This window comes from Massilia sp. H6 (assembly GCF_024802625.1).
In the GTDB taxonomy this organism is placed as follows: domain Bacteria; phylum Pseudomonadota; class Gammaproteobacteria; order Burkholderiales; family Burkholderiaceae_D; genus Telluria.
The window spans coordinates 2512576-3426313 of the sequence record NZ_CP103371.1; the positions used below are offsets into that span (position 1 = coordinate 2512576).

Annotated in this window: 820 protein-coding genes, 18 tRNA genes, 3 pseudogenes and 3 riboswitches (2 of these 844 running past the window's edge); of the genes and pseudogenes, 309 read left to right on the forward strand and 532 right to left on the reverse strand. The window is 64.6% G+C overall.

The window, feature by feature from the left end:
* The 6 genes from NRS07_RS11200 to queE form a co-directional block, all read right to left on the reverse strand.
* Positions 1-1496, reverse strand: the 5' portion of a protein-coding gene (locus NRS07_RS11200; protein ID WP_259206809.1) for an ABC-F family ATPase. The gene continues 106 nt to the left of window position 1, outside the view; 1496 of the gene's 1602 nt are visible here — the first part of the coding sequence; it begins with the start codon at positions 1494-1496; its stop codon lies beyond the left edge, outside the window.
* 91 nt (positions 1497-1587) lie between these two features.
* Positions 1588-2523 (reverse strand): muramoyltetrapeptide carboxypeptidase, encoded by a 936-nt coding sequence (ldcA, locus tag NRS07_RS11205; protein WP_259206820.1) that lies wholly within the window; start codon positions 2521-2523, stop codon positions 1588-1590.
* 24 nt (positions 2524-2547) lie between these two features.
* Positions 2548-3474 (reverse strand): alpha/beta fold hydrolase, encoded by a 927-nt coding sequence (locus NRS07_RS11210; RefSeq protein ID WP_259213175.1) that lies wholly within the window; start codon positions 3472-3474, stop codon positions 2548-2550.
* 128 nt (positions 3475-3602) lie between these two features.
* Positions 3603-4136: a tRNA adenosine(34) deaminase TadA gene (tadA, locus tag NRS07_RS11215; protein WP_259206822.1), complete on the reverse strand. Its 534-nt coding sequence runs from the start codon at positions 4134-4136 to the stop codon at positions 3603-3605.
* Entirely contained in the window at positions 4096-4542 is a 447-nt protein-coding gene (gene queD / locus NRS07_RS11220; protein WP_259206825.1) for a 6-carboxytetrahydropterin synthase QueD, read from the reverse strand. The genes tadA and queD overlap by 41 nt, the downstream gene beginning before the upstream one ends.
* A gap of 28 nt (positions 4543-4570) precedes the next feature.
* Positions 4571-5206 (reverse strand): 7-carboxy-7-deazaguanine synthase, encoded by a 636-nt coding sequence (gene queE / locus NRS07_RS11225; RefSeq protein WP_259206828.1) that lies wholly within the window; start codon positions 5204-5206, stop codon positions 4571-4573.
* A 183-nt stretch (positions 5207-5389) separates the two neighbouring features.
* Here queE and NRS07_RS11230 point away from each other — a divergent pair, with 183 nt between their 5' ends.
* Together NRS07_RS11230 and NRS07_RS11235 are read left to right on the forward strand one after the other, a co-directional pair.
* Positions 5390-6385 (forward strand): sensor histidine kinase, encoded by a 996-nt coding sequence (locus tag NRS07_RS11230; RefSeq protein ID WP_259206833.1) that lies wholly within the window; start codon positions 5390-5392, stop codon positions 6383-6385.
* Between the two features lie 84 nt (positions 6386-6469).
* Positions 6470-7468, forward strand: coding sequence for a diguanylate cyclase (locus NRS07_RS11235; protein WP_259206842.1), 999 nt, complete (start codon positions 6470-6472; stop codon positions 7466-7468).
* An 87-nt stretch (positions 7469-7555) separates the two neighbouring features.
* On the opposite strand, the gene NRS07_RS11240 is transcribed toward NRS07_RS11235, so the two are convergent.
* From NRS07_RS11240 to NRS07_RS11260, 5 genes are all read right to left on the reverse strand, one after another.
* Positions 7556-9040 (reverse strand): hypothetical protein, encoded by a 1485-nt coding sequence (locus NRS07_RS11240; protein WP_259206868.1) that lies wholly within the window; start codon positions 9038-9040, stop codon positions 7556-7558.
* A 261-nt stretch (positions 9041-9301) separates the two neighbouring features.
* Positions 9302-10489 carry a YsnF/AvaK domain-containing protein gene (locus NRS07_RS11245; protein ID WP_259206871.1) on the reverse strand — a complete coding sequence of 396 codons (1188 nt, stop codon included), beginning with the start codon at positions 10487-10489 and terminating at the stop codon, positions 9302-9304.
* Between the two features lie 25 nt (positions 10490-10514).
* Complete coding sequence (locus tag NRS07_RS11250; protein ID WP_259206872.1) at positions 10515-10940, reverse strand: YsnF/AvaK domain-containing protein; 426 nt, start codon at positions 10938-10940, stop codon at positions 10515-10517.
* Between the two features lie 128 nt (positions 10941-11068).
* Entirely contained in the window at positions 11069-11326 is a 258-nt protein-coding gene (locus tag NRS07_RS11255) for a hypothetical protein (RefSeq protein ID WP_259206873.1), read from the reverse strand.
* A 14-nt stretch (positions 11327-11340) separates the two neighbouring features.
* Positions 11341-12117, reverse strand: a complete 777-nt coding sequence (locus tag NRS07_RS11260) for a DNA/RNA non-specific endonuclease (protein ID WP_259206876.1) — start codon at positions 12115-12117, stop codon at positions 11341-11343.
* A gap of 168 nt (positions 12118-12285) precedes the next feature.
* Here NRS07_RS11260 and NRS07_RS11265 point away from each other — a divergent pair, with 168 nt between their 5' ends.
* On the forward strand, positions 12286-12528 hold the full coding sequence (locus NRS07_RS11265) for a hypothetical protein (protein ID WP_259206879.1): 243 nt from the start codon (positions 12286-12288) through the stop codon (positions 12526-12528).
* Positions 12529-12569: 41 nt separating this feature from the next.
* On the opposite strand, the gene NRS07_RS11270 is transcribed toward NRS07_RS11265, so the two are convergent.
* Positions 12570-13403 (reverse strand): phytanoyl-CoA dioxygenase family protein, encoded by an 834-nt coding sequence (locus NRS07_RS11270; protein ID WP_259206889.1) that lies wholly within the window; start codon positions 13401-13403, stop codon positions 12570-12572.
* Between the two features lie 224 nt (positions 13404-13627).
* Between NRS07_RS11270 and NRS07_RS11275 the strand changes: the two genes are divergently transcribed.
* Positions 13628-14734: a mechanosensitive ion channel family protein gene (locus NRS07_RS11275; RefSeq protein ID WP_259206895.1), complete on the forward strand. Its 1107-nt coding sequence runs from the start codon at positions 13628-13630 to the stop codon at positions 14732-14734.
* A 125-nt stretch (positions 14735-14859) separates the two neighbouring features.
* On the opposite strand, the gene NRS07_RS11280 is transcribed toward NRS07_RS11275, so the two are convergent.
* Positions 14860-16053 (reverse strand): glycosyltransferase family 1 protein, encoded by a 1194-nt coding sequence (locus tag NRS07_RS11280; protein WP_259206896.1) that lies wholly within the window; start codon positions 16051-16053, stop codon positions 14860-14862.
* A gap of 457 nt (positions 16054-16510) precedes the next feature.
* The gene (locus NRS07_RS11285; protein WP_259206897.1) at positions 16511-17719 is read right to left on the reverse strand and encodes a hypothetical protein; all 1209 of its coding nucleotides are present in this window, start codon (positions 17717-17719) and stop codon (positions 16511-16513) included.
* Between the two features lie 145 nt (positions 17720-17864).
* Here NRS07_RS11285 and NRS07_RS11290 point away from each other — a divergent pair, with 145 nt between their 5' ends.
* Together NRS07_RS11290 and NRS07_RS11295 are read left to right on the forward strand one after the other, a co-directional pair.
* Positions 17865-19157, forward strand: coding sequence for an NCS2 family permease (locus tag NRS07_RS11290; RefSeq protein WP_259206898.1), 1293 nt, complete (start codon positions 17865-17867; stop codon positions 19155-19157).
* 117 nt (positions 19158-19274) lie between these two features.
* Positions 19275-20072, forward strand: coding sequence for a YdiY family protein (locus tag NRS07_RS11295; RefSeq protein WP_259206900.1), 798 nt, complete (start codon positions 19275-19277; stop codon positions 20070-20072).
* 10 nt (positions 20073-20082) lie between these two features.
* On the opposite strand, the gene NRS07_RS11300 is transcribed toward NRS07_RS11295, so the two are convergent.
* The 3 genes from NRS07_RS11300 to NRS07_RS11310 form a co-directional block, all read right to left on the reverse strand.
* Complete coding sequence (locus NRS07_RS11300; protein WP_259206901.1) at positions 20083-21387, reverse strand: aspartyl/asparaginyl beta-hydroxylase domain-containing protein; 1305 nt, start codon at positions 21385-21387, stop codon at positions 20083-20085.
* 73 nt (positions 21388-21460) lie between these two features.
* Complete coding sequence (locus NRS07_RS11305) at positions 21461-22777, reverse strand: MFS transporter (protein WP_259206902.1); 1317 nt, start codon at positions 22775-22777, stop codon at positions 21461-21463.
* The gene (locus NRS07_RS11310) at positions 22774-23097 is read right to left on the reverse strand and encodes a thioredoxin family protein (protein ID WP_259206904.1); all 324 of its coding nucleotides are present in this window, start codon (positions 23095-23097) and stop codon (positions 22774-22776) included. The genes NRS07_RS11305 and NRS07_RS11310 overlap by 4 nt, the downstream gene beginning before the upstream one ends.
* Before the next feature lie 265 nt (positions 23098-23362).
* Here NRS07_RS11310 and NRS07_RS11315 point away from each other — a divergent pair, with 265 nt between their 5' ends.
* Positions 23363-23890, forward strand: coding sequence for a M23 family metallopeptidase (locus NRS07_RS11315; protein ID WP_259206905.1), 528 nt, complete (start codon positions 23363-23365; stop codon positions 23888-23890).
* Positions 23891-23906: 16 nt separating this feature from the next.
* On the opposite strand, the gene NRS07_RS11320 is transcribed toward NRS07_RS11315, so the two are convergent.
* Positions 23907-26393 (reverse strand): penicillin-binding protein 1A, encoded by a 2487-nt coding sequence (locus NRS07_RS11320; RefSeq protein ID WP_259206907.1) that lies wholly within the window; start codon positions 26391-26393, stop codon positions 23907-23909.
* A 172-nt stretch (positions 26394-26565) separates the two neighbouring features.
* Between NRS07_RS11320 and NRS07_RS11325 the strand changes: the two genes are divergently transcribed.
* Positions 26566-27054: a MarR family winged helix-turn-helix transcriptional regulator gene (locus tag NRS07_RS11325; RefSeq protein ID WP_259206909.1), complete on the forward strand. Its 489-nt coding sequence runs from the start codon at positions 26566-26568 to the stop codon at positions 27052-27054.
* On the opposite strand, the gene NRS07_RS11330 is transcribed toward NRS07_RS11325, so the two are convergent.
* The 5 genes from NRS07_RS11330 to NRS07_RS11350 all read right to left on the reverse strand — a co-directional run bounded on the left by NRS07_RS11330 (position 27055) and on the right by NRS07_RS11350 (position 32219).
* Positions 27055-27495, reverse strand: coding sequence for a hypothetical protein (locus tag NRS07_RS11330; protein WP_259206912.1), 441 nt, complete (start codon positions 27493-27495; stop codon positions 27055-27057).
* A 140-nt stretch (positions 27496-27635) separates the two neighbouring features.
* Positions 27636-28856, reverse strand: coding sequence for a YbdK family carboxylate-amine ligase (locus tag NRS07_RS11335; RefSeq protein WP_259206914.1), 1221 nt, complete (start codon positions 28854-28856; stop codon positions 27636-27638).
* Positions 28857-28865: 9 nt separating this feature from the next.
* Positions 28866-30095, reverse strand: a complete 1230-nt coding sequence (locus NRS07_RS11340; RefSeq protein WP_259206916.1) for a cation:proton antiporter — start codon at positions 30093-30095, stop codon at positions 28866-28868.
* Positions 30088-31266 carry a hypothetical protein gene (locus NRS07_RS11345; protein ID WP_259206918.1) on the reverse strand — a complete coding sequence of 393 codons (1179 nt, stop codon included), beginning with the start codon at positions 31264-31266 and terminating at the stop codon, positions 30088-30090. Before NRS07_RS11345 ends, NRS07_RS11340 begins: the two co-directional genes overlap by 8 nt.
* A 470-nt stretch (positions 31267-31736) precedes the next feature.
* Positions 31737-32219 (reverse strand): helix-turn-helix domain-containing protein, encoded by a 483-nt coding sequence (locus NRS07_RS11350; RefSeq protein WP_259206920.1) that lies wholly within the window; start codon positions 32217-32219, stop codon positions 31737-31739.
* A gap of 199 nt (positions 32220-32418) precedes the next feature.
* On the opposite strand from NRS07_RS11350, the gene NRS07_RS11355 reads away from it, so the two are divergent.
* Complete coding sequence (locus tag NRS07_RS11355) at positions 32419-32685, forward strand: hypothetical protein (protein ID WP_259206922.1); 267 nt, start codon at positions 32419-32421, stop codon at positions 32683-32685.
* Positions 32686-32716: 31 nt separating this feature from the next.
* Here the strand turns inward: NRS07_RS11355 and NRS07_RS11360 are convergent, their stop codons facing one another.
* The 10 genes from NRS07_RS11360 to cyoA are packed head-to-tail and all read right to left on the reverse strand — an operon-like array spanning position 32717 to position 40977.
* The gene (locus NRS07_RS11360) at positions 32717-33379 is read right to left on the reverse strand and encodes an MOSC domain-containing protein (protein ID WP_259206924.1); all 663 of its coding nucleotides are present in this window, start codon (positions 33377-33379) and stop codon (positions 32717-32719) included.
* Positions 33360-33773: a DUF6404 family protein gene (locus tag NRS07_RS11365; RefSeq protein WP_259206926.1), complete on the reverse strand. Its 414-nt coding sequence runs from the start codon at positions 33771-33773 to the stop codon at positions 33360-33362. The genes NRS07_RS11360 and NRS07_RS11365 overlap by 20 nt, the downstream gene beginning before the upstream one ends.
* Positions 33774-33800: 27 nt before the next feature.
* The gene (locus NRS07_RS11370; RefSeq protein WP_259206928.1) at positions 33801-34175 is read right to left on the reverse strand and encodes a cytochrome c family protein; all 375 of its coding nucleotides are present in this window, start codon (positions 34173-34175) and stop codon (positions 33801-33803) included.
* Position 34176: 1 nt separating this feature from the next.
* Positions 34177-34731: a response regulator transcription factor gene (locus NRS07_RS11375; protein WP_259206931.1), complete on the reverse strand. Its 555-nt coding sequence runs from the start codon at positions 34729-34731 to the stop codon at positions 34177-34179.
* The gene (locus NRS07_RS11380; protein WP_259206934.1) at positions 34715-36064 is read right to left on the reverse strand and encodes an ATP-binding protein; all 1350 of its coding nucleotides are present in this window, start codon (positions 36062-36064) and stop codon (positions 34715-34717) included. The genes NRS07_RS11375 and NRS07_RS11380 overlap by 17 nt, the downstream gene beginning before the upstream one ends.
* Positions 36065-36083: 19 nt before the next feature.
* Positions 36084-36887 carry an SURF1 family protein gene (locus tag NRS07_RS11385; protein ID WP_259213179.1) on the reverse strand — a complete coding sequence of 268 codons (804 nt, stop codon included), beginning with the start codon at positions 36885-36887 and terminating at the stop codon, positions 36084-36086.
* Positions 36887-37294, reverse strand: coding sequence for a cytochrome o ubiquinol oxidase subunit IV (cyoD, locus tag NRS07_RS11390; RefSeq protein ID WP_259206936.1), 408 nt, complete (start codon positions 37292-37294; stop codon positions 36887-36889). Before cyoD ends, NRS07_RS11385 begins: the two co-directional genes overlap by 1 nt.
* Positions 37291-37929 carry a cytochrome o ubiquinol oxidase subunit III gene (gene cyoC / locus NRS07_RS11395; protein ID WP_259206938.1) on the reverse strand — a complete coding sequence of 213 codons (639 nt, stop codon included), beginning with the start codon at positions 37927-37929 and terminating at the stop codon, positions 37291-37293. The genes cyoD and cyoC overlap by 4 nt, the downstream gene beginning before the upstream one ends.
* Positions 37922-39925 (reverse strand): cytochrome o ubiquinol oxidase subunit I, encoded by a 2004-nt coding sequence (cyoB, locus tag NRS07_RS11400; RefSeq protein ID WP_259206939.1) that lies wholly within the window; start codon positions 39923-39925, stop codon positions 37922-37924. Before cyoB ends, cyoC begins: the two co-directional genes overlap by 8 nt.
* Before the next feature lie 2 nt (positions 39926-39927).
* The gene (cyoA, locus tag NRS07_RS11405) at positions 39928-40977 is read right to left on the reverse strand and encodes a ubiquinol oxidase subunit II (RefSeq protein ID WP_259206940.1); all 1050 of its coding nucleotides are present in this window, start codon (positions 40975-40977) and stop codon (positions 39928-39930) included.
* Between the two features lie 198 nt (positions 40978-41175).
* Here cyoA and NRS07_RS11410 point away from each other — a divergent pair, with 198 nt between their 5' ends.
* Positions 41176-42519, forward strand: a complete 1344-nt coding sequence (locus tag NRS07_RS11410; protein WP_259206941.1) for an MFS transporter — start codon at positions 41176-41178, stop codon at positions 42517-42519.
* A 227-nt stretch (positions 42520-42746) separates the two neighbouring features.
* On the opposite strand, the gene NRS07_RS11415 is transcribed toward NRS07_RS11410, so the two are convergent.
* Entirely contained in the window at positions 42747-43670 is a 924-nt protein-coding gene (locus NRS07_RS11415) for a ZIP family metal transporter (RefSeq protein WP_259206943.1), read from the reverse strand.
* A gap of 33 nt (positions 43671-43703) precedes the next feature.
* Complete coding sequence (locus NRS07_RS11420; protein WP_259206945.1) at positions 43704-44741, reverse strand: manganese catalase family protein; 1038 nt, start codon at positions 44739-44741, stop codon at positions 43704-43706.
* Positions 44742-45031: 290 nt separating this feature from the next.
* Here NRS07_RS11420 and NRS07_RS11425 point away from each other — a divergent pair, with 290 nt between their 5' ends.
* Positions 45032-45628, forward strand: coding sequence for a hemerythrin domain-containing protein (locus tag NRS07_RS11425; RefSeq protein WP_259206947.1), 597 nt, complete (start codon positions 45032-45034; stop codon positions 45626-45628).
* A gap of 40 nt (positions 45629-45668) precedes the next feature.
* Here NRS07_RS11425 and NRS07_RS11430 read toward each other — a convergent pair whose 3' ends face one another.
* From NRS07_RS11430 to NRS07_RS11445, 4 genes are all read right to left on the reverse strand, one after another.
* The gene (locus NRS07_RS11430; RefSeq protein ID WP_259206949.1) at positions 45669-46418 is read right to left on the reverse strand and encodes an LrgB family protein; all 750 of its coding nucleotides are present in this window, start codon (positions 46416-46418) and stop codon (positions 45669-45671) included.
* Positions 46411-46761 (reverse strand): CidA/LrgA family protein, encoded by a 351-nt coding sequence (locus tag NRS07_RS11435; protein WP_259206951.1) that lies wholly within the window; start codon positions 46759-46761, stop codon positions 46411-46413. Before NRS07_RS11435 ends, NRS07_RS11430 begins: the two co-directional genes overlap by 8 nt.
* Before the next feature lie 59 nt (positions 46762-46820).
* Entirely contained in the window at positions 46821-47909 is a 1089-nt protein-coding gene (gene hppD, locus NRS07_RS11440; RefSeq protein ID WP_259206953.1) for a 4-hydroxyphenylpyruvate dioxygenase, read from the reverse strand.
* Positions 47910-47989: 80 nt separating this feature from the next.
* The gene (locus tag NRS07_RS11445) at positions 47990-48895 is read right to left on the reverse strand and encodes a LysR family transcriptional regulator (RefSeq protein ID WP_259206956.1); all 906 of its coding nucleotides are present in this window, start codon (positions 48893-48895) and stop codon (positions 47990-47992) included.
* A gap of 162 nt (positions 48896-49057) precedes the next feature.
* Here NRS07_RS11445 and hmgA point away from each other — a divergent pair, with 162 nt between their 5' ends.
* From hmgA to lpdA (NRS07_RS11495), 10 genes are all read left to right on the forward strand, one after another.
* The gene (hmgA, locus tag NRS07_RS11450) at positions 49058-50365 is read left to right on the forward strand and encodes a homogentisate 1,2-dioxygenase (protein ID WP_259206957.1); all 1308 of its coding nucleotides are present in this window, start codon (positions 49058-49060) and stop codon (positions 50363-50365) included.
* A 144-nt stretch (positions 50366-50509) separates the two neighbouring features.
* Entirely contained in the window at positions 50510-51826 is a 1317-nt protein-coding gene (locus NRS07_RS11455; protein WP_307729889.1) for a hemolysin family protein, read from the forward strand.
* Between the two features lie 39 nt (positions 51827-51865).
* Positions 51866-52705 (forward strand): redoxin family protein, encoded by an 840-nt coding sequence (locus NRS07_RS11460; protein ID WP_259206960.1) that lies wholly within the window; start codon positions 51866-51868, stop codon positions 52703-52705.
* Positions 52706-52851: 146 nt separating this feature from the next.
* Positions 52852-55155, forward strand: a complete 2304-nt coding sequence (locus NRS07_RS11465; protein WP_259206962.1) for a bifunctional diguanylate cyclase/phosphodiesterase — start codon at positions 52852-52854, stop codon at positions 55153-55155.
* Positions 55156-55269: 114 nt separating this feature from the next.
* Positions 55270-55635 (forward strand): hypothetical protein, encoded by a 366-nt coding sequence (locus NRS07_RS11470; protein WP_259206964.1) that lies wholly within the window; start codon positions 55270-55272, stop codon positions 55633-55635.
* A 325-nt stretch (positions 55636-55960) separates the two neighbouring features.
* Entirely contained in the window at positions 55961-57343 is a 1383-nt protein-coding gene (locus NRS07_RS11475; protein ID WP_259206966.1) for an amino acid permease, read from the forward strand.
* A gap of 130 nt (positions 57344-57473) precedes the next feature.
* Positions 57474-58706 (forward strand): 3-methyl-2-oxobutanoate dehydrogenase (2-methylpropanoyl-transferring) subunit alpha, encoded by a 1233-nt coding sequence (locus tag NRS07_RS11480; RefSeq protein WP_259206968.1) that lies wholly within the window; start codon positions 57474-57476, stop codon positions 58704-58706.
* Positions 58703-59758: an alpha-ketoacid dehydrogenase subunit beta gene (locus tag NRS07_RS11485; RefSeq protein WP_373889824.1), complete on the forward strand. Its 1056-nt coding sequence runs from the start codon at positions 58703-58705 to the stop codon at positions 59756-59758. The genes NRS07_RS11480 and NRS07_RS11485 overlap by 4 nt, the downstream gene beginning before the upstream one ends.
* Positions 59759-61090 (forward strand): dihydrolipoamide acetyltransferase family protein, encoded by a 1332-nt coding sequence (locus tag NRS07_RS11490; RefSeq protein WP_259206969.1) that lies wholly within the window; start codon positions 59759-59761, stop codon positions 61088-61090. It abuts the gene before it with no gap.
* Between the two features lie 7 nt (positions 61091-61097).
* Positions 61098-62534, forward strand: a complete 1437-nt coding sequence (gene lpdA / locus NRS07_RS11495; RefSeq protein WP_259206971.1) for a dihydrolipoyl dehydrogenase — start codon at positions 61098-61100, stop codon at positions 62532-62534.
* Positions 62535-62694: 160 nt separating this feature from the next.
* Here the strand turns inward: lpdA (NRS07_RS11495) and NRS07_RS11500 are convergent, their stop codons facing one another.
* Positions 62695-63339, reverse strand: coding sequence for a TetR/AcrR family transcriptional regulator (locus NRS07_RS11500; RefSeq protein WP_259206972.1), 645 nt, complete (start codon positions 63337-63339; stop codon positions 62695-62697).
* Between the two features lie 159 nt (positions 63340-63498).
* Positions 63499-63894 (reverse strand): hypothetical protein, encoded by a 396-nt coding sequence (locus NRS07_RS11505; RefSeq protein WP_259206973.1) that lies wholly within the window; start codon positions 63892-63894, stop codon positions 63499-63501.
* A gap of 259 nt (positions 63895-64153) precedes the next feature.
* On the opposite strand from NRS07_RS11505, the gene NRS07_RS11510 reads away from it, so the two are divergent.
* Positions 64154-66931 (forward strand): EAL domain-containing protein, encoded by a 2778-nt coding sequence (locus NRS07_RS11510; protein WP_259206975.1) that lies wholly within the window; start codon positions 64154-64156, stop codon positions 66929-66931.
* A 23-nt stretch (positions 66932-66954) separates the two neighbouring features.
* Here NRS07_RS11510 and NRS07_RS11515 read toward each other — a convergent pair whose 3' ends face one another.
* The 6 genes from NRS07_RS11515 to NRS07_RS11540 form a co-directional block, all read right to left on the reverse strand.
* Positions 66955-67920 (reverse strand): glycoside hydrolase family 43 protein, encoded by a 966-nt coding sequence (locus tag NRS07_RS11515; RefSeq protein ID WP_259206978.1) that lies wholly within the window; start codon positions 67918-67920, stop codon positions 66955-66957.
* Between the two features lie 21 nt (positions 67921-67941).
* Positions 67942-70698, reverse strand: coding sequence for a TonB-dependent receptor (locus NRS07_RS11520; RefSeq protein ID WP_259206980.1), 2757 nt, complete (start codon positions 70696-70698; stop codon positions 67942-67944).
* 325 nt (positions 70699-71023) lie between these two features.
* On the reverse strand, positions 71024-72133 hold the full coding sequence (locus tag NRS07_RS11525; RefSeq protein ID WP_259206981.1) for an ABC transporter ATP-binding protein: 1110 nt from the start codon (positions 72131-72133) through the stop codon (positions 71024-71026).
* 12 nt (positions 72134-72145) lie between these two features.
* Entirely contained in the window at positions 72146-73015 is an 870-nt protein-coding gene (locus NRS07_RS11530; protein WP_259206983.1) for a carbohydrate ABC transporter permease, read from the reverse strand.
* Complete coding sequence (locus NRS07_RS11535) at positions 73012-73932, reverse strand: carbohydrate ABC transporter permease (protein ID WP_259206984.1); 921 nt, start codon at positions 73930-73932, stop codon at positions 73012-73014. The genes NRS07_RS11530 and NRS07_RS11535 overlap by 4 nt, the downstream gene beginning before the upstream one ends.
* Positions 73933-73950: 18 nt before the next feature.
* A complete protein-coding gene (locus tag NRS07_RS11540) occupies positions 73951-75249 on the reverse strand; it encodes an extracellular solute-binding protein (RefSeq protein WP_259206985.1) in 1299 nt (432 codons plus the stop codon).
* A gap of 190 nt (positions 75250-75439) precedes the next feature.
* Here NRS07_RS11540 and NRS07_RS11545 point away from each other — a divergent pair, with 190 nt between their 5' ends.
* From NRS07_RS11545 to NRS07_RS11555, 3 genes are all read left to right on the forward strand, one after another.
* The gene (locus NRS07_RS11545; RefSeq protein WP_259206986.1) at positions 75440-76810 is read left to right on the forward strand and encodes a serine hydrolase; all 1371 of its coding nucleotides are present in this window, start codon (positions 75440-75442) and stop codon (positions 76808-76810) included.
* An 82-nt stretch (positions 76811-76892) separates the two neighbouring features.
* Positions 76893-77438: a hypothetical protein gene (locus tag NRS07_RS11550; RefSeq protein ID WP_259206988.1), complete on the forward strand. Its 546-nt coding sequence runs from the start codon at positions 76893-76895 to the stop codon at positions 77436-77438.
* Positions 77439-77460: 22 nt separating this feature from the next.
* Positions 77461-77817: a translation initiation factor Sui1 gene (locus tag NRS07_RS11555; protein WP_259206990.1), complete on the forward strand. Its 357-nt coding sequence runs from the start codon at positions 77461-77463 to the stop codon at positions 77815-77817.
* Here the strand turns inward: NRS07_RS11555 and NRS07_RS11560 are convergent.
* Positions 77777-78364 (reverse strand): hypothetical protein, encoded by a 588-nt coding sequence (locus tag NRS07_RS11560; protein ID WP_259206992.1) that lies wholly within the window; start codon positions 78362-78364, stop codon positions 77777-77779. The two genes, NRS07_RS11555 and NRS07_RS11560, sit on opposite strands and share 41 nt — an antisense overlap.
* A gap of 156 nt (positions 78365-78520) precedes the next feature.
* Between NRS07_RS11560 and NRS07_RS11565 the strand changes: the two genes are divergently transcribed.
* On the forward strand, positions 78521-79582 hold the full coding sequence (locus tag NRS07_RS11565; RefSeq protein WP_259206994.1) for a DMT family transporter: 1062 nt from the start codon (positions 78521-78523) through the stop codon (positions 79580-79582).
* Here the strand turns inward: NRS07_RS11565 and NRS07_RS11570 are convergent.
* Positions 79505-81373, reverse strand: coding sequence for a family 43 glycosylhydrolase (locus NRS07_RS11570; RefSeq protein WP_259213190.1), 1869 nt, complete (start codon positions 81371-81373; stop codon positions 79505-79507). The genes NRS07_RS11565 and NRS07_RS11570 overlap by 78 nt on opposite strands.
* 273 nt (positions 81374-81646) lie before the next feature.
* On the opposite strand from NRS07_RS11570, the gene NRS07_RS11575 reads away from it, so the two are divergent.
* Complete coding sequence (locus NRS07_RS11575; RefSeq protein ID WP_259206996.1) at positions 81647-84763, forward strand: hybrid sensor histidine kinase/response regulator; 3117 nt, start codon at positions 81647-81649, stop codon at positions 84761-84763.
* Complete coding sequence (locus NRS07_RS11580) at positions 84760-85674, forward strand: diguanylate cyclase (RefSeq protein ID WP_259206997.1); 915 nt, start codon at positions 84760-84762, stop codon at positions 85672-85674. The genes NRS07_RS11575 and NRS07_RS11580 overlap by 4 nt, the downstream gene beginning before the upstream one ends.
* Before the next feature lie 4 nt (positions 85675-85678).
* Here the strand turns inward: NRS07_RS11580 and NRS07_RS11585 are convergent, their stop codons facing one another.
* The 9 genes from NRS07_RS11585 to NRS07_RS11625 all read right to left on the reverse strand — a co-directional run bounded on the left by NRS07_RS11585 (position 85679) and on the right by NRS07_RS11625 (position 97427).
* A complete protein-coding gene (locus tag NRS07_RS11585; RefSeq protein WP_259206999.1) occupies positions 85679-86554 on the reverse strand; it encodes a hypothetical protein in 876 nt (291 codons plus the stop codon).
* An 18-nt stretch (positions 86555-86572) separates the two neighbouring features.
* Complete coding sequence (locus tag NRS07_RS11590) at positions 86573-87175, reverse strand: DedA family protein (protein ID WP_259207001.1); 603 nt, start codon at positions 87173-87175, stop codon at positions 86573-86575.
* A 74-nt stretch (positions 87176-87249) separates the two neighbouring features.
* Positions 87250-87510 (reverse strand): PAAR domain-containing protein, encoded by a 261-nt coding sequence (locus NRS07_RS11595; RefSeq protein ID WP_259207002.1) that lies wholly within the window; start codon positions 87508-87510, stop codon positions 87250-87252.
* Between the two features lie 49 nt (positions 87511-87559).
* Positions 87560-89338, reverse strand: a complete 1779-nt coding sequence (locus tag NRS07_RS11600) for a DUF2875 family protein (RefSeq protein ID WP_259207005.1) — start codon at positions 89336-89338, stop codon at positions 87560-87562.
* A gap of 52 nt (positions 89339-89390) precedes the next feature.
* Positions 89391-89585 carry a PAAR domain-containing protein gene (locus tag NRS07_RS11605; protein WP_259207007.1) on the reverse strand — a complete coding sequence of 65 codons (195 nt, stop codon included), beginning with the start codon at positions 89583-89585 and terminating at the stop codon, positions 89391-89393.
* A 26-nt stretch (positions 89586-89611) separates the two neighbouring features.
* Positions 89612-91387, reverse strand: a complete 1776-nt coding sequence (locus NRS07_RS11610) for a DUF2875 family protein (protein ID WP_259207009.1) — start codon at positions 91385-91387, stop codon at positions 89612-89614.
* Complete coding sequence (locus NRS07_RS11615) at positions 91384-93696, reverse strand: DUF3274 domain-containing protein (protein WP_259207011.1); 2313 nt, start codon at positions 93694-93696, stop codon at positions 91384-91386. Before NRS07_RS11615 ends, NRS07_RS11610 begins: the two co-directional genes overlap by 4 nt.
* Before the next feature lie 10 nt (positions 93697-93706).
* Positions 93707-96448 (reverse strand): type VI secretion system Vgr family protein, encoded by a 2742-nt coding sequence (locus NRS07_RS11620; RefSeq protein ID WP_259207016.1) that lies wholly within the window; start codon positions 96446-96448, stop codon positions 93707-93709.
* Between the two features lie 277 nt (positions 96449-96725).
* Positions 96726-97427 carry a pirin family protein gene (locus NRS07_RS11625; protein ID WP_259207017.1) on the reverse strand — a complete coding sequence of 234 codons (702 nt, stop codon included), beginning with the start codon at positions 97425-97427 and terminating at the stop codon, positions 96726-96728.
* A 152-nt stretch (positions 97428-97579) separates the two neighbouring features.
* On the opposite strand from NRS07_RS11625, the gene NRS07_RS11630 reads away from it, so the two are divergent.
* The 7 genes from NRS07_RS11630 to NRS07_RS11660 all read left to right on the forward strand — a co-directional run bounded on the left by NRS07_RS11630 (position 97580) and on the right by NRS07_RS11660 (position 104504).
* Positions 97580-98053 carry a hypothetical protein gene (locus tag NRS07_RS11630; RefSeq protein WP_259207019.1) on the forward strand — a complete coding sequence of 158 codons (474 nt, stop codon included), beginning with the start codon at positions 97580-97582 and terminating at the stop codon, positions 98051-98053.
* A 129-nt stretch (positions 98054-98182) separates the two neighbouring features.
* The gene (locus NRS07_RS11635; RefSeq protein ID WP_307729890.1) at positions 98183-98701 is read left to right on the forward strand and encodes a GNAT family N-acetyltransferase; all 519 of its coding nucleotides are present in this window, start codon (positions 98183-98185) and stop codon (positions 98699-98701) included.
* Positions 98702-98834: 133 nt separating this feature from the next.
* The gene (gene purU / locus NRS07_RS11640; RefSeq protein ID WP_259207020.1) at positions 98835-99731 is read left to right on the forward strand and encodes a formyltetrahydrofolate deformylase; all 897 of its coding nucleotides are present in this window, start codon (positions 98835-98837) and stop codon (positions 99729-99731) included.
* Between the two features lie 224 nt (positions 99732-99955).
* Entirely contained in the window at positions 99956-101155 is a 1200-nt protein-coding gene (locus NRS07_RS11645; RefSeq protein WP_259207024.1) for a GGDEF domain-containing protein, read from the forward strand.
* 312 nt (positions 101156-101467) lie between these two features.
* Entirely contained in the window at positions 101468-102442 is a 975-nt protein-coding gene (locus NRS07_RS11650) for a tripartite tricarboxylate transporter substrate binding protein BugD (protein ID WP_259207027.1), read from the forward strand.
* Positions 102443-102529: 87 nt separating this feature from the next.
* Positions 102530-102994, forward strand: coding sequence for a tripartite tricarboxylate transporter TctB family protein (locus tag NRS07_RS11655; RefSeq protein WP_259207030.1), 465 nt, complete (start codon positions 102530-102532; stop codon positions 102992-102994).
* A gap of 4 nt (positions 102995-102998) precedes the next feature.
* Entirely contained in the window at positions 102999-104504 is a 1506-nt protein-coding gene (locus NRS07_RS11660; protein ID WP_259207032.1) for a tripartite tricarboxylate transporter permease, read from the forward strand.
* A 61-nt stretch (positions 104505-104565) separates the two neighbouring features.
* Here NRS07_RS11660 and NRS07_RS11665 read toward each other — a convergent pair whose 3' ends face one another.
* Positions 104566-107004, reverse strand: coding sequence for a DNA polymerase II (locus tag NRS07_RS11665; protein WP_259207034.1), 2439 nt, complete (start codon positions 107002-107004; stop codon positions 104566-104568).
* 22 nt (positions 107005-107026) lie between these two features.
* On the reverse strand, positions 107027-107827 hold the full coding sequence (locus NRS07_RS11670) for a ferritin-like domain-containing protein (RefSeq protein WP_259207036.1): 801 nt from the start codon (positions 107825-107827) through the stop codon (positions 107027-107029).
* Positions 107828-108030: 203 nt separating this feature from the next.
* On the opposite strand from NRS07_RS11670, the gene NRS07_RS11675 reads away from it, so the two are divergent.
* From NRS07_RS11675 to NRS07_RS11690, 4 genes are all read left to right on the forward strand, one after another.
* Positions 108031-108594, forward strand: coding sequence for a hypothetical protein (locus tag NRS07_RS11675; protein ID WP_259207038.1), 564 nt, complete (start codon positions 108031-108033; stop codon positions 108592-108594).
* A gap of 178 nt (positions 108595-108772) precedes the next feature.
* Complete coding sequence (locus NRS07_RS11680) at positions 108773-109948, forward strand: sialidase family protein (protein ID WP_259207040.1); 1176 nt, start codon at positions 108773-108775, stop codon at positions 109946-109948.
* Complete coding sequence (locus tag NRS07_RS11685) at positions 109948-110622, forward strand: hypothetical protein (RefSeq protein WP_259207042.1); 675 nt, start codon at positions 109948-109950, stop codon at positions 110620-110622. The genes NRS07_RS11680 and NRS07_RS11685 overlap by 1 nt, the downstream gene beginning before the upstream one ends.
* A 3-nt stretch (positions 110623-110625) precedes the next feature.
* Positions 110626-111450, forward strand: a complete 825-nt coding sequence (locus NRS07_RS11690) for a hypothetical protein (RefSeq protein ID WP_259207044.1) — start codon at positions 110626-110628, stop codon at positions 111448-111450.
* Positions 111451-111493: 43 nt separating this feature from the next.
* Here the strand turns inward: NRS07_RS11690 and NRS07_RS11695 are convergent, their stop codons facing one another.
* Positions 111494-113992: a TonB-dependent siderophore receptor gene (locus NRS07_RS11695; protein ID WP_259207047.1), complete on the reverse strand. Its 2499-nt coding sequence runs from the start codon at positions 113990-113992 to the stop codon at positions 111494-111496.
* 220 nt (positions 113993-114212) lie between these two features.
* On the opposite strand from NRS07_RS11695, the gene NRS07_RS11700 reads away from it, so the two are divergent.
* Both NRS07_RS11700 and zwf (NRS07_RS11705) read left to right on the forward strand, forming a co-directional pair.
* A complete protein-coding gene (locus NRS07_RS11700; RefSeq protein WP_259207049.1) occupies positions 114213-115127 on the forward strand; it encodes an alpha/beta fold hydrolase in 915 nt (304 codons plus the stop codon).
* A 320-nt stretch (positions 115128-115447) separates the two neighbouring features.
* On the forward strand, positions 115448-116914 hold the full coding sequence (gene zwf / locus NRS07_RS11705) for a glucose-6-phosphate dehydrogenase (RefSeq protein WP_259207051.1): 1467 nt from the start codon (positions 115448-115450) through the stop codon (positions 116912-116914).
* On the opposite strand, the gene NRS07_RS11710 is transcribed toward zwf (NRS07_RS11705), so the two are convergent.
* Positions 116839-117276, reverse strand: a complete 438-nt coding sequence (locus NRS07_RS11710; RefSeq protein ID WP_259207054.1) for a DUF2784 domain-containing protein — start codon at positions 117274-117276, stop codon at positions 116839-116841. The two genes, zwf (NRS07_RS11705) and NRS07_RS11710, sit on opposite strands and share 76 nt — an antisense overlap.
* A gap of 159 nt (positions 117277-117435) precedes the next feature.
* Here NRS07_RS11710 and NRS07_RS11715 point away from each other — a divergent pair, with 159 nt between their 5' ends.
* Positions 117436-118149 carry a hypothetical protein gene (locus NRS07_RS11715; protein ID WP_259207056.1) on the forward strand — a complete coding sequence of 238 codons (714 nt, stop codon included), beginning with the start codon at positions 117436-117438 and terminating at the stop codon, positions 118147-118149.
* A gap of 10 nt (positions 118150-118159) precedes the next feature.
* Here the strand turns inward: NRS07_RS11715 and NRS07_RS11720 are convergent, their stop codons facing one another.
* Positions 118160-119515 carry an MBL fold metallo-hydrolase gene (locus NRS07_RS11720; RefSeq protein ID WP_259207058.1) on the reverse strand — a complete coding sequence of 452 codons (1356 nt, stop codon included), beginning with the start codon at positions 119513-119515 and terminating at the stop codon, positions 118160-118162.
* A gap of 125 nt (positions 119516-119640) precedes the next feature.
* On the opposite strand from NRS07_RS11720, the gene NRS07_RS11725 reads away from it, so the two are divergent.
* On the forward strand, positions 119641-120327 hold the full coding sequence (locus NRS07_RS11725; RefSeq protein ID WP_259207060.1) for a trimeric intracellular cation channel family protein: 687 nt from the start codon (positions 119641-119643) through the stop codon (positions 120325-120327).
* A 27-nt stretch (positions 120328-120354) separates the two neighbouring features.
* Here NRS07_RS11725 and NRS07_RS11730 read toward each other — a convergent pair whose 3' ends face one another.
* The 3 genes from NRS07_RS11730 to NRS07_RS11740 form a co-directional block, all read right to left on the reverse strand.
* The gene (locus NRS07_RS11730; protein WP_259207062.1) at positions 120355-120957 is read right to left on the reverse strand and encodes a hypothetical protein; all 603 of its coding nucleotides are present in this window, start codon (positions 120955-120957) and stop codon (positions 120355-120357) included.
* 151 nt (positions 120958-121108) lie between these two features.
* Positions 121109-122725 (reverse strand): NAD(P)/FAD-dependent oxidoreductase, encoded by a 1617-nt coding sequence (locus tag NRS07_RS11735; protein WP_259207065.1) that lies wholly within the window; start codon positions 122723-122725, stop codon positions 121109-121111.
* A gap of 86 nt (positions 122726-122811) precedes the next feature.
* Positions 122812-124191, reverse strand: a complete 1380-nt coding sequence (locus NRS07_RS11740; RefSeq protein WP_373889825.1) for an MFS transporter — start codon at positions 124189-124191, stop codon at positions 122812-122814.
* Between the two features lie 61 nt (positions 124192-124252).
* Here NRS07_RS11740 and NRS07_RS11745 point away from each other — a divergent pair, with 61 nt between their 5' ends.
* On the forward strand, positions 124253-124717 hold the full coding sequence (locus NRS07_RS11745; protein ID WP_259207069.1) for an FKBP-type peptidyl-prolyl cis-trans isomerase: 465 nt from the start codon (positions 124253-124255) through the stop codon (positions 124715-124717).
* Positions 124718-124760: 43 nt separating this feature from the next.
* On the opposite strand, the gene NRS07_RS11750 is transcribed toward NRS07_RS11745, so the two are convergent.
* Positions 124761-125300, reverse strand: a complete 540-nt coding sequence (locus tag NRS07_RS11750; RefSeq protein ID WP_259207071.1) for a hypothetical protein — start codon at positions 125298-125300, stop codon at positions 124761-124763.
* Positions 125301-125435: 135 nt separating this feature from the next.
* Between NRS07_RS11750 and NRS07_RS11755 the strand changes: the two genes are divergently transcribed.
* Both NRS07_RS11755 and NRS07_RS11760 read left to right on the forward strand, forming a co-directional pair.
* Complete coding sequence (locus NRS07_RS11755) at positions 125436-127610, forward strand: serine/threonine-protein kinase (protein ID WP_259207072.1); 2175 nt, start codon at positions 125436-125438, stop codon at positions 127608-127610.
* A 34-nt stretch (positions 127611-127644) separates the two neighbouring features.
* Positions 127645-128037, forward strand: a complete 393-nt coding sequence (locus tag NRS07_RS11760; protein WP_259207074.1) for a hypothetical protein — start codon at positions 127645-127647, stop codon at positions 128035-128037.
* 13 nt (positions 128038-128050) lie between these two features.
* Here NRS07_RS11760 and NRS07_RS11765 read toward each other — a convergent pair whose 3' ends face one another.
* The 9 genes from NRS07_RS11765 to NRS07_RS11805 form a co-directional block, all read right to left on the reverse strand.
* Positions 128051-129544: a sigma-54 dependent transcriptional regulator gene (locus NRS07_RS11765; protein ID WP_259207077.1), complete on the reverse strand. Its 1494-nt coding sequence runs from the start codon at positions 129542-129544 to the stop codon at positions 128051-128053.
* A 199-nt stretch (positions 129545-129743) separates the two neighbouring features.
* The gene (locus NRS07_RS11770; RefSeq protein WP_259207079.1) at positions 129744-129938 is read right to left on the reverse strand and encodes a hypothetical protein; all 195 of its coding nucleotides are present in this window, start codon (positions 129936-129938) and stop codon (positions 129744-129746) included.
* Positions 129939-129977: 39 nt separating this feature from the next.
* Positions 129978-130820: a hypothetical protein gene (locus NRS07_RS11775; RefSeq protein ID WP_259207081.1), complete on the reverse strand. Its 843-nt coding sequence runs from the start codon at positions 130818-130820 to the stop codon at positions 129978-129980.
* A gap of 587 nt (positions 130821-131407) precedes the next feature.
* A complete protein-coding gene (locus tag NRS07_RS11780; protein ID WP_259207085.1) occupies positions 131408-133612 on the reverse strand; it encodes an OsmC domain/YcaO domain-containing protein in 2205 nt (734 codons plus the stop codon).
* Positions 133613-133885: 273 nt separating this feature from the next.
* Positions 133886-135466, reverse strand: coding sequence for an isocitrate lyase (locus NRS07_RS11785; RefSeq protein WP_259207086.1), 1581 nt, complete (start codon positions 135464-135466; stop codon positions 133886-133888).
* Positions 135467-135879: 413 nt separating this feature from the next.
* Complete coding sequence (locus NRS07_RS11790; protein ID WP_259207088.1) at positions 135880-136335, reverse strand: cupin domain-containing protein; 456 nt, start codon at positions 136333-136335, stop codon at positions 135880-135882.
* A gap of 216 nt (positions 136336-136551) precedes the next feature.
* Positions 136552-137277 (reverse strand): SDR family oxidoreductase, encoded by a 726-nt coding sequence (locus NRS07_RS11795; RefSeq protein ID WP_259213193.1) that lies wholly within the window; start codon positions 137275-137277, stop codon positions 136552-136554.
* A gap of 5 nt (positions 137278-137282) precedes the next feature.
* The gene (locus tag NRS07_RS11800; RefSeq protein ID WP_259207090.1) at positions 137283-137723 is read right to left on the reverse strand and encodes a hypothetical protein; all 441 of its coding nucleotides are present in this window, start codon (positions 137721-137723) and stop codon (positions 137283-137285) included.
* Positions 137724-137914: 191 nt separating this feature from the next.
* Complete coding sequence (locus tag NRS07_RS11805) at positions 137915-138331, reverse strand: patatin-like phospholipase family protein (RefSeq protein ID WP_259207091.1); 417 nt, start codon at positions 138329-138331, stop codon at positions 137915-137917.
* A 9-nt stretch (positions 138332-138340) separates the two neighbouring features.
* Between NRS07_RS11805 and NRS07_RS11810 the strand changes: the two genes are divergently transcribed.
* On the forward strand, positions 138341-139579 hold the full coding sequence (locus NRS07_RS11810; RefSeq protein WP_259207093.1) for a phosphatase PAP2/dual specificity phosphatase family protein: 1239 nt from the start codon (positions 138341-138343) through the stop codon (positions 139577-139579).
* Positions 139555-140172: a CDP-alcohol phosphatidyltransferase family protein gene (locus tag NRS07_RS11815; protein ID WP_259207094.1), complete on the forward strand. Its 618-nt coding sequence runs from the start codon at positions 139555-139557 to the stop codon at positions 140170-140172. The genes NRS07_RS11810 and NRS07_RS11815 overlap by 25 nt, the downstream gene beginning before the upstream one ends.
* Here the strand turns inward: NRS07_RS11815 and NRS07_RS11820 are convergent.
* The 3 genes from NRS07_RS11820 to NRS07_RS11830 form a co-directional block, all read right to left on the reverse strand.
* Positions 140123-141916 (reverse strand): bifunctional alpha/beta hydrolase/class I SAM-dependent methyltransferase, encoded by a 1794-nt coding sequence (locus NRS07_RS11820; RefSeq protein WP_259207096.1) that lies wholly within the window; start codon positions 141914-141916, stop codon positions 140123-140125. The two genes, NRS07_RS11815 and NRS07_RS11820, sit on opposite strands and share 50 nt — an antisense overlap.
* A gap of 9 nt (positions 141917-141925) precedes the next feature.
* On the reverse strand, positions 141926-142819 hold the full coding sequence (locus NRS07_RS11825; protein WP_259207099.1) for a phosphatidate cytidylyltransferase: 894 nt from the start codon (positions 142817-142819) through the stop codon (positions 141926-141928).
* 456 nt (positions 142820-143275) lie between these two features.
* Complete coding sequence (locus NRS07_RS11830) at positions 143276-144622, reverse strand: IS4 family transposase (protein WP_259207102.1); 1347 nt, start codon at positions 144620-144622, stop codon at positions 143276-143278.
* Positions 144623-145604: 982 nt separating this feature from the next.
* Here NRS07_RS11830 and NRS07_RS11835 point away from each other — a divergent pair.
* Positions 145605-145895, forward strand: a pseudogene (locus NRS07_RS11835) (IS3 family transposase); the annotation flags it as partial.
* A gap of 46 nt (positions 145896-145941) precedes the next feature.
* On the opposite strand, the gene NRS07_RS11840 reads toward NRS07_RS11835, so the two are convergent.
* Positions 145942-146220: a hypothetical protein gene (locus NRS07_RS11840; RefSeq protein ID WP_259207103.1), complete on the reverse strand. Its 279-nt coding sequence runs from the start codon at positions 146218-146220 to the stop codon at positions 145942-145944.
* 7 nt (positions 146221-146227) lie between these two features.
* Entirely contained in the window at positions 146228-146950 is a 723-nt protein-coding gene (locus tag NRS07_RS11845; protein ID WP_259207105.1) for a hypothetical protein, read from the reverse strand.
* Between the two features lie 47 nt (positions 146951-146997).
* On the opposite strand from NRS07_RS11845, the gene NRS07_RS11850 reads away from it, so the two are divergent.
* The gene (locus tag NRS07_RS11850; RefSeq protein WP_259207108.1) at positions 146998-148197 is read left to right on the forward strand and encodes an IS256 family transposase; all 1200 of its coding nucleotides are present in this window, start codon (positions 146998-147000) and stop codon (positions 148195-148197) included.
* 241 nt (positions 148198-148438) lie between these two features.
* Here NRS07_RS11850 and guaA read toward each other — a convergent pair whose 3' ends face one another.
* On the reverse strand, positions 148439-150049 hold the full coding sequence (gene guaA, locus NRS07_RS11855) for a glutamine-hydrolyzing GMP synthase (RefSeq protein ID WP_259207110.1): 1611 nt from the start codon (positions 150047-150049) through the stop codon (positions 148439-148441).
* A 68-nt stretch (positions 150050-150117) separates the two neighbouring features.
* Positions 150118-151578 carry an IMP dehydrogenase gene (gene guaB, locus NRS07_RS11860; protein ID WP_259207112.1) on the reverse strand — a complete coding sequence of 487 codons (1461 nt, stop codon included), beginning with the start codon at positions 151576-151578 and terminating at the stop codon, positions 150118-150120.
* 149 nt (positions 151579-151727) lie between these two features.
* On the opposite strand from guaB, the gene NRS07_RS11865 reads away from it, so the two are divergent.
* Positions 151728-152222 carry a DUF4124 domain-containing protein gene (locus tag NRS07_RS11865; protein ID WP_259207114.1) on the forward strand — a complete coding sequence of 165 codons (495 nt, stop codon included), beginning with the start codon at positions 151728-151730 and terminating at the stop codon, positions 152220-152222.
* Here the strand turns inward: NRS07_RS11865 and NRS07_RS11870 are convergent.
* Both NRS07_RS11870 and NRS07_RS11875 read right to left on the reverse strand, forming a co-directional pair.
* Positions 152219-152527: an RnfH family protein gene (locus NRS07_RS11870; RefSeq protein ID WP_259207116.1), complete on the reverse strand. Its 309-nt coding sequence runs from the start codon at positions 152525-152527 to the stop codon at positions 152219-152221. The genes NRS07_RS11865 and NRS07_RS11870 overlap by 4 nt on opposite strands.
* On the reverse strand, positions 152520-152951 hold the full coding sequence (locus NRS07_RS11875; protein ID WP_259207117.1) for a type II toxin-antitoxin system RatA family toxin: 432 nt from the start codon (positions 152949-152951) through the stop codon (positions 152520-152522). Before NRS07_RS11875 ends, NRS07_RS11870 begins: the two co-directional genes overlap by 8 nt.
* Positions 152952-153068: 117 nt before the next feature.
* Between NRS07_RS11875 and smpB the strand changes: the two genes are divergently transcribed.
* Positions 153069-153518 (forward strand): SsrA-binding protein SmpB, encoded by a 450-nt coding sequence (gene smpB, locus NRS07_RS11880; protein ID WP_259207119.1) that lies wholly within the window; start codon positions 153069-153071, stop codon positions 153516-153518.
* 21 nt (positions 153519-153539) lie between these two features.
* On the opposite strand, the gene NRS07_RS11885 is transcribed toward smpB, so the two are convergent.
* The 4 genes from NRS07_RS11885 to NRS07_RS11900 form a co-directional block, all read right to left on the reverse strand.
* Positions 153540-154721, reverse strand: coding sequence for a multidrug effflux MFS transporter (locus tag NRS07_RS11885; protein WP_259207121.1), 1182 nt, complete (start codon positions 154719-154721; stop codon positions 153540-153542).
* Between the two features lie 136 nt (positions 154722-154857).
* Entirely contained in the window at positions 154858-155523 is a 666-nt protein-coding gene (lepB, locus tag NRS07_RS11890) for a signal peptidase I (RefSeq protein WP_259207123.1), read from the reverse strand.
* An 83-nt stretch (positions 155524-155606) separates the two neighbouring features.
* Positions 155607-155789 carry a hypothetical protein gene (locus NRS07_RS11895; protein WP_259207125.1) on the reverse strand — a complete coding sequence of 61 codons (183 nt, stop codon included), beginning with the start codon at positions 155787-155789 and terminating at the stop codon, positions 155607-155609.
* Positions 155786-156964 (reverse strand): PepSY domain-containing protein, encoded by a 1179-nt coding sequence (locus tag NRS07_RS11900; protein ID WP_259207127.1) that lies wholly within the window; start codon positions 156962-156964, stop codon positions 155786-155788. The genes NRS07_RS11895 and NRS07_RS11900 overlap by 4 nt, the downstream gene beginning before the upstream one ends.
* A 120-nt stretch (positions 156965-157084) precedes the next feature.
* Between NRS07_RS11900 and NRS07_RS11905 the strand changes: the two genes are divergently transcribed.
* Positions 157085-159274 carry a TonB-dependent siderophore receptor gene (locus NRS07_RS11905; protein ID WP_259207129.1) on the forward strand — a complete coding sequence of 730 codons (2190 nt, stop codon included), beginning with the start codon at positions 157085-157087 and terminating at the stop codon, positions 159272-159274.
* A 33-nt stretch (positions 159275-159307) separates the two neighbouring features.
* On the opposite strand, the gene NRS07_RS11910 is transcribed toward NRS07_RS11905, so the two are convergent.
* The 3 genes from NRS07_RS11910 to ppsA form a co-directional block, all read right to left on the reverse strand.
* Positions 159308-160228: an SPFH domain-containing protein gene (locus NRS07_RS11910; RefSeq protein ID WP_259207131.1), complete on the reverse strand. Its 921-nt coding sequence runs from the start codon at positions 160226-160228 to the stop codon at positions 159308-159310.
* Between the two features lie 55 nt (positions 160229-160283).
* A complete protein-coding gene (locus tag NRS07_RS11915; protein ID WP_259207132.1) occupies positions 160284-160706 on the reverse strand; it encodes an NfeD family protein in 423 nt (140 codons plus the stop codon).
* A gap of 206 nt (positions 160707-160912) precedes the next feature.
* Positions 160913-163339, reverse strand: a complete 2427-nt coding sequence (ppsA, locus tag NRS07_RS11920) for a phosphoenolpyruvate synthase (protein ID WP_259213194.1) — start codon at positions 163337-163339, stop codon at positions 160913-160915.
* A gap of 217 nt (positions 163340-163556) precedes the next feature.
* Here ppsA and NRS07_RS11925 point away from each other — a divergent pair, with 217 nt between their 5' ends.
* The 3 genes from NRS07_RS11925 to NRS07_RS11935 all read left to right on the forward strand — a co-directional run bounded on the left by NRS07_RS11925 (position 163557) and on the right by NRS07_RS11935 (position 167126).
* The gene (locus NRS07_RS11925; protein WP_259207133.1) at positions 163557-164417 is read left to right on the forward strand and encodes a pyruvate, water dikinase regulatory protein; all 861 of its coding nucleotides are present in this window, start codon (positions 163557-163559) and stop codon (positions 164415-164417) included.
* A gap of 133 nt (positions 164418-164550) precedes the next feature.
* On the forward strand, positions 164551-165090 hold the full coding sequence (locus NRS07_RS11930) for a heme NO-binding domain-containing protein (protein ID WP_259207135.1): 540 nt from the start codon (positions 164551-164553) through the stop codon (positions 165088-165090).
* Complete coding sequence (locus NRS07_RS11935) at positions 165087-167126, forward strand: bifunctional diguanylate cyclase/phosphodiesterase (RefSeq protein ID WP_259207137.1); 2040 nt, start codon at positions 165087-165089, stop codon at positions 167124-167126. Before NRS07_RS11930 ends, NRS07_RS11935 begins: the two co-directional genes overlap by 4 nt.
* A gap of 445 nt (positions 167127-167571) precedes the next feature.
* Here the strand turns inward: NRS07_RS11935 and NRS07_RS11940 are convergent, their stop codons facing one another.
* The 17 genes from NRS07_RS11940 to rpsB form a co-directional block, all read right to left on the reverse strand.
* The gene (locus NRS07_RS11940) at positions 167572-168768 is read right to left on the reverse strand and encodes an EAL domain-containing protein (RefSeq protein WP_259207139.1); all 1197 of its coding nucleotides are present in this window, start codon (positions 168766-168768) and stop codon (positions 167572-167574) included.
* Positions 168769-168876: 108 nt separating this feature from the next.
* Positions 168877-169662, reverse strand: coding sequence for an RNA methyltransferase (locus NRS07_RS11945; protein ID WP_259207141.1), 786 nt, complete (start codon positions 169660-169662; stop codon positions 168877-168879).
* A 10-nt stretch (positions 169663-169672) separates the two neighbouring features.
* Positions 169673-170332 carry a ribonuclease HII gene (gene rnhB / locus NRS07_RS11950; RefSeq protein ID WP_259207146.1) on the reverse strand — a complete coding sequence of 220 codons (660 nt, stop codon included), beginning with the start codon at positions 170330-170332 and terminating at the stop codon, positions 169673-169675.
* Positions 170329-171486 (reverse strand): lipid-A-disaccharide synthase, encoded by a 1158-nt coding sequence (gene lpxB, locus NRS07_RS11955; protein WP_259213196.1) that lies wholly within the window; start codon positions 171484-171486, stop codon positions 170329-170331. Before lpxB ends, rnhB begins: the two co-directional genes overlap by 4 nt.
* A 16-nt stretch (positions 171487-171502) precedes the next feature.
* Positions 171503-172291, reverse strand: a complete 789-nt coding sequence (gene lpxA / locus NRS07_RS11960) for an acyl-ACP--UDP-N-acetylglucosamine O-acyltransferase (protein ID WP_259207148.1) — start codon at positions 172289-172291, stop codon at positions 171503-171505.
* A 1-nt stretch (position 172292) separates the two neighbouring features.
* The gene (gene fabZ / locus NRS07_RS11965) at positions 172293-172811 is read right to left on the reverse strand and encodes a 3-hydroxyacyl-ACP dehydratase FabZ (RefSeq protein ID WP_259207150.1); all 519 of its coding nucleotides are present in this window, start codon (positions 172809-172811) and stop codon (positions 172293-172295) included.
* Complete coding sequence (gene lpxD, locus NRS07_RS11970; protein WP_259207152.1) at positions 172808-173881, reverse strand: UDP-3-O-(3-hydroxymyristoyl)glucosamine N-acyltransferase; 1074 nt, start codon at positions 173879-173881, stop codon at positions 172808-172810. Before lpxD ends, fabZ begins: the two co-directional genes overlap by 4 nt.
* A 49-nt stretch (positions 173882-173930) precedes the next feature.
* The gene (locus tag NRS07_RS11975) at positions 173931-174455 is read right to left on the reverse strand and encodes an OmpH family outer membrane protein (RefSeq protein ID WP_373889826.1); all 525 of its coding nucleotides are present in this window, start codon (positions 174453-174455) and stop codon (positions 173931-173933) included.
* Between the two features lie 34 nt (positions 174456-174489).
* The gene (bamA, locus tag NRS07_RS11980; RefSeq protein WP_259207156.1) at positions 174490-176826 is read right to left on the reverse strand and encodes an outer membrane protein assembly factor BamA; all 2337 of its coding nucleotides are present in this window, start codon (positions 176824-176826) and stop codon (positions 174490-174492) included.
* Between the two features lie 88 nt (positions 176827-176914).
* Positions 176915-178255 carry an RIP metalloprotease RseP gene (rseP, locus tag NRS07_RS11985; protein WP_259207158.1) on the reverse strand — a complete coding sequence of 447 codons (1341 nt, stop codon included), beginning with the start codon at positions 178253-178255 and terminating at the stop codon, positions 176915-176917.
* A gap of 3 nt (positions 178256-178258) precedes the next feature.
* A complete protein-coding gene (gene ispC / locus NRS07_RS11990) occupies positions 178259-179434 on the reverse strand; it encodes a 1-deoxy-D-xylulose-5-phosphate reductoisomerase (protein WP_259207160.1) in 1176 nt (391 codons plus the stop codon).
* A 14-nt stretch (positions 179435-179448) separates the two neighbouring features.
* Positions 179449-180279 carry a phosphatidate cytidylyltransferase gene (locus NRS07_RS11995; RefSeq protein ID WP_259207162.1) on the reverse strand — a complete coding sequence of 277 codons (831 nt, stop codon included), beginning with the start codon at positions 180277-180279 and terminating at the stop codon, positions 179449-179451.
* A 55-nt stretch (positions 180280-180334) separates the two neighbouring features.
* Positions 180335-181084, reverse strand: a complete 750-nt coding sequence (uppS, locus tag NRS07_RS12000) for a polyprenyl diphosphate synthase (RefSeq protein WP_259207165.1) — start codon at positions 181082-181084, stop codon at positions 180335-180337.
* A gap of 127 nt (positions 181085-181211) precedes the next feature.
* Complete coding sequence (gene frr / locus NRS07_RS12005) at positions 181212-181772, reverse strand: ribosome recycling factor (protein WP_259207167.1); 561 nt, start codon at positions 181770-181772, stop codon at positions 181212-181214.
* A 48-nt stretch (positions 181773-181820) separates the two neighbouring features.
* Complete coding sequence (gene pyrH / locus NRS07_RS12010; RefSeq protein ID WP_259207168.1) at positions 181821-182537, reverse strand: UMP kinase; 717 nt, start codon at positions 182535-182537, stop codon at positions 181821-181823.
* A gap of 143 nt (positions 182538-182680) precedes the next feature.
* On the reverse strand, positions 182681-183589 hold the full coding sequence (gene tsf / locus NRS07_RS12015) for a translation elongation factor Ts (protein ID WP_259207170.1): 909 nt from the start codon (positions 183587-183589) through the stop codon (positions 182681-182683).
* 153 nt (positions 183590-183742) lie between these two features.
* Positions 183743-184495: a 30S ribosomal protein S2 gene (gene rpsB / locus NRS07_RS12020; RefSeq protein ID WP_259207172.1), complete on the reverse strand. Its 753-nt coding sequence runs from the start codon at positions 184493-184495 to the stop codon at positions 183743-183745.
* Positions 184496-184836: 341 nt separating this feature from the next.
* On the opposite strand from rpsB, the gene map reads away from it, so the two are divergent.
* From map to NRS07_RS12045, 5 genes are all read left to right on the forward strand, one after another.
* Positions 184837-185670, forward strand: a complete 834-nt coding sequence (gene map, locus NRS07_RS12025) for a type I methionyl aminopeptidase (protein WP_259207174.1) — start codon at positions 184837-184839, stop codon at positions 185668-185670.
* 11 nt (positions 185671-185681) lie between these two features.
* Complete coding sequence (locus NRS07_RS12030) at positions 185682-188264, forward strand: [protein-PII] uridylyltransferase (RefSeq protein ID WP_259207176.1); 2583 nt, start codon at positions 185682-185684, stop codon at positions 188262-188264.
* A 56-nt stretch (positions 188265-188320) separates the two neighbouring features.
* Positions 188321-189067 (forward strand): pseudouridine synthase, encoded by a 747-nt coding sequence (locus NRS07_RS12035; RefSeq protein ID WP_259207177.1) that lies wholly within the window; start codon positions 188321-188323, stop codon positions 189065-189067.
* A gap of 96 nt (positions 189068-189163) precedes the next feature.
* Complete coding sequence (gene xth, locus NRS07_RS12040; RefSeq protein WP_259213209.1) at positions 189164-189967, forward strand: exodeoxyribonuclease III; 804 nt, start codon at positions 189164-189166, stop codon at positions 189965-189967.
* Positions 189968-189983: 16 nt separating this feature from the next.
* A complete protein-coding gene (locus NRS07_RS12045) occupies positions 189984-190607 on the forward strand; it encodes a LysE family translocator (RefSeq protein ID WP_259207178.1) in 624 nt (207 codons plus the stop codon).
* Positions 190608-190670: 63 nt separating this feature from the next.
* Here NRS07_RS12045 and NRS07_RS12050 read toward each other — a convergent pair whose 3' ends face one another.
* On the reverse strand, positions 190671-193064 hold the full coding sequence (locus NRS07_RS12050; RefSeq protein ID WP_259207180.1) for a TIM-barrel domain-containing protein: 2394 nt from the start codon (positions 193062-193064) through the stop codon (positions 190671-190673).
* A gap of 240 nt (positions 193065-193304) precedes the next feature.
* Between NRS07_RS12050 and NRS07_RS12055 the strand changes: the two genes are divergently transcribed.
* Positions 193305-195056, forward strand: a complete 1752-nt coding sequence (locus NRS07_RS12055; RefSeq protein WP_259207182.1) for a DUF885 family protein — start codon at positions 193305-193307, stop codon at positions 195054-195056.
* 69 nt (positions 195057-195125) lie between these two features.
* Here the strand turns inward: NRS07_RS12055 and def are convergent, their stop codons facing one another.
* The 6 genes from def to NRS07_RS12085 all read right to left on the reverse strand — a co-directional run bounded on the left by def (position 195126) and on the right by NRS07_RS12085 (position 205943).
* Positions 195126-195662, reverse strand: coding sequence for a peptide deformylase (gene def, locus NRS07_RS12060; protein WP_259207183.1), 537 nt, complete (start codon positions 195660-195662; stop codon positions 195126-195128).
* Positions 195659-196552, reverse strand: coding sequence for a UTP--glucose-1-phosphate uridylyltransferase GalU (gene galU, locus NRS07_RS12065; protein ID WP_259207185.1), 894 nt, complete (start codon positions 196550-196552; stop codon positions 195659-195661). The genes def and galU overlap by 4 nt, the downstream gene beginning before the upstream one ends.
* Before the next feature lie 11 nt (positions 196553-196563).
* Positions 196564-198921: an NAD-dependent DNA ligase LigA gene (ligA, locus tag NRS07_RS12070; protein ID WP_259207187.1), complete on the reverse strand. Its 2358-nt coding sequence runs from the start codon at positions 198919-198921 to the stop codon at positions 196564-196566.
* Between the two features lie 13 nt (positions 198922-198934).
* The gene (locus NRS07_RS12075; RefSeq protein WP_259207189.1) at positions 198935-200116 is read right to left on the reverse strand and encodes a cell division protein ZipA C-terminal FtsZ-binding domain-containing protein; all 1182 of its coding nucleotides are present in this window, start codon (positions 200114-200116) and stop codon (positions 198935-198937) included.
* The gene (smc, locus tag NRS07_RS12080; RefSeq protein WP_259207193.1) at positions 200113-203646 is read right to left on the reverse strand and encodes a chromosome segregation protein SMC; all 3534 of its coding nucleotides are present in this window, start codon (positions 203644-203646) and stop codon (positions 200113-200115) included. The genes NRS07_RS12075 and smc overlap by 4 nt, the downstream gene beginning before the upstream one ends.
* A 107-nt stretch (positions 203647-203753) precedes the next feature.
* Positions 203754-205943: a DUF1631 domain-containing protein gene (locus tag NRS07_RS12085; RefSeq protein WP_259207195.1), complete on the reverse strand. Its 2190-nt coding sequence runs from the start codon at positions 205941-205943 to the stop codon at positions 203754-203756.
* A gap of 280 nt (positions 205944-206223) precedes the next feature.
* Between NRS07_RS12085 and NRS07_RS12090 the strand changes: the two genes are divergently transcribed.
* Entirely contained in the window at positions 206224-206430 is a 207-nt protein-coding gene (locus NRS07_RS12090) for a hypothetical protein (protein ID WP_259207196.1), read from the forward strand.
* Positions 206431-206523: 93 nt separating this feature from the next.
* Here the strand turns inward: NRS07_RS12090 and NRS07_RS12095 are convergent, their stop codons facing one another.
* Positions 206524-207084 (reverse strand): ATP-dependent Clp protease proteolytic subunit, encoded by a 561-nt coding sequence (locus NRS07_RS12095; protein ID WP_259207199.1) that lies wholly within the window; start codon positions 207082-207084, stop codon positions 206524-206526.
* A 172-nt stretch (positions 207085-207256) separates the two neighbouring features.
* Positions 207257-207342, forward strand: a riboswitch (glycine riboswitch).
* Between the two features lie 18 nt (positions 207343-207360).
* A riboswitch (glycine riboswitch) is annotated at positions 207361-207462 on the forward strand.
* Positions 207463-207512: 50 nt separating this feature from the next.
* Here NRS07_RS12095 and gcvT point away from each other — a divergent pair.
* From gcvT to gcvP, 3 genes are all read left to right on the forward strand, one after another.
* Positions 207513-208643, forward strand: coding sequence for a glycine cleavage system aminomethyltransferase GcvT (gene gcvT / locus NRS07_RS12100; protein ID WP_259207201.1), 1131 nt, complete (start codon positions 207513-207515; stop codon positions 208641-208643).
* A 71-nt stretch (positions 208644-208714) separates the two neighbouring features.
* Positions 208715-209095 carry a glycine cleavage system protein GcvH gene (gene gcvH / locus NRS07_RS12105; protein WP_259207203.1) on the forward strand — a complete coding sequence of 127 codons (381 nt, stop codon included), beginning with the start codon at positions 208715-208717 and terminating at the stop codon, positions 209093-209095.
* A gap of 144 nt (positions 209096-209239) precedes the next feature.
* Positions 209240-212122, forward strand: coding sequence for an aminomethyl-transferring glycine dehydrogenase (gene gcvP / locus NRS07_RS12110; RefSeq protein WP_259207205.1), 2883 nt, complete (start codon positions 209240-209242; stop codon positions 212120-212122).
* Between the two features lie 25 nt (positions 212123-212147).
* Here the strand turns inward: gcvP and NRS07_RS12115 are convergent, their stop codons facing one another.
* Positions 212148-213845, reverse strand: coding sequence for a methyl-accepting chemotaxis protein (locus NRS07_RS12115; protein WP_259207207.1), 1698 nt, complete (start codon positions 213843-213845; stop codon positions 212148-212150).
* Between the two features lie 301 nt (positions 213846-214146).
* Between NRS07_RS12115 and NRS07_RS12120 the strand changes: the two genes are divergently transcribed.
* Positions 214147-215124 carry a DUF3108 domain-containing protein gene (locus tag NRS07_RS12120; protein ID WP_259207210.1) on the forward strand — a complete coding sequence of 326 codons (978 nt, stop codon included), beginning with the start codon at positions 214147-214149 and terminating at the stop codon, positions 215122-215124.
* Between the two features lie 39 nt (positions 215125-215163).
* On the opposite strand, the gene NRS07_RS12125 is transcribed toward NRS07_RS12120, so the two are convergent.
* The 9 genes from NRS07_RS12125 to NRS07_RS12165 all read right to left on the reverse strand — a co-directional run bounded on the left by NRS07_RS12125 (position 215164) and on the right by NRS07_RS12165 (position 227117).
* Positions 215164-216837: a peptide chain release factor 3 gene (locus tag NRS07_RS12125; RefSeq protein WP_259207212.1), complete on the reverse strand. Its 1674-nt coding sequence runs from the start codon at positions 216835-216837 to the stop codon at positions 215164-215166.
* 159 nt (positions 216838-216996) lie between these two features.
* Positions 216997-221577 (reverse strand): pilus assembly protein, encoded by a 4581-nt coding sequence (locus tag NRS07_RS12130; protein WP_259207214.1) that lies wholly within the window; start codon positions 221575-221577, stop codon positions 216997-216999.
* A 41-nt stretch (positions 221578-221618) separates the two neighbouring features.
* Entirely contained in the window at positions 221619-222212 is a 594-nt protein-coding gene (locus NRS07_RS12135; RefSeq protein ID WP_259207216.1) for a hypothetical protein, read from the reverse strand.
* On the reverse strand, positions 222209-223432 hold the full coding sequence (locus NRS07_RS12140; RefSeq protein ID WP_259207217.1) for a PilW family protein: 1224 nt from the start codon (positions 223430-223432) through the stop codon (positions 222209-222211). Before NRS07_RS12140 ends, NRS07_RS12135 begins: the two co-directional genes overlap by 4 nt.
* Complete coding sequence (locus tag NRS07_RS12145) at positions 223429-223854, reverse strand: hypothetical protein (RefSeq protein ID WP_259207219.1); 426 nt, start codon at positions 223852-223854, stop codon at positions 223429-223431. The genes NRS07_RS12140 and NRS07_RS12145 overlap by 4 nt, the downstream gene beginning before the upstream one ends.
* Positions 223851-224510, reverse strand: a complete 660-nt coding sequence (locus tag NRS07_RS12150) for a Tfp pilus assembly protein FimT/FimU (RefSeq protein ID WP_259207220.1) — start codon at positions 224508-224510, stop codon at positions 223851-223853. Before NRS07_RS12150 ends, NRS07_RS12145 begins: the two co-directional genes overlap by 4 nt.
* Complete coding sequence (locus tag NRS07_RS12155; protein WP_259207223.1) at positions 224498-224929, reverse strand: type IV pilin protein; 432 nt, start codon at positions 224927-224929, stop codon at positions 224498-224500. Before NRS07_RS12155 ends, NRS07_RS12150 begins: the two co-directional genes overlap by 13 nt.
* Before the next feature lie 126 nt (positions 224930-225055).
* On the reverse strand, positions 225056-226402 hold the full coding sequence (locus NRS07_RS12160; protein ID WP_259207225.1) for a sensor histidine kinase: 1347 nt from the start codon (positions 226400-226402) through the stop codon (positions 225056-225058).
* Between the two features lie 37 nt (positions 226403-226439).
* Positions 226440-227117 (reverse strand): response regulator transcription factor, encoded by a 678-nt coding sequence (locus NRS07_RS12165; protein WP_259207226.1) that lies wholly within the window; start codon positions 227115-227117, stop codon positions 226440-226442.
* Positions 227118-227371: 254 nt separating this feature from the next.
* Here NRS07_RS12165 and NRS07_RS12170 point away from each other — a divergent pair, with 254 nt between their 5' ends.
* The gene (locus tag NRS07_RS12170) at positions 227372-228172 is read left to right on the forward strand and encodes a Crp/Fnr family transcriptional regulator (RefSeq protein WP_373889827.1); all 801 of its coding nucleotides are present in this window, start codon (positions 227372-227374) and stop codon (positions 228170-228172) included.
* A gap of 103 nt (positions 228173-228275) precedes the next feature.
* On the opposite strand, the gene NRS07_RS12175 is transcribed toward NRS07_RS12170, so the two are convergent.
* The 11 genes from NRS07_RS12175 to NRS07_RS12225 form a co-directional block, all read right to left on the reverse strand.
* Positions 228276-229760, reverse strand: coding sequence for a CHASE3 domain-containing protein (locus NRS07_RS12175; protein ID WP_259207230.1), 1485 nt, complete (start codon positions 229758-229760; stop codon positions 228276-228278).
* Positions 229761-229917: 157 nt separating this feature from the next.
* The gene (locus NRS07_RS12180) at positions 229918-230550 is read right to left on the reverse strand and encodes a response regulator transcription factor (protein WP_091873377.1); all 633 of its coding nucleotides are present in this window, start codon (positions 230548-230550) and stop codon (positions 229918-229920) included.
* 231 nt (positions 230551-230781) lie between these two features.
* A complete protein-coding gene (locus NRS07_RS12185; protein WP_259207238.1) occupies positions 230782-231186 on the reverse strand; it encodes a MerR family transcriptional regulator in 405 nt (134 codons plus the stop codon).
* 18 nt (positions 231187-231204) lie between these two features.
* A complete protein-coding gene (locus NRS07_RS12190) occupies positions 231205-231564 on the reverse strand; it encodes an integration host factor subunit alpha (RefSeq protein ID WP_259213212.1) in 360 nt (119 codons plus the stop codon).
* A gap of 106 nt (positions 231565-231670) precedes the next feature.
* On the reverse strand, positions 231671-234097 hold the full coding sequence (gene pheT / locus NRS07_RS12195) for a phenylalanine--tRNA ligase subunit beta (RefSeq protein ID WP_259207240.1): 2427 nt from the start codon (positions 234095-234097) through the stop codon (positions 231671-231673).
* Between the two features lie 77 nt (positions 234098-234174).
* Complete coding sequence (pheS, locus tag NRS07_RS12200) at positions 234175-235191, reverse strand: phenylalanine--tRNA ligase subunit alpha (protein ID WP_259207242.1); 1017 nt, start codon at positions 235189-235191, stop codon at positions 234175-234177.
* 166 nt (positions 235192-235357) lie between these two features.
* The gene (gene rplT / locus NRS07_RS12205; protein ID WP_259207244.1) at positions 235358-235717 is read right to left on the reverse strand and encodes a 50S ribosomal protein L20; all 360 of its coding nucleotides are present in this window, start codon (positions 235715-235717) and stop codon (positions 235358-235360) included.
* Positions 235718-235738: 21 nt separating this feature from the next.
* Positions 235739-235936 (reverse strand): 50S ribosomal protein L35, encoded by a 198-nt coding sequence (gene rpmI / locus NRS07_RS12210; RefSeq protein ID WP_057262756.1) that lies wholly within the window; start codon positions 235934-235936, stop codon positions 235739-235741.
* 288 nt (positions 235937-236224) lie between these two features.
* The gene (gene infC / locus NRS07_RS12215) at positions 236225-236746 is read right to left on the reverse strand and encodes a translation initiation factor IF-3 (RefSeq protein WP_259213221.1); all 522 of its coding nucleotides are present in this window, start codon (positions 236744-236746) and stop codon (positions 236225-236227) included.
* Positions 236747-236782: 36 nt separating this feature from the next.
* Positions 236783-238693: a threonine--tRNA ligase gene (gene thrS, locus NRS07_RS12220; RefSeq protein ID WP_259207262.1), complete on the reverse strand. Its 1911-nt coding sequence runs from the start codon at positions 238691-238693 to the stop codon at positions 236783-236785.
* Between the two features lie 217 nt (positions 238694-238910).
* Positions 238911-238987: transfer RNA gene (locus NRS07_RS12225), tRNA-Val, on the reverse strand.
* Positions 238988-239119: 132 nt separating this feature from the next.
* On the opposite strand from NRS07_RS12225, the gene NRS07_RS12230 reads away from it, so the two are divergent.
* Entirely contained in the window at positions 239120-240049 is a 930-nt protein-coding gene (locus NRS07_RS12230) for a cation diffusion facilitator family transporter (protein ID WP_259207263.1), read from the forward strand.
* Between the two features lie 78 nt (positions 240050-240127).
* A complete protein-coding gene (locus NRS07_RS12235) occupies positions 240128-241072 on the forward strand; it encodes an NAD(P)/FAD-dependent oxidoreductase (RefSeq protein ID WP_259207265.1) in 945 nt (314 codons plus the stop codon).
* 45 nt (positions 241073-241117) lie between these two features.
* Here NRS07_RS12235 and NRS07_RS12240 read toward each other — a convergent pair whose 3' ends face one another.
* From NRS07_RS12240 to NRS07_RS12265, 6 genes are all read right to left on the reverse strand, one after another.
* A complete protein-coding gene (locus tag NRS07_RS12240; RefSeq protein ID WP_259207267.1) occupies positions 241118-241747 on the reverse strand; it encodes a hypothetical protein in 630 nt (209 codons plus the stop codon).
* Positions 241744-242676, reverse strand: a complete 933-nt coding sequence (locus NRS07_RS12245; RefSeq protein ID WP_259207269.1) for an MlaD family protein — start codon at positions 242674-242676, stop codon at positions 241744-241746. Before NRS07_RS12245 ends, NRS07_RS12240 begins: the two co-directional genes overlap by 4 nt.
* A gap of 15 nt (positions 242677-242691) precedes the next feature.
* The gene (locus NRS07_RS12250) at positions 242692-243498 is read right to left on the reverse strand and encodes an ABC transporter permease (protein ID WP_259207270.1); all 807 of its coding nucleotides are present in this window, start codon (positions 243496-243498) and stop codon (positions 242692-242694) included.
* An 89-nt stretch (positions 243499-243587) separates the two neighbouring features.
* A complete protein-coding gene (locus tag NRS07_RS12255; RefSeq protein WP_259207271.1) occupies positions 243588-245852 on the reverse strand; it encodes a bifunctional (p)ppGpp synthetase/guanosine-3',5'-bis(diphosphate) 3'-pyrophosphohydrolase in 2265 nt (754 codons plus the stop codon).
* A gap of 4 nt (positions 245853-245856) precedes the next feature.
* Positions 245857-246207 carry a RidA family protein gene (locus NRS07_RS12260; protein WP_259207273.1) on the reverse strand — a complete coding sequence of 117 codons (351 nt, stop codon included), beginning with the start codon at positions 246205-246207 and terminating at the stop codon, positions 245857-245859.
* Positions 246208-246235: 28 nt separating this feature from the next.
* Entirely contained in the window at positions 246236-247120 is an 885-nt protein-coding gene (locus tag NRS07_RS12265) for an alpha/beta fold hydrolase (RefSeq protein WP_259207276.1), read from the reverse strand.
* 134 nt (positions 247121-247254) lie between these two features.
* Here NRS07_RS12265 and NRS07_RS12270 point away from each other — a divergent pair, with 134 nt between their 5' ends.
* The 3 genes from NRS07_RS12270 (at position 247255) to NRS07_RS12280 (ending at position 250131) form a co-directional block, all read left to right on the forward strand.
* Positions 247255-248049, forward strand: a complete 795-nt coding sequence (locus NRS07_RS12270) for a 3-hydroxybutyrate dehydrogenase (RefSeq protein ID WP_259207278.1) — start codon at positions 247255-247257, stop codon at positions 248047-248049.
* Between the two features lie 403 nt (positions 248050-248452).
* Positions 248453-248860: a BlaI/MecI/CopY family transcriptional regulator gene (locus NRS07_RS12275; RefSeq protein ID WP_259207280.1), complete on the forward strand. Its 408-nt coding sequence runs from the start codon at positions 248453-248455 to the stop codon at positions 248858-248860.
* Complete coding sequence (locus NRS07_RS12280) at positions 248857-250131, forward strand: M56 family metallopeptidase (protein ID WP_259207282.1); 1275 nt, start codon at positions 248857-248859, stop codon at positions 250129-250131. Before NRS07_RS12275 ends, NRS07_RS12280 begins: the two co-directional genes overlap by 4 nt.
* A gap of 61 nt (positions 250132-250192) precedes the next feature.
* Here the strand turns inward: NRS07_RS12280 and NRS07_RS12285 are convergent, their stop codons facing one another.
* From NRS07_RS12285 to NRS07_RS12295, 3 genes are all read right to left on the reverse strand, one after another.
* Positions 250193-252439, reverse strand: a complete 2247-nt coding sequence (locus NRS07_RS12285) for a hypothetical protein (protein ID WP_259207283.1) — start codon at positions 252437-252439, stop codon at positions 250193-250195.
* Positions 252440-252865: 426 nt separating this feature from the next.
* A complete protein-coding gene (locus tag NRS07_RS12290; RefSeq protein WP_259207287.1) occupies positions 252866-253516 on the reverse strand; it encodes a 3-oxoacid CoA-transferase subunit B in 651 nt (216 codons plus the stop codon).
* A gap of 31 nt (positions 253517-253547) precedes the next feature.
* The gene (locus NRS07_RS12295; protein WP_259207290.1) at positions 253548-254246 is read right to left on the reverse strand and encodes a CoA transferase subunit A; all 699 of its coding nucleotides are present in this window, start codon (positions 254244-254246) and stop codon (positions 253548-253550) included.
* 140 nt (positions 254247-254386) lie between these two features.
* On the opposite strand from NRS07_RS12295, the gene NRS07_RS12300 reads away from it, so the two are divergent.
* Positions 254387-254944 (forward strand): LuxR C-terminal-related transcriptional regulator, encoded by a 558-nt coding sequence (locus tag NRS07_RS12300; RefSeq protein ID WP_259207291.1) that lies wholly within the window; start codon positions 254387-254389, stop codon positions 254942-254944.
* 54 nt (positions 254945-254998) lie between these two features.
* Here the strand turns inward: NRS07_RS12300 and NRS07_RS12305 are convergent, their stop codons facing one another.
* Together NRS07_RS12305 and NRS07_RS12310 are read right to left on the reverse strand one after the other, a co-directional pair.
* Positions 254999-255418 (reverse strand): thioesterase family protein, encoded by a 420-nt coding sequence (locus tag NRS07_RS12305; protein ID WP_259207292.1) that lies wholly within the window; start codon positions 255416-255418, stop codon positions 254999-255001.
* Positions 255419-255439: 21 nt separating this feature from the next.
* Positions 255440-256216, reverse strand: a complete 777-nt coding sequence (locus tag NRS07_RS12310) for an SDR family oxidoreductase (protein WP_259207294.1) — start codon at positions 256214-256216, stop codon at positions 255440-255442.
* Positions 256217-256385: 169 nt separating this feature from the next.
* Between NRS07_RS12310 and NRS07_RS12315 the strand changes: the two genes are divergently transcribed.
* Positions 256386-258062: an electron transfer flavoprotein-ubiquinone oxidoreductase gene (locus tag NRS07_RS12315; RefSeq protein WP_259207297.1), complete on the forward strand. Its 1677-nt coding sequence runs from the start codon at positions 256386-256388 to the stop codon at positions 258060-258062.
* A gap of 150 nt (positions 258063-258212) precedes the next feature.
* Entirely contained in the window at positions 258213-258635 is a 423-nt protein-coding gene (locus tag NRS07_RS12320; RefSeq protein WP_259207300.1) for a hypothetical protein, read from the forward strand.
* A 133-nt stretch (positions 258636-258768) separates the two neighbouring features.
* Here the strand turns inward: NRS07_RS12320 and NRS07_RS12325 are convergent, their stop codons facing one another.
* Complete coding sequence (locus tag NRS07_RS12325; RefSeq protein WP_259207302.1) at positions 258769-259170, reverse strand: hypothetical protein; 402 nt, start codon at positions 259168-259170, stop codon at positions 258769-258771.
* A gap of 111 nt (positions 259171-259281) precedes the next feature.
* On the opposite strand from NRS07_RS12325, the gene NRS07_RS12330 reads away from it, so the two are divergent.
* A complete protein-coding gene (locus NRS07_RS12330; RefSeq protein ID WP_259207303.1) occupies positions 259282-260187 on the forward strand; it encodes an alpha/beta hydrolase in 906 nt (301 codons plus the stop codon).
* A 96-nt stretch (positions 260188-260283) separates the two neighbouring features.
* Positions 260284-261258: a glycoside hydrolase family 16 protein gene (locus NRS07_RS12335; RefSeq protein WP_259207306.1), complete on the forward strand. Its 975-nt coding sequence runs from the start codon at positions 260284-260286 to the stop codon at positions 261256-261258.
* A gap of 15 nt (positions 261259-261273) precedes the next feature.
* Here NRS07_RS12335 and NRS07_RS12340 read toward each other — a convergent pair whose 3' ends face one another.
* From NRS07_RS12340 to NRS07_RS12355, 4 genes are all read right to left on the reverse strand, one after another.
* On the reverse strand, positions 261274-261735 hold the full coding sequence (locus NRS07_RS12340) for a metallophosphoesterase family protein (protein ID WP_259207308.1): 462 nt from the start codon (positions 261733-261735) through the stop codon (positions 261274-261276).
* Between the two features lie 3 nt (positions 261736-261738).
* The gene (locus tag NRS07_RS12345; protein ID WP_307729891.1) at positions 261739-262020 is read right to left on the reverse strand and encodes a DUF378 domain-containing protein; all 282 of its coding nucleotides are present in this window, start codon (positions 262018-262020) and stop codon (positions 261739-261741) included.
* 114 nt (positions 262021-262134) lie between these two features.
* A complete protein-coding gene (locus NRS07_RS12350) occupies positions 262135-262770 on the reverse strand; it encodes a DUF882 domain-containing protein (protein WP_259207311.1) in 636 nt (211 codons plus the stop codon).
* 99 nt (positions 262771-262869) lie between these two features.
* Positions 262870-263415, reverse strand: coding sequence for a GNAT family N-acetyltransferase (locus tag NRS07_RS12355; RefSeq protein ID WP_259207313.1), 546 nt, complete (start codon positions 263413-263415; stop codon positions 262870-262872).
* A 223-nt stretch (positions 263416-263638) separates the two neighbouring features.
* On the opposite strand from NRS07_RS12355, the gene NRS07_RS12360 reads away from it, so the two are divergent.
* Together NRS07_RS12360 and NRS07_RS12365 are read left to right on the forward strand one after the other, a co-directional pair.
* Entirely contained in the window at positions 263639-264685 is a 1047-nt protein-coding gene (locus NRS07_RS12360) for a sulfate ABC transporter substrate-binding protein (RefSeq protein WP_259207314.1), read from the forward strand.
* Positions 264686-264991: 306 nt separating this feature from the next.
* A complete protein-coding gene (locus NRS07_RS12365) occupies positions 264992-265942 on the forward strand; it encodes a serine hydrolase (protein WP_259207317.1) in 951 nt (316 codons plus the stop codon).
* Positions 265943-266026: 84 nt separating this feature from the next.
* Here the strand turns inward: NRS07_RS12365 and NRS07_RS12370 are convergent, their stop codons facing one another.
* The 5 genes from NRS07_RS12370 to NRS07_RS12390 form a co-directional block, all read right to left on the reverse strand.
* Positions 266027-267124 (reverse strand): RDD family protein, encoded by a 1098-nt coding sequence (locus NRS07_RS12370; RefSeq protein ID WP_259207319.1) that lies wholly within the window; start codon positions 267122-267124, stop codon positions 266027-266029.
* Positions 267125-267339: 215 nt separating this feature from the next.
* Positions 267340-269310, reverse strand: coding sequence for an exodeoxyribonuclease V subunit alpha (recD, locus tag NRS07_RS12375; protein WP_259207321.1), 1971 nt, complete (start codon positions 269308-269310; stop codon positions 267340-267342).
* Entirely contained in the window at positions 269297-273004 is a 3708-nt protein-coding gene (recB, locus tag NRS07_RS12380) for an exodeoxyribonuclease V subunit beta (RefSeq protein ID WP_259207324.1), read from the reverse strand. Before recB ends, recD begins: the two co-directional genes overlap by 14 nt.
* Positions 273001-276411 carry an exodeoxyribonuclease V subunit gamma gene (gene recC, locus NRS07_RS12385; protein WP_259207326.1) on the reverse strand — a complete coding sequence of 1137 codons (3411 nt, stop codon included), beginning with the start codon at positions 276409-276411 and terminating at the stop codon, positions 273001-273003. The genes recB and recC overlap by 4 nt, the downstream gene beginning before the upstream one ends.
* 114 nt (positions 276412-276525) lie before the next feature.
* A complete protein-coding gene (locus NRS07_RS12390; RefSeq protein ID WP_259207328.1) occupies positions 276526-279594 on the reverse strand; it encodes a CHASE domain-containing protein in 3069 nt (1022 codons plus the stop codon).
* Between the two features lie 97 nt (positions 279595-279691).
* Here NRS07_RS12390 and NRS07_RS12395 point away from each other — a divergent pair, with 97 nt between their 5' ends.
* A complete protein-coding gene (locus NRS07_RS12395) occupies positions 279692-281791 on the forward strand; it encodes a prolyl oligopeptidase family protein (protein ID WP_259207330.1) in 2100 nt (699 codons plus the stop codon).
* Here the strand turns inward: NRS07_RS12395 and NRS07_RS12400 are convergent.
* Complete coding sequence (locus NRS07_RS12400; protein WP_307729892.1) at positions 281788-282372, reverse strand: acyl-homoserine-lactone synthase; 585 nt, start codon at positions 282370-282372, stop codon at positions 281788-281790. The two genes, NRS07_RS12395 and NRS07_RS12400, sit on opposite strands and share 4 nt — an antisense overlap.
* Before the next feature lie 158 nt (positions 282373-282530).
* On the opposite strand from NRS07_RS12400, the gene NRS07_RS12405 reads away from it, so the two are divergent.
* Positions 282531-282803 carry a helix-turn-helix transcriptional regulator gene (locus NRS07_RS12405; protein WP_259207331.1) on the forward strand — a complete coding sequence of 91 codons (273 nt, stop codon included), beginning with the start codon at positions 282531-282533 and terminating at the stop codon, positions 282801-282803.
* Here NRS07_RS12405 and NRS07_RS12410 read toward each other — a convergent pair.
* The 3 genes from NRS07_RS12410 to glpD form a co-directional block, all read right to left on the reverse strand.
* A complete protein-coding gene (locus NRS07_RS12410) occupies positions 282778-283512 on the reverse strand; it encodes a LuxR family transcriptional regulator (protein WP_259207333.1) in 735 nt (244 codons plus the stop codon). The genes NRS07_RS12405 and NRS07_RS12410 overlap by 26 nt on opposite strands.
* Positions 283513-283682: 170 nt before the next feature.
* Positions 283683-284303: a glutathione S-transferase family protein gene (locus tag NRS07_RS12415; RefSeq protein ID WP_259207335.1), complete on the reverse strand. Its 621-nt coding sequence runs from the start codon at positions 284301-284303 to the stop codon at positions 283683-283685.
* Positions 284304-284372: 69 nt separating this feature from the next.
* Entirely contained in the window at positions 284373-285950 is a 1578-nt protein-coding gene (glpD, locus tag NRS07_RS12420; protein WP_259207337.1) for a glycerol-3-phosphate dehydrogenase, read from the reverse strand.
* A 165-nt stretch (positions 285951-286115) separates the two neighbouring features.
* On the opposite strand from glpD, the gene NRS07_RS12425 reads away from it, so the two are divergent.
* Together NRS07_RS12425 and NRS07_RS12430 are read left to right on the forward strand one after the other, a co-directional pair.
* A complete protein-coding gene (locus NRS07_RS12425; RefSeq protein WP_259207338.1) occupies positions 286116-288404 on the forward strand; it encodes an FAD-dependent oxidoreductase in 2289 nt (762 codons plus the stop codon).
* Positions 288405-288468: 64 nt separating this feature from the next.
* On the forward strand, positions 288469-289098 hold the full coding sequence (locus tag NRS07_RS12430; protein WP_259207340.1) for a phosphohydrolase: 630 nt from the start codon (positions 288469-288471) through the stop codon (positions 289096-289098).
* Between the two features lie 666 nt (positions 289099-289764).
* Here NRS07_RS12430 and NRS07_RS12435 read toward each other — a convergent pair.
* The gene (locus NRS07_RS12435) at positions 289765-290067 is read right to left on the reverse strand and encodes a hypothetical protein (protein ID WP_259207342.1); all 303 of its coding nucleotides are present in this window, start codon (positions 290065-290067) and stop codon (positions 289765-289767) included.
* A 197-nt stretch (positions 290068-290264) separates the two neighbouring features.
* On the opposite strand from NRS07_RS12435, the gene NRS07_RS12440 reads away from it, so the two are divergent.
* The 8 genes from NRS07_RS12440 (at position 290265) to NRS07_RS12475 (ending at position 296073) form a co-directional block, all read left to right on the forward strand.
* The gene (locus tag NRS07_RS12440) at positions 290265-290441 is read left to right on the forward strand and encodes a hypothetical protein (RefSeq protein WP_259207344.1); all 177 of its coding nucleotides are present in this window, start codon (positions 290265-290267) and stop codon (positions 290439-290441) included.
* A gap of 70 nt (positions 290442-290511) precedes the next feature.
* Positions 290512-291132: a chromate transporter gene (locus NRS07_RS12445; RefSeq protein WP_259207346.1), complete on the forward strand. Its 621-nt coding sequence runs from the start codon at positions 290512-290514 to the stop codon at positions 291130-291132.
* Positions 291129-291707, forward strand: a complete 579-nt coding sequence (locus tag NRS07_RS12450) for a chromate transporter (protein ID WP_259207348.1) — start codon at positions 291129-291131, stop codon at positions 291705-291707. The genes NRS07_RS12445 and NRS07_RS12450 overlap by 4 nt, the downstream gene beginning before the upstream one ends.
* 59 nt (positions 291708-291766) lie before the next feature.
* Positions 291767-292609, forward strand: coding sequence for an S-formylglutathione hydrolase (gene fghA, locus NRS07_RS12455; RefSeq protein ID WP_259207350.1), 843 nt, complete (start codon positions 291767-291769; stop codon positions 292607-292609).
* A gap of 121 nt (positions 292610-292730) precedes the next feature.
* Positions 292731-293201 carry an Hsp20/alpha crystallin family protein gene (locus NRS07_RS12460; RefSeq protein WP_259207353.1) on the forward strand — a complete coding sequence of 157 codons (471 nt, stop codon included), beginning with the start codon at positions 292731-292733 and terminating at the stop codon, positions 293199-293201.
* 144 nt (positions 293202-293345) lie between these two features.
* Positions 293346-294026 (forward strand): phosphoribosyltransferase, encoded by a 681-nt coding sequence (locus NRS07_RS12465; protein ID WP_259207356.1) that lies wholly within the window; start codon positions 293346-293348, stop codon positions 294024-294026.
* Positions 294027-294044: 18 nt separating this feature from the next.
* Entirely contained in the window at positions 294045-294734 is a 690-nt protein-coding gene (locus tag NRS07_RS12470) for a hypothetical protein (RefSeq protein WP_259207358.1), read from the forward strand.
* A gap of 1 nt (position 294735) precedes the next feature.
* Positions 294736-296073 (forward strand): erythromycin esterase family protein, encoded by a 1338-nt coding sequence (locus NRS07_RS12475; protein ID WP_259207360.1) that lies wholly within the window; start codon positions 294736-294738, stop codon positions 296071-296073.
* Between the two features lie 90 nt (positions 296074-296163).
* On the opposite strand, the gene NRS07_RS12480 is transcribed toward NRS07_RS12475, so the two are convergent.
* Complete coding sequence (locus NRS07_RS12480; protein WP_259207362.1) at positions 296164-298146, reverse strand: diguanylate cyclase domain-containing protein; 1983 nt, start codon at positions 298144-298146, stop codon at positions 296164-296166.
* A gap of 175 nt (positions 298147-298321) precedes the next feature.
* Here NRS07_RS12480 and NRS07_RS12485 point away from each other — a divergent pair, with 175 nt between their 5' ends.
* Positions 298322-298813, forward strand: a complete 492-nt coding sequence (locus NRS07_RS12485) for a (2Fe-2S)-binding protein (RefSeq protein WP_259207365.1) — start codon at positions 298322-298324, stop codon at positions 298811-298813.
* The gene (locus NRS07_RS12490; protein WP_259207366.1) at positions 298810-301053 is read left to right on the forward strand and encodes a xanthine dehydrogenase family protein molybdopterin-binding subunit; all 2244 of its coding nucleotides are present in this window, start codon (positions 298810-298812) and stop codon (positions 301051-301053) included. Before NRS07_RS12485 ends, NRS07_RS12490 begins: the two co-directional genes overlap by 4 nt.
* Positions 301054-301116: 63 nt before the next feature.
* Here the strand turns inward: NRS07_RS12490 and NRS07_RS12495 are convergent, their stop codons facing one another.
* The 5 genes from NRS07_RS12495 to NRS07_RS12515 are packed head-to-tail and all read right to left on the reverse strand — an operon-like array spanning position 301117 to position 306343.
* Positions 301117-301440, reverse strand: coding sequence for a hypothetical protein (locus NRS07_RS12495; protein WP_259207368.1), 324 nt, complete (start codon positions 301438-301440; stop codon positions 301117-301119).
* Between the two features lie 58 nt (positions 301441-301498).
* Positions 301499-301891, reverse strand: a complete 393-nt coding sequence (locus NRS07_RS12500; protein WP_259213225.1) for a RidA family protein — start codon at positions 301889-301891, stop codon at positions 301499-301501.
* Positions 301891-303066, reverse strand: a complete 1176-nt coding sequence (locus NRS07_RS12505; protein ID WP_259207370.1) for an acyl-CoA dehydrogenase family protein — start codon at positions 303064-303066, stop codon at positions 301891-301893. The genes NRS07_RS12500 and NRS07_RS12505 overlap by 1 nt, the downstream gene beginning before the upstream one ends.
* Before the next feature lies 1 nt (position 303067).
* Positions 303068-303922: an enoyl-CoA hydratase family protein gene (locus NRS07_RS12510; RefSeq protein ID WP_259207372.1), complete on the reverse strand. Its 855-nt coding sequence runs from the start codon at positions 303920-303922 to the stop codon at positions 303068-303070.
* 21 nt (positions 303923-303943) lie between these two features.
* Positions 303944-306343 carry a bifunctional salicylyl-CoA 5-hydroxylase/oxidoreductase gene (locus NRS07_RS12515; RefSeq protein WP_259207374.1) on the reverse strand — a complete coding sequence of 800 codons (2400 nt, stop codon included), beginning with the start codon at positions 306341-306343 and terminating at the stop codon, positions 303944-303946.
* A gap of 203 nt (positions 306344-306546) precedes the next feature.
* Between NRS07_RS12515 and NRS07_RS12520 the strand changes: the two genes are divergently transcribed.
* From NRS07_RS12520 to NRS07_RS12530, 3 genes are all read left to right on the forward strand, one after another.
* Positions 306547-307722 carry a pyridoxal phosphate-dependent aminotransferase gene (locus NRS07_RS12520; protein WP_259207376.1) on the forward strand — a complete coding sequence of 392 codons (1176 nt, stop codon included), beginning with the start codon at positions 306547-306549 and terminating at the stop codon, positions 307720-307722.
* Positions 307719-309977, forward strand: coding sequence for an ATP-binding protein (locus tag NRS07_RS12525; protein ID WP_259207378.1), 2259 nt, complete (start codon positions 307719-307721; stop codon positions 309975-309977). Before NRS07_RS12520 ends, NRS07_RS12525 begins: the two co-directional genes overlap by 4 nt.
* Before the next feature lie 124 nt (positions 309978-310101).
* Complete coding sequence (locus NRS07_RS12530) at positions 310102-311319, forward strand: DNA topoisomerase IB (RefSeq protein WP_259207380.1); 1218 nt, start codon at positions 310102-310104, stop codon at positions 311317-311319.
* A gap of 59 nt (positions 311320-311378) precedes the next feature.
* On the opposite strand, the gene NRS07_RS12535 is transcribed toward NRS07_RS12530, so the two are convergent.
* The 18 genes from NRS07_RS12535 to NRS07_RS12620 form a co-directional block, all read right to left on the reverse strand.
* The gene (locus NRS07_RS12535; RefSeq protein ID WP_259207382.1) at positions 311379-312128 is read right to left on the reverse strand and encodes a GAF domain-containing protein; all 750 of its coding nucleotides are present in this window, start codon (positions 312126-312128) and stop codon (positions 311379-311381) included.
* A 105-nt stretch (positions 312129-312233) separates the two neighbouring features.
* A complete protein-coding gene (pncB, locus tag NRS07_RS12540) occupies positions 312234-313451 on the reverse strand; it encodes a nicotinate phosphoribosyltransferase (protein WP_259207384.1) in 1218 nt (405 codons plus the stop codon).
* Positions 313452-313461: 10 nt separating this feature from the next.
* Positions 313462-313971, reverse strand: a complete 510-nt coding sequence (locus tag NRS07_RS12545; protein WP_259207386.1) for an SET domain-containing protein — start codon at positions 313969-313971, stop codon at positions 313462-313464.
* A gap of 143 nt (positions 313972-314114) precedes the next feature.
* Positions 314115-315797, reverse strand: a complete 1683-nt coding sequence (locus tag NRS07_RS12550) for an AMP-binding protein (RefSeq protein ID WP_259207388.1) — start codon at positions 315795-315797, stop codon at positions 314115-314117.
* 48 nt (positions 315798-315845) lie between these two features.
* Positions 315846-317513, reverse strand: coding sequence for a 4Fe-4S binding protein (locus tag NRS07_RS12555; RefSeq protein ID WP_259207391.1), 1668 nt, complete (start codon positions 317511-317513; stop codon positions 315846-315848).
* On the reverse strand, positions 317510-318037 hold the full coding sequence (locus NRS07_RS12560) for a DUF3306 domain-containing protein (protein ID WP_259207393.1): 528 nt from the start codon (positions 318035-318037) through the stop codon (positions 317510-317512). Before NRS07_RS12560 ends, NRS07_RS12555 begins: the two co-directional genes overlap by 4 nt.
* Positions 318038-318049: 12 nt before the next feature.
* Complete coding sequence (locus tag NRS07_RS12565) at positions 318050-318484, reverse strand: DUF3305 domain-containing protein (RefSeq protein WP_259207396.1); 435 nt, start codon at positions 318482-318484, stop codon at positions 318050-318052.
* Between the two features lie 2 nt (positions 318485-318486).
* A complete protein-coding gene (locus tag NRS07_RS12570) occupies positions 318487-319122 on the reverse strand; it encodes a hypothetical protein (protein ID WP_259207398.1) in 636 nt (211 codons plus the stop codon).
* Positions 319119-319574 carry a hypothetical protein gene (locus NRS07_RS12575; RefSeq protein ID WP_259207400.1) on the reverse strand — a complete coding sequence of 152 codons (456 nt, stop codon included), beginning with the start codon at positions 319572-319574 and terminating at the stop codon, positions 319119-319121. Before NRS07_RS12575 ends, NRS07_RS12570 begins: the two co-directional genes overlap by 4 nt.
* A gap of 17 nt (positions 319575-319591) precedes the next feature.
* Complete coding sequence (locus NRS07_RS12580) at positions 319592-320767, reverse strand: formate dehydrogenase subunit gamma (RefSeq protein WP_259207401.1); 1176 nt, start codon at positions 320765-320767, stop codon at positions 319592-319594.
* A 10-nt stretch (positions 320768-320777) separates the two neighbouring features.
* The gene (locus tag NRS07_RS12585; RefSeq protein WP_259207403.1) at positions 320778-321008 is read right to left on the reverse strand and encodes a hypothetical protein; all 231 of its coding nucleotides are present in this window, start codon (positions 321006-321008) and stop codon (positions 320778-320780) included.
* Positions 321005-321688: a formate dehydrogenase FDH3 subunit beta gene (fdh3B, locus tag NRS07_RS12590; RefSeq protein WP_259207405.1), complete on the reverse strand. Its 684-nt coding sequence runs from the start codon at positions 321686-321688 to the stop codon at positions 321005-321007. Before fdh3B ends, NRS07_RS12585 begins: the two co-directional genes overlap by 4 nt.
* A gap of 67 nt (positions 321689-321755) precedes the next feature.
* A complete protein-coding gene (locus tag NRS07_RS12595) occupies positions 321756-324578 on the reverse strand; it encodes a molybdopterin-dependent oxidoreductase (protein WP_259207408.1) in 2823 nt (940 codons plus the stop codon).
* A gap of 31 nt (positions 324579-324609) precedes the next feature.
* On the reverse strand, positions 324610-324882 hold the full coding sequence (locus NRS07_RS12600) for a formate dehydrogenase (RefSeq protein ID WP_259207410.1): 273 nt from the start codon (positions 324880-324882) through the stop codon (positions 324610-324612).
* Positions 324883-324900: 18 nt separating this feature from the next.
* Entirely contained in the window at positions 324901-325638 is a 738-nt protein-coding gene (locus NRS07_RS12605; protein ID WP_259207412.1) for a molecular chaperone, read from the reverse strand.
* 97 nt (positions 325639-325735) lie between these two features.
* Positions 325736-325882: a DUF2474 domain-containing protein gene (locus NRS07_RS12610; protein ID WP_259207414.1), complete on the reverse strand. Its 147-nt coding sequence runs from the start codon at positions 325880-325882 to the stop codon at positions 325736-325738.
* On the reverse strand, positions 325882-326901 hold the full coding sequence (gene cydB, locus NRS07_RS12615) for a cytochrome d ubiquinol oxidase subunit II (RefSeq protein WP_259207415.1): 1020 nt from the start codon (positions 326899-326901) through the stop codon (positions 325882-325884). The genes NRS07_RS12610 and cydB overlap by 1 nt, the downstream gene beginning before the upstream one ends.
* A 2-nt stretch (positions 326902-326903) precedes the next feature.
* Positions 326904-328352 (reverse strand): cytochrome ubiquinol oxidase subunit I, encoded by a 1449-nt coding sequence (locus NRS07_RS12620; protein WP_259207418.1) that lies wholly within the window; start codon positions 328350-328352, stop codon positions 326904-326906.
* A 288-nt stretch (positions 328353-328640) separates the two neighbouring features.
* Here NRS07_RS12620 and NRS07_RS12625 point away from each other — a divergent pair, with 288 nt between their 5' ends.
* Positions 328641-330227, forward strand: a complete 1587-nt coding sequence (locus NRS07_RS12625) for a hypothetical protein (protein WP_259207420.1) — start codon at positions 328641-328643, stop codon at positions 330225-330227.
* A 27-nt stretch (positions 330228-330254) separates the two neighbouring features.
* Here NRS07_RS12625 and NRS07_RS12630 read toward each other — a convergent pair whose 3' ends face one another.
* From NRS07_RS12630 to NRS07_RS12640, 3 genes are all read right to left on the reverse strand, one after another.
* Entirely contained in the window at positions 330255-331091 is an 837-nt protein-coding gene (locus NRS07_RS12630) for a metallophosphoesterase (protein WP_259207421.1), read from the reverse strand.
* A gap of 61 nt (positions 331092-331152) precedes the next feature.
* Positions 331153-331581 carry a VOC family protein gene (locus tag NRS07_RS12635; protein WP_259207422.1) on the reverse strand — a complete coding sequence of 143 codons (429 nt, stop codon included), beginning with the start codon at positions 331579-331581 and terminating at the stop codon, positions 331153-331155.
* A 90-nt stretch (positions 331582-331671) separates the two neighbouring features.
* Complete coding sequence (locus NRS07_RS12640; protein ID WP_259207423.1) at positions 331672-333504, reverse strand: DUF885 family protein; 1833 nt, start codon at positions 333502-333504, stop codon at positions 331672-331674.
* 269 nt (positions 333505-333773) lie between these two features.
* Here NRS07_RS12640 and NRS07_RS12645 point away from each other — a divergent pair, with 269 nt between their 5' ends.
* The 10 genes from NRS07_RS12645 (at position 333774) to NRS07_RS12690 (ending at position 345810) form a co-directional block, all read left to right on the forward strand.
* Positions 333774-334172, forward strand: a complete 399-nt coding sequence (locus NRS07_RS12645; protein WP_259207425.1) for a TraR/DksA family transcriptional regulator — start codon at positions 333774-333776, stop codon at positions 334170-334172.
* A gap of 99 nt (positions 334173-334271) precedes the next feature.
* Entirely contained in the window at positions 334272-335495 is a 1224-nt protein-coding gene (locus NRS07_RS12650) for a metal-dependent hydrolase (protein WP_259207427.1), read from the forward strand.
* Positions 335496-335617: 122 nt separating this feature from the next.
* The gene (gene paoA, locus NRS07_RS12655) at positions 335618-336298 is read left to right on the forward strand and encodes an aldehyde dehydrogenase iron-sulfur subunit PaoA (RefSeq protein WP_259207429.1); all 681 of its coding nucleotides are present in this window, start codon (positions 335618-335620) and stop codon (positions 336296-336298) included.
* On the forward strand, positions 336295-337245 hold the full coding sequence (locus NRS07_RS12660) for a xanthine dehydrogenase family protein subunit M (protein ID WP_259207431.1): 951 nt from the start codon (positions 336295-336297) through the stop codon (positions 337243-337245). Before paoA ends, NRS07_RS12660 begins: the two co-directional genes overlap by 4 nt.
* 14 nt (positions 337246-337259) lie before the next feature.
* On the forward strand, positions 337260-339518 hold the full coding sequence (locus NRS07_RS12665) for a xanthine dehydrogenase family protein molybdopterin-binding subunit (protein ID WP_259207433.1): 2259 nt from the start codon (positions 337260-337262) through the stop codon (positions 339516-339518).
* 129 nt (positions 339519-339647) lie between these two features.
* On the forward strand, positions 339648-340046 hold the full coding sequence (locus NRS07_RS12670; protein WP_259207434.1) for a hypothetical protein: 399 nt from the start codon (positions 339648-339650) through the stop codon (positions 340044-340046).
* 290 nt (positions 340047-340336) lie between these two features.
* Positions 340337-343240: a caspase family protein gene (locus tag NRS07_RS12675; protein ID WP_259207436.1), complete on the forward strand. Its 2904-nt coding sequence runs from the start codon at positions 340337-340339 to the stop codon at positions 343238-343240.
* Between the two features lie 9 nt (positions 343241-343249).
* Positions 343250-345112 carry a hypothetical protein gene (locus NRS07_RS12680; RefSeq protein WP_259207438.1) on the forward strand — a complete coding sequence of 621 codons (1863 nt, stop codon included), beginning with the start codon at positions 343250-343252 and terminating at the stop codon, positions 345110-345112.
* A gap of 2 nt (positions 345113-345114) precedes the next feature.
* Positions 345115-345438 (forward strand): hypothetical protein, encoded by a 324-nt coding sequence (locus NRS07_RS12685; RefSeq protein WP_259207439.1) that lies wholly within the window; start codon positions 345115-345117, stop codon positions 345436-345438.
* A gap of 27 nt (positions 345439-345465) precedes the next feature.
* Positions 345466-345810, forward strand: a complete 345-nt coding sequence (locus tag NRS07_RS12690) for a four-helix bundle copper-binding protein (RefSeq protein WP_259207442.1) — start codon at positions 345466-345468, stop codon at positions 345808-345810.
* 75 nt (positions 345811-345885) lie between these two features.
* Here the strand turns inward: NRS07_RS12690 and NRS07_RS12695 are convergent.
* From NRS07_RS12695 to NRS07_RS12840, 30 genes are all read right to left on the reverse strand, one after another.
* Positions 345886-345959, reverse strand: a tRNA-Cys gene (locus NRS07_RS12695).
* Positions 345960-346102: 143 nt separating this feature from the next.
* Entirely contained in the window at positions 346103-346276 is a 174-nt protein-coding gene (locus NRS07_RS12700; RefSeq protein WP_259207445.1) for a HypC/HybG/HupF family hydrogenase formation chaperone, read from the reverse strand.
* Positions 346277-346448: 172 nt separating this feature from the next.
* Positions 346449-346522: transfer RNA gene (locus NRS07_RS12705), tRNA-Cys, on the reverse strand.
* A gap of 73 nt (positions 346523-346595) precedes the next feature.
* A tRNA-Gly gene (locus NRS07_RS12710) sits at positions 346596-346671 on the reverse strand.
* 31 nt (positions 346672-346702) lie between these two features.
* Positions 346703-346778, reverse strand: a tRNA-Gly gene (locus NRS07_RS12715).
* A 71-nt stretch (positions 346779-346849) separates the two neighbouring features.
* Positions 346850-346925, reverse strand: a tRNA-Gly gene (locus NRS07_RS12720).
* Between the two features lie 71 nt (positions 346926-346996).
* Positions 346997-347072 (reverse strand) — tRNA-Gly (locus tag NRS07_RS12725).
* A gap of 101 nt (positions 347073-347173) precedes the next feature.
* A complete protein-coding gene (gene pgsA, locus NRS07_RS12730; protein WP_259207447.1) occupies positions 347174-347752 on the reverse strand; it encodes a CDP-diacylglycerol--glycerol-3-phosphate 3-phosphatidyltransferase in 579 nt (192 codons plus the stop codon).
* Positions 347753-347892: 140 nt separating this feature from the next.
* Positions 347893-349905, reverse strand: a complete 2013-nt coding sequence (gene uvrC, locus NRS07_RS12735) for an excinuclease ABC subunit UvrC (protein WP_259213226.1) — start codon at positions 349903-349905, stop codon at positions 347893-347895.
* Between the two features lie 153 nt (positions 349906-350058).
* Positions 350059-350460, reverse strand: a complete 402-nt coding sequence (gene acpS / locus NRS07_RS12740; RefSeq protein WP_259213229.1) for a holo-ACP synthase — start codon at positions 350458-350460, stop codon at positions 350059-350061.
* 11 nt (positions 350461-350471) lie between these two features.
* Positions 350472-351239 carry a pyridoxine 5'-phosphate synthase gene (locus NRS07_RS12745; protein WP_259207449.1) on the reverse strand — a complete coding sequence of 256 codons (768 nt, stop codon included), beginning with the start codon at positions 351237-351239 and terminating at the stop codon, positions 350472-350474.
* A gap of 18 nt (positions 351240-351257) precedes the next feature.
* Complete coding sequence (gene recO, locus NRS07_RS12750; protein WP_373889828.1) at positions 351258-352067, reverse strand: DNA repair protein RecO; 810 nt, start codon at positions 352065-352067, stop codon at positions 351258-351260.
* Positions 352068-352100: 33 nt separating this feature from the next.
* Positions 352101-353036: a GTPase Era gene (era, locus tag NRS07_RS12755; protein ID WP_259213234.1), complete on the reverse strand. Its 936-nt coding sequence runs from the start codon at positions 353034-353036 to the stop codon at positions 352101-352103.
* A 41-nt stretch (positions 353037-353077) separates the two neighbouring features.
* The gene (gene rnc / locus NRS07_RS12760) at positions 353078-353872 is read right to left on the reverse strand and encodes a ribonuclease III (protein ID WP_259207451.1); all 795 of its coding nucleotides are present in this window, start codon (positions 353870-353872) and stop codon (positions 353078-353080) included.
* 53 nt (positions 353873-353925) lie between these two features.
* Positions 353926-354327 (reverse strand): DUF4845 domain-containing protein, encoded by a 402-nt coding sequence (locus NRS07_RS12765; protein ID WP_259207452.1) that lies wholly within the window; start codon positions 354325-354327, stop codon positions 353926-353928.
* Between the two features lie 13 nt (positions 354328-354340).
* Positions 354341-355258: a signal peptidase I gene (gene lepB, locus NRS07_RS12770; RefSeq protein ID WP_259207453.1), complete on the reverse strand. Its 918-nt coding sequence runs from the start codon at positions 355256-355258 to the stop codon at positions 354341-354343.
* On the reverse strand, positions 355259-357052 hold the full coding sequence (gene lepA, locus NRS07_RS12775; RefSeq protein WP_259207454.1) for a translation elongation factor 4: 1794 nt from the start codon (positions 357050-357052) through the stop codon (positions 355259-355261).
* 304 nt (positions 357053-357356) lie between these two features.
* A complete protein-coding gene (locus tag NRS07_RS12780) occupies positions 357357-357623 on the reverse strand; it encodes a glutaredoxin family protein (protein WP_259207455.1) in 267 nt (88 codons plus the stop codon).
* Entirely contained in the window at positions 357623-359089 is a 1467-nt protein-coding gene (locus tag NRS07_RS12785) for a DegQ family serine endoprotease (protein WP_259207456.1), read from the reverse strand. The genes NRS07_RS12780 and NRS07_RS12785 overlap by 1 nt, the downstream gene beginning before the upstream one ends.
* Positions 359090-359201: 112 nt before the next feature.
* Positions 359202-359633 (reverse strand): sigma-E factor negative regulatory protein, encoded by a 432-nt coding sequence (locus tag NRS07_RS12790; RefSeq protein ID WP_259207457.1) that lies wholly within the window; start codon positions 359631-359633, stop codon positions 359202-359204.
* Between the two features lie 26 nt (positions 359634-359659).
* Positions 359660-360262, reverse strand: coding sequence for an RNA polymerase sigma factor RpoE (rpoE, locus tag NRS07_RS12795; protein ID WP_259207458.1), 603 nt, complete (start codon positions 360260-360262; stop codon positions 359660-359662).
* Between the two features lie 61 nt (positions 360263-360323).
* A complete protein-coding gene (locus NRS07_RS12800) occupies positions 360324-360818 on the reverse strand; it encodes a protein YgfX (protein WP_259207459.1) in 495 nt (164 codons plus the stop codon).
* A gap of 173 nt (positions 360819-360991) precedes the next feature.
* Positions 360992-362239: a beta-ketoacyl-ACP synthase II gene (fabF, locus tag NRS07_RS12805; protein WP_259207460.1), complete on the reverse strand. Its 1248-nt coding sequence runs from the start codon at positions 362237-362239 to the stop codon at positions 360992-360994.
* 39 nt (positions 362240-362278) lie between these two features.
* Entirely contained in the window at positions 362279-362518 is a 240-nt protein-coding gene (acpP, locus tag NRS07_RS12810; RefSeq protein WP_020653257.1) for an acyl carrier protein, read from the reverse strand.
* A gap of 166 nt (positions 362519-362684) precedes the next feature.
* On the reverse strand, positions 362685-363422 hold the full coding sequence (gene fabG, locus NRS07_RS12815) for a 3-oxoacyl-ACP reductase FabG (protein ID WP_259207465.1): 738 nt from the start codon (positions 363420-363422) through the stop codon (positions 362685-362687).
* 26 nt (positions 363423-363448) lie between these two features.
* The gene (gene fabD / locus NRS07_RS12820; RefSeq protein WP_259207468.1) at positions 363449-364396 is read right to left on the reverse strand and encodes an ACP S-malonyltransferase; all 948 of its coding nucleotides are present in this window, start codon (positions 364394-364396) and stop codon (positions 363449-363451) included.
* A gap of 40 nt (positions 364397-364436) precedes the next feature.
* On the reverse strand, positions 364437-365423 hold the full coding sequence (locus tag NRS07_RS12825; RefSeq protein WP_307729893.1) for a beta-ketoacyl-ACP synthase III: 987 nt from the start codon (positions 365421-365423) through the stop codon (positions 364437-364439).
* A 25-nt stretch (positions 365424-365448) separates the two neighbouring features.
* Entirely contained in the window at positions 365449-366474 is a 1026-nt protein-coding gene (plsX, locus tag NRS07_RS12830; protein ID WP_259207470.1) for a phosphate acyltransferase PlsX, read from the reverse strand.
* Between the two features lie 200 nt (positions 366475-366674).
* Positions 366675-366857 (reverse strand): 50S ribosomal protein L32, encoded by a 183-nt coding sequence (rpmF, locus tag NRS07_RS12835; protein ID WP_005666806.1) that lies wholly within the window; start codon positions 366855-366857, stop codon positions 366675-366677.
* Positions 366858-367088: 231 nt separating this feature from the next.
* Positions 367089-367598 (reverse strand): DUF177 domain-containing protein, encoded by a 510-nt coding sequence (locus NRS07_RS12840; protein ID WP_259207478.1) that lies wholly within the window; start codon positions 367596-367598, stop codon positions 367089-367091.
* Between the two features lie 185 nt (positions 367599-367783).
* On the opposite strand from NRS07_RS12840, the gene NRS07_RS12845 reads away from it, so the two are divergent.
* Positions 367784-368398 (forward strand): Maf family nucleotide pyrophosphatase, encoded by a 615-nt coding sequence (locus NRS07_RS12845; RefSeq protein ID WP_259207479.1) that lies wholly within the window; start codon positions 367784-367786, stop codon positions 368396-368398.
* 32 nt (positions 368399-368430) lie between these two features.
* Positions 368431-369180, forward strand: coding sequence for an SAM-dependent methyltransferase (locus tag NRS07_RS12850; protein ID WP_259207481.1), 750 nt, complete (start codon positions 368431-368433; stop codon positions 369178-369180).
* Between the two features lie 36 nt (positions 369181-369216).
* On the opposite strand, the gene NRS07_RS12855 is transcribed toward NRS07_RS12850, so the two are convergent.
* Both NRS07_RS12855 and NRS07_RS12860 read right to left on the reverse strand, forming a co-directional pair.
* On the reverse strand, positions 369217-370482 hold the full coding sequence (locus NRS07_RS12855) for an EAL and HDOD domain-containing protein (protein ID WP_259207483.1): 1266 nt from the start codon (positions 370480-370482) through the stop codon (positions 369217-369219).
* Positions 370483-370600: 118 nt separating this feature from the next.
* Positions 370601-371737, reverse strand: a complete 1137-nt coding sequence (locus tag NRS07_RS12860; protein WP_259207484.1) for a 23S rRNA (adenine(2030)-N(6))-methyltransferase RlmJ — start codon at positions 371735-371737, stop codon at positions 370601-370603.
* 369 nt (positions 371738-372106) lie between these two features.
* On the opposite strand from NRS07_RS12860, the gene NRS07_RS20295 reads away from it, so the two are divergent.
* The gene (locus NRS07_RS20295; RefSeq protein ID WP_307729894.1) at positions 372107-372982 is read left to right on the forward strand and encodes a PEP-CTERM sorting domain-containing protein; all 876 of its coding nucleotides are present in this window, start codon (positions 372107-372109) and stop codon (positions 372980-372982) included.
* Between the two features lie 74 nt (positions 372983-373056).
* Here the strand turns inward: NRS07_RS20295 and clpB are convergent, their stop codons facing one another.
* From clpB to NRS07_RS12935, 14 genes are all read right to left on the reverse strand, one after another.
* Positions 373057-375669: an ATP-dependent chaperone ClpB gene (clpB, locus tag NRS07_RS12870; RefSeq protein ID WP_259207485.1), complete on the reverse strand. Its 2613-nt coding sequence runs from the start codon at positions 375667-375669 to the stop codon at positions 373057-373059.
* Between the two features lie 117 nt (positions 375670-375786).
* Positions 375787-377181 (reverse strand): hypothetical protein, encoded by a 1395-nt coding sequence (locus NRS07_RS12875; RefSeq protein ID WP_259207486.1) that lies wholly within the window; start codon positions 377179-377181, stop codon positions 375787-375789.
* Between the two features lie 62 nt (positions 377182-377243).
* Positions 377244-378143, reverse strand: a complete 900-nt coding sequence (locus tag NRS07_RS12880; protein ID WP_259207488.1) for a CopD family protein — start codon at positions 378141-378143, stop codon at positions 377244-377246.
* Positions 378144-378512 (reverse strand): copper resistance CopC family protein, encoded by a 369-nt coding sequence (locus NRS07_RS12885; RefSeq protein ID WP_259207489.1) that lies wholly within the window; start codon positions 378510-378512, stop codon positions 378144-378146.
* 26 nt (positions 378513-378538) lie between these two features.
* Entirely contained in the window at positions 378539-378979 is a 441-nt protein-coding gene (locus tag NRS07_RS12890; protein WP_259207490.1) for a nuclear transport factor 2 family protein, read from the reverse strand.
* Positions 378980-379020: 41 nt separating this feature from the next.
* Positions 379021-379398 (reverse strand): copper-binding protein, encoded by a 378-nt coding sequence (locus NRS07_RS12895; RefSeq protein ID WP_259207494.1) that lies wholly within the window; start codon positions 379396-379398, stop codon positions 379021-379023.
* An 89-nt stretch (positions 379399-379487) separates the two neighbouring features.
* Positions 379488-380879, reverse strand: a complete 1392-nt coding sequence (locus NRS07_RS12900) for a multicopper oxidase family protein (protein ID WP_259207495.1) — start codon at positions 380877-380879, stop codon at positions 379488-379490.
* Between the two features lie 14 nt (positions 380880-380893).
* Positions 380894-382342: a TolC family protein gene (locus NRS07_RS12905; RefSeq protein WP_259207497.1), complete on the reverse strand. Its 1449-nt coding sequence runs from the start codon at positions 382340-382342 to the stop codon at positions 380894-380896.
* Positions 382339-382785 carry a hypothetical protein gene (locus NRS07_RS12910; RefSeq protein ID WP_259207499.1) on the reverse strand — a complete coding sequence of 149 codons (447 nt, stop codon included), beginning with the start codon at positions 382783-382785 and terminating at the stop codon, positions 382339-382341. The genes NRS07_RS12905 and NRS07_RS12910 overlap by 4 nt, the downstream gene beginning before the upstream one ends.
* A gap of 612 nt (positions 382786-383397) precedes the next feature.
* Positions 383398-385812 carry a heavy metal translocating P-type ATPase gene (locus tag NRS07_RS12915; RefSeq protein ID WP_259207501.1) on the reverse strand — a complete coding sequence of 805 codons (2415 nt, stop codon included), beginning with the start codon at positions 385810-385812 and terminating at the stop codon, positions 383398-383400.
* A 120-nt stretch (positions 385813-385932) separates the two neighbouring features.
* Entirely contained in the window at positions 385933-386307 is a 375-nt protein-coding gene (gene crcB, locus NRS07_RS12920; protein WP_259207503.1) for a fluoride efflux transporter CrcB, read from the reverse strand.
* The gene (gene moaE, locus NRS07_RS12925) at positions 386304-386822 is read right to left on the reverse strand and encodes a molybdopterin synthase catalytic subunit MoaE (RefSeq protein ID WP_259207507.1); all 519 of its coding nucleotides are present in this window, start codon (positions 386820-386822) and stop codon (positions 386304-386306) included. Before moaE ends, crcB begins: the two co-directional genes overlap by 4 nt.
* Positions 386819-389491 carry a DUF349 domain-containing protein gene (locus tag NRS07_RS12930; RefSeq protein ID WP_259207509.1) on the reverse strand — a complete coding sequence of 891 codons (2673 nt, stop codon included), beginning with the start codon at positions 389489-389491 and terminating at the stop codon, positions 386819-386821. Before NRS07_RS12930 ends, moaE begins: the two co-directional genes overlap by 4 nt.
* 66 nt (positions 389492-389557) lie before the next feature.
* Positions 389558-390151, reverse strand: coding sequence for a hypothetical protein (locus tag NRS07_RS12935; RefSeq protein ID WP_259207511.1), 594 nt, complete (start codon positions 390149-390151; stop codon positions 389558-389560).
* A 361-nt stretch (positions 390152-390512) separates the two neighbouring features.
* Here NRS07_RS12935 and NRS07_RS12940 point away from each other — a divergent pair, with 361 nt between their 5' ends.
* The 9 genes from NRS07_RS12940 to NRS07_RS12980 all read left to right on the forward strand — a co-directional run bounded on the left by NRS07_RS12940 (position 390513) and on the right by NRS07_RS12980 (position 400853).
* Positions 390513-391766, forward strand: a complete 1254-nt coding sequence (locus NRS07_RS12940) for an exonuclease SbcCD subunit D (RefSeq protein ID WP_259207513.1) — start codon at positions 390513-390515, stop codon at positions 391764-391766.
* Positions 391763-395581, forward strand: coding sequence for an AAA family ATPase (locus tag NRS07_RS12945; protein ID WP_259207515.1), 3819 nt, complete (start codon positions 391763-391765; stop codon positions 395579-395581). The genes NRS07_RS12940 and NRS07_RS12945 overlap by 4 nt, the downstream gene beginning before the upstream one ends.
* Positions 395582-395641: 60 nt before the next feature.
* Positions 395642-395851, forward strand: coding sequence for a hypothetical protein (locus NRS07_RS12950; RefSeq protein WP_259207517.1), 210 nt, complete (start codon positions 395642-395644; stop codon positions 395849-395851).
* Positions 395852-395872: 21 nt separating this feature from the next.
* Positions 395873-397015 (forward strand): class I SAM-dependent methyltransferase, encoded by a 1143-nt coding sequence (locus NRS07_RS12955; protein WP_259207521.1) that lies wholly within the window; start codon positions 395873-395875, stop codon positions 397013-397015.
* 107 nt (positions 397016-397122) lie between these two features.
* Positions 397123-397199, forward strand: a tRNA-Met gene (locus tag NRS07_RS12960).
* Between the two features lie 90 nt (positions 397200-397289).
* On the forward strand, positions 397290-397532 hold the full coding sequence (locus tag NRS07_RS12965) for a hypothetical protein (protein WP_259207524.1): 243 nt from the start codon (positions 397290-397292) through the stop codon (positions 397530-397532).
* A 44-nt stretch (positions 397533-397576) separates the two neighbouring features.
* Positions 397577-398986 carry an ATP-dependent RNA helicase DbpA gene (dbpA, locus tag NRS07_RS12970; RefSeq protein ID WP_259207526.1) on the forward strand — a complete coding sequence of 470 codons (1410 nt, stop codon included), beginning with the start codon at positions 397577-397579 and terminating at the stop codon, positions 398984-398986.
* 179 nt (positions 398987-399165) lie between these two features.
* Positions 399166-400323, forward strand: coding sequence for a hypothetical protein (locus tag NRS07_RS12975; protein ID WP_259207528.1), 1158 nt, complete (start codon positions 399166-399168; stop codon positions 400321-400323).
* Between the two features lie 2 nt (positions 400324-400325).
* Positions 400326-400853 (forward strand): TssQ family T6SS-associated lipoprotein, encoded by a 528-nt coding sequence (locus NRS07_RS12980; protein WP_259207530.1) that lies wholly within the window; start codon positions 400326-400328, stop codon positions 400851-400853.
* A 25-nt stretch (positions 400854-400878) separates the two neighbouring features.
* On the opposite strand, the gene NRS07_RS12985 is transcribed toward NRS07_RS12980, so the two are convergent.
* The 3 genes from NRS07_RS12985 to earP all read right to left on the reverse strand — a co-directional run bounded on the left by NRS07_RS12985 (position 400879) and on the right by earP (position 404505).
* On the reverse strand, positions 400879-402477 hold the full coding sequence (locus NRS07_RS12985) for an amidase (protein ID WP_259207533.1): 1599 nt from the start codon (positions 402475-402477) through the stop codon (positions 400879-400881).
* Positions 402478-402602: 125 nt separating this feature from the next.
* On the reverse strand, positions 402603-403178 hold the full coding sequence (locus tag NRS07_RS12990; protein WP_259207535.1) for an elongation factor P: 576 nt from the start codon (positions 403176-403178) through the stop codon (positions 402603-402605).
* 112 nt (positions 403179-403290) lie between these two features.
* Positions 403291-404505 carry an elongation factor P maturation arginine rhamnosyltransferase EarP gene (gene earP / locus NRS07_RS12995; protein ID WP_259207537.1) on the reverse strand — a complete coding sequence of 405 codons (1215 nt, stop codon included), beginning with the start codon at positions 404503-404505 and terminating at the stop codon, positions 403291-403293.
* Positions 404506-404933: 428 nt separating this feature from the next.
* Between earP and NRS07_RS13000 the strand changes: the two genes are divergently transcribed.
* The 3 genes from NRS07_RS13000 to NRS07_RS13010 are packed head-to-tail and all read left to right on the forward strand — an operon-like array spanning position 404934 to position 408147.
* Complete coding sequence (locus NRS07_RS13000) at positions 404934-405821, forward strand: hypothetical protein (protein WP_259207538.1); 888 nt, start codon at positions 404934-404936, stop codon at positions 405819-405821.
* A gap of 59 nt (positions 405822-405880) precedes the next feature.
* Positions 405881-406162 carry a hypothetical protein gene (locus tag NRS07_RS13005; protein WP_259207540.1) on the forward strand — a complete coding sequence of 94 codons (282 nt, stop codon included), beginning with the start codon at positions 405881-405883 and terminating at the stop codon, positions 406160-406162.
* A gap of 29 nt (positions 406163-406191) precedes the next feature.
* Complete coding sequence (locus NRS07_RS13010; protein ID WP_259207542.1) at positions 406192-408147, forward strand: S8 family serine peptidase; 1956 nt, start codon at positions 406192-406194, stop codon at positions 408145-408147.
* Between the two features lie 369 nt (positions 408148-408516).
* On the opposite strand, the gene NRS07_RS13015 is transcribed toward NRS07_RS13010, so the two are convergent.
* From NRS07_RS13015 to NRS07_RS13050, 8 genes are all read right to left on the reverse strand, one after another.
* Positions 408517-408592, reverse strand: a tRNA-Glu gene (locus tag NRS07_RS13015).
* A gap of 80 nt (positions 408593-408672) precedes the next feature.
* A tRNA-Glu gene (locus NRS07_RS13020) sits at positions 408673-408748 on the reverse strand.
* 30 nt (positions 408749-408778) lie between these two features.
* Positions 408779-408854: transfer RNA gene (locus NRS07_RS13025), tRNA-Ala, on the reverse strand.
* A 73-nt stretch (positions 408855-408927) separates the two neighbouring features.
* Positions 408928-409003 (reverse strand) — tRNA-Glu (locus tag NRS07_RS13030).
* 49 nt (positions 409004-409052) lie between these two features.
* Positions 409053-409128, reverse strand: a tRNA-Ala gene (locus NRS07_RS13035).
* 61 nt (positions 409129-409189) lie between these two features.
* A complete protein-coding gene (gltX, locus tag NRS07_RS13040) occupies positions 409190-410581 on the reverse strand; it encodes a glutamate--tRNA ligase (protein ID WP_259207544.1) in 1392 nt (463 codons plus the stop codon).
* Positions 410582-410687: 106 nt separating this feature from the next.
* Positions 410688-412100 carry a pyridoxal phosphate-dependent aminotransferase family protein gene (locus tag NRS07_RS13045; protein ID WP_259207546.1) on the reverse strand — a complete coding sequence of 471 codons (1413 nt, stop codon included), beginning with the start codon at positions 412098-412100 and terminating at the stop codon, positions 410688-410690.
* Between the two features lie 31 nt (positions 412101-412131).
* On the reverse strand, positions 412132-414699 hold the full coding sequence (locus tag NRS07_RS13050) for a bifunctional diguanylate cyclase/phosphodiesterase (RefSeq protein ID WP_259207548.1): 2568 nt from the start codon (positions 414697-414699) through the stop codon (positions 412132-412134).
* 209 nt (positions 414700-414908) lie between these two features.
* On the opposite strand from NRS07_RS13050, the gene NRS07_RS13055 reads away from it, so the two are divergent.
* Positions 414909-416144, forward strand: a complete 1236-nt coding sequence (locus NRS07_RS13055; RefSeq protein ID WP_259207550.1) for an MFS transporter — start codon at positions 414909-414911, stop codon at positions 416142-416144.
* Here the strand turns inward: NRS07_RS13055 and apbC are convergent.
* Positions 416131-417219, reverse strand: coding sequence for an iron-sulfur cluster carrier protein ApbC (gene apbC, locus NRS07_RS13060; protein WP_259207552.1), 1089 nt, complete (start codon positions 417217-417219; stop codon positions 416131-416133). The genes NRS07_RS13055 and apbC overlap by 14 nt on opposite strands.
* A 157-nt stretch (positions 417220-417376) precedes the next feature.
* Between apbC and metG the strand changes: the two genes are divergently transcribed.
* From metG to NRS07_RS13090, 6 genes are all read left to right on the forward strand, one after another.
* Positions 417377-419533 (forward strand): methionine--tRNA ligase, encoded by a 2157-nt coding sequence (gene metG, locus NRS07_RS13065; protein ID WP_259207553.1) that lies wholly within the window; start codon positions 417377-417379, stop codon positions 419531-419533.
* A gap of 180 nt (positions 419534-419713) precedes the next feature.
* Positions 419714-421036, forward strand: coding sequence for a hypothetical protein (locus tag NRS07_RS13070; protein ID WP_259207555.1), 1323 nt, complete (start codon positions 419714-419716; stop codon positions 421034-421036).
* Between the two features lie 29 nt (positions 421037-421065).
* Entirely contained in the window at positions 421066-421275 is a 210-nt protein-coding gene (locus NRS07_RS13075) for a DUF3460 family protein (RefSeq protein ID WP_259207558.1), read from the forward strand.
* 15 nt (positions 421276-421290) lie between these two features.
* Complete coding sequence (locus NRS07_RS13080; RefSeq protein WP_259207559.1) at positions 421291-422142, forward strand: ScpA family protein; 852 nt, start codon at positions 421291-421293, stop codon at positions 422140-422142.
* A gap of 41 nt (positions 422143-422183) precedes the next feature.
* The gene (gene panC, locus NRS07_RS13085; protein ID WP_259207561.1) at positions 422184-423023 is read left to right on the forward strand and encodes a pantoate--beta-alanine ligase; all 840 of its coding nucleotides are present in this window, start codon (positions 422184-422186) and stop codon (positions 423021-423023) included.
* A gap of 118 nt (positions 423024-423141) precedes the next feature.
* The gene (locus NRS07_RS13090) at positions 423142-423915 is read left to right on the forward strand and encodes a flagellar brake protein (protein ID WP_259207563.1); all 774 of its coding nucleotides are present in this window, start codon (positions 423142-423144) and stop codon (positions 423913-423915) included.
* Positions 423916-423926: 11 nt separating this feature from the next.
* Here the strand turns inward: NRS07_RS13090 and NRS07_RS13095 are convergent, their stop codons facing one another.
* From NRS07_RS13095 to flhD, 15 genes are all read right to left on the reverse strand, one after another.
* Complete coding sequence (locus NRS07_RS13095) at positions 423927-425135, reverse strand: EAL and HDOD domain-containing protein (RefSeq protein WP_259207566.1); 1209 nt, start codon at positions 425133-425135, stop codon at positions 423927-423929.
* A 56-nt stretch (positions 425136-425191) separates the two neighbouring features.
* On the reverse strand, positions 425192-425830 hold the full coding sequence (gene cheZ / locus NRS07_RS13100) for a protein phosphatase CheZ (RefSeq protein ID WP_259207569.1): 639 nt from the start codon (positions 425828-425830) through the stop codon (positions 425192-425194).
* A gap of 1 nt (position 425831) precedes the next feature.
* Entirely contained in the window at positions 425832-426230 is a 399-nt protein-coding gene (gene cheY, locus NRS07_RS13105) for a chemotaxis response regulator CheY (RefSeq protein ID WP_259207571.1), read from the reverse strand.
* 154 nt (positions 426231-426384) lie between these two features.
* The gene (locus NRS07_RS13110; protein ID WP_259207573.1) at positions 426385-427449 is read right to left on the reverse strand and encodes a chemotaxis response regulator protein-glutamate methylesterase; all 1065 of its coding nucleotides are present in this window, start codon (positions 427447-427449) and stop codon (positions 426385-426387) included.
* Between the two features lie 26 nt (positions 427450-427475).
* On the reverse strand, positions 427476-428069 hold the full coding sequence (gene cheD / locus NRS07_RS13115; RefSeq protein ID WP_259207574.1) for a chemoreceptor glutamine deamidase CheD: 594 nt from the start codon (positions 428067-428069) through the stop codon (positions 427476-427478).
* Positions 428070-428084: 15 nt separating this feature from the next.
* Entirely contained in the window at positions 428085-428954 is an 870-nt protein-coding gene (locus NRS07_RS13120; protein ID WP_259207575.1) for a CheR family methyltransferase, read from the reverse strand.
* A 73-nt stretch (positions 428955-429027) separates the two neighbouring features.
* Positions 429028-429531: a chemotaxis protein CheW gene (locus tag NRS07_RS13125; RefSeq protein WP_259207577.1), complete on the reverse strand. Its 504-nt coding sequence runs from the start codon at positions 429529-429531 to the stop codon at positions 429028-429030.
* A 27-nt stretch (positions 429532-429558) separates the two neighbouring features.
* The gene (cheA, locus tag NRS07_RS13130; protein ID WP_259207578.1) at positions 429559-431748 is read right to left on the reverse strand and encodes a chemotaxis protein CheA; all 2190 of its coding nucleotides are present in this window, start codon (positions 431746-431748) and stop codon (positions 429559-429561) included.
* Between the two features lie 112 nt (positions 431749-431860).
* The gene (locus tag NRS07_RS13135; protein WP_259207580.1) at positions 431861-432226 is read right to left on the reverse strand and encodes a response regulator; all 366 of its coding nucleotides are present in this window, start codon (positions 432224-432226) and stop codon (positions 431861-431863) included.
* 58 nt (positions 432227-432284) lie between these two features.
* Positions 432285-432833, reverse strand: coding sequence for a chemotaxis protein (locus NRS07_RS13140; RefSeq protein ID WP_259207581.1), 549 nt, complete (start codon positions 432831-432833; stop codon positions 432285-432287).
* 17 nt (positions 432834-432850) lie between these two features.
* A complete protein-coding gene (gene motB, locus NRS07_RS13145) occupies positions 432851-433777 on the reverse strand; it encodes a flagellar motor protein MotB (RefSeq protein WP_259207583.1) in 927 nt (308 codons plus the stop codon).
* Positions 433778-433823: 46 nt separating this feature from the next.
* On the reverse strand, positions 433824-434678 hold the full coding sequence (gene motA, locus NRS07_RS13150; protein WP_259207585.1) for a flagellar motor stator protein MotA: 855 nt from the start codon (positions 434676-434678) through the stop codon (positions 433824-433826).
* Positions 434679-434826: 148 nt separating this feature from the next.
* Positions 434827-435570, reverse strand: a complete 744-nt coding sequence (locus NRS07_RS13155) for a class I SAM-dependent methyltransferase (RefSeq protein ID WP_259207587.1) — start codon at positions 435568-435570, stop codon at positions 434827-434829.
* A gap of 12 nt (positions 435571-435582) precedes the next feature.
* Positions 435583-436179 (reverse strand): flagellar transcriptional regulator FlhC, encoded by a 597-nt coding sequence (flhC, locus tag NRS07_RS13160; RefSeq protein WP_259207590.1) that lies wholly within the window; start codon positions 436177-436179, stop codon positions 435583-435585.
* A gap of 59 nt (positions 436180-436238) precedes the next feature.
* Positions 436239-436556, reverse strand: a complete 318-nt coding sequence (gene flhD, locus NRS07_RS13165; protein ID WP_171081135.1) for a flagellar transcriptional regulator FlhD — start codon at positions 436554-436556, stop codon at positions 436239-436241.
* A 582-nt stretch (positions 436557-437138) separates the two neighbouring features.
* On the opposite strand from flhD, the gene kynU reads away from it, so the two are divergent.
* The gene (kynU, locus tag NRS07_RS13170) at positions 437139-438407 is read left to right on the forward strand and encodes a kynureninase (RefSeq protein WP_259207598.1); all 1269 of its coding nucleotides are present in this window, start codon (positions 437139-437141) and stop codon (positions 438405-438407) included.
* Positions 438408-438417: 10 nt separating this feature from the next.
* Entirely contained in the window at positions 438418-439308 is an 891-nt protein-coding gene (gene kynA / locus NRS07_RS13175) for a tryptophan 2,3-dioxygenase (protein ID WP_259207599.1), read from the forward strand.
* A 73-nt stretch (positions 439309-439381) separates the two neighbouring features.
* Here kynA and NRS07_RS13180 read toward each other — a convergent pair whose 3' ends face one another.
* On the reverse strand, positions 439382-439582 hold the full coding sequence (locus NRS07_RS13180; protein ID WP_259207601.1) for a hypothetical protein: 201 nt from the start codon (positions 439580-439582) through the stop codon (positions 439382-439384).
* Positions 439583-439765: 183 nt separating this feature from the next.
* Between NRS07_RS13180 and NRS07_RS13185 the strand changes: the two genes are divergently transcribed.
* From NRS07_RS13185 to NRS07_RS13200, 4 genes are all read left to right on the forward strand, one after another.
* Positions 439766-440311 carry an alpha/beta hydrolase gene (locus tag NRS07_RS13185; RefSeq protein ID WP_259207602.1) on the forward strand — a complete coding sequence of 182 codons (546 nt, stop codon included), beginning with the start codon at positions 439766-439768 and terminating at the stop codon, positions 440309-440311.
* 13 nt (positions 440312-440324) lie between these two features.
* On the forward strand, positions 440325-440852 hold the full coding sequence (locus NRS07_RS13190) for a GNAT family N-acetyltransferase (protein WP_259207603.1): 528 nt from the start codon (positions 440325-440327) through the stop codon (positions 440850-440852).
* On the forward strand, positions 440849-441247 hold the full coding sequence (locus NRS07_RS13195; RefSeq protein WP_259207604.1) for a GFA family protein: 399 nt from the start codon (positions 440849-440851) through the stop codon (positions 441245-441247). The genes NRS07_RS13190 and NRS07_RS13195 overlap by 4 nt, the downstream gene beginning before the upstream one ends.
* A 160-nt stretch (positions 441248-441407) precedes the next feature.
* The gene (locus NRS07_RS13200; protein ID WP_259207605.1) at positions 441408-442382 is read left to right on the forward strand and encodes an IS1595 family transposase; all 975 of its coding nucleotides are present in this window, start codon (positions 441408-441410) and stop codon (positions 442380-442382) included.
* A gap of 58 nt (positions 442383-442440) precedes the next feature.
* Here the strand turns inward: NRS07_RS13200 and htpG are convergent, their stop codons facing one another.
* Positions 442441-444360 carry a molecular chaperone HtpG gene (gene htpG / locus NRS07_RS13205; protein WP_259207607.1) on the reverse strand — a complete coding sequence of 640 codons (1920 nt, stop codon included), beginning with the start codon at positions 444358-444360 and terminating at the stop codon, positions 442441-442443.
* Positions 444361-444588: 228 nt separating this feature from the next.
* Here htpG and NRS07_RS13210 point away from each other — a divergent pair, with 228 nt between their 5' ends.
* From NRS07_RS13210 to NRS07_RS13255, 10 genes are all read left to right on the forward strand, one after another.
* Positions 444589-445050 (forward strand): RidA family protein, encoded by a 462-nt coding sequence (locus NRS07_RS13210; protein ID WP_259207609.1) that lies wholly within the window; start codon positions 444589-444591, stop codon positions 445048-445050.
* Positions 445051-445171: 121 nt separating this feature from the next.
* Entirely contained in the window at positions 445172-446365 is a 1194-nt protein-coding gene (locus NRS07_RS13215) for a PLP-dependent aminotransferase family protein (protein WP_259207610.1), read from the forward strand.
* Between the two features lie 188 nt (positions 446366-446553).
* Positions 446554-447903 carry a diguanylate cyclase gene (locus NRS07_RS13220; protein WP_259207613.1) on the forward strand — a complete coding sequence of 450 codons (1350 nt, stop codon included), beginning with the start codon at positions 446554-446556 and terminating at the stop codon, positions 447901-447903.
* A gap of 138 nt (positions 447904-448041) precedes the next feature.
* Positions 448042-449268 carry a succinyldiaminopimelate transaminase gene (gene dapC, locus NRS07_RS13225; RefSeq protein WP_259207614.1) on the forward strand — a complete coding sequence of 409 codons (1227 nt, stop codon included), beginning with the start codon at positions 448042-448044 and terminating at the stop codon, positions 449266-449268.
* 48 nt (positions 449269-449316) lie between these two features.
* Positions 449317-450144: a 2,3,4,5-tetrahydropyridine-2,6-dicarboxylate N-succinyltransferase gene (dapD, locus tag NRS07_RS13230; protein ID WP_259207616.1), complete on the forward strand. Its 828-nt coding sequence runs from the start codon at positions 449317-449319 to the stop codon at positions 450142-450144.
* Between the two features lie 27 nt (positions 450145-450171).
* Entirely contained in the window at positions 450172-451317 is a 1146-nt protein-coding gene (locus NRS07_RS13235; RefSeq protein WP_259207620.1) for a PilT/PilU family type 4a pilus ATPase, read from the forward strand.
* Positions 451318-451476: 159 nt separating this feature from the next.
* On the forward strand, positions 451477-451830 hold the full coding sequence (locus tag NRS07_RS13240; protein WP_259207622.1) for an ArsC family reductase: 354 nt from the start codon (positions 451477-451479) through the stop codon (positions 451828-451830).
* The gene (gene dapE, locus NRS07_RS13245; protein WP_259207624.1) at positions 451827-452963 is read left to right on the forward strand and encodes a succinyl-diaminopimelate desuccinylase; all 1137 of its coding nucleotides are present in this window, start codon (positions 451827-451829) and stop codon (positions 452961-452963) included. Before NRS07_RS13240 ends, dapE begins: the two co-directional genes overlap by 4 nt.
* 60 nt (positions 452964-453023) lie before the next feature.
* Entirely contained in the window at positions 453024-453914 is an 891-nt protein-coding gene (gene prmB / locus NRS07_RS13250) for a 50S ribosomal protein L3 N(5)-glutamine methyltransferase (protein ID WP_259207625.1), read from the forward strand.
* Between the two features lie 89 nt (positions 453915-454003).
* Positions 454004-456001: an ATP-binding cassette domain-containing protein gene (locus NRS07_RS13255; protein WP_259207626.1), complete on the forward strand. Its 1998-nt coding sequence runs from the start codon at positions 454004-454006 to the stop codon at positions 455999-456001.
* Here the strand turns inward: NRS07_RS13255 and NRS07_RS13260 are convergent.
* A complete protein-coding gene (locus NRS07_RS13260; protein ID WP_259207628.1) occupies positions 455998-456459 on the reverse strand; it encodes a chemotaxis protein CheW in 462 nt (153 codons plus the stop codon). The genes NRS07_RS13255 and NRS07_RS13260 overlap by 4 nt on opposite strands.
* Before the next feature lie 109 nt (positions 456460-456568).
* On the opposite strand from NRS07_RS13260, the gene NRS07_RS13265 reads away from it, so the two are divergent.
* Positions 456569-456919 (forward strand): hypothetical protein, encoded by a 351-nt coding sequence (locus tag NRS07_RS13265; protein ID WP_259207631.1) that lies wholly within the window; start codon positions 456569-456571, stop codon positions 456917-456919.
* Between the two features lie 8 nt (positions 456920-456927).
* On the opposite strand, the gene NRS07_RS13270 is transcribed toward NRS07_RS13265, so the two are convergent.
* Both NRS07_RS13270 and NRS07_RS13275 read right to left on the reverse strand, forming a co-directional pair.
* A complete protein-coding gene (locus NRS07_RS13270; RefSeq protein ID WP_259207633.1) occupies positions 456928-458829 on the reverse strand; it encodes a FapA family protein in 1902 nt (633 codons plus the stop codon).
* A 180-nt stretch (positions 458830-459009) separates the two neighbouring features.
* Complete coding sequence (locus tag NRS07_RS13275; protein WP_259207636.1) at positions 459010-459423, reverse strand: hypothetical protein; 414 nt, start codon at positions 459421-459423, stop codon at positions 459010-459012.
* A gap of 301 nt (positions 459424-459724) precedes the next feature.
* Between NRS07_RS13275 and ompR the strand changes: the two genes are divergently transcribed.
* The 5 genes from ompR to NRS07_RS13300 all read left to right on the forward strand — a co-directional run bounded on the left by ompR (position 459725) and on the right by NRS07_RS13300 (position 463666).
* Positions 459725-460426: a two-component system response regulator OmpR gene (gene ompR / locus NRS07_RS13280; RefSeq protein ID WP_259207638.1), complete on the forward strand. Its 702-nt coding sequence runs from the start codon at positions 459725-459727 to the stop codon at positions 460424-460426.
* Between the two features lie 13 nt (positions 460427-460439).
* The gene (locus NRS07_RS13285) at positions 460440-461813 is read left to right on the forward strand and encodes an ATP-binding protein (protein WP_259207641.1); all 1374 of its coding nucleotides are present in this window, start codon (positions 460440-460442) and stop codon (positions 461811-461813) included.
* Positions 461814-461821: 8 nt separating this feature from the next.
* Entirely contained in the window at positions 461822-462100 is a 279-nt protein-coding gene (locus NRS07_RS13290) for a DUF1294 domain-containing protein (protein WP_259207643.1), read from the forward strand.
* Positions 462101-462181: 81 nt separating this feature from the next.
* A complete protein-coding gene (locus tag NRS07_RS13295; protein WP_259207645.1) occupies positions 462182-463162 on the forward strand; it encodes a threo-3-hydroxy-L-aspartate ammonia-lyase in 981 nt (326 codons plus the stop codon).
* A 96-nt stretch (positions 463163-463258) separates the two neighbouring features.
* The gene (locus NRS07_RS13300; protein WP_259207646.1) at positions 463259-463666 is read left to right on the forward strand and encodes a DUF4124 domain-containing protein; all 408 of its coding nucleotides are present in this window, start codon (positions 463259-463261) and stop codon (positions 463664-463666) included.
* Between the two features lie 37 nt (positions 463667-463703).
* Here NRS07_RS13300 and NRS07_RS13305 read toward each other — a convergent pair whose 3' ends face one another.
* The 3 genes from NRS07_RS13305 to NRS07_RS13315 form a co-directional block, all read right to left on the reverse strand.
* Positions 463704-466577: an EAL domain-containing protein gene (locus NRS07_RS13305; RefSeq protein ID WP_259213239.1), complete on the reverse strand. Its 2874-nt coding sequence runs from the start codon at positions 466575-466577 to the stop codon at positions 463704-463706.
* Positions 466578-466748: 171 nt separating this feature from the next.
* Entirely contained in the window at positions 466749-467573 is an 825-nt protein-coding gene (locus NRS07_RS13310; protein ID WP_259207649.1) for a hypothetical protein, read from the reverse strand.
* A 186-nt stretch (positions 467574-467759) separates the two neighbouring features.
* The gene (locus NRS07_RS13315) at positions 467760-468608 is read right to left on the reverse strand and encodes a PhzF family phenazine biosynthesis protein (protein ID WP_259207653.1); all 849 of its coding nucleotides are present in this window, start codon (positions 468606-468608) and stop codon (positions 467760-467762) included.
* Positions 468609-468768: 160 nt separating this feature from the next.
* Between NRS07_RS13315 and NRS07_RS13320 the strand changes: the two genes are divergently transcribed.
* Together NRS07_RS13320 and NRS07_RS13325 are read left to right on the forward strand one after the other, a co-directional pair.
* Positions 468769-469056 carry an autorepressor SdpR family transcription factor gene (locus tag NRS07_RS13320; RefSeq protein WP_259207656.1) on the forward strand — a complete coding sequence of 96 codons (288 nt, stop codon included), beginning with the start codon at positions 468769-468771 and terminating at the stop codon, positions 469054-469056.
* Positions 469053-469727, forward strand: coding sequence for an SdpI family protein (locus NRS07_RS13325; protein WP_259207657.1), 675 nt, complete (start codon positions 469053-469055; stop codon positions 469725-469727). Before NRS07_RS13320 ends, NRS07_RS13325 begins: the two co-directional genes overlap by 4 nt.
* Here NRS07_RS13325 and NRS07_RS13330 read toward each other — a convergent pair.
* The 3 genes from NRS07_RS13330 to NRS07_RS13340 form a co-directional block, all read right to left on the reverse strand.
* Entirely contained in the window at positions 469724-470257 is a 534-nt protein-coding gene (locus NRS07_RS13330) for a hypothetical protein (RefSeq protein ID WP_259207659.1), read from the reverse strand. The two genes, NRS07_RS13325 and NRS07_RS13330, sit on opposite strands and share 4 nt — an antisense overlap.
* Positions 470258-470782: 525 nt before the next feature.
* Entirely contained in the window at positions 470783-471202 is a 420-nt protein-coding gene (locus NRS07_RS13335) for a penicillin-insensitive murein endopeptidase (RefSeq protein ID WP_259207661.1), read from the reverse strand.
* Positions 471203-471254: 52 nt separating this feature from the next.
* On the reverse strand, positions 471255-471749 hold the full coding sequence (locus NRS07_RS13340) for a type VI secretion system tube protein Hcp (RefSeq protein ID WP_259207663.1): 495 nt from the start codon (positions 471747-471749) through the stop codon (positions 471255-471257).
* 112 nt (positions 471750-471861) lie between these two features.
* On the opposite strand from NRS07_RS13340, the gene NRS07_RS13345 reads away from it, so the two are divergent.
* The 3 genes from NRS07_RS13345 (at position 471862) to NRS07_RS13355 (ending at position 475776) form a co-directional block, all read left to right on the forward strand.
* A complete protein-coding gene (locus NRS07_RS13345) occupies positions 471862-472116 on the forward strand; it encodes a hypothetical protein (RefSeq protein ID WP_259207666.1) in 255 nt (84 codons plus the stop codon).
* A 202-nt stretch (positions 472117-472318) separates the two neighbouring features.
* Positions 472319-473287, forward strand: a complete 969-nt coding sequence (locus NRS07_RS13350) for a VirK/YbjX family protein (protein ID WP_259207668.1) — start codon at positions 472319-472321, stop codon at positions 473285-473287.
* 165 nt (positions 473288-473452) lie between these two features.
* Positions 473453-473558: riboswitch (TPP riboswitch) on the forward strand.
* A gap of 91 nt (positions 473559-473649) precedes the next feature.
* Entirely contained in the window at positions 473650-475776 is a 2127-nt protein-coding gene (locus NRS07_RS13355; protein ID WP_259207670.1) for a TonB-dependent siderophore receptor, read from the forward strand.
* Between the two features lie 48 nt (positions 475777-475824).
* On the opposite strand, the gene NRS07_RS13360 is transcribed toward NRS07_RS13355, so the two are convergent.
* The 9 genes from NRS07_RS13360 to NRS07_RS13400 form a co-directional block, all read right to left on the reverse strand.
* Positions 475825-476805, reverse strand: a complete 981-nt coding sequence (locus tag NRS07_RS13360) for an HDOD domain-containing protein (RefSeq protein WP_259207673.1) — start codon at positions 476803-476805, stop codon at positions 475825-475827.
* 90 nt (positions 476806-476895) lie between these two features.
* Complete coding sequence (locus NRS07_RS13365; protein WP_259207675.1) at positions 476896-477429, reverse strand: ATP-binding protein; 534 nt, start codon at positions 477427-477429, stop codon at positions 476896-476898.
* The gene (pnuC, locus tag NRS07_RS13370; RefSeq protein ID WP_259207678.1) at positions 477426-478019 is read right to left on the reverse strand and encodes a nicotinamide riboside transporter PnuC; all 594 of its coding nucleotides are present in this window, start codon (positions 478017-478019) and stop codon (positions 477426-477428) included. Before pnuC ends, NRS07_RS13365 begins: the two co-directional genes overlap by 4 nt.
* A gap of 101 nt (positions 478020-478120) precedes the next feature.
* A complete protein-coding gene (locus tag NRS07_RS13375) occupies positions 478121-480259 on the reverse strand; it encodes a S46 family peptidase (RefSeq protein ID WP_259207681.1) in 2139 nt (712 codons plus the stop codon).
* 155 nt (positions 480260-480414) lie between these two features.
* Complete coding sequence (sppA, locus tag NRS07_RS13380; RefSeq protein WP_259207683.1) at positions 480415-482274, reverse strand: signal peptide peptidase SppA; 1860 nt, start codon at positions 482272-482274, stop codon at positions 480415-480417.
* A 51-nt stretch (positions 482275-482325) separates the two neighbouring features.
* Positions 482326-483795, reverse strand: a complete 1470-nt coding sequence (locus NRS07_RS13385; RefSeq protein ID WP_259207684.1) for a sodium:solute symporter — start codon at positions 483793-483795, stop codon at positions 482326-482328.
* A gap of 148 nt (positions 483796-483943) precedes the next feature.
* Entirely contained in the window at positions 483944-484372 is a 429-nt protein-coding gene (locus NRS07_RS13390; protein WP_259207687.1) for a hypothetical protein, read from the reverse strand.
* 195 nt (positions 484373-484567) lie between these two features.
* A complete protein-coding gene (locus tag NRS07_RS13395; protein ID WP_259207690.1) occupies positions 484568-486127 on the reverse strand; it encodes an NYN domain-containing protein in 1560 nt (519 codons plus the stop codon).
* A 211-nt stretch (positions 486128-486338) separates the two neighbouring features.
* Positions 486339-486758: a DUF1810 domain-containing protein gene (locus tag NRS07_RS13400; RefSeq protein ID WP_259213241.1), complete on the reverse strand. Its 420-nt coding sequence runs from the start codon at positions 486756-486758 to the stop codon at positions 486339-486341.
* Between the two features lie 63 nt (positions 486759-486821).
* Between NRS07_RS13400 and NRS07_RS13405 the strand changes: the two genes are divergently transcribed.
* The 5 genes from NRS07_RS13405 to NRS07_RS13425 all read left to right on the forward strand — a co-directional run bounded on the left by NRS07_RS13405 (position 486822) and on the right by NRS07_RS13425 (position 490763).
* A complete protein-coding gene (locus NRS07_RS13405; RefSeq protein ID WP_259207692.1) occupies positions 486822-487037 on the forward strand; it encodes a DUF3820 family protein in 216 nt (71 codons plus the stop codon).
* A 113-nt stretch (positions 487038-487150) separates the two neighbouring features.
* Entirely contained in the window at positions 487151-487822 is a 672-nt protein-coding gene (ribA, locus tag NRS07_RS13410; RefSeq protein WP_259207693.1) for a GTP cyclohydrolase II, read from the forward strand.
* A 78-nt stretch (positions 487823-487900) separates the two neighbouring features.
* Positions 487901-489358, forward strand: a complete 1458-nt coding sequence (locus NRS07_RS13415) for a serine protease (protein WP_259207694.1) — start codon at positions 487901-487903, stop codon at positions 489356-489358.
* The gene (locus NRS07_RS13420; protein ID WP_259207695.1) at positions 489355-490386 is read left to right on the forward strand and encodes an FHA domain-containing protein; all 1032 of its coding nucleotides are present in this window, start codon (positions 489355-489357) and stop codon (positions 490384-490386) included. Before NRS07_RS13415 ends, NRS07_RS13420 begins: the two co-directional genes overlap by 4 nt.
* Positions 490387-490604: 218 nt before the next feature.
* Complete coding sequence (locus tag NRS07_RS13425; protein WP_259207698.1) at positions 490605-490763, forward strand: hypothetical protein; 159 nt, start codon at positions 490605-490607, stop codon at positions 490761-490763.
* Positions 490764-490879: 116 nt separating this feature from the next.
* Here the strand turns inward: NRS07_RS13425 and NRS07_RS13430 are convergent, their stop codons facing one another.
* From NRS07_RS13430 to NRS07_RS13585, 32 genes are all read right to left on the reverse strand, one after another.
* Positions 490880-491455: a phasin family protein gene (locus NRS07_RS13430; protein WP_259207701.1), complete on the reverse strand. Its 576-nt coding sequence runs from the start codon at positions 491453-491455 to the stop codon at positions 490880-490882.
* Between the two features lie 146 nt (positions 491456-491601).
* The gene (locus NRS07_RS13435) at positions 491602-492498 is read right to left on the reverse strand and encodes an ion transporter (protein ID WP_259207703.1); all 897 of its coding nucleotides are present in this window, start codon (positions 492496-492498) and stop codon (positions 491602-491604) included.
* Positions 492495-492932, reverse strand: coding sequence for a VOC family protein (locus NRS07_RS13440; RefSeq protein WP_259207706.1), 438 nt, complete (start codon positions 492930-492932; stop codon positions 492495-492497). Before NRS07_RS13440 ends, NRS07_RS13435 begins: the two co-directional genes overlap by 4 nt.
* Positions 492922-493476: an NADPH-dependent FMN reductase gene (locus NRS07_RS13445; protein ID WP_259207708.1), complete on the reverse strand. Its 555-nt coding sequence runs from the start codon at positions 493474-493476 to the stop codon at positions 492922-492924. Before NRS07_RS13445 ends, NRS07_RS13440 begins: the two co-directional genes overlap by 11 nt.
* Positions 493477-493554: 78 nt before the next feature.
* Positions 493555-493863, reverse strand: a complete 309-nt coding sequence (locus NRS07_RS13450) for a hypothetical protein (RefSeq protein ID WP_259207709.1) — start codon at positions 493861-493863, stop codon at positions 493555-493557.
* 117 nt (positions 493864-493980) lie between these two features.
* Complete coding sequence (ispF, locus tag NRS07_RS13455) at positions 493981-494493, reverse strand: 2-C-methyl-D-erythritol 2,4-cyclodiphosphate synthase (protein WP_259207711.1); 513 nt, start codon at positions 494491-494493, stop codon at positions 493981-493983.
* 14 nt (positions 494494-494507) lie between these two features.
* Positions 494508-495251 carry a 2-C-methyl-D-erythritol 4-phosphate cytidylyltransferase gene (ispD, locus tag NRS07_RS13460; RefSeq protein WP_259207713.1) on the reverse strand — a complete coding sequence of 248 codons (744 nt, stop codon included), beginning with the start codon at positions 495249-495251 and terminating at the stop codon, positions 494508-494510.
* A complete protein-coding gene (locus NRS07_RS13465) occupies positions 495248-495973 on the reverse strand; it encodes a hypothetical protein (RefSeq protein WP_259207714.1) in 726 nt (241 codons plus the stop codon). The genes ispD and NRS07_RS13465 overlap by 4 nt, the downstream gene beginning before the upstream one ends.
* Before the next feature lie 4 nt (positions 495974-495977).
* The gene (locus NRS07_RS13470; protein ID WP_259207716.1) at positions 495978-496535 is read right to left on the reverse strand and encodes an NUDIX domain-containing protein; all 558 of its coding nucleotides are present in this window, start codon (positions 496533-496535) and stop codon (positions 495978-495980) included.
* A gap of 72 nt (positions 496536-496607) precedes the next feature.
* Complete coding sequence (locus tag NRS07_RS13475; protein WP_259207718.1) at positions 496608-496937, reverse strand: DUF2818 family protein; 330 nt, start codon at positions 496935-496937, stop codon at positions 496608-496610.
* Between the two features lie 4 nt (positions 496938-496941).
* Complete coding sequence (gene nuoN, locus NRS07_RS13480) at positions 496942-498459, reverse strand: NADH-quinone oxidoreductase subunit NuoN (RefSeq protein WP_259207720.1); 1518 nt, start codon at positions 498457-498459, stop codon at positions 496942-496944.
* A gap of 7 nt (positions 498460-498466) precedes the next feature.
* On the reverse strand, positions 498467-499963 hold the full coding sequence (locus NRS07_RS13485) for an NADH-quinone oxidoreductase subunit M (protein WP_259207722.1): 1497 nt from the start codon (positions 499961-499963) through the stop codon (positions 498467-498469).
* 26 nt (positions 499964-499989) lie between these two features.
* A complete protein-coding gene (nuoL, locus tag NRS07_RS13490; protein WP_259207724.1) occupies positions 499990-502077 on the reverse strand; it encodes an NADH-quinone oxidoreductase subunit L in 2088 nt (695 codons plus the stop codon).
* A gap of 36 nt (positions 502078-502113) precedes the next feature.
* Entirely contained in the window at positions 502114-502422 is a 309-nt protein-coding gene (gene nuoK / locus NRS07_RS13495; protein ID WP_171081295.1) for an NADH-quinone oxidoreductase subunit NuoK, read from the reverse strand.
* Entirely contained in the window at positions 502419-503102 is a 684-nt protein-coding gene (locus tag NRS07_RS13500) for an NADH-quinone oxidoreductase subunit J (protein ID WP_259207731.1), read from the reverse strand. The genes nuoK and NRS07_RS13500 overlap by 4 nt, the downstream gene beginning before the upstream one ends.
* 20 nt (positions 503103-503122) lie before the next feature.
* Positions 503123-503611: an NADH-quinone oxidoreductase subunit NuoI gene (nuoI, locus tag NRS07_RS13505; protein WP_259207734.1), complete on the reverse strand. Its 489-nt coding sequence runs from the start codon at positions 503609-503611 to the stop codon at positions 503123-503125.
* Between the two features lie 9 nt (positions 503612-503620).
* Positions 503621-504667 carry an NADH-quinone oxidoreductase subunit NuoH gene (nuoH, locus tag NRS07_RS13510; protein WP_373889873.1) on the reverse strand — a complete coding sequence of 349 codons (1047 nt, stop codon included), beginning with the start codon at positions 504665-504667 and terminating at the stop codon, positions 503621-503623.
* A 35-nt stretch (positions 504668-504702) separates the two neighbouring features.
* Positions 504703-507045 carry an NADH-quinone oxidoreductase subunit NuoG gene (gene nuoG, locus NRS07_RS13515; protein ID WP_259207739.1) on the reverse strand — a complete coding sequence of 781 codons (2343 nt, stop codon included), beginning with the start codon at positions 507043-507045 and terminating at the stop codon, positions 504703-504705.
* A gap of 21 nt (positions 507046-507066) precedes the next feature.
* Positions 507067-508362, reverse strand: coding sequence for an NADH-quinone oxidoreductase subunit NuoF (gene nuoF / locus NRS07_RS13520; protein WP_259207741.1), 1296 nt, complete (start codon positions 508360-508362; stop codon positions 507067-507069).
* Entirely contained in the window at positions 508359-508838 is a 480-nt protein-coding gene (nuoE, locus tag NRS07_RS13525) for an NADH-quinone oxidoreductase subunit NuoE (RefSeq protein ID WP_259207743.1), read from the reverse strand. Before nuoE ends, nuoF begins: the two co-directional genes overlap by 4 nt.
* A 44-nt stretch (positions 508839-508882) precedes the next feature.
* The gene (locus NRS07_RS13530) at positions 508883-510136 is read right to left on the reverse strand and encodes an NADH-quinone oxidoreductase subunit D (protein WP_259207747.1); all 1254 of its coding nucleotides are present in this window, start codon (positions 510134-510136) and stop codon (positions 508883-508885) included.
* Positions 510136-510729 carry an NADH-quinone oxidoreductase subunit C gene (locus NRS07_RS13535; protein WP_259207750.1) on the reverse strand — a complete coding sequence of 198 codons (594 nt, stop codon included), beginning with the start codon at positions 510727-510729 and terminating at the stop codon, positions 510136-510138. The genes NRS07_RS13530 and NRS07_RS13535 overlap by 1 nt, the downstream gene beginning before the upstream one ends.
* An 18-nt stretch (positions 510730-510747) precedes the next feature.
* On the reverse strand, positions 510748-511224 hold the full coding sequence (locus NRS07_RS13540) for an NADH-quinone oxidoreductase subunit B family protein (RefSeq protein WP_020654624.1): 477 nt from the start codon (positions 511222-511224) through the stop codon (positions 510748-510750).
* Between the two features lie 3 nt (positions 511225-511227).
* Positions 511228-511587 (reverse strand): NADH-quinone oxidoreductase subunit A, encoded by a 360-nt coding sequence (locus NRS07_RS13545; protein WP_259207761.1) that lies wholly within the window; start codon positions 511585-511587, stop codon positions 511228-511230.
* A gap of 164 nt (positions 511588-511751) precedes the next feature.
* Positions 511752-511836: transfer RNA gene (locus NRS07_RS13550), tRNA-Leu, on the reverse strand.
* Positions 511837-512089: 253 nt separating this feature from the next.
* The gene (gene secG, locus NRS07_RS13555; protein WP_259207764.1) at positions 512090-512566 is read right to left on the reverse strand and encodes a preprotein translocase subunit SecG; all 477 of its coding nucleotides are present in this window, start codon (positions 512564-512566) and stop codon (positions 512090-512092) included.
* A gap of 74 nt (positions 512567-512640) precedes the next feature.
* On the reverse strand, positions 512641-513390 hold the full coding sequence (tpiA, locus tag NRS07_RS13560; protein ID WP_259207767.1) for a triose-phosphate isomerase: 750 nt from the start codon (positions 513388-513390) through the stop codon (positions 512641-512643).
* A gap of 130 nt (positions 513391-513520) precedes the next feature.
* Positions 513521-514501, reverse strand: coding sequence for an NAD(P)H-quinone oxidoreductase (locus NRS07_RS13565; RefSeq protein ID WP_259207769.1), 981 nt, complete (start codon positions 514499-514501; stop codon positions 513521-513523).
* A gap of 193 nt (positions 514502-514694) precedes the next feature.
* A complete protein-coding gene (locus NRS07_RS13570; protein ID WP_259207771.1) occupies positions 514695-517109 on the reverse strand; it encodes a catalase in 2415 nt (804 codons plus the stop codon).
* 177 nt (positions 517110-517286) lie between these two features.
* Positions 517287-518282, reverse strand: a complete 996-nt coding sequence (locus NRS07_RS13575) for an MYG1 family protein (RefSeq protein ID WP_259207773.1) — start codon at positions 518280-518282, stop codon at positions 517287-517289.
* A gap of 34 nt (positions 518283-518316) precedes the next feature.
* Positions 518317-519171, reverse strand: coding sequence for a formate dehydrogenase accessory sulfurtransferase FdhD (fdhD, locus tag NRS07_RS13580; RefSeq protein ID WP_259207776.1), 855 nt, complete (start codon positions 519169-519171; stop codon positions 518317-518319).
* On the reverse strand, positions 519168-521468 hold the full coding sequence (locus tag NRS07_RS13585) for an FdhF/YdeP family oxidoreductase (protein ID WP_259207778.1): 2301 nt from the start codon (positions 521466-521468) through the stop codon (positions 519168-519170). Before NRS07_RS13585 ends, fdhD begins: the two co-directional genes overlap by 4 nt.
* 272 nt (positions 521469-521740) lie before the next feature.
* Between NRS07_RS13585 and NRS07_RS13590 the strand changes: the two genes are divergently transcribed.
* Positions 521741-523045, forward strand: coding sequence for an SGNH/GDSL hydrolase family protein (locus NRS07_RS13590; RefSeq protein ID WP_259207780.1), 1305 nt, complete (start codon positions 521741-521743; stop codon positions 523043-523045).
* Positions 523046-523058: 13 nt separating this feature from the next.
* Here NRS07_RS13590 and NRS07_RS13595 read toward each other — a convergent pair whose 3' ends face one another.
* Together NRS07_RS13595 and NRS07_RS13600 are read right to left on the reverse strand one after the other, a co-directional pair.
* Positions 523059-523697, reverse strand: coding sequence for a tetratricopeptide repeat protein (locus NRS07_RS13595; protein WP_259207782.1), 639 nt, complete (start codon positions 523695-523697; stop codon positions 523059-523061).
* An 84-nt stretch (positions 523698-523781) separates the two neighbouring features.
* Positions 523782-524570, reverse strand: coding sequence for a DUF2807 domain-containing protein (locus NRS07_RS13600; protein ID WP_259207784.1), 789 nt, complete (start codon positions 524568-524570; stop codon positions 523782-523784).
* 389 nt (positions 524571-524959) lie between these two features.
* On the opposite strand from NRS07_RS13600, the gene NRS07_RS13605 reads away from it, so the two are divergent.
* A complete protein-coding gene (locus tag NRS07_RS13605) occupies positions 524960-526381 on the forward strand; it encodes a pitrilysin family protein (RefSeq protein ID WP_259207786.1) in 1422 nt (473 codons plus the stop codon).
* 11 nt (positions 526382-526392) lie between these two features.
* A complete protein-coding gene (locus NRS07_RS13610) occupies positions 526393-527820 on the forward strand; it encodes a pitrilysin family protein (RefSeq protein ID WP_259207788.1) in 1428 nt (475 codons plus the stop codon).
* A 49-nt stretch (positions 527821-527869) separates the two neighbouring features.
* Here the strand turns inward: NRS07_RS13610 and NRS07_RS13615 are convergent, their stop codons facing one another.
* From NRS07_RS13615 to rpsO, 11 genes and pseudogenes are all read right to left on the reverse strand, one after another.
* Positions 527870-529795 carry a response regulator gene (locus tag NRS07_RS13615; protein ID WP_259207790.1) on the reverse strand — a complete coding sequence of 642 codons (1926 nt, stop codon included), beginning with the start codon at positions 529793-529795 and terminating at the stop codon, positions 527870-527872.
* The gene (locus tag NRS07_RS13620; protein ID WP_259207792.1) at positions 529792-531168 is read right to left on the reverse strand and encodes a sensor histidine kinase; all 1377 of its coding nucleotides are present in this window, start codon (positions 531166-531168) and stop codon (positions 529792-529794) included. The genes NRS07_RS13615 and NRS07_RS13620 overlap by 4 nt, the downstream gene beginning before the upstream one ends.
* A complete protein-coding gene (locus tag NRS07_RS13625; protein WP_259207794.1) occupies positions 531165-532220 on the reverse strand; it encodes an ATP-binding SpoIIE family protein phosphatase in 1056 nt (351 codons plus the stop codon). The genes NRS07_RS13620 and NRS07_RS13625 overlap by 4 nt, the downstream gene beginning before the upstream one ends.
* Entirely contained in the window at positions 532208-532675 is a 468-nt protein-coding gene (locus NRS07_RS13630; RefSeq protein ID WP_259207796.1) for an ATP-binding protein, read from the reverse strand. Before NRS07_RS13630 ends, NRS07_RS13625 begins: the two co-directional genes overlap by 13 nt.
* Positions 532675-533031, reverse strand: coding sequence for an STAS domain-containing protein (locus tag NRS07_RS13635; protein WP_259207798.1), 357 nt, complete (start codon positions 533029-533031; stop codon positions 532675-532677). The genes NRS07_RS13630 and NRS07_RS13635 overlap by 1 nt, the downstream gene beginning before the upstream one ends.
* Before the next feature lie 7 nt (positions 533032-533038).
* Entirely contained in the window at positions 533039-533902 is an 864-nt protein-coding gene (locus NRS07_RS13640; RefSeq protein ID WP_259207801.1) for an STAS domain-containing protein, read from the reverse strand.
* A 301-nt stretch (positions 533903-534203) separates the two neighbouring features.
* A pseudogene (locus tag NRS07_RS13645) lies at positions 534204-534551 on the reverse strand (efflux RND transporter permease subunit); the annotation flags it as partial.
* A gap of 77 nt (positions 534552-534628) precedes the next feature.
* Entirely contained in the window at positions 534629-535009 is a 381-nt protein-coding gene (locus tag NRS07_RS13650; protein WP_259207802.1) for a hypothetical protein, read from the reverse strand.
* A gap of 3 nt (positions 535010-535012) precedes the next feature.
* Positions 535013-535414, reverse strand: coding sequence for a hypothetical protein (locus NRS07_RS13655; RefSeq protein WP_259207803.1), 402 nt, complete (start codon positions 535412-535414; stop codon positions 535013-535015).
* A 229-nt stretch (positions 535415-535643) separates the two neighbouring features.
* Positions 535644-537746 carry a polyribonucleotide nucleotidyltransferase gene (pnp, locus tag NRS07_RS13660; protein ID WP_259207805.1) on the reverse strand — a complete coding sequence of 701 codons (2103 nt, stop codon included), beginning with the start codon at positions 537744-537746 and terminating at the stop codon, positions 535644-535646.
* Between the two features lie 179 nt (positions 537747-537925).
* Positions 537926-538195, reverse strand: a complete 270-nt coding sequence (gene rpsO, locus NRS07_RS13665; protein WP_259207806.1) for a 30S ribosomal protein S15 — start codon at positions 538193-538195, stop codon at positions 537926-537928.
* Between the two features lie 174 nt (positions 538196-538369).
* Between rpsO and NRS07_RS13670 the strand changes: the two genes are divergently transcribed.
* Positions 538370-538870, forward strand: coding sequence for a hypothetical protein (locus NRS07_RS13670; protein WP_259207808.1), 501 nt, complete (start codon positions 538370-538372; stop codon positions 538868-538870).
* Between the two features lie 19 nt (positions 538871-538889).
* Here the strand turns inward: NRS07_RS13670 and NRS07_RS13675 are convergent, their stop codons facing one another.
* The 3 genes from NRS07_RS13675 to NRS07_RS13685 all read right to left on the reverse strand — a co-directional run bounded on the left by NRS07_RS13675 (position 538890) and on the right by NRS07_RS13685 (position 541630).
* Positions 538890-539795, reverse strand: coding sequence for an alpha/beta hydrolase (locus NRS07_RS13675; protein ID WP_259207810.1), 906 nt, complete (start codon positions 539793-539795; stop codon positions 538890-538892).
* A 76-nt stretch (positions 539796-539871) separates the two neighbouring features.
* Positions 539872-540738 (reverse strand): CDP-diacylglycerol--serine O-phosphatidyltransferase, encoded by an 867-nt coding sequence (gene pssA / locus NRS07_RS13680; protein WP_259207813.1) that lies wholly within the window; start codon positions 540736-540738, stop codon positions 539872-539874.
* 85 nt (positions 540739-540823) lie between these two features.
* Positions 540824-541630, reverse strand: coding sequence for an SIMPL domain-containing protein (locus tag NRS07_RS13685; protein WP_259207814.1), 807 nt, complete (start codon positions 541628-541630; stop codon positions 540824-540826).
* Positions 541631-541851: 221 nt separating this feature from the next.
* Between NRS07_RS13685 and NRS07_RS13690 the strand changes: the two genes are divergently transcribed.
* Positions 541852-542826 (forward strand): IS1595 family transposase, encoded by a 975-nt coding sequence (locus tag NRS07_RS13690; RefSeq protein WP_259207817.1) that lies wholly within the window; start codon positions 541852-541854, stop codon positions 542824-542826.
* Between the two features lie 93 nt (positions 542827-542919).
* Here the strand turns inward: NRS07_RS13690 and ilvC are convergent, their stop codons facing one another.
* From ilvC to NRS07_RS13705, 3 genes are all read right to left on the reverse strand, one after another.
* On the reverse strand, positions 542920-543936 hold the full coding sequence (ilvC, locus tag NRS07_RS13695) for a ketol-acid reductoisomerase (RefSeq protein ID WP_259207819.1): 1017 nt from the start codon (positions 543934-543936) through the stop codon (positions 542920-542922).
* 63 nt (positions 543937-543999) lie between these two features.
* Positions 544000-544491, reverse strand: coding sequence for an acetolactate synthase small subunit (gene ilvN, locus NRS07_RS13700; RefSeq protein ID WP_259207820.1), 492 nt, complete (start codon positions 544489-544491; stop codon positions 544000-544002).
* A complete protein-coding gene (locus NRS07_RS13705) occupies positions 544491-546215 on the reverse strand; it encodes an acetolactate synthase 3 catalytic subunit (protein WP_259207822.1) in 1725 nt (574 codons plus the stop codon). The genes ilvN and NRS07_RS13705 overlap by 1 nt, the downstream gene beginning before the upstream one ends.
* A 509-nt stretch (positions 546216-546724) precedes the next feature.
* Between NRS07_RS13705 and NRS07_RS13710 the strand changes: the two genes are divergently transcribed.
* From NRS07_RS13710 to NRS07_RS13725, 4 genes are read left to right on the forward strand one after another with little or no spacing between them, the layout of a single operon-like run.
* The gene (locus tag NRS07_RS13710; RefSeq protein ID WP_259207824.1) at positions 546725-547294 is read left to right on the forward strand and encodes an RNA polymerase sigma factor; all 570 of its coding nucleotides are present in this window, start codon (positions 546725-546727) and stop codon (positions 547292-547294) included.
* A complete protein-coding gene (locus NRS07_RS13715) occupies positions 547291-547707 on the forward strand; it encodes a DUF3619 family protein (protein WP_259207825.1) in 417 nt (138 codons plus the stop codon). The genes NRS07_RS13710 and NRS07_RS13715 overlap by 4 nt, the downstream gene beginning before the upstream one ends.
* Positions 547704-548519, forward strand: coding sequence for a DUF3106 domain-containing protein (locus NRS07_RS13720; protein WP_259207826.1), 816 nt, complete (start codon positions 547704-547706; stop codon positions 548517-548519). Before NRS07_RS13715 ends, NRS07_RS13720 begins: the two co-directional genes overlap by 4 nt.
* Positions 548506-549018 carry an RDD family protein gene (locus NRS07_RS13725; protein ID WP_259207827.1) on the forward strand — a complete coding sequence of 171 codons (513 nt, stop codon included), beginning with the start codon at positions 548506-548508 and terminating at the stop codon, positions 549016-549018. The genes NRS07_RS13720 and NRS07_RS13725 overlap by 14 nt, the downstream gene beginning before the upstream one ends.
* A 14-nt stretch (positions 549019-549032) precedes the next feature.
* Here the strand turns inward: NRS07_RS13725 and NRS07_RS13730 are convergent, their stop codons facing one another.
* The 13 genes from NRS07_RS13730 to NRS07_RS13790 all read right to left on the reverse strand — a co-directional run bounded on the left by NRS07_RS13730 (position 549033) and on the right by NRS07_RS13790 (position 559945).
* Positions 549033-549785, reverse strand: coding sequence for an rRNA pseudouridine synthase (locus NRS07_RS13730; RefSeq protein ID WP_259207830.1), 753 nt, complete (start codon positions 549783-549785; stop codon positions 549033-549035).
* Positions 549782-550813, reverse strand: a complete 1032-nt coding sequence (gene ltaE, locus NRS07_RS13735) for a low-specificity L-threonine aldolase (RefSeq protein WP_259207832.1) — start codon at positions 550811-550813, stop codon at positions 549782-549784. The genes NRS07_RS13730 and ltaE overlap by 4 nt, the downstream gene beginning before the upstream one ends.
* 7 nt (positions 550814-550820) lie before the next feature.
* Entirely contained in the window at positions 550821-551729 is a 909-nt protein-coding gene (locus NRS07_RS13740; protein ID WP_259207835.1) for an SAM-dependent methyltransferase, read from the reverse strand.
* 19 nt (positions 551730-551748) lie between these two features.
* Complete coding sequence (gene fdx / locus NRS07_RS13745; protein WP_259207837.1) at positions 551749-552090, reverse strand: ISC system 2Fe-2S type ferredoxin; 342 nt, start codon at positions 552088-552090, stop codon at positions 551749-551751.
* Positions 552091-552161: 71 nt separating this feature from the next.
* Positions 552162-554051 (reverse strand): Fe-S protein assembly chaperone HscA, encoded by a 1890-nt coding sequence (gene hscA, locus NRS07_RS13750; RefSeq protein ID WP_259207838.1) that lies wholly within the window; start codon positions 554049-554051, stop codon positions 552162-552164.
* 26 nt (positions 554052-554077) lie between these two features.
* Positions 554078-554593, reverse strand: coding sequence for a Fe-S protein assembly co-chaperone HscB (gene hscB / locus NRS07_RS13755; protein ID WP_259213243.1), 516 nt, complete (start codon positions 554591-554593; stop codon positions 554078-554080).
* A gap of 16 nt (positions 554594-554609) precedes the next feature.
* Entirely contained in the window at positions 554610-554933 is a 324-nt protein-coding gene (gene iscA / locus NRS07_RS13760; protein ID WP_259207841.1) for an iron-sulfur cluster assembly protein IscA, read from the reverse strand.
* Between the two features lie 29 nt (positions 554934-554962).
* Positions 554963-555352 (reverse strand): Fe-S cluster assembly scaffold IscU, encoded by a 390-nt coding sequence (gene iscU, locus NRS07_RS13765; protein ID WP_259207844.1) that lies wholly within the window; start codon positions 555350-555352, stop codon positions 554963-554965.
* Positions 555353-555450: 98 nt separating this feature from the next.
* Positions 555451-556707, reverse strand: coding sequence for an IscS subfamily cysteine desulfurase (locus NRS07_RS13770; RefSeq protein WP_259207847.1), 1257 nt, complete (start codon positions 556705-556707; stop codon positions 555451-555453).
* Positions 556707-557210: a Fe-S cluster assembly transcriptional regulator IscR gene (iscR, locus tag NRS07_RS13775; protein ID WP_259207848.1), complete on the reverse strand. Its 504-nt coding sequence runs from the start codon at positions 557208-557210 to the stop codon at positions 556707-556709. Before iscR ends, NRS07_RS13770 begins: the two co-directional genes overlap by 1 nt.
* 199 nt (positions 557211-557409) lie before the next feature.
* Positions 557410-558180, reverse strand: coding sequence for a uracil-DNA glycosylase (locus NRS07_RS13780; RefSeq protein WP_259207850.1), 771 nt, complete (start codon positions 558178-558180; stop codon positions 557410-557412).
* A gap of 89 nt (positions 558181-558269) precedes the next feature.
* Positions 558270-558914, reverse strand: coding sequence for a maleylacetoacetate isomerase (maiA, locus tag NRS07_RS13785; protein WP_259207851.1), 645 nt, complete (start codon positions 558912-558914; stop codon positions 558270-558272).
* Positions 558911-559945: a fumarylacetoacetate hydrolase family protein gene (locus tag NRS07_RS13790; protein WP_259207853.1), complete on the reverse strand. Its 1035-nt coding sequence runs from the start codon at positions 559943-559945 to the stop codon at positions 558911-558913. Before NRS07_RS13790 ends, maiA begins: the two co-directional genes overlap by 4 nt.
* 109 nt (positions 559946-560054) lie before the next feature.
* Here NRS07_RS13790 and NRS07_RS13795 point away from each other — a divergent pair, with 109 nt between their 5' ends.
* The 3 genes from NRS07_RS13795 to NRS07_RS13805 all read left to right on the forward strand — a co-directional run bounded on the left by NRS07_RS13795 (position 560055) and on the right by NRS07_RS13805 (position 562169).
* Positions 560055-560966 carry a LysR family transcriptional regulator gene (locus NRS07_RS13795; protein WP_259207855.1) on the forward strand — a complete coding sequence of 304 codons (912 nt, stop codon included), beginning with the start codon at positions 560055-560057 and terminating at the stop codon, positions 560964-560966.
* Positions 560967-561011: 45 nt separating this feature from the next.
* A complete protein-coding gene (locus NRS07_RS13800; RefSeq protein ID WP_259207856.1) occupies positions 561012-561590 on the forward strand; it encodes a gamma-glutamylcyclotransferase in 579 nt (192 codons plus the stop codon).
* A gap of 81 nt (positions 561591-561671) precedes the next feature.
* The gene (locus NRS07_RS13805) at positions 561672-562169 is read left to right on the forward strand and encodes a YciI family protein (RefSeq protein WP_259207858.1); all 498 of its coding nucleotides are present in this window, start codon (positions 561672-561674) and stop codon (positions 562167-562169) included.
* Positions 562170-562270: 101 nt separating this feature from the next.
* On the opposite strand, the gene NRS07_RS13810 is transcribed toward NRS07_RS13805, so the two are convergent.
* Positions 562271-563464 (reverse strand): PA0069 family radical SAM protein, encoded by a 1194-nt coding sequence (locus tag NRS07_RS13810; RefSeq protein WP_259207859.1) that lies wholly within the window; start codon positions 563462-563464, stop codon positions 562271-562273.
* A gap of 55 nt (positions 563465-563519) precedes the next feature.
* Positions 563520-564164, reverse strand: a complete 645-nt coding sequence (locus NRS07_RS13815; protein ID WP_259207860.1) for a tRNA-uridine aminocarboxypropyltransferase — start codon at positions 564162-564164, stop codon at positions 563520-563522.
* Between the two features lie 248 nt (positions 564165-564412).
* Here NRS07_RS13815 and NRS07_RS13820 point away from each other — a divergent pair, with 248 nt between their 5' ends.
* The 4 genes from NRS07_RS13820 (at position 564413) to NRS07_RS13835 (ending at position 569846) form a co-directional block, all read left to right on the forward strand.
* The gene (locus NRS07_RS13820; protein WP_259207862.1) at positions 564413-565642 is read left to right on the forward strand and encodes a dienelactone hydrolase family protein; all 1230 of its coding nucleotides are present in this window, start codon (positions 564413-564415) and stop codon (positions 565640-565642) included.
* Positions 565643-565745: 103 nt separating this feature from the next.
* Positions 565746-566939, forward strand: coding sequence for a triacylglycerol lipase (locus NRS07_RS13825; protein ID WP_259207865.1), 1194 nt, complete (start codon positions 565746-565748; stop codon positions 566937-566939).
* Positions 566940-567129: 190 nt separating this feature from the next.
* Positions 567130-569391 (forward strand): ATP-binding protein, encoded by a 2262-nt coding sequence (locus tag NRS07_RS13830; RefSeq protein ID WP_259207867.1) that lies wholly within the window; start codon positions 567130-567132, stop codon positions 569389-569391.
* Positions 569391-569846 carry a response regulator gene (locus tag NRS07_RS13835; protein ID WP_259213244.1) on the forward strand — a complete coding sequence of 152 codons (456 nt, stop codon included), beginning with the start codon at positions 569391-569393 and terminating at the stop codon, positions 569844-569846. The genes NRS07_RS13830 and NRS07_RS13835 overlap by 1 nt, the downstream gene beginning before the upstream one ends.
* Here NRS07_RS13835 and NRS07_RS13840 read toward each other — a convergent pair.
* Positions 569828-571483, reverse strand: coding sequence for a response regulator (locus tag NRS07_RS13840; RefSeq protein ID WP_259207869.1), 1656 nt, complete (start codon positions 571481-571483; stop codon positions 569828-569830). The two genes, NRS07_RS13835 and NRS07_RS13840, sit on opposite strands and share 19 nt — an antisense overlap.
* A gap of 157 nt (positions 571484-571640) precedes the next feature.
* On the opposite strand from NRS07_RS13840, the gene NRS07_RS13845 reads away from it, so the two are divergent.
* Positions 571641-571970: a hypothetical protein gene (locus NRS07_RS13845; protein ID WP_259207871.1), complete on the forward strand. Its 330-nt coding sequence runs from the start codon at positions 571641-571643 to the stop codon at positions 571968-571970.
* A 60-nt stretch (positions 571971-572030) separates the two neighbouring features.
* Here NRS07_RS13845 and NRS07_RS13850 read toward each other — a convergent pair whose 3' ends face one another.
* The 3 genes from NRS07_RS13850 to NRS07_RS13860 all read right to left on the reverse strand — a co-directional run bounded on the left by NRS07_RS13850 (position 572031) and on the right by NRS07_RS13860 (position 575390).
* Entirely contained in the window at positions 572031-573173 is a 1143-nt protein-coding gene (locus NRS07_RS13850) for a T6SS immunity protein Tli4 family protein (RefSeq protein WP_259207873.1), read from the reverse strand.
* Positions 573170-575020 carry a triacylglycerol lipase gene (locus NRS07_RS13855; protein ID WP_259207875.1) on the reverse strand — a complete coding sequence of 617 codons (1851 nt, stop codon included), beginning with the start codon at positions 575018-575020 and terminating at the stop codon, positions 573170-573172. The genes NRS07_RS13850 and NRS07_RS13855 overlap by 4 nt, the downstream gene beginning before the upstream one ends.
* A 294-nt stretch (positions 575021-575314) precedes the next feature.
* A tRNA-Asn gene (locus NRS07_RS13860) sits at positions 575315-575390 on the reverse strand.
* 143 nt (positions 575391-575533) lie between these two features.
* Here NRS07_RS13860 and purT point away from each other — a divergent pair.
* On the forward strand, positions 575534-576742 hold the full coding sequence (gene purT, locus NRS07_RS13865; protein ID WP_259207877.1) for a formate-dependent phosphoribosylglycinamide formyltransferase: 1209 nt from the start codon (positions 575534-575536) through the stop codon (positions 576740-576742).
* Positions 576743-576810: 68 nt separating this feature from the next.
* On the opposite strand, the gene NRS07_RS13870 is transcribed toward purT, so the two are convergent.
* The 4 genes from NRS07_RS13870 to NRS07_RS13885 all read right to left on the reverse strand — a co-directional run bounded on the left by NRS07_RS13870 (position 576811) and on the right by NRS07_RS13885 (position 579268).
* Positions 576811-576886: transfer RNA gene (locus tag NRS07_RS13870), tRNA-Asn, on the reverse strand.
* 88 nt (positions 576887-576974) lie between these two features.
* Positions 576975-577748 carry an alpha/beta fold hydrolase gene (locus NRS07_RS13875; protein WP_259207880.1) on the reverse strand — a complete coding sequence of 258 codons (774 nt, stop codon included), beginning with the start codon at positions 577746-577748 and terminating at the stop codon, positions 576975-576977.
* 119 nt (positions 577749-577867) lie between these two features.
* Positions 577868-577943: transfer RNA gene (locus NRS07_RS13880), tRNA-Asn, on the reverse strand.
* 113 nt (positions 577944-578056) lie between these two features.
* Positions 578057-579268, reverse strand: coding sequence for an amino acid aminotransferase (locus tag NRS07_RS13885; protein WP_259207882.1), 1212 nt, complete (start codon positions 579266-579268; stop codon positions 578057-578059).
* Positions 579269-579372: 104 nt separating this feature from the next.
* On the opposite strand from NRS07_RS13885, the gene uvrB reads away from it, so the two are divergent.
* Positions 579373-581469 carry an excinuclease ABC subunit UvrB gene (gene uvrB / locus NRS07_RS13890; RefSeq protein WP_259207885.1) on the forward strand — a complete coding sequence of 699 codons (2097 nt, stop codon included), beginning with the start codon at positions 579373-579375 and terminating at the stop codon, positions 581467-581469.
* A gap of 50 nt (positions 581470-581519) precedes the next feature.
* Here the strand turns inward: uvrB and NRS07_RS13895 are convergent, their stop codons facing one another.
* From NRS07_RS13895 to ndk, 18 genes are all read right to left on the reverse strand, one after another.
* A complete protein-coding gene (locus NRS07_RS13895; protein ID WP_259207888.1) occupies positions 581520-583538 on the reverse strand; it encodes an ATP-binding protein in 2019 nt (672 codons plus the stop codon).
* An 83-nt stretch (positions 583539-583621) separates the two neighbouring features.
* On the reverse strand, positions 583622-584221 hold the full coding sequence (locus tag NRS07_RS13900; RefSeq protein WP_259207890.1) for a MarC family protein: 600 nt from the start codon (positions 584219-584221) through the stop codon (positions 583622-583624).
* Positions 584222-584386: 165 nt separating this feature from the next.
* Positions 584387-584926, reverse strand: a complete 540-nt coding sequence (locus tag NRS07_RS13905; RefSeq protein ID WP_259207893.1) for a phosphoribosyltransferase — start codon at positions 584924-584926, stop codon at positions 584387-584389.
* A gap of 34 nt (positions 584927-584960) precedes the next feature.
* Positions 584961-586277, reverse strand: coding sequence for an adenylosuccinate synthase (locus NRS07_RS13910; protein ID WP_259207894.1), 1317 nt, complete (start codon positions 586275-586277; stop codon positions 584961-584963).
* Between the two features lie 3 nt (positions 586278-586280).
* Complete coding sequence (locus NRS07_RS13915) at positions 586281-587435, reverse strand: ATP phosphoribosyltransferase regulatory subunit (protein ID WP_259207896.1); 1155 nt, start codon at positions 587433-587435, stop codon at positions 586281-586283.
* Positions 587436-587696: 261 nt separating this feature from the next.
* Complete coding sequence (hflC, locus tag NRS07_RS13920; RefSeq protein WP_259207899.1) at positions 587697-588569, reverse strand: protease modulator HflC; 873 nt, start codon at positions 588567-588569, stop codon at positions 587697-587699.
* Positions 588569-589858, reverse strand: a complete 1290-nt coding sequence (gene hflK / locus NRS07_RS13925) for an FtsH protease activity modulator HflK (protein WP_259207901.1) — start codon at positions 589856-589858, stop codon at positions 588569-588571. The genes hflC and hflK overlap by 1 nt, the downstream gene beginning before the upstream one ends.
* A 3-nt stretch (positions 589859-589861) precedes the next feature.
* Entirely contained in the window at positions 589862-591073 is a 1212-nt protein-coding gene (gene hflX / locus NRS07_RS13930; RefSeq protein WP_259213247.1) for a GTPase HflX, read from the reverse strand.
* 32 nt (positions 591074-591105) lie between these two features.
* On the reverse strand, positions 591106-591342 hold the full coding sequence (gene hfq, locus NRS07_RS13935) for an RNA chaperone Hfq (RefSeq protein WP_106756584.1): 237 nt from the start codon (positions 591340-591342) through the stop codon (positions 591106-591108).
* A 163-nt stretch (positions 591343-591505) separates the two neighbouring features.
* On the reverse strand, positions 591506-592849 hold the full coding sequence (gene der, locus NRS07_RS13940) for a ribosome biogenesis GTPase Der (protein WP_259207908.1): 1344 nt from the start codon (positions 592847-592849) through the stop codon (positions 591506-591508).
* 9 nt (positions 592850-592858) lie between these two features.
* Positions 592859-594031: an outer membrane protein assembly factor BamB gene (gene bamB / locus NRS07_RS13945; protein WP_259207910.1), complete on the reverse strand. Its 1173-nt coding sequence runs from the start codon at positions 594029-594031 to the stop codon at positions 592859-592861.
* An 86-nt stretch (positions 594032-594117) separates the two neighbouring features.
* Positions 594118-594810, reverse strand: coding sequence for a tetratricopeptide repeat protein (locus tag NRS07_RS13950; RefSeq protein WP_259207912.1), 693 nt, complete (start codon positions 594808-594810; stop codon positions 594118-594120).
* 60 nt (positions 594811-594870) lie between these two features.
* Complete coding sequence (hisS, locus tag NRS07_RS13955; protein WP_259207914.1) at positions 594871-596232, reverse strand: histidine--tRNA ligase; 1362 nt, start codon at positions 596230-596232, stop codon at positions 594871-594873.
* Positions 596233-596247: 15 nt separating this feature from the next.
* The gene (gene ispG / locus NRS07_RS13960) at positions 596248-597528 is read right to left on the reverse strand and encodes a flavodoxin-dependent (E)-4-hydroxy-3-methylbut-2-enyl-diphosphate synthase (protein ID WP_259207915.1); all 1281 of its coding nucleotides are present in this window, start codon (positions 597526-597528) and stop codon (positions 596248-596250) included.
* 58 nt (positions 597529-597586) lie between these two features.
* A complete protein-coding gene (locus tag NRS07_RS13965) occupies positions 597587-598552 on the reverse strand; it encodes a helix-turn-helix domain-containing protein (protein WP_259207918.1) in 966 nt (321 codons plus the stop codon).
* A gap of 24 nt (positions 598553-598576) precedes the next feature.
* Positions 598577-599389, reverse strand: coding sequence for a type IV pilus biogenesis/stability protein PilW (gene pilW, locus NRS07_RS13970; RefSeq protein ID WP_259207920.1), 813 nt, complete (start codon positions 599387-599389; stop codon positions 598577-598579).
* On the reverse strand, positions 599389-600558 hold the full coding sequence (gene rlmN, locus NRS07_RS13975) for a 23S rRNA (adenine(2503)-C(2))-methyltransferase RlmN (RefSeq protein WP_259207921.1): 1170 nt from the start codon (positions 600556-600558) through the stop codon (positions 599389-599391). Before rlmN ends, pilW begins: the two co-directional genes overlap by 1 nt.
* Positions 600559-600656: 98 nt before the next feature.
* Entirely contained in the window at positions 600657-601070 is a 414-nt protein-coding gene (gene ndk, locus NRS07_RS13980) for a nucleoside-diphosphate kinase (RefSeq protein WP_259207923.1), read from the reverse strand.
* A gap of 243 nt (positions 601071-601313) precedes the next feature.
* Here ndk and NRS07_RS13985 point away from each other — a divergent pair, with 243 nt between their 5' ends.
* The gene (locus tag NRS07_RS13985) at positions 601314-602009 is read left to right on the forward strand and encodes a Bax inhibitor-1/YccA family protein (RefSeq protein WP_259207924.1); all 696 of its coding nucleotides are present in this window, start codon (positions 601314-601316) and stop codon (positions 602007-602009) included.
* A 94-nt stretch (positions 602010-602103) separates the two neighbouring features.
* On the opposite strand, the gene rlmD is transcribed toward NRS07_RS13985, so the two are convergent.
* From rlmD to NRS07_RS14020, 7 genes are all read right to left on the reverse strand, one after another.
* Positions 602104-603456 (reverse strand): 23S rRNA (uracil(1939)-C(5))-methyltransferase RlmD, encoded by a 1353-nt coding sequence (rlmD, locus tag NRS07_RS13990; RefSeq protein ID WP_259207927.1) that lies wholly within the window; start codon positions 603454-603456, stop codon positions 602104-602106.
* A gap of 168 nt (positions 603457-603624) precedes the next feature.
* Complete coding sequence (gene rpoS, locus NRS07_RS13995; RefSeq protein WP_259207929.1) at positions 603625-604647, reverse strand: RNA polymerase sigma factor RpoS; 1023 nt, start codon at positions 604645-604647, stop codon at positions 603625-603627.
* Between the two features lie 6 nt (positions 604648-604653).
* Positions 604654-605553 (reverse strand): peptidoglycan DD-metalloendopeptidase family protein, encoded by a 900-nt coding sequence (locus tag NRS07_RS14000; RefSeq protein ID WP_259207931.1) that lies wholly within the window; start codon positions 605551-605553, stop codon positions 604654-604656.
* A gap of 175 nt (positions 605554-605728) precedes the next feature.
* The gene (locus NRS07_RS14005) at positions 605729-606646 is read right to left on the reverse strand and encodes a protein-L-isoaspartate(D-aspartate) O-methyltransferase (RefSeq protein ID WP_259207933.1); all 918 of its coding nucleotides are present in this window, start codon (positions 606644-606646) and stop codon (positions 605729-605731) included.
* Positions 606643-607374: a 5'/3'-nucleotidase SurE gene (gene surE / locus NRS07_RS14010; protein WP_259207934.1), complete on the reverse strand. Its 732-nt coding sequence runs from the start codon at positions 607372-607374 to the stop codon at positions 606643-606645. Before surE ends, NRS07_RS14005 begins: the two co-directional genes overlap by 4 nt.
* A 111-nt stretch (positions 607375-607485) precedes the next feature.
* Positions 607486-609870 carry a tetratricopeptide repeat protein gene (locus NRS07_RS14015; protein WP_259207935.1) on the reverse strand — a complete coding sequence of 795 codons (2385 nt, stop codon included), beginning with the start codon at positions 609868-609870 and terminating at the stop codon, positions 607486-607488.
* 8 nt (positions 609871-609878) lie between these two features.
* Positions 609879-610487, reverse strand: a complete 609-nt coding sequence (locus NRS07_RS14020; protein ID WP_259207937.1) for a toll/interleukin-1 receptor domain-containing protein — start codon at positions 610485-610487, stop codon at positions 609879-609881.
* Between the two features lie 175 nt (positions 610488-610662).
* Here NRS07_RS14020 and NRS07_RS14025 point away from each other — a divergent pair, with 175 nt between their 5' ends.
* Entirely contained in the window at positions 610663-611637 is a 975-nt protein-coding gene (locus tag NRS07_RS14025; RefSeq protein WP_259207939.1) for an NADPH:quinone oxidoreductase family protein, read from the forward strand.
* 40 nt (positions 611638-611677) lie between these two features.
* Here NRS07_RS14025 and NRS07_RS14030 read toward each other — a convergent pair whose 3' ends face one another.
* Both NRS07_RS14030 and NRS07_RS14035 read right to left on the reverse strand, forming a co-directional pair.
* Positions 611678-613756, reverse strand: a complete 2079-nt coding sequence (locus tag NRS07_RS14030) for an ATP-dependent DNA helicase (protein WP_373889829.1) — start codon at positions 613754-613756, stop codon at positions 611678-611680.
* Positions 613757-613796: 40 nt separating this feature from the next.
* Positions 613797-613997: a YdcH family protein gene (locus tag NRS07_RS14035; RefSeq protein ID WP_259207942.1), complete on the reverse strand. Its 201-nt coding sequence runs from the start codon at positions 613995-613997 to the stop codon at positions 613797-613799.
* A gap of 219 nt (positions 613998-614216) precedes the next feature.
* Between NRS07_RS14035 and NRS07_RS14040 the strand changes: the two genes are divergently transcribed.
* The gene (locus NRS07_RS14040) at positions 614217-614993 is read left to right on the forward strand and encodes a PP2C family serine/threonine-protein phosphatase (RefSeq protein WP_259207943.1); all 777 of its coding nucleotides are present in this window, start codon (positions 614217-614219) and stop codon (positions 614991-614993) included.
* Positions 614994-615015: 22 nt separating this feature from the next.
* Here NRS07_RS14040 and NRS07_RS14045 read toward each other — a convergent pair whose 3' ends face one another.
* The 6 genes from NRS07_RS14045 to NRS07_RS14070 form a co-directional block, all read right to left on the reverse strand.
* Positions 615016-615678: a hypothetical protein gene (locus NRS07_RS14045; RefSeq protein WP_259207945.1), complete on the reverse strand. Its 663-nt coding sequence runs from the start codon at positions 615676-615678 to the stop codon at positions 615016-615018.
* Positions 615679-615697: 19 nt separating this feature from the next.
* Entirely contained in the window at positions 615698-616795 is a 1098-nt protein-coding gene (zapE, locus tag NRS07_RS14050) for a cell division protein ZapE (RefSeq protein ID WP_259207948.1), read from the reverse strand.
* A 135-nt stretch (positions 616796-616930) separates the two neighbouring features.
* Complete coding sequence (gene lpdA, locus NRS07_RS14055) at positions 616931-618361, reverse strand: dihydrolipoyl dehydrogenase (protein ID WP_259207949.1); 1431 nt, start codon at positions 618359-618361, stop codon at positions 616931-616933.
* A 115-nt stretch (positions 618362-618476) separates the two neighbouring features.
* A complete protein-coding gene (locus tag NRS07_RS14060) occupies positions 618477-618830 on the reverse strand; it encodes a PspC domain-containing protein (protein ID WP_259207952.1) in 354 nt (117 codons plus the stop codon).
* Positions 618831-618888: 58 nt separating this feature from the next.
* Positions 618889-620178, reverse strand: a complete 1290-nt coding sequence (gene odhB / locus NRS07_RS14065) for a 2-oxoglutarate dehydrogenase complex dihydrolipoyllysine-residue succinyltransferase (protein ID WP_259207954.1) — start codon at positions 620176-620178, stop codon at positions 618889-618891.
* A 114-nt stretch (positions 620179-620292) separates the two neighbouring features.
* Positions 620293-623148, reverse strand: coding sequence for a 2-oxoglutarate dehydrogenase E1 component (locus tag NRS07_RS14070; RefSeq protein ID WP_259207956.1), 2856 nt, complete (start codon positions 623146-623148; stop codon positions 620293-620295).
* 287 nt (positions 623149-623435) lie between these two features.
* Here NRS07_RS14070 and NRS07_RS14075 point away from each other — a divergent pair, with 287 nt between their 5' ends.
* From NRS07_RS14075 to NRS07_RS14120, 10 genes are all read left to right on the forward strand, one after another.
* Positions 623436-624107: a PepSY-associated TM helix domain-containing protein gene (locus tag NRS07_RS14075; RefSeq protein WP_259207958.1), complete on the forward strand. Its 672-nt coding sequence runs from the start codon at positions 623436-623438 to the stop codon at positions 624105-624107.
* A gap of 67 nt (positions 624108-624174) precedes the next feature.
* Positions 624175-624678 carry a DUF2271 domain-containing protein gene (locus NRS07_RS14080; RefSeq protein ID WP_259207960.1) on the forward strand — a complete coding sequence of 168 codons (504 nt, stop codon included), beginning with the start codon at positions 624175-624177 and terminating at the stop codon, positions 624676-624678.
* Between the two features lie 23 nt (positions 624679-624701).
* Positions 624702-625517 (forward strand): DUF4198 domain-containing protein, encoded by an 816-nt coding sequence (locus NRS07_RS14085; protein WP_259207962.1) that lies wholly within the window; start codon positions 624702-624704, stop codon positions 625515-625517.
* 7 nt (positions 625518-625524) lie between these two features.
* Complete coding sequence (locus NRS07_RS14090; protein WP_259207965.1) at positions 625525-626544, forward strand: FAD:protein FMN transferase; 1020 nt, start codon at positions 625525-625527, stop codon at positions 626542-626544.
* Complete coding sequence (locus NRS07_RS14095) at positions 626541-627899, forward strand: sulfite reductase subunit alpha (RefSeq protein WP_259207967.1); 1359 nt, start codon at positions 626541-626543, stop codon at positions 627897-627899. Before NRS07_RS14090 ends, NRS07_RS14095 begins: the two co-directional genes overlap by 4 nt.
* Positions 627900-628287: 388 nt before the next feature.
* Positions 628288-629889 carry an ATP-binding protein gene (locus NRS07_RS14100; RefSeq protein ID WP_259207970.1) on the forward strand — a complete coding sequence of 534 codons (1602 nt, stop codon included), beginning with the start codon at positions 628288-628290 and terminating at the stop codon, positions 629887-629889.
* Positions 629886-630551 (forward strand): response regulator, encoded by a 666-nt coding sequence (locus tag NRS07_RS14105; RefSeq protein WP_259207972.1) that lies wholly within the window; start codon positions 629886-629888, stop codon positions 630549-630551. Before NRS07_RS14100 ends, NRS07_RS14105 begins: the two co-directional genes overlap by 4 nt.
* A gap of 118 nt (positions 630552-630669) precedes the next feature.
* Positions 630670-630999, forward strand: a complete 330-nt coding sequence (locus tag NRS07_RS14110; protein WP_259207974.1) for a hypothetical protein — start codon at positions 630670-630672, stop codon at positions 630997-630999.
* Between the two features lie 99 nt (positions 631000-631098).
* The gene (locus tag NRS07_RS14115) at positions 631099-631284 is read left to right on the forward strand and encodes an oxidoreductase-like domain-containing protein (protein WP_259207976.1); all 186 of its coding nucleotides are present in this window, start codon (positions 631099-631101) and stop codon (positions 631282-631284) included.
* 167 nt (positions 631285-631451) lie between these two features.
* The gene (locus NRS07_RS14120) at positions 631452-632057 is read left to right on the forward strand and encodes a CHRD domain-containing protein (protein ID WP_259207977.1); all 606 of its coding nucleotides are present in this window, start codon (positions 631452-631454) and stop codon (positions 632055-632057) included.
* Here the strand turns inward: NRS07_RS14120 and gluQRS are convergent.
* Together gluQRS and NRS07_RS14130 are read right to left on the reverse strand one after the other, a co-directional pair.
* The gene (gluQRS, locus tag NRS07_RS14125) at positions 632044-632952 is read right to left on the reverse strand and encodes a tRNA glutamyl-Q(34) synthetase GluQRS (RefSeq protein ID WP_259207978.1); all 909 of its coding nucleotides are present in this window, start codon (positions 632950-632952) and stop codon (positions 632044-632046) included. The two genes, NRS07_RS14120 and gluQRS, sit on opposite strands and share 14 nt — an antisense overlap.
* Before the next feature lie 3 nt (positions 632953-632955).
* Positions 632956-633438, reverse strand: a complete 483-nt coding sequence (locus NRS07_RS14130) for a nuclear transport factor 2 family protein (protein WP_259207979.1) — start codon at positions 633436-633438, stop codon at positions 632956-632958.
* A gap of 250 nt (positions 633439-633688) precedes the next feature.
* Here NRS07_RS14130 and NRS07_RS14135 point away from each other — a divergent pair, with 250 nt between their 5' ends.
* A complete protein-coding gene (locus NRS07_RS14135) occupies positions 633689-636181 on the forward strand; it encodes an ATP-binding protein (protein WP_259207981.1) in 2493 nt (830 codons plus the stop codon).
* Between the two features lie 47 nt (positions 636182-636228).
* On the opposite strand, the gene gltA is transcribed toward NRS07_RS14135, so the two are convergent.
* The 7 genes from gltA to NRS07_RS14170 all read right to left on the reverse strand — a co-directional run bounded on the left by gltA (position 636229) and on the right by NRS07_RS14170 (position 642362).
* Positions 636229-637530, reverse strand: coding sequence for a citrate synthase (gene gltA / locus NRS07_RS14140; RefSeq protein WP_259207982.1), 1302 nt, complete (start codon positions 637528-637530; stop codon positions 636229-636231).
* A gap of 65 nt (positions 637531-637595) precedes the next feature.
* Positions 637596-637862 (reverse strand): succinate dehydrogenase assembly factor 2, encoded by a 267-nt coding sequence (locus NRS07_RS14145; protein WP_259207984.1) that lies wholly within the window; start codon positions 637860-637862, stop codon positions 637596-637598.
* 180 nt (positions 637863-638042) lie between these two features.
* Positions 638043-638753 (reverse strand): succinate dehydrogenase iron-sulfur subunit, encoded by a 711-nt coding sequence (locus tag NRS07_RS14150; RefSeq protein ID WP_259207986.1) that lies wholly within the window; start codon positions 638751-638753, stop codon positions 638043-638045.
* A gap of 48 nt (positions 638754-638801) precedes the next feature.
* Positions 638802-640580: a succinate dehydrogenase flavoprotein subunit gene (sdhA, locus tag NRS07_RS14155; RefSeq protein ID WP_259207988.1), complete on the reverse strand. Its 1779-nt coding sequence runs from the start codon at positions 640578-640580 to the stop codon at positions 638802-638804.
* Between the two features lie 2 nt (positions 640581-640582).
* Positions 640583-640951: a succinate dehydrogenase, hydrophobic membrane anchor protein gene (sdhD, locus tag NRS07_RS14160; RefSeq protein ID WP_259207990.1), complete on the reverse strand. Its 369-nt coding sequence runs from the start codon at positions 640949-640951 to the stop codon at positions 640583-640585.
* Between the two features lie 2 nt (positions 640952-640953).
* Positions 640954-641379: a succinate dehydrogenase, cytochrome b556 subunit gene (gene sdhC / locus NRS07_RS14165; RefSeq protein ID WP_259207991.1), complete on the reverse strand. Its 426-nt coding sequence runs from the start codon at positions 641377-641379 to the stop codon at positions 640954-640956.
* A gap of 215 nt (positions 641380-641594) precedes the next feature.
* The gene (locus tag NRS07_RS14170; RefSeq protein ID WP_259207994.1) at positions 641595-642362 is read right to left on the reverse strand and encodes a GntR family transcriptional regulator; all 768 of its coding nucleotides are present in this window, start codon (positions 642360-642362) and stop codon (positions 641595-641597) included.
* Positions 642363-642659: 297 nt separating this feature from the next.
* Between NRS07_RS14170 and NRS07_RS14175 the strand changes: the two genes are divergently transcribed.
* From NRS07_RS14175 to NRS07_RS14210, 8 genes are all read left to right on the forward strand, one after another.
* Positions 642660-643649: a malate dehydrogenase gene (locus tag NRS07_RS14175; RefSeq protein WP_259207996.1), complete on the forward strand. Its 990-nt coding sequence runs from the start codon at positions 642660-642662 to the stop codon at positions 643647-643649.
* A gap of 113 nt (positions 643650-643762) precedes the next feature.
* On the forward strand, positions 643763-644749 hold the full coding sequence (locus tag NRS07_RS14180) for a CoA ester lyase (RefSeq protein ID WP_259207998.1): 987 nt from the start codon (positions 643763-643765) through the stop codon (positions 644747-644749).
* Entirely contained in the window at positions 644749-645315 is a 567-nt protein-coding gene (locus NRS07_RS14185) for a hypothetical protein (protein WP_259207999.1), read from the forward strand. Before NRS07_RS14180 ends, NRS07_RS14185 begins: the two co-directional genes overlap by 1 nt.
* 73 nt (positions 645316-645388) lie before the next feature.
* Complete coding sequence (gene acnA, locus NRS07_RS14190) at positions 645389-648097, forward strand: aconitate hydratase AcnA (RefSeq protein ID WP_259208001.1); 2709 nt, start codon at positions 645389-645391, stop codon at positions 648095-648097.
* Positions 648098-648320: 223 nt separating this feature from the next.
* The gene (locus NRS07_RS14195; protein WP_259208003.1) at positions 648321-648734 is read left to right on the forward strand and encodes a BLUF domain-containing protein; all 414 of its coding nucleotides are present in this window, start codon (positions 648321-648323) and stop codon (positions 648732-648734) included.
* Positions 648735-648832: 98 nt separating this feature from the next.
* Positions 648833-649264, forward strand: coding sequence for a DUF2231 domain-containing protein (locus tag NRS07_RS14200; protein WP_259208008.1), 432 nt, complete (start codon positions 648833-648835; stop codon positions 649262-649264).
* Positions 649261-650553 (forward strand): sorbosone dehydrogenase family protein, encoded by a 1293-nt coding sequence (locus NRS07_RS14205; RefSeq protein ID WP_259208010.1) that lies wholly within the window; start codon positions 649261-649263, stop codon positions 650551-650553. The genes NRS07_RS14200 and NRS07_RS14205 overlap by 4 nt, the downstream gene beginning before the upstream one ends.
* Positions 650554-650719: 166 nt before the next feature.
* Positions 650720-650869 carry a lmo0937 family membrane protein gene (locus NRS07_RS14210; RefSeq protein ID WP_259208012.1) on the forward strand — a complete coding sequence of 50 codons (150 nt, stop codon included), beginning with the start codon at positions 650720-650722 and terminating at the stop codon, positions 650867-650869.
* An 84-nt stretch (positions 650870-650953) separates the two neighbouring features.
* Here the strand turns inward: NRS07_RS14210 and NRS07_RS14215 are convergent, their stop codons facing one another.
* Together NRS07_RS14215 and NRS07_RS14220 are read right to left on the reverse strand one after the other, a co-directional pair.
* Positions 650954-651472: a GNAT family N-acetyltransferase gene (locus NRS07_RS14215; protein ID WP_259208014.1), complete on the reverse strand. Its 519-nt coding sequence runs from the start codon at positions 651470-651472 to the stop codon at positions 650954-650956.
* Positions 651469-652155: a Fe2+-dependent dioxygenase gene (locus NRS07_RS14220; RefSeq protein WP_259208016.1), complete on the reverse strand. Its 687-nt coding sequence runs from the start codon at positions 652153-652155 to the stop codon at positions 651469-651471. Before NRS07_RS14220 ends, NRS07_RS14215 begins: the two co-directional genes overlap by 4 nt.
* A 223-nt stretch (positions 652156-652378) precedes the next feature.
* On the opposite strand from NRS07_RS14220, the gene NRS07_RS14225 reads away from it, so the two are divergent.
* Entirely contained in the window at positions 652379-653632 is a 1254-nt protein-coding gene (locus NRS07_RS14225; protein WP_259208018.1) for a DUF2863 family protein, read from the forward strand.
* Between the two features lie 45 nt (positions 653633-653677).
* On the opposite strand, the gene NRS07_RS20300 is transcribed toward NRS07_RS14225, so the two are convergent.
* The 7 genes from NRS07_RS20300 to NRS07_RS14255 all read right to left on the reverse strand — a co-directional run bounded on the left by NRS07_RS20300 (position 653678) and on the right by NRS07_RS14255 (position 659923).
* Positions 653678-655060, reverse strand: a complete 1383-nt coding sequence (locus tag NRS07_RS20300; protein ID WP_307729895.1) for a TonB-dependent receptor domain-containing protein — start codon at positions 655058-655060, stop codon at positions 653678-653680.
* Positions 654978-655949 (reverse strand): TonB-dependent receptor plug domain-containing protein, encoded by a 972-nt coding sequence (locus NRS07_RS20305; protein ID WP_307729896.1) that lies wholly within the window; start codon positions 655947-655949, stop codon positions 654978-654980. The genes NRS07_RS20300 and NRS07_RS20305 overlap by 83 nt, the downstream gene beginning before the upstream one ends.
* Before the next feature lie 279 nt (positions 655950-656228).
* Positions 656229-657392, reverse strand: a complete 1164-nt coding sequence (locus NRS07_RS14235) for a serine hydrolase (protein WP_259208020.1) — start codon at positions 657390-657392, stop codon at positions 656229-656231.
* Positions 657389-657862 carry a CYTH domain-containing protein gene (locus NRS07_RS14240; protein WP_259208022.1) on the reverse strand — a complete coding sequence of 158 codons (474 nt, stop codon included), beginning with the start codon at positions 657860-657862 and terminating at the stop codon, positions 657389-657391. The genes NRS07_RS14235 and NRS07_RS14240 overlap by 4 nt, the downstream gene beginning before the upstream one ends.
* Positions 657863-657866: 4 nt before the next feature.
* Positions 657867-658988, reverse strand: a complete 1122-nt coding sequence (locus NRS07_RS14245) for a M14-type cytosolic carboxypeptidase (protein ID WP_259208024.1) — start codon at positions 658986-658988, stop codon at positions 657867-657869.
* 42 nt (positions 658989-659030) lie between these two features.
* Positions 659031-659396 (reverse strand): hypothetical protein, encoded by a 366-nt coding sequence (locus tag NRS07_RS14250; RefSeq protein ID WP_259208026.1) that lies wholly within the window; start codon positions 659394-659396, stop codon positions 659031-659033.
* Between the two features lie 215 nt (positions 659397-659611).
* On the reverse strand, positions 659612-659923 hold the full coding sequence (locus tag NRS07_RS14255; RefSeq protein WP_259208027.1) for a KGG domain-containing protein: 312 nt from the start codon (positions 659921-659923) through the stop codon (positions 659612-659614).
* A gap of 342 nt (positions 659924-660265) precedes the next feature.
* Here NRS07_RS14255 and NRS07_RS14260 point away from each other — a divergent pair, with 342 nt between their 5' ends.
* Positions 660266-661066 (forward strand): hypothetical protein, encoded by an 801-nt coding sequence (locus NRS07_RS14260; RefSeq protein ID WP_259208028.1) that lies wholly within the window; start codon positions 660266-660268, stop codon positions 661064-661066.
* A gap of 14 nt (positions 661067-661080) precedes the next feature.
* On the opposite strand, the gene NRS07_RS14265 is transcribed toward NRS07_RS14260, so the two are convergent.
* On the reverse strand, positions 661081-662511 hold the full coding sequence (locus tag NRS07_RS14265) for an aldehyde dehydrogenase family protein (RefSeq protein WP_259208029.1): 1431 nt from the start codon (positions 662509-662511) through the stop codon (positions 661081-661083).
* Positions 662512-662756: 245 nt separating this feature from the next.
* Between NRS07_RS14265 and NRS07_RS14270 the strand changes: the two genes are divergently transcribed.
* The 4 genes from NRS07_RS14270 to NRS07_RS14285 all read left to right on the forward strand — a co-directional run bounded on the left by NRS07_RS14270 (position 662757) and on the right by NRS07_RS14285 (position 666688).
* Positions 662757-663752 carry a glycosyltransferase family 2 protein gene (locus tag NRS07_RS14270; RefSeq protein ID WP_259208034.1) on the forward strand — a complete coding sequence of 332 codons (996 nt, stop codon included), beginning with the start codon at positions 662757-662759 and terminating at the stop codon, positions 663750-663752.
* A gap of 25 nt (positions 663753-663777) precedes the next feature.
* Complete coding sequence (locus tag NRS07_RS14275) at positions 663778-665181, forward strand: glycosyltransferase (protein WP_259208036.1); 1404 nt, start codon at positions 663778-663780, stop codon at positions 665179-665181.
* Between the two features lie 109 nt (positions 665182-665290).
* Positions 665291-665860: an HAD family hydrolase gene (locus tag NRS07_RS14280; protein ID WP_259208040.1), complete on the forward strand. Its 570-nt coding sequence runs from the start codon at positions 665291-665293 to the stop codon at positions 665858-665860.
* 177 nt (positions 665861-666037) lie between these two features.
* On the forward strand, positions 666038-666688 hold the full coding sequence (locus NRS07_RS14285) for a PEP-CTERM sorting domain-containing protein (RefSeq protein WP_259208042.1): 651 nt from the start codon (positions 666038-666040) through the stop codon (positions 666686-666688).
* Positions 666689-666770: 82 nt separating this feature from the next.
* Here the strand turns inward: NRS07_RS14285 and NRS07_RS14290 are convergent.
* Both NRS07_RS14290 and NRS07_RS14295 read right to left on the reverse strand, forming a co-directional pair.
* Positions 666771-666847 (reverse strand) — tRNA-Pro (locus tag NRS07_RS14290).
* A 150-nt stretch (positions 666848-666997) separates the two neighbouring features.
* Positions 666998-668884, reverse strand: coding sequence for an MFS transporter (locus NRS07_RS14295; protein WP_259208043.1), 1887 nt, complete (start codon positions 668882-668884; stop codon positions 666998-667000).
* Positions 668885-669148: 264 nt separating this feature from the next.
* Here NRS07_RS14295 and NRS07_RS14300 point away from each other — a divergent pair, with 264 nt between their 5' ends.
* Positions 669149-669331: a hypothetical protein gene (locus NRS07_RS14300; protein WP_259208044.1), complete on the forward strand. Its 183-nt coding sequence runs from the start codon at positions 669149-669151 to the stop codon at positions 669329-669331.
* Between the two features lie 24 nt (positions 669332-669355).
* Here NRS07_RS14300 and NRS07_RS14305 read toward each other — a convergent pair whose 3' ends face one another.
* Complete coding sequence (locus NRS07_RS14305) at positions 669356-670690, reverse strand: homoserine dehydrogenase (protein WP_259208045.1); 1335 nt, start codon at positions 670688-670690, stop codon at positions 669356-669358.
* A gap of 35 nt (positions 670691-670725) precedes the next feature.
* A complete protein-coding gene (locus NRS07_RS14310; protein WP_259208046.1) occupies positions 670726-671952 on the reverse strand; it encodes a pyridoxal phosphate-dependent aminotransferase in 1227 nt (408 codons plus the stop codon).
* Positions 671953-672107: 155 nt separating this feature from the next.
* Here NRS07_RS14310 and NRS07_RS14315 point away from each other — a divergent pair, with 155 nt between their 5' ends.
* The 6 genes from NRS07_RS14315 to NRS07_RS14340 all read left to right on the forward strand — a co-directional run bounded on the left by NRS07_RS14315 (position 672108) and on the right by NRS07_RS14340 (position 678285).
* Entirely contained in the window at positions 672108-672494 is a 387-nt protein-coding gene (locus NRS07_RS14315) for an Mth938-like domain-containing protein (protein WP_259208047.1), read from the forward strand.
* 182 nt (positions 672495-672676) lie between these two features.
* Entirely contained in the window at positions 672677-673147 is a 471-nt protein-coding gene (locus NRS07_RS14320; protein ID WP_259208048.1) for a peroxiredoxin, read from the forward strand.
* Positions 673148-673394: 247 nt separating this feature from the next.
* A complete protein-coding gene (locus tag NRS07_RS14325) occupies positions 673395-675269 on the forward strand; it encodes a PhoH family protein (protein WP_259208050.1) in 1875 nt (624 codons plus the stop codon).
* Positions 675270-675366: 97 nt separating this feature from the next.
* A complete protein-coding gene (locus tag NRS07_RS14330) occupies positions 675367-676155 on the forward strand; it encodes a hypothetical protein (protein WP_259208051.1) in 789 nt (262 codons plus the stop codon).
* Positions 676156-676319: 164 nt separating this feature from the next.
* Complete coding sequence (locus NRS07_RS14335) at positions 676320-677294, forward strand: IS1595 family transposase (protein ID WP_259208053.1); 975 nt, start codon at positions 676320-676322, stop codon at positions 677292-677294.
* A gap of 97 nt (positions 677295-677391) precedes the next feature.
* Positions 677392-678285 carry an MBL fold metallo-hydrolase gene (locus tag NRS07_RS14340; protein WP_259208054.1) on the forward strand — a complete coding sequence of 298 codons (894 nt, stop codon included), beginning with the start codon at positions 677392-677394 and terminating at the stop codon, positions 678283-678285.
* Between the two features lie 56 nt (positions 678286-678341).
* On the opposite strand, the gene NRS07_RS14345 is transcribed toward NRS07_RS14340, so the two are convergent.
* The 15 genes from NRS07_RS14345 to rpsF all read right to left on the reverse strand — a co-directional run bounded on the left by NRS07_RS14345 (position 678342) and on the right by rpsF (position 692988).
* A complete protein-coding gene (locus NRS07_RS14345; protein WP_307729897.1) occupies positions 678342-679283 on the reverse strand; it encodes a diguanylate cyclase in 942 nt (313 codons plus the stop codon).
* Between the two features lie 115 nt (positions 679284-679398).
* Positions 679399-680412, reverse strand: coding sequence for a chemotaxis-specific protein-glutamate methyltransferase CheB (cheB, locus tag NRS07_RS14350; protein WP_259208061.1), 1014 nt, complete (start codon positions 680410-680412; stop codon positions 679399-679401).
* Positions 680409-682673, reverse strand: a complete 2265-nt coding sequence (locus tag NRS07_RS14355) for a hybrid sensor histidine kinase/response regulator (protein ID WP_259208062.1) — start codon at positions 682671-682673, stop codon at positions 680409-680411. Before NRS07_RS14355 ends, cheB begins: the two co-directional genes overlap by 4 nt.
* Complete coding sequence (locus NRS07_RS14360; protein ID WP_259208064.1) at positions 682670-683380, reverse strand: chemotaxis protein CheW; 711 nt, start codon at positions 683378-683380, stop codon at positions 682670-682672. The genes NRS07_RS14355 and NRS07_RS14360 overlap by 4 nt, the downstream gene beginning before the upstream one ends.
* Positions 683377-684576 (reverse strand): protein-glutamate O-methyltransferase CheR, encoded by a 1200-nt coding sequence (locus tag NRS07_RS14365; RefSeq protein WP_259208066.1) that lies wholly within the window; start codon positions 684574-684576, stop codon positions 683377-683379. Before NRS07_RS14365 ends, NRS07_RS14360 begins: the two co-directional genes overlap by 4 nt.
* The gene (locus NRS07_RS14370) at positions 684573-685073 is read right to left on the reverse strand and encodes a chemotaxis protein CheW (RefSeq protein WP_259208067.1); all 501 of its coding nucleotides are present in this window, start codon (positions 685071-685073) and stop codon (positions 684573-684575) included. Before NRS07_RS14370 ends, NRS07_RS14365 begins: the two co-directional genes overlap by 4 nt.
* Before the next feature lie 8 nt (positions 685074-685081).
* Positions 685082-686896: a methyl-accepting chemotaxis protein gene (locus NRS07_RS14375; RefSeq protein WP_259208068.1), complete on the reverse strand. Its 1815-nt coding sequence runs from the start codon at positions 686894-686896 to the stop codon at positions 685082-685084.
* A 134-nt stretch (positions 686897-687030) separates the two neighbouring features.
* Positions 687031-688041 (reverse strand): inorganic phosphate transporter, encoded by a 1011-nt coding sequence (locus NRS07_RS14380; protein WP_259208069.1) that lies wholly within the window; start codon positions 688039-688041, stop codon positions 687031-687033.
* 24 nt (positions 688042-688065) lie between these two features.
* Entirely contained in the window at positions 688066-688692 is a 627-nt protein-coding gene (locus NRS07_RS14385) for a DUF47 domain-containing protein (protein WP_259208070.1), read from the reverse strand.
* A 79-nt stretch (positions 688693-688771) separates the two neighbouring features.
* A complete protein-coding gene (locus NRS07_RS14390; RefSeq protein ID WP_259208072.1) occupies positions 688772-690157 on the reverse strand; it encodes a replicative DNA helicase in 1386 nt (461 codons plus the stop codon).
* A gap of 72 nt (positions 690158-690229) precedes the next feature.
* Complete coding sequence (locus tag NRS07_RS14395; protein WP_259208074.1) at positions 690230-691192, reverse strand: IS1595 family transposase; 963 nt, start codon at positions 691190-691192, stop codon at positions 690230-690232.
* Positions 691193-691398: 206 nt separating this feature from the next.
* Positions 691399-691851 carry a 50S ribosomal protein L9 gene (gene rplI / locus NRS07_RS14400; protein ID WP_259208076.1) on the reverse strand — a complete coding sequence of 151 codons (453 nt, stop codon included), beginning with the start codon at positions 691849-691851 and terminating at the stop codon, positions 691399-691401.
* Positions 691852-691887: 36 nt separating this feature from the next.
* Entirely contained in the window at positions 691888-692178 is a 291-nt protein-coding gene (gene rpsR / locus NRS07_RS14405; protein ID WP_259208079.1) for a 30S ribosomal protein S18, read from the reverse strand.
* Between the two features lie 46 nt (positions 692179-692224).
* Entirely contained in the window at positions 692225-692515 is a 291-nt protein-coding gene (priB, locus tag NRS07_RS14410) for a primosomal replication protein N (protein WP_259208081.1), read from the reverse strand.
* A 62-nt stretch (positions 692516-692577) separates the two neighbouring features.
* Entirely contained in the window at positions 692578-692988 is a 411-nt protein-coding gene (gene rpsF, locus NRS07_RS14415; protein ID WP_259208083.1) for a 30S ribosomal protein S6, read from the reverse strand.
* 267 nt (positions 692989-693255) lie between these two features.
* Between rpsF and lexA the strand changes: the two genes are divergently transcribed.
* Positions 693256-693888: a transcriptional repressor LexA gene (gene lexA, locus NRS07_RS14420; protein WP_259208086.1), complete on the forward strand. Its 633-nt coding sequence runs from the start codon at positions 693256-693258 to the stop codon at positions 693886-693888.
* 106 nt (positions 693889-693994) lie between these two features.
* On the opposite strand, the gene NRS07_RS14425 is transcribed toward lexA, so the two are convergent.
* Positions 693995-694606 (reverse strand): sel1 repeat family protein, encoded by a 612-nt coding sequence (locus NRS07_RS14425; RefSeq protein WP_259208088.1) that lies wholly within the window; start codon positions 694604-694606, stop codon positions 693995-693997.
* Between the two features lie 33 nt (positions 694607-694639).
* Between NRS07_RS14425 and NRS07_RS14430 the strand changes: the two genes are divergently transcribed.
* On the forward strand, positions 694640-694810 hold the full coding sequence (locus NRS07_RS14430) for a hypothetical protein (RefSeq protein ID WP_259208090.1): 171 nt from the start codon (positions 694640-694642) through the stop codon (positions 694808-694810).
* Here the strand turns inward: NRS07_RS14430 and NRS07_RS14435 are convergent.
* From NRS07_RS14435 to NRS07_RS14520, 18 genes are all read right to left on the reverse strand, one after another.
* Positions 694804-696039 carry a cystathionine gamma-synthase family protein gene (locus NRS07_RS14435; RefSeq protein WP_259208092.1) on the reverse strand — a complete coding sequence of 412 codons (1236 nt, stop codon included), beginning with the start codon at positions 696037-696039 and terminating at the stop codon, positions 694804-694806. The two genes, NRS07_RS14430 and NRS07_RS14435, sit on opposite strands and share 7 nt — an antisense overlap.
* Positions 696040-696049: 10 nt before the next feature.
* The gene (gene purF, locus NRS07_RS14440) at positions 696050-697570 is read right to left on the reverse strand and encodes an amidophosphoribosyltransferase (protein WP_259208094.1); all 1521 of its coding nucleotides are present in this window, start codon (positions 697568-697570) and stop codon (positions 696050-696052) included.
* 62 nt (positions 697571-697632) lie between these two features.
* On the reverse strand, positions 697633-698121 hold the full coding sequence (locus tag NRS07_RS14445; RefSeq protein ID WP_259208096.1) for a CvpA family protein: 489 nt from the start codon (positions 698119-698121) through the stop codon (positions 697633-697635).
* Between the two features lie 16 nt (positions 698122-698137).
* Complete coding sequence (locus tag NRS07_RS14450; protein ID WP_259208099.1) at positions 698138-699061, reverse strand: SPOR domain-containing protein; 924 nt, start codon at positions 699059-699061, stop codon at positions 698138-698140.
* A gap of 11 nt (positions 699062-699072) precedes the next feature.
* Positions 699073-700371 (reverse strand): bifunctional tetrahydrofolate synthase/dihydrofolate synthase, encoded by a 1299-nt coding sequence (folC, locus tag NRS07_RS14455; protein ID WP_259208101.1) that lies wholly within the window; start codon positions 700369-700371, stop codon positions 699073-699075.
* Between the two features lie 96 nt (positions 700372-700467).
* Entirely contained in the window at positions 700468-701340 is an 873-nt protein-coding gene (gene accD, locus NRS07_RS14460) for an acetyl-CoA carboxylase, carboxyltransferase subunit beta (protein WP_259208103.1), read from the reverse strand.
* Between the two features lie 575 nt (positions 701341-701915).
* Entirely contained in the window at positions 701916-702713 is a 798-nt protein-coding gene (gene trpA / locus NRS07_RS14465; protein WP_259208106.1) for a tryptophan synthase subunit alpha, read from the reverse strand.
* Between the two features lie 55 nt (positions 702714-702768).
* Complete coding sequence (trpB, locus tag NRS07_RS14470; RefSeq protein ID WP_259208109.1) at positions 702769-704013, reverse strand: tryptophan synthase subunit beta; 1245 nt, start codon at positions 704011-704013, stop codon at positions 702769-702771.
* Positions 703994-704695 (reverse strand): phosphoribosylanthranilate isomerase, encoded by a 702-nt coding sequence (locus tag NRS07_RS14475; RefSeq protein ID WP_259213257.1) that lies wholly within the window; start codon positions 704693-704695, stop codon positions 703994-703996. The genes trpB and NRS07_RS14475 overlap by 20 nt, the downstream gene beginning before the upstream one ends.
* Before the next feature lie 19 nt (positions 704696-704714).
* Entirely contained in the window at positions 704715-705515 is an 801-nt protein-coding gene (gene truA, locus NRS07_RS14480; protein WP_259208111.1) for a tRNA pseudouridine(38-40) synthase TruA, read from the reverse strand.
* On the reverse strand, positions 705512-708712 hold the full coding sequence (locus tag NRS07_RS14485; protein WP_259208113.1) for a FimV/HubP family polar landmark protein: 3201 nt from the start codon (positions 708710-708712) through the stop codon (positions 705512-705514). The genes truA and NRS07_RS14485 overlap by 4 nt, the downstream gene beginning before the upstream one ends.
* A 235-nt stretch (positions 708713-708947) precedes the next feature.
* The gene (asd, locus tag NRS07_RS14490; RefSeq protein WP_259208115.1) at positions 708948-710075 is read right to left on the reverse strand and encodes an aspartate-semialdehyde dehydrogenase; all 1128 of its coding nucleotides are present in this window, start codon (positions 710073-710075) and stop codon (positions 708948-708950) included.
* Positions 710076-710103: 28 nt separating this feature from the next.
* Positions 710104-711174 carry a 3-isopropylmalate dehydrogenase gene (leuB, locus tag NRS07_RS14495; protein WP_259208117.1) on the reverse strand — a complete coding sequence of 357 codons (1071 nt, stop codon included), beginning with the start codon at positions 711172-711174 and terminating at the stop codon, positions 710104-710106.
* A 10-nt stretch (positions 711175-711184) separates the two neighbouring features.
* Positions 711185-711832, reverse strand: a complete 648-nt coding sequence (leuD, locus tag NRS07_RS14500) for a 3-isopropylmalate dehydratase small subunit (protein WP_259208118.1) — start codon at positions 711830-711832, stop codon at positions 711185-711187.
* 71 nt (positions 711833-711903) lie between these two features.
* Positions 711904-712026: a lipoprotein gene (locus NRS07_RS14505; protein WP_259208121.1), complete on the reverse strand. Its 123-nt coding sequence runs from the start codon at positions 712024-712026 to the stop codon at positions 711904-711906.
* A gap of 45 nt (positions 712027-712071) precedes the next feature.
* A complete protein-coding gene (leuC, locus tag NRS07_RS14510) occupies positions 712072-713472 on the reverse strand; it encodes a 3-isopropylmalate dehydratase large subunit (protein WP_259208122.1) in 1401 nt (466 codons plus the stop codon).
* Positions 713473-713682: 210 nt separating this feature from the next.
* Positions 713683-715575, reverse strand: a complete 1893-nt coding sequence (locus NRS07_RS14515) for a chemotaxis protein CheA (RefSeq protein WP_259208124.1) — start codon at positions 715573-715575, stop codon at positions 713683-713685.
* On the reverse strand, positions 715575-716429 hold the full coding sequence (locus NRS07_RS14520) for a protein phosphatase CheZ (RefSeq protein WP_259208126.1): 855 nt from the start codon (positions 716427-716429) through the stop codon (positions 715575-715577). The genes NRS07_RS14515 and NRS07_RS14520 overlap by 1 nt, the downstream gene beginning before the upstream one ends.
* Positions 716430-716816: 387 nt before the next feature.
* Between NRS07_RS14520 and NRS07_RS14525 the strand changes: the two genes are divergently transcribed.
* From NRS07_RS14525 to NRS07_RS14535, 3 genes are all read left to right on the forward strand, one after another.
* Entirely contained in the window at positions 716817-717284 is a 468-nt protein-coding gene (locus NRS07_RS14525; RefSeq protein WP_259208128.1) for a universal stress protein, read from the forward strand.
* An 89-nt stretch (positions 717285-717373) separates the two neighbouring features.
* Positions 717374-718018 (forward strand): response regulator transcription factor, encoded by a 645-nt coding sequence (locus NRS07_RS14530; RefSeq protein ID WP_259208131.1) that lies wholly within the window; start codon positions 717374-717376, stop codon positions 718016-718018.
* Positions 718019-718464: 446 nt separating this feature from the next.
* Entirely contained in the window at positions 718465-719358 is an 894-nt protein-coding gene (locus tag NRS07_RS14535) for a Crp/Fnr family transcriptional regulator (RefSeq protein ID WP_259213258.1), read from the forward strand.
* Here NRS07_RS14535 and NRS07_RS14540 read toward each other — a convergent pair.
* The 17 genes from NRS07_RS14540 to NRS07_RS14620 all read right to left on the reverse strand — a co-directional run bounded on the left by NRS07_RS14540 (position 719342) and on the right by NRS07_RS14620 (position 744841).
* The gene (locus NRS07_RS14540) at positions 719342-720430 is read right to left on the reverse strand and encodes a glycine zipper 2TM domain-containing protein (RefSeq protein WP_259208132.1); all 1089 of its coding nucleotides are present in this window, start codon (positions 720428-720430) and stop codon (positions 719342-719344) included. The two genes, NRS07_RS14535 and NRS07_RS14540, sit on opposite strands and share 17 nt — an antisense overlap.
* Before the next feature lie 96 nt (positions 720431-720526).
* Positions 720527-721222, reverse strand: a complete 696-nt coding sequence (gene pdeM, locus NRS07_RS14545) for a ligase-associated DNA damage response endonuclease PdeM (RefSeq protein ID WP_259208136.1) — start codon at positions 721220-721222, stop codon at positions 720527-720529.
* Positions 721219-723678, reverse strand: coding sequence for a ligase-associated DNA damage response DEXH box helicase (locus tag NRS07_RS14550; RefSeq protein WP_259208139.1), 2460 nt, complete (start codon positions 723676-723678; stop codon positions 721219-721221). The genes pdeM and NRS07_RS14550 overlap by 4 nt, the downstream gene beginning before the upstream one ends.
* A 169-nt stretch (positions 723679-723847) precedes the next feature.
* Positions 723848-725482, reverse strand: coding sequence for an ATP-dependent DNA ligase (locus NRS07_RS14555; protein WP_259208140.1), 1635 nt, complete (start codon positions 725480-725482; stop codon positions 723848-723850).
* Positions 725475-726521, reverse strand: coding sequence for a ligase-associated DNA damage response exonuclease (locus tag NRS07_RS14560; RefSeq protein ID WP_259208142.1), 1047 nt, complete (start codon positions 726519-726521; stop codon positions 725475-725477). Before NRS07_RS14560 ends, NRS07_RS14555 begins: the two co-directional genes overlap by 8 nt.
* 59 nt (positions 726522-726580) lie before the next feature.
* A complete protein-coding gene (locus NRS07_RS14565) occupies positions 726581-728290 on the reverse strand; it encodes an ATP-dependent DNA helicase RecQ (RefSeq protein ID WP_259208144.1) in 1710 nt (569 codons plus the stop codon).
* Between the two features lie 449 nt (positions 728291-728739).
* Positions 728740-730326: an alkyl hydroperoxide reductase subunit F gene (gene ahpF, locus NRS07_RS14570; RefSeq protein ID WP_259208147.1), complete on the reverse strand. Its 1587-nt coding sequence runs from the start codon at positions 730324-730326 to the stop codon at positions 728740-728742.
* A gap of 124 nt (positions 730327-730450) precedes the next feature.
* Entirely contained in the window at positions 730451-731014 is a 564-nt protein-coding gene (gene ahpC, locus NRS07_RS14575; protein ID WP_259208149.1) for an alkyl hydroperoxide reductase subunit C, read from the reverse strand.
* 188 nt (positions 731015-731202) lie between these two features.
* Entirely contained in the window at positions 731203-732417 is a 1215-nt protein-coding gene (locus NRS07_RS14580) for a hybrid sensor histidine kinase/response regulator (RefSeq protein WP_259208151.1), read from the reverse strand.
* Positions 732414-733031, reverse strand: coding sequence for a chemotaxis protein CheB (locus tag NRS07_RS14585; protein WP_259208153.1), 618 nt, complete (start codon positions 733029-733031; stop codon positions 732414-732416). The genes NRS07_RS14580 and NRS07_RS14585 overlap by 4 nt, the downstream gene beginning before the upstream one ends.
* On the reverse strand, positions 733028-733891 hold the full coding sequence (locus NRS07_RS14590) for a protein-glutamate O-methyltransferase CheR (protein WP_259208155.1): 864 nt from the start codon (positions 733889-733891) through the stop codon (positions 733028-733030). The genes NRS07_RS14585 and NRS07_RS14590 overlap by 4 nt, the downstream gene beginning before the upstream one ends.
* Before the next feature lie 5 nt (positions 733892-733896).
* Positions 733897-737385, reverse strand: coding sequence for a response regulator (locus NRS07_RS14595; RefSeq protein WP_259208157.1), 3489 nt, complete (start codon positions 737383-737385; stop codon positions 733897-733899).
* A gap of 124 nt (positions 737386-737509) precedes the next feature.
* Positions 737510-740089 carry an excinuclease ABC subunit UvrA gene (locus NRS07_RS14600; RefSeq protein WP_259208158.1) on the reverse strand — a complete coding sequence of 860 codons (2580 nt, stop codon included), beginning with the start codon at positions 740087-740089 and terminating at the stop codon, positions 737510-737512.
* A gap of 75 nt (positions 740090-740164) precedes the next feature.
* Positions 740165-741430 (reverse strand): glycosyltransferase, encoded by a 1266-nt coding sequence (locus tag NRS07_RS14605; protein ID WP_259208159.1) that lies wholly within the window; start codon positions 741428-741430, stop codon positions 740165-740167.
* 1 nt (position 741431) lies between these two features.
* Entirely contained in the window at positions 741432-741968 is a 537-nt protein-coding gene (locus NRS07_RS14610; RefSeq protein WP_259208161.1) for a pyridoxamine 5'-phosphate oxidase family protein, read from the reverse strand.
* A 107-nt stretch (positions 741969-742075) separates the two neighbouring features.
* The gene (locus NRS07_RS14615) at positions 742076-742555 is read right to left on the reverse strand and encodes a DUF1854 domain-containing protein (protein ID WP_259208163.1); all 480 of its coding nucleotides are present in this window, start codon (positions 742553-742555) and stop codon (positions 742076-742078) included.
* A gap of 15 nt (positions 742556-742570) precedes the next feature.
* Complete coding sequence (locus NRS07_RS14620; protein ID WP_259213259.1) at positions 742571-744841, reverse strand: ABC transporter ATP-binding protein; 2271 nt, start codon at positions 744839-744841, stop codon at positions 742571-742573.
* 323 nt (positions 744842-745164) lie between these two features.
* On the opposite strand from NRS07_RS14620, the gene cphA (NRS07_RS14625) reads away from it, so the two are divergent.
* From cphA (NRS07_RS14625) to NRS07_RS14650, 6 genes are all read left to right on the forward strand, one after another.
* The gene (gene cphA, locus NRS07_RS14625) at positions 745165-747342 is read left to right on the forward strand and encodes a cyanophycin synthetase (protein WP_259208165.1); all 2178 of its coding nucleotides are present in this window, start codon (positions 745165-745167) and stop codon (positions 747340-747342) included.
* Positions 747343-747390: 48 nt separating this feature from the next.
* Positions 747391-749961: a cyanophycin synthetase gene (cphA, locus tag NRS07_RS14630; protein ID WP_259208167.1), complete on the forward strand. Its 2571-nt coding sequence runs from the start codon at positions 747391-747393 to the stop codon at positions 749959-749961.
* A 29-nt stretch (positions 749962-749990) separates the two neighbouring features.
* Positions 749991-750815: a MaoC/PaaZ C-terminal domain-containing protein gene (locus tag NRS07_RS14635; protein WP_259208169.1), complete on the forward strand. Its 825-nt coding sequence runs from the start codon at positions 749991-749993 to the stop codon at positions 750813-750815.
* A 142-nt stretch (positions 750816-750957) separates the two neighbouring features.
* Positions 750958-751449, forward strand: a complete 492-nt coding sequence (locus tag NRS07_RS14640; protein WP_259208171.1) for a type VI secretion system tube protein Hcp — start codon at positions 750958-750960, stop codon at positions 751447-751449.
* Positions 751449-751871, forward strand: a complete 423-nt coding sequence (locus NRS07_RS14645) for a Rap1a/Tai family immunity protein (RefSeq protein WP_259208172.1) — start codon at positions 751449-751451, stop codon at positions 751869-751871. The genes NRS07_RS14640 and NRS07_RS14645 overlap by 1 nt, the downstream gene beginning before the upstream one ends.
* Positions 751868-752362 carry a type VI secretion system amidase effector protein Tae4 gene (locus tag NRS07_RS14650; RefSeq protein ID WP_259208174.1) on the forward strand — a complete coding sequence of 165 codons (495 nt, stop codon included), beginning with the start codon at positions 751868-751870 and terminating at the stop codon, positions 752360-752362. Before NRS07_RS14645 ends, NRS07_RS14650 begins: the two co-directional genes overlap by 4 nt.
* Before the next feature lie 152 nt (positions 752363-752514).
* Here NRS07_RS14650 and NRS07_RS14655 read toward each other — a convergent pair whose 3' ends face one another.
* Positions 752515-752898 carry a hypothetical protein gene (locus NRS07_RS14655; RefSeq protein WP_259208175.1) on the reverse strand — a complete coding sequence of 128 codons (384 nt, stop codon included), beginning with the start codon at positions 752896-752898 and terminating at the stop codon, positions 752515-752517.
* Between the two features lie 177 nt (positions 752899-753075).
* Between NRS07_RS14655 and mutS the strand changes: the two genes are divergently transcribed.
* Together mutS and NRS07_RS14665 are read left to right on the forward strand one after the other, a co-directional pair.
* A complete protein-coding gene (gene mutS, locus NRS07_RS14660) occupies positions 753076-755781 on the forward strand; it encodes a DNA mismatch repair protein MutS (protein ID WP_259208176.1) in 2706 nt (901 codons plus the stop codon).
* Positions 755782-755786: 5 nt separating this feature from the next.
* Positions 755787-756764, forward strand: a complete 978-nt coding sequence (locus NRS07_RS14665; RefSeq protein WP_259208177.1) for a hypothetical protein — start codon at positions 755787-755789, stop codon at positions 756762-756764.
* Between the two features lie 79 nt (positions 756765-756843).
* Here NRS07_RS14665 and NRS07_RS14670 read toward each other — a convergent pair whose 3' ends face one another.
* Positions 756844-757380, reverse strand: a complete 537-nt coding sequence (locus tag NRS07_RS14670; protein WP_259208179.1) for a peptidylprolyl isomerase — start codon at positions 757378-757380, stop codon at positions 756844-756846.
* Positions 757381-757458: 78 nt separating this feature from the next.
* Here NRS07_RS14670 and NRS07_RS14675 point away from each other — a divergent pair, with 78 nt between their 5' ends.
* The 3 genes from NRS07_RS14675 (at position 757459) to NRS07_RS14685 (ending at position 759634) form a co-directional block, all read left to right on the forward strand.
* The gene (locus NRS07_RS14675) at positions 757459-758580 is read left to right on the forward strand and encodes a cupin domain-containing protein (RefSeq protein WP_259208181.1); all 1122 of its coding nucleotides are present in this window, start codon (positions 757459-757461) and stop codon (positions 758578-758580) included.
* A gap of 40 nt (positions 758581-758620) precedes the next feature.
* The gene (locus NRS07_RS14680) at positions 758621-759100 is read left to right on the forward strand and encodes a hypothetical protein (RefSeq protein WP_259208183.1); all 480 of its coding nucleotides are present in this window, start codon (positions 758621-758623) and stop codon (positions 759098-759100) included.
* Positions 759101-759367: 267 nt separating this feature from the next.
* Positions 759368-759634, forward strand: coding sequence for a hypothetical protein (locus tag NRS07_RS14685; protein ID WP_259208185.1), 267 nt, complete (start codon positions 759368-759370; stop codon positions 759632-759634).
* Positions 759635-759760: 126 nt separating this feature from the next.
* Here NRS07_RS14685 and bamC read toward each other — a convergent pair whose 3' ends face one another.
* From bamC to NRS07_RS14725, 8 genes are all read right to left on the reverse strand, one after another.
* On the reverse strand, positions 759761-760945 hold the full coding sequence (gene bamC, locus NRS07_RS14690; protein WP_259208189.1) for an outer membrane protein assembly factor BamC: 1185 nt from the start codon (positions 760943-760945) through the stop codon (positions 759761-759763).
* Between the two features lie 42 nt (positions 760946-760987).
* A complete protein-coding gene (gene dapA, locus NRS07_RS14695; RefSeq protein ID WP_259208193.1) occupies positions 760988-761869 on the reverse strand; it encodes a 4-hydroxy-tetrahydrodipicolinate synthase in 882 nt (293 codons plus the stop codon).
* A gap of 64 nt (positions 761870-761933) precedes the next feature.
* The gene (locus NRS07_RS14700) at positions 761934-762515 is read right to left on the reverse strand and encodes a bifunctional 2-polyprenyl-6-hydroxyphenol methylase/3-demethylubiquinol 3-O-methyltransferase UbiG (RefSeq protein ID WP_259208194.1); all 582 of its coding nucleotides are present in this window, start codon (positions 762513-762515) and stop codon (positions 761934-761936) included.
* On the reverse strand, positions 762512-763165 hold the full coding sequence (locus tag NRS07_RS14705) for a site-2 protease family protein (protein WP_259208196.1): 654 nt from the start codon (positions 763163-763165) through the stop codon (positions 762512-762514). Before NRS07_RS14705 ends, NRS07_RS14700 begins: the two co-directional genes overlap by 4 nt.
* 49 nt (positions 763166-763214) lie before the next feature.
* Positions 763215-763838 (reverse strand): L-threonylcarbamoyladenylate synthase, encoded by a 624-nt coding sequence (locus NRS07_RS14710; RefSeq protein ID WP_259208199.1) that lies wholly within the window; start codon positions 763836-763838, stop codon positions 763215-763217.
* A 13-nt stretch (positions 763839-763851) separates the two neighbouring features.
* Positions 763852-764739 carry a protease HtpX gene (gene htpX, locus NRS07_RS14715; RefSeq protein WP_259208202.1) on the reverse strand — a complete coding sequence of 296 codons (888 nt, stop codon included), beginning with the start codon at positions 764737-764739 and terminating at the stop codon, positions 763852-763854.
* Positions 764740-764828: 89 nt separating this feature from the next.
* Positions 764829-765659 carry a 3',5'-nucleoside bisphosphate phosphatase gene (locus NRS07_RS14720; protein ID WP_259208203.1) on the reverse strand — a complete coding sequence of 277 codons (831 nt, stop codon included), beginning with the start codon at positions 765657-765659 and terminating at the stop codon, positions 764829-764831.
* Between the two features lie 73 nt (positions 765660-765732).
* Positions 765733-766626: an alpha/beta fold hydrolase gene (locus NRS07_RS14725; RefSeq protein WP_259208205.1), complete on the reverse strand. Its 894-nt coding sequence runs from the start codon at positions 766624-766626 to the stop codon at positions 765733-765735.
* Between the two features lie 151 nt (positions 766627-766777).
* On the opposite strand from NRS07_RS14725, the gene NRS07_RS14730 reads away from it, so the two are divergent.
* Together NRS07_RS14730 and hslO are read left to right on the forward strand one after the other, a co-directional pair.
* Complete coding sequence (locus NRS07_RS14730; RefSeq protein ID WP_259208209.1) at positions 766778-767302, forward strand: gamma carbonic anhydrase family protein; 525 nt, start codon at positions 766778-766780, stop codon at positions 767300-767302.
* Between the two features lie 3 nt (positions 767303-767305).
* The gene (gene hslO / locus NRS07_RS14735) at positions 767306-768292 is read left to right on the forward strand and encodes an Hsp33 family molecular chaperone HslO (RefSeq protein WP_259208211.1); all 987 of its coding nucleotides are present in this window, start codon (positions 767306-767308) and stop codon (positions 768290-768292) included.
* Between the two features lie 97 nt (positions 768293-768389).
* On the opposite strand, the gene NRS07_RS14740 is transcribed toward hslO, so the two are convergent.
* Positions 768390-769127 carry a hypothetical protein gene (locus tag NRS07_RS14740; protein WP_259208214.1) on the reverse strand — a complete coding sequence of 246 codons (738 nt, stop codon included), beginning with the start codon at positions 769125-769127 and terminating at the stop codon, positions 768390-768392.
* Between the two features lie 194 nt (positions 769128-769321).
* Here NRS07_RS14740 and NRS07_RS14745 point away from each other — a divergent pair, with 194 nt between their 5' ends.
* Positions 769322-769828, forward strand: coding sequence for a Dps family protein (locus tag NRS07_RS14745; protein ID WP_259208216.1), 507 nt, complete (start codon positions 769322-769324; stop codon positions 769826-769828).
* 69 nt (positions 769829-769897) lie between these two features.
* On the opposite strand, the gene NRS07_RS14750 is transcribed toward NRS07_RS14745, so the two are convergent.
* The 5 genes from NRS07_RS14750 to NRS07_RS14770 form a co-directional block, all read right to left on the reverse strand.
* The gene (locus NRS07_RS14750) at positions 769898-770188 is read right to left on the reverse strand and encodes a hypothetical protein (RefSeq protein ID WP_259208218.1); all 291 of its coding nucleotides are present in this window, start codon (positions 770186-770188) and stop codon (positions 769898-769900) included.
* A 22-nt stretch (positions 770189-770210) separates the two neighbouring features.
* Positions 770211-770552 (reverse strand): cell division protein FtsB, encoded by a 342-nt coding sequence (gene ftsB, locus NRS07_RS14755; RefSeq protein ID WP_259208220.1) that lies wholly within the window; start codon positions 770550-770552, stop codon positions 770211-770213.
* 50 nt (positions 770553-770602) lie between these two features.
* Complete coding sequence (gene eno, locus NRS07_RS14760; RefSeq protein WP_259208222.1) at positions 770603-771886, reverse strand: phosphopyruvate hydratase; 1284 nt, start codon at positions 771884-771886, stop codon at positions 770603-770605.
* An 82-nt stretch (positions 771887-771968) separates the two neighbouring features.
* A complete protein-coding gene (gene kdsA, locus NRS07_RS14765) occupies positions 771969-772823 on the reverse strand; it encodes a 3-deoxy-8-phosphooctulonate synthase (RefSeq protein ID WP_259208224.1) in 855 nt (284 codons plus the stop codon).
* Positions 772820-774517 (reverse strand): CTP synthase, encoded by a 1698-nt coding sequence (locus tag NRS07_RS14770; RefSeq protein WP_259208225.1) that lies wholly within the window; start codon positions 774515-774517, stop codon positions 772820-772822. Before NRS07_RS14770 ends, kdsA begins: the two co-directional genes overlap by 4 nt.
* 273 nt (positions 774518-774790) lie before the next feature.
* On the opposite strand from NRS07_RS14770, the gene NRS07_RS14775 reads away from it, so the two are divergent.
* Positions 774791-777091, forward strand: a complete 2301-nt coding sequence (locus NRS07_RS14775) for a penicillin-binding protein 1A (RefSeq protein ID WP_259208227.1) — start codon at positions 774791-774793, stop codon at positions 777089-777091.
* 42 nt (positions 777092-777133) lie between these two features.
* Here NRS07_RS14775 and NRS07_RS14780 read toward each other — a convergent pair whose 3' ends face one another.
* A complete protein-coding gene (locus tag NRS07_RS14780) occupies positions 777134-780316 on the reverse strand; it encodes an error-prone DNA polymerase (protein ID WP_259208229.1) in 3183 nt (1060 codons plus the stop codon).
* A gap of 207 nt (positions 780317-780523) precedes the next feature.
* Between NRS07_RS14780 and NRS07_RS14785 the strand changes: the two genes are divergently transcribed.
* The 5 genes from NRS07_RS14785 to NRS07_RS14805 all read left to right on the forward strand — a co-directional run bounded on the left by NRS07_RS14785 (position 780524) and on the right by NRS07_RS14805 (position 788567).
* The gene (locus NRS07_RS14785; RefSeq protein WP_259208230.1) at positions 780524-782344 is read left to right on the forward strand and encodes a M61 family metallopeptidase; all 1821 of its coding nucleotides are present in this window, start codon (positions 780524-780526) and stop codon (positions 782342-782344) included.
* A gap of 112 nt (positions 782345-782456) precedes the next feature.
* The gene (locus tag NRS07_RS14790; RefSeq protein ID WP_259208232.1) at positions 782457-784853 is read left to right on the forward strand and encodes a TonB-dependent siderophore receptor; all 2397 of its coding nucleotides are present in this window, start codon (positions 782457-782459) and stop codon (positions 784851-784853) included.
* Between the two features lie 216 nt (positions 784854-785069).
* A complete protein-coding gene (locus NRS07_RS14795) occupies positions 785070-786560 on the forward strand; it encodes an ATPase domain-containing protein (protein ID WP_259208234.1) in 1491 nt (496 codons plus the stop codon).
* Positions 786547-788277, forward strand: coding sequence for a response regulator (locus NRS07_RS14800; protein ID WP_259208237.1), 1731 nt, complete (start codon positions 786547-786549; stop codon positions 788275-788277). The genes NRS07_RS14795 and NRS07_RS14800 overlap by 14 nt, the downstream gene beginning before the upstream one ends.
* 113 nt (positions 788278-788390) lie before the next feature.
* Complete coding sequence (locus tag NRS07_RS14805; RefSeq protein ID WP_259208239.1) at positions 788391-788567, forward strand: hypothetical protein; 177 nt, start codon at positions 788391-788393, stop codon at positions 788565-788567.
* Positions 788568-788680: 113 nt separating this feature from the next.
* Here NRS07_RS14805 and NRS07_RS14810 read toward each other — a convergent pair whose 3' ends face one another.
* The 6 genes from NRS07_RS14810 to NRS07_RS14835 form a co-directional block, all read right to left on the reverse strand.
* Positions 788681-788941 (reverse strand): MbcA/ParS/Xre antitoxin family protein, encoded by a 261-nt coding sequence (locus NRS07_RS14810; protein ID WP_259208241.1) that lies wholly within the window; start codon positions 788939-788941, stop codon positions 788681-788683.
* 8 nt (positions 788942-788949) lie between these two features.
* Complete coding sequence (locus tag NRS07_RS14815) at positions 788950-790083, reverse strand: branched-chain amino acid ABC transporter substrate-binding protein (protein WP_259208243.1); 1134 nt, start codon at positions 790081-790083, stop codon at positions 788950-788952.
* 127 nt (positions 790084-790210) lie between these two features.
* Complete coding sequence (locus tag NRS07_RS14820) at positions 790211-791560, reverse strand: ATP-binding protein (protein ID WP_259208244.1); 1350 nt, start codon at positions 791558-791560, stop codon at positions 790211-790213.
* A complete protein-coding gene (locus NRS07_RS14825; RefSeq protein WP_259208245.1) occupies positions 791557-792219 on the reverse strand; it encodes a response regulator transcription factor in 663 nt (220 codons plus the stop codon). Before NRS07_RS14825 ends, NRS07_RS14820 begins: the two co-directional genes overlap by 4 nt.
* Positions 792220-792265: 46 nt before the next feature.
* Positions 792266-793795, reverse strand: coding sequence for a Do family serine endopeptidase (locus tag NRS07_RS14830; RefSeq protein WP_259208246.1), 1530 nt, complete (start codon positions 793793-793795; stop codon positions 792266-792268).
* A 175-nt stretch (positions 793796-793970) separates the two neighbouring features.
* Positions 793971-794429 carry an Hsp20 family protein gene (locus NRS07_RS14835; protein WP_259208249.1) on the reverse strand — a complete coding sequence of 153 codons (459 nt, stop codon included), beginning with the start codon at positions 794427-794429 and terminating at the stop codon, positions 793971-793973.
* 267 nt (positions 794430-794696) lie between these two features.
* Between NRS07_RS14835 and NRS07_RS14840 the strand changes: the two genes are divergently transcribed.
* Positions 794697-795836: a metallophosphoesterase gene (locus tag NRS07_RS14840; protein WP_259208252.1), complete on the forward strand. Its 1140-nt coding sequence runs from the start codon at positions 794697-794699 to the stop codon at positions 795834-795836.
* 16 nt (positions 795837-795852) lie between these two features.
* Here the strand turns inward: NRS07_RS14840 and NRS07_RS14845 are convergent, their stop codons facing one another.
* Entirely contained in the window at positions 795853-798300 is a 2448-nt protein-coding gene (locus NRS07_RS14845; RefSeq protein WP_259208255.1) for an EAL domain-containing protein, read from the reverse strand.
* A gap of 118 nt (positions 798301-798418) precedes the next feature.
* On the opposite strand from NRS07_RS14845, the gene arfB reads away from it, so the two are divergent.
* Positions 798419-798817: an alternative ribosome rescue aminoacyl-tRNA hydrolase ArfB gene (gene arfB, locus NRS07_RS14850; RefSeq protein ID WP_259208257.1), complete on the forward strand. Its 399-nt coding sequence runs from the start codon at positions 798419-798421 to the stop codon at positions 798815-798817.
* A 60-nt stretch (positions 798818-798877) separates the two neighbouring features.
* On the opposite strand, the gene NRS07_RS14855 is transcribed toward arfB, so the two are convergent.
* Together NRS07_RS14855 and imuA are read right to left on the reverse strand one after the other, a co-directional pair.
* Positions 798878-800365 carry a DNA polymerase Y family protein gene (locus NRS07_RS14855; RefSeq protein ID WP_259208260.1) on the reverse strand — a complete coding sequence of 496 codons (1488 nt, stop codon included), beginning with the start codon at positions 800363-800365 and terminating at the stop codon, positions 798878-798880.
* Positions 800295-801017, reverse strand: coding sequence for a translesion DNA synthesis-associated protein ImuA (imuA, locus tag NRS07_RS14860; protein WP_259208262.1), 723 nt, complete (start codon positions 801015-801017; stop codon positions 800295-800297). Before imuA ends, NRS07_RS14855 begins: the two co-directional genes overlap by 71 nt.
* A gap of 219 nt (positions 801018-801236) precedes the next feature.
* Between imuA and NRS07_RS14865 the strand changes: the two genes are divergently transcribed.
* Complete coding sequence (locus tag NRS07_RS14865) at positions 801237-802475, forward strand: putative Na+/H+ antiporter (protein ID WP_259208265.1); 1239 nt, start codon at positions 801237-801239, stop codon at positions 802473-802475.
* Positions 802476-802491: 16 nt separating this feature from the next.
* A complete protein-coding gene (locus NRS07_RS14870; RefSeq protein WP_259208267.1) occupies positions 802492-802908 on the forward strand; it encodes a DUF86 domain-containing protein in 417 nt (138 codons plus the stop codon).
* A gap of 25 nt (positions 802909-802933) precedes the next feature.
* On the opposite strand, the gene NRS07_RS14875 is transcribed toward NRS07_RS14870, so the two are convergent.
* Both NRS07_RS14875 and NRS07_RS14880 read right to left on the reverse strand, forming a co-directional pair.
* The gene (locus NRS07_RS14875; protein ID WP_259208269.1) at positions 802934-804025 is read right to left on the reverse strand and encodes an endonuclease/exonuclease/phosphatase family protein; all 1092 of its coding nucleotides are present in this window, start codon (positions 804023-804025) and stop codon (positions 802934-802936) included.
* 125 nt (positions 804026-804150) lie between these two features.
* Positions 804151-805083: an IS1595 family transposase gene (locus NRS07_RS14880; RefSeq protein WP_259213264.1), complete on the reverse strand. Its 933-nt coding sequence runs from the start codon at positions 805081-805083 to the stop codon at positions 804151-804153.
* Between the two features lie 297 nt (positions 805084-805380).
* Between NRS07_RS14880 and NRS07_RS14885 the strand changes: the two genes are divergently transcribed.
* The 5 genes from NRS07_RS14885 to NRS07_RS14905 all read left to right on the forward strand — a co-directional run bounded on the left by NRS07_RS14885 (position 805381) and on the right by NRS07_RS14905 (position 812340).
* The gene (locus tag NRS07_RS14885; protein WP_259208271.1) at positions 805381-805875 is read left to right on the forward strand and encodes a hypothetical protein; all 495 of its coding nucleotides are present in this window, start codon (positions 805381-805383) and stop codon (positions 805873-805875) included.
* Positions 805875-806786, forward strand: a complete 912-nt coding sequence (locus NRS07_RS14890) for a DUF2145 domain-containing protein (protein WP_259208274.1) — start codon at positions 805875-805877, stop codon at positions 806784-806786. Before NRS07_RS14885 ends, NRS07_RS14890 begins: the two co-directional genes overlap by 1 nt.
* 237 nt (positions 806787-807023) lie before the next feature.
* Positions 807024-807596, forward strand: coding sequence for a DUF2760 domain-containing protein (locus tag NRS07_RS14895; protein ID WP_259208276.1), 573 nt, complete (start codon positions 807024-807026; stop codon positions 807594-807596).
* Positions 807593-809464 carry an Hsp70 family protein gene (locus tag NRS07_RS14900; RefSeq protein ID WP_259208278.1) on the forward strand — a complete coding sequence of 624 codons (1872 nt, stop codon included), beginning with the start codon at positions 807593-807595 and terminating at the stop codon, positions 809462-809464. The genes NRS07_RS14895 and NRS07_RS14900 overlap by 4 nt, the downstream gene beginning before the upstream one ends.
* A 32-nt stretch (positions 809465-809496) precedes the next feature.
* Complete coding sequence (locus NRS07_RS14905; protein WP_259208280.1) at positions 809497-812340, forward strand: Hsp70 family protein; 2844 nt, start codon at positions 809497-809499, stop codon at positions 812338-812340.
* A gap of 297 nt (positions 812341-812637) precedes the next feature.
* On the opposite strand, the gene NRS07_RS14910 is transcribed toward NRS07_RS14905, so the two are convergent.
* On the reverse strand, positions 812638-813582 hold the full coding sequence (locus NRS07_RS14910) for an IS1595 family transposase (RefSeq protein ID WP_259213267.1): 945 nt from the start codon (positions 813580-813582) through the stop codon (positions 812638-812640).
* Between the two features lie 281 nt (positions 813583-813863).
* Here NRS07_RS14910 and NRS07_RS14915 point away from each other — a divergent pair, with 281 nt between their 5' ends.
* Entirely contained in the window at positions 813864-814556 is a 693-nt protein-coding gene (locus tag NRS07_RS14915) for a PRC-barrel domain-containing protein (RefSeq protein WP_259208282.1), read from the forward strand.
* A 94-nt stretch (positions 814557-814650) separates the two neighbouring features.
* On the opposite strand, the gene hrpA is transcribed toward NRS07_RS14915, so the two are convergent.
* Positions 814651-818745 (reverse strand): ATP-dependent RNA helicase HrpA, encoded by a 4095-nt coding sequence (hrpA, locus tag NRS07_RS14920; RefSeq protein WP_259208284.1) that lies wholly within the window; start codon positions 818743-818745, stop codon positions 814651-814653.
* A gap of 55 nt (positions 818746-818800) precedes the next feature.
* Between hrpA and argA the strand changes: the two genes are divergently transcribed.
* The 3 genes from argA to NRS07_RS14935 all read left to right on the forward strand — a co-directional run bounded on the left by argA (position 818801) and on the right by NRS07_RS14935 (position 820889).
* Complete coding sequence (gene argA, locus NRS07_RS14925; RefSeq protein WP_259208286.1) at positions 818801-820114, forward strand: amino-acid N-acetyltransferase; 1314 nt, start codon at positions 818801-818803, stop codon at positions 820112-820114.
* 48 nt (positions 820115-820162) lie between these two features.
* Positions 820163-820435, forward strand: a complete 273-nt coding sequence (locus tag NRS07_RS14930) for an oxidative damage protection protein (RefSeq protein WP_091874761.1) — start codon at positions 820163-820165, stop codon at positions 820433-820435.
* Between the two features lie 115 nt (positions 820436-820550).
* Positions 820551-820889, forward strand: coding sequence for a hypothetical protein (locus NRS07_RS14935; RefSeq protein ID WP_259208291.1), 339 nt, complete (start codon positions 820551-820553; stop codon positions 820887-820889).
* Here the strand turns inward: NRS07_RS14935 and rpiA are convergent.
* Complete coding sequence (rpiA, locus tag NRS07_RS14940; RefSeq protein ID WP_259208292.1) at positions 820886-821563, reverse strand: ribose-5-phosphate isomerase RpiA; 678 nt, start codon at positions 821561-821563, stop codon at positions 820886-820888. The two genes, NRS07_RS14935 and rpiA, sit on opposite strands and share 4 nt — an antisense overlap.
* Before the next feature lie 457 nt (positions 821564-822020).
* On the opposite strand from rpiA, the gene NRS07_RS14945 reads away from it, so the two are divergent.
* From NRS07_RS14945 to NRS07_RS14955, 3 genes are read left to right on the forward strand one after another with little or no spacing between them, the layout of a single operon-like run.
* Positions 822021-822407, forward strand: a complete 387-nt coding sequence (locus tag NRS07_RS14945) for an SDR family NAD(P)-dependent oxidoreductase (RefSeq protein WP_373889874.1) — start codon at positions 822021-822023, stop codon at positions 822405-822407.
* A complete protein-coding gene (locus NRS07_RS14950; protein ID WP_259208297.1) occupies positions 822404-822619 on the forward strand; it encodes an SDR family oxidoreductase in 216 nt (71 codons plus the stop codon). The genes NRS07_RS14945 and NRS07_RS14950 overlap by 4 nt, the downstream gene beginning before the upstream one ends.
* A 15-nt stretch (positions 822620-822634) precedes the next feature.
* Positions 822635-823429: a hypothetical protein gene (locus NRS07_RS14955; protein ID WP_259208299.1), complete on the forward strand. Its 795-nt coding sequence runs from the start codon at positions 822635-822637 to the stop codon at positions 823427-823429.
* A gap of 45 nt (positions 823430-823474) precedes the next feature.
* Here the strand turns inward: NRS07_RS14955 and NRS07_RS14960 are convergent, their stop codons facing one another.
* The gene (locus NRS07_RS14960; protein WP_259208301.1) at positions 823475-825667 is read right to left on the reverse strand and encodes a PAS domain S-box protein; all 2193 of its coding nucleotides are present in this window, start codon (positions 825665-825667) and stop codon (positions 823475-823477) included.
* A 142-nt stretch (positions 825668-825809) separates the two neighbouring features.
* Here NRS07_RS14960 and NRS07_RS14965 point away from each other — a divergent pair, with 142 nt between their 5' ends.
* Entirely contained in the window at positions 825810-827126 is a 1317-nt protein-coding gene (locus NRS07_RS14965) for a diguanylate cyclase domain-containing protein (protein ID WP_259208303.1), read from the forward strand.
* 31 nt (positions 827127-827157) lie between these two features.
* Here the strand turns inward: NRS07_RS14965 and NRS07_RS14970 are convergent, their stop codons facing one another.
* The 3 genes from NRS07_RS14970 to edd are packed head-to-tail and all read right to left on the reverse strand — an operon-like array spanning position 827158 to position 830266.
* Positions 827158-827703 (reverse strand): Rhs element Vgr protein, encoded by a 546-nt coding sequence (locus NRS07_RS14970; protein ID WP_259208305.1) that lies wholly within the window; start codon positions 827701-827703, stop codon positions 827158-827160.
* A gap of 11 nt (positions 827704-827714) precedes the next feature.
* Complete coding sequence (gene eda, locus NRS07_RS14975) at positions 827715-828347, reverse strand: bifunctional 4-hydroxy-2-oxoglutarate aldolase/2-dehydro-3-deoxy-phosphogluconate aldolase (protein WP_259208306.1); 633 nt, start codon at positions 828345-828347, stop codon at positions 827715-827717.
* Positions 828347-830266 carry a phosphogluconate dehydratase gene (gene edd, locus NRS07_RS14980; RefSeq protein ID WP_259208308.1) on the reverse strand — a complete coding sequence of 640 codons (1920 nt, stop codon included), beginning with the start codon at positions 830264-830266 and terminating at the stop codon, positions 828347-828349. The genes eda and edd overlap by 1 nt, the downstream gene beginning before the upstream one ends.
* Before the next feature lie 227 nt (positions 830267-830493).
* On the opposite strand from edd, the gene pgi reads away from it, so the two are divergent.
* The 6 genes from pgi to tal all read left to right on the forward strand — a co-directional run bounded on the left by pgi (position 830494) and on the right by tal (position 837068).
* On the forward strand, positions 830494-832149 hold the full coding sequence (gene pgi / locus NRS07_RS14985; RefSeq protein ID WP_259208310.1) for a glucose-6-phosphate isomerase: 1656 nt from the start codon (positions 830494-830496) through the stop codon (positions 832147-832149).
* A 31-nt stretch (positions 832150-832180) separates the two neighbouring features.
* Positions 832181-833083, forward strand: a complete 903-nt coding sequence (locus NRS07_RS14990; protein ID WP_259208312.1) for an SMP-30/gluconolactonase/LRE family protein — start codon at positions 832181-832183, stop codon at positions 833081-833083.
* A gap of 100 nt (positions 833084-833183) precedes the next feature.
* Positions 833184-834653: a glucose-6-phosphate dehydrogenase gene (gene zwf, locus NRS07_RS14995; protein ID WP_259208314.1), complete on the forward strand. Its 1470-nt coding sequence runs from the start codon at positions 833184-833186 to the stop codon at positions 834651-834653.
* Between the two features lie 12 nt (positions 834654-834665).
* Complete coding sequence (locus NRS07_RS15000; protein ID WP_259208317.1) at positions 834666-835520, forward strand: SIS domain-containing protein; 855 nt, start codon at positions 834666-834668, stop codon at positions 835518-835520.
* 87 nt (positions 835521-835607) lie between these two features.
* Positions 835608-836108: a GAF domain-containing protein gene (locus tag NRS07_RS15005; protein ID WP_259208319.1), complete on the forward strand. Its 501-nt coding sequence runs from the start codon at positions 835608-835610 to the stop codon at positions 836106-836108.
* Between the two features lie 30 nt (positions 836109-836138).
* Entirely contained in the window at positions 836139-837068 is a 930-nt protein-coding gene (gene tal, locus NRS07_RS15010; RefSeq protein WP_259208321.1) for a transaldolase, read from the forward strand.
* A gap of 94 nt (positions 837069-837162) precedes the next feature.
* Here the strand turns inward: tal and NRS07_RS15015 are convergent, their stop codons facing one another.
* A complete protein-coding gene (locus tag NRS07_RS15015; protein WP_259208323.1) occupies positions 837163-837780 on the reverse strand; it encodes a TetR family transcriptional regulator in 618 nt (205 codons plus the stop codon).
* Positions 837781-837935: 155 nt separating this feature from the next.
* On the opposite strand from NRS07_RS15015, the gene NRS07_RS15020 reads away from it, so the two are divergent.
* The 4 genes from NRS07_RS15020 to NRS07_RS15035 all read left to right on the forward strand — a co-directional run bounded on the left by NRS07_RS15020 (position 837936) and on the right by NRS07_RS15035 (position 843986).
* Positions 837936-839126, forward strand: coding sequence for an efflux RND transporter periplasmic adaptor subunit (locus NRS07_RS15020; protein WP_259208326.1), 1191 nt, complete (start codon positions 837936-837938; stop codon positions 839124-839126).
* A gap of 32 nt (positions 839127-839158) precedes the next feature.
* Positions 839159-842317 carry an efflux RND transporter permease subunit gene (locus NRS07_RS15025; RefSeq protein WP_259208327.1) on the forward strand — a complete coding sequence of 1053 codons (3159 nt, stop codon included), beginning with the start codon at positions 839159-839161 and terminating at the stop codon, positions 842315-842317.
* A 5-nt stretch (positions 842318-842322) separates the two neighbouring features.
* Positions 842323-843738, forward strand: a complete 1416-nt coding sequence (locus NRS07_RS15030; protein ID WP_259208329.1) for an efflux transporter outer membrane subunit — start codon at positions 842323-842325, stop codon at positions 843736-843738.
* A 71-nt stretch (positions 843739-843809) separates the two neighbouring features.
* Positions 843810-843986, forward strand: coding sequence for a hypothetical protein (locus NRS07_RS15035; RefSeq protein WP_259208331.1), 177 nt, complete (start codon positions 843810-843812; stop codon positions 843984-843986).
* Between the two features lie 31 nt (positions 843987-844017).
* On the opposite strand, the gene hemW is transcribed toward NRS07_RS15035, so the two are convergent.
* The 5 genes from hemW to NRS07_RS15060 form a co-directional block, all read right to left on the reverse strand.
* Positions 844018-845253, reverse strand: coding sequence for a radical SAM family heme chaperone HemW (gene hemW, locus NRS07_RS15040; protein ID WP_259208334.1), 1236 nt, complete (start codon positions 845251-845253; stop codon positions 844018-844020).
* A complete protein-coding gene (gene rdgB, locus NRS07_RS15045) occupies positions 845250-845834 on the reverse strand; it encodes an RdgB/HAM1 family non-canonical purine NTP pyrophosphatase (RefSeq protein WP_259208336.1) in 585 nt (194 codons plus the stop codon). Before rdgB ends, hemW begins: the two co-directional genes overlap by 4 nt.
* A 71-nt stretch (positions 845835-845905) precedes the next feature.
* On the reverse strand, positions 845906-846640 hold the full coding sequence (gene rph / locus NRS07_RS15050; RefSeq protein ID WP_259208338.1) for a ribonuclease PH: 735 nt from the start codon (positions 846638-846640) through the stop codon (positions 845906-845908).
* A gap of 14 nt (positions 846641-846654) precedes the next feature.
* Positions 846655-847593 carry a PP2C family serine/threonine-protein phosphatase gene (locus NRS07_RS15055; RefSeq protein ID WP_259208339.1) on the reverse strand — a complete coding sequence of 313 codons (939 nt, stop codon included), beginning with the start codon at positions 847591-847593 and terminating at the stop codon, positions 846655-846657.
* An 18-nt stretch (positions 847594-847611) separates the two neighbouring features.
* On the reverse strand, positions 847612-848604 hold the full coding sequence (locus NRS07_RS15060) for a serine/threonine-protein kinase (RefSeq protein WP_259208343.1): 993 nt from the start codon (positions 848602-848604) through the stop codon (positions 847612-847614).
* A 92-nt stretch (positions 848605-848696) separates the two neighbouring features.
* On the opposite strand from NRS07_RS15060, the gene NRS07_RS15065 reads away from it, so the two are divergent.
* From NRS07_RS15065 to NRS07_RS15095, 7 genes are all read left to right on the forward strand, one after another.
* Positions 848697-849584: a YicC/YloC family endoribonuclease gene (locus NRS07_RS15065; RefSeq protein ID WP_259208344.1), complete on the forward strand. Its 888-nt coding sequence runs from the start codon at positions 848697-848699 to the stop codon at positions 849582-849584.
* A gap of 148 nt (positions 849585-849732) precedes the next feature.
* Positions 849733-850377 (forward strand): guanylate kinase, encoded by a 645-nt coding sequence (gmk, locus tag NRS07_RS15070; protein ID WP_259208346.1) that lies wholly within the window; start codon positions 849733-849735, stop codon positions 850375-850377.
* A 62-nt stretch (positions 850378-850439) separates the two neighbouring features.
* Positions 850440-850643, forward strand: coding sequence for a DNA-directed RNA polymerase subunit omega (rpoZ, locus tag NRS07_RS15075; protein ID WP_019922806.1), 204 nt, complete (start codon positions 850440-850442; stop codon positions 850641-850643).
* Positions 850644-850717: 74 nt separating this feature from the next.
* Entirely contained in the window at positions 850718-852961 is a 2244-nt protein-coding gene (locus NRS07_RS15080) for a bifunctional (p)ppGpp synthetase/guanosine-3',5'-bis(diphosphate) 3'-pyrophosphohydrolase (RefSeq protein WP_259208351.1), read from the forward strand.
* 313 nt (positions 852962-853274) lie between these two features.
* Positions 853275-855497, forward strand: coding sequence for a tetratricopeptide repeat protein (locus tag NRS07_RS15085; RefSeq protein WP_259208353.1), 2223 nt, complete (start codon positions 853275-853277; stop codon positions 855495-855497).
* 14 nt (positions 855498-855511) lie between these two features.
* A complete protein-coding gene (locus NRS07_RS15090) occupies positions 855512-855664 on the forward strand; it encodes a DegT/DnrJ/EryC1/StrS family aminotransferase (protein WP_259208354.1) in 153 nt (50 codons plus the stop codon).
* Positions 855665-855684: 20 nt separating this feature from the next.
* On the forward strand, positions 855685-856869 hold the full coding sequence (locus NRS07_RS15095; RefSeq protein ID WP_259208355.1) for an FkbM family methyltransferase: 1185 nt from the start codon (positions 855685-855687) through the stop codon (positions 856867-856869).
* 9 nt (positions 856870-856878) lie between these two features.
* Here the strand turns inward: NRS07_RS15095 and NRS07_RS20310 are convergent, their stop codons facing one another.
* The 9 genes from NRS07_RS20310 to greB all read right to left on the reverse strand — a co-directional run bounded on the left by NRS07_RS20310 (position 856879) and on the right by greB (position 863616).
* Positions 856879-857487: a hypothetical protein gene (locus NRS07_RS20310; RefSeq protein ID WP_307729898.1), complete on the reverse strand. Its 609-nt coding sequence runs from the start codon at positions 857485-857487 to the stop codon at positions 856879-856881.
* Between the two features lie 4 nt (positions 857488-857491).
* The gene (locus NRS07_RS15110) at positions 857492-858640 is read right to left on the reverse strand and encodes an SRPBCC family protein (RefSeq protein ID WP_307729899.1); all 1149 of its coding nucleotides are present in this window, start codon (positions 858638-858640) and stop codon (positions 857492-857494) included.
* Positions 858640-859299, reverse strand: coding sequence for an acetyltransferase (locus tag NRS07_RS15115; protein WP_259208356.1), 660 nt, complete (start codon positions 859297-859299; stop codon positions 858640-858642). The genes NRS07_RS15110 and NRS07_RS15115 overlap by 1 nt, the downstream gene beginning before the upstream one ends.
* Complete coding sequence (locus NRS07_RS15120; RefSeq protein WP_259208357.1) at positions 859290-860033, reverse strand: SDR family NAD(P)-dependent oxidoreductase; 744 nt, start codon at positions 860031-860033, stop codon at positions 859290-859292. The genes NRS07_RS15115 and NRS07_RS15120 overlap by 10 nt, the downstream gene beginning before the upstream one ends.
* A complete protein-coding gene (locus tag NRS07_RS15125) occupies positions 860030-860734 on the reverse strand; it encodes an SDR family NAD(P)-dependent oxidoreductase (protein WP_259208359.1) in 705 nt (234 codons plus the stop codon). The genes NRS07_RS15120 and NRS07_RS15125 overlap by 4 nt, the downstream gene beginning before the upstream one ends.
* A gap of 38 nt (positions 860735-860772) precedes the next feature.
* Entirely contained in the window at positions 860773-861810 is a 1038-nt protein-coding gene (locus NRS07_RS15130; RefSeq protein WP_259208361.1) for a ketoacyl-ACP synthase III, read from the reverse strand.
* Between the two features lie 3 nt (positions 861811-861813).
* Positions 861814-862050 carry an acyl carrier protein gene (locus NRS07_RS15135; RefSeq protein ID WP_259208363.1) on the reverse strand — a complete coding sequence of 79 codons (237 nt, stop codon included), beginning with the start codon at positions 862048-862050 and terminating at the stop codon, positions 861814-861816.
* A 345-nt stretch (positions 862051-862395) separates the two neighbouring features.
* Positions 862396-862998 carry a biliverdin-producing heme oxygenase gene (locus tag NRS07_RS15140; RefSeq protein ID WP_259208365.1) on the reverse strand — a complete coding sequence of 201 codons (603 nt, stop codon included), beginning with the start codon at positions 862996-862998 and terminating at the stop codon, positions 862396-862398.
* A 48-nt stretch (positions 862999-863046) separates the two neighbouring features.
* Entirely contained in the window at positions 863047-863616 is a 570-nt protein-coding gene (gene greB / locus NRS07_RS15145; protein WP_259208369.1) for a transcription elongation factor GreB, read from the reverse strand.
* Positions 863617-863949: 333 nt separating this feature from the next.
* Here greB and NRS07_RS15150 point away from each other — a divergent pair, with 333 nt between their 5' ends.
* From NRS07_RS15150 to NRS07_RS15160, 3 genes are all read left to right on the forward strand, one after another.
* Positions 863950-865446, forward strand: coding sequence for an ATP-binding protein (locus NRS07_RS15150; protein WP_259208370.1), 1497 nt, complete (start codon positions 863950-863952; stop codon positions 865444-865446).
* Positions 865439-866086: a response regulator transcription factor gene (locus NRS07_RS15155; RefSeq protein ID WP_259208372.1), complete on the forward strand. Its 648-nt coding sequence runs from the start codon at positions 865439-865441 to the stop codon at positions 866084-866086. The genes NRS07_RS15150 and NRS07_RS15155 overlap by 8 nt, the downstream gene beginning before the upstream one ends.
* Positions 866087-866220: 134 nt before the next feature.
* Positions 866221-867792: a GGDEF domain-containing protein gene (locus NRS07_RS15160; protein ID WP_259208374.1), complete on the forward strand. Its 1572-nt coding sequence runs from the start codon at positions 866221-866223 to the stop codon at positions 867790-867792.
* A gap of 59 nt (positions 867793-867851) precedes the next feature.
* Here the strand turns inward: NRS07_RS15160 and NRS07_RS15165 are convergent, their stop codons facing one another.
* Complete coding sequence (locus NRS07_RS15165; RefSeq protein WP_259208375.1) at positions 867852-868106, reverse strand: hypothetical protein; 255 nt, start codon at positions 868104-868106, stop codon at positions 867852-867854.
* A 321-nt stretch (positions 868107-868427) separates the two neighbouring features.
* Here NRS07_RS15165 and NRS07_RS15170 point away from each other — a divergent pair, with 321 nt between their 5' ends.
* The 9 genes from NRS07_RS15170 to NRS07_RS15210 all read left to right on the forward strand — a co-directional run bounded on the left by NRS07_RS15170 (position 868428) and on the right by NRS07_RS15210 (position 877282).
* A complete protein-coding gene (locus NRS07_RS15170) occupies positions 868428-869891 on the forward strand; it encodes a flagellin (RefSeq protein ID WP_259208377.1) in 1464 nt (487 codons plus the stop codon).
* An 89-nt stretch (positions 869892-869980) separates the two neighbouring features.
* Positions 869981-870352 carry a flagellar protein FlaG gene (locus tag NRS07_RS15175; RefSeq protein ID WP_259208379.1) on the forward strand — a complete coding sequence of 124 codons (372 nt, stop codon included), beginning with the start codon at positions 869981-869983 and terminating at the stop codon, positions 870350-870352.
* 212 nt (positions 870353-870564) lie between these two features.
* Positions 870565-873225 carry a flagellar filament capping protein FliD gene (fliD, locus tag NRS07_RS15180; protein ID WP_259208380.1) on the forward strand — a complete coding sequence of 887 codons (2661 nt, stop codon included), beginning with the start codon at positions 870565-870567 and terminating at the stop codon, positions 873223-873225.
* A 21-nt stretch (positions 873226-873246) separates the two neighbouring features.
* Positions 873247-873702 (forward strand): flagellar export chaperone FliS, encoded by a 456-nt coding sequence (gene fliS / locus NRS07_RS15185; RefSeq protein WP_259208382.1) that lies wholly within the window; start codon positions 873247-873249, stop codon positions 873700-873702.
* A gap of 3 nt (positions 873703-873705) precedes the next feature.
* A complete protein-coding gene (locus NRS07_RS15190) occupies positions 873706-874035 on the forward strand; it encodes a flagellar protein FliT (RefSeq protein ID WP_259208384.1) in 330 nt (109 codons plus the stop codon).
* A 23-nt stretch (positions 874036-874058) separates the two neighbouring features.
* Positions 874059-875231 carry a flagellar hook-length control protein FliK gene (locus NRS07_RS15195; protein ID WP_259208386.1) on the forward strand — a complete coding sequence of 391 codons (1173 nt, stop codon included), beginning with the start codon at positions 874059-874061 and terminating at the stop codon, positions 875229-875231.
* Entirely contained in the window at positions 875228-875587 is a 360-nt protein-coding gene (locus NRS07_RS15200) for an EscU/YscU/HrcU family type III secretion system export apparatus switch protein (protein ID WP_259208388.1), read from the forward strand. The genes NRS07_RS15195 and NRS07_RS15200 overlap by 4 nt, the downstream gene beginning before the upstream one ends.
* Before the next feature lie 18 nt (positions 875588-875605).
* Complete coding sequence (locus NRS07_RS15205) at positions 875606-876367, forward strand: flagellar brake protein (protein ID WP_259208389.1); 762 nt, start codon at positions 875606-875608, stop codon at positions 876365-876367.
* 444 nt (positions 876368-876811) lie between these two features.
* Entirely contained in the window at positions 876812-877282 is a 471-nt protein-coding gene (locus tag NRS07_RS15210; RefSeq protein WP_259208391.1) for an Rrf2 family transcriptional regulator, read from the forward strand.
* 33 nt (positions 877283-877315) lie between these two features.
* Here the strand turns inward: NRS07_RS15210 and NRS07_RS15215 are convergent, their stop codons facing one another.
* Positions 877316-877513 carry a hypothetical protein gene (locus NRS07_RS15215; protein ID WP_259208392.1) on the reverse strand — a complete coding sequence of 66 codons (198 nt, stop codon included), beginning with the start codon at positions 877511-877513 and terminating at the stop codon, positions 877316-877318.
* A gap of 235 nt (positions 877514-877748) precedes the next feature.
* Between NRS07_RS15215 and NRS07_RS15220 the strand changes: the two genes are divergently transcribed.
* Complete coding sequence (locus tag NRS07_RS15220) at positions 877749-878879, forward strand: sensor histidine kinase KdpD (protein ID WP_259208393.1); 1131 nt, start codon at positions 877749-877751, stop codon at positions 878877-878879.
* 171 nt (positions 878880-879050) lie between these two features.
* The gene (locus NRS07_RS15225; RefSeq protein ID WP_259208394.1) at positions 879051-879422 is read left to right on the forward strand and encodes a translational machinery protein; all 372 of its coding nucleotides are present in this window, start codon (positions 879051-879053) and stop codon (positions 879420-879422) included.
* A 116-nt stretch (positions 879423-879538) separates the two neighbouring features.
* Here NRS07_RS15225 and fliE read toward each other — a convergent pair whose 3' ends face one another.
* The gene (gene fliE / locus NRS07_RS15230; RefSeq protein WP_259208399.1) at positions 879539-879907 is read right to left on the reverse strand and encodes a flagellar hook-basal body complex protein FliE; all 369 of its coding nucleotides are present in this window, start codon (positions 879905-879907) and stop codon (positions 879539-879541) included.
* Positions 879908-880080: 173 nt separating this feature from the next.
* On the opposite strand from fliE, the gene fliF reads away from it, so the two are divergent.
* From fliF to NRS07_RS15300, 14 genes are all read left to right on the forward strand, one after another.
* A complete protein-coding gene (fliF, locus tag NRS07_RS15235; protein WP_259208401.1) occupies positions 880081-881766 on the forward strand; it encodes a flagellar basal-body MS-ring/collar protein FliF in 1686 nt (561 codons plus the stop codon).
* Positions 881759-882763, forward strand: a complete 1005-nt coding sequence (gene fliG, locus NRS07_RS15240) for a flagellar motor switch protein FliG (protein WP_259208403.1) — start codon at positions 881759-881761, stop codon at positions 882761-882763. The genes fliF and fliG overlap by 8 nt, the downstream gene beginning before the upstream one ends.
* Positions 882763-883488: a flagellar assembly protein FliH gene (locus tag NRS07_RS15245; RefSeq protein ID WP_259208404.1), complete on the forward strand. Its 726-nt coding sequence runs from the start codon at positions 882763-882765 to the stop codon at positions 883486-883488. The genes fliG and NRS07_RS15245 overlap by 1 nt, the downstream gene beginning before the upstream one ends.
* A 3-nt stretch (positions 883489-883491) precedes the next feature.
* A complete protein-coding gene (gene fliI / locus NRS07_RS15250) occupies positions 883492-884889 on the forward strand; it encodes a flagellar protein export ATPase FliI (RefSeq protein WP_259208406.1) in 1398 nt (465 codons plus the stop codon).
* A 46-nt stretch (positions 884890-884935) separates the two neighbouring features.
* Complete coding sequence (fliJ, locus tag NRS07_RS15255; protein ID WP_259208407.1) at positions 884936-885379, forward strand: flagellar export protein FliJ; 444 nt, start codon at positions 884936-884938, stop codon at positions 885377-885379.
* A 30-nt stretch (positions 885380-885409) separates the two neighbouring features.
* Positions 885410-886684 (forward strand): flagellar hook-length control protein FliK, encoded by a 1275-nt coding sequence (locus tag NRS07_RS15260; RefSeq protein WP_259208409.1) that lies wholly within the window; start codon positions 885410-885412, stop codon positions 886682-886684.
* A gap of 162 nt (positions 886685-886846) precedes the next feature.
* Complete coding sequence (fliL, locus tag NRS07_RS15265) at positions 886847-887365, forward strand: flagellar basal body-associated protein FliL (RefSeq protein ID WP_259213274.1); 519 nt, start codon at positions 886847-886849, stop codon at positions 887363-887365.
* Positions 887366-887377: 12 nt separating this feature from the next.
* On the forward strand, positions 887378-888361 hold the full coding sequence (fliM, locus tag NRS07_RS15270; protein ID WP_259208410.1) for a flagellar motor switch protein FliM: 984 nt from the start codon (positions 887378-887380) through the stop codon (positions 888359-888361).
* Positions 888362-888448: 87 nt separating this feature from the next.
* Complete coding sequence (gene fliN / locus NRS07_RS15275) at positions 888449-888883, forward strand: flagellar motor switch protein FliN (protein WP_259208414.1); 435 nt, start codon at positions 888449-888451, stop codon at positions 888881-888883.
* The gene (fliO, locus tag NRS07_RS15280; protein WP_259208416.1) at positions 888880-889668 is read left to right on the forward strand and encodes a flagellar biosynthetic protein FliO; all 789 of its coding nucleotides are present in this window, start codon (positions 888880-888882) and stop codon (positions 889666-889668) included. The genes fliN and fliO overlap by 4 nt, the downstream gene beginning before the upstream one ends.
* Complete coding sequence (gene fliP / locus NRS07_RS15285) at positions 889658-890407, forward strand: flagellar type III secretion system pore protein FliP (protein ID WP_259208417.1); 750 nt, start codon at positions 889658-889660, stop codon at positions 890405-890407. Before fliO ends, fliP begins: the two co-directional genes overlap by 11 nt.
* Positions 890408-890417: 10 nt before the next feature.
* On the forward strand, positions 890418-890687 hold the full coding sequence (gene fliQ, locus NRS07_RS15290) for a flagellar biosynthesis protein FliQ (RefSeq protein WP_259208418.1): 270 nt from the start codon (positions 890418-890420) through the stop codon (positions 890685-890687).
* Between the two features lie 15 nt (positions 890688-890702).
* On the forward strand, positions 890703-891539 hold the full coding sequence (gene fliR / locus NRS07_RS15295; protein ID WP_259208420.1) for a flagellar biosynthetic protein FliR: 837 nt from the start codon (positions 890703-890705) through the stop codon (positions 891537-891539).
* A gap of 63 nt (positions 891540-891602) precedes the next feature.
* Positions 891603-892238, forward strand: a complete 636-nt coding sequence (locus NRS07_RS15300) for an SAM-dependent methyltransferase (protein WP_259208421.1) — start codon at positions 891603-891605, stop codon at positions 892236-892238.
* A 39-nt stretch (positions 892239-892277) separates the two neighbouring features.
* Here the strand turns inward: NRS07_RS15300 and flgL are convergent, their stop codons facing one another.
* From flgL to flgB, 11 genes are all read right to left on the reverse strand, one after another.
* Positions 892278-893507 carry a flagellar hook-associated protein FlgL gene (flgL, locus tag NRS07_RS15305; RefSeq protein WP_259208423.1) on the reverse strand — a complete coding sequence of 410 codons (1230 nt, stop codon included), beginning with the start codon at positions 893505-893507 and terminating at the stop codon, positions 892278-892280.
* Between the two features lie 23 nt (positions 893508-893530).
* The gene (gene flgK, locus NRS07_RS15310) at positions 893531-895474 is read right to left on the reverse strand and encodes a flagellar hook-associated protein FlgK (RefSeq protein ID WP_259208425.1); all 1944 of its coding nucleotides are present in this window, start codon (positions 895472-895474) and stop codon (positions 893531-893533) included.
* Between the two features lie 109 nt (positions 895475-895583).
* Positions 895584-896552: a flagellar assembly peptidoglycan hydrolase FlgJ gene (flgJ, locus tag NRS07_RS15315; protein WP_259208427.1), complete on the reverse strand. Its 969-nt coding sequence runs from the start codon at positions 896550-896552 to the stop codon at positions 895584-895586.
* A gap of 11 nt (positions 896553-896563) precedes the next feature.
* Positions 896564-897667, reverse strand: a complete 1104-nt coding sequence (locus NRS07_RS15320; protein ID WP_259208428.1) for a flagellar basal body P-ring protein FlgI — start codon at positions 897665-897667, stop codon at positions 896564-896566.
* Between the two features lie 14 nt (positions 897668-897681).
* A complete protein-coding gene (locus tag NRS07_RS15325) occupies positions 897682-898332 on the reverse strand; it encodes a flagellar basal body L-ring protein FlgH (protein WP_259208429.1) in 651 nt (216 codons plus the stop codon).
* Positions 898329-899111: a flagellar basal-body rod protein FlgG gene (gene flgG, locus NRS07_RS15330; RefSeq protein WP_259208430.1), complete on the reverse strand. Its 783-nt coding sequence runs from the start codon at positions 899109-899111 to the stop codon at positions 898329-898331. Before flgG ends, NRS07_RS15325 begins: the two co-directional genes overlap by 4 nt.
* Before the next feature lie 64 nt (positions 899112-899175).
* Positions 899176-899916: a flagellar basal-body rod protein FlgF gene (flgF, locus tag NRS07_RS15335; RefSeq protein ID WP_259208431.1), complete on the reverse strand. Its 741-nt coding sequence runs from the start codon at positions 899914-899916 to the stop codon at positions 899176-899178.
* An 81-nt stretch (positions 899917-899997) separates the two neighbouring features.
* Entirely contained in the window at positions 899998-901533 is a 1536-nt protein-coding gene (locus tag NRS07_RS15340) for a flagellar hook protein FlgE (RefSeq protein WP_259208433.1), read from the reverse strand.
* 60 nt (positions 901534-901593) lie between these two features.
* On the reverse strand, positions 901594-902307 hold the full coding sequence (locus NRS07_RS15345) for a flagellar hook assembly protein FlgD (protein WP_259208434.1): 714 nt from the start codon (positions 902305-902307) through the stop codon (positions 901594-901596).
* Between the two features lie 20 nt (positions 902308-902327).
* Complete coding sequence (gene flgC, locus NRS07_RS15350; RefSeq protein WP_259208435.1) at positions 902328-902729, reverse strand: flagellar basal body rod protein FlgC; 402 nt, start codon at positions 902727-902729, stop codon at positions 902328-902330.
* Between the two features lie 22 nt (positions 902730-902751).
* Complete coding sequence (flgB, locus tag NRS07_RS15355; RefSeq protein WP_259208437.1) at positions 902752-903168, reverse strand: flagellar basal body rod protein FlgB; 417 nt, start codon at positions 903166-903168, stop codon at positions 902752-902754.
* Positions 903169-903327: 159 nt separating this feature from the next.
* On the opposite strand from flgB, the gene flgA reads away from it, so the two are divergent.
* The 3 genes from flgA to NRS07_RS15370 all read left to right on the forward strand — a co-directional run bounded on the left by flgA (position 903328) and on the right by NRS07_RS15370 (position 904968).
* The gene (gene flgA / locus NRS07_RS15360; RefSeq protein ID WP_259208438.1) at positions 903328-904026 is read left to right on the forward strand and encodes a flagellar basal body P-ring formation chaperone FlgA; all 699 of its coding nucleotides are present in this window, start codon (positions 903328-903330) and stop codon (positions 904024-904026) included.
* Between the two features lie 138 nt (positions 904027-904164).
* Positions 904165-904476, forward strand: a complete 312-nt coding sequence (gene flgM, locus NRS07_RS15365) for a flagellar biosynthesis anti-sigma factor FlgM (protein ID WP_259208439.1) — start codon at positions 904165-904167, stop codon at positions 904474-904476.
* A 6-nt stretch (positions 904477-904482) separates the two neighbouring features.
* Entirely contained in the window at positions 904483-904968 is a 486-nt protein-coding gene (locus NRS07_RS15370; RefSeq protein WP_259208440.1) for a flagella synthesis protein FlgN, read from the forward strand.
* 84 nt (positions 904969-905052) lie between these two features.
* Here NRS07_RS15370 and NRS07_RS15375 read toward each other — a convergent pair.
* A pseudogene (locus NRS07_RS15375) lies at positions 905053-905325 on the reverse strand (IS1595 family transposase); the annotation flags it as partial.
* Positions 905326-905523: 198 nt separating this feature from the next.
* Here NRS07_RS15375 and NRS07_RS15380 point away from each other — a divergent pair.
* The gene (locus tag NRS07_RS15380; RefSeq protein WP_259208442.1) at positions 905524-906213 is read left to right on the forward strand and encodes an NnrU family protein; all 690 of its coding nucleotides are present in this window, start codon (positions 905524-905526) and stop codon (positions 906211-906213) included.
* A 49-nt stretch (positions 906214-906262) separates the two neighbouring features.
* Here the strand turns inward: NRS07_RS15380 and NRS07_RS15385 are convergent, their stop codons facing one another.
* Together NRS07_RS15385 and NRS07_RS15390 are read right to left on the reverse strand one after the other, a co-directional pair.
* Entirely contained in the window at positions 906263-909508 is a 3246-nt protein-coding gene (locus NRS07_RS15385; protein WP_259208444.1) for a PAS domain S-box protein, read from the reverse strand.
* A gap of 28 nt (positions 909509-909536) precedes the next feature.
* On the reverse strand, positions 909537-911594 hold the full coding sequence (locus NRS07_RS15390; RefSeq protein ID WP_259208446.1) for a bifunctional diguanylate cyclase/phosphodiesterase: 2058 nt from the start codon (positions 911592-911594) through the stop codon (positions 909537-909539).
* A 318-nt stretch (positions 911595-911912) separates the two neighbouring features.
* On the opposite strand from NRS07_RS15390, the gene NRS07_RS15395 reads away from it, so the two are divergent.
* On the forward strand, positions 911913-912950 hold the full coding sequence (locus NRS07_RS15395) for a M35 family metallo-endopeptidase (RefSeq protein ID WP_259208448.1): 1038 nt from the start codon (positions 911913-911915) through the stop codon (positions 912948-912950).
* A 222-nt stretch (positions 912951-913172) separates the two neighbouring features.
* On the forward strand, positions 913173-913738 hold the 5' portion of the coding sequence (locus tag NRS07_RS15400; RefSeq protein WP_259208449.1) for a M35 family metallo-endopeptidase. 553 nt of this gene lie beyond the right edge of the window; the window shows 566 of its 1119 coding nt (coding positions 1-566); its start codon is at positions 913173-913175; its stop codon lies off the right edge, out of view.

Genomic DNA, 913738 nt, shown 5'->3' on the forward strand with positions numbered 1-913738 from the left:
TCGCGGTCGTGCGACACGAAGATCAGGGTGCCTTCGTACTTGTCCAGGGCGATGTTGAGCGACTCGATCGACTCCATGTCCATGTGGTTGGTCGGCTCATCGAGCAGCATGACGTTGTGACGGCCAAGCATCAGTTTGCCGTACATCATGCGGCCCTTCTCGCCACCAGAGAGCACCTTGACCGATTTCTTGACCTCGTCGCCGCCAAACAGCAGGCGCCCCAGGATCGAGCGCACGGCCAGATCGTCGTCGCCTTCCTTGGTCCAGCGGCCCATCCAGTCGGTCAGGATCGCATCGGTCGGGAATTCTTCGGTCGGATCTTGCGGCATGTAGCCGACGCTGGCGTTCTCGGCCCACTTGGTGCGGCCATGGTCGGCTCCCAGGCCGGTGATCTCCTGGCCGCCAATGCAGCGCAGCAATGTCGTCTTGCCGGCACCGTTGGCGCCGATGATCGCCACCCGCTCGCCAGCCTCGATCATGATCGAGAAATTCTTGAACAGCGTGCGGTCGTAGGATTTCGTCAGGCCCTCGGTCTCGACCGCCAGGCGGTGCAGCTTCTTCTCGCCTTCGAAACGCACGAACGGATAGGCGCGCGAGGACGGCTTGAAGTCTTCGATCTTGATCTTGTCGATCATCTTGGCGCGCGAGGTGGCCTGGCGGGCCTTGGATTTGTTGGCCGAGAAGCGGCGCACGAATTCCTGCAGTTCGGCGACTTTTTCCTTGGCCTTGGCATTGTTCGACAGCTGCTGGTTGCGGGCCTGGGTCGAGGCGAGCATGTAGTCGTCGTAGCTGCCCGGGTACACCTTCAGGGTGCCGTAGTCCATGTCGGCGATGTGGGTGCAGACCTGGTTCAGGAAGTGGCGATCGTGCGAGATGATGATCATCGTCGAGTTGCGCTGGTTGAGCACGTCCTCGAGCCAGCGGATCGTGTTGATATCCAGGTTGTTGGTCGGCTCATCGAGCAGCAGGATGTCCGGATTCGAGAACAGGGCCTGGGCCAGCAGCACGCGCAGCTTCCAGCCCGGCGCCACGGCGCTCATCGGTCCCTGGTGCAGGTCGCCGGCGATGTCCAGGCCCAGCAGCAGTTCGCCGGCGCGCGCTTCGGCCGAATAGCCGTCGTATTCGGCGACCTTGCCCTCGAGTTCGGCGGCGCGCATGTAGTCGTCGTCGGTTGCGTCGGGATTGGCATAAATGGCGTCGCGGTCCGAAATGGCGTTCCACAGCTCGGTGTGGCCCATCATGACCACGTCGAGCACGCGCACGTCTTCGTATGCGAACTGGTCCTGGCGCAGCTTGCCGAGGCGCTCGCCCGGGTCGAGGCTGACGTTGCCAGCCGATGGTTCCAGGTCGCCGCCGAGGATCTTCATGAAGGTCGATTTGCCGCAGCCGTTAGCGCCGATCAGGCCGTAACGGTTGCCTTCGCCGAACTTGACGGAAATATTCTCGAACAGCGGCTTGGCGCCGAATTGCATGGTGATATTGGCTGTGGATAGCACTGAGAAACCTTTAAAAGCGGTGTGATCGATTAACCGTGCATTTTACCATCGCCGCCGCGAGGGGGCGAACCATGCGCCGCCGCCGCGCGGATCAGCCGCACCTGGCGCTGGTCAGCGTCGGAAGCGTCGGGTAATCGGACAGGCCCAGCGTAAAGCCGTCGCTGCGCGAGACCAGCCGGCCCTGGGCGCCGAACGGTATCGTCACCCGCCGCCCGATGTGGCCAAAGCTCAGACCCTGCACGATAGGCAGCGGCAGCGTGCGGCGCAGGTAGCCGAGCATCGTATCGAAGTCGTAGCCATTGTCGTTCGCGCCCAGCTTGTAGCCTGAAAAGTCGCCCAGCACCAGCGCGCGCTGGCGCGCCAGCACGCCGGCCTGGTCCAGTTGCAGCAGCATGCGCTCGATCCGGTACGGGTGCTCGCAGATGTCTTCGAGGTAGAGAATACCGCCCTCGATCTGCGGAAAGTACGGCGTGCCCAGCAGCGAGCAGATCATGGCCAGGTTGCCGCCCCAGACGGTGCCCGATGCTTCGATACAGGGGTTGCCGGTAGCGCTTTGGTTGATGGTATGGGTCGGCCCGGCCAGGCAGCGCCAGAAGTCGTCAAGCGTGAAGCTAACCGGGTCAAGCGCCCCGAAATCGCCGGCCAGCATCGGGCCCGCATAGCTGGCAGCGCCGGTACGGGCCATCAAGCCCATCTGGATGGCAGTAATGTCGGAAAAGCCCACCAGCAGCTTGCCGCTGGCGGCGATCGCCTCGAAATCGATCTGCGGCAGCAGCCGGGTGCAGCCATAGCCGCCGCGCAGCGCCATGATCAGCTGGATATCCGGATCGGCTGCCGCGGCGTGCAGCTGGGCCAGGCGGCCCTGGTCGGTGCCGCCGAAGCGCTCGTGGATGCGGGCATGGTCGTAATAATTATGGACCAGGCAACCCTGGGCCTCGAGGCGGGCGATGGCGCGCTCGACCGCGCAGGGGTCGAGCGCCTGGCCGCCCGGGGCCACGATGGCAATGCCGATTTGTTGGGTGATCACTGTTTGACGATGTCTGTTTGACGGCTATTGCTTGACGAACAAGCGGGGTGCCGAATCCGGCAACATCTTACCCCTGGCGTGGGCGTCGATCAAGGCAAGCAGCCGCTCGACCAGTTGCGGCGGCAAGTCGTGGCCCATACCCTCGATGACTTCGAGGCGGGCGCCAGGAATGCGGGCGGCCGTATCCTCGCCACAAGCGAGCGGCACCAAAGGGTCGGCGGCGCCATGGATCACCAGGGCCGGCGCCACGATGCTGGCCAGCAGCGCGCAGCGGTCGCCTGACGCGGCAATCGCCACCATCTGGCGCGCATCGCCGCTGGGGCAATAGCTGCGACGCACAGAGCGGCCCACATCGCGGCGCAATAGCCGCTCCGGGGTTGGGTAGGCAGGACTGCCGATGGCGCGCATCAGGTCGATGCCGTGCTCGACGATGCTGTCGATGTCGGTCGGATCGCCGGGGCGGCGCGTTAGCAGCTTGCGTAGCTTTTTTGCCGGCCCCGGCAAGCCACGGCGGCCGCTGCTCGACATGATCGAGGTCAGACTAAGGACGCGTTGCGGAAAACGGGCGGCGAGAATCTGGGCGACCATGCCGCCCATCGCCACACCCACCACATGAGCGCGTGCCACGCCGAGCGCGGACAGCACCCCGATCGCGTCGTTGGCCATGTCGTCGAGGCAGTAAGGCGCATGCACCGGCCAGCCGAGCCTGGCCTTGAAGCGCGCCAGCGGCAAGCTCGGCATGCCGGCATGCTCGAACTTGGTGGACAGTCCGCTATCGCGATGATCGAACCGGATGACATAAAAGCCAAGTTCCACCAGTCCATCGACGAATTCGTCGGACCAGTTCGATAGCTGCATGCCCAGGCCGTGCACCAGCAGCAAGGGCACGGCCTTGGGATCGCCGGCGGTATCGAAGGCTAGGCAAATTCCGTTGGCGTTGAGCGTGGGCATGGGCATGGAGGCCAGCAACGGCATGGGCTTGCCGCGTGCTGCGGCTTGCATCGAGCATACCACTTTCGCCATGAGACGGGCGCCCGCCGCTGCAGCGCAACCGATCCGGCACAAGGCCCTGCGATTGGCTAGCGCGGCGGCATGCGCGCCGCCGCCCTGCGCTGCGCGAAGAAGGCCTTGAGCATGCTGCCCGCTTCGTTTGCCATGATGCCACCCGCCACCGTGGTGTGGTGGTTCAGCGTGGCGTGGCCAAACAGGTCGAGCACCGATCCGCAGGCCCCGGTCTTGGGATCGGGAGCCCCGTACACCACGCGCGCCAGGCGCGCATGCATCATCGCGCCCGAGCACATGATGCACGGCTCCAGGGTGACATACAGCTCGCAGCCGGGTAGCCGGTAATTGCCGAGCTTGTCGGCCGCGGCGCGCAGCGCCACGATTTCGGCGTGGGCGGTCGGGTCGTGACTGCCAATCGGCTGGTTGTAGCCGACCGCGATTACCTCGCCATCCTTGACCACCACCGCGCCAACCGGCACCTCACCTTGAGCCCAGGCCAGCCGGGCCTGCTCGAGTGCCAGTTGCATGAAACCTTGATCGGCTACGAGGCCGGGCGCAGGCAGCTGCTCAGGATTCAAGGATCTCGGCCCAGCAGTTCGGGGTTTCATGCAGCACCAGCTTGTGCAGCCGCAGGCCGGTGCCGTAGCGGTCGGTGAACACCGTCTTGAGGATACCAAAGGCGACCCGCGCCAGGTTTTCCACGGTCGGGATGCAGTCGATCACCACGGTCTTGTGGCCGGGCAGCGAGGCCAGGAACTCGCGCACCTTGTCGTCGCGCTCGTACACCAGGAAGGCATGGTCCCAGACATCGACCAGGTGTTGCTTGGCCAGGGTCTTCACATCCGAGAAGTCCATGATCATGCCATTGTCGGAATTGCCTTCGGCGTCGATGACTTCACCGGTCAGGGTGATTTCGAGCGTGTAGCGGTGGCCATGCAGGTTGCGGCACTGGCTCTTGTGGTCGGGAATGCGATGACCTGCATCGAATTCCAGCTTGCGGGTAATGGTCAACATTGCAGCTTTGCAGAATATGGTGGGATTCCTAGGGAATCTGGAGGAGTTTGTGGGTCTGGATGCTCAGCTTCCACTTGGGATTGGCGCGGCAGGTCTCGATCGCCAGGCGGGTATTCTGGGCTGCCAGCGGGCCGTCCATCGGTTGCAGGTAGAAGTTCTCGAAGTCGAGCTCTTCGTAGGCGGCCAGGTCCTGGCTATCCTGCGGGATGACGACCTTGATCTCGTTGCCCTTGGCGACCACCAGCGGGGCGCCCATTTTCGGGCTGACGCAAATCCAGTCGACCCCTTGCGGCACTGGCAGCGTGCCATTGGTCTCGATGGCGATCATGAATCCATGCGCATGCATGGCATCGATCAGGGCGCGATCGAGTTGCAGCAGCGGCTCGCCGCCAGTGAAAACCACGTATTTGCTGGCAGCATGCGTGACCGGCCACAGGCCGTTGATCTCGGCCGCCAACGCCGCCGGGTCGCGGAACTTGCCGCCACGCTCGCCGTCTGTGCCGACAAAATCGGTGTCGCAAAAGCGGCAAATACTGGTGGCGCGATCCTGCTCGCGACCGCTCCAGAGGTTGCAACCGGAGAAGCGGCAAAACACCGCCGGACGCCCTGCATGGGCGCCTTCTCCCTGCAGGGTGTAGAAGATCTCTTTGATGCTGTAAGTCACGTTAAGCCTCTCGTCAACCTTCCATTATAGCCTGCCGCGCCGCGACCTTGCCAGCGGCGCCACCCGGCATGCTCACGGCCACGGCCCCATGTAGCGTTCATGCATTGAGAACCGACAATGTTATTCGTCGGACTCCGATGTACCTTCATGAGGAATGTTCCGAACGTGAGTAAGAAGGAAGCCATGACGAACTCCCCATCAATCTTTATCTGCCGCCTGGCCGGCATCGCGGCGCGGACGGGTGCGCTCGCCGTCCTTGGCGCGGGCACGCCGGCATTGGCCAGGGATGCGACCACGCTCGCCCTGCGTAGCGCCGCGCCCGAACTGGTGGCGGCGGCAATGGTGGTCGTGGCGGCGCTGGCAATGACTGCGCTGCTGCAGCGGCGCGCGCAGGCCGCAGAAGAACGCAGCCGCGCGCTGGAACAGCAGCTCGAGGCCGAGCGCGGCGCCCATGCCGAGCTTGAAACCGCGCTGGCCGGCAATCACGAAGTGCTGTGCCGGCTGGTACATGGACAGGAAACCGTGCGCGAATCGGAACGCAGCCGCATCGCACGCGAACTCCACGAAGAACTCGGCCACCGGCTGCTGTCGCTGCGGGTTGAACTGGCGCTGCAGCAGGCCGCGGTGCGCGGCACCTCGCCCGGGGTGCACGACAAGCTGACCACAGCAATCGCCAATCTCGATGCGGTCGTCAAGGCCAGCCGCGCGATCGTGGCCGGCCTGCGTCCGATCGCTCCCGGCAGTAGCCTGCGCCAGGCGGCCGAGCGCCATCTGGCCGAATTCGCCCGCCTGCACGGATTGGACTACCGGTTCGACGCTGGCACCGACCCGCTGTACGGGGCGTGCCGCGATCGTGCCGTCGACGCCGTGCTATTGCGCGCGCTGCAAGAAGCGCTCGCAAACGTGGCGCAGCACGCGCATGCCACCACGGTCTGCGTCACCTTGACCGCTGCGGCTACCGAGATCACCCTGGTGGTCGAGGACGACGGTACCGGCTTGGCCACCCTGCCTGCGGTTGGCGGCGACAGCGCACTCGGATGCATGCGTGAACGCTTCGAGGCCCTGGGCGGCAGCCTGCGACTGGCTGCCGGACGCTGTGGCGGAACCGTGCTATCGGTGACGCTGCCGGTAGGGCGGGCTCCCGCGGCAAAGCGGCAGCAATGCGGATTTTTGCTCTAAATCAATAAGTACGACCACCTGCGGTAGCAAAATCGTTTCCTGTTGGCAGTCATTTCGGCTGCCAACCGGAACGCAGGGGATATCATGATCGGATCGACAAACACCAGCGCAGGCATCAAGGTGCCGGCCGCCGCCGCACTCGTGAAGGACGAGACCTTCGTCGGTCAACTGATGGAGACCATCTCGATTCCGGTCTTCGTGCTCGACCGCCACGCCCGTGTCATGATCTGGAACCGCGCCTGCGAACGGCTGACCGGCGTGGCAGCGCGGGAAATCCTGGGCACCAGCGACCATTGGCGCAGCTTCTACGAGCATCGCCGCCCTACCCTGGCCGACCTGGTCTTGCAGAACCGAACCGACGAGGTGCGCCAGATATTGCCGCGCTGCGCCCCCGAGGGGGCAGCGGCAAGCCTGTGCCTCGAGAGCTGGTTCGAGATGCCGCGCGCCGGACGCCGGCGCTACCTGGCCGCAGACGCCAGTGCCATCTACGATGCGGACGGCGAGCTCACCGCCGTAGTGGAAACCCTGCGCGACCTGACCGATGAAAAGATGGCGCAGGTGGCGCTGGAACAGCTGGCCACGCGCGACGGCCTCACTGGCCTGGCCAATCGCCGCTGCTTCGACGATACCCTGCATGCCGAGTGGGCACGCGCGCTGCGCCAGGGTCAGCCCTTGTCGCTGCTGATGGTGGACGTCGATAACTTCAAGGCCTACAACGATGCCAACGGCCACCTGGGCGGCGACGAATGCCTCAAGCGCATTGCCAGGGCGGTGTCTGGTGAGATGCGTGCCAACGACCTGGTCGCCCGCTACGGCGGCGAAGAATTCGCCGTGATCCTGCCGAATCAGTCGCTCAAGGGTGCCGCCATCGTCGCCGAACGCATCCGCTGCCGCGTCGAGCAACTGCAGTTGCCCTGCACCTCGCCGACCCGGCACGTGACCGTGTCGATCGGCGCCGCCACCGCCATCGCCGGGCCCGACAGCAATGCCAGCGAGCTGGTGGCGATCGCCGACGCTGCCCTGTACCGTGCCAAGCACCTCGGCCGCAACCGGATCAGCTTGCCGTTGAGCGAAGCCGCCTAGCGGGCTGCCGGGGTGTCGCGTCAGGCTCGCCAGTAAAATCGGCGCCCGAGGGGGCGCCGATGCGGTTACCGCCAGCTACCGTGGCGATCAGGAGGTCATGCGATCCCAGCCGTGACGCACCGCCAGCTTCATCTTATCCCAGGTCGATTGCTCGTTGCCGCCATGGCGCGCGTCCCAGTCGGAGCGCAGCTCGCCTTCGACTTCGTTCCATTGGCGTCCGCGGTATTTTTCACTGCGCGCCATGTCCGCACCGTAGGAATAAGCAGGCCGATACTGGTCATAGCTCGCGCCCTCGCTGGCGGCACTGTAGTTGGCGTTCCAGTGGCTGCGGTAGGCGCTGTCGTCGTCATCGCTGCCGGCACTGCGCACTGAGGTCGAGTACGGGGTTGAGGTCGAGACCGCGCTATGTTCGCCAGTCATGCTTTCCCAGCCATGGCGGATTGCCGCCTTCATCTTGTCCCAGGTGGCGCCGATACCCTCGCTGCCCGATGCGCTGCCCGAGCCGGTGCCGACCGCAATGCGCGAATCCCAGCCACGGCGCATGTCGCCCTCGATGTCGTCCCACGGCTGGTTACGGTACAACTCGCTCTTGCGCATCTCTTTACCGAACGAGTAGGCTGGCTTGTAGCTGTCGTAATCATCGCCCGAGCTGCTCAGGTTGGATTCGTAATGGCTGCGGTAGTGGCTATCGTCGTCACCGGCAGCGCTGCTCGAGTCCAGGCCTGGACTCAGGCCCGCGCCTGCCGACGGCGAATAAATGCGCGATCTGCCACGCTGAATTTCGGTGGAGCGCATACCGCCGCCCATATCACCACCCACGCTGTCGCCCATCCGGGTGTCGCGCTGCTGCGAACCAGACAGGCTGCCCTGCTTGGCCGAGCCTTCGAGCGCGGAACCCTGGACCGAATTATCCTGCAGGGTCGAACCCTGGAACGAGGTAGCGCCGGTGGCGCCCAGCCCGCTCGAGCCCTGAGGCTCCTGGTAAGTCTGGCCCATCGGCTCGGCCTGGTGCAGCGACTGCTGCGCGAACAACTGGGGATCACCCGGGTTGTCGAGCTGCTGGCTCTGGCCCACGCCTGGCTGGCCAGATTGCGCCACAGGGCGTGCGGACTGCATGCCGCCGGCGCCGCTCATGCGCATCGACTCCTGCGAACCGGCCAGGCCCATGGCGCCGGCGCTGTGCGATCCTGGTCCCGATGCCTGCTCGTCGATGTCGGTCGGCCCGTAGCGCTCGACGATGTCGGCGGCGCGTTCGACTTCGGGCAGCGAGTCGGCGGTGACGGTCAGGACATGGTGGCCGCGGGTCACCGCACCTTCGTAGCGGCTGGCGCGCTCGCTGTGATCGGCGCCGAACAGATCGGTGAAGAAGTGCTTGATGCTGGCGCCGATACCCTCGCCGGTGCCATCGTTGGTGTACGGTTCGCTACTGCCGGTGACGCTGTCGGTCATTCCGGTCGGGTCGGCGTTCGAGAGGCGTACCTCGTTGCGGGTGAAGCTCGACGCGAGCAGTTCGTTCATGGCATTCTGGGCGTCGTTGCGATTGTCGAACACGGCTACTAGCGTGTGTTGCATGGTCAGTCCTCCGTCATAGTGATTGTCATTGCGCCGGCAGCGTGCCGGACACCCGCCCTCCCAGCTGGGCGATTGGTTTTAGATTACTCCAAACCCGGCGCGGCGCGCGCGCGACTGCCGCGTACGGATCACGGGGTCGCGCGCGCGCCGGCTTGCGAACACATCAATTGGCGTAGGCGCAAGAAAAACGGCGCCCCGGTTTCATACCGGGGCGCCGTTCGCGCGAGCTAGGGCGGCCTTGCAGGCCGCCGATGTTCTTTATCAGTACGAGCGCTTGCTGCTGTCGTCGTCGTCGGTCATGCGATCCCAGCCATGACGCACGGCAGCTTTCATCCGGTCCCAGGTCGATCCGGCCTTGCCGCTGTTGCGCGACTCCCAGTCGGTGCGCAGGTCGTTCTCGGCTTCGGCCCAGCCGCGGTTCTTGTAGCGGGTATCGCTGCGCATCTGCGAACCGTAGCCATAGGCCGGCGCGTAGTCGTCATAGCGGTCGCCCGTGCTGCCGTAGTGGCTCTGGAAATGCGATCGGTATTCGCTGTCGCGGTCTTGCGTGCCGGTCGTACCGAGCTGTTCGACGTCGACCTCGGTGTGGCGCACCGAATCGCTGATCTGCTCCTGGCGTTCATTGACCTGCTTGCCGATCGTGACTTCTTCCACGATGCGCGCGGACTTCTCGACCACGGCTTCTTCAGAGGTCTCGCGCATTTCGATGGTCTGCTCCTTGAACGCCGTGCTATCGAGCGGATCGAGCGGCTGGTCTACCTGGCGCCGCTGGACGTCGACATGTTCCTCGCGCAGGCCGATGGTTTCGTTGACCGGGGTTTCGACGACACGCGAGAAAATGCGCACACCGCCACGCTGCACCTCGCGCTTGCCGACCTTTAGCTGTTCTTCCACGACCGGAATCGACTGGGTCGCATTCGAGCGCGCGGCATCCGATCCGGCGCCGCCCATGTGGCTGGAAGTATCACGCTGCAGCGAAGAACCCGTCAGCGAACCCTGCTGCCCGGATGAGCCCGACTGGGCCGACATCGACGACGAGGACATGCCGCTCTGGCTGCCCGAGAGCATCGCGCCCGGCACCCCGGCGCCAGTGCCGCTCGCATGCTCGTCGATGTCGACCGGGCCGAAGCCTTCGATGATATCGGCTGCACGCTCGACTTCGTCGAGCGAATCGGCGGTCAGGGTGATGACGTTCTTGCCGCTACTGAGCGCACCCTGATAGCGGTCGACATGCTCGTCGCTGTCACTGAAAAGGTCGCTGAAGAAATTCTTGATGCCGCTGCCGAAGCCGCTGTCGGTGTCGGTGTCGCTCGCGGTGGTGCTGGCCGAACCGGTATCGGATCCGGACAGGCGTACCTCTTCGCGCGAGAAACCCGAGGACAACAGCTCGTTCATGGCATTCTGGGCGTCGGTGCGGTTATCAAAAACGGCTACAAGGGTATGTTGCATGGTCGTTCCTCCGAAAGGGATGATGTCATGACACCGGTGGATTGCCAGCCTCGTCGAAGCGCTCCACGTCCACGCGTTCCACTTTCAGTGGCACGGTTTCCTGGTGGCGTTCGTGATGCCGGGTCCGGCTGATATGCAGCTCTTCTATGATGCGAAGCCGCCGTTCGACGACCAGCACTTCCTCGAGCACGGGGATGATGAGCGTGTCGCCGTCGTAACGGTTGGCCGGCGTCTCGCCGGCCGCCACGATCCGGTCGACCGCGACGTGCCGGACCTCTACGACGTCGTGCGCCAGCTGCTCGTCGATGGTGACCGGCTGTTCCGAAACGGTCTTGTGGATGCGCACGCCACGGCCAGCATCGACGACGCGGGTGCCGACGGCGAGCTGCTCCTCGATCACGGGAATGCGCAGATCATCCTGGTCATGCTGCTCGGGGGTACTACTGGACATCGATCGGCTCCTCGGAATCGCTGCATGAGAGCGAACCAGATTACCCGAATCGGCATGGGCCTTGCACACCGTTGACTGCTGGAATTTTACTAAGCAAAAAGGACGGCGAGCTAACGCCAGCGTCGCCCTCAGCTAAACGGATTGGCGACGAACCCGATCTCGGGCGGCGGTAGCTGCTCGGGCAAGTCGCGTGCCTCCAGCGCGGCAACGATGGCGGCCAGCGCCTGGTGCAGGCGGCGGGCGTCGCGCAAGCCCTGCTGGTCGGCGGTCAGGTCGACGTCGCCCGACACGGTGATGCGGTCGACGCGGTTTTCCAGCATCAGGTTGCCGATCTCGATGACGTCGGCTTCGTTGGCATAGGGCGTGAAGGTGTTCTTGCGCGTCATGTCAGCTCCATGGGTCAGGGTCGGGTCTTGCGCTGGCGGATGTTTGGCAGCGCCAGCATGCGTTCCTTCTGGCGCTGGGTCAAGGACGGCAGCAGCTCGATGCCGACGATGCGCTCGAGCTCGGCGACCGGAATGGTATGAATCGGCGCCGCGCCGCGATTTTCGACGAACCAGGCGGCGGCCGCTTTCTGACGCGGGCTGTAGACCACCTTGTACAGGTGACTCGGCACCAGGACATTGCCAACCTTGCGCAGCTTCGTGCCCAGGAAAGCCGGGCCGGTGATCACGTACAAAGCACCCTCGCGCTTGGCCATCTTGCGCACCGCACCTTCGATCGGTGCCCAGATATGGCGGTTGTGCTCACGGTCTTGCGGCACCATGTTCGCCAGCGAAAAACTCTCGCGCTGGGCGCGCCGGTGCGGCATGTTGCCGTTCGGCGCCAGGTGCCCACGGTCGAGCCCGCTGCGGGCGTAGTCGGACAGCTCGGCGCGGTGGGCGCGCGGCAGGCGCGGCTCGGCATGGAATGCGTTGTCGCGCTCGAGTCCCCGGGCCGCGTCGATCTGCTCTGCGTGCAAGAATTCGGCCGACCAGAGCGCGGTGCGGGTGACCCCGGAATGCATCACGCCGAACTCGTCGTAGCACAGTTCGCGCGTGGCTTCGGCCAGTTTCGCGTGACGGATCTCGGGTGCGCGGCCGTCCAGGTAATGGACGGGGCAGCCGGCGCCATGGGCGGCGCCGGAGAGCAGCAAGGCCGCCGCCAGCCATAGGCGCGCCAGGATAGGTCGAAGCATGTCGGGAACATCAAAAGCAAGCAAGGCCACATTGTAGCCGAGCACCTTTGATGAACGTCAAACGACAATAGAACTTTCCAGACTTCGTCACCAGTGAGGCTAGCGTGCGCCTGCTGGCCGGGTGCGGCGCGATAATGTGGCATGAACAATCGTCAACAGGAGTACACCATGGCAACAGCGGACCACACCACCCCAAAATCGGGCAATCCCGCCGCAGCAGGCGGACAGGACCAGCGCTCCGACAACCTGCTCCCGGGCGAGGGAGGTGCTGAAGACGGCCGCTTCGACGTCGCCGAAGAAGTCAGCCTCGACCAGCATTCCGACGAAGCCCGGCGCGTCGGCCAGGCGCCCGAGAACGGCATAGCCGATTCACTGCCAGACACCCCCAAGAAACCAGCCGCGTCGCAATAGTTGCGGCAATCCCGGCGCGGCGCCAGCCGCGCCCTATTTTTTCAAGACATCGTCACGCCCATCTTCAGGCCTTCGATGGTATGGGCCTGCTCGATCGGTTCCAGCCGTTCGACCACCCGGCAGCTCAGGTGCTCGCGCACCGCCGGCGGCAGACCGTCGTAGTAGGCCTGCGACATCTGCAGGTCGTGCCGGATCGCATTGCTTGCATCCGGCGCATCCGCGCCCAGCACCAGCACCGGGCGCGACCGGTTCGAGCGGTTGGCCGTGCCGCGGTGAATGGTCAAGGCCGACCGGGCCGAGATGTCGCCCATCTTCGGCAGCTTGCGCTCGGCACGCGCGTCATAGCGTGGCCACAGCGAAGCGTCGGGAAACATCGGATCGCCGCCGAACAAATCCCATTGGGTACCCGGTGCGATCTCGAACGGCCCCATGTCGTCGGTGACGTCGACCGTGGTGAGGTTGAACGCGAGCGAACTCAGGCGCCGGCCGCTGACGGTTTCCGGTGGCGAGGCGAAATCGCGGTGCCAGGGCTGGTGCATCGCGCCCGGGCCGGGAACATCGAACCCGACTTCGACCAGCCGGTAATCCGGCCCCAGCACCGCGCTGCACACGGCCACCACCCACGGGTGGCTGGCAAATGCGATGAAGCCGCGCAACCGTTCCGGATGCACTTCGACATAGAACCGGTTGGGGCCGCGGTTGAGGGCCCCGCCGGGACGCGCCTGCGCTTCGCGGAACAGCACGTCGATGTCGGCGCCCAGCTCTTCGATCAGGCTGCGCTCGAAGGCCCCGCGGCAGGCGATGATGCCATCGCCATAGATGCCGCGCATGATGTCGGCCACTTCGTAACCGGTGGCAGGCGGTAAGCTATTCATTGTTCTTCCTCCGATGCGGGTCTGCGGCGGGTCTGCGGCGGGCACGCCGCAGTCAACCATGTACAGCGCCTCATGTTAGCGGCATTCGGTCAAGGGTGGCGCAGCCTGCGCATGGGGAACGCCGGAGGCCAAAATGAGTACTTGCAACATTATTAACTGTGCGCGCCGTGTGCGCTCCCACCCGCACACTGGCAGTTGCCTTTGCCTGGATAACGGAGTCATGGATGGAATTTTTGGTAAGCAATAACGAATTGGAAAACTGGATGCTGGCCCTGGGCGCCTGCATCGGCGCGACCGCCACGATGGCCTTTGCGCGCAGCATCGCCTTGCGCCGCCTGGCCGAGCGGCCGGGGCACACGCCAACGCGGGTCGACGACCTGATCGTCCTGATGCTGCGCAAGACCTACCTGGCAGGCCTGCTGGCGATCGGAATCTACCTTGGCAGCATCTTCTTGCTCATACCCGAAAGCTGGACGCTGGTGGTGTCGCGCCTGGCCATCGCTGCGCTGATACTGCAACTGGCCCTGTGGGGCGACACCGGCCTGCGCGGCTGGCGCAGCCAGTTGCTCAATACCCCGGGCGACGGCAATCGCAAGGCGTCCAGCACCATCGTGTTCTTCATGCTGCGGCTGGTGGTATGGATGGTCGGCTTCCTGATGATGCTGGATAATTTCGGCTTCAATATCACTACCCTGGTGGCCAGTCTCGGGGTGGGCGGCATCGCGGTGGCCCTGGCCACCCAGAGCATCCTCGGCGACCTGTTCGCCTCGCTCTCGATCATGCTCGACAAGCCATTCGAGGTGGGTGACTTCATCATCGTCGGCGACGCGCTCGGCGCGGTCGAATACATCGGACTCAAGACTACGCGGCTGCGCGGCCTGGGTGGAGAACAGATCGTATTTTCTAACGGCGAACTGCTGCGCAGCCGGATCCATAACCACAAGCGCATGCTGGCGCGCCGGGTCGCCTTCGTGCTGCGGGTTGCCTATGGCACCGGCGAGGCCCGGCTGACGGCAATCCCCGGCATCGTGCGCGACATCATCGCGGCGCGCACCGACGTCGATTTCGAGCGGGCCCACTTCTTTCGCTATGGCGACTGGTCGCTCGACTTCGAGGTGGTCTACCACTTCAAGAACCCCGACTACCTGCTGCACATGGATGCCCAGCACGCGATCTTGCTGCAGGTGTACCGCGCTTTCCAGCAAGAAGAAATTCAGTTCGCGCATCCATTGTCGGTGGTGCGGGTGGCCGACACCGGCGACCCGGCCGGCGGCTGGCCGCCGCCGTCGGCGCCGCTCGCCGCCATGGGTGCAAAGCCTACCAGGCACTGAAGCAATCGGGTCCGAAGGCCGGCCCCCAGCGTAAAAACGGCGGTCTGCCCCCAGGGACAAACCGCCGCGCCGTCGCCAGTCAGCGGCCCTGCAGGGCCCGCTGGCCGCTTACCTGATGGTCCGCTTTACGCGGACTTGGCTACCGGTAGTGCGCTGACCTTGGCTGCTGCCAGATCAGGGGTCGCGACTTCAGTCTTGCCTGCACCCAGGCGCTGGGCGCCGTTGCCCGGCACTGCGCTGGTGATCAAGTCGTGCATGCTGGCCGCGGTACGGTCCCAGGAGGTCCCGGCCACCACGTCGCGCATGCGGCTGGCCATGATCTGGCGCTCGCCATCGGACATGGCGAGCTGGCGCTCACAGGCGGCAATGAACTGCTGCGCGGTGTCGGCGATGGCTACCACGTCGCCGTAAGGCACCACCACGTCGGTGATCGGGGTCGATACCGATGGCAGTTCGGCCGCCATGTACTCGAGCACCTTGGTCGGGCTGATGAACTTGGTCGAATCATTCATCGCGAACGGCAGCAGGCAGATGTCCCAGCCGGCCAGGAACTGCGGCAGCTCGTCATAGGTGCGCTGGCCCATGTAATGAACGTTCGGCTGCTTGGGCAGCGTCGCCGGGTCGATCTTCACGACCGGGCCAACCAGCACGATCTGCCATTCCGGATGGGCATCGGCCATGGCAGAGACCAGGTCGACGTCGAAGCGCTCGTCGATGACGCCATAGAAGCCGAGGCGTGGGCCAGGGATGTGGGCCTGGTCCGGATGCGAGATGTCGCGGTCCTGGGCCTGGCGGAAATGCCTGGCATCGACGCTGCTCGAGAAGCAGTGCGCGTTTGCATGGCGGTCGCGCTTGGATTGGTACAGGCTCGGGCCGCCGGTAAATACCACGTCGGCCATATTCAGCAAGGCGCTCTCGCGCTGCAGCAATTGTTTCGGGGAGTTCTTGAACATCGCCAGTTCATCCATGCAGTCATAGACGATCTTGGACGGGCTCAAGCCTTGCAGCAAAGGCAGTGCCATCGGTGTATAGAACCACACGACCGGCTGTTCGCCCTCGGGCACGAGGTCGGCCAGCAGGTTCTGGAGCGTTGGCAACTGATCGTCGTGGAAGCCTGGCGCGTGGATCGGGGTATGCGGCTGGCAGACGGTGATGTTCGGCGCTGCCACCGTTTGCTTGAGCCAGGCCTGGCCTTCGCTATACACCGGTTCCTCGACAAACACGATATTGTAGTGTTCAGCCAGACGGGTCATCAGGTGTTGGGGACGCTGGAAGACAAAGTCCCAACGGAGGTGGCAAAACACGATCAAGGTCGGCATGTGGTAGTCCTTTCGCCTGGCTGGCGCTATAGTTGTTTGGAAATGCCTGGCAGATTGTTCTCGATGCCAGTCTCCGGCCGTGCATGGAGCCGACCGTACACCGAGATCGTATCATGCAAATTTTCTAATATTTTTGCGCGCTCCTCATTTGCGCGCTGCAACATTAGCTCGACGAAATGTTTCGGCTGTCAAGAACTTACCTTCTCATAGGTAAGACTCGCCCGCTCCCCAATATAGTGTAAGCCTGGTCCTACGCAGTTACAGGAAGTTCAACTACGAAAAGTTGTCAATTTTTTACCCTTCCTGGCGCTGGCGTTCGGCCAAAATCATCGTTTTCGGGCGCTGGTTTCATTCTGCGCCGGCACGCAGGCATGGGCGGGCACATGCGACAGAGCACGGCCCCGCCCGAAGTAGGACAACAGGTGTCAAAACCCGTAGCGACCGGCTTGCGATGGCATCAGCCAGGTTGGTAGGGTTCGGCGCCTTCGGCGTGGCCATCGGGGCTAAAGCCGGTCGCGACCGACACGCCTTCGAGCCCGAACGACAGCAGCGCATCGCACCAATGATCGACTTCCGCGCCCAGGTCCGCCGCCAGATCCACCGGAACCTCCACGCTGGCCCACGGGGTGCCGCCATCGAGCGCATACAGGTTCACGCGCAGCACGATATGTTCGCCCGCGTCGAGTGGCGCCAGCGCCGCATGCACCTGGCCCGGGTCGAGTTCTTTGGCCGCCAGCTTGCGCGCCACTTCCGACAGCGTGCCAAGGGTGGTCAGTTCGGCCAGGCCCTGCTCCTTGGCGCCGTAGAACAGGTCCTGGTACAGGAAATCGACATGCAGGCGTTCCGGATCGGCGGCCAGGCAGCGCCGAACCGCGCTCGCGGCCTGCGCGGTCCAGGCACGATAGCGCTCGGCGCGCGCGGCGTACCAGGCGTCGGCCTCGGCTTCGTCGCGCGGGACCGTGTAGAAGGGGTCGCCCACGCGCTTGAGCGAGAAGCCGAGCAGGAAGCGCAGCTCCATGGCCGACTCGTCGGGGGCGAAGCGCTCGCCGGTCCAGCCGCGTATGCTGGCCTCGATGGTCGGTGCCGGCTGCAGCTTCTTTTCCAGCAGCGATGCGGCCGCCTCGCGCAGCATTTCGTGCAGGGTAGAAAATGCGATGTGGTCGATCTCGGCCAGATCGTAGGCGTGCTGGATCAGCACCAGCCTGGCGTCCTTGCCCTCCAGAGCGGCCGTATGAAAGCTGGCCGACAGTTCCTCGAAGGCGGCAGCGTCCTGGAACGTCTCTTGCGCTACCAGAGCGCCGGTGCTGCGCACGAACAGCGGAATCAGGAACGCGTCGATCTCATATTCGCGCCCATCGTCGCGGCGCAGGCGCAGGGTCGCGGCTTCTTCTTCGATGCGCCCGCGCAGCAGGCGGCAGGCTTCGGGATCGGTGAAGCGGGCCTGTTCGATCGCTTCGTACAGCACCTCGTCGCGTTTCTTGCGCAGTAACTTGCGCACCGTCGCCAGCAGCTCGCCGTCGCGATCCGGGCCGGATTCGAACCCGGCCGCGTCTTCTTGCTCGACGATGGCAAGCGCCAGTTCGGCCAGCCCGTTGGCCTCGGCACTGCTGTCGGGCTCGCGGGTATTGTTGGAAGTACGGGGCAGCGGACGCTTGTTCTTTGGCATGGCGACGAGTCGGTGGTAATAGAGCCGTCATGTTAGCGCATCGGCATCGCCAGGGGAGCGTAATCGGCCATCCGGCGGCGGGCTGCATGCGCGACGCGACAGTGGGGTGGTATGCTTCGGGCAAAACAAGCCTGGAGCCACCGCAATGCTCGACAAATTCTTCCATTTAACCCAAAGCGGCACCGACGTGCGCACCGAACTGCTGGCCGGGTTGACCACCTTCCTGACGATGGTCTACATCATCTTCGTCAACCCCTCGATCCTGGGCGACGCCGGCATGCCGAAAGAGTCGGTATTCGTGGCGACCTGCCTGGTGGCCGCGCTCGGCACCGCAGTAATGGGACTGTACGCGAACTATCCGATCGCGATGGCGCCGGGGATGGGCCTGAACGCCTACTTTGCCTATGCCGTGGTGCTGGGCATGGGGATTGCCTGGCCGGCCGCGCTGGGCGCGGTGTTCATTTCCGGCTGCCTGTTCATCCTGGTCTCGGTGCTGGGCCTGCGCGGCATGATCGTCAATGGTATCCCGCGCTCGATGCGCGTCGCCATCACGGTTGGCCTGGGCATGTTCCTGGCCCTGATCGCCCTCAAGAATGCCGGCATCGTGATCGCCAGCCCGGCTACGCTGGTCAAAGCCGGCGACCTGCACAAGCCCGAAGCGATCATGGCCGTCATCGGCTTCTTCGCGATCGTCGCCCTGGACCGCCTGCGGGTGAAGGGCGCGATCCTGATCGGCATCGTGCTGGTGACGGTACTGTCGTTCTACTTCGGCGGCAATACCTACAACGGCATCTTCTCGGCGCCGCCCTCGATCGAGCCGACCCTGTTCAAGCTCGACATCCCGGGAGCGCTTTCGGCCGGCATCCTGAATGTGGTGCTGGTGTTCTTTTTGGTGGAACTGTTCGACGCCACCGGCACCCTGATGGGTGTGGCGCGCCGTGCCGGCCTGCTGGTCGAAGGCAAGCTCGATCGCCTGAACAAGGCGCTGCTGGCCGACAGTGGCGCCATCGTGGCCGGCAGCATACTGGGCACCTCGAGCACCACTGCCTACCTGGAAAGCGCATCCGGGGTCCAGGCTGGTGGGCGCACCGGCCTGACCGCCGTCACCGTGGCGCTGCTGTTCCTGGCCTGCCTGTTCATCGCGCCGCTGGCGGCGGTAGTCCCGGCCTACGCCACCGCTCCGGCGCTGCTGTTCGTGGCTTGCCTGATGCTGGGAGACCTGGGCGACGTCGACTGGAGCGACTCCACCGAGAGCATTCCGGCTGCGGTCACGGCGCTGGCGATGCCCTTCACGTTCTCGATCGCCGAAGGCATTGCCTTTGGCTTCATCACCTATGCGGTGCTCAAGCTGCTGACCGGGCGGGCACGCCAGGTCGCGCCAGTGGTGTGGGTAATCGCCGCCCTGTTCACCTTCAAGATCGTCTACGTCGGCACGTAATAGTACGTGTCGATGCCGGCGCCAGGCCGGATAATGTGTCGCAAAGCATCTTTTACGCTGCCTTTGCGCTACAATAGCCGGCATTTTGCACGAGCCACCGCTGGCACACCGACGCTAATGAAATTCATCCAGATCCTGGCGCTGGCCGTGAGCGCCATCCACGGCGCGGCGCATGCCGCACCCGACCTTCCCCTGGTCGGCGACGTCCACGCCCCGCTGAGCGTGGCGCCGCCAGAGATTCCCGAAGGCGGCTGGTTTACCTCGGCCGAACTCGGTGCCATCACCACCTCGGGCAACACCAGCGGCACCTCGATCACGGGCAAGATCGACGCCCGCCACGAAACCGAGAACTGGAGCCATGAATTCGTCGTCAGCGGCTTCTTCAAAGAAGACGAGTACGAGGACGACGACGGCAATATCGAAAAGAGCAAGTCGGCCGAGCGCTTCGCCGCCTCGGCCAAGGCTTCGCTCAAGCTGCTCGGCGCAGGCCGGCGTGCATTTATCCTCGGCTCGCACGTCAACGACCGGTTCGGCGCCTATACCCGTTACTCGTCGGTCGCGATCGGGCATGGTTCGAACTGGTTCAATACCGGCGACAAGTCGCTCGACGTCGAGATCGGCCCGGGCTATTTCGCCGGCGAGCGCGCTTCCGGAGAAGAGGAAAGCGGCCTGACGGTGCGTGGCGCGGCGCAGTTCCGCTGGCGCGTCAGCCCGTCAGCCTATTTCGCGCAGACGATCAGCGTCGAGAAAGGCACGTCGAATACCCATTCGGTGGCCGAGACCTCGCTGAGCACCAAGATCAATTCGACCATGCAGATGAAGGCCGGCTTCAGCGCCCGCAACGATACCAGCGTCCCCACTGGCAAGAAGAACACCGATACCCAGACCTCGCTGACGATGGTCTATTCGTTCTAGAACATCAGGCTCAGAGCTGGAAGCCGCCCGCCGTTTGGGTAAAGGCGTTGATGCCGGCGCTCATGGCGGTGATCAATGCGCGCTCGGCCTGCGACAGCTGCGGATGCCAGATGTCGAAGATCAGCACCACGCGCAGCTGGTCGCTATCGTTCCAGGCCTCATGTTCGATGGTGTCGTCGAATACCCAAGCCTTGCCTTCTTCCCATTGCCGGGTGTCGTTGCCAACCCGGAATCCGCAATCTGGCGGCACGATCAGCGGCAGGTGGGTGACCAGCCGGACGTTGCTCACGCCGGTATGCGGCGGGATCCTGGTGCGTGGCTTGAGCACCGAGAACATCGCGCTCGGCGTGCGTCCCGGCTGCTTGGGCTGGGGCGCCGTCGCCAGCAATGCCATGGTGCGCGGGCAGCGCTGCGCATTGGCGGCGACGGCTTCGCCGTTATCGATCAGGCGCAAGGCACTCCAGCTTGGCGAACGGTTCAGTTCAGCCCATTGGGCCAGTGGCAGGTCGTCGCCGTAATCGATATAGGGCGAGAAGCCCTGCCTTGATGCCTGTACCGCGAGGAATTCGTCGCGAATCTCGCCGGTGGCAGCCTCGAAGGCGTCGAGCCAGGAAAAATCGCCGCGCGCGAAAAAACTCACCGGCGCCAGCCCCTGGTAATGGAACATCGCCGGCTGCGAATCATAGCGCCGCTTACGGCCCAGCATGACGTCGAGCGAATCGCGGAAACGCTGCAGGTTTTCACCCGCGACCTCGTTGAGATGCGGCTGCAGGAAGGCATCGAGGTAGCCGCCAAACTCGCGGTTGTAGGCATCGTGCCAGGCCAGCGCCTCGCGCACCGCCGGCTTCAGGTCGGGCGCCAGCATGTGCATGGGCGGGGCCACCGCCGCCACCGCGGCGCAGGCCGCGGCCGCGGCCTGGCGCTTGCCCTGGCGGATGTACAAGCGGCTGCGCAGCACCAGCGCCACCAGGTCGTAGGGATCGACCGTCAAGGCGCCGCGGATCGCGGCTTCTTCGCCCGCATCGTCCTCCAGCGCCAGGCAAACCACGGCCAGGTTCAGCCATTGCTGGACCTCGCGGCCGTCGGCCGCCACCAACCGTTCGAGCAGGGCCCGCGCGCCTACCCGGTCGCCGGCTTCAAAGGCGGCGTGCGACAGCGAGCGCAGCGCGCGTGGATGGCCGGGTGCCAGCGCCAGGATACTTTCCCACACACGATTGGCGCGCTGGAGCTCGCCACGCGCGCCGGCCTGCAGTGCGTCGCGTTCGAGCGCTGCGAGCTGGGCGGCCCCTGCCTGACTGTTGTTTGCCTGCTGCACGCGATCCCCCGAATGTCAGTAACAGCCGGCTATTCTGGTCCAGACATATGCACATTGGCAAGCAGTATTTACGTCAAGCCAGCTTCTGCGGCGCCTCGCCTTCATTGCCGGCCTTGCCCATCAGCAGCAGCGCGCCCAGGCTCAGGAGTGCGGCGGCGCTCAGGTAGTAACCCACCCATGGCAGGCCGTAGTTGGTCGCCAGCCAGGTCGCGGCATACGGCGCCAGCGACGCGCCCAGGATGCCGGCCAGGTTGAAGGTAAGCGAGGCGCCGGTGTACCGCACTTCTGGAGGGAACATCCCGGCCAGCAAGGTGCCCAAGGGTCCATAGGTAAATCCGACCAGGCACATGCCGGCGACCATGAAAAGCCCGACCGAGAACGCGGTGCCGGCGCCGAACAGCGGACCGAACAGCAATCCGAACAGGGCGATTGCCGCACTGACCACGATCATGGCGGCGCGCCGGCCATAGCGGTCGGCCAGCAGCGCCGACGGCGGGATGGTCAGTCCGAAGAACACCACCGACACCAGCTGCAGGGTCAGGAATTCCTGGCGCGAGAAGCCGAGCCGGGTGGTGCCCCAGCTCAGGGCGAATACCGTCATCAGGTAGAACACCACAAAGGTCGAGACCGCGACAATGGTTCCGAGCACCAGTGCCCGGCGGTGCTCGCGCAAGACCGCCAGTACCGGCACCTTGACCCGCTCGCCGCGCGCGATCACCTTCTGGAAATCGGGGGTCTCGGTGATCTTCAGGCGGACGTATAGTCCGACGATCACCAGCAGCGCACTGGCCAGGAAGGGAATGCGCCAGCCGTAACTGAAGAAATCAGCGTCGCTCATGGTCTGGCCCAGCACCAGGAAGGTGGCGCCCGACAGGAAGAAGCCGATCGGCGCACCCAACTGGGGAAACATGCCATACCAGGCGCGCTTGCCGGGTGGCGCATTTTCGGTGGCCAGCAGCACCGCCCCGCCCCACTCGCCACCCAGGCCCAGGCCCTGGCCGAAACGACACAAGGCAAGCAGCAGCGGCGCGGCGGTACCGATCGATGCATAGGTTGGCAGCAGGCCGATCAGGACGGTCGAGATGCCCATGGTGAGCAGCGCCGCGACCAGGGTAGCCTTGCGGCCGACGCGGTCGCCAAAATGGCCGAACAGCGCCGAGCCGACCGGGCGCGCGAAGAAGGCGATGGCAAACGTCGCCAGCGATTGCAAGGTGGCGGCAGCCGGATCGGCGGCCGGGAAAAACAGCCGCGGAAACACCAGCACCGCGGCAGTGGCGTAGATATAGAAATCGTAGAACTCGATGGTGGTGCCGATCAGGCTGGCGAACAAGACCGTGCGCGGCTTGTTGGCAGGAGCGGGGATGGCCGTAGCCTCTACCGCCGCGCTCATGCGGCACCGGCCTGGGCCAGTGCCATGCGTACTTCGTCGGCGGACACCGGGCGCACCACGCGCGCGACTTCCTGGCCATCCTTGAGCACCACCACGGTCGGCCACAGCTTGATGCGAAACGCGCGGCCCAGCGTACGGCCAGGGCCGTCCTCGACCTTGAGGTGGCGCGCGCCCCCGGCGCCGGCCATGGCCTCGTCGATCAGCGGCTCGGCGGCGCGGCAATAACCGCACCAGTTGGTGCCGAAGTCGAGGACGGTGGTCCCGGCGATGGCTTCGATGGCGCTGCGCTCGGGCTGGGTAGTGTCATAGGGTGCGGACATGGAATCTCCTTTTCGTTTTATGCGGCCCGGCTGGCTGCGGGTACGGCAAGCCTACCTCAAAACGCTGGCTGCGGCACGGCCAAAAGCGCCCGGCGCCGGATACTCTGGATACGCCAGACACGAATGCGCCGCCACGGTGAGCTCGCGAACGGAACAGTCCAGGCATCGATGGCACTCTCGAGACTTGCTCCGGCGCTCTGCATCGACGACGCCGGCATACCGGACCGGCAGCGCGCGCAGCGCGCGCCAAACCAAAGCCCATCACATGCGAATTTTTCTGCGCAGTCTGCTGCTTGCCGTGCTCCTGATCGCCGCCTGGGGCCTGGCCGGACCCTGGCTGCGACACGCACTCTATGCAATGCGTCTGAGCGCGATGCCGGCTCCGACAGTACTGGCCGTGCCGGTAGAGGGCGTCGCGCCCGGGCGCTTGCGCGATACCTGGCATGCCGCGCGCGGCAACGGCCGCCGCCACGAGGGCATCGATATCTTTGCGCGCCGCGGCACCGCCGTGCGCGCCGCCACCGAAGGCATCGTGCTGCGCACCGGAGAGAGCCGTCTTGGCGGCAAGGTGGTGTGGATGATGGGGCCGGGCGGCCAGCGTCATTACTATGCCCACCTCGACGGCTACGCGGACGTGGCGCCCGGGATGCGGGTCGAGCAGGGCCGGGTGCTGGGGTATGTGGGCAATACCGGCAATGCGGCAGGCACGCCGCCGCATCTGCATTACGGCGTGTATGGCGCTGGCGGGGCGCTCAATCCGTTTCCGCTGTTGCGCGCGGGCGCCCAGCGCTAGACGCCGCGGAGCGGGCTCAGAACACTTCGCCGTCGCCAGACGGCGGCGGCATCACTTCCAGCAAGGGCGGTGGCGCCATCGGTTCGCGCTCCGGGTCGCGCTCCGGATTGCGTTCTGGACTGCTGAACTCGATCTCGGCTTCCGGCTCTGGCATCGGCTCTTCGGCCGGATCTTCCACTTCTTCGAACTGCAGGTCGCCCGGCAATTCATCGACATCTTCTTCAGCCGGCCTGAAAGGGCGCACTACCGGCGCGGGCGTGCCCGGCAGCAGTGCATTCGGGTCGACCTTGCCGGAATCGATCGCCGCGCGCATGAAGTCGCCGACCAGCAGCAAGGCGTTGTGGCCGCCCTGCCCCCAGTAACTGCTGCGCATCGCGACGCGGTTATCGTTGAAGCCGACCCAGGCGCCCGCCACCAGGTTCGGGTGCATCAGGATGAACCAGCCGTCGGTATTGTTCTGGGTCGTGCCGGTCTTGCCGGCGACGTCGCCGTTCAGGCCGAAGCGGTAGCGCACACCGCCGCCGGTGCCGCGGTTGACCACCCCGCGCAGCATGTCGATCAGGTTCAGCGCCGACGCCTGCGACAGCGCGCGCTGGGGCGCTTCCGGCAAGAAGTCGGCAATCACCGTGCCTTCGCGGTCGGTGATGCGACGTACGAACACTGGTTTACGGTATTCGCCCTGCGCCGCGATGGTGCTGTAGGTACTGACCATTTCCAGCAGCGTGACCGGGCTGGTGCCCAGCGCCAGCGAGGGCACCTGCTCGAGTTTGCTCTGGCGGATGCCCATGCCCTGGGCCAGGCTGGCGATCGGGGCCAGGCCGACTTCCTGCATCACCTGGGCCGTGATGGTGTTCTTGGAGTACACCAGGCCGTCGCGCATGCTCATCATGGCGCCACTACTGCCGCCCATGTCGGTCGGGCGCCAGGGCTTGCCCGGTCCAACCCGGATATCCTGCACCGCGTCGCGATAGGTCTGGTCGGGCGCAATACCGCGCTCCAGCGCGGCTGCATACACGATCGGCTTGAAGGTGGACCCCGGTTGGCGCGCGGCCTGCACCACGTGGTCGAACTGGTCGCGCTCGAAATTGCGGCTACCGATCCAGGCGCGTACCGCGCCGGTATGCGGGTCCATCGCGACGAAGCCGGCTTCGAGGCGCGTCTTGGCGCTCTTGAGGCTGGCCATGAAGCCACGGTCGGCTTTCAGGCGTTTGAGGGCTGCGGCCGGTGCTTCGCCTTCGTCCACCGCGTTGCGGTAGTCGCCGGATTCGCGCACGAAGGCGTCGAGCTGGCGCTGGTGGGTCCGCCAGTAATACGAGAACGGGCTGACCTCGCTGCGCATCGAGGCGTACAGGCCGCTCGAGGTAGAGCGCGGCATGTCGGCCAACGCCCACTCGACGTCGGCCACTGCCTGCAGCGAATTAGACTGGCGCTCCACGGCGCGCTGCGCCGCTTCCTGCAGGCCCTGATCGAGCGTGGTGTGCACTACCAGCGCGTCGAGCTGGAGGTCGTAGTCGTTCTCGTCGGCCCAGTCTTGCAGCCACTTGCGCACGTGCGCGACAAAATGGCTGTCTTTGCCGCTACGGTCGCTCAGGCGCGCGAAACGCACCCGCAGCGGCCGCTTGGCCAGTGCCCGGTAGCGCTCGGCACCGAAGGCGCCGTGGCGCGCCATCTGCGACAGCACCACATTGCGGCGGGTTTTCGAGCGCTCGGGATTGGCGACCGGGTTGTAGTAATGCGTTCCCTTGAGCATGCCCACCAGGGTCGCCGACTCCAGCACGTCCAGGCGCAGCGCTGGCTTGCCAAAATAGGTGCGCGCGGCCATCTCGATGCCGTAGGCGTTGTACAGGAAAGGGACGGTATTGAGATAGGCTTCGAGGATTTCCGTCTTGCTGTAGGTATTTTCGAGCTTGATCGCCGTGATCAGCTCTTTCATCTTGCGGTTGATGCTACGCGCGCGGCCAATTTCTTCAGGGAACATATTGCGCGCAAGCTGCTGGGTAATGGTCGAGCCACCCTGCGAATCGCCCTTGAGGGTGGCCACCAGGGCGCCGGCGATGCGCCTGAAATCAACCCCGTGGTGATCATAGAAGCGGTGGTCTTCGGTCGAGATCAATGCCTTGACCACGTGCGGCGACACCTGCGACAGCTTGATCCGCTCCTGCAGGCCTTTCTCGAAGCTGCCCAGTTCCTTGCCGTCGGCGGACAGGATCACGCTCGGGCGCGCGGTCCGGGCCTGGTGCAGGTCGTCAATGCCCGGGGTGAGCGGAATCAGGATAATCAGGTAGAGCAGGAAGGCGCTCAGGATGCCAGCCATCGACCACAGTCCGACCAGCAGCACCTGCTGGCTGCGCGGGCGATCGCGCAAGCCCTCGCGCGCCATCGACACTGCGCCGCGCAGACGCTGGCCCATGCCCGCCAGCAGGCGCCGCCCCTGGCGCTCGAAAGATTGGCGCGGCGTCGCACGCGGTTCCTGCCTGATCTCGGTCTTCTCGTACTGGTCCACTATGTCAATCCTTGCTGCCCGTGCGGGTAATGAATATTGCTTAGGCAGCGAGTATAGCCGACCAGGGTCGAAACCATGGGGCGATTGCAAGGCGACCGCGGGCGCGCCAGCGTGGGCGCCGACGGCCACACCGGGCCCGATGCCGCAAGCGCGGATGGTTTATCATGTGCACATGACCGACATTACGCCCGACTCTCCTGACAGCACCGCTTCCATGCGGGTGCTGCGCCAATTCCGCGTCGTCTTCAATGCAGTGAAGACGCATTTCCGCCAGGTCGAACGCGAGGCCGGACTGGGCGGCGCCCAGTTGTGGGCGCTATCGGTCATTGATCGCCGGCCGGGCATCGGCGCCACCGGGCTGGCGCGCGAGCTCGACATCCATCAGTCGACCGCCAGCAACCTGGTACGTTCACTGGTCGAGCGGGGCTTCGTGTCCACGTCGCGTGAAGGGGCCGACCGCCGCAACGTGGCACTGCGGGCGCTGCCGGCCGGGCTGGAGATCCTGCGCAGTGCGCCACTGCCGTTCGCCGGCGTCTTGCCCGATGCACTGGCCAGCCTCGACCCGGCCACGCTGGCGCGCATGGAACAGGACCTGCAACACCTGGTCGACTTGCTTGGCGCCGATCCCGACGGCGCCAAGATGCCGCTGGCCCAGCTCTGATCAGCCGGCGCGCCGCGTCCGGGGGGCGAGGCGCCAGCCAAGCCAGGCCATCGGCAGGTAGGCCAGCAGCAGGTCGAGCGTTTCGAACCACAGCGGCCCCGGCAGCATCACCACACTGGCCAGGCCGCCTGCCATGAACAGCAGGCCGACCACCAGTGCGCAGTAAAGCGGCCGGCTGGCCGCGATGCGGGCCGCCACCAGGGCGCCCACCAGCGTGCCGAGGGCATGCGCCAGCAAGGGAAACACGAAGTGCTCGGGGCCGAACAGGTGCATCGAGGCCTGCAAGCCTTCCATGGTGGCCAGGTCGCTGCCGGCCGGCGGCGCGATCACTCTCGCGCCCAGGCCGATCAGCCCCATGTTGACCAGGCTGCCGATGCCAAAGCCGGCCACCACGGCTATCAGGTTTTTCAGGATCGTCGCCTGGCGGGCACTGGCGGGCATGGGTCTGGCCTTGAGCGAATAAGACGGCGGTAATGGTGGCGCATCTGCTAATGGTGGCGCAACTGCCATAGCGCCGAGTCTACCGGCGCCGCGCAGTCATGTCTACCGAACAATATTAACGGGCCCGGGACGGGGCGGACTCAGACCGGCTGGCCCGCATCCTCGAACAGCTCGCTTGCGATACGCGCCAGGTCGTTCATGCCACCGCCAGCCGTCAGGTGGCGCCGCAGCCAGCCGGCCTGCCCGCCCTCTTGCAGCAAGTCTTCGATCACCTTGCAGGCCTGGGCGAAACCGGGGTCGGTCGAGCGCTGCGCCAGGCGTGCCAGGTCGGTGCGGATGACCTGCGCGATCGGCATCGACAGCGCCGTTTCCGGATCGATCCAGTTGCCTTCGACACCGTCGTGCGCCGCATTGAAGCGGTTCCACGTATAGAGCTCGCGACTGCCGTTGGACGGCCACTTGCCTGGCTGCGCCGCAAACTCCAGGCACAGCTCGCGCGCGTAGCAGGCCAGCGCCGCCGCATACACCGGCTTGAGCGGGGTGTCGAGCACGCGCAGTTCGATGGTGCCGTATTCGGGCTTGGGCCGCACGTCCCAATAGAAGTCCTTGATGCTGTTGACGATGCCAAAGCCCGCCAGCCGGTTGAAATAGTCGCGGAAGTCTTGCCAGCTGCGCAGATCGTGCGGCTGGATTCCGCTCATCGGAAAAGCGCCGACCACGTTACTGCGTGAACTGCAAAAGCCCGATACCTCGCCCTGCCAGCAAGGCGAATTGGCCGACAAGGCCACGAACAGTGGCGCGCGCTGGGTCAGCCAGGCGCACAGGCGCACCGCTTCGTCGGCAGTGCCGGCGCCGATGTGCACATGCATGCCGAATACCGTAAACAGCTTGGCCAGGTAGCCATATTTGCGCTCGGACTCGAAATAACGCTCCTTGGGATAGATGCGCTGCTGGTTCCAGCGCTGGAACGGATGCGCGCCGCCGCCGGAAATCGCGGCCCCGACCTCGAACGCGGCGCGCTGCACGGTACTGCGAATGTGTTCGAGCTGCTCGGCGGCTTCGCCAAAGGACTGCAGGATCGAGGTCGCCACTTCCAGCATCGAGGTGGTGATCTCGGGCGTGTGCACCCAGGGCTTGTCGTGCTGGTCGAGCACGCGCAGGATATCGGGCGCGGCCGGGAACAGGTCGAAGGTCAGGCGGTCAAGCACCATCAGTTCGAGCTCGATGCCCATGGTGCCCAGGGTGGAAGGGGTAAAGTCAGGCAAGTGCGCCGGCCCCTGCCCCGCGACCGCGCGCGCCTGCGCATCGTCGAGCCCCGCGGCGGCGCCCTTCTTCTCCTGCTGCTTTGGCAATTCACTCATGTGTGCACCTCATAGCTTGTTCTTCGACAGGCCGTCGCGGCCCTGGCGATAGGTTTCGCCCGCCAGGCGCAGCCCGAGCCAGGTCAGGCCGGGCGCGAGCAGCACGTTCAGCGCCAGCAATGCCCCCATCAGCTCGGTGGAGGCCGGATCGAGCCCGGTATAGGCATTGAGCGTATTGTCGACCACCAGCCCGCCATAGCTCACCAGCGAGCACATCGATAGTGCCATTGCATGCTTCTTGCGGCCGTCCCAGGCGGTGGCCGGCCACAGCGCGATGCGCGTGGCCACGATACGCACCGCAAACACTGCCAGCGCCGCCAGCAGGGTCCAGCCGCTGGTTAGCTGGCCAAGGTCGACCAGCGCAGCCGACATCAGGAACAGCAGCACGTACCCAATATCCTGGGCTGTCTGCAGCTGGGCCTGGAAGACGTTGTCGCGCTTCTCGGCATTGCGCAAGAAGACCCCCATCAGCAGCAGCGACAGCAGCGCGCTCGAGGCCGAGATCGAGCACAGGCCCAGGTCGATCAAGAGTGCAGCGAGCAGCATGCCAGGGCGCATGGTGGCGGGCACCTTGCACAGCCGGCTCGCCAGTGCGTACAGTCCATACGAGAACACCGCGATCGCAGCTCCCAGCACCAATTTACCGCCCTGGCGCAACAGCTCGCCGCCAAAGTCTCCGGTCGGGTCCTGGCCATGGCTGCGCGTCCAGGCCATGGTCACGGCCAGCATCAGCAAGGCCACCAGGCTGCTCAGCCCGACCATGTTGGCAGTGGCAAAGGTACTGGTGCCGCTGGCGTTTTCGTCGGCCACCATCGAGTTGAGGATCACCGGGTTGACCGCGATCAGGATCGAGCCGATGAAGATGGCCGAGCCCCAAGGCAGGCCGATCAGCCCCAGGGTGAGCGTGACCGCGATATAGCGCGCGAAGGTCGCCAGCAGCAGGCTGCCGCCCTGGCGGCCGCTGCGCAGCAGCCAGGCCAGGTCCATCTTGCGCCCCACCTCGAACAACACCAGCGCCGCGGCGGCATTGAGCAATTCCTGGAACTGGGTCAGCAGCGCGCGGTCGATCAGGCCGCCTCCGGTAGATCCCATCAGTAAGCCGGCAACGACCGCGCCATACAGCTTCGGCACCTGGAAGCGCTGCAAGGTCAAGCCGATGACCAGTGCCAGCATCAGCCCGCCGCCGAGTACGGCCAGCGGCGACAATAGCCACAGGGACGTGGAAAATTCGTCATTCATGGCGCAGCTCCCAGGCATGGGCCAGCGCCTTGAGCTCGCGCTCGAGCAACAGCGCCCGCGCCCGCACCAGCTCGTCCGCACGCGGATCGGCCAGCGCGCCCTCTGGCGGCCTGTCGGCCGGGACCGCCGTCGACAGGCGCGCCCGCACGATGCCACCGCCATCGTCGTCGCGCAGCGTGATCCAGACCTGCCCGTTGAGGGTCGCGTCTTTTTTCCAGACCGCAAAGAACTTGGCGCCGGTGCGTGCGCCGGGCGTGCCGGGCTCGATCAGCGAAAACGGACGCAGCCATTGCGCCTCCGGGAAGCGGCGCGCCAGCTGCACCTGCATCGCGCTGCGCTGTTCCAGGCGCGCATCGTCGCGCGAATACGGAAGGTGCACCTGGGCCTGGCCGATGCCGGCGGTGCGGATATCCAGGCAGACTTGGGCATCGCTCCAGCGCCCGGCGTCGCCGGCCAGCACGCGCGGCTGGCCGCGGGTGGCGTCGAGCCAGGCCGCCAGCAAGGGCGAAGCTGCCGGCTGCGCCGGGCTGGCGCTGCCGATGGCTTGCACCGCCGCCCTCACCCTGCTCCATTGCCGGGCCTGCCATGCACGGGTGTCGGGCCGCGCCGATGGGCGCCAGCGCCACAGCACCGCCGACCATTGGCCGTCGGCGCGGCGCCAGAGCGCACCTGCGTGCTGCCAACCCTTGCCGGCACCCGCGCCCTGGCCGAGCAGCGCTTGCCCGGTCCAGCCGGCGTACCACGCCGGGATCGCGGCGCCGAGTCCGGTTCCGGCGCCGAGCTGGTGCCAGGCGGCGGCGGCCGGCGGCAGGCAAGCAAGGGGGAGGTTCGGCGCGCTGTCCGGCAGCCTGTCCCAGTAGAGCATTTCGACGTGCCCGCTCCAGGCGCAGCGCCGCAGCGACGCGGCGCCCAGTCCGGAGAAGGCGGTGGCGGGCGGCGCCGTGCAGTTGGCGGCGCGCGCGCCACGCGTGCCACTGAGGCGCTGGAAGTCGGCCACGGCCGGCGTGGCCAGGGTGGCCGGTTTGCGCGCGGCTGCCTGCAGCGGCGCCGCGTGCCAGGCGCCCAGCAAGACCAGGGCGGCGATGGCCGCTACCTTGCCCTTGCCGGGATCCCGGCGGGCTGGGGAACGGGTGGCGATCCCGGGGGCACGGCCGTCAAGAATGGTAATCATGGATCCTCCGGTGGGTCGCGCAGGCGGGCGCAGTGTTGCGCCGGCCACGGCAAGCAGGGCCGCGGCACCGAAAAAATCCCCCGGAGCGGCTCTGGGGGAAGAAAAGAAACGGACTGAACCGCCTCGCTGCTGGTCGGGCGCCCCACCGTCTGGCAGGCGCCACCCGCTTATAATGGACCAGAAATGTTTTGGAGGCAACCCCATTGGTCCGCATGGATCAAGCCGAGCCCGCTGGCGCGCGAGCGTCGCGCGCTCCTCGATACAATTGAGCATGGGGCAATGGAAGCAGGCATTGCCACTGTGGCGGCAGGCCGGACTGTGCAGCTTGCCGGCCGGCGGAGCGCTGCTGGCGGGCGCGCAGGCGGCCCCTTGTTTCTTGGTGCCGCAGGGCATGATTGCCGACGCCATGGTCTTCGGCAGCGGGGTAGCCAGGGGTGGCCGGCGCCGCGGCCCACCCCGGCCCTACTCGATTACAATGGCCGATTCAGGATTTTCTCGACATACGCCCGCTCCCATCGACCGCCGAAATAGCGGTCGAAGACGAACACCCTCAGGCTGTGCGCCAACAGGCCGATACCCCAGAACAAGGCAAGACCGACGAACCAGAGCCGCTCCGGGCTGCTCAGCAGGTTGATCGCGATACACAGCACATTTGCCACCAGGTAGATCACTACATGCAGGTAATAGTCGCGCACCCGGCGCGCTTGCCTGAAAGCGATGCGTTCCTCGATGCCGGGGGTGCTGGGGGTGCTGGGGGACTGGTTGGTCATGGCTGGCTCCGTGATAAGGGTTGAAAAATCAACTTCAAACACCGCGGCAATCGACTTCATCGATTCGATACTGCCGGCCTGCCCGGACTCGAGCCGCTGCACCGTACGGGCACTCAAGCCGCTGGCATCGGCCAATTGCTGTTGCGACCAGCCCCGTTGCAGGCGCATTTTCTGTATCGACATGGTGCAATCTCCTTTTGCGGAACAATCAGTATGGGCGGACGCGACCGCTCCGGCTACGACAGCGGGGCGACAGCGGGGCGACAGCGGGGCGACAGCGAGGCGACAGCAGGTTGGCAACGGCAGGACACGGGCTCGGACGACCACACGGGGATCCGGGTTTCGCGGGTAGAATCCGGTCTCCACACTTCAAGGACATGCAATGAAAAAGACTGACCTGGCAAAAAGCGATGCCAAAAAACTGATGGGCCAGATGGGTCCGAAGGGCGGCAACTTCGGCGCCGCCTCCGCGGCGGCGCCCGACCGCCGCGCCCAGCGCGAGCGCGAACGTGCGCTGGGACTGGTGCCCTTTGCCGTCAAGCTCGACAGCGAGCTGGCAGGCCGGCTGCAACAACTGGCCAGGGAAGGCGACGGCGACATGAACCAGCTGGTCGCCGACCTGCTGCGCCAGGGCCTGGCCGCGAAATGAAGCGCGAGCGCCGTTCCCCCAGGACGGCGCCTCAGTCGTACAAGCCCGCGCCATCCCAGCGCGGCAGCGATGGCGCCGCGCCGGCGGCGGCCGCCTTGCGCGCATGGTCCGGGCCCAGCCTGGCAAGCAGGCGCGGAAACGCGCGGCAATAGCTGGACTGGATGCCGGCCAGCCGGGCCAGGTCGCGGTAAGCCACGACGCTTCCATCGGGCACCGCCTCGAGCACCTGCGCGACCCGCTCGCGCCAGTCGTCCGGCCAGGCGGGCAGCAGGCCGAGCGTCCGCACGGGGTCGCCTACCCGGACCGTTCCGCCCGCAAGGACCCGGGCCAGCATGCCGCGCTGCGCTGCGGCGCGCGCCGCCAGGCCGGGCTGGCGCAGCTCGAGCCGGCCGCAGGCTTCGCATTGGAACATCAGGCGCAGCCTTACTTCGAGGCCCACTTGCAAGACCGTGCCCGAGCGCAGCAGCGAGGTGTCGAGATCGAGCAGCAGGTTTTCGCGCAGCGCGTGCGGCGCCAGCCCCAGCCTGGCATAGGCGGCGCTGCCTGCCAGCAGCAACTGGCGCGGCGACAGCGGGTCGGCATGCCGGTCGCCGGCCAGCCCGGTGGCGCTCACGGCGATGGCGCAATCGACACGCACCGGCTCGGCCGTGCCGGGCGGACGGATTGCCAGTGCCTCAAGGATTCCGGTCGGCATGCGGGCTTGCCGACGGTGTAGCCAGCGATTCCCAGCTCGGCAGGCCGTGCTTTCTTCTGGAGTAAGCCGTATGGCAGGCCATCGACACCCCGAAGAACAGACCGGTGAGCAGCGACACGATGACCGCTGCGGCCACGACCATGCCTTCGTCGCGCCAGCGCCAGAACCACATCATGAAGCCCCAGAACAGCGTGAACCAGGCGGCGTTCCAGGCCACGATGCGCCAGAACGGTTCGAATGGGAACGGCCGCAGCTTGACGCCGAGGGCCCGCAGCAGCACGTAATGGCGCGGGTCGGCGGCGCGGCGTGGATAGCCCTTGCGCTCGAGCAAGTCGATGGCGCGGCGGCGCTGTTGTTCGAAGTCCATGCTGGGCGTGGTTGGCAAAAAGCTCATCCTACCATCACCGCGACCCGCGAAAACTCAAGGATTCCCACCTTTTGCCGAACGCAGGTAGGCCAGCAGGTCGGCCACCTGGCGCTCGTTGCCCATGCCCCAGAAGCGCATCTTGTTGCCGGGCACTGCCGCGTCGGGATCGCGCAGGAAGGCGGCCAGCTTCTGTTCGGTCCAGACGAAGCCGGCGCGTTTCATGGCGGGCGAATAGGCGTAGTCCGGCAAGGCGCCGGCGCGGCGGCCAACGATGCCGTTGAGCTGGGGACCGAAACTGCTGCGCGCAGCGGGGCCGACCTGGTGGCAGTTGGCGCAGCGCTTGAAAGCAAGCTTCCCAGCCGCGAGCGGGTCGGCGGCCTGAACGGGTGCGGTGCAGGCCAACAACAAGACCACGACCAGGGCGCGCATACTATTTCACCCGCTGCTTTTCGAGCTTGCGCGCCAGCGTGCGCCGGTGCAGCCCGAGGCGGCGCGCCGCTTCCGAGATATTGAAGTCGGTCTCAGCCAGCACCGCATGGATGCGCTCCCATTCGAGCGTCTTGATCGAGGTCGAGCGCGCGGTCAGCTCGATCTCGGCGCATCCGGCGACATGCCCGAAGGCAGCCTCGATGTCGTCGGTATTGGACGGCTTGGCCAGGTATTGCACCGCGCCGAGCTTGATTGCCTCGACCGCGGTGGCGATGCTGGCAAAGCCGGTCAACACTACGATCAGCATGTCCGGATCGTGCTCGTGCAGCAGCTGGACACAAGCCAGCCCCGAGGTATTGCCCTTGAGCTTGAGGTCGACCACGGCGTAGCCAGGCGAATGCGATTCCAGCAGCGTGGCCGCTTCATCCAGGCTGTGCGCGGCCAGCACCCGATAGCCGCGCCGCTCGAACGAGCGGCTCAGGGTGCGCGCGAACGCCTCGTCGTCTTCAATGACCAGCAGCAGGCGCTCATGGTCAAGGTCAAGGCTGGTGGTCAATGCGTTCCTCTTCAAGTTCGATACTGGACAGTGGCAGCGTGAGCGTGACCTGGGCGCCGCCGTCCGGCCGGTTCACGGCAGTCACCGCGCCGCCCAGCTTGCGCACCACGTTCACGGCCAGGAACAGGCCCAACCCGTGGCCCGGCCCGGGCTTGGTCGACTGGTAGGGTTTGCCGATCTGGCCCAGCATGGCCGGCGCGAATCCTGGCCCGCGGTCGCTCACCACAATGGCCAGCACGCCGTCGGCGATACTGGCGTCCAGCCCGACCCAGTCGGGCGAGGCGTCCAGCGCATTGTCGAGCAGGTTGTCGATGGTCTGCTTCAGGGCCGAGTCCGAGGCTACCGGCAGGTCGGCCGCGATGTGGTTATTGTACTGGAAGCTGCGCACCGGGCGGCTCGCCTGCCAGGCCGCGGCCAGGCCGTCAACGAAGCTGCGGATGGTGGTGCGCACCGCCGATTCGCCGCGCGCTTCGCCGGCCGACAGCAAGATGCCGCTGACGATCGACTTGCAGCGCCGCAGCTGGGTTTGCATCTCGGTGATTTCTTCCAGCAGCACCGGGTCGTTGCGGAACTGCGGCATGCGCTTCCAGTCGCCAAGAATCACGGACACGGTCGCCAGCGGGGTACCCAGTTCGTGCGCGGCGCCCGACGCCAGCAAGCCCATGCGCACGATATGCTCTTCTTCCACCGCGTGCTGGCGCAGCAGTGCCAGTTGCGCCGCCTTCTGGCGCAGGGTGTCGGAGATGCGCGACATGAACATCACCAACAAGGCCGCCACCAGCGCGAAGCACACCAGCAGGCCCTGGATATAGAGGCTGAATATGCCGCGCGCATGATCGAAGGGCAGCGCCAGCGGCTGGGCAAACATGGCCAGGCCGGCCATGCAGCCGAGCGTGATCAAGACGATGGTCCAGGTCCACAGCACCTCGAGCAGCACCGCCGACAGGATCACCTGCAGCAGGTAGAGAAAGGCGAAGGGATTAGTGATGCCGCCCGACAGGTAGAGCAGCACGGTCAGGCTGGCCACGTCGACCAGCAGCGCCATGAACATCTCGCCGTTCGACACCGGCCGCCGCTCGTGCCAGCGCAGGTGGCTGGCCACATTGAAAGCGATCAGGCAGGCCAGTACCTGCAGCATGTGCACCAGCGGCAGCTCGATCTTGAAGATCAGGATGGCCGCGGCGATGGTGGTGATCTGGCCGATCACGGCGATCCAGCGCAGCTCGATCAGCTGCAGCATGTTCTTGTGGCCAGCCGCGAACTCGACGTTCGCCGCGGCCGCCTGGGGCGAACTGCGGGCCGCCTTGGCGAAGAAATCGAGGGGGGATTGCATCGGCTGGCGCTATCGAACGCTAATCGTCCGCAATGGCGGCGCCATGGCGCCTCACCCACCACCAGGCCGCCAGCACCATTGCGCTCAAGCCGTACCAGGTCAGCGCGTACACGATATGGTTGTTCTGAAAGGCGATCACGGTCAGGCCGCCGACGGCGCGCTCGGGGGCGGCGGCCGGATCCTGGCCCTTACCGGCATCGACGAAATACGGCGCCACCGGGCCCAGGCCGCGCGCCTGTGCGATCAGGGCCACGTCGCGCGAATACCAGCGGTTGCCCTTCGGGTCGTTCTCGCGCAGGAAGCCGCCGCCTGGCTCGCCTATGCGCAGCAGGCCGGTGACGCGCACCGGCTCGCCGCCCGGCGCTGCGCACGGATTGCTGCCTGCGCGCCTGGCGGCATAGGTGCCGGGTTTGTTGTCCGAAGAAGGTATGAAGCCGCGGTTGACAAAGACAATGCTGCCATCCGCGCGGCACAGCGGCGTCAGGAGCCAGAAGCCCGCGCCCAGCTCGCTCAGGGCCTGGACCGGGGTGGTGAACTGATACAGATAGTGCCCGGTGAGGCTGACCCGCCGGTATTCGTCGGACGCCCGGCTAACTTGCGCCCATTGCGCCACCGCGGGCGCGGCTACCGGCGGGGCATGCACGCGGTCGTCGACGCGGGCGATCAGGTCTTGTTTCCATTGCAGGCGCATGACTTGCCAGCTACCGAGACCTGCGAACAGCACGGCCAGCAGCAGGGCCGCGGCCCCCACCGCGCGGCGCGCGAAGGCGCTGCGTGGTGGATGGGCGACGGGTCCTGCCGGCTTGGCGCGCTGGTCCGGCATCACGGCATGTCGTGCGCGCCGTGGGTGGTATCGCTGGCGCCGCCCATGGCCGGCATCATGTTGGCGTTCATGTGATACATGACCCAGATCGAGCCGGACATCACGATCACCAGCAGCACCACGGTCAGGATCAGCGCCATCATGTTCCAGCCGTCCTCGGACTTCGAGTTCAGGTGCAGGAAGTAGATCATCTGCACCACGACCTGCACCGCGGCGAAGGCCAGGATCACGACCCGGGCGGTATTGGGCGGCAGCACATTGCCCATCACCAGCCAGAACGGAATTGCGGTCAGGATCAGCGAGAGCACGAAGCCGATCGCGTAGTCCTTGGCGCTGTAATGGGTCACATAGGTATCATGACCATGCGCGTGGCCATCGTGGCCGTGTTCGTGGTGTTGCCCACTCATGGCATCACTCCCAGCAGATAGACAAAGGTAAACACGCCGATCCAGACGACGTCCAGGAAGTGCCAGAACAGCGACAGGCACTGCAGGCGGCGGAAGTTCTCGGCGCCCAGGCCATGCTTTTTGAGCTGGACCATCAGCGTGACCAGCCACACCAGGCCGAACAGCACGTGCAGGCCGTGGGTGCCGACCAGCGCGAAGAACGCCGTCAGGAAACCGCTACGCTGCGGGCCCGCACCCTGGTGGATCAGGTGATAGAACTCGTAGATCTCGAGCGCCAGGAAAGCCAGGCCGAGCAGGCCGGTCACGCCCATCCACAAGATGGTCTTGCCGACCTTCTTGGCCTGCGCCGAGATCATCGCGAAGCCGAAGGTAATCGACGACATCAGCAGGAAAGCGGTATTGACCGCAATGAGCGTCAGGTCGAACAGTTCGGCGCCGCTTGGGCCGCCGGCATAGTTGCGGCCCAGCACAGCATAGGTAGCGAACAGGGACGCGAAGATGAGGCAATCGCTCATCAGGTAGATCCAGAAGCCCAGCAGGGTGCCGTTCTCTGGGTGGTGCTCGCGCACCAGGTAGCGCGCGGTCACCTCGTCGGCGCTGAGCGCGCCTGGCATCGATGGTTTAAGTTCAGACATGGCTTTCCAACAGACGGGTATGCGCTTGCTCGTTGCGGGTCACTTCTTCCGCCGAGATGTAGTAATCGCGCTTGTAGTTAAAGGTGTGGATGATGATCGCGGCCATCATGGCGACGAAGGACACCGCAGTGAGCAGCCACATGTGCCAGATGATGGCAAAGCCCACCACCGCAGCCAGCACCGAGATCACGAATCCGGCCCAGGTGTTGCTTGGCATGTGGATCGCGACATAGTCCTTCAGCGGACGCTGGTAACCGTTCTTCTTCATGTCGGCGAAGGTGTCGTTGTCGTGCACCACCGGCGTGAACGCGAAGTTGTAGTCGGCCGGTGGCGACGTGGTCGCCCATTCCAGCGTACGGCCATCCCATGGGTCGCCGGTGACGTCGCGCAGCTTGGCGCGGTCTTTCCAGGTAAAGAAGATCTGCAGCAGCAGTGCGCCGATGCCGCCGGCAATCATCAGGGTGCCGAAGAACGAGATCTGGAACAGCCACTGGATCGACGGGTCTTCGAAATGGCTCACGCGGCGGGTCACGCCCATGAAGCCCAGGATGTATGGCGGGGTGAAGGCAACCCAGAAGCCGATCGACCACAGCCAGAACGAGACATGGCCCCAGAACTGGTTGAGCTTGACGCCGAACATCTTTGGCGCCCAGTAGTTGAAGCCGGCGAACAGGCCGAACAGCACGCCGCCGATGATCACGTTGTGGAAGTGGGCGATCAGGAACAGCGAGTTGTGCAGCACGAAGTCGGCAGCCGGGATCGCCAGCATCACGCCGGTCATGCCGCCGATGGTAAAGGTCAGCATGAACGACACGGTCCACATCATCGGCAGCTCGAAGCGGATCCGGCCGCGGTACATCGTGAACAGCCAGTTGAAGATCTTGGCGCCGGTCGGGATCGAGATGATCATCGTGGTAATGCCGAAGAACGAATTGACGCTGGCGCCCGAGCCCATGGTGAAGAAGTGGTGCAGCCACACCAGGTAGGACAGGATCATGATCACCACGGTCGCATACACCATCGAGGTGTAGCCGAACAGGCGCTTGCCGCAGAAGGTCGAGACCACTTCCGAGAAGATACCAAAGGCCGGCAGCACCAGGATGTAGACCTCGGGGTGGCCCCAGATCCAGATCAGGTTCACGTACATCATGGCGTTGCCGCCCTTGTCGTTCGTGAAGAAGTTGGTGTCGAACAGGCGGTCCATGCCCAGCATGGCCAGCACGGCGGTCAGGATCGGGAAGGACATCACGATCAGGATGTTGGTGCACAGCGAAGTCCAGACGAAGACTGGCATCTTCATCAGGCCCATGCCCGGTGCGCGCATCTTGATGATGGTCACGACCAGGTTCACGCCGGAGAGCAGCGTGCCGACGCCGGCGATCTGCAGCGACCAGATGTAATAGTCGACGCCCACACCCGGACTGGCCAGGATGCCCGACAGCGGCGGATAGGCCAGCCAGCCGGTACGTGCGAATTCACCCACGAACAGCGACGCCATCACCAGGATCGCGCCCATGGTGGTCATCCAGAACGAGAAGTTGTTCAGGAACGGGAAGGCCACGTCGCGCGCGCCGATCTGGAGCGGCACTACATAGTTCATCAGGCCGGTCACGAACGGCATCGCCACGAAGAAGATCATGATCACGCCGTGCGCGGTGAAGATCTGGTCGTAGTGGTCCGGCGGCAGGAAGCCGTGGTTGTTTCCGAAGGCGAACGCCTGCTGGGCGCGCATCATCAGCGCATCGGCGAAGCCGCGCAAGAACATCACCAGGCCCAGGATCATGTACATGATGCCGATTTTCTTGTGGTCGATACTGGTGATCCAGTTGCTCCACAGGCTGCCCCACTGGCGGAAGTAGGTGATCAGGGCCACCAGGCCCAGGCCACCGACCACCACGCCGGCAAAGGTCGCTAACAGGATCGGGTCATGGAAGGGAATCGCGTCCCAGCTGAGCCGACCGAAGATGAGCTTCGTCAGGTCGAATGAGTCTTGCATGATTACTTTTTCACAGTCATGTTAGAGGAGCCCGCCGCAGGGGCGCCCGGCATAGCGGTGGCGTCGGTCGGCGTGGTGCACACTTCCAGCCCCGCCACCTGGGCAGCACCGGATTTCGGCAGCTGCTTGATCGCGGCGGCGACCTGGGCGCGCTTGTGGTCATCGAGCATCTGCTGGTTCATGCAGACGGTACCGTCGGCCACGCAGCGGTTCAGGATGCGGTTGAACAGGGCCGGCTCGACCGAACCGTAATAACGCACCGGTTCGCGCGAGGTCGGCTTTTCCAGCTCGATATAGCTGGCCCGGTCGAGCGCACCCGGGGTGGCCTTCATGCTCGCCACCCAGGCGTCGAACTCGGCAGCGGTGACGCCCTTGTAGCCGAATCTCATGTGCGAGAAACCTTCGCCGCTGAAATTGGTCGAGCGTCCTTCGTAGTCGCCGGTCTTGTTCAGCACGGCGTTGAGGGTGGTCTCCATGCTCGGCATCGCGTAGATCATGCCGGCCAGGGTCGGGATGTAGAACGCGTTCATCACGGTCGAGGCGGTGATCTTGAAGCGGATTGGGGTATCGATCGGGGTCACCAGCTGGTTGACCGAAGCGATGCCCTGCTCTGGATAGATGAACAGCCATTTCCAGTCCAGCGCCACCACCTGCACCTCGATCGGCTTGGTCGAGGCCGAAATCGGGCGGTTGGCGTCGATACGGTCGAGCGGACGGTAAGGATCGAGCTTGTGGGTCGAGACCCAGGTGATCAGGCCGAGCACGATGATGATCAGGAGCGGTGCGCCCCAGATCACCAGCTCGAGCTTGGTCGAGTGATCCCAGTCCGGCTCGTATTTGGCGTTGGCGTTCTTGCGATAGCGCCAGGCGAACAGGACGATCAGGATCATCACCGGGACGACGATGATCAACATCAGCAGGACCGACACGGTAATCAGGTCGGCCTGCTGCCTTGCAATATCGCCGTTGGGATTCATTACGACCGTATTGCAGCCGGATAGCAGTGCAATCAGGAGTAAAGGCAGTCCGCGGCGGACAATTTTAGGTTTCATGCTAGGTATCTAACGTTACATGGGAATAAGATCATGCTACTGTACTGCCAACGACAGTACGCAACCATTGGACACTTTGTCCTACCCTTACCGCATTGCAATTATTGCATCGCAGCAAACTGGTGGCAGACTCGCAGTCGATCGGCAACCGCAACAGCAACAAGAACGAAGAATCAGATTCAGGAATCAGGAGAGAATATGCAGAGCACGACCCAGTACGGCGGCGCAGGCGCCGCTCCCATCACCCACCCCACCAGCGGCGCCCGCAACATCAATGCCCGCGATGGTGAAATCCACCCGGCCGATATTGCCGTCGGCGTGGTCATCGGCCGGGCTTCGGAATATTTCGAGTTCTTCGTCTATGCGATCGCATCGGTGCTCGTTTTTCCAGCGGTCTTTTTCCCTTGGGCTGACCGACTCGAAGCCACACTATACTCATTTACCGTATTTGCGTTCGCATTCATCGCGCGCCCGATCGGCACCATCGTGTTCATGGAGATCCAGAAGCGCTACAGCCGCGAAATCAAGCTGACCATCGCCCTGTTCCTGATGGGCACCTGTACCGTCGTGATTGCCTTCATCCCGACCTATGGCCAGATTGGCGCGGCGTCGATCGTGGTGCTGTCCTTGATGCGCATCGGCCAGGGTGTGGCCCAGGGCGGCTCGTGGGACGGCCTGCCGTCGCTGCTGGCCCTGAGCGCTCCGGAACACAAGCGCGGCTGGTATGCGATGCTGGGCCAGCTCGCCGCCCCGATCGGCTTTTTGATCGCGGCCGGCCTGTTTGCCTACCTCCTCAGCAACCTGTCGTCCGACGACTTCCTGGTCTGGGGCTGGCGCTATCCGTTCTTCTGCGCCTTCATGATCAACGTGGTGGCCCTGTTCGCGCGCCTGCGCCTGGTGTCCACCAGCGAATATTCGCGCCTGCTCGACTCGCACGAACTCGACCCGGCGCCGGTTGGCGAGCTGGTCAAGTCGCAAGGCAGCAACATTGCCATCGGCGCCCTCGCCGCCCTGGCCAGCTATGCGCTGTTCCACCTGGTGACCGTGTTCCCGCTGTCCTGGATCCAGCTCTACGACACCCGCCCGATGAACGAATTCCTGCACGTGCAGATGTGGGGCGCGGTACTGGCGGCAGTGGCCATCCTGGCCTCGGGCTATATCGCCGACCGGGTCGGCCGCCGTACCACGCTGGGTACGCTGGCGGCGCTGATCGCGCTGTTCTCGGCCTTCGTGCCATCGCTGATGGATGGCGGCGTGACCGGCCAGAACATCTTCATCCTGGTCGGCTTCACCCTGCTCGGCCTGTCGTATGGCCAGGCTGCCGGCGCGGTAACCTCGAACTTCAAGCAGCAATACCGCTACACCGGCGCGGCGCTGACTTCAGACCTGGCCTGGCTGGTCGGCGCGGCCTTTGCTCCGCTGGTCGCGCTTGGGCTGTCGGCGCACTATGGCCTGGGCTACGTGAGCCTGTACCTGCTCTCGGGTGCGGTCGGTTCGCTGGCGGCGTTGAGCCTGAACCGCAAGCTCGAAATCAAGGACTGACCCGGTCCTGACCGGGGGGCGGCCCTGGCTGCTTCGACTCACGCCGGCAATGCGCAAGCATTGCCGGCGTTTCTTTTGGTGCTGGCCTGCTTGCGGGCGCGCGCCGACACGGCGCGGCACCGCGCAAGGCGGCCAGGCGCAGTTGGTCTAGTGAGGGTGAGTGTCCAGCAGGTGCAAGGGCGGAGGCGAACTCTCGCCGGCTGACCCGGCTTGCCCCCCCCGCTCGGTTACGACAGGGCAGTATCGAGCACCGTCATCAGGATGAAACCGATGACCAGCGCGATACTGGCCCAGGTGCCATTGCCGCTCTGGCGAGATTCCGGCACGACATCGTTGACAATCACGAACAGCATTGCGCCACCCGACGCTGCCAGTGCGAACGGCAGCATGCCGCCGGCGATCCCGATCAGGGCCACGCCGAAAGCGGCCGCAACCGGCTCGATCAGGCCCGAGGCTACGCCCATGCCGACCGCGGTCAGGCGCCCGTAGCCAACGGCGCGCAGCGCCAGTGCCACCACCAGGCCTTCGGGCACGTCCTGGATCGAAATACCTGTAGTCAAGGCATTGGCTTTTTCCAGGTCGATGCCGGCATGGGCCACGCCGATTGCCAGGCCTTCGGGCAGGTTATGCAGCGCCACCGCCCACACGAATAGCCAGGCGCGGCGCAGTGAGACGCCAGCATCGCCGCCGTCGAGGATGCCCTCGGTTTGCACGGCGCGCCCGAGCAGCAGGATTGCGCCGGCACCGGCCATGATGCCGGCCCCCGCCATCAGGCTCGCCTCCCAGTTGCCAGCGCCGGCCGCCTTGGCCGCGGCCAGCGCCGGAATAATAAGGGAAAATGCGGTCGCGCCCAGCATGACGCCGGCGCCAAAGCCCAGGAAGCAGTCGTAGCTACGCTTGGAGAAGTTTTGCGCCAGCAGCACCGGCAAGGTGCCCAATGCTGTGGCGGCGGCGGCAGTGGCGCCGCCCAGCAGTGCGCGGTGCATCTTCGGGTTATCGCTCATGAGCTGCTCGACCAAACTGCCGAGCAGAAGAATACAGCCGACACTGCAGATGACGATGCCGACAGCGCGCCTGAGCGTTAGCGCGCGCAAGAAGGCGCGCAAGGAAAACAGCTTGTTGTGTGGTACGCGTTCTGTATGAAAATTCATGCAAATCCCGGGAAAAGGCCGCGCGGCGCTGGCTTATTTCTTCATGGCCCTGGTCGGCTTGTCTTTGCCCCCGTCGGCAGGCTTGCTGCTGCTGCTGCTGCTGCCGCTTCCGGTGTCGTCGAGCGGGCCGCCGCGCGAAGCCGAGCTTGGTTGGTTAGCGGTCTGTCGGGAGCTTGCAGCCATCGTACCACCGGCCGACTGCATGCTCATGCCCAGTTCCGCTCCGGTGCGCGGCGACGACATCGGATCGGATGCGGTGCGCCTGGCCATTTGCTCGAGGATGTCGATGTCGCCGGCCGGCAGTGCGACTTCGGCGTCGCCGGAGCCGCCATCGACCGCCTGCTGCTGCTCGCGGTCGGAAACAAAATCCCAGTCGGCGCCCTGGTTCCAGGGCCCGCGCATCTCGCCCGGGCCTTGCGACATGTTGTAGTAGACGCTGGCAAATCGCGGATCGGCTGGCATCTTTCCGGGAGGGAAGTTCGGCTCGATCGCGTACAAGGCCTTCTCAAACGATTTCTGGTGCGCCACTTCGCGCGTCATGAGAAAACCCAGGGCTTCTTTCACACCCGCATCGTCGGTCAGGCCGATCAGGCGCTCGTAGACAATCTTGGCGCGCGCCTCGGCCGCGATGTTCGAGCGCAGATCGGCGGTCGGCTCGGTGATCGAATCGACATAGGCCGCCGTCCAGGGCACGCCGGCCGAGTTCACCAGCGGGGTGCCGCCACCGTACAGCACCTGGGTGAGGTGGCTATCGTTGCCCGCGCCGGTAATGGCCTTGTAGGTGTCGGCTTCGCTGTCGACCGACTCGGCCAGCCGGCCCTTGGCGCCCTTGTTGAGCATGGCCACGATATGCCCGATGATTTCAAGGTGGCTCAGCTCCTCGGTGGCAATGTCGAACAGCATATCCTTGCGGCCCGGGTCGTCTTCGGAGACAGCCTGGGTGAAATACCGCATCGCCGCCGCCAGTTCGCCCTGCGGACCGCCAAACTGCTCGAGCATCAGGTTGGCCAGTCCTGGGTTGGGCCCGGCGACACGGACCGTATATTGCAGACGCTTAGTATGTGCAAACATGAGCTGGTTCCTCCATGGGTTGAGCAAGCGGGCGGCGTGGGCGGATATCGGTAACCGGATTGGTCCATCTTGGCAGGCATCGGCAGGCGCGCAAAGCGGGCCTCGCCGCGCGTCGCTGTAGGACTAGGGTGACGGTTTGCTGTTGGAATTTAATCAAGTGTCGGCTTGCAGCCCAGCTCGCGCCAGCGCCGCTGGCGGTGATCGCCGACACGGGTACGGCACGCGCGCCTACAGTAAAGCCGACCTGCCGCGCACTACCATGTTGACCATCCGACCACAGGAGAACCACCATGTTTTCACTGAATAAACTCAGCCCGACGATTACCAACATGATCCGTTTCGACCACTCGCATGTGATGGTCACCTTTCACCAGTACGAGCGCGACAAGCGTCCGAGCGTCAAGAAAGCATTGGCCGACACCATTTGCGATGCGCTCGACATTCACGCGACACTCGAAGAAGAAATCTTTTATCCGGTGATGCGCCAGCGCGATAGCGGCGAGCCCTTCATGCACAAGGCCGAGCCGGAGCACGATGAGATGCGTCGCCTGATCGCCGAACTGCGCCGTACCAGCGGAGCCGATCCGCGTCATGACAAACTGGTGATGGAACTGATGCGCGACGTGCTGCACCACGTGGCCGACGAGGAAACCACGCTGCTGCCGCATGCCGAAGCCATGCTGAGCAAGGACGCCCTGTCCGAACTGGGCGCCCAGATGACGCGCCGCCGGCTGCAACTGGTCGGCCCCAAGGCCGGCAAGCTGGCCAAGAGCCATGCCGTCGGCTTTTCGGGTAGCGGCACCGCGCTGGTGCTGGGCCTGGCCAGCGCCGTGTTCGCGGCCAAAGCCTTTGCCCCGAAAAAAACCTGGAAGTCGAAGCCGGCCTGAACCAGGCGCCTGCCCCGCACTGGGGCAGGCAGCGGGTGGGTCAAGCGAGCCGGCCCTGCACCAGGCTTAGCACCAGCGGTACCAGCCAGGGCGCAAGCAGCGCCGTCATGGCGCCATTCAGGCCCATCGCCAGTCCGGCAAACGCGCCCATCTCGGCACTGACCTGAAATGCCCGCGCGGTACCGACGCCGTGGGCGGCCAGGCCGAGCGCAAAGCCGCGGGCAGCCGGCGAGTCGATGCGCAGCGCCGCGAACACATAGCGCGCCACGATGGCGCCGAATATCCCGGTACCGATCACCAGTGCCGCCGTCAGCGCCGGTATCCCGCCGAGCCGCTGCGAGACCGCCATCGCGATGGGTGACGTCGCCGATTTGGGCCCGAGCGTGGCCCCCAGTTCCGGGGTGGCGCCAAGCAGCGCCGCGATGGCCACCGCCGACACGATCGCCGTCACGCAACCGAGCAGCAGCGCCGCCGCCAGCGGCAGCCAGGCGCGCCGCAGCCGCGGCAACTGGCGCACCAGCGGCACGGCCAGGGCCACGGTGGCCGGTCCGAGCAGGAAATGCACGAACTGTGCGCCCGAGAAATACTGTCCATACGACATGCCCGAGAGCCACAGCACCAGGACGACAAGGCCGATCGAGATCGCCACCGGGTTGGCCAGCGGCGAGCCGCCGCACCACAAAAATACCCGCTGCGCCGCCAGATAGGCGCACAGCGTCATGGACAGGCCCAGCAGCGGCGAGGCCGACAAATACACCCAGAATGCACTGATACCGGCCAGTTCAGGCATCTCCGTCCTTTGCCGTACCCAAGCCGCGCAGCATCAGGCCGGTCACTGCCAGCGCCAGCACGGTACTGGCGACAAGCGCGGCGAGAATGGCGAACCAGTGGCCGCTGCCGCTGGCGGCAGTGGCGACAATGCCCACGCCGGCCGGAACGAACAGCAGCGACAGGTGAGACAGCAGGGTATTGGCGCCCTCTTCGATCGTCTTGAGCAAAGGTGGATGGGCGACCAGGGCCGCCATCAAGAGCAGCATGCCGGCCACCGGCCCGGGCAGCGCGAGTCCGAGCATGAAGACAATGCCTTCACCGAGACACTGGAACAGCAGCAAAATAGTAAAGGCGGGCAGCATGAGCGCTCCGTGATGGCAAGGAGCTCAGCATAGCAAACGCTGGCGGCCAGACTACAGGTTCAAGCCGAGGCCGTTGCCCCCGCGATCGCACCGCGCCGCACCTGGTCGCGCTCGATCGACTCGAACAAGGCCTTGAAATTGCCTTCGCCGAAGCCGTCGTCGCCCTTGCGCTGGATAAATTCAAAGAACACCGGGCCGAGCTGGGTGGTCGAGAAGATCTGCAGCAACAGGCGTGGCTTGCCATCGAGTACGCTGCCATCGAGCAGCAAGCCGCGCGACTTGAGCTGCCCGGTGTCTTCGCCGTGGCCGGGAATGCGCCCTTCGAGCATCTCGTAATACGTTTCCGGCGGCGCGGCCATCAGCGGCACGCCGGCGGCGCGCAGCGAGTCCACGGTCTTCATCAGGTCGTCGCTGAGCAGGGCGATATGCTGGATGCCTTCGCCGTTGAACTGCATCAGGAACTCCTCGATCTGGCCGCCGCCGGCCTTGCCTTCTTCGTTGAGCGGAATGCGGATCATGCCGTCCGGCGCGGTCATGGCTTTCGAGGTCAGGCCGGTATATTCGCCCTTGATGTCGAAGTAGCGGATCTCGCGGAAGTTGAACAGCTTCTCGTAGAAATTGGCCCAGAACGCCATGCGGCCACGGTAGACATTGTGGGTCAGGTGGTCGATGATCGACAGGCCATGGCCGCGCGGATGCCGCTCGACGCCCTCGATGAATTCGAAATCGATGTCATAGATCGACTTGCCCTCTTCGAAACGGTCGATCAGGTACAGCGGCGCGCCGCCAATACCCTTGATCGCCGGCAGGCGCAGCTCCATCGGGCCGGTCGGGATCTCGATCGCCTGGGCGCCCAATTCGAGCGCGCGCGCATAGGCCTTGTGCGCATCTTTTACGCGAAAAGCCATGCCGCAGGCCGACGGGCCGTGTTCGGCCGCGAAATAGGCGGCGTAACTCTTCGGTTCGTTGTTGATGATGAAATTGATGCCGCCCTGGCGGTACAGGCTCACCGCCTTCGAGCGGTGCACCGCCACCTTCGTGAAGCCGAGCTGGGCGAACACCGCTTCGAGCACGCCCGGCGTGGGCGAAGCAAATTCGACGAACTCGAAGCCCATCAGGCCCATGGGATTGTCAAACAGGTCTGCCATTTTCTCTTCCTTGTATGTCGTTGCTAGGTCGTTGGTCAGGTGGCCGCGCGATTGCCCACGGCCGGGTTGCTACGCATTCTTCATTCCGCGAACACCTCGCCCAGGAGGGCGCGCAGCCACTGGTTGCCCGGGTCCTGGTTATAGCGCCGGTGCCAGAACACACTGGTCTGCAGCGGCGGCAGCGCAAGCGGCGGCACCACCCACTCCAGAGCGAACGGCAATGCCGCCCGCTCGGCCAGTTTCTGCGGCACCGTCACCACCAGGTCGCTGCTGCCGACGATATACGGCACCGCGGTGAAATGCGGCACCCGAAAGCGCACCATCGGTCCCACGCCGGCACGTTCGAGCAGCGCATTGATGCGCTCGTACGGACCTTCGCTGGACGCCACCAGCACGTGCCCGGCCTGCACGAAGCGCTCCAGGCTCAATTCACCCCTGCCCAGCGGATGGCCCTTGCGGAACATCGTTACATAGGGCTGGCGAAACAACTGGCGCTGGTACAAGGCATCGGACACATCTTCGAAAGGGCCGATCGCCAGGTCCACCCGCCCGCCTTCCATCTCTTGCTTGAGCGCCGCCGCGCTGGCGCGAACGGAGCTGATCTCGACCAGCGGCGCCAGCTGACGGCAGCGCTCGATCAGGGGCGGCATGAAGTAGATCTCGCCCACGTCGGTCATGGCCAGCACGAAGCGGCGCTTGCTGGCGGCCGGATCGAAACGGCTGCGCTGGTTCAGCGCCAGCGCCACCTGCGCCATCGCCACCCCGATCGGCTCGGCCATCTGCATCGCCAGCGGCGTCGGTTGCATGCCGCTGGCGGTGCGCACGAACAATTCATCTCCGAACGCGCGGCGCAGGCGCGCCAGTGCATTGCTCACTGCTGACTGGCTCAGGCCAAGCCGCCTGGCGGCCGCGGATATCTGGCGCTCGCGGTAGACTTCCTGGAAAACCGAGAGCAGGTTCAGGTCGATGGTATGGGGTTCGATCATGGCTCGCCGGTCAGTTGCGCATTGTGGGCGCGGGGATCGCGCAGGAACAGCAGTATTTAGCTCGTGAATAGTCTACATTTCGTTATTCATCTCGTAAAGCATCCTGAATTCTTCTACAGTAGCTGGCGCACCCTCACACGACCCAGCCCAGGAGATTTCTGCATGAGCCAGCCTACCGGCTACCAGTCGGCCTACCTGAGCGGATTCGGCAACGAATTCGCCACCGAAGCCCTGCCCGGCGCCCTGCCGCAGCACCGCAACTCGCCGCAGCGCGTTGCCTACGGCCTGTATGCCGAACAGCTCTCCGGCACCGCCTTTACCGCGCCGCGCAGCCACAACCGGCGCTCGTGGCTGTACCGGATCCGGCCGGCGGCGGTCCATGGCGCCTTTGCCGCGATCGACGCTGGCCGCATCGCCAGCCGCTTCGATACCCCGGCCCCACCCGACCAGCTGCGCTGGAGTCCACTGCCGATGCCCGAGGCGCCGACCGATTTCATCGACGGCTGGGTGACCATGGCCGGCAACGGCTCGGCCCAGGCCATGACCGGCTGCGCGATCCACCTGTACGCCGCCAACCGGTCGATGCAGGGCCGCTATTTCTACAGCGCCGACGGCGAGCTGCTAGTGGTGCCGCAGCAGGGGCGGCTGGCGATCCATACCGAACTGGGGCTGCTCGACGTCGAGCCCCACGAAATCGCGGTGATCCCGCGCGGCCTGCGCTTTCGGGTCGCGCTGCCCGACGGCCAGGCGCGCGGCTATATCTGCGAGAATTTCGGCGCGCTATTGCAGTTGCCCGACCTGGGCCCGATCGGCGCGAACGGCCTGGCCAACCCGCGCGACTTTCTCACGCCGGTGGCGCGCTACGAAGACCTGGAAGGCGATTTCGAGCTGGTCGCCAAGTTCTGCGGCGGCCTGTGGCGCGCCGAGATCAAGCATTCGCCGCTCGACGTCGTCGCCTGGCACGGCAACTACGCGCCCTACAAGTACGACCTGCGCCATTTCAATACCATCGGCTCGGTCAGCTACGACCACCCGGACCCGTCGATCTTCCTGGTGCTGCACGCGCCGAGCGACACGCCGGGGGTGTCCACGCTCGACTTCGTGATCTTTCCGCCGCGCTGGCTGGCCGGCGAAGACACCTTCCGTCCGCCCTGGTTCCACCGCAACGTGTCCAGCGAATTCATGGGCCTGATCCATGGCGCCTACGACGCCAAGGCCGACGGTTTCAACCCGGGCGGGTCCAGCCTGCACAATTGCATGAGCGGGCATGGTCCGGACGCAGCTACCTTCGACAAGGCCAGTGCCGCCGATACCGCCCAGCCGCACAAGGTGCGCGATACCATGGCTTTCATGTTCGAGACCCGCAACGTGCTCGTGCCGACCCCGTCGGCGCTGGCGTCGCCGCAGCGCCAGGGCGACTATCAGCGCTGCTGGGCCGGCATCGGCAAGCACTTCCGGCCAACTCCCTGACGCCGGGCTCATCATGAGCGTGCGGCCCGGAAAGCCTGCGGCAGGCTATCATGCGCCATGCGCCACGGCGGCGCGCCCGGTCACGGCCCGGTAAGCCCGCGAAAGGCCGCTGCGCCAGTGTTGACCGACATATTGATCATCTCCGTGCTGATAGTCTTGAACGGGGTGTTCGCAATGAGCGAGTTGGCGCTGGTGTCGGCCAAGCGCATGCGCCTGGAGCGGCGCGCCGAAGACGGCAGCCGCGGGGCCCGCGCCGCGCTCTTGCTGGCCGACGATCCCAGCCACTTCCTGTCGACGGTGCAGGTCGGCATCACCCTGATCGGCATTTTCAACGGCGCGTTCGGCGAGGCCTCGCTGGTCAGCCATCTGGCGCCCCACCTCGACGGCCTGCCCGGCGTCGGCCCCTATGCCCGTGAATTCGCGCTCGGCGTGGTGGTGCTGGCCATTACGGTGGCGTCGATCATCTTCGGCGAGCTGGTGCCCAAGCGCATCGCAATGGCCTATCCGGAAGTGGTGGCCACCCTGATTTCGCAACCGCTGCGCATGCTTTCGAGCATGATGTCGCCCTTCGTGCGCTTCCTGTCGCTGAGCACCAACGCCATCGTGCGCCTGCTCGGCATTCACCAGTCCAAGGAAGAAGCGCCGACCGAAGAAGACATCGCCGGCATCATCAAAGAAGGCGCCAACACCGGCGTGTTCGAAAAAACCGAGTACGACATCGTGTCGCGCGCCCTGCGTCTCGACGACCAGCACCTCAAGTCGCTGATGACCCCGCGCGTCGACCTGGTCATCCTCGACCTCGCGCAAGAGCGCAGCATTAACCTGGACATTATCGTGTCGCATCCCTACAGCCGTTTTCCGGTCTGCCGCAGCGACCGTTCGCACATTCTCGGCTACGTGATGGCGCGCGACCTGCTGGCGCAAGCGGTGCGGGCCGGCTCGATCGATGCCATCGACATCGACGCCGCGGTGCATGAACTGCTGTACGTGCCGGAGACCGTCGGCGCGATGGTGCTGCTCGAGATGTTCAAGAAGAACCGCGCCGAGCTGGCGCTGATCGTCGACGAGTACGGCGACATCCAGGGCATGGTCACCCTCAGCGACATCATGAGCGCGCTGGTCGGCGACGTTGCCGTGTGCGGCGAGGAGCACGACCCCGACGCGGTGCAGCGCCAGGATGGCAGCTGGCTGCTCGATGGCGGCCTGGCCCTGGACCGCTTCCGCGACCTGTTCGAAACAGGTGTCGGCTTTCCCGGCGAAGACAGCGGCGCCTACCACACACTGGCCGGCTTCGTGCTCTACCAGCTCGGTTACATCCCGAAGGCGGCCGACACGGTCGACTGGGGCAGCTTTCGCTTCGAAATCATGGACATGGACGGCAACCGGATCGACCGCATCCTGGTCACGCGCCAGCAAGCTGCGCCTGAGCAGGAGCAAGCGCCGGGCATGCAGCCGGACTAAACCGCCGCTGCGCGGTGTGTGCGGCAAGCGTTCTGCGGTATGCTGCCGCCAACTCAACAGCAGGAGCGCGCGGTGGACGTCATTGCACTCGGACCCCTGGTCCTTCCAGTTACCACTTCCCTGGTGCTGGCGGCGATCCTGGCTGCCAACGGCGTTGCCGAATGGTATCGCCGGCGCCGTGGCACCGATGCCGGAGCGCTGCTGTGGACGATGATCCTGGCCGGCTTCGTGGCCGCGCGCGTGGTGTTCGTGCTGCGTCACCACGACATCTTTCTGGCCGATCCAATGGCCGCGCTCGACATCCGCGACGGCGGCTTCGACCGCATGGTCGGCGTGATCGTTGCCTGCGCCATCGGCGCCAGCCAGATCAGCCGCCATGCGCATCTGAAGCGCCCGCTGGTGGCCGCGATCCTGGCCGGCGGCGCGCTCTGGCTGGGAGGCACGCTGCTGGCCAGGTCCCTGGCGCCGCCCCAGGCCCCCTTGCCCGACGTGACCGTGCGCCGCCTCGACGGCAGCCCGGTCGACCTGCGCAGCTACCAGGGCCAGCCGCTGGTCGTCAACCTGTGGGCCAGCTGGTGTCCGCCCTGTCGCCGCGAAATGCCGGCCCTGCGCGCGGCCCAGCAAGCCAATCCCGGAATCACTTTCGTGTTCGTCAACCAGGGCGAGTCGGCGGCAGTGGTTTCGCAGTTCATGGCCGCGCAAGGCTTAACGATGGCCAACGTGGTGCTCGATCCGTCAGCACAGATGGCCGCGCGCACCCGATCGCCCGGCTATCCGACCACCTTGTTCTACGACGCGCGCGGCGTGCTGCGCTTGCGCCACCCGGGCGAGCTGTCCGAGGCCAGCCTGCGCGAAAAACTGGCACAGGCGATGCGCTGAAGCGGCGAGCAAGGCCGCGATACCAAGAAACAACACTTACCCAACGCGCATGACAGCAACTTATAGTCACGGTAAAATATTGCGATAAGCCAATTTTTGGTGCGCCTCAGTAATTCTGATCAAGCCATGCCTACCTGGGCCACCGGATGAAACCGTTCTACAACATTGCGCAGTGGCGCATCCGTATCTTCGCGTCGCTGATGTCAACCGTGGTGGTACTCGGCGCGGTCGCCGCGGTGCCCAGTGCGACGCTGGCGCTGGCCGAAGGCCTGTGGCCGGTCGCGGTCATGGACGCGCTGGCCCTGGTCTGGATCTTCGCCATCTGGTGGTACGACCGCCTGCCCTATACTTTCAGAGTACTCAATTTTCTGGCCGTGATGTTCGGCGTGGGCGTGGGCCTGATGGTCACGGTCGGCGCAGTCAGCCAGATATTCTTGATGGGCCCACCGGTGATGGCGGCCATCCTGCTGGGCACGCGCCAGGCGCTGCTGGCCCTGGTCCTGAGCGCCGCCATCATCCTCGGCCTGGGCCTGTCGGGCCATGCCCAACTGGTTGTCACGGGCATGGACGCCAATAGCGTGCTGCCTTCGCTGATCGTCACCCTCAATTACCTGTGCATCGGCTCGGTCATCACGATCACCTGCGGCGCCCTGCTCAAGGGTTTGTCGCGCTCGCTGGACGAGGTCCGCGGTTTCGCCGAGTCGCTCGAGTCCAAGCAGGAAAAGCTGCACGAGCTCAATGCCGAACTGCGGCTGACCTCGGCCGCGGTGGCGCGCCTGAACGACATGGTACTGATCGCCCAGGCAGTTGACGAACCCGGCGCTGAGCAGCCGATCATCTTCGCCAACGAAGCTTTCGAGCGCCGCACCGGTTTTACTCGCGACCAGATCGTCGGCCAGAGCATGCGCATGCTCTACGGTCCCGACACCGACCCGGCCGAACTCCAGCGCATCCTGGGGGCGGTCGCGCGCAACGAACCGGTCACCTCGGAACTGATGAGTTATACCAAGTCTGGCGAAGCCTATTGGGTGGAGATGGAAATGGTGCCCTTCGCCAGCGAAGGCGGACGCAATACGCACTGGGTGGTGGTAGGCCGCGACGTCACCGAGCGCCGCAACTCGGACAACAAGATTCACCACCTGGCTTTCTACGACGTGCTCACCGGCTTGCCCAACCGCCGCCTGCTGACCGAACGCCTGGACACGCTGGTGGCAAGCCGCAACGCCAGCGGCATGCTGGGCGCGGTCCTGTTCATCGACCTCGACAATTTCAAGTACGTCAACGATGCCCGCGGCCATGCCACCGGCGACGCTCTGCTGCGCCATGCCGCCGAACGGCTCGGTTCGGTGGTGCGCAAGCGTGACACCGTGGCGCGCCTGGGCGGCGACGAATTCGTGGTACTGCTGGGCGACCTGGGGACCGACCCGGAAGCGGCCACCGCAACGGCGCTGTCGGTTGCCGCCAAGGTGCTCGCGGCGCTGGGCGAAGCGGTCACCATTGGCGAGCATGTCTACCGCTCCACCGGCAGCATCGGGGTGGCCTTGCCCCTGGTGGCAGGCCAGACCGCCCACGACCTGCTGCGCGAAGCCGATACCGCGATGTACCAGGCCAAGGCAGACGGGCGCAATGGCGTCACGCTGTTCGAGTCCAACATGCTGGCCGAAGCCGAGCGCAAGCTGACCATCGAACGCGACCTGGCCAATGCCCTCGAGAATGGCGAGCTGGCGATGCACCTGCAGTTGCAGGTCGACAGCTGCCAGCGGCCGGTCGGCGCCGAACTCCTGATGCGCTGGCGCCGTGCCGACGGCGTGCTGGTGCCGCCAGATGTCTTTATCCCGATCGCCGAAACCAGCGGCCTGATCGTCCAGCTGGGTCACTGGGTATTGCGCCAGGCCTGCGCCGCGTGGCTGCGCCTGGACGCCGCCGGCCATCCGATCCCGCTGTCGATTAATGTCAGCCCGGCCCAGTTTCGCCAGCATGATTTTGTCGACGACGTGCGCGCCATCCTGCAGCAGACCGGGGCCCCGGCCAGCGAGCTGATTTTCGAGGTCACCGAAGGCCTGCTAGTGACGGACCTGGACCAGACCATCGCCCGCATGCACGAGCTGGCGGCGATGGGCATCCGCTTCTCGATCGACGACTTCGGCACCGGTTACTCGAACCTGGCCTATCTCAAGAAGATGCCGCTGTACGAACTGAAGATCGACAAGAGCTTTATCCGCGACACCCCGAACGACGTCAACGGCACCGCGATCGTGCAGTCGATCCTGGCGATGGCCGAGCACCTCGGCCTGCGGGTGGTGGCCGAGGGCATCGAAACCGAGCAGCAGGCCCGCTACCTGGCCGAGAACGGCAGCCCGTGCATGCAGGGCTATTTGTTCTCGCGCCCGGGACCGCTCGACGAGCTGCTGGCGCGGCTGGGCACGCAGGCCGCTACTCCTGCCGCATAAAGCGTCCAAACTGGCACGCTTTCTTGTCAATTGTGATTTTTGTTGAATTTGCTGGCCAGCTGCCGGTGCTATGCTCGCCACCTTGTGCAATCGACAGGCAGCGGCAGGCATCGGATGACACCCAAGAATACCCTGTGGGCCCTGCTGGCGCTCATGCTCGCTACCGGCATGGCCGAAGCGCTGTACGCTGCCGCGCATATGACGATGCCGGCCTGGTGGATCCTGCTGAGCGCCTTCCTGCTGAGCTTTCTGCCGTATTACTGGTACCGCCAGGACAGCGAGGCGCGGCATTTCCCGCGCTCGCGCCTGATGAATACCGTGGTGGTCGGCATCGGGCCGGTCGGCATTCCGGTGTATTTGTATTGCAGCCGCGACAAAGGCCTGCGCCTGCGCGCGCTGGCGCGCATGTCGGGCTTCGTGCTGGCCATGGTGGGCGCGGCCGCGATGGGGGCGATCGCGTTTTTCCTGATGCCGGGCTGAGTGCAAGCCATGCGCCGGTGTTCCGGCTTAGCCGGTAAGCTGCGTTCATCGCTGCGAACTGGCGCGGCAACCTCTTCATGGAGATACCTTATGCGCAAGATGATCATGATGGCCATTGCAGGCTATTTGTGGAAGAAGTTCAGCGGCAAATCGGTGAAGCACCCGGGCACAGCGCGCAAGTACCGTAGCTTCTAAGGCAGCTGCCAAGGCAGCTTCCAGGCACACCCCAGCGGCCTGGGCGAAGCAATTCGCCCAGGCCGTCTTCATTGCAGTAAAATCGCTGGCTTTGAGGCAACTGTTTGCCAAAGACACTACGAGGCCAGCGATGAACGCGCCGCAGCACCCACCGGGTAACGAACTCAAGCGCGGACTCAAGAACCGCCACATCCAGCTGATCGCCCTTGGCGGCGCCATCGGCACCGGGCTTTTCCTTGGCGTTGCCCAGACCATCCAGATGGCAGGCCCTTCGGCCCTGCTTGGCTATGCCTTCGCCGGCCTGATCGCTTTTCTGATCATGCGCCAGATGGGCGAGATGATCGTCGACGAGCCGGTCGCCGGCTCGTTCGGCTATTTCGCCGCCAAATACGGCAGTCCGATGGCCGGCTTCATGTCGGGCTGGAACTATTGGGTGATGTATATCCTGGTCAGCATGGCCGAGCTGTCCGCGCTCGGCATCTATATACAGTACTGGTTCCCGGACATCCCGACCTGGGTGTCGGCGCTCGGCTTCTTCGTGCTCGTCAACCTGCTCAGCCTGATGAAAGTGAAGGCCTTCGGCGAACTGGAATTCTGGTTCTCGATCATCAAGGTCGCGGCAGTGGTGGGCATGATCCTGTTCGGCAGTTACCTGTTGATCAGCGACACCGCCGGTCCCCAGGCCGGCGTGGCCAACCTGTGGCGCCATGGCGGCTTCTTCCCGAGCGGCTGGGCCGGACTGGCGCTGTCGATGGCAGTCATCATGTTCTCGTTCGGCGGCCTGGAAATGATCGGCATCACCGCCGCCGAGGCCGACAACCCGGGGTATACCATTCCGCGCGCCGTCAACCAGGCGATCTGGCGCATCGCCATTTTCTATGTCGGCGCGCTGGCCGTGCTGCTGATGTTGTATCCATGGACCAAGGTCGCCCAGGGCACCAGCCCCTTCGTCCTGATTTTCACCGCGCTCGACAGCCACATGGTGGCCAACATCCTGAACCTGGTGGTGCTGACTGCCGCGCTGTCGGTCTATAACGGCTGCGTGTATGCCAACAGCCGCATGCTGTTCGGCCTGGCCGAACAGGGCAATGCACCGCGCGCGCTGATGAAAGTGGACCGCCGCGGCGTACCGCTGGCCGCGCTGGCGGTGTCGGCGACGGCTACTGGCCTGTGCATCTGCATCAATTATTTCCTGCCGCGCGAAGCGTTCGGCATGCTGATGGGCCTGGCCGTTGCCGCGCTCGTCATCAACTGGGGCATGATCTGCTGGAGCCACCTGCGCTTCCGGCGCCAGAAAGACGCGGCCGGCCAAGACACCGCATTCCGCAGCCCGCTGTTTCCACTAACCAACTACCTGTGCCTGGCTTTCCTGGCCGGCGTGGTGGTGGTGATGTACCTGACGCCCGGCCTGCGGGTCTCGGTCTACCTGATCCCGGCCTGGTTGCTGCTGCTCTCAATCGGCTACCGCCTGCGCGCGCGCAATGCGCTGGCCGGGCGCATCGCTTCTGCTTGACGCCTTGGGCGGCAGGCCAGGCCCGCTTATGCTGCATAGCAATATGAAAAAAGTTGGCGCGTAAGCTTGCGCGCAGCGCCAATGGCCGTATCATGCTTGCCGCAAGTCACCTTACAAAGGGGTAGCGTTTATGAGTCAGAGTAAGCCTCTGTCACTGCATGTACCGGAGCCTACCGGCCGCCCGGGCTGCAAGACCGATTTTTCGTATCTTCAATTGAGTCCCGCCGGCGCAGTCCCGCGCCCGGCGGTCGATGTCGCACCGATCGACACCGGCGAGATCGCCGGTTCCCTGATCCGCGTGCTCGACGAGTCCGGCAATGCCGTCGGTCCGTGGGCGCCCGAGCCCGACCGCGAGCTGTTCCGCTTCGGCCTGCGCACCATGATGAAAACCCGCATTTTCGATGCGCGCATGGTGATCGCCCAGCGCCAGAAGAAAATGTCTTTCTATATGACCTCGCTCGGCGAGGAAGCCATCGGCACCGCGCAGGCGCTGGCGCTGCAGGACGGCGACATGCATTTCCCGACCTACCGCCAGCAAAGCCTGTTGTTCGCCAAGGAAGTACCACTGGTCGAAATGATCTGCCAGTTGCTGTCCAACGAGCGCGATCCGCTCAAGGGCCGCCAGCTGCCGGTCATGTACTCGGTGCGCCGCGCCGGCTTCTTTACCATTTCCGGCAATCTCGCCACCCAATACCCGCAAGCCGTGGGCTGGGCGATGGCATCGAGCATCAAGGGCGACACGAAAATCGCCGCGGCCTGGATCGGTGACGGCGCTACCGCCGAATCCGATTTCTCCACGGCCCTGACCTTTGCCCACGTCTACCGCGCGCCAGTGATCCTGAACGTGGTGAACAACCAGTGGGCGATCTCGACCTTCCAGGCGATTGCCGGCGGCGAGAGCGTGACTTTTGCCACCCGCGGCATTGGCAGCGGCATCGCGTCGCTGCGCGTGGACGGCAACGACTTCCTGGCGGTGCTCAGCGCCTCGCGCTGGGCCGCCGAACGTGCCCGCAGCAACCTTGGACCGGCCCTGATCGAATGGGTCACCTACCGCGCCGGCCCGCACTCGACATCGGACGATCCGGGCCGCTACCGGCCGGCCGACGACGTCGCGCGTTTCCCGCTGGGCGACCCGATCGCGCGCCTGCGCCAGCACCTGACCAACCTGGGCTGGTGGTCGGACGAGGAAAACGACGCCGTGCAGGCCGAGCTGGAAGCGGAAATCCTCGCGGCCCAGAAAGAAGCCGAGAGCTACGGCATCCTGGGCGACGAACGCGCGCCGAGTGCCGCGACGATGTTCGAGGACGTGTACAAGGACATGCCGGAGCACTTGCGCCGGCAGCGACAGGAACTGGGGGTATGAGGATGGCACGCGACGAACAGACACAAGACGTGAGCACCATGCCGATGACCATGATCCAGGCGCTGCGCTCGGCCATGGATGTCATGATGGAACGCGACAACAACGTGGTGGTATACGGCCAGGACGTCGGCTATTTCGGCGGCGTGTTCCGCGTCACCGACGGGCTGCAGGCAAAATACGGCAGCTCGCGCGTATTCGATGCGCCCATTTCCGAAGGCGGCATCGTCGGCACCGCGGTGGGCATGGCGGCCTATGGCCTGCGCCCGGTGGTCGAGATCCAGTTCGCCGATTATTTTTATCCGGCGACCGACCAGATCGTGTCGGAAGCGGCGCGCCTGCGCTACCGCTCGGCCGGCGAATTCACCGCCTCGATGGTGATCCGCATGCCTTGCGGCGGCGGCATCTGGGGCGGCCAGACCCACAGCCAGAGCCCGGAAGCCTTTTTCACCCACGTCTGCGGGCTGCGCACGGTGATGCCGTCCAACCCCTACGACGCCAAGGGCCTGTTGATCGCGTCGATCGAGAACGACGACCCTGTGATCTTCCTGGAGCCCAAGCGGCTGTACAACGGCCCCTTCGACGGCCACCACGACCGCCCGGTCGTGCCATGGTCGGGCCACCCGCTGGGCAGTGTGCCGACGGGTCACTACACGGTGGACCTGGACAAGGCCAACATCGTGCGCCCCGGTAACGACGTCACCGTGCTGGCCTACGGCACCATGGTCTGGGTCTCGGAAGCGGCGGCGCGTGAATCCGGCATCGACGCCGAAGTGATCGACCTGCGCAGCATCTGGCCACTGGACCTGGACACCATCGTCAAGTCGGTGCAGAAAACGGGCCGCTGCGTGATCGTGCACGAGGCAACCAAGACCAGTGGCTTTGGCGCCGAGCTCTCGGCACTGGTGCAAGAACACTGCTTCTACCACCTGGAGGCGCCGATCGAACGCGTCGCCGGCTGGGACACCCCTTACCCGCATGCGCAGGAATGGGCTTACTTCCCGGGCCCGGACCGCGTTGCGGCGGCCTTGACACGCGCGATGGAGGCAAAGTAAATGGGCATTCACGTTATCAAAATGCCGGACCTCGGCGAAGGCATCGCCGAAGTCGAAGTCGTGGCCTGGCACGTCCAGCCCGGCGACACCGTCAAGGAAGACCAGGTACTGGCCGACGTCATGACCGACAAGGCGACGGTCGAAATCCCGTCGCCGGTGGCAGGCACCGTTACCAGCCTGGGCGGCGCGATCGGCCAGGCGATGGCGGTCGGCGCCGAGCTGATCCGCCTCGAGGTCGCTGGCGCCGGCAACTACGCTGGCGACAAGGCCATCCAGGAGCCGGTGAAATCGGCAGCGGCCAAGGCGCCGGCCGAAGAAGTCGGCGAGTCGCATAGCGCGCCGCAACTTGAAGCAGTGGCGGCGCAAGCCGCCGCTCCGGTCCAGGCAGCGGCCGCGCCGCGCAGTTCGCCGCAAAAGGCGCACCAGCACGCGCCGGCCATGCGCGCCGAAGGCGACAAGCCGCACGCGGCGCCGGCGGTGCGCCAGCGCGCCTGGGACCTTGGTATCGAACTGCAGTTCGTGCACGGCAGCGGTCCGGCCGGACGCATCCTGCATTCCGACCTCGACGAGCACGTGGCGAGCCGCCGCCAGGGCGGCAAGGGCGCGAGCAGCGACAACCGCTACGCGCAGCTCGAAGGCGAGCATGCAACGCCGATCATCGGCCTGCGCCGCAAGATCGCCGAGAAGATGCAGGAAGCCAAGCGCCAGATCCCGCACTTCACCTATGTCGAAGAAATCGACGTCACCGAACTCGAACTGCTGCGCGCCCAGCTCAACGCCCGCTACGGCGCCGAGCGCGGCAAGCTGACCCTGCTGCCGCTGGTGATGCGCGCGGTGGTACTGGCGATCCGCGCCTACCCGATGATGAACGCGCGCTACGACGACGCCGCCAACCTGCTCACGCGCTACGACCCGGTCCACCTGGGCATCGCCACCCAGACCGAGGCCGGGCTGATGGTGCCGGTGGTGCGCCATGCCGAAGCGCGCGACCCGTGGGCCAGCTCCGCCGAGGTGGCACGCCTGGCCGAGGCCGCGCGCACAGGCCGCGCCACGCGCGACGAGCTCACCGGCTCGACCATCACGATCACCAGCCTGGGGCCCTTGGGCGGCATCGTGACCACCCCGGTCATCAACCGCCCCGAAGTGGCGATCATCGGCACCAACCGGATCGTCGAGCGTCCGGTGATCCGCGACGGCGCCATGGTCGCGCGCAAGATGATGAATTTGTCGTCGTCGTTCGACCACCGCGTGATCGACGGCCAGGTGGCGGCCAAGTTCGTGCAAGCCATTCGCGGCTATCTCGAAACGCCGGCCACCATTTTCGTGGAATAGACTAGGCATGGAAACTCTCAATACTACCCTTCTGATCATCGGCGGCGGCCCCGGCGGCTACGTGGCCGGCATCAAGGCCGGCCAGCTCGGCGTGCCAACCATCCTGGTAGAGGGCGCCCAGCCGGGCGGCACCTGCCTGAACATCGGTTGCATCCCGTCCAAGGCGCTGATCCACGCGGCCGACGAATTTTGCAAGGTGCGCAGCTATGCGGCTGAAACTTCGCCGCTCGGGATTACCCTCGGTGCTGCCAGCGCGGACCCGCGCATCGACCTCGATCGCACCGTGGCCTGGAAAGATGGCATCGTCAAGAAGCTGACCGGCGGCGTCGGCGCCCTGCTCAAGAAAAACGGCGTCAAGCTGGTCAATGGCTGGGCCACCATCCTCGATGGCAAGACCGTCGAAGTCACGCCCGAAGGCAGCAGCGCGCCGACAGTGCGCATCCGCTGCGAGCACATGCTGCTGGCCAGCGGCTCGGTCCCGGTCGAGCTGCCCTTCATGCCTTTCGGCGGCCCGGTCATCTCGTCCACCGAAGCACTCTCGCCCGAAGGCGTGCCGCAGCGCCTGGTGGTGGTCGGCGCCGGCTATATCGGCCTGGAACTGGGCACCGCCTACCGCAAGCTCGGCTCGCAGGTGACGGTGGTCGAAGCGGCCGAGCGCATCTTGCCGGCCTATGATGCAGACCTGGTCAAGCCGGTGGCGTCGGCGCTGGCGCGCCTCGAAGTCGATGTGCGCCTGGCCACCTCGGTGCTGGGCCTGGACCCGAGCGATGGCCAGCAAGGCGCGCCATGCCGGGTGCGCATTCGGGACGCTTCCGGCGTGGAATCCACGCTGGAAGCCGATCGCGTGCTGGTGGCGGTCGGCCGCAAGCCGCGTACCACCGGCTGGGGCCTGGAAAACCTGATGCTCGACATGGACGGGCGCGCCATCAAGGTCGATAGCGGATGCCGCACCTCGATGCGCAACGTGTGGGCGATCGGCGACCTGGCCGGCGAGCCGATGCTGGCGCACCGCGCCATGGCGCAGGGCGAGATGGTGGCCGAAATCGTGGCCGGCAAGCGGCGCGAATTCACTCCGGCGGCAATTCCGGCGGTGTGCTTCACCGATCCCGAGATCGTGGTGGTCGGCATGTCGCCGGCCGACGCCGACAAGGCCGGCATCGAGGTCATGGTCGCCAGCTTCCCGTTCAGCGCCAATGGCCGCGCCATGACCATCGAGAGCACCGATGGCTTCGTGCGCGTGGTGGCGCGCAAGAGCGACCACCGCATCGTTGGCTGGCAAGCCGTGGGCGGCGCAGTGTCCGAGCTGGCTGCTGGCTTCACCCAGTCGATCGAACTGGGCGCCCAGCTCGAAGACATCGCCGGCACCATCCACGCCCACCCGACCCTGGGCGAGGCGGTGCAGGAAGCAGCCATGCGCGCGCTCGGCCACGCTCTGCACATCTGACCCCGTCCGCTGCCGTCCGCCCGACGGCAGCGGGTGGTCTTGTCCCCGCCTGACACCTCCTACCCACTGATTTGGCATATTCGACCGCAAGTCGAATACTGTTTGACAGAACGGCAAATTCTTCAAATATTATTTTGCCACCGATCTTTTGCGCCAAATTTTATACTTTTGCGCATTGGTCCACTGCAGGGCGCCGTCCGGACGCCAGCACCATGCATAGCCTCAAGGCCGAATCGACCACCTCGTCGATCGCGGGATGGTAGTCGTCCTCGATCCAGCGCAGTGCAATATGGATCACGCCACCGACCACGCCGGCTTGTAGCAGTTCATCCTGCACCGCGCCAGGCGGGGCGACAATGCGCGCCACTTCGTGGCCGATGGCGCGCAGCGCGCTATCGAACGCGAGGTCGACCGCGCGGCTCACCCCACGGATCTCGACCAAAAAAACCCGCGCCGACTGCGGCTCGCGTTGCAGGGCGGCGAAATAGGCATGCAGCATGGCGCGCGAGCGCACGACGCGCGCGCGTCCAGCCTCGTGCGCCGCGCGGGTGATCGCTCCCACCACCGAACGGGTGACAACATTGAACGAGTCGATCAGCAGCGCCTCGCTGTTGACATAGGATTCATAGAAATACCGTTCGGTGAGACCGGCGGCCTCGCACACCGCCTTGACGCTAGCCTGGTGATAGCCGCGTTCTCCGTAGACGGCGATCGCCGCGGCGATCAAGCGCGCGCGGCGCGCGGCCCGCCTTTCGTCCTGCGACAATCCGCGGTAAGAACGCGGGGTGTTCGTCTCTGCTTTCATAGCAACATTCTACACAGAAACTTGTGATTACAACTGCAACATCGCAGCTGCCATTCTCGAGTCAATGTTCAACGTTCATAAAAAAGCCGGGCCTGCATGGCAGGCCCGGCGCGAGCGGCCTAGGCCGCCCGGGGGTAGAAGATTGCGGCTCAGGTAAGATCAGTCAGGTGGTCCCTGGCGCCCGGCGCCAGCCTGGTCCTGGCGGCCGGCTTCGGGCTGGCCAGGCGCCTGCTGCTGGCGCTCGCCCTGCGCGTTTTGCTGTCCCGGCTGGTTCGACTGGCGGTTGCCGGTCTTGCTGCCGATGCCTTCCATGCCGGTCTCGATCTTGCCGCTGGCGCTGCCGCCCGCAAAACCCTGGTCGGCTTCCTGGTCGGCGCTGGCGCCGGCCAGCAAGTCGTCGGTGCGGCTGTCGGCCTGCCGGTTACCCTGCGCACGGGTTTGATCAACCTCTCCGGTGCCGCCGGCGCCCATGCTGGCAGCGCTGCCGCCACCGTTCTTGGTAGCCTGGTCGTAGTTGCGCCCCTTGGCGTCCTTGCCTTCGCTTTGCATCGACATCGTGCTCTCCTGTCTGGTGGGTTCAAGCTTCCATCATAGGCAAGCAAGGGTGCGGCGCGAGTAGGCGGGCGCCCGCATTGGCTGTAGGACCAGGCCGTCCGGGTCAAGCGGTGACAACGCCATCGTGCCCGAACCTGTCGTAATTTCGCCAATGGCCGTCTGTTTCCATGCGGTAATCGTTATACTTAAGCGGCATGCATGTGACATTGCGTGCTTTTCTGCCACCTGCAGCGGCCTGTGCCGCGCCCACTGCCCTATCGTGAACACCATCGCCGCCACGCCTGCCCAACTTGCGCTACTCGCCGCAGACAATTGCGCGCAGATCGACAATGCGCTCGATCTGATGGTCGTACTCGGCCGCAGCGGCCGCATCGAGCGGGTCAATCCGGCGTCGCTCGCCCTGCTCGGCTACCGGCCAGAAGAATTACTCGGGCGCCACTACAAAACCCTTGTCCATCCCGACCAGCACGCCGAAGCGGACGGCCTCGAAGCGAGCCTGCGGCGGGTGCATCCCGAGCAAACGGACGTCCCGCTGCGGCTGCGCCGCCAGGATGGAGAACTGGTCGCAATGTCACTGTCGGCGCGCTGGTCCGCAGCGCACCGGCGTTTTTTTGTGACCGGCCGCGACATCACTGGCCAGCTGCAAACGCGCGAGGCGCTGCAAAAATCCGAAGCAGCACTGGGCGGCATGCTCGAAAGTATCGGCGACGCCCTGTTCGCCATCGACAGCCAGTGGCGCATCACCTACGCCAACCGCAAGGCCGGCGACTTCGTCGGCGCCGATCCCGATACGGCAATCGGCCTGCCCCTGCTCGAGGTGGCACCGGACCTGGCGTATTCGCAGGCGCTGCCGCGCTACCAGCGCGCCATGCAAACACGCCAACCGGATACCTTCGAAGTGTTCTGGGAGCCGCTGGCGCTGTGGATAGAAGTGCGGGTTTATCCGAACGCGGACGGCATTTCCGTTTATTTCCACGGCATCGGCGCCAAGCGCGAAGCCGAGCAGGCCCTGCGCAAGAGCGAACAGCGCTTTCGCAAACTGTTCAATCTTGCCGGTGACAGTGTCATGATCGTCGATGGCGCGCTGCGGATCGTCTCGGTGAACGACCGCGCCTGCGCGCGCTTTGGTTACCGGCGCGACGACTTCGTGGGCCGCCCGATTTGCGAGGTGAATCTGGACATCCCCGGCAGTGCCGTGCGCCTGGCCGGGCTGCGCGCCGGCCAGGCGCAGTTGCTGCGCATCGACATGCGCGGCAAAGATGGCAGCGCCTTTCCGGCCGAAGTCCAGATCTCGCGCTTTGACGACGACGGCGAAGAGTTTCTGCTGGCCGTGATCCGCGACCTGAGCGACCGCGAACAGGCCGAGCGCCAGGTGCGCGAGAGCGAGCAGCGCCTGCGCGAGGTAATCGAGATGACGCCGGGCGGCTACCTGGTGGCCACGCTCGACGGCGCGCTGCACGATGCCAATCCAGCCTTGTGCGCGCTCTCTGGCTACCCGCGCGAGATGCTGCTGTCGATGCGCATCGGCGACTTGTTCGTATCGTTTCCGCTGGCGAGCCTGGCCGGGGGCGGCGGGCCGACTGCGGTGCAGGGCATGGAAGCGGTGCTGCGCCACCGCGACGGTGACCACATCCACGTGCTGTTCAACGGTAGCATCAAGCGCGATGCCAACGGCACACCGGTATCGCTGACCGGCTTGATGACCGACATTACCGGGCGCAAGCAGGCCGAGAGCCGCCTGCAGCAGCTCGCAACCCACGACACCCTGACCGGACTGCCCAACCGCGCACTGCTGGGCGAGCGGGTGCAGGCCATGCTCGACACCTGCGCCCCTGGCGACTCGGTGGCCGTGATGTTCCTGGACCTGGACCGCTTCAAGGAAGTCAACGATTCGTTCGGCCACGACACAGGCGACATGCTGCTATGCGAAGTCGCGGACCGGCTGCGCCATGCAATACGCCCGACCGACATCATCGCACGGCTCGGCGGCGACGAATTCGTGGTGGCGGCCTGGTGCGCCAGCGGGCAGCCTGCCGCCGCCCGGATTGCCGCCAAGCTGCTCGATGCCTTGAGCGCGCCGGTGACGGTTGGCGGGCAAGAGGTCATCGTGGGCGCATCGATCGGCATCAGCGTGTTTCCGCGCGATGCGCAAACCCGTGAAATGCTGTTCCAGAGCGCCGATACTGCGATGTACCGGGCCAAGAATTCGGGCCGCAACCGCTACCGCTTCTTCGAGCCAGAAATGACCGTCGCCACCCAGGTGCGGATGGCACTCGAGATGTCGCTGCGCCCGGCGCTGGCGCGCGGTCAATTCGAACTGCACTACCAGCCGCGCATCGCGCTGGCCGGCATGGACTTGGTCGGCATGGAAGCCCTGATCCGCTGGAACCACCCCGAACGCGGCAGCGTACCACCGCAGCAGTTCATCGCGATTGCCGAGGAAACCGGCCTGATCGTCGAGATCGGCCGCTGGGTACTGCGCCAGGCCTGCACCCAGACCCGCCGCCTGATCGACGAGCTCGAGCGCCCGGTCGTGGTCTCGGTCAATGTCTCGGCGCGCCAGTTGGCGCAGCCGGCATTCGTCGACGAAGTACGCGCGGCGCTGGCCGACGCCGGCCTCGCGCCCGACTGCCTGGAACTGGAGCTGACCGAGAGCGCGCTGATCGAAGACATCGAGCACACCGCGTCGATGCTGCGCGAACTCAAGCGCCTCGGCATCAGCCTGGCGGTGGACGACTTCGGCACCGGCTTTTCCAGCCTGGCCTACTTGCGCCGCTTCCCGATCGACGTACTCAAGCTCGACCGCTCGTTCGTGCTGCAGCACGACCAGGACGTCTCGACCTTCGACTTCATCAAGGCCTTTGTCGACCTGGCGCATGCCCTGAACATGGCGGTGGTGGCAGAAGGCGTGGAAACAATCGAAGTGCTAGAACTGCTGCGCGCGGCCAGCTGCGACCAGGCCCAGGGCTATTACCTGGCGCGGCCGATGCCGTGGACTGAACTGCGCGGCATCCTCAAGGCAGGTCACGCCGGCTGAGCGATGGTCAGCGGGCTGGCGACCTATGCTACCCGCCCCGCCGGCGCCGGCTGCCGGCTACAGGTCGGCCCGGCGGTCGCCGGCTGGCCGTTTTTCCACTCCAGCTGGTCGATGCACATGCGGCGCCCGCTCATGGCGCTGTCCCAGGCATGGTAAACGATCCACTCCTGGCTGCCGTCGGGTGAGGTAGTAAAGCTATTGTGGCCCGGTCCGATGATCTGCGGTGGCCGCGAGCTCATGAGCAAGGCCGATTCGCTGCCCGGCGGCCGCGAGAACGGCCCGAGCGGATGGTCGGCGACCACCCAGCTCACGCCGTAGTTTTCCTGTTCCCAGGCGCCGCCGCTGTAGAAGCAGTAGTACTTGCCGCCATGGACCAGCAGCGCCGCGCCTTCTACCGTGTGCCAATCGTAGACGGCGTCATACATCGCCCGTCCTTTCTTGAACAGCTGCCAGTCGGCGTGCGGGCGCACCACCGTGCGTGGCTTGCCTTCGAGCCGGTTCATGGCCAGCATGCGGTCGACCACGATGCCGGTGCCGATGCGGTGATCGTCCTCGAACTCGAGGAAATCAACGCAGTAGTACAGGTACCACTGGCCGTCGTGGTCGCGAAACGGGTGGGCGTCGATCGAGAATGGCTGGCCGGGCACCAGCAGCACGCCGCAGTCGGCGAATGGGCCGAGCGGATCGTTGGAGACGGCTACGCGCAGCCGGTGGTGCTTGCCCTGGCTGTCGCCCGCCGAATAATAGAGCCAGAACCTGCCCTCGCTGAAGGCCACTTCGGGGGCCCAGAAATGCGCGTCGCCGGCGGCCGAGAGCGCGTAGCCGGCCAGGTGCCAGTCGACCAGGTCGGTCGAGACCAGGATCGGAAAGCGCCCGCCGCCCGGACCGTCGGGCGCGGTGCCGTAGGCAAAATACCGCCCTTCGTGCCTGAGCACGAAGGGGTCGGCCATGATCTCCGGGTAGACCGGATTGCTGTAGGTCTTGTGCATGATGCCTTTCGTGGCCGGCCCCTACATCCGGTAGCGCAGGCTCACGCCGTAGGTGGTCGGGTTGTAGCGGATATCGCGTGGGCGGATCGGGTCGCCCAGGTAGCTCTCGTAGCGCTCCCGGGTCAGGTTGATCGCATCGAGATGCAGCGACAAGTGCTTGCTCAGCTCGTAGCCGATGCTCAGGTCGACATAGGTCGCTTGCCTGACATAGCGGTCCTGGCCAAAGCGCGGTTCGGCGATCTGCTCGACATACTTGCCGCGCCGGGTCGCCGCCAGGCGTCCGGTCAGGCCGCTGCCCTCGTAGAGCAGCGCCAGGTTATAGCTCTGGCGCGCTACGCCGACCAGTTCGGTCGTGGTGAAGGCGCCGCTGCCGAACGCGGTGCGGGTCTGGTTTTCGCCGTCGATCCAGGTGTAGTTGAACTGCGCGCCCAGCCCGCTCCAGGCGCCCGGCAGAAAGTCGAAGAACTTCTGGATACCGAATTCGGCGCCCTTGAGCTTGCCCTTGCCCGAGTTCTGCGGGCGGTTGACCCGGTAGCTCACGCCGTTGATGGTTTCGTTCTGCTCGACATTTTGCAGGTAGCCGTCGATATCGCGGTGAAACAGCGCGACCTGCACGAAGCCGTTGTTCTGGAAGTAGTATTCCAAGGTGGCGTCGGTGTTGACCGATTCGGTCGGCGCCAGGTTCGGGTTACCCGACGAACCGGTGCCGGGCGCGTTGACGGTTGGCGGAATCAGGGACAGGGCCGGGTTCAGTTGTGCAAATTCCGGACGGGTGATGGTCTTGCCCAGGCTGAGGTGCGACTGCAGCCGATCGGTCCAGTTCACGACTGCCGACACGTTCGGTAAAAAATTGGTCTCGTCGCTGTCGACATTGATGGGCGTGACGACGTCGCCGAGCCGCTGGTTGCCCTGCAGCTGGCGGTCGACTTTCACCAGGCGAGCGCCGACGTTGCCAGTCATGCCCACCGAGCCTAGCGCGGCCCTCCAGCGCGCGCCCAGGTGCAGCGTGGCGGTGCGTTCGTCTTGCTCGAACAGGCGCATCGGGTCGTCCGGCACCCGGCCCAGTGGCTGGCCATAGAACGCACGTACGGCATCGGCCTGGTGGATCAGGAATTCTCGCGACGGGGTGTACCACGGGCCGCCCAGCCGGTCCAGGCCCGGCACCAGGGTCTGGAACGAAGGGCCAAAGGCGCCGATCGGGGTCGGCCGCACGGCGCCGCGCAAATCGTTGGCGCGCTCGCCGCTATGGAAGCCGACGTCGCGCCTGGACAGCCGCAGTCCGCCGGTGAGCGCACTAATGACGCCGTCGCCGCCGATGCGGTACACGGCGTCCGAGCGGAACTGCACCTGCTCGCCGCGCGATTCGCCCCAGTTCTGCACCATGCCGCGCAAGACGAACTGGCTCGGGTCGCGCAGCGCCGCGTTGGAGGTCGGCGTGGTGATGCTGTTGTAGCCGCCATGGCCGTCGCGGCCATAGGTATAGACCGACGCGCTGGCACCCGGGATCTGCTGGTCGACGATCACGGTATCGTTGATGAAATCCGAGCGCGTGAAAGCCAGGTTGCTGTCCACCGAGAGCGCGCCGCTACGGTGTTTCAGGGCGACATTCAGGAAATGGGTGTCGGTGCGCTCCTTTACGCCCCAGGTGCTGGTGGCGGTGTAGGGATCCCAGTCGTAGGGGCCGCCGAACTGCGCGGCCGCCGCGCTGGCCGCCTGGATCGGGCAGATCACGCCCTGCGATGTATTGCAGTAGTCGCCCTGCGGCGCCAGCACCACATTGGTCAGGCGCGGGGTCCAGGTGGCGATGTTCAGGATGTAGTCGACCTCACTCTCGCCGCGGTAGCCGGTGCCCAGGTACTGGGTGCTCAGTTCGGTGGACGGGCTGATCTTCCATTGGAAGGCCGCGTGGATGCTGCCGCGCTCACGGTCGCCCGCATTGTAGATGCCACCGATGTTGGGCAATTCGCCCAGCCGGTCGCCGGGACGCAGCGGCGCGATCGGCTGGTCGTCGTTGAGGCGGGTGGCGCTGCCATCCGGACTGACCGAAAAGATGCGGTCGGGACGGTCGACCCACTGGACCGGGAAGGTCCAGCGATCCTTGTTGTAGGCGATGTCCACCAGCACGCCCATCTCGCCCACGCCGGTCTGCCAGCGGTTGCTCAGCAACAGGCCAGCGCCCGGGTTGTTATGCTTCTTGCTGCCATCGCTGCCCTCGACCTGGCTGCGCCGGTTTTCCAGGAAACCGGTCACGGTATAGCCCTTGAAGTCGAAGGGCGCGCGCAGGCGGATGTTGACCGCGCCGGCGATACCGCCCTCGAACTGGTTGGCGGTGGCCGACTTGTACACGTCCAGGCCCGCGATCGACTGCACCGGCAAATCCTGGTACGACAGGCGGCGGCCGGTACCGGTAAAGATCTCGTTGCCGTCGATGGTGGTGGCGACGTCGGGCAGGCCGCGGATGATCACGGTATTGGTCTCGCCGCGGTCGCGGCCCACCTGTACCCCGGCGATGCGCTGCAGGGCGTCGCCGGCTGCGCGGTCGGGAAATTTACCGATATCGTCGGCATTGATCGAGTCGACCACCTGTTCGGCATCGCGCTTGATCTGTTCGGCCGAGCGGATGCTGCTGCGGATGCCGGTCACTTCTACCCTGGCCATGCCGTCCGCCGGCGCGGCGCCCTGGCCGGCAGGTGTGGTATTTTGGGCGGCAGCGAAGCCGATGTGGCTGCACAGCAGCATGGCGGCAGCGCACACTGGCCGGACTGTCAACGTGGTCATCGAGGTCTCCTGGGATTCTTGACGGCACCTGCGCCTGCCGGATCGCGGACGCGCCTGCCGAAAGCGGATTCATTATTCGTCATCGGGTACGACCTGCATGAGAAAATTAGCAAACATCGCACCCGGGTGGCGCACTCAAGGACAAAAATCAAGCGTCCGGCGTGGGCTGAAAAAGGCGGTAGCTGCGCGCCCCATGAGAGCGAAATGAGAACGAAAGCGGCTTGCTTGCCGGTGCGCAGGGGCCCGCTTCTGTTAACCTAAGCCATCAAAATTTCTGCTGCTTAAGGTCTGATTTCGTCGTGTGCCAACAACACCGAACGCAAGCTCACCCAGGCAGGGCGCGCGGCAAGGCCAGGCCTTCGGCGTCGAACAGGTGGCCGTGGGCCGGGTCGAAGGCCAGCGTGACACGGGCCCCGGCCGCCAGCGCGCCCTGGGCCGCGCCAGATTTGACCGCCACCATGTCGGGCACGCCCTCGGCCTGCAGGTACACGATGCTACTGTCGCCCAGGTATTCGACCAGGGTCACGGTGGCAGCAAAGCCCCCTTCTTGCGCGTCCTGGGCTTCGATGCGCAAGTGTTCGGGGCGCAGCCCGAGGGTCACGGCAGCGCCGGGGGCGGCCCGCGTGGCATCGGCCGCCACCCGCACCAGTGCGCCGCTGGCAAGGCGCACATGGGCGGCGCTGCCCTCTTCTCCGGCCAGCGCGCCCGGCAAGAAGTTCATGCGCGGCGACCCAAGAAAACCGGCCACGAAACGGTTGGCCGGGCGCTCGTAGAGCTGCAGCGGCGTGCCCGACTGCTCGATATGGCCGCCGTTGAGCACCACGATCTTCTGGCCCAGGGTCATGGCCTCGACCTGGTCGTGGGTAACGTAGATCATGGTGGCGTTCAGCTCGCGGTGCAGACGTGCCAGTTCGACCCGGGTCTGGCCGCGCAGCGCCGCATCCAGGTTCGACAGCGGCTCGTCGAACAGGAATACCGCGGGTTTGCGCACGATCGCCCGCCCGATCGCCACGCGCTGGCGCTGGCCGCCCGACAGCGCCTTGGGACGGCGCTCGAGCAGGTGTCCGATCTGCAGGATCTGCGCGGCGCGCGCCACCCGCTCGTCGATCTCGGCGCGCGCCACCCCGGCCAGCTTCAGCGCGAAACCCATGTTCTGCGCCACGGTCATGTGCGGATACAGCGCATAACTCTGGAACACCATGGCGATGCCGCGCTCGGCCGGGCGCACCTCGTTGCAGAGCCGGTCGCCAATGTTCACCGTGCCCGAGCCGACCTGTTCCAGGCCGGCGACGATGCGCAGCAAGGTCGACTTGCCGCAGCCCGAAGGCCCGACCAGCACCACGAATTCGCCGTCCGCGATGTCCAGGTCGATCCCCTTGAGCACGGGATGGTTGTCATACTGCTTGGTGATGCCTTGCAGGCGCACGGATGCCATTGACTCTCCTGATTAACCCTTGAGGCCGGTGGCGGCCAGGAAGCCCTGGGTGACACGGCGCTGGAACAGCACATAGGCCAGCGCCACCGGCAGCGCGCCCAGCAGCGCCCCCGCCATCAGCTGGGCGTAGCGTACTCCGAAGGCGTCATACGTCTGCGTCAGGCCGAGCGGAATGGTCATCATGTCGTTCGAGGTAATGATGATGAAAGGCCACAAAAAATTATTCCATGCCCCGATAAAGCTAACGATCGCCATCGCCCATACGATATTGCCCGACACCGGCAGGTAGACGCTCCACAAGATGCGCAGCGCTCCAGCCCCGTCCATCACGGCCGCTTCGCGAAAATCAGCGGGAATCGCGTCGAAAAATCCCTTGAACACATAGATGACGACCGGCGCCACCACCTGCGGCAGCACGATGCCCGGATAGCTGTTGATCAGGCCAAGCTGGTTCATCATGCGAAACAGCGGCACCAGCAGCGCCTCGAACGGCACCAGGAAGGCCAGCATGGTCAGCCCGAACACCAGCGAGCGGCCGCGAAAGCGCAGCTGCGAAAACGCATACGCGGCCATCAGCGAGAGCGCCATCGTCAGCACGGTCACCAACAGGGCGACCAGGGCGCTGTTGAACAGCCAGCGCCCGACATTGCCGGCGGCGAGCACCCTGGCAAAGGCTTCCAGGGTCCATTGCTGCGGCAACCAGCGAAAGACGGCGGACACGGTTTCGTGTTCGGGCCGCAGCGCGGTGCTCAGCGCCCACAAGAGCGGCGCCACCCACATGGCCGCCAGCAGCAGCGCGGCGCCGGCGCCGATCACGGTCCACGCCAGGTTGCTGCGCGCCTGCATCGGCGCCTGCATCAACGCGGTCTTCGCGTGCTTCATGCGTTCCTCCGTGCCAGCCAGCGCGCCAGGCCCGCATGGACCAGCGACAGCACCACCACGATCACCACGAATGCCACCGCGATGGCGGCGGCATAGCCCGCGTCGCTCTGCGTGAATGCGGTCTCGTACATGTAGTGCAGGGTCACGCGCGTGGTGTTGAACGGTCCGCCGCTGGTCATGATGTAGGTCTGCCCGAAGATCTTCATCGACGCGATCAGCTGCAGCACCAGGGCCATGCCGGCCACAGGACGCAGCGCCGGCCAGGTAATGGCGCGAAACAGCGCCAGGCCGCGGGCGCCATCGAGCGCTGCCGCCTCGTACAGGTCGAGCGGAATGTTGCGCAGGCCCGCCAGGAACATCAGCATGTTGAAGCCAACCGTCCACCAGATGGTGGCGATGGCGACCATCGGCATCGCCCAGGCAAGGTCGGCGAACCAGGCGCGCTGCATGCCCAGCACGTAGTTCACCACGCCGCTCGATGGCTGCAGCATCCAGTCGGCGATCAGCGTCATCACCGAGATCGGCAGCACGAAAGGCAGAAAGAACGCGCCCTGCAGCCAGTTGCTGGCGCGCGTGAAGTGGTTCACCAGCAGCGCCATGAGCAGGCCGAGCGCCGTCAGCGGCAGCACCGTGAGCAAGGCGAAATAAAAGGTGTTGCCGAGCGCGGCCCAGAACGAGGGATCGCGCACCAGCGTGGCGTAGTTGGCGAAGCCGACAAACGCATTGGTGCGGGTCAGGCTGCTTTCAGTCAGGCTCATGTAGAACGTCTCGAGCGCCGGCAGGAAGAAGAACAGTACAAAGGTGACCGCGAACGGCGCCAGCAGCAGCGCAGCCGGCAGCGCGTCGCCGCGCCGCCTGGTCGGGGTCGGGGTCTGGATTCTCGCCCCCATGCCGGCGTCGCCAGAAGTGATGTTCATGCCTGCCATCGGGGCCGCTCAGTAGCGCGGAGCGCGCTTGCGGATCAGGCGCGCCGCCTCGGTTTCAAACATGCGCAGGGCCTGCGCGGGCGTGAGCTGCGAGGATAGTGCCGCCGGCAGAAATTTCGACGCCATCGCCTGCAGCGGACCGGCAGCGCCCATGTACCAGGCGTCCGGGTCGTAGATCACGTGGCGCGGCACGCCGGCATACAGGCGGTTGGGCATCAAGGCCAGGGCGGCCGGCGACTCGGCCACCGGCCGGTAGGCCAGCACATGCCCGCCCTCGGCCCAGCCCAACGAATGCTTGCTGACAAAGGCCACGAAGCGCAGCGCCGCGCGCGCCTTTTCCGGCGTCATGGGCCTGCCTTCGTTGGCGGGAATCGCAAACGCGTGCGAATCGGCCCAGACGCTATCGTTGCCGTACATGCGCGGCAGCGGCACGATGCCGTACTCGAATCCGAGCGTGCCGCGCCGGGTGGCGCGCACCATTTCAGGCACTTCCCACACGCCGTTGATCATGAAGCCGGCATTGCCGCCCATGAACTGGCTGGTCGAGGCCGGGTAGTCCAGGCCAGGCTGGGCATAGCCCTGCTGGAACCAGCTGCTCACGCGCGCCAGCGAGTCCACCCCCGCAGCGCCGTAGGCGAAACGGCCGTCGCGGATCAGGGGCACGTCGCGCTGGGCCAGCATCGAGACCCACAGGCGCCAGATGGCATACGAACTCTGGCTGCTTTCCATCGTCATGCCCGGACGGCCGGTTGCCTGCTTCACGGCGCGAAAGGCTGCGCTCAGGGCGTCGATTCCCTGGATCGGCTTGAGCGTGCCGGCCGCGTCGAGCAGGCCGGCCTGGCCGGCCAGGGTCTTGTTGTAGTACAGGACCAGCGGGTGCAGGTCGAGCGGCACCGCGTAGGTCTGGCCGGCGTGCTGCGACTTGTTCCACTGGCGCGGGTAGAAATCGGCGCTCTTCAAGCCGGCGTCCTGCAGTTCGCCGGCACGGATCGGGCGCAGTACCCCGCCGCCTGCCAGGTTGGTCATGCGCGACAGGTGCACGGTGGCCAGGTCGGGGCCGGCGCCGACCACCGAGGCGGTGATCAGCTTGGTGTAGAACGGCTCGCCCCATTTCAGCGTGGTACTGGTCACGCGCACTTCGCGCTGACTGGCATTGAAGCGCTGGACCAGGTCGGCCATGCGCGCGCCGTCGCCGCCGCTGAGCAGGGTCCACATGCGCACCTCGACCTGCGCCCGGGCGGGCGCGCATGCCAGCGCCAGCGCAATTGCCAGCAGCCTGGCCGCCTGGCGCACCGGGAATGGGTTCAAGCCTGTCTCCTGGAGAGTTCCGGGTTGTCACAGCATTTTGTTAATTCATACTAACAAATAATGATCGGCTTGGGTGGCCCTGCAGCGCGCCCATGCGATGCCCATGCAGCGCGCATGAAATGCCTGCCCGGCATCCCCGCGCGCGTGCTCCAGCAGCTATCATGCGCGCTGACCACGACCTGGAGACGCCATGCGCCGCACCTGCCTTGCCCTGCTGTTGACCGCCGTCCTTGCCGGACCGGCCCAGGCCGACCGTCTCGACGACGCCCTGCTCGCGGAAATGAAACGCCGCCAGGTGCCCGGCCTGAGCGTGCTGGTGCTCAAGGACGGCAAGGTGATCAAGGAAAAAGGCTATGGCCTGGCCAATGTCGAGCACGCGGTGCCGGTTACGCCGCAGACCGTGTTCCAGTCTGGGTCGGTCGGCAAGACCTTTACCGCGGCCTTGATCTTGCTGCTCGAGCGCGACGGCAAGCTCAGCCTCGACGATCCGCTCTCGCGCCACCTGCCCGGTACCCCGCCGGCCTGGGACAAGATCACGCTGCGGCACCTGCTGTCGCATACCTCCGGCTTGGGCGACCCCTACGAGATCATCGACCTGCGCAAGGACTACAGCGACGAAGAGCTCATGGCGCTGGAAGCGCGCGTGCCGATGCGCTTCTCTCCCGGCGAGAAATGGTCTTACAGCAATATGGGCTACCACCTGCTCGGCTTCGTCGCCAACCGGGTGGGCGGCAAGTTCTATGGCGAGCAGTTGCGCGAGCGCCTGTTCGCTCCGCTCGGCATGGGCACGCGCGTCATCAGCGAATCCGACATCATCCCGCACCGCGCCGCCGGCTACGAACGCAAGGATGGCGTGCTCAAGAACCAGGCCTGGGTCGCGCCGCGCCTGAACACCACTGCCGACGGCAGCCTGTATCTGACCGCGCGCGACCTGGCGCGCTGGGACCAGGCGCTGTACGGCGACGCCATCCTCGATGCCAGGCTGCGCCAGGCCAGCTTCACGCCGGCCAAGCTCAACGACGGCAGCGACGCCCCCTATGGCTATGGCTGGTACGTCGACAAGGTCAAGGGCCGCCGTCATATCTCGCATGGCGGCGCCTGGCAAGGCTTCCGCGCGCACCTGTGCCGCTATGTCGACGACAAGCTCACCGTGATCATCCTGGCCAACGCCGACTCCGCGCCGCCCTCGCGGTTTGCCAACATGGTGGCGGCGCATTACGTGCCCGACTTGTTCGATGCGCCGGCCAAAGCCATCGCCGATCCGGAGCCCGCGTTGACCGCGCAGGTGCGCGCGGCCATGGCTGGCCTGGCCGCTGGCCAGGCGCCGGCTGGCGCAAATGACGAACTTGCCGCCAAGCTGACCCCGGCCGTGCTCGCGCGGGTGGCCGAGGCCCTGCGCGAAGCTGGCACGCTGCGCTCGGTCGGGCTGCTCTCGCGCAAGGACGATGCAGCCGGGCGCCGCTTGCGCTACCGCTTCGAGCACGATACCGAAACGCTGCTGGTATCGATCACGCTCGACCAGGGCGGCAGGTTCGCCGCCCTGAACTTCTCGCCCGAGTAAGTTCGCGTAGACTGGACGGTCGCCTCATCCACAGTGATTTGCCAGGCGCGCAGCGCGCCTGCATTGTTATCAAAGGAAATCCATGAAATTTGTCGCTCATGCCGTACTGGGACTGTCGTTCGCGCTGGTCAATCCCGTTGTCGGCGCCGCCCCTGCGGCGCCCCCTGCCAGGGCAGCGGCCGCCGCCAGCGCCGCGCATGTCCAGGCTGTACAAGACCTGCTGGGCGCCATGCAGGCTGAGAAAGTATTGCGCGGCGTCGCCGCGCGCAGCCGTTACCAGAGCCAGGCGCAGCGCCAGGCGGTATTCGACAAGCTTGCCAAGACGCCGCCTGCGCAAGTCTACCGGCGCCTGGCGCCGCCGCTGGCGCGGGTTATTTCAGCCGACACCGCGCTCGAAATGACGCGTTTCTATCAGACGCCATATGGCAAGCAGGTGGTCCACAACAAGTACAACAGTGCCTCGCAAATCATGATGCCGGGCATGAAGACCGTGGTGCCGCCCGAAGAAAAGAAAGAACGCAAACGGGCCGCCTATGTCAAGGCCAGCGCAGAATTGGCGCAAGCCCAGCCCGTGCTGGAACACGAAGCGTTCAAGCTCTTGCAACTGATTAACAAGGAAGGGAGCTGACCTCGGCCAGCCCCAAGTCACCATGAAACCTGGCGCAACCAGTGCACTGGTCTATTCCACCGACGCCGGGCGCATCTGTCCGGAATGCCGGCAGCCGGTCGCGCGCTGCGCCTGCAAGGCCAGTACCGTGGCGCCAGGCGACGGCGTGGTGCGCGTGTCGCGCCAGACCAAGGGGCGGGGCGGCAAGAGCGTCACGCTGGTCAAGGGACTGGCGCTCGATGCTGCCGCACTGGCCCTGCTTGGCAAGCAGTTGCGCACCGCCTGTGGATCGGGCGGTACCGTCAAGGATGGCGTGCTCGAGATCCAGGGCGAACACTGCGAGCTGGTGATCGAAACGCTCAGAAGGCTCGGCCACGATCCGAAGCGTGCCGGCGGCTGAGCTGCCGGCCCGCGCCGGCAAGCCCTGATTCTGCCCGCAAGTTCATTTGGCGACCGGCGCTGCCGTGGCGCTGACTGTCGCTACCCGGCCGCGTCGCCAGCGCCACCACCGCGATACCGGCAGCGAGCACCAGCGCATCTTCCAGCAGGCCGCTGCGAGTCTGGCCGATGCGCGCCATCGCTTGCTTGCGCAGCGCCAGCGTGCCGTAGGCCAGCGGCACGGCGGTCGCCACCGCAGCGGCGGCGCCGGCTCGCTCGCGTCCGGGCGGCGCCAGCGCAGCGCCGGCGATGCCGGCGCTCGCAACGCGCGCCAGCAAGCCCAAAAACACCGTGCGGTCGGGCGCGGACTTCATTTTGTCGCCATACAACTCCCCCGCCCCCATGGCCAGCGCGCCGTATTTGAATACGGGCCGGTCCAGCAGGAACACCTGCCCGCTGGTGCGGCGGCCCAGCAGACGCGCGGCGGCGATGGTGGCCATGGGCGTCATCGAACGCGCGCTGGCGATCGCGCCGATCAAGACAGAAGACAGCAGGCTGCGAATTTCCATTGTAACGAACTCCTATGCATATAAAAATGTTAACAAGCGAGGCTGATTGTATCCAGCGCAGGCATGGCCGTGTCGCCACCCACGAGCGCGACGGTGGGCAGCACCGGCTGCGCCGGGCCGGCGCGGTAGAATCGCCCCTTTTGGGCTGAGCGACAAATGTGGATAGGTGTGCTGTGCGGCCTGCTGGCCGGCGCGATGTGGGGGCTGGTGTTCATCGTGCCCGAGATACTCGACGATTTCTCGCCGCTGGAGCTGGCCGTGGGGCGCTACGTCGCTTATGGCGCGATGGCCTTCGCGCTGCTGCTGCCGCGCCTGAAACCCCTGTTCGCCACCCTGCTGCCGAGCCACTACGCGGTCATGCTGCGCCATGCGCTGGCCGGCAACATCGTCTATTACATGCTGCTGGCGACAGGCGTGAGCCATGCCGGCGTGGCCCCGACCTCGCTGATCATCGGCATGCTGCCGGTGTTGGTGACCCTGCTGGGCCGCAACGACGCCGGCGCGCCGCCCCTGCGCCGGCTGGTGCTGCCGCTGTTGCTGGTGGGGGCCGGCATTGCGTGCATCAATCTCGACACCTTCTTGCATGCGGGCGCAAACCGTTCGCCTGGTTCGATCGCCGTGGGCGTGCTGGGCGCGGCAGGCGCCCTGCTCTGCTGGAGCTGGTATGCGCTGGACAACGCGCGCTTCCTGAAACGCAACCCACAGTTCTCCAGCGCCCAGTGGGGCGCGCTGTATGGCCTGTCCAGCGGCGTGCTGGCTCTGCTGCTGGGCGCCTGCGCCTGGGCCTGGGCCATGGCAACGGCCGCCCCTTCTGCTGCTGCTGCTGCTGCTGCTGCTGCTGCTGCTGCTGCTGCGCCGGCGCGCGACTGGGCGCTGTTCTGGGCTTGCAATGCCGGGCTCGCGCTGGGCGCCTCGCTGATCGGCAACCACCTCTGGAACGTGGCCAGCCGCCGGGTGCCGGTCACGCTTTCGGGCCAGCTGATCCTGTTCGAGACCCTGTTCGCGCTGCTGTACGGCTTCGTGTACCGCGGCCATGGCCCCCGGGCGCTGGAAGTCGCGGCGATTGCGCTGCTGGTGGCGGGCGTGACCTGGTCGGTGCGCGCCCACGCCGCCGACCGCCAGGCCTGCGCCTTCGAAGCCTCAGCGCTTCAGGCGGGCCACGCTGACCTGGCCGACGGTGACGGCATGCCCGGCGCCGCCCATCGCCACCAGCCCTAGCCTGGCGTTGCTGCCCAGCTGGTGGGTCCAGGTGCCGCCCTGCACCCAGGCGCGGCCATCCTGGCTCGACCAGGCGGTATAGTGCTCGCCGTCCGGCACGCGGCGCAGGTCCAGCCGCAGCCAGGTCCATTCGCCGGGCGTGCCGACCACCGTGTTGCCATAGCGCGGATAGCCCGCCGGCACCGGGGCCAGCTCCTTGCCAAATTCGACCTGGCGCAAGCCCGCGTGCGCCAGTTCCACCAGCTTGACGTAATTGTCGTCGTCGCGCATGACCACCAGCCCGGCCTGAACCGGCGAGGTGCAGCACCCAAGCGGCGCGTCCAGGCGAATGCGCGCCTCGATGCGCAGGTCGCCGCCGGGCAGCGCGGTCGCCAGTACCGCGGCGCTATTGGTGTCGACGTGCAGGTCGGCGTCTTGCGTGAGCATGCGCAAGCCCGGCCGGCCGCTGGCGCGACTAGCGGGCGCGACCGGGCGCACCCAGCGCCAGCGCGGTCCCGCACGCCCATCGTCGAAGCGCTCCACCCATAGCGGTACCGTCTTCGGCTGGGCGGCGGCGCCCCTGGCCACGCGCGCCGCTGGTAGCGGCGTCGATGGTCCCGGCCGGATCGCGGGAACCGGCTGCGCGCTGGCGGACGGCCCCTGGCCGCCGTTGATGACGGGCCAGCCAGCGACCCAGTCGATGCGGTCGAGCAGCAGCGGGCGCCGGGTCAGCTGGTCTTTCACGCTGAAATAGCCGTGCTTGCGGTCCACCGCATGGTACAAGGTCCACCATTGCCCGGCGGCGTCCTGGAACACGGTGTTATGGCCGGCGCCGACCCAGCGGTTGCCGTTTTGCGCCAGCACTGGCGTGCCGCCGACGCGGGCCGCGGCCATGTCGTTGCCATGGCGGTCCAGGAACGGGCCCTCGGGACTGGTGGCGCGCCCGACGTACAGCGCGTAGCCGGTGAGCGGACCGCGGCAGCAATCGGTGCTCGATGCGAACATGTACCAGTAGCTGCCGTGGCGCACCACTTCGGCTGCCTCGTAGCGCTGGGCCGCCCCGACCCGCCTTGCCTCGCCCTGCGTGCTCAAGCCGTCGGCCGCCAGGCGTTGCACGTAGATGCCACCGCCATAGCTGCCATAGTAGATCCAGCGCTCGCCAGCGGCATCCTCGACCACGTCCGGGTCGTAGGTCCAGTGGAAATTGCAGCCGGCGCCGGCGCGGCGCGGCGGTACCACCAGGCGCTCGGACGTCTTCCACGGGCCGGCGGGCGAAGCGCTGGTCGCCACCGCGATCGCGCTGTCGTTGTCGCAGCCCGGCTCCGGGCTGAGCGCGTCGTCCACGTCGGTGACAGTGAAGTACAGCGTGTAGCTGCCATTCTGGTACACCGGCTCGGGTGCCCACAATCCTGACCTGGCGGCCGCGATGCCGGCCGGGCGGCGTTCGTAGGCGTCGCGCACGAAATACCAGTTAACCAGGTCTACCGAGCGATACACCGGCATCATGCGGAACTTCCAGCCGCTGGCGTCGCGCTCCTTGTAGCTGACCGGGTCCATCGTGCAATACAGGTACCAGGTTGGCGCAGCGCTGTTGCGCGCGCGCAGCAGGGCCGGATCGGCGCAGCTTTCGGCCAGGCTGCCGTCGGCCAGGCGCAGCCGCAAGGGATTGATATAAGTTGCTCCAGTGGTGGCGGCGCCCGAATCGGAAGGCGTAGCAGAGGAGGCGGCGCCAAAGCTCGCAAGGACCAGCGCGAGTGCGAGTGCGGGTGCGGGTGCAAGTGCGATCGGCGCCGGGCTGCGGCGGCAGGGCATGGTCAAGGCGAACTCCCGAAGCGATGGGTCGGAACGGTTTTTCCAAAGCTTAAAGAAACGTGGGTTGCAGGGCGCACGGGTGACACAACGATGGCGCGCCGTTGTTAATCGTTACTATTTTCACTCGTGAAACCACAATGTCACCCATGTAGGACTATTGCCCGTCACTGCCTGCTGATAGACTTACAATCTCAGCAATTATTGTGTGACGACACGGCACACCGTGCAGTACGGTAGCAGTCGGCGGGACGAATAGAAGACCAGGATCGATTCATGCGCAAAAAAACCTTCGGTCCGCACCCGCAGCGGCTGGCAACGGCAAGCTCGGCCACAACCCCGGGCAGCGCCTGCAGATGGGCAGCGCGCGCCATCGTGGCGGCGGCCTTGTTCCTACTGTACGCGTGGGCGTTGGCCTTGACGGCGGCGGCGGCGCCGGCCCAGGCGCCCCTAATGCTCGGGCCGGGCCAGGACCAGGTCGAGGCCTGGGATGCCTTGTCCATGCTGGCCGACCCGGAAAGCAAGCTCGATGCCGCTGCGGCCCTGGCCGATACGGCGCGTTTCGCCCGGCCGTCAACGGCCAAAGCCACGCTCGGCGTACAGCGCGACGTGTTCTGGTTGCGCATCCCGGTCGTGGTAACGGCCGACGCGCCCGACACCTGGGTGCTGCAGGCCGGCTTCGGCCTGATCGATCGCATGGACGTGTATGTCGCCACCAGCGGCAACCTGCGCCACATCGCCGTCACTGGCAAGAACCAGCCGGTGGCCGGTACGGCGCTGGGCGGGCCGTCGCCGGCGCTGGTGCTGCGCCTGGCGCCCGGCATGGCGCACACCGTGTTGCTGCGGGTCGATACCGAAGGCCCGAAGATCGTGCCGGTGCGCTTCTGGCAGCCGGACGCCTTCCACGCCGCCTCGCTTGGCGAGCAGCTGCTGCAAGGCATGCTGTTCGGCCTGGGCTTTTCGCTGTTCCTGTACAGCGTTGGCCAGTGGATCAACCTGCGCGATGCGCTGTTCGGCAAATACGCACTAATGGTTGGCGGCATCACCATCTATTTGGCCTGCTGGTTCGGCATCGCCAGCCAGTATGCCTGGCAAGGCAACCTCTGGCTGAACGTGCATGCGGCCGGCATCTTCTCGCTGAGCTCATCGTGCGGCGCCTACCTGTTCATCGACCACCTGCTCACGCGGCCCGGCACCGACCGCATCTTCAGCCGCCTGATGCGCACCGGCGCGGCGCTGTGCGTGGTGGTCGCGGTGGCCTTTGGTGCAGGCCTGATGAGCCACCGGATGCTGATTGCGGTAGTTGGTAGCATGGGCATCCTGCCGATGCTGCTCGGACTGCCCGGCGCCTACCGGCGTGCACGCGGCGGCGACGCGGTCGGCATCTACCTGCTGGCCGGCTGGGGCGTGACCTTTGTGGCGGCAATGATCTCTTCGCAAGTGATCAACGGCCGGCTGCCAGTCAATTTCTGGACCTCGCACGCCTTGCAGTTCGGCGTCACCTTCGACATGCTGGTGTTCATGCGCATTCTTGGCCTGCGCACCCAGGCGATGCAAGCGGCCATGCTGCGCGCGCAAGCCAGCACCCGCCTGAAGTCGGAATTCCTGGCCAACATGAGCCATGAAATCCGCACGCCGATGAATGCGATCATCGGCATGAGCCGGCTGGCGCTGATGGCCGAATCCGACCCCAGGCAGCGCAATTATCTCGGCAAGATCCTGGGCGCGAGCCAGCACCTGCTGGGCGTGATCAACGACATCCTGGATCTGTCCAAGATCGAGGCCGGCAAGCTGGCCCTCGAATCGGTCGCTTTCGAACTCGACGAACTGCTTGGGCAGCTGGCCAGCATGACCGGCTTGAGTACCGGGGCCAAGGGCATCGAACTGGTATTCCGGGTCGGGCCGGAGGTGCCGCAGCAGCTGGTGGGCGATCCGCTGCGGCTCGGCCAGGTGCTGCTGAACCTGGCCGGCAACGCGGTCAAGTTCACCGAGCGCGGAGAGATCGTGGTGTCGGTCGATCTGTGCCGGGCCGACCGGCACGGCGTGACGCTGCGCTTTGCCGTCAGCGATACCGGCATCGGCATGAACGCCGACCAGCTCGCCCGCCTGTTCCAGTCGTTCAGCCAGGCCGACGGCTCTACTACCCGCAAATACGGCGGCACCGGCCTGGGCCTGTCGATTTCGAAGCAGTTGGTGGAGCTCATGCAAGGCAGTATCACCGTCACCAGCACGCCCGGCGCCGGCAGCAGCTTCAGCTTCGAGCTGCCGCTCGGCCTTGCCACCGACGCACCAAGCGCGCCTGCCCCGGCGCGGCCAAGCGGCGCGGCGCTGGCTGGCCTGGACGGCGCGCGCATCTTGCTGGCCGAAGACAATGCCAACAACCGCGAAGTGGCGCTCGACTTCTTGGCCGCGGCCCGCATTCGGGTCGACATCGCCCACAATGGGCGCGAAGCCGTACGCTTGGCCGCCGCCGGCGACTACGACCTGGTGCTGATGGATATCCAGATGCCCGAGCTCGACGGCCTGGACGCCACCCGCGAGATCCGCGCCGTCGCCGGCTTGAGCGCATTGCCTATCGTAGCGATGACCGCGCACGCGTCGCCCCAGGACCGCGCGCGCAGCCTGGCGGCGGGAATGAACGACCATATCAACAAGCCGATCGATCCCGACCTGCTGTTTTGCACCCTGCTTAAATGGATCGATCCGGCGCGCCTGGCCGGTCGCAGTCTGCCGCCCGCAACCGCTGCGCACAGCCCGCTCGCCTGCCCGCCGCCCGCCATGCCCCACAGTGCGGCGCTGCCGGCCATTGCGGGGGTCGACTGGCAAGCGGCGCTGGCCGGCGTGGACGGTCAGCGCCAGCGCCTGGAAAAGCGCGCCGCCAGCTTCGTGCGCGAATACGGCGAGGCCCCGCGCGCGCTGCGCGAAGCGCTGGCTGCGCGCGATTACGCGCGGTTGCAGGTGCTGGCGCACAACCTGAAATCGAGCGCCGCCTACGTTGGCGCCTACGAATTGTCGGCCCAGGCCAGCCGGGTCGAGCTCGACCTGCGCGCCGGCCAGTTCGAGCAGCTCGGCGCGCGCGCGCCGCTGCTGGCCGCCTGCGCCGAAACGGTATTGGCCGGCCTGGCCCAGCTGGCTGCGCTGCCGCTGGCGCCAGCGATTGGCGCCGGCGGCTTGCATGGCGTGATCGAGCGCCTCGACGGTTTCCTGGCCGGCGACGACGCCCGCGCCGAAGACGCGCTGGCCGAACTGCAGGCGCTGCTGGCCGGCAGCGCGCACGCCGCGGCGCTGGACCCGATCCGGCGCGCGGTCGAGGACATCGAGTACGCGGCGGCGCGCCCGCCCCTGTCGAGCCTGGCGCGCCGCCTTGGCGCCGATCTCGAATGCGCCCCATGACCGAGAGCGCACTGCAGAAAGTGCTGGTGGTCGACGACGACGCCATCAACCGCGAGGTGCTGGGCGAACTGCTCAAGCCCGACTACACGGTGCTGCTGGCCAGGAACGGCGCCCAGGCGCTGGAACGCGCGGCGCGCCATGCGCCCGACCTGATCCTGCTCGACGTGATGATGCCGGACATGGACGGCTTTGAGGTGCTGCGCCGCTTGCGGGCCGAAGCGCAAACCGCGCATATCGCGGTGATTTTCATCTCGGGCCTGGACCGCCCCGAAGACGAGGCCAATGGCCTGAAGATGGGCGCCGCAGACTACATCACCAAGCCCTTCAACCCGAGCGTGGTGATGGCGCGCGTGGCGGTCCACTTGCAAGTGGTGCGCCAGCGCAGGATGCTCGAGCGGCTGGCGAACATCGATGGCCTGACCGAGCTGGCCAATCGCCGCCGCTTCGACGACATCTACGAATGCGAATGGCAGCGGGCGCGCCGCAGCGCGCAGCCGCTGTCGCTGGCGCTGCTCGACATCGACTCGTTCAAGCAGTTCAACGACCACTACGGCCACGCGGCGGGAGACCGCGTATTGCGCGCGGTGGCGCGCCTGGCCGCGGCCGGCATGCGTGGCGCGGCCGACCTGGCGGCGCGCTATGGCGGCGAGGAACTGGTGCTCTTGATGCCCGACACCAACGCCACGGCAGCGCAAGCGGCGGTGGCGGGCATCTGCCAAGGCATCGCGCAGTTGCGGATTCCCCATGCGGCCTCAACGGTCGCGCCAGAGCTCACCGTCAGCGTCGGCGGCGCTACCTTGCTGGCCGGCAGTATCGAGCAGTCCGCCGGCTTGTTCGAAGCGGCAGACACCCATCTTTACCGGGCCAAGCAGTCGGGACGCAACCGGATCGTCTGGCGCCACGACGCCTGAAGTTTCAGCCGCGGCAGACCAGCCCGTAGCGGGTCGCCTCGCAGCGCCGCTTCATGCAGGCGGCCGCGTGATAGCCGGCGGCGCGGCACAAGCGCAGGGTATCTGCCAGCGGCGCGTCCAGCTGCGCGCCCTGGCGCTGCCCGGTTTGCGGCACTGTTTTCTGCGGCGCGGGTTTTTGTGGCGCGGGTTTTTGTGGCGCGGGTTTTTGTGACGCCGCTTCGGCGCGCGCGGATTTCTGCGACGGCTCCGACTTGCTCTTCGGTGTCGGCGTCGGCTTAGGCTTAGGCTTCGGCTTCGGCTTCGGCTTTGGCTCCGGCTTCGGTGTCGGCGTCGGCCCGGACGCTGCCACAGTCAGCATTTCCTGCGCGGGCGGCGCCAGCATCTTCAGTGGCGGCGGCGTCCATTCGGGTTCGCGCGCGGCCGCTGGGGCGGGGACCGTAGCTGCAGTCGCAGCCGTGGTCTGAGCCAGCCTACTGTCGGCCAGTACCGCCAGGGAGACCCCGTCCTGACGTTCGCGCATCATCCAGGTTGCGGCGCTGGCGATCGCCACGACGACCAGCACGCCAGCGCTCCAGCCCAGCGCCTTGCGGCGCCAATGCGCGATCGGTGGCGGCGGCGCCGACGGCGGGGACGCCGGGGCGGTCGGCGCCGGGGCGTCGCGGCGGCGCCACACCCGGGACCCTGGATGAGGGTGCGGCTGCGCAGCAGGATCGGGCTGCAGAGCGGGCGCGGCCTGTACCTGGGGCGCGCGACGGCGCCAGACGTCGGCACGCGGCCGGGCCTGGGCCGCCGATGCCGCGGGCGTAGCAGCTGGCGCAGCCTGCGCTGCCGGCGCGTCAGAGCGGCTACTGCCGATGTCTTCCAATAATCGGTTTTTCATGGCGTCGCGCTGCCGAGCTCAGGCTTTCTCGGGCCGGTAGGTCACGACGCGGTACAGATACCAGCCCAGCAAGGCGCCGAGGATAATCTTCGACACCGGGTCGATATACACGCCGATCCTTTCGTAGTTACTCTCGAGCAGGAAGCCTCCGGCTGTCAGGAAGGCCGTCCACACCAGCGAGCCGATGGTCGAGTACAGCAAGAACTGGCTTATCGGCATGCGGGCCAGGCCGGCTGGCACCGAGATCAGGGTACGGATCGCAGGAATCAGGCGCCCGAACAATACGGCCAAGCGGCCGTGGCGATTGAACACGCCGATCGCACCGTCGACATCGTCGGACGTCACGGTCAACCAGCGCGCGTGGCGACCGGCAAAGCTTTTGAGCCGCTCCTTGCCAAAGATCCTGGCACCGTAATACCACGGCAAGGCCCCTGCGATCGAGCCCGCCGTCCCGGCAAGCAATACACCAGCCAGGCTCAGGTCGCCGCGCGCGACGACAAAACCGGCAAACGGCATGATCAGCTCGGACGGGATCGGCGGAAAAATATTTTCCAGTGCCATCAGGACGAATACGCCCAGGTAACCACTGGTTTCGAGAAATTCGGTAATGAACTTGAACATTGCGACGGGCTCCATTGTCTGCTTGCAGCCCGAACTTTATCATCTGGACAGAAACACTTGCGTGCGCCGCACGGCTAAGTACAGCTCAAGCCGGGTTCTGTCGAAATCAGAACTGCGCCACAACTGGTCTTGTGACCCTCGTAAGCCACCGCCACTCCGCCTATCGTATGGCGTGCTTGGCCTTCCACGATCGTGCCCGGCCCGTGGAGCGGACAGCTGGTCTTGTCACCGACGCAGGCGACAGCGATGCCGCCCACCGTGAAGTGGCTTGCGGCAACACGCTCGACCTTGCCGCCATGGCTGGTAGGGTCGTTCAGGCGAATGATTTTTGGCATAAACACTCCTGGTGATAACGCACGTCGACTAGACCTACCTGCTGGGCCTTCAATCGCTGCCAGAGTCGGCCACCGGCAAGGCGCGGTGCCCGAACACGTCGCCACCTTCCGGATGGGTCTGGGCCTTGCGCCGTTCTTCCGTAGGTGGACTGATCAGGACAATGCTGGCTTCGTCAGGGTTGCGCAGGTTGATCGCCGCACTGACGCCGCCGTCGCGGTAGCTGCCCATGACGCCAATGCCCATCTGCACCAGCATGGTCGCCGCGCCGGTATTGCCCATGCGCTTGTGGGAATCGATGAACTGGCTGGACTGGCCCGTGTCGATCTGGGGACCGCCACCCTTGGTTTGCGCGTCCAGCGTGCGGTGCAGCGCGATCAGGTGCTCGGTATTCCCGCCGGTGGCGGCGATGACGCGCGCAGGCGCTTGTCCGCGGCGCTCTTCGGGCAAGGTCTGCAACGCGGCTGCCCACCCTGCCTGCAAGAGCTGTTGCCGATCCTCGCGCCGGGTGACGGGCTTGCCCTGCGCGTCGGTGAAGCGCACGAAAGTCGGACGGTGGATATAGCCCAGCGTCGGCAGGCGGTCGAAGGTCTCGAGCTGGTCGCGGTTCCAGGGGATCGGAAACCAGGGCGTGGGCTTCCACTCTTTTGGCGGAAAGCGGGTGAAGGGATTGACCGTGCCCAGCAAGCCGGTGACGCCGGTGCCGCGGATGTCGGGCCGCCGGGCGAACGCGGCAGCGGCTTCGAGCCATTCGCTGACCAGAGGTTCCCGCTGGCCCACCTCGTTAAGCTCCTGGCGGGTCATGTCGGCGCCGACTTGCGTGGGGCTCTGCAGAGCGTGCGGGCGGCTGTCGTTCGGCACCGCGGACATCAGGTTACAGTACATCCAGCGAAATTCTTTTTGCACGAACTCGTTGTCCGGATCGTCCCAGACGAAGGGCCGCACCGGGTCGACCCGCTCGCGCCGGGCGAGCACGAACAGCGCGGACGAATCGGGCCTCTCCGTTACATAGTGGCCATCGCGGAGCAGTGGTGGCGCACCGCGCGGACTGCGAACCCGTCGGGATTCCAGGCTGTCTTCCGTGTTCAGCACAATGTAAGGCACATCAGGATGGGCGTCGAAGAAAGCAAACACATCCTCGAGGATGCGGTCGGGTTGCTCGTCGAAGCGGCGTGGGCCGGCAACAAACAAGTGCCAGGCCATGCCGGACGACACTGCCCCCGACGCAAGGCCGATCGTGGGCGAATACGCCGAGTCCTGCCATGCCGGGTTCAGGCTCGGTGCTTCCGCATTGAATATCGGGACGCCGAAATACATGGGAGTAAACTTCGCGCCATTGATCAACGAACTCTCGTTTCGGCCACCTGCGATGCCGGCTTTCTCCTCAGCACTCCAGGCATATTTTTGCGGATCCTGTTCGCGTATCGTCGTGTGCGGGTTGCCGGCCTGGAGCGCTTCCAACAATCTCCCTTGCCGGTATTTGTCCACCGTGACGCCCAGACCAATTACTTCGAGTACGTATTCGCGTTTTTGCTGTTCGCTCAGGCTTTTCACCTGTGCCGCCTTCGACTCGACTTGTACTGCCTTTTGCGCCGTCTTCGATGCGTAGACCGACAGTGCTCCGAACAAGGCCGAGACCACGATAACCGGCCCTGCGACCCACCATACAATCCGGTTGCCCATGGTCTGCTCCTGTAGGATAAAGCTTTCCGGCTCGATGACGGTCATCACGAATACTGTCCACACTGGAATGAGCACGATGAGCGCGACGATTGCGCCGACAAGATATTTCCACGATGCTGCTTGTCTGCTCCCGGCCACATCGCTCATCTCCCCTCCTGGTTCACGCTACCGACGGCGTCGGTAGCCGGCGACGACACGGTCACCCGGTCTCGTGACCCTCGTAAGCCACCGCCACCCCGCCTATCGTATGGCGTGCTTGCCCTGCCACGATCGTGCCCGGCCCGTGGAGCGGACAGCTGGTCTTGTCATCCACGCGGGCGACAGCTATGCCGCCCACCGTGAAGTGACTGAGGGCGACCCGCTCGACCTTGCCGCCATCACTGGTAAAACGCATGTCGGCTCGACTTGCCTGCTGCGCCTTCAATCGCTGCCAGCGTCAGCCACCGGCAAGGCGCGGTGCCCGAACACGTCGCCACCGTCCGGATGGATCTGGGCCTTGCGCTGTTCTTCCGTAGGTGGACTGATCAGGACAATGCTGGCTTCGTCAGGGTTGCGCAGGTTGATCGCCGCGCTGACGCCGCCGTCGCGATAGCTGCCCATGACGCCAATGCCCATCTGCACCAGCATGGTCGCCGCGCCGGTATTGCCCATGCGCTTGTGGGAATCGATGAACTGGCTGGACTGGCCCGTGTCGATCTGGGGACCGCCACCCTTGGTTTGCGCGTCCAGCGTGCGATGCAGCGCGATCAGGTGCTCGGTATTCCCGCCGGTGGCGGCGATGACGCGCGCAGGCGCTTGTCCGCGGCGCTCTTCGGGCAAGGTCTGCAACGCGGCTGCCCAGGCTGCCTGCAGCAGCTGTTGCCGATCCTCGCGCCGGGTGACGGGCTTGCCCTGCGCGTCGGTGAAACGCACGAAGGTCGGACGGTGGATATAGCCCAGCGTCGGCAGGCGGTCGAAGGTCTCGAGCTGGTCGCGGTTCCAGGGGATCGGAAACCAGGGCGTGGGCTTCCACTCTTTTGGCGGAAAGCGGGCGAAGGGATTGACCGTGCCCAGCAAGCCGGTGACGCCGGTGCCGCGGATGTCGGGCCGCCGGGCGAACGCGGCGGCGGCTTCGAGCCATTCGCTGACCAGGGGCTGGCGTTGTCCCACCTCATTCAGATCCTGGCGGGTCATGTCGGCGCCGACTTGCGTGGGGCTCTGCAGAGCGTGCGGGCGGCTGTCGTTCGGCACCGCGGACATCAGGTTGCCGTACATCCAGCGAAATTCTTTTTGCACGAACTCGTTGTCCGGATCGTCCCAGACGAAGGGCCGCACCGGGTCGACCCGCTCGCGCCGGGCGAGCACAAATAGCGCGGACGAATCGGGCATTTCGGTCACATAGTGGCCGTCCCTGAGCAGATTTGGCGTACCGCTCGGGCGGCGATCTTCACGCGACCCGAGGCTGTCTTCGGTGTTCAGCACAATGTAAGGCACATCTGGATGGGCATCGAAGAAGGCAAACACGTCTTCCAGGATACGGTCGGGATGCTCGGCGAAGCGGCGCGGGCCGGCCACAAACAAATGCCAGGCCATGCCGGAGGAGACCGCCCCCCCGGCCAGTCCGATCACGGGCGAATATGGCTGGTCTTGCCATATTGGATTGACTATCGACGTCTCTGCATTGAACACCGGCACACCGTAATACATTGGCGTGAACTTCGCGCCATTGATCAGCGAACTCTCGTTCCGACCGCCGCCTACGCCGCCCTTGTCGAACGCAGTCCACGCATATTTCGCCGGATCCTGCTCGCGTATCGTGGTGTGAGGATTGCCGGCCTGCAGGGCGTCCAGCAATTTGCCCTGCCGGTATTTGTCCACCGTAACGCCGAGACCGATTACTTCGAGTACATATTCGCGTTTCTGCTGTTCGGTTAGGCTCTGTACCTGCGCCGCCTTCGACTCACCCTGCCCGGCATTCTGCACGGTCTTCGATGCGTTCACCGACAGGACACCTAACAAGGCCGAGACTACGATAGCTGGCGGCGCCACCCACCACAAAATCCGATTGCCCAATGTCTGCTCCCGTAAGGTTAAGCTTTCCGGCTCGATGACGGTCATCACGAATACTGTCCAGACTGGAATGAGTATGATGAGCGCGAAAACCGCGCCGAGGAGATACTTCCATGATCCGACCCTCCCGCTGGAGGCGATGCTCATCGCCCCTCCTTCTTAGCGATACCCGCGTCTGCGGCGGTTGGCGGCGACGCAGTCATCCGGTCGCCGGCCAGCGTTTCGCACACCACGGATGTCGGCAGCCCAGCCTGCAAGCCAGGAATGCAGGCCGGCAGAATCCCCGAGCTGTAATACGCTGAACTTCCCTTTAAGAGAGCCTCGCGGTCCGGCTTTTCGACCTTCCAGTACGCGCCGAACTTGGCAATGAACACTTCCCAACGCAGGATGGACGGCCGTTTGGTCGCCGTCTTATTCGACTGCAAGCGCCAGTCCGCCACCGCGCACAAATACGCATAGAACTTCGGATCGCTCGACGCCAGCCCGCCGCCGATTGCCAGGTCGTAAGCGGTCACGTTGCGATGGTTTGCCGCGCTGCCGAAAATGGAGCCGTGAAAGGATTTTGGACTGACCTCGTGCTGCCAGCGCTTGCGCGCCTCGTTCGGGCTTTCCTGAATCTGCGCCATGACCTTGCCGTTGGACAGCCGCGTGGCTGCCAATACCTTCCGGCGCCCTTCGGGCCCATGCCCATCGAGCTTGCGCTCCCGGTTGTAGCGCTCCTCGATGCGCTTGCAATCGGCTTGCGACAAGACCTCGAAATCATCCGAACGTCGCGTCGTTCCGGACGGGTCGGGGCATTCTTCATGCATGATGTTCAGGCCCTTGCCGCTTGTAATTGCAATCGCCGCATCGATCGGGTCGACTGCTTCGCACGGCCCCTGGTCCCTGGTAGGCGTCCTGGACTGCTTCGAGGTCTTTGGGATGTTCCTTGGGTCAACCTGGCCGCGTCCGCGCAGATCCGCCGCGACCGGCACCCGCAAGGCTTCGCCGTTAATGCTGCGAATTCCCTCGCGTCTGGCAGGATCGGATTGCGCCGCATGTGACGTAGCGGGCTTTGGCGGCCAGGCCACTTCGGGGTGATTTGCGCGCAGGGTGCGGTTTGCGCCTGCCACATGGGCGTGATCGTCTTCATCCTCGATGCGCAGCGCGAAATCGTGCGGCGCTTGACCCACCAGGACCGGCCCTACCGTCTTTGTCGCCGGATCGTGGCGCTGCTTTCCGGTAAATACCCGCTGATAGAACTGACGGCCCAACTCTTCCAGCGGCCGACGGTCCTGCTGCTCGGTCTTGAACTGCCTCGACGCTCCGCCCCAGACACTGCGCCTGGTCCCCGGATCGTTCTTCGACAGTGCTGTCCCGCGCATGAAGTCGGGCACGCCCTGCCAGCCGATGCCTTTCATATTGTCGAGCGCTACCGTCATGTCTTCCGGGCAGAAATACAGGTAGACCTTGCCTCGATTGTCGCGGTCGCTACCGGCACGCCATCGTGCGCCGACCATCCCGTGGTGTTTCCCTTGGTCGGTCAGCGCGGTGAACGCCGGCGCCGTGTGTTTTTTGGCAGCCACTCCCTTGACAATATTGGCCAGCGTGCGCAAGCGTGCGTCGAAGCTCTGGCGCGACTTGAGCACATCGTACTGCCCTTGCATGGCGGCGTCCGTTCCACTCTTGAACATTTCCGACACCCCCACCAGGTAACCGGCCTCTTCTTCCAGGCTGTATGGTGGATGGGTCAGGATCAGCGTATCGGCCGGCCGCTGTGCATCGTCGAGCAGGAAAGCCTGGGCCAGCAGGCTGACCAGGCAGCCCTGGCTATGCGCGACGACGTTCACGACGTCGTTGGCATCATAATCGCGGATCATGGCAATCAGGGCCGCCAGCCGCCTGGCCGCGAGCACCATGTACATGCGCCCGGGTGCGCTGTACACCGGGCGCACCGGGTCGCCGCCCACGTCCACCGGCGAGCATATTCCCCGGTTCCACATATCGGGCAGGGTGCTGGTGGCATTCGCAAATGGACCGCCGCCTTTCGCCAGGTCCAGGTCCAGGCGGTTGCCGTAGCGGTCCGTGCGCTGGCCATTTCTTGTTCCTGCATCCTTGAACGTCTCCCGATACCCCCAGTAGAAAGGAATGACGGGGCTATGCGTCGCAAGCTGGGTCGTGCGCTTGAAGAACACCGCGTCCGGATCTTTTTCCAGCACGTCCTTGTCTTTGTCAGTGGGTAGCCGATATGTCCCCGGCACGAAGCGTCCCGGCTTGCCATGCAGCCGGATATCCAGGCCGGCACACAGGCCTTCCTCGACCGCGCCATAGCTGGTGCCGACATCGTTCACGCCATGGACGACGATGACGTTGCAGGGCAAGTCGGGCTTGATATCGACTTTCTTGTCCGACTTGCGTGCACACTGGAGTACGCTCGCGTCCTGCCCGATGCAATACGGTTCTCGCGGATACAGCATGCAACTCTCCTTACTGCTCGTCGCTCAGGATGCGGATGTTCGCGATATGCATCGCATCGCGTGCCAGCAGTTCGGTCTTGCCCTCGGCATCACTCATGCCTTTGAGCGTACTGCCGTCGCTCATCTCGATCTCGAAACGGCGGTTGGCGGCGGCCACCGGATCGTCGCCATGGGCGCCGTACTTCAGCACGAATTTCTGGTCCGGCGCGCCGCTGTCAAAGGTCGGCAATTCGGCCGTCATCGTGGCCGGGCCGTCCAGGGGAAAACGTGCAGCCTGTTGCTTGATGTCGCCTTTGGTACCGAGCGAGATACCGTCTCCGATCTTGATGAACGACCCGTCCTCGGTAATAAACTGGATTTCCTTCGCCATCAGCACGATCTTGCCGTCGGTTGCCGTGACCTTGACATTCTTGGCAGAATTAAGCTCGGTATCGTCGTGCTGGCTCTGCAGCAAGAACTTGCCGTGATGGGCAATGGCCCGGATTCCGCCATGGTGCGAGAACATCGACACCCCCTGCCCAGCATGCAAGTGCAAGCGCTGGCCTGCGCTCAGCTGGATGTGCTGCTGGGCTACCGTATCGACGTTGGTGCCGGCAAAGCTGACCAGCGCCTTGGGTGTGGCGAAGCTGATGCCATCGGGCGCTGTGATGCCGATCACGGCTGCGCCGCCGCCCTGCCCTTCGGGCGCCGTGTTGCTCCCGTTTTCCCATTGCTCCAGCCGCGACTTGAGTTGGCCGAGTGGCTCCGCGTCGAGCAACGCGCCCTGGTGCTGCGCGGCATGGTTGCCCAAGTTCTGGCACTGCTCCAGGCATTGCTCCATCAGCGACAGGAACTCGGCGCGGGCAAGCTGGCCATCGACCGCATTGAGGCGCTGCCAGGCCGTCAACAGCATGCCTTTGGCTGCGCGCACGGCCACATGTTCATCGCTGCGCAGTTCTGCGCCTTCGCCACGCGCCGCGCCCACGCCATCGTGCCGCGGGTGACGCAAGTGACCGAGATTGAGCTGGCTGTGGCCGTGTTCACTGGCGAGCTGGGCGCTGATCTGGCCCGGCGTATCGTCCATGCGAAGCTGGTTGCAGCGTTGCCCCTTTACCTCGCGGCTCTTTATCCCCGACAAGAACCGATTGCCCGGCAGTCCGCCGGCATGGGAAAAATCCGGAGGAGGCGTCCTGCAACCATGCACGCGGCCTGTAATGACGGGCCGATCCGGGTCGCCACCAAGGAAACTGACAAGGCATTCTTCTCCGGCGCGGGGCAGCGAAATCGTCCCGTAGTGTCCGCCCGCCCAGGAGCTCGCGACCCGGATCCACGCCGAATCGTTCGCGCTATCCAATGCTCCGGCGCCCTGGCCGTGCGCATGGCCGCTCGGCCGGGAGGCGGGAAAGCGCACCTTGACCCGGCCTTGCCGGTCGCAATGGATTTCGTCGTCGCCTGGCGCGACCACAAACACACTCTGTATTTGTGTGGGCGGCAAGTCGATCGCGGGATCGAACAGCGGAACGATGGGAATGCCGCGCCGGACACAGCTGAAGCGGTTCGAATAACGGGCTCCGCGTTCCGCACTCGCGCGGTCCAGGCCCGTATCGGCCTGCTGCCACTGATTGCGCGTGAAAAGCCGCGTGATGCGGTCGTTCAGCGACTTGGGCAGATTGTTTTCTGCCTCAAGCCGCAATTCGGTAATGACGAATTCACGCTCTGCGGGCAGGTGGGTATCGATTTCAGGGTGGCCCTGCATGGCGATCCATTGGCCGACGCCCAGGTCGCGCACTCCACTTTCTGCCTCGAAATATTTGGCTGCGTACTCGTGGTGTTGCATGCGCAAGGTCGCAAGCGCGCTGAAATCCCTGGCGTCGTCCCCCGCATGCGGGGATTCGGCCAGGTAGTCGTCGAGTTTCGCCGCGAACCTGTTACCGAATTCTCCCTGGTCGTGACAGCCAGGTACGGTGATCTCGGATGCCAGCGCACTCTTGTAATCCAGGCTGTGGCGCGTGACCTGGCCCGCGGTCAGGGTGCGCAGGGCGTGCCACGCAGTAATGCTGTCCCGGGCTTCCGTGCCATCGTCGCGATGGTAGCGCACACTACCAGCCGCACTTTGCGACAGCGCCTGGGAGTTGTCGAACAAAACGAGCCGCTGACCGCGAACCACGTCGCCGCGCGTCACCTCGCCCGCATCAAAAAACCAGGCCAGTCCGCGCCGCTTCCAGAGTCGGCGCAGGAATGCCGCGACCGATTCGTTGTATTGCATCGTGAATTCGCGCGGTGGATAAGAGCGCGCCGTCAGCAGTTTGAAGTCGAAGCAATGCGCCAGCACCGGATTGTGCTGTATCCATTCTCGCAGCAAGATATTGGTGATATCGATTTCGCTCGCGTTTCGGAAAATGCGGGTGTTGGTGCTTGCCTCCATTAAGCTCAGTGCGTCGCGGATAACCAGTTGATAGGTGGCCAAGCCACCGTCGCTTTCGCCTTCGGCAGCTTGCGCGACGATACCGCAAATCGAATGCAGCCCGCCGCGGTCGGTGACGAACTGTAGTTCCGCAGCCACGGCATTGAACGACTTGAGTGACAACCCGGCCCGGCTGGCAACGCATAGCAAGCGGTATTCGAATCCGCCGCATATCGCGGAATGCCCTGTCACCCTCTTGACAAGCAGGAGGTCAGTCACAGGCCCTTTCGCGCTGCGCAGGCGCAGGCGGATCGGGCGGTTGGCGTCGGTCAACTCGTGCGGCGATACGTGCATCTGCAGTGAGCGCATGCAAGCTCCGTTGCGTGGACAAGGGATTTGTATCGGGAGGCAAGCTCAGGAGCAGCATGCAACTGCGGTACCGAACTGGCTCGTTAACGATGGAATATTGAAACAATGCGAAGAGATATCATTGATACTCCTCAACATTGGGAACGGACCAGAAAGGGGGCGCCCTGCGATCAGCCTGGGAAACTCTGCCCGTAGATCGAAGTCTGCCGATCGGGCCAGCCGCCCCACCAGCCATCGCGAACTGGTAGGCAAATCGATTGATGTGCCAGTCCAGGCATCAGCCTGGCAGGTCGAACAGCAAGATCTCGGCCTGGTCGGCGCGCTCGAGCTGCACGCGTGCTTCCCTGCTCACCGTTAAGGCATCGCCCGCGCCGAGCCCCACGCCGTTGACCGTGGCGCTGCCCCGGATCACATGGACATAGGCCTGGCGTCCGGTACCGAGGGGGTGTTCCAGTGACGCTTCGCCATCCATGATGGTGGCGTAGATGCTGGCGTCCTGGCGCATCGAGACCGAGCCTTCACGGCCATCGTTCGAGGCGATCAGGCACAGGCGGCCGGTCTTCGATGCCGCGTCGAAGTGCTTTTCCTCGTAGCCTGGCGCCCCGTCGGTGGTGTTCGGCTCGATCCAGATCTGCAGGAAATGCACGAGCTCGTCTTTCGAGTGGTTGAACTCGCTATGCGCCACGCCGCTGCCCGCGCTCATGCGCTGCACGTCGCCATAGCGCAGCACCGAGCCGTTGCCCATGCTGTCCTGGTGCGCAAGCGCGCCGTCGAGCACGTAGGAAATGATCTCCATGTCGCGGTGCCGATGCGGCTCGAAGCCGCGGCCCGGCGCCACACGGTCTTCATTGATCACCCGCAGCGGGCCCACGCCCATGTGGAGCGGGTCCTGGTAGTGACCAAACGAGAAGCTGTGCCGGGACGCGAGCCAGCCCATATCCACGGCGCCGCGTTCTCCGCTTTTACGTAGGTTCAACATGATCAGCTCCTTTGATTTATGCGCTGGCCTCATTATGCGCGCCTGCCGCCGCGCTGGAAATCAGGAGTTGGTGCTTTAATCATCGAGGTCGCCCTGCAAGCGCCCGTGCCGATATAATCGAAGCCCCGCGCCCCATCGACCCAAGGACGACAATGAAAGCACCCACCCGGTTTCTCCGCCTGACCTGCGTACTGCTGCCCCTGCTGCTGCCATCCGGCGCCGCGCTCGCGGATGACGTGGCCATCGTGGCTTGCCGTACGCTGAGCGACACCGGCGCGCGCCTGGCCTGCTACGACGCGATCAAGCTCGGCGCCAGGCCAGCGGCTCCGGCGCTTGCTGCGCCGGAGCCGGGCAGCGCGGCCAATTTCGGCATGGAGACCGTCAAGCGACGCGAAGCGGAGCCGGTGTCGGTCACCAGCACCGTGGTCGGCGATTTCGACGGCTGGGGTCCCGGTACCCAGATCCGCCTGGCCAATGGCCAGGTCTGGCGCATCATCGACGGCAGCGAAGCGGTCCTGCCACGCAAGCGCGACGCCAGGGTGACGATCGAGCGCAACCTGTTCGGGACCTTGTTCCTCAAGGTAGAGGGCTCCAACAGCTCGGCCAAGGTGCGCCGGATGCAGTAAAGCGGGTCGTCCGTGCTTCGTCCGTGCTTCGTCCGTGCTTCATCCTTGCGCTTTCGTCGCCTGTCGCTTCCGGATAGCGCGGCGCGACACTAGTTCCTAAACTGTCTCCAGTACTTCATGGCTAAGAACATGGCAGAGCATCTGATGAGCAGCAACACCGCCGGGCGCTTCGCCCGCTTCAGGCAGGCGACTGCCGCCGACATTCCCGCGATGTCGGCCATTCGCCTGTCCGTCACCGAAAACGTGCTGTCGGACCCGAGCCGCGTCACCCTCGCCATGTACCACGCTTATCTCGATGCCGACGGGCGTGGATGGGTGGCCGAGGTCGACGGCGAAGTGGTCGCCTTCAGCTATGCCGACCGCCACGCGGGCTCGATCTGGGCCTTGTTCGTGCGTGGCGACCACGAGGGACAGGGCCTGGCGCAGGGCTTGCTGTCACTGGCTAGCAGCTGGCTGTTTGCGCAGGGCCACCCGTGCATCACGCTCAGCACCGGTAGCGGCACCCGCGCCGACCGCTTCTATGCCAGGCAAGGCTGGCAACGCCATCGGCTCGACGCCGCCGAGGTGCACTACCGGCTGGCACACGACAGCCCGGCGGCAAGCCGTGCATGCCTTGACGCCGCCGGCCTCATCGCGCATGCTATTTAGTTAATAACGTCTGCTTCGTCCATGAGGCTTGCACGGCAGCGCGCGCGGGCGCCCAGTCATCCACTGGCCGGCCGGTGCGCCGCCGTCAATAGCGCAGGCGTGCCTTGCTAATTGCCATCGACAGGACGACCGCATGACACCGAACGACCAGGCCAGGGGCCCGCACGCCCCGATCGAATACATCCTTAACGCCAGCTGCCGCGCCGGCATCGGCATCGTGGCCGCCGTCGCCACCTTTCTGGCGCAGCGCGACTGCTATATCTGCGCGCTGGAACAGTTCGACGACGATTCCACCGAACGCTTCTTCATGCGCGCGGTGTTCCGCCGCCAGGGCGGCTCGCCCGCGATCGACGAGCTGCGCGCGCAGTTCGCGGACCTGGTGGCCGCGCACCTGGAGATGGATTGGAAAATCCACGACCCGGCCGATCCGGTCAAGACCGTCATCATGGTCTCGAAAGACGACCACTGCCTCGACGATTTGCTGTACCGCCGCCGCAACGGCGAGCTCAACATGTCGGTGACCGCGGTAGTGTCGAACCATCTCGACCTGCGCCCGATGGTGGAACGCGAAGGCATCCGCTTTATTTTCCTGCCGGTTACCAAGGAAAATAAAGCGCAGCAAGAGACGCGCCTACTCGAAGTATTCGAGGAAACCGGCGCCGAGCTGGTGATCCTGGCGCGCTACATGCAGATCCTGTCGGACCAGCTGGCCAGCCGCCTGGCAGGCCATTGCATCAACATCCACCACTCCTTCCTGCCCGGCTTCAAGGGCGCCAAGCCCTACCACCAGGCCTTCGACCGCGGCGTCAAGCTGATCGGGGCTACTGCGCACTATGTCACGCCCGACCTGGACGAAGGCCCGATCATCGAGCAGGTGCTGACCCGGGTCGACCATAATTTCAAGCCCGAGCAGCTGGTGCGGGTTGGCCGCGACAATGAATGCCAGGCCTTGGCCGCTGCCGTCAAGTTTCACATCGAGCGCCGCGTCTTCGTGCACGGCACCAAGACCATCGTCTTTCGCGGCAGCTGAAAAACAAAGTTTTTCTGTGCAAGAAAAAGTTCCAGAAAAGATCAGGACATCGCTATAATTATTGGAGCAATCCGGGAGGTGCGCTGCTCGCTTATCTGCTGCAAATCCCGGTCTGCGTGATTGTCATATGGTGACATTTGGTGAGCTTTCGCCATGCCGGCGAATGCCACAATGCCTGCTGCGCTGACGGACTTGCGCCCATCTTATTTTTGGACAGATTAATCGTGGCCCGTCCCATCAGCCCAGACGCACTGGCAATCGACCCGCTCGGCGGCGAGTTCGCCGATCGCGCAACCGAAACCGCCTACCTCGACCAGCAGCTGCCGCGCACCCGTGCGCAGCTGGGCTTTACATTGCTGTTCTGCGCCCTGTTCTTCGTGTCCTTTTTCGCCAGCGATGTCGCGGCGCTTGGCCTGGTTGCGGACACGGCGCTGCTACTGGCGGCGCGACTGGCGGTGGCCATCATCGCCTGTGGCTGCGCCTGGCTGGCGCTGCGGCGCCCGCTGTCGATCGGCGCGACCCGGCTGGCGGCCAGTGTCGCCGAATGCGTCGCCCTGGCCTGCTTCATGGTAATTGCCGTGTATCGGCCTGGCGAATTCCACTGGCACGCGATGTCGCTGGCGATCATGCTGCTGGTGATCTACCTGTACATTCCGAACCGGCTGGTCTATGCGTTCGGGCTGGCCAGCACGGCCACCGTCGGCTTCCTGGCACTGACCTTCGGCTATGCTGCACTCGATTTTGCCGACATGCTAACGCTGGGCATGCTGCTGGCGCTGGTGAACACCTTCGGGGCCCTGGCCGCGCGCCGCTACAACCAGGTGGCGCGCGAAGAGTTCAGCGCCCGCGCGATCCTCCAGCATGCCGCCGAGCGCGACCACCTGACCGGCTGTTTTAACCGCCGCTTCCTGCACGAGCGGCTGATGGGTGCGACCTCGCCGCTCGGCCCGGGCCAGCCGCACACCGTGATCCTGTGCGACATCGACAATTTCAAGCAAATCAACGACACCCATGGCCATGCCGGAGGCGATGCCGTCCTCGCCGGCTTTGCCGGTCTGCTGCGCGCAACTGCGCGCGAAGGCATCGACAGCGTCGTGCGCTACGGCGGCGAAGAATTCCTGCTGGTGCTGCCGGGCATGGGGCGCGAAGCAGGCGTGCAGCTGGCCGAATGGCTGCGTATGCGCATTGCCGCCACGCCCGTGCCTGACAGCGCTGGCGGGCAGCCGATCCACGCCACCGCCAGCTTCGGGGTAGCCACCGTGGTGCCGCCAGCTGCCGCCGTGGCCGCGCCCGTCGCGCTGGCACAACTGATCGCTACGGCAGACCAGCTGATGTACACCGCCAAGCGCAACGGCCGCAACCGCGTCGAGTCACTGACCTCGACCCCGGACCCACAGCCCGCCAGCCTGGCCGCAGTCGCCTGACTGCCACTACCGGGCTGGCGTACCGGCCTGCGCCATGCATGTTTTTGAGCGTACAAAAGCCATGATCGAGATCATGGCTTTTGCATGATTCGTGTCATTCCAGGCGCGCTACACCGTATCGTTGGCCGTATGCCATACGCATTTCCACCTAGTTGCAACTCCAACTATTTGCTGGTACAACAACTGCTGTGTACACACGCGCTGGCAGCTGGCTGGCCATGGCCTGCCAGCCTTTGTCAGAATCGATTGGATGGCTTGCCCTGCGTGCATTGCACTGCCCAAACTTATAAACGAGGTTAGAGGAAGACACCGATGAAAACCACCTTTTTGCGCACCGTCGCAGCCATTGCCCTGCTCAGCAGCGCAATGGCCCATGCCCAGAATTATCCGACCAAGACCATCACCATGATCGTACCGTTCGCCGCCGGCGGACCGACCGACACCGTGGCACGCCTGGTCGCCCAGTCGATGGGCAACACGCTCAAGCAGCAGATCATCATCGAGAACGTCGGCGGCGCCGGCGGCACGATTGGTGCGGCGCGGGTGGCCAAGGCCACGCCCGATGGCTACACGCTGTTCCTGCACCACATCGGCCAGGCTACCGCCCCCGCCCTGTATCGCAAGCTGAGCTATAACGCGATCGACAGTTTCGAGCCGATCGGCCTGATTACCGACGTGCCGATGACCCTGGTGGCCAAGAAGGATTTCCCGGCCAAGGACTTCAAGGAACTACTGGCCCATGTCAAAGCCAATCAGGCCAAGGTCACCTATGCCAATGCCGGACTCGGTTCGGCCTCGCACCTGTGCGGCATGCTGTTCCAGAGCGCCATCGGGGTCGACCTCACCACCGTTCCTTACAAGGGTACCGGCCCGGCCATGAATGACCTGCTCGGCGGCCAGGTCGACCTCATGTGCGACCAGACCACCAATACCACCAGCCAGATCAAGGGCGGCAAGATCAAGGTCTATGGCGTGACCACCAAGTCGCGCCTGGCGTCGATGCCCGACGTCCCAACCATGAACGAAGCCGGCCTGCAGGGCTTCGAAGTCGCGGTCTGGCATGGCATGTACGCACCCAAGGGCACCCCAAAGCCGGTCATCGACACCCTGTCGAACGCGCTGCGCGTCGCCCTGAAAGACCCGGTCGTCAAGCAGCGCTTCGCCGACCTCGGCACTGAACCGGTCGCCGACAGCCGCGCACGTCCGGAAGCCCTGCGCGCCCACCTGAAGTCGGAGATCGATCGCTGGGGTCCGATCATCACCAAGGCTGGCCTGTACGCCGATTAAGCCAAGCCGGCAGTAACGCTGCGCGCCGCGCGCTGCCCCCGGGCCCGCGCGGCGCTTCCATTTACACCACGCAACAAGGGGTTCGCAGTGACTTCCATCGTCCGCCATCCACAGAATTTCTGGATCGGCATAATTTTCATATTCTTCGGCCTGGCCGCCGTGTATTTCGGCCTGGAGCACGAGATGGGGACCGCCGGCCGCATGGGCCCGTCCTATTTCCCGTCCGTCCTCGGCGGTCTGCTCGCGCTTGTCGGACTGGCTAACCTGATCCGCTCGTTTATTGGCCATGGCGAAAGCATCGGCAAGTTTCACGTCAAGAATATCGTCATCATCCTGTCCGCGGTACTGCTGTTTGGCGTTCTGATGCGCAATGCCGGCCTGGCCGCTGCCGTGTTCGTACTGGTCATGCTCAGTTCCTACGCCAGTCCCAAGTTCCGTCTCCCGGGCGCCCTGCTGCTGGCGACTGGCCTTTCCCTCTTTGCCATCGTTATCTTCGTCAAGCTGCTGGGCTTGCCGATGCCGGTGATCGGCCCCTGGCTCTCGATGGATTAAGCACATGGAAATTTTTGCCAACCTCGGGTTGGGCCTGGAAACGGCCTTTACCCTGACCAACCTGTTTTACTGCCTGGTGGGCGTCTTCGTCGGCACCGCCGTCGGCGTGCTGCCGGGCCTGGGCCCGATCGCCACCATCGCGATGCTGCTGCCGGCCACCTTCGGCCTGCCGCCGATCTCGGCCTTGATCATGCTGTCAGGCATCTACTACGGCGCGCAATATGGCGGCTCGACCACGGCGATCTTGGTCAACCTGCCGGGCGAATCATCCTCGGTCGTTACCGCCCTTGACGGCTACCAGATGGCGCGCCAGGGCAATGCCGGCAAGGCACTCGCCACTGCTGCGCTGTCCTCGTTCTTCGCCGGTACTGTCGCCACCGTCCTGCTGGCGCTGTTCGCGCCGCCGCTGGCCGAACTGGCCCTGAAATTCGGCCCGGCCGAATACTTCTCGCTGATGGTGCTCGGGCTGGTGGCATCGGTGGTGCTGGCCAGCGGCTCGCTGCTCAATGCGATCGGCATGGTGCTGCTCGGCCTGCTGCTCGGCCTGGTCGGCACCGACGTCAATTCGGGCGCGCAGCGTTATACCTTCGAACTACCCGAACTGGCGGACGGCATCAATTTCGTGATCGTCGCCATGGGCATGTTCGGTATCGGCGAGATCATCCGCAACCTCGAACACGACGAAGACCGCAGCCTGCTCATGAAGAAGGTCAAGGGACTGATGCTGACCAAGGATGACTTCAAGCGCATCATCGCGCCGGTCTTCCGCGGCACGGTGCTCGGGTCGGCCCTGGGCATCCTGCCCGGGGGCGGCGCGATGTTGGCCTCGTTCGCGGCCTATTCGGTCGAAAAGAAGGTCTCGCCGAACTCGAAGAACTTCGGCAAGGGCGCCATCGAAGGCGTGGCAGCTCCCGAGGCGGCCAACAATGCCGGCGCCCAGACTTCGTTCATTCCGATGCTCACGCTCGGCATTCCATCCAACCCGGTGATGGCGTTGATGATCGGTGCCATGATCATCCAGGGCATACAGCCAGGTCCGGCCGTCATGACCGAGCAGCCGGCGCTGTTCTGGGGCCTGATCGTGTCGATGTGGTTCGGCAACCTGTTCCTGGTCGTGCTGAACCTGCCGATGATCGGCCTGTGGGTCAAGATGATCATGGTGCCTTACCACCGCCTGTATCCGGCGATCCTGATGTTCTGCGCCATCGGCGTGTTTAGCCTGAACAACAACGAGTTCGACGTCTACCTGATGGCGCTGTTCGGCCTGTTCGGCTATATTTGCGCAAAATTGGGGGCGGAACCGGCGCCGATGCTGCTCGGCTACATCATCGGCCCGATGATGGAAGAATACCTGCGCCGCGCCCTGCTGCTGTCGCAGAGCGACCCGACCGTGTTCGTCACGCGTCCGATCAGCGCCGTCATGCTGGGCCTGGCCGTGCTGGCGCTGGCGATCGTGATGCTGCCGTCGCTGCGCAAGAAGCGCGAAGAAGCCTTCCACGAAGAAGATTGAGGGTAGCAGCGCACCGCTGCCTGGCAGCGGTGCGCCTCGCCGCATTTCCCCTCAGTAGCCGTTAGAACAAGGCGCCTTGTGGACTCGTGAGCTGCGCGAAGCTCTCGCCCATGAACGGCAAAATTGCGTCCGCGATTGGCTCGAGCTGTTTGGCCAGGTAGTGCTGGTAGTCGAGCGGCGTTCCCCTCAGGGCCTGCAGTTCCACCTGCTCGGGGCCGGCGATGGTCATCACATAACGAATCGAGCCGCCGTTGCGGTATTGCGCCGGGCGTCCCTGCGCGGTATGAAAATCGTCGGCCATGCGCGCCGCGCGCACATGCGGCGGCACGTTGCGCTCGTACTCGATGAGCGGGCGGCGCAGGCGCTTGCGGTAGACCAGCAGTGCATCAAGTTCGCCACGCAGGGTGCGCGCCACGAAGTCCTGCAGCCAGGCGGCGTAGGGCTCGCGCTTGAAGATGCGCAGATAGAGTTGCTGCTGGAATTGCTGCGCCAGCGGCGACCAGTCCGAGCGCACGGTTTCCAGCCCCTTGTAGACCATTTCTTCGGTGCCATCAGGCTGGGTCACCAGGCCTGCATAGCGCTTCTTGCTGCCTTCGTCCGAGCCGCGCACGGTCGGCATCAGGAAGCGCGCGTAGTGGGTGTCGAATTCGAGCTCGAGGGCGCTCTCGATACCGTAGTCTTGCGCCAGACGCGCGCGCCACCATTGGTTGACCATGTCCACCAGCGCGCGTCCGATGCGCTGCGCGTCCTGCTCGCCGTGCGCACCGCCCAGCCATACAAACGTGGAATCGGTGTCGCCGTAGATCACCTGGTAGCCCTCGGCCTCGATCAGCGCGCGGGTGCGGTGCATGATTTCGTGTCCGCGCATCGTGATCGACGATGCCAGGCGCGGGTCGAAGAAGCGGCAGCCGGTGGTGCCCAGCACGCCGTAGAAGGCATTCATGATGATTTTCAGCGCCTGCGACAGCGGCAGGTTGCCCTCGCGCTTGGCCGCCTCGCGCCCTTGCCAGACCTCGCGCACGATCCCGGGCAGGCAGTGGCGGGTGCGCGAAAAGCGCCCCCCGCGAAACCCCGGAATGGCGACGTCGCCGTCTTCGGCCAGGCCCACCACCAGGCCCACCGGATCGATCAGGAAGCTGCGGATGATCGACGGGTACAGGCTTTTGTAGTCCAGCACCACCACCGAGTCGTACAGACCCGAGACCGAATCCATCACGAAGCCGCCCGGGCTGTCGCCAGCCGCCACGTCGCCGATATTGGGCGCGACGAAACCCTGGCGGTGCATCAGCGGCAGGTAGCGGTGCTCAAAGGCCGCGACCGAACCGCCGCTGCGGTCGGCCGCCAGCCCGGTGACGCTGGCGCGCTCCAGTAGAAAGCGCATCACGCCGGTCTTTTCGACGATCCGGGTGACCAGCTCGCAGTCCTTCAGGTTGTAATAGGCCAGCGCCGGCTTATCCTCTAGAAACATGCGATTGATCTCGTCCATGCGGCTGTACGGATTGTCGATCGCCTTGCCTTCACCGAGCAGGGCCTGCGACACCGCTTCCAGGCTGAACGAGGGGAAGCTCCAGGTGGCCGAGCGCAAGGCATCGACCCCGTCGATCACCAGCCGGCCAGCGATGCTGAGAAAGAAATGCTCCTTGCGGCCATGCGCGCGCGCCTCGACCGCGCTGCCATCGCGTCCCAGCCGCAACGGGCGGCCCAGGCGTTCGGCCGCCTTCACCAACATGCGAAAGTCGAACTGGATCACGTTCCAGCCGATGATCGCGTCTGGATCGTGCCGCGCGATCCACTGCTCGAACCGGTCAAGCAACTCGCGGCGGCTGGCGCAATAGTCGAGCTTGAAAGGCTGCGGGAACCTGCCGGGCAGGTCTATGCCGTTCGGTTCGCCCAGCATGTACACCTGGCGCTCCCCACAGCCTTCCAGCCCGATGCAATACAGCTCGCCATGCATGGTGGTCTCGATGTCGAGCGAAGCCAGGCGCAGTTGCGGGCGCCAGTTGCTGCCGGGCTTGAGCTGGGCAGCAACGACGCGGCGCGGGTCGTCAGGGTCGGGGCTGCCTTCGACCAGGACCGGCGCGGTGATGAAGCGCTCCATCAGGTAGCGCTCGGGTGGACGAATGTCAGCTTCGTACACGTCCACGCCAGCTTCGCGCAGGCGCTTCTCGTAGCGCAGCAGCTGGCGGTACTGGCGGCAGTACAGGCCCACGACCGGCCGGTGGCTGAAATCGCGCAGCGCCAGCTCGCGTAATTCCCAACCACCCCGGGAGGCTCCAGTCTCGGCCTGCAGCACCCGTTCGGCGCTGGCGCGCTGCTGCGCCGGAATAAAGGCGACGCAGGTTTGCGGCGGCAGCCGCACCAGGCGCGGGCCGTCGCTGGTGGCCAGCCAGAAGCTCACCTCAGTGCCGGCGTCGGTGTCGTGCCAGTGCCGGGTCAGCAGGAAACCCTGCAGCGGCCGCTGGCCTTGGCCGGCAGGGCTGGCAGGATCGATGTTGTCCATGGTGGCTTTCAACACAGCGGCGCTAGGCCAGGCGCGCCAGTTCCGCTTCGCTAAAGCCAGCCTCGCGCCGCGCATCGAGGTTGAACGGGCCCTTGAGCACCGGCGCCTTGTAGCGCAGCGTCAGCGCATCGTAGGTCGATAGCGGCTCCAGGCCACGCCCGGCGCACAGGAACAGGTACCAGCGGTTGCCGATTTCCACATGCCCGACCTCGTCGCGCAGCAGCACGTCGAGGATGGCCGCGGCCTCTCGGTCGCCCGCGTGGGCCAGCTTGGCGCGCAGCGGCGGAATGGCGTCGAGCCCGCGCGCCTCCAGCGTGCGGGGCACCAGGGCCATGCGCGCCAATACGTCGCCGCTGGTCTTTTCGACCATTTCCCACAGGCTGTCGTGGGCCGCGAAGTCGCCATAGGCAAAGCCGAGCGTGGCCAGGTGCGCCGCCAGCATGGTGAAATGCGTGGCTTCCTCGGCCGCGACGCGCAGCCAGTCGCTGTAGTAGTCAGGCGGCATGCCCGGGAAGCGCCATAGCGCATCGAGCGCCAGGTTGACGGCATTGAACTCGATATGGGTCAGTGCATGCACCAGCATCGCCCTGCCCTCGACAGTGGCCATCGAGCGCTGGCCGACCAGGCGCGGCGGCACCAGCAGCGGCCGCGCCGGGCGGCCCGGAACACCACTTGGTGCCACCAGCGCCGCCTCGACGTCGACGACCGAGGCGCCGGCCGCATGCGCGGCGGCCAGTGCGGCCAGCGCCGCCGTCTTTGTGGCCGGATCGGATTGCAGCAAGCAGTGCAAAGCGCATGCGCGTAGCTCGGGCGGTTGCGCCATGGTGAAGTCTTTCAGGTAAGCAGGCCAAAGCGCCAGTATACCAAAGGGGGCGATGGCACTGGCCAAGCCCCTGCCACGATGCGGCCAGCCTGCGCCGCTCGACTCTACCCAGCGCGCATTGCCGCCGCCGCGGCATCCTTGCTACTATCGGTAGCACTGGACGTGTACCGTCAACCATCGGCCAATCGCGAAGGAATCGCGCCATGCTATCCCGCCCCGCCTTGCAGGTCCGCCTCGTCTTGAGCGCTTGCGCCCTGGCCGCCGAAGCCCTGCATCTCGGGTGGGAGTTCACGCATGGCGGCGTGCCCTCGCACCACCTGCTGAACCGGGCCGACCTGCCGGCAATGTCTAACTGGTGGGGCCTGCTGGTCGTTCCGTTGCTGGTATGGTTGCTGGTCGGCCGCATCCAGCGCCGCGGCGCGACCCTGGTGCAGGCCGGCAGCCGTGCGCGTTTTCGCACGCTGGTGCTGGTCCGGTTCGGCGGCGCCCTGCTGTGGGGCGCGGTGCTGGCATTGGCCTTTGCGCAGGGCCATCCGGCAGTGAGCTTCATCTTCCTGGGGGCCTTCGTGGCCGGAGTGTTCCTGCACCTGTACCGTGCAGAATACGTGCTCGGATTCGCGTTAGGCTTGACCTTCACCTTCGGCGCGGTGCTGCCGGTGCTGATCGCCTCGGTCATTGCCGGCTGCTCGTTCCTGGTCCACCTGCTGGTGGGCGCCGCGCTGCGCCTGGTGCGCGGCGGGCGCGCACGCGGCGCCGGGCTGCCTTGAAGCCGGGCCAACGCCATTAGCACTTTGGCGTTGCAGAAGTCTGCTGCCAGGTTGAGGGCTTTCCTGTAGGATAACGCCTTTGTTTGGCACGGCCCGGCTCCCTCCTGGAGAGCCGGAGGCATCACCTCCCTGCGTTTGGCGCCGCCTGCCCTGCCATCCCTGCCTTGCCTTGGAGCTTATGGAGCGTTTTCTGCAACCGCGCGCCGCCGGCGCCGGCCAAGCGTTGAGCCGCGCCGCATGCGCGTGCATTGCCGTGGCATTGACAGTCTGCGCGGCCGAGGCATGGCGCTGGACCGGCGGCGCCGGCGCAGCCGCCCTGCCCGCCCCGGCCCCGGCCATCGTTCCTGGCCGCGCCAGCTTGTCGGAACTGTCGCGCACACTGGTGCCGATGCCGCCCAATACGCCGTCGGCCCATGCCAGCGCCCTGGCCACGCTGCCGGGCGAGCGCATGATCACCTTCTGGTGGGCCGGTAGCCGCGAAAGCGGGCCGGACGTCAAGGTATATGCCTCGCAGTGGAATGGCAGCAAATGGAGCGCGCCATGGCAAGTGGCCAGCCGCGAAACGCTCGGCGCCGCGCTCGGCTTTGGTGTTCGGCGCATCGGCAACCCGGTTGCATGGACCAGCCGCGATGGCAAGATCCATCTGTATGTGGTCGCCACCGGCCTGGGTGGCTGGGCCGCCTCGCGCGTGGTCCATCTGGTCTCGTCCACCGAAGGCGCCTCGTTCGAGATGCGGCGCGTGCTGCCAATGTCGCCACTGTTCAACACCAGCGTACTGGTGCGCACCTCGGCGGTCGGGCTGGCCGATGGTGGCTGGTGGCTGCCGGTGTATTTCGAGCTCGGCATCAAGTATCCGATGCTGATGTCGTTCGACGCCACCGGCACCCCGACCGGCCTGGCGCGCATCGGCACCAGCACCACCACGCTGCAGCCGGCGATCGTGCCGGTGTCCAGCCTGGAAGCGCGGGCCTGGATGCGCGACACCAGCGACCAGCGCCGGGTGCAGCACGCCCTGAGCCGCGACGGCGGCGCCAGCTGGCAAGACTTGCCCGCGCCCGATCTGCACAATGAAAACACCTCGATGGCGTCGATCCGCCTTGCCAACGGCGAATTCCTGATGCTGCACAACGACCAGGTCGAGGGCGGCTCCTCGCGCAGCACGCTGCGCCTGTCGTCCTCGAAAGACGGGCATACCTGGCGCACCATTGCCGACGTGGCCAGCGGCAGCGCGGGCGACGAATTTTCGTATCCCGCCATGCAGCAGGTCGGTGACGAACTGCACCTGACCTACACCCACCAGCGCCAGGCGATCGCCCATCACCGCTACCGCATCCGCATCGGGGGGAATATCTGATGGACTTGCCCGACCTGTCCTGGCAATTCATGTATGGCCGCGTAGCATGGGCGCTGGTGCTTGCCAGCCTGGTGGCCGCCGTCTGGCCGGCCACGCCGCGCCTGCGGCGCGGCACGCTGGCGGTGATCCTGGGGGCGTGCGCTGTCGTGATGGCCTTGCCCGGCGCGGCTTCGCCAGCCTGGCATCTTGGCCTGGCCTTCCAGTACCCGAGCGCGCTGCTGCTGGGCTTATGCCTGGTGGGGCTGCATGGGCACTGGAGCGGCGCGCCGCCCGCCCGCCTGATGCCGGTCGGAACCGCCGCGCTGCTGGCCGTCGTCGGCGCTTTCCTGTATCTCGACGCCGCCGGCCTGCTCGCGCGCAGCGCCTACTATGCCGGCTTTGGCGCGACGAAGGCGCCGCTGGCGGCAGTGCTGCTGGCCTGCGCCAGCGCGCTGGCGGCGGCGCGCGGACACTGGCGGCCCCAGGCCTGTGCCTTGCTGGCCGCGCTGCTGCTGTTTTCGCTGGCGCGCCTGCCGACCGGGAACCTGTGGGACGCCGTGCTCGATCCGCTGCTGTGGGGCTGGGCCGTCACGGCGCTGTGCGGCGCCGGATTGCGCCGCCTGCTGGCGGGCCGGCGCCGCGCCATCCCGGCCACCGGCACGGGCAACGAACCGTTTTCACCCATCAAGGAGTAGTTTGTGTCAAACACGAAGTGGCTTACCCACCCGGCCATCGCCACCGGAATCGCGATCAATGTCTTTATCCTGGCGCTGGCCATTGGCTGGTCGGGCGACACCGCGGCCCTATGGCGCCTGCTGGGCGAGGACGGCATCGTCGAATGGATGCAGTTCCTTTGCTTTACCGTGATCGCAGGCCTGCTCGGTTTCGTGTTCGTGGAACGCCTCCGGCAAGCCAAGCGGTCGAAGCTCGAACTGCTGGCGCTCGGTGGCCTGAGCGCCCTGTGCGCGCTGGCCGCACTCGAAGAGATCAGCTGGTTCCAGCGTATCCTGAACGTGCAATCGTCGGAATTTTTCGTGGCGAACAACCGCCAGGGCGAGACCAATCTGCACAACCTGGCGCTGGGCAGCGCCAGCCTGCACAAGACCGTGCTGCTCAAGCTGATCTTCATCGCCGGCATCACCCACAACCTGATCCTGCCGCTGCTGGCGCGTACCAGGCCTGGCGTGCGGCGCTGGGTCGAGTCGCTCGGTCTTTACCTGCCGCCGCTGTCGGCCTCGGTCGTCTACCTGGTACTGGTGGCGCTGTCGCACCTGCTGATCGAGCACCCGCGCAAGGGCGAGCTGGGCGAAACCTTCGGCGCGGTGCACTACCTGGCCACCGTATTCGGTGCCTATTTCGCCGGCGTGGCCTACGAACGTGCGCCGCTGTTCGAGAACCCGGCCGACCGCCGCCGTATGTCGACGCTGTTCGCGATGTGGATGGCTTTCCTGCTGCTGGTGGGCTGGATGCTCAGTGCCGGGGCTGGCGTCGCGGCGGCGGCGGCCGCTTCCGCGGCCGCCTAGATCGCTCCATGCTAAGGGCGGCCGGACTGGCCGCCAGACCTGCTTAGAACCCGTAAGTTGCCCGCATATAGACATAGCGTCCCGAGCGGCCGAACGGCGCGAAGTTCGCGAATGGCGTATTGCCCGTGGTGTTGAGCGTTGGGGACTGGGTCTCCGGATACTGGTCGAACAGGTTGTCGGCGCCAAGGGCCAGGGTCAGCTTTGGCGTGACTGCATAACGGCCCTCAAGGTCGACCAGGGTCTTCGGGTCCATCCGGAAGTCCAGTGCTGGCGTGGTGCCAGGGGCGAGCACCTTGCCGTAGCGGGTGGCGCGGAAGGTGGCGCCCCACTGGCCAAGGCGCCAGTTGACGTTGGCGCTGATCTTGCTCGCGGGCTGACCTTGTTCCAGCGCCAGCACGTTGAGACGGTCGAACAGCACCGGAGCCGGTGCCGGCAGCGCCGACAGCTGCGCTGTCACGGGAGTCTTGGTGACCTTGGTATCGGTGAAGTTACCGGCGACAGTGATGTCGAGCTTGCCGGCTTCAGCGAGCGACATTGGCCAGCTCACCACTACGTCGACGCCCTTGGTGGTGGTATCGACGCCATTGATGAAGAAGCGCCCACCACCGACGCCGATGAAGCCTTGCGACGCGATGTAGTTGCGCACGTTGGCCTGGGTCAGGTTCTCGGACAGGATGATGCGGTCGTCGATGTCGATGCGGTAGGCATCGATGGTGATGCTCACCGGATCGAAGCGCAGCACCGCGCCGAGCGAGGCGTTGATCGACTTTTCGGCTTCGAGCGGCTTGGCGCCGAGCGCCACCGCCACCGGATCGTTCGGCTTGAAGGTGGTGATCTCGAACGGCACGCCGTTGATGAAGTTGGTCGAGGTGGCAGTGAAGTTCTGCTGCTGCGGCGACGGCGCGCGGAAGCCGTTTTGCAGCGCGCCGCGCAGCGCGAATGCCTTGCTGAAGTCGTAGCGTGCGCCAAGCTTGCCAGCCAGGCTGTTGCCAAAGTCTGAGTAGCGCTCCGCGCGCACCGCGCCGGACATCAGCAGTTCGGGCGTGACGTTGGCCTCGAGATCGACGAAAGCGCCGATGGCGTTGCGGTGGGCGTCGACTTCGTTGGCGGGACGAAAGCCCGGGAACACCTGCGCGCCCGGTGCGGCCGGGGTGCCGTTTGGAAGCACCTGGCCGCCGTAGCGGTAGGAGTCGGGCTCGCCCGCGAACAGCTGGTAGCCTTCGCGGCGCGCCTCGGTGCCGATCGCCACGTTCAGCGGCGAAGCGAAACCGTCGACCTGGACGCGGCGCACGCCGGTCAGGTTCAGCACCAGCTGGTCGTACGAATAGCCGCCCGCAAAGAACTCGGTCTTGCTGGACGGCCCGATCGAGCGGTTCAGCGTGTTTTCGATGTCGTACTCCATCTTGTTCTTGCCGTAGCCGAGCGAAGCGTCGATGTCCCAGTCGCCCATGATCCAGGTGACGCCGCCGGTGGCCGCGAAGTCGTTCACGGTCGGCGCGATGATCGGCAGGAAGCCGTCCGGATAGATCGACAGGATGTTGCGCGCGTCCTGGGCGGTGCGGAAGAAGCCACCCGAACGGGCCTGGCGATTCTGGTAGCTCGCCCAGCCATAGACCTTGACACCGCCGCCCAGGTTGTTGCCGGCATTGGCGAACAAGGTAGCCTGTTCCATCTCCGGGTCGCCATACCAGGCGTTGAAGCGGTTGATGGTGTTCTCGCGCGGATCGAAGGCGCCATTTACGCGCGGATACTGCTGACGCATGTCGTAGCCACTGCGTTCGGTGTGCTTCTGGTCGCGGTATTCGGCAGCAATGGTGACATGGCCGGTCTCGCCCCAGGGCAGGCCTTTCCACACGCTGACCGTGGCGGTTTCGCCGTCGCTGCGCTTGCGCGATGCGGGCGCGCTCCAGGTGCCGCCGGCCGGCGCAGCGCTGTTCCACAATTCGTATTCGGTTTCGCGCTGGCCGTAAGTGACGCTGGCTTCACCGCCGCTGCGGTTGGTGCGCAGTTGCAGGTTGACCACGCCCGAGATCGCGTCGGAGCCGTATTGCGCGGCGGCGCCATCGCGCAGCACTTCGACGCTTTTCACAATCGCGGTCGGGATGGTATTCATGTCCACCGCCGCCGAGCCGCGGCCGATCGAACCGTTGACGTTGACCAGCGATGAGGCATGGCGGCGCTTGGAATTGACCAGCACCAGGGTCTGGTCTGGCGCCATGCCGCGCAGGGTGGCAGGACGGATGGTGTCGGTGCCGTCGGTGATGGCAGGCTTCGGGAAATTCAGCGATGGCAGCGCCATCGACAGCGCCTGGTTCATCTCGGTGCTGCCGACGTTCTTCAGGGCCTCGGCCGAGATCACGTCGACCGGGGCCGCGGTGTCGAGCGCGGTGCGGTTGGCGACCCGGGTACCGGTGACCACCACGGTCGCGGCAGCCGAGGTGGCACCTGGTTCGGGCGCGACTTCCTGCGCGTACGACACGCCTGAAAACAGCGAAGCAATCGCCAGGGCCAGCACGGTCTTTTCGGTTACGTGTTTCTGCATCTTGATTTCCTCTTGTTGGTGGAGCGCGCCGAAGGCAATTGAAAACGCGACGGGCACCGGTCGATACTGCTGGCCACGCTCAAGGATGTCAATTCGCAAAAGTTGCCATTAGGTATATTTACAACAACCATGGCATGTCGGGCCGCCGTGTCAGGCCCATGTAAGGGCTTATTCGTGCATCCTGCTACACTTTTTATTTCGCTCCCCTCCGGACCTGTCCATGCACGAACCGCTCTTTCCCGGCTTTCAGCCCTTCATGGCCGACTGCGGCTCCGGCATTGCCATTGCCGGCGTGACTGGCGGCTTTGGCCCGCCACTGCTGCTATTGCATGGCCACCCCCAGACCCACGCGATCTGGCATAAGGTGGCGCCGGCGCTGGCCGCCCGTTTCACGGTGGTAGCCTGCGACCTGCGCGGCTATGGCGATTCGGGCAAGCCGCCGGGCGCGCCAGACCACGCCAATTACAGCAAGCGCGCGATGGCCGCCGACATGCTGGCGGTGATGCGCCAGCTTGGCTTTGAGCGCTTCCGCGTAATGGCGCATGACCGTGGGGCGCGGGTGGCGCACCGCCTGATGGCCGATCACCCTGAGGCAGTCGAGCGCGCGGTGCTGCTCGACATCGCGCCGACCCTGGCGATGTACGAACAGACCTCGGAGACCTTCGCGCGCGCCTACTGGCACTGGTTCTTCCTGATCCAGCCGGCGCCGCTGCCGGAGCGCCTGATCGCGGCCGATCCGGCCGCCTATATCGAAGACGTGATGGGGCGCCGCAGCGCCGGCCTGGCGCCGTTCGACGAGCGCGCGCTTGCCGAATATCGCCGCTGCCTGGCGCTTCCCGGCAGCGCGCACGGCATCTGCGAGGATTACCGCGCCGCCGCTGGAATCGACCTCGACCACGACCGTGCCGACCGCGCCGCCGGCAGGCTGCTCACCACGCCGCTGCTGGCGTTGTGGGGCGAACACGGCGTGGTGCAGCGCTGCTTCGATCCGCTGGCCGAGTGGCGCCGGGTCGCGACCGAGGTCGATGGCCAAGCGCTGCCCTGCGGGCACTACATTCCGGAAGAGGCGCCCGACGCGCTGCTGGAACGCGCCCTGCCCTTCTTGCTCGCGCCAATCATGCACGTGCCGGGGTAAGGCAACTGCATACTATTCTGCCAAGTCGTCCACTGCGCGAAGCAGGCGCTGGCACGCAGAACAGGAGGTGATCCACATGTGCAGACGGCACATAAAATTTGCATAAAAGGCAATTACCCCACCTATTATTCAGTACCACTTTCGCGTTAGCGCCATCCTGAGTCCGATTTGTCATTCCATAATATTTGACCAGGATGTAAGCTAAGGGCGGCGCAGCCCGTAGCTGCAGCGCGGCAAGCGCGGACCGCAAGCGCCGTGCAGGCCCTGACCAGTTTCTGTGCACGAACGACTTCGCTTTTTTAACTTATTTGGCAATTGACATGACTTCTACGACAGACACTGACACCGGTCTCCCGCTCGACATGATCATTTTCGGCGGCGTGGGCGACCTGGCGATGCGCAAGCTGCTGCCGGCGCTCTACATGGCCCATATGCACGGCAACCTGCCGGCGGCGACCCGCATCATCTCGACCGGCCGCCAGGAATTCGACCGCGCCGCCTACCTGGCCCAGGTCGAGGAACAATCCAGGCCCTTCATCGCCGCCGACAATGTCGATCCCAAGGCCTGGGATGGCTTTTTGCAATTGCTCGAATACGTGCGCCTCGACGTCCAGGCGGCGCCAGACTTCGGCGCGCTGGCCAGTGCCGCCCTGCCCGGCGCGCAGCGGGTGTTCTACCTGGCCACGGCGCCGGCACTGTTTACCACCATTTGCGATAAACTTGCCAGCGCCGGCCTGGTCGACGGCAAGGCCCGCGTGGTGCTGGAAAAGCCGCTGGGCCGCGACCTCGAGTCGGCCGTCGAAATCAATGAAGCGGTCGGCAAGCATTTCGCCGAATCGCAGATCTACCGGATCGACCATTACCTGGGCAAGGAGACGGTGCAGAACCTGATGGTGCTGCGCTTCGGCAATTCGATTCTGGAGCCGCTGTGGCGCGCACCGAACATTTCGAGCGTGCAGATCACGGTAGCGGAAGAAGTCGGCGTGGGTAGCCGTGCCGGCTTCTACGACAGCACCGGGGCCATGCGCGACATGGTGCAGAATCACTTGCTGCAGTTACTGTGCATCGTTGCGATGGAGCCGCCGACTTCGCTCTCGCCGGACGCCGTGCGCGATGAAAAACTCAAGGTGCTGCGTTCGCTGCGCCGCTTCGGCCTGGCCGACATCGCGCGCGACACGGTGCGCGGACAATACGCCCACGGCGTCAGCGGCAGCCAAGAAGCGGCCGGTTACCTCGAAGAGCGCAACGTGCCGGCCGACAGCAATACCGAGACCTTCGTGGCCGTGCGCGCCCATGTCGACACCTGGCGCTGGTCCAAGGTGCCGTTCTACCTGCGTACCGGCAAGCGCATGCAGCGCCGCTCGTCCAAGATCGTGATCGAATTCGCCAATCCGCCATTTCCGCTGTTCCCCGACATGCCCGGCGGCGTCGCCAACCGGCTGGTCATTGAACTGCAGCCAGAAGAAGCGATCAAGCTGCAGATCATGGCCAAGCAGCCCGGCAGCGGCATGCAGATGCAGCAGGTTGCGCTCAATCTCGACCTGCAGTCGGCCTTTGTGCAGCGCCGCGCCGAAGCCTACGAGCGCCTGCTGATCGATGTGGTGCGCGGGCGCCTGACCCACTTCATGCGCCGCGACGAGCTCGAGGCGGCCTGGGCCTGGGCCGATCCAATCATCGAGGGCTGGAGCACGCTGGGCGAGAAGCCGCACGCCTATCCGGCGGGCTCGTGGGGGCCGGCCGAATCGTTCGCACTGCTGGCGCGCGACGGCTTCGCCTGGGTCGAATAAGCCCGGCGGCCGCGGCGCCAGACCCACAGGTAAAGTGCGCCATTGACAAGCAGCACGGCGGCGGCCAGCGCGTACTGCAGGGTGCGCGTGAGCCCTCCGGGGTAGACCAGCGGCAGCAGGTAATGCTCCACGAAGCCGCCGCTGTAGCCGGCCGCGCCGGCCAAGCCGCGCAACCACAGCTCGGCATGGGTCAGCGGGCAGATGCCGCCAAACAGCTCGATTCCGGCGCCCCAGGCGGCAGCGGCCAGGTGCAACGGCAGCAGTCTGCGGCGGCGCGCCACCAGCAGCGCGCCGAACACCACGAACAAGATGAAGGCCAGGTGCAGTAGCAATACCGCGTCGGCCAGGATTCGGTACACCACGATCGCTACCCCCGTGCCAACCCGCCAGGCACCAGTGTAATCCCAGACAAGCCGGCGCGGGCAAGCCGGCGCGGGCAAGCCGGCACGGGCAAGCCGACGCTGCTTGCACTAGAATGCTCGCTCCGGGTAATCCTATCGATGTCCACCACAGAAAGCGCGATGAGTACCACCGACCTTCCGTTTCGCGCCACGATCGCCGAAGCCTGCGCTTGGCTGGCCGCGCAAACCGGCACGCCCTGGACCCTGGCGCGCCTGCTCGCACACGAAGTCACGCCCCATGTCTGGCTCGACTACGACGCCGCCCACGCCGAGCTGTTCGGCGAGGCCAACGGCGGCTACCTTGCGCCGATCTTCGTGGCCGAGGATATTGCGCGCCTGGCAGGCGGTAGCACCGATGTCCTGATCACCACCACCAAGGATGCCTATAGGATCGTGGCGCGCCTGCCCGCGCCGGGCTTCAGGCGCGGTCTCGACGAGCTGCGCTTCCAGAAGCAAGACCTGCAACGGCTGGCCGGACAACTCCAGCACGCGGCGCAGCCGGCACCGGCTGCGGCGCCGGCTGCGGCGAAAGAATCGCAGCTCGGCATCGGCAAGGCGCAAGCCATGCTAGCGTTCGCAGGCATCGTCCGGCTCGACCTTGGCAAGGCGCTGGACGAGGCCATCGGCATCTTCGGTGACGACGGTGCGCGGGTCAAAGCCAGCGCAAAGAAATCCAGGCGTAATGCGGTGTGGAACCCGGTGACGCTGGCATTGGGCTTGCACGACGTCTACCGGGTCCCGCTCGGCCCCCTCAAGCGGGCCTTCAAGACCCATGACTTTCTGCTCGACTGGGACGCCAACTGGGAGCGCTCGCTCCAGTTACTGGGCAAGTAAGCTTGCCCGCTCAGCGCGCCAGCAGGCGCCGTAGCTGCGCGGCCTGGTAGGCGCCGAAGGTGTCGCTGAACAGGCAGCGGATCAGCGGGTCGTCGACCACGTCCACTTCGGCCTGGGCCAGCGCCGCTTCGGTGTCGGCATCGAACACCGTGTCGTTGATGCGCATGTACATCGAGGTCAGCGACTCGCCGTGTTCGAGCGCGGCATACAGCTTGGCGGCCGGGATCTCGGTGCTCCAGCCCAGCGGCCCGGTATCCACCCCAACCAGCGTTGCGCCGCGCTCGTCGAGCCGATAGCGCAAGCGCTCGACCTCGCCCGTGCTCCCGAACAGTGCCAGCTCCCAGATGCGCGCTTCGTCGAAATAGTCGGACGACGCCTCGACCGCGCCGTATTTCGCCGGCAGCAGCACGCGGCAATACTCCATCACACGCGCATGCTGCGCCTGAGTCAAGGCGCAAAAATGCGCAGCGATCTGCGCGGTAGGCGGGGCCGCGGCGTGGCCTTGGTAGTCGTAATCGACATCCTGCTCGCCCACCGGTATCACCCACGGCAGCGGCGCGCTTGCTTGCAACGATCCGGCATCGAGCCGCACCGATACCGATGGATTCAGGCGCACCACGCCAACGCCGGGCAAGGCCGCTCCCACCTCGCGCGCGAACTGCGCATAGCTGATCGGGAAAAAAGCGCGGTTATACCAGGACCATGGCTCCTGGCGGAACTGGCAAGAGCTGGGTACGACAAAACGCGGCTCGAGGGCGCGCAGCTGCTCGATCCACTCATCGGGCAGTCTTGGGGGCGCGGGAGCGGCGCGCGACGGCGCCAGCACTTCGATCTCGCGCATGGTCTGGAACGGCCACAGCACCATGTCCCACGGCCCCTCGCGCACCAGCTTTTCGAGCGTGCCGGCGTCGATCCAGGAGTCGACCACGTTGAGCACATTCATGCCCCCGGCCATCACCTGGAACATCGAGTCGACGTCGGCATCCATGGCTTCGCGCGGAATCACTTCGAACGGCCCGACATGCACCGGCAAGTTCAGGGTCAGCGAATATACTTCGGTGAAACCGAGCATGCGCACCATCTCGAACAGGTCGTCGAAGATGCAGTAGATATACAGCGGCGTAGCGCGGTCGAGCAGGTCCAGGCTCTCGAGCGAGCAGTGGTCGTCGTGGAAGTGCGAGATGAAGACTGCCGAAAACCGCTGCGCGCGAATCGCTTCGCGGTCGAAGCGCACGTCCGGGAAGGCGTGGCAGTTGCGGCTGAACGGGTTCTCGAAGATGGTATCGAAGGCGATGCGCTCGCCTTCGCATTCGAACACATAGCCCGCATGCAGGATTCTTGAAATTGTCAGTCCGCCATCGCTCATGCCCGCCTCCGTGGAAGAGCGCATTCTACAACGTGCGGCAGGGGCAGGCGCCGGCTGGCGTTCTGCGCTACCATGGCGGGTTGCCCGCTCGTGGCTGCCGCGCTACTTCCTCATAGGTGACCAACGTGTTTGCTGTTCTTTCCCTCGACATGGGGGCCGCCATGAAGACCCTCGTGCTCACGCTCGACCTGGTCGGCACCTTCGTGTTTGCGCTCAGCGGCGCAATGGCGGCTTCGCGCCGCCGACTCGACATCTTCGGCGTACTGGTGCTCGCTTTCGTGGCCGCCACCTCGGGCGGCATCGTGCGCGACCTGCTCATTGGCGCCACCCCGCCGGCGGCCATCAGCGACTGGCGCTACCTGGCCGTGTCGACCCTGGCCGGGCTGGTGATTTTCTTCTGGTACCCGCTCATCAGCCGCCTGCGCAACCCGGTACTCATCTTCGACGGCGCCGGCCTGGCGCTGTTCTGCGTCGCCGGTGCGCAAAAGGCGCTGGTCTTCGGCCTGGAGCCGGTCATGGCGGCCCTGCTGGGCATGCTGACCGGCATCGGCGGCGGGGTCGCGCGCGACGTGCTGCTGTCGAACGTGCCGGCCGTGTTCCGATCGGATATCTACGCGGTGGCGGCCCTGGCCGGCGCCGGCGTGGTGGTGGTGGGAGACGCGCTGCAATTGCCCACTACCGCCACTGCCTGTACCGGCGCGGCGCTGTGCTTCGGCCTGCGCCTGGCCGCGATCCGCTATGGCTGGCACCTGCCGACCGCCCGTGCGCCGGAAACCGAGGCCGACACCGAACGGATCGACCAGGGGCGCTGAATATGCGAATCGGTGGCGCCGACCGGCCTACGCTCCGTCGCCGAAATCGGCCTTGGCGTCCAGTACCCGCTTGAGCGAGGTCTCGGGATCCAGGCCGGCCATCATCAGGTTGATGATCTCCTGCTTGTCTTGTGGCGTCACCTTCTCGCAGGCCGCGCGGTGCGAGCAGAAATACGCATACCAGGATACGTCAGCCGGGCGCTCCTTGCGCGGCTTGAGCCGTGCCGGCACCGCGGCGCGTGCGCTCTCGGCAAAGGCGGCCAGCCGCGCCTGCGCGCCGGACCAGTCGAACTGCGCCGCCGCGCGCCGGTCGGCCTCCCAGTCGCCCTGGTAGTCCGGGCCGGGGCGCATGGTGGCCCGGTTCACGGCCAGGCTGCTCAAGTCGGGGTAGCCGTGAGCGCGGCAAAACTCTGCGACGAACCGCAGCTTCATGCCGAGGCCGACCACGACCGCACGGTCGAGTACCGCATCCTTCGGATGCAGCTGGCGCGCCGCCGCGAGCAGGTCGCCATAGGTGATCGGCATGCCGCGCAGCGACCGTGCACAATGAACCAACGCGTCAACGACCCGCACGCCGACCTCGATATCGTTGACGGTAAACGGCGGCCGCGCCTCGGTACTGCCTGTCATGCCTGCTCCCTGCAAATCTTGTCGTCGTCCTGCTGGCGCACGCTTGTCGCGCTGCGAACTTTCGATGCCGAAGGATTTGGTCCTGCCAGCCTTGATGAAAAAACGCGATTCTACAGCAGGCCGGCGTGCCGCAGCGGCGGGTCGAGGCGCGCTAGGCGGGTGCACGGGTCTTGAGCCCGTTCGCAAAATCGCGCACGATCTCGCGCGCGGCGTTATGACCGGGAGCGCCGGTCACGCCGCCGCCCGGGTGGGTGCCCGCGCCGCAGGTGTACAGGCCGGCCACCGGGCCGCGGTAATCCGCATGGCCCAGCATGGGACGGGCCGAGAACAGCTGGTCCAGTCCCAGCGCGCCATGGAAGATGTCGCCGCCGACCAGGCCGAAAGTGCGCTCCAGGTCTAGCGGACTCATGATCTGCCGGCCGAGCACCGAACGCTTGAAGTTGGGTGCATGACGGTCGACGGTAGCGATCATGAGGTCGGCCACTTCGTCGCGGTGCTCGTCCCAGCTCGCACCGCCTGGCAGTTGCGGCGCGACGTGCTGGCAAAACAGGCTGGCGACGTGCTGGCCGGGTGGCGCCAGCGTCGGGTCCAGGGTCGACGGCAGCAGCATCTCGACGATCGGCGCGCGCGACCAGCCAAGGGCGCGCGCATCGTGGTAGGCGCGCTCCATGTAGTCCAGGCTGGGCGCGATGATGATGCCGCTGCCATGGTGCTCGGCCACCTCCTTGCCGGGCAGGCAGTTGAAACTCGGTAGTTCCGACAATGCCACATTCATGCGGAAGGTCCCCGAGCCGCAGCGCCAGGCCTGCATGCGCCGCAAGAAATCCGGCGGCAGCGCGCCCGGGTCGACCAGCTTGGTATATAGCAGGCGCGGATTCAGGTTCGAGACCACCACGCGCGCGTCCAGGCGTTCTCCCCTGGCGGTGACCACGCCGGTGGCGCGGCCCCGTTCCAGCAGCACCTCGTCGACCGCGCAGCCGGTACGAATCTCTACCCCGCGCGCCTGCGCCGCCTTGGCCATGGCCTGGGTGATCGCGCCCATGCCGCCGATCGCATGTCCCCAGGCGCCCTTCTTGCCGTTGACCTCTCCGAACACATGGTGCAACAAGACATACGCCGAGCCGGGCGAATACGGGCTGGCGTAATTGCCCACCACGCTGTCGAAGCCATACGCCGCCTTGATCGGCGCGCTCTCGAACCAGCCGTCCAGGTAGTCGCCAGCCGACTTGGTGAACAAATCGAACAGCTCGCGCTGGTTGGACAGCGACAGTTTGCGCATCTGGTTGCCCAGCTTGCCAGCTTTGATCAGCTCCGGCAGCGCGGCCAGCCAGCTGCCACCCACCAGGTTCGGCGGCGTTTGCAGCACCAGGTTGCGCAGCAGCTGCGCGGCACTGTCGAGATGGGCGTGAAAGGCATCGAGGCGGTCGGCGTCACGCTGCGAGAATTTGGCGACCTCGGAGGCGGTCTTGCCAGCGCCGAGCTTCAGGTAGGCGCTATCGTCCAGCGGAAGGAAATTCGACAGCGGGCGCTCGACGATGCGCAGGCCATGAGCGGCCAGGTCCATGTCCTCGATTACCTTGGGATTGAGTAGCGAGACCGTATAGGCGGCGACCGAATTGCGGAAACCCGGATGGAATTGCTCGGTCACCGCGGCCCCGCCGACCACGTCGCGCGCCTCGAGTACCGTGACCTTCAGTCCGGCGCCGGCCAGGTAAAACGCACATACCAGGCCATTATGGCCGCCACCCACGATGATTGCGTCGCGCATCCGGTTCCTCCCAGTGAATGCACGTATTGTCTTCCACACAAACTGAAATTGCACCTGCTAACTGCGACAGGTGCAGTGCATCGGTGTCATTCGAGCGCCCGTTGGCGCGACTCCACGTCGACCTGCAGGATCGCAAGCGCCGCCAGCACCAGGCAGCCGGCCAGCAAGGCCAGGGCCAGCGTAAAGCGGGTCGCCATCACCGGCGCGATGATGGTCGGCGCCAGCAGCCCGCCAAAGCGCGCTACCGCCCCCGCCACGCCCATGCCGCTGGCGCGCAAGTCGGTCGGATAGACTTCGGGCGTGAACGCATACAGCGCCCCCCAGGTGCCCAGCAGCGCAAAACTCATCAGCAGGCTTGCCCCCACCACCACCCCGGTAGCGCTGCCGAAGCTGTAGCCCAAGCAGCCCACGGCGCTGAGCAGCAAAAAGCCCACCAGGGTCGGCTTGCGCCCCCAGCGCTCCACGCCATAGGCAGCCAGCGCGAAGCCTGGCAACTGGACCAGCGCCAGCACGATCAGGAACTCCTGGCCGCGCATGAAACCGAAGCCCTCGGCGCTAAGCTTCACCGGCAGGTAGACGAACACGCCATAGTAAGCAATCGAGATCAGCGCCCAGGCCGCGAACAGCGACAGGCTGCGGCGCCGCAGCCGGGACGAAAACAGGGCCGACAGCGTCTGCCTGGCCAGCGCTTGCGGCAGCAAGGGCGCGATGGCGATGCTGCGCCCATTGACCTGGGCGACGCGCTGCAGCACCGCGCGCGCCTGCTCCGGCTTGCCGCTGCGGCTCAGGTACATGGGCGACTCCGGAATGTACAGGCGCAGCACCACGCCGACCAGGGCCGGCAAGCCGGTGACAAAGAAGATCACGCGCCAGGCATCATCGCCCCACTGCAGCGCCAGCAGCGCAAGCAGCGCAAGCGCGATGGTGCCAACCGCCCAGAACGATTCGAGCAGCACCAGCCAGCGGCCGCGCCGGTCGCTGGGCAGGAATTCGGCCATCATAGTGTAGTCCACCGGCAGCGTGCCGCCCACGCCGATGCCGGTCAGGAAGCGCCACGCCAGCAGCCAGGTGAAATCGGGGGCGAAGGCGGAGGCCACGCCGAAGCAGGCGTCGATCAGCACCGCCGCCATCAGCACCGGCCGGCGCCCGATGCGGTCGGCCAGGCGCCCGAAGGCAAAGGCGCCGACCAGCATGCCGACGAAGAACAGGGTTCCGGTCTGGAGCGCTTGCGGCATCGCGATCCCGAAGGTCTTCGCGATCGAGGGCGCACTAAAGCCGATCGACAGCACCTGCATGGCGTCGGCCATCCAGACCAGGCCGAAAATCACGAACAGGCGGTATTGAAACTTGCCGACGCCAGCGGCCTGGAGACCTTGCTCGACGGTGATCGGTGATGCGGACAAGGTGGGTTCTCCGGGGCGGGTCGGGCCGTTAATCGATGTGCAAGGCGCTGGGCAAGTTGGCATACGCCGGAGCGCACTGTATCCTATGGCACGATCCCGCACAGCCAACCAACGAAAGAACCCCATGAAACAGCTACTTTCCTCCTGCGCCCTCGGCCTGACACTCACGCTGGCCGTGGCCGGCTGCGACCGCGCCAAGGCGCCGCAGCCAGCCGACACCACAGCAGCCACGGCAACCGCAAGCGAAGCCGTCGCCTTCCAGAAGATCGATACCGTCACCGGCACCGGCAAGGAAGCAAGCGCCGGTGCGACTGCCGTAGTCAACTATACGGGCTGGCTCTACGACCCGGCCGCCGAATCGAAACACGGCGCCCAGTTCGATTCTTCGATCGGGCGCGCGCCGTTCAGCTTCGAGCTTGGCGCCGGCCGCGTTATCAAGGGCTGGGACGAGGGCGTGCAAGGCATGAAGGTCGGCGGCAAGCGCACACTGATCGTGCCTGCCGACATGGGCTACGGCGACGGCGGCGCCGGTCCCATACCACCGGGCGCCACCCTGATCTTCGACGTCGAACTGCTCGAGGTTCGCTGAAACCTGCGCTGAACCCGGTGAGCGGCGCGGCCGGGATTAACGATTAGTCGGCCGCGTCCAGGAAGAAGATCGCCCAGGCCCGGGCCGGCGTCTCTACGGTCGGCTTCTCGACCTGCACCTGGGCGCAGTCTTGCGCCACCAGGCTGCGCCAGTTGCGCACGCCGGCATTCGAGAACAACGGATTGGCCTTGGCGTTCAGGCTCATGTCGAGCGCCAGCCTGGCATTGCGCGGCCCGGTCTTGCCGTAGCTGACGCCACGCAGTTCGATACCGAAGGCGGCCAGCCATGCTTCCCACTGGCCCGATTCGGTGCCCAGGACGATCCGTCCCAGCATATCGTCGAGCGAGACGCCTTTCTTGACCACGCCGCGTAACAGTGCGAGCGAGGGGGCGTTGCGCGCATCCGGGTTCTGCTTGCCCGCGCCGTGGTCGGCGATGGCCTTGAGTTCCTTCGAGAACGTGGCATCGCGCTCGGTATAGTCGCGCACGCGGTTGTAGAAATCGCCGTCGATGAAGGGATTTTCCGGACGGCCCGCGGGCGCGCCTTCTGGTTTGCCGGTGGAAGGCTGTTTTTTGTTGGTCATGGCTGTCGAAACGTCGATGTAAGGGCGGAGTGTAGCATTGTCGGCGCCGCGGCGAACAGCCCTTTGCGCCCGTTGGCCATTGCATAGACAACACGTTTATTGTAATGTTCAGCGATTCGTTTCACACACCAGGCAATGAGCTCCCCCACCCTGACTTCTGCAACCTGCACGCTGGCCGGGGCCCTGCCGGCCGCGCCGAAGCTGCCCGCCCACTACGATGTGCGCGGCTGCCTCGGCGAAGGCGGCTTCGGCCGGGTATTCGAGGCCTGGGACAGCACATTGTGCCGCCCGGTCGCCATCAAATGCATCAAGCATGCCGAAGCCGGACAGGCCGGTGCTGACCTGATGCGCGAGGCGCGCCTGGGCGCATCCTTGCGCCATGCCGCTTTCGTCAAGGTGCATGCGATCGAAGACGACGGTCTCACCCAGTCGATCGTCATGGAGCTGGTGCCCGGCCAGACCCTCAAGCAGACCCTGGCCGCCGGCCCGGTGGCGCGCGCCGATGCGCTGGCATGGACGCGCCAGGTCGCCGAAGCCATGCGCGACGCCCATGCATCTGGCCTGGTCCACGGCGACCTCAAGCCGTCGAACCTGATGATCGAGCCGGGCGGCAGCATCCGCATCCTCGATTTCGGCCTGGCCCACCAGCTCGACGTACTGGCCACCACCAGCATGGCGCCCGAGGTCTTGCAAGGCACCATCGCCTACATGGCGCCGGAGCGCATGCTCGGCGCGCCCTTGTCGGCGCAGGCCGACGTCTACGCACTGGGCTTGATTCTCTACGAAATGGTGTGCGGCGCGCGGCCGTACGCCGCGCTCGACGGCCTGGCGCTGGCGGCGGCGCAGGTGCAGACTTCGTCGGACGGCTGGCACTATCCGCTCGATGCCAGCGCCGGGCTGATTGCCCTGATCCGCGCCATGACCGCGCGCCAGGCCACGCAGCGCCTGGCCGGCATGGCCGAAGTGCTGGCGCAGCTGGCGCAGTTGGCGGCAGCGCCAGACATTCCCGCCCAGCCGCCGCGGGTGCGCCTGCCGGCGCCAACCAGGCAACTGCGGCTGGTACTGGCCGGCGTACTGTCGGTGGCCCTGCTCGGTGCCGGCGGCTGGGCCGCGGCGCCCCATTTGGCAGCGCTCGGCCCTGCTCTGGCGCCATTTTCCGAATCGGTTGAACTCGAGCAGGGCCTGGCGGCGCTCAAGCTGTTCGACCGGCCGGGCAGCCTGGATAACGCCGAACAGCACTTTCGCCGCATTCTGGCGCGCCGCCCCGACAGCGCCGCGGCGGCGGCCGGCATGTCGCTGATGTATTCGCAGCGCTACCATACCGACAAGCGCGACGAGACCTGGCTGCAGCGCGCCGACGCCAGCGCGCAGCGCGCCGCCCAGCTCAACGACCAGCTCGCGCTGAGCCACGTTGCCCGCGCCTGGGTGCTCGACAACCACGGCAAGCGCGACGAGGCCTTGCTGGCCCACGCCGAAGCGCTGCGCCTGGACCCCTCGAATTTCTTCGGCTGGTATGGCCAGGCCGCCACCTTGCGCCGCATGCAGCGCTACGACGAGGCGCGTGCACGCTTGAGCGAGGCGATCGCGCGCTTTCCGCAAGAACGCGTCTTCACCGACGAACTGGGCAGCGTCCACTACGAGCAGGCCGACTACTCCGGCGCCGAGCGCCTGTTCCGGCGCAGCATCGCGCTGCAGCCCGATGCCGTCGTTGCCTACGCCAACCTCAATGCTGCGCTGCTGCGCCAGAACCGCGACGACGAGGCCTTGCAGGTGCTGCAGCAAGGCTTGCAGATCCGCCCTAGCGCCAAGCTGTACACAAATTTGGGCAATGCACTGTTCCTGCGCCAGGACTATGTCGGCGCGGCCGCCGCCTTCGAAAACGCGGTATCGCCCACGCGCGGCGCGCCCGGCGAATACCAGCTCTGGGCCAACCTGGCCGATACCCTGAACTGGCTGCCGGGCCGCGAAGCCCAGGCACGCGCCGCCTACGACAAGGCGCGCGAGTTGCTGGCGCCGCGCCTGGCGCGCGCGCCTGACGACGTGCTGCTGGTATCGCGCATGGGCCTGTACGCGGCGCGCACCGGTGCGGCCCTTGAGGCCGCCCCGCTGCTGGCGCGCGCGATCGCGCTGGCGCCCAACAGCGCCGACGTGCAATTTCGCGCGGGGCTGGCCCATGAATTGCTCGGCCAACGCGACGCCGCCCTGCTTGCCATCAATAGCGCCCGCCGCCTGGGCTACCCGGTCAAGTTCATCGATGCCGAACCCGACCTGGTGGACTTGCGGCGCGACGCGCGCTACCGCCCGGACTAGCGTTTGTCCGGTTTCCCGGTGCCAGGCCGGCACCTTGACCCACTACCTGAAAGCAGCCATGCAAGAACAACAAAACCACGAAATCAACGTCATTTACCAGGCAGGCCAGCCACAAGCGACCTGGACGCCGCGGCCACAAGGCACGGACCGGATCCAGGCGAATGTGAACGATACGATCAGTTTTGTCTTCGACGGCCCGGAAACGCTGACCAACGCGGTGATGATGAGCGGCCCTCGCAAAAAGGGCGAAGACGGCTCGCCTTTCGATGGCGGCAACCAGATTAACATCGTCCCCGGCACCCCCTACACGATCGACAAGAATGCTGGACTGTGGGGTTTCTCGATCGCGTTCACGACCGTCAACGCTGATGGCGTCAGCAATTTCTACTTCCTGCCCGACCCGGAACTGGAAGTTGGCTCGACCTGAGCCCGGGCCGGCGTCAGCCAGGCCGTAATAAGCGCCAGCGCCGCCGCAAGGCTTCCGCTGGCGTTTTCAATTGGGCGGCGCAGCGCTCCACGTCGCCCGCGCAAGCCTGCATGGCTTCGGCGATCTCGGGTTCCGGGATGGTTTCGGCACGCCGGATAGTCGGGTGGTCTTCCAGCAGTTTATACAGGCTCGGACGCGAGATGCCGAGCGCCTGCGCCGCCGCCAGGATGTTCCAGTGGTGCGCTGCCATCGCGCCCAGCACGTCCTGGTGCGACAAGGCAGAAGGCCGGCGCCGTGGCACGGCTGCCTCGCCCCGTGGCGCCGGCGCCGGTGTGTCCTGCGCCGGACGGCCCTCGGTGCGCACCAGGTCGGCGAGCGTAGGAACGACGCCTTGGCCCAGCATCAGTACCGCCCGCTGCAGCACATGCGCCAGCTGGCGCACATTGCCCGGCCAGTCGTGCGTCGCCAGCTCGGCCACCAGCGCCGCCGGCAGCTCCGCTCTTGCGCCCTGCTGCGCCAGCAAGTCCACGATCAGCACCCCGATATCCTCGCGCCGCGTGCGCAGCGGTGGCATGCGGATCACGAAGCCTTCCAGCCGGTGCAGCAAGGCCTGGTTGAAGGCCGCCGCGTCCAGGTCCTGGTCGGAGGCGGCAATCAGGCGCGCCGTCGAGCGCCGGTCGTGCGCGGCGCCGACCGGCCGGTAGTCGCCGCCCTCGAGCACGCGCAGCAGCATCGGCTGCACGGCCGCCGGCGCGTTGCCGATCTCGTCGAGGAATAGGGTTGCCGCGTCGGCCTGCGCGAACAGCCCCTCGCGCGGCGCCGGTGCGCCCGGGTAGGCGCCCTGCTCGGCGCCGAACAGCGCCGCCGCCGCCAGGGGTTCGCCCAGCGCCGCCATATTGACCGCCACTAGCGGCGCCCCCGCACGGCTGCTCAGTGCATGGATGGCGCGCGCGGCGATTTCCTTGCCGGTGCCGGTCTCGCCCAGCAACAGCACCGGCATGCCGCTCGGCGCCACCATCCGCAGCTGGTCACGCACGCCGATGCTGGCGCTGCCAACGCCTTGCAGGCCAGGTACCGGGTTGAGCCTGGGCAGGCGGTGCATCCAGTGCAGGCACAGCACGACGGCGCGGCCCAGGCACACGATCTGCCCTTCGGCGATCTGCGTGGCGCTAAAGTGGACAGCGTCCTTCACGATGCGCCCCCCCACTTCGACCACCATCGGACTGGCGGGCAGCGTCACGGCGATAGTGTCGTGGGCGTCGCGCGCCAGGCGCAGGGGCTGGCGCGAAATGCCGCCATGACCCAGCGGCAGGCCCTCGGCACCGGGGCGCATGAACAGCGGCGCGTAGCGGTTCAGTTCAATGGTGTCGCTGCCGCTGCCGCCGACGAACTGTTCGCCGATGCGGGCGTGGTCGGGATGCCAGACGATGGTGATGGCGAGCAGCGGCGCCGAGGCGTGGTCCAGGTCGGACAGGGGCGAGGTCAGCGTGTAATCGGAATAGGTCATGGGGCCTGACAAAATACGGTTGGTTCGAATCCAACGCAGATTTGTCAATTCTACACGCCGCCCCGGCGCGGTTTCCATGGGCTGTGCTGCGAGCAGCGCTGTGGACCAGATCGCAAGCGCTGTCGATCAAGACCCAACCCGTGGTCTCGCCACCTTCCGATTCCTCAAGCGCACTTGGAAAGGATAGGCGGTCGTTGCTTTAGTCTTTGCCGGAAAACGCATTCGAGTCGGTCATGGCGTTGAGGCGCCATGGCCTGTCCCTGACCGAGTCGCCCTTGTCGAATGCCCCTATGGTGTCACCGACGCGAGCTGGAACGGCAGTCGCGTTCTCCACCACCGAATCGGGTAATTCTTCCTGTTCATGGATGCAAACGGCTGAAGGTGGGTTGACCATGTTCTCGGCTCCGATGGATGTATGGTGAATAACCAATTTTTAGAAAGGAATGTGGTTTCCATCCCTGTTATCGCGGCTGCCCTTGCCTGCGCCGGAATTAGGCATTCTTGTATTCCCGCCTGCTTCACTGGCCGGCAACACCGTGCGCAATCGAAAACGGGCCGGCGACACTTCTCGCATCGGAACGACGCGCCGAGACAGGAACACATGAGCGCGCCGGTCGTCGGCAATATTCACGTCGGCATGGTGGTCGAACTCTACCTCGCCAGCCAGGTCGACAATACCGGATTGCACCTCGGCGACCCCCTGCAAGCGTTCTTTACTGTGCGTGCTGGCAGCGTCGAAGTGGACATGGAACTGGCGCTGATTCGACTCTGCAGCGTCGAGCAAGCCAAACGACACCGCGACCTGCAATACCATGGCTGGCACCGGTGCCCACGCCACCGAGCTTTTTCCAAGGATGTGCTCGAAGTCGGCGTGGTCGCGATCCTTGAAGGCCGAAGCCGGCACGCACGGGGTGGCATGCAGCAGCTGGCGGCCAGCGTCATCCGCAACTGCATCGGCGGTATCGAGAAACAGCAGCTTTCCGCGCGGCCAGGGCGGCGCGGTGTACTCGAAAAAGTGTGGGTCAGTAAAAAACACCTGGAACGCCATCCGCAGCGGTGCACCGGACTCGGCGATGTGCAACCTAAGGCGATTAACTGCCTGTTCGTCGCCATAGGCGGCAATCCCGTCTTGCTGCGCCCGCAACAACAAACCAGCCCGGCGCAGCATGTCGTGGCAGGCCGGAACCGGCACAATGCGCAAGGCGCGCAAAACGCCATCGGCAAAAAACGCATGGCCAAACGAGATGCGGAAGATTAACTCATACGACGACGGCATTTCACTCTCCCTGCGCATAACGAGCCACGACAATTGGTGTAGGTATGACGGTGCAGTTTCCATGCAACCGATGTGAAATCGATCGAAAATACTCGCAGACAGACATATTCCAGAAATTAAATGATTCGCGCCACCTGATATTTTTTATCACGGCTTTCTTTTTATCGCTTCCCATGGATTTATCGAGATAAAGCATTCTTTCGAATATCCGATACTGATGGGGAAAGGCAATTACGCGCGTCACGCATGCGATAGAATCAGGATAAATTGCGCCCGCGCGCGGATAACCAGCTGACCCCCGATCAATTCTCCATACTGGAAAATAATTGCGCCAGAGACGACATATTAAACTTTTCAGAAATAGCGTCAACATATTATTGCAACTATTTTTTAACGTGTAAAATGACGTGTAAAGTAACTGATATTTTACATGGACATAATAATAATGAATGCACTGCGATAAACACGTTTTAATTCGATACCGATTGTGTGATCACGGCTGGCGGGATGCCCCCTCGGCTTTGCACTGCCAATAAAAAAAGCCCCTGAAATCAGGGGCTTCGCATGCTGGTTTTTTTGGGCTGGCCTTAACTGCCTGCGAGCGCGGCCTGGGCGCGCGCCCGGTGCAGTTTCTTGTAGCTGTCGACCAAACGATGATGGCGCTCCAGACCCTCGAGTTGCATGCTGGTCGGGCTCAAGCCGAAGAACCGCACGCTGCCGTCGATCGAACCGAGTGCCGCATCCATTCGCGCATCGCCATACATGCGGCGGAAATTGACCACGTAGTCGTCGAGTTCCAGCTCGTCGTCGAGCGTCACTTCCAGCACGACATTCAGGGCCTGGTAAAACAGGCGCCGTTCGACCGAATTGTCGTTGTATTGCAGGAAGGCGCCGACCTGTTCATGGGCTTCTTCAAATTGCTGCAGGGCGAGGTGAACCAGGAGCTTCAACTCGAGTACCGTGAGCTGGCCCCACTCGGTATTTTCGTCGAACTCGATGCCGATCAGGGTGGCGATGTCGGAGTACTCGTCCAGTTCATTGTTATCCAGACGCTCGAGCAGCGCCTCCAGCGCGGCGTCGTCCAGACGATGCAGGTTCAGGATATCTTCGCGGAACAGCAGCGACTTGTTGGTGTTGTCCCAGACCAGGTCTTCGACGGGATAGACTTCCGAGTAACCGGGCACCAGGATGCGGCAGGCCACGGTGCCCAGCTGTTCGTACACGGCGATGTAGACCTCCTTGCCCATTTGCTCGAGGATCCCAAGCAGGGTCGCGGCTTCCGCGGCATTGGCATGTTCGCCCTGCTCCGTGAAATCCCACTCGACAAAATCGGTATCGGCTTTTGCGCTGAAAAAGCGCCATGACACCACACCGCTCGAATCGATGAAATGCTCGACGAAGTTATTTGGCTCGGTCACCGCGTGGCTGGCAAAAGTCGGCTGCGGCAAGTCGTTCAGTCCCTCGAAACTGCGCCCCTGCAGCAGTTCGGTCAGGCTGCGTTCCAGTGCCACCTCGAAGCTCGGGTGCGCACCGAAAGAAGCGAAGACACCGCCCGTTTTCGGGTTCATCAAGGTCACGCACATGACCGGATAAGTGCCCCCGAGCGAGGCGTCCTTGACCAGCACCGGGAAGCCCTGCTCTTCCAGCGCCGCGATGCCGGCCAGGATGCCCGGGTATTTTGCCAGCACCTCGACCGGAACGTCTGGCAAGGCCATTTCGCTCTCGATGATTTCGCGCTTGACCGCGCGCTCGAAAATCTCAGACAGGCATTGCACCTGCGCCTCAGCCAGCGTGTTTCCGGCGCTCATGCCGTTGCTGGCATAAAGGTTTTCGACCAGGTTGGACGGAAAATACACGGTCTGGCCGTCGGACTGGCGCACGAAAGGCAGCGCCACGATACCGCGCTCGGCATTGCCCGAATTGGTGTCGACCAAATGCGAGCCGCGCAATTCACCATCGGGATCGTAGACGTCACGAGAATAGTCGTCGAGGATTCCGGCGGGCAGCGCGTCGTTCTTGCCTGGCTTGAACCAGCGTTCGTTCGGGTAATGAACGAAATCGGCCCTGGCGATATCCTCGCCCCAGAACGCGCCGGCGTAGAAGTGATTGCAGTTCAGGCGTTCGATATACTCGCCCAGGGCCGAGGCCAGCGCGCTTTCCTTGGTGGCACCCTTGCCATTGGTAAAGCACATCGGCGAATGCGCGTCGCGAATGTGCAGCGACCAGACATTTGGCACGATATTGCGCCACGACGCGATCTCGATCTTGATCCCGAGGCTGGCGAGCTTGCCCGACATGTTGGCGATGGTCTGCTCCAGCGGCAAATCCTTGCCGACGATATACGTGCTCGAGTCCGCATTCGGCTGCATGGTCAGCAACGCCTGGGCATCCGCATCCAGGTTGGCGACTTCCTCGATCACGAACTCGGGCCCTGCCTGCACAACCTTCTTGACCGTGCAGCGCTCGATCGAGCGCAGGATACCCTGGCGGTCCTTGTCCGAGATATCGGCCGGCAGCTCGACCTGAATCTTGAAGATCTGCTGGTAACGGTTTTCCGGGTCGACGATATTATTCTGCGACAGGCGGATATTCTCGGTGGGGATATTGCGGGTATCGCAGTAAAGCTTGACGAAATAGGCGGCGCACAATGCCGACGAGGCCAGGAAATAGTCGAAAGGACCAGGCGCCGAGCCATCTCCCTTGTAGCGGATCGGCTGGTCGGCGATCACCGTGAAATCGTCGAACTTGGCTTCAAGGCGCAGCTTGTCCAGAAAATTGACTTTAATTTCCATAATAAAATTCCAAATTGGTGCTGAAGGGGTGTGCGCCGATTATCCGGCATGTGCGGCGAAGGAACATCGGTCCAAAAAAATACAGCCCTGAACAGGGCTGGGTATGACTGCTGAGCTTGAGCTCTACGGGGAATGCGAATGCGCTTATTTTACCATGGACGGCATGGACCGCGTCGCTGGTGCAGGGCTTGACCATGGCATTGCGCCACTGGCCCGACCCGCTTGAGCGTGTACCAATTGATCCACGCTGGCGGGTGCGGGCGGCGGCTTGAATCAGAACTGATTCATGGTGTTGTGCTTGCCGGAGGCCTTCAAGGCGGCGTCGCCGCTGAAGTACTCTTTGTGATCGTCGCCCAGGTCGGAACCCGACATGTTCTGGTGCTTGACGCAGGCGATGCCCTGGCGGATTTCCTTGCGCTGCACGCCGGCCACGTAGCCCAGCATGCCCTGCTCGCCAAAGTACTCCTTGGCCAGGTTGTCCGTCGACAGTGCCGCGGTATGGTAGGTCGGCAGCGTGATCAGGTGGTGGAAGATGCCCGCCTCACGCGCGGCGTCGGCCTGGAAGGTGCGGATGCGCTCGTCGGCTTCACGTGCCAGTTCGGTCTCGTCGTATTCGGCACTCATCAGTTGTGCGCGCTCGTAAGCCGACACATCGGCGCCCTTGGCCTTCATGGCGTCGTAGACCTGCTGGCGGAAGTTCAGGGTCCAGTTGAATGACGGGCTGTTGTTGTAGACCAGCTTGGCGTTCGGGATGACCTTGCGGATTTCCTGCACCATGCCGCCGATCTGGGCGATATGCGGCTTCTCGGTTTCGATCCACAGCAAGTCTGCGCCGTTCTGCAGCGAGGTGATGCAGTCGAGCACGCAGCGCGCTTCGCCCGTGCCTTCACGGAACTGGAACAGGTTGCTCGGCAGGCGCTTGGGGCGCAACAGTTTGCCGTCGCGCTTGATGACCACGTCGCCGTTGGCCATGGCGTCGAGCGAGACTTCGTCGGCGTCGAGGAAACTGTTGTACTGGTCGCCCAGGTCGCCCGGTTCGCGGGTAAAGGCAATTTGCTTGGTCAGACCGGCGCCGAGCGAGTCGGTGCGCGCCACGATGATGCCGTCATCCACGCCCAGCTCAAGGAAGGCATAGCGCACGGCCCGGATCTTGGCCAGGAAATCTTCATGCGGGACCGTGACCTTGCCGTCCTGGTGGCCGCACTGCTTCTCGTCCGACACCTGGTTTTCAATCTGGATGCAGCAGGCACCGGCTTCGATCATTTGCTTGGCCATCAGGTAGGTCGCTTCGGCATTACCGAAACCGGCATCGATGTCGGCGATGATCGGCACCACATGGGTCACGAAATTGTCGATCTTGTCCTGGACCGCGGCACGCTCGGCGCCTTCGGCACTGTCGAGCTGGCGGAACAGGCCGCCGAGTTCGCGCGCATCGGCCTGACGCAGGAAGGTGTACAGCTCCTTGATCAGGGCCGCCACGGCGGTCTTTTCGTGCATCGACTGGTCTGGCAGTGGACCGAATTCCGAACGCAGGGCGGCGATCATCCAGCCCGACAGATACAGGTAGCGGCGATCGGTGCTGTTGAAGTGCTTTTTAATCGAGATCATTTTTTGCTGGCCAATGAAGCCATGCCAGCATCCCAGCGACTGGGTGTACTTGGACGGATCGGCGTCGTAGTTGGCCATGTCGCGGCGCATGATGCCAGCCGTGTAGCGGGCAATGTCGAGGCCGGTCTGGAAGCGGTTTTGCGCGCGCATGCGGGCAGCGGACTCGGGATTAATGGCATCCCAGCCCTGGCCGTTCTGCTGCTTCAGGCCGCTGATGGACTGGATATCGTTCTGGTATTGGGACATGTTGACTCTCCGAAGTAAATAAATCGAAACCTGCTGCGTTCGCCATTTGCCGCATGCGGCAAACTGGTATCGCTTGAGAACATCATACCCCTAACTGACCCCGCACTCTTCTGTCTTATATAAGAGTTTGAAAAAATATTTTATATTTTGAATCAATCACTTAGCACCCTCTTATCGCATCGTGAAACAATATCCTGTGCCGCGGGATCAAGGAATGCTGCACCGCCGCAGTTTTATTTCACAATGTGAAATTACATGCGGATGGGTGAAATGGTCATTCGCGTGCCCGACATCGATGAATCCACGCCGAACGATCGCCGGAGCGCAGTGCAGCCGACCTGGACGTTCAGTCGGCAGCAACCTGGAAAGCGCCCTGCGACTCCCCCTGCGACGCGCCCCTGCGACGCGCGTCATCATTCCCGCTTGGGCACTGCCTTGATGTCAACCGGCGACTCGAACGCGATAAACAGGACACAAGGTTTGTCGCTCATGCACGCCGCAGAGTGCGGCTTGCCTGCTGGCCCGTAGGCATAGGATCCGGGTAGCAGCACTGCCATCTTCTGCCCCTCGTAGGTGACACTGAGCTTGCCTTCGACGAGCACCATGCGTTCCGGCGACGTGTGGGTATGCAGCGGTATCCTGGAGCGGCCCGGGATTCTGAGGAAGACATCGGCATTGGGCTTGGCCGGGTCACCATGCAAGACAGCCAAGGCACAGCCCTGCGGCAAAGGCGCGGGACAGGCACCCCATTCAATACCGGCATCGTTTACACGAACAACCGAGGCCTGCTCCTGGGCCAGCGCGGTTGAACTTGTGAAGAGCAGCAGGAGCAATTGCAGCGAACGGGACATGCGCGCACGGGTATTCATGTTGAATTCCTCCTTGAAAGAAAACCTTCGCATGGCGGGACGTCATCAGGAGTCGGACTGAGCTAGATACTGAAGGATAGGCCAATACGTCGGGAATGTAAGCGTTCTGACCCTGACAATACACCTCCCCAGTCTGCAATGAATGGCTCCTACCTCCCTAGGATCGTTGCCATACGAGTGGAGTTTCGAACGAAGGGGCCAGCTGGTATTGCGTGACTACTTTCGGCGAAGCCGCTGCAAACTGGACGGTAAGCTGTTAAACAGACGTACCATCATATGCAGTTGCCAAGGAAAGATACACCTTTCGGCGCGCTGCTCGATAGCGTGAACTATTCGCCTCACCGCATCGGGTTCGGAGCGCAAGAACGGCTTAGCGCGCGCGTTTCCGTGATTAAGTTTGCGAAGTCCGGCGGTGTCGACATATCCCGGCAAAATCGTTGTCACTGCTATCCCGTAGGGCCTTAACGCTTTGCGATAGGCGTCGCAGATCCCGATTGCTGCGCGCTTGCTGGCGCTGTATAGGGAACCTCCGGGGTATTCCTCGAGCAAGCCGGCGACAGAAGCAACCGCAACCAGATGACCATGCCCTTGCCGCTGCATCAATTCGGCAGCGGTCTCGAACGCCTGGACGAGGCCTACGATATTCGTCTGCACTACTTGAAGGCCCAGACCCGACTCGGAGGCAAGATCGTTGGCATCGGCATACTGGCCCGCAGTAACGATGAGCATGTCCAGTCCGCCTTTGCCGAAATCGTGAAGCGCTCGAATCAAGGCGGCACGGTCCGCAATGTCGAACTGAAAAGTTTGTACATGGGGATCCGTGCGAAGCTCGTGGTCGTCAATCCGTGTAATGTCGCGGCTGCATAGCGCTAGTTCAGCTCCCTGCTCTGCGTAATGCCTGGCAAGCGCCAGGCCGATACCGCTGGTACCCCCGATGATCATGATCCTCACGATTGCGCTCCGGCGAACGCAGCCATTCCCTTGCGGTATCCATAGTCCCATTGAGCGCGGACATGAGCTGCGTAGACAGCGTAATCGTCTGGCACCATCAGGCAGACGCGGTTCCGATGCCAGTCAATTTTCTTGCAGATACTATGGTCGCGAAGTTCGCGCGTCGCGTCACGCGTATCGACCCATATATCGGCATGCTGAGAATGAACATGACGTAGCCGCGCAGCGCCGTCGATACCGAGCACTGAACGGAGTGCCGGTAAGGCAAGCCATGGGTTGAAGGGCGCCTTTCGCTCCATGATCACCATGTGCGCGAGCCGATGCGCCAATTCAATAGGAAACAAATCGATTACGCCGCCGGTGTAATGCTGTGCGGCCCAAACGTGATTGCGGAAATAGACCATATCGGCCACTGAAATCCGGACCGCTTCGGCCATGGGCATGTCGCATTGCAACTCGAGAGTCGGTGCAATAGCCCCGCCGCTCCATCGCGGGTCTGCGGCTGGCGCGGCAGACCCATGCAACAATGCTGCCGCGCGCCCCGGGCAAAAGACAACCTGTGCGAAAAGCTGGCGGTCGCCGCGCTTCGTTCCTGAGTCGCTGGGACGGTACAGTAGTTTGGTTCCCACTATGGCAACTGCGGGCCCGCAGGCCGGCGCCGCCGCTGGCAAGGCCGGGATGGCTGGCAGACTAAAAAATAATCGTGGAACAAGTCCACTACACGGGACGCCATCGCTCGGTCCAGCCAGCGCACGATCACGCCGCCCAAGACTCGAACGGGGGTTGCACGGTCCGTCGGCTGGATTTCGCGAAGAAAAGAATACATGTAGCGCGATGTTAGCCATTCCAAGCGCTCCTGCGTATTGGGAAGCCCTGCAATCACGGCCGCAGCAATCGCGCCGCCGCAACTCGCCAATAGAATATCGGGCAACTGGCCGCTGTCCACGGCTGCGGCATATACGCCGAGATAATAGCCAAAGCGAAAGCCACCGCCTGGCAGGACAAGGCAGCGCTGATACTTCTCAGTATTTTCTATTTTCTGCATAATGTCCCGATGTATGAGCAACCAACAGTACAACGATCGCATCCACTGGTGGCAAAAGTGTCCACACGCAGACGCTCTGGGCACCTGATACTTAACTGGCTTGCGTTCAGCCTTTGCTATCCACTCGGCAATCTGCTCGCGCAACAACAGCAAGTAAGGCGCAGCTTGGCACTTCCGATTGACGCTGCGATCCCGTTTGTGCCGTGGATGATCCTCCCCTACCTTACGTCGAGCATATTCTTCGCGCTGGTATTTTTCTTGGTTCACACGCAGGAACAGCTGCGCGTCGCGAGCCGACGCTTGCTAATGGCCACCGTTGCTGGTTGCCTGGTGTTCGTCGTGGCACCAGCTCGTTTTTCACTGTTACGCCCCCCAGAAACCAATACCGTGCCAGCTGCCCTGTTCCGGTTGCTCGACCTGGTCGACCAGCCGTACAACCAATTCCCTTCGCTGCACGTGGCGTATTGCCTGATCTTTTGGTTTGCACTGCGTCCGTTAAGCAAGGGCCTGATGCGGACACTGCTTGCAGCGTGGCTGTGGTTGGTCGGAGCAAGCACGATTTTCACTTGGCAGCATCACTTGCTGGACGTCGCGGGCGGCCTGCTGCTGGGCAGTTTCGTGATTTACGCGGTCCGTCCCGGTGCGACGTGTCGCAGTACCGTCAGTTTTTACTACGCAATTCTCGCAGGCATGCTGCTGCTGGCCGGCTTTGCAACCCAACATAGCTGGGTTGCGGCCTACGCGGCCGCCAGCATGCTGCTGGTCGCTGCCGCGTACCGTGCCAGGAATGCCGACTTCCTGCTCAAGCATGCTGGACGCCATCCACTGCTTCGATGGTTGATGTTCTGGCCTTATCTCGCCGGATACCGGCTGACCTGGATACTGGTGCGGCTTCGGGAACGCAGGCGCCCATCGTTCACAAAGTCCGGGCCCGGATTGTGGATCGGTAGACGACTGACAAGCGCCGAGGCCAAGCTCCTTCCGGCGGAATGCCATGTCATTGATTTGTGTACAGAGCTGTCCGAGACCGCAACGCTGTGCGGAGAGCGTTACCACCATATTCCGCTGTTGGACTTGCAGGCGCCGAGTCCACAACAGTTGCGCAAAGTAATGGCGACGCTTGCTCAACTGCATGAGAATGGTGCTCCCGTCTATGTTCATTGTGCGATGGGCTACAGCCGATGCCGCCTGATCGCCCGCCTCTATCATCGGAAGGGTCGTCAATGTCCTACTCAATCTACCAGCTGAAACCGCACTTCCAAGAACTGTTGCGTCCGTCAATGACCGCGCTCGCGCTCACTGGCATCACACCAAACCAGGTTACGCTCGGTGCGATGGCATTGTCCGTCGCCTATGGTACGGCGTTGATCACATGGACTGATAGCGTGGTGCTTTGGTATTGCATGCCGCTCGTTTTGCTTGCGCGGATGGCGCTCAATGCGGTCGATGGAATGCTGGCAAATGCGACCGATAACACGACGCCGATTGGCGCGCTGCTCAACGAATTCTGCGATCAGGTTTCCGATGCGGCCCTGTACCTGCCTTTCGCTCTAGCTACAGGGACGTCGGCTCTACTGGCAGTGATCGTAGTTTTCGCGGGACTGCTCGCGGAGTTTGCTGGTGTGCTGACACAGTCTATCGGTGTACCGCGCCGCTTCGATGGGCCGATGGGCAAGAGTGACCGGGCGTTCGCATTCGGGCTGCTCGCCTTGCTTACAGCATCCGGCGCCGCAGCGGCCTGGAAAAACGGCATGCTAGTACTAATGTTGCTGCTGTCCCTACTGACTGTGTTTAACCGACTGCGTCAGGCGCTGCGTCTTTGCGCGCCAATGACACGGTAAAGATTCCTTTCACGCCTATCGCCGTATCGAGCTTGCGCGCCCCGGCCAAGGTGACTAGCGCGTCCATTTCCGCTTGGGGGCGCGGTCGCATCTTCCATAGTACGCCACAGTGATTAGTCAACGTGTAAGCAATCATGTTCAGCTGCGGGTGCCATGGCTGAGCTGTGTAAATAAGGTAGCCGCCCGGTCGCAGGCTGCGCACCACAGACCGCAGTGACCCGCTAACTTTGTCGTTGTCGCTGAACAGTTCGTAAAGGCCGGACACGATGGCGATGTCATAACAATTTTCCTGCCCTTGGTAACTGCAGCCGTCAAAAGCGTCAGCCAGTGAGACGGCCACGCAAGCCTGCAACTGCAAATCTGCAGCCAGACGACGCCCATTATCAACGTTGTGTTGCATGTAGTCGCGTAATGACACATTGATCCGATGCTCTTGGAAGCGTTTCACGGTTTCCAATACATATCGAGCGGAACCTGCGGCAATGTCGAGAATGCGTAGTGGCTCGTTACACGGATGGGCCGCAATGCGCTCTGCCAGCATGTGCTGCAACTGTGCCTTTCTTACACGGACACCTCGCCACCCGACGGCGTCAAGGTAAGCGCGATCCAACAGCTTTCCGATTCCCAGCTTCCCTCCGGCCTGGTTGCGATATACGTAGTCGAGTGATTCACCCGAGTCAAAACCATGCGTCATGCCGATATGCATGCCATTACTGAGTGGCCCAAGCGCGCAAAGGAGGCGCCGCTGAACGCCGAACCACGCACGTGCAGTGGAACTAACACTCTCGCCACGTTCCAACGCGGCGTACGCCCTTGCCGCCGGCCCGGACCGGTGCGCGTCGGCATAGAACTTCGGCATCAGGAGCGGCGTTGCGAAGCACGCCTCGATGAAGTCCAAGCTTGCCTGGATCGCGGTCGAAGTATCCCGTTCGTAGAACACCGCGTGGTAACAGCCGGTCAGCTTGACGTAACGCTTCAGGTGGGTTCCTAACCTATCGAAAAAGCGGCGCTGCGGGGTTTCAGAGACAACGTAATCCTTCTCCGCGACCAGCATCAGCACAGGCACGCTGATAGCGGATGCGTTTTCAATGATGCGCTGCCCTACGTCTGCAAGTTCTAGAAGGATCTTCGCTGAGATCGACTTCGCAATCAGGGGATCGGCAGCGTAGGCCTGCGCTTCTTCGTCGCAATGGGTGAGCATCCCCGGACGAATGTAACTGGTCACGAACAGATCGGGTTTAAAGCACCTCGCAAAACGAAGTGCGGATTTGGCGAACGGCACGTAGAGTTTGATGCTGAATGCCGCTGCTGCCATCACCAAACCACGGATTCGCGGTGCGTAATCGTGTACCCAAGTGGCGGCCACCACTGCGCCGACGCTGTTTGCAACCACGATCATGTTTTCAGTCGCGATGCCGTAGCGGGACTCGACGTGCCGGACGAAGGTATCTAGATCTCTTACTAGGGTAGCAAAATCGGGAGCGTCACCGCGTTCCCCCGGCGAATAACCATGGCCGCGGTTGTCGTAAGCGAATGCCCAATCCTGTAGTAGACCGAAACGTTCGACCAACTTAGCGATACGGCCAGAATGCTCGTGACCCCGGTGCAGGAAAATCAAGGCACGCGCCGGTCGGCCGGCCGCAACGGAGCGCGGTCGCCAGGCACGGTAGAACAGGCGAGTGCCGTCGCGGGCATCAAAGCCAGACTCTACGGCGACCCAGGTAATCTGACGCTCGATTTCCATGAACTCCCCTTATTCGGCGATGCGAAGCAAGCAGTAAAGTACAGGCGCAGTGAGAACCAGGCTGTCTACGCGATCGAGGATGCCGCCATGTCCGGGAATTAGCGTAGAGAAATCTTTAATAGAAAGATAACGCTTCGCGGCGGAAAAAATGAAGTCTCCTGTGAACCCTGCAATTGACAACACCAAGGCATATATGGCCAGCACGAGAAAGCCGGCCAGCGACAGGTAGGCCCCCAATACAGCACTGACGAATTGCGACGTAAAAATTCCGCCCGCAAGACCTTCCCACGTTTTATTGGGGCTAACATTTTGGGCAATCTTATGCTGGCCAAAAAGCGTGCCAGCGACAAACTGACCGATATCATTTAGCGCTGTCATAATGAAGAGATAAAAAATCCATGCGAGATTTTGGCGCGATCCGAAAGGCAAGGCGCAGAACACAGTCAAAACGTACATTGCACCGGCCGTCATCAGGATCAGCAGCCAGACTATCTGGCTCGATTTTGGCTGATACCAGCAATGACACGCTTGGATCGCAATCGCGACTGCGATCAGAGGAGGAGCGAACTCGGGATGTTGCGAGCCCAACCATGAAATTCCGAAACCGATCGTGCATGTGCCTATCCAGAAACGCGCGCGTCGCCCCCCGTAGTGGGATTCGAGTTCGATGCACGCGAGAGAAAAAACAAGACCGGCCAGCGCCAGCATGCCTGTTGGATAGGCTAGCAGGGCCAGACTCACAACCGGAAAAATGCGCCACCAGGCGTTGACCTGATGATTGAGCATCCCCCTCGCTTTTCTCCGTGCGGCAAGCTTCACCCACAGCGATGTCGCCCCCAGAAGGGCATAAAGTGCCAACATGGCAGTAGCGACTTGAAGTCCTGTGACGAAGAATGGGAACATCGGACCACATGTGATGAAACTTGTTGAAGAGTAACTATAGAGCCTGAAGTTTGACTTCTGTTAATTGCGCAAACTCAAAACGAAGGACGAATATCCCATCAAGGTAGAGTTCAGGCGATGCTTGTCGCGAAGGGACAACAGCGGACGACCGAGGACGCAATCAAAAAATCGAAAGCCTGCCGGGATGTCCCGCTTTCCCCACATGCGAGCAGGTTATCGTATCGTGCTGCCACAAGTTTCAGCAGTGAGCACAAAACCCTTTCAACTACCCTGTTAAGGACGGCGAGCGGACGCCTCTCTTCCGCAGTCACCCTTCCAAAGTTGTGCTCCGCCTAGTTCGTTGGGTTGGCTCGCGACGGGACTTCCCCCCCGGCAATTGCAATCTTGCTGAGCACATATGAAAAAAGCCCCTGAAATCAGGGGCTCATAAAACTTTGCACCATTAAAGTCACCTCGTTATACACAACTCGACAACATTCCCATTTCGCGTAGCGTTTTGATGGTGTGAGCCGAAGATCGGACATCGCGCAGTCCTTCCCAAATCGTCTTGGCGCCAGGCTCGCCATCGCTTTTTCGGGCCAGGAAACCGCCGGCACGGGCGACCATGCGCAGCACGTCATTGAGCCTCGGGGCAGGAGGTGCCAATTGTTTGTTGAGCAGATAAGCGGCCTGAATTTCATCGGGGTCGAAGAACAGTTTGGCGTCCAGATCGGGGCAGGTGCGCCCCATCCGCATCAGATGGGCAATGCGCCAGGCCACCACCAGATACAGCGCCAGGGCGCGCTCGATGCGATCGATCGTACCCAACTGCAACTCCTCGACCTTGCAGCCGTTCTTGAGCACATTGAACAGCATCTCAATTTCCCAGCGGGCGCGATACCAGTCAATGAGCTCGGTCACCGCTTCGGTCGTGGCCGCCTCTCGGTTGGTCAGCAGGCGCCACTCGATCGGCTTGGCGCCGGCCGGAGCGCCAACTTCACGCGCCACAATGCAGGTGACCGTCACCACCTTGCCCTTGCCCGCGTTCAGTTCGACGCGGCGTGCCCAGAGCTGCTGGCGCACGAGGCGCGCCTTGATGCCTGGCCGCGCGGCCAGCGCGAATTCGATTTCACCCAGCGGCGCACCTTCAGTGGTATGCGGCCACAGCTTGTCGCTGTTGGGCAGACAGCGGTTGTGTGCGGCGCGCACCAGCCAGTCGACGGGACAATCGAGCTGCTGCGCCCGTACCATCAGGGGCAGCATGTCGGCCTCGCGGTCGGCGACGTAGACCAAGCGTGTGGCAGGCAAGCGCGGCGCCAGCTCCGCCAGCCGCTCGTAGCCTTCGATCCAGCGCAGGCTTTCCTTCGGCCCGCCGCGCTGTCCGTTGGCGTCGCGAAGCTCGCGCGCCCACATCCACACGTCCAGAATGCCCAGCGGCTCGCGTGCCGTCGTTACCGCGTAGGTTGGGTGGACGTACATGCCGCGCTGCGCTTCGTAGCTGAGCGGTCCCAGTCCTTGCGCTTGCTGTCCGTTGAAGTCCAGCTCGGTCGTGTCCTGCAGGCACAGCACGACCGACTGGTCGGCCATTCTCTGTTCTGTTTGCTGCCAGTGCGGCTCCAGGATCGCCTGCCAGTCAACGCTGGCATTGTCGAAAAAACGGTACGCAGCCACTGTCTCGCCCCAGCCATTACACGCCTTTGGCACGCTCGCCGTCGGTGTCGCCGCCATCGTTTCCATCAATATCCTCGCTCGCCGGTTCAGGCGCGCGTCGCCCAGGTCGAGTTGTCGGAATTCCTGTTCACTCCACGTCGATCCGCTTGCCACGCGCGCCACCCAAAAGACGAGAGTAAACGCGATTTCAGCAACGTTTACAAGGGCTACGCGAGCTCAGTGGCGGAGTTGTGTATAACGAGGTGCATTAAAGTGCCGAGCTGTGAATTATTCCCACTCGATCATCAATGGCTGAGGTAAGCATATGAATTTACTTAGAATTTTAATGGGACTTCTAGCCCAATACCACGCAGGATACCATGCCAAAGTCATCGTTCCTTAACCCGGCAGCAACGGGCATTACCTCGATTTTACCGCTACCGTAACCGCTAATCCCCGCCGTTGACCCTACGTTCATGGTACCGCGAACGAAACGCTGCTGGCGGGGCCAAAACACACCGGCCTCCACAACAGCCGGGGCGGTTTAGACTGTCGATCTGGGCGTTAATCCCATGCGTTATACACGAATACTTCGCGAGGCAAAATGCTCGGGATGACTCCGAACACTACTCGCATATTCTTCAAGGAATTTCTGATCTGCAATAGCCTTCGCTGCGGTCTCGCTGTCCTGCGGTATGTTCAACTCGTACATCGCCGCGCCTCCACATAGCACCGTTAGTACAACCTCTCCACCTTCTAAACGAAAGAGTGTGTACGCCCAACGTTTTTCCGCTATTTTTTCGGGTCCCATGCTGGCCCCAAGATATTTCGCCCTAGGAATTTAATCTACCACAGCTTCTAGTTGTCCAGTACGCAATTTACCGACCGGTATCCACAACGCGTTCGCTCCGTCTTCCCACCCTGAAGGCATTCTTAAGTGGAGGCTACGCAGATCTGGTATATCGATTCGTACTAGTTCCTTTTCTAGCCATGCACCAGTCGGAATACCAAGCTCCTTCTCTAAAATCGCAATGTTCCCGTTGGCGCGCTGCAGCAACTGATCCATTTGCCCTTTTGTCATTATAAATTGTGAATTTTCTGGGTAGCCTAAGACATCTCTTCCGTACCGATCTAGGCCATCTTTCGGTACTAGGTAGGTAGTCAGTTCAGCAGCTACGACTGGCGCGACTTTCTGGACGAGCATAACCTGCGGCAGAGCATGAGCCGGCGCGGGAACTGCCACGATAACGCCGTAGCCGAGAGCTTCTTTCAGCTCCTGAAACGGGAGCGAATTAGGCGCAAGACATACGGCACCCGGGAAGAAGAAAAGCAGGATGTCTTCGATTATATCGAGATATTTTACAATCCGAAGCGCCGGCACAGGTTCAGCAATGACTTGTCGCCGGTCGAATATGAAAAGCAGTATTTCAAGCGGCTGGCGAGTGTCCAGAAGACTCGTGGCGATTCAGTCTGTCTACTGGCCCAGCATCAGCTTACATATGCGTTTGCCGCCATGCCTCATCGAAATCGGCAAGCGCGTTCATTAATCTTGTATCGCTAAGATAATGGGCCGGCAGGGAATCTTCATACATGCCAAAAAAGAAAGACCGGTGCGGAAGCGCCCCAGGAGCCTGCAGCTTACCTGCAAGTGCCTCATCCAAGATTGGACGCAAAATTTTATACGCATCTTCAAGCAGTGGTTTCGATTGATCAAAGCCCTCGACTATTTCTTTCAAGTTGGATGCGGCATTATGTAATCTCTGGGCTGACATAAGATTCTCATTTAAAAGTTGCCGGATCAATCGGGGCTGCCGGATTCCATTGCCCCCGATTCGGCACAATAATCTGTTGAGCCTTTGGTGCCGTAGTGTAATTGCCTTGAGTAGTCCCGGCAATATCCGATTTGAAAATTGTTAGCTGCAATCCGACCTTCGGTGAAATCGCAAAGAAATCCATTCCTTCTGCAAACATTTTTCCCGCTTGGGCAGCAGGCAGCCCAAGGATTTGAGCCGCTTTCTCCGGAGTTGAATTGGCTATTATCTTAGCCTGCTCAACACTCATCCAATAAGGGCTAAAATCAGAGACTCCCGCTCCTTTTGGCACCACCTTAACCAAAACTGTACTAGTCGATGCCACATCGGCATGAGGAATCCCTCTCCCAGATTGAATAATTTCTTGGGCAATGTTTTTAACCATCGCATCGGACAAACCGGGGCTGCCGCTTTGAATTTCTTTCATTAGTAGCTGTGCCTGTGGGGTAATCATCACATGAGAGCTTGGAACAAGTCCGTTAGGTACAAAGTCGTGATAAGTGGCAGCGTTAATTTTACCAATTGCAGTCGATTGATCTACGCCCTTACTGACGATCGAGGTGGCTTTTATAGCAGCTCCGATGCCAATAGCTGCTTCTGTCCAGATCGTGTCCCGGGAAGTGGTGTATGAAGTTGGCGCTGAGTTCGGCGCCGAGGCTTGAGCAGTGATGAGGTGGCCACCGTGATTCATGGGTACGTTTGGGTTTGACGACTCAACCGAACTCAGAGGAAACCACGATGACCACGCCTTCTACTATCGCACTGTCGGAGCTCGCCGCAAAGGGAGCCGATGCCGATTTCATCAAACAAACCCTTCAATTTGCCCTGCAGCGTCTCATGGAAATGGATGTCGAGGCGCTGTGCAAGGCCGCTTATGGCGAGCGCAACGAGGAACGCGTTAATAGCCGCAACGGCTATCGCGAGCGAGCACTCGAAACTCGTGCCGGCACAGTCGGCTTGAAGATCCCCAAGCTTCGCACTAGCAGCTACTTCCCTGACTTTATCGAACCCCGGCGTACAGCCGAGAAGGCGTTGACAGCGGTCATTCAGGAAGCCTACATCCAAGGCATATCCACGCGCTCTGTCGACGATCTGGTCAAAGCCATGGGCATGACCGGCGTGTCGAAGAGCCAGGTCTCGCGCTTGTGTGAAGAAATCGACGAACGCGTACAGGCCTTCCTGCAGCGCCCTATTGAGGGTGACTGGCCCTACCTCTGGATCGACGCCACCTACGTCAAAACCCGGCAGGCAGGAAGAGTGGTGTCCGTGGCCGTAATAATCGCTGTGGCCGTCAACACTGACGGCGTGCGCGAGATTCTGGGCGTGGCGACCGGCGCGTCGGAAGCCGAGCCATTCTGGACCGAGTTCCTGCGCAGCCTTACACGGCGTGGGCTGCGTGGCGTGAAGCTGGTGATCTCGGACGCGCACGAAGGCCTCAAGGCGGCCATCAGCAAGGTTCTGAAGACCACCTGGCAGCGCTGCAAGGTCCATTTCCTGCGTAACGCCCTGGCCTACGCCAACAAGGGCCAGCGCCAGGCAGTGCTTGCCGTGATCAACACCATCTTCGTGCAAGACAGCCCTGAATCGGCCAGTGCCCAGTGGCGTTTGGTCACTGACCAGCTGCGCGAGAAGTTCCCCAAATTGGCAGCGATGATGGATGCTGCTGAACAGGACGTTCTGGCGTTCACCAGCTTCCCGCGCGCGCATCGGCTTCAGATCCACAGCACCAATCCGCTTGAACGGCTTAACGCCGAGGTCAAGCGACGAACCAACGTGGTGGGCATCTTCCCCAATGAACGCGCCATCATCCGGCTCGTTGGCGCTATGATGATCGAACAGAATGACGAATGGTCGCTGCAACGAAGGTATATGCAGCTTGAAGGCCTGCAGTCGCTTTGTGAAAATCAGTCAGCACGGCTATCTGCCGTGATCAACTGATCGGGAGCCCAGCCTCCCATGAATCGCGACTCATACACCACTTCCCGGGACACGATCGACAAGAAAGTGACGCTGCGTCCCAACTATCTCAAAGGAAAGATCGCCTTAGGCGGCTTGAAGCCTGCAGAACTGTTCCTGACAATGCAGCAGTATCTGCACTACACAATTAACGATCATTCAGATAGCAAAAAACCCGCCGAAGCGGGTTTAGAAGTCGCAGAAATAATTTTCAACGAGAAACTCATTCCCACTCAATCGTCGCCGGCGGCTTCCCCGAAATGTCATACACCACTCGGTTCAACCCGCGCACTTCATTGATGATCCGGTTCGATACTTTACCAAGCAGCGTGTGCGGCAGGTGCGCCCACTGCGCCGTCATGAAGTCCAGCGTTTGCACCGCGCGCAAGGCCACCACGTATTCATACGTGCGGCCGTCGCCCATCACGCCCACCGATTTCACTGGCAAAAACACGGCGAAAGCCTGGCTGGTGGCTTCGTACCAGTTGGTTGGCGCCTTGCCCGGATCGATTCCGGCGACTGCCGGCAATTCGAACGGTGCATTGCGCAGCTCTTCGATGAAGATGGCGTCGGCTTCGCGCAGCAGGTCGGCATATTCTTTCTTGACTTCGCCGAGGATGCGCACGCCCAGGCCCGGGCCCGGGAACGGGTGGCGGTAGACCATGTCGTGCGGCAGGCCCAGGGCGACGCCTAGCTTGCGTACTTCGTCCTTGAACAGTTCGCGCAGCGGCTCGAGCAACTTAAGGTTCAGGGTTTCCGGCAGCCCGCCCACGTTATGGTGGCTCTTGATGGTCTGGCCCTTCTTGCCCTTGCCGGCCGATTCGATCACGTCCGGGTAAATCGTGCCCTGGGCCAGCCAGCGCGCATTGCTCAACTTGCCCGCTTCGACCTGGAATACCTCGACGAATTCGCGGCCGATGATCTTGCGCTTTTGCTCGGGGTCGGTGACGCCGGCCAGGTGGCCCATGAACTGGTCTTCGGCATCGATGCGGATGACCTTGACGCCCAGGTTCTTGGAGAACATGTCCATCACCATCTTGCCTTCGTCCTTGCGCAGCAGGCCGTGGTCGACGAAGACGCAGGTGAGCTGGTCGCCGATGGCGCGGTGGATCAAGGCTGCGGCCACGCTCGAGTCGACGCCGCCGGACAGGCCGAGGATCACCTCATCGGTGCCGACCTGCGCGCGGATTTTCTCGACAGCTTCGCCGATGTAGTCGGGCATGTTCCAGTCCGACTTGCAGCCGCAGATCTCGTGCACGAAGCGGCCGACAATGGCTTCGCCCTGGGTCGTGTGGGTGACTTCCGGATGGAACTGCAGCGCGTAGAAGCGGCGCTCTTCGTCGGCCATGGCCGCTACCGGGCAGCTGTCGGTCGAGCCCATCAGCTTGAAGCCGGGTGGCATCTCCAGCACCTTGTCGCCGTGGCTCATCCAGACGCGCAACATGCCGTGGCCTTCGTCGGTCACGAAATCGTTAATGCCATTGAGCAGCGCGGTATGGCCGCGGGCGCGCACCTCGGCGTAGCCGAACTCGCGCAGCTTGCCGTTTTCTACCTTACCGCCAAGCTGGGCGGCCATGGTCTGCATGCCGTAGCAAATGCCCAGCACCGGCACGCCGGCTTCGAACACGCTTTGCGGCGCTCGCGGCGAATCGCCTTCGAGGGTGGAATTGTGGCTGCCCGACAGGATGATGCCCGAGGCGCCGTACTCACGCACGAATTCCTCGCTGACGTCGTAGGGGAAGACTTCGGAAAAGACGCCGGCATCGCGCACGCGGCGCGCGATCAGCTGGGTAACCTGGGAACCGAAATCGAGAATGAGGATTTTAGAGTGCATGTGGGGGCAGCGATATTGGATGAATCGGGGTCAATAGCAAAAACGGCGCACAGGCGCCGTCCGGATGCTTACTCGGAACGGTAGTTCGGAGCTTCCTTGGTGATCTGCACATCGTGCACATGCGACTCGCGCATGCCCGCCGAGGTGATCTCGACGAACTCGGCCTTTTCGCGCAGTTCTTCGATGGTGGCGCAGCCGCAATAACCCATCGACTGGCGCACGCCGCCAACCAGCTGGAAGATAATCGCCAGCACGCTGCCCTTGTAGGCAACCCGGCCTTCGATACCTTCCGGCACGAACTTGTCGGCCTTGCTCGACGCGTCCTGGAAGTAGCGGTCGGCCGAACCTTCGGCCATTGCGCCCAGGCTGCCCATGCCTCGGTAGCTCTTGTAGCTGCGGCCCTGGTACAGGATGACTTCGCCCGGCGCTTCTTCGGTGCCGGCAAACATGCTACCCATCATGACGGTGTGTGCGCCCGCTGCCAGTGCCTTGGAAATATCGCCCGAGAAGCGGATGCCGCCGTCGGCGATGCAGGGCACGCCGGTGCCTTCGAGCTCCTTGGCCACGTTCGAGATCGCGGTGATCTGGGGCACGCCGACGCCGGCCACGATGCGGGTAGTGCAGATCGAGCCGGGACCGATGCCGACCTTGACTGCATCTGCGCCGTGTTCGACCAGCGCGCGCGCGGCTGCCGCGGTCGCGATATTGCCGCCGATGACGTCAACGTGGGGGAAACGTTCTTTGATCCATTTCACGCGGTCGAGAATGCCTTGCGAGTGGCCGTGCGCCGTATCGACCACCAGCACGTCGACACCGGCCGCCACCAGCAGTTCGATGCGCTCTTCGTCGCGCTGGCCCACGCCCACGGCCGCGCCCACCAGCAGCTTGCCCTGCGCATCTTTCGAAGCGAACGGGTGCTCATGCGATTTCTGGATATCCTTGACCGTGATCAGGCCGCGCAGCTCGAACTCGTCGTTGACGACCAGCACGCGCTCGAGGCGGTGCTTGTTCATCAGGCGCTTGGCCTCGACCGTATCGGCGTCGTCCTTGACGTAGACGAGTTTCTCGCGCGGCGTCATCTTGGCGCGGGCCTCGGCTTCCAGGTCCTCTTCGAAGCGCAAGTCGCGGTTGGTGATGATGCCGACCACCTGCTTGCCTTCGACCACCGGGAAGCCGCTAATGCCGTGCAATTGCGACAGCGCGATGACTTCGCGGATCTTCATGGTCGGCGGAATCGTGATCGGATCGCGCAGGACGCCTGCCTCGAAACGCTTGACGCGGGCCACTTCGCGGGCCTGGTCGCTTGGCCGCAAGTTCTTGTGGATAATGCCAATGCCACCCTCCTGCGCCATCGCGATCGCCAGGCGCGCTTCGGTCACGGTATCCATCGCTGCCGACAGCAGCGGGATGTTCAGCGTGATGTTTCGCGTCAGCTTGGTGCGAAGGGAGGTATTGGCCGGAAGAACATTGGAGTAGGCCGGGACGAGCAGCACATCATCGAAGGTGAGTGCTTTCTGGAGTAGACGCATAGCATTTTCCTATAGGCGCAAAAGCGAATTATACAGAAACTGGCCATGACTGTCGCCGGCATGCCCTATTTTCGGGCCGGGCCGCCCTTCCCGATTGACAGTCGCGGCCAAGCATGAGGAAATCCAGGTGTTACCTAAGGAAAACTTTTATGCGTCGCTTAGTCTCTCTCCTGCGCTCTCTCCTGCGCTCTCTCCTGCGCCTGGCCGCTGGCATTGCCGTGCTCGCAACCGCCCCGCTGGCGCACGCGCAATATGCGTGGGTCGGCGCCAACGGGGTGCGCCACTTCTCGGACCGGCCGCCGCCATCGTCGACACCTCAGCACCGGATATTGAAGGCACCAGGGCAGCTTGCTCCGCCGGCCCCGGCGCTGCCCAAGCCGCCGGCAAGCTTGGCCGAGCGTGAAGCGGCCTACCGCGAGCGCGTCAAGCTGCGCGAGGAACAAGGCAAGACAGACCAGCAGGAAGCCCGGCGCCAGCGCGACCTGGCCGAGCGGTGCCAGTCGGCGCGCCAGGTGAAAGCCGAGCTCGACTCCGGTGCGCGCATCGGGCGCATCGCCCCCGGCGGCGAGCGCAGCTTCATGACGGACGAAGAAAGGGCCGCAGCGGCGGCCCGGGCCAACCAGATCCTGGACGCGTGCCGCTAGCTGGCGCCCGCGCCTTGTATGCCGTCTTTCCTGGCAGCGCGCCGGCGCCGTGAATCCTTCGGGTCGGCTACCAGCGGCCGGTAGATCTCGATGCGATCGCCCTCGCGCAGCAGCGTGTCGAGGGTTTTCTTCTTGGCGAAAATCCCCACCGGCTGCGTGCTCAGGTTAATGTCTGGATAGGTCTGCAGCACGCCGCTGATCTCGATGGCCTGGCCGATTGTTGTGCCAGGCGCGACCGCGAGCGGGCGCAGGTATTCGTCGCCTGCCCTGGCGTAGCAGACAGTGACGTGCAACAGCTCATCCATAGATGGTTTCAGCGCGCTTGCAGAAGGAGTCGACCATGTTGTTGGCGATCATGCCGAACACCGGGCCGATGATCTGTTCGAGGATGATGCTCGAGAACTCGTAATGCATGTCGAACTCGATCTTGCAGGCATCGGCGCGCAGCGCCTTGAAGTTCCAGGTTCCTTCGAGCATCTTGAACGGGCCGTCGACCAGGTGCATTTTCATCTGGGTCGGCCGGTTGTTGTGGTTCGACGTGGTAAAGCTTTGCTTCACGCCGTGAAAATTAATTTGAAGGTTGGCCACCAGCTTGTCGTCGGTTCGCTCGATGATCTTCACGCCGCCGCACCATGGGAGGAATTTCGGATAATCTTCCACCTTGGCGACCAGGTCGAACATCTGCTCCGCGCTATAGCCGAGAAAAACTGATTTGTGCACTACTGCCATTGGTCAACCGTTTGTTATGATGTTGGATAAGTTGTATTTTGGGCATGCGGTGTGCACAGGGTGTGCACGCCTTCGCCGCAGCAGTAGTTTAACCGAGACGCGGATTTTCGTTATTTCATGAGCATCGTTGACAACAAAAAAGCATTTTTCGACTACTTCATCGAGGACCGCTACGAGGCCGGCATCGTGCTCGAAGGATGGGAAATCAAGGCCATCCGCGAAGGCAAGGTCCAGATCAAGGAAGCCTATGTGGTCGTGCGCGGCGACGAGCTGTTTCTCTTCGGCGCCCACATCAGCGCGCTGACCAGTGCCTCGAGTTTCAGCCATCCCGAGGCGCTGCGCACCCGCAAGCTGCTGCTGCACCGCGCCGAGATGGACAAGCTGGTCGGCAAGGTCGAGCGCTCCGGCTATACGCTGGTGCCGCTGAACCTGCACTTCAAGGGCGGCCGCGTGAAATGCGAGATTGGCCTGGCCAAGGGCAAGAAGCAGCACGACAAACGCTCCACCGAGAAAGACCGCGACGCCAAGCGCGAAGTCGCCGCGGCGATGAAGCAGAACACGCGCTGACCACGCGCTGACCAAGCGTCTCTAGGCCGCCGGCCTGGCCAGGCGCAGGCTGAGGCGCCACATCAGGAAACTGAGCAGGCAGCCGAGCGCGGCGCCGCTGGCGAGCTTGAACGCGCTGTCGAACAGCAGCGGCGCCACCAGTCCCGACACCAGCGCGAACGACATCATCTGGATGAAGCCGACCATCGAGGCGGCCAGCCCGCGATTGTGCGGGAACAGTCCCATCGCCGACAACTGGATGCCGGGCATGGCAAGCGCCAGCCCGAAGGTGAACACGGCCAGCGGCAGCACCGCCCACGGCACCGCCGCCGGGAACAGCGCGTTGTAGCCGACATTGAGCAGCGAACCGATCGCCATCACCACATACCCGGTGCGCAGCAGCCGCCCGGGCGGCGCTTTGGCGGCGCCCCTGCCGGCCCAGGCCGAGCCGAGCATCATGCCGCCGACCAGCGGCACGAACATCCAGCCAAAGGCGGTTTCCGGCAGCTGCAAGATCTGCATGACGAAGTGGGCGGCCGAACCGATATACAGCGCCAGGGCGCCGAACACCAAGCCCAGCGACAGCGCCAGCGTCAGGAATTGTGGGTTGCGCAGCACCAGCAGGTAGTTGGCGGCGATGGTCGACGGATGAAAGCGCTGGCGCTTTTCGCATGGCAGGCTCTCGGGCAGCATGCGCCACACCATCAGCATCATCAGCGCGCCGAAGACCGCCAGGAAGACGAAGGTCGAGCGCCAGCCGAAGTTCACGTGCAGCCAGCCGCCCAGCACCGGCGCGATGGCCGGCGCCAGGCCGAACACCATCATGATTTGCGACATCATCTTCTGTGCCTGGGCGCCGCTGAAGCGGTCCTGCACGATGGCCTGCCCGATGACCGAACCGGCGCCCGCCGACAAGCCTTGCAGCGCCCGGAAAAACAGCAGCCAGCCGAAGCTCGGCGCATTGGCCGCGCCTATCGAGGCCAGCGTATAGAGCGTGAGCGCACCGAACACCACCGGCCGGCGCCCGAAGGAATCGGACAGGGTGCCGTAGAACAGCATCATGAACGCGAAGGTGAACAGGAACACGCTCAGGGTCTGCTGCACGGCCACCGGCCCGACCCCGAATTCTTCGCCGATGGCGGGCATCGACGGCAGGTAGGTATCGATCGCCAGGGCGCCGATCATGCCGAGGCAGGCCAGCATGATGGTCAGGAGTCGCTGCATGGTAGTGCCTTATGAAGGAGCCGGCACTGCAACACGCGCGCTTCCGGCGGACCGGATTGTACTCAATTTCGCGCCTGCCAACCTGGCAACCACCATCAATGACATGGGACGGCGCCCAGCCTGAAGCTGCGCGCTGTCAGCGCAGCGAAATGCCGAAGCGCTCGAAGCGTGGCATCCAGTCGCCCTGGTAATCGGCCGACACCAGGATGCCCTCGGCGCGCCCGATCAGCAGGTGGCGCGGCACGAAGCCAATGATGCGCGAATCGGCGCTGTTGTCGCGGTTGTCGCCCAATACCAAAAAGCCGTCCGGCGGCACCGTCACTGGCCCGAAATCGCGCGCCACGGCGCGTTGCGGCAGCAGCTGGATGCGGTGGCTGCGGCCGTCGATTGCCTCGACCATGCGCAGCGCGTCCATGGTCATGCCGTCGGCCGGCTCGCGCACCACCGCTTCGAGCGAATACGTCGATTCCACGCCGTTGATGAGCAGGCGTTCGTTGCGCATCTCGACGCGCTCGCCCGGCAGCGCCAGCACGCGCTTGATCAGGCGGGTGCCGTCGTGGGGCGAACTGAAGGTGACAACATCGCCGCGGCGGGGTTCGCCCGTGCGCGCCACCACCACGTCGGTCAGCGGCAGTTTGACCTGGTAGGCCAGGCGGTTGACCAGGACCACGTCGCCTTCGAGCAGGCTGGGACGCATTGAGCTCGACGGAATCGGGTTCCAGTCTGCCACCGCCGTGCGAAATACGCCGAACAGCAGCATGAACAGCAAAAAACCCTTGTTGGCGCGTATGAAGCCTGTCATCGAACGTCCCTCCATGTGGTGATGGGATCGTTATACGCCGGTCAGCTTTGGCGATGCTTAAACGTTAAGCGTGCTGCATGCTTTCAGCGCCGTGCGGGCGCACGGCGCAAGCCATGCCAGGCACCGACGGCAACCGGGGCGCCCAGGGTGACGGCCGAGACCAGGTCCCACACGCCGTCGCCCAGCAAGGCCGCGACCAGGCCGATGGCGGTCAGGACCGCCAGCAGCAGCGGCATGCGCCAGATCTGCGCGCGGGTCCGGATCATGGAGCCAGCGCCGGTGCGTCCGGGGCGTCCGGGGCGTCTGGCACCATGGCGCGCGCCTGCATCGCGCTCCGGGTGGCGCGGCCACGCTTGAACCACAGGTACAAGCCGCTGCCCAGCACGAACATGGTCGCGATGTCGAGCAAAGCCCACAGCAGCTTCATGGCCTGGCCGCCGTAGTCGCCGAAGTGCAGCGGTTGCGACAGCAGCAGCGCAGTGAGGTACCAGGGCAGCTCGCGGCGGTCGGTGATCGCGCCGGTGGCGGCATCGATCAGCACCGGCTTGTACAGGCGCGCACTGAACGCCTCGTCGCCGCGCATGAACACGCCATAGTGGTGCGGGCTGCTGAACGGGGTGCCAGGAAACGCCACGAAGCCGACCTGCATGCCCGGCTCGGCGCTTTCGGCGAGCCGGATCGCGTCATGGATCGACGCCAGCTGGTCGAGCTTCGGCTGGCCTTCGTAGGGTTTGAGCATCTCGGCCACTTCGGTCGCCTGCCAGTACTTAAGCAGCAGGTCGGCCCAGGTGTTGACCATGCCGGTGGCGCCGACCACGAATACCCAGACCAGGGTGACGATGCCGAGCAGGTTGTGCAGGTCGAGCCACTTGACGACCTTGCTGCGTTCCTGGCGCACGGTGCCGAAATCGAGCTTGCGCATGAAGGGCGCATACAGCACCGCCCCGCTGACGACGGCGACCAGCAACAAAAGCCCCATGAAGCCCAGGAACAGCATCCCGTATTGGCCCGCGAACAGGTCCACGTGCAGGCGCAGCATGGTCGACATGAACACGCCGCCTTCGAAAGCCGGCTCGGTGATTACCTTGGTGGTGCGGGCATCGACCGCGATCGGCTTGTAGGCCTCGTCGTTCGGATGGTCGCCCAGGGTGACGTTCCAGATCGCCGGCTGGTCAGCCTCCTGCGACATGTACATCGGAATTTTGCTGGGATACAGGGCCCGGGCCGAAGCCAGCACGGCATCGATATTGCCGCGCGGCGGATTGGCCGCGAGCTGCGCCGGCAAGGCCGGCGGCTCGACATCGGTGCCCAGCAGGTGGCCGATCTCGTGGTGGTAGATCAGCGGCAGGCCGGTAAGGCACAGCAGCAGCATGAAGATGGTACAGACCAGGCTGCTCCACTTGTGGATCCAGCTCCAGCGGCGCAGCTTGGTGGGTGTCATGGGCGAGACGTGGCGGTTGCGCAATGCGTTGAGCGACAAATAGTAATCGTTCTCATTTACAGGCGCAAGCCAAAACAGCTAGAATGATACTTATTCTCATCTAGATAAAGAGCTTCGCCCATGAAATCCTTCAGCCTTTCGCTGCGCCTGACTCCCACCGCCCTGGCCGCTTCGCTGCTTGCCGCCAGCGCCTGTGCGCAGGACCCTGCCCTCCCCGTCGAGCCGGTCGCTACGGTCGCCACGGTTGTCGTGAGCGCGTCGGCCGATGCCTCGCGCCAGGGCTTGAGCGCAAGCTATGCCGGTGGCCAGGTCGCGCGCGGCGGCCGGCTTGGCCTGCTGGGCAATGTGGACATGATGGACACGCCGTTCAATTCCATGAATTACACCCAGGCCTTGATCCAGGACCAGCAGGCGCGCAGCGTCGCCGACGTGGTGCAGAACGATCCATCGGTGCGGGTGGCGCGCGGCTTCGGCAACTTCCAGGAACTGTACGTGATCCGTGGCTTTGCGGTGAACTCGGACGACCTGGCCTACAACGGTTTGTACGGCATGCTGCCGCGCCAGTTCGTGGCCTCGGAACTGCTCGAGCGCGTAGAAGTGCTGCGCGGCGCGAACAGCTTCGTGAACGGCGCCGCGCCCGGCGGCGGCGGCATCGGCGGCGCAATCAACCTGCTGCCCAAGCGCGCCCCGAATGCGCCGCTGAGCCAGGTGACGGCCGGCGTGGAAACCGGTGGCCAGGCCTATGTGGCAACCGATGTCGCGCGCCGTTTCGGCGACCAGGCACGCCTCGGCGTGCGCGTGAACGCGGTGCGCCGCGACGGCGAGACCGCGGTCGAGCGTGAGAACCGGGAACTGAGCCTGGTTGCGGTCGGCGTCGACTACCGCGGCCGCGGCTACCGCCTGTCGGCCGACGTCGGCCACCAGGACCACCAGCTGCGCGGCGCGCGTCCGAGCGTGACGCTGGGCGCTGGCGTGCCGATGGTGGCCGCGCCCGAGGCCGACAGCAACTTCGCCCAGCCCTGGACCTATTCGAGCGAGCGCGATACCTTCGGCACCCTGCGCGGCGAAGCCGACCTGCCAGGCGGCGCCACCGCATGGGCGGCGCTGGGCATGCGCTCGGGAACCGAATCGAACATCATCTCGTCGCCGACCGTTACCGCGCCTAACGGCAACGCCACGATGGCGCGCTTCGATAATAGCCGCGAAGACCAGGTCCGCACCGGCGAGATCGGCCTGCGCCACAGCCTGCGCACCGGCACCGTCTCGCACCAGCTCAGCGCTTCGGTGGCGGGCTTTCATTCCGAGTCGAACAACGCCTACGCCCTCAGCGATTTCGCGGGTTTTGCCTCGAACATCTACCGCCCGCTGGACGTGGCCGCGCCATCGAACGCCTTCTTCACCGGCGGCGTGCTGGCCAATCCACTGCTGACGCAGAAAACCATCCTGTCGAGCGTGGCCGTGGCTGACACCCTGGGCCTGCTGGACGAGCGCGTGCTGCTCACCGTGGGCGCGCGCCACCAGAAAATCAAGGATGTCGGCTACGACTACGGCACCGGTGCGCCGAATGCCCGCTACGAAAAGAGCGAACTGACGCCAGTGGCCGGCATTGTCTACAAGCCGATGAAAAGCGTCTCGGTGTATGCGAACTACAGCGAAGCGCTGCAGCGCGGCCCAGTGGCCGCGGGCACCGACATCGTGAACGTGGGCGAGGTATTCGCGCCCTATGTCTCGCGCCAGAAAGAAGTCGGCGTCAAGTTCGACGGCGGCAAGCTGGGGATTACCGCCGCCGCCTTCACCACCTCGCAGCCGAGCGCCTTCGTTCAAGACCGCCGCTTCGGGCTGTACGGCGAGCAGCGCAACCGCGGCCTGGAGCTGACCGTGTTCGGCACCCCGGTGCGCGGGGTACGCCTGCTGGGCGGCCTGACCGTGCTCGAGGCCGAACAGCGCAAGAACGCGGGCGGCGCCAACCAGGGCAAGGATGCGATCGGCGTGCCGGGAACCCAGGTCAATCTTGGCGCCGAATGGGACCTGCCCGGCGTGCCGGGGCTGTCGCTCAATGCACGCGCCCTGCATACCTCGACCCAGTACGCCGACGCGGCCAATACCCAGAAGCTGCCATCGTGGTCGCGCCTGGACATCGGCGCCAACTACAGCACCCGCTTGATGGACCGCGCCCTGACCCTGCGCGCGCGCATCGACAATGTCACCGACAAGAACTACTGGGCGTCGGCGGGCGGCTATCCAGGCTTTGGCTACCTGGTGCTGGGCGCGCCGCGCAGCGTGGTGCTGTCGGCGACGCTCGATTTCTGATGGCCAGGGCGTTCGCCGAGGCAGGGGCGAGCGCTATTTCTGCGACTTGACGATCTGCAGCGCACTGGCAATGACGCTGCTCATCTCGCCCATGTTGGCCGGGACGATCAAGGTGTTGTTGGTCTTGGCCAGATTGCCGAAGGCGTCGACATAATGCTCGGCCACGCGCAGGTTGACCGCGTCGGTTCCGCCCGGCTCGCGAATGGCGGCGCCCACCTGGCGCAGCGCGGCAGCGCTGGCTTCGGCCAGTGCGACGATGGCGCTGGCTTCGCCCTGCGCGCGGTTGATCGCCGCCTGGCGTTCGCCTTCCGAGCGCAGCGTGGCCGCTTCGCGCTCGCCGCTGGCGATGTTGATCTGTTCCTGGCGCCGGCCTTCCGAGCCTGCGATCAGCGCGCGCTTTTCGCGCTCGGCGGTGATCTGGCGCTGCATTGCGTGCAGGATCTCGGCCGGCGGGGTCAGGTCCTTGATCTCGTAGCGCAGCACCTTCACGCCCCAGTTGGCGGCCGATTCGTCGATCGCGTTGACGATGGTGGTGTTGATGTGATCGCGCTCCTCGAAGGTCTTGTCGAGTTCCATCTTGCCGATCACCGAGCGCAGCGTGGTCTGCGCCAGCTGGGTGATGGCCTGGATGTAGTTGGACGAGCCATACGACGCACGCATTGCGTCGGTCACCTGGAAATACAGGATGCCGTCGACCTGCAGCTGGGTGTTGTCGCGGGTGATGCAGACCTGCGGCGGCACGTCGAGCGGGATCTCCTTGAGGCTGTGCTTGTAGGCGATACGGTCGATGAAGGGCACCACGATGTTCAGCCCTGGTCCCAGCGTCGCATGGTATTTGCCGAGGCGCTCGACCACCAGCGCATGCTGCTGCGGCACCACATTGATCGTCTTGAAGATGAAGACCAGGGCGATGATGAAAAACACCACTGCAACCATGCTGAAGGAAATTTCCATGAGTATCCCTAATAGATGACTAGTTATTTATCTGAAAAGCTTATGAATCACCGGCTCATGCGTTCGCCAGGATCAGGCGATTGCCGCGCACCTCGACAATGCGAAACTCGCCTGCCTCGGGCAGCGCGCCGGGACTGAGTTCGACATCCCACGGCGCGCCGCGGTACATGACGCGCGCCCGTCCCTGCTGCCACTCGGCGACGGCGACGCGCTGGCCGATGTCGAGGTTGACGTTACGGTCGCGCGAGGCCTCGGTGCGCGCCGGCCGCCCAAAGCGGCTGCGGTGCAAGATCGCGGTGGCCGCCAGTCCGAGCGCCGCCGCCACGAAAGTCTGGACCGATCCGTTCGCACCCGACCAGGCAGCCAGTGCGCCGGCGGCCAAGCCGATGGCGATCATCAAGAGGTAGAAGGTGCCGGTGAACAGTTCGGCGATCACGAGAATGCCGGCGCCTACCAGCCAGCCCATCCAATCGGTCATGGGTGTCACTCCTTTCCAGGTTCAAAACAGTAAAAAACCCCCGCGGCCTGCATAGGCGGCGAGGGTTCGGCAAAACTGGAGCGCTTGCGGATTCTGTGCCTTCGGGCGTAGCTCGATCGAAGCCAGTGTAGCAGGTCTGGGCACCGGCAGAAGCCACGCCGACGACGATTATCGCAGGCGCATAAAGTCGGGTTGCAGGCGCTTGATTACTGCGAAGCGAGCTTCTTCCAGGTATCGATCACCGAGTCCGGGTTGAGCGACATCGACTCGATGCCTTCTGCCACCAGCCATTGCGCGAAGTCGGGATGGTCCGACGGCCCCTGGCCGCAGATACCGATGTACTTGCCCTTGGCACGGCACGCCTTGATCGCCAGCGACAGCATCGCCTTGACCGCAGGATCGCGCTCGTCGAAGTCCTTGGCCAGCAGCTCCATGCCGGAATCGCGGTCCAGGCCCAGGGTGAGCTGGGTCAGGTCGTTCGAGCCGATCGAGAAGCCGTCGAAATATTCCAGGAACTGCTCGGCCAGGATGGCATTGGACGGCACTTCGCACATCATGATGACGCGCAGGCCGTTTTCACCGCGCTTGAGGCCGTACTTGGCGAGCAGCTCGATGACCTTTTCGGCCTGGCCCAGCGTGCGCACGAACGGGATCATCAGCTCGACGTTGGTCAGGCCCATGTCGTTGCGGACCCGCTTCATTGCCGTGCATTCCATTTCGAATGCTTCGGCGAAGTCGTCGGCCAGGTAGCGCGCCGCGCCGCGGAAGCCCAGCATCGGGTTTTCTTCGTCCGGCTCGTAGCGCGAACCGCCGATCAGCTTCTTGTACTCGTTCGACTTGAAGTCGGACAGGCGCACGATCACCGGCTTGGGCCAGAACGCCGCGCCGATGGTGGCCACGCCCTCGGCCAGCTTGTCGACATAGAAGGCGCGTGGCGATGCATGGCCGCGCGCCACCGATTCGACCGCCTTTTTCAGGTCGGCATCGATGTTCGGATACTCGAGGATGGCCTTCGGGTGCACGCCGATGTTGTTGTTGATGATGAATTCGAGGCGCGCCAGGCCGACGCCGTTGTTGGGCACCGACTGGAAGTCGAAGGCCAGCTGCGGGTTGCCGACGTTGAGCATGATCTTGGTCTTGATCGGCGGCAGTTCGCCGCGCGCGACTTCGGTGACCTCGGTTTCGAGCAGGCCGTCGTAGATGCGGCCTTCGTCGCCTTCGGCGCACGAGACCGTGACGAAGGTGCCGTCCTTGAGCACTTCGGTGGCGTCGCCGCAGCCGACGACCGCCGGCACGCCGAGTTCACGCGCGATGATCGCCGCATGGCAGGTACGCCCGCCCCGGTTGGTGACGATGGCGGCGGCGCGCTTCATGACCGGCTCCCAGTTCGGATCGGTCATGTCGGCCACCAGCACGTCGCCCGGCTGCACGCGTTCCATGTCGGCCGGGTCGGTGATCACGCGCACCGGACCGGCGCCGATCTTCTGGCCGATGGCCCGGCCCGAGGTCAACACGGTGCCGGAACCCTTGAGGCTGAAGCGCTGCTGCGCGTCGGTGGTCTTCTGCTGCGACTTGACGGTTTCCGGACGCGCCTGCAGGATGTAGAGTTTGCCGTCGCGGCCATCCTTGCCCCACTCGATATCCATCGCGCGGCCGTAGTGGTTTTCGATGATGACGGCGTATTTCGCCAGCTCGACCACTTCGGAGTCGAGCAGCGAATAGCGGTTGCGCATTTCGATCGGCACGTCGACGGTCTTGACCGAACGGCCGGCCTTGGCTTCGGCGGTGAACTCCATCTTGATCAGCTTCGAGCCGATGTTGCGGCGGATCACCGCCGACTTGCCCTGCGCAAGCATCGGCTTGTGCACGTAGAACTCGTCCGGGTTGACCGCGCCCTGCACCACGGTCTCGCCCAGGCCGTAGCTCGAGGTCACGAACACCACGTCCTTGAAGCCCGACTCGGTGTCGATGGTGAACATCACGCCCGAGGCGCCGGTGTCGGAACGCACCATGCGCTGCACGCCGGCCGACAACGCCACTTCGGCGTGGGTGAAGCCCTTGTGGACGCGGTAGGAGATCGCGCGGTCGTTGTAGAGCGACGCGAAGACGTGCTTCATCGCCTCGAGCACGTTGTCGATGCCGACCACGTTCAGGAACGATTCCTGTTGGCCCGCGAACGACGCATCAGGCAAGTCTTCGGCGGTGGCCGACGAGCGCACGGCGAACGACATTTCGGTTTCCGAATCGGCCACCAGGCGCTCGTAGTAGTCGCGGATTTCCTGTTCCAGGCGCGGCTGGAACGGGGTGGCGACGATCCACTGGCGGATTTCGGCGCCAGCAGCGGCCAGGGCGCGCACGTCGTCGGTATCGAGGCCGACCAGGCGGGCGGCGATGCGTTCGCCGAGCGAACTGGCGCCAGCGTCGATGCGGTGGTCAAGAAAATCGCGGAAGGCGTCGGCCGTGGTGGCAAAACCGCCAGGCACGCGCACGCCGGCGCCGGCCAGCTGGCTGATCATCTCGCCGAGCGATGCGTTCTTGCCGCCGACCGATTCGACATCGGTCATGCGCAGGTTCTCGAACGATGCGACATAGGTGCGCGAGGCGCTGTTCGATCCTTGGTCCGGCTCCTTCATTGCTGCTACAGACAGGTTGGTCATGGTGAAACACCCTTACTTGATGATAGAAACCTTTAGTCGAAGTTCATGCAGCGCCGGGGACGGGGTGTTCTTGTTATTCTGGCCGTCGTGCAGCACAATGCAGCTCCTGTTGCCCGACATTTTACCCTGTGACAGGTGGATGCACACCGCACAATGCTGCAACTTTGTCACCGAAGCTTAGCAATAAGACACCATGACCGCTGAAACCAGCCCCGCCGCCTCTCCTGCCAGCCCACCCACCGCGCGTACCGTGTTCTTCGTCTCGGACGGCACCGGCATCACTGCCGAGACCTTCGGCCATGCAGTGCTGAGCCAGTTCGAGATGCGCTTTCGCCAGATCCGCCTGCCCTTCATCGATTCGATCGACAAGGCGCACGAGGCGGCGCGCCGCATCAACGACAGCTTCGCGCGCGACGGCCAACGCCCGATCGTGTTCTCGACCCTGGTCAAGCATGACCTGTCGAGCGTGATTCGGGCGGCCAAAGGCATGCACATGGACCTGTTCCAGACCTTTGTCTCGCCGCTGGAGCAGGAGCTGGGCGTGAAGTCGACGCACACGATCGGGCGCATCCATAATGCAGTCGATACCGAGGAATACAAGAACCGTATCGAAGCGATCAACTTTTCGCTGGCCCATGACGATGGCCAGTCGCACAAGAACCTGGCCGAGGCGGACGTGATCCTGGTCGGCGTGTCGCGCTCCGGCAAGACGCCGACCAGCCTGTACCTGGCGATGCAGTACGGCCTGAAAGCCGCCAACTATCCCTTGATCCCGGACGACTTCGAGCGCGGCAAGCTGCCCTCGGGACTGCCGCCCTACAAGGCCAAGCTGTTCGGCCTGACGATCACGCCGGAGCGCCTGTCACAGATCCGCAACGAACGGCGCGCCGGCAGCAAGTATGCGTCGATCGAAAACTGCCGCTACGAGGTCAACGAGGCCGAAGCCATGATGCGGCGCGAAGGCGTGCGCTGGCTGTCATCGACCACCAAGTCGATCGAGGAAATCGCCACCACCATCCTGCAAGAGATCAAGCCGGATCGCCGCGAATACTGAACCTCCTGCTTGTGTCGCCTTTTTTCGACAACCCGGTCGCTTCCTCCACGATTCTGGCAACTACGTAGTTTCCCGGTAGATACTCTCGGCCTGCTAGCTGTAGAATTGATGACTATTCTACGTCGGGGGCAACATGAAGGGCATCGTATTCAACCTGCTGGAAGAAGCCGTGAGCATCGACTTTGGCGAAGCTACCTGGGACCGGCTGCTCGACGATGCCGGCCTGGATGGCGCCTATACCTCGCTCGGCAGCTATGACGATGCCGAGGTGGTGCGCCTGGTAGGGGTGGCGTCGACCGCACTGCAGATTGCGCCGCAGGATGTACTGCGCTGGTTCGGACGGCGCGCGATGCCGCTGCTGTACCAGCGCTATCCTTCCTTCTTCGCCAGCCACACGAGCACGCGCAGCTTCCTGCTGACCCTCAACAGCCTGATTCACCCGGAAGTACGCAAGCTGTATCCGGGCGCTACGCCGCCGGTGTTCGATTTCGATACCAGCAACGGCGAGACACTGGTGATCGGCTACAGCTCGGCGCGCCGCCTGTGCGCGCTGGCCGAGGGCTTCATGAACGGCGCCGCCGAGCATTACCGCGAACCGATGCAGATCAGCCACCCCGAGTGCATGCACGACGGCGCCGGCAAGTGCGTGTTCCACGTCAGCTTCAAGCCGTGAATCCTCTCGTAGTCCCTGCCCTTGCCGCGGTCACGCCAGAGCAGGAGATCGCGCGCCTGCAGCGACGCTTGACACGCGAAACCGCGGCGCGCCGCGAGGCCGAGTCGATCGCCGAGCGCGGCCTGCGCGATTTGTTCCAGCGCCAGCAGGAAATCGCGCTGCTTGAAAGCATCGCCGTTGCCGCCAACGAAGCGGCCAGCGTCGAAGACGCCATGCGGCGCGCGCTCGAAGCGGTTTGCCGCTACACCGAGTGGCCGCTGGGCCACCTGCTGCTGGTGCGCAGCGAGGATGCCGGCGATCCGCTCGATTCGACCGGCATCTGGCACGACGCCACCCCGGGCCAGTTCGCGCCGCTGCGCGCACTGAGCGAAGGGATCGCCTTCACCAAGACTGTCGGCCTCCCGGGCCGGGTGCTGCATACCTGCGCCCCGGCCTGGGTCAACGTGGGCGCGCCGGAAGCAACGGAGTTCCCGCGTGTGCCGCTGCTGGCGCAGTGGGGATTGTCGGCACTGTTCGCGTTTCCGGTCATGATCGGTGACGAGGTCGTCGCGATCCTGGAGTTTTTCAGCCGCGAACTGCAGACCCCGGACGACTCGATGCTACGCCTGATGGCGCAAGTAGGAACCCAGCTGGGGCGCGTCATCGAACGGCGCCGCGCACAGGAACGCCTGCTGCACGACGCATTGCACGACCCGTTGACTGCGCTGGGCAACCGCAAATTGTTCCTCGACCGGCTCGAGCATTTTCTGGTGCGCTCGCAGCGTATCCCGTCGTACCAGTTTGCGGTGCTGTTCGTCGACCTGGATCGCTTCAAAGCCATCAACGATGGACTCGGGCACCAGGCTGGCGACCAGGTCATCGTGGCGACCGCCCAGCGCCTGACAGCCTGCCTGCGCCAGAACGACCTGGTCGCGCGCGACTACGCTGGCGAAGACAGCCATGTGGTATCACGCCTGGGCGGCGACGAGTTCACCATCCTGCTCGACAACATGAATGGCGCAGCCACCCCGATCCGCGTAGCCGAACGCCTGCTGCAGGCATTGGCCGCGCCGCTGCAGATCGGGCAGCAGCAGGTGTATGTTACCGCCAGCATCGGCATAGCCCTGAGCAGCAGCGGCTACAGCGACGTGCAGGTGATGCTGCGCGATGCCGACATCGCGATGTACCACGCCAAGCAGAACGGGCGCGCACGCTGGATGATGTTCGACCAGACCATGCAGGAAGGTGCGCTGCGCCGACTCACGCTTGAAGCCGAGCTGCGCCTGGCCTTGGCCGCGGGCCAGCTGTTCTTGCAATACCAGCCGATCGTGTCGCCGCAAGACGGCATGATCTGCGGCTTCGAAGCGCTGCTGCGCTGGCGCCATCCGGTGCTGGGCATGATCTCGCCCGTGGAATTCATCCCGGTGGCCGAAGAGGCCGGCCTGATCGGCGACATCGGCGGCTGGGTCCTGGACGAGGCTTGCCGCGCGCTGGGCGCCTGGCAGCAGGCTAGTAGTGGGTCGGGCAGGAGCCCGCTGAGCATGAGCGTCAACGTGTCGGCGGTACAGCTTAACGACGGCAAGCTGGTGGACGTGGTGACGCGCGTGCTGGACGAGACCGGCATTCCGGCCGCGTGCCTGAAGCTGGAACTGACCGAGAGCGCCGTCATGGCCGATCCCGAGCATGCGCTGGCGATCTTCAAGCAGCTCAAGGCGCTCGGCGTACGTTTGAGCCTGGACGATTTCGGCACCGGCTACTCGTCGCTGAGCCACCTGCGGCGCCTGCCGATCGACACCCTGAAGATCGACCGCTCCTTTGTCAGCGCGATGGACACCCACGGCGACAAACGCCAGATCGCCGAGGTAGTGATCATGCTGGCGCGTTCGATGGGACTGGACGTGGTCGCCGAAGGCGTCGAAACCAGCGCCGAGCTCGACATCCTGCGCGCCATGGGCAGCGACTATGTCCAGGGCTTTTTCTATTTCCGCCCACTGGACAAGGAAGCCGTCGTCACCGCGCTGGCCCAACAAGCTGCCCGCCCAGCCACGCCCCCATGAGGGGCCCATGAGGGTCAGAGTCGAATTGTCGAGAAAGATTGCGGCAGCTCTACAGAATACGTGATCGAGCAGGCTTGATCGCGGCAGCAGAAATTGCACAACAATTAGGGTCAGAGTCGAATTACAGGAAACGTTAGAAAGTTTCCCGATAATTCAACTCTGACCCTACGTCATTCGCGTTTCGAACAGGGATTTTTCGAGCAGCGCAGCAGCTTGGTTTCTCCATCGATTTCGATGTACACAAGAATGCGCCTCGATCGCAGCAACGCCAGCAAACAATAATTAGGGTCAGAGTCGAATTACCTGGAAAGTTTCAGGAGTTGCCAAACAATTCGACTCTGACCCCAATTGATTTTCGAGGCAAGATAATCTGAGCAATTAGGGTCGGAGTCGAATAGCAGGAAATTTTAGAAAGTTTCCTGGAAATGCAACTCTGACCCCGGGGTTAGAAGAAGTGGCGCCAGTCTTCGAGCCAGCCGGGGAAGGCGGCGGCTTCCATGGGGTTGGCGATGTGGTAGCCCTGGGCATAGGTGCAGCCGAGGTTTTGCAGGAAATCCCAGTCCTGGCGGGTTTCGACGCCGACCGCGACCGACCTGCGGTCGAGGCTGTGCGCCAGGCTGAGGCAGGTGCGCAGCACGGTGCCCAGCGGGCGGCGCTTGGAGGCGCCGTCGACGAAGCTGCGGTCGATCTTCAGTTCGGTGAACGGAATGCGCGCCAACAGTTGCAGGTTCGAGCGCCCGGTTCCATAGTCGTCGATGGCCAGGCCGAAGCCCATCATGCGCAGGCGCACCAGGCGTTCGATGAAATGCGGGTCGGTATTGAGCACCGACGATTCAGGCATTTCGAAGGTCAAAAGTTCGGGTTCGATGCGGTGGCGGCCGATGCAGGCAGTGATCTGGCGCACGAACGATGGATTGGCCAGCGTCTCGGGGGCAAGGTTGATCGATATCGAAATCGGCGTGTCCTGATCCTGGAATCCGCGGCACTGCTCCGCCGCCATCTCGATCATGCTCCAGTCGAGGAAATCGACCCGGTTGTTCTGCACCAGCGCGTCGATGAACGAGCCGGGGCCGAGCACGCCGTGCTCGGGATGGCGCCAGCGCGCGAACGCTTCCAGGCCCTTTACCTGCCCCGTGGCCAGTTCGATCTTCGGCTGGAAGAAAGGCTCGAACTGGCGCTGTTGCAGGCCGATGCCGATCTCCTGGAAGCTAAAGCGCGGTCCGGCCGGCCGTTCTGCCGCCCGCACCAGCGGGGTGTAATTCTCGAGCAGCGGCTTGAGCTTGGCGGCGGTCACCGGCTTGGCGACCGATCCGAGCAGGTCGACACCATAGGCCTGGGCCAGCGTCTCGACCGAGAACAGCAGGCTCGAAGGCTGGGCACCGGTAACGATCACGCGTACTCCACCGCCCATCGCACCGACGTTGCGGATCAGTTCCAGGCCATCCATGCCGGGCAGCGCCAGGTCGACGATCGCGATGTTAACCTGCGGCGCCAGGCTCGCGTCCAGGCGCTGCAGCGCAAGCTGCCCGTCCGGTACGTCGGTCACGCGGCTGGCGCCGAGCTGGCCGAGCAGCTCCACCAGCGTCCTGCGCTGGGCTGGATCGGCTTCCGCCACCAGGAAATGCAAATGCGCGATGTCCATCTCTACTCCACTGTGCTGCTCAAGGTTACTGCCACGGTGCTGCGCGACTTGCCATGCTGCCAGAGTAACCCGAAGGCCGAGCCGGCGTCTATGTCCATGTAGGCCTGACTAAGCCTGCATCTGGCGCAGCTGCTCGAAAAAACACACCGCGGCGCAAGCCGCGACATTCAGGGACTCGACCTTGCCCGCGTGCGGCACCGCCACCCGATGCGTGGCGAGGTTCAGCAACTCGTCCGACACACCCTGCCCTTCGTGCCCAAGGACCCATGCGACCGGATGGCGCAGGTCGAGCGCATACAGGCGTTCGCTCGCATAGCCGCTGGTGGCCAGCACCGGGACCGAGGCGTCGCGCACCAGCTGTGCCAGCGCGACGTTCTCGAAGATATCGAGCACGAAATGGGCACCCATCGCCGCGCGCAGCACCTTGGGCGACCAGCAAAATGCGGTGCCGGGGCTGCAGTACACCTGCCGGATACCGCTCGCCGCCGCGCTGCGCAGGATCGAACCGACATTGCCGGGATCTTGCACACCATCGAGCAGCACCGCCGATCCGGTCAGTGCTGGCGCGGTCGACGGCACCGGCGACTCGATCACGAACAGGATGTGCACGCCGTTCTCGACCTGGCTGATGGCACCGAACAGCGCCTCTGGCAGCGCGGTGACATGCGCATCGAGCATGTCGACCTGCCGAATGATGGCGGCAACTTCCGGATTGGCCAGCGCGGCCTCAGACACCACGCAGTGTTCGGGCGCGCCGCGCAGTTCGAGCCAGCTCTGGCACAGGTGTACGCCGTCGAGCAGACTGCGGCCAGCCTTGCGCCGCGCTTGCGAACTGGTGCCCAGCGCCTTGAGCTCTTTGTAGAACGCGTTGTCGCGTGATGTGATGCTTTTCATCGGTTAGCGCTCATGCGGTGGCAAACAGGTCGCGCTGCAGCAGCTCGCGCACGGGTGCAAAGCTGCGGCGGTGCACCGGCGACGGCCCGTGCAGGCGCAGGCGCTCGAGGTGCAGGCTAGTTCCATATCCCTTGTGCTGGTCGAAGCAATACTGCGGATACTGTGCGTGCAGCTGCACCAGCAGGGCGTCGCGCGCGGTCTTGGCCAGGATCGAGGCCGCCGAGATGGCATGCACCTTGTCGTCGCCTTCGATCACGGCATGGGCGCGTACATCCATCGGCGGACAGCGGTTGCCATCGATCAGGGCGAAGGTCGGCAGCATCTGCAGCGCTTCCACCGCGCGCCGCATCGCCAGCATGGTCGCGTGCAGGATGTTGAGGGTGTCGATCTCCTCGCACGAGCATTCGGCGATGGCCCAGGCCAGCGCCTGCTGCTTGATCAGCGGCGCCAGTTCGTCGCGCCGCGCCTTGGAGAGCTTCTTGGAGTCGCGCAGGCCTTCGATCGGACGCTTCGGATCGAGGATGACGGCGGCGGCGAACACCGGCCCGGCCAGAGGGCCGCGGCCGGCTTCGTCCACGCCGCAAACGATGTCCAGGTCGGTAAACGGCCGAAGGCGGGGCGGCAGGCCCGGGTACACGTTCACCCTGCTCTTTCTTGCTGCTGTCTTCATTTCTGTCTTCCGATCACGCGAAGCACTGCCTCCGCGCTCGCCTGCGCGCTGTCGCGCAGCAGGCCATGGTGCATTTCCAGGAACCGGCGCGCCAGCTGCTCGCGTCCGGTTGGGTCGTCCAGCTGGCGCCAGATCGCGTCGGCCAGCGCCAGCGGGGTTGCCGCATGCTGAAGATACTCCGGAACCACGAACTCGCGCGCCAGGATATTCGGCAGCCCGATCCACGGCTGGTAACCCATGTGCCGCATGATTTCCCACGATGCCCGCATCACCTTGTAGGCGATCACCATCGGCTTCTTGAACAGCGCCACTTCCAGCGTGGCCGTACCGGAGGCCACCAGCACCGCGTCGGCGGCGGCGATGCAGGCATGCGACTGCCCGTCCACCAGTTTCACCGGAACGTCGCCCAGCCCGGCCGCGTTGACGATCGCGCTAAAGCTGGCACGCTGGCGCTCGCCGGCCATCGGCGCGATGAACACCAGATTCGGGTCGCGCGCCGCCAGCAATTTGGCCGCCGCCACGAACGGCTCGGCCAGGTATTTCAGTTCGCCCATGCGGCTGCCCGGCATGAGAGTGACCACGCGCGCATCCGCGGACAGCCCGAGCGCCGCGCGCGCCGCCGCGACGTCGGGTGCCAGCGGAATCATTTCGGCCAGCGGGTGGCCGATATAGGTCACCGGAACGCCAGCGGCGCGGTAGATCGCTTCCTCGAACGGAAAGATCACCAGCATGTGCGAGACCGCGCGCTTGATCTGCTTGATGCGTCCGCCGCGCCACGCCCAGATCTGCGGGCTGACGAAATGGATGGTCGGGATGCCTTGCGCGCGCAACTGCTCTTCCAGTCCGAGGTTGAAGCCCGGGTAGTCGGCGCCAATGAAGGCGGCCGGGGGTTCCAGCAGCAAGCGGTCGCGCAGCCGGTTCTGGATGCCCTTGATTTCGCGGTAGCGCGGAATGACCTCGAACAGCCCGCGCACGGTCAGCGTGTCCATCGGAACATCGGACACCAGTCCCTGTTCGAGCATGCACGGCCCGCCGATGCCATGAAAGTGCGCGCCCGGCAAATGCGGGCGCAGGCCGGCCATCAGGCGCGCCGCCAGCATGTCGCCAGACACTTCGCCGGCAACCAGCGCCAGCGACACCTCGCTTGGCGTCATGTGCCTGGCCGGCACCTCAGCGGACGATGCCACGGGTGGCAGTCCCGAGGAATTCGCGCAGTGCGCGGATGTCCGCGGCGGCGGCCGGAAGCAGGGTTTCCTGCTCGAGCAGCGCAGCCTTGGCTTGTTCGAGCGTCAGGCCGGAGCGGTACAGCAGCTTGTAGGCCGTGCGGATGCCGTCGATCTGCTCGCGCGCGAAGCCGCGCCGTTTCAGGCCTTCGATGTTCACCCCGCGCTGGCCCGCCGGGTTGCCCGAGACCAGCACGAACGGCGGCACGTCCTGGGTCAGGCTGGTGTACATGCCGACAAAGGCATGCGCGCCGATCTTGCAGAACTGGTGCACGCCGGCGTAGCCCGACAAGATGGCGTGGTCGCCCACGTGAACGTGGCCCGCGAGCTGGGCATTGTTCGAGAAGATCGTATGGCTGCCGACCTGGCAGTCGTGCGCCAGGTGCACGTAGGCCGAGATCCAGTTGTCGTCGCCCAGGCGCGTGACGCCTTCGTCCTGCGCAGTACCCAGGTTGAAGGTGACGAACTCGCGGATGGTATTGCCGTCGCCGATTTCAAGGCGGGTCGGCTCGCCCTTCCACTTCTTGTCTTGCGGCGCAGCGCCGATCGAGCAAAACTGGAAGAAGCGGTTATCCTTGCCGATCGTCGTGTGGCCTTCGATGACCACATGCGGCCCCACTACCGTACCGGCACCAATGCGCACGTGCGGGCCGATGATCGAAAACGGGCCGACCTCGACCGAGCTGTCCAGCTCCGCTGCGGGGTCGACGATCGCGCTCGGGTGAATCTTGCTCATGTTACTGCCCCGCTGGAGTTGCAGCCTCCGGACCCTTCATGGTGGCCTCGGCGGCGCCGCGGATGGTGCACATCAGCTCACCCTCCACTGCGACCTTGCCGTCCACGCTGGCCACCGCCTTGTACTTCCAGATGCCGCGCGACACGCGCAGGATCTCGACTTCCATTTTCAGCTGGTCGCCCGGTTCGACCGGGCGCTTGAAGCGTGCGTTGTCGATGCCCACGAAATACACCACCGAGTTTTCGTCCGGCTTGACGTCCATGGTCATGAAGGACAGGATCGCGGCGGTCTGCGCCATCGCTTCGATCATCAAGACGCCCGGCATCACCGGCTTGTGCGGGAAGTGGCCGTTGAAGAATTCTTCGTTGGCGGTGACGTTCTTGATGGCGGTGATGCGCTTGCCCAGCTCCACGTCCAGCACGCGGTCGACCAGCAGCATCGGATAGCGGTGCGGCAGGTACTCCTTGATTGCGTTGATATCGAGCGTGGTCACGGGAGTCTTGGATTCTGGGTTGCTCATTGTTGTTCTGTCAGAGTTTTAATGGTTTTTTCGAGGGTGCGGATTTTTTCCCGCATCGAACCGAGGTTGCGCACGATGGCCGCGCTGCGCTCCCATTCGGCATTCTTGGCCAGCGGGTAGAAGCCGGTGTACTGACCCGGCTCGAGTACCGAACGCGACACCATGCTGCCCGACGAGATATGGACGTTGTCGGCGATCTCGAGGTGGCCCAGCACCATCGCGGCGCCGCCAAAGGTGCAGTGCCTGCCGATGGTTGCGCTGCCCGCCACGCCGACGCAGCCGGCCATGGCGGTGTGGGCGCCGATGCGGCAGTTGTGGCCGATCTGGATCTGATTGTCCAACTTGACGCCGTCTTCGATGACGGTATCGGCCAGCGCGCCGCGGTCGATCGTGGTATTGGCGCCGATATCGACGTCGTCGCCGATCACCACGCGCCCGGTCTGCGGGATCTTGATGTACACCCCGGCCTCGACCGCGAAGCCAAAGCCATCGGTACCGATCACGGCGCCCGAATGGATAATGCCGCGCGCGCCGATCGCGCAGCGCGCATGGAAGGTCACATTGGCGAACAGCCGGGTGCCGGCGCCGATGCGCGCCTCGGCCCCGACGAAGCACCCGGCGCCGATCACCGCGTGCGCGCCAATGACGGCGCCAGCCTCGATGGTGACGTGCGGACCGACGTGCGCGCTCGGGTCGACCATGGCCTCGGGCGACACCGCGGCACTCGGGTGGATGCCGGGGCTGGGCGCGGTGCTGGCCAGCGATTCGAAATACTGCGCGGTGCGCGCGAAGTAGGCGTACGGGTTGGTGGTGACGATGCGCGCGCCCTCGTAGGTCGCGGCCACGCTTGGGTCGTCCAGCGGCGACAGGATCAGCGCCGCCGCGCCGCTTTGCGCGGCCAGTGCGCGCAGCTTGCTGTTGCTCAAAAAGCTGATCTGGCCAGCGCCGGCACTATCGAGCGGCGCAATGGCCGTCACCTCGAGGCCGGGGTCGCCCACCAGTTGCCCGCCGAAGCGTTCGATCAGGTCAGCTAGTCGAATGCCCGTGTTGGAATGTCGGATGTCGGTCAATGTGGTACCTGTCCTTGCGTGCGCGCCAGAGTGCCCGCGCGCTTGCCTGTTACTTGTCGAGCAGCTTCAGGATCTTGTCGGTGATGTCGATGCGCGGGCTCGACCACGCGGCCTCGGCCAGCACGGCATCGAGGCGCTCGGCCTCGGCGACCTGCTCGATGATCCGGAAAGCCTTGCTGGCGATCGCAGCGCGCTCTTCGTTCTTGCGCTGCATGAGGTCTTCGGTAAATTCGCGCTGCATGCGCTGCACGTCTTTTTCCATGTTCAGCAGCTCGCGCGCGCGGCGGGTGCGGTCGACGTCGTTCAGGCTGGCCGCTTCGCCGTCGAATTTTTCCGACAGCTGCTTGAGCCTGGTGACCGTTTCCTCGACCGCCTTCTGGCGCTTCGAGAACTCGGACTGAATGCGGGCATCGGCAGTCTTGGCCATCTTCGACTCGGTCATGAGCCGCTCGGTGGCCACGTAGCCGATCTTGCCCGTCTGGGCCTGGGCATGGGCAGCCACCAGCGGCGCCGCGCACAGCGCGGCGAGCAGCAGTGTACGGGGCAAGGAGGCTATCAGCGTTTTCAAGATCATTCTCCGCAAATCGGTTGAAGCCGATGGCCGCCGGTCAGAAGCCGGTACCCATCTGGAACTGGAAACGCTCGAGACGGTCGCCCGTCAACGCGTTAAGGGGCTTAGCATAACTCAACTTGAGCGGGCCAACCGGCGAAATCCAGGACAGGCCAATACCTGCCGAGTAGCGCATCTGGTCGAGGCGGATCTTCGACTGCTCTTGCCAAACCTGGCCGCCGTCGACGAAGGTGAACCAGCGCAGGCTGCGGTCCTTGCCGCTGCCCGGGAACGGGAACTGCAGTTCGGCGTTCACGATCAGGCGCTTGGAGCCGCCCACCGCATCGTAGTAGAACGGGTCGACCACGCCCAGCGACGAGCTTTCGTAGCCACGCACCGAGCCGATGCCACCGGCGTAGAAGTTCTTGAAGACCGGGTAGTTACTGCCGCTGAAACCCTTGCCGTAGTCGAATTCGCCGCGCAGCGCGAGCGTCATCCAGCGGGTGACGGGGCGCCAGTACTGGTGCTCGTACACCATACGGAAGTATTTCGAATCGCCCAGGGCGTCGATCTCGAAGTTGGCGCGCTGGAAGCGTCCGCGGCTTGGCGTAACCGCGCTGTCGCGGGTGTCGCGCCCCCACGCCGCGGTCAGCGGGATGGCATTGGTCACGGCCTTGCCGATACCGCTGGCCGGGCCACCGTTTTGCGCCACGAAGGTCTGGTAGATCTGCGGCGAGGTCTGGTCGGTCTCGATCTGGGTGCGTTCCAGGCCGGCGCCGAAGTAGACGGTGTCGGATTCCGAGAACGGCACGCCGAAGGTCATGGTACCGCCGGTCTGGCGCACGGTGTACAGGCCAAGATTGAGCGCCGGCGGACGCGAGGTACGCAGGTAGAGCTGGAAGGCGCGCGAGATGCCGTCATCCGTGAAATACGGGTTGGTCTGCGAGAACGCGATCGTGCGGTTGTACTTGCTGGTATTGAGTTCCAGGCCGATCGTGTTGCCGCTGCCGGCGAAGTTCGCCTGCGAAATCGAGGCGGTGAAGGTGAACTTCTCCGACTGCGAGAAAGCGCCACCGATCATGAAGTTACCGGTCGGTTTTTCTTCGACCACCATGTTCACGTCAACCTGGTCGGAGGTGCCTGGCGACTCCGGCGTCTCGATCTTGACCTCCTTGAAGTAGCCGAGGCGGTCGACGCGGTCGCGCGAAAGCTTGACGCGGTTGGCGTCGTACCACGAGCTTTCGAACTGGCGGAATTCGCGCCGGATCACTTCGTCGCGGGTGACGGTATTGCCCGAGATGTTCATGTGGCGCACATAGGCGCGCTTGCCAGGATCGACAAAGAAGGTGAACGCCACTTCGCGTTTGTCGCGATTGAGTTCCGGGTTGCCGGTGACATTGGCGAAGGCGTAGCCGAAGGTACCGAGACGGTCGGAGATCAGCTTGATGGTCGCTTCCTGCGCGTCGCCCGAATAGGTCTTGCCAGGCTGCAGCAGGATCAGCTGCCTGAGTTCTTCTTCGCGGCCGAACATCTCACCTTCGAGCTTGACGCTCGAGACGGTGTATTTCTCGCCTTCGGTGACATTGATGGTCAGGTAGATGTCGCGCTTGTCGGGAGTGATCGAGACCTGGGTCGATTCGACATTGGCCTCGAGGTAGCCATGATTGAGGTACCAGGACTTGATGTTTTCCAGGTCGCCGGTCAGCTTTTGCTTGGAATACTGGTCGGCCTTGGAGTACCAGGTAAACCAGCCCGACTTCGACAGCTGCAGCAATTCGGTCAGCTGCTTGTCCGAGAAGGCCTTGTTGCCGACGAAGGTAATGCCCTTGATCTTGGCGACGTCGCCTTCGTCGACATTGAACATGATCGTCACGCGGTTGCGCTCGATCGGCGTGACGGTGGTGGTGATCTTCACCCCGTACAGGCCATGCGACAGGTACTGGCGCTTGAGTTCCTGTTCGGCGCGGTCGACCGATGCCTTGTCGAAGATCTTGGTCTCGCCCACGCCAATTTCGCGCAGCGCCTTGACCAGCATGTCTTTTTCGAATTCCTTGGTGCCGGTGAAGTCCACCGACGAGATGGCCGGGCGCTCTTCGACCAGCACCACCAGCACGCCGTTTTCTTCTTCCAGGCGGATGTCCTTGAAGAAGCCGGTCGCGTACAGCGCCTTGATGGCGGTGCTTGCCTTGTCGTCGTCGAAGGTCTCGCCCACGCGCACCGGCAGGTAGCTGAACACGGTGCCCGCTTCCGTACGCTGGATACCCTCGACCCGGATGTCTTTCACCACGAACGGGTTGACGGCGAGTGCATTGCCGGCGCAGAGAGCCAATACGGCTGCGCCAATCATGCTGCGGCGGATGAACGGCAGGACGAAACGATCAGATTGTGAATTCATTGGCTAATTCTGTGGTCAGTCATTGGACAACATTGCGATTGTAAATGCCGGCGCGTGGTGTACTACAGGTCTGCTGCCAGGACAAGGCCTAGAGCAACCGCACCAGGTCATTGAAGACGGCGAGCGCCATCAGCATGAACAGCAGGCCTATCCCGAAGCGTTGTGCGAATTCTCCCACTCGCGCAGGCAGGGGACGCCCGGTCAAAACTTCCAGCGAATAATACAGTAAATGGCCACCATCCAGAACCGGAATTGGTAACAAATTCATTACGCCTAAGCTAATACTAATAAACGCAATGAACTGCAAATACGTGGCCAGGCCGACCCGCGCGGTCTGTCCGGCATAGTCGGCAATCGTGATCGGACCGGTGACATTCTTCCACGATGCCTCGCCCGTAATCATCCGCCCGATCATCTTCACGGTCATCGTGCTGGTTTCCCAGGTGCGCTGGGCGCCCTTGACGACGGCGTCGATGGGGCCGGAACTGACGGTCACCATTTCCACCGGCTGCGACAGCAGCACCTTGGCCACACCGCGCCCGCTGGCGGCGTCACGCTCGGGCGTGACCGTGACCGGCACGATGCGCCCGCCGCGCTCGACCTCGAGCAGCACGGCGCGCGCGGCCGAAGCGCGCATCAGTTCGGTGAAGGCCAGGCCGTCGTCGACCGGCTTGCCGTCTGCACGCACCACTTGGTCGCCCGCGAGCAGGCCGGCGCGCTCCCCTGCCCCACCCGGCATGACTTTTTCAATGCGCGCGCGCGCGCGCCACAGGTCCAGCCCGAGCGCCTTCATGACGTCGCCTTCGACGTCGAGCTGGGCGAAGCTCTCTGCGGGGATCAGCGCCTGATAGCTGCCGCCGTCCTGGGCGCGCAGCTCCAGACGGGCGTCGCGCTTGTCGACGGTGGCATGCACCATCTGCCAGCGCAGCTCGCTCCACGAGGCGACCGGACTGCCGTTGACCGCGACCACGGTGTCGCCGCCGCGCACGCCGGCCTGCTGGGCCACCGTGCCTTGCGCCACCGCGCGCAGGCGCGCCGACGGCTCTTCGACGCCGTGCATGAACAGCGCAGTCATCAGGATGATCGCGACCAGAAAATTGGCGAGCGGCCCGGCGGCCACGATGGCGATGCGGCGCCACACGCTCTGGCGCGTGAATTCACGGTGCATTTCCGACTCGTCTTTCGGCGCCGTCTCCGGGTCGCGGCTGTCGAGCATCTTGACATAGCCGCCCAGCGGCAAAGCCGAAATGGCCCACTCCGTCTGGTCGGGACCGAAGCGGCGCGACCACACCACGCGGCCCATGCCGACCGAAAAGCGCAACACCTTCACGTTGCACATGCGCGCCACCGCGTAGTGACCCAGTTCGTGCAAGACGATCAGCGGGCCAAGCGCCAGCACGAAGGCCAGCACCGTATAGATCATGCCCATGGTTTATCCTCGCAATTGCGCGATACACGCGCGCGCGGCGTCGCGCGCACGCGCGTCCTGCGCCAGTACTGCCTCGATCGAAGGCGCCGGGCCGTGCGGCACCTCGTCCATCACGCGCGCGATCACGCGGTCGATGTCGCGAAAGCCGATCTCGCGGTCGAGGAAGGCCTGCACCGCCACCTCGTTGGCCGCATTGAGCAGCGCTGGCGCGGTGCCGCCCGCACGCAGCGCGGCGAACGCCAGCGCCAGACAGGGAAAGCGCTCGAAATCGGGCTGGTAGAACTGCAGCGCGGCCATCTGGGTCAGGTCGAGCTGCGCCACGCCTGAGGCAATACGCTGCGGGAAGGCCAGCGCGTGCGCAATCGGGGTACGCATGTCAGGATTGCCCAGCTGGGCCAGAACCGAGCCGTCGATATACGACACCATCGAGTGGATCACGCTTTGCGGGTGGATCACTACTTCGATCATGCTTGCTGCCGCGCCGAACAGCCAGTGCGCCTCGATCACTTCCAGGCCCTTGTTCATCATGGTGGCCGAATCGACCGATATCTTGCGACCCATGACCCAGTTCGGGTGCTTGCAGGCTTCGTCGGGGGTGACCGCTTCGAGCGTGTCGACGGCGCGGTTCAGGAAGGGACCGCCCGAGGCGGTAAGCAGGATCTTGGCCACGCCTGCAGCCTGCGGATCGCGCGAGAAATGCGAAGGCAGCGACTGGAAGATCGCATTGTGCTCGCTGTCGATCGGCAGCAGCGTAGCGCGGTGCTCGCGCACCGCGTCCATGAACAGCTGGCCCGACATCACCAGGGCTTCCTTGTTGGCCAGCAGGATTTTCTTGCCGGCGCGCGCGGCGGCGAGCGCCGGGGCCAGGCCAGCGGCGCCGACGATGGCGGCCATCACAGTGTCGACCTCGTCGCACGAAGCGACGTCGCACAGCGCCTGTTCGCCGTATTCGACCACGGTCGGCAGGCCGCCTAGCAGCTGCGCCAGGCGCTGCGCGGCATCGGCCGTGCCGACCACGGCGCGTGCCGGCTTGAAGCGGCGGCAGGCGTCGGCGAGTTCTTCAACGCGGCCATGGGCGGTGAGCGCGTATACGCTGTACTGGCCGGGGTGGCGGGCCAGCACGTCGAGGGTCGAGGCGCCGATCGAGCCGGTGGCGCCCAGGATGGTAATGCGCTGCATGATGTGCTTCCTTACTAGAGCCAGGCGCCGATCAGGGCCGCCAGTGGCAGAACCGGCACAAGCGCGTCGACACGGTCGAGCACGCCGCCGTGGCCGGGCAGCAGATTGCTGCTGTCCTTCATGCCGGCGCGGCGCTTGAGCTGGGATTCGAACAGGTCGCCAACCACGCTGGCGGCGACAATGAGGATCAGTACCGCGACCAGCGCACCCCAGCCGAGGCTGGCCTGCACGCGCCCGGCGAAGGTTTGTTCCATCAGATCGCTGCCGAGCACGATGCTCAAGCAGGCGATCACCAGCACCGCGATGCCTCCGCCGATCGCGCCTTCCCATGATTTGCCTGGCGAAATCGACGGAGCCAGCTTGCGCTTGCCGAAGGCCTTGCCGGAAAAATAGGCAAAGATATCGGCGACCCAGACGATGGCCATGACCGACAACAGGTACAGCGGCGAATACGAGAACAGCGTGACGATCGCGGCAAAGCAGCCGACCACCGCGATCGCGTAGGCCAGGCTCAGGAAGGTATTGCCGGCACTGGTCAGTGGCGGCAGGCCGAGCTTGAGCGAGGGTGCAAAACGCAGTGCCCAGACCAGCACGCTGATGGCGAACCAGAAGGTGGTATTCGTGCTCGGCGAGACAAAGAAGGCATAGACAAACGCCGCCGTCCAGAAGGCCGCGATGACCGGCGCCATCCTGGTTCCCGGATTGAACAGCCGGAAGCACTCCCAGATCGCCGCGCCGAAGAAGCACGAGACCACCACCGCGAACGCCAGAAAATGGTTGAAGTACAGGATCGGCAGCAGAACTGCCAGCAGCACGAGCGCGGTGAGAATCCGGGTTTTGAGCATGGGTGGGTGGTATCCGTTGACTTGCTGGTGGAGTTGCTCGATGCGCCAGGTGCTGCTATTTGCCCGTTTTGGCAACCTGGTCGCCGGTCTGGCCGAAACGGCGTTCGCGGTGCTGGAACGAGCCGATCGCTTCGTTGAGCGAGGCCTTGGTGAAATCGGGCCAGAAGGTTTGGGTGAAATACAGCTCCGAATAGGCCAGCTGCCACAGCAGGAAGTTGGAGATACGCTCTTCGCCCCCGGTGCGGATGAACAGGTCGGGTTCGGGTGCGTAGGCCATCGCCAGGTGCGGCGCCAGCATCTCTTCGGTGTATTCCAGCACGCCCGGATTGGCCGCGACCATCTTGCCGGTGGCCTGCATGATGTCCCAGCGGCCGCCGTAATTGGCGCACACGCTCACTGTCAGGCGGCTGTTGTTGGCGGTGCGGCGTTCGGCCGCGGCGATCATGTCCTGCAGCTTCGCATCGAAGCGGCTCAGGTCGCCCACGACCTTCAATCGGATGTTGTTGGCATGCATTTTCGACACTTCGCGTTCGAGCGCGGTGACGAACAGGCGCATCAGCAGCGAGACTTCTTCTGCCGGGCGGCGCCAGTTTTCCGACGAGAACGCAAACAGGGTCAGGTATTCGACGCCCCGTTCGACGCAGGCTTCGACGACCCCGCGCACCGCCTCCACGCCCTTGACGTGGCCGGCCACGCGCGGCAGCAGGCGTTTGGTTGCCCAGCGGCCGTTGCCGTCCATGATGATGGCGATATGGCGCGGCACGGCGAGCGCTTCGGGTACGGCTGTGGTCGAACTCTTGAACATTGGTGCATCCAGCAGGGTTGGCGGCGGCTGGAACGAGCAGGGCCGCGCAAGCCGGTCTTGAAAGGGACTCGGACCGGCCGCGGCTATGCGCCGGGGCCGGTCCGCCTTGGCGCTCGCGCGCCAGGTATTACACGGTCATGATGTCTTTTTCTTTGTCGGCCAGCAGCTTGTCGATCTCGGCAACAAACTTGTCGGTCAGCTTCTGGATCTCGTCGGACGAGCGGCGCTCGTCGTCTTCCGACGCGGTCTTGTCCTTGACCATTTTCTTTGCAGCTTCGTTAGCGTCGCGGCGAATGTTACGCACGGCGATCTTGGCATCTTCGCCTTCGTTCTTGGTCAGCTTGACCATTTCCTTGCGGCGCTCTTCGGTCAGCGCCGGGGTCGGCACGCGGATCATCTCGCCCTGCGACGATGGGTTCAGGCCCAGGTCGGAATCGCGGATCGCGCGTTCGATGGCGGCTGCCATTTTCTTTTCGAACGGCTGCACGCCGATGGTACGGGCGTCGATCAGGGTCAGGTTGGCCACCTGCGAGATCTGGGTTGGCGAACCGTAGTAATCGACCATCACGGAGTCGAGGATGCCGGCATGGGCGCGGCCGGTACGGACCTTGGCCAGGTTGGCACGCAGGGTCTCGATGGACTTGGCCATGCGCTCCTGGGCGTTTTTCTTCACATCAGCTAAGGACATGCTGCTCTCCTGTTTTTCTTGATTCAAAAGGTTCAACTACATTCAAACTCAAACGTGTACCAGTGTACCTTCGTCTTCGCCCATGATGACACGCATCAGCGCGCCCGGCTTGGTGATCGAAAACACCTTGATCGGCAGCTTCTGGTCGCGGCACAGTGCGAATGCGGTGGCATCCATCACCTGCAGGTGCTTGGAAATTGCTTCGTCGAAGGTAATCGATTCGTAGCGGGTGGCGCTCGGGTCCTTGTTCGGGTCGGCGCTATAGACGCCGTCGACCTTGGTTGCCTTGAGGACGATCTCGGCCGAAATCTCGGCGCCACGCAGCGCGGCCGCGGTATCGGTGGTGAAGAACGGGTTGCCGGTGCCCGCCGCGAAGACAACCACCTTGCCTTCTTCGAGGTATTGCAGGGCTTTCGGGCGCACGTAGGGCTCGACCACCTGCTCGATGGCGATGGCCGACATCACGCGTGCGGTAATGCCCACATGACGCATCGCGTCGGCCAGTGCCAGCGCGTTCATGACCGTCGCCAGCATGCCCATGTAGTCGGCGGTGGCGCGGTCCATGCCCTGGGCGCCCGGGGCTACCCCGCGGAAGATATTGCCGCCGCCAATCACGACCGCCACTTCGACGCCCGCCTTTGCCACTTCGGCCACGTCGGCCACCATGCGGTCGATGGTTGCACGGTTGATGCCGAACTGGTCGTCCCCCATCAGCGCTTCGCCAGACAGTTTGAGAAGGACTCGTTGGTAGGCTGGTTTGGTCATGATGAAGCGGCTCCTATGTTGGTGTTCGTATTCGGGTCTGACCGGCGCTGTTCTGCGGCCTCATCTGTGTGTGACAGATGGATGCCGGGTGGCGCGCGCAAAGCACTCACCCTGCAAAAACGGGCCTTACGGCCCGCTGTCGATTACTGCTTGTTGGCAGCCATCTGTGCTGCGACCTCTGCTGCGAAGTCGTCTACCTTCTTCTCGATGCCTTCGCCGACCACGTACATCGTGAACGACTTGACGGTGGCGCCGGCGGCCTTGAGCATCTGCTCGACCGACTGCTTGTCGTTCTTGACGAAGGTCTGGTTCAGCAGCGAAACTTCTTTCAGGTACTTCTGCACCGAACCGTCGATACGCTTGGCCAGGATCTCGGCCGATTGCGGCTGCTTGCCTTCGGCGACCGCCTTGTCGGCGTCTTCCTGGGCTTTGAGCTGAGCAACCGAACGCTCTTTCTCGATCATTTCGGCAGGCACCTGGTCAGCCGACAGCGACACTGGCTTCATGGCGGCGATGTGCATGGCCACGTCTTTGCCGACCTGGTCGTCCGCGCCTTCGAACTCGACCATCACGCCGATGCGGGTACCGTGCAGGTAGGACGCCAGCTTGCCGGTGGTTTCGAAACGCTGGAAACGGCGAACGGTCATATTCTCGCCGATTTTACCGATCAGTGCCGTACGCACGTCGTCGAAGGTCTTGCCTTCGTGCGCGATCGCCGACAGCGCAGCGACGTCAGCCGGATTCTGCTCGGCGACCAGGCGGGCTGCCAGGTTGACCATGGCCAGGAATTCGTCGTTCTTGGCAACGAAGTCGGTCTCGCTGTTGACTTCGACCAGCGCGCCGACATTGCCGGAGATATAAGTAGCGACCACGCCTTCGGCGGTCACGCGCGCGGCTGCCTTCGATGCCTTGCCGCCCAGCTTGACGCGCAGGATTTCTTCCGCACGACCCATGTCGCCATCGGCCTCGGTCAGTGCCTTCTTGCACTCCATCATTGGCGCGTCGGTTTTCGCGCGCAGTTCACCCACCATCGCTGCAGTAATTGCTGCCATGTTGTTTTCTCCTAATTTGATGTAGACAGTGCGGACGTCCAGGGGACAGCCACACGATGTTTGATTGCTGAATCTTGTACTTAAAAAAAGGGGGGCTCGTGCCGCGGCCCGGCGCCCCCTTGCATCTCACGGCAGGACTGGCCTGCCGCTCAATTATGCCTGCTCGGACACTTCGACGAACTCGTCGCCGCCGGCTGCCTTGACCATCTCGGCAACTTCGTTGGTGGCGTTGGCACGGCCTTCCAGGATCGCATCGGCCACGCCGCGTGCGTACAGGGTGATGGCTTTCGACGAGTCATCGTTACCCGGGATCACGTGGGTCACGCCTTCTGGCGAGTGGTTGGTATCGACGATGCCGATGACCGGGATGCCCAGCTTGCCGGCTTCGGTGATGGTGCCCTTGTGGTAGCCGACGTCGACGACGAAGATCGCGTCAGGCACGCCGCCCAGGTCCTTGATGCCGCCGATCGACTTTTGCAGCTTGACCATTTCGCGCTCGAACATCAGCGCTTCTTTCTTCGACAGCTTCTCAACCGAACCGTCTTCGATCTGGGCTTCCATTTCCTTCAGGCGCTTGATCGAGGTCTTGATGGTCTTGAAGTTGGTCAGCATGCCGCCGAGCCAGCGCTGGTCGACGTAAGGCACACCGGCGCGCTGGGCTTCAGCAGCGATGATGTCGCGCGCCTGGCGCTTGGTGCCGACCATCAGGATGGTGCCGCGGTTGGCCGAGATCTGCTTGATGGTCTTCATCGCATCCTGGTACATCGCCATGGTCTTTTCCAGGTTGATGATGTGGATCTTGTTGCGATGACCGAAGATGAACGGTGCCATCTTTGGGTTCCAGAAACGGGTCTGGTGACCGAAGTGAATACCGGCTTCCAGCATTTCGCGCATAGTAACGGACATGAATTTCTCCAGGGTTAAGTCTTGAATGTGGCCGGTCACCGTTCAGGCACCCTTTGTCGGCCACACTCGCGATTTCATTTAAAAAGTTTATTTTTTGCAACATTGCTCGATGCGAATACGAGCAACCCAAGATTCTAGCTGGATTTGGTTTTCATATCAAGTCCGGCGTAGCAATCAGCCAGGAAGAAGCCATGGGCTCGCGGCACCATCGCGCCGATCCGCTTGCCAGGCAAGCAATCCCGCCAGGCCACGATGCACGTCAACATCCCTTATAATGGTGCGATCTTGCACAGACGTGCCTTGCCTACTTTTTTGCCTACCTGATCCCTACGACAGCCATTATGTCCATTTCCATCAAGACCCCCGACGAAATCGAAGGCATGCGCCTGGCTGGACGCCTTGGCGCCGAAGTGCTCGATTACATCACGCCCTTCGTCAAGCCCGGGGTGACTACCGGCGAACTCGACCGCCTGTGCCACGAGTACATGAGCAATGTGCAGGGCAGCACGCCGGCGCCGCTGAACTACGCACCACCGGGCTATACGCCCTACCCGAAGGCGGTCTGCACTTCGGTCAACGACGTCATCTGCCACGGCATCCCGGGCGACAAGGTGCTCAAGAGCGGCGACGCGGTCAACATCGACGTCACCGTCATCAAGGATGGCTTCCACGGCGATAACAGCCGCATGTTCCTGGTCGGCGAGCCGTCGATCCTGGCGCGCCGGCTGGCCGAAGTCACGTATGAGTGCATGTGGCTGGGCATCGCCAAGGTCCGGCCGGGCGCCCATCTGGGCGACATCGGCCATGCGATCCAGCAGCATGCCGAAAAGAACGGCTACAGCGTGGTGCGCGAATTCTGCGGCCATGGCATCGGCCGCGTCTTCCACGAAGAACCGCAGGTGCTGCATTACGGCCGTCCGGGCACGCTCGAAAAGCTCGAGGCCGGCATGATCTTCACCATCGAGCCGATGATCAATGCGGGTCGCCGCGAGATCAAGGAAATGCCGGACGGCTGGACCATCAAGACCAAGGACCGCAGCCTGTCGGCGCAGTGGGAGCATACCGTGCTGGTGACCGAGACCGGCTTCGAGATCCTGACCCAGTCGGCCGGCACCCCTCCTCCGCCGGCCATCGTGCTGCCGCTGCTGGAATCGAGCGCAGCGGTCGCGGCCTGAGTTTTCACGCCATGGGCCAGTCGGCGCTTCTCGAGAGCTCGCGCGACGCGCTGCGCCTGCGCCTCAAGACCGAGCTGCGGGCCAGGCGCCAGCTCCTGATCGACGCCTTCCACCACGACGGCAAGCCCGAGAAGCTGCTGCGCGGCCTGCGCACCTGCGTCGACGGCGTGCTGTCCGAGGCCTGGCGCGCCGCCGGCCTGCCCGCCAACACCGCCCTGGTGGGCGTCGGCGGCTATGGCCGCGGCGAGCTGTTCCCCTATTCCGACGTCGACCTTCTGGTACTGCTCGGACAGCCGGCCGACGCCATCACCCAGGCCAGGCTGGAGGCGTTGGTGCAGCTGCTCTGGGACCTGGGCCTGGAAATCGGCCACAGCATCCGTACCGTCGACGAATGCCTGGTCGAATCAAAGGCCGACATCACGGTGCAAACCAGCCTGCTCGAAGCACGCCTGGTGATCGGCGACGCGCCGCTGTTCGCCGACCTGCAGTGCCGCTACCGCGAGGCGATGGACCCGCAAGCCTTTTTCCGGGCCAAGACCGCCGAGATGCGGCTACGCCACGCCAAGTACGAGTACACCGCGTTCGCGCTCGAACCCAATGTCAAGGAAAGCCCGGGCGCGCTGCGCGACCTGCAGGTGATCATGTGGGTGGCCAAGGCCGCGCGCCTGGCCGAATCCTGGAGCCAGCTGGCGCGCGGTAAATTCATCACGCGCACCGAGGCGCGCCAGCTGATGGAAAAGGAATACGCCTTCAAGGATATTCGCGTGCGCCTGCACCTGCAGACCAACCGCCGCGAAGACCGCCTGGTGTTCGACGTGCAGACGCCGATCGCCAAGACCTTCGGGCTCGACGACGCGGACGGCCGGCGCGCCAGCGAATTGCTGATGCAGCGCTACTACTGGGCCGCCAAGACGGTCACCCAGCTCAATACGATCCTGCTGCAGAACATCGAAGCCCAGCTGTTTCCGCGTCCGTGCTCGGCCGCGCCGCTCAATGCCTATTTCAATGAAGTCAATGGCTTCATCGACATCGCGGCAGGCAATATATTCGAGCGCCATCCGCCGGCGGTGCTGGGGATCTTCGTGGCCATGACCGAGCGCCCCCACCTCAAGGGCATGACCGCGCGCACCATTCGCGCGCTCTGGCACGCCCGCAACTGCATCGACGACGCCTACCGCGCCGACCCGTTCAACAAGGCGCAGTTCCTGCGCATCCTGCAGGCGCCGAGCGGGTTGGTACACGCGCTGCGGCGCATGAACGACATGGGCGTGCTGGGCCGCTACCTGCCGGCCTTTCGCAGCATCATCGGCCAGATGCAGCACGACCTGTTCCACGTCTACACGGTCGACCAGCACATCTTGATGGTGGTGCGTAACCTGCGCCGCTTTACCATGCCCGAGCACGCCCACGAATACCCGTTCTGCAGCCAGCTGATCGCCAATTTCCACGACCGCTGGCTGCTGTATGTGGCGGCCCTGTTCCACGACATCGCCAAGGGCCGTGGCGGCGACCACTCCGAACTCGGGACGCAGGACGCCGCCGACTTTTGCCGCGGCCACGGCATGTCCGAGAAAGACACCGAACTGGTGGTGTTCCTGGTGCGCCAGCACCTGACCATGTCGACCGTGGCCCAGAAGCAGGACCTGTCCGATCCGGACGTGATTTGCGCTTTTGCCGCCCAGGTGAAGGACGAGCGCCACCTGAGCGCGCTCTACCTGCTCACCGTGGCCGACATCCGTGGCACCAGCCCCAAGGTCTGGAATGCCTGGAAGGCCAAGCTGCTCGAAGACCTGTACAAGACCACGCTGCGGGTGCTGGGCGGCGAGCCGCACAGCGCCGACCGCGAACTGCGGGTGCGCCAGAAAGAAGCGCAGGCCACGCTGCGCCTGTTCGGCCTGGACGCCCGCGCCCACGAAGCGCTGTGGGAGCAGCTCGACGTCGCCTATTTCCTGCGCCACGACGCCTCCGACATCGCCTGGCAGACGCGCGCCCTGGTCGATAAAGTCAACAGCGAACGCCCGGTGGTCCGGGCGCGGCTGGCCCCGATCGGCGAAGGCCTGCAGGTGGCGGTCTATATCAAGGACCAGCCCGACCTGTTCGCGCGCATCTGCAGCTATTTCGACCGCAAGAACTTCAGCATCCTCGACGCCAAGATCCACACCACCCGTCACGGTTATGCGCTCGACACCTTTTTGGTGACCGATGAAAACTTCGCCGGCAGCTACCGCGACATCATCAGCCTGATCGAACACGAACTGTGCGCCCTGCTGCTGTCGCAGGACCCGCTGCCGCCGTTCAGTCGCGGGCGCCTGTCGCGTCTGTCGCGCACCTTCCCGATCACGCCGGCGGTCGACCTGCGTCCGGACGAGCGCGGCCAGTATTACGTGCTGTCGGTGGCCGCCAACGACCGCACCGGCCTGCTGTATGCGATCGCCAGCGTGCTGGCGCGCTACCGCATCAGTTTGCACACCGCGAAGATCCTGACCCTGGGCGAGCGCGTCGAGGACGTGTTTCTCGTCGACGGCCCTACCCTGGCCAATCCACGCGTGCAGGTGCAGCTCGAGACCGACCTGCTCGATGCAATCAAGATATAGCGCGCCAGGCTAACCCTGGTCCTGCCTTTTCTACCCTTATTTTTTACTGTTGACCGATGACTGAACCGCTCCGCCTTTCCAAACGAATGTCCGAACTCGGCCTGTGCTCGCGGCGTGAAGCCGATGAATGGATCGCCCGCGGCTGGGTGCGCGTGGACGGCCAGGTCGTCTCGGAGCTGGGCAGCAAGGTGCTGCCGACCCAGCGCATCACCGTCGAACGCCAGGCCGCCGCCGAGCAGTCCAAGCGCGTGACCATCCTGATCAACAAGCCGATGGGTTTCGTCAGCGGCCAGGCCGAAGACGGCTACACGCCGGCAGTGGCCCTGATCAAGCCGGAAAACCGCTGGCCGGACGACCCGTCCAGGGAAAACTTCCACCCTACCCAGCTGCGCAGCCTGGTGCCGGCCGGTCGCCTCGACATCGACTCGGTCGGGCTGCTGGTGCTGACCCAGGATGGCCGCGTCGCCAAGCAGCTGATCGGCGAAACCACCTCGGTCGAGAAGGAATACCTGGTGCGGGTCGAATACACCAAGCCGGGCAAGCTGCCCGAATCGGACCTGAAAAAACTCTGCTTCGGCCTGTGGATGGACGGCAAACCGCTGCTGCCGGCCAAGGTACGCTGGCAGAACGATGATCAGCTCAGCTTCACGCTCAAAGAAGGCAAGAAGCGCCAGATCCGCCGCATGTGCGACATGGTGGGCTTGAAAGTGGTGGGCTTGAAGCGCGTGCGCATCGGCAAGGTGAAACTGGGCGACCTGCCGGTAGGCCAGTGGCGCTATTTGCTGCCCGAAGAACAGTTTTAAGGCAGCGCTGCGGGGCCTGCGCCCGGCCAGGAATCGCCGTGCGCCCGATCCTGCATGTTAAAGTCGCAACACCTTACCGACTTTCCCGGAGACACGATGCTGGTCGTCACCTATAACATCAATGGCATCGGGGCCCGCTTGCCCGCCCTGCTGGAATACCTGGCAGAACGCCAGCCCGATGTGCTGTGCCTGCAGGAGCTCAAGGCGCCACACGAGAAATTTCCCGAACAAGCCATCCGTGACGCCGGCTACCACGCGCTCTGGCATGGCCAGAAAAGCTGGAATGGCGTCGCCATCCTGACCCGCGAAGGGCCGGCGCAAGAGTTGCAGCGTGGCCTGCCGGGCGACCCTCTCGACGAGCAAAGCCGCTATATCGAGGCGGCCTACCAGGGCATTCTGTTCTGCGGCCTGTACCTGCCGAACGGGAATCCGGCGCCGGGGCCGAAGTTCGACTACAAGCTGGCCTGGATGGAGCGCCTGATCGGGCGCGGCGCCGAACTGATGGCGGCGAACGTGCCGGTGGTAATGTGCGGCGACTTCAATGTGATACCAACCAATCTCGATGCCTACAAGCCGGAACGCTGGGTCACCGACGCCCTGTTCCGGCCCGAGACGCGGGCTGCCTTCGAGCGCCTGCTGGCGCAGGGCTGGCTCGATGCGCTGCGCAGCCTGCACCCGGACCAGACAATCTATACGTTCTGGGATTACTTTCGCAATGCCTTCGGGCGTGACGCGGGGCTGCGCATCGACCATCTGCTGCTGAGCCCTGCGGTAGCGCCCGCGCTGCGCGCGGCCGGCGTGGACCGCTTCCAGCGCGCCAAGGAAAAACCGAGCGACCACGCGCCGACCTGGATCGAGCTGGACCCGGACGCCGTGCTCCAGCCGCCGGGCGGGCACTAGCCGAAAGTTCGACTCCATGCTCACGCCCGAACAATTCCTCGGCTTCCTGACCGCCGCGATCCTGATCACGCTCTCGCCCGGCCCGGACAACATGATGGTGCTGGGAGTTGGCGTCGCCAAGGGCCGCGCGCGCGGCATGGCTTTCGGTCTCGGTTGCGCGCTGGGCTGCCTGAACCATACCTTGCTGGCCGTGATTGGCGTGAGCGCCATCATCGCGGCCTCGCCGACGGCGTTCACGGCCCTGAAGATCGCCGGTGGCCTGTACCTGGTCTGGATCGGCGCCCAGGCGCTGCGCAGCCGCGGCGGCGCCCAGGTCGCGGCGGGCGTGCCCAATGACACGGCGCGCCAGCTGTTCTTCAGGGGACTGCTGGCCAACGCCATCAATCCTAAAGTCGTGCTGTTTTTCCTGTCTTTTTTGCCGCAGTTCGTGGTGGCTTCGCGCGGCGATGCGAGCTGGCAGATCGCCTGGCTGGGACTGACGTTTACGCTGCAGGCGGCGGTGCTGTTCGGCTTGCTCGGTTATTTTTCGGGGTCGATCGGGCAGTGGCTCAAGCGCACGCCGCGCGCGGGAATGTGGCTCGATCGGTTGGCGGGCGCGATCTTCGTGGGCCTGGGGGTGCGCCTGATCGTAGCGCGCTGACCTGCGCTGGAACGCGTTGCGAACCAGCGCACCATTGACCCTCGGACTGCAGCCGAGCAGGCGTTACAAACTGATCGTCACCTTGCTGGCCAGCTGCTTGCGCGCCGCCACCGGTACTTCGAGCAGCTGGTGTTTGTCGTTCCAGACAAACTTCACTGCCTGGCCATCGACAGTCACTGCGCGCGGCTTGACGGCCACGTTGTGCACTTTCAGCGAAAAGCCCCGCTCTGCCGGAGCCTGCGCCTTGCCGGTCTCGGTGCGCAGCTGCACTTCCAGTTTGCCGTTCGCATGGCTGCTGGCAAAGCGCACGATTTCATACTTGCCCTGCTCGAACGCATTGGCGCTCTCGCCGTCGTCGTCATACATATTGCCCTGCGCGCTGGCTACGCTCGCGTCGTGGTAGTAGTGCAGGTCGAGCTGGCGGGTCGAGTAGTCGCGCGTGCTCTGCACCACCTTGGCCATCGGGATGAAGGCGCCGGCGCGCACGTACACCGGGATGTGCGCCTCGACCGGCTTGACGACCTGCGTGATGCCGCCCAGATGCCTGGTGCCGGTATGGAAATCGAACCAGACGCTGTCCTTGACCGGGAAGTGCACTTCCTTGCGGGTCGCGCCCGGCTCCACGATCGGCGCCACCAGGAAATCGGCGCCCCACAGGTAGGTGGACGACATGGCGGTAGCATCGTCGTCCTCGAACAGTACCGGCCGCATCAGCGGCATGCCGGTCTGGCTGTTGTCGAACGCAAGCGTGTAGTTATAGGGCAGCATGGCATAGCGCAGCCATACCGCTTCGCGCGCCAGCACCTTGGTGCGCTCCGAGCGGTACACCGGTTCCGGCGCCACGTCGTCCTGCGCATGCGGACGGAACACCGGCTGGAAAACACCATACTGCAGCCAGCGCACGTACAGTTCATCGTCGAGCATCGCGCCGGCAAAGCCACCGAGGTCCGAATGCATGTAGGCCAGGCCCTGCATGCCCATTTGCAGGGAGATCTCCATCTGCGACTGCAGGCCGCCCCAGCCGCGGCTGACATCGCCCGACCACGGGATCATGCCAAAGCGCTGCGAGCCCGAATAACCGGCGCGCATCAGGATGAACGGGCGCTGTTCCGGGTAGTTCTTGCGGTAGCCTTCGAAAATCAGGCGCGCCCAGTCGTGGCCATAGATATTGTGGACCTCGTCGGCCCCCTTCTCGGCCTGCGCGCCGTGGCGCACCCAGGACGGATGCACTTCCGGCTCGCCCAGATCGCCCCACCAGCCAGCTACGCCGCTTTCCTTCAGGCCCTTGTAAATATCCCAGAACCAGTCGCGCCCTTCCGGCCGGTACAGGTCGACGATGCCGGTATTGCCGAAGTAGAAATCGAAGGTCGCCGGCTGGCCATCCTTGCCGGTGGCCAGCGCCTTGCGCTGTACCGCTTCTTGCCAGCGGGCAGACGTCGTCAGGACGAAGGGTTCGGTGATGAGGATAGTCTTGACTCCCTTTTGCCTGAAGTCGGCCATCATCTTTTCGGGGGTCGGGAAGCTGTCGCGGTCCCAGGCCAGGTTGCCCATGGTGCCCTTGACGGTCTTGCCGAACCAGAACAGGTCGAGCACGATGGCGTCGAGCGGGATTTTTTCTTCGATGAACTTGTCAACCACCGCCCGCGTCTGCGCCTCGGTCTTGTAGCCGAAGCGGCTGGCAAAGTTGCCGAAGGCCCAGCGCGGCGGCAACGGCTGGCGCCCCGTCAGGCCGGTGTAGTTCGCCATCACCGCGTCCCAGGTGTCGCCCGCGATCACTTGGTAGGTCTTGCGTCCGCCCGTCACTTCATAGCGCAAGGTGCCGTCCTTGCGGCTGTCGAAATCGAGCCAGCCGGTGCGCGGATTGTCGAAGTGGAGCGCATATTTTTTCGAAGACAGCGCCACCGGGATCGTGTAATTGAGCAGCTGCGAGGTCTTGCCGTAGCCATAATCGGCGCGGTTATACAGCTCGAAACGGTTGCCGCGGCGGTTCATGCCAACCGCGCGGGCGCCGGCGCCATACAGCGCCTCGCCCTCGTCGAGCGCGAATTCGATGGTCTCGAACTTGGCGCCCCTGGCGTAGCCGCCCTTTTCCGCTACCAGCGGCTGGCCCTTGTACAGATAGCTGATGCGAAACGGCTTCTTGTCCACCACCACGGTGATGCCGGGCGTGGCCAGTTCGATGCGCTTGGCTTTGTCGGTCAGGGTCGCACCGACATCGACCGGCACCAGAACCACCGCGTGCGAGGCCGCGTCGAGCTGCTCGCCATTCGGAATAAAGGTGGTTTCGACCACGTTGGCCGAATACGGCTTGATCAGGTAGCGGCCGTCGCTGGTGGCAAGTTCCAGCGTATTGGCGTTGCCGCTGACCCCAAGCAGCTGGCGCTCGGCATTCTGGGCGTGGGCGGATGTACTGACGAGCAGGCACAGGGCCAGGCGGACGAACGGTGCAGTGGTCATGGGTTCCGGTGGTTGAAAGTAGCAAATAAAGGCAAGCCAGAGCATGCCAGATTTCCGGCGCACGAGACAGGGTGCGTGTAATAAAATTACATGGATCAAAGTGAGCAGACGGGCTGCAGCGCCGCGGCGTCGACGCCACCGCTGTATCTTCCCGAAACATGTTGGTTGATGTCAACCGGCGACATCCCCGTTAAGATGTCTAGCACAGAGCAATATCGCTCAATCGAATGCGGGAATATCATGAAGAATCAATGGGGCGCCGTACTGCCGACCGCGTGTTTACTGCTGGGCCTGGTCACTTCTCCGGTCGAGGCTGCCACTAGCGCGGACGCGCGTTTCAAGAAAATCTACACGAAAGAATGGAACTGGCGCGTCGCCGAACGCCTCGCTCGCGCCGAAGGCGAGCGCGGCGTGAGTCCGGTGCTGGCGCGCGTGGATGCTCCGGCGCAGCAGGCGCGCGAGCGCTACTGGGCCGGCATCATCAATGAGCTCGATGCGCTGCACCCCGCCGACTTGTCGCCGGCCGAGCGCGTCAACTTCGCGGTCTACCGCGCCCAGGTCGCCGCCCTGCTCGATGCCCAGCGTTTTCGCGAATACGAACAGCCCGTCAATGCCGACAGCGCGTTCTGGACCGACGTCACGTCCAGCGCGCGCCGTCCGTTCAAGACCCTTGACGACTACCGCAACTACCTGAAGCAGCTCGCTGCGCTGCCCGACTATTTTGCGCAAGAAACCGCCAACATGCGCGCCGGACTGGCGCGCGGCTTTACGCCGCCGCGGGTCACCCTGGCCGGGCGCGATGTGGCACTGAGCTCGATCGCCGAGGCCAGCACCCCGCAAGAGACGGTGTTCTTCACGCCCTTCAAGGCCTTTCCGGCATCGGTATCGGGCGCCGAGCAGCAAGCCTTGAAGGCGCAAGCCGTGGCCGTGATCGGCGACGCGGTGCAGCCAGCCTATGCCAGGGTACTGGCGTTTTTCCGCAACGAGTACCTGCCGCGGGCGCGCACCACGCTGGCGGCCACCAGCATGCCGGGGGGCGCAGCGTATTACCAGTCGAAGATCGTCGAGTTCACCACCACCGGTTTAAGCGCCGACCAGATCCATGCGATCGGCCTGGCCGAAATGGCCAAGATCCGCGCCGAGATGCATGCGGTCATGCAGCAGGTTCAATTCAAGGGCGACCTGGCCGCCTTCCTGCAGTTTTTGCGCACCGATCCGCAGTTTTATGCCAAGACGCCGCGCGAACTCTTGATGCGCGCGGCCTGGACGGCCAAGAAATTCGACGCCAAGGCCGACCAGTATTTCGGCTACCTGCCGCGCCGACGCTTTGCAATTTTGCCGGTGCCCGACGACCAGGCCCCGTTCTACACGGCCGGGCGCGGCGGCTCTGGCAGCTACTGGGTCAACACCTACAACCTGCCGGCGCGCCCGCTCTACAGCCTGCCGGCGCTGACCCTGCACGAATCGGCGCCCGGCCACGCTTTCCAGATCCCGGTGGCGCAGGAGCAGAAAGGCGTCCCCGACTTTCGCCGTGCGTACATCTCGGCCTTCGGCGAAGGCTGGGCGCTGTACGCCGAGCGCCTGGGTACCGAGATGGGCATCTACGAGACGCCATACGAAGTGTTCGGCATGCTCAGCTACCAGGCCTGGCGCGCTTCGCGGCTGGTGGTCGACACCGGCATTCACGCCAAGGGCTGGACCCGCGAGCAGGCCCAAGGCTATTTGATGGACAACACCGCACTGTCGCAGCACGAGGTCGAAACCGAGGTGGACCGCTACATCTCGTGGCCGGGTCAGGCGCTGTCGTATTACCTGGGGCAGATGGCGATCCAGCAAGCGCGCGCGCGGGCAGAAAAGGCGCTGGGCGCGAAGTTCGATATCCGCAACTTCCACGACACGGTGCTGCAACTGGGGTCGGTGCCGCTGCCGGTGCTGCAGCAAAGGATCGATACGTTCATTGCCCAGGGTGGGCCGTCGCCGTATCCTGACTAGTCCTGACCAGTCCTGACCAGTCCTGACGCGCATGGTGGGCAGGTATCCTGCCCACCATGCCCGAGTACATCAGTCGTCGGCCTTCGGATCCATGTCAGGGAACATCACTTCGGTGTAGCCAAAGCGCGAAAAATCGCGGATGCGCATCGGGTACAGGATGCCGTTCAGGTGGTCGACCTCGTGCTGGACCACGCGCGCATGGAAGCCCTCGGCGTCGCGCACGATGGGCTTTCCGAACTGGTCGACCCCTTCGTAGTGCAGCCGGGTGTAGCGCGGCACGCTGCCGCGCAGGCCAGGTACCGACAGGCAGCCCTCGAAGCCCTCTTCCATGTCATCCGACAGGGGTGTGAGCACGGGATTGATCAGCACCGTCTCGGGCACCGGTGGCGCGCCCGGATAGCGGCCATTGCTGGCGAAGCCGTAGATCACCAATTGCAGGTTGACGCCGATCTGCGGCGCCGCCAGGCCGGCGCCATTGGCCGCATGCATGGTCTCGAACATGTCGGCGATCAGGGCATGCAGCGCAGGCGTATCGAATTCGGTGACCTGATCGGCCACGCGCAGCAGGCGCGGATCGCCCATGCGCAGGATCTCGCGGACGGTCATGGCAATTTGCCCTGTTCGAGCAATGCGCCCAGCCAGGCGCGCAAGCCCTGCGCGGTTTCCGGATGTTTCAGCCCCATCGCGGCGGTGGCCTGCAGGTAGCCGAGCTTGGAGCCGCAGTCGTAGCGCTGGCCATGGTAGCGGTAGGCCAGCACGCGCTCGGCCTGCATCAGCGCGGCAATGCCGTCGGTAAGCTGGATTTCGCCGCCGGCGCCGGTGCCGAGGTGTTCGAGATAAGCGAAGATGGAGCCGGACAGCACATAGCGTCCGGCCACGGCCAGGGTGGACGGCGCCAGTTCCGGGGCCGGCTTCTCGACGATGCCCGAGACCACGTCCAGGCCCGGCCGGTAGCTGGCGGCGCTGACGATGCCGTACTGGCGGGTGTGCTCGCGCGCGACCTCCTGCACCGCCAGGATGCTCGAGCGCTCATACGAGTACAGGTCGGTCATCTGCGCCAGCACCGGCTTGTAACCGGGCGCGGTATCCATGAAATCGTCGGCCAGCAGCACCGCGAACGGCTCATTGCCGACCACCGGGCGCGCGCACAGCACGGCATGGCCCAGGCCCAGCGGCGCCGACTGTCGAATATAGATGCAGGTGACGTTCTTCGGAATCACGCCGCGCACCACGTCGAGCAGCGCCTGCTTGCCGGCCGCTTCCAGCTCGGCTTCGAGCTCGTAGGCGGTGTCGAAATGGTCTTCGATGGCGCGCTTGTTGCGGCCGGTGATGAACACCAGTTCGGTGATGCCGGCGGCCACCGCTTCTTCGACCGCGTACTGGATCAGCGGCTTGTCGACGATCGGCAGCATTTCCTTGGGCTGCGCCTTGGTGGCGGGCAAAAAACGGCTGCCGAGGCCGGCAACGGGGAATACGGCTTTGCGGATCAGGGTCATGGCTTGCCTTTCTAGGTTTCCAGCAAGGCCAGCAGGCCTGCTTCGTCGAGGATGGAAACGCCCAGCTCCTCTGCCTTGGCGAGCTTGCTGCCCGCCTCGGCGCCGGCCACCACATACGAGGTTTTTTTCGATACCGAGCCCGCCACCTTGCCGCCCGCCCCTTCGATCAGGGCGCCGGCGGCATCGCGGCTCAAGGTTGGCAGCGTCCCGGTCAGCACGAAGGTCTTGCCGGCGAAACGGCCTTCGGCTGCCGGGGCTTGCTCGGGCAGCTGCGCGAGCAGCTCGCCGCGCAGCCGTGCCAGCGCGGCGAGCTGCTCGCGCTTGCCCGGCTGCGCCATCCACCCTTCCAGCGCCGCGCTCACCGTGGCGGGCAGGCCGAACACGTTGAAGACCTTCAGGTGGCTGAGCGAGTCCAGCGTCTGGCCGGCGCCCAGGAGCTGGCGTGCGCGTGGCTCGGTCAGTTTCGGCACGCCCAGCGCCGCGAGCAGGTTGGCTTCGTCGAGCTTTTCGCGCAGGGCCGGCTTGGGCGGGTGTTCGCCCTGCGGCGCCACGCCGGCCGCCAGCAGCGCATTGATCGCCTGCTGGTTCTTTTCTTGCGCGAAGAATTCGGCGATGGCGTCGGCCACGGTGCCACCGATGTCGGGCAGCACCCGTAGCAGTGCAGCCGGTGCCTGGCGCACCAGCTCGAAGCGGCCCAGCCAGTCGGCCAGGGTCTTGGCGGTGGATTCGCCGACGTGGCGGATGCCGAGCGCGAACAGCAGGCGCTCCAGCGGCGGCTGCTTGCTGGCGGCGATCGCTTCGAGCAGCTTGTCGGCCCATTTGGTGGCGACCTTGCCGTTCTTGACGGTGTCGGGCGTGCTGCCATCGCGCTCGTCCGCCAGGCGCTTCATGGTCAGCAGGTCATCCAGGGTCAGCTGGTACAGGTCGGCCACGCCATGAATCAGACTGCATTCGACCAGGCTGTCGATATAACGGTCGCCCAGGCCGTCGATGTCCATCATGCGGCGACCCGCGAAGTGGCGGATCGCCTCCTTGCGCTGGGCCGCGCAGCCCAGGCCGCCGGAGCAGCGCGCAATGGCTTCGCCTTCTTCGCGCATCACGTGCGCGCCGCACACCGGGCAGGTTTTCGGCAACACATAGCGCATTGGTTCGGGCTGCGGGCGGCGCTCGAGCACCACCGACAGCACCTCGGGAATGACGTCGCCGGCGCGGCGCACGACCACGGTGTCGCCCACCCGCACGTCCTTGCGCAGCACTTCGTCTTCGTTGTGCAAGGTCGCGTTGGTGACGGTGACACCGCCGACCGCTACCGGATGCAGGCGCGCCACGGGCGTGATGGCGCCGGTGCGGCCAACCTGGACGTCGATCGCGGTGACGACGGTCAAGGCTTCCTCGGCCGGGAATTTATGGGCCAGCGCAAAGCGTGGCGCGCGCGACACGAAGCCGAGCCGGGCCTGGTCGGCCACGCCATCGACCTTGTACACCACGCCATCGATCTCGTACGGCAGGCTGGCGCGGCGCTCGCCAACGCCGCGGTAGAACTCAAGCAGGCCGTCGCGGCCGGTCACCACGGCGCGCTCGGGCGCAACCGGCAGGCCCAGTTGCACGAACCAGTCGAGCACCCCGGAGTGGGTGGCGGGCAGCTGCGCACCCTCCAGCAGCCCGACGCCGTAGGCAAAGAAGCGCAGCTTGCGGCTGGCGGTAATGCGCGCATCGAGCTGGCGCAGGCTGCCAGCGGCCGCATTGCGCGGGTTGGCGAACTCTTTCTGGCCCGCCGCGCGCTGGCGCGCGTTCAGGCGCGCGAAGTCGTCCTTGAACATCAGCACCTCGCCGCGCACTTCGAGTATGGCCGGCGCCTCGGGCCCGTGCAGGCGCAGCGGAATCACCTTGACGGTGCGGATGTTGGCGGTCACGTCCTCGCCAGTAAAGCCATCGCCGCGGGTGGCGGCCTGCACGAACACGCCGTTTTCGTAGCGCAGGCTGATGGCCAGGCCGTCGAACTTGAGCTCGGCGTTGTAGTCGACCTGCCTGGCGTCGAGCCCCTCGCGCACGCGGCGGTCGAAGTTGTCGACGTCTTCGTCGGCGAAAGCGTTGTTGAGCGACAGCATCGGCACCGAGTGCGTCACTTGCCCGAACTCGGGAATCGGCGCGGCGCCAACGCGCAAGGTCGGCGAGTCGCTGGTGATTGCCTCCGGATGGGCCAGCTCCAGCGCCTGCAGCTCCTGGAACAGGCGGTCGTACTCGGCGTCGGGTATGGTCGGCGCGTCGAGCACGTGGTAATTGTAGAGGTGGCGGTTCAGTTGCTCCACCAGCCACGCCATCCGCGCCAGCACGTCTGGCGCCAGCGTCGCGCTCGTCGTCACACTCATCGTCGCCCGGTCCTTACACGAACAGGCGCAGCGCGCGGGTGGAGCCGGCCGGAATGTCCGCCGCTTCCATTTCCTGGTAAAACTCGGCGACCTGTCCCTTGATCTCGTCCAGCGCTTCGTCCGACAGCGGCTGCTCGAAGTCGTCGACAATGGTGGCGTCCAGGCGCATGACCAGCTCGCGGGCGGTCTTGACCATGAGGCCGAAGCCGTCGCGCGCCGGAGCCACGCAAGGCACGTCCAGCAGCAGGGTCAGGCGGCTGGTGGATTCGGCGCCCAGGGTGACATTGGTCGAGAGCGTAAACAGCACTCCGGCGTCGCCGTCAGGCATCGAGAAACGGCCATCCGGACGCACGTCGAAGCCCTGCTTCTCGAGCGCCCCGATCAGGGTCGTGATCGGCCAGGCTGCACCGTTCGAGGCCAGGTTCACACCCAGCTGGGCGTCGTGCCCCGACACGAAACGGTGCAGCGTACGCGCCTCGCTCATCACTTCGATCATGTCCGGCACTTCCGGCTCGGCCCCGATCTCGTCGGCCACCGCGCGCAGGCGCGACACCAGTTCGGAGTATTCGATTTCGTTCAGGGCCGTGGTGCGGGTCGCCATCTGGACACCGGCCTGCAGCTTGGTGTAGACGCCGCCATGCACGATCGGCTCCCAGTCGCCATTGACGGCAAACCCGATGTAGTGGATCGGCTTGTTACCGACGCGGCGCAGCTTGTGCAGCGACGGCAGGATCTTGTCGCCGCGCACCGCGCCTTCGAAGTTCAAGGGAACCAGGCAGTCGATCAGGGGATCGACCAGGCTCTCGGCCAGTTCGGCCGGAGGCATGCCCGCCGTAGTGCCAGGCAGCGCCACTGGCGGGGCCGACGGCGCTGGCTGCGGCGCCGGCGCCGCATGGATCGGCGCCATGCTCGAGGACGATGCCGGCGACTGCGTCACCGGCGCGGAACGGCCGGGCACAGCCAGGTCCGGGTCGACGTCGAGCGGCGCCAGCGGAGACTCCGCGCCAAGATCGAGCATCGGTTCCTGGCGCTCGACCAGGGTGTCGCCGCTGCGCATCAGGACGTCGTCGTGATCGGAGGCAAAGGCGCGCTCGACACTCTTGCGGGCCTTGTACTCCTGCCATTTGTTATAAGAGAAGACGCCGCCGACGAACACGCCGGCGGCCGCGATCAGGCTCATTTGTAATTCAGTCATGCTGCTTGTGCCTCAGTAGCGAAATTCGCGGCGGACTCCATGTCCACCGCCACGATGCGCGATACGCCCTGCTCCTGCATCGTCACACCGATCAGTTGATTGGCCATCTCCATCGCAATCTTGTTATGCGAAATAAAGAGGAATTGGGTATGTTCGGACATGCGCTTGACCATCCGGCAGAAGCGCTCCGTGTTGGCATCGTCCAGTGGCGCGTCCACCTCGTCGAGCAGGCAGAATGGCGCCGGGTTCAGGCGGAACATCGAGAACACCAGGGCAGTCGCGGTCAGCGCTTTTTCACCGCCCGACAGCAGGTGGATGGTGGCGTTCTTCTTGCCGGGCGGCTGGGCCATCACCTGCACGCCCGAATCGAGGATCTCGTCCCCCGTCATCACCAGCTTGGCATTGCCGCCGCCGAACAGGATCGGGAACAGTTCCGAGAAATGGGTGTTAACGCGGTCGAAGGTGTCTTGCAGCAGGTCGCGCGTCTCGCGGTCGATGCGGCTGATCGCGTCTTCGAGCGTGGCGATGGCTTCTTGCAGGTCCTGGTTCTGCGAATCGAGATAGCGCTTGCGCTCCGTGGCCTGGGCCAGCTCGTCCACCGCCGCCAGGTTGACCGCGCCGAGCGCGGCGATGGCATTGGTCAGGCGCGTGACCTCGCCTTGCAGGTATTGCGGCTTGAGCTCGGGATCGAGCTTTTCGGCCAGCTGCGCTTCGTCCGCGCCGGTCGAGGCCAGGGCCTCGGCAAACTGCTCCTGGTTCAGGCGCGCGGCCTGTTCCTTGAGCTGCATCTCGGTAATACGGTCGCGCTGCGGCTGCAGGCTGCGCTCGTTGCCCATGCGCGCTTCTTCGGCCTGGCGCAGCTGCAGGGCCACCTGATCGAGTTCGCTCCTGGCGTCGGACAGCGCGCGTTCTTGCGCGCTGCGGCGCTCCAGCAGTTCCTGCAGGCCTTCGTGGGCGCTGCCCGCTTCCAGGGCCTCGAGTTCGAGCCTGCCCGCGGCCAGGCTGGCGCCAACCTGCTCGGCTTGGCTAGAGGCGGTGGCGATGTTGCGGCGCAGCTCGTCGATCTTGCTGCGCTGCGCCCGTTCGGCGAACTGCGCCTCTTGCGCGCCGCGCTCGAGCTCGCGCAGCTTCTGGCGGGCATCGGCCAAGCCCTGTTCCTGGTCCATCAGGGCAGTCTGGCCGTCTTCGTGGGCACCCTGCAGCTCGGACAATTCCATATCGAGCTGCTCGAATTCTTGTTCGGCCTCGAGCGCTGCCTGGCGCTGTTCGGCTTCCTGCGCGCCGATCTCACCGAGTTCGGCCGCGATCTGGCCGCTGCGCTGGTTGAAGCGCGCTTCGATCTCGCTTTGCTTGAGCACGTCGATCTGCAGCGCATGCACCTCGCGCTGGAGTTGGCCCGCACGCTGGCGGGCATCTTGCAGCCGCCGTTCGAGCTCACTGGCGGCGGCATCGGCACGGGTGGCGCGGCTGCGCGCCTCGTCGGCCAGCAGCGCCTGCGCGCGCAGTTGCTTGGTTGTGTTCTCGATGTCGTGCTGGCGCGCCAGCATGCCGTCCTGCTCGGCGTCCGGCGCATGAAAGCGTACGCTCGATTGCGTGATCAGGTGGCCCTGGCGCGTGACGAAGCTGCCGCCCGCGGGCAGGCGCATGCGCGCGCCGAGGGCTTCGGCGGCGTCCTGCGCCACGTAGACGCGGTGCAGCCAGTCGTCGAGCACGCCGCGCACGCCCGGGTCGTTCAGGCGCAGCAGGTTGGCGAAGGGTTTCAGGCCGGGCGCGTCGGCCGGCGTTGACGATGCGCCCGTCGACAAGGCCGGTGAGTACAGCGCCAGGCGCGCCGGCGGCGCATCGCCGAAAAAGCCGTTGGCCCAGTCCAGGTTCGACATTTCCAGCGCACCGGCGCGCTCGCGCAGCACCGCCTCCAGGGCGTTTTCCCAGCCCTCTTCGACGTCGAGTTTGTGCCACAGGCGCGGCAAGCCGCCCAGTTCGTGCTTGTCGAGCCAGGGCTGGACCTTGCCCTGGGTTTGCACCCGGTCCTGCATCTGGCGCAGCGCGGCCAGGCGCGCTTCGAGCCGGGCGCTTGCGCCAGACTCGTGCTGGACCTGGGCCTGTGCCTCGCGCCGTTCGGCTGCGACCGCCTCCTGGCGCGCACTGGCCTGTTCCAGCAGCATGGTCTGCTCCTCGAAAGCCAGCTGTTTTTCTTCGAGCTGCATGCGCAGGTTGTCGAGCGTGGCGCTGTCGGGCAGGTTCAGGTTATTACGTTCGTGCTGCAGGCGTTCGCGCCGGCTCGCCAGGCTGGTCAAGATGCCGGCGGCGTTGCGCTGGTGGGCGCTGGCCAGTTCGATGCGCTGCTGGACGCCCATGATGCGCGCGCGCGATTCGTTCGAGCGCCCCGACAGTTCGCGCCATGCCGTTTCCAGCTCGGGCACCCGCTCGCCGTGCGCCTCGACTGCCATTTGCACCGCTTCTGCGCGTGCGCCGAGTTCTTCCAGCGTGAACTCGGCTTCCTCGATCTGCTCGTGGTATTGCTGGCGCTGCGCCAGCCACTGGTCGCGCTGTGCGGCGAGCGTGCCAAGCTGGTTCTGCAGGCGCGTGCGCGACTCGACCACGAACTTGATTTGCGCCTCCAGGCTGCCGATTTCCGCATTGGTCTGGTACAGCACGCCCTGGGCCGTATGCAGGCGGTCGCCGGTGGCGAAATGGGCCTGGCGCAGGTGTTCGAGATCGAGCTCGACGCTGCGCAGTTTCGCGGTCTGCGCCTCGAGCTCGAGCTGGGCCTGTTCCATCTCGCGGAACCAGCGCAACTGCTCGCCTTTCGCTTCGTTCTTGCGCAGCAGCCAGAGCAGCTTCTGCTTTTCTTCCTGGTCCGCCTGCAACTGGTGGAAACGATTGGCCACCAGCGCTTGCGCCTCGAGTTTCTCGAGGTTGGCGTTGAGTTCGCGCAGGATGTCCTCGACCCGCAGCAGGTTTTCGCGCGTGTCCGACAGACGGTTTTCGGTCTCGCGGCGGCGTTCCTTGTACTTGGACACGCCAGCGGCTTCTTCGAGGAAGACCCGCAGCTCTTCGGGGCGCGACTCGATGATGCGCGAGATCATGCCCTGGCCGATGATGGCGTAGGCGCGCGGACCGAGGCCAGTGCCGAGGAAAATATCCTGGATGTCGCGCCGCCGCACCGGCTGGCTGTTGATGTAATAGGTTGACGTGCCGTCGCGCGTGAGCGTGCGCTTGACCGCGATCTCGGCATACTGGCCCCACTGGCCGGCGGCCTTGCCGTCGCTGTTGTCGAAGACCAGTTCAACCGAGGCGCGGCCGGACGGCTTGCGATAGGTGGAACCGTTGAAGATCACGTCCTGCATCGACTCGCCGCGCAGCTCGCTTGCCTTGGATTCACCCAGCACCCAGCGCACGGCGTCGATGATGTTCGACTTGCCGCAGCCGTTGGGGCCGACCACGCCGACCAGCTGGCCGGGCACCTGGAAATTGGTGGGATCGACAAAAGACTTGAATCCCGACAATTTGATGGAGGAGAGGCGCACGTTGCTTCGGTGGCGAATGAGTCGTCAAAGACCGCATCATACCATCTGTTGCTTGCTTTTCGGCCAAGATGCGAGCGCGTGCAGCGCGCAAAATCGCACCAGCGAGCTCAGCCGGCGCGTGCCGCGCCAGCCGGGTCGTTCATGGCGGCCGCGCCGGCCGCCTGGGTCAGCACGCGGCCGACCACACCCTCGGGCGTCAGCACCCGGATACTGCCGCTGCGCAAAGCCGCCGCCAGGCGTTCGGCCGGCAGCGAGAACGCTTCCTGGCGACCCGCGTCGGAAAAGATGAACAGGCTGCGCAGCGGGCTGACCCAGGCCAGTTTGAGCTTGCGCACCCCGCCCCCACCGGTGAACTCGACCCGCATGCCACGCGCCAAGGTAGCGAGCGTGACATCTACCGCATCGGGCGCGACCTGATCGTCGGTAGCCGCCCCCTGCTCGCGGGCGATGCGGCGCAGGGCGTCCTGCTGGGCAGCCTCTACCGCCAGCTCAAACTGCCGCTCCGGCGCCAGCTCGAGCGGCGCGCGCACGATCGCCGCATGGCACTCGGCCAGCTCGGCAAAGAATTGCAGGCGTTCGGCGTCTTGCCACTGGACCGCGTCGAGCCACTGGTTGAGGGTGGCAAGCAGGGCCGGCAGGCGAGCGATCAGGCTCTTGCGCGCTTGCTGGGTGGCTTTCGGCTTCACGCTCCAGACCAGGTCGTCCATCGCGCGGGTGGCGCTGTCGATCGCGCCTGGCTTGCTGTCCTCGATGGTATAGGCCAGGCTCAGGACCGGTATCCAGCGCTGCTCAAGGAACGTCGCTACCACCGCGACGACCTCTTCGCCGGCCAGGCGCAGCGCCACCGCCTTCCGGGCCGAGCGACCAGAGGCCGCCTGCTTTTCGTGACGCGTGGCCTGTGCGATGGGGCCGGCTATCGCGGCTTGCTGTGCGCGTTCGCGTTCGGCGAGGCTGGCCTCGAGCTCGGCCACGGCGGCGGCGAAGGCATCGGGCCGGGATTCGAGCCGCACCTGTTCGACCCCGCGCCGCATCGCGTGGTAGACCGGATCGTCCGGATTACCCGTTTGCTCCCAGCCGGCCCTGGACAGCAGGTCGAGCATGCGCCGGGCTGGATGCGTTTCTTCGAAGAAGAAACTGCGGTCGTGCAGCGCCGCCTTGAGCACCGGCACTTGCAGGAAGGCGATCAGGTCGCGCGTTTCTTGCCCGATGGCGTCGTCCAGCAAGACGGTTTCAAAAATCCTCGACAGCAGGTCGAGCGTGGTTTCGTCGCCGCGCGACAGGCTGCCCTGTGGCAGCTTTTGCTTCAGGCGCGGCAGGTAGAAGCCTTCGTGCGCACGGTCGCTGCCCTGCTCCAGCATGCCGAGCAAGGGCGCGGCAACGACCGGCGCCGGCACGGTCGGCTGCCCACCCTGGGCAGGCGCAGCCGCTGCTGGCGCCGCAAAACCGGCCGCGCCGCTCGGGCGCCAGCCACCACTGCCCTGGGGCAGATTGGCGATCATGGGGACGGCAAGCGCATCGCCAGGCGCCGGATCGGCCGTCCCGAATAACTGGCGCAACTGCTGCGAAACGGCGGCGTCGCGCCGCGCCCGGGCGGCCCTGGCCGCCGCGCCGTCGTCGGTCTTGGCAAAGCGGGCGTGCGCCTGCCGCCCGGCGCTTGCCGGCTTGAGCCTGTCGTTGAGCGTGGCGAGCAGCGCGCCCAGGTCCAGCACCAGTTCGCTGCGCAGCAGCGGCAGGATCAACCGGTGTGCCTGCGGGTCGGGTTCGAACTCGCACCAGGCTCGCTCGATTGCGCGCAGGAAGACGTCGGGACGGAAAGGATTATGCGATGCGCGCACCAGCGTGCGGCCCAGCAACATGCCCAATCGAACGCCCAGGCTGGCCAGCGCTTCGGCATGGGCCAGGTCGAACGGGCGGCTGATCGCCGCGAACGCCAGCTGGCTGTCCATTTCTTCCAGGGGGATCAGGCTGAGCGTGACTGGAGCGGGTGCCTGCTGCGCTGCGGGCAGCAATTGCGCCGCCTCCCTGCGCAACGCCGCCTCGATGCCGGTCGAGGCCAGGTGTACGAAAGCGTAGGCGTTATCCTTCAGCAGGTTTCCCGAACGGATGCGGCTGAGCGCCAGATGGGGATCCGGGTCGGCCGTACTCATGTCGTGCAAGGCCCCGGCCATGCGCGCGGCCATGGCGGTCAAGCCATTGCTTGCGTGCTCAACTGCCGTACCGACGAGCTCATCCAGCGTGGCGCGCCGCGTGGCGGTGGCAGTGCGGGCTGGAGCTGTCTGGGCGGCGATACTGGACATGGATTCACCTTCGGAGTCTACCAGTATTCTGCCACACTATTTCCAAGTGGCAACAGCAAAGATCGCGAGAATCTGTTTTTGGCCCCAGTGTCGCCGCTTGCCAACAGCCACAAAGAAGTTAATTGCCGTGAGTATGTCGGCGGCCGTCCTACATCGGATCACGCTGTGATCCGATACCGATCCGTCAGGACGGCACGCATGATGGGTTGACCGGAATTGCCGTGGTAACGTTCCACGGCTCGGCAAGCAAGCTATTTACCCACTTTGAAAGGACATCTTCATGGCCTCGAATCAAGCAAAGAAGGGCGCGCGCCCTGCCTCCCAGAGCGGCAGCCAGCAAAGCAGCAATACTGCCGGCAGCAGTAGCGGCAGCAAACAGTCGGGGGCGGGCTCGGGTTCGGCCTCGGGCAGCGGCACCCAGGGCGGCACGCCCGAGCAGCACGCACAAGCAGGCCGCCAGAGTCACAAGAACGACAAGAAGCGCTGACGCAGTGCCCCGGGGCAGGCCCTCGACTGCCCGCGCCAGCGCATACTCCCAGCCCGCCCTCTAGCGACGGCGGGCTTTTCTACGCCGCCCGGCTCAGATATTACGCAACACCGCGCCCTTGGGCGGCCTGAAGTCGGCGATGTCATGCACCAGTCCGGCGGCCTTTGCATCGCGCGCATTCAGGTGCAGGTCGGAATACTGATGGATGGCCCATTGCTCCGGCGTCAATTCAACCGACTTGCGCAGCAAGGTCTCGGTGCGCGCATCGTCGGCGCGCAAGCCTTCGACGATGATATTCAAGGCGTCCGGCCGCGAGCCTGGCGAGGCAGTCGCATGCGACTTGTGCACCATGAAGCGTGCGGTCTCGCTGCAATAGCGCCGGGTACCCGACAAGAACAGCGTGACTGCGATCGACGCCACCGCCCCGCCGTTGTACATCACGAAGGTGATCGGGGAATTGGCCAGGAAATTATGCAGGCACAGGCCATCGCTGACATAGCCACCATTGGACTGCACCAGCATGTGGGCGGTGTCGATGCCGTCTTCGGTCATGCTCGCGACGGCTTCGAATACCCGGTGCACCATGTCGCTATTGACGTCTCCCGACAGGGTGAACCAGGCCTCCTTTGCCCCTTGCGCTTTGTCTTCGCTCATTTTTTCCCCACTGCAAAGTGTGTAGAGTAAGTGTAGCAAAACACGTGCAAACCCACTCCCCCCACCTGGCAATAGTGCGCGGCAATACTTTTCGGCAAGCCGACGGACTGCGATCGGCGCCTTTGTCGACTGCCCTGCGGTTGACAGCACACCAAGGCTGGCATATTCTCCACAGTCTTGACCGGGAGAGCGCAGGCCTACCTGCCGCCGAAGGGGCACTACCCACAAACTCTCAGGCAAACGGACTGGTCAAGGGGCAGCAGCGCATGGCGCGGCCGGCTCAACTCTGGAGAGCGGCCGCTGCCCAAGCAAGCGGCCCACCGAAGGGGCAGGCGGCTTTGCTGCTATCTCTCAGGTACCAAGGACAGAGGGGATTGAAGCACCCGCAAGGCGTGCCCGTACCCCCTATTACCTGTCCTGAGGATTCCATGACGCTCAAAGCGACCCCGCTCAATTCCGCACACCGCTCCCTTGGGGCCAAGATGGTCGATTTCGGCGGCTGGGACATGCCGGTCAACTACGGCTCCCAGATCGAGGAACACCATGCAGTGCGCCAGGACGCCGGCATGTTCGACGTCTCGCACATGTGCGTGGTGGACCTCAAGGGCGCCAAGGTGCGCGAATTCCTGCGCGGCCTGCTGGCCAACAACGTCGACAAGCTGCAGGTTCCGGGCAAGGCGCTGTATTCCTGCATGCTCAACCGCGACGGCGGCGTGATCGACGACCTGATCGTCTATTATTTTTCCGAAGACTGGTTCCGCCTGGTGGTCAATGCCGGCACCGCCGAAAAAGACGTCGCCTGGATCAGCCAGCAGAACGAGGCGACCGGCAGCGCCGTCACCATCACCCAGCGCCGCGATCGCAGTGAAGCTAACAGCGATCCGATCGCCCTGATCGCCGTGCAGGGACCGAACGCCCGCGCCAAGGTGTGGCAGGTGCTGCCCACTACCCGCGAGGCCTCCGAGCCGCTCAAGCCCTTCAATGTCGTGATCGTGCCCGATACCGCCTTTGGCGAAGTGATGGTGGCGCGCACCGGCTATACCGGCGAAGACGGTTTCGAAATCGGTGTCGCGGCAAGCCAGGTCGAGGCATTGTGGAACGCCTTCGTCGGCGCCGGCATCAAGCCGGCCGGCCTGGGCGCGCGCGACACGCTGCGCCTGGAGGCGGGCATGAACCTGTACGGCCAGGACATGGACGACCAGGTCAATCCATTCGACGCCGGCCTGGCCTGGACCATCGACCTGGTCTCGGAGCGCGATTTCATCGGCAAGGCCGCCTTGCAGGCGCAAGGCCAGAACGCCCAATTCGTTGGCTTGATTCTGCGCGAAAAAGGCGGAATCCTGCGCGCCCACCAGAAGGTGGTCAGCGCCTCAGGCAAGGTCGGCGAGATCACCAGCGGCACCTTCAGCCCGAGCATGCAGCAGGCGATCGCGCTGGCGCGCGTGCCGCTCGACGTTGCGATCGGCGACACCGTGCACGTCGAGATTCGCGACAAGAAGCTCGCTGCCAGCGTGGTGAAGCTGCCGTTCGTGCGTAACGGCAAAGTGCTCGCAGCCTAAAAAGAACAATTGTTATACTTGCCGCCTAATTGGCAACCACTACTGACAGTCTTATCTACCGGAGCTTTTACATGAATATCCCAACCGACCTGAAATACACCGAGTCCCACGAGTGGGTACGCCGCGAGGCTGACGGCACGCTGACCGTTGGCATTACCGAGTACGCGCAGGATGCGCTGGGTGACATCGTGTTCGTCGAACTGCCGCAGGTCGGCAAGACATTCACCGCCGGTGGCGACGCTGCGGTGGTCGAGTCGGTCAAGGCCGCCAGCGACATCTACGCACCGGTTGCCGGCACCGTCACCGAAGTGAACCAGCCGGTCGCCGACGCCCCGGACTCGATCAATTCGGACGCCTTCGGCGCCTGGCTGTTCAAGCTCAAGCCGACCGACGCCGGCGCGGTGGACAAGCTGATGGATGCTGATGCCTACGCCAAGGCGACTGGCAACTGATTTTTATTGCGGGGTGGGCGGGGAATCCGTCTACCTCGCCCATGCTCTTGCAACCGCTCTTGCAACCGCTCTTGCAACCGCACTCGCACCACCCGATCTCCCCTACCCAGGCGCCCCGCGCCGATTCTTCTCCTGGCCACTACCATGACCCGCACCAGCCTCACCCAACTTGAAGCACGCGACGCCTTCATCCCGCGCCATATCGGCCCGTCCGAATCCGAGCAGGCAGCCATGCTGTCGACCCTGGGCTACGCCACGCGCGGCGCCCTGATCGACGCGGTCGTGCCCGAGAATATCCGCACCCGCGAGACCCTCGACCTTGGCCAGTTCGTCGAGCCGCGCAGCGAAGAACAGGCGCTGGCGACCCTCAAGACATTGGCCTCGAAGAATCGGGTCATGAAGTCGATGATTGGCCAGGGCTATTACGGCACCCATACTCCGAAGGTCATCCTGCGCAACATCTTCGAGAACCCGGCCTGGTACACCGCGTACACCCCTTACCAGCCCGAGATCTCGCAAGGCCGCCTGGAAGCGATCCTGAACTTCCAGCAGATGATCACCGACATGACCGGCATGGGCATCGCCAACTCGTCGATGCTGGACGAAGGCACAGCCGCCGCCGAAGCCATGACCCTGATCCAGCGGGTCGGCAAATCCTCGTCGAAGGTGTTCTATGTGGCCGACGATGTGCTGCCGCAGACCCTGGAAGTGCTGCAAACGCGCGCCGCGCCAATCGGCGTGGAGGTGCGCGTCATCGCCGCCGCCGATATCGAAACGCTCGAAGAAAGCTGTTTCGGCGTGCTGCTGCAGTACCCGGGCGTGAACGGCGAAGTGCGCGACTACCGCGCCGCCGTCGAGCACCTGCACGCGATGGGCGCGATGGTCGTGGTCGCCGCCGACCTGCTGGCCTTGACCCTGCTGGCCGCGCCCGGCGACTGGGGCGCCGATGTGGTGGTCGGCAACAGCCAGCGTTTCGGCGTGCCGCTCGGTTTCGGCGGCCCGCACGCCGGCTACCTGGCCACCCGTGACGAATTCAAGCGCAGCATGGCCGGCCGCCTGGTCGGCGTCACCGTCGACGCGCAAGGCAACCAGGCCTACCGCCTGGCGCTGCAGACGCGCGAGCAGCATATCCGCCGCGAAAAGGCGACCTCGAACATCTGTACCGCCCAGGTGCTGCTGGCCGTGATGGCCGGCATGTACGCGGTATACCACGGCCCGGACGGCCTGACCCGCATCGCCCAGCGCGTGCATCGCCAGGCCGCGATCCTGGCCGCCGGCTTCGAGCAGCTCGGCGTCGAGGTGCTCAACGAGACCTATTTCGACACGCTGACGGTTGCAACGCCTGACGCGGCGGCCATGCTGGCCAGCGCCGCCGAGCAGGGCATCAACCTGCGCCGCATCGACGCCGGCCATGTCGGCATCTCGCTCGACGAAACCACCACCCGCGATGACCTGGCGCTGCTGTTCTCGATCTTTGGAAACGGAAAGACGGTCGACATCGACGCCCTGGATGCAAACGCCCAGGATGCCTACCCGGCCGCCCTCGCCCGCAGCAGCGCTTTCCTGAGCCATCCGACCTTCCATCGCTACCACGCCGAGCACGAGATGCTGCGCTACCTGCGCAGCCTGGCCGACAAGGACCTGGCGCTGGACCGCACCATGATTCCGCTCGGCTCGTGCACCATGAAGCTGAACGCGACCTCGGAAATGATCCCGGTCACCTGGCCTGAATTTTCCAGCATCCACCCGTTCGCGCCGGACAACCAGACCGTCGGCTACCGCGAGATGATCGACCAGTTAGAGGCCATGCTGTGCGCCGCCACCGGTTATGCCGCGATCTCGTTGCAGCCGAACGCCGGCTCGCAGGGCGAATACGCGGGCCTGCTGGTGATCCAGAAATACCACCAGTCGCGCGGCCAGGGCCACCGCAACATCTGCCTGATTCCTTCGTCCGCGCACGGCACCAATCCGGCATCGGCCAGCATGGTGGGCATGCAGGTGGTGGTCACCGCCTGCGACGAGAACGGCAACGTCGACCTCGATGACCTGCGCGCCAAGGCCGAGCAGCACAGCGCCAACCTGGCCTGCGTGATGGTCACCTACCCGTCGACCCATGGCGTGTTCGAGGAAGGCATCAAGCAACTGTGCGAGATCGTCCACCAGCACGGCGGCCAGGTATATGTCGACGGCGCCAACATGAACGCGATGGTCGGCGTGGCCGCGCCGGGTGCGTTCGGCGGCGACGTCAGTCACCTAAACCTGCACAAGACCTTCTGTATCCCGCACGGCGGCGGCGGACCGGGCGTAGGCCCGATCGGCGTCGGCGCGCACCTGGCACCGTTCCTGCCGAACCAGCTCTCGACCGGTTACGTTCGCAACGAAGCGGGTATCGGCGCAGTCAGCGCTGCAGCCTTTGGCTCGGCCTCGATCCTGCCGATCTCGTGGATGTATATCGCGATGATGGGCGCCGAAGGCCTGACCGCAGCGACCGAAGTGGCGATCCTTAATGCCAACTACATCGCGCGCCGCCTGGCCCCGCACTACCCGGTGCTGTACACCGGCCACGACGGCCTGGTCGCGCACGAATGCATCATCGACCTGCGTCCGCTGCAGGACAAGACCGGCATCAGCAACGAAGACGTGGCCAAGCGCCTGATGGACTTCGGCTTCCACGCCCCGACCATGAGTTTCCCGGTGCCGGGCACCCTGATGATCGAGCCGACCGAGTCCGAATCGAAGGCGGAACTCGACCGTTTCATCGAAGCGATGATCACGATCCACGCCGAGATCGTGAAGGTCGAGCGCGGCGAATACGACAAGATGGACAATCCGCTCAAGGGCGCGCCGCACACCGCCGAGGTCGTCACCGCCGACGACTGGGCGCACGCCTATACCCGTGAAGTAGCCGCCTTCCCGGTGGCGTCGCTGCGCAAGAAGAAGTACTGGCCGCCGGTGGGACGCGCCGACAACGTGTACGGCGACCGCAACCTGTTCTGCGGCTGCGCACCGATCAGCGACTATGAATAAACGCTGACGGCTAACTGGCTTGCGCTTACTTCCTGCTGGAGGCGAGCCGCAAGTGCGAGCGCTCGCGAAGGCGGCGCTCTCTGGGCTGATCCCGCGCCGGGGTCGCCTGGGGAGCGCCGCTTTCCTTTTGCGGCGTGACCGGCGCCGGCGCTGCAGTCGCGGTTGCGTCGAGCCGAAAGGCCGCCACCGAGCGTGACAGCGCCAGGGCCTGCATCTGCAGCGTGCGCGCCGCTGCCGCGGCTTCTTCGACCAGCGCGCAGTTCTGGTGGGTGACCTCGTCCATCCTGACGATGGCCTGGCTGACGTGGGCCAGCCCGTTGGCCTGGCCTGCGCTGGCGCTGCCGATGCTGTCGACGATGTCTTCGACCGCGCGCACCGAACTGGCGATCTGCGCCATGTTGCTGCCGGCGTCCAGCGCGCACTCGGTGCAGCCCTCGATCTCGGCCACCGATCGAATCGCCAGCTCGCGCACTTCGCGCGCGGCCCCGGCCGCGCGCTGCGCCAGCGCCCTGACTTCGCCCGCCGCCTCGACAAAACTGGTGCCATCCTGCGCGCCGACGCCACTTCGGGCTGCTTCCAGCGCCGCATTGAGCGCCAGCGCGCCCGCCTCGCTGGCCAGAGCGTCGATCACGCTGGCTACTTCCGCGGCCCGCAGCGCGCCCTCTTTCACCGTCGCCATCGTAGCCGCCATGCGCAGGGCCGTAAGTCCGCCCTGGCGTGCACTGGTCGACACCGATTGCGCCAGCTGGTTGGCCGCGCGCGCGCTCGTTGCGGTAACCGCCACGGTATCGGCCAGCTCCTGCATCGACGCTGCCGTCGCTTCGAGCGAGCGGCTGCGAAACACCGAGCGGCTATTGAGGTTCAGGCTGCCCAGGCTGATCTCGCGCGAGGTGTTGCCGATCGTACGGGCCGATTCGAGCACGGTGCGCAGCGTGCCGCTGAGGTTGCGGATGCCGGCATCGAGCGCGCGCGAGGTCTCGCCGATCTCGTCGTCGCCATACTCGCGGGCCTGGATGGTCAGGTCGCCGCTCGCCAGGCCCAGCGCAGCCGCGCCGATGCCGCGGATTTCTAGCAGCAACGCCCGCCGCACCGCCATCGTGATCGCCAGCGAGACCGCGACCGCCAGCAGGATCAGCACCGGCATCAGCCCGGCGATGATGCGAAAGTCGGCGGCGGCGCTGCTCGATGCCTGCTCGGACAGGTCGCGCTCCAGGCTGGCCAGCAGCGTCATGCGCTCCGCCATCGCAGCGAACGCGGCTTCGGGTTTGATCATGGCGGCCGCTCCGATGGTCTGGTCGGCCTGCGCCAGCTCGACCGCTTCGCGCGCCTTGGCAACGTAGGCACGGTGGGCCTGGGCTGCCTGCGCCACATGGCGGCGTTCGGCACTGCCCGGCTGCGTCAGGCGCGCCAGCTCGACGAAGGAACGCTCGATGGCGGCATGCTGGCGGTGAATCTGTGTAATTAGCAGCTCGATGCGGGCACGCGAGAAGCTGCTGCTGATCCAGGTCAGCAGCTTGTAGGTGTCGGCGTGCACGCGCTGCGCCTGCGCCACCAGCTCGGTGGTGCTGCGCATCTGCACCGCGCGCGGGCCAACGATGGTTTGGAGCGATTGGTGCTGGCGCACCATCGCGTAATAGGCGCTGCTCGACAGGATCACCAGTAATAGCAGCACCACGCCGGGCGCCAGCAGCAGCTTGGGGCCGATCTTCAGGCGCGATAACATAGCTCAGGCCGCCCGCGGGACGATCGCCAGGACAGCGCAGGGGAGTGTAAAGTCCGGAAAAGGAGTGCGGTAGGTGTGCATGATGCCTCCCTGAGTGAAGCGTGCTTAATTTCCTGAACGCATTGAACGAATCTACGCGCTTCAAAACGACGACATTTTGAGGTAGCGCATAATCGGCCGGAAGTCTTTCGATGCGAGCAACACCCCCTGCGTGTCAAACGGCGCACCCATCCAGCAGATTTGGCAGTGCCGCCTGCAGCGCTTCGGGCATTGGCCGGTCGGCTACGGTTACACTAGCGGGATGAACTTCGCCGCCTTCTGCGGCCGGCATCGGCGCCTGGCGGCCCTGTGCGGGCTGTCCCTGCTGCTCCACCTGCTCGCGCTTGCGCTTTTCGAGCCGCGCATCGCGTCACCGCCGCCGCTCGATGGCAGGTCGGGGCTGAGGGTGCGGCTGGCTGCAGCGGCTTCTTCCGCACCAGATCTGGCACCCGAGAGCATGCCTGAGCCAGCGCCGCAGTCCGAACAAGCGTCCCAACGGGCGTTCCAACGGGCCCCCGTTCAGACGCCCGAACCCGCGTCCGCCCCGGTCCAACCGGCGCCGCCGGCCGCCGGCGGGCCGGCGGCCGGCGCCGAACCGGTCCAGGTGCCAAGCCGCTACCGGGTCGCCGTGCCGCCCAGCGTAACGCTGTCCTACGACGTGATCACGGCTGCCGGAACGCAGGGCGAGGCAAGGCTTGCATGGGAAACCGATGGGGTGCAGTACCGGCTGGCGCTCGATGGCGTCGCCGGAAACGTCGAGAGCGAAGGCGGTACCGACGACGCTGGCCTGGCGCCCGCGCGCGCCAGCTACCGCCAGGGAAGCGGCCGCGCCACGATCGCCTTCGACCGCGAGCGCCAGGCGATAGTTCTGGAGAGTCTTGGCCGCAGCGTGCCGGACCTGCCGGGCAGCCAGGATGGTGCGACGGTACTAATGCAGCTGGCCGGCATTGCGCTGGCCGATCCCGACCAGATGCAGGAAGCGGTCGAGATCTATGTCGGGCGTGCGGGAGGTGCCGCGGTAGAACGCTATCAGTTGCTCGGCAGGGAGCAGCTGGCGACGCCAGCCGGCATGCTCGATACGCTAAGGCTGGTCCGCGCCGCCCCGGCCGGGGCGCTGCGCCTGGAACTATGGCTGGCGCCGGGCGAAGGCTGGCTGCCGGTGCAGCTGCGCACGACCGCGCCGGATGGCAGCGTGCGCACGCAGGTGGTCAAGGCGATACAGCGTGCGCCGGCGCTCTAGCCGGCGTGCTGGCTGCCGTCCGAGCCGGCCCGGCCTGGTTCAGGCCAGTTTGGCCGCGTGCTCGCGGGTGGCATGGAAGGTCAGCTTGGGCCAGCGCTCCTGGGTCAGCCGCAGGTTCACGCCCGAGGTGGCGAGAAACGCCAGGTTGCCGGCTGCGTCATAGGCGACCTGGTGGCCGAGCTGGTTCTCGAAGTCGGACAGCGACTTTTTATCCTCGCTCGACACCCAGCGCGCGCTGCTGATGCTGCTGCTCTCGAACACGGCGTCCACACCATACTCGTTGAGCAGGCGGCTGGCCACGACTTCGAACTGCAGCACGCCCACCGCGCCCAGGATCAGGTCCGAGCCCAGCACCGGCTTGAACACCTGCACCGCCCCTTCTTCACCCAGCTGCTGCAGGCCCTTGTGGAGCTGTTTCACCTTGAGCGGATTGCGGATGCGCACGGTGCGGAACAGGTCCGGGGCAAAGTACGGAATGCCGGTGAAGGTCAGCGCTTCGCCTTCGGAGAAGCTGTCGCCGATCTGCATGTTGCCGTGGTTCGGCAAGCCGATGATGTCGCCGGCGTAGGCTTCCTCGACCTGTTCCCGGCTCGACGCCATGAAGGTCACCACCGAAGAGAGCTTGACGTCGCGTCCCAGGCGCAGGTGCTTGACCTTCATGCCTCTCTCGAAACGCCCCGAGCATACCCGCAGGAAGGCGATGCGGTCGCGGTGGGCCGGGTCCATGTTGGCCTGGATCTTGAAGACGAAGCCGGTGAATGGCTGCTCGTCCGGTTTGACCGAACGCACGGTGGCATCGCGCTCGCGCGGGGCCGGCGCCCAGTCGACCAGCGCCGACAGGATCTCGCGCACACCGAAGTTGTTGATTGCCGAACCGAAGAACACCGGGGTCTGCACGCCCGACAGGAAGCGCTCAAGGTCGAAGGTATGCGAGGCGCCGTGCACCAGTTCGACCTCCATCTTGAGCTGCTCGATCTCGAGCGGGAACATCTCGGCCAGCTTCGGATTGTCGATGCCCTTGACGATTTCGAAGGCGCCGTCGGCTTTTTCTTCGCCCGCCTTGAACAGCATGATCTCGTCCTTGAGCAGGTGGTATACACCGCGGAAGTTCTTGCCCATGCCGATCGGCCAGGTCACCGGCGCGCACTCGATCTTCAGCACCGATTCGACTTCGTCGAGAAGCTCCAGTGGATCGCGGGTTTCGCGGTCCATCTTGTTCATGAAGGTCACGATCGGGGTATCGCGCATGCGGCATACGCCGAGCAGCTTGATGGTCTGCTCTTCCACGCCCTTGGCCGCGTCGATCACCATCAGCGCCGAGTCGACCGCGGTCAGCACGCGGTAGGTGTCTTCCGAAAAGTCCTGGTGGCCGGGGGTGTCGAGCAGGTTGACCACGTGGTCGCGGAACTCGAACTGCATCACCGAGGATGCAACCGAGATGCCGCGCTGCTTCTCGATATCCATCCAGTCCGAGGTCGCGTGGCGGCCGCTCTTGCGGCCCTTGACGGTGCCGGCGAGCTGGATCGCGCCCGAGAACAGCAACAGTTTCTCGGTCAGAGTGGTCTTGCCGGCATCCGGGTGGGAAATGATGCCGAAGGTGCGACGGCGCGCCACTTCTCGCGGAATCAGGCCATCCTGGCTTCTGGCCTGGGTAGGGGCGTTGGCCGCGTCAGCTGCGCTGTCGTCGGCGGTAATTTCGGTATCGTTGGACATAGTCGAGCCTTGCGTGGCGGCCCTTGAAAGAAAACCCTCGATTTTACCGATTCCCGGCCCGCCCGTGCAAGAAGATTCACGCATGCGGCCGCCCCGGATGGGACGGCCGCGTCGTGGTTCAGGTGCGAACTGCGCCCGATTCAAGCGATTTGCGCAGCACTACTCCCGCACACGCCGCCAGCCGGCGCGACGGGTCGGCATGGTCGATGCCGGATTGTGGTCCTTGGTAACGGTCTTGCCATCGGCCGTCGTCGCGATGGTCTTGGTCTCGCCATTGGGCAGGCCGATATTGATGAAGCCGACCACCGCCGAATTGTTCGACAGCGTCGAGCCGGCGATCTCGCGCACCGGCTTGGCCGTGCACAGGTCGAGCTCGTAGATATTGCTGGTGCCGCCCACCGAACAGGCCGACGACGAACTGGGCACATTGGTCACGGTGGTCAGGGTGCCCAGTACGATCTTCGGGTCCAGATTGACCCGCTCGCCCCCGTTACGGTCGAAGTCCACATACCAGCCGGCCTGCGAGCCAAGGTCGACGTTGGCGCCGGCAATGGTATAAGTGTCGCCCCCTGCGCCCGTGGTCTTGGTCAGGGTCTGTTTGGCCATCAGCGCCTCGCTGCGCCACTGCGCCGCCGACACTGCCACCCCCGAATCGCGCAGCACGTAGGCCGATTGCGTCGCGGTGCTGCCGACATCGGTGATGTCGAGCAGGCGGCCGGTGCCGAAGGCCACCACGCGCTGCGCTTCCGGCACCGTGCTGCCCTGTTCATTGGTGATCTCGACCCGGCACAAGGCCACGTCGGGCCGGGTGGTGATCGGCTGGTTCACGCCGGCGTCGCCCATCTTCAGCATGCGCACCGTGCCCGGGCTGGTGAAATCGAAACGCCACATCTGCCCCAGGTTGTCGCCGCCATAGACAAAGGTCACAAGCGGGTCGGTAGTCGGATTGTTGGTGACCGCGGTGATCTTGGCCAGGCCCGAGGGCGTGGCCGTTGTGCCCGAATCGGTGCTGATGCGGTCGAGTACCGCGCCGGTGGCAACATCGACGACAAAGATATAGCCCTTGCCGCTGCCGCTGCCGACCCCGTCCACGCCCGGGATGTTGTTGTAGCCCGATGTCAGGAATACCACCCAGCGCTCTTCTGCGGCGGCGTTTTTCCAGGTCCCGAACTGCGGATTGCCGAATGACAGGCCGATTTCCGGCTCGTGGTTGATGCCGCTGCAAACGGTCGCGTCGGCGCAGGTTTCCCACAGCGCGCGCGGCTGTTCCGGGTCGGTGATGTCGAGCGCGTAATAGCCGCGCCCGCCCGCGTTCAGGCCGGCTACCAGCACGGTGCGCCATTTGCCGTCGATCTGCACGTCGCCCACCTCGGGCGAGCCGTCCACCGTGTACTGGTGGTTGGTGCCGTAGTTGACGCTGGCCTGGACATGCAGTTTCTTCATCGTGATGCGCGGCACATAGGCCCACAGCTCTTCGCCATTGGCGGCGTTGAAAGCATGCAGCATGCCATCGTTGGCGGCGGCATAGATAGTGCCAGGACGCGCCGCGTGCTCCACCTTGAAGTCGTTGTAGCCGGCGCGCGTATAGTTCTTGCGCGGGTCGCGCGCAAACGCCGGCTTGGCCGAGGCGATGTCGCCCAGCACGATCGGCACCGCCGCGGTCGATCCCGGCGCCACCGTATCGGCTTTGGTATAGGCGCGCATGACCGTGTCATCCGCATGGATCTGCTGGCCGCGCAGCCAGTTGACGATGTTGGCGCCGTTGTTGACGAGCGCGCGATTGGCGGCCGAGAGGTTGGCGCACTGCGCAAGCGCCCCGCACTTGCCGTCGAACCATGCGCGCTCGGCGTCGCTCATGCCGGCATAGGTGAACTCCTTGAGATCGCCGACGGCAAGGTCGAGCATCAGGATGCGGCGGGTATCCGTGGTGTCCGCTACCTTGAGCCCGACGATATTCGACGAATTCCAGATATCGGCGTTGCCAACGACGCCGGTGACGGTGTCGATCTTGCGCTTGGTAAGCTGGCCATACCATTTCACGGTGGTGAAGGTAGCCGAAAAGATGTCGTTGTCGAATTGCGAGATGTTCGGCGTCGAGGTTGCCGACGCGGCGGCGGCGCCGACCTTGACCTCGATGTTCGACAGCGCCTCGCGCAGGCCCTCGACCACCTGGAGCGGATCCGAGGCCGAGAAATACTTGCCGTGGCCATTGATCGCGGCATGCCACAGGTCGTCGACGCGCGACTGGTAGGCGGCCGAGCCGCTGTTGTCACCGGTGCGCGGATCCGGCCAGACATAGGCGCCGCCGTTGTTCCACGGGCAGCCGCTGGTCACGCCGGTAATGAGCTTGTAGAAGTCGCCGCCGAGCGCGGCGCCGGTGTCGTAGTTCGGCTCATAGGTCATGATGCCGTCCACGCCCAGGCCGAGCGCATAGGTCTTCATGTGCAGGCGGGTGTTCTCGCCCGGCGCCGCTGGCACCAGGCCCGGCTTGCTCCAGTCTTCCAGGCCGGGCCGCAGCGAATTGGTGCCCGTGTTCGAGCCGCCGTTATACCAGTACAGCGACACGTCGGCCAGCGAGTTCAGGGACTGGCTCGAGGGGTCGACGCAACCCTTCGAGCGCAGGCAGAAACGGCGCGCATCTTCCTGGTTGTCGTTGCTGACGACGTCGGCGGCAGCGTTGCCGTTCCAGTAGCCGTCGGTGGTGACGAAGGTGAAGTTCTGCTGGCATGGGAACTGGACGACTTCCTGGCCGCTGGCGTAGTTGTAGGGCGCCTGGTTCGCGAACATCTTGCCAATGGAGTGCAAGGCCTGGCGGATCGGGGTCGACTGGCTGCCGGTCATGGCGTACAGCGAGGTGTACCACGCGCTGCGGTGGTTGCCCGAGAACGGCGCGGGCTTGGTCATCGCACCTTCGGCCGCCGCGCTCGAGAGCGACACCAGCCCGACGTTGTAGTTGTCCGTGATCGGCTGGAAGGCCTGGCCGACCGACGTCTTCATCATCTGGTTGCGGGTCTTGTAGTAGCCGTGCCAGTTGGCGAAGTTGGTCATCTCCTCGTCGTAGGTGCAGGTGCTGGCGGCGCAGTCGGTGCGTCCGGGCGCGCGCGGATAGCTGGTGCGGGTCGGGACGATGTCGACCCGGACGAAAACCGAGGCGCCCAGTTCGGTCGCGGTCGCCGGGATCCCGTCGCTGACCGCCGAGGTCGTCGCGAAGCTCAGGTAGGGGGGATTCTTGCCGTTGTTGCTGAGCGAGCCGAGGGCGATATTATTACCCAAAGCGCTGGCGCTGGTGTCGACCAGGCAGACCGTATTGGCCGGGGCGCTCAAACAGATCGCCCCGCTGCCGCTGGCGCCGCCGACATAGGCGGTCAGCGTGCCCTTGGTGCCGATCTTGTTGCGGATGGCCAGCGCCACGGCGGCGGCGTTGATGTTGCGGTTGAAAGTCAGGTTACTCGAGAACAGGTTAGTGCCGCCAAAGCTTATCTGGCTTAATACCTGGTTCTTGCTGCCATTGGTGGTGCCGGTAACGGTCAGTAGGGCCGTCGACGACGTGCCGCTGGAGATGGTGAGCTCGGTGCCCGCGCGGCTGCCGTCCGAGGCCAGCGCGCACTGCGCCTTGGCCGTCGCACCCGGTGGACAGGTGAGGGGCAACACCGCGACGATGTTATTGGATTCGAGATTGACGCCCAGGCCGGAACAGGCCGGAACGCCTGCGCCGGTCGGGGTCCTGACGCAGGCCGTGAATGGCTGGGCCAGTCCGGCCCGGGCGATGATCGACGCCGCCAGCGCATTGGCGACCGCCTGCTGCTTGGCCGCGGTGTTGGTGCCGCTGGAGGCAGTCACGGCGACGTCGGTGATGACGGCCGCGCCGGCGCTGCCGGTGGCGGTGACGCTGTTGAGCGTCATCGCATTGCTGCTCGCAGAAGCGCCGATGGTGACGGTGCCGTACCAGAGAGCTGGACGATTCGGATCGGAGAAGCGCGGGTACTTGTAGTCGCCGACATACTTGGCCTGGCAATTGGTCAGTGCCTTCGAATTACACCAGCGCACCTTGGCCTCTACCGGGTAGCCAGGCGGCGCCGCGGCATTGACCGAGGTGACGCGGCAATTGGTCTTGCTGGCGTCGGTGCAGTACTCGGCGACGTTGATCAGGTAGTAGTAGGGATTGGCGGTAAAGTATTGCGGCGTGTAGCGATCGTCGTCCGGGAAACTGTAGCCGTTGCGGTTGTAGGCGCAGTTGTTGTTGCTGGTGTCGCACCAGCGCAGGTCGGGGAAGCCCGCCGCCAGGTTGGTCCGGTCGCCTACGCTACCGAGCAGGTCGCTCCGGTTGATGCCGAAGCCGTCGGTACTCACCGAAGTCCAGGCCGCAGTGGCGGCACGGTCCTGTGCAGGATAGGTGGTGCCGTCGGCCCTGACCGGTGGGCTGTAGCGCACCCGTGGATCGTAATACTGGCGGTTGAAGTCCGGGCTGGTGTACGGCGGGTCGCCCACGCGGCAGCCGCGCGTGGTGCTCATCGTGGCGCGGGCACGGCAGGTCGTACTGTCGTCCACGTAGTCTGGCGTGAACGTGCTGCTCATCGACCCCGAGTTATCGTACAGCAGCATCAGGTTCGGCTTGACCGTACCGCTGCCCGTGATGTTCAGCAGCGGCAGCTGGGCGATGGCGGTCGGCGCGGCCTGGGCCGGCTGGGTCGACAGCGCCAGCACCAGCAGGGACAGCATGCGGAGAGTAAGACTGTTCATACGGGTTCCGATATTCAGGTTGCGGCGCTGGTCGTCACGGCTCAGGCGCCGATCAGGACCACCATCTGGGTGATGACGTTGCCACCCTTGGGGCCGTCGATGCGAGCGGTGATGACATAGTGAAGCTGCGGCACGCCGGCATAGACCGGCGAATCCGAGGCCAGGCTGTCGCCCAGCCGCACGGTATTGCCGAGCGTGGAGGTATTGGCGGCGGTCTGCACGCAATCGTTGCCGGCATCGCTGTACGGCAGGTTATCCACGGCGCACATGCGATGGATGACATAGCGGATACGGTTGCCGGCGGCGTCCTGGACCTCGCGCGAGCCGTCCCAGAAATCGGCCGAGCGCACGGTGTTTCGGGTGTTGAGCGAGGCGCGGTAGCCCTGCGCCGGAAAATGGCTGTCGAGCTGCACCTTGTTGGTCGCTGCGGTGGTACTGAGCCACTGGAAGCCGGTGTGCAAGCCGAAGTCGGCGGCGCGCGCCAGCGCCGCATCGTAGGCCAGGTTGGAGGCAGTCATGGTGGTCGAATTACTCGCGCGCAGCAGAAAGATGCTCGACACCAGCATCACCAGCAGCATGATCAGCATGACCGGCAGTGCGATGCCGCGCTGGCGTTTGACGGATGGATGCATCATGCGGTCGGTCTCCAGCCGGCATTGCGCAGCGGCACGATGGTTTCAAAGACGCGGTAGCGGTAGCAGCGCCAGTTGACTGCATCGCCGGCCACCGCAACGTCGACCATGACCGGCACCGCGGTCACGCCCAGCGGCTCCCCGGTAGCGAACACGGTCGGGCGCACGGTGGTTGCCATGCACTGGCCGCTTGATGCATCGGGTCGTTCGGGATTCTTTGCGCGCGCCACCACGGCAAGGCGCAGGGCCGCCACGCGTTGGTAGTCGCCGGCGCCACCCACGACGCCATCGCCGTCGGCATCGATCATCGTGGCCGACCAGGTGCCGACGCGGACTCCTTCTTCCGGCAGGAAGGCCGCGCCAGTGCGGGTGTCGAAGCCGTATTGCGCCTTGAGCGAAACGATGTTGTCCGCTACCGCCTGCGCAGCTGCACCCGCGCCGGCCAGGTCGGTGGCACGCAGGCGCAGGTAGCCGCCTTCGACCGTCCAGCTGCGCAGCGCCAGGCGCGCGGTTGGTCCGAGGTTGAAGATACGCGAGGCGCCACCCGTGTATTGCGCGCCGAGGCCGCCGTCGTTGAAGCGGTTGCCGACGCCTGCGATCATGACGTATTGCTGCGAAGGCGGCGGCGCCAGGCTTTCAGGATCCGAAGACACCTGGGCCAGCGAGCAGCGCCCGCCCACCGTTTCGGGCGCGACCAGGATCACGTCTCCTTGCGCAAAGCCATACGGGACCCGGTCGACGTCGATGCGGGTGCCGCCGATGTAGTCGCTGGTAATGCGCAGCGTGCCGGTGCCGCTGGGCGAGCTGCCGGCGTAGAGCGAGAGCCGGTCCGGCGCTGCGCCATTGACTCCTGCAGCGCCCGGCTCGATGATGGCCGCCGCAATCGGGCGCACCGCAGTGGCGCCGCGCAGCGCCGGCGCCAGTTCATAGTTGTCGGCGTCGTCGAGCACCGTGTCGCAGCCGACGATCAGGGGATCGTTCAGGCCGAAACCCGCATTCTCGGCGTCGCCGCTGATCGAGAACATCGCGACCATGCCGTTCTGCATCGAGTCCGAGCCGCCCAGCGCGGCCTGCTTGTTGCGTTCGGCATCGGTCATCACGCGGGTGGCGAACATCACCGCCAGCAGACCGATGAGCACGCTGACCATCAGCTCGACCAGCGAAAATCCACCGGAAAAAGCGCGTGCCGGCCGGCCGGTGCGTGGGCGATGGCGCCGCGTCATGTGGACCCCGCGAAATAGGATGTGATGCGGTGGGTATTGAGCGGCAAATCGCTCGTGCGGCGCCAGCTGATCGCAATATCCACCATGGCCGGCGCGCCAGGCGTGGCGACAGTCACGGCGATGGTGATGGTGGCGCCGGGAATCAGGCGCCGGGTTTCGGTGTGCCAGGGCGCGAGCCGGGTGGACGGAAGCGCACTGGCCGCGACCTGGTAGTCGGCAAGGTTGGCAAGGTCGGTATTCATCACGCCCAGCAGCTTGTCGGCGGCGATGGTCGCCTCGGCGCGCAGGCCGGCGTCGGACAGCGCCGAATAGGCGCGCGCCTGCAAGCCGATCGTGCCGAGCAGTCCGATCGCCAGGATCACGGCGGCGAGCAAGGCTTCCAGCAGCGCTATGCCGGACTGAGCACCCCGAGCGCGCCTCATGCGGGGCACCTGCGCGCGTCGCCGGCAGGGGCCGCCGGGTCGCAGCGGGAGGCCACGCCGGCCAGGGTCAGCACCACGCTCGCGGCCGGAAAGGCTGCCTCGCCAGCAGGCGCCAGGTCGATCCGCATCATGCGGGTACCGGCCAGGGTGTCGACCCAGCCGAGCGGCGTGAAATACACCGAGGTAGCCTCGTCCGGCCCGGTGCTGACCGCCAGGCGCGCGGTGTCGGGCAGCGCATCGGCACTGCGCACGATCGACGTCACGCCAGCGCCGCTGGCCTGCGCCGGGCGCACTGGCTCGCTCACCGTCGACCAGTTGCCGTCTTCATCGTTGCAGGGGCTCTCAGGGGTGGGAAAGCACAAGTCGACGCGCCAGTCGTACTGGCCGCTGATGGCGTTTTCGATTAGCACCAGGCGGCTGGCGCCGTTATGGGCCAGTGCCTGCGCACGGGCCAGCGCCAGCCCTTCGGCGTAGAACTGGGTAGCGGCGGCGGCCCTGGTGGCGGCCAGCCAGTCGCTCATGCGCGGCACCCCCATGGCCAGCACGATGGCGAACACCGCAAGCGCGATCATGGCTTCGACCAGCGTAAAACCGGCGCAATTGCCGGCGCGACTCCGGACGCAGCGCGAAGGCAGCGGGAGGCTTATTGGGTGCACGTGCCCTCCTCGCGGTCGACCCAGCAGGTGTCGCTGCCGGTCCACCCTTGCGGCACGGCCGTGGTGGCGCGATTGCCGTTCTGGTCGATGGTGTAGACGAAACCGTCGACGCTGCCCTCGCCGGTGGCGGTCAGCACATAGGCGCTGGCGCTGGCGCTGGTCAGCTTGAAGGTGAAATTATCGGTATCGGCTGGCATCTGGGCCAGCGCTGCGGCGTCGAAGCCGGCATAGGTGCGGTTGTTCGACCAATGCTGCTCCATGCGCGGCTGCACCCCGGCCAGGCCAGTGAATGCTTCGGTCAGGCGCGCCCGCATCACGTAAGCGCTGTACGACGGCAAGGCGACTGCCGTGAGGATGCCAACGATGACCACCGCGATCATGATTTCGATGAGGGTGAATCCGGCCTGGCGCTTGTACATGGGTGTTCTCCGAGGGAACCGGCGGATTGCCGGAATGTTTCCGTAAGGAATGATAACCCACAAAGCTTGCATTTCCCTGAGGAAATCCTGACAGTTAGCTGACAGGTGCGCGAATGCAACGTCGGGTCAAACGGGCGGGAACCGTACCGAGACCGCCGTGCCCTTGCCGTCCGGACCGCTGGCCAGCGTCACCACGGCGCGATGCACAAGCGCGATGTCTTGCACGATCGCCAGCCCAAGCCCGCTGCCGCTGCTGTGTTCATCGAGCCGGGCGAAACGCTGGAATACCCGCTCCCGCTGTTCAGGCGCGATCCCGGGGCCGGAATCGTCGACCGTGAACAGCGCGCCCTCTAGCGTCGCGCGGCAATGCACGGTGACGGTGCCCTGCTCCGGCGTATAGCGCAGCGCGTTGTCGACCAGGTTGTCGACCAGGTCGCGCAGCAGATAGCGCTCGCCGTCGACCCAGGCCGGCTCCAGTGCGAAACCGAGGTCGATCCACTTGCGCGCTGCCTGCTCCACGAACGGCTGGACCGCTTCCGCTACCATGGCGGCCAGATCCAGCCGCGCCAGTGGCGCCCGCTCAAACCGTTCCGGGCCGGCGCGCTCGAGCGACAGCAGCTGGTTGGCCTGGCGGATCATGCGCTCGTTGGCGCTCAGCAGCAGTTCGATTACGCGGCCGCTGTCGGGGTCGCCGTGATGGCGCGCGGCCAGCCATTCGAGCTGCAGGCGCAGACCCGCCAGCGGGGTGCGCAGCTGGTGCGCGACATTCGCGCGGAAATCGTCCTGGGCTTTGCTGCCTGCAGCAATCCGGTCGAGCAAGGCATTGAAGGCCGTGACCAGCGGCGCCAGCTCGCGCGGCATACCGGCATCGTCGAGCGGGGCCAGGTCGGCGCTGCCGCGCGCATCCAGGCGGGTGCGCAGCCGCGCCAGCGGCGCCAGGCCGTTGCCGACCGAAAACCAGACCAGCCCTACGAGAGCCAGGCCGAGCAGCAGCTCGAACAGCAGCAGCGCCCGCACCATGGCCGAGCGCACCTGCTGGCGCTGCAACAGCGTACGCGCTACTGCCACCTCGACCGGGCCACCCGGCATGGCGACCAGTACGCTCGCGGTGCGCACCGGTTGCCCGTGCATGCTGGCATCGCGCACCGGGCCGCTAACACCGGCGTGACGCGGCGGAAACGCGGGGTCGCCAGCCAGCACCCGCCCCTGGCGGTCGCGCACCACGAACCAGCTGGCGTCGGGCGTGCCCGGGCCCAGTACGGGCGCGGCCACGTCTGGTAGCGCAATACGCACGGTGCCGCCTTCCCGATGCAGGCGCGCAGCCAGGCCGCTGGCGGCGTCGAGCAAGCCCTGGTCGAAGGCCAGCTGGGCCGGCGTCCACGCCAGTAGATAGGTCAGCGTCGCGGCGACCAGGTTAAAGATCAGAATCGGGGCGACCAGCCATTTGAGCAGCCGCAGCCGCAGGCTAGTCATGCGACGCCGGCTTGGGCAGGAAGACCGGGGCCGCCAGTCACGTCGCTTCCAGCAGGTAGCCGAAACCGCGGATGGTGCGGATCGCCACGCCCGCGCCGTCTAGCTTCAGGCGCAGCCGCGAGACATACACTTCGACCGCATTGAGTGTCAGGTCGTCGCCCCAGGGCGCGATGGTGTCGATGATCTGCTGCTTCGAGACTACCCTTCCCGCCTGCAGCAGCAGATATTCGAGCACCGCCCACTCGCGCGCCGACAAGTCGAGGGCGCGTTCTCCCACGCGCGCGCGGCGACTGCTGCTGTCGAGTGTGAGCTGTCCCAGGACGAGTTGAGCGGGCAATGGGGCGTTGCGCCGGGCCAGCGCGCGAATGCGCGCGACCAGTTCGGCGGTGGCGAAAGGCTTGACCAGATAGTCGTCGGCACCGAGCTCGAGACCGCGTACCCGGTCTTCCACGGCGTCGCGCGCGGTCAGCAGCAGCACCGGTGTGGCGCTGCCGCGCGCGCGCAGGCGGCGCACGACGTCGAAGCCATCGATGCCGGGCAAGCCGATATCCAGCACGATCACTGCGGGAGCCGGGCCAGCCCCGCCCTGCAGGCGGGCGTCGGCCACCAGGCCATCGCGCAGCAGTTCGACCTGCATGTCCTGCGCCGCCAGCGCGCGCACCAGGCCGTCGGCGAGTACGGCATCGTCTTCGACCAGCAACAAGGAAAGGGGCATCGGGAAAGCAGGCGAAAATAAGACAGGCGAATTATGCGGCATTTCGTTGCCATAGCCAAAAAAAGCGCCTTAACACCCCGTTCTACCCAGTAGGACTGGGCTGACAACCGGGGATGCGCCAAGCCTACACAGGGGCGACTGCCAGTCTTATGTTCGGCAACAGACTATAGCTTTAATGTTCACACATCGCGATGAGGCAAGAAAACAAGCCCACCAGTCGCCCCCGATGCACGTTAGAGATAAGAGGACAACCAATGAACAACACTCAATTTGGCGGTTTGCAAAAAGCCCAAAACAAGATTGCAGCCACGAGTGAAGCGATGAAAACACCGTCCCGCCCTGTTGTCAGCTATAGCGGTACCCAGCAGAACGAACTGCTCGGCGCCCTGCCGCGTGCAGACCTGGAAAGCCTGTTCGAACAACTGGAACTGGTTCCACTGCCATTTGGCAAAGAGTTGTTCGAGTATGGCAGCAAACTCGAATACGTGTATTTCCCGACCACCGCAATCGTGTCATTGCTCTACGTGATGGAAGACGGCGCCACTACCGAAATCGCCGTGGTCGGCCACGAGGGCGCAGTAGGCGTGTCGCTGTTCATGGGTGAACGCGCAACCTGCAGCGCAGTGGTCCAGAGCGCGGGCTACGGCTACCGCCTCAAGGCCCAGTTCCTGCGTGATGCCTTCAACCGCGGCGGCGCCCTGCCCCAACTCTTGATGCGCTACACCAACGCCCTGTTTGCCCAGATGGCCCAGAATGCCGTCGGTGGCCGCCACAGCTCGATCGAACAGAAGCTGTGCCGCTGGCTGCTCGATCGCCTCGACCGTTCGGCAAGCAACGAGTTGAAAGTGACCCAGGAACTCATCTCGATCATGCTGGGCGTGCGCCGCGAAAGCATCACGGCGGCAGCTGGCAAGCTGCAGGACGAAGGCCTGATTCAATACCGCCGCGGCAACATTACCGTACTTGACCGTGCTGGCCTCGAAGACTATGCCGGCGAATGCTACAAGGTTGCCAAGTCGGAATACGACCGCCTGCTCATGGATGTGGCACGTTAAAACTAGCCTGCGCTCCCTGGGGAGCAGTTGACAAGGGGGTCTCCGGTAACGCGGTAGACCCCTTTTGATTGGGAAGATCCGGCAGTTCCAGCGCAGCTGCTAGCTAGCCGCCGGCTCGGTCTAATGCCACGTCATGCGTTGCCGCCATCGCCGTTACCATCGTCGCTTGCAAGGCCGTGGCCTCGGCCGAGCCCTCGGCCGCGCCCGGTGCGGCAGCGGGCAGCCAGGCGCGCACGCAGGTCCCGATGCCGTTGACTCCGCGTTCCACCACCAGGCTTCCGCCGAGCAGCAAGGCGCGTTCGCGCATACCCAGCAAGCCGTGCGACTTCGATTTCGCCATCGCGTCGGCAGCGATGCCGATGCCGTCATCGGTAATTTCCAGTCCCCAGCCATCGGGTTCCTGCGTGAGATTGACGATGACGCTGCGCGCCTGCGCATACTTGGCAATGTTGTTCAGGGCTTCCTGGGTGATCCGGAACAGCGCGATCGACTGCATCGGACCGGCCACATCTGCCCCAGCGTCGATCAGGGCGTCGCAGTCGAGTCCTGTCACGCGCGCATAATCGGCACAATAACTTTGCAATGCCGCGGACAATCCCATGTTGTCGAGCAAGCTAGGCCGCAAATTCTCGATGATGCGGCGCTTGAGCTGGACGGTGTCGACCAGTGTCTTGCGTGCGCGGCCAAGCTTGGACGCCAGTTCGGGGTAGGAATGGCGCAACTGCTCGCCGACGGTAGTCAAATCCATGCCGATGGCGGTCAGGTTTGCCCCCATTTCGTCGTGCAGCTCTCTTGCCAGGCGCGACTTTTCTTCTTCCTGCACCTTGATCAGATGACGTGACAGTACCGACAATTGCGCAGTGCGCTCGGCAACGGTATGTTCGAGAGTATCGTTGGTATCCTGCAAGGCACGTTCCGCCGACAGATGCAATCCAAAACTGCGCCGCACCAGGTTGTGAAACAGCAGGATCACCAGGATCGCCAGCGCATTGATACCAACGCCAAGCATGACCGTCGAGCGCGACTGGCTGTAGAAGTCAGCGCTGCGGGTAGCAAACAATTCGTTCTGTTCGCGCGTCATGATCACGATCTGCAGGCGGATCTCGTCCATGTTTCCACGGTCATCGGCCGCCGCGAAGATGGCAACGATGTCGGCCAGGCCGCCCTCGCGGTAGACCTGGAGCGATTGATGCATGAGGGCGAGCTTGCGTTGCACGAGCGCGCGCAGCTGGGCCAGGTTCGTAGATTGGGAAGGGTTATCTGCCAGCAGAAGCCCGAGGGCGCGAAATTGGCTGTTTATTTGCTGCGGCGCAGCGTGCAAGGCATTCAAGTTGACTGCCGCACCGGACAGGAAATAACCGCGCAGGCCGCTCTCGGCATCGGTAATGAACAGGTTCAGGTCTTGCAGCTCATCGGATACGCGCGCGGTCTGCGCCTGCAGGGCGTTAGCCGAGCGTAGATCGTCAAGATTGCGGACCAGGAAGATCGCGTTGATGACCAGGATGACCACGCAAGCCAGGCACAACAGGGTCTTGGAGAGCGGCAGACCGGCAGCCGGCTTGCCGTCATGGGCGGTAGAAAAGTACATGAGCTTCCTTTCGCGCAACTTATTCCGTCCGGCATGATTATACGGGGGGCGGCGAATTGTTGCAGAGCAAAACGGATGCGATGCGGAAGAAGCGGTCAAGCAAGGCGACAAGCCTCGCAGAAAAGAAAGCGCGCCATGGTCTCGGCGCGTTGGCAACTCAATCGAGCAGGTTGTTCTTCATGGCGTAATAGGTCAGGTCGCTGTTGGACTGCAGTCCCATTTTTTCCATGATGCGGGTACGGTAAGTCGACACCGTCTTGATCGACAGCGACAGTGCATTGCCGATGTCCGACACCGTCGCGCCCTTGGCAAGGCGCAGGAATACCTGGAATTCGCGATCGGACAGTTCCGTGTGCAGCGCGGTGTTGGGATCGCGGTCGAAACTTTGCGCGAGCAGTTCGCCCACGGTCGAGCTGACGTAACGGCGACCCTGGAACACGGTGCGCACGGCTGTCTTGAGCTCGTCGGCTTCGCATTCCTTGTTCAGGTAGCCGTTGGCACCCATCTTGAACAAATTGAGTGCGTACTGCTGTGCCGGGTAACCCGACAGGATCAGCACCGGAAGATTCGGCTGCCCCTGGCGAATGGTGCGCAGGATGTCGATGCCGCTTTGATCGGGCATGGCAATGTCGAGCAGCAGCACGTCGCAAATCTCGCGGCGAGCGATGTCGAGGGCTTCACGCCCGGTAGCGCCTTCGGCCACGACTTCAAAGTCGCCCGACGACGAGAAAATCTGTTTGAAACCTGCTCGAACTATTTGGTGATCGTCACAAATGGCAACGCGTATCATTGTCTTCCCTTAAATTTTCCCTGTTCAGGAAAGTGCCAGATCCGTTCTCCACGCCCCGGCTTACATGCATTCAATCCGGCATGCCCGCAGGTGACATTCTAACACTCCGGCGCTGAGCATCAATACCGCACGCAACTGCTGAGTTACTAAAAACGGCGTAGCCATATGCGGAGTGTTCCAGGACTGGCGCTGCAGGCTGTTGCGGCACAGTGCCCGGCCGTGCGCAAGCGCTCAGGCGCTACTGCTGTCGTGCCTGAGCACGGCAAGAATGTCCAGCAGCTCACCGCGCACCCGAGCGACATCGATTGCCGGCACGCTTGGCGCCGCGTCGTTCTCGGGCTGAAGCGCCCCTTCGTGACCGCGGCCGTCAAGGCGGTTGCGGGCGCCGCTGATGGTAAACCCCTGCTCGTACAGCAATTCACGGATACGCCGGATCAACAGTACTTCGTGATGCTGGTAGTAACGGCGATTCCCCCGGCGCTTGACCGGCTTGAGCTGGGTGAATTCCTGCTCCCAGTAGCGCAGCACGTGGGGTTTGACACCACACAGTTCGCTGACTTCGCCGATCGTGAAATACCGTTTGGCTGGGATCGGCGGCAACACGGCCAGGTCGGATTTGAGGGGTCGGTCGGTCATCTAGCAGTCATCGAGTACTCAAGCGGCACGTGCCAGCGAACTCGCGGCAGGACTGGTCTCTTCGACCATAGCCTTGAGTTTCTGGCTGGCGTGGAAAGTCACGACGCGGCGCGCCGTGATCGGAATTTCTTCCCCGGTTTTCGGATTGCGGCCCGGACGCTGTGGCTTGTCGCGCAACTGGAAGTTGCCGAAGCCGGACAGCTTGACCGCTTCGCCGCGCTCGAGTGCGTTGCGGATTTCGTCGAAAAAGGTTTCGACCATATCCTTGGCTTCGCGCTTGTTCAGGCCGACCTGCTCGAACAGCAGTTCGGCCAGCTCGGCCTTGGTCAGGGTCGGCAGGCCTTTTTCCGCTTCGGCCCGCACCCGCGCCACTTGCATCGCACGATGCAGATCAGCCGCCAGTGCTTCCTGGAACACGGCCGAGTCAAGGTCGTTGTTGTTAATTTTGAAGCCCTACCTTCAGTGAAAGCAATGTTTTGGAAGATTACGAACGCAACTTGGCGCCGAGTTTTGCTTCGGCAGCCTGGGCGATTGCAGCCATGATGGCATCCACCGCCTCGTCTTGCAGCGTCGATTGAGTATCTTGCAAGCCAAAGCGGAAAGCAAGGCTTTTTTCATCCGCCTCCAAACCCTTGCCGCGGTATTCATCAAACAAAACAACGGCTTGCACGATCTTTCCACCTGGATTTGCCGCGATTTCCGCTTGCATGACATCGAGCACATCCTGGGCCGCGACACCCTGCTTGACCACCAGTGCCAGGTCGCGCGTAGCTCCGGGAAACTTGGAAATCTCGGTGTAGGCCGGCACCGCGCGCCCGCGCAAGGCCTCGGCATCGACCTCGAACACGACCGGCGCCTGCGGCAGATCATATTTTTGCAGCCAGCGCGGATGCAGTTCGCCGATGAAGCCGATCCGCTTGCCCGCGAACTCGACGAAAGCGCTGCGGCCCGGATGCAGCGCCGGATGCTCGCCCTTCACGAACCGCAGCGTCAGCGGCGCAAACAGTGCCTCCAGGTCGGCCTTGAGGTCGAAATAATCGACCATGCGGGTCTTCTCGCTCCATTGCTCGTCGAGCGCGGGACCGTAGGCAATGGCGGCGACGTGCTTGGGCTGCTCGAAACCGGCCACGCTCAAGGGGCCATCGGGCACCATCGGATTGCGCATGAAGACGCCGCCAATTTCGAAGGCCCGCACCCGGCCGGCCTTGCGGTTGACGTTGTAGCGCACGTTGGCAACCAGGCTGCCGACCAGGTTCGAGCGCATCACGCTCAGCTGGCTGGCGATCGGGTTCTGCAGCCGGATCGGATCGGCATTCGCGGCAAAATCCTGTTCCCACTGGGCTTCCACGAAGCTCATGTTGACCACTTCCTGGTAACCCAGGCCAGCGAGCTGGTGGCGGATCGCGAACAGCGAGCGGGTATTTTCCGGCTCGACCAGCATGCTGCTTGGCGCGACCGGCGGTCGGGTCGGGATGTTCTCGAAGCCGTAGACGCGCGCGACTTCCTCGATCAGGTCTTCCTCGATCTCGATATCGAAACGGTAAGACGGCGCGGTCACGTGAAACACGCCTTCGGCAAACGTGAACGGCAGCTGCAGGCGGGTGAAGATGTCGGCGACGACTTCATCGGTGAGCGGCACGCCGATCACTTTGGCGGCGCGCGCAGTGCGCATGGCAACCGGCACCGGTTGCGGCAGGTTCACCGACTGGTCGTCGACCGGCCCCACCCTGGTCTGCGCGCTACCGCAGATCTCGACGATCAGTGCCGTGATGCGCTCGATGTGCTCGACCGTGGTGGCGTAATCGACACCACGCTCGAAGCGGTGCGCCGCATCGGTCGAGAAATTGAACTTGCGGGCGCGGCCCTGGATCGCATTGGGCCACCAGAACGCCGCTTCCAGATAGATATCGGTGGTATCGAGGGTGACGGCACTGGCATCGCCGCCCATGATCCCTGCCAGCGACTCGATTCCCCGGTCGTCGGCGATCACGCCGACCCACTCGTCGATCTCGACCGTATTGCCGTTCAGGAGCGTGAGCGACTCGCCCGTCCTGCCCCAGCGTACGTCCAGGCCACCATGGATCTTGTTCATGTCAAACACGTGGGTTGGCCGCCCCAGCTCGAGCATGACGTAATTCGAAATGTCCACCAGGCTCGATACCGGGCGCTGGCCACTGCGCTCGAGGCGCTGCTTCATCCAGTCGGGCGTGGCCGCGCGCGCGTTCAGGCCGCGGATCACGCGTCCCGTGAAACGCCCGCACAGGTCCGGCGCGGAAATCGTCACCGGCAGCGTCTCGTCCAGCGTCACCGGCACCAGGCGCGTGGTTGGCAGGTGCAGCGGCGCGCCGGTCAGGGCCGCGACTTCGCGCGCCACGCCCAGCACCGACAGGCAGTCGGCCTTGTTCGGGGTCAGCTTGATGGTGAATTTCAGGTCGTCCAGGCCGAGATAGTCGCGAATATTGGCGCCAACCGGCGCGTCGGACGGCAACGCCATCAGGCCGTTGCTCTCTTCCGAGATCCGCAGCTCCTTCGCCGAGCACAGCATGCCCTGCGACTCGACACCACGCAGCTTGCCGGTCTTGATCTCGAAGGGCTTGCCGTCCGCGCCAGGCGGCAGCAGCGCGCCCGACATGGCGCAGATCGCCTTCATTCCGGCGTGCACGTTGGGCGCGCCGCAGACGATGTTGAGCAGCGTGCCGGTACCGACATCGACCTGGCAGACATTGAGGCGGTCGGCGTTCGGGTGCTTGGCCACTTCCTTGACCTCGGCTACCACCACGTTCGTGAACGGCGGCGCAACCGCCTCGACTTCCTCGACTTCAAGGCCGGACATCGTCAGCAGATGGGACAGCTCTTCCGAACTCAAAGTCGGATTAACCATGGAACGGAGCCAGTTTTCGGAGAATTGCATAATCTTTTGCCTTGTAAGCGCGTGACTTGTCAGGTGTTGGTACTAGTTGTACTGAATGTACTGAATCGGCGACCGAATTAATTAAATTGCTTCAGGAATCGCAGGTCGCCCTCGTAGAACAGGCGCAGGTCGTTGATTCCGTAGCGCAGCATCGTCAGGCGCTCGAGGCCGGAGCCGAACGCGAAGCCAATGAATTTTTCCGGATCGAGCCCGAAATTGCGCACCACCGTTGGATGCACCTGACCGGCACCCGACACTTCGAGCCAGCGGCCCTTGAGCGGACCGGAACCGAAGGCGATGTCGATCTCGGCCGACGGTTCGGTGAACGGAAAGTACGAGGGGCGGAACCGCACCTGGAGATCGTCGGTCTCGAAGAAGGCCTTGACGAAATTCAGGTAGACGCCCTTGAGGTCGGCGAACGAGATATCTTCGCCGATCCACAGGCCTTCGACCTGGTGGAACATCGGCGAGTGGGTGGCATCGCTGTCGACGCGGTAGGTGCGCCCCGGTGCGATCACCTTGATCGGCGGCGTATGGGTGCGCGCATAGCGCACCTGCATCGGGCTGGTATGGGTGCGCAGCAGCAGCGGCTTGCCGGTACTGTCGTTGCCTTCGATGTAGAAGGTATCCTGCATCGAGCGCGCGGGATGGTTTTCCGGGCTATTCAGCGCAGTGAAATTGGTCCAGTCGTTTTCGATCTCGGGCCCGTCGGCCACGTCGAAACCGATCGAGCGGAAGATCTGCTCGACGCGTTCCCAGCTGCGCATCACCGGATGAATGCCGCCCCTGGAGCGGCCGCGGCCTGGCAAGGTTACATCGATAGCCTCGGCATTGAGGCGTTCCTCGAGCTGGGCCATGGCCAGTGCTTCGCGGCGGGCGGTCAATGCGCTTTCGATTTTTTCTTTTGCGGCATTGATCAAGGCACCCTGCGCCTTGCGCTGTTCGGGCTCGAGCTTGCCGAGGCCCTTCATCAGGTCGGTGACCTGGCCGGTCTTGCCGAGGTATTTGGCTTTGGCGTTTTCAAGCGCAGCAGCATCCGCGGCGGCGCCAAAATCAGCCTGGGCCGAGACGACGAGTTCTTCCAGCGAGTTCATGCGATTTTTCCTGTTTCGATGGTGGCGGGAGCCACAGGGGCAGTGGTGAAACGGTGTCGGTTTAACAAGGCCCCACAATCAAAAACGGGGCACAGGTCGTTGAAAACCTCTGCCCCGCTCTTTTCGCATCGCATGCAGCGATGCTGGTATTACCGGCGAACTGCTATCAAGCAGCCAGCTTGGCCTGGACAGCGCTGACAATCGCGGCGAATGCCGGCTTGTCATGCACAGCCATGTCGGCCAGAACCTTGCGGTCCAGTTCAATTCCGGACTTCTTCAGGCCGTTCATGAACACGCTGTAGGTCATGCCGTGCGAACGCGACGCCGCGTTGATACGGGTGATCCACAGTGCGCGGAAGACGCGCTTCTTGTTGCGGCGATCGCGGTATGCGTATTGGCCAGCGCGCATGACTGCTTGCTTGGCAACACGGTATACCTTGCTGCGGCGACCGCGGTAGCCTTTGGCAAGTTCAAGAACTTTTTTGTGACGGGCACGTGCAGTAACCCCACGTTTTACTCGAGGCATATTAGCTCCTTGTGTGTGAGATTAAGCAGATGGCATCATGCGGAGAACGCTAGTCACGTCCGACGCATTGATGTTACGGGTACCACGCAGCTGACGCTTGTTCTTGGTGGTCTTCTTGGTCAGGATGTGACGCTTGAACGCCATACCCGACTTGACGGTACCACCTGGACGCACGCGGAAACGCTTCTTCGCGCTGCTTTTGGTTTTCATTTTTGGCATAGTCATCTGCCCGTACTAGGGACAGCCTCATATGTGACAGGATTGCAGGTGGCAGCGATGCTGCTCTTGGATGCCTACTTTCACTTGTCTTGCAGCGGAACTCGAGACACCTTAGCACCCGCTACAACCTGTTTCGAAAAACAGGAACCGCAGATCATAACACAGAATGAAGGCGACTGGACAGGGTGTTGCGCTGCCGCACGCACAGGCACCACGAGCGCAACCAGGCCCGGGGCTGCAGCTATTGCTGCAACCCCGGGCCTGGCCTGGCGATCTTGCAAACGAAGATTACTTCTTTTTCTTCGGTGCGACGATCATGATCATCTGGCGTCCCTCGAGTTTCGGGAACTGCTCGACCTGACCGACTTCGTCGAGGTCGCCGCGCAGGCGTTCGAGCATGCGCATACCGATATCCTGGTGGGCCATTTCGCGACCGCGGAAACGCAGCGTGATCTTGGTCTTGTCGCCCTCTTCCAGGAACTTGATGAGGTTGCGCAGCTTGATGCTGTAATCGCCTTCATCGGTGCCCGGACGGAATTTGACTTCCTTGACCTGGATGATCTTCTGCTTCAGCTTCGCTTCGTGCGCCTTCTTCTGCTCCGAATACTTGAACTTGCCGTAGTCCATCAGGCGGCACACCGGCGGGACCGCCGTTGGCGCGATCTCGACCAGGTCGACGTTCAGTTCTTCGGCCATGCGGAACGCATCCGCCAGGCTGACGATGCCCAGTGGTTCGTTCTCTACACCATTAAGGCGCATTTCGGGATGGGTGATCTCGCCGTTGATGCGATTCTGCTTGTCAGTAGCTATGTTGTTTCCTTTGAAAGTATTTGAGTAGGCCGGGGATTATTTCGTCTTCGCGGCGACTTCCGCCACCAGACGCTCCACGAGCGCGTCGACAGGCATGACACCCAGATCGACATTGCCGCGGGCACGCACGGCCACAGTATTGGCTTCCCGTTCCTTGTCGCCAATAACTAGAATATACGGCAACTTTTGGACGGAATGCTCACGTATTTTATAAGTAATTTTCTCGTTCCGCAAATCAGCGTGAACGCGCAGGCCCGCTTGCTTAAGCTTGGCGGCCACTTCTTTCACGTAATCGGCCTGTGCATCCGAGATATTGAGCACCGCCACTTGCGTCGGCGCCAGCCACAGCGGCAGTGCGCCGGCATAGTTTTCGATCAGGATGCCGATGAAGCGCTCCATCGATCCGACGATCGCACGGTGCAGCATGACCGGCACCTTGCGGGTGTTGTCTTCTGCTACATATTCTGCGCCCAGGCGGCCAGGCATCGAGAAGTCGACCTGCATGGTGCCAACCTGCCAGGGGCGGCCCAGGCTATCCTTCAGGTGGTATTCGATCTTCGGACCGTAAAAAGCGCCCTCGCCTGGCAACTCGGTCCACTCCACGCCGCAGGCGCGCAGTGCGCTGCGCAGCGCCTCTTCGGCCTCGTCCCACACCTCGTCGGTGCCGATGCGGCTTTCCGGACGCAGCGCCAGCTTGACGTCGATATTCGTGAAACCGAAGTCGTCATACACTTCCATCGCCTGCGCATGGAAGGCGGTTACTTCGGCCTCGATCTGTTCTTCGGTACAGAACACGTGGCCATCGTCCTGGGTGAAGCCGCGCACGCGCATGATGCCGTGCAAGGCGCCCGAAGACTCGTTGCGGTGGCACTGGCCGAACTCGCCGTAACGCAGCGGCAGGTCGCGGTAGCTCTTCATGCCCGAGTTATAGATCTGCACGTGGCCAGGGCAATTCATCGGCTTGAGTGCATACGAGCGGTTTTCCGACTCGGTGGTGAACATGTTCTCGCGATAGTTATCCCAGTGACCGGTCTTCTGCCACAGGGTGACGTCGAGGATCTGTGGCGCCTTGACCTCGTCATAGCCATTCACCTGGTATTTGTGGCGCATGTATTGCTCTACCTGCTGCCAGACGGTCCAGCCCTTCGGGTGCCAGAAGATCAGGCCCGGTGCTTCTTCCTGGAAGTGAAACAGGTCCAGCGCCTTGCCGAGCTTGCGGTGATCGCGCTTTTCGGCTTCTTCCAGCATGTGCAGGTAATGTTCCTGGTCTTCTTTCTTGGCCCAGGCGGTGCCATATACGCGCTGCAGCATCTCGTTCTTGGAGTCGCCGCGCCAGTAGGCGCCGGCCAGCTTCATCAGCTTGAACACCTTGAGCTTGCCCGAGGACGGCACGTGCGGTCCGCGGCACAGGTCGGTAAAGCTGCCTTCCGAATACAGCGAGACGTCCTCGCCGGCCGGGATCGAGGCGATGATCTCGGCCTTGTACTCTTCGCCGATCGACTTGAAGTAGGCGACGGCTTCGTCGCGCGGTAGCACCTTGCGGGTGACCGGCTCATCCTTCTTGGCCAGTTCGACCATCTTCTTCTCGATCTTGACCAGGTCGTCCGGGGTGAACGGGCGCTTGTACGAAAAATCGTAGTAGAAGCCGTTCTCGATCACCGGGCCGATGGTGACCTGGGCGTCCGGAAACAGCTCCTTGACCGCGTGCGCCAGCAGGTGGGCGGTCGAGTGGCGGATCACGTCCAGGCCTTCCGGATCGCGCTCGGTCACGATCGCCAGCTCGGCGTCTTGCTCGATCAGGAAAGAGGTGTCGACCACCTTGCCATTGACCTTGCCGGCGAGCGCTGCCTTGCCGAGGCTGGTAGCGATGCTGGATGCCACCTGGGCTACCGTGACGGGGCCGTCGAACTGACGGCTGGAGCCATCGGGAAGTCGAACGTTGAGCATGCTGTTCTCCAATTGGCGCGCCGCGCCGCTAATGTAAAAGATAGTGAAAGCTGAAATTCGATGGACGAAAAAAAACGCGCACCAGGCGCGTTTGTTTCAGTGTGTTGAGCAAAAGAACACCATACCGCGTCTAGCGATTCCCCCACAACCAGGTTGTAGTTCGCGGTGTCATAACCGTGCGTGCCTTTCTCGCTCTTACAGTTCTTGCTTGATATTCTGGTGGGCGGTGCAGAATTCGAATCTGCGACCCCTTGGATGTCGACCAAGTATTCTAACCAGCTGAACTAACCGCCCAATCCCTGCATTATAAGGAGCGCCGGCGCGATCCGCAAGGCTTGTCACGGAAAAAGTTTCCTGGAGAGCCTGCCTGCCCCGCCAGCGCCCTTTGCCTTACACTGTCGAGCAAGACAACACGCCACAGCCACGATGTCCGCCCAGCCCACCGAACGCACGTCCGCCCACTTGCATGCCCACCTCGACGGCGATGCGCGTCACGGCCATACCGTCGAGGGGCGCAGCCCACGTGCCCTGGCGATCGCGCTCGGGCTGACGCTGCTGTTCGCCGTGGTCGAAGTCGTGACCGGCTTCATTTCCAATTCGCTGGCCCTGATTGCCGACGCCGGCCACATGGTGACCGATGCGGCGGCGCTGGGCCTGGCGCTGCTGGCCCAGATGATCGCCCGCCGCCCCCCTTCTGCGCGCCATTCGTTCGGCTTCGTGCGCGCCGAAGCGCTGGCGGCGTTCGTGAACTGCCTGGCCTTGCTGGCGCTGGTTGCCTGGATCGGGTGGCAGGCGATCGCGCGCCTGCTGCATCCGGAACCCGTGCAAGGTGGCGTGGTGCTGGTGGTCGCCAGTATCGGCGCCTGCATTAACCTGGTGGTGGCCTGGGTGCTCTCGCGCGACAACCAGAGCATCAATACCCGCGCCGCGCTGGTCAATGTCATGGGCGACCTGCTCGGCTCGCTGGCGGCGATCGCCTCCGGCGCCGTCATCTATTTCACTGGCTGGCTGCGGGTCGACCCACTGCTGTCGCTGTTCGTGGCGCTGCTGATCCTGCGCTCGACCAGCAGCATCCTGCGCGAGTCCTACCACTTTCTGATGGAGGCAGTGCCAGGCCAGATCGACTATCTCGAGGTCGGCGCCAACCTGAAGGCAGTCAGCGGCGTACTCGACGTTCACGACCTTCATGTCTGGGACATGTCGCCCGGCCACCCTGCATTGATCGGCCACCTCGAAATAGCCAGCCTCGAGCAGTGGCCAGGCATACTCGAGGCAGTGCGCGTCATGCTGCGCGAAAAACACGGCATCGACCATGTAACGCTGCAGCCGGAAGCAGCCGGCGGTAAATCGCTGTAGGCGCTGTAAGCCAGCTCTTACTTCGCGCTAGCCCGCACGCCGATACCCGCCAGGCCCGATGCTCAGCATAATCGCCCCATGGACTGTGATCGCACCGTATTCGATACCCTTATCATTGGCGGCGGGCCGGCCGGCTTGACCGCTGCCCTTTACCTGCGCCGTTTCACGCGGCAAGTTGCCCTGGTCGACAAGGGCAACAGCCGGCTGTCGTGGATTCCCGTTTCGCACAATTACCCGGGCTTTCCAGATGGTATTAACGGCAAGGTCCTGCTCGAGAAACTGCGCCAGCAACTAGGCAACTATGGCGGTAGCGTGATGCCTGGTGAAATTATCAGCCTGCGCCTGGAAGACGGCCAGTTCGTGGCCGAATATGCCCCGGCCGATGGCGGCGGCAATTGCGAGCTGCGCGCATTGACGGTCCTGCTGGCCAGCGGCGTAGCCGACGCCGGCATGCCGGTCGAGCGCTGGGACGAAGCAGTACTGTCTGGCGCGGTTCGCCTGTGCCCGGTATGCGACGGCTGGGACGTGATCGACAAGCGCATCGGCGTGGTCACCTCCGAGACCAATCCGGTGGGCCATGCCCTGTTCATGCGAACCTTCAGCGCCGACGTGCTGCTGTTCGAACGCTGCGACGAATCGACTCTCACCACCGAGGAAAAGCAGCAGTTGGCCGCCGCCGGGGTCAGGCACGTGCTGTCGCCGCTGGCCGGCGTGACCATGAGCCAGGACATGACCCCCATCCTGCATACGAAAGACGGTGAAGACTACCACTGCGACGTGTTCTACCCGATGCTGGGAGAAACCGCCCGCTCCGACCTGGCCAGCGCACTTGGCGCCGAGACCGTGGAATGCCGCAAGCTGCTGGTGGACGAACATTGCCGCACCTCGGTGCCGGGATTGTTCGCGATCGGCGACGTCACGCGCGGCCTGAACCAGATCGCGGTGGCTACCGGGCAGGCGGCGCTGGCGGCGACTGCCATCCACAATGCGTTGCCGTGGGCGCTGCGCTGCGCGAACTCCTGAGACCAACGTTTTAGCTGCGAACCTAGCTGCGAACCTAGCTGCGCCTCAGGAACCCGACGCCAGCGCGATGCGGCGCCGGATGCGCTGCACTTCCTGTGCATCGCCCGCCGCTTCGGCCCGCTGCTCCTGCACGCCCAGCCAGGCCAGCAGCGGACGGCGCCAGCCCTGTTGCGAGGCGGTGTCGATGGCCTGCACGATAGCTTGCGGCGTGATGCGGCCGGCCTTGAACGACGCCCCGGCCGCCACCAGCCGCGCCAGGGGGTCGGTCAGGGGCGCGAGCTGGCCGCTCGCCGGCACGGCGCGGTGCTGCTCTGGCAGCAGCGCCGCATCCAGCCCCTGCCAGCGGCCGTACAGATAGTCGGCATAGGCGCGCTGGGTCGGTGTTGCCTCGGGCGCTAGCGCGACGTAACCCGGGCAATCATCGAAATCGAGGCTGGCCACCTGCGCGGCGCAGCGCACCAGCTCCACTTGCGCCACATAGTCGGCGCGGCCGGTGCTGGCGGTGGCGCGGCGCGCGTCGCGAAACTGCGCTTGCGCAGCGCTGCTACTGCCCTTCAGGTAATCGTTAACCGAAGCGTCGAGCGCCCCCTTGGCATTGCTTTGCCAATCAGGGGGCAAGGGCTTGCCGGCGCAGGCGGACAGGGCCACCACGGCGAGAAAAGGGTAGATTCTCATGGCAACTTGATCTCCTGGTTGCTGCGGGCGAAAGGCCACTTGCGGTTGATTTCGTCGACCAGGCGGTTGACCTTGCGCAGGCTGGCGTCGACTTCGCCGCGCAGCGCGCCCAGGTCTTGCGTGGCCACGCGGGCGTTGGCACCGACGGCCTGCGCCTCGATCAGTACCGCGTCGACTTTTTTCAGCGTGGTGCTGGCGTCTTGCAGGACCACGTGCAACTGCCGGATCGAGGCCTGGGCATCGTCCATGACGCCGTCCTTGCCGTAGACCCGGCGATCGGTCTTGTCGAGCAGCCGGTTGACGCGGTCGAGTGCCTCGCGCAGCCTGCTGGCCTCGGCGTCGCCACCGAGCACCCCGCCCAGTATTCCGCCCGGACCGGACATGCGGCCGGTGACGCTGTTGACATTGGCCAGGGTCGCGTTGATGTCCGAATCGGTGGACGTCATCGTCTCGAGGTTTTCCAGCAGCGCGCGGACGGTGGCGACGATGCGGGGAATTTCGGCGGTGGCGTCGCCGCGCAGCACCGTGCGCGTGGCCCCAGGCGGCAGCGGCGGGTCGTTCAGCACGCCGGTATGCGCGCGCAGGCGGGTCTCGCCGACGATACTGCTCTCGAGCGTGAACACGCTGGACGTGCGCAGCCACTTGGCGTCCTTGCGGGTGACGTCGACCAGGATGCGCACCTTGCCGTCCGGTGCAAGTTCGACCTGGTCTACCCGGCCGATCGGAAAGCCGGCGAAGGTCATGTCCATGCCGGGCATGACGCCGGACGAATCGTCGGTTTCTAGCACCAGCCGCTGGGTCGGTTCGAACACGCCGCGTGCGTGCATTACATAGCCGAGGAAAGAGGCAATCAGGATGCCGACCGCCACCAGCAGGATCATGGCCTTGAGTTCGACGTGTTTCGGTTCGTCCGGCAGGGGTTCGGTCATCTGGGCTTCTCTTGATTACATGTATTTCAGGGCGAGCGAAGCCGCTTCGATCAGCAGCAGCATGAACAGCAGGCGCAAAGCGCCGGGCTGCACGGTGAACGCCACCTTGCGCGGATAGCGCTGCAATTCGAGGATGGCGGCGGTCGGAATCAGGGCCACGGCCAGCCCGAACAGCACGGTCTTGAGCACGAACCCGATTGCCACTGTCGGCGCGAACACGCGCCCGACGGTGCGGGTATAGTCATCCACGCCCCAGGGCGACAGGCCGTAGGCGTTCAGGTAGGCCAGCACCAGCACGAGGGTAGAGGTGACCATGGCCAGGCTCAGCACCGCCACCGCATTGGCCAGCAGCTGCGGCACCATGTCGCGCCGCATGCGCCGTAGCGTTTCGTCGCTGGCCGCCTGTGGCGACATGCCCGAGCGCGCCAGGCCCAGCGCCGACACGTCGAAGGCCATGCTGGCGCGCAGCGCCACGAACAGCGCGGCGGCCAGCGGAATGAGCTCCAGTACCAGCACCCGCACCACCATCTCCAGCGCGAAATGCGACAGGCCATAGCTCTTGGCGGTGACCAGCACGATGCGGATGATGACCAGGCTGATGAGGGCCGACGCCAGGGTGAACCAGGGCAGCACCTGCCAGGTACTGGCATGGATATGGCGCGCGGCGGCCAGCCGGTTCTCGCGGTTGTAGGTGGACGGCGACAGCGCCATCACGATCGCCACCGCGCTCAGATGCACCATGTACCACCAGCTGCGCAGGTAGCGTGCCAGGGCCAGGCCCCACAAGCTTGGCCGGGCGGTGAGATTGAGGGTTCGGCGCATGGTGTCGATATGATACAGATATGGATGGGTGGTGCGAAAATTTGTATCGGATTGCTGCTTTGCGAGGCAACCGCCAGGCAGGCAGGCCACTACTGCCGGCGCGCCTCCACCACCCCGCTCACCTCGGCCAGCGCCGCCAGTGCCTTTTGCAGCTGCGCGGTCGAACCGATCTCGGCGGTGAACACCATGCGCGCCTGGCCCTTGGCGCTTTGCGAGGCTACGCCAGTGACATTGATTTTCTCGCGAGAGAATACTTCGAAAATGTCGCGCAGCAGTCCCTGGCGGTCGCTCGCGAGGATGAACAGGTCGACCGGATAAACCGTCTCGGACAGCGCCGCCCCCCAGGCCGTCTGGATGACCCGCTCGGGTGACTTTATACGCATCTCGGCGAAGTTCTTGCAGCTCAGGCGGTGGATCGACACCCCCTTGCCGCGCGTGACGAAGCCGACGATGGGATCGGGCGGCGCCGGCTTGCAGCACCTGGCCAGCATCGTCATCAGGCCTTCGGTGCCGACCACCAGCACGCCCGACTTGGCGCCCTTTTCCACGCTCGAGGCAAGGCTCTTGTTGACCACCGCCGTTTCGTCCAGCGGTGGCGGCTCGACCGCATCATGCAGTGCCGCTTCCACGTGGCGCAGGCTGAATTTCTCCTTGCCGACCTGGATGAACAGCTCGTCCGACTTGGCAAAGCCCAGCTTGTGCGCCAGCGCCTCCAGGTTCACCGCGGTCTTGCCTTCGCGCTGCAGGGACTTTTCGACCAGCGCGCGGCCCTGCGCCAGCGTCTCGGCCTGGTCCAGCGCGTGGAACCAGGCGCGCACCTTCGAGCGCGTGCGGCTGCTCACCGTATAGCCGGGACTGAGCCAGTCGCGCGAAGGTCCCTGGCTGCCGCTGGAGCCCTTGGCGGTGATGATCTCGCACGTCTGGCCGTTGCGCAGCGGGGTATTGAGCGGCACCATGATGCCGTCGATCTTGGCGCCACGGCAGCGGTGGCCTACCTCGCTGTGCAGGTGATAGGCGAAATCGATCGGGGTCGCCCCTTGCGGCAATTCGAGCACACGCGCCTGGGGCGTCAGCACAAAGATGCGGTCGTCAAGTGTCGCCGCTTTGAGCTTCTCGACCCATTCCTTCTGCTGCTCCTGCTGGCCAGCGACAACGTCGGCCACGTCGCTCTTCCAGGCCAGCAGCTGGCGCAGCCAGGCGATCTTCTCGTCGTATTTCTGGCTCTTGAAGTTCGATCCGCCTTCTTCCTTGTAGCGCCAGTGCGCCGCAATACCGTATTCGGCGAAGTTGTGCATCTCCTGGGTGCGGATCTGCACCTCGAGCGGGCGCCCGTCTTCGGCATTGACCACGGTATGCAGCGACTGGTAGCCGTTGGGCTTGGGGCGCGAGATGTAGTCGTCGAATTCGTGCGGGATCGGGGTCCAGATATTGTGCACGATGCCCAGCACCGTGTAGCAGGTCTTGACGTCGGGGACGATCACGCGAAAGGCGCGCACGTCGTACAGCGATGAAAAATCGAGCTCCTTGCCGCGCATCTTGTTGTAAATGCTGTAGATGTGCTTCGGGCGCCCGCTCACCTCGGCCTGGATGCCGGCCTGCGCCAGTTCGCCCTGCAAGCGCGCGATCGACGACTCGACGAAGCCTTCGCGCTGCAAGCGCTTTTCCTCGAGCATGCGGGCGATGCGTTTGTAGGTATCGGGCTCGATGAACCGGAACGACAAATCCTCGAGTTCCCATTTCAACTGCCAGATGCCGAGCCGGTTGGCCAGCGGCGCATAGAAGTCGAGCACTTCGCGGCCATAGGCGCGGGTGATGTCGTCGAAGCGCTTCTGGTCGGCGAAATAACGCAGGCCGGCCGCGCACGAGGCCAGCCGGATCAGCACCACGCGCATGTCCGATGCCATCGCCAGCAGCATCTTGCGCAGCGTCTCGACCTGGGCCGCAGCCTGCTGGGCCGCGTTTTTCCCGGCATTCCTGCCCCCGCTTCTCCCCCCTTCGGCCTGCTCCTTGCCAGTAGTGAGGTCGCGCAGCCGGATCAGCTGGTAGACGCCCTGCACCAGGTCGGACACCTCCTTGCCGAAGCGCTCCTCGAGCGAGCCGGCGACCTGCGGATCGGCCATCGCCAGCTCGAACAGCAGGCCGGCGATGCGGGTCTCGGCATCGGTGCTGAGGTAGGCCAGCGTACCGGCCACGCCGAGCGAGAACTCGAACGCGCTCTGGCCGGACGTTGCCGTGCGCTCGCCATAGGCGCTGCCGGCGTAGTCGAGCGCGGCCTGCACGCGGGCGGCGTCATCGGGGCCGAGTCCCTGGACCAGTTGGGTGGTGGCGTCGCCAAGGAAAGCGGTTGAAACCATTACGTCAGCGCAGTGCAGCCGTCACGCAGACTTCGACGAGGCATGCGGGGTTGGCAAGCTTGGCTTCGACGGTCGCGCGCGGCGGGGTATGGCCCTGGGCGACCCACTCGTCCCAGACTGCATTCATGCCGTCGAAATCGGCCATGCTCGATATGAAGATCTGGCAGGTGAGCAGGCAGGACTTGTCGCTGCCGGCTTCCATCAGCAAGCGGTCGACATGACCGAGCACTTCGCGCATCTGGCCGTCGATATCCTGGGTGGTGTCTTCGGCGATCTGGCCGGCCAGGTAGACGGTGCCATTGTGGATGGCGGTTTCGGACAAACGCTTGCCCACGTGGAGACGTTGGATTTCCATGGTTGCTTTCTTCGATCTAAAAAGGGGACTAGTAGCCCAGTAAAAAATCGCGCGCCACCGCAATCTGGTCGGCGCGCACAAAGGTCGGGGCATGGCCCACGCCCGGGATCTCGACCAGCCGGGGCTTGGGCCCGCGGCTGCACATTTCCTGCGCCGTCGCGTGCGACAGCAAGTCGGACAGTTCGCCGCGCACCAGCAGCGTCGGGCAGCTGATCGCATCCCACGCCGCCCACAACGCGGCCTCGTCGAGCGCCGCCTGCTGCGGCGTGATGGCGCGAAACGGCTGGGCCAAGCCCAGGTCGTAGTGGCGCGTCCACTGGCCGTCGGCGTCCTGGCGCAGCACGTCGCTGGCGAGCTTGAACCATTCTTCATCGGTATGCGGACCGAACGAGGTCGACACCGTGCGCACATAGGCGGCGCCGGCGTCGAAATCCGGGAAACGGATGTCCTGGCCGATATATTCGCCGATGCGCTGGACCGCGCCCTGGTCGAGCACCGGCCCGATGTCGTTGATGACCAGCTTGCGCACCGGACTATCTTCGAGCGCGGCCAGCACCATGCCGATCAGGCCGCCCATCGAGGTGCCGAACCAGTGCACGCCGCCATCGCCATCATCCCCTTGGGTCACGCGCGCCACCAGCGTGACCATGTCGGCCACGTATTGCGGTACCGTATAGTAAGCCGGATCGCGCAGCCGCTGCGACCGCCCGCGCCCCACCACGTCCGGGCATACCACGCGGTAGTGGCCGCACAATGCCTGCGCCAGCTGATCGAAATCGTCGGCCACGCGGGTCACGCCGTGCACGCAGACCAGCACCCTGGGATTGGCCGGGTCGCCCCATTCCTTGTAGGCCATCCGGTGCAGGCCGGCCGGCGAACTGCACTGCACGCTTTTTAGTCTGGCTTGGCTCATCCCCGGCTCCGTCATGGCAATATAGTCTGCTTGGTGGTCGCGTCTTCACGCAATGCATCATTTTACGCGGCGTTGCGATTAGAATTCTACCAATTCTGTAGCAGCAACCCGATCACCTTCACCTAGAGGACGAAATGAAATCGACTATGTTAAGTGGGAAAACGGCGCTCGTCACCGGCTCAACCTCGGGCATCGGCCTGGGCATTGCCCGCGCGCTGGCCGGCCAGGGCGCGAATATCGTGTTCAACGGCTTTGGCGACGCCCAGCAGATCGAGAAGCTCTACCTCGAGACCGGCACCGAGTTCGGCGTGCAGACCGCCCACCATAACGCCGACATGTCCAAGCCGGCCGAAATCGAAGCGATGATGCAGTTCGCCGCCGATAAATTCGGCGGCGTCGATATCCTGGTCAACAATGCGGGCATCCAGCATGTGGCGCCGGTCGATGAATTTCCGCCCGAGAAATGGGATGCGATCCTGGCAATCAACCTGACCTCGGCCTTCCACACCACCCGCCTGGCGCTTCCCGCCATGAAGCAAAAGAACTGGGGGCGCATCATCAACCTGGCCTCGGTCCACGGCCTGGTGGGTTCAAGCGGCAAGTCGGCATATGTCGCGGCCAAGCACGGGCTGGTGGGCTTGACCAAGGTAACCGCACTGGAAAATGCCCATACTGGCGTCACCTGCAATGCAATCTGCCCGGGCTGGGTACTGACGCCGCTGGTGCAAAAGCAGGTCGACGACCGCGCCGCCCGCGAAGGCCTGTCCAACGACGCCGCGCGCAAGTCGCTGCTGCTCGAAAAGCAGCCGTCCGGCGAATTCGTGACGCCGGACGAACTGGGCGCGCTGGCCGTGTTCTTCTGCAGCCCGGCAGGTGACCAGGTGCGCGGCGTGGCGTGGAACATGGATGGGGGCTGGGCGGCGCAATAAGATCCAGTCCTTTCAAGACCCTACTGGACGTTGCGCGCTGCGGCTCGATTGCTCGCCCTGCTCGATAAAACACGCCGAGGCTTGCCCGGCGTTTTTTTCGTCGACGTGGTCAGCCGATTCATCAGCCGATCCTGGCCAGGAATTCCTGCCACAGCGCCGCCACCGGCCGGCCCCAAGAAGACCGCACCGCATCACCGCAGCCGTCCCTGCGGCCCAAGCATATTCCAAGTAGATCATCCTGTCTAAGTAGGCCCGACGCCATGCTGATCTCGATGCACAGCCACATGCCATGCAGGCGCGTCGGCTACCCGCCACGAATAAAACGCACACACGCCACGAAAACTATAGACACGGGTATCTAGACAAACTATTCTATATCCATCAACTACCTATGAGGACGCTCATGCCCCGCAAGTCCGACACCCCCAAACCGACGCCAGCCGAGCTCGAGCTACTTGAAGTGCTCTGGCCGCTGGGATCGGGCACCGCCAAGCAGGTGCACCATGAAATGCAGAAGCACAAGCCCGACGTGACCTATGCCACCGTGCTGCGCCTGATGCAGATCATGCACGCCAAAGGCCTGCTGGTGCGCGACGAGCGCGAACGATCGCACGTCTATGCCCCGGTGCATGCACGTGACTCGATGCAGACCAACCTGTTGCAGGACCTGGTGCAGCGCGCCTTTGCCGGCTCGGCCAAGGCACTGGTGCTGGCCGCGCTCAAGAGCGGCATCTCGAAGAAAGAGCGCGACGAAATCGAAGCGCTGCTGCGCGAAGAGCAACCGCAAGACACACCAGGAAAGCAGTCATGAGCAGCGCCGACCTGATAGGCAGCGTCGGCTGGACCCTGGTCCACTTTCTTTGGCAAGGCACGCTGATCGGCTGCGCGACTGCGCTTGTCCTGATGGCGCTAAGCAATGCCCGCCCCGAGTCACGCTACCTGGCGGCCTGCCTAGGCTTGTTGCTGTGCCTGGCCTGGCCGGCCACCGAACTGGCGCTGCGCCTGCATGGCGGCGAAGGCACCGGTGGCGACGCGATGGTGCTGTTCGCAGCGGGGCTGGTGGCTGGTGCGCCGATCGATCAAGGCTGGGCCACGGTGCTGGCCGAGCAGCTGGTGCCGATTGTCGCCACCTGGGCGGCATGCGCGCTGGCGCTGGCCTTGCGCATGGTGTCCGGACTACTGTGGATCGGCCGCGCCGCCGCCCATGAGCGCCGCGATGCGCCATGGCAGGCGCGGATCGACACGCTCGCGCTGCGATTCGGCATCGGCCGCGCGGTGCGCCTGCGCGTGGTCGCGGGCCTGGCAAGTCCGGTCACGGCCGGCTGGTGGCGCCCGGTGGTGCTGGTGCCGGCGGCACTGGTATCGGGCATGCCGGCACCGTTGCTCGAAGCCCTGCTGGCCCATGAAATGGCGCATATCCAGCGTCACGACTACCTGGTGAACCTCGGCCAGAACCTGGTCGAGACCCTGTTCTTCTACCACCCGGCGGTCTGGTGGATCTCGGGACGCATCCGCGTCGAACGAGAACAGATTGCCGACGATATCGCGGCACGGCAACTAGGCGAACCGCGGCGCCTGGCCCTGGCCCTTTCCGAACTGGAGAAAATCCAGTTCCCCACCCACCACCTGGCCCAAGCGGCCAACGGAGGAGATCTTATGTCACGCATCAAACGATTGTTACGCCCGCAGTCGCATACACTCGGGCAGGCGCTGAACTGGAAGGCAGGCATTCCCATGCTGGGACTGGCGGCGGTAAGCGCCGCAGTGTTCGCCCATGCGGCGCCCGCCGCGCCGCAAGCGCAGCCCGACGTCCCCGCGGTTGCCGACTTCAAATCTTGTGATCGGCCCTTGTATCCGGCCGAATCGATCAAGCTCCATCACACCGGCACGGTTTCGCTGGACTTCATGGTGGCCACCAACGGCAAGGTCGCTGACACCAGGCTTAAAAAGTCTTCCGGCCATGCGGCGCTCGATGATGCCGCGCAAACGGCGCTAGCGAAATGCACATTCAAGCCGGCGACAACGAAGGGCAAACCGGTACCGGCCTGGACCGCGGTGCAATACGTCTGGTCGCTCGATTAGTCAAGGCCTGGCACCCTGGCACCGATTGCCGGCGCCAGGGTGCCAGGGAGACCAGCCCCCCCTAGCGCGTGCGCGGGACGATGTTGAACTGCGGGCCGAGCGCGTAGTTCGGCTTGACGCTACGCGACATGAATACCGCCCAGGCCCTGGCGCCGTCGGCGCCGCCGACATCGGCTGCATAGGCCAGCGCCGGCTGCATGTTCGACGGATAGCCGGCATACGCTGACGAATAGCCGGTCATTTCGCCGACCTTCAGGCCGAGCGCCTGCGCCATGGCGGTGCCGGCGCATGCCAGCTTGTTGTAGGCCGCGCCCAGTTCGAAGTCGTTGCTGACCCTGAATGCCTGGCCGATCGTGGTGTAGAGCGGGCTGGTAGCGCTATCACGGATCAGCATCGAGTACATCGCGCCGTTGACGTAGCAGCTACCCTCGCCGATCATGCGCTGGATCGGGAACCGGGCCTTGTACTTGAGCATGGCAGTGGCCTTGGTAAAGCCCAGTTCGTGGGCATGGCCCAGCGCGGCGGTAAAGAAGTCATCCATCCAGGGGGCAATGCCACGTCCGTTCGAATACGCCAGCGCGTAGCCATTGACCAGTACACCCAACTTGTTGGCGCCCGCGTTGTTCGTATAATTCTCGTTATACCAATCAAGGTTGCTCTCGAGTATGCGGTTGAAATGTTCCTTCAGCCGGTCGTCATCAGGGACGATATAGGCTGCTTCGGCGAGCGTGCGCAAGCCCCATGCCTGGCCCCGCACCTGCTCGGGACTGAGCAAGCCCTTGATGTTCTGACGATATCCGGGGTTCGAATTGAACACGTTATACATGCCCCAGAACTGCAGCTCTTCCAAGAAGAAATGGTCGCCCGTGAGCATGTAAGGCAGGTAGGCATAGCCCGGCTGATGCGACACGTCTTCCACATTCGGCGACCCGCATGCGGTGCTGGTGGCGCAGCCAGGGAACCCTTCATTCTGCTTGGTCGCAGGGTTGATGGCGTCGCCCGGCCGGCCCACCAGCGTCATGTAGGGATAGTCGACCAGGCTCACCGGCTGCCCGGTTTGCTTGTCGCGGTAGTGTGACGAGAAGCTGCCCGCCAGCTCGGCAGTTCCGAGGGTAGCATCGCGAGCGCGGCGGTCCATGCTCAGCAGGTGGATTGTTGTCCATTGCGGCAGGATACCGATATCACCGCGGCCCCCGGTGGCCGGCATATAGGGATTGGACAGCCCAGTACCCATCGGCTCGGTCGAGGCATTGGCCCAACGTTTCTGCAGGTCGCTCAGCACAGTGTCGGGAATCGTGAGCGAACGGTCGTAGTTTGGCACGGCGCGGCTGTCGATCAGGTAGGCGGTGTTGTGCTTGACGTTGACTTCCGGCGCGGCGCCATTCCACCAGAACATCTTGCGCCAGCGGGCGTGATGGTAATGCTGCAGCGACGGCTTGGCATACACAGCCTTGCCACCGACCAAAATCTCTGCGTTATAAGTAAAGTTCTGGGGCGCCGCCTCGTAAGCCCAGTTATTCTCGATCACGACATCGACCCGGGCTTTCCTGACGGCCTCGTACCAGCGCACGGCGAACCGCGCCGACAGGTGCGGGTGGGCTACGCCCTTGCTGTTCGTCAAGGGCGCGGAAACATGCCATTCATTGGCGGTGGCACCGCTCAGCCACGACTTGGCAAGGGACTTGCGAATCAGCTCATCGGCCGCCGCCGTGTAGCGCACGCCGCCGATGGTCGCGCTGAACGAGGCGTTGAAACCGCTGTTGAGCAGTGAACTGGTGGTGCCGGCGAGCTTGCTCGCGGCACCGGCACGGTCGAGCGTCATGACCAGCGTCTGCCCGGCACCCAGGGATGGCAGGACGGCCGATACGATGGCGTGGCGCACCGAACCGTCCGGATGGCGAGCCTTGACGTCGAGCTGCAGCGGGACCGTGACGCCACTGCCGAGGCGGCCGGAAAGCGAAGCTCCCGAGGCTAGATGGCCCGGAGCGAAGATATGGCCAAAGGTGACGGGAACGTTCGATTGCGCAACCGAAGATGTGCTTTCGAAGCGGATATCGGTCACTGTGGCGGCCGTCGGGCTCGGAGCGGGATTGCCGGAGACGGCGCCGGTCGATCCGCCGCGGCTGCCAGGAATGTAGGCGCTGGAACTGGCGGTGCTGATTGTCACGGGAGCCGCGGCGCGGCTGGTCGCACGGCTTTGCGGAACGTAGGTGCTGCTGTCGGCAGCGTAGGTGGCTGCCGACATGCCGCTGCCAGTCACCAGGATGGCGCCAGCCAGGAAGACGGTATGGAGTTTTAAGGAGTGCATTCGAAAGTCTGAAAGTTGAAAAGACGAATAAGACGACGTTCCATGAACCCTTGCTTGTCGGGCCGGCCAAGCCGTGAGACGGTACGCAGGGTATGCGCTGGCCTCACATGGTCAGAACGTAACTCTTTGTGTCCTGGGGGAAATTACCCCTGACACATTTTTCCCACAATATACGATGCGAACAGGAAAGTACATGGGAAAAGGGAATGCATTCAGGCTGACGAAGCTGTTTTTCCCTATGAGAAATGGGATAAAAAAAATTTTTTATCGTCTTCGAACCAGCGTCGATCACCCTGCCAACTGAGCTTATCTGACAGACAATCTTTGCTCCGGGTGGTGCGGTGGCTGCGGATACAAAAAAGCCCGGCAAGCAGGCTTGCCGGGCTTTCGCTGGATGGGCGGCGGCGCCGCCGCCGTAGCAGGCGGTTAGACTGACGAGACGTCCAGCTCGCAACCAGTCGCTACCAAAACTTGCTCTTTGGTCACTCCCGGCGCCAGTTCTACCAACTTCAATCCGCGCTCGGTGATATCCATCACACCCAGGTCGGTGATGATGCGGTCGACCACGGCCACGCCGGTCAGCGGCAGGTCGCACTTCGGCAAGATCTTGTGGCTGGTCGAGCCATCCTTGGCGGTGGCGACGTGCTCCATCACCACCACCACGCGCTTGACCCCGGCCACCAGGTCCATTGCCCCGCCCATACCCTTGACCATCTTTCCAGGAATCATCCAGTTGGCCAGGTCGCCGTGCTCGGACACCTGCATCGCCCCCAGGATTGCCAGATTGATCTTGCCGCCGCGAATCATGCCGAAAGAATCGGCCGAACTGAAGTAGGCCGCGCCCGGCAGCGCCGTCACGGTCTGCTTGCCGGCATTGATCAGGTCGGCGTCGACCTGCGCTTCGGTCGGGAACGGGCCGATGCCCAGCAAGCCGTTCTCCGACTGCAGGAACACTTCGATATCCTGGGGCACGTAGTTTGCCACCAGGGTCGGCAGGCCGATGCCGAGATTTACGTAGAAGCCATCTTGCAGTTCCTGCGCCGCGCGCGCGGCCATTTCATCACGAGTCCATGCCATGTTCTGTCTCCAGGTGTAGTCTTGATTCGTCTTAGTTCGCGCGCACGGTGCGCTGTTCGATGCGCTTTTCCGGCGAAGGGTTATGGACGATGCGGTGCACGAAGATGCTCGCGGTATGCACCTGGTCCGGATCGATCTCGCCGATCTCGACCAGCTCTTCGACTTCGACGATGCAGACCTTGCCCGCGGTGGCGACGTTCGGGTTGAAGTTGCGCGCTGTCTTGCGAAACACCAGGTTGCCGGCCTTGTCGGCCTTCCATGCCTTGACCAGGGAGACGTCCGGCACCAGCGCGCGCTCCATCACGTAATGCTCGCCGTCGAACTCGCGGGTTTCCTTGCCATCGGCGACGATGGTGCCGTAGCCGGTCTTGGTAAAGAAGGCCGGAATGCCGGCGCCGCCGCAGCGCAGCTTCTCGGCCAGCGTGCCTTGCGGCGTGAATTCGAGTTCGAGTTCGCCGGCCAGGAACTGGCGCGCGAACTCCTTGTTCTCGCCGACGTAGGACGCGATCATCTTCTTGATCTGGCGGGTTTCCAGCAACTGGCCCAGGCCGAAACCGTCGACCCCGGCATTATTCGAAATCGCGGTAAGGTCCTTGACGCCCGAGTCGCGCAGCGCTTCGATCAGCGCTTCCGGAATACCGCACAGGCCGAAGCCGCCCACGGCGATGGTCTGGCCAGTTGCCACGATGCCGGCCAGCGCCGACGCCGCATCAGGATACACTTTGTTCATACCCGTCCCTTTTATGGTTAAGCCGAAAAGCTCTTCTGTACTACCGAGTGGAGTCTCAGCTTAAAATAGGCTGCTCCGAATGACAATACCGTAGAACTACGGCCCGCCCTTCCTTCAGCCAGGCACCCGAGTCAGACCCGATGATTGCACCCGACGCCATTGATTACGAAACGATCTTCCAGCAGGCCCCGGTCGGCATGTGCGTCTCGCGCGACCGCGTGATCCAGGCCAGCAACGCGGCATTGGCGGAGATGTTCGGGTATGGCCAGGGCAAGCTGCACGGCCAGTCGTTCAGCGTGCTCTATCCGACGATGGACGAGTTCCTGCGCACCGGCGAGCGCATCGTGCCCATCATGAATGCCAGGGGCCGCTATTCGGACGAGCGCATCATGCGCCGCGCCGACGGCGAGCTGTTCTGGTGCCACGTGACCGGGCGCGCGCTGCAAGCGGCCCAGCCGCTCGGCGCCGGCGTGTGGACCTTCGAGGACGTCAGCGAGAAGCGGCCAGTGTCGGCCAAGCTGACCCCGCGCGAACGCGAGATCGCTGCCCTGCTGGTGCAGGGCAAGACCAGCAAGGTGATCGCGCGCGACACCGACCTGAGTCCGCGCACGGTGGAAATGCACCGCGCCAGCCTGATGCGCAAGTTCGCGGCCTCGACCTCGTCGGAGCTGGTGCACAAGCTGGTGGGAGCGCGCTGATAGCGCCCCAGTCCTGGTGGGTCGTTCGGCCCCGGGTCAACGAGCGCGGCGCGCTCAAGCCGCCGGCAGCAATGCCCTCAGCCTGTCGGGCAGGGGCTTCGATTTCTCGGCCCTGAACTCGACCCACACCACTTTGGCGCCGCCCTCGGCATGCAGCGCCCCGGCCTGGCCGCCTGGGCCGACCAGGCGGATCTCGTGGCTCACCTCGAAGCTCGAACGACCCGGCGGGCCGACCCAGGTCGTCACTTCGATCTGGCCCGGATAGGTCAGCTGCTTGAGAAAGCTGCAATGCGCGCTGACGATGACCGGCCCCTCGCTGCTGGGGTCGGGCAGTGCCCCAACCTGCTCGAGCCAGGCGATGCGGGCGGTCTCGATATACCGGAAATAGACCGTGTTGTTGACGTGACCCATGGCATCCATGTCGCCCCAGCGAATGGGCATGGTCATGGTATGGACTAACTGCTTGCTGCTCATTGCGTGCCTCGTTTAAACAAATTACTGCGCCGTCATGCCATCGTCGGCCGTGATGATGGCGCCATTGATGAAATGGGCTTCTTCGGACGCCAGCAGCAGCAGCAGGCCGTCGAGATCTTCTGGCCGGCCCGGGCGTTTGCGCGGCAGCATGTCGATCAGCTTGCGCCCCTGCTCGGTGCCGAAATAATCCTCGTTCATTTCGGTGGCGATGTAGCCGGGGCAGATGGCATTGACGTTGATGCCGTATTTCCCCCACTCGACCGCCATGGCCTTGGTCATCTGGATCACGCCGGCCTTGCTCATGCAGTACACGCCGATCTGCGGCAGCACCCGCTGGCCCGCCACCGAAGCGATGTTGACGATGCGGTGCTGCTTGCGCGGGTCGCCCTTGGCGCGCTGGATCATGCGCTTGGCGGCTTGCTGCGCGACGAAAAACGCGCCGCGCAGATTGGTATCCATGATGTAGTTGTAGTCTTCTTCGGTCACGTCCAGCAGGCGCTGGGTGCTCTGCACGCCCGAATTGTTGACCAGGATGTCGATCGGGCCGGCCTCGGTCTCGGCGTGCGCGATGGCCGCCTTGATGCTTCCCAGGTCGGTAACGTCCAGCCGCACCACGTGCGCGGCGCCGCCGTCGGCCTCGATCTCTGCGCGCAATTCCTTGAGCCGCTCGACCCGGCGCGAAGCCAGCACCACCTGCGCGCCGGCGCCGGCCAGCGCCTTGGCGAAGCGCGCCCCGAGGCCGCTCGATGCGCCGGTGACCATGGCGATTTTTCCTTCGTAATTGACTTCGATGCCCACGCTCGGATCCCCTTGTCTCAGCCATACGTTTGCGAAGCCACCATCTTACACAAATCATCACTATTAGATTGCCGCATCTAATAATGTCCGTAAAATGGCGCAAAAGTTGCAAACAATGACAAAAACCCGCACACTCGTGCTTAAATTTTTTTCGCCTAATTAAGAGACCATGACAGAGCCAACCAACCTCCTCGAACAATACGGACCGCGTGAAGCGATGGAATACGACGTGGTCATCGTCGGCGGCGGCCCCGCTGGCCTGTCGGCGGCGATCCGTCTCAAGCAGATGGCCGCCGAAGCCGGCCGCGAGGTGTCGGTCTGCGTGCTGGAAAAAGGCGGCGAACTCGGGGCCCACATCCTGTCCGGCGCGGTCATGGACCCGATCGCCCTGAACGAGCTGATCCCGGACTGGAAGGAAAAAGGCGCGCCGCTGCACACTCCCGTGACCGAAGACCAGGTGTTGTTCCTGACCGAGACCAAGTCGTATGCGACGCCGCAGTTCATGGTCCCGAAGATGCTGACCAACCACGGCAACTACGTCATTTCGCTGGCCAACGTGGTGCGCTGGCTGGGCACCCAGGCCGAGGCGCTGGGCGTCGAAGTGTTCCCGGGCTTTCCGGCGGCCGAGATCCTGTACAACCAGGACGGCTCTGTCCGGGGTGTCGCCACTGGCAACATGGGCGTCAAGCGCGATGGCGAGCCTGGCTCGGATTTCCAGCTCGGCATGGAACTGCATGCCAAGTACACGATGTTCGCGGAGGGTTCGCGCGGCCATCTCGGGCGCCAGCTGATGGCCAAGTACGACCTGAACCATGGCAAGGACCCGCAGACCTATGGCATCGGCATCAAGGAATTGTGGGAAATCGATCCGTCCAAGCACAAGCCGGGCCTGGTGATCCACACCGCCGGCTGGCCGCTGGACAACAGCACCTACGGCGGCTCCTTCCTGTACCACTTGGAGAACAACCAGGTCGCGGTGGGCTTCGTGGTGGGACTGGCATACGAGAACCCTTATCTGTCGCCGTACGATGAATTCCAGCGTTACAAGACGCATCCGGCGATCCGCCACTATTTCGAAGGCGCCAAGCGCATTTCTTACGGTGCGCGTGCCATTACCGCCGGCGGCCTGCAGTCCTTGCCCAAGACCGTGTTCCCGGGCGGCGCCCTGATCGGCTGCGACGCCGGCTTCCTCAATACCAGCCGCATCAAGGGTAGCCATAGCGCAATCAAGACCGGCATGCTGGCCGCCGAAGCGGCGTTTGCCGCGCTCGGCGAAGGCCGCCAGCACGACGAACTGGCCGCCTACCCGGCCGCCTTCGAAAAATCGTGGCTGCACGAAGAACTGCATGTGGCGCGCAACTTCAAGCCATGGATGTCGAAAGGCCTGTATCTGGGCACGATCATGACCGGCATCGACCAGATGGTCTTCCGCGGCAAGGCGCCCTGGACGCTGCATCACAAGCATGCCGATCACGAGATGCTCAAGCCGGCTTCGCAGTTCCAGCCGATCGCGTATCCGAAACCGGATGGCAAGCTGACCTTCGATCGCCTGTCGTCGGTGTTCATCTCCAACACCAATCATGGCGAAGACCAGCCGGTGCACCTTACGCTCAAGAATGCCAGCATCCCGGTGGACGTCAACCTGGCCAAGTATGCCGGCCCGGAGCAGCGCTACTGCCCGGCCGGTGTCTACGAGTTTGTCAAGACCGACGACGGCAAGGACCGCCTGCAGATCAATGCCCAGAACTGCGTGCATTGCAAGACCTGCGATATCAAGGACCCGACCCAGAACATCGTGTGGGTCACGCCGGAAGGCGGCGGCGGCCCGAACTACCCGAACATGTAAAGGCGGGGCGGCTGCGCTCGGTCCTGGGCTCTCGGATTTACTGCTGACTTTGTCCGTGGATTCCTACGGTACAAGCTCCTGAAGTCCGATTGCCGCTGCCGACGAGAGGTTTATGATGAAGTCCTCAACCACTCAAGTAAGGAGTACAGCATGGGTGAAAACAAGGGACATGGAGTAAAAGGTCCGCGTCACGACAACGACATCGACGACTCGAGCAGCAATCGGGTCGGTCAGCAACAGTCGGGCAATATGCCGTCGGGTCAGCAGTCGGGCAACCTACAATCTGGAAAGCAGCAAGACAGCCAGCAAGCCAACCAGCAGTCCGGCATGCAGCAGCAAGGCCGTCAGCAATCCGATCAACTGCAACAAGGCAATCAGCAATCCGGAAAGAAACCGCAAGGCAGCCAGCAGTCCGGCCAGCAAGCAGGTAGCCAGCAATCGGGCGGCCAGCATGCTTCCGGTGGCACGCCGGCACTCGATGACCTGGGTTCGCGCCAGGGTGAATCCGCACAGGATGCATCCCAGGCCTGGGACCAGGACAGCAGCGCCGACAAGCAGCGCGGCAACCGCTGACCGAAGAGCCGCTTCACAGCACAGCAACAAAGCAGGGCTAGTTCGGTAACACGGTAATCACAGCAAAGTAAGCACGCGCACCGCCGCAGGCCACATGGCCCGCCCGGTGCGCTTTCTTGCGTGCCCGGCCGTATTACCTCCGTTCGCGCGCCCCAAAGGCATGGCCGACCACCAGGGTGGTATTCAACACCAGCGTCGACAGGCCCAGAATCAGCTGCACCAGCCGGTCATCGGGCAAGACCCAGACCCGCCCACGCGGCGGCTCGGCGCCGGTCGCGGCCATGATCAGCGGGGCGATCCATTCGGCATCCTGGTCGACGTCGAGCACCACCGCGTCGCCAGTAGTCTGCATGGTCACCGCGCCCCCTTCGGCCAGCGTGAAGCAAATGCCCACGCCAGTTTCCTGAGGCTGGACCAGTTCTTGCAAAGCGGCGTTATGTTCGTCGATCCAGAGTTCGACGTCTTGCGGCGTTTCAAGGTGGGTCCAGGGGCGAGGACGAAAGCGCGGTGGCGAATCAATAGGTGGCGTGGTCATGCGGCTTGGGTAAATGCGGATCGAAGCGTATCTTACGGGATTTTTCCATGGCAGACTTCGGTCAGACGCGTTTTGATCCGCAGCTTGTCACCGCATGATGAAAGGTTTGGCTTGAAAAACATTCGTTGGAAGTTACGCCCCCTGCTGTTTGCCCTGTGCTGCCTGGCTGGCAGCGCCCACGCCCGCGAAAGCTACGTGCTTGACAATACCGAGGTACGCGATATCCGTGCCCAGGCTCTCAAGCGCGACTACCAGGTCTATGTCGCCCTGCCCGACGCCTACCGCGAAAGCGGCAAGTCTTACCCGGTGCTGTTCGTGGCCGATGCGAACTACGCCTTTCCGCTGGCGCGCAGTATCGCCTCGCGTCTGCACAAGCATGCAGGCATGGAGCAAGTCATCGTGGTGGGACTGTCGTACGCAAAGGGCGATGCGCCCAATTTCAGCCGCCGGCGCGACTATACGCCGAGCGTGCCGCGCCGCCACACCTATCGATCAGACATGCCGGGACGCGCCCCCGCCTTCGGCGAAGCCGCCGCTTACGGCCGCTTCATCACCTCGGAAGTCTTTCCCATGATTGCCCGCGAGTACCGCGCCGACATGCGCCGCAAGATCTTTGTCGGGCATTCCTACGGCAGCCTGCTCGGCCTGCAGCTGCTCTTGAGCGCGCCGCGCAGCTTCGAGCATTACATCCTGGGCAGTCCGTCGCTCTGGTACGACGCCGGCATGATGTTCGAGCGCGAACTGGCCTATGCCGCGCGTCACAAGGACTTGCCGGCCTCGGTGTTCTTCGGCATCGGCGGCCTGGAGAAGCTCGCGCCGGGCAAGAAACGCTCGCGCTCTGAAGAAGACGCCGACATGGTGGCGGACTTGCGCGAGTTCGACGCCAGCTTGACATCGCATCGCTATCCGAACCTGAAGACGCGCCTGCGCGTATTCGAAGACGAAGACCATGCCAGCGTGTTTCCGCTGGTACTGACGCACGGGCTGCGCGCATACCTGGCATCGTCGCGCAAATGATGCGGGCGGGCTGGTGGACGGGCTGCTCCGCCGGCCAGCTCTGCTGCTGTAAAATAGTTCGGCGGCACCAAACTATCAGCTGAAAAAGGACGTAAAGTGCATCATCAAAACCCGAATCATGCCTTTTATTGGAAACCTTTCCAAGCGGTTGTCTCGGCCGTGTTGCTGGCCTCGAGCGCACAGGCATTTGCCAGTGTCGGCAATCCCGCGATCGGTCCGTTGCTGTGGTCGGAAGAATTTAACGGCAGCAGCCTTGATAGCGGCGCCTGGAACGCCTCCGACGGCGATGGCTGCCAGATCAAGTTATGTGGCTACGGTAATGCCGAGCTGCAGTACTACAGCCCTGACAACCTGGCTATCGTGGATGTGCCCTTCGAATCGGGCACCCGGGCGCTGGCCATCCAGGCGCGCCGCCAGGCGCTAGGCGGCAAGGCCTTCAGCTCGGGCAAGGTCGATACCCAGGGCAAGGTGCATGTCCAGTACGGCATGATCGAGGTGCGCATGAGCACTCCGAATCTCGATACCGGCCTGTGGCCGGCCGCCTGGATGCTCGGGGTTAGTGGGCAGAGCTGGCCACGCAAGGGCGAGATCGACATCATGGAAATGGGTCACAAGGCGTCCAGCCGCGCAGACGCCGGTTCGCCGCCGAGCAACAACTTTGTCGGCGCCAATGTCATCACCTGGCAGCAGTCCGCCTGCGCGCCTGGCAACGACAGCTGCGCCGCCTCCACCGCCTGGCAGACCAGGAACTGGTATGTTGCCCGCACGCCGCTCGTGAACCGCTTCGTCAGCTATCGCTTGTACTGGAACGCCAGCCAGATGCGCTTTACGGTGGTGGACGGCGGCGTCGAGCACGACCTGTACCAAGCGCCCCTTCCGGTCAATTCGACTGCCCTGCAGGCGCCCTTCTACCTGCTGCTCAACTTGGCAGTCGGCGGCAACTTTACCGACGCGGCTGTCCCGGGCCAGGTCACGGCGCCGCTGCCGGGTACCCTGTACGTGGACTATATACGCGTCTACCAGCTCGACGGTAAGGGCCAGGTCACGCTGGGCAGGCAGGCCGCGCGCTGAATCGCCGCTGGCGGCTCAATTAATGTCGAGCGTCACCAGCCGCGCCGTCACCCGGTCGCCGTCGACCAACAGCTCTCCTACCGATATTGGCAGCCTGAAGCGCCGGGGTCCGGCGCTGCCCGGGTTTATATACAGCACACCGCCGTATTCGGAGCGCGATGGCTTGTGCGAATGTCCGGCCACCACCACCCGCATGCCCGCGGCCGCCGGCTCGATCGGCAACTGCTTGAGGTCGTGGATGACGTAGATGGCAAGCGCCCCGATGCGCAGCACCGCCGTTTCGGGGAGCGCAACGGCCCACGCGCCGCGGTCGTTGTTGCCGCGTACGACCGTCAGCGGCGCGATCGCTTCGAGCGGAGCCAGGATCTCGGGCCCGGTGATGTCGCACGCATGGATGATATGGTTGCTGCCCCGGAGGAAGGCCAGCGCTTCCGGACGCAGCAACCCGTGGGTGTCGGAAATCAGCCCGACCCGCATCCTTCAGGTGCGCTTGCTGCCTGCCATCTTGGCAGTCGTGTAGATCGAGTACAGCGCGGCCAGGCCGACCACGACATACACGATACGCGTGGCCGGGCTGCCCGAACCGAACAGGGTGGCGACCATGTCGACATCGAACAGGCCGACCATTGCCCAGTTCAGGCCGCCAATGATCAGCAAGGCCATGGCCAGATAGTCGAGTGCCGACATGGCGGACCGATGGTGGCTGCGTTCGGCGGTGCGCCGTTCGCCCATGGTCCTGCGGTCAATTGTGGGAGTGTTCATCGTTGCCATCACTGCCTCCTAGGGGAAAAAAGTGCATGGTAATGCCAGCATGTGCTGCACTGACGCTGACAACTCAGTTTAGCCCAAGTTCGAAGAACCGCTCGCACGGGCGCTTCAGCCCTTCCAGGTACGCGTCAAGCCGGTGTCGGCATGAATCCAGCCGCCGCGTGGGCCGGAACGGTAGTAATAGCCGACGCCGCCCTGCCGGAAGCTGCGGATCAGACCGCCCAGCACTTCTTCGTTCAGGCTGGCAATGCGGATATCGGCCGCCTTGCCCATCGTGTGCAGCGATTTGCGCGCAGCCGGGATGCCTTCTTCGATCAGGCGCCGGTTCGAGGCTTCGGTGCGGTAGCCCGACAGGATTTCGAGCGGCTGGTGCATGCCATAGCGCGCGATGAAGGCCTGGGTTCCCCACAGCATTTCGAACAGCTTCGGATCGATCGGCGCCGACTCGCGGCCGTTGACGTCGCGCAGGATATGGCACAGCTCCTGATAGGCCGAATCGATGACTTCGCCATCTTTCCAGTACAGCAGCTTGGTCCGCTCGCCGCTCTGCGGGCGCACCAGCGACAGGGTGCGCGGCTTGACCCAGAAATCGATGTCGAGCAGCTGGGCATCGAACAGGTCGGGAGGTGGCTGGAGATCGGTGTTGGGCGCTGCCGCCGCCAGCGGCGTGGCTAGCGGCGAGGCCAGGGCGCCCAGTGCACACAGTCGGGCGCTTTGTTGCAAGAAGTTTCTACGGCCAGTCATGAGGTACTCATCTGTTGAAGACGCTTACTATAACGTAAGCGCTGCGGGCAAAGAAGGCCTGCACGTGCAAACCGTGGCATGGTCCGCCAGAAGCACAGGTCAAGCGCAGTTGCAGAACCGCTTGCGCGCGGCCGCGCGGTCGGCCGCAACCTCGGCCGGCTGGCCTTTGGGATCGAGCTGCTTCCACAGCAGGTCGCATTCCAGGCCGAAGCAGGATTTGTCCTTGCCGGCATGCACGTAGCCGTTGCGCTCGAAGAAAGCGCTGGCGCTCGCCGGGCTGTGCAGGTGTACCTTGGCAATGCACCAGGCGCGCGCCTGCTCTTCGGCAGCGAGCAGCAGCGCACGCCCGACGCCACTGCGCAGGGCTTCCGGCGCGACATAGCAGAGGGCGAGCTTGCCGGCCTGGGTCAGCAGGCACAGGCCCAGCAACTGGCCAGCGCTTTCGGCCACCAGAGCGTGATTCGTGGGGGTAGAGAACCAGGAAGCGACATTGGCCGACGTCTTGTTGCCGAGCCAGGCCTCGAGCACTGCCGGCAGGTCCTGGTGATCGGCCTTGCAGCCGACTTCGATGGACCGGCGCAGCAGCGCACAGGCTGCGCCAGCATCTCCGGTTATCGCCTGGCGAATGTCAAACCGCGTGGGCATCGTACATCTTGATAGGTGCATGTAAAGACAATCAAAAAACCGCCACGCGAACCGCGCCGGGAACGCTCAGCAGGCTACGACTATACACCGAAAGTTTGCAGGCATGCTGCCGGCATGCATATGGCTGGGTGCATACTAAGCATATGACGAAATGATTGTTCCGTATTGGAGCGAACAGAAGCATGATGCTTTTCATCTTCTTCCGTTCAAAAGCGAGAACTTCATGCCATCTTCCGCCCCGCGTTCTTCCCTGCGCGCTTCCTTCGTTGCTTCTCCCCTGCGCCGGCTGGTGCTGGCCCTGGCGCTGGGCGCCGCGCTGCCGCTGTCGGCCAATGCTGCCGAGGCCGAGCTGCTGAACGTGTCCTACGATGTGGCGCGCGAGCTGTACAAAGAGATCAACCCGGCCTTCATCGCACAGCACAAGAAGCAGACCGGCACCACCGTGACCATCAAGCAGTCGCACGGCGGCTCGAGCAAGCAGGCACGCGCCGTGGCCGACGGCCTGGAGGCGTCGGTAGTCACCATGAACCAGGCCAATGACATCGACATGCTGGCAGACCGCGGCCTGGTCGCAAAAGACTGGGCGAAAAAATTCCCGAACAATGCCGCGCCTTATTACTCGACCATGGTCTACCTGGTACGCAAAGGCAATCCAAAAGGCATCCGCAATTGGGACGACCTGGCCAGGCCAGGCGTGCAGGTCATCATTCCCAATCCTAAGACCGCCGGCAACGGCCGCTATACCTACCTGGCGGCCTGGGGTTCGGCAATGAAGAAAAAAGGCGGCACCGAAGCGCAGGCGCGCGAACTGGTCACCCGCATCTTCAAGAACGTGCCGATCCTGGACGCGGGCGGGCGCGCCGCCACCACCACCTTTACCCAGCGCCAGATCGGCGACGTGCTGGTGACCTTTGAAAACGAGGTGAGCATGGTGCGCGCAGAGTTCGGCAACAATTTCGAGGTAGTCTATCCATCCGTATCGATCCTGGCCGAGTCGCCGGTCGCCGTGGTCGACAAAGTGGTCGATCGCCGCAATCAGCGCAAGGAAGCGACCGCCTACCTGAACTTCCTGTACTCCCCTCAGGGTCAGGAAATTGGCGCGAAGCATTTCATGCGCGTGCGTTCGGACGCGGTCATGAAGAAATACGCGGCCAACTACAAGCCGATCGACCTGTTCACCGTGGATGAGCTGTTCGGCGGCTGGCGCAATGCGCAGAAGCGCCACTTCGATGATGGTGGCGAATTCGACAAGATCTACCAGTCGAAATAAACCTGACTCCAAGCCCTGCCCCGCGCAGGGCTTGTGCATTGTGGGCCATGCAAAAAGCGCGCAGTGCTGTCATGACGCGATGCGGTCAGGATGGCAATGCCTGTAGACGCTCTGCCATGTGAATCGTTGTTCTGGGCGAAAAATCTTATCTGCATACCCAGTTTTGCTTGTGCGCCATAGACATACACCAATGCTTAATGCTATCGTCCACCTTTCTGTAGTTGCCCTACAGCTAGATTGTTGACTGCGCGCTTTTGAACACCGGCCGCTTTTCCCGCTCATCGCAGGCTTAATCCAGACCCAACAATGCTCAAAAAACTGTTTGCCACCGTACTGATGTCGTTCTCGGCCGTGGCGTTCGCCCTGCCCTTCGGCTCAGAATCGGTGCTTGTTGTTGAAGACGACACCGGCAAGATTTTGCTGGAAAAGAATGCCAGCGCCGTGATGCCGATCGCGTCGCTCACCAAACTGATGACCGCCATGGTCGTGCTCGATGCCAGGCAGGACATGGACGAGCTGATCGAGATCGATCGCAGCGACGTCGACACCTTCAAACACAGCAGCTCGCGCGTGCCGGTCGGCTCCTTGATTTCGCGCCGCGACGTGATGCAACTGGCCTTGATGTCGTCGGATAACCGCGCCGCCGCGGCGCTGGCCCGCACCTTCCCGGGCGGCACGCCTGGCTTCAAGGCCGCCGTGCGCCGCAAGATCAGCGCGCTGGGCATGACCCAGACCGTGATCGAAGAGCCGACCGGCCTGTCGCCACGCAATCAATCGACCGCCGGCGACCTGATCAAGATGGCAGCAGCCTCGTCGCGCTACCCGGTGATCACCAACATGACCACCGAGTCCAAGGATCTGATCAATATCAGCGGCCGCGAAGTCGAGTACCGCAATACCAATCGCCTGGTCGGTGCCAAGGGTTGGGATATTGGCCTGTCCAAGACCGGCTATATCCAGGAAGCCGGCCGCTGCCTGATCATGAACATCAAGGCCAACGGCACCAATGCCACCATGGTGCTGCTCAATGCAGGCGCCTCGTCGGCGCGCATCCTCGACGCGCTCAATATCCGCCGCTTCATGAGCGGCGAGCCGGTCAGCCGGATGGTCTCCAAAGCCGCGGGCCGCGCACCGCGCATCAAGGCCTCGTCGAAAGCGGCGCGCATCAAGGCCAGCGCGGGCAAATCCAAGGTCAAAGCCGCGAAAAAGCGCGTCGTGCGCAAGGCGAAAGTCACACCCAAGCGCAGGAAAAAATAAGCGCTGGATCAGCATCGTGATAAAGAATGGGCCGCAAGGCCCTTTCTTTATTGGGGCCGGAGTTGCCGAAGTTACCGATACTGCCTAAATCGGCAGCACGCTTTCCCACAGTGCGTCGCTCAGTTCGTGCACCAGGTCGTCGGTTGCCGCCAGCGGTGGCGCCTGCATGACCATTACCCGCCAGGCGCGGCCCTGCACCGGCACCACGCGCAGCCGCACCGTCGTCGCGCCATCGCGCCCCGCTCCGCTGGCCGCCCAGGATGGCCGGCCACGAAAATCGTCGATCCGTCGGTGCTCGAGCACGAGGTCGGCGCCCAGCCGGTCCATCAGCGCGCGGGTGTAGGCTGGCAGGCTCGTCTTGCCGTGTTCGTCGAACGCCAGCAGCACCACCGCGCGTCCGCCACGCTCGGTGAACAGGTAGTGCATGCTGTCACTGTCGTTGCCATTGTCGACGATGCGCACGTCTGCCTGCCATTGCGCGCCGATCGGCACCGCCAGGCCGGTGACCGGATTGGTCCAGGCAAGTTGTGGCGCGGGCTGCGCGGCCGCGATCTCGCGGCTGTCCTGGCGGTCGGCGGCGTCGAGCGCTACCACTGTGCCCAGCAGCAGCACGAACAAGACCCCGAACACGCTCTTGCGCAGGCATCCGACCGGGCTGGCCCGCACCAGGAAGCGGCCGCTGTCGTAGCTGGCCGGCCTGCCGCCCCGAAGCCGCAGGCCCTGGCGCGCCATCGTCAGCAGGATCAGCAGCGGCAGCCCCAGCCCCAGGCCGGCGTACCACAGGCGCAGGTTGCGCCCGGCCAGCTCACCAAAGCGCGGCGTGCGCCCGTCGGCGCCCAGTACCTGCAGGCCCAGCAGGGCCTTGCCCGGTGTGCTGCCCGCCACGGCGTGCAGCGCCGCGTCCAGCAGCAAGCCCGCCGGGATGCACGCCAGTCCGAACAGTTTCCAGCCAAGTGGTGTTTCGAGCCAGCGCAGGAAAGCCGGCGCGACGCTGGCGATGGCATGCCCGGCCGCCAGCGCCACCAGGGCGGTCTGCCACCAGATATCGAAGGAACGGGCGCACCAGCGCTGCCAGGCACGTGCAAGGGGAAGCTCGAAAGGCAGGCCCGGGTGCAGCCAGGCCGGCGCGGCGCTGGCCTGCGTGATTGGGAGCAAGGCCGTGCAGCGGTCGCGAACTAACATGCCCGCTGCCGGGCTCACCTCAACCCTGGTGTGCGCTGGATGTGTCATTGGCAGTTCAAGAGTGCGCAGTTCAAGAGTACACAGTTCAAGATTACGCAGTTCAAGATTTCATTAACGTCGATCGCGGATGCCTGGCTCCCGACCCAAGGATAGACCGTGGCGGTATGGCTGGGTTCGATCGAAGCCAGTCCGGCAAGCGCTCGGCTTGGCCTGGGTCAAGCGGCGGCGATCATGCCGCGCAGGCCGCTGGTGCGGTGAGTGCGCAGTGCCACCGCTTCGGCCAGCACGGTGCCGGGCGGCGAAACCAGCGTGAATTGTTCGCTGGCGCGGGTGATGCCGGTATAGACCAGCTCGCGGGTCAGGATGGCGCCGCGTTCGCGCGGCAAGGCCAGCACGGTATGACGAAATTCCGAGCCCTGCGACTTGTGCACTGTCATTGCAAATGCGGTCTCGACACTGCGCAGTCGGGTCGCCAGCACGCTGCGCACCGCATCGCCCTCGAGGAAATAGACGCGCAAGGCGCCCGGGCGCGCCGGGTCCGGCAGGGTCAGGCCGATATCGCCGTTAAATACACCGGTGCCGTAGTCGTTGCGGGTGACCATCACCGGACGGCCGACATACCACTCGCCACCGGGACGCAGCAGCCCGGCCTGGGCCAGGCGCGCGGTGATGGCGTCGTTCAGGCCAGCTACGCCCCACTCGCCGTCGCGCACCGCGCACAGGATGCGGAAGGATTCAAAGCGCTGCAGGATCTGGCGCACCCATTCTTCATGATTCGTGTTCAATGAGCCGTTTGGGGCCGCAGTCAACACATCCAGGTAAGAACCATAGCCGGATAGCGCCAGTTGCAGCACGTGCTGCTGCCCGGCGTTCTCGATCCAGCGCACGCCGCCCGCCGGGCCGTCGCTGCCAGCACGCAGCAAGGCGTGCGCCGCGGGAGCGTCGCCGGCGTTCACGGCCAGCGCGAGCTGGCCGATCGGGCCGCTGAAACGGCGGCTATGGCGCAGCATCACGGTCTGCTGGGCCAGGCTACCGCCGTCGCCCCCGAACGCTGGCGGGATGTCCTCGCCGCTGGCCGCGCGCGCGTAGTCGAGCGTAGCGTCGGTGTAGCCGCCGCTCTGGGCATCGTGGCACAGGTCGCCGAGCACGGCGCCTGCCTCGACCGAGGCCAGCTGGTCCTTGTCGCCCAGCAAAATCAAGCTTGCCCCAGGCGGCAGCGCGTCGAGCAGCGAGGCCATCATCTCGAGGTGGACCATCGACGCTTCGTCCACGATCAGCACGTCGACATCGAGCGGGTTGCCGCGGTGGTGGGCAAACGCGCGCGTGTCGGGACGCGCGCCGAGCAGGCTGTGGAGCGTGCGCGCCGCGCCCATGCGCTGGGTAAGCTCGCGCAGCGGGAGCGCCGCGCCGACCTTGTCGGCCAGTTCGTTGAGCGCCTTGTCGATCGACTGCTTCAGGCGCGCCGCCGCCTTGCCGGTGGGCGCCGCGAGCGCGATGCGCTGGCCCTGCCCTTGCGGCGCGGTGGCGAACAGCAAGGCCAGCAGGCGCGCCACGGTATAGGTCTTGCCGGTGCCGGGGCCGCCGGTGATGATGGCCAGCTTCCCGCGCAGCGCGATGGCGCAGGCGAGCTTTTGCCAGTCCGGGGTGTCGCCTTGTCCGGTCTTGAGCGACGCCGCGAACAGCACATCGAGCCAGCCGCGCACGGCTTCGGTGTCCACCGGGCGGGTCTCGAGGGCGCGGGCACGCACCGCCGCGGCCACCAGCATCTCGTCGCGCCAGTAGCGGCGCAGGTAGAGCCGCTCGCCGTCGAGCACCAGCGGCTGGTCGTAATCGAAGGCGCCGATTTCCCAGACCTGTTCGCAGCCGGCCAGTTCGCGCGCCCAGGCCTGGGCGCTCCTGGGCAGCGGGCGGGCGTGCCGCGCCAGATCGGTCCACTGTTCGTCGCTCCAGCCGAGCAGCTCGGCCGGGCCGGCAGCCAGGTCGGCCAGCCGCAGGCAGCTGTGGCCATGGCCTTCGAGCTCGGACAGCACCCCCGCCGCCAGCACCAGCGACGGCGGCGGCTGGCCGCTGCCGAGCGAAGCGACGAAGCGTGCGAAAGCGCAGGACAGGCGGCGCAAATTTCCATCTTCGGCCAGGCGCGCCAGCGCCTTCCACAGTGCGTCGATGTCCGCTTCAGCCCTGGCCATGATGATCCCTGTGCTGGTCGTTAGTCGGTTCCGGGCCGAGCAAGACATCGAGTCGGTCCAGCAGTTCCAGGTCGGCCTCGAGCAGGCAGCAGCCGCGCGTGTGCGGATTGGCGATCCCGCGCAGGAACAGGAACACCGCGCCGCCCAATTGCCGCTGCGGCGCGTAGGCATCGCCCAGCCGGCTGCGCAACAGGCGGTGCAATGCCAGCAGATAGATGCTGGCCTGGATATCGTAGCGGTGGCTGGCCATGCCCAGTTCCATCGCGGCGCGGGTGTAGGCCGCGTCGCCCGGCCCCAGCGCGTTGGTCTTGTAGTCGAGCACCCAGAAGCGCCCGTCGTGTTCGAACACCAGGTCGGCGAATCCCTTGAGCATTCCGTGCAGGCTGCGCGCGGGCAGCAGCGGGCGTTCGATGCCGGGCATGATGCGCGCGCGGCACAGGCGGTCGAGTTGCCCCAGGTCGAGTCGTTCGCTCGGGAACCAGAATTCCAGTTCCGGCACCGTGGTGGCCAGCTCGCACAGCGCCGTCCCCACCGGCGGCAGCGGCGTACTCACCACCGCCTGCAGCCAGGCCAGGGCGTCATCCAGGCGGTGGCCCCAGCCGGCGCGCTCGATGCGCTGGGCCAGGCGCTGCACGGTCTCCGGCTCGCCGGCGCGCTCGAACCCTTCCTGAGCCAGCCATTCGAGCTGGTCGTGCATGAAGTTGCCCGGCACCGAGCCGCGCGGGAAGCGGTGCCAGGGCGCATCGTCGGTGCGTGCCGGTGTCGCCAATTGCGGCGCCTCCTCGCGCAGGGTTTCTTCTTGCGCCTGCATCGGCGTCGGTATCGGCGCTGATGCAGGCGCCGCCCCGGCATGGCGCACCAGCGAGGTAAATGAACCGATTGCCCAGTCGCGTTCGAAGCTGGCCTCGTAGCGCGGCGCCCCCAGCAGGTCGGGGCGAACGTCCTCGCGCACCAGCGCTGTGCGGCCTTGCGGCGGCGCCAGCTCGTGCAGCACGATGTCCGCGACACCGCCGCGCAGGCGCTCGAGATGCTCGCGCAGGCGTTCGCCATCGATCTTGTCGCCGCCGCCGAGCAGGTAGCCCAGCGCCGATTCGTGCAGGCGGTTTACCGGCCGACCATCGCCCTTGCCGCGGCCACTGATCGGCGCCGCGCCCATCCACAGGAAATGGCGGGCCCGGGTGACCGCCACGTACAGCAGGCGCAGGTCTTCTTCCAGGCGCGCACGGTCCACCGCTTCAAGCGCCGCGTCGCCCATCGACAAATCGAGCTGGCGCGCGCCGTCCATGCCGACGAATTCGAAGAAGGCACGGTTGCGGCGGTCGGTGCGGCGCGCGCTGACCGCGAACGGCAGGTACACCAGCGGATACTCCAGGCCCTTCGACTTGTGGACCGTCACCACCTTGACCAGCTCGGCATCGCTTTCCAGGCGCAGCACCCGCTCGTCACCGCCCTCGCCCACGCCTTCGAGCTGCTCGGCCAGCCAGCGGATCAGCGCCTGTTCCCCCTCGAGCTGGGTGCTGGCTTGCTGCAACAGTTCGGCCAGGTGCAGCAGGTTGGTCAGGCGGCGCTCGCCGCCGGCCTCGCGCAGCAGGCGCGCCGGCAATCCGAGTTCATGCACGAAGCGGCGCAGCATCGCCAGCACGCCCTGGCGCTGCCAGGTGCCGTGCAGGGCTTTCAACTGCTCGACCCGTGCTTCCCAGGCCATTTCGTCGCTCGACAGGCGCGCCAGTTCGCCCAGGGCCAGGCCGGCGGTGCGGGTTGCGAAGGCCGCGCGCGCGAGGGTGCCGTCGAGCGGATTGGCCACCGCGTACAGCCAGCGCAGCACATCCAGCGCTTCTTCGCTGTCGACCACCGAATCCTTGTCGGACAGGTAGACGCTGGCCACCTTGCGCTGCACCAGCGCGCGACGTACCGCCGCGGCCTCGCGCCGGTCGCGCACCAGGATGGCGATGTCTGCCGGCATCAGGCGCCGGAACCGCGCGCCATCCATGAATCCCACGCGTTCGTCAGCCAGCAGGCCGACAATGTGCTCGGTGCAGTGGTGGGCCAGGAATTCCCGGTAGTCGTCCTGGCTCATCTGCGGGGCGCAGCACACCGACATCGCCGGCAACGGACCATCGGCGCCCACCAGCCGCTCGCGGTGGCCCTGGGCCGCCACTGCCTCGAAAGGCAGCGGATTGTCGTCGCCGCGGCGAAAGCGGAACGCGCCACCGGGATGGCCCGCATGCCCCCCGTACCCTTCGGCATGGCGGAATAACTGATTCACCGCTGCGACCAGCTCGCTGGTAGAACGGTAGTTGGTGCCGAGCTGGTAGTGGCGCCCTTCGGTGGCACGCCGCGCCGCCAGATAGCTGTGGATGTCGGCGCCGCGAAAGCCATAGATCGACTGCTTCGGATCGCCGATCAGGAACAGGCCTTGCTGCGGGTCGTTGGCCGCCACCCGGTACAGCAGGTCGAAGATGCGGTACTGGTCGGGCGAGGTATCCTGGAATTCGTCGACCAGGGCGACCGGGAATCGCAGCACGATGCGCTGGCGCAGTGCGGCGCCGTTCGGGCCTTCGAGCGCGGCCTTGAGGCGCTCGAGCATGTCGGCAAAGCCGAACTGGCGGTTGCGCGCCTTCAGTTCGCGCATGCGCCCGCCGATATGGCTGGCGGCGTGGCGCAGCAGCGCATGCGACAGCGGTTCGAGCGCTTCCAGCGCTTCTCTCAAAGGGGCGGTGGCGGCGAAGCAGCCGGGCACCTCGGCCACGAAGTCCTTGCTGAAGGCATCCTCGATGCCGTCCGGGCACAGGCGGCGCCAGGCTGTGTCGTTCAGGTCCGGCAGCAGCATCGCGTCATCCAGCGCCCAGGCGCGCAACGCGTCGAACCATTTGGCCAGCGAATCGGCGCGCATCTTGTTACCGTTGAAGCACTTGGGCTGGCGCTCGCGCTGGCCGGCGATCCAGGCTTGCATCTCGTCGGCGCGCGCGGCCCAGCCCTGCTTGAGCTGCACCAGCTGCGCTTGCAGCGCGCGTTCGGTGCGCGCCACCAGGCCGCCCAGCGGCTCCTGCACCGATGTGCCCAGCAAATGGGTGCGGCTGACCAGTTCGCGCACGCCGGTCTTGAGCGCGCCGACATCCTTCCAGCACGCCAGCACCGAAGCCAGCCGCTTCGCATCGAGCGGATAGACATGCTGGCGCCAGTAGTCGTGGGCAGCATCCTCGAACAGTGCGCGTTCGTCGGTGACCAGTTCTTCGTCGAACAGGCTGCCGGAATCGAAGGCGTGCTCGCGCAGCATGCGCTGGCACCACGCGTCGATGGTGAAGATCGCCGCTTCGTCCATCGACTCGGCCGCCAGCACCAGGCGATGGGCCGCGACATTGCGTTGCCCGTCGTCCGGGTAGGCCGCGGCCAGCGCTCCTAGATACGGATCGTCTTTCTCTTGCTGCCCCCGGAAATAGGCGGCGGCTTCGACCAGCCGTTCGCGCACGCGGTTGGCCAGCTCGCGCGTGGCCGCGCGCGTGAACGTCATGACCAGGATTTCACTTGGCAGCAGCGGGCGAACAAAACCGCTGGCGCCATCCTGGCCGCCGTGGCCGAGCACCAGCCGCAGGTAGAGCGCGGCGATGGTCCAGGTCTTCCCAGTTCCGGCAGAGGCCTCGATCAGGCGCGAGCCGTGCAACGGGAAGTGCAAGGGGTCGAGTTGCTGGCTCATGGGGTTTCTGCGCCAAGCGGCGCTACCGTGATTCCGGCCTCGATCCAGTCGGCCAGCGGACCGTACAGGTCGCGCGCCACGTGCGGCCAGTCGCCGGCGGCGATCAGGCTGGCGAAGTCGGGCCACAGGCGCGCCAGGCAGCGATCATCGACCTCGCCCGATATCTCGTAGCCGCCGTCATAGGTAACGCGCGCGTCGCCGTCCTGCAGCATTGCCAGCGCAGTCTTGCAGGCCACGCCCAGCGGGCGGTCGAGGTTGGTCCGCCACAGAGCGGCCAGGTCGTGCAGCGTGCTGGCCGCTTCGGCCGGGTCGAGCGGCGCCATGGTCAGCACCGCGTCGCGCGCCACCAGGTGGCCTGCGACCGGTGCGCCGGCCGCGGCGCATGCCAGCTGGCGCAGCCAGGGGCCGATCAGCTTGTCGCCCCGCGCACGCCCCTGGCGGTCGAGCACTTTCGACGACACCAGCATCAGCCAACCGGTGGTAGCGCCATCGGTGCGCAGGCGGTCGATCCAGTCTTCGAGCACGACCGGGGTGCCGTGCTCGGCCAGCAGTGCCAGGCTGATCGCACGCTTGGGCGCCAGTTGCGGAAAACGCGCACCCAGCGCCAGCCAGGCGCTGCGCACCGGGACCAGGCCGTCGACCAGTTCGCGCTGCCATTGCCGGCCCATCAGGCCGATCGGCAGCACGCCTTCGCGCGCCAGCCGTTCGGCGCGTGCATGCAGGGCCGAACGGACTTCGTCCAGCGGCTCCGCCGGACCGCTGTCGTCCAGCAAATGGTCTTCGATGAAATAGCGCTCCAGTGCGTCGAGCGCAAACGGTTCTTCGTCCTCGCCTACCAGCGCGGCCTCGCCAAACACCACGCCCAGGCGGCGCCGGAAGAAATAGCGCGCCGGCTGGCGCAGGAAGGCGGCCAGCTCGCCCAGTTTCAGCACAAAGCCCGGCTCGAGCTCGTAGGGCGGCAAGGCATCGACCGGCGCCGCTTCGTCCAGGCCGTGATGGGCCGAACGCCATTCGCCGGCATAGGTGAGCAGGCCGCCGTGCTCGAAGTAGCGGCGGCTGAACGGCTGCAACGCATGCTCGACCGTGCGCTCGGCCAAATCCAGGCCCCAGCCATTGACCAGGTAGTCGCGCAGCTGGGCCACCAGCACCGAGGCCGGCTGCTCGCTGTTGTCGCGCACGTTGCGCCCGACCCAGCTGATGTAGAGCTTGTCGCGCGCCGACAGCAGCGCTTCGAGCATCAGGTAGCGGTCGTCGTCGCGGCGCGAGCGGTCGCCCGGGCGCGCCATGCCCGGTAGCGCCAGCAGATCGAAATCGGCCTGGTGGGTGCGGCGCGGGAAGTCGCCATCGTTCATGCCCAGCAGGCAGACCACCCGGAACGGCACTGCGCGCATCGGCATCAGGGTGCAGAAAGTCACCCCACCCGAGACGAACTGGTGGTTCAGGGTGGGCTGATCGAGCTGCGCCAGCCAGGCTTCGCGCAGCACCGCCAGCGGTACCGGCTCATCGAAACCGGCGGATTCCACCGTTTCGAGCCAGCATTGCAGGGCGTCGTCCAACTGGGCCAGCGTCAGGCGGTCGGCTTCGACCCCGGGATCGAAAAAAGCCGCCAGCAGCGCGCGCGCAACCTCGCCCCATGCGGCCGGGCTACGCTCGTGCTCCAGCGCCGCGCGCCAGTCAAGCAGGGTCTCGATGAACTGCGCCAGCGAACCGGCCAGCGCGGCGTCGAGCCCGCCCACTTCGGCATAGGGCTCGATGTCGCCGAAGCTGGCACCGGCGCCGCTGGCATAGCCGAGCAGCATGCGGCGCACGCCGAAGATCCAGGCATTTTGCTCGCCGGCCGAACCCAGCCCGAGACCGGCGCGGTGCGCGCGGTCCAGGCCCCAACGCACACCCGAGCCCTCGATCCAGCGTCCCAGGATCGGAAGGTCGCCGCTGTCCAGGCCAAAGCGCGCGGCCACCGCCGGCACATCGAGCAGGTCGCGTACTTCGCTCTGGCGGCAGCGCTGCTGCGGCAGGCGCAGCAGCCATTCGAGCGCCACCAGCAGCGGATTGACGCTGCGGTCGCGCACGTCGCCAATCTCGAACGGAATGTGGCGCGGGTCGAACCGGCGGTGCTGGTCGAACACCGCGTGGATCGCGGCCGAGAAAGTGTCGATGTCGGGCATCATGACCACCACGTCGCGCGGACGCAGCGTGGGATCTCGCGCAAACCACGACAGCAACTGGTCGTGCAGCACCTCGACCTCGCGCTGGACGCTGTGCGTGAGGTGGAATTCGATCGACATGTCCTCGAAGGGCGGCACCTGCGGATGCTCGGACAGCGGCAGCAGGTCGCGCACCGCCGCCTGTACCTGGGACAGCAGCGTATGGCCATCGGCCTCGTCGAACAGGTCGACCCGCATGATGTCGGTACCCACATTCGCATGGCGCGCGCTTTCGCCGTTGTCGAATTCATCGAGCATGCGCACGAAATCGCGGCCTTGCCGCCCCCAGCTCGCCAGCAGCGGATGGGTATGGGCGTGCAATTCTTCGAGCGGCACCTCGGCCAGGTCGACTCCGGCGCGCGGCTGCTGGCGGCGGCGGGCGGCCTTGAGCAGCTCGCGCCCCTCGATGATGTCGCCCCAGTAGAAACGGCAGGGGTTGGGCACCGCGAACAATACTTGCGTATGGCGCGACAACGCGGCTATCGCCTGCAAGGTCTGGTATGGCAGCGTGGACATGCCGAACAGGATGACCCGGCGCGGCAAGCGTGCCACCGGCGTGCGCCCCGCTTCGCTGGCGGCCACGAACTGCGCATGGATCGCGGCGCGCCCCGTCACGCGCTGTTCAGATGGCAGGCTGGCATGGATCTCGCGCCACAGGCAGGCCTGCCATTGCTGGTCCGCTGATAACGGCAGTGCTGCGCCAGCCGCGCGCCGCAGAACGTCGCGCCCGGCTTCCCAATCCTCGAGCCAGTCGGCGCGGTAGACCTGGTAGCCGTCGTACAGGTCGGCCAGGCGTTCGGCCAGCTGCAGGCGCCGCTCGGGACAGCCGTCGCCCAGGAACTGGGCCAGCGGCGCATAGCTCGGGCCGGACACCAGCGAGGGCAGCAGGCGCATCAGGCGCCAGGTAAGCGGGTCCTTGTCGAACGGAGCGCGGGTGGGCACGCGCTCGCGCCCCAGCATGCCGCGATAGGCTTCCCACAGGAAGCGCGCCGGCAGCGCCACGCGGGTCGCGGCGCACACGCCCATGCTTTCCGCCATGGCGATTTTGAGCCATTCGGCCACCCCGTTCGATTGCACCAGGATAGTTTCTTGCTCCAGGGGGCCGAGCGGATGACGGCGCAGCCAGTCGAACATGGCGCTGCGCAGCAATTCCATCTGGTTGCCGTGCAAAATCAACAGGCCGGGCGTGATCGGGGAGGACATCGGTATGGTTGGGCTGCTCAGGCGGCAAGGATACTCCGTTTGGCGTCGCGGCGGAAGGGTTGGGGGGACGCGGTCACCGCTCGCCCGGCAATCCATTGCGCGCTAACCGCAACGTCAGCGCCGGTCCTCGGAGCGCAACCCGAACTGCGCCGTGATGTCTTGCTCGATGCGCGCCAGCTTGGCACGCAGGCGCGCCGCCAGCGCCCGCGCCTGGGCCGGCCGGCCGGCCTGGCTTTCCAGCTCCTCGCACACGCCGGCAAAGGCATGCGCCCCGACCACCCGGGCCGACGACTTGACCCGGTGCGCCACGGCGGCCGCCACCGCCGCGTCGCCTTTCGACAAGGCGACGTCGATTTCGGCCACTGCATCGCGCGCGGTCGACACGAACATGAAAGCGTATTTACGCATCTTGCCGCGATCGCCGTCGAAAGTCGCCGCCAGTTGTGCCAGGTCGACTTGAGCGGCCGCGGGTGCAGCAGGCGCAGCAGGCGCAGCAGGTTCAGGATCGGCCTCGATCCGGCCAAGGCAGCGGGCGATCGTGGCGGCCAGCTGGTGCGGCACCACTGGCTTGGTCAGGAAGCCGTTCATGCCAGCCTCCATGCAGCGCGCCCGGTCGTCAAGGCCGGCGTTGGCGGTCATGGCGATTACCAGCGTGTCGCGCAAGGCCGGATCGCGCCGGATGCGCCGGGTTGCCTCGAGTCCGTCCATGACCGGCATCTGCACGTCCATCAGCACGCAATCGAAGCGCTGGCTTGCCATGGCATCGAGCGCAGCGAGCCCGTTGTCTGCCACACTCACCACCGCGCCGGCCTCGACCAGCAGTTCGCTGGCAACCTGCTGGTTGAACCGATTGTCTTCGACCAGCAGCACCGCGCAGCCATCCAGGCGTGCCGCCGGCGCAGATTCAAGCGCTTGCGCGGGGCTCCCGCCGACGCTGTCGACTGCGCCACCATCGCCAGGCGCCAGGCGCGCGGTAAACCAGAAGCGACTGCCCTGTCCGGGCACGCTGTCGACGCCTGCTTCGCCTCCCATCAGCTCGGCCAGCTGCTTGCTGATGACCAGCCCCAGCCCGGTACCTCCGTGGCGCCGCGTGGTGGACGGATCGCCCTGGTGAAAGGGCGAGAACAGGCCTGCCAGCTTGTCGGGGTCGATGCCGATGCCGTCGTCCTGCACCTCGAAGCGCACCAGCAGCCCGGCGTCGTTTTCGCGCAGCAAGCAGGCGCGCAAGACGATGCGGCCCTGGTCGGAAAACTTCACGGCATTGCCAGCGAAATTGAGCAAGACCTGCTCGATCCGGCGCGGGTCGCCGCGCAGCGGACGTGCCAGCTCGGGCACGATCTCGACGTCGAAGCCGATACCCTTGGCCGCCGCCGCCGGTCCGAGCTGCTGCTCGACGTCGGACAGCACCGCGCCCAGCGTAAAGCCGACGCTGTCGAGTTCGAGCTTGCCGGCCTCGATCTTGGAAAAATCCAGAATGTCGTTGATGATGCCCAGCAGATGCTGGCCCGAGTGGCGGATTTTCTCGAGGTAGCCGCGCTGGCGCGGATCGCCCCCCGCTTGCAGCGCCAGGTGGGTCATGCCGATGATGCTGTTCATGGGCGTGCGGATTTCATGGCTCATGTTCGACAGGAATTCGCTCTTGGCCTGGTTGGCGGCATCGGCCCGGGCCTTGAGCTCGTGCAGCGCGGTGACATCGGTCGAGACGCACAGCACGGCCGGCACCGCGCCGGCCAGTTGCAGCGGCACCCGCACGCTCCACAGCTGGCGAAGGCTGCCATCGGGCAGTGCCTGCTCGACCTGGCTGGCGCTGCGCCGGCCCTGCTCCAGTACCACGCGGTCGCGCTGCCAGATCTCGTCGGCGCGCGCCGCCGGCATCACCTCGAGATCGCGCCGTCCGATCACGGCGGTGGCCGGCAAGCCCACCAGCGCCGCGCTCTTGGCATTGACGTAATGGAAGCGCCGCCCGGCGTCCTTCAGGTAGACAAACGCGTCCAGGTTGTCGAGCACCGAATCGAGCAGCAGGCGCTGGTCGAGCGCCGCGCGGCGCGAGCGCACCAGGTTCAAAAACAGCGCAAATGCCAGCAGCGTGCCACACAAACCCGACGCCAGCGCCAGCGCCGGCAGGTAGCGCGCATGGGCGTGCGCCATGAGCGCGCGGTCGGCCGAGAAATGCGCTTTCCAGCGTGTGCCCACATAGTCGATCTCGACCAGGCTGGTGAAATGCCCGGCAGGCGCCGGCTTGCCGCGCACGTCCGGCCCCAGCAGCAGCCGGTCGGACGCCAGCAGCGCCAGCGGCGCCAGCGGCGCCAGCGGCGCGCCGTCCTGCCGCGCTCCGGGTTCGCTGTACAGGCTCACCTGCACCGGCTGCGCCACGCCCGGGCCCAGTGCGCCCTTGACCAGTTTCTCGACCGAGAACGCGATACCGATGCTGCCGACATAGCGCGCCCGGCGTTGTTCCAGCGTGGCCGGCACCGGGCCGCCCAGATACAACGGCTCGCGCATGCCCAGCACGATGTGCGGGGTCGGCAGTTCGATCCGTATCGGATGGCCCGAGGCGCTGATGCTGCCGGTGTCGCGTGCCCGGGCCAGTGCCTTGGCCACGTTCGGGGCCGCGGCGATATCCACTCCGAGCCGCTTGACGGGCAGCTCGGACGGCTCGACCCAGGTGACCACTTCGTAGTACGGGCGCCGCCCGCCAGGGACGATGGCAAAATCCGGGGTACCGGCCGGATCCACGCTGCGGTCCTGGCGCACCGCCGCCACGAAGGCAGCGCGCTGCGCATCGGGGACGTGGGCGATGAACGATACCGCCTCGAGCGCCGGAAACTGGCGCGGCAGATCCAGCGCCGCCACATAGCGGTGAAAACGCAGATGCGTCAGCGGCCCTTCGCCGGCGGTGTGCAGGGCCACCAGGCCGCGCACCACGCGTGCATACGAAGTAATGGCGGCGGACACGCGCTCGCGCGCCAGCTCGGCGGTATTATCGAAGCGGCGCCGGGCATCGTCTTCGATCGCGCTGGCGACCAACTGGTAGAGCAGCAGGCCGACCGCCAGCGACAGCGCCAGCCCGGCCGCCCAGGTGGCGGCGCGCGCTGCCTGGGGCGGGCCACCGGAGACGAAACCGGATGGGCTGGTAGCGGAGATCGGGGAGGCAGGCATGTTGTCCGGGACGTGCGGTTCCATCGGCTCGATCTTGTTAGTATAAACGTGGCCCGCGGCGCAATAGTCACGCTTAGTCACACCCGATTCGCCCCCATCCACGCTCAATCACGACAAGTCCATGCCCCTACTACCCCACCACCCCGCCGACCCCTATCGCTGGCTGGAAGACATCGACGGTGCGCCGGCGCGCGCCTGGGTCGCCGAACGCAACGCCGCGACCGAAGCCGAGCTCGAAGCGCAGCCCGGTTTCGCGCCACTGGCGGCGCGCCTGGAGGGCATACTCGACTCCGCCGCAAAGATCCCGTACGCGCGCTGCCACGGCCAGCTGCTCTACAACTTCTGGCGCGATGCCGGCCACCTGCGCGGAATCTGGCGCCGCACCACGCTGGAACAATACCGCAGCGCGGCGCCAGCCTGGGAGACCGTGCTCGACCTGGACGCGCTGGCCCGGGACGAAGGCGAGAACTGGGTCTGGGGCGGCTCTACCTGGCTCGAGCCCGGGGGCGAGCACTGCCTGGTCGCGCTGTCGCGCGGCGGTGGCGACGCGCGCGTGGTGCGCGAATTCGACCCCATCGCGAAGCGCTTCGTGGCCAATGGGTTTATTTTGCCGGAAGCGAAAAGCGAAGTCGCCTGGATCGACCGCGACACGCTGTTCGTCGGCACCGACTTCGGCCCGGGTTCGTTGACCGCGTCCGGCTATCCGCGCATCGTCAAGCAGTGGCAGCGCGGCCAAGCACTGGCTGGGGCGCTCACGGTCTTCGAGGCGCGCCACGACGACCTGAGTGCCTCGGCCTGGCGCGACCCCACGCCCGGCTTCGAGCGCGACTTCGTGCAGCGCCAGGCCGGCTTCTATAGCAGCGAGCTGTTTGTCCGGCGCGACGCTCGCCTGCACAAGCTGCCCAAGCCCGACGACGCCAAGGCCTTTGCCGTGCGCGGGCAGGTAATCATCGAACTGCGCTCCGACTGGGAAGTGGGCGGATGCCACTATCCGCAGGGCGCGCTGCTGGCGGCCGACTTCGATGCCTTTTTGGACGGCAAGGCGAATATTGAAGCCTTGTTCGTGCCGACGCCCTCGACCTCGCTCGAAGCGGTGACGGCCACCCGCGACGCCCTGCTTCTGGTGCTGCTCGATAACGTCAAGAACCGCATCGTCGAGCTGCGCCTGGACGATACGGGCGCCGGCAGTGAGGCGGGGCGCTGGCGCCGGCGCGAGCTCGGCTTGCCGAGCGTGGGCGCGCTCGACGTCTGGGCCTATGACGAGACCGCGTCCAACCTTTACTTTTTGGCCGTGACCGGCTTTACCGAACCGACCACGCTCTACCTGATGCAGGCCGGCGGCGACGAGCACGCCGGGCTGGGCGCGCCGCTCAAGTCGATGCCGGCCTTCTTCGACGCCGCCGGCCTGGTGACGGGACAGTTCGAGGCGCGTTCGGCGGACGGCACGCGCGTGCCGTATTTCGTCGTCATGCGCGCCGACGCGCCGTTCGACGGCGACAATCCCACCGTCTTGTACGGCTACGGCGGTTTCGAGGTGTCGCTCAAGCCTTCGTACGGCGCCATCAGCGGCGCCGCCTGGCTCGAGGCCGACGGCCGGCGCGGCGGCGTCTACGTACTGGCCAACATCCGCGGTGGCGGCGAATTCGGCCCGCGCTGGCACCAGGCGGCGCTCAAGGCGAACCGCCAGCGCGCCTTCGACGATTTTCTGGCGGTGGCCGAGGACCTGGTCGCACGCCGCATCACGAGCGCGCCGCGCCTTGGCATCATGGGCGGCAGCAATGGCGGCCTGCTGGTGGGCGCCGCCCTCACCCAGCGGCCCGAGCTGTTCGGCGCCGCGGTATGCCAGGTGCCGCTGCTGGACATGCGGCGCTACCACGAACTACTGGCCGGCGCCTCGTGGATCGGCGAGTACGGCGACCCGGACGATCCGGCCCAATGGGAATCGATCGGCCGCTATTCGCCCTATCACAACCTGCATCCGCGCCTGCCCGACGGTCCGGCCTATCCGCGCACCTTGTTCACCAGCTCGACCCGCGACGACCGGGTTCATCCAGGACACGCACGCAAGATGGCGGCGCGCATGCTCGAACTGGGGCACGACGTGCTGTACTGGGAAAACCTCGAGGGTGGCCATGCAGGTGCGACCGGCAATGCGCAAACCGCGCGTATGTGGGCACTGACCTGGACTTATCTAGCACGGCAATTGCGGCACGATCGCTAGGATGCCAGCCGGCGCATGAACAATGCGTTCCAGGTCGCCTGGACATCGATCTCGAGCGCCACCGCGGTCTCGATGCCGATGACCTGGGGCGCACCGATGCGGCGCAAGATCACGCCGGCGCGGCGCGTCAGGCGCTCCATCGCCGTGGTGGTCACGGTCACGTAATGGGTCAGGCCGTACTCGATGCCATAGCCGATGATGGCCTCGAACGACTCCATGGTCATCTCGGAAAATCCGTAGCGGCTCGCGCCCTCGGTCTCGATCGCGAAGCGCGACAGCTCCCAGATATGCGGGTCGCTCGGTGCGGCGCGGCCCTCCAGCAACTGCGGGAACGAATCCTTGAGCATGTACGGGCCCTCGGTCGGCAGCAGCCGCCAGCAGCCGCGCAGCACGCCACCGGGCTCACGCATGAGCATATAGCCCGGTTCCAGTGCGTCGTAGCCATCGATTTCCATTCCGGACAACACTGGCACTTCCCAACCGAGCCGGCCGCTGAATACCTTGGCGCGCAGTGTGTGCATCTCCCACAAATCCTTCGATTTGAATTCGCGGCGTGTAGCGATCTTGATCTGCATTGTCATGATGAGCCCCTGTTTGTGGTTGGTTAAATCCTATGCATTGCGCATACAAGGTTCGTGCAAAGCGGGCAGAACCGGAACTAGCAACCCTGCTAGGTGGCTGATTCGGTCGCGAGTGAAATACTTGCATTTTGCATAGACTGACCAAGGGAGAAGACACCATGGCAAACGAGCTGATGTGCGACGCACTGGCCGCGGAACTGGAAGCGCAGCACGCGGCGCAAAGCAATGGAACACGGCAATCGGCCCCGCACGAATTGCGGCGCCTGCGCATCGCCAAGCGCGAGAGCCAGGAGCGTTTCTGGAGCCGTTTTGGCGTGACTCAATCCAGCGGCAGCCGTTTCGAGACCGGCCTGGCCTTGCCCGCCCCGGTCGCCATCCTGCTGCGTCTGTATGTCAACGGCCGGCTCAGCGATGGTGATCTTCAGGCGTGATCAGGCCGATGGAAATGGCCTTGACCACCGCCTGCTGGCGCGTGTTGACGCCGAATTTCTGGCGCACATTGGCCAGGTGAAAATTGACGGTCGCTTCGGAGCAGCCGGTGATGCGCGCCACTTCCCATGACGACTTGCCGGCCATGACCCATTGCAGCACTTCCAGCTCGCGCCGGGTCAGGCGTGGCACCTCGCTTTCGGGCTTGGCCTGACGAAAGCGCGCGGACGAGGCGAATGCATAGTCGCGGATCAGCGATAGTCCGGGCAAGGCCACGGCCGTCGAGCGCACGAAGGGCGCGTCGGGACGCATGTCGGAGGCGAAACTGATGATGCCGACCTCGCCCTGGGGGCCGTGCACCGGCAGCGTCACGCCGCTGCGGATACCGTGCGCACTGGCTTCTTCATAGAGCGCCCCTGGCGCGTCGCCGCCGAAGGTGGCAGGCGCCCAGATCAATGGCAATGTACTCGACAGGCAATGCCCCACGGTCGGATCGACATAGGCGAAGCCACTGCTGTCGTAGCGATCGCGCCACTCAACAGAATAGTTACTGCGAAGAAAAGCATTCTCGAAACGCACATGACGCGAGGGGACGACACCGAACAGCACGCGCTCAAAGCCTTGGGAGCGCGCCAGCGCGAACAGGCCCTCGCTCCAGGCCACGTCGGTCGGAGCTTCCAGTAGCTTGGTCAGCAGCGCGGTATCTATCATGGGTCAATCTCGGGACATCATGCCAGCTATGCTAGTTGAGTCCGGCATGGTAAATACTCACGAAAATTAACGTTACAGCATTTATACCGTTAGATGCGTGGCATTAAAACAACAACTTCATGACATCAGGGGCGGCCGGAACGTGCGGGCGCGGTGCGCCCGCCCTGTGCTCACGCTTGACCGGCGTCCTGCTGCGCAATCCGGTCACGCCACGCCTGCAGATGCGCCATTCCCTCGTCCGCCGGCCGGAAACGCATCAGGCCGCGTGCGAACTCGAGTGCGCAAAACGCAGTGATGTCAGCGATCGTGAAGCGCTCGCCCGCCACATACGGGTGCTTGGCTAGCTCGCCGTCGAGCCAGCGCGCCGTCGCGCGCATCTTTTCGCCCTGCGCTGCACCGAAATCCGGAAACTGCGGCTGTTCCAGCATGGCCAGGCCCGGATGCGTGTGGCGCACGCATTGCGCGATCTCCAGCAGCAGGTGCAGCTCCATGCGGCGGTCGGCCATCTCGATGAATGCGCGCTCGGTGGCGTCCGCGCCCATCAGGTTCGGTTCCGGATACAGGCCTTCGAGATAGGTGCAGATGGCGCGGGTCTCGCTCAGCGCACGGCCATCGTCGAGTACCAGCACCGGCACCCGCGCCAACGGATTGAGTGCCACGAAATCACTGGCGCGGTGTCCACCGGCGCCCAGGTCGACGTCAACGATCTCGATACCCTCGATGTCCTTGGCGGCAATGAACATGGTGACGCGCCTCGGGTTGGGCGCACGCTGGCTGGTATACAGGCGCATGGACTGGCTCTCCGGTGGAATGATCAAACGGCCATCATAGCCTGGAATCGCTCCGGTTTGCCAGGCAGGTCAGGCCGGCTCGGCGACTGCAACGGACCCGGCGGGCCGGTGCTGAGCAGCGATCCAGGCGTCGATGCCGTCCGCACAGCCGGGCGGCAGGTGCAGGCCGAGCTTGCTGCGCCGCCACAGGATGTCGGCGGAACAGGTGGCCCACTCGTGCTGCAGCAGGTAGCGCAACTCGGCCGCGTACAGTCCGGGCGCGACTTCGTCGCCGAGCGCGCCGATGCAGCTGGCGTGCCCCAGCAGGGTATCGACCCGGGTACCGTAGGCGCGCGCCCAGCGCAGCGCCAGTGCCGGCGGCAGCCAGTCGTGGCGGCGCTGGAAGGCAGCGACCCAGTGGTCGAACTCGAGCACGCCGCGGCTGCTTGGGGTAGTGCCAAACAGATCCCCCCCGGGCAGGAGCGCGCTCGCGGTCCACGCCGGCCGCTGCACGGCCAGTGCCGGTGCGATCCAGTCCACCGCTTGCTCGGCCAGCTTGCGGTAGGTGGTAATCTTGCCGCCCAGGACAGACAGCAGCGGCGCGCCCGCGGTATCGTGCGCGAGCAGGTAGTCGCGCGTGGCCGCGGCGGCGCTGGCGGCGTCGTCTTCGAGCAGCGGACGCACGCCGGAATAACTCCATACCACGTCGGACGGGTGCACCTGGCGCCGGAAATAACGGTTGGCCAGTTCGCACAAATACACGGTTTCCGGGCCGCCGATGGTGACCGAGTCGGGGTCGCCGTGGAACTCGACATCGGTGGTGCCAATGAGCGTGAACGCGCCTTCGTAGGGCAGCGCAAAGACGATGCGGCCGTCCGGGTGCTGGAAGATGTAGGCATGGTCGTGATCGAACAGGCGCGGCACCACGATATGACTGCCCTTGACCAGCCGCAGCCGCCGTGCCGGCGCGGCGCCGGTTGCGACCTGGGCGAGACGCCCGGCCCAGGGCCCGGCCGCATTGACCAGGCAGCGCGCCCGGACCTGCTCGCTTGTAGCGCCGCGCACCAGCGTCGCCGTCCAGTGATGGGCGTGGCGCTCGAAGGCGCCGGCGCGGGTGTAGGTGAGCACCGTGGCCCCGCGTTCGTGGGCGTCCATGGCATTGAGTACCACCAGCCGGGCGTCGTCCACCCAACCGTCCGAATACGCGAAGCCGCGCGTAAATGCGGGCGTGAGCGGGGCGCCGGCGCAATGGCTGGCCAGGTCGACCACGCTCGATCGGGGCAAGAATTCGCGCGGTGCCAGGTGGTCGTACAGGAACAGTCCGGCGCGGATCAGCCAGGCCGGACGCTGGCCTGCAGCGTGCGGCATCACGAAGCGCAGCGGGCGCATGATGTGCGGCGCGCTGCGCAGCAGCAGCTCGCGTTCGGCCAGCGCCTTGCGCACCAGGCCGAACTCGCGGTGCTCCAGGTAGCGCAGGCCGCCGTGGATCAGTTTGCTGGATGACGACGAGGTATGCGCGCCCAGGTCGTCCTTGTCGCACAGGATGACCCGCAGGCCCCGTCCGGCCGCGTCGCGCGCGATACCGGCGCCATTGATGCCGCCGCCGACCACCAGCACATCACATTCCAGTTGCCGGCTGCCACCATTACCGCTGTCGACCTTAGCCACGTCGCCTCCTGTACGCGGGCCGGGCCCGCTTTAACCGATCCAGTGTAGGGAGCGGATCGTGGAGATATCTTTGCATACATCAATTATGCGGAGATTGCGCCAGCCTGTGTGCAAATTTGCCACAGCAGTCCGCCAACATCTCGCGCCAGCGCCACTCAAACCGGCATGACCCATGCAGATTTCGTATTGGTAGGCGGCGGGCCGGCCAGCGCCACCGCGGCCGAGACCCTGCGCCTGGAAGGCGCGCGCGGGTCGATCGTGATCGTGGCCGCCGAAGACGCCCTGCCCTATCACCGCCCGCCGCTGACCAGCCGGCTGCTGTGCACGGACGAAGCGCCGCGGCCCGTGCTGAGCCAGGATTTCTACGCAGAACACGATGTTACGGTGCTGCGCGGCACGCGCGCGCTGGGGCTCGACCTGCGGGACCAGGTGCTCGCCACTGACCGCGCCGGGCCGCTGCGCTATGGCCAACTCTTGCTCGCCACTGGCGCGCGTCCGCTCCGGCTCGCGGTGCCGGGCGCCGATCTGGCGGGCATTCACTATCTGCGCACGCAAGACGACGCTGCCGCCATCCGGCGCGCCGCCGCCAGCGCCCGGCGCGCCGTGATCGTCGGAGGCGGCTTCATCGGGCTTGAAGTGGCGGCGGCGCTGGTCGCGCGCGGTGTCAAGGTAACCCTGCTGACCCAGGGGCAGGTGCTGTTCAGCCAGGTAAAAGACGCCGCCGTCTGCGCCCTGTTCGAACGCATGCTGGCCGAGCGCGGCGTCGAACTGCTGCTGCACACCCAGGTAGCGGCGGTGCGCGAAGCCGAAGCCGGCTCCAAGCGTGCACAAGAAGTCGTCAGCACCGACGGCCGCAGCTTCGCCTGCGACCTGGTTGTCGTCGGGATCGGGGTGGAGCCGGACACTGCCTTCCTGCAAGCCAGCGGCATCGCGCTGGGCGACGGCATCGTGGTCGACCGCTACCTGCGCACCAGCGACGAGCATGTGTATGCGGCTGGCGACGTGGCCTGCTACTACGACCCGGTGTTCAATATGCAGCGCCGCGTCGAGCACTGGGACAATGCGGTCAAGCAGGGGCGGCTCGCGGCCCGCAACATGCTGGGCATGCGCGTTCCCTACGACGAGGTCTCTTACTTTGCGGCCGCGGTGTTCGACTACAGCTTCCAGTTCATCGGGGTCGGCGACGACACCCCCGAGCACCTGCGCCTGGGCGACCTGGCAGCGCATTCGGCCGCCATCCTCTACCTGAAGAACGATAGGGCACGCGCGCTGTTTACGGCCGGCCGTCCGGCCAGGGAAACCCGGGCGGTAGAATCCCTGATCCGCTACCGCACCCACCTCGGCCACGTCAAGCAACGACTGGCGCAACCGGGATTTTTGCTCAGCGAGGTTCCGAACCAGACCGCCCTGATCCTGCAGGGTGGCGGCGCGCTCGGCGCCTTCGAATGCGGAGTGGTGCGGGCGCTGGAAGAACAAGGCGTGCATGCCGACGTGGTGGCGGGGGTGTCGATCGGGGCCTTCAATGGTGCCATCATCGCCTCGCATCCGCGCCATGCCTTCGATGCGCTGGCCGGTTTCTGGGACGAGCTGTCGCTGCTCACGCCCGACCTGCCGGACGAGCGCGTTCGGCGCCAGCTGGCCGCGTGGCAGGCCCTGGTATCGGGCGTGCCCGGATTTTTCACGCCGCGCTGGGCGCCTGGCCGCCTGGAACTGCAAGCACCGCCATGCTGGACCAGCCTGTACGACCCGACGCCGGTCAAGGCGCTGCTCGAGAAATACGTCGATTTCAGCGCGCTCGGCGCCAGCCCGGTGCGCTTGCTGGTGAGCGCCGTGAATGTCGAGACCGCAGCGCTCGAGGTATTCGACAGCTATGTCGACATCCTCACACCCGAACATATCCTGGCCAGCGGCAGCCTGCCGCCCGCTTTTCCCTGGACCACCATCGGCGATCGGCATTACTGGGACGGCGGCATCGTCAGCAATTCGCCGCTGGAACTGCTGCTGGCGCGCAGCGGCGCCGCCGGCAAGCGCATCTTCGTGGTCGACCTGTTCCCAAACAACAAGCCGCTGCCGGCCAATCTGATGGAAGTCATGGGCCGGCGCGACGAGATCGTCTACGCCGAACGGATCCGGCGTGACAGCACCGAACAGGCGATGCTGAGCGACCTGCGCAAGCTGGTGTCCGGGGTACTGGCCCAGGTGCCGGCGCAGGCCGCCGCCCGCATCCGCGCCTGGCCGGCCTATGTGCAACTGATGGGCGAAGACACCACGCTCGACATCACCCGCCTCACGCGCGAGGTGCTGGACGGCGAATCGGCCTCGAAAGACTATGATTTCTCGCGTACATCGATCAAGCTGCACATCGACGCCGGCTATGAGATGGCTTCGCGCAGGCTGGGCACGGCGCCCCACCTGTCGTGCTACCACCCGGTGCCGGGCGCGTCCGGCGGTTGAGGCTGCGCAAGGGCGGCAGGCAGATGTGTAGAATCGTGGTTCGACCACGATACCGGATCAAACAATGGTAGAAAATGTGCGCGCCTGGGTGCGCATGCCGTCTGGAAAACGGCTGGACCTGCTGAACCCGACACCTTTCGACTGGGACGACGCCGACCTGGCGCTCGGCCTGGCGCGCACCTACCGCTGGGGCGGGCATTCAGCCTGGCCGCTGCCCCTGTCGGTGGCCCAGCATTCGATTGCCGTCATGCTGCTGCGGCGCACGTTCGCGCCGCAGCCTTCAGCGCTGCAGGAGTTGCGTGAACTGCTGCACGACGCCGAGGAGGGTCTGCTTGGGTTCGACGCAGTATCGGTCATCAAGCCCTTTCTGGGAGAGGGCTTTCGCGCCCTGACCCGGCGGCTGGAACAAGTGGTGTTCGTGCGCTACGGTTTGCCGGCCTGGACCGAAAAGGAACACCGGCTGCACAAGCGGGCCGACCGTCTGGCGGCGGCAACCGAAGCGGTGCACGTGACTGGCTGGACCCGCGAAGAAGTGCGGCGCACCCTCAAGATCCGCGCTGCGATCCTGGAACAGGACCCGCTGGCCGCATACTACGGCTGTGCGCCATGGGAGCCCTGGCCTCCCGCACTGGCAGCCGAACGCTTCCTGGCCGAACTCGAGCGCCTGACGGGCAGGAGTGGACATGCCGCCTGAAACCCGTCCGAAACCCGGCAGCACCCAACTGGCTTGCGCTAAATAGCTGATTTACTTGAACATTTTCCACTATCCACAACAAATGTGGATAACTATGTGGACAAGCCCTACTTGACAAGCCGCACGGCCAGTAAAGATGCGGGTTTCAATAAAATGCCCGTTCTACAGGCAAAATTAAAACCCCATTAAATCAACGACTTAGGACTTAAGTTGTTTCATCTCGAATCGTGGACTAGGGAAATTCCTACAAAACTAGTTGTCGGGGGATAAGTCGACTTCGACGCCCCGTTCGTACGCCAACCTGCTCCTATCGTCGTTCAATTACTGGATTGATCACACCGCCTCGAATACACGCAAGTTTTCAGGCGCTGTCCGATCACAGCGCCAGGTAAGGGATTTTTTTGACGCGTCGCGGATATCCACAAAGTCTGTGAATAACTATGTGGAAAAGCGGGGGCTTGACAAGCCAGGACCGGCCATTGGTGCGGGTTTCAACAATTTGCCTATTGGGAAGGCATCTTCCATAGCCTCTTAAATCAAGGGCTTACGCACATTTGCATTGAAAGAGACAGGCGCAAATGCGTCACGGATTTAACGCCCCCTGATGTGCATAAGATGGGGCAAGCACACCGCCAACCCAGTGCAATGCAGAAGACGCCGGCGCCTTCAGGCCGCGACCAGGCCCGGCTGGCTGCGCCGCTTGCGCGGCTCCAGCAGTACGCGCGCGATGATGCGGCCCTCGACGGCGTGCGACTTCAGGTATTCCAGCGCCGACAGGGTGCCGACAGCTTGCATCAGAGCCAGGGCATCGTCGACCACGTCGCGCTGGTGCAGATCGTGTCGGGCCTCGCCAGGTCGCGCCTCGCCAGGTCGCGCCTCGCCAGGTCGGGCCTCGCCAGGTCGCGCCTCGTCAGGGTGGGACGCGACGGCGCCATCGGGAGGAAGCGATGCATGACTGATTGAATTCATCGGGCGCCTGGCCTTTCTGCTCAAGGTAAGTGCTGCACGAAGTATGGTCGATGCCAAGACAATGTCAATACCAGATCTGAATCAAACGGGGGTCATTGTTTTTGTGCTTGGCCTGCGATACTGCTGCAGGCCGGCGCCGCCCCCCTGGCCTGCCGCCTACAATGGCAGCGTCATCCACCCACAACCAGGAGCCTCCCATGAGCACGCATTCAGAACCCGGCCTGAACCCCGGCGACGAAGCCGAACCGGGCACCCCCGGCACCGGCGAAGACGTCTGCGAAGCCTGTGCCGGCAGCGGCAAGCTGTCCGATGGCAAAACCTGTGCCAACTGCGGCGGAAGCGGCAAGGTCATGCGCGGCATCGGAGGCGGCTAGCCACTCGGGTGGCGGTCTCGTGCGCGGTGTTGCGTAGACAGTCGCGGCGCCAGCCGGCGATAATGCCGCAATGAGCACCACGCCCCCTCCTGCGCCGCCGGCTGCCTCCCCCGATTGCGCAGGCGCGCAAGCTTTGGCCGGTCCGCGGCCACGCTCGCTGACCGACCTGTTCGTTTCGTTCACGGTGCTTGCGCTGCAGGGTTTTGGCGGCGTGCTGCCGGTCGTGCAGCGCGAGATCGTCGAGCGCAAGCGCTGGCTGACACAAGAAGAATTCGTTGAAGACTGGGCAGTGGCCCAGATCATGCCCGGACCAAACGTTATCAACCTGGCGATGATGATCGGGGCCCGCTGGTTCGGGCTGGCCGGCGCCATGACGGCAGTCGCCGGCATGATTGCGGTGCCGCTGGTCGTGGTACTGCTGCTGGCGGCGGCGCATGCGCGCTTTGCCGACCATCCCGCCGTTGCCGGCGCCCTGCGCGGCATGGCGGCGGTGTCTGCCGGGCTGATCGCCGCGGCAGGCCTCAAGCTCTCCAGTGCGCTGGCGACGAATCCCATGAAGCTGCCCTTGGCCGCCGGCCTAGCCAGTGTCGGCTTCGTGCTGCTGGCCTGGGTGCGGGTGCCGCTGGTGTGGGTGCTGCCCGTGCTTGGCGGCCTTGGCTGCGCGCTGGCCTGGCGCGGGCTGCGGCCATGATCGCGCCGCAGCTGGTACTCGGATGGAACGACTGGCTGAGCCTGTTCGTCCATTACCTGATGCTATCGCTGATGTCGATCGGCGGTGCGATCTCGACCAGCGCCGACATGCAACGCTATCTGGTCGAAGACAAGGGCTGGCTGAGCGGGGCGCAGTTCAGTGACTCGATCGCGCTAGCGCAGGCAGCGCCCGGACCCAATGTGCTGTTCGTCGCCTTGCTGGGCTGGCACGTGGGGCTGAACACGGGCAGCCTGGGCGCGGCCTTCGCAGGGGTGGCACTGACCATGGTCGGCATCATGCTGCCCTCCACCATCTTCACCTACCAGGCCGCGCAATGGGCATACCGCAACCGCGACCTGCGGGCAGTACGCGCCTTCAAGCAGGGCATGGCCCCGGTGGTCATCGGCATGCTGCTGGCGACCAGCTGGTTGCTGGCAAGCGCCGGGCCGGCCAAGAGCAACTGGCCGCTCTGGCTGCTGGCCGCGTTGAGTTGCCTGGTGATCTGGCGCACCCGCCTGCACCTGCTATGGATGCTGGGCGCAGGGGCCATGCTCGGCGCGTTCGGACTGGTCTGAGTGGCAGGCCCCGGCGCGGCAAGGCATACTTGGGGCACTCACCATTTCCAGGTCATCTCATGCCAGAACTTCTCAACGAACATGCCTGCTTCGGCGGCGTCCAGCGCTTCTACTGTGTCGACTCCGAGACGATCGGACTGCCGATGCGCTATTCGGTGTATTTACCGCCCGACAGTGAAGGCAAGCGCCTGCCGGTATTGATCTACCTCGCCGGCCTGACCTGCACCGAAGAGACCTTCATGGCCAAGGCCGGCGCGCAGCGGGTGGCGGCGGAACTGGGCCTGATCCTGGTCGCCCCCGATACCAGCCCGCGTGGCGCCGGTGTGCCGGGCGAAACCGACAGCTGGGACTTTGGCGCGGGCGCCGGATTCTATGTCGATGCGCTGCAGCAGCCGTGGGCGCGCCATTACCGGATGTACAGCCATATCCTGGAGCTGCGCGAGCTGGTACTGGCCACGCTGCCGGCGGACCCTGAACGGGTCGGCATCTTCGGCCACTCGATGGGCGGCCATGGCGCCCTGGTGATGGCCCTGCGCAATCCGGATATCTTCCGGTCGGTGTCGGCGTTCGCGCCGATCGCCGCGCCCATGCGCTGCCCGTGGGGCCAGAAAGCCTTTGACGGCTACCTCGGGCCGGACCAGGCAGCCTGGCGCAGCTACGATGCCACCGAGCTGATGTCGGCGATGGAAGCGGCCCCCTTCCCGGGCGGGATCCTGGTCGACCAGGGGCTGGCAGACAAATTCTTGGCCGAACAGCTCTATCCCGAAGCTTTCGAGCAAGCCTGCGCGCGCGTCGGCCAGCCGCTGCAGCTGCGCCGCCATGCCGGCTATGACCACGGCTATTATTTCATCTCCAGCTACATCGAAGACCACCTGCGCTTCCACCACCGCCAGCTCGGCTGAGCACCCGGCCCGTACCGCCGTTGCGCGGCCGGGTGCGCTTGAAAACGCGCGTGCGCTGCCCTATAAATAAATAGCCGGCAGCGGCCGGCGATTCCATCATCAGTCACTCGTGGAGGCCATCATGAATCTCATCAGGAGAGGCAGCCCTGCCCTCCCGGCCTATCGCCCGATGCCGGTCGACGACCAGCTCGGGCGCATGGTCGAGAGCGTATTCCAGGACTTCTTCGGCCCACTGGCGGCAGGCCAGCAATGGGGCGGCGACGGCGCCCTGGCGCCCCGGCTGGACGTCAAGGAGACCGATAAAACGTTTGAAATCCAGGCCGACTTGCCAGGCGTCGAGAAAGAAGACGTCAAGGTATCGGTCGACGGCCAGCGCATCACCATCGAGGCCGAATGCCGCAAGGCAAACGAGCGCCGGGAGGGTGAAACCGTGGTGTATGCTGAGCGCACCGCATCACGGTTCATGCGCAGCTTTTCCTTGCCCACCGAGGTCGACGACGCCGCGGCGCAGGCCCGGCTCGAAAACGGCGTACTGCAGCTGAGTCTGCCTAAAAAGCAGGGCGCCGAAGCTCGCCGCCTGACCATCCAATAAGCGTCCGGTCGTCCGACGCCGCCTGGCTTGGTTTCATGTTCCGCGTTGTGGCGCCCTGCCGCGGCGCGGCGCGTTGTCTCTGCTCATCGCACACGACGCGCCTGTGTCCGCGCAAGACCAATTGGATCGACCGGGTTGAAGCGCATGCTGGAAACCGAAGGCTATCAAGACCGCGCCCATGCCGGAAAACAACTGGCGCACGCGCTGCGCCAGTATGCGGGCCACGACCAGCCGATCGTGCTGGGCTTGCCACGCGGCGGTGTACCGGTCGCCTTCGAGGTGGCAAGCGCGCTCGACGCCGAGCTCGACATCATGGTGGTGCGCAAGCTCGGCTTGCCCGGCCACGAAGAATATGCCATGGGCGCCGTCGGCAGTGGCGGCGTGTGCGTGCTGCGGGCGGGCGTTCCCGGCTTGTTCGGCGTGACCCAGGCACAGGTCGACCGCACCATGGCGCGCGAACTGGCCGAACTGGCGCGGCGCGAACTGCGCTATCGCGGCAGCCGGCCGCCGCCCCTGCTTGACGGGCGCTGTGTGATTCTGGTCGACGACGGCATTGCAACCGGCGCCAGCATGCTGGCCGCGGTGCAGATGGTGCGCCAGCACCCGGTCGCGCGCCTGGTGGTGGCAGCGCCGGTTGGCGCACCCGACTCGGTGCGCCGGCTCGAGCAAGAGGCAGACGCTGTGGTCTGTCCGCTGGCCCCGCCGCGCTTTCACGCGGTGGGCCAGTATTACCGGGTGTTCGGACAGACCGACGACGACGAAGTGCAGGACCTGCTGGCGAAGGCTTGGGCCAGGCCCGGCCGCGACGGCAAGCACGATACATAACAACAGAAAGGAGCAGACATGAAACCAATCCCAACCGAAACTGCAACCGAGGTAGGGCCCGTAGGCAAGTTACTCGGCGCTGCCGCTGCCGGGGCGCTGCTGATGTATGTGCTCGATCCGGAGCGCGGCCGCGCCCGCCGGGAGCGGGCATTGACGGCGGTGCGTGTTGCCGGCGCCCGCACCGGCGAATCGGTCGATCATGCGCTGCATCAGGCTGCCGACCGGCTCGTCAACCTGAAAGACAGCGCAGCCAGCGCGCTTGCGCGCAAACGCAGCGAGCACGACATCGAGCGCACCATCGAGCACGACAGGCAAAGAGATATGGCCGGCCGCAACTCCTACCAGAAAGACCGCCATTACGCGGCGCGCCAGCCTGGCGAGCGCCAGCGTACGCAGCGCGACGACCCGGCCCAGCACGAACGCGGCGGCCTGTCGAACATGTTGCATGGCATGGCCGACAGCCTGGGCGGTGCCCGCGGCTCGCATCAGGCTCTGCTCGGCGGCGGCGTGGTCGGGCTGATCGGGCTGGTGCGGCGCTCACCCATGGCCCTGCTGGCTGGACTGGCCGGCATCTACTTGCTCACGCGCGGCGCCAGCACCCGGACTTACCGCGTCAACGACATGGCGCGCGGCCCTGCCGCCGACGAGCTCGAGACGGCGCCATTCGTTCCAGCCAACACCGAACAGGGCAAACACTACCTGCATTGACATGGCCAGCGTCAGCGACCACGACGTCACGACGCTGCGCGCGGCTGCGCATCGGCTGCACGGAGCTGCCGGCGACTACGACCCGCTACTCGATCTGGTCGGCGACGCGCGCTTTGTCCTGCTGGGAGAAGCCACCCATGGCAGCGCCGAGTTCTACGACGAACGTGCCAGCATCACCCGACGCTTGATCGACGAGAAAGACTTCACCGCGGTGGCCGTCGAAGCCGACTGGCCCGATGCCCGCCGGGTCGACCGCTACGTACGCGGCGAAGGCCACGACCCGCATGCGCTAGCGGCGCTATCTGGCTTCGAGCGCTTCCCGGCCTGGATGTGGCGCAATAGCTCGGTGCTGGGTTTTATCGAGTGGCTGCGCCGGCGCAATGAGGCCAACCCGGACGCCAAGGCCGGGTTCTACGGGCTCGACCTGTACAGCCTGTTCACCTCGATCCAGGAAGTACTGCGCTACCTTGAGAGAGTCGATCCGGCCGGCGCGCGCCAGGCGCGCCGCCGCTACGCCTGCTTCGACCATGCCGGCCCGGCCAGCCAGCAAGTTGGGCTTGCCGCCGCGGCCGGCAAGTCCGAATTCTGCCGCCAGGCCGTCGCGGCGACCCTGCACCAGCTCGAGCAGCGCCGCCCCGACTATGTGCCGGCCGCAGATACCGCGGCCGAAGACGCCTTTTTCGATGCCCTGCAGAACGCCCAGCTGGTCAAGAATGCCGAAGAGTATTACCGCACCATGGCCAGGGGGCGCATCTTGTCGTGGAACGTGCGCGATAGCCACATGGCCGACACCCTCGATGCGCTGGCGCGCCATCTGTCGCGCGCCGGCAGGCCCGCCAAAATCGTGGTGTGGGCGCATAATTCGCACATCGGCGATGCGCGCGCCACCGAGATCGGGCGCCAGGGTGAATGGAACCTGGGCCAGCTGGCGCGCACGTCCTGGGACGGCGACGCCTGCCTGGTCGGCTTCACGACCTATGAAGGCCGGGTCACAGCCGCCTCGGAATGGGACGGACCAGCCCTGCACAAGCAGGTGCGTCCGGGTATGACGGGCTCATACGAGCAGCTGCTGCACAGCGTCGGCCTGGAGCGCTTCTTGCTGCTACTTCGCGAACCCGGCGCCGCCCGAGAGGTGCTGATGCACGAACGTCTGGAGCGAGCAATCGGCGTGCTCTACCTGCCGCGCAGCGAACGGCGAAGCCATTATTTCATGGCGCAGCTGCCATGCCAGTTCGATGCGCTGATCCATATCGACCGCACCGCGGCGGTCATGCCGCTCGATGCCACCAGCGGTTGGCATGGCGACGAACCGCCTGAGACGTATCCTGACGGCCTGTGACTACCAGGGACGGTGGCGAGTGCGCGCCGAACGCCTTTGCCTGGGCACGCGTGCGCAAACGCGGCCTTGCGTTGCGCGCTGATAGTCGAATCACCCCTCGAAGAACGCATAGCCGTCCCTGCCCTTGCCCTTGGCCGCGTACAGCGCGCTGTCGGCTGCCGCCAGCAGTTGCTCCTGCGTCTGGTGCGGCTGCGATAGCGCCAGGCCGACGCTGGTCGACACCGCCACCGGCCCGGCGCTGGTGTCGAAGGACAGGCGCATGCCTTCGACGATCTTGGCCGCCGTATGCTCGGCTTCGCTCCGGCTGCCGATCTCCTCGAGGATCACGACGAACTCGTCGCCCGAGAGCCGCGCCGCGGTATCGGTAACGCGCACCCCGGCCCCCAGGCGCCGCGCGAATTCCTTGAGCACCTCGTCGCCCACCCCGTGGCCATGGGTATCGTTGATCTTCTTGAAGTGATCGATGTCGAGATAGGCCAGCGCCAGCGGCTTGCCGCTGCGGCGGGCGCGATCGAGGGCGTGGTGCAGCGCCTCGCCGAACATGCGCCGGTTGGCGATCCCGGTCAGGGTATCGACCCACGCCAGTTGCAGCAGCTGCTCCTCGACTTCCTTCACATGGGTCATGTCGTGCACCAGCGAATAGATGCCCGCGACGCTACCGTCGGGCTGCAGGTCGGGGATGTAGGTCGCTTGCAGGATACGCGGCACGCCGCGCAGCGCGCTGCGTATTTCGTGGGTCACCGCGCGCCCGCCGAAGGCTTCGTTCAGGTGTGGATAGATCTCGCTTACTGCTTCCTTGCCAAGCAATTGCGCGACCGACATGCCGTCCAGGCGCGCGGGTGCCACGCCGAACCATTTTTCATAGGTCGCGTTGCCGAAGCGGAAGCAATGCTCGCGGTCGATATAGGAAATCAGTACCGGCAGGTTATCGGCAATGAGGCGCAAGCGCTTTTCGCTGGCGGCGCGGCCTTGCTCGGCGCGTTCGCGCTCGGCCATGAGGGTGTGGAAGGCCCGGCCCAGCTCGCCGATCTCGTCCTCGCGCCCCTTGCGCAGCACATCGATGGCTGTGCCCTGGTCGCGGATCGACACCACGCTGTCGCGCAGGGCCTGCAGCGGCGCCAGCAGCTGGAAGACCAGCACCCAGGCCAGCAGCCCAGCAGCAAGCGCCAGGCCAGCAGCACTGAAGATGGCATTGTGGCGCATCGCCAGCATTGGCGCGAATGCTTCGGCAGTCGGGTAGCGTGCGGCCAGGATCCAGTCAGTCGCGCGCAGGCGCTTGTAGGCATAGATCGCATTGACGCCATCCTTGCTGCGCGTCTCGAGCCAGCCTTCGAAGCCGCCCAGGGCGCGATCGGTGCCCCGGTTCACCCCCGGTTTGTGGCCGACGTGCCGGAACAGGCGCGCCGCTTCAGGGTGGTCGATGACCACCCCATCGGCGGTCATCAGGAACAGGTAGCCGGTCTGGCCGGGCTTGAGCAGACGGATCTGGCGCAGAAAGCCGGAGCGGCGCAGGTCGACGCTGGCCGTGACCACGGCCACGACCTTGCCGGCGGAATCGATCAGGGGCGCGGCAAAGATCACGATATGGTTGCGGCTTAGCCGGCTCTGGATCGGGCGCGAGATCATGCTCGAGCCGGTGGCCATCACCTGGTCGAAATAATCGCTGCCACGGGCGTTGAGCCGAACCTGGTCGCCCAGCGGGCGCGCCGCGAGCCGCATGTCGCCATTGGCGTCGAAGACGACGATGTTCAGGTAATTGTCGACACCCCACAGGGGCAGCTGGCCAGCGACAAACGTTTGCAGTGCTACCCAGTCGGTTCGCATGGCAGGCGGGATGCCCGCCGCCAGCGCCTCGACCTGCTTGAGCTGCTCGCCCAGGCGGTCATCCATGAACGAGGCGGCGCCCGCCAGCAGCGTGTATTGCTGGTCGCCGATGACGCTTTTCATGCCACGCTCGGCGACCGACAGGGTCGACAGCGTCACCAGCAGCGTGGACGCGAATACCAGCACGGCCGCAGCGCAGGCAAGGCGAAGCTTGAGGGTGGCGGAACTCAGGCGCGAACCGAAGGGCACGTTAGGCTGTCTGGGCAGGTGGAGAAGATGACCAAGTATCACATAATGGATTGCATCCCGGCGACATGATTCCGTAATACAAATGTGCCATGCAACAATCTTCCCCGGGCGCTACTGTCGAGCAGGCGAAATTTCGATTAGCATGTCGGATTCCCCGCCCCCGACGAGCAAGGCAATGAGTAAATACATGCTGAACATTAACGGCAAGTCCCAGGCGATCGACGTCGAGCCCGATACGCCGCTGCTGTGGGCCTTGCGCGACGCGCTTGGCCTGGTCGGTACCAAATACGGCTGCGGCATGGGACAGTGCGGCGCCTGCACCGTCCATATCGACGGCGTGCCGGCACGGTCCTGCCTGCTACCGGTCGCGGGCATTGGCAAAGGAAAGATCACCACCATCGAGGGCCTGGACGCGAAGGCACAGCATCCCTTGCAGCAAGCCTGGCAAGAACTCGACGTGCCGCAGTGCGGCTATTGCCAGTCGGGCCAGATCATGAGCGCCTGCCACCTGCTCAAGCAGCACCCGAAGCCAAGCGACGCCCAGATCGACCAGGCCATGGCGGGCAACCTGTGCCGCTGCGCCACCTACGTCCGTATCCGCGCCGGCATCCACCGCGCGGCTGCTATCGCGGGCGCTGCCGGCGCCACGGGAAAGGGCAGCAAATGAGCCGCGCTATTGTGCCTTCGGCTTCGCGCCGCGGCTTCCTGCGCACGGGCGCGGTCGGCGGCGGCTTCATGCTGGGTATGTCGGCCAGCGGCGTGCTGGCCGCGGCCACGCGCGCGGCAGTGCCGGCGCCGGACTTCGTTCCGAATGCCTTCATCCGCATCGGCCGCGACGGCAGCGTGACGCTGATCTCGAAGCAGCCGGAGATCGGCCAGGGCATCAAGACCTCGCTGCCCATGGTAATCGCCGAAGAACTCGAGGTGTCCTGGAAACAGGTACGCGTCATCCAGGGCGACCTCGACCCGGCCCTCTACGGTCCGCAAGGTGCCGGCGGCTCGAGCTCGACCCCGACCAACTACGAGAACTTTCACCGCCTGGGCGCTACCGCGCGCACGATGCTGGTGCAGGCCGCCGCGCTCATCTGGAAGGTACCGGCCGCGCAATGCAGCGCCGCCGCCGGCGCCGTGATCCACGGCCCCAGCAAGCGCCGGCTCGGCTATGGCGCGCTGGCGGAAACCGCCGCCCGGCTGCCAGTGCCAGAAGCCGCGCAGGTGGTGCTGAAAGATCCGGCCACGTTCACCTTGCTCGGGCGGCGCATCGGCGGCGTCGATAACGCCGCCATCGTCAGCGGCCAGCCCTTGTTCGGCGTCGACGTGCGCCTGCCGGGGATGCTGTACGCCGTGTATGCGAAATGTCCGGTCTTCGGCGGCAAGCCGATCGGCGCCAACCTGGACGCCGTCAAGGCGATGCCGGGGGTTACGGATGCCTTTTTGGTCGAAGGCACGCCCAATCTGAACGGCCTGCGCCCGGGCGTGGCAATCGTCGCCACCTCGACCTGGGCTGCCATGCGGGCGCGCCGCGCGCTCGAGGTCAATTGGGACGAAGGCGCAGGCGCAGGCCAGAGCTGGACCGGCTTCGCGGCCCAGGCGCAGGCCGCGTCGAAACAGGCCGGCGCGAGCAGCGTGCGCAAGGACGGCGACGTGGCAGCCGCGCTCGCAGGCGCGGTCAAGGTGGTCGAAGCGGCCTACAGCTATCCCTTCATTTCGCACGCCAGCATGGAACCCCAGAACTGCACCGCCTGGTTCAAGCCCCAGGATGGCTCTCTCGAACTATGGGCGCCAACCCAGAACCCGGGCTCTGGCCAGGCGCTGGTGACCAGTACCTTCGGGATTCCGAAAGAAAAAATCGTCCTGCATATCGTGCGCAGCGGCGGCGGTTTCGGCCGCCGCCTGAGTTCCGACTTCATCGTCGAGGCAACCGCGATTGCGCGCAAGGTCGCGGCCCCGGTCAAGCTGACCTGGACCCGCGAGGACGACTTGCAGCACGACCATTTCCGCCCGGGCGGATTCCACTTCCTGCGCGGCGGGGTCGATGCTGCCGGCAAGGTGGCAGCCTGGCACGATCATTTCGTCAGCTTCGCCAACCGCGTCGAGCGCGAAGGCAAGAGTGTCTTGCAGCCGGGCAGCGGCGCCAGCCTGTCGAGCGACGAATTTCCGGGCCGCTGGCTCGCCAATTGTCAGATCGAGCAGACCTTGCTGGAGTGCCAAATTCCGATGGGCCCCTGGCGCGCGCCGGGCAGCTGCGTGTTCTCGTGGGTATTCCAGAGCTTCATCGACGAGCTGGCGCACGCAGCCGGCCGCGACGCACTGGAATTTCGCCTGGAGCTGCTCGGCGACAAGGATTTGGTGCCGGCCACGACCGAGCGCGGCGTCGCGTATGACGTCAAGCGCATGCGCCATGTGCTGCAAGAAGTGGCGCAGCGCGCCGGCTGGGGCAAGCGCAGCTTCCCGCGCGGCCAGGGCCAGGGCATCGCCTTCCATTTCAGCCACCGCGGCTACGTGGCGCAGGTGGCCGAGGTGACGGTAACGCAAGATGGCAAGCTGAAGGTGGACCGGGTTGTGGTGGCGGTCGACGTCGGCGCCCAGATCGTCAACCTGTCGGGCGCCGAGCACCAGGTCGAAGGCTCGGTAATCGACGGTTTGTCGACATTGATGTTCCCGGCGCTCGATATCGAGGGTGGCCGCATCGTGCAGAGCAATTTCCATGATTACCAATTGCTGCGCATGCCGGATGCGCCGACCAAAATCGACACGCATTTCATCAAGACAGCGAACCCGGTGACCGGACTGGGCGAACCGGCACTGCCGCCGCTTGCACCGGCAGTGTGCAATGCGATTTTTGCTGCCACTGGCAAGCGGGTCAGGCAGCTGCCGTTGAGCACGCTAGACCTCAGCTGGTCTTGACCGCTGGAGTCAGGTCAAGGCGAGCCGGCTGGCAGGAAAACCTGCCCGCCCGGCACGCCCGGTTCAGTGACGATGCGCCGGGTCGTTGTCTTTGGCCCCGTGATAATCCAGGATCGACGCGGCATGCTCGAGCTGCTGCTCGGTGCCGGTAATCGTGATCACGCATTTGCCGATTTCCAGACCCGGCGCGTACACGTCCTTGTAGTCGGTTCCACCCTTGACCGAAGGCGAATCGCCTACCGTGAAATTGGCCTCCGAGGGTCCGGCCTCGTCGCCAGTGTGGGTAATTTCGATGCCCGCGCGCTCGAAACCCGCGTCGAGCAAGGCATGCCGGGCGCGCTCGGCGTCTTCGAAGTTTTCAATTACCCGTACGATCTGCTTGTTCATGGCTGCTCCATCGATTCCTGTAGCAGCCACGGTAGCAGAATCGCGTCGCTTCTGGCGCTCAGTCCGGAACTACCGCAGTCACTTCGATCTCCACCCGGGCCCGCTCCTCCATCAGCGCGGCCACCTGCACTGCGCTCATGGCCGGGTAGTGACGCCCCATCACCTCGCGGTAGGCTGCGCCCAGGGCTGCACCAGCGTCCAGGTATTCGCGCCGGTCCAGCACATACCAGGTCATGCGCACGATGTGCTCGGGACCTGCGCCCCCCTCGCGCAGCACGGCCAGGCAATTTTCCAGCGCCTGGCGCGACTGGCCGACGAAATCGTCGGTCTGGAAGCGGCCCGCGCTATCCCATCCGATCATGCCGCTCACATACACTTGCCTGCCACGGGCGGCAACACCATTGGCATAGCCCTTTGGCCGCGCCCATCCGGCTGGTTGCAAGACTTCGATCATGCTTGCGCTCCGGCCAGCAGTTCGCGCGCAATAATCAGGAGCTGCACTTCGCTTGCGCCCTCGTAGATGCGCAGCGCGCGAATCTCGCGGTACAGCATTTCGACGGTCTCGCCGCTGACCACGCCCTGGCCGCCGAACATCTGCAAGGCCGCGTCGATGACCTTTTGCGCCGTTTCGGTAGCGCTCAACTTGGCCATCGCGGCCTCCTTGGTGACGCGCTTGCCGTTGTCGCGCATCCAGGCGGCGCGGTAGGTCAGCAGCGCCGCCGCGTCGATACCGGTCGCCATCTCTGCCAGCCTGGCCTGGGTCAGCTGGAAGTCGGCCAGGGTCTTGCCGAACATGGTCCGGGCCCGGGCGCGCGCCAGGCCTTCGTCGAAGGCCCTGCGCGCAAAGCCCAGGCTGGCGGCCGCCACCGAGGTGCGGAACAGGTCGAGCGTAGCCATCGCCACCTTGAAGCCCTGGCCTTCCTCGCCAATGCGGTTGGCAAGCGGTACCCGGCAGCGCTCGAAGCGCAGGCGCGCCAGCGGGTGCGGGGCGATCACCTCGATCCGCTCGGCGATGGACAAGCCAGGCGTGCCGGCTTCGACGATAAAGGCCGAGATGCCTTTCGAACCGCGTCCGCCCAATCCGCCGCCGTCGGCACTGCGGGCGAACACCACGTAGAAATCGGCGATGCCGCCATTCGAAATCCAGGTTTTTTCGCCGTCCAGCACATAGCCGTCGCCATCGGGGCGCGCGGCGCAGGCCAGCGCCGCCACGTCGGAGCCGGCCTGTGGTTCGGACAGCGCGAAAGCAGCAATCGCCTCTCCGCTGGCCACGCGCGGCAGCCAGGCGCGCTGCTGTTCGCTTGTGCCGAACAGGGAGATCGCACCGCTACCCAGGCCCTGCATCGCGAACGCGAAATCGGCCAGGCCGGCGTGCCGTGCCAGGGTCTCGCGGATCAGGCAGATAGTGCGGGTATCGATGGGCGCGTCCGCGCTGCCCACCGCATGCCGCAGCCAGCCGCCGCTGCCAAGACTTGCCACCAGCGCGCGGCAGGTGGCGTCGACATCGGCGCCATGCGCAGGCCTGACATGCTCCGAGGCCCAGGCATCGAGGGCCACGGCCAGTGCGCGGTGGTGCGGCTCGAACCACGGCCAGTCGAGATAGTCGAGATAGTCGGGCGCAAGCATCTCAGTCTCCCTCAAAGCCAGGCTGGTCCTTGGCCACGAAGGCGTGGTAGGCACGGTGGAAGTCGTTGGTGGCCATGCAGATCGCCTGGGCCTGGGCCTCGGCCTCGATGGCTTCGTCCAGGCCCATGTTCCATTCCTGTTGCAGCATTTTCTTGGTCATGCCGTGTGCAAACGTGGGCCCGTTGGCGAGCAGCGCGGCGAAGGCGCGGCTCTCGGCCAGCACCTCGTCTGGCTCGCACAGGCGGTTGAAGAAACCCCAGCGCAGCGCTTCCTCGCCCAGCATGGCACGGCCGGTGTAGAGCAGTTCGGCCGCCCTGCCCTGGCCGATCACGCGCGGCAGCAGCGCGCAGGCGCCCATGTCGCAGCCGGCCAGGCCGACGCGGGTAAACAAGAATGCGGTGCGGCTGCGCGCGGTGCCGTAGCGAATGTCGGAAGACAGCGCCAGGATCGCGCCGGCGCCAGCACAGACGCCGTCCACGCTGGCCACGATCGGCTGCGGGCAGGCCCGCATCGCCTTGACCAGCTCGCCCGTCATGCGGGTAAAGGCCAGCAAGCCCGGCATGTCGAGCCGGGTGAGCGGCCCGATGATCTCGTGGACGTCGCCGCCCGAGCAGAAATTCTCGCCGGCGCCGGTGATCACCACGGCCTTGACATCGTCGGCATAGGCCAGCGCGCGGAACAGCTCGCGCAGCTCGGCATACGAAGCAAAGGTGAGCGGGTTCTTGCGCTCGGGCCGATCGAGTGTGATGGTGGCTACCGCATCCTGCACGGCGAACTGGAAATGGCTGGCCTGGTAGTCGGCGATGTTGGCGCGGCTGCCCGGCAACTGGTGCGGCTCGCCTGGTAGATAATGCATCGATGTACTCCTGAAAAAAATTCAGCCTTCCAGCAGCCGCGCCGCCAGCTGCTGCGGCGACAGCCCGGACGTGGCGGCCTGCACCTGGCGTTCGCGTTCGAGGTTGCGCTCGAGCTGCAGCTTGCCGGCGCGGTACTGGCGTGGCCAGGTGGCGCCGGTATAGCCGATGCGCGCGGCTTCGTTCAAGGTCCAGGCCGGATTGGCAAGGTGCGGCCTGGCCACGGCGCACAGGTCGGCACGGCCGGCCGACACGATGCCATTGACATGGTCGGCCTCGTAGATCGACCCTACCGCAATGGTCGGGATGCCCGCCTCGTTGCGGATGCGGTCGGCAAATGGGGTCTGGAACATGCGTCCATAGACCGGCTGCTCGTCCTTGCTGACCTGGCCCGATGAACAGTCGATCATGTCGGCGCCCGCCTCTTTGAACAGGCGCGCCATCGCCACCGCATCGTCCGGCGTGATCCCGCCCTCGACCCAGTCGTGGGCCGACACCCTCACGCTGATCGGAAGTTCGGGCGGCCAAGCCTGGCGGATCGCGGCAAACACCTCGAGCGGGTAGCGACAGCGCCGCTCCAGGCTGCCGCCATAGGCGTCCTGGCGATGGTTGGTCAGGGGCGAGATAAAGCTCGACAGCAGGTAGCCGTGGGCGCAGTGCAGCTCCAGCCAGTCGAAGCCGGCCTGGGCCGCGGCGCAGGTCGCGCGCACGAAGTCCTGCTTGATGCGTTCCAGGTCGTCCAGGCTGGCCTCGCGCGCGAACTGCGACACGCCGGCCAGATACTGCTGGCGCGAGGCCGAGACCAGCGGCCAGTTGCCGCTGTCGAGCGGCAGGTCGATGCCCTCCCACATCGGCCGGGTCGAGCCCTTGGCGCCGGCATGGCCCAATTGCACCCCGATGCGGGCGTCGCTGTTGGCATGCACGAATTCGACGATGCGCTTCCAGGCCGCGGTATGCTGCGGCGCGTACAGTCCGGGGCAGCCGGGCGTGATGCGGGCGTCGCTCGAGACGCAGGTCATTTCCGCCATGACCAGGCCGGCGCCGCCCAGCGCGCGCGCGCCCAGGTGGGCCAGATGGAAGTCGCCCACCGCGCCGTCCTGCGCCGAGTACTGGGCCATCGGCGAGACGACGACGCGGTTCTTGAGCAGCACCCCACGTACCTTGTAGGGCGTGAACATCGGCGGCACCGGTTGCTCCGGTGGTGCCACGCCGGCCTGCTGCGCCGCCCGCGCCGCGAACCAGCGCTCGAAATCGCCGATATAGGCGGGGTCGCGCAAGCGCAGGTTCTCGTGCGACAGGCGCTGGCTGCGGGTAAGCAGCGAATAGGCGAACTGCTCGGCCTCCATCGCGCTATAGCGGGCCACGTTCTCGAACCATTCCATCGAGTTGCGCGCCGCGCTCTGGAGCTTGAGTACTTCGATCCGGCGCGCCGCCTCGTAGGCCGCCAGCGCGCGCTCCAGGCCCTCGGGCGAACCGGTGGCGGCCGGATCGTCCAGGCAACGTGCCAGCTCGATCGCGTCTTCCAGCGCCAGCTTGGTGCCGGAACCGATCGAGAAGTGCGCGGTATGGGCGGCGTCGCCCATCAACACCGTGGGCACGCGCCGCCCGTCGATGCTATTCCAGTGCACCCAGCGGCGGCAGGCGATGCGCGGAAAGCGGATCCACATGTTCGATCCGCGCAGGTGGGCCGCATTCGCCATCAAGGAATGGCCGTCGAGATAGCGGGCGAACAGCTGCTCGCAAAAAGCCAGCGCCTGCGCCTGCTCCATCGCTTCGAGCCCGGCGGCCTGCCAGGTTTCTTCGAGCGTTTCAATGATGAAGGTCGAGGTGTCGCCGTCGTACTGGTAGGCGTGCGCCTGGAACCAGCCATGCTCGGTCTGTTCGAAGGCAAATGTAAAGGCGTCGAACTTCTTGCGCGTGCCGAGCCAGACAAAGCGGCAATGGCGGCGCTCGACCTCGGGCTCGAATACGGCGGCATGGCGGCTGCGGATCGCGCTGTTGACACCGTCGCAGGCCACCACCAGGTCGGCGCCGAACTGGCGCGCCAGTTGCTGGTCGTCGCTCACCTCGAGGTCGAATTCGAGCCTGACGCCAAGCTGTGCGCAGCGTTCCTGCAGCACATTTAACAGGCGTCTGCGCCCGATACCGCAAAAACCATGGCCGCTCGAACTGACCGTGCGCCCTCCGACATGCACATCGATCGCGTCCCAGTGGTTAAACGACTGCAAGATGGCGCGCGCGCTTTCTTCGTCGGCACCGGCCAGGTGGCCGAGGGTCTGGTCGGAAAACACCACGCCCCAGCCGAAGGTATCGCTGGCCCGGTTGCGCTCGACGACGGTCACCGCGTGCTCCGGATGACGCTTCTTGGCCAGCAGGCCGAAATACAGTCCCGCCGGTCCGCCGCCCACGCACACGATATTCATTGCCGCTCCCGCCATGTTGTTGCGAGTATATTACACGGCCATATGCTTTAAGTGTCAACTAAGCCGCTTGACCCCGGTGTGACTAAAGTGCGGGGCAAACCCGTCAGACGTGCGTCGCTGGCCCCGCTTTTTAGTACAATGAAGAAACTTTAATGTTTGGTATGCCTGGCCGCGGGCCCGGGTGCTTCTTTCGCCTAAACTCGATGAAAATTTCTGACCGGATCGCCCACACTGCCCCGCTGGCTACCACGGCCATGCACGGACGCGCCGACGCCTTGCGCCTGGCCGGCAACCGCGTCATCGATTTTTCGATCGCGATTTCGCACTTTCCGGCGCCGCCCGGAGTGCTCGACGCCGTCGCTTCCGAAGTCAGGCGCCAGCGCGTGATGCCGTACACCGACGTGGGCGGTGCCGAGCCCGTGCGCCGGACCCTGTGTGCCAAGCTGCGCGCCGAAAACGGGATCGAGGCGATCCCCGCCGAGGTCGTCGTCACCAATGGCGCCAAGCAGGCGCTGTACCAGGCCTTGTATGCCATGACCGATCCGGGCGATGCGGTCATCGTGTTCCGTCCACACTGGCCCGCCTATCTGGCCACCGCCAGGCTGCTCGGGTTGCAGCCGGTGCTGGCCGACCTGCCGGCCGAGCTCACCCGCGCCAGCCTCGACGCACTCGGCCCGGCACGGGTCTTGATCATCAATAACCCGCACAACCCCACCGGCAAGGTATTTACCCGGGCCGAGCTGGAACAGGTGCGCGACTGGGCCGAGCGCAACGACGCCCACGTCATCGTCGACGAGAGCTACGAACACCTGCTGTTCTCCGGCCGTCATGTCAGCCTGGCCGCGCTGTGCGATTGGCGCGCGCTCGGCATCGTGACGCTGTTCTCGGCATCGCAAAGCTACGCCATGATGGGCTGGCGGGTTGGGTTCGCGCTGGCCACGGCCCCGCTGGCGGCGGCGATGCAGACTGTACAGGGGCCGATCACCGCGGCGGCCTCGCACCTGGCCCAGGTCGCGGCGGCCGCCGCCTTCGCCGGGGGCTTCCAGAGCGCGATGCTGGACGACTACCGGGAGCGCCGCGACCTGGTGCTCGCTCTGCTGCGCGAGGTTTCGTGGATCCGCATGGAGGCGCCCGATTCCGGCCCCTACCTGTGGGGCGATATCCGTGCACTCACGCAGGACAGCACCGGCTTTGCGGATGGCTTGCTCGAGCATGAAGGCGTGGCACTGATGCCCGGCGACGCACTCGGGGTGCCGGGTTTCATCCGGATCGGCTATATCGCCGACGATCTCGCCACCTTGCGCGAGGGCGTCGAGCGCATCGTCGCCTTCGGCGAGCGCTATCGCAGCGCCACTATCAACAGCACGGCTCGCCCATGAACCATCACCTGCCCCGACTCCGGTTCAATAGCCTGCGCAGCCGCCTGATGCTGCTGGTCGCGCTGGCGATCACGCCGATCGCCGTCATGACGGTGCTGGGCGGCGTGCGCGAACGCGAAACGGCAATCCGCGCCTCGCAGGAAAACCTGCAGCGCCTGACCGGCCTGGCCGCGGCCAACGAGGCGCAGTCGATCGAGCGCGCGCGCCAGATCCTGGTGGACCTGGTCAGCGTGCGCGACCTGATGGGCGATCCCGGACGCTGCAACGCACTACTGGCCGATGTCCTGGACCGCAACGAGGGGTATGTCAATTTCGGGCTGATCCAGCTCAATGGCGACGTCACCTGCAGTGCGGTGCCGATGATGCATCCGGTGAACCTGGGCGACCGCCGCCATTTCAAGCGCGCCGTCGCCGAACGCCGCTTCGTCGCGGGCGACTACGTCTTCGGACGGGTGATCCGCAAGCACACCATCAATCTCACCTATCCGGTGATCGACCGCAGCGGCAAGGTGGCGGCGGTGGTGTTTGCCGCGATGGACCTGGCGGGACTCGATACTTTCGTCAGCGACATCAACCTGCCGGCCGGCTCGATCCTCGAAACAGCCGATTCGGTGGGCGCCATCATCTCGCGCCGCCCCGATCCGGAGCGCTGGTTCGGCCAGAAGATCAGCCCGGCCCTGTTGGCGGCCATGCGCGCCCCGGAGCACCGGGCGCTGGTACTGCGCGGCGAAGACGGCATCGAACGCCTGCACGCATTCGCGCGCGTGGGTGGCCCCGCGCTATCCGAATACACCGTGACCATCGGAGTGCCGACCGAAACCATTACCGCAGCGGCGCGCGATGCGCAATGGGTGTCGCTGGTCGGCCTGGGCGTGACCACCTTGCTGGCGCTGCTGGCGGCCTGGCTGGCCGGCGACATCCTGATCGTGCAGCGCGTACGCAAGCTGATGGACACTGCGCGCCGCATCGCAGCCGGCGACCTGGAAGCGCGTACCGGGATCGCGTATGGGCGCGAGGAAATCGGCCGTCTCGGCGCCGCCCTCGACGAGATGGCCGGCACCCTGCAGAAGAAAGAAGCGGCGCGCAGCCAGGCCGAACGCGAACTGCGCGCTGCCGACCAGCGCAAGGACGAGTTCCTGGCGATGCTGGCGCACGAGCTGCGCAACCCGCTGGCGCCGATCAGTACCGGCGCCCACCTGCTCAAGCTGCTGCACTCGGATAACGTCCAGATCACCCAGACCTGCGCCATCATCGCGCGCCAGGTCGAGCACATGACCAGCCTGGTGGACGACCTGCTGGACGTCTCGCGCGTGACGCGCGGGCTGGTGTCGCTCTCGACCCAGGTGCTGGACCTGCGCGACGTGGTGGACGACGCCGCCGAGCAGATCCTGCCCCTGATCACGGCGCGCCGCCACAAGGTGGTGCTCGACCTGCCATCTGAGCCGGCCAGCGTCAAGGGCGACCACAAGCGTTTGGTCCAGGTAGTGGCGAACCTGCTCAATAACGCCACCAAATACACGCCCGAGGGCGGCCATATCCAGCTGGCGCTGCAACTGGCCGAGGGCGGCAACGACTACCTGTTGAGCGTGTCGGATGACGGCATCGGCATGGACGCGGCACTGGTCGAACGCGTGTTCGACCTGTTCACCCAGGCCGAGCGCACGCCGGACCGCTCGCAAGGCGGCCTGGGCCTTGGCCTGGCATTGGCCAAGAGCCTGGTCGAGCTGCACGGCGGGAGCGTCAGCGCCACCAGCGCCGGGCCCGGCAAAGGCAGCACCTTTGCCGTGCGCCTGCCGCGCTTTACGGCGCCCACCGCCCACCAGAGCGGGCAAGCGGCGGATTCGGCGATCGTTGCCGCGGTGCGCCAGGCGTCAGCGATTGCCGCGCCGCTACGGGTGCTGGTGGTGGACGACAACCTTGATGCCGCCCATACGCTCAACCTGTTCCTGACCGCCGCCGGACACCGCGTCGAGATCGCCTACAACGCACTCGACGCGCTCGACCTGGCCAGGGCATTCTCACCCCAGGTCTGCCTGCTCGATATCGGACTGCCCGACCTGGACGGCAACGAGCTGGCCAGGCGCCTGCGGCAGCTGCCGCAGACCGCCGGCGCAATACTGGTGGCCGCCACCGGCTACGGACGCCAGCAAGACCGCGATGCCGCCCGCGACGCCGGGTTCGATCACTACATGGTCAAGCCGGTCAATACCGTGCAGCTGAGCGAACTACTGGCACAGGCGGGCAGCGTAGCCTAGGTGATCACAGACGCATTTTGCGTCGACACCATGCTCCGCTGTACAGGGCAAGGTTAGCTCGCGAACGGTGCAGCGCCCGGGCTCGGCGTAGGATCGGGCGATCAACCTGCGAGGAAGCCCACCCATGCATAGCCAAGACCCGGCCGGCGCCGACCAGCCGCTCAGTAATCCGCCCGCCGCCGCCAAGGCGGCCGGGCTGCGGTATGTGCTCGACGACCGCCCCGGCATCCGGCGCGAGGCGAGCGCAAACAAGGCCGGCGACGGCGTGCGCTACCTTGACGCTGGCGGCGACCCGGTCACCGACGACACCACACTGGCGCGCATCAAGGCCTTGGTCATCCCTCCCGCCTGGCAAGATGTCTGGATCTGCCCGAGCGCGAACGGCCATCTGCAGGCGACCGGCCGCGACGCCAAGGGCCGCAAGCAGTACCGCTATCACCCGAAATGGCGCACCGTGCGCGACGAGGTGAAGTACGAGCGCATGCTCAGCTTCGGCAATGCGCTGCCCGCCATCCGCAAAGAAGTCGATCGCGCGCTCGGCCTGCCTGGCCTGCCGCGCGACAAGGTGCTGGCCACCATCATCTACCTGCTGGAAGCGACCATGATGCGGGTCGGAAACGAGGAGTATGCCCGCACCAACAAGTCCTTCGGCCTGACCACGCTGCGCAACCGCCATGTGAGCGTGGCCGGCGGCGCCATCGAGTTCAAGTTTCGCGGCAAGAGCGGCGTGTACCACAAGGTGAAGGTTCAGGACCGTCGGCTGGCGCGCATCATCGCGCGCGCGCGCGACCTGCCCGGCCAGGAATTATTCCAGTACGTCGACGACACTGGTGAGACCCACAGTATCGATTCGAGCGACGTCAACGACTACCTGCGCGCCATCACCGGCGAGGACTATACGGCAAAGGACTTCCGCACCTGGTCGGGCACCGTACTGGCTGCCCTGGCCTTGCAGGAGTTCGAAAAGTTCGATTCCGAGACCCAGGCCAAGAAGAACATCGTGCGCGCGATCGAGTCGGTCGCCGAAAAGCTCGGCAACACGCCGTCGATCTGCCGCAAGTGCTACGTGCACCCGGCGGTGCTCGAGGCCTACCTTGAGGGCACGGTGCTGGAAGTGCTGCGCGAACGCACCGAGCAGAAACTGCAAGACGACCTGCACGCGCTGCAGCCCGAGGAGGCCGCGGTGCTCGCCATGCTGCAGCAGCGCCTGCGCCACGAAGAGGAACAGCAACAGGCGCGGGAAAAAGAACGGGCCAGGCAGCGCCAGGCAAAGACGAACAAGGCCGCGCGCGCACCGGCCCGGGCGCGGCGCCCCAAGGCCGCGCGACGCGCTAGTGCCTAGCTGGCGCCGCAACTAGCGGCCAGGACCTACCGCATCGTCACGCTGCGGCAACGGCCGGGTCAGGGCAGCTTGGCCTGCAATTCGGACGAGGCGATGTCGGCCAGGTCGCACAAGGCCTGCAGCTCCGCCGCGCGCAGGCGGCGCGGTTCGCGGTCGATGACGCACAGGGTTCCCATCGGCAGGCCGGCGCGGTCGCGCAGCGGTACCCCCGCATAAAAACGGATGCTTGGATCGGCCAGCACCAGCGGATTGTCGCGGAAGCGCTCGTCCGTTGCGGCATCCTCGACCATGAATGGCGCGTCCTGCAAGATGGCATGCGAACAAAAGGCCCATTCGCGCGGCGTTTCCTGCGGCTCCAGGCCAACCCGCGCCTTGAACCACTGGCGCCGCGCCGTCAGCAGCGACACCAGTGCGATCGGCGAAGCCGTGACGGTAGCGGCCAGCCGCACGATGCGGTCGAAGCGCTCGTCCGGCAGGCTGTCGACCAGGCCGGACGCTGCCAACGAGGCCAGCCGGCGTGCCTCATCGGGGCCGACTGGATAGGTGTCATTTCCCGGGGGAAGGAATTCGGGATCGGTGGGCGTGGGGAAGACCGTCTCGCCCGAGAGCGAGCCCGACAACGGTCCGGTTCGTTCGAGCATGACTTCGATCGTACTCTGGCGCGTGCGGCGATGCCCACCGGGGGTTTTCCAAGACGCAATAGCGCCGCTCTCCATCCACAACTGGACGGTACTGGTGGCAACGCCCAGCATGCGCGCGGCGGCGCTGGTCGTGAGGATGGGGTCCTCTTGTGTAATCTTGCTTTGCATGAGCGGTCCTGGTTATCCGGGCCAGTATAGCCGATTCGTGAAATTTCCCCACGTTAATAATACTACCCCAGGCCTGTTGTGCCAGAATCGTTGCGTAATGACGCGTCAGCTGTTTCCACCGCGCGCATGCGGGCCGGTCTCGGGGTGCCGGAAGACCTGACGCAAATAGGCGAGGAAGGTATCGTCGGTGCACATCGATTTGCCCGGCGTGTCGGCCAGCTTGGCCACCGGCTGCCCGTTGCAGCGCACCAGCTTCATGACGATATTGAGCGGCGGATAAGGCGTGTCGTTGGTGAGCTTGGTGCCGATGCCGAAGCCCAGCATGGTACGGTCAGCGAAGTGCCGGTACAGGTCCAGCGCCTTGCCCACCGTCAGGCCATCCGAGAACACCAGGCGCTTGCTGCGCGCGTCGATGCGCAGGCGGGCGTAGTGGGCCAGCGCTTTTTCGCCCCAGGCCACCGGATCGCCCGAATCGTGGCGCAGGCCATCGAACAGCTTGGCGAAATACAGGTCGAAATCGTCCAGAAAAGCGTCCATGCCGACCACATCGGTCAGTGCAGTGCCCAGGTCACCGCGGTATTCCTGCACCCAGTCTTCGAGAGCGGCCTTCTGGAAGTCGCGCAGGCGCACGCCGAAGGCCTGGTAAGCCTGCAGGTATTCGTGCGCCATGGTCCCGATCGGCACCAGGCCGTGCAGGCGCGCCAGGTGCACGTTCGAGGTGCCCTTGAAAAATTGCGGCAGTTCGCGCGCCAGCGTCACCACCACTTCATCATGCCATTCACCCGAAAAGCGCCGGCGCACGCCGAAGTCGAAGAATTCGAAGGGCGTGGCGCGTGCCGGTTCGAGTGCAAAGGCGCGCAGCTCGTCGATCTTCTGGTGCAGGCGCAGCCGCGCCTCGTCGATCGCGGCCTGGCGGTCGAAGCGGCGAAAGTACAGCTCGTTGACGATGTAGAGCACGAAGATCTCGAAGCCCATCACGTGCACGATCGGGCCCGCGGCGCGGATGCGCAGGTGCGGGCCATCGGTATCGACCTCGATAAATTTGCGCTGGAAGCGGAACAGGGTGAGAAAATCGGCAAAGTCGCTCTTGATAAAGCGCAGCCCACGCAGGTAGGCCACTTCTTCTTCCGTCAACATGAGCGCGCACAGGTGGTCAAGCTCGCGTTCGACGTCTGCTTTCAGCTCGGCCAGCGGATAGGCCGGTTGGTTGCGACAGCGAAATTCATACTCGCCGTCCGCCCCGGGGTGGCTGTGCAGCAGCGCCTGCCACATCGTGAATTTGTACAGATCGGTTTCGAGCAGGCTACGGACGACCGGATTCATCGCGCGCTCCTCAGGTGCCGGCGCTCTTGCGCGGCTTGCGCGCCGCGCGCTTTTTGGGCGCGAGCATGGTGCCGGTGCAGCCGGGCGTGCCGCAGCGGCAGGCGAACAGCTTCTTGAGCGCCGGGGTGTGCCGCTCGTCGTAGATCAAGGCGTAGTTGTAGTTCAGTTCTTCGCCGGCCTCGATGTCGCGCATCGCGTGGATATAGACGCGCCCCTCGTCCTCGAATGCTTCGCAATTGGGCGAGCAGGCGTGGTTGATCCAGCGCGCCGCGTTGCCGCGGCGGCCGCCGTCGATCACGCGGCCGTCGGCCAGCGTGAAATAGAAAGTGTGGTTGAGCGGCCCGCCCGCCTCGGCCGCGCGCTCGGTCGCTTCGTCCCAGGTGATGCGCTCGCCGCGGTATTCGATGATGCGCTCGCCCGCTCCAATCGTTTGCAGCGCGAACACGCCGTTGCCGTGCACGGGAGAAGTGCGAACTTGGTACTTAGGGTTGGACTTGGCGGCAGGTGTGCGTGTAGTCATCGATATGTGTGGGTGCGGTGCGGGGGCCACGGACCTGCGCTGGCGCGCATTGCGTGGGAACGGGCATCATTATGGCGGCAATATGGGCGCCGGTGCAGCACACTTCGGCTGCAAGCCCTGTTCTGCAGGCTGGTCGTTCAAGATTAATTCGCGGCGTCTTCTTCGCGGTACTCGTTGCCCTGGGCCGCAGCGCCGTCGCCGCGGCCGGCTTCCTCCTGGCGCAATTCGACGCGGCGGATCTTGCCCGAGATGGTCTTGGGCAGTTCCCGGAATTCGATGCGGCGGATACGCTGGTAGGAAGCCAGCCGTGCGCGCGTGAACGCAAACAGCGAGGCAGCCAGCTCGCGACTGGGCACGACGCCCTGGCGCAAGGTGACGAAGGCCTTCGGCACCGACAGCCGCAGCGGATCGGGGCTGGGGACGATCGCCGCTTCCAGTACGTCCTGGTGCTCGATCAGTACACTCTCGAGCTCGAACGGACTGATGCGGTAGTCCGATGACTTGAACACGTCGTCGTTGCGCCCGACATAAAAATAGTAACCGTCGGCGTCCACCGTGGCCGTGTCGCCCGTATGGTAATGCCCGGCACGCATGACACTCGCGGTTTTTTCTTCGTCACCTTCGTAGCACAGCATGAGCCCTTGTGGCGGTGGGTCGAGCGGCAGCGCGATCTCCCCTTCCTGTGCCGGTGCATCGTCAAGGTCGAGCAGCGCCACCCGGTAGCCCGGCAGCGGACGCCCCATCGAACCCGGTTTGATTGGCTGGCCAGGCGAATTGCCGATTTGCGCGGTAGTCTCGGACTGCCCAAAGCCATCGCGGATGCGGATTCCCCAGGCCCGCTCGACCTGCTCGATCACTTCCGGGTTGAGCGGCTCACCGGCGCCGACCAGTTCGCGCAGCAGCAGCTTCCACTGGCTGAGATCTTCCTGGATCATCATGCGCCAGACCGTGGGCGGCGCGCACAGCGAGGTGACGCCGCAGCGCCCGATGGTGTCAAGCGCCGCCCTGGCGGAAAAGCGCTCGTAGTTGTAAACAAAGATGGCGGCGCCGGCGTTCCAGGGCGCGAAGAAGCAGCTCCAGGCGTGCTTGGCCCAGCCGGGCGACGAGATGTTCCAGTGCACGTCGCCCGGCTGCAGTCCGATCCAGTACATGGTGGAGAGGTGGCCGACTGGATAGCTCTGGTGGCTGTGCAACACCAGTTTGGGCCTGGCGGTGGTGCCCGAGGTGAAGTACAGCAGCAGCGGATCGGTGGCGTGGGTTTCGCCCTCGGGCTCGAACACCGCGAGCGTGTCGCGACTCGCGTCGTAATCGTGCCAGCCCTCGGGCTTGCCGCCGACGGCGATACGGGTGAAGCTGCCTGGCATGGTGGCGAACTTGGACGCCTCGGATGCCTGTGCAATCACATGCTTGACCCGGCCGCGTTCGAGACGGTCTTGCAGATCGGCCCCCGATACCAGCATCGTGGTCGGCACCAGCACCGCGCCGAGCTTGATCCCGGCCAGCATGATTTCCCACAGCTCGAACCGGTTCGGCAGCATCACGAGCACCCGGTCTGCGCGCCGCACGCCGCACTGGCGCAGGTATTCGGCGACCTGGTTCGAGCGCGAGGCCATGTCGGCGAACGAGATCTTGCGCTCGCTGCCGTCTTGCTCGACTACCCACAGCGCCGTCGCGTGGTTGTCCCTGGCCTGCTGGTCGAAGAAGTCGAGCGCCCAGTTGAAATTGTCGAGCTGGGGCGGCCGGTAGTCGCGGAAAGCGGTCTCGTAGTCGAGGCGGTGCTGCTGCAGGAAATCACGTGCCTGGACAAAACGCTGGGTTGCGGTCATGGTCTCTCCTGGTCGCTGGGCCGGGTATCAAGCGCGATGTGCAAGCTGTCAGTCGCGCCTCAGCGCGGTCACGCGCATCTCGCCAACCGGTTCCATCATGTCGATCACACGGCAGTCGCCGCACATGCGCAGGCGCTCGAGATGACCGGCAAAGGCCGGGTGTGCGCCGAGGCGGCCGAGCATGTTCTCGACCATCTGCAGGGTGCCGAAGGGCTTGTCGCAGCGGATGCAGTGGAAGGGCTGGGTCTCGTTGAGGACCACTGGCTGGTTGCGTGTTTCCATGAAGGACAGGCGCGGCGTCAGCGTAATGGCGTTTTCCGGACAGGTGGTAGCGCACAGGCCGCACTGCACGCAGTTCTTTTCGATGAAGCGCAGCAGCGGCACGCCCTGCCCGTCCTGCAGCGCGCCGGCCGGGCAGGCCCCGACACAGGACATGCACAGGGTGCAGGCGCTACGGCTGACCTCGATGGCGCCGAAGGGCGCGCCGGGCGGCAGCGCTACCTGCTCAGGGCGCTGCGGCGCATGGCGATGCAGGTGCTCGAGCGCGTAGTCGAGCGTATTGCGTTTGTCGTTGGCCAAATGGAATACGGCCGGCTCGTCCGGCACCTCGCCGCGCGGGGCGTGGCCCAGCGCCAGCGCCAGTTCTTCTGGCGCATCGACGCGCAGCAATTGCAGGTGCGGACCTGCGTACCCGAGACCGTCCAGGACCGCCTGGGCGATCTCCATCTGCTGGTCGAGGGCTGCCGTGTATTGAGGCGCTTCGTAGCCGGTCATGAGCACCGAGATGCCGGACGCGCCGTAGGCGATTGCGGCAAACCAGACGTCGATACCGGTCGAGGCGGTGTGCTGCAGCGCCAGCGGAATCACGCGCCCAGGCACCCGGTCGCCCAATGCCGCCAGCAGCGCCGCGCCGTGCTCCGGGTCGTGCAGCAACAACACCGGTTCGCTGCCGCCCGCCTCGCGGAAGGAGCGCAGCGCCGCCTGCATGCGCTTGCCGGTCAGCGCGGCGGGCGGGAAGGCATAGCTGATGGCGCCGGTCGGGCAGACGGTCGAACAGGCGCCGCAACCGGCGCACAGATAGGGATTGACCTTGATTCTGTCGCCATCGCTGGCAATCGCCTCGGCCGAGCAGATGTCGATGCAGGCACTGCAGCCCTTCTGGCCGTTGCGGCCATGGGCGCAGATGCGTTCTTTATACGAAAAATAGCGGGGTTTCTCGAAGTCGCCTACCATCTCGAGCATGCTCTCGAGCGCTTCTTCGCGGGCGCCGTCGTCGGCGCCCGGCGCATAGTAGCCGTTCGGGCGCTGGTGGCTTGGGATCAGGCGGCTCGGGCTGAGGTCGAGCACCAGATCGAAGCGGCCCTGCTCTACCGCCTGGCCAGGCGCCTGCCAGCGCGCCTCGAAGGCGCCCAGCCAGCCAGCCACTGCCACGGTGCGTGCCGGGTGTACCGGATACAGCCGCGCCGGCATTGTCTCCGGGTGATCGAGCAGCACGACGGTCACCGGCAAGGCGGCGCTGAGGCGGTCGGCCCAGGGCAGTGCATTCGCGGCCGATCCCACTACGAGCGTGCGTCCGCTCGAGCGGTAGTTGACGGTGGAAGAAGCCTCAAACACGGGAAAGGCGTCGGCGGCAAGGATGGCGGCTGCGCGCGCTTGCGCATCGCGTGCCTCCTGGACCGGGTCCAGCAGTGGCGTGTCGGTGAAACGGATATTCATGCAATCCCTTGTTCGGTGGTCGGCGGCCCCTCGCCATCAGCGAGTGCGGCCTGTTCTTCTGCATCCTTGCGCTGGTCGTCCAGCAACCGGGCCACCAGGCCCTGCGCGTGCTCGAGCGATGCCAGCATGGCCGGGGTAAGTGGCGATGCCTTGTTATAGTCGCTCATGTAGACATCGAGGCCATCGATGATATTGAAATGCGGGTCGGTGAACAGCGTCTTGAGCGCCATCCGCTGCACCGATTTGTCGACGCCGCTGCCAACGAAGGCAGAAAAATCGGCGTCCGGCGTGAGGCGCGCTGCCTCGGCCATGGTAGGCAGCGGGCGGCGCTGCTGAGCGGGCTCGACCGGATCGGGCGAGCCAGGCGTGTGCAATGCCTTCGGCGAGGGGAGCGCGCTGGCGCCAGGCGGCGCTGCTGGCGATGCCGGCAGCTCTCCCGCAGGCGTGCCTGTTGCTGGCTCGTTGGCTACCGGACCGGTGGTCTTCAGGCGCGCCCAGCGCCGGAAAAATCCTTCTTCAGACATGGCCAGCCCCGCTCATCCGTGCTGGCGTCCGCGGCGCGGTTTGGGCTGGTAATGCGCGCGCAGGTAGTCAGCCACCCAGTGGTAGATCTCGGCGGGCATGCTCACGCCATCGGCCGCCTCGCCCGAATCGAACATGCGCGTGCCCTCGACGTAGCTGACCGAGGCGCGCGCCGGAATGGCCTTGCCGTCTTCCATGCGCCACAGCACGAACACCTTCGATTCGGGCGCCACGACGTTTTCGAAATAGCCTTCGTTCTCGTCGGTGTAGAGCTCGAGCTCGAGTCCGGACACTAGGTAATAGTCGCGTTCCGGACTTTCGCTGAGCATCTGCAGGCGTGGCAAGTTGCCACGGTCGGGTACGACACCGACCGCGGCCCAGGATTCGTCCGCCCAGCGGTGCTGCAGCGTGCGCCGCTGCATGATGACCGCGATTGGCATGCTGCCCATTTTCATTCTTTGTTCGCCGTGCTGGGGGTTGCCTTGTATTCCACCGCCGGGCCGACCCCTTTCGGCACCGAACCGGTCTGCTGCGTCTTGACGTCGTGGCTTGGCGCAGCCGTGCCCAGTTTCTCGCTCTTGATCGGCACGTTGGCCGCATTGAGCGCCTGGCGGCTCAGCGGTGCGGCCCCGGTGGCCGGGGCCGCGGCCGCCGTCCCGGGCGCGGCCGTGGAAGGCGCGGCGGCGGGCATGCCCGCGGCCGGCGGCGTCACGCCCGAGCGCGCCGTGCCAGGCAGGTTGACGGCCAACCCGGCAGCCGGTGCGGGTGCGGATGCGGCGGGGGCGCCAACAGCGGCGCCCGCCGCGACAGGTACGTGCGCGGTAATCGTGATCGGCGGATTGATGCGCCAGCCCTTGTCCTTGGCCTGCGCCTGCCAGCGGTTACTGATCCTGTCCATCGCTGCGGTGAGCGCTTCTTTGTCCCGGGCGAGCTTGGCGTCTGCCACGGCCTGCTTGGCGGCGGCAGCTTGTTGCTGCTCCGGGGTCAAGACCGGTTTCGGCAGTCCTGCCACGGCAGCCCCGCTACAGGCGAACAGGACTGCCAGCGCGATGGCCGAACCAGATGTGCGTAGGCTGAAATTCTTCATTGCTGGCCTTTCAGCGGGCCAGGCGCTGCCGGCCCTTCTGCCCCGGCGTTGGAAGCCGGCATCGAGCGCACCGTGCCGGGCACAGGAGGGACCGGCACCGGGTATTCGCCCGGTGGCGTCTTGGTGCCTTCCTGGGCGCCGGTCGGTGGCGTCACACCCCTGCTTGGGCCCACCCCGGTCTCGCGTACCGTGCCGGCGGTTTCCGCACCCGACGACGTACCGCCGGCGCCGCCTGCATGGCCGGGCGTGCCGCCGGCGTATACCGCGTCGGTTACCGGCCTGGGCGCGGCCGCGATGATGGTGCCGCTGCTCAGCCCTCCGGCCGTCACCTGGCCCGGATAGCGGGTTTGCTCGATGCCGTTCACGCTCGCGTTGCCGCCACGGTCGCAGCCGCTGGCCAGCATGGCCAGCGCGGCGAGCGCGCCGCACGTCAAGATGTTCGATGGTTTCATGGGTTCTCCTGGTGTGGCTAATGCACCGGCCCCGGGCGCGGTGCGGGCGGTACCGGAGCGCGCCCGGTCGCACCGCCATCTGGATGGGCGCCGGGCGCCGCGCCACTTTTCACCTGTTCGTACCAGAGCGCATGGTGCGCCTTGGCCCATTCTTCGTCAACCGTGCCTTCGCGCATGGCCTGGTAGGCGCCGGGCGTGCCCCAGGTCCCGATATAGATGTGGCCCATGGCGGCAGCCATGTACACGGCCGCTCCAGCCACGTGAAGGATATTTGCTACCTGCAGTACATAGCGGGTCTGGCCAAAGTTGACGAAGTCGAGCAGCAGTCCGGTAATCGACATGAGAATGCCGAGCAAGGTCACGCCGAGCCAGAACCAGGCTTTTTCACCGGCATTGAAGAAGCCAGCTGGCACGTGTTTGTGCGATACCAATCCGCCGCCCTGCTTGACCCACTGCCAGTCCTGGCGATTGAAGAAATTTCGGCGCAAGAAGGTAATGAACATCAGAACCGAGCACAGGATAAATAGTGGGCCAACGAAATTATGCAGATATTTCGAAATGATGGCGACCCAGGAGAACAGGTTGTGCCCCATCCACGGCAGCATGATGTTCTTGCCGTACATGATGATGATGCCGGTGACGGCCAGCGCGATGAAGGTATAGGCCGTGGCCCAGTGCACGTGGCGCTCCCACGCAGAGAAGCGCTTGAGCCGGCGTCCCGACTCGGGTTCGGGCCGGGCTGGGCCGATTGTCTTGTAGAACACGAAGATCAAGAAAGGCACGACCAGCAAGATAAAGCCGGCGATGGTCGCCAGCGGCCCGTTGCGCAGGTAGCGCCAGGTATTGCCGCCGCGCTGGACGATGACATTGGCTTCGTCCTCGCCGTACGCCCCCAGGAAATTGCGATCCATGTGCACGCGACCCGATGCCGGATCGGTCAGGCCGGGTTGGCGCACCACCGAATCGGCTTCGATCTGGAGCATGGTCTGCTCCTCGGCATAGGCCGGCACCGCCTCTTTGTTGGGCACGCCGGCGAACGCCGGCTGCAGCATCATCATTGCCAGCAGCAGGGTCAGCAGTATGCGTAGCAGCAGGGGCGTCGTCAGCAGCTGCGCTGTCGGCGAAGCTTGGCCTGACGGCAGCGAGCCTGGTCTGGCCCGGAGCGGATGGATTCGAAGCGGATTGGCGTGCATCGTCGGCTCCTCAGGGATTGGCCCGGTTGTACTCGTTCTGCTTCTGGGTGCGGTTGTTGATGGCGGCCGACCAGGCCAGCCGGTCGTTATGAAAGCGCACATCGAACGGCCGGTTGTCCTGCTTGCCGGCGTACTGGCCATGCAGCCATTCGGGATGCTGGTCTACTTCGAGACAGCCCGATAGCAGCAGAGGCAGTGCGAGCAGGCACACCCGCAACTTGTTTGCATGAAGCTTGTTCATTGTGGGAACCCTCCACCACCGTTCTGGAAATCGCCCAGCAACTGGTTCGGGCGTGGCAGGTCGCCCTTTGCCTTGATCTCGCCGCCGCGCTTCGGGCGCCCGTAGGCGATCTTCCAGCCCCACAGTTCGGGCCCGTAGCCACGCGTTTCCACGCGCTGGCGGTAGATGTCGGCGATCAGGTCTGCGTCGCCGGCCAGCAGCGCCTTGGTGCCGCACATCTCGGCGCAAGCCGGCAGCTTGCCTTCGGCGATGCGGTTGCGGCCGTATTTCTTGAACTCGGCCTCGGAGGTATCCGGTTCCGGGCCACCGGCGCAGAACGTGCATTTGTCCATCTTGCCGCGGTGGTTGAACAAACCGGTTTCCGGAAACTGCGGCGCACCGAACGGGCAGGCATAGGAGCAATAGCCGCAACCAATGCACTGGTCTTTGCTGTGCAGGACGATGCCGTCTTCAGTGTGGTAGATGCAATTGGTCGGGCACACCGCCATGCAGGGCGCATCGGTGCAATGCATGCAGGCGACCGAGACCGAACGCTCGCCCGGGATACCGTCGTTGATGGTCACCACCCGGCGCCGGCTCACGCCCCAGGGGGTCTCGTTCTCGTTCTTGCATGCGGTTACACAACCATTGCAGTCAATGCAACGCTCGGTATCGCAAATAAATTTCATCCTTGCCGTCATGCCACCCTCCTGTGCTGTTGTTCGCTGCTGCGCTCTGCGTGCCCATGCGCTGGTTAAGTCTTTACTCTCAGGCGCGCACCACCCGGCACAGCGATACTTTGGTTTCCTGCATCATCGTCACAGCATCGTAACCGTAGGTCCAACCCGTGTTGCAGGCCTCGCCGCGCACGGTCGGCGCGCCGCCCTCGGGATAGTGGCGTTCTAGATCTTCACCCATCCACCAGCCGCCGAAGTGGAAGGGCATCCAGACCAGGCCGATCGGTACGCGCTCGGTGACCATCGCCATCATCTTCATGCGTGCCCCGGTCGGCGTCTCGACCCAGACATAGTCGCTGGTCCGGGCATTGATCTGGGCTGCATCGTTCGGGTTGAGCTCGACAAACATGTTTTGCTGAAGCTCGGCCAGCCATGGATTGGACCGGGTTTCTTCGCCCCCACCCTCGTACTCGACCAGGCGACCCGAGGTCATGATCATTGGGTAGTCCTTCGAATAGTCCACGGCCTGCACCGATTTGTACAACGTCGGCAGGCGCCAGAAATTGGCCTTGTCGTCGTAGGTCGGATAGGCCGCCACCAGGTCGCGGCGCGGTGAAGCCAGCGGCTCGCGGTGAACCGGTACCGGGTCGGGGAAGTTCCAGACATTGCAGCGGGCCCGGGCATTACCCCAGGGCGCGCAACCGTGCGCGATGACGACCCGGATGATGCCGCCCGAAGAATCGGTCTTCCAGTTCTTGCCCTCTGCCAGTGCCTGCTCCTGCGGCGTCAGTTCGGCCCACCAACCAAGCTTTTTCAGGAAGATGTGGTCGAACTCAGGATAGCCGGTGTCGAGCTGGCTATCCTTGTTGGTCGAGCCGTCGGCCGCCAGCAGCGACACACCGTTGTGCTCGACGCCCCAGTTGGCGCGGAATGGCAAGCCGCCCTCGGCGACCGACTTGCTGATGTCGTAGAGGATAGGCGTGCCCGGGTGTTTCATTTCTGGCGTGCCCCAGCACGGCCACGGCAAGCCGTAGTAATCGCCTTTGCAAGGTCCGTCGTCGGCCCGCATGGTGGTCGGATTAAACGTGTGCTTGTTCTCCATGTGCAACTTGAGGCGCTCCGGCGAGCAGCCGGTGTAGCCGATGGTCCAGCACGAGCGGTTGATCTCGCGCAGGATGTCTTCGATCACCGGTTCGTTGCGGACGACCTTGATGTTCTTGCACAGTTCGTTGTGAAAGCCGAGCTTCTTGGCGAACAAATACATGATTTCGTGGTCGGTCTTGCATTCGAACAAAGGCATGATGACGCGCTCGCGCCACTGGATCGAGCGGTTCGACGCGGTACATGAACCATGGGTTTCGAACTGCGATGCGGCCGGCAACAGATAAACGCCGTCGGTGCGGCCGTGCATCGCTGCCGTCATGCTTGGATAGGGGTCGACCACCACCAGCATGTCGAGCTTTTGCATCGCCGCCTTCATGTCGGGCAGGCGGGTCTGGCTGTTGGGCGCGTGGCCCCAATAGAACACGGCGCGCAGGTTGCTCGGCTGGTCGATGAACTGGTTCTGCTCGTTGACCGCATCGAACCAGCGCGACACCGTGATGCCGGGCTTTTCCATCAGCTCTTTGGAACCGAAGCGCGATTTGATCCAGTCGTAGTCCACCCCCCAGGCGGCGGAGAAATGCTTCCACGCGCCTTCGGCAATGCCGTAATAGCCCGGTAGCGAATCGCCGTTCGGGCCGACGTCGGTCGCGCCCTGCACGTTGTCGTGTCCGCGATAGATGTTGGCGCCGCCGCCAGGCACGCCGATATTACCCAGCACAAGTTGCAGGATTGACAGCGCGCGCACGTTGGCGGTGCCGACATGGTGCTGGGTGATGCCCATGCACCAGACCACCGAGGACGGCTTGTTCTTGGCCAGCATCTCGGCAGCAAGGCGCACCGACGATTCCGGCACGCCTGTCACGTCGGAGACTTTATCGGGTGTCCATTTGGCCACTTCGGCGCGCACGTCTTCCATGCCATAGGTACGGGCGGCGATGTATTCCTTGTCTTCCCAGCCGTTGTTGAAGATATGCCACAGCATGCCCCAGACCAGCGGGATGTCGGTACCGGGGCGCACCCGCACGAAGTGGTGCGCGAAACGCGCGGTGCGGGTAAAGCGCGGATCGACCACGATCATCTTGGCGCCGAGCTCCTTGGCGTGCAGGAAGTGCAGCATCGAGATCGGATGCGCCTCGGCCGGGTTCGAACCGATGAACATCACCGCCTTGGTATGGTGCAGGTCGTTGAACGAATTCGTCATCGCCCCGTAGCCGAAGGTCTGGGCCACACCGGCGACCGTGGTCGAGTGACAGATGCGGGCCTGGTGGTCGCAGTTGTTCGAGCCCCAGAACGCCGCCCACTTGCGCAGCAGGTAGGCCTGCTCGTTGTTGTGCTTGGAACTGCCGATCAGCATCAGCGCGTCGGGACCGGCCTGCTGGCGCAGCTGCAGCAACTTGTCGCCGATCTCGTCGATGGCCTGGTCCCAGGAGATACGTTGGTACTTTCCGCCCACCAGTTTCATGGGGTAGCGCAGGCGGTGTTCGCCGAAGCCGTGCTCGCGCACCGAGGCACCCTTGGCGCAATGGGCGCCCATGTTGATCGGCGAGTCGAAGGCGGCCTCCTGGCGGATCCAGACGCCGTTGGACACGATGGCTTCAACCGAACAGCCCACCGAACAGTGGGTGCAGACGGTGTGTTTCATCTCGGTCACGGCCGCTGCGCCGGGCACGGCATCGGCGGCAACTGCTGGCTCAATGACATTGAGCGGCAACTGCCGCGCAAGGGCGCCGGCGCCCGCGGCGACGCCGGCTCCGACCAGGAAGCGGCGTCGTTTCAATCCGCTGTCGCGGGTGGTCTTTACAAGGGACATGCTGGTCCTCCGGTTGCGCTCGTGGTGCTGCTTACCAATAAGCGGCGGTCTGGTAATAACGGCGGATGTGATCGGTTTCGTGGTAGCCACGCTTGCGCTGCGGATCGGGCGCGGCTGGCGGCGCGGCCGCCGGCACTTCGGCCGCGCCGGCCGTGCCGGTCACCACCGCCAGCGCCCCCAGGGGCGCTGCCCGCAGGAAGCTGCGGCGCGCGCGGTCGGGTGCGGGGCTGGAGAGATCGGCTTGGCTCGCGGGCGCGGCGGCCTCTTGCAGCGCCAGTTCCTGAGCTTGAGGTTGCTGTTTCATGACTATTGCCTCTTGGGGTTAATCGGGGACGGCTGCCCCGACCGCGAAGGCTTCCGCTTCGATGTCGAGAAAAGCCTTGGCAAGCTGCGCGACCAGCCGATAGTAATTGGCGCCTTGTGCGGCCGCGATATCGGCCACGCAGCGCGCATACCAGGGCGCGATGTGGGCCTCGAAAAATTGCTGCTGGTGCGCCACCGGCTGGCGCGCCAGCCTGAATGGTGCCGGGGCACCAGCGACCAGCACCCGCATGACTTCGCACAGCGATCCGAGGTGATCTTCGAACTCGCCGACGCCGCGCACCCGCTGGACACCGTATTTCGCCAGGTCGCCGCGCAGTTCGGCCAGCGGCGTGTCATTCATGAAGCCGGACAGGTAGCGTGAACCATACGGATTGACCGGGGGCGAGCCGATGCTGATAAAAAGGGTATCGAATTCGTCCGAGACGACGTCAGGCTCCATGACGCTCGACGCGGTGCTTAATTGCTCCCATGCGCGTTCAAGCGCCGGGTCGCCGCCTTCGGCGCAGATCGGATCGGCATGGGCCAGTGCGGCGAGCAGCGCGCCGTCGGGCGCAGCCAGCAACAGCCGCGCCAGCAGCGCGTACAGGTCGGCGCGGGCCTGGTCTTCGCCCGACAAGGGCATGGCGATCGCGGTGAACGCGGTGGTGGATGCAGGTGCCGGCACGGAAGCAGACGCAGTAGCAGGCGCCACGGAAGCAGCGGGACGGTCGATGGACGGCGCGTCGGGATGGGGCACGGTGCTGAACTCCAGTGGGCAAAGGGTGATGAGAAGTGTAACCTTCGCGCGCTGCAGGCCGCGCACGGTTGACCAATGGGCCGCCCCAGGACCCTGGCTAGTGCATGCCGATTGCCTGCATGATCGCGCGAATGAGGTAAGCCAGCGCCGCCAGCGTCGCTACGCCGCCTGCCCAGAGCGCGACCATCCAGCCGATCCGGCGCAGCCATTCGCGCCGGCCGGGGCGCGCCCGGGGGGCGGCCATCAGTGATACTCCGCATCGGACTTGACCTTGCCGCGAAATACCCAGTACGACCAGAACGTGTACATCAGGATGACCGGCAGGATGAACAGCGTGCCCACCAGCGTGAAAACCTGGCTGCCGGGCGGCGAGGCGGCCTCCCAGATCGAAATTGCCGGCGGCACGATGTGCGGCCAGATGCTGATCGCCATGCCGCTGTAGCCGAGGAAGATCAGGGCCAGCGCCGCGACGAAAGGCAGCCGCTGCGGCAATTGTGCCCCCGTACCCTTGAGCGAACGCAGCAGCAAGGCGACGGCGACCAGTACCAGCACCGGCACCGGGGCCAGCAACGCGATGTTCGGAAAGCTGAACCAGCGCGTGGCCACTGCCGGGTCGCGCAGCGGGGTCCAGATGCTGACGATGACGATCGCGCCCAGCAGCGCCAGCGCCAGCGGGCGCGCCAGTCGCACCATGCGCGCATGCAATTGATCCTCGGTCTTCATGATCAGCCAGGTCGCGCCCAGCAGCAGGTAGGCGATCATGACGCCGAAGCCCGCCAGCAGCGGGAACGGCGCGATCCAGTCGAACGGACCGCCGGCATAGCTGCGTCCCGAGACCGTGATGCCATCGAGGAAGGCGCCCAGCGCGACGCCCTGGAAGAACGAGGCCAGCACCGAGCCGCTGATAAACGCCTTGTCCCACAGATGGCGCTCGTGCTCCATGGCCTTGAAGCGGAACTCGAAGGCGACGCCGCGAAACACCAGCCCGATCAGCATGAAGACCAGCGGCAGGTACAGGCCCGACAGGATGATGGCATAGGCCACCGGAAAGGCCGCCATCAGCCCTGCCCCGCCCATCACCAGCCAGGTCTCGTTGCCATCCCAGACCGGCGCCACGGTATTCATCATGGTGTCGCGATCGCGCTTGTCGGGCGTCAGCGGGAACAGCATGCCGATCCCCAGGTCGAAGCCGTCCAGCAGCACGTACATGAAGACGGCGAAGAAGATAATGATGGACCACACGACGGAGGTATCGATGCCCATGGCTAGCGCCCTTGCGCGGCAGGGCCGGCCGGACCGTCGTCGCCATCGTCGGTGCCGACATCGGCCGCCGACATTGGCCGCATCGGCGTGCGCTGCTCGCCGGGACCGCCCTCGGTCGGGCGCTGCAGGTCGACGTGCTGCGGGCCCTTGCGAATCATGCGCAGCACATAGGCGGTGCCAGTGCCGAACACGAAGAAATAGGCCACTACAAACAAGGCCAGTGTGAATGCCAGCGGTCCGGCGCCATGCGGCGAGACTGCGTCGGCGGTGCGCAGCACCCCGTACACCACCCAGGGCTGGCGTCCCACCTCGGTGGTGATCCAGCCAGCCAGGATCGCGACCAGTCCGGCCGGTCCCATCCATAGCGCGAAACGCAGGAAGGGCCGTGTATTCCAGAGCCGCCCCTTGCGCCTGAGCCACAGGCTCCACGCGCCGAGCACGATCATGAGCAGCCCCAGGCCGACCATGATGCGAAAGCTCCAGAACACGATGAGGGCATTCGGTCGCCCCTCGCGCGGAAACTCCTTCAGGCCCGGAATCTGGCCGGCCCAGCTGTGGGTGAGGATCAGGCTGCCGGCATGCGGGATGCCGATGGCGTAGCGGGTGCGTTCCTGCGCCATGTCGGGCACGCCGAACAGCAGCAGCGGCACCGCCGCGCCCGGCGCGTTTTCCCAGTGCCCTTCCATCGCCGCCAGCTTGGCCGGCTGGTGCTTGAGGGTGTTGAGTCCGTGGAAGTCGCCCACCACCGCCTGCAGCGGGGCGACCGCCAGGATCATCCACATCGCCATCGACAGCATCTTGCGCACCGCCGGATGGTCGCGCCCCCTGAGCAGTTGCCAGGCGCCCGCAGCGCCCACGATCAGTGCGGTGCACAGATAGGCAGCCAGCACCATGTGCACCAGGCGGTAAGGGAAGGATGGATTGAAGACGATCGCGCTCCAGTCGAGCGGTACCATGCGCCCGTTTTCGATGGCATAGCCCTGCGGAGTGTGCATCCAGCTGTTGGCAGCCAGGATCCAGGTGGCCGAGATCAAGGTGCCCAGCGCAACCGCGCAGGTCGCCGCGAAATGCAGGCCGGGGCCAACCCGGGTCCAGCCGAACAGCATCACCCCGAGAAAACCGGCCTCGAGGAAGAATGCGGTCAGCACTTCGTAGGCCAGCAGGGGTCCCAGGATGCTGCCGGCATATTCTGACAGCGTGCTCCAGTTGGTGCCGATCTGGTAGGCCATCACGATGCCCGACACCACGCCCATGCCGAAGGTGACGGCGAAGATCTTGAGCCAGTAATGGTAGAGGTCAACGAATACCTGGCGCCCGGTGCGCAGCCAGCACAGCTCGAGCACCGCCAGGTAGCTGGCCAGGCCGATGGTAATTGCCGGAAACAGGATGTGGAAGGACATCGTGAACGCAAACTGGATGCGTGCCAGGTCCAACGCGGAAAAACCGAACATGCCGGCTCCTTAGTCAGGGGTGACCCGAATCTAGCACGCCGCGCTGTTGCGCACGACAGGACCGTGTTTTTTTGCTACGCCGTCGCGGTCGGCCGCGCGCGGCACATCGAAAAAACCACGCCGACTGAGGCAGGTTAAACCTGCGGCGAATGTTTTCGATTCCTGCCCTGCCCTTGTCTATATTGGGATCGCCTCAAGCAGCCCCGGCAATACTCGCCGCCCTGGCGGCAGGCATGCCGGCGCCCCATCCCCCTGGCGGGGTCGTTAGCACGTGCAAAGGAGATAATCATGTCGGAAGATGATCGTATCGAACCAAGGCTGGCGCGGTCCAGCCTGGGCCAGGCGAGGCCGGGCATTGCGGAGGCACAGCTTGCTGCGACCGCGCTGGCGCCCGGGCTCGACGGGATGGGTTTTACCTACCGGCATGACTGGGGGAGCCGGCATGGCGAGTGGCTGCTGCGACTGAACTGGGCAGACCTGAGTGCACGCTCGCAGGTGTTCGTGGCGGTCGGCGAGGGCATGCCGGGCGGGCGCGACGAAGGCAAGTTCATCGGAGGAGCCCGCTACACCGTGCACAATGTGGCGCCGCGCGCCGGCGGCGTCGATATCTGGGTGTCGATCGACTGGAACGAAGACATTCCCTTGTTCGTCGATTACCTGGTGGTCAATCCGGCCAACCCGCCGACCAGGACGGTGCAGGTGACCGTGCAGCGCCACGCCAGCGTCGCCCTGAGCGAGGCCGACGCCGACCGCATCCTGGCCGACATGGGCAGCACGCTCCAGAACGCGGACTCCGGCACCGACGTGGCGACCCGGGTGCGCTTCGTGCGCGACGGCGCGGTAAAGGTCTTGCCGGCGACGATCGCCGCCAGCATCCAGACCGAAGCCCAGCTGCTCGACCTGCTCAATGCGGGCACCGGGATCAAGCTGGTCCAGGCGATCCGCTGGTGCGGCGGCCCCGGTGGCTCGATCATCGGCTGCGCGCCGCTCGGAAGCCCGACGGTCAACGTCGCCGCGGTGCGTTTCACGCCCGACCAGGAAGGCATTCTCTGGGTGCATGAATATGGCCATAATGCCGGTATCGGCCACCGCGCCGACGAGCGGCGGGCGGTCATGTACCCGAGCATCGGTTCGGACCACAACGTGGTCAACGACGCCGAGTCCGAGCGCTTCCTGGCTGGCCCCGTCACGCTCGCCGGCGTCGGCAGCGTGATGCCGGCCTGCGCTTGCGAGGTCGAAGGCATCGATGCGCCGGCCGATGTCCGCGATTTCGTCACGCGCCACTGGATCGAAGGCATTCCCTACGAGCTCGCCTCGCAATATACGGAAAACGACGCCAGGCTGCTGCTGCAATGGCTGGTCGACGAGCCCGAACGGCACGACGAGTTCCTGCCCGAGATCGTGACCACGCTCTGCTTCATCGCAAGCCCGGCCGCCGTCGAACCGCTGCTCGACTTCGTGCGCAGCGCGCGCGCTGGCCGCGCCGCCTTCAATGCCAGGCACGCCGTCCTGATCCACCTGGGTGACCTGGTCAACCGATCCGGCAGCCAGGCCGCGCTCGATTTCCTGACGCTGGTGGCAACCGGCAGCGAGACCGCGATAGCCCTGGCCAAGGCGCAGGTGGCGAATGCGGCGGCGGCGGCGGAGCTCGCGGCCAGGGGAGTCGATCAACTGGCGGCTGAACTGGCGGTGTCGGCAACCTTCGGCCTGGCGCTGGCAGCCACGCCGGCGGCGCAGCAGACCATCGATGCGCTCAGGGATGCCCCGGATGCCGTCGACGCTGTCCGGCAGGCGGCAGCCGAGGCGGCCAAGCTGTGCCGAACGGTCCGCGCCCAGGGCCAGAAAGCGTATTACCGCGCAAAATCCGCACGCTAAGGCCGCTATGGTGAGCCCGGCAGCGGCTCAGAGTTCGACGACCAGGGCGGGCCGGAAAGCATCCTGCTCGCCCTTGCTCAGGTAGCCAAGCGGATTGGCGAGCACGCGGCACGACCAGGGCCGGCCGTCCTGCCTGGTTCCCGTCACGGTGTAGTCGTTGGCACAGTGCAAGTGCCCGTGCATCCAGACGTCGGCCAACGGAAACAGCGCGTCGAGCGCGTTGCAAAAACCGGCCGTGCCGGGAACCAGGCCGTAGCGCGGGTCGGCGCTTTGCAGGCTGGGGGCGAAATGGGTGACCACCACGGTGGCGCCGTCGAAGGGCAGCTCCAGCGCGCCGCGCAGCCAGTCCTGGCACTCGAGCGACATCGCGCGCAGGCCTTCGGCCAGCACCGGAACGCCATCCTTGAGCGTGGTGTTCTTCGACAAATAGTAATTGGCGGCGCGAAAAGCCTTCTCGCGCCGCTGCAACTGCTTGGCCAGCAATGGTTCCTGTTGCGCCAGTGCGTCGAAATCGCTCCACAGCGTGGTGCCGATAAAGCGAACCTGCCCGATGGTGATCGTTTCACGGTCGAGCCATTCGATGCCGAGGGCGTCGCAGGTGGCCCGCAAGCGCAGATAGGCATGCTCGAACTCGAGGCCATCGAATTCGTGGTTGCCTGGAATGTAGAGCACCCGCGCTGACGGCGCGCCAGGGCGCAGTGGCGAGAACCGTTCAAGGCCGAAGTCGTCGGTGGCCAGGCGCGAGCCAGCCTGGTAGGAGCCGATGTCGCCGGCCAGCACGACGACGTCGGTGTCGGGCGCGACCAGCGGCGCGAAGGCCGGGTAGCGTTCGAGATGCAGGTCGGAGAAAAGCTGGATGCGCATGGTCGGCGCAGTATAGCGGCTTTCGCCGCCGGCCGCGCCCGCTACTAGCCTGCCTGGGCGCTCAGAATGTAATAACGACCGAAGGCGCGCTGCGGCGGGCCTGGCCGTGGTGGACGGCTTCGATGTTATTGCCGTCCGGGTCGAGCACGAAGGCCGCGTAATAGCCCGGGTGGTAGGCGCGTTCGCCGGGGCCGCCATTGTCGTGGCCGCCGGCGGCCAGGGCCGCGCGATGAAAAGCCTCGACCATTTGCCGGTCGCGCGCCTGGAAGGCCAGGTGATGGCGCCCGGTGGTCACGCCCGCCGCCGCTTCGCTGTCGACGCTCGAGACGAACAGTTCGTCATACCAGAACCAGCCCTCGCCGGTGCCACCAAGCGGCACCTCGAGCACCTCGAACACCGCCTTGTAGAAAGCCTGCGACGCCGGCAAGTCGCGTACCACCAGCTGGACGTGATCGATCAGGCGTCCACGATGCAATTGCATTGTTTCCATGCTGCGCTCCTGGAGAAGACGTTCATGAAAAACCTGTCTGTACGCCGGCAGTGTAGGAGCAAAAACGGCGCACTGCAACCGCACCGGTGTTCAGGAATTCTTGTGGCGCGCGATCCAGCTGTCGACCAGCTCGCCCAGCACATCGAGCGGCACCGAGCCCGCCCCCAGCACCAGGTCGTGGAAGCCCGGCAGCGTGAACTTGTCGCCCAATTCCTTGCGCGCCTTTTCGCGCAGCTCGATGATCCGCAGCATGCCGATCATGTAGGCGTTGGCCTGCCCCGGCCAGGCGACGTAGCGTTCGACTTCCTGCGCGCCGATGCCGTAGTCGATTGCCTGCTGGCGGGTCCAGCCTTTCGCGTGCAGGCCGGTATCGACCACCAGGCGCCGGGCGCGGAACAGTTCCGAGCCGAGTGCGCCCAGCAGGCCAGGCAAGTCGCCGTCGTACCATCCCTGCTCGACCGCCAGGCGCTCGGTGTACAGCGCCCAGCCCTCGGAGTGCGCGCTGCCCCCGCTGAAGATGCGCTGGCTGCGATATTTCGGGATGCCGGTCAGCTCCTGCTGGATCGCCAGCTGGAAGTGGTGGCCCGGTACCGCTTCGTGGTAGGACAGGCTGCGCATGCGGATCATGTCGAAAGTCGGTCCGCGCAGCGGCACCCAGAAGATGCCCGGACGGGTGCCGTCCGGGGCCGGCGTCGAATAGTGCGCGGCGGCCGACGGTTCGGTCAGTGGCGGCTCGCGGCGCACCTCGACCGGTGCGCGCGGTTTCAGGTTGAATAGCGCAGCGCTCCTGCGTTCGGCGTCCTTGACCATCTCGACATAGCCGGCCAGGATCGCCGGGCGCGGATCGCCCTCGCCCTTGGGCTGGAAGCGCGCATCGAGCTGCTTCATGCGCGTTTCGATATTGCCCTGGCTTAGCCCGAGGGCGCGCAGGTGGCGGTCCATCTCGCCTTCGATGCGCGCCACTTCGCGCAGGCCGATCTCGTGGATCTGGTTCGGCGTCAGCCTGGTGCTGGTGAAGTTCTCGACCGCGCGGGCATAGGCCGCGGCGCCGCCGGGCAGGCGCGAGATGCCGGCCACGTCGCCGGTGCGCGGGTGCAGTTCGGCCAGGAATGCCTGCACCCGCTGGTAGGCCGGGCGGATGCGCGCGTCGACAATGTGGCTGGCGCGGGCCAGCGCCGCCTGGCGCTGTTCGGCACTGAGGCCTTCCATGTTCTCGGTGCGCTGCGCCAGCGAGGTAACCAGCACGTTGGCGGCGGCCGCCGGCTTGAGGAAGGTATCGACCTGGTATTGCGCGCGCTCGAGGATGAAACGCGGCGGGATCAGCGATTTGGCCGCGGCGCCGCGCGCCCGGACCAGCGCCTCGTCCATGCGGGTATCGATCTGCTCCAAGCGTGCCAGATAGCTGTCGACATCCCGCGGATTGCGCAGCGGGTGGGTGGTGGTCATGAAGTTCACCAGGCCGACCTGCACGCCGCTGAACTGCGAGAAGATGAAGGCGTGGTCGTCGAAGGGTTCGTTGGCAACGACGTTTTGCAGCGTCCAGCGCATCACGGCGGCCGAGACGCGCTGGCCTTCTTCGAGCGGCCCTGCCATCCATTGGTCCAGGCGCGCCAGGCCAGCCCGGGCCATGGCCACCGATTTGTCGCGATGGGCGCGGGTCAAGGGCGTCAGCTCACGGTCGAGCCTAGCCTGTTCGGGGCCGCCGAAATATTGCGTCGACGTCGCCGATTGCGGGCTAAGGCGCACCCAATCCTCGGCGAATTTCTCGGACCAGGTATCGAAGGCCTTGTTCGGCTTGACGGCGGCGGCCTGCGCAGCGGGGGCCGCGACTGCCGCCGCAGGCAGGCTTGCTGCAGCGACTGCGGCAGGGAGGAACAGGGCGCCGACGAGGGCGCGCAGGCTGCGCTGGCGAAGAGATGGCATCGTGGTTGACTTCCTTGTCGTTGATCGTGTGAAGCAGGTTCGGGTACCGTGCTTTGGCGCCGGCGAATCTACCATGGAACGGGCTCGACAAACAACGCGCGCGCAGTATGTACAGGTGCGGCCCGACCCGGCGCGAGCCTGTGGTGGCGCTCCGTGCGCGCGCCGCGCGCCTTATCGTTTAGACTCGATTCGACAGCAGTACGCATCTTGACCACGGGCCCATTCGCAGCTGGAAGGGCCGGCCCCTCACCGTCTTTACAGGATAAACAATGCCGCCTCTTTCCCCATCGGTAAGCGAACAACTCAACAAGCGCCTGCACGAGGCCCGCGCCGATCTGCTCGAGACTGTGCGCTCGCGCACCGCCTCAGACGATGACGAAGCACCGGCGATCGGGCCGCTGGCCCACCAGGGGCAATCAGACGACGCGCCGCAATCGGAAATGATCAGCCACATCGAGCAGCACCTGGCCGAACACGAAACGGCGCTGCTGCGCGAGATCGAGGTCGCCATCGGCAAACTCGAATCGGGCGGCGCCGGCATCTGCGAATCGTGCGGCTGCGATATCCCGGAGGCGCGCCTGCTGGCCACGCCGACGGTGCGCCTGTGCATCGCCTGCCAGGAACAGCTCGAGAAAGACCAGCACACCGGACGCGGCCCGTCCATGTAGTGCCGCTGGTGCCGCCGGTGGCGCCTGGCCGACGCGCTCTCCCACGCTTGCCGTCCGCCTCAAAAGTTATCCTTAGCGTAAGCTTGCTCGATGGATAACATGACGCATTCGCTGGTCGGCCTGGCCTTGGGAGAACTGGTGGACCGTGCGCTGCCGGCGCCTGTCGAGCCGGCCCATGCCAAGCTGCGGCGCCGTGTCCTGCTCGCCACCGGCCTGCTGGCCAGTAACTTCCCCGACCTCGATCTGGTCCTGACGCCGCTGCTGGCTGCGCCGCTGGGCTACCTGATTCACCACCGCGGCCATACCCATACCCTGCTGTATGCGCTGCCGCAGGTAGCGCTGCTGCTGGTGTTGGCCTGGCTGCTGTGGCCCGGGGCGCGCCGGCTGATGCGCTCGGACCAGCTCGCGCGCCGCGCGGTACTCGGAACCGCCCTGCTCGGGATGCTGCTGCACCTGTTGTTCGACGCCCTGAACGCCTATGGCCTCCATCCCTTCTATCCCTTCGATGCGCGCTGGCTTTATGGCGACGTGGTGTTCATCGTCGAGCCGGTGTTCTGGACCGCGCTCGGGGTGGGACTGGCGCTGTGCGCCCGCACCCGCCTGGCCGGCCGCCTGGTGCTGGGGTTTTTCTGTGCCATGCCGCCCCTGCTCGCCGGGCTCGGGCTGTTGCAATGGGGTTCGCTGGCAGCGCTGGCGCTGATCGCGTTGCTGGTCGCCGCCGCCAGCCTGCGCGCCGGTGCGCGCGCCGGCCTGTTCGCGGCAATCGCCGTGTGCGTCGGCTTTGTCGGCATCCAGACCGTCGCCGGGCAACTGGCGCACAGCCAGGCCAGCGCCGCGCTCGCCCAGGTGGCTCCGGGCAGCCGCGTGCTCGACATTCCACTGTCCCCCTTTCCCGCCAATCCGCTGTGCTGGTCGTTCATTACCATCAGCGAAGGACCGGACGATGGCAGCTATGACATCCGGGTCGGGGTGCTGAGCCTGGCGCCGGGCATCGCACCGGTGGCGCATTGTCCGGCGCGTTTCGGCGGAGAGCCGGCTGCGCGCTCGCCGAGGCTCGCCTGGAAGTCCGACGAAACCGGCAGCCTGGCCGCCCTGCGCCGCCTGCAGCGCAGCAATTGCCATCTCGATGCCTGGCTGCGCTTTGCGCGGGCGCCGTCTCTGCTTGGCGGCAACGCGACCGACTTGCGCTTCAGCCCACCGGGCCAGCCGAATTTCTCGACCCTGCCCTATGCCGAACGGGCCGGCCAGCCCTGCCCCGCCCCCGTGGCGCAGTGGGGCTATCCGCGCGCCGACCTGCTGGCGCCAGCGCCAGCCATCGAATGACTGTGCTTGACGCGCACCGGAGTGAACCGCCCGCCGCCAAGTTGCGAAAAGCGCTATCTTGGTGGATACGCCAGCACCGGCAACGACCACGTTCGCTGCCCACCAACTAAAGAGGAATACCAATGCCCGACTTCGATCCCAACAGGCGACAATTGCTCAAGGCCTCGACGGCTGCCGTGGGTGGCGCCGCCGCCTCCGGCTTCGCGCCGCAAGCGGTGGCCGCCGCCGCCGCCCAGCCGACCGCGTCGACCACGCCCGCCACCATGAGCATCCTGTTGCGGGTCAACGGTACCGAGCACCAGCTGATGGTCGATCCGCGCATCACCTTGCTCGACGCCCTGCGCGAGCGCCTGCACCTGACCGGGTCCAAGAAGGGCTGCGACCAGGGCCAGTGTGGCGCCTGCACGGTGCTGATCGACGGCCGCCGCACCACATCTTGCCTGACGCTGGCGGTGATGCAGGAAGGCCACGACATCACGACCATCGAGGGCCTGGGCACGCCCACCAGCCTGCATCCGCTGCAGGCAGCCTTTATCAAGCACGACGGGTTCCAGTGCGGCTTTTGCACCCCCGGCCAGATCTGTTCGGCCGTCGGCATGCTGGCCGAGGTGAAGGCCGGGATGCCGAGCCACGTCACGGCCGACCTGAACGCCGCCATCGAGCCCGGCGACATGGAATTTCGCGAGCGCATGAGCGGCAACCTGTGCCGCTGCGGTGCGTATTCGAATATCCAAGAAGCAATTGCCGAAGTAGCCGGCATGCCTGGACAGGCACCTTCTGCAACGCCGGGAGCCAAGCAATGAAAGCCTTTACCTACGAACGCGCGGGCACACCGGCTGAGGCCGCGGCCGCGGCGGCCCGCATCCCCGGTTCGCGCTTCATTGCGGGCGGCACCAATTTACTCGACCTGATGAAGCTCCAGATCGAAACCCCGAGCCACCTGATCGACGTAAACGACCTCGCGCTCGACCGCGTCGAGCCCATCGCGGGCGGCGGTTTGCGCATTGGCGCGCTGGTACGCAATTCCGACCTGGCCAATGACCCCACGGTGAAGCGCGACTATGGCGTGCTCGCGCGCGCCCTGCTGGCCGGCGCCTCGGGCCAGCTGCGCAACCAGGCCACCACCGGCGGCAACCTGCTGCAGCGCACCCGCTGCCCGTATTTCTACGATACCAACCAGCCCTGCAACAAGCGACAGCCGGACAGCGGCTGCAGCGCGCTGCCCGGTTTCAGCCGGCTGCATGCCATCGTCGGCCACAGCGACGCCTGCATCGCCACCCACCCGAGCGACATGGCGGTGGCCATGCGCGTGCTCGATGCCCAGGTCGAAACCATCAAGCCGGACGGCAGCAGCCGCATCATCCCGATCGCCGACTTCCACCGCCTGCCCGGCAAGACGCCGCACCTCGACCACAACCTGCAGCCCGGCGAACTGATCACCGCGGTGACGCTGCCAGCTCCCGCCGGCGGCCTTCAGGTGTACCGCAAGGTGCGCGACCGCGCCTCGTATGCCTTCGCGCTGGTGTCGGTGGCCGCGATCGTCCAGCCGGACGGTAGCGGCCGGGTTGCGCTGGGGGGCGTCGCCCACAAGCCATGGCGCGTGGAAGCGGCCGAAGCGGCGTTCTCCAGCGGGCCCCAGGCCTTCGCCGGCGCGCTGCTGCAAGGCGCCCGTACCACGCATGACAACGCGTACAAGCTGCCGCTCGTGGAACGCACGCTAGCCGCGATCATTGCTCAAGCAAAAGCCTAGTTACAGGGACTGCCATGAAATTCAACGAACCCGCCAGCACCAACCCGATCGACCAGCTCAAGGTCGTGGGCCAGCCTATCGACCGCATCGACGGTCCGTACAAGACCACCGGCACCGCGCCCTATGCGATGGACCGCCATGACGTGGTGCCGAACCAGGCCCACGGCTATATTCTTGGTGCCAGCATCGCCACCGGCCGCATCGTCTCGATGGACCTGGCCGCGGCCAAGGCCGCCCCGGGCGTGCTGGCCATCGTCACCGCCGAGAATGCTGGCAAGCTCCACAAGGGCAAATACAACACCGCGATGCTGCTGGCCGGCCCGCGCGTCGAGCACTACCATCAGGCCGTTGCGCTGGTGGTGGCCGACACCTACGAACAGGCGCGCGCCGCCGCCCACCTGGTGCGCGTGCGCTACGAACGCGACCCGGGCGTGTTCGACCTGCACGCGGTCAAGAACAAGGCCGCCGCCCCCAAGGGCGCGACAGCAGAGACCCGGGTCGGCGACTTCACCGGCGCCTTTGCGTCGAGCCCGGTGCGGCTCGATGCCGAGTACACCACCGCGCACGAGTCGCATTCGATGATGGAGCCGCATGCCAGCATCGCCGCCTGGGACGGCGACCGCCTGACCCTGTGGACCTCGAACCAGATGATTGACTGGAATACCTCCGACCTGGCCAAGACGCTTGGCATTCCGAAGTCCAAGGTGCGCGTGATGTCGCCTTTCATCGGCGGCGGCTTTGGCTCCAAGCTGTTCACGCGCGCCGATTCCGTCATGGCCGCGCTGGGCGCCAGGGCCGTGGGCCGTCCCGTCAAGGTGATGCTGCAGCGGGCGCTGATCCCGAATAACACCACCCACCGTTCGGCCACCATCCAGCGCCTGCGGATCGGCGCCACGCGCGAGGGCAAGATCGTCGCGATCGGCCACGACGCGGTTTCGGGCAACCTCAAGGACGGTGGCCCCGAGAGCGCGGCGACCCAGACCCGTACGCTGTATGCGGGTGCACACCGCATGACTTCCAACCGGGTGGCGACGATGGACCTGCCGGAAGCGAACGCGATGCGCGCACCGGGCGAGGCGCCCGGCATGGCAGCACTCGAGATCGCCATGGACGAGATGGCGGAAAAACTCGGCATCGACCCGGTACAGTTTCGCGTCCTGAACGACACCCAGGTGGTGCCGGACAATCCCGAAAATCCCGCGGGCGCCGACCCGCATGGCAAGAAGGACAAGCAAAAGAGCAGCCACGATCCGCATCCACCGTTCTCTAAACGCCAGTTCATCCAATGCCTGCAGACCGGCGCCGAGCGCTTTGGCTGGAACCTGCGCAAGGCCCCTGGCCAGCGCCGCGAAGGCCGCTGGCTGGTCGGCATGGGCATGGCTGCTGCCTTGCGCGATAACGTGCTCATGAAGTCGGCGGCGCGCGTGCGCCTGGACCGGCGCGGCAACCTGACGGTGGAAACCGACATGACCGATATCGGTACCGGCAGCTATACCATCATCGCGCAGACCGCCAGCGAAATGATGGGCATCCCGATGGCCAGGGTCAAGGTGCGCCTGGGCGATTCGAGCTTTCCGGTGTCGTGCGGTTCGGGCGGCCAGTGGGGCGGCAACAACTCGACCGCCGGCGTCTATGCGGCCTGCATGAAGCTGCGCGACGCCATCGCCGTCAAGGCTGGCATGGACCCGGCGCGCGCCATCTTCGCCGATGGCCTGGTGCGTGCCGGCGAGCGCAGCCTGCCGCTGGGCGAAGCGGTCGGCGAACGCGAACTGGTGGCCGAGGACTTCATCGAATACGGCGACATCGACAAGCGCTTCCAGCAGGCGACCTTCGGCGCCCACTTCGTCGAGGTGGCGGTGGACGCGGCGACCTGCGAAGTGCGGATCCGCCGCATGCTGGCGGTGTGCGCGGCCGGACGCATCCTGAACCCGAAGACCGCGCGCAGCCAGGTGATCGGCGCCATGACCATGGGCGCCGGTGCCGCCTTGATGGAAGAACTGGCGGTCGACAAGCGGCTCGGCTTCTTCGTCAACCACGACCTGGCTGGCTACGAGGTACCCTCGCACGCGGACATTCCGCACCAGGAAGTGATCTTCCTGGACGAGACCGACCCGATGTCCTCGCCGATGAAAGCCAAGGGGATCGCGGAGCTGGGCATTTGCGGGGTCGCCGCGGCCATCGCCAACGCGGTCTACAACGCCACCGGCGTGCGGGTACGCGAGTATCCGATCACGCTCGACAAGCTGATCACCAAGATGCCGCTGTCAGTGTAATGCCCTGCGGCCGGCGCCCTGCCGGCCGCATTCAGAATTGCATGCCCGGGGGGAAACCATTGTTTCTCGCGTTACGGTTTGGAACAATTTTGAATCGTGCATACGCCGCGCTGGGCTTAGCATCGCTGCATGAACTTCTGCTTTCCTACCCCTCAAGGCGACAAATGCCTCGTCAAGCTCCGGGCCACCGGGCGTTACGGTTTTTCCTTGCCTAAAACGGTCGAAATCACCGCGCCCGATGGTGTGGTCTCGAGCTATCTGCACCACAGCCGCCAGGTGGGACTCAAGGCTGAACTGACCAACCGCACCCTGGTCAGGATCGCGGTCGCCCAGTTCCTGCGAGGCGCACGCGGCGACGCCGTCGAGATCGACGATGGCGTGGCGCCGTTCGAGGGAACGCTGGAGCAGATCCGGCCGTTCGCACCGCCCGCGCCTGCGCCACGGGTGCGCCCGGCGCGTGTCCTGCCAAGAACGCCTGCCGCGGGAGCCGGCGCCGCTGGCTCTGCCTCTGCCAAGGAAGCGGCGTAAGGCGCAGCGAGCTCTGGGTGCGCAAGCAGCCTGCCACGCCTACCACGCTGAGGCCGTAACCGCATCGCGAAAGTCAATCTCGTTTCAAGCGTTGTGCTTTTCGTTGTTGTTTTTACACCTTCGTTCAATTGATGGTGTATTTTTGCTATGGATTTTGGAGCAGAATCAAGCTACTGCGCGCACAACCGCGGTAGAGCTGCCGCCGCCCTCTCGTGGCCATCCCTGCTTGCCGCGCAGCGAAGACACCCCCAACGGCCGGGGTCGCGGCCGGTTACCGCAAGGAGGACGCGATGCCTGCTCCGTTCAAGCGACTCACCCTGGCGCAGTTCGGCAAACTGCTTAGCCGCTACTGTTTTACCCGCAAGATCAATGCGCTCCACATGCACCATACCTGGCGCCCCAGCCATCGCCAGTTCAATGGCCACGATTCGATCGTCGGCATGTGGACTGAGCATACCCAGACCAGGCAATGGTCGGACATCGCCCAGCACATCACGATCGACCCGGAGGGTTTGATCTGGCTGGGCCGCAATTGGAATGCCGCGCCGGTGAGTGCGACCGGCCAGAACGGTGACAGCCACGCCGGCCCTTTCATGCTCGCGATGATCGGCGACTTCGACCAGGGATGCGATCACTTCGGCGGCGAGCAGCGCAAGACGGTCGTGAGCGTGATCGCGCAGGTCCAGCGCCGTTTCGGCCTGGCACCGGGCAGCCTGATGTTCCACAGCATGATGTCCAACGAGAGCTGTCCTGGGAGCAGCATCGACTACGACGCCATCCTGCGAGAGGTAGAACGGCTGCACGAGCATCCGACGCAACCGGACCCGCGCAGCCGCAGCAACACGTTTTCCGACGACGCGATTGACGACCCGGACGTCCGCGCCATCGACGAGGCGATGGAAGACCTGGCCAGGATCCCGGCAACGGCGCGCGATCCTGCCGATGCCGAGGCCTGTTCGCATGCGCATGATGCCGGCGAGCGCGCCGGCGCTGCCGCGTCGTCCGGCGGCGCTGCACGCGCGGCCGGCCCGACGGCGGCCCAGCTGGCGGCCCTGCGGCCGCACCTGGTCAACCTGACCATGGGGGAATTCTCCGCCGAGGGCCGTTACACGACCTCGGCCGGTGACGTCGATGCGATCTTCGAGGAGCATCTCGAGCGCGCGCTGACCCGGGCGCAGGCACTGGGCATGCCCTTGCGGATCGTGATCCAGGCCCATGGCGGCATGGTGAACGAAGCCGCCGGACTGGCAATCGCCCAGAAAAGCGTGGCCTGGTGGATGGCGAATAACGTCTATCCAATCTATTTCGTCTGGGAGTCGGGGGTCTTTGAAACCATAGGCCAGTTGTTGCGGCGGGTGCGCGACGGTATCTCTCGCGAGATGCCGCGCGATGTATTCGACTACTTGTCCGACCCCCTGATCGAAAATGCCGTCCGTCGCCTGGGGGGGCCGCGCATCTGGGGCGGCATGAAGCTCAGTGCGCAACTGGCTTCGGCGTCCGACATCGTCGGCGGAGACGGCAAGGGCAGCGCCCAGGGTGGCGCTTATTATGTCGCCCAGAAACTCAAGCAACTGCGCAGCCGACATCACGGCAAGATCGAGCTGCACGCGCTTGGCCACAGTGCTGGCGCCATCTTCCACGCGTATTTCATTGCGCGCGTCCTGCAGCTCGGCGCCGGCCCGTTCCGCTCCGTGCACCTGATGGCGCCCGCCATTCGCACCGACCTGTTCAAGGCAACGCTGGCCAGGCTCATCGGCCCCGAGACGCCCGGCATCGAGCAACTGGCGATGTACACCATGCGCAAGGATTACGAGACCGACGACAACTGTGCCGGGGTATACCGCAAATCGCTGCTCTACCTGATCCACCACGCGCTCGAGCCGCAGCGCACGACCCCGATCCTGGGGCTCGAGGAAAGCATCCGCGCCGACCGTGAACTGGTCAAGCTGTTCGGCCTGAACGGCAAACCGGCCAGCGCCGAAGTGGTCTGGTCCCGCAGCGCGGTGGAACAGGGGCGCAGTGCATCGCAGTCGACCACGCACGGCGGCTTCGACGACGATGCGCCGACCATGGGCAGCATCGCGCGCCGCATTCTGGGCCGCTCGGACGCCGACCGCATCGTCGAGTACAGGAGCGGCGCAGACGATGGCCGCAGCCTTGACCCCTGGAGCGTGGAGATCGCACTGTCGCCCGACATCCGTTTGCGCCCTGCGCCGCCGCAGTACGGGGCGCAGATGGTCCCGCCTGACTACAGCAGCGGCGCCGGTCACGGACGGCGACGCGCGCTCTGCGTTGGCATCAACCGCTATCCGACCAATCCGCTGACCGGGTGCCTGGCCGATGTCGAGAGCTGGACACGTACCCTCCACCGCCTTGGCTTCGACGACATCGCCACCTTGCTCAACGAGCATGCGACCCATGATGCGATCTTGCGCAGTCTGACTGAACTGGTGCAATCCGGCCGGCCGGGCGACGTCCTCGTGTTCCAGTATGCTGGCCATGGCACCACGGTCGACGATCTCGACGGCGATGAAGCTGGCGGCGACACGCCGCGCCAGGACGAGGCGATCTGTCCGGTAGACTACGAGACTGGCGCCCTGGTCCTCGACGACGAAGTCGGCCGGGTATTCGACTTGCTGCCCGCCGGGGTCAACCTGACCTGCTTCATGGACTGCTGCCACTCGGGGACGATCTCGCGCTTCGGGGTCGGCAAGACCCCCAACAACACCGGGCGCGGCATCGACGAACGCGCGCGCTTCATTGTCGCCGGCCACGAGCTCGAGAACGCACACCGGCGCTACCGGGCGACGCAACCGGCGCCGCGAACCGTTGCGCGCGGCCCTTCGCTGATGCGCGAGGTCATGTTCTCGGCCTGCCTGTCGAGCGAAAAGGCTTGGGAAAGCCGTGGCCAGGGAGAATTTACCTTGCGCGCCACACGGGTGCTCTCTGGCCTGGCCGGCACGCCGGGCAGCGTCAGCAACGCCGACTTCGCCCGGCTGGTCACCCACGAGTTCGGGCCGTCCCCACGCCAGCAACCCAGCCTCTACAGCAGCGAGCAGGCGCAGGGCCTAGGCTTGCTGGCCCCGTTGCAAGACTGGGCGGTCATGGGACCAAACAAGGGGTCGCGCAGCGGCGAGGTCCAGCACCTGCTGCAAGGCATGCAGCAACTGCTGCAGCAATTCGGCCCTCACTGAGGTGCGGCCATGATCCGCGGACACGGTGACCTAGCGAGTGACGCGCTGGATCGGCGCTACCGCGTCGCCGCGTCGGTAACCCGCCCGACCCCGGGGCCGTATGCGCGTGCGGCCGACGACCCGCTGTACCGGCCACTGAACGTTTTGACCACCGATCCGAGCGCCTCGCGCCTGGATGGCAAGGTCGCGTGCATCGAGGTGCCCTACGAGCCGCTGGCGCCCGGCCCGGTGGGCCAGTTGTTCAAGGTCGACGAGCACGATTACGGCCAGGGGGTGAGCTACCAGAAAGCCGATCTCGACGACGTGAAAACCTTGCTCAAAGGTGGCTATGACCCGTCGGCGGCCGACCCGCGCTTTCACCAGCAGATGGTGTACGCCGTCTGCAGCAGCGTGTACGCGAGCTTTCGCAACGCGCTCGGACGTCATCTGTCGTGGGGATTCACGCCGCGCCGCGACGACCATGCGCTGCACCTGCGTCCGTTCGGCTTCCAGGGACCGAACGCTTATTACGATAAATGGGAAGGCTGTATCAGCTTCGGCTACGCACCGATGCCCGGTACTACCGGGGCGGTGCGCGCGCTGCCAGGCGAGACGGTCTTTACCTGTTTGTCGCACGATGTCGTCGCGCACGAGGTAACGCATGCCTTGCTCGACGGCCTGCGCTGGAATTTCAGTATCCCTACCGGGCCGGACGTAGCGGGCTTTCATGAAGGCTTCGCCGACCTGGTCGCGATCTTCCAGCGCATGAGCTGCAAGGAAGTCGTCAATGTCGCCATTCGCCGTTCGCGCGGCATGCTCGACGACACCCGGCGGCTGACCGGGCTGGCCCAGCAGCTTGGCATGGTCAACGGCAAGCCCTACCTGCGCGACGCGCTGGCCGAGGACAGCGAGCAGCTGTACGATCCGCAGGCCGAGTCCCACGAGATCGGCAGCATACTGGCCGGTGCGGTATGCGAAGCCTATCTGACGGTTTTCCGGCGCAAGACGGCGCGCTATCTGCGCCTGGCCAGTCATGGTTCGGGCATCATCCCGCCGGGGGAACTGGCCTACGACCTGGCCGATATCCTGTCGGGGGCGGCTAGCCGCCTGGCCAGCCAGTTCCTGGCCCTGGTGATTCGCGCGGTCGACTATTGCCCGCCGGTCGACATCCACCTGGGCGAATTTCTGCGCGCCCTGGTCACCGCCGACCACGACCTGGTGCCGGACGATCCCTGGGCCTACCGGGAAGCGCTGATCGATGCGTTCATGAAGCGTCGCATCTTTCCTGAACACGTCAGCTCGCTGTCCGAACATGCGCTGTTGTGGCGCGGGCCGCGGCGCCAGCTACCCGCGATCACGGAACTCGATTTTGCCCATCTGCGCTTCAATGGCGATCCCGCCCACCCGGCCGGCGCGCAAGAACTGCAACGGCAGGCCTGCGTGCTGGGCGAATTCGCTACCCGCCCGGAGCACCTGCGCGAGTTCGGGCTGGCTACCGATGGCGACCCTGAACTCGAAGGGGCCACGGCACAATTGCCGCAGGTGGCGTCGATCCGCGCCTCGCGCCGCATCGGGCCCGACCGCCAGATCGTGTTCGACCTGGTGGCGGAAATCACCCAGCGCTGCATGGTCCCGGCACGGGCAGGCCGCCCCGCCTATCCGGTATTCGGGGGCTCCACCGTGATCCTGGGACCGGATGGCGCGATCCGCTATATCGTCTCGAAAAGCGCAGCCGGCAGCGACCGGCTGGCACGGCGGCTCGCCTTCATGGCCTCGCCAACTGGTGGCAAGTACTGGCGCGTGATCCACAACCGCTATGCAATGGAGAAGTCGATGTTCCAGGTGCTGCATCGCAATGGGGAGTACAGGTCAGGAACCGGGTCGACCGGGTAGCGATGGACCAGGTACTGAGCGAGATCTGCACTGCGATTCGCATCTGCGATGACAGTCCGATCCGCGCGGGAATCGACCGTGAAGACGAGCGTGTCCATGTGTCGCAGATCGATTCCATCATGCGCCGCACCTATCGATGGGCCTTCTTTCCGCAAATGCTGGTGCTGCTGATCGCCAGCGTCATGTCCGGCTACCTGCCGCAGCGCACGGCACCGGTCTCGCAAACGGATACCCGCAAACGCGTACCGATGCTGCAACCAAAAAAGGGCAACGAATCTTTCATCGCGGTATCGGACGTTCGGCAAGAAACCGTTGCGCTAGGATGAACTCCCCTACACATGAGGAGTACTGCGATGAGCGGATCGGAAAAAGCCAATATCGAGGCGTGTATCGCCGCTTGTGAAGACGCACTGCGCGCCTGCCAGGCCTGCGCGGCGGCCGACATACGCGAGGGCATGAACGACTGCGCGTTGATCAATCTCGACTGTGCGGACATTTGTGCGGCGACCCTGAACGTGCTGGCACGCGGCTCGGGCCACCATGGCGACTTTTGCGCGCTGTGCGCCCATATCTGCCGCGCCTGCGCGGCCCAATGCGCGCAACACGCGGCGCAGCACCAGCATTGCGCGCAGTGCCAGGCCGCCTGCGAGCGCTGCGCTGCCGAATGCGACAAGCACGCGAAAGAACGGCATATCTGATTTGGCTTGCCCGGTTTTTCCTGGAGCCGGGCGCACGGAAAAAAACGGGCCCGACTGGGCCCGTTGCAGGGAATCTGGAGGCGAGGACAGGAATCGAACCTGTCTCTCCGGCTTTGCAGGCCGTCGCATAACCTCTTTGCTACCTCGCCAAGACCAATCATGCGCCTGTCAGGGCCGCAGCTCGTGTGCCACATCAAGCTCAACACAATTGCAGAAACGGTAAGCAGGTGTTAGCTCACGAGCGGGTGCCTCGCCTCACGCCTGGTTTAGCAGGGCATTGCTGATCGATAACTCATGCATGCTGGTCCGGCGGTAGCGTACCGTGCATCTTGTCGATGAGTTCCCAGGTTGTGCTGGCTTCGTGGGCAACGAGCTTCTGGATGGCATAGCCAACGTGTACGATCACGAAGTCGCCTGGCGCAACAGTTCCAGGCGACATGATGAACAGGCTGACCGCACGGTGCACACCGCCCGATCAGCGATGCAGATGCCGTGACATGCAAGCCAGGAGCTTGCAGCAGAAATTTATTTGCGGAATGGAAGGCTGCTGTGCCAGATCGCCGCCGATGCAGCTCCGACGCTGAGTCGGAGCCAGTGCTCGATGCACCAACCCGATACGGAGACGATCTGGTGATTTCTGGAGGCGAGGACGGGAGTCGAACCCGTCTAGACGGCTTTGCAGGCCGCTGCATAACCGCTTTGCTACCTCGCCGGAGGTAATCTTGAAAGAATCGACACGGCCGGTTATCTGCCGTAACGATCGGGAAGGGAGACTTCCCTGAATCTGGAGCGGGAGAAGAGTCTCGAACTCTCGACCTCAACCTTGGCAAGGTTGCGCTCTACCAACTGAGCTACTCCCGCTAAGGAGACCAACATATTTCGTAACACTCTTTGGAGCGGGAGAAGAGGCTCGAACTCTCGACCTCAACCTTGGCAAGGTTGCGCTCTACCAACTGAGCTACTCCCGCAATGGAGTCTTACTATTACTGCTTTTTACTACGACTGCTTCGAGCTTTTGCACCAGCTTATTCACATAAACTGGAGCGGGAGAAGAGGCTCGAACTCTCGACCTCAACCTTGGCAAGGTTGCGCTCTACCAACTGAGCTACTCCCGCGTACAGAACATCGATTATCGCAGAACTTTGACATTTTTTCAAGATCACCGTGAATCGTGCAACTTGAAAACTGGAGCGGGAGAAGAGGCTCGAACTCTCGACCTCAACCTTGGCAAGGTTGCGCTCTACCAACTGAGCTACTCCCGCTTTGTCTCTATCCTGCTGCGATGTTGTCGCAACAGGCAGGCATTATAGAGATTCTATTCCATACGTCAAGGATGACGCCGTACATTTCTGAAATCGCATTGCTAGGCGCTTCCCGCCTTCTCCTTGATGAGCGGCCAGGCGCGGCGCAGGTAGTACAACATCGACCAGACCGTCAGCACGCCGGCCAGCCACAGGAAGTATTCGCCCCAGTAATGGGTGTCGATACCAAACAGCACGTCATGGAACAGCAGCATCGGGATCGCGGTCATCTGGGCGGCGGTCTTGATCTTGCCGATCGAGCTGACCGCCACCGACTTGGTGGCGCCGAGCTGGGCCATCCACTCGCGCAAGGCAGAGATCGTGATTTCGCGGCCGATGATGATGAAAGCGATGATCGCATTGACCCGGTCGAGCTGTACCAGCACCAGCAAGGCGCCCGCCACCATCAGCTTGTCCGCTACCGGGTCGAGAAAGGCGCCGAAGGCCGAGGTCTGGTTCCAGCGGCGTGCCAGGAAGCCGTCGAACCAGTCGGTAATGGCGGCAACGGCGAACACCAGGGTTGCCGCCAGGTTGCGGTCGGCCAGCGGCAGCCAGGGGGTAGGCAGGTAGAAAACGCCAACAACGAGGGGAATCAGTGCTACGCGTAACCAGGTCAGGAGAATCGGGATGTTGAAAGGCATAGGGGAGGCACTGATTACGGGAATGAAAGTGGGCGCCGCTAGTCTACATCGGTATTGCCGATTGGACTAGGTTACTCATCTGTGCGCGCGGCAGCGGGCAGGCGTCCGAAACTGAAAAGGGCGCCGCTCCCCTGCCCAATTCAATGCAGCTGCCGATAGATTTCTTCTGCCAGGGTGCTGGAAATACCCTCCACCGACATCAGATCCTCGACGCTGGCGTCGACCACGCCGCGCAGGCCGCCAAAGCGGGCCAGCAGGCGCTGGCGGCGCTTGGCGCCGATGCCTTCGATCTCTTCCAGCCGCGAGGCCTGGCGCGCCTTGGCGCGCTTGGCGCGCATGCCGGTGATGGCAAAGCGGTGCGCCTCGTCGCGGATCATGGCAACGAGCATCAGCGCCGCCGATTCCTTGCCCAGTTCTTGCGGCGCGCGGCTGTCGGCGAAGATCAGGGTCTCCAGGCCGACGCGGCGCGCCTCGCCTTTCGCCACGCCGACGATCATGCCGATGTCCAGCCCGAGTTCGACGAACACCTGGCGCGCCATCTCGACCTGGCCCTTGCCACCGTCGACCAGCACGATGTCGGGCATCACGCCGTCGCCATTGGCGACTTTTTCGTAGCGGCGCGTGAGCACCTGGCGCATTGCGGCGTAATCGTCGCCAGGCGTGATGCCGTTGATATTGAAACGGCGGTATTCGCCGTTCTGCATCTGGTGGTGATGGAACACCACGCACGAGGCCTGGGTCGCTTCGCCACCAGTGTGACTGATGTCGAAGCATTCGATACGCAGGGTATCCAGGTCTTCGCTGTCCAGGTGCAGCACGTCGGCCAGGGCGCGCGTGCGCGCTTGCTGCGAGCCCTGCTCGGACAACAGCCGTGCCAGCGCCAGCTCGGCGCCCTTGCAGGCCATCTCGAGCCACTGGCGGCGCTGGCCCTGCGGCTGGAAGATCAGGTTGATGCGGTGGCCGCATTGTTCGGACAGCGCCATGATCAGTTCGGGCTGGTCGAATTCGATATTCAGGATCAGGGTGCCGGGGATGAACTGGCCCGAATAATGCTGGGCCAGGAAAGCGCACAGCACCTCGACGTCGAGCGGGCATTCTCCCAAGGGGCCGCCCAATGCGTCACCCACGTGCGCCGGAAAATAGGCGCGGTCGCCCAGGTGGCGCCCACCGCGCACCATCGCCAGGTTGACACAGGCGCGCCCGCCCTGCACCACCACCGCAATGACGTCGACGTCGGCGTCGCCCACCGTCTCCATGCTCTGCGCGTGCAGTACCTTGGACAGGGCCTGGATCTGGTTGCGGACGGCGGCGGCCTGCTCGAATTTCAAGGCCATCGCATGGGCCAGCATCTTCTGCTCGAGGTCGGCCAGCACTTCGCTCTGGCGCCCGCGCAGGAAGCGCGCGGCGTTCTCGACGTCGAGCAGGTATTGCTCCGGCGCGACCAGGTCGACGCAGGGTGCGCTACAGCGGCCGATCTGGTGCAGCAGGCAGGGACGCGTGCGGTTGGCATAGACACTGTCTTCGCAGGTGCGCAGCATGAAGACCTTCTGCAGCAACTGCATCGATTCCTTGGCCGCCCAGGCCGAAGGAAACGGGCCGAAATACTGGTGGCGCTTGTCCAGCGTGCCGCGGTAATACGACATGCGCGGCGCGTCGCCGCTCGAGATCTTGATATACGGGTAGCTCTTGTCGTCGCGGAACAAGATGTTGTAGCGCGGCTTGAGCGACTTGATCAGGTTGTTTTCCAGGATCAGCGCTTCGGCCTCGCTGCTGGTCACGGTTGTTTCCAGGTTGGCGATCTGCCCCACCATCATGGCGATGCGCGCGCTCGACTGGGTCTTCTGGAAATAGCTCGAGACGCGCTTCTTGAGATTGCGCGCCTTGCCGACGTAGAGCACGTTCTGATTGGCGTCGAGATACCGGTACACGCCCGGCAGGTCGGGCAGCTTGGCCACCGTCTCGAGCACCCGCTCGCGCGCGCCCGCGCTGGGCCGCACCGGCTCGCCCGCGTCCTTGGCCAGGGTCGCCGTCAGTTCTTCCTTGACAGCCTGCCAGCTGTCCGGCCGGGCGCGCGCCGCCGGCGCCTTCGGTGAATCAGGCGCCCGGCTCCTGGGCGCACGGACGCGGGCCGGCCTGGACGGCGCGGCCGGCATGGCCGCGCCTGATGCAGCGACATACGCCGCCGGCGCTTGCGCCACCTGGTGCACCGGCTGGGTCTCGAGCTCTGCATCCGGCTTGCTGGTCGGCGCCGGTTGGTCCGGCGCTGCTGCTTTAACGTCCTGGGTCACGTGCCTTGGCCTCGCGCTCTATTCGGTGAGGGCCTGCGTCACGATCACGAACGCGACGCCGTAGTCGGCTTCGTCGCTGATCGTCACCTGGGCGCTGAGCCGGTAATCCTGCATGAACTGCTCGAGCGCGCCGCTGCAGACGATCACGGGCTTGCCGCTGGGCGCGTTGAGCATCTGGGCCGAGCGCCAGGTCATGGGCATGCGCATGCCCAGTCCAATCGCCTTGGAAAACGCTTCCTTGGCCGAAAACCGGGTCGCCAGGAAGCGCAGGCCGCGCGTGGCGTTCTTGGCGCTGCGCGCATGATATTTTTCCAGTTCTTCGGGGCCGAGCACCTTCTCGGCGAAGCGCGGCCCGCTGCGGGCCAGGGCAGCTTCGACCCGCGAGATCTGGACGATATCGGTGCCGATCCCGTAGATGATCATGGCTGCGCTCAGCGTCCGTAGGCCACGCCGAGGCGCGCGGCGACCATGATCGCCTTCATCTCGCGCACCGCGTTTTCCCAGCCCGCGAACAGCGCATGGGCGACGATCGCATGGCCGATGTTGAGCTCGTGGATATCGGCGAGCGCCGCGATCGGCTGCACATTGGTGTAGTGCAGGCCGTGGCCAGCGTTCACGCGCAGTCCGCGCGCGGCGCCCGCATGCACGCCGCGCGCGATGCGGTCGATCTCGCGCAGGGCCGCGTCGCCCTCGGCCTCGGCATAGCGGCCGGTATGCAGCTCGATCACGGTGGCGCCGGCCGCCGCCGCCGCCTCGATCTGGGCTTCGTCCGCGTCGATGAACAGCGACACCCGGATGCCTTCTTCTTTGAGCTGGCGGGTGGCGGCTTGCACTTCCTTGAAATAACGGATCACGTCCAGCCCGCCCTCGGTGGTGACTTCCTCGCGCCGCTCCGGCACCAGGCAGACGTCCTGCGGCTTGACCAGGCAGGCGAAGTCGATCATCTCGCGCGTCACCGCCGCTTCGAGGTTCATGCGGGTGTTGAGCAAGGGGCGCAGCGCCAGCACATCGGCATCGCGGATGTGGCGGCGGTCTTCGCGCAAGTGCAGCGTGATCAGGTCGGCCCCGGCCTGCTCGGCCAGCAGGGCCGCGCGCAGCGGGTCCGGATACACGGTGCCGCGGGCATTGCGCACGGTGGCGATGTGATCGATGTTGACGCCCAGGTCGATAACCGGGCCAGCAGGTTGCAGGAAGCTCATGTTCGGGTTTTCGTTAATTCATAACTGCATCAGGTCGATCAGGATCTGGCGCGTATTGAGCGGCGCACCGTTCAAGTGGTGCGCCAACAAGAAACGCATCAGCTGCTTGCTTTGCGCCTGCGTGGCCGGGTCGCTGTAATCTTCGCGCTCCATGTCGAGCAGGGTCTTGCCTGCCACTACCGGCCAGACCTCGCCGGCGTGCGCGGCGCGCGCCCCCCGCTCGGGGTCCACCACATAGTCGCCCGCATGCAGCACCGGCGCGCGGGTGGTGGTGCAGCGCCCCAGGTCGGCGGCCACGCCTGTTTCCTTAAGTAAGGCCCGTTCGAATTTTCGCAAGACGATCGGCACCGGCTCTCCATGCGCCAGCTGGTTCAGGGTCGATACATAGTGATCGAACAAGGCCGGGTGGCGGTCGTCGCGGGCCAGCAGCTTGACCAGCAATTCGTTCAGGTAGAAGCCGCACAGGAGCGGCGTTTTTTCCAGCGGTAGCATGCCGCCGACCCATTCTGCGTCGATCAGGGTGCGCAATTCGAGCTTGCCGCTGAACGACACCGACAGCGGCTGGAAGGTCTGCAGCACGCCGCGCAGCTTCGACAGCGGCCGCTTGGCGCCCTTGGCGACCATGCCTACGCGGCCATAGTCGCGCGTGAACATGTCCACGATCAGGCTGGTTTCCTTGTAGGGATAGCTGTGCAGGACAAAACCTGGCTGGCCGGTCACACGGGTCTCGCGCAGCGGCGCACGGCTGCGCCTGGCCAAAGCCGGGGCGGCCGGCTGCTCGGCCGCTTCGGAAGCCGGCATGTCGAAAGGCGTATCGTGGCTGGGCATGCGTGGGGATCGGTCCTCCGGCGCCTGGTGCTCTTACTCGTAGCCGTAGGCGCGCAGGCCCGCTTCGTTATCGGCCCAGCCGGATTTCACCTTGACCCAGATCTCGAGGTACACGGGGCCGCCAAACAGCTTTTCCATGTCCAGGCGCGACTGCGAAGAAATTTCTTTCAGGCGGGCACCTTTGTTACCAATAATCATGGATTTGTGCGTATCGCGTTCGACCAGGATCGCGCAGAAGATACGACGCAGGTTACCTTCTTGCAAGAATTGCTCGACGATCACCGTGCTGGTGTACGGCAATTCGTCGCCCAGCAGGCGGAACACTTTCTCGCGCACGATCTCGGTGGCGAGGAATTTCTCGCTGCGGTCGGTAATGTCGTCCGGACCGAAAACCGGGGCATTTTCTGGCAAGTGGCGCTTGATCTCGTTTTCCAGCGCGTCGACCTGGAAGCGCATCTTGGCCGATACCGGCACGATCGCCGCGAACTCGCGCAATGCCGAGACTTTCTGGGCGAAAGGCATCAGCACGGCCTTGTCCTTGATGCGGTCCGACTTGTTGATGACCAGGACCACCGGCACATCGGTCGGCAGCAGCTCGAGTACCTGCTGGTCGGCCGGCCCGAAAGTGCCGGCCTCGACCAGAAACAGGATCACGTCCGACGACGTCAGCGTGTTCGACACGGTCTTGTTCAGCGTCTTGTTGAGCGCGTTCGCATGGCGGGTCTGGAAGCCGGGCGTGTCGACATAGATGAACTGGGCGTCGGCGCGGGTCTGAATGCCGGTGATGCGGTGGCGCGTGGTCTGGGCCTTGCGCGAAGTGATCGACACCTTGGCGCCGATCAGCACGTTCATCAGCGTCGATTTGCCGACGTTGGGGCGGCCGACGATGGCAATATAGCCGCAGCGAAAATGGTCGGGAGCATCGCCAGGTGCGAGGCTGTTACCGGGTGCGATGCTGTCGGCAGGCATGCTGTCGTCGTTGGTGCTGTCTTGATCGTGGCTATCGGTGTTCATGCTGACGTTGTTCCTGGTTGTTCCGGCGGCGCAGGGGCGTCCGTCTGGATGGTGGCGATGCCCGCCAGCTTGAGCTGGGCGGCGCGCGGCTTGGCCTTGCGGGCAGAGGGCGACCTGGCCAGGGCAGCCTGCGCGCCCTCGAGCGCCAGGCGGGCGGCGGCCTGCTCGCCGGCCCGGCGGCTGCCACCGCGCCCGAACACCTGCACGTTGAGCTTCGGCACCAGGCATTCGACCTCGAATTCCTGGCTGTGGGCGGCGCCATGGGTCGCTATCACGTTATAAGTCGGCAAGGCGATGCGCTTGGCTTGCAGGAATTCCTGCAGCAGGGTCTTGGCATCCTTGCCCAGCGTGCTCGGATCGACCGTGTCGAGCAAGGGGATATAGAAAGCGCGGATCGCCTCGCGCGCAGCCTCGAAGCCGCTGTCGAGGAAGATCGCGCCCAGCAGTGCTTCGAGCGTATCGGCCAGGATCGACGGACGGCGAAAGCCTCCCGACTTGAGTTCGCCCTCGCCCAGGCGCAAGAATTGCGACAGGTCGAGTTTCTGGGCGATCTCGAACAGCGACTGCTGCTTGACCAGGTTGGCGCGCAGGCGCGACAGGTCGCCTTCGTCCAGCCCTTGGTAGCGTTCGTACAGGATCGAGGCCACCACGCAGTTCAGGATCGAATCGCCCAGGAATTCCAGGCGCTCGTTATGCAGCGCGCTATGGCTACGGTGGGTCAGGGCTTGCTGGAGCAGGCCCGCGTCCCGGAACGTATACCCCAAGCGTGTTTGCAATAACTGAAGATTCATGGTGCTGTCGTGTGTTGGTCCGGCATCGTTAGCCGTCCTGGCTGCAGGTTGCTTTATGGGGAGCCGGCGTCAACGGCGCCCGGATCGGTGGAGCCGGCGAAATCGATGAGCAGGCTGACATTACCCACCAGCGGCACCCGCTTTTCGTAGGCGAAGCTGACCTGCGGCTCGCCACCGTCGCGGGTGATGCTCAGGTCGCGGCCGCTGATCGCGGTCACGCTGTTGATCCCGGCGTTCTTGTCGAAGGCTACTTGCATTTCGCGCGTCGTGCCGCCGGCTTCCTTGGCACGCTCGATCGCATCCTTGACCGCGCTGTATTCGGTATACACCGGCACCAGCTTGAGCGCCAGCACCGCAGCCATGCCCAGCAGGGCCAGCACCAGGATCAGGCCGGTAAGCGAGACGCCGGCCTGGCGCACGGCGCCGCAGGGAAAGTCGGATTGCTTCTGGTGCATGCTGCCTCCTCTGTTACTGGATACTGCCAATCCGTTTCGGATTGCTGAAGTTCATCCAGACCACGATCGCCTTGCCAACAATGTTCTTGTCCGGCACGAAGCCCCAATAGCGGCTGTCGGCACTGTTGTCGCGGTTATCGCCCATCATGAAATAATTACCCTCAGGAACGATACAGGTAAACTTATCGTACGAATAGTCGCACGCTTCGCGCTGCGGGAAGTTTTCCACCGTGCCCAGGTCGAGCGTTGGCTTGCCGTCGGTGTTGAGGATCCGGTGCGGCGTGCCCGCCAGGCTTTCGGTGAACTGCTTGTGGTAGACCGGATGCTGGTCGTCCAGGTAGTCGTCCATCGGGCTATAGGCCACCGGCTTGCCGTTCACGCTCAGGCGCTTGTTTTCATACGTGATGGTATCACCTGGCACCCCAATGACGCGCTTGATGTAATCCTGGCTCATGTCCTTTGGGTACTTGAACACCATCACGTCACCGCGCTGCGGATCGGCCAGGTCGATCACCTTCTTGTTGATGATCGGCAGCCGGATACCATACGAGTACTTGCTCACAAGGATGAAGTCGCCTACCAGCAGGGTCGGCACCATCGACGAGGATGGGATCTTGAACGGCTCCCACAAGAACGAGCGCAACAGAAATACGAGCGCGATCACCGGGAAGAAACTGCCCGAGTATTCGATCCAGGTCGGCTGGCGCAGATGGGCGGCCTCGATCGCGGCGCGGTTGCCGTTGTTGTCGACCCGGATGCCTTCCGCGACCAGCTTGGCGGTGCGGGCATCGTATTCCGCCAGCGCCGCATCGGCCGCTCGCCGGCGCTGTTTCGACAGCACAAACACATCCAGGCACCAGATGATGCCCGTGATGACCGCCAGGACGAACAGGATCAGGGCAAAGTTGCCCAGGATGGGTTGCAGGTTCATTTATTTGTCTTCCACCTGGAGAATGGCCAGGAAGGCTTCTTGCGGAATCTCCACAGAACCGACCTGCTTCATGCGCTTCTTGCCGGCCTTTTGCTTTTCGAGCAGCTTCTTTTTCCGCGAGATATCGCCGCCATAGCACTTGGCCAGCACGTTCTTGCGCAGCGCCTTGACGTTCTCGCGCGAGATGATGGTCGCGCCGATCGCGGCCTGGATCGCCACGTCGAACATCTGGCGCGGGATCAGTTCGCGCATCTTGGCGGCCACCTGGCGACCGCGGTAAGGTGCGTTGGCACGGTGCACGATGATGGCCAGCGCGTCGACCCGCTCGCTGTTGATCAGCATGTCGACCTTGACCACGTCGGCTGCGCGGTATTCCTTGAACTCGTAGTCCATCGACGCATAGCCGCGCGAAGTCGACTTCAGGCGATCGAAGAAGTCCAGCACGATTTCGGCCATCGGGATCTCGTAGTGCAGCTTGACCTGGCGCCCGTGGTAGGCCATGTCCATCTGCACGCCGCGCTTGCCGTTACACAGCGTCATTACCGAGCCAACATACTCTTGCGGCATGTACAGGTTGACGTTGACGATCGGCTCGCGCACTTCGTTGATGCGGGACGGCTCCGGCATCTTCGAGGGATTGTCCACGCGCAGGATTGAACCATCGCGCATCTCGACCTCGTAGACCACGGTCGGCGCGGTGGTGATCAGGTCCATGTCGAACTCGCGCTCGAGGCGTTCCTGCACGATTTCCATGTGCAGCAGCCCCAGGAAACCGCAGCGGAAACCGAAGCCCAGCGCCTGCGACACTTCCGGCTCGTACATCAGGGCGGCATCGTTGAGCTTGAGCTTTTCGAGCGAGTCGCGCAGCGCGTCGTACTGGTTGGCTTCGACCGGGAACAGGCCGGCGAACACCTGCGGCTGGACTTCCTTGAAGCCCGGCAGCGGCTCGGATGCCGGCTTGGCCGCCAGCGTAACGGTATCGCCCACCTTGGCGGCGGTCAGTTCCTTGATGCCGGCGATGATGAAGCCCACCTGCCCGGCCGACAAGGTCTGCAGCGGTACCGAACGCGGGGTGAACACGCCGACGCTCTCGACCAGGTTCACGGAACCGGTCGCCATCAACAGGATCTTGTCTTTCGGGCGCAGCGTGCCGTTCACCACCCGCACCAGCATCACGACCCCGACATACGGGTCGTACCAGGAGTCGACGATCAGCGCCTGCAGCGGTGCGTCCTTGTCGCCCTTGGGCGGCGGCACCTTGGCGATCAGGGTTTCGAGTACGTCTTCCACGCCCAGGCCGGTCTTGGCCGAGCACACGGTAGCGTCGGATGCGTCGATACCGATGACGTCTTCGATTTCTTTCTTGGCGTTGTCCGGGTCGGCGTGCGGCAGGTCGATCTTGTTCAGGATCGGCACCACTTCCACACCCAGGTCGAGCGCGGTGTAGCAGTTGGCCACGGTCTGGGCTTCCACGCCCTGGCTGGCGTCGACCACCAGCAGCGCGCCCTCGCAGGCCGACAGCGAACGCGAGACTTCATAGCTGAAGTCGACGTGGCCGGGGGTGTCGATCAGGTTCAGGTTATAGACCTGGCCGTCGCGCGCCTTGTACTGCAGCGCCGCCGTCTGGGCCTTGATGGTGATGCCGCGCTCGCGCTCCAGGTCCATCGAATCGAGCACCTGTGCATCCATTTCGCGATCCGACAGCCCGCCGCACAGCTGGATGATACGGTCGGCCAGGGTCGATTTGCCGTGGTCGATGTGGGCGATGATGGAGAAATTACGTATGTTGTTCATTAACAAGCTCAAAACCAATAAGGGCGCGGATGGCGCGGCGAAACCGGCAAGATCTGGATCGGTCGCGGCGCAATACGGCGGGTCAAATGCGAAAAAGCGCTCCGTGGGGAGCATGCCGGTCCCCGGCCGAAGCGCTTCATCAAGCGGAAGAAACTGGTGTGCAATGGCAGACGCTTTTCCGACCCCGGTATTTTACCGGATTCCAGAGAGGAAAGCCCAGATTAGGGCTGCGAAGGTCGCAGAAATCCGGATTGCGGCGGCGCCAGCGCGGCAGCGGGCCCGATTTGCACGGATTGCTCCGGGTTCAGGCCGCCGCGGCGCAAGCCTGCGCCCAGGCGCGCGCCTGCGCCACGTCGAGGAAGTAGTGGCACAGCTCGGGCCGGGCCGGGTCGCCGAACAGCACCGGCACCAGTTCGTCGAAGCGCTCGACCAGCGCCGGATCGGCGTCGACATCGATTACCGCAACCTCGAAGCGCTCGCCCGGCTCTTGCAGGGCCATCAGCGCCGCGTGCAGGTCGTCGCACAGGTGGCACCAGCTGCGCGAATACAGCGTGAATGGCACTACCCGCATCAGCCGCGCGGCTTCACGACGACATATTGCGAGACGTTCTCGCGGCGCACCAGCAAGGCAACCGGCTTCTTCGGGTCGAGCTTGGCGACCAGCGCATTGAACTGCGCCGCACTAGTCACCGGGACAGTGCCGACCTGGGAGATCAGGTCGCCCGGGCGAATGCCGGCCGCGGCGGCTGCGCCGTCGGCATGCTCGACCACGATGCCGCCAACCGCGCCGGGTTCGGCGCGCTGAGCGGGAGCGATGTCGGCCACTACCAGGCCAAGCGCGTTGGCAGGCGCCGCCGGGGTCGGCTTTTTCGGCGACGGCCGGACGGCGGCGCTTTTCTCCTCTTGCAGCTCGACGATGGTCACCGGCAGTTCGATCTGGGCGCCGCGGCGCCACACCGTGACCTCGGCCCGGCTGCCGACCTTGCTGGCACCGACCAGGCGCGGGAGGTCGCGCGTGGTCTCGATTGGCTGGCCATTGAACTTGAGGATGATGTCGCCGACCTTGATGCCGCCCTTCTCCGCCGGGCCGCCAGCTTCGACCATCGAGACTTCGGCCCCGCGCGCCTTGCCCAGCCCGAGCGATTCGGCCACGTCGCGCGTGACCTCGCTGATCTGCACGCCCAGGCGGCCACGGGTGACGCGGCCGGTGGTCTTGAGCTGGTCGGCAACGCGCATGACTTCGTCGATCGGCACCGCGAACGAAATGCCGTTATAGGCGCCCGACAAGGTGGCGATCTGCGAATTGATACCGATGACTTCGCCACGCATGTTGATCAGCGGGCCGCCAGAATTGCCGGGATTGACCGCGACATCGCTCTGGATCAGCGGCAGGTATTCGCCGGTGTCGCGCGACTTGGCCGAGATAATGCCAGCGGTGACAGTATTGTCGAGATTGAACGGCGAGCCGATCGCCACGACCCATTCCCCGACCCGAATCTTGCTGGAATCGCCAGTGCGCAGGTAAGGCAGGTTGGCGGCGGAGAGCTTGAGCAGCGCGACATCGGAGCGGCGGTCGGCGCCGAGCACCTTGGCCTTGAATTCGCGGCGGTCGGTCAGCGTGACCGTGACCTCGTCGGCGCCCTCGACCACGTGCGCATTGGTCAGCACGAAACCGTCGCCAGAAATGATGAATCCAGAACCAACGCCGCGCGTGATCTGCTGCTCGGCGCCCGGCGCGCCCTGCCCCGGGGTGCCGCGGCGTCCGCGCGGAAGCGGCATCTGGCCGCCGAAGAAGCGGCGCAGGAATTCCTGCATTTCTTCTTCGGCCGGCGCGCCACCGTTGCGCTGGATGCGCTCGGTGGTGCGGATATTCACGACGGCAGGCCCGACCTTGTCGATCAGGTCGGAAAAATCCGGCAGGCCGGTGACAACGGGCGCCTGCACCGGCGCGGCCGCCATGGCTGCGGGAACGAAGAAAGCAGTAGCGCCGGACATCAACAGGCCCGACAGGATCAAGCTGGCAGTTTTACTGGTCATGGGTCGGATTCGAAAAGCTGGGATTGACTTTATGGTAAGCCAAAACAGCCGCTTTGTCGCGTGGCGCGCGGAGCGCGTGGCCATGCTGACGCCGCCGGCAGGGCCGCCCGCCCTACATGCGCTTGGCGGCCGGCTTGGTCTGGGGTGGGGCGTCGTGCTCAAGCGCCGGTTCGATCTCGGCCGTCGCTCCGGTGCGCGGCCTGCCGCCCGCGATCACGGCCGGCGCGATCGATGCCAGCGCGCCGGCAGGCAGCTCGGGCTTGCGGGCTTCGCGCCGCAGCGGGAGCGGTTCGGCGTCGAGCCGATTGGCCAGGCGCGCGGCAAAGCCGGACGACAGCGCCGATGTGCCGGGCTCGGCGCGCAGCGCATCGCCGATCCGGTGGTAGAGGCACCAGGCCTCGACGCCGTCGCGCTCGCGCAAACCGGCCAGCGCCAGTTCGGTGTCGGCATCGGGCAGTTCACCGTCCATGAAGGACGATATGGTCTCGCGCATTTTTTTGTTGGTGTCCATCTGGTGGCCCGCCGCAATCGGTGTGTTCAACATGTGCTGCCCGTGTACGATCCCGCGACCTAGCGACGTTTGTCAACCGGGAAATCGAGCAAAGGGCGCAATTTCTCGGCAATGACTTCGCGCGCACGGAAAATCCGACTGCGCACGGTTCCTATTGGACACGCCATTACTTCAGAGATTTCTTCGTAACTGAGTCCTTCTATTTCTCGCAGGACGATCGCCGTCCGCAGTTCAAGCGGCAATGCTTCCATTGCCGCATTGACAGTATGTGCTATTTGCTTGCTTGCCAGCATAGACTCTGGCGTATTAATGTCGCGCAAGCTATCCGCGTCATCGAAGCTCTCGGCTTTTTCTGCGTCCGCCTCGGTAGAGGTAGGCGCCCTTCGACCTTGGGTGACGAGGAAATTTTTTGCCGTGTTGATTCCAATGCGATACAGCCACGTATAGAAAGCCGAATCTCCCCGGAAATGACGCAGCGCGCGATAAGCCTTGATAAAGGTTTCTTGCACCACATCCTCGGCTTCGGCCGGATCGTGAACAAGCCGCAATACCAGGCGCATCAGGCGGCGCTGGTATTTGGCCACGAGCAGGTCGAATGCCCCCCGGTCGCCAGCCTGGACGCGCTCCACCAACAACTGATCACCTTCGCGTTCTGTCGTCACGGACCAAGCCCCATCGGCTGCAACGGCCCTCTTCCATAAGAGTTGGCTCGCTGCAATAAGTTCAAAGTATTTTATGCTCCAGGCAGGGCCCCGCCAGCGGCCCTGCCGTGCCGCCGAGCGCCACCGCCAGCGCGCGAAATGCATCTGGCGCCACGCTATCCGGAAGCACCACGACACAGCGGCAGGCCAGGCCCGCGGTACCGGTCGCAGCGCCCAGCCGCAGCAGCAACAGCTGCGGCCACAGCGTAGAACCGGGCAAGAGCCGTACTGGCATGCCGACCTGCGTTTCCATCCCCACATCCTGTTGTACCGCCAGCCGTAGCTGGCCGAGTCCAGAAATATCAATCCGGTCCATCACTGCGCCGCGCCACGCCGCGTGCACCAGGCACAGCCCGGCGCACAGCAGGGCGACTGCCATCAGGCTTCCCGCCGCGTAGCGCGCGGGCAGCAGCAGACCCACCGTCAGCGCGGCGGCGAGCAGGCTTGCGCCGAAGCCGGCCAGCACCAGGCGCAGGCAGCGCGACGGCGCAATGACGACGGTCATCGCGATCGACATGCAGACAGAAGAACGAGTAAAAAACAGGAAAGTAAGGACGCTGCCGGCCGGAGCCGCGAGCGACGAATCGCCAGATTCGTAAAGGATGCGCAGGACCGAATGGTCGAGGCTGTCAGACGCCCCATCCCGGTTAGACCGGGATGGGCGGCACTAGTTCAAACAAACACCAGGGCTCAGATTTTGGCGAACACCAGGGTACCGTTGGTACCGCCGAAGCCGAACGAGTTCTTGACCGCGTAATTGATCTTCATGTCGCGCGCCGTGTTGGCGCAGAAGTCGAGGTCGCACTCCGGATCCTGGTTGAACAGGTTGATCGTCGGTGGCGAGACCTGGTTCTTGATCGCCAGCACGGTAAACACCGATTCCAGTCCGCCGGCGCCGCCCAGCAGGTGGCCGGTCATCGACTTGGTCGAATTCACGACCAGGCTATTGGCATGGTCGCCGAATACGCGCTTGATGCCGCGCACTTCCGCCACGTCGCCCAGCGGCGTCGAGGTGCCGTGCGCATTGACGTAATGGATTTCGCTCGGGTTCAGACCGGCGTTATGCAGGGCCGAAACCATGCACCGGGCCGCGCCACTGCCATCCTCGACCGGCGAGGTGATGTGGTTGGCGTCCGCGCTCATGCCAAAGCCGATGACTTCGGCGTAAATCTTGGCGCCACGGGCGACCGCGTGTTCGTACTCTTCGAGCACCATCACGCCGGCGCCTTCGCCCAGCACGAAGCCGTCGCGGTCCTTGTCCCAAGGACGCGAGGCGGTGGCCGGGTCGTCGTTGCGGGTCGACAGCGCACGTGCCGAGGCGAAGCCGCCCAGGCCCAGCGGCGACACGGTCGATTCGGCGCCGCCGGCGATCATCACGTCGGCATCGCCGTACTCGATCAGGCGCGCCGAAGCGCCGATGCAATGCAGGCCGGTGGTGCAGGCAGTGACGATGGCCAGGTTCGGACCGCGCAGGCCGAACTTGATCGAGAGATCGCCCGAGATCATGTTGATGATCGAGGCTGGCACGAAGAACGGCGAAATGCGGCGTGGGCCCTTGGCCGTGTATTCTTCCTTGGTGGCTTCGATCATCGGCAGGCCGCCGATTCCCGAACCGATGTTCACCCCGATACGGTCGCGGTTTTCGTCGGTTACTTCCAGGCCCGAATCCTGCAGGGCCTGGATGCCCGCTGCCATGCCGTAATGGATAAAACTATCCATATGGCGGCCTTCCTTGCCTGGCAAATAGTCCTCGACGACGAAGTTTTTAACTTCGCCGGCGAATCGGGTCGTGAATTGCGATGCATCAAACTTGGTGATGTTGGCAATGCCCGACTTGCCAGCCAGCGCCGCATCCCATGCCTCGGCAATCGTATTGCCGATTGGTGAAATGCAGCCCAGGCCGGTAACGACGACACGGCGGTTGCGTGAACGGCTCAAGCGATTCTCCCAGAAACTTTTAAAGCGCGATCTACTACTTTAGGCCTTGACGTGCGCGGTAGCGTAGTCGATGGCTTGCTTGACGGTGGTGATTTTCTCAGCCTGCTCGTCAGGGATTTCCATTTCGAACTCGTCTTCCAGTGCCATCACCAGTTCCACGGTGTCCAGCGAGTCAGCGCCGAGGTCGTCAACGAACGAGGATTCGATTTTGATGTCTGCTTCTGCAACACCCAGCTGCTCAGCGACGATTTTTTTAACGCGTTGTTCGATATCCGACATGTTATGGCTCCATTAGGTATGTGTTGCGGAAAGTGCGCGCATTTTATCAGGTTTGCGCGGCGAAAGACTACTTTCGGCAGTTCAAGCTATCTCCACCGAATTTACTGCTAAAAGAGGTGAATATGCGGCTCCATCATCAAACCCAATGAACCCGCATCATTGCATATTAATTCATATACATGCCGCCATTTACATGCAGCTCGGTGCCGGTGATATACGCAGCCTGCGGACCGGACAGAAATGCCACCGCATGCGCGATGTCTTCCGGCTGGCCCAGGCGGCCCAGCGGAATCTGACCGAGCAGCGCTTCGTGCTGGCCTTCGCCCAGCGCCTTGGTCATGTCGGTGTCGATGAAGCCTGGCGCCACGCAGTTGACGGTAATGCCGCGGCTGCCGATCTCGCGTGCCAGCGCACGGGTCATGCCGGCCACACCGGCCTTGGCGGCAGCGTAGTTCATCTGGCCCGGATTGCCCGAAGCGCCCACCACCGAGGTGATGTTGACGATGCGGCCATGCCGGGCCTTCATCATCGCGCGCAGCACCAGGCGCGACAGGCGGCCGACGGCGGTCAGGTTGGTCGCGATGACGTTTTCCCACTCTTCGTCTTTCATGCGCATGGCCAGATTGTCCTGGGTGATGCCGGCATTATTGACCAGGATCGACAGGCTGCCGAAGCTCTTTTGCACCTCGTCGACGACACTGGCGCAATTGGCGGCATCGGTAACATTGAGTACCAGGCCCTTGCCGCCGAATTGCGCGAGGTAGGCGCCGATGGCCTGGGCGCCGGCTTCGCTGGTGGCGGTGCCGACCACGGTCGCACCCTGGCGGGCCAGTTCCAGCGCGATGGCTTTACCGATACCGCGCGAGGCGCCGGTGACGAGAGCAACTTGGTTCTGCAGGTTCATGCTTTTCCTCTTGTATTGAATGGATCTCAGGCTGCCGGCGCTTGCTGCAGCGACGCCAGCACGCGCTCGAGCGCGGCCTGGTCGAGCAGCGCGTCACCCACCAGTGCCGGATCGATGCGCTTGGCCATGCCGACCAGGGTCTTGCTCGGGGCGCATTCGATGACCTGGGACATGCCGCTGGCCGCCATCTTCTGCATGGTCTCGACCCAGCGCACCGGCCCGGCGGCCTGGCGCACCAGCGCATCCTTGATGGCAGCCGGGTCGTGCAGGATAGCCACATCGACATTGTTGATCAAGTCAATCTGGGGAGCCGAGAAGGCGATGTTCTCGAGATAGTCGCGCAGGCGGCTCGATGCGGGCTTCAGGAGCGACGAGTGGAACGGCGCCGAGACCGACAGCTTCATGGCGCGCTTGGCACCCTTGGCCTTGGCGATCTCGCAGGCGCGGTCGATGGCGCCCGCATGGCCGGCAATGACGATCTGGGTCGGTTCGTTGAAGTTGACGGCCTCGACCACTTCGCCCTGGGCCGCCTCGAGACAGACCGCGCGCACCTCGTCGGCCTGCAAGCCCAGCACGACGGCCATGCCGCCCTGCCCGACCGGCACTGCGTCTTGCATCGCCTGGGCGCGGAAACGCACCAGCGGCACCGCATCCTCGAACCTGATCACACCCGCGGCAACCAGCGCCGAATATTCGCCCAGGCTGTGGCCGGCCACCATCGATGGCGCCGGGCCACCGGCGGCGATCCAGGCGCGGTACACAGCCACGGCCGCGGTCAGCATGACCGGCTGGGTATTGGTGGTCAGGTCGAGGTCTTCTTTCGGACCTTCGGCGATCAGGCGCTTCATGTCCAGGCCCAGTGCGTCAGAGGCCTGGGCAATGGTCTCGTCGACCACCGGGTTGCCGGCGAAGCCGTTCAACATGCCGACGGCCTGGGCGCCCTGCCCAGTAAACAGGAAAGCGAATTTGGTCATTTTATTATTCTCCAGAGGTGCGCCACTGACGCGGGAAAAATTACATGCGCACCAGCACCGCGCCCCAGGTAAAGCCGCCGCCGACACCTTCCATCAAGACATTCTGGCCCGGCTTGACCCGGCCATCGCGCACTGCGGCGTCGAGCGCCAGCGGAATCGAGGCGGCAGAGGTGTTGCCGTGCTGGTCGACCGTGACGACCATCTTCTCCATCGGCAGTCCGAGCTTCTTGGCGGTGCCCTTCATGATGCGCAGGTTGGCCTGGTGGGGAATCAGCCAGTCGATGTCCGAGGCCTGCATCTGCGCATGCGCCAGCGCTTCTTTCGCCACTTCTTCGAGCACGCTCACGGCCAGCTTGAACACCGCCGGGCCGTCCATGTACAAGAAACCGCTGCCGGCAACGGCGCCACCGGCCAGGTTGCCCGGGATCGACAGGATGTCGGCGTGGCTGCCGTCGGCGTGCAGCTTGGTGGCCAGGATGCCGGGCTCGCTCGAGGCTTCCAGCACGACCGCGCCGGCGCCGTCGCCGAACAGCACGCAGGTGGTGCGGTCGGTGAAGTCGAGGATGCGCGAGAACACCTCGGCGCCGATCACCAGCACGCGCTGGTACATGCCGGAGCGGATAAAGGCGTCGGCGGTCGCGACCGCGTAGACGAAGCCGCTGCACACGGCCTGGACGTCGAAGGCGGCGCTGTTGTTACTCATGCCCAACTTTTGCTGGACGACGCAGGCGGTGCTGGGAAAGCTGCCGTGGAAATCAGGGGTGGAGCTGGCGACGATCACCAGTTCGATGTCGCCCGCCGACCGGCCGGCCATGGCCAGCGCCTGGCGGGCGGCGTGGGTGGCCAGGTCGGACGACTGCTCGTCTGGCGCCGCGTAGTGGCGTACCGAGATGCCGCTGCGCGAGACGATCCACTCGTCGGACGTTTCCACGCCGCGTGCGGCCAGCTGTTGCGCGAGCTGGTCGTTGCTGACGCGGTTGGCCGGCAAATAGCTGCCGGTACCGGTAATCTTGCTATACACAGTCATTGCTCCACCATCCTGCTTGGGTTGGTTATGCCTGGCGCTCTTCGCCGGGCGAGGTCGGCATCAGTTCGGCGATCAGCGCCGACAGCTGCTCTAATACATCGTATTTTGCCGCATCGTAGGCGCGCTGGAGCGCCCACTCGAACGCATAGGCGTTGGCGCCGCCGTGGCTTTTAAAGACCAGGCCTTTCAGGCCGAGCAGGCCGGCACCGTTATAGCGCTCCGGGTTGAGCTTCTTGAGCGACTTGCGAGCCAGCAAGGCGCCGGCCATCGAGAAGACACTTTCCTTGAAGACCGACTTGACGAAGCGCGACAGGCCCTCGACCGCCTTGAGCGTGACGTTGCCAACGAAACCGTCGCACACGACCACGTCGACCGTGCCCTTGAAGATGTCATTGCCTTCGACGTTGCCGTGGAAATTGAGCTTGCCGCGCGCATGGTCGGCACGCAGCAGTTCGCCGGTGGCTTTGACCACGTCGTTGCCCTTGATCTCTTCGGTACCGACATTGAGCAGGCCGATGGTGGGGCGCGGGATGTGCTCCATCGCCGAGCACAGCACCGAGCCCATGATGGCGAACTGGTGCAGGTGATGCGGCTCGCAGTCGACATTGGCGCCCAGGTCGAGCATGTAGGTCGGCCCGTTCTTCTGGTTCGGCATGATCGAGCAGATGGCGGGGCGGTCGACCCCGGTCATGGTCTTGAGTACGTAGCGCGAGATGGCCATCAGGGCGCCGGTATTGCCCGCCGAGACAGCGGCATTGGCGCTGCCATCCTTGACCAGCTCGACCGCGACGCGCATCGAGGAATCTTTTTTCTTGCGCAGCGCAATCTCGATCGGGTCGTCCATCTCGACGATTTCGCTGGCATGCTTGAGTGTGATGCGGGGATGCGATTCGGCGCGCTGTTTTTTTAATTCTGCGCGCAGGGGCTCGTCGCGGCCCACCAGGATCAGGTGGACGTCATCGTGTTTTTTGAGAAAAGCGAGGGCTGCCGGGATCGTCACCGAGGGGCCGTGATCGCCACCCATGCAGTCAATGGATATTGTGATGGTCATTTGCTGGGAGTTGCCGGTTCACGCAGGGCGGGCGGCAGAGAGGATCGGGGCGAAGCTTGTGGCCAGCCGCTGTCCGCGCAATTCGAACCTGCCTACGGGCTGCTTGCAGCCGCAGTAAACCCGAATGCGAAAGAAAAAGCGGTGCCACGCAGAAAACATACGTTGCACCGCTTTCATGGTACTGAAAAACAAGACGTCGATTACTCGTCGTTCTTGGTCTTCAGGACTTTGCGACCACGGTAAAAGCCGTTCGGGCTGATGTGGTGACGCAGGTGGGTTTCGCCGGTGGTCGGCTCGACTGCCAGATTTGGTGCGGTCAGGAAATCGTGCGAACGGTGCATGCCGCGCTTCGACGGGGACTTCTTATTCTGCTGAACTGCCATGATGACTCCTAATACATAAGTTCTAAAATTTTAACACAACCGATGCGCAAATACATGCAGATCGAGTATCCCAGCGGCAATCTCTTGATCTTTCGACCCGCCCTTTGCCAACATGTTTGCTACTACTACAACTGCCAATGCCATACTCGATGACTGCACGCGTTTGACACGTCCTGCTTCGTGCTGCGGCTACACAGCACTACTGATTCCGTACGACTTCTCTGGTACTGCTTATTCTGGTGTGGGCGCGGCCGGCCCGGCTTTCAGGCCGGCGAACGGCGAGACCTTGTCGGTCTTCAGGGCGTCCAGGAGCTTCGTGTCCGGACATACCTCGTGTTTCGGTGCCTGCGGCAGGGCCAGCAGGGCTTCATCTTCGAGCAACTGGCGGATGTCGCAGGCATGGCTGCCGACAATCACGTCGATGCTGTCGTCATCGAGCACTTCCTCGATGCCATCGGCTTCTTCATCGTCCTTGCCGAGCACCAGCATGGTGGACGAGCCGAGCTCATATTCCATCGGCCCCAGGCAGCGTTGGCAGACCAGCTTGACCGGACCGGCGACCTCGAGGGTCAGCGACGGATAGCCATGCCGGGTCTGGCCACCTTGCATCGACCAGCGGATCGCGCCCGAATTGTCGGCGCAGTCTGCCGCCAGGCGGGGCATTTCGGCTACCAGGGTGGTGCCCTCGCGGTATCCGTCATTCCGGCAAAACTCGAAGGCGTCTATGACAAAAGCGCTCATTTGGAAAACTTCCCCGGAAAACCTGCGATAATAACAGGCTTATCCCCACAGAGTCAAAGACTTGCATGCATTTTGCTCTGGAGGTGTTGCGCGTTTCTTTACCGCGCGTTATTGGCATCTATTAGATTAGCTTGCCAGCGATGTTCATTCATCTGCTTTACTTATAGTTCGACAGACAGTCCCATATGATACCAAGTTCCGCGCCGCCGCGCCTCATTCTTGCATCGGGTTCGGCTTACCGGCGCGAACTGCTGGCGCGCCTGCAGCTGCCCTTCGAGTCGATCGCTCCCGATATCGACGAAACGCCCCGGCCTGGCGAGGCGCCGCAGGCAACCGCACTGCGCCTGGCGCGGGCAAAAGCCGCGGCCGTGGCGATCCACGCGCCGGGCGCGCTGGTGATCGGCTCCGACCAGGTCGCGACGCTCGACGGCCTCCAGATCGGCAAGCCAGGCAATCATGGGCGCGCGCTCGAGCAACTCCAGCTGATGCGCGGACGGCGCGTGGTGTTCCATACGGCGCTGTGCCTGTGGGATAGCCGCGCAGCCGATCCGGAATGCGCGGCGCAAGTTGCCAACGTTCAGGTGTTCGTCGACTTCCGCGACCTGCCGGACGCCGAACTCGATGCCTACCTGCGCATCGAGCAACCTTACGACTGCGCCGGCAGCGCCAAGAACGAAGGGCTGGGTATTGCCCTGCTCGAACGGATCGAATCGGACGACCCGACCGCCCTGACCGGTCTGCCGCTGATCGCCCTGAGCGGCATGCTGCGCCGCGCCGGGGTGCGCCTGTTCGGCCTGTAGTTTTCTACCCTCACCTGAATGTTTCCTGAACCATGCCCGGCACCCTCTACCTGATCCCGAATACCCTTGGCCCCGTCGACGCAGCCCCGGGCGCCCTCTGCGCCCTGCTGCCGACGCAGGTGCAGGCGCTGACCGCGCGACTCGATTATTTTGTCGCCGAAAACGCCAAGACCGCGCGCGCCTTCCTGAAACTGGTCGCGCTCGATCACCCGCTGGCCAGGGCGCTGCAAGAAATCGAGATCGCCGAACTGAACGTCAACACGCCCCCAGCCGCGCTCGCGCAACTGCTGGCGCCGCTGCTGGCTGGCCGCGACGCCGGGCTAGTGTCCGAAGCCGGGGTGCCGGCAGTGGCCGATCCGGGCGCCGACCTGGTGCGGCTGGCGCACCAGCACGGCATCGCGGTGCGGCCGCTGGTGGGCCCGTCATCGCTGCTGCTGGCTGTCATGGCAAGCGGCCTGAACGGTCAGAGTTTCGCCTTCAACGGCTACCTGCCGACCGACGCCGCATTGCGCGCCAAGCGCATCCGCGAACTGGAAACGCGCTCGCGCGCCGAAAAGCAGACGCAGTTGCTGATCGAAACCCCGTATCGCAACGGACAGATGCTCGAAGCACTGGCAACGTCCTGCCAGCCGGGCAGCCTGATCTGCGTCGCGACCGACCTGACGCTGGCAAGCGAGTCGGTGCAGACGATGACGGCGGCGAAGTGGAAATCAGCGCTGGCCGCCGGCAAGGCGCCGGACTTTCACAAGAAGCCGACGGTGTTCTTGTTTTTGGGGCAGTGAAACGCTAGATTCCCGCCTGCCGCGCCGCGCCGATGGTCAATGCACTTCGTGCGTGAGTTCGCGCACCCAGTCGAACGCCGCCAGCTCGATCTCGCGTATCTGCGCCACCGTCAGGCCCAGCTTGCGCAGTGCGCTGGTAAGCTTGCAGCTGCCGTCGGCCGCTTCGAGCAAGCCGGCAATGCGCAGCATGGTCCCGAACTGGCCTTCGCCGTCGAGCAATGCGGCGCGCACGTCGTCGGCCACTTCGATATTGTCGAGGATGTCGCCCATCGGGATCGAAAACAGGGCATCGGCCAGCGACATGATCCCGACCGTAAACGCACGGTCGGCCGCGGCGGCATCGTTCGGACGCAGCGCCAGCGTCATCAATTCGAGCAGCTTGCCGCGCGTGGTGGCCAGCAGCAATAGCGGAGAAGCCAGTTCCACCCCGCCGGCGGTGGTGTAGAGCAGGATTTGCAGCCAGCGTTGCAGCTGGCGCCGCCCAAGCTGGCTCAGCGCCTGCGACAGCGATTCGATCTGCGGCCCCGGCGCCGCGCGGCTATTAACCAGGCGCAGCAAGTTCAGGCTGATCAGGGCGTCGCGCTTGACCGCCGTTTCGATCGCCTGGCTGTCGGCGTTCGAGCCGATCAGCTCGAGCAGGCGCAGGATGGCCAACTCCGACGGCGTAATCCGCTTGCCCGACAGGATCACCGGGCGGGCGAAATAATAGCCCTGGAAATAATCGAAGCCCAGGTCCATGCAATGCTTGAATTCGTCGAGCGTCTCGACTTTTTCGGCCAGCAGCTTCTTGCCGGTACGCTTGAGCGAGGCCACCAGAGCGGCCAGCTCGCCGCGCCGCACACCCTTGATGTCGACCTTGATGACATCGACCAGTGCGACCAGGCGGTCGAGCTCGGGAGTATGCTCGACCACGTCGTCGACCGCGAACGCAAAGCCCAGCTCCTTGAGCTCCAGAATCCGCGCCAGCAACTGCCGCGTCGGCTTGACGGTTTCCAGAATTTCGAGGATAACTTTGTGTGAGGGCAGGAAGCGCACGAAGTCGCTCATCAGAACGACCTCGTCCACATTGACATAAGCCAATTGCTCACCAACCACCTGCTCCATGCCGAGTTGCGAGGCGTACGAAATCACCGCCGCCGTCGCTGCAGCGTTATCGGTCAGCTTCGCATCGTCGTCCTCGCCGGCCGCGCGAAACAGCAACTCGAAAGCCACGAGGTGCTGGTCACGGCCGAGGATGGGCTGACGTGCGAGAAAAAAATCGTTGGACGGCACGGATGCCGCTGCCGCTAATTCGGCATGCATCAAAACTCCTGGGAAACGTTTTCGGCACGCATGAGCATGCCAGGCCGGCGGGGGGCACTGGCCTGGGAAACTATACTACAAAAACACCAACCTTAGCATTTTTACATCGAACCGTGCATCATCGACTGCTGCCGCCCTTGCCGCCCGATCGGGTGCCGCCGCTACGGGGTGCGCCCGCTGGCGCGACCGGGCGCTTGCTGGTGGCTCCGGCGCTGCCCGGCCCTTGTGGTTTGCCCTGGCTGCCATCCGGGTGCCACACGCGGCGCGCGCCGGTCTTGCTCGCTGCCGGCGCGGCGCCGCCTGCCTGGCTCTTGGTACGCGGATCTTCCTCGCCTTCGCGCACCATGCTCTGGCCCGGCAGGCGCAGGCTGCCCTTGCCCGACAATGGGCTGGCGCGGCGGGCGTTACCCACAGGAACCCGCGGGCCATCGGCCGCCATGCGCGCTGCCGCGCCAGTCACCTGGGTGCCGGTCTCGATGGTAAACCGGGCGCCGGCGTCCTTGCCCAGTACCTGCACCAGGTAAGGCAGGGTTTCGCGCAGCAATGGCTCCAGCGTATACGGCGGATTCAGGATGAACATGCCGCTGCTGTGCAGGCCGAAACCGTCCGGGCCTGGGGTCGAGACGGTCAGGGTTACGTTCAGCCACTCCTTGGCCGGCAGGCGCTTGAGACGGTCGGCGAACTGGCGTGATTCCATGCGCTGCAGCACTGGATACCAGACCGCATAGATGCCGGCCGGGAAGCGCCCGAGCGCTTCATCCAGCGCCTCGCGCACCTTCTTGTAGTCGTCCTTGATTTCATAGGGCGGATCGACCAGCACCAGCGCACGGCGCGACGGCGGCGGCAGCAATTTCTTCAGGCTTTGGAAACCGTCGCCATGCTCGATCAGCACCCGGCGGCCGCGGGCGCGTTCGCCCTGCTCCGCCTTGTGCTCTTCGACCTTGCGGAAGTTCTGGGCCAGGATACGGCAGTCGGAGGGATGCAACTCGAACAGGCGCAGGCGGTCTTCGGCGCGCGACAATTGGTCGGCCACGTAAGGCGAACCCGGGTAATAGCGCATCTTGCCGCTCGGATTCATTCCCTTGACCAGTTCGATATAGGGTGCCAATGCGGGCGGAAGATGTGTGGCATTCCACAAAGCACCAATACCGGTAGCGTATTCCGCATTCTTGTTCGCCTGTGCACCGTCGAGCGCATACACGCCCGCACCAGAGTGGGTGTCGATATAGGTATACGGCACGTCCTTTTGGTTCATATAAAGGTGCAACTGAACCTGGACAAAGTGTTTTAGGACATCGGCGTGGTTACCCGCGTGATAGGCGTGGCGGTAGCTCAACATAAGCTGGAATTCCTGAGAAAAGAGACGAGGCCGCATGAAAACAAGCGGCGTAATGGACGTCATTATCCACTACAACGCGCTGCCGCCGTGAACTACCGGGGAAAACTGCCCGCGATTGGGTGGGACCAGTTGGCCGGGCCTTCAGATGCCTACCAAAAAAACGTTGCATTTTTACATCAAGAATTTCCTTAATGATCTTTATTTATGTTGACGCGTAGAAAATCAACTGAGATGATGAGCCTCATCAAATTCGTCAAAACTATTCCCCTACACGTGAAAGTGCTTATGCGCCTCTTGCCTCGCCATGCTGTCTGCAGTCTGCTGATTTCTGCCGCAACCGTCGTCGCGGCCAATGCATCGGCTGGCGTGATCACGCAAGACGGCGTTGTATTTACCTCGACCTACACGGGTAACGTGATGACGCTGCGAATCGATGCCAAGAACCGCACCGGCGGCTGGGCTTCGGCGGCCATGCTCGACGCGTTTTCGATCAAGACCATCGGCAGCTTTTCCGGCGTAAAGATGAGCTCGGCCAATGGCGGCAACTGGACGATGAATACCACTGAACTCAACGCAGACGGCTGCCCGAATTCCAAGGAAAAGGGTAACTCCAACGGCCAGTCGCGCCTGTGCTACTCGGGCGCGGGCCTGGCCCTGGCCGACAACATGGTCTTCACATTCACGTTCGACGGCGCGCCGAACTTGTCGGCGCCGCACTTGAAAGTCCAGTTTATCGATACTCGCGGCAACAAGGTCGGCAGCCTGTTGTCGAAGGACTTCCCGGCTCAGGCCGCCAGCAGCCCTGCTCCGGCTCCGGCTCCGGCTCCGGCACCTGCACCGGCTCCGGCTGATCCTGCACCTGCTCCGGCTGATCCGGCTCCTGCACCTGCTCCGGCTGACCCAGCACCTGCGCCTGCTCCGGCTGATCCTGCACCTGCACCTGCACCTGCGCCTGCGCCGATCATCCCTGATCCGGCCTTGATCCCGACCCCAGGCACGGGTAGCAGCAGCGGCGGAGGCAAGGCAGACAATGTGCCGGTCGCGGTAGCGACTCCGGATGTGTCGACCGACGTGCCCGAGCCGGCATCGGCCGTCATGATCGCCGCGGGCCTGGCGCTGATGGGAGTGGCCCGCCGCCGCAACCGCAAGGCCAGTACCTGATCGCTGAAGTTCATTGAAACAACGGCGCGTCCCCTGCGGGACGCGCCGTTTTGTTTAGCGCTCGCACCTTGATACTACTTCGCCAGCTCGACCCCGCGCTCGAACACCAGCTGGCCAGCGCGCACCCGCACCGGAATCGTATCCTTGGGCCCGAACTGGCCTGACAGGATCGCCTTTGACAAGGGATTCTCGATCTGCTGCTGGATCGCGCGCTTGAGCGGACGGGCGCCGTAGATCGGATCGTAGCCGGCTTCGGCGATTTTCTGCAGCGATTCGTCGTCGAGGTCGAGCGTCATCTCCATCTTGGCCAGGCGCTGCTCGAGGTGACGCAGCTGGATGCGGGCAATGGCGCCGATGTTCTTCTCGTCGAGTGCGTGGAACACCACGATCTCGTCTATCCGGTTGACGAACTCCGGCCGGAAGTGCCCACGCACTTCGGCCATCACCGCCAGCTTCACGACTTCGGGCTCGTCGCTGTCCATCGACTGGATCTTGTGCGAGCCCAGGTTCGAGGTCATGACGATCACGGTGTTCTTGAAGTCGACGGTGCGGCCCTGGCCATCGGTCATGCGGCCGTCATCGAGCACCTGCAGCAGCACATTGAACACGTCGGGGTGGGCCTTTTCGATTTCGTCGAGCAGGATCACGCTGTACGGCTTGCGGCGTACCGCCTCGGTCAGGTAACCACCCTCTTCGTAGCCGACATAGCCGGGCGGCGCGCCGATCAGCCGGGCTACCGAATGCTTCTCCATGAATTCGCTCATGTCGATGCGGATCATCGATTCTTCAGTATCGAACAGGAAGGCTGCCAGCGCCTTGCACAGCTCGGTCTTGCCGACTCCGGTAGGCCCCAGGAACATGAAAGAGCCGTAAGGGCGGTCCGGATCGGACAGGCCGGCGCGCGAGCGGCGGATGGCGTCGGACACCGCTTCGATGGCTTCGTCCTGTCCGACCACGCGCTCGTGCAGTTTCTCTTCGATGTGCAGCAGCTTGTCGCGTTCGCCCTGCAGCATGCGCGAGACCGGAATACCGGTGGCGCGCGAGACCACTTCGGCGATTTCCTCGGCGCCGACCTGGGTGCGCAGCAGCTTGGGCTTGGCTGCCTGGCCATCGGCCGGGGCGCTGGTGGCGGCGTCCTCGGCTTGCTTGAGCTGCGCCTCGAGCTCCGGCAGCCGGCCGTACTGCAGCTCGGAGACCTGCTGCCAGTTGGACTGGCGCTTGGCTTCTTCCATCTGGAAGCGCAGGCGCTCGATCTCTTCCTTGATATGGGTGCTGCCCTGTACCGCGGCTTTTTCCGCTTTCAGGATCTCTTCGTAGTCGTTGTACTCGCGCTCCAGGCGCACGATTTCCTCGCCGATCAGCTCCATGCGGCGCTGCGAGGCTTCGTCGGTTTCCCGGCGCACCGCTTCGCGTTCGATCTTGAGCTGGATCAGGCGACGTTCGAGTTTGTCCATCACTTCGGGCTTGGAATCGATTTCGATCTTGATCTTCGAGGCTGCCTCGTCGATCAGGTCGATCGCCTTGTCCGGCAGGAAGCGGTCGCTGATATACCGATGCGACAGTTCGGCCGCGGCGATGATGGCCGGGTCGGTGATTTCGACCTTGTGGTGCAGCTCGTATTTCTCTTGCAGGCCACGCAAGATGGCGATGGTCGCTTCCACGCTCGGCTCGTCGACAATGATCTTCTGGAAGCGGCGCTCGAGCGCGGCGTCCTTTTCGACATACTTGCGGTATTCGTCGAGGGTGGTCGCGCCGACACAGTGCAGCTCGCCGCGCGCCAGCGCCGGCTTGAGCATGTTGCCGGCGTCCATCGCCCCTTCGGCCTTGCCGGCGCCGACCATCGTGTGGATTTCGTCGATGAACACGATGGTCTGGCCCTCGTCGTGCGCCAGTTCCTTCAGGACGCTTTTGAGCCTTTCTTCGAATTCGCCGCGGTATTTGGCGCCCGCCAGCAGCGCCGCCATGTCGAGCGAGAGCACGCGCTTGCCCTTGAGCGAATCGGGCACCTCGCCGTTGACGATGCGCTGGGCCAGGCCTTCGACGATGGCGGTCTTGCCCACCCCCGGCTCGCCGATCAGCACCGGGTTGTTCTTGGTACGGCGCTGTAGCACCTGGATCGCGCGGCGGATCTCGTCGTCGCGCCCGATCACCGGGTCGAGCTTGCCGGCTCTGGCGCGCTCGGTCAGGTCGAGCGTGTATTTCTTCAGCGCTTCGCGCTGACCCTCGGCATCCTGCGAATTGACGGAGTCGCCGCCGCGCACCGCGGAAATGGCCGATTCGAGCGCCTTGCGCGTCAATCCGTGCTCGCGCGCCAGGCGCCCGGCATCGGCCTTGTCGTCGACCAGCGCCAGCAGGATCATCTCGGACGACAGGAACTGGTCGCCGCGTTTTTGCGATTCGCGGTCGGCCAGGTTCAGCAGCGCGACCAGTTCGCGCCCCACCTGGACGTCGCCGCCGGTGCCCGAGACCTTCGGCAAGCGCTCGAGCGCCGACTTCAGCGCATTGGTCAGCCCGCCGACATTGACCCCGGCGCGCTGCAGCAGCGAACGGGCGCCGCCGTCGTCCTGGTTGAGCAGGGCCACCAACAGGTGGACCGGGTCGATGTATTGGTTGTCGTTGCCGACCGCCAGGCTCTGGGCATCGGCCAGCGCTTCCTGTAGCTTGGTCGTCAGTTTATCTTGCCGCATGGTCTTGCTCCCTCGTTGTTCTTGACTAAGAGTCAAAGTTGGGATGGGCGAGCGCTTTTCAAGATGTGCAATGGAGCAGTGTGCGGCCGATCGCGCGGGACGGCGTCGTTTTGGTGCCTAGCCGCACGCGCTGGCACAGCAGCCTTGCTTGCCTGCCGCCGCGCGCATAGCATCGAGCTCACCGGCCACGTCATGGTCGTCCAGGCTGTAGACCGGGGCGAATCCGCCGCCCGGTGTCCTGAAATTGGTGGTCTGCCCCTGGTAGACGCGCGCTGCCGTCCACTGGACCCGGCCGTCGTACACATAGCTGCGCAAGTCGAATTTCAGGGTTTCCGGACTGCTTGCCGTACCGGAGACGCGGGCGCCAGGCGCGACCAGGCGCTGGGCGATGTACTGGCCCGACAGAATTTCTTGCCAGACCCGCTTGGTCAGCTTGTCGCCGCGGTAGGCAGCCCTTCCGCCATAGCCGGCGACCGGCTTGAAGAACAGCGTGCGGCGCTCGCTCCACAGCCGGTCGGCGTTGGCAGCCGTGACGCTCTCGGTAAACGGCACGTTGGCCAGCAATATGTCGATCGTCGCCTGCGGCACGCCAAGACCGTGCAGCGCACTGGCATCACTCAAGATGGCCAGGTTGCGCTTGTTGGCGTAGAGGGCGTGAGCCTGCGGGTGCGGAGTCAACACCACGGCATCGCTGCAGTACGCGTCATGCAAGGCGCGCGAGGCCGGCGCCTCGAGCATGAAATCGGTGAGCCGGTTGTACACCAGATCGATCTTGCGTTCGCCACACCACAGCGCGCCGTCGCACAATGCCAGTTCAGCCGGGTCGGCAATGATGGCATCGATGCCGTGCCGGGCGAACAGTTGCTGGAACATCAGAAATTCCGGGTACAGGTATTGCTGCTCGGGTTGCGTGTCGACGATGGCAATGGTCTGCAAGGATCCAGCCCGCTGCGCGCAGGCCCATTCCGACCTGAACATGTCGACAATCTCTTCTTCGAAGTGCGCGGCGGCCAGGACGGCCTGGGCGCGCTGCCTGTCCACCATGGCGCAGGCCTGTTGCGCCCTGGCCAGGGCGGCGTTGAGCATCGCGCCACCGGCATTCGTGTTGATTTCGATCAGTCCGAGCTGGTCCCCGTCCGGATGGAAGTCGATGCCGAAAAATACCCCCTTGGCACCGCTTCCTTCTATCCTGGCGATGGCTGGCGCCTCGGCCAGTACCAGTTCCCGATAGGCGGGCAATTTAAAGACCGACTCGAGCGCAGCGACGACTTCCTCGATTCTGTCGGCTTGGGTACGAGAAATAAAGACCGGCCGTGCCGAAAAAACGTAAGGGCAACGCTCCTCGATCATGGCGAACAGCCGATCTTCGTGCAGCCCGTCCGACAAGGCCGACTTCAGTGCGGCCGGGTCCAGGCTGCCGCAGAAGCAGGAAGTGTTGAGTTGCTCCGCCGGCAAGTTGGTCGAGTCGACCTTGCAAGCGGCGCTGTCGGTCACGCCATCGGAATTGTGCATCTGTCTCGTGCTCCTCGTGTGCTTGCTCATCGAACCAGGCCGGGCGTGCCGGCCTGCGTTGTTTACATTGTCGCAGGAGGCTGCTGCGAACCCAGGACAGCTGCCGCGATCAGGACACCAGCGAGAACGACGCTTTCCAGTATCAAGACTCGCCTGACCCGCTTCAATCCCGCTAGCGAGCGCCTGGCAACAGGAAGGCCGATGAACTTGTTATACCCGCCCAGTACCAGTGCGACCGCCAACAAAGCGAGCTTCACCAGCAGTGCATTCGCGTAAAGGCTATCACCGAGCAGGTTGTCCCAGTTTCCGACCCGGCTCCATGCGTTGAACACTCCGGTCGCGAACACGGCCGCCACTGCCGCCATGGCCGCGGCAGACATCGCGTCGAGGTAGCGCGCCATCCGGGTCACGTCGGCCTCGCCCAGCCGGGCGTCGAATGCCTTGCACGCCGAGACCAGCACCAGGCCGGTCCATGCGGCCATCGCTGCCAGGTGGACGACTTGCGCCAGGTACGGCCAGGTCCAGTATCCGTCTTCCCCCGCATGTCCCATCGATGCGCGTACCAGCGCGAACAGGCCCAGGGCTGCCAGCACGACCCATTCACGCCACGCCGCAGTCGAACGCAGTGTCCGCATCAGCAGTGCCAGGCAGATCGCGAACAAGGCGATCGAACCGGCCCGTCCGATGCCCGTCATGGTCAACATCTGCCAGACCAGGCCCTTGGCTTCGTGCAGATCGACACCGCCCATGACGGCGGTCGACGCCCACAACATGGCAGCGGTAGCCAACACGCCAATGACAGCGGCGGCCAGGTCTGCCGGGCGCAGCTGCGTTTCGGTGCTCGCGCGCGGGATGCCAGACACTACCAGCCAACGGCGGGCCAGCCACGAACCGGCCAGCCACGCAAACGCGGCGTTCAAGGCGGCGACGGACCCAAGCTGCAGCCCGAAGACGCTATCCACTTATTTCACCGAAAACGCGAACATGCCGGTACGGCGATGGCCGTCCTGGCCGGCAACGGCCCACTTGACGGTATAGGCTCCAGGGGACAGCCCCCTGGCCGCGACGCGTACGATGGCCGGGTTGGCGGCGTCGACTTTCGCCTTCTCGGTCGCGACCACCTTGCCCTCGGCAGAGGTCAAGGTCACGCTGCTGAACGCCTGCTCGACTTTTTCATTAAAGGTCAGGACGATGTCGGTCGGCGCCGTGTCCAGGACGGCGCCGGGCGCCGGGTTCGACGCGGTCAGCTTCGCGTGCGCGAACGCGAGCGGGGCTGCAATGCTGGCTGCGGCAAGAATGCATGCGGCCACGATGTGTTGAGCGGTTCTCATGTGTGTTCTCCAGATTGGTTGACGGCTTACTTGGCTTTACGGGACGACCAGTGAATATGCGTGATCAGCCATTTGTCGCCCTGCTTTTCCAGCACAACCGTCTCCGTACCGAAGGCATGCACCTTGGCCCCCTTAAAACTGCCTTTCGTCTCGGTTTCACGTGTCACGATGGCGACATTGCCTTCGACCTTCTCGTTCTGGCGCAACACGGTTTGGCCAGTCGCCCTGGCAAAGGCCATGTCGGCAGGCAGATGGTGACCGGCGTATTCATCACGTGAGCGCTCGACGTGACCCGATTCGTAGATCTGGACGGTCGGGGACAGGAAGATGCTGGCCGCATCAGCCTTCCCGGCCGCCAGCGCCTCATGGAAGCTTGCAACGGTGTCGAGCGCAGTAGCGGCGCCTGCCTGGAGCGAGGTTGCCGAGATGGCGAGGGCAAACAGTATATGGCGCATGGATTTCCTCATGGGTCGATCGTGATTGTGGATAGCGCGACACATCTTTGTTGTCAATGTCCGGCGTGCGGCGCCGCTGACGGCTCCTGCACTGCAAGCTGCGTGACGACATATCGTCCCTCGATCTTGTCGGCGAAGAATTTGATCTTGTCACCAGTTTTGAGCGTATCGAGCACTGATGCATCCTTCACACCGAACACCATCGTCATGCCCGGCATGCCCAGGTTCTCGAGTGGACCGTGTTTGATGGTGAGGCGTTTGGTGTCCTTGTCTACTTTCTTGATTTCACCTTCCGACATGGCCGTTTTCTGAGCGGCAGCGCCGCTAGCCGCGTGAGCGCCGTGCTCATGCGATTGGGCCAGTGCGCTGTTGACCGCGGCCAGTGCGAAGCTGGCGGCAGCGACGCCGGTGACGATGTATCCGATTTTCATGGAATGCTTTCTTTTTCAGGTTGTGAGCGGCAGTCACTGCGTGTCTGCCGGCCAGGTTGGTATTTCCGCTTTTCTTACCCGCGTGCGGGTCAATGCCCGGAATGACCGGAAGGCTTGCGAACATTGAATTCGACCTTGCGCGCCGGTGCCGCCGCAGGCATGGACTGGCCGCCGCTTGAAGTGTTCCTGACTGCTTCCAGGGGCGCGCCGGTCCATTCGTAGGCGACGGTCCCCGCAGGATGCTTGTACCAGCCGGGATCGCTGTAATCGCCCCGCTTCTGGTCCTTGCGTACCTTCATGATGGTGAACATGCCGCCCATCTCGACGCCTCCGAACGGGCCTTGTCCGCCCATCATCGGCAGCGTGTTGTCAGGCAGTGGCATCTCCATCTCGCCCATCGAGCCGCCGGTCGAGCCCATGGCCATGTAGTCGGGGATGATCGACATGATCTTCTTGGCCGCCTCGCTCTGGGCTACGCCGATCATGTTGGGAACGTCGTGCCCCATCGCGTTCATCGTGTGGTGCGACTTATGGCAGTGGAAGGCCCAGTCGCCCAGGTCGCTGGCGACGAACTCGATGGCCCGCATCTGGCCGACGGCGACGTCGGTCGTCACTTCCGGCCAGCGCGACTCCGGCCGGGTCCAGCCGCCATCGGTGCCGGTCACCTCGAACTCGTGCCCGTGCAGGTGAATCGGGTGATTGGTCATCGTCAGGTTACCCACACGGATGCGCACGCGCTCGCCCTGACGCGCGACCATCGTGTCGATCCCCGGAAAGACCCGGCTATTGAAGGTGAACAGGTTAAAGTCCAGCATGGTCGAGGTTTTCGGCACGAAGCTGCCGGGCTCGATGTCATAGCTCCCGAGCAGGAACACATAGTCACGGTCGACCTTCATGAAGTCGGGATTCTTCGGGTGGGTAACCCAGAAGCCCATCATCCCCATCGCCATCTGCACCATTTCGTCGGCGTGCGGGTGATACATGAAGGTGCCAGGGCGCTTGGCCTCGAATTCGTAGACCATCGTTTTGCCGGGCTGAATGCCTTTTTGCGTCAGGCCGGTTACCCCATCCATCCCATTGGGCAGGCGCTGGCCATGCCAGTGGATGCTGGTGTGCTCGGGCAGGCGGTTGGTCACGAATATCCGCACCCGGTCGCCTTCGACCACTTCGATCGTCGGGCCAGGCGACGCACCGTTGTATCCCCACAGGTTCGCCTTCATGCCAGGCGCGAATTCGCGCACCACCGGCTCGGCAACCAGGTGAAATTCTTTTACCCCCTTGTTCATGCGCCAGGGAAGCGACCAGCCGTTGAGCGTGACCACCGGGTGAAACGGCCGGCCATTGGGCGGCGGCGGCGGCACCTGCGTCGCCGCACTGTGCACCATGACTGCTTCCGGAAGGGAGGCGGCGCCGACCCGGCTCACCACCCCTGCCCCGACCAGCGCCGCGGCGCCGGTGAACAAATCTCTACGTGAAACCATGATCCAATCCCCAATTAATGTTCTGCCGCTGCCGCTGGCCCAGCGTTCGCGCCCGGCGCCATCGACTGCGACACCGCCCCGCCGCTGCCATTGATGGCCGCTTGCAGCTCGGTCTCTGCAATCCAGAAATCACGCTGCGCGTCGATGGCGCCGTTGACGCTCCTGACCTGGTCGCGCGAGTCGGCCAGCAACTCGAACACGCTGGCGAGCATGCCGTTGTAGCGCAGCAAAACTTCTTCCGAAATCTGCTTTTTGAGAGGGACCACCTCGTCGCGATAATGCCTGGCGACGTCGTAGCTGGTCCGGTAGGCCGAATACGCTTCGCGCACTTCCGAGCGCGCCCGGATTGCGATATCGGCGGTGCGATGGACCGACATCATGTAGGTCGCCCTGGCGCGCGCACGCCGCGCTCCGCCCCAGTCGAAGATGGGCAGCTCGAGCGAGATTTCGTAGCCATTTTCGCGTGGCGCACCGGTGCTGCTCTTGCTGGCATAGCCAGCTTCGAGGACGTTGATGAATCCGGTCGCCTCGGTCAGGCCGAGGGATCGGGCGGTGGCCTCGACATCGCGCCTGGCAATCTGCAGGTCAAGTCTCTGCTCCATGGCAAGCGCCTCGAGCGCGCCGGCTTCACTTGGCTGACTCGGCAGGTCTGGCAAACGGTCGGGAAGCTTGACATCGAGCTGCGCCCCCCACACACCGAGCAAACGGACCAGTCGCTCGCGCGCTGCCGTGGCAGCATGGCGGGAACGGGCATATTGGGTCATCGCTTCGGCATAAAACGCCTGCTCGCGCGCCCGGTCCAAAGTGCTCCAGTTACCGACCTTGGCTTGCTCCTGCGCCAGCTGGGCCCCGGCCTCGGCTGAAGTCACTACCTGGCGCATGAATTTCTCGGTCTGGGCAGCGGCGACCGCATTGAAGTAGGCACGCCGCGTTTCGCCAGCCAGGCGCACTGCCTCGGATGCAGCGCTCAACTTTGCTCCCTCGAAGCGGCCGCTTTCGATGGCGCTTCGCAGCGGAATGGTCAACAGGCCAATCAGGTCGAACATCACGCTGCGCTCGATTTCCACTTCATCGCCCCCGCGCATCCGGCTGAACGAAAAACCCGGATTGCGCATACGGCCGGCCTGGACGAAGTCCGCCTCGGACACGCCGAGCTGGGCGAGCGACGTCTGCAGGCCACGATTGTTAAGCAGGGCAATCTGCACAGCGGCGTCCGGTGTCAGGGGAGCCGACAACAGCCGGGCGACCTGCTCCCTGCCAGCCTGCGCGTCGCGCTCGTTGCGTTCTGGGGCGACGCCAAAGCCGGTACGCGGCTGGGTCAGCGTCGAGACCTCGCGCGCCGCGCCGTCGTCGGACAGGCTCGCACAGCCGGCCAGTACGGATACGGCCAGCACCAGTGCGCAATTCCTGAGCGCCGGTTCGACAGCGCGCCTGCTGGTACGTGTGACAGCGAAGCGCTTCATTTTTTTGCCTCTTGCACGTGGCGCTGGTGCTGGTGGTGGTGCTGGTGCTGGTCGTGCGACGCTGCATCGCTTGCATGGGTTGCAGGAGCCGGGCGGACAGCGGCGGCAGGCTGTTTATCGTGGTTCATCTGGTGTCCGGCATGCGGGTCCGGATTGGCCAATCTTGCCGGCTCGGCCGGTTCGGCCGGCGCGCCGTGGCCGCCATGCGCATGGCCATGCATGCCTTCGCCGGCAACCCTGGCATTGGCCTCGCGCCAGACCTTGTCGGGCGAGACAGCCGGCGCCTTGTGGGGCATGTAGCTTGACAACGCCGATGTGTAGCGCGTCGGGGAAACCCGGGCAGCCGGGTCGGCCGCAGCGAGCGCTGCTGGCGGCTCGCCCGCACTGGACGCGAACGACGTGATCGCGACCGCACTGGCGGCCATAAACCGTTTGGAAAACATGGTCATCCCATCATCGAAATGAGGCGCGCAATAACAATGCGCGACAAAAGCGCAACCGATACGAGCGAATATGCCCGCCGTTGCTACCGAAAACGATCAGGCTGGGAGCTGCCGAGGGGGACGTTCCAGACTATCAGGGATGAAACCAGCGCCAGACGTCGAGCCGAGGGTCATATACACCTCGGCGCAATCGAAAGTTGGCTCAAAAGACAGCAATTGAAGGGGTGCAAGGGCGCCAACGCTGCATCCGGCGCAGGCGCTGCATGACCCATGCTCGCTCGCCTGGACAGTATCGCTACCCTGGTCATCCGACGGCGCGCTATCCGGACAGGTTTCGGTCTCACCTGCCTGTGGGTCGATGGCCGCGTGGTGAGAGCTTGCCACGCGATCGCCGTGGGCCATCTCTCCGGCCGCGACCACGGTCATGCCCTGATGGCCGGGACCGCATGCGCCCAGAACATTTGCCGCGAATGCCTGGAGAGGCATCACGGCAATGAGCAGCCACAGCAGGCAAGTTGTCAGGGTGCGATTCATCGGTCGAGAGTGTAGCACGGCGGTTTCGCTCGTCAAGTCAGCCCACATCAAGCGCGACAGCTTCTTGGTTCTGGAGGGTCAAGCAGCGCCGGCCGGCCGCCAGCGTCGCAGCAACAGCGCGTTGAGCACGACGGACACGCTCGAGAACGCCATCGCTGCTCCGGCAATGACGGGGCTGAGGTAACCGAATGCAGCCAGCGGGATGCCGACAATGTTGTAGACGAAGGCCCAGCCCAGGTTCTGCTGGATTTTCCGGTAGGTTTTTGTCGAGATGTCGATGGCATCGGCGACCAGGCCCGGGTCGCCGCGCATCAGCGTGATCCCTGCGGTATGCATCGCCACGTCGGTGCCGGTCGACATCGCGATGCCGACGTCCGCTGAAGCCAGGGCGGGTGCATCGTTGATGCCGTCTCCGACCATCGCCACCACCTTGCCGCCGGTTTTTAGCGCTGCCACGGCACCGGCCTTTTCAGCGGGAACCACTTCTGCACGAACATCCTCGATGCCAACCGCCCTGGCGACGTGGCTGGCACTGCCTGCGCTATCGCCGGTGAGCATGACCGACACCACGCCGATATCGCGCAGCCGCTTTATGGCCTGACTGGCCGATGGCTTGACGGTGTCGCCGAAGGCCAGCAGACCTGCAAGTTCTGTCGTGTCGCCCCGCTGCACGGCCAGCCACGACACGGTGCGGCCCGCGCGCTCGTGCTGCGCTGCCGATGTACCCAGCTCTAGCGTTGCCACGCCGATCTCCTGCAGCAGCCGGCGATTGCCCAGGAAGACGGTCGCGCCATCGACCTGCGCGCGCACGCCGCGTCCCGGCAGCGCCTGTGCATTCCTGGCGGAAATCACGACCGCCCCGTCTTCCTGCGCCGCGCGCTCGACGGCGTTGGCAAGCGGGTGGTCGCTGTGCTGCTGGACCGCGCGTGCCAGGGCCAGGGCTTCGGCACTGGTTCTCCCGATGCCTTCGATTTCTACCAGGGTGGGCTTGCCTTCGGTAAGGGTACCGGTCTTGTCGAAGGCCACGACGTTGACTGCGTGTGCGGTCTCGAGCGCCTCGGCATCCTTGATCAGAATTCCATAACGTGCGGCCACGCCAGTGCCGGCCATGATGGATGTCGGCGTGGCCAGGCCAAGCGCACAAGGACAGGCAATGACCTGCACCGCGACCGCGTTGAGCAGTGCTTGCTGCCAGTCGCCCACCAGCAGCCCCCACCCAAGGAAGGTGATGCCCGAAATGACCAGCACCACCGGGACAAACACGGCGCTGACCTTGTCCACCAGCCGCTGGATCGGCGCCTTGACCGCCTGGGCGTTTTCAACCAGCTTGATAATGTTCGACAGCATGGTGTCCCCGCCCACGGCGGTGGCCTCGAGAACCAGCATGCCTTCGGCATTGACCGCTCCGCCGGTGACGATGTCTCCCGGGTCTTTCGCCACCGGCAAACTCTCACCGGTCAACAGCGATTCATCCAGGTGGCTCGATCCTTCGACGATCCTGCCGTCGACCGGCACCCGTCCGCCTGGACGCACCACGACCGTGTCGCCGACACGGACTTGCCCGACCGGGATTTCTGTTTCCAGGCCGTCGCGCCGCACGATGGCGACACTGGCACGGAGCGACTCCATCGCCCGCAAGGCGGAAACAGTCTGGTGTTTAGCTCTTGCTTCGAGCCATTTGCCCAACAGGACTAAGGTAATCACGACAGCGGAGGTCTCGAAATAGAGATGCCCCGTTCCTTCGTGCTGGTCGTGCGTCAGCAACAGATAGACCGACAGCCCGTAGGCAGCGCTGGTGCCGATGGCGACCAGCAGATCCATATTGCCGGAGCGTGCCAGAACGGCCTTCCAGCCTGCCCGATAGAACCTGGCGCCCAAGAAAAACTGAACCGGCGTCGCCAGTGCCATCTGTAGCCAGCCTGGCAGGGCCAGGTCGATGCCGAACGGCATCAGCAGCATCGGCGCCACCAGGGGCAGGCTGAGCAGGGCTGCGAGGGCAACCGGCCACCAGGACGGAAGCGCCGCGGGAACGGCGGCTTGCCCGGACGCGGCAGGGGGCGCCGCGCTTGCGTCATAACCAGCCTGTCGCACCGCGGCGATGAGCTGATCGGCGCTCACGCCAATGGCGGTCACATGGGCTTTCTCGGTTGCCAGGTTGACCGATGCACCGGTCACGCCAGGCGTGTTCTTGAGCGCTTTTTCCACACGGCCTGCGCAGCTGGCGCAGGACATGCCCGAAATTGAAAGCGAAACGGTGTCGCTCGGCACGTCGTAGCCGGCCTGCTCGACCGCGGCGTAGAGCGCACTCGGGCTGACCCCAGGAGCGAGCTGGACCGTTGCCTTCTCGGTCGCCAGATTCACGCCAACACGCTCGACGCCCTTGACTGCCTGCAGCGCCTTTTCGACACGGCCCGCGCACGACGCGCATGTCATTCCGCCGATCGGGAAGGTATGGACCGCAGGCGTGGCGCCCGGTTGTGAGATTGTGTTCATGTGTTCCTCCGCTGGCGACTTACCGCAGCCTGAACATTCGAGCGGTGGCAAGGTCGAGCTTTCTTTCTTGTAGAAATCTTTTCGGGAAACGCGGTGAGCGCCGCCCACCTGCTGCCGTCGTCAGGAGCGCAAGGCGCGCCAGGTCGCAAAGCCTGCGACACAAAACACGATCGACCCGAGCAGGTGCAGCATGGTGTGCGTCAGCGCCCAGCCGTACTGGCCGCGCTGGAGCAGCACCACCGACTCACCCGAGAAGCTCGAGAAGGTCGTGAGCCCACCCAGGAAGCCGGTAATGGCGAACAGCCGCCATTCGGGCGACAGCTGCGGATGGGCCGTGAAAAAGCCCAGCGCCAGTCCGACCAGGTAGCCGCCGACGAGGTTGGCCGCCAGTGTCCCGAGCTGCACGAAAGCGTGCAGGCTGCCGAGCCAGAGGCCCAGCCCCCAGCGCAGCCAGGCGCCGATGGCCGCCCCCAGTCCCACCGCCAGCCAGCTCAAGAACGGGTTCCTTGGGGCGCCCACTTGGCCTTGGCGCAATCGTCGCTGCTGCGGGCATCGACCCAGCGCGCGCCCTGGGGTGTTTGCTCCTTCTTCCAGAACGGCGCGTCGGTTTTCAGGTAATCCATGATGAATTCGCAGGCCGCGAAAGCCTCGCCGCGGTGTGCCGAGGTGCAGGCAACCAGCACGATCTGATCGAGCGGCGCCAACGGGCCGACACGGTGGATCACGAGGACACCGAACAGGTCCCAGCGCGCGCGCGCCTGCCCCACGATATCTTCCAGCGCCCGCTCTGTCATGCCGGGATAGTGCTCGAGTTCCATTTCCGAGACGGCCGCGCCCTCGTTCAGGTCGCGCACGGTGCCGACAAAACTGACTACCGCCCCTACCCGGCCGTCACCTTCGCGCAGGCGGGCAGTCTCGCGCGACAGGTCGAAGTCGGCCTGCTGCACCCGGATCTCGGTCAGCGGCGAGGATTGCGGCCTGCCCAGCGGCGCCTCTTGGATGGCTGTCATCGGCCCTCCTTCGCTTGCCGCAGCAGCAACTGTTCGATGCGCGCTTCGGTACGCGCATCGGCCAGCGCCGGCAGCGCCAGCAATTCGCGTAACGCTGCGAGGTGCGCGCCCGGGCCTGCTTTTCGTTGCGCCGGCTGGCCGCTCTGGTGGCCCGACTTGAGCGAATCTTGCAGCACCTCGACTTGCAGCTTGAGGCGTTCGCGCGCGAACTCGGCGCCGCTGTCGATACCGGCCGCGATCTCGAGCCGCAGCAGGTCGTGCAGCAGGCGCTCGCGATTGGCTTCCAGGGTGCGCGCATAGCCGAGGCGGTCGCCGCCATCCAGCGCATCGAGCGCCGCATCGAAGCGCGTGCGCATGATCGCCTCGAAGCCGTCTTCGAGCGGCAGCAGCGCATCCCAGCGCGCGCGCCAGTCGGCAGTATTGGTAAGGGCCTCGGGATTGGCCAGCGCCGTTTCCAGCGCCTGGGTCAGGCGCAGTTTGTCGCGCACTGTGCCAGCCAGCACCAGCCCGGCGGCGCGGCGCGCCACGTCGGCCTGGTGCTGCACTGCCGCCACTGCCGCGTGATAGCGTTTGTCGATGCGCGCTTCGTGGGCGCGCGGCACCGGACCAATCGCATGCCACTCGGCCGCAGCCTCGCGCAACAGCTTGCCGGCGCTGGCGGGCGTGACCTCCGGCGCCGCCGCTTCGAGGCGTGCGCACAGCGCCTCTTTCGCGGTCTCGTGCTCGCGGCGCTCGTGGTCAGCGGCATGCGCATGCTCCTTGCGCCCGGCGAACAGGGCGTCGCAGGCTGCGCGGAAGCGTTGCCACAAAGCCTGTTCGACCTTGCGCTCGAGCGGCAGCGCACGCGCATGCTCTTGCCAGCGGTGCTGCAGTTCGCGCAGCTGGTCGAGCGCCTGGCGCTTGTGCGGGTCGAGTGCCAGCGCTTCTTCGATCAATTGCTCGCGCACCTGCATGGCCTGCTCGCGCTGCTGCTCGAGCGGACCTTGCAACGTGCTCATGGCTTCCGAGAACAAGCTGTCGAGCCGTTTCTTTTCTTTGCGGTCGATCGGTCCGAGGTGACTCCAGGCACTGCGCAGGTTTTGCACGGTGCCGGACACATGCTTCCAGTCGGCCGCGCCGGAGGCGAGCCGCGCGATCTCGCCCTGCGCTTCGTCTATCAGCGCCTGTCCGCGCGCGGCATTCGCATGACGTTCGTCGGCCAGGTGGCGGAAATGGGCGGCGGCCGGAGCGTAGGCAATGGTGCAGGCGGCGTCGAACCGCTCCCACAGCGAGCGCGGCGCCGGACCGGACAGGCCGTCGAGTGCCTTCCAGCGCTCGCGCATGCTGCCGACCTTCTTGGCCAGTTCGGACATGGCAAGCTGCTCGGTGGCCAGGGTTTCCACCGCCTTGATCAGTTCTTCGCGCGAGACATTGCCGCCCCAACGGGCCCAGTCAGACAGTCGTTTGAGTTCGGCGCGCGCATGGGCCAGCCGGTCGGCCTGCGCCGGCGTCAGGCGCAGGCCCTTGTCCTTGCTGTCCTTCAGTGACTTGTCGAGTTCGGCAGCCATGCCGAGCGAGCCCTGCTCGAGGGCCGCTTCCATGGCGTCGAGGCGCCCGAGAAAGTCTTGATCGGCTCCTTTGGCCTGCGCCGCCTGCCCCTGCTTGCGTGCGCTCTTGTGCGCGTGCTGGCTGTCCGCCGATGGCGGCGCCGGTTCCTGCCTGGACTCGCGATGGTCGTGCGGCAGGCTGGCCAGCAGCGCGTCGAAACGATCCTGCAGCTGTGCGCCGAGCGGGTTGGACGGCAACGCCGGCAGGCGCTGCCACTGCTTGCGCAAGCTATCTGCCTGCAATTCGGCGGCCGCTTGTGCCTGCCACTGGGCGAGTGCGGCTTCGCGCGCCACGCAAGCGGCCTGGTCCTGCTCCAAGGTGGCCAGGCTGGCGCCAATGCGCGCCTGCTCGGCGGCGAAATCGGCCACCAGGGAGCGCGGCAGCGCGGGGTGGCCGGGAGCGACGAGCGCCTCGGCCTGCTCGCGCGACAGCGTTGCGAGCCGTTCGCCCAAGGCTGTGGCATCGAGCCCGCTGCTGCCAAGCTGGCGCAGCGCGGCAAGACGGTCGATCATGGCGCGCTGCAACTGCACCTGCTGCTCGAGGCGCTGGCCCAACTGGGCGCGTACGGCATCGAACTGCGCGGCTAGCTCGGGCGCCACGGTGAGCGCCCATTTGCGGTCGAGTTCGGCGACATGATTGGGAGTGAGCAGCGCGTCATCGAGCAGGGCGCGGGCCTGGACCAGCGCTTCCTGGCCGCGCCGCAGCTCGGATTCGTGGTGGCGAATCGCATCGAGCCGGGACTGCATCAGCTTGGCGACACGGCGATCGAGGTTGCGCATGGCCGTATGCACCTGCTCGAGCTGCGGCCGGCTGTGGATCAGCTCGGCCGCAGCAAGACGCAGCTCGGAAAAATCGCAAGAGAGAATAAAGGCGACCGCGGCGGCTTCATCGCCGTTCAGGTGACTGAGCTGTTCGGCTTGCTGCTCGCGCGGCGTGGGTGCGGCAGGGACACCGGCCGCGCTGGACGCGCGCTCGTTGCGGGCAGGCTGCCCCGGCTGCGAGGATCGGCCCTGTGCTTCCTTGCCCGCAGCGCCGGCGGCGGCCTTGTCGCCACCTTGCCGTTTGAAAAGGAATTCGAACATGATGAAGTCGCAGTTCTAAAACTCCCATCATAGCAAAGAACTAAGAGGGCCCCCGTCCGGAAAAGCTCAGTGGGTGACGTAGTGCCGCGCGGGCTGCGGCGCCTGGCCCACGGCGGCTGGCGCGGCCCCATTCGGGGCAATTGCCTTGCCTGGCATCCGGCCCGCCGGGTAGCCGCGGTTCTCGTGCTGCCATGCATCGTGGGCCAGCATGTCGTTGGCGATCGCGAACCAGGACTCGCTCGGTATGTGGGTGCGGGCCACCGGAAACAGGTCGCGCTCTTCACGGTCGAGACGTTCGAGCAGCAGCTTGCAGCAGCGCTCGAGCGCCGCGCCGAAGGCCTTGTCTTGCACGGCCGCCGCCGCATGGGCATCGGCGCGTGCCTCGATGGCCGCCATGGTCAGCGCGTCGAGCTCGGCCAGCAACTGCGGGGCAACGCCGGCCCGGCGCAAGGCCGGCAGCACGAATTTGTCGAGCTTGCGCCAGTAGCAGTTATCGAAGGCTGCCCGCAGGGCATCGCAGGCCAGTTCGAACTGGCGCGGGGTAGGCGCCGCATGCTGCGAGGCAGCCGGGTTCCAGCGTTCCAGCAACGATTGCAGCACCACGCGGGCGCTGGCCTGCTCGATGGAAAGGGCAACTAAAGTATACGTCGACGTCAACATCCATGTCTCCTCTCGGAATGCCGCCGCCAGCACGCGGCCGGGCGAAGGGCCGCATTGCATGGGCTGGGGAAGCTTGGTGTAGGGCAGGCGCGCTGTGGTTGTTGTTATCGCTGGCCTGTGGGATTTCGTAGTGTAGAGACATGCCCCATGACGGGTTTGAGCTGGCGCAAACTCGGACTGGTGGACTTTGGTGACTTTTTACTGATCGCGATGTCCGATTGACTCGGTCCTTGCTCGACTTTTGAGCAGCAGGCAATAGCTTACCTCGCCAATCAATACCACTGTAAAAATACACAGTATTTGTTGGGTCGAACGACCAGTCTGCGATATAGTAGGCGCCCACCTCCTTTCCATTTTTACCATGCGGCTGCTGCATACTTCCGACTGGCACCTCGGCCAGACCCTGCACACGTTCGACCGAAGCTACGAGCACGGATGCTTCCTCGACTGGCTCGTGGCCAGCCTGGTGGCCGAGGACATCGATGTGCTGCTCATCGCCGGCGACATCTTCGACAATGCCAACCCGTCGGCCGCCGCGCACCGCCAGTTCTACCGCTTCCTGCAGCAGGCCAAGGCCAGGGTGCCCCATCTGCAGGTGGTGGTCATTGCCGGCAACCACGATTCTCCCGGACGCCTCGAAGCGGCCACGCCCTTGCTCGAGGCCCATGGCACGGTCGTGGTCGGCAATGTCGCGCGCACGCCCGACGGCAGCATCGACCTGGAGCGCTTGCTGGTCCCGCTGCGCGGGCGCGACGGCAGTGTGGGCGCATGGTGCCTGGCGATTCCCTTCCTGCGGCCGGGCGACGTGCCGCGCGTCGTCGCCGAAGACGCCGACCTGGCGGGCGACCCCTACCTCAACGGCACCGCCCTGCTCTACCGCCAGGCCTTTGCACTGGCCCGGTCGCGCTGCACGGCCGATCAAGCCATCATTGCAATGGGCCATTGCCACATGGTCGATGGGCAGGCGTCGCAGGATTCCGAGCGCCGCATCGTCATTGGCGGCACCGAGGCGTTGCCCGCGACCATGTTCGACCCGGCGGTGGCATACGTTGCGCTGGGCCACCTGCACCTGGCCCAGCGCGTTGGCGGCCACGAGCACCGGCGCTACTGCGGCAGCCCGCTGCCATTGTCGTTCTCGGAAGTAAGCTACCAGCACCAGGTGCTGTGCGTCGACCTCGACGGACCGGCGGTGGCGGCGGTCACCGCCTTGCACGTGCCGCGCGCGGTAGAGCTGCTGCGGGTGCCGCCCAAGCCGGCGCCGCTCGACGACGTGCTCGCTGCGCTCGAAGCACTGGCCTTGCCCGACGCCCCCTCGCATGCCCAGCCCTTCCTCGAAGTGCGCGTGCTGCTCGACGGTCCGGAGCCGGGCTTGCGCGCCCGCGTCGAAGCCGCCCTCGCCGGCAAGCCGGTGCGCCTGGCCAAGATCGAGCCAACCCGGCGCCACGCCGCACGCGAGGCCGCTACCGCTGCGCTCACGCTCGATCAACTGGCCCAGCTGCAGCCCGACGATATCTTCCGGCGCCTGTGGGCCCAGCGTTTCGGCGACGAGGTGCCGCCCGACCAGCTCGCCGCCTTCGCGGAACTTACCCATGCGCTGGATGGAGACGCCGCATGAGAATCCTGCGCATCAGCGGCAAGAACCTGGCTTCGCTCGCCGACCAGTTCCAGGTTGATTTCGAACGCGAACCGCTGGCCTCGGCCGGACTGTTCGCCATTAGCGGGCCCACCGGCGCCGGCAAGAGCACCCTGCTCGACGCCCTGTGCCTGGCCCTTTACGACGCCACGCCGCGCCTGCTCAAGCGCGCCGGCAGCCAGTTGCCGGATGTCGGCGGCGACACCGTCTCGGCGCTCGACCCGCGCACCCTGATGCGGCGCGGCGCGGCCGAAGCCTGGGCCGAGGTCGACTTCGCCGGCAACGACGGCCTGCGCTATCGCGCGCGCTGGAGCGTGCGTCGCGCCTATGGCAAGCCGGGCGGCGCCCTGCAGCCGTCCAAAATGAGCCTGCACCGGTTGCCCGAACTCGATCCGCTGGGCGGCACCAAGACCGAGGTCGCGGCCGAAATCGTGGCGCGCATCGGCCTGTCGTTCGAGCAGTTCACGCGCGCCGTGCTGCTGGCGCAGAACGAATTCTCGGCCTTTCTCAAGACCGACGAAAACGAGCGGGGCGAATTGCTCGAAACCCTGACCGGCACCACGATCTACAGCGAGATTTCGAAACGGGCCTTCGAGCGCTACCGCAACGAGCAGGAGCGCACCAAGATGCTCGCCTCCCAGCTGGCCAGCCAGGCGCCGCTGGCGGCCGAAGAACGTGCCAGGCTCGATGCCGACCGTGCCCATGCCGAGCTGGCCCTGGAAGCGCTCGACGCCCGCCGCGCCGCGCTCGAACACGAACTGCGCTGGCACCACGAAGCGCTCAAGCTCGAGCGCGGCGAGGTCCAGGCCGGCGAAGCGCTGGCGCTGGCTCAGGCAGCCCAGGCCGGAGCCGGCGAGCGCCGCCAGCGGCTGGCTACGCTCGAGGCCGTGCAGCCGGCGCGTGCGCTGGTGGCCGAGGTGGTGCGCCTCGAAGGCGAGCGCAAGCTGGCCGTCGAATCGGGCACCAGGCTCGAAGCGAACCTGGCGGCGGCGCTGGAAGCACGCCGCCAGGCCGTGCTCGATATCGACGCGGCCCTGGGCGCAGTCGACGCGGCCGACGGCGCCTTGCGCGCTTGCGCGCCGCAGCTCGACGGTGCCAAGGCGCTCGATGCCGCCATCGCGGCGCTGGCGCCCTTGCACGGGCAGGCCACGAGCGCGCTCGACGCCGCGCGCAACGAAGCGCGCCAGGCGCGCGCGGCCCATCAGGCCAAGGCGGACGCCCTCGACGCCGCGCGCCGGGGGCGCGATAGCGCGGCGGCATGGCTGTCGGCGCACGCCCGGCTCGAGCCGATGGCGGCGCAATGGCCGCGCTGGGACAAGCTGCTCGGGCAAGCCGCGCAAATGGAAAGGGCGCAAGCAGACGCGGCAGCCGCACTTGCCACCGCCGGCAACCAGGCACAAGAGGCGGCCCAACTCGAACAGGGCGCCGCACGCGCACTGACCGAGGCCAGTGCCCGCCTTGACACGCTCGACAGTGCCCGCCGCGACGCCATGGCTGCACTCGAATCGGGCGATCCGCAAGCGCTGGCCGACGAGCGCCAGGCACTCGACGCCCGCCGCGAACGCCTCGATGCTGCCGAAAGAGCCTGGACGGCGCTGGCGAGCACACGCCAGGAGCTCGCCCACACCAGCGGCGAGCTCGATCGCGTCGATACCGCACGCGCTGGCGCCAGCGGGCTGCTCGACGCGGCGCGCGCCGCCGCCCCGGCGCTGCTCGCGGCAATGCACCAGTCCGAGAAATCGCTGACGGCGGCCGAACTTGCCTGCGCCGCCAGCGTGGAAGAACTGCGCGCCACCCTTGACGACGACGCACCCTGCCCGGTCTGCGGCTCGCTCGCCCATCCGTATCTCGACCATGGGCGCGAAGACATGCTGCGCACCATGCTGGCCAGCTTGCGTGGCGAAGTGCGCGACTGCCGCAAGGCGGTGCGCGACAACGAAGCGCTGCAGGCAACGCAGGCGGCAACGCTGGCGGCGGCCAGCGAACGTCTTGGCAGCCTGGAGCGCGAACGCGGCGCCCTGCGCACGCTGGTGGCCGAACTGGGCGCGGAATGGGCCGCACAGGCGCGCGCCGCCGATGTACCGGACGCCGCCGCATTCGATACTGATGGGGCGCTCGCCGATGCGGCGCAAGCTGAGTCTGCCAGTGAGCACCTGCCGGCCTGGTTCGCCGCGGCGCACGCGGCCTCACGCAGCGCGCTGGCGGCGCTCGAGGCACGCGCGGCCGGCCTGCGCCGCGCGGCGCAGGCCCGCGATGTGGCCCAAGCCGCCTATGACCGGGCGCAGCTCGACCATGCCCGCCTGCGCCAGGCGGCCGACCAGGCCCGCGAGGCAAGTACCCGCCTGCACGCCGAGGTAGGCGCCCTGACGGTGCAACAGCAGGGGCTGGCTGCCCAGCTGGCATCGGTGCTGGCCGAACTCGACCCGGTGCTGTCGGCTGCCTGCGGCGACGGCTGGCAATCGGCATGGCGCGGCAATCCGGCGCAGTGGCACGCCAGCCGCATGCACGACGCCGCGCAATGGCAAGAACAGACCGCACTGCATGCCCGCAGCAGCGCCGCCGCCGCAACGCTCGAGGCCGAGGCCGCGGGCGCCGGCGAGCGCATTGCCCAGGCAGAGCGCCACGGTGCCGGCCTTGCTGCGGAATTTAATCGCCTGGAGACCGAGCTCAAGGAAAAACGCGCGCAGCGCCTCGCCCTGTGGCAGGGCCGCTCGGTGTCCGAGGTCGAGTGCGAACTGCTGGCCGCGGTCGCCGCCGCACGCAAGCATCAGACCGCGCGCCAGGCCATCGCGGCCGAGACGGCGCAGCGCGAGACCGGTGCACGCACCGCGCTGGCGCAACTGAACCAGCACATCGCCGCGCTCGACAGTGCGGGCGTGCGCGCCACGGCCAGTCTGTCCGACTGGCTCAATGACTACCGCCGCAACCGTAGCAGCCTGGGTACGGATGCGGTCGATGACGCGGCCGAACTCGGCAAGCTATTGGCGGTCGGTGCCAACTGGCTGGCGCAGGAACGCGCCGCGCTGGGCGCGCTCGATGCACAGGTGGGCAGTGCCAGCGCCGTGCTGGCCGAACGCCGGGCGCAGCGCGCCTTGCACCTCGAAGGCCTGCCGCCGAGCGGCTTGTCGGCCGACGCAGTGGCCGCCGCCGTCGACACGCTCAGCGCCGAACGGCGCGCCGCCCATGACCTAGCGACCGAGCTGCGCATGAACGCCGCCCAGGACGATGCGCGCCGCCGGCAAGCGCAAACCATGCTCGACGCGATCGAGCGCCAGCAGGCGCAGGAGCAGCGCTGGGGCAAGCTGTCCGAGCTGATCGGTTCGAGCGATGGCAAGAAATTCCGTAACTATGCCCAGCAGTTCACCCTCGACGTGCTGCTCGGCTATGCCAATGCGCACCTGGGCCAACTGGCGAAGCGCTACCGGCTCGAGCGCGTCACCCATGCCGGCGCGCCCTCGCTGGCGCTGATGGTGCGCGACCAGGACATGGGTGGCGAGGTGCGCTCGGTCAATTCATTGTCGGGCGGCGAATCTTTCCTGGTCTCGCTAGCGCTGGCGCTCGGCCTGGCTTCGCTGTCCTCGAACCGGGTGCGCGTCGAATCGCTGTTCATCGACGAAGGCTTCGGCAGCCTCGATACCGAGACCCTCGGTGTCGCCATGGATGCGCTCGACGCACTGCAGTCGTTGGGGCGCAAGGTCGGCGTGATTTCGCACGTGCAGGAAATGACCGAACGAATTGCCACCAGGGTGCTGGTGCGGCCAAGCGGCGGCGGCAGCAGTGCCGTCGTGGTCGAGTAAATGGCGCGCGGCAGGCGGGTGTAGAATGCCGCTCTTTCCTGAAACTACCATCACACCACCATGAAGCCCGCACGCATCCTTACTTTCAAGTGCGCAAAATGCGCCAAGCCCGTCAAGGTCTTTCTGCAGAAGGTCTCGGCCTGCTCGCATATCCAGCCTTACCAGGGCATCTGCGCCTGCGGTGAAGTCAAGCGCCACGCCACCGGCAGCCCGGACGCGGTCAAGTCCTATCTCGCATCGGTCGACGGCAACTGGCAGCATCATCATTAATGCATCGACTGTAGAGCAGACATGAACCAGATCACCTGGACTGAAGGCGGCACCGGGCGCGCGGCGCGCTGGCGTTCCGAGAGCGGCTGGCCGGCGCCGAAAAAAGTGGTGGTCGCCGACGACACCATGAATGCCGACACCGCCTATCGGCTGGCGCTCGATGGCACCGCCCTGCTCTGGCGCGGCGACTTCCAGAATGCGCGCCAGCTGCTCGCCGCACTGGTGCGCCGGGTGGACCACAAGAGCGCGCGCGCGCGCCGGCCCAAACCGGGTGCGGCCGCCGCCACGCCGACCGAACTGTTTCACCGCCACCGCCTGCAGCAGCTGCAGCGCGCCCGCACACTGGCCATGCTGTTGATTCCGTTCGAAGCCGGCCACACCATCGCGCTGCGGCGCGCGCCTGCAGTCCAGGAAGCCTGCCTCGAAGCCTATGGTCCGGCGGCCGAGCCCTATGTCGCTTCGCTGCGCGAACTGCTGGGCGTGATCGGCGCCCATGAATGGCGCCGCAAGGGCGTGCGCATTGCCGCGCTGGACGCCCACATCCACCCCTGGTACGGCGTGTTCTCGCCGGTACGCGGCGAATACGTCGAACTGGTGGCGCAAGCCCCGCTGCCGCCGGGTGCGCAGTTGGCCTTCGACATCGGCGCCGGTAGCGGTGTGCTCTCGGCAGTGCTGGCCCGCCGCGGCATCTTGCGCGTCGTGGGCACCGACATGGATGCCCGCGCGCTTGGCTGCGCACGCGAGAATATCGCACGACTGGGCCTGGCGTCCCAGGTCGAACTGCTCGAGGCCGACCTGTTCCCAGCAGGACGTGCGCCGCTGGTAGTGTGCAACCCGCCCTGGCTGCCGGGCAAGCCCAGCTCGGCCATTGAATACGCGATCTACGATCCCGACAGCCGCATGCTCAGGTGTTTCCTCGGCGGCCTCGCGGCGCACCTGGAGCCGGGTGGCGAAGGCTGGCTGATCCTGTCCGACCTGGCCGAACACCTGGGCCTGCGTCCGCGCGACCAATTGCTTGGCTGGATAGCCGACGCCGGGCTCGAGGTCGTGGCCCGGCATGACGTGCGCCCGACCCATGCGAAAGCCAGCGATCCCGACGACCCGCTGCACGCGGCACGTTCGCGCGAAGTCACGTCGCTGTGGCGCTTGCGCGCCGCCCGATGAGGCGCTCGCGCCCTTGCTCAGTCGCATTCGCATTCCTGTCCTTGGGTTTTGCACATGGAGCACATCGAATGTTTGCACCCCGGATCAAGCTGCGCTATAATCTGTTCCGCGGGGTGGAGCAGTCTGGCAGCTCGTCGGGCTCATAACCCGAAGGTCACAGGTTCAAATCCTGTCCCCGCAACCAAATACAGTACAAAAGCCCGACTCTTGCAGCCGGGCTTTTGTTTTCTGAGGCAGGAAAAGCAGCGCGGGAAAAGCCGCGTAGTAAAAGCTGATGAGAGACAAGAAAGACAACGCGACGATCGATCTGCCGGGCTTCGAGCCGGTCGACCCGCCCGCATCCGTTGTCGAACCGCAGCGTGCCACTCCCCGGCCGCGCCGCGCTTGCCTGAAGCAGGAGCAGCTGGATTTACTCGGCCTGCTGGAAGAAACCGACACGTCCGGCCTGCCTGCCTGGCGCCGCGACGATAACCTCGACCTGACCGGCCTGCCGGTGTGGGCGCCCACCTCCCCGTAGTGCGCTCGCCGGCCACTTTTTAGCCAACCCTGGCTGGACTCCCCATGACCACGCAACCATTCACCTCGCTGCCGCTCGCGCCGCGCTTTCTTGCCAACCTCGCCAGCCTGGGCTATCACGGGATGACGCCGATCCAGGCCGCCTGCCTGCCGCCGGTGCTCGAGGGGCGCGACCTGATTGCCCAGGCCAAGACCGGCAGCGGCAAGACCGCCGCCTTTGGCATCGGGCTGCTGCACAAGCTTAATCCCGCCTGGTTCGCCATCCAGGGATTGGTGCTGTGCCCGACCCGCGAGTTGGCGGACCAGGTCGCCAACGAGCTGCGCCGGCTGGCACGCGGAGTCGGCAATATCAAGATCCTGACCCTGACCGGCGGCGTGGCGATGCGCCCGCAGATCGCCTCGCTCGAGCATGGCGCCCACATCGTGGTCGGCACGCCGGGCCGCCTGCGCGACCACCTGGGACGCCACACGCTCGACCTGTCGCATGTCCAGACCCTGGTGCTCGACGAGGCCGACCGCATGACCGACATGGGCTTCTACGACGAGATCGCGGGCATCGTCAGCGCCTGCCCCGAACGCCGCCAGACACTGCTGTTTTCGGCAACCTATCCGGACGACATTCGCTACGCCACCGCGAAATTCCTGCGCGACCCACTCGAAGTTGCCGCCGAAAGCCAGCACAGCGCCGGCCAGATCGAGCAGCGCTTCTATGAAGTCGGCTTCGACGGCCGCGACGATGCGGTGGCGCGCTTGCTCAAGCACTTCCAGCCGGTGTCCGCGCTCGCCTTTTGCAACACCAAGGTCCATTGCCGCGAGCTGGCCGAGACCCTGCGCGCCGCCGGCGTGTCGGCACTGGCCCTGTATGGCGAGCTGGAGCAGCAGGAGCGCGATGAAATCCTGGTGCTGTTTGCCAACCGCAGCTGCTCGGTGCTGGTGGCCACCGACGTCGCCGCGCGCGGCCTCGACATCGCCAACCTCGACGTCGTGATCAATGCCGACATTTCAAAGGATCCGGAAGTCCACGTGCACCGGATCGGCCGCACCGGGCGCGCCGGCGAAACCGGCCTGGCCTTGAGCCTGTGCGCCCCGAACGAAAAGAAATGGGTGCGCCTGGTCGAGGAGTACCAGAAGATCAGCGTCGAATGGCACCGCCTCGACGCGCTTGGCGAGCAGCTGGAACCGGCGGCGCCAGCGCCGATGGTGACGCTGTGCATCAGCGGTGGCAAGAAGGCCAAGCTGCGTCCGGGCGACATTCTGGGCGCCCTGACCGGAGACGCCGGACTGAGCAAAGAACAGGTCGGCAAGATCAATGTCACCGAGTTTTCCAGCTATGTCGCGCTCGAGCGCCACGCTGCGCATGCCGCCGTCGCGAAGTTGAACGACCGGAGCGCGCCGGGGCCAGAATTCGGCGTGATCAAGGGACGTTATTTCAAGATGCGCTTCCTGGAAGTCTGAGCATGGGTGCTGCCGCGTGGCAGTTAACTTATAGCTGAGTTGTAACCGAGTTGTAACAGCCCCGCACGGTTGGCCCGGCGCGTCACGGATCCGGGGCAAATCTGGCATGATTTGTCAAAATACAAATACCGGGCCAAGACACGGCGCTCTTCTGCGGCGTGGCAAGGCTCCATGCCAAGATGACCAGTTTACCCTTATCCCAAGCACAGACCGACGGCCGCACCGTGCGCGAGATCGTCGAGTCCGACCATGAACTCGTCAACGAGCCCTGGTGCCGCCGCGTGTTCCGTCAGATCCTGCAATCGCTCGAATTTCAATATGCGATGCAGATGCCGCACCGCCCCATCAGCCCGGATACCGTCCTCATCCTCGAGTCCGGCGACCCCATGCTGGCGCCCGCACCGGAGACGGATGCGCCGTGGTCCGAAGCCGACGACATGCACGACCTTGCCGCCGTCGTGTTCTTCGCAATCACCAAGGAAACCCTGCCCGCGCCGCCGCTGCTGGGCAGCGCGCCGGACGGGTACAGCGAGTCGTTTATCGCCGCCATCGACCGCTGCCTGTCCCCCGATCCGCAACAGCGCCCCCAGGACATCGAGCAGCTGCGCAATCTGCTGGGTATCGTCCCGCTGGGCCCGGCGGTACCGGCACAATCATTCGAAGCTTTCCAGGCCGCGTCTGCGCAACCGGTGGCGCCCGTTGCCGAACCCCAGGTAGCGCACCTCCATGAACCTGCGCAAACGCCAACCCCAGAGCCCGAGCCCGAGCCCGAGCCTGCAGCTTTAGCAGTTCCAGCGCCTGCGCTGCAGCGACGCTGGCCGCTGCTGGCCGCGGCGGCAGCGGCGCTGCTACTGGCGCTCGGCGCCCTGTTCGCCCTGCTGCGACAGGCCGACACGAGCGATACGCTCACGCTGGCCTTGCCGCAGCCTGTGCAGCCAGCGCCAGCGCAAGCAGTCTCACCGGCAGCGCCGCCCGCGCTGGTCCTGGCCGCACCGGCTCCGGCACTCCAGCCCAATGGCGAACCAGAGCAGCTGCCAGCAGCACCGGGCACGGTGACTCCGCTAGTGCGGGCCGACGTTCAGTCTGCGCGCCAGCGCCAGGCAGCCGCTGCAGGTGGAGCCACCTACAAGTTACTGATCAAGCCGTGGGGCATGATCGAGGTCAATGGCACCAGTTTCGGCGCCAGCCCGCCGCTCAAGCGGATCTCGCTGGCGCCGGGCCAGCACACCATCCGTATCGCCAACCCCAATTTCCCCGAGCATATCGTGACGGTGAATGCGGTCAAGGGCGGCTCGGCGATTATCGAACTGGACTTTACCGAAGAGGATAGCGAGTGACCATGGGAACCCGATTGCACATCTCTTGCATTGGCCTGCGCGCCGGTGCGCTGCTCGCCCTGCTGACGCTGGGTGGATGCGCGGAACTGAACGCGTTGATGGGCGCCCCCGACCCAGGCCGCGCGCAGACACGCGTGGAAGAACGCTCGCGTGCACGCAGCGACCGCGCCGAGCGCAATGACCGCAAGGAACGCGCCGAGCGCCCGGCAGCGCGCGCGGCGCGGCCGGCGCCGGATCGCGACGACAACGCGCTGCGCGAAGGAATCGGCCTCTACAACGATGGCGAGTTCAACGCCGCCATCAAGCGCCTGGACTCGGGCGACATGGACGGCGGCTCGGCACGCAATCGCGTCAACGCCCTCAAGTACACCGCCTTCAGCTACTGCGTCACCGGCCGTCCTGCGCCATGCCGCCAGGCCTTCGAGCGTGCCTTGCGCATCGATCCCTCGTTCGACCTCGCTCCCGGCGAACATGGCCACCCGTTGTGGGGGCCGGAATTTACCCGGGCGAAACAGGGCGCAGGACGCTGAGCCGGAACGGGGCCGCGCCAGCCGCCTAGGACTGGAGCTGGATACTGGCCGGGAAGGTCGGCGCGCGCCGGCGCTGCGAGGCCTGTTCGTAGGCATAGGCCATGCCGAGCAAGGCCGCCTCGCTCCAGGCCGCGCCCACGAAGCTGATCCCGACCGGCAAACCGCGCGTGAAGCCGGCCGGTACGGTGATATGCGGATAGCCCGCCACTGCCGCCGGCGTCGAGAAGCTGCCTGTGTAATGGTCGCCATTGATGTAGTCGGTGAGCCAGGCCGGGCCGCCGGTAGGGGCCACCAGCGCATCGAGCCGGTGCTCCTTCAGCACCTGGTCGATGCCTTCGTCGCGCGCATAGCGCAGGTCGTTGGCAAGGGCTGCGCGGTATTCGCGCGCATCGAGTCCAGGCGTGGCCTGCGAGGCGAGCAAGTGCTCCTGCTTGAAATGCGGCATCTCCCGGGCCGCATGCTGGTGGTTGAAGGCGATCACGTCCGCCATGTTCTTTACCGGCGCGTGCGGTGCGTATTGTGCCAGCCAGGCCGCCAGGCCCGGCTTGAATTCGGTCAGCAGCACTTCCAGTTCGCTTTCGCCATACTTGTCGGTGTTCGGCACTGTCACCTCTACCAGCTGGGCGCCCTGGGCACGCAGCACGTCGAGTTCGCGTTCGATGATCGCATCAACCGCGTCATGGCGGCCGAAGAAGTTGCGCGCAATGCCGATGCGCCTGCCCTTGAGCCCATCCTTGCGCAGCGCCGCGGCATAGTCGCTGCTGCGTCCCCGGGCTTCCAGGGTCGCCGGATCGGCAGGATCGAACCCGGCCAGCGCAGCGAGCAACAGCGCCGCATCGGTCACGCTGCGCGTCATCGGTCCGGCGGTATCTTGCGAGTGGGCGATCGGAATGATGCCACTGCGGCTGAGCAGGCCCAGCGTCGGTTTCAGGCCGACGATGCCGCACACGGAAGACGGCGACACGATCGAGCCATCGGTTTCGGTGCCCACCGTCAGGGTCGCCAGGCCCGCGGCGGCGGCGGCGGCGGAGCCGGAACTCGAGCCGCTGGTATTGCGGTCGAGGGCATGGGGATTGCGGGTCTGCCCCCCGCGGCCGCTCCAGCCGCTGACCGACCTGGTCGAGCGCATGTTGGCCCACTCCGACAGGTTGGTCTTGCCGATAATGACCGCGCCGGCCTTGCGCAGCTGGGCGGCAATATGCGCATCCCTGGTGGCGCGCACGCCGTCGAGCGCGAGCGAGCCGGCACTCGTGCTCATGCGGTCGCCGGTTGCGATGTTGTCCTTGACTAGCACCGCAATGCCATGCAGCGGTCCGCGCAGCTGGCCGGCGGCGCGTTCGCGGTCCATGTCGGCCGCAATCGTCAAGGCATCCGGATTGGACTCGATCACCGCATTCAGGCGCGGGCCGGCCCGATCGATCGCCGCGATGCGCGCCTGGTAGCCTGCCACCAGCGACCTGGAAGTCAAGCGCCCGGAGGCCATGGCGGCTTGCTGCTCGCGAACCCCGGCATCGAGGATGGCGTCGTGGGCATGTGCTTTCGCCTGTGCATTGCCGGCAACGGTGGCGACGCCTGCCCCTGCCCCGGCCGCCACGCCGAGCCGTACGAAATCCCTGCGGTCCATCGCGTCTCCTATTGTTTTTTTGAAAGCAATAGAATATCAGTGCCGTGCGACAGTGGACGCAAGGCGCGCATGCAGGGCCAAAAAAAAAGCTGCCCGAAGGCAGCATTTTCTTGAAAGCCGTCAGCTTAGTTGCGAACCACGCGCTTGTATTCGTTGGTGCGGGTGTCGATCTCGATGACGTCGTCCTGGCTCACGAACAGCGGCACCATGACAATGTGCTGGTGGGCTTCGATCGCGTTTTCGATCTTGGCTTCTTTCAGGACGTTGCCCGAGGTATTGCCCTTGACTGCCGGCTCCGAGTAGATGACCTGGCGTGCAATGGTTGTCGGCAGTTCGACCGAAATCGCCTTGCCATCATAGAACACGGCTTCGCATTCCATGCCGTCTTTCAGGTAGTGCAGTGCGTCGCCCAGGTTCTCTTCTTCGATTTCGAACTGTTCGTAATCGGCGTCCATGAACACGTACAACGGATCGGCGAAGTACGAATAGGTGACCGGCTTCTTGTCCAGCACGACCACGTCGAACTTGTCGTCGCCGCGGAACACGTTTTCAAGCGGGGCATTGGTGAGCAGATTCTTCATCTTCCACTTGTACGTAAAGCCCGTGCGGCTCGAACCGTTCACGTCCGAACGCAGCACGATGAATGGCTTGTCGTCGACCATAATGATGTTGCCAACACGAATTTCTTTAGCGGATTTCATAGTAGTTTTGCGTGAAAAAAGTAAGTTGCATTAAACCAGTAGTGGCCAGGGAGCGAAGCAGCTTTGGGGCCGACATTTGATCGTGAGTAATTCGTTACAGACTAACCGCGCATTATACCGGATTTTCCTGGGCTAATTTCAGTGCTGCGGCAAAATCCAGCAAGTTCGTCGCCAGATCGCCCGGTGCCTGCACCTGGCGGCGCCAATCTCCGGCGTGGGCTGCGACCTGCGATAGTGTGGCGCGCAAGGCGCACCAGGCCTGCGGCATCGACGCGACCGGCACCGCGCCATTCCACCCGAGCGAGAAATCGGCGAGCGCGTCGAGGCCGCCGGCATAGCGTCCGAGGAAGGCACGCAGCTTCTTGTGATGCAGGTTTTCTTCTTGCGGATAAATGTGCCATATGAAAGGACGGTCTGCCCATTGCGCCCGCACGAAGGAATCCTCGCCGCGCACGAAGTTCAGGTCACAGGCCCAGAGCAGGCGGTCGTAGTCATCCTGGGGGACGAAAGGCAGTACCCGCAGCGTCAGCGCCCCATGCGTCGCAGAAGCGCCGGCCACCGGCGCCGACCCTGATTCGCCACCCAGGAATGCAGCCACCGCGTCGGCAGCGACGCCTTCCGGAACCAGGCAAGTGACCGGTTCGGCTCCTTCGGCCCAGGCCTGCAGCAGGCCCGCGACCGGTGCGTGCGGATAGCAAAACAGCGACACCTTCAGCGCGTCCAGTTCGGGCGCTTCCACACCGAAGCCGGCCAGGAAGCCTGCCACCTCGCTGCGGTCGCCCTGGAAGGCGGCCCGCTCAGCGTCGAGCCCGGCTTCATGCAGCAGGCCACCGGTCCGGGCGGTAAAGCCGGGAAAGAAGAAATGTTTGGTCAGCTTCAGGCGCGGATGCATCGACGGCAAGCGGTGGCAGCCCTCCACCCACTGCTCCGCGCTCAAGCCTTCGAGATTGAACCAGATTGGCCGTGGGCTGCGCTGCGCCATTGCCGCGACATAGCCCGGCGGCAGGTCGACGGCGAAGAATTCGACCACGATGTCCGCCACCTCGTTCGGGACGAATGCTCCCTCCTGGCCGTGCCAATGGCGTACCAGCACGCCTGCCAGGTCCTGCTCGCCCGCGTCCACGTCGACCGGCGGGCAGATGCGGCGGAAGCTGCGCAAATCGTCCACCCACAGCGTGACGCGCACGCCGTGTTCGCGCGCGAGCTGGCGCGCCAGGCGCCAGCAGATGCCGATATCGCCGAAGTTGTCGACGACCTTGCAAAATAGCGCCAGGGTCGGCGCGGAAGGCAAGGCAGTAGGCAGGGTTGACGATGCAGGCGGGCTCATACGGGCGGGAGGTGGATGCGGGAAAGCCCGACATTTTAACTGAATTCACTGGCTCGTTTTAGCGCCGCAAAGCTGCCCGCGACTGTGCCTGCCCGCCTGCCTGGGCGCCATGTGAATCAACATTCCCAGTCATTTACAACCGTGCATCGCGGCTTGTTTGCGCCAACACAAGCGGCGGCGCAATGTGGGGAATTGCGCCGCTCAGGGCCCAAACTTCAGCATGCCCGTTCAGTCCAACGCCTATCCGCAAGGCGCCCGGGGCCACTAAACCGGGGCCCTGCCCTTCATTCGTGCACTGCCCTTTCCAGTATGCGGATGTCCATGCGAGCAGCCGTCCGCGCCAGGTGCGTCAGGGCGCCGACGTCTGGCCTGCCTGTGCAGCCAATGTCAACCCGGCTATGGCGGCTTATTCACAAAAGGAGTTGAACATGAACGAATACCAACAGTACGGTCTCGGCCAGCAGCAGATGGCTCCCCAGGGTTTCCTGGGCGGGATGCTCGGAGCCCCGCTGGGCGGCATGATCGGCAAGGGCATCGGTGGCATTTTCGGCAATCCCGGCATGGGTAGCCGCATCGGCGAAATGGCCGGCGGTATCGGCGGGGGCCTGCTGCCGTTCGGAATGGATGCGACCGGCACCGCGTTTGGCGGACAGCAGCAGCAACTACAGCAACAACTGCAGCAACTGCAGCAGCTGCAGCAACTGCAACAGCTGCAACAGCAGCAACAGCAACAGCAACAACAGCAACAGCAACAACAGCAGCATTTGCAGCAGCAGCAGCAGCAGCCATCGCAGCAGGGCCAAATGGCACCACAAGGCTTCGTCGGCAATCTGTTCAGCCAGTACGGCCGACCAGCCGGTGGCCTGATCGGCAACCTGAGTGGAAATTCGACACTGGGCAACATCGCTGGCGCCGCCCTGTCCGGGCTGGGCGGCCTGCTTCCTTTCGGTGCCGATGCCCAGGGCGGCCAGAACCAGCATCCGATCGTGCAGCAGTTGCAGCAACTACAGGCCCAGCAGCAGCAATTGCAGCAAATCCTGCAGCAGGTCCAGCAACAGCAGGCGATGCTGCAGCAACAACTGGCATCCGAGCAGCAGCAGGGCCAGATGGCCCCGCAAGGCTGGATTGGCAACATGATCAAGCGGGTCGCGCAACCGGTTGGTGGCTTTATCGGCGGCCAGTTGGGCAACCAGAGCCTGGGCAGTACGATCGGCGGCATGGCTGGCCAGATCGGCGGCATGTTGCCATTCTCGGTTGACCCATGGTCAGCCTATGCCCAGCAGGCGCAGTTCGGGGCTCAGCAAACCGTGCATTAAGCCTTCATCTTCCCATGGCGCCTTCCGTTCGCGGAAGGCGTATTACCGAGGAGCTGCCCATGCCGAGTTCCACAGTCGAACCACCCCCAGGCCACGCGCCGGGTCGCACCGTCGGCCGCTATATCGTAAGGGCCGCTGCCGACACGGCGGCGCTCCACGCATTCATCGACAGCCTCGGCGCCTATCCCGCCATACGCCTGGTCGACACCATCGGGCCGAGCGCCGGGCCGCCGCATACCGTCGTGGTCGAGACCGATCCCGATACCGCCGAGCAGATCCGGCAACGCTCCTATAACCAGTTAACGATCGAACCGGACCAGCCCCTGTCGCTGTTCGACTAGCGGGTCCTTAGCGGTCAGAAGGAAACACTATGCCAAAAACTCCCCAGGGCGGAACAGGCGAACAGCCGGGTCAGCCCGATGGCAACGAGAAGCATTCCCGATCCGACGATTCCGCTGGCGCGCGCGCGCGCGATGCGATCAGCGGACGCGCCGTCGTCGAACGCAAAAAAAAATACCTGGTAGCCCCGCGTAGCTCGCCTGCAGGCGCCGGATTCATGGCCCCGCTCGCGCTGGCCGCGCTGGGCCCGCTGGCCCGGTCCATGGCAACTGCCGCGATGGAACCGGCACCCAGCCTGTCGTCGGTACAGCAGGCCCTGCAGGGCCTGGGTGACATCGATATCGTCGATACCGTGGGCGCACCCAGCGGCGCCACCTCTTCGGGCATAGGCTTGGCCAGCCTCGGTGGTGCCGGCAATGGCGCCGTGGCTGAAGGCGTGCTGGTCGCGCGCATGACCGACCGCAAGGCCGGCGAATTGCTGCAGCGCGGCCAGGGCCGGCTACTCGTCGAACGCGACCAGCACCTGCAACTGCTCGACCCAATGCTGCAACGGCCCGACCTGGTCAGCTCGCTCACACCCTACAGCGGCCCGACGGCAGAGGTCGCCATTACCGTGCTGGGCAAGGATGGCGCGCCCCTGGCCGAGGCCGAGGTCTCGCTGTTCGGTGGCGTCCTGCCGAGCACCGGCACCAGCGGACCGGATGGCACCGTCCGCCTGCTGCTGTACGGCGACGACCCGCACATGATCAGCGGCCTGTACGTCAAGCCGCGTGCCGACTACTGGAGCTTCTACCAGCGCGACCCCGAGATCAGCCTGGCCGAACCGAACGTGGTCATGTTGCGGGCGCTGGCCGACTGGCCGGCCCTGCAGAACCTGCCACGCCAGAGCACGCTCGGCTGGGGCGCGCGTGCCATGCGCCTCGACTTGGTGCCGCCACAATACGGCGGCATGGGCATCAAGATCGCCGTGATCGATTCCGGTGCCGCCACCGCCCACGGCAACCTCAAGCACATCCGGGCTGGCTTCGACGTGATCAACAAGGCGACCGACCGCACGACCTGGAACACCGATACGCTCGGCCACGGCTCGCACTGCGCCGGCGTGATTGCCGCCGGAGATCCGACCTGGGGCATCCGCGGCTTCGCGCCAGACGCGGAAATCCACGTGTGCAAGCTGTTCCCCGGCGGTCAGATCAGCCAGCTGATCGATGCGCTCGAGTATTGCATCGAGAATCAGATCGATGTCGTCAATCTTAGCCTGGGCGGTGGCGCGCCATCCGAAGCGCTCGAGCGCCAGATCGTGCGCGCCAAGGGAGCTGGCGTCGCGTGCATCGCTGCATCGGGTAATTCCAGTGGTCCGGTACAGTACCCGGCCGCGTCGCCGCATGTACTGGCGGTGGCCGCCATCGGCAAGATCGATGAATTTCCGTATGACAGCTACCATACCGAGACCGTGGGTTCCGACATCGACGCGCAGGGCTATTTCACTGCGCGCTTCAGTTGCTTTGGACCGCAAATCGATGTCTGCGCCCCAGGCGTCGGGATCGTTTCGTCTGTTCCGCCGAATAATTTCGCGGCCTGGGACGGCACCTCGATGGCGGCGCCCCATGTCACCGGCCTGGCAGCCCTGGTGCTGGCACACCGGGCCGATTTCCAGATGCTGCGCGCGCGCTCGGCGGAACGGGTTGAGCGCCTGTTCCAGATCATGCGACTCAGCGCAAGGCCGCTGACGCTGTCCGACCCGTCGCGCATCGGCTACGGCATGCCCGATGCGCTGGTGGCACTCGGCCTGTCGCCGGCGGCGGGTCAGCAGGTGGGCAATTGGCAGATACCCACTCCAAGCTATGGAATGATCCCTGGGATGCTACCCGGCGCCATGATCGATGGTGGCCAGCATTCCCAGGCTTATGCCGCTCAGCAAGCAGCCGGAACGGCAGGCTTCCCGTTCGGGATGCCGATGGGAGGCATGCGTCCATCGGGATGGTGAAGCCGCGCTTGACCTCAGTGATTGCGGGCAGGCTCCATCGCGTAGCTAAGCCTGTCTGCGACGACGCCTCATAACGTGCACGCGTACGCTACCACTGTCGCGATCGCCGAAAATCGACGACAAAACGACGACAACCCGACGCGGGGAGAGCCGAAAGGGAAAAACAAAAGAGAAAAACAGAAGAGAAAAACGACGAAGGCAGATCAGGATACCGGAGCAGACTGCAGGGTCTGCGGGGAATGCGGGGTCTGCGGGGCTTGCATGCGCTGAGCGCCACTGCCTCGGGCGCAACGCCCCGGCAAACCATTTGGCCAATAAAAAACCGGAGCACCTATCCGCGCATGCGCGTTGGTTTGCTCCGGTCTTAACTGGCGTCCCCACGGGGATTCGAACCCCGGTACTCACCGTGAAAGGGTGATGTCCTAGGCCTCTAGACGATGGGGACCTAACACTGTACTTACTGCTAACTTTACTATCTGCCACTGCTGCACGATACCATCAGCGCCGGCCTGACTACCAAATTCTTGGCGTCCCCACGGGGATTCGAACCCCGGTACTCACCGTGAAAGGGTGATGTCCTAGGCCTCTAGACGATGGGGACCCTGGACTGCTACAACTTTATTCTGGTACTTGGTGGAGGTAAGCGGGATCGAACCGCTGACCTCTTGCATGCCATGCAAGCGCTCTCCCAGCTGAGCTATACCCCCCAAGGAACAACATTCTACCATACTGCAACGACTTCTACCAATGCGCGCCGCTGGTTGCACGCTGCCAGAATCCTGGCGTCCCCACGGGGATTCGAACCCCGGTACTCACCGTGAAAGGGTGATGTCCTAGGCCTCTAGACGATGGGGACCTGGAACTACCTAACTGCCTTGCTACACTACTTTACTGCACTTCAGAGTTGGTGGAGGTAAGCGGGATCGAACCGCTGACCTCTTGCATGCCATGCAAGCGCTCTCCCAGCTGAGCTATACCCCCGCAGTGCTGAAGTGCGAGCATTATAGCGGGGGTTCTTGCATTACGCAAATACCCTTTTTGCCTACAAATATTTCGCGACGCGCGCCATGACCACATCGCGTCCGAACAGCTCCAGCACCGCGTCGATGGCCGGGGTCTGCAACTGGCCGGTTACGAGCAGGCGCAGCGGCATGGCGATCAGCGGCATCTTCAGGCCGTGGGCGCCCAGCACTTCCTTGAGCATGGCCGCCAGCGCCGCCTTGTTCCACTCGACGTCCTGGCAGCGCTCGGCGAATGCCGCCAGGGCCGGCCGCACCGCATCGTTCAGGTGCTGGGCCAGCAGGGCCGGATCCGGCTGCGGATCGCGGTAGAACAGCATCGAGGCGTCGGCCAGCTCATTGATGGTATGGACACGGTCTTTTACCAGCGCCAGCACGCCCGGCAGCGCCGGCGCGCCCTCGAAGCGCGCGCCTTCGCGTTCGAGCACCGGGCGCACCAGGGTGGCCAGGCGCTCGTTGTCGGCCAGCTTGATGTAATGGTTGTTCAGCCACGCCAGCTTTTCCGGATTGAACTGGGCCGCCGATGCGGTCAGGTGCTCCAGGTTGAACCATTCGGTGAACTGCTGCATCGAGAAGATCTCGTCGTCGCCATGGCTCCAGCCCAGGCGCGCCAGGTAGTTCAGCATCGCTTCTGGCAAATAGCCCTGCTCCGGATATTCCATGACGCTGACCGCGCCGTGGCGCTTCGACAGCTTCTGGCCATCGGCGCCGAGGATCATCGGCAGGTGGCCGTACTGCGGCAGCTCGGCTCCCAGGGCGCGCAGGATGTTGATCTGGCGCGGCGTGTTGTTCACGTGGTCGTCGCCACGCAGCACATGGGTGATCTTCATGTCCCAGTCGTCCACCGCGACACAGAAGTTATAGGTCGGGGTGCCGTCCGGACGCGCAATGACGAGGTCGTCGAGTTCCTTGTTGGCGATGGTGATCGGGCCCTTGACCACGTCAACCCAGGTGACTTCTCCGCCTTCCGGGTTCTTGAAGCGCACCACCGGCAGCACGCCATCGGGCACGCTCGGCAGCGTCTTGCCCGGCTCCGGACGCCAGGTGCCGTCGTAGCGCGGCTTGTCGCCGCTGGCGCGCATGCGCTCGCGCATGGCCTCGACTTCGTCGGGCGAGCAATAGCACAGGTAGGCGCTACCCTGCTCCAGCATGGTCTTGACGACCTCGCGGTAGCGGTCCATGCGCTGCATCTGGTAGAACGGGCCTTCGTCGTGCTCCAGGCCGAGCCACTGCATGCCGTCCAGGATCGCCTGTACCGCTTCCGGGGTCGATCGCTCGAGATCGGTGTCTTCGATGCGCAGGATAAAGGTGCCGCCGAAGTGACGGGCGTAGGCCCAGGAATACAGCGCGGTGCGGGCGCCGCCAAGGTGAAGGAAGCCGGTCGGGCTGGGGGCGAAGCGGGTGCGGACGGTCATGGCGAAGGCGCGTAAAAGGTAAAGCGGCTATTTTACCCCGGCGCCACCGGCGCGCCCCCGCAGTGCTGCGTATCCATCCGCTCCCCACCCCACCCCGCCCCGCGCTTCAGACCGGATGCATGCGGCGCCGTTCGGGCCAGGGCGCGGCCCCCGCACGCTGCACCGCCGCTACCAGCAGGCGCGCCCCGCGCCGAATCTGTCCCGGCGTGTGGCGCGCCATCAGCTGCAAGCGCAGCCGCGCCGCCCCCAGCGGCACGCCGGGAAATTCGATCGGGTTGACAAACACCTGTTCGCGCGCCAGCAGCATGCCGGCAATCCGCGTGGCCGACTCCAGGCCAGTCCATACCGGGACGATCGGCGCGGGCTCGCCCATGCATGCGACCCCCTCGCCAGCGAGCAGCGCGCGCAATTCCACGGCATTGCGCAGCAATTCGGCGCGCAGCGCGTCGCCCTCGGCGCTGGCGACGATGCGCAGGCATGCGAGCACCGTCGCCGCCTGCACCGGAGACAGGGCACTCGAACACATGTCAGGCCCCGCGAACAGCTGCAACTGGCGCCGCACGCCCTGCTGCGCGCAGGCGACGAAGCCGCCATCGGACGCAAAGGTCTTGGAGAACGTACCCATCACCAGGTCGATCTTGCCCTGCATGCCCTGGGCGGCGATCACGCCGCCGCCGCCCGGCCCCATCGCCCCAAGGTCGTGTGCCACGTCGACCAGCAGCGTAGCGCCATACGCGCGGCACAGGTATTGCATCAACGGCAGGTCGGGGCTGTCGGCATCCATGCCGAACAGCCCTTCGGTGACCACCAGAATGGCGCCGGTGGTATCCACCGCGCGGATACCGGCCAGCAGTTCTCTTACGTGGTCGCAGTCGAGGTGGCGGTAGGCTGCGACCTTGCGGGTAGCTGCCGCCGCGCCCTGGCGTAGCGCAGCATGCGCCAGGGCGTCGATCACGACATGGTCGGCGCCGTGCACCAGTGCGGTTATGGCGCCGAAAGCGGCATCCCAGCCGGTCGGGAACAGCACCACATGCTGGCAGCGCAGCAGCTCGCCCAAGGCGCACTCAAGGGCCTGCGAATGGCGGCTATTGACCAGCAAGCTAGCCGAGCCGGCGCTATGCGGTCCGCACTCGAGCAAGGTGCGCACGGCCGCATCGCGCACGGCCGGGTGCGCGGCCAGCGACAGGTAGTCCTGGGACGCGAAATTAATGCCGTGCGCCGCGGGCCCGCCGTCGCCCGCGACCATCGCCTGTGCAGTCGGCGGGCCCTCGAGCGTGCGGCAATACGGCCAGAGGCCGTGCCGGATGCGCAGCGCGCACCAGGCTTCGAGCGGGGCGGAGCGGCGCAGCAGGTCCGCCCCGCGTGGCTGACGGTACAGCGCCGCGCTACCGCTCAGCGCTTCCGAGCAAGCGCGCGCCGGCAGTGCCGACATTTTTACAGGGTCTACAGGGTCGAGTGCCGGCGGTAGCGGCGCGGCCGCGTTTGCGCAGCGTGTTTCACGGGTCGTTGTAATATGCACGGCAAGCTCCGGGGTCTGATGATCATTGACTTCATGCGGGCACCAAGGGCGCCACCTTGCCCTGGCGCGCGAGCAGGGCCGCGACTTCGCCAGCCGGCAGCGGCCGGGCAAACAGGTAGCCCTGGGCCGCATCGCAGCCCATCGCGCACAGGTCGGACAGCTGCTCGGGCGTCTCGAGCGCTTCGGCGATGACCGTCAAGTGCAGCCGGTGCGCCATCGAGATGATGGCTTCGGCAATCGCGTACGAGCGTGCGCGACCCGCTGCTGCTGCGCCCGTAGCGCCGAGGCGGCGCACGAACAGCCCGTCCATCTTGAGAATATCGACCGGCAGCTCGGACAAGTAGTTCAGGCTCGAATAGCCGGTGCCGAAGTCGTCGATCGACACGATCACGCCGGCCTGGCGCAAGCTGCGCATCAGCGCGCAGTTACCGGCCAGGTCTTCGATCAGCATGCCCTCGGTAATTTCCAAATCGAGGCAACTGGCCGGCATGCCGGTTTCGCGCAGAATCGCCAGCACGCGCGCCGCCAGGCCGGATTCCTTGAGCTGGCGCGCGGAGAGATTGACCGCGGTCTTGATTTGCGGCAGTCCAGCCGCGCACCAGGCGCGGTTTTGCAGGCAGGCAGTGCGTAGCGCCCATTCGCCGATCGGCACGATCATGCCGGTTTCCTCGGCCAGCGCAATGAAGCGCCCAGGCTCGATGCGCCCGTAGACCGGATGCTGCCAGCGCAGCAGCGCCTCGACGCCGACTATGCGCCGGTCCGCCAGGTCGACCTGCGGCTGGTATTCGAGGAACAGCTGACCTTGCGCCAAGGCGTCGCGCAGGTCGCTTGTCAGCGCCGCCCGCTCGCTCGGAGGCTGCGCCGTTTGGCCCGTGTACATCTGCACGCTGTTTTCGCCCCTGCTCCTGGCGCGGCGCATGGCGATGTCGGCGCGCTTGATGAGCGTATCCAGGTCGCAGTCCTGCGCTGGATACAGCGCCACGCCAATTGCCAGCGTGACGAAGCAGTCGCGTCCCGCCACCGGTAGCGCCCGCCCGAAACGCTCGATGATCTTGCCGGCCACGCTACCCGCATCCGATTCGAACTCCAGGTCTTCCACCAGCGCGATGAATTCGTCGCCACCCCAGCGCGTTACCGAGTCGGAGTCACGCAGGCAACGCCGGATGGCAGCGCCGGCCTGGGTCAGCAGCGCATTGCCCGCTTCGTAGCCCAGTTCATCGTTGATTTCCTTGAAACGCGTGATCTTCACAAGCAGTAGCGCGATCAAGCGGCGATCGCGCTTGGCGCGGCCCATGGCGTGGCGCAGGCGCTCACACAACAAACTGCGGTTGAGCGCTCCGGTAAGCTGGTCGCTTTGGGCGCGCCCATGCAGACGAAGCACACGTGCGGGGGTAGCGCCGCCTGCCTCACCCTGCTCGCGCCCTGCCGGCACCACCGGCGCCACCGGCATGCGCTCATCGCCGCCATGGCACCGCACCTGATTACGCCCGCGCGACTTGGCCCCGTACAGGGCTTCGTCAGCGCGCCCGACGGCCTGCGCCGCCGCTTCGCCCGGCCGGTACTCGGCCACGCCGGCCGACACCGTCAGCGTGATGCCGGCGCCGGTGGCATCGGCGCTCCCCACCATGCAGCGCATGGCATCGACCGCCTTGCGAATGCGTTCGGCCATCACCACTGCGTCTGGCGCCGGGGTCTCAGGCAGCATCAGTAGAAACTCTTCGCCGCCATAACGTCCGAAGGTATCCGTGCCGCGGATCTGACCCTGCACCGTCTGGGCGAAGCTGCGCAGCACGACGTCGCCTGCCGCATGGCCATAGGTGTCGTTGATGCGCTTGAAAAAGTCGATGTCGAACAGGCAGAGGCAGAATGGGCGCCCGCTGCGGTCGCTGCGCTCCTTTTCGCGCTCGATCAGGCCGAGCAAGAAGCGGCGGTTATGGCTGCCGGTAAGCTCGTCGCGGATCGCCAGTTCGTTGATGGTCGAGAGGGCGCGCTGCAGCTTGACGAAACCTTCGGTCTTGGTCAGCTCGAACAACAGCACGAACACCAGCACCACGGCATACAAGCCCAGGTTCGAGATCAGGTGCAGCAGCTGCATGTCGACCGGCGGCGTCGGTGGCAGCGCTATTGCGCCAGCCTGCGCGGCCCAGATGGCGCCGCCGGCAGCGCAACTGAGCGCCAGCCAGAACACGCCGCTGGCTACGCCGCCGAGGAACATCGCCACCACCGGCACCGTCACCAGCCAGCTCGCGGTCGGAGCGTGGATGCCGCCAAGTTGCCATGTCAGCAAGGTGAAATTGAAAAACAGCGCGCACAGGAATAATGTACGCGCCGCCCGGATACTGCCGCTCAGGCACAGCACCGGCGGCGCCATCAACATCATGAAGCAGCACGCCAGGATTTCGAATGCCGCCAGTTTCAAGCCCAACAGCCAGTAAGCCAGCGCATACCCGGGGCCGGCGATGGCCGCCATCAGCGCCGCGTTGACGACATTCTCGGCACGCGCAAGCAGCGCCGCATCCTGGCGCAACTCCAGTGGTACGAACAGGTGGGCGGCGTCGAGGTAGCGCCGGCGCCACTGCTGTCTGCTGTTGTCGGTCATCGCACTCCCATGCGCCAGGCTCTACTTATCGAGTGTAGGCACGGAAATATCGACGAACTTTATTTTCAAACAGAAAGTCGCGTGATTGCACGGCGACAATCCCGGGGATGCCACCACGCGCCGGGATATGCAAGGAGGGTTAATTTGGCAAACGTATTTACTTGTCTGCGCCGCTTTCCTAGCATGGCGGGGTCCACCCGGGAGTCTTCATGCAACACAGTTTGTTAATCGGCAGTACCTGCCTGCTTGCACTGCTCTCCACGACCGGCGCCTCGCTGGCTTATCCGCTGCTGCCGCCACTATTCACGGGCGGCGCCGTCAACGGACTCAATGGCTTCCTGGAACTGCCACCGACGCTCCTGTTCGGCATTGCGGTGATGGTCAACCCGCTTGGCTTGCTGCTGGGCAGCGCGGTGCTGGGCCCGATATCCGACAGCCTCGGCCGACGCCGCATGCTGCTGCTGACAGCCATCGGCGCCGCCCTGGGCCACTTGCTAACGGCTTATTCGCTGCTGATCGAATCCTATCCGCTCCTGGTCGGGGCCCGTTTCGTGACCGGTCTGCTGGAAGGAAACGGCGCCATCTTGCGGGCCGTGCTGGCCGAACGCCTTGACGGTGCGCTGCGCAAGCATGCCCTGTCGTGGGTGAATGGCGCTTTCAATCTGGGGTGGCTGATCGGTCCGCTGCTGGCGGCGCTGAGCGCGCGCCATAGCCTGGCCCTGCCGTTCTACATTGCCGCTGGCGGACTGCTGCTCGGCACCATGCTGGCGGTGCCGGCCCTTGCCAGGGAATCGGGACGCGCGCAGACCCACCACTGGTGGACCCTCGCTACCCGCCATCACGTCTTCACCCTGCTGCGCCATGATGCGCTGCGAACGCTGTTTGCCATTCACTTCTTCTATGCCTGCGGCGTGGCTGTCTTTTACGAATATTTCCCGCTGTGGCTGGTTGAAGTGGGCAAGCGCGACGCTGCCGGCATCGCGCTCGTCAACATGGGCATGTGCTTGCTGATGACCTGCGCCGCGTTATTTGCCGGCCGCGCCAGCCCGCGCGACGCGCGCCATCGGGCCAGCATCCAGGCCGGCGCTGCGGCGCTGGCGATTCTGAGCCCAGGCTTGGGCAACCTGTGGATCGGCGTTGCCGCCATTATCGTGTTCGGCCTGCCGCATGCCTACTACAATGCAACGCTGCAGGGCTGGGCCGCCGAACAGTTCGCCGGCCACGGCCACGGCGCCGTCATGGGGCTACTCTCCACCACCTTCTGCCTGGCAAATATCGTGATGGCGCTCGTTGGTGCGCTACTGGCACTGGTCGACCTGCGCCTGGTCTTTCTGGTTGGCGCTGCGCTGGCAGCATGCGCGGCGCTTGCCATGCGACGCTGGAGCCGCATGGCGATGGTGGTGGGGCGCGAGTTGGATTGCCCCGGCGCGGTCAATCGTTCCTGACCACGATGCTCGGGAACTTGCTGGTCATGTCCTTGGCCTTTTCGGCCACCTTGATGGCGACCTTGCGTGCGATCTGCTTGTAGATCTCGGCGACCGCGCCGTCCGGGTCGGCAACCACGGTCGGGCGGCCGGCGTCGGTCTGTTCGCGGATCGACAGCGTCAGCGGCAGCGCGCCAAGGAAGTCCACGCCGAAATCGCGGCACATCTTCTCGCCGCCACCCTGGCCGAAAATCGCCTCGGTATGGCCGCAGTTCGAGCAGATATGGGTACTCATGTTCTCGACCACGCCAATGATCGGGATGCCGACCTTCTCGAACATCTTCAGGCCCTTGCGCGCGTCGAGCAGCGCGATGTCCTGGGGCGTGGTAACGATCACGGCGCCGGTGACCGGCACCTTCTGCGACAGCGTCAGCTGGATGTCGCCGGTGCCCGGCGGCATGTCCACGATCAGGTAGTCGAGGTCGCGCCAGTTGGTCTGCTCCAGCAGTTGCTGGAGCGCGCCGGTCACCATCGGGCCGCGCCAGACCATCGGCTCGTCCGGGTCGATCATGAAGCCGATCGACGAGACCTGTACGCCGTGGTTCTCCAGCGGTTCCATGGTCTTGCCATCCGCGCTTTCAGGGCGTCCGCTGACCCCGAGCATCATCGGCTGCGAGGGGCCATAGATATCGGCGTCGAGAATACCGACGCTGGCGCCCTCGGCGGCGAGCGCCAGCGCCAGGTTGACGGCGGTGGTCGACTTGCCGACCCCGCCCTTGCCCGAGGCGACGGCGATGATGTTCTTGACGTTCGGCATGACCTTCAGGCCACGCTGGACCGCGTGCGACAGGATTTTGCTATACACCCTTGCGCTGATGTTACCAATGCCCGGCAGCGCCTTGAGCGCCGCGGTGGCGCTGGCGCGGATGGCGCCAAATTGGCTGGCTGCCGGATAGCCCAGCTCGATATCGAACGCAACATCGGCGCCGCTGACCTGGATGTTCTTGACCGACCGGGAGGAAACAACATCTTTTCCGGTATTCGGATCGACCACCGTCGACAATGCCGCCTTGATCTCGTTCTCTGAAATGCTCATGTATTTCTCCAATGTGATGGCCCGAAGTGTAGCGCAAAATGCAAGGATGCCCCCTGCGCCATCCTTGCAGGAACGGCACAAGCGGGAATACCCCCTGCGCGGGAGGGGCCATCCGCTGGTAAAATGCTTCTTTCCATAAACCTGAAGCGCTTCGACCATGACCCGCAAGCTGTTCGTCACCACCGCCCTGCCCTACGCTAACGCTGCCTTCCATATCGGTCACATGATGGAATACATCCAGGCCGACATCTGGGTCCGGTTCCAGCGAATGCAGCGCGATGGCGATGCGCTCAGCGGTCAGCGGCGCCAGGTCCATTTTGTCTGCGCCGACGACACCCACGGCACGCCGATCATGATCGCGGCCGAAAAAGAAGGCATCACGCCACAGGAATTCGTCGCCAAGATCGCCGCCGGCCGCGCCCAGTACCTCGATGGCTTCCATATCACCTTCGACAACTGGTATTCCACCGATTCGCCGGAAAATGTCGAACTCTCGCAAGGCATCTACCGCAAGCTGCGCGATGCCGGCCTGATCGTTACCAAGACCGTCGACCGCTTCTACGATCCGGTCAAGGGCATGTTCCTGGCCGACCGCAACATCAAGGGCGAATGCCCGACCTGCCACGCCAAGGACCAGTACGGCGACAACTGCGAAGTCTGTGGCGCCGCCTACCAGCCAACTGAACTGATCAATCCGTTCTCGGTCTTCACCGGCTCGACCCCGGTGCTCAAGCCCTCGGAACAGTATTTCTTCAAGCTGTCCGACCCGCGCTGCTTCACGTTCCTGAAAGAGTGGCTCAACACCCCGGGCCGCCTGCAGCCGGAAATGGTCAACAAGGTCTCGGAATGGCTGGGCGAGTCCGGCGAAAAGCTGGCCGACTGGGACATTTCCCGTGACGCCCCGTATTTCGGCATCCCGATTCCGGATGCCCCAGGCAAATTCTTTTACGTGTGGCTGGATGCGCCGGTCGGCTACCTGGCTTCGCTGAAGAATTATTTCGACAAGCAAGGTCTCGATCTCGATGCTTTCCTGAACGATCCGCAGGCCGAACAGGTGCACTTCATCGGCAAGGACATTGTCTCTTTCCACCTGCTGTTCTGGCCGGCGATGCTGAATTTTTCTGGCCATCCGATCATCGACGGTCTGAAGGTCGCGGTGCACGGTCACCTGACCGTCAACAACGAAAAGATGTCCAAGTCGCGCGGCACCGGCATTTCGCCGCTGCGTTACCTGGAACTGGGCATGAACCCGGAATGGCTGCGCTATTACCTGGCCTTCAAGCTCAATGCCAAGGTCGAAGACCTCGACTTCAACGGCGACGACTTCGTTGCCCGCGTCAATAGCGACCTGATCGGCAAGTACGTCAACATTGCCAGCCGCTGCGCCGGTTTCATTGCCAAGAAATTCGACGGCAAGCTGGCCGATTCGCTGTCCGATTCAGCCAAGGGCTGGATCTGCAAGGCCCTGATGGCCGACGGCGCCGAGCGCCAGGCCAGCATCGCGGCCAGCTTCGAAGCACGCGACTATGGCCGCGCGCTGCGCGAGATCATGGAAATCACTGACGTCGTCAACCAGTACGTCGATGAGCACAAACCGTGGCTGCTGGCCAAGGACGAGAGCAAGCTGGCCGAACTCCATGACGTCTGCACCACCGCGCTGATCCTGTTCCGTCAGCTGACCATCATGCTCGCGCCGGTGCTGCCGCAGGTCGCCGCGCGCGTGAGCGAATTCCTGGGCGACGGCGAACTGGCCTGGTTCGATACCCATGGCGCGGCCGTCTACGAGACCATGCTGGGCCGCAGCATCGGTACCTATAGCCACCTGATGCAGCGCGTCGACGCCAAGATGGTCGAGAACCTGTTCGACAAGCCGGTAGCCGCTGCGGCAGTAGCCAGCATGCCCGCTGCGGTCGCGGCCGACGCCCCTGTACCAGCTGGCGCGGGGACGTCCGGCGACATCGAGCCGCTGGCCCCTGAAATCTCGATCGACGACTTTCTGAAGGTCGACCTGCGTGTGGCACGCATCGTCAACTGTGAACACGTCGAAGGCGCTGGCAAGCTGCTGCGCCTGACGCTGGACGTGGGCGAAGGCCGCCATCGCAACGTGTTTTCGGGCATCAAGTCGGCCTACAATCCTGAAGAGCTGGTCGGCAAGCTCACTGTCATGGTCGCTAACCTGGCCCCGCGCAAAATGAAGTTCGGCGTCTCGGAAGGCATGGTGCTGTGTGCCTCGGCGTCGGATGAAAAGGCCAATCCTGGGCTGTACCTGCTCGACCCGATGGCGGGGGCGACGCCGGGGATGCGGATTCGGTAACGGAACGCATGGTAACGGGGTTCCCGCCTGCGCAGGAACCCTGGTTGGCCGCCTGCAGCCCTGCCTCCTTGCTCCCCCAAATCGATTCCCACACCCCTCCCCAGCGTTATAATGGCGTGTTTTTCTGAAACATGCGCTTAGTGCCTTCCTTCAGACCATACAAGACAGGTAGATAATAAAATGACTGAACTGACCCCTCTCCGCCACATTCCGCACACCAACGTGTTCCGCAAAGGCGATGTGTTCGTCCTGTTTGGCGAACTGTTCGGGCGCGGCTACGTGAATGGCCTGATCGACGAGGCGCGCGCCGCCGGCATGACCATCGTCGGCATCACCGTTGGCCGCCGCGACGAGACCGGCGCGCTGCGCGCGCTGGACGCGGCAGAGCTGGCGGAAGCGGAAGAGAAGCTCGGTGGCCATATCATCAACGTGCCGATGATGGCCGGTTTCGACATGGACGCTCCGGAAGGCGAGCAGAATCCGACCGAGATGCTGGCCAAGATCACCCTCAAGAGCTGGCAAGAAGACAAGCTGGACTGGGACAAGATCGAGGCCTGCCGCGCCGCCGGCGTGGCACGATTCACGCGCTCGGCAGCCATCGTCATGCAAGAGATCGACAAGCTGGTACCGCAAGGGGCGAATGTCTTCTTTGCCCACACCATGGCCGGCGGCATCCCAAAAATCAAGGCTTTCCTGGCGATCGCCAACCGCATCTATAAAGGCCGCGGCGAGCGCTTCATGTCCTCGCGCGCGCTGCTCGAGAGCGATCTGGGCAAGCTGATCCTGATGAACTTCGACGAAGTCACGGCCAACACGCTCAACTACCTGATCGATGCCTCAGCGGCGATCCGCGAGCGGGTGACCCAGGCTGGCGGCGAAGTGCGCTACACCGCCTACGGCTACCACGGGACCGAGATCCTGATCGATGGCAAGTACCAGTGGCAGACCTATACCAACTATACCCAGGGCTATGCCAAGATGCGGCTCGAGTCGGTAGCCCAGAGCGCCTGGAACCGCGGCATCTGGGCCACGGTGTTTAATTGCCCCGAAATCCGCACCAATTCTTCCGATATTTTCGTCGGCGTCGAACTTTCGCTGTTCCCTTTGCTGAAGGCGCTGAAGAAGGAAGGCGGCGGCGCCTGGGCCGACCAGCAATGGCAGATCTGCCAGGATCTGCTGGGCGACGAGACCTCGCTGGAATCGCTGCTCGACACCATCGAGCGCTACAACAACGACAGCACCAGCGCCGAGTTCCGCGACTTTCAGGCCTGGCCGATGGACAACACGCCGGCACTGGCCGACGTCATGATCGGCACCTCGGAAGCAATCACGGCGCTGCACAAGGACAAGAAAGCCTTGATTACCGACCACTTGTCCGCATTGGTGCTGGAAGGCGCCGGCCCGCTGATGTTCTACGGCGCGTCGGAAAGAATCGCCCCGGTCCTGTGGCTCAACCACGACATCATCGCGCGCCAGCTCAACGAACTGCACCAGCCGGCTTGACGTCGTCACCTCTTTCTCTTCAGGCAACTATGATCTTCTCGAAAAAACACACGCTCTACGAATCCGAGCATACCCGCTTCATCCGCGAACTCAAGGCCCAGACTCCTGGCATGGAAACGCGCCAGCTGGAAGGCCGTTCGCTGCTGTGGGACAAGGCGCCGCTGTCGCTGGACGAACAGGAGCGCGCCCGCAAGTCGCAGCTGCGCCAGAACGCTTACCCGTACCAGAACAAGGTCTGAAGCCGGGGACACCCCATGCTGCCCGAGCAGGCCGAGCCGCAGGCACTGGTGCTGCCAGTCGATCCCGGGGCGCATGATGCGCTGCCCGAGGCCGCCGTCGCCCGCCTGTATGGCGAGCCGATGGCGCGCATGCCAACCGACCTGTACATTCCGCCGGACGCGCTCGAGGTCTTCCTGGACGCCTTCGAAGGCCCGCTCGACCTGCTGCTCTACCTGATTCGCAAACAGAACTTCAATATCCTCGACATCCCGATGGCGCAGCTCACCCTGCAATACCTGAAATATGTCGAGCAGATCCGCGAGCACAATCTGGAACTGGCCGCCGAGTACCTGCTCATGGCGGCAATGCTGATCGAGATCAAGTCGCGCATGTTGTTGCCGAAGCGCCATGACGACCTGGTCGAAGAAGCCGGCGACCCGCGCGCGGAGCTGGTGCGGCGCCTGCTCGACTACGAGCAGATCAAGGTGGCGGCGGTGAAGCTGGGAACGCTGCCGCAGGAAGGGCGAGATTTTGTGCGTCCCGAGCTGTTCGTCGAGCAAGGCGTGGCGCCGAGCCTGCCCGAGGTCGACCCCTGGGATCTGCAACGCGCCTGGCTCGACGTGCTGCGCCGCGCCAAGCTGACCGAGCATCACCGGATCAGCCGCCAGGAATTGTCGGTGCGCGAGCACATGTCGGCCATCCTGCGCACCCTGCAGTCGCAGCGCTTCGTCGAGTTCTCCGAACTGTTCGCGGGCCAGCACGGTATCCCGATTGTGGTTGTACACTTTGTCGCCATGCTAGAACTGGCTAAAGAAACCTTGATCGAAATCACGCAAGCCGAACCATTTGCGCCGATCTATGTACGGCTGGCTTACTCCCCGGCGTGACCGCCGTTCATTCAATTTGCGCATTAATTTGCACCTAGCTCATGAAAATCATTTCCTCCATCGACGAATTGCGCGACCAGTTGCGCGGCCAGTTGCGCACCGCCTTCGTGCCGACGATGGGCAACCTGCACGAGGGGCATCTTTCGCTGATGCGCCTGGCGCGCAGGCATGGCGACCCCGTAGTCGCCTCGATCTTCGTCAACCGCCTGCAATTCGGGCCGAATGAAGATTTTGAAAAATACCCGCGCACCTTCCAGGACGATGTCGCGAAACTGGAACGCGAAGGCGTCTACGTGCTGTTCGCGCCGACCGAGAAGGACATGTACCCGGAACCGCAGGAATACCGGGTCCGTCCGCCTGACGGCCTCGGCAACACGCTGGAAGGCGAATTCCGCCCGGGCTTTTTCGATGGTGTATGCACCGTCGTGACCAAGCTGTTCTCCTGCGTTCAACCGCGGGTAGCCGTGTTCGGCAAAAAGGATTACCAGCAGCTGATGATCATCCGCAACATGGCGCGCCAGTTCGCCATGCCGACCGAGATCATCGGCGCCGAAACCTTCCGTGCCGAGGATGGCCTGGCGCTGTCATCGCGCAACGGCTACCTCTCGAGTACCGAGCGTCTCGAGGCGCCGGCCCTGTACCAGCAGCTCAACGCGGTGGCCCAGACCATGCGCGCCGGTGGGCGCGACCCGCTCGAGGTCGAGCGCGAGGCAATGCAGGTCTTGGCCGCACGCGGCTGGAACCCGGATTACGTGTCGATCCGCAAGCGCATGGACTTGCGTCCACCTTCGGCCACCGACCTGGATGCGGGCGCGCCGCTGGTCGTGCTGGCGGCAGCCAAGCTGGGCGCGACGCGGCTGATCGACAACCTGGAAATCTAGGCAACATAGCAAATCACCATCTATGCTTGCGAAATTGCAATAAAGGGAAGGATGGCCTTATACTTGACGCCGCGGTGACTAGTTTCCTAGACAACTGCGCATAACCAAGGAACTTGCCGTGAATGCTCCCCTGCCTCACCTGACCCGCAAAGGCCCGCCGAAGCCGTCCGACGTGCTCAGCCGCATCGGCGGCCAAGCCGAACCGCACGAGATGCGCGACCCCTTCGACATCGGTGAAGCACTTTTAACTTTGTCGCTCTCGGGAGAAGCGGTCACGGTGCTGCCGGCAGGAGTTGTAGAACCATTGCTCGCGCGCATAGCTTCGGTTGATCCTGAACTGCCGCATTTCGTCCTCGACTTTACCGGCAGCGCCCTGCCGCCGGCTGGCAAGGCCACCCTGGTTGCCGCGCTGGGCGGCAACGCCAAGTTGCAATTCGAGATCGAGCAGAAATTCAAGGCCTTGCCGGGCGAGCCGATGCATGTGGCGGCCGAGTTCCCGCCGGCCTGCCTGGTGTTGAACCGGCGCGCCGCGCGCCGCGTCGAGACGCCCGTCGGCGTCAACTACACCGCCGTATTCAGGACCAATGGCCGGCAGTTCGACCTGCCGCTCTACGATTTCTCGGAGACCGGCGTTGGCTTGCGGGCAACGCCGACGCAGGTATTCGGGCTACATGTAGGCAAGAAGCTGGAGGGTGTGCGACTGGAGCTGGGACCGAACCTGACGCTCACGGCCGACCTCGAGGTGCGCCTGATGCGCCCCTTCCGCACTTTCCTGCTCGGCGAACAGGTTCAGATCGGCTGCAGTTTCTCGAGCATCTCGCTGCAGATGAAACAGACGCTGGAGCGGTTTGTGACCAGCGGGGCGGTTGAGCGGCGCGCCGCGGCACGCTAGCTCATCGGGCGTCAAGCCGCGACGCTCTGGGCCCACGCCAGCGCCGACAAGTGCGCCTTGTTGACGTCGAGCGGGCTGATGTCGAGCGAGGCCGCCAGCGACGACACCAGGCTGGAACTGAGCTCGCAAGCCTCGGCCAGCGCCAGGTAGGGGCCGTAGATGCCGTTGCGACCCAGCAGCGCCTTGACTACCTCTTCCGGCAGCGGCACTGTCTCGAGTACTTCCTGCATCGGCAAGCCAAGCAGGCGGTCGAGCAGCGAGAACATGCCGGCGACAAACAGGTTCTCTCCTTCCCCGCGCGCCAGCTTCTTTTCACCCAGCAGTTCGGCCAGACGGCCGCGGATCACCGCCGTTTCCATCAGTACCGGCGAATAGCCGCTCTGGCTGGCCGTGGCCAGCAGCAGCACCAGCCAGCGGTACAGCGGCGCATAGCCCATCAGCGCAATCGCCTGGCGCAGCGACTGCACCTCGCGCGCAGCACCGAAGCCGGCCGAGTTAATAAATTTCAGTAGCTTGTAGGTGAGTGCAGGATCGCGCTTGAGCACGTTTTCGATCTTCGGCACGTCATCGTTGTTCTGCACCATCTGCATCAGCTGCAAGATCGTGCTCTGGGTCGCATTCATGCCCTTGACCGGGTTGCCGGGACGCGGCGTCAGGTGCAGCTTGCCCACGAAGGCATCCAGGCCAAGCGCAGCGCAGGCGTCGAAATCGGCCCAGCTTGCCACTGGCCGGCCTACCATGCGCATTGCGGCATGCTTGGCGGCCGCATAGGTGCGTGCCTGCGCGACCACGTCGATGCCAGTGAACTGGACTTCGAGGTAAGAAGCGTACGGTGACAGGTTGCGACCCAGCAAGGCGATGTCGGCCCCGCGGATCGACACACCCACGCCGCCGACACGCACCGCCGCCACCGCCGAGCGCACGTCGGGATCGGTCAGCTTGCGAATATTCAGGGTCAGGACCGTGTGCTCCGGCGGCAGCGCATGCAGCGCGTCGAGCGAAAGCATTTCGGGAACCGCGTCGAGGAACAGGATCTTGTCGCGCAATAACCAGCCCTGTTCGGCGTGTACCACGTGCTGGGCGACAATGCCGACCAGGTCTTCGAGTTCCTGGGCGGTCGCGACCCTGCCGTCATTGCTTTGCCACGACAGTTCGTAGCCTATCACCCGCTGCTTGGGGTCGAGCAGCGGTTCACGGACGATGAAGTTGGTCTGGTGCATGTTGGCGCGTAAGGGGGCCTGAAACGGGCCGGCGGCAAGCCGTGGCCCGGCGCGCGTCAGAAACCGAGGCTGTCGAGCAGGTCGTCGACCTGGCCCTGGTCAGCCACGACCTCGTTCTTGCCTTCCGGATTGATCTGCGGACCGTTGAGCAGGCCGTTGTCGAGTTCGCGCTTGATTTCACTCGGCGCAAAGTCGATCAGCACCTGCACCAACTGCTTTTCGAGGTTCTGTGCAATGCCGGTGATGCGGCCGATCACCTGCCCGGTCAGGTCCTGGAAATCCTGGGCCATCATGATGTCCATCAGCTGGCCCCGGGTCGCGGCCGCCCCCACACGCGATTCGTCGAGCCCGGTGATCGTGCGCTGGGCCAGCGCGCGCCACTGCGCTTCCGAGGCGCCGTTATCGAGCAGGGCCTGCCACGAAGCGGACAACTCGCTAGAGCGCGTTTCAATTGCATCCTGCACCGGGCCGGCGGCATCGGTCGCGTCCAGCACCTTTTTGGCGGCTTGTTCCGAGAGACGCGCGACGTAGTCAAGGCGATCGCGGGCGTCGGGAATATCGCTCGCGGCCTTCTCGATCAGCTTGTCCAGGCCCAGTCCGCGCAGGCTCTCGTGCAACGAGCGCGTCATGTGCCCGATCCGGCTCAGGACATCTTCGTTCGACACCGGGGCCAGGTCGACAGTCTGCTCAATCATGTCAGGCTCCGGCCTTGTCCATTTTTTCGAAGATCTTGTTCAGCTTTTCGTCCAGCGTGGCTGCCGTGAACGGCTTGACCACATAACCGCTGGCGCCGGCCTGGGCCGCGGCGATGATGTTTTCCTTCTTGGCTTCGGCCGTCACCATCAGCACTGGCAGCTTGGCCAGCGCGGGATCGGCACGAATGTTCTGCAGCATGGTCAGGCCATCCATGTTGGGCATGTTCCAGTCCGACACGACGAAGTCGAACTGTTCGCTGCGCAGCTTGGCCAGGCCCATGACGCCGTCTTCGGCCTCGTCAACGTTGGCATATCCTAATTCTTTCAACAGATTCCGGACGATGCGGCGCATCGTCGAGAAATCGTCTACAACCAGAAAACGCATCTTTGGATCAGCCATAAATTACTCCGTTGAATCTTCTACTTTGGTTAAATGGTGGGCGCCGTGCCAGGCTCAATGGAGCAGCCTCGATAGAACAGCCTCAAGCAGCCTCAAGAATAGCATTTTTGTTGCCATACGGCGATAAAATGGGAACAAACGACCTGCATCCGCATCAAACACGCAACGCCCGGCTGCCTTGCGACGCCAGATGGTCAAGCACCATGCGCGGCAACTGCTGCAACGGACCAATTTCGTGGGCTGCGCCGAGTGCAATCGCCTCGCGCGGCATGCCAAAAACAACGCAGCTCGCCTCGTCCTGGGCAAAATTCTGCGCTCCCGCAGCGCGCATGTCCAGCATTCCCGCGGCGCCGTCCTTGCCCATGCCGGTCAGGATAACACCAACGGCATTCTTGCCTGCGGCTTCGGCCGCACTGCGGAACAACACGTCCACCGAGGGACGGTGGCGGTTGACCGCCGGGCCCTGGTCGAGCCTGGTCATGTAGTTGGCGCCGGATCGGGCCAGCAGCAGGTGCGAATGGCCCGGGGCGATATAGGCATGGCCGGGCAGCACGCGCTCGTTGCCCTGCGACTCGCACACGCTGATTTTGCATAGCGAATCGAGGCGCTTGGCGAAGGAACTGGTAAAGCCTTCCGGCATGTGCTGGGCAATCAGGATGCCCGGACAGTCCGATGGCATCTGCATCAGGAATTCGCGGATCGCCTCGGTGCCACCTGTGGAGGCCCCGATAATGATCAGCTTTTCCGACGAAATCAAGGGGCTGCGCAGCGCCGACAAGGGCCCCGTGGCGGCGGCCGGCTGCAAGGTGCGCGCCTTGACCCGGGCGCGCGAGACGGCCCGGATCTTGTCGGCGATCAGCTCGGTGTACTCGCGCATGCCGGTCTGGATCGAAATCTTCGGCTTGGTCACGAAGTCCACCGCACCGAGTTCCAGCGCGCGCATGGTGATTTCCGAACCGCGTTCGGTCAGCGACGACACCATCAGCACCGGCATCGGCCGCAGGCGCATCAGTTTTTCCAGAAAGTCGAGGCCATCCATCTTCGGCATCTCGACGTCGAGGGTGAGCACGTCCGGGTTGTGGCGCTTGATCAGGTCGCGCGCCACCAGGGGGTCGGGGGCGGTCGCCACCACTTCCATATCGGGCTGGGAGTTGACGATTTCGCTCATCACGCTACGGATCAGCGCAGAGTCGTCGACGATCAGTACCTTGATTGTCATGGGTCGTCCTAAAGAGGTCAATGCGATCAGAACAGGTCGATGGCGCCGCCCACCGGCTCGACCTTGAGCCGTTTGGCGTAGTCGAGTTCGCGCTTGGCCAGCGTATCGTTTTGGGTTTGCATGAGCTTTTTCACCAGTACCTTTCCGGTCTTCGGGAAGAAGTACACCTTGCGTGGATAGATGTCGTTCAGGTCTTCGGCCAGCACCGGGATGCGCTCGGTCTTCAGAAAGCTCATGACGAAGGCCGCATTGCGCTCGCCCACGTTCATCGCCGTGAAGCCGCGCAGCACCGCGCCGCCGCCGAACACCTTCGCTTCCAGGTTGTCGCGCCGCGCGCCGGCCTTGAGCAGGTCGTTGATCAAGATCTCCATCGCGAAGGTCCCGTAGCGCATCGAGGCGGAAACCGGGTTGTTGACGTCGCCGCTGTCGGGCAGCATGAAGTGATTCATGCCGCCCAGACCGGTGACGCGATCGCGGATGCAGGCCGACACGCAGGAACCGAGCACGGTCACGATCAGCATGTTCTTGCCGGTGTAGTAGTACTCGCCCGGGAGGATCTTGGCCGCGTCGCAGTCGAAGGTGCGGTCGTAGTAGACGTTGGTGGCAAACTGGTTATTCATGGTTCGCTACCAATGCTAACGGGCTGCGCGCAGGGCGGGATCAAGCTCGTACACGGTCTTGCCGCGCAAGCGCAGCGAGTCCGACACGTACAGGAAATTCTCGGAATGGCCAGCGAACAGCAGCGCGTGCGGCTTCATCAGCGGCACGAAGCGCGCCAGGATCCTGCGCTGGGTGTCCTTGTCGAAGTAGATCATCACGTTGCGACAGAAGATCGCATCGAACTGCCCTTCGAGCGGCCAGCCGTCGGCCAGCAAATTGAGCTGGCGGAAGTTGACCAGTTGGCGCAGCTCCGGGCGCACGCGCGCCATGCCTTCGTTGCCGCCCTTGCCGCGCATGAAGAAGCGCTTCAGGCGCGCCGCGTCCAGCTTCTCGGTGCGCTCCATTGGATAGACCCCGGTAGCGCCGGTGGCCAGCACGTTGGTATCGATGTCGGTGGCGATGATCTGCACTGGCGGCGTGAGCGTGTCGAACGCTTCGCAGGCCGTCATCGCGATCGAATAGGGCTCTTCGCCGGTGGACGCGGCCGAGCACCAGATCGTCAGCGGCGCGCCACTTCCCTGCCTGCGCCTGAGCGCCACCAGATGCTCGGCCAGCAGCGGAAAATGGTGCGATTCGCGGAAGAACGAGGTCAGATTGGTGGTGAGCGCATTGGTGAACGCCTCCCACTCGGCGCCCATGCGCCCTGCTTCCAGGTCGTCGAGGTAACGCACGAACGACTGGATGCCGGTCGCGCGCAAGCGCCGCGCCAGGCGGCTGTACACCATTTCCTGCTTGCTGTCGGCCAGCGAGATGCCGGCGCGCTGATAAATCAGCGCGCGGACCCGTTCGAAATCATTCTTGGTGAAGTCGAATTCCTTGACCGTATCGGTTTTTTGCTGCGGCACGTGCTTGCCTCTTCATGCTGTGTGCCCGGTGAGTCGGGCGATTCGTTTTGCTGCTCGTGCCAACACCCTCCGATCAAGCAGCGAGTTTGTCCATCAAACCCATCTCGCCCGACGACATCAGCTTGTCGATATCGACCAGGATCAGCATCCGCTCATCTACCGTACCGAGGCCAATCATGTAGTCCGAATTGAAGGCGCTGCCCATTTCCGGGGCCGGCTTGATCTGGTCGGGGGTAAGCGTGGTCACGTCCGAGACGCTGTCGACCACCATACCCATGATGCGCCCGCCAATGTTCAGAATGATCACGACGGTGAACTGGTCATAGACCGGCGTGCCGAGCTTGAACTTGATGCGCATGTCCACAACCGGAATGATGATGCCGCGCAGGTTGATCACGCCCTTGATGAATTCGGGGGCGTTGGCGATGCGGGTGACCGCTTCGTAGCCGCGGATCTCCTGCACCTTCAGGATGTCGATGCCGTATTCCTCGGAGCCGAGGGTGAAGGCCAGGAACTCGCTGCCTGCGCCGTCGTGCGCGGCGCCGTCAGCCATCCGGGTGTTCTGTTCGGTAGACATGTTTCGTCCTCTTGAAGTAATTGGTTATTAAAAAACTGCGGCGCCGTCGAGCAGTTGGCGCGACGAACGCACCAGTGCAGCCACGTCCAGGATCAGGGCGACGCCGCCGTCGCCAAGGATGGTGGCGCCCGAAATGCCAGCTACCTTGCGGTAATTCGCTTCCAGGTTCTTTACCACCACCTGCTGCTGGCCAACGAGTTCGTCGACAAACAGCGCCGCCTTCTTTCCTTCGGTCTCGAGGATGACGACGATGCCTTCGGACGGATTGGTGTTGCGCGCGGCGATCTCGAACATCTGGTACAGCGGAATCAGGGGCAGGTATTCGCCGCGCACCTTGAGCACGGTGCCGCGCCCGGCGATCTCGCGGATGTCTTCCGGCGCCGGCTGCAGCGACTCGACCACGAAGGACAGCGGCAGGATGTAGACTTCGTCGCCGCTGCGGATCGACATGCCGTCCAGGATCGCCAGCGTCAGCGGCAGCGAGATCGAGATCGTGGTGCCGAAGCCACGCGCCGAACGAATCTCTACCGTGCCGCCCATCGCCATGATGTTGCGCTTGACGACGTCCATGCCGACGCCGCGCCCCGAAACATCGGTGACCTGTTCGGCTGTGGAGAAGCCGGGCGCGAAAATCAGCTGCCAGACATCCGAATCGCTCATGTTGTCGGAAACTGCCAGTCCATTTTCCAGCGCCTTGGCCAGGATCCGCTCGCGGTTCAGGCCACCGCCATCGTCGGCCACCTCGATGACGATGTTGCCGCCCTGGTGGCCCGCCGACAGGAACAAACGCCCTGCTTCCGATTTGCCGGCTGCGGCGCGCGCGGCCGGCATTTCGATGCCGTGATCGATACTGTTGCGTACCAGGTGGGTCAGCGGGTCGACGATGCGCTCGATCAGGCCCTTGTCCAGTTCCGTGGCGGCGCCGTTGGTGATGAAATCGACTTTCTTGCCAAGCTTGGTCGCCAGGTCGCGCACCATGCGCGGAAAGCGCGAAAACACGAAATCCATCGGCATCATGCGGATCGACATCACGGCTTCTTGCAGCTCGCGGGTATTGCGTCCCAGCTGGCTGATCGAATTGAGCAGCCGCTCGTTGGCCATCGGGTCCAGGTTGCTGGTGCGCTGCTCGAGCATGGCGTTGGTAATCACCAGTTCGCCAATCAGGTTGATCAGCTGGTCGACCTTCTCGACCGAGACCCGGATCGACGAGGATTCGGCGCCAGGATCCTTGCGCGCGGCCTTCTTTTCCTGCGCCAGCTCGGTTGCCAGCTCGGTGGAGCCTTCGGCCGCCAGTTCGGACGCTTCGATCCGCTCGCGGTGCATTGATGCCGCCAGCGCAGGTGGCGCTTCGTCGACAATGCCCGCTGCTGCGCGGATTTGCTCGATCGGCTGGAAGAAACCATAGCCGCGCTCGTCGTCGGACAGGTCGCCGCCGCTGGTGCCCGATGCGTCGTCGTCGGCGTCGAAAAAGCCATAGCCCTGATCGTTCTCGATACGCGCGCGTTCGGCTGCCTCGATCGCACGCTGCGCCGGCGTCAGCGCCGGGGCCTCAAAGATCTTCAGGTCGTCGGGGTCGAGCACGAACGAGCAGATCGCGATGATATCGTCCAGGCTCTCCTGGGTGGTAATGATAATGGCGCTACGCCCGCCTTCGAGCGGCACGACCTTCACGCGGCCCATCAAGCCGAGTTCATCGACCAGCGCGCAGATGTCGCGCTGGTCAACCGGCGGCAGCTCGATCTTGTAGCGGTGCGCGCCGTCGAGCGGGTGATGCGTCTTGACTTCGGCGGTCAGGTAGGACGGCACCACCACGGGCGCCTGCGGCACCAGACCCTCGGCCAGGTCGTGCAGCACCATCCGCACATTGGCCACGGCTTCCTGGTCGACTGGCGCGCCGTGGCGGTGACCGTCGAGCAGCATCTTGAGGGTGTCCTTGGCCGCCAGGAACGCGTCCACGTGATTCGAGGTCAGCGCCATCTCGCCCTTGCGGATGCGGTCCAGCAGCGACTCGAGTACGTGGGTGACCTCGCTCATGTCGGTCAAGCCGAAGGTCGATGCGCCGCCCTTGACCGAATGCGCCGTGCGAAAGACCGCATTCAGGTCTTCCGGATCGGGCGCGGCGACATCGACGCCCAGCAGCAGCCGCTCCATCTCGGCGAGCAGTTCTTCTGCCTCGTCGAAAAAGACCTGGTAAAACTGGCTGATGTCGATCGTCATGATGCAATCCTTTGTGTAACCCAGTGCGTCATCGCAACCGGGTGCATCGAAAAACCGTCGCGAGCGCAAGCAGTTGTGCTCGAGAAGCGCAGCAGGTTCTTCGGTGCGCCCATTAGCCGATGACTTTCTTGACGACTTCGATCAGGCGCTGTGGATCGAAAGGCTTGACCAGCCAGCCATTGGCGCCGGCGGCGCGGCCCTTGGCCTTCATCTCGTCGGATGATTCGGTAGTGAGCATCAGGATCGGGGTCTTGGCATAGCCCGGCAAGGTGCGCAGGGTCTTGATCAATGCCAGTCCATCCATGCGCGGCATGTTCTGGTCGGTCAGGACCAGGTCCACGTTTTGCAGCTTGGCCTTGTCGAGGCCATCCTGGCCATCGACTGCTTCCACCACGTTATAGCCAGCGGCCTTGAGGCTGAACGCCACCATCTGGCGCAGCGAACTGGAATCGTCGACCGCGAGTATCGTTTTTGCCATTTTTGCTCCTGCTGTTTTATGTCCGGAGAACCGGTTATAGGGTTTGTGGTCACCGCACTCAGAAGAGTTCGATGTCCCCGCTTTCGAGATGCTGCTGGTCGACCGACTTGCGCAGCATGCTGCGCAGTTCGAGCGACTGGATCGCCAGTGCCATGCTGACCTTGCCGAGGCGTTCGACGATTTCTTCGCCATCCGTCTCGGGCGCGATGTCGGCGCCATGCTCGCTCAGTGTGCCGAGAAATTCGCGCAGGCCGGCCACGCGTCGCAGCGTGCGGTCGATCAGCTGGCTGGTCATGTCCTGGAACTGCATGCTGGTGATCGCGGTGTTCACATGCTGGCCGATCTCGCCCGACATGTCGGACAGGTGGGCGCTGTCCTCCGCGCTCGGCGTGCCGCCCGCCAGCAGGCGGTTGATCGCTTCCTGGCGCGTGCCGACCGCCGTGTGGATCGCCATGAAGCTGCTGGTGAGCTTGTCGATGGCTTCTTCCAGCAGCAGTTCGGTCTGCAGCAAGTCGGTTTCGACTTCGGTCAGGTGCCTGCGACCGTGCACGGCCACGCCCGACAGCAGGCGCTTCACGTGCGATCCGAGTATCTTTTTTCTTGTCATGTCATTCTCCTGGCCCGCTAGTTCGTGACCGCCTGGCCGGTCGCCAGGGCTGCGGGTTGTTGCGCGGGTACCTCGAGGGTGGCATTGTCGCGCTGGACGGCTTCTTCGGTGCGCTTGTTCATCACGATGATGCTGATGCGCCGGTTGATCGGATTGAACGGGTCGGCGCGGTCGAGGTGGGCGGCCGCGGCCAGGCCCACCACGCGCAGCACCTTGGCGTCGGCCAGGCCGCCGCGTACCAGTTCGCGGCGCGAGGCGTTGGCGCGGTCTGCCGACAACTCCCAGTTGCTGTAGCCGGCGTCGCTGAAATACGGGGTCGAATCGGTGTGTCCCGACAGACCGATCTTGTTCGGCACTTCATTGAGCACGAGCCCAAGCACGTTCAGGATTTCGCGCGTGTAGGGCTGCACCTCGGCCTTGGCCAGCGCGAACATCGGGCGGTTCTGCTCGTCCACGATCTGGATGCGCAGGCCCTCGCTGGTAATGTCGAGCAGCATCTGGTTCTTGTATTTCTTGAGCAGCGGATTGACTTCGATGACCGACTCGATCTTGGCCTTGAGCGACTCCAGGCGCTCGGCTTCGGCGCGCGCCACCGCCGCTTTCGCCGCTTCGAGGTTATAGGTTTTCGAACTCGGGTCGATGTCGCCCTTTTTTACCTGGCCATTGCGCCGGGTCAGGTCGGTGCCGCCGCCCTTGATCACCGACGACGAGTCGCCCGAACCGGAGCCGCCGGCCATCGCCACCTTGAGCGGAGTCGAAAAATATTCCGAGATGCCCTGCAGGTCGCCCTTGGCGGTCGAGCCGAGCAGCCACATGAGCAGAAAGAAGGCCATCATCGCGGTCACGAAGTCGGCGTAGGCAATCTTCCAGGCGCCGCCATGGTGGCCGGCGGCGACCTTCTTGATGCGCTTGACGACGATCGGGCGCATGCCTTCATCGGCCATGGCACGCTCCCGTCTTCAGGTAGGTGGCGAGGACAGGCATTGCGGCTTACTTCTTCTTCTTGATGTGTTCTTCGAGCTCGGCGAAGGTCGGGCGCTCGGTCGAGTACAGGACCTTGCGGCCAAACTCCACGGCCAGCGCCGGCGCATAGCCGTTCAGGCTCGCCAGCAGCGTCACTTTCACGCACTGGAACATCTTGGTCGATTCTTCCAGCTTTTGCTCCAGGATATTGCCCAGCGGGCTGACGAAAGCATAAGCGAGCAAGATGCCGAGGAAGGTGCCAACCAGCGCCTTGGCGATCAGGATCCCCAGTTCGGCCGGCGGCAGGCCCACCGATTCCATCGTGTGGACCACGCCCATCACCGCCGCCACGATACCGAAGGCCGGCAATCCGTCGCCGATCTTGGCGATCACGTGGGCCGGGATCGCGCCCTCGTGGTGGTGGGTCTCGATTTCGTTGTCCATCAGGTTTTCGATCTGCATCGCGTCCATGTTCCCCGAGACCATCAGGCGCAGGTAGTCGGTCATGAATTCGATGATGTGGTGGTCGGCCACCACGGCCGGGTATTTCGAGAACAGCGGCGAGGCGTCGGGCGCCTCGATGTCGCCTTCGATCGACATCAGGCCTTCCTTGCGCACTTTTGACAGTACGTCGAATTGCAGCGCCATCAGCTCCATGTACATCGCACGCGTGTAGTGCGAACCCTTGAAGATGCTCGGGAACGCCTTGACGGTCGCCTTGATGTTCTTCATGGTATTGCCAACGAAGAAGGCGCCGAAGGCGGCGCCGCCGATCATCAAGAGCTCGATCGGCTGCCACAGCGAGGCAAGGTGGCCGCCGGCCAGGGCGAAGCCGCCAAAGACGCAGGCACAGACGATGAGGTAACCGAGAAGGACTAGCAAGGGAAATTCGCTCCAGAGTCGCCGCACATAGTGACCGGCCGACGCAAACAAGTAAATCTAAAAAAAGTGATTTCAAGCAAAGTTGACGCAGGGAACCACTCTAGCGGGAGAACGCTCCCCGGGCAAGCAAAAAGGCCCCGTTTGTCGTCTAAAAGTGCCAGATATGCAGGGCTGGGCCGCCCTCTGTGGGATAGACGGTACGGTTCGGCACGCGATCGTCGATGCCGAATTCGTAACTGAGCAGGATCGCGCCCGGCCGCAGCTCGCGCGCGGCCTTGCGCCACAATGCCGGCATGGCGGCCGGAGACAAGTAGGCAAAGATCACATCGAAGCGGGAAAAGTCGAGGCGTTCGTAGTCGCCGCGCATGAACCGGGCGCGGCTGCCGGCGGCCAGCGCCCGCATGCGGCTGATGAACCAGGGCAGCGGCGCCAGCTCGATGCCGCTGGCCTCGACGCCGGGCCGGCGCGCCTGCAGATCCAGCACCAGGCCTCCCAGGCCACTGCCGATGTCGATCACGCGCACCGGCCCGGAGGGCGGCAGCAGGCCTGCCACCGCATCCCACACGCGCCGGCTTGAAGGGTAATACGGCACCTGGGTCCGGTAAGTGGACCAGTAGAGCAGCAGCAGGAACAAGAAGATGGCGAGGAAAACGGCCGGCGGGATCGCCAGCTGGGCCGTGCCCAGCAGCGCCAGCGGAAACAGCAGCTGGATCGCTCGCCACCAACTGGCCAGTGCGCGCCACCAGGTCAGGCCGGCGGCAATCGCGCCCTGCACGATGGCAACTACCAGATAGGACATGGGCAGGCCGGCGCTGGCGAGCAGGTAGACGCTTGCCAGCGTCAGGGGAAAGGCTGCCAGCTGCAGCAGCAGCGCCGCAACGGCGGGCTTCACGCGCGGATCGCCCTACAGACCCGCGGCGGCATCCCTGGCATCCTGCGCGTCCTTGGCATCCCTGGCGTCCCTGGCGTCCTTGGCGTCCTTGGCCTTGCGCGTCTTGCCGGCGCGCGAAGGCATGTGGCACAGGCCGCACTGGTAGTCGGCATTCAAGTCCAGTGCGTTGACAATGAACTTGCCCTGGCATTTGCCGCACGGGGCCAGCACCAGCATGCCGCTCTGGAAGAAGCGCACCAGCGTCCAGGCCCGCGTGAGCGACAGCAGCGGCTCTTCGCCTGGCTCGGGCGGCATTTGTTCGAGGTAGAGCTTGTAGGCTTTCATGACCGCCTGGATGCCGCTAGCACCAGCGTGCTCGACCAGGAAGTTATGGATATTAATGAACAGCGAGGAATGGATATTCGGCTGCCAGGTCAGGAACCAGTCCGTGGAAAACGGCAGCATGCCCTTGGGCGGAGACACGCCCTTGAGCTCTTTGTAGAGCTTGAGCAGGCGCTCGCGGGAGAGGGAGACTTCGGTTTCGAGCAACTGGAGGCGCGCGCCCAGGTTGATAAGCTCGATGGCGAGCCCGATTTCCTGCGCTTCGGATACGACGCTTTTCTTGCTCATTGCTGCTCCCGCTTACGCGCTACCTGCATGGCGGCCCCGGCGGGACCGCATGAGCGGGATTATACGATCTCTTCAGCTGGCTGGCCGGCCATCAGGATGGCTGCGTGCGACTGGGCCAGGCTGCGGTCCTTGGTGTGGCTGGTCAACATCGACAGGATGGCGGTGTCGTCGAAACGGAAGCGGGCCAGCATCATGTTGCCGCCAGCAAGCTTCAGGATCTGGGCATTGCTCATGCCTTCGATCAGGTCAGCGATGTCGGCCGAGACGCCGAGACGGAAGATGGCGGTGACTTTGTCGGCACGGATCATCTGCTGCGCAAGCATCAGGTAGCTCAGGTTTGCGTCGCGAATTTCAGCCATCATGTCGTTCATCGTCATTTTTATCTCCGGTATCCGTTATGTCGGCGACTTGCGTGTTGCCGATGAGATAGATTCTGACCGTGGAGCAACTTTTGAGGAATTGGACGGAGTCTGTATTTTGCGTCCGATAATGACGGACATGACCCGTAGGAGTTTGTCTGACAAACCCTGCCGGATCACTATGTTGCCCCTATGAAAACAGGGGCTGGAGGAGTTGCCTCGGATCAGAAATCCGGGGCTAAATTTCGTGCGACTGAACGGTCGCTGTCGTGCGCTTGCTACGATTTACGTCAAGCTTTTCGAGAACTTGAGGGTTTTCGCAAAATATTTTTCAACACCTGCAACTACCCACACTTCTCTTCTTTAACGGAGCGCCCTACAGGAACTTGAGGGTTTGTTGAAAATATTTTTCCAGCCCCATTACCGCGCTTCTGATCAGGGTAACGGCAGGTCTTTCGGAAACTTGAGGCTTGTTTGAAAAAAATTTTCAAACTATTTCGGCTTCTGCATAAACGTTATCTTTGAACCAACAAAGCCGGGCGGGGACGGCAGGTTCTTGCTACACTGCGGGGCTTAACCACGCCTACCGAAAGCCTTTGCATGCGCCTTGACTGTTCCACGCCTGTTACCCGCGATGCCTGCGTGGCGCGCGACGAACGCGACCCGCTGCGCGCGCTGCGCGACTGCTTCGAGCTGCCGCCGGGCGTTGTCTACCTCGACGGCAATTCGCTCGGCGCCCGCCCGCGAGCGACCCTGCAGCGCGCCCAGGACGTGGTGGCGCGGGAATGGGGCAATGACCTGATCAAGAGCTGGAACTCGGCCGGCTGGTTCGACCTGCCCAAGCGCCTTGGCAACCGGCTGGCGCCGCTGATTGGCGCGCTCGATGGCGAAGTCGTCGTCACCGACACCACCTCGCTCAACCTGTTCAAGGCGCTGGCCGCCGCGCTGCGCCTGCAGGCGAACGGCCCCGGTGCAGCGCGCCGCACCATCGTTACCGAGCGCAGTAATTTCCCGACCGACATCTATATGGCCGAAGGCCTGGCGCAGTGGCTCGAGCGCGGCTACCGCGTGCGCCTGGTCGACTCGGCCGAAGAATTGTTTGGGGCGATCGATGCCGACTGCGCGGTGCTGATGCTCACCCACGTCAACTACCGCACCGGCTACCAGCACGACATGGCGCAACTGACCCGCCATGCGCATGCGCATGGCGCGCTGGCGCTCTGGGACCTGGCCCATTCGGCCGGCGCGGTACCGCTCGACCTGCACGCGGCGCAGGCCGACTTCGCGGTGGGTTGCACCTATAAATACCTTAACGGCGGCCCCGGCGCGCCGGCCTTTATCTGGGTGCCGCAACGCCACCAGGAGCGCTTTGCCCACCCGCTGACCGGCTGGTGGAGCCATGCCAGGCCGTTTGCAATGGCGCCCGGCTTCGCGCCGGCGGATGGCATCGGCCGGGCGCTGTGCGGCACCCAGCCGGTGGTGTCGCTGGCGCTGGTCGAGTGCGGGCTGGAGCTGTTCGAGCAGACCTCGATGGCCGCGGTCCGCGAGAAATCGCTGGCGCTGACCGACCTGTTCATCGACCTGGTCGAATCGACCTGTGCCGGCCATCGGCTCGGCCTGGTCACGCCGCGCGAGCATGCGCGGCGCGGCAGCCATGTCAGCTTCACCCATCCGCACGGCTATGCGGTGATGCAGGCACTGATCGAGCGCGGCGTGATCGGCGACTACCGCGAGCCGGAAATCATGCGCTTCGGCTTCACGCCGCTGTACACGGGGTATGCCGATGTGTGGGATGCGGTCGCGATCCTGCGCGACATCCTCGAGCGCGGGGCCTACGACCTGGCGCTCGAGCGCGGCGCAGTCACGTGAAGGAGCGGGCATGAACGAGCAAGCCAAACCCCGCGCCGGCTGCCCGCTGAGCGCCGGAAACGACGGCAATGCAGGCCAGGGCGCCGAATGGCATGGCGCCAAACTCGACTTCAAGGAGTCGATGAGCTATGGCGACTACCTGGGGCTGGACCAGATCCTGTCGGCCCAACACCCACTTTCGCCCAACCACAACGAGATGCTGTTCATCATCCAGCACCAGACCAGCGAGTTGTGGATCAAGCTGATGCTGCACGAGATGCAGGCGGTGCGCCAGAACCTGCGCGAGAACAATCTGCCGCCGGCCTTCAAGATGCTGGCGCGGGTGGCACGCATCATGGACCAGCTGGTGCATGCCTGGGACGTGCTGGCGACCATGACGCCGCCCGAATACACCGCGATCCGTCCCTACCTGGGCGCCTCGTCGGGCTTCCAGTCCTTTCAGTACCGTCAGCTCGAGTTCATCCTGGGCAACAAGAATGCGGCCCTGGTCGGCGTGCACGAGAAATTCCCCGAGGCGCACGCCATCCTGGAGCGCGAACTGCATACTCCCTCGGTCTACGACGAATGCGTGATGCTGCTGGCGCGCAGCGGCTTCGCGGTGGCGCCGGCGCGCCTGGCAGGCGACTGGACCCGGCCGACCGCATCCGACGCCAGCGTCATGGCCGCGTGGCTCGGGGTCTACCAGGACACCGGGCACCATTGGGCACTGTATGAGCTGGCCGAGAAACTGGTCGACCTGGAGACGGCCTTCCGGTTCTGGCGCTTCCGCCATGTGACCACGGTAGAACGCATCATCGGCTTCAAGCAGGGAACCGGCGGCACCTCGGGCGCCAGCTACCTGCGCAAGATGCTCGACGTGGTGCTGTTCCCGGAACTGTTTTCCTTGCGAACAGAGCTTTAAGCGGAAATTGTTTTCATGCAGAGTCTGGCCTGGGCCGGACCGGCAAGCCAGGCTTCCCGGTCCGGCACCGGCGTCAGTCTTGCGGGGCTGCGAATGGATCGGCGGCGACCTCTTCCGCCCACATCGGTGCCATGTCTTCAGGCCAGGATGGCTCGGTCTGTTCAATCTGCTCCTCTACCGGCGGGCAAATGGCCAGGCATTGCTTTTTTGCGGGAGTGGCCGCGACTGCTGAAGCGAAGCCGGCGATCACAATGGCGAGGACAATCTTTTTCATGGCGGATCCTAGGTTGGTGGTGAAAAGTAATTTATTTCATGCTGGCAATTAGTATAGGCAGCCTACGGCGATCTGTAAATGTCCTCAAGCAGCAACGCGGCTCGAAAGCCCAGTGCAGCGAACTCTGCCCCCCAGGCTTTCGACGTACAATCGGATACCACTTTGTCCAACAGCGGAGGCGCAATGAACTGCGATGTACTGATCCTGTCAGGCCTGTGCAATTCCGGTCCCGAACACTGGCAAACCCAGTGGCAGGCCCGTCACCCGCAATGGATCAAGGCCGCGCACCGCGACTGGAACTGCCCCGATCGCGAAGAATGGGTGGCCGAACTCGATGCCGCCATCGCTGCCTGCCAGGGCGCCCCGATCCTGGTTGCGCACAGCCTGGGCTGCCTGCTGGTGGCGCACTGGGCGCAGAGCGGTTCGCCGCTGAAGGCGGCCGGCGCCTTCCTGGTGGCGCCGAGCGATGTGGAAGCGCCCAGCTATCCGGCACCCATCAACGGCTTCGCACCGATTCCGATGGCGCCGCTGCCCTTTCCGAGCGTGGTGCTGGCCAGCGCCAACGATCCCTATATCACCCCTGACCGTGCGCAAGCCCTGGCGTCGGGCTGGGGCAGCCGGCTGGTGAATCTCGGCGAGGTCGGCCACGTCAATGTCGAATCCGGCCATGGCGCCTGGCCCGAGGGCGAGCGCCTGCTGCAGCATTTCTGCGACCAGCTTGCGCAGTGAACGGGGACACGGCATGACCACGCTGACGACCGCACGCCTGCGCCTGGAGCCAGTCTGTTCTGGGCACTACGCCGGCCTGCGCGTGTTGAACTCCGATCCGGCAGTCATGCGCTTGATCAACGGCAAGCCCGAAACACCTGAAGAAACGACGGCCATGATCGAGCGCGTGCAGGGACGCTGGCGCAGCATCGGGTATTCGTGGTGGAGCATCCTCGAGCAGGAAAGCGGCGAACTGGTCGGCGCCGGCTGCATCCAGCACCTTGGCCACGATCCGGCCAATGCGCATGAAATCGGTTGGCGCCTGCGCCCGGATCGCTGGGGACGCGGCTACGCAAGCGAGGCCGCAAGACGCATGGCTGCATTCGCTTTCGACGCGCTGGAAGCGCCATTACTAGTGGCAATCTGCAATCCCGAAAACAGCGATTCGATCCGGGTGATGGAACGGCTGGGCATGCGCTACAGGGGCATCGAGACCTGGAATGCGCAGCTGGTGGCGGTTCATGACATTACCGCGCAGGCATGGAGGTCGGAGACGCCATGAAAACCTACCAGGGCAGCTGCCACTGCGGAACAGTGAAATTCGAAGCGGACATCGATCTTGCACGCGGCACGATCAAGTGCAACTGCACGGTCTGCACCAAGATGCGGTTCTGGGCTGCGCAATTGTCTGGCGATGCTTTCCGCTTGCATGGCGGCCAGGGGGCGCTGCGCGAATACCGGTATGGCTCGCGCCGCGACGCCCATTATTTTTGCGGCCACTGCGGCATCCATACTTTCTCAACCGGAGAATCTGCGCTGTTGGGAGCATTTTATGCGGTCATCCTCGCCTGCCTCGACAACGCTTCGCCTGAGGAACTTGCCGCGGCCCCGGTGCGCTATCTCGACGGCCGTAACGACAACTGGATCACGCCGCCCGCCATGGTGCGCCACCTGTGAGCATCTCATCTGGGGCAGAGGTTCCGACCACGCTGCTGAGAGATAAAGGCGAAAAAAAAGGCGCTGTACCCATTAGCTATGGATGAGCATTGAACTGCTGAGCTGAACTGCTGAGCAAAATTGCGGTCCAACCCCTGTCGATCTCGATAGGGAGTGGTAGATGAAAGCGCCACGGTTTGCCAAGCTGTTTGCCCAGCTTCCCATGCTCAACCAGGCCCAGCGGCTGCAGGCGCTCGATGCCCTGCATCCCGCAGCTGGCCTCGACCGGGCAGTCGCCCTGATTGGGCAGATACGTTCCGCAGGGCGGCGCTGTCCTGAATGCGGCTGCCAGCGCTACCACCGCCACGGCCAGGCCAACGACCTGCAACGCTTTCGCTGCTGCCAGTGCCGGCGCACGTTTAATGACCTGAGCGGCACGCCGCTGGCGCGGCTCAGGCTGCGCGGCAAGTGGCTCGACTACCTCGGCGCCGTGCTCGATTCCCGGCCGGTGCGCGACGCCGCCAAGCGGGTTGGCGTCCATCGCAATACGGCATTTCGCTGGCGTCATCGCTTCCTGGACCGGGTCAAGCATGACCGTCCAGCGCAGCTCGGCGGCATCGTTGAAGCCGACGAAATGTTTTTACTCGAATCGCAAAAAGGCTCGCGCAGACTTGATCGCCCGCCGTGCAAGCGAGGCGGGCGGGCCAGCCTGCCCGGTATCTCACGCCACCTCGACTGCATCCTGGTCGCGCGCGACCGCAGTGGTCAGACCATCGATGCCGTTACCGGACGCGGCGCGCTGAAGGTAGCCCAACTCGTGCAACACCTGTTGCCGAAGCTGGCCCCGCAAGCGCTCCTGGTCACCGATTCGCATGCCGCCTACCGTGCGTTTGCCCGCCAGCAGGGCATCGCCCACCAGGCGGTCAACCTGCGCTCCGGCGAGCGGGTTCGGTTCAGTAAGGGGGGCGCGATCCATGTCCAGAACGTCAACGCCTACCACCGGCGCTTGCGCCAGTGGCTGGCGCGGTTCCACGGGGTTGCCTCGCGTTGGCTGCCCAACTACCTGGGGTGGCATTGGGCACTTGATGGCGGGCGGATCACTTCCGTCGAGCACTTGCTGCGCATCGCATTCGGAGTCATCCATAGTCAACGGTGACAGCGCCAAAAAAAACCGGGGCCCAAGCCCCGGTTGCACTAGCAGCGTTGACGATGCATTACACCGCGGTCGCCAGCAACATGTCGTTCAGGCGCTTTACGAACGCCGCCGGATCGCTCAGGCTGCCGCCTTCGGCCAGCATGGCCTGGTCGAACAGGATGTGCGACCAGTCGCCAAAGCGCGCGCCGTTCGCATCTTCGTATTTCAGGCGCGTGACCAGCGGGTGGTTCGGATTGATCTCGAGGATGGGCTTGGACTCCGGCGCGTCCTGGCCGGCCGCCTTGAGCATGCGCATCAGGTTACCCGACAGTTCGTTCTCGTCTGCCACCAGGCAGGCCGGCGAATCGGTCAGGCGGAACGTCACGCGTACGTCCTTGGCCTTGTCGCCCAGCGTTGCCTTCATCTTCTCGACCAGCTCCTTGTAGCCCGACTCAAGCTCGGCATGCTCCTTCTTTTCAGCCTCGTCTTCCAGCGAGCCGAGATCCAGGCCGCCCTTGGCCACCGACACCAATTCCTTGCCGTCAAAATCGTTCAGGAAGGACAGCATCCACTCGTCGACGCGGTCGGTCATGAGCAGCACTTCGACGCCCTTCTTGCGGAAGATTTCAAGGTGCGGACTGTTCTTGGCGGCGTTGAAGCTGTCGGCCGTTACGTAATAGATCTTGTCCTGGCCTTCCTTCATGCGGGCGATGTAGTCGGCAAACGACACCGTCTGCTCGCTCGATTCGTTCGAGGTCGAGGCAAAACGCAGCAGCTTGGCGATGCGGTCCTTGTTGGTCGCGTCTTCGCCGATACCTTCCTTGAGTACCTGGCCGAACTCCTTCCAGAAGGTCTGGTACTTGTCGCGGCCGGCCTGTTCGTCCGCATTCGCCATTTCTTCGAGCATGCCCAGCACGCGCTTGGTCGAGCCCTCACGGATCACCTTGACGTCACGCGACTCTTGCAGGATCTCGCGCGAGACGTTCAGCGGCAGGTCGCTCGAATCGATCACGCCCTTGATAAAGCGCAGGTAGGTCGGCATCAACTGCTCGGCGTCGTCCATGATGAACACACGCTTGACGTAAAGCTTGATGCCGGCACGCTTGTTGCGGTCCCACAGGTCGAACGGTGCATGGCTCGGCACGAACAGCAGCTGGGTGTACTCGCTGCGGCCTTCGACCCGGTTATGGGTATAGGTCAGGGGCTCCTGGAAGTCGTGCGAGACGTGCTTGTAGAACTCGTTGTACTGTTCAGCCGTGATGTCGGAACGGTTACGGGCCCACAGCGCGCTGGCCTGGTTGACGGTCTCGAACTCGTCCTTCAACACCGTCTGCTTCTGCTCTTCGTCCCATTCTTCTTTCTGCATTACGATCGGCAGCGAAATATGGTCGGAATACTTGCGGATGATGCCCTTGAGCTTCCACGCCGACAGCAGCTCGTCTTCGCCCTCGCGCAGGTGCAGGACCACGTCGGTGCCGCGCGAGGCTTTTTCGATCGGCTCGATGCTGTAGTCGCCCTCGCCGCTCGACTCCCAGCGCACGCCTTCAGAAGCGAAGACGCCGGCGCGGCGGGTGTTGACGACGATCTTGTCGGCCACGATGAAGCCCGAGTAGAAGCCCACGCCGAACTGGCCGATCAGGGCCGCGTCGTGCTGCTGGTCGCCCGAGAGCTTGGAGAAGAATTCCTTGGTGCCCGATTTGGCGATGGTGCCCAGGTGCGAGATCACTTCGTCACGGCTCATGCCGATGCCGTTGTCGGAAATCGTGATAGTGCGCGCTTCCTTGTCAAACGCCACCTTGATCTTGAGCTCGTGATCGTTGCCATACAGGGCGTCGTTGTTGATCGCCTCGAAGCGCAGCTTGTCGGCGGCATCGGAGGCGTTCGAGATCAGTTCGCGCAGAAAGATTTCCTTGTTCGAGTACAAGGAGTGGATCATCAGTTGCAGCAGCTGTTTTACTTCTGCTTGGAAGCCAAGGGTTTCTTTTTCGGCGACGGCCATGGTATTCCTCGTGGTGGTTCAGGTTGAATAAAGACAATAACGGATTGCAGCCATATAGGGATGGCATAGAACATTTCAAGGCCTGTTTGCTCCAGGCAATGTTGCATTTATTTTATCCGGACCTGCGGGTCGAGACCAGGGTCCCGCGACTTATTACGGCACCAGGCATGTCGGCAGCGCCTGGCTGGACGTACAATATCGCCTTCATTCACTGCTATCTGGAACCCCATGTCCGTCTACGACAAACTCAAAGAACTGAACATCACCCTGGCCGCGCCGGCCACCCCGGCCGCCGCTTACGTGATGTATGTGCAGACCGGCAACCTGGTCTTCCTGTCGGGCCATATCGCCAAGAAAGCGGACGGCGCGCCGGACGCTGGCATCCTGGGACGCGACAAGACTACCGCCGACGGCCAGGCTGCCGCGCGCTCGGTCGCGATTGACCTGATGGGCACGCTGCAAGAAGCCGTCGGCGGCGACCTGAGCCGCGTCAAGCGCATCGTCAAGGTCATGAGCCTGGTGGCGTCCACCCCGGAATACAACGAACAGCATTTGGTTACCAACGGCTGTTCGGAACTGATCGGCGAGGTGTTCGGCGAGGCCGGCAAGCACGCCCGCTCGGCCTTTGGCGTGGCTTCGCTGCCGCGTGGGACCTGCGTCGAAATCGAAATGATCGTCGAAGTCGCGTAACACGCCAGGTTTGTTTGCGGGCTGGGCCTATCCGGCCCGGCCCTTCCGGAAGCCGCCTATCCGGCGTGCTTTATAATGGCCCGGCACTACCGTGCGGCCCCTTCCTGTCAGTGAGAACAGTATGAAAATCGAGAATCCAAATCCTATCCAGTGGCAATTTTCGGAGCGCGCGCAGCAGCTGCAAAGCTCGTTCATCCGCGAAATCCTGAAAATCACCCAGCGCCCGGAGATCACCTCCTTCGCCGGCGGCCTGCCGTCGCCAGCCACTTTCCCGGTCGAGCGCATGAAGGCTGCCTACGACAAGGTGCTGAGCGAAGCCGGCAAAGTGGCCCTGCAATATGGACCGACCGATGGCTACGCCCCCTTGCGGGAATGGATCGCGAACTCGCTCTCCACGGAAGGCAGCCGCATCCTGCCGGAACAGATCCTGATGACCTCGGGCTCGCAGCAGGCACTCGACCTGCTGGGCAAGGTGCTGGTCGATGAAGGCAGTCGTGTGCTGGTCGAGACGCCGAGCTACCTGGGCGCGCTGCAAGCCTTTTCGGTCTACCGTCCAGAATTCAAATCGGTCGACACCGACGACGATGGCCTGGTGCCGTCGTCGATCGCGGCCGTGGCCGATGGCGCCCGCATGCTGTATTCGCTGCCGAACTTCCAGAACCCGACCGGCCGCTCGCTGTCGCTCGAACGCCGCCACGAACTGGTCGAGACCTGCGCCCGCTTCGGCATTCCGCTGATCGAGGACGATCCATACGGCGCCCTGAGCTATAAAGGCGAGCCGATGCCGAAGATGGTGGCCATGAACCCGGACGGCGTCATCTACATGGGCTCGTTCTCCAAGGTGCTGACCCCAGGCATCCGCCTGGGCTATGTCTGCGCGCCGCTGCCGCTGGTACGCCGCCTCGAGCTGGCCAAGCAGGCGGCCGACCTGCATACCGCCCAGCTGACCCAGATGGTGGTGTACGAAGTGATCAAGGACGGCTTCCTGGACCAGCATATCCCGACCATCCGCCAGCTCTACGGCGACCAGTGCCAGGTCATGCTTGACGCCATGGCCGAGCACTTCCCGGCCGGCGTAAGCTGGACCAAGCCCGAGGGCGGCATGTTCATCTGGGTGACCCTGCCCAAGAGCATCGACGCCATGAAGCTGCTCGACCAGTCGCTGGCCGCACGCGTGGCCTTCGTGCCGGGCGCGCCCTTCTACGCCAACGACCCGGCCAGCAACACGCTGCGCCTGTCCTTCGTGACGGTGCCGCCGGAGCGTATCCGCGAAGGCATCGCCGTTCTCGGCAAGCTGATCGCCGACATGCTGTAAGCCGGGTCTGCCGCGACCATGCGGGCGGCTCGGCTGCCCGCATGGCGACCGCAGGTCGCTGGCCCCGGCCAACTGCTAGTTGTAGTGTTGCAACAGTGCTGTCTCACAGAGAAACGATAGTTGCCGCAATTGAAGTTGATGGAGGTATGATCTCCCTCGATTTAAACCGGCCTCGACCCTCTTACAGCATGAATCATCCTGCCTTCGCAATCCCGGCTCCAGCACGCCAGGCAGCGATCCTGATCGTTGACGACGCGCCCGCCAGCCTCGGGCTGCTGCAGGACATATTGCGCGGCGAAGGTTACCGAACTTGCGTCGCCATTTCCGGCGAGCGCGCCATCGAGCTTGCCGAGCGAGTCCAGCCCGACCTGATCCTGCTCGACGTCATGCTGCCCGGCCTGGATGGCCTGGAAACCTGCAGCCGCCTCAAGAACCACCCCGCCACCGCCGATATCCCGGTAATTTTTGTGAGCGCCTGCTCCGACACCGATGACATCGTGGCCGGCTTCGAGCGCGGCGCTGCCGACTACATTGCCAAGCCGCTGCGCCTGCCCGAAGTCTGTGCCCGGGTCCGGGCCCAGCTGCAGATTCGCTCGGCCAGCCAGTCGAATACGCAGCAGGTCAAACGCCTGCGCATGATCGTCGACGGCATGGACGAAGGCTTGGTGCTGCTCGGCCAGGACGGCCGCATCCAGTATGCGAATCCGGCCAGCGAACGCTGCCTGGGCCATACCGACCTCGAGCTGTCTGGCCGCCCGCTGGCAGAGCTGCTGGCCGAGCCTGGCGCCAGCGATGTCGCCGCCTGGTTCGACACCGACAGCGTGCACCCTCGCCAGCGCGGCACCCGCGAAGTACTGCTGCACCAGCCCGATGGCAGCCTGCGCGCCATGGACCTGAACCTGTCGCCGCTGACTACTGGCGAGCAGCTGTGGGTGGCCCTGCTGCACGACATCACCCACCACAAGCAATCGGCCGATGCGCTGCAGCGCGCCGCGCTGGCCGACCCGCTCACCGGCATAGCCAACCGCCGTCATTTCGATGCCTGTCTCGAGCAGGAATGGCAGCGCGCGCTGCGTTCGGCGCGGCCGCTGTCGCTGCTGGTGATCGACGTCGATCACTTCAAGCTCTACAACGACCAGTTCGGCCACGCTGCCGGCGACCAGTGCCTGCAGGCCGTGGCCAGTACGCTGCAGGGGCACGCACTGCGCGCCACCGACCTGGCGGCGCGCTACGGCGGCGAGGAATTCCTGCTGCTGCTGCCCGAAACCCCGCTGGAGGGCGCTGCCAAGCTGGCCGAGGCGATCCGCGCCGACGTGCAACGCCTGGGCGTGCCGAACCCGCGCTCGAGCACCCTCGATGTCGTCACCGTCAGCGTGGGCGCCGCCACCATGGTGCCGACCAGCTTTGACGAGCTCGGCTCGCTGTTTCTGGCCGCCGACCGCGCCATGTACGACGCCAAGGCCGCCGGACGCAACAGGGTGCTGGCGCTGGGCGCGGGCTATGCATGGGATGCGATGCACCAGGCGCTGATGCGCTAGCCGCTGCCAGCCTGTCGAATGTATGCAGCTGGCGGGCGCGCCGCAAGACCGGCCCGGGCAGGCGTCAGCCAGCTTGTCTTGCAAGGGCTATAATTGACGCACTATCGACAGCGCCCCGCGCCCCCACCGGTTATCGACGTGAACCCACATCTCGACCAGCTCCATCCCTACCCGTTCGAACGCCTGCGCCAGCTGTTCGCCGGCACGACCCCGAACCCAGCCTATCGCCCGATCAGCCTGGGCATCGGCGAGCCAAAGCATCCGACACCCGCCTTGATCGAAAAGGCGCTGATGCATGCGATGGCAGGCCTGTCCAGCTACCCCAGCACCATCGGGAGCGAACCGCTGCGCGCGGCAATCGCCAGCTGGCTGGAACGCCGCTATGGCATCCCCCCGATCGACCCGGCCACCATGGTGCTGCCGGTGAACGGCTCGCGCGAAGCGCTGTTCGCGATCGCCCAGTGCGTGGTGGCGGCAGGGCGCGGCCACGCACACGGCGGCGCGCTGGTGATGAGTCCCAATCCGTTCTACCAGATCTACGAAGGCGCGGCCTACCTGGCCGGCGCCGAGCCGTACTACGTGAACTCCGAACCGGGCCGCAATTTCGCGCCCGATTTCGCCAGCGTGCCCGATGCTGTCTGGCCGCGCGTGCAGCTGCTCTACGTCTGCTCGCCGGGCAATCCGACCGGCGCCGTGCTGGGACTGGACGACTGGGAGCAGCTCTTTGCGCTGTCCGACCGTCACGGTTTCGTGATCGCGGCCGACGAGTGCTATTCCGAGATTTACTGCGGCGCGACACCACCGCTGGGCGCGCTGGAAGCGGCGCACCAGCTGGGGCGCAGCCGCGGCGCGCACCCGTATGCCAACCTGGTCGTTTTCTCCAGTCTGTCGAAGCGCTCGAACGTGCCGGGCATGCGCTCGGGCTTTGTGGCGGGCGACCCGCAGGTGCTGAAGAAGTTCCTGCTCTACCGCACCTATAGCGGCGGCGCCATGTCGCCTCCCGTGCAGGCGGCCTCGATCGCGGCCTGGAACGACGAGCACCACGTGCAGGAAAATCGCGCACTGTACCGCGAGAAGTTCAGGCTGATCACCCCGCTGCTCCAGCAGGTGATGGATGTCGAACTGCCCGATGCGGGCTTTTACCTGTGGGCCGACGTGCGCCGCACAGGGCTGTCCGACCTCGATTTCGCCAGCCGCCTGTACGCCGAATATAATGTCACGGTCCTGCCGGGCAGCTACTTGGCGCGTGAAGCGTGCGGCGTCAATCCCGGCCGCGACCGTATCCGCATGGCGCTGGTCGCCGGCGTCGACGAAGGACTCGATGCGGCCAACCGCATTGTCGAGTTCTGCAAGCGCCTGGCTTGAGCACCGGCGCCATTTTCGCATTTCGATTCACCTTCACTGAAAATCATCATGACCCAACAACTCCAGACCATCATCGACACGGCGTGGGAACAGCGCGCCGAGATCAGCCCGTCCAACGCTTCTGCCGAAGTGCGCGACGCGGTCGCCCACGTGCTTGCCGGCCTGGATGCCGGCACCTTGCGGGTGGCGCAGAAAGATAGCGGCAGCTGGGTCGTGAACCAGTGGATCAAGAAAGCCGTGCTGCTGTCGTTCCGCCTCGAGAACAACGTGCCGGTGGCCGGTGGCGGGGGCATGCAGTTCTACGACAAGGTGCCGACCAAGTTCGCCGACTACAGCGCCGAAGACTTCGCCCAGGGCGGCTTCCGCGTGGTGCCGCCGGCGGTTGCCCGTCGCGGCAGCTTTATCGGCAAGAACGTGGTGCTGATGCCGTCCTACGTCAATATCGGCGCCTACGTCGACGAAGGCGCGATGGTCGATACCTGGGCCACTGTCGGCTCCTGCGCCCAGATCGGCAAGAACGTCCACCTGTCGGGCGGGGTCGGCATCGGCGGCGTGCTCGAACCGATGCAGGCCAATCCGACCATCATCGAAGACAACTGCTTCATCGGCGCCCGCTCCGAAATCGTCGAAGGCGTGATCGTCGAAGAGAACTCGGTGATCTCGATGGGCGTGTACATCGGCCAGTCGACCAAGATCTACAACCGCGAGACCGGCGAGGTGAGCTACGGCCGCGTGCCTTCCGGTTCGGTGGTGGTCTCGGGCAGCCTGCCCTCTAGCGACGGCAAGTACAGCCTGTACTGCGCCGTCATCGTCAAGCGCGTCGATGCGCAGACGCGCTCGAAGACCGCGATCAACGACCTGCTGCGCGGCGACTGAACGCAGCACCACATCAAGGAGACGACGATGCCCATGGACCGCCTGTTCCAGTTAATGAAGGAGAAGAACGCGTCCGACATGTTCTTCGCCGTGAACTCGCCGGTACATATCAAGATCAACGGGAACCTCATCCCGATCAACCAGCATCGTCTCGAACCCGACAACATCATCGCGCTGCTGTCGGAAATCGCCTCCCCCGAACAGATGACCGAGCTCGACCGCGAGAACGAGCTCAACCTGGGTGTCTCGGTGCCCAATCTCGGGCGCTTCCGCCTGTCCGCGTTTCGCCAGCGCGGCTCGATTTCGGCGGTGTTCCGCTACGTGCCGGCGACGATCCCGCCGATCGGCGAACTGGGCCTGCCCCCTACCCTGTCCGAACTGATCATGGAAAAGCGCGGCCTGCTGCTGATCGTGGGCGCTACCGGCTCGGGCAAATCGACCACCATCGCCTCGATGCTGGATCACCGCAACGAACAGCGCCCCGGGCATATCCTGACGCTGGAAGACCCGATCGAATACCTGTTCAAGAACAAGAAATCGATCGTCAACCAGCGCGAGATCGGCAGCGACGCCGCCAGCTTCGGCACCGCCCTGCGCAACTCCATGCGCCAGGCGCCGGACTGCATCCTGATCGGCGAGATCCGCGACAAGGAAACCATGGCGGCGGCGCTGGCTTACGCGCAATCGGGCCACTTGGTACTGGCGACCCTGCACGCCAATAACAGCTACAACGCGCTGAACCGCATCATCAGTTTCTATCCGATCGAGAACCGCGCGGCGCTGCTGCAGGATTTGTCGTCGAGCGTGAAGGCGATCGTCTCGCAGCGCCTGGTCAAGTCCAGCGCCGGCGGCCAGCGCCAGGCGGCGGTGGAAGTCATGCTCAATACCCGCTACATTGCCGACCTGATCGAACAAGGCGAGATTGGCCAGATCAAGGATGCGATGGACCGGAGCCTGTCGCCGGGTTCGCAATCGTTCGAGACCGCGCTGTTCAAGCTGGTCAAGGATGGCCTGGTGACCCAGGAAGAAGCGCTGGCCAACGCCGATTCGGCCACCAACCTGCTCTGGCTGCTCAACAATGGACCGGAAAGCCAGACGCAGACGGAGCAACCGCAACAGCCGGGTAGCGACCCGTCGGCGGCGTCGTTCACGGAATTTACGCTCAACAACTGAACGTGGACGGCCGCTGCCGGACCGCGCCCTGTGCAATAACTCGAACTGGACCATCGTGTCAAAGTGAGCACCTGCGCATGCCCCGTTAGCTGTGCTACCCTTGCGCCTTCCCAAAATACCCCCAAACCCGCACCCGCGCGGGCACGACGAACCACGCCCATGACCATCACCCTGTTCGGCATTCCCAACTGCGACACCGTCAAGAAAGCCCGCACCTGGCTGGCGGAGCACGGCCACGATGTTACTTTCCATGACTTCAAGAAGCAGGGCGTGCCGCGCGAACTGCTTGCCGCCTGGCTCGAGCAAATCGACTGGGAAACCCTGGTCAACCGCAAGGGCACGACCTGGCGCAAGCTGGGCGACGAACGCAAGGCCGAGGTCGTCGACAAGTCCAGTGCGCTGGAGCTGATGCTGGAAAATCCGTCCGTGATCAAGCGCCCGGTGCTGCAAGGCGCGGGCGCGGTTTCGGTCGGCTTCTCGCCGGACCACTATGCAGCGAAGTTCGCACGATGATTCCGTCGCGCACCCTGCTGCTGACCGAAGAACTGATCGCGCTGGATTCGGTCACCCCGCACGACAGGGGTTGCCAGCAAACCCTGGCCGCCCTGCTCGCGCCGCTGGGTTTTCATTGCGAGACCATCGAAGCCAATGGCGTGACCAACCTGTGGGCACGCCGGGGCACGACCAGCCCGGTATTTGTGTTTGCCGGCCACACGGACGTGGTGCCGACCGGCCCGCTGCACCTGTGGGAGTCGCAGCCCTTCGTGCCGACCCGGCGCGACGGCAAGCTGTATGGCCGCGGCGCCTCGGACATGAAGACCTCGATCGCGGCCATGGTAGTCGCCTGCGAAGAATTCATCGCAGCGCACCCTGGCCACAAGGGATCGATCGCTTTCTTGATCACCAGCGACGAAGAAGGCCCGGCGCTTGACGGCACGGTGCTTGTCTGCGAACGCCTGGAAGAGCGCGGCGAGACGATCGATTATTGCCTGGTGGGCGAGCCGACCTCGAACCATGTGCTGGGCGACACCATCAAGAACGGCCGCCGCGGCTCGCTCTCGGGCCACCTGGTGATCAAGGGCATCCAGGGCCATATCGCCTACCCGCAACTGGCGCGCAACCCGATCCACCAGGCCGCGCCGGCGCTGGCCGACCTGGTGGCCGAAGTCTGGGACGAAGGCAATGAATACTACGCGCCAACCAGCTGGCAAGTGTCGAACATCCAGGCCGGCACCGGCGCCAATAACGTGATCCCGGGCGCGCTCAGCCTGGACTTCAACTTTCGCTTTTCCACCGCCAGCACCGCCGACGGCCTGGAAGCGCGCGTGCATGCGATCCTGGACCGCCACGGCCTGGATTACGCGCTGCAATGGACGCTGTCGGGCCAGCCATTCCTGACGCCCAGGGGCACGCTGTCGGACGCCCTGTGCGTGGCGATCCAGGACGAGCTCGGCGTGCAGGCGGAACTGTCGACCACCGGCGGCACTTCGGATGGGCGCTTCATCGCCCGCATCTGCCCGCAAGTGATAGAATTCGGGCCTCCGAACGCCAGCATCCACAAAATCGACGAACACATCGAGCTGCGCCACATCGACCCCCTCAAGAACATCTACCGTCGCACGCTAGAGCAATTGCTCGTTGAATAGTTGACCGCAGTAGTGATAAACAAGCAAGACCAAGAACATCCAGGACAACAGGAGAAGGCCATGACCACCACCAACTTCAGCACGCCGCGCGACCTGCTGCGCTACGCCATCACGCGCTTTAACTCTGCCCGTCTGTTCTTTGGCCATGGCAGCGCGGAAGCGTTCGACGAGGCCGCCTACCTGGTGCTGCATACGCTGAAGCTGCCACTGGACCGGCTCGATCCCTTCCTCGATGCCAGGCTGCTCCAGGAAGAAGTGCTGCAGGTGCTGCAGGTGATCGAGCGCCGTGTCAGCGAGCGCGTGCCGGCTGCCTATATTACCAAGGAAGCCTGGCTCGGCACCTACCGCTTCTACGTGGACGAGCGTGTGCTGGTGCCGCGCTCCTTCATCGCCGAACTGATCCCGCATACCTTCAGCCCATGGGTCCAGGACCCGGAGGCGATTGAAAACGTGCTGGAACTGTGCACCGGCAGCGGCTGCCTGGCGATCATGATGGCCGATGCCTTCCCGAACGCGGTGGTCGACGCGGTCGACATTTCGAAGGATGCGCTGGCCGTGGCCGAGCACAACATCCGCGAGTACAAGCTCGAAGGCCGCGTCAATCCGATCGAATCGGACCTGTACACCAACGTGCCGTTCAAGAAGTACGACCTGATCGTGAGCAACCCGCCGTACGTCAACAGTGCGTCGATGGGCAAGCTGCCGCCAGAGTATCAGTGCGAGCCCCAGATCGCCTTGGCCGGCGGCGACGACGGCATGGACCTGGTCCGCAAGATCGTGGCCGGTGCCGCCGAGCGCCTGAGCCCGGATGGCGTGCTGGTGGTCGAAATCGGCAACGAAGCCGAATACGCCGAAGCCGCTTTCGGCCACCTCGGCCTGACCTGGCTCACCACCAGTGCCGGCGACGACGCCGTGTTCCTGCTGACGGCCGAGCAGCTGCAAGCGAAGTAATTCATTCACTCGGTCGCCGCCTGGCGATCGATCGTTGTCCGTAGGGCGGCCTACCCGCCCTGCGGACACCTTAATTTAGTTAGTTTCCCATGATCCGATTCCAGAACGTCAGCCTGATGCGCGGCACCAAGCCGCTGCTCGTGAACGCCGACCTTTCCCTCAACCCGGGCGACAAGATCGGCCTGATCGGCGCCAACGGCGCCGGTAAATCGAGCCTGTTCGCCATGCTGCGCGGCGAACTGCATTCCGACCAGGGCTCGATCGACTTCCCGACCAAGTGGCGCATGGCCTATGTGGCGCAGGAGACCCCGGCCCTGGACCGCCCTGCCCTTGAATACGCCATCGACGGCGACGTCACCCTGCGCCGCCTGCAGGCTGAACTCGAGCGCCTGGAGGCGCATGACGACATGGACGCCCACGGCATGGCGCTGGGCGAGGTGCATGGCGCGCTGCTCGATGCCGACGCCTATACGGTGCAGTCGCGCGGCGAGCAGCTCCTGCTCGGCCTGGGCTTCTCGCTCGACCAGATGCAGCAGCCGGTGGCAAGCTTCTCGGGCGGCTGGCGCATGCGCCTGAACCTGGCGCAGGCATTGATGTGCCCTTCCGACCTGCTGCTGCTCGACGAGCCGACCAACCACCTCGACCTGGACGCCATCATCTGGCTGGAAGACTGGCTCAAGCGCTACCCCGGCACGCTGGTCATCATTTCGCACGATCGCGACTTTCTCGACGAGATCTGCAACGTGATCGTGCATATCGACGAACGCAAGCTCAAGCGCTATTCGGGAAATTATTCGTCGTTCGAGCGCCAGCGCGCGGCGGCGCTGGTGCTCGCTGCCAGTGCGATGGAAAAGCAGCAGCGTACCCGTGCTCACCTGGAGTCGTTCATCAACCGCTTCAAGGCGCAGGCCACCAAGGCGCGCCAGGCCCAGAGCCGCATGAAGGCGCTGGCCAAGATGGAAGAGCTGGCGCCGCTGCGCGCGGCTGCCGAATTCTCGTTCGAGTTCCGCGAGCCGCTGGCCGCGCCGAACCCCTTGCTGGTGCTGGACAACGTCAACGCCGGCTATCCGCTGCTGGACGAGCATGGCGACCAGGTCGGCGCCAAGACCATCGTCAAGCACATCAATTTTTCGCTGCAGATCGGCCAGCGCATCGGCCTGCTGGGCGTGAATGGCGCCGGCAAGTCGACGCTGATCAAGACCATTGCCGGTGAACTCGCGCCGGTGGACGGCATCGCCACCCTGGGCAAGGGCCTCTCGATCGGCTATTTCGCTCAGCACCAGGTGGAAATGCTGCGCCACGACGAGTCTCCCCTGTGGCACCTGGCCAAGATCGCGCCGACCGTGCGCGAGCAGGAGCTGCGTAACTTTTTGGGCAGCTTTAACTTCCCGGGCGACATGGTGACCAGTTCGATCAAGCCCTTCTCGGGGGGCGAAAAGGCGCGCCTGGCACTGGCCCTGATCGTATGGCAGCGCCCCAATCTGCTGCTGCTCGATGAACCGACCAACCACCTCGACCTGGAAACGCGCGAAGCCCTGACGCTGGCGCTGGCGCAGTTCGAAGGCACCGTGGTGCTGGTGTCGCACGATCGCCACCTGCTGCGCGCCACCACCGAAGAATTCATCATCGTCGCCGACGGCAAGCTGCAGCCTTTCGATGGCGACCTCGATGACTACAAGGACTGGCTGTTCAAGACCAAGCTTGGCAAGGGCAGCGTCACCTTGCCGACCCTGGCCGCGGCAACCGAGGCCAAGGCCCCTGCCCCTGTGGTGCAGGCGGCACCAGCCCTGCCACCGGGCGAACGCAAGGACCAGAAACGGATGGAGGCCGGCGAGCGCCAGCGCATCGCCGCGCTGCGCAAACCGATCGAGACCCGGGTCAAGCGCCTCGAAGAGCAGATGGCCAAACTCAACACCAAAAAAGCCGGCATCGACGCCGAGCTGCTCGACCCGGCCATCTACGGCGCCGAGCACAAGGAACGCCTGAAAACCCTGGTGGCCGACCAGGCCTTTGCGGTGCGCGACCTGGCCCAGCTCGAGTCAGAATGGATGACGCTGCAGGAACAGCTCGAAGCACTGGCCGCCTAGGCCACCTGGCGCGGCCTGGCTGGGGCCAGCGACATCAGGCGGTCGATGTCGATCAGGATCAGGCGCCGGCCCCTGAGCTTGCCGACGCCGAGCAGGTAGTCGGCATCGGCCTGGGCGCCCGGCAGCGGCATCACCTGTTCCGGATACAGCCGCACCACGCCGGTTACGCGCTCCACCACCACGCCAACCACCCCGGCCGACACCCGTACCACGATGACGTCGGTGCCGGGGTCCGGCGCCGACGTCATCGCCGAAAAGGCCGCGCGCAGGTCGACCACTGGCATGATGACGCCGCGTGACAAGGCCACGCCGCCGATGATCTCGCCGTCGCTCGAAAAGCGTTCGAGCGACTTGAACACCTTGAGCTCCTGGACCGCTGCGTAGTCGAGCCCGTATTCGAGCCCACCCAGGGTGAAACCGAGAAATTGCTGGGGTACGGCAAGCGCTTGGTTCGACATAGTGGTTCCTTTCATCGGCATTGCCAATGCTAAGGGCGGCGGCCGCAAGGAATGTTGACTGTAGTCAACTGTGGCGGCGGATCGGTGCGCGCTTCGGTATAGTCGATGCATGCCTACGACCAAACCCTACCCGACGACCCCGGACGGCCGCTATTTCGTCGTCGCGGGGCGCTTGTGGCGCACCAGTAACCCTGCACTCCCCCCGGACGAGCGCCAGCGCCTGGTCGACCAGTTGATGCAGGCACGCCGGCAGGTCGGCGCCGCGCGCAAGGCGGGCGACGTTGATGCCGAACGCAGCGCGCGTGGCGCCGTCGACCAGGCCAAGCGCGCGCTGGGAGAACGCGGGCCTGCATGGTGGACCGATGGGGCGCCGGATCTCAACCGACGGATGGTGGCCAATACGCCCTATGCACACTGGCATGCCGGCTTGCTGGAGAAAGACTTACTGCTGGACCGTTGAGGAACGCATCAAGCGTCGGCAGCGGCGGTGCTCCAGCTGAAGGCGCCGCTGGCGCCATTGAACAGCAATTCAGCGCCGCTGGCGTCGCGCAGGCGGGTCTTGAATTCGCGCGCCGGCATGGTGTGCATGCTTTCCGCTTCCGGCTCGATGTTCAGGACGCGCACGGTGATCTCGCCGGCGACCGCGCCGATCTCCACGCTGGCGGCGGCGCTGTGCTGGGCGCGCTGCGTTTCCAGGCGCGCCTGGAAGGCGGCGCCGGACTGCTGCTCGGTTTCGATATCCTTGAGCTCCTGCGACAAGCCCGACATCTGCTTGAGCACCGGGGCAGCGCCCGCCGCCAGCTTCTTGAACATCGGCTGCTGCTCGGGGCTGAGCACCAATTCGCCCTTGCGCACGCGTCCGGCCAGCTTGACGTAGCTGGCCACGTCCGGCTGGGCAGATAAGGCCTGCAGCGCCGCGCGCCGCTGGGCCGCCAGTTCGCCGAATTGCGCAATGCGCGTGCTGATCATGTCGATGGCCGCGTCGATGCGGCTGCAGTCGGGCCGCAGCACGAACACCCGAAGTTCGCTGTTGCCGCGTGGCGCGGCCTGTTCGATCACCACCCGTCTGGCGGCGATGGCACAGCCTTCGGCCTGGCCCACCACCACTTCGTCGGCGACGATCTCGCAGTTGACCGCCTCCCCGACCGTGACCTTGACCCCCGACAGGGTGCAGTTCTCGGCGCGCTGCACGCTCACTTCGCCGTTGACGCTATGGATGGTGGCGCCGGAGGCCACGCCCATCACCTGGATCGGGCCGTCGGCATTGCGGGCACTGCCACCCATCAGGTTGCGGTTCAGGCGCACCACGCCACCGCGCGAGGTAATGTGCCCGAACACGTCGGCATGCACCGTGACGCCCTCGCCCTCGATCAGGCGGTTTTCCTGGACTTCGCCGAATTCCTCGTAGTCGCCGGTCAGCTGCAGGTTGCCAGTGGTCTTGGCGCTGACGCCATCGTGGCTGATGATCTTGTCGCCGACTGCGAGCCGGGTGCTGCCCGGCTCCACGTTCAGGAAGCCATCTTGCAGGGCGACCACGAACTCGCCCTCGGCAATCCGGTCCACCACGGTGCCCGCGCCGCTCCAGCCGCCCAGGTCGAGGTCGGCCGGCATATCGGGGGGCAAGGTCACCCCGGACATCTCGAAACCGGCTTCGCCGAGCACGCGTGGGAGTTTTTGCAGCAGCCGATCGCCGCGCTGGACCTGCGGAAAGCGATTCTGGAAGCTCATCAGGTCGAGCTTGCCGTTGGCGAGCTGGCGCGGCGCGTCGCTGCGGTGCAGCTCGTCGGAGACCTCGACCACGCGCGCGTCTTCGCCGGCCAGGGGCGCCAGGCGGCGCGCCACGATGAAGCGGCCGGCGGCGGCGCCCCTGATGGCCTCGCGTACCGCGCCGACATCGATGCCAAAGCGAATCCCCTTGGTCCACATGTCGGCAACGAATTCGTCGGGGTCGAGCCGGGCCGCCTGTTCGACGCCGTCGGCGTCTTTCAGGAACACCGGCTCGAAATAGTATTCGGCCTGGCCGTCGGCGATCCTGGCGGCGCGGTAGAGCGTACGTCGCTGCGGGCTGAATGGCACGATGTCGTCGGCCAGCCGCACCAGGGTCTCGCCCGGCGCGGCCTCGGCCAACGCAGGTCCATGACCGAACACGGCCTTGACCAGGACGGCGTAATCGAGGCCGACGAAATACTGATTCTTGAGCAAGACAGCTTCAACCGCTTCTTGCAGCGCCGGGCGCGACGCCGACAAGTCGGCGTAGACCCCATCGGCAAGTTTCGCAATGCATTCGCCCGAGGCGGCAAGCGCGCTGATGCGCGCCGCCATGCTGGCGTCGGGGCTGGAATCTAGGCTGGCTACTGCTGAGTCGGACACGGTCACGCTCTACGGTCGGATAGGTGGACGCCACGATAGCATGCTGCGACAAATAAATAAACGTTTGGCAACAACATTTCCATAAATCAACGAGCCTGCTAGCGTGCAGCGGCTGGCCAAAGCAAACGGCGCCCAAGGGCGCCGTTTGCTGGGTGCATGGCCGAACGGCCCTGGCCGCGCTCAGCGGCGGCGTGCGTTCGGATACAGGTCCGCCCCTACCTCGTTGATCTGGCGGCGCAGGTCGCGCCGCTCGTCGGGCGTCATGCGGCCGCCGCGCCGGCTTTCGTCGCGGCCACGGCTGGCCTCTTCCTGGATCTGGCGGCGCTCTTCGCGCAATTCCTCGGCGCGCTGCTCGGCGCGTGGATCGAAGCGCGGATCGGGTCCGCGGTTGTCGAAACGCTCGCGCACTTGTTGTTGCTGTAGCTGCTGCTGGATATAGTCGCGGCGCGCACCACGCTCGCGTTCCTGCGCCATAGCGCCGGCAGCGGTGCAGGCCAGGACGCAAGCCACGACACCATGACGCACAATACGGGCCAGGCCCGGGGTCAACCGTGCACCAGCTACTGCCTGGTTTTTCATAAGCGCGTCGTTCATAGTGTTCCTCTTCCGCGATGCCATATAAACAGATAAGCTGTGATTTCCACTTGCAGCCACCAAGCAGCTGCGATCCTCACTTGCAATCAGTTTATGTGCATAGCGCCTGAGGTGTAAGCTCGATTGGGTAAAGTTTGTAACACAATGTAATGGCTGAGCCATATGGACGAGATGCCCGAGCGATAAGACGTTACCATAGCAACATGCTTCTGACAATTCTGGAATCCATATGAATTCTTCGCCGAACACCACTACCACTCCCGCAACCCCTGGCGCCCAGGGCGGTCATTCCGCGAAAATCATGGTCGTAGACGACGATGTGCGCCTGCGCGACCTGCTGCGCCGCTATCTCACCGAGCAGGGCTTCCAGGTGGTGACTGCCGAAAGCGCGCCCGCCATGAACAAGCTGTGGCTGCGCGAACGCTACGACCTGCTGGTGCTCGACCTGATGCTGCCGGGCGAAGACGGCCTGTCGATCTGCCGCCGCCTGCGCGGCGCCGGTGACCAGACCCCGATCATCATGCTGACCGCCAAGGGAGAAGACGTCGACCGCATCGTTGGCCTCGAGATGGGCGCCGACGACTACCTGCCCAAGCCCTTCAACCCGCGCGAGCTGGTGGCGCGCATCGGCGCTGTCCTGCGCCGCAAGGGCCCGGACGAGATTCCCGGAGCGCCGAGCGAAACCCCGCAGACCTTCGAATTCGGCAACTTCGTGCTCGACCTGGGCACCCGCACCCTCAAGAAGAACGGCGACACCGTGCCGTTGACCACGGGCGAATTCTCGGTGCTGAAGGTGTTCGCCCGCCATGCACGCCAGCCGCTGTCGCGCGAGAAGCTGATGGAGCTGGCACGCGGCCGCGAATACGAAGTCTTCGACCGCTCGCTCGATGTCCAGATTTCGCGCCTGCGCAAGCTGATCGAGCCCGATCCTTCGAGCCCGCTGTACATCCAGACTGTCTGGGGCCTGGGCTACGTGTTCATCCCCGAGGGACAGCCGCGTTGAGGGCGAGTACCTAGTGTTCGCACCATTGTCGGCCGCGCGCCGCGCGGCGCGCTTTGCCTGGTATCGCAGTGGCCTGTTCTGGCGCACTTTCCTGCTCATGTCCTTGCTCACAGCGGCCTCGATGGGATCCTGGGTCGGCATGATCAGTGTGTTCCAGCACGGCCAGAAGGTGCAGCAGACTTCCGAACTGGTAGGGTCGGCCGTGACCATCACCCGCGCCGCCCTGACCCACTCGGCGCCGGACCTGCGCCGCGAACTGCTGCTCGAACTGGTGTCCAACGAAGGCATCCGCATCCTCACGCTCAACGACTACGACATCGTCGAGCCGCCGCCGAACACGCCCCTGATGGCCGATATCGCCGCCGCGGTGCGCGAGCGCCTCGGCAAGCAGACGCGCCTGTCGAGCTCCGTGAACGGGGTGCCTGGTTTTTACATCAGCTTCAACATCGACGAAGACGAATACTGGCTGATGCTCGAGCGCGAGCGCCTGACCGGCCTGTCCGGTGTGCAGTGGCTGGGCTGGGCCATCCTGGTCGGGCTGCTGTCGCTGGTCGGCGCCGCGCTCGTATCGAATCTCGTCAACCTGCCGCTGGCGCGCCTGACGCAAGCGGCGCGCGCCATCGCCAAGGGCGAGCGGCCCACGCCGCTGCCAGAAAAAGGCTCGCAGGAGATCATCGAGGCCAACCGCAGCTTCAACCAGATGGTGGACGACCTGGCACAGGTCGAGAACGACCGCGCCGTGATCCTGGCCGGCATTTCGCACGACCTGCGCACGCCACTGGCACGCATGCAGCTCGAAATCGAGATGGTCGACCTGCCGCAGGATGCGCGCGAAGGCATGCAGTCGGACATCAACCAGATGGATGCGATCATTGGCCAGTTCCTCGACTTCGCCAAGCCGACCGACGCGGCCACCTTCGTGGCGGTGAATCTGTCCGAGTTGCTGTCCGACGTCGGCCGCGAAGCCGCCCGCATCCGCGACCTGAAGATCACGCTCGACCTGATGCCGGACGTGCACGTGATGGGCAACGCCACCGACCTGCGGCGCGTGATCAACAACATCATCGAAAACGCCCGCAAGTACGGCAAGAGCCCGGGCCAGGACTACACCGAGATCGCCGTCGTGCTGCGGGTAAAGGCCACCGGCCATGGCCGCCGCGCCGTGATCGACATCTGCGACCATGGCGTGGGCGTGCCGCAAGACCAGATCGCGCAGCTGCTCAAGCCCTTCACGCGCCTCGACAGTGCGCGTGGACAGGCCAACGGCGCCGGGCTGGGACTGGCCATCGTCGAGCGCGTCCTGAGCCGCCACAATGCCGAGCTGACGGTCAGCAACCGCGAAGGCGGCGGCCTGCTGCTGCAGGTGGCCTTGCCACTGGCCGGATAAGCACGGCCATGTGGACGTTGCCGCTACTCGTCGCGGGCATCTACCTTGGCTTGAGCGTACTGGCCTTTATCGTCTACGCTGCCGACAAGTCGGCGGCAAGAAAAGGCCTGCGGCGCACACCCGAAAACACCCTGCACTTGCTGGCCGTCGCCGGCGGCTGGCCGGGCGCTCTCGTGGCCCAGCGCGTGTTACGACACAAGTCGAGCAAGCGCAGCTTCCAGAACGCGTTCTGGGTCACGGTCGCGCTCAACTGCGCGGCAGCGGGCTGGTTGCTGTCGATGACGTGATCGCGATTGCGATCGGGCCTTGCAGGCCTTGATGCCGGGTCCATTCGCTATACTGTCTGCTTTCGACCTTCGCGAGCCCCCATGACCGCTACTGCCGCCGCCCTTACCTACCATGACGTCGAACTGGCCGCCGAGCGCCTTGCCGGCGCCGCGCATCGCACGCCGGTGCTGACCTCGACCACCGCCGACCGGCTGTCGGGCGGCACGCTGTTCTTCAAGTGCGAGAACTACCAGCGCATGGGCGCGTTCAAGTTTCGCGGGGCTTACAACGCGATCGCCAAATTCGACGACGCCCAGCGCGCCGCGGGCGTGTTGACCTTCTCGTCGGGGAACCACGCCCAGGCCATCGCCTTGTCGGCCAGGCTGGCCGGCATCAAGTCGGTCATCATCATGCCCACCGACGCGCCGGCGCTGAAGGTCGAAGCGACCAAGCAATATGGTGGCGAAGTCGTGACCTACGACCGCTACACCGAAGACCGCGAAGCGATCGGCCGCCGCCTGTCGGAAGAACGCGGGATGACCTTGATTCCGCCCTACGACCACCCGGACGTGATCGCCGGCCAGGGCACGGCGGCCAAGGAATTGTTCGAGCAAACCGGTGAGCTCGACGTGCTGCTGGTGTGCCTGGGCGGCGGCGGCCTCTTGGCCGGCTGCGCGCTGGCGGCGCGCGCGCTGTCGCCAGCGTGCAAGGTGATCGGCGTCGAGCCGGAAGCTGGCAACGACGGCCAGCAATCGCTGCGCAAGGGCGAGATCGTGCATATCGCGGTGCCCAAGACGATCGCCGACGGCGCCATGGTCACCCACATTGGCGTGCACAATTTCGAGGTCATCCAACGCGCCGTCGACGACATCGTCACAGTCACCGACGCCCAGCTGGCATCGACCATGGCATTTTTTGCCGAGCGCATGAAGATGGTGGTCGAGCCAACCGGCTGCCTGGCGGCGGCGGCGGCGCTGCACGGCGCCTATGACGTCAAGGGCAAGCGCGTCGGCATCCTGATCAGCGGCGGCAACGTCGACTTGTCGCGCTTTGCCGAACTGGTGACGGGCGCTAATGGCTGAGTGATTCAGCCCAACTTTGCACGCACACGTGTGCTACCGAACAGAGAATTGTCATACTGACACTAATAATGGAGGCTCAAGAACAAGGAGTCGACCATGAAGCGTCATCTCTGCCTTAGCCTTATTATTGCAGCCACCACCCTCACCGCGCCTGGCGCCTTTGCCGGATCCGAGATCGTCAAGTGCGTCGACGGCGCCGGCCATGTCACGCTCACCGACCAGGCATGCGACAGCGCCGCCGCCACCGTGCGCCTGGCCCGCGCCGATGTCCCATCCGGTGCCGATGCCGATGCAGATGCCGGCGCCAGCCTGTCGCGCGCCGATGTGCATCCGCCCGCGTCCGAACAGCGCATGCTGCCGCCGCCGCCCGTGCATCGTAGCCACCTCGCGCCGCGCGTCAAGGCCAGGCCGCTGATGCGCGACGTCGCCACGCTCAAGGCGGCGCGGGCGCAGTTCTTAATGCTCGATGCGGCGCCGCGACAGCGGTTGGCAACGCTGGACTAACACTGCCCGGCTGTTTCGCAGACTGTGGAACGGCGGCTCAATGCACATCATGCAAGCGCGTCACGCTTGCCAGGTGCGGCTGTGAGCGGCCAGCAATCGCCGCCAGCACGTCCAGCACTTCGGGGTCGGTGATGAAATCGGCCGACGACCTGGCCTCGAGCAGACGCTCCGGCGGCTGCGAACGCGACACCGCCCAGCCCTGCACATAGTCGACACCGATCTCCGACAGCGTCTGCACGGTGGCGGCATCTTCGGCCCACTCGGCGATTGTCTTCATGCCCAGGTTCACCGCCAGGCTGACAATGGCCTCGACGATTGCCACATTGGCCGGATGGGCGTTGATGTTGACGATGAAGTTGCCGTCGATCTTGAGCACGTCGGCCGGCAACTCCTTGAGGTAGGAGAACGAGGTATAGCCGGCGCCGAAATCGTCCAGCGCCACCTTCACGCCGAAGCTGCGCACCTGGTCGATGAAGCGGCGCGTGTTGTCCAGGTCGTGCAGCGCCACGCTCTCGGTAATCTCCAGGCACAGGCGGCTGGCCACGTGCACGTAGCGGCCCAGGATCTCAAAAGTGTCTTGCACAAAACGCTCGTCGTTGAGCGACGCCCCCGACAGGTTCATGCACACGAAGCGGGTATTGACGAGGCGATCGGCATGTTCGGCGATCCAGGCCAGCGTAGTGGACAGCACCCAGCGGTCGATCACGCTGGCTCGGCCGCTTTTCTCGGCCGCGGCAATGATTGCGCCGGCCGGGACGATGCGGCCGTTGGCTTCGCGCATGCGCAGCAGCACCTCGAAATTCAATGAGTCGCGCGGGTCGGTAAGCGACATGATCGGCTGCATTTCGAGCAGCAGGCTGTCGGTAGCGTTGTTGGCCGACAGGCGCGCCACCATGTCCAGCTCGGCCGCGCGCTGAACAAAAGCATCGGCGCCGCGTTCGTATACCACCAGCCCCTCGCCGGTCCCCAGCTTGGCTTCGCGGCAGGCGCGATCGGCGGTGGATACGGCATCTTTCATGGCGATACCGGGAGTGACTTCAATCAGGCCGACCGAAGCGCGCACATGAAAAGCCTTGTCGCCCACGCGGTAAGGCGTGTTGCCGAGGCGGTCGACAATGCCGCGGCAGATGATCGAGGCCAGCGGAATTGCCGTTTCCGGCATCAGGACCACGAATTCGTCGCCACCGACGCGCCCGATCTGTTGGCCGCCGGCCAGCATGGTTGCCATCCGCTCGCACACCTGCTTGAGCACTTCGTCGCCGGCCGCATGGCCGAACAGGTCATTGATCAGCTTGAAACGGTCCAGGTCGACATAGGCCAGCGCCATCGGCTTGCCGGCGGCGAGCCCACCGCCGGCAAGCGCGAACGCGCCCTCGATGCCGCGCCGGTTGTACACCTTGGTTAACGGGTCGTTATTGGCCATGAACTGCAACTGCTCGGTCGCCTTGTGCTTTTCGGTCGTATCCTGCAGTACCCCCTCGACGCGGGCGCGCGCCAGCGTGGCGCTGACCAGGAAGCGCTGGCTGCCGTCGCGGCTGGTCAGCTCCATCTCGGCCTCGGCCCTGGCATGCACCTGCTCGTGCAGCGCGGTCCAGGTGCTTTCAGTAAAGAACTGGCGCCAGGCGGTGCGGCCCGCCACAAAACTCGACATGCCCAGCATCTTCTGCAGGGCCGGGTTGACGCTCAAAAAATGGCCGTACATGTCGAGCGTGAACAAACCGACCGGCATCGCCTGATAGGCGTGTTCCAGCTCCTGCTGGGCAGCTTCGCGCTGCTCGGTCTCGTGGCGCATCTGTTCGGCCACCGCCAGCGCCGCCAGCAGGCTCGACGCCAGCGCAGCGGTGACACTGTTGATGATGCCCAGCAGCTCGCGCACACCGAGCGCGGCCGCCGCAACTTCGGCGATGGTAGCCAGGAAGCTGACAGCGAACGACGCCGCGAACCAAGATGCGACGCGGTTGCGCGATTCCGCAATGATCTTGAACAGCCCTACCGTCATCACCGAGAAGCAGCACACCGTGATGCCCCATAGCAGCGGCAAGTAAACGCCATACGGCAAGAACACCGCGGCCGCCAGCATCGGCAAACACAGCCATTGCATAATGCGCATCGGCAGCACATACCGCATTGCCGCGATGTTTTCACGCAGTAGCGCCTGATACAGGGTAAGTGTGGCGATGCCGTACAGCGTGATCGTCAACGAGCGGCTCAGCAGCAGCCATTCGGACGGCATCGTCTGGCCCAGCCACTGGATATCCCAGCCCGCCGACAGCGCGCCGACCCGCAGGTTGAGAACCAGCCAACCGGCGAACAGCACATACAGGGGCTGGCGGTTGATCAGGGCCGTGATCAGGATGAACAGCGCCAGCACCAGCATGCCGCCGTCCAGCAGTCCCGATTTGCGGTGGTATTGTTCGACCGACAGCGCGAACTGGTCGGCTGGCCATTGCAGCACCGACAAGCGCGCCGGGCCGGCGAACGTGGCGCGGCACAGCAGCCGGGGCGGCAGCGGCGCCAGCTTGAGCGCGAAGCCGGCTTTCGCGCCTGCGATCGCGCCGCTGCCGGCGTCGCGCGTGGCGGCGCCGAGCGGGGCCAGGTTGCCAGCATTCCAGCAGGCGACATCCTGGGCGTGGCGCGACGCGAATTCGACAATCTGGCTGCCTGCGCGCGGCATCGGTTCAAAGGCAAACCAGACTGGCGCTTCGGACAGGTGGGTGTCGTGCCCGCTGACCAGGCTGCCCGCCTCGGCGCGGGCGAGCGCGGCGCCGGGCGCCAGCGTTGCTTCGGTCTGCACCGTGACATACATCGACAGCGGGACCTCGCCCGTGGTGCGGTACTGGTTCTGCCAGAACACCAGCGCGATGAAAGAGACAATGCCGATTCCGAGCGGAATCAGGTAGTAGGCGAACATCTTCAACACCCGCTCTACCACCGCGTGTGCAGCTGCGGCGAGCGAAGATCGGCGTGTGGGTGTTGATATCGGCATAGGCAGTATCGGTGCGGTCGAATGCGTCCCCCTGTGACGGGGTAGCGCCAAAGCGCAAGGATACAGCTTTACACTGATACCGTCATGCAATATGTGTCAGGCAAATGCGTATTCGTGTCCGCGCAGGGACGGGCCTGGCGCCGGCCTTGCCGCCAGCGCTGCCGCAGGTTTTGCCACGCTACTCGCATTCAGCGCCGGCGCCGGTGGCGGCGCAACGGCCGGGCCGATGCCGATGTCCGGATGGTGGGTATGAAAGAAAAAGCCAAGCAAGGGATGGCCGGCATCGGCATAGCGCTGCTCGAAACTGGCGATCTCGAAGGCCATTACCCGGTGCGGGATGTTGCCAACGTGGCGCAGCGGCACCAGATCCTGGTCCGGAAACACGTCGGTAAACAGCAGTTGCTCGTACTGGCGATCGACCGGCGGCCGGCCGGTGGCCACCGAAAAATCGATGGCATGCTGCTGGCAATACATGAAGCAGGCCTTGAGCAGTGCCAGCTTGACCGTATGGCCGACACGGCCGTCGCCGACGCCAAGGCGGGTCGCTTCCGCCAGGCGCCGCCCCTGCAGCCAATCCGGAAGGTCGATCGACGTTTCTACCCCGAGCGGACGGTACAGGTTGGTGCGGATACGGGTACTGCCCAGCGCCGAACCGTCGAGCTTGGACTCGGCCAGCAGCACGACGGTGTCGTCGTCGTAGTCGGCTGCTTCCGGCTCGGCCAAGGTACGGGCAAATTCTGGCACGTGACGTACGTAGGCCGCGTAGCGAACCCGGACCGCCTTTAACAGGTCGGCCTGCGTTTCGACCCGGCGAATCGTGAAAGGCAGGCGCTCGACGACGCGGCCCGCCGCGGCAAATTCGCGGACGGCGCGTGTGGGTGCACTGGCGGGGCTGGAGACGGTTCGGACGAGCAGCGACATGGCGTGGGTATCCTTGATTGAAGAAATGAAACAGAATGTCTGAATCAAATTATCAATCCGTCCACTAGCAATCTAATTGCTGAGCAGGCGCACTTTATGCTGTCTGCTTGTCCTACGGATGTGCAAGATTTGTCCTACATCAAATCATGGTGACGCATGTTCGTTTAAGCGCATCTTGCAGCCAGGTCATAGCATGCGGGCAGTGCCAGCTACCCGAATGGCGCTGCCCGGTTCCGGCCCGATCGCGGCGCTCAAGCGCGAGCGCATGCCCATGTCCTCGCCCTGCACGATGTCGATGCGTCCGCCATGCGGCCAGCCGAGATCGCGCAGATAGCCGGCGAACGCGGCGGCGCCGGCGCCGGTGGCCGGGTCTTCCAGCACCCCGCCCGAAGCGAACGCGTTACGGGTATGAAATAGCCGCGCATGTTCGGCCCAGGCCAGCACGACTGTCACCAGGCCATGCCGGTGCATCAGGCGCCGCCCGGCGTCGAGTTCGTAGCGCATGCGCGCGAGCAGCGCGCGGCTGGCCAGCGCCAGTACCAGGTGGTCGGCCCCTGCATGGGCCAGGGCCGGCGCGATGCGCCCGTCGAGATCGGCCAGGCTGTACCCGAACAATGCCAGCGCTTCGTCGACCAGGCCGCCAGGCGCCGGCGCGCTGCGGGTGGGGGGCGACAGCAGGCTGGCCGCCACGCCAGCGCCGGCTACCCTGCCCTCGACCGTGATGGACCCGGTGTTGAGCGCCAGCGTGAAACAGCCATCGCCAAAGCGCCGCGCCAGCGCCGCGCCCAGCGCGATGCTGGCGTGGCCACAGAACGGCACCTCGGACTCGGGCGAGAAATAGCGCACCCGCCAGCCGTCGCCTTCGGGTGCGGCGAACACGGTTTCCGAAAACCCGACCGTATGGGCCAGGCGCTGCATGTCGGCCGCGGGCGGCAATGCAGTGCCGAGCCAGACGCCAGCCGGATTGCCGCCCCGGCCGGCATCGTCGAACGCCGCTATCCGCAGGATATCGTCCAGGTGCGCATTGCCGGCCATGCCCGTCCTTGCTGATTGAGGAACCCGCATCATAGCGCAGGCGCCAGTCCGGCCAGGCATGGTGTGCTTGCGCACAGCCCGGCCCGACCCAGCACGACTTGACGCCGCAGCCAGTCGCGGATAATAATTAGACACTCATCTAATTAGAAGGCGACCTAACATGGCCGGACCGCTGAACGAGGTGTTCAAGGCGATCGCCGATCCGACGCGGCGCGAGATCCTGCGCCTGCTGCGAACTGAAGAGATGAGCGCGGGCGACGTGGCGGCGCGGTTCGAAATGACCAAGCCGACCATGTCGCATCATTTTTCGGTACTGAAGGCGGCAGGCCTGATAAGCAGCCGGCGCGAAGGGCAGACCATCTGGTATTGCCTCAACACGACGGTGCTCGAAGACGTGCTGGCCTGGTCGATGGACATGGCGCGGGGCGCCGAAGGAGACAAGACATGAACAAACCCGGCACCAAGCCGCTGTGGAAAAGCTTCTTGCTGCTGTTCCTTGCAGTGACGCTACTGACGCTGAACCTGGTCCTCACGCTATATCCCGAATTGCCTTCGCTGATACCGGTGCACTGGAATGCCGATGGCCAAGCCGACCGTTGGGCCCCGCGCGCCACGGTGTTGCTGCATATGGCGTTCATGGTCGTGGTTGGCGTGTTGTGGCTGGTGCTGCCGAAGCTGTCGCCAAAGCGCTTCGCCGTGGACCAGTTCGAGTCTACCTGGTGGTATCTCGGGATGGTGTCGCTGTCCTGTCTGGCCTACGTCCAGTTCGTTCATCTCTGGGGAGCGTGGAAACCCGGCTTCGATGTCGACCGCGCCTTGCTGGGCGGGATGGGCATGTTCTTTATCTTTTCCGGTAACGTGACGGGTAAAGTGCGCCGCAATTTCTGGCTTGGCGTGCGCACCCCCTGGACACTGTCGAACGAACGGGTCTGGTATGCGACGCACCGGTTCGCCGCCAAGACGATGGTCACGGGCGGCATGCTGGCGCTGGTCGTGGCGCTGGCCGACTGGCCAAGCGCGCTGGCAGTGGCGGCGCTGGCCGGCGGCGCACTGGCGCCGGTGGCATACTCGCTGGTGTATTACAAGCGGCTGGAGCGGGCCGGGACGCTCGAGGCTTAGCCTGCCCCCTCAACGATCCAAGACCCCCGACAAGCGCCGCGCCAGGAAATCCACCAGCGCCGCCACCCGCAGCGCCAGCGCGCCCTGTTTATAGAACACCGCCCACACCGGCAGACCAGCCGCCTGGCCGCGACGTCGGCCTGGGTCAGGAAATCTGCTAGCGAGGCGATGCCGGCGCCGGCCAGCGCCAGGTGGCGCACCGTCTCGCCGCTCGACGCGGTGACGCCGAGCGTGCGGTGCGCCGGCAAGGACGCGGTATCGACCGGCGCGCCGTACCGCGCCAGATAAGCGGGCGCCGCCAGCACCCGCAGGCGGGTCGCGCTCAGGCGGCGCTCATTGTGCGTCGAAACGGGCAGCGCACCGATGCGGATCGCCAGGTCGGCGATGGTCAGCTGCAGCTGGGGGATCCACAGACGCGCCGGATCGGTGCACGGCGCCAGGCCGTGCTGCTCGCCGAGGTAAAGCAGGATCTTGGCCACCTGCCCGCTCGTCATCTCGCCCGCCTGAGAAATTGTGAAAAAATCCTCCATCGCTGCGTTGCATTCGTCCCGCCATACTAGCGTAGTATCTTTGACGATGCGCCTTGCTCTGAAGTTTTTTCACACACTCTCAAGAAGGGCGGCGCGAGAAGCACGACAGGCTGTTAGCGAGGTGTTAAGGTGTCAGCACGTAGCACCATCGATGCTCTTGCCCTTCCGAAGGTCTATGCCGAAGTGACAGGTGTAGGGAGACTTCGCATCATCCTTGTCATAAGAACAGGATACATCCCCCCGCTCTCGCAGACGCATTCCAAGCGTCGTTCCGCAGGCTAGCTTCAGATCAGGCCCGATTGCATCGAACATTTCCTTTGCAAGCTGCCCTTGAACAGCGAACGAAAGCCGCTTGTCGGTCCGTGTAGGCGGCTGTTTCTCGCTAAGGGTGCCGGAATATATCAGGTAGTGCACCGTATAGGATGAGTAGGTGCCGTCCCACGCTTGTTGGGCAGCGGCTGCCGCTAAAGAGGCCAGGGCCGTTGCTGTGATGATTACCGCCTTCGTTGTCATTATTGTTGAATGTCAGAATTGAACATGAAAATGGTCATCGTGCTTCGTCAGCCGACGAGTGCCGGGAATTCGCACATCATTGAAGAAGATGACAAGTGGAGCGGCTGCGCAAGCACGGAACAGCCCGATCAGTTTGGTTGTGGCGGCTAAATCATAGTCCGGGCTGTTGTAGGTAACCGGCAGATGCCGTCCATCCTTTCGCACCGGGCGGCAATCTACTTCCAGCCCCTTGCGGTGCGACTGGTGGCCGAAGAATGCGCCCCCATCAACGCTGATGTTGCCTACGCCGAAGTTGCGGGTTTCTGTAACTGACCATTCGCGTTCCACGGCAAGGAGCAACGTCAACATGCTTGGATGCGCGTATTGGGCCTTGCCTCGTGTCGGGGTGCCATAGACGTAATAGCCTGCTTGCTCTGGGGCCTGCGGCAGCATGAACAAGCCGCGTGAGTCCTGCGGTGGAACATCTGACATCATAGCCCCCCGATCAGCAAGAAATCCGGTTGCTGGACAAGTCCCAGCCACCATAAGTGTTCCCGCCCGCGCCGCCGGATATCTTCTGCTGGGTGTAAGTCCACTTCACTTTGCTAAATTTCAGCGTGAATGCGTCGTGCAAGCCACTTCCTTCGTAGGCTACCTGATCCATGCTGCCGATCAGGACATTGGCAAGCTCGACTTCGTAATACTTGACCCGGTTGCCGTCCCCATCCGCACGCATGAATACCAACTTCGCTTTCGGAAACGTCTTACCGGAGGAGCAGTTCTGCATGAGAACGGGTGAGGCAAGATCGGCAATCTTCGTTAGCGCAATGCTCTTGTGCTCGCACCGTTCGGCTGTATGCCCCCCAGCCGTGGAAGCTGTGGCGCTCCTTGGTTGTACGACGCCCCATTGTACCGACGTAATCTCGACCCAGCCGGGGTAGGCTGAGTCCGTGCTTTCACCTTTCACCCCGTCGATCTGAAGGTAAACATCAATCGCCATCACGCACCACGTTGTAAGTTAAAGAAGTGGTGATTCTTGCTTCAGCTTACCGGATGGAACTTGGCTTGAGACAGGGGGACAAGCGACAAGGATCAATGGGCATCCAGTACAGATGGACGAGGTTGCAAGAATAAAAAGGTCATATCTGGAATTTAAAAAATCTGAAATTAAAAAAATCGACTCGATCCTGACGGTGCATGGGCTGTGGAATCTGAAAAAGTTCGGCGATCGCTCCTCCGGTGTGTTTCGCTCTAGCTCAATGATCGGCGATGAAGTCGAAGCGTGGCGCCGCCCTAGCATGCTAGGCTTATCGCGATTGTCAGGCGAAAAAAGTCCCGCACCAGAGATAAAGAAAGAGACGACATGAACGCTTCTTCCGACCTGGGCTTCCATTTGCGCTTTGCGTGGTACTTTCCTCTGCAGTATCCGGGCACAAGCTAGCTTTTCGGTAGATAATGCTTTTCAGAACTAATTTCTGCTGAGCTAGTCCGCCCTTTCCGGCGGGCATTGAGATAACGACTGGGCGCCAGCGCGGCGTCCGCAACTTGTCGCCGACTGGAGCGCCCCGCATGATTTTCGCTCATCTCGCCAGGCACCTGCTCGCCCGCCGCGGCCAGAGCACGCCCGCCTCCTGGATCCTCAGCGTCGTGCGCAGCCTGCGTGTGCTGCGCTACTGGCGCGAGCACCAGGCCTTGTGCCGGCTCGACCTGGTGCGCCGTTTTGTTGCGGCCCCGCCCAATGACGACCTGTTTCATCACCTGAGCCACCGCAGCTACCTGGCAACCGGACTGAGCGCGCGCCAGCGCGTGCAATGCGTGCTGTCGCATTACCGCTTCGAAGACAGCGCCTTCGGCAGCGCCTACCACCAGCTGGTCTATGGCGCCAAGGGCAGCGGCGGACTTTGCTTGTGGCAGCAAGACAGCGGCGGCCACAGTTTCCTGCTGCGACTCGAGATGGCGCCGCGCGGCGATGCCGAGGGCGACCTCACCATCTCGCTGGTCGCCGACGGCAAGTACCTGCACCGCCTGTCGTACACCTGGATTGACGGCCGGCTGGCCGGCGTCGACCTGCCGACCGTGCCCTTCGTCACTCGCAACCAGGGCCGCTGGATCGACTCGGGCGCCGCCTTCGACGCCTTCGAGCTGGCCTTCCCCAACAATTCGCCCAGCTTTTTCTGTTTCGCCGCCATGCAGGGCGTGGCGCAGGCGCTTGGAATCGACCGGGTAATCGGCATCAAGTGCAGCGCGCACATCGCCTATAACCCGCGTGACGTCAAGCATTTCGAGAACGCCTACGACGGCTTCTGGAAGGTCCTTGGCGGCACCGAGATGCCAGGGCGCGGCTACCTGATCACCCTTCCGTTTTACCTCAAGCCGCTGTCAGAGATGCCGTCCAAGCACCGCAAGCGCGCCGCCCAGCGCCGCGAATACTGGCGCACGATCGGCGACGCCACCCGCAGCACCCTGCTGCGCCACATGGTGCCGGCGCAGGCCGATCAGATGCACAAGGTGAGCACGCCTGCAACCGCGCAGGCCTGAGCCGGGTTTTTTACTGGCTCGCACCTGCGCCGAACACCTGCGCTGGTCCAAGCCCACAGTGTGGGCAGAATTGACTGCCTGCGCGGCGCGGCGCGGCATCTTCAGTGCTTGCGCAATTCCTGCATTGCCACATTCACCACGCGCGCAAGCAGCCGTGCTACACTGCCGCCTCGCTAGGGGTCCTGGACGCGCATGTGCGCGCTTCGGGTGAGAGAGTCCCTTCGTACCTGATCTGGATAATGCCAGCGAAGGAAAGCGCAACGCAGTGCCCATTCTTGTTTGCCCTTCCCCACGTTGGCTCCGGCTTTTCATCAAAGCAGCGCGCCCGATGCCATCCGTGGTGCGCGAAGACGAGCAAACACATGACATTCAACCTGAAGCAATCCGTTCTTGCCTGCGCCGTCCTGCAGGCGTTTTCCGCATCCGCACAGCAAACGCCTGAAGGCGTGGCCTCGGTGGTCGTTACCGGTAGCCGCTGGGTCGCCAGCGACCGCGCCAGCATCGGCGGCTTTGGCGACGCAGCACTACTTGATACCCCGGCCGCGATCAGCGCCCTGACCCGCGCCCAGATGCAAGACCTGTCGATCCGCAACGTCACCGATGCGGCCCGCTTCGACGCCTCGGTGGGCGACGCCTACAACGCGGTCGGTTATGCCGAGCAGTTCTCGATCCGCGGCTTCGCACTCGACAACGCCACCAGCTACCGCAAGGACGGCATCGCGATTCCGGCCGACGCTCCGATTCCGCTCGAGAACAAGGAACGCATCGAGACCCTGCGTGGGCTGGCCGGCCTGCAGGCAGGCGTGGCGGCGCCGGGCGGCATGATCAATTTCGTGACCAAGCGCCCGACCGCTAACGTGCTGCGCTCGGCCCTGTTAGAGCTGAGCGAACGCGGCACCGTGCACGGGTCGGTCGACCTGGGCGGGCGCTTCGCCGACCGCCGCTTCGGTTACCGCATCAATGCCGCTGCCGAAGACATTCAATCTTATGTGCGCGGCGCCGACGGCGAGCGCCAGTTCGTGTCGTTTGCCTTCGACTGGCAGCTCAGCCCGGATGCCCTGCTCGGCCTGGACCTCGACCACCAGCACCGCTCGCAAATCACGGCGCCAGGCTACCAGCTGCTGCGCAACGAGGCGTTGCCGACCGGCGTCTCGCCCAGGACGCTGCTCAATGCCCAGGCCTGGACCAAGCCGGTGGAAACCGACACCAGCAACCTCGGGCTGCGCTTTGACTACCGCATCAATGCCGACTGGAACCTTGCTGCCAAGGCCAACAAGCACTGGTTCAAGCGCGACGACTACACCGCCTTCCCCTACGGCTGCAGCAACGAGGGCGACGGCTTCTACCCCGGCTACTGCTCGAACGGCGACTACGACGTCTACGACTACCAGAGTGTCGGCGAACGCAAGACCCCGTGGGGCGCGCAGGCCATGCTGCAGGGCCGCTTCGCCACCGGCGCCGTGCGCCATGCCTTGACCGTCGGCGCCGCCATATCGGAGCGCCACGACAGCTTCGGCGAATACGTCTACGACTACGCCGGCTACAGCAATATCTACCTCAACCGCCCGGTCGATCCAGCCCCGGGCAACCCGGTCACCGGTCCGGTGCAGGAACGCCGCAGCGACCGCGAGACTGCGCTGTTCGTGCAGGACGTCGCGACGCTGTCGGAACAGTTCACGCTGCACACCGGCCTGCGCTACGTCAGGCTCAAGCGCGACGAGCTGGCGGAAATCGACCAGCCATGGGTCCGGGCCGACGACGACTTCGTGCTGCCGAGCGTGGCGCTGGTCTACAAGCCGCTGCGCGACTGGAGCGTCTATGGGTCGCTCAGCCACGGCCTGCAGCACGGCGGCATCGCCGAGATGGGCACTACCAATGAAAACAGCGCGTTGCCGCCAAGCCGCTCGAAACAGGCCGAGCTGGGTGTCAAGGGCATCCTCGCGGGGGGCGCCATGGTGTCGGCCGCGCTGTTTGATATCCGCCAGGGCCTGGAATACGTCGACGCGGCCGGCAGTTTCGTGCGCGCCGGCCAGCAGCGGCACCGCGGCCTGGAGCTGGCGGCGCAGGGCCGGCTCAATGCAGACCTGAACTACAGCCTGTCGCTGATGGCGCTGCAGGCAAGACAGGACGGCACCGGCGACGCCGCGGTCGAGGGCAAGCGCGTTACCAACGTGCCCGAGTTGCGGTCGACGGCGTGGGTAGAATATGCGGTGCCGGCGGTGGCCGGGCTGAAAGTCCACGCGCTGTGGCAGTATTCAGGCAGCAAGGCCTTCGACCCTGCCAACCGTGCGGTGGTGCCGGGCTATCATGTGGCCGGAGCAGGCGCCTCGTATGCGCTCAAGTTCGGCGCAACCCATGTGATCGTGCGCGCCCGCGTGGACAACGTCTTCGACAAGTTCTACTGGCGCGACGTGACGCAGTCGCTGGGCGGCTACCTGCTGCCGGGCGCGCCGCGCAGCTTGCGCTTGTCGGCCCAGTTCGACTTCTGAACGACGCACCTGCCCTGCGCCAGGCAGGGCAGGCTAACAGCTTCCAGGCTAATCGGCCAGGTCGGCCAGCTTGCCCAGGCAGCGCCGCTGGAATCCGTTCAAGCCGGTACTGACGAAGCTGTCCTCCGGCTCGATCACGCCAGCGTCGAGCAGCAGGCGCAGCTTGGCGATGCGGTCGCCCTGGACCAGGGCCTGCGTCAGGTGCGTGGCATCCAGCGCGTCGGCGTCGCCGGCCCGCGCGATCGCCTCGACCACGTCGGCGGGAAACTCCCAATGTTGCGCGATCACCGACGACAATTGGCGGCTGGCCGCGAACAGCGCGATTCCGAAGCTGCCCGCAGCCGGCACCTTGCCTTCGCCATGGCGGTCGGCGACCTGGAAAGCGACCTGCAGGCCGACGTTCTGCATCAGGCCAGCCAGGTAGGCTTCGAACACGCTGGCCGACAGTCCCGGCGCCATCACGCTGGCGGCGAAGGCGCAGCGTTCGGAATGGCGCCAGACCGATGGCGCCACCGCGCGCGCCACTCCCTGGACCTTGACCTTGACCAGCGGCCGGAACGCGATCCGCGCCAGCAGCATGCGCAGGCCGTTCAGGCCCAGCATCGCCACCGCGCCGTCGAGCGTTTCGATCGGCTTGGCCGGACGGTAATAGGCGCTGTTGGCTTCGCGAATGACTTCGGCCACCAGCACCAGGTCGCGCCCCACTTCGGCGGCCACCGCCGCACTCGAGATGTTCTCGTTCGACAAGGCATTGAGCAGTTGCGCCACCAGGTCGGGAATCCGCGGCACCAGGCCAGAGGCATTCTCGGGATCACCGGCCAGCGCATGCACCTCGGCCAGGATGGCTGCTTCAACCTCGGATCGGGCATTGGTGCCGCAGGACGCGGTCAGCCAGCGGTAATAGGCGGAATCGATCTCCAGCGCCATCTCGGCACCGTCGCCCGCCGCGGCTACGCCGGCGCCGGCGCCGGGGGCCGTATCGGTCTCCTTGCTGGTGCCGCCTATCAAGCGGTCTAGCCATTTTTTCACGATACACCGCCATCGATCACAGAAAAATCTATTCTAATACCGTGCAGAAACAAATCATAGTGCCAGCGAGCGTTTCCTTGACCGGAGAATTCAGCGCGCAGGACCCAGCAAGGCCTCGACCTGGCGCAGCCTGCCGGGCAGCTCGCCGGTCAGCAGCAGGTAGGGAATGGCGCGGGCCTCGAGTGTTTCCAGCAGCATCCGGTGCACGTGCTGGCGCACTGCTTCCGATTCGCGCTGCAGGCCGTCCGCCTCCCACGGGCCGTCGGGCGCGGTGACCAGGGTGAAGGCGTAGTCGTGCCGGCTGTCGAGCCGGGCCAGCTGGGGATCGACGCGGCCCCAGTACTGGCGGCTATACAAGGCAGTCATCAGGGGCGTGGTGTCGCAGAACAGGAAGCGGCGCGCGCGCAGGGCGGCCCCGTCTTCGCGTGCCAACTGGGTGCAGGCAATCGGGTATTGGTCGCTCTCGAAGGGGACGCGCGCGTGGCGGTCGACAAATTCGCGCAGGTATTCGGGCACCCACACGGTTCGATAGTGCGCCGCGAGTGCCTCGGCCAGCGTGGATTTGCCGGATGATTCGGCGCCCAACAGCGCAACCCTGCGCACCGGCGCCGCGCTCGCGCTCATGCATCCCTCCGCGCGATCGTCGACCAGGCGCGCAGCCCGATACAGGCCAGCACCACGAACAGCGCGTACAGGACGGCAGTCAGGTTCAGGCCCTTGAACACGTACAGGCCGACATAGAGCACGTCCACCACGATCCAGACGATCCAGTTCTCGACCTTCTTGCGGCCCAGCAGCAGCTGCCCCAGCAGGCTGCCGGCGGTCAGGAAGCCGTCCGCATGCGGCACGTCGGTGTCGGTAAAACGGTCGAGGAAAGCCGCCAGCAGCGCGTAACCCAGGGCCCAGCCGGCAATCGCCCAGCCCCAGGCGGCGCGCTTGAGGCGCGTTACCACCAGTGGCTGCGCGGCCGCGCCGTGCAGCCACTGGTACCAGCCCCAGACGGAGGCGGCGATGAAGACGAACTGCAGGCCCATGTCGCCATACAGCCTGGCATCGAAGAACACCACCGCATAGGTGGCGGAAGACGCAATCGAGAACAACCAGGCCCAGTGCAGCTGTCGGATGTTCAGGATCACGGTGGTGATCGCCAGCAAAAAGGAGATGAGTTCCAGCGGCGTGGTCGCCAGTCCGGCGAAGTTAAGCGTGTCGTTCATGCAGTCCGATCGGAAGACGCCGGATGGTAGCAGCCAGGCGTGGATAGCTCAAGGGCGCGGCACCAAGAGTGCGCCGCGCCCTGTCACTGTGCCAAACCCGCTTACCGCTTCGGGTATTTGATCGTCATTTCCTTAAGCAGATTGTCGGCATGGTCGACCTCTTTCATCACCCACAGCATGTAGCGGATATCGACATGGATCGCGCGCGTGATGGCGCTGTCGAAATACCAGTCCTTGGTGATCGATTCGTAGGTGGAATCGAAGTTCAGGCCTACCAGCTCACCGTGCTTGTTCATCACCGCGGAACCGGAATTGCCGCCGGTGGTGTCGGCGCTCGACAGGAAGTTCACCGGCACCGTGCCCAGCGCGGCATCCTTGAATACGCCATAGCGCTTCTGCTCGATCGCCTCGAGCAGTGCGGCCGGGGCGATGAACGGCTCCTTGCCAGTAGCCTTCTCGGCAATGCCTTCAACGGTCGTGAACGGCCCCTTGACCAAACCGTCGCGCGGCGCATAGGGCGCCACGGTGCCGAAGGTCACGCGCAGCGTCGAGTTGGCGTCCGGGTAGACCGGCTTGCCTTGCGATTTCTTCCAGGCGATCACGGCGCTCATGTATTGCGGGATCACGCGCTCGAGATTGCCTTCGAGTTCCTTGCGGCGGTTCTCCAGGGCCATGCCGGTATCGTGCAGGCGCACCGCCAGCCCGATAAAGGGATCGTTCGACCGGCGCATGGCTTCCGGATCCTTGCCGATCCATGCCAGGCGCTTGGCGGTGTCGCTCAGTTCGCTCGATTTGACCATCGCGTTGAGCGCAGTCGGTGCCGGCAGCAGCGCGTCCAGTCCTGGCGGGCGCAGCTTCGCGTCGATCCGCGCGTAGCGCGCCAGCGCGGCGCCGTAGCGGGCTTCATCCACGCTCGGCACGAACGATTGCTCGAGGCGGGTCAGGCGCGCCTTGATGAACGACAGGTCGCGCTCCTGGTAGCCGGCTTCGCGCTGGGCATCCGGTTTCTGGCGTTCCAGCGCCAAACGGTACAGGGTACGCGCACTCTTGAGCAGGTCGCTGTGGGTGGCCTCAAGCCAGGCAGCTTCCTGGCGTGACAGCGCCATATCCTGCGCGATCACGGCGTCGAGCTCGTCCAGCAACTTCCTGGACCCATCGCCGTTCTGTTTATACCAGGCGCGGAATTGGGCATCCTGCACGTCCTTGATGGCGGCGATATCCTTGCGCGCGAAGCCGTCGAGCAGGCCCTGGGTTTTCTTGAGCACGTTGTTCAGGCTCTTGGCGACGCTCGCATAACGCACGTCCCAGGCCGGGTTGCCCTGGGTGGCGGCGGCGATCACGGACAGGTCGGCGGTGATGCTCGCAGCCTTGGCCGGCAAGTCGATGTCGCGCGCGAAGCGGATTTCCGCGGGCAGCTTGTAGCGGCTGGTGCGGCCCGGGTAGCCAGCCAGCAGGATCGGGTCACCGTTCTTCAGGCCTTGGCTCGATACCACCAAAAAGTCTTTCGACTTGTATGGAACGTTCTCTGGCGACGGATCGGCCGGGCGCCCATCGGGGCCGACATAGGCGCGCAGGAAGGCATAATCGCCGGTTTGGCGCGGCCATTCGTAGTTGTCGATGTCGCCGCCGAAATTGCCAATGTGGTCGGACGGCGCATGCACCAGGCGCACGTCGCGGATCATCAGCTGCTTGACGCGGTAGTACTCAAGGCCGCGATGGAAGGCCGGCACCGAGCAGCGGGTCGACTTGTCGGTTTCGCATTCGGCGATCAAGGCCTTGATGCGCGACTGCACCAGCTCGTGGCGCTCGCGGCCCGGCATCGATGGGCTGATACCCTTGAGCACGCGGCCGGTGACGTTCTCGACCTTTTCAGTCACGTACACCAGCGTGTTCGGACCGCCCGGCAGTTCGTCGGCGCGGGTCTTGGCCAGGAAGCCATTGACGATGTAGTTCTTTTCCGGGGTCGAATTGCGCTGGATCGCGCCGTAGGCGCAGTGGTGATTGGTGACCACCAGGCCGTCGGGCGAGACGAACGAGGCCGAGCAACCGCCCAGCGACACGATCGCGCTCATCGGATGCTTGCCCAAGTCGGCCAGCTTCTCGGCGGGCATGGTGATGCCGATGCGCTTGAGTTCGGATTTGAGTTGCGGCAGCTGGTGCGGCTGCCACTGGCCTTCATCGGCGGCGGCGCAGGCCGCGGCGCCCAGCAAGGCGACAGGCAAGACGATTGATTTGAACAAAATAACCCCAGGATGATTGGAAAAGCAGCCGGGAGTATAACTTTGTTGACCGGGTGACAGGCCGTTTTTCGGCGTATTGACGCCCAATGCAGCGCTCAGCAAGGGTTCCGGCCGCTGCCACGATCCTGTCATCGAACCTGTGCCCTACCGATCCGTCATGGCGTCGCGCACAGACAGTGCGTGACGGCGGCAAACGGCTTGCTGCCACCGGCCACGTCCTTCAAAAACGCCATGTCCTGCATGACCTGGTTCACCGGGCCGGCCGGCAGCGCCGCGTCCAGCAGGCCAAGCCTGACCTGGATGTTCACCGCCTGCACGGTGGACGCTCCCATCAGGTTCAGGAAGCGCTCGATCTTGGTTACCGGCCGCTCGACATAGGCGACGCGGTAATCGGCACCGAGGCTGGCGCGTTTGGCCGCAGAGTCGAGGGCGTCGCGGTAATTGCCGAGACGGTCGACCAGGTTACGCTCCTTGGCCTGGGCGCCGGTCCAGACGCGGCCCTGGCCCACTTCGTCGATCTTGGCTACCGTGGTATTACGGGCCGCCGCGGCCTTGGTGGTGAATTCGCTGTAGACGTGATTGACGCTGCTCTGGACCAGCTGCGTGAAGCGCGGGTCGATCGGTCGCAGCGGGTTGTAGGCATCGGCCAGCCAGGTGGTGGTATAGCCGCCGGTATGGATACCGAGCTTGTCGCCGATCTTCTCGGCGGTCGGCAAGATGGTGAACACGCCGATCGAGCCGGTAATGGTGGCCGGGTCGGCGATCACTTCATCGGCCGCCATCGAAATCCAGTAGCCGCCCGAGGCCGCGACGCTGCCCATCGACACCACCACCGGCTTGCCGGCAGCGCGCGTCAGTTCCAGTTCGCGGCGGATCAGTTCCGAGCCATAGGCACTGCCACCCGGCGAATCGACCCGCAGCACCACTGCCTTGACCTGCTTGTCTTCGCGCGCCTGGCGAATCAGGTTGGCGGTGGTGGTGCCGCCGACCACGCCCGGGCCGCTGGCGCCATCGGTGATGTTTCCCGAGGCGACAATCACACCGACGGCGTCGCCGAAGGGCGTAATCTGCTGGCGGCCAAGGTAGTCGTGGTAGCCGATCTGGCGGAACGACTTGATGCGCTCGTCGTACTCGCCGCGCTTGACCAGCATGTCGCGGATTTCGTCGAGGGTCTTGAGGCCGTCCACCAGCTTGGCCGACTGCGCCACGCGCGCCGCATTGCCGCCGGCCGCTTCCATCTGCTGCGGCAGGGTCTCGATCCAGGTGGCGACGCTGCCGGCCGGCAGCTTGCGGTTGTTCTCGACCTGCGCGGTGTAGTCCTGCCACAAGGCGTTGTACAGGAAGCGGTCGGCTTCCTGGGAAGCCTCTGAGGGACCATTAGCGACATACGGCTCGGCGAAGCTCTTGTAGGTGCCGACCTTGATCAGGTTGACCGTCACCCCCAGCTTGTCGAGCGCGTCGCGGTAATAGTTGCGGCGCCCGCCGAAGCCTTCGATCATGACCATGCCCATTGGGTGGACATAGATTTCGTCGGCGTGCGACGCCACCAGGTAGCGCTTCTGGTCGTAGCTGCCGCCCCAGGCCACGACCTTCTTGCCGGACGCCCTGACGCGGTCGATGGCGCTGCCGATTTCGCGCAGCATGGCCATGCCGCCGCCATCCATCTGGTCCAGCAGCAGCACCACGGTGGTGATGCTCTTGTCGGTGCGGGCTTGTTCCAGCACCGTGAGCACATCGCGCAGGCGCACGCTGCGCTTGCTGTCGCCGCTGACGCTGTCGAGCAGGGTGTCCTGGAAGCTCGACTCGTGCTGCTCGACCAGGTCGCCTTTGAGCTCCAGCACCAGCGCGCTCTTGCTGCCGATCGGCTTGACGCCGCCGCCGGAGAAGGCGACGATCAGGATGAAAGCCACGATCAACAGGAACAGCAGGTTCATCACGGTGCGGCGGGTCATGTCCACCGCATTCCACAGCATGCCGAAACCGCGACGCAGCGCTCTAACAGGTCTAAAAGCCATCGATACTCCGTAAGTCAATCATTGATCTGGCCGCAGCGTCAGGCCACAGTGTCAGGCCACGACGGCAGCCGTCCCGGCTTTTTCTTCATGCGAAATCGCATAAAGGCCGGCAAACACCAGTATGCCATTCACCATGAGCAATTCCAGCCCAAGGCGGTAGGAACCGAGCAGGAGTGCCTGATTGTACTCAAGGAAGGCACAAAGGATGGGCGCGCCGATCGTAATAAACGGCACCAGGTGGTCGGTCAGCGCGCGGCGCGTCAGCATGCCGAAGGCGAACAGGCCCAGCAGTGGGCCATAGGTATAGGCGGCCAGCTTCAGGATCACGACGATCATGCTCGGGCTGTCGGCCAGCTTGAAGCCCATCACCAGGAACAGGAACACCGCTGCGAAGCCCAGGTGCACGCGGCGGCGCAGGCGCTCCTTGCCTTGCTCGGTCAAGTCGGTGCGGCGCTTGATGCCGAGGATGTCGATGCAGAACGACGAGGTCAGCGCGGTGATGGCGCCGTCGGCACTCGGGAACAGCGCCGAGATCAGCGCGATCAGGAAGATGATCTGTACCGTCGGGGGCAAGTGGCCCATTACCACGGCTGGAAAGATCTTGTCGCCGGTAGCGCCAAGGCCGACCATGGAGGCATACAGGTAGAGCAGCCCGCCCAGGAACAAAAAGCTCATCAACACCACCACCAGCACCGCGGTCAGGGTCAGCAGGTTTTTCTGCGAATCCTTGAGCGTCTTGACCGAGATAGTCTTCTGCATCATTTCCTGGTCCATGCCGGTCATGGTCAGCACGATGAAGATGCCGGCAATGATCTGCTTGAGGAAGAAATTCGGGCTGTCGACATCCGTCGTGAAGACCCGCGCCAGGCCCTGCGACTGCAGCGCGTCGAGGCTGGCCGGGATCGACATTCCCAGCTCGCCGAGCAGGAACCAGACGCAGGCGAACAGGCCGAACAGCATGCAGGTGGTCTGCAGGGTGTCGGTCCAGACGATGGTCTTGACACCACCCTGGTAGGTGTACAGCAGGATCATGCCGAGGATGACCAGGGTCGTGATCCAGAACGGCACGCCCAGGCTGTCGAGGATGATCGCCTGCAGGATATTCACGACCAGATAGAGGCGCGCGGTGGCCCCCAGCAGGCGCGAGATAATGAAAAAGCCCGCCCCGCTCTGGTAGGCACGCCGCCCCAGGCGCAGGTCGAGGTAATGGTAGATCGACGTCAGCTGGAGCCGGTAGTACAGCGGCAGCAGGATATAGGCCACGGCAATATAGCCAATTACATAGCCGATCAAGATCTGGGCATATCCAAAACCATCGCTTCCCACTGCGCCCGGCACGCTGATGAAGGTGGCGCCGGAGAGCGTGGTGCCGACCATACCAAAGGCCACCAGCATCCAGTTGCTACTCTTGTTACCAATGAAGAAGCTGTCGTTGTTGGCGTTGCGCGAGGTAGCCCAGGCGACCGCGAGCAGTAATAGAAAATAGCCTACGAGGATGCAAAACAGGAGTACCGGTGACATGAATTTCCAATGCGGTTGTCGTTTCGCCCAGCAATATACACGCTGGCGAAGTCGCGGGGAATGCCGCAAGGCTCCGGCGCCATTGGTGCCAATGGCTATCGAGGGTGGAAGGAGTCAACGCAGCGATATACGCGCGCCGCGCCAAGGTTCAGGCTTCTTCGCCCTTGACGCGCTGGAATGGCCCGATGCAGCTGGTCATGGTTTCGTCGGCGCACATCAGGAATAGCATGCCCGACGGATGAAAGCGGATGAAATTGGTGGCCCTGGCGCCAGCCTTCATGATGACTCCGGCGCAGTCTTTCTTGCCATTGTCCTTGACGACCTGGTCGTCCAGCCGGTAGAAGCCGTTCGCGCTGGGCTTGTCGGGAATGCGGTATTGGCTCTCGGAGACTTCTTCGGCGCTGGTAACCAGGGTGGTGCCGTCGGCGCGGAAGCGGTAGGTTTCCGAGCAGCCTAGTGTGGGCAGACTCAGCGTCCAGATACCGACGATGGGATGGTCGGCGGGCGGCGCGGCCTGCAGGGGCGCAGCCAGCAGCGAGGCCACGATTGCAGAAGAAACTGCGGCAACGATGTCCATGGCAGGCTCCCGGGGAGGTCTTACCGTGCGGAGCGGATGCCCCGTCGGCCCGCACAGGCAGGCGCTGAGATTATCGCATTGGCCGCGGCGAGATGGCGCACGCGGTGCGCGGCTGCGCAGGCACCCGGCGAACAAAAAAAGGGGACGATGCCAGTGCACCGCCCCCCCTTGTTTTACCGCCGAAGATGCTGGCGCTTACTCTTTCGCCTTGGCCGGACGACGTCCGCGCGGCGCCGCATTGCGCGCCGCCGGCTTGCGGGCCGGACGCGTGGACTTCTTGCGCACGATGGCGCCCTCGGCAACGTTGCCATCGACGTCGTCGCTGGTGTCGTCGTCTTCGTCGTAGGGATCGTAGGCCACCGCAGCCGGCACCGCCGGACGGACTTCAGCAACTTCCTGGACTTGCGCCTGCGCCTCCGGCGCCGGTTCCGTTGGTTCCGTTGGTGCCGTAGTGTCGGCGGCAGCCTTGCGCGCAGCCGGCTTGCGCGCAGCGCGGCGGCGTTCCTTGACTGCCGGTTTCACGTCGGCCTGCTCGAGTTGGGGCGCGTCAGGCAGCGGCGCCGCGACCGGCTCCAGCTCGGCTTCTTGCTCGTTCGGCTCTGGCAGGGCCGGCTCCGGCGCCGCGCTTGCTGCCGCACCACGATAGCTATTGCGTCCCCCGCGGCCGCGGGCGCGCGGTTCCGGCGCGGCTTGCACCGGCTCGGCAAGATCGGCTTGCGGCTCGGCCGGCACTGGCTCGGCAGCTTCCGGCGTCGGCTCGGCCGCTTCCGGCACCGTTTGGTCGGCGGCTTCGCCGCGCCCGGCGCCCTTGTTGCGACCGCCACGGCTGCGGCGGCGCGGTTCTGGCTTGGCCTCGGCGGCGGCATCTGGCTGGACATCGGTCTCGTCTTCGCCGCTGTCGCCAGGCGCCAGTTCTGGCACCGGCATCGGCATCGGGGCATTGGTGCTACGGAATACGTAGGTGCCCGACTTTTCGTCGCGGCCGAATTCGAACAGGCCGCGGCTCTGCGCTTCTTCGAGCAGGTTGCCGAAAGTGCGGAAACCATAGTAGGTTTCAGAGAAGTCGGGACGGCGGCGCTTGAGGGTGTCTTTCAGCAGCGAAGCCCAGATCTTGCCGGTGTCGCCGCGCTCGGAAATCAATGCATCGAAGGTCTCGACCACCATCTCGAGGGCCTGCACCTTGCGCGCTTCGAGCTCTTCTTTGCGCTTGTCGTCGCTCGGACGCTTGTTGTTCTGCGGCTGGGCCTTGCGCTCGTCGCGTTTGGCGGCGACACGCCGCACTTCGCGCACCAGGTCGTCGTAGAAGATGAATTCGTCGCAGTTGGCCACCAGCAGGTCGGACGTAGACTGCTTGACGCCCACGCCGATTACCCGCTTGGCGTTTTCACGCAGCTTCGACACCAGCGGCGAGAAGTCGGAATCGCCGGAGATGATAACGAAGGTGTCGACGTGCGACTTGGTGTAGCACAGGTCGAGCGCATCGACGACCAATCGGATATCGGCCGAATTCTTGCCGGATTGGCGCACATGTGGGATCTCGATCATCTCGAAATTGGCTTCGTGCATCGGGGCCTTGAAGGCCTTGTAGCGGTCCCAGTCGCAATAAGCCTTCTTGACCACGATGCTGCCCTTGAGCAGCAGGCGTTCGAGCACCGGGCGGATATCGAATTTCTCGTAGTTGGCGTCACGTACGCCGAGAGCGACGTTTTCGAAGTCGCAGAACACCGCCATGCTGATGTTGTCGGAAGATGCCATGAGTTGTTATTTTCTGGTAATGGATGAACGAGCTGACGGTGAATTATACGCAACACGCTCGTGCTTGGCGCTCCCCGTGCATCCGGGACGGCCAAGGGCAAGCACGACCGGTTGGGCGTTTTGCCTATCTTGCAGGCCATTTACCCTGACCAACAGCGCCATCGAGCCCGGGCCGGGCAACTCTTTTCGGTAGAAAACCTCGCCGACCGGCCTACAGGCGCGCCAGCGTAGCGTCGTCGGGTTCGCCGTCGTAGTACTTGTCGATGCAGGCCTGAAACACTTCTTCGTCCGGCGCCACGTCGGCAAACAGCGTCATCGATGAGCGAAACTTGAGGTCGTCCGGGTGGCCGAAGATGTCTTCGGCCGTGCGGCCGTCGAGGCTGGCCACGATCGATGCGCATTCGCGCAGGCGCGCCCCGAGTACCGGATGCGCCAGGTAGGCCGCGGCCTCGTCGCCGCTGGCCAGTGCGTAGCGCTGCGCCATGTCGCTATGGCCTAGTCCGGCGATTTGCGGAAAGATGAACCACATCCAGTGGGTGCGCTTGTGGCCCGCGCGCAGCTCGGCGATCGCGGTGGCGTACACCGGTGCCTGCGCATGGACGAAACGCTCGAGGTCGAAGTCGGTTTGCATCATGATCACCTCCTGGTCGCTCAAATGCTACAACGTTCCGGGGTTTTGCTAAAGTGCGGCACGATGAACACTAACCACCTCCCCCTGCTGCTGGAGCGCGAGATGCCCTTCGGCAAATACAAAGGCCGCAAGATCGCCGACCTTCCCGGCCATTACCTGGCCTGGTTCGCGCGAGAGGGCTTTCCCCGCGGCGAACTGGGCCAGCTCTTGGCCCTGATGGTTGAACTCGATCATAACGACCTGCGCAGCCTGCTCGATCCGCTGCGCCGCGCGCGTTGAAACGGCGGCGGCGCACCGTGCCCCGGGGTGCCGGCGTCGGGACTGGCGCACGGTTGAGGCGGATTTCCGGTAAACTACCCGGTTACCGCAATACGCTCCATGAACGAGAACCCATGTCCGCCATACCCGCCCTGCCGACCGACGACCAGCTGCTCGACTACGTCACCTCGTGCGCTCTGCCGACCCCGTGGGCGCAGTTCACGCTGCATGCCTTTGTCGAGCACGGACCGGGCTACGGCCCGGCCGGCAAGGAACACCTGGCGATGGTGCTGGGCGATATCAGCGACGGCGCGCCGGTGCTGGCGCGCGTGCATTCCGAATGTCTCACCGGCGACGTGCTGTTCTCGCAGCGCTGCGACTGCGGCGCCCAGCTCGAAGGCGCGCTGCAGCGCATCGCCGAAGAAGGCCGCGGCGTGCTGCTCTACCTGCGACAGGAGGGGCGCGGCATTGGCCTGGTCAACAAGATCCGCGCCTACCGGCTGCAGGAAGCCGGCGCCGATACGGTCGAGGCCAACCTGCAGCTCGGTTTCCATGCCGACGCCCGCAACTACGAGCTGTGCCAGCCCATGCTGGCCCACTTCGGGGTGCGCACGCTGCGCCTGATGACCAACAATCCGCGCAAGATCGATGCCTTGACCCGGCTCGGCATCGAGGTGAGTGAACGGGTGCCGCTGCTGGTCAACCGCAATGCCTTTAACAATAGCTATCTCGATACCAAGCAGGCCAAGCTCGGGCACATGATGACGCCGCTGGCCGATGTCCTGGTGGAGCCAGGCACGCGCTGAGTCCGTGTGCGCCTAACGCGCGCGCACGGCGCCTGACCGGTGGCAAGATAGGGTTTCGACTTGCTACCAAGAGAATGCATGAAACACCTAGCGCTTGCGCTGATCCTGTCTTGCCTGGCCGCTGGCCTGGCCGGGGCGCAATCTGACATGACGCCACGGCCGGCCGCGGTCCCGGCAGCCGGCCGTGGCGCCGGCGCGACCACACTGCCCCTTATTCCGCCGCTGGTCACCCCGCCGCACCTGCCTCCCTCGGCGCCGCCGGGCGTGAGCCCGTCCGCGCCCGCTCCGGGCGAGGTCGACGACCAGGATGCGCTGCCGCCGCCATCGTCGGCCGCCCAGGACCTGTACGCGGCGGCCAGGGGCGACCTGCTGCAAATTCGCATGCTGCTCAAGAACGGACACACCCAGTCCACCGTCGGTTCCGGCTTTCTGGTCGGCTCGGGCAACCTGGTGGTGACCAATTACCACGTCGTCTCGCAAATGGCGCTCGACCCCGATGTCTACACTGCCGAATATGTCGACACCGACGGCAACCGCGGGCCGGTCGAACTGATGGCCGTCGACGTCCTGCACGACCTGGCCGTGATGCGCATCGATCGCAACGGCAGCGGCTTTTTCAAGGTGCCCGAGCGCCCGGTGCGCCTGAACCAGGGCCAGCGCCTGTACTCGCTCGGCAATCCGCTCGACCTCGGCTTTGCCATTTCCGAAGGCGCGTACAACGGCGTGGTCAAGCGCAGCTTCTACGACCAACTGATGTTCGGGGGCCCGATCAATTCGGGCATGAGCGGTGGCCCCAGCGTGACCGGCAACGGCGTGGTTGCCGGCATCAACGTCTCCAAGCGCCGCGATGGCGAGTCGGTCAGTTTCCTGGTACCGGTCAGGCATGCCCAGGAACTGCTGCGCAAGGTCGCCACGCAGGAACGCCCGCCCAGGGACTTCAACCCCGTGATCGCCGCGCAACTGCTGGCGCATCAGCGCGAGATGGTCGACCGCCTGCTCGAAGAGCCCCTGGCGATCAAGAGCATGGGACCCTACCTGGTACCGGTACGCGAATCCGGGCAATTGCGCTGCTGGGGGCGCTCGAACATCAAGGCCGCCACCGCCTATACCTCGGACGCCATGAGCTGCGCGATGGAGGCGGCGGTCTATGTGTCGGCGACCCAGCAGACCGGGCACGTGTCGATGACGCACCAGTACATCCGCTCCGACAGCCTGCATCCGCTGCCGTTCGCGACCCTGGCCAGCCGCCTGTTCCGCACCGACCAGCCGCGCGGCGCCGGCAACGCGCGCCTGGCCAAGCCGCATTGCACCGAGCGCTTCGTGCACACCCGCACCCTGCCGCTACGCGCGGTAACCTGCGTACGTGCCTACCGCAAGTTCGAAGGCCTGTACAACTTCACGCTGCTTACCGCCAGTACCGACGCGGCCGAATCGAGCCTGCAGAGCCGGCTGGACATCTCCGGCGTGTCCTATGACAACGGCATGCGCGTCACGCAGGCCTTCCTCGGCGCCTTCGGGCGCAACCCGCGCCGATGAACGGGCAACTAAAGGCGGCGCCAAGTTCGCACGCGGGGCAACCGGGGCCAGCGCCGGCGGCGCCGCCAGGCCTGGCGATGCGCGGCCCGTGGACCATCGAGATGCTGGCCCGCAATGGCGAAGTACTGCATCGGCACCGCGCCACCAGCCTGCCGATCCGGGTCGGGCGTGCCTACGACAACGATTTCATCGTCGACGACGATCATGCCGCGGCCCATCACGTCGAGATCGGCGCCGGCGCCGACGGCAACCTGGTGCTGCGCGACCTGGGCAGCCGCAATGGGGTGGTCCACGGCGGACGCCGGGTGCAGCAAGTGGTGCTGGACGGCGACACGGTGGTGCGCATGGGCCATACCTCGCTGCGGGTGCGCGCGGCCGGCTTCCCGGTAGCGCCCGAACTGCTGGACCGCACCATGCACGGCTGGGAAGGCCTGCTGCCAGGCGCCGCCGGCGTGCTGCTGGCCGCACTGGTCACGCTGCTGGTGGCCTGGCTGCTCGACGCCCAGCCGTTCGAGCTGCTGTATTACGTGCAGGCGCCGGCCTGGGGCATCGGCGCGGCGCTGCTATGGAGCAGCCCCTGGGCCTTCCTGAACCGACTGTTCGGACGCCATGCGCGCCTCGGACGCCACTTGTTCATCTTCGGTTGCGGGGTGGCGGCGCTGGTCGGCGTTCAGCTGGGCGCGCGCGTGCTGGCGTATGCCGGTTCATACGAATGGCTCACGCGCTACGGCTCGCACGCGGTGGTGGCGACCGTTGCCGGCATCGTCTACTTTCACCTCGCCACGATACGCCCGCCATTGCGACGGCGGCTGCGGGCGCTGTGCGCCGGCGCCGCCCTGCTTGGCTCGGGCCTGGTCCTGATCGCCAACGAACAGCGCCACGGACGCATCGCCGACGAACTCTATATGTCTGTCTTGCTGCCGCCACAGGTGCGGGTCAGCCCCGATGCGACGGTGGCCGACTACATGGATTCGGTCGCGGCCATGCGTGCGCAGATCGATGCCGAGCGCGCCAAGCCGGGGCAATAGAGGGTAGCGCTTCTGGTAGCGCTCCGGGCAGCCCTGAAAGGCGCATGGATGAGCTGCTGCTCGCGGCTGCCGGCGTACGGTCCGAGTTGCGGGTGCCCTCTCAGTGAAGAGGCCGTGTCGGCCATGGCCTACCATGGCCCATCATAGCCATGCGGCGTGCGCTGGAGCGCTGGCGCGCGCCTTGCTGACGGCCAGGCCCAGCAAGCAAGAAAGCAAGCATGCTGGTCGTACTGACCATCACGCTCAGCTTCGGTTGCTTTGAATTGCTACGCCGTGCCGGCGTGCTGCGGGTGCTGTTCGGCCTGGCGCCCGCACGAGCGGCGCATATGAGTGCACGGCCAGTGTCGGCCGTGCCGGGTGAAGTGCCTGTCGGCTAATTGCAGGGGTTCGATGCTGTGCTTGCAAGCCTCTGGCTGGATGATGCCACTGCCATGCCGGGCTAGTTGCAGCGCCTGGACCTCAACGCGTGGCCAGGCGCTCCGTAGGTCGCCCGTTAGTGTGCCGGGCTGCCAGTCATGCGGCTGCCCTGGCCTTTGTCGGCGGTCTGGCCAGGTGCAGGGTGGCTGCGCTGCTGCTCGCCGTCGCCGCGCATGGCGGCCTCGGCGGCGCCGTTCGCCCGTGCGAAGGGGTCGACCGCGGAACGCAGTGCTTCCTGCTGGGTGCGGATATTGCGCTCGGTCTCTTCGGCATTGGTACGCGCCACTTCGTCGACCAGGGCGCGTGCAGTGCGGCTGGTGTTCTGGACGTGCTGCTCGGTCACGCGCGCCAGTTCAGCCTGGGCATCGGCCGCGAGCCTGGCAATGTGCTGCTGGTAGGCGCGCAGTTTTTCGCTCGTGGGCTGGGCCCGCACGGCGGCCGCGGCGAAGACTTCGCTCTGGCGATCGGCGCTGAGCACCTGCTTGCCGGCCAGCGTGCCTTCTTCCATCAGCGTCTGCACCAGCCGGATGTTCAGCTCACAGGCCTGCTGGAAAGATTGGAAGAGCGATTTCGACATGTCGTTCAGGAAGGCGGTTTGCGCGTCCATGTGGCTGCGAATGGCCGGGGTGACGGATTGTGGGAAGGGATACATGCATTGACCTCGTTGGTGGGGTTGGAATGGACTGGGGCACCACAACTGCACGGCCACGGGGCCGTTGCTGCAGCTTGAATATAAGAGCGTAACGGCGTGGGCTGGGTCGCGTTTGACCCAGGTCAAACGTGTGACTGCCCCAGCCGCTACACCAGGGCCGGCAGTGCCGCCCCGCAGTCCTTGCAGTACGAGGCCGCGGCTTCGTGGCCGATGCTGCCGCAGGCGGTGCAGGCCTGAGCCGCCCGCACGCCATCGCGGCGGTTGACCCGCAGAGCAGTCATTTCAGCAGTGACAATGCCGGTTGGCACAGCCAGGATGCCCCAGCCCAGCAGCATCATGAACGAAGCGATAGCCTTGCCCAACGTGGTCTGCGGCGTGATGTCGCCGTAGCCGACCGTGGTCATCGTCACGATCGCCCAATACATTGCAGTGGGGATGCTGGTGAAGCCATGCGCCGGACCTTCGACCACGTACATCAGCGTGCCCAGGATCAGCACCGCCATCAGCACCACCGACAGGAATACCAGGATCTTGCGCCGGCTGTTGGACATGGCTTCGGCCAGGCGCGTGTATTCCTCGAGATACAGGGTCAGCTTGAAGATGCGGAACACGCGCAACAGGCGCAGGATGCGGATATCGAGCAGCGCCTGGCTGCCAGGCACCAGCAGCGACACATAGGTGGGCAGCACCGACAGCAAGTCAACCAGGCCGAAGAAACTGGTGACGTAGCGCAGCGGCCGGCGCACGCAGATCAGGCGCGCGATGTATTCCGCCGTAAACAGCAGCGTGAAGCCCCATTCGAGCAGGCGCATCACGCCGGCATGCTCACGGCCGATGGCCGGCACGCTCTCGAACACGACCACCACGATGCTGAGCAAGATGGCGCCGACCAGCAAGATGTCATAGCGCCGTCCGGCCGGCGTGTCGATCTGGAAGATAATGTCGTACAGGCGCGCGCGCCAGCCCCCCAGCGGGCGACCGAAGTCGACCGGCAGCTTCTTGTCGGCTTTCACGCCCTTGGCCTTCACAGCTTCGGCCTTCATACCTGCGGCGGGCCCTTGAGTTCGACGGTATTGCGTTCCGGGTCGAGCAGATACATCGAGGGACCGTTGCCCTCGGCTCCGTAGCGCTGCTCGACCGGACCGGCGCACACGCCGTGGGCATCCAGGTGGCGCCGGATCGCCGCCTCGTCGAAAGCCTCGACCCGCAGGCACAGGTGATCCAGGTTGCGCCCGCCCGCTCCCGGCGCGGCCCCGCCCTTGCGGCCCAATTCGCCATCGACAGGCACCAGGTCGATCAGCGAATTGCCCGCACGCAGCTGGATCAGGCCGATCTCGTCGAGGCGGCGCTCGACGTGGCAGCCGAGCACGTCGCCGTAGAAGGCAATCATGGCCTCGGGCTGCGCCACGCGCAGCACGACATGATCGATCCCGCGAACGGCGATCGGGGAAGCAGCGCCCGTCGGCTCACTTTGCATGGCGCTCGACCCAGGCGGCGAAGGCATCGATGAAGGTCTGGAAAAAATCCCGCGTACCGTCATCGATCAGGCGGGGTCCGTCGTACTTGTCGGCCACGCCCCCGACATAGGCTTCCGGCGCCGGCATGCAGGGCATGTCCAGGAAAGGCAGCATCTGGCGCAGGTGGTGATTGGCGCCGAAGCCGCCCAGCGCACCGGGCGACACGCTGACCACCGCGCAGGGTTTGCCCTGGTAAGCCGCTTTTCCGTAGGGGCGCGAACCGACATCGATCGCATTCTTGAGCGCCCCCGACACCGAGCGGTTGTATTCGGGCGTACAGAACAGGATGGCATCGGCTTGGGCGATGCGCTCGCGAAACGCGGTAAACGCGGCCGGAGGATGGGCGGTCTCGTCGTCCTGGTTATACAGCGGCAGGTCGCGGATCTCGACGATTTCCAGGTGCAGGCTGGCCGGGGCCAGCTCGATCATCGACTGCGCCACCTTGCGGGTGAACGACTCCTTGCGCAGGCTGCCGACGATAACGGCGATATTCCTTGTAGCCATAAGCTCCTCTCAGGTCGGGGGGTAAAAACCTGATAGTAACCATTTCAGCAAGGACGCGTTGCGCGGCAGTAGAAGCGCTCAGATGCGCAGGCGCCGCCGCTCCTCGAGAAAGCGTTTGAGGCGGGCTTTGCTCAGCACCGTCACCGGGTCGCCATGCCAGGCATACAGGAAGGGCGCGCCGCCAAGGCGGTCGGTCATCTTGGCCGACAGCAGAAAGCGCGTGCCGGCCGGATACAGCGCAGGATCGGCGAGCCGGCGCGCGCACTGCACCCGCAGCGAGGACGAATACGCCTGTCCGGGCACCGGCCGAATGCGCAGGCGGCCGGTGCGCGGGTCCGGCACCGATTCGACCGCCACCTCGCGGTAAGCCCAGCTCTCGCGCGCCACCGCTCAGCCTTTCGCCGCCGCCAGCGCGGCAGCCAGGCCGAGCAGCTGTGCGCGGATCGGCAGGTGGGTCACAAGCCCAGGTGCCAGCACAGGTAGCTGCGCACTATCGCGAAAGCATTAGTCTGGCACCCGGATCAGCATCGCCACCGACTCGGCCGCCATGCCCTCTTCGCGCCCGAGAAAACCCAGCTTCTCGTTGGTCTTGGCCTTGATGTTCACTTGCTGTGGCGACACGCCCAGGTCTTCAGCAATGCGCGAGATCATGTGCGGAATATGCGGCGCCATCTTGGGCGCCTGCGCGATGATGGTCGCATCGATGTTGCCAATGGTATAGCCGGTCGCCACGACGCGGTGTCCCACCTCGCGCAGCAGCGTGCGCGAATCGGCGCCGGCGAACATCGGATCGGTGTCCGGGAAATGCTTGCCGATATCGCCCAGCGCGGCAGCGCCCAGCAAGGAATCGATGATAGCGTGCAGCAGCACATCGGCATCGGAGTGTCCGAGCAGGCCCAGGCGGTGGGGAATGGTCACACCACCGACGATGAGCTTGCGCCCTTCGACCAGTGCGTGACAGTCATAGCCGGTTCCGATGCGAAACGGCGGTGCGGGATTGTAAGAAGCAAGTGCCATAGGGTCGGTTTTTTTCAGTTCGTTTCAGGTGAGGTGGCCGCTGGGGCTGGGCTGGCATAGGCAGCCAGATACATCTCGGCAATCCGGATGTCCGCCGGCAGCGTCACTTTCAGGTTGCGCGGGTGTCCTTCCACCAATTTGGGGGCCAGTCCGAGCGCTTCAACCGCACTCGCGTCGTCGGTGATCATGTCTGGATCGGTGGCCGCGTCCAGGGCGCGGCACAGCAAGTGGTAACGGAACATCTGCGGTGTCTGGGCCAGCCACAGTCCGGCGCGCGAGACCGTAGCCACCTCGTCCGCGACGCAGCGCTTGACGGTATCGACCACCGGCAGCGCCAGCAGGCCGCCGGCCGGATGCTCACCCGTTTCGACGATCAGGCGCGCGATGAGTTCCGCATCCAGGCCGGGCCGGGCCGCGTCGTGCACCAGTACCCAGTCGTCCTCGGAAAGAAGGCCGTGCAGCGCGCGCAGGCCATTGCGCACCGACTCCATGCGGCTGGCCCCGCCATGGCGCAGCACCGTCACGCCCTGGCCAGGGACAATCGCATCGATCAGGGGATCGTCGGCGCTGACCACCACATAGGTGTGCGCGATCAATGGACTCGACACAAAGGCGTCGAGCGTATGGCGCAGCATCGGCTTGGCGCCGACCTGCAGGTATTGCTTGGGGCTGTTCGCTGCCATGCGCGCGCCAACCCCGGCAGCCGGAATCAGGCCGATATAGCGCGCTGCCCGCCTGCTATCTGATGGGTTCGTCATGATGGTGTGCGGTTTCGGGTGGGTCGGAGCAAGGACTGTACCTCACCTGCGCATACCTTGCCCAAGCGGGCGTATTCCTGCGGCGAGTCGATCGCCGCCTGCAAGGCCTCGACCCTGGCCATTTCGTTCTTGATATAGGGCATCCAGCCGCGATCGATCTCGCGCTGGAGCAATGCTTGCGCCTGGCCAGTGCGGGCATACAGCGGCTTGCCTTCGAAGCGCCGCCCGAGCGCGGTGCGCACCCGCGCCTCGGCTTGCGGCAAATACCCGAGATAGGTATCGAGGTGGCGCATTTCGTGCGCCAGCACCTCTCGGTAGGAGCAGGAATGCGGCGTCAGCTCGCGGCTGACATAGATCACGATCGGTGGGTAGTACAGCTTCACTTCGATCTGCGCAGCGATGCATTCGTAGCCGCTGGCCGGATCGGCCAGCAGGCGCCCACCGGCCCGGATGCTGACATGCGCTTCGGTGCGCGTGAGCCCCAGCACGACTTGCCCGGGCTGCCCTCGCCCAATCGCGCCTCCACCCTTCATGACCGTCAGCGAGCGATAGCCGACCGTATTGTCGATGCGAAAGCCATTGAGCGTGCCGGTGAGCACCGACAGGCTGGCGCCAATGCTGTCCTCGCAGCGTGCCTGGAACGGTGTGCGCGTTGCCGCCTGCGCAGGCATGGCCGCGGCCGTGGCCCAGCACAGCAGCGCGAACGCGGGCAGCAGCTTCATGGTGTCAAGCGGGCGTCCAGCTGCCGGCCAGGATTTTCTCGAGCCAGAATGCGCCGATGATGGTTTTTACATCGGTAATCTCGCCGCGCTGGACCATCCCGAGCAGTTCGGGCACGGTCGTCGTGAAGGTCTCGAGAAATTCGCCGTCGTCGAGCCGTTGCTCGCCTTCGACCAGGTCTTCGGCCAGGAACAGCTCGAGATGCTCGTCCGAGTAGGCGATGGCGTTATGGATGGTGCAGACGAAGCGCCAGGTGCCGGCCTGGTAGCCGGTTTCTTCTTCGAGTTCGCGCTTGGCGCACGCGAGATGGTCTTCGCCCGGATCAATTTTACCGGCGGGAAACTCGATGAACACCTGCGCATTGGGATACCGAAACTGGCGTTCCAGCAGCACGCGGCCATCGGGCAGCAGCGGCAGGATCACCACCGCCCCCGGGTGACGGATCAGTTCGCGGTGAGAGACAGAGCCATCGGGCAAGCGCACCTGGTCGCGTTCGACCTTCAGGAAGGGGCCGTCGTAGACGATGCCGCCGTCGATGCGGGTTTCTTTCAGTTCCACGGTCATGCGAACTCCGTTGTAAACGGCTGGTGGGCAGATATGGGCACGGCGGCCAACCGAATCGCGCAGTAGCCGTGCTCAGCGACGCTGCTTGCGCAGATAGCGCCAGATAAAGCCCGGAAAAGCCAGCACCAGGAACAGGCACCCGGTAATGGCGTAGAACTCCCAGCCCTGCGCGAATACGCCGCCGATGCTGGATTCGAGCAGGCGTGCCAGGGCGCCGACGACAAAGTATAAGACAGTCAGCTCCAGCAAGCGCAGCAGGAGCGACTTGGTGCGCACGGTACCGTCGGCGGCGCGGCCGGCCTTGAGGGGAACAAGGCCGAACACGCGCTCGGAGAGAAAAGGCAGGTTGGCGGCCGCAAACGACATCGCGACCACCAGCCAGACGGCCAAAGAGGGATCCACCGGCTTATTTGGCCAGCGTCGCCTGCATGGCGCTATAGCACACCGCCAGCAGCCAGCCTGGCACGATACCGAGCACCACCACCGCCACGCCGTTGAGCGACATCACCACCCGCATATCGGTCGGGGTGTGGATGGCGGCGGTGTCAAGCGCCTCGTCGAACCAGATGGTCTTGACGATGCGCAGGTAGTAATAAGCGCCGATCAGCGAGAACATCACGGCCACGATCGCCAGCCACACCATGCCGGCATTGGCGACAGCCTGCAGCACCGCCCACTTGGCCATGAAACCGACCATCGGCGGCACGCCGGCCAGCGAAAACATCAGGATCGTCATGACGATCGCGAACCACGGGCTGCGCCTGCCGAGGCCCTTGAAGTCCGAAATCAGCTCGGCTTCGTGGCCGGCGCGCGCCAGCATCATGATCAGGCCGAAGCTGCCGACCGTGGTCAGCACATAGGTGATCATGTAGTACATGGCAGCGCTGTACGACGAGGCGGCATCGCTGTTGTCGCCATCGACCACGCCGGTAAGCAGGGCCAGCAGCACGAAGCCCATCTGCGCAATGGTCGAATACGCCAGCATGCGCTTGATGTTGGTCTGGGCAATCGCGGTGATGTTACCCAGCGCCAGCGACAGTACCGCCAGCACCATCAGCATCTGTTGCCAGTCGAAGGCGAAGCCCGGCAGCGCCTCGACCAGGATGCGGAAGGTCACGGCCAGGGTGGCCAGCTTCGGTGCGCCGCCCAGCAGCAGCGTGACCGCGGTCGGCGAGCCCTGGTAGACGTCCGGCACCCACATGTGGAAAGGAACCGCGCCCAGCTTGAAGGCAAGACCAGCCACCACGAATACCAGGCCGAAGATCAGGATGGTCTTGTTGGGAACGTCCGTGACCATGGTCAGCTGGCCAATGGTGGTGATGTCAAGCGAGCCGGTGGCGCCGTAGATCATCGAAATGCCGTACAGCAAGAAGCCCGATGCCAACGCGCCCAGGATGAAGTACTTCATCGCCGCTTCGGTTGCCGATGCATGGTCGCGGCGCAGTGCCACCAGCGCATACAGCGACAGCGACATCAGTTCCAGTCCCAGGTAGAGCGACAGCATGCTGTTACCAGAGATCATGATCATCTGACCCAGCATCGAGAACAGTGCCAGCACGTAGAATTCGCCACCAAGGTTTCCGGACATCATGCCGCGGTCGCCGGAGTACTGGCGCGAATACACCAGAGTCATGGCGGTAGCCAGATAGGTAAACAGCTTGAGCAGGTTGCCCATCGGGTCAGACACGTACATACCACTGAAGGTGAATACGGTGGTGCCGGCGCTGAAGTCGGCGAACGACAGCACGGCGCAGCCGCCGATCGTCAGGAGCGTCAGCGCGTAGGTCAGGTTGCGCTTGCCTTCCTTCAGGTACATGTCGATCAAGAGGATCGCGGACGCTGCAATGAGCAGGAAGATTTCGGCATAGACCGGCACCAGGTTGGTGTCGGCCGCCGTGAGCAGGGTGGAGTTCATTTCATTCATGGCTTATTTAAGGCACTTTGCTTACTGCGACGTGTTGCAAGAGGTCCGAGACCGACACCTGCAGCGTTTCGGCGATCGGCGCCGGGTACAGGCCCATCCACAGGGTAGCGATGGCCAGCACGCCCAGGATCGCGAATTCGCGGCTGTTCAGGTCGGTCAGGGCAGCGACGTTCTTGTTGCCGACCGGGCCGAACACCACGCGCTTGACCATCCACAGCGAATAGGCGGCGCCCAGGATCAGCGCGGTACCCGCCAGCAGGCCGGTCCAGAAGTTGAACTCGACCGCACCCAGGATGACCATGAATTCACCGATGAAGCCCGACGTGGCAGGCAGGCCGGCATTGGCCATCGAGAACAGCACGGCGAAGGCGGCGAACTTCGGCATGGTGTTGACCACGCCTCCGTAGTCGGCGATTTCACGCGAATGCACGCGGTCGTACAGCACCCCGATACACAGGAACATGGCGCCCGAAACGAAGCCGTGCGAGATTGCCTGCATGATGCCGCCCTGCACGCCCATGTCGTTGAAGATAAAGAAGCCCAGGGTCACGAAGCCCATGTGGGCGATCGACGAATAGGCGACCAGCTTTTTCATGTCCTTCTGGACCAGGGCCACCAGGCCGATATAGATCACGGCAATCAGGGACAGCACGATGACCGCCGGCGCCAGGTAGTGCGAGGCGTCTGGGGTGATCGGCAGCGAAAAGCGCAGGAAGCCGTAGGCGCCGAGCTTGAGCATGATCGCCGCCAGCACGACCGAGCCGCCGGTGGGCGCTTCCACGTGGGCATCGGGCAGCCAGGTGTGCACCGGCCACATCGGCACCTTTACGGCAAAGGCCATGAAGAAGGCGATAAAGATCAGGATCTGCTCGTTCATCGTGAGCGGCAACTTGTGCCATTCCAGGATGTCGAACGAATTCGATGCGTTGTACAGGTAAATGATGGCGACCAGCGTCAGCAGCGAACCGAAGAAGGTGTACAAGAAGAACTTAAACGCCGCATACACCCGGTTCGGGCCGCCAAACACGCCGATGATGATGTACATCGGAATCAGGGTGGCTTCGAAGAAGAAGTAGAACAGCAGCCCGTCCAGCGAGGCGAACACGCCGATCATCAGGCCCGACAGGATCAGGAAAGAACCCATGTACTGGCCGACGCGCTCGTCGATCACTTCCCAGGCCGCCACCACCACGATGATGGTGATGAAGGCGGTCAGCGGAACGAACCACAGCGACAGGCCGTCGACGCCGAGCTTGTACCAGACGTTGAAGCGCTCGATCCAGGACACCATTTCGTAGAACTGCACGCCATGGGCGGCGTTGTCGAAGTACATGATCAACGGCAGCGTCGGCAGGAAGCTGACGACGGCACCGACCAAGGCCAGCATGCGGGTCAGCCCCTTGTTGGATTCGCGTCCAATCGCCAGGAGCCCCAGGCCGAAGACGATCGGGAGCCAGATCGCAAGACTCAGGTAAGGAGGAAATGTAGAAATTGACTGCATCATTTTTCGCTTTTCTTATCTTGGCCTGATTAACCGCGCCAGAACGGGAAGAAGTACAGCAGGGTCGCCAGCACGCCGGCGATCATGAGGAACGCGTAGTGGTAGATGTAACCGGTCTGGAGATTGCGCACGACGGTCGAGAACCAGCCGATTGCCTTGGCCGAACCATTGACCAGCAGGCCGTCGATCAGGCCACGGTCGCCGATCTTCCACAGGCCACCGCCCACGGCGCGGGCGCCGCCGGCGAAGACCGCCTGGTTGAACTTGTCCATGTAGTACTTGTTGTCCAACAGGGTGTGCAGCGGCTTGAACTTGGCATAGAACCAGGCCGGCACGCGCGGATTGACCATGTAGCAGTAATAAGCGGCGACGACGCCAGCCAGCGCCAGCCAGAACGGTGCGGTCTGCAGGCCATGGATCGCCATGGCGCCTGCGCCATGGAAGGCTGCGCTCAGTTCGCGCATCGCGGTATGGTTCTCGCCGACGAAGATCACGTCCTTGAAGAAGTCGCCATGCAGCATCGGGCCGATGGCCAGGTAGCCAATGATCACCGATGGAATCGCCAGCAGCACCAGCGGCAGGGTCACGACCCAAGGCGACTCGTGCGGCTTGTCGCCCGGCTGCAGGCCATGGTGGTGATGGTCGTCGTGGTGGTCGCCGTGCGCGGAATCGGCATGCGATTCTTCTTCGTGGTGCGCGTCCGAGTCATGTCCTTCGCTGTGCTTGACCGGGTGGTTCCAGCGCGACTCGCCATGGAACACCATGAAATACATCCGGAACGAGTAGAAGGCCGTGATGAACACGCCTGCCAGCACCGCGAAATTGGCGAAGCCAGCACCCGGGATGTTCGAGGCGTGCACCGCCTCGATGATCGAGTCCTTCGAATAGAAGCCCGAGAAGAACGGGGTACCGATCAGGGCCAGCGAGCCAAGCAGCGAGGTGATCCAGGTGATCGGCATGTATTTGCGCAGGCCGCCCATGTTGCGCATGTCCTGGTCGTGGTGCATGCCGATAATGACCGAGCCGGCGCCAAGGAACAGCAGCGCCTTGAAGAAGGCGTGGGTCATCAGGTGGAACACGGCCACCGAATACGCCGACGCGCCCAGCGCAACGGTCATGTAGCCCAGCTGGGACAGCGTGGAATATGCGACGACGCGCTTGATGTCGTTCTGGATGATGCCCAGGAAGCCCATGAACAGCGCGGTGATCGAACCGATCACGATGACGAACGACAGCGCGGTATCCGACAGCTCGAACAGCGGCGACATGCGCGCCACCATGAAGATACCGGCAGTGACCATGGTCGCCGCGTGGATCAGTGCCGAGATCGGCGTCGGGCCTTCCATCGAATCGGGCAGCCACACGTGCAGCGGGAACTGTGCCGACTTGCCCATCGCGCCGATGAACAGGCAGATGCAGGCGGCCGTCAGCAGCGGCCAGGTAGTGCCCGGCACGGTCATGGTCGCCAGCGCCGCGCTCTGCGCGAACACTTCGTCGTACTGCATGGTGCCGGCCGCTGCCAGCAGCAGGCCGATGCCCAGGATGAAGCCGAAGTCGCCGACGCGGTTGACCAGGAAGGCCTTCATGTTGGCGAAGATCGCGGTCGGGCGGGTGTACCAGAAACCGATCAGGAGATACGACACCAGGCCCACTGCTTCCCAGCCGAAGAACAGCTGCAGGAAGTTGTTGGACATGACCAGCATCAGCATCGCGAACGTGAACAGCGAGATGTACGAGAAGAAGCGGTTATAGCCTTCGTCCTCGGCCATGTAGCCGATCGTGTAGATGTGCACCATCAGCGACACCGAGGTCACCACGCACATCATCATTGCCGACAGCGTGTCGATCTGGAAGCCGACCGCCAGCTTGAGGCCGGCGACGTTCATCCAGGTATAGATGTCTTCGTTGAAGACCGGCGCCCCATCGAGCACCGCCATCAGGGTCTGGACCGAGATGATCAGTGCGATCAGCACACCAAGGATGGTTGCCGTGTGGGAGACCTTGCGGCCGACCACGTTGCCAAAGAATTTCGTACCCAGCAGGCCGGCGATCGCCGAGCCTGCGAGCGGCGCCAGCGGCACCGCGAGTAAGAGTGAGGAATTGAGTTGCCCCGCCATGTTGAACCTTAGTCGTTATTGTTGTGCCGAAACCGGTCAGCCCTTGAGGCTGTCGAGGTCTTCCACATTGATCGTGTCCAGGTTGCGGAACAGGACCACCAGGATCGCCAGGCCAATCGCCGATTCGGCGGCCGCGACGGTCAAAATGAAGAACACGAAGATCTGCCCTGCCGCATCGCCCAGGTAATGCGAGAACGCGATGAAGTTCAGGTTCACCGCCAGCAGCATCAGTTCGATGGCCATCAGCAGGATGATGATGTTCTTCCGATTCAGGAAGATACCCACGATCGAGATGGCGAACAGGATCGCCCCCAGGATCAGGTAGTGTGCAAGCGACAAAGTCATGGGGTCTCCTTCGGTGCGGCTGGCGCGGCTGGTGCTGCTGGTGCTGCCTGGGCTGCGGCCTCGCCCGATGCCGCGTCGAGGGCGCGCTGGTTGACCGCGTCCATCTTGACGATGCGCAGGCGATCGTTACGCTTGACGCGCACCGCGACGGCCGGGTCGATTGCCTTGGCGTCCTTGCGCTTGCGCAGGGTCAGGGCGACGGCGGCAATGATGCCCACCAACAGGACCACGGCAGCGATCTCGAAGCCGTAGATGTACTTGGTATAGATCAGCAGGCCCAGTTCCTTGGTACCGCCGATGTTCAGCGCGGCGGCCTCGGGCGAGAGTTCGGTCATGTTGTAGGCGCGGTACAGCACCGCACCCATCTCGAGCACGATCAGCGCGCCGATGGCCGACGCCACCGGCAGGTAGCCCCAGAAGCCTTCGCGCATGCGGTCGACGTTAATGTCGAGCATCATGACCACGAACAGGAACAGCACCATCACGGCGCCGACATAGACCAGCACCAGCACGATGGCCAGGAACTCGGCCTTGAGCAGCATCCAGATGCCGGCCGCATTGAAGAACGCGAGCACCAGGAACAGCGCGGCATAGACCGGGTTCTTGGTGGTGATGACTTGCAGCGCGGCCAGCACCATGATGGCCGCGAACACGTAGAACAAACCAGTTGTAAATTCCATGACTTGGAAGCCTCTTCTTATTAACGGAACTTCGCGTCCGCCTCGCGGGCGGCAGCGATGTCGGCTTCGTAGCGGTCGCCCACGGCCAGCAGCATCTCTTTGGTGTAGTAGAGATCGCCGCGCTTTTCGCCGTGGTATTCCAGCACGTGGGTTTCGACGATCGAGTCGACCGGGCACGATTCTTCGCAGAAGCCGCAGAAGATGCACTTGGTCAGGTCGATGTCGTAGCGCGTGGTGCGGCGGCTGCCGTCCTCGCGCTGCGCCGATTCGATCGTGATGGCCATGGCCGGGCAGACTGCCTCGCACAGCTTGCAGGCGATGCAGCGCTCTTCCCCGTTGGGGTAGCGGCGCAATGCGTGCAGGCCGCGGAAGCGGTTCGACATCGGCGTCTTCTCTTCAGGGTACTGGACCGTGATCTTGCGCGACAGCGCGTACTTGCCGGTCAGGGCCAGACCCTTGAAGAGTTCGGTCAGCATCAGGCTGCCGAGGATTTCTTTCACTCGATTCATTTTTCTCTCTTACGTCCAGATGTTCCATGGCGTCTGCATCCAGATTGCGACGACAACGAGCCAGATCAGGGTCAGCGGAATGAATACTTTCCAGCCCAGGCGCATGATCTGGTCATAGCGGTAACGCGGGAAGGTACCGCGGACCCAGATCATCAGTGAGACCATGATGAACATCTTCAGGAACAGCCAGAAGAAGCCCACGATCGGACCGAGATCGAGGAAGGCGAACGGCGCCGACCAGCCACCCAGGAACATGATCGAAGCGAGCGTGGCGATCAGGATCATGTTGGCGTATTCGGCCAGCATGAACATCGCATACGACATGCCCGAATACTCGACCATGTGGCCGGCCACGATTTCCGACTCGCCCTCGACCACGTCGAACGGGTGACGGTTGCACTCGGCCAGACCCGAGACAAAATAGATCACGAACAGCGGGAACAGCGGCAGCCAATTCCAGGACAGGAAGTTCAGCCCCATGCCGGCGAAGGTACCGACTTGCTGGCTCAGCACGATGTCCGAGAAATTCAGGCTGCCCGAGACCATCAGCACGACCACCAGCGCGAAGCCCATCGGGATTTCGTAGGAAATCATCTGGGCCGAGGCGCGCATCGCGCCCATGAACGAGTACTTCGAGTTCGAGGCCCAGCCGGCGATGATGATGCCGTAGACTTCCATCGAGGTGATCGCCAGCAGCAGCAGCAGGCCGGCGTTGACGTTGGCCAGGGCAGCGCCAGGGCCGAACGGAACCACCGACCAGGCAGCCAGCGCCGGCATGATGGTCATGACCGGGCCGAGCACGAACAGGCTGGTGGTGGCCTTGGTCGGCACCACGATTTCCTTGAACAGCAGCTTGAGCGCGTCGGCGATCGGCTGCAGCAGGCCGCCAGGTCCGACGCGGTTGGGGCCGACGCGGATCTGGATCCAGCCGATCAGCTTACGCTCCCACAAGGTGGCATAGGCAACCAAGCCCATCAGTGGCAGCACCACGGACAGGATCTTGATCATCGTCCAGACCAGCGGCCAGACCGGGGCGATCGGGCTGGCGGCGCCCATTTCATAGAAACTATCGATATAACCGGGCTGTGCCATTACTTGCCCTCCCCTGCATTGTCAACCGCTTTTTCCACGTTGATTTCCCCGAACATTGGGCCGAGGCCGGCGACGGCCGGATGGCCGGCGGCGACACGCACCGCGTTCGACGGCAGGCGTGCATCGACGTTGGCCACCAGCACGGCGCTGCCGCTACCTTGCGAGACGCGCACGCGCTCGCCGGCGACCACGCCCAGCTGCTCGGCGAGCGCTTTCGACAGGCTCACCAGCGGCGCGTTGGCGTCGGCGGTGCGCTGCAGTGGCTCCGAACGGCGCGCCAGCGCATCGGTGAAATAGATCGGCACGTCGGTGACGCGCTCGAGCTGGCCGGCAGGCGCATAACTAGCTGCGCTCGGTGCCAGCCTGGCGATGTTGTTCAGCTTGGCGGACAGGTCGGTGACACCCTTGCCGAGCGCTTCGTCGCGGATCGATTCCGAGGTGTCGTAATCGAAGCCGGTCAAGCCCAGCAGGTTGCCCAGCACGCGCAGCACTTTCCAGGCCGGGCGGGTTTCGCCGAGCGGCTTGACGCTGCCGTTGAAGCTCTGGGCACGGCCTTCGCAGTTGACGAAGGTACCGGCGGTTTCGCTGAACGGCGAGACCGGCAGCAGCACGTCGGCAAAGTCCATGCCGTGCTTGAAGGACGACATCGCCACGACCATCTCGGCGCCGTCGAGCGCGGCCCGGGCCTGCTGCGGATTGGCCGCATCGAGTTCCGGTTCGGCGTGCAGCAGCACATAGGCTTTCTTGGGCACGGCAAATGCAGCCTCGCCCTTGCCTAGCGCGCCCACCAGGTAGCCGCCCACCGTGTTGGCGGCTTCGACCAGCGAGCCGAAGCTGCAACCGGTCTGCTCGGCGATCCATTGCGCGGCGGCGTGGATCTTCGAGGCTTGCGGATGGTGCGAGGCGGCGTTACCCAGGAACACGGCGCCGGGCGCATCGCTGGCGGTCAGTGCAGCGGCGATGGCCTTGGCGGCGTCGCCGGCCTCGACGTTCTCGAAGCCCGACGGTGCGTTGACGCCCTTGGCGCCGGCAACGGCAGCGACCACTTCCGACAAGGCAGCGAGCCAGTCGCTCGGTGCGGCGATCAGTTTATTGGCCACTGGCATCAGGAGCTCGTCGTCGGCGCCCTGCAGCAGCGACAGCTTGGCGCCGCCCTTGACGGCAGTGCGCAGGCGCGTCGTGACCAGCGGATGGTCTTTACGCAGGAACGAACCGATGACCAGCACGCGCTTGAGCTGCGAGATGCCGGCGATCGGCATGCCCAGCCACGGCGTGACCTGGCCATCGAGCGAAAAATCGCTCTGGCGCAGGCGGAATTCGACGTTGTCGGAACCAAAGCCACGCATCGTCTTGTTCAGCAGATACAGCTCTTCGACCGTCGAGTGCGCGGTGGCGACGGCGGCAACGCTGTCGGCGCCATGCTCGTGGCGGATATTGCGCAGGCCATGGGCCACGTATTCAAGCGCGGTCTGCCAGTCGGCGTCGATCCACACACCACCTTGCTTGATCATTGGATTAACCAGGCGGTCGGCATTGTCCAGCGCCTCGTACGAGAAGCGGTCCTTGTCCGAAATCCAGCATTCGTTGATGGCTTCGTTTTCCAGCGGCAGCACGCGCATGACCTTGCCACCCTTGACCTGGACGATCAGGTTGCTGCCGAGCGAATCGTGCGGCGACACCGACTTGCGGCGCGACAGTTCCCACGAACGCGCCGAGTAGCGGAACGGCTTGCTGGTGAGCGCGCCGACCGGGCACAGGTCGATCATGTTGCCCGACACTTCCGAGTCGACGGTCTTGCCCACGAACGTGGTGATTTCCGAGTGCTCGCCACGGCCGACCATGCCGAACTCCATGACGCCAGCGACTTCTTGGCCGAAACGCACGCAGCGGGTGCACTGGATGCAGCGCGCCATCTCTTCCATCGAGATCAGCGGGCCGGCCTCTTTCGGGGCCACCACGCGTTTTTCTTCGTCGTAGCGCGAATTGCTCTTGCCATAGCCGACCGCGAGGTCTTGCAGCTGGCATTCGCCGCCCTGGTCGCAGATCGGGCAATCCAGCGGGTGGTTAATCAAGAGGAATTCCATCACCGACTTCTGCGCCTGCACAGCCTTGTCGCTGTGGGTGCGCACGATCATGCCGGGCGAGACCGGGGTCGCGCAGGCAGGCATCGGTTTCGGCGCCTTTTCCACTTCGACCAGGCACATGCGGCAGTTCGCTGCGATCGACAATTTCTTGTGATAGCAGAAGTGCGGAATGTAAGTTCCGAGTTTGTTTGCGGCGTCCATCACCATGGAACCTGGTGCGACTTCGACTTTCTTGCCGTCTAATTCAATTTCAACCATTTGATCGTTACCTGATCCGGTTTAAAGGTATGCGGGCACGAGACAGTGCTTGTGCTCGATGTGATATTCGAATTCCTCGCGGAAGTTCTTGATCATCGCTTCTACTGGCATCGCGGCTGCATCACCCAGGGCGCAAATCGTGCGGCCCTTGATGTTGAAGGCGATGTTGTTCAGCAGGTCCATGTCTTCCGGACGGCCCTTGCCGTGTTCAATGCGGTGCACCATGCGGTACATCCAGCCGGTGCCTTCGCGGCAAGGCGTACACTGGCCGCAGGATTCCTCGTAGTAGAAGTACGACAGACGCAGCAGCGACTTGACCATGCAGCGGGTCTCGTCCATGACGATCACGGCGCCCGAACCGAGCATCGAACCGGCTTTCGCGATCGAATCGTAGTCGAGGTCGGTGTCCATCATGACGTCGCCGCGCACCACTGGCGCCGACGAACCGCCAGGAATCACGGCCTTGATCTTCTTGCCACCGCGCATGCCGCCGGCCAGCTCCATCAGCTTGGCGAATGGCGTGCCCAGTGGAACTTCGTAATTGCCCGGACGCTCGACGTCGCCCGAGATCGAAAAGATCTTGGTGCCGCCGTTGTTCGGCTTGCCCAGCGCCATGTAGTTCTCGGCGCCCATGTTCAGCAAGAATGGGACCGCGGCAAAGGTCTCGGTATTGTTGATCGTGGTCGGCTTGCCGTACAGGCCGAACGAGGCCGGGAACGGCGGCTTGAAGCGCGGCTGTCCCTTCTTGCCTTCGAGCGACTCAAGCAAGGCGGTTTCTTCGCCGCAGATATAGGCGCCGTAGCCATGGTGCGCGTGCAGCTGGAAGCTGAACTGCGAGCCCATGATGTTATCGCCCAGGAAGCCGGCGGCACGCGCTTCTTCGAGCGCTTCTTCGAAGCGCAGGTATTCCGCGAAGATCTCGCCGTGGATATAGTTGTAGCCCACGGTGATGCCCATCGCATAGGCGCCGATGGCCATGCCTTCGATCAGCGCATGCGGGTTGTAGCGGATGATGTCGCGGTCCTTGAAGGTACCCGGCTCGCCTTCGTCGGTATTGCAGACGAGGTATTTCTGGCCTGGGTACTGGCGCGGCATGAAACTCCACTTCAGGCCGGTCGGGAAACCGGCGCCGCCGCGGCCGCGCAGGCCCGAGGCCTTCAGGTCGGCGATGATCGCTTCTGGCGAGATGCCTTCTTCGATGATGCGGCGCAGCGCCGAATAGCCGCCGCGCTTGACGTAGTCGGCCAGGTGCCAGTTGTCGCCGGTCAGATCCTTGAGGATCAGCGGATTGATGTGACGGTCGTGCAGGCTGGTCATTTGTTCAGTTCCTCAAGCAGGGCGTCGATCTTCTCGTCGCTCATGAACGAGCACATCTGGTGGTTATTTACCAGCATCACCGGTGCGTCGCCGCAGGCACCCATGCACTCGCCTTCGAGCAAGGTGAACTTGCCGTCTTGCGTGGTCTCGCGAAAGCCGATGCCCAGGGCGTCCTTGATGCGGTTGGCGGCGCGCTCGCCGCCCGACAGGGCGCACGGCAGGTTGGTGCACACGGTGATCTTGTGCTGGCCGACCGGCTTGATGTTGTACATGTTGTAGAAGGTGGCGACTTCTTGCACGGCGATGGCCGGCATGCCGATGTAGTCGGCGATTTCCTGCATGGTCTCTGGCGCCAGCCAGCCCAGTTCGACCTGGGCGTGAGCCAGCGCGGCCATCACGGCCGACTGGCGTTGGTCAGCCGGGTACTTGGCCAGCTCACGGTCGATTTTTTGGTAGCACTGCTGCGATAACATCATCTTTTGTCCTATTTACCTGGGGTCCGACTCAGCGGAGGTCAGCCTCACCTGTCGATACTGCCGAACACGATGTCCTGGGTGCCGATGATGGTCACGGCGTCGGCGATCATGTGGCCGCGCGCCATTTCGTCCAGGCTCTGCAGGTGGGCGTAATCCGGGGTGCGGATCTTCAGGCGGTACGGCTTGTTGGCGCCATCCGACACGATATAGATGCCGAACTCACCTTTCGGGTGCTCGATCGCGGCATACGCCTCGCCTTCGGGCACGTGGAAGCCTTCGGTGAACAGCTTGAAGTGGTGGATCAGCGATTCCATGTTGGACTTCATGTCCATCCGGTTCGGCGGCGCGATCTTGTAATTGTCGATCATCACCGGGCCGGCGTTGGTGCGCAGCCAGGCCACGCACTGCTTGATGATGCGGTTCGACTGGCGCATCTCTTCCATGCGCACCAGGTAGCGGTCGTAGGAGTCGCCGCTGGTGCCGATCGGGATGTCGAAGTCCATCTTGTCGTAGACCGCGTACGGCTGCTGCTTGCGCAGGTCCCAGGCCACGCCCGAGCCGCGCAGCATGGCGCCGGTAAAGCCCATGGCTTTCGCATCTTCTGGCGAGACCACGCCGACGCCGACCGTACGCTGCTTCCAGATACGGTTATCGGTCAGCAGGGTTTCGTATTCATCCACATAGCCGTCGAAGCGCTTGGTGAAGGCTTCGATGAAGTCGAGCACCGAACCCTGGCGGTCTTCGTTCAGGGCGTCGATCGCCTTGCGCGAACGGATTGGCGACTCCTTGTGCTGCGGCATGAAGTCCGGCAGGTCGCGGTAGACGCCGCCCGGACGGTAGTAGGCTGCGTGCATGCGCGCGCCCGATACCGCCTCGTATACGTCGAACAGGTCTTCGCGGTCGCGGAAGGCATACAGGAACGGACCCATGGCACCGATGTCGAGCGCGTGCGCGCCCAGCCACATCAGGTGGTTCAGGATACGGGTGATCTCGTCGAACATGACGCGGATGTACTGCGCGCGCACCGGCGCTTCCACGCCCAGCAGCTTTTCGACGGCCAGCACATAGCCGTGCTCGTTGCACATCATCGACACGTAGTCGAGACGGTCCATGTAAGGCACCGACTGCAGGTAGGTACGGCTCTCGGCCAGCTTTTCGGTGCCGCGGTGCAGCAGGCCGATGTGGGGATCGGCGCGCTGGATCACTTCGCCGTCCAGCTCCAGCACCAGGCGCAGCACGCCGTGCGCTGCCGGGTGCTGTGGACCAAAGTTCAGGGTGTAATTCTTAAGCTCAGCCATTATTTCGTCCCGTAGGTTTCTTCGCGGATCACGCGCGGGATGTTCTCGCGCGGTTCGATCGTTACCGGTTGGTAGATCACGCGCTTTTGTTCAGGGTCGTAGCGCATCTCGACATAGCCGGTCACCGGGAAATCCTTGCGGAACGGGTGGCCAATGAAGCCATAGTCGGTCAGGATGCGGCGCAGGTCGCCATGGCCGTCGAACAGGATGCCGAACAGGTCGAAAGCTTCGCGCTCGTACCAGTTGGCGGCGCGCCAGATGCCGGTGACCGACTCGACCAGCGGCATGTCTTCGTCGGTGCAGAACACGCGCACGCGCACGCGCCAGTTGTGCTCGATCGACAGCAGGTGCGAGACAACCGCATAACGCGCGCCGTCCCAGGTGCCTTCGCCATACTGCGAATAGTCGACGCCGCACAGGTCGATCAATTGCTCGAAGCGCAGGGTCGGCGCGTCGCGCAGGGTCTGCATCGATGCAAGGTAGTCGGCGGCCTTGACCACCACAGTTACTTCGCCCAGCGCGGTATGAATGACAGCGCCCTCGCCCAGAGCATGTTTCAGGGCGAGTTCAAGGGTCTCGAGTTTAGTCGTCATGGTGATTCGCTGTTCTTCTTAGCGCGCGATGGTATTGGTGCGCTTGATCTTGTTCTGCAGCTGCATGATGCCGTACAGCAGGGCTTCCGCGGTTGGCGGGCAGCCCGGCACGTAGACGTCGACGGGGACGATGCGGTCGCAGCCACGCACTACCGAATACGAGTAGTGGTAATAGCCGCCGCCATTGGCGCAGGAACCCATCGAGATGACCCAGCGCGGCTCGGCCATCTGGTCGTACACCTTGCGCAGCGCGGGCGCCATCTTGTTGCACAGCGTACCGGCAACAATCATCACGTCCGACTGGCGCGGCGATGGGCGGAACACAATGCCGAAACGGTCGAGATCGTAGCGGGCTGCGCCCACATGCATCATCTCGACCGCGCAGCACGCCAGGCCGAACGTCATCGGGAACATCGACCCGGTGCGCGCCCAGTTGATCAGCTTGTCGGCTGTGGTGGTAATGAAACCTTCGTTTAATACGCCTTCAATTGCCATGGCTTATTCCCAATCAAGGGCACCTTTCTTCCAGATGTACCAGAAACCGACGACGAATTCGGCGATGAACACCATCATCGTGATGAAGCCGGTCCAGCCCAGTTCGCGCATCGAGACGCCCCATGGGAAGAAGAATGCCGTTTCCAGATCAAACAAAATAAACAGGATCGCGACCAGGTAATACCGGACGTCGAACTTCATGCGCGCGTCTTCGAAAGCCTCGAAGCCGCATTCATACGGGGACAGCTTGGCAGCATCCGGACGATGGGGCCCTAGCAGGCGACCAAGCACCTGCGGAGCGACGCCGACGCCGATGCCGACCAGGATAAAGAGAAGAACGGGGAAATAATTTTCGAGGTTCACGATGAAGCCTGTATTGAACGATCGGTTAATGAAACACTGCAGGGCTGCAGCGCCGAATCGTGCGGACCTGATGGCACAGCGTCCAGGTCACACGAATCGTAAAAAAAGCCAGCTCAGGCAGGAGAGCGTTTGCTCGTTGCGCCCTTGCTGGCTTCTTTGTATCTTGGTGCCGACGGCGAGACTCGAACTCGCACAGCTTGCGCCACTACCCCCTCAAGATAGCGTGTCTACCAATTTCACCACGTCGGCTGGAGACCAGTATTTTACCCTGCTTTAGCACTTCTTTTCAATGCACAAATTGCGCAATATCAAGAAATTTACGCATTTAGTGAACAATTTACTCGGTCAGTTGCGCTTGACCAGCAATCACCCACATCACAGCGTCGTGCCAGGCCGGGTTGCGCAGGAAACACCTCTTACTTCCTGCTGCGGCCACGGCGAGCCGCATTTTACCGCTAATTGCGAGCGGGCGCACGGCACCCGCTCGACGAACATCGGGACATTACTTGGTAGCCGGTGCCGGAGCCGTGGCTGGAGCGGCCGGAGCCGGCGCATCCTGGCCTGGCGCGGCCGGGATCGCGACACCCGGGGTTTGCGGGATATCGTTGGCTGGAACCACGGTGGTGGCGCCGGCATTCGGCCCGGCACCAGGAATGTCGTTCGGGATGCCGGCGGCCGGCGCCTTCGACGACGGCACGGTGACGCGCTCCATTACGCCGCCATCGGCGCCGGTGGCGGTACGGCCATTGCTGAAATACGCCAGCGCCAGGGTCGAGGCGAAGAAGATTGCGGCCGCGACAGCGGTCGACTTCGACAGGAAGTTCGACGAGCCCGACGCACCGAACAGACTACCCGAGGCGCCCGAGCCGAAGGCGGCGCCCATGTCGGCGCCCTTGCCATGCTGAACCAGCACCAGGCCAATGATCAGCAGGGCGGAAATGACCTGCACGACAATAACCAGATTAAACAGGGTGTTCATACCAATTCCATTTCCAAGTTAACGACGATTAAATGCTGTAATTCTGAGTTGCTGGCATGCAGGCGGCGCGGCGCTTACGGCGCGGCGCGAATGATCGCGAGGAAGTCCGCCGCTTTCAGTGCCGCCCCACCGATCAGACCGCCGTCGATGTCCGGCTGCGCCATCAGGTCCGCCGCATTATCCGGCTTCATGCTGCCGCCGTACAGCACCAATACGTCTTCGGCTGCTTCGGCGTTGCATGCACGCAGCTTTTGGCGTAGCGCCGCATGCACTTCCTGGGCCATTTCAGGGGTGGCGGTCTTGCCGGTACCGATTGCCCACACCGGCTCGTAGGCGACGACGATGCTGGCCACGGCGTCCGGGCCGATGCGCTCGAGCACGGCGCCGAGCTGGGCACCCACCACTTCCATCGTCTGGCCCGCTTCGCGCTGTTCGAGCGTTTCGCCGACGCAAACGATCGGAGTCATCCCCGCCTTCAAGACTGCCTCGGCCTTCTTTGCCACCAGCTCACTCGACTCGCCATGGTAGGCGCGCCGTTCGGAATGACCGAGGATGACGTAGCGGCAACCGAACTCTTCCAGCATCGATGCGCAGACCTCGCCGGTGTAGGCACCGCTGGGCTGGCACGAGACATCCTGCGCGCCCCAGGCCAGTGCGCTGCCTTGCAGCAGGTCCTGGCATTGGTACAGGTAAGGTGCCGGCACGCACACGGCAGCGGCTGCCCTGGCGTCAAGCAGTCCATCGAGAATACCAGTCAGGAGCGTGGCGTTGGCCGCGCGGCTGCCGTTCATCTTCCAGTTACCTACGACGAGTTTGGAACGCATACGAGTCCATTTTATCGAGTTCATTTCGAGTAACCCGCTATTCTAGCGGTCGACTATGTGGCAGTCAAACAATGGCTGAGCTTCTTTTGCGCCGCTGTCAAGCTGCCACTTCCCTTGTTAATTCAATCCCTTAGAGCACCTCGAGCACGATTTTGCCGATGTGGGTGCTCGACTCCATCAGCGCATGCGCCTCGCTCGCCTGCCCCAGCGGGAAACTGCGGTAGATCACCGGCTTGAGTTTGCCCTGCGCGAACAGCGGCCAGGCCTGCGCCCGCAGCTTGCGCGCGATCTCGCCCTTGAACGCGACCGGGCGCGGACGCAGGGTCGACCCGCTGATATGCAGGCGGCGGCGCAGCACCTGCCCCAGGTCGATCTCGGCCTTGGCCCCGCCCAGCAGCGCGATCAGGGCAATGCGGCCGTCGTCGGCCAGGCAATCGATCTCGCGCGCCAGGTAGTCGCCGGCAACCATATCCAGGATCACATCGACGCCCTTGCCGCCGGTAAGTTCCTTGACGACCGCCGCAAAGTCTTCGGTGCGGTAATTGATGCCGCGCTCGGCGCCGAGCGCCTCGCAGGCGCGGCATTTTTCATCGGAACCGGCGGTGGCGAACACGCGGTGGCCCAGCGCAGTGGCAAGCTGGATCGCGGTGACGCCGATGCCCGAGCTGCCGCCCTGTACCAGCAGGGTCTCGCCCGGCGCCAGCTGGGCGCGGTCGAAAACATTGGTCCAGACGGTAAAAAAGGTCTCGGGCAGCGAAGCCGCCTCGAGCGCCGTCAGGCCCTCCGGGATCGGCAGGCATTGCTCTGCCGGGGCACTGCAGTATTCGGCATACCCGCCGCCCTGCACCAGCGCGCAGACCATGTCGCCCAGCTTGAAGCCGGCACTGGCATAGTCGCCGTCGACGATCTCGCCAGCTACTTCCAGGCCCGGCAGGTCGGAGGCGCCGGGCGGCACCGGATACTTGCCCAGTCGTTGCAGCACATCGGGGCGGTTGATGCCGGCCGCATGCACCTTGATCAGCACTTCGCCGGCCTTCAATACCGGCATTGGCCGTTCGCACAGTTGCAGGACGTCCGGTGCGCCCGGCTGGGTGATCTCGATGGCGCGCATGGCGGCTCCCCTGTTAGAAAAACTGCAATTGTACGGGAGCGGAAAAAATCATGCGCTGGGGCGCGCGGATAGGCGCCCCGATACCGTTGAATGGCAAGTTTCGGGCGTGCAAGAAAAAAAGGGCACCGGCATGCGCCGGCACCCTTTCTCGGCGGCAGCAGTTCGCTGGCGCCGTGTTGAAGCACACCCTCACTTATACGGTCGGCGGATCGGTCTCCCGTGCAAACGCGCGGTGCCCTGCAAGTGCCTCCTTGAATGCGTCGAGCGCGGCGTCGGCCTTGGCGGCGTCGCCAATGATCAGGCCAGGATCGTCCGAGCCATCGGGCAGCGCCTTTGGCACCATGGCCTTGTCGAGCAGGTTTTCACCGGCGCCCAGCACCATGATCGGCTTGCAGTGGCGGTACTGCTCGCGCACGAAGTCGATCGCGTGGGCGTTGCGGGCCAGCGCCTCGACCGCCTTGGCGCCGTCCGGCACGATCAAGGCGTCGTACAGCACCGACGGCCCGGCCTCGAGCGAGACCTCGACGTCCAGCGCCGATCCATCGGCGGCCTTGACCTTGCCCAGCATATTGCCGACCAGGCGCGGTACCGCGCCATCCATCACCAGGCTGGCGTACAGCGATTGCACTTGTGCCCCGTCCACGCCCGGCGCCACGAAGATCGCGACGCGGCGGGTGCGCACGCCGGTAATGCCGGCGCGGCTCAATAGCGACAGCGACGGCGACGGCGGGTAGCTTGGCATCTCGGCGTCGGTCGCCAGCGGCAGCGGATCGGGAACTTCCAGGCCCAGGCCCTCGGCCACTTTTGCCACCAGGGCGTCATCGACATTGGCCAGCATGGCCAGCATGCGCACCCGGATCGCCACCGTCTGCACCCGCGTCAGTTCAAAGCGGAAGGCATTGGCGATATGGGCCTGCTCGGCAGGGCTCTGGCTGGCATAGAACAGGCGCGCCTGCGAGTAATGGTCGGCGAATAGTTCTGGATTGCCGCGCACCTTGTCTTCGGCCACGCGTTCCGGGAAGCTGGTGAAGCCCTTGCTGCCAGCCTGGAACGGGCAGCCACCCGCCAGCGAATTGGGCTCGTAGGCGACGCGGCCGCGGTGGATCGCCTGGCGGTGCATGCCATCGCGCTGGTTGTTCTGGACTTGCACGATCGGCGCGTTGATCGGGATCTCGTGGAAGTTCGGCCCACCCAGGCGCGAGAGCTGGGTGTCGAGATAGGAATGGATGCGGCCCTGCAGCAGCGGATCGTTCGAGAAATCGATGCCAGGAATGATGTGGGCCGTGCAGTAGGCCACCTGCTCGGTCTCGGCAAAGAAATTGTCCGGATTGCGGTCGAGTACCATGCGGCCGACCTTCTGCACCGGCACCAGTTCTTCGGGAACCAGCTTGGTGGGATCGAGGATGTCGAAGCCGAACGACTGCGATTGTTCTTCGCTAAAGATCTGCAGCCCCAGTTCCCACTCGGGGAAATTGCCGGCCTCGATCGCTTCCCACAGGTCGCGGCGATGGAAATCGGCGTCGGCACCCGAAATCTTGACCGCTTCGTCCCAGACCAGCGAATGGGTGCCCTGCATCGGGGTCCAGTGGAATTTGCAGAACTGCGATTCGCCCTGCGCATTGATCAGGCGGAAGGTGTGCACGCCGAAGCCCTGCATGGTGCGGTAGCTGCGCGGGATCGCGCGGTCCGACATCACCCACATCAGCATGTGCGCGATCTCGGGCGAGAGCGAAGCGAAGTCCCAGAAGGTGTCGTGGGCGCTGGCGGCCTGCGGCATGCCGTGGTGCGGCTCCGGCTTGACGGCGTGTACCAGGTCCGGGAATTTCATCGCGTCCTGGATGAAGAACACAGGCATGTTGTTGCCCACCAGGTCCCAGTTGCCTTCGTCGGTATAGAACTTGACCGCGAAGCCGCGCACGTCGCGCGCCAGGTCGGTCGAGCCGCGTTCGCCGGCCACGGTCGAAAAGCGCACGAAGACCGGGGTGCGCTTGCCCTTGGCCTTGAACGGCGCGGCGCGCGTCACCGCCGACAGGTCTTCGTAGGCCTCGAAGAAGCCGTGCGCGGCCGAGCCGCGCGCATGCACTACCCGCTCCGGAATGCGCTCATGGTCGAAATGGGTGATTTTTTCGCGCAGGATGAAGTCTTCCATTGCGGTCGGGCCGCGCAGGCCGATCTTCAGTGAATGCTGGTTGTCGGCTACCGGCACGCCCTGGTTGGTGGTCAGGTGGCGCTCGCTGGCGTCCACGCGCACCCGATCCAAGGGGTCGTTGCCCGGATTGCTGCCTTGCGGCGGCTGGCCGCTGCCGACCTTGTCGGACTGGACAATCTCGCTGCTGGTACTGCCGGTAGCGCTTGGGGTCGACGGCTTGGCCGTGGCGCCCGATTGCGGGGTACGCGCGGCATCGCCATATTCGCCAGGCTTGTTCGGATTGAAGGGCATGTCTGCGGACAGCTCCTGGCCAGCCGCGGTCTTCTCGAGCAGGCGCTGGGCGACCGGGTCGTTCGAGCCCAGCGTGGTGGGCGGCGTCGGATCCGACGGCCCCCCCATGCTGCTCAGGATCGATCCTGCGCCCGCCGTCGAGCCTGGGGCTTTCTTGCTTTTAGCCATACTGTGCCTCGCTATTGTCGTTGTGTGAAGTAACCAACGAACAACATAGCCGTTTCGGCCACGCGAGAACTGTTGGGTATCTAACCGTCCGGCACAGACCGCTTAAGTTTATTGCTATGAGCCCGATAGCATTTCGCTATGAGGCGCCCGAGGCGCTGCGCCATTGCCTTGTCCGAGTCAAGAAGACAAGGGCATGCGGGCTTCGCGCGCATCGAACAGCGGCGTCAAGCCCTGGTCCACTGCGTGCAGGGCCTGCTGCGCCATTGCATACGCGCCGCCATACGATTTCGCGGCTGCGATGAAGCGGCCGTTGTGGCAGAACTTGGCATCCGGCACGCCGGTCACGGCCGCCAGCTCGTCGTCGCGCAAGCCGGCCCATGGCGCCGGCAGGTCGGCGCGGGCGTCGAAGGTGTCGGTGGTGGCCGGAACCGTGTGCAGCATGTAGCGGTCTTCAGACAGGCTATGGCTGAGCACGAACAGGACTTTCGGCATTTCCTTGCGCACCACCGAGCTCCATGGCAGCGCGGCATTCTTCAAGAACAGCAGGCGGCCGTCTTCCATCGCTTCGGACTGGCGCACCTGGGCCAGCGCCAGCATGGCACCGACCCGGTATTTCACGGCATTGGTCATTACATCGGTCAAGAAGGCCATGGCCTTGCGGAACTGGGCCAGGCGGTAGGCTTCCGCTTCCAGTCCATAGCCCAGACGCTGCTCGTCCATCCAGTTCGGGTTGTAGCCCGACACTACCGCCGACATGCCGTAGCCGCCCGGGGCGTTGCGCGCGGCGCCGACGTCGGACAAATCGAGGTATTGCACGATGTCGTTGTCGATCGCGTGGGCCAGCTGCTGGGCGGCATCGGCATCCATCTGGTGCCCGGCGTGGGCCGCGGCCAGCGCGGCCACGCAGCGCGCGCCGTATTCGCGCCAGACCAGCCCGGCGCTGGCATAGGGCACGCCGCTGGCGCGCGCGCCCTCGAAGCCTTTCTGGTGGTGGTCGAAGCGGCCGCGGGCCGGATCCCAGGTGCCGCCGACATCGACCACGAAATCGGCTGCGTCGATGATGGCACTGTCGCGGGTGCGGACGATGTCGGCCTCGGGGAACAGGATATGCAGGGCGGCCACCGCCCATGCGTCGTCCGCGTGGAACTTGCCGTTGTGGGTCACGATGACCATGGATGACTCCGGATGCTGTAATCAAGGGGCTGGATCATACCGCCTTCGCGCCAAAGCGTTGCGCATGCGTGTACAAAACGTGGCGCCCTCCCCGCACGAAGCCGGCCAGGCTCAAGCCCGCTTGCTCGGCCAGCTTCACCGCCAGCGCGGTTGGCGCGGAGATGGCGGCCAGTACCGGAAAGCCGGCGCGCGCCGCTTTCTGCACCATCTCGAAGCTGGCGCGGCTGGTGACCACCGCGAAGCCGTCCGAGCGGTCCTGCCCGGCGGCGGCCAGTGCCCCCACCAGCTTGTCGAGCGCGTTGTGCCGCCCCACGTCTTCGCGCACGCACAGCAGCGTGCCGTCGCGGCTGGCCCAGCCGGCGGCGTGCACGGCGCCGGTCGCATGGTGCAAGCGCTGGCGCGCCGCCATGGCCGCCATGGCGCGGTGCAGTGCCGCATGCTCGAAGGCGCACGACAGGGCGGACGACGGGGCCGGACACTGCGGCGGATCGAGCGCTTCGTCGTCAAACCAGGCCAGGCTCTCGACCCCGCACAGGCCGCAGCCGGTCTTGCCCAGCCGGGCGCGGCGGCTGTGCTTCAGGCGCGCCAGGGCCCCTGCCGCAATGCGCATCTCGATCGCGATCCCGCTGCAGGTGGGCTCGACCTCGATGTCGTAGATGTCGCGCGCATGGCGCACGATGCGCTCGCCAAGCGAAAAGCCGAGGGCGAAATCCTCCAGGTCTTGCGGCGAGGCCAGCATCACCGCATGGCTGATGCCGTTATAGCTCAGCGCTACCGGCACTTCGTCGGCCACGACCTCGTCGCTGGCATCGAGCCGGCCATCGCTCCAGCAATTGGCCGGCAGCCGCGACGCGCCTTCGGGCGTGAAGCAAGCATCGCCCGGGTTCATGCCGGCCTCCCGCCGCGCTCGAGAATGACATCGATCGCCTTGGCCGCCGGCACCTTGCTTTCCTTCGCATGGTGCCACAGCGGAATCAAGCCATTAAGTTCGGGAAAGTAACCAGCAATGCAGCCTGGCGGCACGTCGTAGGGCACGATCGCCAGGCCGTCAACGCGGCGCTCGACGCCGTCGCTGGCGGCGCTACGCAGCGCCACCAGCTCGCCCTGCGCCAGCGCGTGCCTGGCCATGTCGGCGCGCGACATGAACAGCACCATGCGGCTGCCGTAGACGCCGCGGAAGCGGTCGTCGTGACTGTAGACCGTGGTGTTGAACTGGCCATCGCTGCGCACCGTAAACAGGCGCAGCGTCGCCGGGCTGCCGGCCAGGTCGGGATTGCCCTGCAAGCTTTCGGGCACCGTGAAAACCGCCTTGCCGCTGTCGGTGTTCCAGACCCGGCTGGAGGCGGCTATCGGCTTGCGAAAGCCCCCGGGAGTCCACATGCGCGCGTTAAAGTCGTGGAAGATCTCCGGATAGGTCTCGGCGATGGCCTCGCGCACCGTGCCGTAATCGGCCACCCAGCGGTCCCAGTCAACGCGCGGGTTGGGCGCGAGCGTGGCCTTGGCGATGCCGGCCACGATGGCCGGCTCCGAGCGCAGCGTCGATGCCACTGGCTCGGCCATGCCGCGCGAGCCATGCATGCAGGCAGTGCTGTCCTCGACCGTCACGTCCTGCGGCCCGCCAGCCTGGCGGTCGATCTCGATCCGGCCCAGGCAGGGCAGGATATAGGAAGCCTTGCCGTGGATGACGTGGTTGCGGTTGAGCTTGGTGGCGATCTGCACCGTGAGCGGCAGCGCGCGCCAGGCCGCTTCCATCAGGCCGCGCTCGGGCACCGCGCGCACGAAGTTCCCGCCCAGGCCAATGAATGCCTGCACCCTTCCTGCCAGGATGCCTTCGCAGGCCTCGACCGTATTCATGCCGGCCTCGCGCGGGGGCTCGAAGCCGTATTGCTGCTTGAGCTTGTCGAGCGGGGCCAGTTCGGGCTTTTCGGTGATGCCGACCGTGCGCTGGCCCTGCACGTTCGAGTGGCCGCGCACCGGACAGACGCCGGCGCCGGGCTTGCCGATATTGCCGCGCAAGAGCAGCAGGTTGACGATCATCGTGACGTTCTGCACGCCGTTGCGGTGCTGGGTCAGGCCCATGCCATACACCGCCATTACGGCCTTTGCTGCGCAGTACACGGCGGCCGCGCTTTCCAGATCGTTGCGCAACAAGCCCGATTCGCGCTCGATGTCCTGCCACTGGCAGGCCCGCACCGCCGCTTCGAAGTTGTCGAAGCCATCGGTATGCTCTTGCAGAAAAGCGCTATCGAGCACGCGCTGGCCAGCGCCGCGCGCCGCGTCGTCCAGCGCGAAGATCGCCTTGCACAGGCCCATGATGGCGGCCGTGTCCCCGCCCGGCTTGACCTGGTGGTACTGGGTGCTGATCGCGGTTTCTTTCCCGGTCAGCATCTCGAGCGGCGACTGCGGGTTGGTGAAGCTGACCAGGCCGCGTTCGCGTAGCGGATTGAACGTAATGATCGGCACCCCGCGCTTGCGCGCCGCCTGCAGCTGGTGCAGCATGCGCGGGCTGTTCACGCCGACGTTCTGCCCGAAGAAAAAGATGCAGTCGGTCTGCTCAAAGTCGTCCAGCACCACGGTGCCGACCGGCACGCCGATGGTCTTCTGCAATCCGACCGACGTGCTTTCGTGGCACATATTGGAGCTGTCCGGCAGGTTGTTGTTGCCATACATCCGGGCAAACAGGCTGTACATATACGAAGTCTCGAGCGACGCCCGGCCCGAGCTGTAGAACACGACCTGCTTGCGCTCGAGGCCGCGCAAGGCCGCGCCGATTTCGGCAAACGCGCTCTCCCACGCGATCTGTTGGTATCTGTCGGTCTGCGCGTCGTAGCGCAGCGGCACCGTCAGCCTGCCCTGGTCTTCCAGGCGGTGGTCGTCCCACGATTCCAGTTCGGTCACCGTATGGCGCTCGAAGAAGTCGGCGTCAATGGTCTTGCTGGTGGTCTCCCAGGCGGTGGCCTTGGCGCCGCTTTCGCAAAATTCGAAGGGGTGCGGATTGGCCGGCTTGGCCCAGGCGCAGCTGACGCAGGCGAAACCGTCGGGCTTGTTCTGCTTGAGCAGCAGGCGGCTATCTTTCAGCGGCACCCCCTGGTCGAGCAAGATGGTCGTGACTTCGCTGACCGAGCCCCAGCCGCCGGCCGGCATGCTCGGGTCTTCGATGCGTAGATCTCCTGAACGTGTGCTCATCGCAAATCCTCCTTGGTGAACGCCCACCCTAGCCGCGTCCGCCATTGCGCTCGGTGCGCTATTTGACCTTCACGGCGAATGTTCGGGACAAATCTCGGACAACTATCCAGCGAAAATTCTTGCAGGAATTTCAAATGGCGGGCCGCTCGATATCGCGCAAAACCCGCGCCTGCGATGGCCTTGTTGAGCACCGCCGGCCTGGATAGATTGGTCACACGAGCTCATGCACTACGCATGGCAGTTACTGCAATCAACTATATAAGGAGCACGCGATGAAACGTTTCCTGCCCAGCCTGATCGGTGTGATTCAGCGCTTCGGGACCGGCCCGGGACGCAACTTGCTGGGCAGCGCCATGCTGGCGGCGGCGCTGGCCTTGGCGCCACTACCAGCCGACGCCCAGGTCTGGCTTACCGAGCGCTGGAGCGCGACCTGGGGCGCCGCGCCGTCCGGGCCGCCGCTTGATGCGCCCGTGCAGACTTTTACCGACCAGACGCTGCGCCTGGTGGTCCATGCCAGCATCGGCGGCAACCGGGTGCGCCTGCGCCTGTCCAACGAACTGGGCAGCCTGCCGCTGACCGTCGGCGCTGCCCGCATCGGCCTGCGCGCCGGCGGCTCGGACGTTGCCGCCGGCACCGACCGGGCGCTGAGCTTCGGCGGCCGCAGCCAGGTGACGATCCCGCCCGGCGCGCCGGTGCTGTCCGATCCGGTGGAACTGAACATTCCGCCCTTGTCCGACCTGGCGGTGAGCCTGTACCTGCCCGGCACCGTGCAGGCCAGCACCGTGCATCCACTGGCGCTGCAGACCGGTTACGTGTCGGTGCCGGGCAACTTCACGGCCGCTGCCACGCTGCCGGTCCAGCGCACCATCATGGCCTGGCCGTTTCTCAGCGCGGTCGAAGTCGACACCGCCGCAGCGGCCATCGTTGTGCTGGGCGACTCGATCACCGACGGCGCGCGCAGCACGCCCGACACCAACAACCGCTGGCCGGACTGGCTGGCGCGGCGCCTGCAGACCGGACGCGACGGCATTGCCGGCATCAACCTGCGCCCGGGCGTGGTCAACCGCGGCATCAGCGGCGACCGCCTGCTTGGCAGCGCGCCAGGCACGCTGGCTGCGCGCAGCGCGCTGGAGCGCTTCGACCGCGACGTGCTCTCCACCGCCGGGGTGCGGGTGCTGATCGTGCAGGTCGGCATCAACGATATCGGCAACAGCTCGCTTGCCAGGCCGGTCACGGCGGACGACCTGATCGCGGGCTACCGCCAGCTGATCGCCCGCGCCCACGCCAAGGGCATCCTGGTGATCGGCGCCACCTTGAGCCCGTTCGAAGGCGCCGGTTATTACTCGATTGAGAAGGACATGGTGCGGCAGGCGGTGAACAGCTGGATCCGCACCCATGACGAATTCGACGCGATACTCGATATCGACCGCATCATGCGCGACCCGGCCCGTCCGTCACGCCTGCTGCCGGCCTACGACAGCGGAGACCACCTGCATCCGAACGATCTTGGGTATCGGGCGATGGGGAGCGCGGTGCCGCTGACATGGCTGCGGCTTCTGGCGCCGGCGTCGCCCTGAGTCGCAACACCGGTCAGGGTGCAGCCACGCTACTGGCTCCATCCCGGTCTCCCCCGGTACGCGAGGCCGTCGGCAGCGGCCTGCCGGGCTTCCAGGTGCGCGACAGCGACTGCGCCTCGTCGATCTGCTCGGGTGTCATCTGGCGCCCGATCGCGGCGCGCTGCTCGGCGGCGTTACGGTTGCCGCTGGCCGCGGCCAGGTTCCACAGCATATAGGCCAGCACCTTATCCAGCGGCATGCCTGCCTGCTGGTAGCGGTACATCAGCCCCAGCGCATGCTGGGCCGCGCCGTGCCCCTGCTCGGCCGCCTTGCGGAACCAGGTGACCGCGTGGCGCTGGTCCTGCGGCACCGAGTTGCCGGTGTAGTACATGGCGCCGACCACGTACTGGGCATCGGCCTTGCCCTGGCGGGCGGCCTTGTAGTGCCACGAAAACGCCTGCTCGTAGTCGCGTGCCACGCCGCGGCCCATGTAGTACATCAGGCCCAGCAAATGCTGCGCGTCGGCGTGGCCGGAGCGCGCCAGTGGGCCGATCTCCTTGAGTGCCAGGGCGTAGTTGCCTGCGTTGTACGCGCTCGCTCCTTCCATGAAGCCCGCGTAAGCGCTGGCATGCAGTCCGAGCGCAAGGACAATCGCTACGAAGAGTTTTTTCATGTCTCGTGCATCGAATCCGGATCTCGGCGACCCCGTGCTGCCCGTGAGGACACATTTTGTTGTCGGCGCCGACCAGTCATGTGGCTATTTCCAGTTTACCTTGCCCAAGCCGTCAAGGCTCAGCTTGCGATTGACCGGCTTGCCATGCACCGTCACCGACCCCATGCCCGACAGTGTCAGGTTGGCGCTGTCCCTGGCATTGACTGCCGCATTGCCCAGCCCGGACAGCTCCAGCGTGACGTGCTGCGCCGACAAACCCTGCGCATCCAGCCCCCCGAGCCCGGCAAGCTCGGCCTTGAGCTGCCTGCTGCGCCCGGACAGCGTCACATAACCGGCGCCACTGAGGTCCAGTACGACGCTTTCACTGTCGATGCCTTGCACCTTCATGCTGCCGACCCCGCCCAGACTGGCCTGGATGTCCCTGTAAATACAGGATGATACATCCATCGAACCGGCCCCATCGAGATTAAGCAGCAGCTCGTCGCCCGCGAAGCCGCTGATGCTGGTGCCGCCGACGCTCTCTGAGTTCACTTCGCGCAGGTTGGGCAGCGTCAGGTCTGCGCGCAGGCCCTTGTTGCGGCCCAGGTTGATGTGCATGCCCCGGGTCTCGGAACTGATGTCGATAGTGTCGCCGCGTTGCAGCGTGGTGGTCTTGCCAAGCAGGCGCGGATCGCCGCTCAGTACCAGCATCGGGATCGCACCCTGGCGGATCCTGAGGTCGACCACCCCGTCGACCTTGATGCGCACCACGCGGGCATCGACCTGGCGGGTTTCAGTCACTGTCTCGGGCGCGGCGAGCGCGATGTCCATGAAGCCGAGCAGCGCCGCGCATAGCGCGGCAAAGGCCACGCCTGCCCTGGATAGCTGTTTCATTGCATTGTCCATACCTCGATATCCCTGGTTGCCGGCGCGCGAGGACCGGATAGGCCAACACACGCACATGGTCGGTTGCGGCGCCGGGCGCCAGGGATCATCCTGGCGCCCGGCGCTGGCATCGTGTAACTATAGCCGGGGGCACCCCCTGCCCCACCCGCCCTGCGACGAACTGCATGAAACGCGGTGCAGGATGGCTTATGGCGGGATGAAACGCCAGGCCAGGAAGGTGGATTATGCGCCCGTCATAAGCTGAAGCGCCGACCCTGAAAAGAGTAATAATTGACATGTCTTTGCGCTACTATGCAGCGCGTGACGGCCGTGGCCGTCGCGTGGAACACACTGTAAATCGTCACTTACCGCGTACATTTTTGAGGTCAACAATGCGCATGCGCCAATACCCCGTTTTACTGGCCGGGCTCGCTTTCTCGGTCACGGCATTCGCCGCTACCGCGGACCAGTGGACCCTGCCGGTCAATGTCAAGAAGCTCGACAACGGCCTGACGGTCATCGTCACCGAAGACCACAGCTCGCCAACCGTCGGCGTCTCGGTCGTCTACCATGTGGGCATGCGCCTGGAACCGAAGAACCGCACCGGCTTCGCCCACCTGTTCGAGCACCTGATGTTCCAGGGCACCCCGAACGCCAAGAAGGGCGTGTTCGACAAGACCATCACTGGCGGCGGTGGCCGCAACAACGGTTCGACCCGTCCCGACTACACCAATTACATCGAGACCGCGCCAGTGTCGGCGCTGGAACCGATCCTGTGGCTCGAGGCCGACCGCATGAAGACACTCGACTTCAATGCCGCGACCCTGAAGAACCAGCAAGACGTGGTGAAGGAAGAGATTCGCGTGAACGTGAAGAACCAGCCTTACGGCGGCTTCTATGTGTTCGACATCAGCCAGCATGCGTTCCAGAAATGGGAAAACAACCATGACGGCTACGGCAGCTTCCAGGACCTGGAAAACGCCAGCCTGGAAGACGTGCGCGCCTTCCACCGCGATTACTACGGCCCCAACAATGCCGTGATCGCGATCGCCGGCGATGTCACGCCGGCCCAGGGCTTTGCACTGGCGCAGAAATATTTCGGCGGTATCCCGGCCCGCCCGACCCCGAAGCCAACCGACTACAGCGAAGGGCTCAACACCGCCGAGAAGCGGCTGGTGCAGAGCGATGCCCTGGCCCAGGTGCCGGCCATTGCCGCGGCCTGGAAGCTGCCGCCACGCGGTCATCGCGACCAGGCGGCCATGGCGGTGCTGGCCGAGCTGCTCGGCGGCGGCGACGCGTCCCTGTTCTATCAAGGACTGGTGAAGGGGCGCGAGATCGCGCTCAACGTCAATACCTTGTTCGGCCTGGGCGGCCCGTTCGACTACGACGGCCCGACGCTGCTGACCGTGTTCGCGCTGTACAAGCCCAACAGCAGCGCCGATGCGATGCTGAAGGCGATGGACGAGGAAATCGCCAAGGTGGCGCAACACGGCGTCGACGCCGCCACCCTCAAGCGCGTCAAGACCCGCATGCTGGCCGATTGGAACAACCAGATGGAAAGCTTCATCAACCGCGCCGACACCATGGCCAAGATGCAGGTGCTGTGGGGCGATGCGAACGTGGTCAACAAGATCCCGGGCTGGATCGACGCCGTCACGTCGGACGACATCCAGCGCGCCGTGCGCACCTACATGGTACCGACCAACCGGACCGTGATCGACCGTAAGCCGGCCGCCATGCTCGCTGCCCCGGCCGCTACCCCAGCCGTTTCCCCGGCGACGGTTCCTACCACCCCTGCGCCAGCCGGCGCTGCAAAATAAGGAGCGCATCGATGAACAAACTGATGCCACTGGCCCTGACTTCGGCCATCTTGCTGGCCTTTGCCCCGGGCGCTGCCGCGTCGGCCGCTGCCGCCGTGGAGCCATCCAGCGCCATGCCGGCCTACGGCAAGGACAAGCCGATTCCGGTGCCAAACGTCGCCAGGAAGACCCTGCCGAACGGCTTGAGCGTGTGGATCGTGCCGCGCCAGGGCCTGCCGCGCGTGGACTACGTGCTGGCGGTACGCAACGCCGGCTTCGCAGCCGATGCGCCGTCGACACCGGCCTTTGCCAGCATGCTGGCCGGCCTGCTCAGCGAAGGCAGCGCCAAGCGCGACTCGCGCGCCATCGCCGAGGCGGCGCAAGGAATGGGCGGCGAGATCGGCGCCGGCGCCTCGTCGGATGGCTTGATCGTCTCGGCCAATGCCTTGAGCTCGCAGGCCGCGCCGATGATGCAGCTGCTGGCCGAAGTGGCCCGCACGCCGGCCTTCCCGCAAAACGAAGTGGCGCTGGCCAAGGCCAATGCGTTGCAGGCGCTACGGGTTGCCGAAACCCAGCCGGCCTTCCGTGCCGAGCGCGCGGTCAACAAGGCAGTCTATGGCGAGCACCCGTATGGCCGCACTTCTCCCACGGTAGAAGCAATCAACGCGGTGACGCCGGAGATGCTGCGCGCCGAACACGCGCGCCGCATCCGCCCGGACCGCGCCCTGCTCGTGATCACCGGCCGCATCAGCCAAGCCGAAGGCATGAAGCTGGCGCAGCAGGCTTTCGGCGACTGGAAAGCCAGCGGCCAGCCACTGCCCGATACCGCTGCCGCGCCCAGCAATGCCAACCCGGCGCGCATCCTGCTGCAGCGTGACGGCAGCGTGCAGTCGACCCTGCGCCTGGGCAGCCCCGGCATCGCCGCCAGCGCCGACGACCAGATTGCGCTGCGCCTGGCCAGCACCATCCTGGGCGGCGGCTTCTCGAGCCGCGTCAACACCAACCTGCGCGAAGAAAAGGGCTATACCTACGGCGCCTCGGCGGGCGCACGCATGAACCGTGCCGGCGGCGCCATCGTCGGCGGCGCGGACGTGCGCAACGAGGTCACCGGTGCGGCCCTGAGCGAATACCTCGGCGAATACCAGCGCATCGGAACCGAACTGGTCCCGCCCAAGGAAATGGAGATGAACAAACGTTATGTCGCGGGCAGCTACATGATCAGCAACCAGCTGCAGCGCGCCGTCGCCGGCACCCTGGCGCAGAACTGGCTGGTCGGCCTGCCGCCCGAGTTCCTGGGCCAATATGTGCCGCGCATCCTGAAGGTCTCGCCGGAACAGGTGCGCGACGTATCGAAGCGGTATTTCTCGCCCGAGCGCCAGTCGATCGTGGTCGTGGGCGACAAGGCTGCGCTGGGCGAGCAGCTCAAGGCGTTCGGGGAATTTTCGGTGCAGGAAAAATAAGGCGCCAGCCCGCCTTGTTTCAAAGGCTAGCCTGGCGCCAGTTGCCGGGCTAGCCTTTCAGCGCCCGTTCAAGGTCGCCCAGCTCGGCCGGCTTGACCAGATGGGCGTCGAACCCGGCTTCCATCGCACGCCGGCGGTCTTCCGGCGAGCCGTAGCCGGTATGGGCCACCAGGCGAATGCCGGCCAGCGCGGGATTTCTCTTGATGCGGCGCGCGACCTCGTAGCCGTCGATACCAGGCAGGCCGATGTCGAGCACGATCACCTGCGGTCTGTGGTGCAGCGCTAGCGACTCGATCTGCGAGGCGTCCGAGCTCGCCCAGGTCTGGTAGCCCATCTCGGCCAGCAGGAAGCCCATCATCTCCATCGCGTCGACATTGTCGTCGACCAGCAGCACGCGCATGCCGCTGCCGCCGGCGTCGGCGGCCGGATCGCAGGCCAGCGCCGGCGCGACCGTGCCCAGGCGCAGCAGCGGCAGCTCCACCGAGAATGTGCTGCCCATCCCGATGCCCGGGCTTTCGGCCGTCAGGCGCCCGCCATGCAGTTCGAGCAGGTGGGCGACCAGCGACAGGCCGATGCCCAGGCCTTCGGGCGCGCGGTCGGGCGGCACATCGACCTGGGCGAACATGCCGAAGATGCGCGGCAGGTTGTCCTCGGCGATGCCGATACCGTTATCGTGCACCGAGATCTTTACCTGCCCTGCGTCCGCCACCCCTGCCGTCACGCTCGCGAGCACGGTGATGTCACCCCCTTGCGGCGTGAACTTGGCGGCGTTGTGCAGCAGATTTCCGATCGACTGGGCCAGGCGCACCGGATCGCCCGAGACCCAGACCTCTTGCTCCGGCAGCCTGACGTCGAGCCGGTGGCGGCGCGCCGCGATCAGCGGGCCGGCCGTCTCGATGGCCTGGTGGACCACGGTGCCAAGGTTGACGTCCTCGCGGCGCAGGACGATCTTGCCTTCCGAGATGCGGGCCACGTCCAGCAAATCGTCGACCAGGTGCGCCAGGTGATCCACCTGGCGCGTGATGACTTCGCGCGCGCGCGCCTGGCGCTCGTTGATCTGCCCCGCGCTGCCGTCGCCCGACGTCCCGAGCAGCGCCGCCGCATTGCGGATCGGGCTGAGCGGATTGCGCAGTTCGTGCGCCAAGGTGGCCAGGAACTGGTTCTTGTTGCGGTCGGCGGCGCGCAGCAGCGCCTCCATTTCCCTGCGGCTGGTGATGTCGCTGGTGACGCGCGCGACGCGATAGACGTCGCCGCGCGTGCCACGCACCGGAAACAAACGGTCGCGCACCCAGCGTGTCTTGCCGTCCTGGCCGATCACGCGGCATTCCTCGTCGTAATGCGGCGCCAGCGCCAGCTGATTCCAGCGCTGCGCCATGCGAGAGCGGTCGTCGGGATGAACCGCGTCGAGCCAGTCCATGGGCTGCACGCGCAGGGAATCGACGCTGCGCCCCCACAGGGTCGGATAGGCCGGGCTGACATAAACCAGCGCGGCATCGGGTACGGTGAACATCCAGAACACGTCGTCGATGTTGTCGGTGATCTGGCGGAAGCGCTCTTCGCTGTCGCGCAGTTCGCCCTGGGTCTGGCGCATGCGCACCAGCGCATTGACGTTCGCGATCAGCTCGTCGGCCTCGATCGGCGCGGCCAGGTAGTTGTCGGCGCCGCCTTCCAGGCCGCGAATCTTGTCGGCGCGCCCGGTGAGCGCGGCCGAGGTCTGCAAGACCAGTACCATGCTGCTGTCCGGATTGGCCTTGATGCGCCGGCACACTTCGATGCCGTTAATATCTGGCAGTTTTACATCCAGTAATACCAGCGCGGGATGCTGTTGCTGGACCATCTCGAGCGCATCGGTGCCGTTGGCTGCCTCGATTACCTCGAAGCCAGCGCTTTGCAGGATCCGGGTCTTGGCGTAGCGCGCGCCGTCGTTGTCGTCCACGTTGAGAATCAGGGGCATCTTGGTCGGATGGGAATTCATTCGTTCGTTCCATGGGAACCATCCGCGCACGGATGGCGGCGCGGCAGTTCGAGTGAGAAGGTCGATCCGCTACCTTCCTGGCTGGTGACCAGGACCCGGCCGCCGAGCAGGTCGGCCAGCTTGCGGCACAGCGGCAGACCCAGGCCGGTACCCTTGCTGCGCCGCTGCAGCGGGTGCTCGATCTGGCTGAATTCTTCGAAAATCAGTTGCAGGTTGTCGGCGCTGATGCCGATGCCGGTATCGGTCACATCGAAGCGGATGGTGCCGGCCGCGGCATCCTCGCTGGCCGTCACGCGAACCGAACCGCTTTCGGTGAATTTCAATGCGTTCGAGATGAAATTGCGCAGGATTTGCGAAATCATGCCTTCATCGGAATCGAACGGCTGCGCCACCTCGTCGGCTTCGAATACCAGTTCTACCCTGGTCTCGTCGACCAGCGGGCGCAGCATGCCCTTGAGCGCACGGAACAAGTGGTCGACCACCACCGGCTCGAGATGCACCTCGACCTTGCCGGCCTCGATCTTGGCCAGGTCGAGCAGGTCATTTACCAGTTCGGACAGGTCGCGCGCCGCGCTGGCGATGAACTGCACCTGGCGCTCCTGCTCGACGCTCAGTTCACCGTCCATGCGATCGAGCAGCAACTGGGCCAGTGCCCGGATCGACGACAGCGGCGTGCGCAGCTCGTGGCTGGTGTTGGACAGGAAGCGCGACTTCATTTCGTCGGCGCGGCGCAAGCGCTCGGCCTTGTCTTCGATCTCGGCGTACAGCGCAACGATGCCGCGATTGGTGTCTTCGAGTTCGCGCGTGAGCGACATCAGGTCTTCCTGACGCTCGCGCAATTCGGACAGCGTAGCCACCAGTTCCTGGTTCTGCAGCTGCAGTTCGTGCAGCGGATTGGCCACGGGGGTATCGGCCAGGAGGGTACTGATCTCCAGCAGCCTGGCGCGGCTGATGGCCGTCCCGCGCGTCAGGTACTTGCGCATGCTGACCTTGCCGATGCCGCCGCCAGCGACCGGCTCGGATTCGCACTCGTCCATCAGGCGCTGCGCCGTGACCAGGGCCGGTCCGGGCGCCGAGAGCGTACCGGCATCGGCGTGCGGCGCCTGGCGCAGCAGCGCACGCGGCCCGGTGCCGGCGAAGATGCTCACTTCCAGATACTGGCGCTCGTCCTGGTCGTCGAAGGTAAAACCCGCGCGCCCGCCGCGGCCCTGGTGGCAGGCGCTGCGCGCGACTTCGGACACCGCGGTACCGATACGCACCTGGTCCTGTTGCGAAAATCCCAGCAGCGCCGACAGCTGGCGGGCCCGCTGGCGTACCTGCACCACGTCCTCGTCGTTGTCGAGGGCGACGTTGAGGATGCGCTGGACGCTCACCCGGCAGCTCCCACGCCGTGCGCAGCTGCGTGGCCCAGCCGGCGCACCACCAGCACCATCGCATCGTCGCGGCGGCGGATGAAGTCGCGCATCAGCACGGCCGCGATCAGCGCCGGGCTATGCCCCTGCAAGCCTGGATACTTGTCCAGGTCCCACTGGGTCGAGATACCATCGGAGTGCAGGATGCAGATCGCGCCCGGTGGGAACGGTACGGTGAATCCCTGCACCTTGCGCATGTTGTGGCCGACGATGCCGTTGTGCGACACCAGTGCGCGCCGTGTGTCGTGGTACACGTAGCCGGCAATGTTGCCAATGCCGGCATAGTGCAGTTCTGAGGCAGCGAAATCGAGGCGCGCCACCGCCAGTGCAGCGCCGCGCGTACCGCGCAGCGCTTCGTGCGTGGCGTGGACCGCGTCAGCGGCGTTCAGTGGAGGTGCCGGCTTGTCGAACACCCCGATCGCTGCAGCCGAGGCGCGCGCCGCGTTCGGGCCATGCCCGAGTCCGTCGGAAGCGAGCACCATCGCGCCGCCGTCGTCGCAGCGGACCGCCCAGCCATCGCCGCATTCGTCTTCGCCGGCCAGCGGCGTCATGAGCGCGCCCACGTCGACGCCACACGCATCGGGCGCCGGGGCCGTGCTCCACAGCCGCATGAAAAAGACCGAGCCCTTGCCGGGCTGCGAATAGACGTCGAATTCATCCGCCTGGCGCCGCATGGCGCCCAGGCCGGTACCGGCGGTGCCGGCGGTCGAGACGCCATCGACCAGGCTGGCCGCCAGGTCGGCGATGCCGGGCCCCTCGTCGAGCGCCAGCACGTCGATGCCGACGCCCGCGCTCGACTGGGAGGGCCCGATATGGATCACGCCGCGGTCCGCGTGCTTGAGGATGTTGGTGGCCGCTTCAGTAACGATCAGGGCCAGTTTCCCGGCCCGGATGTCATCAAAACCGAGACTGTCCGCCAGCCGCTGCCCTTCCCTGCGCGCTGCCGCGACATCGCTGGCGTGCTCGATCGAACACACCAGCTGCGGTGTCAATGAACTGATCATCGTTTCCATTTACTTACCAATACCGCTGTTCCTTCGCCGAAACGGCTGTCGACCTCGAATTCGTCGACCAGGCGCCGGGAACCGCCAAACCCGAGACCCAGGCCGCCGCCGGTGGTGAAGCCGTCGCGCAGCGCGCTGTCGACATCGGCAATGCCGGGACCGGCGTCGACGAAGATCAGGCTGATGCCCTTGCGCACGCCATCGTTGAGATCATCGAGATGCGCTTGCCCGCCACCGCCGTACTTGATCGTGTTGCGCGCCAATTCGCTCGCCGCCGTGACCAGCTTGGTCTGGTCGACCAGCGACAGCGCGATCGCCACGGCGCGTTCGCGCACCTGTTTGCGCAGTCCCACGACATCCTCGTCCGAGCGCAGGCGCAGCGTCACACGCCCGGTGCGCTGCTGGCGATGAAGCTCCAGCAGTTCGGTCTCGAACAGGACTGCATTGGTTTGCGCGTCGCCCATCAGCCGAGATTCTTTCCTAACAACGCCATGCCTTTTTCGACGTTGAGCGCGGTCTTCACGCCATGCAGCGTCAGGCCGAGTTCGACCAGGGTAATGGCCACGGCCGGCTGCATGCCAACCACCACGGTCTGGGCGTCGAGCACGCGTGCCATCGCCGCGGTGTTGCTGATCATGCGGCCGATGAAGGAATCGACCAGGTCGAGCGCCGAAATATCGATCAGCACGCCCTTGGCGGCATCGCGCACGATGCGCTGGGTCAGGTCGTCCTGCAGCGTCATCGCGAGGCGGTCGTGCATGTCGACCTGAATCGTCACCAGCAGCAGGTCGCCCATGCGAAGGATAGGAATCCGTTCCATGTCGGGCTTATGCCTTGTTGGTGATGATGGTGGTGCCGGTGCGCTCGAGCGCGACCATGAAGGCATCGGCCAGCGTCGCCTTGGTGACCACGTCTTCCAGGTTCACGCCCAGGTGCACGATGGTCTGGGCGATCTGTGGACGGATGCCGCTGATGATGCAGTCGGCACCCATCAGGCGCGCCGCCGCGATGGTCTTCATCAGGTGCTGCGCCACCAGGGTGTCCACGGTCGGCACGCCGGTGATGTCGATGATGGCGATCACGGCGCCGGTGTCGACGATCTTTTGCAGGATGTTTTCCATCACCACCTGGGTGCGTGCCGAGTCCAGCGTGCCGATCAGCGGCAGCGCCAGGATGCCGTTCCACAGCTTGACGACCGGCGTGGACAGCTCGAGCAACTCCTGCTGCTGGCGCACGATGATCTGGTCTTTGGTCTTCTGGAACATTTCGATGGTGTACAGGCCGAGCTGGTCCAGCAGGGTGCTGACCAGCCAGGAAGCGCCGGCCAGGCCTTGTGGATCGTCGGCGAAACCATTGCGCAGGCGCGCGAACACCGGCTGCTTGAACGAGAACACGAAGGTAGCGGTGTCGCTCGGCGTCGAACCCGACTTGGCGCGCGAGGACGAAATTTCGGCCAGCAGGTCGCGCACCTCGTCCCACGAGCGGTGCTCGATATTTTCAAGTTCGCCGCCACGGGTGGCGGTAATGAAGGCAGCCAGGAACTGCTGGGTGTGGCTGCGCAACTGCTCGCGCGATGCGCTGGTACCGCGCACCATCAGCGATTCGAGCTGGGCCAGCCATTCGGCGCCGATAGGAGCTTGTTCCTGCTGCAGCAACTGGCTGATGTGGCTCGCGAGATCGGTCGTCGTCATCTTCATTTCCCTTGTCGAATATGGATTATTGTCGACACCGCGCCTGGAGTTAGCGCAGTGTCATTAGAATTCTTTTAAACGGCCAACTATACCATTTGACCAGCAGCATTGACGGCTCTATTGGATTGGTTAAAAGCACAATCTGATCTGTGGTGGAAAAATGGGGCAATTGAAGGTTATCGCAGAGCAAAAATGCAGTGCATTTGCGGGTTAGCCTGCCCTGCGGCGTCCTGCTCGATTCCGGCCGGTGCGCGACGTCGCCCAGCGGGTTAGCGTCCATCGCAATACGGCATTTCGCTGGCGCCATCGCTTTCTGGAGCGGGTTCAAGCACACCGCGAGGTCGTCGCCGAATACCTTGACGGCGACATCGCTGCGCACGCCGGAAATGAGTTCATTGACGCGCAGCTGAATTGGCTGGCTGAACTCGTAGCGATAGCCCGGCAGTTGCTCGAGCGTGTGTTGTATGGCGGCCAGCAATTGCTTGCGGCTCTACCGGGGCGCCGGCCAATCGCGTTCGGGCTTGAGCATGATAATACTGTCCGCTACGTTCGGTGGCAGCGGGTCGGACGCGATGTCGGCCGTGCCGATGCGCGCGATTACCCGTGCGATCTCAGGAAAGCCACGCAGCAGCGTCGTGTCGATTTGCTGCAGCACGCCGCGTGAACCGCTCGTCAATCGCTTTTGAAAGGTCTTCCGCCAGAATTGGACGGGGAATTTTGTCTTATTTACTTCGTAATTTTCGGCACGAGCCGGGTTTTCAGCACGCGTCCTGTTTTCTTGTCCGTCACGAAAATCAGCAAGTGCCCCTTGCCGTACTTGCTTTCCACTGTCGGCGGTCCGACCACGTAGGCAGGATCCTCGTCGTAATCGGCATAGCCTGTCGGTGTGCCGAGCAACTGCTTGACACGCTCCGCCGTGAGCTCGTCCGCCGGATGTTTGGTAAGGAAGGAGGCCAACATTTTTCCGCGCTCGACTTGGGATGCTATGGCCCATGACTGCTGAGTGAACTCTCGTTGGCCTAGCATGCGCGCCTGTTCGACAACCGGTAAGCGGTTGCAGCCGACCATCAGAAGCGTGAAGATGACGAAAGCAAGTAGAGTGCGCATAAACTATTCGCTCAGAACACGTAGTTTTCCAGTTCGCAGCGCAGTCATGCAGCGGGCGCTGAGACTTGCATTTGTTCCTGTTAAAAGGCCGATGCCAAGCCCGATCCGGTTATTATGCAAGTCCATCCGTTTTTCTTCGAGTCTATTTTTGGGTGACGATTCATGTGCAGTGGTGAACCTGGTTGCGTTATGGAAGCCCAAGTCTCGTGCCAAGATCGCTGACCAAAAGCAGTGGCGAAAAGCATCGGATTTATCATTCTGCCTATTTCGCCTGAAGATCCGTATCGTTTCTGCAAATGCAAGTTCGCGAGAATCCTTGAGGATCATTGCATGATGTGGGTTACTGCTCAGGTAAGCTTTCTCCTGACGCGTCAGCTCTTCGTAATGCTCGTAAAGCGTTGTCATATGCCCTCCTTCGTGATGAGAACGGCTCTGCCTACCCCTTGCGTATGCAGAGCACAGCAATCATTACGTCGAATGCAGCGGAGCCAGTTGGCGCCACGCAATCGATAGCGCAACGAAAAGCGCAGCGCGGACTTCCGTTGGTTGACATCAGTAGATTGAAAAAAAACCGCCAGGCTCACGCACTGGCGGTTTTTTCTGGAGCGGCGAACCGCTCAGGCTAACCGCAAAATTACTGCGCCGCGCCCTCAGCCGGATCGGCAGCCTTCATCGACAGCTTCAGGCGGCCGCGCTCGTCGGTCTCGAGGACCTTGACGCGCACTTGCTGGCCTTCTTTCAGGTAGTCGGCGACGGCGTTGACACGCTCGTTGGCGATCTGCGAGATGTGCAGCAGGCCGTCCTTGCCTGGCATGACCTGGACGATGGCGCCGAAGTCGAGCAGCTTGAGCACGGTGCCGTCATAGGTCTTGCCCACTTCGACCGACGCGGTCAGCTCTTCGATGCGGCGCTTGGCTTCCTGGCCGGCGGCGGCGTCGACCGATGCGATGGTCACGATGCCTTCGTCGGTGATGTCGATCTGGGTGCCGGTTTCTTCGGTCAGCGCGCGGATCACGGCGCCGCCCTTGCCGATCACGTCACGGATCTTTTCCGGGTTGATGCGCACGGTGATCAGGCGCGGTGCGAAGTCCGACAGTTCGGTCTTCACGGTCGGCATGGCCTTCTGCATTTCGCCCAGGATGTGCTGGCGGGCTTCCTTGGCTTGCGCCAGTGCCACCTGCATGATTTCCTTGGTGATGCCCTGGATCTTGATGTCCATCTGCAGCGCAGTGATACCGGCTGGCGTACCCGCCACCTTGAAGTCCATGTCGCCGAGGTGGTCTTCGTCACCCAGAATGTCGGTCAGGACGGCGAACTTGCCGCCTTCCTTGATCAGGCCCATCGCGATGCCGGCGACGTGCGCCTTCATCGGCACGCCCGCATCCATCAGTGCCAGGCAGCCGCCGCAGACCGACGCCATCGACGACGAGCCGTTGGACTCGGTGATTTCCGACACCAGGCGCACCGAGTAGCTGAAATCTTCAGGGTTGGGCAGCGCCGCGACCAGCGCGCGCTTGGCCAGGCGGCCGTGGCCGATTTCGCGGCGCTTCGGGGTGCCTACACGGCCGGTTTCGCCGGTGGCGAACGGAGGCATGTTGTAGTGCATCATGAAGTCGTCGGTGTACTCGCCCATCAGGGCGTCGATCTTCTGGCTGTCGCGCGCGGTGCCGAGGGTGGCAATGACCAGCGCCTGGGTTTCGCCGCGGGTGAACAGGGCCGAACCATGGGTACGCGGCAGCACGCTGCTGCGGATCTCGATCGGACGCACGGTGCGGGTGTCGCGGCCGTCGATGCGTGGCTCGCCATTGAGGATCTGCGAACGCACGACCTTGGATTCCATGTCGAACAGGATATTGCCGACGTCGCCAGAATCGGCGCTCACGCCCTGGCTTGCCAGGGCAGCCATGACTTCCGACGAGAGCGACTTGAGCTTTTGCTGGCGGCTCGATTTTTCGCGGGTCTGGTAGGCGTCACGGATCTTTTCCGAGGCCAGGTCGTTCACGCGGGCGATCAGTTCTTCGTTCTTCGGTGCCGGCGACCATTCGACTTCCGGCTTGCCGCCTTCGGCGACCAGGTCGTGGATCGCGTCGATCACGACACGCATCTGGTCGTGGCCGAAGACGACCGCGCCGAGCATGACTTCTTCGGACAGTTGCTGGGCTTCCGATTCCACCATCAGGACGGCGGTTTCGGTACCTGCCACGACCAGGTCCATCAGCGAGGTCTTGAGCTCGGTGGTGGTCGGGTTCAGGATGTACTGGCCGTTCGCGTAGCCGACGCGCGCGGCGCCGATCGGGCCGCTGAACGGGATGCCAGCGATGCACAGCGCAGCCGAGGCGCCGATCATGGCAGGGATGTCCGGATCGATTTCAGGATTGACCGACAGCACGTGGATGATGACCTGCACTTCGTTCAGGTAGCCTTCCGGGAACAGCGGGCGGATCGGACGGTCGATCAGGCGCGAGGTCAGCGTTTCTTTTTCGGACGGACGGCCTTCGCGCTTGAAGAAGCCACCCGGGATCTTGCCGGCTGCGTAGGTTTTCTCGATGTAGTCGACGGTCAGCGGGAAGAAATCCTGGCCCGGCTTGGCGTCCTTGCGTGCAACCACGGTTGCCAGCACGACGGTATCTTCGACCGACACGAGCACGGCGCCGCTGGCCTGGCGCGCGATTTCACCCGTCTCCAGGGTGACCGTGTGTTGACCGTACTGGAAGGTTTTCGTAACTTTGTTAAACATGGGTAAATCCCTTTCATTTTGCCGACAGATTTTCAGGAGCTGTCGTTCACCTCACCACAGGGCGGTAACACTTTCCGCCATTACCGCAAACAACAAGACTGCATACGACTAAAACGAAAAATGCCCGCGACAGCAAGCTGGCGCAGGCATTTCCTGACTAAACCGTCAGACCCAAGCGATTACTTACGCAGGCCGAGTTTGGCGATCAGGTCGCGGTAACGGGTTGCATCCTTGCTTTTCAGGTAGGACAGCAGGCTCTTACGGCGGTTGACCATCATGATCAGACCACGACGCGAGTGGTGATCCTTCTTGTGCGCCTTGAAGTGGCCGTTCAGTTCGTTGATGCGCGCGGTCAGCAGTGCAACCTGGACTTCCGGCGAACCGGTATCGTTCTGGCCACGTGCGTTGTCCGCGATGATCGCGGCTTTGTCGATATTTTCTACGGTCATGATGTTACCTTTCACATGCGGTGCATGAGTCGAAACCCAGCGCACCGTGATTATCAAATACCTGTCCAAAACGGACAGACCCGCCAGTATAGGGGAAAACCGGGCGTGCGGCCACTATTTGCGTCGGCCGCATGGCGCAGCAGGGACCGAATCAGCCGTTGCAAGGAAAAAACAATGAGACTACCGATCAAATTGACAATGCTTGCAGCCCTCGCGCTGCTGGGCGGCTGCGCCGGCCTGATCCAGCAGGCCCCGACCCTGGGCGACCCGGTGGCCGTGGTAGAGCAGAAAATGGGCCGGCCAAGCGCGCGCTACCGGGTCGGCTCCGGCCAGGTCTTCGAATACGCCACCGGGCCGATGGGCCAGCAGACCTTCATGGCGCATTTCACGCCCGACGGCCGGCTGCTGTCCTATGAGCAGGTGCTAACCAGCGAAAAGTTCGCCACCGTCAGGATCGATGCGGCGACCAAGAACGACATCTTGCTTGCCTTTGGCCGTCCGGCCGAAGTGTCGCGGGTAGCGATGCACGACTACGAGGTCTGGTCCTACCGCTACAAAGAGGCCGGCGTGTGGAACTCGCTGATGCACGTGCACTTCGACCGCCAGGGCGTGGTGCGGCACATGATGAACGGGCCAGACCCGCAGTACGAGCCGCGCGACCGGCAAGGACCGTGAACCTGCGCGCCCGCCCCGCTCAGCGCTCTGGCGCAGGCAGCGTAACGGTGGCCGGCCGGCGCCCGCCGTCGCTGCGCACGAAAGCCTCGACCGCATCGAGGGTCGGCGCCAGCCGCCGCAGCGTGCTCGACAGCGAAGCCACCAGGGTGGTGTGGCTGACACCGTCGTAGTACAGCTCCTGCACCGGAACCTGCGCGCTGCGCAGGCGCGCCGCCAGGGCGCCGGTATTGCGCGCCGGGTTGACCAGGCTGTCGGAACTGGCTGCGATCAGCAAGGCAGGCGGCGCATCGGCCGTCACGTGGTTGACCGGCTGCGAGCTCGCTGGCGTATCCGGATAAGCGAAGACCGGACGCGTGGTGCGGTTCTGCACCGGCAAAAAGTCGTAGGGGCCGGCCAGGCCGATCCAGCCGCGCAGCGCCTCTGGCGCACTCCCCTGCTTGCCCAGCCAGCGTCGGTCCAGCGCCAGCATGGCCGCGTTATAGGCCCCGGCGCTATGGCCCATCACGAACAGCCTGGCCGGATCGCCCCCATGTGCGGCGATCTCGCGCTGCGTCCATGCCAGCGCCTGCGCGGCGTCGTCGAGAAAGTCCGGGTAGCGCACCTCGGGGTAGAGCCGGTAATCAGGAATCACCACCACGAAGCCCCGCGCTGCCAGGGCCTGGCCGACGAAGGCATAGTCATGGCGCTCGCCGCTGACCCAGTTGCCGCCGTAGAAAAAGACGATGACGGGAGCGTTGGCGCGGCCCGTTGGTGGATGGTAGACGTCGAGCAGGCGGCGCTCGCCAGGGGCGTAGCGCAGGCCCGCAGTGGCGCTTGCGCCGCCCGCGGGAGAGACGGCGTTGACGATCGACAGCGGGGAGCAGGCAGACAGTGCGGCGACAAGCGCGAGTGCGACAGCGAAGACGGCGATAGCGGTTTTGGGCATTGGTCGGGCCGATGAAGACATGGCCCGAGTATAGGAGCAAGACAAATCAAGGCAGCGCACGGCTGCCTGGGTTTGCCTATCGGCGCACGCTCTCGTCGGTATCGTCGTCGGTCGGGATGATGCTCACCGGTTTACCCTTGGCGAAGCGCCAGATGAACACCGCATAGCCCGACAACCCATAGATCACGAAGATCGGCCACAGCACCTTTGCCGGATCGATCGCCACCAGCGCGAAGGCCAGCGCAATCAGGAACACCACGATGAAGGGCACCGACTTGCGGAAGTTGACGTCCTTGAAGCTGTAGAACGGCACGTTCGACACCATCGTCAGGCCCGCGAACACGGCCAGGGCCCAGCTCACCCAGTCCACCTGGCGCGAGCTGATGTTGATGTCAGGGTCGGTCATCATCATGATGAAGCCGACCACCAGCGCCGCCGCCGCCGGGCTTGGCAAGCCCTGGAAGAAGCGCTTGTCGACCACCTCGATATTGGTATTGAACCGGGCCAGGCGCAGTGCCGCGCCCGCGCAATAGATGAAGGCGGCGATCCAGCCCAGCTTGCCCAGGCCGCGCAGCGACCATTCGTAGATCACCAGCGCCGGCGCGGCCCCGAACGACACCATGTCCGAGAGCGAGTCGTACTGGGCGCCGAATTCGGACTGGGTATTGGTCAGGCGCGCGATGCGGCCATCGAGGCCGTCGAGGATCATCGCAATGAACACCGCCCAGCAGGCGTGCTCGAAGCGCTGGTTCATCGCCATGACGATCGCATAGAATCCGCAAAATAGCGCACCGGTGGTGAACGCGTTGGGCAGCAGATAGATACCGCGTCCGCGCTCACCCTGTGCGCGGGCATCGGCACGGCGACCGAAGCGTTTCAGGCGAGAAAAACGAGGCGGTTTCGGCGCTGCGCCGAGGGGCCTACGGCGTGGAAAATGGGGCATAAGGATCCGTATTCAAATGTAGCTGTTTCCGCATTATAGAGGCGGAAACAGCGCGTTAGCGAATCGCTATTGTTTCGCGAACGCTTTACTTGAACCGCACCTTGCCTACCAGCCGCATCTGGAGGGTGGTTTCGCCCGGCTCGAAGCTCGGTTCGGTCATCGCGTCGGCCATCTCGCGCTTGGCGCTCATGCGCACCATCATCTGTTGCGGCCCGCCCTGCGCATCGCCGCCATAGTTGCCCGAGCCTTCGAAGTCGACCGTTTCAATGGTGGCGTCGGCCGGGGTACGGCCCATGGCGCCGGCGATCGACACGATGCGCTCGTTCAGGTTGTGGTAGGTGGCGGCGATGCGCCGGTCGTCGAGCCGCTTTTGCGTGGCCGGGGTCAGGCCGAACTGAATATTACTAACCGCCAACACTTTCTGGGCGCCGGCCGTGGTTTTCGCCAGCGTGTCGAGGCTGGTGGTCTTCATTTCCAGGTACTGGCCTACGCGCCATGCGACCGGAACCGGAACCGGCGGCTTGGCGCTGCCGTCCAGCGGACGCGGCGGCTGCGGGTTGTCGGGGTAGATCGGGTAGGTGAAGTAACCCATGGTCTTGAACTGCGCGCGCGGATCGAGCTGGCGCAGGATCGCGGTACCTTCTTTCATCTTGCGATTGACCCGCTCGGCGGCCTTGACCTTGTCCTTGTCGTGTTCCTCGACGCTGAAGGTGACCACGGCCTGGTCGTTGGCATGGCTGACTTCTCCAAAAGCCGGGACGATGACCATGGTGCCGGCGGTGGACAGCGTGGCGCCCGGGGTGGCGGCCGCTGTCTGCGCGTGGACTTGGGCGTGAACCTGGGCTGCTAACAACAAGGCCGCGACAAGCGCGGCGGGTTTGGCGAGGGACATGGTGGTTCTCCTTTTTGTGGACGGCGACATGCTACCGCCACGATACCGTTTTTCGCGGGCTGATGATGTTTATGTAATGGAAAGTTGCAAACCATTGCACTCGGAGAGGCGCTGTACTCGTTAGCTATGGATGAGCACTGAACTTCTGAGCTGAACTGCTGAGCTGAACTGCTGAGCTAATTTTTGGTCCAACCCCGGTCGATCCCGATACGGAGTGGTGGATGAAAACGCCCAGGTTCGCCAAGCTGTTTGCCCAGCTTCCCATGCTCAACCAGGCCCAGCGGCTGCAGATGCTCGATTCCCTGCATCCCGCAGCCGGCCTCGACCGGGTAATCGCCCTGATCGGGCAGATCCGTTCGGCAGGGCGGCGCTGTCCGCAATGCGGCTGCCAGCGCTACCACCGGCACGGCCAGGCCAACGACCTGCAACGCTTTCGCTGCTGCCAGTGCCGGCGCACATTTAACGACCTGAGTGGCACGCCGCTGGCACGGCTCAGGCTGCGCGGCAAGTGGCTCGACTACCTCGGCGCCGTGCTCGATTCAAGGCCGGTGCGCGACGCCGCCAAGCGGGTTGGCGTCCATCGCAACACGGCGTTTCGTTGGCGCCATCGCTTCCTGGACCGGGTCAGGCATGACCGGCCAGCGCAGCTCGGCGGCATCGTCGAAGCCGACGAAATGTTTCTGCTCGAATCGCAAAAAGGCTCGCGCACACTCGGTCGCCCGCCGCGCAAGCGAGGCGGCCGGGCCAGTCTGCCTGGCATCTCGCATCACCTCGACTGCATCCTGGTCGCGCGCGACCGCAGTGGGCAGACCATCGACGCCGTTACCGGCCGTGGCGCCTTGAAGGTAGTCCAACTGGTGCGGCACCTGTTGCCGAAGCTGGCCCCGCAAGCGCTCCTGGTCACCGATTCGCATGCCGCCTACCGTGCTTTTGCCCGCCAGTGGAGCATTGCCCACCAGGCGGTCAACCTGCGCTCCGGCGAGCGGGTTCGGTTCAGTAAGGGGGGCGCGATCCATGTCCAGAACGTGAACGCCTACCACCGGCGCTTGCGCCAATGGCTGGCGCGGTTCCACGGGGTTGCCTCGCGTTGGCTGCCCAATTACCTGGGTTGGTATTGGGCACTCGATGGCGGGCGGGTCACTTCCGTCGAGCACTTGCTCCGCATCGCATGCGGACTCAACCATAGCCAACGGTGACAGCGCCACGGTGACAGCGCCATTGGAGACACCATGAAAAACGGGCGGCCACCGACTAAGCCCGGTTGCCGCCCGACCAAGGGAAAACCTGACTTAGTTCTTTGACTGGTCCACCAGCTTGTTTTTCGCGATCCACGGCATCATCGCGCGCAGCTTGGCGCCAACCTCTTCGATCTGGTGCTCGGAGGTCAAGCGGCGGCGCGAAATCAGGGTCGGGGCCCCGGCCTTGTTCTCCAGGATAAAGCTCTTCGCGTATTCACCGGTCTGGATGTCCTTCAGGCACTGGCGCATCGCGTTCTTGGTGTCTTCGGTAACGATGCGCGGGCCGGTAACGTACTCGCCATACTCTGCATTGTTCGAGATCGAGTAGTTCATGTTGGCGATGCCGCCTTCGTAGATCAGGTCGACGATCAGCTTGAGTTCGTGCAGGCATTCGAAATAGGCCATCTCCGGAGCGTAGCCCGCTTCGGTCAGGGTCTCGAAGCCCGCCTTGATCAGCTCCACCGCGCCGCCGCACAGCACCGCCTGCTCGCCGAACAGGTCGGTCTCGGTCTCTTCGCGGAAGTTGGTCTCGATGATGCCGGCGCGCCCGCCGCCATTGGCCATCGCATACGACAGCGCGATGTCGCGCGCCGAACCCGACTTGTCCTGGTAGACGGCAACCAGGTGCGGCACCCCGCCACCGCCCTTGTAGGTGCTGCGTACCGTGTGGCCCGGGGCCTTTGGCGCGATCATGATCACGTCCAGGTCGGCGCGCGGCACCACCTGGCCGTAATGCACATTGAAGCCGTGGGCAAAGGCCAGCACCGCGCCCTGCTTCGCGTTGGGCTCGACGTTGTTCTTGTAGACCTCGGCAATGCTCTCGTCCGGCAGCAGGATCATGATGATGTCGGCATTCCTGACCGCGTCGTCGACCTCGGCGACGCTCAGGCCGGCTTGCTCGACCTTGTTCCACGAAGCGCCGCCGCGGCGCAGGCCGACGGTCACATTGACGCCCGATTCGCTCAGGTTCTGGGCGTGCGCATGGCCTTGCGAGCCGTAGCCGATGATGGCGACGTTCTTGCCCTTGACGAGGGAGAGGTCGCAGTCTTTGTCGTAGAAAACTTTCATTATTATTCCAGTATAAGTATGTGGTTATAGTCGGGACGATTGGGCGCGCTCGGCCGCGCCGTCCTACACTTTCAGGATGCGCTCGCCGCGGCCGATGCCGGAGCCGCCGGTACGGACGGTCTCCAGGATGGACGCACGGTCGAGGGCACCGATGAAGGCGTCGAGCTTGCTCTTGGCGCCGGTCAGTTCGATCGTGTAGGTCTTCTCGGTCACGTCGATGATCCGGCCGCGGAAGATGTCGGCGGTGCGCTTGACTTCCTCGCGCTCCTTGCCGACCGCCCGCACCTTGATGAGCATGAGTTCGCGCTCGATGTACTCGCCTTCGGTCAGGTCGACCACTTTCACCACTTCGATCAGGCGGTTCAGGTGCTTGGTGATCTGCTCGATGATGTCGTCCGAGCCGCTGGTGACGATGGTCATGCGCGACAGCGTCGCGTCTTCGGTCGGCGCCACGGTCAGGGTTTCGATGTTGTAGCCGCGTGCCGAGAACAGGCCCACCACGCGCGACAGCGCGCCGGCTTCGTTCTCGAGAAGGACGGAAATAATATGTCGCATTACAGGTCCTCCGAGCCAAGCAGCATTTCACTCAGGCCTGCGCCCGCCTTCACCATCGGCCACACGTTTTCGCTCTGGTCGGTAATGAAGTTCATGAACACCAGCCGGTCCTTCATGCCGAAGGCCTCGACCAGCGCCCCCTCGACGTCGCCCGGCTTGTCGATGCGCATGCCAACGTGGCCATACGCCTCGGCCAGCTTTTCGAAATCCGGCAACGAGTCCATGTACGACTCGGAATAGCGCGAGCCGTAGTCGATCTGCTGCCACTGGCGCACCATGCCCAGGAAGCGGTTGTTGAGCAGGATAATCTTCGGCGTCAGGTGATACTGCTTGCAGGTGGCGAGCTCCTGGATGCACATCTGGATCGAGCCTTCGCCGGTGACGCAGGCGACCGTGGCGCCGGGGTTCGCCATCTGCACCCCCATCGCGTACGGCAGGCCCACGCCCATCGTGCCCAGTCCGCCGGAATTGATCCAGCGGCGCGGCTTGTCGAAGCCGTAGTACTGCGCCGCCCACATCTGGTGCTGGCCGACGTCCGAAGTAATGAAGGCGTCGCCCTTGGTCACCCGGTGCAGCTGCTCGATGACCGACTGCGGCTTGATCAGCTCGCTGGAGTCGGCATAGGCCAGGCAATCCTTGCCGCGCCACTGCGCGATCTGCTTCCACCAGCCCTGCAGCGCATCCGGATTGGGTGGGGCCGCGGCCTCGAGCTGGTTCAGCAGCTCGATCAGCACGTCCTTGACGTTGCCCACGATCGGAATGTCGACCTTGACCCGCTTCGAGATCGACGAGGGATCGATATCAATGTGAATGATCTTGCGCGGATGCGAGGCGAAGTGCTTGGGATTGCCGATCACGCGGTCGTCGAAGCGCGCCCCGATGGCGATCAGGACGTCGCAGTTCTGCATCGCCATGTTCGCTTCGTAGGTGCCGTGCATGCCCGGCATGCCGACGAAGTGCGGACTGCTCGAGCGCGAGCCGCCCAGGCCCATCAGCGTGTTGGTCACCGGGAAGCCGAGCTTGTCGACCATGCGGTTGAGCTCGTTCGAGGCATTGGCCAGGATCACGCCGCCGCCCGCGTAGATCATCGGGCGCTCGGCCTGCAGCAGCAGTTGCACGGCCTTGCGGATCTGGCCGGCATGGCCCTTGTCGACTGGCTTGTACGAACGCATCTCGATCTCGCGCGGGTAGTCGAAGACGCACCGGTGCATCGTGATGTCCTTCGGGATATCGACCAGCACCGGACCGGGACGGCCGGTACGGGCGATGAAGAAGGCTTTCTTGATCGTGATGGCCAGGTCCTTGACGTCCTTGACCAAAAAGTTGTGCTTGACCACCGGGCGCGTGATGCCGACGGTATCGCATTCCTGGAAGGCATCCTGGCCGATCGCATGGCTTGGCACCTGGCCGGTGATGACCACCATCGGGATCGAATCCATGTAGGCGGTGGACAGGCCGGTGACGGCATTGGTTACGCCGGGGCCCGATGTGACCAGGGCCACGCCCACGGTGTTCGAGCTGCGTGAATAGGCGTCGGCGGCATGCACCGCGGCCTGTTCGTGGCGGACCAACACGTGCTGGAATTTATCCTGCTTGAAGATGGCGTCGTAGATATACAGGACGGCCCCGCCCGGATAACCGAAGACGTGCTTGACGCCTTCTTCCGCGAGACAACGCACCACAATCTCGGCGCCGGTGATGGGGACTGATGCTTCGTTATTCATGTCATTCCTTTCAAGACCCATTGGGTGGTTTGATCGGATGCCCTTCCTGACGAAACGCGTCAACGCGCGACAGCTCTCATGCGTCCCTTCTCTCTGCGGGCACGTCGGTGGTTCGGGACGCCGTAGGGTCCTTACGCACGGGCGCTGGGCGCAACTCGTTCGGCTTGAGTGTCTGTGGCGGTCAATCGCATCTCTCGCGCTTGTGGCGCGGGTTGGAGCAAACTGCCTACAAATGAAAGCGCGTCGAACCTGGCAAGGCCTTGTGTGCCTTTCCAGGTGACTGGAGAGCTTCGGGGGTGCAAAGCGTTCAATCACATTACTGCGTTGCACCATTCTGGTCAAGACGTCGCGTTGAAAATACTTGTTGCACCAGACAGGTGCGCTGCAGCGGGCCGCTACCGGGGTCGGCCGACAGCCGCGCTGTGCGATTTCGATGCGCCGCCTCCGGTTTTTTGCTAGGATTCGTGGGTTTTCCTCATGGCATTCGCATTTTTGCCTCTCAAGCACGCATGGCCACAGACAAAGAACTCAACGACTTCCTCGAGAATGTCGAACGGCGCGCGTTCAAGCAGGCGGTCTATGCGGTGCGCAAGGACGAGTCGGCGCTCGACATCGTGCAGGATGCAATGATCAAGTTGTCGGAAAAATACGGCGACAAGCCGGCGGCCGAACTGCCGATGCTGTTCCAGCGCATCTTGCAAACAACCATCCTCGATTATTTCCGTCGCGAGAAGGTACGCAATACCTGGATCAGTCTGTTCTCGGGCTTCAGCCGGCCCGATAGTGACGATGAGGAATTTGATATACTTTCTTCGTACGAAGCCGAGGCGGGCACGGCTGCCGCCGAGTCCAGCGCCGACCAGTATGAGCGTGCGCAGACCTTGCAACTGATCGAACAAGAGGTAGAAAAGCTCCCGACGCGTCAACGGGAAGCCTTCCTCATGCGTTACTGGCAGGACATGGACGTGGCCGAGACGGCCGAAGCAATGGGTTGCTCCGAGGGAAGCGTCAAGACGCATTGTTCCCGCGCCACTCACGCTCTCGCCGCCGCGCTCAAGGCCAAGGGAATCAAGCTATGAACACCGACGACATCAACCTGGCGTACAAGATACGCCATGCCCTGAACGAGAACCTCGACACACTGCCCGCTGACACCAGCGAGCGGCTGGCGGCAGCACGCGCACGCGCCATGGCGCGCAAGAAGCCCGACGCGGCCCGCGCAGCAGCCCGTGCTGGACAGCGCCCGCGATTCGACCTGGCCCGCCTGGCACGCGCCCTCTTCACCGGCCCGGCTCTGGTGCGCCTGGGCGTGGCGGCGCCGCTGCTGGCGCTGGTGATCGGCATGGGCGGCGTGTACGAGTTCGAGCAGGAGCAGCGCGTGGCCGCCATGGCCGACATCGATGCGTCGATGCTGGCCGACGAATTGCCGCTGACAGCCTACCTCGACCACGGTTTCAATGCCTACGTGGAGTCGCAACAGCGCCACCAATGACGAAGTCCGCTCCGAAGCCTCGCCTGGCCGTCGTTGCAACGGCGGCAGCGGTCTTGATCGCCGGGGCCGCTACCTGGGCGGTTGTCAACCGCTCCGAATCGACGACGCCCGCGGTGCGCGGCGCCGGTGACGCTACCACGCTTGCGGCCGGCGCCCGGCCAGCGGCAAAAACCCTCGACAAGCCCCTTTGGCGCCAGCTGAGCCGCGCGCAGCAAGCTGCGCTCAAGCCGCTGCAACCCGAGTGGGACGGCATGGACGGCATGCGCAAGCGCCGCTGGCTCGAGTTATCGCAACGCTACGCCACGATGAACGAGGCCGAGCAGGCCCGCGTGCACGAGCGCATGCGCCAGTGGATGCGGCTGACGCCGGCGCAGCGCAAGCTCGCACGCGAAAATTACAACAAGACCCGCAAGCTGGCCCCCGGCGAAAAAACCGCCAACTGGGAAAGCTATATCCAGTTGCCCGCAGAAGAAAGGCGCAAGCTCGCCGGCTCGGGACAGGCCCGGCCTCAGGGCGCACCGGCCATGCCGCAGTCGCCTGTCATCGAGGCGCCGATCCCGTGCCCGCCAGGCGCCATGCGCCGCGGCGCCACCTGCGTTCTGCCGCCGGCAGCTTCGGCTGGCGCCGCTCCCGGCACCGGCCCTGCGGTGACCACGGCGACGCCGCCGGCCGCCGCCTCGGCCCCGGCACCGGCCGCCGCTGCTTCTGTTCCCGCTTCTGTCCCCGCTTCTGTTCCTGCTTCTGTCCCTGCTTCTGTCCCTGCTTCCACCCCTGCCGCCGCCGCTCCCTCTACACCGAATGCAAGCAACTAGCCCTGTCATGGTCGCCACGCCGACCATTCGCCGCCGTGTGTCGGCGATGCTCTACGAATTCTTTCTGCTGCTATCGGTACTGATCCTGGCGGTGGCGCTCTACCTGCTGGTGACCCTCAACAGCCAGCACCCGGTGGCTGAAGTTGGACGCAATGTCTTCGTGCTGCTGGTAACGGCGGCTTATTTCATCTACTGCTGGACCGACAGCGGGCATACCCTGGCCATGAAGACCTGGCGTATCAAGGTGGTCAAGCTGGGCCATGCGCGGGTGCCCATCAAGGCGGCGGCGCTGCGCTTCGTGTTTGCATGGGGGTGGTTCCTGCCGGCGCTGCTGGTGTCGTGGGGCTTCGGATTGCGCGGCAAGGAAGTAGCGCTGGCCATGATGGTCGGCATCGTGGCCTGGGCGCTGACGGCCTTTTTGGACAAGGACCGTCAGTTCCTGCACGACCGGCTGGCAGGCACGCGCCTGATCGCGTTGCCCAAGGCGGTGCGCAAGTAGTTACCGGTAACGCATCAGAACCGCTCGTAATCGAGCAGATAGCGCCACTCTCCTACCGCCAGCCCGGCCATCGGCACGCGCCCGATCCGGATCCGGCGCATCGCGACAATCTCCAGCCCGACCTCGCCACACATGTGGTCGATCAGCCCGGGGCGAACGTCTTTCAGCGCAAAGCGCAGCCGGTGTTCGTTCTGCCAGCTCACCTTCATGGGCGCGATCGGCTTGCCGCTGAACTTCAAACCGTGGTTGAGCAGCGCCAGGCCGCCTTCGCGGATGGTACCGGCTACTTCGACGATGTATTCCTGCTCCATCCTGGCCGCGTCGTCCACCAGCTTGCGCACGACCCGGAAATCCTGCGAATAGATGACCAGTCCGCTGGCATCGGTTTCCAGGGGCGAGGTCAGGGTCAGCTTGCTGAGGTGGCGCTTGAGAAAGCGCTGCTGGCCGTGGCCTTGCGCGGCATGCGACTCGGCGGTGATGCAGGTCAGCGCCGCCTCGCCCCGCGCGCCAACGCCAGAGTTGAATCCGGCAGGCTTGTGCAGCAAGATGGTGGCCGGCGGCGCTTCGTCGGCGCTGGCGCCGGACTGGACGCGCACCTGCTGGCCTGGGAGCACGCGGCTGGCCGGGTCTTCGATCATGTCGCCGTCGACGCTGACCGCGCCGCCAGCGATATAGCGTTCGGCCTCGGCGCGCGAGCAGCCCAGTTGCGCGGCGACGCGCTTGGCCAGGCGGATGCCGTCGTCGGTGCTGCTCGTTGGGTCACTCATGCTTGCCATCCTGCGAAGAAATGCTTGAATACGTCGACCGTGCGGGCGACGTCGGCGCCCGACACGTCCAGGTGCGTCACCAGGCGCATGCGCGGCCCGACCGTGGCGCGGATGCGCTCGCGCACCAGTGCCTGGCGTAGCGGCTCGCAGGCGCCAGCCGGCACGTCGATCCAGAAAATATTGGTCTGCGGAGTACTTACGCGCAGCGCCTCGATGCCGGACAGGCCAAGCGCCAGCGCGGCGGCGTTGTCGTGGTCGGCGGCCAGGCGCTGCACGTTGTGCTCGAGCGCAAACTGGCCCGCCGCCGCGATCACGCCGGCCTGGCGCATGCCGCCGCCGAGCATCTTGCGCCAGCGCTTGCCCTGCTCGATAAAGGCTTTCGGTCCCAGCAGCACCGAACCGACCGGCGCGCCCAGGCCCTTCGACAGGCACACCGAGACGGTGTCGAACCCGGCCACGACGGCGCGCAGGCTGATGGCCTGCGCCACCGCCGCATTGCAGATACGCGCGCCATCGAGGTGGGTAGCCAGGCCTTGGGCGTGGGCCAGCGCGGTAGCTGCCGCCACGTAGTCACGCGGCAGGACGCGCCCGCCGATGGTGTTTTCGAGGGCCAGCAGGCGGGTGCGCGCGAAATGGACGTCGTCGGGCTTGATATACGCCGCGATATCGGACAACAGAATGCTGCCGTCCGGCTGATTGACGATCGGCTGCGGCTGGATACTGCCCAGCACCGCGGCGCCGCCGCCTTCGTATTTGTAGGTATGCGCTTCCTGGCCGACCAGGTATTCATCGCCGCGCCCGCAATGGGTCATCAGCGCGATCAAATTGGTCTGCGTGCCCGAGGGCGCGAACAGGCCGGCCTCGAAACCGAACAGCTCCGCCGCGTATTCCTGCAGGCGGTTGACCGCCGGGTCGTCGCCGTAGACGTCGTCGCCCACCTCGGCGCGCGCCATCGCGGCCAGCATCGCGCTCGAGGGCTGGGTGACGGTATCGCTGCGCAGGTCGATCCAGTTGTTCTTGTCGCTCATGTCGTCCTTATTCGGGGTTGACTGCGTCGGCCGCTTCGGCAGGCGCCGCCTGTGGGGTATAGAAACGCTGTTCCATTTCGCTCAGCCCCAGCTCGGCCAGCACCTCGCGCAAGCGCTCGGCCGGACGGCGCCGCGGCAGGTTCTTGTAGGTCGCCACGATCAGCTCGTTTTTCATCGAGTGTTCCCAGCCTACCAGCTCGGTTACCGTCACCTGGTAGCCGTGCGCCTCGAGCTGCAGGCAGCGCAGCACGTTGGTCAGCTGGCTGCCGAATTCGCGGGTGTGGATCGGGTGGCGCCAGATCTCGGTGAGCGCGCTGCGGCCCAGGTCCTTGCCCTTGTTCTTGCGCAGCACGGTCGCGATCTCGGCCTGGCAGCACGGCACCAGCACCATGTGCTTGGCTTTTTTCTTGAGCGCGAAATCGATGGCGTCGTCGGTGGCGGTGTTGCAGGCGTGCAGCGCGGTGACGATATCGATGCTCGCAGGCAGCCGGCCAGACGTGGTCGACTCGGCCACCGACAGCGGCAGGAAGGACATGCCGCTAAAGCCCAGGCGCGCCGCCAGTTCGGTGGATTTCTGCACCAGCTCTTCGCGCGTCTCGATGCCGTAGATGTGCGCGCCAGGGTCCAGCCCCTTGAAGAACAGGTCGTACAGGATGAAGCCGAGATAGGACTTGCCGGCGCCATGGTCGACCAGCGAGACGCCCTGCTTGCCTTGCTGGACATCCTTGAGCAGCGGTTCGATGAAGTTGTACAGGTGGTAGACTTGTTTCAGCTTGCGCCGGCTGTCCTGGTTCAGCTTGCCGTCGCGCGTCAGGATATGCAGCTCCTTGAGCAGCTCGGCCGACTGGCCGGGGCGAACTTCGGGCGGCAGTTCCGCCACCGCCGGGGGTGTGGTGTTGTGGTGTGCGCGCTTCATCGATACCAGCCGGCTCCGTTCAGTGGCTCTTCTCGGCCGCGTGGTTGATCGTGTATTTCGGGATCTCGACCACCAGGTCCTGGCCGGCGACGATGGCCTGGCAAGACAGGCGCGAATGCGGCTCCAGGCCCCAGGCCTTGTCGAGCATGTCTTCTTCGGTTTCCTGCGGCTCGTTGAGCGAGTCGTAGCCTTCGCGCACGATCACGTGGCAGGTGGTGCAGGCGCTGACGCGGTCGCAGGCGTGCTCGATCTCGATATCGTTCTCGAGCAGCACGTCGCAGACCGATTTGCCGGCCGGGGATTCCAGCACGGCGCCGTCAGGGCACAGCACCGGATGGGGGAGAATGACGATTTGTGGCACTTGGATTACCTCGTAATGATTTTTTGCGTAGGGTGGCCGGGGCTACCGGCTACCCCACCTATAGAACTTGCCTAGATTGCGTCCAGCGACTTGCCGGCCAGCGCCTTGCGCACGCTCTTGTCCATCCGGCGCGCGGCGAATTCGTCGGTGCCCTGGGCCAGCGCCTGCACGGCCGCGTGCAGCGCGTCCTGGCGCTGTCCGGCGTCAAGCGCCGTGTCGTTCGAGCGCGCGATGGCGTCGCGTACGCCCTGCATCAGGGCGGCCAGCGCCTGCTGTTCGGCAGCGGCCAGCAAGTCGGCATCGCTGTCGAGTGCCGCCTGCGTGGCCAGCAGGATGCGCTCGGCCTCGACCTGCTCTTCGCGCAGCGCGCGCATCTGCATGTCGCCCTGCGCCGAGCTGTACGAATCCTGCAGCATGCGCGCCACCTCGTCGTCGCCCAGGCCATACGAGGGCTTGACGGTGATCGAGGCTTCCACACCCGAGCGGGTTTCGCGCGCCGACACCGACAGCAGGCCATCGGCGTCAACCTGGTAGGTCACGCGGATGCGCGCGGCGCCGGCCGCCATCGGCGGAATGCCGCGCAGCTCGAAGCGCGCCAGCGAACGGCAATCCGACACCAGCTCGCGCTCGCCCTGCACCACGTGCACGGCCAGGGCGGTCTGGCCATCCTTGAAGGTGGTGAACTCCTGCGCACGTGCGCACGGAATGGTCGAATTGCGCGGGATGATTTTCTCGACCAGGCCGCCCATCGTCTCGATGCCGAGCGACAGCGGGGTCACGTCCAGCAGCAGCCAGTCGTCGCCCTCGGCGCGGTTACCGGCCAGCAGGTTGGCCTGGATCGCCGCGCCCAGCGCCACCACCTTGTCGGGGTCGATGTTCGCGTGCGGAATGGTATGGAAGAACTCGGTCACCGCGCGGCGCACGTGCGGCATGCGCGTCGCGCCGCCGACCATCACCACGCCATCGACGTCTTCGACCGACACATCGGCGTCGCGCATGGCCTTGCGGATCGCGTTCATGGTCTTGCCGACCAGGTGCCTGGTGATCTCGGCGAAGGTATGGGCCTGAATGGTCACCTGCACCAGCTCGCCCGACTTCAGGATCGCTTCGATGGTGGTCTCGTCATTGGTCGAGAGCTGTTCCTTGGCCTGGCGCGCCTTGACCATCAGGGTCGCGGTATCGTGGTCCGACAAGGGCGCCAGTTTGGCCTGCTCGGTGATCCAGCAGAACAGGCGGTGGTCGAAATCGTCGCCGCCCAGGGCCGAGTCGCCGCCGGTGGACAGCACTTCGAACACGCCCTTGGACAATTTAAGAATCGAGATGTCGAAGGTGCCGCCGCCCAGGTCGTACACGGCGTAGATGCCTTCCTTGGCATGGTCGAGGCCATAGGCGATGGCCGCGGCGGTCGGCTCCGACAGCAGGCGCAGCACATTGATGCCGGCCAGCTGGGCCGCATCTTTGGTGGCCTGACGCTGGGCGTCGTCGAAATAGGCGGGCACGGTGATGACCGCGCCGACCAGCTCGTCGCCGAGCGCATCTTCGGCGCGCTGGCGCAGCGTGGCCAGGATCTGGGCCGAGGTCTCGACCGGGCTCTTGATGCCGGCCACGGTATTGATCTGCACCATGCCGGGAGAGTCGACGAAATCGTACGGCAGGTTCTCGGCGTGGGCAATGTCTTTCAGCCCGCGGCCCATGAAGCGCTTGACCGAGACCACGGTGTTCTTGGGGTCGGTGGTCTGGTGCGCCTGCGCCTTGTGGCCGATGTTGGCATTGCCGTTGGCCAGGTAGCGCACGACCGATGGCAGCAACTGGCGGCCGTCTTCGTCGCTCAGCACTTCCGGAATGCTGTTGCGCACGGTGGCGACCAGCGAATTGGTGGTGCCCAGGTCGATGCCGACCGCCAGGCGGTGCTGGTGGGGGGCGGTGGACATGCCGGGTTCGGCGATTTGGAGTAGTGCCATATGTCGTGTTACCTGTTTATTTTTCTTTACGGTTCGATCGCCTCGAACGCGTACTGGATATCGGCTCCAAACTTATCGAGGAACATCATCGCGCGCACGCCCTGCGCGGCGCCCTGGAAGTCGCCCGCATCGAGCTGCGTGCCGACCTGCTCGAGCATGCGCTTGCGCTCGCGCCGCACCTGGGCGTCGAGCGCGTCGAGCGCGCCGGGGTCTTGCGCGGCCCGCGCATCGTCGAGCTCCTCGCGCCACTCCATCTGCTGCATCAGGAAGGCGGCCGGCATCGCGGTGTTCGATTCGGTCTGCAAATCGACACCGTTGATCTCGCACAGGTATTGCGCGCGCTTTTGCGCAGACCGCAGGGTCTGGTAAGCCTCGTTGGCGCGCGTGGCCCACTGCATCGCGACGCGCTTTTCGGCGTCGGTGGCATTGACGAAGCGATCCGGATGCACGCGCCCCTGCACCTCGCGGTAAGCCGCGTCGAGCGCGTCGGTATCGAGCGCGAAACGGGCCGGCAGCTGGAACAGCTCGAAGTGGTTCTGCATCATCTGGCGGGCGCGCTCAAATGCGGAAGCTTTCGCCACAGCCGCAGTTGTCCTTGACGTTCGGGTTGTTGAAGCGGAAGCCTTCGTTCAGGCCTTCGCGCGCGAAGTCCAGTTCGGTGCCGTCGATATAGGCCAGGCTCTTCGGGTCGACGAAGACCCGCACGCCATGCGACTCGAAGACCTGGTCTTCAGGGGTCATCTCGTCGACATATTCGAGCTTGTAGGCCAGGCCGGAGCAGCCGGTCGTGCGCACACCAAAGCGCAAGCCGATGCCCTTGCCCCGGCGCTCGAGGTAACGGTTGACGTGTTTCGCGGCTTTTTCAGTCAGGGTGATTGCCATCAGCTTGGCTCCAGTATCTGTAGGACTCGTTACGCCTTCGCGGCGTGCTTGGCTTTGTAGTCGGCCACGGCGGCCTTGATCGCGTCTTCGGCCAGGATCGAGCAGTGGATCTTCACCGGCGGCAGCGCCAGTTCTTCGGCGATCTGGGTGTTCTTGATCGACAGCGCTTCGTCGAGCGACTTGCCCTTGACCCATTCGGTCACGAGCGAGCTCGATGCGATGGCCGAACCGCAGCCATAGGTCTTGAACTTCGCGTCTTCGATCATGCCCTGCTCGTTGACCTTGATCTGCAGCTTCATCACGTCGCCGCAGGCCGGAGCGCCGACCATGCCGGTGCCGATTGCATCGTCGCCCTTGTCGAAGGCGCCGACGTTGCGTGGGTTTTCGTAGTGGTCCAGTACTTTGTCCGAATATGCCATGGTAGTGCTCCTTGAATTTTTAAATTAATGAACCTTGAAAAACCGTAGCGAGCGGCAGCAAGGTTGGCCGAGACGCGCAGCAGGTTTAGCGAGGTTCATTAGTGGGCTGCCCATTGAATCGAGGAGATGTCGATCCCTTCCTTGAACATGTCCCACAGCGGCGACAGTTCACGCAATTTACCGACCTTCGACTTCAGCAGGCTGATGGCGAAATCAATGTCTTGTTCGGTCGTGAAACGGCCGATGGTGAAACGGATCGAGCTGTGCGCCAGCTCATCGCTGCGGCCCAGGGCGCGCAGTACATAAGATGGCTCCAGGCTGGCCGAGGTGCAGGCCGAACCCGACGACACGGCGAGGTCCTTGATCGCCATGATCAGCGACTCGCCCTCGACGTAGTTGAACGATACGTTCAGGTTGTGCGGCACGCGGTGCTCCATGTCGCCATTGACATAAGCTTCTTCGATCTCCATCAGGCCCTTGGCCAGGCGGTCGCGCAGCGCGGTGATGCGCACCAGTTCCGTGTCCATTTCTTCACGGGCGATGCGGAAGGCTTCGCCCATGCCGGCGATCTGGTGGGTCGGCAGCGTGCCCGAACGCAGGCCGCGCTCGTGGCCGCCGCCGTGCATTTGCGCTTCGAGGCGCACGCGCGGCTTGCGGCGCACGTACAGGGCGCCAATGCCCTTCGGGCCATAGGTCTTGTGCGCGGTGAAGGTCATCAGGTCGCACTTGGTTTTATTCAGGTCGATCGCCACCTTGCCCGTCGCTTGCGCGGCGTCGCAATGGAAGATGATGCCCTTCGAGCGGCACAGCTCGCCGATCTCGTCGATCGGCTGGATCACGCCGATCTCGTTATTGACCAGCATGACCGAGACCAGGATGGTGTCCGGGCGAATCGCGGCGGCCAGCTGCTCGACGGTGATCAAGCCGTTATCTTGCGGTTCGAGATAGGTTGCATCGAAACCGACGCGCTCGAGCTCGCGCACGGTATCGAGCACGGCCTTGTGCTCGGTCTTGACCGTGATGATGTGCTTGCCCTTGCTCTTGTAGAACTGGGCCGCACCCTTGAGCGCCAGGTTGTTAGACTCGGTCGCGCCGGAAGTCCAGATGATCTCGCGCGGATCGGCGCCGACCAGGGCTGCCACGTGGGCACGCGCCTCTTCGACCGCCGCTTCCGCGGTCCAGCCATACATGTGGCTGCGCGAAGCCGGATTGCCGAACTGCTCGCGCAGGAAAGGAATCATCTTGTCGGCCACGCGTGGATCGATCGGCGTTGTCGCCGAATAATCCATGTAGATCGGGAAATGCGGCGCAGTCACAAAGCTGTGCTCGGTTTGTTTGTCCAAAGGCGCGTTCATCAGTTCACTCCGGTTTCAATTTTTTCTGAATTTGGTACAACTGACGCCGCGGGCCGGTGCAGCACCACGACGTTCTGCTCTTTTTGCTTCTGCTGGTCGACCAGGTCTTGCAGGGACACCGAATCGAGGTAGTCGACCATCTTGGCGTTGAGCGTGGCCCACAGTTCGTGGGTCATGCAACGGGTGCCGGAAGCAGCGTCGGCGCCATGACAATTTTCTTTGCCGCCACACTGGGTGGCGTCGAGCGGCTCGTCGACCGCGATGATGATATCGGCCACCGTGACCTTGTCGGCGCTGCGTGCCAGGCTGTAGCCGCCGCCCGGGCCACGGATTGACTCGACGATGGCGTGGCGGCGCAACTTGCCGAACAGCTGCTCCAGGTAGGACAGCGAAATGGCCTGGCGCTGGCTGATGCCCGACAGCGTGACCGGACCCTGGCCCTGGCGCAGGGCAAGATCGATCATCGCAGTAACAGCAAAACGGCCTTTGGTGGTCAGACGCATCACAACCCCGGTGAACAATAAAATTTTGTTACTTTTCAACTTGTCGGTGCGCCGCAGCAATCCAGTTTCTGCTGCTGCCAACTAGAATGACCCGAGTAGTTGAATGATTTAGTCAAGTATAGCAAATCCTGACCCTGTTGTCTTGGCGGGCCCTGTTTTGCACCAGGGGCGACGCCTCGGGCGGCGCCTGGCAGCGCCGCTAGCGCAAGCGCAGCGATTGCATCGGCCCGAACAGGGCGTGCATCTGCTGGTTCCCGATAAACGAGAGATTGTAGGGATGCTCGGCAACGATCTGCGGCAGCCGCGCCGTCTCGGGCAATTTCTTGAGCAGTTCCGCGATTTTTCCCCACAGCACCAGGGTCGGCGGCTGCGGCCGGCTGGCCAGGGCGGCCAGCACCGTCTGCAAGAAGGGCTGCCAGGCGCGCGCGTCGGCCAGCGGCGCCACCTGCGAGCGAAACACCAGTGCCGCGTTCAGCAGCAGGAAGCCCTGGCGCGCCAGGTTGTCCTGCAGCTGGGGCAAGGTCTGGATGGTTCCGTTGGTGCGGGCGCGCGCTGCCACCGGGGCCAGGGCGGCGCCGCCGCAGTCGTCAGCCTGCAACTGGCCATCGGCCACCAGCAGCATTTTCATGAAATTGCGCAGCGACGTGGCGCGGTTGACCGGCTTGGACAGGCCGCCATCGCTCCAGATCTGCCCGACGGCGCCGTCCATGAAGCAGACCCCGGTCGCGCTGGCGGCGCGCGGATAGGGTCCTTCTCCGACCAACACGTAGCGCACCATGTCCAGCGGCTGGGCAAAAGCGGCGAAAAGGCGGCCCTGGGTGGGCAGGTAGTCGCTTGCGGCAAGTTGCGGCAGGTAGTCTGGAGCGGCGGCGGCAACGGCCTGCAGGCCGGCTTCAAGCACGGGTCGCCAGGAAACGTCGACCCGGTCGAGGGCGTCGCGGATCGACTGAGGAATGGGATGAGGTAACATGAAAAAAGGCCAGGCGCGGAAGGCGCGATTGTAACGCAGGCGCCGGCCCAGGCGCTCGCCCCCGCTCCGCCCCCGCTCTCCCGCGCCGGCTACTCGGCGTCGCCCTGGCGCGCCGGATGGGCCGCCTGGAACGCCGGCAAGTCGGCGCACAGGCTGTTGATGCGCGCGATCGTCGGGTAGGCTTCCAGGTCGACATCGAAACGCTGGGCATTGAACACCTGCGGCACCAGGAAGCAGTCGGCCATGCTCGGGCGATCGCCGTAGCAGAAGCTGCCGGTACAGGGGTTGCGCGCCAGGTGCGCCTCGAGCGCGCCGAAGCCTTCGATCACCCAATGGCGGTACCAGTCGGTCTTGGCCTGGTCGGACTGGCCCAGATGCTTGACGAGATAATTCAGCACGCGCAGGTTGTTGAGCGGATGGATGTCGCAGGCGATGATCTGCGCCAGTTCGCGCACCCGTGCCCGCCCGATGGCGTCTTTCGGCAGCAGGGCGACCGCCGGATAGGCGTCTTCGAGGTATTCGAGGATCGCCATCGACTGGCTCAGCACCAGCGCGTCGTCTTCGAGCGCCGGCACCAGGGCGCTGGGATTGACGGCGCGATAGGCGTCGCTCTGGTGCTCGCCGCCGCCGCGCACCAGGTGCACCGGCACCGCCTCGTAGTCCAGCGCCTTCAGGTTCAGCGCAATGCGCACCCGGTACGCGGCCGAGCTGCGAAAATAGGTATAGAGCTTCATGCCGGCCTCCGGTCCTTGCGGTGATAAGGCGTCACTTCCTGGTCGATGGCGCCAAAGATGCTGGCGCCGCTCTCGTCGAGCATCTCGATGCGTACGGTATCGCCAAAGCTCAGGTAAGGCGTGCGCGGCTTGCCGCCCTCGATGGTCTCGTACATGCGCACTTCGGCCAGGCAGCAATAGCCGACGCCGCCGTTTTCGATGCTCGAGCCGTGCAGGCCGCCCTGCTTGTTCGACACGGTGCCCGAGCCGATGATGCTGCCCGCACCGAGCTCGCGGGTCATGGCCGCGTGCGCGACCAGGTGGGCGAAGCTGAAGGTCATGTCTTCGCCGGCGTTCGGGCGGCCGAATGCCCGGTCGTTGAGCGTGACCTGGATCGGCAGATGCAGCTTGGCATCGGCCCAGGCCGCGCCCAGTTCGTCGGGCGTGACCGCCACTGGCGAAAACGCGCTGGCCGGCTTGGACTGGTAGAAGCCGAAGCCCTTGGCCAGCTCGTTTGGAATCAGGTTGCGCAGCGAGACATCGTTCACCAGCATCACCAGGCGGATCGCATCGGCCGCTTCTTCGAGGGTGGCGCCCATCGGTACGTCACCTAGCACCACCGCCACTTCGGCCTCCAGATCGACGCCCCATTCTTCGGAGAGCACCGCGATCGGGTCGCATGGGCCCACGAAACTGTCCGAGCCGCCCTGGTACATCAGCGGATCGGTGTAGAACGACGCCGGCACCTCGGCGCCCCGCGCCTTGCGCACCAGCTCGACGTGATTGATATAGGCCGATCCGTCGCACCACTGATAGGCGCGTGGCAGCGGCGAATGGCAGGCCTGCTCGATGAACGACTCGGCCTTGTCGGCGGTGCCGGCGTTGAGCCGCTCGTAGACTTTCTTGAGCTGCGGCGCGACGTGGTCCCAGTCGTCCAGCGCTGCCTGCATGGTGGCGGCGATCTTGGGGACGGCCTGGCAAGTAACCAGGTCGCGGCTGACGACGACCAGCGTGCCGTCGCGGCCGCCTGTCTTGCGGGTGGCGAGTTTCATTGCGCTTCCTTCAGGTGTGATTGCATTTCGCCATTACAATTCAAAACGAACTATCATACAAACAGTATTTTTCAGCCGATTTATCAGACTATCTTATGAATGCCCCGGCATGAACCCGACCCTGCGCCAGATGCGCGCCTTCGTCGCCCTGGCCAAGACGGGTAACTTTACGCTTGCAGCCCAAAGCATGCACGTGACGCAGTCTGCGCTTTCGGGTTTGATCAAGGAACTCGAACAGACGCTCGAGGCCAAGGTGGTCGACCGCAGCACGCGCCGGATTGTGCTAACCGACATTGGCCGCGAGCTCTATCCGCTGTTTAGCCAGATGATCGACGATCTCGACGGCGCACTGGCGAACGTGGCCGACCACACGCGCCTGAAAAAAGGCATCGTCCGTATCGCCGCGCCGCAACTACTGTCGTGCACCCTGCTGCCCGGTGTGATCGCCGCCTACCGCCAGGCCTGGCCCGATATCGAGGTACACCTGGGCGACACCGGAGTCGAGAGCGTGATTGCGCGCGTGCTCTCGGGCGAGGCCGACTTTGGTATCGGCCCCGAGCGCGAACCTGCGCCGCCGCTCGATGCGCGCCTGCTGTTCGAGATGCCGTTCGCGCTGGTGTACCCGAAGGGGCACGCACTCGACGGGCAGCAGCGCGTCACCTGGAAAGACGTGGCGCGCTATCCTTTCATTTCGCTACAGGGGCAGTTCACCGAGCGCCTGCTGGGCGAAGTCCATGCCTCGCTCGACATTTCCTTGCGCGAAGTGCCGGTCAAGCCGGCCAAGGAAGTAACCTTCATGACCACCGCGCTGGCGATGGCCAGCGCCGGCCTGGGCATCACGGTCTGCCTGCCCTATGCCGAGCCGCTGGCCAAGCTGTACGGACTGGTCATGCGCCCGCTCGAGGAGCCGGTGCTGAGCCGGCGCTTCTTTGTCTACACCCGCCCGGGACGCTCGCTGTCGCCTGCCGCCGAGAGCTTCATACAATTTTTGCACGGGTTCGTCGAGCCGACGCAGCGCTAGCGGGCACGCTACAATGGGCGGCTTATTTTGTCGCCCACGCTACCCATGTCTCACGACACCATCGCGATCAACCGCCGGATGGACCGCTTCGACCGCCATGACAGCGTCTGGCTGTTCGGCTACGGCTCGCTGATCTTCAAGGCCGACTTCCCCTTCATTGAGCGCCGTCCCGCCAGCATCGGCAACTGGAGCCGACGTTTCTGGCAAGGCTCGCACGACCACCGCGGCACCGAAAGCGCACCCGGGCGCGTGGTGACCCTGGTACCCGAGCTCGGTGCGACCTGCCACGGCATGGCCTATCTGGTCACCCCCGAAGAATTCGCCCATCTCGACCACCGCGAGAAGAACGGCTACCTGCGCCTGGCCACCGACATCGGCTTCGAGGACGGCAGCGCCATCGAAGGCATCGTGTACATCGCCACCCACGAGAATGCGGCCTTTCTCGGAGCGGCGGACGAACGTGACATCGCACGCCAGATCGCCGGCGCGCGCGGCCCGAGCGGCCCCAATAGCGACTACCTGCTGGCGCTGGCGCAAGCCCTGCGCGAGCTCGACAAGCCAGACGCCCACGTGTTTGCGATCGAACGCCATCTCGGCGAACTGCTCGCGCAACAGCTCACTTAAACAATGATCGCCAATGATCGCCAACGATCGCCAGCGATAACCAGCGCGTGCTGGTCGCGCGCCATTACCGGAGAACATGGAATGCTAACGAAAAAGATGCTGGTAGCAGGTGCACTGGCGCTGGCGGCACTGCCGCCGATGGCCGCGCAAACCGGGGCCGCCGACGCGGCGCCGCACGGGCAGGCCCCGGCGGCACCAGCCTACGACGCCGAACTGGCCAGCTCGCTCGGGGGCAACGACCAGGGCATGCGCAAGTATGTCCTGGTGATCCTCAAGACCGGTCCGAACAAGGTCACCGACAAGGCCGAACGCGCGACGATGTTCGAGGGTCACTTTGCGAACATCAAAAAGTTGGCGGCCGAGAAGAAACTTGCCGTTGCCGGCCCCCTGGACGGCAAGGAAGGTCGTCGTGGCATCTTTATTTTGGCGACCCCGGAGTTGGCGCAGGCCAAGGCCTATGTCGACGCCGACCCGGTGATCGTCAAGGGCGAAATGGTGGCTGAATACCATGTGTTCTATAGTTCCGCGGCCTTGATGGCAGTTAACGATCTACACAACAGGATCGAAAAGAAACATTAAACGGACGCTTCCCGGGGTGGGCCGTCTTCGGCACGACGGATGGTTCCCCGCGACGGGCCTGGCGGCGCGGGATCGACCCAAACAACCGTTGCGGCGGTTTCTCAGAACAGATCGAGCTGCCCCGCCCCTTTGTTGCTTGCGTGGCGCCGCGCCGCCGGCACCAGCACCGGCTTGCAAAACTGCGAGCCGTCGAGCCGCCCGAAGCGCCCGCGCAACTGGCCCATCCCCAGTCGCGCCACCGCCCGGGTGAAGCGCTGGCGGATCAGGTCGGCCCAGATGCCCTCGCCTTGCATGCGCTTGCCGAAATCGCTGTCATAGTCTTTGCCGCCGCCCAGGTCGCGCACGCGGTTCATCACGCGCTGCGCCCGCTCAGGAAAATGGGCTCGCAGCCACTGCTGGAAAAGCGGATTGACCTCGTGCGGCAAGCGCAGCACCACGTAGTGCGCGCCGACCGCGCCGGCGTCGCGCGCCGCTTCCAGGATTTTTTCGATCTCCGGCTCGGTGACAAAGGGAATGATCGGCGCCACGCTGACGCTGACCGGGATGCCCGCGTCGGCAAGGGTGCGGATCGCGCGCAGGCGCCGCGCCGGAGCGGCTGCGCGCGGTTCGAGCGTACGTGCGATCTGCGGGTCGAGCGTGGTCAGGGTGATCGCAGCGCAGGCCTGCCCCCTTGACGCCATGGGAGCGAGCAGGTCGATGTCGCGCTCGATCAGCGCCGACTTGGTAATGAGCCCGACCGGGTGCTGGCACTGGCTGAGTACTTCGAGGACCTGGCGCGTGAGCCGCAGCGCGCGCTCGCAGGGCTGGTAAGCGTCGGTGTTGACGCCGATGGCGATGGGCTCGGGCACGTAGCCAGGCCTGGCCAGTTCGCGCCGCAACAGCTCGGCTGCGTTGACCTTGGCGACCAGACGGGATTCGAAATCGAGCCCCGGAGACAAGCCTAGAAAGCTGTGGGTCGGACGCGCGAAGCAATAAATGCAGCCGTGCTCGCAGCCCCGGTAGGGATTGAGCGACACATTGAACGGAATGTCGGGCGAGCTGTTGCGTGTCAGGATGGTCTTGGCGTGCTCTTCGGTAACAACGGTGCGGACGCTGGCCGCGATCGCTTCTTCGCGCTCCCAGCCATCGTCGAACTGTTCACGGCGATTGACCTCGTAGCGCCCTTGCATGTTTGATACCGCGCCGCGCCCCTTGTGCACCGCGAGCGGAATTGGGCCTCGGATTGGCTGCCGATCGGCATCGAGATCGGGATCGAGATCGCGAACGAGATCGACATCGGGATCGACATCGGGCATGGCGGCTCCAGTACTGTATATTTATACAGCATCCTACGCCAGCGCTGCACGAAACTCAAGTGCGCCGTGGGGGGTGCGCCACATAGGCGGCTTGCTGCTGCACGAAGCCCTCGAAGGCATCGAGTAGCGGCGCCAAACGCGCGCCCTCGCCCTCGCCCTCGCCCTCGCCCTCGCCCTCGAGCCTGGCCAGTGCCAGCGCGGCCGCTTCCAGCGACGAAAGCTGGTGCGGCGCGTGCGCCTTGCGGATGCGGTACTTCGACGGCGCCACATCCGCCAGCGCCAGCCGCGGCAATGCTTGCAGTGCAGGATTCAGGTACAGCATCTTGCGGCTCTTGCGCCAGGTCGCATCCAGTACCACCAGGCGCACCCGGCCGGCGTCGGGGGGCGCCCAGGGCGGTGGCTCGGCCAGGTTGGCATCGTCCGGCGTGGCGGGATACAGCAGCACCGGCACCCGCCTGCCCGCATGCAGCAAGGCCTCCAGCGCACCCGCCTCGAAGGCTTCGCCCACGGCCAGCACGCTGCCCGTCACGCTCAGGTGCAGCAGGCGTGCGCTGTTCTTGGCGTTGGCCACTTCCAGCGGATGCTGCAACACCAGCAGCGCCGCGCGCGTGTCGACGCGCGTGATCCAGCGGCAGATGCAGGCCGACTGCGCGCGCAGGCAGGTGGCGCAGTGCTGGCGCCGGGGTGGGTCCTTGCTCATCCGATCATTTTTCTGTCTGGTTGCCAGGTTCGCATGATAACCGTACACGAAAACGCACGCCCGCCGGCCGGGGCGTGGTCATCTTTGCACGCCGCAAAAATTTAGCTCAAGAGTTGGTTAAACGGATATTGCTCTGGACATCTCGCGTACCTAGAATCAAGTTATGCCTCACGGCAATTATTTCGAACGCTAGGTTCTTTACGCACGCAGACAGAGTCACCATGGTCCCCCGCCCTTCGCTTCGCAACATGATCGCTGCCGTCCTGGCCGCGCTTGCCATGCTTCCCTGTAGCGCCGTGCAGCACGAGTTGCAACTCGACCACCGGATGAACGAGCACATCGTCCAGGTGCCGGCCGGCGCCGAGCACCGTGCCATGCTCGAGACCACGGTGTTCCGGCCCAACGGCCCCGGCCCCTTTCCCCTCATCGTCATCAATCACGGCAAGGAGCCCGGTCGCCCCAGCCTGCAGGCGCGCGACCGCTTCTATCACATGGCCAGGGCCTTCGTGAAACGCGGCTACGCGGTGATGGTGCCGATGCGCCAGGGTTTTGCCAATTCGACCGGCCGCTACCGTGACCATGGCTGCAACATGACAGCCAACGGCTATACCCAGGCCGACGACATTGCGTCCACCCTCGCCTATGCGCGCCGCCAGCCATGGGTTGACGCGCAGCGCATCGTGGTGGCCGGCCAGTCTTATGGCGGCCTGGCGACGATCGCCCTGGGCGCCCGCGAACTGCAGGGCGTGCGTGGCCTGATCAACTTCGCCGGTGGCCTGCGCGACGACAGCAATCGCTGCGCCTGGCGTTCGGCGCTGGTAACGGCGTTCGCCGACTACGGCGCCAAGGCCACGCTGCCATCCTTGTGGATCTATGGCGCCAACGATTCGCTGTTCGGCCCCGCACTGGCGCAGCGCATGCACGCCGCCTTCGAGCAGGCAGGAGGGCGCGGGCGTCTGGTCGAACTGGCCGCCTTCAAGCGCGATTCGCACGGCATGCTCGCCAGCCGTGACGGCGAGAAGGCATGGCTGGCCGACACCCTGCAGTTCCTGCAGCAGGTCGGCATGCCGACCGAGGTCCTGCATGAAGTGCCGCCGCCGCCGAGCCCTACCCGCACCGACTATGCCAGGATCGACGACATCGACGCCGTGCCTTTCCTGTCGGAGAACGGCCGTCGTGCCTACCAGGAATATCTCGGCAAGATGACGCCGCGCGCGTTCGCGCTTTCGCCAAGCGGTGCCTGGACCTGGGCCGAAGAAGGCGAAGACCCGGATGGCCGCGCGCTGGCCACCTGCACCGCCAAGAGCACCGAACCTTGCCGCCTGTATTCGGTCGACGACTACGTAGTGTGGAGCGGCGAGCGCCTCGACCAGGCCGAGAAAGCGGCCGTCACGGCCGCCGTGACGCCGGTGCCGACACCGGATACGGCCGGCTCGGCGGCGAGCACGTCGATCGGCGGCAACAAGGCCACCCATTAAGCTGCGCGCAGGGTGGGCGGCAGCACCCACGTTTGCGATGCAGCGCAAACTGTCCATCTTGCGCAACTCCGACAATGGCCTTGAGCCATCCACGGAGATTTGCATGTCCCGCATCGCCCAAGCCTTGACCGCGCTGGCCGCGCTGGCCACATTCGGCGCCGGCGCGCCGGCCGCCGCGCAGAACAACTATCCGGTGATCCTGGTCCACGGTTTCCTTGGCTTCGGCCCCGACACCTTCCAGCACAGCGGCTTTAATTACTGGGGCGGCTACGGCGACATTGCCTCGCACCTGCAGGTCTACCGCGGCCCGCGCACGGTGTTTGCGGCGGTGGTCGGGCCGGTCAGTTCGAACTGGGACCGCGCGGCCGACCTGTATGCGCAGATCAAGGGTGGCTGTGTCGACTACGGCGCGGACCACGTGCGCCGGCACGGCAATCCGGGCCAGCAGCGGGCCCCGGCCGGAAAATGCTGGGCCGCCGACCCCAGGAACAATCCGCAAGGCTATCCGCTGGCGCTGTATCCGGCCTGGGACGCCCGGCACCCGATCCACCTGATCGGCCACAGCCAGGGTGGCACCACGATCCGCGCACTGGTCGAGCTGCTCGAGCATGGCTCGCCGCATGACGAAGGCGGCCACCCGCTGTATGCCGGCGGCAAAGTGGGCTGGGTACGCAGCGTGACCACGATCTCGGCGCCGCACAACGGCACCACCTATGCCGACGCCGTCGTGAGCGCCGCGCCGCTGCTGCGCACGCCGCTGCACGGGGCCTTGCAGCACCGCTGGGCGCAGTGGGAACTCTCGCCCGATGGCGCGCGCGCCTTCAACCTGTGGGCGCGCACCTCGCCGCACATCTATTACTACTCGGTCGGCACCGTCGCGACCGAAGCTGGCAGCTGGTGCTGCAACGGCACCGACCGCGCGCTCGCACCGGTGCAAACGCCGTACCACCAGTATCCGCGCCAGGACATGATCGCCGCTTTCAAGGCCACCGCCGGAGAATGGATCGTGCCTTCGGCCTTCCAGTACGGCCTGGGCGGCTACACGCAGGCGGCCCGGGGTCGGGTGCGAATCGACAGCGACTGGTTCGCCAACGATGGCGTGGTCAATACCGTGAGCATGCGCGCGCCGCAGGGGCACCCGGTGCGCGACTACGACGGCACCTCGCTCAAGGGAACATGGAATTTCCTTGGAAACTACAAGGGCTACGACCACTTCGACATCCTCAACTGGCCCAACCCCGGGCCGTCGGCCAATGCGCTGTATGAGCAGGTAAGCGATATTATTTTTGGTTTGTAAGGGCACTGGCCGGACGTCCTGGCGCCGACAGGATGCGAACACCGCTAACATGTCGCCACGCAACAATATCGTCATCTCGCGTCACGTAAATTTCCGGGATAATAGAGCGCAAGCGACAATGCCGCTGCTGAATTTGCCGGATTTGACGCTACAATATCCGACCGTAGCGTGCGCATCTATTTTTCTGACCATGACCCAGGCTTCTTCCGACATCTTCGACCTCAGCGCGTGCGCGGACGAACCGATCCGTACACCGGGAAGCATCCAGCCGCATGGCTTCCTGCTGACGCTGGCGCCTGCCCCGGACTTTACGGTATTGCAGGCCAGTGCCAATCTCGGGCACTGGACCGGCCTGTCGGTCAGCGACGCGCTCGGCCAGCCGCTCGCGCAGGTGGTGGGCGAGGCCACCGCAGCCCGCCTCGCCTCGCACCTGGCCGCCGGCAAGCTGGCCGCGCGGCCTGCCTATATCGGCAGCGTCGATGTCGCCAGCGGCGCCCATGTCGATGTGCTGGCCCATGCCTGGGACGGCCTGGTCATCCTCGAGTTCGAGAACGTCGTGCGCGAGGGCGCGGCCGATTTCCGCCACCTGTATCCCCTGATCGGCGACTTCCTGCTCAACGTGAACGGCTTGGCCTCGATTCCGGTGCTATCCGACCTGGCCGCGCGCCATGTGCGCGCCGTGACTGGCTATGGCCGCGTCGTGGTCTACCAGTTCGACCCCGACGGCCACGGCCACGTGGTGGCCGAATCGAAAGAAGACAGCTACGAGTCTTACCTGGGCCAGCACTTTCCTGCCAGCGACATCCCGGCGCAGGCGCGCGCGCTGTACCTGCGCTCGCCGATCCGCGTGATCCAGGATGCGAACTACACCGCCGCTCCCCTGGTGCCGGAGCTGAACCCGGCGACTGGGGCGCGCAACGACCTGTCGTTTGCGGCGCTGCGCAGCGTCTCGCCAGTGCACCTGCAGTACATGCGCAACATGGGCACGCTGGCGTCGATGTCGGTCTCGCTCATCGTCAAGGGCAAGCTATGGGGCCTGATTTCCTGCCACAACGCCACGCCACGCCCGGTTCCGGTCGAGGAGCGCACCGCCTGCGAGCAGCTGGGCCAGATCCTGGCGCTGTGCATCGAGTCGCGCGAGGACGCCGCCGAACTGCAGTTTCGCCTCGAGGTGCGCCGCATCATGGTCGAACTGCTCGGCCACCTGACCAAGGGCGCCGACTTTTTGGAGAACATGGAGTCGGTGTTTCCTGAACTGCTGCGCTTCGGGCGCGCCGGCGGCGTCGCCATCGTGGTCGACGACCGGGTGCTGACCTATGGCGACACGCCCGACGAGACCGCGATTCGCGCCCTGGTGGCGTGGCTTGCCATGCAGGGCAATGCCGGGGTGTTCCACACCGACCACCTGATGGGCGCCTGGCCGGCGGCAGCTGGCATGGTTCGCAATGCCAGCGGCCTGCTGGCGCTGCCGATCTCGCGCATCCACCAGCACTACCTGCTGTGGTTCCGTCCCGAGGTGGTGCAGAGCATCGAGTGGGCCGGCAACCCGTACCAGAAAGAAGCGTCGACGCTCAACAGTGTCGTCCAGCCGCTGACGCCGCGCCAGAGCTTCCAGTCGTGGCGCGAGACCATCCATGGCCGCAGCCTGCCCTGGCATGTCGCCGAAGTCGAACTGACCGAGGAGTTTCGCGGCGCGCTGCTGGGCATTGCGCTGGAGCGTGCCGAACAGATGGCCGAACTGGCCGAGGAACTGGGCCGCGCCAACAAGGAGCTCGAAGCGTTCTCGTATTCGGTCTCGCACGACCTGCGTGCGCCGCTGCGCCACATCGTTGGATTCTCCGACCTCCTGATCGAATCGGACGGCGTCGAAGACCCGCAGCGGCGCCAGCGCTTCCTGAAGAACATCAAGGAATCGGCGCGCCTGGCCGGCAAGCTAGTCGACGACCTGCTGTCGTTCTCGCAGATGGGCCGCGCCGCGTTGCGCCCGACCCGGGTCGACATGAACGACCTGATGGCGGGCTGCATCGACAAGCTCGGCACCGAGATGGCGGGCCGCAAGGTTGACTGGCACATCGAGCCGCTGCCCGTGGTCTGCGCCGACCCGACCTTCCTGAACCTGGCGGTGTTCAACCTGCTCTCGAACGCGGTGAAATTCACTGGCGCGCGCGAACAGGCCGTGATCACCATTACCTCGGAAGAGAGCAGCGCTGAAACCGTGTTCCACATCGCCGACAACGGCGCCGGCTTCAACATGGACTACGTGCACAAGCTGTTCGGCGTATTCCAGCGCTTGCACCGGATGGAAGACTTCCAGGGCACCGGCATTGGCCTGGCCAATGTGCGCCGCATCATCGAGCGCCATGGCGGACGGGTCTGGGCCGCATCGGTGCAGGGTGAAGGCGCGACCTTCTCGTTCAGCATTCCCAAACATCCTCTCCCCGAAGGCGCATGATGCTCAAGCCGATTCTTCTTGTCGAAGACAACCCGCACGATCTGGAACTGACGCTGATCGCGCTGTCAAAGAGCCAGCTGGCCAACGAAGTGGTAGTCATGCGTGACGGCGCCGAGGCGCTCGACTACCTGTACCGCCGCGGCGAATTCGCCGGGCGCGCGGTCGGCAACCCGGCCGTCATCCTGCTCGACCTGAAACTGCCAAAAGTGGACGGGCTCGAAGTGCTGAAAGAAATACGCCAGGGCGAGGCGCTCAAGAGCGTTCCGGTGGTGATGCTGACTTCGTCGAAGGAAGAACAGGACGTCGTGCGCAGCTACGAGCTGGGCGTGAACGCCTATGTAGTCAAGCCGGTCGATTTTACGGAGTTCTTGCGCGCCATCGCCGACCTGGGCATTTTCTGGGCGGTCCTGAACGAACCGCCTCCCGGTTCGCGCCGTTACATCAAGCCCAAGTGAGCACCTTCGCCTGACGCGGCGGTCGCGCAGGCGTCCTGGGTCCGGCGCGAACCACGCAACAGATGGCGGATGCGTGCGCCGAGCACGTCCGGGTGATAGGGCTTCTGCAGCAGGTGCACCGACGCGTCGACCTTGCCCTCGTGCGACAGCACGCCCTCGGCATAGCCCGAGGTGTACAGCAGCTTTGCCTCTGGCAGGCGCTTGCGCACCACGTCGCCCAGCTGCAGGCTGGTGACAGGGCCCGGCATGATCACGTCGGAGAACACCAGGTCGACGTGGCGGCCGCTCTCGATGATCTCTACCGCCACTGCCGCGTCGGGCGCCTCCAGCACCTCGTAACCCAGCGCCGCCAGGATCGCGGCGGTTGAATCGCGCACGGCGTCTTCGTCCTCGACCACCAGGATCGTTTCGAGGCCGCCCGCCAGCGGCAGCGTGTGCACCGGTTCCAGGACGGTCGGCGCCGCGTCGCCTCGCGGCAGGTAGATGCGCACGCTGGTGCCGCTCCCGATCTCGCTGCGCAGCACGATCTCGCCGCCCGACTGCTTGACGAAGCCGTAGGCCATCGACAGCCCCAGCCCGGTGCCCTGGCCGGTCGGTTTGGTGGTAAAGAACGGCTCGAAAGCGCGCAGCAGCACCTCACGCGGCATACCCTTGCCGGTATCGGCTACCTCGAGCATGACGTAGTCGCCCGGCGACACCTCGGACGGAAGCTCGGAGCCAGGACCGGCATTGCGCGCGCGAATAGTCAGCGTTCCCTGCCCACCCATGGCGTCGCGCGCATTGATGGCCAGGTTCAGCAATACATTATTGAGCTGGTCCGGGTCCACCGTGGTGGTGCCCAGGCCCGGCTCGATCTCGGTGACCACGCACGCGTTCGGCCCCAGTACGCGCCGCATCATGTCGTCCATATCGCGCAGCAGGTGGCCAGGATCGATCACCACCGATTGCAGCGGCTGGCGCCGCGCAAATGCCAGCAGGTGCGCAGCGAGCTTGGCGCCACGCTCGACGCCAGTCAGTGCCATGTCGATCCGGGAGCGGGCGCTGTCGTTCAGGTTGCCCACCAACTTGAGCAGCTGCAAATTGCCACCGATGACCTGCAGCACGTTGTTGAAATCGTGGGCGACACCACCGGTTAGCTGACCGATCGCTTCCATCTTCTGCGCCTGGTGCAGCGCCGACTGGCTTGCCGCCAGCTGTTCCTGGCTCACGCGCAACGAAGCAAAGGCGGCGTCGCGCTGGCGCAGGGCGATGTAGGCGCCACTGTGATAGCGCACGCGCGCAACCAGTTCACGCGGGTCTGGCCACTTGACCAGGTAATCGTTGGCGCCCACGGCAAACGCGCGCGCCTTGATATCGGCGTCGTCTTCGGACGAGAGCACGATGACCGGAATGTCTGCGGTCTCGGGATCGGCGCGCAGCATCGCGGTGACTTCGAAGCCGTCCAGGCCGGGCATGCGCAAGTCGACCAGCACCACCGTGGCGCGCACGTCGCGCGCGACCTCGACGGCGCGCGCGGCGCTGGATTCGTAACAGAGGGAATGCGCGACGCAGCCCGCCAGTCCGTGGGCGATGATGTCTTGCGCAAAAGGCTCATCATCGATGAGAAGGACGGAGCAGTCGGGACGGTCGTCAATCATTACGTCATTGGCAAGAATTCAGCACGATGTTACAAAATGGTAAGCGCAGATTCTACAACAACTCGCACAGCGCACGACACATTTGGCGGGTCAAGGTCGCGCACGTATTGACACCTTCTGCCTTGCAAGTTGCCGGCCCGGGCGCCATATACACCCCATGCGCAAGCGTCAGTCCGACCCGCCCGACACCCTGCCCCCGACCGAAGCCGCCTGCCCGCTTTGCGGCCGGGCGCTCGGCACGGTCAACATCGACCGCCACCACCTGGTTCCCAGGACCTTCAAGGGCAAGGAGCAGTTTCCGATCCACAAGATCTGCCATCGCAAGATCCATTCCGAACTCACCGAGCGCGAGCTGCTCCAGTCCTATCACACCTGGGACGCGCTGCGCGGCCATGAAGGCATCCGCAGTTTCATCGCCTGGGTAGCAAACAAGCCATCCGGTTTTTATACGCGCACCTATACGGCGAACAAGAAGAAGTTCCGGTAGCGGGGGATGCTTTTGTGCCTGGCGCTCGCGCATGACGTGCTGTCTCAAGCTCGCGTCCGTTCATGGTCTTGCCGTATCCGCTTTTTGCGCCGGAAGAAAGTACGAACCCTCGGGTGCGCCAGGAACTTTGACGCGGAACTTCAAGCCCGATAGGAGCTTGTCCCACAGAGCAACGGCCTCATCGTCGCTGACGGAGGCAGCTTTGGCGGCCCCGACCATGTTGGCCTCAACCTTGGTGAACATGGCGACATGAAACGAGGACGGGTTGGCCACGTCTGTTGGCGTGCCGACAAAAGCCCATTCGAAATCGTGGGTGCCATCGGGGCGGCGAATGAGGGATTCTTCTCCCTGCCAGTGCTGCACCTCCCGCTTGCCTTCACGCAGCACGTCGCGCTTCGGGTAAAGTGCGCCCTGCGTTTTCTGAGCTCCCTTGATACGGGCGAGCAGGGACAGCTCACTGTGTTTCATCTTCTCGAATTCAGCCTTGTCGTAATCAGCATAGGCGTCCTTGTTCGAGCTGATCGAGAACGTGATGTCGGGGAAGCTGGGCAGGTAGATTCCTGCGTTTACTTGCTCTTGATCCCGATACCGATCACCAGTCATGAAACCGTGATCAATGCAGAAGCCTGGCTCGGTTGGAATTTCCTCCACAGCGCGGAGCCGCAAGCTCGTGGCTCGCGCGAGCTGTCTAGCGATCACGGTACTTTCGGTTTCGCTATCCTCTGTGGCGTCTCCTAACACGAATGTAAGGTTGCCTTTGCTGATATATGTATCGAAAAAATAAAGCGCATACCTTTTTGCACTCTCGCTTTCGTAATACCGCATCTGCCAGCTATCATCAATTGGACCGGGACCGTTGTAAGTGATGTCAGCGCTACCGTCTTTCCACTTCAGTTTTGCGATTTTTTCTTCTGCGGTGCGTTTCGCTTTTTCGAGTCCACCTGAGACGATCTCTATGTCCGAAGGAAAAGAAGCGCTTCCCCAAACGAGCTGAGCGTCCTTCGGCACTTCGATCGCATAGCGGCCGAAACAAAGAATTTTTGTCTTTTCGAACAACGCATGCAGGCGTGGGCTCAGCTTTACAGGTGTGGGCACGGCGGTCTCCTTGTAACTGTAGTTGCGGGAGTTACCAACTAACGACACCAAGGCGATGAGTAATACGGAAAATATCGCAGTGTTCTTCAAAAAAGCGCTGGTTTTCACGGGCGCTCCCATTTCGCGGTCTTAGCAATCTGGATGACCGAATACAGCAAAGACGCCAGCACATCCTGGTCGGCATAGCTGTTTTGGTGCTCGTAGCTCTTGCCTTCTGTTTCGCCATGCACGAAGAGCTTGCCTGTGATCTGTTTAGCGGACCGGGCTGCGGGCACGGTTTCGTCGCCAGGCGTGGCTGGCGGTTGAAGGACAAGGGTCAGCACACGAGTGCCGGTCTGGACTTTCAAGGTGCCTTTAGCGTCGTCGCTCAACAGCTTCCATTCCTCGACGGGGGGAAGCTGTATGTGCCTGGCGTCCCAGACTTCCGGGTTGGTCACTTTGAAAACGATCTCACCATAGCTGAGACGTTCCGACGACGAACAAAAACTTGCATAGCAACTGGTCGGATGAAAACTTTGTTGTATGTCTTGAATAAACCTAGCCGCATCCGTCAATCGGCTTGAAACGTTAGCGAGGCCCCCGCCGTTCCTTTTTTCTATACGTCCCGGATTAACCCATTCAGGATGCAGAAGCCGCCACCACTTGTCCGGTTGCTGCAGATAAATTTCGTCCAACGCACTCCCCGCGCTACCGGGCCAGCTCCACATCTCGCGTCCCGACCCATCCACGACTTTGAGCCACGACTTTCCGTAGGCCGATCCGGGAAGCAATTCCAGGGCCGCAGGCGCATTGGCAAGAATGGCGGTTGCATGCTTGCCATCAATCCCAAATATGCTCGCCTTGATCTCGGCAAACGTGCCCGATCCTTCCAGAAAACCAAAGCGCATGCGTTTATAGGACGCCGCCGCGCCCGTGCTTGGCATCACATTGTGGTAAATGCCCAGCACCTTGACGGTGGGATCGTCGAGCAGGTTGCCGTACTTTGGATGGATCAGTGCGCGTGCAAGCAGGCCACCCATGCTGTGGGTGATGACGATGACCTCGTCGCACTGGAACCCGCGCTTCTGGTAGCCCCTGGCGAGCCCGCGGATACGCTCGGCGATTACCTTGGCGGACTCGCCGTTGCTTCTTAAATAGTTGTAGCCCATGGCGTGCACCGGATACCAGCATGCTGCGACTTGCTTCAGATCCTGCTCGGTCAATGCTGGGCCTGCATCAACCCCGCCAAACCTACTGGGGTCGGCCAGGAACGGTTTCCATGTCGGATGGGGCTGGTCGCGCGCGACCATGTTGTTGAGGTGGTTTTCCGCCGTTTTCAGCAGCTTTCCGTAGGCGCCGTCGAACATGACTTCGCTCCAGCCGCGCCAGCGGGCGACCTGGGCGGGCGTTTCACGCTTTTTCATGATCACGCCCGCACGCGGCGGACGCCAGCCAGCAGGCGCGCGCTGCCCCAGCAGGGGCGGAATGCGCACCAGGTGGTTGGGGACGTTTTGATGGCGCTTGTCTGCCTCCAGAGTTTCCTTTCCCTCTGGATCGAAGCGATCCTTGCTCTCGGTGTAGTGGTAGTACTCGACTTCGGTCTCGTTCGGGTCAAGCATCAGTTGCCGCTGTTCCGGCGACGCGTTCTTGTACCAGCCGCCCAGGCCCACGTCGAAAGCCGCCAGGCCAATTTGGTTGGCAAGGCCAACCATGTCATCCGGCCGCCACGAGCGGTTGTCCGGCCGTTCCAGTTTTTTTTGCCGCTCCTTGCTCAGGCGCAGATTGCTACCCATTACACCGGGCAAGAAAATCACAGGAATAACTTTCTTTGGTGGAACGGTGACGTCGTGGCGGATGCCATCGGTGAGCGCCGTCGTGTAGACCGTGTATTCGGCCCAGCCGCCGACGCCTTGCGAGAACTCTCCCTGATGATTGCCGCGCTCGTTTAGCTGATTGCTCACAGAAGCTTCCTTCATGACCAATGGTGCAGGAGTCGAACCCGTTCGACGAGGGCAGCATCTTCGGCTTGCCGAGCAATTGCATTGGCGATGAAGTGAAGAACTGAAGCTGGCGCCGACGTCCCACTGATTGCCTCCGATGGCCGTCCCTGGTGTCTGTGAGGGCGAACGAAAGAACCAGCAGCCAGCTTAGCCAGATGCAGTGAGTCTGGAATTGACCAGAATCAATACGTTTCCCTGCGCCAAATCTGGAATACCGGCCGCAGAAAACCAAAAAGGAGCTCATATCGCTATGAGCTCCTTATCTTGTTCTGGCTCCCCGACCTGGACTCGAACCAGGGACCTGCGGATTAACAGTCCGTCGCTCTACCAACTGAGCTATCAGGGAAAAGAGGCCGCATTATAGCGGCCCAAAAACGTTTTGACCAGCACCGCGCGCGAAGCGCCTTCGATTGCCGCCTGCCCAGCACCGCGCAAGCCGCTTTGTTATAGTGGTGGATTACGCGTTCCTAACTCCCATCACGGCTTCCCATGACGACCCCACCCATTCTCGGTACCCCACTGTCTCCTTCTGCCACCAAGGTCATGCTGCTCGGCTCGGGCGAATTGGGCAAGGAAGTGATCATCGCGCTGCAGCGCCTCGGCGTGGAGGTGATCGCGGTCGACCGCTACCCGAACGCGCCGGGCCACCAGGTGGCCCACCGCGCGCACGTGATCGACATGACCGACGGCGCCGCGCTGTCGGCGTTGATCGCGCTCGAACAGCCCGACCTGGTGATTCCCGAGATCGAAGCGATCGCCACCGAGACCCTGGTGGCGCTCGAGGAGCAGGGGCGCATTACCTGCATTCCGACTGCGCGCGCTGCCATGCTGACCATGAACCGCGAAGGTATCCGCCGCCTGGCGGCCGAGGAACTGGGCCTGCCTACCTCGCCCTACCGCTTCGCCAGCAGCCTGGAAGAACTGCAGCAGGCTTGCGCCGCGGTGGGTTTCCCCTGCGTCGTGAAACCGGTGATGTCGTCGTCGGGCAAGGGCCAGTCCAAGCTTGACGGCCCGGACGAGGTCGCGGCCGCATGGGAACATGCGGCCAGCGGCAGCCGGGTCGATGCGGGCCGGGTGATCGCCGAAGGCTTCATCGACTTCGACTATGAAATCACCCTGCTGACCGTGCGCGCACCAGGCAGCGGCGGCGCGGTGGAAACGGCGTTTTGCGCACCGATCGGCCACAAGCAGGTACAGGGCGACTACGTGGAATCGTGGCAGCCGCACCCGATGAGCCCTGCGGCGCTGGCAGCGGCGCGCGAGGTCGCGGGCAAGGTCACCGGCAACCTCGGTGGCTACGGCGTGTTCGGGGTCGAGCTGTTCGTCAAAGGCGACACCGTATGGTTCTCGGAAGTGAGCCCGCGCCCGCACGACACTGGCATGGTCACCATGATCACCCAGGTGCAGAGCCAGTTCGAGCTGCACGCCAAGGCAGTACTGGGCCTGCCAGTCGATGTCACCCTGCGCGCGCCGGGCGCTTCGGCCGTCATCTACGGCCAGCTCGAGGCTGCCGGCATTGCATTCGAGGGCGTGGCCGACGCGCTGCGCGTGCCTGGCACCGACCTGCGCCTGTTTGGCAAGCCCGAGTCCTTCGCGCGCCGCCGCATGGGCGTGGCACTGGCCAGCGCAGACGATATCGACACCGCGCGCCAGCGCGCACTGGAAGCGGCGTCGCGCGTCAAGCCAGTGTCGGGCTAAGCAGGTATCACGGGCCATCTGGCCCGATCAACGAAAAGGGCCGCATTTGCATGCGGCCCTTCGTATTCTGGCTCCCCGACCTGGACTCGAACCAGGGACCTGCGGATTAACAGTCCGTCGCTCTACCAACTGAGCTATCAGGGATTAGAGGCCGTATTATAGCAAGGCTTTGCGAAATCGCGAAGCCCGAGCCAGGCGAAAACCAGGATTTCTTGCAAGGCCAGGCAGAACGCTAACGCACCGGCGCCTGTACCCGGGTTCGCGCGAGCAGTTTCTCCAGCTCCCTTAGCACCACCCGCGGCTCGGACATCTGCGGGAAGTGCGCGCTACCCTTGGCAATCACGCGCTCGCCCTGCGGCGACAGGCGCGCCAGCGCTTCCTGGTTGCGCTCGCGCTCGCGCAGCGCAGTCGCCGACATGATCCAGCGCGGCAGCGGCTTGCCACCCGAGATGACCGTGACCGGAATGTCCGGAAAAGGCGGGGCCTCGGCGATTTCGGCCACCGTCTCGGCCTGGTTGCTGATCTCGTCGTTCGGGTCGAGCGGAGAAACGCGGTCGAGCAATGAGGCGGTCAATCGCTGCAAGCGGGAACGGTGTTCGCCCAAATGGAGCACATCTTCGGGCGCGCTCGCCTCCAGGAACAGCACGCCGCAGGTCTCTTCCGGGTAGATGCGCGCGAACAGGTTTGCATGCAGCCCACCGAAGCCATGCGCTACCAGCAGGTAGGGGGCCTTGGCGCCAATCTGGCGCAATAGCGCGCGCAATGCCAGGATAACAGTGGTGCACAGTTGCGGCTCGCGCGGGCGGGCGCTGGCCCCGACCCCGGGCCGGTCGTAGGCCACGACGGCCCCGAGTTTTTCCAGTTCGGGAAACAGCTTGTGCCAGCCTTCCAGCGGGGCGTTGGAACCGCCGAGCATGACAATGGTGGGACTCCCCTCGCCCGACAGGGAAAACCGCAGCACCTGGCCCCCGACGGCGATGATTTTGCTCTTTGGCAAGTGCTTCACTATACAAGTCCACTAACAATGTATTGACAGACTACTCTCTGCGCATGGAAATGCAACTGCTGATGAGTAATTTCGCAAAACAAAAAGGCCACATCTCGCGATGCGGCCTTTCAAAATTCTGGCTCCCCGACCTGGACTCGAACCAGGGACCTGCGGATTAACAGTCCGTCGCTCTACCAACTGAGCTATCAGGGAAGTGATCGCAGCATTATATGTTTGCAAGGACACGCTGTCAATTCACGTCGTGTGCGCTTGCACGCTTGCCGCTCTTCGAGACCGAAACAGCTCAGTTCCGAAGAGCCAGCATTTTAAAGAACTTTTGCGACGGCGTCAACGACGCGGTCGAGATTGGTCGAGTTCAGCGCGGCAACGCAGATGCGGCCGGTATCGACCGCATAGATCGACTGTTCGCGCAGCTTGGCAACCTGCTCCTTGGTCAAGCCCGAATACGAGAACATGCCAACCTGTTCGCGCACGAACTCAAAATCGTGGCGGGGTGCTTTCTCTTTCAGTTTCTCGACCATGGCGCCGCGCATTTCGCGGATACGCACGCGCATGCCGGCCAGTTCTTCTTCCCATAGCTGGCGCAGTTCCGGCGTGGCCAGCACCATCGCCACGACCTTGGCGGCGTGGGTCGGCGGGTTCGAGTAGTTGGTGCGCACCACCCGCTTGAGCTGCGAGAGCACGCGCGCGGATTCTTCGGCGCTGGTGGCAACGATCGACAGCGCGCCGACGCGCTCGCCGTAGAGCGAGAACGACTTCGAGAACGAGTTCGACACCAGGAACGGCAGGCCGGTGTCGGCGAAGCGGCGCACCACGGCGCCATCTTCGGCAATGCCGGCGCCAAAGCCCTGGTAAGCCATGTCGAGAAAGGGCACCAGGCCGCCATCGACCACCGCCTCGATCACCTGGCTCCACTGGTCCTGGGTCAGGTCGGCGCCGGTCGGGTTGTGGCAGCAGGCGTGCAGGACCACGATCGCACCGCGCGGCATGGCCGCCAGCGAGGCGAGCATGCCATCGAAGTTCACGCCGTGGGTGGCTGTGTCGTAATAGGTGTAGTTATTGACCACGAAGCCGGCGCCCTCGAACAGCGCACGGTGGTTTTCCCAGCTTGGGTCGCTGATATACACCTCGGAGTCGGGTGCAAAACGCTTGAGGAAATCGGCGCCCAGTTTCAGCGCGCCGGTGCCGCCGATGGCCTGCACGGTGATCACGCGCTTGTCTTGAATAAGGGCGCTGTCAGCCCCAAATACCAGTTCCTGCACCGCCTTGTCATATGCGGCCAGTCCTTCGATCGGCAGGTAGGTGCGCGGCGCCGGTTGCGCCATCAGCTTCGCTTCGGCTTGCTGTACGCACTGCAGCAAAGGCACCTTGCCCTGATCGTCGTAGTAGACACCGACCCCCAGGTTGATCTTGGCCGGATTGGTATCGGCGTTGAACGCTTCAGTGATGCCCAGGATTGGGTCGCGCGGGGCCATTTCAATGGCGCCGAAGAGGCTGGCGGAGGCAGTGGAAGTCATCGTGATAAACTGAGTTTGTCGGTGGGTTCGCAGCGGTGGTAGAGCAAGCGACACTTGTGCTGCAGTGCCGCATCCGGATCCTATTCTAGCAAAGGTCTGAAAGTATGGCTGATTTATCCCTCGCAAATGCCCCTGAACCGACGGTCATCACTTTTCCGGGCTCGCCGTTCAAGCTGCACCAGCCGTTCGAGCCGGCCGGCGACCAGCCCACCGCGATTGCCGGGCTGATCGAAGGCATTAACGACGGCCTGATGTACCAGACCCTGCTGGGCGTAACCGGCTCGGGCAAGACCTACACCATGGCCAACGTCATCGCCCAGGCCGGCCGCCCCGCGATCGTGTTCGCCCCCAACAAGACCCTTGCAGCCCAGCTGTATTCGGAGTTCCGCGAATTCTTTCCGCAAAACGCGGTGGAATACTTCGTGTCCTACTACGATTACTACCAGCCGGAAGCCTATGTGCCGCAGCGCGACCTGTTCATCGAAAAGGACTCGTCGATCAACGAGCACATCGAACAGATGCGCCTGTCGTGCACCAAGTCGCTGATGGAGCGGCGCGACGTGGTCATCGTGGCCACCGTGTCGGCCATCTACGGTATCGGCAACCCGAACGAATACCACAAGATGATCCTGACGCTGCGCCACAAGGACAAAGTGGCCCAGCGCGACATCATCGCGCGCCTGATCCAGATGCAATACACCCGCAACGAAATGGATTTTTCGCGCGGCACCTTCCGGGTGCGTGGCGATACCATCGACATCTTCCCGGCCGAGCACGCCGAACTGGCGATCCGGGTCGAGATGTTCGACGACGAGATCGAATCCTTGCAGCTGTTCGACCCCTTGACGGGGCGCGTACGCCAGAAAATCCCGCGCTTTACGGTCTACCCGGGCTCGCACTACGTGACCGCGCGCGGCACGGTGCTCAAGGCGGTCGAATCGATCAAGGCCGAGCTGCGCGACCGGCTGGAAGAATTCCGCCAGCAAAACAAGCTGATCGAAGAGCAGCGCCTCGAGCAGCGCACCCGCTTCGACCTCGAGATGCTGGCCGAAATCGGCTTCACCAAGGGCATCGAGAATTATTCGCGCCACCTGTCCGGCTCGATGCCGGGAGCGCCGCCGCCGACGCTGATCGACTACCTGCCGAAAGACGCCCTGATGTTCATGGACGAGTCGCACGTGATGATCGGCCAGCTCAACGCCATGTACAACGGCGACCGGTCGCGCAAGGTCAACCTGGTCGACTTCGGCTTTCGCCTGCCGTCGGCGCTGGACAACCGGCCACTGAAATTTGAAGAATTCGAATCCAAGATGCGCCAGACCGTGTTCGTCTCGGCCACGCCGGCCGACTACGAAAAAGGCAAGGCCGACAACGTGGTCGAACAGGTGGTGCGCCCCACCGGCCTGGTCGACCCGCTGATCTTCGTGCGCCCTGCACGTTCGCAGGTCGACGACCTGATGGGCGAGATCAACGACCGCATCGCCAAGGACGAACGGGTCCTGGTCACCACGCTCACCAAGCGCATGGCCGAGCAGCTCACCGAATACCTGGGCGACCACGGCATCAAGGTGCGTTACCTGCACAGCGATATCGAGACGGTAGAACGGGTGGAAATCCTGCGCGACCTGCGCCTGGGCACCTTTGATGTCCTGGTCGGAATCAACCTGCTGCGCGAAGGCCTGGACTTGCCCGAGGTGTCGCTGGTGGCGGTGCTCGACGCCGACAAGGAAGGCTTCCTGCGCTCTGAGCGGTCACTCATTCAGACCATCGGCCGCGCCGCCCGCAACCTCAATGGCGTGGCCATTCTGTACGGCGACCAGGTCACCGATTCGATGCGCCGCGCCATCGACGAAACCGAACGCCGCCGCGCCAAGCAAATCGCCTTTAACCTGGAAAACGGCATCACGCCGGTCGGTGTCAAGAAGAAGATCAAGGAAATGATCGACGGCGTCTACAGTAATGCCGCCCAGCGCGGCATGCTCGAGAACGCGCAGGAAGCCCAGGAGACGGCCAAGGTCGAGTCGATGAGCGAGAAGCAGATCAGCAAGGAGATCAAGCGTCTCGAAAAGCTCATGGTCGATCACGCCAAGAACCTCGAGTTCGAAAAGGCGGCCCAGGTGCGCGACCAGCTGCATGTACTCAAGCAGCAGGCGTTTGGCGCGCCTGGAACGGACAATGTGGTGTCGATGCTGGGCAAGTAAGGCGTGATCGTGCGTTGCCTGCGCCAAAGGCGCGCGCGACGCACCTGTCCTTAGCCGGGCTGCCGCGCTTGCGCCAGGATCGCCAGCAGCGCCGACAAATCGGCCGGTTTCACCAGGTGACGGTCGAAGCCGGCCTCGCGCGCGCGCTCGCGGTCTTCGCTTTGTCCATAACCGGTGAGCGCGACCAGGGTCGCCCCAGCCGTCACGCTCGATGCGCGCAGGCGCCGCGCCAGCTCGTGTCCATCCATGTCGGGCAGGCCGATATCGAGCAGCATCACGTCGGGACGCTCGCGCAGGGCGCAGGCATAGCCACTGCTGCCGTCGTAGGCTACGCTGACGGCATGGCCGTGCGCCTCCAGCAAGGTGGCCAGCATCTGCGCCGCGTCGGCATTGTCGTCGACCACCAGCACCCGCACCGGGCCGCTGGCGGCAGCGGCCGCCGGCGGCTTGCCTAACGCCTTGGCCGCGCGCACCGCCCCCAGCAGCGGCAACCGGATCACGAATTCGCTGCCCTGCCCCAGGCCCGCGCTATGGGCCGACACCCGCCCCCCGTGCAGCGCGACCAGGCTAGCGACAAGGGCCAGGCCGATACCCAGCCCGCCCTGCGAGCGGTCCGGGGTACGCTCGGCCTGCGTGAACAGGTCGAAGATATACGGCAACATCTGCGGATCGATGCCCTGTCCGTTGTCGCGCACCGCAATCACGGCTTCGTCTTCCTCGGCCGTTATGCGCAGACCGAGCCTGCCGCCCGCCGGCGTGTACTTGGCGGCGTTATTCAGGATGTTCGAGAGCACCTGCACCAGGCGCGTACGGTCGCCCGACACGTACAGGGGCGGCTCCATGAGCTCGACCTGCAGCTCTTGCCGCCTGGCGTCCATCAGCGGTCGCACCTGTTCGATGGCACCGTGCACGACGCTGTTCAGATCCAGGTCTTCCCGGTCGATGCTGACCAGGCCGCGCGTGACGCGCGAGACGTCGAGCAGGTCGTTGACCAGGACAGTCATGTGCTCGGACTGGCGCGCGATGATGGCGCTGGCATGGCGCGCGCGCTCGGGGTCGAGCGAGCCGCGCTGCAGCAGCTGGGCGGCGGTGGTGATCGGCGCCAGCGGATTGCGCAGCTCGTGGGCCAGCATCGCCAGGAACTGGTCTTTCTGGCGATTGGCGGCGCGCAGCTCGTCTTCCACGCGCTTGCGCTCGGTCACGTCGCTGCCTTCGACGAAAATGCCGGCGACCGCGCCCTTGGCGTCGCGGATCGGCTGATACACAAAGTCGACGAAGCGCTCTTCCATCAGCCCGCTGGCGTCGCGCTGGACCCGTACCGGCACTGCGTGGCCGACGAAGGGCTGCCCGGATCGATAGACCTGGTCGAGCAGCTCGAAGAAGCCCTGTCCGGCAACTTCGGGAAGCGCCTCGCGGACCGGTTTGCCGATCAGTTCGCGGCGCCCGATCAGCTGCAGATAGGATTCGTTGGCAATCTCGAACACATGGTTCGGTCCGCGCAGCACCGCGATAATGCCGGGCGCCTGCTCGAACAGGGTCATCAGGCGCTGGTTTTCCTCGTCGCGATAGCGCTCGGCCTGCACCTCGGCGGTCATCTCGACGCAGGCGCAGAACATGCCGGCCACCGTACCATCCTCGTCGCGCACCGGCGAATACGAAAAGCGGAACCAGGTGTCTTCGTCGTAGCCATGCCGGTTCATGCGCAACAGCAGCCGGTCCACATAAGTAGCCTCGCCCTTGAGCGCGCGCACGATCAGCGGATGCAGCACCTCCCATATTTCGCTCCACACGCCCTGCATCGGGGCGCCGAGCGCGCAGGGATGCTTCTCGCCCAGGATCAAGGCATAGGAATCGTTGTACAGGAAACCGAGCTCCGGCCCCCACGCCACAAACATCGGAAACTTCGAGTTGAGCATTAGCCCAACCGTCGTGCGCAAGGCTTGCGACCAGTCGCGCGGGTGCCCGAGCGGCGACGCCGACCAGTCGTGCGCCCGCATCATCGCGCCCATCTGGCCGCCCCCACTCAAGAAGGGCAGCCATTCCGAAGGCGTTGCGTGTTCCTGTCTCATGCGCTGTGTCGCCTTGTTTAATATTCTATGTGCCTGGAATAAGTTTGCCAGAGCTGGCTGGTGTTACTCCACACCGTAGCGCGCTACAGGGTCTTGACGAATTCGCGGATACCGCCGAGCAGCATTTCAATCGACATGGCCGTCAAAATCAAGCCCATCAGTCGTTCGAAGGCGGTCATGACCTGCGGCCCGAGCTTTTGCTGCAGTCGTTCAGCGCTCAGGAAGACCGCCAGCCAGACTACCGCCACCGCCGCCAGCGCCGCCACATGCACCATGGTCTCGGACACGGAACCCGAACTGAACAGCAGCACGGTTGCCAGCGCCGAAGGGCCGGCCAGCGCCGGAATGGCCAGCGGCACGATGAACGGTTCGCCGCCGTGTTCGCTGCGACCGAGCACGCCGTCGGGGTGGGGAAAGATCATGCGAATCGCAATGATCAGGAGGATCACCGCGCCGCCGATCCGCAGTGCGACCGGGCTCAGGTGAAGCGCGGCCAGGAAGTGCTGGCCAAAGAACATGAACACCAGCAGCAGCAAGAAGGCGATCGCGCACTCGCGCATCACGATGCGCGGGCGGCGCTGGAGAGGCGTGTCCTTGAGGGCGGCGGCGAACAGGGGAACATTGCCGAACGGGTCGGTGACGAGAATCAGCAATATGAAAGTCTGGAAAAAGCTTTGGGTCATGGGATTGTTTTTGTTGGGCTTGCCCGGGGTACGGTAGCGCGATCTTAACAGGCTTGCATATCGCAAAACTGACTTCACAGAAATTCTTAATGCAGCAGAAATAAAGAAAGCGGAGCAGGCTTGCGCCCTGCTCCGCTTCTTGCAGCACCGGTCAAGGCGCCTGGATTATTTCTCGAACTTTTTCAGCCACGCCGACAGTTGGTGTGGGCGCAAGCCGTCGTAGTCCTCGAACGGCTGGTGGATCCACGGGTTGTGCGGCAGGTCGTCCAGATGGTAATCCGGCTTGAAGCTCGACGTTCCCTTGACCCACAGCACGGCCGAACGCACTTCTGTCACGTCCGGATAGTTCGACTGCAGGTGCTCGCGCACTTTTTGCAGGGTCACGCCGGAGTCGGCCAGGTCATCGACCAGCAGGATGCGGCCAGCCAGCGGGCCCTTGGTCATCGTCATGTACTTGGCGATGTCCAGGTTGCCCTGCTTGGTGCCCGACTCTTCGCGGTATGAGCTGGTCGACAGGATCGCCAGCGGCACGTCGAAGATGCGCGAGATGACGTCACCAGGACGCACGCCGCCGCGCGCCAGGCATAGCACCATGTCGAACTTCCAGTTCGATTCATAGACTTGCAGCGCCAGGCGCTCGACCATGCGGTTGTACTCGTCCCACGAAACCCAGAGGTCTTTGTCGGTGGTTGGTGGAGTGGTCATGTTCAGGAATCCCTATCGTTACCTGTTCTTTTAATTACGCTGCAAACGGATGGCGCAGCACGATGGTCTCTTCGCGGTCCGGACCGGTCGACACCATGTCGATCGGGATGCCGACCAGCTCTTCGATGCGCTTGATGTAGGCACGGGCGTTGGCAGGCAGTTCGTCCATCGACTTGGCGCCGACGGTCGAGTCGCGCCAGCCCGGCATTTCTTCGTAGATCGGCTCGCAGCGGGCCGCTTCTTCGGCGCCGACCGGGAAGATGTCGACCTGGCGGCCGTCGATCTTGTAGCCGGTGCACAGCTTCAGGGAATCAATGCCATCGAGCACGTCCAGCTTGGTCAGGCACATGCCCGACACGCCGTTGATCTGGACCGAACGGCGCAGCAGCGCAGCGTCGAACCAGCCGCAGCGGCGGGCGCGGCCAGTCACGGTACCGAACTCGTGGCCCACGCGCGACAGGTGCTCGCCAACGCCAGCGTCGGTCGGCAGTTCGGCCGGGAACGGGCCCGAGCCGACGCGCGTGGTGTAGGCCTTGGTGATGCCCAGGATGTAATGCAGCATGTTGGGGCCGACGCCGGCGCCGGCGGCGGCATTGCCGGCCACGCAGTTCGACGACGTCACGAACGGATAGGTGCCGTGGTCGACGTCGAGCAGCGAACCTTGCGCGCCTTCGAACAGCAGCTTGCCGCCGGCCTTGTGCGCGGCGTACAGCGCCGACGAGACATCGCCGACCATCGGGCGCAGGCGCGGAACCAGGGCCATGGCGTCGTCGAAGGTCTTCTGGAAGTCGATCGCGGTGCCGCCCAGGTAGTTGGTCAGCACGAAGTTGTGGTACTCGAGGTTCTCTTTGAGCTTCTCGGCGAAGCGCTCTTCGTTGAGCATGTCGGCGATACGAATGGCGCGGCGTGCGACCTTGTCTTCGTAGGCCGGGCCAATGCCCTTGCCGGTGGTGCCGATCTTGTTGACACCGCGCTTGGCTTCCCTGGCCTGGTCGATGGCGACGTGGTAAGGCAGGATCGCCGGGCAGGCTTCCGAGATCATCAGGCGCGACACGACTTCGACGCCGGCCGCGGCCAGCTTGTCGATCTCGCGCATCACGTCCGGCACCGACACCACCACGCCGTTACCGATATAGCAGGCCACGCCTTCGCGCATGATGCCCGACGGGATCAGCTGCAAGGCGGTTTTCTGGCCCTTGATCACGAGCGTGTGGCCCGCGTTATGACCACCCTGGAAACGGACCACGCCGGCCGCATGGTCGGTCAGCCAATCGACGATCTTGCCCTTGCCTTCATCGCCCCACTGGGTGCCGATGACAACGACGTTCTTTGCCACGTTTGTATTTGACATCACTTAACCTAAGTTTTTGAGAATCCAATTTCCGTTTTCGAGGACGAGCACACGGTCGCACTCGAATTCGTCCTGAACATTATCGTGACCCGGCATGGACTGAATCACGACTTCACCGCTATTCCGCAGATCAACGATTTTTTCGCGCAGCTCCGGGGCATTGCCCCAGGGCGCGCAGATGGAATGCTTGCGTTCGGCCGTCGGCAGCAGCCGCGCCAGTTCGCGCAGGTCGAGCGAGAAGCCGGTGGCGGGACGCGCCCTGCCAAAGGCTTCGCCGACGTGATCGTAACGCCCACCGCGCGCCACCGCGTTGGGCAGGCCCGGCACGAACAGCGCGAACATGGCCCCGCTTTCGTACTGGTAGCCGCGCAGGTCGGCCAAGTCGATCGCGACCTCGGCCCGGCCAATGGCGCCAGCCGCCAGCGCGGCCAGCTCCGCCAGTGCGCGGGTAATGCCCGGCAGCGCCGGAAGTTCTTCTTTTGCGCGCGCCAGCACATCGACATCGCCATACAGGTGCGGCAGCGCCAGCAGCGCCTTGCGGGTGGCAGGCAAATACTGCTGGGTCAGCTCATCGAGTCCCGGCGCATCCTTGGCACGCAGCAGGCAGGTGAGCTGGGCTTCGTCGCGGCGCGCCGCGGCGTCCTCGCCCAGGATCGCGCGCAGGATGCCGACGTGGCACAGGTCGAGGCGCACGTCGGCGAAGCCGGCCAGCGCCACCGACGCCAGCGCCAGCTCCTGGATCTCGGCATCGGCTTCCAGGCCGGCGTGGCCATAGATCTCGGCGCCGATCTGGAGCGGCTCGCGGGTGGCATGCAGGCCCGACGGGCGGGTGTGCAGCACGCTGCCGGCATAGCACAGCCGGGTGACCGACTCGCGGTTGAGCAGATGGGCATCGATGCGGGCGACCTGGGTGGTCATGTCGGCGCGCAGGCCGAGCAGGCGACCCGAAATCTGGTCGACTACCTTGAAGGTGCGCAGCTCGGTGTCCTGACCCGCTCCGGCCAGCAGCGACTCGACGTATTCGAGCAGCGGTGGCATGACCAGCTCATAACCGTACAGACGGAAAGTGTCGAGCATCTTGCGGCGCAGATCTTCGATCTTGCGCGCCTCGGACGGCAAGACATCAGCAATATTCTCGGGCAAAAGCCAGTTCGGCATGGGTGACAGCTAACGGTTTGTAGGTGAAGAACGAGGGCAGGCACGCAGGCGTGCAGACGCACAGCGCGAACGCCGAATCGGCAATTTTACCCGAAAATGGCGAGGTGTAGGCGGGGGATGTTGGTTTGACAGCGATTCCGGGTTGCCAGGACGCTTGTCTATACCGGTGCGAAGAAGGGTTGCCGCCCTTGACTGGCGGCAGTAGCCGGCCGTTAAGCCGCAGAGTGAGCAATTTTATTGCCCACTCTGCGGGACGCCGGCTTATTTACTACCGGGGGCTTTGAAATACTTGAAGAACTCCGAGTTCGGATCTACCACCATCACGTCGCCGCGGTTCTTGAACGTGGTGCGGTAGGCCTCGAGCGAGCGATAGAACTTGGCGAATTCGGGGTTCTTGCCGAACGAACTGGCATAGATCGCCGATGCCTTGGCATCGCCCTCACCCTTGATCTTCTCGGCCTCGCGGAACGCTTCGGCGATGATCACGGTGCGCTGGCGGTCGGCGTCGGCGCGGATCTGCTCGGACTCGGCGGCGCCGGTCGAACGCAGTTCGTTGGCGACCCGGGTGCGCTCTGCCTTCATGCGCTCGTACACCGAATTGTTGATCTGCTCGATGTAGTCGACGCGCTTGAGGCGCACGTCGACGATGCCGATGCCGATCTGCTTGGCTTCGGCCACGACCTTGAGCTTGACCGCTTCCATCACGCGGCCGCGTTCGCCGGAAATCACTTCGCGCACGGTGCGCTTGGTGATCTCGTCGTTCAGGGCCGCCTTGATGATCTGCGACATGCGGTCGCGCGCACGGCTTTCGTCGCCGTTGAAGCTGACGTAATACAGGCGCGGATCGACGATGCGCCACTTGACGAAGGCATCGACCAGAATGTTTTTCTTCTCGGCCGTGATGAAGCGGTCGGCGTCAGGCGTGTCGAGCGTCAGGATGCGCTTGTCCAGGTAGATCACGTTCTGGAACGGCGGCGGCAGCTTGAAGTGCAGGCCCGGTTCGGTGATCACGCTCTTGACCTGCCCCAGCGCGAAGACGATGGCGTAGCGGCGCTGGTCGACCACGAAAATCGTGGAGGACAGCAGCAACAGGGCAATGAAGCCCGCCACGAAGATAGTTACGAGGCGGTTCATTAACGGCTCTCCCGGTCACGTGAGGAATCGCGGGCCCGTTCGTCGCGTTGACGAACCGACTCGAGGGCTTGGGTCACTTCGGCTGGCGCAGAGCCAGGCACCTGCACCGGGCCCGACTTGCTGCCAACGCCATCGTTGCCGGCATTTTGCGAGATGAGTTTATCCAGTGGCAGGTAGATCATCGAGTTGCCGCTGCGCGAGTCGATCATGACCTTGCTGGTGTTGGAAAAAATCTGCTGCATGGTATCGATGTACATGCGGTCGCGGGTGACCGCCGGCGCCTTGCCGTAGGCAGCCACCACCTGGTCGAAGCGCGACGCATTACCGGTTGCGTTTTCGACCACCATCGAGCGGTAGGCTTCGGCTTCTTGCATCAGGCGGAAGGCCTGGCCGCGCGCCTGCGGAATCACCTGGTTGGCATACGCCTCGCCCTCGTTGCGGGCACGGGCGCGGTCCTGGCCGGCCTTGACGGCGTCGTCGAAGGCACTTTGCACCTGCTCCGGCGGCTGCACCGCCTGCATGGTCACATTGGTGATCAGCGCGCCAAGCTTGTAGCGGTCGACGATGGTCTGCATCATCTGGTGCACGTCGGCAGCGACCTTCTCGCGGCCCTCGTACAGGACGAAGTCCATCTTGCTGCGGCCGACGACTTCGCGGATCGCAGTTTCGGCAACCTGGCGTACGGTTTCATCGTTCTCGCGGTTGTTGTACAGCCACTGGACCGGGTCTTTGAGCGTGTACTGCACGGCGAACTGGATGTCGATGATGTTTTCGTCGTCGGTCAGCATCAGGGCTTCTTGCTGCTGCTTGTTGCGGACGTTGGCGCGATAGCCGATCTCGGCAGTACGAATCTGCGAGACGTTGACGGTCTCGTGGGCCTGGATCGGATACGGCCAGCGCCAGTTGAAACCGGCACCGGTTGTGTGGCTGAGCTTGCCAAACGTGGTGACCACGCCGGTCTGGCCTTCCTGGACGATGAAGGCGCCGCTGGCCAGCCAGATCAGGGCGACGATGAGCGCCACCACGCCGGCGGTGACGCCGGCGCCGCGCATGTCGCCGCCAGTGCCTGCCCCGCCGCCGCCGTCGCCGCTGCCGTTGCCGTTGTTACGGGCACCGAACAGGCGGTTCAGGCGCGCATTGAAGTCACGCCAGAGTTGATCGAGATCCGGTGGGCCTTCGCCCGGCCGACGGCCCTCCTGGGCCTTGTGGTCACCTTCGGGCTTGCGGCCCCAACGTGGATCGTTCAGCGACAGTGTGATGCCGCAACGCTTGAGTAATGAAACGAGCATAGGCTAATGGGGCCCGACGTAGGTAGAGGTTGTCATGGTATCGGCAGGTTCATCGGCTGAGTCGTCCACCGATGCGTCGTCGGAATAGCCAGCTTCGGCGTCATCCTCGGTCAGGTCCTGCACGTCGTTCGCTTGCTTCTTGCCAGGCGCGGCCTTTGCCGTCTCGACGATCGCGTCGCGCAGTAGGTCCAGGCCGGCGCCGGTATGGGCGCTGATAAAAACGCGGCTGATCTTATCATACTCATCACGCTCGATCGCCGGCTCGAGCCCGGCAGCGTCGATTTTGTTCCAGACCAGAATCTGCGGGACATGGTCGGCGCCGATCTCGCGCAGCACGTCGTTGACCTGCTCGATCTGTTCCATGCGCGACGGCGAATTGCCATCGACCACATGCAGCAGCAGGTCGGCGTGGATGGTTTCTTCGAGCGTGGCGCGAAATGCCGCCACCAGCTGGTGCGGCAGCTCGCGCACGAAGCCGACGGTGTCGGACATCACGATGCTGCCCACCTCTTCGCCCAGGTACAGGCGGCGGCTGGTGGTGTCGAGGGTGGCGAACAACTGGTTCGCCACGTACACGCCAGCCTTGGTGAGGGTGTTGAACAGCGTCGACTTGCCGGCGTTGGTGTACCCGACCAGCGAAACCGAGAACGTCTGGTTGCGCCCGCGCGCGCGGCGCTGGGTTTCGTGCTGCTTGCGCAGCTTGGTCAGACGGGCGCGCAGCGCCTTGACCCGCTCGCCGATCAGCCGGCGGTCGGTCTCGAGCTGGGTTTCACCCGGACCGCGCAGGCCGATACCACCTTTTTGACGCTCGAGGTGGGTCCAGCCGCGGATCAGGCGCGTGGCCAGGTGCTGCAGCTGGGCCAGTTCGACCTGCAGCTTGCCTTCGTGGCTCTGGGCGCGCTGCGCGAAGATATCGAGGATCAGGCTGGTGCGATCGACCACGCGAATCTCGAGACGGCGCTCGAGATTGCGTTGCTGGGCTGGAGACAATGCGTGGTTGAAAATGACGATGTCGATACGCTCAAGCTTGCAGGCCATCGCGATTTCGTCGGCCTTGCCGGTACCGACGAAATAGGCTGCGTCGGGACTGCTGCGCTTGGCCGTGATCGTGGTGATCGGGTCGGCGCCGGCGGAGCGCGCAAGGAGCGACAGCTCTTCGAGGCTGGCGTTGAAATCGCCAGCACCGAAATCGATGCCGACCAGCGCTGCACGCATGCTGGAAGTGCCGGGGGCGTCTGCCATCGGCCTTACTCGGCTTCTGGGTCGAGGTTGAGATTGACGGCGCGGGCCGGGACGACGGTGGAAATGGCGTGCTTGTAGACCATCTGGGTCACGGTGTTACGAAGCAGAACGACGTACTGGTCGAACGATTCGATGTGGCCCTGGAGCTTGATGCCGTTGACCAGATAGATGGAGACCGGGACGTGCTCCTTACGCAATGCGTTCAGGAATGGGTCTTGTAACAGTTGCCCTTTGTTGCTCATAACAGCTCCGTAATGTTGTTGTAGTTAGGTTGCAAATAAGTTGTAGAGACGAGTTTGCGGCGATTTTCCGGTTTTCAAGTGCTTGGGCTACATTCGGCTATTGCGAACGTTGGCCCTGAGACTACTGTAACCTGTTTCGCCACTCTTTGTCGTACTGCTACCGCTATTTCTGATCCCTGGCGAAAGGGTTCTTGCCGGTCTTGAGCTCGATGCGCACCGGCGTGCCAACCAGGTTGAAAGTGTCGCGGAAATGGCGCTCGAGATAGCGCTTGTACGGGTCGCTGACGGCGTCGAGTGCATTGCCGTGGATGACGATGATCGGCGGGTTCTGGCCGCCCTGGTGGGCGTAGCGCAGTTTCGGCCGGGTCGTTCCCTTGCGTTTTGGTTCCTGCTTCTCGACAGCTTCCTGCAACGCGCGGGTCAGGCGCGGGGTCGACAGGTTGGCGGTCGCGGCCGCGTAGGCAGCGTCCACCGATTTCATCAGCTGGGCAATACCGGTGCCCTTGAGCGCCGAGATGAAATGGGTCTTGGCAAAGGACAGGAAATCGAGCTTGCGGTCGAGGTCGATCTTGACTTCGTCGCGGTCGTCCGATTGCAAGCCATCCCATTTGTTGACGGCAACCACCAGCGCCCTGCCCGACTCCAGGATGAAGCCGGCGATATGCGCATCTTGCTCGGAAATATCCTGCTGCGCATCGAGCAGCAGGATGACGACGTTGGCATCCGAAATCGACTGCATGGTCTTGACCACCGAAAATTTCTCAATGGCTTCGAAAACCTTGCCACGACGGCGGATGCCGGCGGTGTCGATCAGCGTGTACTGCTTGCCTTCGCGTTCGAATGGCACCTCGATCGAGTCGCGGGTGGTGCCCGGCATGTCGAAGGCGATCACGCGCTGCTCGCCGACCAGGGTGTTGATCAGGGTCGATTTGCCGACGTTGGGACGGCCGACGATGGCGATCTTGACGCCATGGTCGACGTGTTCGCCCAGCTGCTCGGCATCGGGCCGGCTGGCGAAGGCAAAGTCGAGCGCCTCGACCACCAGGTCGTTGACGCCGTCGCCGTGGGCGGCCGAGATCACGTACGGGTCGCCCATGCCAAGCTCGTAGAACTCGGACGTGACCGAGGTGTACTTCATGCCTTCTGACTTGTTCACCACGAGCATGACCTTGCGGCCCGTCTTGCGCAGGTAATCGGTGATGGTCTTGTCGTGCGGGGTCATGCCCTGGCGGCCGTCGACGATGAACACCACGACGTCGGCTTCGGCCACCGCCTGGCGCGTCTGCAGCGCCATCTCGAACATGATGCCTTCCTTGGCTACCGGTTCGAAACCGCCGGTGTCGATCACCAGGAAGGGACGCTCGCCGATCCGGCCTTCGCCATAGTGGCGGTCGCGGGTCAGGCCAGGAAGATCGGCCACCAACGCGTCCCGCGAACGTGTGAGGCGGTTGAACAGGGTCGACTTCCCGACATTCGGGCGACCTACGAGTGCGATTACCGGCTTCATGTAGATTTACTATTCGACCGCGATAGCGGTCACAGTTCCATTTTGTGTTTGAAAAATAAGGTGCGATCCAGCCACCACGGGGGTGCCGACGATCGGGCTGCCGTCTGTCGCGGCGCGCGCCAGGAACGAGCCATCCTCGCGCGAGAGGAAATGCACGATGCCCTGGTAGTCGCCGACCGCGACCGCGCGGCCGTAGCTCAGTGGCGTGGACAGGCGGCGGAAGGCCAGCTTGTCGTTCTTCCAGGCCGAGGCGCCGGTGTCGCGGTTGAAAGCGAACAGCGCGCCCTTGTCGTCGGGTACGAACACGAAGCGCTGGTCGACCGCGACGCCGGCTTCCGACGACAGGTCGCGGGTCCAGCGCGCCGAACCGGTAGTGACGTCGAAGCAGCCGACCCGGCCCTGGTAAGACACCGCGCAGACGTCGTTCTCGAACAGCACCGGGGTGCCGCCGATATCGGTCACGCGTTCGAGTTCGGTGGCGCCGCGCGCCACGCCCACCTCGACATCCCAGCGCGGCGCGCCGGTGGCCAGGATGAACGACGACAGGCGGCCAGCAGGCTGGGCGATGATGACGTCGCTGCCGCTCACCACCATGCCCGGCGCGTTGCGCAAGGTCAGCGGCGGCGAGATACGCTGCACGGTCCATTTCTTTTCGCCGGTTCTGGCGTCGAAGCCGACGATGCGGTTGTCCAGGCTGCGCGCGACCACCACGCCCTGGCCCACCACCGGCGCCGACAGGATCTCGCTCGAGAGCTGCGACTTCCACAACGGCTTGCCGTCCATATCGAAGGCCAGCAGGGTACCCTTGGTGCCACCGACGACGATCAGGTTGCCGTCGGTACCGACTCCGCTCGACAAGTCGGTGCCGGCCTTGGTGCGCCAGATCTGGCGTCCGGTGGCCGCTTCCACGCGCGCGATGTCGCCATTGCCGCTGGCTACCACCACGGTATTGCCGGTCAGCGCAGGCGAGAACTGGTAGCTGCCGGCCTTGCCGATCTCGAGCTTCCAGGCAGTACGCACCGCCATCGTGCCCTTGAGCTCGACGAGCGGCGCAGGCTGGTCGGCCTTGCTTTTCGAGGCGAATGGATTGAGCGAGTTGAGCGACGGCATCGACGGCATGCTCGAGCAACCCGTCATCAGGGCCAGTACACCAACACCAACAAGTTTGCTGCTAATACGCATTTTCTTTAACCTTGTTCTCGGACTATAAAGGACGCAAGGCCCGCGCACGCCGTCGGGCTAGCGCGGGCCTGTGAACCTGGGACGAATTACGCGGCAGCTGCGGCGGCTTTTGCGTCGTTCGCGGCGTTCGTATCGTTCGCCGACGCCGGCGCGGTGCCGCCAATGGCTTCGAGCTTGACCGTCACCAGCTGGCGGCCCGGGCTGTCCTTGGGCATCGCGGCCAGCGCCGCAACATAGGCCTGGCGGGCCTCGGCCAGCTTGTTCTGCGCCACCAGTACATCACCCTTGCGGTCTGCCGCCAGCGCGGTGAACTGCGCCGGGATGGCGTCGTCGAGCAGCTTGAGCGCGGCATCGTAGGCTTTTTCGTCGAGCAGCACGCCAGCCAGGCGCAGCTTGGCAATCGCCTTGTATTCGTCGTTGCCATGCTCGACCACCCACTGCAGCCGGGACTTGGCGGTCTTGAGGTCGTTCGCATCGAACGCCACCTTGGCCGCGCCCAGCGCCGCCATCTGGGCATAGGCGGTGCTGTCGTATTTTTCCTGGATATCGCCGGCAATGCGCTGCGCTTTTGCATTGTCGTTCGCGCCCACCGCGACCTGCAGTTCGTCGTACAGTGCCGAGGCTTCGACCGACTGGGTACGCTTGTGCGAATTCCAGAAGTTGTACGCGGCGAAACTACCCAGCGCGGCGATCAGCACCCAGGTGATAAGACTGCCGAAACGCGACCAAAAGGCCTTGAAGGTCGCTATCTGTTCCTGCTCTTCGAGATCGTATGCCATTGTCTGCTCTGTTCTTGTAGTGGTGGTAAATCGGTTCTGTTCGCCGGGACGCGCCCTGGCTTAATGATGGTGATGCCCTTGCTCGTTGCAGCTCTCGTCGCCGCAGTCATGGTCGCCGCCGCCGATGATCTGGTCGACCACGTAGTCGACCAGGGCGTCGAACGGCACACTGGCCTGCTGCTCGCCGGCCTGCTCGGCTCCCGGGCGCATCGCCTTGACGGCCGCCTGGTTCGATGCCATTTCGTCGTCGCCGATAATGACCGCGAAGGCCGCCCCGCTGCCGTCGGCTTTCTTCATCTGGCTCTTGAAGCTGCCGGCGCCCGCCGGTGTCGCGCAATGTAACACAACATCCAGGCCGGCATCGCGCAGGCGCTCGGCCATGATGAAGGCCTGCACCTGCGCCTGCTCGCCCTGGTGGACCATGTAGACGTCGCACTGGCTCGGCGCCTGGGTCTCGCCCAGGCCCTTCATCAGCTCGATGATGCGCTCGATGCCCATCGCGAAGCCGACCGCCGGGGTGGCCTTGCCGCCGAACTGTTCGATCAGCGGGTCGTAGCGTCCGCCGGCGCAAATCGTGCCCTGCGCCCCGAGTTCGTCGGTGACCCATTCGAACACGGTGCGGTTGTAGTAGTCGAGGCCGCGCACCAGGCGCGGGTTGATGGTGTACTGCACCGCGTTGCGGTCCAGGATCATTTTCAGGCCATTCAGGTGGGCCAGCGATTCTTCGCCCAGGTAGTCGAGCAGCTTGGGCGCGCCATTGACCATCTCTTGCATGGCCGGGTTCTTGGTGTCGAGGATGCGCAGCGGGTTGCTGTGCAGGCGGCGCTTGGCTTCGGCGTCGAGGATTGCCTCGTGCTGCTCGAAATAGGCGATCAGGTCGGCGCGGTGGCGCTGGCGCTCGTCGGCATTGCCGATCGAATTGAGCTCGAGGCGCACGTTCTGCAGGCCCAGGTCATCCCACAGGCGGCGGCACAGCAGAATCAGCTCGGCGTCGATGTCCGGACCCGAAAAACCGACGGCTTCGGCGCCGAACTGGAAGAACTGGCGGTAGCGGCCGCGCTGCGGACGCTCGTGGCGGAACATCGGGCCCTTGTACCACAGGCGCTTGGGGCCGTCGTACACCAGGTTGTTTTCCAGCACCGCGCGCACCACGCTGGCGGTACCCTCGGGGCGCAAGGTCAGCTGATCGCCGTTCATCGAATCGGTGAAGGAATACATCTCCTTTTCGACGATGTCGGTGACGGCGCCGATGGCGCGTGCAAACAGGGCGGTGTCCTCGACGATCGGGGTCACGATCTTCTGGTAGCCGTAGCTCTTGAGGATGGTCTCGGCGGTGTTCTCGAACAGCTCCCACAACGGGGCGTCGGCCGGGAGGATATCGTTCATGCCTTTGACGGCAAGGATTTTTTCTGGTTTGGACATGATTTTATTCTTGGCTTATTGCGCCGCGACCTGGCGGCTGTAATTCTTATCGACGTAGTTCATGACGATCGTCTTGAACTCGTCCACGATGCGCTCGCCGCGCAGGGTGGCGAATTTCTGGCCGTCGACAAAGACCGGCGCGGCCGGCGATTCGCCGGTACCGGGCAAGCTGATGCCGATGTTCGCATGCTTGGATTCGCCCGGGCCATTGACGATGCAGCCCATGACAGCCACGTTCATCGCTTCCACGCCCGGATGGGTCTTCTTCCATACCGGCATCTGCTCGCGCAGGAAGGTCTGGATGTTGTCGGCCAGTTCCTGGAACACGGTCGAGGTGGTGCGTCCGCAGCCCGGGCAGGCGATCACCATCGGGGTGAACTTGCGCAAGCCCATGGTCTGCAGGATTTCCTGCCCCACCACCACTTCGCGGGTACGGTCGCCGCCCGGCTCGGGCGTGAGCGAAATGCGCACGGTGTCGCCGATACCCTCTTGCAGCAGCACCGATAGCGCCGCGGTCGAGGCGACGATGCCCTTGCTACCCATGCCGGCCTCGGTCAGGCCCAGGTGCAGCGGGTAGTCGCAGCGGCGCGCCAGTTCGCGGTAGACCGCGATCAGGTCCTGGACGCCCGATACCTTGCACGACAAGATGATCTTGTCGCGCGCCAGGCCCACTTCTTCGGCGCGCACGGCGTTCTCGATGGCCGAGGTGATCAAGGCTTCGTACATCACCGCCTGCGCGCTCCACGGCGCCGCGCGCAGCGCGTTCTCGTCCATGATGCGGGCCAGCAGCGACTGGTCCAGGCTGCCCCAATTGACGCCGATGCGCACCGGCTTGTCGTACTTGGCCGCAATCTCGATCATCTGGGCGAACTGGGTGTCGCGCTTGGCGCCCTGCCCCACGTTACCCGGATTGATGCGGTATTTCGACAGCGCCTGCGCGCATTCCGGATAGTCGCGCAGCAGCAGGTGGCCGTTGTAATGGAAGTCTCCCACCAGCGGAGTATCGATCTCCATGCGATCGAGCTGTTCGCGGATCGCCGGTACGGCCGCGGCCGCGGCCGGCGTGTCGACGGTGATGCGCACGATCTCCGAACCGGCGCGCGCCAGCTCCTTGATCTGGATCGCGGTACCGATTGCGTCGGCAGTATCGGTATTGGTCATCGACTGCACCACCACCGGCGCATCGCCACCGACCCAGACGGTGCGCGCACCGTGCGAGACCGCTACTTTGCGGCTGGCGCGGCGCGCAAGTGGGCCGGACGGGATCGGGTCGCCCAGGCAGGCTTGGTTCAACATCGTGTTCTGTTCCATCAGCGGCTGGTCTCGTACTTGATTTGAGTGCTTATTTGAGTGCTTACTTAAGTGCAACCCGGGCAATGGTCTTGCCCGGCTGTTGCGGCAGGTCGATGCTGGCCCCGCGCAGCGAAGCGGAAACGGCCGACGGCTTGCCAACCACCAGGTTGACCGGCTCGGCTACCTCGATGGTTTCGGTCGAGCCGCCCTTGACCAGGCGCGAGATCAACGGCTTGCCGCCTCTGGCCGGACGCACTTCGATCCACGAATCTTCGCGCACGTTCAGCACCAGCGCGTTGGCGCCGGGCGCGGCCGCAGCCACCGGCGTGGCCGGCGCCGCGGCGGGTGCGGTCGCCAACGTCGGTGCGGCGCCGGCAGGCGCCACCGGCGTGGTCGCGGGCGCGGTAGCCGGCGCAATGGTTTCGGAACCCGGCGCCGGTACCGAGATCAGGGGTACCGACGGATTCATCAGCGAATCGGGCCCGGCGGGGGTGGCCACTTCCGGCGTCATGATGACCGGATTGTCGAGGATCATGCCGCCATCGGCGTTGCGATCGGCTGCCTGCTTCCCACCCGGGAGCAGACCGAAATACCACAGCGCCGCGCCGGCGGCGATCACGGCAACGGCGCCGGCAACCAGACCAGCCGGTACGCGCGAGCGCTTGCCGCCGATCGGGAAGCGGCTCTGGGAAAACGCAGCCGGACGCGGTTCGCGGCGCGGGATGGCGCTCACCGCGCCGGCCTGCGCCTCCGGCGGCATGTTCATCGCGATCTTGGCCACCAGCGGGGCGGCGTCGATCTTCAACAGCTTGGCATAGGCGCGCACGAAGCCGCGCGTGACGGCCGGACTGGGCAGCGCGGCGTAGTCGCCCGCTTCCAGCGCCACCACCTGGCGCGGGGCCAGCTTGAGCTGGTCGGCCACCTGCTCTACGCTCCAGCCCAGCGCTTCGCGCTGGGACTGCAAGGTCTTGCCGGGAAGGCCGACGTCGTTGCCCGGCGTGGCCGGCTGGTCTGCATGCTCGTTCATTGTCCTCGTCTCACTGTGCTAGTTTCACTCATCAAAGGCGCCACGTTCGAAGGCCAGGTACTCGGGCGAGCCGGGAAAGCGTCGCCGCAACTGGGCAGCGATGCTCGCTTCCATGCTGCGCTCGCCAAGCTTGCGCTGCACGCGCAGGGCAAGCCAGAGCGCCTCGGCCGGCAAGTTGTCGAGTTTCGATGTCTCGATCAGGCGATTGATGAAAAAACCGGCGCGGGGGTAATCGCGCCGCTCGTAATAAATTTGCGCCAGGCCGGCATTGGTCGCCTGCAGCGCGGGGTTGTAGCGCAGCGCGTCGAGCAGGTAGCGCTCGGCCGCCTCGCCATTGTTGTTGCGGATGCTGCACATGCCCGCATTGACCAGCGCGCTTACCGGCGTCTGGTAAGCGCGGTTGCGCAGCGCGGCATCGAAATACGGCATGGCCTGGGCCGGCTTGTTCATCGACTGGCACAGGAAAGAGCCGTAGTTGTTGGCCAGGTCCGGATTGCCCGGTTCGAGCCGCAACGCCTGCCGGTAATTGTCGTCGGCCAGCGCCATCTGCCCCATGGCGGTATAGATCAGGGCGCGCAGGCCATGCGCTTCGGCGTTGCCAGGCTCGGCCGCAATCGCCTGCTTGACCTCGTCGAGCGCGATCTCGTACTTGCCATCCTTGTAGTAGCCGACCGCCAGCTGCACCCGGATCGAGGCGCGCTTTTCCGCCATGGTCTGGTCGGACGCCGTCTTGAGCTCGCCACTACCGGTGCCGCCACCGCTACCGGCGCAGGCGGCCAGCAGGCAGGATGCGAGCACCAGGCAGGCGTTGCCAAGGCGGCGGCCGGTGCTGGCCATCAGGAAGGAATCTCCACGATGCGTCCGAAATCGGCACCGAATTTCTTCTGGTACTCCGCCATCTTTTCCATCCGCTCGACCACCCGGGTACGGTCCTGCACTTCGCCGGCCAGCTGGCCGCAGGCGGCGTCGATGTCGTCGCCGCGCGTCTTGCGCACGGTGGTGACGATGCCGGCGTCCATCAGCACTTGGGCAAAGGCCTTGATGCGCGGATTCTTGGAGCGGAACAGGCCCGACTCCGGGAAGGGATTGAACGGGATCAGGTTGAACTTGCAGTTCACCCCGACCACCGGATCGGTGACCAGCTTGATCAGCTCGCGCGCATGCTCGTCGCTATCGTTGTAGTTATCGAGCATGCAGTATTCGAAGGTGATGAAGTCGCGCGGTGCGAATTCGAGGTAGCGCTTGCACGCCGCCATCAGTTCGCGCAGCGGGTACTTCTTGTTCAGCGGCACCAGCACATCGCGCAGGGCGTCGTTCGACGCGTGCAGCGATACCGCCAGCGCCACCGGCACGTCGTGCGCCAGGCGGTCGATATTCGGCACCACGCCCGAGGTCGACAGGGTCACGCGGCGGCGCGACAGGCCGTAGGCGTTATCGTCGAGCATCAGCTTGAGCGCGGTGGCGGTTGGCTCGTAATTGAGCAGCGGCTCGCCCATGCCCATCATGACCACGTTGGTGATCTGGCGCTCGCCTTTCGGGCCAGGCTCGATGCCCTTGGTCTTGCGCAGCTCGAATTCGGCCATCCACAACTGGCCGATGATCTCGGCCACCGTCAGGTTGCGGTTGAAGCCCTGCTTGCCGGTCGAGCAGAAGCGGCAGTTGACGGCGCAGCCGGCTTGCGTGGAGATGCACAGGGTGCCACGATTTTCTTCCGGAATAAACACGGTTTCTACGGCATTGCCATTGCCTACGTCGATCACCCACTTGCGGGTGCCGTCGAGCGAGGTATGGTCGCTGATCACGCCCGGCGCAGCCACCGTCGCACGGGTCTTGAGTTTTTCGCGCAGCGACTTGGCCAGGTCGGTCATGTCGTCGAAATTCGACGCACCGAACTGGTGAATCCAGCGCTGCAGCTGCTTGGCACGGAACGGCTTCTCACCCAGCTCGCCGCAATAAGCGACCAGTTGCGCGGGATCGAAGTCCAGCAGGTTAGTGAGAGTCGTCATGATGTCCTGGCTAACTAAAAGGTAATACGGTAAAACTCAACGGGCGCCGCCCGCCAGGCCCGGGGCATCGGGCGAGCGGCGCTTGCTACAGAAAACGATTACTTCATTTCTGGGAAGAAGTAAGCGATTTCAACTTGTGCGGCTTCGACAGCGTCCGAACCGTGCACGGCGTTGGCATCGATCGAATCGGCGAAATCGGCGCGGATCGTGCCTTTTTCAGCTTTCTTCGGATCGGTCGCGCCCATCAGGTCACGGTGCTTCAGGACGGCGTTTTCGCCTTCCAGGGCCTGGATCATGACTGGACCCGACACCATGAAGTCGACCAGATCCTTGAAGAAGCCGCGCTCTTTGTGGGCAGCGTAGAAGCCTTCAGCCTGCTCGCGCGAGAGCTGGGTCATGCGGGCAGCAACGATCTTCAGGCCGGCCTGTTCGAAGCGGGTGTAGATTTGGCCGATGACGTTTTTTGCAACTGCATCTGGTTTGATGATCGACAGGGTGCGTTCAATTGCCATGTAAAACTCCAATAAAAAGAAAGGTTAAAATCGAGAAATTCTTGAGAACCTGCAGAACTAAGTCGGGGCTCGATCAACCTTCGATTTTACCATACATCCCCCGTATGACCGATATTGCGCTAGTGCCAAGCAAAGTGGTAGAGTGACATAGTAATCCCGTCCTGTTTTCAGCTCAGCTTAAGGCAGTATTAAGCAAGCTCCAGTAATGTCTCAGTGACGCTTTTCCATCCAACCGGAGGCACCATGACCCCTAATTCGCAACCACGCAGCACGATCGACCTGACCAAGGCCGGGCGTGGTGTCACTCGCAACAATGTACTGCGCAACACTTATTGGCTGCTCGCGCTGTCGATGATCCCGACCGTGTTCGGCGCCTTCATCGGCGTGTCGATGGAGCTGCCGATGCTCAGCGGCGGCTTTGGCCTCATCCTGTTCCTGGCTATCGCGTTCGGCTTCATGTTCGCGATCGAAAAAACCAAGCACTCGGCACTGGGCGTGGCCTTCCTGCTCGGCTTCACCTTCTTCATGGGCCTGATGCTCACGCCTTTGCTGCGCCATACGCTCGGCTATTCGAACGGCGGCAGCCTGATCATGACCGCGTTCGGCGGCACCGCCTGCGTGTTCGCAGTCATGGCCAGCATCGCCACCACTTCCAAGCGCGATTTCTCGGGCATGCGCAGCTGGCTGATGGCCGGCCTGGTGGTCCTGGTGCTGGCGGTCGTGGCCAATGTGTTCCTGCAGATGTCGGCGCTGTCGATCGTGATCTCGGTCCTGGCGATCGGTATCTTCTCGGCCTTCCTTCTGTACGACGTGCAGCGCGTGGTCAACGGCGGCGAGACCAACTACATCTCGGCTACGCTGTCGATCTACCTGAACGTCTACAACATCTTTGCCAGCCTGCTGCACCTGCTGGGCTTTGCCGGCGGCGACCGCGACTGAACGCTGTTTGCATGAACCAAAAAGCCGACCTGATGGTCGGCTTTTTTTCTGTCTCGATGGCGCGGACATGCACGCCATCGCGCCACTCAGGTCGCTACCCCTGCCGCGCCCCCAGCTCGAACACCGCGATCGACTCCACGTGCGAGGTATGCGGAAACATGTTGCACACGCCCGCCCTCTTGAGCACATAGCCGGCCCCGTGCACCAGGATGCCGGCGTCGCGCGCCAGCGTGGACGGGCTGCACGACACATACACGATCCGCTGCGGCATCAAGTCCTCGTGCGACTGGCGCAGTTCGGCCAGCGCCTCGGCCAGCGCCATCGCGCCATCGCGCGGCGGATCGACCAGCATGCGGTCGAAGCGGCCGAGCGCGACCAGGTGCCCCTTGGTGACTTCGAACAGGTTGCGGGTCGAGAACGACGTCTTGTCCGCCAGGCCATTGGCGCGCGCATTCTCGAGCGCGCGCGTGGTCAGCACGGTGCTGCCCTCGATGCCGACCACTTCGCGCGCCTGGGTCGCCAGCGGCAGCGTGAAATTACCCAGGCCGCAGAACAGATCGGCCACCCGGTCGGTCGGCTGGACCTCGAGCAGGCGCAGCGCCTTTGACACCAGCACGCGGTTGATCTGATGGTTCACCTGGGTGAAATCGGTTGGCTTGAAGGGCATGCGGATGCCAAATTCGGGCAACGTGTAGTACAGCTCTTTGGCAGCCGGGTAGTAGGGATATGCCGAATCCGGACCTTTCGGCTGCAGCCACCACTCGATGTTCCAGCGATCGGCAAAGGCCTTCACCAGCACCTCGTCGGCCGGCGTGAGCGGCGCCATGATGCGCATCACCAGCACCGTGCTTTCTTCGCCAATGGCGACTTCGATCTGCGGCACGTCGCGAAACAGCGACATCGCGCCAACCAGCTCGCGCAGCGGCACCAGCAGGCGGGCCACGTGGTCGGGCAGGATCTCGCAGGTGGTGATGTCGGCCACCAGCGACGAGCTGCGCTCGTGGAAGCCCACCAGTACCCCGCCCTTCTTTGGCACGTGGCGCAACGACAGGCGTGCACGGTAGCGGTAGTCCCAGGTCGGGCCGTACATCGGGCGCATGATCATCTCGGACTTCACCTTGCCGATGTGCCAGAGGTTGTCTTCGAGGATGCGCTGCTTCATGGCGACCTGGCTGGACGCTTCCAGGTGCTGCATCGAACAGCCCCCGCACACGCCAAAATGGATGCACTTGGGCTCGACGCGCATCGACGACACACGCTGCAGCGTGACCATGCGGCCCGATTCCCAGTTCTTTTTCTTCTTCAGCGTTTCATAGCTGACCCGCTCTCCCGGCAGCGCGCCTTCGACAAACACGACCTTGCCCGGCGAGCCGTCTTCGTTCTCGAGGTGGCCGACGCCGCGCGCGTCCGCATCCAGGGATTTGATGTCGATAAAAGTTTCTTGCATGGCGAGAGATAGAGAGAAAGAGAGAGAGGGAGGAAGATGGGCGGCACCGCCAGCGGGCGGGTGCCGGCGTGGGACGTTCAAACAAAAAATGGGCTGAAGGCCCGGCGGGCATGATAGCAAGGAAACGGGGTGGGCGCTACGGGAAGCCAGGCGCGCTCCCGCCAAGCGCTACAGCAAGGAATCCCGCACTACCCCGCGCGCCGCCATCGCGCGCTTGAGCTTGACCAGCGCCTCTTGCTGGATCTGGCGCACGCGTTCGCGCGTCACGCCCATCTCCGCGGCCAGGGTCTCTAGCGTAGCGGGATCGTCGTTGTCCAGCCCGAAGCGGCGCGTGACGACCAGCCGCTGCTTGTCGGGCAGGCAGGCCAGCCAGTCGCGCACCAGCACCGTTGTCTCGTGGTGCTCGGCCAATACGTCGGGCGTGGCGTCGCCGTCGTCGGGCAGCATGTCCATCAGGCACGATTGCGGGTCGTTGTCGAGCGGGGCATCGAGCGAGGCGGCGTGTTCGGACAGCGCCAGGATGTCCTGCACCTCTTCTACCGGCCGCCCGACCAGGCTGGCGATATCCTCGGCGGCGGCATCCTTGCCGTCGTGCTTCTGGGATTCGAGGTGGTATTTGGCGCGCAGCACCTGGTTCAGTTCGCGCACCATGTGCACCGGCAGGCGCACCGTGCGGGCCTGGTTCATGATGGCGCGCTCGATGCTCTGGCGAATCCACCAGGTGGCGTAGGTTGAAAACCGGAAACCGCGCTCGGGCTCGAACTTGTCGATCGCGCGCATCAGGCCGATATTGCCCTCTTCTATCATGTCGAGCAATACCACACCGCGGTTGATGTAGTGCTTGGCGATCGAGACGACCAGGCGCAGGTTATGCTCGATCATCTTCTGGCGCGCCGCGAAATCGCCGCCCTTGGCCAGCGTGGCGACCTGACATTCTTCCGTTGCCGACAGCAGCGGGCGGGTGCCGATCTGGTTCAGGTAGTGCTGGGTGGTATCGGTGGCGAGCTCGGCCTGCAACACCTTGCGCAGCTCGTCGACCGAGGCGGTTGCGGCGCCAGCGGCCGGCAAGTCTGGCGCATGGGCCGCCCCGGCGCCGTCGGCCGCAAGATCCCCGTCGCCTTCGGGCGTATCGGGATACTCGTCCGTATCTTGCGGATCGTGCGGATCGTGCGGCTGCGGCGGCTGCGTCATACCATCCTATCGGCCAGGCAGGAACCTCGAAGGGTCGACTGGCTTGCCCTGTTGGCGTATCTCGAAATGCAACTTCACCGAATCGGCGTCCGAATCGCCCATTTCCGCAATCATCTGGCCCTTGGCCACGTTGTCGCCTTCTTTGACGACGATCTTGCGGTTATGCGCATAGGCCGACAGCAGGCTGTTGCTGTGCTTAACGATCACGAGATTACCATAACCCCGGATCCCACTACCAGCGTACATTACCTTGCCGGCGCCGGCGGCCACTACCTGCTGCCCGGCCTTGCCGGCGATATCGATGCCCTTGTTGCGGCCTTCATCGAAGGTGGCGACGATGCGTCCGTCCGATGGCCACATCCAGCTCAGCTTTTGATCGTCGCTGGCGGTGACGATGCTGCCGGGGACGATTGCCGGCGCCGCCGGGGTCACGGCTGGGGCCGGCTCGACGCGGGCACCCGATTCGCGCTGGACGCTGGCGACATTGGCGTCGGTATAGACTTGCTTGTCGGCCCGTGGCACCGTCTTGCGTGGCGGCGTAGCCGCGGGCGGCGCAGGCACCGGCTGGGTCTGCACGCTGGCGCTGCGTTCGCCGCGTTCCGGCGGCGCGACGCGCAGTGTCTGGCCAACCTTGATATCGTCCGGATCGGCCAGGTTGTTCCAGGCGACCAGGTCGCGGTAGTTCTGGCCGTGATCGAGTGCGATGCGCAGCAGCGTATCGCCGCGGCGCACCGTATGCATGCCCCTGTCGTCTTTCGACTCGTCGGCCCCGGCCGGTCCAGGGCGCGCCTGGGAAGACGGTGGCGAGGTACGCTCGACCACCGGGGCCTGGCGGGTAGCGGAGGTACAGCCTGCCAGCAGGCCGATGGTGAGGGCCAGCAGTGCCAGGCGGGGAGCTTGTTTCATTGGGGGTGCTTGGTTCATTGTCTTTCTATCTTCTGATTGATATTTCTGCGGCGCGCCGTCCGCTTGCCTTGCAGGTGGACTGCGCCAGCGGACCGGGCCGCGCAATGGCTGCGCCAGGCAGGCGGAGCCGCCATGGCGGCAGCGGCAGCACCGCGGCGACGTTGGATCGGGCCGTCTAGACGGTACCCGGGCGCAGCGGCACGAAATGGCACGATTCCAGCGTTTCGCTGGCCCATTCGCGTTTGCCGATGCGGGTAATGCGTTGCAGGTGCTGGACCTGGGCGCCAACCGGCGCGACCAGATGCGCACCGATGGCCAGCTGCTCGAGCAGTGCCTGCGGCACTTCGAGGCCCGCAGCTGCCAGGATGATGCCGTCGAAGGGTGCAACCTGCGGCAAGCCTAGCATACCATCGCCATAATGCAAACGCAGGTTCGAGATTCGCAAGGGACGCAGGTTGGTCTTGGCCAGCTCGTGCAGGGACTTGATGCGCTCGATCGAATAGACTTCGCGCGCGACGCAGGCAAGCACCGCCGCCTGGTAGCCGCAGCCGGTGCCGATCTCGAGCACCCTGCCCAGTTGCGCACCGGCCGGGGTCGAGGCGTTCATGACTTCGATCATGCGCGCCACGATATACGGCTGCGAAATCGTCTGCTGGTGCCCGATCGGCAGCGAAGCGTCAACATATGCCTGGCCCGACATGGCCGGTTCGATGAACAGGTGGCGCGCAACAGCTTGCATGGCGGCCAGCACCTGGCTATCACGCACGCCCTGGCGCGCGACGCGCCCGACCATGGCGCGCCGCACCGCCTCTGACGCCATCAGTTCGGAGCGCTGCACGCTCGGCGCGCTCGGCGTGTGCGTGACCGCATAGCCCGGCGCGCGCGGCGAGGGCGAAGGCGCCATTGGCGCCAGGGCGGAGCCACCGACAAACGCGGTGCGGGCGGCGTTGCGGGTGGCGGTTTGCGGGGTCGCCACCGGCACCGGCGCGCGCAGGTTGTTGGGGCTGCCCGGGTTGCGACGATCGCCCCCGGTAACCGAGGAAAGTGGCAGCGGAAAGGTGCTGCGGCGCTCGGTGCTGCGGTCTTCGCTCATACGATCTCCCGCAGCAGGTCGAGCTGGGTCTTGTGGGTCAGGTCTACTTGCAGCGGGGTGATCGACACGCAGCCTTGTGCGGTCGCGTGGAAATCGGTGCCTGCGCCGGCATCGCGGCATGCACCCGGCGCGCCGATCCAGAAGATCTCGCGGCCGCGCGGGTCCTGTGAACGAATCACCGGTTCGGACTGGTGGCGGCGCCCGAGGCGCGCCGGCGTCAGCGGTCCGATCTGTTCGTAGGGCAGGTTCGGGATATTGACGTTGAACAGGAAGGGCAGATCGAGCTTGTCGAAGCGGCGCTCGACGATCTCGCGCGCCACGCGCGCGGCGGCGTCGATGTGGGCCCAGCCGGGGTGCACCTGTGAAAACGCGATCGCCGGAATGCCGTACAGGTAAGCCTCGGTGGCGGCGGCAACGGTACCTGAATACAGCGTGTCGTCACCCATGTTCTGGCCATTATTGATGCCGGAAACGACCAGGTCGGGCGGCGCCTCCATCATCGCCAGGGCGATATGGACGCAATCGGTCGGGGTGCCGTTTACAAAATGAAAACCATTCGCGGCGCGCTGGACCGACAATGGACGATCGAGCGACAAGGAATTCGACGCGCCCGAGCGGTTACTGTCGGGCGCGAATACAACGATGTCGGCGATTGCGGACAAGGCCTCGGCCAGCGCACTGATACCAGGCGCCAGGTAGCCGTCATCGTTACTGATAAGAATTCGCATGCCTGCGATTTTACCTGAAGCAACCGCCTCTACGATCGCCCAGCGTGGTATTTTTGTTGCCCAGCAGCGATATTTAACCGGGCCCGGGCTGGAGCCGGAGTCAGCTCCAGGCTAATGCAGCGCCGCGGGGTTGTCGCGATCCGATCCGAACAGGGCACCCTCGAGTGAGGCGAGCTCGTCTTGGGTAAAGGCCAGCAAGGCATCCTTGTCCCCATCCTGCCGGTACACCTGCTTGATCAGCGCCGCGCCGCGCCGCCGCAGCGGATGTGCCACGCTCGCGCGCAGCACCAACTGGCGCAGCCTGTCGGCCAGCGCGCGCGCCTCGCGCCGGCTGTGGCGTTCGAGCAGGTCGTGGAGTTGCGCGAGCATGCCTTGGAGGTCGTCGGATGCCGGTTGGCCTGCGCCTGCGTAGCGGCCGCGCGGGGTACTGGCACAATAGCGTTCTTGCAAGACTGGTCCGGTGCGCGCAGCCGAATCACCGGCAGCCGTGCCGCCCCCGCTGCTGCCGCCGGCTTCTTCGAGGCGCTGGCGCAGGTCGGCCACCCGCCCGCGCAGCCGGCGCGCGGCCTCTTCTTCGCCCTGCTGGCCCAGCGTGGATGCCAGCCGCAACTGGATGCTGAGGGTATCGGGATGACTGGCGCCGAGGTGGCGCTCGCGGGTCCAGGCCAGCGATTCCTGGATGCGGCGCACTGCCGCCAGGTCGCCCTGCGCCGCCAGGATGTCGGCCAGCGCTTCGCGCGCCTGCAAGGTCGGGGCGGCGTCGGCGCCGTCGTGGCGTTCGCGCGCACGCAGTACGGATTCGAGCAGCCGCCGCGCATTGCCCAGGTCGCCCATTTCGCCGAGCAGCTGGGCCAGCCGCTGGCTGCAGCGCAGCGTGTCGTCGTGTTCGCCTCCCTGCAAGCAGCGGCGCCCATCCAGCACGCGTTCGCACAGCACGCGCGCGCGGTCGAACTCGTGCTGTCCGGCCAGGGTCACGGCCAGGTCTTCGAGGCTGTCGAGGGTGGCGACATGGGTATCGCCCCACAAGCGCTCGCAGATGGCTACCACCTGCTCGTGCAGCGCCAGCGCGCGCTCGCCCTCGCCGAGCTGGCCGAGCACGCGCGCCAGGCGCGAGCGCGCCGCCAGCGTGTCGGGATGCTCGGCGCCGACACTGCGCGCACAGCCCTGCGCCAGCAACTCGTAGTCGCGGCGCGCCTCGTGCAGGCGACCAGCGCCATGCTGCAGCGCCGCCAGCAGGCGCAGCCCCGCGCGCGACTGGGCATGGTCCTGGCCCAGCGCTGCGCGCCGCAGCGCCAGGCTTTCGGCGAGGTAGTCGGCAGCCTCGCTGGTGCGGCCTTCGTCGCGGCACAACACGCCCAGCCGCGCCAGGCTGGCCGCCAGCGCCACTGAAGAAGCAAGCGCGGCATCGGGAACGCGCGCGCGCTCGATCTCCCTGCGCAGACGCACTTCGGCCAGCGAATGCCAGGGGAAGTCGCCTTGCCTGAACCAGGACAGCAGGCAGGCGGCCGGGCGCGCCAGCGCGCGCCAGTCGGCGCCGGGGCCGGCAATGGCCAGCGCGTCGGCCAGCGGCAGCTGGAGTTCGTCGAACCAGCTGTCCAGGCGCAAACGGGTCATGCCGTAGGCGGCGCGCAGCAGCGCCTCGAGGCGCGGCTGGTAGCCCGCCAGGCCCTGGCTGCTATCGCCGCGCCGCCAGCGCTGGCCCGGGTCGCTGCGCGCGCCCTCGGCGCTGCAGGCCATCGGGTAGACCAGCAGCGGGCGTTGTTCGTCTTCGTGGGTACAGCGGTAGTCGATGGCGCGCCGTACCACGCCCTCCAGGCCATCGAGGCTGCCTGGCGCTGGCGTGAACAGGCCCACGATGCGGTCGGGCAGCAGCGTGGTGCAGACGCTGACGCTGGCCGAGCGCCCGCCCCGGCTGGCAATGAGCACATGGCTGAAATGGCGCCGCATGCGGGCGGCAAAGCGGCGTAACAGCGCCGGGCAGGCGTCGAACAGGGCATCCCAGTCGAGCCGCTCGGCGCGATCGGGGTAGGTGTCGTCAAAGCGCCCGGCGCGCATCAGGTACAGCCGATGGCGGCCATCGGCGCGCTCGATGTAGCGGCGCCAGTCGACCGAATCGAGCACGGCATCGGCCAGCGCTTCGCCGCAATCGCCATGGGCGCCGCGCTGGAACTCGCGCTGGACCTGCAGCCGTTCGCGCAGCGCGGCGACATATTCGGCCAGGCCGGGCGGGTGCTCCGGGTGCTCCGGGTGATCCTGGGCGGCGCCCTCGTCGTGGGCCGGCGCGGCATCTTGACCTGCGTAGGCGTGCAGCGAGGGCGCATCGAGGTCCCAGTCGATCATGAGGACCGGTCCCGCCATTGGCTCGCCCGCCAACTGCAGCGCCATGGCGGCCAGCAGGCCGTTGCGGGCGGGCCCGCCTTCGTAGGAATACAAGGTAGTGATTGCACCGGGATTATCCAGCGGTGGAAGCAGGGTCGTGAGCCCGTTCTTGTCCATGTTCCTCCTCATTTTTTCGGGAATGCCAGCTCAGGCAGCGCGCGCCACTCAGGTGGGACATCGGGAAGCACGAATTGGTTGCAGTCGTGGTTGGGTGGCGTATGCTTTTTTTGGCATTGGTAATGCAGCGCGATCCGTTTGACCATCTTGTCAATGTCTGGCAAGAAGTCCGGGTTAGATTTCAGGTCGGCGGTCGCCATCGTGAAGTGAGAAAAGTCCACGTAGAAGCTGTTCTCGGTAATTTGCGACGGCAGCGAATCGGGGTGCCGGGTCATGATCACCGGAATGATCAGGTGGCTCGGCAAGGGGTACCAGGTAGCGCGTTCGGCTTCGAGCAGGCGCATGGCTGCGTATTCGCGCCGCGTATAGGCATGCGCCTCGTATTTCGGGGTGTAGATCAGGATCATGCAGACGCTCTCGCACATGGCGCGCGCGATCTTGCGGTCCAGGTCGTCCCCTCCGCCCAGCTGCTCGGTGTCGATGAACAGCTCGTCTTCGTTGTCGAAGTAAGGTTCGAGATAGCAGCGCAGCGCGTCGGCCAGGGCGGTCTTGAACCGGTTCATCAGGTCGTGCCTGCCATGTGCGTAGCTGAAGAAACACCCGTAACGGATCGCCATTGCATGCTCCCATTCCAATTTCCCGAGGCGTACCGTTTGACTCTAGCGCTGCCGACCTCAGCCACTTTGCGGGGGCACAAGCGCGCCGGCGGCCTGGTCGGCATCGGCGCCGAGTGGTCTTCAGGCATAATTCCGCCGATTAATGAATCGAGGTAGCGGACATGAAAGAGAGCAAATGAAAGCGTTGCGATGCAATCAGTGGGGACCCAGCAGCAGCCTGGTGATCGAGGACCTGCCCGACCTGGTGCCAGGCCCGGGCGAGGTGGTGGTCGACGTCAGGGCGGCCGGCGTGAATTTCCCGGACCTGCTCACGGTGCAGGGCAAGTACCAGGTGCGTCCGGAACTGCCCTTCACGCCGGGCAACGAATTCGCCGGCAGCGTGCGCGCCGTGGGCGCGGGCGTGACCGCCTTCGCGCCGGGCCAGCACGTCATCGGCTTCACCCGTACCGGCGCCTTCGCCGAGCAAGCCATCGCCGCTGGCGAGGCCTTGATGCCGATGCCCCCAGAAATGGATTTTGATACCGCCGCCGCCATCACCCTCACCTACGGTACCTCGCACCATGCGGTCGTGGACCGCGCCGCCCTGCAGCCTGGCGAGACCATGCTGGTGCTGGGCGCGGCCGGCGGCGTCGGCCTGGCCGCGATCGAGATCGGCAAGGCCCTGGGCGCGCGCGTGATCGCGGCCGCTTCCACCGATGAGAAGCTGGCGCTGTGCCGCAAGCATGGCGCCGATGACGTGATCAACTACGACAAGCAAGACCTGCGCGAGGCGATCAAGGCGGCCACCGGCGGCCGCGGCCCGGACGTGATCTACGATCCGGTCGGCGGGCCCTACAGCGAACCGGCGCTGCGCTCGATCGCCTGGCGTGGACGCCACCTGGTCGTGGGCTTCGCGGCCGGCGACATTCCCAGGCTGCCGTGGAACCTGATGCTACTCAAGGGCGCGTCGGTGATCGGCGTGTTCTGGGGTGATTTCGTGCGGCGCGAGCCCGCCGCCAACCTGGCGGCGATGCGCCAGATGCTGGACTGGATGGCGCAAGGCAAGCTCAATCCGCTGGTCTCGAAAAAATATGCGCTGGCCGATACGGCGCAGGCGCTCGACGACATGGCGGCGCGCAAGGTGATGGGGAAAGTCGTCATCAATCCCTAGGAACGTTCAAAGGCCCGGCACCACCGGCCCGCCCCACCGGTCAGGTGTCCGCGACCGCGTCGACGCCCTGGAAGAACCCGACCACGTCGGCCTGGACGCGGGTGCGCTTGAACGGCGGCAGGCTTTGCCAGATGCGCCGCCCGTAAGGCTTGGTGATCAGGCGCGGATCGCAGATCATCAGCACGCCGCGGTCGTCGACGTCGCGGATCAGGCGCCCCGCCCCCTGCTTGAGCGTAATGATCGCCTCGGGCAACTGGTGGTGCATGAAGCCGTTCATGCCCTGCTTTTCCATCACCTCGATGCGCGCGGCCAGTACCGGGTCGTCGGGCGGGGCGAAGGGCAGCTTGTCGATGATCACCAGCGACAGCGCCTCGCCGCGTACGTCGACGCCTTCCCAGAAACTCTGGCTGCCGACCAGCACCGCGTTGCCGGCATTGCGGAAGGAATCGAGCAGTTCGGTGCGGCCACGTTCGCCCTGCACAAATAGCGGAAACGCCAGGCCGCGTTCGGCGAATTCCGTGCGCAGGCGCTCGGCCACCTTGTTCACCGCGCGTATCGTCGTGCACAAGAAGAAGGTGCGTCCGCCCGCGGCCTCGATCACCGGCAGCGCCGCGTCGACCACGGCGTCGGTGTAGTGCATCGAGTTCGGTTCCGGCAGGCCGGTCGGCACGTACAGGATACCCTGCTCGCCATAATTAAAGGGGCTGGGCCAGGTCATGGCCGGCTCGCCGCTCAGGCCCATCTGCTCGGAGAAATGCTTGAAATCGTTCTTCACCGCCAGCGTCGCCGAGGTAAAGATCCAGCTGCGCGCAGTGCCTTCGCGCTGGCTGGTAAAGATCGGCGCGATCGACAAGGGCGTCTTGTGCAGTTGCAGCGAAGACGAGAACGCCTCGACCCACAGCACCGCTTCGTCGCCTTCGACCACCTTGCCTTTCTTCGGATCGGCCTTCCATGCATCGTAAGAGGCGGCCAGTTCGAGCGCCCGCACGCGGCAGGCGTCGACCGTCTCGGCGCGCGCGGCATGCTCTTCCAGCACAGTGATCATGCCGGCCAGTTCTTCTTTCAGTCGGGCCAGCGCCGGGAAAAAGCTTGAAGTCGGCAAGACCTGCGGCAGCGACAGCCGGGTACTGCCCTCGGGGAAGGTCAGGCGCAGGTCGCGCGCGGCTTTTTCGACCACCGTCACCACCTTGCCCCAGTCCGGTCCGCGCGCGTGCGCCAGGCCTTCGGCCAGCACGTCGCGGCACAATTCCAGCACCTGCGAGGTCGAGACCGAGGTGCCGAAGAACAGCGTGGCGGTATCGGGCAACTGGTGCGCCTCGTCGAAGATGATGGTGTTGGCCGAGGGCAGCAGCTCGGCCACGCCGGTATCTTTCAGTGCCACGTCGGCGAAGAACAGATGGTGGTTCACCACGACCACGTCTGCCTGCTGGGCTTCCCTGCGCGCCTTCATGACGAAACAGTCCTGGTAGTACTGGCACTCGGCACCCATGCAGGTGTCGCGGGTCGAGGTCACCAGGTTCCACACCGTGGCGGTTTCCGGCACCTTGGCCAGCTCGGCCTTGTCGCCCGAACTGGTCATCTTGATGAAGCGCGAGATCTCGCGCAGGTGCCCGACGTCGTCGCGCGAGGTCAGGCGGCCGTTGCTCAGCGTGCGCTCGAGGTGGAAATGGCAGACATAGTTCGAGCGGCCCTTGAGCAGCGCCACCGATACCGGCGCGCGCAAGGCGGCGCGAATGGTGGGGATGTCGCGCAAGAACAGCTGGTCTTGCAGGTTCTTGGTACCGGTCGAAATGATCGTCTTGCCGCCCCACAGCAGCGCCGGGACCAGGTAGGCGAAGGTCTTGCCGGTGCCAGTGCCGGCCTCGGCCATTAGCACTTTCTGCTCGGCCATGGCCTGGGCAACAGCCTTGGCCATCTCGGTCTGGGCCTGGCGCGGCTTGAAGGTGCCGACGGCGGGCGCGAGCGGGCCGCCCGCGCCGAATAAACGGTCGAGCTCGGCGTCATGCTTGCCTGGCGCCCTGGCACTGGCGGGAAGGACGTCACCCTGCGGCGGCGGCGTGTCCGCCGCACCGGCGGCGGGGCCGGAAATCGGAACAGTTGCGGGAAGGTGGTCGGTCAAAATGGGTGTTTCTCGGTAGCCCTTGGACAGGCGGATGGGTTCAGGCTGGAATGTCGGGCACCAGCTGCATCTTCAGCAGCGTAATATGATCCTTCAATTGCAGCTTACGCTTTTTCAGACGGCGCAGCTGGAGCTGGTCGCCATGGCCGTCGTCGGTCAGCATCGAAATGACCGCATCGAGGTCGCGGTGTTCCACGTCGAGTTCTACGATGCGGCGCTGGAGGTCCTGGACGTCGGTCATGATTACTGTTCCAAACAGGTCTGTTCAAAAGCGGTTGCGGGAATATACGGGGGCCTGGCGCCAGGCGTCGCCCCCACATGCGGATGGCGCTCGGGGGATACGCAGCCGGGCGAATGTGTGTTCAGCTTGCAACACCACGGCTTCTCGGTGCATAGTTTAATCTACGCTGAGGTTGCCGCCAACAAAGTTCGGCGCGAGCACGACGGAATCAACAGGCTTATGACACCATACAAGATTGAAGCGGGCACCGCGCAACACATTGGCAACCGCCCGCAGCAGAACGACCGCATCGCCTTCCTGACCGGCGCCCGCGCGCCCGGCTACATGCTGGCGGTGCTCTCGGACGGCATCGGCAACGCGGCCGCTTCCGAACAGGTACTGCATACGGCGCGCCAGGTATTCGACGAATTCAAGCCGGGCGAGCACGCCAGCATCGAGCGCATCGCCCAACTGTTGCGCGACATCGTCAGCGAAACCCATCTGGTCATCAAGATGAATGCCGTCGCCTCCAAGACCCAGTCGCATGCCAGCTTTATCGGGCTGGTGCTCACGCCGCACGGCGATGCCGTGTGGGGACAGGTCGGCGATTCGCGCCTGTACCATTTCCACGACGGCGACTGCGTGACGCGCACGGGCGACGCCGAATATATTCAGCACCTGATGGCGAGCGACCGGCTGCCCGAAGAAGCGGCGAAGAACCACCGCAAGTCCAAACTGCTGCTCAATGTCCTGGGCAACAGCCGCAAGGATCCGTATGTCGCGATCGGCAGCTGCAGCGGACTGGCGCCGTCAGACTGCTTCCTGCTGGCCTCGGACGGCCTGTGGCATTTCTTCACCGACGCGGAACTGGCAGCAGCTGTCAGCCGCGCCTCGCCGCGCCAGGCATCGGAAATGCTGATCAACAAGGCCGGCGAACGCTCCCAGGGTAAAGGCGGCAATTGCAGCATGGGGATCGTCAAGCTGGTGCGCCCGGCGCCCGGGGCGCCAGCGGTGTAAGGCCTGGGGCCGGCGTCCAGCCTTACTTGCCGGCCGCCGCTTCACTCGCCTTTTTCGCTGCCGCCTTGGCCTCGCGCTCGGCCAGACGCTCTGCCACGTCGCGCTGGCGCTGTTCGGCCTTGCGCTTGCGCTCCTCGAACGCGGCCACATTCGCTGCTGCCTTCGCGGCCTGCTGCGGCGCCTGTTCTGCTTCTTGCCGGGCCTTGGCATTACGGCGCGCGATGCGGGTCGCGGCCGGCGACGGCTTCGGGGGCGGCGCGGCGCCGACCTGGCGCGGCGGCGCCGGTGGCTGGGCCGCCAGCGCTGCTTCCTCGGCCCTGAACTGGGCGTCGGCTACTGCGATCTCGCGGTCGCGCTGCTCGACCTTGGCGCGGCGCTTGAAGCGCTCGGCGTCGATTTCGATATCGCGCTGGGCGGCCAGGGCGGCGCGGCGGCGTTCCTTGGCTTCGTCGAGACAGTGATTGACGAAGAATTTGGCGTAGCAGTGCGCTTCGCGTTCGGCGTAGCGCGCCGCGATCGACGCGCGCTCGGCATTCACGGCAGCCAGCCGTGCATCGGCCTGCGCCACCGAGGTGCTGGGCTCGACGGGCGCCACGGATGGGCCGGGATCGACCGTTGAACAGGCAGCCAGCAGCGCTGCCGCCAGGAGGGTTGCTACGCCGCGCAATACTGGATGACTCGTCATGGATGTCCTTGTAGATCTATCAGGCAATGGCGTCGGCTGCGCCGCGCCGTTCGGCGAGCATGTACTCGCGCGACTGCATTTCAATGATACGCGAGACGGTGCGGTGGAATTCGTTCGCCAGCATGCCCTGGGTGTACAGCTCTTCGGGTTCGACCGCGGCCGACATGATCAGCTTGACCTTGTGGTCGTAGAACACGTCGATCAGCCAGGTGAAGCGGCGCGCCTCGGACGACTGGCCGGCCGACATCGCCGGAATGCTCGACAGCACCACCGTATGGAAGCGCGTGGCCAGTTCGAGATAGTCGTTCTGCGAACGCGGCCCGCCGCACAGGGTGGCGAAATCGAACCAGATCACGCCGCCGGCGCGGCGCAGCGAACGGATCTCGCGGTTCTCGATATGAACGATCGGGTGCTCGTCGGCAGTATCGGCCACCCTGGCATAGGCATCGCGCAGGGCCCGGTCCGAGGCCGCGTCGAGCGGCGTGTAATAGGCCTGCACCTGCTCCATGGCGCGCTTGCGGTAGTCGTTGCCGGCGTCGACGTTCAGGATGTCGAGCCTGTCCTTGAGCAGGGCGATGGTCGGCAGCATGCGGTCGCGGTGCAGGCCGTCCGGGTAGAGCGTGGACGGCTCGTAGTTCGAGGTCATCACGAAGCTCACGCCGTTGGCGAACAGGGCGGACAGCAGGTTGTAAAGGATCATGGCGTCGGCGATGTCCGAGACGTGGAACTCGTCGAAGCAGATCAGGCGGTATTTCCGGGCGATGCGCTTGGCCACTTCGTCGAGCGGATCGGCCACGCCCTTGAGCTCATCGAGCTGGCCGTGCACGGCGCGCATGAATTCGTGGAAGTGCAGGCGCGTCTTGCGCACCACCGGCACCACCGAGTAGAACGAGTCCATCAGGAACGACTTGCCGCGCCCTACCCCGCCCCACAGGTACACGCCCCTGGGCACGTCGGGACGGTTGATGAGGCGCTTGAAAGCGGACGAGCGCTGGGACTTGTACCCGACCCACGCGTCGTAGGCCTGCTGCAGGCGATCGACCGCGGCCTGCTGGGCCGGATCGGACTTGAAGCCGCGCTCGGCGAGCGCGTGCTGGTAGTACTCTTGGACGTTCATGGATGCATCATTCAATACGGGGTGATTTGCACGGAATCGGCAAGACCACCGACGTCGATACAACATAGGGTGGACGGGAGACCCGCCCACCCTATCGGACATGTCACCGTGAACGGTGACGAATGTCGGTAATGCTTAGAAGTTCAGCGAGCGCTTGTCCACCGCCAGCGCGGCCTCTTTCACCGCTTCCGACAGCGACGGGTGCGCGTGGCAGATGCGGGCGATGTCTTCCGACGAGGCCTTGAATTCCATCGCCACCACGGCTTCCGAGATCAGTTCCGAGGCCATCGGGCCAACGATGTGCACACCCAGGATTTCGTCGGTCGTGGCATCGGCCAAAAACTTCACCATGCCCGACGTGTCGCCCAGCGCGCGCGCGCGGCCGTTGGCCATGAACGGGAAGGTGCCGGCCTTGTAGGCGACGCCGTCGGCCTTGAGCTGCTGCTCGGTCTTGCCGACCCAGGAAATTTCGGGCGAGGTGTAGATCACCCACGGAATGGTGTTGAAATTGACGTGGCCGTGCTGGCCGGCGATGCGCTCGGCAACCGCCACGCCTTCTTCTTCGGCCTTGTGCGCCAGCATCGGGCCGCGCACGACGTCGCCCACCGCCCACACGCCCGGCAGGCTGGTGCGGCATTCGTCGTCCACCACCACGAAACCGCGCTCATCGAGCTGCAGGCCGACCGCTTCGCCATTGAGGCCAGTGGTGTTCGGCACGCGGCCGATCGAGATGATCAGTCGGTCGAACGTGGCCTTCTGCGCCGCGCCGGTGCTGTCGGCGTATTCGACGGTGACGTCGTTGTCGCCCTTGGTGATCGCGCCGATCTGGCAGCCCAGGTTGATCGTCAGGCCCTGCTTGACGAACAGCTTGTGCGCTTCTTTGGCGATCTGCTCGTCGACCGCGCCGAGGAAAGTCGGCAGGCCTTCGAGCACCGTCACTTCGGCGCCGACACGGCGCCATACCGAACCCATTTCCAGGCCGATGACGCCGGCCCCGATCACGCCCAGCTTCGACGGCACCGCCTCGATGGCCAGCGCGCCGGCATTCGACAGGATCAGCTTTTCGTCGAATTCCGCGCCGGCAAGCTGGCGCGCGTTCGAGCCGGTGGCGATGACGACGTTCTTGGCGGTCAGCGTGTCCGTGGTCGGACCGGTGACGGAGACGGTGTAGCCGCCGTCGGCCGTGCCCGCGAAGGCGCCGCGGCCGTGGAAGAAGCTGACCTTGTTTTTCTTGAACAGGAACAGGATGCCGTCGTTGTTCTGCTTGACGATGGTGTCCTTGCGCTTGAGCATGGTGCCGAGATCGAGCTCGAGGCCCGATACCTTGATGCCATGGTCGGCGAAGGCGTGGCCGGCGTGCTCGAAATGCTCGGACGACTGCAGCAGCGCCTTGGACGGGATGCAGCCAACGTTGGTGCAGGTGCCGCCCGGGGCCGGCTTGCCGGCCGCGTTGCTCCACTCGTCGATACAGGCAACCTTGAAGCCCAGCTGCGCTGCACGGATGGCGGCGATATAACCGCCAGGACCGCCGCCGATGACGACGACGTCAAATTGTTTGTCACTCATGTTGGTATTTCCTTGTTTGGGTCGATCGGGGCGTCAACGAGCGCAATGGTCTTCAGGGTCGTGGTGCGCGGCACGCACGACCCGGGAACGCCACCCGGAGCCCCGACGGATCAGTTTATTCTTCGGGAACAAAAATCCACAACAGCAGGTAAATCGCCAGGCCGAAGCCGAAGGTGAGCGTAAACAGCGCGAACACCAGGCGCCAGACCCAGGATTCGACGCCGGTCGCCACCGCCAGCCCGCCGCAGACACCACCGAGCCAGCGGTCGCCGCGCGAGCGGCGCAGCCTGGCCAGTTCGTTGCCCAGGGTCTCACCCAGGCTGTCGTTGCGCTTGCGCAGGTCGATCGGCTGCTCGCTCGACGCAGCCTGGGACAGTACCCGTGCCTTGGCTTGTTCGAATTCGGCATCGCTCAGCGCGCCGGCCTGGTGCAGCTCGTGCAGCCGCTTGATTTCGTCCGACAAGTTCATGTCCTACTCCTTCAAACCGAAGCACGGCGCTGCCTGCCGGCGCGCGCCGCGGTTGGGATTACAGGTCGAGCAACAGGCGCGCCGGGTCTTCCAGCGCGTCCTTCATGGCGACCAGGGCCAGCACGGCTTCGCGGCCGTCGATGATGCGGTGGTCGTACGACATCGCCAGGTAGTTCATCGGACGGATGACGATCTGGCCGTTTTCAACCACGGCGCGGTCCTTGGTCGCGTGCACGCCCAGGATGGCCGACTGCGGCGGGTTGATGATCGGGGTCGACAGCATCGAGCCGAAGGTGCCGCCGTTCGAGATCGAGAAGGTGCCGCCGGTCAGGTCTTCCAGGGTCAGCTTGCCTTCTTTGGCTTTCTGGCCGAATTCGCCGATCTTCTTTTCGATTTCGGCGATCGACATCTGGTCGGCATTGCGCAGGATCGGCACCACCAGGCCGCGCGGCGAACCGACCGCGATACCGATGTCGAAGTAGCCGTGGTAGACGATGTCGTTGCCGTCGACCGAAGCGTTCACGATCGGGTATTTCTTCAGCGCGGCGACGGCGGCCTTGACGAAGAAGGACATGAAGCCCAGCTTGACGCCGTGTTCTTTCTCGAACTTGTCCTTGTACTTGGCGCGCAGTTCCATGACCGGGGCCATGTTCACTTCGTTAAAAGTGGTCAGGATGGCGTTGGTCGACTGCGACTGCAGCAGGCGCTCGGCGATACGGGCGCGCAGGCGGCTCATCGGCACGCGCTCTTCCGGACGGTCGCCCAGGTTGGCGGCGGGCGCGGCGACCTGCTGCAGTGCCGGCCGGGCCGCCGCTGCGGTCGCGGCCGGTGCCGGGGCGGCAGCGGCGGCAGGCTTGCCGGCGACAGCGGCCAGGGCGTCGCCCTTGGTCACGCGGCCGTCGCGGCCCGAGCCGTCCATGCCGGCGGCGTTCATGTTGTTGTCGGCCAGGATTTTGGCCGCGGCCGGCATCGGCACGCCGGACATTGCGCCGCCGCTTGCGGCAGCTGGAGCAGCAGCAGGAGCAGCAGCGGCGCTGCCTGCGATCGGCGCGTTCGGCGCTGCCGACGGAATCGACTTGACCGACAGCGGGCTGGTTTGCGCCGATGCTTCGGTATCGATGATGGCGATGACTTCGCCGGCGACCACGGTGGCGCCGTCGGCCTTGAGCAGTTGCACGATCACGCCCGCGCTTGGCGCTGGCAGCTCAAGGACCACCTTGTCGGTTTCGATATCGATCATGTTTTCGTCGCGATCGACCGTTTCGCCGACTTTCTTGTGCCAGGACAGCAGGGTTGCTTCAGCAACCGATTCCGACAGTACAGGGACCTTGACTTCGATTTGTGCCATTTTTCTAAACTCCGATGTGGTTTTATTCTGTGCAAAAGCCCCAGGCCGAAGCCCGGGGCAGTGGTGTGATTACTTGGCGAGGCGCCGCACGCATCCGCGCGCGGCGCCACATCCTCACTTGGTGAGAATGAACCCTTTCAGCTTCGAGAACGCGGTTTCCAACAGCTCTTTTTGCTGCGCCACGTGCTTGTCGGCATAGCCGACCGCAGGCGATGCCGATGCCGGGCGGCCGGCATAAGCCAGGCGCTGGCCAACTTCGAGGCTCTCGAAGATGTTGTGCTGGATCTGGAACCACGGACCCTGGTTCTGCGGCTCGTCCTGCACCCACACGACCTCGAGCGCGTTCGGGAATTTCTTCAGCTCGGCGGCGAACGACTTGTGCGGGAACGGGTACATCTGCTCCATGCGCACGATGGCGGTGTCGGTGACGCCACGGGTCTTGCGGGTGTTGCACAAGTCATAGTAGACCTTGCCCGAGCAGACCAGCACACGCTTGACCTTCGAGGCGTCGATGCCCTCGTCGACTTCGCCGATGACGGTCTGGAAGCCGCCCTTGGCCAGGTCGGTCAAGGGCGAGCCGGCGTCCTTGTTGCGCAGCAGCGACTTCGGCGTGAAGATCACCAAAGGCTTGCGGAACTGGCGCACCATCTGGCGGCGCAGCAGGTGGAAGATCTGGGCCGCAGTGGTTGGCTGCACCACTTGCATGTTGTTGTCGGCGCACAGCTGCAAGAAGCGCTCGATGCGGGCCGACGAGTGCTCCGGACCCTGGCCTTCGTAGCCGTGCGGCAGCATCATGACCAGACCCGAGGCGCGGCCCCATTTGACTTCGCCCGAGGCGATGAACTGGTCGATGACGACCTGGGCGCCGTTGACGAAGTCACCGAACTGGGCTTCCCAGATGGTCAGCGTATTTGGTTCGGCGGTCGAGAAGCCATACTCGAAGGCGAGCACCGCTTCTTCGGACAGCACCGAGTCGATCACGGTGAAATTGGCCTGGTTGTCCGAGACGTTAGCCAGCGGCAGGTAGATACCCTGGTCCCAGCGTTCGCGGTTCTGGTCGTGCAGCACGGCGTGGCGGTGCACGAAGGTGCCGCGGCCGGCGTCCTGGCCCGACAGGCGGATCGCATAACCCGAGGCCAGCAGCGACGCGAAGCCGAGGTGCTCGCCCATGCCCCAGTCGAGGTTGCACTCGCCCTTGCCCATCTTGCTGCGGTCGTTGAGTACCTTCTCGACCAGCGAGTGCGGCTTGAAGCCTTCCGGGACACGGGTGATGCGTTCGGCCAGGCGCTTGAGTTCGGTGAGCGGCACGGCGGTATCGGCCGCGTCGGTCCATTTCTTGTTCAGGAACGGCGCCCAGTCGACTGCGTACTTGTTCTTGAAGTTGGTCAGCACCGGATCGACCGTGTGCTTGCCGGCGTCCATCGCGTCGCGGTAGGCGGCAACCAGCTGGTCGCCGGCGTCGGCTTCGATGCTGCCCTGCGCGGTCAGCTTCTCGGCGTACAGCTTGCGGGTGCCCGGGTGCTTGGCGATCTTCTTGTACATCAGCGGCTGGGTCAGGGCCGGGGTGTCCTGCTCGTTGTGGCCCAGCTTGCGGTAGCAGACGATGTCCACGACCACGTCCTTGCCGAACTCGGTGCGGTAGTCGATGGCGATCTGCGAGGCCATCACGACCGCTTCCGGATCGTCGGCGTTCACGTGCAGCACCGGTGCTTCGATCATCTTGACGACGTCCGAGCAGTACAGGGTCGAACGCGCGTCGCGCGGGTCGGAGGTGGTAAAGCCGATCTGGTTGTTGATGACGATGTGGACCGTGCCGCCGGTGCCGTAGCCGCGGGTCTGGGCCAGGTTCAGGGTTTCCATGACCACGCCCTGGCCGGCGAAGGCGGCGTCGCCGTGCACCAGGATCGGCAGCACTTCCTTGCCCTTGCGGTCGCCGCGCCGCTCCATGCGCGCCTTGACCGAACCTTCGACTACCGGGTTGACGATTTCAAGGTGCGAAGGATTGAACGCCAGCGACAGGTGGACCGGGCCGCCCGGGGTCGAGATATCGCTCGAGAAGCCCTGGTGGTATTTGACGTCGCCCGATGGCAGGTCGTCGGCGTGCTTGCCTTCGAATTCTTCGAACAGGTCGGCTGGCGACTTGCCCAGGGTGTTGACCAGCACGTTCAGGCGGCCGCGGTGGGCCATGCCGATGACGATTTCCTGCACACCTTTTTCACCGGCGCGCTGGATGACTTCGTCCATCGAGGCGATAAACGATTCGCCGCCCTCGAGCGAGAAGCGCTTGGCACCGACGTACTTGGTGTGCAGGTAGCGCTCCAGGCCTTCGGCTGCGGTCAGGCGCTCGAGGATGTGCTTTTTCTTTTCCAGCGTAAAGGCCGGGGTCGCACGGTTCGACTCCATGCGCTCTTGCAGCCAGCGCTTTTCGGTCGGGTCGCTGATGTACATGAACTCGGCGCCCACCGAACGGCAATACGTATCGCGCAGCATGTTCAGCAGTTCGCGCAGCGGCGCGGTCTCTTTGCCGAAATACGTGTTGCTGATATTGAAGACGGTGTCGAGATCGGCTTCGGTGAAGCCGTAGAAGGCAGGATCGAGCTCCGGCAGTGGCGGGCGCTCCTGGCGCTGCAGCGGATCGAGGTTGGCCCAGCGCGAGCCAAGGTAGCGGTAGGCGGCGATCATCTGGGTCGCGGCGACGCGCTTGCGGCCCATCTCGGCGTCGGTCGAAGCGACCACGGTCCGGATCGGGCCCTGCTTGGCGCGCTCGGCAAACGAGGCGACGACCGACGAATGAACCACATCGGAACGGTTCGAGCCGTCGACGGCCGGCACGTTCTGCATCTGGTCGAAATAGGCGCGCCAGTTGTCGGGCACCGAGCCCGGATTGTCCAGGTAGGCTTCGTATAACTCTTCCACATACGGCGCATTACCGCCGAACAGGTAGGAGTTCGCATTCTGTTGCTGCATCATTCTTGCTCACCTTTCTTCGCGCTTCGCGAATTATTGGGCGGGTTCAGGTAACCTTCCGCGACACGGCCTGACCGGTTAGCGGATCGCACGACTACTCAAGTTGTGGGGAAGGACGAATTTCTTGGGCCATCCGGCACGCTACTGACAAAGCGCAGCCAGACGTGACCCGCGTTATTGTAACGCAAGCTCCTGAGCAGGGCCGATGTCCAGGCCAGATTAATTTGTTTCCGTATGCAAACAACACAACGGGTGTTGACCATGTAAATGATAATCGTTATCATTTATGGATGAGTTTACCCGGATCTCCCTCGTCAGCGCCTGCCGCCCCTACCTCTGCCCTGCCGGGGCCGCGCCGCGCCTTCTTTCTCAAGCAACTGCACCAATGGCATTGGATCAGCTCGGCCATCTGCCTGATGGCCATGCTGCTGTTCAGCTTTACCGGCTTTACCCTCAACCATGCATCCCAGATCGAGGCCAAGCCGGTGGTCACGCGCCTGAAGGCTGCGCTGCCCGAGCCGCTGCGCGCCCAGCTCGAAGCCTACGCCGCCAGCCATGCCGAGGCCGAGGTTCCGCTGCCGAGCGAACTGGCCGACTGGGCCAACGGCGCCTTCCCGGTCGATGTGCGCGGCAAGCGCGCCGAATGGAGCGAAGAAGACGCGTACATCGCCCTGCCCCGTCCCGGCGGCGACGCCTGGCTGCGCATCGGGATCGACGGCGCGGCCGAATACGAGGCCACTTCGCGCGGCGCGATCTCGTGGCTCAATGACATGCACAAGGGACGCAATACCGGCACCGTCTGGAGCTGGTTCATCGACATCTTCGCGATCGCCTGCGTGGTGTTTTGCATCACCGGTTTCCTGATCATGAAATACCACGCGGCGAACCGGCCCGCGACCTGGCCGGTGATCGGCTTTGGCATCGTGCTGCCGGCCGTACTGGCGCTGCTGTTCGTGCACTGAGCGTTCGCGCTTTCCCGGCAAGTATTTGCTTAGCTACTAGTTACCCTCTCATATATAAGGCGATCTAATGAAACTGTCCCACACGCTCGCACTCACGCTGCCGCTCGCATCGGGCTGGGCCATGGCCGCCGATTTGTCCGTGACATTCCAGCTGCCGAAAATGAAAGTGGCCGAATACCACAAGCCGTACGTCGCAATCTGGATCGAGAAAGCCGACGGCGGCGTCGCCTCGACCCTGGCGGTGCTATACGACGTCAAGAAGAAAGACGAAGGCGGCGAGAAGTGGCTCAAGGACTTGCGCACCTGGTGGCGCAAGGCCGGGCGCGATCTCGACATGCCGATCGACGGCGTCAGCGGTGCAACCAAGGCGGTGGGCAGCCACAGCATGGAGTTTGCCAACGCCACCGGAGACCTGCCGGCTGGCAAGTACAAACTGGTGGTGGAAGCGTCGCGCGAAGCCGGCGGGCGCGAACTCGTGCGCCTACCCTTCACCCTGCCGGCCAAGGGCAAGCTGGCCGCCAAGGCAGCCGGCAAGGAAGAACTCGGCGCCGTCTCGATCGCCATCCAGTAACCCTGCAGCACCAGGAGCCCACCATGCACCAGTTCGTCAAGAAAACCGTCCTCGCACTGGCCCTGGCCAGCGTGTCCTTTGGCGCCAGCGCCCACCGCGGCTGGATGCTGCCCAGCACCACCTTTGTCGAGAAAGAAGAAGCCTGGGTCACCATCGACGGGGCGGTCTCGGAAGGCCTGTTCGATTTCGACCATGTGCCGCTGCGCATGGAGAACGTCACCGTGACCGATCCGGGCGGCGCCACCGCGGCGGCGCCCGGCGCGGTCCAGGGCAAGCTGCGCACCACGCTCGACCTGCGCCTGCCGCGGGACGGCACGTATCGCATTGCCCTGGTCAGCGAAAATGTGGTGGGCAGCTACCAGCTCGGTGGCGAAACCAGGCGCGTGCGCGGCACGCCGGCGAGCGTGGCCAAGGACATTCCGGCCGCCGCCACCGAGCTACAGACCTCGACCACCCACAGCCGCATGGAGACCTTCGTCTCGGCCAACAAGCTCAGTCGCGACGCCCTCAAGCCGAGCGGCAAGGGCCTGGAACTGGTGCCGGTCACCCACCCGAACGACCTGCGCGCCGGCGAGCCGGCGAGGTTGCGTTTCCAGCTCGATGGCAAGCCGCTGGCGAACTTTCCGTTCTCGCTGGTGCCCGGTGGCGTCAAGTACCGCGGCACCATCGGCGAGATCCGCCTGGTCACCGACGCCAGCGGCGAAGCCAGCTTCACCCTGCCGGCGCCGAACCGCTACTGGCTCAGCGCCAGGTTCCCGGTCGAGCAGGACAAGGGGCCGGGCGAGCCGGGTGCGCGCCGCTACGCCTACTCGGCCACGCTCGAAGTACTGCCGGAGTAAGGCCGGCATGCGCGACGTGCTGGTTCCGTCCCGGATCGACCCGGTGCCGCCGCCGCCAGGCAGCATCCTGCGCAGGGCTGCCGGCCGCACGATGGGCACGGCGTGGTCGGCGCAGATGGTGGTTCCGGGCGCCGTCACGGCCGACCTCGAGACGGCGCTGCGGCGCGAGCTCGACGAGATCGTTGTCCAGATGAGCCACTGGGAACCGGATTCGCTGCTCGCGCGCTACAACAGCGCGCCGGCCGGCAGCTGGCACGCGCTGCCGCCGCAGTGGCTCGAGGTAATGGCGTTCGCGCTGCAGGTCCATGACGATACCGGCGGCGCCTTCGATCCGGCCGCAGGCGAGCTGGTCAAGCTGTGGGGCTTCGGATCCGCCGGCCGCTACGACCAGGCCGGGTTTCGCGCGCCGGCGCCCGCGGCCGTGGCCGCCGCGCTGGCCATGCGCGCCGCGCGCACGCCCGAACTCGACCGTGCGGGACGGCGCCTGCTGCAGCCGGGCGGGGTCGTGCTCGACCTGTCCTCGATCGCCAAGGGCTATGCGGTGGACCGCCTCGGCGGCTGCCTCGAACGCCACGGCGTGCGGCATTACCTGGTCGAGGTAGGGGGCGAGCTGCGCGGGGCCGGCGTGAAGCCGGGGGGCGACCCATGGTGGGTCGAGGTCGAAGGCGTGCCAGCGGTGGGCAGCAGCGCAGTCAGCAATACAGTGGCGCCGCTGGTCGCGCTGCACGGCCTGGCGATTGCCACCTCGGGCGACTACCGCAACTATTATCAGGATGGTCCGCGCCGCGCCTCGCACACACTCGATCCGCGCAGCGGCCATCCGATCGCCAACGACGTTGCCTCGTGCACGGTGGTGGCAGGCAGCTGCATGGCCGCCGACGCGCTGTCGACGGCGCTGACCGTGATGGGGGTCGACGCCGGCATCGCGTTTGCCGACACGCGCAACATCGCGGCCCGCTATCTGGTGCGGCGCGGCGGGGGCCTGATCGAATCCACCACAGCCGCCTGGCGCGGCCTGCTGCAATGACGAGCTTCGAGCCCATGCGCTGGGGCAGCGCGCTTATCCTGCTTGCCGCCTACCTGGCCATGTGCCTGGCGATCTGGCGCGCCCACCACGCGCGCAACACCGGCCGCGAGCACACCCACGCGCATGCCGGCAGCGCCGACTGGCTGGTGGTGTACGCCAGCCAGACCGGCAGCGCCGAATACCTGGCCGAACGCACCGCCGCCATGCTCTCCACCGGCGGCCTGGCGGCGCGCGCCGTGTGCGTCTCGCGCATCGACAGTGCCGCACTGGCTGCGGCCAGCCGCGTCCTGCTCGTCGCCAGCACCTATGGCGAGGGCGATGCTCCCGATGCCGCCGCGCGCTTTGCCGGCATCAGCATGGCGGGCAGGCCAGCACTGGGACACCTGCACTACGCGGTGCTGGCGCTGGGCGACAGCACCTATGCCAACTACTGCGGCTTTGGCCGCGCCCTCGACGGCTGGCTCGCCGCCCAGGGCGCCAGCGCGCTGTTCGAACGCATCGACGTCGATCGCGGCGACGCGTCCGCGCTGGCGCAATGGCAGCACCAGGTCAGCCGCCTTGCCGGCACCAGCGATGCGCCCGACTGGCAAGCACCGGCCTACGGCAACTGGCGTATCGCCAGCCGCAGCCTGCTCAACCCGGGCAGCGCCGGCGCCCCGCTGTACCGGCTCGCGCTGGTAGCGATCGATGGCGCCCTGCCCGCATGGGAAGCCGGCGACCTGGCGCAGGTAAGCGTGCCGGCCGACCCGGACCATCCGCGCGAGTACTCGATCGCCTCGCTGCCCACCGAGGGTCGGCTCGAACTGCTGGTGCGCCTGCAGCGCCGCAGCGATGCCAGCCTGGGCGCGGCATCAGGCTGGCTATGCACCGGCGCGGCAAGCCATGATGTGATTCGCCTGCGCATCCGCGCGCACCAGCGCTTTCGCCTCAACGACAATGCCGGACGTGCGCTGGTTGCGATCGGCAACGGCAGCGGCCTGGCAGGGCTGCGCGCGCTGCTCAAGGCGCGCATCGACGCTGGCAGGGGCGACAACTGGCTGCTGTTTGGCGAGCGCAACGCGGCCCACGATTTTCTCTACCGCGAAGAGCTGCAGGGCTGGCTGGCCACTGGCTGCCTGGCCCGGCTCGACATGGCGTTCTCGCGCGACCAGGCACAGGCGCGCTATGTGCAGCATCTGGTAAGCGAGCAGGCCCAAACGCTCAGGCAGTGGATCGCAGACGGCGCCGCAATCTATGTGTGCGGCAGCCTGCAGGGCATGGCCGGCGGCGTGCATGATGCCTTGCGCGAGGTGCTCGGTACAGCCTGCATCGAGCACCTGGCCGCCGAAGGACGCTACCGCCGCGACGTGTATTGAGCCAGGCCGCGCCGTGCGGGCACGGGTGCACCCACAAAAAAAACCGGCAGCCCGCACTTCGGTGCAGCCTGCCGGCATCTCACCTTCGACCTGGCTTGACGCTCCACTACGCGTCCTGCGTAAGTAAAGCGCACGGCCTGCAGACGGTGTAGCGACGAGTAATGTAGTCATCGACATCGTAGTCCTGCCGCGGACAGTGGGCCACCCAGGGACGGCAATCACTTTGTAGGAGAATGTCTTGCCCTGCCTGGCATGTGGTCCGTCAACATACAGGCAATATTTTCAAAAAATTTGTTGCCAGCGCAGCCTTAGGATAGGCTTGGGCCTGGTTTTCTTTTCACTAGAACAAATTATTTCGAGCGTAGTCGTTCCGCGCTGAAGCGATTCCGTGACATTTTCTATCGGCCACCGCCTGTTTCTCTCCGTCTTGCTGGCCATCCTCGCGGTGGCGGCCAGTGCCGTCTATCTGCTGCGCCAGAACGTGCTGGCCGGATTCGGCGAATACGCGGTCGGCATCGAACTCGACCGCCTCGACGAGCTCTCCGGCGCCCTGGCCGCGCGCTACCGCGCGACAGGCAGCTGGCAGTTCCTGCCAGGCGGCGACGCGCGGCGCAGCTGGATTGCCAGCGAACTGGCAGGCCTGCAACAACAAAGGCAACTCCGGGCCCACGCGCTTCCTGCCCTACCGTCGCCGCCGTCGCCGCCTTCGCCACTCTCGCCCGATTCGCCGCCTTCGCCGGAGTCGCCAGCAGGCCCAGTTGCCTCAGCCCCGGCCACCCTGCCGGCACCACCTGCGCCACCTGCGCCACCTGCGCCGCCCGCCCCGCCAGCCATGCCGCTGCCGGGGCCGCCCGTCGACATGCTGCCCACGGCGCCGGGCGCCGAAGGCGTCACCTTCGACCTGCACCAACGCGTCACGCTGCTGGACGCCAACGGCGCCTACCTGGCCGGGCGCCTGCCCGGCCAGGAGGACGCCGCGCGGCGCGCCATCGTGGTCGACGGCCGCACCGCCGGCTATCTCGGCGTCGCGCGCAGCCACCAGCCGAGCGACGCGATGGCGCTCGCCTTTCTGAACGGCTTGCGCAGCAGCCTGTGGCAGATCGTGGCGCTGGCGGTGGCACTGAGCGCCCTGGCTGCCACCCTGCTGGCGCGCCATTTCCGGCAGCCGATCGGGCGCCTGGCCGAGGGCGCCGCGGCGCTCGCGGGTGGCCGCTACGAGGTGCGCCTGGCGGCAACCCGCAGCGATGAACTGGGCCAGCTGGCGCGCCACTTCAACGCGCTCGCCCAGCAGCTCGACAGCGCCGAGGCGGCGCGGCGCCAATGGGTAGCCGATACCTCGCACGAGCTGCGCACCCCGCTGGCCGTGTTGCGCGCGCAGCTCGAGGCCCTGCAGGACGGGGTGCGCAGCGCCACCCCGGAAACGCTCGAATCGATGCTGCGCCAGGTGCTGGCGCTGAACAAGCTGATCGGCGAACTGTATACGCTGGCCTGCGCCGACGTTGGCGCGCTCGACTGCAAGCCCGGCGCGGTCGACCTGTGGCAGCTCGCCGCTCAGCATGCCGGGGCCTGCGAGGCGCGCCTGCAGGCCGCGGGGCTGGTGCTGGAACTGGGCACGGCCCCGCCCGCGCAGCTGGCCTGGTGCGACCCCGAGCGCGTACGCCAGGTGCTCGACAACCTGTTCGAGAACAGCCTGCGCTATACCGACCCGGGCGGGCGCATCGCCCTGCACGCGCGCCTGGCTGGCACCCGGATCGAGCTGGTCGTCGACGACAGCGCGCCGGGCGTGCCAGGCGCAGCCCTGGCGCGCCTGGGCGAGCGCTTCTATCGGGTGGACGCTTCGCGCAGCCGCGCGCATGGCGGCGCCGGGCTCGGACTGGCGCTGTGCCGCCGCATCCTCGAGGCGCAGGGCGGCAGCTTGAGCTTCACCGATTCGCCACTCGGCGGCCTGCGCGCGACGCTGTCGCTGCCGCTGGCGCAGCACAGCGCATGACCCGGTCCATCATGATCGTCGAAGACGAGCCGGAACTGGCGGCGCTGGTCGCCGACTATGCACGCGCGGCCGGCTATGCGCCGCTCGTGTGCGCCGACGGCCTGGCGGCGCTGGCCGCCATCCGCGCCCAACCGCCGGCACTGGTGGTGCTCGACCTGATGCTGCCCGGGCTCGACGGCCTGTCGCTGTGCCGCGAGCTGCGCGCCTTCAGCGCCGTGCCGGTGCTGATGATCACCGCGCGGGTCGAGGAAAGCGACCGCCTGCTGGGACTGGAACTCGGGGCCGACGACTACCTGTGCAAGCCGTTCAGCCCGCGCGAGCTGATGGCGCGCATCAAGGCGATCCTGCGGCGCAGCAGCGCCGGCGTCACAGCCCCGCGCGCGCTGGCGATCGACGAAGCGGCGCGCCGCGCCGTCATCCATGGCCAGGCGCTCGAGCTCACGCCGAGCGAATTCGCCATCCTCGCCGCACTGGCCCGGCGCCCGGGCCAGGCCTTGTCGCGCGCCCAGCTGCTCGACGCCGCGCGCGCCGACAGCCTCGAGGCCACCGACCGTGCGATCGACAGCCATATCAAGAACCTGCGCCGCAAGATCGAGGCCGCAGCGCCCGGGCTCGATGCGATCGGCTCGGTCTACGGACTGGGCTACCGCTGCGAACTCTAGCGCCGGGCTTTCCGAACCGGCAGGCTCCACGGTTTCTCCACATTTGGCAGCCAGAATGCGTTCATGGCCCGCCGCACCACTTCCCGCCCAGCGCGGGCCGCAGCCAAAGGAGAACACCATGAATCCACGCATGCTGGCACTGACCGCCACGTTTGCCCTGCTCGGCCCGCACGCCCTGGCCACGGCGCCGCCCGTTCCTCCTGCGCCGCCATCGCCGCCGGCGGTGCCGGGCGCGCCATCGATTGCCATGCCGCCGGCGCCGCCAGTGCCGCCAGCACCTCCCGCGCCGCCAGCAGTGCCGGCAGCGGCCCATGCGGCCTGCGCCGGCCAGCCAGACGGCACCCGCCTGACCCATGTACTGGACCAGGGCGCCACCATGACCGGGGTCTGCGAGCGCGCCGGCGGCAAGCCCACGTTCCGGCTGCGCGAGTTCCGGCACGACGCGTGACCCTGCGGCGGCGCCGACTACCGCAGCATGAGGCCATGGCTCGACTTACCGGCGTGGATCATTTATCCTCCACCCATGCCCGCTCCCGACGTCCGAGCCATGTCCACGCCCCCTGCCAACCGGCCCGCGCCGCCGGTCCAACCCGAACCCGAAGACTGCTGCCGCAGCGGCTGCACCCCTTGCGTGTTCGACCTGTACGACGAGGCGCTGGAACGCTACCAGCAGGCGCTGGCCATCTGGGAAGCGGCCGAGGCGCCGCCGCTGCCCTCCCGCCCGTCTTCCTGAATCGCCGCTCTCGCGCACCGCGCGCCGGTTCTCGGCTGCGCAATTGTTGGGTATCACTTTATCGCCCGTACGGTGTCGCCTGATGGGTTTTGCGTGTGCTACTTTTTTCTACGGCGTGTCCGGTCGGACGCGCCGTGCTGGTTTCTTTCCTATCCAGGAGGTATGCCATGAAAAAAGTGATCTCGGCTCTAGCGCTGACAGTGTCCGCCATGACGGTGGCGCCGGCCAGCCAGGCCCAGGAGGTTTACCGGGCCGTCTCGAGCGGCCCTGGCGAAGCGGTACCGGTCGCCTCGCCCGGCTACAGCATTGCCACCTTCGATATCGCCGGAAATATCCTTACCGCCGATATTCCATTTAGCGACCTGGTATCGCCGACCGCGGCCGCCCACCTGCACTGCTGCACCACGGAGCCCATGGCCGGGACGGCAGGCGTTGCCATCGATCTGTTCGATTTCCCGCTCGGCGTCAACTCCGGCACGTATAGCCAGAGCTTCGACCTGCTCGACCCTGGCATCTATAGCGCCGCCTTCCTTGGCGCCTTTGGCGGAACCGCAGCCGGCGCCAGCGCGGCGATGCTTGACGCGCTCAGTAGCAACCAGGTCTACCTCAATATCCACACGTCGCAATATCCTGTTGGCGAGATCCGCGGCTTCCTGGTCAATAGCGCGGTGGCGCCGATCCCGGAACCGGCCACCTGGGGGATGCTGGGCGCGGGCCTGGCGGGCCTGGCGATCCTGTCGCGCCGGCGTCCGGCGCTGGTCAAGCAAGCCTAGCGCCGCGAGACGCCAGTAACTGGCTCCAGGCCGGTATCGCCGCACGCCAGAAGGCCTCGAGCGATGCCGGCTGTTCGAGCGGCAGCTCGAGGAAGCGTGCCGCTTCCAGCAGCGCTGCCACCGCCGCCGACTCGTCCCCCGGCGCTACCGCCAGCGCGCCGGTCTGCTTCGAGAGCTTTTCACCGAGCGCATTGCGCACCACCGGCACATGCAGGTAGCGCGGCGTGGGCACGCCCAGTACGCGCTGCAGAAAAATCTGGCGCGGCGTCGAATCGAGCAGGTCTGCGCCGCGCACGACATCGGTCACGCCCTGCAATGCATCGTCCACCACCACCGCCAGCTGATAGGCCCAGTATCCGTCGGCGCGTTTGAGCACGAAGTCACCCGAATCAGGCCCGAGGCGCTGAATGACCTCGCCGGCGAAGCGGTCGGTAAAGCCGATCACGTCGTGGCCCGGGTCTGGCACACGCAGGCGCAGGCTGCGCATGGCGCGACCCTCGGCCAGGCCGTAGCGGCAGGTGCCGGGGTAGATCGCTGCGCCGTCCGGGGCGACGCCAAGGCGCGAATCGGCGATCTCGCGCCGGTTGCAGCCGCACGGGTAGGTGTGTGCGGCGATATCCTCGGCGGCCTGCTGGTAAAGCTGCTGGCGCCGGCTTTGCCAGACGATCTCGCCGTCGGCATGCATGCCGAGCGCATCGAGCAAGGCCAGGATGCCCTCGGCCGCGCCACGCACGCTGCGGCCCTCGTCGATGTCTTCGATGCGCACCAGCCAGCTGCCGTGGTGGGCCCGGGCGTCGAGGTAACTTGCCAGCGCCGCCACCAGCGAACCGGCGTGCAAGGGACCGGTCGGCGATGGCGCGAAGCGGCCGACATAGCCACGCAAATTAGTCGCCACGGCTCAATTCTTCGACTGTGCGCCAATGAGCCTGGTGACCTGCCCCGCCACCGCGTTCGGCACCGCCATCGACAGCTGGTAATGCACGATCTCGAAGCCCTGCGCCGTCTTGCGCAGTACGCCGCTGGCCATGCAAGGCCCCATGTTCGGGGTGTCGAGCAGTTCGTCGAACCAGATCACCGATTTATCGTGCGAGGCATAGACGTTACGGCGCGTGGCCTTGAAGCTCCAGGCCGACTTGCGCTCGAAGAACTTTTTCGCCCAGGACTTGAAATCGTCGCGCACCCACAGTTCGGTGCGGTCGGTGCCGATGTAGACGCCATCCTTCGCCATCTTGTCGAAATAGGCCAGGCGCGCATTGGCGGCATCGTCATGCCACTCGTCGATGAAGGCATTGACCTGTTGGGTCAGGGCGGCGTCGGCCGCCGCATGGGCCAGGCCGGTCAGGCCCAGGAACAGGACAACGGCGGCAAGCAAGCGTTTCATAGAGGCTTTCGGATAGTGGCGTGTGCCTGGCATGGCATGGCAAGCACCAGGCGGTCATAAAGTAAGTATTCTCTAACAATAATGCAACGACCGTCCATTTACCAGGCATGCCACGAGACTGCCCGGGCAATGAAGTAACAGCGCGAGCGGCCGGGATACTGAACCGCCTGTGTCACCCGATTAGCGTGCTATACATCTTAGCAACTGTATACAATATGATTCCTTTCGTTTAGCGCTGGTATATTTACCAATGGATACAGTTTCAACAGGCCAGTGCGAGACCGAGCGTCTTGCCGTGCTCGATGCGTATGGCATCCTCGATACGCCACCAGAGAAGGCCTTCGATGACGTTGTACTGCTGCTCAGCCAACTGCTCAATGCGCCGATTGCCGCTGTCAACATGCTGGCGCAGACGCGGCAGTGGTTCAAGGCCGAGGTCGGCCTGAACACGCGGGAGATGCCGCTCGACAATTCCATCTGTAAATTTACCTTGCTCGAGAACGAGCTGATGGTCGTGCCCGATGCCCGCCAGGATAGCCGCTTCAGCTGCAATCCGCTGGTCACCGGCGAGCCTGGCCTGCGCTTTTACGCGGGCGAATTGCTCAAGGCCGAAGACGGTACACCGCTTGGCACCTTGTGCGTCCTCGACACCACGCCGCGTCCCCAGGGCTTAACGGCGCACGAGCGGTTCATCCTCAAGACCCTGGCCCAGCAAGTGATGAGCCAGATCGAATTGCGCAAGGCCTTGCGCGAACAGCGCGAACTGCTGGAGCGGCAGCGTGCGATCCAGGCGGAGCTGGAACTGGAACGCGACCAGAGCCAGCGTTTGCTGCACGGCATGGACGAGGCTTTCGTTTTCGTCGACCGCGATTTCCGGGTACAGCAAATCAATGCCGGCGGCCTGAAGTTCGAAACCCGCGGCGCCGCCGACATCGTCGGACTGTCGCTCTGGGAGGCCTGGCCTGGCCTGGAAGACCTGTCCATGGCGCGGCAATACCGGCATGCCATGCAAGAGCACGTACCGGTGAACTTCGAAGAAAAATATGTGTTCCCGGATGGTCGCAACTACTGGATCGAGATCCGCGCCTTTCCAACCGGCGACGGGCTGGCTATTTTCTACCGCGACATTACCGAACGCAAGCAGGCCGAAGACGCGCTGCGCGCAAGCCGGCAGCATGCACTGGAGATCGCGCGCCAGGCCGAGAACGAGCGGCGGCGCCTCGATGCGCTGCTGCAAGCCGTGCCGGTCGGGATCATCGTGGCCGATGCGGGCGGTGCCGTCATCCAGGTCAACGCCGAAAACCGCAAGATCTGGGGCAACCACCCGATCTCTGACAGCATCGACGCCTATCGTGAATGGAAGGGCTGGTGGGCCGATGGCTCCGACCGGCATGGACAGCCGCTCACGCAGGACGACTGGGCCATGAGCCGCGCGCTGGCTGGCGAAGCGGCGCCACGCCAGATCATCGAGACGCAATCCTTTGACGACCCCAGGCAGCGGCGCATCCTGCTCAATTCGGGCGCGCCGATCCGCAACGACGCCGGGGCGATCATCGGGGCCGTGGTGGCGCAAATGGACATCACCGACCGCATCCGCGCAGAAGAAAACTTGCGCCAGGCCGACCAGAAGAAGGACGAATTCCTGGCGATGCTGGCCCACGAGCTGCGCAACCCGCTGGCACCGATCTCGGCCGCCGCCGCGATCCTGTCCATGCGCCCGGGCGACGAGCCCACCGTGGTACGCACCAGCGCCATCATTGGACGGCAGGCGAAACACATGAGCAGCCTGATCGACGACCTGCTGGACGTGTCGCGCGTCACCCGGGGCAAGGTCGAGCTCGACAACGTCGCGCTCGACCTGCGCGACGTGATCGCCGATGCGATCGAGCAGGTACGGCCATTGATCGAGAAGCATGCGCACCGGCTCGTGCTGCGCCTGCCGCCAGCGCCGTCGACCGTCCTGGGCGACCGCAAGCGGTTGGTGCAGGTCATGACCAACCTGTTGAGCAATGCAGCCAAATACACGCCCGACGGCGGCAACATCGAGGTCCTGCTCGAATCGGGCCGGGACACCCTCGGCATCCGGGTCAGCGACGACGGCATCGGCATGACGCCGGAACTCACCGCCAGCGCCTTCGACCTGTTTTCGCAGGGCACGCGTGGACTCGACCGCAGCCAGGGCGGCCTCGGCATCGGCCTGGCACTGGTGCGCAGCCTGTTGCAGCTGCACGGTGGACAGGTAGCGGTGCACAGCATGGGGCCCAGCATGGGCAGCACCTTCGACATCACCCTGCCCCGCCTGGCCAGCCCGGCCCCGGAGCTGGCGCCGGAGGGCGGCCCGCTGGCAGCGCCAGAGCAGCCTGACCGGCTGCGCATCGCGCTGGTGGACGACAACGACGACGCTGCCATGATGCTGTCCATGTACCTGCAATCGTGCGGACACCAGGTCTCGGTGTATGCCTGCGCCGAGCACGCACTGGCCGGGCTGCCGGCCTACCAGCCGGATGTCTGCCTGCTCGACATCGGCCTGCCCGGCATGAACGGTTTCGAACTGGCCCACGCCCTGCGCGCCGACCCCGCCACGGCCGGCGCCATGCTCGTCGCGATCACCGGCTATGCCCAGGAACGCGACCGGCAAGACGCGGCAGCGGCCGGCTTCGACGACCTGTTCGCCAAGCCGGTCGACCTGGCCCTGCTGGCCGACGCACTGGCCCGGGCTGCGCGCCGGGCCGCACTGACATAAAAAAAGCGGACCAAAGTCCGCTTTCCTGACAACCCGGCATTAATCGATCAACGCTGGTCGATACCCGGCACGTCGCGTACCTGCGCACCGACGAAGAGCTGGCGTGGACGGCCGATCTTCTGCTCTGGATCGGCGATCATTTCGTTCCACTGGGCGATCCAGCCGATGGTGCGGGCCATTGCGAAGATACCGGTGAACAGCGAGACCGGGATGCCCAGTGCCGACTGCACGATGCCCGAGTAGAAGTCGACGTTCGGGTAGAGCTTGCGCGAGACGAAGTATTCGTCTTCGAGTGCGATGCGCTCGAGTTCCATCGCCAGCTTGAACAGCGGGTCTTCCTGCAGGCCCAGCTCGGCCAGGACTTCGTGGCAGGTCTCGCGCATCAGTTTCGCACGCGGGTCGAAGTTCTTGTACACGCGGTGACCAAAGCCCATCAGCTTGACGCCCGAGTTCTTGTCCTTGACCTTCTCGATAAAGGCCGGGATGTTCTCGACCGAACCGATTTCTTTCAGCATGGTCAGTGCCGCTTCGTTGGCGCCGCCGTGGGCAGGGCCCCACAGGCAGGCGATGCCGGCAGCGATACAGGCGAACGGATTGGCGCCCGACGAACCGGCCAGGCGGACGGTCGAGGTCGAGGCGTTCTGCTCGTGGTCGGCGTGCAGGATCAGGATACGGTCCAGGGCGCGCACCAGCACGTCGTTGACCTTGTACTCTTCGCACGGATTGGCGAACATCATGTACATGAAGTTGGCGCTGTACGACAGGTCGTTGCGTGGGTACATGAAGGGCTGGCCGACGGTGTACTTGTAGGCCATCGCGACCAGGGTCGGCAGCTTGGCGATCAGGCGGATCGCCGAGATCTCGCGCTGCTGCGGATCGTTGATGTCGAGCGAGTCGTGGTAGAACGAAGCCAGGGCCCCGACGGTACCGACCAGCACCGACATCGGGTGCGCGTCGCGGCGGAAGCCGCGGAAGAAGAACTGCATCTGCTCGTGGATCATCGTGTGCTTGGTCACGGTGTCGCTGAACTTGGTCTTCTGCGCTTCGTTCGGCAGTTCGCCGTTGAGCAGCAGGAAGCAGGTTTCCAGGAAGTCGCAGTTCTCGGCCAACTGCTCGATCGGGTAGCCGCGATACAGCAGCTCGCCCTTGTCGCCGTCGATATAGGTGATGCTCGAGTTGCATGCCGCGGTCGACATGAAGCCAGGGTCGTAGGTGAACTTGCCGGTCTGGCCGTACAGCTTGCGGATGTCGATGACATCCGGACCGATCGTGCCCTTGTAGATCGGCATGTCGACCGACGGGCTGCCGTCGGAGAACGACAGGGTGGCTTTGGTATCAGAGATATTCATGGCACTTCCTTCTTTGGGAGCGGATCTAAAAACAATAAACGAAAACGGGGCCGGCCCGGGCTGGACTAGGCTTGCCGCAGGCGCGACAGCAAGGCGCGCACATGCGGCAGGTCGATGTCGCCCTCGGGCTCGGTGCGCGCCAGGATCAGGTCGAGCAGCGGATTGTCCGCCAGGTCCAGCAGGCGGGTCAGCGCATCGACGTCCTCGTCGCTCAGTTCGGCTTCGTGCGCGTCGAGAAAGCGCGTGAGGATCAAATCGTTCTCGAGCAAGCCGCGACGCGAGCGCCAGCGCAGGCGGGCACGGTTGGCAGGATCGGATTGATGCGTTTTCACAGGGCAGTCCGTTGTTGGGTCAACATCATACTCCGTAGGCCGGGTTTCGGCAGTACGGTACTTTTACTGTATTGGCGGCAGCATCACGGCGCATCAAGGCGTGGGCAGCTGGGCTGTCCACGCCTTCAACGCACCTGCGCCCACCGAAACGCGGACCTGGCCGCGCTTCGGGCGCCCAGCTCAAATCGCCCGGCGAACCAGCAATTCCTTGATCTTGCCGATTGCCTTGTTCGGATTCAGGCCCTTCGGGCACACGTCCGTGCAATTCATGATCGAATGGCAGCGGAACAGGCGGTACGGGTCTTCCAGGTTGTCCAGGCGCTCGTTGGTGGCTTCGTCGCGCGAATCGGCAATGAAGCGGTAGGCCTGCAGCAGGCCGGCCGGACCGACGAACTTGTCCGGATTCCACCAGAACGACGGGCACGAAGTCGAGCAGCAGGCGCACAAGATGCACTCGTACAGGCCGTCGAGCTCTTCGCGCTCTTCCGGCGACTGCAGGCGTTCCTTCTCCGGGCGGATCGAGTCGTTGATCAGGAACGGCTTGATCGAGTTGTACTGCTTGAAGAAGTTGGTCATGTCGACGATCAGGTCGCGGATGACCGGCAGGCCAGGCAGCGGGCGCAACACGATCGGCTGGGTCAGCTCGTTCAGGTTGGTGGTGCAGGCCAGGCCGTTCTTGCCGTTGATGTTCATTGCGTCGGAGCCGCACACGCCTTCGCGGCACGAACGGCGCAGCGCGAGCGAGTCGTCGACGTCGGACTTGATGCGCTGGAGCGCGTCGAGCAGCATCTTGTCGGTGTCTTGCAGCTCGACGGTGACGTCTTGCATGTAAGGCTTCGCATCCTTGTCAGGATCGTAGCGGTAGATCTTCAGTTGGACAGTGCGTGCCATGTTGTTTTACCTGTTCATTCAGGCCGGGAAAGTCCCGGCCCTGGAATATTAGAAAGTACGGGCCTTCGGCTTGAAGGTGTCGACGGTCAGCGGCTTCTGGATCACGGCCTTGTACTCGAGGCGGTTGCCCTCCGAGAAGAACAGGGTGTGCTTCATCCAGTTGTCGTCGTCGCGCTTTTCGTAGTCGCTGTGGGCATGTGCGCCGCGCGATTCCTTGCGGGCGGCAGCCGAGACGATGGTCGCCTTGGCCGTTTCGATCAGGTTGTCGAGCTCCAGCGCTTCCACGCGGGCGGTGTTGAATACCTTCGACTTGTCCTGGAACGACACGTGCTTGCGGCGCTCGTCGAGCTTCATGATCTCTTGCACGCCCTGGTTCAGCAGCGCCTCGGTACGGAACACGCCGCAGTACTTCTGCATCGTGGCGCGGATGTCGTTGGCGACATGCTGCACTTTTTCGCCGCCAGTCGAGGTTTCGAGACGGTTCAGGCGATCCAGGGCGGCATCGGCCGCGTCGGCCGGCAGCGGCTTGTTGATCTTGTGCTTGAGGTCGGACGCCACCACGTGGTTGCCGGCCGCGCGGCCGAACACCAAGAGGTCGAGCAGCGAGTTGGTGCCGAGGCGGTTGGCGCCGTGCACCGAGACGCAAGCGCATTCGCCGATGGCGTACAGGCCGTTCACGATTTTCTGCGAACCGTCCGCAGCCGGTGCGACGACCTGGCCGTGGATGTTGGTCGGGATGCCGCCCATCTGGTAGTGGATGGTCGGAACCACCGGAATCGCTTCCTTGGTGGCATCGACGTTGGCGAACTTGTGGCCGATTTCCAGGATCGACGGCAGGCGCTTCTTGATGGTGTCGGCGCCGATGTGGCGCAGGTCCAGCAAGACGTGGTCCTTGTTCGGACCGCAGCCGCGGCCTTCCTTGATTTCCTGGTCCATCGAACGCGACACGAAGTCGCGCGGGGCCAGGTCTTTCAGGGTCGGCGCATAGCGCTCCATGAAGCGCTCGCCGTTCGAGTTGATCAGGATACCGCCCTCGCCGCGCACGCCCTCGGTGATCAGGACGCCCGCGCCGGACACGCCGGTCGGGTGGAACTGCCAGAACTCCATGTCTTGCAGCGGCAGGCCGGCACGCGCCGCCATGCCCATGCCGTCGCCGGTATTGATGAAGGCGTTGGTCGATGCGGCAAAGATGCGGCCGGCGCCGCCGGTGGCGAGGATGGTGGTCTTCGCTTCCAGGATCATGGTGTCGCCGGTTTCCATTTCCAGTGCCAGCACGCCGACCACGTCGCCCTCTAGGTCGCGGATCAGGTCCAGCGCCATCCACTCAACGAAAAAGTGGGTACGGGCGCGCACATTACGCTGGTACAGCGTGTGCAGCAGCGCGTGGCCGGTACGGTCGGCCGCGGCGCAGGCGCGCTGCACCGGCTTCTCGCCAAAGTTGGCGGTGTGGCCGCCGAATGGGCGCTGGTAGATGGTGCCGTCGGGGTTGCGGTCGAACGGCATGCCGAAGTGCTCGAGCTCGTACACGACCTTGGGCGCTTCGCGGCACATGAATTCGATCGCATCCTGGTCGCCCAGGTAGTCGCCGCCCTTGACGGTGTCGAACATGTGCCAGTACCAGTCGTCTTCGCTCATGTTGCCGAGCGAGGCGCCAATGCCGCCCTGGGCCGCCACGGTGTGCGAACGGGTCGGGAATACTTTCGACAGCACAGCCACGTTCAGGCCGGCTTCGGCCAGTTGCAGCGATGCGCGCATGCCGGAACCGCCGGCGCCAACGATGACCGCGTCGAAACGACGGGTCGGGATTGCAGTTTTGATTGCTGCCACGATTACACGCTCCAGAGAATTTGCACAGTCCACGCAGCACAGGCGAGCAGGAAGAAGATGGTCAACAGTTGCAGCAGCAGGCGCAGGCCGGCCGACTTGACGTAGTCCATCCAGATGTCGCGAATGCCGACCCAGGCGTGGTAGAACAGGCCGAGGAAGGTCACCAGCGAGAACAGCTTGAACCACTGTTTCGCGAACAGTCCGGCCCAGCCTTCATAGCTGAAGTCCTGCGCAGTCAAAAACGAGACCAGCAGCACGATGGTGTAGACGGCCATGACGATGGCGGTGACGCGCTGCGCCAGCCAGTCCTTGACACCGTAGTGGGCGCCGACGACGAGGCGGCGCGGTCCGATATTATTCTTGGTTGCCATGATTAAAACACTCCGAACATTTTCAGGCCGACCAGGGCGGTCAGCACCAGGCCGATGACCAGCACCCAGCGCGCGGTCTTCTGGGCAGCGTCCTTGTCCAGGGCAAAGTGGTTGTCCATGAACAGGTGGCGAACGCCGGCGGTGAAGTGGTGCAGGTAAGCCCACGCCAGGCCAAGCAGGATGATCTTGACGAACACGTTATCGACGATGCCCGCGAAGTGGGCAAACGAGATCTCGGAACGCAGGCTTTCTTGCAGCAGGTACAGCAGGAACGGCAGCATCAGGAACAATGCGGCGCCGCTGACACGGTGCAGGATCGACACGATGGCCGACGGTGGCATGCGATATTTGGTTGTAATATCCCCAATACCAATATTGCGGAACTCCGGCCGCCCTTTTTTTGCAGCTTCTCTCACGGCTTCGGACATGGTACACCTCCCTTATGACAACAATTTTTAATTAACCCTGCATTTTCGCCGATTTTGTGACCGGGCACCAAGCATCGGCGAAGAATACCGGTACAGCAGTGTGGCGAAACGGGTCAGTCCAACGCTTACTCAAAACCAACTATTTTAATCGCTCAACGCGATTGCTGCTACGGCGCGACCTGGATGGCGCCGCGCGGCACCACGTTGCGCGTGCTTCACGACAATTCATTCTGGTAATGGTGATGCGCCGTCGAATACATGCCCCTGCGCAGCTCCACCGCCTTGTCGCCATAGGTAAACGAGACCCGCTCGGCGCACAGCAGCGGCGTACCCTCGGCTACCGCCAGGTGCGCGCTGGTGGCGGCGTCGGCGGCTACCGCGCGGATCCGCTCGGTGGCGCGGATCATGCGCGTGCCGAATTCCGATTCAAACAATCCGTACATCGGGCCCTTGTATTCGACCAGGCGCTCGGCCGTCAGGCCCTTGAACAGCTGGCCCGGCAGCCACAATTCCTCGAGAATGGTCGGCTGGCCGTCGAAGGATTGCACCCGCTTGATGTATACCACTGCGTCGCCCGGCTCGAGTTCGAGCAGGCGCGCGACCTCGGCCGGGGCGCGGATGCGCCTGACCTCGAGCACGCGATTGTCGGGGTGGTGCGGGATGCCCTCGTCGGGCATCAGGCGCAAGAAGCGGAAATGGGCGCGCTCCTCGGCATGGGTGGCAACAAACGTGCCCTTGCCCTGGCGCCGCACCACCAGGTGCTCGGCGGCCAGCTCATCGATGGCCTTGCGCACCGTGCCCTGGCTCACCTTGAAGCGTCCCGCCAGTTCGACCTCGCTCGGCATCAGTTGGCCCGGCTTCCACTCACCCGATTGCAGGCTCTGGGTAATCAATGCCTTGATTTGCTGGTACAGCGGACGGAACGACGGTGCAGCGCTGGCGCCTGGCGCGTCGCCGGCCAGCTTGGTCGGGAGGGGGTTCATAGACCGCGATTTCACCATAAACGGGCACGTACGTCCAGTGCATAGCGGCTCAAACATGTGTCTTATATAAGACATATGATATGAATTGACAGATGGAATAGCAGAGGAATACACTCGCGGTCTGCTGGACCTCCGTGCGCCCATGCTGTGTGCCCGATCAGGCGCGCGCGCGGTATCCGTTTGACAGGGTGCCTCTTTTGGTATCATTGCTGTTTTCCCCGGCCGCTGCCGCGGGAACACGCATCTGCTCGATCCGTTTTGCTCGATCCGTTTTCTTTCCCACTTTGGAGATTCTTCATGGCTAAAACCCCAATGCGCGTCGCCGTCACCGGCGCGGCCGGCCAGATTGGCTATTCCCTGCTGTTCCGCATCGCCAATGGCGACATGCTCGGCAAGGACCAGCCGGTCATCCTTCAGCTGCTCGAGATCGACAACGAAAAAGCGCAGAAGGCGCTCAAGGGCGTCATGATGGAAATCGACGACTGCGCATTCCCGCTGCTGGCCGGCATGACCGCCCACGCCGATCCCATGACCGCCTTCAAGGATGCCGACTTCGCGCTGCTGGTCGGTGCCCGTCCACGCGGCCCTGGCATGGAACGCAAGGACCTGCTCGAAGCAAACGCCCAGATCTTCACCGTGCAGGGCAAGGCGCTCGACGCCGTCGCTTCGCGCAACGTCAAGGTGCTGGTGGTGGGCAACCCGGCCAACACCAATGCCTACATCGCCATGAAGTCGGCGCCTAACCTGCCAGCCAAGAACTTTACCGCCATGCTGCGCCTGGACCACAACCGCGCGCTGTCCCAGATCGCTGGCAAGACCGGCAAGCCGGTCGCGTCGATCGAGAAGCTGGCCGTATGGGGCAACCACTCGCCGACCATGTACGCCGACTACCGCTTCGCCACCATCGATGGCGCTTCGGTCAAGGACATGATCAACGACGATGCCTGGAACCGCGACACCTTCCTGCCGACCGTCGGCAAGCGCGGCGCCGCCATCATCGAAGCACGCGGCCTGTCGTCGGCGGCCTCGGCGGCCAACGCCGCCATCGACCACATGCACGACTGGCACCTCGGCACCGGCGGCAAATGGACCACCATGGGCATTCCATCGGATGGTTCGTACGGCATTCCCGAGCAGACCATGTTCGGCTTCCCGGTCACCGTCGAAAACGGCGAATACAAGATTGTCCAGGGCCTCGAGATCGACGAGTTCTCGCAAGAACGCATCAACCTCACCCTCAAGGAACTGCTTGAGGAACGTGACGGCGTAGCGCACCTGCTGGCTTGACCACCGCGCGGCAGATGGAGCCTACCAAGCCTTCCGTTTGCCGCACACGCCGTGCCGCCACTCCCGGTGGCACGGCTGTTTCTGCTTCTGCTTCTGCTTCCAGCGACCTTTCTATGCATCCTTCCGAGGTTTTATTCCAGGGCAAACGCCAGCCGCTCCTGCTTCCCGCCTGCGACCACTACGCCGGTTCGGAAAAGCTGATGCGCAAATCGATGGCCCTGCAACAAGAGCTTGGCCCCCTGTTCGACATCACCTTCGACTGTGAAGACGGCGCCGCCGCCGGCAGCGAAGGCGAGCACGCCCTGATGGTAGCGGCGCTCGTCAACAGCGAAGACAACCGCTTCAACCGCATCGGTGCGCGTCTGCACGACACGGGCAGCCCGCACTTTGCCAACGACGTCGCCACCATCGTGGGCGGCGCCGGCGCGCGCCTGGCCTACGTGGTGCTACCAAAAGTCGAGAGCGCCGCCGAAGTGCTGCGCGCGATCGACCTGATCAACCAGCATGCCGCGGCCGCGGGCCGCTCCGATTTGCCGGTGCACGTGCTGGTCGAAACCCACGGCGCCCTGCGCGAAGCCTACGACATCGCCGCCCTGCCCCAGGTCGAATGCCTGTCGTTCGGCATCATGGACTTCGTGTCGAGCCACTACGGCGCGGTGCCGGCCAGCGCCATGCGCACCCCCGGCCAGTTCACGCATCCGCTGGTGGTGCGCGCCAAGCTCGAGATGGTCGCGGCCTGCCACGCACACGGCAAGGTGGCCTCGCACAACGTCACTACCGATATCCGCGACAGCGCCACCGTCGCCAACGATGCCCAGCGCGCCGCCGCCGAATTCGGCTTCACCCGGATGTGGAGCATCCATCCGGACCAGGTCAAACCGATCGTCAAGGCGTTCACGCCGCGCCTGTCCGAAGTAAACGAGGCCACCAACGTGCTGCTCGAGGCTAGCAACGCAGGCTGGGGGCCGATCGCGCAACATGGACGCTTGCACGACCGTGCGAGCTACCGATATTATTGGACCGTTCTACAGCGCGCAAAGCTGGCTGGCCTTGCGCTGCCGGAAGCGGCTGCCGCAATCGTCAACCAAACGGATTCCTGATGGCCACCCCACTTCCCCCATTCCTCGCCGCCTGCGCGTTTGCGCTCGCCTCCATCGGCCTGTGCGCCAACGCCGCCGCCGCCGCGCCGGCCAAAGACGTGCCCAAGGCGGCCGCCAAGTCCGCGACCAAGGCCAAGGCCAAGGCGAAAACTGGCGCCAAGGCGTCCAAGGCTGCAGCCGCCGAAGCAACGGTACGCGCCGCCGCGCTCTACGACGCGGCCGAAGAAGCCGAGCCGGACGTCACCGATACCGTCACTACCGAATACGCCTGCGAGTTGAACAACAAGGTCACGATCTATACCAACGAGACCGACCCTGCCAACATCGCGCTGCGCTGGAAAAAGCGCGTGCACCGCCTGGCGCGCGTGGGCACCACCACCGGCGCCCAGCGCTTCGAGAACGCCTACTGGGGCCTGATCTGGATCGGCATCCCCAGCAAGGGGCTGTTGCTGGACTCGCGCCTGAACCGCCAGCTGGCCAACGAATGCAAGAACGCCAAGCAGGCCGAACCGCTTGAACCGATTGAACCGGTGACGGCCGCGTTGCCTGAAGAAAAGAAAAGCTGATCTGCGGCGCCCGCCCCCGATCCCTGGTTGCAACAACGGGTTTGAATAACAATATCCCACTGAAGGAGAGCATATGTCTCGCAACACCCTGAATACATTGAAGGAATTCCCGGTTGGCGCCGGCCGCACAGGCCAGTACTACTCGCTGCCAGCGCTGGGCGAAGCCCTCGGTGTGAACCTGTCGCGCCTGCCGGTGTCGATCCGTATTGTGCTCGAGTCGGTGCTGCGCAACTGCGACGGCAAGAAGGTCACCGAAGAGCACATCAAGCAGGTAGCCGGCTGGAAGGCGACCGCCGAGCGTACCGACGAGATTCCTTTCGTCGTCGCCCGTGTGGTACTGCAAGACTTCACCGGCGTGCCGCTGCTGGCCGACCTGGCCGCGATGCGCAACGTCGCCAACAAGATGGGCGTCGACGCCAAGAAGATCGAACCGCTGGTGCCGGTCGACCTGGTGGTCGACCACTCGGTCACGATCGACCACTTCCGCGAGCCCAATGCGCTCGACCTGAACATGAAACTGGAATTCCAGCGCAATAACGAGCGCTACCAGTTCATGAAATGGGGCATGCAGGCCTTCGATACCTTCGGCGTGGTGCCGCCGGGCTTCGGCATTGTCCACCAGGTCAACCTGGAATACCTCGCGCGCGGCGTGATGCGCCAGGGCGACGTGTTCTACCCGGACACCCTGGTCGGCACCGACTCGCACACCACCATGATCAACGGCGTCGGCGTGGTCGGCTGGGGCGTGGGCGGCATCGAAGCCGAAGCCGGCATGCTGGGCCAGCCGGTTTATTTCCTGACCCCGGACGTCATCGGCGTCAACCTCACCGGCAAGCTGCGCGAAGGCTGCACCGCGACCGACCTGGTGCTCACGGTCACTGAAATGCTGCGCCACGAAAAAGTCGTCGGCAAGTTCGTCGAATTCTTCGGCGCCGGCACCCGTTCGCTGTCGACCACCGACCGCGCGACCATCGCCAACATGGCACCGGAATACGGCGCCACCATGGGCTTCTTCCCGGTCGACGAAGCGACCATCGACTACTTCCGCGGCACCGGCCGCACCGAAGAAGAACTGGCTGCCTTCGAAGGCTATTTCAAGGCCCAGAACCTGTTCGGCGTGCCGCAAGAAGGCGAAATCGACTACACCCGCGTGGTGGAACTGGACCTCGCGTCTGTTACTCCATCCCTGGCCGGTCCGAAGCGCCCGCAAGACCGTATCGAACTGGGCAACGTGAAGAACACCTTCGCCGACCTGTTCAGCAAGCCAACCACCGCCAACGGCTTCAACAAGAACCCGGACGACCTGCACAAGGTCTACCAGACCAGCAACGGCGTGCGCGTGAAAAACGGCGACGTGCTGATCGCCGCGATCACCTCGTGCACCAACACCTCGAACCCGAGCGTGCTGCTGGCCGCCGGCCTGCTGGCCAAGAAGGCGGTCGAGCGCGGCCTGACCGTGGCGCCGCACATCAAGTCCTCGCTGGCGCCTGGTTCGCGCGTGGTCACCGAATACCTGACCGCCGCCGGCCTGCTGCCCTACCTGGACAAACTCGGTTTCGGCGTGACCGCCTACGGCTGCACCACCTGCATCGGCAATGCCGGCGACCTGACCCCGGAACTGAACGCGGCGATCACCGAGAACGACATCGTCGCCTCGGCCGTCCTGTCGGGCAACCGTAACTTCGAAGCGCGTATCCACCCGAACATCCGTTCGAACTTCCTGGCATCGCCACCGCTGGTCGTGGCCTACGCGATCGCCGGCAACATGACGCGCGACCTGATGACCGAGCCAGTGGGCAAGGATACCCATGGCGTCGACGTCTACCTGGGCGACATCTGGCCGACCTCGCAGGAGATCGGCGAACTGATGCGCTTCGCGATGAACTCCGAAGTCTTCAAGAAGAACTACGCCGACGTCAAGGGCAACCCGGGCGAACTGTGGGAGCGCGTCTCGTCCACCGAAGGCCAGGTCTACAACTGGCCCGAGTCGACCTATATCGCCGAGCCGCCGTTCTTCTCCGACTTCACCATGACCCCGAAGGCAGCCGCCACCGGCATCTCCGGTGCGCGCGCACTGGGCGTGTTCGGCGACTCGATCACCACCGACCACATCTCGCCGGCCGGCTCGATCAAGGAAGACGGTCCTGCGGGCCAGTGGCTCAAGGCCAATGGCGTCCTGAAGGCCGACTTCAACTCGTACGGCTCGCGCCGCGGCAACCACGAGATCATGATGCGTGGCACCTTTGCCAACGTGCGCATCAAGAACCGGATGATCCCGGCCAAGCCTGACGGCTCGGCGGTCGAAGGCGGCATCACGATGTTCCAGCCAACCGGCGAACAGATGTCGATCTACGACGCGGCCATGAAGTACGTGGCCGAAGGCACCCCGACCATGATCTTCGGCGGCGAAGAATACGGCACCGGCTCGTCGCGCGACTGGGCGGCCAAGGGCACCCAGCTGCTGGGCGTGAAGGCCGTGATCGTGCGCTCGTACGAGCGTATCCACCGCTCGAACCTGGTCGGCATGGGCGTGCTCCCGCTGCAGTTCATCGGTACCGACAGCGTCGAGACCCTGGGCATCACCGGCAAGGAAACCTACGACCTGAAGGGCCTGGAAGGCGAGATCAAGCCGCAGCAACTGGCTACCCTCGTGATCCACCGCGAAGACGGCAGCTCGCAAGAAGTCATGGTCCTGCTGCGCATCGATACCCCGATCGAAGTCGACTACTACAAGCATGGCGGCATCCTGCCGTTCGTGCTGCGCCAGCTGCTCGCGGCGTAACGGCGAGCGCCCGCTCACGCGGGCTGTTTGCATAATGAAAAGGCCGGTCCCTGCGCGGGGTCCGGCTTTTTTTACGTCTTCACGTTGATACAGGACACGTGTCCCGATTCTGTACTGGTGATCCCATCTGTTTCTTTGAGGAAATTGATGATTCCTGATATAAATGCTGTCTTCGATGTGTTGGTCGTTATTGAGCGCAGTATTCACCCAGGAGCAATTGCATATGTCTATTAATCAACTCGTGTATGTCAGCCAAGCCACGCGCAAGATGTCGCCCGACGACCTGCGCGCCATCCATGCCACGGCGCGCACGAACAACGAACGGATCGACGTCACCGGCAGCCTGTTCTACAACGGCGGGTGGTTCCTGCAGGTGCTCGAAGGGCCGGCTGCTACGCTGGCGAGCCTGTACAAGAAAATCGAACTCGATCCCCGCCACAAGAACTCGCGCGTCTTGTACAACGAGCCGGCGAGCTTCCGTACTTTTCCGCGCTGGAACATGAACATGACAAACCTGGACGATCGCCAGGCGGACAAGTACGAAGAATTGCTCGAAGTGATCGATGCTGCACGAACCAACCGCAAGATCGGCATGGCTTCTCCTGCGGTGACGCTGCTGAAAATCTTCAAGGGCTAGATCGCGCATGCCGTCCGGGTAAGGCCAACCATGCGACACCAACATTGTCTTGTCGATAAGATTGCGGTACCACTCATCGATCTTCAAGGACGATTACCATGTCAACTGTTACCACGGCCAGCCCGGCCTACCGCAGCCCCCCTGGAAGGCTGCATGCGATCCTGCTTGCCGGATCCGTCCCGCTGTTCCTGGGCGCCCTGCTCAGCGATATCGCCTACTACCAGTCGTACCAGATCCAGTGGGCGAATTTCGCCTCCTGGCTGATCGCCGGCGCCCTGCTGTTCAGCGGCCTGGCCATGGTGTTTGCCCTGGTTAATCTCCTGCGCGCCAGGCACAAGTCGGGCGCCACGCTGGTCTATTTCCTGTTGCTGCTGGCGGCCTGGGTGCTGGGGTTGTTCAACGCCATCCAGCACGCCAAGGATGCGTGGGCAGTCATGCCGGCTGGCCTGGTGCTGTCGGTGATCGTCACCGTCCTGATCGTGGTCGCGGCCTGGATCGGCCTGGGCGCACGTACGGGAGGTGCACAATGAAACATACTGCCACCCTGACCCTGCTGGGTTTGAGCCTGCTGCTGGGCGCCTGCTCCAACAAAGGCGACGGCACGCCGTCGATCGGACCGGATCCCAAGCTCCCGGCGCCTGAACGCGGCCTGCTGCCTAGCATGAAAATTGCCGAACCTACCCCCTGGGGCACCCAGAAGCCAACCGTGCCGGCTGGCTTTACCGTCTCGGCGATCGCCACCGACCTGCAGATTCCGCGCCAGACCCTGGTGCTGCCCAATGGCGACATCCTGGTCGCCGAAGGCCGCGGCGGCAAGGCGGCCAAGCTCAAACCAAAAGACGTGATTGCGGGCTATATCAAGTCGAAGGGCAATACCAAGGTCAAGAGCGGCAACCGCCTGACCCTGCTGCGCGATGCCGATGGCGACGGCGTGTACGAACTCAAGACCGTTTTCGCCGACCAGCTCGACGCTCCTTACGGACTGGCCTTCGCCAATAACAAGGTGTATGTCGCCAACCAGGGCGAGCTGGTCAGCTTCGATTACCAGCCAGGCCAGACCAAGGCCAGCGCTCCCCCCACCAGCATCGCCATGTTGCCGTCCGAGATCAACCACCACTGGACCAAGGCACTCACCATCAGTCCGGATGGCCGCTTCGCCTACGTCGGCATCGGCTCGAACAGCAATATCACCGAGCGCGGCATGGAAGCCGAGGTCGACCGCGCCGAGGTGTGGCAGATCGATGTCACTACCGGCGCCTACAAGCCGTATGCTACCGGCTTGCGCAATCCGACCGCCCTGGCGATCCAGCCGGGCACCGGACAGTTATGGACGGTGGTGAACGAACGCGACGAGCTGGGACCGGAACTGGTGCCCGATTACCTGACCTCGGTGCGCGAAGGCGGCTTCTACGGCTGGCCCTACAGCTACTGGGGCCAGAACGTCGATGCCCGCGTCATGCCGCCGAATCCAAAGAAGGTGGCAGCCGCCATCAAACCCGACTACAGCCTGGGCTCGCACGTCGCCGCGCTGGGCCTGGATTTCTCGCAGGCCGTCATGGGCGAAAAATACGCCAATGGCGTATTCATCGGCGAGCACGGCAGCTGGAACCGCGCTGTCCCGGTGGGTTACAAGGTCATCTTTGTGCCCTTCGCCAATGGCCGCCCGTCCGGCGCAGCGATCGACTTTGTCACCGGTTTTCGGGATGCCGAGGGCAAGACGCGCGGCCGGCCAGTGGGCGTGACGGTCGATCCGCGCGGCGCGCTGATCGTGGCGGACGACCTGGCCAACGTCGTGTGGCGCGTCGTGCGCAATCCCTGAACGCAGCTTGATCACTGCCGCGCTTTCCTGCGGCAGTTATCAATAATATAAGCGTTCTGTTCGACAACGCACGGAAGCCGGACCCACGGAAGAGCATGATGGCTTATCGGGAAAGCAAACGGCCAGACAGATTTGCAACTCCTCCACTCAAGCGTAAGGTCATCACATGTTATATACCATTGCAATCGTTCTCCTCGTCCTGTGGCTGCTGGGCATGGTTACCTCTTTCGCCGCCGGCGGACTGATCCACATCCTGCTGGTCGTCGCCGTGATCGTCATCCTGATCCGCGTGTTCAGCGGAAAAAAAGTGCTCTGACGACTTCCTGCTGGTAAACAAAAGGCCGGATCCCTTTGGGCTCCGGCCTTTTGTTTTATTTTTTAAGCATCAGGGCGCGCGTTCTTACCCTCGCGGCGCATGACACTCGAAATGCAAGCGGTCATGCCACCCGCCCCCATGCTCGAAGCTGCGCCGCGAATGCCCGAACTGGACAAATCCATTGCGCAGCAATACGCGCGCCGATGCCAGGTTGTCGATCCGGCAGTCGGCCTCGATCCTGGCCAGGCGCAGCTTGCCGAAGGCGATGCCGAGCAGTTGGCGTACCGCTTCGCTGGCGCAGCCCTTGCCGCAGGCCGATTCGGCAATGCGGTAGCCCAGCACGGCCGAGTGAAAATGTGCCCGCTTCACCGCGCTCAGGTTGGCCCTGCCCAGGATCGTCCCGTTGTCGTCCTTGAGCAGATACTGGTATCCACGGTCGACCATGGCGTCGGCCATGGCACTGCTGATCGAGGCTTGCACGCCATCGAGCCCATAGTAGCCGGCGGGACGGGCATTGATTGTCGCCTCGAAAAACCTGCGATTGTCCAGCTCGAAGGCCAGCAGCGCTGCGGCGTCGGCATGGGTGGGCGGGAACAGCGTCATGCTACCTCCGCCCACATTCGCAGCAGGTTGTGATAATGCCCGGTGAGCCCGACGGTCTGCGCGCTCTCGCCATGCGCTGCGCGCAGTTGCTGGATGTTGGTATCGAGTTCGAACAGCAGCGCCCGCTTGGCGTCGTCGCGCACCATGCTCTGGGTCCAGAGAAACGATGCCAGGCGCTCGCCGCGCGTGACCGGCAGCACCTGGTGCAGGCTCCCCGACGGGTAGACGATTGCGTCCCCGGCCGGCAGCTTGACCTGGTGGGTGCCGTAGGCATCGGCCACCTCGAGTTCGCCGCCGTCATAGTCGTCGGGCGCGCTCAGGAACACCGTGGTCGAGACATCGGCCCGCACGGGCGGCAAGCCGCCGCGCTGGGCGCGCACCGCGCCATCGACGTGCGGGCCGTAGTGTTCTCCCCCGCCGTAGGCATTGAAGTACGGTGCCAGCACGCGCAGCGGTAGCACGCCCGCAAAGAACAGCGGGTTGGCGAGCAAGGCCGCACTGACCATCTGCCCGAGCTCGACGCTGAGGGGCGAGCCTTCCCTGAGCTGGCGGTTGCGCTTGACCGGGGCGCCTTGCGCGCCGACGCTTTCGCGGCCGTCGACCCAGTCGGGCGCCGCTTCCATGCGCGCGCGCATCGCCGAAACCTGTTCGGGTGTCAGCACGCCGGGGATATGCAGCATCATGGGCCTATCCTTCTTGATCTGTGAACAAGTAAGTTAATGAGAACTATTCTCATTATCGATTCTATCCAGCCTTTTTGCAAGCGCCAACGCGCCGTGCTCCAGAGTTTGGTCCGGTACAGGGCGAGCTTGTGTCATGGCATGTAGCTGAATCAACTACAATAACCGAGACAAGGGTTTATCATGACCTTCAAGACCATCCACCAAAAAGAGAACCCCCAGCGCCATGCGTCGTCCTTCCAAAGATTCAACTCCGAAACTGTCCGTCGAAAGCCAGCGTCTCGTCAGCGTCGCGCAAGCCATCATGCAGGCCGCCAGCCGCGTCGAGGAACGGACCTGGGAACGCCAGCTGGACACGCAACTGCAAAAGTTGCTTAAAACTAATCACCAGGACAGCATTGACGCCGCGCTGAACGCCCTCTTCAAGGACGATCTCGCTTCGTACGACGTGCTGATGGATGCGGTCGAGGCGGTCAGCGAGTCCGCTACCATGGTGGAACAGCTGGACGGCAAGGAAGTGACCTGGCAGGCCCTGCTGGTAGCTGCGCCGGTGCTTGCCTGGACCCGTTTTAATATCGCTTCGGGCAATATGCCCAACGAGATGCTGGCCACCTTGCAGGCGCACTTCTCGGCCCACCTGCTGGCCGCCGACACCCGCATTGCCATGTCGCCCAGCCTGTACTCGATCGACCAGCTGCCGCGCACCCATGCCGAAACCTATGCGCTGACCCACAAGCTGGCCGCGGCTGCTCACAAGGGCGGCGCGGTCAAGCCGGCCGCGCAGGCCGAGGAAACCGCGCCTTTCCTGGCCGACACCCGCTACCTGCTGGTGGCGGTCATCGCGCCGCAGGGTGCACCGATGTTCCGCTGGCAAGAACCACAGCATCACATCGGTTTTGCCGATGAGCGCAACCGCGCACTGGAGCAATGGCGCGCCCAGGGTACCGCCAACATCGCCCGCCTGCTGCCGGGCTGCGGCGTCGAGCTGCTGCTGCCGGAGGCCTATTATGTGGCTTGCCGCGAAGCAGACAAGCTGATCCGCCCGATCTCGATCCGCGCTGCCGTGCACTACCTGACCCATACGCTCGACGTCGAAGCCTCCGACCTGCGCGCCGTCATTGCCGGCTTCGGCGAAGAAGCCGCGGATATCCAGATCGACGAATACCGCGTGTCGTTCACGATCCGCCAGGACACCGACGTCATGTATGGCATCGTCTGGCCGCTCTACGGCCAGGAAGACGAAAACGGCACGCCGATGGAAGGTCCGTTTGCCATCGGCCCGGCCGCGCCCACCCCGATCAACGACATCGTGGCCCACCTCAACGAGGCCGGCATTTCGCATATCAAACGCATCGGTGAACGCTATGTCGCCGAGTATTGCGACGACTGCGGCGCGCCGCTGTTCGCCGATCCGACCGGCGAACTGGTGCATGCCGAGATGCCGGAAGATGCCCCCGCAGGAACCGAACACTTCCATTAATGCGGCTGCGCAGGCCGGTGCCTTGGCCCGGTCCGGCGCCAGGCGCTAGAACCTGAAGTTAGCCGTCAGGCTCGCCGCGCGCGGCGCTCCCGGGGTGTAGCGGTAGCCGCTCTTGTTGATGGCTGCCACGTAAGCTTCGTCGCCCAGGTTATAGACGTTCAGGCGCAGGTCCAGGTGGGCATTGATGCGGTACGAGGCCATGGCGTCGACTACCCAGTACGAACCGGCGTGGACCGGAGTGCCGATGGCGCCGTCGGTGCCGCGCATCAGCTTGTCGCTGAAGCGGGCGCCACCGCCCACGGTCAAGCCGTGCCCCAGGTCATACGAGGTCCAGGCCGTGAACGCGCTCTTGGGCGTGTAGGTGAGCGTGTTCTCACCCGCCGCGGTCACGATGCGACCGGCTTCGACGCTGGTATCCATGACCAGGTAGCCTGCGCTGAGCAGCCAGCCCGGCGACAGTTCGCCGGTTGCGCCCAGCTCGATGCCCTGCACGCGCTTCTTGCCGGTCTGGTAGTAGCGCAGGTCGACCGGGTCTTGCTCGACTTCATTTTTTACTTCAGTGCGGAACAGCGCGCCCGACAGCGACAGCTTCTGCCGCAGCAAGTCGAGCTTGCCGCCGATTTCGCGGCTCATGGTCTCCTGCGGACGGTAGATCGGGTTCTGGGCGTTGTTGGCATTGCCCGACACGGTGAAACTCGATCCCGGAGGCAGCTTCGAACTCGCCACCATCGCATACACACTGCTGTTGGCGGTCGGCTTGTACAGCAAGGATGCCTTGCCGTTGACCAGCGTGTCGCCCACCGTAAAGTGGGTTGGCTCCAGTACATCGTTGACTAGCGCCACCACCGTATAGTCGCCACTGTAATGGTCGAGACGCACGCCGCCATGGAAGATCCAGCGCTGGCCGAACTTGACGGTGTCGAAGACATACAGGCTCTGGGTGTCGATCCTGCCTTCTCGATAGGCGCCGCTGCGGACGGGATTGAATCCGGTCACCGGGTCGCGCGGGTTCGGGCGGTATAGATTGGCGGCCGGCATGCTGCCCAGGCTGGCCGGAAAATAGCCCTGGTTGAGCTGGCTTTCGCTGGTCATTTCCAGGCCTGTCACCAAGGTGTGCGCCAGCGCGCCGGTGGCGAATTGCGACGTCAATGTGGTCTGGTTGGTCAGGATCTTGTTCTCCTGGTCCTTGATGGTGCGGATGTTGCGCGCCACGGTCCAGGTGGAAGGATCGCCCTGCAGCGGCGTCTTGAGGTTGCTTGCATTGGCCAGCCAGGAGGTCAACAAATAGTGCTGGCTGGTCTTGCCGTAGCGGCTGATGTTCTGCAGGCGCAGCTTGGGTGAGAATTCATGCTCGACTCGTACGGTGGCCATGTCGGCCTTGATCCGGTCGTAGTCTGCCGTGGAACCGTAAAAATTCTTCGGGTCCACTGCTGCTGCGGAGGAAACAAAAGGTCGGGCCGGATCTGGACTGGTGTAGCCCGGCAAACCAAGTGTGGACACGCCACCGTCCGGAACGTTGTCTTGATCCACATGCAGAAAATCCGCATGCACGCGGGTCTGGCCGTTCAGGCCGAAACCGAGGCTCGGCGCCAGCGCCCAGCGCCCAGCGCTTGCTGTTTACCACATCGCGCGCCGGATTGCCGGCGTCCTGGGCTAGCACGTTCAGGCGCAAGGCGACGCCGGTTTCTCCGTCGAGCACCGTATTAAGGTCGGCCGTCGCCCGCTTTTGCGCGGCGCTGCCGCCGGTCAGCGAGGCATTGGCTGACCGCGCCATGTGCGCTTTCTTGCTCACCAGATTAACCGAGCCGGTCGGCGAGCCACGGCCATTGTCGGTACCGGCCGGGCCCTTGACGACGTCGATCTGCTCCAGGTTGAAGACATCGCGCGAGACCGATCCGACGTCGCGCACGCCGTCGACAAAAATGCTGCCCGAAGTGTCGAACCCGCGCATGAAGATTGCATCCCCGGTATTCGTGTTGCCGTTCTCGCCCAGAAAGAAAGCGCCCACGCCCGGGGTGTTGCGCAGCGCTTCGGTCAGGGTCAGTGCCCCCTGCTGCTCGTAGAGTTCTTTCGTGATGACCTGAACCGACTGGGCGGTATCGACCAATTTCTCGGTATATTTCGGCGACGATGCGTATTCGGCGCGCACCGCGTTGCCGGCCTTGCCGACGATTTCGACCGTCGTGGCCGGCGCGATGTTGTCGGCTGCCGCAATGCCCACCTCGTTCGCATGCGCTGCGATCGGCATCGATACTGCCGCCAGGACAGTACCCATGACGGGAGAATGGCGGTGTTTGCGGCTTTTTATTGTATGCATACGAACATTTCCTTAATGATCAAAGAGGGGGAATCCCACGACGGGATGGGTCATCAATGAAAATTATTGTAAAGAAAATATCCGGTCAAGTAAATGAGAATCATTATTATTCGCATTCACAAAAAAGCATGGTCATGACGGACGTCGGCAAGTCGGCAAGTCGGCAAGTCGGCAAGCAGCCGGTGCTCGATGCCAGGTAGTGGACTAAGGGAAGAGTACAGGCCCGCGCCAGGCATCGGGACCATGACCTGGCTTGGGCTGCTGCTGCTGGTGCTAGTGCTAGTGCCGGATGCTCGCGACTACCTTGGCGGCGAAGTCGGCGGCATTGCCTGCATGCCAGCGCCAGACGATCACGAGATCGTGATCCGGTGAGATGACGATGGAGTTGCTGCCCGCCCCCAGCGCCGCGTAGGCATTGGCTGGAAGGCCAGGCAGGTTCTTGCCTTTTGTATTAAGCCACCACAGGTAGCCATAGTCCGGCCCGTGCGCGCTTGGGCGCAAGGCGGCTTGCACATAGTCTGGCGCAATGATCTGCTTGCCTTTCCATGCCCCGCCCCGCAGCCACAGGTAGCCGAAGCGGGCCAAGTCCCAGGAGTCGATCCACATGCCGCCACCCCAGCGGGTGCCGCCACTGACCGAGGGCACCTGCTTGCCGTTCAGGTCGACGTAGCTGTTATGGTAAGGCACCCATTTCCAGCTGTTCGATGCACCGATTGGGTCCATCACCTGCTGCTGGAACACCTCGGGCAGCGCTTGCCCGAACACGCGCAGCAGCGACAGTGCGAAACGGTTAATGCGCACGTCGTTGTATTCGTAGAAGCTGCCGGGCGGCCCCAGCACGCGCGGTTTGCGCTCGCCCGCGCCAAAGGCGGCCTTGCCGATGAAGTCGGCGTTCTTGCCGAACAGGCTGCCTTCCCATTCCGTTTCCTGCTGCAGATGCTGCTTCCAGGTAATCGCGGCGTTCTGGGCAGAAGCATAGCCGCCGTCGTCTACCCGTCTGGCCACCGGCTCGTCGACCTGGATGCGGCCGTCGCGTACGGCCACCCCGGCGACGGTGGCCAGCATGCTCTTGGCTACTGAATAAGTCGGGTCGACAAAGTGTGTGTCGCCAAACTGCGCCACCACATACCCTTTGTAGATAACCAGGCCGGAACTGGCGGCGCGCCGGGTCGGCATCGAGCCAAGGCGGGAACCGAACGTCGCCTCCTGGTCGGAAAAATCGACTGCGCGCGTGGTTTCGCGCGACTGCGCGAACTGCACGGCGGCCGCTAGCGCGGCCGGATCCATGCCGAGCTCGGCGGGCGACTTGCGGGCCCACTCGCCTGGCGGCGGAAAATAAGGTGCAGGCCCGCTTGCTCGGGCCAGAGCGCCTGCGCCGGCCACGGCCGGCAGCAGTGCGCCCAAGGCCAGGGCCAGCATGCCGCGGCGGGACAAGACAGTCATGCAGTAGTCCATTGGGAAAAAGGCAAACGGATCAGGCTGGAGTTGTAGTAGCGCTGCTCGCCGGTGACTTCCTGGCCGACCCAGTCGGGTTTGTCGAAAGCGGCGTCTTCCGAGGGCAACTCGATTTCGGCCACCACCAGGCCTGCGTTCTCGCCCAGGAATTCATCGACTTCCCAGGTGAAGCCGGCGTGTTCGATACGGCGCCGTATTTTCTCGACCAGCGGGCGCTCGCACAGCATGTCGAGCATTTCCTCGGCCTCTCGCAGCGCAATGGGGTATTCCCACTCGCCCCGGCTGGCGCCAACAGTCTTGCTCTTGATGGTGAGCAGGCCGGCATCGCCTTCGACGCGCACGCGCACCGTGCGCGCCGGGTCGGCGTTGAGGTAGCCCTGGCGCAGCCGGGTCGCCACGCCGAGACCGCGCCAGGCATCGCCGGCGACCAGGAACTTGCGCTCGATCTCGACGCCCATCGGCTCAGTCCAGCGACTGCAGGATCGGCTGCAGGATGGCCGCGCCGAGCGCGCTGCTTCTCGCGCCGTTCCAGCCCGTGTGCGGATCCGGCAGGTCGGCATTGTCCTTGAATGGCATCTCCAGCGTCAGCGCAAGGCATTTGAACGTGTGGCCGATATATTTCGACGCCAGGGTCAACAGCTCTTCGTTGTATTTGCTGGCTGCGTAACCATAGACGTTCTGGAAGTCCGGGCTGGCCGCCATGTAGTGCTGCACGAACGCGCTCTGGCGCGCCTGGCGTTCCGGCGTGAAGTCGGCCAGCATCTCGTTGCCTGCCACGAAGTTGTACGGCAGTGCTTCGTCGCCATGGATGTCGAAGAACATGTCGACGCCAGTCTCGTGGATCTTGCTCTTCACGCACAGCACTTCCGGGCTGCGCTCAAGCGAGGGATTCATCCACTCGCGATTGAGGTTGGCGCCAGCCGCGTTGGTACGCAGGTTGCCGCGCACCGAGCCGTCCGGGTTCATGTTCGGTACGATGTAGAACACGGCGCGCTGCAACAGCTTGCGCGCGACCGGGTTGGCGCTGTCGAGCAGCGCGTCCATCATGCCTTCGATAAACCATTCGGCCATGGTTTCACCTGGATGCTGGCGCGCAATGACCCAGATCTTCTTTTCCGCTTGCGGGTTGCCGATCACGACCAGGTTCATGTCGCGGCCATCGATCGTGGTGCCGATGTCATGCACGCGGGCGACCGGGTTTTCGGCCACTTCGCCCAGCAGGCGCAGGTGGCGTTCCCAGGTATAGGGCTCGAAATAGGCGTAGTAGATGCTGTCGAGCTCGGGCGTATGCTGCACCGTCATGACCTGCCCATCGAAGCTGGTCGGGACCCGGAACCAGTTCTCGGTGTCATAGCTCGCAGCCACCTGGTAATTCTCGAAACCCTTGGGATAGGTGGCCTGCCCGGCATTGAGAAAACGCATGGTACAGGCCTGTCCACGCGCGCCCTGCAGGCGGAAATGGAACCACTGGTGGATGTCGGCGTGCGAGTCCTTGCGCAGGTTCAGGTCAATCGCTTTCGGGTTGTCCGCGCTGAGCACCTCGATGGCGCCGGAATCGAAGGTCTGGCTGATTTTGATGGGCATGGTAAATCCTTCATTGTCGGTTCAAACGAACGCACTCCAGGATCACTGTGCGTCGAGGTCGATCAGGTCCTTGCTATACATGGTCATGACCTGGCGCAGCAGTTCGACGTTGGCGCGGTCCAGCACCAGCGTCAGGTCTTCCTTGCTGTTGAGCGCGAAATGCATCCGGATTGCACCCGGCAATTCCTTGCACATTACATATTCGGCGCGCGGGGTGTAGGGATTGTCCCAATCCTGCTGCGTGATGGCCGGCGGCGCTGGCGGCGGCGCCAGCGACGGATCGCGGTTTACCGGCAGGTGCTTGAGCAGCCAGAACACGATCGTCGCAGGGACCTGGATGCACAGGTCGCTGGCGCCCTTGGTGGAGAACTTGGTGAGCAACAGGTTACCGACCCGGTCGCATGACATGGAGAGGCTTTTGACTTGACGAATTACCGCTGGTTTCACGACGATGTCCCTGCTGAAAAGTTTGAAAAAGGCGCAGCGATTCTACCGCATCCCTTCGTCAAATTGTGTGGTATCGGAAACAAAACGGGGGAGCCTGCCTGGCTCCCCCTTGCACTTCCATCAGGACGCCCTTGACTACTTGGGGCCTACCGGCCCGGCGCAGTCATGGCACGGGCCTACTCTTTCGAGCCGCCGCGATTGCCCCCCTGTGCGCCACGGCTGCCCTTGGCGGAGGCAGTCGATGCGCTACCCGAGCCGGCACTGGCCGACTGGCGATTGCCATGACTCATGCTTCCGGCACGGCGTGCTTCTTCCGAAGTGAATTCGTGGGCAGTACCCTTGGCGTGAGCCGCCTTGCCGCCCTGGCTGGCAATTTCGCGCTGGCGCGCCGGATCCATCGAAGCGAATCCGCGGTTGCGGGTGCCGCTGCTCTGGCTGCTCCCACCCTGGCTGCTTCCCTGCTTGTTACCTTGGTTACTCGAGGCCATGATCATCTTCTCCCAGTTTACTTTGGTCCGCCGCTTCATGCGGCAGGAATGCACCATCTGCTGACGCTCCCAGATGAGCGGATGGCGAAAGTCATCTTAGGCATGCCTGGTGGATGAGGGTATAGGACGCTATCAGATGACTTTGTAGGACTTCACGCGACAGAAAATGCACATGCGAAACTCTACTTCCAGTCGACAACAAACCCTTCAGTGACAGTCCTACACGTTCCCCCTACGTCTTCCTATACTGGAACTGCGCGGACACGCGCATCATGTCCTTGTCAGGCGGCGCGCGCGCATGCCTAAAGAACAGCTCGCCGCCCACCATCACACGGAGTCGATATGGATGCGAACGAACGTAGCGAGATGAATAATCAGACCGACAATGGCGCGAATGAGAAATGGACGCCTGGGGCCAAGGGTACGACGACCAGCGGTCCGCCAGACCATACCTACCCGTTGGGTGACACCGGTCCCCAGCAAGGTATCAACGACAGCCACCAGCGTCAGATGGCACTGCATTCGGACGCCTGGGGCAGGCTTGAGCAGCCGGTGGGTCGCCGCGATCCGCATTCCGGCACCGACCTGCTGGCGCCGTCGGCACAACAGCACGACAACAGTCAGGTCGCGGATCGGATGAACCCGCAGAACCCGGCGCATCCGCAGCTACAGGGCGGATCGCTTGGGCGCCATCACGATATGGCAGCCGGAACCTATCAGGCACCGGGCGTGGCCGAACAATCCTTTTATTCCAACCAGCAAAGCGCCACGAATGGCGGCGAAGGGACAGGCATGGCAACAGCACACCCGCAGGACAATCAGGAGCACGGTCGGCAACAGGACGGTCAAGCGTCGGACAGCGCGCAGCAAGGCACCGAGCACGGCGACGTGCGCGACGAGGGAAGTCTTCACGTGCACAAGTCGAACTACAGCGCCGGCGGCCTGCCGCGCAGCCCGGGCAACACTGGCCCAGGCAACGACGAGCCGGCATGGCACCCGGCACAGGGCCGGGATGCAGAAAAAAATCCGGTACACCAGTCGAACGACCTTGCTGGCGGCTTGCCGAAAAGTCCCGCGGGTGCGAACCAGCTGGCGGGTGACCGCAAGATGGATGACGATACGGGGTTTTCCCGGAGTTACTGAACAGCGCCTGGTCTCTACGGCGCTGTATAACTCGTCTTTACCGTGGTAAAGAACTCCACAGCATGACTGCCCTGCTCGCGTGGGCCGTAGCTTGATGCCTTGGTGCCGCCAAACGGCACGTGGTAGTCCACGCCCGCGGTCGGCAGGTTGACCATCACCATGCCGGCTTTCGCATGGCGCCTGAAATGGCTGGCGTGCTTGAGCGAGGCGGTGCAGATGCCGGCGGTCAGGCCAAACTCGGTATCGTTGGCCAGCGCCAGCGCATGTTCGTAGCCCTTGGCCGGAATCACCGAGGCGACCGGACCGAAAATTTCTTCGCGCGCATGGCGCATGCCCGGATCGCAATCCGCGAACAGCGCCGGGCTAAGAAAATAGCCGTCGGTTTCGCGTTGCAGGCGCTCGCCGCCACACACCAGGCGCGCGCCTTCTTCTTTTGCCATCGCGATGTACGACAGGTCTTGCTCGAGCTGCGAGGTGTCAACTACCGGGCCGATGTCAATGCCCGCCCCCAGGGCGTGGCCGACCTTCAGCGCCGCCATGCGCGCTGCCATGGCTTCTATGAAGCGGCCATAGATGGCTTCGTCGACAATCAGGCGCGACGACGCCGTGCAGCGCTGGCCAGTGGAAAAGAATGAGCCCTGGATCGCCACCTCCACTGCAAGATCGAGGTCGGCATCGGCCAGCACCACCAGCGGGTTCTTGCCTCCCATTTCGAGCTGCACGCGGGCGCGGCGCCGGGCGCAGGCGAGCAGCACGCGTTCTCCGGTGGCAGTCGAGCCGGTGAAGCTGATGGCGTTCACGCGCGTGTCGTTCAGCATGGCTTCGCCCACCACCCTGCCCGGCCCCATTGCCAGGTTGAACACACCCGGCGGCAGGCCGGCACGGCTGATGATCTCGGCCAGCGCCCAGGCGCTGCCAGGTACCAGTTCGGCCGGCTTGAACACGACTGTGTTGCCATAGGCAAGCGCTGGCGCGATCTTCCAGGCTGGAATTGCGATTGGGAAGTTCCAGGGGGCGATGATGCCGACCACGCCGACCGGCTCGCGCGAGACATCGACCTCGACCCCGGGTCGCACCGAGGCCAGCCGGTCGCCGCGCACCCGCAAGGCCTCTTGCGCATAGAACTTGAAGATCGCCCCGGCGCGCCCGACTTCACCGATGGCTTCGGGTAGCGTCTTGCCCTCTTCGCGCGCCAGCAGTGCGCCCAGCTCGCCCTTGCGGGCCAGCAGCTCGCTGCCGATTGCGTCGAGCGCGTCCGCGCGACTTTGCACCCCCGACAAGGCCCAGCCTGGCGCCGCGTCATGTGCCGCGGCAACGGCCAGCGCGGCCTGCTCGGCCCCGGCACTGGCGTACTCGCCCACGACGTCACTGCGGTCGGAAGGGCTGCGCGTGGTGGTCATGGCGGCGCCATCGACCCAGCGGCCGGCGATATACAGTTGTTTCATGTCGGTCCCGTTATCCCGTTATCAAGAACATCACAAACCGCCAGTGTAGCAAACCGGGACGGTCGCAGGTTCGCCGCCAGTCCGCCGCGACCTGCTTGCGTCCGCAACCGAACAGGGCCTTGATGCAGCTCCAAGGCGCTGCCGCCGAAGGGAACCCGGCCGTCGCCGCCCGACTCCAACTTCACACAACACGCCCTGCCTTGCGCACATCGCGACGGCATTGGCCCCTGCAGTGGAGATCCATCATGTCTGCAATAAAAGATGACGCTAAAATTGCGGTCTCGGTAGTGGTGCATGCCTGTGGCCGCATCGACCTGCTCGACCGCTGCCTCGATGCGCTGGTGCGCCAGCAGTTCCATCCGCGCCGCTACGACATCATCGTGGTCGACGACGAGCCCAACCACAACACTCTGCACCTGGTCGCCGGCTGGCGCACCCGTACGCTGGACCGTGGGCCACGGCTGTCGTATGTGGCCAATCCCGGGCCGGGTGGTCCGCCTGCTGCGCTCAACCGCGGCTGGCGGGTGGCGCGCGCGCCCATCGTCGCCTTCACGCGCGACGACGTCGTGCCCGAGCCCGGCTGGCTGGCCGCCGGCCTGGCCGCCTGCGACGACCGCACCGAGGTCGTCTGCGGACGGGTCCAGACGCTGATAGCGCCCCACCCGGCCGATGCGCAGCCCGGCGCGCACGCGCTTGAAGCGGCCGATTTCACCAGCGCCAGCTGCTTCTTGCGCAAGCCGGTACTCGAGCGCCTCGGCGGCTTCGACGAGCGCTTCGACATCCGTGGCAGCGACGCCGACATGTATTTTCGCCTGCTCGAGCACGGCATCGCCATCGCCCAGGCTCCGGTGGCGCTGGCGCTGCACCCGGTCGGTCCGGCACCTTGGGGCCAGAGCCTGCTGCGGGTTCGCCACGAAGAATTCGACGCCCTGCTGTACAAGAAGCACCCTGCCCTGTACCGCCAGAAGGTAGAGCCGAGCCCGGCCTGGGACAATTATGTGGTGGCCGGGGTGCTGTTGCTGGCCCTGGTAAGCGCGCTGCTCGGCATGGATATCATGGCGGCGCTCGCATTCGGTGCCTGGCTGCTGCTCACCGCCCGGCGCTGCGCGCACAGCCTGCGCGGTGCAGCGCATACGCCCTCGCACGTGGCCGAGATGGTCGTCACCTCGGCCTTGCTGCCGCTGTTGACGGTGTTCTGGCGACTGGCCGGCGCGGTGCGCTACCGCGTCCGCTTCGCTTAAGAGCCGGCATGGCGCGGGGGCGAGCATGAGACTCGGCGATATCGAGACAATAGCGGCATCACGTACGCCGATTCGGCGCCTGCGCATCGCCCTGATCGGCGATTGCGCCGTAGTGGATACCGCGTCGGGTACCGCGTCGGGTACCGCGCCGGATACCGCGTCGGGTACCGCGTCGGGTACCGCGTCGGATAGCGCACCATGCACGGCTCCTGCTGTCGAACAAGGCATCCACCTGGTCCAGCTTGCCCATGAACTGGCCCGTGCCGGCCATGCAGTCGACATCTTCACGCGCCGCGTCACCCCGGGGCCGCACCAACTGGCACAGCTGGGCAAGGGCATTCGCCTCATCCGCATACCAGCCGGCCCACCGGGCCTTGTTTGCGCCGACTTGAGGCCGGACCGAATTGATGCCTTCTCTGATGCTTTCTCGCGCTGCGTCGCCCGCTTCGTGCGGCGCCAGCCCGGTCGCTACGATATCGCACACGCCTACTTCTTCATGGCAGGCATGGTCGCCCGGCACCTGAAAGACGCGCTCGGCCTGCCCTTCGTGCTTACCTTGCATGCGCCGGGCCGGGCCCAACAGCGTGCCCGGCTCGCCGGCGAAGCCCTGGCCCTGGCCCGCGCCCGTATCGAAGGCGAGCTCGTGCGGGCAGCCGACCGCATCATTGCCGAGTCCCCGCAAGAGCGCAGCGACCTGCGACAACTGCATGGCGAAGGCTGCGGCATGCCGGGCTCCCGCATCGAGCTTGTTCCACGCGGCTTTTCACCTGCAGAACTGTGGCCGGTGCCGATGCCCGAGGCCCGCGCCCGGCTTGGTCTCGAGCCCGGCCGTTTCATCGTGCTCCAGCTCGGACGCATCGCCCCGCGCAAGGGCGTCGATACCGTCATCCATGGCCTCGCCATGCTGCGCCACCGTCATGGCATCGGTGCCCAGCTGCTGGTCGTGGGAGGCGAAGCCGGCGTCGCCAGTGACCACACTGGCCCGGAACTGGCGCGGCTGCGCAATTTTGCGACCGGGCTCGGGATCGCAGCCCAGGTGCGCTTTACCGGCCAGCGGCCGCGCGCCACGCTGCGCGATTACTACAGCGCTGCCGAGGTATTCGCCTGCACGCCCTGGTACGAGCCTTTCGGCATCACCCCGATCGAAGCCATGGCCTGCGCGCGCCCGGTGGTCGGGTCCGAAGTAGGTGGCATCAAGAGCACAATCGACGACGGGGTGACCGGCTTTTTGGTTCCCTCGCGCGATCCCGAAGCGCTGGCCGAGCGCCTGGCGCGGCTGCACCGCCATCCAGAACTGGCGCGCGCCATGGGCGAAGCCGGCCGGCGCCGCGCTTGCGAGCACGCCACCTGGCACCAGCTTGCGGCGCAACTGCATGCCATTTACGCCGACGTCGTACAAGAAAATCTCCTGGCCACCCATCCAACCTGAGTATTCCCCGCGCAATGAAGACAAGACTCCCCTGCTTCACCCTTGCCCGGCCGATCCCTGCCACCGGTCCGGCAGGCGGTTCACGCCGGTCGCCATGTGCGTACGCGCCATGAAGGCGGTCTTTCTCGACCAGGACGGCACCCTGGTGGACGACCTGCCCTATAACGTCGAGCCGCGCCGCATCCGCCTGGTGAGCGGCGCCGGCGCAGCCCTGCGGCTGCTGGCCAGGCTCGACTACCGCTTTTTCGTCGTGACCAACCAGTCCGGCATCGCGCATGGCTGTTTCGACGAAGACGCGATGGGCCCGGTCGCCGACCGGCTGGCCGACTTGCTGTCCCGCGAACACCTGACAATGGATGGCTTCTACTACTGCCCGCATCACCCCCTGGGCACGGTAGGAGACTACGCCATGGTCTGCGCCTGCCGCAAGCCTTCGCCGGGCATGCTGCTGAAAGCGGCGCACGAGCACGGCATCGACCTGCGCTCGTCCTGGATGGTGGGCGACATCCTGCATGATGTAGAAGCCGGCAACCGCGCCGGCTGCCGAACGCTGCTGATCGACAATGGCAACGAAACCGAGTGGCGGCTGGGACCGCGACGGGTGCCAACGCGAATGGCGCCGGATTTGTATGCGGCGGCGGTGCTGATTGCCAGCCATGGTGCGGCGCGCCAAGGCTAGCCTGACCAGCAGCATGTTCCGTCCGAAGACAGCAGGCTCTCCAAAAATCCTGTCGGAAATTCTTACAGCTCCCGCCGCGGTCTTACAGCGCTTTCCGCAGGTCCTTGATTTAAAAAGGGTGTTTCCCTGGCACTAAAATTGCATAGTGTTGGTTACATCAACTTTTTAAGGATTGGTATGTTCGGCCTCAAATTTGTATTGAGCCTTGCTCTGGCAGCGTGTCACCTCAGCGCCCAGGCGTCCCTTATTCAGCCAGACGAATACAGCGATGGTACACGCACTTGGCTGAAGCTGTCCGAGACTGCCGGCATCAACATGAATGCGTTCATGGCCGGCGCAGGAGGGTGGAACAGCAAGTATCGCCTCGCATCAAGCCAGGAGATCGGCAGTTTGCTCGACGGTTTTGGAATTGCTGTTGGAGATAGCGATTGGAGGGTCAACAACCGTCCCGCGAGCAGCTTCATCTTTGAACTTGGCGGCACCGCACCGAACGGCTTTAGTGCAGGAACCTGGTTCAGCAATGGTGATCAAGGTGCGATCGGTGTGGGTATCGGTTGGCATGTCTCGGCAACGATCCGAGAAGAATCGAGTGTTCCCAGCCCTGACTGCCCGGCCTATTTTACTTGCGCGCGCACTTTCGCCACCAACGCTCCTCAGCCGTCGGGGCTGACCGATGCGGCAACTGGGCTGTTCCTGATTCGCAACGACAGCATGCAGACAGTTCCGGAACCCACCAGCCTGGCTCTGATAGGACTGGCCGGAGGCCTACTCGCATGCCAGCGCCGCACGCGGCAAAAATCGAGCTCCCCAGTAACCGAGCAGGCATAAAAAAACAGCCCCGGCACGATAGATTTCTATCATGCCGGGGCTGTTCACTTAGCCAGCTCACACTGGAACTCAATCATTCTATTGGTCGGGGCGAGAGGATTCGAACCTCCGACCCCGTGCACCCCATGCACGTACGCTACCAGGCTGCGCTACGCCCCGACTAGCTTGAAATTATATCAGAGCTCCTCGGGAATGCTCGAATTTTTGTTATGGATTTGCAATGGCCGCTTGCGCTGGCGCAGGCGCTGCGCAAGTTGCCGTGGCGGCCACGCGGTCATGCGGCGTCACGCGCCAGCCGCCGTAGCCGCCCTACTTCCAATCCCCCCGCAGCGCCAGTACCTGCTCCTGCAAATGCTCGGGAGAGGCGGCCTGCGGCGCCACCGGCTCGCCCACCACCAGCGCCAGCTTCGAGCGGATGCCGCGCGCGAACGAGCGTTCGAACAGATTCGATGGATCGCGGGTAAACACGCTGCCCCACAGACCGCGTAGCGCCATCGGGATCACCGGCACCTTGCTGCGCTCCACGATCCGGGCGATTCCGCCGCGAAATGCGTTGATCTCGCCGGTATCGGTCAGCTTGCCTTCCGGGAAAATGCAAACCAGCTCGCCCTCGTGCAGGGCCTCGGCGATGTCGATGAAGGCGCGCTCCATCAGGAAGGGGTCTTCCTTGCTCGACGCGATCGGGATCGCCTTGGCGGCGCGGAAGATCCAGCCGAGGAAAGGCGTCTTGAAGATGCGGTGGTCCATCACGAAGCGGATCGGGCGCGGGCTGGCGGCGCCGATCACCAGGGCATCGACATAGGACACGTGGTTGCACACCAGCACCGCCGCGCCCTGCTCGGGGATGCGGTGGGCATCGACGGTCCGCACCCGGTAGCCGGTATGGATCAGCATCCAGGCCAGGAAGCGCATCAAGAATTCCGGCACCAGCGAGAAGATATAAACCGCCACGCAGGCATTGAGCAAGGCCGTGACAAGGAACATTTCGGGAATGGTAAAGCCCTGGCTCAGCAGCGCGATGGCTACGCCGGCCGCCGCCACCATGAAGAGCGCATTCAGGATGTTCATGCCTGCAATAGTTCGAGAAATATGTTTCGGGTCGCAACGGGTCTGGATAAGCGCGAACAGCGGCACGATGTAGAAGCCGCCGAAAACGCCGATCAACATCAGGTCGAGCAGGATGCGCCACATGCCAGGCAAGGCAACCAGGGCAAAAGCGTCGACCGTGACGGCATTGCTCACACCCAGGCTGGCGAAATACAGGTCGATGCCGAACACCGACAGGCCAATCGAGCCGAAAGGCACCAGGCCAATCTCGACTTTGTGGCCAGAAAGCTTTTCGCACAGCAGCGAGCCGGCGCCAATGCCGAGCGAAAACACCGTCAGCAGCAGCACGAACACGCTATGGTCGCCATACAGGACATCCTTGGCATATACCGGGAATTGCGACAGCAACAGCGCCCCATAGAACCAGAACCAGGAATTGCCCAGCATTGACAAGAATACAGTGCGGTTCTGCCTAGAGAAGGCCAGGTTGCGAACCGATTCCGCGAATGGGTTGCGGCTGATCCTCAGCTCCGGCGCCGGAGCCGGAGAAGGCGGAATGCGCCAGCTCGCCAGCAGGCCGAGCACGGCGAAAAACAGCGTGCCGCCCGCGACCAGTTCGATGCCCCAGGGCTTGTAGGCCACCAGCAGGGCGCCGGCGACCTCGCCCAGCAAGATGCCGACAAAGGTGCCCATTTCGATAACGCCATTGCCGCCGACCAGCTCGTCGGGTTTCAACTGCTGCGGCAGATAGGCATATTTCACCGGCCCGAACAGGGTCGAGTGCAGGCCCATGCCAGCCACCGCCGCGATCAGCAGCCACAGCGTCTGGGTCATCCAGCCGATACCGGCGATGAGCATGATCACGATTTCCAGCACTTTGACGAACCTTGCCAGGCGCGCCTTGTCGAACTTGTCGGCAATCTGCCCGGCGGTTGCCGAAAACAGCACGAAGGGCAGGATGAACAGGCCAGGGATCAGGTTGTTCAGCAGCGAGGGGCTGATCGTGGTCCAGCTCAGCGCGTCATAGGTCAGCACGACCAGCAGCGCGGTCTTGAACAGATTGTCGTTGAAGGCGCCCAGGAACTGGGTCCAGAAAAAGGGGCCGAAACGGCGCTGCGTCAGCAGGGAAAACTGGCTCGATTGGCTCATGCGGTGGGTTCGTTGAACACGGAAAGACGTAATCTACAGTACACCGCAACAGTCAGGCTGAGCTTGTTGCATTCTGTCAGACATGGCGCCCCGGATACCACCCAAAGTCGCGGCTGGCGCTACGGGCGCGACAATAGGCATGGACTGCGTCGGTCTGCAAGCGACGCCGCCCTCCCAGCGCGGGCATCGAGGCGGCAATTGAAGCGTCTCAAGCCGGAGCGTACGCGCCCGGATGCTGCAGCGCAGCGCAGGTAGAATCCGCGGATGACTTCCACCGACTTCCTCCTTCGCTACGCCAGCGTGACCACCGCGCTGTTCGACCACATCGAGCACGACATGCAGGCCCTGGCCTGCGCGTTCATCGACGACGATGAAGCTTCCGCCTTGCCCTTCCAGGGGGTGATGACGGGGTACCGCCTGCCGCCCATGAACCTGCCACTGAACTGAGTCGACGCTAGGGCGCCGCTCGGTTTAACTGAGCGACTCGAGCCGGATGCGGGTGACCTTGCCGATCACGGCCGGCAAGGCCTCGATCTTGGCAATCGCCGCGTCGATATTTTTCTCGCGCGTCTGGTGGGTCAGCATGATGATGTCGAGGTTGACCTGGTTGCCCGGCTCTTTTTGCAGCATGGCGTCGATCGAGATGCCGCCGTCGGCCAGGATCCGGGTCAGGTCGGCCATCACGCCGAGCTGGTCTTTCACATACACGCGCAGGTAGTAGCTGGTCGTGATCTCGGCCATCGGCACGATCGCGACGTCGGTCATCTGGTTCGGCTGGAAGGCAAGATGCGGCACGCGGCAATACGGATCGACCGTGGCCAGGCGGGTCACGTCGACCAGGTCGGCAATGACGCTCGACGCGGTCGGTTCGGCTCCCGCACCCTTGCCGTAATACAGCGAAGCGCCGACTGCATCGGCCTGCACCAGCACCGCATTCATCGCGCCCTCGACATTGGCAATCAGGCGCGCGCTCGGGATCAGGGTCGGATGCACGCGCAACTCGATGCCCTCGCCAACCTGTCCGTCGACACTTTCGGTTCGGGTACGACGCGTAATACCCAGCAATTTGATGCGGTAGCCCAATTGTTCGGCATAGCGGATATCGACTGCCTGCAACTGGCTGATGCCTTCGATATACGCCTTGTCGAACTGCACCGGAATGCCGAAGGCAATCGCGGACATCAGGGTCAGCTTGTGCGCGGCGTCCACGCCTTCGATGTCGAAGGTCGGATCGGCTTCGGCATAGCCGAGTTCTTGAGCCTGCTTCAGAACGGTAGCAAAATCCAGTCCCTTGTCGCGCATTTCCGACAGGATAAAATTGGTGGTGCCATTGATGATGCCGGCCACCGATTCGATGCGGTTCGCGCTCAGGCCTTCGCGCAAGGCCTTGATAATTGGCACGCCGCCGGCGACAGCCGCCTCGAAGGCCACCATCACACCCTTTTCCTGGGCCGCCGCGAAGATCTCGTTGCCATGCAGTGCCAGCAGTGCCTTGTTGGCGGTGACCACATGCTTGCCATTGGCAATGGCTTGCAGCACCAGTTCACGCGGCAGTTCGACGCCGCCGATCAGCTCGACCACGATATCGATGCCGGGGTCATTCACCACCGTGAACAGGTCGTTCACGATGTCCACCTGGCCGCCGGTCAGCGCCCTCGCCCGCTCGGTATTGCGCGCCGCCACCATCACAATGTCGATGCCGCGGCCGGCGCGGCGACGGATGTCTTCCTGGTTGCGTTGCAGGACGTTGAAGGTGCCGGCACCAACGGTGCCGATGCCCAGGAGGCCAACTCGGATGGGTTTCATATGGGTTTCTTTTCTCTCAGGGTCAGGCCGGTGGGCTAACGCCCATGGCGCCGCCGGTAGCCGTCGAGGAAGCGCGCGATGCGTCCGCAGGCGTCGGTCAGGTCGTCGGAATTGGGCAGGAACACCAGCCGGAAATGGTCCGGGGCGATCCAGTTAAAGCCGGTGCCTTGCACCAGCAGCACTTTTTCCTCGGAAAGCAATTCGCAGATGAATTGCTGGTCGTCCGCGATCGGGTACATCTTCGGATCGAGGCGGGGGAACATGTACAGCGCCGCTTTTGGCTTGACGCAAGACACACCCGGAATATCGGTAAGCAGCTTGTGGGCGAGGTCGCGCTGCTTCAGCAGGCGTCCTCCAGGGCCGACCAGGTCGGCAATGCTCTGGTAGCCGCCGAGCGCGGTCTGGATCGCGTATTGTCCCGGCGCGTTGGCGCACAAGCGCATCGAGGCCAGCATGTTCAGGCCTTCGATATAGTCTTTCGCATGGCGCTTCTCGCCCGATACCACCATCCAGCCGGCGCGGTAGCCGCAGGAACGGTAGTTCTTGGAAAGGCCGTTGAGCGTCACGAACAGCACGTCGTCGGCCAGCGCGGCCATCGACAGGTGTTCTTCGCCGTCGTACAGGGTCTTGTCGTAGATTTCGTCGGCGTACACGATCAGCTGGTGCTGGCGTGCCAGCTCGATTATTTCCAGCAAGATTTCGCGCGGATACAGGGCGCCGGTCGGGTTATTCGGATTGATGACGACGATCGCGCGGGTATTGGGCGTGATCTTGCGCCGCATGTCGTCGATATCCGGCAGCCAGCCGGCGCCTTCGTCGCACATATAGTGCACCGGGGCGCCGCCAGCCAGGCTGACCGCCGCGGTCCATAGCGGGTAATCGGGCGCCGGCACCAGCACCTGGTCACCGGTATTGAGCAGGCCCTGCATCGCCATGACGATCAGTTCCGAAGCGCCATTACCCAGGTAAATGTCGTCGACACCGACGCCAGCGATGTTCTTTCCCTGGGTATAGTGCATGACGGCCTTGCGCGGCGCGAACATACCCTTGGAGTCGGTATAACCCGCCGCGCCGTGCATGTTGCGGATCATGTCGTGCACGATCTCGTCGGGAGGATCGAAGCCGAATACGGCGAGGTTGCCGATATTGAGCTTGATAATTTTTTGGCCGTCGTCTTCCATCTGGCGGGCCTGTTCCAGGGCCGGACCACGAATTTCGTAGCAGACGTCGTCCAGCTTGTTGGATTTCAGAATCGGTCGCAAAATATCCCCTGGCTTGGTCGAGTATGCGCTTGCTTTGTTGCAGTGCGAAAAATACCATTCTGCCGAAAGCGCAGGATTTAAGCAACCTCGCCTCTACGGGTACAATAAACAGCCCGGGGCACGCCTTTTTTGCCACTACATTATTTCTCGACACGATGAAACTTCATTCCGACGACACCCAGCAATACCAGACCGTCACCGGCTACGACGCCAGTGGGGTCGAGATCAATGCCAAGCGTTTCGACTACAGCTTGATCGTCATGCCCGAAGTGCCGCCGCGCGCCTGGGAAGTGGCGCATTTCGACGACCTGGCGGCCGAACATTTCGAACGCATCGCCGCCGATACGCCGGACGTGGTCGTGCTCGGCACCGGCGAGCGCCAGCGCTTCGTGCACCCGCGCCTGACCGCCAGCCTGTCTGCCAAGCGCATCGGCGTCGAATGCATGGATAGCCACGCGGCCTGCCGCACTTACAACATCCTGATGGGCGAAGGCCGCAAGGTCACGCTGGCCCTGATCATCGACAGCGCCGCCGGCGCCTGAGGCCGGCTTCTCGCTCGCCGGCAGCGGGGTGTGATGTTTCGGTTTGTGAAATAATTCTAGTTTGCATCTTGATTAAATGAAAACCCGCCCCATCTCGCGGGTTATCACCCTGGCGCACTGTTCGCCGACTGTTGGCGCCAGGGACCCGACGGCGTTTGCCGCCATGACACCAGGAGACCCCCGTGGCCGAGAGCCCAACCGCCGCCCCCGTCGAAAATTTTTCCGCCTCCATGACAAGCGGCCTTACCTTCGAGCTCGCCGGCCGTCCGGCGCGGTATACCGTGCTGTACTTTTATCCCAAAGATAATACGCCAGGCTGCACTACCGAGAGCATCGCATTTCGCGAAGCCTATCCCGAATTCCAGGCACTCGGCGCCGAGATCTACGGCATCAGCCGCGACTCGCTGCGCTCGCACGAGGGTTTCAAAGGCAAGCTTGGGCTTCCCTTCGAACTCATCTCCGACCCGGACGAACTGGTCTGCCAGCAGTTCGGCGTCATGAAGATGAAAAATATGTATGGGAAACAAGTGCGCGGGGTCGAGCGCAGTACGTTTATCATTGACGCTCGCGGCCGATTGGTGAAAGAATGGCGTGGCGTGAAAGTCAACGACCACGTGACCGAAGTGCTGGAATTTTTGAAGAGCCAGCCCTGAAAAACGGATGGCTCCAGTGTTTAACTTTGCTGGATGCCTGCCGCCTATTTTGAGTCAAACCGAATTCATTCCGAATCATTCATCCGAATCATTCACCCGCACCGTTTCCTTCGGCTGCATGCCGGACCGGCATCCTCCGGCTGCACCCTGTACCTCTGCACTTCCCCCAGAGCATCGATCCCGTTCAGCGGCGCGCCCAGTGCTGCGCCCGTACGGCTTTCCAGAATATTTTTAGATTGAGAACCTGATGCCACTGCCAAAAATGCCTACCAAGCCAGCGACCATGCTGCTGGCCAAGGATTACCCAAAAGCCGAAACCGGCAAGTCGCCCGTGCGCCCTGTGTCCGCCAAGGCCGATGCCGACCTCGACGACCTGATCAGCGGCCAGGCCGTCCCGACAGCGAAAGCGTCCAAGGCGCGCAAGGCCAAGGCCAGCGCCGACGCGTCCTCGCTCCTGGCCCCCGCCGCCGCCAACGATACCGGCGCTTCCCGCTGGCCTGAACCGGCTGCCGCGCCCGTCGGGGCATCTGCCCCGGCGCCCCTGGCCGATGCGGCCCTGGCCAAGGGTCCGTCGCGCAAGTCGAAGGATGGCGCGATCGCGCCGATGCCGGCCTCGCGCCTGCGCGAGATCGATGCCGACCAGCCGCACCCGGCCAAGCACAAGCCGGTCGAAGTCACCGTCAAGTCGTCCACCAGCCGCAAGGCCGACCGCAGCGGCAAGACCAAGGTCTTCGTGCTCGACACCAACGTCTTGATGCATGACCCAAGCTCGCTGTTCCGATTCGAAGAGCACGACGTCTATCTGCCAATGATGACGCTCGAGGAACTCGACAATCATAAGAAAGGTATGTCGGAAGTCGCGCGCAATGCCCGCCAGGTGTCGCGCACGCTGGACGCCCTGATCGCCAACATCGACGACGACGCGATCGAAGCTGGCATCCCGCTGGCCAAGCTGGGCAACAAGGATGCCAAGGGCCGCCTGTTCTTCCAGACCAAGCTGGACGCCGCGCCGCTGCCCGAAGGCCTGCCTTCGGGTAAAGCCGACAACCAGATCCTGGGTGTGGTCCGTGCACTCGAAGACCAGATGGGCGGCCGCGCCATCGTGCTGGTGTCGAAAGACATCAACATGCGCATCAAGGCACGCGCGCTCGGCCTGCCGGCAGAAGACTACTTCAACGACCATGTGCTGGAAGACACCGACTTGCTGTATTCGGGCATCGTCCAGCTGCCGGACGATTTCTGGAACAAGCACGGCAAGGACATGGAGTCGTGGCAGGAAAACAAGAACGGCAACTCGGCCACCTTCTACCGCATGACCGGCCCCTTGATTCCGACGCTCCTGGTGAATCAGTTCGTGTTCATGGAACCGAAGAACGGCGAAGCGCCCTTCTATGGCCAGGTCAAGCAGATCACCGGCAAGACCGCCGTGTTCCAGACCCTGCGCGACTATAGCCACACCAAGAACAATGTGTGGGGCATCACGGCGCGCAACCGCGAGCAGAATTTCGCGCTGAACCTGCTCATGAACCCGGAATGCGACTTCGTCAGCCTGCTCGGCCAGGCCGGTACCGGCAAGACCCTGCTGGCGCTGGCCGCCGGCCTGGCGCAGGTGCTGGAAACCAAGCAGTACAACGAGATCATTGTCACCCGCGTCACGGTGCCGGTGGGCGAGGACATCGGCTTCCTGCCGGGCACCGAAGAAGAAAAGATGTCGCCATGGATGGGCGCCTTCGACGACAACCTCGAGGTGCTGATGAAGGGCGATGGCGATGCCGGCGACTGGGGCCGCGCGGCAACCCAGGACCTGATCCGTTCGCGGATCAAGATCAAGTCGCTGAACTTCATGCGTGGCCGCACCTTCGTGAACAAGTTCCTCATCATCGACGAGGCACAGAACCTGACGCCAAAGCAATTGAAGACCCTGGTTACGCGCGCCGGTCCGGGCACCAAGATCCTGTGCCTGGGTAATATCGCCCAGATCGACACGCCTTACCTCACCGAAGGCTCGAGCGGCCTGACCTATGTGGTCGACCGTTTCAAGGGCTGGAGCCACGGTGGCCACGTCACCCTGGCGCGCGGCGAACGCTCGCGCCTGGCAGACCACGCCAGCGAAGTGCTGTAGGTCTTGCCCGCTGCGCCTGCTGCTGCCAGGCAGGTGAAGTCTCGAAACGCTCGCCGCAAGGCGGGCGTTTTTCCATTCCAGCCCCTATTCACTCTGCATGAACCAGCTCTTGCCGCTCTTCCTGTTGAAACTCCTGCTGATCCCGACCCTGATCGCCCTCGTCACGCTGGCCGCACGCCATTGGGGCCCCGCGCGGGCCGGCTGGCTGTCGGCTTTTCCCATCGTCTCCGGGCCGATTTTGCTGGTTATCACGTTGGAACAGGGCGCGCAATTTGCCGCGCTTGCTGCCGCCAACACCCTGCTGGCCGTGCTGGCGATCCTCGTCTTCAGTGTCGCCTACGCACGCGCGGCGCGGCGCGGCATGCCGCGGGCAATGGCGGCGGCCGTGCTTGCCTACGCGCTCGCCATCCTGTTCCTGCAATCGGTTTCATTGTCCTTGTGGACCGGTGTTGGCGCCGTGCTGGCGGCACTGCTGGTCGCACCCTTCCTGTTCGGCCCGGCGCCGCCGGCGGCGGGCGCCGGCAAGCCGGCCAAGGACCTGCTCTGGCGCATGCTGGCCGGCGCCATCCTGTGCCTGGGCGTGAGCTATGCCGCGGCCGGTCTCGGCCCGCGACTGAGCGGCCTGTTCGCGATGTTCCCCGTCATGAGCACGGTGCTGGTCGGCTTTTCGCACCGCGCCAACGGGCCGGGGTTCGCCGTCGCGCTGCTGCGCGGCATGGTCATTGGCTACTATGCCTTCGCCGTGTTCTGCCTGGTATTGTCGCTGCTCTTGCCATCGTACCCGGTCGCCCTTGCCTTTACCGCCGCGACCTGCGCCGCGCTGGCCGTGCAGTTGGCCGGTCCGCTGGTAAGGCGCCGCTGGCGCTGGCCGCGGCCGGCAAGCTGATGGATTTGCTCATGACACAATCCGCGTTACTTTCGGACCGAGACCCGTGTAGACAATCGCAAAGGCGCTGTACCCGTTAGCTATGGATGAGCGTTGAACTGCTGAGCTGAACTGCTGAGCTATTTGGCGGTCCAACCCCGGTCGATCCCGATACGGAGTGGTGAATGAAATCGCCCCGGTTTGCCAAGCTGTTTGCCCAGCTTCCCATGCTCAACCAGGCCCAGCGGCTGCAGATGCTCGATGCCCTGCATCCAGCAGCCGGCCTCGACCGGGTGATCGCCCTGATCGGGCAGATCCGTTCGGCAGGGCGGCGCTGTCCGCAGTGCAGCTGCCAGCGCTACCACCGGCACGGCCAGGCCAACGACCTGCAACGCTTTCGCTGCTGCCAGTGCCGACGCACCTTTAATGACCTGAGTGGCACGCCGCTGGCGCGGCTCAGGCTGCGCGGCAAGTGGCTCGACTACCTCGGCGCCGTGCTCGATTCCCGGCCGGTGCGCGACGCCGCCAAGCGGGTGGGCGTCCATCGCAACACGGCGTTTCGTTGGCGCCATCGCTTCCTGGACCGGGTCAAGCATGACCGGCCAGCGCAGCTCGGCGGCATCGTCGAGGCCGACGAAATGTTTTTGCTTGAATCGCAAAAAGGATCGCGCACACTCGATCGCCCGCCGCGCAAGCGAGGCGGCCGGGCCGGTCTGCCTGGTATCTCGCACCACCTCGACTGCATCCTGGTCGCACGCGACCGCAGTGGACAGACCATCGACGCCGTTACCGGACGCGGCGCGCTTAAAGTGACCCAACTGGTGCAGCACCTGTTGCCGAAACTGGCCCCGCAAGCGCTTCTGGTCACCGATTCGCATGCTGCCTACCGTGCTTTTGCCCGCCAGTGGGGCATTGCCCACCAGGCGGTCAACCTGCGCTCCGGCGAGCGGGTCCGGTTCAGTGTGGGCGGCGCGATCCATGTTCAAAATGTTAATGCTTACCACCGGCGCTTGCGCCAATGGCTGGCGCGGTTCCACGGGGTTGCCTCACGCTGGCTGCCCAACTACCTCGGCTGGCATTGGGCACTTGATGGCGGGCGGGTCATTTCCGTCGAGCACTTGCTGCGCATTGCATTCGGAGTCATCCATAGCCAACGGTGACAGCGCCACCGCAGAATGTGGACTGTTCGCCACTCAAACTCGCTATCATTGCCGTGGTTCACCGAAAAATGACGGCGTCGTCCGGCTGGGAGTACTCATGAAATTCCGCTTCTGGGGAGTGCGCGGCTCGATACCGTCCCCGGGCCCTCGTACCGCGCGCTATGGCGGCAATACCACCTGCATCGAGGTACGCACCGATGACGGCACCCTGATCATCCTCGACGGCGGTACCGGCCTGTTTCCGCTGGCCCAGCACCTGCTGGCCCAGCCGCGCCAACCGGTCAACGCCAACATCTTCATCACCCACAGCCACTGGGACCACATTCACGGCCTGCCCTTCTTCACGCCGCTGTTCATCAAGGGCAGCCGGGTGCGGCTGCATGGCGCCTACGACGAGCTCCAGCAAAAAGGCATCGAGCACGTGATGGGGGTCCAGCTCCAGAACAGCTATTTCCCGGTCAGCGAAACCCAGATGGCCGCCACCATCGACTACCATACGCTCGACATCGGCGTGCCGATCGCGGTCGGCGACGCGCTGGTCGACAACGTGGTCATGAACCATCCTGTGACCAACCTCGGCTACCGCATCAGCTGCGGCGGTCGCGCGCTGTTCTTCACTGGCGACCACGAACCCTGGCACAACCCGTATTTGCCTGGCGAGAGCGCGTTCGACGCGGCCGCCAGGCACCTGCGTGTACGCGAACAGGCAATCGATGCCGCAATGGCCGGCGTGGACGCGCTGATCGTCGACTGTTCTTACACCCGCGAGGAATATCCGGCGCGCGCCGGCTGGGGCCACGGCACCTTCGACGCCGCGATCGAGATGGCGTTGCGGGTCGGGGCGCGCGCCCTGTACTGCACCCACCACGAACCGACCCGCAGCGACGACGAGCTCGAAGCGGTGTTCGCCGCCGTGATGGCGCGCCACCGCGACCGCCTGGGCAGCCTGCAGGTACACCTGGCCTTCGAAGGCCTTGACGTCAGGCTGTAATCAGCCGCACTAGCGGCTGGCGCAAGGGACCAAAACCGACAGGCCGCCACGCAGTCTTACACGGCCTTGCAGACCCGGTTGCGTCCGGCCGCCTTGGCCGCGTACAGGGCCTGGTCCGAACTGGCGATCAGGTCGGCTGGCGTGTGCTCGGGCGCTGGCACCAGCGAGGCCACCCCGATCGAGATCGTCACCACGCCCGCCTGCGTGCACGGGTGTGCGAGCGCCAGCTCGGCCAGGCTCGCGCGGCAAGCTTCGGCCAGCTGCAGCGCACCGTCCAGGTCGGTCTCGGGCAGCACGATCGCGAACTCCTCGCCGCCATAGCGCGCCGCCAGGTCGGCCGGACGCTTGAGCTGCGCGGTTAACACTGCGGCCACTTTTTTCAGGCACAGGTCACCAGCTTGATGGCCTAACTCATCGTTGTAGAGCTTGAAGCTGTCGACATCGCACAACAGCATCGACAGCGGCTGCTTGGTGCGCTGGCCGCGCTGCCATTCGCGCTGCACGGTCTCGTCAAAGGCGCGGCGGTTACCGATGCCGGTCAGTCCGTCCAGGGCCGCCAGCTTTTGCAGCTGGACGTTGGCATCGGCCAGTTTTTGCTGGCTCTCGCGCAGGAAACGGAAGGCTTCGTCGCGTTCGAGCCGGCTGATATAGGCGGCCGAATGGTAGCGGATCCGCGCCAGCAGCTCGACCGGATCGGGCAGCTTGACCAGATAATCGTTGGCGCCGACCGCGAAGCTGTGCGCCTTGAGCTTCGGATCTTCTTTGGCCGAGAGCACGATCACCGGCACCGTTCGCAGCGCCGCGTCGGTGCGGAACTGGCGGATCACATCGAAGCCATCGGTCCCCGGCATCACCAGGTCTTGCAGAATCACGGTCGGGCCCAGCGCGGCGGCCGCCGCATGGGCCTTGGCGGCATCGGTCACGAAATGAAATTCGATATCTGCCTGGCCGATGAGCATGCGCCGCACCGCCTCGACGATGATGAGTTGGTCATCCACCAGCAACACCCTGACCCGGCGGGGGGTGGAATCGGGAATGCTGGCGTTGCTGGGAAGTAGATCGGACATGTAAACGGGATAATAAGTGAATATGCGCGCGGTGTAGGCCGAGCAATTAGTAACGAATTCTATCCCGGATCGCTGGTCCAATTTTGCTGAGAGGAAAAATATCCATTGCCGCATTGATTTCTGCCGCCGCCCGTGGCATGCCGTACACAGCGCTGCTGGCCTGATCCTGTGCCATTGTGACATGCCCGGCCTGGCGCATGGCGAGCAGGCCGGCGGCGCCGTCGCGGCCCATACCGGTTAGCAAGACCCCGGTAGCGCTGCCAGCCCAGTGCGCCGCAACGCACTTGAAAAATACATCCACCGAGGGGCGGAACGGATCGTCGAGCGGCTCGGCCCGGTAATGGAAGCGCTGGCCGGCGCTGAGCGTCAGGTGGTCGTTCGACTGCGCCACCTGGACCACCCCGCCCTGCACGGTGTCATTCTCGGCCACCACCCGCACCGGCATGCTGAGCTGTTCGTTGAGCCAGCGCGCGAAATGGCTGGCAAAACTCGCATCGATGTGCTGCACCACCACGATCGCGGTGTCGGGCGGCGCCTGCCAGCCAGCCAGGATGGCAGCGATCGCCATCGGGCCGCCGGTCGAGGCGCCAATTGCCAGCAGGTGCCTGACCTGTCCGGCGGCGCCTGGCGCGCTGCGCAGCGCGCCAGGCGCCGCCGGGTGGGCGCGGTCGAACCGAATCAGCTTGCCGATGGTCTTGATCTTGGCCAGCAGCGCGCGCGCGCCATCGCCGTCGCCGGCCAGCACCGGGGTCGCGGTCACGTCGAGCGCTCCCGCGCCGAGCGCGCGGAACACCAAACCGACGTTGTCCTGCGGATGGCCGGTCACCAGCAAGATGGCACAGGGCGCCTCGTGCATGATACGGCGGGTTGCCTCCACGCCGTCGAGTTCGGGCATGTTCAGGTCCATCAGCACCAGGTCCGGGTGGTCGTCGCGACACAGGCGCACCGCCTCCAGGCCAGTGCGCGCGATCCAGGCCACCTGGTGCTCGTTACCGGCAGTGACGGCCCGGCGCAAGGCTTCCGCCGCCAGCATCACGTCATTGGCAATACCGATCCTCATGGCGTGGCCGGGCCGATCAGGTCGAACACCGCGTCGAGCAGCGTGGTGTCATGGAAGCTGCCCTTGGCCAGGTAGTAATCTGCGCCCACGTCCATGCCGCGCGCGCGATCTTCCGGCCGGTCCTTGTACGAGACGATCATCACCGGCAGCGCCTGCACGCGCGCATCCCGGCGCACCATTGCGACCAGCTCGATACCGTCCATGCGCGGCATGTCGATGTCGGTGACCAACAGGTCGTAGTCGCCGGCGCGCAGCATGTTCCAGCCGTCCATGCCGTCGACCGCCGTATCGACCCGGTAGCCGCGCGCAGCCAGCAGCTTGCGCTGCATCTCGCGCACCGTCAGCGAATCGTCCACGACCAGGATGCGGCGCACCGCAACGGCACCATCGGCTGCGCCGTCGCCCTGGTGCAGCGGATGATGCAGCGTGCCGGTAGAGAGCAGCTTGTCGATCGACAGCAGCAGGTCCGGCACATCGAGCAGCAGCACCGGTGAGCCGTCGTCGAGCAGCGCGCCGGCGGCGATGTTGCGCAGTTTGCCAAACAGCGGATCGAGCGACTGCACGGTCAGGCTTTGCTCGCCCGCGATGGCGTCCACCACCAGCGCGTAACGCGCCGCCCCGGTGCCGAGCACCACCACCGCCAGCTCGGCGGCCGGCGCCGGCACGCCCAGTTCGAGCACCTGGGACGCGGCCACCAGGCCGTAGTGCGCGCCGTCGAGTTCGAAGAACTGCTTGTTTTCCAGCGTATGCACCGCATCCTGCGCCACCCGCAGCACCCGCTCCACCTTGGCGATCGGCAGCGCGTAGGCTTCGCCCTGTACCTGCACCACCAGCGCGCGCACGATCGATTGCGTAAGCGGCAGCGTGATGGCGGTCCGAAAGCTTAGGCCAGGCCGGCTCTCGACGCGCACGCTGCCGTTATGCTCGCGCACCACCTGCTGAACCACATCGAGGCCGACGCCGCGGCCCGAGATTTCGGTCACGGACTCTTTCAGGCTAAAGCCCGGCAAGAACAAGAATTCCATCAATTCCGCCTGCGACAGCGCCGCGGCCATGGCCGGGCTGCCCAACCCGCGCCCGACCACCGCCTGGCGCACGCGTTCGGGATCGATGCCGCGGCCGTCGTCGCTGATCTCGATTGCCAGCATGCCGCCGCGGTGGCGCGCCGCAATCCGGATCGTGCCCAGCGGCGGTTTGCCGGCTGCGCTGCGCTCGGCCGGGGCCTCCATGCCATGGTCGAGCGCATTGCGCAGTAAATGGTTGAGCGGACTTTCGATACGGGCCAGGATCGCCCGGTCGACCGGAATGTCGCTGCCTTCGATCAGGAGCTGAACCTGCTTGCCGAGCTTGCGCGCCAGGTCGCGCACCATGCGCGGGAAGGCATGCACGCCTTCGCTGAACGGGCACATGCGCAGCGCCAGCACCTGGTCCACCAGCCGGGACGATACCAGCACCGCGCGCCGCTCATGGGTTTCGGCATCGGCCATGTGCTGCTGCAGCCACGGCTTGAGCGGCTGGGCGCGCGCCAGCACCACGGCGGCTTGCTCGAGCAGGCGCGCGTCGCCACTGGCGGCAATCGCCTCGTGTAGCTGCGCCAACGACTGCAGCATCGCCGCCTGCTGGCGCTTGAAGCGCTGCAGCGAGGTGTTGAAGGCTTCCATCTTGTGGGCATTGACCCGGGTTTCGCTCGCCAGCGCCAGGAGCAGGTCGGCGCCGGAGCCGGCGCCGGCTCCGGTTGGGGCAGCGGCAGCCGCCACGGCCGCTGCCCCTGGTTCGGCATCTGGTGCCGCCACCGGCGCGGCCTCGGGTGCCGGCTCGCCTGCGGGCAGGCGCGGCGCGGGCGCAGCCAGCGTGCCCAGCGTGCGCATCGCGGCCACCGCGGCATCGATCCGGGGCCGCTGCGCGAGCTTCCAGTCGTCCAGCGCCGCTTCGCTCAGGCGCGCCACTTGTGCGATCAGGTCGACCCCGCCGAGCAAGACGTCGATGCCGGCAGGGCCCAGCTCCAGTGCCCCCGCCTGGGCAGCAGTGAAGGCGTCTTCCATCGCATGCGCGAGCTCGACCACCACCTCGAGCCCGACGATGGCGGCAGCGCCCTTGATCGAGTGCGCCGCGCGCATCAGCCCTTCGAGCACGGCGGCCTCGCCGGCGCCGCTTTCGAGCCGCAGCAAGCCCTCGGTCAGGTGGCGTACCTGGCCACCAGCCTCGAGCCGGAACAGGTCGAGCAGCGAATACTGGCTCAGGTCTTGCGGATCGTGGCTCATCGCAGCAACCCCGCGCAGTGGTGCGCCAGCACTTCCGGATCGAGCACCCCGACCAGCAGGCTGTCGTGCTCCAGCACGCCCGCCAGATGGCGTTGCAGGCCCTTGTTGATGGTCGCGGCCGGCCCGGCCAGGCGGGCACTGGCGTAACGCACCACGCCTTTGAGTTCGGCCGCCGGCAGCGCGCATAGCTGTCCCGCGCAATCGAGTATCAGCAGCCGCGCGAACACATGGCGCCCGCCAACCGCTGCTGCCTGGTGCTCATCGATGCCGAGCATCTCCGCCAACGACAGCGCCGGCAGCAGGCGCCCGCCCACGTTCACGATGCCCAGCAAGGCGCCACCGCTGCGGTGCGGCACCCGGTGCACCGCAGCGGCCGGCGCCACCGATGCCACCATGCCCGACGCCACCGCCAGCCATTCGGCGCCGATCCGGAATACCACCGCCGAGGCGTCCGGCGGCTCGGCCTCGGTGCGCGGCTGGCGCAGCTCGGCGGCCCAATCGGCGCGATAAATCTCGTCCACCGGGCGCGCGAGGATGCGGCGCGCTCCCGCTTCGTGCACCGGGCAATGCCGGCAATGCACGTGTTCGGCCAGCTCGGCGCAACTCAGGTCGCCCCTGACCCCGATCGTGCTCCAGCAATCGGCGGGCGCAATCGCGACCGTCTGCGCGGTTGCCTTGCTCAATGCTTTCGTGACCTGCTCGCTCATGCGCTCCCTCCATCGGCCTGACGCCGCCCGTAGATGCGCGCGGCACGCTCCTGGAATGCGTCGGCGCTACGCGTGTCGCCGCTGGCCCGGGTCAGCAAGGCCAGGTGGCACAGCGCTTCGTAATGATCTGGCTGCAGATAGACACAGCGGCGCCAGTAAGCGACTGCCTCGGCCGGCTGCTGGCGGCATTCGCTCACCAGTCCGAGCACGAAGTAGGCGCCGGCCGAGGCTGGGTCGCGCGCCAGCAAGGCATGGCAAAGCGCGGCGGCACCCTCGTAGTCGCCCCCGTCGGCGCGGCGCCGCGCCTGCGCCAGGTCGTCAAGCGCCGGCGCCGCCGCTCCAGGGCGCGCAGCCGGGGTTGGCGCGCGCGCCGGTGCCGGGCGCACCGCCTGCGCGCGGCGCAAGGCCGGCACCGGACGCACCGGATCGGGCGTTTCCTTCTCGAGCGCGAATGCCCCCGGGATGCGCAAAGCCGCGAAGCCATGCCTGCACAGCGCAGGCACCTCGGCATAGCCAGTGAACAGCAAGCCGTCGTCGGCCAGCAGGCTGCGCAAGACCGCAGCCGCGGCGTGCGCGGCTGGATCGTCGAAATAGATCAGCAGGTTGCGGCAGAATACGATGTCGTACTGCCCTCCCAGGCTGGCCGCGTCGAGCGCGAACAGATTGCCTTGCCGAAAGCCGATCCGGGACCGCATCGCGTCGCACAACTGGTAGCCACCGTCCCGGACGCTGAAATACCGGTCGCGGAAGGCCAACTCGGTGCCGCGAAACGCGTTGCGCGTATAGTGCCCGGTCAGCGCGCGCGCAATCGACTGGTGCGACAGGTCGATTGCGTCGATGCGCACCGATGCCGCCTCCACCCCTGCCATGTCGAGCGCCATGGCCATTGAGTACGGCTCTTCGCCGCCTGCGCAGGGAAGCGAAAGGATGCGTAGGGTCCGCGCCGGCTGCACGGCCAGCCGGCGTTGCACGAAATCGGTGGCAGCACGAAAGGCGCCGGCATCGCGAAACAGCCACGATTCGGGCACCACCACCAGCTCGGTCAAGGCATTGAGCTCGCCCACGCCCAACGCGCGCAGGTAGGCGCGGCTGTCGCTCACGCCGAGCTGGGCCATCCGTTCGCGCATGGCGCGCTCGGCTTCGGCCTCGCTGAGGTTCAGGCCGGTGGCATGCTGCAGCAGGCGGCGCGGACTCATGTCGCGTCCGGCGGAAACAGCGTGGCGCGTACCTCGGCTGGCAGCAGCTGTCCGACTTCGACCAGCTGCAGCATGGCCGCGCCATCGGCCGTGCCATCGGCCGTGCCATCGGCCGTGCCATCGGCCGCGCCATCGGCCGCAACCCGGCCCAGGAAAGCAGCGGCGCGCACGCCGGATTCGAACAACTCGCCAGGCGCGATCTGCCGCACCCCGAGGACGTGCTCGAGCAGCAGGCCGAGGGCGCGCACGCTGCCGTCGGCGGCGGCGTAGTCGGCCACCACGATACGGGTATCGAAACGCGCCACTGACACACCGAGGCCCGCCAGCTGTGCCAGGTCGATCACCGGCACCGGCCTGCCATGCAGGTCGAGCAGGCCCGCCACGTAAGACGGCGCCAGCGGCAGCGTCGTGAGCGCGGCCACCGGCAGTACCTGCCTGAGCCCCGCCAGCGGCAAGCCATAGCGTTGCGCGCCAATGTGGAAGACCAGCACTTTCATCGGTAGCGTCAGCTGTTGACCGAGAAGGTAGCGACCGACGACTGCAGGTCTCCGGCCGCATACTGCAGCTGGCGCACCGCTTCGCTGGTCGCCTTGAGCGAGTCGACCGTCTGCTGCGTAGCGTCGCTCAGTTGCAGCATGGTCTCCGAAATCTGCGAGGCGCCGACCGCCTGCGACTGCATCCCTTCCAGCACCAGGTCGAACTGCGGCGTGAGCTTCTGAACGTGGCCCATGACCGTCGTGAGCTGCTCGGCCACCTGGCGTACCTCGCCCACGCTGCGCCGGATCTCTTCAGAAAACTTGTCCATGCCCATGACGCTGGCCGAGACTGCCGACTGCATTTCCTTGACCATCTGTTCGATATCCCAGGTCGAGACCGAGGTCTGGTCGGCAAGGCGGCGAATTTCGGTAGCCACCACCGAGAAGCCGCGGCCGGCGTCGCCCGCCTTTTCGGCCTCGATTGCGGCATTGAGCGACAGGATGTTGGTCTGGTCGGCAACCTTGGTGATCGTGACCAGCACGCTGTTGATGTTGCTGGTCTTTTCCGACAGCGCCGCCAGCTTGGCGTTGATCGAATCGCTCGCCTCGACCATGTATTGCATGGTTGCGTCCATGCGCTTGAGGTTGCCCTGAGCATCGGAAGTGGCGCGGGTGGTGAAGTCGGCCACTTCCGTGGCCTGTTCCATGGTGCGCAGGAGCTGGGTGGTATTGGCCGAGATCTCGCGCGTCGTCGACAGGATCTCGATGCTGGTCTGCGCCTGTTCGATGCCGGTGGCTTCCTGCTGCTTCGACGAAGCGGCAATCTCGGTGGCCGAAGTAGTGACCTGGATCCCGGCCTTTTGCACGTTGTTGAGGTGACTGCGCAGGTTGTCGAACATGGTCGCCAGGCCCTGGCCCAGCTGGCCGATGGCGTCCTGCCCCTTGATCGTCACCTTGCCATTGAGGTTGCCGGCGGCAGCTAGCGAGACCACGGCCAGCAGCGAGTCGACCTTGGCGCGCAAGTCGTCGGTCGCTGCCTGCTCCTTGGCCTGACCGTCCTGGATGGCTTGCGCCATGCGGTTGAGCTCGACCGCGACCCTGCCCAGTTCGTCGCTCGAGCCCACGTAGGCGCGCGCCGACTGGTCGCCGGCAGCAATCTTGCCCAGCGTACGGTTCAGGCTGTGGAGCGGCGCCAGCAGGGCGCGAATCAGCAGCCAGCCGATCAACGCAGCTAGGGCAATGGTAGCGCCGCCGCCGACCGTGAGCAGCAGCGTCATGTTTTCCTGCAGCGTTGCCGACAGCTGCGAGCGGACCCCCATCAGCCGATTTTCCTCGGCGGCGATGTCGGCGATCTGCTGGCGGATCGAGGCCATCGTGCGGGCACCATTGAGTACGGCTGCCTCGATGGCGGCCGTGTCGCCGCGCCCGGCGCCGTTGTCCTGGCTGCGGCGCAAGCTGATCTGCGGCAGGATTACCTGTGCCATCCATCCATCGAGCGTCGTCGCCAGCTGGCGCATGCGATCTTGCTGGAGCGGATTGTCCTGCGTCAGCCGCGTGGCCGTCGCCAGGTGCAGCTTGGCCTGTGCGTAATCGGCATTGAGCGGCGCGATCAGGGCCTCGTTGCCGGTCAACAGGAAACCGCGTACAGCGCTTTGCACCTCCAGCACCGAGGTGCCGATATTGTTGGACGCGGCCAGCACCTCGAGCGTATGGCGATCCCACCGATTGGCGTCGGCCAGCTTCTGCGAATTGTCGTACGCCAGCGCCAGCAGGAACAGCAAGATGGCCACGATGGCTGCCAGGCCGAGTGTCAGTTTGGTCTTGATGCTCAAATTGCTAATCATGGAAACTCCAGCGCGATAGGACCGTGACTGTAGCATTTCTGCGGCGCTGAAAACATCAGTAGTACCGAAACGCAACAGTATTTCCGCCAAAGAAAAACCCGGCAGTGCCGGGTTTTTGTCAAGCGATCAAGACCTTACATGATCTTGGTACCGATCCACCATGCCACCGCCGCCATGAAGGCCGACGCCGGGATGGTGACCACCCAGGCCATGACGATATTGCCGGCCAGGCCCCAGCGCACGGCCGAGGCCTTCTGCGAGGCGCCCACGCCGACGATCGCGCCGGTGATGGTGTGGGTGGTCGAGACCGGAATACCGAAGAAGCTTGCCATCAGCAGCGTCATCGCGCCCCCGGTTTCGGCGCAGAAGCCGCCCACCGGTTTGAGCTTGGTGATCTTCTGCCCCATGGTCTTGACGATACGCCAGCCGCCAAACAGCGTGCCGAAGGCAATCGCCGCGTAGCACGAGATAATGACCCACATCGGTGGCAGCGCATCGGTCGGGCTGGTGACACCGGCTGCGATCAGCAGCATCCAGATGATGCCCATGGTTTTTTGCGCGTCGTTGCCGCCGTGGCCGAGCGAGTAGCCGGCCGCCGACACCAGCTGCAGGCGGCGGAACCAGACGTCGACCTTGCGCGGCGTCGACTTCACGAAGATCCACGACACCGCCAGCATGATGGTCGAACCGAGCACGAAGCCGAGCAGCGGCGCCACCACGATGAAGGCAACGGTCTTGAGCAGGCCAGCCGCGATCAGCGCGCCGGTGCCCGACTTGGCCACCGCGGCGCCCACCAGGCCGCCGATCAGTGCGTGCGAGGACGAAGACGGAATGCCGTAGTACCAGGTGATCACGTTCCAGGTAATCGCCCCGACCAGGGCTCCGAAAATGACGTAATGGTCGACGATCTGCGGATCGATGGTGCCCTTGCCTATGGTCTGCGCCACCTTCATGCTCACCACGAAGATCGCGATGAAGTTAAAGAATGCCGCCATGGCAACCGCATTTTGCGGCTTGAGCACGCCGGTCGAGACCACGGTGGCGATCGAGTTCGCCGAATCGTGGAAGCCATTCATGAAGTCGAACACCAGGGCCAGGACCACCAGAAAGCCCAGCACCCAGATGCTGATATTGAGAGTTTCCATAATTATTCTTGTTCGGCGGATGCGTTACGCATTCTCGACGATGATGCCTTCGATGATGTTGGCGACATCTTCGCAACGGTCGGTGACGGTTTCGAGAATCTCGTAGATCGCCTTCATCTTGATCAGATTGCGCACGTCCGGCTCGTCGCGGAACAGCTTCGACATGGCGGCGCGCATCACGTGGTCGGCGTCGGATTCGAAACGGTCGATTTCTTCGCAGATCGCGACGATCTTCTGGGCGTTGCCCATGTCGTGCAGCAGGCCGACGGCTTCCTGCACCTTCAGGCAGCAAGACAGGCACAGCTCGGCCAGGCGCTTGGCTTCAGGCGTTACCGATTTGAGGTCGTACAGCGACACGGTCTGGGCGCCGTCTTCCATCATGTCGAGGATATCGTCCATGCGGGTGATCAGCTTGTGGATGTCGTCGCGGTCGATCGGCGTGATAAAGGTCTTGTGCAGCATGTCGACGCAGGCGTAGGTGATGGCGTCGGCCTGTTTTTCGATGCTTTCCACGGCGTGGGTGCGGATTTCAAGGTCGTCGAAATTGGTCATCAGGCCAACCATCTCCTGCGCGCCCTTCACGCACAGCGCGGCGTGCTGGTTGAACAGGTCAAAGAACTTCCCCTCCTGGGGCATCAGGCGTCCGAACATGGTTTTTCTCCGTTTTAGATCTCTTGGGACTGCAAGGGTGCGCCGCGCGTGCGCGGCGTGACAGCGCGTCGATATCGGCTTAATCGCCCTGGTACACGGCGAGGTTACCGCTGTAGTTGCCGAACTTGGTGTACTGGCCGATCCAGGTCAGGCGAATCGCCCCGATCGGACCGTTACGCTGTTTGCCGATGATGATTTCGGCGGTGCCTTTATCGGGCGAGTCGGGGTTGTAGACCTCGTCGCGGTACAAGAAGATGATCACGTCCGCATCTTGTTCGATCGCGCCCGATTCGCGCAGGTCGGACATTACCGGCCGCTTGTTGGGGCGTTGTTCGAGCGAGCGGTTCAGCTGCGACAGCGCGATCACGGGGCAATGCAATTCCTTGGCCAGGCCCTTGAGCGAACGCGAGATCTCGGAAATCTCGGCGGTGCGGTTGTCGCCCGGCTGGCTACCCTGCATCAGCTGCAGGTAGTCGACGATAATCAGGCCGAGCTTGCCGCACTGGCGGGCCAGGCGGCGCGCGCGCGCGCGCATCTCGATCGGGTTCAGCGCCGGCGTCTCGTCGATGTACAGCTGGGCGTCGTTCATCTTCTGGATCGCATGCGTCAGGCGCGGCCAGTCTTCGTCGTTGAGGCGGCCGGTACGCAGGCGGTGCTGGTCGAGCATGCCGACCGAGCCGAGCATACGCATGGCCAGCTGGGTGCCGCCCATTTCCATCGAGAACACCGCCACCGGCAGGCCTGCCTCGATGGCGACGTTCTCGCCGATATTGATCGAGAACGCAGTCTTGCCCATCGATGGGCGGCCGGCAACGATCACCAGGTCGCCCGGCTGCAGGCCCGAGGTCATGCGGTCGAGGTCGATGAAGCCGGTCGGCACGCCGGTAATTTCGCCCTGGTTTTCGCGCGAATACAGTTCGTCGATGCGTTCGACCACTTGCGTGAGCAGCGGCTGGATCGGGTTCCAGCCCTGCTGGCCGCGGGCGCCGGTTTCGGCGATCGCGAAAATCTTCGACTCGGCTTCGTCAAGCATCTGCTTGACTTCCTTGCCCTGCGGGTTAAAGGCATTGCCCGAGATTTCGTCGGCGACGGTAATGAGCTTGCGCAGGATGCCGCGGTCGCGCACGATCTCGGCATAGCGGCGGATATTGGCTGCCGAGGGCGTGTTCTGCGCCATGGCGTTCAGGTACTGCAGGCCGCCGACGTCGTCGGCCTTGCCCAGCGAGACCATGGCCTCGTAGACCGTGATCACGTCGGCCGGCTTGCCGCCATTGATCAGGCGGACCATCTGTTCGAAGATGATGCGATGGTCGTAGCGGTAGAAATCGTCCGCGTGCATGAAGTCGGCGATACGGTCCCAGGCGGCATTGTCGCGCAGGAGCCCGCCAATCACGGACTGTTCGGCTTCGATGGAATGCGGGGGGATGCGCAGCGAATCGACTTGCGGATCGGGAGGGGAATTCATGGCGGGCATTATACCTTTTCCGGTCAAGCCGCTGACATAATTGGGTAGATTCTGGCAATAAAAAAGGCGCTGTCACCGTTGGCTATGGATGAGTCCACAAGCGATGCGTAGCAAGTGCTCGACGGAAGTGACCCGCCCGCCATCAAGTGCCCAGTGCCAGCCCAGGTAATTTGGCAGCCAACGCGAGGCAACCCCGTGGAACCGCGCCAGCCATTGGCGCAAGCGCCGGTGGTAGGCGTTCACGTTCTGGACATGGATCGCGTTCCGGACCCGCTCGCCGGAGCGCAGATTGACTGCCTGGTGGGCAATACCCCGCTGACGGGCAAACGCACGGTAGGCGGCGTGCGAATCGGTGACCAGAAGCGCTTGCGGGGCCAGCCTCGGCAACAGGTGCAGCACCAGTTGGGCTACCTTCAGCGCGCCACGGCCGGTAACGGCATCGATGGTCTGTCCACTGCGGTCACGCGCGACCAGGATGCAATCGAGGTGGCGTGAAGTACCGGGCAGGCTGGCCCGGCCGCCTCGCTTGCGCGGCGGGCGATCGAGTGTGCGTGAGCCTTTCTGCGATTCCAGCAAAAACATTTCGTCGGCTTCGACGATGCCGACGAGCTGCGCTGGCCGGTCATGCTTGACCCGGTTCAGGAAGCGATGGCGCCAACGAAACGCCGTGTTGCGGTGGACGCCAACCCGCTTGGCGGCGTCGCGCACCGCCCGGGAATCGAGCAGGGCGCCGAGGTAGTCGAGCCACTTGCCGCGCAGCCTGAGCCGCGCCAGCGGCGTGCCGGACAGGTCGTTAAATGTGCGCCGGCACTGGCAGCAGCGAAAACGCTGCAGGTCGTTGGCCTGGCCGTGGCGGTGGTAGCGCTGGCAGCCGCATTCAGGACAGCGCCGCCCTGCGGAACGGATCTGCCCAATCAGGGCGACTGCCCGGTCTAGGCCGGCTGCGGGATGCGGGGCATCGAGCACCTGCTGCCGCTGGACCTGGTTGAGCATGGGAAGCTGGGCAAACAGCTTGGCAAACCGGGGCGCTTTCATCTACCACTCCCTATCGAGATCGACAGGGGTTGGACCGCAATTTTGCTCAGCAGTTCAGCTCAGCAGTTCAGTGCTCATCCATAGCTAACGGGTACAGCGCCATAAAAAAAGCCAGGCGAACCCGGCTTTTTTATTGCATCAGTGGCTGACACCCTCCCCCAAGGCAAGCGATACTCCGCCGCCACGGGAGGGGAAACGTCAGGCGCTTAAGCGGCTTCGCCGACGACGGCGATGGTGATTTCCGTGACGACGTCGGTGTGCAGTGCGACTGCAACCGGGAACTCGCCCGTGGTCTTGAGTGGGCCGGTCGGCATGCGGACCTGCGACTTCTCGACTGCGAAGCCTTGCTTGCTCAGCGCTTCAGCGATGTCGAAGTTGGTGACCGAACCGAACAGACGGCCGTCGACGCCGGCCTTCTGGCCGATGGTGACGGTCATGCCGCTGAGCTTGTCGCCTTGCGCCTGGGCAGCCGACAGCTTTTCAGCTGCTGCTTTTTCCAGTTCGGCGCGCTTGACTTCGAACTCGGCAACAGCCGACGACGTCGCACGGCGGGCCATCTTTTGCGGGATCAGGAAGTTACGTGCGTAACCGTCCTTGACCTTGACCACGTCGCCCAGGTTGCCGACGTTAACAACTTTTTCCAAAAGGATCACTTGCATATTTTTCTCCAGGATATTCTGAACTGTACGACGCGATTAAGCGTGGTGCAGGTCGGTGTACGGCAGCAGCGCGAGGTAGCGTGCGCGCTTGATCGCGGTGTCGACCTGGCGCTGGTAGTGCGCCTTGGTGCCGGTCAGGCGTGCCGGCATGATCTTGCCGTTTTCCTGGACGAAGTCCTTCAGGGTGTCGACGTCCTTGTAGTCGACCTGTTCCACGTTTGCAGCCGTGAAGCGGCAGAATTTCTTGCGCTTGAACAGCGGGTTTTGCTGTTTGCGCTTCAGTTTTTCTTTGGCTTTGTTTTTGTCGAACTTTTTACCGAATGCCATGTGAGGCTCCTGTATCTATCTAAATGTTGCCGTGCGGTCGGTTGACCTATGCGGCACTGAAATCAATGATGTGAAACACCAGTGCTTTGCTGTTGCGGTTCTTCCTGGCCAAAAATCCGGTGAACTCGTAAGCCGCGCCCAGTTCAGCGCTGGCAAACCTGCCTGAAACCTCGCCCGCGGCCAGCGCGGGGACTTCAAACTCGACCAGCCTTGCAACCCTTGCCTCTTCCTGCTGCGAACTGTGCATCAGGATGGCGCCCACGATGGGGACACCGGCCGGGGTGTAACGCAGTACGTCACGCTCGGCGATGGTCGCGATGAGCCTGAATTCGTTCACTGCGCGCTTTTACTGCGCTGGTTCACTGTGTCCTTGGATTGCCTGGAAAGACCTGTCAACAATTAAGCAGCTGCCGGGGCCGGGGCTGCAGCAGCAGGTGCTGCCGCTGGTGCCGAGGCTTCAGCGCGGTGGCTCTTGGCTGCGTCTTCGCGCTGGACCGACTTCATCATCGGCGACGGTGCGGTTTCAGCTTTCTTCATCTTGACGGTCAGGTGACGCAGGACGGCATCGTTGAACTTGAATGCGGTTTCCAGCTCGACCAGGGTCTCGTTGTCGCACTCGATGTTCAGGCAGATGTAGTGGGCTTTTGGCAGCTTCTGGATCTGGTAAGCCATCTGACGACGGCCCCAGTCTTCGACGCGATGGATGTTACCGCCGCGGCTGGAGACCGTGGCTTTGTAACGCTCGATCATCGCCGGGACCTGCTCGCTCTGGTCCGGGTGGACGATAAAAACGATTTCATAATGACGCATGCAACACTCCTTAAGGACGTTTAAACAAATTGCCCACCTCGGCGTCAAGACGAGTGTGGGAAGGGAAAGCCGGACATTATAGCCCGAAAACAGGCCGCTTGGGAAGCTCGGTGTTGTCCTGGCGAAGATGCAGCGGGCAATCGCGGCGCGCCCTGCACGACCGCATTGCACAATTTTTTTACACTTTTGCGGTATTTCCCCTTGCGCATACCGGAATACTGTACAAAAATACAGTCTACTCACATAACGGATTGCCTTATCACACCCATGCTCAAGCTCACCGCAAGGCAAGAACAGATCCTTAACCTGATCAAGGAAGCGATCGAGAACACCGGCTTCCCGCCAACCCGCGCGGAAATCGCGGCAGAGTTGGGCTTTCGCTCGGCCAATGCCGCCGAAGAACACCTGCAAGCGCTGGCGCGCAAGGGCGCGATCGAAATTTCACCGGGCACGTCGCGCGGCATCCGCCTGATCGGCGCTTCGGTCGAGCCAGTGCCGCTGGTGCCGGCGGCCCTCATGATGCCGCTGCCGCTGGTCGGCCGCGTCGCTGCCGGTTCGCCGATCCTTGCACAGGAACACGTCGAAGCGACCTATAACGTTGATGCTGCGATGTTTTCCGCGCGCCCCGACTTCTTACTCAAGGTCAAGGGCTGGTCGATGCGCGACGCCGGCATCTGCGACGGCGACTTTCTGGCGGTCAAGAAGATCGACAGCGCCAAGAACGGCCAGATCGTGGTGGCCAGGCTGGGCGACGAAGTCACCGTCAAGCGCTACCGCAAGACTGGCAACCTGGTCGAGCTGCTGCCGGAAAACCCGGATTTCAAGGTGATCCAGGTCAGGCCCGAAGACGAGTTCGCGCTCGAGGGGCTGGCGGTGGGCTTGATGCGCAGCTGGCACTGAGCTCGCACTGAGCTGCGCTGCGCTGCGCAACCCCGGCCCCGGCCCTGTCCAGACCGGGGCTGGATTGACCGCCACGAACCGCTCACTTACCCTGCCACTTGCCCTGTCACTTAGCCTTCTTCGCTTCCGAAGAACTCTTGACCATCGCATTGTGCTCCGCCACATAGGCCTCGGTCGCTGCCCGCCATGCCGCGAAATCGGCCAGCACCAGCTTTGAGTTCACCTTGGCTTCTTCGGTCAGGTTCGATTGCAGCTGCGTCAGGTAGACCGTCGATGCCGCGGTTTCGTCCTTGGTCATGAGCTTGGCGATGTCGGCCGGAATGCGCTTGGTCAGCGGCACCGCCGCGTTCAGGCTGGTGACAAACCTGTTATAGCATTCCTGCCAATTGGTAACGGCACCGCTGATCCGGTCGATGTCGGCGTTGATCTTGGACATTGCCGGAATGCGCGGGGCGACGCAGCGCAGTTCACCTGATTTCAGGTCTTCGCCGTCGTAGCCCTTGATCCAGTAATCGATGTCCTTGCGGCGCGCGACGCGCTGCGTCATCAGTTCGAGCGAAGCGATCGCCACCTTGTTGCCCTTGGCGGCCGATTTCTTGAACAACGCTTCGGCCCTGGCCTCGTCCACCTGCCCAGCTTCGCCATACCAGAACATCTGGCCCAGTGCCTGCTGCGCCTCGGGGTTGCCGGCATTGGCCAGCTTTGTGTATGCCTTCATCGCCGCGGCGTAATCCTTTTTGGCGAACGAAGCATGGGCATCTTCCAGTTCGCCGGCGAAAGCACTGGCGCAGAAAAAGAGGGAAAGGCAGAACAGCGTGGTCTTCATGGTCGCTTACGGGTGAGGAATCGAATCCCCATCATAGCGGCATTCGGGCTTGCCGCTCAACCGCTGAAACAAAAACCGGCGGCGCCGCTCTACTGATCGAGCGCCTGGCGAAAATCGTTCAACAGGTCGTCGGTGTCCTCGATGCCGACCGAGACCCGGATCAGCGACTCGGCAATGCCCATGCTGGCGCGGCGCTCGGCGCCCATCTCGAAGAAGATCGTGTGCGCTACCGGGATCACCAGGGTGCGGGTATCGCCCAGGTTGCTCGCTGCGATGCCCAGTTGCAGGCGGTTCAGGTAATCGAAAGGGTCGATCGCATCGACCAGCTCGAAACTGAGCAGCGAGCCGCCAGCACGAAACAGCGCTTGCGCGATGCCGTGCTGCGCATGCGAAGCCAGCCCGGGATAATGGACTGCAGCGACCCGCACGTCGCCTTCCAGCATTCGCGCCAGCGCCAGCGCGTTGCTACTGGTGCGCTCCATTCGCAGCGCCAGCGTTTCGGCGCCGATGGCGATGTGGTGGGCTGCCTCCGGCCCCAGCGCCGCGCCGAAGTCGCGCAGGGCTTTCGCGCGCAGCTGGGCCAGGCCTTGCGCCTGGCTTGGCTGCTTGCGAAAGTTGGGCGCGATATGCGGATAGCTGCTCCAGTCGAACTCACCGGTATCGGTCAGCGCGCCACCCAGCGCGTTGCCATGGCCGCCGATCGACTTGGTCAGCGAATTGACTACCAGGCCCGCCCCGACCGCCTTGGGACGGAACAGGTAGGGCGTGGTCATGGTGTTGTCGACCACATACAGGATGCCGCGCTCGCGGCACAGCTGGCCGATTCGGGCCAGGTCGGCCACCTGGGTGCGCGGATTGGCAATGGTCTCGACGAAGACCATGCGCGTTTCGGGCCTGAGCACCGCTTCCACGTTGGCGGCATCGGTGGCGTCGACAAAGTCCACGTCCACGCCCTGGCCGGCCACCGTCTGCCACAGGCTGTTGGTGTTCCCAAACAGAAAGGACGAGGACACGATATGGTCGCCGCTGCGCAGCAGCGCCTGGAACAGCGCGCCGATCGCGCCCATGCCGGTGGCGAAGCACAGCGTACCGACGCCGCCTTCCATCTTGCTGATCTTGTCCTCGAGCGCGCTGACGGTAGGGTTGCCCTGGCGGCCATAACGAAAGCCCGGCTCCTTGCCCTGGAAGACCGAGGCCAGCTGGCGCGCATCGGTATAGCCGAAGGCGACCGAAGTATGCACCGGCTTGTGTAGCGAGCCTTGCTCGATCGCCTTGCGGCGATCGCTGTGCAAGATGGTGGTGGTAAAGCCGTACTTATCGCTCATGCGGGCAACCTCAATCGGCTGGCGAAGCGTTCAGGTGCAGGTGCGTGGTCACGTCATCCTCTGCGCGCCGCGGGCTCGGCTTGTGGCGCGCCGACTCCAGGCGGTCGAGATATTCCGGGGTCACGTCGCCGGTGACATACACACCGTCGAAGCACGAAGCCTCGAAGTTCTTCAAGGCCGGATTGACGTCGGAAATCGCCCGCTTGAGTGCGTCGATGTCCTGGTACACCAGGCGGTCGGCGGTGATCTCGCGGCACACTTCTTCGGTGGTGCGGCCATGCGCGATCAGTTCGTCGCGGGTGGGCATGTCGATGCCATACACGTTCGCGTAGAGCACAGGCGGCGCGGCCGAGGCGAAGAACACCTTGCGCGCACCGGCTTCGCGCGCCATCTGCACGATTTCACGGCTGGTGGTACCGCGCACGATCGAGTCGTCGACCAGCAGCACGTTCTTGTCCTTGAACTCGGACACGATGGCGTTGAGCTTCTGGCGCACCGACTTCTTGCGCATGCCCTGCCCCGGCATGATGAAGGTGCGGCCGATATAGCGGTTCTTGATGAATCCTTCGCGGTATTCGATACCAAGCTTGAGCGCCAACTGGATCGCGGCCGGGCGCGACGAATCGGGAATCGGCATGACCACGTCGATTTCGCCGTCCGGAATCTCGGCGCGCACCTTGTCGGCCAGGTATTCGCCCATGCGCAGGCGGGTGGCGTAGACCGAGGCTCCGTCGATCACCGAGTCCGGGCGCGCCAGGTAGACGTATTCGAAGGCGCACGGATTGAGCGACGGATTTTCGGCACACTGCCGCTCCGACAGGTTGCCGTCGTTGTCGATGAAGACCGCCTCGCCCGGCGCGATGTCGCGCATGAAGCGAAAGCCCAGGCCTTCCAGCGCCACCGACTCGCTGGCCACCAGATATTCGGTTCCGCCGTCGGTTTCGTTCATGCCTATGCACAGCGGACGAATCCCGAACGGGTCACGGAAGGCCAGCATGCCGTGGCCAGAAATCTGCGCCACCACCGCATAGGCGCCACGCACCCGGCGATGCACCGCGGCGACCGCCTTGAAGACGGCATCGGTATCGAGGTTGAAGCCGTCGGCCGCTTCCTGGATTTCGTGCGCGAGCACGTTGAGCAGCACTTCGGAGTCGGAATCGGTATTGATGTGGCGCCGGTCGTTACGGAACAGCTCTTCCTTGAGCACTGCCTGGTTGGTCAGGTTGCCGTTGTGCGCCAGCGTGATGCCGAACGGTGCATTGACATAGAAAGGCTGGGCTTCTTCCTCGCTCGACGAACCGGCCGTGGGGTAGCGGCAATGGCCGATACCGGTATTGCCTTGCAGCGAGCGCATATTGCGGGTACGGAACACGTCGCGGACCAGGCCATTGGCCTTGTACATCGAGAACATGCTGCTGTGATTGGTCGCAATGCCCGCCGCATCCTGGCCGCGGTGCTGCAGCAGCAGCAACGCGTCATACAAGAGCTGGTTGACGGGATTGTGCGAGACGACGCCGACGATGCCACACATGGTGCGCTCCTAAAGCTGGACTGCTGATTTTACAAAAATAAATACAAGAAAATTCGGTCACTTCAATACTTCACGTGCTGTGCCAGCGCGGCGGGCAAGAACGGCTTGACCGTGCGCGCCCCGGTCTCCGCCATCGGCGAAAGCAGCGCATTTCTCCAGAAATCCTGTTGCGGGATGGCTGTCATCCCAGACAATATGACGGCGGCAAGCACAATCACAATGCCCCGCGCCAGTCCGAACAGGCCGCCCAGGCCCCGGTCCGCCAGGCTCAGGCCGCTGGCGGTGATGACGGCGCCAATCGCCAGTGACAGCAGGCCCATCAGTATGCGCACGCCCAGGAAAAGAATGACAAAGGCCGCGATCAGGCGCGCTGTCTCGCCGGACACCAGTTCCGGCAGCAGCGGGGCCAGCCTGGCGCCGTACATATTGGCCACCACGAAGGCCACCACCCAGCCCAGCAAGGAAAGAATCTCCTTCACCAGGCCGCGCAAAGTGGAAATAATGACCGACGAAATGAGGACAAACAAGACCAGGTAATCGAAAATCGTCACGCCGTGCAACCTTGCATCAGAGCGGCACCAGCGTGCCCGACAGGCCCATGGCGATCAGCTTGGACCGGATCTGCTCGCCTTCTTCCTTGGTGTAGGGCCCCACCCGCACACGGATCAGTTCACCGGATTTCTGGGTGAACGACGACACGCCGGCTGCGCGCAAGCGGCCCTGCAGCTCGGTCACTTTCGCTTCGGTCGCGAGCGCGGCGACCTGCACCACGTATTTCTGGGTCGGGCCTTCGGCCTTGACCACTGGCTGCCCCTCGAGGATCGCGATCGCGCGCGCGGCATCGTCGCGGACGGCTTTCGGTGCTTCCTTGGGCGGCAATGTGATGAATTTTTCCGTCGGCCTGGCCGCGGCCTTCGCTTCCAGGTCGGCCGCCTTCGGATGGATTTCGGCGACGGTTGGCTGCTTCGGCTCGGGCTTCGGCTCGGGCTTGACTACTGCCGGCACTCGCGCGGCGGCTGTGTCGATGGTGCGCATCGGCGGCGGGTCGGCAGGTTCGGCCGCGATCTGCGCAGCCGCTGGCGCTCCCGCGTCAAGGCCGGCCTCAAAACCGGCGTCGGCCGGGTCGACGATTTCTTCGTCGTTGTCGACGCTGGCGGCGGCCGGCACCGGCAGCGGCGCTACCTTGTCCCGGGACGGTATGTTGATCGCGATATCGGTGCCGAGCGGCTTGGGCTCGGAATCGAGCAGCATCGGCAAGCCGACCGCTGCCGCGAGCGCCAGTGCCACCGCGCCGACCAGGCGCCGGCGTGCGCGCTTTTTCTCGGGAAGGACAGGATCGGGCGCGCGGCTGCGGCGCGCTCCTTCGCCGGCGTGCGTCGCACGCTTGGCGCGGGCGCGCTCGCCGTAGGCGGCATCGTCGTCCTTGACGAAATGGCCGCTGTCGCGGACCGTGTCTTGCTTGTTATTGCTGCCGAACGAGAACAAGCCCATGCGTTTGAGTATCAGTGTAGAGAGGATTTACGGGCCGCCATCACGCCGGCGACCGTATAGAACGAGCCAAAGACCACAATTCTATCATTCTCCCCTGCCCGGCTCACCGCATTCGCATATGCCTCGGCCACACTGGCGAAGGCGCCGACCGAAAAATCGTCTTCTTTCGCGCCCGCGGGCTTGAGCCGCGCGAGTTTTTCCGCCAGCTGCGCCGGTTCGCTCGACCTGGGCGACGGCAGCGCGCTCACGCACCAATGGTCGATGTATTGCGCCATCGGGGCGATCACGGCGTCGATGTCCTTGTCTTGCATGATGCCGAATACCGCGTAGGTATAGCGATGAAAGCCCATGTTGCCGAGATTCTGCGCGAGAGTCGCGCTGGCATGCGCGTTGTGGGCGACGTCGAGCACCTGGGTCGGGCGCCCCGGCAATACCTGGAAGCGGCCCGGCAGTTCGACCAGAGCCAGGCCCGCGCGCACTTCTTGTGCGCCGCAAGGCAGCTGCATGCGCAGCACTTCGAGCGCTGCCAGCGCAGCCGACGCGTTGAGCAGCTGGTTGGCGCCACGCAGGGCCGGATAGGCCAGCGAATTGCGGCGCTGCCCGCGCCCGCCATAGCTCCATTGCTGCTGGTCGCCCTGGTAGTTGAAATCGCGCCCCAGCAGCCACAGGTCGGCGCCGATGGCTTCGGCGTGATCGATCAGCGACTGCGGGGGGACCGGGTCGCTGCAGATCGCCGTTTTCCCGGCCCGGAAAATACCGGCCTTCTCGAAGCCGATTTTTTCGCGCGTGTCGCCAAGGTAGTCGGTATGGTCGATGTCGACGCTGGTGACGATCGCCACGTCGGCGTCGATCACATTGACCGCGTCCAAGCGCCCGCCAAGACCGACTTCGAGGATCGCGACGTCGACATTCGACTGCGAAATCAGGTGCATGATCGCGAGCGTGGTGAACTCGAAATAGGTCAGCGCCACTTCGCCGCGCACGGCTTCGACCGCATCGAAGGCCGCCACTAGCGCAGCGTCGGTGGCCAGCTCGCCGTTAATGCGGGCACGCTCGTTAAAGTCCAGGAAGTGCGGCTTGATATACAGGCCCACGCGGTAGCCGCATTGCAGCAGCATCGCTTCGAGCATGGCACAGGTCGATCCCTTGCCATTGGTGCCAGCCACCATGATGACGGGGCAGGTAAAGGCCAGCTGCAGGCGCTCCTTGACGGCGCGCACGCGGTCGAGGCCCATGTCGATATGGGTTTCGGCATGGCGTGACTCGAGCAGCGCCAGCCAGTCGGGCAAGGTGGTGGGGAGTGTGGGCATGGATGGGACGTCGGTATGCGAGCGAAGCGCGGAAACGGATGCGCGGTGCCGATGCGTGGGCATCGGCACCGCGAGCGGGATCAGGCGAGGACAGGATCAGGCGATGACTTCGACCGCCTGGTTCTGCAACAGGGCCAGCAGGCGCGCGATTTCTTCGCGCATCTTGCGGCGGTCGACGATCATGTCGACGGCACCCTTCTGGACCAGGAACTCGGCGCGCTGGAAGCCTTCCGGCAGCTTTTCACGGACCGTGTTCTCGATCACGCGCGGGCCGGCAAAGCCGATCAGCGCCCGCGGCTCGGCAATGACGACGTCACCCATGAAGGCGAACGACGCAGACACGCCGCCCATGGTCGGGTCGGTCAGCACGCTAATGAAAGGCAGCTTCTTTTCCGACAGCTTGGTCAGCATGGACGTGGTTTTCGCCATCTGCAGCAGCGACAGCAGACCTTCCTGCATGCGCGCGCCACCGGTGGCGGTAATGCAGATGAATGGAACCTTTTGCTCGATCGCCACCTGGGCGCCTCGGGCGAAACGTTCGCCGACAACCGAACCCATCGATCCACCCATGAATTCGAACTCGAAGCAGGCCACCACCACCGGCAAGCTCATGATCGAACCACCCTGGACGATCAGCGCATCGGTTTCACCGGTGGCTTCCATGGCCGCCTTCAAGCGGTCGGGATATTTCTTGCTGTCCTTGAACTTCAGGGTATCGACCGGCAGGGTTTCCTGTCCGATTTCATAACGTCCACCCGCATCGAGCAGGCCATCGAGGCGCTCGCGGGCGCGAATACGCATGTGGTGGTCGCATTTCGGGCACACATGCAGGTTCGTCTCGAGGTCGGCACGGTACAACACCACTTCGCATGAGGGGCACTTGACCCAGAGCCCTTCCGGCATGGTTTTGCGGTTGGCGGCATCGGAGCGCTGGATCCGTGGGGGCAGCAGTTTTTCTAGCCAACTCATCTTTTCTCCTTGCGGCAGTTCTTCGAAGTGGCCGTAGTGTAGCCGCTCACGCCCCACTTGTCGAATCCTGTCTGGCCACCAATAAGCATATCGACATCCCCCAAACATCCGTAGGGTCAGAGTTGATTTGTTGGGCAATTTCCTAAAATTTCCCACAATTCGACTCTGACCCTAATTGTCTAATAGCAGCATTAAATCAAAACAACTGGGGTCAGAGTCAAATTGCAGGAAACTTGCAAACGTTTCCCAATAATTCGACTCTGACCCTAATTATCTGCCAACCTGCCAGCCGCGAACGCCGTGCCAACAAATGCCGCTGCGGCATTGAGGGCTTGCGCCAGGAGCTGGGGGAAGCTGAGCTTGCCAACACCCTAGCGAGTGCGAAAAAACAATCAGGGTCAGAGTCAAAATATTGAGCAACTGTTAAAAGTTTCCCAATAATTCGACTCTGACCCTCATTGTTTGGAATTGGGACGAGGCTGGTGATAGTTAGGGTCAGAGTTCAATTGCAGGAAATTGTCGGGAGTTTCCCGATAATTCGACTCTGACCCTAATAGTCCTAATAGTCGCTGTGCTCAGGCGTCGAGGGCGGTGCGGATGGTGGTGGTGAAGGCGCGGACGGCGGCGACGGCCTGGTCTTTAGGTACCGATTCGAGTTCCTGGATGATGCGGCTGCCGATCACGACTGCATCGGCCACTTCGGCAACTGCGCGGGCAGTGGCGCCGTCGCGGATGCCGAAACCCACGCCAATCGGGAGCTTCACGTGCTCGCGGATCGCGCCCACGCGGCGTGCAACGTCGGCGGTGTCGATGCTGCCGGAGCCGGTAACCCCCTTGAGCGACACGTAATAGCTAAAGCCGCTGCCGTATTTTGCTACCTGCTGTACCCGCGCCGTGGTCGAGGTCGGCGCGAGCAGGAAGATCAGGTCGAGACCGTTGGCACGCATGGCCTCGGCGAAGGCCGCGCACTCTTCCGGCGGGTAGTCGACCACGATGGCGCCGTCGGCCCCCGCCTCTTTCGCGTAGCGGATGAAGTTGTCGGGACCGATGCGCTCGATCGGGTTGGCATAGCCCATCAGCACCACTGGCGTGGTCGCATTGGTCTTGCGGAATTCCCGCACAAAGTCAAACACGTCCGGCAAGCCGATGCCGAAGGTGAGCGCGCGCTCGCAGGCGCGCTGAATCACGGGGCCTTCGGCCATCGGATCGGAGAAAGGAACGCCCAGTTCCAGCACGTTGGCGCCGCCCTCGACCAGGGCGTGCATCAGCGGCACGGTCAATTCGGGCGCCGGGTCGCCGGCCGTGATGAAGGTGACCAGGCCGGTCTTGTTCTGCGCCTTGAGCGCAGCAAATGTCGATTCGATACGGGACATGCGAATACTTTCTGTCTGGGTTCACGAAGGGATGAAAACGATGTGCCGACGACAGTCAGCTAAAGTCGAGTCCCATCCTTTGCGCCACCGTATGCATATCTTTGTCGCCGCGGCCTGACAGGTTGACCAGAATGAGCTGGTCTTGCGGCAGCGTGGCTGCCAGCTTCACCGCATAGGCAATCGCGTGCGAGGATTCCAGCGCCGGGATGATGCCTTCGATGCGGCAGCAGTCGTGGAAGGCCTGCAGCGCTTCGTCGTCCGTGATCGACACATACTCGGCGCGCAGGGAATCCTTGAGCCACGCATGTTCCGGCCCCACGCCCGGGTAATCCAGGCCGGCCGAGACAGAATGGGTCTCGATGATCTGGCCGTTCGCATCCTGCAGCAGGTAAGTGCGGTTGCCGTGCAAGACGCCCGGAAAACCGGCGCTAAGCGAAGCCGAGTGCTTGCCCGAATCGAGCCCCTCGCCGGCCGCCTCGACGCCCACCAGCTTCACGCCCGGCTCGTCGATATACGGATAGAAGATGCCCATGGCATTGGAACCGCCGCCGATGCAGGCGAGCACGTAGTCGGGCTGGCGACCGGTCATGGCCGGCATCTGTATCCGGCACTCTTCGCCGATCACCGACTGGAAGTCGCGCACCATCATCGGGTAAGGATGCGGCCCGGCCACGGTGCCGATGATGTAGAAGGTGTTTTCGATATTCGTCACCCAGTCGCGCATCGCCTCGTTGAGCGCGTCCTTCAGGGTCTTGGAGCCCGATTCCACCGGAACCACGGTAGCGCCCAGCAGTTTCATGCGGTAGACGTTCTGGGCCTGGCGCTTGACGTCTTCGCTGCCCATGTACACCACGCATTCCAGGCCGAAGCGGGCGCAGATGGTGGCGGTGGCCACGCCGTGCTGGCCGGCGCCGGTTTCGGCGATGATGCGCTTCTTGCCCATGCGGCGTGCCAGCAGCGCCTGGCCAATCACGTTGTTGATCTTGTGCGCGCCGGTATGGTTCAGGTCTTCGCGCTTGAAGAAGATCTGGGCGCCACCGGCCTGCTCGGTGAAGCGGCGCGCGTGGTACACCGGCGATGGGCGGCCGACGAAATGCGCCAGCTCGTAGCGGAATTCATCGAGGAATTCGGCGTCGTGCGAATAGCGCGCATAAGCGTCGGTCAGCTCCGACAGGGCATGCGACAAGGTTTCGGCAACGAAGCTGCCGCCGTAGGGGCCGAAGTGCCCGGACTGGTCGGGCAGCTGGTAATCGAGGGTCTTGAACAGTGCGGCAGTGCCGCTACCTGGAAGTTCTTTCATGGGATGTCTCACTCAAAATGGTGGCGTCGGCCGCCCGCACCGCGCCAATGAAACCGGCGAGCTTGCGGGCATCCTTGATGCCCTTCTGCGCTTCGACGCCACTGCTGACGTCGACCGCGAAGGGACGAACACGTACCACCGCGTCAGTCGCGTTTTGTACGCTCAAGCCACCACTTAAAACGACCCGAGGCGCGAGCTCTTTTGGAATGAGAGACCAATCGAAGACCTTTCCTGTGCCGCCGTAGGAGTCCACCCAGGTGTCGAGCAGAATGCCGGAAAACCAGGGACTGGCGGCGCGGTTAGCACGTTCGTATTCTAGCAGTTCATCTCCGGTCGTGTCGGGCCTGACCCGGAAGGCACGCACGTACGGGCGCTGCACGGCAGCCGCCAGCGCGGCGCAGTCCCCGGCGGTTTCATCGCCATGGAACTGGATGAGCGACAGCGGCGCGCTGGCGGCGACCGCCTTTACTTCTTCCACCGTCGCGTTGACGAACAGCGCCACCGCGCTCACGTAGGGCGGCAGCGCCGCGCACAATTGCCCTGCCCGTTCAGGCGTGACATAGCGCGGGCTGGCGCGGTAGAACACGAAACCCAAGGCATCGGCGCCGGCCGCGACGGCCGCGTGCAGGTCTTCCTCGCGGGTGATGCCGCAAATTTTGATACGGGTACGTCGCATGGCGATCTTCTTTCGTGAGCGCCGCTTACAGCCACGGCAACGGCGACGCTGCCTCTTGCGGCAGCTGCCACCTCGGATCGTAATCGATTTTAGCCAGGTACAGGCCGTCGGGCATGAAGGTGGGCGCGGCCACGTCGCGCGAGCGGCTGGCCAGCACCTCGCCCATCCAGCCGGGCGGCTGGCGGCCGATACCGACGTACACCAGGGAACCTACGATATTGCGCACCATGTGGTGCAGGAAGGCGCTGGCGCGCACCGTGAACACGATGACATCGCCGTAGCGCTGGATGCTGAGCTCATGCATCTGCTTGACCGGGGTGTTCGCCTGGCAGCTGGCGGCGCGGAAGGCAGAGAAATCGTGCTCGCCCACCAGGTGCCGCGCCGCATTGCGCATGGCGTCCAGGTCGAGCGGGCGAAATACCCAGCCGGCACGCTTGGCCAGCAGCGCAGACGGCGTCGGGTGGTTGTAGAGCACGTAGTGATAGGTGCGCGAGCGTGCCGAGAAACGCGCATGGAATTCCAGGCCGTCCAGTTCCGGTTGCGTCTCGTGGGCCCAGCGCACCGCGATCGAATCGGGCAGGAAGGTGTTCACGCCGCGCACCCAGCTCTGGGTGGCGCGGTCGAGTTCCGTGTCGAAGTGGACCACTTGCTCGATGCCGTGCACGCCGGCATCGGTGCGCCCGGCGCATGTCGTCGCAAGCGGTGTGCAGGCGAACTTTTCGAGCGCGATCTCGAGGCGGTCCTGGACGGTATTACGGTCCGGCTGCTTCTGGTAACCCGACCAAGTGGTGCCTACATACTGGACACCCAGCGCGATCCGCCTCACGCCAGCAGGGAGCGCATCGCGCTGGCCTTGCTCACCTGCTGGCTGTTGCCACCCTTGATGACTTCGTCGAGCAGCTCGCGGGCGCCTTCCTTGTCACCGATTTCCTGGTAGGCGATCGCGAGGTCGAGTTTGGTTTCCATTTCCATGTGCTCGGGCGACATGGCGGCCGGCTCGAACGATTCGCCAGCCTGCGGCAGGTCGGCGCCTGCCACGCCTGGCTGGGCCGGCAGGTCGAGGTCGATATCGCCGAGATCGAAGCTTGGCGCGGCCGGCACGACCGGAGCTGGCGCCGCGGCCTGCTCTTGCGGCAACGCGAACGGATCGGCATCGGCGTCGGCATTGAACTGGAAGTCTGCCGCACTGCGATAGCCGGATTCAAGCGCCGGCGCCTCGTCGCGCGTGGCCGGCGGCGCATCGAACTCGAACGGTTCGACCGATGCAGGAGCTGGCACGGACGCTGGCGCAGCCGATTCGCCCGGGCTGCCGAAGTCCATGGTATCGAGGTCGAACAACGGGTCGTCGGCGCTGCCCACCGGTGCCGGCGCAGCCTTCATGGCAGGAAGGTCTTCGTGGAACGGGGTCGCCTCGACTACCGCTGCCGGCATGGCCGGCACTGCAGGCAGGCCGAAGTCCATCGTATCGAGGTCGAACAGCGGATCGTTCTCGAGCGAGCCCGCCGCGGGAGTGGCCTCTGGTGCGGCCGAAGAAGCAGCCGCAAACATGGGCACCTCGTCCTCGCTCACAGCCGGCAACGGCGGCAAATCGAATTCGGCGGCCAGGCCGGCCATGTCGACATCGGCGCCAGACGCATTCAGCGCGGCACTGCCAGCATGGGGCTGTGGCGCCGCATCCGGCTCGCCGAAGCTCATGTCAAAGGCCAGGTCGAATGGATCGTCGGATGCCGGCGCCGGTGCCGCCGCGAGCTCGGCAGGTGACTCAGCGACGGACTCGGTTGTGGACCCCGTGATCGAATCCCCAAGCGGATCGAGCGCGAACTCGAGGTCTGGCACTGCAGTGTCGTCCTGCGAATAGTCTGGCGCGTCTGGCGCGCCCGCCCCTGGCATGGCGGTCGGTTCACCATTGGCGACCGGTTCGAAGCTCAAGCCGCCCAGGTCGAAGTCGAGCGCATTGTCGTCGGCGCGCGCTGCCGCGCCGGCCATCGGCAGTGCCGTGCCGTCATCGTGGTCCATCGTGCCATAGGCGGTGGTGGCGGCAACCGCACCCGCGCCAAGGGCCGCGCCCGGGGCGCTGCTCCGGAACGCGTCTTCCAGCTGCTGCGACAGGAGCGACTGCTGGTCGCGCTCCTGCGGGCTCGGCGTCGGCGCCACTGGCGCTGCGCCGGCGGCGCTGGCATACAGTGGATTGGCCGGGTCGATGCTCAGTCCAAGTGCCGCCGCCTGGGCCCATTCGTCGCCCTGCCCGCGGCTGATGCCATGCAGTTCGCTGGCCTGGCTCTCGAAGGCGCGCAAGTCCTTACGCGCGGCGTAGATTTCCAGCAGCTTCAGGCGCACCGCGTGGCGTTCCGGCTGGTTGCGCAAGGCTTCCTTGAGGATCTCTTCGGCCTGGGCATCGCGGCCATAGGCGATATACACATCGGCTTCGGCCACCGGGTCGACTTCATTGGTGTCGAGCTGGGAAGCCGAGGGCGCGAAACTGGAGTTGAACACGCTGTTGCTGGTGTCGACGCTCTGGCCGCCGGTCTGTGCGTACAGCGAATGCGCGGCCTGGTTCGGCACGCCAAGAACCGATGGCTCGGCGTCGAGAATGCGGTCGTCCTCTTTCTTTTTCTTGCGGCGCGACAGGCCGAAGGCGGCGAGCAGCAGCACGGCGGCAGCGGCGCCCACAAGATTGATGTTGTCCATCAGCGTGTCGGCGAAGCTCTTCTCTTCGGGCTTGGGCTGTTTCTTCGGCTTGATCCTGTCGGCCGGCTTCGCCACCGGGGCAGGCGCAGCGGCGGCAGCCTGGTCGGCCGCGCCGGTGGCGGCGGCGCCGATTGCACCGGCGGCAGCGGCGTTCTGGGTGTCGCTGCCGGTGCGGCTCTTCACCGTCATCAGCGATTCGAGCTCGCTGACATTGCGTTCGAGTTCCTTGACGCGCGCCTGCGCCTGCGCCAGTTCACGCTCGCGCGCGATCCGGTCTTCGGTCGCGGCCGTATCGCCAGCAACGCCGGCCGCGCCGGCCGCCGTCTGGGTCGCCCTGGACAGGCGCAGCTGGTCCTGCGATTCGTTGGCCGCGGTTGGGCGCTCCTCGACCTTGGCGGTAATCTTGCCGGCGGCACTCTGGCCAGCCTGCGGCGTGCGCTGGGGCGCGGCACTGGCCACCTGGCCCGCGAGCTTGTTGCGGTAGGCGTTGAAGTCGGCTGCGTGGGCGACCACGACGGCGGTGGCCTCGCCCTGGCCGGCGCCGCGCAGCGCGCCGGCATCCGGCACGCTCAGGATCTGGCCCGACTTCAGGCGGTTCATGTTGTTGCCGATGAAGGCGTCGGGATTGGCCCGGTACAGCGACACCAGCATCATGTCGAGCGAGATATCGGCCGGCTTGAGGCGAGTGGCAATCTTGCTGAGGGTATCGCCCGGGCGCACGCGGTAGCGCGCCGGCGCGGCGCTTCCCGGCGCATCGGCAGCCGGCGCGGCGACGGGGGCTGCCGCACGCGGGGCCAGCGGCGCCGTGTCGCGGCGTGCTTCCGGTTGCGCGGGCGGCGCTGCCGGAGGCGGCGTGGCGGGGCGTGCCTGGGCGGCTGCGACGGCAGCTGCCGGGCGCTGCGTATCGGCAGCGGCCATGGCCGGCTGGGTGGTGCGCAGCTCGGCCGGATCAAGCAAGAACGTGTATTCGCGTACCAGGCGGCCGTTATTCCACGACAACTCGAGCAGCATGTCCACGAACGGCTCGTTCAGCGGCTGGGTGGAGCTCAGCCGGATGAACTGGCGGCCGCCGCGCGCCTCGACATTGAAGCGCAGCGACAGCAGTGCCGGGTTAAATTCGATGTTGGCCGCGCGAAAAGCTTCTGGCGAGGCCAGTTTCACCGCCAGGCTGGAGGCATCTTCGCCAGCCGTGGTCGTCAATTCGATCTCGGCACGCAGAGGCTGGCCCAGGGCCGACAGCACCGTCAGCTTTCCGAGGCCCGCGGCCGAGGCGGCAGCGGACAGGAGCACGGCACTGGCGACTGCCGCGGTGGCTGTTTTCAGCGCAAACGCCATGAGCGCAGGACGATGAGGAAGATGCATAATTGGCAGTGAAGATAGTTGGCTTTGGGCAAGAAACTCCCCGGGAGTCTCAACATATCACCATGCTCTGGAGCATGCAAGCTCTCCGCGCACAACTTACCCCTGCCAGAGGGGAAGTGTGTCCAGAATACTCAAAAAAGCGCCGTCCAGGAAGGCTGCAAGCGGGTCTGGCGCGGGTGCGCGGCTGCCCGCGGCCCGCGCCTGGCCCTTATTTGTCCAGCACGATGCGCAGCATGCGGCGCAGCGGTTCGGCCGCGCCCCACAGCAGCTGGTCGCCAACGGTAAAGGCCGAGAGATAATCGCCGCCCATCGACATCTTGCGCAGGCGGCCCACCGGAATGCCCAAGCCACCCGTCACGGCAGCCGGCGACAGTTCGCGCATCGAGGCTTCGCGCGTGTTCGGCACCACCTTCACCCACGCGTTGTGCGAGGCGATGATGTCGTTGATCTCGTCGAGCGGCACGTCGCGGGTGAGCTTGATCGTCAACGCCTGCGAATGGCAGCGCATGGCGCCGATGCGCACGCACAGGCCATCCACCGGAATCGCGCGGCTGGCGTAGCCTTCGCCGCGCCCCAGGATCTTGTTGGTCTCGGCGCCAGCCTTCCACTCTTCTTTCGACTGTCCATTGCCCAGGTCCTTGTCGATCCACGGAATCAGGTTGCCGGCCAGCGGCACGCCGAATTGCCTGGTCTCGTCGCCCGAGAAGCCATGCTGGGTCGCCAGCACGGTGCGGTCGATCTCGAGGATGGCCGACGCCGGGTTGTCCAGCAGCGGCTTGACCGCGCCGTTGATGCTGCCGAACTGGGTGAGCAGTTCGCGCATGTGCTGAGCGCCGCCGCCCGATGCCGCCTGGTAGGTCATGGAGCTCATCCACTCGACCAGGCCTTGCTCGAACAGGCCGCCCAGGCCGATCAGCATGCACGACACGGTGCAGTTGCCGCCAATGTAGTTCTTCACGCCGCGCGCCATGGCGTTCTTGATCACTTCTTTGTTCACCGGGTCGAGCACGATGACGGCGTCGTCGTTCATGCGCAGGGTCGAGGCGGCGTCGATCCAGTAACCGTTCCAGCCGCTGGCGCGCAGTTGCGGGAACACCTCGCTGGTGTAGTCGCCACCCTGGCAGGAGATGATGATCTCGCATTTCGACAGCTCGGCGATATCGCTGGCGCTCTTGAGCGTGGTCTCGTTTTTCGCCATTGCTGGCGCGGCGCCGCCCGGGTTCGAGGTGGTAAAGAACACCGGCTCGATGTGCTCGAAATCGCCCTCTTCCTGCATGCGCTGCATCAGGACCGATCCCACCATGCCGCGCCAACCTACCAGGCCTACTAATTTCATATCTTTCCTCTACTGGTTGAATCTGTTTTCATTGAAGAGCGGCCACGACGGCGTCGCCCATCTCCCGGGTGCCGACCTTGCGGGTACCCGCTTCGTAGATGTCGGGGGTGCGCAGCCCCTGTGCCAGCACGCGCTTGACGGCCGCCTCGATGCGCGCGGCCTGCTCGCTGCGGCCAAAACTAAAGCGCAACATCATCGCAGCAGACAGGATGGTCGCCAGTGGATTGGCCACGCCATTGCCCGCGATATCGGGCGCCGAACCGTGCGAAGGTTCGTACAGGCCCTTGTTGTTCGCGTCGAGCGAGGCCGAGGGCAGCATGCCGATCGAACCGGTGAGCATGGCGGCGGCGTCGGACAGGATGTCGCCAAACATGTTGCCGGTGACGAGCACATCGAATTTCTTCGGGGCGCGTACCAGTTGCATGGCGGCGTTGTCGACATACATGTGCTCGAGTTCGACGTCAGGGTATTCACGGTGTACCTCGGTGACGATGTCGCGCCAGAACTGGAAGGTCTCGAGCACATTGGCCTTGTCGACGCTGGTCACGCGCCGATCGCGCTTGCGCGCCGCCTGGAAGGCGACATGGGCGATGCGGCGAATCTCGCCTTCGGCGTAGCGCATCGTGTCGAAACCTTCGCGCTGCCCCTGGAACGGGCCGTCCGGGCACTCGCGCACGCCGCGCGGCTTGCCGAAATAGATGTCGCCGGTGAGCTCGCGGATGATCAGGATGTCGAGGCCCGACACGACCTCTGGCTTGAGCGTGGAGGCGCCGGCCAGCTCTGGGTACAGGATGGCCGGACGCAGGTTGGCGAACAGGCCGAGCTGCTTGCGCAGCCCGAGGATGGCCTGTTCGGGACGCAGCGCGCGCTCGAGCTGGTCGTACTGGTAGTCGCCGACGGCGCCGAACAGCACCGCGTCGGCGTCCTGCGCCAGCTTCAGGGTGCTCTCGGGCAGTGGGTGGCCATGCGCGGCGTAGCCGGCGCCGCCCACCGCAGCGGTCTCCATCTCGAACGGCTCGCCCAGCGCCTGCAGCACCTTGACCGCTTCGCTCATGATTTCGGGGCCGATGCCGTCACCCGGCAAAATTGCTATCTTCATGCAGTCTCTTTCAGATCGTGTTGGCCAGCCACGGCTGGGCCGCCAGGTGTCGCTGCTCGAAACTGCGAATGGCGTCCTGGTGGCGCAAGGTCAGGCCGATGTCATCCAGGCCATTGAGCAGGCAATACTTGCGGAAGTCGTCGATGGCGAAGCCGTACGACAGGCTGGCATCGGCGCTCGTGAGCAGCTGCTGTTCCAGGTCGACCACCAGCGTGAACCCGGGGTTGGCTTGCACTGCCTGGAACAGGCCGTCAACTGCCGCTTCGGGCAGCACGATCGGCAGCAGGCCACTCTTGTAGCAATTGTTGAAGAAGATGTCGGCAAAACTCGGCGCCACGATGGCGCGGAACCCGAACTGCTGCAGCGCCCAGGGCGCATGCTCGCGCGAGGAGCCGCAGCCGAAGTTCTTGCGCGCCAACAGGATCGAGGCGCCGGCATAGCGCGGCTGGTTCAGCACGAAGTCCGGGTTGCGCGGACGGTCGGTGCAATCCTGGCCCGGTTCGCCGTGGTCCAGGTAGCGCCATTCGTCGAACAGGTTGGGGCCGAAACCGGTGCGGCGAATCGACTTGAGGAACTGCTTCGGAATGATGGCGTCGGTATCGACATTGGCGCGATCGAGCGGCGCGACCAGCCCTTGGTGTACGGTAAATTTATCCATCTGCCTTTCCCTGTCTTGACCCGTGCGGGCAAGCGTGCTTGCCTGCTTTGTGCCCTCGTTCTTGTACCTTGTTACCTGCCGCCGGCGCCGGTGACGACCTGGCCGACTTTCTGCACATCCCGGCCGATGCCCGAAATGGTGTTGCAGCCGCTGAGGAAGATGGCGGCGATGGCCAGTGCGAAGATTTTTTTCATGATGATCCTGGGGTTCAAAAATAAGAATTAAAACGGGTTAACGATTCAGAGTGCGCGCACGTCGACAAAGTGGCCGGCGATTCCCGCCGCCGCCGCCATCGCGGGCGAGACCAGGTGGGTGCGGCCTGCCTGGCCCTGGCGCCCTTCGAAGTTGCGGTTGGAGGTCGAGGCGCAGCGCTCGCCCGGCTCGAGCCGGTCGGCATTCATCGCCAGGCACATCGAGCAGCCCGGCTCGCGCCATTCAAAGCCGGCATCAATGAAGATGCGGTCCAGGCCTTCGCGCTCGGCCTGTTCTTTCACCAGGCCGGAGCCCGGCACCACCATTGCCAGCTTGATGCTGGGCGCACGCTGGCGGCCGCGCACGACATCGGCGGCGGCGCGCAGGTCTTCGATGCGAGAATTGGTGCACGAACCAATAAAGACCTTGTCGATCGCGATGTCCTCGATCCGGGTATTGGGCGCCAGGTCCATGTAGGCCAGCGCTTTTTCCATCGCGTCGCGGCGTACCGCGTCGTGCTCGTCGCGCGGATCCGGCACCTTGCCATCGATCGAGGTGACCATTTCGGGCGAGGTACCCCAGGTGACCTGCGGCCGGATGCTCGCCGCGTCGAGTGTGACGACGGTATCGAAACTGGCTCCTGCGTCGGAATGCAGGGTGCGCCAGTAAGCGACCGCGTGCTCCCAATGTTGTCCCTTGGGCGAGAACGGACGGCCCTTGACGTAATCGATGGTGGTGTCGTCCACCGCCACCATGCCGGCGCGCGCGCCAGCTTCGATGGCCATGTTGCAAACCGTCATACGGCCTTCCATGGACAGCGCGCGGATCGCCGAGCCGCCGAATTCGATGGCGTAGCCGGTGCCGCCGGCGGTGCCGATCTGGCCGATCACGGCCAGCACGATATCCTTGGCGGTCACGCCCGGCGGCAAGTCGCCCTCGACCTGCACCAGCATGGCCCTGGATTTCTTGGCCAGCAGGGTTTGGGTGGCCAGCACATGCTCGACTTCGGAGGTGCCGATGCCGTGCGCCAGGCAGCCAAAGGCGCCGTGGGTGGAGGTATGCGAATCGCCGCAGACCACCGTCATGCCTGGCAGCGTCGCCCCCTGCTCCGGGCCGATCACATGGACGATGCCCTGGCGCTTGTCGTTCATGTTGAAATAGGTCAGGCCGAAGCTGCGCGCATTGGCGTCGAGCGTCTCGACCTGCAGGCGCGAGATGGGATCTTCGATGCCCTGCGCGCGGCCGGTGGTCGGCACGTTGTGGTCGGCCACCGCCAGGTTGGCGGACGTGCGCCACAGGCCGCGCCCGGCTACGCGCAAGCCTTCGAAGGCCTGGGGACTGGTGACTTCGTGCACCAGGTGACGGTCGATATACAGGACCGTGGTGCCATCGGCGTCGGCACGCACGACATGCGAATCCCAGAGTTTGTCGTAGAGCGTTTTTTGCATGGTCAATCCAAGATCGCGCCCCGCCAATGCGGAACCGGATTTTGATTATGCCATAATTGTGCAGTGCCGCACAAAGCAGGGCTAGCGCATTTTTCTGCTAATCAACGCAAATTCATGCAAATTTAATTTGCATATACAACTTTTCTTGCAAATAAAAAAAGCCTGCGCGTCATGCACAGGCTTTTAAATGCGCTTTGGTCACGCTGCGTGTCAGGCCGCCAGCCTTACATTGCTGCGGCAGCCATCCATCAGGAACGACAGCCCCACCACCAGCACCAGTTCGCCCTCGGCCGAGCGCGCGGTACCAGTGATGCCGTCGACGCTCAGGGCGGTCATTGGCTTGATGACCAGGTCGGCGGTGCCATCGACCGCACTCACCGCCAGGATATACGGCTGTGGCGCGTTGATGACAATGCCGACACGTTCCGAGCAGGCCTCGTAGCCGAGCGCCAGTGCCAGCGAGCGCACCGGCAGCGGACGGCCCTGGTCTTTCAGCACCGGGGCGCCGCCCACGCATTGGAACTCTTCCGGCAGCTCGACGACGCGCTCGACGACGGCCATCGGCAGCGCCAGCGAGGCGCTCGAGGTCGACACCAGCATGGTCGGCACGATCGACAGTTCGATCGGCAGGCGGATGGCGAACTTGGTGCCATGGCCGAGCGAGGAATCGATGCGGATCGCGCCGCGGTTCTTTTCCACCGCCGTCTTGACGACGTCCATGCCCACCCCGCGGCCCGAGACCGACGACGCCACTTCTTTCGTCGAGAAGCCCGGCAGGAACACCAGTTGGTAGGCATCGTCGTCGTTGGGCGCACCGTTCTCGCCGATCAGGCCCTTGTCGATTGCCTTCTTGCGCAGCTTGATCGGGTCCATGCCCTTGCCGTCGTCTTGCAGCACGATCATGACGCTGTTGGCTTCCTGCCAGGCCTTGAGCAAAATGAAGGCCTTGGCCGGCTTGCCGGCGGCGACCCGCTCCTCGGGCGACTCGACCCCGTGGTCGAGCGCATTACGCAGCATGTGCACCAGCGGATCGTACAGGCTGTCCACCACGACGCGGTCGACTTCGGTCTCGGCGCCCTCGATGGTCAGCTCGACGTCCTTGCCGAGGTCCTTGGCCAGCTCGCGCACCAGGCGCGGGAATTTCTGGAACAGGCGCCCGACCGGCTGCATGCGCGTCGCCAGCGTCGCGCGCTGCAATTCGGCCGAATAACGCGAGGCGCGCTCGAGCGTTTCGGTCAGCGTCGCGATCAGGGCTGCGGCGTGGCCTTCGAACTTGAACTGCTGCAGGCGTTCGAGCAGCACGGCGGCCTGGTTCGCGGCCTGCACCGATTCGCCCGCCACTTCCAGCAGCGCGTCGAGCTTGACCGCATCGATACGGATGCTTTCGTCCTTGGCCGGCGCCGCGGCGGCGCGCGCGTCGGCCACCTTGGCGTCGGTGCGGCGTTCGGTACCATCCCAGCCGGCCGGTCGGGCGCCGCCTGCGGTAGCAGCGGCGGGAGCAGCAGCGGCGGGGGCGCTGTCAGCCTGGACAGCAGCTGGCGCGCCAGCCTGGACAGCCGCGGCGGGCACCGCGATCGCGGCACCCGCCGGCACCACGGCGTTGTACAACGCGGTCCAGTCGGGGCCAGCCGGGCCATCGGTGCTGACGGCGGCGACCGGCGCGGCGGCAACCGGCGCCACGGCAGGCGCCGGCGCGGCGGCAGGTGCGGCGGCGGCACTCTTGCCTTCGATCGCATCGGTCAGGATGCGCTCGAGTCCTTCCGGCATCTGCGCCAGGCCTTCCGGCGGGGTGCCGTTGTTCAGGTCATTGAGCTGGTCGGCCACGAAGCCCGACGCTTCCAGCGCCGCTTCGATCGCCAGCGGCGTCACCGGCGCCTGGCCCGTGCGCAGTGCGTCGAACAGGTTCTCGGTCAGGTGGCAGGCCGCGACCATCGCAGGCAGGCCCATGAAACCGGCACCACCCTTGATCGTGTGGAAGGACCGGAACACCGCGTTGAGCGTTTCCTTGTTGTCCGGGTCGCGTTCGAGGCGCAGCAAATGTTCTTCAACATTCACCGCAAGGTCCATCGCCTCGACGACGAAGTCCTTGAGCATATCGTCCATTAGAATCCCAGATCGGCGAGAAGGTCGTCAACGTTGTCCTGGTCGAGCGCCGCTGACGGCACCGACGGGCCCTGCATCAGCACCACGTCTTCCTGTGGCGCTTCTTTCTTGGCCAGCTTTTCCTTCAGGTCGGCCGGCGCGTGGTCGCGCAGCAGCTGTGCCAGCTCCGACTCCACGGTCTGGGTGATCTTGACGACCTTCTTGATCAGCTGGCCGGTGATGTCCTGGAAGTCCTGCGCCATCATGATTTCGAGCAGGCGTGCCTTCTCGGCTTCGGTGGCAGCGTTCACGGCGCCGGCAAACTGGCGCGCATCGCCGGCCAGGGCCTTGAATTCGTCCAGGCTCAGCTTGCCCGCGAACAGGTCGGACCAGCGGTTTTCCATATCCTTGGCCTGCTTCGACAGCAGGTCTTGTGCCGGCATGCCCTCGTCCAGGGTGTTGAGCACCTTGTTGGCGGCCTGCTCGGTCAGCGTGGCAACATATTCCAGACGGTCCTGGGCGTCGACGATGGCCGACGAGGCCTCGGTCAGCGCCTTGTCGTAGCCGAGCTCGCGCAGCGAATCGTGCAGCAGACGGACAATGCCGCCGAGGCGTTCGAACATGCCGCCCTCGCCGTCACCGGAGGCGCTGCCAGCAGCCGGTGCCGGCGCTGGTGTCGGCGCGGCCGCAGCGGCAACAGGGGCGGCGGTGGCGGCGACCTGGTCGAACAGCGATTCGAGGTCGTCCTCGTCCGCTACGGCGTTCGCTTCGGCAGCGGGCGCGGCGGCCGGCGCCGGGGCATCGGCGGGCGCACTGCTGCGCTGGGCAGCCACTTCCTCGAATAGTGCGTCGAAATCGTCAGCGGCGTCAGTCATAATCCCTGCTTCTCCATGGTGTTTGGTTCGCGATGTGCGTGTGCGTCGGTCGGTGCTGCGGCCACCTGCCCGCGCAATCGGCGGAGTTAACAGATGGTGAGATTGTGCATGGAAGTGTAGCAGTGTGGTTGCCGCAGGTAAATGTCGGCGAGAGCAACGCAACAAATTGGACAAGAAATCTTAATTCCGCGACAATCAAAACGCACGGTTCCTGCATGTTTTCGCATGAGAGGTGTTGTTTTTCGTATCGCGATCGCCTTTGCTCCGGTAAAGTCGCGCGCCAAACCGGCTGCCCGATGTTTGATCGAGCTCAACAGTTTGCGTTCCCGCAATAGCCGCCACGCCCCAGACGCCCCAGAATGGCGTGGCCCACTGGAGGAGTCAACCATGTACCGAAAAATCCTGATCGCCACCGACGGCTCGGCCGTATCCCAGCATACGGCATGCGCCGGCGTGAAATTTGCCCAGCAGATGGGCGCCGAGGTGCTGGCCCTGTTCGTCGCGCCCGGTTACCAGTATCCCGTCTATGTCGAGATCATCCCGCCCTCCTACCCGAGCGAAGAAGAATACATGGAGCAGATGCGCCGCCTGGGCCAGGACTACATGGGCAAGATCATGCGCGCGGCCGAGGAGGCTGGCCTGAAACATGCCTGCATGACCGCGTTTTCTGATAGCGCGGCACTGAAAATCGTCGAGGTCGCCGAGCAGGAAAGCTGCGACCTGATCTTCATGGGCTCGCACGGCCGCAGCGGCTGGGGCCAGCTGCTGCTGGGCAGTGTTACCAATAAAGTGTTGTCACACACCACCAAGCCGGTGCTGGTGCACCGCCTGATCAGCGAACCGACCGCCACCTGACGGCTGGACGCAGTTTCCGAGGACAAAGCATTTTGTAATACGATGTCAGTCTTCGATAATTACCGGCAATCATGCCGGACGGGATAGTCATGATTCGAATTGTCATTGCCGACGACCACACCATCATGCGCGAAGGTCTCAAGCGCATCCTCGACGGCGCGCCGGATATCGACATCGCCGGCGAAGCGACCAATGGGTTCGAGGTGCTGGCCCAGGTACGCGAGGGCGGTTTTGACCTGCTGCTGCTCGATTTGTCGATGCCGGGTCGCAGCGGGGTCGACCTGATCCGCCAGATCCGCAGCGAAGCGCCCAAGCTCGCAATCCTGATCCTGACCATGCATGAAGAAGAACAGTACGCGGTGCGTGCCATCCGCGCCGGTGCCCAGGGTTACCTCACCAAGGAGAGCGCAGGCACGCAACTGGTCGGTGCCATTCGCAAGGTGGCTTCGGGGCGACCTTATATCAGCACCGAAGTGGCGGAGCAACTGGCGCTGAACATCATGGCGCCTAATGAACAAATGCTCCATAAACAGTTATCGGACCGCGAATTCGAGGTGTTTTCGCTACTCGTCAGCGGCAAGTCGATCACCGATATCGCCAACGGCCTGCACCTATCGGTCAAGACGGTCAGCACCCACAAGACCCGCATCATGCAAAAGATGGGCATGAATTCGCTGTCGGAAATGGTGCAGTACGCGGTCGCGCACCGGCTGCTGGCTCCGATGAAGGCCTGAGTACGCACCGGGTCGAGTACCAAGGGCGAACATATTTAGACACGTAGCCACGCTATTTGTGCCACTCCCCGGCGCAAACAGCCCCCTGCGCCCTGCCCTTGCGCGTCATCGCATTTTTGCACCCTCCCGCTGACTTTCCCTCTGGCCCCCGCTGCCGCGGGTCAGACGATTCCTACAAAGCTGCGATCCCTCCTACCTACATATTCAGTAGCCGCTGATATCCGTGCCGGACTCGTGTTGGCATACTGAATTCAACGTTTCGACTTGCTTGCGATCCAAGTCCCAGCGTGAGCCAACCTGCGGCGGGGTCCGCCTCTACAACGCCGGTTGGGTCTGCGCCTCGCGGTCGCCGCCTGCAACCCAAGATTTTTCACCTGGAGATGAGCATGCAGTCCCAGTCAACGACAGAACAACGCAACGCCAGCCAGCCCACCCTGCATTCGCCCATGGAAGCTGGCCGCCAGCGCCAGGGTCGTCTCTGGTCCAACCTCAAGGAAGTCTGCGACCTGCTGCGCATTCCTGCCAGCGTATCGATCAACTCGGAAGAACTGCTGTTCCAGCATGTGCAATTCAAGACCGGCCAGCGGGTCCACACCATCGGCCAAGCTTTCGACACCCTGTATATCGTCAACTCGGGCTTTCTCAAGACCGTGCTCATCGACGAATTCGGGAACGAACAAGTGCTCAGTTTCCCCATGAAGGGCGACATGCTCGGCGTCGACGGCATTCACACCCGTCACTATGCATCCGAAGCCGTGGCCTTGTCCGATTGCGACTTGATCTTGCTGCCATTCAAGAAACTCACCGCGCTCGGCCGCGTGCACGCCGAGCTCGAGAACATGATGTACGGCGTCATGAGCCGCGAACTGGTGCGCGAGCAAACCATGATCGGCATGCTCGGCGCGCTGTCGGCCGAAGCCCGGGTGGCGCGCTTCCTGGTATCGCTGGCCGACCGTTTTGCCGCCATGGGATATTCCAGCAAGCTGTTCAACCTTCGCATGACCCGCCACGAGATCGGCAGTTATCTCGGCCTGACGCTCGAAACGGTCAGCCGCACGCTGTCGGCCTTCAATGAAATCGGCCTGATCACCGTCGACCAGCGCACCATCGGCATCAAGGACGCCGATGCGCTCAAGACGCTACGCCGCCTGCCCCCATCGCGCTCGCGCACCAAGGGCCCGCCAAGAAGGCCGAGCTCGACCAGGCGGGTGACGGCCAGGTACTGGCCACCGCATAAGCCGCGTTCCGAGCTTGCAAAAAGGCCGGCGTCCCCAGGGGCGCCGGCCTTTTTTCGTTGCGGCCATCGAGCCGCGCACCCACGACTTACTGGTCGCGCGTGAGCACGCCATTGTTCACGCGCACGCGGTCACCCTGGCGCAGGCCCGGGTCGTTATCGTACTGCAGGGTCTGGGTTGCTCCGTTGGTGGTGTAACGCACCACTACCTCGTAGCGCTCGGCCTTGTTCATATTGCGCTCGATATTACGGCCGGCCAGGCCGCCCGCCACCGCGCCGGCGACCGAGGCAGCGGTACGGCCGCTGCCGCCGCCGACCTGGTTGCCCAGCAGTCCACCAATGAGGGCGCCGCCGACCGTGCCCAGGTAATTGCCATTACCCGATACTTCGATCAGGTTCACCGCTTCGACGGTGGCGCAGTTGGTGCAATAGCGCGCTACGCGCTGCTGCTCGGCGCGGGCCGCGACCAACAAGGGACGGGCCAGTACCGAAGTGGTAGAGCGGCCATTGGCGCGAATGGTAGCGGTCACGCGGCTGTCCGCGGTAATGACATCGCGGTTACGGACCGTATAGATGGCTTCGTATTCGCCCGGACGCACTTCTGGCAGGAAGAACACGCCACGGGTCCCGGCGATTGCCACTTCGGCGCGCGCGCCCGGGGTGCCGACCAGGGTAAAGCGCAGTTCGTTGCCCGGGCCAAGATCGGGTGCGCCCTGCACGTCGAAACGCTTGATTGCCAGGTTTGAAGCCAGTTGGCCGCGGCGCTCGCCGCGCTGGGCGTTGGACGCGAGCACCGATTCGCTCAGCAGGCTGGTAGCAACCTGGTTGCCGAGGCGCAGATTGGCGGTCACGCCGCTGCTGGCCTTGATGCGGTCGCGGCTGCCGATGGTATAGGTGCCGGTGTACTGGCCCGGCTCGACTTCGGTCAGGTACAGGTTGCGGGTAGCGCCGTCGATGCGCAGCGTGGCGGTGCCGCCCGCGCTGCCGTACAGGTCGAAATGCAGCTCCACGCCCGGTGTCAGGCTGCGCACTTCTTCCACATTGAAGCCGTTGATGATCGGGCCGTAGGCGCGGTTGTTCTGGTATTGCTGGGCCTGGACGGCGGCGCCGCCGAGGGCGACGGGGCCGAACGCCACGATGGTGGCGAAGACCGCTTGCAGCAGGGTGCGCAGATGCATGGTGTTATCTCCGGTATGGATGCCGCACAGGGGTGTGCGCCAATACGACATTAGTCCAGACGGAACTTACGCCTGAGCCCAGCAAGAGTCGGTTCGCTAACGTACGCAGTGAACCGCCTCGCCCGAGCTCACATAGATGGTGTCGCCGGGTTCCGGACGGATCGCGTGGCCGCCGGTAAACGAACCAAACGAGGGCAGGATCATGCGGTTGCGACCAACCACGAAACAAGGCAGGCGCAAGGCGTCGAAGCGGGTAGCCAGCACATACACCGGATGGATGTGGCCAGCCAGCGCATAGCCCGCGCCCTCCCCCATGGCGAGATCCGGGTGATGGCACAGGGCGAACGGACCGAGCGCATGCGGCTCGTCCACCAGCGCGATCCCGAGCGCCCGCGCAGGGTCGCCCGCATGGCGGTCGTGGTTGCCGCGCACAAGGGTCAGCGCCAGCGCGTGGCGGCGCTCGCGCCAGGCCAGCATCGCGGCCTGGGTAGCGCTGGCGTGGGCCGCGCGCGCATGTAGAAAGTCCCCCAAAAAGACCACCTGGCGCGCCCCATGCGCATCGATCAGCGCGTCGAGCCCGGCGAGGTTTTCGCTGGTGGTCCCGCGCGGCACTGGCACGCCCAGCGCGCGGAAGGCGGCCGCCTTGCCGAAGTGGATGTCGGCGATCACCAGCATCTGTTCGGCCGGCCAGTACACAGCCTTCTCGGGCAGCAGCAGCATGGTTTCGCCGGCAATGCGCAGCGCCAGGCTGCCGGCGCCGGTTCCGGTCTCGGTCTCGGTCTCGGTCGTCATACGGCGGCCGCCTTTTCGAGCTCGCGCACCATGCGCGCGACCCGGTCGGACAGCTTTTCGGTGCTGACCTTCTCGCGGAAGCGCTCGACCATCAGTGCAAAACCAAAGGGCGTGGCGCGCTTGACCTCGCAATAGGCGACGCGGCGCCCGTGCAGCTCGCCGAGCGTCTCGCGCAGGCGCGTCAGTTCCAGCTCCTGCTCCAGCACTTCGCGCTGGGCCTGGGTCAGCAGCAGGTTGCCGGCGTCGTGCTTGCGAAAGACCTCGAAGAACAGCGACGACGACGCCTGTAGCTGCCGGTTCGATTTCGGCTGGCCGGGATAGCCCTGGAAGACCAGGCCGGCGATGCGCGCAACCTCGCGAAAGCGCTGCTGCGACAACTGCGTGGCGTTCAGGCTGCCCAGCACGTCTTCGAGCAGGTTCTCGGTGCTGAACAAGGCAACGCCGGCCCCGGTTGCGGCAGCAAGCAATCCTTTCCAGTCCACCGGTTCCGGGCTCAGCAGTTCGAAGCCGTAATCATTGATCGCGATCGAAAACGTCGACGGCTGCAGGCGCCCGACACGGTAGGCCAGCAGCGAGGCCAGGCCCATGTGCACCGAACGCCCACCGAATGGAAACACGAACAAATGCCAGCCTTCGCGGCTCTTCATGCTCTCCAGGACCAGGGTCTGGCTGGTAGGCAGCGCCGACCAGCGGCACTGGATCTCGATCAGCGGGCGCAGCGCCTGCATTTCCGGCCCCTCGAAGCGTCCCTCGGCGGCCAGCCGCAGTTCTTCCAGCGCGGCGTGCGCCAGTTCGGACGACATCGGCATCTTGGCGCCCTGCCAGCGCGCGATGGCGCCGCGACTGCTGGTGGCGCGCTTGACGAAAGCGGTCATCTCGTGGACCCGGACCAATTCCAGGATGCGCCCGCCAAACAGGAAATGGTCGCCCGGCGTCAAGCGTGAAATAAACGATTCTTCCACGCTGCCGATCCGGCCACCACTCATGTATTTCACCGAGATCGTCGAATCTGACACGATGGTGCCGATGCCCATGCGGTGGCGCCGGCCGATCGCGCTGTCGGGCACGCGGTAGACACCTTCTTCGTCGGGCAGCACGCGGCGGTATTCCGGATACACGGTCAGGCTCTGGCCGCCGCGCGCGACGAAGTCCAGCGCCCACTGCCATTCTTCTTCGCTCAGATGGCGATAGGACCAGGCGCGCTTGACTTCCTGGTACAGCTGCTGCGAGGTAAAGCCGCCGCCCAGTGCCACCGTCACCAGGTGCTGCACCAGCACATCGAACGGCTTGTTCGGCACATAGCGGCCCTCGATGCGGCGCGCCGCCACCGCCTGCTTGGCGCCGGCCGCTTCCAGCAGCTCCAGGCTATGGGTCGGCACCAGGGTCAGGCGCGAAACCCGGCCCGGCGCGTGACCGCTGCGCCCGGCGCGCTGCAGCAGGCGCGCGATACCCTTGGCGCTGCCAACCTGCAGTACCCGCTCGACCGGCAGGAAATCCACGCCGAGGTCCAGGCTGGCGGTACAGATGACGGCCTTGAGCTGGCCCTTCTTCAGGCCCAGCTCGACCCATTCGCGCACCTCGCGGTCGAGCGAGCCGTGGTGCAGCGCGATCACACCGGCCCAGTCGGGCCGCGCTTCGAGGATATGCTGGTACCAGAGCTCGGACTGCGCGCGGGTATTGGTAAACACCAGGGTCGCGTTGTAGTGTTCGATCTCGTCGATCACCGGCTGCAGCATCTGCAGGCCCATATGCCCGCCCCAGGGAAAGCGCGCGACGTTCTCGGGAATCAGGCAGTCAACCTGGATCTGCTTGCGCAGGTCACCCTCGATGAGTACGCCCTCGTCGGCGCCGAGCAGCACCTGGCGCGCCAGGTCGAGGTTGCCCATCGTGGCCGACACGCCCCATACCAGCAGCTCGGGTCGCCACTGGCGCAGCCGCGCCAGCGCCAGCTGCACCTGCACGCCGCGCTTGCTGCCCATCAGTTCGTGCCACTCATCGATCACGATCATGTCCAGATGCTTGAACTGCTCGGCGGCCGCGGCGTGGCTCAGCATCAGCGACAGGCTCTCTGGCGTAGTCACCAGCGTGGACGGCATGCTCCTGGTCTGGCGCGCGCGTTCGCTCGACCCGGTGTCGCCGGTGCGGGCCCCGATGGTCCAGGCCGGTGCCAGCTCGGCCGCCGACTGTTCCAGCGCGCGCAGGGTATCGGCCGCGAGCGCGCGCATCGGCGTGATCCACAACACGCGCAGGCCACTGGTCTTGCGGCCCTTGGCCAGGGCCCCGCGCTGCAGGGCGGCGAACCAGACGGCAAAGGTCTTGCCGGCGCCGGTGTTCGCGTGCAGCAGCCCGGATTGACCGGCCAGCGCCGCCTTCCAGAGCGCGCGCTGGAACGGAAAGACTTTCCAGCCGCGCGCGGCGAACCAGTCCTTGACGACGGTGGGGGTCGGGCCGCTCATGCACCCGTGGTCACAGGCGCGAACGGACGGGCGGGCGGTCGTGGGCTCCGGTCGTGGATCATGGTTAGGCTCATGCGCATGGGCAGGTTCAGGGTCGGTCCCGGACGGCGCCGGATGCCGGCCGAGTCTAGCAGATAGCAGGCCTGGTCGGCGCAGGCCAGCGGCGCGCTCAAGCAGCAGCTGCCGCCAGCAGCCCCTTAAGCGTGTCGAGCGTGTCGGCCTCGATTACCGGCTTGTCCAGGCGGCGGCGCAGGATGCGCGGGAAACGCACCGCGACACCGGCCTTGTGGCGGCTCGACAGCGCGATGCCCTCGAAACCAAGTTCGAACACCATCGTCGGCTTGACCGAGCGCACCGGGCCGAATTTCTCGAGCGTGGTCTTGCGCACCACATTGTCGACTTGCGCAATCTCGGCATCGGTCAAGCCGGAATAAGCCTTTGCAAACGGTACCAGTTTGCGCTCGTCGCCCTCGCCGTCCCAGACCGCGAAGGTGTAGTCGGTGTACAGCGAGGCGCGCCGTCCGCTGCCCGCCTGGGCATAGATCAGCACCGCATCGACCGTATAGGGATCGACCTTCCACTTCCACCAGGTACCGACATCCTTGGTGCGCCCCACGCCATATTGGGCCCCGCGCGCCTTGACCATCATGCCCTCGACGCCGCGCCGGCGCGACTGTTCGCGCAGCGTCGCCAGCTCGGACCAGCTGCCGGCCTGGATCAGCGGCGAGGTGCGCAGCTGCGGCGAGGCGGCAGCCATGACTTCGGCTTCCATCAGCGCGCGCCGCTCGTGCTGGGGCAGCGCGCGCAGGTCGACACCGCCCGATTCGAGCAGGTCGTAGCAGCACAGCACCGCCGGCAGCTCGCCCAGCAGCTTGGGGCCGATGGTCTTGCGGCCAATGCGCTTTTGCAGGTCGGAAAACGGCGCCGGAATCGGGTTTTCGGGCTGCCAGATCAGTACTTCGCCATCGAGCACGGTGCCTTCGGGAAGGACCACCCTGGCCAGCTCGGGGAAGCGCTCGGTGATCAGGTCTTCGCCGCGCGACCACAGGTAGTTCTGGCCGCCGCGGCGCACCAGCTGGGCGCGGATGCCGTCGTATTTCCATTCCACCTGCCAGTCGGCGAGCTCGCCCAGGGCCGCCGGCTCGCCCTGCAGCTGATGCGCCAAGAAGAACGGGTAAGGCTGGCCGCCGCGCAGCTTGTGCTCCTCGTCGGACTGGGCAGCAATCAGCTGCAGGAAGCTGCCGGCAGTGGGCCGCACCGAATTATCGGTCCAGCCCATCAGGCGCTGCGCGATCAGCTTGCTGTCAACCGCGGCGATGGCCGCCAGCGCGCGCGTGACCAGCAGGCGCGATACCCCGACCCGAAAACCGCCGCCGATCAGTTTCACGAAGAGAAAGCGCTCCCGCCAGTCCAGCTCGTCCCAGGCCGCGAACAGCGCCTCGCGGATGGTGCCGGGGTCGGCGCCGCGCAAGGGGCCGATGCGGGTCTCCATCCATTCGGCCAGGCCAACATCGCTGCGGCGGCTGGGAGCCGGCAGGATATGGGCGATGGTTTCGGCCATGTCGCCGACCGCATGGTAAGACTCGTCGAACAGCCATTCGTCGAGCGCCGCGTATTCGATCGCGTACTGGCGCAGCAGCTTGGTCGGCACCGCCTGGCGCGGCTTGCCGCCAGCCAAAAAATACACTGCCCAGGCGGCATTCTCGGGCGCCGCCCGCGAAAAATACTGCTGCAGGGCGTCGAGCTTGCGGGTAGTAGACGTGGTTTCGTCGAGTTCGGCGTACAGCAGGGCGAATTCACGCATCGGCTTCCCCGGTGGCCGCTGGCGCGGCTGCAGCCGGGGGCGCCGCTTCGTGCTCGTCTTCGTCGCCGTATTCGGTATCGAAACCCTTGGCATCGAGCCCGTTCTGGCATAGCCAGCGCACCATCGTCGGAATCGAGCCGTGGGTGACGATCACCTGCTGCGCCTCGGTGGCCTTGATAGCGCTCATCAGGCCGGGCCAGTCGGCATGGTCGGACAGCACGAAGCCGCGGTCCACCCCGCGGCGGCGGCGCGCGCCACGCAGCAGCATCCAGCCGCTGGCGAAAGAATCGCTATAGTCGCCGAAGCGCTTCATCCAGGACGACCCGCCAGCCGAGGGCGGCGCGATCACGATGGCCCGGCGCAGCGCCGCCTTGTCGATGTCGCTGACCATGACCGTTTCTGGCAGCTCGACGCCGCCGGCGCGGTAGACGCGGTTGAGTGGTTCCACCGCGCCATGGCAGACGATCGGACCGATCGAGGCGTCCAGACGCGACAGGATGCGCTGGGCCTTGCCGAAGGCATAGGCGAACACCACGCTGCAGCGGCCGTCGTCCGCGTTCTTGCGCCACCAGGCGTTGATCTCGTCGATGGTCTGCTGTTCCGGCTCCCAGCGGTAGATCGGCAACCCGAACGTCGATTCGGTGATGAAGGTGTCGCACACGACCGGCTCGAAGGGGGCGCAGGTCTTGTCTGGCTCTACCTTGTAGTCGCCCGAGGCCACCCAGACTTCGCCGCCGCATTCCATCCGCACCTGGGCCGAACCGAGCACGTGGCCCGCCGGATGGAGCGAAATCGCCACGCCATTATGGGTGACGGTCGCGCCGTACTCGATGCCGTCGATATGGATATCGCTGCCCAAACGCGACTTGAGCACGTTGACGCCGGACGCCGTCGACAGGTAATGCCCATGTCCGACCCGCGCATGGTCGCCATGGGCGTGCGTGATCACGGCCCGGTCCACCGGGCGCCAGGGGTCGATATAGAACTGCCCCGGCACGCAATACAGCCCCTCCTTGCGCACGACTACCATGTCTCCCATGCGATTCTTTCCTCAGTGAGCGAGTCGATTTGCTACCCGGCGCGCCGGTTCAAGTCTGTTCAAGCCGGCACCAGGAATTCGGCCAGGAAGGTACGCGGCTCTTCTTGCCCTTCAAATTCCAGCGTCACCTGGTCGCCGGCCACCGCCACCACCGTGCCCGCGCCGAATTTCGGCGACCTGGCGCGCGCGCCGACCTCGAACGGCGAACTGGTCGGCGCCGCAGTGGGCTCGCGGTCGAATTCGTCGTCGCGGATCTCGATGCCGACGGTGAGCGACTGCGCCGGCGGATTCACGCAGTTATCGCATTTGCAGCACTTCTCGAAGCCGTCGACGGTGTCGTCGAAATAGTCGAGCAGCAGCTTCCAGCGGCAGAAGCCGCTGACTGCATAGCCGACCATCTGCTCCAGCGCCGCGCGGTCGCGCTCGGACTTTTGAACGTAGACGGCGGCCAGCTCCTCGAAGATGCCCGGCGCCGGCTCCCTGCTCGACACCATGAATTCGAGCTTGCGGTTCTGGCGCAGCAGCTTGCCGTCCTTGAGCAGCTTCAGGCAGACCTTGAGCTTGGCCTCGCCAGCTTCTTCCAGCGCCTCTTCCAGGCGCCCGGTAATGACGGCGCCCTCTTCGGCCAGCTCGCGCACCACCGAATACACCGTATGCAGCTCGGCCGCCGCCGGGTAGTGCTTGACCAGGAAGAATTGCTGGATGCGCTTATCGCCCTGCAAGAACAGCAAGGTGCACTGCGCATCGAGCCCGTCGCGGCCGGCGCGTCCCGATTCCTGGTAATACGCCTCGAGATTGGCAGGAATCTGCAGGTGAATCACGAAGCGGGTATCGGGCTTGTCGATGCCCATGCCGAAGGCATTGGTGGCGACCATCACGCGCCGCTCGCCACGCATGAACATGTCCTGGTTCAGCTTGCGCTGCCCCGCCGCCAGCTTGCCATGGTAAATGGTGACCGATTCGCCCGCCTCTTCGAGCACGGCCAGCATCTCTTCGGCTACCTTGACGGTGGCGGCATAGACGATGCCGACGCCTTCGCTGTCTTGCACCAGCTTGCGCGCCTGGGCGTATTTTTCCTGCATATTCGTGACCTGCACCACGCTGTAGTGCAGGTTGGGCCGGTAGATGCCGGTATTAATGACGTTCATCTTGCGGCCGAGCTGCTTGCCAATGTCGGCAATGACGTCTTCGGTCGCGGTGGCTGTCAGCGCCAGCACCGGAGGCTTACCCAGCGCATCGATGACGGCGCCCAGGCCGATATAGGCCGTGCGGAAATCATGGCCCCATTGCGAAATGCAGTGGGCTTCGTCGATGACGACGATGTCGAGCGTGATCGTCTTGAGCAGCGCGATGAATTCCGGCGACACCAGGCGTTCGGGCGTACAGAACACGATCTCGCACGATTCGGTGGCGATCGCCGCGAGCGCCGCGGCTTCTTCTTCGGCGTTCAGGGTACTGTTGACCTGCACCGAGCGGATGCCGAGTTCTTCCAGTTTTTCCAGCTGGTCTTTCATCAGCGAGATCAGCGGCGAGACGACAATCGTGATCCCCTTGAGCATCTTGGCCGGAATCTGGTAGCACAGCGACTTGCCGCCGCCGGTGGGCATGATGGCCAGCGTGTCGTGTCCGTCGAGGACGCTGTCGATGATGCGTTGCTGGCCGTCGCGCAGTTGCTCGATCCCGAAGGTGGAGCGCAGCAGGCGGCGGATGGTGTTGCGGCGCACGGCGAGCAGGCCGCGGTGCAGGAGCTTGGTGTCGAGTCTTGTCATGGTGACAGCGACTGTATGCCGGCCCATGCGCACACACTATAGGACGCAGCCTACCTGCCCCGTAGGAACTCAACTTATCAATGTAGCGAAAATGTCACAAGGGTTATTCCTACAGAGCGAAGGAGCGTTGACCGATAGTTACCGCCGGTGCCAGGCCATAAAATGGCTTCATCGACATTACGTATATAAACGCTTGGGAGAATCATCATGGCACGCCACCACCCTATGACCTGGACCGCAGTCCACCTGGCCCTGGCCAGTGCCGCAACCTGGTTGCTGGTCGAAAGCGACGCCCTCAGTGGCGCGCTGATGGTAGCCTTCCACTAAGCCGCTTTCGCGACATGCGCATGCCCGTGCGGCGTGCCCATTATTGAAAAAAGCCCCCGGCAGATCAGTCGGGGGCTTTTTTTACAACTGGCAAAAAAGCGGGCCGCGCGGCCCGCCCTGCATCAGGCAGCCTTGGCTTGCTCGGCCGGGGCTTGCTCTTCCACCGGCTGGCGCATCAGGTAGTCGAAGGCCGACAGCGACGCCTTGGCCCCCTCGCCCACCGCGATCACGATCTGCTTGAATGGCACCGTGGTCACGTCGCCTGCAGCGAATACACCCGGAATCGAGGTCATGCCGCGCGCATCGACTTCGATCTCGCCGTGCGCCGACAGGTCCATCGAGCCCTTGAGCCATTCGGCATTGGGCACCAGGCCGATCTGCACGAACACGCCTTCCAGGTCGACCCGGCGAACTTCTCCACTGTTGCGGTCCTTGTAGGAAAGACCGTTGACGATCTGGCCGTCGCCATGCACTTCGGTGGTCTGCGCCGACTTGATGACGGTGACATTCTTGAGCGAGTAAAGCTTGCGCTGCAGGACCGCATCGGCGCGCAGTTCGGCGCCAAATTCGACCAGGGTCACTTGCTTGACGATGCCGGCCAGGTCGATTGCCGCTTCCACGCCCGAATTGCCGCCGCCGATCACGGCCACGCGCTTGCCCTTGAACAGCGGACCGTCGCAGTGCGGGCAATACGCCACGCCCTTGTTGCGGTACTGCTTCTCGCCGGGCACGTTGATCTCGCGCCAGCGCGCACCGGTGGCAATGATCACCGACTTCGATTGCAGCACCGCGCCGCTTTCGGTATGCACTTCGATCAGCTTGCCCTCGACCAGCTTGCTGGCGCGCTGGGTATTCATGATGTCGACTTCGTAGTGCTTGACGTGTTCTTCCAGCGCGACGGCGAATTTCGGGCCGTCGGTTTCCTTCATCGAGACAAAGTTCTCGATGGCGAGCGTATCGAGCACCTGGCCGCCGAAACGGTCGGACAGCACACCGGTACGAATGCCCTTGCGGGCGGCGTAGATCGCCGCTGCCGCGCCGGCCGGACCGCCGCCGACGATCAGCACGTCGAACGGCTCTTTCGTATTGAGTTCAGCAGCCTTGCGGGCGCCGGCATTGGTGTCGATCTTCGACAGGATTTCTTCCACGCTGGTACGGCCCTGGCCGAAATGCTGGCCGTTCAGGAACATCATCGGTACCGCCATGATCTGGCGCGCTTCGACTTCGTTCTTGAACACGCCGCCATCGATGGTGACGACCTTGATGCGCGGGTTAATCACCGACATCGAATTGAGCGCCTGCACGACTTCCGGGCAGTTATGGCAGCTCAGCGAGATAAAGGTTTCAAAGACATAGTCGCCTTCGAGGTTGCGAATCTGTTCGATGACCGCGGCGTCGAGCTTGATCGGGTGGCCGCCCACCTGCAGCAGCGCCAGTACCAGCGAGCTGAATTCGTGGCCGAGCGGAATGCCGGCAAAACGCACGCCGGTATCGGTGCCGACGCGGTTGATGGCGAACGACGGCTTGCGCTCGTTGGCATCGTCGCTCTGGCGAACCGTGATCTTGTCGCTCAACTCGGCGATTTCGCGGAGGAGTTCATCCATTTCGCGCGCTTTCGGCGAATCATCCAGCGATGCAACGAGCTCAATCGGCTGCACCACTTTTTCGAGATAGGCCTGCAACTGCTTCTTGAGGGTTGCGTCCAGCATGATATTTTCCTTGAATGGGGGGTAACTAGACCAAAAAACTAGACCAGAAAATTAAACCAGAAAGTTAAACTAGAAATACAGCGGGCCGCCGCGGCGGCCCGGCAGGTACTACCAGCAGCTCAGCTTAGATCTTGCCGACCAGGTCCAGCGACGGGGTCAGGGTCTCGGCGCCTTCGGTCCACTTGGCCGGGCAGACTTCGCCTGGGTGGGCAGCGACGTACTGGGCAGCCTTGACTTTGCGCATCAGTTCCGATGCATCGCGGCCGATGCCGTTGTCGTGCACTTCCATGATCTTGATCTGGCCTTCCGGGTTGATCACGAAGGTACCGCGCAGTGCCATGCCTTCTTCTTCGATCATCACTTCAAAGTTGCGCGACAGGGTACCGGTCGGGTCGCCGATCAGCGGGTAATTGACCTTCTTGATGGCGTCCGACGTGTCGTGCCACGCCTTGTGCGCAAAGTGGCTGTCGGTCGACACGCCATACACGTTCACGCCCATCTTTTCGAATTCAGGCTGGAATGCAGCCAGGTCTTCCAGTTCGGTCGGGCACACGAAGGTGAAGTCGGCCGGGTAGAACATGACGACCGACCAGGTACCGTGGAAGTTTTCTTCCGTCAGATCGATGAACTTGCCGTTCGAGAAAGCGGTTGCCTTGAATGGCTTGATCTGGGAATTGATAAGGGACATGTAATCTCCTGTTGGGTTGAAAGTTGATGGACACCAGTTTACTGCGCTGGCCGTCTTTTGTGAAATTGATTGATACGATACTCGTTATAGATTTTAACTATCAACTGAGGACGTCTAGGCTCACGGGCGTGCAGTGTGGACGAAATGGCCGCGAGGTGCAACCGGCGCTTCGATTGGGGTGGCCCGGGCTAGACCCGGGCGGCGGCATCCACCGTCTGCTCGCAGCACGGGAGCACCAGCGTAAAGGTCGAGCCCTCCCCCGGCTTGCTCGACACCCGCAATTCGCCGCCATGCGACATCGCCAGCTGGCGCGAGATGTACAGGCCCAGGCCCAGTCCCTTCGGCTCGCCGTTGCGGGCGCCGCGCTCGTAGGGCTCGAAAATGCGGTCAAGGTCGTCCGGCGAGATACCCTTGCCTTCGTCGCGCACGTCGATGCGCACCACGTCGCCGGTATAGCGCACGCTGACTTCGACCGGCTGGCCGCCGCCGTAGCGCATCGCGTTGGTCAGCAGGTTCACCACCACCTGCTCGATGCGGAACTCGTCCCAGCAGCCCACTACCCGATGGTGCTCGCGCAGCGACAGGCTGCAGCCGGTGGCGGCGGCCTGCAACGACAGGTCGCTGACCACCCGTTCGAGCAGGTGCATGAGCTCGACCTGGCCGGGGCGAATCGACAGCTGGCCGCTGCGCATGCGCGAGACGTCGAGCATGTCGTCGATCAAGCGGATCATGGCCTTGATCTGGCGTTCGTCGCGCTTGATCATGGCGTCGAACTGCTTAGGCTCGATGCTGGCTAGGGTGCCGCGCTTGAGCTGCAGGCTGCGCATCTGCGCTTCCAGGAACAGCGTGTTGAGCGGGGTGCGCAGTTCGTGCGCGACCAGCGACATGAATTCGTCGCGCATGCGCAGCGAACGCTGCAGCTCGTCCTGGGTCTGGTTCAGTTCGCGCAGCAGCGTTTCCTGCTCCTGGCGGCTGCGTTCGAGCGCGGCCATCTGGCGCTGCATCTGGCGGCGCTGCTGGTCGACCGTGACGAACACGTTGACCTTGCTGCGCACTGCCTCCGGGTCGAGCGGCTTGTACAGAAAGTCCACCGCGCCGCTTTCGTAGCCCTTGAACGCGTAATTCAGTTCGCGTCCGGCAGCCGACACGAACACAATCGGAATATTGCGGGTGCGGGTGGTAGAGCGCATCAGTTCGGCCAGCTCGAAACCGTCCATGTCGGGCATCTGCACGTCCAGGATGGCCAGGGCAAACTCGTGCTCGAGCATCAGCGCCAGCGCCGCTTCGCCGCTCGATGCCTGGAACACCTGACGCTCTTCGCCGCGGATCAGGGCGTCGAGCGCGCGCAGGTTTTGCGGCAGGTCGTCAACGATCAGGAGTTTGCTTGGTTCTTGGACGCTCATCGGGTCTCCAACAGGGGAAGCAATGCCCGGATACCGGACAGGGGCAGCACGAGATCGGGCGCGCAGCGGCGAATGGCCTCGATTGGCATCGCGCTGGCCTGCGCATCAAGGGGGTCCTGCACCACCGTCAGCCCGCCACGCGCGCGTATCCGGCACATGCCTTCGGCGCCGTCGTGGTTCGCGCCCGTGAGCAAGATGCCGGCCAGCGCCGATCCGTAGGCATGGGCGGCGGACTCCATCAGGATGTCGATCGCGGGGCGCGCGAACTGCACCGGCGGCTCGCAGCTGAGCGAAAAGGTCCGGTCGCGCTCGACCGACAGATGATAGCCCGAACCGGCGAAATAGATCACGCCGGGGTCCAGCGGCTCCTTGTCGCGCGCCTCGCGTGCAGGCAAGCCGCCGCGCAGATGAAACAGTTCGGCCAGCCGGCTCTCGCGGTCGGCCGGCACATGCAGGATGCAGACGACTGCCGCGCGAAATCCCGCGGGCAGCACCGGCAGCAGATGGACTAGCGCATCGACGCCGCCGGCCGAGCCGCCAATCACCACCAGCTCGATGCGGCGCCCGGCCAGCATGGCCCTGGCCGCGTCCGGAACGCTGGCCGACACCTTCATGTCGCGCCTTTGCGAAACAGACGCTCGCGCTTGGACAGCGGATCGAAGCGGTTGGCAAAGGCAGAAAAATCGATGCTCTCCTTGCTGCCCAGGCCCAAAAAGCCACGGTAGCACAACGACTCATGGAACAGTCCGAGCACGCGGTCTTGCAAGCTGCGGTTGAAATAGATCAGCACATTGCGGCAGCTGACAAAGTGGGTTTCCGAAAACACGCTATCGGTGGCCAGGCTGTGGTCGGCAAAGGTCACGTTCTCGATCAGCGCGCGATCGAACAGTGCGCCGTCGTAGGCAGCCGTGTAATAGTCGGAAAACGCCGCCTTGCCACCCGCTTTCTGGTAGTTCTCGGTATACAGGCGCATGCGATCGAGCGGAAACACCCCGCGCCGCGCCGCTTCCAGCGATTGCGGGTTGATATCGGTAGCGTAGATAATGGCGCGTTCGAGCAGACCTTCTTCGTGCAGCAGGATCGCCAGCGAATACACTTCTTCGCCGGTGCTGCAGCCGGCGATCCAGAGCTTGAGCGACGGGTAGGTTTTCAGGAAAGGCAGCACCTGCGCGCGGATCGCGATCCAGTATTGCGGGTCGCGGAACATCTCGGTGACGGGAATCGTCAGGTATTGCAGCAGTTGCGCAAAACCGTCCGCTTCGTGCATGACCCTGGCCTGCAGGGCCGATACCGTGGGGCAGTCCATGTCGCGCATCGCCACCAGGATGCGGCGTTTCTGCGAGGCGCCAGTATAGTTACGGAAGTCGTAGTTGTACTTCAGGTAAACCGCCTCCACCAGCATCTTGAGCTCGATGTCGAAATCGTCGGGCTGCGGTGCCAGCAAATTGGGTGCCGGGTTGGCCTGGGTGCTCATGGCCGTCAAATCCGGTCGAGTGCCGGCATCCATACCCGCAGCAGCGAGTACAGGCGGCTCAGGTCGATCGGCTTGGCCAGGTAATCGTTGGCGCCGGCAGCCAGGCATTGTTCCTGGTCGTCCTTCATGGCCTTGGCCGTGATCGCAATGATCGGCAGGCGGTCGAAGCGCCCGTCGGCGCGAATGCGGCGGGTCGCTTCCAGCCCATCCATGCCCGGCATCATCACGTCCATCAGCACCAGGTCGATGCTGGCAACCTCGTCGAGCCTGGCGATCGCTTCAAAGCCGTTCCTGCCCACTTCGACCCTGGCGCCGCGCGCTTCGAGCGCGCTGGTGAGTGCGAACACATTGCGCACGTCGTCGTCCACCAGCAAGATGGTGCGGCCTTCGAACACGCGGTCGCGCCCGCGTACTGTCTTGAGCATGCTCTGGCGTTCGGTGGACAGTTCGCTTTCCACCTTGTGCAGGAACAGCGTGACTTCGTCGAGCAGGCGTTCAGGCGAGCGTGCGCCCTTGATGATAATCGAGCGCGAATACTTGAGCAGCTCGGCCTCTTCGTCGCGCGTCAGGTTGCGGCCGGTGTACACGATCACCGGCGGGAACGAGCACACCTCTTCGGCCGACATGCGCTCGAGCAGCTCCCTGCCCTGCATATCGGGCAGCTTCAGGTCGATGATCATGCAGTCGTAGGTCTGGCTGTGCAGCAGTTCCAGGGCCTCACCGCCGGTGCCGACCGCATTGATCTCGATGTCGGAATCGGCGATCAGCTTGACCACGCTGTCGCGCTGGCGCTCGTCGTCCTCGACCAGCAAGATGCGCTTGATCTTCTGCGCCGATTTCTCTTGCAGCTTGCGGAACACGTCTTCGAGCTGCTCGCGCGAGGCCGGCTTGAGCGCATAGCCGATCGCGCCCAGGTGCAGCGCCTCGCCGCCGTTCTCGATGCTCGAGACGATGTGTACCGGGATGTGGCGTGTCGCCGGGCTGTCCTTGAGTTGCTGCAACACCGACAGGCCGGAACCATCCGGCAGGCGAATATCGAGCAGCACCGCGTCCGGCTTGTGGGCCGCGGCCAGCGCCAGGCCTTCGCCGGCGCCGTGCGCCACCAGGCAGCGGTAATCGAGCTCATGCGCGAGATCGAACAGGATGCGCGCGAACTCGGGGTCGTCCTCGACCACCAGCACGGTGCGCTTGCCCTGGGCCGGCAGCGCGCGGTCGTCGGCGAAGCTGGCCGCGGGTTCGAGCATCGGCGCGGACTCGGGCTCGGGCCTGGCCTTGGCATCAAGCTTGGCATCAAGCTTGACACCAAGCGCCACGGGGACCGATGGCGCGGGCGCGGGCGGCGCGCTGGCCGCCAGCGCGCTGCTGCGCGGCAGGCTCAGGGTAAACAGGCTGCCTTCGCCCGGCGTGCTGGTCACGGCCAAGGTGCCGCCCAGCAGGCCGGTAAGGTCGCGCGAGATCGACAGCCCCAGGCCGGTGCCGCCAAAGCGGCGGCTGGTGGTACCGTCGGCCTGGTGGAAGGCGTCGAAGATCTTGTCCTGCTGGTCGTGCGCGATGCCGATGCCCGAGTCGCGCACGGCAAACTGCACCCAGCCTTCGGGCGTCATCGACACCGTCATGTCGACCGCGCCGGCCTCGGTAAATTTCACCGCGTTCGACATCAGGTTCTTGAGGATCTGCTCTACGCGCTGGCGGTCGGTGACCATGGTGGCCGGCACGCCCGGCTCGACGCTGACGCTGAAGTCGAGCATTTTCTGGCGTGCCAGCGGCTCGAAGCTGCGCGCCATGCCTTCGACCATGCGGCGTAGCGGCACATCTTCGGGCACCAGCTCGAGCTTGCCCGCCTCGACTTTCGAAATGTCGAGAATGTCGTTGATCAGGTGCAGCAAGTCGTTACCGGCCGAATAGATGGTCTGGGCGAAGCGCACCTGCTCTTCATTCAGGTTGCCAGGGGTATTGTCGGACAGGAGCTTGGCCAGGATCAGCGAACTATTAAGGGGCGTACGCAGCTCGTGCGACATGTTTGCCAGAAATTCTGACTTGTAGCGGCTGGCGCGCTCGAGCTCCAGCGCACGCTGGCGCAACTGTTCCTGGACGCCGGTCAGCGCGACGTTCTTCATGTCGAGCTTGAGCGCCTGCTCGGCCAGCTGGTCGTTGGTAGCGCGCAGCTCGGACTGCTGGTTTTCCAGCGCCGACTGCGATGTTTCCAGCGCGCGCGACTGTTCTTCGAGTTCTTCGTTGGCGGTGCGCAGCTCTTCCTGCTGGACTTGCAATTCTTCGTTCAGGGTCTGGGTTTTTTCCAGCGCATGCTGCAGGTCCAGGCGGTACAGGACGGCGGCCATCGAGGCGCCGACGGCCGGGGCGATCAGCTCCATGAATTCGCGGTCACGTGCGGTAACCGGGCGCAGGAAGCCGATCTCGATCACGCCCTTGATCTTGCCGTGGTTGTGGACCGGTGCGATCAGCAGCGAGCGCGGGGCGCTCGCCCCCAGCGCCGAGCTCACCTTGATATAGTCGGTGGGCAGGTCTTCGACGATCACGATGCGTCTTTCCTCCATGGCCTGGCTCGCCAGCGAATCGCCCTTCATGATCAGCGCGCCGTGCTCGGCGGCGTCATGCACGAAGCCATAGGTGCCGATGCGGCGCAGCACGCCATCCTCGCCATGCGCATACATGGCCGCCACCACGCCGTCGATATAGCGCGTTACGTGGCCCAGGACCGCATCGGCGAGGGGTTCGAGCGAATGGATGCCGGCGCTGCGCGCGGCCAGTTCGGTCTGGCCGGAACGCAGCCAGTCCTGGTGGCGCAGCGCGGCATTGTGACGGGCTTCGTGTTCGAGCGTGTCCTGGTAAGACGTCGACAGCATGACCAGCTGGCGGCGGCCGAACAGCGCCAGGCCGATGCCTACTGCCAGGCTCAGCAGCAGGAAGCTGACCACCGACCAGGTCGTGACCTGGCGCGCCGCGCCGTTACGCTCCTGCAGCAAACGCCTTTCAGCGTCGAGAAATTGTCCAAAGGTGCTGCGCACGTCGTCGGTGAGGGTCTTGCCGCCGCCGGCCCGCACCGGGCCGACAAAATCGCCATCGGCGCGCCGCAGCGCGATCATTTCAGACGCAAACTGCTCCCATTGGGTCTGGACCGACTGGATGCGCCGTACGCGCTCGACCTGCACCGGGTTGTCCTCGACCAGGCGCGCCAGGTCTTGCAGGCCGTCTTGCATGCGGCGGCGCGCCAGCATGTAGGGCGCCAGAAAAGCCTCGTCGTCCGCGATCAGGTAGCCGCGCACGCCGGTTTCCATTTCGGCCGACAGTTTGCTCACTTCCTGGGCACTGCCGATCACGCGCTCCGAATGCTCGACCCGGTTCAATACGTTGATCAGGTAGGCGATGATGGCGACGAACACCATGGCAGTGACGACGCTCATGGCCAGGGGCAAGGCGACGTTACGGGTCAGGATACGGCGGAACTGCGAATTATCGATGGATGAGCCGGGCATGCGGGGGCAATTTTTAGGGAAAAAAATATCTTAAGTGTAACGCAACGGCCAGCCCGAGGTCGCACGACAGCCTGTCCAATATGACACAGTAATTGTTAAAAAGCAAATATATTCGGACAAATCCTTAGCCGGGCCCCCCAAGGTGGGCCGCCAGGTAGGGCGCGGTTCGGCTGGCCGGGCACGCCGCCACCTCGGCCGGCGCGCCGGCGCAGACCACGGTGCCGCCGTCAGCGCCGGCCCCCGGTCCCACGTCGATGACCCAGTCGCAGCCTGCCACCACCCGCATGGTGTGCTCTACCACGATCACGGTGTTGCCGGCATCGACCAGCCGGTTCAGTTGCACCACCAAGCGGTCGGCGTCGCTCGGATGCAGGCCAGTGGTCGGCTCGTCGAGCACGTACAGCGTGTTGCCGCGGCCAGTGCGCTGCAGCTCCGACGCCAGCTTGATGCGTTGCGCCTCGCCGCCAGACAGCTCCGTGGCCGGCTGGCCCAGGCGCAGATACGCCAGTCCGACTTCGCGCAGCACTTCCAGGGTCCGCCCGACCTGCGGCTCGCCGTCGAAGAATTCGATCGCTTCGCCCACCGTCATGCCCAGCACCTGGGCGATATTGCGGCCGCGGTAGTTCACCTCGAGCGTCTTGGCGTTATAGCGCGCGCCCCCGCAGCTGGGGCAAGGCGCGTACACGCTGGGCAAGAACAGCAGTTCGACCATCACGAACCCTTCGCCGGCGCAGTGCTCGCAGCGGCCCTTGGCGACATTGAACGAGAAGCGCCCGGCATCGTAGCGGCGCTTCTTTGCCTCGGGCGTGGCCGCGAACAGCTTGCGCACGCCGTCGAACAGGCCGGTGTAGGTGGCCAGGTTCGAGCGCGGAGTGCGGCCAATCGGCTTCTGGTCGACCCGCACCAGGCGCCGCACGCCTTCCATGCCGGAGGCGATGCGGCCTTCCAGCGGCAGCGCCGTCTCCTGTTCGAGTCCGGCTTCATCGGCCTCACCCGCTTCGCTCCCCGGTGCTGCATGTCCCAGCGCCGCAGCCACCAGTTCCACCAGTACCTGGCTTACCAGGCTAGACTTGCCGGACCCTGACACGCCGGTCACGGCGCTCATTACCCCGAGCGGAAATTGCGCGTCGAGCCGATCCAGGTTGTTGCGGCTGACACCCTCCACGCATAGCCAGCCGGTGGGCGCGCGCGCTCTGCGCGGCGCCAGCGGCAATTCATCGAACAGATAGCTGCGCGTGTGCGATGCGGCGACCTGCGCCAAGCCTGCCGGCGCGCCGCTGTACAGCACCTGGCCACCCTTTTCGCCGGCGTCCGGGCCGACATCGACGATCCAGTCGGCCTGGCGGATCACGTCCAACGCATGCTCGACCACGAACAGCGAATTGCCGGCCGCCTTCAATTGCGCCAATGCGTCGAGCAGCGCCTCGGTATCGGCCGGATGCAGGCCCGCAGATGGCTCGTCGAGCACATACACGACGCCGAACAGGTTCGAACGCACCTGCGTGGCCAGCCGCAGGCGCTGCAACTCGCCCGGCGACAGCGTGGGCGTACTGCGCTCGAGCGCCAGGTAGCCCAGTCCCAGGTCGAGCAGAACCGCGAGGCGCGCGCACAGGTCTTGCGCGATGCGCTGGGCCACGATCATCTGCTCGGGATGTTCTTGCGCGCGGCGCTTGTCCTTGCGCGCCGCGCCGGCCGCATAGGGTTGCATGAGCTCGCTGAGCCTTGCCAGCGGCGCACGCGACAGCTCGGTGATATCCATGCCGGCGAATGTCACCGACAAGGCTTCCTGGCGCAGCCGCTTGCCACGGCATAGCGGGCATTCGGTACTGACCATATAGCGCGCGACGCGCTTTTTCATCGAGGCGCTTTCGGTGTTCGCGAACGTTTGCAGTACGTAGCGGCGCGCGCCAGTGAACGTGCCCTGGTAGCTCGGCGTGTCCTTGCGCTTCAACGCGGCGCGGGTTTCCCTGGGGGTCAGTCCCGCATACACCGGCACCGAGGGCGTCTCGTCGGTGAACAGGATCCAGTCGCGGTCTTTTTTCGGCAGCTCGCGCCATGGCGTATCGACGTCATAGCCCATGGTCACCAGGATGTCGCGCAGGTTCTGGCCATGCCAGGCCGGCGGCCAGGCCGCTACCGCGCGCTCGCGGATGGTCAGCGAGTCGTCCGGCACCAGTGACTGTTCGGTGACCTGGTAGACCCGCCCCAGGCCCGAGCACTCGGTGCAGGCGCCTTCCGGGGTATTGGGCGAGAACGACTCGGCATACAGCAGCTCCTGCCCCGGCGGATAGTCGCCGGCGCGCGAATACAGCATGCGCAGCGAATTGGACAGGGTGCTGACGCTGCCGACCGACGAGCGCGCGGTGGGCGAGCCGCGCTGCTGCTGCAAGGCCACGGCCGGCGGCAAGCCGTCGATTGCGTCGACTTCCGGCACCGGCATCTGGTGAAACAGGCGGCGCGCATAGGGCGAGACCGATTCCAGGTAGCGCCGCTGCGCTTCCGCATACAGGGTGCCGAAGGCCAGCGAAGACTTGCCCGAACCCGACACCCCGGTAAACACCACCAGTGCGCCGCGCGGGATGTCGACGTCGACATTTTTCAGGTTGTGCTCGCGGGCGCCGCGCACCCGGACGTAGCCAGCCTGGGCGTCGCCGGCGGTGGCGATGGCGGCCACCCGGCCTTGCACTCGGTCTTTGTCAGGCATGCGAACCCCATTCTGTGTAGATGGGCCATTGTGGTGCCGCGCGCCAGCGCTGACGGTGCGCTCGCGAACAGTGGGCTACACCTGCTTGGCCAGCGCCAGCAGGCGGTCGCGCACCGTGTCGATGCCGTCCGGCCCACCGAAGCGCGCGCTCACCTCGCGCGCCCGCGCGGCTATCCCTTGGCTACCAGCCCGGCGCAGCGCCGCCACCAGGCGTGACGGCACCAGGCGCGCCGCGTGCAGGCTGCTGCCTACCCCGAGCGCTTCGACCCGCGCGGCATTGTCGAACTGGTCGTGCGCCAGTGGCACCACCAGTTGTGGCGTCCCCGCCCGCAAGGCTTCGGCCAGCGTGCCGATGCCGCCGTGGTGCACCAGCACCGCGACATGCGGCAGCAGCGTGCGCAGCGGCACGTAGTCCTGCCACAGCACGGTCGAAGGCAAGTGCTCGGGCAACTGCGCACGGTGCGGGGTCAACAGGATCGCGCGCAGCCCAAGCCGGGCCGAGGCTTCGAGCGCGCAGCGAAAATAATGCGCCGCCTGGCGGTTGCCGGTGCCCGGCGTGAACACCACTGGCGGCGCGCCCGCCGCAATGAAGCGGGCGACGGCGGGCGCCAGCGCCGCCTCCGGTGCCGGGTCGTAGAGCGGAAAATCGCCACGCACCAGCGGCTGGGGCCAGTCCGGCTGGGTCGGTGCGAACCATTCCGGAAACAGTGTCAGCGACAGGTCGGGCAGCGCGGCGATATGCGCGATCAGGTCGGTGACCGGTGCCAGCCCATGCCGGGCGCGCGCCGCGTTCACGTCGGGCAGCGCCACCGGATTGAGCAGCGCGTCGCCGAGCCGGCGCCACAGCCAGCGCCGCGCCCGCAGTGGCAACCAGCGCGGCACCCGGTAAGGCCCGAGCATCAGCGGATCGTGCACGGTCGGCAGGTTCGAGGGCGCGAGATAGGCCGCCGCCACCTTCAGGCCGGGCCGCAGCGCGCGGCACAAGTCCGCTTCGGGCAAGGCCAGCGGGTGCACCAGCAGCAGCGCGCGCTGCTCTGGCGGCAGGCCGGCAATAAAGCCGGGCAACTCGGCCATGGCCGGGCGCGTCGCGCGCCAGACCACGGCCAGGCCGCGCGTCGGGTGCCACAGATCGGGATGGTCGAGCACGGCTTCGTCTGCCGGCAGGCCGTGAAAGGTTAGAGCGGCTTGCGCCACATAGGGTGCGTGCTGGGTCGGGCCCAGCACGGTCACCCGGTGTCCGGCCTGCGCCAATGCCAGCGCCACCCGCAACAACGGAAACAGGTCGCCGGCCGAGCCTATCGTGACGACCACAAAGTGGTTCGGCGCGGACAATGGCGCCATATCAGAAGCTGAGCGTGCCTTCGATCGAATCGTCCATTGTCTTGCCCAGGACCGCGCCGACCACGATCTTGGCGCCGGCCACGGCATCGCCGTGCTTGTTGTCCCAATAATAGCCCTGGCGCGGCATCACCCGGATGGCGGTGATGCGCGGGTCGTCTTCGCCTTCGGTGAACCACGTCTTGAGCATGAAATGCCACAGCGCCTTGATGCGCGCGCGGTCAAGGACCACCTCGGCATAGCCGTCGAGCTCAAGAAAGCCGGCGTGGGCGCTTTTCTGGAAGGTCAGCTTCACCGCAGGATTGGCGGCGAGCTCTGCGTTCTTGTGGCTGTCGCTGGCGCTGAGAAACCAGAGCTGGCCGGCGTCGTCGACCTCGCGCACGCTCATCGGGCGCACGCCCCGGTTTGGGCCAATACCGTCCTGGGTGATGAAGAAACACGATTTCGCCTCGTCCACCATTTCTTTGAGGCGGTCGACGGCGGCGCTGCCGGTCAGGTCGAGGCGGTTGTTTTCGGTCTGGTTGCGATTGATCGAGTCCATGGAATCCTCCTGCTGGCCGGGATAGCCGATGCAGCGACTCTACCCGGTCCGGCGCCCGCAGTATGTGAGCGCGCGAACAGTGCGCGCCGATCGCGCCATCTTGTCGGCTACAGGAAGCGGTCGAGGATGATGCGGCTGTGCCTATCGATATGGAACATGTCGCGCACCAGGAAGTTGATGCCGTGACTGCTCGACACCAGCAGCGCGGCGTCGCCGACGCGGCGAATGTCTTCGTCCACCTTCAGCACGAACTCGGTGTCGCCGCGGTCGGTCTTCACAAACCAGGTGCAGGGCGTGGCAAAGCTCGACACTTCCTTGATGTGCAAGATCTCCGGGATGAATTCGCGGCCGTCGATTTCTTCTTGCACCAGGGTGCGGATGGCCTCCGGCAGCGTGTCCAGGTCGTCGATCCAGGCCGCTTCTTTGCCGCCATCGCGCACCAGCGAGATACCGCGCGTGGGCGCCTGGATCGGGAAGGCGCGCACCGGAATCACGCCTGTGTGCTCCTCGCCTTCGGCGGTGGTGAGCACCAGCTTGCCGAAGCTGTCGCGCCGCAGCTGGAAATTCGGTTGAATGATCGTGGTCATATGGCGTTCCTGGTCTTAAGCTTCATCGTCCGGATCCTGGTCGACGTTACGCGCCTGCGCTTCGTAGAGGCGATGATAAGCGCCTTCGCGCGCCATCAGTTCGTCGTGCTTGCCTTCTTCCACCACCACGCCACGATCGAGCACCACCAGGCGGTCGGCCCGGTGCAGCGTCGACAGGCGGTGCGCGATGGCGATCGTGGTGCGGCCCTTGACCAGGTTGTCGAGCGCCTTCTGGATCTCTTTTTCGGTTTCCGAGTCCACCGACGATGTCGCTTCGTCCAGGATCAGGATCGGCGGGTCGATCAGCAGCGCGCGCGCGATCGAGATGCGCTGGCGCTCGCCGCCCGACAGGCCCTGGCCGCGCTCGCCCACCATCGAATCGTAGCCCTGCGGCAGGCGCAGAATGAATTCGTGGGCATGCGCCGCGCGCGCCGAGGCCATGATTTCCTCGCGCGAGGCGCCCGGCTTGCCATAGGCGATATTCTCGGCGATGGTGCCGAAGAACAGGAAAGGCTCCTGCAGCACCAGGCCGATGTGGCGCCGGTAGTCGCTCACCGCAAAGCTGCGGATGTCGACGCCATCGAGCAGGATCGCGCCTTCGCCCACGTCGTAGAAGCGGCAGATCAGGTTCACCAGCGTGCTCTTGCCCGACCCCGAATGCCCGACCAGGCCGACCATCTCGCCAGCCTTGATCTTGAGCGAGATGCCGCGGTTGACGGCCCGGTTACCGTAGCGAAAACCAACTTCGCGCAGCTCGATGTTGCCCGCCACTTTCGCCACCGTGACCGGGTTGACCGGGTCGGGTACGCTCGAGACGTGGTCGAGGATGTCGAAGATGCGCTTGGCCGCCGATGCCGATTTCTGGGTCACCGAGACGATGCGGCTCATCGAATCGAGCTTGACGTAGAACCGCCCGCTGTAGGCGATGAAGGCGGTCAGTGTGCCAACCGTGATATCGCCCTGCGATACCTGCCAGATGCCGAAGATCCAGATCACCAGCAGACCCAGTTCGGTCAGCAGCGAGACGGTCGGCGAGAACAGCGACCAGACCTTGTTCAACTTGTCGTTGACCACCAGGTTATGGCGGTTGGCTTCGCGAAAACGCGTCGCCTCGCGCTTTTCCTGGGCAAAGGCCTTGACCACGCGGATGCCCGGAATGGTATCGGCCAGCACGTTGGTGACTTCGCCCCAGACCCGGTCGATCTTCTCGAAGCCGGTGCGCAGCCGGTCGCGCACCACGTGAATCATCCAGGCGATGAAAGGCAGCGGCACCAGGGTGACCAGCGCCAGCCAGGGGTCCATGCTGAACAGGATCACCCCGGTCATGATGATCAGGAGGACGTCCGACAAAAAGTCCAGCAGGTGCAGCGACAAAAACACGCTGATCCGGTCGGAACCGCTGCCGATGCGCGACATCAGGTCGCCCGTGCGCTTGCCGCCGAAAAATTCGAGCGACAGGCGCAGCAGGTGTTCATAAGTGGTCGAGCGCAGGTCGGCGCTGATGCGCTCGGACGCCAGCGCCAGCACATAGGTCTTGCCCCAGCCGAGCGCCCAGGCCAGCACCGAGGCGCCGAACAATCCCGCCATATACAGGTAGACCAGGGTCACGTCGATCGACTGGCCATTCTGGTAGGGAATCAGGACGTTGTCCATTAGCGGCTTGGTCAGGTAAGGCGGAATCATGTGCGCCGCCGTCGAGCCGAGCATCAGCAGGAAGCCGATCAGCAGCTGGCCCTTGTAGGGCCGGGCGAAGCGCCACAGGCGGAACAAGGTCCAGGTCGAGGGCGGGGTGTGCAGCACCTTGGCGCACACCGCGCACTCGGCGTCGTCGGCCTCGAGCGGCGCCTTGCAGCTCGGGCAGGCATGCTGGTCCGGCGCCGAGACCGGCACGCCAGACAGGTGGCCGGCCAGCTGGTCGGCAAACGCATCGGCCACGCGCATCGCATGCAGGTTCTGTCCCAGCGTGAAACGCCAGGCCGCCAGCAAGCCCTCGGCATCGACCAGCTCGAGGTGGCCGACTCCGGCATGGTCGTGGTGACGCAGCTGCAGCCCCGCACGCCAGGCCCAGTCGCGCCAGCTGGTTTCGCCCGGCGCGCGCGCCAGCAAGCGGCGGTTGGTCACCACTACCAGGCCTTTCGTGAAACGTAATTTCGCGTCGAGGTCAACCTCGACGCTGTTCAAAACGTTTTCCCCTGGTGCAAGCTGTTTCGCAACGTCATTCTGCCAATGTTCTGGCAACACGCTGGCAGCCGTCGCTGTAGCGGACACCGCCGCGGACGACGGCATACCAAGTTGTTGAGTTGTCATGTAGTGCGCCCGGCATGGGGCAGTGGATTCTGGGGGATGTGCAGCACGACCGGCCCGGCAACGTTCCAGGCTGTCGACATGTCCGCGTACCGCTTAAACGGACATAACGTTTCTGCGCTTCCTTTGGATGACACAGTGGAACAAACTGGCAGAAAGAGTTGCGGCACGGTAAGCTTCGGGCCGGCAGTATACATGATGTGCGCTACGTAATACCGGCTTTCGGTACTGTAGCGAGAGGCAGGCAAACCCAGGTAAAGGCGCGCGGCGTGCGAGCAGTTGCGGCCAGTAAAAGACATTTTTTCATGAATAAGAAGAACGACATCAAGTTCCTCCGTGTGAACCACTTGCGCGGCCCGAACATCTGGACCTATCGGCCAGTCATCGAAGCCTGGCTCGATATCGGTGAACTCGAAGAGTATCCCTCGCATACCCTACCCGGCTTTACCGACCGCCTGCTGGCATGGCTGCCGGGCCTGGCGGCCCACCATTGCGGCCTTGGCTACCACGGCGGCTTCGTCGAGCGCCTGCGCGAAGGAACCTGGGCCGGCCATATCCTCGAGCACGTGGTGCTGGAACTGCAGAACCGGGCCGGCATGCAGACCGGCTTTGGCAAGACCCGCTCGACCGGCGAGCATGGCGTCTACAAGATGGCCTTCCGTACCCGCGACCCGGTGGTCGGCCGCGCCGCGCTCGACGCCGGCCACGCCCTGCTCATGGCGGCCATCAACGACACCCCCTTCGACATGCCAGCCACGGTCGCGCATCTGACCGGATTGGTCGACCGTTACTGCCTCGGCCCGTCGACCGCGCACATCGTCGATGGCGCCACTGAGCGCGGCATTCCGTCGCTGCGCCTGACCGATGGCAACCTGGTTCAACTCGGCCACGGCGCCGCCCAGCGCCGCATCTGGACCGCCGAAACCGACCGCACCAGCGCCATTGGCGAAGGCATCGCCAGCGACAAGGACCTGACCAAGACCCTGCTGTCCTCGTGCGGCGTGCCGGTGCCCGAAGGCGCTCTGGTTCGCAGCGCCGAACAGGCCTGGGAACAAGCCCAGGATATCGGCCTGCCGGTCGTGCTCAAACCGGTCGACGGCAACCACGGGCGCGGCGTGACGCTCAACCTGGCGAGCCAGGCCGACGTCGCCGCCGCCTATGCAATCGCCGCCGAGGCCGGCGGCAGCCGCGCCGTGCTGGTCGAGCGCTTCATTCCGGGCAACGAACACCGCCTCCTGGTGGTCGGGCGCACGGTGGTCGCCGCCGCGCGCGGCGAGTCGCTGTGGGTCACCGGCGACGGCGAATCGAACGTCATCGCGCTGTGCGACAGCCAGATCAATACCGACCCGCGCCGCGGCGACAGCGAAGAGCACCCGCTAGGGCGCGTCACGCCGCACGACGACGAAATCATGCTGGACCTGAAGCGCCAGGGTTTGAGCCCGCAGTCGGTGCCGCTGGCCGGACAAAAGGTGCTGATCCAGGTAAACGGTAACGTCGCCGACGACGTCACCGACCAGATGCACCCGTCGGTGGCGCAGGCCGCAGCACTGGCCGCCCGCATCGTCGGCCTGGACATCGCCGGCATCGACCTGGTAACGAGCGATATCAGCCGCCCGCTGGCCGACACCCGCGGCGCGATCATCGAAGTCAATTCCAGCCCGGGATTGCTGGCCCACATCAAGCCGGCCAGCGGCCAGCCGCGCAATGTCGGCCAGGCCATCGTCGACCACCTGTTCGCTGAGCAAGAGACCGGCCGTATTCCGGTGGTCGGCGTCACCGGCACGCTCGGCGCCAGCCTGATCGCACGCCTGGTTGGCTCCCTGGTGCACATCAGCGGCAAGCACGTGGGCGTGGCCAATGGCGAAGGCCTGTACCTCGACGCGCGCCGGGTCAGCGCGAACGACGCGACCGGCTTCGATGCCGGCCAGCGCATCCTGATCAACCGCACCGTGCAGACCGCGGTGTTCGAGTCGAACGCGCGCTCGATCCTGCTCGAAGGCCTGCCCTACGACCGCTGCACGGTAGGCATCGTCACCGACATGGAAGGCCTGTCCGGCCTGGCCGAATTCCATATCCGCGACCAGGACGCGCTGGCGAACGTCATTCGCAGCCAGGTCGATGTCATCCTGCCGCAGGGTACGGCGGTGCTCAACGCCGCAATCGACGAGGTGGCGGCGCTGGCTGGCCTGTCCGACGGCCGCGTGATTTTCTACGCGCTCGACGAAAACAACGCGGTCGTGGCCAACCACCGCGCCGAGGGCGAGCGCGTGGTATTTGTGCGCGATAACAGCATCGTGCTTGCCGAAGGCTTCGACGAAGAAACGGTGCTGCTCGAGCTGTCGAAGATTCCGCCGGCCACGGTCAAGCATCCGGAGAGCGTGCTGGCGGCAGTCGCGGCGGCATGGGCGCTGGGCGTGGCGCCCGACCTGATCTGCGGCGGCCTGCGCTCGTTCGACCCGACCCCAAAAAAGACGCATCACTAATACAAGCATGGCGCGGCCGCGTGCCGCGCCCAAAAGGATTGACGGTTTATGGAAGTATCTCGCGTACGGGCCCTGCGTGGTCCCAACCTCTGGAGCCACCACACCTCGGTGGAGGCGATCGTCGCCTGCACCCCAGAAGAAGAATCGGTCGGCACCCTGCCCGGCTTTGAAGCGCGCCTGCACACGCGCTTTCCGCAATTGGGCCACCTGCAGCCGACCGGCCATGACGACACCGTGTCGATGGCCCAAGTGCTCGAGCGGGTCACTCTGGTGCTGCAAGAAGAAGCCGGCTGCCCGGTCACCTTCAGCCGCACGACCGCGACGCTGGAAACCGGCATCTACCAGGTGGTGGTCGAGTACAGCGAAGAAGCCGTCGGCCGCCTGGCCATCGAGATGGCGCAGCAGTTGTGCCTTGCAGCCCGCAACGATACGGCTTTCGACATCGACGCCGCGCTGGCGCGCCTGCGCGAGGTCGACGAAGACGTGCGCCTGGGTCCATCCACCGGCGCGATCGTACAGGCCGCCATTGCCCGCAATATTCCGTTTCGCCGCCTGACCCGGGGCAGCCTGGTCATGTTCGGCTGGGGCAGTCGCCAGCGCCGCATCCAGGCCGCCGAGATCGACGCTACCGGCGCCATCGCCGAGACCATTGCCCAGGACAAGGAGCTGACCAAGAAGCTGCTAGATGCCGCCGGCGTGCCGGTGCCGCAGGGCCGCAGCGTGAGCGACCCCGACGATGCCTGGCTTGCCGCCCAGGAGATTGGCCTGCCGGTCGTGATCAAGCCGAAGGACGGCAACCAGGGCAAGGGTGTGACCGTCAACGTCACCACCCGCGAGCAATTAACCGCGGGCTTTCACACCGCCGCCGAGTTCCGCGACGATATCCTGGTCGAGCGCTACCTGCCCGGCCACGACTACCGCTTGCTGGTGATCGGCGACAAGCTGGTGGCCGCCGCCCGGCGCGATCCGCCCTTCGTGGTCGGCGACGGCGTGCATACCGTGCGCGAACTGGTCGACGAGGTCAATCGCGACCCGCGCCGCGGCGAAGGCCACTCCACTTCGCTGACCAAGATCCGCTTCGACGACATCGCCCTGGCAACGCTGGCCGCCAGCGGCATGCATGCCGACTCGACACCGGCACAGGGCCAGCGCGTGGTGCTGCGCAATAACGCCAACCTGTCCACCGGCGGCACCGCCACCGACGTCACCGACGACGTGCATCCCGAAGTAGCCGAGCGCTGCATCGCTGCCGCCCATATGGTCGGCCTGGACATCTGCGGGGTCGACCTGGTGTGCGACAGTGTCTTGAAACCCATCGAAGAACAGAACGGCGGCATCGTCGAAGTCAATGCCGCGCCAGGCCTGCGCATGCACCTGTCGCCCTCATTCGGCAAGAGCCGTCCGATCGGCGAAGCGATCGTCTCGACCCTGTTCGAAGACGGCGACGACGGCCGCATTCCAGTGGTGGCCGTGACCGGCACCAACGGCAAGACCACCACGGTGCGCCTGATCGCCCACCTGCTTACCGCATCGGGCCTGCGCACCGGCATGACCAATACCGACGGTGTCTACATCGAAGGCCGCCGCATCGACAGCGGCGACTGCTCGGGCCCGCGCAGCGCGCGCAACGTGCTGCTGCATCCGGATGTCGACGCCGCTGTATTCGAGACCGCACGCGGCGGCCTGCTGCGCGAAGGCCTGGCTTTCGACCGTTGCCAGGTGGCGGTGGTCACCAATATCGGCGCCGGCGACCACCTGGGACTGAACTACATCACCACCCTCGAAGACCTGGCGGTGCTCAAGCGCGTGATCGTCCAGAACGTGGCGGTGGGCGGCATGGCCGTGCTCAACGCCGCCGATCCGGTGGTAGCGGCAATGGCCGAGAAGACCCACGGCGACGTGACCTTCTTCGCGCTCGACGCCGGCCACCCTTTGATGCTGATGCACCGCGCCCTGGGCCGGCGCGTCGTGTTCGTCGAAGACGGCCAGCTGGTGGCGGCGCAGGGCAAGCTCGAGCACCGCGTGCCGCTGGCCGAGGTGCCGATCACCCGCGGCGGGGCGGTCGGCTTCCAGGTCGAGAATGTGCTGGCCTCGGTAGGCGCCGCCTGGGCGGTGGGCATCGACTGGGACGCCATCCGGGTCGGCCTGCGCACGTTTGTCGGCGAGAGCGACAACGCGCCCGGACGCTTTAACGTGTTCGACTACCGCGGCGCCACCATCATCGCCGACTACGGCCACAATCCGGACGCGATTGCCGCATTGGTCAACGCGGTCGAGGCGATGCCGGCGAAACGCCGCTCGGTGGTGATCAGCGGCGCTGGCGACCGCCGCGACCAGGACATCAGCCAGCAGACCGAAATCCTTGGCCGCGCGTTTGACGACGTGCTGCTCTACCAGGACCAGTGCCAGCGTGGCCGCCCCGACGGCGAAGTGGTCGCGCTCTTGCGCCGGGGCCTGGATGGCGCCACCCGTACCAGCCATGTCGAGGAAATCAACGGCGAGTTCGTCGCCATCGACCGGGCCATGGCGCGCCTCGATGCGGGCGACCTGTGCCTGATCCTGATCGACCAGGTGGACGAAGCGCTGGCGCATATCACACGCCGCGTCGCAGAAAGATGAGACCTTCGGTCACGCCGGCTTTGCCAGCAATGAACCTGCCTTTCCTGCTGCGCGCGCTGCTGAAGTTTCCAAAGCAGCGTGCGCAGCAAGATAGCCAGGAGGCGATGCCGGACCTGGTCACCGAATACCGGCTCGATGGGCTGCCGCTCGACGACATTGCCCGTTACCGCGCCGCCTTCGGTTTCGCGCAAGGGCATGTGCCCGTCACCTGGTGGTATCTGCTCGCGCAGCGTGCGCACCTGGCCACCATGCTGGAGCCGCGCTTTCCGTTCAAGATCGTCGGCGTGGTCCACATGGACAACGCGCTGAGCGAACATGGCCGCGCCGAACCCGGCCAGGCCATCATCGTGAAGACCGTGCTGCGCCTGCTGCCGCCCTCGAGCAGCGGCGCCCTGCGCTGCACGCTGGAGACCACCGGCAGCGCCGGCGGCGCCCCTGTCTTCAACTGCACCAGCACCTACCTGATCCGGCGCGGCGCGCGCTCCGGCGCAAAGCCGGCGCACGACGCTGCGGCATCATCCGGCGAGATCGTCGCGCAATGGACCCTCGACGCCGCGGCCGGCCGCCGCTACGCGCGCCTGTCCGGCGACTGGAACCCGATCCACCTGACCGGCTGGAGCGCCCGCCTGATGGGCATGCGCACCCCGATCATCCACGGCATGCACACGCTGGCTGCCAGCTGCGCCGCGCTGGAACAGCATTCCGGCCGCCACGCGACGTCCATCAGCTGCCGCTTCCGCGCGCCGATCGCGCTGGGCAGCAGCGTGAGCTTGCGCGCGCAGATGGAAGCGGGCGCATTCGTGGTGGAGGCCGGGGGCCAGCCGGCGGTGACGGGGAATTGCGCGCTGGCGTGATGCCGGCGCTGTAGGTGCGGGGAATGGCAGATGGCGCGCTCGCGTCCACATACTTGATCTAATGCCCAAACATCGTTGACGACAGCCAAGTTTTGTTGAACTCAACAATTCGACAATGGCCTCTTTTATCGAGGAGAGCACCATGGCAGTCGACTTCTATCTCCAGCTGGACGGTATCAAGGGTGAGTCAGCCGATTCTACGCACCTGGAATGGATCGAGTGCACCTCGGTGCATTGGTCGATTACCCAGCCTAAAAGTGCAACTGCATCGACCGCTGGCGGCCACACCGCCGAGCGCGCTGAGCTCAGCGAAATCAGCCTCAGCAAGTTGGTCGACCTGGCTTCACCGATCCTCGCGCAGCTCTGTGCAACCGGCAAGACGCTACCGATCGCTAAGCTGGAAATGATGCGCGCGGACGGTAACGGCGCCCCAGTCAAATCTTACGAAGTCGAACTGGAGAATGTACTCATCGCACACATCGCGCCCAGCTTCAGCGGTGGTGGCTTTCCAAGCGAGAGCTTGGGCCTGAAATTTTCAAAAGTGCGCTGGAAGTATACAAGGCAAAAGATCGGCGGCGGCAGTAGCGGCAACACCGCCGGCGGGTGGAACTTGGCGACCAACAGGGCGACATAATGCGCGCGCTGATCCTACTCGGCTTGGTGCTCGCAACACCAGCCCTCGCGCAGTCGTCGACCGTCGCGCCCTGGATGAGCGGCACGCGCCTGGTCAAGCTTTTCGGGAACGTCGACCCAGCCACCATTAGCTGGTCGTCCGACGGCCCATTTCGCACGCGCGCGATCGCAGCCGAATACCTGGATATGTTGAACGGCGAGTTCGCCCGGGGATATATTCAGGCAGTGCACGATGCAACCGAAGGCAAGGAATGGTGTTGGAGCACGAAACACAAGCCCCTCCCCCATGAGCTGGAGGCTGACGCACGTCACGCGCTGCAGCGGATGTCCGACGCCCAGCTCAAGCTCAACGCCGCGGACCTGATCATCCAGGCTTGGCGGACAAAGTGGCCATGCCCTTCCAGCCAGCGGAGGACACAATGAAAGGTCCGTTTGCCAATCTAAGGATGCACTTCCCAGATACCGACAATGTCGCGCGGGAGGAACTGTATCAGTGGATCGGATACCCAGAAAATATCAACAACCCGAACTTCTACAATACCTGTGCGATTCGCATGAGTCTTTCTCTTCTCGGCGCGGGATATCCAAACCCGGGGAACTGGCCCATCAAGGCCGGTAAGTACAAGGGTCGCTGCATCGAAACCAGGCAAAAAAAGCTGAGCGCCTGGCTGATACGTCAAATCGGAACACCAGAAAAGTTCAAAGGCGGAGAAGACGCCGAACGAGGTATCGGCGACCGACGCGGGATTATTTCGTTCTTCAGCATCTACGGTGGCAGCGACCCGCAGGGGCACATTGCTATTGTGTCGAGGGATCGCTGGGGCCGGTATCTGCGGTGTGGAAATGAGATCGATGGGACCGCGACCGGCTGCTATTGGCTGTCACGCGAGGTATGGTTCTGGCCGATGACCTAGCGTTTGCATCGGTCATCGTGCCCACTTCGCAACCATCTTCTTGCGTGCAATTTGCTATGTTTTCGTGACGACAGCACTCGATGCAATCATCTCCGTTGATCGATACCGGCGCGGAGTGAAACACGCCATGCACCTCCGACGCGGGAGCTGGCCTATTGTTTGTTGCAGGGCTCTGCGGCAGCGCGCTTCCTCATCTCCGCCTCGGTCTCGCGCAGGAGCCTGCGGTGGCGCACCCACAACCAGGCCGCATACGCTGAAGTCAAGGGCATCGCCAGCACCGCGCCTCCAAACAATCCCAGCCGAAGCCGCAGGCTGGCAACTTCGTCGAGCGTCACATTGCCTGGCAGCGCGCCGAAATCGGCAAACTGGAAATAGGCCAGGCTGACCAACAGGGCCAGCAACACGAGCATGCCAGAGCGCAGGATGCTCTGCTTGCCGGTCGGGTAGTTGTTTTTCAGCCTGATCTGTTCAAATGCCTTCAGATACTCCGGATCGACTTTTTGCTTGGCCCTGGCGGGATGTTTTGTAGTATTCAATGGCATATTCCTTCACTGGTTTGTTCGCTTGCCGCCCTGGGGATGACAGCGGGTTGGATATTGTAGAGCCTGCCGGCGCGAACACCGCTAGAGCTCGACCTTTCACAGCTTGCCACCCGATCGCGGTAGAATGACACCCCCCGGCTTTGCGCGCCTTCCCGCTCGACCATCAAAGAAATGACCACCGCACCAGCTGAAATCAACGCCGCCGCCATCAAGAACAGCAGCGCGGAAAAGCTCACCCCCATGATGCAGCAATACATGCGCATCAAAGCCGATTATCCGACCATGCTGGTGTTCTACCGCATGGGCGATTTCTACGAGCTGTTCCTCGACGACGCCGAAAAGGCTTCGCGCGTGCTCGGCATCACGCTCACTGCGCGCGGCTCCATGAACGGCGCGCCGATCAAGATGGCGGGCGTGCCCTTCCACTCGCTCGACGGCTATCTGGCCAAGCTGGTCAAGCTGGGCGAATCGTGTGCGATCTGCGAGCAGATCGGCGACCCGGCGCTGGCCAAGGGCCCGGTCGAGCGCAAGGTGGTGCGGGTGGTCACCCCGGGCACCCTGACCGACAGCGACCTGCTGCCGGAAAAATCCGACCGTCCCCTGCTGGCGCTGTGCATGCACAGCCAGCGCAAGACCGTCACGGTTGGCCTGGCCTGGCTGTCGCTGGCCAGCGGCAACCTGCGCCTGATGGAATTCTCGGGCGAGGCGCGCGTGGTCCAGGCGCGCCTGCTGCACGAACTCGAACGCATCGCGCCGGCCGAGATCCTGCGTGCAGATTGTGGCAACGGCGGCGCCGACATGTTCGAATCGGAGCCGGTGGCGCATACCCAGCGCCTGCCGGAATGGCATTTCGACGTGCTCAAGGGCCACCAGTCGCTGCTCGACCAGCTGAACGTGGCCACCCTCACCGGCTTTGGCGCCGACGGCCTGGGCGCGGCGTTTGGTGCAGCCGGCGCACTGCTGCGCTATGCGCAGTCGACCCAGGGGCGCGGCCTACAGCACGTCAACAGCCTGGCCTGCGAACTCGAAAACGACACCATCGGCCTGGACGCTGCCACACGCCGCAACCTGGAACTGACCGAGACCATCCGCGGCCAGGAAGCGCCGACGCTGTTTTCCTTGCTGGACGGCTGCCGCACCGCGATGGGCTCGCGCCTGCTGCGCCACTGGCTGCACCATGCCAAGCGCAGCCAGGACGTGGCACGCGCACGCCACCAGGCGATCGAAGCGCTGGCCCAAGCCGATGCCACTGCGACGCTCTCGGGCACGCTGTCCAAGGTGCCCGACATCGAGCGCATCACTACGCGCATCGCCCTCTTGTCGGCGCGTCCGCGCGACTTGTCCTGCCTGCGCGATGGCCTCGCCACCCTGCCGGCGCTGCGCGAACAGGTGGCGCGCTGCTTCATCCCCGGCGCTACCACCCTGCTGGGCGAGATCCACGCGCTGCTCGCCACCCCGGAAGCCTGCGTCGACCTCTTGGTGCGCGCGGTGATGGAAGAGCCGAGCACGATGGTGCGCGACGGCGGCGTGTTCGCGCGCGGCTTCGACGCCGAACTCGACGAACTGCGTGCGCTGTCCGAGAACGCCGGCCAGTTCTTGGTCGACCTGGAAACGCGCGAGCGCGCCCGCACCGGCATCAGCAACCTGCGCGTCGAATACAACCGGGTGCACGGCTTCTATATCGAAGTTACCAACGGCCAGACCGACAAGGTGCCAGACGACTACCGCCGCCGCCAGACGCTCAAGAACGCCGAGCGCTACATTACGCCCGAGCTCAAGGCCTTCGAAGACAAGGCCCTGTCGGCGCAAGACCGCGCGCTGGCGCGCGAGAAGATGCTCTACGAGCAGCTCCTGGGGGACCTGGCGCCCTTCATCGGCTGCCTGCAGTCGATCGCGAGCGGCCTGGCGCAGCTCGATACCCTGGTGGCGCTGACCAGCCACGCGGTGCGCAACAACTGGTGCGCACCCCAGCTCGTCGACGAGCCTTGCTTGACGATCGTCGAAGGCCGCCATCCGGTGGTGGAAAACCAGATCGAGCGCTTTATCGCCAACGACTGCCGTTTGTCGAACGACCGTCGCCTGCTCCTGATCACCGGTCCGAACATGGGCGGTAAATCGACCTTCATGCGCCAGGTGGCCTTGATCACGCTGCTGGCCTATGTCGGCAGCTACGTGCCGGCCACGCGGGCCACGATCGGGCCGATCGACCGCATCTTCACCCGCATCGGCGCCAGCGACGACCTGGCCAACGGCCGTTCGACCTTCATGGTCGAGATGACCGAATCGGCTGCGATTCTCAATGGCGCCACCGAAAATTCGCTGGTGCTGATGGACGAAGTCGGGCGCGGCACTTCGACCTTCGACGGCCTGGCGCTGGCCTGGGCGATCGCGCGCCACCTGATCGACAGCAGCCGCAGCTTCACGCTGTTCGCGACCCACTATTTCGAATTGACCCAGCTGCCCGAGGCGCACCCAAGCGCGGTGAACGTGCACCTGTCGGCGGTCGAGCACAAGGACAACATCGTGTTCCTGCATGCGGTGCAGGACGGGCCGGCATCGCAGAGCTACGGCCTGCAGGTGGCGCAGCTGGCCGGCGTGCCGCCAGCGGTGATCCGCGCCGCGCGCAAGCACCTGGCGCGCCTGGAATCGCAGGCGCTCGACGCGACGCCGCAGCGCGACCTGTTCGCCACGAACACCATGGACAGCGACGCGGCGCACGACGACGCCGATGCGGCGCCGGATGCCAGCCTTCAAGCCGCGCCGGACGACGAACTGCACCAGGCGCTGCAGGCGGCGCTGGCCGCGATCGACCCGGACGCGCTCACCCCGCGCGAAGCGCTCGAGCGGCTCTACGAGCTCAAACGGCTCGCCGCCTGATGGGCATGCGCCGGCCCTTCCTGGTGGCGCTGCTGCTCGCAGGCGCGCTGGCCGCGGCGCCCGGCGCCAGCGCGCGCGACAAGAAAAGCGAGCAAGAGGCCAAAGAAAACAACCGGGACGGGCACGGGCACCATTTCGGCGTGGCCGGGTACAGCGCGGCCGAGAACGGCGAAATCGAGCCCAGGGCGGTGCTGGCCGAGGCCAGGGACAAGAAGCTGGCCTTCATGGTCGTCACCGGCGTCAAGGGCGCGGCGCAAGCCTGCGGCGACCGCGTGTACGAGAAGCGGCGCAAGCTGCTCGACAAGGCACGGCTTCCGGTGATCGTGTCGATTGCCGGAAGCGACTGGACCGGTTGCCGCAATTCGGCCGGCCGCACCAATGCCATCGAGCGCCTGAACCGCTTGCGCGAACTGTTCTACGGCGAGCCGGAAACGCTTGGCAGGGAAAAGCTGCCGCTGACGCGCCTATCGAGCAGCCCACGCTTTCGCAGCTATGCCGAGAACGCGCACTGGCGCGTCGGAAACGTGCTGTACGCCACCATCAACCTGCCCGCGGCCAACAACCACTACCTCCCGGCGGCAGGCCGCAACAGCGAATACGAAGACCGCGCGGTGGCCAACCGCTTCTGGCTCAACCGCCTGTTCGCAATCGCCAAGCAGGACAAGGTCAATGCGGTGGTGCTGTTCTCGGAAGGGAACATGCTGCCGCTGCTGCAACCAGCCAATGGCCTGCGCGCCCTGCTGCGGCGCGCGCCGTCGGGACACGACGGTTTTGCCAATACGCGGCGGCAGGTACAGATGCAATCGGCCAAGTTCAAGGGGCAGGTACTGGTCGTCGACAGCGCCGCGCTACCCAAGGATGCGGAGCCGGCAATCGAATGGCATGGCAATATCGGCCACCTGTCGGTCGGGGCGCACGCGGTGGAGGTGCTGGTGAAGGATTCGGGGAAGAACGTGTTCGGACTAGGTGAGGCGCTGCGCTGAGGGCGGCGCCGGCGCTCGACGCAGTAGAACGGGTTCCCGCCTTGGCCGGAACCCGATGGTCGGCGCCGCCGTAAACTAATTACTGCAGCGGCTGACTACGGAAATGGTCGCCAGCTTCGCTGTCGTCGAGTTCTTCATGGTGGTGGCCATGGGCGCCGTGCACGTGGCCGTGGGCGATTTCTTCGTCGGAGGCTGCGCGCACGTCGACCACGTCGAGTTCGAAGCGCAGGGCCATGCCGGCCAGCGGGTGGTTGCCGTCCAGTACCACCTTATCGTCGGCAATGTCGGTCACGGTGAAGATGGTCGGCTCATCGTCTTCGCCATCGGCCACGCCTTCGAACTGCATGCCTACTTCAAGCGGCTCGGGCAGGAGCTTGCGGTCTTCGACCTTCACCATCGCAGGATCGTAGTCGCCAAACGCATCTTCTGGCTCGACCTGGAGCGTCGACGAATAGCCCGTTTCCTTGCCGTCGAGTTCTTCTTCGATCTTCGGCAGCGTGTTCTCGTAGCCACCGTGCAGATAGACCATAGGCTGGGAACCTTCTTCGATCAGGTTGTTCTGGGCGTCCGACAGTTTGTAGTTGACCGTCACGACAGTATTCTTGGCAATCTTCATCGCGATTCCTTTCGTTGTGAGGTCCAGATTATACCCCTTGCCCGGGCGTGGCCCCGGTCCGGCTGGGTATAATGGCGCATGAAAAAATTACCGCTCCTTGGGAATATCACTCCCGCCCAGTTCCTGCGCGATTACTGGCAAAAGAAGCCGCTGCTGATCCGCCAGGCGATTCCCGGCTTTAAACCGCTGCTCAGTTTCGACAAACTGGCCGGGCTGGCACGCGAAAATCATGTCGAGTCGCGCCTGGTTACCCGGCGCGACGGCCAGTGGGACATGCAGCATGGCCCCCTGGCCGAACTGCCGGCGCGCAGCGAGCGCGAATGGACCATGCTGGTCCAGGGCGCCAACCTGTACGACCCAGGTGCCGACGCCCTGCTGCGCCAGTTCCGTTTCATCGCGGACGCCCGCCTCGACGACCTGATGATCAGCTTTGCGACCGATGGCGCTGGCGTGGGCCCGCATTTCGATTCGTATGACGTGTTCTTGCTGCAGGCGCACGGCAAGCGCCGCTGGCGCATCAGCGCGCAGCAAGACCTGGAACTGGTCGAAGGCCTGCCGCTCAAGATCCTGGCCAATTTTGCATCTGAAGAAGAATTCGTGCTTGAGCCGGGCGACATGCTCTACCTGCCTCCGCACTATGCGCACGACGGCGTCGCCGAGGGCGAGTGCATGACCTATTCGATCGGTTTCCGCGCGCCGGGCTACCAGGAAATCGGCGAAGCCTTCCTGCAATTCATGGCCGACTCGATCGACCTGCCGGGCCGCTATGCCGACCCGGACCTGCAGCCGGCCAAAAACCCGGCAGAGATCCCGCGCGAGATGCTCTCGACTATTACCGAAGAGCTCAACAAAGTGCGCTGGGACGAAGAAGACGTGGCGATCTTCCTGGGCGAATACCTGTCCGAGCCGAAGCACAATGTGTTCTTCACCGCGCCGGCCAAGCCGCTGGTGGTCGGCCGCTTCATGGAACAGGCCGGCAAGAAGGGCTTGAAACTGTCGAGCAAGACCTTGATGCTCTACCGCGGCAAGAACGTCTTTATCAATGGCGAATCGTTCGCCGTCGGCCGCGCCGACAAGGCGGTACTCGATGCGCTGGCCAACGAGCGCCGGCTCGAAGGCGCCCTGCTGGGCCAGGCTACCGACGACGTGCTCGAAGCGCTGTACACCTGGTACCAGGACGGCTGGATCGAACTGGCATAATCGAGCGCATCGCGCGCAATTACGCCCTACCGGAGAAGCCATGCAAGAAGCACGCTCGCTGCGTTTCGACACCCGCGCCGAGTTGGCGCTGCAGTGGCAGGCTTGCCTGGCCGCGGCGCACACCCGGCTCGACCTGTTCGATCCGGACTTCGCCGTCTTTGCGCTGGGCACGAGCGAGGTCGACGCGGCCTTGCGGACGTTTTTCGCGCGTGGCGGGGTTCTGCGCCTGGCGCTGCATTCGCCCGCGCATGTCGAACGCCACTATCCGCGCTTTCTGCGGCTGCTGCGCGATTTCAGTCACCGCGCCGAATGCCGGGCAACGCCGCAAGCGCTGCATCATCTGACCGATTCGTTCTGCATTGCAGACAATCGGCACGTGGTGCGGCGCTTTCATAGCGACCACCTGCGCGGTGAGGCCGCCTTCGATTCGCCCGGCGCGGTCGAGGTGCCGCGCCAGCGCTTCGATGCCATCTGGGATGATTCTTTTCTCACATTGCAGTCAACCAAAACCGGACTGTAGCCGTTATAGGCATGTTATCGGTCGTCACTCGGCTTGCCGCTTGTAACTTGTAACAAGATCGCGTAATTGAAGCGCAAATACTTTCACAAGAGCATGTGTTATCTATTGCGATTCAGTAAATTTCGCTATAATATCCGGTCAGGAAGGTTCCGTTGCCAAATAGGCAGTCTTGCTTTCAATGAAAGCACGAGAATTCCGCTGAGAAATAATTACCGGTAATTATTATTCAAACAAGCAGTACTTACTTTTGAAATATTAAGGAAAATCATGAAAAAATCCCTGCTGATCGTTTCCCTGATGGCTGTCGCTCTGGCTGCTTGCAGCAAGAAAGAAGAAGCTGCTCCAGTCGCTCCAGCAGTCGTTGAAGCGCCTGCTGCTACCACCGACACCACCGTCGTCGCGCCAGTCGCTACCGACGCTGCTGTTGCTGCTGACGCTGCTGCTGCCGCTTCGGCTGCTGCTTCGAACGCTGCTGACGCTGCTGCCGTCGCTTCGGACGCTGCTTCGCAAGCTGCTGAAACCGCTACCAAGTAATCAGATTTATCTGATGTTAAAGAACCGGCCTTCGGGCCGGTTTTTTTACGCCTCGTGGTTTATCGCGTGCAGATAAAAAAACCGGCCCGCAGGCCGGTTTGTCGATGCGCCGTCAGCGCAAGCGAATTACTTCAGCTCGTCTGCCAGCAGGTTCAGGATCTTGGCGCCGGTCGGGCCGGTATCGGCCTTGCCGTCGTTGGTCTGCACGGTCACCTGGGTGGTCGAGGCGCCCTGCTCGCCCTTGACCAGCACGCGGTAGCGCTGGGCTTCCTTGGCCTTGTCTTCTGAGCTGCCGAAGGTGAACAGTTTCTTGAAGAAGCCTTCTTTATTGGCTGCGTCCGGATCGACATAGCGCACAAAGTAGACGCCCTGCACGCGGTCGCGGTCTTCGACCGTGAAGCCGACGCGGTCCAGCGCCAGGCCGACGCGGCGCCAGGCACGGTCGAAGCCCTCGTCGAGCTCGACGGCGTTACCCACCAGCTTGGCGTGCAAGGTGGCGACTGGGGCATTGGCAACCATGGTTTCGGCAGCCTTGGTTTCCTTGACGCCGGTTAATTGCGCCACCATGCGGCCCAGGAATTGCGCTTCCAGGCCCGGGTCGTTGGCACGGGTGGTCCAGACGGTGGTCTCGCGCTGCGCGCCGTTGAGCACTTCTTCGGCGCCGCGGTGGCTGACATAGATCTCGGTCGAGCCGTCCGGCAGGCGCTCGAGGCGGGTGCGGAACTTGTCGCGCTCGCCGGTCGAATAGGCGCGGTCAAAGACCTTGCCCAGCGCGTTGCGAATGAAATCCTGCGGGATCTTCGAGCGGTTCTCGACCCAGCTGGTTTCCATGATGCCGGTGGTGGTCGACTCGGTTTCGATGGCGAAACCCTGGTTTTCCCAGAACTGGCGCAGTTGCGGCCACAGCTGTTCAGGAGTCTGCTTGACCACCAGCCAGCGCTGGTCGCCGTTGCGCTGGATGCTGACGGCGTCGGTCGAGACCGGGCCGATGGTGCTCATCGAACCGGCCACGGGCGCCATGCCCATCGCGGCGGCGCCGCGCTGCTGCTGCTGCTGGAAGCCCGACGCGGTGGCGACGCCCTTGCCGTCAGGGACAGCGTAGCGGTTGTCGCGCTGCAGTGCGGTCAGGTCCGGCGGCACTTCCAGCGCGGCGGCTTTCTTGGCGCCGCGGTAGTCGACCTTGTCCGACTCGAAGATGGTGGTGCAGGCAGCCAGGCTCAGGGCCAACGCGGAAAGCGTCAGCACGCGTACCGCGGCAGGCGCGCAAACCAGGTGTGCCGGATTGGAGTTCTTCTTGGTGCGAATAGTCATGTCGTTCGATGTCAGTTGCTGGAAACCGGAACCCTTGCGGGATCAGGTGGGGAGAAGGCCCGCCTGGGCCAGCGCGGTGCGTACGGTAGCGTGAAGCGGCTCCGACAGCGGCACCAGCGGCAGGCGCAGGCCGGATGGCATCTTGCCCATCTCGGCCAGTGCCCACTTGACCGGGACCGGATTGGGCTCGACGAACAGCTTGGCATGCAGCTCGAGGACGCGGTTGTTGATCTCGACGGCGCGCGCAATGTCGCCGGCCATGGCCGCGGCGCACAGTTCGTGCATCGCGCGCGGGGCCACGTTGGCGGTGACCGAGATATTGCCGGCCGCGCCGCAGAACATCAGCGCCATCGCGGTCGGATCGTCGCCCGAATACACGGCAAACGACTTGTCCACCATGCGCAGCAGCTCGATGCCGCGCCCGACGTTGCCGGTGGCGTCCTTGATGCCGATGATGTTGTCGATCGGCGCCAGGCGCGCGACGGTCTCGTTGCTCATGTCGGCCACGGTGCGGCCCGGCACGTTGTACAGGATGACCGGCAGGTCTACCGCTTCGGCGATGGCCTTGAAGTGGCGGTACATGCCTTCCTGGGTTGGACGGTTGTAATAAGGAACCACCTGCAGGGTCGCATCGGCGCCGACCGCTTTCGCGTGGCGCGTCAGGGCGATGGCCTCGACCGTCGAATTGCCGCCGGCGCCGGCAATGACCGGAATGCGGCCGGCGACATGCTCGACCGCCAGTTTGATCAGCTCGCCATGCTCTTCGGGGGAAACGGTGGCCGACTCGCCGGTGGTGCCGACGATGACAATGCCATCGGTGCCCTGCTCGATATGCCAGTCGAGCAACTGGCGCAGGGAGTCGCGGTCGAGACTGCCGTCCTCGAACATCGGGGTGACGATTGCTACGATGCTGCCCTTAATCATATGCGTTGACCGTGCCACTAAGTAAATAAAAATCTGATTGTAGCGGATCGCCCGCCAAATTGGTTCATTTCGCCGCCAGATTATGGTCGAGCCTGGCCTGGTGTCTGGCGAAGCCGGGGCCGGCCGCGCACAGGCGCTGTACCTGGGCCGGCTGCGGATGCTCGACATGGCCATCTTCGTAGGCCAGTACCTGCAGGCCGCCGCTTGCTGCCAGCGCCAGCAGTTCGGCGGGTGCCAGCAAGAAGTCCGGATTCGAGGGCTTGCCGTAGACCTCGTTGCCTTGGGCGAAGGTTTCGTAGATCAGGATGCCGTCCGGCCGCAGGCTGCGCACCAGCTGCGCGAACAGCGGACGGTGCAGGTAATTGGTCACGACAATGGCGGCAAAGCGGCCGGCTGCGAAGGGCCAGACGGCGCCTTCGCGCTCGAGGTCGTGCTGCAGCGTCGCGACCCTCGGACCTGCCAGCTGCGCCAGCTCGGCCAACTGGTCGGCGTTGCGGTCGAGCGCCACTACCGACAGGGCGCGGTCGGCGAACAATCGCGCGTGGCGCCCCGACCCGCAGGCCAGGTCGAGCACTTCGCCGCCTGTTACCAGGGGCGCGAAACGCGCGACCCAGGGCGAGACCGGCAGCGTCGGCGCCTGATTCACGACAGCAGCAGGGTCAGCGGCGAAGCGATCAGCTGCAGCAGCATGCGGCCGAACATCATCACCGGGCCAACCCAGAACGACAACAGGTTAAAGAACAGCAGCGCCAGCACGATGAAGAAACCATAGGGCTCGATGCGCGCGAACTGGTAGGCCAGGCGGGTCGGCAGCATGCTGGTCAACACGCGGCCACCGTCCAGTGGCGGAATCGGCAGCAGGTTGAAGGCGAACAGCAGCAGGTTCACGATCAGGCCGGCCTGCGCTACCTTGTGCGGGAATTCCTCGCCGACCCCGAAGGCCACCAGCACCACCGCGAAGATCAGCCACATCAGGGCCATGATGAAATTTGCGCCGGGGCCGGCCAGCGCCACCCAGGCCATGTCGCGTTTCGGATTGCGCAGGCGCGCAAAGTCGACCGGCACCGGCTTGGCATAACCGAACACGAAACCGGTGGTCAGGTAGAGCGCAATCGGAATCACGATGGTGCCGACGATGTCGACGTGCACCAGCGGATTGAGGGTCATGCGTCCCGCGGCGTAAGCGGTGTTATCGCCAAAATAACGGGCAACATAGGCGTGGGCGGCTTCGTGCAGGGTGATCGCAAAAAGAACGGGCAGCGCGTAGACAGCGATATTACGAATCAGGTCATCCATGGTGGGATTCTACCAGAGGCAGCAGCCCGCCCGCCCGGTGTTAAGGGGCTTATAAGCCAAAGGCGGCCGGGTCGCCCCGGCCTTGGCGCACCAGCACCGGTGCGTCGCCGGTCAGGTCGATGACGGTGGTCGCTTCGAGCGTGCCGGCGCCGCCGTCGATTACCAGTTCGACCAGCTTGTCGAGGCGCTCGCGCACCTCGTCGGGATCGGACAGCATGTGCTCGTCGCCCGGCAGTTGCAAGGTGGTGCCGATCAGCGGCTCGCCCAGTTCTTCGAGCAGGGCCAGCATGATGGGGTTTTGCGGCACGCGCAGGCCAATAGTCTTGCGCGACGGATGCGACAGGCGGCGCGGCACTTCGCGCGTGGCCTCCAGGATCACCGTGTACGGCCCCGGCATGGTGGCCTTGAGCAGCCGGTACTGGGCGTTGTCGACGCGCGCGAAATGCGCCACCGCCGACAGGTCGTGCACCAGCAGCGTGAGGTGGTGCTTGTCGTCGACCCCGCGAATGCGGCGCAGCTTGTCGACCGCGCTCTTGTCGTCGAGGCGGCAGACCAGCGCATAGGCCGAGTCGGTCGGCACGGCGACGATGCCGCCGCTGCCAATGATCTGTGCGGCCTGCTTGATCAGGCGCAGCTGCGGATTGTCGGGGTGGATCTGGAAAAATTGGGCCATCGGAGCCTTCTTGTTAAATGGACGCCTGGCGCAGGGCCTGGAGCGCGGCGATGCGCTGCTCCATGGGCGGATGGGTCGAGAACAGCGCGCCCCAGCCGCCGCCGCTGCCGGAAATTCCGGAAGCGGACATCGACGCAGGCAGTGCGCCGGGTGCCAGGCCGCCGAGGCGGGCCAGCGCGCGCTGCATCGGCACCGAAGTGCCCATCAGGGTCGCGGCGCCGGCGTCGGCGCGAAATTCGCGCTTGCGCGAAAACCAGGCGACGATGATCGAGGCCACGATGCCGAACAGGATCTCGCACACGAACACGGTCGCCATGTAGCCGATGCCGGGGCCGCGGCCTTCGTTGCGCAGCAAGACCTTGTCGACAAAAAAGCCGACCACGCGCGCCAGGAACACCACAAAGGTATTAACCACGCCCTGGATCAGGGTCAGCGTGATCATGTCGCCGTTCGCGATATGCGCCACTTCGTGGCCGAGCACGGCTTCGACCTCGTCCTGGTTCATGCTGGCCAATAGGCCGGTGGAAACCGCCACCAGCGCCGAATTCTTGAAGGCGCCCGTGGCAAACGCGTTCGGCTCGCCGTCGTACACGGCCACTTCGGGCGTCTCGATGCCGGCCCGCGCGGACAGCTTGGCGACGGTGGCGAGCAGCCACTGCTCGGTGCTGTTGCCTGGCTGCTCGATCACGCGTGCACCGGTCGACCATTTGGCCATCGGTTTGCTCAGCAAGAGCGAGATGAACGAGCCGGTAAAGCCGACCACCAGCGAGAACAGGGCCAGCGACGGGATATCGATCCCCTGCCCGGTGACGGCGCGCCCCACCCCGAGCAGGTTCAGGACAAGCGACACCACCAGCACCACGGCCAGGTTGGTAGCAAGGAACAGGACAATGCGTTTCATGAGTGCGCCTCCGGACAACTGGATGATATCAGGATGCCAAGATTGGGCTGCACACGGTGAAATTCAAGTGCTCTGCCGTGGCCAGCCTGTCATTTCCAATCGTGCCACACGGGCGTCAAGCCCGCCGGCAGCGACGGCAATTCGGCAAACTCGACGCGGGCCTCGCCGGGCGCATGGAAGTCGGTCCCGCGCGAGGCCAGAAAGCCGTAGCGCCGCGCCATCTCGGCATAGGTAGCATACTGGTCCGGCGTGTGGCTGCCGGTCACCACCTCGATGGCCTTGCCGCCGAGCTGGCTGAACTCGTCGAACAGGGCGCCTTCGGCGGTCGCGCTGAATTTATAGCGGCCCGGGTGGGCGATCACGGCAATGCCGCCGGCGCCGCGGATCCAGCCGACCGCCTGCGCCAGCGTGGCCCAGCGGTGCGGCACGTAGCCGGGCTTGCCCTCGGTGAGAAATTTACGGAACACCTCGGAGGTAGAGCCGCACACCCCGAGCTCGACCAGGTAGCGCGCGAAATGGGTGCGCGAGACCAGGTCCGGGTTGGCCACGTAGTTGAGCGCGCCCTCGTAGGCGCCCGGAATGCCGGCTTGCTCGAGCAGGGCGGCGATGTCGCGCGCCCGCGCCTGGCGGCCACTGCGGGTGGCGGCCAGGCCGGCAACCAGTGCGGGGTTGTTTTCGTCGATGTGCAAGCCGACGATGTGCACCGTCTCGCCCGCCCAGGTGACCGAGATCTCGACCCCGGACACGAAGCGCATCCCGAGTTCTTCGGCACTCTGGCGCGCGGCCTGGATGCCGCTCACCTCGTCGTGATCGGTCAGCGCCCACATGTCGACCCCGCTTCTGCGGGCATAGGCGGCCACCGCGGCAGGTGCGAGCACGCCGTCGGAAACATTGGAATGGCAGTGGAGATCGACTTTCATGGCACGGCTGTAGCAATGGCGGTGAAGGCGATGATTGTACGCGCCAACGGCCGCCTGCGCTTTACTCCCGCGATCAGCCCGGCACCTCGTCCCCTGCCAGAAACGCTTCGATCATCGCCGCCAGCATCTCTGGCTGGTCGTGGTGCAGCATATGCCCCGCCTCCGGCATCATGCGCGCGGTCACTCGCGACAGGTGGGCGCGGCGGCGGTCGATTTCGGCGCGGGCCTGCTCTTTCGGCCCCATCCAGCGCCACATGTCGGTGTGCTCGGCCTCGACCCACAGCACCGGTGCGGCGATCTCGGTCCAGCAGGCCAGCACTTCTTCGGCGTGGTACAGCAACGGCCCGGTCATCTTGTGCGCCGGGTCGCCCAGGATGCGCCACTGACCATCGGCGTCGAGCGCCGCCCAGTGCCCGGCCAGAAAGTCCGCGCGCTCCTGGCCCAGGCGCGGATTGGTCTTGCGCAGCCGCGCGGCGACCTCGTCCAGGCTGGCGTAGCCGCGCATCTCGGGCTTGTCGCGCAATTCGTCGAGCCACTTGGCGAACCGGCGCGGCGCCTGCGACGCTCGGGTGTCGGGCAGGCCGAAGCCTTCCAGGTTGACCAGCTTGGCGATGCGCTGCGGGCGCACGCCCGCATACAGGCTGGCGATATTCCCGCCCATGCTGTGGCCCACCAGGTTGACCGCCTCACCCGGAGCGTAATGATCGAGCACCGCTTCGAGGTCGGCCAGGTAGTCGGGGAACCAATAGGTGTCGGCGTGCGAGCGCTCGCTCAGGCCGAAACCACGCCAGTCGAAGGCGATCACGTGCCAGTCGCCCTGCAGGCAATCGACCACGAACTGGAACGAGGCGGCGACGTCCATCCAGCCGTGCTGCATGAAGATCTTCGGTGCGCCTTCGCGGCCCCAGTGGCGGACATGGGTGCGCAGGCCGCGCACGGTGAGAAATTCAGAACGGGAAGATTGCATGGAGCCTCGCAAGAACGCATAAAAAAGTACGACCGTTCGCATTATACCGTTGTGCTTGATTTTCGGCAGGCGGCCCTCATCTCGCATCGACCGGACGATCGCGGGCGCAGGGTTTACAATAGCGGCACAACAATCTTGCGCGAGCACATCCATGGCGATTTACCAACTGGGCGAGGTTGCGCCCGAGATCGACGCATCGGCCTTCGTGGCGGATTCGGCAACCCTGATCGGCAAGGTCACGCTCGAGGCAAACGCCTCGGTGTGGTACGGCGCGACCCTGCGCGGCGACAACGAACGCATTACCATCGGCGAAAACAGCAACGTGCAAGAAGGCACGGTGATGCATACCGACATGGGCTTCCCGCTTACGCTGGGCAAGAACGTGACGGTTGGCCACCAGGCCATGCTGCATGGCTGCACGGTCGGCGACGGCTCGCTGATCGGGATCCAGGCGGTCATCCTCAATGGCGCCCGGATCGGCAAGGGCTGCCTGGTGGGCGCCGGCGCCCTGGTCACCGAGGGAAAGGAATTTCCCGACCACTCGCTGATCATCGGCTCCCCAGCCAAGGTAGTGCGCACCCTGACGGACGAAGACCTGCTGCGCCTGGAGGCCAGCGCCGCAAGCTATGTGGCGCGCGGCCAGCTGTTCAAGGCGCAGCTCAAGAAAATTGGATAAAGAATGACTGACGCTATGACCGATGCTATGACCGAAGCGACTACCGAAGCTCGCGACACGCTGCAAAAATTCATCTTCGATAACGCCGCCGTGCGCGGCGAGCTGGTCGAGATTTCCGACACCTGGCGCGAGGTGCAGGCCCGCCACGCCTATCCGAAAGCGGTGCGCACCGTGCTCGGCGAAATGGTGGCGGCCAGCGCCCTGCTCTCGGCCAACCTCAAGTTCAATGGCGCGATCGTGATGCAGATCCACGGCGACGGCCCGGTACGCCTCTTGGTGGTCGAATGCGACGCCGACCTGCGTATCCGCGCCACCGCCAAACTGGCGCCCGACGCCGAGATCGCCGACGATACCAGCCTGGCCGCGATGTTCAACGCGCAGGGCAAGGGCCGCTTCGTGATCACGCTCGATCCGGCCGACAAGATGCCGGGCCAGCAGCCCTACCAGGGCATCGTGCCGCTGGACGGCGAAGACATGGCGACCGTCATCGAAAACTACATGCTGCGCTCCGAGCAGCTCGACACGCGTCTGTGGCTGGCGGCCGACGACAAGGTCTCGCGCGGCATGCTGCTGCAGAAGCTGCCGCGCCACAGCGGCAAGGACGACCAGCAAAAGCAGGCCTCCGAAGCCGAAGACCTGGAAACCTGGCACCGCGCCGTGATGCTGGGCCAGACCCTGAAACGCGATGAACTGCTCAGCACCGGCATCGAAACCCTGCTCAAGCGCCTGTTCTGGGAAGAGACCATCCGCGTTTTCGACCCGCAGCACCCGCAGTTCCACTGCACCTGCACCCGTGAGAAGGTCGCCAACATGCTCAAGATGCTGGGCCAGCCCGAAGTCGATTCGGCCATCGCCGACCTGGGCGAGCTGGGCATCAACTGCGACTTCTGCGGCAAGCACTACGCGTTCGACAAGGTCGACTGTGCCCAGCTGTTCGCCAGCGACATCCCGGTGCAGGGCATGCTGCCGCCAAGCGGCAGCATCAATTAAGGTTCTGCGCGTCGCGAAAGTACACACTTCGTAGCGAATCGGCGGTATTTCTACCGATTCGCTACGGGGCGTGAATCATGCGCGCACGCCTATCTCATCACCCGCCCGGCGCCCCCGCGGCAAACTCGTACATCACCAGCGCCTCGTTGTCCCAGCTCTTGTCGCGCAGCGGCGCCATGTAGCCGGCGCCGTTGTCGTGCAAGTGCAGCGGCGCCTTGCGCTCGCCCGAGACGATCGTGGCCGATAGCAGGCGCTTCGGTGCGCGGTAGACATAGCTCACCATGGGCAGGTGGCACAGGCCGCCGGCGGCGACGGCGCCGGCGCGGTACAGGAAGGGAATTTCTTCCTTGCGCACGGCGGACGAGACTTCGCATTCGAGCCGCAGGTCGCCCAGCCGGCGCGCATTGTCCGGCACGCCTGGGGTGCGCACCCGCGGCCGCCAGCGGAACTGGTCTTTCTTGCGGTTCAGGATCAGGTCGGCATCGTCGTCATGGGCTTCCTGGCTGCGCGGCAGCACGAAACTGGCGTCGGCATCGAGTGGCAGCGTCATGTCGACCTTGTCGCCGGCAATGCGCAGCTGCAGGCCGTCGGGCTGGGCCGGCTTGCCGTCCTGGGTCCAGAGCTCGAAGCGCAGGCTCGCGTTCGGTGCCAGTGCGCGTTTTTCTTCCCACATGTCGAGGCCGCGCACCATGCGCCGGTACGGCCGCAAGGCCGGATCGCGGATCGTGCTCACCGCTACCGTCTCGACTGGCACGGTTGGCGCCGGCGCGGCGTCCTGGGCAACTGCGGGCAGGCTGGCGGCCAGGGCGATGGCCATCGAGAGCGTTCGTTTCATGCTGATCCTTTGCGTAGACGAAAGCATGATTGTAATGACAACCGGGGCGTGAAAATGCGCTGATACTCACGCCGGGTGTTCGAACCGGAGCGCCGTAAAGCACGTTTTCGCGGGCAGTGCTAAGCTGATGTATCTTTGACAGCGTTGTGAAATCGTCACGACGCTGTCGCCTTTGACCACCAGGAGAATTTGCTATGCATATGGATACAGGCATCAATACCGAAAACCGCGCCAAGGTCGTCGAATCGCTTTCCACCGTCCTCGCGGACGCCTACATGCTGTACCTGAAGACCCACAATTTTCACTGGAACGTGACCGGCCCGATGTTCTCGTCGCTGCACGTGATGTTCGAGGAACAGTACACCGAACAGTGGAATGCGCTGGACGACATCGCCGAGCGCATTCGCTCGCTGGGCCATTTTGCGCCAGCAACCTCGAAGCGCTATGCCGAGCTGTCGAGCATCACCGAAGAGCCCGATGTGCTGTCGGCCAAGGACATGATTCGCCAGCTGGTCGACGGCAATGAAATCCTGACCCGCACGCTGCGCGCGGGTGTCAAGGTCGCCGACGAAATCGACGACTTCCCGACCGCCGACCTCTTGACCACCCGCATGGACGTGCACGAGAAGAACGCGTGGATGCTGCGCTCCTTCCTCGAGCAAGGTGCCGGCGCAATGCAGGGCGACGCGTCGTCGGACTGATCAAGACATCTGGAAACAGCCAGGCGCGTCATGCAACGCGCCGGCATGACCGGGTGGGGTAGCTTGAGCTTAAGCGCGCCCGCCCGACATGTGCAGGTCGACCACCTTCATGATCTCGAGGGTCAGGTCGAGATTGAATTCTTCGGCCGTCAATGCGGCATGCAGCGCGTCGCGCGGCATGCCGACCGCGGCGGCAAGTTCTCCCAAGCCGGGCGCAGCGGCCACCGCTGCCATCGCGGCAGCAATGGTGGCGCCCTCGCCGTCTTCAAAGGCATCGGCCAGGCAATCGGCGATGTCGTCGAGCGACAGCAGCGTAGCGGGATCGGGCGGCGTAGCTTCTTGGTTCAATGCGTCGCTCATGCGTTATTCCTCTTGAAGCGGTTCAGCGCTTCGTCTTGTCTTTCGGTTCTGGTGGCGGCGGCGGCACGGTCATCGAGACCGCCGGCTGCTCGTCCTTGCGCAGCACCTGCACGAAGATCTCGTTATGCTTGATCATGCCCAGCTCGTAGCGGGCACGCTCTTCCACCGCGCCCAGGCCATCGCGCAGGTCGCGCACTTCCGAATCGAGCTTGGCGTTGCGCGCCAGGCGTTGCGCAGTTTCAAGCCGGGTTTGCTCGACCTGGCCACGCATGTCGGCAACCGACAGCCAGCCGCCCTTCCCCAGCCACAAGGGATACTGGATCAGTAGCAGCAGGACGGCAATCGCAATGGTGATGAGTCGCATGGTAGACGTAAAAAAGCCGGACAACCCAGGAGGAGGTCCGGCCGGTGGAATTACTTCAGGTTATAGAACGCGTCGCGGCCCGGGTAGCTGGCAACGTCGCCCAGGTCTTCCTCGATGCGCAGCAACTGGTTGTACTTGGCCATGCGGTCCGAGCGCGACATCGAGCCGGTCTTGATCTGCAGTGCGTTCAGGCCCACCGCGATGTCGGCGATGGTCGAATCTTCGGTCTCGCCCGAACGGTGCGAGATCACGGCGGTGTAGCCGGCGCGCTTGGCCATCTCGATGGCGGCGAAGGTCTCGGTGAGGGTGCCGATCTGGTTGATCTTGATGAGGATCGAGTTGGCGATGCCCTTCTGGATGCCCTCTTTCAGGATCTTGGTGTTGGTAACGAACAGGTCGTCGCCCACCAGCTGGATCTTCTTGCCCAGCGCCGCGGTCAGGATCGCCCAGCCGTCCCAGTCGCCTTCGTGCATCGCGTCTTCGATCGAGATGATCGGGTACTTGTCGCACCAGGTGGCGAGCATGTTGGTGAAGTCGGTCGCGCTCAGGCTCAGGCCTTCGCCCTCCAGCACATACTTGCCGTCCTTGTAGAATTCGCTGGCGGCGCAATCCAGGCCCAGCGCGATGTCCTGGCCGGCCACGTAGCCGGCCTGCTCGATCGCCTGCATGATCAGCTTGATGGCTTCTTCATGGTTGGCCACCGACGGCGCGAAACCGCCTTCGTCGCCGACCGCGGTGCTCAAGCCCTTGGAATGCAGGATCTTTTTCAGGGTGTGGAATACCTCGGCGCCCCAGCGGATCGCTTCCTTGAAGCTGGGCGCGCCGACCGGGATGATCATGAATTCCTGGATGTCCAGGTTGTTGTCCGCGTGCGCACCGCCGTTGATGACGTTCATCATCGGCACTGGCATCTGCATCGCGCCCGAACCGCCGAAATAGCGGTACAGCGGCAGGCCGGCTTCTTCGGCGGCGGCCTTGGCCACGGCCATCGAGACGGCCAGCATTGCATTGGCGCCCAGGCGGCTCTTGTTTTCGGTGCCGTCGAGATCGATCAGGGTACGGTCCAGGAACGCCTGTTCGTTGGCGTCCAGGCCCATGATCGCTTCGGAGATCTCGGTGTTGATATTTTCGCAGGCCTGCAGCACGCCCTTGCCAAAATAACGCTTCGCGTCGCCGTCGCGCAGCTCGATCGCTTCGCGCGAGCCGGTCGAGGCGCCCGACGGCACGGCGGCCCGGCCCATCACGCCAGACTCCAGCAGAACGTCGCACTCCACGGTCGGATTGCCGCGCGAGTCAATGATTTCACGGCCGATAATATCAACGATAGCACTCATGTTTACAGTCTCCGGGGAAGGTAAGAATTGGGTGTTCGGTACGCGTGCGCGCCCAGCCGCGGGGCGCGCACGGATGCAGCTGTTACTTGAAGTCCGCTTCCAGGAAGCCGGTCTTCTTGACGATGCGGTCGATCTCGACCAGGGTCGTGAGCAGTTCTTTCATGCGGCCAAGGGGCACCGCATTCGGACCGTCCGACATGGCATTGGCCGGATCCGGGTGGGTCTCCATGAACAGGCCGGCGATGCCCGCGGCAACTGCCGCGCGCGACAGCACCGGGATATGTTCGCGCTGGCCGCCCGAGGACGTGCCCTGCCCGCCCGGCAACTGCACCGAGTGGGTCGCGTCGAACACCACGGGGCAGTTCGATTCGCGCATGATGGCCAGACTGCGCATGTCCGAGACCAGGTTGTTGTAGCCGAACGAGACACCGCGTTCGCAGGCCATGAAGTTGTCTTCTGGCAGGCCCGCATCGCGCGCGGCGGCGCGCGCCTTGTCGATGACGTTCTTCATGTCGCCCGGGGCCAGGAACTGGCCCTTCTTGATATTGACTGGCTTGCCCGAACGCGCGCAGGCGTTGATGAAATCGGTCTGGCGGCACAAAAAGGCCGGCGTCTGCAGCACGTCGACGACGCTTGCCACCATCGGAATTTCTTCGATCGTGTGCACATCGGTGAGCACCGGCACGCCGATCTCGCGGCGCACGTCGGCCAGGATTTCCAGGCCTTTTTCCATGCCAGGACCACGGAACGAAGTGCCCGACGAGCGATTGGCCTTGTCGAACGACGATTTATAGATGAACGGAATGCCCAGCGCGCTGGTGATTTCCTTGAGCATGCCGGCGGTGTCCATCGCCATCTGGCGCGATTCGATCACGCAGGTGCCGGCGATCAGGAAGATGGGCTGGTCGAGGCCGACGTCGAATCCGGCGAGTTTCATGCTGCGTCTCCTTGCAGGGCTGCGGCCTGGGTAGGCGCCACGGCTGCGACATGGGTATTGGCCGCCTGGTGCTTGAGGGCCGCCTGGATGAAGGACGTGAACAGCGGATGGCCGTTACGCGGGGTCGATTTGAACTCGGGGTGGAACTGCACGCCCATGTACCACGGGTGCGAATTTGCACCTTCACGCGGCAGCTCCATGATTTCGCACAGGTCTTCGTTGGGGGTACGCGCCGAGACGATCAGGCCGGCCGCTTCGACCTTTGGCAGGTAATGGTTGTTGCCCTCGTAGCGGTGACGGTGACGCTCGGTCACGACATTGCCGTAGATCTCGGCCGCCAGCGTGCCCGGGTTCACCGCGCAGGTCTGGGCGCCCAGGCGCATGGTGCCGCCCAGGTCGGAATTGCTGTCGCGCTTCTCGACCTTGCCGTCGTGGTTCTGCCATTCGTTGATCAGGGCCACCACCGGCTGGTCGGTTTCCGGATCGAACTCGGTCGAATTGGCGTTGGGTAGTCCGGCCATGTGGCGCGCGTATTCGATCAGCGCGACCTGCATGCCCAGGCAGATGCCCAGGTAAGGGATCTTGTTTTCACGGGCATAGCGCGCAGCCATGATCTTGCCTTCCACGCCGCGCTTGCCGAAGCCGCCCGGCACCAGAATCGCGTCGTACTTGGCTAAATGCTCGCACCCTTCTTTTTCGATTTCTTCCGAATCGAGGTATTCGATGTTGACGCGGCTCTCGGTGTGGATGCCGGCGTGGCGCAGCGCCTCGGTAAGCGACTTGTACGATTCGATCAGGTCGACATACTTGCCGACCATGCCGATCGTGACTTCGTGCTTCGGATTTTCCAGCGTGTGGATCAGGCGGGTCCACATCGACAGGTCGGCCGGCGGCGCTTCGAGGCCGAGCGCCTCGAGGATGATATCGTCCAGGCCCTGGTCATGCAGTACCTGCGGCACCTTGTAGATGGTATCGACGTCCCACACGGAGATGACGGCCTGCTCTTCGACGTTGGCGAACAGCGAAATCTTGGCGCGCTCGTCGTCCGGGATCGGGCGGTCGGCACGGCACAGCAGCGCATTCGGCGAAATGCCGATCTCGCGCAGCTTCTGCACCGAGTGCTGGGTCGGCTTGGTCTTGAGTTCGCCCGCCGAGGCGATGAACGGCACCAGGGTCAGGTGCACGAAGGCGGTCGACTTGCGGCCCGAACGCAGCGACAGCTGGCGCGCCGCTTCCAGGAAGGGCAGCGACTCGATATCGCCCACGGTACCGCCAATTTCCACCAGCGCCACGTCGACGCCTTCGGCGCCGCGGCGGATGTAGTCCTGGATCTCGTTGGTGATGTGCGGGATCACCTGCACGGTCTTGCCGAGGTATTCGCCGCGGCGTTCCTTGCGGATCACGGATTCATAGATCTGCCCGGTGGTGAAATTGTTCACCTTCTTCATGCGGGTGCTGATGAATCGCTCGTAGTGGCCCAGGTCCAGGTCGGTCTCGGCGCCATCGTCGGTGACGAACACTTCGCCGTGCTGGGTCGGGCTCATGGTGCCCGGATCGACGTTGATGTACGGGTCGAGCTTGAGCATCGTGACTTTGAGGCCGCGCGATTCGAGGATCGCGGCGAGAGAGGCGGCCGCAATTCCCTTGCCCAGGGAAGACACGACGCCGCCAGTGACGAATACAAATTTGGTCATTGTGCTGAAGGTGCCGAACGGCACACGCGGGAAATAGAAATTATACCTTAAACGGCGCAATCTTAAACGGCGCAATACTTCCGGTCGCCGGGCCAGCCGAGCAAGTTTGCACGGCAGCAATGCTGCGCCGGCCCGGCCGCGGTCAGCCTCGGGTAGCGTCGCCTGCACCCGGCCGGTTCGCCTGACGCTACCTGGCCTGCTGGCGCTGCACCGGCGCGCGCCCGGCTGTATGATCGGCCCGCCATGCACTTCCGTTCAACCCGACCTGCCGCCATGATGCCTTCTTGCCGCTCCCGACTGTTTCCACGCTTTGCACTGTCCGCCCTGCTCTTGTCGGGCGCCTGGGCGCCCGCCGCCGCCGGCATCCTGGACGAGATTCCCGACATCGGCGCGGTGACCGACTACCGGCCGAAGGTCCCGCTGCGGGTCTACACGGCCGACGGGGTGCTGATCGGCGAATTTGGCGCCGAGCGGCGCGACTTCGTGCCGGTGGCGAAGATTCCGCCGCTGATGAAGGCGGCCGTGCTGGCGATCGAGGACGCCCGCTTCTACGAGCACGGCGGCATCGACTGGATTCGCGCGCTCGGCGCGGCCAAGGCCAACCTGGGCGCGCTGGGCGGGGGCTATCGCCAGGGTGCCTCCACCATCACCATGCAGGTGGCGCGCAACTTCTTTCTGTCGCGCGACAAGACCCTGCCGCGCAAGCTGACCGAGGCGGCGCTCGCCTACAAGATCGAACAGGCGCTGAGCAAGGACCAGATCCTTGAGGTCTACATGAACCAGATCTACCTCGGCCAGCGCTCGTACGGTTTTTCCAGTGCCGCCCGCACCTATTTTGGCAAGCCGCTCGAAGCCTTGAGCCTGGCCGAAACCGCGATGCTGGCCGGACTGCCGCAAAACCCGTCGCGCCACAATCCGGTCGCCAACCCGCAACGCGCGCAACAGCGCCAGCAGGCCGTGCTCAAGCGCATGCTGGCGCTCGACAAGATCACCGAGGCGCAGTACCGGCGTGCGCTGGCCGAACCGCTGCAGGTGCGGCGCGACGGCGGCGCTGCCGGGGCCGGGGCCGGCGCCGAATACGTCGCCGAACTGGCGCGCCAGGCCGCCTATGCCCGCTTTGGACAGGCAGCGTACGAGCGCGGCTACACCGTCACCACGACCATCCTCGCCGCCGAGCAAAGCGCCGCCTACCAGGCGGTACGCCGCAATGCGATTGCCTACGACCGGCGCCACGGCTACCGCGGCCCCGAGGCCCGCGTCAAGCTGCCGGCCGGCACGCGCGAACGCGAGCAAGCGATCGCCGACGCCCTGCTCCAGCGTCCGGCGATCGACGGCTTTGTCGCGGCCGTGGTGCTGGCGGCATCGCCCAAACGGGTAGTCGTCGCAACCCGTGATGGCCAGAGCCTCGACATCAGCGGCGCCGGCCTGGGGTTCGCCGCGCCGGCCCTGTCGCCCACCGCCAAAGCCGGCTTGCGGCTGGCGCCAGGCGCGGTGATCCGCATCGCCAGCGCCGGCAAGAACGCCTGGGCGATCACCCAGGTACCGCAGGTGGCCGCCGCCTTTGTGGCGCTCGACGCCCATACCGGCACCTATCGCGCGCTGGTCGGCGGTTTCGACTACCAGCTGCAAAAGCTCAACCACGTGACCCAGGCCTGGCGCCAGCCTGGATCGGTGATCAAGCCTTTCGTGTATTCGGCCGGCCTGGAACGCGGTTTTTTTCCGGGTACCACCATTGTCGATGCACCGCTTGATTTTTCCGATGAAAAAGCGGGCGCCAGCTGGTCGCCGCGCAATGACGACGGCCTGTTCGAGGGGCCGATCACGGTGCGCCATGCACTCACGCATTCGCGCAACGTGCCCACGGTACGCATGCTCCATTCGCTCGACGTGGGCTATGCGCGCGAACACCTGGCGCGCTTCGGCTTTGACCTGGCGCGCCACCCAGGCAACCTGACGCTGGCGCTGGGCACCGGGGCGGTGACGCCGCTGCAGGTGGCGAGCGCGTATGCGGTGTTCGCCAACGGCGGCTACCGGGTCGAGCCGCTGCTGGTCACCACGATCCAGGACCGCGAGGGCAAGGTGCTGTTCGAAGCCCCGCGGCCACGCCCGCGCCAGGACAGCGCCCGCGTGCTCGATGCGCGCAACGCCTTTTTGGCCGACAGCATGCTGCGCGACGTGGCGCGCCACGGCACTGCCGCGCAAGCGTCGCGCCAGCTGCAGCGCCTGGATCTCGCCGGCAAGACCGGCACCACCAGCAATGCCATCGACGGCTGGTTCGCCGGCTATGCCGGCCATGTCGTGGCCGTCGCCTGGATGGGCTACGACGAACCGCGCTCGCTCGGCAGCCGCGAGTTCGGGTCCACGCTGGCATTGCCGGCCTGGATCGACTACATGCGCGTGGCCCTGGCCAGGCTGCCGCAGCGCGCGCCACTGGTGCCCGAGGGCTTGGCGCGCGTGGGCGACGACTGGGTGTATGCGGAATATGCCGCGCAGGAGACTGCGGAGCAGCCGCAGCCAGATTTGCAGCCAGATTTGCAGCCAGACTCTCTGCCAGACCCGCAAGCCAGCCCCTGAATTGCCGCGATGCCGGTCACGGGCGCGCCGCCCTGCGACGCCTCAGCAGAAATCCCGGCTCTGCGAGCGCAGCTTGCCCAGCAGGTGCGACATGTCGACCAGCCGCTTGGCCACCAGGTGGCGCACCGCGCCCTGCTGCTGCCAGATCCCGTACACCCCCAGCAGCGGTGCATTGAGCACTTCGCGCCGCTGCTGCTCGACCAGCGTCGGCCAGACGATGACGTTGATGTTCCCGGTTTCGTCTTCCAGCGTCATGAACAGCACGCCCTTGGCCGTGCCGGGGCGCTGGCGCACCGTGACCAGGCCGCAGGCACGCGCAAGCTGGCCGTCGGCATAGTCCATCAAGGTCGATGCGGGCATGAAGCGCTTGGCCAGCAGCTGTTCGCGCAGCAGCGCCAGCGGATGGCGGCCCAGCGTGAGCCCCTGCGCGCGGTAGTCGCCCACAATATCGTCGGCCTCGGAGGGCGCCGCCAAGACCGGTGCTTCTTCGAGCGGCGCGACCGGGCGCAGCAAGTCCTTGTCGGGCACCGCGCCCACCGCCTGCCACAGGGCGTCGCGCCGGTGCCCGGCCAGCGTCTGCAGCGCATTGGCGCCGGCCAGCACCTGCAGGTCGCCCCGGTCGAGATGGGCGCGGCGGGCCAGGTCGGCTACGCTGGCGAACGGCCGGATCGCACGCGCGTCTTCGATACGGGCGGCCACGTCCTGTTTCAGTCCGCGCAGCAGGCCCAGTCCGAGGCGCACCGCCGGCTGGCGCGAACGGTCGAGCGCATCGAATTCTTCCAGTACCGAATCCCAGCCGCTGATGGCCACGTCCGCCGGCCTGACCTCGATGCCGTGGCGGCGCGCGTCTTGCACCAGCTGCGAAGGGCTGTAGAAGCCCATCGGCTGGCTGCACAGCAGGGCGCACAGGAAGGCGGCCGGTTCGTGGCACTTGAGCCAGGAGCTGGCATAGGCCAGCAGCGCGAAGCTGGCCGCATGTGATTCGGGAAAGCCGTATTCGCCGAAGCCCTGGATCTGGCTGAAGATCGCCTCGGCGAACTCGCGCGTGTAGCCGCGCTCGAGCATGCCGTGCACGATGCGCTCGTAATACTGCTCCAGGCCGCCCTTGCGCTTCCAGGCCGCCATCGCACGGCGCAGCTGGTCGGCTTCGCCCGGGGTAAAGCCGGCTCCGAGAATGGCCACCTGCATCACCTGCTCCTGAAAGATCGGCACGCCCAGCGTGCGCTCGAGCGCCACCTTCATCTCGGGACTCGGATACACCACTTTCTCGAGACCCTGGCGCCGCCGCAGATAAGGGTGGACCATGCCGCCCTGGATCGGGCCGGGACGCACCACCGCCACCTCGATCACCAGGTCGTAGAAGCGGCGCGGACGCATGCGCGGCAGCATGCTCATCTGGGCGCGCGACTCGATCTGGAACACGCCCACGGTATCGGCGGCGCAGATCATGTCATAGGTGGCGACGTCGTCGGCCGGGATGTCCTGCATCTCGAACAGGTTGCCGTGGCGCTGGCCGACCAGCTCGAGGCCGCGCCGCAGCATCGACAGCATGCCCAGCGCCAGCACATCGACCTTCATCAGGCCCAGTTCTTCGAGGTCGTTCTTGTCCCACTGGATCACGCTGCGCTCAAGCATGGTCGCGTTTTCGATCGGAACCAGGCGCGAGAGCTTGCCGCGCGCGATGACGAAGCCGCCCGGGTGCTGCGACAGGTGGCGCGGAAAGTTCAGCAGCTTGTCGGCCAGCAGGGCCCACTGGCGCGCCAGGCGCGATTCCGGATCGAGGCCGGCCTCGGCCAGGCGCCCCAGCAGGTCGGCGCGGCCATCGAACCAGTGGTGGGTCTTGGCCACCTTCTCGACGATGGCCAGGTCGATGCCGAGCGCGCGCCCGCTGTCGCGCAGTGCGCTTTTCGGGCGGTAGCTGATCACCACCGCGGCGAGCGCGGCGCGGTCGCGACCATACTTGTTGTAGATGTACTGGATGACTTCTTCGCGGCGCTGGTGCTCGAAGTCGACGTCGATGTCGGGCGGCTCGTTGCGCTCTTTCGAGATGAAGCGCTCGAACAGCAGGCTGGCGCGGGCCGGGTCGACCTCGGTGATGCCGAGGCAGTAGCACACCGCCGAATTGGCGGCCGAGCCGCGTCCCTGGCACAGGATGTGTTGCGAGCGTGCGAAGCGCACGATGTCGTACACGGTGAGAAAGTAATGCTCGTATTTCATGTAGGCGATCAGCTCGAGCTCGTGCTCGATCTGGGCCTGGACCTTGGCCGGAATGCCGTCGCGAAAGCGCCGGTGCGCGCCGATATAGGTTTCCTGGCGCAGGTAGCTGCTGGCGTCGTGGCCGGGCGGGACGACTTCGTCGGGATATTCGTAGCGCAGCTCGTCCAGCGAAAACGTGCACAGGCGCGCGATGCGCACCGTTTCGCCCAGCGCTTCGCGCGAATAGATGTTCGCCAGGCGCAGGCGCGCGCGCAGGTGCTGCTCGGCGTTCTGCGCCAGCCCGTAACCGCATTCGGCCACCGGCTTTTTCAGGCGCGTCGCGGTGAGCGTATCTTGCAGCGGTTTGCGCGAGCGCACGTGCATCACCACGTGGCCGAGCGCCGTGATCGGCAAGCCATGCTGCCAGCCCACCTCTTCCACCGTCATGCGGTGCGCCTCGTCGAAGGCGCGGTGCAGCAGCGCCAGGCCCAGCCAGGAGCGGCTCGGAAAGGTACTGGCCATCCAGGCGGCCTGCGCATGCAGGCGGTCGACGTCCTGCGGCTCGTGCCCCGGATAGGCGGGCAGCAGGATCGCCAGGCAGTCGGGCAGGTGTTTCAGGTGCGCGTGGGCGGGCGCGGGGTCGGCCAGGTCTTCCGGCATGAGGAAATAGCTGCCCTTCTCGCTGCGGGTGCGGCCAAGCGTGATGAACTCCGCCAGGTTGCCATAGCCATTGCGATTCTTGGCCAGCAGCACCAGCGACAGCGCGGCGCTGCCGTCCGGGTTGCGAAGGTGAAAATGGGCGCCGATTACCAGCGGCAGGCCGGCCTTTTTTGCCTCGGCATGGGCCCGTACCACGCCGGCCAGCGAACACTCGTCGGTCAGCGCCAGCGCAAAATAATCGAGCTGCACCGCCCGCGCCACCAGCTCTTCCGCGTGCGAGGCCCCTTCGAGAAAGGAGAAGTTCGACAGGCAGAACAATTCTGCATACGGCGGCAAGGCCTGGGGCGGCGGTGAAAACAGATCGGTCATCGGCAGCTGGTCTGCGAGCGTGCTACTGTGCTCGATAGACGAATAATACTGTATAAAAACACAGTATAACCGAGCCGACCCCGGCCACAAGGAAAAGTCGAAGGCGACAACGCGCCGTTGTCCCTACAGGCCCGCCGAGGCTGTCCGTGGCAGGCAAGCTGGTATACACTTCCGCGCACTTTCACCGAGCTACTGCCTACCGCGGACATGAAAACACTACTGGCCTACGCCCTCCCCCTGATCCTGTTCGGCGCTGCTGCTACTGCGCGCGCCGACGTCGACTACCAGCTGCGCATCACCGACGCGGCCCAGCACCTGGCCGAAGTGCGCGCCAGCTTCCCGGCCACTTCCGGCACCACGCTCGACGTGCAGATGCCGACCTGGCGCACCGGCCGCTACAACGTACTGAACCTGGCCAACGGCGTGCGCCTGTTCAAGGCCTTCGATGCCAAGGGCGCGCCGCTGCCGGTGGCCAAGACCGACAAGGGCACCTGGCAAGTCCAGACCAAGCCGGGCGACGCGGTGACCGTGCAGTACGAGCTGTATGCCAACACGCTGGGCGAACGCACCCGCCACATCGACGACACCCACGCCTATCTCGACGCCAGCGGTGTGTTCGTCTACGCCGCACCGTTTCGCAAGGAGCCGGTAACGGTAAAACTGGAGGTGCCGCAGGGCTGGCAATCGCGCTCGGGCATGGACGCGGGCGCCTGCGGCCACTGCTTCGTGGCGCCCGACTACGACGTGCTGGTCGACGCACCGATCGAGACCGGCATCCATGAGTTCTACACCGGGCAGGTAGATGGGCGCACGATCGAACTGGCGATCTGGGGCCAGGGCAATCACGACGGCAAGCAGATGATGCTTGACTTGAAGAAGATCGTGCTTGAAACCGCGAAGCTCTACGGCGGCAAGTATCCGTTCCAGCGCTACCTGTTCATCGTCCACGCCACCGACGGCGTTGGCGGCGCCACCGAGCACGCCAATTCCACCGTGATCCAGAAATCGCGCTGGGGCTTCGCGCCACGCAAGCCCTACCTGGACTTTTTGCGCACCGCCGCGCACGAGTTCTATCACACCTGGAACGTCAAGGCCTACCGTCCGAAAGAGATGGTTCCGTACGATTACCAGAACGAGAACTACAACCGCCTGCTGTGGGTCGCCGAAGGCCATACCTCGTATTTCGAGGAGCTGATCATGCTGCGCGCCGGCCTGGAAAAGCGCGACGAGTTCATGGAAGAATATGCCAAGCTGATCGACGACTACCTGCGCCAGCCGGGACGCTTCCAGCAAAGCGCGGCCGACGCCAGCTTCGACGAATGGATCGCGGTCGGCGGCGAACGCGCGCGCAATGCCTCGGTCAGCATCTATTCCAAGGGCCAGGTGCTGGCACTGATGATGGACATCGAGTTGCGTCGCCAGACCGGCGGCAAGAAGGGCCTCGAAGACGTGCACCGCATCCTGTTCGAGCAGCATTCGACCGCGCAGGGCGGCTACGACATCGCCGCGGTGCAGGCCGCGCTGCGTTCTGTCAGCGGCCAGGACTGGACCGGCTGGTGGAGTCGGTATGTAGACGGCACTGCCGACATCCCGTTCGACACGCTGCTGGCGCGGGTGGGGCTGCAAAAACTGGTCGACGTGCCCAAAGACCAGGAACAAAAAACCGAATGGTGGGCGGGCTGGACCCTGCGCGAAGGCAGTGACCCGGCGCTGGTCACCGCCGTCGAGCGCGACGGGCCGGCCTGGAAGGCCGGCGTGGTGGCGGGCGACACCCTGGTGGCGGTGAACGGGCTGCGCGTGTCGGCCAAGGACATCGGCGACCGGATGTCGCTCGCGAGCGCCGGCCCGTTCAAGCTGCACCTGTTTCGCCGCGACGCGCTGATGCAGCTGCCGCTCGCGCCCGTGCAGCAGCCAAAAGGCAAGGCCAAGCTCAAGGCGCTGGACAATGCCACTGGCGCGCAAAAGGCATTGAACGCGGCATGGCTGGGCGTGGCCTGGCCCCGGGACGAAGCAGCGAAAAAGCCTTAAAGGGCCGGCACCGACCATAAAACACGGTTATACGGGAATAATGTTGTGCTAATGGTACATAGACATTGGTTGCCGCATGGATAATGATTAGTATTCAATTTTGCCTTTGGAGATGTCTGTGTTCAAACTGAAACTGTTACCGCATTCGGTCCTGCTTGCCCTCTATGGCAGTGTCACCCTTGCCGCCGCGCCGGCCGCCGTCGCCCAGACTGCCGCGCCGGCCGCCCAGGAAGCATTTATCCCGAGCGTGACCGTGGTCGGATCGCGCCGCGTCGGCAATGCTTCGTCGGTCGATACCGCGGTGCCAGTGGACTTCATTCCGATGACCAAGGCGACCGAACAGGGTGGCCAGTTCGACCTGGCACAGGTACTCAACAACGTCTCGCCTTCGTTCAACTCCACGCGCCAGACCGGCGCCGACGGCGCCGACCTGGTCGATTCCGCCGCGCTGCGCGGCCTGGGTTCGGACCAGACCCTGGTACTGGTCAACGGCAAGCGCCGCCACACCACCGCCCTGGTCAACCTGTTCGGCGCCCGCAATCGCGGCAACACCGGCACCGACATGAACGCGCTGCCGCTGATGGCGATCCGTAACGTGCAGGTGCTGCGCGACGGCGCCGCCGCGCAATACGGCTCGGACGCGATCGCCGGCGTGATCAACATCGAACTGAAGAAAAACCTGGGCTGCGAATCGGTGCTGGGCTATGGCCAGTACAGCGAAGGCGACGGCGAAAACTGGCTGGCCTCGGCCTATTGCGGCGTCGCCGTGGCCGACGGCGTGCTGGGCATCACCGGCGAATACTACGACCGCGGGCGTTCGAACCGTGCCGAAGAAGGCAACCCGCGCATCATCGGCGACACCAAGGCCCAGAACAAGACCCTGTACGTGAACGGCGAATTCCCGGCCGGTCCGGGCAAGCTCTACCTGACCGCCGGCGTACAGACGCGCGACGCCTCGTCGGCAGCCTTTGCGCGCGGAGGCCTCGGCTCGGACGACATCCCATCGCGTAATTCGGCGGCCATGTACCCGAACGGTTTCGTGCCTTTCATCAACGGCGACGTCGATGACCGCTGGGGCACGCTCGGCTACCGCTGGCAGCTGGGCGAATGGAATGCCGACCTGTCGCAGACCTACGGCTACAACCGCCTGATGTACAACATCGCGAACACGCTCAACGCGTCGATCGCCAATCGCGACCTGGCAAATGGCGGCAAAGGCATCAGCGCCAGCCAGTTCGATGCCGGCGGTTTCTCGTTCCGCCAGGCGACCACCAACGTCGACGTCAGCCGCTTCTACAGTGGCGTGATGAACGGCATGAACCTTGCCTTCGGCCTCGAGCACCGCCGCGAGAACTACAAGATCTTCGCCGGCGAAGCCGGCTCCTGGATCGACGTCGACGGCGTAGGTATGGGGGGCAACGCCGGCAGCCAGGGCTTCCCGGGCTTCCAGCCAGCCGACCAGACCGATGCCAAGCGCGATTCGAGCGCCGGTTATGTGGACATCGAAACCGACGTCACCGACCGCTTCAAGCTGCAAGCCGCGCTGCGTCACGAGCGCTATTCGGACTTCGGCTCGACCACCACCGGCAAGCTGGCCGGCGCCTACCGCATCAACCCGCAGGTGCTGCTGCGCGGCTCGGTCAGCACGGGCTTCCGTGCGCCCTCGCTGCAGCAGGTCTACTTCTCGTCGACCTTCACCGACTTTGTCAGCGGCCAGCCGCTGGACGTGGTGCTGGCGCCGAACGGCGGCCCGGTGGCAAATGCCGCCGGCATTCCGCAGCTCAAGGACGAACAGTCGAACAGCGCGACGCTGGGCCTGACCTGGTCGCCGACCCAGGCGCTTTCAGTCACCGCCGACCTGTACCGCATCAATATCGACGACCGCATCGTGCTGTCGGGGCGTTTTGATGCCGACAACTACCCTGCCCTGGGCGCCACTTTGCAGCAGCTGGGCGTTGGTCAAGCGCAGTTCTTCGTCAATTCGGTCGATACCAAAACCCAGGGCCTGGATGTGACGGTGTCGCACCGCGCCGACCTGGGCGCGGGCAAGCTCAATACCTTCCTCGCCCTGAATTTCGGCAAGACCGAAGTGACCGGCGTGCACGCCCCGAGCGCGCTCACCGGCTTCGAAGATGTCCTGCTGTCCGAGCGCGAGCGCCTGTTCATCGAAGAAGGCGCGCCGCGCCGCAAGGCCACGCTGGGCTTCGAATACGCGCTGGGCAAGCTGGAAAGCGCGCTGCGCATCGTGCACTTCGGCCCGCAAACCTTGGGCACCTTCTCGGGCCCGCCGGTACCAAACCAGTACTACGAGGCCAAGACCTCGGCCGATTTGTCGTTCACCTGGTCGTTCACCAACAAGACCAAGTTCACCGTTGGCGGCACCAACATCTTCAACGTCAAGCCGACGCTGCAGGATGCGAACGAGACCGACAACGGCTTCAAGTACGAGAGCGTGCAGTTCGGCCTGAACGGCGCGGCCTTGTTTGCAAGGCTGTCGCACCGGTTCTGATCGACTTCGCTTGATAAAAAGGTTCCGCATGCGGAACCTTTTTTTTCGGGCAACTGTCGGGCGGTTGCACACTGCCAACACGTCGGGTGCGTAATGTTCGCTCCAGCACAGAAGCAGTGCGCCAATTGCGTATAATTCTTTAAGTAATGCTAGTTATCTTTTTGCAATATTTTTACAGTGCCCCCGTACCAGGTGCGTGGCCAGGATAAGTCGTTTATGAATACCGCTACCAACACCCGCATCTCCACCGGCATCGCCGGACTCGACGACATCCTGGGCGGCGGCCTGACGCCGCAGCGCGTCTACCTGGTAGAAGGTTCGCCCGGCGCCGGCAAGACCACGCTCGGGCTGCAGTTCCTGCTCGACGGCGTGGCCCAGGGCGAGTCCGGCCTGTACATCACCTTGTCCGAAACTGCCGACGAGCTCAAGGCGGTTGCGGCCAGCCATGGCTGGAGCATCGATGCGCTGGCGCTGTTCGAGCTGGCCGACGACTCCGAACTCGATCTCGATGCGCAGCAGTCAGTGTTCCACCCCTCCGAAGTCGAACTGGGCGAGACCACCCGCAAGGTCATGGACCAGGTCGACCAGATCAAGCCGGTGCGGGTCGTGTTTGACAGCCTGTCCGAGATGCGCCTGCTGGCCCAGAACCCGCTGCGCTATCGCCGCCAGATTTTGGCACTGAAGCAGTTCTTCTCCTCGCGCGCCTGTACCGTGCTGCTGCTCGACGACAAGACCAGCCAGGCCGACCAGCACCTGCACAGCATCGCGCACGGTGTCATCAGCCTGGAGCAGATCGCCAAGGAATTCGGCAAGGAGCGCCGGCGCGTCCACATCATCAAGATGCGGGGCCTGCGTTTTCGTGGCGGCTACCACGACTACACGCTCGACACCGGCGGCATCACGATCTATCCGCGTCTGGTGGCGGCCGAACACTCGAGCGCGTTCACGCCCGAGGTCGGGTCTTCGGGGTCGGACAGTTTCGACGCGCTGCTCGGCGGCGGCCTGGTGCGCGGCACCAATACCCTGATGGTCGGTCCTTCCGGAATCGGCAAGACCACGCTGTCGACCCGCTGCCTGCTGTCGGCACTCGAACGCGGCGAAAAGGCATCGTTCTACCTGTTCGACGAGGGCCTTGGCACCTATTTCGCACGCAGCAGCGCGCTTGGCATGGATATGCGGCCTTACGCCGCCAGTGGCCAGCTCAGTATCCACCATATCGATCCGGCCGAGCTCTCGCCAGGAGAATTCGCGCAAATGCTGCGCAACGCGGTCGAGACGAGCGGGGTCAGCTTCATCATCATCGACAGCCTCAACGCCTACCTGCAGGCCATGCCGGGCGAGCAGTTCCTGATCCTGCAGATGCACGAACTGCTGTCCTACCTGAACCAGCAGGGCGTGACCACCATCCTGGTGCTTGGACAGCACGGATTGATCGGCGAAGTCAAATCCGACGTCGACCTGAGCTACCTGAGCGACAGCACGGTACTGCTGCGCTTTTTCGAGACCAACGGCCGCCTGCGCCGCGCCATTACCGTGATCAAGAGCCGCGCGGCCGAACATGCCCAGACCATCCACGAACTGCAGCTGACCCGCGACGGGATTCGCATCGGCAATCCACTCGAAGGCTTCGAAGGCGTCTTGAGCGGCCTGCCGACCTATCGCGGCATTACCCCGATGATGGGCACCCTGCCGCATGCCGAGAGCTAGCCTGCACGACGAACGCATCCTGATCCTCGCGCCGCGCGGACGCGATGCCGAGGTGATGTGCTCGGTCCTGGCGCGCGACAGCGGCCAGTGCAAGGTCGTGCATGGCTTTGCCGAACTGGCCGCCGGTATCGACCAGGGTGCGGGGACTGCGATCGTAGCCGAAGAAGCGCTGCACGGGATCGACCTCGCTCCCCTATATGCGTGGCTGGCGCGCCAGGAGCCGTGGTCCGACTTCCCGTTTGTGATCCTGCTTGCCAAGGCCATCGGCCTGCCGCAGGAAGGCGCGCGGGCGCGGGTAGAAGAATTGGGCAATATTATCCTGCTCGAGCGTCCGCTCAATGCGCAGACCCTGCGCAGCGCCGCCAATTCCGCGCTGCGCGCACGGCGCCGCCAGTACCAGGCGCGCGACCTGCTGGCCGACCGCGAAAGCACGGCGGCCCGCCTGCAGCAAAGCCAGCACGCCCTGCTGTCGCTGAACGAAACGCTCGAGTCGCGCATCGAAGAACGCACCTGCGCGCTGGCCCAGGCCAACGACCGCCTGATGAACGAAGTGATCGAACGCGAGCGGGTGCAGCAGGCAATGGTGCAATTCCAGAAAATGGAAGCGATCGGCCGCCTTACCGGTGGCATTGCCCACGACTTCAACAACCTGCTCAATGTCATCCAGGGCAGCATGGACCTGATCCTGCTGCTGTCGAACGACGATACCGCGAAGGAGCGCGCCGAGATTGCGCGGCGCGCCTGCCAGCGCGGCGGCAAGCTCACCAGCCAACTGCTGGCGTTCGCCCGCAACCAGAACCTCGACCTGCGCCAGTCCGAAGTCGAGACCCTGTTCGACGGGGTGCGCGAACTGGTGGCCACGTCGGTGGGCTCGGCGATCAGGTTGCGCTTCGAGGTCGCACACCCCTGCGCCAGCGTGCTGGCCGACGCCAACCAGATGGAGATGGCCTTGCTCAACCTGGCCATCAATGCGCGCGATGCGATGGACGGACAAGGCGAGCTGTCCTTCCATGCCAGCAACGCGCCACCGCCGGACGGGCTGCTGCCGCCGGGCGAGTATGTCCGCATCGCGGTGACCGACAACGGCCAGGGCATGGCGCCGGATGTCGTGGCCAAGGTGTTCGAGCCCTTCTTCACCACCAAGGCGGTCGGCAAGGGCACCGGCCTGGGCCTGTCCCAGGTGTACGGCATGGCGCGCCAGTCGGGCGGCGCGGCGCGCATTCTCAGCCAGCCCGGCGCCGGCACGACGGTCGAGATCTGGCTGCCGGCCGCGCATGGCGCGACCGCGCTTGAACCGGCGACGCTGCGGGTCGCCCCGGAAGTGCAGCCAGGCGCGCGCATCCTGATCGTCGAAGACGACAATTTTGTGCGCGAATCGATGGTGTCGTCGCTCGAGGCCTTCGGCCATATGGTCAGCCAGGCGGCCGACGGCGAAGCCGGGCTGCGCGCGCTTGAACACGCCCGCCCCGACCTGATCATCACCGATTACCTGATGCCCGGCATCACCGGGGCGGAGCTGATGCAGCGCGCGCGCCAGATCTACCCGGGAATCCCGATGATCATCGCCACCGGCTATGCCGACATGCACGCGATCGACGAAGTGCTGGGCGACGACATCCTGCTGCGCAAGCCTTTCCAGCTCGCCGAGCTGGCGATCAGCGTCGAGCGCGCGCTCGAACGCGCCGCGCACGATGCACCGGATGCCCAGCCGCGCTAAATGCCTGGGTGCCCGGCATGGGCAGCGCCAGCTGGACGCCGTCGAAAACCTGTCTGTGCCACACTTGGCTCACTGGCCGGACACCTTGTCCTGGCACGCATGAGGAGCAGAACATGGGCATCGAACCGCAAGCACAGCAACAAAGCGCAGACCTGCACGAGCAGACGCACGGCAGCGCAGCCGGACCACACGAAGTCGACGGCCTGAAGCACAAGAAACCCGAAGATCTGACGCCGCAAGAGTTACGCCTGATGGCCGACACGATGCCGGGTGACGGGCCCGGCGACTGAGATGTTTCTGTTCTTTTCGAACAGGCTCGGTTGCCTTGGCTCGATATTGGTGTCGGTCGTGCTGACGCTACTGGTGCTGCTGCTGATCGGCGTATTCTAGTGGGCCAGGCGCTTCAGCCCAGGGTCCGCACATGGGCCAGCACATGGGCCAGCACATCTTCTACGCGGCCCGCGCCCACCGCCTGCGCCGCCGATTGCCCGCCCAGCGCGGCTTGCGGCTGCTCCATCCAGGCGCTGGCCGTGTCGTCGCTTCCGAGCACGCCGCGCACCGCGTGCATCACAGTGTAATACGCTTGGGCCCTGCGCGACTGCTGGCCAAAGCGTGCCTGCAGCGCGGCGAAGGCGCCAGGGTCGAGTGGCTGGTCGTTCGCCATGCGTGCTCCTATTTAGTGACGGCCAGCAGCGAACGCTTGCCGCCCTTGAAGGTGTACAGCGTGATGGTGCCGTCGCGGATATCGCCGCGCGCATCGAAGGCGATCGGTCCGGTAACACCCGTGTACTGGATGCTGGCCAGCACCGGCAGGTAGCGTGCCGGCGCCGCCGAACCGGCTTTTACCATGGCCTCGGCCATGGTCATCACCGCGTCGTAGGCATAGGGCGCGTTGATCTGCACGTCGATGCCGAACCGCTTCTTGTAATCGGCGCGGAAGGTATCCATCGCCGCCCTGGCCTGGCCCTGCACGCCGCCCGCCTCGGCGCACACGACCTGGCTGTCTGCCATGGTGCCGCCGGAGAGCTTGTGGATCTCGTCCGAGCAGATGCCGTCGCCGCCCATCATGCGCACGTTCATGCCAAGCTGCTTCATCTGGCGCAGCATCGGGCCGGCGGTCGCGCTCATGCCCCCGAAGAACACCAGGTCCGGTTTCGTGGCGCGAATGCGCGTGATGATGGCGCTGAAATCGGTCGCCTTGTCATTGGTGAACTCGCGTGCCACCACCGCGCCGCCCTGCTTATGCAGGCTGCGCGTGAATTCCGTTACCAGGCCCTGGCCGTAGGCAGTACGGTCGTCGACCACCGCCACGCGTTTTGCCTTCATGTTGCCGATGGCGTAGCGGCCCAGCGCCTGCCCCAGCTGCACGTCGTTGGCCACCACGCGAAAGGCCGTGTTGAAGCCCTGCTGGGTGTATCTCGGGCTGGTGCTGGACGGCGAAATCTGGGCAATGCCGGCCGCATGGTAGATCTTCGAGGCGGGAATCGTGGTGCCCGAGGTTTCATGCCCGACCATGCCGTGGATTTTGGCGTCGACCAGTTTCTGCGCCACGCTGGTGGCCTGCTTCGGGTCGCCCGCGTCGTCTTCTGCCAGCAGCTGGAAACGCACCTTCTTGCCGCCGATGCTGACACCCCTGGCATTGAGCGCCTCGATCGCCATGCGGGCGCCGTTCTCGGTATCCTTGCCAAAATACGCCACCGGGCCAGTTACCGCGGCCGCGTGGCCAATCTTGACCACGTCCTGGGCCAACGCCGGTTCTGCGGCGGCGACCGACAGCGCGGCCAGCAGGATTGCTTGCTTCTTCATTGATTCCTCGTTTGTCCATGGATCGGGGCGCACGGCCAAGGGGCCGGGCAACCCAAAAGGACATTCTACCGCTCCCGGCCGCGCCTTGCCGGACGGCCAGCGACGAGCCATCGGCGGCCGGGGCGTGCTAGGCCTTGAACGTCACGCTGGCCGCCAGGCCCCCGAGGCGGGTCGACTGGCCCAGCACCAGGCTTGCGCCATGCCGCTCGGCGATGGCCTTGATGATCGCCAGGCCCAGGCCGCTGCCGGCGGCCTCGCTGCCGGCCACGCGGTAGAAACGGTCGAACACGCGTTCGCGTTCTTCGGGCGGGATGCCGGGGCCGCTGTCCTCGACCGTGACCACGATTCTGCCCGGCTCGCTGCGCACCGACAGGTCGGCGCTGCCGCCGCTGGGGGTGTACTTGATCGCATTGTCCACCAGGTTGCGCAGCAGGATCTGCAGCGCGTCGGGCTGGCCTTCGACGCTGGCCGGGGCGGACGGCGACATGTCGAGCTCGACGCCGATGTCCACGCCCTTGGCCGCGGCCACGCCGGCCAGGTCGGCCACGGTGCGGCGCGCCAGGTCGGCCAGGTCGACCTGGCGGCACACCGCGCCGGTGGCGGCGGTCGCCTCCTGGCGCGCCAGCACCAGCAGCTGTTCGACCAGGCGGGTGGCGCGGTCGATGCCGGCGGTCAGGCGCGAGACCGCCAGCTTGCGCGCCTCCTGCGACTCGGCGCGGTCCAGGCTCTGGGCCTGCAGGCGCAAGGCGGCCAGCGGCGTGCGCAGCTCGTGCGCGGCGTCGGCCACGAAATTCTGCTGCGCGTCGAAGGCGGTGCGCACCCGACCGAACAGCAGGTTCAGTTCCTGCACCAGCGGCCGCACTTCGTCCGGCAGGCCGGCTTCGGACACGGGCGAGAGGTCGTCGGCCTGGCGCGAAGCGACCTGCTTGCGCACGCGCGCGACCGGGTCGAGCGAGCCGCTCACCACCCACCACACGACCAGCATCAGGATCGGCATCATCACCGCGATCGGCCCCAGCGTGCGCAAGGCCAGGTTGCCCGCCATGTTGCGGCGCACGGCCAGGTCTTGCGCCACCTGCACGGTCTGGTTCGCGGTCTGGATCGAGAACACGCGGTAGACGGTGTTGTTGGCCTTGACGTTGGAAAAGCCCAGCACCGCGCGCTGCGGCAGCTTGGCGCGCGAGACGCTGTGGAACATCTGCACCCCGTCGGGCGACCACATCTGCACCACCATGTCGTCGCTGCCGCTTTCGGCCTGGACGCGCGCCTTGGCTTCGGTGTTCGACAAGGGCGTGCTCGAGCGCAGCGACAGCGCCATCTGCTGCATGTGGTAGTCGAAGATCTGGTCGGCGTCGTGCAGCGCGGTGCGGTAGGCGATCGAAGCCTGCGCCAGCGCGGCGATCGTAATCGCTGCCAGCAGGTACCACAACAGTCGTCCGCGCAGCGAGTGGGTGACCCTTTTCGGGGTAAACCTCATGCCTTCGGAACCATGTAGCCGACGCCGCGCACGTTCTGGATCACGTCGCTGCCCAGCTTCTTGCGCAGGCCATGGATATAGACTTCGACCGCGTTGCTCGAGACTTCGTCGCGCCAGCTATACAGCTTTTCCTCGAGCTGGGCGCGCGAGAGCACGGCGCCCGGCCGCGCCACCAAGGATTCGAGCACGGCCCATTCGCGCGCCGACAGCGACACGGCAACGCCATCGACCATCACTTCGCGGGTGGCCGGATTGACCGTGAGGTTCTTGTATTCGAAGATGGGCTCGGCCCGGCCGGCGGCGCGGCGCAGCAGCGCGCGGATGCGCGCCAGCATTTCGTCGAGGTCGTAGGGCTTGAGAACGTAATCGTCGGCGCCGGCATCGAGCCCGGCGATGCGCTGCGCGACCGAATCGCGCGCGGTGGCAACCAGCACCGGCGTACGGTCCTTGCGCGCGCGCATGGTGCGCAGCACCTCGAGGCCATCCTTGCGCGGCAGTCCCAGGTCGAGCAGCACCAGGTCGTAATTCTGGTTCTGCAGCAGGGCCGTATCGGCCATTTCGCCGTCTTTCACCCAGTCGACGGCGTAGTGCTCGGCCCGTAACAGGTCGAGCACCACTTCGCCGATCATCGTATCGTCTTCTACCAGCAGTAGCCGCATGAATTCCCCGTTCTTTTGAAACACCTGGTCGAGGACGCGCTGCTCCTTAACCGATCCGCACCGGAATGAAGATTCTGTCATTGCCGCGCTGGATCAGCAAGGCCACCGACTTGGAGGCCTTGGCCACCACGTCGCGGACCTGGTCGAGCGTACTGACTGCCCGGCCGTTGACCGAAATAAGTACATCACCCGCTTCGACGCCGGCGATGGCCGCCGCGCCCGACGCATCTTCGATCACGAGGCCGGATGCGATACCGCTCTGGCGGCGCTCGATCGGCTCGAGCGGGCGCAGGGCCAGCCCCAGTTTCGCGCTGTTGTCGGGCGCTGCCGCCAGTTCTTCGCGCGGCGAGCGCTTCGATTTCTCGGCCGCGTCACCCAGCGTCGCATTGACCCGCACCAGCTTGCCTTCGCGCCAGATGTCGAGCGCCACGCTGTCGCCCGGACGCGCCAGTGCAATGATACTCGGCAAGTCGCCCGAGGAGACGATTTGCCTGCCATCGACGCTGCGGATCACGTCGCCCGACTTCAGGCCGGCGCGCTCGGCCGGACCACCGCGCTCGACCGTCGAAATCAAGGCGCCTTCGGGCGACTCGAGACGGAAGGAATCGGCAAACGCCTGGCCCACTTCCTGGACGCTCACGCCCAGCTTGGCATGCTGCACCTTGCCGGTGGCGATGATCTGTTCCTTGATCTTGACCGCGACATCGATCGGGATCGCGAACGACAGGCCCTGGTAGCCGCCGGTCTGGCTGTAGATCTGCGAGTTGATGCCGATGACTTCGCCGCGGGTGTTGAACAGCGGGCCGCCCGAGTTGCCGGGGTTGACCGCGACGTCGGTCTGGATGAAGGGCACCACGCCGTCCTGCAGCGAGCGCCCGGTGGCGCTGACCACGCCAGCGGTGACGGTGCTCTCCAGGCCATACGGCGAGCCGATCGCCAGTACCCACTCGCCCACCTGCAGCGAGCGTGAACGGCCAACCGGCACGGTCGGCAGGTTCTTGGCATCGATCTTGAGCACGGCCACGTCGGTACGCGAATCGGTGCCCAAGACCCTGGCGCGGAATTCGCGGCGGTCGTGCAGCTTGACGGTGACTTCGTCGGCACCTTGCACGACGTGGGCATTTGTCAGGATGACGCCGTCCGGGCTTACGATGAAGCCCGATCCGGCGCCGAAAACGGGTGCCGGCGCTCCACCGCCGCCGCCTTGGCGGGGGTCCTGGAACTGCCGGAAGAATTCGTAGAGCGGATGGTTCGGATCGATCCGCGGCACATTGCCGCGGTTCGCGGTCTTCATGCCGCCCATGACCCGGATGTTCACCACCGCCTTGCCATTGCTGGCGGCGATGCGGGTGAAATCGGGCAGGGTGACCGTGGCCGCCGGTGCGCCCGCTGCCACGGCGGGCGCGGGCTGCACGGCCGGCAAGGGCGCGGCGACAGCCGTCGGCGCGGCCTGGGCCAGCACGTTGTTGTGATTGACTGCAAGCGCACCGACCGCTCCGCCAACGATGCCCGCGGCGCACAGGGCCAGCGTCAGACCTTTGGCAGTGATGGCAGTTACGGTAGCTTCCTTACGCATATTTTGTGCTCCTGATGAAAATGGTTGATCGACGTTCGGTCTATCGATGGCGGTATCTTCCCAAAGCTGGCTTAGACCCTGCTTAAGTTGGCAGCCTGAACGCTTAGGAAGGTCTTAACGCAGCGTCAAAAAGGGCGCCCCGCGGGACGCCCTCTTTTACACGACTACCTGCAGCTTAGGCTGCGTCGCGCTGTTCCAGCGTTTGCACCCTGGAGACGGCGCCGCTGGCATCCGCGATGTTGATCTTGCGCGGCTTGAACGCTTCCGGCACTTCGCGCACCAGTTCGATGGTCAGCATGCCGTTGTCGAACGAGGCGGCGGTGACCTTGACGTGGTTCGCCAGCTGGAAACGCTGTTCGAAATCGCGCGCCGCGATGCCGCGGTGCAGGAAGGTACGCTGGGTCTCGTCCTTCTGCTTGCGGCCGGTGACGTGCAGGGTGTCGCGCTCGGTCACGATGTCCACTTCGTCGCGGGTAAAGCCGGCCAGCGCCATCACGATGCGGTATTCGTCTTCGCTCACCAGTTCGATGTTGTAGGGCGGGTAGCTTGGCTCGCCACGCTGCTCGAGCAGGTTGGCCAGGCGATCGAAACCGATGGCGGAACGGTACAGGGGAGTCAGGTCGAAAGTACGCATGATATCTATCCTTTTTCAGTTAAGCGATAAGTTGCCGGACCTCATCGTGAGCATCCGGTGACTCCAATCTAGTGCCATGCGATTCGGTTTCAAGCCATGGAAAATATGGTTTTTTAAATAATTTTGCAAATTTTATTTAGCATGGTGCCATCCATCTTTTTATCCCGATCGATTGCAATACCGTTGCCTGCGGCGCGCCCGCACCCATGCGCACGCAGCGCCCGGGTTTACGCTACCGTGGCGGCCCCATCCAAGATTCTGCATTCCATGTTCTCGATCGTCCTCAACATCATCGGCACGCTGCTGCACCTGTACGTCGCGGCGCGCCTGGCAACGCTTCCGGCCATCGGCAGCCGTATTGCGCCGCGCGCCTGGTGGAGCGGCGTGTTGTTCATCTGGCTGGTGTATATCGCCGGCGTACACATTGGCGACGAGGCACTCGACTGGCGCTGGTGGCCGGGGCAGTTCGCGCTGACCTGGCTGGGCATCGTGGTCGTGATGGCGCTGCCACTGCTGGCCGTCGACATCGTTACCGGCTTTGGTGCCTGGTGGCGCGCCGCCGTGCCGGCGCTGCGCGGTGGCGCGGCGCTGGCCGGCCTGCTGCTGGCGGCATTCGCCCTGTTCCAGGGCATGCGCGCGCCGGTCGTGGTCGAACACGAGGTGGTGCTGAGAAACCTGCCCGGGGCGCTCGACGGCACCGTCATCGTGGCGCTGAGCGACATCCACCTGGGCGCGCAGCGCCGCTCGCAATGGCTGGGACAGCGGGTACAGCAAATCAATGCCCTGCAACCGGCGGCAGTGCTGATGCTGGGCGACCTGGTCGAGAACGATCCGGTGCGCGACGCGCGGCTGGCCCCCACCCTGCGCGCGCTGGAAGCGCCGCTGGGCGTCTGGGCGGTGACGGGCAACCACGAATTCTATGGCGATGTGGATGCCACCGTGCGCGAGTTCCAGGAAGGCGGCGTGCGCTGGCTGCGCGACCGCCAGGTAGAGCTAGCCCCGGGCCTGATGCTGGCGGGGATCGACGATATCGGCGCTGCCATGCGCCGCGGCGACAAGCTCACCACCGGCCTGGCGCGCACGCTTGCTGTGCCGGCCGCGGCCGTGGCTGGCACAGGCACTGGCACCCGTGCCGCGACCATCCTGATGGCGCATATTCCGGCCACCGGGGTCGTCGACGCGGCCGGCGCCCTCGGGGTGGACCTGATGCTGTCGGGGCACACGCACGGCGGCCAGATCTGGCCCTTCAGCTATGCGGTGCAGCGCCGCTTTCCCAGGTTTGTCGGTGCCCACGACATCGGCGGCATGATCCTGTACGTCACGCGCGGCGCAGGCAGCTGGGGCCCGCGCATGCGTTTGTGGCAGCCGGGCGAGATCATCAAGCTGACCTTGCGCGCGCCATCCTGAGGCGGCGCGCCAGGGGTCAGTACTGCATCCTGGCGCCGCTGCATACCATCCGCTGCAGCCTTTCCTGCGACAGCGCCGGGCTGAAATAAAAGCCCTGCATCTGGTCGCAATCGTGCTCGCGCAAGAAGCTGAGCTGCTCGCGCGTCTCGACGCCTTCGGCGATGACCTTCATCTTGAGGTTGTGTCCGAGTGCGATGATGGCGCGCGTGATCACGGCATGCCCGTCGACCAGGCCGTTACCCAGGAAGGAGCGGTCGATCTTGATGAAATCGACCGGGAATTTCTGCAGGTGGCTCAGGCTGGAATAACCGGTGCCGAAGTCGTCGATGGACAGGCGCACGCCAAGCGCCTTGAGCTGGGCCAGCGCTTCCATGGCGTCGGCCGGCTGGTCCATCAGGTGGCTCTCGGTGACCTCGAGTTCGAGGCTGCCGGGATGGACGCCCTGGCGCGCCAGGGTGCGTGCCAGGCGCTCGGCAAAGTCGCGCTGGCGCAGCTGGCGTGCGGACAGGTTGACCGAGATGACGAAGTCGTCGATGCCGAGCGCGCCGAGTGTCTTGAGCGCGGCGCAGGCCTCGTCGATCACCCATTCGCCCATCGGGACGATCAGGCCGGTTTCCTCGGCCACCGGGATGAAGCGGTCGGGCAGGATCAGGCCCTGGGTCGGGTGCTGCCAGCGCACCAGCGCTTCGGCCCCGACCACCCTGCCGGACTTGATGTCCACCTTGGGCTGGTAGCCCAGCACCAGCTCGCGCTCGCGGATGGCGCGGCCCAGGCTCGCTTCGAGCATCAGGTGTTCGTGCACGATCTGGTTCAGGCGCTCGGAATAGAACTGGAAGTTGTTCTTGCCCAGCGTCTTGGCGTGGTACATCGCGGCATCGGCGGCGCGCATGACCTTTTCGGCGCTGTCGCCGTCGTCGGGAAACACGCTCACGCCAATGCTGGTTCCGGGGATGATGTGCTGCCGCTCCCAGGCGATCGGCGCGTTGACGCTGCGCCGCACCCGCTCGACCAGATCGGCGATGTCGTCCAGGCTGGCCTGGTTGGTAATGACCAGCACGAATTCGTCGCCGCCCACGCGCGCGACCGTGTCTTCGTCGCGCATGTTCTCGCGCAGCCGGCCAGCCACTTCGCGCAGCACATGGTCGCCCGCGTCGTGGCCGAAGTTGTCGTTGATGTGCTTGAAATTATCCAGGTCGAGGAAAGCCAGGGCGCCGCGCGCCGCGTTCCCGACCGCGAACTCGACCGCGGACTTGAGGCGCTCCTGCAGCAGCGTGCGATTGGCCAGCCCGGTGAGCGGATCGTGGTGAGCCATGTGGTGCAGGCGGCGTTCGTAGTGGCGCGCCTCGGTAATGTCGTTGATCACGCCGACGAAGTGGGTGACTTCGCCGTCGAGGTTTGCCACCGGGTCGATGCGCAGGTCGTTCCAGAAAATCTCGCCGTTCTTGCGCTGGTTGCGCAGCACTGCGCGCACGCTTTCCTTGCGCTCGAGCGCGGCGCTGATGCGCATGTGTTCGTGCTCGTCGCAATGCTCGATGCGCATGAAGCGCGGATCGAGGCCCTTGATCTCGGCCAGCTTGTAGCCGGTGATTTCCTCGAAGGCGGGGTTGACGTATTCGATGCGGTGCCCGCCCCCTTCGCAGTGGGTGATGACGATGGCATTGATGCTCGAATAGATGGCCCGTTCGCGCACCCGCAGTCCATGCTCGGCCTGCCTGCGGGCGGAGATGTCGAGGCCGGTGCCGACGATGCAGGGCAGATTACCCAGGTTGGTGCGGGCGCAATGAAACAGAAAGGCGGTGCGCTTGCCGTTCTTGCCGACCACCTCGGCTTCGTGCGAGGACCAGCCATCTTCGAAGGCCCGGAGTATCTTTTCCACGATCATGGGACGGTCGCGCTCGTCGAAGAAAGCCTGGACGTCGCTGGTAGGCATGTCCTGGCTTGCCATTTCGAGCGCTTCCTCGAGCTGGTGATTCCACAGCAGCAGGTGGCCACTGCGGTCGATCACGTAGAACACGCAGGGCAGGTCTTCGATCAGGTCGGCAACCGGGAGGTCCTGGATCAGCGCATAGCGTGGCGGAGCCTGGCCGGCACGGGGGATCACGATCACGCTGAAGGTGCCGCTCTGGCCGGGGCCGAACGACTGCTCGGCCACCAGCACGCGCACCGCCAGCCGGCGGCCGTCGGCGCATTTCAGGCAGGCCGCGGCCTCGATCTCGGCGCGCTGGGCGATCGATGGCGCCGGGCCGGGCGGGTCGTCGAATTCGATGATCGAATCGAGCGTGCCGCCATGGATGTCGGCGAGGCCATAGCCAGCAAGTTTCTCGCAAGCTTTGTTCCAGCTCGTTAGCTTGCCCGACGCATCGACCACGAACACTGCCAGGGGCATGGGTGAAAGATTCACGGTGTCGCCTTCTTGCGGCGCGGGCGCTTCCGCAGCGGAAGCGTCGGCCGGCAAAGCGATCATACCGCATGTCGTAAATACATGTTTTGCAGATCCTGCGGTGCGCGCCGCCCATGGCCCCGGCCGCTCACTTAGAATGCAGCATGGCCGCAGCGGCGGCCCAACCAGCCAGGGAAGCAAGATGGGAGCGGTGATCGATCCGGCGCAAGTGCAGTTCAGCGCGATCCGGGCGCAGGGGCCCGGCGGCCAGAACGTCAACAAGGTGTCGTGCGCGGTGCATGCGCGCTTCGATATCGCGGCCTCGTCGCTGCCGGACTACGTCAAGGCGCGCCTGCTGGAAATGCGCGACGGACGCATCACCCGCGACGGCGTACTGGTGCTCAAGGCGCAGGCGTCGCGCAGCCTCGAGCAGAACAAGGACGACGCCCTGCAGCGCCTGCAGGCGCTGGTCGACCAGGCCGCGCTGGTCGAGACCGTGCGCCGCCCTACCCGGCCGACGCGCGGCTCGCAGCGCCGCCGGCTCGACGGCAAGACGCGCAGCGGGCAGGTCAAGGCCTTGCGTGGCAAGGTGACCGAGTAAGGCCGGGCAGCGTACCAACAACACCATGTGCGAGACCGCGCCAGCTGGCCGAGTTGCCGGCTAGCCGAACAGCCCATGCAAATACCAGCGCGGCTCGGCATCGTCGCCGGCGCCGACCATGCGCTCGCGATAGATCCAGTACAGCGCATGATCTTGCCCCTCGGCGATGAAATAGTCGCGCGCCTGGGTGTCGCTCCACCAGCCGGCCTCGATGCGTTCCGGGGTCGAGGCGACCTTCAGCGGCGAGCCATAAAAGGGCCGGTGGTTGCGCATCAGCAGTGCGATCGGCTTGGCCAGCAGCCAGCTCGGGCGCGGCAGGCTGTGCACATCTGGCGGCAGCCGCGCCGCGCGCTCGGCGGCGCGCACCTTCTGCTGCACCGGCACCCATTCGTTGGCCACTTCGGGCCGGTAGTCGGCCTGCGGCAGCGCCTGCAAGACATTGTCGGCCCCCAGCCGCGCCACCAACAGTTCGAGCATGCGCATCCGGTCTTCTTCGCTGCCGCCTGGTTCGGGAAACAGCGACTCGGTAGGCGGCGCCATCGGCTGTAGCTGCTGCGCTTGGAGCACCAGCCCGATCACCGGCGCCGGCAGCTCCAGCTTGGCCAGCCGCTCGCGCAGCAGGCGCACCAGGTGCTCGTCGCGCCAGACCGGTTCGGCCAGGACGATCTCGAGCGGGGTCGGCGGCATGGCCACCCGGCCGCGCTCGTGCTCGATCAGCAGCGTGATGCGTTCCACCGCAAGCTGGTGCGCGCACAGCCAGCCGACCAGCTGCAGCACCAGGTGGTGCGCGCCGGCCAGCAGCAGGTCGGCCTGTTCGATGCGGTCGAACAGTTCCAGCCGGGCCCGGAAACTCTCGGGCGGCACGATCCATTCGAACAGCTCCGGTCCCATGCCGTAGGCTGCATCGAGGGTATCGAGCAGCGCACGGCCGCAGCGCCGCTGCAGGCCGGGCCGCGGCAGGCAGCGCAACTGGCCCAGCCGCTCGCAGCCGATGCCCTCGAACCAGGCCAGGTAAGACCGGGCCGGCGGCAACAAGGCCACCGGCAGGCGGTCGAGGCGGCGGCCGAGCGAGTCCATTTTTACCGTACGGCCGCCCTTGCCACCGCGGCGTGCCAGCAGCCAGGCCGCCCGCGCCGTCGGCGCGCAGCTGACCGAGGCGGTGAAGCCGAGCGTGCGCAGGCTGGCCCGGACCCGGGCGCACAGCGCGCGGATACCGCCGAACAGGCGCAGGCTGGCGCCGATGTCCATCAGCAGCGTCGCTTCGTCGTCTTGCGCGACCTGCGGCGTGTACTGCAGCATGGCCAGCGCGACCGCGTTCAGCGCCTCGGCTTCGCGCGCGGGACTGCGCTCGAGCAGGCGGGCCTCGGGCAGGAGCATGAGCACGCCTCCGCGCCGCATGCCGGGCTGGACGCCCGCCGCCCGCGCCGCCGGCGACAGCGCCAGCACACGTTCTTGCTCGAGGACGACGCTACCCGGGTCATTGCACCAGTTGGGGCTGAAGACTTCGAGCGCCAACTGGGGCAGGGACAGGCCGATCCACAAACGCATGTCGTTGCAGTAAGGAAGGAGTAAGGGGCAGGAACAGCGGCGCGTCGCGCTGCGGTCCCCGGCGTTTGACGAAGCCGATGTTCATGCCGCCGGCCGCCGGGCGCAGCGCCAGGCGCAAGGGCGCGGGCGAAGCGTCTTGCGCCGCGGCCAGCGGGCGGAGCATAAAAAACAGGGTTTCGCCGCTTTGCGCCGCCATGTGCAGGCGGCGCAGGCTTTCGCCGCGTGCGTGGCCGGCCCAGAACAGCAGCGCGCCGCAACTGCCGCTGCGTAGCACCTGTTCGGCCGCCCACAGCGCGTCGGCGCCCCGGTTACTGCGCAGCCACAGCAGTTGCGACGGCGGCAGGCCGAGCGCGGCCAGCGCCAGGGCTTGCGGTGCATGGGGCGGTTGCAGCAGGACGATGCGGCGCTCGGCGCAGGCTTGCAGGGCCGGACGCAGCAGGCGCATTTCGCCAATGCCGGGCTGCTGTTGCAATAGTTCGACCAGCATGCCGACCGGCCAGCCGCCGCCAGGCAGCTGGGAAGAAAGTGCCGCGTGTCCGGTGTCGACACAGCGCGTGCCAGCCTGCGCCAGTTGCGATGCGCGCCACAGCGAAGGATGCAAGGCCTCTGGCGCAATCGGGACGGATGAGCCCGGGATAGGTGAGCAGTTCATGATGTTCTAGCAAAAATACTGTATAAACGTACAGTACTCTGGTGGTGCGGATTTGGCAAGCCGTATTCATGTTCACCACACCAATCCCGGCATCGGTATTGACATGGATTCAAGCCGCAGTCGCGCTTGGCGCGGCCGCGAAACATGAAATAATGGGGCTTCTTCTCTGTGCATCCAGATAATGAACATCCCATTTTCCGCACCCCACGGAGCCCTCCCGTGACCACGCTCGAGCTCGTCGGCGCCGTGCTGTTCGCGATCGCCCTAATCCATACCTTTTCCACCAAGTTGTTTCACTCGCTGGCGCGGCGCCACCCGCGCCATGCCGGCCTGTTCCACCTGCTGGGCGAAGTCGAGGTGGTATTCGGCTTCTGGGCCTTCGTGCTGATACTGGCCATGGCCCTGGTTGCCGGTGGCGAAGCCGCCATTAACTATGCCCAAACGCGCCACTACACCGAGCCGCTGTTCGTCTTCGTGGTGATGGTGATCGCCGCATCCAGGCCGGTACTCGATGCCGTGCGCGACCTGCTGGCCTTCCTGGCCCGGCTGGCGCCGGTGCGTGCCGAAGTGGCGCTGTGCTGGCTTGGCCTGGCGCTGGTGCCCCTGGGCGGCTCCCTGATCACGGAACCGGCCGCGATGACCCTGGCCGCCCTCATGCTGGCGCCGCAGGCGTTTCGCCCTGGTATTCCCAACACACTCAAGTACGGCGCGCTCGGGGTCCTGTTCGTGAACATCTCGATCGGCGGCACGCTCACTTCGTATGCGGCGCCGCCGGTGCTGATGGTGGCATCGGCCTGGGGCTGGGACAGCGCCTTCATGGCCAGCACCTTCGGCTGGCGCGCCGCACTGGCGGTGCTCATCAACGCAACCGTCATGACCATGCTGCTGCGCCCTCACCTGACGCCGCACGATACCGTCGCCGACGTGCAGATGCCCGTGCTGGTCTCCTTGGTCCACCTGTCGCTGCTCGCGGGCGTCGTGCTACTGGCGCACTATCCGGTGCTGTTCATCGGCCTGTTCCTGCTGTTTCTCGGCTATACCCAGGCCTACCCCAAGCACCAGTCGCCGCTGATCCTGAAAGAAGGCCTGCTGGTGGGATTTTTCTTGGCCGGACTAGTGGTCCTGGGCGGCATGCAGCAGTGGTGGCTGCAACCGCTGGTCTCGAGCCTGGAGCCGACCGCCCTGTTCTTTGGCGCGCTGGCCCTGACGGCAATCACCGATAATGCAGCCCTGACCTATCTCGGCTCGCTGATCGACGGGCTGTCCGACCACGCGAAATACATGCTGGTGGCCGGCGCGGTGGGTGGCGGTGGACTGACCATCATTGCCAATGCGCCCAACCCGGCCGGCGCCGCCCTGCTGCGCGACGGCTTTCGCGACGGCTCGATCGGCATGGGCGGCCTGTTCCTGGGAGCGCTGGCCCCGACCTGCGTGGCGGCGGCCATGTTCCTGATCTAGCCCGACGGAGGACAACATGGACGACGACATCCTGCTCGCCAAGGCCGGCATCATCGAACGCTGCTGCCGGCGCGCGCGCGACGAATACGACAAGGACCCAGCCACCTTCGCCGACGACCCGACGCGCCAGGATGCCGCCACGCTCAACGTGATCCGCGCCTGGGAAGCCGCCATTGAGATGGGCGACTACGTGATCGGCAACGCCGGTCTCGGCCAGCCGCGCGACGAGCGCGACGTCATTACCCTATTGGCCGAACACGGCTGGATCGAGGCCGCGCTGGCCGAAAACCTCAAGCGCAGCGGCGAATTCTGCCGCGCCGAATGGGATTACCAGGCCGCGCCACTACCGGCGCTGGTCACCATCATCAAGCGCGGGCTGGACGATTTCACCGGCTATGCGCAGGCATTGGTAGCGGGCGCCGCCACGGTGTAGCTGCCGGCAAGGGAAGTGAGCGTGTTCAGGACTGGGGCTCGTGCACATCATCCACCTCGGCATCTTCGGCCGCGATCTTTTCCTCGGCCAGGGCGTGGTCTTGCGCGTCCGCCGCCAAGCCTTCCTGTTCGGCGCCACGCGCCGCGTCGTAGGTCAGTTCGACCAGCATCGGAAAATGATCAGAACCGAAAGCCGGCAGCCGCTTGATGAAGGACAGCGTGAAGTGCTCGCTGTGGAACAGGTGGTCGAGCGGCCAGCGCGCAAACCAGTATTCGGCATGGAAGGTATTGAACATGCCGCGCCCGATGCGCGGGTCGAGCAGGCCGCTGATCTTGCGGAACAGCCGCGTGGTGGTCGACCACGCCACGTCGTTGAGGTCGCCCGCGACAATCACCGGGGTGTCGAGCCCGGCTTCGCCCACGCTCTTGGCCACCACCAGCAGTTCGGCGTCGCGCTGGGTGGATTCCTCGTGCTCGGTCGGGCTGGGCGGCGTCGGATGCAAGAAGTGCATCCGCACTTTTTTTCCAGTTGGCAAAATTACCAGCGTGTGGATCGACGGAATGTCGTCCTCGACCAGGAATTGCAGGGCGCTGTCTTCCAGCGGCAGGCGCGAATACACGTGCATCCCGTATAAATTCTCGAGCGGGCATTTAATGGTATGCGGATAGTCTTTTTCCAGCACATCCAGCTTTTCCTGCCACCATGTGTTGGTTTCGAGAGTCACGAAGATATCGGGCTGGTGTTCGCGAATCATCGCAATCAAGCCATCGGCGTTGCGGTTCGGCATCAGGACATTCGAGGTCAGGATCCGGAACTGGCGCTGCGTCTCGGCCCTGACTGCCGCCTTGACCTCACGCGGGAAGGCTTTGGTGTAGGGAATGATCCACCAGGCCTGGTAGACCAGGCAGGCCAGGTTGGCCACCAGCATCAGGTGGTGCATCGGATCTTTCCAGCCGAAAAAGACGAGCTGCCCCACCAGTAAGGCAAACGACAGGATCGCCAGCTGCAGGCGCGGAAAATCCCAGTCGCGCACCCACCACACCGGACTGCGTAGCAACGGCAGCAGCGTTGCCAGGACGATCACGGCAACCAGGGTCGCGAAAATAGGTAGCAGCATGGCAGTCTCGAGGGCAGTTGATCAATTCATCGCACAATGCAATGGCATGAGTATGCCCACTCCAGGCCCGGCAGTCTGTGCGCTAGCGTGCAAAACGCCGACGATAATCAATTACCAAGGCGCTGTCACCGTTGGCTATGGATGACTCCGAATGCGATGCGCAGCAAGTGCTCGACGGAAGTGACCCGCCCGCCATCGAGTGCCCAATGCCAGCCCAGGTAGTTGGGCAGCCAACGCGAGGCAACCCCGTGGAACCGCGCCAGCCATTGGCGCAAGCGCCGGTGGTAGGCGTTCACGTTTTGGACATGGATCGCACCCCACTCACTGAACCGAACCCGCTCGCCGGAGCGCAGGTTGACCGCCTGGTGGGCGATGCCCTGCTGGCGGGCAAACGCACGGTAGGCGGCATGCGAATCGGTGACCAGGAGCGCTTGTGGGGCCAGTTTCGGCAACAGGTGCCGCACCAGTTGGGCTACCTTCAGCGCTCCGCGTCCGGTAACGGCGTCGATGGTCTGTCCACTGCGGTCGCGCGCGATCAGGATGCAGTCGAGGTGACGCGAAATGCCAGGCAGACTGGCCCGGCCGCCTCGCTTGCGCGGCGGACGCTCGAGTGTGCGCGATCCTTTTTGCGATTCCAGCAAAAACATTTCGTCGGCCTCGACGATGCCGCCGAGCTGCGCTGGACGGTCATGCTTGACCCGGTCCAGGAAGCGATGGCGCCAGCGAAATGCCGTATTGCGATGGACGCCGACGCGCTTGGCGGCGTCGCGCACCGGGCGAGAATCGAGCAGGGCGCCGAGGTAGTCGAGCCACTTGCCGCGCAGTCTGAGCCGCGCCAGCGGCGTGCCGGACAGGTCGTTAAATGTGCGCCGGCACCGGCAGCAGCGAAAACGTTGCAGGTCGTTGGCCTGCCCGTGCCGGTGGTAGCGCTGACAGCTGCACTGCGGACAGCGCCGCCCTGTCGAGCGTATCTGCCCAATCAGGGCGATCACCCGGTCGAGGCCGGCTGCTGGGTGCAGGGCATCGAGCATCTGCAGCCGCTGGGCCTGGTTAAGCATGGGAAGCTGCGAAAACAGCTTGGCAAACCTGGGCGTTTTCACAGATGACTCCTATCGAGATCGACCGGGGTTGGACCGCGAAATAGCTCAGCAGTTCAGCTCAACAGTTCAGTGCTCATCCATAGCTAACGGGAACAGCGCCATTACCAACGAATCGACCTCATGCAGGTTCGCGCTACCGACGCATTCCGGATTTCTTCATTACAGCTGCTTACACAAACCACCCGAGCCTGCCTTCTCAAGGGCGCACCGGGCTTGTACCATAAGCCCATCCGGTTTTATTCCAGAAAGCAGTCCATGACTTCCAGCGCCACTTCCAGCCCCGCATTGCGCGCCCTCCTGCGCGCATCCCGCCTGGCCGCCGCAACGTTCGCCATCGCCGCCTGCGCCATTCCGGCCCAGGCCACCAGCTTCACCTCGTCGGCTTCCAGCGCCGGTTCGGCCTCGTCGGGCAGCGTTTCCGACTCGATCGGCAGTTCCAGCAACAGTTCCAGCGACGACGACAAGGTGGCCGCCGGCAACTACCGTGTGATCAATGTCGCGCAAGCCCCGGGCAAGCCCGGCGTCACCCGCATGACCCTGCGCGCCGCCGCCGGGCCGGCCCGCGAGTTCCACCTCGACGTGCCAGAGCGCGCCCTGGCCCAGCGCCCGGTGGCCACCGGCGAACTGGTGCAGGTCAGCGAACGCATGTACGGTTACGAATTCGCCCATGCCGATACCAAACGTGCCTTCTTTTTGGCACTGCAAGACGACTGGCAGCGCGACCTCGGCTCGCGCAAAGTCACGATCTGATGCGCCTGCGCGCTGCCGTCGCCGCCCTGCTGCTGGCCGCCAGCGCGGGCGCGGCGGCAGGCTTGCCGGTCTTTTGCGAACGCACGCTCGACATTGGCGCCGCCGACCAGGACCGCGTGCTGCGCTTCGCCGGCGTGGTCAAGCAAGAACTGGAGCGTTCCGGCTCCAACGTCGCGCTGATTGCCCGCGCGGGCCTGGACCTGAGTCGCTTCGGCCAGCTGTATTCGCATGCCGGCGTCGCCCTGCGCGAGCATCCCGGCGGCGCCTGGTCGGTACGCCAGCTGTACTACGCCTGCGACGAGTCGCGCCCGCGCCTGTTCGACCAGGGCATTTCCGGTTTCGCGCTGGGCGCCGATGCGCCGGCGCGTGGCCATATTGCGCTGCTGTTCCTGCCCGCCCAAGACGGCGCCCGGCTGGCGGCGGCCGCGCAAGACAGGCAGCTTGGCCTGGCCCTGCTGTCGGACCACTACAGCGCCAATGCCTACGCCTGGAGCACCCGCTACCAGAACTGCAACGGCTGGGTGGCAGAACTGATTGCCAGCGCCTGGGGCCGCCAAGATGGCCAGGCGCACCGGCCCGGGCACGCGCGTGAACAGGCCCAGGCCTGGCTGCGCACCCAGGGCTATACCGCCGGTCCGATCAGGATACCCTCGCACGCGATGATGTTTGCCGGCCAATTTGTGCCGCTGGTACACATGAACGACCATCCGATCGAAGACACGCATGCGCTCGCACTGCACGTGAGCGTACCGGCCTCGATCGAGCAGTTCGTGCGCCGCCAGGCGCCGCAGACCCAGCGTGTGGAGCTATGCCACGACCGCGGCCGCATCGTGGTGCGGCGGGGTTGGGAGCCGATCGGCGCGCAGTGCGAACCCGGCCCGGACGATACGGTGATCAGCCTGGCGCCGTGACCGGCAGGCTGAAAGACACGATCTTCCTGACGGCCCAACATGGGCTAGCCTCGGTATGCGCCGCGCGAGATAGAAATCGGATCAAGGTCTAGACTGATCATCATTCACCGTTCGACTATCTTCGGCAATCCGTGCGTGCCCTCCTATAAAATGAACTGGTATCATGCGCGTTTTCCGGACGTTGGCCCCGGCGCTGTCTGACAGCGCGCCCGTCCTTCACCCTACAGAAGATCAAGAATGAGCACACCATCCAACCTGCCCTCTTTCTGGAGCCGGCTCTCGATCGCTTTCGGCAGTTTTTTCAAGTCGCTGGGCGACGCCGAATTTGCCGCGCGCGTGCGCGATGACGGGGTCGGCCCGGTCGTGTCCCGCCCCAGCGCGCCAGAACCGGCGCCCGCTCCAGGCCCGGCAGCGCCGGTACTGCGCGCCGCCAGCGGCGAATCGGCGCTGCAGCTGCTGACCCTGTTCCAGCGCGAAGCGCGCCTGATCGACTTCGCCCACGAAAACCTGGGTGCCTATACCGATGCCGACATCGGCGCCGCGGCGCGCGTGGTGCACGAAGGCTGCGCGCGCGTCCTGCGCGAGCACTTCACGATCGAGCCGGTACGCAGCGAAGCCGAAGGCTCGCGCATCACGCTCGACGCCGGCTTCGACGCCGCCAGCGTGCGCCTGACCGGCAACGTCGTCGGCTCGGCGCCATTCAAGGGCGTGCTGTCGCACCGCGGCTGGCGCGCCGCCCGGGTCCAGCTGCCGCAGCTGGCCGAACAACACGATGCGCGCGTGCTGGCTCCGGCGGAGGTGGAACTGTGAGCGATCCCCAACACGCACGCTATGCCATCGGCATCGACCTGGGCACTACCCACAGCGCGCTGTCGTACGTCGACCTGCAGGCCAGCGACGGCGAAACCACCCACGACGGCGTGCTGGCCATCCCGCAGCTGACCGCTCCCGGCACGGTCGAGGCGCTGCCGCTGCTGCCTTCTTTCCTGTATCTGCCGCACCCCGACGAACTGGCGCCGGGCGAACTGACCCTGCCCTGGCATGCCGACGGCGACAGCGCCGGGGCGATCGCGGGTGAAATGGCCCGCAGCCGCGGCGCCACCACCCCGATCCGCCTGGTATCCTCGGCCAAGAGCTGGCTGAGCCACCCGAGCGTGGACCGGCGCGCGGCGATCCTGCCGCACGACGCGCCCGAAGAAGTCGCGCGCGTCTCGCCGCTCGAAGCCTCGGCGCGCTACCTGGCGCACCTGGCCCAGGCCTGGAACGCGGCCAACCCCGACGCGCCGTTCGAGCAGCAGTCGGTCACCGTCACCATACCGGCCTCGTTCGACCCTGGCGCACGCGAACTGACCCTGGAAGCGGCGCGCCAGGCCGGCTTCGTGCCGACCCTGCTGGAAGAGCCGCAAGCGGCCCTGTACAGCTGGATCCAGGGCAGCGGCGGCACCTGGCGCAAGCAGGTCAAGGCCGGCGACATCGTGCTGGTGGTGGACGTCGGCGGCGGCACCAGCGACTTTTCGCTGATCGCCATCCTCGAACGCGACGGCAAGCTCGAGCCGCACCGGGTCGCCGTGGGCGACCATATCCTGCTCGGCGGCGACAACATGGACCTGGCGCTGGCCCACCTGGTCGCGCGCAAGCTGCAGGCAGCCGGCACCCAGCTCGATGCGTGGCAGATGCGCGCCCTCACCTACGGCTGCCGCGGCGCCAAGGAACACCTGCTGGCCGATGCCGACGCCACCACCTGGCCGATCGTGGTGCCAAGCCGCGGCTCGAAGCTTATCGGCGGCTCGATCCGCACCGAACTCACGCGCGAGGAAGTCACCAGCTTCATTACCGACGGCTTCTTCCCGCGCGTAGAGGCATCCGCCCGGCCGGCGGTGCGCACCCGCGCCGGCCTGACCCAGGTCGGCCTGCCCTATGCGCAGGATGCCGCCATCACCCGCCACCTGGCAGCCTTCCTGGCGCGCCAGGAAGGCGCCACCGCCGAGCTCGAGGGCTTCGATGCGCAGGCCAACGACGGACACCACGACGGCGCAGCGAGCTTCCTGCACCCGAGCGCGGTGCTGTTCAATGGCGGCGTGTTCAAATCAAGCATCCTGTCCCAGCGCGTGATGGACACCCTCAACGACTGGCTCTACATGGAAGGCGCGGAGCCGGCGCGCATGCTCGCGGGCGCCGATCTCGACCTGGCGGTGGCGCGCGGCGCCGCCTATTACAGCTACGCGCGGCGTGGCGGGGGCGTGCGCATCCGCGGCGGAACGGCCCGTTCGTATTACGTGGGCGTTGAGTCGTCGATGCCGGCCATCCCCGGATTGGCCCCGCCAATCGAAGCGTTGTGCGTGGCGCCGTTCGGCATGGAAGAAGGCAGCGAACTCGAACTGCCAGGGCAGGAATTCGGCCTGGTGGTGGGCGAACCGGTCACCTTCCGCTTCTTCGGCTCCACCACCCGCCGCCAGGACCGCATCGGCGAGGTGCTGGACTACTGGGGCCCGGAAGAGCTGCACGAACTGGGCGAAATCCAGGCGACCCTGCCGGCAGAGGGACGTGTGGCGGGCGACGTGGTCCAGGTCAGGCTGCATGCGCTGGCGCTTGACACCGGCACCCTGGCCCTGGCCGCCGTCGCGCGCGACGGCCAGCGCTGGAAGATCGAGTTCGACGTGCGCGGCACGCCGCAGTAAGCCAGTGAAGCAAACTCAGTGAAGCAAACCCAGTGAAGCAATACCGCGTCAGCATCGACCTGGGCACCACCAATACGGTGCTGGCCTATGCCGCCCCGGGCAGCGGCGAAGTCGAGCTGCTGGCGATCGAGCAGCTGGTCGCGCCGGGCGAAGTCGCCGCCGCGCCGCTGCTGCCGTCGATGCGCTACCACCCGCTCGAAGACGAACTGGCCCCCGGCGAACTGCAGTTGCCATGGCCCGCGCAAGACCCGGCCGGAATCGAACGCGTCGCCATCGGGCACCTGGCGCGCATGCTCGGCGCGCAGGCGCCCGGACGGCTGGTGGCCAGCGCCAAGAGCTGGCTTTCACACTCCGGCGTGGACCGCATGGCGCCCATCCTGCCGTGGGGCGCGAGCGATGCCGAGGTGCCGAAGCTGTCGCCGGTAGCGGCCAGCGCCAGTTACCTGGCGCACCTGCGCGCCGCCTGGCACTGGCGCTTCCCGGATGCGCCGCTGGAACACCAGCAGATCGTCCTGACTGTCCCCGCCTCTTTCGACGAAGGCGCGCGTGCGCTTACGCTGGAGGCGGCGCGCATGGCCGGCCTGCCCGAGCTGCGCCTGCTGGAAGAACCGCAAGCCGCCCTGTATGACTGGCTGTACCGGCATCGCGCCACGCTGGCCGCCGACCTGGCGCAGGCGCGGCTGGTGCTGGTGGCCGACGTTGGCGGCGGCACCACCGACTTCAGCCTGGTCAAGGTCGAGCTCAACGACGCCAGCACAGACGGACAACCAACGCTCACCCGCATTGGCGTGGGCAACCACCTGATCCTCGGCGGTGACAACATGGACCTGGCCTTGGCGCACCTGGCAGAGTCGCGCCTGGGCGGGCACGATGCCCAGCCGGGCGCGCACCCCGAGCGCCTCTCCGCCGGGCGCCTGGCCCAGCTCACCGAACGCTGCCGCGCCGCGAAAGAACAACTGCTGGCGCTGGATGGGCCGGACCAGGTCAACGTTACTCTGCTCGGCACCGGTGCGCGCCTGATCGGGGCCAGCCGCTCGGCGACGCTCACGCGCGAAGACGCGCGGCGCCTGATCATGGACGGCTTTTTCCCCGCCAACGACACGCAGGAGCCGGCCCGGCGCACGCGCTCTGGCATCGTCGAATTCGGCCTGCCATATGCAAGCGACCCGGCCATCACGCGCCACCTGGCCGGGTTCCTGCGCCAGCACGCGCAGGCCGCACGCGAAGCGCTCGGCATCGGCGATGACGGCACGCTGCCGGTGCCCGATACCTTGCTATTGAATGGCGGCGTGTTTCGCGGCCAGGCGCTGGCGCAGCGCCTGGCCGACGTGCTGTGCGCCTGGCGCGGCGCCCCGCTTAGGGTGCTACACACTGACGACCCGGACGTGGCCGTCGCGCGCGGCGGCGTTGCCTATTCGCTGGCGCGCGCGGGCCAGGCCCCGGCCATCGAAAGCGGCTCGGCGCGCAATTACTACCTGCTGCTCGATGCCGAGCAGTCCGGCGAGACGCTGCGCGCCGTCTGCCTGTTGCCGCGCGGCGCGGCGGCTGACGAAGAACTCCGCCTCGAAGGCCGCAGCTTCGCGCTGCGCCTCGGTCGCCCGGTGCGCTTTCACCTGGTCTCCTCGACTGCCGATCCGGGCGGCCGATTGCCGCAGCCGGGTGAACTGATCGACCTTTTCGGCGCCGATATCGTGCGCCTGCCGGCCATTTCCACGGTGCTGCGGGGCGCCGACACGACGCGCATGACGGAGATTCCGGTGCAGCTGGCCGCGACCTTGTCCGAGGTCGGCACCCTCGAGGTGTTCTGCGTGGCGCAAGAAGACGCCGCGCGGCGCTGGCGCCTCGAATTCCAGCTGCGTGGCGATGGCGAAGATGCCGTCGACGATGCCGAGCTGCCGCCCCAGCTCGATGAGGCCATCGTGCGTATCGACCGCATCTTCGGCAACCGTTCGCAGCAGGTCGATCCGCGCGAAGTGCGCCAGCTGCGCGGCGCGCTCGAACACCTGTTGGGCGCGCGCGAGCGCTGGACCACGCCACTGCTGCGGCGCCTGTTCGACGCGCTGCTGGCGCGCGCCAGGGGCCGCCGCAGGTCGAGCGAGCACGAACGCGCCTGGCTGAACCTGGCCGGTTACTGCCTGCGCCCCGGCTTTGGCCACCCGCTCGACGCATGGCGCATCGAGCAGCTATGGGCAATGTTCGACACCGGCGTCCAGTACCACAAAGACAGCCAGGTACGGGCGCAATGGTGGACCCTGTGGCGGCGCGTGGCCGGCGGCCTGCCGCTCGAGGCCCAGCTGCGGCTGCTGGACGATTTCGCCTTCAATCTGCAGGCCGATGCCGCCGAGCGCGGACGCCGTCCCGTCACGCTGGTGGATGGCACCGAAGACGACCTGCTGCGGATGGGCGCCTCGCTCGAACGCATCCCTTCCGCCTACAAGACCGAGATCGGCGAATGGCTGCTCGAGCAGGTTTCGGAGATGCCGATGGGCGCGAAGATCGATGCCCGCGCCGCAGCCAGGTACGCGCGCTATCTGGGCGCCCTGGGCCGGGTTGGCGCGCGCCAGTCCTTGCATGGCGCCGCGCACGAAGTAGCGCCGGCCGCGTCGGCCGAAGCCTGGCTGGCCCAGCTTCTAAAGCTCGACTGGAAACGCATCGAGCCGGCTGGCTTCGCCGCCGCTCACATCGCGCGCATGACGGGCGACCGCTCGCGCGATATCGGCCAGCCGATGCGCGACGAGGTAATGCGCCGCCTTGCCTCGATCGGTGCCCCGCCGGCCTGGACGGCGATGGTGCGCGAGGTCGTCGAACTCGACCAGGCTGTCGAGACGCGCATGCTGGGCGATGCGCTGCCACCGGGCCTGAAGCTGTTGGGCTGACGCAAAAGATCTTTACAGGGCTAGCCAGCTAGCACCATAGGTGCCGAGCATGGCGCGCGGGCTGGGGCCAGCCCGCGCGCCGGGCCCTGGCTCAGCGGCGGCCGAGCCAGCTCAGGCGGGCGAAAACGGTATCGATCAGCGACATGACCGTACGGGTCGGGATCAGTTTGCCCAGCGGGCCAGCGTAGTTGCAGCGCGAGTTGACGGTCATTTGTTTTATCTCCGAAACATTACTTGGTAGATTAACCAGACTCGGTAGCAATTTCTGTGCGCTAGTTCGCTTAGCGAAAGGCGATGTCACCGTTGGCTATGGATGACTCCGAATGCGATGCGCAGCAAGTGCTCGACGGAAGTGACCCGCTCGCCATCAATTGCCCAATGCCAGCCCAGGTAGTTGGGTAGCCAACGCGAGGCAACCCCGTGGAACCGCGCCAGCCATTGGCGCAAGCGTCCGTGGTAGGCGTTGACATTTTGAACATGGATCGCGCCGCCCATACTGGACCGGACCCGCTCGCCGGAGCGCAGGTTGACCGCCTGGTGCGCGATGCCCCGCTGGCGGGCGAATGCACGGTAGGCGGCGTGCGAATCGGTGAACAGGAGTGCTTGCGGTGCCAGTTTCGGCAACAGGTGCCGCACCAGTTGGGCTACCTTCAGCGCGCCGCGTCCGGTAACCGCGTCGATGGTCTGTCCACTGCGGTCGCGCGCGACCAGGATGCAGTCGAGGTGGCGCGAGGTAGTGTGAGATTCGCCGGGCAGGCTGGCCCTGCCGCCTCGCTTGCGCGGCGGGCGATCGAGTGTGCGCGAGCCTTTTTGCGATTCCAGCAAAAACATTTCGTCGGCTTCGACGATGCCGCCGAGCTGCGCTGGCCGGTCATGCTTGACCCGGTCCAGGAAGCGATGGCGCCAGCGAAACGCCGTGTTGCGATGGATGCCAACGCGCCTGGCGGCTTCGCGCACCGGCCTGGAATCGAGCACGGCGCCGAGGTAGTCGAGCCACTTGCCGCGCAGCCTGAGCCGCGCCAGCGGCGTGCCGGACAGGTCATTAAACGTGCGCCGGCACTGGCAGCAGCGAAAACGTTGCAGGTCGTTGGCCTGGCCGTGCCGGTGGTAGCGCTGGCAGCCGCACTGCGGACAGCGCCGCCGTGCTGAACGGATCTGCCCGATCAGGGCGATTACCCGGTCGAGGCCGGCTGCGGGATGCAGGACATCGAGCACCTGCAGCCGCTGGGCCTGGTTAAGCATGGGAAGCTGGGCAAACAGCTTGGCAAACCTGGGCCTTTTCACAGATGACTCCCATCGAGATCGACCGGGGTTGGACCGCGAAATAACTCAGCAGTTCAATGCTCATCCATAGCTAATGGGTACAGCGCCTAGCGAAACGACGCACTCCAACTCGGTCATTTCTGTCGCGCGCGGCGTCACACCATTGAGTCATATCATGCAAGCAGCAAAGCTGCGGCCTACCCTTGACAGGTAATCCGACTGGCTTTGCCGGCAAACCAACCAACCATTGGAGGTAAGCGATGAGCTATGCAGATCGTGACAAATATGGCATGTACCGGGATATCCGCGGCACCGGCCCGGGTCCCGCGCTGATGGGCGCCGAGACGCTGATCGGTGACAGTGTGGTCAACGCATCAGAAGAAGATCTCGGCGACATCAAGGAAATCATGCTGGACATGCAGACCGGCCAGGTCGCCTATGCCGTGCTGGCCTTTGGCGGCTTTCTCGGGCTCGGCGAAAAACTGTTTGCCGTTCCCTGGCAGGCATTGCACCTCGACACCGTCAACAAGCGCATGGTGCTCGATGTAGAAAAAGAAAGGCTGAAATCGGCCCCAGGCTTCGACAAGGACTCCTGGCCCGACATGAGCGACGTCAACTGGGCCAGCGGCATCCACAGCTTCTACGGCACTGACCCCAACCATTCTGGGGCACCCAGCATGGGGCCGGGTTCGTCGATGCGCGGCACGGGCAGCGGCACCGGCGCCAGGAGCGGAGCCGGTTCGGCCATGGGCGGCAGCATGGGATCGAGCATGAGCGCAGGATCGGCTGGCGCCAGCAGTTCCGGCGGCGCGGGCAGCAGCCAGGGGGTCAGCGTCGGCTCGGGCAGCGTGCATGGCGACTCGTACGGCGTGGGCGGCAGCGCCGATCCACGGCCGGGCCATGAAGGTGACGACAAAGACATCAGCCGTATCCGGGGCAGCAATATCGGCTGATCACCCGATCATTCGATCATCCCGGGGTAGGCGCATGGCAGGCGACCAGCCTGTCATGCCCTGCCTACCCCACACGGCTCGACGCGCCTGTCGATCAGCGTATCATCGACTCCCACACCTTTTGCAGCCGCTTGGCCGACACCGGCATGGGCGTGCGCAACTCCTGCGCGAACAGCGACACCCGCAGTTCTTCCAGCATCCAGCGATATTCCAGCATGCGCGGATCGGTGTTTTTGCCAGAGAAGTTCTTGAGCGAGCGCTGGAACTGGCTGGCCGCCGCTTGCCATTCGGCCATCAACTGCGCATCGCGCGAGGGATTGCCGCGCAGCTTTTCTAACCGCACATTGATCGCCTTCAGGTAGCGCGGGAAGTGCGCCAGCTGGCCGTAGTCGTTGTCGGCGATAAAGCGCTTGTGTACCAGGCCTTGCAGCTGCGCCTGGATGTCCGCCGCCACCGCCGGCGCCAGTCCCTGGATGCGCTTGGGCATGCCATGGAATTCCGCCAGCACCGATCCGACCAGGCGCGCCGTCTCGTTGATCAGGAGTCCGATACGGCCCTTGCCTTCGTCCCTGCGCTTGTTGAACGAAGCGGCATCTTTCGGCAACGGATCCTGCAGGCAGGCGATGTCGATCGCCTTGGCGATGATCTGGTCGCGCAAGTCTTCCTGCGAGCCCACGCTCATGAACTGCATGCCCATGTTCTGCAGGCCGGGGATGTTCTTCTCGGCGAACTTGAGCTGCTCTTTCAGTTGCAGCATGAACAGGCGGCGCAGGCCGACGCGGTGGGTGCGCGCCGCCACGTTCGGATCGTCGAACACGTCCAGGTCGGAGTGGGTGGTCTTGTCCACCAGTGCCGGGAAACCGATCAAGGTCAGCTTGCCCTGGTTGATCTCGAGCAGCTCGGGCAGCTCGCCGAAGCTCCAGGTAGTCAAGCCGGTATGCTGGCTGGCGCCTGCCGGTGCCGCCGCCGGCACGGCTTTGGCTGGCGTTGCCGGCCCCTTGCCCTTGGCCACGGTCGCGCCAGTTGCCGGTGCGGCCGGCTGCAGGCGTGCAGGGGCCGACGCCGGCGTGGCTTCGGCCAGCTTCTGGAAGCTCTCGCGCGCCTGCCCGCCCAGCTCCGCCTGCAGCGTAGCCAGGTTGCGCCCCATGTCGAGCTGGCGCCCGTGCTCGTCGAGCACCTTGAAATTCATGGACAGGTGCACCGGCAGCGTCTCGAGCTTGAAGTCGCCGGTCAGCACGGCTACGCCCGTCTGTTCGCGCACGTCCGCGATCAGGACATCGACCAGATCGCCGCGCCCGAAACTGCCCGCGCGGTCGATGCGTTCGACAAACTTCGCCGCGTAGTCCGGCAGCGGCACGCAGTGGCGGCGCAGCTTCTGCGGCAGCGATTTGAGCATCAGGTGCACTTTCTCCTTGAGCATGCCCGGCACCAGCCAGCCCGCGCGCTCATGCGGAATCTGGTTCAGTGCGAACAGCGGCACGGCGAGGGTCACTCCATCGCGCAGGCTGCCCGGCTCGAAGTGGTAACTCAAGCCCATCTCGATGCCGGTGACGTTCATCGTCTTCGGGAACAGCTCGGTGGTGACGCCCGCCGCCTCGTGCCGCATCAGCTCTTCGCGGTTCAAGAACAGCAGCTTCGGGTTCTCGCGCGCGGCGTCCTTGTACCACTTCTCGAAGCCGGCGCCGTTCACGACCGTCCGGGGAATTTCCTTGTCGTAGAACGCCGCGATCAGCTGCTCGTCCACCAGCACGTCCAGCCGGCGCGACTTGTGCTCGAGGTTCTCGATGTCTTTTACCAGCTTGTGATTGTGGGCGAAGAACGGCGCGCGCGTCTCGTAGTCGCCCGCGACCAGGGCGTCACGGATGAAGATCTCGCGCGCCTCGACCGGGTTGAACTGGCTGTAATTGATGCGCCGGTTGCTGTAGATGACGATGCCGTACATCGTCGCGCGCTCCAGTGCCGTCACCTGTGCCTGGCGTTTCTCCCAGCGCGGCTCGCCCCAGGATTTCTTCAGCAGGTGGGCGCCCACCTTCTCCACCCATTCGGGCTGGATCTGCGCGATGGTGCGCGCATACAGGCGGGTGGTCTCGACCAGTTCGGCCGCCATTACCCAGCGCCCCGCCTTCTTGCCCAGGGTCGAGCCGGGCCAGATATGGAACTTGATGCCGCGCGCACCGAGGTAGACCGGCTCGTCCTCGGCCTTGAAGCCGATGTTCCCAAGCAGGCCGGTGAGCAGCGCCAGGTGCAGCTGGTCGTAGGTGGCAGGCGCTCCGTTCAGGCGCCAGCCCTGCTCGCGCGCGACCGTCAGCAGCTGCGAATGCACGTCGCGCCATTCGCGCAGGCGCAGCTGCGACAAGAAGTTGGCGCGGCAGTTTTCCTGCAACTGGCGGTTGGTCTTCTTGTGCTCGATGGCGTCCTCGAACCAGGCCCAGATCTTGAGATAACTGAGAAATTCCGACTTTTCGTCGGCAAACTTCTTGTGCTTTTCGTCGGCCTGCTGCTGGTATTCGATCGGCCGGTCGCGCGGGTCTTGCGTCGACAGTGCCGACGCCACCACCAGCATCTCGCTCAGGCAGTCGTTGTCGACCGCGGCCAGGATCATGCGGCCCACCCGCGGGTCGAGCGGCAGCTTGGCCAGCTTTACGCCCAGCGGCGTCAGCGCGTTGAGCTCATCGACTGCGCCGACTTCTTGCAGCAGCTGATAGCCGTCCGCGATTGCGCGCCCCTGTGGCGGCTCGATAAAGGGGAAGGTCTCGACATCGGTCAGATGCAGCGACTTCATGCGCAAGATGACCGATGCCAGCGACGAACGCAGGATCTCCGGGTCGGCGAATTTGGGGCGCTTGTTGAAATCGTCTTCTTCGTACAGGCGGATGCAGACGCCGTCGGCCACGCGGCCGCACCGGCCGGCACGCTGGTTGGCGGACGACTGCGCCACCGGTTCGACCTGCAACTGCTCGACCTTGTTGCGGAAGCTGTAGCGTTTTACGCGCGCCAAGCCGGTATCGACCACGTAACGAATGCCCGGCACGGTCAGCGAGGTCTCGGCCACGTTGGTGGCCAGCACCACGCGCCGCGCGCTCGAGGTCTTGAAGACACGGTCCTGCTCCTCGCTTGATAAACGAGCGAACAGCGGCAGGATATCGACATGCGGCGGATGGTGCTTGCGCAGGCTTTCGGCGCAATCGCGGATCTCGCGCTCGCCCGGCAGGAACACCAGCACGTCGCCCGGGCCGATGCGGCATAACTCGTCGACCGCGTCGACCACCGCTTCCATCAGGTCGCGCTTGTCGCGCGCCGCCTGCGCCTTTGGCGCAGGCTCGCCTGGCCTGGCATTGGCCGCCGTGACGGGATCGCGATCCACCGGGCGGTAGCGCACTTCCACCTTATACAGGCGGCCGGACACTTCGATCACAGGCGCCGGCTTGCCCGGCGTGCCGAAATGGCGCGAGAAGCGGTCGGCGTCGATGGTGGCCGAAGTGATGATGATCTTCAGGTCCGGACGACGCGGCAGCAACTGCTTCAGGTAGCCGAGCAAAAAGTCGATGTTCAGGCTGCGCTCGTGCGCCTCGTCGATGATGATGGTGTCGTAGTTGCGCAGCAGCGGGTCGGTCTGGGTCTCGGCCAGCAAGATACCGTCGGTCATCAGCTTGACCGAGGCGCCGCGCTGCAGCGTGTCGTTGAAGCGCACTTTAAAGCCCACATGTTCGCCCAGCGGCGAGCCGAGTTCCTGCGCGATGCGCTTGGCGGTGGACGACGCGGCGATACGGCGTGGCTGGGTATGGCCGATCATGCCGGCCTGGCCGCGGCCCAGCTCCAGGCAGATCTTCGGCAGCTGGGTGGTCTTGCCCGAGCCGGTCTCGCCCGAGACGATGACCACCTGGTTTTCCGCGATCGCCTTGGCGATTTCGGCGCGGCGGCCAGAGACCGGCAGGTCTTCCGGATAGACGATCGGCGGCAACGGATTGCGAAACGGCGGGCTCCGGCCCTGCGGGTCACGTGCGGCCCTGGCGGGACGCGCTGGTGCGTCGTTCTTTACCCCGCCTTTCCCCTCCCCTTGCCGGCGCGGTGCGCGCGCTTCGCCCGCCGGGCGCGGCTTGCGTGGCTCGGTGGCGGAAGAATCGGGGGAAGACTCGGGGGAAGCGGCGCGCGCCGGTGGCTGCGAAGGCTTGTTACTCTGTTCAGACATTAGTTTTTACAAGGTATTTGGTGCGCACGTCGCGCAGCGAATTATAATGCGGCAAATGGAAAATCCTACCCAATTCGTCCAGTGGCTGCGCTCTGTCGCGCCGTATATCCATGCCTTTGGCGGCAAGACCTTCGTGGTCGCCTTTCCGGGTGAACTGGTCGCTGCCGGCGCCCTGCCGGTGCTGGCGCAAGACCTGTCACTGCTGGTGGCGCTCGGCATCCGGGTGGTACTGGTGCACGGCTCGCGTCCGCAGGTGGCCGAACAGCTCGAGCTGCGCAATGTCGAAGGCCGTTTCCATGACGGCATCCGCATCACCGACCCCGCCGCGCTCGAATGCGCGAAAGAAGCCGCCGGCGAACTGCGCCTGGACATCGAAGCGGCCTTCAGCCAGGGCTTGCCGAACACTCCGATGTCGCACGCCCAGATCAGCATCGTATCGGGCAATTTCGTCGTCGCCCGCCCGCTTGGCGTGATCGACGGCGTCGATTTCGAACTCACCGGCGTCACCCGCAAGATCGCGGCCGAGAAAATCCACCCGATCCTGCAGACCGAAGACAGCCTGGTGCTGCTGTCGCCGCTGGGTTTCTCGCCTACCGGCGAGATCTTCAACCTGACCATGGAAGACGTGGCCGCCGCAACCGCGATCGCCCTGCACGCCGACAAGCTGATCTTCATCACCGAGACCACGATGATGACGGACGCCGCCGGCACCGAGATCCGCGAACTGTCGTCGCACCAGGCCGAAGCCGTGCTGCAGGCCGACTTCTTGCCGGCGGACGCCGCGTATTACCTGCAGCATGCGGTCAAAGCCTGTAACAGCGGCGTGGACCGGGTGCACGTGGTTCCGTTCGAGATGGATGGCTCGGCCCTGCTCGAGCTGTTCACCCACGATGGCGTCGGCACCATGATCAGCCACGAGAACCTCGAAAGCCTGCGCCAGGCCACAATTGAGGACGTTGGCGGAATTATCAAGCTGATCGAGCCACTCGAAGCCGACGGCACCCTGGTGTACCGCGGCCGCGAGCTGATCGAGCGCGAGATCGACCAGTTCTCCGTCATCGACCACGATGGCGTGATCTTCGGCTGCGCCGCGCTGTATCCGTTCCCGGAAACCAAGATGGGCGAGATGGCCTGCCTGACCGTGAGCGCCGAAGCCCAGACCCAGGGCGACGGCGAACGCATCCTCAAGCACATGGAAAACCGCGCCCGGGCCGCCGGCCTGACCAAGCTGTTCGTGCTGACCACCCGCACCTCGCACTGGTTCAAGAAACGCGGCTTCGTCCCGGCCTCGGTGGACGACCTGCCCAAGGACCGCCAGCACATGTATAACTGGCAGCGCCGGTCACAGGTCTTGATCAAGACCTTATAATGTCGGATTCACGCCAAACCGCGTTTCACACGAAAACAGGAGTACACGATGGCCCGCACCGTCCAATGCATCAAACTCAATAAAGAAGCCGAAGGCCTGGACTTCCCGCCGGTCCCAGGCGAGATGGGCAAGAAGCTCTACCTGTCGGTCTCGAAAGAAGCCTGGCAGGCCTGGCTCAAGCACCAGACCATGCTGATCAACGAGAACCGCCTGAACCTGGCCGACGACCGCGCCCGCAAATACCTGGCGACGCAGATGGAAAAGCACTTCTTTGGCGATGGCGCCGACGCGGCGGTGGGTTACGTACCACCGACGGCGTAAGTTCTCTTTTTACGCAGGCCAGGCAGAAGACCTGCCCAGCCTGCGCACAACAGGCACTTCGCGCAGCAACTACATCCGCACGCACTGCCTCAACTCGCAGCGCGCGGTAAACACCTTGCCCCGCATTGCGCCATCTTCGCAGCGCATCCGGTACACCTCCACCGGCCCCGCCGCCGTCATCAAGCCCGCACCCTGCCCGCCCTTGCAGCCCTGCGCCTGCGCCATCTTCTCGACGGTCCTTGACGAAACGCCAATGCGAAACGGCACCCGCTCGATCGGCGCTCCGCCCGGGTCGGTCAAGGCTGGCGCCGCCGGCATGGCGCGCACGACCTCCGTCGCCGGCGCCGCAGGCATCTGGCTCGGCAGCAGGGAACAACCGCTCAACCACACGGCCGTGGATGCGGCCACCAACGCCAGCGCATGTTTCATCGTGCGTTCTCCAGTCGACACCTAGAAAGTCAGGGTCTTGACGCCTTCAGGGGTGCCGAGCAGGCAGACATCGGCCCCAGCCTTGGCAAACAGGCCAACCGCGATCACACCGACGATCTGGTTGATCTGCTCTTCCAGGGCGACCGGGTCGGTGATCGACAAACCAAGCACGTCGATCAGCTCGCCGCCGTTATCGGTGATGAAAGGCTCGGCGCTTCCGGCCTTGGTGCGCAGGCGTGGTTCGCCGCCCAGCGCCGCCAGCTCGCGCATCACCGCGGCGCGTGCCATCGGGATCACTTCCACCGGCAGCGGAAACTTGCCGAGCGTGTCGACCAGCTTGGAGCCATCGGCGATGCAGACGAATTTCCTGGCCACCGAGGCCACGATCTTTTCGCGCGTCAGGGCCGCGCCGCCGCCCTTGATCATCGCGCCGCTGGCGGTGATCTCGTCGGCGCCGTCGATATACACCGCCATCGAGGTGACGTCGTTCAGGTCGAATACCGCGATGCCGTGACCGCGCAGGCGCGCCGCGGTCGCTTCGCTCGATGCCACCGTGCCCTTGATGCGGTCCTTGATCCGGGCCAGCTCGTCGATGAAGAAATTGGCGGTCGAGCCGGTGCCGACACCGATGATCTCGCCGTCCACCACGTACTGGATGGCGGCGCGGGCTACTTCTTGCTTGAGTTCGTCCTGGGTCATGATGCTTTTGAAGTGAGAGGGAAAGACGCCATTTTAACCTGCGCCCGTGGCGGTAGCACTGGCATGCCCCGCTCTGTCTGCCATTGATCGGTCCGCGCGCGTCGGAGTATGGCCGATTCAGCTAGTCACGCGCGAATACTTTGCCAACATGCCAAGGCCATCACCCGCGCCTCGACTCCATATGCCGTGCATAACCGGCGCATTCCCATAAGCGCGGGGCATAATCTGCACGATTTACTTTTACGATAATCACCCTGCATGGACAAACAACGACATCTATCGGACTATTAACTCGCGCACTGTGCAATTCGACATGGCGAAGCAGTACGGCGCAAGCCGTATATTAAATAGCGACCATAACCAGGGTAATCATGGATCTTGTCAAGACCCGGCTGGTTATACATGCGCTTCCTGAACAATTCAGGACGTTTCTCGTGCCATTCCTCGAGTGCCTGAAATCCCGGGACGCAGCCACCCGGCGTCTGCGGTCGCGCGCGCGATTGCCGACGCCGGCTCGGAAGCGATGGACATCATGCTCGATGTGCGCTCGCAGATCGCCATCCCGCACGTGATCGACGAACCCCTGCACCGCTTCGGCCGCCTCGACATCCTGGTCAATAGCGCCGGCACCCAGGTGTACAAACCGGCACTCGAGATCACCGCCGAGGAGTTCGACGATGTCCTCGACATCAACCTGCGCGGCGCCTTCCTGTGCGCGCAAGCCGTTGCGCCGATCATGCGCGAGCAGGCACGCGGCTGCATCGTGAACGTGTCGTCGCAGCATGGCGTGGTCGGAAACCGCATGCGCGCGCCGTCGAATGGGCGGGATACGGGATCCGCGTGAATGCGGCCAGTCCGACCTTCGTGGTGAACGACGGTAACCGGAAGCTGCTCGAAGCGTCGCCGCTGCGCGAGGAAATAAGACGCGGCGTCCTGCTGGGCAGGCCGGCCCCCTGTGAGGAAGTCGCCGCCGGCATCTGCTACCTGGTCTCGCCCGCCGCCGCCATGGTTACAGGACACAACCTGATGATAGACGGCGGCTGGACAGCGCATTAAGAGGACCAACACCACATGTACACGACGATTTCTCCAGCCATGCGGCGCCTTGCGGTCGGGCTGGCACTGGCTGCACTCACCGGCTTCGCGCCAGCGGCCGTATCGGCCCAGGAAACCGGCGCACAGGTCGTCAAGGAGCTGTCGCCGATCGAGATCAGCCGGAAGAAAAATCCGGGAGACCTGCCCTATACGTTCTTTTTCAAGGCCCAGTCCCTGCTCCAATCCTTCCTGCCGCCCGAGCCGCGCACGATCGACATCCGCCTCCGGCTTTCATTTACCGGCATCACGGGTGCCGCGCGTGACGAGTATTTTCCGGATACCTGGGCGGTCGCCGTCGTCGGGGACACGGTCGACCACACCATTCCGATCAGCCGCGGCGGGTATTTCCTGATTCCCGCGCTGGAACAGGCGCTGGAAGAGAAAGCGACCCTGATGTTCAATACCCAGACCCGCAAGAACTACCTGAGCACCGCGTGGAAGCTGCGCATCGCGCAAGGGCAACGGCTCGCGTATGCAGATTTCGCCAAGGCCTTCGATGAAGTCAAGGTCGTGCAGAAACAGATCCCGTGGTACCGGATCGGCCTTCGCGATGAACGAACCGCCCGCTTCGATGGCCTGAAGGCCTGCTTCCTTGAAGCTGGCGGCCGCATCGACATCGATGGCCGACCCGCTGCGACGTCCACGGAGGGGACTTGCCAGATACTGAAGTTTGACCCGTCGGCAGCCGGCGCCGGTGCCGGCGCCGGCGGGGCCGAAATCGTATTTTCCGAACCGCTCGACATCGTGACGCTGCATGAAGTGGACCAATGATGCCGTTCTCCCGTCCCTTGGCCAGCGCACTGGGTGCCGCGCGCCCTAGCAGCGCGAGCGCTTGTTCAGCAGAGCCTGCTTGAGCGCATCTTCCAGATCCGCATGCGACACCGGCTTGACCAGGTGCTCGTCGAAGCCAGCCGCGGCCGACTCGCGCCGGTCGCTCTCCTGCCCGTAGCCTGACAAGGCAATGCATACCGTATGCGCGATCGCCGGATCGCTACGGATAGCCCGCACCACGTCGTAGCCGCTCATCGAGCCCGGCAAGCCGATATCGCACACGACCACGTCGGGCCGGATGCGCCCGACCAGTGCGAGTCCGCTTGCACCGTCACAGGCCGTGCTCACGTCGTGGCCGCTGGCGCCGAGCAGCAGGCCGAGCATTTCCAGGGCATCCTGGTTGTCATCGATGGCAACGATCTTCAAATGGTCGAGATGCACCGGCTTGCGCTCGTCGATGTCGCCAGAGGCTACCGGCGCCATGCTCGGAAGGCGCACGGTAAACGCGGCACCGAATCCGATCCCCATGCTATGCGCGCTGACCACCCCTCCATGCAATTGGGTCAAGCCCTTGACCAGGGCCAGTCCCAGCCCAAGGCCGCCGGCGCCGCGCCCCAGGTCCTGTACCGCCTGGACGAAGGGCTCGAACAGTGAGTCGATCAGTTCCGGCGCCAGGCCGATGCCGTCGTCCGCGACAGTGACAACCGCTTGGACGCCTGCCGCCACCGCTTCTTGGTGCACGCTGACCGTGACCCGGCCGCCCTTGCTGGAGAACTTGGCGGCGTTATGCAGCAGGTTGCCGACAATCTGGGCCAGCCGCGCGCTGTCGCCGTCGACCCAGACGGGCACTGGCGCAACCTCGATGTGCAAGGAGACGCCCTTGTCCTGGATCGACTGGCGGTAGTCTTCGGCCGTTAGCGCCACGACCTGGGCAAGGTCGCAGGCGCTGCGCCGCAGCTCGATCCTGCCGCGCGAAATGCGGGCGACGTCGAGCAGGTCGTCGACCAGCCGGGTGATATGGGTGACCTGGCGCCCCATTGCCTCGGTGGCGCGCCGGAGCACCGGGTTGCCGGGATCAAACAACTTGAACAGGTCGACCGCGGCGCGGATCGGCGCCAGCGGATTGCGCAATTCATGCGCCAGCACAGCGATAAAGTCTTCCTTGTTCTTGTCGGCCCGTCGCAATGCCTGCTCGGCCTGCTTCTGTAAAGTAATGTCTACCTGTGCCACCACGCCACCCCGGATCACCCCGAGCTCGTCGTGGATCGGGCGGGCCGACAGCGCAATGGTCTTGCGCAAGTCAGGCTGGTCGAAGGGGGCGATTTCCACGATGTCGTTATCGACGCTTTCCCCTTGCAAGGCGCGCGCCAATCCCCAATCCCCGGCTTGCAGGCGCTGGCCGTGGTGTTCTGCGCCGTCGGCCCACCAGCCCTGGAACTCGCGGTACTGCGCCGTCTCGTTGACCGCGGCCATGCTCTGGCCCCAGAGCTCCCGGTTGGCCCGGTTTACCAGTATCAGCTTGCCATGGACGTCGGCCATGCCGATCCCGACCGGGGCAGCGTCGAGCAGGGCATCGAGCTGGCGCCGGCGCTCCTCGGCCGCGTCGGCCAACTGCACCGCCCGCCGCTCGTTGTCGATGCGTTCCCTGGCCTGCTGCTTTTGCTCGGTCACGTCGCGAATCTCGATGACGGTCGCCACCGGCCTGCCGTCCTGGAAGATCGGGCTGGCGGCGCAGGCAACCTCGAAGGTCGAGCCATCCTTGCGAAAGAACACGTCTTCGTGGGCGCGCACAGCGAAGTTTTCCGGGAGCGCACGGTCGATCGGGCACTCTTCCATGGGATAGGGCCTGCCGTCCGGATGATGGTGGTGCACCAGGTAATGCAGGGGCTTCGAGCCAATTTCCTCGGCAGAATAGCCGGTCATGGCCAACCAGGTCTTGTTGGCATAGATGCAAAAGCCATGCCGATCCATCATCGCGAAACCCTGGGTCGAGTTCTCGGCAATTGTCTTGGCGATCTCGCTGCTGTCGAACAAATCCTCGCCTTGCCCTGGAAGGTTTGAGCCTTGCGAAAAAGCCAGGTCGGCATGTCGCTCCAGGGTATCGGACCACTGCGCGACCAGCTCTGGCGACACCGAAAACCTTGCCCCGAGCTCTTGCATCGATTGCCCATCCCGCAGCGCCGCCAGCGCGACCGCGGCCTTGAACGAATGAGGATAGTAAGTGTCGTCTGAGGCCATGGTTGTTCCACTGTGGCAATGGGTTGCCGAATTTCCACAGTTTAACAAATTACCGAAGATGCTCGTCGCGGCATTGGTGTGGGCACCTCCAGCACAGGCATCCGACGCCCCATCGACTCGGCCTTGTAATAGAATCGGTCTCATGGATCCTGCCTCGCCCATCCCGATCGCCAGTATTCCCGATCTTCTGCTCGATGCCGTCTGCCTGGTCGACGCCCGGGGACGCTTCGTCTTCGTGAATGCCGCCTGCGAGCGCATTTTTGGCTACACGCCACAGGAAATGGTAGGAAAATCCATGATCGACATGGTCGCGCCAGCCGACCGGGAACGCACCCTGGCCGCGGCGCAGGCCGTGATGGATGGCCGCGAGCACGTCGACTTCGAGAACCGGTACGTACGCAAGGACGGCACGCTGGTGCACCTGATGTGGTCGGCGCGCTGGTCCGAGCCCGACCAGCTGCGCGTGGCGGTGGCACGCGACGTGACGCTCCAGAGACGGGCCGGCGCCCTGCGCGAAGCGCTCGACGGCTTGTGCGACGCGGCGCTGGCAGACAACGACATGGCCGGCCTGTTCCGGCGCAGCCACGCGCTCATCGGCACCCTGCTGCCCGCAGCCAGCGTCGTGCTTGCCCTGCCCGAAGGCCCCGAGCCGACCTTGCGGTTTGTGTTCCAGGGCGGCCAGCGGGTGCCCGAAGGCGGGGCGCTGCGCCGCCTGTGCGACGATGCCTTCCATAGCAATGCAGCGCAATGGCGCGAGCCTGGCACGGACGACGCCTGCGGCCAGGCGCTGGCGCTTCCGCTGGCCGGCCCTGCCGGCGCAATCGGCGCCATCGGCGTACTTGCACTGCGCAATCCCGCCACTGCCGCCCGCTTCACCGAGGCCGACTGCGCGCTGTTGGCACCGGTCGCGCAGCAGCTGGCCGTCGCGATCCAGCGCAACCAGGAGCAGGCGCGCTTGCATTTTCTGGCCATGCACGACGACCTGACTGGCCTACCCAACCGCCGGCTGCTGCGCGAGCGGCTCGACGCCGCGCTGGCGCGCGCGCGCCGCCAGCAAGCCATGCTGGCACTGCTTTTCATCGACCTCGACCGCTTCAAACAGATCAACGACCAGCATGGCCATGCCTGTGGCGACCGCCTGCTGCAGCAAGTGGCCGCACGCATCGGCGCCGCCGTGCGCGATACCGACACCGTGGCGCGCATCGGTGGCGACGAGTTCGTGGTGCTGCTAGAGGATATTGCGTCGACGGCCGACGCCGACGCGGTCGCAGGCAAGATCCATGCGGCGCTGGCGCTATCCTTCGATCTCGGCGACGGGATCCACTTGCCGGTCGGGGCCAGTATCGGCAGTGCGCACTATCCGGGCCAGGCCGACGCCATCGACAGCCTGCTCGATGCCGCCGACGCGGCGATGTACGCCGCCAAGGCACGCCGCAAGGCCGCCGCAGGCTGCGCTTGACGCCAGGCGCTTGCCGGCGCGCTGCCGGCGCTCAAGTGGATTGCGCACGCCGCCATGCCAGTGCCCGCGGCAGGTTGAGCTGGCTGGCCGGATCGGCCAGAAAGGCCGCCAGCACCTGACGGTAGAGCGCAGCATCGTCCCGGTAGCCCTGCTGGCGCATCGCGCACGGCAGGCGCAGGACGTCCAGCAAGAAGTAATCGGCCAGCAGGTCTGCCTGCGCTTCCATGTTGTAGTCGGCCAGCGTCCGGTCAGGGCCCAGCGTGTAGTGGTACGACAGCCCGATCCGGAACGCGCCGCGCAGGCGCACCGGATAGCCGAGCTGGTGCTGCCAGACGTGCGCCATCTCGTGCATGAACCAGTGGATGACCGCGGGGTCGCCGCGCGTATAGTCGGGCAAGAAGCAGGAACGATGGAAGTACATGCTGCCGTTGGGCGTCATGCAGCAGTTCTTCGGCTGCAGCGGCATGTAGCGCCGGCCGTGGATACGAACGCGCCGGTAGTCGATGGCGCCGCCGAACAGCCGCGACGCCATCGCGATCTCGGCCTCGGTCAGGGCACGGGATCGGGGGCGCTTCATGACACCCGTGCCTAGGCGGCGCGCAGTGCGGCCGCAGCGCGGGCCAGTGCGGTGATGCCCGCCCAGTCGCCAGCGAGCATCAGGTCTTTCGGGGTCAGCCAGGAGCCACCTACGCAAGCCACGTTCTTGCAGGCCAAAAAGCCTGGCGCGGTCTCGATCGAGATGCCGCCGGTGGGGCAGAAGGTCACGTCCGGCAGCGGACCGCCGATCGCATTGAGCATGCCGATGCCGCCCGCCGGCACCGCCGGGAACAGTTTGAGCTGCTTAAAACCTTGCTCGCGCGCGGCCATCACTTCGGATGGCGTCATCACGCCCGGCAGCAGAGGCAGCCCGCTTTTTCGGGCAGCCTCGATCAGTGCCTGGGTCAGGCCCGGCGAGACGCCGAACACCGCACCGGCATCGCGCGCCTGTGCGAATTCTTCAGGCTGGGTCAGGGTGCCCACACCCAGGATGGCGCCTTCGACCTGGCTCATGGCGCGGATCGCGTCCAGGCCATGCCTGGTGCGCAGCGTCACTTCGAGTACCCGGATACCGCCGGCTACCAGGGCCTTGGCCAGCGGTACTGCGTGCTCGGGATCGTCGATGGCGATCACGGGGATCACGCTCGCCGAGCGCATGATGTCAAGCAAGCTCAGTTGTTCCATTATTTCTGCGTCCTGAAAAGAAAGTCTTCATCGGAACCCGGCATGACGTCGCCGGCATTGATACCTTCGTGCAGCGGTACTGTAGTGGGAATCGGCGAGGGCATCGGGAAGGTGGCCGCGCCCTGCTCTGCCGGCGTGCTGATGCTGCGGAACATGGCGAACAGCTCGCGCCCCATCCCGATGTGGCTCTTGGACAGGTCGGCGCTCGCCATGCTGCGCGAGGCCCAGACCTCGTCGGGCACCAGCGCGGCAAAACTGCCGGCGGTGGCGTCAACGCGGATGAGGTCGCCGTCGCGCACCCGGCCGAGCGGACCGCCCGCCAGGATCTCAGGCGAGACGTGGATCGCCGCCGGCACCTTGCCAGAGGCGCCCGACATGCGCCCGTCGGTCACCAGCGCCACCTTGAAGCCGGCGTCTTGCAGGTTCGACAGCGCCGGGGTCAGTGCGTGCAGTTCCGGCATGCCGTTGGCGCGCGGGCCCTGGAAGCGCAGCACGGCGACGAAGTCGCGCTCGAGCTTTTTATCTTTATAGGCCTGCATGAATTCTTCTTGCGAATCGAAGGTGAGCGCCGGCGCCTCGACCACGTGGTACTGCGGCTTCACCGACGAGATCTTCATGATGGCGCGGCCCAGGTTACCCTGTACCAGCACCATGCCGCCGTTGTCGCTGAACGGGTTCGCGGCCGGGCGCAGCACCGTGTCGTCGCCGGAGTGCTGCGGCACGTCGCGCCAGAATACCTTGCCGGCTTCGTCCAGGAAGGGCTCCTTGCAGTGATTGCGCAGGCCGTGGCCCAGGATGGTGTTGACATCGTCGTGCGCCAGGCCGGCGTCGAGCAGTTCGCGGATCACGAAGCCCGGGCCGCCGGCGGCCTGGAAGTGATTGATGTCGGCTTCGCCGTTCGGATAGATGCGGGTCAGCGAAGGCACCACTTTCGACAGTTCGTCGAAATCGTTCCAGTCGATCGCGATGCCGGCCGCGCGCGCGATCGCCACCAGGTGCAGCGTGTGGTTGGTCGAGCCGCCGGTCGCGTGCAGCGCGACGATGGCATTGACGATGCTCTTTTCGTCGACGATGCGGCCGATCGGCATGTAGGTACTGCCCTGCTGCGAGATCGCCACCGCCTGCTGCGACGCGGCGACTGTCAGCGCATCGCGTAGCGGCGTACCTGGCGTGATGAAGGCGGCGCCCGGCAAGTGCAGGCCCATCATCTCCATCAGCATCTGGTTGCTGTTGGCGGTACCGTAGAAGGTGCAGGTGCCGGCGTCGTGGTAGGACTGCGATTCGCATTCCATCAGCTCTTCGCGGGTGGCCTTGCCCTGCGCGTAGAGCTGGCGCACGCGCGCCTTTTCCTTGTTCGACAGGCCGGAGGTCATCGGGCCGCCCGGCACGAAAATACCCGGGATATGGCCGAAGTGCAGCGCGCCGATCAGCAGGCCCGGCACGATCTTGTCGCAGATGCCCAGGTACAGCGCGGCGTCGAACATATTGTGCGACAGCGCCACGGCGGTGGACATGGCGATGGTGTCGCGCGAGAACAGCGACAGCTCCATGCCCGGCTGGCCCTGCGTGACGCCGTCGCACATGGCTGGCACGCCGCCCGCGAACTGGGCCACGGCGCCGATGTCGCGCACCGCGTCCTTGATCACTTTCGGGAAAGTTTCAAAAGGCTGGTGCGCCGACAGCATATCGTTATACGAAGAAACGATGGCGACCGACGGCTGCTTGTATTCGCGCAGCTTGAGCTTGTCGTTGGCCGGAAAGGCGGCAAAACCGTGCGCCAGGTTGGTACACGATAGCGCGCCACGCTGCACGCCCTGGATCCGGGCCGCTTCGAGATGCGCCAGGTAGGCCGCGCGCGATGGCCGGCTGCGCTCGATGATCCGCTTGGTTACCTGCTCGACTACGGGGTGCAGCGCCATGATCGCTCCTTCTAAATTTAGTATCTGAAATTTTACTACAGATTAATCCGAGTTGCAGCTGGCGCCATCGCTGCTCCGTCAGCGCACGTCGAGCCGGGTCGATCGTCGTCGACGAGCTGGGCGCTGCAATGTGAATATCACCAGCTTTTATGTAGTGAATTTACGCACGCGTATTGTATTATTCGCTAATCTGCTATTGACAACATTGTGCCATCGAACCCGACCTTATGCGCCAGCCTTCCCTGACCTCTACCGCCAGCTTCCAGGCCCTTGACACCCACGCCAGCGAGGCGAAAAACTGGGACCTGCGCAGCTTGTTCGCAGCCGATTCGCAGCGCTTCGAGCGCCTGTCAAGCGAGGCCGCGGGACTATTCCTAGACTATTCAAAAAATCGCCTCGACGGGCGCACGCTTGAACTGCTGGCCGCGCTGCTGCGCGAGCGTGGCGTCGAGGCGCGCCGCGATGCGATGTTCGCCGGTGAACGCATCAACAATACCGAGGACCGCGCGGTGCTGCACACCGCCCTGCGCGCGCCGCGCGGCGCGCAACTGGTCGTCGATGGCCAGGACGTGAACGCCGACGTGCATGCGGTGCTCGACCGGGTCAGGCTGTTCACCGATGCGGTGCGCAGCGGCGACTGGCTGGGCTACAGCGGCAAGCCGATCACGGATATCGTCAACATCGGCATTGGCGGCTCCGACCTGGGCCCGAAGATGGTGGTGCTGGCGCTGCGCCATTACGCGCACCCGCGGCTGCGCATGCATTTCGTGTCGAACGTCGACGGCCACGACATGGATGCGGCGCTCATGCAGGTGGACCCGGAAACCACGTTGTTCATCGTCGCCTCCAAGACCTTCACGACCGCCGAAACCATGATGAACGCGCAGACCGCGCGCAGCTGGTTCTTGAAGCATGCGCCGGAAGGTGAAGGCGAAGCGGCCCTGGCCAGGCATTTCGTGGCCGTCTCGACCAATACGCAAGCCATCAAGTCTTTCGGTATCGACCCGGCCAACATGTTCCCGTTCTGGGACTGGGTCGGCGGGCGCTATTCGGTATGGTCGGCGATCGGCCTGCCGGTGGCACTGGCCGTGGGCTTCGGTTACTTCACCGACTTCTTGGCCGGCGCACACGAGATGGATGAGCATTTCCGCTCCGCCCCGGTCGAGGAAAACCTGCCGATGATCCTGGCACTGGTGGGGTTCTGGAACCGTCAGTTCCTCGGCGCGGCGTCGGTGTCGATCGCGCCCTACCACCAGGACCTGAACCGCTTCCCGGCCTACCTGCAGCAGCTCGACATGGAGAGCAACGGCAAGCGCGTCACCCGCGACGGCGCGCCGGTCGATACCGCGACCTGCCCGGCCATCTGGGGCGAGCCGGGCACCAACGGCCAGCATGCCTATTTCCAGCTGCTGCACCAGGGCACCGACCTGACCCCGATCGATTTCATCGCTGCGCTGCGTCCGGCGCACGAGATGGACCACCATCACACCGCGCTGCTGGCGAACTGCTTCGCGCAGTCGGAAGCCTTCATGAAGGGCAAGACCCTGGACGAAGTGCGCACCGACCTGCAGGCCCAGGGCCTGTCGCCGCTCGAGGTCGAGCGCCTGGCGCCGCACAAGACCTTCCCCGGCAATCGCCCGAGCAATACCATTTTGATGGAACGCCTGACCCCGGCCACGCTCGGCGCGCTGATCGCACTGTACGAACACAAGACCTTCGTGCAGGGCGTGATCTGGGACCTCAACAGTTTCGACCAGTGGGGCGTCGAACTGGGCAAGGTGCTGGCCAAGAAGATCGAGGCCGAGCTGGCATTCGATCCGCAGCCGGCACTGCATGACAGCTCCACCAACGGCCTGATCGCCCGCGCCAAGGCCGCTATCTAGAACCGCAAACGAGCACGCAAAGAGCACGCACATGGCAACCGATAAATTCGAAGTGGTACACGACACGCCGATGCTGGTCGGCGAATCCGCAACCTGGCACGAGGTCGAATCGGCCCTGTACTGGGTAGACATCAATGGCTTGACCGTCAACCGCGTGCACCCGGCCAGCGGCAAGTTCACCTCGTGGAAGATGGGCTCGGAGCCGTCGGCGCTGGCCGTCGATGGCGACAACAACCTGGTGGTCGCCACGCGCCACGGGCTCATTTGCCTGAACACGACCAGCGGCAAGGAAACGCCGGTTGCGGACGCACCCTACGACGCGTCGATTGTCCGCTTCAACGACGGCCGCGTGGACCCGGCGGGCCGCTTCTGGATCGGCACCATGTACGAGCCGCGCGACCAGCCGGCCGCCGAAATGTACGTGCTCGAGCGCGGCCGCCTGCGCCGCGCTTGGGCCGGCGGCATGACCAACTCGAACGGCCTGGCCTGGAGCCTGGACGGGCGCACGATGTTCCATGCCGATACCACCAGCCACCGCATCGACTGCTACGACTTCGACCCGGCAACCGGGGTGCAGTCCAACGCCCGCACCCTGCTCACGTTCTCGACCGACAAGTCGGCGGCCGATTACGGCGGCCGTCCAGACGGCGCGACGCTCGACAGCGAAGGCGCCTACTGGGTAGCGATGTTCGAAGGCGGCCGCGTGCTGCGCATCGCGCCCGACGGCAAGATCCTGCGCGAGCTTGCGCTGCCGGTGCGCTGCCCGACCTCGGTCGCCTTTGGCGGCGCCGACCTGCGCACGCTGTATATCACCAGTGCCAGCCATGGGCGCTCGGCGCAAGAACTGGCAACCTATCCGCTCAGCGGCAAGGTGCTGTCGATCCGGGTGGATGTCGCCGGGCGAGAAGAGCCGGAGTATCAGCCGCATCCATGAGGGCAGGCGTCTGCCGCCTCATTTTGTAGTAAGTTTTCTTGCTAATGCGATATTCGTGTAGTAAATTTACATCCAAGTCTTCACTCTCTACCAGGCTCCCATGGCACTTTCCGATTTCGACCTCATTTTCTTCGGCGGTAGCGGCGACCTTGCAATGCGCAAGCTGCTGCCTGCGATGTACTCGCGCGATGTCTGCAACGATCTGCCGGACAGCGCACGCATCATCTGCGTGGGCCGGGAAGAAGCCACCCAGGAAGCTTTCCTGAACATGGTCGAGACCAATTCCAAGCAACACATCAAGGACACGCCCAATGAGGAAAGCTGGGCGCGCTTCCTCAAGCGCATCGTCTACGTGGCGCTCGATGCGACCAATGTGGGCACATATGATCCGCTGGTGGCAGCGCTGCGCCAGGACGCTTCGCTCACCCGTGTCTACTACCTGGCCACCCCGCCCCACCTGTTCGCCACCATCTGCGACAACCTGGCCGCGACCGGCCTGGTCTCGCCGAATTCGCGCGTGGTGCTGGAAAAGCCGCTCGGGCGCGACCTGGCCTCGGCCAAGCAGATCAACGCGGACGTCGGCAAGGTCTTTCTCGAGTCGCAGATCTACCGGATCGACCATTACCTGGGCAAGGAGACAGTGCAGAACCTGCTGGCCCTGCGCTTTGGCAACATCCTGTTCGAGCCGCTGTGGCGCCGCGAATGGATTTCAGACGTGCAGATCACCATCGCCGAGAAGATCGGCGTCGGCAACCGCCTGGGCTATTACGATACCTCGGGCGCGCTGCGCGACATGCTGCAGAACCACCTGCTGCAACTGCTGTGCATCGTCGCGATGGAGCCGCCGACCTCGATTTCGCCGGACGCCGTGCGCGATGCCAAGCTGCAGGTGCTGCGCTCGCTCAAGCGCTTCACACCGACGACGCTGTCGCAGAACGTCGTGCGCGGCCAGTACCGCGGCGGCTATGTCGACGGCCAGGCAGTGCCGGGCTACCGCGATGAGCCGGGCGCACCGAAGGGGTCGAAGACCGAGACCTTCGTCGCCGTCAAGGCCGAGATCGACACCTGGCGCTGGGCCGGCGTGCCCTTCTACCTGCGCACCGGCAAGCGCATGGCCGACCGCCTGGCCGAGATCGTGGTGCGCTTCAAACCGATCCCGCATTCGATCTTCAACCAGCCAACGTCGAGCTTCCAGCCCAACAGCCTGGTGATCCGCCTGCAGCCGGACGAAGGCCTGTCGATGAACCTGATGGCCAAGACCCCGGGCGACTCGATGCGCCTGAAGCAGGCCGAGCTGGAACTGGACTTCCGCGAGCAGTTCAAGAGCCCGCGCATGGAAGCCTACGAGCGGCTGCTGGTGGACGTGCTGCGCGGCCAGCTGACCTTGTTCATGCGCGGCGACGAACTCGAAGCGGCCTGGGAATGGGTCGAGCCGATCCTGGAACACTGGGAGCAGGACGACTCAACGCCCGTGCCTTATTCGTCGGGCACCTGGGGCCCGGCCGCCTCGAGCGCGTTGATCGGCCGCGATGGCTTGCAGTGGCGCGAAGAAGTACTGCCCGAAGACTAAGGGCAAACGACCATGCTGCTCGACTCCATCCGCACCCAGCTCGACTCGCTCTCGAAATCCGAGCGCAAGGTGGCGCTGGCGGTGCTGGCCGCGCCCGCGAACACGGTAAGCCAGAACATCACCGCGCTGGCCCGGCACGCGCAGGTGTCCGAGCCGACCGTGGTGCGCTTTTGCCGCACGCTCGGCTACGACGGCTGGCACGAGTTCAAGCTCAAGCTGGCGCAAGGCCTGGCGCTGGCGCTGCCAGGGGCGAACGAGCAGCCGGCGCCGGACGACCTGGCGGCGGACCTGGTCAACAAGATCTGCAGCCGCTCGATCAACACCTTGCTCGACCTGCGCAACAACCTTAAACCCGAACTGATCCAGAAGGCGCTCGACATCCTGTCGCGTGCCAACAAGATCGAGTTCTACGGACAGGGCTCGTCGGGTTTTGTCGCCTGCGACGCCCAGCACAAGTTCTTTCGCTCGGGCGTGCCCACCGTGGCCTATACCGATCCGGCGATCCACTCCATCGCGGCGGCGCTGCTGCGCGAAGGCGACGCGGTGGTGGCGATTTCCCAGCGCGGCAACAACCCGGCCCTGACCCGCTCGGCCAAGCTGGCACGCCGCGGCGGCGCCGACGTGATCGTGCTGGCGCCGTCCGGCACGCCGCTGGCGGAGATCGCGACGCTGTTCATTCCGATCGACCTGGTGTTCGCGATCGACCCCTACACGCCAATTTCGGCGCGCCTGGCCTACCTGGTCGTGATCGATGTGCTGGCAGTCGGGCTGGCGCTGCAGCGCGGGCCGGAATTTCGCAAGAAAATGCAGAACGCACAAAAGGCGCTGCAAGAGTTCGACATGCAGTTCGATTCGTTTATCGGCTGAATCCGGTGACCCCACCCGGGGCCGCGACAAGAAGCAAACCCGCCACAGGTGTAAAATACCCGGTTTCCAAAGCACCCCGGATACGCCATGCACATCAACCCAGAACGCAGCGACCGCCCCGACTACGCCTTGCTCGAACGCCAGGTCGAGAGCGTCCTTGAAGGCGAACGCAGCCTGATCGCGAACGCCGCGCAGTTTTCCGCCCTCGTGTACGACACGCTTGCCGACCTGAACTGGGCCGGTTTCTATTTCACCGTAGCGGCCCGCAAGGGCGAAGGCCAGGACCTGCTGGTCGGCCCCTTCCAGGGCAAGCCAGCCTGCGCCCGCATTGCCTTTGGGCGCGGCGTCTGCGGCACTAGCGCCGTCGAGGGCAAGACCATCGTGGTGGCCGACGTGCACGCCTTCCCGGGACACATCGCCTGCGACTCGGCATCGAATTCTGAAATCGTGATCCCGCTCATCAAAGATGGCGCGGTGCTCGGCGTGTTCGATATCGACAGCCCGGTGCTGAACCGGTTTTCGGAAGAAGACCGTGCGGGGCTTGAGCGCATGGTTGCGGCTTTCCTGGACGGTACGGACTTTTCCTGATCCTAGCAAACCTTCACTGTAGATAACGCCATGAACCAACTCGAACAACTCAAGCAATACACCACCGTGGTCGCCGACACCGGCGACTTCCAGTCGATCAAGGCCTATACGCCGCAGGATGCGACCACCAATCCGTCGCTGATCCTGAAGGCGGTGCAAAAGCCCGAATACCGTCCGCTGCTCGAAAAGGCTATCCTGGACGCGCCGCATGCGAGCATCGACGACATCGTCGACAACCTCCTGATCGGTTTCGGCGTCGAGATCCTGAAGTTCGTGCCGGGCCGCGTGTCGACCGAGATCGACGCCGCCCTCTCCTTCGATACCGAAGCCACCGTCGCCAAGGGCCGCGAACTGATCGCCCTGTACGAAAAGGCCGGCGTCGCGCGCGAGCGCGTCTTGATCAAGATCGCCTCGACCTGGGAAGGCATCCGCGCCGCCGAGATCCTGGAGCAGGAAGGCATCCGCTGCAACCTGACGCTGCTGTTCTCGCTGTGCCAGGCGATCGCCTGCGCCGAGGCTGGCGTGCAGCTGATTTCTCCGTTCGTCGGCCGCATCTACGACTGGCACAAGAAGTCTACCGGCCTTGAGTACCAGGGCGCCGACGATCCGGGCGTGCAATCGGTCAAGCGCATTTACCAGTACTACCGCACCTTCGGCTACCAGACCGAAGTGATGGGCGCGAGCTTCCGCAATACTTCGCAGATCCAGGAACTGGCCGGCTGCGACCTCTTGACCATTTCGCCGGACCTGCTGCAAAAGCTGGCCGACAGCGATGCGCCGCTCGAACGCAAGCTGGTCGCCGAGGCCCAGGCTGGCCTGGAGAAGATCACGATGGATGAAAAGACCTTCCGCTTCATGCTCAACGAAGATGCGATGGGCACCGAAAAGCTGGCCGAAGGCATTCGCGCCTTCGTAGCCGATTCGATCAAGCTCAAGCAGATGATCGGCACGATGCGCTGACACTTGCGCAAGCAGTCAATACAAAAGCGCGCCTCGGCGCGCTTTTGTATTTCGGGGTCGGTAGCAGGGCTACTGCGCCCCGCGTGCGACAGGATCAGCAGTTGCGCAGCCCCAGCAGATAGGTATCGACGACCGCCCCGCCCAGCCCGACCAGGTCGTAGGCATCGGTATCGAACAGCCAGTTGCGGATCAGCCCATCCATGATGATCCACATGCCGTTGGCCACCGCCACCGGATCGAGATCCTGCCTGACGCTACCCAGGGACTTGGCCTGCTTCAGACGGGTTTCCACCCGCTGCATCCAGATCAGCTGCTTTTCGCGCCGCCCCGCGCGCATGACGACGGCGTCGGCCACGAATTCCATCTTGAGCGTCACGATCTCGAATACGCGGCGCGCTTTCGGATCGCTGGCAGTCACCCGCAATACCGTCATCACATATTCGCGCAAGTCCTGCATCGGGTCGCCGCCCTCGTTTGTATCGAGCAGCAGCAGCGCTTCTTCAAGCGGCATCTTGGCCCGATTCATCATCGCCTGCAGCAGCGCACCCTTGTCAAGAAAGTGCCAATAAATTGCACCGCGAGTTACCCCCGCTTCACTGGCAATATGCTGTAAAGTTGTTCTTGAGACTCCTTGTTCAGCAAACAATTTTTCAGCAGCGTCCAGGATGCTGTCGCGGGTCGCCGCAGCTTCCGCTTTGGTTTTACGTGCCATTTTTTTCTAGCCCTCCATTTTTAGGGCGTCAGGAACATTAAACATACAGCCGTGATAGTATATAAAAACACTCTCAATAGCCAGTACGTTTCGTAGGTTGGGGTAAATACCCGCTTACGGCAGTTGAATCGAAAATCAGAATGAAAGCACAATTAATGCGCTCACAATACTCCGCCACGTCCCTCACACGGATCGCTGCCGCCACCCTGGTGGCGGCAGCGCTGCTGTCGGCTTGCGGCAAGAAAGACGCCGCCCCTGCCGCGGGCGGCCCCGGCGGCGGCAGGCCGGCCCCGGAAGTCGGTGTCATCACCACCAAGTTCGAGTCGGTCGCGCTGCAGACGGAATTGCCGGCCCGCGCCGAACCAGCCCGTACTGCCCAGGTCCGCGCCCGCGTCAACGGCGTGGTGCTCAAGCGCCTGTTCACCGAAGGCAGCGAAGTACGCGAAGGCCAGTCCTTGTTCCGGATCGACCCGGCCCCTTACCAGGCGCAGGTGGCCGCAGCGCAGGCCGACTTGGGCCGCGCCCAGGCTACCCTGACCCAGGCCGCGTCGCTGGCCGAGCGCTACAAGCCGCTGGTCGAGGCCAACGCCATCAGCAAGCTGGAATACACCAACGCCGTCGCCGCCCGGAAGCAGGCCGAGGCCGCGGTGGCCGCGTCGCGCGCCCAGGTCCGCATCGCCCAAATCAACGCCGGCTATGCCGACGTGACCGCGCCGATCTCGGGCCGTATCGGCCGCACGCTGGTGACCGAAGGCGCGCTGGTGTCGGCAGCCGAAGCAACCCAGATGGCGCTGATCCAGCAGACCAACCCGATGTACCTGAATATCACCCAGTCGGCCTCGGAACTGCAGCGCCTGCGCAAGCAGGCCGGGGGCAAGGTCAATGACGCGCCAGTTACCGTGCTGCTCGACGACGGCACCGAGTTGCCGACCCGCGGCCGCCTGCTGTTCTCGGACGTGACGGTTGATCCGGGCACCGGCCAGGTCACCCTGCGCGCGACGGTGGCCAACCCGGACAACGCCCTGCTGCCGGGCCAGTACGTGCGGGTGCGCCTGGCGCAAGCCCAGGTCGCGAACGGCATCGTCGTGCCGCAACAGGCCGTCACCCGCGGCGGTGCCCAGGGCGACACCCTGATGGTGGTCGGCGCCGACAACAAGCCGACCCCGCGTACCGTCAAGATCGGTTCGCAGCAAGGCAATGCCTGGGTCGTCACCGAGGGCCTGAAGGAAGGCGAGCGCGTGATGGTGGACGGCTTCCAGAAACTGCAGATGCTGCCGCCGGGCACGCCGGTCAAGCCGGTACCGTGGGCGCCAGCCGCCGCCGCCCCGGCCTCTGCTGCACGCTAACGCGCCCGCGCGAGCAAAGAACAGGATTTCACATGGCACGTTTTTTCATCGACCGCCCGATTTTTGCGTGGGTGATCGCATTATTTATCATGGTAATCGGCGCGGTGTCGATCACCCAGCTGCCGATCGCACAATATCCGAACGTGGCCCCGCCCTCGATCGTGATCAACGCCGCCTACCCGGGCGCATCGGCCCAGACCCTCGAAGACGCGGTCATCTCCGTCATTGAACGCGAGATGAACGGCTCCCCCGGCCTGATCTACATGGAATCGAGCAGCTCGGCCAGCGGCAGCGGCTCGATCACGCTGACATTTGAAACCGGCACCGATCCGGACCTGGCGCAGGTCGATGTCCAGAACCGCCTGGCACGCGCCACCCCGCGCCTGCCGCAGGCGGTCAACCAGCAGGGTGTGCGGGTCGACAAGGTGCGCGCCAACTTTTTGATGTTCACCATTCTGTCGTCAAGCGATCCGAAATGGGACCCGATCGCCCTCGGCGACTATGCTTCGCGCACCGTCCTGCCCGAGCTCCAGCGCGTGCCCGGCGTCGGCACCGCGCAGCTGTTCGGTACCGAGCGCGCAATGCGGGTCTGGATCGACCCGGCCAAGCTGGTCGGCCTGCGCCTGTCGCCGGCCGATGTCAACAACGCGATCCGCAGCCAGAACGCCCAGGTGGCCTCGGGCACGATCGGCGAACTGCCGCTGGCCCAAGGCCAGCAAATCACCGCGACCGTGGTTGTCTCCGGCCAGCTCAGTAGCGTCGAACAGTTCGGCAATATCGTGCTGCGCGCGAACCCCGACGGCTCGACCGTGCGACTGAAGGACGTGGCCCGCATCGAAATCGGCGGCCAGTCCTACTCCACCTCGGCGCGCCTGAACGGCAAGCCGTCCACCGGTATCGGCATCCAGCTGGCGCCGTCGGGCAATGCCCTGGAAACGGCGCGCATGGTGCGCGAGCGCGTGGCCGAACTGTCGAAGTTCTTCCCGCCTGGCATGAAGGCCACGGTACCGTTCGACAGCTCGAAGTTCATCGACATCTCGATCGAGCAGGTGCTCTATACCCTCATCGAAGCGCTGGTGCTGGTGTTCCTGGTGATGTACCTGTTCTTGCAGAATTTCCGCTATACGATCATCCCGACCATCGTGGTTCCGATCGCCCTGCTCGGCTCCATCGCCACGCTGCTGGTACTGGGCTATTCGATCAACGTGCTGACCATGTTCGGCATGGTGCTGGTGATCGGTATCGTGGTCGACGATGCCATCGTGGTGGTCGAGAACGTCGAGCGCATCATGAGCGAAGAAGGATTGCCGCCACTGCAAGCCACGCGCAAGGCCATGGGCCAGATCTCGGGCGCCATCATCGGCGTGACCGTGGTGCTGATATCGGTGTTTGTCCCGCTGGCCTTCTTCGGCGGCGCGGTCGGCAACATCTACCGCCAGTTCGCGGTCGTGATGGTGTCGTCGATCGCCTTCTCGGCCTTCCTGGCGCTGACCCTGACCCCGGCGCTGTGCGCCCACCTGCTCAAGCCGGTCGAAGCGGGCCACCACCATGAAAAGAAAGGCCTGTTCGGCTGGTTCAACCGCAAGTTCACCGCCACCGCCAAGGGCTATGAAGGCTGGGTCGGCAAGATTATCCGCAGCTCCGGCCGCGCCTTGATGGTGTTCGTGCTGGTGATCGGCCTGGTCGGCCTGATGTTCACGCGCATGCCCAACTCGTTTTTGCCGAACGAAGACCAGGGCTATGTGATCGCCAACATCCAGCTGCCGCCTGGCGCCACGCTCGAGCGCACCAACGAAGTGATGCGCACCGCCGAGAACTTCATCATGAAGCAGCCTGAAGTGGCCAACATGGTCAGCGTGCTGGGCTTCTCGTTCTCGGGCGCGGGCCAGAACATGGCGCTGGCCTTCATTCCCTTGAAAGACTGGGACGAACGCAAGGACGCCAATTCAAGCGCGCAGTCGGTGGCCAACCGCATCATGGGCGGCCTGTCGGGCGTGCGCGACGCCTTCATCTTTGCCCTGTCGCCGCCGCCGATCCCCGAACTGGGGCGCGGCACCGGCTTCTCGTTCCGCCTGCAGGACCGTGGCGGCAACGGCCATGACGCGCTGCTGGCGGCGCGCAACCAGCTGCTGGGCATGGCCGCGCAAAGCCCGGTGCTGTCGGGCGTGCGCCCGGAAGGCCTGGAGGATGCGCCACAGGTCAGGCTCGACATCGACCGCGACAAGGCGCAGGCCCTGGGCGTGAGTTTTGAAGCGATCAACAGCGCGATCTCGACCGCGCTCGGGTCGTCGTATGTCAACGACTTCCCGAACGCCGGGCGCCTGCAGCGCGTCGTGGTGCAGGCCGAGGCCGAGGCCCGCATGCAGCCCGACGACCTGCTCAAGCTGAGCGCCCTCAATGCACGGGGCGAACCGGTGCCGCTGTCGTCGTTCGCCTCGACCCGCTGGGTGACCGGACCGATGCAGACCATCCGCTACAACGGCTATTCGGCCATGAGCCTCTCGGGCGACGCCAAGGCGGGTTATTCGACCGGCGATGCGCTGGCCGAAATGGAACGTCTGGCAGCCCAGCTGCCGCCGGGCTTCGGCTTCGAATGGACCGGGCAGTCGCGCGAGGAGAAGCTTTCCGGCGGCACGATGGGCATCCTGATGGCGTTTGCGATGCTGGCGATCTTCCTGGCACTGGCGGCCCTCTACGAGAGCTGGTCGATCCCGGTGTCGGTGCTGCTGGTGGTGCCGCTCGGTATCCTGGGCGCGATCCTGGCGGCCACGATGCGCGGCTATCCGAACGACGTGTACTTCAAGATCGGCCTGGTGACCATCATTGGCCTGGCGGCCAAGAACGCCGTGCTGATCGTCGAGTTCGCGAAAGACCTGCAGGCGCAGGGACGCACGCCAATGGAAGCGGCGATCGAAGCGGCGCACCTGCGTTTCCGCCCGATCATCATGACGTCGCTGGCCTTCATCCTCGGCGTGCTGCCGCTGGTGATCGCAAGCGGCGCCGGCTCGGCATCGCAGCGCGCGATCGGTACCGGCGTGATGGGCGGTATGATTACGGCTACCACGCTGGGAGTGCTGTTCGTCCCAATGTTCTTCGTCGTCGTGCGCAAGCTGTTCAAGGGCAGCGAGCGCCAGCGCAAGAAATACGCGCACGAAGAACCGGCAGCAACCGCAGTTCACGAAAAAATATAATCGCCATGATAAAAAAACTCACCTCCCTGGCACCACTGGCGCTGGCAATGACGCTGGCAGGCTGCATGTCGCTGGCACCGAAGTACGAGCGTCCGGCGGCGCCGGTCACCCAGGCTTACCCTGAAGTGCCCAAGGCGGCTACCGCACCGACTGGCCCCATGGCCGCCGAGGCCCCGGCCAGCCTGGCCTGGCGGGGCTTCTTTGCCGACGACCGCCTGCGCGGCCTGATCGAGCAGGCGCTGGTGAACAACCGCGACCTGCGCATCGCGCTCGCCAACATCGAGCAGGCGCGCGCGCAGTTTCGCATCACCCGCGCCGAACGCTTGCCGGTCGTGGGCGTGGCCGTGAGCGGGCAGCGCCAGACCAGCGGCCAGGACCAGCCGATCGACAGCATCTACCAGGCCGGCCTGGCGGTATCGGCTTTCGAACTCGACCTGTTCGGCCGGGTGCGCAATCTATCCGAAGCCGCGCTGGCCCAATACCTGGCGACCGAAGAGGCGCGCAAGACCACCCAGATCGCCCTGGTAGCGTCGGTAGCCAATGCCTACCTGCAGCTGCTGGCCGACGAAGAACTGCTGGCGATTACCCGGCAGGCGCTGGGCACGCGCCAGGAATCGATGCGCCTGACCCAGCTGCGCTTCGATTACGGTGTGTCGTCGCGGATCGAGTTGCAGCAGGCGCGCTCGCTGGTGGAAACCGCGCTGACCACGCTTGCCGCCCAGCAGCGCCAGCGCGCGCAAGACATCAACCTGCTCACGCTGCTGGTGGGCGGCCCGGTCGGCGAGTCGCCGGCTGGCACCACGCTGGCTGCCACCGAGCTGCCCGACCTCCCGGCCGGCCTGCCATCGGACCTGTTGATCAACCGTCCGGACATCCGTTCGGCCGAGCTGGGCCTGATCGCGGCCAACGCCAACATCGGCGCGGCGCGCGCCAACTTCTTCCCGCGCATTACGCTGACCGGCAGCGTCGGCAGCGCCAGTACCGAACTGTCCGGCCTGTTCAAGAGCGGCTCGTTCGGCTGGACCTTTGCGCCACAGGCGATCCTGCCGATCTTCGACTACGGCCGCAATACCGCGGTGCTGGGCAGCGCCCGCGCCGGACGCGACATCGCCGTGGCGCAGTACGAGCGCGCAATCCAGACCGCCTTCCGCGAGGTGGCCGATGCGCTGGCCGGCCAGGCCACGTTCAGCGAACAGCTGCGCGCCCAGCGCGCAGTGGCCGAAGCCGAAGCCGACCGCTTCAACCTGGCCGACCTGCGCTACAAGAACGGCGCGGCCAGCTACCTCGACCTGCTCGACGCGCAGCGCTCGCTGTTCCAGGCGCAGCAGGCGGCCGTGCAGGCTAACCTGCTGCGCCTGCAAAACCAGGTGAGCCTGTATCGCGTGCTCGGCGGTGGGTGGAGCGAGCCGGAGGCGCGCTAAGACGAAGGGTGAGTTGAAGCGCGGAATTGGGGCGCCACGCTTGTGCCGATCTGGCTACACTGGAGGCACCGATGCTCGACCGCGAAAGCAGGAGTGCCATGCGCAAATTTGCCCGCTCACACTGGAAAACCATCCTTGCGATCTTGCTGGCGATCGCGCTGGCTAGCCTGACACTGGAAACCGATTCCGCCGTGCCGGTTCCCGGTTCCAGCGCGTGGGTGGGCGAATCAAAGCCAATGCCTCGATGAGCTTGCCCCTCCCCATGGGCCGCAAGCTGCCTCACCCCGCCAGGAACATTTCCTGCAGATCATTCAAGAAGCGCTGACCCAGCTCGGTCGGGCGGATCAGCTTGTGGTCGCGATACAGCAATCCCTTGGCTTCGGCCTCGTTCAGGGCCTTGCCGATGCTGCCGATATTCATGCCAGTGCGCTCGGCGAACAAATTCGGCTCGAAGCCGTCGACCAGGCGCAGCGTATTGAGCATGAACTCGAAGCCCATGTCGGCGCGGGCAATCTCGTGTTCTTCTTGCACCGGATTGCCGCGCCTGGCTGCTTCCATGAACGAGTTCGGCTGCTTGTAGCGGGCCTGGCGCAGAACGCGGTGCGGGAACGAGATCTTTGAATGCGCGCCGGCGCCGATGCCGAGATAGTCGCCAAAACCCCAATAATTCAGGTTGTGCCTGGACTGCTTGCCGGCTTGCGCATAGGCCGAGACCTCGTAGTGATGGTAGCCGGCGGCGGCCGTGGCGTCGAGGATCATGTCCTGCATGTCGGCGCTCAGGTCGTCGTCCGGCAGCGCCGGCGGGTATTTGGCGAACACCGTGTTCGGTTCCATCGTCAGGTGATACATCGACAGGTGTGGCGGCGCAAACGAGAGCGCCGTTTCCAGGTCGCGCCGCGCTTCGTCGAGCGTCTGCGACGGCAGCGCGAACATCAGGTCGAGGTTGAAGTTATCGAACGTTGTGCGCGCAATCTCCACCGCGCGCAGGGCTTCGGTGTGGTCGTGGATGCGGCCCAGCGCCTTCAGGTGGGCGCCATTAAAGCTCTGGATGCCGATCGACAGGCGGTTGACGCCGCTGTCGCGGTAGGACTTGAAGCGCTCGGCCTCGAAGGTGCCGGGATTGGCTTCCATGGTGATCTCGGCGCCGATTTCCAGGGGCAGCAAGGTGCGCACGTCCGACAGCAGGCGATCGAGCCCGCCGGCTGACATCAGGCTCGGGGTGCCTCCGCCGATGAACACGGTGTGGATCTTGCGGCCCCAGATCATTGGCAGCGATTGTTCCAGGTCGAGGCGCACGGCGTCGAGATAATCCTTCTCGGGCAGTTCACCCTTGGCTTCGTGCGAATTGAAGTCGCAATACGGGCACTTGCGCACGCACCACGGAAAGTGAATGTAGAGCGACAGCGGCGGCAAGGCGGTAAGGTTCAGCGCGCCCGGCTGCAGGTATTGCAGGGCCGTGGTGGCGGCGTTACGCGCTTCGCCGGGAACGGGACCGGCAACTTTAATCGGGATCATCGCAGCTTCTCTACCAGTGCGCGCAGGGCCTGGCCGCGGTGCGAGCGGGCGTTTTTCTCGCTCGGTTCGAGTTCGGCGGTGGTCTTGCCAAGCGCCGGGATCAGGAAGTGCGGGTCGTAGCCAAAGCCGTTGGCGCCGCGCGGGGTATCGATGATCTCGCCGTGCCAGCAGCCGTCGGCAATGACGGGCTGCGGGTCGTCGGCATGGCGCACATAGACCAGCACGCAGTAGTAATAGGCCGACTTGTCGCCATGCGGGGCCAGCTCGGCGATCAGCTTGGCATTGTTGCGCGCATCCGATTTCGGTTCACCCGCGAAGCGCGCCGAATACACGCCCGGCGCGCCGCCCAGCGCATTGACGCAGACCCCGGAGTCGTCGGCCAGCGCCGGCAGGCCGGTCAGGCGCGCCGCGTGGCGCGCCTTGGCCAACGCGTTTTCAACAAAAGTGTGAAACGGCTCTTCGGCTTCGGGCACGTCGAATTCGCCCTGCGGATGCAGTGCGAAACCGATGGGTGCGAGCAGCTGCGCGAATTCTTGCAGTTTGCCGGCGTTGTTCGAGGCGAGGATCAGGCGTTGGGTCATGGAAGCTCTGGTGAGGTTTGCTGCGCAGGGGCGGTATTTTAGCGCGTTGGCTTACTGCTTGCGTGCTTAGCTTAGCCAACCAGCCCAAGGGACCGCTTTTGCAACATGATCAGCTCGGCAATGCCCAGCTGGCCCAGATCGAGCAGCCGGTTCATCCCTGCCCGGTCGAACGCCGCGCCTTCGGCCGTGCCCTGCACCTCGATGAAATGCCCCTGCTCGTTCATCACCACGTTCATGTCGGTATCGCAGTCCGAATCTTCGATGTAATCCAGGTCGAGCACCGGCGTGCCCCGGTACACGCCGACCGAGATCGCTGCCACGAAGTGCCTGAGCGGCACCGCCGGGAGCAGGCCCCGCCCCACCAGCACGCTGAACGCATCATGGGCCGCCACCATGGCGCCGGTAATCGAGGCGGTACGGGTGCCGCCGTCGGCCTGGATTACGTCGCAGTCGAGGTGCAGGGTGCGCTCGCCGAATGCCTGCAGGTCGAAGGCGGCGCGCAGCGACCGGCCGATCAGGCGCTGGATCTCTTGCGTGCGGCCGCTTTGCTTGCCGCGCGCGGCTTCGCGGTCCATGCGGGTGTGGGTCGAGCGCGGCAGCATGCCGTATTCGGCCGTCAGCCAGCCCTGGGCCTTGCCCTTCAGGAAACCCGGCACCTTTTCTTCGATGCTGGCGGTGCAGATCACCTTGGTATCGCCGCATTCGATCAGCACCGAACCTTCGGCGTGGCGGGTGTACTGGCGGGTCAGGCGGATGCTGCGCAACTGGTCGACGCTACGGCCGCTCGGGCGTACCTGGAATGTCATGGACTGGCCTTGCTTTATTTGAGTAATTGGGAGGATTTTTCGATCGCCTGGCGGATCTCGGCAATCGCTTTCTCGATTTCGTCTTCGTCGAAGGCATCGACGAAAATGTCGGCGCCCGCGATGCGCGGCTGGCCCGCCGCGATCGTCGAGCTCACTTCGTTTTCGGGCAGCATCCGGGTCGAGATCACACCGGGCGCGCCGCTGCCGGCGCTCTCGGCACCCTGCCAGGTAATCGCCAGCGCGGTGGTGTTGTCGCCGCGCGCCCCGCCGATGGCGGCCGACATCGCCACCATGTCGGGCACCGCCTGCACGATGCTCGAGCTCGATAACCGGTGCACGATTTCGGCTTCCGGCAGCACCGACCACAGGCCGTCCGAGCACAGCAGCAAGGTGTCGCCCGTCTCCAGGCTGGCCTGCGACGAAATGTCGATCTTCGGGGCCTGGCCGGCGCCCAGGCAGTTATAAAGCTTGTTGCGGTCTGGATGGGTGTTGCGGTCGGACTCGCGCGCTTTGCCCTTGCCGATCAGGTATTCGAGGTGCGAGTGGTCGCGCGTGCGCGCCAGCACCTGGTTACGGCGCACCCAGTACAGGCGCGAATCGCCGCAGTGCGCCCACACCGCGCAGTTGTGCTGCACCAGGCAAGCCACGATGGTGGTGCGCGGGGTTTCGGGCATCTTGTTGGCTTCGGCATAGGCCAGGATGTCCCAGTGCGCCTGCTGCAGCGCGTCGTCGAGAAAGCGTTCGGGCTTCTTGATATAGGGCCGGGCCTGCATGCGGAACATCATCGACAGCGTTTGCAGCGCGATGGTCGCGGCAACCTCGCCTGCCAGGTGCCCGCCCATGCCGTCGGCCAGCACCAGCAGCAGCGCGTCGCGCGTGAAGCTGTAGCCCATGCGGTCCTGGTTGACCTTGCGCCCGCCGATGTGCGATTGCTGGTAGACGGAAAATTGCATGCGTGTTCCTTGGTTGCGCTAACTGCGGACTTTGCGGCCGATGCCGCCCAGGCGTTCGGCCAGCCCGCGCCAGCCGGAGGCCGGCGGCACGTCGTGTGGTTGCGCCCCCTGTTCGTGCGGCGTCAGCTGCGGGGCCGCCTGCAGCACCTTCTGCATCGCGAACACGCTCTGCAGCCGCGCAAGCGGATCGAGCGCCATGCACGACCCTACCATGTCCACCAGTTCGGGCGAATAGCTGCCCGCCAGGCTCGCCAGCTGCGCAGCCGTGCGGTCGTCGTGCTTGCGCGCCTCGACCGGCTGCGGCATGGAGCGCGTCATGCAGGCGTACATGGCGGCGCCAATGCTGTAGATATCGGTCCAGGGTCCGAGCGCGGCGAGCTTGCTGTACAGCTCCGGCGCGGCAAAGCCCGGCGTGTACATCGGTGCGAGCATCGGCGCATCGATGTTGATGGTCTGGCGCGCCGCGCCGAAATCGAGCAGCAGCGGCGAGCCGTCGCCACGCAGGTAGATGTTGGCCGGTTTCAGGTCCAGATGCAGCAGCTTGTTGGCGTGTACTTCGCGCACCCCGGCGCACACGCCATTGAACAGCTGGCGAATCGAGGCCTCGCCCATGCGGCTGCCCTTGGCATGCAGGCGCGCGATATGGTCTTGCAGCGTGTGGCCGGATTCGTAGGCCATCACCATGTACACCGTCTCGTTAGCACGAAAGAAATTTACGACCCGCACCACGTTCGGATGAACGATGCGCGCCAGGGCCCGCCCTTCTTCGAAAAAGCACTTCAGGCCAATGCGAAATATCGCCAGGTTGGACCTCGATACGGTGGGCGCCAGCTCACCGGGAGCACGCAAGGCCAGCTGGCTGGGCAGGTATTCCTTGATGGCAACTGCATTGCCTTCAGCATCATATGCCAAATAAACAATACTGAACCCGCCAGACGCAATTTTCTTTACAATGCGATATCCGGCAATTTCCAGGCCATCGGGCAGTGGTGCGTTGTTCTGTGCGGCCATCCAGGAGATCCTTGCTTAACAGCACGATTGTGTGGGATAAATGTTGGCTTTGTAAAGAATAAAAACCGGGGACTTCATTGAGCATTTCAAGCATGACAGGTTATGCGGTAGCCACCTCCGAAGGCGCTGCCGGCACCCTCACCATCGAGATCAAGAGCGTCAATTCACGCTTCCTGGATCTGCAGTTCCGCATCAACGACGATTTGCGCGCGCTCGAGCCTGACCTGCGTGCTGCGATCATGGCCGCCATCACCCGCGGCAAGGTCGAGGTGCGCCTGTCGTTCGGCCGCAAGACCAGCGGCGGCTCGCAGGCGCTCAATGCCGAACTGCTGGCCGAGCTCGCCCGCTTGCAAACCGAGATCGCGCAGCACTTCGCCGCCGCCCCGCCGATGACCGTGGCCGAGTTGCTGCGCTGGCCCGGCGTGATCGAGGAATCGACCGTGGGCCAGGAATCGCTCCAGCTCGACGTTGCCTCGCTCACGGCCGTTACCGTCGCCGCCTTCGTCGACAGCCGCCGGCGCGAAGGCGCGGCGCTGGAAGCGATGCTGCAGTCGCGCATCGAGGCCATGGAAGTCATCGTCAAGCGCATCACCCCGCTGATTCCGCAAGTCATTGCGCAGTTCCAGCAAAAAGCCATCGAGCGCATGCAGGACGCACTGGGCCTGGCTGGCCATGGCAACCCCGCCACCCTCACGCGCCAGGAAGTGCTCGAGCGCATCCGCCAGGAAGTGACACTGTACGGCATCCGCATCGACGTGTCCGAAGAGCTCTCGCGCCTGTCGGCCCACCTGAACGAGACGCGCCACATCCTCAAGAAGGGCGGACAGGTCGGCAAGCGCCTGGACTTCATGATGCAGGAACTCAATCGCGAGGCCAATACGCTGGGCGCCAAGGCCTCGGTCAAGGAACTGGCCGATGCCTCGATGGAGCTCAAACTGCTGATCGAGCAGATGCGCGAGCAGGTGCAGAACCTCGAATAAATTATTAGCAATTGTTGTCGGCCCGCAACAAATTGCAGCCGATGATGGAACGCGTGAGCGGGAATTTGCCGCCCCCTGGGGTGGCAAGTTTCTCGCTCACGCGTTCGACGTTATGATGACCACCACGGATTACACAAGGACTACCACCATGATCACTCCCGCCCTTTCCGGCAGCCTGTTCGTCGTCGCCGCGCCCAGCGGCGCTGGCAAGTCGACCCTGGTCAACGCCCTGCTGAAGCTGGAACCGGGCATCAAGCTGTCGATCTCGACCACTACCCGGGCGCCGCGCCCTGGCGAGCAGGATGGCCGCGAATACCATTTCACGTCGGCCGAGGATTTCGTCGCGCGCGCCGACCGCGGCGAGTTTCTGGAATGGGCTGAGGTACACGGCAATTACTACGGCACCAGCCGTGTAACCGTGGAACAGGAAATGAAGCTCGGGACCGATATTTTGCTGGAGATCGACTGGCAGGGCGCGCGCCAGGTACGCAAGCAGTTCCCGGATGCGGCCGGCATTTTCATCTTGCCACCATCGATCGAGGCGCTGGAAGAGCGCCTGCACAAGCGCGGCACCGACGAGCCCCACATCATTACCCGCCGCCTGCTGGCCGCCGGAGGGGAGATCGCTCACGCGCCGGACTTCGAATATGCTATCATCAACGAAGAGTTCAATGTCGCCCTCTCGCAGCTGCAAGCGATTGTCATCGCGACCCGTTGCCGCTTCGCCCAACAGGCCGCGCGCAACACCGACTTGTTCGCCCAGCTTGGAATCCACGCGCAACAACCAGATTAGTATCCCGCAAGTGCGCGGCACCGCAAGGTTGGCCGCAATATCGTCTATCTAGGAGTAACCCCATGGCCCGTATCACCATCGAAGATTGCCTCAAAAACATCCCGAACCGCTTCCAGCTGACCCTGGCCGCCACCTACCGCGCACGCCAGCTGCTGCAGGGCCATACTCCGAAAGTCGAAGCCAAGGACAAGCCGACCGTCGTCGCGCTGCGCGAGATCGCCGCGGGCAAGGTCGGCATCGAGATGCTGAAAAAAGTGCCGATGTAATACCCGATGCGGCTTGAATTCGGGAATCGTTGAATCTGTTATTCTGTGCCTATACTGGCTGATCGATATAACGCATGAAACTGACTTCCCCGGATTCGACCCATCCAGGCACCACCCCTGCCCGCTCCCGCCGATCGGGCAAACCGCAAGATGCCGAAGCCCCGGCGCCCGCCCCGGGCGTCGCTTCGGTCACGCAGCTGATCAACAAGCTGTCCGACTACCTCACCCCTGCCGAACTCAAGAAAGTCAAGGAAGCCTACCGCTTCTCGGACGAGATGCACCTGGGCCAGGTACGCAAGTCGGGCGAGCCGTATATCTCCCATCCGATTGCGGTCGCGGAAATCTGCGCCGAGTGGAAGCTCGACGCCCAGGCCATCATGGCCGCGCTGCTGCACGACGTGATCGAAGACCAGGACGTAAAAAAGGACGACCTGGTCGAGCGCTTTGGCGCCCAGGTCGCCAACCTGGTCGATGGCTTGTCGAAACTGGAAAAGATCGAGTTCCAGAGCCAGGTCGAGGCGCAGGCCGAGAACTTCCGCAAGATGCTGCTGGCGATGGCCTCGGACGTGCGTGTCATCCTGATCAAGCTGGCCGACCGCCTGCACAACATGCGCACGCTCGGCGTGATGGCCGCGACCAAGAAGCGCCGCATCGCGCGCGAGACGATGGAAGTGTACGTGCCGATCGCGCACCGCCTCGGCCTGAATAACATCTACCGCGAGCTGCAGGACCTGTCGTTCTCGCACCTGTACCCGCTGCGCTACCAGACCCTGGCCAAGGCCGTCAAGGCGGCGCGCGGCAATCGCCGCGAAGTGGTCAAGAAGATCCTCGAATCGGTCAAGACCCAGCTGGCGAGCGCCAGCATCACGGCCGAAGTCTACGGCCGCGAAAAGACCCTGTACGGCATCTATAAAAAGATGCGCAACAAGCATCTGTCGTTCTCGCAGGTGCTCGACGTGTACGGCTTCCGGGTGGTGGTCGACACGGTACCGAACTGCTACGTCACGCTCGGCACCCTGCACGCGCTGTACAAGCCGATGCCCGGCAAGTTCAAGGACTACATCGCGATCCGCAAGATCAACGGCTACCAGTCGCTGCACACCACCCTGATCGGGCCCTACGGCACCCCGGTGGAATTCCAGATCCGCACCCAGGACATGCACCAGACGGCCGAAAGCGGGGTCGCCGCGCACTGGCTGTACAAGACCGGCGACTCGAACATGTCGGATCTGCAGCAGCGCACCCACGCCTGGCTGCAGTCGTTGCTGGATATCCAGCAGCAGACCGGCGATTCGGCCGAATTCCTCGAACACGTCAAGGTCGACTTGTTCCCGGATTCTGTGTATGTGTTCACCCCGAAGTCGAAGATCATCGCGCTGCCGCGTGGCGCCACCGCGCTCGATTTCGCCTATTCGATCCACACCGGCATCGGCGACCACACGGTCTCGGTCAAGATCAATAACGAAGCGGCGCCGTTGCGCAACGAACTGCACAACGGCGACATCGTCGAAATCGTCACCGACCCGGAATCGCGTCCCAGCCCGATCTGGCTCAGTTATGTCCGCACCGGCAAGGCGCGTTCGGCGATCCGCCACTACCTGCGCACCGTCGACGTGAACGAGTCGGTGGAACTGGGCCAGGAACTGCTGGCCGGGGCGCTGGCCGCGCGCAACATCAACCCGGAATTGCCACTGGCGGCGATCGACAAGCTGCTGGCCGAATCCTCGGCCAATTCGATGGACGAGCTGTACGCCGACATCGGCATCGGCAAGCGCATGCCGGCGCTGGTGGCGCGCCACATCTTTGGCCTGATCGAGGCCGACCCGAACCACTCGCCCTCGTCGCAGCCTTCGTCCAACGGCGATATCGACCCGGTCACGATCTATGGCAGCGAAGGCGTGTCGGTGCAGCTGGCGCCATGCTGCCTGCCGATCCCGGGCGACCAGATCCTGGGCCAGCTGCGGCGCGACCAGGGCCTGGTGGTGCACACCGCCGATTGCCTGCCGGCCAAGCGCGTGCGCGCCAAGGAGCCGGACCGCTGGATCGCCGTACAGTGGGGCGAAGAACTGAACCGCCGCTTCGACTGCCGCATTCGCCTGCTGATCAACAATGAAAAAGGCATCCTGGCACGGGTTGCAGCCGAGATCGGCGAATCCGACGCCAACATCACCTATGTCGGCATGGACGAAGACGACGAACACCTGATGACGCAGCTGCGCTTCACGATCCAGGTGCAAGACCGGGTGCACGTGGCGCAGCTGATCCGCAATCTACGGCGGGTGACCGGGGTCAACCGGGTCGAGCGCGAACGGTCGTGAGCTGCCCTTTCCTGCAGCCCTCAGGCCAGGATCTCCACCGTCGCGCGAATGACGTATCTGCCAGACCCGCCAGCTGGTCGGCTTGCGCAATGGCGAGCACAGTGATATTTGGCAGCCAGCAGCTTGCTCTCTGGCCTGGTGATTGCACGGCTGTGGCAAGCGCCGTCGATCTTGACCTTCACATGACCATCAACTATTGTAGCGATAGAATTTCGCAGCGCAATCACACTCCTCCGGTCTCACCTTCCCTCGCCGGCTATCGCGCCGGGACCGCTTAATCACCTACCGCCCTGCAGGGGAATGGCCCCCCTTCATGCATGAAGCAATGATGTTACCGCTTAACGAACAGATCCAGCAGGTCACCGATGAGGCGATGCAGTGTGCGCTGCAAGAAGCCATGGCAGGCCGCATCGAACAGGCAGGAAAGCTGTATCGGGCCATCCTCGAACTCCAACCGGGCCATGCGGAAGCGCATTTCGGGCTGGCGATGCTTGAGCAATCCGCTGGAAACATGACTGCCGCGATTCCCCATTTTGCTGCAGCGCTTCAGGGGGATCCGGAACGAGAAAATTACTGGCTGACTTATCTCGACGCCCTCATGTTCGCGCGCCAGTTCAGCACCGCACACGAGCTACTCGGCCTTGGGCGAAGCCATGGCCTGCAAGGTCACGCGGTCGATGCGATCGAGCAGCGGCTGGTGGCTTCCGGCGCACCTACCGTGCAGGACGTCGATGAGGGTACAGCTCTATTCGCGCAGGGCCGGTATGAGGCGGCAGGCGAGGCCGCGCGTCTGCTTACCGAGCGGTTTCCACAACATGGTTCTGGCTGGAAATTGCTCGGCGCGGTCCATTACCTGAAGGGCGAGATTGTGCAAGCAATGGCCGCGGTGCAAAAGGCAGTCGCTTACGCACCCGACGACGCTGAAACACTTAGCAACCTGGGACTGCTACTGCAGGAAACCGGCCAGGCCGCCGAAGCCGAACGCGTCCTGCGCCGGTCGATCACACTGCAGCCGCACAGCAGCCATGCGCACAATCACTTGGCGTTGGCGCTACTTGCATCCGGACGTCTGAAACAAGCACAGGCTAGCGCAAGTACCGCAGTAGCGCTCGATCCCACGCATGCCGAATTTCACAACACACTAGCCATGGCCCTCGACCGTCAGGGCCGCTCGATTGAGGCGGTCGATGCTTACCGTCGGGCGCTGGAGTTGGCGCCAGAGCGTGCCGACCTGCACAGTAACATGCTGTTATGCATGAGCCGGATGGAGAACATGACGCCTTCCGCACTATTCGCCGAACACCTTTCATTCGGTGAGCGTCTGGAACAGCGCATCGGTACGCCACGCGTATGGCCGAATACGCTGGATCCGAGACGGTGCTTGCGCATCGGCTTTGTCTCGGGCGACCTCCGAAACCATGCGCTCGCCAGTTTTGTCGAACCGATTTTCGAGCGCCTTGCCGGTCGCCAGGGTCTTGCTTTGCATGCTTACTACACTTTCCCCGTGCACGATGCCGTCACCGAGCGCCTGCGCGGCTACATGGCCCAATGGCGCGACGTTGCCGCGCTAAGGGACGCGGAGCTGGACGAGTTAATCTGCGCCGATGGTATCGATATTTTGATCGACCTTGCTGGCCACACCGCCTACAATCGATTGCCCCTGTTCGCACGCAAGCCGGCGCCGCTACAAGCAACCTGGATTGGCTACCCTGGCACCACCGGCCTGCGCGCGGTGGACTATTACCTGACCGACCGCTTCATTCTGCCGCCGGGACAATACGATCATTTATTTACGGAAAAGCTGGTACACCTCCCGGTGTCGGCGCCATTTGCGCCCGTTGCCGATGGCCCTGAAATTGTAAGCTTGCCCGCATTGGCAAATGGCTACGTGACCTTCGGCAGTTTTAATCGCGTTGACAAGATTCGCCGCAACGTCGTGGCTCTATGGTGCGTGCTGCTGCGCGCGCTGCCAGAAGCGCGGATGCTCGTGGCTGGACTGCCGGAAGGGGGCAATTATGAGCAGCTGCAAGCCTGGTTCGCTGAGGAGCGTATCGATGGTGCACGCGTGCGCTTCCAGGCCCGTACTGGCATTTACGACTATCTCGCGCTGCATAACCAGGTCGATATCAACCTCGATACCTTTCCGTACTCGGGAGGCACTACGACCTTGCACGCGATGTGGATGGGCGTGCCGACGCTGACGCTGATAGGCGACACTGCAGCAGGACGGCAGACGGCGTGTATCCTAGAACATAACGGCCTGGCGCAGTTTGCCAGCCATGACGCCGACGATTTCGTTCGCAAAGGAATAGCCGCCAGCACCGACCTGACCGCATTGTCGGCGTTGAGAGCCACCATGCGTGCGCATTTTCCGCGGTCTACGTCAGATGACATCACGCGGATCGCCGATGGTGTCGAGAATGCACTGCGAATGATGTGGCGGGGTTGGTGCGCCGCCCTGCCCGCCGTCAGCTTTGAAGCACCGCAGGTACTCGCGCAAGAGGCATCCATGCGCGGCTTTATTTCTCGCCGCTGAACACTGACTTTCCGATGTACGCGGGCGTCGATTCGGCAGCGCCGGAGCGGCTGCCGGTTAGCAACCGTGTGGCGCGCCAGGTAATCTGCCTGCCGATCTATTCAACGCTTGACCCGGCGCAGGTGGCTCGCATGGCGGACGTGATCCGCACAAGCGCAATGATCTAACCCGAACTGATAGGGGCACTATGACATTCCAAACATTTCACCACGCAACGCCAGACGATTTCAGTGGCCTCTACAAGTATATAGACACCGCTTTCGAGAATCCGAGCGATTTCGATGAGGTCTATTTTCTGGGTGACCACACGGATATCTTCGCGCTACGCGCTTTTCCGATTGCCCGATCGCTGCCGAATTTCGCTGGACTGGCGGTATTTTCGGTCTCACCCGAAAAGCGCATCCGCATTGCCCAGCAGTTGCCGGTACGAGCCAATTGGCGCTTCCTCGACATTGCCGAGCTAATCGCACGAGCTTCCTCGAAACGCATACTGGTGATCGACTTCAACAACAACCTGACGGGAAAGAATATCGCCACGCAGCTCACGGGGCATGGCATCGTGGTCCACGACTGCCTGTTCGCTCTGCACCAGCTGGACCTGGAACATACATACCAGCGCGTACGCGAGGAGCGCGAGCACGTGGCGGCCAACCTGGAAGGCTTTATCGCCCTGGCCGAACGCTTCGGTGACGATTGGTCGCGCACCACCCTACTGGCGCGCCTGCGGGCCTTGCTCACGCTCGACCGGCGCCCGCTGATCGAGGCCAGCTTCCCGCTCAACGACTTCATGAACAACTTCGCGAGCCAAGCCGGCCTGGTGGTGGGCGAGGACGACATCTTCGTAGATGCCGGCGCTGCACACGGCGACACGGTTTCAAGTTTCTTCCATCTCGCGCGGGGAAAGTACCGGGCGATTCATGCGTTCGAGCCGGATTCGTCGAACTTCACGGCGTTAAAGATGCTATGCAGTTATTTGCCGAATGCGCATCCGTATTTCGCCGGCCTCGGGCGAGAGGAAGCTGAAATCGTCTTCTATGAAAACCCGGCGAACCGTTTCGGCAGCAATTTCTCTGGTGGTGGCCATGAAACCAAGATGAAAATCATGACAATTGATGACACTGTCGGCGAAGCCACTCTGGTTAAAATCGACGTTGAAGGTTGGGAGGCGCAGGTTCTCGAGGGCAGTGCCCGGACAATTGCGCGCTGCAAGCCGGACATGACCATCTCGGCCTATCACTATGCAAAAGATATCCCCGAGCTGCTGGCGACGGTGGACGGGATCGCGCACTATAAAAACCTAGCCCTGCGCCACTATTCGTCCAGCCTGTACGACACCCAACTGGTATTCTCGGACCGCCAGGATTTCCGCTGAGATGTCGGATCAGCCGCCCACGATCACCATCGGGTGCGCATGTGAGCTGTGAATGAAGGTCTTGGCGGCCACGTCCGCCTCGATTCTTCCAGGCCGGTCGATTACGCACTGCGCGCCGATCGCGACACCGTGGCCGATGCTCACGCCCAGTCCGAGAGTGGCCTTATTGCCGATCCTGGCGCCATGTCCGACCGTCACGCCGGCATCGATGAAGGCCGACTGGCCAATCTCGACGCTGCCGCCGACGACGGCGCCGGGCCCGATTACCACGTTGAAGCCGATTCGGCAGCCAGGCTGAATGATGGCGCCCGCGCCAATCCACGTGTTGTGCAGAATTTTTACGTTAGCGCCCACGATGGCGCCGCGCTCGACCAGCGGCGGCATCGCAACACCGTGGCCGCGTACGATGCTCATCAGCTCGAGACGGTAAAAATTCAGGAATCGTGCATCGGCGGCGACGAAGGCCGTCGCCCCGTCCCGGTCGAGTGCGTTGAGCATTGCCTGCAACGCTGCCGGATCGGACGCTGCAGGCAGTTCTACCGGACGCAAGTCGAGGTCAGGCGCGAGTTCACGCCACGCCGCCATCGCCCGTTGCAGGTCGAGGCCACTGCCTATCACATGCTTACAAGGCAAAGCTCCCCTCCATCAGGTTCAGGTACCAGTGCTCGATGCCTGCGTTGACAAACTCGTAGTCGCCAAGGTGTGCCGGCCTGGCGCCTTCGTATAGAGTTTGTTGAATCTGCTCCATCACATCGATATCCTCGCGCAGCACCTTATCCGCACCCATCATGTGCGCGTGCAACACTGCAGCCGACGCGGAATACGGGCGTTTCTTCTTCGCCGTCACAAAATACACCATGAACTCGGTGCGTCCCGGTCCAACCGGGACATGGTGTTCGACGATAAAGGAGTGGCCGCCGTCGGCCGAGGCAATATGCAGGTTCGGGAAAACCAGCCAGTTGTAATACCAATCCTGGTCGCGGTAACGCTCGACATTGCTATGCCAACGCTCGTTGGGCGCGGCTTGCATCGGCGCGTCGCGCCCGCCGCCGCTGAAGCTGCGCAGCAGGGCCAGCGCCCGCTCACGGTCTCCGATACCCTGTTCGCGCTGGCGCCGTAGCGCCTCCACGCCGCACTCGTCGATGCTGGCTTCAAACCTGACCTCCTGGTACAGCGTGCGCGCATGCAGGTAACGCGGGTGATGTTCGTCGCGCAGGTTTTCATACGCGAGCTTCCAGTTGAAGCGGCCGTCGTAGGTCGTCATGATGACTTCGCCATCAAACGCGGCTGAGGACGCCGCCAGCGAGGCTAGCATGGCTGCGCCGAACTGGCGCTTGATCGGCAGCGGGTCTGCCGACAGGTTCACGAAAACCAGGTTGCCCACCACCTCCAGCGCAAAGCGGCGCAGGCGGATGCAGGCCCGCTCTTCCGGCGCAAACCGGAACAGCGCGTCTTCATGAGGAATTCTGGTGCCACCCTCACTGTCGAAACTCCAGCCGTGATAGCTGCAAAATAATGGACGCACGCCATGTGGCTGGACCTGGATCGGATTTTGCCGGTGCGGGCATATGTTCTCAAAGGCGCGCAGTTCGCCATGAAAGTTTTGCACCACAACCGGAATGCCGAACAAGGTGCGCTTGATGAAAGCATTATTCTTGTCGAGCATAACTTTCAGGCCGATGAATTGCCACAGCGGCTTGAATAGGAGGTCGCGCTCACGCCCGAACCAGGCTTCGTCGATATACGCTTGCGCAGGCATATTGGACTGCATTATTTAAAGCGAAATACTTTGGCTGGGTTGCCGATCATGGTGACACCGGGAGGCACGTCGGCCATCACCACCGCGCCGGCGCCGATAACGGCACCGTCGCCGACAGCCACGCCTGGCAGGATCGTCGCGTGCGGATGAATGACGACGTCGCTCCCTATACGGGCGCGCCCGCCCACGAAGGCGAAACTGCCGATGGTTGCGTACGAACCGATTTCCACTTCGTAGCCAATCACGGCGGTAGACATGATGAAGACGAAGTCACCCAGGTGCGTATCGACGCCAACCCTTACTTCTGGCTCGAATAAGCAGCCCACGCCCATGGTGAGGCCGATCGCCTTGTGCAGTCCCGTAAGCAGGCTCATGAAAGCGGCCCCCTGCGCGAGCAGCGGGGCGGCGAAGCGGCGGCGCTGGGCAGGGTCGCCCAGCGCACACAGGAACTCCTCATACGGGCGGCAGCGGTAGGTCAGCGGGTCGCCGAGCAACGGCAAAGGTGCACCTGCTGCAAGCCCGGCACGGTTGTCAAGGAACCCCACAACCCGCCAGTCCACACCATTGGCCACATCGTGCTGCATCATATTGTAGACAGTACGGCCAAAGCCGCCGGCACTGATAATCAGCGCATTCTTCATTCCGGGCACTTCTTCCATCTTCAGGTCCATGGAATTCCTCCGTCCAGATGCAGCTGGGTGCCGGTCACCTTGCGGCTGACATCGGCCAGCAAATAGATGGCGGCGTAGGCCACATCTTCCGGCCGGCCCAGCCCGAGCGGGTACATCTTCGCTTTATCTTCGAGCCAGGCCCGGTCCTGGTTCACCAGCGGCGTATCTACCAGCCCCGGCGCGAGCGCATTGGCGCGCATCGCGCGTGGTGCAATCTCCAGGGCCAAGCATCGGATCATGCCCTCGAGGGCCGCCTTGGAAGCCGAGTAGGCTCCGACGCCTACCGTGCCGGTATGGGCGGCGATCGACGAAAGGAACACGATCGATGCCCCGTTGCGCAGCGCTTTCTTGTTCAGGAGCCCTGTAGTCAGCATCAGCGGGGCCATCAAGTTGCTGTCCAAGACTTTCTGTACAAAAGAAACACGCAGCAGGCGCACCGGAGTAACGCCGGGGATGCCCGCCGCATGCACTACGCCGTCGAGTTCGCCGGCTTGTTCCACCAGCCAGGCTAGCTGGGTCGGGTTAGTCAGGTCCGCTTCCACAGAGAAGTGTCCCTCTCCCTCGAGCATGGCCAGGGTCGCTTTCAGGCGCTCCTGGTCACGTCCGTTAAGAATCAGGCGCGCGCCGGCACGCGCGCATTCGACGGCGACCGCGCGGCCGATTCCGCTTGAAGCGCCGGTCACCAGCACGGTTTTTCCCCGCAGGTGGAAAGGATGGTGAAAGCGCTCGCTCATCGCACGTGCAAGCTAAGGCCGGAGTCGATGACCAGCGAAGTACGCGACACCCAGCGACTGGCAGGCGCGAGCAGCCAAGCGATGCTTGCCGCGACGTCGCCAGGTTCGATGATGCCTAGCGGCGCCAGGCCGGCCTTTTCATTGGGACTCATGACGCCTTGCAGACCGTCCAGCATCGGGGTGGCGACATAGCCCGGCGAGACACAGTTGGCGCGCACGCCGTTCTTAGCCTGCTCGACCGCGATGGTGCGCACGGTTGCCGTGAGTGCGGCCTTAGCGCCGGAATAGATTCCGGTGGCGTTCGGTGCCACGTGTTCGGCGACCGCCGTCACGTAGACCAGGGAAGCCCCCTGTGCGAGCTTGCGCCTGGCCAGCAGGGCCTGGGTCAGCAGCACCGGGGCGTCGTAGTTCACAGCGAAGATCGTGTCCAGGTGACGCTGCGAGACCAAGCGAATAGGTGCCAGCGCGGCTGCGCCGGCACTAAATACACATCCGTCGAGTGCAACCACGGAATCCACCAGGGACTGGCGAGCCGCGGGATCGGTAAGATCACCTGACACGGCCTGATGACCCTCGCCCGTCAGCCCGGCAACGACCTGTTCAAGGCGGGCGGTATTGCGTCCACAGGCGACAATGCGCGCACCCATGTCCGCACACAGGCGCGCAGTAGCCTCGCCGATGCCCGACGACGCCCCCGTCACGAGGATCGACCGTCCTTCGAGGCTAAACGGCGAGGCGCTCACGACTCGATCAATTCAGGAAATACTGCATCTTCGATGTCCACGATGCAACCGCCCCAAGACAGGCCGATGCCAAAGCCCGACATCAATACCTTTTTCTTCCCGCCCAGGAGTGCCTCGCGGATGCGCACCGTCATCGTGACTGGAATCGAGGCGCCGCTGGTGTTGCCGAAATCGTGCAAGGTACAAGGCACCTTATCGGGCTCCAGGCCCAGCTTCTTGCGGATGGTCTCGTTGATCATCTTGTTTGCCTGATGAAAGATGAAATAGTCGACGTCACCGATAGGGCATTGCGCGAACTCGAGCAAGCTGCGCACCGCCGACGGCACCCGCTGGGTCGAGAAGCTCAATACGGCCGGGCCGTCAAGCATCAGCGCCGTCGGGCTGCGCCAGATACCGTCGTCATCTTTTACCGGCACCGCATGCTGCAGCCCAAAGGGCTCACGGTGACCACCCGCCGGCAGCATGATGGCCTGGTAACCGCTGCCATCGCTATTGAGGTCGAAATACATCGGCGGCGCGTCCGGATCGTATTCAAGCGCGGTGGCGGTACCGGCGTCCGAAAACAGCGGCTCGATCACCGAAGCAGCCTTGTCGCCGACCAGTAGCAGAGCTTTTCCAATGCCGCCCGCTGCCATCATTGAGCCCAGCACGTGCAGGCCGAAAGCATAGGCAGAGCAGCCCAGGTTAATGTCGAAAGCGATGGTAGTTGACTTGAGCCCAAGCCGGTCTTGCAGGATGATGGCCGTGGCAGGAATTAGATAGTCGGGTGATTGGGTGACGACGATCAGCGCGTCGATCTCGTCACGATCCCAATTCAGATCCGCGAGCAGGCGCTCGGCCGCGTCAAAGGCAAGGTCCGAAAAGTTTTGCCATTCGGAGCAAATGCGGCGCGTTTCAATGCCAATGTTGCGAACAATCCGTTCACGAGCCGAACGGATCTGAGGCGGACAATCCTTGAGGTTCGAGAGTATGCGCCGCGGTACACAGGTAGCCATGCCGGCATAACGTACATTGCGAATAATCGCCTGGGCCATGGGTCAACCAATCAATTTGTACACGTCACTGACCAGTTGACATCCCGCTAGGTCCTTACCGGCGATGGCCTTGTCATACTCCATATCAAACATGATGATCACGCCAAGCGCCGCCAGGGAATCCCACTCAGCAAGCGTCTTTAGGTTGGTGTCGCCGGTGAGTTGAACCTCGTCTTGGAAATCGACGGCGTTTTTAAATTTTTCGACAAATTGCTCGAGGGTGTCCATTGCTGCCTTCATGATCAATATTGCTTACATAACCCGCACGCCAGATGAGAGGGACCGGATGGCGTCGACTAGAGAAGGCACTATAAAGCAAAACTATATTCCCAGGGAACAGGCATAGATGAATTCGGCATTTTGCAGCGGAGCACGGCGACTGGCTCCATGTATCCGGTGATGGCTCAGTGAAGCCTGCCCAGGCGCACCGGCATACTATTCTGCGGGTAAGCAGGGTCATGGGTTAACGATGGCAGGACCAACTTCTAGGGAAAGATTGACTCAAGCTTGGCCACCATCGTCGACAGTGGCGCGTTGGAAAGATGATTAAGGTCGGACGCGCCATGGACGTGGACTAGTCTCGATCTATTTTTTCGGCGCGAGTGCCAGGATACGGTCGAAGGCCGCGCAGGCACCGGCACAAGCTTCGGCGACCTGTTCCGGGCTGCGCACGTTGGCGCGCAAGGCCAGCATGCAGGCGCGCCAGCGCGGTCCCGGCCCACCCGCTTCGCCGCGCAGGTAGCGCAGCGGGTGCGGCGCGAAGCGCTCGGCCAGGTTCGCGTGCAGCACGGCGCCGCCCAGTTGCGAGCCCTCGATCACATAGACCACGCCCCAGCGGTAGGCTGCACTGGCACCAGTGGGCCAGGCGGCGGTCGGACGCGGCGCCGGCGGCGCCGGCATGCCCGGCTCGCGCAGGTCGGCGTCGATCAGGGCCAGGCGCCGGGTCGGCGCCAGGCTCGGCTCGGCCTGCGGGCCATCGGCGTAGCCATCGAGCCAGGCTTGCAAGGGCAGCAGCCAGTCGCGCACCATGGCCAGGTGCTCGGCGTAATCGAGCAGCGAAGGCGCCGGGGCCGCCAGCGGCAGGCCGCTGTCGAGCCGCTCGTGGCGCGAGGCGGTGGCGGCGCGCAGCGCGGCCAGGATATCGGTGGTAGCGGTGTCGGCCCGCGCGGCTTGGCTGGAAAGGTTCATGAGGGTAGGGCAAAACGGCGAATTGCTCATCTTACCAGCCCCGCCAATTCACTCGGCGGCTGGCTCGGGGTACTCGACCGACAGAATCTCGAGCTCTTCGGCGCCGAGCGGGGTCTGCAGGGTGATGGTTTCGCCCTCGCGCGCCTTGGTCAGCGCGCGCGCCACCGGCGAGACCCAGCTGATCTTTCCCTTGAGCGGATCGAGCTCGTCGATACCGACGATGGTGACCGTGTGCTCTTCGCCGGCCTTGTTCAGGTAGCAGACGGTGGCGCCAAAATAGATCTGGTCGTTACCATGATGAACCGTCGGATCGACAATGGCGGCCGAATCCATGCGCTTGGTGAGAAAGCGGATGCGGCGGTCGATCTCGCGCAGGCGCCGCTTGCCATAGATATAATCGCCATTTTCCGAGCGGTCGCCATTGGAGGCGGCCCAATGCACGACCCGTACGATTTCGGGCCGGTCGACGTCGATCAGCTGCAGCAGCTCGTCCTTGATGGCCTTGTAGCCGGCCGGCGTAATGTAGTTCTTGGCCCCGGCCGGAATGGCCTGGGCCAGCGCCAGCGCTTCGCCGTCGTCGTCGTCGTTGTCGGACTCTTTTACAAATGCCTTGTTCATGGTTCTTATTGTAACGGCAGCGGCGCGCGGATGCCCTTGCTTGCCGTATCATGCGTTCATGGACGGAGAAGAAACGCTAGAAAAATCGGAACAACGCGCCGGGCAGGGTGTGCGGGCAAGCGAACGCCCCCATTCTCTAGCGATGCTGCGTGCCAGAAATCTGTGGCGGCGGACCCGCATAGCGGTGCGTGGCGCGCGCCGCCGCCTGCGCCGCCTACTGCGCGGCGCAGGCCGCCAGCCCGGCTACCTGGCGCGCGTGCTGCGGCGCTTCAGCGCGCGCGCGCGTGCGCGCGAGCAGGCCCGGCGCAGGGAAACAACCCATTCCCAACAGCCATGAGCCCGAATCCTATCCTGGCCGCCGAAATGCAGGCGGCGGCGTCCGAAATCCTGTTGCTCGACGCTGCTACGCTGGCCATCGTCGATGCCAACCAGGCCGCGCGCCTGAACCTGGGCTTTGACGCCGCCACACTCGAGTCGATGGACGTATACGCTATTGCGCCGGCGCTCGAGCGCACCGTGCTGGCAACCCTGCTGGCCGGGCTGGGCGAAGAAATCGGCGCCCAGATCGGCATGCGCACCCACCTGCGGCGGCGTGACCGCAGCAGCTATCCGGTCAAGCTCTGTTTCCTGCGCATCGTGCGCGATGGCCGCCGGCTGCTGCTGGCCATTGCCGACGACCTGACGCTGGAACAGGGCGCCGCGCAGGCGCTGGCGCAGTCGCAGGCGCGCTTCGACGCCATCGTGCGCAATACTCCGGGACTGGTCTTCCAGTTCGTGCATTACCCGGATGGGCGCACCGAGTTTCCTTGGCTGAGCGACGGCTGCCCCGCCCTGCTCGGCCTGACGGTACTGGACTTGCAGCGCGACGCCAGCCTGTTCGAGGGTCTGATCCTGCCAGACGACCGCAAGGGCTATCTCGACTGCATGCAGGCCTCGCGCAAGACCCTGGGCGCCTGGAACTGGGAAGGCCGGATCTGGATCGACGCCTGGAACGACGTCAAGTGGATCAACCTGCGCGCCACCCCGCACCCGATCGAGGGCGGCGCGGTGCAGTGGGACGGCATCATGACCAATATCAGCGCCAGCAAGCAGGAGCAGCACGAGGTGGTGCGCTCGCGCTCGCGGCTGGCCGAACTCACCGACCACATCGAGCAGGTAAAGGAGCAGGAGCGCGCCCGCATCGCGCGCGAGATCCACGACGACCTTGGCGGCAACCTGAGTGCCATCAAGATGGCGCTGGCGATGCTGGCCGCGCGCCTGCCCGAGCAACCGGCGCTACTGGAAAAAGCCAATTACCTCGACGATCTGGTCGACCGCACCATCGAGGCGGTACACCGGATTTCGCTCGACCTGCGCCCGACCATGCTCGACCTGGGGCTGGTGGCCGCGCTCGAATGGCAGGCGCGCGAATTCGAAAAGCAGATGGGAATCGCCTGCCTGTTCCGCTGCGCCAAAGAAGACAAGGACGCCATCGCGCTGGACGACGACCACGCAACCGCCTTGTTCCGGGTTTTCCAGGAGGCGCTGACGAATATCGCCAAGCACGCTGGCGCCACCCGCGTGACGGTGCTGCTGCGGCGCCAGCGCGCACACCTGACCCTGGTCATCTGCGACAATGGCCGTGGCATCGAACCGGGCGACCGGCTCAAGCCGCAGTCGTTCGGCCTGCGCGGCATGAGCGAGCGTGCCAAGGCGCTGGGCGGTACGCTGGTCTTGTCGTCCGCGCCCGGAGGTGGCACGATGGTGACTATCAAGACCAGGCTGGCTGCCCCGCCGACGCCGCGCGCGGCAGCCCCGGTACAGAACCAGCAAACAGGCCAGCATGAGTGACAAACCAATCATCCGGGTATTCATCGCCGACGACCATGCCATCGTGCGCGCAGGTCTGAAGCAGATCCTGGCCGAGCAGGGCGATATCATCGTGGCGGGCGAGGCAGAAACCGGGCTCGACGCCATCAAGCTGGTCGGCAAATCGCGTCCGCACGTCATGCTGCTCGATATTTCCCTGCCCGACCGCAACGGCATCGAGGTGCTGAAACAGGTGCGCAAGGACCGGCCCGAGCTTGCCGTGCTGATGCTGTCGATGCACCGCGAAGACCAGTACGCGATCCGCTCGCTCAAGGCCGGCGCCGCCGGCTACCTGACCAAGCAGAGCGCGCCGCGCGAGCTGGTCACCGCGATCCGCCAGGTCGCGGCCGGCCAGAAATATGTCAGCGCGGCCCTGGCTCAGACCCTGGCGGCCCAGGTCGGCGAAGACCATGACGCGCCGCCGCACGATACGCTGTCCGACCGCGAATACCAGACCCTGACCATGATTGCTTCCGGCATGTCGGTCAGCGATATCGCCCGCGAGCTGTCGCTATCGGTCAAGACCGTCAGCGAGTACCGGGCCCGGCTACTGGTGAAAATGAAGCTCAAGAACAGTGCGGAGTTGACGCATTATGCGATTCGCAACCAGTTGGTGAGCTGACCGGCAGGCATCGCTCGACTTCACGCCGCGCCCCAATTATGTTGCTCAAGAAATTTTTGTCACCGTTTTCTAATTGATGGTTGGCAAGAAAGCTGTCTATCATTACGCCAACCAGCAATTTGCGTCCACACCCCATGTCCACCACCCCGTCACCCTCCCCCGCCGCTCCCGGCCAGAATCCCGCCGATGTTGCCCGAGAGGCGTTCCGACGGCTGGCAACGCGGCGCATTGCGCCGACGCCCGATGCCTACCGCGCCATCTACGACGAGATCGCCGGCGTGCCGCCGGTGCCGGCCGCCCCTCCCGGCAACCCTGCGGCCGATGTACTGGAAAGCTTTGCACGCAAGCTGGCCGATACCCCGGGCGAGGTGTCCGAATACGGTCGCCGCCTGCTGCGCGCCGCCCGAAATGCCGACTGGACCGGCTACGCCGCGGCCTTGAGCCAGATGTCCGAGCGCCATCTGCGCCGCAATACGCCGGTGATGGCAATGGGCGACGAAGATCCGGACATGCGCCAGCTGCGCGAGATGCTGGGCCGGTCGCTGGCGTTTGCGCTGGCAACCCTGCTGGCCGGCAGTCCCGCCCTGGTCCTCGAAGCCGAAACGCTGGGTGGCGCGGTCAAGACGGCACGCGGCGAGGATGCGCTGGGCGAACTTTCCGGCCGCCTGAAACAGTTGTGCTACCAGATCGAGCTGCACAGCGGCGACCAGGCCGAGCAGCGCGAACTGCTGCTGCGCCTGTTTCGGCTGCTGCTGGACAATGTCAACGAGCTGCTCGACGACGACAGCTGGATGCGTGGCCAGATCGCCGCCGTGCAGGAGCTGATCTCGGGGCCGCTCGACAGCCGCTCGCTGGAAGACGCAACCCGCAGCCTGAAAGACGTGATCTTCAAGCAGGGCCAGCTCAGGCACAGCCTGAGCGACGTGCGCGCCACGGTGAAGAACATGATGATGACCTTTATCGACCGGCTCGGTTCGGTGGCCGCCGCGACCGGCGACTACCATGCCAAGCTGGGTGGGTTCTCGAAGCGCATCAGCGGCGCCGCCGACATTGACGAACTCAACGACGTGCTGGAAGAAGTGCTGCGTGAAACGCGCCTGGCGCAAGACCAGGCGCTGGCCTCGCGCGACCGCATGCTGGCGGTCCACCGCGAAGCGCAGGAAGCCGAGGAACGCATCCGCGTGCTGGAAGCGCAATTGCAGCACATGAGCGAGCTGGTGCGCGAAGACCAGCTCACTGGCAGCCTGAACCGTCGCGGCCTGGACGACGTGTACGAGCGTGAAAGCGCGCGCGCCGACCGCCGTAACACGCCGCTGTGCGTGGCCATGCTCGACCTCGACAACTTCAAGAAGCTCAACGACACCTATGGCCACCTGGCCGGTGACGGCGCCCTGAAGCACCTGGTGAAGGTGGTGCGCGACACGCTGCGCTCGATGGATGTGATCGCGCGCTTTGGCGGCGAAGAATTCTTGATCCTGCTGCCCGAGACCACGGTCGAGGCGGCGGCAGCGGCAATGGTAAGGGTGCAGCGCGAGCTGACCCGCCATTTCTTTATGTACGACAACGAGAAGATGCTAATCACCTTCTCGTGCGGGGTGGCGCTGCGGGTGCCTAACGAAGGCCAAGAAAGCCTGATGGCGCGCGCGGACCGCGCCATGTACCAGGCCAAGCAGACCGGCAAGAACAGGGTGGTCGTCGCCGTCTGAGGCACAGCGGCCAATCATTGACCCCGCGCTGATTTGCCCTGCAACAGCAACACCGCTATTTATTGAGCGCTAGCCCCGGTCCGCGGCACATTGCGCAGCTCGTCCTTCGCGCCCTGCGCGCCTACCGTCTTGAGCATGCGGTCGGTCGAGCTGCGCTTGGCCAGGCGGCTGCCGGTCAGGGCTTGCTCGTCCTGGCCAGCCGTGCCGGCCCCCACCTCTGCCATGGTCGGGCCCGGGTCTGTGTCCGGCGCCGACGCGCACCCGGTCAAACCCAACACCAGCACCGCGCACACTGCTGCTGCAACTGTCCTCATCTCTGTCTCCGGAAAAGAATTGCGATATTTACATGATACCCCGCGCCCTGCAGAGAAAGCAGGGAATTTCGGGCCCGCTTGCGTAGAAAAATAAAACTTTTTTCGCTCTAAAGTTCGGTTTTTTACTGTCGTCAAGACGCGCCGCCCCCCGCATGCCGGATGAAAAAAACTGAAATTAATTGCATGTTGACCCTCAAGTTCTTGCCGCAAAGCACGTTACCAGCAACAACAGCGGTGTGATCGCCACGGAACAGCGTGGCGCACCAAAGTGAACAGGGCAAGGCAGCCCACCCCTAGAAAGACCCAGTCTGGAGAAACACCATGGCATCCGTAATCAATACCAACGTCGCATCCCTGAACTCGCAGCGTAACCTGTCGACCTCGAGCGCCTCCCTGAACACCTCGATCCAGCGCCTGTCGTCGGGCCTGCGCATCAACAGCGCCAAGGACGACGCTGCCGGTCTGGCCATTTCGGACCGCATGAGCTCGCAGATCCGCGGCATGAACCAGGCAACCCGCAATGCGAACGACGGCGTGTCGATGGCCCAGACGGCCGAAGGCGCCCTGTCGAGCTCGGGCGACATCCTGCAACGTGTCCGCGAACTGGCAGTCCAGTCGTCGAACTCGTCGAACTCGGCCAGCGACCGCAAAGCCCTGCAGACCGAAGTCACCCAGCTGACCTCGGAACTGAACCGTATCGCCAACACCACTGAATTCAACGGCCAAAAGCTGCTGGACGGCTCGATGGGCACCGCGAACTTCCAGGTTGGCGCCAATGCTGGCCAGCTGATTTCGATGACCGGCGCAAACTTCAGCACCTCGACCTACGGCAACAACCGCCTCGACGCCAGCGCAGTCCAGGCCGGCACCGCGGCAACCAATGGGGTCACTACCGGCGCCATGGCGATTAATGGTTCGGAAGGTTCGAAAACCATCACCGTGGTCGAGGGCGCCTCCGCCAAAACGACAGCAGCAGCAATCAACAATGCCAGCGGCGAAACCGGCGTCACCGCAACCGCCAAGACCGAATCCCTGGTGAAGGGCACTGCAAACAAGTCGTTCTCATTCGAGCTGACTTCGGATAACAGCACTGCAGTCACGGTCTCGTTCTCGGTTGGCAACACCGATGCGAACGGCTATGCCGCTGCCATCAGCGCCTTCAACGCCCAATCTGCCAAGACTGGCGTTACCGCATCGTACGATGCGGATAACAACGGCCTGAAGCTGACCAACGCCGACGGCAACGACATCAAGCTGAAGAACACCTCGGCCGATGCCGGTTCAGTTGCAACCATGGGAACCTATGACTCAGCCGGCGCAGCACTCGCTACTCCAGCTGCAACGAACGGCGCAAACGGTGCCACCGCCGTCGGCCGTCTGGTGCTGGACTCGGAGAAGAGCTTCTCGGTGGTTGACGCCAGCGGCTTCAACCTCGATGGCGGCAGCTCCACCGGTTCGTCGGCCCTGAAGTCGGTCGCCAACCTCGACGTCAGCACCTTCGACGGCGCCCAGTTGGCCATCAAGGTTGCCGATGCTGCCCTGGGCGCGGTCAACGGCCAGCGTGCCCAGTACGGCGCACTGCAGTCGCGCTTCGAATCGGCAATTTCGAACCTGGCGTCGACCACCGAGAACCTGTCGGCATCGCGCAGCCGCATCGTCGACACCGACTTCGCTTCGGAAACCGCAAAGCTGACCCGCGGCCAGATCCTGCAGCAGGCTGGTACCTCGATGCTGGCCCAGGCCAACTCGCTGCCGAACGGTGTCCTGTCGCTGCTGCGTGGATAATTATCGACGGACTAACTAGTTCATCCGTGCTGTAAAACGGTTCCTCGGCTGAAGAAATTCAGCCGAGGAATTTTTGCTAGGGAAGTCACATGAACATCCAATCTCTTGGTGCACCCGTGGCGTCGCGGCTGGATGAGCGCACGCTCCCGGCACTCGAACAGAAAACCCCGCAGCCAGCCATCGCGGCGAAGTCCGCCGAGGCCGTGGAAGCTGCCGAGTCCATGCGCGAGAAGCCATCGCGCGAACAGGTCGACCTTGCCGTGCGCAAGATTAACGAGGGCATGAAAGCAACTTTGCAAAGCCTCGAATTCGCGATCGACGACGACAGCAAGGAAATCGTGGTCAAGATCATCGACCAGGGGACCCGCGAAGTGGTACGCCAGATCCCGTCGGTCGAAGCGCTCGAGATCGCCAGGTCGATCGACAAGATGCGCGGCCTGCTGATCAGCCAGACCGCCTGAACCGGCTTTATCGGGATCACCCTGCCGGCGCGCGCACCCTTTGGGGTGGCGCGCTGCGCATTCGCGCCTGCCGCAGTCCACCGCTCGGCCAAATGATGTCTTCCTGCCATCGCTCATTTTAACTATTTGAATTGGGATACCTTTCCCGCTCTTAAGTCCGGTTTGCTTCTGCCGATAATGACTTACATTATCGCTTTCACGGGAGAAACAAAGTGGGCATCAGTTCATCCGGCATCGGCTCAGGCCTGGACGTCAGCGGCATCATCGGCAAGCTGATGCAGGCCGAAGCAGCCCCGCTCGCCAGTTTCGACAAGAAGGCGGCTGTGCTGCAGACGCGCATTGGCGCGCTCGGCAAGGTCAGCGCCGCGGTCGGCAGCTTCCAGGGCGCCCTCACCTCGCTCAATTCTCCTGCAACCTTCAACGCCCTGAACACCAGTTCGGCGAACAAGGAAGTGCTCGCGGCCAGTGCCGGCACCGGCGCCGTCCCGGGCAAATACAACATCAGCGTGTCGCAGCTGGCCTCGGCCCAGAGCCTGAGCACGGCCGGCCGCGCAAGCATGAGCGCCATCATCGGCACGGCCGCCAAGACTACCCTCACTTTCCAGTTCGGCAGCATCGGCGGCGGCAGCTTCGGCGTGGCCGGCACCGCCCTTGGCGCGTCGACCACCAACGGCGGCATCAGCAACGGTTCGCTGTCGGTCAATGGCACCGTCATCACCACCAGCGCGGCGACCCGCAGTGCCGCCCAACTGGCCGAGGCAATCAATGCCAAGAGCGAGACCACGGGCGTGACTGCCAAGGCCGGCGCCGCCACCAGCGCGGCCAACCTGTTTGCCAGTTTCGGCCCGGTCACGACCGCCGCCAGCGCCAGCTATACGCTGTCGGTCGGCGGCGTGTCGATCGCCAGCCAGGCCGGCACCGGCGCCACGCTCGACGCCGCGGGGGTCGACGATGCGCTCGCTGGCGGCACTGTCAGCGCGGCGCTGGCCGCTGCCAATATCACATTTACAGGCAGCGCCGCTGCAGGCGACCTGCAGTTCACGGCAGCCGATGGTTCCAACCTGACCGTGCTGGAAGCGATCGGCGGCAGCGGCAGCGTTACCGGCGGCATTGGCGGGGCGGGCGTCGACAACACCGGCTCGAGCGTGACGACGACCGCGGGCGTCACCTTGAATTCGCGCGATGGCAACCAGATCATGGTGGGCGGCACCAACCCGGCCGCTGCCGGCTTGGTGGCGGGGAGCGCCGGCAGCTACCTGGACGGCGCGGCGTTTGCCCAGGATGGCGCGCAGTCCAGCGGCACCGTGACGCTCGAGGCCGGCGAGCAGTCGCTGCAGGGCATGCGCGACGCCATCAACAAGGCCAATATCGGCGTGACCGCCACCATCGTCTCGGATGGCGGCGACAATCCCTATCACCTGGTGCTGACCTCGAACAAGACTGGCGCCAAGTCGTCGATGAAGATAGGCGTCGATGGCGCCGACGGCGGAGCACCGAACGCGGCTATCGCCGCCTTGCTCGGTCACGATCCCGGCGGCGTCCAGGGTCTGACCCAGACCAGCGCGGCCCAGGACACCCTGCTCAACATGAACGGAATCGATATCCGCAGCAGCGGCACCACCGTCACCGATGCGGTGCAGGGCGTCTCGCTCGACATTACCGGCATCGGCAGCACCAGCCTGAACGTGACCCGCGACACCGCGGCGGCGTCCACCGCCGTGAACAACTTCGTCAAGGCGTATAACGAGCTCAACAAGACGATATCGGGCCTGACCGGCTACAACGCGGAAACCAAAACGGCAGGTGCATTGCAGGGCGACTCGTCGGTGCGCTCGATCCAGAGCCAGCTGCGGCGCCAGCTCGGCGGCGCGGTCGAGGGCTTGGGCGGCAAGCTGACCACGCTCGGCCAGGTTGGCATCACGTTCCAGAAAGACGGCAGCCTGGCGGTCGATTCAAGCAAGCTGAACAAAGCGATCAACGACAACTACGCCGAAATCGGCGGCCTGTTCGCAGCCGTGGGCAGCGCCACCGACGGCATGGTCAAGTTCGACAAGTCGACCGGCGCGACCAAGCCGGGCAGCTATGGCGTGAACATCACCAGCCTGGCCACCCAGGGCACGCTGACCGGCGCCGCCGCGCTGGCAGGTCCCACCACGATCGCCCCGAACACGACCTGGCGCATCACGTTGAACCAGACCGATCCGGTCAGCGAAAACAAAACCCAGGACATCGCGCTGGCGGCCGGCACCTATACCGATGCGCAGCTGGTGGCGATGCTGCGCGCGGCGGTCAATGGCAATACTGTCTTTGCCGGCGCCGGCGACACCGTCGAGACCAAGGTCGACGACAACGGACGCATCTCGATTTCGTCGAGCAAGTACGGCTCGACCTCGAACCTGGCAGTTGCCAGCCTCAGCGGCAGCGACCCGGGCATCGTGTTCGGCAGCGCCACGCCCGAGGTCGGCAAGGACATCGAAGGCACCATCGGCGGCGTCGCCGCCACCGGCAACGGCCAGGCCTTGACGGCTGCGGCCGGCTCGCCAGCCGACGGCATCCAGCTCTCGATCACCGGCGGCCTGGTTGGCGAACGCGGCACCGTGAATTTCTCCAAGGGTTTTGCGTTCGAGCTGACCAACCTTGCCACCGGCTTCGTCGGCAAGGACAGCCTGCTCTCTGGCAAGACCGATGGACTGAACATTTCGCTCAAGTCGATCGCGACCGCGCGTAACCAATTCAGTGCGCGCCTGGAAACCATTGAAAAACGTTACCGGGCCCAGTTCACCGCGCTCGACTCGGCGCTGATGTCGATGCAGTCGACCTCGGCCTATCTGACCCAGCAGCTCGCCACGCTCTCGGCGAACTCACGCTCATAACACCGTATCCGGAGAATCAACATGTTTGGAACCATGCAACGCGGCGTTGGCGCCTATGCGAAAGTCGGTCTCGAGACCGGCGTCGCGTCGGCGTCGCCGCACAAGCTGATCGTGATGCTGTACGACGGCGCCCTGGTGTCGATCCTGAGCGGCATCAGCAACATGAAGACCGGAAACGTCGCCGCCAAGGGCGCCGCCATTTCAAAGGCCATCAACATCATCGACAACGGCCTGCGCGCCGCGCTCGACAAGAAGGTGGGCGGCGAGATCGCCCAGAACCTCGACGCCCTATACGAATACATCAGCGCGCGCCTGCTCAAGGCCAACCTGACCAACGATCCGGCGATCCTGGAAGAAGTCCATGCGCTGCTGGCCGACCTGCGCGACGCCTGGAACGCGATCGATCCGCTGGCCGCCCAGAACCTGCCGGGCGCCGCCCCCGCGCCGCTGCGCGCACCGACCATGATGAGTGCCTGAACCATGCAACCGATGACCAGCGAAGATATCGTCGACACCTACGAGACCATGGCGGTGATCACCGACCAGATGCTGCGCGCCGCCAATGACAACGACTGGGACCGCCTGGCCCAGCTCGAGCAGCAATGCGCGCTGCACGTGCGCCAGCTCAAAGCCCACGAGCCGCAGCCGCTGGCCGGTGCCGAACGGGTCAAGAAAGTCGACGCGATCCGCCGCATGCTCGCTGCCGACCGCCAGATCCGCGAACTGAGCGCGCCGTGGATGGCGCGCCTGTCGGCACTGATCAGCAACACCACGACCGAACGCCGGGTCGCCCGCGCCTACGGCGTGTGACGCCGCACGGCCTGTTGTAGCGCATGCAGCCGCGCGACCTTGTTTCCGCCGTCGTGCGCACCAGCCCGGTCGTCGCGACCGAGCAGCTGGGCAATCCGCGCGAGCATGCCTTTGCACGCGCCCTTGCCCCGCAACTGGGCAAGGCACTCCATGGCGAAGTGCTGGCCCGGATGAGCGACGGCAGTTTCGTGGTCAAGGTCGCGAATGTCGCCGCCCGCATGCAGTTGCCGGCTGGCACCCAGGTCGGTGCCGACGTGCCGCTGACGCTGGTGTCGGTGCATCCGCGCCCCACTTTCCAGGTCGGCGCGGGCAGCGGCGCCACCGCGCTGTTTTCCGAAGCTGGCCTGCCGCTGCCGGAAGGCGCCGACCCATCCAAAGCCCCGCTCGCCATGCGCGAAGGCGGCGCCGCTGCTGGCGTCGGGCGTACCAGCGCTTTGCTGCAGGCTGCGGCAGCTGGTGCCGGCGCCGGCGCCCTGCCCGGCGAAATGCAAGCCAACGACACCACCCTGAGCCAGGCCGGCAAGACCATCGGCGGGGTGCTGGGCGCCGCGCTCAAGGCCGAGACCCCGATGACCTCGGTGGTGGGCCGCGTCCCGCTGGTGGCGACGCAGGGGGCCGATGCCATCAGCATTGCCAGGGGCCTGGAACAGGCGGTCGGCAAGAGCGGCCTGTTCTACGAATCGCACGTGGCCGAATGGGCGCAAGGCGCGCGCGCCATCGCCGAACTGCAGTCCGAACCGCAGCAGCAGCTGGCGCGCGACGGCGTGCGCCAATTGCCCCTCGATCCATCTACCGCCCAGTTCATCAACCTGCAGCTGAGCACCCAGGAACAGGCCCAGCTCACCTGGCAGGGCAACCTGTGGCCGGGCCAGCCGATGCAGCTGGAAGTGGCACGCGACACCCGGGAAGGCCACCAAGGCGCCGACGAGGCCGACACGCCCTGGCATGGCCGCCTGCGCCTGCGGTTCCCGCAACTGGGCGAGCTCGACGCGCGCCTGACGCTCACCGGCGGGCGCCTGCAGGTACAGTTCGCGGCCGGCAGCGAGGCAAGCGCCGAGGTCTTGCGGCGCCACATGGGGAGCCTGGCCGGCGCGCTCGATGCGGCCGGCACCGAGCTGGCCGGTTTCGAGGTGCGCGCTGGCGGGCTCGAGGCGGCGCCCGGCCCCGCCAGCGCTACGCAAGAGCCGGCCGGATGAGCGGCGGCGGCAACAAGGGGCGCCAGAACGCCGTCGCGATTGCCTATGGCAGCGGCGACGCCGCGCCAAGGGTGGTGGCCAAGGGCCAGGGCCTGGTGGCCGAGCAGATCATGCGCCGCGCCAATGAGGCCGGGGTGTTCGTGCACGAATCGAAAGAGCTGGTCCAGCTGCTGATGGGGGTGGATCTCGATCGCGAGATCCCTCCCGCGCTGTATCGGGCAATTGCGGAACTGTTGGCATGGCTATATCATATTGAGTCGGTGCAAACGCCTGGGGCAGAAAAAGCGCCTCCGCCGGACCCGACGCCCCACCTCAATCTGGACGACGCGTCGAACGCTGGTATCAGTAAAGAATGATCGCAGAGAATGATCGCAATGAATAATCAGGAACTCGAAGACTGGCACGACTACCAGGTCGAGTCGCGCCGTGAAATCGTGGCGCTGCTGCGCCAGATCGGCGAGAAGCGCCAGCTGATCCGGATGCTGGTCAAGGGCGAGGCCGATGTCTGCGTCACCAGCATTCTCGAGGTCGATCCCGACACTAATACCATGGTGCTCGACCGCTCGATCGAGCCAGCGCAGAACGAGCGTATCCTCGCGGCCGGAAAGGTGCGCTGCGAAACCTCGCTCGACAAGATCCGTATCCTGTTCAACGCAGGTGAACTGCGTCCCTGCCAGTTCGAGGGCCAGCCGGCGCTGCGCGCCGACATTGCTCCAAGCCTGATCCGCCTGCAGCGCCGCGAGTGCTACCGGATGGAGACGCCGGTATCGAATCCGGTGCGCGCCATCATCCCGCTGGCGCCCAAGATGGTCGCCGACACCGGCGTGAGCAGCGGTGTGTTTCCGCTGCACGACATCAGTTGCGGCGGCATCGCCATCCTCGACAACAAGCTCCAGCTCGGCACCACGATCGGGCAGGCTTTCCCCAACAGCCGCATCGAGTTGCCCGAGATCGGTCCGGTAACGGTCACGCTGCAGCTGCGCAACTCGCTCGAGGTGAGCATGCTCAACAACAAGAGCCATCAGCGCCTCGGCATGCAATTTGTCGATCTCTCGCGCGGCGGCATGGCGGCAGTGCAACGCTACATCACCAAGCTCGAACGCGAACGCAATGCCCGCCTGGCGGGGCTGGCCTGAACCTGCGCTGAACGGGACAATTTTTACCATTTGGCAAAAAAGTTGGGTGCCAATCAGTTAACAAACTGCATGGCAAACGCGCTACACTTGAGGTGTCACGACATGCTGGTGCCCCGATGCCGCCGCGCGCTTCCACTGCCGATTATTTCTTCACCGCGTTTGCCGACTCGTCGGTGGGCATGGCCCTGGTTGACTTAAAAGGCAACTGGATCGAGGGCAGTCCGGCCCTACGCTGGCGTCGTTGGCCGCCTCGCAATGGGCGCCAGCATCGGCGTGGCGCACTACCTGCAGGACAACACGTCCGACACCTTGCTCTCGCGCGCCTTCTTGCGCGATGGGGAATGTGTGGTGAGCAGCTGAGCATGCTCAGGCGGACCGGGTGAACGCATTTCTGCCCGACGGTCCCCCGACGCAACAGGACGCATGCGATATACTTGCTTGACCATGCGCCTGACTTCTTTCACCGATTACACCTTGCGGACCCTGCTCCACCTTGGCGGCAATCCGGGCCGGCTCGTCACCATCCAGGAGATCGCGGACCTGCACACCATCTCCAGGAACCACCTGATGAAAGTGGTGCACGAGCTGGGCCGTAACGGCGTTATCGAGACCGTGCGCGGGCGCAACGGTGGCTTTCGCTTGGCACACCCTCCCGAAGACATCAACATCGGCGCCGTGGTCCGCCAGAGCGAGAGCGATTTCTACATGGCCGAATGCTTCGACCCGAATGGCAACGTGTGCGCCCTGGTCAAGGGCTGCAGCCTCAGGGGCGTGCTGACCAATGCCACCGCCGCCTATCTTGCCGAACTCGACCGCCACACCCTGGCGATGCTGTTGCCGGAACCGGCGCCGCGCGACGCCGGCATCCCGATCAGTTTTCAGCGCAACGAGGCGCAGGCAGACCAGGCTGCCTGACGCGCAACGCCGGCAGAGCGTATTGTCAAGCGCTCACGCCAGCGCTTCCTTGGCGGCCTCCTCGGGCGTGAGTCCATCGTAGAACTGGTCGGTGAACCACTCGACCTGTTCTTCGATATGGTCCTGCGCCTGCTTCATGGTCGCGCCGCCGGCAACCAAAAAGCCTTCTACCTCGATACACCACTGGATCAGTGCCAGTGTCTCTTCGTCCAGCTCTTCTTTCTTTGCCATGTCGTTCTCCTTCGCTGCGGCATCATGGGCCAACCCGACGGGCTGGCCTTGTGCTGATTTTACCGTAGCAGATAGCTGGCACCGCTTGCAGGTGCGCGTTCCCCTGGAAGCCTGCCTCGCCCGCGAACTGCTACCATGTCTGCTCAGACATTGCCATACTGGCGTGCTCGCCGACTTGCCAAGCGGCCGCCTGCCCTGTCGACCTTGCCCACCCCGCCTGCCTATTAGGATTTCCATGCGCCTCGCTTCATTCATCCGGGAAAACCTCGAGACCATCTTGCAGGAGTGGGAAGATTTCGCCGGCACCCTCAGTCCGCTCAGCAATGCCAACACGCACAAGCTGCGTGACCATGCCAAGGAAATGCTGGGCGTGATCTGCATCGATCTCGAAACCTTCCAGGCAGCCCAGCAGAGCATCGACAAGTCGCGCGGCATGGTGCCGGATGGCGCGGGCCTGACGGCGGCCCAGTCGCATGCGGCCGATCGCCTGAACTCGGGATTTTCCATCGAAGAGCTGATGGCCGAATACCGGGCCATGCGCGCGAGCGTATTACGGCTTTGGCAAGCCAAGGTAAAGAAAGCCAATGAATTCGACTTGCAGGACATGGTGCGGTTCAACGAAGCGATCGACCAGTCGCTTACGGAATCGATTGCGCGCTATTCGGACCTGAACCGCGAATCGCAGAACGTGTTCATGGCGATCCTTGGGCACGATGTCCGCAACCCGCTGGGGGCGATCAGCATGGGCAGCCAGTTGCTGCTGCAAGACGACCACCTGGCGGGCAGGCACGTGCGGGTCGCGCGGCAGATCCGGCGCAGCGTCGACCGGGTCAACGACATCGTCTCGGACCTGCTGGATTTTTCGGTCACCCACCTCGGCGGCGGCATTCCCGTCACGCTGCAGCCCTTGAATTTCGCAGTCGAGTGCACCGAGATCGTGGACGAACTGCGGATGTTTCATGCGCAAGCCGACATCCGGCTCGAGCTCGAAGGCGACCTGCAGGTGAGCTGGGATCGCGCGCGCATCAGCCAGGCGCTGTCCAACCTGGTGACCAATGCTGTCCATCACGGCACGCCGCGCGCCAGCATCTGGGTATCGGCCAGCGCCCAGGGCAACGACATCGTCTGGTCGATCCAGAACGAAGGCGAAACCATCTCCGCCGACGAGCTGCGCTTCATGTTCGACCCGGCCAAGCGGTTCACCGTGCGCACCGCCGAGCACCAGAACGTGCGCGGCAACCTGGGCCTGGGCCTGTATATCACCCAGGCCATCGTCGAAGCGCACCAGGGCACGATTCGGGTCAGCTCGACCGCTGAAGAAGGAACCGTATTTACCGTATCGCTGCCGCGCCGTCCACCCGTCTAGCCGCGACCAGTCGATTGTGCGCTCTGTTCGGCTCCGTACAGAGCTGCCGGGCAGACGCGCGCACACTCAATCGACTCGCTTTCAAGGCAACGGCGCGCCTGCCAGCCTTTCCCTCACTGCCCGCCCGATAATGCGGCCAGCGCAACTCTCCCACTCTCAGGAAAAATCACTATGTCGTTTAACCACGCAATCGTCTGGCTCGACCAGGCCGAAGCCCATGTCATTCATTTCAGCCGTAACGACGCCGAGTCCGAAGTCATCAAGACCACCTCGCAGCACAAAAAAGATGGCGTCACCGGCAACAACCGCGCCGTCGAACCGACCGGCTATCTCGATGAGATCGCCACCGCCCTGCTGCCGTCGAAGGAAATCCTGATCGTCGGCCCGGGCCAGGAAAAACTCCTGTTCATCAAGCACCTGAACAAGCACCATGCCGAGATTGCCGACAAGGTAGTGAGCGTGGAAACGGTTGACCATCCGAGCGATGCCCAGTTGCTCGAATACGCGCGCACCTATTTCGCCAAAGAAGACATGAGCACCTGATTGCAGCCTGCGTGCAATTGAAAGCGGCCCCATCTGAACTGCCCCCAAATAGTTGGACACCAACTTTTGGGGTTCAGTTCAATCGGGGCCGCTTTGCGTGGCGCAGGCTGGCGCGGTTACACCTGCATGTTCATGATGTCATGATAAGCCGACACCAGTTTGTTGCGCACTTGCACCGTGCTCTGGAAAGCGATGCTCGACTTTTGCATGGCGATCATGGTGTCGGACAGACTGACGGTATCATCGCCCATCGCAAAGCGCTGGCCCAGCGCCGCCGAATGCTTCTGGGTGTCGCTCACCCCTTGCAGCGTGTTCTTGAGCGCGTCGGCGAAATCGAGTTTCGCCACTGCGGGCTTGGCACCCAGATCGCCCAGTGCCGCGGGCGCGAGCGGGCTGGCCGCCGGCTTGGACGCCGCAGCCTTCAATTGTTCCATCATCGCCTGGATCCGCCCAGGATCGATCCCGCCAATGCCGCCAATACTCATGGTGTTCTCCTGCTGCTCGGATGCAAGCGCTGTAGTCAGGCTTACACAATACCAGTCCCGCACCCGCGCCCTCGCTCGAAGAAGCGGGCTTTCCTCCCCCTGTTTCGGGGTTTGAATGTTGCTCTATGGCTTCATAATGCGTTCAATCCCTCGATCCCGGACACCAACCCACCATGGCAGCAGTTGCTGAAGACTTGAACGACCCCCAGGCCGCAGATCAGCGCGCGTCTTTTTTCCAGAGCACCATGGGGCGCCGCGTCGCCCTGGGCGGCGGCATCGCGCTGGTGCTCGCCGTCATGGTGGCGCTGTGGATGTGGAGCCAGGCGCCGGATTATCGCGTGCTGTTCTCGAACTACAGCGACCGCGACGGCGGCGCAATCACCGCCTCGCTCGACCAGATGGGCGTGCCCTACAAGTTTTCCGAAGGCGGCAGCGCGATCCTGGTCCCGGCCGAGCAGATCCATGACCTGCGCCTGAAGCTGGCCGCGCAAGGCTTGCCCAAAGGCGGCAATGTCGGCTTCGAGCTGATGGAAAATCAAAAGCTGGGGGTCTCCCAGTTCCTGGAACAGGTCAACTACCAGCGCTCGCTCGAGGGCGAACTGGCGCGCTCGATCCAGTCGCTCGGTTCGGTCGGCGCGGCGCGCGTTCACCTGGCGCTGCCGAAGCCCTCGGTCTTCGTGCGCGACCAGCAAAAACCGACCGCCTCGGTACTGCTCAACCTGCAGCCGGGCCGCGCGCTCGATCCGGGCCAGGTCAGCGCCATCGTCCACCTGGTGGCCTCGAGCGTGCCGGAACTGACGGTCGGCAGCGTTACCGTGGTCGACCAGAACGGCAATTTGCTGTCGGATACGTCGAACAAGGCCCCCGGCGCCAAGGGCCTGGACGCCACCCAGCTCAAGTATGTCGAGCAGGTGCAGCAGAACATCATCAAGCAGGTCGAATCGATCATCGCGCCGCTGGTAGGCAAGGGCAATGTACGCGCCGAAGCCACCGCCGAAGTCGATTTCGCCCAGGTCGACACCGCCGCCGAGATCTACAAGCCGAATTCGCCGCCGGAGCCGCAGGCGATCCGCAGCCAGCAGACTTCCGAGTCAAGCCAGTCCGGTCCGGGCGCCTCGGGTATCCCGGGCGCGCTGACCAACCAGCCGCCGGGCGTGGCCACCGCGCCGATCGACCCCCAGGCTCCGAACGGCGCCGCTCCCGCCGCCACCGGCCCGACCCGCCGCGACGCCACCACCAACTACGAAGTCGACAAGACCATTCGCTACGAACAGCGGCCCATGGGCGGCATCAAGCGCCTGACGGTGGGCGTGGTGGTGAACTACCGCCGCACGGTGGACCCGAAGACCGGCAAGGTCATCGTGCGTCCGCTGGCCGCGGCCGAGGTGGCCCAGATTAACGAACTGGTCAAGCAGGCGATGGGTTATTCGCAAGTGCGCGGCGACACCCTGAATGTCACCAATGCGCCATTCGACGGCGTCGACCGCCCCGACGACACCGCCCTGCAACTGGACTGGTGGCGTGACCCGGCCAACCTGCCGCTGGCCAGGGAGATCGGCAAATACCTGCTGCTGTTCGCCGTGCTCGGTTTCCTGTATTACCGTATCCTGCTACCGTTGATGCGCCCGGCAATCAAGAAGTTCGATGAAGCCACCGCGCCACCGCCAGAACCGGAACCGGTCAGCGAAGAGCAGGCCGAAGCCCAGGCCGACGTGGTCGAAGAAGAGCTGGAAGAGCAGGAAGTGGAACGCCAGAACCAGGGTTACCGGGCGAACCTGTTAATGGCACAGGAACTGGCGCGCAAGGATCCGCGCATCGTGGCTAACGTCGTAAAGGCATGGTTGGGTACAAATGAGTGACAAGGATAAAGAAGGCATCCAGCAGGCAGCGATCCTGATGCTGGCCCTGGGCGAAGCCGAAGCTGCCGAAGTGATGCGATTCCTCGGCCCGCGCGAAGTGCTGAAGCTGGGCGGCGCGATGGCGCAGATGAAGGCCGTGCAGCACGGCGAAGTGGTCAAGGTGCTGGAAGCGTTTGTGGTGGAGACCAACCTGCATTCGACCGTCGGCCTGGACTCGGACGAGTACATCCGCCAGGTGCTGACCAAGGCGCTGGGCGACGACAAGGCCGCCGTGCTGCTCAACCGCATCCTGGGCGGCAAGGATGCATCGGGCATCGAAAGCCTGAAGTGGATGGACTCGCCGTCGGTGGCCGAACTGATCCGCAACGAGCACCCGCAGATCATCGCCACCATCCTGGTCCACCTCGAGCGCGACCAGGCGTGCGAGATCCTGGCAAACTTCACCGACCGCCTGCGCAACGACGTGGTCCTGCGTATCGCCACGCTCGACGGCGTGCAGCCGGCCGCCCTGCGCGAGCTTAACGACGTGCTGACCAAGCTGCTCTCGGGCAACGAGAACATCAAGAAGTCGTCGCTCGGCGGCGTGCGTACCGCTGCCGAGATCCTCAACTTCATGAGCGGCGAGCAGGAGTCGTCCGTCATGGACAACATCAAGAACTACGACAACGACATGGCGCAGAAGATCATGGACGAAATGTTCGTGTTCGATAACATCATCGACATCGATGACCGTGGCATCCAGCTGCTGCTGCGCGAAGTGCAGTCCGAAATGCTCATCATTGCGCTGAAAGGCGCCTCGCAAGACCTGCGCGAGAAGATCTTCAAGAACATGTCGCAGCGTGCCGGCGAAATGATGCGCGAAGACCTCGACTCGAAAGGGCCGGTGCGCCTGTCCGAAGTCGAATCCCAGCAAAAACAGATCCTGCAGATCGTGCGCCGGCTGGCGGACGAAGGCCAGATCGTGCTGGGCGGCAAGGGTGAGGATTCCTTCGTCTGATGATTCCAAAGGAACAGCAAAGCGCTTACCAGCGCTGGGAAATGACCTCGTTCGGCGACGAACGCCCGAGCACGGTCGCGCGCCGCGCGGCGATGGCGCCGCCGGCCGCTCCCGTGGCAACGGCGGCGGGCGTCGACAGCGGCGAGATTGTCCACAACGTGCCGATGCCCACCGCCGAAGAACTCGAAGCGATCCGCGAGAACGCCCGCACCGAGGGCTATGCCGAAGGCCTGCAAGAGGGCCGCGCCGCCGGCCACGCCGAGGGCTATGCCGACGGTGCCAGTGCCGGCCAGATCGAAGCAGGTGCCGAACTGGAGCATTTGCGCACGATCGCCGCGACCTTCAGCGATGCCGTGGCGCAGGCCGACGAGACCATTGCCCACGACGTCATGGAACTGGCGCTGCACCTGGCGCGCGCCATGGTGCGCACCGCACTCGACGTGCGTCCCGAACTGATCCTGCCGGTGGTGCAGGAAGCGATCGGCTATTTGCCGGTGCTGGCCCAGCCAGCCGTGCTCACGCTCCACCCCCTCGACGCGGAGCTGGTGCGCGGCGCCATGGGCCAGGTACTGATCAAGGATGGCTGGCGCATCGCCGAAGATGTCGGCATGGCACGCGGCGGCTGCAAGGTCGACACGGCCAGCAACCAGATCGATGCGCAGGCCGCGGCGCGATGGGCGCGCCTGACCCATTCGTTGCAGAGCAATGTCGACTGGTTGTCATAGCGTATGACGGCCGACCGCCACACCGCCCGCTGGAAAGCCTTTATCAGGGACTGCGATTCGCTGGTCGGCTTCGCCGAACCGATGCAGGCCTCGGGCCGCATTACGCGCGTGGCCGGGCTGGTGATGGAATGCGTGGGCCTGAAGCTGGCCGTGGGCAGCGCCTGCACCATCCCGATGCCGAACGGAACCCGGATCGAGGCCGAGGTGGTCGGCTTCGAGAGCGATCGCCTGTTCCTGATGCCGCAGAGCGATGTCGAGGGCGTGGTGCCGGGTGCGCGCGTCTATCCGGTGGAATCGGCCCTGCCCAAGCCAGGCAGCGTGCAGCACCCGCGGCGGCGCCCCAGCGACCGCACGCGCCACCTGCCGGTGGGTGTGCAATTGCTGGGCCGGGTGGTGGACGGCGCCGGCCGCCCGCTCGATGGCAAGGGACCGCTCAGCAACGACGAAGTAGGCCCGCTCAATGCGCGCCCGATCAATCCGCTCGACCGCGCCCCGATCACCGAGACGCTGGACGTGGGCGTGCGCGCGATCAATGCCATGCTGACGGTCGGGCGAGGCCAGCGCCTGGGCCTGTTTGCCGGTACCGGCGTCGGCAAATCGGTCTTGCTGGGCATGATCGCGCGCTATACCACCGCCGACGTGATCGTGGTGGGCCTGATCGGCGAACGTGGCCGCGAGGTCAAGGAATTCATCGAGCAGATCCTGGGGCCGGAGGGCCGCGCCCGCTCGGCCGTGGTGGCCGCGCCGGCCGACTCCCCGCCCCTGCTGCGCCTGCAGGGCGCGGCCTATGCTACCGCCATTGCCGAGCATTTCCGCGACCAGGGCAAGAGTGTCTTGCTGATCATGGATTCACTGACCCGCTATGCGATGGCGCAGCGCGAGATCGCCCTTGCCATCGGCGAGCCGCCGGCCACCAAGGGCTATCCGCCTTCGGTATTTGCCAAGCTGCCGGTGCTGGTGGAACGCGCCGGCAACGGCCTCGAGGGCGGCGGCTCGATCACCGCCTTTTATACCGTGCTGTCCGAGGGCGACGACCAGCAAGATCCGATCGCCGATGCCGCGCGCGGCATCCTGGACGGTCACATCGTGCTCAACCGCCAGCTGGCCGAAGCCGGCCACTACCCGGCGATCGATATCGAACAGTCGATCTCGCGCGCCATGCACGGCATTACCAGTCACGAGCACCAGCTGGCCGCGCGCAAGCTCAAGCAGCTGTACTCGCGCTTCCAGCGTTCGCGCGACCTGATCAGCGTCGGCGCCTATGCCGCCGGCAGCGATCCGGTGCTCGACCAGGCGATCGCCAAGAACGACCAGATCGAACACTTCCTGTGCCAGGAGATGCATGACAACGCCGGCATGCTCGAGAGCTTGGGGCAATTGACCTCTCTATTCTCAGGATAGAAAAATGCCGCGCGGCACTATACTGGGGCATTGATTGTGAATCCCCATGGCCCAAGCATCCGCCCTCGACACCCTGATCGACCTTGCGCAGCGCGACTCCGACGCGATTGCCAAGCGTCTCGGTGCGGCCCTGAAGGCGGTCGAAGAAGGCGAGCAGAAGCTGGTGATGCTCGACGGCTACCGCGACGAATACGTGCGCAAGCTCGACAGCGCCCAGATGGCCGGCATCACTCCGTTTTCTTACCAGAACTTCGTGGCCTTCATCGGCAAGCTCGATAATGCGATACAAGGCCAGCGCGAAGTGATCAAGCATGCGCGCTTCAAGGCCGATGGCGAGAAGAAGGCCTGGCAGGAAAGCGAGCGCAAGCGATTGTCTTACCGCACCCTGAACGAACGCGCGGCCGCCGAGGCGCTGGCCATCGAGAACAAGCGCGACCAGAAACTCATGGACGACCACGCTGCCCGTGGCGCCCGCTACAAACAACGCTGAATCCAAGCTGATCCGAGGCTGACAAGCACCATGACGATGCAGACGACCCCCTTCCCGTTCCAGGCTTCCGGCGCCAATGCGCTGCAGCAGGCACCCCAGCGCAACGCGGCCGCCGGCGTGCAGGCGCCCGACCCGGGCCAGTTCCGCTCGACGTTGTCGCGCGAGATGGCCCAGCGCCAGCCTGCTCCGGTCGTGAGCGCCAGCCCACCGCCGGCGCAGTCGCCGGACCCGGCCAGGAAGCCGGTTGCCGCCAGCAAACCAACGCCTGACAAGGCCGTGGTGGCGGGCCCGAAAGCGCCCGCGCGCGAGCCCGCACGGCAGAAAGAAGCGGCATCCGAGTCCGGTGCGGCCGCCGCGGTCGCCGAAGGCGCGCAGGATTCCGCAGATGCTGCTCAATCCGCTACTGCCGCGGCCGAGGCCGCGACCACGCCGGTCACCGACATGCTCGCCTTCATGGCCAGCCTGATGCAGCCGGCCCCGGCCGCCCCGGCCACCCCGGTCCCTGGCGAGGCGCATGCCGCCGCGGGCGCCGACGTCCAGCTTGCCGCGCTCCAGCGCGCAGCTGCGCCGCTCGACACGGACGCCGCCAGTGCAAGCCTGGCCGGCGCCACCGAAGGCGACCCAGGCGCTTCGCTGGTCTCCGGCGTGCAGCCAGCAGCCGACGACGCGGCCGGCCTGCGTTCGCTGCCGCAGGGCCAGCAGCCAGCTGTCCAGGCCGATCCGAAAGCGCTGCCGGGCGAGCGCCAGGCCGGCCTGCCGCTGGCAGCGGCAATCGAGGCGCCGCCTGCTCCCCTGACCCAGTTGCAGGCCCAGGCCAGCAGGCTCGATGCGCTGGCGCCGGCCGGCGTGCCGGGCGACCGCATCCCGGCCCGGGTCGGCACCCCGGCCTGGGACAACCAGGTCAGCCAGCGCATCGTGTACATGGTCGGCAAGGAACAGGCCGCCACGCTAACGCTCAACCCGCCAGACCTCGGGCCGGTACAGGTGGTGCTGAACGTAAGCAACGAAGGAACCAGCGTGGCGTTCTCGTCGGGCGAGATGGAAGTGCGCCAGGCCCTGGAACATGCGCTTCCGCGCCTGCGCGAGATGATGAGCGAGAGCGGTATCACGCTGGGCAACGCAACCGTGGATGCGGGCACCGGGCAACAGCGCCACGCGCAGGATGGCGAGCGCCGCGCCAATGGCAGCGGCCGTGCCGGCCTTGACAATCACGACGGCGCGCCAGGCCTTGATGACGACCTTGCCCGCCCCGCGACGCGTACCGTGATGCTGGGCGACAGCGGGCTGGTAGATACGTTCGCATAAGCAACAATTGCCGGGATTGCCGCCCCTTATCCCCTCTTTTCGGGGCTTGGCGCCCTAGTCTTCCCGACGATAATGCCATAATGACGCACCCGTTCTGGCGCACTATTTTTTGAGCATTATTCTTTTAAGCAGTAAAGACGCATCTTGAAAGCGAATCCGACAATGAAGGCCGACCCGAAAGCAGACGCAGCGGTAGTAGTTCCGGCCGGCTCCAAGAAAAAGCTGGTCATGATCGTTGTGGCAGCCGTGTTGCTGCTCGGCGGCGGCGGTGCCGCGGGCTGGTATTTCTTGAGCGCCGGCGACGAACCCGGCACCCAGGAGAGCGCCAAGGACGCCAAGAAAAAGAAGAAGAAAGACTCCGGAGCCAAGCCCGAGTACGTCCCGGTGGAAGCCTTCACCGTCAACCTGCAGCCGGAAAACGGCGAGCAATACCTGCAGGTACAGTTCACGCTGCAGGTCGATGGCGCCGAACAAGGCACCCTGATCAAGGACAACATGGCGATCGTACGCAACCGCGTACTCCTGCTCCTGTCCGGCAAGAAGGCATCGGAAATCAGCAGCGTCGCGGGCAAGCAGCAGCTCGCCGCCGAGATCCAGGCCATCATTCGCGAGCCCTTCCAGAAAGAAGGCGACGAGCAAGAGGTAACGGACGTACTGTTTACCTCGTTTATCATCCAGTAGGCTTGACCTCACATGGCCGATAATTTCCTCTCCCAGGAAGAAGTCGATGCCCTCCTCAAGGGGGTCAACGGCGACCAGGACGACATCGCGGCGCCTGAAGATACCTCGGGGGTACGCACCTATAACCTGGCCACGCAGGAGCGGATCGTGCGCGGCCGCATGCCGACGCTCGAGATCATCAACGAGCGTTTCGCCAGGTATTTGCGGGTTGGCCTGTTCAACTTCTTGCGCCGTAGCGCCGAGGTGTCGGTCGGCTCGGTGCGGGTCTCGAAATACAGCGAGTTCATCCGCAACCTGGTGGTGCCGACCAACCTGAACCTGATCCACATGAAGCCGCTGCGCGGCACGGCGCTGATGGTGTTCGACCCGGGCCTGGTGTTCCTGCTGGTGGACAATTTGTTCGGCGGCGACGGCCGCTTCCACACCCGCGTGGAAGGCCGCGATTTTACCCAGACCGAGCAGCGCATCATCCTGCGCATCCTGGACATCGTGTTCGAAGCCTATGGCAAGTCGTGGGAACCGGTGTTCCCGGTCGAATTCGAGTACATCCGTTCCGAGATGAATACCCAGTTCGCCAATATCGCGACCCCGAACGAGGTCGTGGTGTCGTGCACCTTTACCATCGAACTCGGTTCGGTGTCGGGCCAGATTCACTTCTGCATGCCCTATTCGATGATCGAGCCGATCCGCGATGCGCTGACCTCGAGCCTGCAGGGCGAAGCACTGGAAGTCGACAAGCGCTGGGTACGCCTGATGACGCAGCAGATCCAGGTCGCGGAAATCGAGCTGGTCGCCATACTGGGCGAAGGCCGCGCCAATTTCGACGAAATCCTGAACATGAAGATCGGCGACGTCATCCCGATCACCGTGCCGGAAACCCTGCAGGCGACCGTCGACGGGGTGCCGGTGATGGACTGCTCGTATGGCGTGTTCAACGGCCAGTACGCGCTCAAGGTCGAGAAACTGCTGGCCAACAGCGACAGCTTCAATAAATAAACCCAGTAATTTCTGCCATCGGTGATGGCTGCAATTAATAACACCAAGCAATGAATTGGCCCAGCATGGCCGCACAGGAGAGCATCAATGTCTGATACCCAGGACGACCAGGACGGCCTCGACGATTGGGGCGCGGCGATTGCCGAGCAGGCCGCGGCCGAAGCGGCGGCGCTTGAGCGCCAGCAGCAGGAGGCAGCAGCCGCACCAGCGGCGGCCGTATTCAAGGATTTCTCGAACAAGGGCACCCGCAACGAAACGCCCAACGACATCGACTTCATCCTCGATATTCCGGTGCAGCTGACGGTGGAACTGGGCCGCACCAAGATCGCGATCAAGAACCTGCTACAGCTGGCCCAGGGCTCGGTAGTCGAGCTCGACGGTCTGGCCGGCGAGCCGATGGACGTGCTGGTCAATGGCTGCCTGATCGCCCAGGGCGAGGTGGTCGTCGTGAACGACAAGTTCGGTATCCGTCTCACTGATATTATTACGCCATCGGAACGGATCAGAAAACTGAATAAATGAGCTCGCGCAAGGTCGCACATCGCAATCTAGGTTCACGTGTGGCGCTGCTGATGCTGCCCTTGGCAGCCTGCGCCGCGCCGCCCGTGGCCGACCAGGCGCCGATGGCACAGCAACAGGTGTCCACGCCTGCGCTGCCAAGCGCCGAGCCGCCGGCCCAGGCCATCCCGGACACGCCTGCGGCCGCCGCAGTTACCCAGGCCGTGCCGCGCGGCGGCGCCACCACGGCGGGGCGCCCGGTCACGCCCGCGCGCCCTGCCCCGTCAAACCCGGTCTCAACGCCGCTGCAGGCGCCCGGCGCCGCCTCGGGCACCGCGCTCGAGCCGCCCCCTGCGGCCCAGGCGCCTGCCGCGGCGCCTGCCGCCACCTCCCCGGCCCAGGCCGAGCGTCCGCCGCAAGTGGTCATGCCGGGCTCGGCCACACCGGGCGCGGGCAGCCTGCTGCAGACCATCCTGGCGCTGGTGCTGGTGCTTGCGCTGCTGCTCGGCCTGGCCTGGGTCATGAAGCGCTTCGGCCCGCGCGGCATGGGCACCAGCGCGAATCTGCGGCTGGTGGGCGCGCTCAATATTGGCGGGCGTGAACGGATCATGGTGGTCGAAGTGGGCAACCAGTGGATCGTGGTGGGCGCCTCGCCCGGCCGCGTGAACGCGCTGGCCACCATGCCGCGCCAGGAAGGCGCGCCCGGACAGGACGCGCAGCTGGCCGCGCAGGGTTCGACCGCGGCGCCATCTGCCGCCAGCTTCGGCGAGTGGCTTAAGAACACGATCGACAAACGTAATGCGAAATAAACAACTCCTGCTGTGGCTGGGATTGGCCGCCCTGGCCCTGCTGCCGCTGGCCGCCTTCGCTCAGTCCGGCATCCCGGCCTTTACCTCGCGCCCGGCCCCGGGCGGCGGCACCACCTTCACGCTGCCGGTCCAGACGCTGATCCTGATGACGGCGCTGACCTTCCTGCCGGCGGCGCTGCTGATGATGACCGCGTTTACCCGCATCATCATCGTGCTGTCGCTGCTGCGCCAGGCACTCGGCACGCAAACCGCGCCGCCGAACCAGGTAATGGTGGGGCTGGCGCTGTTTCTGACCTTGTTCGTGATGGGCCCGACGTTCGACCGTATCTACACCGAGGCTTACCTGCCACTGCAGGAAAACCGGATGGAGATGGGCGAGGCGCTCGACCGCGGCGTGGTGCCGCTCAAGGAATTCATGATCAAGCAGACCCGCCAGTCCGACCTGGCCCTGTTCGTCAAGATCTCGCGCTCGCCCGCCCTGCAGGGCCCGGAAGACATCCCGCTGCGCGTGTTGATCCCGGCCTTCGTCACCAGCGAACTCAAGACCGCGTTCCAGATCGGCTTCGCGATCTTCATCCCCTTTTTGATCATCGACATGGTGGTGGCCTCGGTACTGATGGCGATGGGTATGATGATGATGTCGCCGGCGGTGATCTCGCTGCCGTTCAAGCTGATGCTGTTCGTGCTGGTCGACGGCTGGCAATTGCTGCTGGGCTCGCTGTCCCAGAGTTTCTACTAGGAGGCCTGGCATGACGCCCGAAACAGTCATGACGATGGGCCGCAACGCCATGGAAGTGACGCTGATGGTGTCCGCTCCGTTGCTGCTGGTGGCACTGATCATCGGCCTGATCGTCAGTATCTTCCAGGCCGCCACCCAGATCAACGAAGCGACGCTGTCTTTCATCCCCAAGCTGGTCGGCATCTTTGTCGCGCTGGTGGTGGCCGGCCCCTGGATGCTGTCGGTCATGCTCGACTACATGCGCCAGGTATTCACCGGCATTCCCGGCATGGTCGGCTAAGGGAAGACCGGGCCGATGCTGAGCCTTACCACGGGCGAAATGAACGCCTGGATCGCTGGCTTTCTGTGGCCGCTCACGCGCATCCTCGGACTGGTGGCCGCGGCGCCGCTGTTTGGCAATGCCGGCGTGCCGATGTCGATCAAGGCCGCGCTCGGCGTACTGCTGGCCGCCGTCATCGCGCCCACCATCGCCGACGTCCCTGCCGTGGACCCGGGCTCATGGGCCGGCATCCTGATTTTGGTAAAGGAACTGCTCATCGGTGCGGCGATGGGGTTTGCGATGCGCATCGTGTTCGCGGCCATCGAATACGCCGGCGAAGTAGCCAGCATGACCATGGGCCTGGGTTTCGCCACGTTCTTCGACCCGAATTCGCGCGGCCGCTCGGCGGCGGTCGCCCAGTTCCTGGCGCTGGTCGCGACCATGGCCTTCCTGGCCGTGAACGCCCACCTGGTCCTGCTGGCCGCGCTGGCCGAAAGTTTCGTGACCATGCCGATTTCAACCACGCCGTTCTCGGGTAACGCGCCCCTGGAAATAGCGCGCTGGGGCGGCCTGATTTTTTCCAGCGGCCTGCAGCTGTCGCTGCCCATCATCGCCGCGCTGCTGGTCACCAACGTCGCCCTTGGCATCCTGACACGCGCGGCGCCGCAGCTCAATATCTTCGGCATCGGCTTTCCGGTCACGCTGGGCGTGGGTTTCCTGACCCTGAGCCTGCTCATGCCCTATCTCGGCACGCCGATCGTCAACCTGTTCAACCAGGGTATCGAAGCCGGGCGCGCGGTGCCGCGCGCTGCGGCGCCGCAGCCGGGGCCGGGGCCGGTGGCACCGGTGGCCGCGAGCACGGTTCCGGGCTAAGCTTGCGAAAAGAAATGCGATCGCTTTCCTGTATCATCCGCTCCTTGAAAACGAAAGCCGCGCATGCTCATCATCACCATCAAACAGGGCAAGGAAAAAGCCCTACTTTCAGGCGACCCATGGATCTATATCTCGGCCATCGACAAGGTCGAGGGTAAGCCCTCGGAACGCAACAAGCCGGGTGCCACGGCGATCGTGCAGTCGTCGGCGCGCCAATTCCTGGCGCGCGCCGCGTATAACGCCAAGTCGCAGATCGCCGCCCGCGTCTGGACCCTGCGCGAGGACGAACCGGTCGACCACGCCATGATCAAGCGGCGCGTACAGGCCGCTGTCGGGCGGCGCGCGGTGGCGCTCGACATCGCCGATCCGCAGGCGCTGGTGTTGCTGGTCGATGGAGAAAAGGATGGCTTGCCGGGCTTGCTGGTGCATAGCTATGGCGGCGCCGCGGGCTACCTGGTGTGCCAGTTCAATGCGGGCGGGGTCGACCAGTGGAAGGTGCCGGTCGTGCAGGCGCTGCTGAAAGCTACCGCTTGCGCCAACGTGTACGAGCGCTGCGACCCGTTGGTGCGCAAGAGCGAAGGCCTGCCGGTGACGCCGGGCGCGCTGGCGGGCGACGAGCCGCCGAGCAAGCTGATGGTGCGCGTAGAAAACCGGCTGGTGCCGATGGATATCCGCACCGGCTTTACCTATCCGCGCTAAACGCTGTAGACAAGCCGCCAGTAACCCCCAGGCCTCGGCCTACAGGTAGTTAAACAGCGACATTCCCGACATCGTCTTGAACGACATCTGCGCCGCCTGCAGCGTCAACTGGTGCTGGGAGAAGTCGGAGATGGCCTTGACCATGTCCAGGTCTTGCAGATCCGACAGCGTCGCCGTGTACTGGATATCGAGGTCGTCGCCGGCGCCGTCGAGGTAATCGAGTTCTTTCATGTGCGCGCCAATCGAGGCATGCACGGTCAGCACGTTGTCGTGCGCCTGCTGCAGGTTGTCGAGCGCGGTGCTCAGACGGTTGGTCAGCGCCGCCTTGCCGCCGGAGCCGTCGCTGGGCGCGCGCAGCGCAGCGACCAGGTCGCTCACGGTCTTGAACACGGACTGCTTCTGGCTCGGTTCCACGGTGAAGCTGTCGCCGTTGGCCGGCACACCCTTGATATCGAAACTCAGGCCGCCGAAGGTAATCGCCTTGCCCTCCTGGTAGGGCTGGGTGGTCATGCCCGGCACCGCGACCTCGGTGCCGGTGCTGGTGTCGACCACGCTGTAGGTGGTCACGGCCGGTGTGCCGCTGACCTCGAAGCTCAGTTTATAGTCGCGGCCAGCCTCGGCCAGATTGCGGTCGACCACCGAGCCGGACGAAATCACGGCCGCGCCGGTATTGGTGCTGGCCGCCTGGGTCTGGAAGGTGCCGTTGCCGGTCCGGTTGTTCTCGAAGATGGCGCTGCCCGAGGCCGACATCGGCATGCGGCGCGAGGCCGCCACCTGCAGCTGGCGCTGGCCCTGGTCGCCCTGGTAATCGGCGCCGCCAGGGGTCGGCGTGAAAGGCTGGGTGGTCGCCATATAGCCCGAGAACAGGTAGCCGCCGGCGCCGTCGGTCGAATTGGCCACGCCCAGCAGGTCGGCCAGGCGTCCGTCGAGCTCGGTGGCGAGCAGCTCGCGGTCTTTTGGCAGCATGCTGGCATTACCGGCTTTGACGGCCAGTTCCTGGATGTCCTGCAGCAGGTTGCCGGCATTTTGCAGCGTGCCTTCCACGGTGATCAGCGACGAACGTGCGCTGGCGCGGTTGGTTGCGAACTGGGCATTCATTTCCTTCGACTGGCTCACTTCGAGCGCGCGCGCCGAGGCCACCGGATCGTCGGCCGGGGTCAGGATGCGGCGCTGGGTCGACAACTGCGTCTGGGTCCGCGCCAGCGCGTTCTGCAGCGTATTGAGCTGGCTGGTCGCGTTGCTGTAGATCGAAAGGGTACTGATGCGCATGGTGTCCTCGTCCTGTGATTCGATTAGCGGCCGATCGACAGCAGCGTGTCGAACAGGGTGCCGGCGATCTGCATGACCTTGCCGGCGGCCTGGTAGGCCTGCTGGTACTTGAGCAGATTGGCCGCTTCCTCGTCCAGGTTCACGCCCGATACATCCTGAGCCGCGCCCTGGGCCTGGGTCAGCAGCGCATCGGCGGCACTGCCGTTGACCTGCACTTCGCGGGTCTTGTTGCCGACCGTGCTCACCAGTTGGGCATACGACGATTGCAGCGTCGCCGTATTGCCGTTAAAAATATTCTTGGTCTGCAGCTCGCCCAGCAGGCCGATGTTGCGCACGTCGCCCAGGCCGCCACTGTTGCTGCTCACCTTGAACTGGTCCTGGTCGCCCGGTTTGCCGCTCAAGCCGATGCTGATGCCGCCGAAAGTATAGGTGGCGCCATCGACGAACTTGACGCTGTTCGAGGCGACCGAGGTGGTGCCTTTGCTGTCGGTCACCTGAACCGTGCCGGCTGGAAAACCGCCCAGCAGGCCGGTGGCCTTGTCATAGGTCAGCGTCAGCGGCAAGCTGGTCGCGCTACCGAGGAAGTTCTTGTCGACCTTGCCTTCGCTGATCTTGGCCGTGCCGGTATTACTCAATGGCATGCTAGTGGCGATCGGCGCCGCGGCGGCGATGTTCGCGACGTCCTTGACCAGCACATTGAAGTTGGCTGCGCCGCCGATGGTCGGCCGCACCAGGAAATTGTCGCCCTTGGCCGCCGCGCCGCTGATCTTGAAATCGACGCCGAAGATGGTCTGGGCCGCGCCCGCGCCGGTGTAGGGGGTCTTGAAATTATCCGACAGGCGGATCACCTGGTAATCGCTGCCATCGAACTCGACCTTGAAGTCGCTGTCGGACAGCGCCGCCGGGTCGCTGACCACGGCCTCGACCGCGGTCGTGCTCGACAGGGCGTTGTTGATGTTCTTGCCGACAAAGGCCGGGGCTACGCTAAAGAAGTCGCCGCCGGCCTTGCCGTTCTGGTCCAGGCCGAGCTTGTGCTGCGCATTGAATTCGAGCGCCAGGCCGATTGCGACCTTGCCCAGCGCACTTTGCGCCGGGTCGAGCGTCTTGCGGCGAAACTCCATGGCGCCGCCCAGCTGCCCGCCCGACAGCGCACTGTCGGCCAGTACCGCAAGCTTGGAGCCGGTCACATAGCCCACTTCCAGCCGCGACAAATCGGTCGCCGACTTGGTGGCCGCCAGCGCGAAGGCACGCTGGCCCACGACCAGTGGCTGGCCGCTGCCGATCGAGATCGTCAGGCTGTTGTTGTCGCCCGGCGTCACGTTCGCCTTGACCTGGGTGTTCAGTTCCATCACCAGCTGGTCGCGCTTGTCCATCAGGTCGTTCGGCGCGCTTTGCTTGGCCGCGGCGAAGCTGCCGATCTTGTCGTTCAGGTCGGCGATCTGGCTGGCATAAGAATTGATTGTCGTAATGCTGCTCTCGATGGTGCTGTTGACGCCCTCGCGGATTTCGCCCAGACGGCTGTCGAGGGCCTGGAAACGGGTGGCCAGGGTGTCGGCACTGGAGAGCATCGACTGGCGCGACGGCACCGAGGCGCGGTTGGCAGCCATGTCTTGTACGCCATTGAAAAAGCTCTGCATCGATGGCGACAGGCCGGCGGTCTGGTCGGCCAGCATATTGTCGATCTGGCTGATCTGGCTGTAATAGGAGTCCAGCCCGCTCTTGCTGGCATTGGCGCTGCGTACCTGGCTGTTGAGGAATTCGTCGCTGTAGCGCTTGATCTGGACGATCTCGGTCCCGGTGCCGATGAAGCCGCCGCTGGTATTGAGGGCCGGGCCGGTCGCCTGCACCACGCTCTGGCGGTTATACCCGGGCACGTTCGCGTTCGCGATGTTATGGCCGGTCGTGGACAGCCCCGCCTGCGCTGCGAACAGGGCTGTCTTGCCAATACTGAGGAGGTTGCCGGACATATCGTCTTTCTTTCTCTGTGTATCTTATTTACGGCGGCGTCGGGGAAAACTTGACCGAAGAATGGTGAAACAGCCCACGGACTGCATCGAGCGCCCGCGACTGCGCCCGTCAAGCCAGCGAATGCTTGATCACACTGGTGAGCTTGGCGGCGTAATTCGGGTCGGTGGCATAGCCGGCGCGTTGCAGGCCTTGGGCGAAGGCGGCGGCGTCGCCACCGCTGGCCAGCACTTTTTCGTAGCGCGGATTCTTGACCAGCATGTTGGCGTAGTCCTTGAACGAGTCGGCCGGCGTGTCGTAGGCGCGGAACTTTTCTACCCGGGTCTGGGGCTTGCCGTTGACGAATTCGGTGGTGACGGCGGTGGCGACCTTGCCCTTCCAGCCGGGGCCGGCCTTGATGCCGAACAAATTGTTGCTATTGCTACCGTCGCTATTCCTGATCATGCGCTTGCCCCAGCCGCTTTCTAGCGCAGCCTGGCCCAGCATGAACTTGGCCGGCACGCCGGTGGCGCGCTCGGCTTCGGCGGCGTGGACGTGCAGCTTTTCCTGGAAGGCGCGCACGTGCGGCGTCTGGACCCGGCCGCTGGCGGTGGTCAGCGGCAACGGCGCCACGCCGGGGGCGGTGATGCCGGTCTTCAGGATCGTGGCCGCGTCTTTTCCTGGCGGCATGCCCTGCAGCGGCGCGATGGCCGCGGCGGCAGCGGCGGCCTGGCCGGCGGCGGCGCCATACGCGGCGCCATCGGTGCCGATCGCCAGCGCCTGGGCGCCGATCTGGTTCGAGTTCAGCTGGCGCGTGAGCATGTCGGCCAGGCCGACGCCGCGCTTGGCCAGGTTCTGGCTCATCTGCTGATCCAGCATGCCGGTAAACATCTTGGACTGCTGGTTATCCAGCATCCCCTCTTGCGGGGTCGCGTCGCGCATGCTCTTCATCATCATGTTGATGAACATGGCTTCGAACTGGGTGGCGGCTTCTTTCAGCGCGGCAGGCGAGCCGGCCTTGGCCGATTGCTTGAGTTCGCCCAAGCCCTTGGTGTCGAGGGCGAACTTGCTGGTCAGGTCGGTAGAGGGGGAGCCGATCATGGTGTGCTTTCCTAGATGATCTCGAGTTCGGCGCGCAGCGAGCCGGCCGCCTTCAGCGCCTGCAGGATGGCCAGCAGGTCTTGCGGGGTGGTGCCGATCGAATTCATCGCCTTGACCACTTCGGCCAGCGAGGCGCCGCCCTTGACGTTCAACACCCGGCCCGGATCTTTCTTGACCTCGACCGTGTTGGTTTGCGTCACCACCGTGCGCCCGCCCGTCAACGGGGCCGGCTGGCTGACGCTGGTATCGGCGCCGACCGTCACGGTCAGGTTGCCATGCGAGATCGCGCAGTTTTCCAGCATTACCGACTGGTTCATCACCACCGAACCGGTGCGCGCATTCATGATCACCTTGGCCGAACTCCGCGCCGGGTTGACATCGATGCTTTCCAGCTGGCCGATGAAGGCCACCCGCTGGTCGCTCGAGGACGGGGTGCGCACGCGGATCACGCGTCCGTCCAGTGCCGTGGCAATGCCTGCGCCGAACTGGTCGTTGATGGCCTCGACCACCCGCGCGGCGGTCGAGAAATCGGTGTCTTTCAGTTCCAGGCGGATCTGGTTGTCCGCGCCGAGATTCGAGGCCACCGCGCGCTCGACGGTAGCGCCGGCCGAGATCTTGCCTACCGAAAGGTGGTTGACCTGCACCTGCGCCCCGCCCGCCTGGGCGCCGACGCCGCCGACCAGCACATTGCCCTGGCCGATCGCATACACCTGGCCATCGGCGCCGTGCAACGGGGTCATGAGCAGGGTGCCGCCGCGCAGGCTCTTGGCGTTGCCGATCGACGACACCGTAATGTCGATGGTCTGGCCGGGCTGGGCAAATGCCGGCAGCGAGCTGGTGACCATGACCGCCGCGACGTTCTTGAGTTGCAGCTGGGTGCCCGGCGGCAGGTTGACGCCCTTTTGCTGCAGCATCGCCTGGATCGACTGCACCGTGAACGGGGTCTGGCTGGTCTGGTCGCCGGTGCCGTCCAGGCCCACGACGATGCCATAGCCCGACAACTGGTTCTGGCGCACGCCGGCAATGCTGGCGAGATCTTTCAGGCGTTCGGCCTGGGCGGTAGGGACAGCGCCCAGCACGGCGGCGCAGAACATGGCGATCGCGGAAATTTTCATGGTATTGGCAATCTTCAGAACGGCAGCATCGACTGGAAGAAGCGCGAGAACATATTGCTCATCTCGGCGCGGTCGACCCGGCTGTTGGTACGGTATTCGACACGGGCGTCGGCCACCAGGGACGAGGCGACCATGTTGCCCGGCTGGATAGTGTCCGGTGCGACCATGCCCGAGAAGCGGATGTACTCGACGCCCTTGTTCATGGCAAGCTGCTTTTCACCGGCGACGATCAGGTTGCCGTTGGGCAGCACTTCGGTGACGGTCACGCCCAGCGTGCCAGAAAAATTGTTCGACGCGCTCTGGGTATCGGCATCAGCGAACTTGTTCGCGCCTTCCAGCGCCACACCGGCGCCAATCTTGGCCTGCAGGATGCCCGGGGTGGTGAAGCTGGCGCTGCCCGACTTGCTGCCGGTGCTGGCGCCGGACTTGCCGGCCGAGGTACGTTCGCTGATGTTGATCGTCAGCAGGTCGCCAATATGACGCGCGCGGCGGTTTTCGAACATCGGGCGGTAGCTGCCGGCACTGTAGATGGCGCCGTCGTTGGCCGGGGCCGCCTGCACCAGCATCGGACGGGAAGATAGCGGACCCTGCACGATGCTGCTCGGCGTGCTCGAGCAGCCAGCCAGGGCCAGCAAGCCTGCAACGAGAAAGAAAGACGATTTCATAACTGGGACAGTTTCTGCAACATCTGGTCGGACGTGGTGATCGCCTTGCTGTTGATCTCGTAGGCGCGCTGGGTCTGGATCATGTTGACCATTTCCTCGACCACGTTGACGTTGGACGATTCCACATAGCCTTGCATCAGCACGCCGGCACCGTTGGTACCCGGAACGTTCAGGTTCGGGTTGCCCGAAGCGCCGGTCTCGACGTACAGGTTCTCGCCGCGCGACTCCAGGCCGGCCGGGTTAATGAAAGTGGCCAGTTGCAGCGAGCCGACCTGGGTCGGGGCTGGCGTACCCGGCAGTTTTACCGACACCACGCCGTCGCGGCCGACGGTAATCGATTCGGCATTGGCCGGAATGGTGATGGCGGGCTGCACCACGAAACCGCTGGACGTGACCAGCTGGCCGTTGGCATCGGACTGGAACGAGCCGTCGCGGGTGTAGGCCTGGGTGCCATCCGGCAGCAGCACCGGGAAGAACCCGGAGCCGTTGACCATGACGTCCTTCGCATTGCCGGTCAGCTGGGGATTACCCTGGGTGAAGATGCGCTCGGTAGCGACGGTGCGCACACCGGTACCGATCTGCAGGCCCGACGGCAAATTGGTCTGCTGCGACGACTGCGCACCCGGCTGGCGCACATTCTGGTACAGCAGGTCCTCGAACACCGCACGCGAGCGCTTGAAGCCGTTGGTGCTGACGTTGGCGAGGTTGTTGGTGATGACGTCGAGGTTGGTCTGCTGCGCTTCGAGGCCGGTCTTGGCAATAAATAGCGATCGGATCATGGAATTCTCCTAAGTGCAGCGGACACGGTCCGCCACGTACAGGAGAATTATGCTGCAGCAACTATCAATTCAAAGCGAGGATCTGGGTGGCTTTCGCGGCGTTATTCTCGGCGTTCTTCAACAGGCTCATTTGGGTGTCGAAAGAACGTGCCAGAGCGATCATGTCGACCATCGACTCGACCGCGCTGACGTTGCTGCCTTCGAGCGCGCCGCCGGCGACGCGCACCGCGGGGTCGGCCGGGGCGGCCGTGCCATCTTTCAGGCGGAACAGGCCATCGTCGCCGCGCACCAGGTCTGCCTCTGGAGGATTGACCAGCTTCAGGCGGCCGACGATATTGCTGGCCGCCGGCTGGTCGGTGCTGGAGATGGTCGAGATGGTGCCGTCGCCGCCCACGGTCACGGTGACGTCGGGCGCAATCGTGATCGGCCCTCCTTCGCCGGCGATGGTGGCGCCGTTGGCGGTGGTGAGCAAGCCGTTGGCGCTGGTCTGCAGCGAACCGTTGCGGGTGTAGGCTTCGGTGCCGTCGGCCATTTGCACTGCCAGCCAGCCCTGCCCTTTCACCGCCACGTCCAGGTCGCGCCCGGTGACCTGCAGCGCGCCCGCGGAAAAATCGGCGCCCGGTGTCGAATTGACCACGAAGGCGCGCGTTGGCAAGCCATCGCCTTGTACCGGCACCGCGCGGAACACGTCCATCTGGGCCCGGAAGCCCGTGGTGTTCACATTGGCCAGGTTGTTCGAGGTCGTGGCCTGCTTTTCCAGGATGTGCTTGGCGCCGCTGCCGGCAGTGTAGATCAGGCGATCCATGTTTTTCCTTTTGTACGGCCGGGCCAGGGCTGGCTCAGCACGTGCATCAATGCGGCGACAATGCGCCGCCCATCATGTCGATTAACGCAGGTTCACCAGCGTCTGCAGCACCGAGTCCTGGGTCTTGATGGTCTGCGCATTGGCCTGGTACACCCGCTGCGCGGTGATCATGTTGACCAGCTCGGCGGTCAGGTCGACGTTCGAGCTCTCGACCGACGACGACTGCAGGACGCCCATGCTGCCCGCGTTCGGGGTGCCGATCAGGGCAACGCCCGAATTGGACGACTCGGCCCATGCGTTGTTGCCCAGCGGCTCCAGGCCGTTCGGGTTAGTGAAGTTGGCCAGGATCACCTGGCCCAGCGGCTTGGTCTGGCCGTTGCTGTACTGGCCCAGAATCACGCCATCCTGGCCGGTAGTAAAGCGCTGCAGGTTGCCGGCGGCATAGCCGTCCTGCACGATTTTCTTTTCGCTGGTGGCAGTGCCGTACTGGGTGGTGCCGTCGTAGTCGATCGTGATCGCCATGACCGGCTCCGCGCCAGTAGCCGGGAACACCGGCAAATTGGCCACCAGCTTGCCGCCATCCTTCGACGTGACCTTGTTCAGGCCGCCATTGGTATCGAACACCAGGGTGCCGATGCTCACCGGCGCTACCTTGACCGCCTTGGCCATGGCCGCATCGACCTCGGCCGGCGTGGCGCCGGGCACCAGCGCGGCATCCGCCCCGGCCTTGGTGATGTCGCCCTGTTGGGCAGTGCCGGCCTTGGCGGCACCGGCGGCGGCGGCAACCATGGTGCCAGCGGCATCCGCATAGCTCTTGAGTGCGGCGGCGACATCGGATGCCACCAGCGGCACCGCCTTGGTGGCGGCTTCCCAATTGGCGCGCGCGGTGTTCACCGTGGCGAAATCGGGACCAGTGCCGGTGGCTGCACCGGCCACTGCCAGGGCGGTCTGTTCGGTGCCGTTGTTGGCTGCATATACGTCCCAGCCGCCGGTAGTATTGCGTGCGTAATAGGTCGACAGCACATGCGGATTGCCCAGCGAGTCGTACACGCTCATCGGGGTCTGCTTGTTGTAGGTCGTCGGGTCGTCCGCATTGAAGGGGGTATTGAGCGGTGCCACGTTGCGCGAATCAAGGTTCAGCTCCATCTTGACGCTGGTGGTCTTGATCGGCGCCAGGTCGGCGCTGTCGATCCGCAGCGGGGCCGGCGCGCCGGAGGCCAGCTGGCCGTTTGCGTTCAAGCCATAACCGGTCAGCTTGGCGCCCTGCGGATTGACTATATAGCCATTCTTGTCCAGCGCGAACTGGCCGTTGCGGCTGTACTGGATCAGGCCCGAGGTTTCGGTGCGAAAGAAGCCGGCGCCGTTGATGGCGATGTCGAGCGGGTTGTTCGACGATTCGAGATTGCCCTGGCTGAACTGCTGCGCAATACCCGCGACCTTCACGCCGATGCCGGCCGTGACGCCGCCGGCGCCGTTGAGCGAACTGGCGTAGACGTCGGCGAACTGGGTAGTCGAGCCCTTGAAGCCGACCGTGCTGGCGTTGGCGATATTGTTACCGATGACATCGAGGGATTTGGCAGCGCCGTTCAAGCCGCTCAAGCCTTGTTGGAAAGACATGGTGTACTCCTGGAGAAGGTGGGTAAGCGAGAGTGACTGAGCGTAACTAAGCGGCTCGGCTTACAGGACTTGCTTGATATCGGCCATGCTGACGGCGCCCCTGAGCGGCAGGTTCAGCCTGATGCCGTCCTTGCCGCCGGTGGTCACGCTCACGACGCTGTCGAAAGTCAGGCCCTTGGCATCGGTGACCGGCTGGCCGCCGCGGGTGGCGACCACGCGGAAGCTGTAATTGCCATTGGCCAGGGCCAGCGGCTTGCCATCGGCATCGACGTTGAGCGGGTCGGGCACGCCGTCCCAGGCCAGTGGTACCACGCCGGCCTGGTTGGGGCCGAGCTCGATAGTCTGGACATCCTTGCCGGTGGCCGGGTCGGTGATCACGACCTGCACGCTGTCGGCGGCGCTGCCCAGCTCGACACCAAGGATGGCCTTGCCCGACTGCAGCTGGACCTTGTTGCCCTCTACCAGCACGCCATGCCCGATCAGGTTGGTCGCCTGCATCGCCTCGGCCGACTGGTAGCTGGTCTTGAGCGATTCCAGCGTGGTATTGAGCTTGTTGACGCCGGTAACGGTGGAGAGCTGGGCCAGCTGGCTGGTGATCTGCGCGTTGTCGAGCGGGTTCAGCGGATCCTGGTTCTTGAGCTGGGTAACCAGCAGCGTCATGAACTTGTCGGTATCGGCCTGGACGCTGTCGGTCTCGACCTTCTTCTTGGCGTTCATGGCCGACATCAGGTCGGGAACGCTGGCGGCCGGGGTGCTGGTGGTAATGGTGGTCATGGGGCGAATCCGGTAAGGCCTTACTGGCCGAGGGTCAGGGTCTTGAGCAGCATGGTCTTGGCCGCGTTCATGGTCTCGACATTGGTCTGGTAAGAGCGCGACGCCGAGAGCATGTTGACCATTTCATCGACCACGTTCACGTTGGGCATCGACACATAGCCCTTGTCGTCGGCCATCGGATGCTTGGGGTCGTACACCTGCTTGAGCGGCGACGGGTCCTCGACCACTTCGCGCACCCGCACGCCGGTGGCGCCAGACTGCTGCGGCACCGCCTCGAACACGACCGCCTTGGCACGGTAGGCTTCGCCGTTGGTGCTGGTGGCGCTGTCGGCATTGGCCAGGTTGCTGGCTACGGTATTGAGGCGCTGCGCCTGGGCGCTCATCGCCGAACCGGACACATTAAAAATATTAAATAGCGACATGGTGGTGAGCTTTCAAAAGCGCTTATTGGCCCTGGATGGCCGCGAGCAGGCCCTTGATCTGGCTGTTGATCATCGTGATGCCTGCTTCGTAGCGCAGCGCGTTGTCGGCAAACTGGTTGCGCTCCACGTCCATGTCGACCGTGTTGCCGTCGACGCTGCCCTGGACCACGCCGCGGTACATCACCGGGGTGCCGTTGGCCAGCATGTCGCCGGTGGGCATGCCACGCTTGATGTGGTTCGCGGCGGTGGTGGCCAGCCCTCCGGCGCCGCCCTTGGCCGCCAGCGCACCTTGCAGCGCGCTGCCAAAGTCGATGTCGCGCGCCTTGTAATTGGGGGTATCGGCATTGGCGATGTTCGACGCCAGCAGTTCCTGGCGCTGGGCGCGCAGGGACAGGGCCTTCTCGTTGAAACTCAAGTACTGGTCGACTTTGCCGATCATGCCGCCTCCTGGCTGGGACTTATTGGGACAGCCTTGATCATACTGATGGGCAACTACAGCCAATCGAAGGAGAAAGGCCGGCAAAGCCCGGCTATTCAAAGTTTCACTGCGGAATCATCAACCCTACACTGGCAGCATTCTCACCAAGGTCAGCCACCAATGAAACGCCATATCGCCGCTATCTTGTTCCTGCTGGCCGCGCCGCTGGCTGCGGCCCAGCAGCCGAGCGCGCAGCGCCAGAAGCTCCCGCCCCTGCGCGCCGTCGTGGAACAGTACCTGCAGACCCAGTCCGCCGGCCTGCCCGGCCAGGTGAGCATCACGGTGGGCAATATCGACCCACGCACCAGCCTGGCGGCCTGCCCTTCGCCGCAAGCCTTCCAGCAACCGGGTGCGCGGGCGTGGGGAAAAACAACGGTGGGGGTGCGCTGCACTGCCCCAACGCCCTGGACGGTGTATATTCAGGCGACGGTCAGCGTGGTGGCAGAATATGTCGCCGCCGCCGTGCCGCTGGCGCAGGGCCAGTCAATCGATGCCGGCCAGCTGGTGATGCTACAGGGCGATATCGCGGCGATGCCAAACGGCATTATTACCGACATGGCCCAGGCGATCGGACGCACGCCGACTGCGTCGCTGCAGGCTGGCACGCCGTTGCGGCTCGATACGCTCAAGAGCAAACCGGTGGTTCAGCAAGGCCAGGCAGTGCGGCTGGTGTCGACCGGATCGAATTTTTCGGTGTCCACCGAAGCACGGGCACTGGGCAATGCCGGCGAAGGCCAGGTGGCGCAGGCGCGCACCCGCTCGGGCACCGTCGTCAGCGGCACTGCGCGCGCTGGCGGCATCATCGAGATCGCCATCTGATACCGGATCGCGCGCTGCCTTTCAGTGACAATGCATAATTTATTTGAAACTCCTTTTCTGCTCTAAAGTTTGTGAAATCCGCGCCGTTACACGATGCAGATACCGGAGTTTCCGCTCCGAACAGAGAAGGATAATGCTGTGAAAATTAACGACACCATCAAGGGCAACCCAGCGCTTTCGCCTGCGGCCACGCCAGCGAACAACACCCGCGGCGCCGACCGGGCGGCCAGCACCGCCGCTACCCCGGCTGCGACCGACAGCGTGCGCCTGTCCGCGCAGGGCCAGGCCATGGCCAGCTCGGTGGGCAGCAGCAACCAGGTGTTCGACACCAAGAAAGTCGAACGCATCAAGCTGGCCATCGCCGATGGCCAATTCCAGGTCAATTCAGAGAAAGTCGCCGACGGCCTGCTCGATACCGTGCGCGACCTGCTCCATTCCCGCAAGCGATAAATTTTCATGCCAGCTACCAGCCCCGCGTCGACTCCCAGCGCGACCCTGACCGCAGAACAGCAACACGTCACCTCCTTGCTGGAGCTGATGAAACAGGAACAAACGCTGCTGGTCGCAGCGCACGCTGACGGGCTGGCAGAACTGACTCCACGCAAGAACGCGCTGCTACAGGGCCTGGCCGATCTGTCGGCCGAACGCTACGCGGCGCTGCTCGCTGCAGATTGCGAAGGATCGGAAGCGGGCATGGACACGTGGCTGACCGCCGCCGCCGACGCGGCCGCACGCAGCCAATGGCAACAATTGCTCGACCTCGCAGGCCAGGCCAAGGAACTCAACCGCGTCAACGGCATGCTGATCAACAAGCAGCTGGCCCACAACCAGGGCGTGCTCAACGCCATGCGCATGCCGGCCGGTCCCGATGCGGGCGGCGTCTACGGCGCCAGCGGCCAGGCGGTAGCAAGCGGGCCGTCGAAGCGCTTCGTGGTGGGCTGAGTCGTCCCGCATCCCTGACAACGGTCGCTGCGGCGGCCGTTTTGCATGGCGCTGTCACCGTTGGCTGTGGATGACTCCGAATGCGATACGCGCCAGCGGCGTGCCGGACAGGTCGTTAAATGTGCGCCGGCACTGGCAGCAGCGAAAGCGTTGCAGGTCGTTGGCCTGGCCGTGCCGGTGATAGCGCTGACAGCTGCACTGAGGACAGCGCCGCGCTGTCGAACGGATCTGCCCAATCAGGGCGATTACCCGGTCGAGGCCGGCTGCGGGATGCAGGGCATCGAGCACTTGCAGCCGCTGGGTCTGGTTAAGCATGGGAAGCTGGGCAAACAGCTTGGCAAACCTGGGCGTTTTCATCCACCACTCCCCTATCGAGATCGACAGGGGTTGGACCGCAAATTAGCTCAGCAGTTCAGCTCAGCAGTTCAGTGCTCATCCATAGCTAACGGGTACAGCGCCTTTTGCATGGCGCGGGCAAATTGAACAGCGTCGTCCTTGCCCAGCCGGGCCCTATGCTACAGTTAGCGCACCCCAATCATCACGATGGAGCAGCGCATGGACGCACCGATTTTGCTGCTGGCATCTGCCAGCGCCTTCGTGGGCTCGCATTTCCTGCTGTCGCATCCTTTGCGCCGTCCGCTGGTGGGCGCGCTCGGTGACAAAGGCTTCCTGGCCGTCTACTCCCTCGTCGCATTCGCCACCCTGGGCGCGATGGCCTGGGCCTACCCGAAAACCCCGGAGTCGGTCCCGTTCTGGAGCGTCGGCGACGGAATGTGGGTACTGGCCACCATCCTGATGCTGGTCGCGTCCATCTTGCTGCTCGGATCGCTGGTTCGCAACCCGGCCATGCCAGGCGCGACCAATGCGGCCAGCGCCCAGGCGCACGGCGTGTACGGCATTACCAGGCATCCGATGCTGTGGGCGTTCGCCATCTGGGGCGGGGTGCACATTTTGGTGTATCCGGTCACGCGCAATATCATCGTGGCGGTGGCCATCATCGTGCTGTCGCTGGTCGGGGCGGCGCTCCAGGACCGCAAGAAGCGCACCCTCGATCCGCAGGCCTGGTCCGCATGGGAGGCCCGCACCAGCTACTGGCCCTTCGCGGCCATCGTCCAGGGCCGGGCGCGCTTCGGCGCCTTCGGCGCGCATGCGCTAGGCGGTGGCATCGTGCTCTGGCTGCTGGCGACCTGGGCCCACATCCCGATGGCGGGCCGGGCGGCTGGCATCTGGCGCTGGCTGGGGTGAGCGAAGCGACCCAACATTGCCAGTCGCGTCGGTGCTGACGCTGCAGCGATCAAGTCATCGCAGCCACGTGTGCCAGCACCGCGTTGAGCGCATCGACGTCATACGGCTTGCCCAGCACCGCCGAGCGCTCGAGCGTAATGTTCGTGCGGCGTCCGGATGCGAACACGACACCCAGCCGGGGCGCCAGCTTGCGCGCGGCGCTGGCCAGTTCCTCGCCAGCCATGCCGGGCAACTCCAGATCGGTCATCAAGATGTCGGCCACTGCCAGCTCGGGCATGGCCAGCGCCGCCTCGCCGCTGGCGGCGCTGGCGACCGCGTAGCCGAGCAGCTCCAGCAATTCGGTGGTGATCGTGCGCAGCGTTTCATCGTCTTCGACCAGCACGATCCGCTGGGCGGCCGGCTGCGTGGTGGCCGCGGCCGCTTGGGCCCCGGCCCTGGCCAGCTCGCGCGCCGCGCCGGCGCGCTGGTCGCGGTTGGCCAGCACATGGCGAATCTTGGAAGCAAGCGCGGCGCGGGTATAGGGTTTTCCCAACAACTCGACGCCGGCGTCGAGGCGTCCACCGTGCACGATGGCGTCTTCTGTATAGCCGGACGTGAACAATACCGCCAGGTTGGGAATGGCTTCGCGCGCCTTGCGCGCCAGGTCGGGACTACGCATGGGGCCCGGCATGACCACGTCGGTAAATAGCAGGTCGATCGGAATGCCGCTGGAGACGATTGCCATCGCGCTGTTGGCGTCGGACGCCTTGAGCACCCGGTAGCCTAGTTCTCCCAGCAATTCGACCACGGTCTCGCGCACGCCCTCGTCGTCTTCGGCCACCAGGATGGTCTCGCTACCGCCGGCCGGTTCGCGCAGGTCGAGCGGGACCAGCGCGTCTTCGGCTTCGAGCGAACGGGGCAGGTACATCTTGACGGTGGTCCCGAGCCCGACTTCGCTGTAGATCTTGACGTGGCCGCCCGACTGCTTGGCGAATCCGTACACCATCGACAGCCCCAGGCCACTGCCCTTGCCTTCGGCCTTGGTCGAGAAGAACGGCTCGAAGGCCTGCGCCACCACATGCGGCGGCATGCCGCTGCCGGTGTCGCCCACGGCAATCATCACGTACTGGCCGGGCACCACGTCCGGGTGCGCCGCGGCATAGTCATCGTCGAGACAGGCGTTGCCAAGCTCGATGGTCAGCTTGCCCACCCCGTCCATTGCGTCGCGCGCATTGATGCACAGGTTGAGGATCGCGTTTTCAACCTGCGAGACGTCGACGAAAGCGTTCCACAGTCCGGCCTCGATCACGGTGTCGATCTCGATTGCCTCGCCCAGCGCGCGCCGCAGCATGTCGTCCATGGCCGAGACATTGCGGCCAATGCGCACCACCTTGGGCTCCAGCGCCTGGCGCCGGCCAAAGGCCAGCAGCTGGCTGGCCAGCTTGGCGCCGCGCAGCACGCCTCCCATGGCATTGTCGACGCGGCGCTGCGCGCGCGGGTTGCTGGCAACGTCGGTGCCCAGCAGTTGCAGGTTGCCAGCGATAACCTGGAGCAGATTGTTAAAGTCGTGCGCGACGCCACCAGTGAGCTTGCCGATGGTTTCCATCTTCTGCGACTGCTGCAAAGCCTGTTCGGTGCGGCGCATGGCAGCGGCGGCTTCGCGCTCGGCGGTGACGTCGCGCGCTACCGCATGGATGAAGCCGACGTCCGGCGAGGCCGACCAGGCCAGCAGGCGGTAACTGCCGTCGTGGTGGCGGTAGCGGTTCTCGAACTGGAAGGTGGTGCGGCCTTCGCTCAGGCTAGACACCTCGCGCAGCGTCGGCTCCACGTCGTCCGGATGCACGAGGTTGAGGAAGGAAGTGCCGACCAGGTCGCCCACATCCCAGCCCAGGACCGTGGTGAAGGCCGGATTGACGGCCACGATCATCGAGCTGAAGTCGGCCACCAGCATTAGTTCGCTCGACAGCCGCCAGATACGGTCGCGCTCTGCAGTGCGCTGGCTGACCTGTTCGGCCAGGGTGTCGTTGAGAGTGGCGAGCGCGTGGGCGGCGGCCTTTTGGTCTTCGATGTCGGTGCTGGTGCCAACCCAGCGCGTGATGGCGCCTGCCCCATCGCGCACCGGCACGGCGCGGCACAGGTGCCAGCGGTAGTTGCCTTCGCAATCGAGCAGGCGGAATTCGATTTCGTAGATATTGCCGCTGGCCAGGGCGCGGCTCCATGTATTTGCCGTAGTGCCGAGGTCGTCAGGGTGCACGATTTCGCCCCAGCGTTCTCCGTCGAGCTCACCGGGTTGCAGGCCCGAGTAGCTGTAGACACGGTCGTTGAACCAGTCCAGCTGGCCGTCCGGGAGCGCCGACCAGACCTGATTGGGCAAGGCTTGCGCCAATGTCCGGAACAGCGTTTCGCTGGCGCGCATGGATTGCTCGGCCAGCACGCGGCCGGTCACGTCCGCACCCTGTACGAAAATACCGTACACCGCACCGCGCTCGTCGCGCACCGGCTGGTACACAAAGTCGACAAACACCTCTTTGGCAGGCGCGTGCTCGGTCGCCACGGTGGCAAACGGTGTCGCGACGCCAGAGAACGCCTCGCCACTGGCGTACAGGCGGTCGAGCAGATCGGCAAAGCCCTGCTCGACCGCCTCTGGCAGGGCCTCGGCCACGGTCTTGCCCAGGACTTCGCGGAAACCTACCAGCGCCCGGTAAGCCTCATTCACCTGCACAAACCGGTGCTGGGGCCCCTCGAGCATCGCCATGAATCCGGGTGCCTGGTTGAACATCGACTGCAGGCGCGCGCGTTCGCCCTGGATAAAGCGCTCGACCCGCACCTTGTCGGAGGTATCGGCCACCATGACCATGACCCCGACCGGCAGCTGGGCTTCGCCGATGATGGGCGAATAATCCAGGTTAAACCAGATCTGCTCGCTGCGCCCGTTGCGGTTGAGCGTCAGTTCCTGGTTCGCGTAATGCAGGGTAGTGCCGGCCATGCAGGCACGCATGGCCTGGTCGCTGAAGTCGCGCGTCTCCGGCCACGCCTCGCGCACGCCAACGCCGAGCACCGCCGGATGCTTGTCGCCCGCGATCTGCGCATATCCACGGTTGTAGATCATGACGCCGGCCTCGCCCCACATGGTCACGATCGGGAAAGAAGAATGCAGGATCAGCGATACCGTGCTTTTGACGCTTTGCGGCCAGGCGTCGATGGGGCCCAGCCCGGTCGTGGACCAGTCGAAGCGGGCGATCAGCTCTCCCATCTCCCCCGTGTTCTTGAGAAACGATACCTGGGCACACACAGGGGCGATGCCAGCTTGACTCATGAAAGGATTCGGAAGGAAAGGGTCATCCTTAATTATACGGGACTGTCTCCGCCTCCCGCAGCATCGCTTCGATCCGCCCCGGTTCGACCGGCCGGCTGAAGTGAAAGCCCTGCATCTGGTCGCAGCCCTGTTTCGACAGGTAGGCCAGTTGCTCGTGCGTTTCGACCCCTTCCGCAATCACGTTGAGCTTCATCGAGTGCGCCAGCGCGATCACGGCATTGACGATGGCCGCGTCGTCGGCGTCCTGGGTCAGGTCCATCACGAACGAGCGGTCGATCTTGAGGCTGTGGATCGGGAAGCGCTTCAGGCTGGCCAGGCTCGAATAACCGGTACCGAAATCGTCGATCGCCAACTGCACGCCCATGGCAGCCAGGCGGCCCATGGTCTCGGTGGCCGCGACCGGATTTTCCATCAAGACGCTTTCGGTGATCTCCAGCGTCAGGTAGCGGGGGTCGCAGCCGGTACGCGCGAGCAGACCGGCCACGCACTGGGCCACGTCCTGGCCCAGGAACTGGCGTGCCGACAGGTTGACGCTGATCCGCACCGGAGCCAAGCCGGCATTGCGCCACTTCACCTGCTGCTCCATGGCAGTGAGCAGCACCCACTCGCCGATCGGCACGATCAGGCCGGTCTCCTCGGCCAGCGGAATGAAGTCGGCCGGCGACACCATCGCGCGGTCTTGCGGCTGCCAGCGCAGCAGCGCCTCGACCCCGCTGACTACGCCCGTGCCGATGTCCACCACCGGCTGGTAATGCAGCAGGAATTCCTGGCGCTGCAAGGCGCGTTGCAGCGCGCCTTCCATGCGCAGGTATTCGACCGCCTGGGCGCCCATCTCGGCGGTGTAGAACGAATAATGGTTACCGCCCTGCCCTTTCGAACCGTACATGGCGCTATCAGCGGACTTGAGCAAGCCGGCGCTGTCCTGGCCATCGCGCGGGTACATGGCGATACCGATGCTGGCGGACGGGAACACCTCCTGGCCGCACAGCGTCAGCGGCTGGGCCAGGCTCTCCAGCAGCTTGCGCGCGACATGCGCCGCGTCGTCCGGTCCCGCCAGGTCCGGCAGCACCACCACGAATTCGTCGCCGCCCTGGCGCGCCACGGTGTCGCTTTCGCGCAGGCTGCTGGAGAGTCGGCGCGCGATCTCGACGATCAGGCCGTCGCCGGCATCGTGGCCCAGGCTGTCGTTCACATGCTTGAATCGATCCAGGTCGATGAACATCACCGCCACCTGGCGTCCGGCGCGCAGCGCATGCATGATGGCCTGGCCCAGGCGGTCCTGCATCAGGACCCGGTTCGGCAGGCCGGTCAGGGCGTCGTGGTTGGCCATGCGCAGCAGCGCGTCCTCGGCATGCTTCTGGCGCTGGATGTCTTCGATCACGCAGATGAAACGCTGGCTGCCATTGGCGTCGCGCATTACAGATACATTCACGCTGACCCATACCCGGGCGCCGTCGCGCCGCAGCAGCCGCTTCTCGTGTTGATATTCGCCGATCTCGCCCGACTTCAAGCGCTTGATCAGCAACTCTTCTTCGGCCAGGTCTTCCGGGCTGGTGAGCTGCTGGAAGAATCGCTGCAGCAGCTCGACCTCGGAATACCCGAGGATCTGCGACATCTTGCTGTTGGTGCGCAGCACGCGCCCGTCCGCCTTGAGCAGCACGATCCCGAGCGCGGCCTGGTTAAAGGTGAGCCGGAAGAATTCTTCGCTTTCCTGCAGCCGCAGGCGCGCCTTGCGGTGGAAGGTAATATCCTGGCCGATCAACAGCAACAGCCAGGCGCCGTCCTTGCGGGTGCGGCGGATATTAAAGTCGACATAGCGCACCCCGTCGGCGCGGCCGTCGAGCGTGACCAGCACATGGTCATGCGGCTCGCCCGAGGCCAGCGCCTCGGTGGCATGGCGCGCCAGCTCCGGACACGGGATCAGGTCGCCCAGGGCGAGCCGCTGTTCGCGCAGCAAACCGTCCGGCACGCCCAGCAGGTCGGCCATCATCGGGTTGATCGAACAGGCCCGCAGCCCGGCATCGAGCACCACCAGGCCAGCGGGCATGGCGTCGATCACTTGTTCGAGGTAATTCTGGTTCTGCATGCCGGCTTCACTGCAGTCAGAATATGCAGGGGAAACGGACGATCCAGGGCTGGAGGGAAATGTCATGGCAGGAGCTGGTACGGCGACGGCAGCGTGAATGCCAGCGACAATGTTTACGCAAGGATAGTGTCATTCCATGATAGCAATCAATGCGTACCGAATCGAGCAGATCCGCGTGGAACCTACGCGCTGTTGTAAATACCCCATACACGCCGTCTGGTTTATTGCTAATAGCCAATAGATTTTGGGATCGCACAAAGCAGGCCGCCGGCGCTGGCAGCACATTGGACCGAATCCCATTCAGACACGGAGTTTGCCATGTTACTGCGCCCGTCCCTCTCCTGCCTGCTGGCCCTTGCCTCGCTTTCGGCGCTGGCCCAGGATGTCAGCGTCACGCTCGAGCCGCTGCGCCAGAGCTTTTCCCGTAGCGACGATGTACAGGTCCAGGTCACCTTGTCCAATACCGGGCTGGCGCCGCAATTCATCCTGAAATGGCATACCCCGGTAGAAGGCATACAGGCGCCGCTGTTCGAGGTACAGCGCGACGGCCAGCCGGTGCCCTACCTCGGTATCGAGGCCAAGCGGCCAGCGCCCGGCCCGAACGATTACGTGCGGCTCGAGCCGGGCGCCTCGATCAGCAGCATCGTCGAGTTGTCGGCGCTGTATGAGATGAACGTCACCGGCGCCTACACCCTGCGCTATCGTACCGCCGCCGCCGGCCTGTTCGGCAGCGCCAGCGCGCGCATGGTCACCGGGACGCTGGCGTCGAATACGGCCAGTATCTGGATCGACGCCCGCCTGCCACGCGGCGCCCGCCCCCCTGCCAAAGAGGCCGCCGCCGGCAACGGGCTGGCGTTCAAAAAATGTTCCAATGCCCAGCAAGAACAACTGGCCGCGGCAGTCGATGCCGGACGCGCGATGACGGTCGATGGACATGCCTACCTGAGCGCTGGTAGCAGCCATGGCACCCGCTATGCCACCTGGTTCGGCGCGCATGAGCCTGCGCGCGCAACCAGGGTCACGAAGAACTTCGCGGCAATCCGCGATGCCTTCGAGACCAAGCCATTGACCATAGACTGCGGCTGCAACGCCACGTATTTCGCCTATGTGTACCCGGCCCAGCCCTACACGATCTATGTCTGCAAGGCCTTCTGGAGCGCCCCCCTGACCGGCACCGATTCGCGCGGCGGCACCCTGTTGCACGAGCTGAGCCACTTCAACGTGGTGGCCGGCACCGACGACCATGTGTACGGGCAATCGGGGGCGACCGAACTGGCGCGCACCGACCCGGCGCGCGCGGCCAACAACGCCGATTCCCATGAATATTTCGGGGAGAATTCGCCCCCGCAGCAATAGACGATTAGCAATTTCTAGCACTTGTACTGACAAATTTCCAGCGCACGATAGAGCCGTTGAATGCGCTGTTGAGATTTAACAAAAATTGGTGCGTTCGTTACGAATCGTCTTTACACCTGCTCATCGTTTCGAGACTATGCAGTTGAGTTAACGCCATGTTATCGGAGTAACTCGATAAGGCCGAAGTCAGGCCACATAACTATTTTCATACGGAGAATGCATATGATCTGGAATGGCATCGTGAAATCGGCAGTGGGCGCAGCAACGCTGATGGTGGCCTGTGGCGCAATGGCCGCACCTCAGGGCGTGACGGTCAGCGTCGTGCCCGACAAGAACACGCTGGGCAAGGAAGACGACGTGGTGGTGAAGGTCACCATCACCAATGCGTCCGACACGCCGCACTACATCCTGAAATCGCGCACCCCGTTCAGCGGCATCGAGGAAGCGCTGTTCGATGTCAAGCGCGACGGTGAGCCGGTGCCCTACCTCGGCGCCCACATCAAGCGCGCGGCGCCAACCAGGAGCGATTATTTCGTGCTCAAGCCGGGCGCTTCGCATACCGTCAAGGTGGAACTGTCCGGCCTGTACGACATGAGCGTCAGCGGCGATTACCAGATCAGCTACAAGACCGTCTCGCCCCAGCTGTTCCTGGATAGCCCGCAAGCCAATGGCCGCGCGGGCGCCGCCGCCCGCGACGCCACCAGCGCCGACAATGCATTGGTCTCGGCGCCGGCCTCGATCTGGATCGACGGCCGCGTGCCGCGCGGCGAGAAGTCGCAGACCATGCT

What these genes read in the sequence shown, in the direction of transcription:
- NRS07_RS15220 (WP_259208393.1), top strand. Translation starts at nt 877,749, where the DNA reads ATGCGCCTCGCTTCATTCATCCGGGAAAACCTCGAGACCATCTTGCAG.
- NRS07_RS13330 (WP_259207659.1), bottom strand. Translation starts at nt 470,257, where the DNA reads ATGGAGGATTTTTTCACAATTTCTCAGGCGGGCGAGATGACGAGCGGG.
- NRS07_RS14365 (WP_259208066.1), bottom strand. Translation starts at nt 684,576, where the DNA reads ATGAGTCCGCGCCGCCTGCTGCAGCATGCCACCGGCCTGAACCTCAGC.
- NRS07_RS12890 (WP_259207490.1), bottom strand. Translation starts at nt 378,979, where the DNA reads ATGAGGAAATCCATGCGCCATATACTGTTTGCCCTCGCCATCTCGGCA.
- NRS07_RS14750 (WP_259208218.1), bottom strand. Translation starts at nt 770,188, where the DNA reads ATGAGCGACGCATTGAACCAAGAAGCTACGCCGCCCGATCCCGCTACG.
- NRS07_RS14185 (WP_259207999.1), top strand. Translation starts at nt 644,749, where the DNA reads ATGGCCACCCCACTTCCCCCATTCCTCGCCGCCTGCGCGTTTGCGCTC.
- pdeM (WP_259208136.1), bottom strand. Translation starts at nt 721,222, where the DNA reads ATGACGACCGAGACCGAGACCGAGACCGGAACCGGCGCCGGCAGCCTG.
- NRS07_RS13915 (WP_259207896.1), bottom strand. Translation starts at nt 587,435, where the DNA reads ATGCCGAACTGGCTTTTGCCCGAGAATATTGCTGATGTCTTGCCGTCC.
- fliP (WP_259208417.1), top strand. Translation starts at nt 889,658, where the DNA reads ATGCGAAATAAACAACTCCTGCTGTGGCTGGGATTGGCCGCCCTGGCC.
- leuC (WP_259208122.1), bottom strand. Translation starts at nt 713,472, where the DNA reads ATGCAAAAAACGCTCTACGACAAACTCTGGGATTCGCATGTCGTGCGT.
- NRS07_RS13625 (WP_259207794.1), bottom strand. Translation starts at nt 532,220, where the DNA reads ATGGAAACGATGATCAGTTCATTGACACCGCAGCTGGTGTGTTCGATC.
- NRS07_RS12985 (WP_259207533.1), bottom strand. Translation starts at nt 402,477, where the DNA reads ATGGACCGCAGGGATTTCGTACGGCTCGGCGTGGCGGCCGGGGCAGGG.
- NRS07_RS14640 (WP_259208171.1), top strand. Translation starts at nt 750,958, where the DNA reads ATGGCAGTCGACTTCTATCTCCAGCTGGACGGTATCAAGGGTGAGTCA.
- cheZ (WP_259207569.1), bottom strand. Translation starts at nt 425,830, where the DNA reads ATGATTGAGCAGACTGTCGACCTGGCCCCGGTGTCGAACGAAGATGTC.
- odhB (WP_259207954.1), bottom strand. Translation starts at nt 620,178, where the DNA reads ATGGCACAAATCGAAGTCAAGGTCCCTGTACTGTCGGAATCGGTTGCT.
- NRS07_RS14725 (WP_259208205.1), bottom strand. Translation starts at nt 766,626, where the DNA reads ATGCAATCTTCCCGTTCTGAATTTCTCACCGTGCGCGGCCTGCGCACC.
- NRS07_RS12410 (WP_259207333.1), bottom strand. Translation starts at nt 283,512, where the DNA reads ATGATAGATACCGCGCTGCTGACCAAGCTACTGGAAGCTCCGACCGAC.
- NRS07_RS11665 (WP_259207034.1), bottom strand. Translation starts at nt 107,004, where the DNA reads ATGGACAACATCGATCCTGCCAGCCCTGCCGGCCAAGGCCAGCGGCCG.
- NRS07_RS13830 (WP_259207867.1), top strand. Translation starts at nt 567,130, where the DNA reads ATGACCCAGGCTTCTTCCGACATCTTCGACCTCAGCGCGTGCGCGGAC.
- pheT (WP_259207240.1), bottom strand. Translation starts at nt 234,097, where the DNA reads ATGCAATTCTCCGAAAACTGGCTCCGTTCCATGGTTAATCCGACTTTG.
- NRS07_RS14990 (WP_259208312.1), top strand. Translation starts at nt 832,181, where the DNA reads ATGGCAACCGATAAATTCGAAGTGGTACACGACACGCCGATGCTGGTC.
- NRS07_RS12530 (WP_259207380.1), top strand. Translation starts at nt 310,102, where the DNA reads ATGCATAGCCAAGACCCGGCCGGCGCCGACCAGCCGCTCAGTAATCCG.
- NRS07_RS13355 (WP_259207670.1), top strand. Translation starts at nt 473,650, where the DNA reads ATGACATTCAACCTGAAGCAATCCGTTCTTGCCTGCGCCGTCCTGCAG.
- NRS07_RS13715 (WP_259207825.1), top strand. Translation starts at nt 547,291, where the DNA reads ATGAACACCGACGACATCAACCTGGCGTACAAGATACGCCATGCCCTG.
- NRS07_RS12170 (WP_373889827.1), top strand. Translation starts at nt 227,372, where the DNA reads ATGAACAACACTCAATTTGGCGGTTTGCAAAAAGCCCAAAACAAGATT.
- cheA (WP_259207578.1), bottom strand. Translation starts at nt 431,748, where the DNA reads ATGACGATCGACATCAGCCAGTTTTACCAGGTCTTTTTCGACGAGGCA.
- NRS07_RS13405 (WP_259207692.1), top strand. Translation starts at nt 486,822, where the DNA reads ATGAACACTAACCACCTCCCCCTGCTGCTGGAGCGCGAGATGCCCTTC.
- NRS07_RS11295 (WP_259206900.1), top strand. Translation starts at nt 19,275, where the DNA reads ATGAAATTCATCCAGATCCTGGCGCTGGCCGTGAGCGCCATCCACGGC.
- fdh3B (WP_259207405.1), bottom strand. Translation starts at nt 321,688, where the DNA reads ATGACGGCAAGGATGAAATTTATTTGCGATACCGAGCGTTGCATTGAC.
- fliJ (WP_259208407.1), top strand. Translation starts at nt 884,936, where the DNA reads ATGGCCCAAGCATCCGCCCTCGACACCCTGATCGACCTTGCGCAGCGC.
- recB (WP_259207324.1), bottom strand. Translation starts at nt 273,004, where the DNA reads ATGAGCCAGCAACTCGACCCCTTGCACTTCCCGTTGCACGGCTCGCGC.
- NRS07_RS14175 (WP_259207996.1), top strand. Translation starts at nt 642,660, where the DNA reads ATGGCTAAAACCCCAATGCGCGTCGCCGTCACCGGCGCGGCCGGCCAG.
- NRS07_RS12155 (WP_259207223.1), bottom strand. Translation starts at nt 224,929, where the DNA reads ATGTACAAGCGCCAGGCCGGATTCACCCTCATCGAAATCATGATCGCG.
- NRS07_RS15080 (WP_259208351.1), top strand. Translation starts at nt 850,718, where the DNA reads ATGAAACTGACTTCCCCGGATTCGACCCATCCAGGCACCACCCCTGCC.
- NRS07_RS12465 (WP_259207356.1), top strand. Translation starts at nt 293,346, where the DNA reads ATGCTGGAAACCGAAGGCTATCAAGACCGCGCCCATGCCGGAAAACAA.
- nuoK (WP_171081295.1), bottom strand. Translation starts at nt 502,422, where the DNA reads ATGACTTTGTCGCTTGCACACTACCTGATCCTGGGGGCGATCCTGTTC.
- NRS07_RS13720 (WP_259207826.1), top strand. Translation starts at nt 547,704, where the DNA reads ATGACGAAGTCCGCTCCGAAGCCTCGCCTGGCCGTCGTTGCAACGGCG.
- NRS07_RS14060 (WP_259207952.1), bottom strand. Translation starts at nt 618,830, where the DNA reads ATGAACTTGTCGGACGAAATCAAGCGGCTGCACGAGCTGCACCAGGCC.
- NRS07_RS14170 (WP_259207994.1), bottom strand. Translation starts at nt 642,362, where the DNA reads ATGAACCCCCTCCCGACCAAGCTGGCCGGCGACGCGCCAGGCGCCAGC.
- bamA (WP_259207156.1), bottom strand. Translation starts at nt 176,826, where the DNA reads ATGAATTCACAATCTGATCGTTTCGTCCTGCCGTTCATCCGCCGCAGC.
- dapD (WP_259207616.1), top strand. Translation starts at nt 449,317, where the DNA reads ATGACCCAACAACTCCAGACCATCATCGACACGGCGTGGGAACAGCGC.
- NRS07_RS12910 (WP_259207499.1), bottom strand. Translation starts at nt 382,785, where the DNA reads ATGTTTTCCAAACGGTTTATGGCCGCCAGTGCGGTCGCGATCACGTCG.
- NRS07_RS15120 (WP_259208357.1), bottom strand. Translation starts at nt 860,033, where the DNA reads ATGAGCGAGCGCTTTCACCATCCTTTCCACCTGCGGGGAAAAACCGTG.
- NRS07_RS12570 (WP_259207398.1), bottom strand. Translation starts at nt 319,122, where the DNA reads ATGAAGAATTTCAGCCTACGCACATCTGGTTCGGCCATCGCGCTGGCA.
- NRS07_RS13075 (WP_259207558.1), top strand. Translation starts at nt 421,066, where the DNA reads ATGATCTTCTCGAAAAAACACACGCTCTACGAATCCGAGCATACCCGC.
- nuoI (WP_259207734.1), bottom strand. Translation starts at nt 503,611, where the DNA reads ATGAATCGAGTGAAAGAAATCCTCGGCAGCCTGATGCTGACCGAACTC.
- NRS07_RS13220 (WP_259207613.1), top strand. Translation starts at nt 446,554, where the DNA reads ATGAATCATCCTGCCTTCGCAATCCCGGCTCCAGCACGCCAGGCAGCG.
- NRS07_RS12435 (WP_259207342.1), bottom strand. Translation starts at nt 290,067, where the DNA reads ATGAATTCAATCAGTCATGCATCGCTTCCTCCCGATGGCGCCGTCGCG.
- zapE (WP_259207948.1), bottom strand. Translation starts at nt 616,795, where the DNA reads ATGAACGTCCAAGAGTACTACCAGCACGCGCTCGCCGAGCGCGGCTTC.
- NRS07_RS13640 (WP_259207801.1), bottom strand. Translation starts at nt 533,902, where the DNA reads ATGACGACGACCGATCTCGCGAGCCACATCAGCCAGTTGCTGCAGCAG.
- ndk (WP_259207923.1), bottom strand. Translation starts at nt 601,070, where the DNA reads ATGGCAATTGAACGCACCCTGTCGATCATCAAACCAGATGCAGTTGCA.
- NRS07_RS11940 (WP_259207139.1), bottom strand. Translation starts at nt 168,768, where the DNA reads ATGGACATCGCGCATTTGCATTTCCTGGTGGCGGAAGCCGATCCAGCC.
- NRS07_RS15055 (WP_259208339.1), bottom strand. Translation starts at nt 847,593, where the DNA reads ATGCAATTTTCCGTCTACCAGCAATCGCACATCGGCGGGCGCAAGGTC.
- NRS07_RS11445 (WP_259206956.1), bottom strand. Translation starts at nt 48,895, where the DNA reads ATGATCGAACCCCATACCATCGACCTGAACCTGCTCTCGGTTTTCCAG.
- NRS07_RS14580 (WP_259208151.1), bottom strand. Translation starts at nt 732,417, where the DNA reads ATGAGCGTCCAAGAACCAAGCAAACTCCTGATCGTTGACGACCTGCCG.
- NRS07_RS14835 (WP_259208249.1), bottom strand. Translation starts at nt 794,429, where the DNA reads ATGCGTACTTTCGACCTGACTCCCCTGTACCGTTCCGCCATCGGTTTC.
- NRS07_RS12450 (WP_259207348.1), top strand. Translation starts at nt 291,129, where the DNA reads ATGATCGCGCCGCAGCTGGTACTCGGATGGAACGACTGGCTGAGCCTG.
- NRS07_RS15195 (WP_259208386.1), top strand. Translation starts at nt 874,059, where the DNA reads ATGCAGCCGCGCGACCTTGTTTCCGCCGTCGTGCGCACCAGCCCGGTC.
- frr (WP_259207167.1), bottom strand. Translation starts at nt 181,772, where the DNA reads ATGTCCTTAGCTGATGTGAAGAAAAACGCCCAGGAGCGCATGGCCAAG.
- NRS07_RS15245 (WP_259208404.1), top strand. Translation starts at nt 882,763, where the DNA reads ATGATTCCAAAGGAACAGCAAAGCGCTTACCAGCGCTGGGAAATGACC.
- NRS07_RS12575 (WP_259207400.1), bottom strand. Translation starts at nt 319,574, where the DNA reads ATGAAACCATCGAACATCTTGACGTGCGGCGCGCTCGCCGCGCTGGCC.
- NRS07_RS12180 (WP_091873377.1), bottom strand. Translation starts at nt 230,550, where the DNA reads ATGATACGCGTTGCCATTTGTGACGATCACCAAATAGTTCGAGCAGGT.
- NRS07_RS12690 (WP_259207442.1), top strand. Translation starts at nt 345,466, where the DNA reads ATGAGCGGATCGGAAAAAGCCAATATCGAGGCGTGTATCGCCGCTTGT.
- NRS07_RS14215 (WP_259208014.1), bottom strand. Translation starts at nt 651,472, where the DNA reads ATGACGCTGTTCCCGCCCACCCATGCCGACGCCGCAGCGCTGCTGGCC.
- NRS07_RS14020 (WP_259207937.1), bottom strand. Translation starts at nt 610,487, where the DNA reads ATGGCGATCCGTTACGGGTGTTTCTTCAGCTACGCACATGGCAGGCAC.
- NRS07_RS12250 (WP_259207270.1), bottom strand. Translation starts at nt 243,498, where the DNA reads ATGCGCCGAACCCTCAATCTCACCGCCCGGCCAAGCTTGTGGGGCCTG.
- NRS07_RS11520 (WP_259206980.1), bottom strand. Translation starts at nt 70,698, where the DNA reads ATGACCACGTTGACAGTCCGGCCAGTGTGCGCTGCCGCCATGCTGCTG.
- NRS07_RS11615 (WP_259207011.1), bottom strand. Translation starts at nt 93,696, where the DNA reads ATGCTGTATCCGCGAGAACCGTATTGCATCGGGCAGGACGCGAGCGTA.
- NRS07_RS15150 (WP_259208370.1), top strand. Translation starts at nt 863,950, where the DNA reads ATGAGCCCGAATCCTATCCTGGCCGCCGAAATGCAGGCGGCGGCGTCC.
- NRS07_RS13570 (WP_259207771.1), bottom strand. Translation starts at nt 517,109, where the DNA reads ATGGCTAAAAGCAAGAAAGCCCCAGGCTCGACGGCGGGCGCAGGATCG.
- NRS07_RS14210 (WP_259208012.1), top strand. Translation starts at nt 650,720, where the DNA reads ATGTTATATACCATTGCAATCGTTCTCCTCGTCCTGTGGCTGCTGGGC.
- NRS07_RS14885 (WP_259208271.1), top strand. Translation starts at nt 805,381, where the DNA reads ATGACTTCCAGCGCCACTTCCAGCCCCGCATTGCGCGCCCTCCTGCGC.
- NRS07_RS14730 (WP_259208209.1), top strand. Translation starts at nt 766,778, where the DNA reads ATGGCGATTTACCAACTGGGCGAGGTTGCGCCCGAGATCGACGCATCG.
- NRS07_RS12415 (WP_259207335.1), bottom strand. Translation starts at nt 284,303, where the DNA reads ATGCGCCTGTATACCAGCCAGCGTGCGCCCAACCCGAGGCGCGTCACC.
- NRS07_RS14385 (WP_259208070.1), bottom strand. Translation starts at nt 688,692, where the DNA reads ATGTTCGGACGCCTGATGCCCCAGGAGGGGAAGTTCTTTGACCTGTTC.
- NRS07_RS14810 (WP_259208241.1), bottom strand. Translation starts at nt 788,941, where the DNA reads ATGGCGAACGACCAGCCACTCGACCCTGGCGCCTTCGCCGCGCTGCAG.
- NRS07_RS14285 (WP_259208042.1), top strand. Translation starts at nt 666,038, where the DNA reads ATGTTCGGCCTCAAATTTGTATTGAGCCTTGCTCTGGCAGCGTGTCAC.
- NRS07_RS12990 (WP_259207535.1), bottom strand. Translation starts at nt 403,178, where the DNA reads ATGAAATCCGCTAAAGAAATTCGTGTTGGCAACATCATTATGGTCGAC.
- eda (WP_259208306.1), bottom strand. Translation starts at nt 828,347, where the DNA reads ATGGAACAACTGAGCTTGCTTGACATCATGCGCTCGGCGAGCGTGATC.
- NRS07_RS14650 (WP_259208174.1), top strand. Translation starts at nt 751,868, where the DNA reads ATGAAAGGTCCGTTTGCCAATCTAAGGATGCACTTCCCAGATACCGAC.
- NRS07_RS11560 (WP_259206992.1), bottom strand. Translation starts at nt 78,364, where the DNA reads ATGGAAATTCGCAGCCTGCTGTCTTCTGTCTTGATCGGCGCGATCGCC.
- NRS07_RS14180 (WP_259207998.1), top strand. Translation starts at nt 643,763, where the DNA reads ATGCATCCTTCCGAGGTTTTATTCCAGGGCAAACGCCAGCCGCTCCTG.
- NRS07_RS15260 (WP_259208409.1), top strand. Translation starts at nt 885,410, where the DNA reads ATGACGATGCAGACGACCCCCTTCCCGTTCCAGGCTTCCGGCGCCAAT.
- NRS07_RS11250 (WP_259206872.1), bottom strand. Translation starts at nt 10,940, where the DNA reads ATGTCCAGTAGTACCCCCGAGCAGCATGACCAGGATGATCTGCGCATT.
- NRS07_RS15085 (WP_259208353.1), top strand. Translation starts at nt 853,275, where the DNA reads ATGCATGAAGCAATGATGTTACCGCTTAACGAACAGATCCAGCAGGTC.
- NRS07_RS12780 (WP_259207455.1), bottom strand. Translation starts at nt 357,623, where the DNA reads ATGCGGGTAGTGCCATTCACGCTGTATTCGCGCAGCTGGTGCCACCTG.
- def (WP_259207183.1), bottom strand. Translation starts at nt 195,662, where the DNA reads ATGACCGTCCGCGAGATCCTGCGCATGGGCGATCCGCGCCTGCTGCGC.
- surE (WP_259207934.1), bottom strand. Translation starts at nt 607,374, where the DNA reads ATGCGAATTCTTATCAGTAACGATGACGGCTACCTGGCGCCTGGTATC.
- cheY (WP_259207571.1), bottom strand. Translation starts at nt 426,230, where the DNA reads ATGGCTGATCCAAAGATGCGTTTTCTGGTTGTAGACGATTTCTCGACG.
- recD (WP_259207321.1), bottom strand. Translation starts at nt 269,310, where the DNA reads ATGGCCAGGGCTGAAGCGGACATCGACGCACTGTGGAAGGCGCTGGCG.
- NRS07_RS13400 (WP_259213241.1), bottom strand. Translation starts at nt 486,758, where the DNA reads ATGCAAACCGACTTCGACCTCGAGCGTTTCGTCCATGCGCAGGCACCG.
- NRS07_RS15035 (WP_259208331.1), top strand. Translation starts at nt 843,810, where the DNA reads ATGCTCGACCGCGAAAGCAGGAGTGCCATGCGCAAATTTGCCCGCTCA.
- NRS07_RS11585 (WP_259206999.1), bottom strand. Translation starts at nt 86,554, where the DNA reads ATGAAAAACCGATTATTGGAAGACATCGGCAGTAGCCGCTCTGACGCG.
- flgB (WP_259208437.1), bottom strand. Translation starts at nt 903,168, where the DNA reads ATGATCGGCAAAGTCGACCAGTACTTGAGTTTCAACGAGAAGGCCCTG.
- NRS07_RS14085 (WP_259207962.1), top strand. Translation starts at nt 624,702, where the DNA reads ATGCACCAGTTCGTCAAGAAAACCGTCCTCGCACTGGCCCTGGCCAGC.
- NRS07_RS15215 (WP_259208392.1), bottom strand. Translation starts at nt 877,513, where the DNA reads ATGGCAAAGAAAGAAGAGCTGGACGAAGAGACACTGGCACTGATCCAG.
- NRS07_RS13535 (WP_259207750.1), bottom strand. Translation starts at nt 510,729, where the DNA reads ATGACGACTAAACTCGAGACCCTTGAACTCGCCCTGAAACATGCTCTG.
- lepB (WP_259207123.1), bottom strand. Translation starts at nt 155,523, where the DNA reads ATGACAGGCTTCATACGCGCCAACAAGGGTTTTTTGCTGTTCATGCTG.
- apbC (WP_259207552.1), bottom strand. Translation starts at nt 417,219, where the DNA reads ATGAGCATTTCAGAGAACGAGATCAAGGCGGCATTGTCGACGGTGGTC.
- NRS07_RS15090 (WP_259208354.1), top strand. Translation starts at nt 855,512, where the DNA reads ATGTACGCGGGCGTCGATTCGGCAGCGCCGGAGCGGCTGCCGGTTAGC.
- flgA (WP_259208438.1), top strand. Translation starts at nt 903,328, where the DNA reads ATGAAACGCCATATCGCCGCTATCTTGTTCCTGCTGGCCGCGCCGCTG.
- NRS07_RS12525 (WP_259207378.1), top strand. Translation starts at nt 307,719, where the DNA reads ATGAACCATCACCTGCCCCGACTCCGGTTCAATAGCCTGCGCAGCCGC.
- NRS07_RS11780 (WP_259207085.1), bottom strand. Translation starts at nt 133,612, where the DNA reads ATGGAAATTAAAGTCAATTTTCTGGACAAGCTGCGCCTTGAAGCCAAG.
- NRS07_RS12165 (WP_259207226.1), bottom strand. Translation starts at nt 227,117, where the DNA reads ATGCCCCTTTCCTTGTTGCTGGTCGAAGACGATGCCGTACTCGCCGAC.
- NRS07_RS11675 (WP_259207038.1), top strand. Translation starts at nt 108,031, where the DNA reads ATGCTATCCCGCCCCGCCTTGCAGGTCCGCCTCGTCTTGAGCGCTTGC.
- hrpA (WP_259208284.1), bottom strand. Translation starts at nt 818,745, where the DNA reads ATGTCTGAACAGAGTAACAAGCCTTCGCAGCCACCGGCGCGCGCCGCT.
- pnuC (WP_259207678.1), bottom strand. Translation starts at nt 478,019, where the DNA reads ATGAACGACACGCTTAACTTCGCCGGACTGGCGACCACGCCGCTGGAA.
- NRS07_RS15020 (WP_259208326.1), top strand. Translation starts at nt 837,936, where the DNA reads ATGCGCTCACAATACTCCGCCACGTCCCTCACACGGATCGCTGCCGCC.
- NRS07_RS15190 (WP_259208384.1), top strand. Translation starts at nt 873,706, where the DNA reads ATGCAACCGATGACCAGCGAAGATATCGTCGACACCTACGAGACCATG.
- sdhD (WP_259207990.1), bottom strand. Translation starts at nt 640,951, where the DNA reads ATGGCAACCAAGAATAATATCGGACCGCGCCGCCTCGTCGTCGGCGCC.
- NRS07_RS12510 (WP_259207372.1), bottom strand. Translation starts at nt 303,922, where the DNA reads ATGCATTATCTACCAGGCGAGCCGCACCAGTTGCCGGGCAGCCGCGCC.
- NRS07_RS15395 (WP_259208448.1), top strand. Translation starts at nt 911,913, where the DNA reads ATGTTACTGCGCCCGTCCCTCTCCTGCCTGCTGGCCCTTGCCTCGCTT.
- NRS07_RS14280 (WP_259208040.1), top strand. Translation starts at nt 665,291, where the DNA reads ATGAAGGCGGTCTTTCTCGACCAGGACGGCACCCTGGTGGACGACCTG.
- NRS07_RS12505 (WP_259207370.1), bottom strand. Translation starts at nt 303,066, where the DNA reads ATGCTTGCGCCCGACTATCTCGACTATCTCGACTGGCCGTGGTTCGAG.
- sppA (WP_259207683.1), bottom strand. Translation starts at nt 482,274, where the DNA reads ATGGCTTTTAGACCTGTTAGAGCGCTGCGTCGCGGTTTCGGCATGCTG.
- NRS07_RS14830 (WP_259208246.1), bottom strand. Translation starts at nt 793,795, where the DNA reads ATGCGTAAGGAAGCTACCGTAACTGCCATCACTGCCAAAGGTCTGACG.
- ltaE (WP_259207832.1), bottom strand. Translation starts at nt 550,813, where the DNA reads ATGAGCGACAAGAACAACTGGATCGACCTGCGCAGCGATACCGTCACC.
- NRS07_RS13315 (WP_259207653.1), bottom strand. Translation starts at nt 468,608, where the DNA reads ATGGCCGGCAATGCGCACCTGGACGATATCCTGCGGATAGCGGCGTTC.
- NRS07_RS14670 (WP_259208179.1), bottom strand. Translation starts at nt 757,380, where the DNA reads ATGAAGATTGCCAAGAATACTGTCGTGACGGTCAACTACAAACTGTCG.
- NRS07_RS15385 (WP_259208444.1), bottom strand. Translation starts at nt 909,508, where the DNA reads ATGAGTCAAGCTGGCATCGCCCCTGTGTGTGCCCAGGTATCGTTTCTC.
- NRS07_RS13905 (WP_259207893.1), bottom strand. Translation starts at nt 584,926, where the DNA reads ATGACCACTCCACCAACCACCGACAAAGACCTCTGGGTTTCGTGGGAC.
- NRS07_RS12610 (WP_259207414.1), bottom strand. Translation starts at nt 325,882, where the DNA reads ATGGCCGCCCCCCGGGCGCGCCCCGGCCGGCGCGAATGGCTGCGCCGG.
- NRS07_RS12425 (WP_259207338.1), top strand. Translation starts at nt 286,116, where the DNA reads ATGACCCATGCAGATTTCGTATTGGTAGGCGGCGGGCCGGCCAGCGCC.
- NRS07_RS12955 (WP_259207521.1), top strand. Translation starts at nt 395,873, where the DNA reads ATGAACCAGATCACCTGGACTGAAGGCGGCACCGGGCGCGCGGCGCGC.
- NRS07_RS14685 (WP_259208185.1), top strand. Translation starts at nt 759,368, where the DNA reads ATGAAAAAATCCCTGCTGATCGTTTCCCTGATGGCTGTCGCTCTGGCT.
- NRS07_RS11785 (WP_259207086.1), bottom strand. Translation starts at nt 135,466, where the DNA reads ATGTCCCAATACCAGAACGATATCCAGTCCATCAGCGGCCTGAAGCAG.
- flgF (WP_259208431.1), bottom strand. Translation starts at nt 899,916, where the DNA reads ATGGATCGCCTGATCTACACTGCCGGCAGCGGCGCCAAGCACATCCTG.
- NRS07_RS11365 (WP_259206926.1), bottom strand. Translation starts at nt 33,773, where the DNA reads ATGAGCTTTTTGCCAACCACGCCCAGCATGGACTTCGAACAACAGCGC.
- NRS07_RS14435 (WP_259208092.1), bottom strand. Translation starts at nt 696,039, where the DNA reads ATGAGCGATAAGTACGGCTTTACCACCACCATCTTGCACAGCGATCGC.
- NRS07_RS12665 (WP_259207433.1), top strand. Translation starts at nt 337,260, where the DNA reads ATGAAATTCAACGAACCCGCCAGCACCAACCCGATCGACCAGCTCAAG.
- NRS07_RS12260 (WP_259207273.1), bottom strand. Translation starts at nt 246,207, where the DNA reads ATGGAAATCCAACGTCTCCACGTGGGCAAGCGTTTGTCCGAAACCGCC.
- NRS07_RS11840 (WP_259207103.1), bottom strand. Translation starts at nt 146,220, where the DNA reads ATGTCAGCCCAGAGATTACATAATGCCGCATCCAACTTGAAAGAAATA.
- NRS07_RS12405 (WP_259207331.1), top strand. Translation starts at nt 282,531, where the DNA reads ATGGCAAACGAGCTGATGTGCGACGCACTGGCCGCGGAACTGGAAGCG.
- NRS07_RS13710 (WP_259207824.1), top strand. Translation starts at nt 546,725, where the DNA reads ATGGCCACAGACAAAGAACTCAACGACTTCCTCGAGAATGTCGAACGG.
- NRS07_RS11480 (WP_259206968.1), top strand. Translation starts at nt 57,474, where the DNA reads ATGAGTCAGAGTAAGCCTCTGTCACTGCATGTACCGGAGCCTACCGGC.
- ppsA (WP_259213194.1), bottom strand. Translation starts at nt 163,339, where the DNA reads ATGAAGGAGCCGGACCAAGGATCGAACAGCGCCTCGCGCACCTATGTC.
- NRS07_RS14555 (WP_259208140.1), bottom strand. Translation starts at nt 725,482, where the DNA reads ATGCGTGAATTCGCCCTGCTGTACGCCGAACTCGACGAAACCACGTCT.
- NRS07_RS12555 (WP_259207391.1), bottom strand. Translation starts at nt 317,513, where the DNA reads ATGAATATCCGTTTCACCGACACGCCACTGCTGGACCCGGTCCAGGAG.
- nuoL (WP_259207724.1), bottom strand. Translation starts at nt 502,077, where the DNA reads ATGGCGGGGCAACTCAATTCCTCACTCTTACTCGCGGTGCCGCTGGCG.
- kynA (WP_259207599.1), top strand. Translation starts at nt 438,418, where the DNA reads ATGAACGAGCAAGCCAAACCCCGCGCCGGCTGCCCGCTGAGCGCCGGA.
- NRS07_RS13575 (WP_259207773.1), bottom strand. Translation starts at nt 518,282, where the DNA reads ATGGTCATCGTGACCCACAACGGCAAGTTCCACGCGGACGACGCATGG.
- gmk (WP_259208346.1), top strand. Translation starts at nt 849,733, where the DNA reads ATGATCACTCCCGCCCTTTCCGGCAGCCTGTTCGTCGTCGCCGCGCCC.
- NRS07_RS13200 (WP_259207605.1), top strand. Translation starts at nt 441,408, where the DNA reads ATGAAAGCGCCACGGTTTGCCAAGCTGTTTGCCCAGCTTCCCATGCTC.
- NRS07_RS14705 (WP_259208196.1), bottom strand. Translation starts at nt 763,165, where the DNA reads ATGGATGACCTGATTCGTAATATCGCTGTCTACGCGCTGCCCGTTCTT.
- pyrH (WP_259207168.1), bottom strand. Translation starts at nt 182,537, where the DNA reads ATGACCAAACCAGCCTACCAACGAGTCCTTCTCAAACTGTCTGGCGAA.
- NRS07_RS11575 (WP_259206996.1), top strand. Translation starts at nt 81,647, where the DNA reads ATGCGCAAAAAAACCTTCGGTCCGCACCCGCAGCGGCTGGCAACGGCA.
- NRS07_RS11895 (WP_259207125.1), bottom strand. Translation starts at nt 155,789, where the DNA reads ATGATCCGGACCCGCGCGCAGATCTGGCGCATGCCGCTGCTGCTGGCG.
- recO (WP_373889828.1), bottom strand. Translation starts at nt 352,067, where the DNA reads ATGCCCAGCCACGATACGCCTTTCGACATGCCGGCTTCCGAAGCGGCC.
- NRS07_RS13095 (WP_259207566.1), bottom strand. Translation starts at nt 425,135, where the DNA reads ATGCACCAGACCAACTTCATCGTCCGTGAACCGCTGCTCGACCCCAAG.
- NRS07_RS13895 (WP_259207888.1), bottom strand. Translation starts at nt 583,538, where the DNA reads ATGAGACAGGAACACGCAACGCCTTCGGAATGGCTGCCCTTCTTGAGT.
- lpdA (WP_259206971.1), top strand. Translation starts at nt 61,098, where the DNA reads ATGGAAACTCTCAATACTACCCTTCTGATCATCGGCGGCGGCCCCGGC.
- NRS07_RS12595 (WP_259207408.1), bottom strand. Translation starts at nt 324,578, where the DNA reads ATGTCCCTTGTAAAGACCACCCGCGACAGCGGATTGAAACGACGCCGC.
- NRS07_RS14870 (WP_259208267.1), top strand. Translation starts at nt 802,492, where the DNA reads ATGGACGACGACATCCTGCTCGCCAAGGCCGGCATCATCGAACGCTGC.
- NRS07_RS14785 (WP_259208230.1), top strand. Translation starts at nt 780,524, where the DNA reads ATGAAAACACTACTGGCCTACGCCCTCCCCCTGATCCTGTTCGGCGCT.
- NRS07_RS15140 (WP_259208365.1), bottom strand. Translation starts at nt 862,998, where the DNA reads ATGAACCTTTCCAGCCAAGCCGCGCGGGCCGACACCGCTACCACCGAT.
- ispG (WP_259207915.1), bottom strand. Translation starts at nt 597,528, where the DNA reads ATGTTGAACCAAGCCTGCCTGGGCGACCCGATCCCGTCCGGCCCACTT.
- NRS07_RS11515 (WP_259206978.1), bottom strand. Translation starts at nt 67,920, where the DNA reads ATGCACAAGACCTACAGCAATCCGGTCTACCCGGAGATCATGGCCGAC.
- NRS07_RS14095 (WP_259207967.1), top strand. Translation starts at nt 626,541, where the DNA reads ATGACGAGCTTCGAGCCCATGCGCTGGGGCAGCGCGCTTATCCTGCTT.
- NRS07_RS11670 (WP_259207036.1), bottom strand. Translation starts at nt 107,827, where the DNA reads ATGGCGCAACCGCCCGAGCTACGCGCATGCGCTTTGCACTGCTTGCTG.
- NRS07_RS13805 (WP_259207858.1), top strand. Translation starts at nt 561,672, where the DNA reads ATGCTAACGAAAAAGATGCTGGTAGCAGGTGCACTGGCGCTGGCGGCA.
- rpsB (WP_259207172.1), bottom strand. Translation starts at nt 184,495, where the DNA reads ATGTCCGTTACTATGCGCGAAATGCTGGAAGCCGGTATTCACTTCGGT.
- NRS07_RS13440 (WP_259207706.1), bottom strand. Translation starts at nt 492,932, where the DNA reads ATGCAAAGTGAGCCGACGGGCGCTGCTTCCCCGATCGCCGTTCGCGGG.
- NRS07_RS12400 (WP_307729892.1), bottom strand. Translation starts at nt 282,372, where the DNA reads ATGACAATGCAGATCAAGATCGCTACACGCCGCGAATTCAAATCGAAG.
- NRS07_RS13825 (WP_259207865.1), top strand. Translation starts at nt 565,746, where the DNA reads ATGTCCCGCATCGCCCAAGCCTTGACCGCGCTGGCCGCGCTGGCCACA.
- fghA (WP_259207350.1), top strand. Translation starts at nt 291,767, where the DNA reads ATGCCAGAACTTCTCAACGAACATGCCTGCTTCGGCGGCGTCCAGCGC.
- hflC (WP_259207899.1), bottom strand. Translation starts at nt 588,569, where the DNA reads ATGAACCGCCTCGTAACTATCTTCGTGGCGGGCTTCATTGCCCTGTTG.
- panC (WP_259207561.1), top strand. Translation starts at nt 422,184, where the DNA reads ATGAAAATCATTTCCTCCATCGACGAATTGCGCGACCAGTTGCGCGGC.
- uvrB (WP_259207885.1), top strand. Translation starts at nt 579,373, where the DNA reads ATGGCTGATTTATCCCTCGCAAATGCCCCTGAACCGACGGTCATCACT.
- fabD (WP_259207468.1), bottom strand. Translation starts at nt 364,396, where the DNA reads ATGACCAAATTCGCTTTCCTGTTTACTGGGCAGGGCGCCCAGGCCGTC.
- NRS07_RS14380 (WP_259208069.1), bottom strand. Translation starts at nt 688,041, where the DNA reads ATGGAAACTCTCAATATCAGCATCTGGGTGCTGGGCTTTCTGGTGGTC.
- NRS07_RS12600 (WP_259207410.1), bottom strand. Translation starts at nt 324,882, where the DNA reads ATGAAACAGCAACCTCAAGCTCAGGAACTGGCGCTGCAAGAGGCCGCC.
- tadA (WP_259206822.1), bottom strand. Translation starts at nt 4,136, where the DNA reads ATGAAACCCCGAACTGCTGGGCCGAGATCCTTGAATCCTGAGCAGCTG.
- flgK (WP_259208425.1), bottom strand. Translation starts at nt 895,474, where the DNA reads ATGTCCGGCAACCTCCTCAGTATTGGCAAGACAGCCCTGTTCGCAGCG.
- NRS07_RS15025 (WP_259208327.1), top strand. Translation starts at nt 839,159, where the DNA reads ATGGCACGTTTTTTCATCGACCGCCCGATTTTTGCGTGGGTGATCGCA.
- NRS07_RS13180 (WP_259207601.1), bottom strand. Translation starts at nt 439,582, where the DNA reads ATGAAAAAGATTGTCCTCGCCATTGTGATCGCCGGCTTCGCTTCAGCA.
- cyoA (WP_259206940.1), bottom strand. Translation starts at nt 40,977, where the DNA reads ATGAAACCTAAAATTGTCCGCCGCGGACTGCCTTTACTCCTGATTGCA.
- hppD (WP_259206953.1), bottom strand. Translation starts at nt 47,909, where the DNA reads ATGGCAGACCTGTTTGACAATCCCATGGGCCTGATGGGCTTCGAGTTC.
- fabG (WP_259207465.1), bottom strand. Translation starts at nt 363,422, where the DNA reads ATGAACCTGCAGAACCAAGTTGCTCTCGTCACCGGCGCCTCGCGCGGT.
- NRS07_RS14955 (WP_259208299.1), top strand. Translation starts at nt 822,635, where the DNA reads ATGTACACGACGATTTCTCCAGCCATGCGGCGCCTTGCGGTCGGGCTG.
- NRS07_RS11345 (WP_259206918.1), bottom strand. Translation starts at nt 31,266, where the DNA reads ATGATTACCATTCTTGACGGCCGTGCCCCCGGGATCGCCACCCGTTCC.
- NRS07_RS12245 (WP_259207269.1), bottom strand. Translation starts at nt 242,676, where the DNA reads ATGACCGAACCCCTGCCGGACGAACCGAAACACGTCGAACTCAAGGCC.
- NRS07_RS11475 (WP_259206966.1), top strand. Translation starts at nt 55,961, where the DNA reads ATGAACGCGCCGCAGCACCCACCGGGTAACGAACTCAAGCGCGGACTC.
- NRS07_RS11315 (WP_259206905.1), top strand. Translation starts at nt 23,363, where the DNA reads ATGCGAATTTTTCTGCGCAGTCTGCTGCTTGCCGTGCTCCTGATCGCC.
- hflX (WP_259213247.1), bottom strand. Translation starts at nt 591,073, where the DNA reads ATGCGTGCAGCGCTGGTCGGCATCGATTTCGGTGCTGGCGATTTCAAC.
- cheD (WP_259207574.1), bottom strand. Translation starts at nt 428,069, where the DNA reads ATGAATAACCAGTTTGCCACCAACGTCTACTACGACCGCACCTTCGAC.
- NRS07_RS11325 (WP_259206909.1), top strand. Translation starts at nt 26,566, where the DNA reads ATGACCGACATTACGCCCGACTCTCCTGACAGCACCGCTTCCATGCGG.
- NRS07_RS12460 (WP_259207353.1), top strand. Translation starts at nt 292,731, where the DNA reads ATGAATCTCATCAGGAGAGGCAGCCCTGCCCTCCCGGCCTATCGCCCG.
- gcvH (WP_259207203.1), top strand. Translation starts at nt 208,715, where the DNA reads ATGAATATCCCAACCGACCTGAAATACACCGAGTCCCACGAGTGGGTA.
- acnA (WP_259208001.1), top strand. Translation starts at nt 645,389, where the DNA reads ATGTCTCGCAACACCCTGAATACATTGAAGGAATTCCCGGTTGGCGCC.
- NRS07_RS13385 (WP_259207684.1), bottom strand. Translation starts at nt 483,795, where the DNA reads ATGTCACCGGTACTCCTGTTTTGCATCCTCGTAGGCTATTTTCTATTA.
- NRS07_RS14025 (WP_259207939.1), top strand. Translation starts at nt 610,663, where the DNA reads ATGAAAGCGTTGCGATGCAATCAGTGGGGACCCAGCAGCAGCCTGGTG.
- NRS07_RS12940 (WP_259207513.1), top strand. Translation starts at nt 390,513, where the DNA reads ATGCGGCTGCTGCATACTTCCGACTGGCACCTCGGCCAGACCCTGCAC.
- xth (WP_259213209.1), top strand. Translation starts at nt 189,164, where the DNA reads ATGCTGGTCGTCACCTATAACATCAATGGCATCGGGGCCCGCTTGCCC.
- iscA (WP_259207841.1), bottom strand. Translation starts at nt 554,933, where the DNA reads ATGGCAATCACCCTGACTGAAAAAGCCGCGAAACACGTCAACCGTTAC.
- thrS (WP_259207262.1), bottom strand. Translation starts at nt 238,693, where the DNA reads ATGCTCAACGTTCGACTTCCCGATGGCTCCAGCCGTCAGTTCGACGGC.
- NRS07_RS13140 (WP_259207581.1), bottom strand. Translation starts at nt 432,833, where the DNA reads ATGACAAGAAAAAAGATACTCGGATCGCACGTGAAGCGCCTGCTGTCG.
- NRS07_RS11460 (WP_259206960.1), top strand. Translation starts at nt 51,866, where the DNA reads ATGCTGCCGCCAACTCAACAGCAGGAGCGCGCGGTGGACGTCATTGCA.
- NRS07_RS11765 (WP_259207077.1), bottom strand. Translation starts at nt 129,544, where the DNA reads ATGACCTATTCCGATTACACGCTGACCTCGCCCCTGTCCGACCTGGAC.
- fliM (WP_259208410.1), top strand. Translation starts at nt 887,378, where the DNA reads ATGGCCGATAATTTCCTCTCCCAGGAAGAAGTCGATGCCCTCCTCAAG.
- pgi (WP_259208310.1), top strand. Translation starts at nt 830,494, where the DNA reads ATGCGCCAGCCTTCCCTGACCTCTACCGCCAGCTTCCAGGCCCTTGAC.
- fliG (WP_259208403.1), top strand. Translation starts at nt 881,759, where the DNA reads ATGAGTGACAAGGATAAAGAAGGCATCCAGCAGGCAGCGATCCTGATG.
- NRS07_RS13800 (WP_259207856.1), top strand. Translation starts at nt 561,012, where the DNA reads ATGTCTCACGACACCATCGCGATCAACCGCCGGATGGACCGCTTCGAC.
- NRS07_RS12320 (WP_259207300.1), top strand. Translation starts at nt 258,213, where the DNA reads ATGGGTGAAAACAAGGGACATGGAGTAAAAGGTCCGCGTCACGACAAC.
- NRS07_RS11630 (WP_259207019.1), top strand. Translation starts at nt 97,580, where the DNA reads ATGAAAGCACCCACCCGGTTTCTCCGCCTGACCTGCGTACTGCTGCCC.
- NRS07_RS12640 (WP_259207423.1), bottom strand. Translation starts at nt 333,504, where the DNA reads ATGCCATCTCTTCGCCAGCGCAGCCTGCGCGCCCTCGTCGGCGCCCTG.
- lepB (WP_259207453.1), bottom strand. Translation starts at nt 355,258, where the DNA reads ATGAACCTGCAACCCATCCTGGGCAACTTTGCCCTGATCCTGTTCGTC.
- NRS07_RS12900 (WP_259207495.1), bottom strand. Translation starts at nt 380,879, where the DNA reads ATGGTTTCACGTAGAGATTTGTTCACCGGCGCCGCGGCGCTGGTCGGG.
- NRS07_RS12030 (WP_259207176.1), top strand. Translation starts at nt 185,682, where the DNA reads ATGGGCCAGTCGGCGCTTCTCGAGAGCTCGCGCGACGCGCTGCGCCTG.
- NRS07_RS12660 (WP_259207431.1), top strand. Translation starts at nt 336,295, where the DNA reads ATGAAAGCCTTTACCTACGAACGCGCGGGCACACCGGCTGAGGCCGCG.
- NRS07_RS14340 (WP_259208054.1), top strand. Translation starts at nt 677,392, where the DNA reads ATGAAATTCCGCTTCTGGGGAGTGCGCGGCTCGATACCGTCCCCGGGC.
- leuD (WP_259208118.1), bottom strand. Translation starts at nt 711,832, where the DNA reads ATGGATAAATTTACCGTACACCAAGGGCTGGTCGCGCCGCTCGATCGC.
- NRS07_RS12355 (WP_259207313.1), bottom strand. Translation starts at nt 263,415, where the DNA reads ATGCCCACGCGGTTTGACATTCGCCAGGCGATAACCGGAGATGCTGGC.
- NRS07_RS11505 (WP_259206973.1), bottom strand. Translation starts at nt 63,894, where the DNA reads ATGTCGATGCAAAGCGAAGGCAAGGACGCCAAGGGGCGCAACTACGAC.
- NRS07_RS11555 (WP_259206990.1), top strand. Translation starts at nt 77,461, where the DNA reads ATGAAACCTGGCGCAACCAGTGCACTGGTCTATTCCACCGACGCCGGG.
- NRS07_RS13000 (WP_259207538.1), top strand. Translation starts at nt 404,934, where the DNA reads ATGAACGAATACCAACAGTACGGTCTCGGCCAGCAGCAGATGGCTCCC.
- rdgB (WP_259208336.1), bottom strand. Translation starts at nt 845,834, where the DNA reads ATGACCCAACGCCTGATCCTCGCCTCGAACAACGCCGGCAAACTGCAA.
- cphA (WP_259208165.1), top strand. Translation starts at nt 745,165, where the DNA reads ATGAATAAGAAGAACGACATCAAGTTCCTCCGTGTGAACCACTTGCGC.
- NRS07_RS11565 (WP_259206994.1), top strand. Translation starts at nt 78,521, where the DNA reads ATGTGGATAGGTGTGCTGTGCGGCCTGCTGGCCGGCGCGATGTGGGGG.
- NRS07_RS14795 (WP_259208234.1), top strand. Translation starts at nt 785,070, where the DNA reads ATGAATACCGCTACCAACACCCGCATCTCCACCGGCATCGCCGGACTC.
- NRS07_RS12135 (WP_259207216.1), bottom strand. Translation starts at nt 222,212, where the DNA reads ATGATGCATCCATCCGTCAAACGCCAGCGCGGCATCGCACTGCCGGTC.
- NRS07_RS11420 (WP_259206945.1), bottom strand. Translation starts at nt 44,741, where the DNA reads ATGTTTGCACATACTAAGCGTCTGCAATATACGGTCCGTGTCGCCGGG.
- NRS07_RS14425 (WP_259208088.1), bottom strand. Translation starts at nt 694,606, where the DNA reads ATGAAGGCATACACAAAGCTGGCCAATGCCGGCAACCCCGAGGCGCAG.
- NRS07_RS15015 (WP_259208323.1), bottom strand. Translation starts at nt 837,780, where the DNA reads ATGGCACGTAAAACCAAAGCGGAAGCTGCGGCGACCCGCGACAGCATC.
- NRS07_RS12290 (WP_259207287.1), bottom strand. Translation starts at nt 253,516, where the DNA reads ATGGCATGGACTCGTGATGAAATGGCCGCGCGCGCGGCGCAGGAACTG.
- NRS07_RS12055 (WP_259207182.1), top strand. Translation starts at nt 193,305, where the DNA reads ATGAAGAATCAATGGGGCGCCGTACTGCCGACCGCGTGTTTACTGCTG.
- NRS07_RS12315 (WP_259207297.1), top strand. Translation starts at nt 256,386, where the DNA reads ATGACAGAGCCAACCAACCTCCTCGAACAATACGGACCGCGTGAAGCG.
- NRS07_RS11285 (WP_259206897.1), bottom strand. Translation starts at nt 17,719, where the DNA reads ATGCCAAAGAACAAGCGTCCGCTGCCCCGTACTTCCAACAATACCCGC.
- NRS07_RS12230 (WP_259207263.1), top strand. Translation starts at nt 239,120, where the DNA reads ATGTCCGCCCAGCCCACCGAACGCACGTCCGCCCACTTGCATGCCCAC.
- NRS07_RS15110 (WP_307729899.1), bottom strand. Translation starts at nt 858,640, where the DNA reads ATGCAGTCCAATATGCCTGCGCAAGCGTATATCGACGAAGCCTGGTTC.
- rnc (WP_259207451.1), bottom strand. Translation starts at nt 353,872, where the DNA reads ATGAATCTTCAGTTATTGCAAACACGCTTGGGGTATACGTTCCGGGAC.
- NRS07_RS11695 (WP_259207047.1), bottom strand. Translation starts at nt 113,992, where the DNA reads ATGCAGAAACACGTAACCGAAAAGACCGTGCTGGCCCTGGCGATTGCT.
- ispD (WP_259207713.1), bottom strand. Translation starts at nt 495,251, where the DNA reads ATGACGAACCCATCAGATAGCAGGCGGGCAGCGCGCTATATCGGCCTG.
- NRS07_RS13135 (WP_259207580.1), bottom strand. Translation starts at nt 432,226, where the DNA reads ATGGCAAAAACGATACTCGCGGTCGACGATTCCAGTTCGCTGCGCCAG.
- NRS07_RS20295 (WP_307729894.1), top strand. Translation starts at nt 372,107, where the DNA reads ATGCGCCTCTTGCCTCGCCATGCTGTCTGCAGTCTGCTGATTTCTGCC.
- NRS07_RS12685 (WP_259207439.1), top strand. Translation starts at nt 345,115, where the DNA reads ATGGACCAGGTACTGAGCGAGATCTGCACTGCGATTCGCATCTGCGAT.
- hslO (WP_259208211.1), top strand. Translation starts at nt 767,306, where the DNA reads ATGACTGACGCTATGACCGATGCTATGACCGAAGCGACTACCGAAGCT.
- NRS07_RS14815 (WP_259208243.1), bottom strand. Translation starts at nt 790,083, where the DNA reads ATGAAGAAGCAAGCAATCCTGCTGGCCGCGCTGTCGGTCGCCGCCGCA.
- NRS07_RS11330 (WP_259206912.1), bottom strand. Translation starts at nt 27,495, where the DNA reads ATGCCCGCCAGTGCCCGCCAGGCGACGATCCTGAAAAACCTGATAGCC.
- NRS07_RS13465 (WP_259207714.1), bottom strand. Translation starts at nt 495,973, where the DNA reads ATGAAGCTGCTGCCCGCGTTCGCGCTGCTGTGCTGGGCCACGGCCGCG.
- NRS07_RS14325 (WP_259208050.1), top strand. Translation starts at nt 673,395, where the DNA reads ATGCCACTGCCAAAAATGCCTACCAAGCCAGCGACCATGCTGCTGGCC.
- NRS07_RS13395 (WP_259207690.1), bottom strand. Translation starts at nt 486,127, where the DNA reads ATGGCATCTTCCGACAACATCAGCATGGCGGTGTTCTGCGACTTCGAA.
- NRS07_RS12440 (WP_259207344.1), top strand. Translation starts at nt 290,265, where the DNA reads ATGAGCACGCATTCAGAACCCGGCCTGAACCCCGGCGACGAAGCCGAA.
- NRS07_RS14265 (WP_259208029.1), bottom strand. Translation starts at nt 662,511, where the DNA reads ATGAAACAACTGTATATCGCCGGCCGCTGGGTCGATGGCGCCGCCATG.
- kynU (WP_259207598.1), top strand. Translation starts at nt 437,139, where the DNA reads ATGCGCCTTGACTGTTCCACGCCTGTTACCCGCGATGCCTGCGTGGCG.
- pnp (WP_259207805.1), bottom strand. Translation starts at nt 537,746, where the DNA reads ATGTTTAACAAAGTTACGAAAACCTTCCAGTACGGTCAACACACGGTC.
- NRS07_RS12075 (WP_259207189.1), bottom strand. Translation starts at nt 200,116, where the DNA reads ATGACTGAATTACAAATGAGCCTGATCGCGGCCGCCGGCGTGTTCGTC.
- NRS07_RS12300 (WP_259207291.1), top strand. Translation starts at nt 254,387, where the DNA reads ATGATTGCACCCGACGCCATTGATTACGAAACGATCTTCCAGCAGGCC.
- lpxA (WP_259207148.1), bottom strand. Translation starts at nt 172,291, where the DNA reads ATGAGCAAGATTCACCCGAGCGCGATCGTCGACCCCGCAGCGGAGCTG.
- NRS07_RS14135 (WP_259207981.1), top strand. Translation starts at nt 633,689, where the DNA reads ATGGATACAGTTTCAACAGGCCAGTGCGAGACCGAGCGTCTTGCCGTG.
- kdsA (WP_259208224.1), bottom strand. Translation starts at nt 772,823, where the DNA reads ATGAAACTCGCCGGATTCGACGTCGGCCTCGACCAGCCCATCTTCCTG.
- NRS07_RS12630 (WP_259207421.1), bottom strand. Translation starts at nt 331,091, where the DNA reads ATGCGCATCCAGCTTTTCTCCGACCTGCATCTCGAACGCTACCCGGCC.
- NRS07_RS13265 (WP_259207631.1), top strand. Translation starts at nt 456,569, where the DNA reads ATGCCTACGACCAAACCCTACCCGACGACCCCGGACGGCCGCTATTTC.
- NRS07_RS12160 (WP_259207225.1), bottom strand. Translation starts at nt 226,402, where the DNA reads ATGACTAGCCTGCGGCTGCGGCTGCTCAAATGGCTGGTCGCCCCGATT.
- NRS07_RS15300 (WP_259208421.1), top strand. Translation starts at nt 891,603, where the DNA reads ATGCTCATCATCACCATCAAACAGGGCAAGGAAAAAGCCCTACTTTCA.
- NRS07_RS14505 (WP_259208121.1), bottom strand. Translation starts at nt 712,026, where the DNA reads ATGAAAAAAATCTTCGCACTGGCCATCGCCGCCATCTTCCTCAGCGGC.
- NRS07_RS12670 (WP_259207434.1), top strand. Translation starts at nt 339,648, where the DNA reads ATGAACTTCTGCTTTCCTACCCCTCAAGGCGACAAATGCCTCGTCAAG.
- NRS07_RS14035 (WP_259207942.1), bottom strand. Translation starts at nt 613,997, where the DNA reads ATGACCGACGTCCAGGACCTCCAGCGCCGCATCGTAGAACTCGACGTG.
- rpsO (WP_259207806.1), bottom strand. Translation starts at nt 538,195, where the DNA reads ATGACCGTAGAAAATATCGACAAAGCCGCGATCATCGCGGACAACGCA.
- rlmN (WP_259207921.1), bottom strand. Translation starts at nt 600,558, where the DNA reads ATGACGACTCTCACTAACCTGCTGGACTTCGATCCCGCGCAACTGGTC.
- NRS07_RS11600 (WP_259207005.1), bottom strand. Translation starts at nt 89,338, where the DNA reads ATGAGCGATGTGGCCGGGAGCAGACAAGCAGCATCGTGGAAATATCTT.
- metG (WP_259207553.1), top strand. Translation starts at nt 417,377, where the DNA reads ATGACCCGCAAGCTGTTCGTCACCACCGCCCTGCCCTACGCTAACGCT.
- NRS07_RS12495 (WP_259207368.1), bottom strand. Translation starts at nt 301,440, where the DNA reads ATGAACAAGCAGATCGTACGGGTAATTGAAAACTTCGAAGACGCCGAG.
- NRS07_RS11350 (WP_259206920.1), bottom strand. Translation starts at nt 32,219, where the DNA reads ATGTCGATACAGAAAATGCGCCTGCAACGGGGCTGGTCGCAACAGCAA.
- map (WP_259207174.1), top strand. Translation starts at nt 184,837, where the DNA reads ATGTCCATTTCCATCAAGACCCCCGACGAAATCGAAGGCATGCGCCTG.
- NRS07_RS13655 (WP_259207803.1), bottom strand. Translation starts at nt 535,414, where the DNA reads ATGACAACGCTTTACGAGCATTACGAAGAGCTGACGCGTCAGGAGAAA.
- NRS07_RS14635 (WP_259208169.1), top strand. Translation starts at nt 749,991, where the DNA reads ATGAACCTGCCTTTCCTGCTGCGCGCGCTGCTGAAGTTTCCAAAGCAG.
- NRS07_RS11845 (WP_259207105.1), bottom strand. Translation starts at nt 146,950, where the DNA reads ATGAATCACGGTGGCCACCTCATCACTGCTCAAGCCTCGGCGCCGAAC.
- NRS07_RS13485 (WP_259207722.1), bottom strand. Translation starts at nt 499,963, where the DNA reads ATGATGCAGTCAATTTCTACATTTCCTCCTTACCTGAGTCTTGCGATC.
- NRS07_RS14090 (WP_259207965.1), top strand. Translation starts at nt 625,525, where the DNA reads ATGCGCGACGTGCTGGTTCCGTCCCGGATCGACCCGGTGCCGCCGCCG.
- NRS07_RS14585 (WP_259208153.1), bottom strand. Translation starts at nt 733,031, where the DNA reads ATGAAGGTGTCGGCCAGCGTTCCGGACGCGGCCAGGGCCATGCTGGCC.
- NRS07_RS15095 (WP_259208355.1), top strand. Translation starts at nt 855,685, where the DNA reads ATGACATTCCAAACATTTCACCACGCAACGCCAGACGATTTCAGTGGC.
- recC (WP_259207326.1), bottom strand. Translation starts at nt 276,411, where the DNA reads ATGTCCTCCCCGATCACGCCCGGCCTGTTGATTTTGCACGGCAACCAG.
- NRS07_RS13295 (WP_259207645.1), top strand. Translation starts at nt 462,182, where the DNA reads ATGACCGCTACTGCCGCCGCCCTTACCTACCATGACGTCGAACTGGCC.
- NRS07_RS11685 (WP_259207042.1), top strand. Translation starts at nt 109,948, where the DNA reads ATGGACTTGCCCGACCTGTCCTGGCAATTCATGTATGGCCGCGTAGCA.
- NRS07_RS13300 (WP_259207646.1), top strand. Translation starts at nt 463,259, where the DNA reads ATGAAGCGTCATCTCTGCCTTAGCCTTATTATTGCAGCCACCACCCTC.
- NRS07_RS14775 (WP_259208227.1), top strand. Translation starts at nt 774,791, where the DNA reads ATGATGCCTTCTTGCCGCTCCCGACTGTTTCCACGCTTTGCACTGTCC.
- NRS07_RS12175 (WP_259207230.1), bottom strand. Translation starts at nt 229,760, where the DNA reads ATGTACTTTTCTACCGCCCATGACGGCAAGCCGGCTGCCGGTCTGCCG.
- NRS07_RS11210 (WP_259213175.1), bottom strand. Translation starts at nt 3,474, where the DNA reads ATGCCCACGCTCAACGCCAACGGAATTTGCCTAGCCTTCGATACCGCC.
- NRS07_RS11255 (WP_259206873.1), bottom strand. Translation starts at nt 11,326, where the DNA reads ATGACGCGCAAGAACACCTTCACGCCCTATGCCAACGAAGCCGACGTC.
- hflK (WP_259207901.1), bottom strand. Translation starts at nt 589,858, where the DNA reads ATGCTCGTTTCATTACTCAAGCGTTGCGGCATCACACTGTCGCTGAAC.
- ligA (WP_259207187.1), bottom strand. Translation starts at nt 198,921, where the DNA reads ATGAGTGTGACGACGAGCGCGACGCTGGCGCCAGACGTGCTGGCGCGG.
- zwf (WP_259207051.1), top strand. Translation starts at nt 115,448, where the DNA reads ATGACTTCTACGACAGACACTGACACCGGTCTCCCGCTCGACATGATC.
- NRS07_RS15210 (WP_259208391.1), top strand. Translation starts at nt 876,812, where the DNA reads ATGCGCCTGACTTCTTTCACCGATTACACCTTGCGGACCCTGCTCCAC.
- rpiA (WP_259208292.1), bottom strand. Translation starts at nt 821,563, where the DNA reads ATGACCCAGGACGAACTCAAGCAAGAAGTAGCCCGCGCCGCCATCCAG.
- flhD (WP_171081135.1), bottom strand. Translation starts at nt 436,556, where the DNA reads ATGACGATGAACGACATGATGGCTGAAATTCGCGACGCAAACCTGAGC.
- ompR (WP_259207638.1), top strand. Translation starts at nt 459,725, where the DNA reads ATGGTCGTAGACGACGATGTGCGCCTGCGCGACCTGCTGCGCCGCTAT.
- NRS07_RS14780 (WP_259208229.1), bottom strand. Translation starts at nt 780,316, where the DNA reads ATGACCGATCTGTTTTCACCGCCGCCCCAGGCCTTGCCGCCGTATGCA.
- NRS07_RS11770 (WP_259207079.1), bottom strand. Translation starts at nt 129,938, where the DNA reads ATGGTCAACCCACCTTCAGCCGTTTGCATCCATGAACAGGAAGAATTA.
- NRS07_RS12800 (WP_259207459.1), bottom strand. Translation starts at nt 360,818, where the DNA reads ATGTCGATCGCGATGACCGTCGTCATTGCGCCGTCGCGCTGCCTGCGC.
- NRS07_RS12635 (WP_259207422.1), bottom strand. Translation starts at nt 331,581, where the DNA reads ATGGAAACAATGCAATTGCATCGTGGACGCCTGATCGATCACGTCCAG.
- NRS07_RS11590 (WP_259207001.1), bottom strand. Translation starts at nt 87,175, where the DNA reads ATGTTCAAGTTCATTACCGAATTTCTCGAAACCAGTGGTTACCTGGGC.
- NRS07_RS12305 (WP_259207292.1), bottom strand. Translation starts at nt 255,418, where the DNA reads ATGAGCAGCAAGCAGTTAGTCCATACCATGACCATGCCCATTCGCTGG.
- NRS07_RS11270 (WP_259206889.1), bottom strand. Translation starts at nt 13,403, where the DNA reads ATGAATAGCTTACCGCCTGCCACCGGTTACGAAGTGGCCGACATCATG.
- fdhD (WP_259207776.1), bottom strand. Translation starts at nt 519,171, where the DNA reads ATGAACCCGGGCGATGCTTGCTTCACGCCCGAAGGCGCGTCGCGGCTG.
- NRS07_RS12325 (WP_259207302.1), bottom strand. Translation starts at nt 259,170, where the DNA reads ATGACCACGCCACCTATTGATTCGCCACCGCGCTTTCGTCCTCGCCCC.
- NRS07_RS12275 (WP_259207280.1), top strand. Translation starts at nt 248,453, where the DNA reads ATGCCCCGCAAGTCCGACACCCCCAAACCGACGCCAGCCGAGCTCGAG.
- cyoD (WP_259206936.1), bottom strand. Translation starts at nt 37,294, where the DNA reads ATGAGTGGGCAACACCACGAACACGGCCACGATGGCCACGCGCATGGT.
- uvrC (WP_259213226.1), bottom strand. Translation starts at nt 349,905, where the DNA reads ATGCCGGCCGCGCCGTCCAGGCCGGCCCGCGTCCGTGCGCCCAGGAGC.
- NRS07_RS13125 (WP_259207577.1), bottom strand. Translation starts at nt 429,531, where the DNA reads ATGTCTACCGAACAGAACACCCGGATGGCTGACGGCGCCGCGCACGAC.
- NRS07_RS14245 (WP_259208024.1), bottom strand. Translation starts at nt 658,988, where the DNA reads ATGCCCATCAAAATCAGCCAGACCTTCGATTCCGGCGCCATCGAGGTG.
- NRS07_RS11550 (WP_259206988.1), top strand. Translation starts at nt 76,893, where the DNA reads ATGAAATTTGTCGCTCATGCCGTACTGGGACTGTCGTTCGCGCTGGTC.
- NRS07_RS14225 (WP_259208018.1), top strand. Translation starts at nt 652,379, where the DNA reads ATGCGTCGTCCTTCCAAAGATTCAACTCCGAAACTGTCCGTCGAAAGC.
- NRS07_RS14240 (WP_259208022.1), bottom strand. Translation starts at nt 657,862, where the DNA reads ATGGGCGTCGAGATCGAGCGCAAGTTCCTGGTCGCCGGCGATGCCTGG.
- NRS07_RS11995 (WP_259207162.1), bottom strand. Translation starts at nt 180,279, where the DNA reads ATGCTCAAAACCCGGATTCTCACCGCGCTCGTGCTGCTGGCAGTTCTG.
- NRS07_RS12765 (WP_259207452.1), bottom strand. Translation starts at nt 354,327, where the DNA reads ATGCACCAGAAGCAATCCGACTTTCCCTGCGGCGCCGTGCGCCAGGCC.
- gcvP (WP_259207205.1), top strand. Translation starts at nt 209,240, where the DNA reads ATGACCCGCACCAGCCTCACCCAACTTGAAGCACGCGACGCCTTCATC.
- flgJ (WP_259208427.1), bottom strand. Translation starts at nt 896,552, where the DNA reads ATGATCGGCTCCCCCTCTACCGACCTGACCAGCAAGTTCGCCCTCGAC.
- NRS07_RS11570 (WP_259213190.1), bottom strand. Translation starts at nt 81,373, where the DNA reads ATGCCCTGCCGCCGCAGCCCGGCGCCGATCGCACTTGCACCCGCACCC.
- NRS07_RS14315 (WP_259208047.1), top strand. Translation starts at nt 672,108, where the DNA reads ATGAAACTTCATTCCGACGACACCCAGCAATACCAGACCGTCACCGGC.
- NRS07_RS14075 (WP_259207958.1), top strand. Translation starts at nt 623,436, where the DNA reads ATGAGTTTACCCGGATCTCCCTCGTCAGCGCCTGCCGCCCCTACCTCT.
- rpoZ (WP_019922806.1), top strand. Translation starts at nt 850,440, where the DNA reads ATGGCCCGTATCACCATCGAAGATTGCCTCAAAAACATCCCGAACCGC.
- NRS07_RS12785 (WP_259207456.1), bottom strand. Translation starts at nt 359,089, where the DNA reads ATGACCAGTAAAACTGCCAGCTTGATCCTGTCGGGCCTGTTGATGTCC.
- rnhB (WP_259207146.1), bottom strand. Translation starts at nt 170,332, where the DNA reads ATGAAGACAGCAGCAAGAAAGAGCAGGGTGAACGTGTACCCGGGCCTG.
- NRS07_RS12035 (WP_259207177.1), top strand. Translation starts at nt 188,321, where the DNA reads ATGACTGAACCGCTCCGCCTTTCCAAACGAATGTCCGAACTCGGCCTG.
- NRS07_RS14620 (WP_259213259.1), bottom strand. Translation starts at nt 744,841, where the DNA reads ATGCCGTCGTCCGCGGCGGTGTCCGCTACAGCGACGGCTGCCAGCGTG.
- trpB (WP_259208109.1), bottom strand. Translation starts at nt 704,013, where the DNA reads ATGAAAGAACTTCCAGGTAGCGGCACTGCCGCACTGTTCAAGACCCTC.
- NRS07_RS11790 (WP_259207088.1), bottom strand. Translation starts at nt 136,335, where the DNA reads ATGAATACCCGTGCGCGCATGTCCCGTTCGCTGCAATTGCTCCTGCTG.
- NRS07_RS14605 (WP_259208159.1), bottom strand. Translation starts at nt 741,430, where the DNA reads ATGGCGCCATTGTCCGCGCCGAACCACTTTGTGGTCGTCACGATAGGC.
- nuoF (WP_259207741.1), bottom strand. Translation starts at nt 508,362, where the DNA reads ATGACCAGCCTGCACGACCGTCACATCAATCCGCTGATCCTCAAGGAT.
- NRS07_RS14045 (WP_259207945.1), bottom strand. Translation starts at nt 615,678, where the DNA reads ATGACGAGTCATCCAGTATTGCGCGGCGTAGCAACCCTCCTGGCGGCA.
- htpG (WP_259207607.1), bottom strand. Translation starts at nt 444,360, where the DNA reads ATGGCCGTCGCCGAAAAAGAAACCCTTGGCTTCCAAGCAGAAGTAAAA.
- NRS07_RS12185 (WP_259207238.1), bottom strand. Translation starts at nt 231,186, where the DNA reads ATGACCGACCGACCCCTCAAATCCGACCTGGCCGTGTTGCCGCCGATC.
- NRS07_RS13630 (WP_259207796.1), bottom strand. Translation starts at nt 532,675, where the DNA reads ATGGGCGACGCGCAAACCAATGCAGTCCTGTTCGAGACCGAACTGCTG.
- NRS07_RS13255 (WP_259207626.1), top strand. Translation starts at nt 454,004, where the DNA reads ATGATCCGATTCCAGAACGTCAGCCTGATGCGCGGCACCAAGCCGCTG.
- NRS07_RS14270 (WP_259208034.1), top strand. Translation starts at nt 662,757, where the DNA reads ATGTCTGCAATAAAAGATGACGCTAAAATTGCGGTCTCGGTAGTGGTG.
- NRS07_RS13635 (WP_259207798.1), bottom strand. Translation starts at nt 533,031, where the DNA reads ATGGAACGGATTCCTATCCTTCGCATGGGCGACCTGCTGCTGGTGACG.
- flgG (WP_259208430.1), bottom strand. Translation starts at nt 899,111, where the DNA reads ATGATCCGATCGCTATTTATTGCCAAGACCGGCCTCGAAGCGCAGCAG.
- NRS07_RS12280 (WP_259207282.1), top strand. Translation starts at nt 248,857, where the DNA reads ATGAGCAGCGCCGACCTGATAGGCAGCGTCGGCTGGACCCTGGTCCAC.
- NRS07_RS14540 (WP_259208132.1), bottom strand. Translation starts at nt 720,430, where the DNA reads ATGCATCTGCGCACCCTGCTGCAAGCGGTCTTCGCCACCATCGTGGCG.
- NRS07_RS12345 (WP_307729891.1), bottom strand. Translation starts at nt 262,020, where the DNA reads ATGAACACTCCCACAATTGACCGCAGGACCATGGGCGAACGGCGCACC.
- NRS07_RS13445 (WP_259207708.1), bottom strand. Translation starts at nt 493,476, where the DNA reads ATGGCTACAAGGAATATCGCCGTTATCGTCGGCAGCCTGCGCAAGGAG.
- NRS07_RS14590 (WP_259208155.1), bottom strand. Translation starts at nt 733,891, where the DNA reads ATGAGCACCCAGGCCAACCCGGCACCCAATTTGCTGGCACCGCAGCCC.
- cphA (WP_259208167.1), top strand. Translation starts at nt 747,391, where the DNA reads ATGGAAGTATCTCGCGTACGGGCCCTGCGTGGTCCCAACCTCTGGAGC.
- NRS07_RS13690 (WP_259207817.1), top strand. Translation starts at nt 541,852, where the DNA reads ATGAAAACGCCCAGGTTCGCCAAGCTGTTTGCCCAGCTTCCCATGCTC.
- NRS07_RS11500 (WP_259206972.1), bottom strand. Translation starts at nt 63,339, where the DNA reads ATGAAAGCAGAGACGAACACCCCGCGTTCTTACCGCGGATTGTCGCAG.
- NRS07_RS13855 (WP_259207875.1), bottom strand. Translation starts at nt 575,020, where the DNA reads ATGAAGGAAGCTTCTGTGAGCAATCAGCTAAACGAGCGCGGCAATCAT.
- NRS07_RS12935 (WP_259207511.1), bottom strand. Translation starts at nt 390,151, where the DNA reads ATGTTGACGTCGACGTATACTTTAGTTGCCCTTTCCATCGAGCAGGCC.
- NRS07_RS13260 (WP_259207628.1), bottom strand. Translation starts at nt 456,459, where the DNA reads ATGTCGAACCAAGCGCTTGCCGTACCCCAGCAATTTCTCGGTTTCACC.
- NRS07_RS14890 (WP_259208274.1), top strand. Translation starts at nt 805,875, where the DNA reads ATGCGCCTGCGCGCTGCCGTCGCCGCCCTGCTGCTGGCCGCCAGCGCG.
- greB (WP_259208369.1), bottom strand. Translation starts at nt 863,616, where the DNA reads ATGAACAAGGCATTTGTAAAAGAGTCCGACAACGACGACGACGACGGC.
- NRS07_RS12340 (WP_259207308.1), bottom strand. Translation starts at nt 261,735, where the DNA reads ATGCGGGTCGGGCTGATTTCCGACACCCACGGGTTGCTGCGTCCGGAA.
- NRS07_RS15060 (WP_259208343.1), bottom strand. Translation starts at nt 848,604, where the DNA reads ATGGCCGCACAGAACAACGCACCACTGCCCGATGGCCTGGAAATTGCC.
- NRS07_RS11885 (WP_259207121.1), bottom strand. Translation starts at nt 154,721, where the DNA reads ATGCAGCGACTCCTGACCATCATGCTGGCCTGCCTCGGCATGATCGGC.
- zwf (WP_259208314.1), top strand. Translation starts at nt 833,184, where the DNA reads ATGGCACTTTCCGATTTCGACCTCATTTTCTTCGGCGGTAGCGGCGAC.
- NRS07_RS13950 (WP_259207912.1), bottom strand. Translation starts at nt 594,810, where the DNA reads ATGGCATACGATCTCGAAGAGCAGGAACAGATAGCGACCTTCAAGGCC.
- trpA (WP_259208106.1), bottom strand. Translation starts at nt 702,713, where the DNA reads ATGTCCCGTATCGAATCGACATTTGCTGCGCTCAAGGCGCAGAACAAG.
- NRS07_RS15370 (WP_259208440.1), top strand. Translation starts at nt 904,483, where the DNA reads ATGCCAGCTACCAGCCCCGCGTCGACTCCCAGCGCGACCCTGACCGCA.
- NRS07_RS13670 (WP_259207808.1), top strand. Translation starts at nt 538,370, where the DNA reads ATGAGACTACCGATCAAATTGACAATGCTTGCAGCCCTCGCGCTGCTG.
- NRS07_RS11545 (WP_259206986.1), top strand. Translation starts at nt 75,440, where the DNA reads ATGCGCCGCACCTGCCTTGCCCTGCTGTTGACCGCCGTCCTTGCCGGA.
- NRS07_RS13325 (WP_259207657.1), top strand. Translation starts at nt 469,053, where the DNA reads ATGAACAAACCCGGCACCAAGCCGCTGTGGAAAAGCTTCTTGCTGCTG.
- iscU (WP_259207844.1), bottom strand. Translation starts at nt 555,352, where the DNA reads ATGGCATATTCGGACAAAGTACTGGACCACTACGAAAACCCACGCAAC.
- der (WP_259207908.1), bottom strand. Translation starts at nt 592,849, where the DNA reads ATGAAGCCGGTAATCGCACTCGTAGGTCGCCCGAATGTCGGGAAGTCG.
- mutS (WP_259208176.1), top strand. Translation starts at nt 753,076, where the DNA reads ATGACCACCGCACCAGCTGAAATCAACGCCGCCGCCATCAAGAACAGC.
- arfB (WP_259208257.1), top strand. Translation starts at nt 798,419, where the DNA reads ATGGGAGCGGTGATCGATCCGGCGCAAGTGCAGTTCAGCGCGATCCGG.
- NRS07_RS13305 (WP_259213239.1), bottom strand. Translation starts at nt 466,577, where the DNA reads ATGTTCGCCTACTACCTGATTCCGCTCGGAATCGGCATTGTCTCTTTC.
- NRS07_RS13605 (WP_259207786.1), top strand. Translation starts at nt 524,960, where the DNA reads ATGCGCCAATACCCCGTTTTACTGGCCGGGCTCGCTTTCTCGGTCACG.
- fliR (WP_259208420.1), top strand. Translation starts at nt 890,703, where the DNA reads ATGCTGAGCCTTACCACGGGCGAAATGAACGCCTGGATCGCTGGCTTT.
- NRS07_RS11275 (WP_259206895.1), top strand. Translation starts at nt 13,628, where the DNA reads ATGGAATTTTTGGTAAGCAATAACGAATTGGAAAACTGGATGCTGGCC.
- NRS07_RS13835 (WP_259213244.1), top strand. Translation starts at nt 569,391, where the DNA reads ATGCTCAAGCCGATTCTTCTTGTCGAAGACAACCCGCACGATCTGGAA.
- leuB (WP_259208117.1), bottom strand. Translation starts at nt 711,174, where the DNA reads ATGAAGATAGCAATTTTGCCGGGTGACGGCATCGGCCCCGAAATCATG.
- NRS07_RS13310 (WP_259207649.1), bottom strand. Translation starts at nt 467,573, where the DNA reads ATGTCGCTGCTCGTCCGAACCGTCTCCAGCCCCGCCAGTGCACCCACA.
- NRS07_RS11910 (WP_259207131.1), bottom strand. Translation starts at nt 160,228, where the DNA reads ATGGAAATTTCCTTCAGCATGGTTGCAGTGGTGTTTTTCATCATCGCC.
- NRS07_RS12125 (WP_259207212.1), bottom strand. Translation starts at nt 216,837, where the DNA reads ATGTCCAACGATACCGAAATTACCGCCGACGACAGCGCAGCTGACGCG.
- NRS07_RS14895 (WP_259208276.1), top strand. Translation starts at nt 807,024, where the DNA reads ATGAGCACACCATCCAACCTGCCCTCTTTCTGGAGCCGGCTCTCGATC.
- NRS07_RS11360 (WP_259206924.1), bottom strand. Translation starts at nt 33,379, where the DNA reads ATGCCGACCGGAATCCTTGAGGCACTGGCAATCCGTCCGCCCGGCACG.
- NRS07_RS15340 (WP_259208433.1), bottom strand. Translation starts at nt 901,533, where the DNA reads ATGTCTTTCCAACAAGGCTTGAGCGGCTTGAACGGCGCTGCCAAATCC.
- NRS07_RS14370 (WP_259208067.1), bottom strand. Translation starts at nt 685,073, where the DNA reads ATGAAAGTGCTGGTCTTCCACATTGGCGCGCAACGCTATGGCTTGCCG.
- NRS07_RS14525 (WP_259208128.1), top strand. Translation starts at nt 716,817, where the DNA reads ATGTACCGAAAAATCCTGATCGCCACCGACGGCTCGGCCGTATCCCAG.
- NRS07_RS11945 (WP_259207141.1), bottom strand. Translation starts at nt 169,662, where the DNA reads ATGAAAAGCATCACATCACGCGACAACGCGTTCTACAAAGAGCTCAAG.
- NRS07_RS11410 (WP_259206941.1), top strand. Translation starts at nt 41,176, where the DNA reads ATGCAGAGCACGACCCAGTACGGCGGCGCAGGCGCCGCTCCCATCACC.
- NRS07_RS12390 (WP_259207328.1), bottom strand. Translation starts at nt 279,594, where the DNA reads ATGGAACCGCACGTCCCGGACAACATGCCTGCCTCCCCGATCTCCGCT.
- NRS07_RS13350 (WP_259207668.1), top strand. Translation starts at nt 472,319, where the DNA reads ATGATTTTCGCTCATCTCGCCAGGCACCTGCTCGCCCGCCGCGGCCAG.
- NRS07_RS14965 (WP_259208303.1), top strand. Translation starts at nt 825,810, where the DNA reads ATGGATCCTGCCTCGCCCATCCCGATCGCCAGTATTCCCGATCTTCTG.
- purF (WP_259208094.1), bottom strand. Translation starts at nt 697,570, where the DNA reads ATGTGTGGCATCGTCGGCGTCGTCTCGCACAATCCCGTCAACCAGCTC.
- iscR (WP_259207848.1), bottom strand. Translation starts at nt 557,210, where the DNA reads ATGCGTCTGACCACCAAAGGCCGTTTTGCTGTTACTGCGATGATCGAT.
- purT (WP_259207877.1), top strand. Translation starts at nt 575,534, where the DNA reads ATGACGACCCCACCCATTCTCGGTACCCCACTGTCTCCTTCTGCCACC.
- NRS07_RS12585 (WP_259207403.1), bottom strand. Translation starts at nt 321,008, where the DNA reads ATGAACAAGCTTCATGCAAACAAGTTGCGGGTGTGCCTGCTCGCACTG.
- hisS (WP_259207914.1), bottom strand. Translation starts at nt 596,232, where the DNA reads ATGTCCAAACCAGAAAAAATCCTTGCCGTCAAAGGCATGAACGATATC.
- NRS07_RS13780 (WP_259207850.1), bottom strand. Translation starts at nt 558,180, where the DNA reads ATGTTACCTCATCCCATTCCTCAGTCGATCCGCGACGCCCTCGACCGG.
- NRS07_RS12470 (WP_259207358.1), top strand. Translation starts at nt 294,045, where the DNA reads ATGAAACCAATCCCAACCGAAACTGCAACCGAGGTAGGGCCCGTAGGC.
- NRS07_RS14485 (WP_259208113.1), bottom strand. Translation starts at nt 708,712, where the DNA reads ATGGCGTTTGCGCTGAAAACAGCCACCGCGGCAGTCGCCAGTGCCGTG.
- NRS07_RS12490 (WP_259207366.1), top strand. Translation starts at nt 298,810, where the DNA reads ATGAGCCGCGCTATTGTGCCTTCGGCTTCGCGCCGCGGCTTCCTGCGC.
- rplI (WP_259208076.1), bottom strand. Translation starts at nt 691,851, where the DNA reads ATGCAAGTGATCCTTTTGGAAAAAGTTGTTAACGTCGGCAACCTGGGC.
- NRS07_RS12255 (WP_259207271.1), bottom strand. Translation starts at nt 245,852, where the DNA reads ATGGTTTCAACCGCTTTCCTTGGCGACGCCACCACCCAACTGGTCCAG.
- maiA (WP_259207851.1), bottom strand. Translation starts at nt 558,914, where the DNA reads ATGAAGCTCTATACCTATTTTCGCAGCTCGGCCGCGTACCGGGTGCGC.
- NRS07_RS13420 (WP_259207695.1), top strand. Translation starts at nt 489,355, where the DNA reads ATGAACGGGCAACTAAAGGCGGCGCCAAGTTCGCACGCGGGGCAACCG.
- NRS07_RS12140 (WP_259207217.1), bottom strand. Translation starts at nt 223,432, where the DNA reads ATGACGCGGCGCCATCGCCCACGCACCGGCCGGCCGGCACGCGCTTTT.
- NRS07_RS12625 (WP_259207420.1), top strand. Translation starts at nt 328,641, where the DNA reads ATGTCGGAAGATGATCGTATCGAACCAAGGCTGGCGCGGTCCAGCCTG.
- NRS07_RS14825 (WP_259208245.1), bottom strand. Translation starts at nt 792,219, where the DNA reads ATGCGGCTACTGCTGGTAGAAGACGATACGATGATCGGCGAAGTGGTG.
- NRS07_RS13435 (WP_259207703.1), bottom strand. Translation starts at nt 492,498, where the DNA reads ATGAAGGCCGAAGCTGTGAAGGCCAAGGGCGTGAAAGCCGACAAGAAG.
- NRS07_RS13705 (WP_259207822.1), bottom strand. Translation starts at nt 546,215, where the DNA reads ATGAATAACGAAGCATCAGTCCCCATCACCGGCGCCGAGATTGTGGTG.
- NRS07_RS11265 (WP_259206879.1), top strand. Translation starts at nt 12,286, where the DNA reads ATGGCAACAGCGGACCACACCACCCCAAAATCGGGCAATCCCGCCGCA.
- NRS07_RS13365 (WP_259207675.1), bottom strand. Translation starts at nt 477,429, where the DNA reads ATGAGCGCGAGCGCGGCGCCGGTGCGCAGGGTTGCGCTGTTGGGCGCC.
- NRS07_RS11625 (WP_259207017.1), bottom strand. Translation starts at nt 97,427, where the DNA reads ATGTTGAACCTACGTAAAAGCGGAGAACGCGGCGCCGTGGATATGGGC.
- NRS07_RS12845 (WP_259207479.1), top strand. Translation starts at nt 367,784, where the DNA reads ATGATACCAAGTTCCGCGCCGCCGCGCCTCATTCTTGCATCGGGTTCG.
- NRS07_RS14255 (WP_259208027.1), bottom strand. Translation starts at nt 659,923, where the DNA reads ATGGCCTCGAGTAACCAAGGTAACAAGCAGGGAAGCAGCCAGGGTGGG.
- pilW (WP_259207920.1), bottom strand. Translation starts at nt 599,389, where the DNA reads ATGGCCAGCACCGGCCGCCGCCTTGGCAACGCCTGCCTGGTGCTCGCA.
- NRS07_RS14330 (WP_259208051.1), top strand. Translation starts at nt 675,367, where the DNA reads ATGAACCAGCTCTTGCCGCTCTTCCTGTTGAAACTCCTGCTGATCCCG.
- NRS07_RS13195 (WP_259207604.1), top strand. Translation starts at nt 440,849, where the DNA reads ATGAAAACCTACCAGGGCAGCTGCCACTGCGGAACAGTGAAATTCGAA.
- NRS07_RS12475 (WP_259207360.1), top strand. Translation starts at nt 294,736, where the DNA reads ATGGCCAGCGTCAGCGACCACGACGTCACGACGCTGCGCGCGGCTGCG.
- NRS07_RS12675 (WP_259207436.1), top strand. Translation starts at nt 340,337, where the DNA reads ATGCCTGCTCCGTTCAAGCGACTCACCCTGGCGCAGTTCGGCAAACTG.
- NRS07_RS14110 (WP_259207974.1), top strand. Translation starts at nt 630,670, where the DNA reads ATGAATCCACGCATGCTGGCACTGACCGCCACGTTTGCCCTGCTCGGC.
- NRS07_RS12190 (WP_259213212.1), bottom strand. Translation starts at nt 231,564, where the DNA reads ATGCAAGTGGCGCGGGTGCGGGCCGAAGCGGAAAAAGGCCTGCCGACC.
- NRS07_RS15160 (WP_259208374.1), top strand. Translation starts at nt 866,221, where the DNA reads ATGTCCACCACCCCGTCACCCTCCCCCGCCGCTCCCGGCCAGAATCCC.
- cyoC (WP_259206938.1), bottom strand. Translation starts at nt 37,929, where the DNA reads ATGTCTGAACTTAAACCATCGATGCCAGGCGCGCTCAGCGCCGACGAG.
- NRS07_RS11925 (WP_259207133.1), top strand. Translation starts at nt 163,557, where the DNA reads ATGACCGCTGAAACCAGCCCCGCCGCCTCTCCTGCCAGCCCACCCACC.
- NRS07_RS12295 (WP_259207290.1), bottom strand. Translation starts at nt 254,246, where the DNA reads ATGAACAAAGTGTATCCTGATGCGGCGTCGGCGCTGGCCGGCATCGTG.
- NRS07_RS13610 (WP_259207788.1), top strand. Translation starts at nt 526,393, where the DNA reads ATGAACAAACTGATGCCACTGGCCCTGACTTCGGCCATCTTGCTGGCC.
- NRS07_RS12130 (WP_259207214.1), bottom strand. Translation starts at nt 221,577, where the DNA reads ATGAACAGTCTTACTCTCCGCATGCTGTCCCTGCTGGTGCTGGCGCTG.
- NRS07_RS14845 (WP_259208255.1), bottom strand. Translation starts at nt 798,300, where the DNA reads ATGATCGCTTTGCCGGCCGACGCTTCCGCTGCGGAAGCGCCCGCGCCG.
- NRS07_RS11850 (WP_259207108.1), top strand. Translation starts at nt 146,998, where the DNA reads ATGACCACGCCTTCTACTATCGCACTGTCGGAGCTCGCCGCAAAGGGA.
- NRS07_RS12620 (WP_259207418.1), bottom strand. Translation starts at nt 328,352, where the DNA reads ATGTTCGGTTTTTCCGCGTTGGACCTGGCACGCATCCAGTTTGCGTTC.
- NRS07_RS11290 (WP_259206898.1), top strand. Translation starts at nt 17,865, where the DNA reads ATGCTCGACAAATTCTTCCATTTAACCCAAAGCGGCACCGACGTGCGC.
- NRS07_RS11620 (WP_259207016.1), bottom strand. Translation starts at nt 96,448, where the DNA reads ATGCGCTCACTGCAGATGCACGTATCGCCGCACGAGTTGACCGACGCC.
- NRS07_RS14355 (WP_259208062.1), bottom strand. Translation starts at nt 682,673, where the DNA reads ATGAGCCACGATCCGCAAGACCTGAGCCAGTATTCGCTGCTCGACCTG.
- NRS07_RS12270 (WP_259207278.1), top strand. Translation starts at nt 247,255, where the DNA reads ATGAAATCGACTATGTTAAGTGGGAAAACGGCGCTCGTCACCGGCTCA.
- lepA (WP_259207454.1), bottom strand. Translation starts at nt 357,052, where the DNA reads ATGAACAACATACGTAATTTCTCCATCATCGCCCACATCGACCACGGC.
- gltX (WP_259207544.1), bottom strand. Translation starts at nt 410,581, where the DNA reads ATGACCGTCCGCACCCGCTTCGCCCCCAGCCCGACCGGCTTCCTTCAC.
- NRS07_RS14720 (WP_259208203.1), bottom strand. Translation starts at nt 765,659, where the DNA reads ATGAAAGTCGATCTCCACTGCCATTCCAATGTTTCCGACGGCGTGCTC.
- NRS07_RS14195 (WP_259208003.1), top strand. Translation starts at nt 648,321, where the DNA reads ATGTCTATTAATCAACTCGTGTATGTCAGCCAAGCCACGCGCAAGATG.
- NRS07_RS12950 (WP_259207517.1), top strand. Translation starts at nt 395,642, where the DNA reads ATGAAGCCCGCACGCATCCTTACTTTCAAGTGCGCAAAATGCGCCAAG.
- moaE (WP_259207507.1), bottom strand. Translation starts at nt 386,822, where the DNA reads ATGACAGCCATCCAAGAGGCGCCGCTGGGCAGGCCGCAATCCTCGCCG.
- NRS07_RS15165 (WP_259208375.1), bottom strand. Translation starts at nt 868,106, where the DNA reads ATGAGGACAGTTGCAGCAGCAGTGTGCGCGGTGCTGGTGTTGGGTTTG.
- rpsR (WP_259208079.1), bottom strand. Translation starts at nt 692,178, where the DNA reads ATGGCATTCGGTAAAAAGTTCGACAAAAACAAAGCCAAAGAAAAACTG.
- fliN (WP_259208414.1), top strand. Translation starts at nt 888,449, where the DNA reads ATGTCTGATACCCAGGACGACCAGGACGGCCTCGACGATTGGGGCGCG.
- fliF (WP_259208401.1), top strand. Translation starts at nt 880,081, where the DNA reads ATGGCAGCAGTTGCTGAAGACTTGAACGACCCCCAGGCCGCAGATCAG.
- rseP (WP_259207158.1), bottom strand. Translation starts at nt 178,255, where the DNA reads ATGGGCATGATCTATACGGTGCTGGCCTTCGTGCTGGCGCTTGGCCCG.
- NRS07_RS14070 (WP_259207956.1), bottom strand. Translation starts at nt 623,148, where the DNA reads ATGATGCAGCAACAGAATGCGAACTCCTACCTGTTCGGCGGTAATGCG.
- eno (WP_259208222.1), bottom strand. Translation starts at nt 771,886, where the DNA reads ATGAGTGCTATCGTTGATATTATCGGCCGTGAAATCATTGACTCGCGC.
- NRS07_RS14220 (WP_259208016.1), bottom strand. Translation starts at nt 652,155, where the DNA reads ATGATGCTGCATATCCCCGGCGTGCTGACACCCGAACAGGTTTCGGCG.
- hemW (WP_259208334.1), bottom strand. Translation starts at nt 845,253, where the DNA reads ATGATCCCGATTAAAGTTGCCGGTCCCGTTCCCGGCGAAGCGCGTAAC.
- NRS07_RS12840 (WP_259207478.1), bottom strand. Translation starts at nt 367,598, where the DNA reads ATGAGCGCTTTTGTCATAGACGCCTTCGAGTTTTGCCGGAATGACGGA.
- NRS07_RS13430 (WP_259207701.1), bottom strand. Translation starts at nt 491,455, where the DNA reads ATGTATCCCTTCCCACAATCCGTCACCCCGGCCATTCGCAGCCACATG.
- NRS07_RS12085 (WP_259207195.1), bottom strand. Translation starts at nt 205,943, where the DNA reads ATGTCCAGTATCGCCGCCCAGACAGCTCCAGCCCGCACTGCCACCGCC.
- imuA (WP_259208262.1), bottom strand. Translation starts at nt 801,017, where the DNA reads ATGAACTGCTCACCTATCCCGGGCTCATCCGTCCCGATTGCGCCAGAG.
- NRS07_RS13965 (WP_259207918.1), bottom strand. Translation starts at nt 598,552, where the DNA reads ATGAACGAGCATGCAGACCAGCCGGCCACGCCGGGCAACGACGTCGGC.
- NRS07_RS13530 (WP_259207747.1), bottom strand. Translation starts at nt 510,136, where the DNA reads ATGGCTGAGCTTAAGAATTACACCCTGAACTTTGGTCCACAGCACCCG.
- NRS07_RS15380 (WP_259208442.1), top strand. Translation starts at nt 905,524, where the DNA reads ATGGACGCACCGATTTTGCTGCTGGCATCTGCCAGCGCCTTCGTGGGC.
- NRS07_RS13185 (WP_259207602.1), top strand. Translation starts at nt 439,766, where the DNA reads ATGAACTGCGATGTACTGATCCTGTCAGGCCTGTGCAATTCCGGTCCC.
- fliI (WP_259208406.1), top strand. Translation starts at nt 883,492, where the DNA reads ATGACGGCCGACCGCCACACCGCCCGCTGGAAAGCCTTTATCAGGGAC.
- NRS07_RS11305 (WP_259206902.1), bottom strand. Translation starts at nt 22,777, where the DNA reads ATGAGCGCGGCGGTAGAGGCTACGGCCATCCCCGCTCCTGCCAACAAG.
- NRS07_RS14675 (WP_259208181.1), top strand. Translation starts at nt 757,459, where the DNA reads ATGAAAAAATTACCGCTCCTTGGGAATATCACTCCCGCCCAGTTCCTG.
- NRS07_RS14595 (WP_259208157.1), bottom strand. Translation starts at nt 737,385, where the DNA reads ATGCCCGGCTCATCCATCGATAATTCGCAGTTCCGCCGTATCCTGACC.
- NRS07_RS14855 (WP_259208260.1), bottom strand. Translation starts at nt 800,365, where the DNA reads ATGCGTTTGTGGATCGGCCTGTCCCTGCCCCAGTTGGCGCTCGAAGTC.
- NRS07_RS15030 (WP_259208329.1), top strand. Translation starts at nt 842,323, where the DNA reads ATGATAAAAAAACTCACCTCCCTGGCACCACTGGCGCTGGCAATGACG.
- bamC (WP_259208189.1), bottom strand. Translation starts at nt 760,945, where the DNA reads ATGACTATTCGCACCAAGAAGAACTCCAATCCGGCACACCTGGTTTGC.
- pheS (WP_259207242.1), bottom strand. Translation starts at nt 235,191, where the DNA reads ATGAACTCGCTGGAAGAACTCGTCGTCTCGGCCCAGGCTGATTTTGGC.
- fliE (WP_259208399.1), bottom strand. Translation starts at nt 879,907, where the DNA reads ATGAGTATTGGCGGCATTGGCGGGATCGATCCTGGGCGGATCCAGGCG.
- NRS07_RS14790 (WP_259208232.1), top strand. Translation starts at nt 782,457, where the DNA reads ATGTCTGTGTTCAAACTGAAACTGTTACCGCATTCGGTCCTGCTTGCC.
- NRS07_RS14565 (WP_259208144.1), bottom strand. Translation starts at nt 728,290, where the DNA reads ATGACAAGACTCGACACCAAGCTCCTGCACCGCGGCCTGCTCGCCGTG.
- NRS07_RS12945 (WP_259207515.1), top strand. Translation starts at nt 391,763, where the DNA reads ATGAGAATCCTGCGCATCAGCGGCAAGAACCTGGCTTCGCTCGCCGAC.
- NRS07_RS11815 (WP_259207094.1), top strand. Translation starts at nt 139,555, where the DNA reads ATGTCCTACTCAATCTACCAGCTGAAACCGCACTTCCAAGAACTGTTG.
- NRS07_RS14970 (WP_259208305.1), bottom strand. Translation starts at nt 827,703, where the DNA reads ATGAAGCGCCCCCGATCCCGTGCCCTGACCGAGGCCGAGATCGCGATG.
- NRS07_RS14680 (WP_259208183.1), top strand. Translation starts at nt 758,621, where the DNA reads ATGCAAGAAGCACGCTCGCTGCGTTTCGACACCCGCGCCGAGTTGGCG.
- NRS07_RS11650 (WP_259207027.1), top strand. Translation starts at nt 101,468, where the DNA reads ATGAAAACCACCTTTTTGCGCACCGTCGCAGCCATTGCCCTGCTCAGC.
- NRS07_RS15320 (WP_259208428.1), bottom strand. Translation starts at nt 897,667, where the DNA reads ATGAAAATTTCCGCGATCGCCATGTTCTGCGCCGCCGTGCTGGGCGCT.
- NRS07_RS13080 (WP_259207559.1), top strand. Translation starts at nt 421,291, where the DNA reads ATGCTGCCCGAGCAGGCCGAGCCGCAGGCACTGGTGCTGCCAGTCGAT.
- NRS07_RS11660 (WP_259207032.1), top strand. Translation starts at nt 102,999, where the DNA reads ATGGAAATTTTTGCCAACCTCGGGTTGGGCCTGGAAACGGCCTTTACC.
- NRS07_RS11310 (WP_259206904.1), bottom strand. Translation starts at nt 23,097, where the DNA reads ATGTCCGCACCCTATGACACTACCCAGCCCGAGCGCAGCGCCATCGAA.
- bamB (WP_259207910.1), bottom strand. Translation starts at nt 594,031, where the DNA reads ATGCGTATTAGCAGCAAACTTGTTGGTGTTGGTGTACTGGCCCTGATG.
- NRS07_RS15115 (WP_259208356.1), bottom strand. Translation starts at nt 859,299, where the DNA reads ATGGACCTGAAGATGGAAGAAGTGCCCGGAATGAAGAATGCGCTGATT.
- ispC (WP_259207160.1), bottom strand. Translation starts at nt 179,434, where the DNA reads ATGCAGCGCATTACCATCCTGGGCGCCACCGGCTCGATCGGCGCCTCG.
- NRS07_RS14120 (WP_259207977.1), top strand. Translation starts at nt 631,452, where the DNA reads ATGAAAAAAGTGATCTCGGCTCTAGCGCTGACAGTGTCCGCCATGACG.
- NRS07_RS13790 (WP_259207853.1), bottom strand. Translation starts at nt 559,945, where the DNA reads ATGAAACTCGCCACCCGCAAGACAGGCGGCCGCGACGGCACGCTGGTC.
- NRS07_RS13190 (WP_259207603.1), top strand. Translation starts at nt 440,325, where the DNA reads ATGACCACGCTGACGACCGCACGCCTGCGCCTGGAGCCAGTCTGTTCT.
- NRS07_RS14665 (WP_259208177.1), top strand. Translation starts at nt 755,787, where the DNA reads ATGCGCCGGCCCTTCCTGGTGGCGCTGCTGCTCGCAGGCGCGCTGGCC.
- NRS07_RS14710 (WP_259208199.1), bottom strand. Translation starts at nt 763,838, where the DNA reads ATGGCCCAATTTTTCCAGATCCACCCCGACAATCCGCAGCTGCGCCTG.
- NRS07_RS13110 (WP_259207573.1), bottom strand. Translation starts at nt 427,449, where the DNA reads ATGACAATCAAGGTACTGATCGTCGACGACTCTGCGCTGATCCGTAGC.
- NRS07_RS15345 (WP_259208434.1), bottom strand. Translation starts at nt 902,307, where the DNA reads ATGACCACCATTACCACCAGCACCCCGGCCGCCAGCGTTCCCGACCTG.
- hfq (WP_106756584.1), bottom strand. Translation starts at nt 591,342, where the DNA reads ATGAGCAACAAAGGGCAACTGTTACAAGACCCATTCCTGAACGCATTG.
- ahpF (WP_259208147.1), bottom strand. Translation starts at nt 730,326, where the DNA reads ATGCTGGACGCAACCCTCAAGAAGCAGTTGCAGGCCTATCTCGAAAAA.
- NRS07_RS11230 (WP_259206833.1), top strand. Translation starts at nt 5,390, where the DNA reads ATGACGAACTCCCCATCAATCTTTATCTGCCGCCTGGCCGGCATCGCG.
- gltA (WP_259207982.1), bottom strand. Translation starts at nt 637,530, where the DNA reads ATGAATATCTCTGATACCAAAGCCACCCTGTCGTTCTCCGACGGCAGC.
- NRS07_RS12745 (WP_259207449.1), bottom strand. Translation starts at nt 351,239, where the DNA reads ATGAGCTTCCTGCAACCTGCTGGCCCGGTTATCGACCTGGGCGTCAAC.
- NRS07_RS13215 (WP_259207610.1), top strand. Translation starts at nt 445,172, where the DNA reads ATGAAAATCGAGAATCCAAATCCTATCCAGTGGCAATTTTCGGAGCGC.
- NRS07_RS14015 (WP_259207935.1), bottom strand. Translation starts at nt 609,870, where the DNA reads ATGGACAAGAACGGGCTCACGACCCTGCTTCCACCGCTGGATAATCCC.
- NRS07_RS13840 (WP_259207869.1), bottom strand. Translation starts at nt 571,483, where the DNA reads ATGATTGACGACCGTCCCGACTGCTCCGTCCTTCTCATCGATGATGAG.
- NRS07_RS13725 (WP_259207827.1), top strand. Translation starts at nt 548,506, where the DNA reads ATGCAAGCAACTAGCCCTGTCATGGTCGCCACGCCGACCATTCGCCGC.
- NRS07_RS13240 (WP_259207622.1), top strand. Translation starts at nt 451,477, where the DNA reads ATGACCATCACCCTGTTCGGCATTCCCAACTGCGACACCGTCAAGAAA.
- hscB (WP_259213243.1), bottom strand. Translation starts at nt 554,593, where the DNA reads ATGCAGAACCACTTCGAGCTGTTCCAGCTGCCGGCCCGTTTCGCGCTC.
- NRS07_RS12580 (WP_259207401.1), bottom strand. Translation starts at nt 320,767, where the DNA reads ATGCACGCCAATCCGCTTCGAATCCATCCGCTCCGGGCCAGACCAGGC.
- NRS07_RS14535 (WP_259213258.1), top strand. Translation starts at nt 718,465, where the DNA reads ATGGAAGCTGGCCGCCAGCGCCAGGGTCGTCTCTGGTCCAACCTCAAG.
- ftsB (WP_259208220.1), bottom strand. Translation starts at nt 770,552, where the DNA reads ATGCGACTCATCACCATTGCGATTGCCGTCCTGCTGCTACTGATCCAG.
- NRS07_RS12445 (WP_259207346.1), top strand. Translation starts at nt 290,512, where the DNA reads ATGAGCACCACGCCCCCTCCTGCGCCGCCGGCTGCCTCCCCCGATTGC.
- NRS07_RS11380 (WP_259206934.1), bottom strand. Translation starts at nt 36,064, where the DNA reads ATGCAATCCCCCCTCGATTTCTTCGCCAAGGCGGCCCGCAGTTCGCCC.
- guaB (WP_259207112.1), bottom strand. Translation starts at nt 151,578, where the DNA reads ATGCGTCTACTCCAGAAAGCACTCACCTTCGATGATGTGCTGCTCGTC.
- dapE (WP_259207624.1), top strand. Translation starts at nt 451,827, where the DNA reads ATGATTCCGTCGCGCACCCTGCTGCTGACCGAAGAACTGATCGCGCTG.
- NRS07_RS12235 (WP_259207265.1), top strand. Translation starts at nt 240,128, where the DNA reads ATGGACTGTGATCGCACCGTATTCGATACCCTTATCATTGGCGGCGGG.
- NRS07_RS12095 (WP_259207199.1), bottom strand. Translation starts at nt 207,084, where the DNA reads ATGAGCGAAGACAAAGCGCAAGGGGCAAAGGAGGCCTGGTTCACCCTG.
- flhC (WP_259207590.1), bottom strand. Translation starts at nt 436,179, where the DNA reads ATGAGCAAGAAAAGCGTCGTATCCGAAGCGCAGGAAATCGGGCTCGCC.
- NRS07_RS12485 (WP_259207365.1), top strand. Translation starts at nt 298,322, where the DNA reads ATGAGTAAATACATGCTGAACATTAACGGCAAGTCCCAGGCGATCGAC.
- NRS07_RS13740 (WP_259207835.1), bottom strand. Translation starts at nt 551,729, where the DNA reads ATGAAGCGCGCACACCACAACACCACACCCCCGGCGGTGGCGGAACTG.
- NRS07_RS11535 (WP_259206984.1), bottom strand. Translation starts at nt 73,932, where the DNA reads ATGAACATCACTTCTGGCGACGCCGGCATGGGGGCGAGAATCCAGACC.
- NRS07_RS13340 (WP_259207663.1), bottom strand. Translation starts at nt 471,749, where the DNA reads ATGGCGATTGATGTTTACCTTCAGATCGACGGGGTGAAAGGTGAAAGC.
- NRS07_RS11930 (WP_259207135.1), top strand. Translation starts at nt 164,551, where the DNA reads ATGAAGGGCATCGTATTCAACCTGCTGGAAGAAGCCGTGAGCATCGAC.
- NRS07_RS14450 (WP_259208099.1), bottom strand. Translation starts at nt 699,061, where the DNA reads ATGGGCTTGTTCTCGTTCGGCAGCAATAACAAGCAAGACACGGTCCGC.
- NRS07_RS11825 (WP_259207099.1), bottom strand. Translation starts at nt 142,819, where the DNA reads ATGTTCCCATTCTTCGTCACAGGACTTCAAGTCGCTACTGCCATGTTG.
- NRS07_RS13795 (WP_259207855.1), top strand. Translation starts at nt 560,055, where the DNA reads ATGAACCCGACCCTGCGCCAGATGCGCGCCTTCGTCGCCCTGGCCAAG.
- NRS07_RS11240 (WP_259206868.1), bottom strand. Translation starts at nt 9,040, where the DNA reads ATGCAACACACGCTAGTAGCCGTGTTCGACAATCGCAACGACGCCCAG.
- NRS07_RS12430 (WP_259207340.1), top strand. Translation starts at nt 288,469, where the DNA reads ATGGTAGAAAATGTGCGCGCCTGGGTGCGCATGCCGTCTGGAAAACGG.
- NRS07_RS14395 (WP_259208074.1), bottom strand. Translation starts at nt 691,192, where the DNA reads ATGAAAGCGCCCCGGTTTGCCAAGCTGTTTGCCCAGCTTCCCATGCTC.
- NRS07_RS11740 (WP_373889825.1), bottom strand. Translation starts at nt 124,191, where the DNA reads ATGCCAACTTGCCCAGCGCCTTGCACATCGATTAACGGCCCGACCCGC.
- NRS07_RS11905 (WP_259207129.1), top strand. Translation starts at nt 157,085, where the DNA reads ATGAAATCCTTCAGCCTTTCGCTGCGCCTGACTCCCACCGCCCTGGCC.
- NRS07_RS14275 (WP_259208036.1), top strand. Translation starts at nt 663,778, where the DNA reads ATGAGACTCGGCGATATCGAGACAATAGCGGCATCACGTACGCCGATT.
- NRS07_RS13390 (WP_259207687.1), bottom strand. Translation starts at nt 484,372, where the DNA reads ATGGACATCGTTGCCGCAGTTTCTTCTGCAATCGTGGCCTCGCTGCTG.
- NRS07_RS13595 (WP_259207782.1), bottom strand. Translation starts at nt 523,697, where the DNA reads ATGAAAAAACTCTTCGTAGCGATTGTCCTTGCGCTCGGACTGCATGCC.
- motB (WP_259207583.1), bottom strand. Translation starts at nt 433,777, where the DNA reads ATGGCCGATGAAGGCATGCGCCCGATCGTCGTCAAGCGCATCAAGAAG.
- NRS07_RS13565 (WP_259207769.1), bottom strand. Translation starts at nt 514,501, where the DNA reads ATGCGCGCCATCGAGATCACCCAGCCGGGCGCACCGGACGTCCTGCAA.
- paoA (WP_259207429.1), top strand. Translation starts at nt 335,618, where the DNA reads ATGCCCGACTTCGATCCCAACAGGCGACAATTGCTCAAGGCCTCGACG.
- cyoB (WP_259206939.1), bottom strand. Translation starts at nt 39,925, where the DNA reads ATGCAAGACTCATTCGACCTGACGAAGCTCATCTTCGGTCGGCTCAGC.
- NRS07_RS12560 (WP_259207393.1), bottom strand. Translation starts at nt 318,037, where the DNA reads ATGTCTGAAGAAGGATTTTTCCGGCGCTGGGCGCGCCTGAAGACCACC.
- NRS07_RS12790 (WP_259207457.1), bottom strand. Translation starts at nt 359,633, where the DNA reads ATGTTGAACACACCGATTGCGGCGGGCCACCAGATGGACACCAACAAA.
- NRS07_RS11595 (WP_259207002.1), bottom strand. Translation starts at nt 87,510, where the DNA reads ATGCCAAAAATCATTCGCCTGAACGACCCTACCAGCCATGGCGGCAAG.
- accD (WP_259208103.1), bottom strand. Translation starts at nt 701,340, where the DNA reads ATGAGTTGGCTAGAAAAACTGCTGCCCCCACGGATCCAGCGCTCCGAT.
- NRS07_RS14770 (WP_259208225.1), bottom strand. Translation starts at nt 774,517, where the DNA reads ATGACCAAATTTGTATTCGTCACTGGCGGCGTCGTGTCTTCCCTGGGC.
- NRS07_RS14880 (WP_259213264.1), bottom strand. Translation starts at nt 805,083, where the DNA reads ATGCTTAACCAGGCCCAGCGGCTGCAGATGCTCGATGCCCTGCACCCA.
- NRS07_RS11355 (WP_259206922.1), top strand. Translation starts at nt 32,419, where the DNA reads ATGAAAAAGACTGACCTGGCAAAAAGCGATGCCAAAAAACTGATGGGC.
- NRS07_RS14080 (WP_259207960.1), top strand. Translation starts at nt 624,175, where the DNA reads ATGAAACTGTCCCACACGCTCGCACTCACGCTGCCGCTCGCATCGGGC.
- ahpC (WP_259208149.1), bottom strand. Translation starts at nt 731,014, where the DNA reads ATGTCCCTTATCAATTCCCAGATCAAGCCATTCAAGGCAACCGCTTTC.
- NRS07_RS15130 (WP_259208361.1), bottom strand. Translation starts at nt 861,810, where the DNA reads ATGGCCCAGGCGATTATTCGCAATGTACGTTATGCCGGCATGGCTACC.
- fliL (WP_259213274.1), top strand. Translation starts at nt 886,847, where the DNA reads ATGAAGGCCGACCCGAAAGCAGACGCAGCGGTAGTAGTTCCGGCCGGC.
- NRS07_RS11915 (WP_259207132.1), bottom strand. Translation starts at nt 160,706, where the DNA reads ATGACCGATTGGATGGGCTGGCTGGTAGGCGCCGGCATTCTCGTGATC.
- NRS07_RS14615 (WP_259208163.1), bottom strand. Translation starts at nt 742,555, where the DNA reads ATGACCACGATCATTCAACCGAATTTCCAGCTGCGGCGCGACAGCTTC.
- NRS07_RS14105 (WP_259207972.1), top strand. Translation starts at nt 629,886, where the DNA reads ATGACCCGGTCCATCATGATCGTCGAAGACGAGCCGGAACTGGCGGCG.
- NRS07_RS12855 (WP_259207483.1), bottom strand. Translation starts at nt 370,482, where the DNA reads ATGCATGCCGAATTAGCGGCAGCGGCATCCGTGCCGTCCAACGATTTT.
- NRS07_RS13820 (WP_259207862.1), top strand. Translation starts at nt 564,413, where the DNA reads ATGATCGCTGCCGTCCTGGCCGCGCTTGCCATGCTTCCCTGTAGCGCC.
- NRS07_RS11735 (WP_259207065.1), bottom strand. Translation starts at nt 122,725, where the DNA reads ATGCGCGACGCAATCATCGTGGGTGGCGGCCATAATGGCCTGGTATGT.
- NRS07_RS14805 (WP_259208239.1), top strand. Translation starts at nt 788,391, where the DNA reads ATGGGCATCGAACCGCAAGCACAGCAACAAAGCGCAGACCTGCACGAG.
- NRS07_RS12915 (WP_259207501.1), bottom strand. Translation starts at nt 385,812, where the DNA reads ATGAACACAATCTCACAACCGGGCGCCACGCCTGCGGTCCATACCTTC.
- NRS07_RS11470 (WP_259206964.1), top strand. Translation starts at nt 55,270, where the DNA reads ATGACACCCAAGAATACCCTGTGGGCCCTGCTGGCGCTCATGCTCGCT.
- NRS07_RS11800 (WP_259207090.1), bottom strand. Translation starts at nt 137,723, where the DNA reads ATGGCCGAAGCGGTCCGGATTTCAGTGGCCGATATGGTCTATTTCCGC.
- NRS07_RS13345 (WP_259207666.1), top strand. Translation starts at nt 471,862, where the DNA reads ATGGACGAGGTTGCAAGAATAAAAAGGTCATATCTGGAATTTAAAAAA.
- NRS07_RS13685 (WP_259207814.1), bottom strand. Translation starts at nt 541,630, where the DNA reads ATGTCCCTCGCCAAACCCGCCGCGCTTGTCGCGGCCTTGTTGTTAGCA.
- pncB (WP_259207384.1), bottom strand. Translation starts at nt 313,451, where the DNA reads ATGAATCCGGTCGTCCGTAGCCTGCTCGAAACCGATCTGTACAAATTC.
- NRS07_RS11700 (WP_259207049.1), top strand. Translation starts at nt 114,213, where the DNA reads ATGCACGAACCGCTCTTTCCCGGCTTTCAGCCCTTCATGGCCGACTGC.
- tpiA (WP_259207767.1), bottom strand. Translation starts at nt 513,390, where the DNA reads ATGCGTTCCAAACTCGTCGTAGGTAACTGGAAGATGAACGGCAGCCGC.
- NRS07_RS13415 (WP_259207694.1), top strand. Translation starts at nt 487,901, where the DNA reads ATGAAACACCTAGCGCTTGCGCTGATCCTGTCTTGCCTGGCCGCTGGC.
- NRS07_RS14235 (WP_259208020.1), bottom strand. Translation starts at nt 657,392, where the DNA reads ATGACTGTCTTGTCCCGCCGCGGCATGCTGGCCCTGGCCTTGGGCGCA.
- NRS07_RS13210 (WP_259207609.1), top strand. Translation starts at nt 444,589, where the DNA reads ATGTCCGTCTACGACAAACTCAAAGAACTGAACATCACCCTGGCCGCG.
- NRS07_RS13770 (WP_259207847.1), bottom strand. Translation starts at nt 556,707, where the DNA reads ATGAACGCGCCTTTGGACAAACAAACCGAGCACAGCTTTGTGACTGCG.
- NRS07_RS13815 (WP_259207860.1), bottom strand. Translation starts at nt 564,164, where the DNA reads ATGAGCAAGGACCCACCCCGGCGCCAGCACTGCGCCACCTGCCTGCGC.
- lpxB (WP_259213196.1), bottom strand. Translation starts at nt 171,486, where the DNA reads ATGACGCCAAGCGAGGTGTCGCTGGCGCTGGTTGCCGGCGAAGTGTCT.
- asd (WP_259208115.1), bottom strand. Translation starts at nt 710,075, where the DNA reads ATGAAATTAGTAGGCCTGGTAGGTTGGCGCGGCATGGTGGGATCGGTC.
- nuoN (WP_259207720.1), bottom strand. Translation starts at nt 498,459, where the DNA reads ATGAATGAAATGAACTCCACCCTGCTCACGGCGGCCGACACCAACCTG.
- NRS07_RS11900 (WP_259207127.1), bottom strand. Translation starts at nt 156,964, where the DNA reads ATGACACCCACCAAGCTGCGCCGCTGGAGCTGGATCCACAAGTGGAGC.
- NRS07_RS13320 (WP_259207656.1), top strand. Translation starts at nt 468,769, where the DNA reads ATGGCCGGACCGCTGAACGAGGTGTTCAAGGCGATCGCCGATCCGACG.
- NRS07_RS14915 (WP_259208282.1), top strand. Translation starts at nt 813,864, where the DNA reads ATGAGCTATGCAGATCGTGACAAATATGGCATGTACCGGGATATCCGC.
- NRS07_RS11335 (WP_259206914.1), bottom strand. Translation starts at nt 28,856, where the DNA reads ATGAGTGAATTGCCAAAGCAGCAGGAGAAGAAGGGCGCCGCCGCGGGG.
- NRS07_RS12145 (WP_259207219.1), bottom strand. Translation starts at nt 223,854, where the DNA reads ATGAGGCGCGCTCGGGGTGCTCAGTCCGGCATAGCGCTGCTGGAAGCC.
- NRS07_RS14550 (WP_259208139.1), bottom strand. Translation starts at nt 723,678, where the DNA reads ATGAGCGGCCCGACCCCCACCGTCGTCAAGGACTGGTTCGCCGCGCGC.
- ilvN (WP_259207820.1), bottom strand. Translation starts at nt 544,491, where the DNA reads ATGCGACATATTATTTCCGTCCTTCTCGAGAACGAAGCCGGCGCGCTG.
- NRS07_RS11680 (WP_259207040.1), top strand. Translation starts at nt 108,773, where the DNA reads ATGGAGCGTTTTCTGCAACCGCGCGCCGCCGGCGCCGGCCAAGCGTTG.
- NRS07_RS11235 (WP_259206842.1), top strand. Translation starts at nt 6,470, where the DNA reads ATGATCGGATCGACAAACACCAGCGCAGGCATCAAGGTGCCGGCCGCC.
- NRS07_RS14600 (WP_259208158.1), bottom strand. Translation starts at nt 740,089, where the DNA reads ATGCCTGACAAAGACCGAGTGCAAGGCCGGGTGGCCGCCATCGCCACC.
- NRS07_RS11715 (WP_259207056.1), top strand. Translation starts at nt 117,436, where the DNA reads ATGAGTACCACCGACCTTCCGTTTCGCGCCACGATCGCCGAAGCCTGC.
- ilvC (WP_259207819.1), bottom strand. Translation starts at nt 543,936, where the DNA reads ATGAAAGTTTTCTACGACAAAGACTGCGACCTCTCCCTCGTCAAGGGC.
- NRS07_RS14530 (WP_259208131.1), top strand. Translation starts at nt 717,374, where the DNA reads ATGATTCGAATTGTCATTGCCGACGACCACACCATCATGCGCGAAGGT.
- NRS07_RS15325 (WP_259208429.1), bottom strand. Translation starts at nt 898,332, where the DNA reads ATGAAATCGTCTTTCTTTCTCGTTGCAGGCTTGCTGGCCCTGGCTGGC.
- NRS07_RS12360 (WP_259207314.1), top strand. Translation starts at nt 263,639, where the DNA reads ATGCCATCTTCCGCCCCGCGTTCTTCCCTGCGCGCTTCCTTCGTTGCT.
- NRS07_RS13730 (WP_259207830.1), bottom strand. Translation starts at nt 549,785, where the DNA reads ATGAGTGACCCAACGAGCAGCACCGACGACGGCATCCGCCTGGCCAAG.
- NRS07_RS11745 (WP_259207069.1), top strand. Translation starts at nt 124,253, where the DNA reads ATGAAACAGCTACTTTCCTCCTGCGCCCTCGGCCTGACACTCACGCTG.
- NRS07_RS14520 (WP_259208126.1), bottom strand. Translation starts at nt 716,429, where the DNA reads ATGACTGACGCCGCTGACGATTTCGACGCACTATTCGAGGAAGTGGCT.
- NRS07_RS11720 (WP_259207058.1), bottom strand. Translation starts at nt 119,515, where the DNA reads ATGAGCGATGGCGGACTGACAATTTCAAGAATCCTGCATGCGGGCTAT.
- NRS07_RS11775 (WP_259207081.1), bottom strand. Translation starts at nt 130,820, where the DNA reads ATGCCGTCGTCGTATGAGTTAATCTTCCGCATCTCGTTTGGCCATGCG.
- NRS07_RS14000 (WP_259207931.1), bottom strand. Translation starts at nt 605,553, where the DNA reads ATGAAACAAGCTCCCCGCCTGGCACTGCTGGCCCTCACCATCGGCCTG.
- NRS07_RS14115 (WP_259207976.1), top strand. Translation starts at nt 631,099, where the DNA reads ATGTCCACGCCCCCTGCCAACCGGCCCGCGCCGCCGGTCCAACCCGAA.
- NRS07_RS13910 (WP_259207894.1), bottom strand. Translation starts at nt 586,277, where the DNA reads ATGTCAAATACAAACGTGGCAAAGAACGTCGTTGTCATCGGCACCCAG.
- NRS07_RS11795 (WP_259213193.1), bottom strand. Translation starts at nt 137,277, where the DNA reads ATGATCATCGGGGGTACCAGCGGTATCGGCCTGGCGCTTGCCAGGCAT.
- cydB (WP_259207415.1), bottom strand. Translation starts at nt 326,901, where the DNA reads ATGGGCATCGATACCTCCGTCGTGTGGTCCATCATTATCTTCTTCGCC.
- acpP (WP_020653257.1), bottom strand. Translation starts at nt 362,518, where the DNA reads ATGTCGGATATCGAACAACGCGTTAAAAAAATCGTCGCTGAGCAGCTG.
- uppS (WP_259207165.1), bottom strand. Translation starts at nt 181,084, where the DNA reads ATGTTCAAGAGTTCGACCACAGCCGTACCCGAAGCGCTCGCCGTGCCG.
- NRS07_RS12905 (WP_259207497.1), bottom strand. Translation starts at nt 382,342, where the DNA reads ATGAAGCGCTTCGCTGTCACACGTACCAGCAGGCGCGCTGTCGAACCG.
- NRS07_RS11975 (WP_373889826.1), bottom strand. Translation starts at nt 174,455, where the DNA reads ATGATCTTGAAAACGCTGATAGCCTCCTTGCCCCGTACACTGCTGCTC.
- NRS07_RS15390 (WP_259208446.1), bottom strand. Translation starts at nt 911,594, where the DNA reads ATGCAGAACCAGAATTACCTCGAACAAGTGATCGACGCCATGCCCGCT.
- NRS07_RS13275 (WP_259207636.1), bottom strand. Translation starts at nt 459,423, where the DNA reads ATGAACGACGCGCTTATGAAAAACCAGGCAGTAGCTGGTGCACGGTTG.
- guaA (WP_259207110.1), bottom strand. Translation starts at nt 150,049, where the DNA reads ATGCACTCTAAAATCCTCATTCTCGATTTCGGTTCCCAGGTTACCCAG.
- NRS07_RS14295 (WP_259208043.1), bottom strand. Translation starts at nt 668,884, where the DNA reads ATGAGCCAATCGAGCCAGTTTTCCCTGCTGACGCAGCGCCGTTTCGGC.
- NRS07_RS11805 (WP_259207091.1), bottom strand. Translation starts at nt 138,331, where the DNA reads ATGCAGAAAATAGAAAATACTGAGAAGTATCAGCGCTGCCTTGTCCTG.
- NRS07_RS11730 (WP_259207062.1), bottom strand. Translation starts at nt 120,957, where the DNA reads ATGACAGGCAGTACCGAGGCGCGGCCGCCGTTTACCGTCAACGATATC.
- era (WP_259213234.1), bottom strand. Translation starts at nt 353,036, where the DNA reads ATGCCTGCCGACAGCATCGCACCCGGTAACAGCCTCGCACCTGGCGAT.
- NRS07_RS12545 (WP_259207386.1), bottom strand. Translation starts at nt 313,971, where the DNA reads ATGACTACACGCACACCTGCCGCCAAGTCCAACCCTAAGTACCAAGTT.
- NRS07_RS15175 (WP_259208379.1), top strand. Translation starts at nt 869,981, where the DNA reads ATGAACATCCAATCTCTTGGTGCACCCGTGGCGTCGCGGCTGGATGAG.
- NRS07_RS11755 (WP_259207072.1), top strand. Translation starts at nt 125,436, where the DNA reads ATGAGCTCCCCCACCCTGACTTCTGCAACCTGCACGCTGGCCGGGGCC.
- pgsA (WP_259207447.1), bottom strand. Translation starts at nt 347,752, where the DNA reads ATGCCTTTCAACATCCCGATTCTCCTGACCTGGTTACGCGTAGCACTG.
- NRS07_RS12550 (WP_259207388.1), bottom strand. Translation starts at nt 315,797, where the DNA reads ATGACCGCAACCCAGCGTTTTGTCCAGGCACGTGATTTCCTGCAGCAG.
- NRS07_RS14150 (WP_259207986.1), bottom strand. Translation starts at nt 638,753, where the DNA reads ATGGCACGCACTGTCCAACTGAAGATCTACCGCTACGATCCTGACAAG.
- NRS07_RS13055 (WP_259207550.1), top strand. Translation starts at nt 414,909, where the DNA reads ATGCAACACAGTTTGTTAATCGGCAGTACCTGCCTGCTTGCACTGCTC.
- rpmI (WP_057262756.1), bottom strand. Translation starts at nt 235,936, where the DNA reads ATGCCAAAAATGAAAACCAAAAGCAGCGCGAAGAAGCGTTTCCGCGTG.
- NRS07_RS14875 (WP_259208269.1), bottom strand. Translation starts at nt 804,025, where the DNA reads ATGCTGCTACCTATTTTCGCGACCCTGGTTGCCGTGATCGTCCTGGCA.
- NRS07_RS14745 (WP_259208216.1), top strand. Translation starts at nt 769,322, where the DNA reads ATGCATATGGATACAGGCATCAATACCGAAAACCGCGCCAAGGTCGTC.
- fliQ (WP_259208418.1), top strand. Translation starts at nt 890,418, where the DNA reads ATGACGCCCGAAACAGTCATGACGATGGGCCGCAACGCCATGGAAGTG.
- flgC (WP_259208435.1), bottom strand. Translation starts at nt 902,729, where the DNA reads ATGTCGCTATTTAATATTTTTAATGTGTCCGGTTCGGCGATGAGCGCC.
- sdhC (WP_259207991.1), bottom strand. Translation starts at nt 641,379, where the DNA reads ATGTCCGAAGCCGTGAGAGAAGCTGCAAAAAAAGGGCGGCCGGAGTTC.
- NRS07_RS14005 (WP_259207933.1), bottom strand. Translation starts at nt 606,646, where the DNA reads ATGAGCGAAGACCGCAGCACCGAGCGCCGCAGCACCTTTCCGCTGCCA.
- NRS07_RS12875 (WP_259207486.1), bottom strand. Translation starts at nt 377,181, where the DNA reads ATGCACAATTCCGATGGCGTGACCGACAGCGCCGCTTGCAAGGTCGAC.
- NRS07_RS11245 (WP_259206871.1), bottom strand. Translation starts at nt 10,489, where the DNA reads ATGCAACATACCCTTGTAGCCGTTTTTGATAACCGCACCGACGCCCAG.
- edd (WP_259208308.1), bottom strand. Translation starts at nt 830,266, where the DNA reads ATGGCGCTGCACCCCGTAGTCGAGCAGGTAACCAAGCGGATCATCGAG.
- NRS07_RS13885 (WP_259207882.1), bottom strand. Translation starts at nt 579,268, where the DNA reads ATGACTTCCACTGCCTCCGCCAGCCTCTTCGGCGCCATTGAAATGGCC.
- NRS07_RS12850 (WP_259207481.1), top strand. Translation starts at nt 368,431, where the DNA reads ATGCCCGGCACCCTCTACCTGATCCCGAATACCCTTGGCCCCGTCGAC.
- NRS07_RS12520 (WP_259207376.1), top strand. Translation starts at nt 306,547, where the DNA reads ATGAAAATTTCTGACCGGATCGCCCACACTGCCCCGCTGGCTACCACG.
- NRS07_RS20305 (WP_307729896.1), bottom strand. Translation starts at nt 655,949, where the DNA reads ATGCATACAATAAAAAGCCGCAAACACCGCCATTCTCCCGTCATGGGT.
- rpmF (WP_005666806.1), bottom strand. Translation starts at nt 366,857, where the DNA reads ATGGCAGTTCAGCAGAATAAGAAGTCCCCGTCGAAGCGCGGCATGCAC.
- NRS07_RS12395 (WP_259207330.1), top strand. Translation starts at nt 279,692, where the DNA reads ATGCCCCTACTACCCCACCACCCCGCCGACCCCTATCGCTGGCTGGAA.
- NRS07_RS11385 (WP_259213179.1), bottom strand. Translation starts at nt 36,887, where the DNA reads ATGCCGGACCAGCGCGCCAAGCCGGCAGGACCCGTCGCCCATCCACCA.
- NRS07_RS14560 (WP_259208142.1), bottom strand. Translation starts at nt 726,521, where the DNA reads ATGGGAGACATGGTAGTCGTGCGCAAGGAGGGGCTGTATTGCGTGCCG.
- NRS07_RS11425 (WP_259206947.1), top strand. Translation starts at nt 45,032, where the DNA reads ATGTTTTCACTGAATAAACTCAGCCCGACGATTACCAACATGATCCGT.
- NRS07_RS11530 (WP_259206983.1), bottom strand. Translation starts at nt 73,015, where the DNA reads ATGAAGCACGCGAAGACCGCGTTGATGCAGGCGCCGATGCAGGCGCGC.
- NRS07_RS11635 (WP_307729890.1), top strand. Translation starts at nt 98,183, where the DNA reads ATGGCAGAGCATCTGATGAGCAGCAACACCGCCGGGCGCTTCGCCCGC.
- NRS07_RS15155 (WP_259208372.1), top strand. Translation starts at nt 865,439, where the DNA reads ATGAGTGACAAACCAATCATCCGGGTATTCATCGCCGACGACCATGCC.
- NRS07_RS13810 (WP_259207859.1), bottom strand. Translation starts at nt 563,464, where the DNA reads ATGCCCGATGTCGATCCCGATGTCGATCTCGTTCGCGATCTCGATCCC.
- rlmD (WP_259207927.1), bottom strand. Translation starts at nt 603,456, where the DNA reads ATGCAAGAAACTTTTATCGACATCAAATCCCTGGATGCGGACGCGCGC.
- galU (WP_259207185.1), bottom strand. Translation starts at nt 196,552, where the DNA reads ATGACCCTGATCCGCAAAGCCGTATTCCCCGTTGCCGGCCTCGGCAGC.
- NRS07_RS14335 (WP_259208053.1), top strand. Translation starts at nt 676,320, where the DNA reads ATGAAATCGCCCCGGTTTGCCAAGCTGTTTGCCCAGCTTCCCATGCTC.
- hscA (WP_259207838.1), bottom strand. Translation starts at nt 554,051, where the DNA reads ATGGCACTACTCCAAATCGCCGAACCCGGCATGTCCACCGCCCCCCAC.
- NRS07_RS14820 (WP_259208244.1), bottom strand. Translation starts at nt 791,560, where the DNA reads ATGAGGTTTACCCCGAAAAGGGTCACCCACTCGCTGCGCGGACGACTG.
- purU (WP_259207020.1), top strand. Translation starts at nt 98,835, where the DNA reads ATGACACCGAACGACCAGGCCAGGGGCCCGCACGCCCCGATCGAATAC.
- pssA (WP_259207813.1), bottom strand. Translation starts at nt 540,738, where the DNA reads ATGCCCCATTTTCCACGCCGTAGGCCCCTCGGCGCAGCGCCGAAACCG.
- NRS07_RS13235 (WP_259207620.1), top strand. Translation starts at nt 450,172, where the DNA reads ATGCCCATGGACCGCCTGTTCCAGTTAATGAAGGAGAAGAACGCGTCC.
- NRS07_RS11820 (WP_259207096.1), bottom strand. Translation starts at nt 141,916, where the DNA reads ATGGAAATCGAGCGTCAGATTACCTGGGTCGCCGTAGAGTCTGGCTTT.
- lexA (WP_259208086.1), top strand. Translation starts at nt 693,256, where the DNA reads ATGCTCAAGCTCACCGCAAGGCAAGAACAGATCCTTAACCTGATCAAG.
- NRS07_RS12535 (WP_259207382.1), bottom strand. Translation starts at nt 312,128, where the DNA reads ATGCAAAGCAAGATTACACAAGAGGACCCCATCCTCACGACCAGCGCC.
- NRS07_RS14610 (WP_259208161.1), bottom strand. Translation starts at nt 741,968, where the DNA reads ATGGACTCGATCAATCGCAACCAGACCGAAAACAACCGCCTCGACCTG.
- argA (WP_259208286.1), top strand. Translation starts at nt 818,801, where the DNA reads ATGGAAAATCCTACCCAATTCGTCCAGTGGCTGCGCTCTGTCGCGCCG.
- NRS07_RS11430 (WP_259206949.1), bottom strand. Translation starts at nt 46,418, where the DNA reads ATGCCTGAACTGGCCGGTATCAGTGCATTCTGGGTGTATTTGTCGGCC.
- plsX (WP_259207470.1), bottom strand. Translation starts at nt 366,474, where the DNA reads ATGACCATCACAATATCCATTGACTGCATGGGTGGCGATCACGGCCCC.
- NRS07_RS11810 (WP_259207093.1), top strand. Translation starts at nt 138,341, where the DNA reads ATGTATGAGCAACCAACAGTACAACGATCGCATCCACTGGTGGCAAAA.
- NRS07_RS11340 (WP_259206916.1), bottom strand. Translation starts at nt 30,095, where the DNA reads ATGAATGACGAATTTTCCACGTCCCTGTGGCTATTGTCGCCGCTGGCC.
- NRS07_RS11750 (WP_259207071.1), bottom strand. Translation starts at nt 125,300, where the DNA reads ATGACCAACAAAAAACAGCCTTCCACCGGCAAACCAGAAGGCGCGCCC.
- NRS07_RS13615 (WP_259207790.1), bottom strand. Translation starts at nt 529,795, where the DNA reads ATGAATTCCCATCCGACCAAGATGCCCCTGATTCTCAACGTGGACGAC.
- NRS07_RS13985 (WP_259207924.1), top strand. Translation starts at nt 601,314, where the DNA reads ATGACCCCTAATTCGCAACCACGCAGCACGATCGACCTGACCAAGGCC.
- nuoH (WP_373889873.1), bottom strand. Translation starts at nt 504,667, where the DNA reads ATGGGCGCCGCCAGCCCGATCGCCCCGGTCTGGCCGCTGGTCTGGACG.
- NRS07_RS15225 (WP_259208394.1), top strand. Translation starts at nt 879,051, where the DNA reads ATGTCGTTTAACCACGCAATCGTCTGGCTCGACCAGGCCGAAGCCCAT.
- NRS07_RS12370 (WP_259207319.1), bottom strand. Translation starts at nt 267,124, where the DNA reads ATGTTAGTTCGCGACCGCTGCACGGCCTTGCTCCCAATCACGCAGGCC.
- NRS07_RS13650 (WP_259207802.1), bottom strand. Translation starts at nt 535,009, where the DNA reads ATGCGCACTCTACTTGCTTTCGTCATCTTCACGCTTCTGATGGTCGGC.
- NRS07_RS14645 (WP_259208172.1), top strand. Translation starts at nt 751,449, where the DNA reads ATGCGCGCGCTGATCCTACTCGGCTTGGTGCTCGCAACACCAGCCCTC.
- NRS07_RS14375 (WP_259208068.1), bottom strand. Translation starts at nt 686,896, where the DNA reads ATGATTAGCAATTTGAGCATCAAGACCAAACTGACACTCGGCCTGGCA.
- NRS07_RS12980 (WP_259207530.1), top strand. Translation starts at nt 400,326, where the DNA reads ATGGGAACCCGATTGCACATCTCTTGCATTGGCCTGCGCGCCGGTGCG.
- rpoS (WP_259207929.1), bottom strand. Translation starts at nt 604,647, where the DNA reads ATGACGCAGCCGCCGCAGCCGCACGATCCGCACGATCCGCAAGATACG.
- secG (WP_259207764.1), bottom strand. Translation starts at nt 512,566, where the DNA reads ATGAACACCCTGTTTAATCTGGTTATTGTCGTGCAGGTCATTTCCGCC.
- rpsF (WP_259208083.1), bottom strand. Translation starts at nt 692,988, where the DNA reads ATGCGTCATTATGAAATCGTTTTTATCGTCCACCCGGACCAGAGCGAG.
- queD (WP_259206825.1), bottom strand. Translation starts at nt 4,542, where the DNA reads ATGTTGACCATTACCCGCAAGCTGGAATTCGATGCAGGTCATCGCATT.
- NRS07_RS14515 (WP_259208124.1), bottom strand. Translation starts at nt 715,575, where the DNA reads ATGGACGATATGCTCAAGGACTTCGTCGTCGAGGCGATGGACCTTGCG.
- NRS07_RS12045 (WP_259207178.1), top strand. Translation starts at nt 189,984, where the DNA reads ATGCTCACGCCCGAACAATTCCTCGGCTTCCTGACCGCCGCGATCCTG.
- NRS07_RS12965 (WP_259207524.1), top strand. Translation starts at nt 397,290, where the DNA reads ATGAGAGACAAGAAAGACAACGCGACGATCGATCTGCCGGGCTTCGAG.
- fliO (WP_259208416.1), top strand. Translation starts at nt 888,880, where the DNA reads ATGAGCTCGCGCAAGGTCGCACATCGCAATCTAGGTTCACGTGTGGCG.
- NRS07_RS14250 (WP_259208026.1), bottom strand. Translation starts at nt 659,396, where the DNA reads ATGTCATGCGACCGGGTCGGTAACCTGTTGCTCACCAAGTTCTCCACC.
- NRS07_RS14040 (WP_259207943.1), top strand. Translation starts at nt 614,217, where the DNA reads ATGACACCATACAAGATTGAAGCGGGCACCGCGCAACACATTGGCAAC.
- NRS07_RS13010 (WP_259207542.1), top strand. Translation starts at nt 406,192, where the DNA reads ATGCCAAAAACTCCCCAGGGCGGAACAGGCGAACAGCCGGGTCAGCCC.
- NRS07_RS13290 (WP_259207643.1), top strand. Translation starts at nt 461,822, where the DNA reads ATGTGGACGTTGCCGCTACTCGTCGCGGGCATCTACCTTGGCTTGAGC.
- NRS07_RS11260 (WP_259206876.1), bottom strand. Translation starts at nt 12,117, where the DNA reads ATGCTTCGACCTATCCTGGCGCGCCTATGGCTGGCGGCGGCCTTGCTG.
- NRS07_RS13675 (WP_259207810.1), bottom strand. Translation starts at nt 539,795, where the DNA reads ATGCCCAAAACCGCTATCGCCGTCTTCGCTGTCGCACTCGCGCTTGTC.
- NRS07_RS15200 (WP_259208388.1), top strand. Translation starts at nt 875,228, where the DNA reads ATGAGCGGCGGCGGCAACAAGGGGCGCCAGAACGCCGTCGCGATTGCC.
- NRS07_RS11280 (WP_259206896.1), bottom strand. Translation starts at nt 16,053, where the DNA reads ATGCCGACCTTGATCGTGTTTTGCCACCTCCGTTGGGACTTTGTCTTC.
- NRS07_RS12240 (WP_259207267.1), bottom strand. Translation starts at nt 241,747, where the DNA reads ATGAGAATCTACCCTTTTCTCGCCGTGGTGGCCCTGTCCGCCTGCGCC.
- NRS07_RS14200 (WP_259208008.1), top strand. Translation starts at nt 648,833, where the DNA reads ATGTCAACTGTTACCACGGCCAGCCCGGCCTACCGCAGCCCCCCTGGA.
- NRS07_RS14390 (WP_259208072.1), bottom strand. Translation starts at nt 690,157, where the DNA reads ATGAATTCCCCTCCCGATCCGCAAGTCGATTCGCTGCGCATCCCCCCG.
- NRS07_RS14430 (WP_259208090.1), top strand. Translation starts at nt 694,640, where the DNA reads ATGGGCATCTTCCAGTTCGCCGGCGAAAGCACTGGCGCAGAAAAAGAG.
- NRS07_RS11870 (WP_259207116.1), bottom strand. Translation starts at nt 152,527, where the DNA reads ATGGATGAGCTGTTGCACGTCACTGTCTGCTACGCCAGGGCAGGCGAC.
- htpX (WP_259208202.1), bottom strand. Translation starts at nt 764,739, where the DNA reads ATGAAACGCATTGTCCTGTTCCTTGCTACCAACCTGGCCGTGGTGCTG.
- NRS07_RS11865 (WP_259207114.1), top strand. Translation starts at nt 151,728, where the DNA reads ATGCGTCGCTTAGTCTCTCTCCTGCGCTCTCTCCTGCGCTCTCTCCTG.
- NRS07_RS12090 (WP_259207196.1), top strand. Translation starts at nt 206,224, where the DNA reads ATGGCCTCGAATCAAGCAAAGAAGGGCGCGCGCCCTGCCTCCCAGAGC.
- NRS07_RS12930 (WP_259207509.1), bottom strand. Translation starts at nt 389,491, where the DNA reads ATGTTCGAATTCCTTTTCAAACGGCAAGGTGGCGACAAGGCCGCCGCC.
- NRS07_RS12285 (WP_259207283.1), bottom strand. Translation starts at nt 252,439, where the DNA reads ATGCACTCCTTAAAACTCCATACCGTCTTCCTGGCTGGCGCCATCCTG.
- NRS07_RS14130 (WP_259207979.1), bottom strand. Translation starts at nt 633,438, where the DNA reads ATGAAACGCTTGCTTGCCGCCGTTGTCCTGTTCCTGGGCCTGACCGGC.
- NRS07_RS15205 (WP_259208389.1), top strand. Translation starts at nt 875,606, where the DNA reads ATGAATAATCAGGAACTCGAAGACTGGCACGACTACCAGGTCGAGTCG.
- NRS07_RS14960 (WP_259208301.1), bottom strand. Translation starts at nt 825,667, where the DNA reads ATGGCCTCAGACGACACTTACTATCCTCATTCGTTCAAGGCCGCGGTC.
- fabZ (WP_259207150.1), bottom strand. Translation starts at nt 172,811, where the DNA reads ATGAGCAACCCAGAATCCAAGACTCCCGTGACCACGCTCGATATCAAC.
- NRS07_RS15065 (WP_259208344.1), top strand. Translation starts at nt 848,697, where the DNA reads ATGACAGGTTATGCGGTAGCCACCTCCGAAGGCGCTGCCGGCACCCTC.
- NRS07_RS11525 (WP_259206981.1), bottom strand. Translation starts at nt 72,133, where the DNA reads ATGGCATCCGTGCGCCTGCAAGGCATCACCAAGCAGTATGACAACCAT.
- NRS07_RS15000 (WP_259208317.1), top strand. Translation starts at nt 834,666, where the DNA reads ATGCTGCTCGACTCCATCCGCACCCAGCTCGACTCGCTCTCGAAATCC.
- NRS07_RS12350 (WP_259207311.1), bottom strand. Translation starts at nt 262,770, where the DNA reads ATGACTGGCCGTAGAAACTTCTTGCAACAAAGCGCCCGACTGTGTGCA.
- NRS07_RS12975 (WP_259207528.1), top strand. Translation starts at nt 399,166, where the DNA reads ATGACCAGTTTACCCTTATCCCAAGCACAGACCGACGGCCGCACCGTG.
- nuoG (WP_259207739.1), bottom strand. Translation starts at nt 507,045, where the DNA reads ATGGTTGAAATTGAATTAGACGGCAAGAAAGTCGAAGTCGCACCAGGT.
- NRS07_RS12365 (WP_259207317.1), top strand. Translation starts at nt 264,992, where the DNA reads ATGCTCAAAAAACTGTTTGCCACCGTACTGATGTCGTTCTCGGCCGTG.
- NRS07_RS14360 (WP_259208064.1), bottom strand. Translation starts at nt 683,380, where the DNA reads ATGAGCGAGCAGGTCACGAAAGCATTGAGCAAGGCAACCGCGCAGACG.
- NRS07_RS12265 (WP_259207276.1), bottom strand. Translation starts at nt 247,120, where the DNA reads ATGAGCCAAGCCAGACTAAAAAGCGTGCAGTGCAGTTCGCCGGCCGGC.
- NRS07_RS13425 (WP_259207698.1), top strand. Translation starts at nt 490,605, where the DNA reads ATGCTGGTCGTACTGACCATCACGCTCAGCTTCGGTTGCTTTGAATTG.
- NRS07_RS12885 (WP_259207489.1), bottom strand. Translation starts at nt 378,512, where the DNA reads ATGAGAACCGCTCAACACATCGTGGCCGCATGCATTCTTGCCGCAGCC.
- NRS07_RS14840 (WP_259208252.1), top strand. Translation starts at nt 794,697, where the DNA reads ATGTTCTCGATCGTCCTCAACATCATCGGCACGCTGCTGCACCTGTAC.
- ribA (WP_259207693.1), top strand. Translation starts at nt 487,151, where the DNA reads ATGTCCGCCATACCCGCCCTGCCGACCGACGACCAGCTGCTCGACTAC.
- tal (WP_259208321.1), top strand. Translation starts at nt 836,139, where the DNA reads ATGAACCAACTCGAACAACTCAAGCAATACACCACCGTGGTCGCCGAC.
- rph (WP_259208338.1), bottom strand. Translation starts at nt 846,640, where the DNA reads ATGACATTCCAGGTACGCCCGAGCGGCCGTAGCGTCGACCAGTTGCGC.
- smpB (WP_259207119.1), top strand. Translation starts at nt 153,069, where the DNA reads ATGAGCATCGTTGACAACAAAAAAGCATTTTTCGACTACTTCATCGAG.
- rplT (WP_259207244.1), bottom strand. Translation starts at nt 235,717, where the DNA reads ATGCCTCGAGTAAAACGTGGGGTTACTGCACGTGCCCGTCACAAAAAA.
- NRS07_RS14740 (WP_259208214.1), bottom strand. Translation starts at nt 769,127, where the DNA reads ATGAAACGAACGCTCTCGATGGCCATCGCCCTGGCCGCCAGCCTGCCC.
- NRS07_RS12120 (WP_259207210.1), top strand. Translation starts at nt 214,147, where the DNA reads ATGAACTTCGCCGCCTTCTGCGGCCGGCATCGGCGCCTGGCGGCCCTG.
- NRS07_RS12895 (WP_259207494.1), bottom strand. Translation starts at nt 379,398, where the DNA reads ATGAAAATCGGATACATCGTCACCGGCGTCGCTGCCGCCAGCTTCGCA.
- NRS07_RS11435 (WP_259206951.1), bottom strand. Translation starts at nt 46,761, where the DNA reads ATGCTGCCCGCCTTTACTATTTTGCTGCTGTTCCAGTGTCTCGGTGAA.
- NRS07_RS12645 (WP_259207425.1), top strand. Translation starts at nt 333,774, where the DNA reads ATGCCGCCTCTTTCCCCATCGGTAAGCGAACAACTCAACAAGCGCCTG.
- NRS07_RS13335 (WP_259207661.1), bottom strand. Translation starts at nt 471,202, where the DNA reads ATGCTGCCGCAGGCCCCAGAGCAAGCAGGCTATTACGTCTATGGCACC.
- folC (WP_259208101.1), bottom strand. Translation starts at nt 700,371, where the DNA reads ATGCCCACACTCCCCACCACCTTGCCCGACTGGCTGGCGCTGCTCGAG.
- NRS07_RS13845 (WP_259207871.1), top strand. Translation starts at nt 571,641, where the DNA reads ATGCGCAAGCGTCAGTCCGACCCGCCCGACACCCTGCCCCCGACCGAA.
- ispF (WP_259207711.1), bottom strand. Translation starts at nt 494,493, where the DNA reads ATGGCACTTGCTTCTTACAATCCCGCACCGCCGTTTCGCATCGGAACC.
- NRS07_RS13540 (WP_020654624.1), bottom strand. Translation starts at nt 511,224, where the DNA reads ATGGCAATTGAAGGCGTATTAAACGAAGGTTTCATTACCACCACAGCC.
- NRS07_RS14910 (WP_259213267.1), bottom strand. Translation starts at nt 813,582, where the DNA reads ATGCTTAACCAGGCCCAGCGGCTGCAGGTGCTCGATGTCCTGCATCCC.
- NRS07_RS13585 (WP_259207778.1), bottom strand. Translation starts at nt 521,468, where the DNA reads ATGAGCACACGTTCAGGAGATCTACGCATCGAAGACCCGAGCATGCCG.
- NRS07_RS13070 (WP_259207555.1), top strand. Translation starts at nt 419,714, where the DNA reads ATGACTGAACTGACCCCTCTCCGCCACATTCCGCACACCAACGTGTTC.
- NRS07_RS12515 (WP_259207374.1), bottom strand. Translation starts at nt 306,343, where the DNA reads ATGAATATCGTGTGCGTGGGCGGCGGACCGGCGGGACTGTATTTCGGC.
- NRS07_RS11370 (WP_259206928.1), bottom strand. Translation starts at nt 34,175, where the DNA reads ATGCGCGCCCTGGTCGTGGTCTTGTTGTTGGCCTGCACCGCACCCGTT.
- NRS07_RS12860 (WP_259207484.1), bottom strand. Translation starts at nt 371,737, where the DNA reads ATGAACCAAAAGGACGTGCCGTATACCTATATCGACACCCACTCTGGT.
- nuoE (WP_259207743.1), bottom strand. Translation starts at nt 508,838, where the DNA reads ATGATGTTATCGCAGCAGTGCTACCAAAAAATCGACCGTGAGCTGGCC.
- NRS07_RS13500 (WP_259207731.1), bottom strand. Translation starts at nt 503,102, where the DNA reads ATGGAATTTACAACTGGTTTGTTCTACGTGTTCGCGGCCATCATGGTG.
- NRS07_RS11465 (WP_259206962.1), top strand. Translation starts at nt 52,852, where the DNA reads ATGAAACCGTTCTACAACATTGCGCAGTGGCGCATCCGTATCTTCGCG.
- cheB (WP_259208061.1), bottom strand. Translation starts at nt 680,412, where the DNA reads ATGAGGATCGGTATTGCCAATGACGTGATGCTGGCGGCGGAAGCCTTG.
- NRS07_RS12115 (WP_259207207.1), bottom strand. Translation starts at nt 213,845, where the DNA reads ATGTTATCGCGCCTGAAGATCGGCCCCAAGCTGCTGCTGGCGCCCGGC.
- NRS07_RS13600 (WP_259207784.1), bottom strand. Translation starts at nt 524,570, where the DNA reads ATGAAACAGCTATCCAGGGCAGGCGTGGCCTTTGCCGCGCTATGCGCG.
- clpB (WP_259207485.1), bottom strand. Translation starts at nt 375,669, where the DNA reads ATGCGGCAAGATAAACTGACGACCAAGCTACAGGAAGCGCTGGCCGAT.
- NRS07_RS14930 (WP_091874761.1), top strand. Translation starts at nt 820,163, where the DNA reads ATGGCCCGCACCGTCCAATGCATCAAACTCAATAAAGAAGCCGAAGGC.
- NRS07_RS13900 (WP_259207890.1), bottom strand. Translation starts at nt 584,221, where the DNA reads ATGACCCAAAGCTTTTTCCAGACTTTCATATTGCTGATTCTCGTCACC.
- NRS07_RS15005 (WP_259208319.1), top strand. Translation starts at nt 835,608, where the DNA reads ATGCACATCAACCCAGAACGCAGCGACCGCCCCGACTACGCCTTGCTC.
- gcvT (WP_259207201.1), top strand. Translation starts at nt 207,513, where the DNA reads ATGACGCTCAAAGCGACCCCGCTCAATTCCGCACACCGCTCCCTTGGG.
- dbpA (WP_259207526.1), top strand. Translation starts at nt 397,577, where the DNA reads ATGACCACGCAACCATTCACCTCGCTGCCGCTCGCGCCGCGCTTTCTT.
- NRS07_RS12050 (WP_259207180.1), bottom strand. Translation starts at nt 193,064, where the DNA reads ATGACCACTGCACCGTTCGTCCGCCTGGCCCTGTGCCTGCTCGTCAGT.
- prmB (WP_259207625.1), top strand. Translation starts at nt 453,024, where the DNA reads ATGACCACCACCAACTTCAGCACGCCGCGCGACCTGCTGCGCTACGCC.
- NRS07_RS11875 (WP_259207117.1), bottom strand. Translation starts at nt 152,951, where the DNA reads ATGGCAGTAGTGCACAAATCAGTTTTTCTCGGCTATAGCGCGGAGCAG.
- NRS07_RS11415 (WP_259206943.1), bottom strand. Translation starts at nt 43,670, where the DNA reads ATGAATTTTCATACAGAACGCGTACCACACAACAAGCTGTTTTCCTTG.
- NRS07_RS13470 (WP_259207716.1), bottom strand. Translation starts at nt 496,535, where the DNA reads ATGACCGTGGAACTGAAAGAAACCCGCATCGACGGCGGCATCGTCTAC.
- NRS07_RS14300 (WP_259208044.1), top strand. Translation starts at nt 669,149, where the DNA reads ATGACTTCCACCGACTTCCTCCTTCGCTACGCCAGCGTGACCACCGCG.
- NRS07_RS15170 (WP_259208377.1), top strand. Translation starts at nt 868,428, where the DNA reads ATGGCATCCGTAATCAATACCAACGTCGCATCCCTGAACTCGCAGCGT.
- NRS07_RS13005 (WP_259207540.1), top strand. Translation starts at nt 405,881, where the DNA reads ATGCCGAGTTCCACAGTCGAACCACCCCCAGGCCACGCGCCGGGTCGC.
- NRS07_RS11610 (WP_259207009.1), bottom strand. Translation starts at nt 91,387, where the DNA reads ATGAGCATCGCCTCCAGCGGGAGGGTCGGATCATGGAAGTATCTCCTC.
- NRS07_RS14800 (WP_259208237.1), top strand. Translation starts at nt 786,547, where the DNA reads ATGCCGAGAGCTAGCCTGCACGACGAACGCATCCTGATCCTCGCGCCG.
- NRS07_RS11605 (WP_259207007.1), bottom strand. Translation starts at nt 89,585, where the DNA reads ATGCGTTTTACCAGTGATGGCGGCAAGGTCGAGCGGGTCGCCCTCAGT.
- NRS07_RS12650 (WP_259207427.1), top strand. Translation starts at nt 334,272, where the DNA reads ATGACGCATTCGCTGGTCGGCCTGGCCTTGGGAGAACTGGTGGACCGT.
- NRS07_RS14260 (WP_259208028.1), top strand. Translation starts at nt 660,266, where the DNA reads ATGGATGCGAACGAACGTAGCGAGATGAATAATCAGACCGACAATGGC.
- tsf (WP_259207170.1), bottom strand. Translation starts at nt 183,589, where the DNA reads ATGGCAGCAATTACTGCAGCGATGGTGGGTGAACTGCGCGCGAAAACC.
- NRS07_RS12680 (WP_259207438.1), top strand. Translation starts at nt 343,250, where the DNA reads ATGATCCGCGGACACGGTGACCTAGCGAGTGACGCGCTGGATCGGCGC.
- NRS07_RS14205 (WP_259208010.1), top strand. Translation starts at nt 649,261, where the DNA reads ATGAAACATACTGCCACCCTGACCCTGCTGGGTTTGAGCCTGCTGCTG.
- lpdA (WP_259207949.1), bottom strand. Translation starts at nt 618,361, where the DNA reads ATGAGTGACAAACAATTTGACGTCGTCGTCATCGGCGGCGGTCCTGGC.
- fliS (WP_259208382.1), top strand. Translation starts at nt 873,247, where the DNA reads ATGTTTGGAACCATGCAACGCGGCGTTGGCGCCTATGCGAAAGTCGGT.
- NRS07_RS12825 (WP_307729893.1), bottom strand. Translation starts at nt 365,423, where the DNA reads ATGACTGTGTATAGCAAGATTACCGGTACCGGCAGCTATTTGCCGGCC.
- NRS07_RS14305 (WP_259208045.1), bottom strand. Translation starts at nt 670,690, where the DNA reads ATGAAACCCATCCGAGTTGGCCTCCTGGGCATCGGCACCGTTGGTGCC.
- NRS07_RS13590 (WP_259207780.1), top strand. Translation starts at nt 521,741, where the DNA reads ATGAAACGTTTCCTGCCCAGCCTGATCGGTGTGATTCAGCGCTTCGGG.
- flgL (WP_259208423.1), bottom strand. Translation starts at nt 893,507, where the DNA reads ATGCGCATCAGTACCCTTTCGATCTACAGCAACGCGACCAGCCAGCTC.
- NRS07_RS15135 (WP_259208363.1), bottom strand. Translation starts at nt 862,050, where the DNA reads ATGAAGGCAGCAATGGACACCCTCGAGCAATTTGTCGAAAAATTTAAA.
- earP (WP_259207537.1), bottom strand. Translation starts at nt 404,505, where the DNA reads ATGAGCCCGCCTGCATCGTCAACCCTGCCTACTGCCTTGCCTTCCGCG.
- NRS07_RS11490 (WP_259206969.1), top strand. Translation starts at nt 59,759, where the DNA reads ATGGGCATTCACGTTATCAAAATGCCGGACCTCGGCGAAGGCATCGCC.
- NRS07_RS11580 (WP_259206997.1), top strand. Translation starts at nt 84,760, where the DNA reads ATGACCGAGAGCGCACTGCAGAAAGTGCTGGTGGTCGACGACGACGCC.
- NRS07_RS12565 (WP_259207396.1), bottom strand. Translation starts at nt 318,484, where the DNA reads ATGGGCAGCATGCCAATCGCGGTCATCATGCAGCGGCGCACGCTGCAG.
- NRS07_RS11485 (WP_373889824.1), top strand. Translation starts at nt 58,703, where the DNA reads ATGAGGATGGCACGCGACGAACAGACACAAGACGTGAGCACCATGCCG.
- NRS07_RS13050 (WP_259207548.1), bottom strand. Translation starts at nt 414,699, where the DNA reads ATGACCGACAACAGCAGACAGCAGTGGCGCCGGCGCTACCTCGACGCC.
- dapA (WP_259208193.1), bottom strand. Translation starts at nt 761,869, where the DNA reads ATGATTAAGGGCAGCATCGTAGCAATCGTCACCCCGATGTTCGAGGAC.
- hmgA (WP_259206957.1), top strand. Translation starts at nt 49,058, where the DNA reads ATGAGCCAGCCTACCGGCTACCAGTCGGCCTACCTGAGCGGATTCGGC.